This window comes from Rhizobium sp. BK112 (genome assembly GCF_014193215.1).
Lineage (GTDB): Bacteria > Pseudomonadota > Alphaproteobacteria > Rhizobiales > Rhizobiaceae > Rhizobium > Rhizobium anhuiense.
The window spans coordinates 1-681,711 of sequence record NZ_JACHYZ010000003.1; the positions used below are offsets into that span (position 1 = coordinate 1).

624 protein-coding genes, 12 pseudogenes and 2 riboswitches are annotated in these 681,711 nt (G+C 61.6%); of the genes and pseudogenes, 348 read left to right on the plus strand and 288 right to left on the minus strand.

What is annotated here, in order from left to right:
• Window positions 1-492 (minus strand): transposase (locus FHT75_RS09445; RefSeq protein ID WP_183844856.1); only part of this gene is annotated, 492 nt, incomplete at its 3' end.
• Between the two features lie 188 nt (window positions 493-680).
• On the opposite strand from FHT75_RS09445, the gene FHT75_RS09450 reads away from it, so the two are divergent.
• Window positions 681-1,061, plus strand: a complete 381-nt coding sequence (locus FHT75_RS09450; RefSeq protein WP_246712909.1) for a GNAT family N-acetyltransferase — start codon at window positions 681-683, stop codon at window positions 1,059-1,061.
• A 6-nt stretch (window positions 1,062-1,067) separates the two neighbouring features.
• On the opposite strand, the pseudogene FHT75_RS35800 reads toward FHT75_RS09450, so the two are convergent.
• A pseudogene (locus FHT75_RS35800) lies at window positions 1,068-1,190 on the minus strand (TetR/AcrR family transcriptional regulator); the annotation flags it as partial.
• 255 nt (window positions 1,191-1,445) lie between these two features.
• Between FHT75_RS35800 and FHT75_RS09455 the strand changes: the two are divergent.
• The 3 genes from FHT75_RS09455 to FHT75_RS09465 all read left to right on the plus strand — a co-directional run bounded on the left by FHT75_RS09455 (window position 1,446) and on the right by FHT75_RS09465 (window position 5,312).
• Window positions 1,446-2,531 carry a polysaccharide pyruvyl transferase family protein gene (locus FHT75_RS09455; RefSeq protein WP_047611875.1) on the plus strand — a complete coding sequence of 362 codons (1,086 nt, stop codon included), beginning with the start codon at window positions 1,446-1,448 and terminating at the stop codon, window positions 2,529-2,531.
• 19 nt (window positions 2,532-2,550) lie between these two features.
• On the plus strand, window positions 2,551-4,065 hold the full coding sequence (locus FHT75_RS09460; RefSeq protein WP_028758729.1) for a lipopolysaccharide biosynthesis protein: 1,515 nt from the start codon (window positions 2,551-2,553) through the stop codon (window positions 4,063-4,065).
• 155 nt (window positions 4,066-4,220) lie between these two features.
• Complete coding sequence (locus FHT75_RS09465; RefSeq protein WP_183844855.1) at window positions 4,221-5,312, plus strand: acyltransferase family protein; 1,092 nt, start codon at window positions 4,221-4,223, stop codon at window positions 5,310-5,312.
• Between the two features lie 57 nt (window positions 5,313-5,369).
• On the opposite strand, the gene FHT75_RS09470 is transcribed toward FHT75_RS09465, so the two are convergent.
• Window positions 5,370-5,963 carry a TetR/AcrR family transcriptional regulator gene (locus FHT75_RS09470; protein WP_183844854.1) on the minus strand — a complete coding sequence of 198 codons (594 nt, stop codon included), beginning with the start codon at window positions 5,961-5,963 and terminating at the stop codon, window positions 5,370-5,372.
• A gap of 151 nt (window positions 5,964-6,114) precedes the next feature.
• Here FHT75_RS09470 and FHT75_RS09475 point away from each other — a divergent pair, with 151 nt between their 5' ends.
• Window positions 6,115-6,513 carry a RidA family protein gene (locus tag FHT75_RS09475; protein ID WP_029868312.1) on the plus strand — a complete coding sequence of 133 codons (399 nt, stop codon included), beginning with the start codon at window positions 6,115-6,117 and terminating at the stop codon, window positions 6,511-6,513.
• A gap of 48 nt (window positions 6,514-6,561) precedes the next feature.
• Here the strand turns inward: FHT75_RS09475 and FHT75_RS09480 are convergent, their stop codons facing one another.
• The 11 genes from FHT75_RS09480 to FHT75_RS09530 are packed head-to-tail and all read right to left on the minus strand — an operon-like array spanning window position 6,562 to window position 16,873.
• Window positions 6,562-7,437 (minus strand): FHA domain-containing protein, encoded by an 876-nt coding sequence (locus FHT75_RS09480; RefSeq protein ID WP_183844853.1) that lies wholly within the window; start codon window positions 7,435-7,437, stop codon window positions 6,562-6,564.
• Window positions 7,438-7,439: 2 nt separating this feature from the next.
• Window positions 7,440-8,345: a type II secretion system F family protein gene (locus FHT75_RS09485; protein ID WP_183844852.1), complete on the minus strand. Its 906-nt coding sequence runs from the start codon at window positions 8,343-8,345 to the stop codon at window positions 7,440-7,442.
• Window positions 8,342-9,205 (minus strand): type II secretion system F family protein, encoded by an 864-nt coding sequence (locus tag FHT75_RS09490; RefSeq protein ID WP_029868316.1) that lies wholly within the window; start codon window positions 9,203-9,205, stop codon window positions 8,342-8,344. The genes FHT75_RS09485 and FHT75_RS09490 overlap by 4 nt, the downstream gene beginning before the upstream one ends.
• Window positions 9,206-9,215: 10 nt before the next feature.
• Window positions 9,216-11,114, minus strand: a complete 1,899-nt coding sequence (locus FHT75_RS09495; protein ID WP_047611866.1) for an ATPase, T2SS/T4P/T4SS family — start codon at window positions 11,112-11,114, stop codon at window positions 9,216-9,218.
• Between the two features lie 20 nt (window positions 11,115-11,134).
• Entirely contained in the window at window positions 11,135-12,073 is a 939-nt protein-coding gene (locus FHT75_RS09500) for a Flp pilus assembly protein CpaB (RefSeq protein ID WP_097630154.1), read from the minus strand.
• A complete protein-coding gene (locus tag FHT75_RS09505) occupies window positions 12,070-12,996 on the minus strand; it encodes a hypothetical protein (RefSeq protein ID WP_183844851.1) in 927 nt (308 codons plus the stop codon). The genes FHT75_RS09500 and FHT75_RS09505 overlap by 4 nt, the downstream gene beginning before the upstream one ends.
• A gap of 1 nt (window position 12,997) precedes the next feature.
• A complete protein-coding gene (locus FHT75_RS09510; RefSeq protein ID WP_063475691.1) occupies window positions 12,998-13,678 on the minus strand; it encodes a TadE/TadG family type IV pilus assembly protein in 681 nt (226 codons plus the stop codon).
• Window positions 13,650-15,293 carry a TadE/TadG family type IV pilus assembly protein gene (locus FHT75_RS09515; protein ID WP_097622405.1) on the minus strand — a complete coding sequence of 548 codons (1,644 nt, stop codon included), beginning with the start codon at window positions 15,291-15,293 and terminating at the stop codon, window positions 13,650-13,652. The genes FHT75_RS09510 and FHT75_RS09515 overlap by 29 nt, the downstream gene beginning before the upstream one ends.
• Window positions 15,290-16,087 (minus strand): TadE/TadG family type IV pilus assembly protein, encoded by a 798-nt coding sequence (locus FHT75_RS09520; RefSeq protein ID WP_183844850.1) that lies wholly within the window; start codon window positions 16,085-16,087, stop codon window positions 15,290-15,292. Before FHT75_RS09520 ends, FHT75_RS09515 begins: the two co-directional genes overlap by 4 nt.
• 5 nt (window positions 16,088-16,092) lie before the next feature.
• Window positions 16,093-16,656, minus strand: coding sequence for a prepilin peptidase (locus FHT75_RS09525; RefSeq protein ID WP_047611856.1), 564 nt, complete (start codon window positions 16,654-16,656; stop codon window positions 16,093-16,095).
• A 13-nt stretch (window positions 16,657-16,669) separates the two neighbouring features.
• Window positions 16,670-16,873 carry a hypothetical protein gene (locus FHT75_RS09530; protein ID WP_047611854.1) on the minus strand — a complete coding sequence of 68 codons (204 nt, stop codon included), beginning with the start codon at window positions 16,871-16,873 and terminating at the stop codon, window positions 16,670-16,672.
• 469 nt (window positions 16,874-17,342) lie between these two features.
• On the opposite strand from FHT75_RS09530, the gene FHT75_RS09535 reads away from it, so the two are divergent.
• Entirely contained in the window at window positions 17,343-18,662 is a 1,320-nt protein-coding gene (locus FHT75_RS09535; protein WP_246712908.1) for a CpaF family protein, read from the plus strand.
• A gap of 69 nt (window positions 18,663-18,731) precedes the next feature.
• Here FHT75_RS09535 and FHT75_RS09540 read toward each other — a convergent pair whose 3' ends face one another.
• Both FHT75_RS09540 and FHT75_RS09545 read right to left on the minus strand, forming a co-directional pair.
• The gene (locus FHT75_RS09540; RefSeq protein WP_183844849.1) at window positions 18,732-20,138 is read right to left on the minus strand and encodes an RtcB family protein; all 1,407 of its coding nucleotides are present in this window, start codon (window positions 20,136-20,138) and stop codon (window positions 18,732-18,734) included.
• A gap of 790 nt (window positions 20,139-20,928) precedes the next feature.
• A complete protein-coding gene (locus FHT75_RS09545) occupies window positions 20,929-22,485 on the minus strand; it encodes an RNA-binding protein (RefSeq protein WP_183844848.1) in 1,557 nt (518 codons plus the stop codon).
• Between the two features lie 210 nt (window positions 22,486-22,695).
• Between FHT75_RS09545 and rtcR the strand changes: the two genes are divergently transcribed.
• The gene (gene rtcR / locus FHT75_RS09550; RefSeq protein ID WP_183844847.1) at window positions 22,696-24,303 is read left to right on the plus strand and encodes an RNA repair transcriptional activator RtcR; all 1,608 of its coding nucleotides are present in this window, start codon (window positions 22,696-22,698) and stop codon (window positions 24,301-24,303) included.
• 160 nt (window positions 24,304-24,463) lie between these two features.
• Here the strand turns inward: rtcR and FHT75_RS09555 are convergent, their stop codons facing one another.
• From FHT75_RS09555 to FHT75_RS09570, 4 genes are read right to left on the minus strand one after another with little or no spacing between them, the layout of a single operon-like run.
• Window positions 24,464-25,009 carry a sarcosine oxidase subunit gamma family protein gene (locus tag FHT75_RS09555; RefSeq protein WP_047611845.1) on the minus strand — a complete coding sequence of 182 codons (546 nt, stop codon included), beginning with the start codon at window positions 25,007-25,009 and terminating at the stop codon, window positions 24,464-24,466.
• Window positions 25,002-27,959: a sarcosine oxidase subunit alpha family protein gene (locus FHT75_RS09560; RefSeq protein WP_183844846.1), complete on the minus strand. Its 2,958-nt coding sequence runs from the start codon at window positions 27,957-27,959 to the stop codon at window positions 25,002-25,004. Before FHT75_RS09560 ends, FHT75_RS09555 begins: the two co-directional genes overlap by 8 nt.
• A complete protein-coding gene (locus FHT75_RS09565) occupies window positions 27,956-28,237 on the minus strand; it encodes a sarcosine oxidase subunit delta (protein ID WP_183844845.1) in 282 nt (93 codons plus the stop codon). The genes FHT75_RS09560 and FHT75_RS09565 overlap by 4 nt, the downstream gene beginning before the upstream one ends.
• Before the next feature lie 12 nt (window positions 28,238-28,249).
• Window positions 28,250-29,500, minus strand: coding sequence for a sarcosine oxidase subunit beta family protein (locus tag FHT75_RS09570; protein WP_047611839.1), 1,251 nt, complete (start codon window positions 29,498-29,500; stop codon window positions 28,250-28,252).
• A gap of 86 nt (window positions 29,501-29,586) precedes the next feature.
• Between FHT75_RS09570 and FHT75_RS09575 the strand changes: the two genes are divergently transcribed.
• The 7 genes from FHT75_RS09575 (at window position 29,587) to purU (ending at window position 36,774) form a co-directional block, all read left to right on the plus strand.
• Window positions 29,587-30,546: a GlxA family transcriptional regulator gene (locus tag FHT75_RS09575; protein ID WP_047611837.1), complete on the plus strand. Its 960-nt coding sequence runs from the start codon at window positions 29,587-29,589 to the stop codon at window positions 30,544-30,546.
• 80 nt (window positions 30,547-30,626) lie between these two features.
• Window positions 30,627-31,310, plus strand: a complete 684-nt coding sequence (locus FHT75_RS09580; protein WP_047611835.1) for a helix-turn-helix domain-containing protein — start codon at window positions 30,627-30,629, stop codon at window positions 31,308-31,310.
• Between the two features lie 88 nt (window positions 31,311-31,398).
• Window positions 31,399-32,304, plus strand: a complete 906-nt coding sequence (locus tag FHT75_RS09585; protein WP_047614492.1) for a class II glutamine amidotransferase — start codon at window positions 31,399-31,401, stop codon at window positions 32,302-32,304.
• A gap of 55 nt (window positions 32,305-32,359) precedes the next feature.
• Window positions 32,360-33,046 carry a GXGXG domain-containing protein gene (locus FHT75_RS09590; RefSeq protein ID WP_047611831.1) on the plus strand — a complete coding sequence of 229 codons (687 nt, stop codon included), beginning with the start codon at window positions 32,360-32,362 and terminating at the stop codon, window positions 33,044-33,046.
• A 14-nt stretch (window positions 33,047-33,060) separates the two neighbouring features.
• Window positions 33,061-34,389 carry an FMN-binding glutamate synthase family protein gene (locus FHT75_RS09595; protein WP_003594873.1) on the plus strand — a complete coding sequence of 443 codons (1,329 nt, stop codon included), beginning with the start codon at window positions 33,061-33,063 and terminating at the stop codon, window positions 34,387-34,389.
• 91 nt (window positions 34,390-34,480) lie between these two features.
• On the plus strand, window positions 34,481-35,788 hold the full coding sequence (gene glnT / locus FHT75_RS09600; protein WP_047611825.1) for a type III glutamate--ammonia ligase: 1,308 nt from the start codon (window positions 34,481-34,483) through the stop codon (window positions 35,786-35,788).
• A gap of 101 nt (window positions 35,789-35,889) precedes the next feature.
• Complete coding sequence (purU, locus tag FHT75_RS09605; protein ID WP_183844844.1) at window positions 35,890-36,774, plus strand: formyltetrahydrofolate deformylase; 885 nt, start codon at window positions 35,890-35,892, stop codon at window positions 36,772-36,774.
• Window positions 36,775-36,896: 122 nt separating this feature from the next.
• Here the strand turns inward: purU and FHT75_RS09610 are convergent, their stop codons facing one another.
• The 4 genes from FHT75_RS09610 to FHT75_RS09625 all read right to left on the minus strand — a co-directional run bounded on the left by FHT75_RS09610 (window position 36,897) and on the right by FHT75_RS09625 (window position 43,003).
• Window positions 36,897-37,718, minus strand: a complete 822-nt coding sequence (locus FHT75_RS09610) for an oxidoreductase (RefSeq protein WP_047613355.1) — start codon at window positions 37,716-37,718, stop codon at window positions 36,897-36,899.
• A gap of 378 nt (window positions 37,719-38,096) precedes the next feature.
• On the minus strand, window positions 38,097-38,756 hold the full coding sequence (locus tag FHT75_RS09615) for a TetR/AcrR family transcriptional regulator (RefSeq protein ID WP_183844843.1): 660 nt from the start codon (window positions 38,754-38,756) through the stop codon (window positions 38,097-38,099).
• Between the two features lie 18 nt (window positions 38,757-38,774).
• Window positions 38,775-41,885 carry an efflux RND transporter permease subunit gene (locus tag FHT75_RS09620; protein WP_047613352.1) on the minus strand — a complete coding sequence of 1,037 codons (3,111 nt, stop codon included), beginning with the start codon at window positions 41,883-41,885 and terminating at the stop codon, window positions 38,775-38,777.
• A complete protein-coding gene (locus FHT75_RS09625; protein WP_047613351.1) occupies window positions 41,885-43,003 on the minus strand; it encodes an efflux RND transporter periplasmic adaptor subunit in 1,119 nt (372 codons plus the stop codon). The genes FHT75_RS09620 and FHT75_RS09625 overlap by 1 nt, the downstream gene beginning before the upstream one ends.
• Window positions 43,004-43,101: 98 nt before the next feature.
• Here FHT75_RS09625 and FHT75_RS09630 point away from each other — a divergent pair, with 98 nt between their 5' ends.
• A complete protein-coding gene (locus FHT75_RS09630) occupies window positions 43,102-43,689 on the plus strand; it encodes a TetR/AcrR family transcriptional regulator (RefSeq protein ID WP_047613349.1) in 588 nt (195 codons plus the stop codon).
• A gap of 320 nt (window positions 43,690-44,009) precedes the next feature.
• On the opposite strand, the gene FHT75_RS09635 is transcribed toward FHT75_RS09630, so the two are convergent.
• Window positions 44,010-44,303 carry a hypothetical protein gene (locus tag FHT75_RS09635; RefSeq protein WP_155295714.1) on the minus strand — a complete coding sequence of 98 codons (294 nt, stop codon included), beginning with the start codon at window positions 44,301-44,303 and terminating at the stop codon, window positions 44,010-44,012.
• Here FHT75_RS09635 and FHT75_RS09640 point away from each other — a divergent pair.
• From FHT75_RS09640 to minE, 9 genes are all read left to right on the plus strand, one after another.
• A complete protein-coding gene (locus tag FHT75_RS09640; protein WP_183844842.1) occupies window positions 44,291-45,424 on the plus strand; it encodes an aminomethyltransferase family protein in 1,134 nt (377 codons plus the stop codon). The two genes, FHT75_RS09635 and FHT75_RS09640, sit on opposite strands and share 13 nt — an antisense overlap.
• A gap of 11 nt (window positions 45,425-45,435) precedes the next feature.
• The gene (locus FHT75_RS09645) at window positions 45,436-46,041 is read left to right on the plus strand and encodes a dimethylamine monooxygenase subunit DmmA family protein (protein WP_183844841.1); all 606 of its coding nucleotides are present in this window, start codon (window positions 45,436-45,438) and stop codon (window positions 46,039-46,041) included.
• On the plus strand, window positions 46,038-47,003 hold the full coding sequence (locus tag FHT75_RS09650; RefSeq protein WP_183844840.1) for a PDR/VanB family oxidoreductase: 966 nt from the start codon (window positions 46,038-46,040) through the stop codon (window positions 47,001-47,003). Before FHT75_RS09645 ends, FHT75_RS09650 begins: the two co-directional genes overlap by 4 nt.
• A gap of 34 nt (window positions 47,004-47,037) precedes the next feature.
• On the plus strand, window positions 47,038-48,078 hold the full coding sequence (locus tag FHT75_RS09655; protein ID WP_047615087.1) for a heme-dependent oxidative N-demethylase family protein: 1,041 nt from the start codon (window positions 47,038-47,040) through the stop codon (window positions 48,076-48,078).
• 83 nt (window positions 48,079-48,161) lie between these two features.
• Window positions 48,162-49,499 (plus strand): NAD(P)-binding domain-containing protein, encoded by a 1,338-nt coding sequence (locus tag FHT75_RS09660; protein WP_047613343.1) that lies wholly within the window; start codon window positions 48,162-48,164, stop codon window positions 49,497-49,499.
• Between the two features lie 117 nt (window positions 49,500-49,616).
• Complete coding sequence (locus FHT75_RS36255; RefSeq protein WP_047613341.1) at window positions 49,617-50,219, plus strand: PAS domain-containing protein; 603 nt, start codon at window positions 49,617-49,619, stop codon at window positions 50,217-50,219.
• A gap of 210 nt (window positions 50,220-50,429) precedes the next feature.
• Window positions 50,430-51,149 (plus strand): septum site-determining protein MinC, encoded by a 720-nt coding sequence (gene minC, locus FHT75_RS09670; protein ID WP_047613339.1) that lies wholly within the window; start codon window positions 50,430-50,432, stop codon window positions 51,147-51,149.
• 85 nt (window positions 51,150-51,234) lie between these two features.
• Window positions 51,235-52,050: a septum site-determining protein MinD gene (gene minD / locus FHT75_RS09675; protein ID WP_018448670.1), complete on the plus strand. Its 816-nt coding sequence runs from the start codon at window positions 51,235-51,237 to the stop codon at window positions 52,048-52,050.
• The gene (minE, locus tag FHT75_RS09680) at window positions 52,047-52,307 is read left to right on the plus strand and encodes a cell division topological specificity factor MinE (protein ID WP_003574994.1); all 261 of its coding nucleotides are present in this window, start codon (window positions 52,047-52,049) and stop codon (window positions 52,305-52,307) included. The genes minD and minE overlap by 4 nt, the downstream gene beginning before the upstream one ends.
• Window positions 52,308-52,348: 41 nt before the next feature.
• On the opposite strand, the gene FHT75_RS09685 is transcribed toward minE, so the two are convergent.
• From FHT75_RS09685 to FHT75_RS09700, 4 genes are all read right to left on the minus strand, one after another.
• A complete protein-coding gene (locus tag FHT75_RS09685; RefSeq protein ID WP_047613336.1) occupies window positions 52,349-52,729 on the minus strand; it encodes a DUF6481 family protein in 381 nt (126 codons plus the stop codon).
• Between the two features lie 36 nt (window positions 52,730-52,765).
• Complete coding sequence (locus FHT75_RS09690) at window positions 52,766-52,987, minus strand: hypothetical protein (protein ID WP_047613334.1); 222 nt, start codon at window positions 52,985-52,987, stop codon at window positions 52,766-52,768.
• A gap of 127 nt (window positions 52,988-53,114) precedes the next feature.
• Entirely contained in the window at window positions 53,115-53,324 is a 210-nt protein-coding gene (locus tag FHT75_RS09695) for a cold-shock protein (RefSeq protein ID WP_003548109.1), read from the minus strand.
• Window positions 53,325-53,596: 272 nt separating this feature from the next.
• A complete protein-coding gene (locus FHT75_RS09700; RefSeq protein ID WP_183844839.1) occupies window positions 53,597-55,966 on the minus strand; it encodes a DUF1989 domain-containing protein in 2,370 nt (789 codons plus the stop codon).
• 248 nt (window positions 55,967-56,214) lie between these two features.
• Between FHT75_RS09700 and FHT75_RS09705 the strand changes: the two genes are divergently transcribed.
• Entirely contained in the window at window positions 56,215-57,999 is a 1,785-nt protein-coding gene (locus tag FHT75_RS09705; protein WP_183844838.1) for an APC family permease, read from the plus strand.
• A gap of 108 nt (window positions 58,000-58,107) precedes the next feature.
• On the opposite strand, the gene FHT75_RS09710 is transcribed toward FHT75_RS09705, so the two are convergent.
• The 3 genes from FHT75_RS09710 to FHT75_RS09720 form a co-directional block, all read right to left on the minus strand.
• Window positions 58,108-59,139, minus strand: a complete 1,032-nt coding sequence (locus FHT75_RS09710; protein ID WP_183844837.1) for an aldo/keto reductase — start codon at window positions 59,137-59,139, stop codon at window positions 58,108-58,110.
• 225 nt (window positions 59,140-59,364) lie between these two features.
• Window positions 59,365-60,633, minus strand: a complete 1,269-nt coding sequence (locus FHT75_RS09715) for a flavin monoamine oxidase family protein (RefSeq protein WP_183844836.1) — start codon at window positions 60,631-60,633, stop codon at window positions 59,365-59,367.
• Between the two features lie 58 nt (window positions 60,634-60,691).
• On the minus strand, window positions 60,692-61,114 hold the full coding sequence (locus tag FHT75_RS09720) for a MarR family winged helix-turn-helix transcriptional regulator (protein ID WP_047613328.1): 423 nt from the start codon (window positions 61,112-61,114) through the stop codon (window positions 60,692-60,694).
• 89 nt (window positions 61,115-61,203) lie between these two features.
• On the opposite strand from FHT75_RS09720, the gene FHT75_RS09725 reads away from it, so the two are divergent.
• The 12 genes and pseudogenes from FHT75_RS09725 to FHT75_RS09780 all read left to right on the plus strand — a co-directional run bounded on the left by FHT75_RS09725 (window position 61,204) and on the right by FHT75_RS09780 (window position 72,458).
• Complete coding sequence (locus FHT75_RS09725; protein WP_183844835.1) at window positions 61,204-62,094, plus strand: haloalkane dehalogenase; 891 nt, start codon at window positions 61,204-61,206, stop codon at window positions 62,092-62,094.
• Between the two features lie 95 nt (window positions 62,095-62,189).
• Window positions 62,190-62,788, plus strand: a pseudogene (locus FHT75_RS09730) (class I SAM-dependent methyltransferase).
• Window positions 62,789-62,934: 146 nt separating this feature from the next.
• Complete coding sequence (locus FHT75_RS09735; RefSeq protein ID WP_097544644.1) at window positions 62,935-63,609, plus strand: response regulator transcription factor; 675 nt, start codon at window positions 62,935-62,937, stop codon at window positions 63,607-63,609.
• Entirely contained in the window at window positions 63,606-65,006 is a 1,401-nt protein-coding gene (locus FHT75_RS09740; protein ID WP_183844834.1) for a sensor histidine kinase, read from the plus strand. The genes FHT75_RS09735 and FHT75_RS09740 overlap by 4 nt, the downstream gene beginning before the upstream one ends.
• Window positions 65,007-65,018: 12 nt before the next feature.
• Window positions 65,019-65,999: a 3'-5' exonuclease gene (locus tag FHT75_RS09745; protein ID WP_097544646.1), complete on the plus strand. Its 981-nt coding sequence runs from the start codon at window positions 65,019-65,021 to the stop codon at window positions 65,997-65,999.
• A 189-nt stretch (window positions 66,000-66,188) separates the two neighbouring features.
• The gene (locus FHT75_RS09750) at window positions 66,189-66,335 is read left to right on the plus strand and encodes a DUF1127 domain-containing protein (protein WP_003548073.1); all 147 of its coding nucleotides are present in this window, start codon (window positions 66,189-66,191) and stop codon (window positions 66,333-66,335) included.
• Between the two features lie 615 nt (window positions 66,336-66,950).
• Entirely contained in the window at window positions 66,951-67,787 is an 837-nt protein-coding gene (gene kduI / locus FHT75_RS09755; RefSeq protein ID WP_097544647.1) for a 5-dehydro-4-deoxy-D-glucuronate isomerase, read from the plus strand.
• Complete coding sequence (kduD, locus tag FHT75_RS09760) at window positions 67,784-68,548, plus strand: 2-dehydro-3-deoxy-D-gluconate 5-dehydrogenase KduD (protein WP_280178053.1); 765 nt, start codon at window positions 67,784-67,786, stop codon at window positions 68,546-68,548. Before kduI ends, kduD begins: the two co-directional genes overlap by 4 nt.
• Before the next feature lie 224 nt (window positions 68,549-68,772).
• On the plus strand, window positions 68,773-69,165 hold the full coding sequence (locus FHT75_RS09765) for an ArsR/SmtB family transcription factor (protein WP_183844833.1): 393 nt from the start codon (window positions 68,773-68,775) through the stop codon (window positions 69,163-69,165).
• A 319-nt stretch (window positions 69,166-69,484) separates the two neighbouring features.
• Window positions 69,485-70,528, plus strand: a complete 1,044-nt coding sequence (locus tag FHT75_RS09770) for a flavin-containing monooxygenase (protein ID WP_183844832.1) — start codon at window positions 69,485-69,487, stop codon at window positions 70,526-70,528.
• Between the two features lie 291 nt (window positions 70,529-70,819).
• Window positions 70,820-71,371 (plus strand): GNAT family N-acetyltransferase, encoded by a 552-nt coding sequence (locus tag FHT75_RS09775; RefSeq protein WP_183844831.1) that lies wholly within the window; start codon window positions 70,820-70,822, stop codon window positions 71,369-71,371.
• 343 nt (window positions 71,372-71,714) lie between these two features.
• Entirely contained in the window at window positions 71,715-72,458 is a 744-nt protein-coding gene (locus tag FHT75_RS09780; RefSeq protein WP_183844830.1) for a FadR/GntR family transcriptional regulator, read from the plus strand.
• A 6-nt stretch (window positions 72,459-72,464) separates the two neighbouring features.
• On the opposite strand, the gene FHT75_RS09785 is transcribed toward FHT75_RS09780, so the two are convergent.
• From FHT75_RS09785 to FHT75_RS09795, 3 genes are all read right to left on the minus strand, one after another.
• Window positions 72,465-75,752, minus strand: coding sequence for a GH36-type glycosyl hydrolase domain-containing protein (locus FHT75_RS09785; protein WP_183844829.1), 3,288 nt, complete (start codon window positions 75,750-75,752; stop codon window positions 72,465-72,467).
• Window positions 75,753-75,857: 105 nt separating this feature from the next.
• The gene (locus FHT75_RS09790; RefSeq protein WP_063476217.1) at window positions 75,858-77,399 is read right to left on the minus strand and encodes a DHA2 family efflux MFS transporter permease subunit; all 1,542 of its coding nucleotides are present in this window, start codon (window positions 77,397-77,399) and stop codon (window positions 75,858-75,860) included.
• Window positions 77,400-77,680: 281 nt separating this feature from the next.
• Window positions 77,681-78,589, minus strand: a complete 909-nt coding sequence (locus FHT75_RS09795) for a flagellin (protein WP_063476216.1) — start codon at window positions 78,587-78,589, stop codon at window positions 77,681-77,683.
• A 381-nt stretch (window positions 78,590-78,970) separates the two neighbouring features.
• Here FHT75_RS09795 and FHT75_RS09800 point away from each other — a divergent pair, with 381 nt between their 5' ends.
• Genes FHT75_RS09800 through FHT75_RS09825 form a run of 6 tightly spaced genes read left to right on the plus strand, consistent with a single transcriptional unit; the run spans window position 78,971 to window position 86,391 of the window.
• Window positions 78,971-80,662: an ABC transporter substrate-binding protein gene (locus tag FHT75_RS09800; RefSeq protein WP_063476215.1), complete on the plus strand. Its 1,692-nt coding sequence runs from the start codon at window positions 78,971-78,973 to the stop codon at window positions 80,660-80,662.
• Window positions 80,663-80,681: 19 nt separating this feature from the next.
• Window positions 80,682-81,662, plus strand: a complete 981-nt coding sequence (locus FHT75_RS09805) for an ABC transporter permease (protein ID WP_063476214.1) — start codon at window positions 80,682-80,684, stop codon at window positions 81,660-81,662.
• Entirely contained in the window at window positions 81,662-82,564 is a 903-nt protein-coding gene (locus FHT75_RS09810) for an ABC transporter permease (RefSeq protein ID WP_063476213.1), read from the plus strand. The genes FHT75_RS09805 and FHT75_RS09810 overlap by 1 nt, the downstream gene beginning before the upstream one ends.
• A complete protein-coding gene (locus tag FHT75_RS09815) occupies window positions 82,561-83,376 on the plus strand; it encodes an ABC transporter ATP-binding protein (RefSeq protein WP_063476212.1) in 816 nt (271 codons plus the stop codon). Before FHT75_RS09810 ends, FHT75_RS09815 begins: the two co-directional genes overlap by 4 nt.
• Window positions 83,373-84,317, plus strand: a complete 945-nt coding sequence (locus tag FHT75_RS09820) for an ABC transporter ATP-binding protein (RefSeq protein WP_063476211.1) — start codon at window positions 83,373-83,375, stop codon at window positions 84,315-84,317. The genes FHT75_RS09815 and FHT75_RS09820 overlap by 4 nt, the downstream gene beginning before the upstream one ends.
• 52 nt (window positions 84,318-84,369) lie before the next feature.
• The gene (locus tag FHT75_RS09825) at window positions 84,370-86,391 is read left to right on the plus strand and encodes a beta-N-acetylhexosaminidase (RefSeq protein WP_063476210.1); all 2,022 of its coding nucleotides are present in this window, start codon (window positions 84,370-84,372) and stop codon (window positions 86,389-86,391) included.
• A gap of 85 nt (window positions 86,392-86,476) precedes the next feature.
• Here the strand turns inward: FHT75_RS09825 and FHT75_RS09830 are convergent, their stop codons facing one another.
• Window positions 86,477-86,953 carry a winged helix-turn-helix transcriptional regulator gene (locus FHT75_RS09830; RefSeq protein WP_063476209.1) on the minus strand — a complete coding sequence of 159 codons (477 nt, stop codon included), beginning with the start codon at window positions 86,951-86,953 and terminating at the stop codon, window positions 86,477-86,479.
• A 90-nt stretch (window positions 86,954-87,043) separates the two neighbouring features.
• Between FHT75_RS09830 and FHT75_RS09835 the strand changes: the two genes are divergently transcribed.
• A complete protein-coding gene (locus FHT75_RS09835) occupies window positions 87,044-87,859 on the plus strand; it encodes an oxidoreductase (RefSeq protein WP_063476208.1) in 816 nt (271 codons plus the stop codon).
• Window positions 87,860-87,911: 52 nt separating this feature from the next.
• On the plus strand, window positions 87,912-88,913 hold the full coding sequence (locus FHT75_RS09840) for an NADP-dependent oxidoreductase (RefSeq protein ID WP_063476207.1): 1,002 nt from the start codon (window positions 87,912-87,914) through the stop codon (window positions 88,911-88,913).
• An 80-nt stretch (window positions 88,914-88,993) separates the two neighbouring features.
• Here the strand turns inward: FHT75_RS09840 and FHT75_RS09845 are convergent, their stop codons facing one another.
• Complete coding sequence (locus FHT75_RS09845) at window positions 88,994-89,731, minus strand: helix-turn-helix domain-containing protein (protein ID WP_063476206.1); 738 nt, start codon at window positions 89,729-89,731, stop codon at window positions 88,994-88,996.
• 277 nt (window positions 89,732-90,008) lie between these two features.
• Here FHT75_RS09845 and FHT75_RS09850 point away from each other — a divergent pair, with 277 nt between their 5' ends.
• Window positions 90,009-90,923: a DMT family transporter gene (locus tag FHT75_RS09850; protein WP_183844828.1), complete on the plus strand. Its 915-nt coding sequence runs from the start codon at window positions 90,009-90,011 to the stop codon at window positions 90,921-90,923.
• Between the two features lie 91 nt (window positions 90,924-91,014).
• Here the strand turns inward: FHT75_RS09850 and FHT75_RS09855 are convergent, their stop codons facing one another.
• The 5 genes from FHT75_RS09855 to FHT75_RS09875 form a co-directional block, all read right to left on the minus strand.
• Window positions 91,015-92,217 carry an ROK family transcriptional regulator gene (locus tag FHT75_RS09855; protein ID WP_063476204.1) on the minus strand — a complete coding sequence of 401 codons (1,203 nt, stop codon included), beginning with the start codon at window positions 92,215-92,217 and terminating at the stop codon, window positions 91,015-91,017.
• An 84-nt stretch (window positions 92,218-92,301) separates the two neighbouring features.
• Window positions 92,302-93,501 carry an MFS transporter gene (locus FHT75_RS09860; protein WP_063476203.1) on the minus strand — a complete coding sequence of 400 codons (1,200 nt, stop codon included), beginning with the start codon at window positions 93,499-93,501 and terminating at the stop codon, window positions 92,302-92,304.
• Between the two features lie 163 nt (window positions 93,502-93,664).
• Window positions 93,665-94,441, minus strand: a complete 777-nt coding sequence (locus FHT75_RS09865; protein WP_047613294.1) for an SDR family oxidoreductase — start codon at window positions 94,439-94,441, stop codon at window positions 93,665-93,667.
• A gap of 25 nt (window positions 94,442-94,466) precedes the next feature.
• Complete coding sequence (locus FHT75_RS09870; RefSeq protein ID WP_047613292.1) at window positions 94,467-95,330, minus strand: MurR/RpiR family transcriptional regulator; 864 nt, start codon at window positions 95,328-95,330, stop codon at window positions 94,467-94,469.
• Window positions 95,331-95,351: 21 nt separating this feature from the next.
• Window positions 95,352-95,741 (minus strand): RidA family protein, encoded by a 390-nt coding sequence (locus tag FHT75_RS09875; RefSeq protein WP_012555064.1) that lies wholly within the window; start codon window positions 95,739-95,741, stop codon window positions 95,352-95,354.
• 111 nt (window positions 95,742-95,852) lie between these two features.
• Here FHT75_RS09875 and FHT75_RS09880 point away from each other — a divergent pair, with 111 nt between their 5' ends.
• Genes FHT75_RS09880 through FHT75_RS09890 form a run of 3 tightly spaced genes read left to right on the plus strand, consistent with a single transcriptional unit; the run spans window position 95,853 to window position 98,942 of the window.
• A complete protein-coding gene (locus tag FHT75_RS09880; protein ID WP_047613290.1) occupies window positions 95,853-96,335 on the plus strand; it encodes a hypothetical protein in 483 nt (160 codons plus the stop codon).
• Window positions 96,336-96,365: 30 nt separating this feature from the next.
• A complete protein-coding gene (locus FHT75_RS09885; protein WP_047613288.1) occupies window positions 96,366-97,841 on the plus strand; it encodes a M81 family metallopeptidase in 1,476 nt (491 codons plus the stop codon).
• On the plus strand, window positions 97,842-98,942 hold the full coding sequence (locus FHT75_RS09890; RefSeq protein ID WP_063476202.1) for a D-TA family PLP-dependent enzyme: 1,101 nt from the start codon (window positions 97,842-97,844) through the stop codon (window positions 98,940-98,942). It abuts the gene before it with no gap.
• Between the two features lie 32 nt (window positions 98,943-98,974).
• On the opposite strand, the gene FHT75_RS09895 is transcribed toward FHT75_RS09890, so the two are convergent.
• The 6 genes from FHT75_RS09895 to FHT75_RS09920 all read right to left on the minus strand — a co-directional run bounded on the left by FHT75_RS09895 (window position 98,975) and on the right by FHT75_RS09920 (window position 104,699).
• Window positions 98,975-99,277 (minus strand): hypothetical protein, encoded by a 303-nt coding sequence (locus tag FHT75_RS09895; RefSeq protein WP_063476201.1) that lies wholly within the window; start codon window positions 99,275-99,277, stop codon window positions 98,975-98,977.
• A 9-nt stretch (window positions 99,278-99,286) separates the two neighbouring features.
• On the minus strand, window positions 99,287-100,420 hold the full coding sequence (locus FHT75_RS09900) for an ABC transporter ATP-binding protein (protein ID WP_047613512.1): 1,134 nt from the start codon (window positions 100,418-100,420) through the stop codon (window positions 99,287-99,289).
• Between the two features lie 90 nt (window positions 100,421-100,510).
• Window positions 100,511-101,716 (minus strand): ABC transporter substrate-binding protein, encoded by a 1,206-nt coding sequence (locus FHT75_RS09905; protein ID WP_047613511.1) that lies wholly within the window; start codon window positions 101,714-101,716, stop codon window positions 100,511-100,513.
• 73 nt (window positions 101,717-101,789) lie between these two features.
• On the minus strand, window positions 101,790-102,647 hold the full coding sequence (locus FHT75_RS09910) for a carbohydrate ABC transporter permease (protein WP_047613283.1): 858 nt from the start codon (window positions 102,645-102,647) through the stop codon (window positions 101,790-101,792).
• Window positions 102,644-103,528: a carbohydrate ABC transporter permease gene (locus FHT75_RS09915; protein ID WP_047613282.1), complete on the minus strand. Its 885-nt coding sequence runs from the start codon at window positions 103,526-103,528 to the stop codon at window positions 102,644-102,646. The genes FHT75_RS09910 and FHT75_RS09915 overlap by 4 nt, the downstream gene beginning before the upstream one ends.
• A gap of 13 nt (window positions 103,529-103,541) precedes the next feature.
• Entirely contained in the window at window positions 103,542-104,699 is a 1,158-nt protein-coding gene (locus FHT75_RS09920; protein ID WP_047613509.1) for a Gfo/Idh/MocA family protein, read from the minus strand.
• Between the two features lie 318 nt (window positions 104,700-105,017).
• Between FHT75_RS09920 and yghX the strand changes: the two genes are divergently transcribed.
• Entirely contained in the window at window positions 105,018-105,905 is an 888-nt protein-coding gene (gene yghX / locus FHT75_RS09925; protein WP_047613281.1) for a YghX family hydrolase, read from the plus strand.
• 70 nt (window positions 105,906-105,975) lie between these two features.
• Here yghX and FHT75_RS09930 read toward each other — a convergent pair whose 3' ends face one another.
• Window positions 105,976-107,349, minus strand: coding sequence for an MmgE/PrpD family protein (locus tag FHT75_RS09930; RefSeq protein WP_183844827.1), 1,374 nt, complete (start codon window positions 107,347-107,349; stop codon window positions 105,976-105,978).
• A gap of 39 nt (window positions 107,350-107,388) precedes the next feature.
• Between FHT75_RS09930 and FHT75_RS09935 the strand changes: the two genes are divergently transcribed.
• The 16 genes from FHT75_RS09935 (at window position 107,389) to FHT75_RS10010 (ending at window position 125,513) form a co-directional block, all read left to right on the plus strand.
• The gene (locus FHT75_RS09935) at window positions 107,389-108,363 is read left to right on the plus strand and encodes a LysR family transcriptional regulator (protein ID WP_183844826.1); all 975 of its coding nucleotides are present in this window, start codon (window positions 107,389-107,391) and stop codon (window positions 108,361-108,363) included.
• Between the two features lie 37 nt (window positions 108,364-108,400).
• Window positions 108,401-109,306, plus strand: coding sequence for a LysR family transcriptional regulator (locus tag FHT75_RS09940; protein ID WP_028756484.1), 906 nt, complete (start codon window positions 108,401-108,403; stop codon window positions 109,304-109,306).
• A 178-nt stretch (window positions 109,307-109,484) separates the two neighbouring features.
• The gene (locus FHT75_RS09945; RefSeq protein WP_047615028.1) at window positions 109,485-110,429 is read left to right on the plus strand and encodes an ABC transporter permease; all 945 of its coding nucleotides are present in this window, start codon (window positions 109,485-109,487) and stop codon (window positions 110,427-110,429) included.
• Window positions 110,426-111,244 (plus strand): ABC transporter permease, encoded by an 819-nt coding sequence (locus FHT75_RS09950; RefSeq protein WP_017992060.1) that lies wholly within the window; start codon window positions 110,426-110,428, stop codon window positions 111,242-111,244. The genes FHT75_RS09945 and FHT75_RS09950 overlap by 4 nt, the downstream gene beginning before the upstream one ends.
• Window positions 111,241-112,869, plus strand: coding sequence for an ABC transporter ATP-binding protein (locus tag FHT75_RS09955; protein ID WP_183844825.1), 1,629 nt, complete (start codon window positions 111,241-111,243; stop codon window positions 112,867-112,869). Before FHT75_RS09950 ends, FHT75_RS09955 begins: the two co-directional genes overlap by 4 nt.
• A gap of 1 nt (window position 112,870) precedes the next feature.
• On the plus strand, window positions 112,871-113,734 hold the full coding sequence (locus FHT75_RS09960) for a serine hydrolase (protein ID WP_047615024.1): 864 nt from the start codon (window positions 112,871-112,873) through the stop codon (window positions 113,732-113,734).
• Between the two features lie 24 nt (window positions 113,735-113,758).
• The gene (locus FHT75_RS09965; RefSeq protein ID WP_183844824.1) at window positions 113,759-115,303 is read left to right on the plus strand and encodes an ABC transporter substrate-binding protein; all 1,545 of its coding nucleotides are present in this window, start codon (window positions 113,759-113,761) and stop codon (window positions 115,301-115,303) included.
• 137 nt (window positions 115,304-115,440) lie between these two features.
• Window positions 115,441-116,889, plus strand: coding sequence for a M20 family metallopeptidase (locus tag FHT75_RS09970; protein WP_183844823.1), 1,449 nt, complete (start codon window positions 115,441-115,443; stop codon window positions 116,887-116,889).
• A 145-nt stretch (window positions 116,890-117,034) separates the two neighbouring features.
• Window positions 117,035-118,168 (plus strand): transporter substrate-binding domain-containing protein, encoded by a 1,134-nt coding sequence (locus tag FHT75_RS09975; protein WP_028756478.1) that lies wholly within the window; start codon window positions 117,035-117,037, stop codon window positions 118,166-118,168.
• Between the two features lies 1 nt (window position 118,169).
• Window positions 118,170-118,793 carry an ANTAR domain-containing response regulator gene (locus FHT75_RS09980; protein ID WP_028756477.1) on the plus strand — a complete coding sequence of 208 codons (624 nt, stop codon included), beginning with the start codon at window positions 118,170-118,172 and terminating at the stop codon, window positions 118,791-118,793.
• Window positions 118,794-118,981: 188 nt separating this feature from the next.
• The gene (locus FHT75_RS09985; protein ID WP_183844822.1) at window positions 118,982-119,827 is read left to right on the plus strand and encodes a nitrilase family protein; all 846 of its coding nucleotides are present in this window, start codon (window positions 118,982-118,984) and stop codon (window positions 119,825-119,827) included.
• Window positions 119,828-119,856: 29 nt separating this feature from the next.
• Window positions 119,857-121,005, plus strand: coding sequence for a substrate-binding protein (locus FHT75_RS09990; protein WP_047613269.1), 1,149 nt, complete (start codon window positions 119,857-119,859; stop codon window positions 121,003-121,005).
• Between the two features lie 51 nt (window positions 121,006-121,056).
• Window positions 121,057-121,890: a branched-chain amino acid ABC transporter permease gene (locus FHT75_RS09995; RefSeq protein WP_028756474.1), complete on the plus strand. Its 834-nt coding sequence runs from the start codon at window positions 121,057-121,059 to the stop codon at window positions 121,888-121,890.
• Complete coding sequence (locus FHT75_RS10000) at window positions 121,883-123,640, plus strand: ABC transporter permease subunit (protein ID WP_312865374.1); 1,758 nt, start codon at window positions 121,883-121,885, stop codon at window positions 123,638-123,640. Before FHT75_RS09995 ends, FHT75_RS10000 begins: the two co-directional genes overlap by 8 nt.
• Window positions 123,633-124,340, plus strand: a complete 708-nt coding sequence (locus FHT75_RS10005) for an ABC transporter ATP-binding protein (protein WP_183844820.1) — start codon at window positions 123,633-123,635, stop codon at window positions 124,338-124,340. The genes FHT75_RS10000 and FHT75_RS10005 overlap by 8 nt, the downstream gene beginning before the upstream one ends.
• 12 nt (window positions 124,341-124,352) lie before the next feature.
• Entirely contained in the window at window positions 124,353-125,513 is a 1,161-nt protein-coding gene (locus tag FHT75_RS10010) for an amidase family protein (protein WP_183844819.1), read from the plus strand.
• A gap of 141 nt (window positions 125,514-125,654) precedes the next feature.
• Here FHT75_RS10010 and FHT75_RS10015 read toward each other — a convergent pair.
• Window positions 125,655-125,735: pseudogene (locus tag FHT75_RS10015) on the minus strand (EamA-like transporter family protein); the annotation flags it as partial.
• Window positions 125,736-125,844: 109 nt separating this feature from the next.
• Here FHT75_RS10015 and FHT75_RS10020 point away from each other — a divergent pair.
• On the plus strand, window positions 125,845-126,411 hold the full coding sequence (locus FHT75_RS10020) for a sugar transferase (RefSeq protein ID WP_028756496.1): 567 nt from the start codon (window positions 125,845-125,847) through the stop codon (window positions 126,409-126,411).
• Window positions 126,412-126,534: 123 nt separating this feature from the next.
• Window positions 126,535-128,529: a polysaccharide biosynthesis protein gene (locus tag FHT75_RS10025; protein ID WP_047613263.1), complete on the plus strand. Its 1,995-nt coding sequence runs from the start codon at window positions 126,535-126,537 to the stop codon at window positions 128,527-128,529.
• Between the two features lie 138 nt (window positions 128,530-128,667).
• Here FHT75_RS10025 and FHT75_RS10030 read toward each other — a convergent pair whose 3' ends face one another.
• Together FHT75_RS10030 and FHT75_RS10035 are read right to left on the minus strand one after the other, a co-directional pair.
• Window positions 128,668-128,919, minus strand: a complete 252-nt coding sequence (locus FHT75_RS10030) for a hypothetical protein (protein WP_047613262.1) — start codon at window positions 128,917-128,919, stop codon at window positions 128,668-128,670.
• A gap of 39 nt (window positions 128,920-128,958) precedes the next feature.
• The gene (locus tag FHT75_RS10035; protein WP_097594734.1) at window positions 128,959-129,363 is read right to left on the minus strand and encodes a DUF2934 domain-containing protein; all 405 of its coding nucleotides are present in this window, start codon (window positions 129,361-129,363) and stop codon (window positions 128,959-128,961) included.
• 166 nt (window positions 129,364-129,529) lie between these two features.
• Here FHT75_RS10035 and FHT75_RS10040 point away from each other — a divergent pair, with 166 nt between their 5' ends.
• Both FHT75_RS10040 and uxuA read left to right on the plus strand, forming a co-directional pair.
• Entirely contained in the window at window positions 129,530-130,252 is a 723-nt protein-coding gene (locus FHT75_RS10040; protein ID WP_028756500.1) for a GntR family transcriptional regulator, read from the plus strand.
• Between the two features lie 43 nt (window positions 130,253-130,295).
• Entirely contained in the window at window positions 130,296-131,483 is a 1,188-nt protein-coding gene (uxuA, locus tag FHT75_RS10045; protein ID WP_097594735.1) for a mannonate dehydratase, read from the plus strand.
• Window positions 131,484-131,549: 66 nt separating this feature from the next.
• Here the strand turns inward: uxuA and FHT75_RS10050 are convergent, their stop codons facing one another.
• On the minus strand, window positions 131,550-132,197 hold the full coding sequence (locus FHT75_RS10050; RefSeq protein WP_047613259.1) for a TetR/AcrR family transcriptional regulator: 648 nt from the start codon (window positions 132,195-132,197) through the stop codon (window positions 131,550-131,552).
• Window positions 132,198-132,332: 135 nt separating this feature from the next.
• Between FHT75_RS10050 and FHT75_RS10055 the strand changes: the two genes are divergently transcribed.
• On the plus strand, window positions 132,333-133,517 hold the full coding sequence (locus FHT75_RS10055; protein ID WP_097594736.1) for an HlyD family secretion protein: 1,185 nt from the start codon (window positions 132,333-132,335) through the stop codon (window positions 133,515-133,517).
• Window positions 133,518-133,540: 23 nt separating this feature from the next.
• Window positions 133,541-135,130 carry a DHA2 family efflux MFS transporter permease subunit gene (locus FHT75_RS10060; RefSeq protein ID WP_097594737.1) on the plus strand — a complete coding sequence of 530 codons (1,590 nt, stop codon included), beginning with the start codon at window positions 133,541-133,543 and terminating at the stop codon, window positions 135,128-135,130.
• 39 nt (window positions 135,131-135,169) lie between these two features.
• Here FHT75_RS10060 and FHT75_RS10065 read toward each other — a convergent pair whose 3' ends face one another.
• Entirely contained in the window at window positions 135,170-136,039 is an 870-nt protein-coding gene (locus tag FHT75_RS10065) for an aldose 1-epimerase family protein (RefSeq protein ID WP_097594898.1), read from the minus strand.
• A gap of 119 nt (window positions 136,040-136,158) precedes the next feature.
• Entirely contained in the window at window positions 136,159-136,488 is a 330-nt protein-coding gene (locus FHT75_RS10070; RefSeq protein WP_047613256.1) for a DUF6665 family protein, read from the minus strand.
• Between the two features lie 204 nt (window positions 136,489-136,692).
• Between FHT75_RS10070 and FHT75_RS10075 the strand changes: the two genes are divergently transcribed.
• From FHT75_RS10075 to FHT75_RS10090, 4 genes are all read left to right on the plus strand, one after another.
• Window positions 136,693-138,315 (plus strand): ABC-F family ATP-binding cassette domain-containing protein, encoded by a 1,623-nt coding sequence (locus FHT75_RS10075; protein ID WP_097594738.1) that lies wholly within the window; start codon window positions 136,693-136,695, stop codon window positions 138,313-138,315.
• Window positions 138,316-138,414: 99 nt separating this feature from the next.
• The gene (locus FHT75_RS10080; RefSeq protein WP_097594739.1) at window positions 138,415-138,807 is read left to right on the plus strand and encodes a VOC family protein; all 393 of its coding nucleotides are present in this window, start codon (window positions 138,415-138,417) and stop codon (window positions 138,805-138,807) included.
• Window positions 138,808-138,910: 103 nt separating this feature from the next.
• The gene (locus FHT75_RS10085; RefSeq protein WP_047613252.1) at window positions 138,911-139,501 is read left to right on the plus strand and encodes a hypothetical protein; all 591 of its coding nucleotides are present in this window, start codon (window positions 138,911-138,913) and stop codon (window positions 139,499-139,501) included.
• A 98-nt stretch (window positions 139,502-139,599) separates the two neighbouring features.
• Window positions 139,600-139,764: a DUF1328 domain-containing protein gene (locus tag FHT75_RS10090; RefSeq protein WP_028756510.1), complete on the plus strand. Its 165-nt coding sequence runs from the start codon at window positions 139,600-139,602 to the stop codon at window positions 139,762-139,764.
• Window positions 139,765-139,891: 127 nt separating this feature from the next.
• On the opposite strand, the pseudogene FHT75_RS10095 reads toward FHT75_RS10090, so the two are convergent.
• A pseudogene (locus FHT75_RS10095) lies at window positions 139,892-140,520 on the minus strand (GNAT family N-acetyltransferase).
• A 197-nt stretch (window positions 140,521-140,717) separates the two neighbouring features.
• On the opposite strand from FHT75_RS10095, the gene FHT75_RS10100 reads away from it, so the two are divergent.
• The 3 genes from FHT75_RS10100 (at window position 140,718) to FHT75_RS10110 (ending at window position 143,353) form a co-directional block, all read left to right on the plus strand.
• On the plus strand, window positions 140,718-141,932 hold the full coding sequence (locus FHT75_RS10100; RefSeq protein WP_183844818.1) for an MFS transporter: 1,215 nt from the start codon (window positions 140,718-140,720) through the stop codon (window positions 141,930-141,932).
• A gap of 330 nt (window positions 141,933-142,262) precedes the next feature.
• Window positions 142,263-142,784, plus strand: coding sequence for a DUF992 domain-containing protein (locus FHT75_RS10105; RefSeq protein WP_063476190.1), 522 nt, complete (start codon window positions 142,263-142,265; stop codon window positions 142,782-142,784).
• 101 nt (window positions 142,785-142,885) lie between these two features.
• Window positions 142,886-143,353, plus strand: coding sequence for a GNAT family N-acetyltransferase (locus FHT75_RS10110; RefSeq protein WP_245434846.1), 468 nt, complete (start codon window positions 142,886-142,888; stop codon window positions 143,351-143,353).
• A 32-nt stretch (window positions 143,354-143,385) separates the two neighbouring features.
• Here the strand turns inward: FHT75_RS10110 and FHT75_RS10115 are convergent, their stop codons facing one another.
• Window positions 143,386-144,315 carry a LysR family transcriptional regulator gene (locus FHT75_RS10115; RefSeq protein ID WP_028756515.1) on the minus strand — a complete coding sequence of 310 codons (930 nt, stop codon included), beginning with the start codon at window positions 144,313-144,315 and terminating at the stop codon, window positions 143,386-143,388.
• Window positions 144,316-144,388: 73 nt separating this feature from the next.
• Here FHT75_RS10115 and FHT75_RS10120 point away from each other — a divergent pair, with 73 nt between their 5' ends.
• From FHT75_RS10120 to glpK, 10 genes are all read left to right on the plus strand, one after another.
• The gene (locus tag FHT75_RS10120) at window positions 144,389-145,306 is read left to right on the plus strand and encodes a DMT family transporter (protein WP_183844817.1); all 918 of its coding nucleotides are present in this window, start codon (window positions 144,389-144,391) and stop codon (window positions 145,304-145,306) included.
• A 98-nt stretch (window positions 145,307-145,404) separates the two neighbouring features.
• Window positions 145,405-146,178 (plus strand): DeoR/GlpR family DNA-binding transcription regulator, encoded by a 774-nt coding sequence (locus FHT75_RS10125; RefSeq protein WP_063476188.1) that lies wholly within the window; start codon window positions 145,405-145,407, stop codon window positions 146,176-146,178.
• Between the two features lie 234 nt (window positions 146,179-146,412).
• Window positions 146,413-147,924 carry a glycerol-3-phosphate dehydrogenase gene (gene glpD / locus FHT75_RS10130; RefSeq protein ID WP_097594741.1) on the plus strand — a complete coding sequence of 504 codons (1,512 nt, stop codon included), beginning with the start codon at window positions 146,413-146,415 and terminating at the stop codon, window positions 147,922-147,924.
• Window positions 147,925-147,965: 41 nt separating this feature from the next.
• Window positions 147,966-149,045, plus strand: a complete 1,080-nt coding sequence (locus FHT75_RS10135; protein WP_047613245.1) for an ABC transporter ATP-binding protein — start codon at window positions 147,966-147,968, stop codon at window positions 149,043-149,045.
• 9 nt (window positions 149,046-149,054) lie between these two features.
• Window positions 149,055-150,125, plus strand: coding sequence for an ABC transporter ATP-binding protein (locus FHT75_RS10140; protein WP_097594742.1), 1,071 nt, complete (start codon window positions 149,055-149,057; stop codon window positions 150,123-150,125).
• A gap of 2 nt (window positions 150,126-150,127) precedes the next feature.
• Complete coding sequence (locus FHT75_RS10145) at window positions 150,128-150,994, plus strand: carbohydrate ABC transporter permease (RefSeq protein ID WP_047613241.1); 867 nt, start codon at window positions 150,128-150,130, stop codon at window positions 150,992-150,994.
• 1 nt (window position 150,995) lies between these two features.
• Window positions 150,996-151,907, plus strand: coding sequence for a carbohydrate ABC transporter permease (locus tag FHT75_RS10150; RefSeq protein ID WP_003552208.1), 912 nt, complete (start codon window positions 150,996-150,998; stop codon window positions 151,905-151,907).
• Window positions 151,907-152,203, plus strand: a complete 297-nt coding sequence (locus FHT75_RS10155) for a DUF2160 domain-containing protein (protein ID WP_018246653.1) — start codon at window positions 151,907-151,909, stop codon at window positions 152,201-152,203. Before FHT75_RS10150 ends, FHT75_RS10155 begins: the two co-directional genes overlap by 1 nt.
• Window positions 152,204-152,284: 81 nt before the next feature.
• Complete coding sequence (locus FHT75_RS10160) at window positions 152,285-154,009, plus strand: ABC transporter substrate-binding protein (protein ID WP_047613501.1); 1,725 nt, start codon at window positions 152,285-152,287, stop codon at window positions 154,007-154,009.
• 149 nt (window positions 154,010-154,158) lie between these two features.
• Window positions 154,159-155,661 carry a glycerol kinase GlpK gene (glpK, locus tag FHT75_RS10165; RefSeq protein WP_097594743.1) on the plus strand — a complete coding sequence of 501 codons (1,503 nt, stop codon included), beginning with the start codon at window positions 154,159-154,161 and terminating at the stop codon, window positions 155,659-155,661.
• A 15-nt stretch (window positions 155,662-155,676) separates the two neighbouring features.
• On the opposite strand, the gene FHT75_RS10170 is transcribed toward glpK, so the two are convergent.
• From FHT75_RS10170 to FHT75_RS10190, 5 genes are all read right to left on the minus strand, one after another.
• Complete coding sequence (locus tag FHT75_RS10170; RefSeq protein ID WP_047613237.1) at window positions 155,677-156,678, minus strand: ABC transporter permease; 1,002 nt, start codon at window positions 156,676-156,678, stop codon at window positions 155,677-155,679.
• A gap of 2 nt (window positions 156,679-156,680) precedes the next feature.
• The gene (locus tag FHT75_RS10175) at window positions 156,681-157,700 is read right to left on the minus strand and encodes an ABC transporter permease (RefSeq protein WP_047613236.1); all 1,020 of its coding nucleotides are present in this window, start codon (window positions 157,698-157,700) and stop codon (window positions 156,681-156,683) included.
• Window positions 157,690-159,240 carry a sugar ABC transporter ATP-binding protein gene (locus FHT75_RS10180; protein WP_047613234.1) on the minus strand — a complete coding sequence of 517 codons (1,551 nt, stop codon included), beginning with the start codon at window positions 159,238-159,240 and terminating at the stop codon, window positions 157,690-157,692. The genes FHT75_RS10175 and FHT75_RS10180 overlap by 11 nt, the downstream gene beginning before the upstream one ends.
• Window positions 159,241-159,304: 64 nt before the next feature.
• Window positions 159,305-160,315 carry a sugar ABC transporter substrate-binding protein gene (locus FHT75_RS10185; protein ID WP_047615008.1) on the minus strand — a complete coding sequence of 337 codons (1,011 nt, stop codon included), beginning with the start codon at window positions 160,313-160,315 and terminating at the stop codon, window positions 159,305-159,307.
• Window positions 160,316-160,523: 208 nt separating this feature from the next.
• Window positions 160,524-160,700 (minus strand): hypothetical protein, encoded by a 177-nt coding sequence (locus FHT75_RS10190; protein WP_155295713.1) that lies wholly within the window; start codon window positions 160,698-160,700, stop codon window positions 160,524-160,526.
• Window positions 160,701-160,744: 44 nt separating this feature from the next.
• On the opposite strand from FHT75_RS10190, the gene FHT75_RS10195 reads away from it, so the two are divergent.
• The 7 genes from FHT75_RS10195 to FHT75_RS10225 all read left to right on the plus strand — a co-directional run bounded on the left by FHT75_RS10195 (window position 160,745) and on the right by FHT75_RS10225 (window position 165,890).
• Window positions 160,745-161,608, plus strand: a complete 864-nt coding sequence (locus FHT75_RS10195; protein WP_047613232.1) for an AraC family transcriptional regulator — start codon at window positions 160,745-160,747, stop codon at window positions 161,606-161,608.
• Between the two features lie 107 nt (window positions 161,609-161,715).
• Window positions 161,716-162,162 carry a VOC family protein gene (locus FHT75_RS10200; protein WP_047613230.1) on the plus strand — a complete coding sequence of 149 codons (447 nt, stop codon included), beginning with the start codon at window positions 161,716-161,718 and terminating at the stop codon, window positions 162,160-162,162.
• Window positions 162,163-162,209: 47 nt separating this feature from the next.
• Window positions 162,210-163,256 (plus strand): ABC transporter substrate-binding protein, encoded by a 1,047-nt coding sequence (locus FHT75_RS10205; RefSeq protein ID WP_097594744.1) that lies wholly within the window; start codon window positions 162,210-162,212, stop codon window positions 163,254-163,256.
• Window positions 163,257-163,264: 8 nt separating this feature from the next.
• Complete coding sequence (locus tag FHT75_RS10210) at window positions 163,265-164,053, plus strand: ABC transporter ATP-binding protein (protein ID WP_097594745.1); 789 nt, start codon at window positions 163,265-163,267, stop codon at window positions 164,051-164,053.
• Window positions 164,050-164,820, plus strand: coding sequence for an ABC transporter permease (locus FHT75_RS10215; RefSeq protein WP_047613228.1), 771 nt, complete (start codon window positions 164,050-164,052; stop codon window positions 164,818-164,820). Before FHT75_RS10210 ends, FHT75_RS10215 begins: the two co-directional genes overlap by 4 nt.
• Before the next feature lie 159 nt (window positions 164,821-164,979).
• On the plus strand, window positions 164,980-165,411 hold the full coding sequence (locus FHT75_RS10220; protein WP_047613499.1) for an antitoxin Xre/MbcA/ParS toxin-binding domain-containing protein: 432 nt from the start codon (window positions 164,980-164,982) through the stop codon (window positions 165,409-165,411).
• On the plus strand, window positions 165,408-165,890 hold the full coding sequence (locus FHT75_RS10225; RefSeq protein WP_097594746.1) for an RES family NAD+ phosphorylase: 483 nt from the start codon (window positions 165,408-165,410) through the stop codon (window positions 165,888-165,890). Before FHT75_RS10220 ends, FHT75_RS10225 begins: the two co-directional genes overlap by 4 nt.
• 65 nt (window positions 165,891-165,955) lie before the next feature.
• Here FHT75_RS10225 and pdxA read toward each other — a convergent pair whose 3' ends face one another.
• From pdxA to FHT75_RS10245, 4 genes are all read right to left on the minus strand, one after another.
• The gene (gene pdxA, locus FHT75_RS10230; RefSeq protein WP_183844816.1) at window positions 165,956-166,942 is read right to left on the minus strand and encodes a 4-hydroxythreonine-4-phosphate dehydrogenase PdxA; all 987 of its coding nucleotides are present in this window, start codon (window positions 166,940-166,942) and stop codon (window positions 165,956-165,958) included.
• A gap of 30 nt (window positions 166,943-166,972) precedes the next feature.
• Complete coding sequence (locus tag FHT75_RS10235) at window positions 166,973-168,106, minus strand: iron-containing alcohol dehydrogenase (RefSeq protein ID WP_097594748.1); 1,134 nt, start codon at window positions 168,104-168,106, stop codon at window positions 166,973-166,975.
• A gap of 343 nt (window positions 168,107-168,449) precedes the next feature.
• Window positions 168,450-169,634, minus strand: coding sequence for a sialidase family protein (locus FHT75_RS10240; RefSeq protein ID WP_097594749.1), 1,185 nt, complete (start codon window positions 169,632-169,634; stop codon window positions 168,450-168,452).
• Window positions 169,635-169,645: 11 nt separating this feature from the next.
• The gene (locus tag FHT75_RS10245; protein WP_028757420.1) at window positions 169,646-170,551 is read right to left on the minus strand and encodes a dihydrodipicolinate synthase family protein; all 906 of its coding nucleotides are present in this window, start codon (window positions 170,549-170,551) and stop codon (window positions 169,646-169,648) included.
• Between the two features lie 321 nt (window positions 170,552-170,872).
• On the opposite strand from FHT75_RS10245, the gene FHT75_RS10250 reads away from it, so the two are divergent.
• From FHT75_RS10250 to FHT75_RS10280, 7 genes are all read left to right on the plus strand, one after another.
• Window positions 170,873-172,510: an ABC transporter substrate-binding protein gene (locus FHT75_RS10250; RefSeq protein WP_097594750.1), complete on the plus strand. Its 1,638-nt coding sequence runs from the start codon at window positions 170,873-170,875 to the stop codon at window positions 172,508-172,510.
• 129 nt (window positions 172,511-172,639) lie between these two features.
• Window positions 172,640-173,596: an ABC transporter permease gene (locus tag FHT75_RS10255; RefSeq protein WP_047613496.1), complete on the plus strand. Its 957-nt coding sequence runs from the start codon at window positions 172,640-172,642 to the stop codon at window positions 173,594-173,596.
• 2 nt (window positions 173,597-173,598) lie between these two features.
• Window positions 173,599-174,558: an ABC transporter permease gene (locus tag FHT75_RS10260; RefSeq protein ID WP_047613218.1), complete on the plus strand. Its 960-nt coding sequence runs from the start codon at window positions 173,599-173,601 to the stop codon at window positions 174,556-174,558.
• Complete coding sequence (locus FHT75_RS10265) at window positions 174,555-175,562, plus strand: ABC transporter ATP-binding protein (protein WP_097594751.1); 1,008 nt, start codon at window positions 174,555-174,557, stop codon at window positions 175,560-175,562. The genes FHT75_RS10260 and FHT75_RS10265 overlap by 4 nt, the downstream gene beginning before the upstream one ends.
• Entirely contained in the window at window positions 175,562-176,554 is a 993-nt protein-coding gene (locus FHT75_RS10270) for an ABC transporter ATP-binding protein (protein WP_047613214.1), read from the plus strand. Before FHT75_RS10265 ends, FHT75_RS10270 begins: the two co-directional genes overlap by 1 nt.
• A complete protein-coding gene (locus FHT75_RS10275; RefSeq protein WP_047613213.1) occupies window positions 176,551-177,615 on the plus strand; it encodes a four-carbon acid sugar kinase family protein in 1,065 nt (354 codons plus the stop codon). Before FHT75_RS10270 ends, FHT75_RS10275 begins: the two co-directional genes overlap by 4 nt.
• 85 nt (window positions 177,616-177,700) lie before the next feature.
• Window positions 177,701-178,465, plus strand: coding sequence for a FadR/GntR family transcriptional regulator (locus FHT75_RS10280; RefSeq protein WP_047613211.1), 765 nt, complete (start codon window positions 177,701-177,703; stop codon window positions 178,463-178,465).
• Window positions 178,466-178,500: 35 nt separating this feature from the next.
• Here FHT75_RS10280 and FHT75_RS36370 read toward each other — a convergent pair whose 3' ends face one another.
• Both FHT75_RS36370 and FHT75_RS10285 read right to left on the minus strand, forming a co-directional pair.
• Entirely contained in the window at window positions 178,501-178,767 is a 267-nt protein-coding gene (locus tag FHT75_RS36370) for a YetF domain-containing protein (RefSeq protein WP_409527366.1), read from the minus strand.
• A 6-nt stretch (window positions 178,768-178,773) separates the two neighbouring features.
• A pseudogene (locus tag FHT75_RS10285) lies at window positions 178,774-179,466 on the minus strand (protein-L-isoaspartate(D-aspartate) O-methyltransferase); the annotation flags it as partial.
• A gap of 403 nt (window positions 179,467-179,869) precedes the next feature.
• On the opposite strand from FHT75_RS10285, the gene FHT75_RS10290 reads away from it, so the two are divergent.
• Window positions 179,870-180,487: an outer membrane protein gene (locus tag FHT75_RS10290; RefSeq protein ID WP_047613209.1), complete on the plus strand. Its 618-nt coding sequence runs from the start codon at window positions 179,870-179,872 to the stop codon at window positions 180,485-180,487.
• A 161-nt stretch (window positions 180,488-180,648) separates the two neighbouring features.
• Window positions 180,649-181,557 (plus strand): acetamidase/formamidase family protein, encoded by a 909-nt coding sequence (locus FHT75_RS10295; protein WP_047613208.1) that lies wholly within the window; start codon window positions 180,649-180,651, stop codon window positions 181,555-181,557.
• Window positions 181,558-181,573: 16 nt separating this feature from the next.
• Here FHT75_RS10295 and FHT75_RS10300 read toward each other — a convergent pair whose 3' ends face one another.
• From FHT75_RS10300 to FHT75_RS10315, 4 genes are all read right to left on the minus strand, one after another.
• Window positions 181,574-182,512: an NAD(P)H-binding protein gene (locus tag FHT75_RS10300; protein ID WP_097594753.1), complete on the minus strand. Its 939-nt coding sequence runs from the start codon at window positions 182,510-182,512 to the stop codon at window positions 181,574-181,576.
• A 101-nt stretch (window positions 182,513-182,613) separates the two neighbouring features.
• Window positions 182,614-183,480, minus strand: a complete 867-nt coding sequence (locus FHT75_RS10305) for an AraC family transcriptional regulator (RefSeq protein WP_097594900.1) — start codon at window positions 183,478-183,480, stop codon at window positions 182,614-182,616.
• Between the two features lie 82 nt (window positions 183,481-183,562).
• On the minus strand, window positions 183,563-184,465 hold the full coding sequence (locus FHT75_RS10310; RefSeq protein WP_097594754.1) for a proline iminopeptidase-family hydrolase: 903 nt from the start codon (window positions 184,463-184,465) through the stop codon (window positions 183,563-183,565).
• A gap of 64 nt (window positions 184,466-184,529) precedes the next feature.
• On the minus strand, window positions 184,530-185,327 hold the full coding sequence (locus tag FHT75_RS10315; RefSeq protein ID WP_047613206.1) for a helix-turn-helix transcriptional regulator: 798 nt from the start codon (window positions 185,325-185,327) through the stop codon (window positions 184,530-184,532).
• Between the two features lie 128 nt (window positions 185,328-185,455).
• Between FHT75_RS10315 and FHT75_RS10320 the strand changes: the two genes are divergently transcribed.
• Genes FHT75_RS10320 through FHT75_RS10340 form a run of 5 tightly spaced genes read left to right on the plus strand, consistent with a single transcriptional unit; the run spans window position 185,456 to window position 191,424 of the window.
• A complete protein-coding gene (locus FHT75_RS10320) occupies window positions 185,456-186,346 on the plus strand; it encodes a proline iminopeptidase-family hydrolase (protein WP_097594755.1) in 891 nt (296 codons plus the stop codon).
• Window positions 186,347-186,397: 51 nt separating this feature from the next.
• Window positions 186,398-187,336: an ABC transporter permease gene (locus FHT75_RS10325; protein ID WP_047613202.1), complete on the plus strand. Its 939-nt coding sequence runs from the start codon at window positions 186,398-186,400 to the stop codon at window positions 187,334-187,336.
• Window positions 187,333-188,184: an ABC transporter permease gene (locus tag FHT75_RS10330; RefSeq protein ID WP_047613200.1), complete on the plus strand. Its 852-nt coding sequence runs from the start codon at window positions 187,333-187,335 to the stop codon at window positions 188,182-188,184. Before FHT75_RS10325 ends, FHT75_RS10330 begins: the two co-directional genes overlap by 4 nt.
• Complete coding sequence (locus FHT75_RS10335; RefSeq protein WP_097594756.1) at window positions 188,181-189,890, plus strand: dipeptide ABC transporter ATP-binding protein; 1,710 nt, start codon at window positions 188,181-188,183, stop codon at window positions 189,888-189,890. The genes FHT75_RS10330 and FHT75_RS10335 overlap by 4 nt, the downstream gene beginning before the upstream one ends.
• 19 nt (window positions 189,891-189,909) lie before the next feature.
• A complete protein-coding gene (locus tag FHT75_RS10340) occupies window positions 189,910-191,424 on the plus strand; it encodes an ABC transporter substrate-binding protein (protein ID WP_097594757.1) in 1,515 nt (504 codons plus the stop codon).
• 84 nt (window positions 191,425-191,508) lie between these two features.
• On the opposite strand, the gene yghU is transcribed toward FHT75_RS10340, so the two are convergent.
• From yghU to FHT75_RS10380, 8 genes are all read right to left on the minus strand, one after another.
• On the minus strand, window positions 191,509-192,384 hold the full coding sequence (gene yghU / locus FHT75_RS10345) for a glutathione-dependent disulfide-bond oxidoreductase (protein ID WP_063476155.1): 876 nt from the start codon (window positions 192,382-192,384) through the stop codon (window positions 191,509-191,511).
• A 154-nt stretch (window positions 192,385-192,538) separates the two neighbouring features.
• Window positions 192,539-193,633 (minus strand): ABC transporter ATP-binding protein, encoded by a 1,095-nt coding sequence (locus FHT75_RS10350; protein WP_097594758.1) that lies wholly within the window; start codon window positions 193,631-193,633, stop codon window positions 192,539-192,541.
• A gap of 32 nt (window positions 193,634-193,665) precedes the next feature.
• The gene (locus FHT75_RS10355; protein WP_097543975.1) at window positions 193,666-194,046 is read right to left on the minus strand and encodes a cupin domain-containing protein; all 381 of its coding nucleotides are present in this window, start codon (window positions 194,044-194,046) and stop codon (window positions 193,666-193,668) included.
• A gap of 16 nt (window positions 194,047-194,062) precedes the next feature.
• Window positions 194,063-195,154, minus strand: a complete 1,092-nt coding sequence (locus tag FHT75_RS10360; RefSeq protein WP_097594759.1) for a Gfo/Idh/MocA family protein — start codon at window positions 195,152-195,154, stop codon at window positions 194,063-194,065.
• A gap of 2 nt (window positions 195,155-195,156) precedes the next feature.
• A complete protein-coding gene (locus tag FHT75_RS10365; RefSeq protein ID WP_063476153.1) occupies window positions 195,157-195,984 on the minus strand; it encodes a carbohydrate ABC transporter permease in 828 nt (275 codons plus the stop codon).
• On the minus strand, window positions 195,981-196,892 hold the full coding sequence (locus FHT75_RS10370; RefSeq protein WP_206114570.1) for a carbohydrate ABC transporter permease: 912 nt from the start codon (window positions 196,890-196,892) through the stop codon (window positions 195,981-195,983). Before FHT75_RS10370 ends, FHT75_RS10365 begins: the two co-directional genes overlap by 4 nt.
• A gap of 92 nt (window positions 196,893-196,984) precedes the next feature.
• Window positions 196,985-198,238 (minus strand): extracellular solute-binding protein, encoded by a 1,254-nt coding sequence (locus FHT75_RS10375; RefSeq protein ID WP_097543977.1) that lies wholly within the window; start codon window positions 198,236-198,238, stop codon window positions 196,985-196,987.
• Window positions 198,239-198,328: 90 nt separating this feature from the next.
• Entirely contained in the window at window positions 198,329-198,994 is a 666-nt protein-coding gene (locus FHT75_RS10380; protein ID WP_097594760.1) for a GntR family transcriptional regulator, read from the minus strand.
• A gap of 131 nt (window positions 198,995-199,125) precedes the next feature.
• Here FHT75_RS10380 and FHT75_RS10385 point away from each other — a divergent pair, with 131 nt between their 5' ends.
• Both FHT75_RS10385 and FHT75_RS10390 read left to right on the plus strand, forming a co-directional pair.
• Complete coding sequence (locus tag FHT75_RS10385) at window positions 199,126-200,322, plus strand: Tm-1-like ATP-binding domain-containing protein (protein WP_097594761.1); 1,197 nt, start codon at window positions 199,126-199,128, stop codon at window positions 200,320-200,322.
• A gap of 10 nt (window positions 200,323-200,332) precedes the next feature.
• A complete protein-coding gene (locus FHT75_RS10390) occupies window positions 200,333-201,157 on the plus strand; it encodes a phosphoenolpyruvate hydrolase family protein (protein ID WP_210202929.1) in 825 nt (274 codons plus the stop codon).
• A 63-nt stretch (window positions 201,158-201,220) separates the two neighbouring features.
• Here FHT75_RS10390 and FHT75_RS10395 read toward each other — a convergent pair whose 3' ends face one another.
• The gene (locus FHT75_RS10395) at window positions 201,221-202,114 is read right to left on the minus strand and encodes an NAD(P)-dependent oxidoreductase (RefSeq protein WP_183844815.1); all 894 of its coding nucleotides are present in this window, start codon (window positions 202,112-202,114) and stop codon (window positions 201,221-201,223) included.
• 160 nt (window positions 202,115-202,274) lie between these two features.
• On the opposite strand from FHT75_RS10395, the gene FHT75_RS10400 reads away from it, so the two are divergent.
• The 9 genes from FHT75_RS10400 (at window position 202,275) to FHT75_RS10440 (ending at window position 208,920) form a co-directional block, all read left to right on the plus strand.
• On the plus strand, window positions 202,275-202,742 hold the full coding sequence (locus FHT75_RS10400) for a universal stress protein (protein ID WP_097543981.1): 468 nt from the start codon (window positions 202,275-202,277) through the stop codon (window positions 202,740-202,742).
• A gap of 142 nt (window positions 202,743-202,884) precedes the next feature.
• Window positions 202,885-203,799, plus strand: coding sequence for a DnaJ C-terminal domain-containing protein (locus FHT75_RS10405; protein ID WP_097543982.1), 915 nt, complete (start codon window positions 202,885-202,887; stop codon window positions 203,797-203,799).
• Window positions 203,800-203,801: 2 nt separating this feature from the next.
• Window positions 203,802-204,125 (plus strand): chaperone modulator CbpM, encoded by a 324-nt coding sequence (locus FHT75_RS10410; protein WP_097594764.1) that lies wholly within the window; start codon window positions 203,802-203,804, stop codon window positions 204,123-204,125.
• A 151-nt stretch (window positions 204,126-204,276) separates the two neighbouring features.
• Window positions 204,277-204,471, plus strand: a complete 195-nt coding sequence (napE, locus tag FHT75_RS10415) for a periplasmic nitrate reductase, NapE protein (RefSeq protein ID WP_097544073.1) — start codon at window positions 204,277-204,279, stop codon at window positions 204,469-204,471.
• Between the two features lie 3 nt (window positions 204,472-204,474).
• Window positions 204,475-204,978: a ferredoxin-type protein NapF gene (locus tag FHT75_RS10420; protein WP_097543984.1), complete on the plus strand. Its 504-nt coding sequence runs from the start codon at window positions 204,475-204,477 to the stop codon at window positions 204,976-204,978.
• Window positions 204,971-205,255, plus strand: coding sequence for a chaperone NapD (locus FHT75_RS10425; RefSeq protein WP_097594765.1), 285 nt, complete (start codon window positions 204,971-204,973; stop codon window positions 205,253-205,255). The genes FHT75_RS10420 and FHT75_RS10425 overlap by 8 nt, the downstream gene beginning before the upstream one ends.
• Complete coding sequence (gene napA / locus FHT75_RS10430) at window positions 205,230-207,734, plus strand: periplasmic nitrate reductase subunit alpha (protein WP_097543986.1); 2,505 nt, start codon at window positions 205,230-205,232, stop codon at window positions 207,732-207,734. Before FHT75_RS10425 ends, napA begins: the two co-directional genes overlap by 26 nt.
• Window positions 207,704-208,204, plus strand: coding sequence for a nitrate reductase cytochrome c-type subunit (locus FHT75_RS10435; RefSeq protein ID WP_097594767.1), 501 nt, complete (start codon window positions 207,704-207,706; stop codon window positions 208,202-208,204). The genes napA and FHT75_RS10435 overlap by 31 nt, the downstream gene beginning before the upstream one ends.
• Before the next feature lie 5 nt (window positions 208,205-208,209).
• Window positions 208,210-208,920: a NapC/NirT family cytochrome c gene (locus FHT75_RS10440; RefSeq protein WP_164735902.1), complete on the plus strand. Its 711-nt coding sequence runs from the start codon at window positions 208,210-208,212 to the stop codon at window positions 208,918-208,920.
• 18 nt (window positions 208,921-208,938) lie between these two features.
• Here the strand turns inward: FHT75_RS10440 and FHT75_RS10445 are convergent, their stop codons facing one another.
• From FHT75_RS10445 to FHT75_RS10455, 3 genes and pseudogenes are all read right to left on the minus strand, one after another.
• Entirely contained in the window at window positions 208,939-209,868 is a 930-nt protein-coding gene (locus tag FHT75_RS10445) for a phosphatidate cytidylyltransferase (protein ID WP_097543988.1), read from the minus strand.
• Window positions 209,865-210,485 (minus strand): lysophospholipid acyltransferase family protein, encoded by a 621-nt coding sequence (locus FHT75_RS10450; protein WP_097543989.1) that lies wholly within the window; start codon window positions 210,483-210,485, stop codon window positions 209,865-209,867. Before FHT75_RS10450 ends, FHT75_RS10445 begins: the two co-directional genes overlap by 4 nt.
• Window positions 210,482-211,112: pseudogene (locus FHT75_RS10455) on the minus strand (CDP-alcohol phosphatidyltransferase family protein). Before FHT75_RS10455 ends, FHT75_RS10450 begins: the two are co-directional and overlap by 4 nt.
• Window positions 211,113-211,347: 235 nt before the next feature.
• On the opposite strand from FHT75_RS10455, the gene FHT75_RS10460 reads away from it, so the two are divergent.
• The 7 genes from FHT75_RS10460 to FHT75_RS10490 all read left to right on the plus strand — a co-directional run bounded on the left by FHT75_RS10460 (window position 211,348) and on the right by FHT75_RS10490 (window position 219,904).
• Entirely contained in the window at window positions 211,348-212,334 is a 987-nt protein-coding gene (locus FHT75_RS10460; RefSeq protein ID WP_047613180.1) for a BMP family protein, read from the plus strand.
• 8 nt (window positions 212,335-212,342) lie between these two features.
• Entirely contained in the window at window positions 212,343-213,755 is a 1,413-nt protein-coding gene (locus FHT75_RS10465) for an amidase (RefSeq protein WP_097594768.1), read from the plus strand.
• Window positions 213,752-215,284, plus strand: a complete 1,533-nt coding sequence (locus FHT75_RS10470) for an ABC transporter ATP-binding protein (protein ID WP_063476140.1) — start codon at window positions 213,752-213,754, stop codon at window positions 215,282-215,284. The genes FHT75_RS10465 and FHT75_RS10470 overlap by 4 nt, the downstream gene beginning before the upstream one ends.
• Window positions 215,274-216,323, plus strand: a complete 1,050-nt coding sequence (locus FHT75_RS10475) for an ABC transporter permease (protein ID WP_097594769.1) — start codon at window positions 215,274-215,276, stop codon at window positions 216,321-216,323. Before FHT75_RS10470 ends, FHT75_RS10475 begins: the two co-directional genes overlap by 11 nt.
• Window positions 216,320-217,264 (plus strand): ABC transporter permease, encoded by a 945-nt coding sequence (locus FHT75_RS10480; RefSeq protein ID WP_063476138.1) that lies wholly within the window; start codon window positions 216,320-216,322, stop codon window positions 217,262-217,264. Before FHT75_RS10475 ends, FHT75_RS10480 begins: the two co-directional genes overlap by 4 nt.
• 25 nt (window positions 217,265-217,289) lie before the next feature.
• Window positions 217,290-218,579: an amidohydrolase family protein gene (locus FHT75_RS10485; RefSeq protein WP_097594770.1), complete on the plus strand. Its 1,290-nt coding sequence runs from the start codon at window positions 217,290-217,292 to the stop codon at window positions 218,577-218,579.
• 332 nt (window positions 218,580-218,911) lie between these two features.
• Window positions 218,912-219,904, plus strand: coding sequence for a carbon-nitrogen hydrolase family protein (locus FHT75_RS10490; protein ID WP_097594771.1), 993 nt, complete (start codon window positions 218,912-218,914; stop codon window positions 219,902-219,904).
• A 293-nt stretch (window positions 219,905-220,197) separates the two neighbouring features.
• Here FHT75_RS10490 and FHT75_RS10495 read toward each other — a convergent pair whose 3' ends face one another.
• Complete coding sequence (locus tag FHT75_RS10495) at window positions 220,198-220,791, minus strand: TetR/AcrR family transcriptional regulator (RefSeq protein WP_097594772.1); 594 nt, start codon at window positions 220,789-220,791, stop codon at window positions 220,198-220,200.
• Window positions 220,792-220,900: 109 nt separating this feature from the next.
• Here FHT75_RS10495 and FHT75_RS10500 point away from each other — a divergent pair, with 109 nt between their 5' ends.
• Together FHT75_RS10500 and FHT75_RS10505 are read left to right on the plus strand one after the other, a co-directional pair.
• Window positions 220,901-221,962, plus strand: a complete 1,062-nt coding sequence (locus FHT75_RS10500) for an SDR family oxidoreductase (protein WP_097543994.1) — start codon at window positions 220,901-220,903, stop codon at window positions 221,960-221,962.
• An 87-nt stretch (window positions 221,963-222,049) separates the two neighbouring features.
• The gene (locus FHT75_RS10505) at window positions 222,050-222,454 is read left to right on the plus strand and encodes a nuclear transport factor 2 family protein (protein WP_063476133.1); all 405 of its coding nucleotides are present in this window, start codon (window positions 222,050-222,052) and stop codon (window positions 222,452-222,454) included.
• 351 nt (window positions 222,455-222,805) lie between these two features.
• Here FHT75_RS10505 and FHT75_RS10510 read toward each other — a convergent pair whose 3' ends face one another.
• Together FHT75_RS10510 and FHT75_RS10515 are read right to left on the minus strand one after the other, a co-directional pair.
• Window positions 222,806-223,504 (minus strand): ribonuclease activity regulator RraA, encoded by a 699-nt coding sequence (locus tag FHT75_RS10510; protein WP_097594773.1) that lies wholly within the window; start codon window positions 223,502-223,504, stop codon window positions 222,806-222,808.
• Between the two features lie 27 nt (window positions 223,505-223,531).
• Window positions 223,532-224,317: an SDR family oxidoreductase gene (locus FHT75_RS10515; RefSeq protein WP_097630946.1), complete on the minus strand. Its 786-nt coding sequence runs from the start codon at window positions 224,315-224,317 to the stop codon at window positions 223,532-223,534.
• 93 nt (window positions 224,318-224,410) lie between these two features.
• Here FHT75_RS10515 and FHT75_RS10520 point away from each other — a divergent pair, with 93 nt between their 5' ends.
• Window positions 224,411-225,280, plus strand: coding sequence for a LysR family transcriptional regulator (locus FHT75_RS10520; protein WP_183844814.1), 870 nt, complete (start codon window positions 224,411-224,413; stop codon window positions 225,278-225,280).
• 6 nt (window positions 225,281-225,286) lie between these two features.
• Here FHT75_RS10520 and msrA (FHT75_RS10525) read toward each other — a convergent pair whose 3' ends face one another.
• On the minus strand, window positions 225,287-225,796 hold the full coding sequence (gene msrA / locus FHT75_RS10525; protein ID WP_097594775.1) for a peptide-methionine (S)-S-oxide reductase MsrA: 510 nt from the start codon (window positions 225,794-225,796) through the stop codon (window positions 225,287-225,289).
• 187 nt (window positions 225,797-225,983) lie between these two features.
• Here msrA (FHT75_RS10525) and FHT75_RS10530 point away from each other — a divergent pair, with 187 nt between their 5' ends.
• The 4 genes from FHT75_RS10530 to FHT75_RS10545 are packed head-to-tail and all read left to right on the plus strand — an operon-like array spanning window position 225,984 to window position 229,957.
• Entirely contained in the window at window positions 225,984-227,129 is a 1,146-nt protein-coding gene (locus FHT75_RS10530; RefSeq protein ID WP_097594776.1) for an extracellular solute-binding protein, read from the plus strand.
• Window positions 227,129-228,019, plus strand: a complete 891-nt coding sequence (locus tag FHT75_RS10535; protein ID WP_097594777.1) for an ABC transporter permease — start codon at window positions 227,129-227,131, stop codon at window positions 228,017-228,019. Before FHT75_RS10530 ends, FHT75_RS10535 begins: the two co-directional genes overlap by 1 nt.
• Complete coding sequence (locus tag FHT75_RS10540) at window positions 228,016-228,843, plus strand: ABC transporter permease (protein ID WP_097544000.1); 828 nt, start codon at window positions 228,016-228,018, stop codon at window positions 228,841-228,843. Before FHT75_RS10535 ends, FHT75_RS10540 begins: the two co-directional genes overlap by 4 nt.
• A 34-nt stretch (window positions 228,844-228,877) precedes the next feature.
• Window positions 228,878-229,957: an ABC transporter ATP-binding protein gene (locus tag FHT75_RS10545; RefSeq protein WP_183844813.1), complete on the plus strand. Its 1,080-nt coding sequence runs from the start codon at window positions 228,878-228,880 to the stop codon at window positions 229,955-229,957.
• A gap of 19 nt (window positions 229,958-229,976) precedes the next feature.
• On the opposite strand, the gene FHT75_RS10550 is transcribed toward FHT75_RS10545, so the two are convergent.
• The 16 genes from FHT75_RS10550 to FHT75_RS10625 form a co-directional block, all read right to left on the minus strand.
• Window positions 229,977-230,810 (minus strand): inositol monophosphatase family protein, encoded by an 834-nt coding sequence (locus FHT75_RS10550; protein ID WP_063476124.1) that lies wholly within the window; start codon window positions 230,808-230,810, stop codon window positions 229,977-229,979.
• 97 nt (window positions 230,811-230,907) lie between these two features.
• A complete protein-coding gene (locus tag FHT75_RS10555; RefSeq protein ID WP_047613152.1) occupies window positions 230,908-231,801 on the minus strand; it encodes a ribokinase in 894 nt (297 codons plus the stop codon).
• 23 nt (window positions 231,802-231,824) lie between these two features.
• Complete coding sequence (locus tag FHT75_RS10560; protein WP_097594778.1) at window positions 231,825-232,472, minus strand: TenA family protein; 648 nt, start codon at window positions 232,470-232,472, stop codon at window positions 231,825-231,827.
• A gap of 2 nt (window positions 232,473-232,474) precedes the next feature.
• Window positions 232,475-233,317, minus strand: a complete 843-nt coding sequence (locus FHT75_RS10565) for a BtpA/SgcQ family protein (protein WP_097594779.1) — start codon at window positions 233,315-233,317, stop codon at window positions 232,475-232,477.
• Between the two features lie 35 nt (window positions 233,318-233,352).
• Window positions 233,353-234,126 carry a glutamine amidotransferase gene (locus FHT75_RS10570; RefSeq protein ID WP_097594780.1) on the minus strand — a complete coding sequence of 258 codons (774 nt, stop codon included), beginning with the start codon at window positions 234,124-234,126 and terminating at the stop codon, window positions 233,353-233,355.
• 36 nt (window positions 234,127-234,162) lie between these two features.
• Complete coding sequence (locus FHT75_RS10575) at window positions 234,163-235,242, minus strand: phosphotriesterase (protein WP_097594781.1); 1,080 nt, start codon at window positions 235,240-235,242, stop codon at window positions 234,163-234,165.
• Between the two features lie 4 nt (window positions 235,243-235,246).
• Window positions 235,247-236,251, minus strand: coding sequence for an ABC transporter permease (locus FHT75_RS10580; RefSeq protein WP_097594782.1), 1,005 nt, complete (start codon window positions 236,249-236,251; stop codon window positions 235,247-235,249).
• Entirely contained in the window at window positions 236,248-237,069 is an 822-nt protein-coding gene (locus tag FHT75_RS10585) for an ATP-binding cassette domain-containing protein (RefSeq protein WP_047613142.1), read from the minus strand. The genes FHT75_RS10580 and FHT75_RS10585 overlap by 4 nt, the downstream gene beginning before the upstream one ends.
• Window positions 237,066-238,019: a substrate-binding domain-containing protein gene (locus FHT75_RS10590; protein WP_047613141.1), complete on the minus strand. Its 954-nt coding sequence runs from the start codon at window positions 238,017-238,019 to the stop codon at window positions 237,066-237,068. The genes FHT75_RS10585 and FHT75_RS10590 overlap by 4 nt, the downstream gene beginning before the upstream one ends.
• A gap of 38 nt (window positions 238,020-238,057) precedes the next feature.
• A complete protein-coding gene (locus tag FHT75_RS10595; RefSeq protein ID WP_097594783.1) occupies window positions 238,058-239,080 on the minus strand; it encodes a LacI family DNA-binding transcriptional regulator in 1,023 nt (340 codons plus the stop codon).
• Between the two features lie 222 nt (window positions 239,081-239,302).
• Entirely contained in the window at window positions 239,303-240,373 is a 1,071-nt protein-coding gene (locus FHT75_RS10600) for an ABC transporter ATP-binding protein (RefSeq protein ID WP_097594784.1), read from the minus strand.
• The gene (locus tag FHT75_RS10605) at window positions 240,370-241,197 is read right to left on the minus strand and encodes a carbohydrate ABC transporter permease (RefSeq protein WP_047613138.1); all 828 of its coding nucleotides are present in this window, start codon (window positions 241,195-241,197) and stop codon (window positions 240,370-240,372) included. Before FHT75_RS10605 ends, FHT75_RS10600 begins: the two co-directional genes overlap by 4 nt.
• A complete protein-coding gene (locus FHT75_RS10610; RefSeq protein WP_047613136.1) occupies window positions 241,194-242,096 on the minus strand; it encodes a carbohydrate ABC transporter permease in 903 nt (300 codons plus the stop codon). The genes FHT75_RS10605 and FHT75_RS10610 overlap by 4 nt, the downstream gene beginning before the upstream one ends.
• 175 nt (window positions 242,097-242,271) lie before the next feature.
• Window positions 242,272-243,504 (minus strand): ABC transporter substrate-binding protein, encoded by a 1,233-nt coding sequence (locus tag FHT75_RS10615; protein WP_047613135.1) that lies wholly within the window; start codon window positions 243,502-243,504, stop codon window positions 242,272-242,274.
• A 62-nt stretch (window positions 243,505-243,566) separates the two neighbouring features.
• A complete protein-coding gene (locus tag FHT75_RS10620) occupies window positions 243,567-244,469 on the minus strand; it encodes a sugar phosphate isomerase/epimerase family protein (RefSeq protein WP_047613133.1) in 903 nt (300 codons plus the stop codon).
• An 11-nt stretch (window positions 244,470-244,480) separates the two neighbouring features.
• Window positions 244,481-245,515, minus strand: a complete 1,035-nt coding sequence (locus FHT75_RS10625; protein ID WP_097594786.1) for a Gfo/Idh/MocA family protein — start codon at window positions 245,513-245,515, stop codon at window positions 244,481-244,483.
• 238 nt (window positions 245,516-245,753) lie between these two features.
• On the opposite strand from FHT75_RS10625, the gene FHT75_RS10630 reads away from it, so the two are divergent.
• Window positions 245,754-246,797: a substrate-binding domain-containing protein gene (locus FHT75_RS10630; RefSeq protein WP_097594787.1), complete on the plus strand. Its 1,044-nt coding sequence runs from the start codon at window positions 245,754-245,756 to the stop codon at window positions 246,795-246,797.
• Between the two features lie 63 nt (window positions 246,798-246,860).
• Here FHT75_RS10630 and FHT75_RS10635 read toward each other — a convergent pair whose 3' ends face one another.
• Window positions 246,861-248,195: an LLM class flavin-dependent oxidoreductase gene (locus FHT75_RS10635; protein WP_097594788.1), complete on the minus strand. Its 1,335-nt coding sequence runs from the start codon at window positions 248,193-248,195 to the stop codon at window positions 246,861-246,863.
• A gap of 323 nt (window positions 248,196-248,518) precedes the next feature.
• On the opposite strand from FHT75_RS10635, the gene FHT75_RS10640 reads away from it, so the two are divergent.
• Window positions 248,519-249,736 (plus strand): SfnB family sulfur acquisition oxidoreductase, encoded by a 1,218-nt coding sequence (locus tag FHT75_RS10640; protein ID WP_097594789.1) that lies wholly within the window; start codon window positions 248,519-248,521, stop codon window positions 249,734-249,736.
• Between the two features lie 81 nt (window positions 249,737-249,817).
• On the opposite strand, the gene FHT75_RS10645 is transcribed toward FHT75_RS10640, so the two are convergent.
• Window positions 249,818-251,026, minus strand: coding sequence for an acyl-CoA dehydrogenase family protein (locus tag FHT75_RS10645; protein ID WP_097594790.1), 1,209 nt, complete (start codon window positions 251,024-251,026; stop codon window positions 249,818-249,820).
• 76 nt (window positions 251,027-251,102) lie between these two features.
• Window positions 251,103-252,149, minus strand: coding sequence for a substrate-binding domain-containing protein (locus tag FHT75_RS10650; protein ID WP_063476107.1), 1,047 nt, complete (start codon window positions 252,147-252,149; stop codon window positions 251,103-251,105).
• A gap of 233 nt (window positions 252,150-252,382) precedes the next feature.
• Here FHT75_RS10650 and FHT75_RS10655 point away from each other — a divergent pair, with 233 nt between their 5' ends.
• From FHT75_RS10655 to FHT75_RS10705, 11 genes are all read left to right on the plus strand, one after another.
• Window positions 252,383-253,867 carry a sugar ABC transporter ATP-binding protein gene (locus tag FHT75_RS10655; RefSeq protein ID WP_097594791.1) on the plus strand — a complete coding sequence of 495 codons (1,485 nt, stop codon included), beginning with the start codon at window positions 252,383-252,385 and terminating at the stop codon, window positions 253,865-253,867.
• A complete protein-coding gene (locus FHT75_RS10660; RefSeq protein WP_097594792.1) occupies window positions 253,864-254,925 on the plus strand; it encodes an ABC transporter permease in 1,062 nt (353 codons plus the stop codon). The genes FHT75_RS10655 and FHT75_RS10660 overlap by 4 nt, the downstream gene beginning before the upstream one ends.
• A 17-nt stretch (window positions 254,926-254,942) precedes the next feature.
• On the plus strand, window positions 254,943-256,340 hold the full coding sequence (locus tag FHT75_RS10665; protein WP_097594793.1) for an LLM class flavin-dependent oxidoreductase: 1,398 nt from the start codon (window positions 254,943-254,945) through the stop codon (window positions 256,338-256,340).
• A 123-nt stretch (window positions 256,341-256,463) separates the two neighbouring features.
• Complete coding sequence (locus tag FHT75_RS10670; RefSeq protein ID WP_097622795.1) at window positions 256,464-258,074, plus strand: ABC transporter substrate-binding protein; 1,611 nt, start codon at window positions 256,464-256,466, stop codon at window positions 258,072-258,074.
• A gap of 40 nt (window positions 258,075-258,114) precedes the next feature.
• Window positions 258,115-259,104: an ABC transporter permease gene (locus FHT75_RS10675; RefSeq protein ID WP_097622794.1), complete on the plus strand. Its 990-nt coding sequence runs from the start codon at window positions 258,115-258,117 to the stop codon at window positions 259,102-259,104.
• Window positions 259,101-259,934 (plus strand): ABC transporter permease, encoded by an 834-nt coding sequence (locus FHT75_RS10680; RefSeq protein ID WP_097622793.1) that lies wholly within the window; start codon window positions 259,101-259,103, stop codon window positions 259,932-259,934. Before FHT75_RS10675 ends, FHT75_RS10680 begins: the two co-directional genes overlap by 4 nt.
• A complete protein-coding gene (locus tag FHT75_RS10685; RefSeq protein ID WP_097622792.1) occupies window positions 259,931-260,719 on the plus strand; it encodes an ABC transporter ATP-binding protein in 789 nt (262 codons plus the stop codon). The genes FHT75_RS10680 and FHT75_RS10685 overlap by 4 nt, the downstream gene beginning before the upstream one ends.
• Window positions 260,716-261,498 (plus strand): ABC transporter ATP-binding protein, encoded by a 783-nt coding sequence (locus tag FHT75_RS10690; RefSeq protein ID WP_097622791.1) that lies wholly within the window; start codon window positions 260,716-260,718, stop codon window positions 261,496-261,498. The genes FHT75_RS10685 and FHT75_RS10690 overlap by 4 nt, the downstream gene beginning before the upstream one ends.
• Before the next feature lie 11 nt (window positions 261,499-261,509).
• Window positions 261,510-262,604 (plus strand): pyridoxal-phosphate-dependent aminotransferase family protein, encoded by a 1,095-nt coding sequence (locus tag FHT75_RS10695; protein ID WP_097630948.1) that lies wholly within the window; start codon window positions 261,510-261,512, stop codon window positions 262,602-262,604.
• Window positions 262,605-262,769: 165 nt separating this feature from the next.
• Window positions 262,770-263,633 (plus strand): glycerophosphodiester phosphodiesterase, encoded by an 864-nt coding sequence (locus tag FHT75_RS10700; RefSeq protein ID WP_179867839.1) that lies wholly within the window; start codon window positions 262,770-262,772, stop codon window positions 263,631-263,633.
• 128 nt (window positions 263,634-263,761) lie between these two features.
• Window positions 263,762-265,417: a GGDEF domain-containing protein gene (locus FHT75_RS10705; RefSeq protein WP_097594800.1), complete on the plus strand. Its 1,656-nt coding sequence runs from the start codon at window positions 263,762-263,764 to the stop codon at window positions 265,415-265,417.
• Between the two features lie 76 nt (window positions 265,418-265,493).
• Here the strand turns inward: FHT75_RS10705 and FHT75_RS10710 are convergent, their stop codons facing one another.
• Genes FHT75_RS10710 through FHT75_RS10740 form a run of 7 tightly spaced genes read right to left on the minus strand, consistent with a single transcriptional unit; the run spans window position 265,494 to window position 272,676 of the window.
• Entirely contained in the window at window positions 265,494-266,303 is an 810-nt protein-coding gene (locus FHT75_RS10710; protein ID WP_047613101.1) for an inositol monophosphatase family protein, read from the minus strand.
• Complete coding sequence (locus tag FHT75_RS10715) at window positions 266,303-267,307, minus strand: LacI family DNA-binding transcriptional regulator (protein ID WP_047613100.1); 1,005 nt, start codon at window positions 267,305-267,307, stop codon at window positions 266,303-266,305. Before FHT75_RS10715 ends, FHT75_RS10710 begins: the two co-directional genes overlap by 1 nt.
• Window positions 267,291-268,070 (minus strand): glycerophosphodiester phosphodiesterase, encoded by a 780-nt coding sequence (locus FHT75_RS10720; RefSeq protein WP_047613099.1) that lies wholly within the window; start codon window positions 268,068-268,070, stop codon window positions 267,291-267,293. Before FHT75_RS10720 ends, FHT75_RS10715 begins: the two co-directional genes overlap by 17 nt.
• Window positions 268,070-269,125, minus strand: a complete 1,056-nt coding sequence (locus FHT75_RS10725) for an ABC transporter ATP-binding protein (RefSeq protein ID WP_047613098.1) — start codon at window positions 269,123-269,125, stop codon at window positions 268,070-268,072. The genes FHT75_RS10720 and FHT75_RS10725 overlap by 1 nt, the downstream gene beginning before the upstream one ends.
• A complete protein-coding gene (locus tag FHT75_RS10730) occupies window positions 269,125-269,967 on the minus strand; it encodes a carbohydrate ABC transporter permease (RefSeq protein ID WP_047613097.1) in 843 nt (280 codons plus the stop codon). The genes FHT75_RS10725 and FHT75_RS10730 overlap by 1 nt, the downstream gene beginning before the upstream one ends.
• Window positions 269,968-269,969: 2 nt before the next feature.
• Complete coding sequence (locus tag FHT75_RS10735; protein ID WP_097622789.1) at window positions 269,970-271,271, minus strand: carbohydrate ABC transporter permease; 1,302 nt, start codon at window positions 271,269-271,271, stop codon at window positions 269,970-269,972.
• A 58-nt stretch (window positions 271,272-271,329) separates the two neighbouring features.
• Window positions 271,330-272,676 (minus strand): extracellular solute-binding protein, encoded by a 1,347-nt coding sequence (locus FHT75_RS10740; protein WP_063476091.1) that lies wholly within the window; start codon window positions 272,674-272,676, stop codon window positions 271,330-271,332.
• A 247-nt stretch (window positions 272,677-272,923) separates the two neighbouring features.
• Between FHT75_RS10740 and FHT75_RS10745 the strand changes: the two genes are divergently transcribed.
• Both FHT75_RS10745 and FHT75_RS10750 read left to right on the plus strand, forming a co-directional pair.
• Window positions 272,924-273,382, plus strand: a complete 459-nt coding sequence (locus FHT75_RS10745; protein WP_047613092.1) for a YbaK/EbsC family protein — start codon at window positions 272,924-272,926, stop codon at window positions 273,380-273,382.
• An 85-nt stretch (window positions 273,383-273,467) separates the two neighbouring features.
• Window positions 273,468-274,490 (plus strand): Tim44 domain-containing protein, encoded by a 1,023-nt coding sequence (locus FHT75_RS10750; protein WP_097594802.1) that lies wholly within the window; start codon window positions 273,468-273,470, stop codon window positions 274,488-274,490.
• Between the two features lie 26 nt (window positions 274,491-274,516).
• On the opposite strand, the gene FHT75_RS10755 is transcribed toward FHT75_RS10750, so the two are convergent.
• Complete coding sequence (locus tag FHT75_RS10755; protein WP_097594901.1) at window positions 274,517-275,548, minus strand: hydroxyacid dehydrogenase; 1,032 nt, start codon at window positions 275,546-275,548, stop codon at window positions 274,517-274,519.
• Between FHT75_RS10755 and FHT75_RS10760 the strand changes: the two genes are divergently transcribed.
• The 8 genes from FHT75_RS10760 to cydX all read left to right on the plus strand — a co-directional run bounded on the left by FHT75_RS10760 (window position 275,547) and on the right by cydX (window position 283,777).
• The gene (locus tag FHT75_RS10760) at window positions 275,547-275,744 is read left to right on the plus strand and encodes a hypothetical protein (protein ID WP_143541334.1); all 198 of its coding nucleotides are present in this window, start codon (window positions 275,547-275,549) and stop codon (window positions 275,742-275,744) included. The genes FHT75_RS10755 and FHT75_RS10760 overlap by 2 nt on opposite strands.
• Window positions 275,745-275,842: 98 nt before the next feature.
• The gene (locus FHT75_RS10765) at window positions 275,843-276,442 is read left to right on the plus strand and encodes a HupE/UreJ family protein (RefSeq protein ID WP_097594803.1); all 600 of its coding nucleotides are present in this window, start codon (window positions 275,843-275,845) and stop codon (window positions 276,440-276,442) included.
• Between the two features lie 287 nt (window positions 276,443-276,729).
• A complete protein-coding gene (locus FHT75_RS10770; RefSeq protein WP_047613087.1) occupies window positions 276,730-277,308 on the plus strand; it encodes a GbsR/MarR family transcriptional regulator in 579 nt (192 codons plus the stop codon).
• Window positions 277,309-277,312: 4 nt separating this feature from the next.
• Window positions 277,313-279,058 (plus strand): thiol reductant ABC exporter subunit CydD, encoded by a 1,746-nt coding sequence (cydD, locus tag FHT75_RS10775; protein WP_097630951.1) that lies wholly within the window; start codon window positions 277,313-277,315, stop codon window positions 279,056-279,058.
• Window positions 279,055-280,743, plus strand: coding sequence for an amino acid ABC transporter ATP-binding/permease protein (locus tag FHT75_RS10780; protein ID WP_097630952.1), 1,689 nt, complete (start codon window positions 279,055-279,057; stop codon window positions 280,741-280,743). Before cydD ends, FHT75_RS10780 begins: the two co-directional genes overlap by 4 nt.
• Before the next feature lie 72 nt (window positions 280,744-280,815).
• Window positions 280,816-282,396, plus strand: a complete 1,581-nt coding sequence (locus tag FHT75_RS10785) for a cytochrome ubiquinol oxidase subunit I (protein ID WP_047613082.1) — start codon at window positions 280,816-280,818, stop codon at window positions 282,394-282,396.
• 5 nt (window positions 282,397-282,401) lie between these two features.
• Window positions 282,402-283,556, plus strand: a complete 1,155-nt coding sequence (gene cydB / locus FHT75_RS10790; RefSeq protein ID WP_047613081.1) for a cytochrome d ubiquinol oxidase subunit II — start codon at window positions 282,402-282,404, stop codon at window positions 283,554-283,556.
• A gap of 98 nt (window positions 283,557-283,654) precedes the next feature.
• Window positions 283,655-283,777 carry a cytochrome bd-I oxidase subunit CydX gene (cydX, locus tag FHT75_RS10795; RefSeq protein WP_047613080.1) on the plus strand — a complete coding sequence of 41 codons (123 nt, stop codon included), beginning with the start codon at window positions 283,655-283,657 and terminating at the stop codon, window positions 283,775-283,777.
• Between the two features lie 41 nt (window positions 283,778-283,818).
• Here the strand turns inward: cydX and FHT75_RS10800 are convergent, their stop codons facing one another.
• The 5 genes from FHT75_RS10800 to FHT75_RS10820 form a co-directional block, all read right to left on the minus strand.
• Window positions 283,819-285,822 (minus strand): aldo/keto reductase, encoded by a 2,004-nt coding sequence (locus tag FHT75_RS10800; protein WP_097630954.1) that lies wholly within the window; start codon window positions 285,820-285,822, stop codon window positions 283,819-283,821.
• A gap of 36 nt (window positions 285,823-285,858) precedes the next feature.
• The gene (locus FHT75_RS10805; RefSeq protein ID WP_097544040.1) at window positions 285,859-286,941 is read right to left on the minus strand and encodes an ABC transporter ATP-binding protein; all 1,083 of its coding nucleotides are present in this window, start codon (window positions 286,939-286,941) and stop codon (window positions 285,859-285,861) included.
• Between the two features lie 20 nt (window positions 286,942-286,961).
• Entirely contained in the window at window positions 286,962-287,798 is an 837-nt protein-coding gene (locus FHT75_RS10810; RefSeq protein WP_063476083.1) for a carbohydrate ABC transporter permease, read from the minus strand.
• A complete protein-coding gene (locus FHT75_RS10815; protein ID WP_028757496.1) occupies window positions 287,795-288,655 on the minus strand; it encodes a carbohydrate ABC transporter permease in 861 nt (286 codons plus the stop codon). The genes FHT75_RS10810 and FHT75_RS10815 overlap by 4 nt, the downstream gene beginning before the upstream one ends.
• 83 nt (window positions 288,656-288,738) lie before the next feature.
• Window positions 288,739-290,013, minus strand: a complete 1,275-nt coding sequence (locus FHT75_RS10820) for an extracellular solute-binding protein (protein WP_047614940.1) — start codon at window positions 290,011-290,013, stop codon at window positions 288,739-288,741.
• A gap of 86 nt (window positions 290,014-290,099) precedes the next feature.
• Here FHT75_RS10820 and FHT75_RS10825 point away from each other — a divergent pair, with 86 nt between their 5' ends.
• From FHT75_RS10825 to atzF, 8 genes are all read left to right on the plus strand, one after another.
• Window positions 290,100-291,017, plus strand: a complete 918-nt coding sequence (locus FHT75_RS10825; protein WP_097630955.1) for a helix-turn-helix domain-containing protein — start codon at window positions 290,100-290,102, stop codon at window positions 291,015-291,017.
• A gap of 213 nt (window positions 291,018-291,230) precedes the next feature.
• Window positions 291,231-291,339: riboswitch (guanidine-I (ykkC/yxkD leader) on the plus strand.
• Between the two features lie 74 nt (window positions 291,340-291,413).
• Window positions 291,414-292,487, plus strand: a complete 1,074-nt coding sequence (locus FHT75_RS10830) for a putative urea ABC transporter substrate-binding protein (RefSeq protein WP_047613073.1) — start codon at window positions 291,414-291,416, stop codon at window positions 292,485-292,487.
• Window positions 292,488-292,552: 65 nt separating this feature from the next.
• Window positions 292,553-293,371, plus strand: a complete 819-nt coding sequence (locus tag FHT75_RS10835) for an ABC transporter permease (protein ID WP_063476081.1) — start codon at window positions 292,553-292,555, stop codon at window positions 293,369-293,371.
• The gene (locus tag FHT75_RS10840) at window positions 293,368-294,198 is read left to right on the plus strand and encodes an ABC transporter ATP-binding protein (RefSeq protein WP_063476080.1); all 831 of its coding nucleotides are present in this window, start codon (window positions 293,368-293,370) and stop codon (window positions 294,196-294,198) included. Before FHT75_RS10835 ends, FHT75_RS10840 begins: the two co-directional genes overlap by 4 nt.
• Window positions 294,195-295,016 carry an urea amidolyase associated protein UAAP1 gene (locus FHT75_RS10845; protein WP_063476079.1) on the plus strand — a complete coding sequence of 274 codons (822 nt, stop codon included), beginning with the start codon at window positions 294,195-294,197 and terminating at the stop codon, window positions 295,014-295,016. The genes FHT75_RS10840 and FHT75_RS10845 overlap by 4 nt, the downstream gene beginning before the upstream one ends.
• Before the next feature lie 12 nt (window positions 295,017-295,028).
• Window positions 295,029-295,679, plus strand: coding sequence for an urea amidolyase associated protein UAAP2 (locus FHT75_RS10850; RefSeq protein ID WP_063476078.1), 651 nt, complete (start codon window positions 295,029-295,031; stop codon window positions 295,677-295,679).
• A 3-nt stretch (window positions 295,680-295,682) separates the two neighbouring features.
• Window positions 295,683-299,222 carry an urea carboxylase gene (gene uca, locus FHT75_RS10855; RefSeq protein ID WP_183844812.1) on the plus strand — a complete coding sequence of 1,180 codons (3,540 nt, stop codon included), beginning with the start codon at window positions 295,683-295,685 and terminating at the stop codon, window positions 299,220-299,222.
• Between the two features lies 1 nt (window position 299,223).
• A complete protein-coding gene (atzF, locus tag FHT75_RS10860; protein ID WP_097630958.1) occupies window positions 299,224-301,023 on the plus strand; it encodes an allophanate hydrolase in 1,800 nt (599 codons plus the stop codon).
• Between the two features lie 97 nt (window positions 301,024-301,120).
• On the opposite strand, the gene FHT75_RS10865 is transcribed toward atzF, so the two are convergent.
• From FHT75_RS10865 to FHT75_RS10875, 3 genes are read right to left on the minus strand one after another with little or no spacing between them, the layout of a single operon-like run.
• The gene (locus FHT75_RS10865; protein ID WP_047613059.1) at window positions 301,121-301,531 is read right to left on the minus strand and encodes a VOC family protein; all 411 of its coding nucleotides are present in this window, start codon (window positions 301,529-301,531) and stop codon (window positions 301,121-301,123) included.
• An 18-nt stretch (window positions 301,532-301,549) separates the two neighbouring features.
• Entirely contained in the window at window positions 301,550-302,647 is a 1,098-nt protein-coding gene (locus tag FHT75_RS10870) for a Gfo/Idh/MocA family protein (protein ID WP_047613058.1), read from the minus strand.
• A 10-nt stretch (window positions 302,648-302,657) separates the two neighbouring features.
• A complete protein-coding gene (locus FHT75_RS10875) occupies window positions 302,658-303,668 on the minus strand; it encodes a Gfo/Idh/MocA family protein (RefSeq protein ID WP_183844811.1) in 1,011 nt (336 codons plus the stop codon).
• A 366-nt stretch (window positions 303,669-304,034) separates the two neighbouring features.
• On the opposite strand from FHT75_RS10875, the gene FHT75_RS10880 reads away from it, so the two are divergent.
• On the plus strand, window positions 304,035-305,195 hold the full coding sequence (locus tag FHT75_RS10880; RefSeq protein ID WP_097630960.1) for a fumarylacetoacetate hydrolase family protein: 1,161 nt from the start codon (window positions 304,035-304,037) through the stop codon (window positions 305,193-305,195).
• Window position 305,196: 1 nt separating this feature from the next.
• On the opposite strand, the gene scpA is transcribed toward FHT75_RS10880, so the two are convergent.
• A complete protein-coding gene (scpA, locus tag FHT75_RS10885; protein WP_097630961.1) occupies window positions 305,197-307,335 on the minus strand; it encodes a methylmalonyl-CoA mutase in 2,139 nt (712 codons plus the stop codon).
• A gap of 233 nt (window positions 307,336-307,568) precedes the next feature.
• Here scpA and FHT75_RS10890 point away from each other — a divergent pair, with 233 nt between their 5' ends.
• The gene (locus tag FHT75_RS10890; protein ID WP_097594818.1) at window positions 307,569-308,927 is read left to right on the plus strand and encodes an LLM class flavin-dependent oxidoreductase; all 1,359 of its coding nucleotides are present in this window, start codon (window positions 307,569-307,571) and stop codon (window positions 308,925-308,927) included.
• Here the strand turns inward: FHT75_RS10890 and FHT75_RS10895 are convergent, their stop codons facing one another.
• The 5 genes from FHT75_RS10895 to FHT75_RS10915 form a co-directional block, all read right to left on the minus strand.
• Window positions 308,928-309,581: a methionine ABC transporter permease gene (locus FHT75_RS10895; protein WP_097544047.1), complete on the minus strand. Its 654-nt coding sequence runs from the start codon at window positions 309,579-309,581 to the stop codon at window positions 308,928-308,930. It abuts the gene before it with no gap.
• Window positions 309,562-310,647, minus strand: a complete 1,086-nt coding sequence (locus FHT75_RS10900; RefSeq protein ID WP_097622775.1) for a methionine ABC transporter ATP-binding protein — start codon at window positions 310,645-310,647, stop codon at window positions 309,562-309,564. Before FHT75_RS10900 ends, FHT75_RS10895 begins: the two co-directional genes overlap by 20 nt.
• 89 nt (window positions 310,648-310,736) lie before the next feature.
• Complete coding sequence (locus tag FHT75_RS10905; protein ID WP_097622774.1) at window positions 310,737-311,570, minus strand: MetQ/NlpA family lipoprotein; 834 nt, start codon at window positions 311,568-311,570, stop codon at window positions 310,737-310,739.
• Between the two features lie 243 nt (window positions 311,571-311,813).
• Window positions 311,814-312,374, minus strand: coding sequence for an FMN reductase (gene msuE, locus FHT75_RS10910; RefSeq protein WP_097622773.1), 561 nt, complete (start codon window positions 312,372-312,374; stop codon window positions 311,814-311,816).
• A gap of 174 nt (window positions 312,375-312,548) precedes the next feature.
• The gene (locus tag FHT75_RS10915) at window positions 312,549-313,751 is read right to left on the minus strand and encodes an MFS transporter (protein ID WP_063476071.1); all 1,203 of its coding nucleotides are present in this window, start codon (window positions 313,749-313,751) and stop codon (window positions 312,549-312,551) included.
• Window positions 313,752-314,104: 353 nt separating this feature from the next.
• Between FHT75_RS10915 and FHT75_RS10920 the strand changes: the two genes are divergently transcribed.
• Window positions 314,105-314,563, plus strand: coding sequence for a helix-turn-helix domain-containing protein (locus FHT75_RS10920; protein ID WP_047613041.1), 459 nt, complete (start codon window positions 314,105-314,107; stop codon window positions 314,561-314,563).
• A 40-nt stretch (window positions 314,564-314,603) separates the two neighbouring features.
• Here FHT75_RS10920 and FHT75_RS10925 read toward each other — a convergent pair whose 3' ends face one another.
• Together FHT75_RS10925 and FHT75_RS10930 are read right to left on the minus strand one after the other, a co-directional pair.
• The gene (locus tag FHT75_RS10925) at window positions 314,604-315,044 is read right to left on the minus strand and encodes a DMT family transporter (protein WP_047613040.1); all 441 of its coding nucleotides are present in this window, start codon (window positions 315,042-315,044) and stop codon (window positions 314,604-314,606) included.
• Complete coding sequence (locus FHT75_RS10930; protein ID WP_097544049.1) at window positions 315,041-315,526, minus strand: DMT family transporter; 486 nt, start codon at window positions 315,524-315,526, stop codon at window positions 315,041-315,043. The genes FHT75_RS10925 and FHT75_RS10930 overlap by 4 nt, the downstream gene beginning before the upstream one ends.
• Before the next feature lie 181 nt (window positions 315,527-315,707).
• On the opposite strand from FHT75_RS10930, the gene mug reads away from it, so the two are divergent.
• The 3 genes from mug to FHT75_RS10945 all read left to right on the plus strand — a co-directional run bounded on the left by mug (window position 315,708) and on the right by FHT75_RS10945 (window position 317,477).
• Window positions 315,708-316,262 carry a G/U mismatch-specific DNA glycosylase gene (mug, locus tag FHT75_RS10935; protein WP_063476069.1) on the plus strand — a complete coding sequence of 185 codons (555 nt, stop codon included), beginning with the start codon at window positions 315,708-315,710 and terminating at the stop codon, window positions 316,260-316,262.
• A gap of 90 nt (window positions 316,263-316,352) precedes the next feature.
• The gene (locus tag FHT75_RS10940) at window positions 316,353-317,198 is read left to right on the plus strand and encodes a pirin family protein (RefSeq protein ID WP_097544051.1); all 846 of its coding nucleotides are present in this window, start codon (window positions 316,353-316,355) and stop codon (window positions 317,196-317,198) included.
• A 60-nt stretch (window positions 317,199-317,258) separates the two neighbouring features.
• Window positions 317,259-317,477 (plus strand): hypothetical protein, encoded by a 219-nt coding sequence (locus tag FHT75_RS10945; RefSeq protein ID WP_047613034.1) that lies wholly within the window; start codon window positions 317,259-317,261, stop codon window positions 317,475-317,477.
• 12 nt (window positions 317,478-317,489) lie between these two features.
• Here FHT75_RS10945 and FHT75_RS10950 read toward each other — a convergent pair whose 3' ends face one another.
• The 6 genes from FHT75_RS10950 to FHT75_RS10975 form a co-directional block, all read right to left on the minus strand.
• Entirely contained in the window at window positions 317,490-318,626 is a 1,137-nt protein-coding gene (locus tag FHT75_RS10950) for an NAD(P)/FAD-dependent oxidoreductase (RefSeq protein ID WP_063476068.1), read from the minus strand.
• On the minus strand, window positions 318,619-320,115 hold the full coding sequence (locus tag FHT75_RS10955; RefSeq protein ID WP_063476067.1) for a M81 family metallopeptidase: 1,497 nt from the start codon (window positions 320,113-320,115) through the stop codon (window positions 318,619-318,621). Before FHT75_RS10955 ends, FHT75_RS10950 begins: the two co-directional genes overlap by 8 nt.
• A 1-nt stretch (window position 320,116) precedes the next feature.
• Window positions 320,117-321,082, minus strand: coding sequence for an agmatinase (gene speB / locus FHT75_RS10960; protein ID WP_080759870.1), 966 nt, complete (start codon window positions 321,080-321,082; stop codon window positions 320,117-320,119).
• A gap of 1 nt (window position 321,083) precedes the next feature.
• Window positions 321,084-321,773: an ABC transporter permease gene (locus FHT75_RS10965; RefSeq protein ID WP_097544053.1), complete on the minus strand. Its 690-nt coding sequence runs from the start codon at window positions 321,771-321,773 to the stop codon at window positions 321,084-321,086.
• A 3-nt stretch (window positions 321,774-321,776) separates the two neighbouring features.
• On the minus strand, window positions 321,777-322,487 hold the full coding sequence (locus tag FHT75_RS10970) for an ABC transporter permease (protein WP_097544054.1): 711 nt from the start codon (window positions 322,485-322,487) through the stop codon (window positions 321,777-321,779).
• A gap of 72 nt (window positions 322,488-322,559) precedes the next feature.
• Window positions 322,560-323,348, minus strand: a complete 789-nt coding sequence (locus tag FHT75_RS10975) for a transporter substrate-binding domain-containing protein (protein ID WP_097544055.1) — start codon at window positions 323,346-323,348, stop codon at window positions 322,560-322,562.
• 125 nt (window positions 323,349-323,473) lie between these two features.
• Between FHT75_RS10975 and FHT75_RS10980 the strand changes: the two genes are divergently transcribed.
• Window positions 323,474-324,391, plus strand: coding sequence for a LysR family transcriptional regulator (locus FHT75_RS10980; protein WP_049809800.1), 918 nt, complete (start codon window positions 323,474-323,476; stop codon window positions 324,389-324,391).
• A gap of 79 nt (window positions 324,392-324,470) precedes the next feature.
• On the opposite strand, the gene FHT75_RS10985 is transcribed toward FHT75_RS10980, so the two are convergent.
• From FHT75_RS10985 to FHT75_RS11020, 8 genes are all read right to left on the minus strand, one after another.
• On the minus strand, window positions 324,471-325,004 hold the full coding sequence (locus FHT75_RS10985) for a GNAT family N-acetyltransferase (protein ID WP_047614931.1): 534 nt from the start codon (window positions 325,002-325,004) through the stop codon (window positions 324,471-324,473).
• A 19-nt stretch (window positions 325,005-325,023) separates the two neighbouring features.
• Window positions 325,024-325,842 carry a bifunctional allantoicase/(S)-ureidoglycine aminohydrolase gene (locus FHT75_RS10990; RefSeq protein ID WP_047613020.1) on the minus strand — a complete coding sequence of 273 codons (819 nt, stop codon included), beginning with the start codon at window positions 325,840-325,842 and terminating at the stop codon, window positions 325,024-325,026.
• A gap of 125 nt (window positions 325,843-325,967) precedes the next feature.
• Window positions 325,968-327,803, minus strand: a complete 1,836-nt coding sequence (locus FHT75_RS10995; protein ID WP_097544058.1) for an ABC transporter ATP-binding protein — start codon at window positions 327,801-327,803, stop codon at window positions 325,968-325,970.
• Between the two features lie 17 nt (window positions 327,804-327,820).
• Window positions 327,821-329,017 carry an aminotransferase class V-fold PLP-dependent enzyme gene (locus FHT75_RS11000; protein WP_063476062.1) on the minus strand — a complete coding sequence of 399 codons (1,197 nt, stop codon included), beginning with the start codon at window positions 329,015-329,017 and terminating at the stop codon, window positions 327,821-327,823.
• A 70-nt stretch (window positions 329,018-329,087) separates the two neighbouring features.
• Window positions 329,088-329,600, minus strand: a complete 513-nt coding sequence (locus tag FHT75_RS11005; protein WP_097544059.1) for a RidA family protein — start codon at window positions 329,598-329,600, stop codon at window positions 329,088-329,090.
• A 49-nt stretch (window positions 329,601-329,649) separates the two neighbouring features.
• Window positions 329,650-330,522 carry an ABC transporter permease gene (locus tag FHT75_RS11010; protein ID WP_063476060.1) on the minus strand — a complete coding sequence of 291 codons (873 nt, stop codon included), beginning with the start codon at window positions 330,520-330,522 and terminating at the stop codon, window positions 329,650-329,652.
• Window positions 330,522-331,463 (minus strand): ABC transporter permease, encoded by a 942-nt coding sequence (locus tag FHT75_RS11015; protein WP_179867841.1) that lies wholly within the window; start codon window positions 331,461-331,463, stop codon window positions 330,522-330,524. Before FHT75_RS11015 ends, FHT75_RS11010 begins: the two co-directional genes overlap by 1 nt.
• An 83-nt stretch (window positions 331,464-331,546) precedes the next feature.
• Window positions 331,547-333,073 (minus strand): ABC transporter substrate-binding protein, encoded by a 1,527-nt coding sequence (locus FHT75_RS11020; RefSeq protein WP_063476058.1) that lies wholly within the window; start codon window positions 333,071-333,073, stop codon window positions 331,547-331,549.
• 229 nt (window positions 333,074-333,302) lie between these two features.
• Here FHT75_RS11020 and FHT75_RS11025 point away from each other — a divergent pair, with 229 nt between their 5' ends.
• The 8 genes from FHT75_RS11025 to FHT75_RS11060 all read left to right on the plus strand — a co-directional run bounded on the left by FHT75_RS11025 (window position 333,303) and on the right by FHT75_RS11060 (window position 341,919).
• Complete coding sequence (locus tag FHT75_RS11025; RefSeq protein ID WP_097544060.1) at window positions 333,303-333,887, plus strand: DUF1349 domain-containing protein; 585 nt, start codon at window positions 333,303-333,305, stop codon at window positions 333,885-333,887.
• Between the two features lie 215 nt (window positions 333,888-334,102).
• The gene (locus FHT75_RS11030; protein WP_097544061.1) at window positions 334,103-335,236 is read left to right on the plus strand and encodes a transporter substrate-binding protein; all 1,134 of its coding nucleotides are present in this window, start codon (window positions 334,103-334,105) and stop codon (window positions 335,234-335,236) included.
• Entirely contained in the window at window positions 335,233-335,814 is a 582-nt protein-coding gene (locus FHT75_RS11035) for an ANTAR domain-containing response regulator (RefSeq protein ID WP_097544062.1), read from the plus strand. The genes FHT75_RS11030 and FHT75_RS11035 overlap by 4 nt, the downstream gene beginning before the upstream one ends.
• Window positions 335,814-336,662 (plus strand): ABC transporter permease, encoded by an 849-nt coding sequence (locus tag FHT75_RS11040; protein WP_017996436.1) that lies wholly within the window; start codon window positions 335,814-335,816, stop codon window positions 336,660-336,662. Before FHT75_RS11035 ends, FHT75_RS11040 begins: the two co-directional genes overlap by 1 nt.
• Window positions 336,662-337,582, plus strand: coding sequence for an ABC transporter permease (locus FHT75_RS11045; protein WP_097544063.1), 921 nt, complete (start codon window positions 336,662-336,664; stop codon window positions 337,580-337,582). Before FHT75_RS11040 ends, FHT75_RS11045 begins: the two co-directional genes overlap by 1 nt.
• Before the next feature lie 25 nt (window positions 337,583-337,607).
• Window positions 337,608-339,227: an ABC transporter substrate-binding protein gene (locus tag FHT75_RS11050; RefSeq protein WP_097544064.1), complete on the plus strand. Its 1,620-nt coding sequence runs from the start codon at window positions 337,608-337,610 to the stop codon at window positions 339,225-339,227.
• Between the two features lie 62 nt (window positions 339,228-339,289).
• Window positions 339,290-340,234 (plus strand): acetamidase/formamidase family protein, encoded by a 945-nt coding sequence (locus FHT75_RS11055; RefSeq protein WP_097544065.1) that lies wholly within the window; start codon window positions 339,290-339,292, stop codon window positions 340,232-340,234.
• Window positions 340,231-341,919, plus strand: coding sequence for an ABC transporter ATP-binding protein (locus FHT75_RS11060; RefSeq protein WP_097630964.1), 1,689 nt, complete (start codon window positions 340,231-340,233; stop codon window positions 341,917-341,919). Before FHT75_RS11055 ends, FHT75_RS11060 begins: the two co-directional genes overlap by 4 nt.
• Before the next feature lie 269 nt (window positions 341,920-342,188).
• Here FHT75_RS11060 and FHT75_RS11065 read toward each other — a convergent pair whose 3' ends face one another.
• The 4 genes and pseudogenes from FHT75_RS11065 to FHT75_RS11080 all read right to left on the minus strand — a co-directional run bounded on the left by FHT75_RS11065 (window position 342,189) and on the right by FHT75_RS11080 (window position 345,290).
• Window positions 342,189-342,602: a hypothetical protein gene (locus FHT75_RS11065; RefSeq protein WP_097544067.1), complete on the minus strand. Its 414-nt coding sequence runs from the start codon at window positions 342,600-342,602 to the stop codon at window positions 342,189-342,191.
• Between the two features lie 195 nt (window positions 342,603-342,797).
• Window positions 342,798-343,986, minus strand: a pseudogene (locus FHT75_RS11070) (IS3 family transposase).
• A gap of 134 nt (window positions 343,987-344,120) precedes the next feature.
• Window positions 344,121-344,879: a hypothetical protein gene (locus tag FHT75_RS11075; protein ID WP_143541096.1), complete on the minus strand. Its 759-nt coding sequence runs from the start codon at window positions 344,877-344,879 to the stop codon at window positions 344,121-344,123.
• Window positions 344,880-344,888: 9 nt separating this feature from the next.
• Window positions 344,889-345,290, minus strand: coding sequence for a putative toxin (locus tag FHT75_RS11080; protein ID WP_097544248.1), 402 nt, complete (start codon window positions 345,288-345,290; stop codon window positions 344,889-344,891).
• 67 nt (window positions 345,291-345,357) lie between these two features.
• On the opposite strand from FHT75_RS11080, the gene FHT75_RS11085 reads away from it, so the two are divergent.
• Window positions 345,358-345,942 (plus strand): DUF1349 domain-containing protein, encoded by a 585-nt coding sequence (locus FHT75_RS11085; RefSeq protein WP_097630742.1) that lies wholly within the window; start codon window positions 345,358-345,360, stop codon window positions 345,940-345,942.
• 188 nt (window positions 345,943-346,130) lie between these two features.
• Here FHT75_RS11085 and FHT75_RS11090 read toward each other — a convergent pair whose 3' ends face one another.
• The 9 genes from FHT75_RS11090 to FHT75_RS11130 form a co-directional block, all read right to left on the minus strand.
• The gene (locus FHT75_RS11090) at window positions 346,131-346,409 is read right to left on the minus strand and encodes a hypothetical protein (protein WP_097543431.1); all 279 of its coding nucleotides are present in this window, start codon (window positions 346,407-346,409) and stop codon (window positions 346,131-346,133) included.
• Between the two features lie 145 nt (window positions 346,410-346,554).
• A complete protein-coding gene (locus FHT75_RS11095) occupies window positions 346,555-346,815 on the minus strand; it encodes a MafI family immunity protein (RefSeq protein ID WP_179867819.1) in 261 nt (86 codons plus the stop codon).
• A gap of 9 nt (window positions 346,816-346,824) precedes the next feature.
• Complete coding sequence (locus FHT75_RS35650) at window positions 346,825-347,862, minus strand: EndoU domain-containing protein (protein ID WP_210202130.1); 1,038 nt, start codon at window positions 347,860-347,862, stop codon at window positions 346,825-346,827.
• Window positions 347,863-348,068: 206 nt separating this feature from the next.
• Window positions 348,069-348,488 (minus strand): hypothetical protein, encoded by a 420-nt coding sequence (locus FHT75_RS11105; protein ID WP_143541060.1) that lies wholly within the window; start codon window positions 348,486-348,488, stop codon window positions 348,069-348,071.
• A 4-nt stretch (window positions 348,489-348,492) separates the two neighbouring features.
• Entirely contained in the window at window positions 348,493-357,495 is a 9,003-nt protein-coding gene (locus FHT75_RS11110) for a hemagglutinin repeat-containing protein (protein WP_245450187.1), read from the minus strand.
• Window positions 357,496-357,593: 98 nt separating this feature from the next.
• Window positions 357,594-358,148 carry a hypothetical protein gene (locus FHT75_RS11115; RefSeq protein WP_097630788.1) on the minus strand — a complete coding sequence of 185 codons (555 nt, stop codon included), beginning with the start codon at window positions 358,146-358,148 and terminating at the stop codon, window positions 357,594-357,596.
• Window positions 358,149-358,195: 47 nt separating this feature from the next.
• A complete protein-coding gene (locus FHT75_RS11120; RefSeq protein WP_097622752.1) occupies window positions 358,196-359,917 on the minus strand; it encodes a ShlB/FhaC/HecB family hemolysin secretion/activation protein in 1,722 nt (573 codons plus the stop codon).
• A 12-nt stretch (window positions 359,918-359,929) separates the two neighbouring features.
• Complete coding sequence (locus FHT75_RS11125; protein WP_097622751.1) at window positions 359,930-360,568, minus strand: invasion associated locus B family protein; 639 nt, start codon at window positions 360,566-360,568, stop codon at window positions 359,930-359,932.
• A 255-nt stretch (window positions 360,569-360,823) separates the two neighbouring features.
• On the minus strand, window positions 360,824-361,201 hold the full coding sequence (locus FHT75_RS11130) for a hypothetical protein (RefSeq protein WP_179869505.1): 378 nt from the start codon (window positions 361,199-361,201) through the stop codon (window positions 360,824-360,826).
• Window positions 361,202-361,273: 72 nt separating this feature from the next.
• Window positions 361,274-361,370, plus strand: a riboswitch (TPP riboswitch).
• Window positions 361,371-361,420: 50 nt separating this feature from the next.
• On the opposite strand from FHT75_RS11130, the gene thiM reads away from it, so the two are divergent.
• The 11 genes from thiM (at window position 361,421) to FHT75_RS11185 (ending at window position 371,460) form a co-directional block, all read left to right on the plus strand.
• Window positions 361,421-362,224 carry a hydroxyethylthiazole kinase gene (gene thiM / locus FHT75_RS11135; RefSeq protein ID WP_097543437.1) on the plus strand — a complete coding sequence of 268 codons (804 nt, stop codon included), beginning with the start codon at window positions 361,421-361,423 and terminating at the stop codon, window positions 362,222-362,224.
• The gene (gene thiE, locus FHT75_RS11140) at window positions 362,221-362,856 is read left to right on the plus strand and encodes a thiamine phosphate synthase (RefSeq protein ID WP_097630743.1); all 636 of its coding nucleotides are present in this window, start codon (window positions 362,221-362,223) and stop codon (window positions 362,854-362,856) included. The genes thiM and thiE overlap by 4 nt, the downstream gene beginning before the upstream one ends.
• The gene (gene thiD, locus FHT75_RS11145; RefSeq protein ID WP_097630744.1) at window positions 362,853-363,662 is read left to right on the plus strand and encodes a bifunctional hydroxymethylpyrimidine kinase/phosphomethylpyrimidine kinase; all 810 of its coding nucleotides are present in this window, start codon (window positions 362,853-362,855) and stop codon (window positions 363,660-363,662) included. Before thiE ends, thiD begins: the two co-directional genes overlap by 4 nt.
• Window positions 363,663-363,879: 217 nt before the next feature.
• Window positions 363,880-364,359, plus strand: a complete 480-nt coding sequence (locus tag FHT75_RS11150) for a GNAT family N-acetyltransferase (RefSeq protein ID WP_097630745.1) — start codon at window positions 363,880-363,882, stop codon at window positions 364,357-364,359.
• A gap of 24 nt (window positions 364,360-364,383) precedes the next feature.
• Window positions 364,384-365,406 (plus strand): glycoside hydrolase family 3 N-terminal domain-containing protein, encoded by a 1,023-nt coding sequence (locus FHT75_RS11155; protein ID WP_097630746.1) that lies wholly within the window; start codon window positions 364,384-364,386, stop codon window positions 365,404-365,406.
• A gap of 43 nt (window positions 365,407-365,449) precedes the next feature.
• The gene (locus FHT75_RS11160; protein WP_063476046.1) at window positions 365,450-367,096 is read left to right on the plus strand and encodes an ABC transporter substrate-binding protein; all 1,647 of its coding nucleotides are present in this window, start codon (window positions 365,450-365,452) and stop codon (window positions 367,094-367,096) included.
• A gap of 58 nt (window positions 367,097-367,154) precedes the next feature.
• Window positions 367,155-368,132 carry an ABC transporter permease gene (locus FHT75_RS11165; RefSeq protein ID WP_097630747.1) on the plus strand — a complete coding sequence of 326 codons (978 nt, stop codon included), beginning with the start codon at window positions 367,155-367,157 and terminating at the stop codon, window positions 368,130-368,132.
• Between the two features lies 1 nt (window position 368,133).
• Window positions 368,134-369,012, plus strand: coding sequence for an ABC transporter permease (locus FHT75_RS11170; RefSeq protein ID WP_183844810.1), 879 nt, complete (start codon window positions 368,134-368,136; stop codon window positions 369,010-369,012).
• The gene (locus tag FHT75_RS11175) at window positions 369,009-369,812 is read left to right on the plus strand and encodes an ABC transporter ATP-binding protein (RefSeq protein ID WP_047614920.1); all 804 of its coding nucleotides are present in this window, start codon (window positions 369,009-369,011) and stop codon (window positions 369,810-369,812) included. The genes FHT75_RS11170 and FHT75_RS11175 overlap by 4 nt, the downstream gene beginning before the upstream one ends.
• Window positions 369,809-370,708 (plus strand): ABC transporter ATP-binding protein, encoded by a 900-nt coding sequence (locus FHT75_RS11180; RefSeq protein WP_047614919.1) that lies wholly within the window; start codon window positions 369,809-369,811, stop codon window positions 370,706-370,708. Before FHT75_RS11175 ends, FHT75_RS11180 begins: the two co-directional genes overlap by 4 nt.
• 71 nt (window positions 370,709-370,779) lie before the next feature.
• Window positions 370,780-371,460 (plus strand): spermidine synthase, encoded by a 681-nt coding sequence (locus FHT75_RS11185; protein WP_097622742.1) that lies wholly within the window; start codon window positions 370,780-370,782, stop codon window positions 371,458-371,460.
• A gap of 3 nt (window positions 371,461-371,463) precedes the next feature.
• On the opposite strand, the gene FHT75_RS11190 is transcribed toward FHT75_RS11185, so the two are convergent.
• The 3 genes from FHT75_RS11190 to FHT75_RS11200 form a co-directional block, all read right to left on the minus strand.
• Window positions 371,464-372,255, minus strand: coding sequence for an HpcH/HpaI aldolase family protein (locus FHT75_RS11190; protein ID WP_097622741.1), 792 nt, complete (start codon window positions 372,253-372,255; stop codon window positions 371,464-371,466).
• A 100-nt stretch (window positions 372,256-372,355) separates the two neighbouring features.
• Window positions 372,356-372,559, minus strand: a complete 204-nt coding sequence (locus FHT75_RS11195; RefSeq protein WP_047613481.1) for a hypothetical protein — start codon at window positions 372,557-372,559, stop codon at window positions 372,356-372,358.
• 95 nt (window positions 372,560-372,654) lie between these two features.
• Entirely contained in the window at window positions 372,655-373,557 is a 903-nt protein-coding gene (locus tag FHT75_RS11200; RefSeq protein ID WP_097630749.1) for a choline sulfate utilization transcriptional regulator, read from the minus strand.
• A 95-nt stretch (window positions 373,558-373,652) separates the two neighbouring features.
• Here FHT75_RS11200 and betC point away from each other — a divergent pair, with 95 nt between their 5' ends.
• Window positions 373,653-375,167: a choline-sulfatase gene (betC, locus tag FHT75_RS11205; protein WP_097630750.1), complete on the plus strand. Its 1,515-nt coding sequence runs from the start codon at window positions 373,653-373,655 to the stop codon at window positions 375,165-375,167.
• Window positions 375,168-375,182: 15 nt separating this feature from the next.
• Here the strand turns inward: betC and FHT75_RS11210 are convergent, their stop codons facing one another.
• Both FHT75_RS11210 and FHT75_RS11215 read right to left on the minus strand, forming a co-directional pair.
• On the minus strand, window positions 375,183-376,043 hold the full coding sequence (locus tag FHT75_RS11210; RefSeq protein WP_097622738.1) for a sugar phosphate isomerase/epimerase family protein: 861 nt from the start codon (window positions 376,041-376,043) through the stop codon (window positions 375,183-375,185).
• Window positions 376,044-376,108: 65 nt separating this feature from the next.
• A complete protein-coding gene (locus FHT75_RS11215; protein ID WP_097630751.1) occupies window positions 376,109-377,479 on the minus strand; it encodes an amidase in 1,371 nt (456 codons plus the stop codon).
• A gap of 273 nt (window positions 377,480-377,752) precedes the next feature.
• On the opposite strand from FHT75_RS11215, the gene FHT75_RS11220 reads away from it, so the two are divergent.
• Together FHT75_RS11220 and FHT75_RS11225 are read left to right on the plus strand one after the other, a co-directional pair.
• Complete coding sequence (locus FHT75_RS11220; RefSeq protein ID WP_052213315.1) at window positions 377,753-378,031, plus strand: hypothetical protein; 279 nt, start codon at window positions 377,753-377,755, stop codon at window positions 378,029-378,031.
• Between the two features lie 67 nt (window positions 378,032-378,098).
• On the plus strand, window positions 378,099-378,533 hold the full coding sequence (locus FHT75_RS11225) for a DUF1810 domain-containing protein (protein WP_097630752.1): 435 nt from the start codon (window positions 378,099-378,101) through the stop codon (window positions 378,531-378,533).
• Here the strand turns inward: FHT75_RS11225 and FHT75_RS11230 are convergent.
• A complete protein-coding gene (locus tag FHT75_RS11230) occupies window positions 378,530-378,718 on the minus strand; it encodes a hypothetical protein (RefSeq protein WP_047612978.1) in 189 nt (62 codons plus the stop codon). The genes FHT75_RS11225 and FHT75_RS11230 overlap by 4 nt on opposite strands.
• A 134-nt stretch (window positions 378,719-378,852) precedes the next feature.
• On the minus strand, window positions 378,853-379,476 hold the full coding sequence (locus FHT75_RS11235) for a TetR/AcrR family transcriptional regulator (RefSeq protein ID WP_097630753.1): 624 nt from the start codon (window positions 379,474-379,476) through the stop codon (window positions 378,853-378,855).
• 127 nt (window positions 379,477-379,603) lie between these two features.
• On the opposite strand from FHT75_RS11235, the gene FHT75_RS11240 reads away from it, so the two are divergent.
• Window positions 379,604-379,819: a hypothetical protein gene (locus FHT75_RS11240; protein ID WP_047612976.1), complete on the plus strand. Its 216-nt coding sequence runs from the start codon at window positions 379,604-379,606 to the stop codon at window positions 379,817-379,819.
• Window positions 379,820-379,874: 55 nt separating this feature from the next.
• Here the strand turns inward: FHT75_RS11240 and FHT75_RS11245 are convergent, their stop codons facing one another.
• A complete protein-coding gene (locus FHT75_RS11245; RefSeq protein ID WP_063476037.1) occupies window positions 379,875-380,402 on the minus strand; it encodes a winged helix DNA-binding protein in 528 nt (175 codons plus the stop codon).
• An 88-nt stretch (window positions 380,403-380,490) separates the two neighbouring features.
• Here FHT75_RS11245 and FHT75_RS11250 point away from each other — a divergent pair, with 88 nt between their 5' ends.
• Window positions 380,491-384,102, plus strand: a complete 3,612-nt coding sequence (locus tag FHT75_RS11250; RefSeq protein ID WP_097630754.1) for a hydantoinase B/oxoprolinase family protein — start codon at window positions 380,491-380,493, stop codon at window positions 384,100-384,102.
• A 41-nt stretch (window positions 384,103-384,143) separates the two neighbouring features.
• Here the strand turns inward: FHT75_RS11250 and FHT75_RS11255 are convergent, their stop codons facing one another.
• Complete coding sequence (locus FHT75_RS11255; RefSeq protein WP_063476261.1) at window positions 384,144-385,001, minus strand: SDR family oxidoreductase; 858 nt, start codon at window positions 384,999-385,001, stop codon at window positions 384,144-384,146.
• A gap of 157 nt (window positions 385,002-385,158) precedes the next feature.
• Here FHT75_RS11255 and FHT75_RS11260 point away from each other — a divergent pair, with 157 nt between their 5' ends.
• Window positions 385,159-386,007 (plus strand): IclR family transcriptional regulator, encoded by an 849-nt coding sequence (locus tag FHT75_RS11260; protein WP_097630755.1) that lies wholly within the window; start codon window positions 385,159-385,161, stop codon window positions 386,005-386,007.
• A 22-nt stretch (window positions 386,008-386,029) separates the two neighbouring features.
• Here FHT75_RS11260 and FHT75_RS11265 read toward each other — a convergent pair whose 3' ends face one another.
• Entirely contained in the window at window positions 386,030-387,238 is a 1,209-nt protein-coding gene (locus FHT75_RS11265) for an amidohydrolase/deacetylase family metallohydrolase (RefSeq protein ID WP_097630789.1), read from the minus strand.
• A gap of 267 nt (window positions 387,239-387,505) precedes the next feature.
• A complete protein-coding gene (locus FHT75_RS11270; protein ID WP_097630756.1) occupies window positions 387,506-388,378 on the minus strand; it encodes a sigma-70 family RNA polymerase sigma factor in 873 nt (290 codons plus the stop codon).
• A gap of 126 nt (window positions 388,379-388,504) precedes the next feature.
• On the opposite strand from FHT75_RS11270, the gene FHT75_RS11275 reads away from it, so the two are divergent.
• Window positions 388,505-388,963, plus strand: a complete 459-nt coding sequence (locus FHT75_RS11275; RefSeq protein ID WP_183844860.1) for a carboxymuconolactone decarboxylase family protein — start codon at window positions 388,505-388,507, stop codon at window positions 388,961-388,963.
• A 90-nt stretch (window positions 388,964-389,053) separates the two neighbouring features.
• On the opposite strand, the gene rhaI is transcribed toward FHT75_RS11275, so the two are convergent.
• Window positions 389,054-390,346: an L-rhamnose catabolism isomerase gene (gene rhaI / locus FHT75_RS11280; RefSeq protein ID WP_097622734.1), complete on the minus strand. Its 1,293-nt coding sequence runs from the start codon at window positions 390,344-390,346 to the stop codon at window positions 389,054-389,056.
• Between the two features lie 218 nt (window positions 390,347-390,564).
• Window positions 390,565-392,661, minus strand: a complete 2,097-nt coding sequence (locus FHT75_RS11285; protein WP_183844859.1) for a bifunctional rhamnulose-1-phosphate aldolase/short-chain dehydrogenase — start codon at window positions 392,659-392,661, stop codon at window positions 390,565-390,567.
• A gap of 199 nt (window positions 392,662-392,860) precedes the next feature.
• On the opposite strand from FHT75_RS11285, the gene FHT75_RS11290 reads away from it, so the two are divergent.
• From FHT75_RS11290 to FHT75_RS11325, 8 genes are all read left to right on the plus strand, one after another.
• Window positions 392,861-393,673, plus strand: coding sequence for a DeoR/GlpR family DNA-binding transcription regulator (locus tag FHT75_RS11290; protein ID WP_028755721.1), 813 nt, complete (start codon window positions 392,861-392,863; stop codon window positions 393,671-393,673).
• 48 nt (window positions 393,674-393,721) lie between these two features.
• Window positions 393,722-394,717, plus strand: a complete 996-nt coding sequence (rhaS, locus tag FHT75_RS11295; RefSeq protein ID WP_028755720.1) for a rhamnose ABC transporter substrate-binding protein — start codon at window positions 393,722-393,724, stop codon at window positions 394,715-394,717.
• Window positions 394,718-394,789: 72 nt separating this feature from the next.
• Window positions 394,790-396,325 (plus strand): sugar ABC transporter ATP-binding protein, encoded by a 1,536-nt coding sequence (locus tag FHT75_RS11300; RefSeq protein WP_028755719.1) that lies wholly within the window; start codon window positions 394,790-394,792, stop codon window positions 396,323-396,325.
• Window positions 396,326-396,334: 9 nt separating this feature from the next.
• Entirely contained in the window at window positions 396,335-397,336 is a 1,002-nt protein-coding gene (locus tag FHT75_RS11305; RefSeq protein ID WP_183844809.1) for an ABC transporter permease, read from the plus strand.
• On the plus strand, window positions 397,333-398,340 hold the full coding sequence (locus tag FHT75_RS11310) for an ABC transporter permease (protein ID WP_183844808.1): 1,008 nt from the start codon (window positions 397,333-397,335) through the stop codon (window positions 398,338-398,340). Before FHT75_RS11305 ends, FHT75_RS11310 begins: the two co-directional genes overlap by 4 nt.
• Window positions 398,337-398,657, plus strand: a complete 321-nt coding sequence (gene rhaM, locus FHT75_RS11315) for an L-rhamnose mutarotase (protein WP_183844807.1) — start codon at window positions 398,337-398,339, stop codon at window positions 398,655-398,657. The genes FHT75_RS11310 and rhaM overlap by 4 nt, the downstream gene beginning before the upstream one ends.
• A complete protein-coding gene (locus tag FHT75_RS11320) occupies window positions 398,654-400,033 on the plus strand; it encodes an FGGY-family carbohydrate kinase (protein ID WP_183844806.1) in 1,380 nt (459 codons plus the stop codon). Before rhaM ends, FHT75_RS11320 begins: the two co-directional genes overlap by 4 nt.
• 79 nt (window positions 400,034-400,112) lie before the next feature.
• On the plus strand, window positions 400,113-400,871 hold the full coding sequence (locus FHT75_RS11325; protein WP_097622729.1) for a fumarylacetoacetate hydrolase family protein: 759 nt from the start codon (window positions 400,113-400,115) through the stop codon (window positions 400,869-400,871).
• Window positions 400,872-400,887: 16 nt separating this feature from the next.
• On the opposite strand, the gene mmsB is transcribed toward FHT75_RS11325, so the two are convergent.
• The 7 genes from mmsB to FHT75_RS11360 form a co-directional block, all read right to left on the minus strand.
• The gene (mmsB, locus tag FHT75_RS11330; protein ID WP_183844805.1) at window positions 400,888-401,769 is read right to left on the minus strand and encodes a 3-hydroxyisobutyrate dehydrogenase; all 882 of its coding nucleotides are present in this window, start codon (window positions 401,767-401,769) and stop codon (window positions 400,888-400,890) included.
• Window positions 401,770-401,778: 9 nt separating this feature from the next.
• Window positions 401,779-403,374, minus strand: coding sequence for a GMC family oxidoreductase (locus FHT75_RS11335; protein WP_183844804.1), 1,596 nt, complete (start codon window positions 403,372-403,374; stop codon window positions 401,779-401,781).
• 137 nt (window positions 403,375-403,511) lie between these two features.
• The gene (locus tag FHT75_RS11340) at window positions 403,512-404,501 is read right to left on the minus strand and encodes a branched-chain amino acid ABC transporter permease (protein WP_028755711.1); all 990 of its coding nucleotides are present in this window, start codon (window positions 404,499-404,501) and stop codon (window positions 403,512-403,514) included.
• Between the two features lies 1 nt (window position 404,502).
• Complete coding sequence (locus FHT75_RS11345; protein ID WP_047612951.1) at window positions 404,503-405,390, minus strand: branched-chain amino acid ABC transporter permease; 888 nt, start codon at window positions 405,388-405,390, stop codon at window positions 404,503-404,505.
• A gap of 4 nt (window positions 405,391-405,394) precedes the next feature.
• Complete coding sequence (locus FHT75_RS11350; protein WP_028755709.1) at window positions 405,395-406,096, minus strand: ABC transporter ATP-binding protein; 702 nt, start codon at window positions 406,094-406,096, stop codon at window positions 405,395-405,397.
• Window positions 406,096-406,878, minus strand: coding sequence for an ABC transporter ATP-binding protein (locus FHT75_RS11355; RefSeq protein ID WP_047612949.1), 783 nt, complete (start codon window positions 406,876-406,878; stop codon window positions 406,096-406,098). The genes FHT75_RS11350 and FHT75_RS11355 overlap by 1 nt, the downstream gene beginning before the upstream one ends.
• Before the next feature lie 5 nt (window positions 406,879-406,883).
• Window positions 406,884-408,089, minus strand: coding sequence for an ABC transporter substrate-binding protein (locus tag FHT75_RS11360; RefSeq protein WP_028755707.1), 1,206 nt, complete (start codon window positions 408,087-408,089; stop codon window positions 406,884-406,886).
• Window positions 408,090-408,263: 174 nt separating this feature from the next.
• Here FHT75_RS11360 and FHT75_RS11365 point away from each other — a divergent pair, with 174 nt between their 5' ends.
• Window positions 408,264-409,214, plus strand: coding sequence for a LysR family transcriptional regulator (locus FHT75_RS11365; RefSeq protein WP_047614914.1), 951 nt, complete (start codon window positions 408,264-408,266; stop codon window positions 409,212-409,214).
• Here FHT75_RS11365 and FHT75_RS11370 read toward each other — a convergent pair whose 3' ends face one another.
• Entirely contained in the window at window positions 409,215-409,553 is a 339-nt protein-coding gene (locus tag FHT75_RS11370; protein ID WP_028755705.1) for a cupin domain-containing protein, read from the minus strand. It lies immediately after the preceding gene.
• Between the two features lie 173 nt (window positions 409,554-409,726).
• On the opposite strand from FHT75_RS11370, the gene FHT75_RS11375 reads away from it, so the two are divergent.
• From FHT75_RS11375 to FHT75_RS11390, 4 genes are all read left to right on the plus strand, one after another.
• Window positions 409,727-410,914: an acyl-CoA dehydrogenase gene (locus tag FHT75_RS11375; protein WP_063476028.1), complete on the plus strand. Its 1,188-nt coding sequence runs from the start codon at window positions 409,727-409,729 to the stop codon at window positions 410,912-410,914.
• Between the two features lie 81 nt (window positions 410,915-410,995).
• Window positions 410,996-411,457 (plus strand): DUF4126 family protein, encoded by a 462-nt coding sequence (locus tag FHT75_RS11380; protein ID WP_047614912.1) that lies wholly within the window; start codon window positions 410,996-410,998, stop codon window positions 411,455-411,457.
• Entirely contained in the window at window positions 411,454-412,815 is a 1,362-nt protein-coding gene (locus FHT75_RS11385) for an FAD-containing oxidoreductase (RefSeq protein WP_097630764.1), read from the plus strand. Before FHT75_RS11380 ends, FHT75_RS11385 begins: the two co-directional genes overlap by 4 nt.
• 42 nt (window positions 412,816-412,857) lie before the next feature.
• Window positions 412,858-413,427 carry a DedA family protein gene (locus FHT75_RS11390; RefSeq protein ID WP_063476026.1) on the plus strand — a complete coding sequence of 190 codons (570 nt, stop codon included), beginning with the start codon at window positions 412,858-412,860 and terminating at the stop codon, window positions 413,425-413,427.
• A gap of 25 nt (window positions 413,428-413,452) precedes the next feature.
• Here FHT75_RS11390 and FHT75_RS11395 read toward each other — a convergent pair whose 3' ends face one another.
• Window positions 413,453-414,496: an NAD(P)-dependent alcohol dehydrogenase gene (locus tag FHT75_RS11395; RefSeq protein WP_183844803.1), complete on the minus strand. Its 1,044-nt coding sequence runs from the start codon at window positions 414,494-414,496 to the stop codon at window positions 413,453-413,455.
• Window positions 414,497-414,988: 492 nt separating this feature from the next.
• Between FHT75_RS11395 and FHT75_RS11400 the strand changes: the two genes are divergently transcribed.
• The 8 genes from FHT75_RS11400 to FHT75_RS11435 all read left to right on the plus strand — a co-directional run bounded on the left by FHT75_RS11400 (window position 414,989) and on the right by FHT75_RS11435 (window position 423,938).
• Complete coding sequence (locus FHT75_RS11400) at window positions 414,989-415,078, plus strand: K(+)-transporting ATPase subunit F (RefSeq protein WP_003547774.1); 90 nt, start codon at window positions 414,989-414,991, stop codon at window positions 415,076-415,078.
• Between the two features lie 68 nt (window positions 415,079-415,146).
• Complete coding sequence (kdpA, locus tag FHT75_RS11405; RefSeq protein WP_183844802.1) at window positions 415,147-416,850, plus strand: potassium-transporting ATPase subunit KdpA; 1,704 nt, start codon at window positions 415,147-415,149, stop codon at window positions 416,848-416,850.
• Between the two features lie 11 nt (window positions 416,851-416,861).
• Window positions 416,862-417,017, plus strand: a complete 156-nt coding sequence (locus tag FHT75_RS11410; RefSeq protein ID WP_183844801.1) for a hypothetical protein — start codon at window positions 416,862-416,864, stop codon at window positions 417,015-417,017.
• A 43-nt stretch (window positions 417,018-417,060) separates the two neighbouring features.
• A complete protein-coding gene (gene kdpB, locus FHT75_RS11415) occupies window positions 417,061-419,121 on the plus strand; it encodes a potassium-transporting ATPase subunit KdpB (protein ID WP_183844800.1) in 2,061 nt (686 codons plus the stop codon).
• A 36-nt stretch (window positions 419,122-419,157) separates the two neighbouring features.
• Window positions 419,158-419,727 carry a potassium-transporting ATPase subunit KdpC gene (kdpC, locus tag FHT75_RS11420; RefSeq protein ID WP_047612936.1) on the plus strand — a complete coding sequence of 190 codons (570 nt, stop codon included), beginning with the start codon at window positions 419,158-419,160 and terminating at the stop codon, window positions 419,725-419,727.
• Between the two features lie 301 nt (window positions 419,728-420,028).
• Window positions 420,029-422,737, plus strand: a complete 2,709-nt coding sequence (locus FHT75_RS11425; protein ID WP_183844799.1) for a sensor histidine kinase — start codon at window positions 420,029-420,031, stop codon at window positions 422,735-422,737.
• Complete coding sequence (locus FHT75_RS11430; RefSeq protein WP_047614906.1) at window positions 422,734-423,426, plus strand: response regulator transcription factor; 693 nt, start codon at window positions 422,734-422,736, stop codon at window positions 423,424-423,426. The genes FHT75_RS11425 and FHT75_RS11430 overlap by 4 nt, the downstream gene beginning before the upstream one ends.
• 56 nt (window positions 423,427-423,482) lie before the next feature.
• Window positions 423,483-423,938, plus strand: a complete 456-nt coding sequence (locus FHT75_RS11435; RefSeq protein WP_047614905.1) for a PTS sugar transporter subunit IIA — start codon at window positions 423,483-423,485, stop codon at window positions 423,936-423,938.
• 50 nt (window positions 423,939-423,988) lie between these two features.
• Here FHT75_RS11435 and FHT75_RS11440 read toward each other — a convergent pair whose 3' ends face one another.
• Window positions 423,989-425,005, minus strand: a complete 1,017-nt coding sequence (locus tag FHT75_RS11440) for a porin (RefSeq protein WP_028756382.1) — start codon at window positions 425,003-425,005, stop codon at window positions 423,989-423,991.
• A 361-nt stretch (window positions 425,006-425,366) separates the two neighbouring features.
• Between FHT75_RS11440 and FHT75_RS11445 the strand changes: the two genes are divergently transcribed.
• The 5 genes from FHT75_RS11445 to FHT75_RS11465 all read left to right on the plus strand — a co-directional run bounded on the left by FHT75_RS11445 (window position 425,367) and on the right by FHT75_RS11465 (window position 430,272).
• Entirely contained in the window at window positions 425,367-426,392 is a 1,026-nt protein-coding gene (locus tag FHT75_RS11445; RefSeq protein ID WP_183844798.1) for a sulfate ABC transporter substrate-binding protein, read from the plus strand.
• An 8-nt stretch (window positions 426,393-426,400) separates the two neighbouring features.
• Entirely contained in the window at window positions 426,401-427,258 is an 858-nt protein-coding gene (cysT, locus tag FHT75_RS11450; protein ID WP_047612932.1) for a sulfate ABC transporter permease subunit CysT, read from the plus strand.
• A complete protein-coding gene (cysW, locus tag FHT75_RS11455; RefSeq protein WP_047612930.1) occupies window positions 427,248-428,120 on the plus strand; it encodes a sulfate ABC transporter permease subunit CysW in 873 nt (290 codons plus the stop codon). Before cysT ends, cysW begins: the two co-directional genes overlap by 11 nt.
• Window positions 428,121-428,130: 10 nt before the next feature.
• Window positions 428,131-429,171, plus strand: coding sequence for a sulfate/molybdate ABC transporter ATP-binding protein (locus FHT75_RS11460; protein WP_047612928.1), 1,041 nt, complete (start codon window positions 428,131-428,133; stop codon window positions 429,169-429,171).
• A 252-nt stretch (window positions 429,172-429,423) separates the two neighbouring features.
• Window positions 429,424-430,272, plus strand: a complete 849-nt coding sequence (locus tag FHT75_RS11465) for a cell wall hydrolase (RefSeq protein WP_047612926.1) — start codon at window positions 429,424-429,426, stop codon at window positions 430,270-430,272.
• 125 nt (window positions 430,273-430,397) lie between these two features.
• On the opposite strand, the gene pepT is transcribed toward FHT75_RS11465, so the two are convergent.
• From pepT to FHT75_RS11505, 8 genes are all read right to left on the minus strand, one after another.
• The gene (gene pepT / locus FHT75_RS11470) at window positions 430,398-431,630 is read right to left on the minus strand and encodes a peptidase T (protein WP_183844797.1); all 1,233 of its coding nucleotides are present in this window, start codon (window positions 431,628-431,630) and stop codon (window positions 430,398-430,400) included.
• Window positions 431,631-431,731: 101 nt separating this feature from the next.
• Window positions 431,732-432,484, minus strand: coding sequence for a metallophosphoesterase (locus FHT75_RS11475; RefSeq protein ID WP_097543461.1), 753 nt, complete (start codon window positions 432,482-432,484; stop codon window positions 431,732-431,734).
• A 70-nt stretch (window positions 432,485-432,554) separates the two neighbouring features.
• On the minus strand, window positions 432,555-433,613 hold the full coding sequence (locus FHT75_RS11480) for an ABC transporter ATP-binding protein (protein ID WP_047612917.1): 1,059 nt from the start codon (window positions 433,611-433,613) through the stop codon (window positions 432,555-432,557).
• A gap of 5 nt (window positions 433,614-433,618) precedes the next feature.
• Window positions 433,619-434,449: a carbohydrate ABC transporter permease gene (locus tag FHT75_RS11485; protein WP_047613474.1), complete on the minus strand. Its 831-nt coding sequence runs from the start codon at window positions 434,447-434,449 to the stop codon at window positions 433,619-433,621.
• A 4-nt stretch (window positions 434,450-434,453) separates the two neighbouring features.
• Window positions 434,454-435,389 (minus strand): carbohydrate ABC transporter permease, encoded by a 936-nt coding sequence (locus tag FHT75_RS11490; protein ID WP_183844796.1) that lies wholly within the window; start codon window positions 435,387-435,389, stop codon window positions 434,454-434,456.
• A 97-nt stretch (window positions 435,390-435,486) separates the two neighbouring features.
• Window positions 435,487-436,746: an ABC transporter substrate-binding protein gene (locus FHT75_RS11495; protein WP_183844795.1), complete on the minus strand. Its 1,260-nt coding sequence runs from the start codon at window positions 436,744-436,746 to the stop codon at window positions 435,487-435,489.
• A gap of 35 nt (window positions 436,747-436,781) precedes the next feature.
• Complete coding sequence (locus FHT75_RS11500) at window positions 436,782-437,954, minus strand: PLP-dependent transferase (protein WP_097622717.1); 1,173 nt, start codon at window positions 437,952-437,954, stop codon at window positions 436,782-436,784.
• Window positions 437,951-438,673 (minus strand): FadR/GntR family transcriptional regulator, encoded by a 723-nt coding sequence (locus tag FHT75_RS11505; protein WP_047612905.1) that lies wholly within the window; start codon window positions 438,671-438,673, stop codon window positions 437,951-437,953. The genes FHT75_RS11500 and FHT75_RS11505 overlap by 4 nt, the downstream gene beginning before the upstream one ends.
• A 255-nt stretch (window positions 438,674-438,928) precedes the next feature.
• Here FHT75_RS11505 and FHT75_RS11510 point away from each other — a divergent pair, with 255 nt between their 5' ends.
• Together FHT75_RS11510 and FHT75_RS11515 are read left to right on the plus strand one after the other, a co-directional pair.
• On the plus strand, window positions 438,929-440,554 hold the full coding sequence (locus FHT75_RS11510) for a carboxylesterase/lipase family protein (RefSeq protein WP_047612899.1): 1,626 nt from the start codon (window positions 438,929-438,931) through the stop codon (window positions 440,552-440,554).
• A 289-nt stretch (window positions 440,555-440,843) separates the two neighbouring features.
• Window positions 440,844-441,419, plus strand: a complete 576-nt coding sequence (locus FHT75_RS11515; protein ID WP_097622838.1) for a hypothetical protein — start codon at window positions 440,844-440,846, stop codon at window positions 441,417-441,419.
• Between the two features lie 54 nt (window positions 441,420-441,473).
• On the opposite strand, the gene FHT75_RS11520 is transcribed toward FHT75_RS11515, so the two are convergent.
• Both FHT75_RS11520 and FHT75_RS11525 read right to left on the minus strand, forming a co-directional pair.
• On the minus strand, window positions 441,474-442,289 hold the full coding sequence (locus tag FHT75_RS11520; protein WP_047612893.1) for an endonuclease/exonuclease/phosphatase family protein: 816 nt from the start codon (window positions 442,287-442,289) through the stop codon (window positions 441,474-441,476).
• Between the two features lie 186 nt (window positions 442,290-442,475).
• Window positions 442,476-443,939, minus strand: a complete 1,464-nt coding sequence (locus FHT75_RS11525; protein WP_063476255.1) for a phospholipase D-like domain-containing protein — start codon at window positions 443,937-443,939, stop codon at window positions 442,476-442,478.
• A gap of 211 nt (window positions 443,940-444,150) precedes the next feature.
• Between FHT75_RS11525 and FHT75_RS11530 the strand changes: the two genes are divergently transcribed.
• From FHT75_RS11530 to FHT75_RS11550, 5 genes are all read left to right on the plus strand, one after another.
• Complete coding sequence (locus tag FHT75_RS11530; protein WP_063476256.1) at window positions 444,151-444,792, plus strand: UdgX family uracil-DNA binding protein; 642 nt, start codon at window positions 444,151-444,153, stop codon at window positions 444,790-444,792.
• A 142-nt stretch (window positions 444,793-444,934) separates the two neighbouring features.
• Complete coding sequence (locus FHT75_RS11535; protein WP_047612891.1) at window positions 444,935-445,189, plus strand: DUF2934 domain-containing protein; 255 nt, start codon at window positions 444,935-444,937, stop codon at window positions 445,187-445,189.
• Window positions 445,190-445,326: 137 nt separating this feature from the next.
• Complete coding sequence (locus FHT75_RS11540; RefSeq protein ID WP_047614894.1) at window positions 445,327-445,509, plus strand: hypothetical protein; 183 nt, start codon at window positions 445,327-445,329, stop codon at window positions 445,507-445,509.
• A gap of 9 nt (window positions 445,510-445,518) precedes the next feature.
• Window positions 445,519-445,692 (plus strand): hypothetical protein, encoded by a 174-nt coding sequence (locus FHT75_RS11545; RefSeq protein WP_164735898.1) that lies wholly within the window; start codon window positions 445,519-445,521, stop codon window positions 445,690-445,692.
• Window positions 445,693-445,908: 216 nt separating this feature from the next.
• Window positions 445,909-448,626, plus strand: coding sequence for a response regulator (locus FHT75_RS11550; RefSeq protein WP_063476019.1), 2,718 nt, complete (start codon window positions 445,909-445,911; stop codon window positions 448,624-448,626).
• Between the two features lie 24 nt (window positions 448,627-448,650).
• Here FHT75_RS11550 and FHT75_RS11555 read toward each other — a convergent pair whose 3' ends face one another.
• The gene (locus FHT75_RS11555) at window positions 448,651-449,043 is read right to left on the minus strand and encodes a hypothetical protein (RefSeq protein WP_063476018.1); all 393 of its coding nucleotides are present in this window, start codon (window positions 449,041-449,043) and stop codon (window positions 448,651-448,653) included.
• 179 nt (window positions 449,044-449,222) lie between these two features.
• Here FHT75_RS11555 and FHT75_RS11560 point away from each other — a divergent pair, with 179 nt between their 5' ends.
• The 3 genes from FHT75_RS11560 (at window position 449,223) to FHT75_RS11570 (ending at window position 450,637) form a co-directional block, all read left to right on the plus strand.
• Entirely contained in the window at window positions 449,223-449,537 is a 315-nt protein-coding gene (locus tag FHT75_RS11560) for a hypothetical protein (protein WP_047612885.1), read from the plus strand.
• A 71-nt stretch (window positions 449,538-449,608) separates the two neighbouring features.
• Entirely contained in the window at window positions 449,609-449,899 is a 291-nt protein-coding gene (locus FHT75_RS11565) for a DUF3175 domain-containing protein (RefSeq protein WP_063476017.1), read from the plus strand.
• 6 nt (window positions 449,900-449,905) lie between these two features.
• On the plus strand, window positions 449,906-450,637 hold the full coding sequence (locus FHT75_RS11570; RefSeq protein WP_063476016.1) for a glutathione S-transferase family protein: 732 nt from the start codon (window positions 449,906-449,908) through the stop codon (window positions 450,635-450,637).
• Window positions 450,638-450,649: 12 nt separating this feature from the next.
• On the opposite strand, the gene ligD (FHT75_RS11575) is transcribed toward FHT75_RS11570, so the two are convergent.
• The 12 genes from ligD (FHT75_RS11575) to FHT75_RS11630 form a co-directional block, all read right to left on the minus strand.
• The gene (ligD, locus tag FHT75_RS11575; RefSeq protein WP_047612878.1) at window positions 450,650-451,528 is read right to left on the minus strand and encodes a non-homologous end-joining DNA ligase; all 879 of its coding nucleotides are present in this window, start codon (window positions 451,526-451,528) and stop codon (window positions 450,650-450,652) included.
• Window positions 451,525-452,532 carry a DNA topoisomerase IB gene (locus FHT75_RS11580; RefSeq protein ID WP_183851513.1) on the minus strand — a complete coding sequence of 336 codons (1,008 nt, stop codon included), beginning with the start codon at window positions 452,530-452,532 and terminating at the stop codon, window positions 451,525-451,527. Before FHT75_RS11580 ends, ligD (FHT75_RS11575) begins: the two co-directional genes overlap by 4 nt.
• A 15-nt stretch (window positions 452,533-452,547) precedes the next feature.
• Entirely contained in the window at window positions 452,548-454,704 is a 2,157-nt protein-coding gene (gene glgX, locus FHT75_RS11585; protein WP_063476014.1) for a glycogen debranching protein GlgX, read from the minus strand.
• A 95-nt stretch (window positions 454,705-454,799) separates the two neighbouring features.
• The gene (locus tag FHT75_RS11590) at window positions 454,800-455,594 is read right to left on the minus strand and encodes an SDR family NAD(P)-dependent oxidoreductase (RefSeq protein ID WP_018448491.1); all 795 of its coding nucleotides are present in this window, start codon (window positions 455,592-455,594) and stop codon (window positions 454,800-454,802) included.
• Between the two features lie 158 nt (window positions 455,595-455,752).
• A complete protein-coding gene (locus FHT75_RS11595; RefSeq protein WP_063476013.1) occupies window positions 455,753-457,669 on the minus strand; it encodes a bifunctional sugar phosphate isomerase/epimerase/4-hydroxyphenylpyruvate dioxygenase family protein in 1,917 nt (638 codons plus the stop codon).
• 41 nt (window positions 457,670-457,710) lie between these two features.
• Window positions 457,711-458,160 (minus strand): type II 3-dehydroquinate dehydratase, encoded by a 450-nt coding sequence (gene aroQ, locus FHT75_RS11600; RefSeq protein WP_028757578.1) that lies wholly within the window; start codon window positions 458,158-458,160, stop codon window positions 457,711-457,713.
• A gap of 1 nt (window position 458,161) precedes the next feature.
• Entirely contained in the window at window positions 458,162-459,271 is a 1,110-nt protein-coding gene (locus FHT75_RS11605) for a Gfo/Idh/MocA family protein (protein WP_063476254.1), read from the minus strand.
• Between the two features lie 22 nt (window positions 459,272-459,293).
• Window positions 459,294-460,100, minus strand: a complete 807-nt coding sequence (locus FHT75_RS11610) for a sugar phosphate isomerase/epimerase family protein (RefSeq protein ID WP_047612865.1) — start codon at window positions 460,098-460,100, stop codon at window positions 459,294-459,296.
• A gap of 16 nt (window positions 460,101-460,116) precedes the next feature.
• The gene (locus FHT75_RS11615; RefSeq protein ID WP_280178056.1) at window positions 460,117-460,878 is read right to left on the minus strand and encodes an amino acid ABC transporter ATP-binding protein; all 762 of its coding nucleotides are present in this window, start codon (window positions 460,876-460,878) and stop codon (window positions 460,117-460,119) included.
• 31 nt (window positions 460,879-460,909) lie between these two features.
• Window positions 460,910-461,749, minus strand: coding sequence for a transporter substrate-binding domain-containing protein (locus FHT75_RS11620; protein WP_164735896.1), 840 nt, complete (start codon window positions 461,747-461,749; stop codon window positions 460,910-460,912).
• Window positions 461,750-461,792: 43 nt separating this feature from the next.
• A complete protein-coding gene (locus FHT75_RS11625) occupies window positions 461,793-462,443 on the minus strand; it encodes an amino acid ABC transporter permease (protein WP_063476012.1) in 651 nt (216 codons plus the stop codon).
• A 5-nt stretch (window positions 462,444-462,448) separates the two neighbouring features.
• Window positions 462,449-463,117, minus strand: a complete 669-nt coding sequence (locus FHT75_RS11630) for an amino acid ABC transporter permease (RefSeq protein ID WP_063476252.1) — start codon at window positions 463,115-463,117, stop codon at window positions 462,449-462,451.
• 402 nt (window positions 463,118-463,519) lie between these two features.
• Between FHT75_RS11630 and FHT75_RS11635 the strand changes: the two genes are divergently transcribed.
• Window positions 463,520-464,227: a TetR/AcrR family transcriptional regulator gene (locus FHT75_RS11635; protein WP_052213310.1), complete on the plus strand. Its 708-nt coding sequence runs from the start codon at window positions 463,520-463,522 to the stop codon at window positions 464,225-464,227.
• A 48-nt stretch (window positions 464,228-464,275) separates the two neighbouring features.
• On the opposite strand, the gene FHT75_RS11640 is transcribed toward FHT75_RS11635, so the two are convergent.
• From FHT75_RS11640 to FHT75_RS11660, 5 genes are all read right to left on the minus strand, one after another.
• A complete protein-coding gene (locus tag FHT75_RS11640) occupies window positions 464,276-465,490 on the minus strand; it encodes an MFS transporter (protein WP_063476011.1) in 1,215 nt (404 codons plus the stop codon).
• Between the two features lie 131 nt (window positions 465,491-465,621).
• On the minus strand, window positions 465,622-466,104 hold the full coding sequence (locus FHT75_RS11645) for a GNAT family N-acetyltransferase (protein ID WP_063476010.1): 483 nt from the start codon (window positions 466,102-466,104) through the stop codon (window positions 465,622-465,624).
• 86 nt (window positions 466,105-466,190) lie between these two features.
• Window positions 466,191-467,396, minus strand: coding sequence for a 3-oxoadipyl-CoA thiolase (gene pcaF, locus FHT75_RS11650; RefSeq protein WP_063476009.1), 1,206 nt, complete (start codon window positions 467,394-467,396; stop codon window positions 466,191-466,193).
• 9 nt (window positions 467,397-467,405) lie between these two features.
• Window positions 467,406-468,095 (minus strand): 3-oxoacid CoA-transferase subunit B, encoded by a 690-nt coding sequence (locus FHT75_RS11655; protein WP_047612856.1) that lies wholly within the window; start codon window positions 468,093-468,095, stop codon window positions 467,406-467,408.
• Window positions 468,092-468,799 (minus strand): 3-oxoacid CoA-transferase subunit A, encoded by a 708-nt coding sequence (locus FHT75_RS11660; protein WP_047612854.1) that lies wholly within the window; start codon window positions 468,797-468,799, stop codon window positions 468,092-468,094. Before FHT75_RS11660 ends, FHT75_RS11655 begins: the two co-directional genes overlap by 4 nt.
• A gap of 260 nt (window positions 468,800-469,059) precedes the next feature.
• Here FHT75_RS11660 and FHT75_RS11665 point away from each other — a divergent pair, with 260 nt between their 5' ends.
• Complete coding sequence (locus FHT75_RS11665) at window positions 469,060-469,818, plus strand: IclR family transcriptional regulator C-terminal domain-containing protein (RefSeq protein ID WP_183844794.1); 759 nt, start codon at window positions 469,060-469,062, stop codon at window positions 469,816-469,818.
• 96 nt (window positions 469,819-469,914) lie between these two features.
• On the opposite strand, the gene FHT75_RS11670 is transcribed toward FHT75_RS11665, so the two are convergent.
• Window positions 469,915-471,459 (minus strand): acid phosphatase, encoded by a 1,545-nt coding sequence (locus FHT75_RS11670; protein ID WP_183844793.1) that lies wholly within the window; start codon window positions 471,457-471,459, stop codon window positions 469,915-469,917.
• Between the two features lie 197 nt (window positions 471,460-471,656).
• On the opposite strand from FHT75_RS11670, the gene FHT75_RS11675 reads away from it, so the two are divergent.
• The 10 genes from FHT75_RS11675 to FHT75_RS11720 all read left to right on the plus strand — a co-directional run bounded on the left by FHT75_RS11675 (window position 471,657) and on the right by FHT75_RS11720 (window position 484,380).
• Window positions 471,657-472,946, plus strand: a complete 1,290-nt coding sequence (locus tag FHT75_RS11675) for a cytochrome-c peroxidase (RefSeq protein WP_183844792.1) — start codon at window positions 471,657-471,659, stop codon at window positions 472,944-472,946.
• Between the two features lie 102 nt (window positions 472,947-473,048).
• Window positions 473,049-473,975 carry an ArsR/SmtB family transcription factor gene (locus FHT75_RS11680; RefSeq protein WP_174824429.1) on the plus strand — a complete coding sequence of 309 codons (927 nt, stop codon included), beginning with the start codon at window positions 473,049-473,051 and terminating at the stop codon, window positions 473,973-473,975.
• Window positions 473,976-474,185: 210 nt separating this feature from the next.
• Window positions 474,186-475,694 carry an alpha-N-arabinofuranosidase gene (locus FHT75_RS11685; protein ID WP_097622702.1) on the plus strand — a complete coding sequence of 503 codons (1,509 nt, stop codon included), beginning with the start codon at window positions 474,186-474,188 and terminating at the stop codon, window positions 475,692-475,694.
• Window positions 475,695-475,859: 165 nt separating this feature from the next.
• Entirely contained in the window at window positions 475,860-477,764 is a 1,905-nt protein-coding gene (locus tag FHT75_RS11690; protein ID WP_047612840.1) for an ABC transporter substrate-binding protein, read from the plus strand.
• A 113-nt stretch (window positions 477,765-477,877) separates the two neighbouring features.
• Entirely contained in the window at window positions 477,878-478,882 is a 1,005-nt protein-coding gene (locus FHT75_RS11695) for an ABC transporter permease (RefSeq protein WP_047614880.1), read from the plus strand.
• A 3-nt stretch (window positions 478,883-478,885) separates the two neighbouring features.
• The gene (locus FHT75_RS11700) at window positions 478,886-479,743 is read left to right on the plus strand and encodes an ABC transporter permease (RefSeq protein WP_047612835.1); all 858 of its coding nucleotides are present in this window, start codon (window positions 478,886-478,888) and stop codon (window positions 479,741-479,743) included.
• A 1-nt stretch (window position 479,744) separates the two neighbouring features.
• Window positions 479,745-480,734 (plus strand): ABC transporter ATP-binding protein, encoded by a 990-nt coding sequence (locus tag FHT75_RS11705; protein ID WP_063476003.1) that lies wholly within the window; start codon window positions 479,745-479,747, stop codon window positions 480,732-480,734.
• The gene (locus FHT75_RS11710; RefSeq protein ID WP_063476002.1) at window positions 480,731-481,543 is read left to right on the plus strand and encodes an ABC transporter ATP-binding protein; all 813 of its coding nucleotides are present in this window, start codon (window positions 480,731-480,733) and stop codon (window positions 481,541-481,543) included. Before FHT75_RS11705 ends, FHT75_RS11710 begins: the two co-directional genes overlap by 4 nt.
• A 95-nt stretch (window positions 481,544-481,638) precedes the next feature.
• Window positions 481,639-483,867: an EAL domain-containing protein gene (locus tag FHT75_RS11715; RefSeq protein WP_183844791.1), complete on the plus strand. Its 2,229-nt coding sequence runs from the start codon at window positions 481,639-481,641 to the stop codon at window positions 483,865-483,867.
• 234 nt (window positions 483,868-484,101) lie between these two features.
• Window positions 484,102-484,380, plus strand: coding sequence for a hypothetical protein (locus FHT75_RS11720; RefSeq protein WP_047612826.1), 279 nt, complete (start codon window positions 484,102-484,104; stop codon window positions 484,378-484,380).
• Between the two features lie 236 nt (window positions 484,381-484,616).
• On the opposite strand, the gene FHT75_RS11725 is transcribed toward FHT75_RS11720, so the two are convergent.
• From FHT75_RS11725 to FHT75_RS11735, 3 genes are all read right to left on the minus strand, one after another.
• Entirely contained in the window at window positions 484,617-486,710 is a 2,094-nt protein-coding gene (locus FHT75_RS11725; RefSeq protein WP_063476001.1) for a carboxy terminal-processing peptidase, read from the minus strand.
• A gap of 258 nt (window positions 486,711-486,968) precedes the next feature.
• Entirely contained in the window at window positions 486,969-487,433 is a 465-nt protein-coding gene (locus FHT75_RS11730) for an NUDIX domain-containing protein (protein ID WP_063476000.1), read from the minus strand.
• A 101-nt stretch (window positions 487,434-487,534) separates the two neighbouring features.
• Complete coding sequence (locus FHT75_RS11735) at window positions 487,535-488,752, minus strand: flavin monoamine oxidase family protein (RefSeq protein WP_063475999.1); 1,218 nt, start codon at window positions 488,750-488,752, stop codon at window positions 487,535-487,537.
• A gap of 100 nt (window positions 488,753-488,852) precedes the next feature.
• Here FHT75_RS11735 and FHT75_RS11740 point away from each other — a divergent pair, with 100 nt between their 5' ends.
• On the plus strand, window positions 488,853-490,394 hold the full coding sequence (locus tag FHT75_RS11740; RefSeq protein ID WP_063475998.1) for a cation:proton antiporter: 1,542 nt from the start codon (window positions 488,853-488,855) through the stop codon (window positions 490,392-490,394).
• A 304-nt stretch (window positions 490,395-490,698) separates the two neighbouring features.
• A complete protein-coding gene (locus FHT75_RS11745) occupies window positions 490,699-491,004 on the plus strand; it encodes a hypothetical protein (protein WP_047612813.1) in 306 nt (101 codons plus the stop codon).
• A 102-nt stretch (window positions 491,005-491,106) separates the two neighbouring features.
• Here FHT75_RS11745 and FHT75_RS11750 read toward each other — a convergent pair whose 3' ends face one another.
• Window positions 491,107-492,003, minus strand: a complete 897-nt coding sequence (locus FHT75_RS11750; protein ID WP_047612810.1) for a GGDEF domain-containing protein — start codon at window positions 492,001-492,003, stop codon at window positions 491,107-491,109.
• 204 nt (window positions 492,004-492,207) lie between these two features.
• Here FHT75_RS11750 and FHT75_RS11755 point away from each other — a divergent pair, with 204 nt between their 5' ends.
• The 7 genes from FHT75_RS11755 (at window position 492,208) to FHT75_RS11785 (ending at window position 500,213) form a co-directional block, all read left to right on the plus strand.
• Window positions 492,208-492,642 carry a hypothetical protein gene (locus FHT75_RS11755; protein ID WP_063475997.1) on the plus strand — a complete coding sequence of 145 codons (435 nt, stop codon included), beginning with the start codon at window positions 492,208-492,210 and terminating at the stop codon, window positions 492,640-492,642.
• A 511-nt stretch (window positions 492,643-493,153) separates the two neighbouring features.
• Window positions 493,154-496,144 carry an ATP-binding protein gene (locus FHT75_RS11760; protein ID WP_183844790.1) on the plus strand — a complete coding sequence of 997 codons (2,991 nt, stop codon included), beginning with the start codon at window positions 493,154-493,156 and terminating at the stop codon, window positions 496,142-496,144.
• A 15-nt stretch (window positions 496,145-496,159) separates the two neighbouring features.
• Window positions 496,160-497,308 (plus strand): YcaO-like family protein, encoded by a 1,149-nt coding sequence (locus tag FHT75_RS11765; RefSeq protein WP_183844789.1) that lies wholly within the window; start codon window positions 496,160-496,162, stop codon window positions 497,306-497,308.
• Complete coding sequence (locus FHT75_RS11770) at window positions 497,301-498,065, plus strand: TfuA-like protein (RefSeq protein ID WP_183844788.1); 765 nt, start codon at window positions 497,301-497,303, stop codon at window positions 498,063-498,065. Before FHT75_RS11765 ends, FHT75_RS11770 begins: the two co-directional genes overlap by 8 nt.
• Window positions 498,066-498,119: 54 nt before the next feature.
• Window positions 498,120-499,328, plus strand: coding sequence for a hypothetical protein (locus FHT75_RS11775; protein WP_210299059.1), 1,209 nt, complete (start codon window positions 498,120-498,122; stop codon window positions 499,326-499,328).
• Between the two features lie 19 nt (window positions 499,329-499,347).
• Entirely contained in the window at window positions 499,348-499,824 is a 477-nt protein-coding gene (locus tag FHT75_RS11780; RefSeq protein ID WP_047612795.1) for a hypothetical protein, read from the plus strand.
• Window positions 499,825-499,847: 23 nt separating this feature from the next.
• On the plus strand, window positions 499,848-500,213 hold the full coding sequence (locus FHT75_RS11785) for a hypothetical protein (RefSeq protein ID WP_097595652.1): 366 nt from the start codon (window positions 499,848-499,850) through the stop codon (window positions 500,211-500,213).
• Window positions 500,214-500,310: 97 nt separating this feature from the next.
• On the opposite strand, the gene FHT75_RS11790 is transcribed toward FHT75_RS11785, so the two are convergent.
• From FHT75_RS11790 to FHT75_RS11815, 6 genes are all read right to left on the minus strand, one after another.
• Window positions 500,311-501,681 carry an alpha-glucosidase/alpha-galactosidase gene (locus FHT75_RS11790; RefSeq protein WP_047614861.1) on the minus strand — a complete coding sequence of 457 codons (1,371 nt, stop codon included), beginning with the start codon at window positions 501,679-501,681 and terminating at the stop codon, window positions 500,311-500,313.
• A gap of 22 nt (window positions 501,682-501,703) precedes the next feature.
• Window positions 501,704-503,371 (minus strand): ABC transporter ATP-binding protein, encoded by a 1,668-nt coding sequence (locus FHT75_RS11795; protein WP_047612786.1) that lies wholly within the window; start codon window positions 503,369-503,371, stop codon window positions 501,704-501,706.
• A gap of 10 nt (window positions 503,372-503,381) precedes the next feature.
• Window positions 503,382-504,518, minus strand: coding sequence for an ABC transporter permease (locus FHT75_RS11800; RefSeq protein WP_047613456.1), 1,137 nt, complete (start codon window positions 504,516-504,518; stop codon window positions 503,382-503,384).
• A 1-nt stretch (window position 504,519) separates the two neighbouring features.
• Window positions 504,520-505,527, minus strand: a complete 1,008-nt coding sequence (locus tag FHT75_RS11805) for an ABC transporter permease (protein WP_047613455.1) — start codon at window positions 505,525-505,527, stop codon at window positions 504,520-504,522.
• A gap of 173 nt (window positions 505,528-505,700) precedes the next feature.
• On the minus strand, window positions 505,701-507,788 hold the full coding sequence (locus FHT75_RS11810) for an ABC transporter substrate-binding protein (protein WP_047612783.1): 2,088 nt from the start codon (window positions 507,786-507,788) through the stop codon (window positions 505,701-505,703).
• 122 nt (window positions 507,789-507,910) lie between these two features.
• Window positions 507,911-509,377: an alpha-glucosidase/alpha-galactosidase gene (locus FHT75_RS11815; RefSeq protein WP_047612781.1), complete on the minus strand. Its 1,467-nt coding sequence runs from the start codon at window positions 509,375-509,377 to the stop codon at window positions 507,911-507,913.
• A 245-nt stretch (window positions 509,378-509,622) separates the two neighbouring features.
• Between FHT75_RS11815 and FHT75_RS11820 the strand changes: the two genes are divergently transcribed.
• Window positions 509,623-510,465 (plus strand): AraC family transcriptional regulator, encoded by an 843-nt coding sequence (locus FHT75_RS11820; protein WP_047612778.1) that lies wholly within the window; start codon window positions 509,623-509,625, stop codon window positions 510,463-510,465.
• 19 nt (window positions 510,466-510,484) lie between these two features.
• Here FHT75_RS11820 and FHT75_RS11825 read toward each other — a convergent pair whose 3' ends face one another.
• Window positions 510,485-511,546 carry a class I SAM-dependent methyltransferase gene (locus FHT75_RS11825; RefSeq protein WP_047612777.1) on the minus strand — a complete coding sequence of 354 codons (1,062 nt, stop codon included), beginning with the start codon at window positions 511,544-511,546 and terminating at the stop codon, window positions 510,485-510,487.
• Between the two features lie 328 nt (window positions 511,547-511,874).
• Here FHT75_RS11825 and FHT75_RS11830 point away from each other — a divergent pair, with 328 nt between their 5' ends.
• From FHT75_RS11830 to FHT75_RS11855, 6 genes are all read left to right on the plus strand, one after another.
• Window positions 511,875-512,195 carry a helix-turn-helix domain-containing protein gene (locus FHT75_RS11830; protein WP_047612775.1) on the plus strand — a complete coding sequence of 107 codons (321 nt, stop codon included), beginning with the start codon at window positions 511,875-511,877 and terminating at the stop codon, window positions 512,193-512,195.
• Between the two features lie 3 nt (window positions 512,196-512,198).
• Window positions 512,199-512,459, plus strand: coding sequence for a hypothetical protein (locus FHT75_RS11835; protein WP_047613454.1), 261 nt, complete (start codon window positions 512,199-512,201; stop codon window positions 512,457-512,459).
• 9 nt (window positions 512,460-512,468) lie between these two features.
• The gene (locus tag FHT75_RS11840; protein WP_047612774.1) at window positions 512,469-512,708 is read left to right on the plus strand and encodes a hypothetical protein; all 240 of its coding nucleotides are present in this window, start codon (window positions 512,469-512,471) and stop codon (window positions 512,706-512,708) included.
• Window positions 512,593-512,937 carry a hypothetical protein gene (locus tag FHT75_RS36375; protein WP_080759866.1) on the plus strand — a complete coding sequence of 115 codons (345 nt, stop codon included), beginning with the start codon at window positions 512,593-512,595 and terminating at the stop codon, window positions 512,935-512,937. Before FHT75_RS11840 ends, FHT75_RS36375 begins: the two co-directional genes overlap by 116 nt.
• A 125-nt stretch (window positions 512,938-513,062) precedes the next feature.
• On the plus strand, window positions 513,063-515,624 hold the full coding sequence (locus FHT75_RS11850; protein ID WP_097622684.1) for an FAD-dependent oxidoreductase: 2,562 nt from the start codon (window positions 513,063-513,065) through the stop codon (window positions 515,622-515,624).
• Between the two features lie 511 nt (window positions 515,625-516,135).
• Complete coding sequence (locus tag FHT75_RS11855) at window positions 516,136-517,656, plus strand: cyclic nucleotide-binding domain-containing protein (RefSeq protein ID WP_063475985.1); 1,521 nt, start codon at window positions 516,136-516,138, stop codon at window positions 517,654-517,656.
• A gap of 72 nt (window positions 517,657-517,728) precedes the next feature.
• Here FHT75_RS11855 and FHT75_RS11860 read toward each other — a convergent pair whose 3' ends face one another.
• From FHT75_RS11860 to FHT75_RS11870, 3 genes are all read right to left on the minus strand, one after another.
• Window positions 517,729-517,953 (minus strand): hypothetical protein, encoded by a 225-nt coding sequence (locus FHT75_RS11860; RefSeq protein ID WP_063475984.1) that lies wholly within the window; start codon window positions 517,951-517,953, stop codon window positions 517,729-517,731.
• On the minus strand, window positions 517,950-518,702 hold the full coding sequence (locus FHT75_RS11865; protein WP_183844786.1) for a COG4280 domain-containing protein: 753 nt from the start codon (window positions 518,700-518,702) through the stop codon (window positions 517,950-517,952). Before FHT75_RS11865 ends, FHT75_RS11860 begins: the two co-directional genes overlap by 4 nt.
• A 207-nt stretch (window positions 518,703-518,909) precedes the next feature.
• Window positions 518,910-519,647, minus strand: a complete 738-nt coding sequence (locus FHT75_RS11870) for a phosphatase PAP2 family protein (protein ID WP_183844858.1) — start codon at window positions 519,645-519,647, stop codon at window positions 518,910-518,912.
• Between the two features lie 192 nt (window positions 519,648-519,839).
• Here FHT75_RS11870 and FHT75_RS11875 point away from each other — a divergent pair, with 192 nt between their 5' ends.
• A complete protein-coding gene (locus FHT75_RS11875; protein ID WP_183844785.1) occupies window positions 519,840-520,382 on the plus strand; it encodes a hypothetical protein in 543 nt (180 codons plus the stop codon).
• Between the two features lie 5 nt (window positions 520,383-520,387).
• Here FHT75_RS11875 and hutH (FHT75_RS11880) read toward each other — a convergent pair whose 3' ends face one another.
• From hutH (FHT75_RS11880) to FHT75_RS11900, 5 genes are all read right to left on the minus strand, one after another.
• Window positions 520,388-521,878: a histidine ammonia-lyase gene (gene hutH, locus FHT75_RS11880; protein ID WP_183844784.1), complete on the minus strand. Its 1,491-nt coding sequence runs from the start codon at window positions 521,876-521,878 to the stop codon at window positions 520,388-520,390.
• A complete protein-coding gene (locus tag FHT75_RS11885; RefSeq protein WP_183844783.1) occupies window positions 521,875-522,651 on the minus strand; it encodes an ABC transporter ATP-binding protein in 777 nt (258 codons plus the stop codon). Before FHT75_RS11885 ends, hutH (FHT75_RS11880) begins: the two co-directional genes overlap by 4 nt.
• Before the next feature lie 23 nt (window positions 522,652-522,674).
• On the minus strand, window positions 522,675-523,379 hold the full coding sequence (locus FHT75_RS11890) for an ABC transporter permease (protein WP_028759049.1): 705 nt from the start codon (window positions 523,377-523,379) through the stop codon (window positions 522,675-522,677).
• 10 nt (window positions 523,380-523,389) lie between these two features.
• Window positions 523,390-524,115: an ABC transporter permease gene (locus tag FHT75_RS11895; RefSeq protein WP_183844782.1), complete on the minus strand. Its 726-nt coding sequence runs from the start codon at window positions 524,113-524,115 to the stop codon at window positions 523,390-523,392.
• Between the two features lie 105 nt (window positions 524,116-524,220).
• Window positions 524,221-525,063, minus strand: coding sequence for a transporter substrate-binding domain-containing protein (locus tag FHT75_RS11900; RefSeq protein WP_127430027.1), 843 nt, complete (start codon window positions 525,061-525,063; stop codon window positions 524,221-524,223).
• Between the two features lie 196 nt (window positions 525,064-525,259).
• Here FHT75_RS11900 and hutC (FHT75_RS11905) point away from each other — a divergent pair, with 196 nt between their 5' ends.
• Complete coding sequence (gene hutC, locus FHT75_RS11905) at window positions 525,260-526,015, plus strand: histidine utilization repressor (protein WP_028757215.1); 756 nt, start codon at window positions 525,260-525,262, stop codon at window positions 526,013-526,015.
• A gap of 34 nt (window positions 526,016-526,049) precedes the next feature.
• Here the strand turns inward: hutC (FHT75_RS11905) and hutC (FHT75_RS11910) are convergent, their stop codons facing one another.
• Window positions 526,050-526,772 (minus strand): histidine utilization repressor, encoded by a 723-nt coding sequence (hutC, locus tag FHT75_RS11910; RefSeq protein ID WP_028757214.1) that lies wholly within the window; start codon window positions 526,770-526,772, stop codon window positions 526,050-526,052.
• A 119-nt stretch (window positions 526,773-526,891) separates the two neighbouring features.
• On the minus strand, window positions 526,892-528,238 hold the full coding sequence (locus FHT75_RS11915; protein WP_183844781.1) for a formimidoylglutamate deiminase: 1,347 nt from the start codon (window positions 528,236-528,238) through the stop codon (window positions 526,892-526,894).
• Between the two features lie 122 nt (window positions 528,239-528,360).
• On the opposite strand from FHT75_RS11915, the gene hutI reads away from it, so the two are divergent.
• The 6 genes from hutI (at window position 528,361) to FHT75_RS11945 (ending at window position 535,114) form a co-directional block, all read left to right on the plus strand.
• Complete coding sequence (gene hutI, locus FHT75_RS11920) at window positions 528,361-529,623, plus strand: imidazolonepropionase (RefSeq protein ID WP_183844780.1); 1,263 nt, start codon at window positions 528,361-528,363, stop codon at window positions 529,621-529,623.
• Window positions 529,620-531,155 carry a histidine ammonia-lyase gene (gene hutH, locus FHT75_RS11925; RefSeq protein ID WP_183844779.1) on the plus strand — a complete coding sequence of 512 codons (1,536 nt, stop codon included), beginning with the start codon at window positions 529,620-529,622 and terminating at the stop codon, window positions 531,153-531,155. Before hutI ends, hutH (FHT75_RS11925) begins: the two co-directional genes overlap by 4 nt.
• Window positions 531,156-531,207: 52 nt before the next feature.
• On the plus strand, window positions 531,208-532,011 hold the full coding sequence (hutG, locus tag FHT75_RS11930) for an N-formylglutamate deformylase (protein ID WP_028757210.1): 804 nt from the start codon (window positions 531,208-531,210) through the stop codon (window positions 532,009-532,011).
• 44 nt (window positions 532,012-532,055) lie between these two features.
• Window positions 532,056-533,729: a urocanate hydratase gene (hutU, locus tag FHT75_RS11935; protein ID WP_183844778.1), complete on the plus strand. Its 1,674-nt coding sequence runs from the start codon at window positions 532,056-532,058 to the stop codon at window positions 533,727-533,729.
• A gap of 5 nt (window positions 533,730-533,734) precedes the next feature.
• Window positions 533,735-534,310 (plus strand): HutD family protein, encoded by a 576-nt coding sequence (locus FHT75_RS11940; protein WP_028757208.1) that lies wholly within the window; start codon window positions 533,735-533,737, stop codon window positions 534,308-534,310.
• A gap of 174 nt (window positions 534,311-534,484) precedes the next feature.
• A complete protein-coding gene (locus tag FHT75_RS11945) occupies window positions 534,485-535,114 on the plus strand; it encodes a J domain-containing protein (protein WP_183844777.1) in 630 nt (209 codons plus the stop codon).
• An 18-nt stretch (window positions 535,115-535,132) separates the two neighbouring features.
• Here FHT75_RS11945 and FHT75_RS11950 read toward each other — a convergent pair whose 3' ends face one another.
• The 3 genes from FHT75_RS11950 to FHT75_RS11960 form a co-directional block, all read right to left on the minus strand.
• Window positions 535,133-535,834 carry a DUF899 family protein gene (locus tag FHT75_RS11950; protein WP_097595640.1) on the minus strand — a complete coding sequence of 234 codons (702 nt, stop codon included), beginning with the start codon at window positions 535,832-535,834 and terminating at the stop codon, window positions 535,133-535,135.
• Between the two features lie 80 nt (window positions 535,835-535,914).
• On the minus strand, window positions 535,915-536,070 hold the full coding sequence (locus FHT75_RS11955) for a hypothetical protein (protein ID WP_174824428.1): 156 nt from the start codon (window positions 536,068-536,070) through the stop codon (window positions 535,915-535,917).
• A gap of 55 nt (window positions 536,071-536,125) precedes the next feature.
• The gene (locus FHT75_RS11960) at window positions 536,126-536,386 is read right to left on the minus strand and encodes a DUF982 domain-containing protein (protein WP_183844776.1); all 261 of its coding nucleotides are present in this window, start codon (window positions 536,384-536,386) and stop codon (window positions 536,126-536,128) included.
• A 514-nt stretch (window positions 536,387-536,900) separates the two neighbouring features.
• Here FHT75_RS11960 and FHT75_RS11965 point away from each other — a divergent pair.
• From FHT75_RS11965 to FHT75_RS11975, 3 genes are read left to right on the plus strand one after another with little or no spacing between them, the layout of a single operon-like run.
• Window positions 536,901-537,245: an ArsR/SmtB family transcription factor gene (locus FHT75_RS11965; RefSeq protein WP_028756051.1), complete on the plus strand. Its 345-nt coding sequence runs from the start codon at window positions 536,901-536,903 to the stop codon at window positions 537,243-537,245.
• Window positions 537,226-537,711, plus strand: a complete 486-nt coding sequence (locus FHT75_RS11970) for an SRPBCC domain-containing protein (protein ID WP_183844775.1) — start codon at window positions 537,226-537,228, stop codon at window positions 537,709-537,711. The genes FHT75_RS11965 and FHT75_RS11970 overlap by 20 nt, the downstream gene beginning before the upstream one ends.
• Window positions 537,704-538,324, plus strand: coding sequence for a glutathione S-transferase family protein (locus FHT75_RS11975; protein ID WP_028757559.1), 621 nt, complete (start codon window positions 537,704-537,706; stop codon window positions 538,322-538,324). Before FHT75_RS11970 ends, FHT75_RS11975 begins: the two co-directional genes overlap by 8 nt.
• Before the next feature lie 321 nt (window positions 538,325-538,645).
• Here FHT75_RS11975 and FHT75_RS11980 read toward each other — a convergent pair whose 3' ends face one another.
• On the minus strand, window positions 538,646-538,828 hold the full coding sequence (locus FHT75_RS11980; RefSeq protein WP_028756053.1) for a hypothetical protein: 183 nt from the start codon (window positions 538,826-538,828) through the stop codon (window positions 538,646-538,648).
• A gap of 70 nt (window positions 538,829-538,898) precedes the next feature.
• Here FHT75_RS11980 and FHT75_RS11985 point away from each other — a divergent pair, with 70 nt between their 5' ends.
• Complete coding sequence (locus tag FHT75_RS11985; protein WP_028756054.1) at window positions 538,899-539,540, plus strand: alpha/beta family hydrolase; 642 nt, start codon at window positions 538,899-538,901, stop codon at window positions 539,538-539,540.
• Between the two features lie 23 nt (window positions 539,541-539,563).
• Here FHT75_RS11985 and FHT75_RS11990 read toward each other — a convergent pair whose 3' ends face one another.
• From FHT75_RS11990 to pcaQ, 4 genes are all read right to left on the minus strand, one after another.
• Window positions 539,564-540,235, minus strand: a complete 672-nt coding sequence (locus tag FHT75_RS11990) for an RES family NAD+ phosphorylase (RefSeq protein ID WP_028757560.1) — start codon at window positions 540,233-540,235, stop codon at window positions 539,564-539,566.
• A complete protein-coding gene (locus FHT75_RS11995) occupies window positions 540,232-540,756 on the minus strand; it encodes an MbcA/ParS/Xre antitoxin family protein (RefSeq protein ID WP_183844774.1) in 525 nt (174 codons plus the stop codon). The genes FHT75_RS11990 and FHT75_RS11995 overlap by 4 nt, the downstream gene beginning before the upstream one ends.
• An 81-nt stretch (window positions 540,757-540,837) precedes the next feature.
• Window positions 540,838-541,527, minus strand: coding sequence for a methyltransferase family protein (locus FHT75_RS12000; protein WP_047614815.1), 690 nt, complete (start codon window positions 541,525-541,527; stop codon window positions 540,838-540,840).
• A gap of 19 nt (window positions 541,528-541,546) precedes the next feature.
• Complete coding sequence (gene pcaQ / locus FHT75_RS12005; RefSeq protein ID WP_028757563.1) at window positions 541,547-542,464, minus strand: pca operon transcription factor PcaQ; 918 nt, start codon at window positions 542,462-542,464, stop codon at window positions 541,547-541,549.
• 94 nt (window positions 542,465-542,558) lie between these two features.
• Between pcaQ and pcaD the strand changes: the two genes are divergently transcribed.
• The 8 genes from pcaD (at window position 542,559) to FHT75_RS12045 (ending at window position 548,897) form a co-directional block, all read left to right on the plus strand.
• The gene (gene pcaD / locus FHT75_RS12010) at window positions 542,559-543,368 is read left to right on the plus strand and encodes a 3-oxoadipate enol-lactonase (protein WP_183844773.1); all 810 of its coding nucleotides are present in this window, start codon (window positions 542,559-542,561) and stop codon (window positions 543,366-543,368) included.
• Window positions 543,365-543,769, plus strand: coding sequence for a 4-carboxymuconolactone decarboxylase (gene pcaC / locus FHT75_RS12015; RefSeq protein WP_028757479.1), 405 nt, complete (start codon window positions 543,365-543,367; stop codon window positions 543,767-543,769). The genes pcaD and pcaC overlap by 4 nt, the downstream gene beginning before the upstream one ends.
• A 9-nt stretch (window positions 543,770-543,778) precedes the next feature.
• Window positions 543,779-544,528 (plus strand): protocatechuate 3,4-dioxygenase subunit beta, encoded by a 750-nt coding sequence (gene pcaH, locus FHT75_RS12020; RefSeq protein WP_028757480.1) that lies wholly within the window; start codon window positions 543,779-543,781, stop codon window positions 544,526-544,528.
• A gap of 2 nt (window positions 544,529-544,530) precedes the next feature.
• The gene (pcaG, locus tag FHT75_RS12025) at window positions 544,531-545,142 is read left to right on the plus strand and encodes a protocatechuate 3,4-dioxygenase subunit alpha (RefSeq protein WP_028756260.1); all 612 of its coding nucleotides are present in this window, start codon (window positions 544,531-544,533) and stop codon (window positions 545,140-545,142) included.
• Between the two features lie 197 nt (window positions 545,143-545,339).
• Window positions 545,340-546,386 carry a 3-carboxy-cis,cis-muconate cycloisomerase gene (locus FHT75_RS12030; RefSeq protein WP_183844772.1) on the plus strand — a complete coding sequence of 349 codons (1,047 nt, stop codon included), beginning with the start codon at window positions 545,340-545,342 and terminating at the stop codon, window positions 546,384-546,386.
• 326 nt (window positions 546,387-546,712) lie between these two features.
• On the plus strand, window positions 546,713-547,543 hold the full coding sequence (locus FHT75_RS12035; RefSeq protein WP_028756262.1) for an MBL fold metallo-hydrolase: 831 nt from the start codon (window positions 546,713-546,715) through the stop codon (window positions 547,541-547,543).
• Between the two features lie 86 nt (window positions 547,544-547,629).
• A complete protein-coding gene (locus FHT75_RS12040) occupies window positions 547,630-548,004 on the plus strand; it encodes a GFA family protein (RefSeq protein ID WP_168332386.1) in 375 nt (124 codons plus the stop codon).
• 23 nt (window positions 548,005-548,027) lie between these two features.
• Complete coding sequence (locus tag FHT75_RS12045) at window positions 548,028-548,897, plus strand: alpha/beta fold hydrolase (RefSeq protein ID WP_168332385.1); 870 nt, start codon at window positions 548,028-548,030, stop codon at window positions 548,895-548,897.
• Window positions 548,898-548,938: 41 nt separating this feature from the next.
• Here the strand turns inward: FHT75_RS12045 and FHT75_RS12050 are convergent, their stop codons facing one another.
• Together FHT75_RS12050 and FHT75_RS12055 are read right to left on the minus strand one after the other, a co-directional pair.
• The gene (locus FHT75_RS12050; protein ID WP_183844771.1) at window positions 548,939-549,700 is read right to left on the minus strand and encodes a polysaccharide deacetylase family protein; all 762 of its coding nucleotides are present in this window, start codon (window positions 549,698-549,700) and stop codon (window positions 548,939-548,941) included.
• Window positions 549,697-550,788, minus strand: a complete 1,092-nt coding sequence (locus FHT75_RS12055) for a glycosyltransferase family 4 protein (RefSeq protein ID WP_168332383.1) — start codon at window positions 550,786-550,788, stop codon at window positions 549,697-549,699. Before FHT75_RS12055 ends, FHT75_RS12050 begins: the two co-directional genes overlap by 4 nt.
• 181 nt (window positions 550,789-550,969) lie before the next feature.
• Between FHT75_RS12055 and FHT75_RS12060 the strand changes: the two genes are divergently transcribed.
• Both FHT75_RS12060 and FHT75_RS12065 read left to right on the plus strand, forming a co-directional pair.
• Complete coding sequence (locus FHT75_RS12060; protein WP_063475966.1) at window positions 550,970-552,688, plus strand: adenylate/guanylate cyclase domain-containing protein; 1,719 nt, start codon at window positions 550,970-550,972, stop codon at window positions 552,686-552,688.
• Window positions 552,688-553,566 carry an FkbM family methyltransferase gene (locus FHT75_RS12065; protein ID WP_168332382.1) on the plus strand — a complete coding sequence of 293 codons (879 nt, stop codon included), beginning with the start codon at window positions 552,688-552,690 and terminating at the stop codon, window positions 553,564-553,566. The genes FHT75_RS12060 and FHT75_RS12065 overlap by 1 nt, the downstream gene beginning before the upstream one ends.
• Before the next feature lie 218 nt (window positions 553,567-553,784).
• Here FHT75_RS12065 and FHT75_RS12070 read toward each other — a convergent pair whose 3' ends face one another.
• Together FHT75_RS12070 and FHT75_RS12075 are read right to left on the minus strand one after the other, a co-directional pair.
• Window positions 553,785-554,231 (minus strand): DUF805 domain-containing protein, encoded by a 447-nt coding sequence (locus tag FHT75_RS12070; RefSeq protein ID WP_168332381.1) that lies wholly within the window; start codon window positions 554,229-554,231, stop codon window positions 553,785-553,787.
• A 245-nt stretch (window positions 554,232-554,476) separates the two neighbouring features.
• Entirely contained in the window at window positions 554,477-555,382 is a 906-nt protein-coding gene (locus FHT75_RS12075) for an NAD(P)/FAD-dependent oxidoreductase (protein WP_168332380.1), read from the minus strand.
• Between the two features lie 132 nt (window positions 555,383-555,514).
• Between FHT75_RS12075 and FHT75_RS12080 the strand changes: the two genes are divergently transcribed.
• Window positions 555,515-555,970 carry an Rrf2 family transcriptional regulator gene (locus tag FHT75_RS12080; protein WP_183844770.1) on the plus strand — a complete coding sequence of 152 codons (456 nt, stop codon included), beginning with the start codon at window positions 555,515-555,517 and terminating at the stop codon, window positions 555,968-555,970.
• A gap of 7 nt (window positions 555,971-555,977) precedes the next feature.
• On the opposite strand, the gene FHT75_RS12085 is transcribed toward FHT75_RS12080, so the two are convergent.
• Complete coding sequence (locus tag FHT75_RS12085) at window positions 555,978-556,457, minus strand: class I SAM-dependent methyltransferase (protein WP_028755871.1); 480 nt, start codon at window positions 556,455-556,457, stop codon at window positions 555,978-555,980.
• Between the two features lie 72 nt (window positions 556,458-556,529).
• Here FHT75_RS12085 and FHT75_RS12090 point away from each other — a divergent pair, with 72 nt between their 5' ends.
• Window positions 556,530-557,756 carry a DUF3095 domain-containing protein gene (locus tag FHT75_RS12090; RefSeq protein ID WP_183844769.1) on the plus strand — a complete coding sequence of 409 codons (1,227 nt, stop codon included), beginning with the start codon at window positions 556,530-556,532 and terminating at the stop codon, window positions 557,754-557,756.
• On the opposite strand, the gene FHT75_RS12095 is transcribed toward FHT75_RS12090, so the two are convergent.
• Complete coding sequence (locus tag FHT75_RS12095) at window positions 557,746-559,083, minus strand: nucleotide sugar dehydrogenase (RefSeq protein ID WP_168332378.1); 1,338 nt, start codon at window positions 559,081-559,083, stop codon at window positions 557,746-557,748. The two genes, FHT75_RS12090 and FHT75_RS12095, sit on opposite strands and share 11 nt — an antisense overlap.
• 471 nt (window positions 559,084-559,554) lie before the next feature.
• Between FHT75_RS12095 and FHT75_RS12100 the strand changes: the two genes are divergently transcribed.
• The 10 genes from FHT75_RS12100 (at window position 559,555) to FHT75_RS12145 (ending at window position 574,193) form a co-directional block, all read left to right on the plus strand.
• A complete protein-coding gene (locus FHT75_RS12100; RefSeq protein WP_183844768.1) occupies window positions 559,555-560,898 on the plus strand; it encodes an adenylate/guanylate cyclase domain-containing protein in 1,344 nt (447 codons plus the stop codon).
• A 155-nt stretch (window positions 560,899-561,053) separates the two neighbouring features.
• Window positions 561,054-562,943 carry an ABC transporter ATP-binding protein gene (locus FHT75_RS12105; RefSeq protein WP_047612666.1) on the plus strand — a complete coding sequence of 630 codons (1,890 nt, stop codon included), beginning with the start codon at window positions 561,054-561,056 and terminating at the stop codon, window positions 562,941-562,943.
• The gene (locus FHT75_RS12110; protein ID WP_028755866.1) at window positions 562,943-564,850 is read left to right on the plus strand and encodes an ABC transporter substrate-binding protein; all 1,908 of its coding nucleotides are present in this window, start codon (window positions 562,943-562,945) and stop codon (window positions 564,848-564,850) included. Before FHT75_RS12105 ends, FHT75_RS12110 begins: the two co-directional genes overlap by 1 nt.
• A gap of 3 nt (window positions 564,851-564,853) precedes the next feature.
• Window positions 564,854-565,852: an ABC transporter permease gene (locus FHT75_RS12115; RefSeq protein ID WP_028755865.1), complete on the plus strand. Its 999-nt coding sequence runs from the start codon at window positions 564,854-564,856 to the stop codon at window positions 565,850-565,852.
• Complete coding sequence (locus tag FHT75_RS12120; RefSeq protein WP_028755864.1) at window positions 565,852-567,024, plus strand: ABC transporter permease; 1,173 nt, start codon at window positions 565,852-565,854, stop codon at window positions 567,022-567,024. The genes FHT75_RS12115 and FHT75_RS12120 overlap by 1 nt, the downstream gene beginning before the upstream one ends.
• A 96-nt stretch (window positions 567,025-567,120) precedes the next feature.
• Window positions 567,121-568,329, plus strand: coding sequence for a glycosyltransferase family protein (locus FHT75_RS12125; protein WP_028755863.1), 1,209 nt, complete (start codon window positions 567,121-567,123; stop codon window positions 568,327-568,329).
• A gap of 9 nt (window positions 568,330-568,338) precedes the next feature.
• Complete coding sequence (locus FHT75_RS12130) at window positions 568,339-569,586, plus strand: glycosyltransferase (protein ID WP_047612654.1); 1,248 nt, start codon at window positions 568,339-568,341, stop codon at window positions 569,584-569,586.
• A complete protein-coding gene (locus FHT75_RS12135; RefSeq protein WP_047613441.1) occupies window positions 569,583-570,728 on the plus strand; it encodes a glycosyltransferase family protein in 1,146 nt (381 codons plus the stop codon). Before FHT75_RS12130 ends, FHT75_RS12135 begins: the two co-directional genes overlap by 4 nt.
• A 182-nt stretch (window positions 570,729-570,910) precedes the next feature.
• Window positions 570,911-573,625, plus strand: coding sequence for an ABC transporter ATP-binding protein (locus FHT75_RS12140; protein WP_047612651.1), 2,715 nt, complete (start codon window positions 570,911-570,913; stop codon window positions 573,623-573,625).
• 100 nt (window positions 573,626-573,725) lie between these two features.
• Window positions 573,726-574,193 (plus strand): cyclic nucleotide-binding domain-containing protein, encoded by a 468-nt coding sequence (locus tag FHT75_RS12145; protein ID WP_003563501.1) that lies wholly within the window; start codon window positions 573,726-573,728, stop codon window positions 574,191-574,193.
• A 106-nt stretch (window positions 574,194-574,299) separates the two neighbouring features.
• Here the strand turns inward: FHT75_RS12145 and FHT75_RS12150 are convergent, their stop codons facing one another.
• Window positions 574,300-575,631 carry an MFS transporter gene (locus tag FHT75_RS12150; RefSeq protein ID WP_047612644.1) on the minus strand — a complete coding sequence of 444 codons (1,332 nt, stop codon included), beginning with the start codon at window positions 575,629-575,631 and terminating at the stop codon, window positions 574,300-574,302.
• A 379-nt stretch (window positions 575,632-576,010) separates the two neighbouring features.
• Here FHT75_RS12150 and cyoA point away from each other — a divergent pair, with 379 nt between their 5' ends.
• The 5 genes from cyoA to FHT75_RS12175 are packed head-to-tail and all read left to right on the plus strand — an operon-like array spanning window position 576,011 to window position 581,030.
• Complete coding sequence (gene cyoA / locus FHT75_RS12155; protein WP_063475959.1) at window positions 576,011-577,180, plus strand: ubiquinol oxidase subunit II; 1,170 nt, start codon at window positions 576,011-576,013, stop codon at window positions 577,178-577,180.
• A 42-nt stretch (window positions 577,181-577,222) separates the two neighbouring features.
• Complete coding sequence (cyoB, locus tag FHT75_RS12160) at window positions 577,223-579,226, plus strand: cytochrome o ubiquinol oxidase subunit I (protein ID WP_028758834.1); 2,004 nt, start codon at window positions 577,223-577,225, stop codon at window positions 579,224-579,226.
• A gap of 6 nt (window positions 579,227-579,232) precedes the next feature.
• A complete protein-coding gene (cyoC, locus tag FHT75_RS12165) occupies window positions 579,233-579,853 on the plus strand; it encodes a cytochrome o ubiquinol oxidase subunit III (RefSeq protein ID WP_028756183.1) in 621 nt (206 codons plus the stop codon).
• Window positions 579,850-580,251: a cytochrome o ubiquinol oxidase subunit IV gene (gene cyoD / locus FHT75_RS12170; protein WP_028756182.1), complete on the plus strand. Its 402-nt coding sequence runs from the start codon at window positions 579,850-579,852 to the stop codon at window positions 580,249-580,251. Before cyoC ends, cyoD begins: the two co-directional genes overlap by 4 nt.
• Entirely contained in the window at window positions 580,248-581,030 is a 783-nt protein-coding gene (locus tag FHT75_RS12175) for an SURF1 family protein (RefSeq protein WP_183844767.1), read from the plus strand. The genes cyoD and FHT75_RS12175 overlap by 4 nt, the downstream gene beginning before the upstream one ends.
• On the opposite strand, the gene FHT75_RS12180 is transcribed toward FHT75_RS12175, so the two are convergent.
• The 3 genes from FHT75_RS12180 to FHT75_RS12190 all read right to left on the minus strand — a co-directional run bounded on the left by FHT75_RS12180 (window position 581,011) and on the right by FHT75_RS12190 (window position 585,346).
• A complete protein-coding gene (locus tag FHT75_RS12180) occupies window positions 581,011-582,939 on the minus strand; it encodes a PAS domain-containing sensor histidine kinase (protein WP_047612633.1) in 1,929 nt (642 codons plus the stop codon). The two genes, FHT75_RS12175 and FHT75_RS12180, sit on opposite strands and share 20 nt — an antisense overlap.
• Window positions 582,940-583,008: 69 nt before the next feature.
• Window positions 583,009-584,415: an FAD/NAD(P)-binding protein gene (locus FHT75_RS12185; RefSeq protein WP_183844766.1), complete on the minus strand. Its 1,407-nt coding sequence runs from the start codon at window positions 584,413-584,415 to the stop codon at window positions 583,009-583,011.
• 313 nt (window positions 584,416-584,728) lie between these two features.
• Entirely contained in the window at window positions 584,729-585,346 is a 618-nt protein-coding gene (locus tag FHT75_RS12190) for a flavodoxin family protein (protein ID WP_183844765.1), read from the minus strand.
• A 124-nt stretch (window positions 585,347-585,470) separates the two neighbouring features.
• On the opposite strand from FHT75_RS12190, the gene FHT75_RS12195 reads away from it, so the two are divergent.
• The 5 genes from FHT75_RS12195 to FHT75_RS12215 all read left to right on the plus strand — a co-directional run bounded on the left by FHT75_RS12195 (window position 585,471) and on the right by FHT75_RS12215 (window position 592,199).
• Window positions 585,471-587,432, plus strand: coding sequence for an ABC transporter ATP-binding protein (locus FHT75_RS12195; RefSeq protein WP_183844764.1), 1,962 nt, complete (start codon window positions 585,471-585,473; stop codon window positions 587,430-587,432).
• A gap of 90 nt (window positions 587,433-587,522) precedes the next feature.
• Entirely contained in the window at window positions 587,523-589,421 is a 1,899-nt protein-coding gene (locus tag FHT75_RS12200) for an ABC transporter ATP-binding protein (RefSeq protein ID WP_183844763.1), read from the plus strand.
• Window positions 589,422-589,527: 106 nt separating this feature from the next.
• Window positions 589,528-589,845, plus strand: coding sequence for a hypothetical protein (locus FHT75_RS12205; protein WP_047612619.1), 318 nt, complete (start codon window positions 589,528-589,530; stop codon window positions 589,843-589,845).
• Between the two features lie 152 nt (window positions 589,846-589,997).
• Window positions 589,998-591,038: a LacI family DNA-binding transcriptional regulator gene (locus tag FHT75_RS12210; RefSeq protein WP_097595619.1), complete on the plus strand. Its 1,041-nt coding sequence runs from the start codon at window positions 589,998-590,000 to the stop codon at window positions 591,036-591,038.
• Between the two features lie 123 nt (window positions 591,039-591,161).
• The gene (locus FHT75_RS12215; RefSeq protein WP_183844762.1) at window positions 591,162-592,199 is read left to right on the plus strand and encodes a LacI family DNA-binding transcriptional regulator; all 1,038 of its coding nucleotides are present in this window, start codon (window positions 591,162-591,164) and stop codon (window positions 592,197-592,199) included.
• Between the two features lie 7 nt (window positions 592,200-592,206).
• Here the strand turns inward: FHT75_RS12215 and FHT75_RS12220 are convergent, their stop codons facing one another.
• On the minus strand, window positions 592,207-593,499 hold the full coding sequence (locus FHT75_RS12220; RefSeq protein WP_183844761.1) for an MFS transporter: 1,293 nt from the start codon (window positions 593,497-593,499) through the stop codon (window positions 592,207-592,209).
• A 141-nt stretch (window positions 593,500-593,640) separates the two neighbouring features.
• Entirely contained in the window at window positions 593,641-594,840 is a 1,200-nt protein-coding gene (locus FHT75_RS12225; RefSeq protein ID WP_183844760.1) for a multidrug effflux MFS transporter, read from the minus strand.
• 273 nt (window positions 594,841-595,113) lie between these two features.
• Between FHT75_RS12225 and FHT75_RS12230 the strand changes: the two genes are divergently transcribed.
• A complete protein-coding gene (locus FHT75_RS12230; protein WP_063475951.1) occupies window positions 595,114-595,854 on the plus strand; it encodes a TetR/AcrR family transcriptional regulator in 741 nt (246 codons plus the stop codon).
• Between the two features lie 29 nt (window positions 595,855-595,883).
• On the opposite strand, the gene FHT75_RS12235 is transcribed toward FHT75_RS12230, so the two are convergent.
• Window positions 595,884-596,324 carry a response regulator gene (locus tag FHT75_RS12235; RefSeq protein ID WP_028756285.1) on the minus strand — a complete coding sequence of 147 codons (441 nt, stop codon included), beginning with the start codon at window positions 596,322-596,324 and terminating at the stop codon, window positions 595,884-595,886.
• A 280-nt stretch (window positions 596,325-596,604) separates the two neighbouring features.
• On the opposite strand from FHT75_RS12235, the gene FHT75_RS12240 reads away from it, so the two are divergent.
• A complete protein-coding gene (locus FHT75_RS12240) occupies window positions 596,605-597,144 on the plus strand; it encodes a murein L,D-transpeptidase family protein (protein WP_183844759.1) in 540 nt (179 codons plus the stop codon).
• A gap of 18 nt (window positions 597,145-597,162) precedes the next feature.
• Here FHT75_RS12240 and msrA (FHT75_RS12245) read toward each other — a convergent pair whose 3' ends face one another.
• Entirely contained in the window at window positions 597,163-597,867 is a 705-nt protein-coding gene (gene msrA / locus FHT75_RS12245; protein WP_183844758.1) for a peptide-methionine (S)-S-oxide reductase MsrA, read from the minus strand.
• Between the two features lie 198 nt (window positions 597,868-598,065).
• Between msrA (FHT75_RS12245) and FHT75_RS12250 the strand changes: the two genes are divergently transcribed.
• The 5 genes from FHT75_RS12250 (at window position 598,066) to cueR (ending at window position 611,361) form a co-directional block, all read left to right on the plus strand.
• The gene (locus tag FHT75_RS12250) at window positions 598,066-603,534 is read left to right on the plus strand and encodes an alpha-2-macroglobulin family protein (RefSeq protein ID WP_183844757.1); all 5,469 of its coding nucleotides are present in this window, start codon (window positions 598,066-598,068) and stop codon (window positions 603,532-603,534) included.
• Window positions 603,534-605,615, plus strand: a complete 2,082-nt coding sequence (pbpC, locus tag FHT75_RS12255; RefSeq protein ID WP_097595611.1) for a penicillin-binding protein 1C — start codon at window positions 603,534-603,536, stop codon at window positions 605,613-605,615. The genes FHT75_RS12250 and pbpC overlap by 1 nt, the downstream gene beginning before the upstream one ends.
• 103 nt (window positions 605,616-605,718) lie before the next feature.
• Window positions 605,719-608,328 (plus strand): malto-oligosyltrehalose synthase, encoded by a 2,610-nt coding sequence (treY, locus tag FHT75_RS12260; protein WP_183844756.1) that lies wholly within the window; start codon window positions 605,719-605,721, stop codon window positions 608,326-608,328.
• Between the two features lie 108 nt (window positions 608,329-608,436).
• Window positions 608,437-610,962: a heavy metal translocating P-type ATPase gene (locus FHT75_RS12265; protein WP_028759051.1), complete on the plus strand. Its 2,526-nt coding sequence runs from the start codon at window positions 608,437-608,439 to the stop codon at window positions 610,960-610,962.
• A 9-nt stretch (window positions 610,963-610,971) separates the two neighbouring features.
• A complete protein-coding gene (gene cueR, locus FHT75_RS12270) occupies window positions 610,972-611,361 on the plus strand; it encodes a Cu(I)-responsive transcriptional regulator (RefSeq protein ID WP_097543521.1) in 390 nt (129 codons plus the stop codon).
• Window positions 611,362-611,398: 37 nt separating this feature from the next.
• Here cueR and FHT75_RS12275 read toward each other — a convergent pair whose 3' ends face one another.
• Window positions 611,399-611,707, minus strand: coding sequence for a hypothetical protein (locus FHT75_RS12275; protein ID WP_028759112.1), 309 nt, complete (start codon window positions 611,705-611,707; stop codon window positions 611,399-611,401).
• Window positions 611,708-611,896: 189 nt separating this feature from the next.
• Between FHT75_RS12275 and FHT75_RS12280 the strand changes: the two genes are divergently transcribed.
• The 3 genes from FHT75_RS12280 to FHT75_RS12290 are packed head-to-tail and all read left to right on the plus strand — an operon-like array spanning window position 611,897 to window position 613,921.
• Entirely contained in the window at window positions 611,897-612,436 is a 540-nt protein-coding gene (locus tag FHT75_RS12280; RefSeq protein ID WP_003553462.1) for a sigma-70 family RNA polymerase sigma factor, read from the plus strand.
• Entirely contained in the window at window positions 612,423-613,190 is a 768-nt protein-coding gene (locus tag FHT75_RS12285; RefSeq protein ID WP_028759110.1) for an anti-sigma factor family protein, read from the plus strand. The genes FHT75_RS12280 and FHT75_RS12285 overlap by 14 nt, the downstream gene beginning before the upstream one ends.
• 20 nt (window positions 613,191-613,210) lie before the next feature.
• Window positions 613,211-613,921, plus strand: coding sequence for a Bax inhibitor-1/YccA family protein (locus FHT75_RS12290; RefSeq protein ID WP_183844755.1), 711 nt, complete (start codon window positions 613,211-613,213; stop codon window positions 613,919-613,921).
• Between the two features lie 221 nt (window positions 613,922-614,142).
• Here the strand turns inward: FHT75_RS12290 and FHT75_RS12295 are convergent, their stop codons facing one another.
• The 6 genes from FHT75_RS12295 to FHT75_RS12320 all read right to left on the minus strand — a co-directional run bounded on the left by FHT75_RS12295 (window position 614,143) and on the right by FHT75_RS12320 (window position 621,066).
• Window positions 614,143-615,273, minus strand: coding sequence for an RHE_PE00001 family protein (locus FHT75_RS12295; RefSeq protein ID WP_097595603.1), 1,131 nt, complete (start codon window positions 615,271-615,273; stop codon window positions 614,143-614,145).
• A 450-nt stretch (window positions 615,274-615,723) separates the two neighbouring features.
• On the minus strand, window positions 615,724-616,395 hold the full coding sequence (locus FHT75_RS12300) for a response regulator transcription factor (RefSeq protein WP_028758519.1): 672 nt from the start codon (window positions 616,393-616,395) through the stop codon (window positions 615,724-615,726).
• 39 nt (window positions 616,396-616,434) lie between these two features.
• Window positions 616,435-617,193 (minus strand): 3-oxoacyl-ACP reductase FabG, encoded by a 759-nt coding sequence (gene fabG / locus FHT75_RS12305; RefSeq protein WP_028758520.1) that lies wholly within the window; start codon window positions 617,191-617,193, stop codon window positions 616,435-616,437.
• On the minus strand, window positions 617,190-618,899 hold the full coding sequence (locus FHT75_RS12310) for an acetolactate synthase catalytic subunit (RefSeq protein ID WP_028758521.1): 1,710 nt from the start codon (window positions 618,897-618,899) through the stop codon (window positions 617,190-617,192). Before FHT75_RS12310 ends, fabG begins: the two co-directional genes overlap by 4 nt.
• Before the next feature lie 2 nt (window positions 618,900-618,901).
• Complete coding sequence (locus FHT75_RS12315) at window positions 618,902-620,263, minus strand: aspartate aminotransferase family protein (protein WP_029868299.1); 1,362 nt, start codon at window positions 620,261-620,263, stop codon at window positions 618,902-618,904.
• A gap of 104 nt (window positions 620,264-620,367) precedes the next feature.
• Window positions 620,368-621,066, minus strand: coding sequence for a GntR family transcriptional regulator (locus tag FHT75_RS12320; RefSeq protein ID WP_097595676.1), 699 nt, complete (start codon window positions 621,064-621,066; stop codon window positions 620,368-620,370).
• A 239-nt stretch (window positions 621,067-621,305) separates the two neighbouring features.
• Here FHT75_RS12320 and FHT75_RS12325 point away from each other — a divergent pair, with 239 nt between their 5' ends.
• From FHT75_RS12325 to FHT75_RS12340, 4 genes are all read left to right on the plus strand, one after another.
• Complete coding sequence (locus FHT75_RS12325) at window positions 621,306-622,415, plus strand: ABC transporter ATP-binding protein (protein WP_183844754.1); 1,110 nt, start codon at window positions 621,306-621,308, stop codon at window positions 622,413-622,415.
• 1 nt (window position 622,416) lies between these two features.
• Complete coding sequence (locus FHT75_RS12330; RefSeq protein ID WP_029868302.1) at window positions 622,417-623,325, plus strand: ABC transporter permease; 909 nt, start codon at window positions 622,417-622,419, stop codon at window positions 623,323-623,325.
• A gap of 70 nt (window positions 623,326-623,395) precedes the next feature.
• The gene (locus FHT75_RS12335) at window positions 623,396-624,166 is read left to right on the plus strand and encodes an ABC transporter permease (RefSeq protein ID WP_183844857.1); all 771 of its coding nucleotides are present in this window, start codon (window positions 623,396-623,398) and stop codon (window positions 624,164-624,166) included.
• A 34-nt stretch (window positions 624,167-624,200) separates the two neighbouring features.
• A complete protein-coding gene (locus FHT75_RS12340; RefSeq protein WP_097595675.1) occupies window positions 624,201-625,256 on the plus strand; it encodes an extracellular solute-binding protein in 1,056 nt (351 codons plus the stop codon).
• 15 nt (window positions 625,257-625,271) lie between these two features.
• Here FHT75_RS12340 and FHT75_RS12345 read toward each other — a convergent pair whose 3' ends face one another.
• Together FHT75_RS12345 and FHT75_RS12350 are read right to left on the minus strand one after the other, a co-directional pair.
• Window positions 625,272-626,513, minus strand: a complete 1,242-nt coding sequence (locus FHT75_RS12345; RefSeq protein WP_183844753.1) for an aminotransferase class I/II-fold pyridoxal phosphate-dependent enzyme — start codon at window positions 626,511-626,513, stop codon at window positions 625,272-625,274.
• A gap of 114 nt (window positions 626,514-626,627) precedes the next feature.
• A complete protein-coding gene (locus FHT75_RS12350) occupies window positions 626,628-627,443 on the minus strand; it encodes a winged helix-turn-helix transcriptional regulator (RefSeq protein WP_254956086.1) in 816 nt (271 codons plus the stop codon).
• Between the two features lie 693 nt (window positions 627,444-628,136).
• Between FHT75_RS12350 and FHT75_RS12355 the strand changes: the two genes are divergently transcribed.
• From FHT75_RS12355 to FHT75_RS12365, 3 genes are all read left to right on the plus strand, one after another.
• Window positions 628,137-628,376: a type II toxin-antitoxin system ParD family antitoxin gene (locus FHT75_RS12355; RefSeq protein ID WP_029868342.1), complete on the plus strand. Its 240-nt coding sequence runs from the start codon at window positions 628,137-628,139 to the stop codon at window positions 628,374-628,376.
• Window positions 628,373-628,705, plus strand: a complete 333-nt coding sequence (locus FHT75_RS12360) for a type II toxin-antitoxin system RelE/ParE family toxin (RefSeq protein WP_183844752.1) — start codon at window positions 628,373-628,375, stop codon at window positions 628,703-628,705. Before FHT75_RS12355 ends, FHT75_RS12360 begins: the two co-directional genes overlap by 4 nt.
• A gap of 157 nt (window positions 628,706-628,862) precedes the next feature.
• Window positions 628,863-629,312 carry a 2'-5' RNA ligase family protein gene (locus FHT75_RS12365; protein WP_245434957.1) on the plus strand — a complete coding sequence of 150 codons (450 nt, stop codon included), beginning with the start codon at window positions 628,863-628,865 and terminating at the stop codon, window positions 629,310-629,312.
• Between the two features lie 90 nt (window positions 629,313-629,402).
• Here FHT75_RS12365 and traA read toward each other — a convergent pair whose 3' ends face one another.
• Window positions 629,403-634,019: a Ti-type conjugative transfer relaxase TraA gene (traA, locus tag FHT75_RS12370; protein WP_183844751.1), complete on the minus strand. Its 4,617-nt coding sequence runs from the start codon at window positions 634,017-634,019 to the stop codon at window positions 629,403-629,405.
• A gap of 213 nt (window positions 634,020-634,232) precedes the next feature.
• Between traA and FHT75_RS12375 the strand changes: the two are divergent.
• The 4 genes and pseudogenes from FHT75_RS12375 to FHT75_RS12390 all read left to right on the plus strand — a co-directional run bounded on the left by FHT75_RS12375 (window position 634,233) and on the right by FHT75_RS12390 (window position 637,050).
• Window positions 634,233-634,521 (plus strand): annotated as a pseudogene (locus FHT75_RS12375) (TraC family protein).
• Entirely contained in the window at window positions 634,511-634,750 is a 240-nt protein-coding gene (locus tag FHT75_RS12380; RefSeq protein ID WP_097596299.1) for a conjugal transfer protein TraD, read from the plus strand. Before FHT75_RS12375 ends, FHT75_RS12380 begins: the two are co-directional and overlap by 11 nt.
• Window positions 634,741-636,654 (plus strand): Ti-type conjugative transfer system protein TraG, encoded by a 1,914-nt coding sequence (gene traG / locus FHT75_RS12385; RefSeq protein ID WP_097596300.1) that lies wholly within the window; start codon window positions 634,741-634,743, stop codon window positions 636,652-636,654. The genes FHT75_RS12380 and traG overlap by 10 nt, the downstream gene beginning before the upstream one ends.
• Before the next feature lie 92 nt (window positions 636,655-636,746).
• Window positions 636,747-637,050, plus strand: a pseudogene (locus FHT75_RS12390) (alkylphosphonate utilization protein).
• Between the two features lie 20 nt (window positions 637,051-637,070).
• Here the strand turns inward: FHT75_RS12390 and FHT75_RS12395 are convergent.
• The 5 genes and pseudogenes from FHT75_RS12395 to FHT75_RS12415 form a co-directional block, all read right to left on the minus strand.
• Window positions 637,071-637,484: a hypothetical protein gene (locus FHT75_RS12395; RefSeq protein ID WP_183844750.1), complete on the minus strand. Its 414-nt coding sequence runs from the start codon at window positions 637,482-637,484 to the stop codon at window positions 637,071-637,073.
• Window positions 637,484-637,750 carry a type II toxin-antitoxin system prevent-host-death family antitoxin gene (locus FHT75_RS12400; RefSeq protein ID WP_097596302.1) on the minus strand — a complete coding sequence of 89 codons (267 nt, stop codon included), beginning with the start codon at window positions 637,748-637,750 and terminating at the stop codon, window positions 637,484-637,486. Before FHT75_RS12400 ends, FHT75_RS12395 begins: the two co-directional genes overlap by 1 nt.
• Window positions 637,751-637,941: 191 nt before the next feature.
• A pseudogene (locus FHT75_RS12405) lies at window positions 637,942-638,401 on the minus strand (hypothetical protein).
• Between the two features lie 221 nt (window positions 638,402-638,622).
• The gene (locus FHT75_RS12410) at window positions 638,623-638,823 is read right to left on the minus strand and encodes a hypothetical protein (protein ID WP_183844749.1); all 201 of its coding nucleotides are present in this window, start codon (window positions 638,821-638,823) and stop codon (window positions 638,623-638,625) included.
• A 339-nt stretch (window positions 638,824-639,162) separates the two neighbouring features.
• The gene (locus tag FHT75_RS12415) at window positions 639,163-639,486 is read right to left on the minus strand and encodes a DUF736 domain-containing protein (protein WP_028758523.1); all 324 of its coding nucleotides are present in this window, start codon (window positions 639,484-639,486) and stop codon (window positions 639,163-639,165) included.
• A gap of 568 nt (window positions 639,487-640,054) precedes the next feature.
• Between FHT75_RS12415 and FHT75_RS12420 the strand changes: the two genes are divergently transcribed.
• Both FHT75_RS12420 and FHT75_RS12425 read left to right on the plus strand, forming a co-directional pair.
• Window positions 640,055-640,378, plus strand: a complete 324-nt coding sequence (locus FHT75_RS12420) for a WGR domain-containing protein (protein ID WP_409527186.1) — start codon at window positions 640,055-640,057, stop codon at window positions 640,376-640,378.
• Window positions 640,379-640,502: 124 nt separating this feature from the next.
• Window positions 640,503-641,693 carry a DUF1173 domain-containing protein gene (locus FHT75_RS12425; RefSeq protein WP_028758524.1) on the plus strand — a complete coding sequence of 397 codons (1,191 nt, stop codon included), beginning with the start codon at window positions 640,503-640,505 and terminating at the stop codon, window positions 641,691-641,693.
• Between the two features lie 396 nt (window positions 641,694-642,089).
• Here FHT75_RS12425 and FHT75_RS12430 read toward each other — a convergent pair whose 3' ends face one another.
• From FHT75_RS12430 to FHT75_RS12440, 3 genes are all read right to left on the minus strand, one after another.
• On the minus strand, window positions 642,090-643,115 hold the full coding sequence (locus FHT75_RS12430; protein WP_028758525.1) for an ABC transporter permease: 1,026 nt from the start codon (window positions 643,113-643,115) through the stop codon (window positions 642,090-642,092).
• 42 nt (window positions 643,116-643,157) lie between these two features.
• Window positions 643,158-644,699: a sugar ABC transporter ATP-binding protein gene (locus FHT75_RS12435; protein ID WP_028756397.1), complete on the minus strand. Its 1,542-nt coding sequence runs from the start codon at window positions 644,697-644,699 to the stop codon at window positions 643,158-643,160.
• A 78-nt stretch (window positions 644,700-644,777) separates the two neighbouring features.
• Complete coding sequence (locus tag FHT75_RS12440) at window positions 644,778-645,740, minus strand: sugar-binding protein (protein WP_028756645.1); 963 nt, start codon at window positions 645,738-645,740, stop codon at window positions 644,778-644,780.
• A 333-nt stretch (window positions 645,741-646,073) separates the two neighbouring features.
• Between FHT75_RS12440 and FHT75_RS12445 the strand changes: the two genes are divergently transcribed.
• A complete protein-coding gene (locus FHT75_RS12445) occupies window positions 646,074-647,183 on the plus strand; it encodes a LacI family DNA-binding transcriptional regulator (protein WP_028756395.1) in 1,110 nt (369 codons plus the stop codon).
• Between the two features lie 316 nt (window positions 647,184-647,499).
• On the opposite strand, the gene FHT75_RS12450 is transcribed toward FHT75_RS12445, so the two are convergent.
• The 3 genes from FHT75_RS12450 to FHT75_RS12460 all read right to left on the minus strand — a co-directional run bounded on the left by FHT75_RS12450 (window position 647,500) and on the right by FHT75_RS12460 (window position 650,313).
• A complete protein-coding gene (locus FHT75_RS12450) occupies window positions 647,500-648,417 on the minus strand; it encodes a sugar ABC transporter substrate-binding protein (protein ID WP_028758526.1) in 918 nt (305 codons plus the stop codon).
• 79 nt (window positions 648,418-648,496) lie between these two features.
• Window positions 648,497-649,261 (minus strand): ATP-binding cassette domain-containing protein, encoded by a 765-nt coding sequence (locus tag FHT75_RS12455; protein ID WP_028756648.1) that lies wholly within the window; start codon window positions 649,259-649,261, stop codon window positions 648,497-648,499.
• Window positions 649,258-650,313 (minus strand): ABC transporter permease, encoded by a 1,056-nt coding sequence (locus FHT75_RS12460; RefSeq protein WP_028758527.1) that lies wholly within the window; start codon window positions 650,311-650,313, stop codon window positions 649,258-649,260. The genes FHT75_RS12455 and FHT75_RS12460 overlap by 4 nt, the downstream gene beginning before the upstream one ends.
• Window positions 650,314-650,412: 99 nt before the next feature.
• Between FHT75_RS12460 and FHT75_RS12465 the strand changes: the two genes are divergently transcribed.
• Window positions 650,413-651,300, plus strand: coding sequence for a GntR family transcriptional regulator (locus tag FHT75_RS12465; RefSeq protein ID WP_183844748.1), 888 nt, complete (start codon window positions 650,413-650,415; stop codon window positions 651,298-651,300).
• 258 nt (window positions 651,301-651,558) lie between these two features.
• On the opposite strand, the gene FHT75_RS12470 is transcribed toward FHT75_RS12465, so the two are convergent.
• The 3 genes from FHT75_RS12470 to FHT75_RS35820 form a co-directional block, all read right to left on the minus strand.
• Window positions 651,559-652,092, minus strand: a complete 534-nt coding sequence (locus tag FHT75_RS12470) for a hypothetical protein (RefSeq protein WP_028756359.1) — start codon at window positions 652,090-652,092, stop codon at window positions 651,559-651,561.
• A 115-nt stretch (window positions 652,093-652,207) separates the two neighbouring features.
• Window positions 652,208-652,873, minus strand: coding sequence for a transcriptional regulator (locus FHT75_RS12475; RefSeq protein ID WP_028758808.1), 666 nt, complete (start codon window positions 652,871-652,873; stop codon window positions 652,208-652,210).
• A 538-nt stretch (window positions 652,874-653,411) separates the two neighbouring features.
• Window positions 653,412-653,918, minus strand: a complete 507-nt coding sequence (locus FHT75_RS35820; RefSeq protein ID WP_246712919.1) for a hypothetical protein — start codon at window positions 653,916-653,918, stop codon at window positions 653,412-653,414.
• On the opposite strand from FHT75_RS35820, the gene FHT75_RS35825 reads away from it, so the two are divergent.
• Window positions 653,847-654,062 (plus strand): DUF2087 domain-containing protein, encoded by a 216-nt coding sequence (locus FHT75_RS35825; protein WP_246712910.1) that lies wholly within the window; start codon window positions 653,847-653,849, stop codon window positions 654,060-654,062. The two genes, FHT75_RS35820 and FHT75_RS35825, sit on opposite strands and share 72 nt — an antisense overlap.
• Before the next feature lie 473 nt (window positions 654,063-654,535).
• Here FHT75_RS35825 and FHT75_RS12485 read toward each other — a convergent pair whose 3' ends face one another.
• From FHT75_RS12485 to FHT75_RS12520, 7 genes are all read right to left on the minus strand, one after another.
• Window positions 654,536-655,456, minus strand: coding sequence for an ArdC family protein (locus tag FHT75_RS12485; RefSeq protein ID WP_028756651.1), 921 nt, complete (start codon window positions 655,454-655,456; stop codon window positions 654,536-654,538).
• 547 nt (window positions 655,457-656,003) lie between these two features.
• Window positions 656,004-656,798: an inositol monophosphatase family protein gene (locus FHT75_RS12495; protein ID WP_028756652.1), complete on the minus strand. Its 795-nt coding sequence runs from the start codon at window positions 656,796-656,798 to the stop codon at window positions 656,004-656,006.
• A 163-nt stretch (window positions 656,799-656,961) separates the two neighbouring features.
• A complete protein-coding gene (locus FHT75_RS12500) occupies window positions 656,962-657,603 on the minus strand; it encodes an HAD family hydrolase (protein ID WP_097545232.1) in 642 nt (213 codons plus the stop codon).
• Window positions 657,604-657,715: 112 nt separating this feature from the next.
• Window positions 657,716-658,777, minus strand: coding sequence for an ABC transporter ATP-binding protein (locus FHT75_RS12505; protein ID WP_028756654.1), 1,062 nt, complete (start codon window positions 658,775-658,777; stop codon window positions 657,716-657,718).
• Window positions 658,774-660,996: an ABC transporter permease gene (locus FHT75_RS12510; protein WP_028756655.1), complete on the minus strand. Its 2,223-nt coding sequence runs from the start codon at window positions 660,994-660,996 to the stop codon at window positions 658,774-658,776. The genes FHT75_RS12505 and FHT75_RS12510 overlap by 4 nt, the downstream gene beginning before the upstream one ends.
• Before the next feature lie 67 nt (window positions 660,997-661,063).
• Entirely contained in the window at window positions 661,064-662,092 is a 1,029-nt protein-coding gene (locus FHT75_RS12515) for an ABC transporter substrate-binding protein (protein WP_028755971.1), read from the minus strand.
• Window positions 662,093-662,211: 119 nt separating this feature from the next.
• Entirely contained in the window at window positions 662,212-663,234 is a 1,023-nt protein-coding gene (locus FHT75_RS12520; RefSeq protein ID WP_028755972.1) for an ABC transporter substrate-binding protein, read from the minus strand.
• Window positions 663,235-663,450: 216 nt separating this feature from the next.
• Between FHT75_RS12520 and FHT75_RS12525 the strand changes: the two genes are divergently transcribed.
• From FHT75_RS12525 to ligD (FHT75_RS12535), 4 genes and pseudogenes are all read left to right on the plus strand, one after another.
• Window positions 663,451-664,191 (plus strand): response regulator, encoded by a 741-nt coding sequence (locus tag FHT75_RS12525; protein WP_028755973.1) that lies wholly within the window; start codon window positions 663,451-663,453, stop codon window positions 664,189-664,191.
• Window positions 664,188-666,281, plus strand: a complete 2,094-nt coding sequence (locus tag FHT75_RS12530) for an ATP-binding protein (RefSeq protein ID WP_028755974.1) — start codon at window positions 664,188-664,190, stop codon at window positions 666,279-666,281. The genes FHT75_RS12525 and FHT75_RS12530 overlap by 4 nt, the downstream gene beginning before the upstream one ends.
• Before the next feature lie 215 nt (window positions 666,282-666,496).
• Window positions 666,497-666,601, plus strand: a pseudogene (locus FHT75_RS35830) (Ku protein); the annotation flags it as partial.
• A 2-nt stretch (window positions 666,602-666,603) separates the two neighbouring features.
• The gene (ligD, locus tag FHT75_RS12535) at window positions 666,604-667,650 is read left to right on the plus strand and encodes a non-homologous end-joining DNA ligase (RefSeq protein WP_028755975.1); all 1,047 of its coding nucleotides are present in this window, start codon (window positions 666,604-666,606) and stop codon (window positions 667,648-667,650) included.
• Window positions 667,651-667,759: 109 nt separating this feature from the next.
• Here ligD (FHT75_RS12535) and ligD (FHT75_RS12540) read toward each other — a convergent pair whose 3' ends face one another.
• On the minus strand, window positions 667,760-670,405 hold the full coding sequence (ligD, locus tag FHT75_RS12540; RefSeq protein ID WP_097596306.1) for a DNA ligase D: 2,646 nt from the start codon (window positions 670,403-670,405) through the stop codon (window positions 667,760-667,762).
• 250 nt (window positions 670,406-670,655) lie between these two features.
• Here ligD (FHT75_RS12540) and FHT75_RS12545 point away from each other — a divergent pair, with 250 nt between their 5' ends.
• Window positions 670,656-670,883 carry a hypothetical protein gene (locus tag FHT75_RS12545; protein WP_028755977.1) on the plus strand — a complete coding sequence of 76 codons (228 nt, stop codon included), beginning with the start codon at window positions 670,656-670,658 and terminating at the stop codon, window positions 670,881-670,883.
• A gap of 89 nt (window positions 670,884-670,972) precedes the next feature.
• On the opposite strand, the gene FHT75_RS12550 is transcribed toward FHT75_RS12545, so the two are convergent.
• Window positions 670,973-671,377, minus strand: a complete 405-nt coding sequence (locus FHT75_RS12550; protein ID WP_049810872.1) for a response regulator — start codon at window positions 671,375-671,377, stop codon at window positions 670,973-670,975.
• A 742-nt stretch (window positions 671,378-672,119) separates the two neighbouring features.
• Here FHT75_RS12550 and FHT75_RS12555 point away from each other — a divergent pair.
• The 3 genes from FHT75_RS12555 to FHT75_RS12565 all read left to right on the plus strand — a co-directional run bounded on the left by FHT75_RS12555 (window position 672,120) and on the right by FHT75_RS12565 (window position 673,735).
• Window positions 672,120-672,437 (plus strand): PepSY domain-containing protein, encoded by a 318-nt coding sequence (locus FHT75_RS12555; protein ID WP_028755978.1) that lies wholly within the window; start codon window positions 672,120-672,122, stop codon window positions 672,435-672,437.
• A 16-nt stretch (window positions 672,438-672,453) separates the two neighbouring features.
• Window positions 672,454-673,053 (plus strand): general stress protein, encoded by a 600-nt coding sequence (locus FHT75_RS12560; protein ID WP_028755979.1) that lies wholly within the window; start codon window positions 672,454-672,456, stop codon window positions 673,051-673,053.
• A gap of 421 nt (window positions 673,054-673,474) precedes the next feature.
• Window positions 673,475-673,735, plus strand: a complete 261-nt coding sequence (locus FHT75_RS12565) for a hypothetical protein (protein ID WP_244604757.1) — start codon at window positions 673,475-673,477, stop codon at window positions 673,733-673,735.
• A gap of 176 nt (window positions 673,736-673,911) precedes the next feature.
• Here the strand turns inward: FHT75_RS12565 and FHT75_RS12570 are convergent, their stop codons facing one another.
• Window positions 673,912-674,529, minus strand: a complete 618-nt coding sequence (locus FHT75_RS12570) for a CGNR zinc finger domain-containing protein (RefSeq protein ID WP_028755980.1) — start codon at window positions 674,527-674,529, stop codon at window positions 673,912-673,914.
• A 90-nt stretch (window positions 674,530-674,619) separates the two neighbouring features.
• On the opposite strand from FHT75_RS12570, the gene FHT75_RS12575 reads away from it, so the two are divergent.
• Both FHT75_RS12575 and FHT75_RS12580 read left to right on the plus strand, forming a co-directional pair.
• Complete coding sequence (locus FHT75_RS12575) at window positions 674,620-675,558, plus strand: DMT family transporter (protein ID WP_028755981.1); 939 nt, start codon at window positions 674,620-674,622, stop codon at window positions 675,556-675,558.
• Between the two features lie 170 nt (window positions 675,559-675,728).
• A pseudogene (locus FHT75_RS12580) lies at window positions 675,729-675,927 on the plus strand (cold-shock protein).
• A 153-nt stretch (window positions 675,928-676,080) separates the two neighbouring features.
• Here FHT75_RS12580 and FHT75_RS12585 read toward each other — a convergent pair.
• Complete coding sequence (locus FHT75_RS12585; RefSeq protein ID WP_028757698.1) at window positions 676,081-676,392, minus strand: DUF982 domain-containing protein; 312 nt, start codon at window positions 676,390-676,392, stop codon at window positions 676,081-676,083.
• A gap of 191 nt (window positions 676,393-676,583) precedes the next feature.
• Here FHT75_RS12585 and FHT75_RS12590 point away from each other — a divergent pair, with 191 nt between their 5' ends.
• The 4 genes from FHT75_RS12590 to groL all read left to right on the plus strand — a co-directional run.
• The gene (locus FHT75_RS12590; RefSeq protein WP_183844747.1) at window positions 676,584-677,609 is read left to right on the plus strand and encodes a sensor histidine kinase; all 1,026 of its coding nucleotides are present in this window, start codon (window positions 676,584-676,586) and stop codon (window positions 677,607-677,609) included.
• A gap of 105 nt (window positions 677,610-677,714) precedes the next feature.
• Window positions 677,715-678,887 (plus strand): MFS transporter, encoded by a 1,173-nt coding sequence (locus tag FHT75_RS12595; RefSeq protein WP_183844746.1) that lies wholly within the window; start codon window positions 677,715-677,717, stop codon window positions 678,885-678,887.
• Window positions 678,888-679,717: 830 nt separating this feature from the next.
• Window positions 679,718-680,032 (plus strand): co-chaperone GroES, encoded by a 315-nt coding sequence (groES, locus tag FHT75_RS12600; protein ID WP_028757336.1) that lies wholly within the window; start codon window positions 679,718-679,720, stop codon window positions 680,030-680,032.
• Window positions 680,033-680,089: 57 nt separating this feature from the next.
• Window positions 680,090-681,711, plus strand: a 1,622-nt coding sequence (groL, locus tag FHT75_RS12605; RefSeq protein WP_183844745.1) for a chaperonin GroEL, incomplete at its 3' end; no start/stop codon positions are given.

Consider the following 681,711-nt stretch of genomic DNA (forward strand, 5'->3'; position numbering starts at 1 on the left):
TTCCGACCCTTCCGCCGAGCGTTGCTTGTTCGCATCCGCCTTGATCAGGCTCGCATCGACGGCGAAGCCTTCGCCGCCGACAAGACCCTCGTCGATGCAACGCCTTACTGTCGTCTCGAATAGCTCGCGCAGCAGATCACTATCCCGGAAGCGGCCATGCCGGTTCTTGGAGAAAGTCGAATGATCCGGCACATCGCCTTCCAGGCCGAGCCGGCAGAACCACCGATAGGCGAGGTTCAGATGCACCTCCTCACACAGCCGACGCTCGGAACGGATGCCGAAGCAGTAGCCTACGATCAGCATGCGGATCATCAGTTCTGGATCAATCGAGGGCCGCCCGATCTCGCTATAGAAAGGCCGCAAGTGGGACCGCAGGCCGGACAGGTCGACGAAGCGGTCGATAGAACGCAGAAGGTGGTCCGCCGGAACGTGACGCTCAATGCTGAACTCGTAAAACAGCGCTTCCTGCATCACTGTCCGCTCGCCCATCATCGTACTGTCCTCCCAATGCCCCTGGAACGACTGGATCAGAACTTCACACCGACAGCAACACCGACTTTTTCAACGGTATCTACTTGAGAGCGGTCATTGAACCGATGGCCGCTAAGAGGCATTGTGCAAGCCTTCGCAACATATCGAGAGATCATTGCATGCTCCGAAAAGCGGTTCCGAGTGACCTCTTGGCGCTGAAAGCTGTCCGTTCCTCAGTCGTCGAAAACATTTTGAGCGACCCCACAAAGGTTACCGATGATGATTACGATTTGTATGTAGCCAATCCGGGAGTGGCCGTTTGGGAAGAGAACGGCGAGGTCGTCGGCTTTTCTGCGGCCGACCCACGCAACGGAAACATTTGGGCGCTTTTTGTGGTTCCCGGATTTGAAAGAAACGGGATCGGCTCGATCCTGCTGGCCGAAGCCTGTGCCTGTCTCAAGTCTCCAGGCATCGGACGCGCTTGGCTCACCACCGATCGAAACACCCGAGCCGAGAGATTTTATCGCGCGGCTGGTTGGGAACACGTCGGCGAAAAGGACAATGAGCTTCTTTTCGAACGATCACTGTGAATTAGATCACAAACGCTCCAAAAGCAGGCCTCCCGCCAAGGCATGAAAGGCCTCGACCGCCTTCGGCTGCACGCTCTGCGGGTTTTTGCTCGCGGCGACCTAGAGGGCAGCGTTGAGAGCCGCGCCGCTCTCCTGATCTCCTTCTTCGACGGTCCCGTCTGATCAACACTTCGTCATCCACGACCATTCCTCAGGAGCCGTCCGCCCGCGTCACGGGCATTTGCCAAGCCCAGGCGCGACGCTCGAACCTCGTGATCGCTGGTGGCCAAGAAGTGAGACAATTTGCCCACTTAACTATGACCTAAAAGTAATTCATCCTCCAATTGACTCTTCAGAATGGCGGTTGTAATTGCTGTTTGAGTTTTGAAAATACAAGTTGAGTATATGCATCACCTCGGCGAAGTTGTAATACGAAGACAAAAAGAAAAGTTGATTGAAATAGTAAGGAAATTTGTAAGCCGGGGACAGCCTTACGTTTTAATAAACTTTCCATCAAATAAAGATCCTGGCCATCACGCGAGTTGGCTTGGATTGGCGATAGTATTGCGCGAAGTAACGGGGCGCCTCCCGGTGCTGACGGGCAGCGCAGCGCAAAGTATAGATGAGATAAAAACAACACCAGGCGACGCCCCAATATTCATTTGCGGTGGGGCCGACTTTGGCGACGCGCAGGCGGGCAGGGATGATGTTCGCTACCGTTTGATGTGGAAATATCCGGATCGAACGATCATCCAGATGCCGCAAACGATCCATTTCGCAAACGAGTCCCTCAAGGAATATGCGAAACGTACGATCGGAAGGCATCGCAATTTTTTTTGCATGACGCGCGATCGTCAGAGTTTCGAGCTGGCGAAAGCCAACTTCGATTGTGATGTCGAGGCCGGCCCGGACACGGCATTCGGCATGGGAGCGCTGAAACCGTTCGAGGCCGATCCTCTCCGGGTATTATATGTCATGCAGCCTCTCGGAGAGGACGAGGTCGATATAGCGAAAGCGCGAGCGATCGTTGACGGACCTCTTACCAATTGGATCAACGCTCCGAACAGTTTGTCGCGCATGCGCAAGTCGAGCGTCGTCAAGTCGGCGTTGCGGCATGGCTTTAGCCGCACAGAGATGATCGCCCAGCATCGTCAGGATGTCGCGGCTCGATATGTCGATTACGGCGTGAAGATCCTCTCCGGCGCACAACGGATCATCACCAACCATCTGCACGGTCATATTCTCTGTCTTTTGCTGAATAAGCCGCATATCGCGGTTGCGAGGGACGGAAGCAATCTGCACGACGTCATCGGTAGCCAGACCGGCGATAGCCCTCTGGTGGAGAAGGCGACAAATGCCGGTGAGCTTTTGGCAGCAATGTCTCGCCTGCCGTATGAGCTGGGAGGAACTTGGTACAAGTCGAGTAAACCCATGCATCCAAGTCCCGCTGTTCCGGCCCCAGATCTAATACCTCAACCCTCCATAGTCTGATTCCCGGTAGGAGTTCACTTTGTCGGTTTTACGAGACGACGATATTCTGTTCAGCCATGTCAGTGAGAACAGATCCGCCGCAGCCGTTACGGGTGCTTTCTGGTCGGCGCTGAGCACGCTTATTCCGACAGTCCTGACCTTCGCGGTCTTTGTGGTGACGTCTCGCGTTCTCCAGCCTCAGGATTTCGGCCTTGTTGCGCTGGCCTTCAGCATCGTGTCGTTTGCCGGCAGCTTTGGACCGACGGCATTTGGCGAAGCGATCATCCAAAAAGCCGAAATCAGGCGCAGCCATCTGGATACGATATTCCTGCTTTCGCTCGCTTTTTCATTTTTGATCTATGGTGCTTTGTGCATCGCCGCTTCGCCAATCGCGGCCTATGTGGGGCATGAGCAAATCACACCCCTGATTTACATCATGGGATTGAAGGTTTTCTTCGACTTCACGGCCGTCGTTCCGAATGCAATTGTCAATCGGAAGATGTCGTTTCATCTGGTAGCCGTCCGCACTGTGATTGCGACGATCACTTCTGCCTGCATTTGCCTTGTTTTGGTTCTCGCGGGTTTCGGCTTGTGGGGGCTTGCGATTGCGCAGATCGCGGCCACAGCGGCATCATGCGGCGCCGCTTTCTGGGGCGCCGGGTGGCGGCCCGGGCTTCACCTGAAAAGAGCAAGCCTCAACGAGCTCCTTCACTATGGGTTTTTTGCATCCGGCACTCGGTTTTTACAGACAATGAGCTTGGACAACCTGCTCATCGGGGTGCTCTTGAGCCCATCAGCGCTCGGGATCTATAATTTTTCCAAGCGTTTGTTCGATATGATCAACAACGTCATCGCCGGGGGCTTAACATCCGTCACGCACGTCTTGCTTTCTTCATTGCGGGCCGATCCGAAGAAAGTGCGAGAAGCATTTCTCATGGCGACGTTTGGCTGCGCTCTGGTTTCCTACCCCGTCTTCATAGGTCTTGCTGCCGTCGCCGATGATGCGATCACAACAATTTTCGGTGCACATTGGATCGCGGCCGTTTGGCCGGTTCGGTTCTACTGCGTCATAGGATTGATGGCCGGGATCGGCTACGTGCAGGCATCCTTGATCAAGAGCCAAGGAGAGATGGATTGGTGGTTTTACTACCAGCTGGCACGAAACCTCCTCACACTCCTGACGATCGCAATTCTCTATCCCTACGGCGTCACGACAATCGTTTTCGCCATCATGATCGAAGTTCTGTTGTTTTGGCCGATCACCAGCTGGAAGGTTTCGCAGCATATAGAGCTGAGTATCCCGGCATATCTGGCGCAATTCCTGCGGCCTACCATGGCCTCTGCAGGAATGGTTGCAGTCATTTTCCTCCTCCATGAATTGCTCATTCATTGGTCCCCGTATCCACGCTTGGCCGTGGAAATCCTGGCAGGCGGCATGGCTTACTGCGGTCTGATATTCGTTCTGTGCAGAGCTCGCTTAAATGTCTTGATCGGCAGTATAAAGCAGGCACGGCAGCGCAAGAGTAACAGGGGTGCGGTTGCCAACCCTGCATGATTTCCAGGCCATACCCGCATAGACCTGTGTCGCGATTTGAGGGATCTGGTGCTCAAGCCGTCATCTGAAATTATCAGAACGTCGCTTTGGTGACGTTCTCATCCACCGCATCCGAACGCCCCTCAGACGCAACGCGCAATAGGATAATCCATAAGATGACTAGCCTCGACCGCGGTTATTCGCCATCGGCGATGGACGACGTAGGAGTCTCGATTGCCGAGCGCAGCCGTTACTATACGCTCGATGCCATGCGCGGATTTGCCGCTATCAGTGTTGTCGCTACACATTTCCGGGAAAGCTATGCGCCTTCAGCCTATCTGGCAGTCGATTTTTTCTTCGTTCTCAGTGGATTTATTATCGCGGATATTTATAGCAAACGGCTCTCGCGCGGTCTGCTGTTCCAGTCGTTTATGGCGGCCCGCATCAAGCGCCTTTATCCGCTCTATTTCATCGGAATTGTGGTCGGCCTCATACAGATCATTCTGTTAACAAACTGGGGGCTGAGAAATCAAAGTGTCATCGACCTGCTGGTGTCGACGACTGCGAACACGTTCTTTCTGCCGAGCCCGATGTATTTCCTTCAAGCGAACCCGATGCAAGGAATGTTCCCGATCAACGGTCCGGCATGGTCGATGTTCTGGGAGCTGCTGGTGAATATAGTCTTCGCCCTGTGGCTTTTTCGGCTCTCTATCCGCGCGCTCTGCGGAGTTGCATTGGTCTCGGCTGCATGTTTGGTTTTTGTCGGCCTTAAATACGGCATGTTGAATATTGGCTGGGAGTGGCCCTCAGCGGTCGGTGGACTGCCAAGGGTGATGTTTTCGTTTACGGCAGGGGTGGTGATAAGCCGCCTCTTCGGCGGCATGCCCGCCTGGAGGAAGGGTTGGGTCGCCATTGTGCCATGCCTACTTCTGATGATTTGCATTGCGGCGCCGGTTCCTGTCGTGTTGCGGCCTTACTACGACTTGATGTTCGCGATGGCCTTGGCCCCGCTCATCGTGATGCTCGGCCTCTTTCTGGAGATGCCCGCAAAAGCCGAGACATTGGCGACGTGGATTGGCTATATTTCCTATCCTGTCTACATCTTGCACCGCGGTGCGATCGGCGTCTTCAAGCCGGTTGCGGCGTCGATTGGATTGAATGGCCCTCTCGCATTCTTAGTATTTCTCAGCGCGGTCCTATGTTTCGCTTATGTGACCGCTCGTCTCGTTGACAAAACGATGGCGACACGGACTCGTCGCGCTCGATAAGTTTTGCGTCCGCTATGCCATGGGCTTTCTGTTTGGCGAGAGAGCCTCTCGCTACGATCACAAACGCTCCAAAAGCAGACCTGCCGCCAAGGCATGAAAGGCCTCGACCGCCTTCGGCAGCACGCTCTGCGGGTCGTCGCTGGCGGCGATCCAGAGGGCGGCATTGAGAGCCGCGCCGCTCAGCAATCGGGCAGCCGCCTCGGCGTCGAGCGGCTTGAGGATGCCTTGGGCGGTCAGGCGCTCTACCGTGCTCTTGGTCACCTGTAGACAGTTGTTCTGGCTGGGCCATTGCGAGGGATCTCCCAACACCGCGGGTCCGTCGAGCAGAACGATGCGCTGGACTTCCGGATTGAGCGCCATTTCGATATAGGCCGCGCCCTCGGCGAGCAGGCCCTGCCAATCGTCACCTGCCCGCGCCCCAATCTCTTGAGCGCGCACCGCCATCTCCGTGTCGATCTGATCGACAACCGCCGCCAGCAGCCCGCGCTTGTCTCCGAAGTTGTGGTAAAGCGCGCCGCGTGTCAGGCCGGCGTCAGCCGTCAGCTCGTCCATCGACGCTGCGGCGTATCCCTTTTCGGCAAAAGCCTTTCGCGCCGCCGCGATTAGCTTGACGCGATTTTCCTGCATCGTTTCGCTGCGTGTCTTCGCCATTCGATTCCTCAATTCACATACGAAGCGTATATGGACTTGACATACGATGCGTATGTCAGTTATTTCACATACGTACCGTATATCAAATCGAGCGCGCTTGTGAAGCATTCCCCGCGCTCACCGGTCTTTGCCAACATCAAGAGAGATGAGAATGACCCAACGCGAAGCAATCTTTCCTGCCGAAAGGCACGCTCTTTACGAGGAGCACGGCTATTCCGCCGCCATCCGATCCGGTGATCTGCTGTTTGTATCAGGGCAGGTCGGCAGCCGTTCGGATGGAACAGCCGAACCCGATTTCGAACGTCAGGTGCGGCTCGCCTTTGAAAACCTGAAGGCGACGCTGAGCGCCGCCGGCTGCACGCTGGATGACATCGTTGACGTCACCACCTTCCACACCGACCCTGAAAACCAGTTCGGAACGATCATGGCGGTCAAGCAGGAGATCTTCAGCAAGCCACCCTATCCGAATTGGACGGCGCTCGGGGTGAACTGGCTCGCCGGTTTCGATTTCGAGATCAAGGTCATCGCCCGCATTCCGGCAAGTCCTTGATATCGTCCCCCCGCTTGAATCTCAGCAAACAGCGCTGCGGGACCGCTGTCAGCGGCGGGCGACCGGCTTCGTGGCGGCGCGGCGCTGCAGCGCGAAACGTGCAGCCGAGCAGTTGACGTCGGGCACGAGATCGTAGGTCTGCTGGTAGAGGCTCTGCGCCAGCGTATTGTTGCCGCGGGTTTCCGAGGCAAGGGCTGCGAGCGCCGTGCGCTTGTAGGCCTCGACGATCGGTTCGGCGGCCTTTGCCAGCGCCGCATCGTCGGATGGTTCGGCGCTTAGCGAAAGGGCGGCATAGGTTGCGTCGCCATCCCTGCCGACGCGGCCGCCGACGGCGCCGTTGAAGCTTTGCTCGGAAACCTGGCGCATGCGCCGGGCATTCTTGATGCATGTGGGGATGCGGGCGGCTTCCGCGTTGATGCGTTCCGCCGTCGGGCCGCCGTCCGCGCTGCCGCTGTCGGACAGGATGACGTAGCCGATGATGCCGACGATGGCGAGATAGGCGACCCCCATGCCGGCGAGGAAGGCCGGCTGCTTGAACAGCGATTTCTTCGGCTTGTCGTCACCGGCCTTGGAGGCCTCCTTCTTCGGCGCCTCCTTGGCGGCGGCTTTGACGACGAACTGGAATTCGACGTCCTTGCCGAGACGGAAGCTGTCGCCAGCTTTCAGCGAGGCCGTCTGCAGCAGCGCTTCGCCGCGCAGCATGATCGGGTTCAGACCCATGCGGCGAATGATGAAGCCGCCGTCGCTCTGGCGCTCGATGCGCGCATGGATCGGCGCCAGGAACGGATCGTCGACGACGATATCGGCGTTGGAAGCTCGACCGATCGACATTTCCGGCCGGTCGAGCACATGGCTGCGGCTCTGGCCGCCGGGCCCGGTCTGCAGCAGGCTTGGTTTGTTTCCGCGAAAGAAGGAAAAGGCCATGATCAGAACATCCCACTCGACATCATCTCGACGATTGCCGGCGCCAGCACCAGAAGAAGGATCGACACGACGATCATCATCGCCGGCATGACGATCTTGGCCTTCAGCTTTTCACTGGCCCTGTCGGCCTTTTCCCAGCGGCGGAAGCGCAGGTCGCGCGCATGTTCGCGCAGCAGCTCGACGCGGTTGCTGCCCTCGACTTCGCCCTGGATCACCGCACGGATGACCCGCACGACCTCCTCGGCGGTCATGCGGCGCTCCAGCCGCTGCAGCGCCTCGACCATGCCGGTGCCGAGCGCGACGTCCTTCAGCGTCTGTTCGATCTCCTCGCTCATGACGGTGCCGGGTGCGGCCTCGGCATAAAGCCTCAGGCTTTCCGGCAGCGTCGCCTGCGCCTGCTGCGTCATGACGACGAGATCGAGAAAATAGGGAAATTCGCGTGAGATGCGCTCCTTGCGGTCCTGCATCTTGTCGTCGGCGACGACCCAGAAATAGATGGCGGGGATCAGGCCGAGGATCAGCCCGGCCACCAGCCCGCCGATCACGCTGCCGCTGGCAATGCCGAACAGCACGCCGAGCAGGACGAAGCCGAAGAGGCTGAGAACCACGAGAAGGGCGATATATTCCCGCCCCGTCACGCCGCCGAAGGGCCGGCCGCCATAAATCAGCTTCTGCTCGAGCTGGGCGCCGTAATCGGCCAGCAGCGGCTCGAAATGGGTCAGCACGAATTCAACAGGCGTGCGCATGCCGATGCTGTCGACGATATTCGGCGGCGGACCATCGCCGCCCGCGGACCGGCGCACCACCTGGATGCTGCCGAGCAGATCGCCAATCCACCAAACGAAGAGGGCGGTGGTGATGCCGGCAAAGACGACGGCGATCGGGGCGAGGGGTATGTGAGACATCATACCGACACCTTCATCATCGAGCGCATCCAGAAGAAGCCGGTGGCATAGAGAATGGCGCCGACGATCGCGATGACGATGCCGATGGCGTTGCCGAACACCTTGTCGATCAGCTCGGGCTGGCCGAAAAAGATCATCAGGATCATGAACAGCGCGCCGCCATTGACGACGCGGAAGTTCATGCGCGCCTGCGACGACGAGGTGGTGATCTTCTGGTCGAGCTTCCAGATCTCTTTGAAGGATTTCGACATTTCCGTCAGCGGCTCGGAAATGTCGCCGCCCTGGCGGGCAAAGAGGCCGAGGGCCGCATCGACCATCTTGAAGTGCAGGCTCGGCACGTTGCGGCCGTGGCGGTCGAGCGCCTCGACCAGGCCGATGCCGAGCTTCTGTTCGCGGGCGATGCGCTCGAACTCGCGTGAGGCCGGCATCTGGCCGGTATCGGCCACCGCATTGACGGCGATGGCAAGCGGCTTGCCGGTGCGCACTGCCGAGACGATCTGGTCGACGGCATAGGGAAGCTGCGATTCGATCTGCAGCCAGCGGCGCTGCAGGAAATAGCGGATGATCGCCTTGGGCAAGAAGAAGGCGACCGGGATGGCGATGACGATGCCGGCGATCGGCCCGAAGATCAGCGAGACCACCACGAAGACGAGGATCGCCGTGATGCCGTAGGCGAGGATCATCGTATAGGGCGGAACGGCATCGCGCCCGAAGACCTGGGCCGCCTCGCTGGCGAGCGCGATGTCGCGTTCGGTGGCGCGCAACAGCGGCGCCGGCCAGCGCACCGGCGCGCCCCAGACGAGCAGTCCCGCCGTCACCGCGCCGAGGGCGACCGTAAAGATCTGCAGAATGCTGATATTCATGGTTTCCCCCTCAAACGAACATGTCCAATTTTTCGATTTCGCCGTCGTCGTTGAACTCGACGAGCTCGGCGACGAAGCTCGGCAGGTAACCGGTGAAGGCATGCACTGCCTGGCCGCCGGCGCGGCCGACGAGATGGAAGATCGGCTCGACGATGACAAGGCCGGTATCCGGATCGATGCCGATCACCTCGGATATCTCGGTGACGGCGCGCCGGCCGCTTTCCAGGCGGTTGAGCTGCACGACGAGCTCGACGGCGGCGACGATCTGCTGACGGATCGCCATCACAGGCAGCGAGCTCTGGCCCTGCAGCACCATCACCTCCAGCCGGGTCATCATGTCCTGCGGCGTATTGGCATGCGCCGTCGTCATCGAGCCGGCATGGCCGGTGTTCATCGCCTGCAGCATGTCGATCGCCTCCGCGCCGCGGCACTCACCGACGATGATGCGGTCGGGCCGCATGCGCAACGCGTTGCGCACCAGGTCGCGGATGGTGACGCTGGTCTCGGATTCCGCCGTCTTCGGCCGCGATTGCAGATAGACGACATGGATGCCGTCGAGCTGCAGTTCCGACGTGTCCTCGACCGCCACGACGCGCTCGCCGACCGGGATGAACTGCGACAGGCTGTTCAACAGCGTCGTCTTGCCGGAGCCGGTGCCGCCCGAGACGACGATGTTCTTGCGGGCGCGGACGGCCGCCTCGAGAAAGGCGCGCATCGGCTCGCTGAGCGCACCTGCCGTGACCAGCTTGCTGATGTCGAGCCGCGACTTGCCGCCGAATTTGCGGATGGTCAGGCAGGCGCCCTTGACCGCCAGCGGCGGAATGACGGCGTTGACGCGCGAACCGTCCGGCATGCGGAAGTCGGCCATCGCCTCGCTCTCGTTGATCGAGCGGTTGGAATCGACGGCGATGCGCTCGATCACCTTCATCAGCTGCCGCTCATTGGCAAAGGCGAAGGGGTAGCGTTCCAGCAGGCCGAATTTTTCGACATAGATCTCGTCGTAGCGCGTCACCATGATTTCCGAGATGACGTCGAGATCCATCAGCTCCGAGATCGTCCCCCAGCGATACATCAGCTCCTCGATATTGGAGCGCAGGTGCATATGGGCGATCTCGTAGCGGTCGCCGGCATTGAAAAGCGCCTGCCGGGCCTGGAAGGCGGCGCTGAAACGGGTATCGAGCTGGGCGAAGTCCGCGCGGGTGGATTCGAAGTTGAGCTTCAATTGCAAGGCCGAGATCAGCGCCTTGCCGACGTCGAACAGGCGGCGGTTGTCCTGTTCCTCGCGCGCCAGGCTTGCGGCATTCGACAAGGCGTCGCGCCGGCCGGTGCGGGCGATGCGTTTTGCCAGCCATCGATAGACGGCGTTCTTGATGACCAGGATGACAAGATCCTGCGGCGCGCTGTCGAGCGCCTCCTTGATGAACATGTCGAGACGCTCGCGGATGCGGCCGCGCGTCTCCTCGCGGCCGAAATCGGAAGATTTCACCAGCCGGTCATACTGCGTGTCTTTTAGTAGTCGCTCATGTATCTCCATCTGCAGCGCCAGCACCCGTTCCTGGTCCGGAAACTGCGTGACCGCCTCAGGCGCCGCCACCGGCTCGACGAGTTCGATCGTGACATTCGGCACCCAGATCGACATGCCGGCCGAGACCGCCACCGGCGTGCCGGCCCGAAGCGGCTGGTCGTCGACGCGCGTCGGATTGCGGCCATGATGCTGCACCGACCAGCCCTGGCCCGATTTCCGCAGCACGAATTGCGGCGAGGAGACATGGCTGCCGCGCAACCGCACGACGCCTGCACCGGCCGGCAGCGTCAGCGTGCTGCTTTCGCCGACAAAATAGGTCTCATTCGCCGAAAGCGGGATCACCTCCCGACCGCTGCCGTCCTCATAGGAAATCTTCAACAGCATGGCTCATTCCCCCGTGACGGTCACATGCGCGTCCAGTTGATGCTCGGCAGGTCCTCGACGGTATTGTCGGTCGGATTGCGCAGGACGAGATTGAGGCTGCCGTTCGACTGGCCCATGGCGAAGATCAGCATCTCGGCTTCCGACGGCGTCACTTCGACGGTCACATTGTTGTAAGTGCTGTTGGCCTTGGTCACCGCACCCTCCGGGGTCGTCGCCGCACCGACGGCCAGAACCTTGACGTTCTGCAGGAAGGTGCGGGTGACGACGCGGGTGCGTGAGCTGATGCCGAGCTTGTAATCCTGCGCCTGCTTGCGGTAGGCGTTGACATCGTTCTCGTCGGCGCCCGGATACTGGGTGAGGTAGTTCTTCAGCATCTGCTCGACCGGCGACGGCGGCTGGGCCGGAGCCGGCGGTTGCCCGGTCGCGGCAGGCTGCTGGCCCGGAACGGCAGGCGTCTGGCCAGGTGTTCCGGGCTGGGTCGCGGCGGCGGGCGCCACCGGCTCGACCGGTTCGTCGACCGTGCCGAGGATATCGACATAGCTGCCCGGCTCGACGAAATGGCCGACGGCCGCGGCAGCGTTGACGGGAAGGGTCAGCGCCCGCTTGCCGGGCGCAATCATCGTCGTCAGGCGCCCGCCATCGGTATCGTCGAAATACTGGAAGAGCAGCACCGAGCCGGCCGGAATGTCGCTCGCAGCCGTCCTGTCCTTCAGCCATTCCTGGTAGGCGCTGGCAGCGGGAACCGCGAGTTTGGCAAGCGCCCCGAAACTTTCCGGCAGCATCACCGGTTCGGCGAGCATATCGGGCGTGATCGCCTGGCCTCGCGTCACCTTCCGGTCTGGCTGGAGCCGCATGAAGGCATAGGCCACCTGCTCGTTCTTGACGCTCTCGGTCCAGAAGTAAAGCAGAACGCCGGTGATGAGCCCGACGATGACGGCCGCAATGAGCTTCCAGTTCATGGTGTTATTCCTTCGACGAAGGGTTGCCGGATTTGAATGACCTCGACGGTCCTGCCGTCGGTTTTGCTGCGCGTGTACAAGACATTGGCCTCGACGCTGCCGCGCCGGCCGTAAAGGGCGGTGACCCCGCCGCGCTCAGCCGGCGGCGTCTCGATGGTGAAGCCGTCGCGGGCAAGAAGATCGGCGCGCTGATCCGACCAGCGCGAGGCGGACATCGTGCCTTTCGACACGACCGTGCGCGAGGTGTGGCCCTTGTCGCGATCGCCGATATCGCTCAGCACCTCGACGCCGGCCGGCGGACGCAGCGACATCGGCAGCTTGCTGACATCGGCAGGCGCCGCAAAGGCCGGCAGCGTCGAGGCGACATCCTCGAAGCGGCTCATCAGCACCTCGGTCATCGGCGCATCGGCGGGACGGCGGATCATGATCGAGACGCCCGGGATCGGCGCTCTTGCCGAAGGATTGGCCGGATCCTGCCGCCTGAGATAATCGAGGGCGGCCTCGCCGTCGCCGTCGAAGAAGCGCACCACCACGGCGAGGTCATCGCGGATGCGGCTTACCTTCGGGACGATCAGCATGTTGGCGGCGATGACGGCGGTCAGCTCTTGCCTGTCATTGCTCTTCGGCAGGGCAGGTCTTGTATTGACGGCCAGCACCCGCAGCCACTCGTCGGTGATATCGGAAATGCTGCGGTCGCTCTGGTAGGGCGTGAATTCCAGCGGCTGGCCGTTGATGGCGAGATCGCGCGGCGAACGTTCCGGCGCGCCGAGAATGCCGGCCAACATCGAATTCAGCGTCACCCTGAAATCCTTGTAGATCTCGGCACGGCCCGGCGTGGCCACCACGGTGGCGAGGCTGATGACCAGCGCCAAACTCGTGAGATGGCCGGCAAAACGGAAGGAGATGCGCGAGCCCTGTCCCATCTCATTTCGCTCCCGGAAAGACGCCGTCGAAGAGATCGCCGGAATCGTCGGCCACATCGCGGATTTCCCGGCGCAGCGTCGGATCGTAGCCGCGGCGCGTGGTATCGTTGTTGTGCGAGGCAAACAGCGTCGAGTCATCCACCGTGAACGCATCCTTCCAGCGGATGCTCCTGATCGTATCGAGATCGTCGGAATCCCTGAACTTGTAGACCCGGTCGGCGGTCGCGGTGACCAGCTGCGGCTTTTCATTGGCGAGGTCGCCGACCATATCGCCGAAGTCGCGACCGTCGCTCTTCAGGGTATTTTGCACGTCGTCCCAGACAAAGGTGCGTTGCGGTTCGCCGTCGCCTTCATGCGACGGGGTGCGCGAGCAGTTCATGGCGTCGCGGCCGGGCAGGGCCGGCAAGGCAGGGATCGGGAAGACGTTCGAGAAGTCGGAGGTGCAGGTGAGCCCATTCGCCTCGGCGAAGGCGGAGTTGCGCATGGCGAGCATGGTCCCGACCTTCTTGGTGGAAATCCTGTTCGCGTGGATCACGAAAATCACGATCAGCAGGATGACCGGCGCGGCGAGCACGAATTCAATCGAGGCAAGCCCGCGACTGTCGCGGTGCAGCCGCATCAGCAGCCCGCGGCCCGGAGGACCGCCCATTGGCTCAGTGTGTGTTGACGGCAGCCCAGGCATTGGCTCCTCCCTGATCGAAGACGCGCGTCAGGCCGGTGAAACTGTCGGCGGCCGGGCTCTGCTTGATGGTGTTCGAGACCTCGCCCATATCGTCGGCAAGCGTGGCGGGAGCCAGCGATGCGAGCCAGTCCTGGGTATAGAGGTCGAAGGCCGTGTAATTGTGGACCCAGCTCTGCGCCAAGGCATAGGCGGATGGCGTCTTGTCCTTGAAGATGCGGACCTGCAGCCGGGCGCGCGGTGCGCGCGAAACGACCGCCAGCGTCTGGTAGTCGGTGAGCTGGTCGCCCCCGAAGGGCGTGAAGTTGAAGGGTATGCGTCCCTTCAGCCAATAGGGCTTCGGGAAGGAGACGACGGGCAGACTAGCGCCCGCCACGGAGATCGCACCGCCCGCCGGGCCGCAGACCTGGTTCCAGATCATGTCGAACTTGCGGGTGAAGTCGTTCTCGTCCTTTGTCTGCGCATCCGAATAACGCGGCGGCACGTCGATCGGCAGCTGGAAGGGGTTGGTGATGCCGAAGCCGACGCCGAAGACCTTGTCTGCCAGCCAGAAACTGACATCGAGCGCCAATTCTTCCCAAAAGCCGAGGTCGCCGGCATATTGCTCGACAATCGCCTTGAACGGAACCTTGCTCAGGTAAGCCGGGCCGAAGGCTTCATAAAAGATGTAGAATTCCACCAGTTGATCGTCGATGCCGCTCTCGTGGTTGACCCAGTCGCGAATATGGCTGCCGTCGACCCCGCCTGCCGTCAGCGGACCCTTGCCGTTGGGGAAGCCACGATTGGCGAACTCGCCGCGCATGAGGAGCGGATCCTGTCCCTGAGTCCCATAGGACATGGCAAGGCACATTTCGGTATAGGCCGCGGCGGGATTGACGCCATCACGGTCCACCGGCAGGTTGCCGCCGGCACCTTCTCCGGCCTGGCCGCAGGATTCGCACGGGGGATGGAAGACGACGTGATCCGACTTGTTGAGGCGCACGAGGTGCAGGGCTTCGTTGCCGACGCGCTGCGGAAAGCTTTCGACGAGGTAGTCGTTCAGATCGTTCATCGCATCGATGATGTCACTGGACTTGTTGATAAGACCCCAGGGATCGTATTTGACTTGCGCCGCCACCGTATAGGCAATCGCCTTGGTGGCTTCCGTCGCCCGGAATCCCTGGAACGCCAAGCAAGCGCCGTAGATTATGCCGCCGACGATCGGCACCTTTTGCCAGCCGGGGCAATAGGGCATCGGCGGAAGCGGCGGCAGCAGGGATGCCGGCCCAAAGCCTTCCGTGAAGGAATATTCGGCGAGTTTCGCCAGAATGACACCCGAGCGCAGGGCCAGTTCCGCCGTCGTAAGTTGGAAGGCGACCGAGGTCGCCATGACGACGGTTGCCTGCGACGAGGCGACGTTGTTCATCGCCATGATGTTGAGATAGCGCGCTTCCCAGTCGGCGTGGACGAGGGCGGCGGCGTCGGCCGTATCCTGCGTGCGCTGCTTGTCGTAGATCATCTGTCCGGTGTTCAGGATCCAGACGATCATCAAAGCGAGCGCGATCGTCATGTAGAGAATGATCGGCGAGAGGAAGCCGCGTTCGTCGCGGTGCAGACGTTTGATGAAGGTCGGTGTCATAGCAAGTTCACCTCCGCCGTCGAAATCGTGTAGTAGCGGCCGTCCTTCCTTTGGCCGCGGGCAAAGACCCAGCCGGCATATTCGAGCAGCAGGAAACGCGCCTCCACCTTGGCGGTCACCGGCACGTGCGGCGAGCGATTGATGGCGGCATAAAGCGCCATCGGCGCATGGTCGACAGTCACGGTGACGTTCTGCGGATCGAACATATAACGGGCCTGGTTGCGCATCGCGCGCCAGTTCTTCGAAAGGCCCGAGGCGTCGGCAAGGCTTTTCAGTGCGTCTTCCGGCGGCTGGCAGGCGCCGACGCATTTCAGCTGGTCGTAGGGAGCGGCCGGGATCAGCGCCAGGCGGGCGGCAAGATCGGCCTTGCCGGCGGCGGCATCGTCGTCGCAGGTCTTGGCGTCGATCAAGCTTCGGATGGTGATCGGCAGGGCCGGGCAGAAATAGACGCGGGCGCTGCGCGCCGCCGCATAGGCGGCGTAATGGGTGAAGAGGTGGTTTTTAGCCAGGATCGTGAACTGGAAGACCACGAACATGAAGAAGACGAAGACCGGCGTGACGAGCACGAAATCCATCATTGTCGTGCTGCCTGATGTATCGCCGTGCAGCTCGGATATCCGGCGCCGGCGGGCGGAAAGCCGCGGCAGCAGCAGCATCGAGGCAAGCAAGATCATGGCGATCGCGAAGGTGCCGAAGAGCGCGCCGTGATCCTCAGGGATCCAGAAGGTCCGTGAGTGCAGGATCGAACTCCAGAAAGCACCGTCGAAGATGGGGCGTTCGAGTTCCGCGCGCATTGCCGTTACCTCACGAGTGAGAGAGGGGTGAAATCGGGCATGAAAAGGCACCAGAGAAGTCCGAGCGCAGCGGCAACGCCGAAGCGGACGGTATGATGGGTTTCGCGCGGCTTCAGCACCGAAGCGGCATCGCGGAAACCGGCGGGCAGGAGCAGCGCAAACAGTCCGACAGTTCGGGCCAGCACGCTCCACTGAACACGCCGCGCCATCGAGAAAACGGCGATCACGCCGCCGATCATAAGCGATGCGAGGGTCACGTCGATGGCGGGCCACAGGCCGAGAATGGCGCCGAGCGCCGCCATCAGCTTGACATCGCCGCCGCCGCAGCTTCCGGCTGCGAAGGCGATGAAAAAGATCAGGCCGGCTGCGAGGAGCCCGGCAAAGGCCAGGCCGATCCCGGTCAGACCGCCACTGAGCGCTGCCAGCATGAACCCGCCAAGCAGGCAGGGGTAGGTGACGGCGTTCGGGATATGACCGTGGCGATGGTCGAGCACCGCCGCGGTCATGGTGCAGGCGACGGCAAGAGCCGCCGCTGCAGGCATCAGGGTCAGATCGTAGGTCATGTCCATGACACTGATCCGCTTATTGACCCGGCTCGGGAATTCTCTCAGCGTCGGAGAGAGCCGTGTTCTTTTCGTTGAACCATTCGCCGATCTGTTTGCCGAATGCGAGCAAAAGCAGCATCAGCGGAATGACGATCAAAGCGACGGCCAGGACGATCTGGGCCATGTCGCCGCGCTCGTCCTTGTGAAGTGCAATTGCGATAGTCTTGAGTTTTCCAAACATCTGCGTATTCCTCGTTCCTAGGTTTGTTTCGGATCGAAGACCTTGGCGAAGATGAAGCAAGCATACGCTATCGATCCGAACCAGCACGTTGCTCGTTCCAATGATATTTTCTGCTTCAGCTTATCTTCCCCAGTGGCCAACGCTTGTTGAGCAACACCATTAAGACCCAAGAGTGCGCCCAAGGCCAGCCCTCCGTCAAGCAAACGAAACGAAGGGTTCCAATTGACTTGGAGACGTCGCCGGCAAAGCCGCAGTTGACGGCGGAGTTTTTCAACTAACCGTTTGAACCGTCTGCAGTTTTACCTGCCGAGACGAAGTTTTTGGCGCTGTTGCGGCACATCGTCTACTGCTCCATAATTGGTCAATTCTTTCAAGGCGATAGAAGAAGTGGCGCGCTGCACTCATAACGGCCGTCTTCGTCGAGCCCAACCATGGTGTTATTTGAGGATCTGGATTAAGCTTTCCTCAAATGGTGGACATGGTCCGCCAGTCGATCCGGAGAGAAAACGATGGAAACGATGAGCAGCATCTTGATACTTGGATTGGTCCTCATTCCACTGATGATGTTCTTTCCGACCGCCGTTCAGATGATGGCGACACTCTTCGGCATGAGCACGGTTCTGGTCGGGATGCCGCTCTGATGAAGGCCGTTTCCGATGACGCTGCCGAACAGGCAACCTTCCAGGTTCTGACCCGGGCGCTGGACAAGCTGCTCGGGCCGATCCGTTTTCTCCTCGAGGATCCGAGCGTTTCCGAAATCCTGATCAACGGGACATCCGACATCTTCGTCGAAAGGCGAGGCAAGCTCGAACGCGCCGATACGCGTTTCGCCAGTCGCGAGGACCTGGAATCGGCCGCGCGCAGCATCGCGCAATTCTCCGGCAAGCGGCTGACGCCGGAGGAGCCGAGCGTGGAGGCCCGCCTGCCGGATGGTTCACGCGTCCAGATGATCCAGCCGCCGGCGGCCCGCACCGGGCTCTGCATCTCCATCCGCCGCTTTCTGAAAGAACATCGCAGCATCCGCGATCTCGTCACACAGGGCAGCCTGACCGAGGAGTCGCTGTCGCTGCTGCAGGCGGCCGTCGGGCTGCAGAAGAACGTCATCATCTCCGGCGGCACCGGCACCGGCAAGACGACGATGCTGAACGCGCTGTCGGAAGCCTTTGCCGACCACGAACGCATCATCGTCATCGAGGACACCTCGGAACTGCAGATCCGCAAGGAGCACGTGGTCTATCTCGAAGTGACGAAGCCTGACCGTTTCGGCCGCGGCGGCGCCAGCATCCGCGACCTGTTCCGCTCGTCGCTGCGCATGCGGCCCGATCGCATCATCGTCGGCGAATGCCGCGGCGGCGAGGCCCTCGATATGATCCAGGCAATGACTTCGGGGCACAGCGGCAGCCTTTCGACAGTGCATGCGAACACGCCCTACGATGCCCTGCACCGGCTGGAAACGCTGGCGCTGATGTCGGATATCGACATGCCGCTGCGGCCGTTGCGCGCCCAGATCGCCTCGGCGGTCGACGTCGTCGTGCAGATCGCCCGCTTCAAGCGCACCGGAAGACGCCGGGTGATCGAGATTTCCGAGATCAAGGGCCTGAACAATGACGGCCAGTATATCGTCGAAAGCATCTACAAGCTCGAGGGCGACGGCCACTCCAATTCCGACGGCGCATTGCTATGGACCGGTGTCGTGCCGAGCTTCGCCACCGATGCGATCGAAGAGTTGCAAGGCGCCGAGCGCTCGGAGTGGATGAAGGCCGAAGCCGCCACGCGGCAAACGGCCTGAAACCGATTGGCGGACGCTACCTGGGAACTGTCTGCCCGGGAAAGGCGAGCTTGCCGCCTTCCCCGATGTTTACTGGCGCTTCTTGCGCCAGGGCGCGTTCTTCTGCCAGTCGCCTGCCATGATACTCCCGTAGGGGATCACCTCGTCGACCACTTCGGCGAGACCGTAGTGCTCGATCTGCGCCCGCACGTTTGCAGCGCTCTTGTAGGCACTCGGCAGTTCCGACACATCGGCGAAACCAGAGAAGAACCGCGCGTCGAGACCGCTTGTTTCCTTCTCCAGAATAGCCGCGATGTTATTCGGGCTCAGACCTCGCGAATCCGCCCCATACTCCGCAGACAACTGCCTCATATGCGCGCTGCGCGAAAAGTTGCGGCCAGCGCCATGCGGCGAGAAGCCGAGGCCATGGGCAGCGTTCGAGCCGCGAACGATCAGGATCGGTTCCGCCATGTTGAGCGGAATGATGGTCAGATCGGTCGCGTCATGCGCCCAGTTGTCGAAGGCAGGGGTCGCACCCTTTCCGTGGTAGAAAAGCCCGTCCGACTTCCGGAAGACGAAATTATGCTCGTTCCAGAAGCGGTCCGCGACCTTGGCCGAGAGTTTTTCCGCCGCCATGTCGTGAAGGACATAGTGGTTTTCCCTGGTCCACTGGCGGATCGTCTGCAGCGCCGACCAGTAGAAGTCACCTTCCTCGGTATCCGCCGGAATCCAGGCATTTTCCCTATGTGTCTCGGGCGAGATGCGTTCCCGAAACCGGTTGGCGACCTTCATGCCTCTATCGTAGAGCCGCGCTCCCGGTGCTCGCGATCCATGATGGGTCACAAGCGCGGTTTCACCGGTCGACTTCATCGTCCCGACATAGGCAAAATGATTGCCGTCGCCCTGGGTGGCCAAATGCTCGATGCCGGCGCTCAGCACGCCGTCGCGCAGATAAGGATTCTGCTCGAAGGCCGAAAGCGTCGCCTCGGAAGGCTTCAGCTGCGCGCCGCGCGGACGACCGCCGGGGCCGAAATGCGTCACGGCATGCACGGCATCCAGAAGCGACTTCGGGTCTGTGCCGGGAAAGATCGAAATCGCCATGGAGCAGCAGATATCGGCCGAATGCATGCCGGGATGGATCGCTTCGGACGCCACCACGCCGCCGACCGGGATCGTTCCCACCGGACCCGCCGGGCAAGCGTCCGGCATGATCGCGGCGGCCCGGACGACGGGCGTGCGCACCAGCGCGCGCATCGTCGCATTGACCTTCTCGACATTGTCCTGCTCGAAGGCGTTCTCGGCGCGGATGTTGGAATAGATCTCGATATCGTTATCGGCCCTCAAGGCAAGCGTCGGCCCGGGCTGGAAGGCTTTTGCCGCTTCCAGCGCATCTGTCACCGAGCCACCCTTGCTCAAAACCGCATTGGCCGCGTCGAGAGCCGGGCGAAACCACTTCCCCTGGCTCATGCCGGCATCGATCAAATCCTGTCCGCTCATTACCGCTATCATTGTCTTTTCTGCGTCTGCAGTCCTTCTTGTTCCGTTGCTTTTCTTCACGCCACCTGGGCAACGAGCATTGCCGGAGATCTGTCTCGCCGCACGCATTCCATGATCATGGCGCGATGCGGCCCCTGTAGTCACCGACGGCATTCGCCCAGGGTCTTTCTTCATCATCCCGGCGACGAGACGTGGCAGGACAGTTTACTGAGCTACGCGCCCCTTTCGGAAGCGCGGGATGATTTGAACACCCGACCTGCCCGCCGAAATCCGATGGCCGCTCTACCTGTAGTCCTGCCGGCATTCGCCGAGTTATTCCGTCCCCGTGGAACGGGGATAATGCATGCCATGCAGCGGCGACGAGGGTGGACGAAACCGGATGGCCCCGCTCGTGCCAGAGAGCGTATGCCCAGGAGGAGTCGAACCTGCCAGACCATCCAACGTTGGCGGCTGTAGTTCCGACCGGCATTCGCCGCTGCATTTGGCCATGGCGACAGGTGTTTAAGAAACTTCCCGCTACCAAGGGGACGTTTAGTCCCTCGCAGGGTTCGAACCTGCCGCGGCCATGTAGTTCCTTTTGCATTTCGCCATGTCATTCCATTTGTCTGTGACGACGAGGTGTGGTGAAACAGCCCGCTCTATCCGCTGAGCTACGGGTCCATAAAGTGGAGGACCCGGCGGGATTCGAACCCGCGACCTGGAGATTAACGATCTGTAGTTTCATCCGGCATTCGTCACGGCCTCCCGCGCCGTTCGCGGCGGCGCGGGGGTATTGCTTCCTGTGAGCCCGTCAGAGCTCGATTGCCTCGATGGCTTTCACCCAGCCATCCGCTCCCCTGCTATTGGCCGCGAAAGCTGTGATCACCCCATAGACGGCATCCGAGAAGCCGCCGATATTGAGCACGTCTTCCCGCGTCGGCGCCTGGGTCGTGGCGTGGGGCTGGATGTCGAGGCAGACCAGCTTTGCAGCCGGGTTGACCCGCTTGATCCTTGCCCATTCCGTCATGACAGCCGTCGGCTGGCCGCTCCCGCGCGCATCCACCCAGGACTCATTGTCCGAGATGAACACCACGAGATCGACCTTGGCCTTCTCGTTTGCCAGCCTCTTCAGCGGTGCGGAGCAGTTGGTTCCGCCGCCGCCGATTTTCGCCAGCTTACCGGCATTGGTCATCACCGAATCCCGCTTGTTGAGGCTGACATGCACCACGTCATTCTCGAACGGCAGCACCCGCGCCTTCGGGTTGCGCTGCAGGAACGCCGCGGTCATCAGGCCGGCAACATCGATGCAGCGAACCGAGGACGTCGCGCCCTTCCGGTAACCGGTCACGGGCGAACCCATGGAACCCGACACGTCGGGGCACAACACCACATTGCCCGTCAGGGACGGCACGTTGGCGATGGCAATATCCATCGCGTCCTGAAGCGCATCCCGCACGACATCCGGAACCTGGCCGTCGACCATCTTCCACGCCATCATCAACTGATAGGGGAAGACCTTCGCCTTGCGGATTTCCTCCGGATCGGCAAGCCGCGCCGCCAGCGCCTCGGCAAGCCCCTCGACCTGGAACACGCCGTTGCGTGCAAAGGTGTTGAGGTTCTGCCGCACCATCTGCCAGCCACCCTTGCCGGCGATCTCGACCCAGTGCTCCCGCGTCAGCGGCAGCGAGGTCAGCATCTGGAACGGAACATCAGGCACCGGCGCCGTCTGGTCACGCCGGAACGCTTCCAATGCCTTGACGAGCTCAGGCAGTGCCGCGTAGTCGTGCGGCTTGCCGATCGTCCAGGCATAAAGTGCCTTGCGCTCCTCTGTCGCCGGCTTCGGATGCACCATGCGGATGACGTCGGCGAGCGAAGGATCGTTTCCGACCATCGCATGCAGGATCTGCTCGGTGCTGGCCTGTTCGAGCCATGCCTGCACCACCTTCTTCGGGCGTGTGCCGAGCGACTTGCGACCCGTGGCGCCAGAGCGCATGACCTGCACGAAGCCGCGCAGCATCTTGCCGCTCTTCACCACCCGCGGGAATGCACGGGCGAAGGCATCGCTCTGAAGGCTGGAGAGCATGGCGAGCAGTGTCACCGGCATGTCCTTCATGTGACCCTTTTCAGCGGCGTAAACGGCCACCTTGGCGAGAAACTCCGGCTCGACCTGAAGGGCAAGCGTCTTGACCGCTTCGAGCTGCTCAGCCCCATCCGCATAGAAGGTCCCGTTGAATATGCCTGTGACGGCATATTGCGCCAGCGCCTCGCGCGGCGTCAGCTGATAGGCCGGGGCCGCCTCATGATTTTTTGTATCCGTTCCGGGAAGCAGTTTCCCGAGATAGGTTTTGAAGATTGCCTTGTTGACCATGACGGCACCTCTTGTTTGGTTCGTGCCAGATACATTTCAAGACGCGTGCCAGTTTGCAGAAAGGAGCGAGGCGTATACGAAATTTTCTTCCATGCGACTGTTTTTAAAAGAGAAATTTTTATGCCTCGTCGGTCGCAATCACGAATTGCGAAAATCCGCATCCCGACTATATTATCGCAGATTATACCATATTATAATTTTGGATAAGACATGAAGCGCCGCGTCGCCATCAGCATATTGGGAACCACCCTGGACGCAGGGAAATGGGAAAATCGCTGGAGCCGCTGGCGGCCCAATGTCGCGCTCTGCCAGCAACCGGGCCAATTCATCGACCGGCTGGAACTCATCCACGACAACCGCTCGCAAGCTCTCTGTCACCGCATCGTTGCCGACATCGAAACCGTGGCGCCGGCGACGGAGGTAAGGAGCAACGTCATCAACTTCCGGGACCCCTGGGATTTTTCGGAGGTCTATACGAGCCTCAGGGACTTTGCCCGCAACTACAACTTCGACCCCGACACGGAAGACTATCTCGTCAACATCACCACCGGCACCCATGTCACCCAGATCTGCTGGTTCCTGCTGACCGAAGCCCGCATCATTCCCGGCCAGCTGTTGCAGCTCTCGCCGCCGCGCGAGCGGGAACCGGAGCAGGATTTCGCCGGCACGCACCGGATCATCGACCTCGACCTTTCCCGCTATGACGAGATCGCCAAGCGCTTCGCTTCCGAACGGGAAGACGCCGCCTCTTTCCTGAAATCGGGGATTTCGACACGCAACGCCGCCTTCAACAGAATGATCGACGAGATCGAAAGGGTGGTGATCCGCTCGACGGCGCCCGTTCTGCTGACCGGGCCGACCGGTGCCGGCAAGTCGCAGCTCGCCCGCCGGATCTATGAGCTGAAGAAGAGCCAGCGCAAGGTCAGTGGTCCGTTCATCGAGGTCAACTGCGCGACGCTCCGCGGCGACCAGGCCATGTCCACCCTGTTCGGCCATGTGAAAGGTGCGTTTACCGGCGCTGCCGGCGAGCGTGCCGGCTTGCTCAAATCCGCCGACAAGGGCGTGCTGTTCCTCGACGAGATTGGCGAGCTCGGCCTTGACGAACAGGCCATGTGCCTGCGCGCGATCGAGGAAAAGAAGTTCCTGCCCGTGGGCGCTGATCGGGAAGTGTCTGCGGACTTTCAGCTGCTTGCCGGCACCAATCGCGATCTTGGCGAGGATGTCCGAAAGGGAAGGTTCCGCGAAGATCTCTATGCCCGCCTGAACCTCTGGACGTTCCAGCTGCCGGCCCTGCGCGAGCGCAAGGAGGACATAGAGCCCAATCTCGACTTCGAGCTCAGGCGTTACCTGGAACGAGAAGGCGAAAATGTTACGTTCAACAAGGAAGCACGCCAACGCTATCTTGCTTTCGCAACTGGTCCGCAAGCCGTCTGGAGCGCCAATTTTCGCGACCTGTCGGCTTCGGTGACGCGCATGGCGACCCTCGCCCCGCATGGGCGCATCACGACTGACGTCGTTGATGACGAAGTCCGACGGCTGAAAGCGTTTTGGCGCAGCTCAAGCGACGACGGCGGGGTGGATCTGATCCTTGAAGAAGTGCTGGGTGCGGAGACTGCTGCTCACCTCGATCGCTTTGACGCAGCACAGCTTGCCGCTGTTCTTCACACCTGCCGTCAACATGCCACGGCAAGCGCGGCGGGCAGAGCTTTGTTTGCGATCTCGCGATTGGAGAAAAAGAGCAGCAACGACGCCGATCGCCTGAGCAAATATCTCGCGCGCTTCAATCTCAGATTCGAGGACATTAGGAAAGCGGGATAAGGGCTTGTGCTGAGTGTGAACGCCAATCATCTCTTTCATGGGACAAACCAATGGCGGTTGCCGTCGCTACGACCTAAAGCGCTCATCGGCTATTCTGACGAGAGAACGAGGTCACTGCGTCCCGTTAACGTCATACCTGATGTTGCCGGCACGGCGGCCCTCATGCGCCGTCCTTGTCGCCGCTCTTCGCCATGTGGGTGAGATCGTCCCAGAGGCTTTCGGCGAAGCTGCGCAGGACCGTGAGCTCGAAGCTGTCATCGCCGGTGCGGACGATCTGCACGGAGAGATGACCGACCATGGTCATGGCCGATTGGCCTTCCGGGAAGACGGACGGATCGAGATCGACGGCAGTGCCCTTTGAGAGAAGCGCCCGCGAAGAACGGCCGGAAATGCCGATGCGCACACGGCCGTGGCTTTGGTCCATGACGTAAGCTTTTCCGGCAAGCGCTGCGGCGAGAACATCGAGGCTGGCCGGGGTGAGCGGCTCGTCGCCGGCGACGAACCATTGGCGGAAGCCCGCCTTGCGGATCGAACTTTTGGCAAAGCCTGCCTTTGCCAATTCCGCAGCGAGCGTGGATGGCTCGATCGCACCGAGCACATGCAGGAGATGGCCTTCCGGTAAGGCTTGCAGCCGGATGCCTGCCTCCGAGATACCACTATAAACCGTTCCGGCCAGAACCGGTTTGTGTTGCGGAAGATCAGGCATGGAGCTTCTCGTTTTCGGGATCGATGAAGACGGGATGGCAGAGTACCGCATCGGTGAATTCGTTGCGCAGGCCGTTCCAGACCGTCACCTTTTCACCGATGCGCTCCGGGCCGCGCCGGACGAGCGCCAGGCCGATCGTATGGCCGAGCGTCGGCGAGAAGGCGCTTGATGTCACGTAGCCCTGGTCGTTTTCGAGCGTCGCCGCAACGCCGTCGGCAAGAATATGCGAGCCGGTGCGGAAGCCGCTTGCCGGATTGAGCGGCTTGACGCCGACGAGGCGCGGCCGCTCGGGGTCCTGCAGGCCGTCGCGGGCAAGCATCGCCTTGCCGATGAAATCCGGCTTGGTCGACGAAACCATGCGGCCGAAACCGAGATCGCCTGGGGTGACCGTGCCGTTGATCTCGGCATGGGTGACGTGGCCCTTCTCGATGCGCATGACGCCGAGCGCTTCGGCACCATAGGCGCAGATGCCATGTTTCTCACCGGCTGCCATGATCGCGTCGGCAACGCCTTCGCCGTAGCCGGCCGGTACTGCCAGCTCGTAGGCGAGTTCGCCGGAGAAGGAGATCCGGAAGAGCCGGCCTTCGAGCCGGCCGCCGAAGAGCGAGACCTTGCGGGCGCTCATGAAGGGGAAGGCCGCATCCGACAGATCCTCGTCGACGATCTCGGAGAGGATGGCGCGCGACTTCGGCCCGGCAACGGCCATCTGCGCCCATTGATCGGTGGAGGAGGCGAAGCAGACGTCGAGCTCCGGCCAGAGCGTCTGGGCGCAGAATTCGAGATGGGTCAGAACGCCGGCGGCAAGTGCTGTTGTCGTCGTCATGAAGAAATGATCGTCGCTGAAGCGGCTGGTGGTGCCGTCGTCATAGATGAAGCCATCCTGGCGCAGCATGATGCCGTAACGCGCCTTGCCGACGGCAAGCTTGGCGAAGCCGTTGCAATAGATGCGATCGAGGAAGGCAGCCGCATCCTTGCCGAAGATTTCGATCTTGCCGAGGGTCGAGACGTCGCAAAGGCCGGCATTTTTGCGGATGTTCAATACTTCGCGGTCGACGCTTTCGCGCCACGTCGTTTCGCCCACGCGCGGGAACCAGGAAGAACGATACCAGAGGCCGGTTTCGACGAAGACCGCGCCGTTTTTCTCTGCCCAGCCATGCAGCGGCGATTTGCGCGCCGGCTGGAAATGTTTGCCGCGCGATGCCCCGGTCAAAGCGCCGAAGGAGACCGGCGTATAGAAGGGCCGGAAGGTCGTCGTTCCCACCTCGGCGGGCGACACGCCACGCGCCTCGGCGAGAATGCCGATGGCGTTGATATTGGAAAGCTTGCCCTGGTCGGTCGCCATGCCTGATGTGGTGTAGCGCTTGGCGAGTTCGACATGGCCGTAGCCTTCGCGGACGGCGAGGCCGAGATCCTTTAAGTGCACATCGTTCTGATAGTCGACGAAAGCCTTGCCCTTCGAGCCCTTGACCGACCAGAGCGGCTTTGCGTGTGCATCCGTCTCGGACGCCGCGGCAAAGGCCGGCTCCGCCGTGCCGAAACCGATCGCCTTCAACGCGGCAGCAGCTTTTGCGGCGCCATCGCCGAGGCAGGCCGTGGTTTGCCCCATGTCGGCAGCCGAGCCGGCAACGGCAAGGCCTTCCTGCTGAACAGGCGCCAGAAACGCCGAGGCCTCGTCCGACCATTGCGGTTTCGCACCGCGATGGCAGGCAAGGTGGATGATCGGGCTCCAGCCGCCCGACATGGCAAGCGCATCCGCTTCGATCCGGCGGGTGCCGGCTGCGGTTTCGACGCTGACGCCGTGCAGGCGCTTGCCGCCGAACGCATCGATCACCCGGGCGCCCCGCAGAACCTCGGCACGGCCCTGCCAGCTCTTGCCGCCATCGGCGCGGCTGTCGATGATCGCCGCAACTCGAAGGCCGGAGGCTTCAAGGTCGGCGGCGGTGTCATATCCGGTATCGTTGGTGGTGAAGATCACCGTGCTTTGGCCCGGCGCGACCGCCTGCCGATTGAGATAGCTGCGCATGGCGCCTGCCATCATCACACCGGGAATATCGTTGCCGCCGAAGACGAGCGGCCGCTCTTCGGCGCCGGTCGCGAGAATCGCCTGGCGGGCGACGATGCGCCACAAGCGTTCGACCGGACGATCCGGATCGGGCATCGCTACATGCTTCTGCACCCGTTCGACGGCGCCGAAGACATTGTCGTCGTACCAGCCGAACACCGTCATGCGCGGCAGGCGGCGCACATTCGCCAGGCCTTCGAGTTCGGTCAGCAGTTCGCCGAGAAGAGTGTCCGCCGGCTTGCGGTCGACGGTGCCGGTCTCGGAAAGCAGGCTGCCGCCGAGTTCGGCTCCCTCGTCGGCGAGGATGACGCGCGCGCCGGCCCGGCCGGCGGTCAGCGCTGCGGCAAGGCCGGCAGGGCCGGCGCCGATCACCAGCAGATCGCAATGCGCCCAGCATTTCTCGTAGGAATCAGGATCGGCTTCGTAGGAGGCTCTGCCGAGGCCCGCCGCCTTGCGGATCACCGGCTCGTAGAGCTTTTCCCAGAGGGCCGCCGGCCACATGAAGGTCTTGTAATAGAAGCCGGCGCTGAGGAAGGGCGACAGCAGCCCGTTGACCGCGCCGATATCGAAGCCGAGAGAGGGCCAGCGGTTCTGGCTCTTTGCCGTCAACCCCTGATAAAGCTCGATCATCGTCGCGCGTGTATTCGGTTCGGTGCGCCCGCCGCTGCCTGTCGTCACCAGCGCGTTCGGTTCGGCAGCCCCCGCCGTCAGAATGCCGCGCGGGCGGTGATATTTGAAGCTGCGGCCGACGAGCTGGACGCCGTTGGCGAGCAGCGCCGAGGCGAGCGTGTCGCCCGGATGGCCTTCGAGCGGCCTGCCGTCGAAGGTGAAGCCGAGCGTTGTGGCGCGGTCGATCCGGCCGCCGGAGGAAAGACGGAAACTCGTCATGCCGGTTCTCCGCCGAGCTTGGAGAGCGCGGCATCCCTGACGCCGTGGACCGCATGGGTGACGGTGTCGCGTTCGACGATCAGCCAGCGGCGGCATCCGGAGGCGTGGTGCCAGTATTCGCTGTGCCGGCCCCGCGGATTGTCACGGAGATAGACATAGTCGAACCAGGCATCCGCGCCGGCATCCGGCGCCGGCCTGGCACGGCTGGCATCGCCGCGGATCGAAAATTCCTCCTTGGGCCGGGCACCGCAATGGGGACATGAAATCAGGCTTGCCATGGTCGAATGTCCTTAGTGCAGATTGGGCTGGGCGCCGACGCCCTTTTCGTCGATCGGATAGCCGCGCGCGAAACGGTCGAGCCGGAAGGCGCGGGCGGTCTGATGCGGCGTGTTGCGGGCGATCAGATGGGCGTAGCAGAAGCCGGAGGCGGGTGTCGCCTTGAAGCCGCCGTAACACCAGCCGGTATTGAGGTAGAGATTGTCGATATGGGTGCGGTCGATGATCGGCGAGCCGTCCATGCTCATATCCATGACGCCGCCCCAGGAGCGCAGATAACGCACGCGCGACAGCGACGGGATCATCGCCAGCCCGGCCTCGGCGACATGTTCGACCGACGCGAGGTTGCCGCGCTGGGCATAGGAATTATAGCCGTCGATATCGCCGCCGAAGACGAGGCCGCCCTTATCGGACTGGGATACGTAGAAATGCCCGGCGCCGAAGGTGACGACCGTATCGATGAAGGGCTTCAGCCCTTCGGAGACGAAGGCCTGCAGCACATGGCTTTCGATCGGCAGCCGCAGGCCTGCCATATCGGCAACGACGGTGGAATTACCGGCCGCCGCCAGCGCCAGCTTGCCGCAGCCGATGAAGCCTCTGCTGGTCTCGACGCCGGTCACCTGACCATTTTCGCGGCGGATACCGGTCACCTCGCACTGGGTGATGATGTCGACGCCGCGGCTGTCTGCGCCGCGCGCATAACCCCAGGCGACCGCATCGTGGCGCACCGTGCCGCCGCGCGGGTGGAACAGGCCGCCCATGATGGGGAAACGGGCATTGTCGAAATCGAGGAAGGGCAATTTCCGGCGCACCGCCTGCCGGTCGAGAAGCTCGGCGTCGACGCCGTGCAGCCGCATGGCGTTGCCGCGGCGCGTATAGGCATCACGCTGCGCATCGGAATGGAAGAGGTTGAGCACGCCGCGCTGCGAGACCATGGCGTTGAAGTTGAAGTCCTGCTCCAGCCCTTCCCAGAGCTTCATCGACAGCTCGTAGAAGGGATTGTTGCCTGATAGCAGGTAATTCGAACGGATGATCGTCGTGTTCCTGCCGATATTGCCGGAGCCGAGATAGCCCTTTTCGAGGACGGCGACATTGGTGACGCCGAACTCCTTGGCGAGATAATAGGCGGTGGCAAGACCATGACCGCCGCCGCCAACGATGATGACGTCGTAATGCGGCTTCGGCGCCGGATCGCGCCATGCAGGCGCCCAGCCCTTGTTGCCGCGAAGGCCGTTCAGAAAAATCGAAAGAGCGGAATAGCGCATGGGTCACCCGGAAAGAACAGCTGCATGATGCCAGAAAGGAGCAAGCAGACTTGCACGATAAGGACATAAATCGCTAAGAAAGAGACATGTCCTCACTTGATAGCAGAAATGCGCAGACGATCGGCTTCATCCTTATCCCGGGATTTGCGCTGATGTCCTACGCCTCGGCGACGGAGCCGCTCAGGGCGGCAAATCTTCTGGCCGGGCGCGAGATCTATCGGCTGCGGATCTTCTCGCCGGATGGTGCAGCGGCGCTTTCCTCCTCGGGCACCAGCGTTCCCGCCGAACCTCTGCCGGTCAGAGGCTCGGGACTTGGAACAGCCTTTGTCTGCGCCGGCGGGTCACCGCGCGACTGGCGATATCCCGGTGTGCTTGCCTGCTTGCGGCAGCTGTCGCGCGAAGGTGTGCGGATCGGCGGCATCTCGGGCGGCCCCTATCTGATGGCCGCCGCCGGATTGCTGGGCGGCCGCGACTTCACCATCCACTGGGAGCATGCAGCCGCCCTTCTCGAAGCCTTCCCGGACCTCACGCCGCGCCAGGCGCGCTTCATGATCGACGGCAACCGGATCACCTGCGGCGGCGGCATCGCCCCGCTGGACATGATGCATGTGCTGATCGCCGAGCGCATGGGACCGGATTTCGCCCGCCGGGTCAGCGACTGGTACCTTCATACCGAGATCAACGAGCCGGCGGCACCCCAGCGCGCCTCGCTGGCCGAACGTTACGGCGTCCATCATCCCGGCTTGCTCAGCGTTCTCGAACGGATGGAGGAGACGATCGAGATGCCGCTTGAGCGTGCGGCCATGGCGCGCATCGCCGGCGTCACCGCCCGCCATCTCGACCGGCTCTTTGCCGCCCATCTCGGCACCACTTTCCTCGATCAATATCGCAGGATCAGGCTGCAGCATGCCCATCGCCTGCTGAAACAGAGCCCGCTTTCCGTCTCGGAAATCGCGGTCGCCACCGGTTTTTCCAGCCTAAGCCACTTTTCCCGGATGTTCCGCGCCGTCTACGGCAACGCTCCGCGCGCGGCGCGGCGGGAATAGGTTTTCTTCACGGTTGAGGAATTTTCACTATGGCGATAGGGTTGCCTTCAGAGCAAAGAGAAGGCGGCGGTGGAAAATCCATGAAATCCAAGCGTGAAGCGGCAGAGCAACCGGAACAGGCGCATGGCGGACGCGCGCCCTTTTCCCAGGATCCGCACGCCGTCCGGGAGCCGAAGGAGAATAACCTCGAAATGGCGATCGGCCATGAGGTCCGCGCCTACCGCAAGAAACTCGGCATCACGGTCACCGATCTGGCGGCCGCGACCGGCATTTCGCTCGGCATGCTGTCGAAGATCGAGAACGGCAACATCTCGCCGTCGCTGACGACGCTGCAATCGCTGTCGCGGGCGCTCGGCGTGCCGCTGACCGCCTTTTTCCGCCGCTTCGAGGAACCGCGCAATGCCGTCTTCGTCAAGGCGGGGCAGGGCATCGAGCTCGAGCGGCGCGGCACGCGTGCCGGCCACCAATATAATCTGCTCGGCCATATCGACAACAATACCAGCGGCGTCATCGTCGAGCCCTATCTGATCACGCTGACCGCCGATTCCGATATTTTCCCGACCTTCCAGCACGAGGGCATGGAGTTTCTCTACATGCTCGAAGGCGAAGTGATCTATCGCCACGGCGACCAGCTTTTCCAGATGCAGCCGGGCGATAGCCTGTTCTTCGACGCCGACGCGCCGCATGGGCCGGAGCAGCTGATGAAACTGCCGAGCAAGTACCTCTCGATCATCAGTTATCCCCAGCAGAACTCCAAGAGCTGACTTGCCTTAGAAGAAAAGTTTATTCCTCCCAGTTGATGTCCTGATGTAGACCTGCTAGTCCTTTCTCAACATGAAAGGAGGCACACCTATGTGCGGCATCGTTGGACTGTTCCTCAAGGACAAGAGCCTTGAGCCTCAGCTCGGAAATCTGCTCTCGGATATGCTGATAACCATGACCGATCGCGGTCCGGACTCGGCCGGCATCGCCATCTATGGCGGCTCCGCCGAAGGCAGGGCAAAAATCACCATCCAGTCGGCCAATCCGAGCGCGGATTTCGACGGCCTCGCCGGCGACCTTGAGAAGGCCGGCATCAAAGCCGACGTCTCGATCAAGAGCACGCACGCGGTCATCGAGCTGGACGCGTCCAAGCTTGGCAATGTGCGCAAGGCGCTCGAAGAGATCCGCCCGGCGGTCCGCCTGATGGGATCGGGCGAAAGTGTCGAAATCTACAAGGAGATCGGCCTTCCGAAAGACGTCGTGGCGCGCTTCGGCGTCCGCGCGATGAGCGGAACCCACGGCATCGGCCATACCCGCATGGCGACGGAATCGGCGGTCACCACGCTCGGCGCGCATCCGTTTTCGACCGGCGCCGACCAGTGCCTCGTGCACAATGGCTCGCTGTCCAACCACAATAACCTGCGTCGCGAACTGGTGCGCGAAGGCATGACCTTCGAGACGCAGAACGATTCCGAAGTCGCCGCCGCTTATCTCACGGCCGAAATGGCCAAGGGCAAGGATCTCGGCCAGGCGCTGACGGGCGCGCTCGACGATCTCGACGGCTTCTTCACCTTCGTCGTCGGTACCAAGTCCGGCTTCGGCGTGGTGCGCGACCCGATCGCCTGCAAGCCCGCCGTCATGGCCGAGACGGATCAGTATGTCGCCTTCGGCTCGGAATACCGCGCGCTGGTCAACCTTCCCGGCATCGAGAATGCCCGTGTCTGGGAGCCGGAGCCGGCAACGGTTTACTTCTGGGATCACGACAAGGCCGCCTGAAGGACGCCTGAAAAGCAGGAGCCGGCGCAAACCGTCTCGGACCAACGAGGAATAAATGCCCACATTCGATCTTTCCAACACGCCTCTTCGCGAATTGAACAGCGCGCTGCACGCCCTTTCCCAGGGTGCCAACGACACTGAATTCGAAGTCATCAACCCGCGCGGCAGTCATGCCGTCGCCGTTGGCATCGACAGCCCCGTCACGGTCGCTGTCAGAGGATCGGTTGGCTATTACTGTGCCGGCATGAATGACGGCGGCAGGGTGACGGTTCATGGTTCGGCCGGTCCGGGCGTTGCCGAAAACATGATGTCCGGCACCGTCGTCATCGAGGGCGACGCCAGCCAATATGCCGGCGCCACCGGCCGCGGCGGCCTGCTCGTCATCAAGGGCAACGCGGCCTCGCGCTGCGGCATTTCGATGAAGGGCATCGACATCGTCGTTCATGGCAGCATCGGCCACATGTCGGCCTTCATGGGTCAGTCCGGCCATCTGGTCGTGCTGGGCGACGCCGGCGACGCGTTGGGGGATTCGCTCTACGAAGCCAAGCTGTTCGTCCGCGGCGAGGTCAAGAGCCTCGGCTCCGACTGCATCGAGAAAGAAATGCGGCCGGAACATCTGGACAAGCTTGCCGAGCTGCTCGATCGCGCCGGGGTTACGGACGTCAGGCCCGAAGAGTTCAAGCGCTATGGCTCCGCCCGCAAGCTTTACAATTTCAACATCGACAACGCCGACGCGTATTGAGGCGAGGGACCCCCATGAGCTATCACAACCCCTATACCCCGCCACGCAAGTCCGCGACTTTCGACGACTATACGCTCGCCGAAATCCGCCGCGCGGCCGCGACCGGTATCTATGACATCCGCGGCGCCGGCACCAAGCGCAAGGTTCCGCATTTCGACGACCTGCTGTTTCTCGGCGCCTCGATCTCGCGCTATCCGCTCGAAGGCTACCGCGAGAAGTGCGACACGACAGTGGTGCTCGGCTCGCGTTTCGCCAAGAAGCCGATCACGCTGAAGACGCCGATCACCATTGCCGGCATGAGCTTCGGCGCGCTGTCCGGCAATGCCAAGGAAGCGCTCGGCCGCGGTGCGACAATCGCCGGTACGTCGACCACGACAGGCGACGGCGGCATGACGGATGAGGAACGCGGCCATTCGCAAACGCTGGTCTACCAATACCTGCCGTCGCGCTACGGCATGAATCCGAAGGACCTGCGCCGCGCCGACGCGATCGAAGTCGTGGTCGGCCAGGGCGCCAAGCCCGGCGGCGGCGGCATGCTGCTCGGTCAGAAGATCTCCGACCGCGTCGCCAATATGCGCAACCTGCCCAAGGGCATCGACCAGCGCTCGGCATGCCGCCATCCGGACTGGACCGGCCCCGACGATCTGGAAATCAAGATCATGGAGCTGCGCGAGATCACCGACTGGGAAAAGCCGATCTACGTCAAGGTCGGCGGCGCGCGTCCGTATTACGACACCGCTCTTGCGGTGAAGGCCGGCGCCGACGTCGTCGTGCTCGACGGCATGCAGGGCGGCACGGCGGCGACGCAGGACGTCTTCATCGAGAATGTCGGCATGCCGACGCTCGCCTGCATTCGTCCGGCTGTCCAGGCGCTGCAGGATCTCGGCATGCATCGCAAGGTGCAGCTGATCGTTTCGGGCGGCATCCGCTCCGGCGCCGACGTTGCCAAGGCCCTGGCGCTGGGCGCCGACGCGGTCGCGATCGGCACGGCGGCGCTCGTGGCGATCGGCGACAACGATCCGCATTGGGAAGAGGAATATCAAAAGCTCGGCACGACGGCCGGCGCCTATGACGATTGGCATGAGGGCAAGGATCCGGCCGGCATCACCACCCAGGACCCGGAGCTTGCCAAACGCCTCGACCCGGTTGCGGCCGGCCGCCGCCTCGCCAACTACCTGAAGGTCATGACGCTCGAGGCCCAGACGATCGCGCGTGCCTGCGGCAAGAACCACCTGCACAATCTCGAGCCGGAAGACCTCGTCGCACTGACGATCGAGGCATCGGCCATGGCGCAGGTGCCGCTCGCCGGCACCAACTGGATCCCCGGCAAGACCGGTTTCTAAAAACGCCGGCCGGGCGCGTTTGGGAGGATGCGGCCGGCTTCATCATCAAGTGTCTAAGATCATTACATAAGGTCAATACAAGGGGACAAACGTGACACTGGACCTCTCGCAATACGCCTCCGAAAAAGGCATCAAATATTTCATGATCAGCTACACCGACCTGTTCGGCGGCCAACGCGCCAAGCTGGTCCCCGCCGAAGCCATCGCCGACATGCAGAAAGATGGCGCCGGCTTTGCGGGCTTTGCAACCTGGCTCGATCTGACGCCTGCCCATCCCGACCTGTTCGCGGTCCCCGATGCTTCCTCCGTCATCCAGCTGCCCTGGAAAAAGGACGTCGCATGGGTTGCCGCCGACTGCGTCATGGACGATCAGCCTGTCGAACAGGCCCCGCGCGTTCTGCTGAAAAAGCTGGTCGCCGAGGCTGCGAAAGAGGGGCTGCGGGTAAAAACCGGCGTGGAGCCCGAGTTCTTTCTCATCTCTGCCGACGGCTCGGTGATTTCAGACCAGTTCGATACAGCCGAGAAGCCTTGCTATGATCAGCAGGCCGTGATGCGTCGCTATGATGTCATCGCCGAGATTTGCGACTACATGCTCGAGCTCGGCTGGAAGCCCTATCAGAACGATCACGAGGACGCGAACGGCCAGTTCGAGATGAACTGGGAATATGACGACGCGCTTCAGACGGCGGACAAGCACTCCTTCTTCAAGTTCATGGTCAAGTCGGTCGCCGAAAAGCACGGCCTTCGCGCCACCTTCATGCCGAAGCCCTTCAAGGGCCTGACCGGAAACGGGTGTCATGCCCACATCTCGGTCTGGGACATCGATGGCAAGGTCAACGCCTTCGCGGACAAGGAAATGGCCTTCGGGCTCTCCGCTCAGGGTAAAACCTTCCTCGGCGGCATCATGAAGCACGCCTCCGCGCTCGCCGCGATCACCAATCCGACGGTCAATTCCTACAAGCGCATCAACGCGCCGCGCACCACATCGGGCGCCACCTGGTCGCCGAACACCGTCACCTGGACGGGCAACAACCGCACCCATATGGTGCGCGTGCCGGGACCGGGACGCTTCGAGCTGCGCCTGCCGGACGGGGCGGTCAACCCGTACCTCCTGCAGGCGATCATCATCGCCGCCGGCCTCGACGGCATCCGCAGCCAGGCCGACCCCGGCCCGCACCACGATATCGACATGTATGCCGAGGGCCATCTGGTGAAGGACGCGCCGCGCCTGCCGCTCAACCTGCTCGACGCGCTGCGCGCCTATGATGCCGACGAGGGCCTGAAGGCGGCGATCGGATCGGAATTTTCCGCCGCCTACCTCAAGCTCAAGCATCGGGAATGGAATGCCTATTGCTCGCATTTCACCCAATGGGAACGCGACAGCACGCTCGACATCTGAGCGTCCTGCGCAGCTATGGATAATGGGCTGAAGGGCCGGAACCGCAATGTTCCGGCTCCATCGAACCACGGCGCGCCGGAAACGGCGGAGGAAAAGGCAGCATGAAAAACGTCGTACTCACCGTATCCTGCAAATCGACGCGCGGCATCGTTGCGGCGATTTCGAGCTATCTGGCGCAGAAGGGCTGCAACATCATCGACAGCTCGCAGTTCGACGATCTCGATACCGGCAAGTTCTTCATGCGGGTCAGCTTCATTTCGGAAGAGAACCTGTCGGGCGCCGACATCGCCGCCGGTTTTGCCGCCGTCGCAGCGCCCTTCGAGATGGATTACGAGTTTCACGACAGCGAAGAGCGCATGAAGGTGCTGCTGATGGTGTCGCGCTTCGGCCATTGTCTCAACGACCTGCTCTACCGCTGGAAGATCGGCGCCCTGCCGATCGACATCGTCGGCGTCGTCTCCAACCATTTCGACTACCAGAAGGTCGTGGTCAATCACGACATCCCCTTCCACCACATCAAGGTGACCAAGGAGAACAAGCCGCAGGCCGAAGCCCAACTCGTCGATCTCGTCAACCAGACCGGCACCGAGCTCATCGTGCTCGCCCGCTACATGCAGGTGCTCTCCGACCAGCTCTGCAAGCAGATGTCGGGCAAGATCATCAACATCCACCATTCCTTCCTGCCGTCCTTCAAAGGCGCCAACCCCTACAAGCAGGCCTATGGCCGCGGCGTCAAGCTGATCGGGGCGACGGCGCATTACGTCACCGCCGATCTCGACGAAGGCCCGATCATCGAGCAGGACACGGCGCGCATCACCCATGCGCAGTCGCCCGACGACTATGTCTCGATCGGCCGCGACGTCGAAAGCCAGGTGCTGGCCCGCGCCATCCACGCCCATATCCACCACCGCACCTTCATCAACGGCAACCGCACCGTCGTCTTCCCGGCAAGCCCGGGAAGCTATGCCTCCGAACGCATGGGCTGAGGGCGGCCGGCCAGCCGGAAATTTAGACAAGCCTATTCCGCCAGTCACTCGGGCGCGCTGGACTTTTGGCGCTCAGTAAAGAAGGCCGGTGAGCCGACGACGTCTGGAAGTTTGGGCAAGACTCAGGCCGCAGTACGCTTTCCGAAGCCGAATGTCTTGCGCAGGCTGCTGTCGACCGCGTTTGCCGGCATAAACCTGCGCAACCGGCTTAGAAGCGTCGCCTGGCCGCCGACCGGTTGACGCATTTTGTATGGGCCGTTGATTACCGCCAATATCTTCTCCGCGACTGTCACAGCCGACGGCGCGGTTTTGATCTGGGCTTGTAACGTCTTGATGGTCGCATCAGCCTGCGCCGCGTAGGCTCCCAGGGGTGCCTCGGTCTGTGCCGCGTTTACATCGAGCTTGGTGTTGGTGAACGTCGGTTCAAGCAGCACGACGCGCACGTTGAACTCGCGAATCTCATGATCCAGCGACTCCGACAATCCTTCGAGTGCATGCTTGCTGCTGGCATATATTCCCATGAACGGTGCAGGCAGGAAGCCGAGGACCGAACTGATATTGATGATCAGCCCGCTGCGAGCGGCGCGCATCGAGGGCAAAGCAGCGCGGATCATGCGCAGAGGGCCGAAAACATTGGTATCGAATACCGTTTGCGCTTCGGAAGGCGACGTGTTCTCGACAGGGCCGATCAGCGAAACGCCGGCATTGTTGATCAGAATGTCGATCCTGCCTGCCTCGGACAAAACCCATTGAACAAAATTGGAGACCGAGGCGTCATCGGTCACGTCGACAGTCCCATAGCGCACGCCGGGAATGGCGTTGACACGGCTGGGGTTGCGTACGCCGCCAAAGACCTGGAAGCCGTTTTGCGCAAGAAGGCGGGCTGACGCTTCACCTATTCCGGAGGATGCTCCGGTGATAACGACAACTCTGTTTTGAGACATGCATGCTCCTTGGCTCTTGGCGCGAGTGGTTGATTACGTGCTTCAATAGAAGGTCGGAACTTTTCACCCCTGTCGCCAAAGGACAGCTTCTCAGAACCTGCATCTCAGCGCGTAAGATTTCGATCGACATCTATTCTTGCTTTAGATGTCAATCGAAATATAAAATCAAGCACTTTTTGCTTTACGGAGATTTTTTCCGATGATCGCGCCTCCAAACGCGCTGGAGCATGGCGCCGAGCCCGAAGGCCCGCCGACATTACGGCTCGGAGCAGCATGAACCTCAATGGATTCAGGATTTCGGAGCGGCCGTTCCCGCTCGGTTTCGAGCGACCATTTCGTCGTGAGTCAGGCTCGTGCCTGCCGCGAAGAATTCCTTGATCAGGCCGTCGCGATTTCGGCTGCGGGAGATCGACCCACCGTCTCGCGGTCCGACGTGCCGAGCGCTTTCATGATGAAGCGGATTTGGGCATGGACGCTGCCTGCGGTGGCCTCACCCTCCTGAACGCGCTGTTCGACCAGAACCGGGTGGGAAAACGGCAAGAAGGCGGTGACGATGCCGTGCGCCGCTTCGTCGGCGTCGTCGACCTTGAACTCGCCTGTCTGCAGCCCCTCGCGGACAAGCGCTTTGAGGATTGCCAGGATTTGCTCATTGTGTGCGTTGAGGGTTGCCCAACTTCCATCCGTGGCGGCGACAAGCAATTGGTGCATGGGTCTGTCCTCCACCAGCGTTCTCGCGCTGTGCCGGTGAATGGCGGTCAAAAGATCAGCCAGCTTTTTGCTCGCCGGCGCATCCGATCGTGCAATCGCCAGAGCGATTTCAGCAACCTCTTTGACGACAATGCCGCAGACGGAACTGTTGATCGCCGTCTTCGAGGGAAAGAAGCGATAGATATTCGCCCGGCTCATTCCGAGCTCCGAGGCGATGTCGGCGACAGACGTCTTGTGATAACCGATCCGCCGGAAATACCTTTCCGCCACCTCGAGAATCCGCGTCCGCGACTGCTCAAGGTCACTTCCTATCGGGTCCGCAAAACTCATCGCCGCCCCCGGAGAACATCACTCGGCAGCCATTGCTGTCGGTATTTCCACCTCTTTCGTCGAATTTTCATGGCTTTCATTTTTCGTCGGCTTGATGCGGAACCAGCTGGCGTAGAGAGCGGGAAGGAAGAGCAGGATCAGCACGGTGCCGACCGCCGTTCCGCCGATCAGCGTATAGGCCATCGACCCCCAGAACACCGAGTGGGTGAGAGGAATGAAGGCAAGGACGGCGGCAAGGGCCGTCAGGATGACGGGACGCGTCCGCTGCACCGTCGCCTCGATGACGGCGTGATAATCGTCGAGACCAGCTGCCTTGTTCTCCTTGATCTGTTCCGTCAGGATCAGGGTGTTGCGCATCAGAATTCCCGCCAGCCCGATCAATCCGAGAATGGCATTGAAGCCGAAGGGTTTGTCGAAGAAGAGCAGGACCGGAACCGCCCCGGCAAGACCGAGCGGCCCCGTCAGCATGACCATGGTCATCGTCGACAGGCTGCGGACCTGCAGCACGATAACGATCAGCATGGCGGCAATCATCGCCGGGAAGATTTTGACGAGGGCGGCATTGGCCTTGAGCGATTCCTCGATGTTTCCGCCCATCTCGATACGATATCCTACAGGAAGCGAGGCGATCAGCGGCTGAAGCGCCTTTAGAATCTGCTCCGATACTTCGGGCGGCTGTGACGCCTCGTTGATATCGGACCGGATCGTGATGACAGGCGTGCGGTCGCGACGTTTCATGATCGGTTCTTCAAACCGGATTTCCGAGTGGCCGATCTGATCGAGCGGAACCTGCCGGCCATCACGGCTCATCAGCGAGAAGTCTGCCAATCGTGACGGGTCAAGCCGGTTTCCGCCGGCACTGCGTGCAACGACAGGCACGCTGCGGATATTCTCGCGAACCTCAGTGATCGGAATTCCGCTCAGCAGCAATTGCAACTGCTGGGCTGCCTCGGCCGGCGACAGGCCGATCAGGCCCAACCGATCCTGGTCGGGAACGAAGCGCAGCACCGGCGTGCGGTTTCCCCAATCGCGGTTTGCCTGACGCACATCGGGCACGCTCTTCATGATGTCGAGGGCTTTTTTGGAGATCTGGTACAATTGCTCCGGATCAGGGCCGGTAATCCGGAACTCGACCGGAAACGGCGTGTAAGGCCCGAAGACGAGTTGGGTGACGCGGACATAGGCTTCGGGGGCGAACCCGTCCGAAATGGCCGCACGCAGCCGAAGCTTCAACACCTCGCGTGTGTGAGCGTCAGGGGTCAGCACGACGATCTTGGAGAAAGACGGATCCGGCAATTCCGGCGCCATGGCAAAGAAGAAACGAGGAGCGCCCTGGCCGACATAGCTGGTGACGGTCTTCGCCTCCGGCTGCTTCAGCAGCCACCCTTCGAGCTTCTCGACCGTGGCCGTCGTCGTCTCGATGCTGGTGCCTTCGGGCATACGGACTTCGACGAGGACTTCGGGACGGTCCGACGTCGGGAAGAACTGCTTTTTCACCGCTCCCATTCCAACGACGGAGGTTCCCATGGCGATTGCGACCACCGCACAGGTGACGAACTTGTGGCGCACGGTGAACTCGATCAACCGCCGCAGGCGCCGGTAGTTCGGCGTGTTGTAGATGGCGTGATGGCCGCCTTCGACCGGCTTGATCGCCGGCAGCATCTTGACGCCGAGATAGGGCGTGAAGATCACTGCGACAATCCAGGAGACGATCAGGGCAAAGCCGACGACCCAGAAGATGTTGCCGGCATATTCGCCGGCGGTCGATCGGGCAAAGCCTACCGGCATCAGCCCGATGATCGTCACGAGCGTGCCCGACAGCATCGGGGCCGCGGTATGGCTCCAGGCATAGGCGGCCGCCTTGATCCGATCCATCCCCTCTTCCATCTTCACCACCATCACCTCGATGGCGATGATGGCGTCGTCGACGAGAAGCCCGAGCGCCAGGATGAGCGCACCGAGAGTGATGCGATCGAAGAACCGGCCGGTCTCCAGCATGATGAGGAAGACGACGGCAAGGGTGAGCGGGACGGCCAGAGCCACGACGATGCCGACACGCCAACCGAGACTGACGAGGCTGACGAACAACACGACGCCGAGCGCCATGGCGAATTTCAGCATGAACTCGCCGACGGCTTCCTCGATGTTGACGGCCTGGTCGCTGACCTTGGCCAGCGTCATGCCGAGCGGCAGGGTCTTTGCGATTTCGGAGGATCTTTCCTCCAGCGCCTTGCCAAGCTCCAGACCATTCCAGCCCTGTTGCATCACCGCGGCCAGCATGATGGCGGGCTCGCCGTCATGGCGGATGAGATAGGTGGCCGGATCCTGGTAACCGCGCCGCACTTCGGCAAAATCCGAGAGCTTCAACGTGCGCCCGGCCGCGACGATCGGCGTGTCTGATATCGCCTGGATGCTGTCATAGGCGCCATCGAACCGAATGAAGACCTGCGGGCCGCGCGTATCGATCGATCCCGCCGGCGTCACGGTGTTTTGCCGCTGTAAGGCGGCCGCAATGTCCTGGGCCGAAATGCCGAGGGTGGCGAGCTTGGCATAGGAGAATTCAACAAAGATCTGTTCGGGCCGCTCTCCGAGGATGTTGATCTTCTTGACGCCCGGGACATGCAGAAGATCCTGGCGGATCACCTCGGCCTGGCGCACGAGCTCACGCATCGGCATGCCCTTGGCCTTCAGCGCATAAAGACCGAAGCTGACATCCGAATACTCGTCATTGACAAAGGGACCGAGCACGCCCCGGGGCAGGTTCCGCGCCTCGTCTCCAAGCTTCTTTCGGGCCTGATAGAACTCCTCCTCGACTTCAGTGGCCGGCGTGCTGTCCTTCAACGTGACGGTCAAAAAGGCGTATCCCGGCCGCGTTGTCGTCTCGACGCGGTCGTACCAGGTGAGCTCCTGTAGGCGCTTCTCCAGCGGCTCTGCGACCAAATCCTGCATTTCTCGCGCTGTCGCGCCTGGCCACACGGCTGTCACGGTCAGGGTTTTGATGGTGAAGGAGGGGTCCTCGGCGCGCCCGAGCTTGACGAAGGCATAGGCGCCGGCGGCGGCCAGCAGAACGATGAAGAACAGCGTAACGGCCCGCTCGCGAACGGCGAGCGCGGAAAGATTGAAGCTCATCAGTTTGCCGCCTCTGCCTGTTCTACCTTGGTGCGCACGCTGGCGCCGTCCTGCAGCAGATGGGCGCCGAGAGCGACGACCGGCTCGCCTGATTTGACGCTGGAAACCACCGCCATCTCCTCACCCATCTGTTCGATTTTCACCTGCCTGAAGTGGACGGTCGAAGATGTCTCATCGAAGACCCAGACGCCGGTTCGGCTGCCATCGTCCAAGACGGCGCCGACCGGCACCGCGGCATGTGATTGGCCGCTGCTGTTGGAGATTCTGATCGTCACCGTCGCACCCAGCGGCGCCGACGCTGCGGCGCCATCCAGAACCCAACGCGCCTCATAGGTGCGGGTTTGAGGATCGGCAGCGTCGGAAATCTGCCGAAGCCGCGCCTTGTCCTGCCGGCTCTCGTTTCCGTAAATGCTGGCGTCGGCGATCTCGCCGATTTGCGGTCGCAGGGACTCCGGAAGCCAGACGAGCGCTTCGCGCGGACCGGCCTGCGCGAGCCGGACGACGGTTTGCCCCGCCGTCACGACCTGCCCCGGCTCTCCGAGCGTTTCGACAATGGTCCCGTCTGCATCAGCAACCAACAGAGAGTAAGTTGCGGCGTTTTCAGCGACCCTTGCGTCCGCTTCCGCCGCAGCCAGTTGAGCAGTCGCCGTGTCGAGCGCAGCCTTTGCCTGTTCATAACGCTGCGGCGAAGCCGCCGCCAATCCGCTTTTCGCCAAAGCAGCGTAGCGTCTCTCGTCGGCTTGCGCCTGGGTCAACACAGCCTGCGCGGAGACGACGGCATTGTGCTTCGCCGTCAGTGCGAGACGCAGATCGGTCTCGTCGATGCGCATCAAAGGCTGGCCGGCCTTGACCTGCTCGCCAACGTCCACATAACGCTGCATGATCTTGCCGGGCACACGAAATCCGAGATTGCTCTGCACCCGGGCGGCAATGGTGCCCGTAAAGGTGCGTTCGGCCGTTTCCGGCTTCTTCGCCTCCACCAGTTTGACGAACGGTGGCGCCATTCGTGGATCGGCGGCTTGCGCGCTTTTTTCCGAGGGTACTCCGACAAAGACGAGTGCCGCGGCGCTGGCAGCCGCCAGAAGGCCGAAAGAGGCGAGGAGGATTTTGCGGTTCATGTCAGTAAGCCTTCTTGACGGGCGCAGCCACTAAATTAGATTGCGATCTAACTCTAATTCTGTTATAGATGTCAAATGAAATCTAATTGGAGATCGCAATGAGAGTCAGTCGCGCTCAAGCCGAGGCCAATCGTGAAACGGTGATCAATGTCGCAAGCCGGCTCTTCCGGGAGCATGGCTTCGACGGCATCGGGCTGAAGGACCTGATGAAAGGGGCCGGCCTCACTCAAGGCGGGTTCTACAAGCAGTTCGAATCGAAGGATGATCTTGTGGCGCTGGCATCCGGGCGGGCAATGGAGAGCGCCATTCGCAGGTGGTCGAGGGTTGCCGCCGGCAGTGCCGATCCCTTCGCTGCGGTTGTCGGCATGTATCTGTCGACCGGGCACCAGGAAGAGAAAGGTGATGGCTGCCCCTTGGCTGCGCTTGGGTCTGATGCGGCGCGCCAGAGTGAAGAGGTGCGAGTTCCGTTCCAGAATGGCATCGAGGCGCATCTTCAGATTCTGGACGAATTGATCCCGGCGTCGGACGGCACGAAACCCTATGACAAGGCCATGGTCGTCCTGTCCCTGATGGTGGGCGCCGTAACCATCTCTCGTATCATGACCGATCAGGCCATGTCGGAGCGTCTGCTCGAAACCGCGGCTGATGCCGTCAAGCGCATCGCGGGCGAAACAGCGGAGGAATGAGATCCCGGCTCTGCACCGTCGTTGCCGAAAAGGATCAGCGCAGGCGAATGGCCTCACCGCTCCTCACCTGCGAATTCAGAGGTTCTCATGATCCATAACGCGGCACTCGCTCCGCGATGGGCCGGCGTAGACTTCGCGCCGGACTGAGGAACTCTTCGAGGCACGGCTCAAGCAATCCCTGCCTTACAAGCTCCTCGACATTATCGGCTGTGTTGTGGGCCGGGCCCACACCTGAACTGGCTACAGACATTGTTCCCGACCCATTAACGATCAACGGTCGCTTTACGGCGATCTCAGACGCCCGCACCGTGCCGCCAGCGTCAAGCTGCTCCTCGAATGCCCAGCCATAAATGACACCGCTCGCCAGTTGGAAATTTATGCAGGCGTGCTCCGCCAGTTGCTCGGGGGCACCGGGGTTTTTCGCGCCTTGAAAAATAGGCGAAGGAGCCGACCACAGTCATCGCCGAAGACTGGGTCAGGCGCACCGCCACCATGCCACCAAAGTTTTGAGGAAATGCATGCCGGATGGGCTTGCCACGACGCGAAAGATTTATATAGTCAAGAAATAAATATTCCGTACAGGAAACAAGAGGGAACGAAAATGGCTCTATCATGGCGTTTCTCCACCTTAGCGGATCGGCACCGCGCTCTTGGCTCGAAGCTCGAGGACTGGAGCGGCATGGGGACCGCCTGGACCTATGACAAGGACATGTCGGAAGAGCATGTCGCCGTCCGCACCAAGGCCGGCCTCATGGATGTCTCCGGCCTGAAGAAGGTGCACCTGGTCGGCCCGCACGCCATCGCCGTGCTCGACTACATCACCACCCGCGACCTGACGAAGATCTATCCCGGCCGCTCGGTCTATGCGACCATGCTGAACGAGCGCGGCCACTTCACCGACGACTGCATCGTCTATCGCACCGGCCCGAATTCCTGGATGCTGGTGCATGGCTCCGGCTCCGGCCACGAGGAAGTCGTCCGCCAGGCGGCAGGCCGTAATTGCGCCGTGCTCTTCGACGACGACCTGCATGACCTGTCGCTGCAGGGTCCGCTCGCGGTCGACTATCTCGCCAAATACGTGCCCGGCATCCGCGACCTCAAATATTTCCACCACATGCAGACGACGCTGTTCGGCGCGCCGGTGATGATCTCGCGCACCGGCTATACCGGCGAGCGCGGCTACGAGATCTTCGTGCGCGGCCAGGACGCCGTGATGGTCTGGGACAGGATCGTCGAGGAAGGCAAGGAGATGGGCATCATCCCCTGCTGTTTCTCGGTTCTCGACATGCTGCGCGTCGAAAGCTACCTGCTTTTCTACCCCTACGACAATTCGCAGATGTATCCCTTCGCCGATCAGCCGCCCGGCGACAGTCTCTGGGAACTCGGCCTCGACTTTACCGTCAGCCCCGGCAAGACGGGCTTCCGCGGTGCCGAGGAACATGCCCGCCTCAAGGGTAAGGAACGCTTCAAGATCTTCGGCATGCTGATCGATGCCGACGGACCGGCCGATCTCGGCGACGAGGTCTTTGCCGACGGCAAAAAGGTCGGCGTCATCACCTGCCCGAGCTATTCGTCGCTGACGAAGAAATCGATGGCGATCGCCCGTCTGGACGTTGACAAGGCGGTGCATGGGACGAAACTCGAAGTCCGCGGCAAGACCCTCAAGGCAGGCGCCACCGCCCACACGCTTCCCTTCGACGATCCGGAGAAGAAGAAGAGGACTGCCGTAGGTTAAGGAGCACGCGAATGCTCGTTGCAGGCATCAAGAGCCGACCAGTCTACGCGGGACTGACCATCCAGCCCAACGCCCGGCGGCACATTTTCGCGCTCGAAGGGGAGGGCGCCAAGGCTCTCCTCGATCAGCAACCGGCGCTTGACGAAACGGCGCTTTCCCGCAGCGAGATCCTCTATGTCGCCCGCGGCTCGCAAGGGTCCGGCCTGGACGAAGAGTTGGGCCGCCTCGGCGCCGACATGTTCTTCACGGCGCCGACCATCGCGACGCTGCTCTTCCGGTTGAAGGGTTCGCTCGCCACCGCCCATATGGGCACGCGGCTGTATATCTCGGGCACCGAAGGCTTCATCGGCCAGGCGATGCTCCTGGCGCTCGATTACGGCATGGACCATGCCTCCGTCATCACCGAGCACCGCGGCTCGCTGGCCCGGCGCGTGCAATGTGTCCATTGCAAGGGCATCACCGACGACGTCACCACCAGCCCCTTTGCCTGCAGCCATTGCGGGCTCCCGCTTCTGGTACGAGACCATTATTCTCGCCGGCTCGCCGCCTTCCAAGGCGTCAATATCGATGCCGAAGAGCCCGGCAGCGCGCCTGATCCGGAGGAGTTGTTCCTTTGAGCGGTGGTACTGAAATTCCTGTCCGCGTGGCGCGGATCACGCCGATCGCCGATCGCGTCAAGCGCTTTCGCTTCGAGCGCCTGGACGGCAAGCCGATGCCCTATTTCTCCGGCGGCGCGCATGTCATCGTCTCGATGAACGATGGTGGCCACATGCGCCGCAACGCCTATTCGCTGATGTCGCCGCCGCATGACTGCACAGCCTATGAGATCAGCGTGTTGCATGTCGAGGATTCACGCGGCGGCTCCACCTTCATGCATGAGAAGGTCAGTGAAGGCGACGAGCTGAAGGTCAGCTATCCCGTCAACCTGTTCCAGCCGGACTGGCGCGGGCGCAAGCATCTTCTGATCGCCGGCGGCATCGGCATCACCCCCTTCATCGCGATGATGGAGCAGTTTTCCCGCGAAGGCGCCAATTTCGAGCTGCACTACGCCATCCGCTCGCGCGATTGCGGCGCCTATTGGCGGGAACTCCTGGGGCGTTACGGCGGGCATCGCATCAAGATCTATTGCGACGCCGAAGGCGGCGCCATCCCGCTGACGCGCCTGCTCGACAGCCAGCCGCTCGGCACGCATCTCTATGTCTGCGGCCCATCCGGGATGATCGATGGCGTGCTGAAAACAGGCCTTAACGCCGGCTGGCCGGAACAGAACCTGCATTCGGAACGGTTCCTGTCATCGCTGCCCGGCAAACCCTTCACGATGGAACTGATCCGCTCCGGCAAGACCGTGAAGGTCGGCCATCACGAAAGCATGCTGGAGGCGATCGAGGCGGCGGGCGTCGACGCGCCCTTCCTCTGTCGCGGCGGCGCCTGCGGTCAATGCGAGACCGGGGTCGTCACCTGCGACGGCAAGCTGCTGCACCATGACGTCTATCTGACGAACGAAGAAAAGGCATCCGGCCGCAAGGTGATGATCTGCGTGTCCCGCTTCGAGGGAAACACGCTGCATCTTGATCTCTAGCGGCATCTGATAAAGCGGGACAAGGAGACCGAACATGGCAATCGCCTTCAAGCAGGAAACCTTCCGGAACGACTTCAGCTACCGCAACAGCCCCGAAAATATCCGGCGCTTCCCGTTTCCCTTCGACCGCGACGAATACATGTATTCCGTCAACATGGAGCCGCATGTGCGCGGCCGGGCGGGCACCGTCTACGAAAACCTGATCGACGTCGACGAGCATTATGTCGCCGAGATGCATGATCGGGCATTGGTTCTGAAGGAGGATCCGCTGCGCTATCAGGCGCTGCCGCACATGATGAGCGCGCAATGGGATACGCTCGAACTTTTGATGGAAGAGCAGGCGGCGGGTTACCCCGACCATTTCACGCTGATCCGCAACGGCGATCAGTGGCGCTGGATCAACCGGCCGCTCGGCATCGACGACAGCTTCACCTTCGGCGATGCCTCGACGCTGCCCTGCGAACCCTTCGAATATATCACCCGCCAGGCCCAGGGCGACTTCTGCATCGTCGATCAGCGCGACGGCAATCTCTGGATGGACGCCGGCATGGTGACGACGCAGGCCGACTGGTCGCTCGATTTCGATATCGGCATGAATTTCATGGAATGGCACGGGCCGGTGCCGCTCGCCCACCAGATCGGCGTCTTCGACCGGGCGCTGAAATTCCTGTTGAACCTGCAGCAGGGCAAACCGACACGGCGCTTCAACTGGACGATGACGATCAATCCGCGGCTCGACACCAGCCCGGAGAACTACCACAAATGGGGTCCCGATCGCACCACGGTGACGCCTGACAATGTCGGCGAGAAGGTGCATCTGCGCGTCGAGCTGCAGAGCCTCTGGCGCCTGCCGCGCTCGAATGCCATCCTCTTCGTCATCCGCTGCTACCTGATGAACATGGAAGAGCTCGCCACCGTGCCGAAATGGGCGCGCCGCTTTCCGCGCGTGCTGAAGACGCTGCCGCCGGAGCTCATCGACTACAAGGGCCTCACCCGCTTCCGCGAGACGACGATCGACTGGCTTTCCAAATATGACGACGGAGCTCCGACCAGTCCCGGCATCTATCCCGACTGACGCGCAGCGGTGCGCACCAGCGCCGCGTGCGGTTTCAGACGCGCAAAACAGGCAATGACATATAATCAAGAGGGGAATGCTTCATGACAAGAGTAGCCGTCATCGGTGCCGGTCCTTCCGGGCTTGCGCAGCTACGCGCCTTTCAATCGGCCGCCCAGAAGGGCGCCGAGATCCCGGAGATCGTCTGCTTCGAAAAACAGTCGGATTGGGGCGGGCTCTGGAACTATACCTGGCGCACCGGCCTCGACGAATATGGCGAGCCGGTCCATGGCAGCATGTATCGTTACCTCTGGTCGAACGGCCCGAAGGAATGCCTCGAATTCGCCGATTATTCTTTCGAGGAGCATTTCGGCAAGCCGATCGCCTCCTATCCGCCGCGCGCCGTGCTCTGGGATTACATCAAGGGCCGCGTCGAGAAGGCGAATGTCCGCCACTGGGTGCGCTTCAGCACGCCGGTGCGCATGGTCCGCTTCGACGATCAGACGAAGAAATTCACGGTGACGGCGCATAACCGCATCGAGGACCGGATGTATGACGAGGAATTCGATTATGTCGTCGTCGCAAGCGGCCATTTCTCGACGCCGAACGTGCCCTATTTCGAGGGTGTGAAGACCTTCAACGGCCGCGTGCTGCATGCCCATGATTTCCGCGACGCGCTGGAGTTCAAGGGCAAGGATATCCTCATCGTCGGCCGCAGCTATTCGGCCGAAGACATCGGTTCGCAATGCTGGAAATACGGCGCGAAATCGGTGACGACGAGCTACCGTTCAAAACCGATGGGCTTCAAATGGCCGGAGAATTTCGAGGAACGGCCGCTGTTGACCAAGCTCGAAAACCGCACGGCGCATTTCCTCGACGGCTCGAGCAAGGAGGTCGATGCCGTGATCCTCTGCACCGGATACCAGCACCACTTCCCCTTCCTGCCCGACGATCTCCGGCTGAAGACCGCCAACCGCCTCTGGGCCGACAGCCTCTACAAGGGGGTGATCTTCGACAAGAACCCGCAGCTTTTCTATATCGGCATGCAGGACCAGTTCTACACCTTCAACATGTTCGACGTGCAGGCCTGGTGGGCGCGCGACGTCATGATGGGGCGCATCACCCTGCCGTCGGAAGAGGCGCTGAAGGCCAATTTCGACATGTGGCGCGCCCGCGAAGAAACGCTTGAAGATGCCGAGCAGATGATCTGGTATCAGGGCGACTATGTGAAGGAACTGCTTGATGAAACCGACTATCCCTCCTTCGACATCGAGGGCACCAACCAGACCTTCATGGAGTGGGAACATCACAAGGCCCACAACATCATGGGCTTCCGCGACCATGCCTACCGGTCGCTGATGACCGGCAACATGTCGCCGACGCATCACACGCCCTGGGTCGAGGCGCTCGACGATTCCATGGAGGAATATCTGCGCAACTGATGAGGCAGGCCTGCATTGCCGGAGGAGGGTGGTCGTGCATTCTCTTCCGGCGCATGCGCCGTATTAAATGAGACGACATAAATCCATCTGCAACTCTTCTCTTCGGATGTGGCCTTCATGGATTTTCAAACGAGCATTCTCGGGCGCATGAACGGTTTTCTCTACCGCTGCCGCGCCGACGAAAACTACACCATGCTTGAAATGACCGACGGCATCGAGCGCATCTTCGGTTATCCCACCGACGAGATCATCGGCAATCGCACGCGGACCTTCACCTCGATCATGTACGAGGAAGACGTGCCTCTGATGGACGAGATCGTCGGTCGGGCGCTGGAGAAGCGCACGGACTGGACGATGGAATACCGCATCCGTCACGCCATGGGTCATCTCATCTGGGTCACCGAGACCGGCGGCGGCATCTGGGACGAGAGGGGCGAGCTTCTTTATCTCGAAGGCAGCATCATCAACATCGAATCACTCTATCAGCGAATCGATGAGCAGACCGCCGACATGCGCGTCACCGCCTCGAAGACCAATGAAATCCTGCAATCGCTGCGTTACCTGAAGCTGCTTGCCGTCAATGCCGGCATCGAGGCCGCCCGCGCCGGCACGGCCGGATCGGGCTTTGCCGTGCTGGCCGCCGAGATGCGCACGCTCGCCAACTCCTCGGAAGAGGCCGCACGCGCCATTTCCAATGCACAACGCAAGGCGGAAGGCTGAGCGTCACCCGGCGCAGCGGCAGATTTGCGGCTGACGTCGAAAGCCGCATTATTAACCGTGCGGTGCAGCTGGAGAACATAAAGCGTTTCCAATGGCTTGCCGCAATCTCGCCCTCGAAAAACCTCACGTCATTATGGGTAATGTTAAGGTCGCGTTAACTTTTTGTTAACCATAGCAGCGCTAGACATGGTCAACGATTTCTTCACATAGATGACCAAAGTGCTAACAGACGCTCGCTCTATCCGCATCAAGGGCCGCTCTTTCCTCGCGGTCATGCTGTCCCCGGATCTTCCCATCGATGATTGGTTGATCAGGCTGGACGATCTGGCCGCGCGTTCGGCCGGGTTTTTCCTCGGCCGGCCTGTCGTGCTCGATCTGACGGACCTGCAGATCGACCGGCCGCAGCTGAAGGACCTGATTGCCGAACTTGCCAAGCGCAATGTCAGCATCATGGGCATCGAAGGCGCGCGGCCTTCGATCCTCGGCTCCGGGATGCCGCCGGCGCTCAAAGGCGGCCGGTCGGTTTCCGATATCGAGGTTCCGGCCAAAGAGAGCGTCGATACGCCGGTCAAACCGGCAGCGGCGGAGACGCGCCCGGCCATGCAATCGATCGTCATTCGGGAGCCGGTGCGCTCCGGACAATCGGTGATATTCCCGGAAGGTGACGTCACCGTCATCGGATCGGTCGCCTCGGGTGCCGAGGTCATCGCCGGAGGGTCCGTGCATATCTATGGCGCCCTGCGTGGCCGAGCCATGGCGGGGTCCATCGGAAACGCATCGGCGCGGATCTTTTGTCGCAAGCTCGAGGCCGAGCTGGTTGCAATCGACGGCATCTACAAAATGGCGGAAGACATGGCCCCCAATCTTCGCGGACAGGCTGTTCAGCTCTGGCTCGAAGAGGACGCGATCATGGCAGAGAAACTGATCTGACGGCAGCGGTGCGCGTCTCTTCGAGAGCCGCAAAGGACGCTGTAACACTTTGAATTACTGGGGCCACGGCAAAGGAGAGACAATGATGGGGAAAGTGATCGTCGTCACGTCAGGCAAGGGCGGGGTTGGCAAGACCACCTCGACCGCCGCATTGGGAGCGGCGCTGGCGCAACGCAATGAAAAAGTCGTCGTCGTCGATTTCGACGTGGGCTTGCGCAATCTCGACCTCGTGATGGGCGCCGAACGCCGGGTCGTCTACGACCTGATCAACGTGATCCAGGGCGACGCCAAGCTTACCCAGGCGCTGATCCGCGACAAGCGTTTGGAAACGCTGTTCCTGCTGCCGGCCTCGCAGACGCGCGACAAGGACAATCTGACGGCCGAGGGCGTCGAGCGCGTCATCAACGACCTGAAGCGCTATTTCGACTGGATCATCTGCGACAGCCCCGCAGGGATCGAACGCGGCGCGACGCTTGCCATGCGGCACGCCGATGTTGCCGTGGTCGTCACCAATCCGGAAGTCTCGTCGGTGCGCGATTCCGATCGCATCATCGGCCTGCTGGATGCCAAGACCGCCAAGGCCGAACGCGGCGAGCGGATGGAAAAGCACCTGCTGCTCACCCGCTACGACGCCAACCGCGCCGAACGCGGCGACATGCTCAAGGTCGACGACGTCCTTGAAATCCTTTCCATCCCGCTGCTCGGCATCATACCCGAAAGCATGGATGTCCTGCGTGCCTCCAACATCGGCGCGCCGGTCACGCTGGCAGACAGCCGCAGCGCGGCTGCTATGGCCTATTTCGATGCCGCTCGCCGGCTCGCCGGCGAGACGGTGCCGATCGCGATCCCAGAGGAAAAGAGGAATATTTTCGGCAAGATCTTCGGACGGAGGGCAGCATGAATATTTTCCGTCTTTTCAACAAGCAGAGAACAGCACCGGCCGCCCGCGAACGGCTGCAGGTCCTTCTCGCCCATGAACGTTCCTCGGCGGGGTCGGACCTGGTCTCGCTGCTGCGTGAGGAAATCCTGGCGGTGATCGCAAAACACGTGCAGCTCGACCATGACAAGGTGCAGGTGACGATCGATCGCAACGAGTACGTCTCGACGCTGGAAATCGACGTCGAAATCCCGCTGAATGCAGCCGTGCAGGCGGCTTGAAAGATAGCGCTGCCTGTCGTGTCGACAGGCGGCGCCGACAGTCAGGACTTTCTGGCTTTGCGATTGGCGTAGCGCAGGTCGCGTTCGGCCTTTCGGGCCGCTTCATCGGCAATCACGCGGGCGATCCGGTCTTTGTCAGCCGCTTCGCGCGCGTCGGCCTCGGCGCGTGCGGCGGCCTCGGCGGCAGCCTGACGCTCGGCTTCTGCGGCCTGAGCCCGCTCCAGTTCCTCGAGCTTGACCCGTTCGCGCGCAGCACGCCGTTCTTCCCTGGCCGCGGCAATGGCCTGGCGCTCCGCCTGCTTGGCGAGCCGGGTGGGTTCAGCCGTATCCTTGGCGGTACGATACGCATTGAGGAGAGCGGCCTTGGCTTCGGCAGCGGCGCTGCGGCGATCGGCAAGCTCGTTGTTTCTGGCGTTTTTCAAATCTGTTTCCTGACTGTTGGATGTCTGGCCCGAAGGTCAGATTTTCTTTTTCTTTGCGGCAAGAGCGGTAACCGCTGTCAAGCGATCCTGCAACTCCTTGGCCTCGCGGGCTTCGCGTAACCGCAAGGTCTTTTCCTCGCGGGCCCGCACCGTCTGATCGACTTCTTCAACCGCACGGCTTCGCGCCAGGAACTGCGATTGCGCGTTTCCAAAGGCAATCTCCGCCTGCTTGCGTGATTTGCTATGTGACTCTGTCATATCCGTCCTGGATTCATGCGCCGCTCAGCGAACGCAACAAAAAGGCCAGGCAAATTGCCTGACCTTGATAGTATCATGCTTTCGGCAGTGCCGGTACATCCGCGGTCAAAGGAAAGCAGATTTCAGCTCAGGCAGCCTGGAGATTGCAAGCGGACATTTTGCCCGACTTGTTATCGCGCTCAAGCTCGTAGCCGATCTTCTGGCCCTCGACGATTTCGCGCATTCCGGCGCGCTCGACGGCAGAGATGTGAACGAAGGCGTCAGCGCCGCCGTCATCAGGCTGAATGAAGCCGAAGCCCTTGGTGGAATTGAACCATTTAACTGTGCCAGTGGTCATAACCAACCCTTTCATAGCAATTGACAGACCGCACGTGCGCAAGCACGGCGGATGATGATCTCGATTTTGAAGAGGGAAGTTCGTCCAGGGCACGTTGCCAGCGTGCGATAACAAAAGTCAAACAAGCAATATCGACAACCGGGATATAGTCATCCAAGTCGAATTTGTCAACTTTTAGTTTTTCAGGAACGCGCATTCGCCAACAGGTTGCAAATCAGCCGCTTTGCATGCCAAAAAAGTCGATCGCCGCCTCCGCCCTCAAAAAACAGGGGTTACGAGCGCGGCCGCGTCTTCTGCGGGTCGTAATGCGAAGGCGGCACGATCGTCGCCGGCAGGCGCTTCTGGTGGCCGTCGAGCTTGCCGATTTCGACCTCGGTGCCGGGGCTTGCATGCATCACGTCGATGCGGGCGAGCGCGATGGTCTTGCCGAGAACAGGCGAGCGGGTGGCACTGGTGACGACGCCGACCTGGGCCCGGCCGATATGGACGCAATCACCATGGCCGACGGCCTCGTTGGCCTTGATGTCGAGGCCGACGAGCAGGTGGCGCGGATGCTCCTTGCGCCGGATCAGCGCCTCACGGCCGATAAAATCATCCTGCTTGGATTTCAGCGGCACGGTGAAACCGATGCCGGCCTCGAACGGGTCCGTCTGGTCGGTGAATTCGTGATGGGCGAAAATCAGGCCCGCCTCGATGCGGACCATGTCGAGCGCCTCCAGCCCCATCGGCTTCAACCCATGCGGCTGGCCTGCCTCCCAGACGGCGTCGAACACCGTCAGCGCATCCTTCGGATGACAGAAGATCTCATAGCCTAGCTCGCCGGTATAGCCCGTGCGCGAGACGACGACAGGGGCGCCCTCGAAGCCGCCGATGCGACCGACGGTGAAGCGGAACCATTCGAGCTCGCCGATTTCAGGCTGGCGCGGCGCCGTCCAGATGATCTGCTTCAGGATATCGCGGCTCTTCGGCCCCTGGAGGGCGATATTGTGCATCTGGTCGGTCGAGGAGCGGACCCAGGCCTTGAAGCCCTTCTTCTCGGCCTGTTGACGCAGCCATATGCCGCTGAAATCATCGCCGCCGATCCAGCGGAAATTCTTGTCGCCGAGCCTAAACAGCGTGCCGTCATCGATCATGCCGCCGTTTTCGTAGCACATGGCGGAATAGACGACCTGGCCGGTCGACAGTTTGCGCACGTCGCGCGTCAGGCAATATTGCAGCAGTTCCTCGGCATCCGGCCCCGTCACCTCGAACTTCCGCAAGGGCGAGAGATCGATGACGGCGGCGCGCTCGCGGCAGGCCCAATATTCCTCGACCGGCCCTTCGCTGGAAAAGCGGTTCGGCAGCCAGTAGCCGCGATATTCGGCGTAGTCCCGCGTCAAGGCGGAGAGGCGAGGATGAAAGGCGGTTTCGCGCGTCAGTTCGGCGTCGGCATCTGGGGTCATGCGATAGGCTACCGCTCGTGAGAATTTCTCTTTTCCGGAAAAGGTGCGGACGTGGATATCCGTCGGATCCCAGCCGTTCGCCGCGTCGATATCGTCGGGACAGGACGAGGAGACGCAGACGAGATCGGTCAGCGCCCGCATCAGCACGTAATCGCCGGGACGCGACCATGGCTCGTCGAGATAGAGCTGGTTGTTGTGGTCGATGTTGGTGTTGTAGAAATAATTCAGCGCTTCCCAGCCCTTGCGGCCGGCAATGCCGTAGGGCGCCAGCGCCGCGTTGAAATTATCCGTGCAGTTGACGTGGCCGGGATAGCCCATGTCGTCGTAATAACGCGCATTGCAGGCGGTCGCGAAAGCGTCGTGACGGCCGACCGTATCCTGGACGATCTCGACCAGCGGCTCGAAGTCGCGGTCGAAGGCCTTGGAGGGCAGGCCAGGCATGGGATAGCTGCGGCCGAGCAGCGTGCGGGTGACGGTGGAATCAAGCGCGAGATCGAGGCCTTTGTCGACCTTGCGGGCGGCAAACGCCTGGAAATCGGTGCACTGGCGTCCATAGACGTCGATGATCTGGATGAATTCGCCGGCACGTACGAAATAGGCAGCGGCGGTCGCCGCCCGGATGCGGATATCCTCGACCGGATCGGCGACCGGTTCCGGCAGGGCCGAGGCGTAATCGCGGATCAACAGGCTGCGCTTGATCCTGATCTCGATCGGCGTCGCCGTATCCTGCGCCTCCGGCGACATGGCCGCGGCGGGTGCCGCGACGATCAGCAGGCCCTTCATGGCAATCGTGAAATCCGCTTGGCTGCCCGGGGTCGATCCCGCCCCGAAAATGCGAAGCGCTCCGGCCGAAGCCAGATCGGCGCCGCGGCGCTGAAGCGCTACGCGCGTGCGGGCGGCGCTCTCATGCTCTGCCTGAAGAATGGCCTTCAAACCCTCGGCTGAATTGCTGAATGCCGCACCAAGACCGGCCGCCCGGAATCGTCCCTTTTCGTCGAGGAAAGAGATCTCGCAGACCTGCCCGCCCTCGCTGTCGATGACGCTGACGCGGTCGCCCGGCGCGACGCGCATGACGACCGATCCGCCGCCCTTTGCCCGGTAGCGCTCGGTTCCCTCCGGCAGAGTGGGAATGCCGGGATAATGCACGAGGCTCGCAGTCGCCGGGCGCAGGCCGTTCATAGCAGGATGAAGTTCTCGCATGCTGCCCTCATGGGGGATCGGCGTACCCTGGGGCACACCCATACAGGTTACAAAATGCCTCGGGAAAGTAAAGTCATGTTGACTAAAAAGAAAATATCTTCACTATGCATAAAGAGTTGAGACTCGGGGAATCCGTCGGGAACACGGATCGCCAAAATCATCCGGGCCGGCTTGAGACTGTCAGGGAGACACGTTCAGGGAGACGTACAAAGATACGTCCGGAACAAATCGAATGGGGAATTTCACCGATGACAGATGTTGTGGAGGCCGGAATTGCATCCGGCACCGAGGGTAAGCTTGTACGCGCGCTCGATTGGAAGGGCGCATTCTGGGTGGCTGCGGGCGTGCCGCCGCTCGTTCTTTTCTCCATCGGCGGTATCGCGGGCACGACGGGCAAGCTCGCCTTCGTCGTCTGGATCATCTCGATGGTGATGGGTTTCCTGCAATCCTTCACCTATGCCGAAATCGCCGGCATGTTCGGCAACAAATCCGGCGGCGCCTCGGTCTATGGCGCCACCGCCTGGCTGCGTTATTCGAAATTCATCGCGCCGCTGTCTGTCTGGTGCAACTGGTTTGCCTGGTCGCCGGTGCTGTCGCTCGGCTGCGCCATCGCCGCCGGCTACATCCTCAATGCCTTCTACCCGATTCCGGCGGCGGATTCGCAAATGGTCCTCGACTGGATCGCCGCCCATGCCGCTTCCATCACGGCCGATAGCCCCCGCGTCGCCGAATATATCGCAGCCCATGCCGGCACCACCCCCGATGACGCCGTCAAGGCATTGCTCAGCACCGACGGTGTCGCGGCGCTCACGCCGGCGATCCGCAACTGGTCGCTCGTCACCTTCAACATCCCCTTCCTTGCCACCGCCAATATCAATGCCACCTTCTTCATCGGCGGCATCCTGATGCTGATCATCTTCGCGATCCAGCATCGCGGCATCTCGGAAACGGCCAGCGTACAGAAGTGGCTGGCAATCATCGTGCTGGTGCCGCTGCTGATCATCGGTCTTTACCCGATCGTCAGCGGCCAGATCCTTGCCACCAACGTCACCGGCCTCGTGCCGCCGACGGCTGCCTATGCTGCCGCCGACGGCACCTGGAGCAACGGCGGCTGGACGCTCTTCCTCGGCGGCCTCTATATCGCCGCCTGGTCGACCTACGGCTTCGAGACGGCGGTCTGCTACACCCGCGAACTGAAGAACCCGAAGACCGACACCTTCAAGGCGATCTTCTATTCCGGCCTTGCCTGCTGCCTGTTCTTCTTCCTCGTGCCCTTCGCCTTCCAGGGCGTTCTCGGCCATGCAGGCATGCTCGCCCCCGGCATCGTCGACGGCACCGGCGTTGCCGAAGCGCTCGGCGGCCTGATCGGCGCCGGCCGGATCGTCACCCAGCTGCTCGTCGTGTTGATGATCATGGCGCTCTTCCTCGCCATCATGACGGCGATGGCCGGCTCGTCGCGCACGCTCTACCAGGGCTCGAAGGACGGCTGGCTGCCGAAATACCTCGACCACGTCAATGAGAATGGCGCGCCGACGCGGGCGATGTGGACCGATTTCGCCTTCAATCTCTTCCTGCTGGCAATCGCCTCGGATGTCGGCGGCTATTTCTTCGTGCTCGCCGTCTCGAATGTCGGCTACATCATCTTCAACTTCCTGAACCTCAACTCCGGCTGGATCCACCGGGTGGATTCCGGCCATATCGAACGCCCCTGGAAGGCGCCGACGTGGCTGATCGGCCTCAACACCGTGCTCGCCTTCGTCAACGCCCTCTTCCTCGGCGCCGGCGCCAAGGTATGGGGCTATTCCAATGCGCTCTGGGTCGGCTTCATCTTCGCCGCCCTGATCCTGCCCGTCTTCGCCTATCGCCACTATGTGCGCGACGGCGGCAAGTTCCCGGCCGGCGCGATGGAGGATCTCGGTCTGGTCGGCCAGGATCTCGGCGTCAAGAAAGCCGGCATCCTGCCTTACCTGGCGCTCGCCGGCGGCTTGGCGATCGTCCTGATCGCCAACGTGATCTTCCAGCTTCCGGCCTAAAATCGCCTCCCAAGCAGCAAGGCCGAAAAGCCGCCATGGAAACATGGCGGCTTTCTTCGTTGGTGTTGCAGACCGGGCGAGACGACTCATCCGGTTATGGGCGGAGACTCAGCGGCCGCCCTCGATCTTGCGGTGGCGCTGGTTGATGCCGCCCTTGCCGTAGGGATAGTCGAACGGCTGAGGGGCGCTCACCTCGTTCAATCTTGCCATGTCATCATCGGAGAGCTTGAGCTTCATGGCGCCGAGATTGTCGGCGAGCTGTTCGGGCGTGCGGGCGCCGAGGATGACCGAGGTGATCGCCGGCTGTGCCGCCGTCCAGGCGAGCGCCACCTGCACCATGCTGACGCCATGCCCCTTGGCGATCTCTTCGACAACAGCGATGATCGCCCAGGTTCGCTCCAGCGCATTGCGCGGCGCATAGGATTCGCCGCCGCGATTGGGGTTTTCACCGAGGCGGGTAGCACCCGTCGGCATCTCGTCGCGCTTGTACTTGCCGGTCAGCCAGCCGCCGCCGAGCGGCGACCACGGCAGCAGGCCCATGCCGGCATCCTGGCAGGCCGCGACAATCTCAAGTTCGATGTCGCGCACCAGCAGGTTATATTGCGGCTGCAGCGTCACCGGGCGGGTATAACCGCGTGCCTTGGCGATTTCCGAGGCCTTGGCGATGTGCCAGCCGACATAATTGGAGAAGCCGTAATAGGCGATCTTGCCGGAGGAAACCGCATCGTCGAGAAAGCGCAGCGTCTCTTCGATCGGCGTCAGCGCATCCCAGGCATGCATCTGATAGAGATCGATCTGCTCAAGGCCGAGGCGGCGCAGAGAATCGTCGAGCGCCTGGCCGAGATGCCGGCGCGACAGGCCGATATCGTTGGGTCCGTTGCCCATCGGGAAACGCCCCTTGGTGGCGACGATCGCCTGGCGGGCCTCGGTCGGGCGCGCTTTCAGCCAGCCTCCGATGATCTCTTCCGACTTGCCGGCGCTGTAGACATCGGCGGTATCGATGAAATTGCCGCCCCAGGCGAAATAATCGTCGAGCAGTTTATGCGAGGCGGCCTCGTCAGCCTCCGCGCCGAACGTCATGGTGCCGAGGCAATAGGCGGTGACGACGGTCCCGCTGGGACCGAGCTTGCGATAGTCCATTTCTTCCTCCTCATGCGGATACCCGCAGCCGACGCGCAAACGGTCGGGGTAGAAGCCGGGGCTCCTGCAATCAATGACAATATTGAGCTTGAGGCGGCCGCTTGCCGCCGGATGACGTACCGCGCCCTGAGCTCGCAGCGCAGGGGCGAGGGGGAGCATAGCCAATCCCGCCCTCGCGACAAGTGAGAAAAAAATTTTCCCGCCTGCCGTCGCAGCCGGCGACGGTTACGGATTTTGCGAAAACGAGCCGGCGATCAGATCGGCCGCAGCAACCCCGGTCTCGTAGGCGCCGTGCGCCGTTGAATAGCGCGACGTCGAACAGGCTTCGCCGGCAAAGAAGATCCGCCCGTCATGCGGCGCGGCGAGACGGCCGCGCAAATTGGACGCGCCGGGTTCGGCATAGGAATAGGAGCCGCCGATATGCGGCACAGCGGCCCAGGCCGACAGTGCGGCGACCGACAATTGCTTGCGAATGTCAGCGCCGAAATGCGCTGCCAATTCGTCGCACGCGAAGGAAAAGGCGGCCTCGCTGCCTTGCCCTTCCAGATCATGCGCGAGGTCGCCAGCAAAATAGGCCTCGACGACAGGCGCGCCGAACGGCCGGAGCTGATAGGTGCCGGTCGCGCCGCGACTGGTGGAGCCGAGCATATGCGTATCCGCCGGCAGCGCCTCCCGATTTGCGAGCCTCAGGAAGAGCTTGTCGGCGAGGCCGAGCGGCAAACGGGCTGCCGCCTCGATCTTGTCAGGCAGAGGCGGGTCGAAGGCGATCCTGCCGGCGGCAAGCACATTCGTCGATACGGTCACCAGCACCGCGCGGGCGCTCAGCACACCGCGGTTCGTCTCGACGTCGATACGGCCGGCATGACGGTGGTCGATGCGCGTGACCTCGGTGCCGAGCCTTGCCGGAACCGGCTTGCCGTAACGCGAGACCAGCGTTCCATAACCCTCGCGCACCCGCCAGTCGGGACCGGGGCCGGGATCATATCTGTTGTAATCGACGATTGACGACCGCTCCAGCTCGGCGCCGGTGATATAAGTGCCGATCGCCCGGATCTGGCCGTTCCAGGGATTGCCGGGCTCGAGCAACTCGGCCATGGCGGCGTCATTCCCCTCATGGCTCTCGAGACGCTCGAAATAGGCGCCGATCGCCTGCCTTGCGGCATGCATCTCCGCGCCATCGCGCTGAAGCTGGCGTCCGCCGTCGTTCCAGGGCGCCGGCGTGCGGTCGACCGTCAGTCCGACCTCGCCGGCGATCGCAGTCCAGGCATTGGTCCGCGCGCCATGCAGCCAGCCGCAGCCGAGATCGAGCGCAATATCGGCGTCAGGCAGTCCAACCGTCCAGGCGCGCCCGCCGAGACGATCGCCGGCTTCAAGCAGGAGGATGGACAGATCCGGGCGGAGCGCCTGCAGGCGGCGGGCGGCGGCAATGCCGGCAGCTCCACCGCCGATGATGACGACATCCGCGTCGGCACCCTTGCTATCGTCACCAGGCATCTATTTTCCTTCGGTCGTGCGACGGTTAAGTGGAAAGGGTCAAGGCAGTGCCGCTTCGCTATTGCAGCTGTTCCAGAAGCCGCCGGAGCGCTGTCCGCAGATCGTCCATTTGCTGCTGGCTGGTCAAGGCGGCCCAGCTTTCATCGACGCGCCGGCCCGCCGCCATCGCTATCGGCCTGACTCCTTGTCCTTTTTCCGTCAGAAACACCAGCCGGCCGCGCCGATCGTTCGGATCGGGCCGGCGCTCGACATAACCCAAGCGCTCGAGTTCTTCCACGGCCTGGGTCATCGTCTGCTTGCGAACACGGGCGAGCTTGGTCAGCTCGCTGACCTGAATGCCCTCGGGTCGCGCGAAGGTGAAGACGTTGGCGTGCGGCGGGCGGATATCTCCGTAGCCGGCCTCATCGAGTGCCGCTTCGACGGCCTGCGTCCAATGCTGATGGACCAGACGCAACAACAGGCCAAGGGACGAAGACGCCATGAAACCCCCGCGGCAATATAGACAGTTACCTGTCTATGTGATAAATGGACAGTTGCCTGCCTATATAGCACGAAAGCGCGGAGCTCCATATGCCGACCATCGATATTCTCACCTCGTTCATCTCCTACGAGGAACTGGGGGAGGGCGACCCGATTGTCTTCCTCCACGGCAATCCCACTTCATCGCATCTCTGGCGGAACATCATGCCAGGCGTCGGGCCAGGCCGTTGCCTGGCGCCCGATCTGATCGGCATGGGACGCTCCGGCAAACCCGATATCGACTATCGCTATGGCGATCACATCGCCTATCTCGACGCCTGGTTCGAGGCGCTTGGCCTCGACGACGTCGTGCTCGTCGGCCACGACTGGGGCGGTGCGCTGGCATTCGACTGGGCTTCGCGCCACGCCGAACGTGTGCGCGGCATCGCCTTCATGGAAACCATCCTGCGGCCGATGAGTTGGGAGGATCTGCCAGGCGGCGGAAAGGCGCGTTATGAACTGTTGCGGGGCGCCGGAACAGGCGAGGCCAAGGTCCTCGATGAAAATTTCTTCATTGAGCAGGCCTTGCGTGCAACCACGCTGAAAGGGCTTAGCGATGCCGACTGGGATGTCTACCGCGCTCCCTATCCGGACCGTAACAGCCGGCGCCCGCTGCTGGAATGGCCGCGCGCCATGCCCATCAACGGCGAGCCGGCCGATGTGGTCGCCAGGATCGAGAACTATGACCGCTGGCTTTCCGCCAGTCCTCAGACTCCCAAGCTGCTGCTGACCTTCGACGGGCCTGCCGAAACGCTGTTGATCGGCAGCGAGATGATTTCGTGGTGCCGCGACAACATCGCAGGCCTGGAGACCAGGGGGTGCGGGCCTTCGCGCCACATTGCCCCTGAGGACCAGCCCGAGGCGATTGCCGCCGAAATCAAAAGCTGGATCGACAGGAGGGGTCTCAGGGCAGCGCAGCCGAAGGTCGAGTCTCAGGTATAAAATCTGCGTCTGCGTCACCGTGACTGCGCCATGACAGACTGTTGCAATGTTGAGCCGGTTCATGGGCGGGATCAATCAGCCGCTGTGAAGGTCCAATGCCCCGTTTCGATCGACGACGCTTTCTTCTCGCCTGGCTTCGCGCGCCGTTGCGCATCGCTTCGATCACACCATCAGGCCCCCGCCTTGCGGGCCTGATGACCAAGGAAATTTCTGCGCTCACCGGGCCGGTTCTCGAACTCGGTCCGGGCACCGGCGTTTTCACCGCGGCCCTTTTGCAACGCGGCATTGCCGAGCGGGATCTGACGCTGGTGGAATACGAGCGTGATTTCGCCACGTTGTTGCAGGACCGCTTTCCCGATGCCAGGGTGCTGCAGGTGGACGTGCGGCAGATGTGGAAGACGTCGCTTTCCGGAAGTTTCTTCGGCGGCGTCGTCAGCGGGCTTCCGCTTCTTGCCATGCGGCCGGACGACGTGCAGGCGCTGCTCGAGGACTGCTTTGCCAACCTCAGGCCGCACGGCGCCTTCTATCAATTCACCTACGGGCCGAAATGCCCGGTGCCTGCCGAAATCCTCGACGCCCTCGGCCTTGTCTCAAAAAGATCGGCTGGACGTTGCGCAATATTCCGCCGGCCGCGGTCTATCGCATCAGCCGCCGCTACCAGCCAATGGCCCTGATCGAGCAGCGCCGCGCATGATGACGGATACGATCCTTTCCGACGAAGCGGCGCTCTTGCATTCGATACGCCACGGGCACCGCAGACTTGCTTGAGGGTGATATGGTTTCCACCTATGGATCGACGGCCCCGACAAGCCCCCATAGGCCCTGCGACAGGAATGTGAGATGCGCATATTACTGATCGAGGATGAACCTCAAATGGCCGCAGCACTCCGAGGGGCGCTCACCAGGCACGACATGGTGATGGACCACGTTTCGAGCTTGGGCGACGCCGAACTGGTGATCGGCGACGGCGCCTATGACGCCGTCCTCCTGGATCGGCAGCTGCCAGACGGCGACGGTCTTGAGCTTATTCCGAAGATCCGCAAAAGGGGATTGACGCTACCGGTCATCGTCATCACCGCCAAGGGAGAGGTTCCAGACAGGATCACCGGCTTGGAGACCGGCGCCGACGATTACCTCGCCAAGCCCTTCGTCTTCGACGAACTTCTGGCGCGGCTGCGTGCCGTCATGCGCCGCTCCGAAACCTTGCGCCCCGCGCTGATCTCGATCGGCCGGCTTTCATTCGATCCGACCTATTGCGAGATCATCGTCTCCGGCCGGCGTCTGGAAATGCCGCGCCGGGAAGCGCTGGTGCTCGAATGCCTCGTGCGCCGGGCCGGCCGCATGGTGCCGCGACCGGCCTTGATGGAAGCGGTTTTCGGCTTCGACGACGAGATCCAGTCGAACGCGCTCGATTCCCACATATCGCGGCTGCGGCGCAAGCTGGCAGCGTCGCAGGCGGGCGTGGTCATCAACGTTATCCGGGGCGTGGGTTATCTCCTGCGTGAGGCATCATGAGCAAACATTGCTCCTATTCGCTGCACAAGCGGCTGTTCTGGCGGCTTCTTGCCGTCCAGTCGGTCGTGCTCATCCTGGTGATGATCGTGCTGATCTCGGTGGCCAAGATATGGGATTACCGGTCGACGGAAGGTACGATCGAGATTCTGCGCCAGGCCGTCTTCCGCCAGCCCACCGGAGCGTTGGGCCTGAGGGAGACCGAGGATATCAGGCAGTTGCGGAAAGATGCGCCCGATCTCTGGTACACCATTCGCGACATGCAGGGGCATGTTTTGACCGAGGGCCGGATTCCGGAAGAATATGCCAGCATCGGCAATACGCTCGATCATGTCCGCCAGGCGCGCTTCGGCGAGAATCTCGGCGACCACGACCGTCCGGCGGCAAGGATGAAGTGGATTGCGATGGATGGGGGACAGGTGCAGTTCCTGACCGGCACCGACGGCCCCAACCCGCTCGCCCCTTTCCTGTTCGGCGTTTCGCTGATCCTTGCGAAAATGGTGATTCCCATCGTTGCGGTGATGGCGTTGGGAGCGCTGATCGCAACGCCGCTCGTCGTGCGAAGGTCGCTGGTCGGGATCGACCAGGCCGCGTTGCAGGCCGATACGATCGATATCGACCAGCGCGGCGGCCGGCTCTCGGCAGACGATATTCCCGACGAGATCGCGCCGCTGGTGCGTGCCGTCAACCGCGCGCTCGGCCGTCTCGACGAGGGGTATGAGCGGCAGGAACGGTTTCTGACCGACGCCGCCCATGAACTGCGCACGCCAATCGCCATTCTGAATACGAGAATTGGATCCCTGCCGCACAGTTCGATCAAGACCGACCTTCTGGAAGATGCCGCAAGGCTCGCCGTCCTCACCGAGCAGATGCTCGATCTTCAGCGGCTGAAACAGGGCAAGGTCCAGTTCAGCAAGGTCGATTTGGGGCAGCTGGCGCGCAAGGTCATCATCGAGATGGCGCCGCTGGCCTTTGCCGCCGGTTATACGGTGCAGTTCGAGGTCGACGGCGCCGGAGAGATCGACGGCGATCCTCTGGCGCTGCAGCGCGCCCTGATGAACATCCTGCAGAACGCGATCAACCACGGCGGCAGGAAAGGCATCATCTCGCTGACGTCAGGCTGCAACTGGATCGAGGTCAGCGACGAGGGACCAGGCATTCCCGCCGATGTCCGGGATCGGATATTCGAGCCCTTCTTCAAGCGCCATCATGACGGACGCGGCGCTGGCCTCGGCCTCAATCTGGTTCGCGACATCATCCGTTTGCATGGCGGCGAGGTGACGATCGACAACCGCAATCCCGGCGCGGTCTGCCGGTTGAGCTTCCCGCTGGAGAGGGCCGCAGGTGGGGACACTCCACAGCGGCTGGCGCGAGTGATGGATTCAATCGCCTCTCCGTGACATATAGATTCGATGAGCGTGCATAGAGATTCGCAACTCGACATGTTTGCTAAGGCATCGCCCGCGATCGCCAAGGCGCGCGGTCCATCGCGCCGGCCGCCGTCGCAGCCGGCCGGCTCTTCCCAAGAAGACATGGCGCGGACGCTGGAAGAGAGCGGCAATTATCGCATCCTGAGAAAACTCGCCGCCCGGCCGATTGCGCCCGTCAGACGGCCGGGATTTTCGCGGCTCGGCGTCGTTCTCGACACCGAGACGACAGGTCTCAGCCACCGCAACGACGAGATCATCGAAATCGGCGCCGTCGCCTTCACCTTCAACGATGACGGCGCGATCGGCGACATCGTCGGCATTTATGGCGGCCTGCAACAACCGTCCCGGCCGATCCCGCCCGAGATCACCCGGCTGACGGGCATCACCGATGCGATGGTCGAAGAACAGGTCATCGATATCCAGGCGTTGCGGTCCCTGATCGAGCCGGCGGATCTGATCATTGCCCACAATGCCGGTTTCGACCGGCCGTTCTGCGAGGCCTTCTCGACAATTTTCGCCGGCAAGGCCTGGGCATGCTCGGTGTCGGAGATCGACTGGAGCGCCCGGGGTTTCGAGGGCACGAAGCTCGGCTATCTCGTCGGCCAGGCCGGATATTTCCATGACGGCCATCGCGCGGTGGACGATTGCCACGCGCTGCTGGAAATTCTCGATCGAGAGCAGGGCGAGAGTGAAAGCCCGTTCACCGAGCTTTATCGCGCCAGCCAGCGTTCGCGCATCCGTATCTTTGCCGAACACAGCCCGTTCGAGATGAAGGACCACCTGAAGGCGAGGGGCTATCGCTGGTCTGATGGAAGCGATGGCCGGCTGAAGTCGTGGTGGATCGAGGTCGACGAAGACGGCCTCGGCGACGAGCTTTCCTATCTGCGCGCGGAGATTTACCGGTGGAAAGAAGCAGAACCACCGCTCGTGCGGCTGACGGCCTTCGATCGCTTCAAATCCTGATCGCGAAGCGGTTCCGATCGTGACCGCGAAATCGCCCATAGATAGCGACCCATGCAGGCACCGCATAGGTGCAGTGATGCATTGGCGCTGCAACAATCGAAGGTCTCGTACTATATAGAACTCATCGAAGCGAACGAAGCGCCAAGGACTGGCAGCTAGGCTTCGAAAGCCCACGGAAAGGGGATCATTATGAACGTAGCACGCTCTTTTAACAACTGGCGCAAGTACCGTCAGACGGTCGCTGAACTGGGTCGCATGTCCGCACGCGAACTGGACGACCTCGGCATCGGCCGCAGCGAAATCCGCAATGTCGCCCGCGCAGCCATCGCCCGCTAACGGCAACTAAGACTACGCATTTTCGAGACTGTGCCCAGCGCCTGCTTCCTCCCGAGCGGGCGCTTTGCTTTTGTGTTTCCGGTGGATGGATCACGGGCAGTCGAGCCGCCCGCTTTTCGCATAACGCATAGCTGCCTTGCAAAGAAATGCCTATCAACTGGGCAAGAAATAAGTATGATTATTTCTATCGAAGCGATGCACCTCCTCCCGCATCCCTTCGATATACAGGCGCCCCATCCTCCTCCCAGGGTCGTCTGTGGAACGACAGCACTCCTCCTCCCAGCTGTCGTTCGGTTCTTTTCGAAAGCCTGCCGCACCTCCTCCCGCGGCAGGCTTTTTCGTTTTGGCCGACAGAAATTCTAGCGGGGCTGAGAAACGAGCACCTGCGATCCGTCGCTTGGGAGATGACAGTTTTCCCGTTTATTGTTGATTTTATTCCCTATTTTCCCGGTCCGCTTGCTGCCGCGCGCGAGCCTGCAGAAACATATTGACTCCGAACTTGTCGTACAACTATGTAACCGTATGGTTCATTGCCGAGCGGAGCGGACGGTCGAACCGAGCCGGCTTTCGCGACAGCAACAACGCTTGACGACAACGAAAACTGAGGAATTCGACATGCAGACCGACGTCAGACATGCCTCCCATCCCGAGGCAGTGCGCAATTTCGACACCGAAACGCTGCGGCGTCACTTTCTGGTCGAGACCATCTTCGAGGGCGGCGAGATCCGGCTCACCTATTCCCATTACGACCGCATGGTCATCGGCGGCGCCACACCGCTCGATACCGGGCTGACACTGACGGCGCCGACGGCGATCGGACAGGAAACCTTCCTTGCCGAGCGTGAACTCGGCGCGCTGAACATCGGCGGCGCCGGCCGTATCGTCGTCGACGGTACCAGCTACGATCTCGCCAAGTATGATTGCCTCTATGCTGGCAAGGGTGCCAAGGATATCCGGTTCGAGAGCGCCGATGCCGCCAATCCGGCAAAGTTCTATCTGGTCTCGACTCCGGCCCATCAAACGCACCCGACCGTGTTGCTCACCCGCGAAAAGGCCCGTCACCTGACGCCCGGCGAAGCCGCGACGGCCAACAAGCGGTCGATCTACCAGTTCATCCATCCGGACGTCTGCCAGTCCTGCCAGCTCACGCTCGGCTTCACCATGATCGAGCCGGGCAGCGTCTGGAACACCATGCCGGCCCATACGCATGACCGCCGCATGGAAGCCTATCTCTATTTCGATCTCGAAGCCGAGCAGCGCGTCTTCCACTTCATGGGCGAGCCGCAACAGACCCGGCATATGCTCGTCGCCAACGAGCAGGCGGTCATCTCGCCGCCCTGGTCGATCCATTCGGGCGCCGGCACCAAGAACTACAGCTTCATCTGGGCGATGGCCGGCGACAATAAGAGCTTCACCGACATGGACCATATCGCCATTGCGGATCTGAGGTGAGCGCCGTGGCCAATCCCTTCGACCTGTCCGGCAGGACTGCCGTCGTTACCGGCGCCAATACCGGCCTCGGCCAGGCGATCGCGGCGGCGCTGGCCGAGGCCGGCGCGTCGATCGTCGCCGTCGGCCGCTCCTCGATGGACGAAACCGAGGCGCTGGTGAAGCAAGCGGGAAGCCGCTTCCATGTCATCAAGGCCGATCTCGCCAGCATCGAACCGGTAAAGGGGATCGTCGCCGAGACCATCCAGACTTTCGGCGGCCTCGACATCCTCGTCAACAATGCCGGCATCATCCGCCGTGCCGATGCGCTCGACTTCACCGAGGAGGACTGGGATGCGGTGATCGACGTCAATCTGAAGACCGCCTTCTTCCTGTCGCAGGCGGCCGGCCGCCATATGGTCGAGAAGGGCAGGGGCAAGATCATCAACATCGCCTCGCTGCTCTCCTTCCAGGGCGGCATCCGGATCCCGTCCTATACGGCCTCGAAAAGCGGGCTTGCCGGACTGACCAAGCTGCTGGCCTGCGAATGGGCCGGCAAGGGCGTCAACGTCAACGCCATCGCCCCCGGCTACTTCGTTACCAACAACACCACGGCGCTGCGCGAGGATGCCGACCGCAATGCCGCCATCCTTGCCCGCATCCCGGCCGGGCGCTGGGGAACGCCGTCCGAACTCGGCGGTGCGGCCGTATTCCTGGCATCGTCGGCGTCCGACTACGTGCATGGAACGGTGCTACCCGTCGATGGCGGTTGGCTGGCGCGGTGATCCGCCCATTGAACGACGACTGCATCATTCAAAGTGCGACAGCGCCGCGCGTCTGAGAAGATACGCGGCGCTGTCGGCATAGAGCTGCTGTTGCTCGATCGCGAGCTTGAGGGCTTGGCGGAGCGTGAGGAACAAGCGCTGGAGGAGGACTAACGCCTATGCTGGCACAGCCTAGGCGCCACTTTTGGGTGACTACATCGTCTGACCTATTGACGCGTGCATGAATGTGCACATATACATTCTTTATGACGGAGAATTCCACCACAATCGATAGTTCCTGTATGAGTCGCCAAGCTGCGGCCGACAAAATTGCCCGCATCCTCGATGCGCAGTTCTTCCGCGCTCTGTGCGAACCCGTCCGCATCGAGATCATATTGGTCCTGATCCGAAAGGGTCGATCGGATGTTGGTGCCATCGCCGAAGAGCTTCCGCAGGACCGCTCGGTGATCTCTCGGCATCTCCAAGTGCTCGAACGCGGGGGGATCGTGTGCGCCAGCCAGGAAGGGCGGCATGTGTTCTATGAACTTGACGCTTCCACCAGCGTCCAGCGCTTTGAGGCAATCCTGGGCCAGCTCAGAGCTCTGCTGCCGCTGTGTTGCCCGGCCAAGCCGCGATAGATCGATAGAGTTTTGCCATAAATATGCATAAGGACGCACAGATGCATGTACTATTTATTGCTCCCGTGCAGCCTCGGATCGCAGGCGCGCCATGTTGATCGCCGCGACAACTTTCGTGAGCTGCACAAGCACTGGCATTCCAGTCCTTCCTGGCGGCGCATCTCTACCGCACCGATCCATCTTGCCGACGCGTGCAATCGCTCGGGAGGTTCGCGGCCTGCTGTGACCACCCTGTGGTCGGGATCAGGAATTTCTACGCTCCCTCTCCATTCTGAAGAACGCTTATCGCGACGTAGGTTGCAAAAGAGGTATTTTCCAAATGACAGCTGTTCAAAATCTGGATGTACTGGTCATCGGCGCAGGTCAGGCGGGGCTCGCGGCCGCCTGGCACCTACAACGCGCGGGTCTGAACTTCCTTGTTCTGGAAGCGTCCGACGCCGTCGGTGGAGCGTGGAACCTCTACTATGACAGCCTCACACTCTTTTCGCCGCGGCGCTTCTCCGAGTTGCCCGGAATGGCCTTCCCCAAGGCGGCAGGTGAATATCCGCGCAAGAATGAGGTCAGCGCCTATCTTGCGGCCTATGCCGACAGTTTCGGCTTCCCAATCCGCACGCGCTGCAACATCGTATCGGTGCGGCATGATGGTCGGCTATTCACGGCTCTGAACGATGGCGGCAACGTGTTCGAAGCTGCCAACGTGATCGTCGCAGCAGGCGGTTTCGCCACGCCAAACTGGCCGAAGATTCCCGGCGAAAACACATTCAAGGGAACAACCCTCCACGCCTACGCCTACCGTAACCCGACAGGATACGAGGGAAAGCGCATCGTTGTGGTGGGAGGGGGCAACTCCGCCGTCCAGATCGCGGCCGAGCTGGCGGATTGCGCGGACGTGACCCTCACCACGCGGGAGCCCATCAAATATCTGCCTCAGCGCGTGCTTGGCCTGGACCTGCACTATTGGCTCTGGTTGACGCGCCTTGATCGTACCCGCCTGTTCAATGGCGGGGGAACGCCGGTCCTCGATGACGGCACCTACAAGGCCACCATCGCGGCGGGCCGTCCGCGACACCGCGCAATGTTCAGCTACTATACCGAAAACGGGGTCGTTTGGCCGGATGGCGAGGAGAATGAGATCAATACGGTGATCTATGCAACCGGCTACCGCCCCACAGCCGGCTTCCTCGCAGAGCTGCCGGGCGCGCTCGATATGGACGGCAGGCCCAGGCAGCACGACGGGATTGCCGATCTGCTGCCGGGTCTGTTCTTTGTCGGCATCCCCAATCAGCGGAATCTTGCATCCGCCACCCTGCGCGGCGTCGGCCCGGATGCCGACTATATCGTCAGCGCAATGAAGCGACGCTGATGGCCGCCGCTATCCGTGGTGATGCCGGCGGAAAACATGGCGAAGAGCTCCGCCCAGCGTTACGATTCACGAGATGATGCTGATGATAGACCGACACCTGCGACCGGAAACCTATGCCAAGGCGACCGCACCATTGTCCACTCCTCCAGCTGCGAGGGCCGCGGCATAGGCGGCATCCACGATTGCGCGTCTGAGCGCTGAAGGCGAAATGTGGTCGTGGTATATTTATGTCGCCCGGCGATTCTCCATTAACATTCGTTCGACTTCCGCGGAATATTCAGGAAGGCAAACATGTTTGACAGGCAACCGGTTCTCGAAAATCAGCGCGTCCATATTCGTCCGCTTACCCAAGGGGATTTTGACGCACTTTATGCGGTCGCATCCGATCCGCTGCTTTGGGAGTTGCATCCGGCATCAAATCGCTGGCAGAAAGACGTTTTCATTGAGCTTTTTAATGCCGCCATTGATTCAGGCGGGGCGCTGGCCGTGATAGACAAGGCTGCGAACCGGATCATTGGTTCGTCTCGCTTTAACATGCCCAATGTGAAATCTTCCAAGGCGGAAATCGGTTGGTCCTATCTCGCGAGGGATTATTGGGGCGGCGCTTGGAACCGCGAAATTAAGCGGATTTTGATGAGTCATGCATTCCGGTTCGTCGATACTGTCTACTTCCGCATTGCGGAGGCAAACATGCGTTCGCGCCGGGCAACTGAAAAGCTCGGCACGCGCCTGATCGAAAAGACGGAAATCATCAGAATGCCTGACGGAACGCCAGTCCTCCACGTCTTTTACGAGATCACGAAAGACGAATTTGCAGCCCAGGCACTGCTTCCGTCCCGCTAGGTCTAGGCCTTTCTCGTGAAGATAGAGAAGTAACAGTGACGGCTCTCGTTTCCGCAGTGCCCACTGATCACAAACCATGGTCGGCCGACTGCGATGAGACCACGTCTTTACTCATCGAAGAGCGAAACTGCATTGCTTTTAGAAAGGAGGAAGTGCCACTAATAACCTCAGGCGCAAGGATTGTCTGTTCGGCCAGTTAGCCGCAACTCGGCCGCCGCCGGTTTGAAATCACAAACCAAAAGCCACAGCCGTGACCGGCGTCGTTTTGCCTTTCCTGCCGGCATGCGTTAGCAAAAGGAAATGAGGCCGGCGCAGCCGCATCGACACGCAGGATTCAATAGGCATGACGGACAGGGACAAGGCGGTCTTCAACACCATGCGGCAGCCGGCTAATAACCTGCGCAGCGGCCTTGCGGATACGTTGACGGCGCAGATCGAGTCCGGCGACCTGAAACCCGGCCAGCGTCTGCCGACCGAACAGGCGATCATGCAGGCGACCGGCGTCAGCCGGACGATCGTTCGCGAAGCGCTCGCCGCGCTGCGCGCGAAAGGCCTGATCACCACGCGGCAAGGCCTTGGGGCGTTCGTCGCGAACGATCCGACGACCCGATCCTTCTCCATCATTCCCAACGACCTGCAATCGATCGACGAGGTTCTGCGCGTGCTGGAGCTGCGCATGGGGATCGAATACGAAGCCGCTGGCCTTGCCGCATTGCGACGCACGCAGGACGATATCGACCGCATGCAGGATCGTCTCGATGCCCTCGACAAGGCGCTCGAGGAGGGCGGTTACGGCGCGCAGGAGGATTACGCCTTCCACAGGTCCATTCTGGTCGCGACGCAGAACTCCTATTACAGCCGCCTCTTCGATACGTTCGGGGACATCATGGTGCCGCGGCAATGGGCGCGCCTGGACAAGATGACGGCAGTCGAGCGCAAGCGCCATGCGGCACGCATGCGCCGGGAACACCACGCGATATTCGCGGCGATCCGTGACCGAGAGGAGGCCGCCGCACGCCGTGCCATCCGGACCCACCTGTCGAAAAGTGCGGCGCGCTTCGAAGAGTTGCGCGACGCTACGGTATAATCCTTCTTACAGCTCAGGCTTCGGCTTCATCAGCCGCCGCCAGGCGGCGTGGTCGGTGTGCAGATCGACGGAAGCGTGGATCGCGGGAAGAAGCGGTTTGCGTTTGCGCCGGCCGAAGCGCCGTTTGAAGCCCAGGATGTTTTCGACGAAGCTCCTGGTGTAGAGGCCGGGGCCGCTCGAATAGATGCGCCATCCGCCGTCGACGGCGATCTCTCCCGCCTTGACGCGCTCCCATTCGGCCGCCGCCTGGTAGCGGTCATGGAAAGCCGCATCGCTGCTGCTGAAATAGGTATTGCGCTGGCGCAGCGACGCATGCGGCAGCGCTGACGTGATCGAAATCGGATTGACGACGGCGATCGCCTTCCAGAGCTCTTCCGCTTCGGCCTCCAGCGCCAGCGTTTCGCAATAGCGCAGATGCGCATGCACATACATCAAGCCGATCTCGCGGCCGAAGAAGGAGGAGGATTCGGCCCGGCGAAACAGCGTCTCGGGTCCGCCGGCATAGGTCGCCGGCTTCTCCATCAGCCGCACGCCGTCGGGGAAGAGCAGATGCTCTTTAATCAGCTTCATATGATCGCGTCTCTGCGCCGGCGTGAACAGGCCGCCGAGCATTGCCTGCGTCATCGAGATCAGCGAGAAGTGCAGGCCGGTGCGCCGGTCGCTCGGGTGCAGCAGCAATTCGACGCCGTCATGGGCGGGATCGAAGATACCGTAGCCGGCAACGACGCCGTCACGCACGAGATGGCGGTTGAAATCCCGGCGCATCGCGGTTGCGATCTTCCGCAGTCCCTTGGCCTTGTTGCCATGGCCGAGGCGGCGCAGGATCGCGGAATAACGGACGATCTGCTCATAGAGCAGGGCGACGGTCCAACTGCTGACCATCCAGTCGCGCAGATGCGGATCGGCCGGCTGCAGCGAATCGTTCCAGTCTCCCTCGCCATAGCGGATCAGATGCGTTCCCGGGATGAACGCTTCGCGGACGGTATCGAGCAGCTTCTCGACATGGATCTCGATGGTATCGAGCTCCGGCGCCCTGGCCATCGTCTTCTCATCGCGCCAGGAGACTTTCTCGTCGAGGAAGCCGAGATCGCCGGTCGCCTCGATATAGTCGCAGAGCGCCTTCAGCGGCCAGACGACGATATCGCCGTGGCTATCGCCCGCCCGGATATTGGCATAGGGCTCCAGCATGAACCATTGCGGCCAGTCGCCTTTCTCCAGATATTGTTCGCTGAGGACGGTCTTCAACACCTCTTTGGCTTCGCGGTCATGCTCATAGGCGAGCAGGAATTCGATCGGCCCCTGGCAGGCGTCGCGTGTACCCCAGGCAGCGCCGGTATATTGTTCGAGGCCATGCGGCACGCTCAAATGCACGATGGCGTCATGCGCGAGCCAGGGTAGCAGGGCCGTCTGCGCCGCAAGATCGGGCGAGGTGCTGCCGATCGTTACGCCGCGGACGGCGTTGCGCCAGAATTTTGATGCCGGCGCAAGCATGGCCTCGTCGGTGACGCCGGCCTCATAACGCTGCGCCAGGCGCTCGGCTTCCGCCGCATCGGTCATCGAACCGACGACGGCGAAGGAAAGCCCCCGCGTCGGTCGGGATCGGAGCGCGACGAAGGCGCCGTTGCGCGCCACCCCACCGCTATAAAGCAGTTCGTCGCCGCCGATCTCCTCGATGGCATCGGGTGTCGAACTTACCAGCCAATAGCTGGCATCGGGATAACGCTCGCCCCAGAGCCAGGCCGGGTCCGGCCGGAAAAGGATGCGTTTGCCCGAGGTGTCGAATTCGATCTGGCCGCCCGCATCATATTCGCGCTCGCCGAGCACGACATGGCCGAACACCAGGAAGCGGCACGGCGTGCCCTCGACGGAAATGGTCCACTGCATCGCCGCATCCTCGCCGGAGGCGACCGCCGAAACGATGATCGTGCGTTCGGGGAGGCGATAGATCCAGCGGCAATCGCTGAGACCCATGTCGAAAGCCGACGGTACCGCCAGCAGCTGCCAGCCGGCGCCAAGATCCACCATGATGCGCAGCCCGCTGGCGCGCGTCAGATTGTAGGGGTCGCGGGACACGGAAAAGAGTTTGTGAAAGGAGGTATTGCCGATCGTCAGCTGCGCGGCGAAAATGCCCTGCATCCAGCAGGTCGCGGCAAGCGTCGCATCGTCGAGCAGCATATTCTGGCCGCTACGAACGATCGCGCCGTGGCGGCGGGCCACCATGAGTTCCTTGTCGCGCAGCACGACATGGCGGTTCAAAACGCCGTCGGAGACAAAAAACGACAACAGCTTTCCGCCGCCCCGCTCTTCGAGGCTGCGCTGGGGATAAAGCTGGCTGATCGCGTTTTTGTCGAGCGTTTCGGCCTTCAGCAGGGCGGCATCCTGCAGCAGGCTGCGCACCGGCGCCGCCTCTGCGATATCGGCGGCCGTATTGTCCGCCGTCGCCAGCCCATCGAGCCGCGAAAGATCGGCATCGCTCGACGCCTCGGGATGATCGGCGGCAAAGACGGCAAAGAAGGTCGCGGTCACACCGCTTGCCGGCACGGAGAGCGCTTTCGACTGGATGGCGGGACATGCCGTCTCCTGCTGGCGCCGTTTGCTTGGCAGGCTGGTGCCGAAGGGGCCGACCAGCAGATCATCGAGACGGTTCTTCGCCTGCACCAGCTGGATCGCATCCGTGGCATAGGCAGCCGCGCCATCGACGCAGCCCTGCGCGAGCCAGGGATTGCGGGCGCCCGACTGCTTGAGATTTTGCCGGTTCATCACCACAGGGCCGAGTGTCTGATGATCGGCAATATGGTGATCGACATATTGCGAGGCATAGGCTTCGCTGTTCATCAGGAAGCCGCGATCGCCGAGACCGACGTCCTGGATCAGCACCAGATCCGCCGGCAGCGTTCCCTCCTTCAGATGCCGGATGGAGACGCGCCAGAACCAGGCCGTTTCGGAAGGATGCAGCTCAAGACGGACGGCGTAGCCGATATCGCCTGTTTCGCCGCTCCAGGAAAGGCTCGTCACATCGTGCCCGAAGCCGCCATTGGCGCGTGGCCCGACAATCTCGACGACCTCGGGTGCCGCGCCGCCGATGCGCAGATAAAGGCGACCGATGCCGCCAAACAGCGGCGAGCCCTGGATCTGGTTGATCTGCACCGATCCCTTGTCGTCGGCATATTCGATGGCAAACAGCGTGCCGTTCGGCAGGGCCGATACCGACAGGCCGGACCCGTTGCTGATCGTGACGAGGCCAAGCTCCTCGCGTCGGGGCATTTGAAAACTGCGCGTAAGGTCCGGGGCCATTGAGATCTCGTCGATTGGCTTCAGAGGGGAACTGGAGGATGACGCAAAATGATTGAGAGAAATCTTACCGGCGATCGGAAGATCGGCAACTTATCACCTTGGTTTTCACGTTGACGCCGGCCGCCTGGCGAAGGGGACTGAGAGCAGGGCGCAGCCGGTCAGGACGGCGATGACCAGCCAGGCTTCGTTGATCGCCTGGACGCTTGCCGCGGTCTGGACCAGCGGATCGAGCACCGCCGTCGTGTCCGCATCGAAGCTGCCGCTATGTCCCGATATGGCCTGGAGAGGTGCGCCGACAAATGTCGCAGCCTCGATATCGCCGGTTTGAAGACGGGTCCAGAGGCTTTGTCCCAGCGGTTCCGAGCGCGTGTAGATGATGGTGTCGATCAGCGCGATGCCGATCGCCCCGCCGAGATTGCGCATCAGATTGAAAAGACCGCTCGCATCGGGGATGCGATCCGGCGGAAGCGTGCCGAGCGCCAGCCGCGTCGGCGGCAGCAGGCAGAACATGATGGCGACGCCGCGCACGACCTGCGGCCAGAACATCGCGTCATAATCGGAGCGGGGATCCTGAAACGCGCTCATTCCGACACCGATCGCAAACAGGGCGAAACCGGCGGCCGACAGCAGCCGCGCATCCATGCGCTTCTCCAGCGCCACCGCGATCGGCGCGGTGATCAGTTGCGCAATGCCGGTGACCAGCATCGTCATGCCGATTGCGAGCGCGTCATGTCCCCTGATGAAAGCGAGAAAGACCGGCATGAGATAAACCGAGCCGAAGAGGCCGATGCCGAGCACGAAGCTCAGCACCGAGCCGACGAGAAAGTTCCGGTCGCCGAAATTGCCGAGATCGACGATCGGCCGGCTTCGGTAGAGCGTTCGCCCTATGAACGCGCCTCCCGACGCAAGACAGAGGGCCAGCAGGCCGAGCACATAGGCCGAGGTCCAGCCGCTGGTCGGCGCCTCTTTCAGGCTGAGTTCCAGGCTCGTCAACGCGGTCGCCATCAAGAGAAGCGACAGAACGTCGAGATGCCCAAGCTCGGACGGATCGGCCGCCTGCCGCGGCAGGAAGCGCGCCGCCAGAATTGCCGAGACGATGCCGGGGATGATGTTGATCAGGAACAGCCAATGCCAGGAATAGGTCTGCGTCAACCATCCGCCGACGATCGGCCCGACGGTCGGCGCCAGCACCGCCAGCACGCCGGCGATGGTCGTCGCCAGCGCCTGTCGCTCGTTCGGAAAGAGGATGAACACGGCTGAAAATACCGAGGGGATCAGGGTTCCACCGGAAAAACCCTGCAGCACCCGCCAGGCGACCAGCTCACCGAAACTGCCGCTGGCCGCGCAGCCGGCGGAGGCGGCGACGAACAGGCTGATGGCGGTGACGAACAGCCACCGCATCGTCAGAAGCCGCGTCAGCAGGCCGGTGAGCGGGATCGCCACCACTTCGGCGATGAGATATGCCGTCTGTATCCAGCTCATCTGATCCGGATCGATGCCGAGCGCCGACTGAATGGTCGGCAGCGATGTCGCCACCACCTGGACGTCGAGGATCGCCATGAACATGCCGACGCACATCGCCAGAAAGCCGAGCCAGACGATGGCGGGCGTTTCACCAGAATGGGCAGATTCAAGTCGTTCCGACATGCGATGATCCCGCACACTGCATTCTTCGCTCCCGACTGCGAAAGCCAAGGCTGATCGCGTTTACGATCGAGACGACCGACGGCATGGTTCAAGCAAAGAAATGGACCGCGATTCCGCCGATCGCGACACCATAGTTCGGATGAGGACGGAAGCGATAGAGCCTGCCCACACAAATACGTCACCAACGCAATCGAGCCTGACCGGGAAGGCCAGACTCGATCTTCGATCGGCGAATGCGGTCCGGGCGTTTTATGCGCTCGGCTCCTTTGCGGCCAGGACGATTAGCCGCGGAAGAGCGACAGGATGTTCTGCGACGACGAATTCGCGATCGACAGCGACTGGATCGCCAGCTGCTGTTGTGTTTGCAAGGCGGAGAGTTTGCTCGACTCCTCCTCCATATCGGCATCGACCAGCCGGCCCACGCCCGAGTCGATCGAATCGGAAAGCGCACCGACGAAGTCTTCCTGCAAGTCGATGCGCGTCGAGATCGAACCCAGTTGCGCACCGGCAGAGGTCATTGCCGATAGCGCGGATTCGATGGTCGACAGGGCCGACTGGATCTGACCGGTGGTGAAGTTCGTGATATCGAGCGAATAGACGGAATTGCCATATGCATCAGCCGTTCCGAGAATACCCGTGGAGGTTTCGATCGACCCGCCGCTCATGCCGAACAACACATTGCCCACGGAGCTGGTATCCAGGGTGTATTCCGTCATCTTAACGGAAACGGCGCCGGAACCGTCGCGAACGAAGGAGGATACGACACTTTTCGTGCCATCCGCGCCCGCAACCCAGTTCTCGCCCGAGAACGACGCCGACTGGGCAATGCTCGCCAGCTGTTCCTGCAGCTGGCTGATTTCTTCCTGGACCTTGGACTTGTCGACACCGTCCTCGGTTGCTGCGACGAGCTTGGATTTGATCTCGTCGACGACGTCAATCGCATTGTCCATGGCCGTATAAGCCGTATCGACCTTTGCTGCGCCGAGGCCGAGCGCGTCGGACACGGCGGAGAGCGCCTTGTTGTCGGACCGCATCGTGGTTGCGATCGACCAGTAAGCGGCGTTGTCGGATGCGGTGTCGACCCGGTAACCGGTGGAAACGCTGTTCTGTGTCGTTTCGAGATTGGAGTTGATGCTGCGCAGCGTCTGAAGGGCAGACATCGCTGAATTGTTCGTATTGATGCTCGTCATGGGAAATTCGCCTGCTTCGGAGGTTGAATGTGTTGCATCCCGGGGAACATCCCGGCCGTGGCGAGCAGCCTCATGCTTATCGATCCGTGTTTCCGATCAATTCGCCACCGTTGGGTTAATTATCGTACTTAAAAGTACCTTAATGGTTAACGCGGCGCGCATGGCCCGATATTTTTCTCGAAACGGGACGTGAAACCTCGGAAGACCCTGATCCGCCGGCCATCTCACGGGCGAATCCTGCATTGATTTCTGCCGAAGAGCTGAGCCGAAAGGTCGCTGCAGAAATTTGAGATCGGCAATTGACGGGTCGGCGGGAAACTGACTATCAATATTAAATCAATTTGATTGACTACAAAAATAAAGCACAAGGGGAACATTGGAATGAGATCGAGCAAGAGGGCAATCCGCAATATTTCCGTGCGTGCCGGCTGGGCGGCGGCAACCGCCCTGACGGCACTCGTCGTTTTTGGGGCAGGTGGTGCAGCCGCTGAATCGGTGCTGACGATGCACATCGAGGAGCAGACCAGCTGGGTGCAGAACTTCAATCCCTTTGACCTCGCCGGCCGCCGGCAGAGCACGATGGATTTCATCTACGAGCCCCTGGTCATCTTCAATGCCGAGGATGGCGGCAAGCCGGTGTTTCGCCTGGCGACCGATTATAAATTCTCCGAGGATATGAAATCGGTGACCTATACGCTGCGATCCGGCGTGAAGTGGTCGGATGGCCAGCCGCTGACGTCGGCCGACGTGAAATACACGATCGATCTGATGCTGAAGAACGCCGCCCTCGACACCGTCGGCGTCGGCGAGAGCGTTGCCTCCGTCGAAACGCCGTCGCCGACCGAGGTCAGGATCGATCTCAAGGCGGTGAATTCCGATTTCCCGGAATCGCTTGCGGATCTGGCCGTCGTTCCCGAGCATATCTGGAAGGACGTTTCCGATCCGGTCGCTTTCAAGAACGAGAAGCCTGTGGGCTCCGGCCCGATGACGGAGCTGCGCCGCTTCACGCCGCAGGTCTATGAGCAGTGCCGCAACCCGAATTACTGGGATGCTGCCTCGCTGCACGTCGACTGCCTCCGGCTGCCGCAGATCTCCGGCAACGACCAGATGCTTGCCATCCTGCCGGAGGGCAATATGGACTGGATCGGCTCTTTCATTCCGCAGATCGACAAGACCTTCGTCGCGCTCGATGCCGATCACAACGGCTATTGGCAGCCGCCGGCCGAAACCGTCGCCTTCCAGATGAACTTCAAGAGCGGCAATGAAGGCAACCTCGAGGCCTATAAGGACCTGAATTTCCGTCACGCCTTCAGCCTTGCCATGGACCGCGCATCGATGGTCGATATTGCCGGCTTCGGCTATCCCGTCGTCAACGAACATGCGACCGGCCTGCCGCCGCGCTTCGAGACCTGGCGCAACAAGGGCGCCGAAGGCGACAAGGACGCCTTCATGGGCTTCGATACCGAGAAGGCCAACAAGATCCTCGACGATGCCGGCTACAAGAAAGGCGCCGACGGTTTCCGCACGACGCCAGGCGGCAAGCCAATCGCCTTCCCGATCATCGTTCCGAACGGCTGGACGGACTGGATCGACGCGGTGCAGATCGCGGTCGAAGGGCTGCGCGCCGCCGGCATCAACGCGTCGGTTGCCACGCCGGAATACGAACAATGGCGCAAGCAGATCATCGACGGCAGCTTCGAGGTCGTCATGAACTCCCGCGCCGACGGCGCAACCCCGTTCCGCGGCTATTATCAGAGCCTGTCGACCGCCTATGGCGGGCGCATCACCGGCGCGCCCTCGCGCTATTCGAACCCGAAGCTGGACGCCCTTTTCGATCAATATCTGAAGGCAACGTCGGAGGATGATCACAAGAAGATCTTCAACGACATCCAGCTGCTGATTGCCGACGACTTCCCCGTCGTGCCGGTGTTCAACGGGCCGACCTGGTATCAGTTCTCCAGCAAACGCTTCACCGGCTGGGTCACCGACAAGGATCCCGTCATGAATCCGGAGGATCATGACAATAACCGCATGCGCCTGATGCATTTGCTGCGCCTCAAGCCGGTCAGCTGAGCCTCGCGAAGGAGCGGAAATGCGCGTTTCGAGCCGGCGCCTCGGCGTCTATGCGGTCGCCCTGGCGTTCGCGATCGTCATGAACTTCATCCTTCCCCGGCTCATGCCGGGGAGTCCGGTCGATGCCATGGTCGCCCAGCTCGGCCCGCGGGCGACACCCGCGGCCGTTGAGGCGATCAAGGCGCGCTTCGGCGCGGTCGACCAGCCGATGCTCTGGCAGTTCGTCGATTACGTGAAGGGGCTTGCGACCTTCGATCTCGGCGTCTCGGTCAAATATTATCCCCAGACCGTCGTCCAGGTTCTTGGCCGCTCGACGCTCTGGACGGTCTTTCTCGTGACGACCGCGATCATCTTTTCGCTCTGCGTCGGTGTCGTGCTTGGCGCGATCTCGGCCTGGCGCCGCGGCGGGCGCTTCGACACGATCGTCTCGCCGCTCTCCGTGATCATGATTTCGGTGCCGCCTGTCATCGTGGCGCTGACGACGCTGTTCGTCTTCGCGGTCTCGCTGCGCTGGTTTCCTGTCGGCTATGCCTATGATCCGAACCTCGATCCTGCCTTCGATTTCACCTTCGTCGGCAGCGTCTTTGCCCATGCGATCCTGCCGGTGCTGACGCTGTCACCGTTCCTGATCGGCGAATTCCAGACGACGATGCGCTCGTCGATGATTTCGGTGCTCGGCGAGGATTATGTGACTATGGGGCGTGCCAAGGGCCTCAGCCACCTCACGGTCATGTTCGGTTACGGCGCGCGCAATGCCATGCTTCCGGTGCTGACCAACCTGGCGCTGATGCTCGGCGCCGTCTTCGGCGGCTCGATCGTTACCGAGATCGTCTTCAACTATCCCGGCTTGGGACTGACGCTCTATACTGCGAGCATCGCCCGCGATTACCCGGTCATCCAGGGACAGCTACTGCTGATGACGCTCGCGACGCTCGGCGCCAATTTCCTCGTCGACCTCATTTATGGGCTCGTCGATCCCAGATTGCGGGAGGCCGTATAATGGGCTTCGGACTCCGGCCTATTCTCAGGCAGAAGAAGGCGCTGGCCGGCCTCGTCATCATTGTTGCCCTGTGGCTGATGGCGCTGTTTGCGCCGATCGTCGCGCCCGGCGAGCCGGGAGCGCGTGTCGGGCGGTCGCACCAACCGCCATCGATCGAACATGTCATGGGCACCACGAAGATGGGGCGGGACGTCTATCGCCAGTTCGTCTGGGGCGCCCGCAGTTCTCTCTCCGTCGGCTTTGCCACGGGGATTGCCATCACCGTTCTCGGCACGGCCATCGGCCTCGTCGCCGGTTATGCCGGCGGCAGGACCGATGCGGTGCTCGACCTTGCGACCAACGCCGTGCTTGTCGTGCCGAACATGCCGCTCTTAATCCTGCTCGCCTCCTTCGCCGGCACGGTGGGGCCGATGACGATCATGGCGATCATCGCGCTGACCTCCTGGCCCTGGGGCGCCCGCATGACGCGCTCGCAGACGATGGCGCTTCGCAACCGTGATTTCGTCACGGCCTCCAAGATGATCGGAGAGCCGGCCTGGCGCATCATCTTCGTGGAAATCCTGCCGAACCTGACGACGCTGATCGGCATCAACCTCGTCGGCAGCATCATCTACGCCATCGTTGCCCAGACGACGCTCGAATATCTCGGCTTTGGCGATCCCTTGAAGGTCTCCTGGGGCACGATGCTCTACAATGCCCAGAATTCCTCGGCGATCATGGTCGGCGCATGGTGGGACATCGGCGTGCCGGCAGCAGGCATCGCACTGACGGGGCTTGGCCTTGCGCTTTTGAATTTCACCTTCGACGAGATCGCCAATCCGCAGCTGCGCTCCGGCCCGGCGCTGACGCGCTGGTTCCGCCTCACCCGCGCCCGCAACCGGGAACTGGAGCTTGGCCGATGAGCGACAATCTGCTGGAAATCGACAAGCTCAATGTCGACTATCTCGTCGACAAGGGAGAGTTTCGCGCCGTCAGGGACGTCTCCTTCACTATCGGCCGCGGCGAGATCTTCGGGCTGGCCGGTGAATCCGGCTGCGGCAAGAGCACGATCGCCTATGCCATCACCCGTCTTTCCAAGGCGCCGGCCTGGATCAGCGGCGGCAGCATCCGGCTCACCGGACAGGATCTCCTGAGGCTGCCGGAACGCGAGCTGCAGCGTATCCGCTGGAAGCGCATCGGCATGGTCTTTCAGAGCGCGATGAATTCGCTCAATCCACTGATGCGGGTCGAGGCGCAGTTCCACGACGTTCTCTACCGGCACACCGGTTGTTCGCGCGAGGAATCAAGAGCTCGGGCCGAGGAGATGTTCCGCCTTGTCGGCATTCACACCCATCGCATCGGCGATTACCCGCACCAGTTCTCCGGCGGCATGCGTCAGCGCATCGTCATTGCGATCTGCCTGGCGCTGAGGCCCGAACTCATCATCATGGACGAGCCGACGACCGCGCTCGACGTCGTCGTGCAGCGGGAGATCCTCGAGCAGGTCGTCGATCTGCAGCGGAGCTATGGTTTCTCGGTGCTCTTCATCACCCATGACCTGCATCTGATGGCGCAGCTCTGCCAGCGCATCGGCGTCATGCTGAAGGGCGAACTCGTTGAAGTGGGCGACGTGCGGCAGGTCGCCCAGGCGCCGCTGCACGCCTATACCCGCAAGCTCTGGAATGCCATTCCACAGCTTCCGGGCAATCCGCATCTCTCGGGGGTCCTGGCATGAAAGCGGAGACTGATGCTGTTGTCACGGATGCCGTGATCCGGCTCGAAGACATCAAGCGCAATTTCGGCCCGGTCCAGGCGCTGAAAAGGGTGTCCTTCTCGCTCTTTCCCGGCCGGGCATTGGCGCTGGTCGGCGAATCCGGCTGCGGCAAGACGACCTGCGCCCGCATCATTGCGCGTCTGGACAAGCCGACCGGCGGCAGGCTGTTTTTCCGCGGACAGGATCTGACCGCCCGCGGCGAGGCCAAGGATGAGCATCGCTACCGCCGAGAGGTGCAGATGGTCTTCCAGGATCCGTTCTCGTCGCTCAACCCGGCCTTCACCGTCAGCCATCATCTGGCGCGGCCGCTGCAATTGCACCGGCAGAACGGCGCGAGGGCGGATCTTGCCGAAGAGATTGCCAGCCTGCTGGCAAGCGTGGGGCTGGAACCCGATTTGACCCGGCAAAAATTCCCGCATGAGCTTTCGGGCGGGCAGCGGCAGCGCGTCAACATCGCCCGCGCGCTGGCGGTCGCGCCGAGCGTGTTGGTCGCCGATGAGCCGACCTCGATGCTCGATGTCTCCATCCGCAAGGACATTCTCGATCTGCTCGCCACAGTGAAGCGTGAAAACGACTTGGCCATGCTCTATATCACCCACGACATCGCGACGGCCGCACTTGTGGCCGAGGAGATCGTCGTGATGTTCGCCGGTCAAATGGTCGAATGGGGCGATACCGATGCCGTCCTCTCCGATCCCCGCCATCCCTATACGCGGTTGCTGCTTTCAGCCGTTCCGGATGGCAGCCGGCCGTTCGTGACGGGCGGAAGCGCGCGTTTCCTCGAACAGGCGGAAAAGGTGCGCTCGCTCAGCCGTCCTGAGTCCACCGTCGTCGAGCAGGTCGGCCCCAATCATTTCATGCGCGCGCTTGGCGGCTCGAATGCCGGAATGCTCGAGAGCTGATTTTCAAAAGGCCAATTCTCAAAAGGCCAATCCTCAAAAGGAAAGAGTGACCATGTCCACATCACGACCGAAAGCCCTGCGGCTTGAAACCCTTTGGAACCCGCCTGCCGACGGCAAGGAGTTTTCCTACGTCCTGCGCCTCAAGAACCTCGGCACCGAGCCGCTTTCGAATTTCTCGCTTTGCGTCAGCGGCCCGGGTCGTGTCGATCCGGCAGGTCGTGTCGAAGGCGCCACGGTTTCGCAGCGGCTCTCGAATTTCACCGAATTCCAGCCGCCGGCCAATTTCGTTCTCGGCGTCGGCGAGACGTGGACGATCTCGGTCTATGCGCTGAGCTGGCAGTTCCGCCACTGGACGGACGGCGCGACGAGCGGCTATCTCGCGCTTTCCGACGGCAGCACGATCGTGCTCACCATAGAGCCGACGCGATCTTCGGTCAGCAACGCGCCGCTGAAGCGTGGCGCCGAGATCTATCCGGTTCCCGTCAACGCGCCGGTTCAGGTGTCAATCATCCCCTGGCCGAACCATGTGGCCGTCACTGCCCGCCGGCCGCTGCCGGCCGGTTTTGCGCCGCAGGCGCAAAGCGCTGAAGGGGAGGCGGCAGCACGCAGCTTCGCAGCGCTGGTCGAGCATCTCTTCGCCGTTGAAGGCATCGTGCGGAGCGAGGCGGAAGGCGCGGTTCCGGTTGTCCTGAAGGAGGCCACCGGGTTCGGACCAGAGGCTTACCGGCTGAGTTTCGAAGGTGAGACGATCACCATCGAGGCAAGCCGCCAGAGCGGCTTCTTCTACGGTCTCGTCACGCTCGGCCAGATCTGGCGCGGCGCAAGGCTGCATCCCCAAGTCTTCCAGTTTCCGGCCGCAGGCGAGATCGTCGACGAACCGTCGATGGGCTGGCGCGGGCTGCATCTCGATGTCGCCCGCCAGTTCTACGGTGCTGCCGAGGTCAAGAAGCTCGTGGCGGTGCTGGCCTGGAACAAGCTCAACCGCTTCCACTGGCACCTTTCCGACGACGAAGCCTGGCGCGTCGAGATCGACGCCTATCCCGCCCTGACCGCGGTCGGCGCCTGGCGCGGCCATGGCCTGGCCGTTCCGCCGCTGCTCGGTTCGAGCCCTGCCCGCACCGGCGGTTATTACACCAAGGCTGCGATCCGCGAGATCGTCGCCCAGGCTAAGAGCTTCGGCGTCGAGATCGTGCCGGAGATCGATGTCCCCGGCCATTGCTACGCCATGCTACAGGCGATACCGGAGCTGCGCGACCCGGCCGAGGTCGGCAGCTACTATTCGGTTCAGGGCTTTCCCGACAATTGCATCAACCCGGCCCGCGAGAAGACCTACGAGATCATCGAGACGATCCTCTCGGAACTCATCGAGCTCTTTCCGTTCAAGACCATCCATCTCGGCGCCGACGAAGTTCCGCTCGGCGCGTGGTCCGGCTCGCCGGAAGCGCTCGAGCGCCTGCGCACCGTGGCGGGCGACGAGGTGGCCGATGCGCATGCCAAGCGGCTGAACGTCGTGACCAATACCCATGGCGCCGACGACATCCACGGCTCGGGCGCCGCCATCCTGCAGGCGGAGTTCCTGAATCGTGTCCAGCGCTTCCTTGCGAGCAAGGGCTGCATCACCGGCGGCTGGGAAGAGGCCGCCCACGGCGATGTCATCGACAAATCGAAGAGCTATCTCTGCAGCTGGCGCAACGTCGAGGTCTCGGCCGAACTTGCCGAACGCGGCTATCAAATGGTGGTCTGCCCCGGGCAGGTCTATTACCTCGACATGGCGCTCAGGCCCGATTGGGACGAGCCCGGCGCCAGCTGGGCGGGGACTTCGGATGCGGAAAAGCTCTACAATTTCGACCCCATCGGCGGCTGGACGACAGCACAGAAACAGAAGCTCCTCGGCATCCAGGCCTGCATCTGGTCCGAGCCGATGACGGATCGCGCCGTTTTCGACCGCCTCGTCTTCCCCCGCCTTTCCGCCCTTGCTGAAACGGGCTGGACGAAGCCGTCATCCAAGTCGTGGGAGCGTTTCAGGGCGCTAGCAGGACTGATGCCGCTGCTCTACGGGCTGCAGCAGTCGTAGCGCCCGGATCGGCCACGGGTTTTGATTTGCCGACCACCCTTGCCATCGCCGGAGGCGGTGATGGCGGGGGATACTGACATTGCTTTCAAAGGGAATTGTCCGGTGCCGCTTCATCTGCCGCGGGCGGCTGACATTCGGCTGCGGCGATACGAATCGGACGTGTTCCAATCGGCGCGCCGGTCGCGCGGTCGATGGTGACGGGATCGATCTCGGTTCCGGTCTCGGCGTCGAAGAAGCGGGTGACGTCACCGCCGCCGCGATGCTTGCGGCCCCAGGCACCGATCGCAAACAGCACCGGCAGAAAGTCGCGGCCAGCCTCCGTCAGCACATATTCATCGCGCGGCGGGCGCTCGGAATAGCGGTGTTTTTCCAAGAGCCCTTCCTCGGTCAACGATGACAGCCGCCCCGTCAGCATCGTCGGGACGATGCCGAGGCTTTTGCGAAATTCATCGAAGCGGGTCAGCCCCGCATGGGCGTCGCGCATGATCAGCATGCTCCACGCATCGCCGACGAGCGCTAGGCTACGGGCGATCAGACAGGGTTGATTTGAAAGATTCTTCATGTCGATATCTTTTTAGTAGTGACTTGCTATCAATTTGATAGTAACAGGTTGCGCATAGATGTTCCATGACAAAAACGAAGGCAGACATTGATGAGCAAGAGAGAACGCGGCGTTGCCCTGGTCACCGGGGCTTCCTCCGGCATCGGGCTGGTGACGGCGAAAGCGCTGCGGCACGACGGTTACCGTGTGTTCGGCACCAGCCGGAAGCCGATGCCTGATACCGCCGATGGCATCACCATGCTGGTCTGCGACGTCATCGACGATCAATCCGTGCAGGGCGTCGTCGACGAGGTTCTGAAACGCACGGGACGGATCGATCTGCTCGTCAACAATGCCGGGATCGGCCTGCTCGGCGGTGCCGAGGAGTCGACGACGGCGCAGGCCAAAGCCGTCTTCGACGTCAACGTCTTCGGCACGATGCGCATGACCAATGCAGTGCTGCCGGTGATGCGGCGGCAGCGTAGCGGCCGGATCATCAACCTGAGCTCGATCCTCGGGCTGATCCCGGCGCCCTTCAACGCGCTCTACGCAGCAACCAAACACGCGATCGAAGGCTATTCGGAATCCCTCGACCATGAGGTGCGAACGCAGGGCATCCGCGTCGTGCTCGTCGAACCGGGCGTCACTCGCACCTCTTTCGAGGAGAACATCACCCGGCCGGACAAGCCGCTTGCCGTCTATGATGCGGTGCGCGCCGATGCAGAGAAGCTGATGCGCGAGATCGTCTCGAAGGGCGATGCGCCCGAAGTGGTCGCCGCAACCGTCGTCCGGGCTGCCAATGCGCCATCGCCCAAGAGACGTTACACGGCCGGGAAAGCAGCAGGACAGGTGCGTTTCATCCGCCGCTTCCTGCCCGAGTCCTTCGTCGACAAGAGCCTGCGGAAATTCAACAAACTTCCCGATTGATCCTGGCTTGCCGCGCATTGTCGGCTCATCACAAACACGAAAGTTCGCCTTCATGAAAGCATTCCTGATCGATCGCTACAAGAAAGGCGGCGCCCTCAGGCTCGGCCAGAGCCCTGAACCGCAGCTGCGCGAGAATGACGTCATGGTCGAGATCCATGCCGCTAGCGTGAACCCGCTGGATGCCAAGATCCGGGACGGAGAGTTCAAGCTGATCCTGCCTTACCGGCTTCCTTTGGTGCTCGGCAATGATGTCGCTGGTGTCGTGGTCCGGGTGGGCGCCAATGTCCGGCAATTCAAGCCCGGCGACGAGGTCTATGCGCGCCCCAGCAAGGATCGCATCGGCACCTTCGCCGAGTATATCGCCATCGACGCTGCCGATATCGCCCTGAAGCCCGCCAATCTCAGCATGGAAGAGGCCGCATCCATTCCGCTTGTGGCGCTGACCGCATGGCAGGCGCTGGTCGAGCGCGCCAAGCTGCAGAAGGGGCAGCGGGTGCTGATCCATGCGGGCTCGGGCGGCGTCGGCACCATCGCGATCCAGCTTGCCAAACATCTCGGCGCCCATGTGGCGACGACCGTGAGCACGGCAAATATCGAGCTGGTGAAAAGCCTCGGCGCCGACGTGTTGGTCGATTACAAGAAGGACGACTTCGAAAAGGTGCTGAAGGGCTATGACGTGGTGCTGAACAGCCTCGGCAAGGATACGCTGGAGAAATCGCTCGCCGTCCTCAAGCCGGGCGGCAAGCTGATCTCGATATCAGGTCCGCCTGATCCCGACTTCGCCAGGGAAAACGGCTTCGGCTGGCTGCTGCAGCAGGTCATGCGCTTCTTGAGCTTCGACATCAGGCGGAAATCGAAACGCCTGGGGATCGGCTATTCCTTCCTCTTCATGACGGCAAACGGCGCGCAACTCGGCAAGATCACCGCGCTGATCGAGGCGGGCGCCATCCGCCCCGTCATCGACCGGGCCTTCCCGTTCGAGAAGACCAACGAGGCGCTGGACTATGTGGAAACGGGACGCGCGAAGGGCAAGGTCGTCATCGCGGTGAAGTGAGGTCTTTAGCCGGGGGGCTTTTGCAGGACGTCAAGCGCGGATTGGTTTCGGAAAAGACAAGTGCGGTCGAGCGAAGGGCGTCACTGTTGCTGCCGGTAGGCAGAGGGTGTGACGCCTGTGCCCAACTTGAATGCCCGTGTCATGTGGCTCTGGCTGCTGAAACCGCAGGCCGAAGCGATCTGCGCGATCGGGTCCATGCCGCACAACATCGATTTGGCGCGCTCGACACGCCGATGGGCCACCCAGCCATGCGGGGACACACCATAGCTTGCCCGGAACATCCGCTGAAAATGAAAGGCGCTGAGCTGCCCGATCGTCGCCAGATCCTGTAGGCGGATCGTCTCACTGAGATGGGCCTCGATATACTCGAGAATACGGCGTCGCACATGAGGAGCGAGCCCGCCGCTGATCGCGCAGGGACGCATCCCGCCAAAACGCGGATCAACGAAAAGATCGTTGATCGTCTGCGTCATTGCTTCTTCAGCCAACAGATGACCGCCCGCCAAAATCGCTTTCGTCATCTGCCGCAGCGTGTGCGCCACGGCGGGTGCCTCTGCGAAGGTCACTTCGGGAAGAGCCATGAGCCGAGCATCGCGGTCAAACGTCTCCGAAAACATCCGGCGCATTTGATCGTCGGGAACATACAGATGCACGAATTCGAAGAAGTCGGTGATTTCCCATTCGGACGAGTGCCCCTGTGGCATGATGCACAGGACCCCTGGACGGCCGCGCACGGGGCTGCCGTCCAGACGACGCGTTCCGGCGCCGCCTCTGAGATAAAGACTGAACGTATGACCGTTCGGCCGCTCATAGCTCATCCTGTCGTGTGAATTGTTCCAGATGGCCGCTGATCGCCCGAAACCCAAATCGATGGATTGTGACATCCGCGCATTGGGAGATGCGGACAAAAACCTGAAAACCGAGAGTCGGCTATCTTTCACCAATACTTCCCCATGCCTGGCCACGCCTTGCGAACAATACTGGTCGACGACCCACATGGCGAGCAGGAAGTCCGGGCAAATCGATTTCATAGCAAGAATGTGCAAAAGCCCTGCGCGCGGTTCGCCTATTGGTCGCGAAAACGAGGATCACTCCATGGCAAATGCCGCTCTCTTCATCGCGACCGTCCTCATATGGGGGACGACCTGGATCGCCATTGCGATGCAGGTCGGTCCCGTGCCGGTCCTGGTCTCGGTCTTTTACAGATTTGTAGTCGCAGCAGTGATACTCGTCGCCATCCTGGCTGTCATGCGGCGACTCAAGCTCCCTACCTTGCGCGATCAACCTTTCATCCTTGCGCAAGCGCTCTGCCTGTTCAGCCTCAATTTCATCTGTTTCTACAGCGCCGCCGCCTCCATCCCGTCCGGGCTGATCTCCGTAATCTTTTCGCTCGCAACGATCTACAACGCAGTCAATGCGCGCCTGTTCTTCGGCGACCGCATTACGGGCCGCACGCTTCTCGCAGCGGCGCTCGGAGCAACCGGGCTCCTCCTGCTTTTCGGCGAGGAAGTTGTCGTCGATTTCGATACGGGCACGTTGAAAGGGATCGGGCTCGCAGCGCTTGGCACGCTCTTCTTCTCGCTGGGCAACATGGCATCGCGTCGAAACAGCGCGGTCGGAATCTCACCGCTGACCGCCAATGCATGGGGCATGACCTATGGCGCGATCATCCTCCTCTTCCTGATTGCCGTGACGCAAACGCCGATCGTGGCGCCGCCCAACATCACCTATATTGCCGCCCTGTTCTATCTCGCGGCAATCGGATCGGTGATCGGTTTCACCACCTACCTGATGCTGGTGTCCCGCATCGGTTCCTCACGCGCTGCCTATGCCACCGTCCTGTTCCCGATCGTTGCCCTGTCATTGTCGACGGTCTTTGAAGGCTACCACTGGAGCGGTCTGGGCCTGATCGGCCTGGCGCTGACGCTTCTCGGGAACGTGGTCATCTTTGCGCGACCTCTCGCCCGTCGCCCGCTGCAAGCAGATGCGAGGCAGCCGGCCGGCGGATGAGGCCGGCATCGGTAACCTCCCGGGCGCTCTAGCACTTTGAATCTACGCATCGCGCTTTCCGAAAATCGATTCCGATTTTCGGGCCGATGCGCTAGCCGAGCGGTTTTTGCAGGACGTCGAAGCGCGGATTGGTTTCGGAAAAGATCGGCAGCGCGGCGGCGCCGAGGATGGCCGTATCCTTGCCGGTCATGCCGATCATGACGCGAGGCGCGGTGCGCTTCTGGCTGGGGTCGATCGGGGTGTACAGCGGCTCCAGCCGCTCTGCCAGCCGAAGCATCAGCGATGTCGATATGCTGCCGCCGAGCACGATGGTCTGCGGATCGAAGGCCAGTTCCAGAAAATCGACAGTCTGCCGCAGCGGCTGGACGGCCTGATCGAGCCAGGCATCGAGACCCTCACCGCCCCTGGCGATCAGTGCGTCGAGATCGTCAGGCGAAAGCTCCTCGGCATTGGCAATGCCCATGAATTCGTAGGCAACGGTCGGCGAAATGTAGCGATCCAGACAACCGCGCTTGCCGCAGCTGCAGAGCTTGCCATGCGGTTCGACGATGATATGCCCGATCTCGCCGGCATTGTTGCGGCTGCCCTTGTAGAGGTGGCCGTCGAGGAACATTCCCGCACCGATGCCGCCGCCGCCGGCGAGGAAGAGACAGACGAAGCTGCCCAAACCGCGGGCGACGCCGTGAAGACGCTCGCCGATCGCCGCTGCCGTCGCATCGTTCTCGACGAGCACCGGCACCTTCACCCGCTGTTCCAGCTCATGCCCGACAGGAAAGTCCTGCCAGCCGGGCAGGCTCTGCGGGCTGAGAGAGGTTGTGCCGCCATCGGCATAACGGCCGGGCAGGGCCATGCCGACGCCGAGCAGCCGGTTCCGGTCGAATGCGAAGGCCTGCTGAAGATCCTCGACGATTGTCTGGAGAGCCGGCATGGCCCTTTGCGGATCGGGGTGTTCGACATGGCGCTCGATGCGTGCGCAAACGGCGCCGGACAGATCCGTCAGAACGCCGCTTGCGCGCTGGCGGCCGAGTTCGAGGCCAATCGAATAGGCACCGCGTGGATTGATGGTGTAGGGGATGATCGGCTGACCGCGCGCCAGCTTCTGCGCCTCGGACGGGACGAGAAGGTGCGATCTCTCCAGTTCCTCGACGATATTCGAGACGGTCTGGGCGGTCAGCGCCGTCATCCGGGCGATCGCCGCGCGCGACAAGGGGCCGTGCGTGCGGACAGCCTCGATCACCACACGCCGGTTGTGAGACTTGGCCTGCTCGAGATTCGTGCCAGAGATCGCCTTCATGTCGCCTTCAAAGGAAATGGTGCGTCACCCTTGTCACAAGACGAACAGCGATGAAAGCTCCATTCTTCGCAACGTCTTATTTGCTCAACGGGCTCTGCGTCCTTGCAGGAAGCCGAGGAGCGCTATGCCGGATAATCCGGTGACGGCGCTCAGGATGGCGGTTCCCGAATAGCCTGTCATGAATGTGCCGGCGGCAAAGACCAGCGCGCCGATCCCGGCGCTGGCAAAGATGTTGACGGAGATCAGTGCGCTGCCGAGCCCCGGCCGGTCGGCGATGAGATCCTGCAGATAGGTGATCGGAAAGCTGATGATCGCGGCCGCTCCAATGCCTGCGAGCAAGGTGAGCCCATAGAGGTGCCACGGCTGCGAGGCAAAGCCGAGAAGGCTGAGGAATACGGCATAGATGACGGTGCCGGCGGCAAGCGCCGTCATCTGCCCGGTCTTCCGGGCAATCCGCGACCAGATGATGATGAAGACGACCTCCAGCAATGCGACGATGCCGACAAGAATGCCGACGTCGCTGAGCTTGCCATGCGCAGCACCGGTGGCGATCAACGGCAGAAGGGCGTCATTGAGATGCAGCGTGCTGGTAATCAGCGCCACCCCGCAAATATGCGCGGAGATGCGCGGCGAAACCACCTGGCGCAGCGCGCCGAGATAGCTGAGATGATGGACCGCGGCCATCTCCGTTGCCGACCGCTTGGGCAGGGCGAAGATGATGATCGCCTGGCAGAGCAGACATGAGATGGCGGCAAAGAGATAGGCCGGCAGCATGCTCGATGCGCCGGACAGCATGAGGCCTGTTATCCCCGGGATCAGCACCCAGGACAGCGAGATCATGGCGCGCACACCGGAGTTGGCCGTCACCATGTCGCTTCGGTTCATGCCGTGCATCGCCGCGCGTGCATTGGCAAACAGCAGCGAGTTCAGCGCCCCGTAAATCGGCAGCGGCAGCAAGCCGCTGATGACGAAGACGGCGGCTGTGGGAAAAGCGTAGACCATGCCGTAGCCGGCGATGCCGAACAGGCAGGCGCCGATCATCGTCGACCTGTACTCGCCCAGCCGATCGGCGAGATTGCCGAGCAGGATGCTGATGACGACGTTCACCGCCGCCGAGACGAAACTCAGGAAGGAATAGAGGCCGTCGCTCAAGCCCAATTCGCGGATACCGACGATCGAACGGTAGGGTGCAGTCATCGCCCCCGCCATCCCGAAGGTAAAAATGGCGATCATGCTGGCGCGGATCGCCGGATTGCGGAAGACATCGGGAAAAAGGCGGCTCATGCGGTCATCGATCCGAAGTAAGCCGGCTTCACAACCTGCTCCTCTCGTATTCCTCTAGAGCAATTCCAGGAAAAGTACGAAGCGGTTTTTCGTCCGGAATTGCGTAAAAACAAAAAGTTAGAGCGGTTCGGCGCTTCCATGAAAAGATGAACCGCTCTGGATTTCAATAATGTTCCGATTGCGAGAAGGTCCGCGCCAGTTCGGCTTGGCCAGCCGTGAGGCCGCAATCGACTGGCAGGCAGACGCCTGTGATCGCTGCGGCAAGAGGACCGGCAAGGAAGGCCACGGCATTGGCGACGTCTTTCGGATCGACGACGCGCTGCAGCGGATACCAGCGGCGAGCTTCCTCGAAAACATTTGGATTGGCGCTTGCGCGTGCTTCCCAGGCCTGCGTCTTCACCGTGCCGGGTGCGACGGCATTGGAGCGGATGCCGAACTTGCCGTATTCCACGGCAACCAACCGGGTAAAATGCAGAAGGCCTGCCTTGGCGGCGCTATAGGCAGGGTGTCCGAAGACATGCAGGCCGTTGACCGAGGCGATGTTGACGACGGAGCCCTTCGAGGCCTTCAGCATGGGCTCGCATGCGCGGAAACATAAGAATGCCGCTTCGAGATTGAGCGCAACGTCCGCCCGCCAGATCTCCGGCGTCGTCTCGTGCAGGTTGGTGGCGCGGGCCGCACCGGCATTGTTGACGAGGGTCCGAACCACACCGATCTCCGCCGCACGCCTTGCCAATTCGGCAATGCTCGTCTCGTTGGTCACGTCGCATCCGACGGCCACGAAACGATTGCCCGGCCCGAGTTTTGACGCCACGGCAGCCGCAGCGGCAGCATCGATGTCGGCGAGCAGCACGACGTCGTGGTCATCGGCGAGCCGTGCGGCGATCGCCGCGCCGATATCGCCTGCAGCGCCGGTCACGATGGCTATCGACTGCGTCATTTCCTGTCGCTCCCGTTCATGAACCTCAATCTCCAAGCAATTGCCGGTCGTCGCCGTCGCGGTGAATGACCAGCTGCTGCTTGATGCGCCGAAGCGTGGTCGTCGCCTTTGGCTGAACGGCGTAGGCGACCAGGCTCGACAGAATATCGACCGTCGCGATGTAGGCGATGCGCGTGGAGGTCGGGCGATAGATATTGCTGCCTTCGGGAAGGTCGATCGGCACGACGATCTCGGCAGCCTTGGCAACCGGGCTTGCCGTCTGGGTCAGAGCGATCGTCTTCACCTTGGCCTGGCGGGCAAGCTCGAAGGCCCGCACCAGCTCCGTATTGCGTCCCGAGAAGGAGGAGCCGATCAACACGTCGCCGGGCCTTGCCGCGGCAGCCATCATCAGCTGCATGCTGTGGTCGGAACTTGCCGTGATGCGCAACCCGAGACGGAAGAGGCGATTCTGGAGTTCGTCCGCGATCATCGACGAATTGCCGCCCGAGCCGAAGGCGTAAATCATATCGGCCTTGGCGATATGCGAAACGGCGGCTTCGATCGCGGCGAGATCAAGCGACCGGTGCAGGAGAAACAACGCGTTCTGGGCCTTGGTGATGATATCCTGGGCCACATCGGCCGGGTCGGTGCTTTTCGATTCCGGTTTCAGATAACGCACGCCGATATGGGCGGTTCGGGCGAGCTGCACCTTGAAGTCGGAGAAACTTTCGCAACCCAGCCGACGGCAAAAACGGGTGACGGTCGGCGGCGATACCTCGGCCCGTTCCGCCAGCTCGATGATCGAGGCGTTCACGGCAAACTCGAAGTCGTTGACGATGATTTCCGCGATGCGGCTCTCGGAGGGGGAGAGCCGGCTCTTGTCTTCCTGCAATGTCGAAAAGATATCCAAACCCGTCCCCCCGATGGCGCGCTATCCATCCTTCTTCTTATAGGCCACGCAGTCGATCTCAACCTTGCAATCGACCATCATCGACGATTGCACACAGGCGCGTGCCGGCGGATGTTCGCCGAAATACTCCTGATAGATTTTATTGAAGGTCCAGAAGTCGCGCGGATCGTCGAGCCAGACGCCGACGCGCACGACGTCCTCGACGCCGTACCCGGCCTCATCGAGGATCGCCAGCACATTGGCGATCGTCTTGTGGGTCTGGGCAATGATGTTACCGTCGATGATTTCGCCATCTTCCATCGCAACCTGCCCGGAAACATACAGCCATCCGTCGGCTTCGACCGCACGTGCGAAAGGCAGCGCCTTGCCGCCGGCGCCGGTTTGAACAGTGCCATAGCGCTTGATGGGCATGCTGAAGTCCTTGCAAATTATTTTCTTGATAAGTTGACAAATGACCATAGAAAGCGGAATTTGACCAGTGAAAAACGCGATTTATGAAAAGAATTTCAATCCGGGGCAAACATGCGCGATCCTTTCCTAAATCCTTTCCCGTCCGACAGCGCCCGGTCTGCGATCTGGGAAATGCTCGTTCCGCGCGATATCGATGCCTTTCTGGCCGCCGACTGGTCGATGGTCGAGCATGACTTCGTCGAAGAGGGCTTCATCGGCATCGACGGTCAGAAGGCCGTCAGCCCCGACAAGTGGCGCCTCGCATTTCCGACGCTGTCGGCCTATCGCGAGGAATGGCTGAGGCAGGCCAGGGATTTCGCCGCACAGAGTTTCGCGGAAGATGCGCGCACGGCGATCTTCACCACGACGACGCTTGAGGATATCGAGATCGAAGGCGACATGGCGCTTGTCCGCAAGAAATTCGACGGCGGCATTTCCAAGCCTGACGGCACCCGCGATATCATGCAATGGCAGACGCTTTATTATTGCAGGCTTCACCAAGGACGCTGGAAAATCTCAGGTTTCACCGGCTACCTGCCGAACCCGATGGGTTGACGCGCGGACGACAACACGAAGGCCACTTTCTTGCGCATTTTCACCGCAGCACTGGCGACCGAGACCAACACCTTTTCCCCGATCTGCGTGGATCGCCGCGCATTCGAAGCCTCGCTTTATGCCCCGCCCGGCCAACATCCGGAAACGCCGACGCTCTGCACTGCACCGATCACCGTCGGAAGGCGCGTCGCCCGAGAAAAAGGTTGGGAGCTGATCGAGGGAACCGCCACCTGGGCCGATCCCGCCGGTCTCGTCAACCGGGCGACCTACGAAGAATTGCGTGACGAAATCCTCGATCAACTCCGCGCGGCAATGCCGGTCGACGCTGTCGTGATGGGCCTGCATGGGGCCATGGTGGCCGCCGGATACGAGGACACGGAAGGCGATCTTCTCGCGCGCATGCGCGAGATGGTCGGGCCCGACGTGCTGATCTGCGCCGAACTCGATCCGCACAGCCATCTCACGGTAAAACGCGTCGCGGCACTCGATTTCGCCGTCTATTTCAAGGAATTTCCGCATACGGATTTCGTCGATCGCGCCGAGGATCTCTGGCGCATCGCCGTGGAAACACTGGAAGGCCGGGCCCAGCCTGATATGTCGGTGTTCGACTGCAAGATGATCGACGTCTTCCCGACATCGCGCGAGCCGATGCGCTCCTTCGTCGACAAGATCATGCGGATCGAGAAAGATGATCCGGACATCCTGTCGATCTCGGTGATCCACGGCTTCATGGTGGGCGACGTTCCCGAAATGGGAACGAAGCTGCTTGTCGTGACCGACGACAAGCCGGAAAAGGGTGCGGCTCTGGCGCGCGAACTCGGCCTGGAGCTGTTTTCCAAGCGCGGCACCTTCATGGTTCCGCAGATCGACGAGAAGGAAGCCGTGTCGCGGGCGATGGCCGCCACCGCATGGCCCGTCGTCATTGCCGACGTCTGGGACAATCCGGGCGGCGGCACGGCAGGGGATGCCACTGTCGTCCTCGGCGAACTCCTGGCCCGCGGCGTCACCAGCGCCGCGATCGGCACGATCTGGGATCCGGTCGCCGTGCAGATCTGTTTTGCGGCGGGCGAGGGGGCGGAGATTCCGCTGCGCTTCGGCGCCAAGTCGGCGCCCGGCACCGGCAACCCCATCGACGGCACCGTGAAGATCGTCAAGCTCTTGAAGAACGCCGAGATGCAGTTCGGCGAGAGCCTCGCACCTTTCGGCGATGCCGCCCATATCGTGCTTGACGGCATCGACATCATCCTCAATTCCACCCGCGCCCAAAGCTTCGATCCGAGCCTTTTTTCGGTGATGGGCATCGATCCCACCAGGCAGAAGATCCTGGTGATCAAATCCACCAACCACTTCTTCGCGTCCTTCTCGAAGATCGCAGCGGAAATCCTTTACTGCTCCGCCGGAACGCCCTATCCCAATAATCCGGCAACGACGCCGTACCAGCGGGCACCGAAGACCATCTGGCCGATCGTCGCCGATCCACATGGGATAGAACGCGGAGCCGCCTAGATGCCTGATACCAGCTTCGCCGTCGTCGCCAAGGCAGGCGACAGGATCGCCGACCTCTCGACGCCGCGTCCCGTGATCGACGAAGACAGGCTGGCGGCAAACATCGCCCGCGTTCAATCCTACATGGATCAGCACGGGCTGAACTTCCGGCCGCATATCAAGACGCACAAGATCCCGGCCCTGGCCGTCGCGCAGACTGCCGCGGGCGCCAAGGGCATCAATTGCCAGAAGGTGACGGAAGCCGAAGTCTTCGCCGCGGCCGGCTTCGAGGACATCCTCATCACCTTCAATATCCTCGGACCGCAGAAAATCGAGCGGCTGGCCAGGCTGAACGACAGGATTTCGGCGCTCAAGGTCGTCGCCGACAGCGAAGTGACGGTCGATGGGCTGGCAGCACATTTCTCCGGCCACAAGCCGCTGAACGTACTGGTCGAATGCGATACCGGCGCTGGCCGCTGCGGCGTACAGACGCCGGGGGAGGCGGCCTCGCTCGCCAAGCGCATCGCCGCCGCCGACGGCCTGACCTTCGGCGGCATCGTGACCTATCCGAAGCCGCAATCGGCGGCCGCCGTGGAAGCCTTCATCGCTGAAACGCTGGCACAGCTGAAAGCCGAAGGCATTGCCTGCCCGATCGTCAGCAATGGCGGCACACCCAGCCTCTTCGAGGCCCATCTCGTCAAATCGGCCACCGAACACCGCGCCGGCACCTACATCTACAACGACCGCCAGATGGTGCGCATGGGCCATTGCACCGAGGACGATTGCGCCATGCATGTTCTGGTGACCGTGGTGTCACGCCCAAATGTCGACCGCGCCGTCATCGATGCCGGCTCAAAGGCGCTGACCTCGGATCTTCAGGGCTTCAGCGATTACGGCCTGATCGTCGGTTATCCCCAAGCGCGGATCAGCAGCCTCTCGGAAGAACACGGCGTCATCGATCTGTCCAATTGCACCGGCCCCCGGCCGCAGATCGGCGAGAAGCTCTTCATCATCCCGAACCACACCTGCGTGGTATCCAACCTGTTCGATACGATGGTCTTCCACCGCGGTGGCGTCGTCACCCGCGTCGAGGAAGTCGCGGCCCGCGGCCTCGTCTGGTAGGGGAGGAACGCCGCTCGACGGGGCTCAGTGCGTCACTTGGGCATATCGTGAAGGTATGTTTCAAACTTTGACCAGAACTGGTGGTCAAATACGGTTTCTTTATCGAGCTTTAGCTGCCGTGCCATGCCGATGCATTCGCTGGCGTTTAGTTTGATCGTTTTTCGAGATTTGATAAGCTCTAAAAACAGACCCTCGAAAGCCATTTCATATTCTCGATTGTCCAGATAAAGCCCAATGGCCTCACCGGATTCAGCATCGAGATCTGCGCGTGACATCACGCTTCGCACAAACTGATCGATCGGCTCAAAATCATCACTTGTTTGTCCGCACGGCATGTATCCGTCCTAGGCGGCCGTCGGATTGATGAGGTTCATATCGATTTCGGTCAGTTCCACCCGCCGCTCGAAGGCAATGCCCGCCTCGTCGAAGAGGTGGCAGTCCGCAGCATTGATGCCGGTTGCGACAGGCGCATCCGCGCGGATGCCGACGCTGCCGGGCAGCATGGCGCAGAAATTCTCGGCTTCGCCGTTCAGCGAGGCGTAAGCGACCGTATTTGCCCCGAGGCGCTCGATGACCGTCGGCGTCACGGTAAAGACGATGTCGCCGCCGCCGAGCTGGATATGCTCCGGCCGGATGCCGAGCGTCAAAGCCTTGCCGACCATGCCGTCGCGCGGCGTCACTGGCAGAACGGCTGTCTGGCCCTGATAATCCACCTCGACGCCATTGGCGCTGACGCCCTTGCAGGTCACCGGCAGGAAATTCATTTTCGGATTACCGATGAAGCCGGCGACAAACTGGTTTGCCGGCTTGTGATAAAGCTCCAGCGGCGCCCCCGTCTGCGAGATATCGCCGGAATCGAGCACCACGATACGATCGGCCATGGTCATCGCCTCGACCTGATCGTGCGTCACATAGATCATCGTCGCCTTCAACTGCCTGTGCAGCTTGGCAAGCTCGATGCGCATGTCGGCGCGCAGTGCTGCGTCGAGGTTGGAAAGCGGCTCGTCGAACAGGAAGATCTTCGGTTCGCGCACGATGGCGCGGCCGATCGCGACGCGCTGGCGCTGGCCACCGGACAGCATGCCGGGTTTCTGCTGCAACCGCTGTTCGAGGTGAAGGATGCGGGCGGCATTTTCCACCTTGGCCTTGAGCTTTTCCTCTTCCATCCTTTCGACGCGAAGCGGGAAGGCAATGTTTTCGAAAACTGTCATGTGCGGATAGAGCGCGTAGGACTGAAACACCATGGCGATGCCGCGCTTGACCGGCGGCAGGTCATTGACCCTGATACCATCGATAACGATATCGCCCGCGCTCGTCGCATCGAGACCGGCAATCATGCGCAGCAGGGTGGATTTGCCGCAGCCTGACGGGCCGACGAAGACGACGAACTCGCCGTTCCTCACCTCGAGCTGCACGCCCTTCAGAACTTCGTAGTCGCCATAGAACTTCTGAACTTTGTTGAGAAGGAGCTGTCCCAAAAATCTGTCTCCACCGGCGGCCTTGTCGCACATTCGATCGGGGAGGGATCGCGGGCTGTGCACCCGCGATCCCAAAGAGTCCAAAGCGCTTTACTTGAACGCTTCGATTTCGCCGGCAGCCTTCTTCAGCGCGGCTTCCGGTTCGGCCTTGCCCGTCACCACCGACTGAATCATCTCGATGATCGAGTTCTGGAAGCCCTTGTAGTCGGTGAAGAGCGGTTCGGGACCACCATAGTTGATACCCTCGATGAGCGGCTTCCAGTAAGGATCCTTGGCGACGAACTCGTCGACCTTTGCCGACGGGCGCAGCGGGGTCAGGCCGGCACCGCCCTGCAGCTCGTATTCCGACTGGACGTCGGGCGAGGTGATGAACTTGGCGAATTCCGTCGCCTTCTCCTCGACCCCCGAACCCTTGAAGATCGCCAGGCTGTCGGTGATCAGCAGCGTGCCGGGTCCCTTGGCGTCGGGACCGAGCGGCAGCGTCGCAATACCCCAGGCAATCTTCGTCTCCTTCAGCCTGGAGGCGGCGCCCGATCCTGCCTGGATCATGGCGACCTTGCCGTCGAGGAAGATGGCGCGGACTTCGTTCTGCTCATAGGCCGTCGGGCCTTCCTCGGAGTAGGGGACGATATCCTTGTAGGCCTTCAGCGCGGCGAGAATCTGCGGGCTGTCGAGCGTGACCTTGCCTTCGGCATCCGTCACCGCGCCGTTGTTGGTGTAAACCCAATGCATGAACTGGTGCATCGTGTTGTCGAAGGTCTTGGCGGAGAGACCGAAGCCCGGAATGCCGGTCTTTTCCTTGATGGTCTTGGCCATTTCGATTTCTTCAGCCCAGGTCTTCGGCGGCTTCTCGGGATCGAGGCCGGCCTGCTTGAAGAGGTCCTTGTTCCAGTAAAGCGCCTTGGTGGAGAAAGCGATCGGGACGCCCCACTGGGTATCCTCGAAGGTCACCGTGTCGACGATGTGCGGATAGTAGCTCTTCTTTTCGTCATCGGTCATCGGCACCGGGACGATCAAGTCGTTCTGCGCGAATTCCTTCAGCGTGCGCGAGCCGACATAGGCCATGGCAACGGGCGTGCCGGCGGCGGCGAGCGTCGTTGCCTTGTCCTGGCACTGCGCCCAGCCGACAACTTCGGGCGTGACCTTCCAACCTGCGTTCTTTTCTTCCCACTGCTTGATGTATTTGGTGTGGACCGGGTCGATCGTGTCGCCGCAATAGATCCAGCTGATTTCCTTGTCGGCCGCCTGGGCAGTGACTGCGGTCAATGCCGTCGAACCGAGCAAGGCGAGGGCCATCAGGCCTGTCTTGATGGTAATGCTCACGTCGTGACTCCCATTCTTGTGTTAGCTGTTCACTCGTTTTTTGGTCTTATTGTTTCACCGCACCGGCGGTCAGCCCGCCGACAAGGTAGCGCTGAAGGAAGAAGATGACGACCATCGCCGGCGCGATACCGACGAAGGAAGCCGCCATCAGTTCGTTCCAGATGACCTCCTGCTTGCCGAAGTAAGCAAAGAGCCCCACCGGCAAGGGCATGTATTCGCTCTTCGAGTTGAACGTCAGCGCGAAGATGAATTGCTGGGCGTAAGCGCCGATGAAGGTGGTTATGGCGACGACGATAATCCCCGGCATCGCAATGGGCAGGATGACACGGCGCAGCGTGTAGAAATGGCTGGCGCCATCCATGTAGGCCGCTTCGTTGAGCTCCTGTGGAATGCGGATCATATAGGTGCGCAGCAGCCAGATCGCCGACGGGATCAGGAAGGCGACGCCCGGCACGATCATGGCGAGATAGGTGTTGAGCACGCCCATGCTGCGCATCAGCCGGAAGAGCGGGATCAACAGCACGGCGCCGGAGAACATGTTCACCGTCAGGAACGCGCCGAGCAGGATCCCCATGCCCTTGAATTCGAACTTCGCGAAGGCGTAAGCCGCCGGAATGACGAGGCAGAGCACGATCAGCGTGACGATGATCGAGATGAAGAACGAGTTGAAGATATAGCGCCCGAAGCCCGGAACGCTGATCCACATTGTCCGGTAGGCTTCGAACGAGCCGTTCTCCGGCCAGAAGCGGTAAGGCGAGGAAAAGAGCTGGGCGAGCGGCTTCAGCGACACCAGGAAGCCCTCGACGAAGGGCGACAGCACGAAGAACAGAAACATCGCGATGCCGCAATAGATCAGGATGATTTCCCACCAGCGGTAACGGTCGATCATGGCGGCACTGCTCATGCGCGCTTCTCCGGATTGAGACGGCGGGTGACGCGGAAATAGGCGAAGCAGAAGAGCGACAGGAAGATGCAGATCAACACAGCGCGCGCTGCACCTTCCCCGTATTTCTTCGAACCGATCGCCGTCTGATAGGTATCGATGATCATCGTCGTCGTCTCGCCGCTCGGTCCGCCCTGCGTCAGGATCCAAATGATGTCGAACGAGTTGAAGGTGGCGATCAGCGACAGCATCGACATGGTGATGATCGCCGGAACCATCAGCGGCAGGGTGATGCGGCGGAAGCGGTACCAGCGGCCGGCGCCGTCGGTCCAGGCAGCCTCATAAAGATCCTTCGGAATGGATTGGATCGCCGCCAGGAAGTAGATCGTCACCAGCGGCACGCCGATCCACACATCGGTGATGATCGTTGCCCAGAAGGCGGTGCTGCCATAGGCGAGGAAGGCGACCGGGCCGTCGACGAGACCGAAGCGCTGCAACAGGCCTGATATCATTCCGAACTGGCCGTTATACATCCAGCCCCACATGAAGATGCCAATGGCCATCGGCACGATCCATGGCGGCATGGTCAAAAGCCGGAACAAGGAGCGGCCTGGTACGGCGGCATTCAGCATGCATGCGCCGAAGGTGCCGATCACCATTTTCAGGGCGACCGAGAAGAACGTCCAGATGAAGGTCCGGAAGATGACTTCCGCAAACCGCTCATTGAAGATCTTCTCGTAGTTGATCCAGCCCACCCAATTGGTGGTCTTCCTCAGCGATGCATCGGTGAAGGAGAGAATGAACGTATCGACCAGCGGATAGGCGACGATCGCCAGAACGTAGAGGACAGCCGGGAGAAGAAGGATCCAGGCGAAGATGACCGTGCTTCTTTGAACACTCATCTTGCCACTCTCCTCAAGCCGCTCTTGCGTGAAGGGCTTCGTCGAAACGGTCCCAGATCGGTCTGAGATCGACGACCGTTTTCTTCATCCTCGCCTCGTCCATCGCCAGAGCCAGAATGCCGGCTTCGAGCGCATTCAGCGTGGAAACGGGAAGTTCGAGCCCGGTGCGCACGCTTTCAAGCAGGTCGCTCGCCATCTGTTCATCGGCGCCGTAATGCTGGGAGAGCTCGGTGGCGGCATATTTGTTTTCGACCACCTTGTTGCCGGTCAGCTGTTCGTGAACGTCGAGATAGCCGCGCACGAAATCGCCTTCGGCCATGCCGCGCGACCCCATGATGGCGAAACGGCGGAACTGGTCGGGCACGTTGAGATTGGTGTGAAAGTTCATGCCGACGCCATTGGCATATTCGACGATCGCCACCTGGTAGTCGATGATATCGGCATCGCTGTCGAAGACCTTGTCCGAGCCCATCCATCCGCTCGGCTTGCGGTGGAAGAGTTCGAGGTCGTTGATGCCCTCGCGCGCCGGATCGTTGGCCGGAATGAAGCTCTTGCGGCCGCCGAAACTGGCGACGCGTTCCGGCCGTGCGCCGACCACGCCATTGTAAAGATCGAGGTCGTGACAGCATTTCTCCAGCATGAAGCTGCCGGAGTAACGCTCGTAGCGGCGCCAGTCGCGCATGAAGAAGGCGCCGTGATAAGGCTCGATATGTTCGGAGGCCTCGATCGACACGATCTGACCGAGCTTGCCCTCGGCCTGGATGGCGCGGAGATCCTTATAAAGAGGGGAATAACGCAGCACGAGACCGACCATCAGCCGCTCGTGGCCGAATTTTGCCATCAGATGGGCAAGCTCGATGCTTTCTGCGATGGTCGTGACGATCGGCTTTTCACAGAAGACCTTGAGACCGGCCTGAAGGCCGAGCCTGATATGGTCGAGATGGAGGTGATTGGGGGAGCCGATCATCAGCAGATCGAGCTTTTCGGAAGCGAGGAGTTCTTCCGGCGAACCATAGGCCTTGCCGACTGAAATGCCCTTTTCCGTCAATCCGGGAAGTCCGGCGGGTTCCGGATCCACATAGCCGACAATGTCGAAGCTGCTATCGATTGCCTTGAAAACATAGCCGAGATAGCCGAGCCGGAATCCTAGCCCAATGATTCCCACTTTCATGCCGATCAAGTTCCCATTTAGTAATTTATTTTCTTTAAGTTGGGACAAAAATCGAGAGGCGTCAATAGAAAACGGGCCTCAAAGCGCGAGTATGAAATTAATTTTCATAGATCGATAGCGGGCGGCCCATTGCTTGCAACAACTGGGCGGACGCGGTTCGCCGGATGGACGTTGGTGCGCACGCTCCCGAAGCCAAGGCAGTCATTCGGCGCGGTTGCCCCGGCCGACAAGCTCACGCGAAACTCGCGAAATGTTGAAAAGAGTCGCGAGCTTACCTGTGTAGGATGGTGCGAGAACAAGGAGGCAGGAGGAGCCATCATGACGCGTATGACAGCCAAGGATTTCCCTCAGGAACTTCTCGAACTCTACGATTATTACGCCCACGGGAGAATTACCAAGCGTGAGTTTCTCGACCGGGCCGGCAAATTCGCCGTCGGCGGCGTGACGGCGGCCGCCATTCTTGCGTCGCTGAGCCCTGACTATGCGCTGGCGACCCAGGTCGAGTTCACCGATCCCGACATATCAGCCGAATACATCACCTATCCCTCGCCAAAGGGAAATGGAGATGTGCGCGCCTATCTCGTCCGCCCGAAAAACGTGACCGGCAAAGTCGCGGCCGTGGTGGTCGTTCACGAGAACAGGGGCCTGAACCCCTATATCGAGGATGTGGCGCGCCGCGTGGCAAAGGCGGGTTTCGTAGCACTTGCCCCGGATGGCCTGACGTCGGTCGGAGGCTACCCCGGCAATGACGAAAAGGGGCGGGAGCTTCAGCAGAAGGTCGACCCGGAAAAGCTGATGAACGACTTCTTCGCGGCGGTCGAATTTTTGATGCATAACGATCTCACCACCGGCAAGGTCGGCATCACCGGCTTCTGCTATGGCGGCGGCGTCGCCAACGCCGCGGCGGTGGCCTATCCGGAACTTGCCGCGGCCGTGCCCTTTTACGGCAGGCAGCCGCGCGCCGAGGACGTGCCGAAGATCAAGGCGCCCTTGCTTCTCCATTATGCCGGGTTGGACAAGGGGATCAACGAAGGCTGGCCGGCCTATGAAGCTGCGCTGAAGGCATCGGGAAAAACATTCGAGGCCTACATCTATCCCGACGTCAATCACGGCTTTCACAATGATTCCACGCCCCGCTACGACGAGGCGGCAGCCAAGCTCGCCTGGCAGCGAACGGTCGACTGGTTTACGAAATATCTCGCCTGAGAAGTCCGCGGCCTGAACGTTGATGTTGGCGGGGAGATTTTTCCCGCCGCCGATCCGCCGCCGTGGCTTGTCAAGGCGACTGATGGTCGGTGATCAGGTTCCAGACGGCATCGTCGCCGGACAGGTTTTCAAAATCGGCAAGCTTGCGAAGCTGCAGGAAAGAGGCCTCGGACACATTCCGATTTCCCCAGCGCAAGCAGTCCATGAACTTGACTTCGCGTTCATGCACACTCATCGGCGCTTCGAGCGATCCCTTTGCATGCAAGCGAGACTTGCTCAAGATGCCCCCATCGCGCGTCGTGACGGTGACGACGTGCGGGAGGCGCTCCACGCCTTTTTCCTCTTCGGCCGAATAGGACTGCATTTCGATGCACGGCATGAGTTCCCGGATTTCCGGCCGCCCAATCTCCTGCCGCGTAAAATCCGAAAGGCTAAGGGAGCCTTTGAGGAAAGCTGTCGCCAGGCAATATTGCATCGAGAAGCGGGCCTGCATCTCATCGATGGGGTCGGGATAAGCGAGGTTGCGGGCAGCGGATATACCGACTTTTGTCTCGATCCGGGCAATGTCGCCAGCCAGAAGCCCACGCTCCTGCTTCAGATCCAGAAGCGCGTCGATGGCGCGATGGGTCGAGGCGCAACAGGGATGGCGCTTGGTCACCACGCCTCGGCTTTCGATGACATGTTCCTCCTCGAAGGTCAGGCCCTGCCAGCCCTTGGCATCATCGCCCCCGAAGAGATCGAGGAAACCTTGCGGCCGCTCGAGGATATCCGGCCGCCCGCTCATGCCGGCCAGCGCCATGCGCGCCGCGTCCACGGCATGGCGCGCGGCAATGCCGGCGTGAAGCGGTTTGGCGGTCGTGCCGAATTGCCCTTTCGGGCCGCAGGCGAAGCTCGTCGCCAGGCTCATCGCCGCGACGAGTCTCTCTTCGTCGGCGCCGAGAAGCCGTGCCACGCCAGCCGCAGCCCCGATGCTGCCGACCGTCGCTGTCGCGTGCCAGCCCCTGTTGTAGTGAGAGGGATTGACGCCAAAGCCGACCGCCGCCTGCGCTTCCAGCCCGGCGAGGTAGGCCTCGAGAAACCGTCTTCCGCTCGTCACCTTGCCGCTGGTCAGAACCGCCAGCAGCGCCGGTACCAGCACCGCGGAAGCATGCGCCCTCGCCGGATGGAAATTGTCATCGAAATCCAGCGCATGCGCCGCGGTTGCGTTGATGAGTGCGGCGAAAGAGGGCGAGGCGGCGCCGCCGGTGACGAGCCGCGCTTCGCCGCCTCCGGCGATTTCCCCGTCGAAGGCGCGAATGAGTGCCGCAATGCTTTCATCGCCCCGGCCGGCAATCATGCAGCCGATGGTGTCCACCGCAGCATCTCTTGCCCGCTCCATGGCGACGTCTGAGAACGTTGTTCGCGACAGGAGCTGTTCCGCGATCTTCCGGAGAATGGTGGCCATTGACGAAAGTCTTTCCGTGAGTTTGGTTCTCGGCGGAAAATGTTCAACTTTCCGCAGCTCCGCAATCTTATGCGGATCGCGGGTAGGGCTATCGACATTGGAGATAGAATGGCGCGAGACACGAGTGCGGCGATCAGCCTGAAGCATATCGAGGCCTATGACGCCATCGCCGCGACGGGCTCGACCATCGCCGCTTCCGTCGAGCTTGGTATCTCGCAATCGAATGCCAGCCGTTTGTTGCAGCAACTGGAAGACTATCTCGGCGTCCGGCTGTTCGAACGGGAAAAGAACCGGCTTCAACCGACCCGCGAGGGACTGCAGCTCGGCCCGGAAATCCGCGCCATTTCCGACCGGCTGCGCGCCTTGAAAACCGCGGCGATGGAGCTCGAGAGCGGTCGGTCGCGCGAGATCATGCTGCGGCTCGCCTTTCCCTCCAGCCTTTCCTCGACGCGCATTCCGAAGCTGGTGAAGAATTTTCTCGCCGCCAATGGTCCGATGCGCGTCGAAGTCGCGTCCGGCAGCTATCTGGCAATCGAACGGATGGTGGCCGACGGCGAAGCCGATCTCGGTTTCGCGCGGCTGCCACTGATGAGCCCGGGGTTGAAACAGGAGAAGGTGCTGTCGTCGCGGATTGTTTGCGTCCTGCATAATGATCATCCCAAGGCCGGCAGCCGCCTATTGTCGGTCGGCGAGCTGAAGGGGCAGGATCTGATCATGCTGAACAGGGAGCGGCCGGTTCGCCATGAGCTGGAGGCGTTGTTCTACAAGGCCGGCATCCGCCAACGCCCCCTGCTCGAGGCGCATTCGGTGGCGAGTGCCTGCGCTCTGGCCGCCCAAGGGCTCGGCATTGCGCTGGTCGGTGAGATCATCGCCCGCGAATATGCGACGCTGCCGCTGCAGTTCATCCCGCTCGAACCGGAACTGCCGGTTGCCTACGCGCTGATCAGCGGCGAGAAATTTCCGATGCCCAAGGCCGCCAGCCTCTTCCTTCAAAGCATTTCGGACTGGGCATGATGACGGTGCTTGGACTGTCCCGGGGGATCGCAAACGCATGAATATCAAGCAACTGGAAGTCCTGCGCACGCTTCTGGCGACGGGGTCGACGATTGCCACGGCAAAGACGATGGGTCTCAGCCAGTCCGGTGTCAGCCGCCTCCTCCAGCAGCTCGAGGCGGATCTTTCGATGTCGCTTTTTGTGCGCGACAAAGGCCGTCTCATTCCCACGCCCGAGGCCCTGCTTCTTGCCCGCGATGCCGAGAACATCTTGCTGGCGGTCGATCGGATGTCGGGTCATGCGGAGGACCTAAGAAGCGGCGCCGCCGGTCCGGAGATCGTCCGCATCGGCCTGCCGAGCAGCATGTGGGAGCATTTCGCGCCGGCCATGCTGGTCGATTATATCAGGGATTTCCCCGGTGTGCGGATCGAGACCTTCTTCGAGACGACGACTGCGATCAACAAGCTTGTCGAGCAGAGGGTGATCGATTTCGGCTTTCTGCGCATGGAGGGCGAGAGCGGACCGGGCATCGAGGTCGAGCGCGTCGCCACCGGCGAAAGCGTCTGCGTCGTTCCGAAGGATCATCCTCTTGCGAAACTGGAGGAAATCACGGTCAAGAATTTGCGCGACGTTCCTCTCATTCTGATCGGGCGCCAACGGCCGAACCGCATGGCGCTCGACCAGACCTTCCGGCGAGCCGGCATCAAGCAGATCGTCAAGATCGAGACACATACCAACAGTTCCGCCTGTTCCTATGTCGCGCATGGCCTTGGGGTCACGATCATCAGCAGCTTTTATGCCAATCTCTATCGCCACCTGCCGGTGGTTCACCGTCCTTTCGTGCCACGCGCGACCCAGGAATTCGGATTGGCGAGGGCGGTCGGGACGCCACTCTCGATTGCTGCCCACGCTCTGAGCGACGCCTTGAAGCGACAGATCCGGCTTTCGCAAAAAGACGTTTGAAATTAAGCTATTAGCCTGAAGCCTTGCGCGAACGCAGTCGCTTTGGTTGCGGTCGTATTCCGCATAGACTTATGACGGAATCGCATAATATTGCGGATATTTCTTCATTCGATCATAGTCTGCGGCAACGAAACCGATGGCGCCGGGCACAGTCCGTCGCCCATCGCGGGGAACAAAAATGCTGAAATTCGTTCTAAACCGCCTGCTGATGGCATTGCCGACGATCGTCCTCGTTTCGGTGACTGTCTTCACCCTGATCCGCTTCATACCCGGCGATCCGGCGGCACTGATGCTGGGGGATATGGCTGAGCCGGATCAGATCGCGGCAATGCGCTCGGAACTCGGCCTCGACAAATCGCTGCCTGAGCAGTTCCTGATCTGGACCGCCAATGTCGTGCAGGGTGACTTCGGCCGCTCGATCGTCAATGACGAGGCGGTGCTGCCGCTCGTCGCTTCACGTTTTCTGGTCAGCGCCGAAGTCGTCGTCGTCGCCGTGCTTCTGGCAAGCCTCATCGCCGTGCCGGCCGGCGTCATCGCCGCCTGGCGGCAAAACAGTCTGACGGACCTTGCGCTGGTCGGCACGGCCACGATCCTGCTGTCGATCCCGACATTCTGGCTCGGCCTCCTGCTTCTGCTTTTCTTCGGCTTGAAACTCAGCTGGCTGCCGGTGCTCGGCTATGTCTCGATCGGCAGCAACCTCACCGGCGGCCTGCTCTATCTCGTGCTGCCGATCATGACTCTGGTCATTCACGAGATGGGTGTGTTGATCCGCATGGCACGCGCCTCGACGCTGGAAGTGCTGCGTCTCGACTATATCACCCACGCCCGGGCCAAGGGGCTTTCCGAAAGCGCCGTCCTCTGGCGGCACGCCTTCAAGAATGCCTTCGGCCCGACCTGGACAGTCATCGGTCTGATCCTCGGCAATCTGCTCGGCGGCATTGCCGTCATCGAGACGGTCTTCACCATTCCGGGACTCGGGCGACTGATGGTCGACAGTATTTTTGCCCGCGATTACCCGGTGATCCAGGGGTGTCTGCTGTTCGTCTCGCTTTCCTATGTGCTGGTCAATTTGGTCGTCGACCTGCTCTATCCCTTGTTCGATCCGCGGGTAGTCGCCGAATGAAAAACGTCACGTTCAACGGCTTCATCGGCAGCATTCTGATTGCCGCATTGCTCATCTCCGCTGCGATAGGCCTTTTCTGGACCCCCTATGATCCGATGAAGCTCGGCTTCACCGCGCGGCTGGCGGCGCCAAGCAGCGCCCACTGGCTCGGAACCGACGAATTCGGCCGCGACGTACTCAGCCGCCTGATCGTCGGCGCCCGGGCGAGCGTCTGGATCGGCACCTTGACGGTCACATTCGCGACGGTCTGCGGCACGCTGATCGGTCTCGTCAGCGGTTACGCCCGCGGTTGGATCGATGCAGTCATCATGGCCGTCAACAATGCGCTTCTCGCCTTTCCGGGCATTTTGCTGGCGCTCGGTTTGCTCGCCGTCTTCGGCGCCAACCAATATGGCATCATCTTCGCGCTGGGCATTGCCTATTCGCCCTCGATGGCCCGGGTTGTCCGGGGTGCCGTTCTGTCGCTGCGCGAGCGGGAGTTCATCGAGGCTTCCAAGGTGATGGGCAATGGCGAGCTCTACACCATGTTCCGCCATATCCTCCCCAATTGCATCGCCCCGATCACCGTGCTTGCGACCTCGATGTTCGGCTGGGCGATCCTTTCGGAAAGCGCGCTCAGCTTTCTCGGCCTCGGCGTGCCGCCACCGGCGCCCACCTGGGGCAACATGCTGGCCGCCGGCCGGCCATTCATCGAGCAGGCGGTCTGGCTGGGTCTCTTCCCGGGCCTGGCGATCGCCCTGACGCTCCTCGGAATCAATCTTCTGGGCGACGCTCTTCGAGACAAGCTTGATCCGCGGATGAGGGGACTGAAATGACCAAGGAAACGCTTTTGAATGTCCGCAACCTGTCGCTTCAGGTCGCCGGCACCGGTGTGCAGGTCGTCAAGAACGTGAGCTTCGACATCGCGCCAGGCGAGATCTTCGGCATCGTCGGGGAAAGCGGATCGGGCAAGACGCTGGCAACACGCGCCCTGATCTCGCTGCTGCCGGCGCCGATCAAGGTGATCGGCGGCTCCGTTGCCTACAAGGGACGCGACGTGCTTGCGATGAGCGCTGCGCAATTGCGCCAATTGCGCGGTGCGGAAATCGGTGTCGTCTTCCAGGAACCGATGACCTCGCTCAATCCCTCGATGACCGTCGGCCGCCAACTCGAAGAAGGGTTGCAGCTGCATACGAAATTTTCGCAGGAAGAGCGGCGCAGCCGGATCCTTGACATGCTGAACCGGGTCGGGATCCGCGATCCCGCCGGGGCGCTCACTTCCTATCCGCATGAATTCTCGGGCGGCATGCGCCAGCGCATCATGCTGGCATCGGTCATGCTGCTGAAACCGGCGCTGTTGATCGCCGACGAGCCGACGACGGCGCTCGATGCCGTGATCCAGCGCGATGTCATGGAATTGATGGTGGAACTGACGCAGGCGGAAGGCACCGCCGTGCTGCTGATCAGTCACGACCTGCCGATGGTTGCCCGCTACACCAACCGCATCGTTGTCATGGAAAAGGGCGTGATCGTCGAAGAAGGACGCACCGCCGATCTGCTCGACGCACCACAGCGTGCCTATACGAAGAAACTGCTTTGCTCCCTGCCGTTCCGCGGAGAGACCCGGACGATCGACAAGACCAAGGCGCCGATGGTCTCGGCACGGGATATCGTCGTCGATTATCCGGGCCGGCGGTCGCTGATGAAAAAGGCAACGCCAAAGCGGGCGCTGCATGGCGTCAGCATCGATATCCACGAGGGCGAAGTCGTGGCACTGGTCGGCGGTTCGGGTTCCGGCAAGACCACGCTCGGCCGCACCATTGCCGGACTGGTCCGGGAGAGCGAAGGCGATATCCGGTTCAGGGGACGCAGCCGCGACGACAACTGGATGGACTATCGGCTGAATTGCCAGATGGTGTTTCAGGATCCTTATTCCTCGCTCGATCCGCGCATGACCATCGTCGCGCTTGTGGAAGAAGCGCTGCGGCTCGTTCCCGATCTCGACGCTGCGGCAAAGCGCACGCGCGCCCTGGAGACGCTGGAGGAAGTCGGGCTTGGGGCCGACTACGCCGGGCGCTACCCGCATGAACTTTCGGGCGGCCAGCGTCAGCGCGTGGCGATTGCCCGGGCCATTGCGCGCCGGCCGAAATTCCTGATCGCCGACGAACCGGTATCGGCCCTCGACGTGACGGTCAGGGCGCAGGTGCTCGAACTCCTGTCCGATCTGCAAAAACGCTACGGCTTTTCCTGCCTGTTCATCAGCCACGATCTCGGCGTGGTCGAACAGGTGGCCGATCGTGTCGTCGTCATGCAGGACGGCCGGATCATCGAGCAGGGCGACCGCGATACGGTTTTCGACAGGCCGAAGGAGGCCTACACACAACGGCTTCTCTCGGCCATCCCCGCTCTGGACCACAATGCTCAGGGCGGCGTGATCCTCAAATGGCGCCTGGAGAACTGACATGACGACGATGATTGAATCCGCAAAGCTTGCGGAGCGATTGAATGCGATCTGCGATGCCCAGCCTTTCGTGACGCGCTTCATGGTGCGTGCGCTCGGCAGCGGAGAAACGATCGGCAGAGGTGCGGACGAGGAAACGCCCTCCGCCAGCACCCGAAAGACCTCGATCATGATGGCAGCCTTGAAGGCCGCGCATGAAGGCCGCCTGGATCTGGACGAACGGATTACCTACGAAAAGCGTTTCGCCGAGGAAGTGGCAAGCGGGATGTTCCGCTATCTCAGCCCCGGAATCGTCATATCGCTGCGCGATGCCATCACCGGCATGATGGTGCTGAGCGACAATGTCTGCACCAAGATGGTCTTCGAAAGGCTGACGCTCGAAGAGGTCGACAATTATTGCAAGTCGATCGGCATGACAGGCACCAACCATCGCTTCCTCATCCCTCCCTTGGCGCTGTCGCCCGATCATTCCTTGAAGGCCGTCACCACGACGACGGCGCGGGATCAGGTCTATCTGCTGCAGACCATCCTGGATGCGCAGGATTCGCGGGACGCTGCGGACCGGCTCGGCTGCTCGCAGGCGCTGTGCGCCTACGCGCTTCAAACCCTGAAGAACCAGATCCTGCGCTATGCCATTCCTTCCCGGCTGCCGTTCGGGGTGCTCGTCGCCCACAAGGGCGGCACGGGAAAGCGCGGCCGCATGAATGCCGGCATCGTCTATCGCGACGGGACCCCCTTCTACATCATCGCCGCCTATACCGACGACGTGCCGCAGGAAATGCCGGACGGCACACCTGGTTATACGGTCGCGCTCGAAACCATCGGCAGGCTTTCACGCGCCTGCTGGGATGAACTCCGATCCTAACAATCCATAAAAGAGGGTAGAACAATGCATAAGCTTCTTCTCGCAGGCACCATGTTGATGGCGATGGCCGGCGTGGTCGATGCCCGCGATATCGTCGTGGCGCAAAGTTCCGATTTGCGCAGCGCCAATCCAGGCGTCAATCGCGACGGCAATACCGATGGCGTCATCCTGCATATCGTCGAAGGGCTCGTCGGCTATGCCAACAACGGCGAGGTCAAGCCGCTGCTGGCAAAGAGCTTCGAAGTCTCGGCGGATGGGCTGAGCTACAGCTTCAAACTGCGTGACGACGTCAAATTCCACAACGGCAAGAAATTGACCGCCGATGACGTCGTGTGGAACTGGAACCGCTATCTCAAGCCCGAAACGAAATGGACCTGCCGTCCTGACTTCGACGGCAGCGGCAGCGTGCATGTTACCGGGGTCAAGGCAGTCGATACTTCGACCGTCACCATCACGCTGGAAAAGCCATCCGCGGTCTTTCTTGGCCTGATGTCGCGCCCCGAATGCGGTTACACCGGGATCATCTCCCCGGAATCGGTCGGTGCGGACGGAAGCTTCATCAAGCCGATCGGCACCGGTCCCTTCAAATGGGATGAATGGAAGAAGGGCGAATATATCCATCTCGCCAAGTTCGACGATTATGTCTCGCCCCAGAACGACGGCAAACCCGACGGCATGGTCGGCTCGAAACGCCCTCTCGTCGATGGCATCAAGTTCATGGTCATTCCCGACGCTTCGACCGTAAAGGCCGGCCTTCAGTCCGGCGTGCTCGATACCGCGGAGATTTCACCGGATCTCATTCCCGAATTCAAGACGAGCGACACGATGCAACTGATCGTGGCGCGCAACAACGGCAAAAACCTCTTCTACATCCAGACGCGCGACAAGGTTCTGAGCAATCCCGGCGTGCGCCGCGCGATGGCGATGGCACTCGATCTCGACCAGCTCGTCGAGGCAGCCTCCAATGGCACCGGCACCGCCAACGGTTCGATGGTTTCGCAAGACTCGCTCTATTTCGACGATGTCCAGAAGGAGCGCCTGCCCTACGACATCGAGGCGGCAAAGAAGGAGCTTGCGGCCGCCGGCTACAAGGGCGAGCCGATTACCATCATCGCCAACAAGCGCAGCAACGTGCCAAGCTTCCCGGCCGCGGTGATGGCGCAGGCCATGATGCAGCAGGCAGGTCTCAACGTGCAGATCGAGGTGCTCGACTATGCGACGCAGGTCGATCGTCGCCGCTCCGGCAACTACCAGATCATCTCGCAATCGGTCGCGCCGCGGCTCGATCCGGCGCTGATGTACGGCTTCTATGTCGGCAACAAGGACAAGAACGCTTCGTTGATGTGGGATGACCCGAAGGCAGTCGAACTGATGAAGGCGGCCTATGCCGAGCCCGACCAGGCGAAGCGTCAGGCGATCTTCGACGAGTTTCACACGCGGATGCTCAAGGAAATGCCGGGCATCTTCCTCTATGACATGGTCGATGTCTGGGGCGCGACCAAGAAGCTCAAGGGCCGGCCCGTCTGGCAATCGAATGCCCGTCTTTGGGAAGTTTCGCTCGACAATTGAGCCTGAACGGCGGCGCCCGGTGGGTCGGGCGTCGCTATTCCACTTCGACAGTCAACAGAAGATCCGGCAGGCATCAGTCCTGCCGGGTCCGGTGCAACACGTCCCTGTGGCGGCAGGACAGACAGCGAGGAAATGCCATGAATCTTGACGCGATCAGCTCCATTGCCGCGACGATCGAAAAGATGAAACCGGATTATCTCGCTCTCAGCGACAGCATCTGGGATTTCGCGGAGCTGAAATTCGAGGAGCGGCGCTCGTCGCAATTGCTGGCAACGGCACTCGAGGAAAACGGCTTTGCCGTGCGCCGCGGCGTCGCAGGCATGGAAACGGCCTTCATCGGCGAATCCGGCAGCGGCAAGCCGGTGATTGCTTTCCTCGGCGAATTCGATGCCCTGGCCGGAATGAGCCAGACCGCCGACGTGGCTGAGCCTCTTCCCCAGGCGGCGGGAGCAACCGGTCACGGCTGCGGGCATAATCTGCTTGGTGTCGGGTCGCTGATGGCGGCGGTTGCGCTTGCCCGCCACCTCAAGGAGAACAATTTGCCCGGGACGGTGCGCTATTACGGCTGCCCGGGAGAGGAGGGCGGTTCCGGCAAGACCTTCATGGTTCGCGCCGGCGCATTCGATGATGTCGATGCCGCCCTGACCTGGCATCCGGCTCCGTTCAACGGTGTTCGCTCGACGAACAATCTTGCCGTTCTCGAATATTACTATCGCTTCAGGGGTGTCGCGGCACATGCCGCCAACAGTGCCCATCTCGGCCGTTCGGCGCTCGATGCGGTCGAACTGATGAATGTCGGCGTCAATTTCCTGCGCGAACACATGCCGCAGGATTGCCGCGTTCACTACGCGATCACCGACACCGGCGGCAGGGCGGCCAATGTCGTCCAGGCCAGCGCCGAGGTGCTCTATCTGATCAGGGCGCCTGACATGCCGCAGGCGCTTGAGCTTGCCGGGCGCGTCGAGAAAGTTGCACGAGGTGCGGCGATGATGACTGAAACCGAAGTCGAGATCGTGTTCGACACCGCCTCGACGAACCTTCTTCCCAACATCACGCTGGAAACGGCAATGCACCAGAACATGGTCGCGCTCGGGCCGATAGCCTTCGACGAGGCCGACATCGCCTTCGCCAGGAAAATCCAGGATACCTTCACTGAGGAAGCAATCAGGAGCAGCATCCGCCTCTATCAGATCAAGGGCGATGTGTTCTCCAATGCCAAGGTCGATGGCTCGACGCCCTTGCACATCGGTCTGCGCGATTTCGAGGGGCAATCGCATTTCCGGGCCGGATCGACCGATGTCGGCGACGTCAGCTGGGTGACGCCGACCGCGCAATGCTGGGCGCCAGCCTGGGCGATCGGCACCAATCCCCATACCTGGCAGGTCGTCGCACAGGGAAAAAGCCCGGCCGCGCACAAGGCCATGGCACATGCGGCCAAGACGCTTGCGACAACGGGGCTCGCATTGATGTCGTCACCCGACCTCCTGGCAGCCGCGACGGACGAGTGGCGAGAAAAGACCAGCGGCAAAGCCTATACATGTCCGATCCCCGACAATGTGATGCCCGCAACGGTTCATGGCCGGTAGTTCCCGTCTCCGTCTGCTGTGACAACGACCTGCATCGCACCCGCTTGCAGGATCCCATGAAAAAGCACTAAGGGTATGGAAGTCGAAAGCGCGGAACTGAGGCATTCACCGCTTTCGAACCTCCAACACGTCGGAAAAGGCAAAGATGACAAGCTCCGAATGGCGGGTGGGAGTGCTGTTTTCCAGAAGCGGAATTAGCGAAATTACGGAAACCGAGCACTTTCTTGGCACCGCACTTGCGATCGAGGAAGTCAATGCGGCGGGGGGCGTGCTTGGCAAGCCCATCGTTCCGATCGCCTATGATCCGGGCGGGGACCAAACCGCCTATCGCAATCTGGCCCGGCGCCTGCTCGCCGATGACGACGTCAATATCATTTTCGGTGCCTCGATGTCGGCCAGCCGAAAGGCGGTGCTGCAGATCGTCGAACGGCACAACGGACTGCTGTTTTATCCGTCGATGTACGAAGGTTTCGAATATTCGGAGAATGTGGTCTATACCGGCGCCACCCTCAATCAGAACACCTTCGCGCTTGCGGAATACCTTCTGCGCCACCATGGACGCCGGATCTACTTCGTCGGCGCGGATTATATTTATCCGCGCGAATCCAATCGGGTCATGCGGGATGTGGTCGAGGCAAAGGGCGGTGAAGTCGTCAGCGAGCGATATCTTCCCCTTCATGCCGACGAACAGACCTTGCGTTCGGTGATTTCCGATATCGTCCGTCTCAAGCCCGATGCCATCTTCTCGACGATCATCGGCCGGCCGGCGCAGCGTTTCTACCGCATGTATGCCGAGGCCGGAATCGATCGGACGCGGGTTCCGATTGCCAGCCTGACCATGGCCGAGAGTGAGATTCGCGAGATCGGAGCCGACGCCTGCACCGGCCATATTCTTTCGGCGACCTATTTCCAGACGGTCGAGAACGAGGCGAACGAGCGCTTCGTGGGGGCATTCAAAGCCCGTTTCGGCCAGGACTTCACCACGAGCGTCTGGTCGCAGCCGGCCTATGCGCAGGTTCACCTTTTCGCCCGCGCACTTGCCCGGGCCGGCTCGCTCGAGACCCATCGTATTTCCGAAGAAATCCTTCTGGAAGATTATCTTGCTCCAGAGGGCCGGATCAACTTCGACGCCGACACCCGCCACCTCTGGTTGCATCCCCGCATCGGCGTGGCGCGCGCCGATGGGCTTTTCGACATTGCCTGGCAGGCGCCTGGCCCGATCCGGCCGGACCCGTATCTGACGGCGTCGCGGTTCGAAGACGTCTGGCTGGAGGCCTGAGATGGCGGGACCGAGCAGGATCGTTCAGGATCTGCGGCGCGCACGCGTTCTGGTTGTCCATCCGCGTGACGAGGACGGCAACGTGCTGATCGCTCACCTCAAGCGCCTTGGCTGCGAGGTCCGGGCCACCTGGCCGCTTCCGCCAGCCTTGCCTCCCGACGTGGACACCGTCTTCCTGCATGTAGAGGATGTGCATGTCGAGCACGCGCTTGAGATCATCGACCTCCAGCAGACGGCGATCATCGCCATCGTGACCTATGAGAGCCCGACAGCCCTCCAGGCGATCATCGATCTCAACGCCCACGGCGTTATCAGCAAACCGTTGCGGCCGCTCGGCATCCTGACGCAATTTGCGCTTGCACGCTATCGGCAGAGCTACGAAAAGCGGCTCGCCGGCAAGGTGCAGAAACTCGAGGAAACCTTGAAAAGTCGCCGGCTGGTCGAAAAAGCCGTTTCAGCGCTGCGGGCCATGAATGGTCTCGACGAGGCCGCGGCCTATAAGCTCTTGCGCGATCAGGCGACGTCAAAGCGCGTTCCGATGGCGACGATCGCCGAATCCATCATTGCCGCGCAAGACACCATGAAAAGCCTCGGACTTTCCATCGGCGCAAAAACTCAACCTTAAGTTGCCAGCACTGGCGTCGCTGAAAATGCCTGCTGACGCGGCTTGACGGTCACATTCTTTCGTGCAAGCCTAAAGACAACGAGCAGGTTTGCTCAGCGGCAGGGCTGCCGCATTCACATCATGGCTATGTAGCCTCTGGTTCACGGATTGAATTCCGTGCCAGAGGTTTTTTGCGTTTGGAGACAAGATTGAGTGTCAAGACCTCAACCGCACGGGCGGTAACCGTCGCAACCGTCCAGTTCGAACCGATCATCGGTGATCGCGCCGGTAATCTCGCGGCTATCGAGCGGCTGGCGAAGGCGGCGAAGACCCAAGGCGCGGAGATCGTCGTTCTGCCGGAACTGGCCGATAGCGGCTACACCTTCCGTGACGGCGAGGAGGTTGCCGCATTGGCCGGCCCGGTACCCGGCGGCCCGAGTGCCGAGACGCTCCGCCGCCTTGCCGAGGAGTTTGGCCTTTACATCGTCAGCGGCATTGCCGAGCAGGATGGCGACCGGTTTTACAACAGTGCTCTTCTTTGCGGCCCCGAGGGATATATCGGCAAATACCGCAAGCTCCATCTGTGGAACAACGAAAACCGTCTTTTCAGAAAAGGCGATCTCGGACTGCCGATATTCGACCTGCCTTTTGGCCGTATCGGCATTGCCATCTGCTACGATGGCTGGTTTCCGGAAACGTTTCGTCAGTTGGCCCTGGCCGGCGCCGAGCTGGTCTGCGTGCCTACCAACTGGGTCCCGATGGCCGGTGCCGAAGGCCTTCCCGAGCCGATGGCCAATATCCTCCATAAGGCGGCCGCCCACACCAATGGCCTTTACATCGCCTGCGCCGACCGGATCGGCATCGAGCGCGGCCAGTCCTTCATCGGCCGCAGCCTGATCGTCGGCCCGCAGGGTTGGCCGATCTCTGGTCCGGCCAGTGCCGATCGCGAGGAAATCCTCCTTGCGCAAATCGATCTGTCGAGCGTGACGGAAACCCGCACGCTCAACAGTTTCAATCATCTGCTCGGCGACCGCCGAGCCGATGTCTACGGGTAATGTCAATCCACTCAAGAAAGGGGAACAAAATGCAAATGAAAACCATAATCCTTACACTGGCATCTGCGGCATTCGCCACCGCAGCTTTCGCCGAGGATCCGATCAAGATCGGCGTGCCGGTCGGGCTTTCAGGCGCAAACAGCGTGGTTGCGCCGTCCGTCGTCCAAGCTGCGGAGCTCGCCGTCGAAGAAATCAATGCCAAAGGCGGCGTGCTCGGGCGGCCATTGGAGCTTGAGATCGCCGACGATGCATCAGGGGCGGCCGGCGCGCAAAAGGCCTTCGATTCCCTGGTTTTCCAGAAGGAGGTGAACGTCATCATCTCCATGGAGACAAGTGCTGCGCGCAATGCCGGCCTGCCGATCGTTTCCAAGGGTGAGGTGCCATACATCTACACGTCCTTCTACGAAGGCAAATCCTGCAACGCCAATCTTTTCGTCGATGCCTGGGTTCCAGAACAGCAGGTGCCGCCTGTCGTCGACAATTTCATCAGCAAACAGGGCGCAAAGAAGTTCTTCCTGATCGGTTCGGACTATGCCTTCGGACGCGGCATGCTGACCTTCGCCAAGGGCTATATCGAAAAAGCCGGTGCTCAGATCGTCGGCGAGGAATATCTGCCGATCGACGGCAGCGATTGGACGGCCATCATCTCCAAGGTCCGCTCCTCCGGCGCCGATGCGATCATCACCTCGACGGCCGGCGGCGCACCGAACGTGACCTTGACCAAGCAGTTGCGTTCGTCTGGCGTCACCCTGCCTTACGGCAATCTCGCGGTCGACGAAGGCACCGCCAAGAGCATGGGCGCGGATGCCAAGGACATCTTCCTTTCGGCCTCCTACGTCACCGGCATCGACAGCCCGGAAAACAAGGCTTTTCTCTCGGCCATGGACAAGAAGTTCGGCAAGGAACTGCGCACGCCGAACGATCTCTCCGTGCCGCAATATGAAGCGATCTACCTTTACAAGGCAGCCGTCGAAAAGGCTGGCAACACGGATACGGCGGACGTGCTCAAAGCCCTTCCTGACGTCTCCTTCACCGGTCCGCGCGGCAAGATCTCCATGAACAAGCAGCACCACGCGCCGCTGACGATGTATCTTGGCCAGGTCAAGGACGACGGCAGCGTTGCAGTCGTCGATAGCTTCAAGGACGTCGATCCCGGCGATCAGTGCCCGAATCTCTGAAACCAGCGTGGCGGGGCAGGGCGCCCCGCCTCCAGCATCGGAGTTCTAGAAATGACGCTCTTTCTCGATATCGTCAGCACTGCGGCCATTCTCTTCATCGTTGCCGCCGGGCTGCTTGCGATCTTCGGCGTGCTGAAGATCATCAATTTCGCGCATGGCGCATGGCTGACCATCGGGGCTTACTGCGCTGTTGTCGTCAGCGGGTTCGGTCTCAATCCATGGCTTGCCATCCCCTTTGCGTTTCTGGTCGGCGCGATCCTCGGCGGTGTTGCCGAACGGTTCATCGTACGGCCTCTCTATCGCCGCCCGCTCGACGCCATTCTTGCAACCTGGGGCCTTGGCATCGTCATCGGCCAGCTGATCACGCTGTGGTTTGGCCGCGACGTGCAGTTCACGCCGGCGCTGCTGCCGGGCACCTTCGATCTCTTTGGCACCGGCTACTCGGCCTACCGTCTTTTCGCCATTGTCGCCGCCATCTGTCTGGGTCTCGGCTTCACCTTGCTGCTCGATGGGACAAGGCTTGGTCTCTCCGCCCGGGCAGTCATCATGAACGAAACCCTGGCGCGCGGGCTCGGTATCGATACCGAAAAGGTGCGGCTCGCGACCTTCATGATCGGCACCGGCCTTGCGGCCCTTGCCGGCGTGCTGCTCGCGCCGCTGACCAGCGTCGATCCCAATATGGGCGTCGCCTGGCTGACGGGCGCCTTCATGCTGGTGATGGTCGCAGGCTCTTCTTTCACTGCGCTTGCTGCCGCCTGCCTCATCTTCGGGGCCGCCCAAGTGCTCGTCAGCACCTATTTCAGCCCAATCCTCGGCGGCATCACCGTGGCCGTCCTCTGCGCGATCACACTGCGCATACGTCCGAAGGGATTTGCCCGTGCCTAATAGACAAAAACTCCGGCTTGTCCTTCTTCTGACGCTGGCGCTCGCGGCTCTCCTGCTGATCGTCATCGGACCGATGTTTCTCGGCCGCTTCAGCCTCAACGTGCTGACGCGTTCGATGATCTACGCCATGCTGGCGATTACCGTCGACTTGCTCTGGGGCTATACGGGCGTTCTCACCTTCGGGCAGGCGGCATTCTTTGGCGTGGGCGCCTATGCCACCGCCATGGTTCTCACCCATATCGGCGCAAGCCCGGCGCTTTTCGTCGTCGCCCTTGTCGCCGCCGTGTTCGTTCCGCTCGTGCTTGGCCTCGCCGTCGGCTGGCTGTCGTTCTATCACGGATCGACACCGCTCTATGCCACCGTGATCTCGCTCGTGGTGCCGATCGTCGTCACCCAACTCATCTTTTCCGGCGGCACCTGGACCGGTTCGTCGAGCGGCCTTGTCGGTTACGAAACCCTCCCGCTCGGGCTTCCTGGCTATTTTCGCCTGTCGGGCGCGTGCCTGCTGGTCTTGGCCGTTCTTGCCATCGTCTTCGTCCGGTCGGACGCCGGCCGTCTGCTGGTTGCAATTCGCGACAACGAAGCCCGCATCGCCTATCTCGGCATGAACCCCGCTCGGCTGAAGATCGTCCTGACGGCCGTTCTGGCTGGCGTATGCGGCCTGGCCGGCTTCCTTTATGCCAACGCATCCGGTGTCGTCGCACCCGAGAATACCGGCTTCGTATTCGGAACCGAACTCGTCGTCTGGACGGCGCTCGGTGGCCGGGGAACGATCATCGGACCCTTGTTCGGCGCAATCGGCATCGACTATCTGAGCGCCAGCCTTTCGGGCGATCTGCCCTTCCTGTGGCAATTGATCATCGGTGCGCTCTTCGTCGCCATGATCATCCTTTTGCCGGGCGGCCTCGCTTCCCTGGTGACGCGATTCCTGCAGTCGGCCAACTCCAGCAGCACTCTGAAGTCCTTGCCGACGCGCATCGTCGCCGAGGACGGTCCGTTGGCGGGCAAAAGCCTTCTGTCGATCCGCGGTCTCGGCAAGTCCTATGGCAGCCTCTCCGTCCTCAAGGGCATCGACCTTGAAATCGGCGCCGGAGAACTCGTCAGCCTGGTCGGCCCCAATGGCGCCGGCAAGACCACGCTGATGCGTTGCCTGTCGGACGGTACCCAGCAGATCGAAGGTCAAGTGGATATCATCGGCACGAATATCGCCGGTCATGCACCGGAACGGATCGTCGCTCTCGGCGTCGGCCGCAAATTCCAGGTTGCCAGCATCTTCGACAGCATGACCATCGGCGAATGCCTCAAGATGGCGCGTTTCAGCCGCGAGACACCCAGTCCGATGCGATCGCTCGCCGAGATCATGCTGCCGGCCGCTGCAGCTGAGATCCTGACGCTCACCGGCATGGCCGACATGTTGGACAAGCCGGTCTTGCTGCTGTCGCATGGTCAAAGGCAGGCTCTCGAACTGGCGATGGTCGTCGCTCTGGAACCACGCATCATTCTTCTCGACGAACCGACGGCGGGTCTTACCAAGACCGAGCGCATGACCATCGGAGCCATCCTCAAAAAACTGACGGACGAGATGGGTTTCGCCGCCATCCTGGTCGAACACGATCTGGATTTCGTGCGCGACATATCGAGTCGCATCGTGGTTCTCCACCAGGGCAAGCTCGTTCTCGACGGCACGGTGAATGACGTGGTCAATTCCGAAACGGTTCGCACCATCTACGCAGGAGGCGCCCATGGCTGACGCGTTCAAACTCAAACTCAGCGGCGTATCGAGCGGATATGGCGCGGTCGACGTCGTCAACAGCGTGTCGCTTGCCATCCGGCCTGGCGAAATCTTCACCCTCATGGGCAAGAACGGCATGGGCAAAACGACGCTGCTGAAGACAATCCTTGGCTTCCTGCGTGCCGGCAAGGGCAAGATCGAGGTCGATGGTGCCGCTATCATCGACAGGAAGCCCGCCGAGTTGATCGCTTCCGGCATCGGCTACGCCCCTCAGGAATTGCCGTTGTTTCAGGATCTCTCCATCCGCGACAATCTGCGCCTCGCGCTCAAAGGCGATCGGGATCTGGCATCCGCCCTGGAGCGGGTCTACGCCTATTTCCCGTTCCTGAGGGATCGGCTGGCACAGAAAGCCGGCACGCTGTCGGGCGGGGAGCAGAAAATGCTGATCCTCGCGCGGGCGCTGATGCTGCGTCCGAAACTGCTGCTGATCGACGAAATCTCCGAAGGTCTGCAGCCCTCTGTTGTCCAGAACATCGCCAAGGCATTGAGGGACGACCGCGAAAAGCGCGGCACGACCATCCTGCTGGTCGAACAGAATCTGGATTTTGCCCTTTCGGTGGCGGACCGCTGGGCCATTCTCAAACTCGGGGCGATCGAAGACGAAAGCCTCAACGGTCCGGAGAGCCGCGCCCGTGTCCTGCAACATCTGAAGATCTAGGGGCCGGCGCAAGTGCGAGACCCATGGAACGCTTTCATGCCCTATCCGGATGCGGATGTCGGGCACGCGGCCAGCGGCCCGCTTTCCGGCCTTCGACTGGCGGTCAAAGACCTTTTCGACGTTGCCGGCTATCCCACAGCGGCCGGCAACGCCACGGTACTTGCTGCCTCCGGCATCAAGACATCGACGGCGCCTCTGGTCCGAACACTGCTCGATGCCGGCGCCTGCTTCGTCGGCAAAACCAATACGGATGAGCTCGCCTATTCCCTGATCGGCGGCAACATCCATTTCGGTATGCCGATCAATCCGCGCGATCCCAATCTCATCCCCGGCGGGTCGTCGTCGGGCTCGGCCGTCGCGGTTGCTGCGGGCCTTGCGGATATCGGGCTTGGAACAGACACGTCCGGCTCCATCCGGCTGCCGGCCGCCGTCAACGGCCTCATCGGCTGGCGGCCGACACATGGAAGCCTCGACAACCGGGCACTGCGTCCGCTGGCGCCAAGCTTCGACGTGCCGGGTTTCATCACGAGAAGCCTGGAACCAATGGCTGCGGTGATGAGCGCCGTCGGCATGCCCGCGGCAGATGACCGACCATCATCTATTCTCATTTCCGCGGATATCTTCGCAACCATCGACGACGCGTTTGCCGACGAGATGACCGCCAGCCTTCGATCAGCGGCCATACCTGTCCGCAGGATAGATGCGATCTCCTCGTTCAGCCTCGCCGACCTTGCTTCGGCGTTCATCACCATCCTGCAAAGGGAAGCCTGGGACAGCAACAAAACACTCTTCGAGCGGGGCCCTGAAGCCATTGCTCCCGATATTGCTTCGCGCCTTCTGTCAGGATCTCGTCTGGATGACGAGGAGGTGCGTGAGGCACGTGCGATCGCCAAGCTCTTTTCCGCGGAGATCGACCGATTGCTGTGCGAAAATGTGATTGTCGCTCTTCCGACCTTGGCCATGAACCCGCCAGCGCGCGATGCCGGCGCAGAAAGCTTCGCTAGATTCCGTTCCGCCTGCATCGAGCTTCTGTGTCTTTCGGGCCTTAGCTGCTGCCCGCAACTGGCTCTTCCAATTGCCAGTTACGTGGGGAAAGTTTCGCTTTCCTTGTTAGGCGAAAGGAGCGCCGACAGGATGCTCATGAATGTGGCCGGGCGACTAAGGGCTGAATGAAAGAGCAAATGCGGCCGGGACGCTTTCCCGCCGTCCATCCATCCCCGTGACTTGCGACCGGCCGATGAAATTGCCCCTGCAATGGCAGCGGAAGCGCGGCACGACGCTTGGCTATTGTGTGCCGCCGCCTTTGCGTCGCCTGACCATCTGGCCACCGATGATTAGCAGAGCCGAATTGACCGCACCTATGCGGGCAATCGCCCAACTGCCCGCCGCCACAAACTGCGGAAACACTGCGTCCCGCAGTTGACGCGAAACGCTTTTTGACGATACGGCAGGGCGAAATCGCAAATGGCGGATGGTCGTCGGTGGGGCGGAAGAGCTGCGGAGCATGGGTTTGAAACGGGCGGTGGATTTTTTCCTGGCTTTGCTTGCATCGGTGGTCCTGCTCGTTCCGATCCTGATCGTCGCTCTTTGTGTTCGCTTAACCTCGCCAGGACCGGTTCTCTACTGGTCAAAACGGATCGGTCGTTTCAACCAGATCTTCCTGATGCCGAAATTCCGGAGCATGCGTGTCGACACGCCGACGGTTGCCACGCATCTGCTCGACAATCCGGATCGGTTTCTGACACCCATCGGCTCGTTTCTGCGCAAATCCAGCCTCGACGAACTGCCGCAGCTTTGGTGCATTCTCGAGGGGAAGATGAGCTTCGTCGGTCCGCGGCCGGCGCTCTACAACCAATATGATCTGATGGAGTTGCGCACGGCGCACGGTGTCGACAAGCTCCTGCCTGGATTGACGGGATGGGCGCAGATCAACGGGCGCGACGAATTGCCGATCCCGGAGAAGGTGAAATTCGATGTCGAATATCTCGAGCGGCGCTCATTCGGCTTCGATATGCGCATCCTGTTCTTGACCGCCGAGAAGGTCATTCGCCGCAAGGGTATCAGGCATTAAGTTACCTACTTCTGATAGACTAGCGGTGCAGAAGGCCTTGATTTCCGATTATTTCAGTTGCGCTCGTTGGAGAAAGTGACAAGAAGGTGGTTGTCTGATTGATCTGCGAGACGCTGGTAAGCAATGCCTGAAAATACCCCCGCTGGGACGCCGCGCTCAGGATGGTTGTTACTGCCGATGCAAGCGCTCGTCGCTCCTCTCCTGGCGATGCCGCGTGTTGCCAAACGCGCACTGGCTTTGCTGGTGGATTCCTGCTTTTGCATTCTGACGATCTGGCTCGCCTATTGCTTCCGCCTGAACGAATGGACGGTGCTGACCGGCGTGCAGTGGTTGCCGGTCTTTGTTTCGTTGTGCATGGCACTTCCGATCTTCATCGTCATGGGCATGTATCGGGCGATCTTCCGTTATGCCGGCCTGGCGGCTTTCATCGCGGTTCTGAAGGCCATTGCCATCTACGGCGTCGCCTTCATGACGATATTTACGGCGCTCAGCGTCCCGGGCGTTCCGAGAACCGTCGGCATTCTCCAGCCCTTCCTGCTGCTGATCGGGATCGGCCTGTCGAGGTTGGGTATCCGTTACTGGCTCGGGGATGCCTACCAGCGCATCCTTAACAAGAATACGGTCGCCAAGGTGCTGATCTACGGGGCAGGGAGTGCCGGGCGGCAGCTGGCGGGTGCCCTGACGAACAGTGCCGAACTCAATGTTGTCGGCTATCTCGACGATGATCCGCGCCTCAAGGGCGGCATCATGGGCGGCCTGCCGATCTACGATCCCTCGGATCTTCCGGTGCTCGCCGAAACGCTTGGCGTGCACAATGTGCTTCTTGCTCTTCCATCGGCATCGCGGCAGCGCCGCAACGAAATCCTGGAGCATATTCGCACAGCCAGGGTGAACGTTCGCACATTGCCGGATCTTACGGCCCTGGCTCAGGGGCGGATCGCCGTCTCCGACATCCGTGAACTGGAGATCGAAGATCTGCTCGGAAGAGAAGCGGTTGCGCCGCGGCAGGCCTTGCTCGACAAGGCGATGCGCAACAAGGTGGTGATGGTCACGGGTGCCGGCGGCTCGATCGGCGGCGAATTATGCCGTCAGATTTTGCGTAATAGCCCTTCCAGCCTGATCCTCGTCGATCAGAATGAGTTTGCGCTTTATAATATCCACGCCGAGCTGCAGAAGCTGGCCGAACTGTACAAGCATGAAAATCTGCAGATTGTCCCGATTCTCTGTTCCGTCCGTGATCAGGATCGCATCGAGCATATCATGCAGAGCTGGCGACCTCAGACGCTTTATCATGCCGCCGCCTACAAGCATGTGCCTCTTGTCGAACATAATGCCGTGGAAGGCATCAAGAACAACGTCATGGGGACGCTGGTCACGGCACGCGCGGCGAACAAGAACGGCGTCTCGAATTTCGTGCTGATCAGCACGGACAAGGCCGTGCGTCCGACAAATGTGATGGGCGCCAGCAAGCGGCTGGCGGAGATGGTTCTGCAGGCGCTCGCAGCAGAGTCGACGACTGACAGACTGCAAACGAATTTCTCCATGGTGCGTTTCGGAAACGTCCTTGGCTCCTCCGGTTCGGTCGTGCCGCTTTTCCGGCAGCAGATCAAGGAAGGTGGTCCCGTGACGCTGACACACCCTGATATAACCCGCTATTTCATGACCATTTCGGAAGCCTCGCAACTCGTTATCCAGGCTGGCGCGATGGCCGAGGGCGGAGATGTTTTCCTGCTCGACATGGGTGAGCCCGTTCGCATCGCAGATCTCGCCCGCAAGATGGTGGAGCTTTCCGGGCTGACGGTTCGCGACGAGGACAATGCCGAAGGGGACATCGAGCTTTCCGTCACCGGCCTCAGGCCCGGCGAGAAACTCTATGAAGAACTGTTGATCGGGGATAATCCAGAAACGACCGAACATCCCCGGATCATGAAGGCGCGCGAGGATTTCCTCTTCTGGCCGGAGCTTTCGAAAAAGCTCACCTCACTCAATGTCGTCTTGGATCGGAACGATATGACCGCAGCGCGGTCGATGTTGGCGGAGCTCGTCTCTGGCTATTCATCAACGGGCGAGGTCTCGGATCTCGCGTTCACCGGTGCCGAAACCACTACCGCCGCCTGAGACATCCGGCAGCTGGTTCCGGCTGACAGACGCTCAGCCGCGAACGCCGGTGTTGTTCCCACGGTCGGAAAGCCGTTGTGGGCAGCCGAGTGGGCTAGCTGAAGAGCCAATTCATGTGCTTCATCGACCTGTCCGTTACTATCGCCAGTATGCGCGAGTCGAACTTTCCGCCGATGATCGACCGAGGAAGTAGCCGAGGCCGAATGCCAGCATGCCGGTGGCGAGCAACAATGCGCTTGCTGCTTGCGGGTGATCCCTCGCGCCGGAGGCGACGGCATAGACCTCGCGCTTCACCTCGTTGGCGGCCGACTTCGCGACCTTGGTCAATCCCTCCGGCTGCTCGGTGGGCGTGCCGGTGAATCCGGCGTTCAAGTTCTGTTTGTCGGCCATGTCGAGGACCTTTCCTGAGAGTGGCGCGAAGCAGAAAGTTCAATCCTGCTCGCGTGTGCCGGGGGAGGCTTCGCGTTGATCCGCGTCTTCGAGATCCGTCTTGACGAGGAATGCATCCGTATGTTCGCGTGAGGCCTCTCGCAATGCTGCAAGGCTTGGAGGATTGTCAGCCTCGCCCTGCTGTGCATCGAGTTCATGTTCAGCCAGGCTCCAGTGATGCTGATGCTTGCCGTCCGGCCTTCCTTCCTTCTCCCACAGAGAATGGGCCCTTTTTCGGATCTCCTCCTCGCGGGTGGCTGCCGGCGACGCGACGCTCTGCTTGTTGATATCGGTTGCGGCTCGCCGAGCCATCTCCCGTCCGCTTGTTTTCGTGGCGGACGGAACTTCCGGCCGGTCACCGTCGGTCGCGCTTTCGCGTATCTTGCGTCGTGCTGGGTTTTTCATGAGCGCCTCCTTGGAGTTCTCAACCAACTCGACCGACCTAAGTTCCAAACAAAGTTTGCTTCTGATTTCGTCAGGTTCATGCCGTCACTCGACCGTAGTGCGTCTTGGCATGGGGACAAAACTAATATACTAGTATGCCAGATAGGTTCAGCGTCCCGGTATCGTTATGCGGCAGGCATCAGAAACCGAAGTTTTGGTCGTCCCGGCCCCGCAAGAGGTTGCCGGCAGGTTGCGCCGTATCACCGCGGCCGGCGCAATCTACGAGCGCCTGCATGCCGACATCGTGTCATTGCGAATGCCGCCCGGCATGCTGCTGCAGGAAAAGCGGATCGCCGATGATTTCGGCGTCAGCCGCACGCCGGTACGTGAGGCGCTGCTCCGGCTTTCCGAAGGCGGACTGGTCGATATCTATCCGCAGTCGAGCACCGTCGTGTCGCGGGTGCCGGTTTCGGCGATCCCCGAGGCGGTCGTCGTGCGCAAGGCGCTCGAAGGCGCGACTGTCGAGACCGCGGCCCTGACCGCCACCGCCGCAGACATTGCCCGTCTCGACGCCATCATCGCGCGGCAGCAGACCCATGCTGCGGCCGGCAATGCCTCGAATTTCCATGAGGACGATGAGGCCTTTCACGAGGCAATCGCACAGATCTCCGGTTATCCCGGCATCTGGGCGACCCTGAAAACGGTCAAGGTGCAGCTCGATCGAGCACGACGGCTGACGCTGCCGGTTCTCGGGCGCATGGACAATGTGGTGCACGAACATATGATCATCCGCGATGCGCTCGCCGCCCATGATGCGGTGGCGGCACGCAGCGCGATGACCCATCACCTGAGCGCGGTCATTCCCGATGTCGACGAACTGCGCGCACGTTACCCCGATTATTTCTGCTGACGGCAGGCGAACATGAAACGAAAAGGCGAGGGAAGGACGAAGGATGCGACAGGGTTGGAGATGGTTCGGACCGGAAGCGCCGGTGACGCTGGATGACGTCCGCCAGACGGGTGCGACGAATATTGTCTCTTCGCTGCATCAGGTGCCGATCGGCAGGGCCTGGACGGAAACGGAAGTGCGCGAGCGCCAGTCTCTGATCGAGACGACGCCTGGCGACCGTTCGCCGCTCGTCTGGTCGGTCGTCGAAAGCATCCCGATCCCCGACGCCGTCAAACGCAAGGGTGGGGAGGCCAAAGCCGAAATCGAGGCGTGGATCGCCAGCCTCGAAGCGGTGGCCGCCTGCGGCATTCCGATTGTCTGCTATAATTTCATGCCGGTGGTGGACTGGACCCGCACCGAACTCGATTTCGTGACGCCGACGGGTGCCACCGCCATGCGCTTCGACCACGAGCGCTTCGCGGCCTTCGATCTCTTCATTCTGGAACGGCCGGATGCGGCGCAGCACTATTCCGCGGAGGACCGCGAACGGGCGCGTATCGTCTTCGAGGCGATGACGGACGACGAGATCGCCGACATCACCCGTATCATCACCTCGGCTCTGCCTGGCTCGACCACCGAACCTCTGACCATTCCGGCCTTCCGCGAAAAGCTGGTCGCCTATAGCGGTATCGATGCCGCCAGGCTGCGCCGGCACCTGATCGAATTCCTGGAGGCGGTGACGCCGGCTGCCGAAGCGCGCGGTGTCAAGCTGACGCTGCATCCCGATGATCCGCCGCGTTCGCTGTTCGGCCTGCCGCGCATCGCCTCGACGGCCGATGATTATGCCGCTCTTTTCGATGCGGTGCCATCGGCGGCGAACGGCATGTGTTATTGCACCGGCAGTCTCGGGGTGCGCGCCGAAAACGATCTGCCGGCGATCGCCCGGCGTTTTGCTTCGCGCATTCATTTTGCCCATCTGCGCGCCACGACGCGCGAAGGCGACGGCCGGACGTTCCATGAAAGCGCGCATTTGGAAGGCGACGTCGATATGGTCGCGGTCCTCCGGGAACTGGTGGCGGAAGACCGCCGCCGCGGCGCGCAGGACACCATTGTCTTCCGCTCGGACCATGGCCACCGCATGCTCGACGATCTCGACAAGGTCGTCACACCAGGCTACCCCGCCATCGGCCGCATGCGCGGCCTTGCCGAGCTGCGCGGCATCCTGCATGCGCTGGGCGCCCCGCCGAACTGAGGGCGTCCCCTGTTCGCGCAGCGCCCTTCGGCGGAAATTATCGCGCTCTGAAGCCCGAAGGACGCTTCAGAGCGCGCAACCCTTCAAGAAAAGATCGGCGCACATCTTTGCCCGCGCCTGGATCGCCTCGATCTTGGGCGGCGGTTCCTGGCGCAGGATCGCCGCACGCTGCGGCTCCATGGCCATCATGCCGCGCAGCATGCCGCAGGCCAAATGCGGATCGTCGAGCGCAATGAGGCCGCGCTCGACCTGGCGGCGCAGCCAGTCCTCCATCAGCTCATTGGTGCGCAGGATCGCCTGTTCGTAGAAGGACGTGGCGATCTCCGGAAAGCGGTCCGATTCGCCGATCACGAGGCGCATGATGGTGACCGTCTCGTCCGAGAGCGACAGCATGCCATAGGCCATCAGCATGCGCTCCAGCCCGTCCCTCAGGTCTGCAGTGGCGAGCGTTGCGGGATCGAGCGCAAGCAGGAAACCGACGATACGCTCGGAGATCATGCTGGCGAAGAGATCGGCCTTGGTCGGAAACAGCCGGTAGAGGGTCTTTGTGGAAACACCGGCCTCCTGGGCGATCGTGGCGATGCTTGCCGCCGCGTAGCCATTCTCGTGAAACTGGGTGTTTGCTGCCTTGATGATCAGACCCTTGGTGTCGTCGTCACAGCGTATCTGCGGCCTGCCGCGCGGCCTCTTCTCGATTTGTTGATTTTGGACCATCGCAATTTTCCAAATTCTTGTTGACATCGATTTTATAAAGCATATTTTGGAAAACATCAAGTTTCCTAATTAGGATTCCACCTGACTTCAGAGGCCGCAGCCCAAGAGACGGCGACCGTCATCCGGAGAAAGACAATGACCATCAAGACGCTGCATGCCCTCAACAACAACGCTGCTCCCGAAACTGTCGCCGAAGCCGCCCCGGCCAGCCTGGACGCGGGCCAGCCGCCGCGCATCGCCGAAGCTGCCGCTCCGATTTCCGAGAAAAAGCCTGCCCGCAAGCGCGGCGGCCGATCGCTGCTACTTGGCGCCACCGCACTGGTGCTGATCGCCGCCGGCGCCTATTACGGCCATGATTACTGGACGGTCGGCCGCTTCCATATCTCGACCGACGATGCCTATGTGAAGGCCGACAACAGCACGATTGCCCCGAAGGTTTCCGGCTATCTCGCCGAGGTCCTCGTCATGGACAACGAGACCGTCAAGGCCGGCCAGCCGCTTGCCCGCATCGACGATCGCGACTTCAAGGCGGCCCTCGATCAGGCCAAGGCCGATGTCGCTGCCGCGGAAGCTACCGTCAGCGCCAAGCAGGCGTCGCTCGAGATTCAGCAGTCGACGATCGCTGCGGCCCGCGCGACCGTCGACGTCGATCGCGCCAACGAGACCTTCGCCGAGCAGAACAACAAGCGTTATTCGAACCTTGCCACCAGCGGTTATGCCCCGGTCCAGACCGCCCAGCAGGCCGCCTCGCAGATCGCCGCCGCTCAGGCCACCATCGTGCGCGACAGCGCCTCGCTCGATGCCGCCGTCAAGCAGGTCGATCTTCTCAATGCCGAGCTTGCCCAGGCGAGGGCCTCTCTTGCGCGCAGCCAGGCCGTCCAGCGCCAGGCCGAGCTCAGCCTTTCCTATGCGACGATAACAGCCCCGGTCGACGGCACCGTCGGCAACCGGACGCTGCGCGTCGGACAATATGTCCAGGCCGGCACTCAGCTGATGTCGGTCGTGCCGACGACGGCTGCCTATGTCATAGCCAACTACAAGGAAACGCAGTTGACCGACGTGCGGGCCGGTCAGCCGGTCGAGATCGAGGTCGATATGTTCCCCGGCCGCACCTATCACGGCCATGTCGACAGCCTCGCTCCGGCAAGCGGCCAGGAATTCGCGCTGCTGCCGCCCGATAACGCCACCGGCAACTTCACCAAGGTCGTTCAGCGCATTCCGGTGAAGATCCTGCTCGACGGCGATGCCGCCGCAAACGGCGATCTGCGCCCCGGCATGTCCGTTCAGCCTGATATCAATACCAAGAACGATCGCAGCTAGGCCAGCGGCGAGGAGTTTGTGTCATGTCCACCATCACAGCAACAGCCATCGCCGTTCCGCAACAAAGGACCGGGGCTAGCACCCGGGACTGGATCGCCGTTCTCGCAGGCATGATCGGCGCCTTCATGGCGATCCTCAACATTCAGATCACCAATGCCTCGCTTCTCGACATCGAGGGCGGGATCGGAACAGGCGTCGACAACGGCGCCTGGATTTCCACCTCCTATCTGATCGGCGAGATCGTCGTCATTCCGCTGACGGCCTATTTCAGCAACGTCTTCTCGTTCCGCCGCTATATCCTGGTGAATTCGATCCTCTTCCCGCTGTTTTCGATCGCCTGCGCCTTCGCCCATGATCTCGGCACGATGATCCTGCTGCGCGGTCTGCAGGGTTTTGCCGGCGGCGTGCTGATCCCGATGGCCTTCACCATGGTGCTGACCAAGCTGCCGAAGAACCAGCAGCCGCTCGGCTTGGCGATCTTCGCGCTTTCGGTCACTTTCGCGCCGGCAATCGGCCCGACCATCGGCGGTTATCTCACCGAAAATTACGGCTGGCAGACGATCTTCTTTATCAACGCCATCCCGAGTGCCATCATGGCAGTCGCCCTTGCCCTGACGCTCGACAAGCAGCCGATGCAGCTCGGCCTGCTGAGGGAAGGCGATTGGGCGGGCATCGTCACGATGGCAATCGGTTTGTCGGCATTGCAGACGGTGCTTGAAGAAGGCAACAAGGAGGACTGGTTCTCCTCGCCCTTTATCGTCAAGCTCAGCATCCTCGCCGTCGTCTTCCTCGTCGCCTTCATCTGGATCGAGCTCACCGTGAAGAAGCCGCTGGTCAAGCTCAGCCTGCTGAAGCAGCGCAATTTCGGCATCGGCGTTGCGGTCAACGTGCTGGTCGGCGTCGCCCTTTTCGGCACCGTCTATATCCTGCCGCAATATCTCGGCCAGGTGCAGCGCTACAATGCCGAGCAGATCGGCAACGTGCTGGCCTGGACCGGCCTGCCGCAGCTGCTGTTGATCCCGCTCGTGCCGATGATGATGAAGCGCTTCGATGCCCGCTACATCGGCTTCCTCGGCATTTCGATCTTTGCGATCAGCTGCTTCATGAACATCATGCTTTCGGCCGATACCGCGGGCGATCAGTTCTGGATCCCCAACATTGTCCGCGCCATCGGCCAGGCTCTGGTGCTGACCCCGATCACCGCCATCACCACTGCCGGCATTGCACCTGCAGATGCCGCCGCCGCTTCCGGCCTGACCAACATGCTGCGCAATCTCGGCGGCGCCGTCGGCACGGCGACACTCGGCACGGTGCTGACCAAACGCGAGCAGTTCCATTCGAACATCATCGGCCAGTCGGTGACGCTCGGCCGCGACGAAGTCCGCAATCGCCTCGACCAGATGACAGGCTACTTCCTGTCGCACGGCGTCTCCGACCATGCCGTCGCAGCCCAGAAGGCCGTCGTGGCGCTGGGTCAGGTCGTCAAACGCCAGGCTCTGATCATGGGTTTCAGCGATACCTTCGCCGTTATCGGCGTGGTTCTTGCCATCGCAGCCGTCGCCCTGCTGCTCACCCAAAAACCGCGTGCCGGTGGTGGCGCCGGCGCTCACTGAAACGACAGCGCTCGCCCGCCTTCCCGGCGAGCGCTTTCTCTATTGCGGAATTTCGACCGTGAAGGCGAAGCGGGCCACAGCGCCCGGCGCCAGGATCGTGGTGGACGGCCTCGCCGAAAGCTCGCTCGATGCTCCAGCTTCCGCGGCCGTTCCATGCCAGGGCTCGATGCAGAGGAAAGGCGCACCCGGCTTGGTCCAGAGCGCAAGATTGGGCAGGTTTTCGAAATGGAACCGCATGGTCGGCCCGCCTTCGGCGCCATAACTCAAGCCTTTGCCCGCCCCACTCGGAAAGATCATCGCATCCTGTTCGAACATCGCGTGATCGAGCATCAGCCGACCGGCATCAAACGGCGAGGGCAGAGGCGCAGGGTTGATCAGGCCACCCGCCAACCGCACAAGACCCGGCTCGCCTTCATTGTCGAGCGTCACGATATGGTCGCGCCCGGCAGCGCCGGGCAGCGGCCAGGCGAAAGCCGAATGGAATCCGAGGCCGAAGGGCATCGGCTTCTGGTCGCGATTGGCAACCTCCGCCGTCACCGTCAGCGCACGGCCCTCGACCGCATGCACCACAGCCAGCTGAAAATCGAACGGATAGACTGCCCGCGTCTCCTCCGAGGCGATGAGTTCGTAGCGGCACATCGTTGCGGTGGATCCGGCAAGCGCGAATTCGCTGCGGCGGGCAAAACCATGCTGGGCCATCGGATAGACCGCGCCGTCGATCGCTATCTTGTCGTCCGGCGCCTTGCCGACGATCGGAAACAGGATCGGCGACCGCCCGGTCCAGAAGGCCGCATCGCCGGTCCATAACCACGAGCGTCCATCGCTTGTCGTCAGCGCCTGCATCTCGGCGCCGAGCGAGGAGACTTCGACGGCGAGATCTTGATTCCCGATCCGGATTGAGCTTGGCATCGCGGCTCCCTTTCGCATTGGTGCGGCACCAAGCCATACCTTTCCGCACCGGGTATTTCCACCCCATTGAGAGAGGCGGGACGGCAGCCACGATGACAATAGCAGTGCCGTCGCGGTGCTTATTTCCGCACCGCGCCTAATCTCGCGATCACTTCATTCGGAATGCCGTAGCGCTGAATAGCGTCACGGTTGTTCCGCAACCCGCATATCTCACGCTGGATGAAGAATGCCCAGACGGCGTCGGATGCTTCATTGAGAAGCCTCTCGCGTTCCTCAGCGGTCTGGTGATCGGGAGCCCAGGCCTTCAGGGCGGCAAGTGCCGCCTCCACCTTCAGCCCGTGACGTCCGAGCGAATCCGCGCGTTCCGACATCAGCTCGTATTCGAGGACGTTGAAGCCGCTTTTATCCTGCTGGGATTGTCGGAAGGACTGCGGCGGACGAACGCTCATTGGCACAGGTCTCCGTTGGCGTGAGTTCCGATATTATCCAATCCTGTTCCAAATTAAAGAAGGTGAGCAAGATGCCGTCCGAAATCCGCACTCGCTTTTCGGCGTCGTACTCTTGATCGAGAGGACAGGAAACAGGGCTATCCTGCGGTTTCCTTGCATGGCATAAGCGCGCCAAAATCTCCTTCTCCAGGCGCCGCGCAAATCATGATCCGTATCGAAAATATCAGCAAGCAGCTCAGCCACCGTATCCTCTTCATCGAGGCGTCCGCGGCCCTCAATCGAGGCGAGAAGATCGGCCTGGTTGGTCCGAACGGCGCCGGCAAGACGACCGTCTTCCGGATGATCAACGGCGAGGAGCAGCCCGATGAGGGGCAGGTCTCCTGCGAGAAGGGCGTCACCATCGGCTACTTCAACCAGGATGTCGGCGAGATGTCGGGCCATAGCGCCGTCGCCGAGGTGATGAATGGCGCAGGTCCCGTCAGCATCGTTGCCGGCGAATTGCGCGAGCTCGAAGCCGCCATGGCCGATCCCGAGCAGGCCGACAATATGGAGGAGATCATCGAGCGCTACGGCGAGGTGCAGGCGCGCTATGAGGAACTGGACGGTTATGCGCTGGAGGGACGGGCGCGCGAAGTGCTTGCGGGCCTGAGCTTCAGCCAGGAGATGATGGACGGCGATGTCGGCGCGCTATCGGGCGGCTGGAAGATGCGCGTGGCGCTCGCCCGCATCCTGCTGATGCGTCCTGACGTCATGCTGCTCGACGAGCCGAGCAACCATCTGGATCTGGAAAGCCTAATCTGGCTGGAGGAGTTCCTCAAAGGTTATGAGGGCGCGCTGCTGATGACCTCGCATGACCGCGAATTCATGAACCGCATCGTCACCAAGATCATCGAGATCGACGGCGGCACGTTGACGGCCTATTCCGGCGATTATGAATTCTACGAGCAGCAGCGGGCGCAGAACGAGAAGCAGCAGCAGGCTCAGTTCGAGCGCCAGCAGGCAATGCTCGCCAAGGAAATCAAGTTCATCGAGCGCTTCAAGGCCCGCGCCTCGCATGCCTCGCAGGTGCAGAGCCGCGTCAAGAAGCTGGAGAAGATCGACCGGGTGGAGCCGCCCAAGCGCCGCCAGGCCGTCTCTTTCGAGTTCCAGCCGGCGCCGCGATCCGGTGAGGACGTGGTCAACCTGAAGAACGTGCATAAGAAATACGGCAGTCGAAGCATCTATGAGGGGCTGGATTTCATGGTGCGGCGGCGGGAACGTTGGTGCATCATGGGTATCAACGGCGCCGGCAAATCGACGCTGCTGAAGCTGGTGACGGGCACCGCCGAGCCTGACCAAGGCAGTGTGGCTCTCGGCGCCAGCGTCAAGATGGGCTATTTCGCCCAGCACGCCATGGATATTCTCGACGGCGAGCATACCGTCTTCCAAGCGCTGGAAGACCGGTTTCCTCAGGCGGGGCAGGGGCCCTTGCGCGCGCTGGCCGGGTGTTTCGGCTTCTCCGGCGACGATGTCGAGAAGCGGTGCCGCGTGCTGTCAGGTGGTGAGAAGGCGCGCCTCGTCATGGCGATGATGCTGTTCGACCCGCCGAACCTGCTCGTGCTCGACGAACCGACGAACCATCTCGACCTCGACACCAAGGAAATGCTGATCAAGGCGCTGTCGCAATATGAAGGCACGATGCTGTTCGTCTCGCACGACCGGCATTTCCTGGCCGCGCTCTCCAACCGGGTGCTGGAGCTGACGCCCGACGGCGTCCACCAATATGGCGGCGGCTATACCGAATATGTGGCGCGCACCGGCCAGGAGGCGCCCGGCCTGCGAAGCTGACGGCATTTTTGCCCCGGCATGTCGAAACCGTCGGCGTCGAAACGACCAGTGAAGAGCCGGCCAGCGATATCGTTGGCCGCTCGGAGCAACGGAGGAGAAATGCCCATGCAGTTGGATCGGATCGAAGTCGTCACGCTGTTCGTCGATGATATCGGCGAGGCCAAAGCATTCTACCAAAAGGTCTTCGCACCTGATGTCGTCTTTCAGGACGCAGTATCCTGCGTGCTGAAATTCTCAGGAACGATGATCAACCTGCTCGATGCTGCGCAAGCGCCTCAGCTGGTCGAGCCATCCGCCGTGTCGTCCCCCGGTTCGGGGGCACGCGTACTGCTGACGATCAAGGTCGATGATGTCGATGCAGTTTGCGCAGAACTGCGCAAACTCGGGGTAACGCTGCTCAATGGTCCCGTCGATCGTCCATGGGGCCGCCGGACGGCGGCCTTTGCGGATCCGTCGGGCCATGTCTGGGAGGTCGCGCAGGAGTTGCGCTAAGCTGGTGTCGCCGCGTTCCGAGGTCGCCTTCAGATTTTGCGACTGTGATGCGTCTCGGCAAGTTTCGTTCACGCGAAGAACAGATTCGGCGGCTATCGCCACGATGATGACCAAATTCCGTGGTGTTCGGAGCCCTCTTCATGCAATCGGGGACGGGCGCATCGGCATGGACTGGATCAATCGCTATATCGATCAGCCGCTACTGCACGGCGCGGCGGGCTTGCTGCGGAGTTGGCATCTGCGCACGCGGCAACCGCCGGAGCTGCTGGAGCCGACATGGAATCTCGTCGTGCTCTCCTTTCTGCTGATCGCGAGCGGCCAGGTCGTAGCCGGCAAGCCTTTCGCGCTCAGCGTTGCCGCGCTGGTCATGCTGGCCCTGCCCTCAGTGCGAAAGCTGCTTTCGGCGGCAAAGGCAGGGGGAGGCGGTTACGGCGCGCGGGAATACAAGTCGCTGAGAGCGCGCGCCATCGCCAAACGCGAGGCGGAGTGGTCGGTGCGGATCATCGTGTTGTTCGCATCTGCCTGCCTTCCGTTCATCGCCCGCATCGACGATCCGGTGGGAGCCTATTTCATGCTGGGGGCAAGCATCTGGTTCGTATTGACCGGGCCGCTCAAGGCTTATCTCGATGCGGCCGAACCTCCCGAACCGAATGAAGGCGACCGGACGTATAACGGCGTCTTTCACCTCGGCTGACTGAAGTCGAGGCGGCATGCATGCGCCCACTGTCAGGCCGACGGGAACCAAATGGGGCGGCCTCCGTTATCTCCGCAGCAACGTAAAAGGAGATTGCGATGCTTTACTACGCTCTGGTGTTTCTCGTTGTGGCCTTGATTGCCGGCGTCCTCGGATTTGGCGGCATCGCAGGGGCCTCAGCTTCCATTGCCCAGGTTCTGTTCTTCATTTTCCTGGTGCTGTTCGTCGTATCGATCGTCATGCGCCTGATGCGAAAAGTATAGTGCGGACAGATAAAGTATAAAAACCCGGCGAGACATATCGCCGGGTTTTTATTTTACTGGGCCAGGGCAGTTAAAAATTCTGCGCCTAAGGCAGAATGAAAGATGGCCGTTTTGCGATAAATGGCACCTAATCGAGGATTGGGATATGAGGCGCTGCCGTCCTTGGCAACACACCGGTTAGTCTGGGATCATCTGCCACTTCGACCATGAAAGCATATGGCTTGAAACCGGACCGCTGATAGAACGGCAATGCATTCGGATGATCGAAGTGGCAGGTGTGGACCCAAAGCCGTTCGATGGGATGCGCCCAGGCAATCGATAACGCCTTGTCCATGAGATAGCGCCCCGCACCGGTTCCGATCGAACTTTTGGCAACTCCAAAGAAAACCAGTTCACACCGGCCATGTTGCCGGAAATCAAGCTCCAGCATGCCGGACGGTCGTCCGTCCGCCAGGAGGACGTATATTCCACCAGCGGGTCGTTGATAATGGCCGTCAGCCTGTCATCGGGCATGACCAAGCGCGAAACCCACATCCAATCCTCTCCGACCAGCCGGAAAAGCTGGCGATATGCCATCAGATCGGGAGCTGTCATCCGCTCCAAAGAGATCCCAGGGATAAGCTTGGCTTCCCTGGAGGCCGGCTTCTCCGTCATCTCCAGACAGGTGACGGCATTTGCCAGTTTACCCTTGGGGACCAGAGAATATCCCTCTGGCAAATGTGGATTGGAATTATTCGATTTTTCAACAGTTTCCATAGCCATCACACCGTTGCGATCCGCTGCCTCTCCCGTCGATTTCTTGCATCGCATGAACCGCTGACTTGCGCGAGGAATTTATCGTTAGGGATGGTGTGACAACTCGCGCGTGAGAAAATCATGCAGGCATTGCGTTGCGACTTGCGTCGGTGCGGGACTGCGCAATACTCCGAGCGATAAGTATTTTGAAAGGCCGATTGATTTTGCCATCCATATTTTCACCTGTTTCACTGTCCGAAGACGCGGACTCACCAAGCGGATGGTGGGTCGTCCGTGGAGCGCATGCGCTGACAGCTGTAACCTTCGGATCAGCCTACGCCTTCTCCGCTGTGTTTCCCGGTCTTTCCGAGGAATTCGCGGCATCGCGTGGCGAGATCGCGCTTGTCTTCTCCATCTCGGCTTTGGTGTTCTATTCGCTGGGCGCAATCGCCGGCCCGCTTGCCGATCGCTGGTCGTCCCGCGCCGTCATAGCGACCGGTTTGGTGGCAATGATCATCGGTTACGCCGGAGCCAGCCAGGCACAGTCGCTGGCCTCGCTCTACATTTGGTACGGTGCCGGGGTGGGGGTTGGGATCGGCCTCTCTTATGTTCCGGCGGTTGGAGCTGTGCAGTCTTGGTTTATCCTCAAGCGGAGCCGCGCGTCCGGCATTGCTACGGCCGGCATCGGCCTCGGCACACTCTTGCTGCCGTTTACGACCGGCCGGCTTGTCTCCGGGCTTGGTTGGCGTGGATGTTTCATCGCTTTGGCGGTTGTCATAGCCGCAATCGGTCTGCCGGCGGCAATGCTCGTGCGTAGACGCCAAGACAACAGCATTCCTTCAGAACTGCGATCCAGCGACCGGCCCAGCCCTTTCACCGTATGGCGCGATGGCCGTTTCAGCCTGTTCTACATCATGCTGCTCTTGGTGTCGTTCTGCACATTCATTCCCTATGTGCATATCGTCCCGGCAGCGCATGACATGGGTCTGTCGCTTGAAAGCGGTACAATCCTTATAGCGCTCATCGGCGTCGGAAACATCTTTGGGCGTTTCGTGCTGGCCGGTTTGGGCGACCGCATCGGTTCCTTGCGCCTTTTGACAATTCTTACCTTTGCTGTTGCCGGCTCATTCGTCCTGTGGTCCGCTGCCAACGGCATGGCCATGATGGTGCTTTTCGCCCTGTTGTTCGGGGCGAGTTATGGTGGCTGTGTCGGCCTTTATCCGGCCGTCGCCGCCAATCTCTTCGGCACCCGTCATATCGGAACGATACTGGGCTATCTCTATACGGCCGTGGGTGTGGCTGCTTTGCTGGGGCCAACAATGGCGGGGCTCGTATTCGATAAAACCGGTAGCTATCTGGGCCCCATACTGTTCAGCGCGGCTGCCGCTGTCGTTGCCGGTTTCCTGACACTCTGGCTTCGGCAGAAATGGTAGCGCCGCAAATGAACAGAGGCGGCCAGACCGAGCCTTGTGGTCACCGGCCGCTCAGCCGGATGTCACCGGTCGAGATCGATGTGCCTTTCTGGCAACCATTCCGGATAAGATCATGAAATAATCGAATGCCGCGAAAAGGTGCCTTCGAAATGTCCCAATGGGGCTGAACCGTAGGCTTGTTTGTCGCTTGCGCCTTCCCATGCGCTTTGACATGCGATGCGTAAATGATGCCGGTTCGGGATCGTTTTGCGGTTCCGTCCGTTATCTGTTGCCGAATCTGGTGGCGAGTAGCCGGGTATGCTCCCGTCACGATTTGAGAAGGAGAGACTTATGAACAAAATTCTTGCGACGGCCTTTGCCGCGGTATCGTTGACCTTTGTCGGAGCGGGGGTGGCCAATGCAGCCGACCTCGTCACAAGGACATATGAAGAGCCGGACCTGCGCAATGGCGTGAAGATCGGTTATCTTACCTGCGATATCGGCGGCGGCACGGGTTATGTGCTCGGTTCATCCAAGGAAGCCGATTGCATTTTCCAGTCGACCGTCGGCAACGAGCTTTCGGATCGTTATACCGGCGAAGTGAGAAAACTTGGCATCGACCTTGGTTTCACCACGCGCAGCCGCCTGATCTGGGCCGTGTTTGCGCCGACCGCCGGCTATCACCGCGGCTCGCTCGCCGGCCTCTATGTCGGCGCTACCGCCGAAGCCACGCTCGGCGCCGGTGTGGGCGCCAATCTCCTGGTCGGCGGTACCTCCGGCTCGATCCATCTGCAGACGGTCAGCCTGACCGGCCAGCTCGGCCTCAACGTTGCGGCAGGCAGCGCCTCGATGACGCTGACGGCAGCGAATTGATGTTCTCTTTTGGCGCCTCCTGCCGCATGGCGGTGGGGAGGCGCCAACTCTTCTGAGGAGCGATTTCGCGCCCTCGCATGCCCAAGCCGGATCACGACATGATGGATATTCGAATGGCAACGCCCGACGAGGACGAGGTCCTGGTGGGGCACTATCTGAAGATCTGGGACAGCTACGGCACACCACCGGAACACTACAGCTCCGATGCGGCGGCGCGGATCTTGTCTTTCATCAGAAGCGGTCGCGAAGAGCGCCGCCTGACCTCGTTCCTTGCGATCGTCGACGGTGAAATCGCCGGTTCTGCATCCTGCCAGCTGCACCAATCGCCGTTTCCGGAGGTCATCCGTCCGGAACAGCGGCTGTTCGGTTATATCTGGTCCGTCTATGTCGCCGACGCCTTCCGTCGGCGCGGCATCGCATTGGCGCTGACCAACAAGGCCGTCGATTATCTGAAATCGATCGGCTGCACGACGGTCGTCATCCATGCCTCGGATGCCGGCGAACCCGTTTATAGGGCTGCCGGTTTCGAACTGGCGAAGGAAATGCGCCTGAAGTTCCCGGAGGAATAACGAACGGATGCGGCCGGTGCCGCATCTTCCGCTTACGTCTTCGGCCGGCCGGGTGCGATAAAGGCGGCGATCGTCGCCGCGTCATGGCCGGCCTCACGCAGGAAGCGGCTGGCAAATTCGATGGCGGGGCCTCGAAGCGCATCGTCCGGGCGGATCAGGTGAAAGGCCACGTGATAATCGAGCGTCCGTTCCGAGACAGTGACGACGCGCCCGGCCGCCAGCGCCGCATCCGACAGCGGCGGTCGCGCCAGCGCGATGCCGAGCCCCTGCGCACAGGCGTCGATCACCAGATTATAGTCTTCGAAGCGCCGGTCATGGCCGCGCGGCGTATAGTCGACACCCTCGCGGGCGAGCCAGCGGCGCCAGCCTTCGATGTTCGAATCGTGCAGGATCGGCAGTTCGAGCAGCGACAAGGCATCTGAGCGCTGTCCGAGCCGGTCCGCCAGCGCAGGGGCAGCGATCGGACACGATTTCTCCTGCCAGAGCGGCAGGGCGCGCACGCCCGCCCACGGCCCCTTTCCGCAGCGGATGGCAAGATCCGTGCCTTCGCCGAAATCCGCCAGCCGATGTTCGAGCGTCAACTCGACATGCAACTCGTTTCCCTCAAGCTTCGGCAGGCGCTGAAACAGCCATAGCGAGGCGACGGAGGGCGTTACCGAGAGGCGCACTACCGCCTTGTTGCGGCGGGGCAGCCAGCGCTCGCCACTATTGCCGAGCAGCGCCAGCGCTTCCTCCGCCCGCGCGAAAAACCGCATACCTTCCGGCGTCAGGCGCACACCTCGGGCTTCGCGGGCAAACAGCCGCACGCCCATCCAGCGCTCCAGGCGCGAGACCTGCCGCGACACCGCGCCATGGGTGATGCCGCTTTCCTCGGCCGCGGCCGAAAACGATCCGAGCCGGGCGGCGCGGGCAAAGGTCTCGAGCGTGTCGAGGGGCGGAAGCACGGGCGAGCTGTGAACCATACGCACATTTGATCATCGATTGCGATGCTTTTCAAGCACGGATCGAAGCCCTAATCCATTCTCACGGAAACAGATGGAGGCGAAAATGAGCATGGCGGCAAGCGCACCGGTTACGGCGAAACAGCAAGGCGGGTTCGATATGGTGGCCTTTGCGGCGATCCTCGTTACCATCCTCTTCTGGGCGTCCTCCTTCGTGGTGATCCGCATCTGTCTCGGACCGCTGACGCCGATCGAACTGGCGACGGCGCGTTATGTGGCAGCCGGCGCCATCGCCCTCGTCTACCTCGTCATCTACCGGCCGATGCCGGAAAGGCGCGATTTCCTCCGCCTCTCCATTGCCGCCGTGCTTTTCATCGCCGCCTATGCGGTTTTGTTGAACACCGGCGAGCAGACGGTTGCGGCAGGGCCGGCGAGCTTCATCATCAACACCATGCCCGTCTTCACTGCCCTGATTGCCACATTCGCGCTCGGCGAGCGCTTTGGCCGCTGGGGCTGGGCGGGTACCGCGGTTTCCTTCGGCGGCGTAGCGCTGATTGCGGTCGCCTCCGAAGACGGTTTCAAGCTCGATCCAAATGCGGTCATGATCCTTGGTGCAGCGCTCTGCTCGGCGATCGCCAGCGTGCTGCAGAAGCCGCTGCTTGGACGGCTGCCGGCGCTTGCCGTCACCGCCTGGATCCTGCTCATCGGTTCCGTGCCGCTGTTTCCGGCCGTCCCGGCGACAATCCAGGCGCTCGCGGCCGCACCGGCCGAAGTGAACTGGGGCGTTGCCTATCTCGTCATCTTCCCCACTGTGATCGGCTATCTCACCTGGGCGATCGCATTGAAGCGGCTGACGGCCGCCCGCGCTTCGAATTTCCTCTACGGCGTTCCGCCGGTCGCCACGCTAATCGGTTTTGTCTGGCTGGGCGAAACGCCAACGGTGCTCGGTGCGGTCGGTGGCGTCATGGCAATCCTCGGTGTGCTCATCGTCAACGTGATGCGGAAGCGATAGCGTGAGATTCGAGCCGCGAGGGCGAACTGGTAACAGATAGGCATTGCGCTGCCCTTCGCTTTCTTTAAAACGAAAGCAGATACGAAAGGTATGCGCCCATGTTCTTGACCGACCGGCAAACCGAAATCGTGGCGATTGCGAAATCGAGCGGCAGGGTTCTGGTCGAGGAGCTTGCCTCTCGCTTTTCCGTGACGCGGCAGACGATCCGCAAGGATCTGAACGATCTCTGCGACGCACAGGTGCTGACACGTATTCATGGCGGTGCCACATTCCCGAGCGGCACCGAGAACGTCAAATACGAGGCGCGCCGACAGATCGCCGCTTCCGAGAAGCAGGCGATCGGCATTGCCGCGGTCGAGCTGATCCCGAGCGGCGCCTCGCTCTTCATCAATATCGGAACGACGACCGAGGCGGTGGGCGAGGCGCTCGCCAATCACCACGAGTTGATGGTGATCACCAATAATATCAACGTTGCCAATAGGTTGCGTTCCTTTCCGGCGATCGAGGTGGTGATCGCCGGCGGGGTCGTGCGTGGTTCGGACGGCGGGATCGTCGGTGAAGCGGCCGTCGATTTCATCCGTCAGTTCAAGGTCGATTACGCCGTGATCGGCGCGTCGGCGATCGACGTGGACGGCGCGCTTCTCGACTACGATTTTCGCGAGGTGAAGGTGGCTCAAGCGATCATCGCCAATGCCAGGCATGTCATCCTGGTTGCCGATTCGACGAAGTTCGAACGCACTGCACCGGTCAGGATCGGCCAGCTTTCGCAGGTCCATACCTTCATCACCGACCACTGTCCGGTGGCGTCGATCCGCAATCTCTGCCTCGAAAACAATGTGAAGCTGATCGAAACGAACGGCAGATCGCGCTAGCGGATAGGGCTGAAAAGCATCAGCGCCTTTCGAAAGCGCACGATGCTCTATGCCTTTGATTCAGATGACAATTCTCATTTTATCCTGATCCGGCCTAAAAATCGTCCAGATCAAGGTGGTGATCTGCGAAACATTCGTTTGACATTCGTATTTCTTTCGTTTTAACTGATGTCACTTTCGCAATTGCGCAAGTTTTGTGCGATGCGAAATCTGCAGCGGGGCTCGGAGGGGATATTGGGCCGGGAGATTCACGACATATTCGTCATCGGTGGCGGCATCAACGGCTGCGGCATTGCGCGCGATGCTGTTGGGCGCGGCTATTCGGTGGCGCTGGCGGAGATGAACGATTTCGCCTCGGGCACCTCGTCGGGCGCCACCAAGCTGATCCATGGCGGCCTGCGTTATCTCGAGCATTACGAATTCCGCCTGGTGCGCGAATCGCTGATGGAGCGCGAAATCCTCTGGGCGATGGCGCCGCACATCATCTGGCCGCTGCGCTTCGTGCTGCCCTATCACAAGGGCGGCATCCGTCCGGCCTGGCTGATCCGGCTCGGCCTCTTCCTCTACGACCACCTTGGCGGCCGCAAGCTGCTGCCGCCGACCTCGGTGCTCGACATGCGCCGCGATCCGGCCGGCAAGCCGCTGAAGGCGCTGTTTGCCAAGGCCTTCGAATATTCCGACGGCTGGGTCGACGATGCCCGGATGGTGGTGCTGAACGCCCGCGACGCCGCCGACAAGGGGGCGACCATCATGCCGCGCACCAAAGTCGTGGCGGCAAGGCGCGAGAAGGGCCTGTGGCATATCGAGACCACCGATACGGTCACCGGCCGCAATGACAGCCATCAGGCCCGCATGCTGGTCAATGCCGCCGGTCCCTGGGTCGACCATGTCATTCGTTCCGCCTTCGGCCAGAACGAAGCCCATCATGTCCGCCTCGTCCAGGGCAGCCATATCGTCGTGAAAAAGAAGTTCGACGATGTGAGAGCCTATTTCTTTCAGAACCCCGACAACCGCATCATCTTCGCCATCCCCTACGAGGGCGACTTCACACTGATCGGCACCACCGACCGCGACTATACCGCCGATCCCAAGGATGTCAGGATCTCCGAGGAGGAGACCGTCTATCTCTGCAATGCGGCGTCGGAATATTTCAAAGAGCCGGTTAAGCCGGAAGATATCGTCTGGACCTATTCGGCGGTCAGGCCGCTTTATGACGACGGTGCCTCGAAGGCACAGGAGGCGACGCGCGACTATGTGCTGAAGCTGGAAGGCGAAGGTGCCGCACCGTTGCTCAACGTCTTCGGCGGCAAGCTCACCACCTATCGCCGGCTTTCCGAACATGCGCTGGAGAAGATCGGTGCTGCCATCGGCGTCAAGGGCGCCCCGTGGACGGCCAAAAGCCATCTGCCGGGCGGCGACTTCCCGGTCCGGGGCTATGAGGCACAAGTTGACAAGCTGAAACGGCGTTATCAGTTCCTCGCCGATCAGCATGCCCGCCGCCTGGTGCGCCGCTATGGCACCAGGGCTGAGGTGCTGCTCGGCGATGCCCGCGGCATCGACGATCTCGGACGGTTGTTCGGCGGTGATCTCTACGAGGCGGAGGTCACCTATCTCGTTAAACAGGAATGGGCCCGGCACGCCGAAGACGTGCTGTGGAGGAGAACAAAGGATGGCCTGCGCCTTTCGAAGGAGCAGGCTCAGTCACTGGAGGAGTACATGGCTGCCATGCCGGCGATGGCCGGATAGGAGCCCTGTGGTCCCCGCTGCGTGGAGGCACGGGAATCGGAATGCTGGAACTGCGGAACGCCGCCAAGATGGTGGGCGCGGACTATCACATTTATCCGACCGATCTGGTCCTCGAGCGAGGCACGCTGAACGTCCTGCTCGGGCCGACGCTGTCGGGCAAGACGTCGCTGATGCGGCTGATGGCCGGCCTCGACCGGCCGACGGGCGGCTCCGTCCATTTCGACGGCGTCGATGTCACCGGCATGCCGGTGCAGAAGCGCAACGTTGCCATGGTCTACCAACAATTCATCAACTATCCGGCGCTGACCGTCTACGAGAACATCGCCTCGCCGATGCGCATATCAGGCAAGGATGCCGCCACGATCGACCGCGACGTGCGCAAGGCGGCCGAGCTCCTGAAGCTCACGCCCTATCTCGACCGCACGCCGCTCAATCTGTCGGGCGGCCAGCAGCAGCGCACGGCGCTGGCGCGCGCCCTCGTCAAGAATGCCAGCCTGGTGCTGATGGACGAGCCGCTCGCCAATCTCGATTACAAGCTGCGTGAAGAGCTGCGGCAGGAATTGCCGCGCATCTTCGCCCAGTCCGGCGCGATCTTCGTTTATGCCACGACGGAACCCTCCGAAGCCTTGTTGCTGGGTGGCAATACGGCAGCGCTCAACGAGGGCCGGATCACGCAGTTCGGCCCGACGATCGAGGTCTATCGCAATCCGCTCGATCTGACGACGGCGAAAACCTTTGCCGACCCGCCGCTGAATTTTATTGATCTGGTCAAATCGGAAGGCAATTTCCTGCGCGATGGCGCCGTGATTTTTGCCGTGCCGCCGCATCTTCAGAACGTGCCGGACGGGCCGGCAACGATCGCGTTTCACCCGCATCATCTTGCACCAACCGCCCAGACGGCTGATTCGGCGCAGCTGATAGCACGGACGCAGATTTCGGAGATCACGGGATCGGAAAGTTTCGTGCATCTACAATTTGCCGGCACCCGCTGGGTGATGCTTGCGCACGGCATCCACAATATCGATCCGGACACGGACCTCTCCGTTTTCATCGATACGCGCCACCTGATGGCGTTCGGCGCGGACGGCCGGGCGATCACCATCGCCGGGCAGAGGGGCTAGGAGAAGATCATGGCACGTATCACCCTCGATCATATTCGACATGCCTATGGGCCGAACCCGAAGAGCGAGAAGGACTATGCTCTCAAGGAAGTGCACCACGAGTGGAACGACGGCGGTGCCTATGCGCTGCTCGGACCTTCAGGCTGCGGAAAGACCTCGCTGCTCAATATCATTTCCGGCCTCATTCAACCGTCCGAAGGGCGAATTCTCTTCGACGGACAGGATGTTACGAACCTGCCGACGCAGCAGCGAAATATTGCGCAGGTATTCCAGTTTCCGGTGATCTACGACACGATGACCGTCTATGACAATCTGGCTTTCCCCTTGCGCAACCGCGGAGTCGCGGAGCCTGATGTTGATCGTCGTGTCCGCGAAATACTGGAGATGATTGATCTTTCAGACTGGGCCAAGCGGCGCGCGCGCGGTTTGACGGCGGACCAAAAGCAGAAGATTTCGCTCGGCCGCGGCCTTGTGCGCTCGGATGTGAACGCGATTCTCTTCGATGAGCCGCTCACCGTTATCGATCCGCATATGAAATGGGTGCTGCGGTCGCAGCTCAAGCGGCTGCATAAGCAGTTCGGCTTTACGATGGTCTATGTCACGCATGACCAGACGGAGGCGCTGACCTTCGCCGACAAAGTCGTGGTGATGTACGATGGCGAGATCGTGCAGATCGGCACGCCGGCCGAGCTCTTCGAGCGTCCGAGCCATACCTTCGTCGGCTACTTCATCGGTTCTCCAGGCATGAACTTCATGCCAGCCAAGGTGGAAGGCCGCACGGTTCGGGTCGGCGAGCACGCGCTGACGCTCGACTATGCGCCAAAGACTGCGGCAGCGGCCAAGGTAGAGCTTGGAATCCGGCCCGAGTTTATCAGGGTCGGCCGCGAGGGCATGCCTGTAACCGTCAGCAAGGTGGAAGATATCGGCCGGCAGAAGATCGTCCGCGCGCAGTTTGCCGGCCAGCCGATCGCGATCGTCGTCCCTGAAGACGGGGAAATTCCGGCGGATCCACGGGTGACCTTCGAACTGTCGGGTATCAGTATCTATGCCGACTCTTGGCGCGCCGGACCGGAGGCTTGATCATGGAAAAAACCTGGAACAACAAAGCGTGGTTTCTGGTCCTGCCGGTCCTCGTGCTGGTGGCATTCTCGGCCGTCATTCCCTTGATGACGGTTGTGAACTATTCCGTTCAGGACACTTTCGGAAACAACCAGTTCTTCTGGAACGGAACGGACTGGTTTACCCAAATCCTGCATTCCGACCGTTTCTGGGCCGCCCTGCAGCGAAATCTAGTTTTTTCGTTGATCATTCTCGCTCTTGAGATCCCGCTCGGTATCTTCATTGCGCTCAACATGCCGAAATCGGGCATCGGCGTGCCGGTGTGCCTGGTTCTGATGGCGCTGCCACTACTGATCCCGTGGAACGTTGTCGGCACGATCTGGCAGGTGTTCGGCCGCAACGACATTGGTTTGTTCGGCTATTCCCTCAATGCCATCGGCATCGATTACAACTATGTGCAGGATCCGCTCGACGCCTGGGTGACGATCATCATCATGGACGTCTGGCACTGGACGAGCCTGGTCGTCTTGCTCTGCTATGCCGGCCTCGTTTCCATTCCGGATGCTTTCTATCAGGCAGCGAAGATCGACGGTGCGTCTCGTTGGGCGGTATTCCGCTATATCCAGCTGCCAAAGATGAAACGCGTTCTTCTGATCGCCGTGCTGCTGCGTTTCATGGATAGTTTCATGATCTACACCGAGCCTTTTGTCGTCACGGGCGGCGGTCCCGGCAACGCGACCACTTTCCTGTCGATCGATCTGGTCAAGACCGCCCTCGGACAGTTTGACCTCGGTCCGGCCGCTGCTATGTCGCTGATCTATTTCCTGATCATCCTGCTGCTTTCGTGGGTGTTCTACACCGTCATGACAAGCCACGACGCGGAGAATTGAAATGAGCGCCTCCAACGAAACGACAGCGAGCCGAAAAATCTCAGGCGTTACCAGTGTCGCAAGCGGTCTCTCCTCCGATGAAGTAAGCCGTCTGATGCGCCGGCGCGGCGAGGAATCGCGCTGGTGGTGGCTGGTTCCGACGATCTATATCATCGTGCTCCTGCTGCCGATCTATTGGCTCGTCAATATGAGCTTCAAGACCAATGCGGAAATCGTCAATTCTCTGACGCTTTATCCTCATAACCCGACGATCGCCAATTACGTGACGATCTTCACGGAGAAGGCGTGGTATTCCGGCTACATCAATTCAATCACCTATGTCGTGATCAACATGGTGATCTCGGTGGCAGCCGCGCTGCCGGCGGCCTATGCCTTTTCCCGTTATCGGTTCCTTGGTGACAAGCATCTTTTCTTCTGGTTGCTGACGAACCGGATGGCGCCGCCGGCGGTTTTTGCCCTGCCGTTCTTCCAGCTCTACTCAGCCTTTGGACTGATCGATACGCACATCGCCGTGGCATTGGCGCATTGCCTCTTCAACGTGCCGCTTGCGGTCTGGATACTTGAAGGCTTCATGTCCGGCGTGCCGAAGGAAATCGACGAAACGGCCTATATTGATGGCTATTCGTTCCCGCGGTTTTTCCTGAAGATCTTCACGCCGCTGATTGCGAGCGGCATAGGTGTCGCCTGCTTCTTCTGCTTCATGTTCTCTTGGGTCGAGTTGCTGATCGCACGAACGTTGACGACTACCGACGCGAAGCCGATCGCTGCCACCATGACCCGTACCGTCTCCGCATCCGGCATGGATTGGGGCTTGCTCGCCGCCGCGGGTGTTCTGACCTTGATCCCAGGGGCGCTGGTGATCTGGTTTGTGCGCAATTACATCGCCAAGGGCTTCGCCCTGGGGAGGGTTTGATGGGCTTTTCGCTTCCCGATTTTTCATGGATGGCATGGACCTGGCCGACGGCCGCGTTCTTCATCGTTATCGCATTGCTGCTGATCGGCATGGGGGTCTGGGAGTATGCCGTGCCGGGCGGCAACCCGCGGATCGGAATCCTGCGCTTCGAGACGACGCGCGGTGACCGGCTTTTCCTTTCGCTGCTCGGCAGCGCCTTTATCCATCTTGCCTGGCTTGGTCTCGCGGGATCAAGCCTCTGGTGGGCTCTCGCTCTCTCCGTTGTCTACGCCGTCGGCGTATTCCGTTACGTGTGAGGCAAACTGATGCAGATGGCCGGGGTTTTTCTGGCCGCCTGAGACGTGAAGACTGCAATCGCAAAACCCTGGGAGGATATCATGCGAAGGCATTTATTGACGACGACAGCAGCGGTACTGCTGGCCATGACCGGGTCGGCCTATGCCGGCATGGACGAGGCAAAGACTTTCCTGGACAAAGAGATCGGCGACGTGTCGACGCTCTCTCGTGGCGACCAGGAAAAGGAAATGCAATGGTTCGTCGATGCGGCGAAGCCTTTCCAGGGTATGGACATCAAGGTTGTTTCGGAAACCTTGACCACTCACAAGTATGAGTCCGAGGTTCTGGCTCCGGCCTTCACTGCGATCACCGGCATCAAGGTCACGCACGACGTCATTCAAGAGGGTGACGTTGTCGAGAAGATCCAGACGCAGATGCAGACCGGGCAGAACCTGTATGATGGCTGGGTCAACGACTCCGACTTGATCGGTACGCACTGGCGCTATCAGCAGGTGCGCAATCTGACCGACTGGATGGCCGGCGAAGGCAAGGACGTTACCAATCCCGGCCTCGATATCGACGACTTCATCGGCACCAAGTTCACGACCGCGCCGGACAAGAAGCTCTACCAGCTTCCCGACCAGCAGTTCGCCAACCTCTATTGGTTCCGCTACGACTGGTTCAACGACGAGAAGAACAAGGCCGATTTCAAGGCGAAATACGGCTACGATCTCGGCGTTCCGGTCAACTGGTCGGCCTATGAAGACATTGCCGAGTTCTTTACCGGCCGTGACGTCAACGGCAAGAAGGTCTTCGGCCATATGGACTACGGCAAGAAGGACCCGTCGCTCGGCTGGCGCTTCACCGACGCCTGGCTGTCGATGGCCGGCAACGGCGACAAGGGCCTGCCGAACGGTCTTCCGGTCGACGAATGGGGCATCAAGGTCGACGAGAATTCGCGTCCAGTCGGTTCGTGCGTCGCGCGTGGCGGCGATACTAACGGCCCGGCATCGGTCTATTCGATCCAGAAGTATCTCGATTGGTTGAAGGCGTACGCACCGCCGGAAGCTCAGGGCATGACCTTCTCGGAATCCGGTCCGGTGCCGGCACAGGGTAACGTCGCGCAGCAGATCTTCTGGTACACGGCGTTTACCGCAGACATGGTCAAGCCTGGCCTGCCTGTTATGAATGAGGACGGAACGCCGAAATGGCGCATGGCACCGAGCCCGCATGGCGTTTACTGGAAAGACGGCATGAAGCTTGGTTATCAGGACGTCGGCTCGTGGACGTTGATGAAGTCGACCCCGACGGACCGCGCGAAAGCTGCCTGGCTCTATGCACAGTTCGTGACCTCCAAGACTGTTGACGTGAAGAAGAGCCAGCTCGGTCTCACCTTCATCCGCGAATCGACCATTCGCGACAAGAGCTTTACGGAGCGCGCTCCGAAGCTCGGCGGTCTGATTGAGTTCTATCGTTCGCCGGCCCGTGTTCAATGGTCGCCAACCGGCACCAACGTTCCCGACTATCCGAAGCTGGCTCAGCTTTGGTGGCAGGCCATCGGTGACGCCGCTGCCGGCGCCAAGACACCGCAGGAAGCCATGGACTCTCTTTGCGGCGAGCAGGAGAAGGTCATGGGCCGTATCGAGAAATCGGGTGTCCAGGGCGATATCGGCCCGAAACTCGCCGAAGAGCATGACCTCGCTTACTGGAACGCGGATGCGGTGAAGAAGGGCAACCTTGCACCGCAGCTGAAGATCGAGAATGAGAAGGAAAAGCCGGTCACTGTCAACTACGACGAACTCGTCAAGAGCTGGCAGTCGAAGTAAGGCGGACCTCGGCCGGAGGCGACAAAGCTTCCGGCCATCACTTCCTGCCACCGGCTACGGCCGGTGGCACCCACAATCTTTCTCTCATGAAACCTCCGCGTCTGCCCTCCTTGCCGGGCGGAGCGGTTTCGTGCGAGCCGGAGACGGATATGAGCGGCTATATTCTTTCAATCGACCAGGGCACGACGTCCTCACGCGCGATCATCTTCGACGGCGACATGAAAATGGCCGGCTCCGCGCAGGCGGAGATCACCCAATACTATCCGCAGCCCGGATGGGTGGAACATGACGCCACGGAGATCTGGCTGTCCGTGATCGACACGGTGCGCAAGGCGATTGCAGATGCCGGCATACAGGCCGGCGACATTGCCGCGATCGGCATCACCAACCAACGCGAGACGGCGGTCGTTTGGGATCGCAAGTCCGGAACACCGCTTCATCGCGCGATCGTCTGGCAGGACAGGCGCACGGCTGAAATGTGCGAGAGCCTGAAGGCCGACGGGTACGAGAAGCTGTTCAGCGCCAAGACCGGGCTGTTGCTCGACCCCTATTTCTCCGGAACGAAGCTGCGCTGGCTGCTCGACAATGTCGACGGTCTGCGTGAGAAGGCGGAGGCAGGCGATGTCTGCTTCGGCACGATCGACAGCTGGTTGATCTACAATCTGACGGGCGGCCGTGTGCATGCCACCGATGCGACCAATGCATCGAGAACGCTGCTCTACAATATCGATGACGGTGCCTGGGACGAGGAGCTTCTCGGCATTCTCGGTATTCCCCCTGCGGTGCTTCCCGAGGTCAGGGAATGCGCCGATGATTTCGGCCGCGTCGACAAGGCGCTGCTCGGTGCGGAGCTTCCGATCCTCGGCGTTGCCGGCGACCAGCAGGCGGCGGCGATGGGCAATGCCTGCTTCGAGCCCGGCATGATGAAATCCACCTATGGCACCGGCTGCTTTGCCCTGCTGAACACCGGCCGGGACCGTGTTTCCTCCTCCAACCGGATGCTGACGACGATCGCCTACCGGCTCGACGGCGAGACGACCTATGCGCTCGAAGGCTCGATCTTCATCGCCGGCGCCGCCGTGCAATGGCTGCGCGATGGCCTCGGCATCATCGGCCAGGCGTCGGAGGCGGGGGTGCTTGCGGCCAAGGCCGACCCCGGACAGCAGGTCTATATCGTTCCGGCCTTCACCGGCCTCGGCGCCCCCTATTGGGATCCGGCCGCGCGCGGCGCGATCTTCGGCCTGACCCGAAACAGCGGGCCGGCGGAATTTGCCCGCGCCGTGCTCGAATCCGTCGCCTACCAGACGCTCGATCTGCTGGTGGCGATGAAGAAGGACTGGGGCGTCAACCAGCTGGAAACGGTGCTGCGTGTCGATGGCGGCATGGCGGCTTCGGATTGGACCATGCAGTGCCTCGCCGACATGACGGGGAACCCCGTCGACCGCTCGGCGATCCGCGAGACGACGGCGCTGGGTGCTGCCTGGCTTGCCGGCTCGAAAGCCGGCATCTGGCCCGGCAGGCGGGAGTTTGCGCAGGCCTGGGCCTGCGACCGCCGCTTCAGCCCTTCGATGGAGGAGACCGAGCGGCAGACCAAGATCATCGGCTGGAAGAATGCCGTCTCCAGAATGATTTCGGACGCCTCGGCGGGATAGAACCGCTTCCGGCTCTTACGCGCCGCCGGCAGCCTTTCTGTTGATGAAGCTCAGGGCCAGCACGGCAAAGATCAGCGTTCCCGTGCCGACCTGCTGCCAATAGAAGTTCAGGTCTGTCAGCAGCAGCCCGTTGGCGACGATGCTGAGCAGCAGCGCGCCGAGGACGGTCCCGCCGACATTCGGCCGCCCGAGCGGGCTGAGCGTCGTGCCGATGAAGGTGGCGCCGATGGCATTGAGCAGGAAGGCATTGCCGGAGGATGGAATGTAGGTGGTGACGGTTGCCGTCAGGATCAGGCCGGCGATGGCCGCGATCAGCCCGACCAGGATGAAGGTCACCGCGACATGGGCCGGCGCTGCGATGCCGGAATAGCGCACGACGCCCGGCTGGATGCCGATCGACAGAATGACGCGGCCGAAACGCGTGCGGGCAAAAACCACCGCTGCGGCTGCGATGACGATGATGGCCGCGGCCAGCGGCACCGGAAAGCCGGCGACCGTGCCGTGGCCGAGGAAGCGGAAGGCCTCCGGCACGCCGTTCGGCGGCAGATAGACCGGATTGCCGCCATTGGTCAGCAGTTGTTGAACGCTGCGGCCGATGAACAGCGTGCCGAGCGTGGCGAGGAACGGCGACACGCCGATCCCGGAGATCAAGAGCGCGTTGAAGGCGCCGACGACCGCCCCGGCCGCCAGTCCTGCGAGCGCGGCGAGTGCCACCGGCTGCCCGGCGAGAACCAGCGAAACGAAGGCGAAGCTGGCGAAATCCATTGCCGTTCCCACGGAAAGATCGATGCCGCCCGAGGCGACGGCGAAGGTCATGGCGATGGAGACGATGGCAAGCAGCGTGAAATTGTTGACCAGTATGCTCTGCAGGTTCGCCAGCGTTGTGAATGTCGGCGTTGTCAGGGAAAAGGCGGCGAATACCGCAACCAGGGCGAGGATCAGCCCATAACGCACCAGGCCGCCGGCGATCAGACGCGGCAAGCCTGTCGTAGCGGGGGTAGGGGTATGGAGCGACATGGTCAGACCTCCTGCCGGCGCAGCAGCGTCGTCGCGGAAACGACGATGAGAATGAGCACGCCCTGGACGCCGCTGACCAGGGTGCTCGAAATATTCAGCAGCTGGAAACCGTTGACCAGGAAGCCGACCAAAAGGGCCGAAAGCAGCGTCCCGGTGACTGTCGGAACCAGCCGACGCGAAAAGACCGAGCCGAGCAGGGCCGTTACGACGACCGGCAGCAGCATCTCGCCGGAACCGGTCGTGCTGCCGCTCAGATAGGAAACCGACAGGATGCCGGCGATGCCGCCGGAGAGGCCGCTGGCGACGAAGGCACCTGATAGTAGCCGGCGAAGCGGCAGGCCGGCGGCACGCGCCGCATCCGGAAACTCACCGACAGCATAGAGACGCAGGCCGAGCGGAGTATATTGCACGATCGCCGTCGCGATCGCCGTGAAGCCGAGGAGCACATAGGCAAGAACCGGTATGCCGAAAGGATCCGAGGCCGAAAGCGCTGAGAGGAAGGGCGTCGAGGCCGGCAGGACGGTATTGCCGGTCAGCACCAATTCCAGGCCGGCGACGACGTTCATGACGGCAAGCGTGGCAAGCAGTGGCACGATGCCGGCATAGACGACGGCAATGGCATTCACCGTGCCGATTAGCGCCCCGGTCAAGATCGCCGCCGCAATCGCCGTCGCGTCGCCGTAGCCGAGCTGCGTCAGGCTCGCATAGACTGCGGCGCTGAGACCCATATTGGCGGCGAGCGACAGGTCGATGCCGCCGGTGACGACATTGGAGCCGCCGGCGATCAGCACGATCGTCAGACCGATGGCAAGCACGCCTGAGATGGCCGATTGGCCAAGCACATTACCGATATTGCCGATGCTGAGGAAATAGGGTGCAGTCAGCGAGAAGACGATCAGAATGGCGGCGAAGGCGATCAACGATCCGAAGCGTAGCGCGGCCGCTGCAATATTGCCGGCCGGCCGGGGAGGCGGTTCCGCAGCAGACAAACCGGAAGGCGCGAATTCCACTTCAGCCGACATGGCGTTGTCCCTCGGATGATCCGGTCGATTGCGCCAGCACGGCATCCGCCGTGGTCTCCGACGAGATGAATTCCCGCACCACCCGCCCGCGGAAGAGCACGAGGATGCGGTCGGTGATGCCGACGAGTTCGGGCAGATCCGAAGACAGCACGATCACACCGGCGCCGCGCGCCGCGAGTTCGCCGATCAGCGTATAGATCTCGACCTTGGAGCCGATATCGACGCCGACCGTCGGCTCGTCGAGGAGATAGACCTCGGAGCGGCGGCTCAGCCATTTGGCGATGGCGATCTTCTGCTGGTTGCCGCCTGAAAGCGTGCGCAGCAGGGCATCGCGCCCATTGGTTTTCACCTGCAGCCGACTAATCAGGGCATCGGCTTCGTCCCGTTCGCGTTTGCGATCGAGAAAGCCGAAACGGGTGAAACGGCCAAGGCTGGAAAGGCTGATATTTTCCGCGACGCTGAGGTCGAGCGCGATGCCGTGGCGTCGCCGGTCTTCCGGCACCAGCGCGATCTCGCGCCCGGTCGCCTGCGTTGGATTGGTGAAACGGGCAGCCTTGCCGCTGACCTCGATACGGCCGGACGCCGCTGTCTCCAGACCGAAGAGCGCGCGGACCAGCTCCTTGGCGCCGGAGCCGAGCAGGCCGGTGAGGCCGAGCACCTCGCCGCGGCGAAGCGTGAAACTGACGTCGCTATATTTCCCCGGCGCCGACAGTTGCTCGACCTTGAGGATTTCCTCGCCAGGCGTCACCTGTGGCTTCGGGAACATCTCCTTGATGTCGCGCTCGACCATCAGCCGCGCAATCGCACCGGCCGAGGTGTCCCCGATCGGCAGGGAGGCGACATCAAGCCCATTGCGCAGCACGGTGACGTGGTCGCAGAGCTCTTCGATTTCGTTCAGGTAATGCGAGATATAGATGATGGTGACGCCCTCGTCGCGCAGACGACGGATCAGCCGGAAGAGGATATCGGCCTCGCGGCGCACCAAGGCGGCGGTCGGCTCATCGAAGACGAGCACTTTCGGCTGATTGAGGAGGGCGCGGGTGATCTGCACGATCTGCTTTTCGGCGGTCGACAATTCGCCGATCAGCGCGCTGTTCGGCAAGCGGATACCGAAATAGTCGTTGAGAATGTCGGATGCGCGCCGCTGCATCAGTCGCCGGTCGAGGAACGGCGTGCCAGATATGCGCGGTTCCCGGCCGAGGAACAGGGCTTCGCCGACGGTGAAGGTCGGCACCAGCAGCCGATCCTGGTGAATGAAGTGGATGCCGAGCTCTTCGGCAAGATGCGGCGTCAGCCTGTCGAATGTACGCCCTTCGATCTCGATCCGGCCGCCATCCGGCTGGTGAAGACCGGCCAGCAGCTTGATCAGCGTCGACTTGCCGGCGCCGTTCTGGCCGACGAGACCGTGGATGGTGCCGCGCCTGACGATCAGCGACGCGCCGGCAAGCGCCTGCGCCCCGCCGAAATGCTTGACGATGCCTTCGAAGCGGATGATGTCGTTGCGTGCCGTGACCGGCTGCTTCAACGAAATGGCCGTCATGTCGATCTCTCCGGGCGGGCAGATTCCGAGCGATCCGGCAGGGCCGGATCGCTCGCGTTCAGTGTCAGCCGATGCCGAGTTTCTTGGTGACTTCGCCGACATTGGTCTTGTTGGCGAGCAGCGCCGGAACATAGGTTTCGCGCGGCAGGGTCTGGCCGGCGAGCAGCTTGGCGACGTTGCGGATGGCGGTGCGGCCGATTTCCGCCGGCTGCTGGGCGACATCGGCGCCGGCCGGCGAATTCGGATCGGCGATGAGCTGCAGCACTTCCGGGCTGCCGTCGACGCCGTAGGTGCGGATCTCGGTCCGCCCGGCGGCCGTCAGAGCCTGAGTCGCGCCCAGCTGCGGAATGTCCCAGGCCGACCAGATCGCCTTGATCGAACCCTTTTCCGGATATTTGTTGAGGATGGCCGTGATCTGCGTGAAGGCGTCCTGCACGGTGTTTGGGATGACGTCGCGCAGTTCCGGCTGGAGGATTTTCACCTTCGGGAAATATTTGACGACATTGACCAGCTGGTCGTAGCGGATCGCGCAGGGGGTGACGCCGTAGAAGCCGTTGAAGACGACGATATTGCCTTCGCCGCCGATATCGGAGACGAGCTGTAGCGCCAGGTCCTTGCCGATGCCCCAATTGTCGGAAGTCGTGTTGTTGATCGAATTGGTCGAGCCGACGTCGACGGTCAAAACCGGGATCCCGGCATCGCGCGCCTTCTTCAGCCAGGGATCGATGACGCTGAGCGTACCGAGGATCTGGACGATCGCATCCGGCTTCTGGGCGATTAGCGTCTGCAATTGCGAAACCAGCTTGCCGTCATTGCGCCCGGCATCGACGGCGATGGGCTCGCCGCCGAGGCGCTTTACCTCTTCGATCTGGGCATTATAGGCCTGCAGGTCGAAGAAGTGATCGGTGCCGGTGGCGCTGATGGCGATGCGCTTGCCTTTCAGCGACAGCTCTTCGGCTGCAAAAACCGGCTTCTGCCCGATGAGCGAGGCACCGGCGACGGCAACCCCGGCCGCGGCGGACAGTTTCAACAGGTCTCGTCTTCCGAGACCGCTTCCGGATTTTTCGATGCTCATTGCCATTCTCTCCAATTAATTATGTCTATAGATTAAATGGATTAATGCGGATGAGGAGGAACGAATTTCCAAAAGAACGATCTCCGGGGAAAAGAGTGGAGGGAACGAAAGCTGATCCCTGGCTGCGGTTTCCCATGACCGGGAATGATTTCGGATGTCTCGGCGGTTTTGAGAGCGATCAGATGAGTCGACAGTCCACGGCCACCGATCAGGAAGAAACACGCACTGCATAATTCTTGCGCATGCGACCAGATTTGCCGAGGGTGAACGCCTGCCAGGCCGTGGTGCCGTGTGGCGCGACAGCAGTCATAAAATCACGATTTACATGGGCGCGGTCGGGTTTTATCCCACGACGTTGATATCCAGCGCGAAGCTTGGCTTCCATTTGGCGCGCAACTTGCCTCTCTCCCTGTCAGGGAGAATGAAACAATGCCCGATATCGATCCGCAGATTTTCTCAATAAGCCGGCCATCCCTCGGAGGCTACAAGGCCTTCGTTCAACGCGACATGATCGTCGAGACCTATCGCAGTGCCGCGGGGCAAATGGTTTCAAGGGGCTCGCTTCATAGAATTTCGATCAACCGTACGGCGCACGGCAAATATGCCTATCGGTTTGGAAGCGGGGCATTCTGCAAAGTTGAGAGGCCGCCCTTCACTCTGGGATTTCAACCGGCTGCCACGGTCCTTGAGGTCGAGGGCGATGCGGCGGATTATATCTCGATCTTCCAGTCACCGGCGCTCTACAGCGGCATCGGGGGTTCTCGCTTCGATCCCGAGCATTGGGATAGTGATGCGCTGAGCGCGACGACGGATCCGACAACGCTGCAGGTTGCGCTTTCTCTTGCATTTGCCGCCGAGAAGACTGGGCGCGACGACCCGCTTTTGATGCAGCATCTGGGAATGGCGCTCGCCTGTTGTGTTGTAAAACTGCTGGGCGCCAAACCTGAAGCCGGCGATCGTCCGCTGACATCGGAGAATCTCCGGCGCGTGATCGATTACATCGAGGACCTGCTTGGCAAATCCGATTTGAGTGTTGAGGAGCTGGCCGGTGTGGCCCATATGAGCCCCTTTCACTTCAGTCGGGAATTCAAACGGGCGGCGGGCATGGCGCCGCATCGCTTCGTCCTCGAACGCAGGATCGAGCGGGCGCGACTTTACCTTGCCGATGGCAAGGAGACGCTTGCAAACATCGCTTATACCACAGGCTTTTCCAGCCAGGCGCATTTCTCCAGCGTCTTTCGGCGTCTGATGGGGGCGACACCGAAGGAATACCAGCGTTCGGTCCGTCTTTGAGCCGGCGCCCGCCGATGGCAAATCAGCAATTTTGCGAAAGATAATCGCACGAATTTGAAATCTCTTGAGGCTGCGGTCTGCGAGGCTCTTCCCATCAGGAGGCCTGCATGACCGCTTTTGCCCAAACCAATCCGATTACCGATATCTGTTTTTTGGTCGAGGATATCGAAAGAGCGTCGGCCTTCTATGTCGAGCGGCTTGGCTTCAAGCCGCGGCGCCGCGCTCCGGGCTTTGCCGATTTCAAAGGGGCTGGCGTGACGCTGGCGCTCTGGGAGATCGCGCATATCGCCGAGAATACCGGTGTCTCAAACCGCCGGGCTCCTCCGGGCGTGCACAAGGCCTGCGCGGCCATCGAGCTTGCCTCGCCAGAGCAGGTCGATGCTGCCTATGTGGAGCTGAAGGCTGCGGGCGTGCTCTTCCACGCGCCGCCGCAGAATTACGTCTGGAATGCGCGATGCTGCTATTTCGCTGATCCCGACGACAATCTCTGGGAGATCTATGCGTGGTCTGAAGGCGGCCCGATCGGCGACATCGACCCGCGGCAACGAGCATAAGCGGCCCAGCCAGCCGTCCGACAAACCAACAAGGGGAAGGCAAGCAAATGAACGGGGATGACAAACAAATCGTGGTCGGCAGGCGTACCGTCCTGAAGGGCGGAGCCTTTGCTCTCGCCGCGGCGACGGCGGGGATCAGCGTATTCGTACCGCGTCATTCGAACGCCGCCGCATCCAAAGTCGTCATCAAATATGATTGGCTGATGAGCAACGGACAGATCGGCGATATCGTTGCCGTCAAGCAAGGCCTGTTTGAGGCCGAGGGTCTCGACGTCGAGTTTTCCCCCGGCGGTCCCAATTCGGCAACGGTGCCGCCTGTGATCACGGGTGATGCGCAGCTCGGCCAATTCTCGGATTCGGCACAGCTCCTTCTTGCCCGGTCATCCGGCGTGCCGATCAAGATCTTCGCCTGCGGTTTCCGCATGGCGCCTTTCGCCTTCTATTCGCTGCCCAAGGCGCCGATCCGCACCGTCAAGGATATGGTTGGCAAGCGCATCGGCATCCAGCCGACCGCCCGTTATGTGCTCGATGCCATCCTGCTGAAGAACAATATCGACCCCTCGAGCCTGACCATCACCAATATCGGCTTCGACATGACGCCGCTGATGACCGGCCAGGTGGATGCGGTCACCGGATGGATCACCAACACGCAGGCCCTTTCCGTCATCGGCCCCGACCGCATCGATCTGATGATGAAGGACACAGGCTTGCCATCCTATGCCAATGTCTATTTCGCCACCGACGATGCCGTGAGCGGCAACGCCGAGACGCTGGCAAAGGTGCTGCGTGCGGTCGCCAAGGGCTGGGCCTGGACGCATGAACATCCCGAAGAGGCGGTGAAGTTGACAGTCGAGGCCTATCCGCAGCTCGATCTTGCCGTAGAGCTGCAGACCGTGCCGCGCATATTGTCGCTGAGCTTCGACGCTGCGACCGGCAAGGATGGCTGGGGCAGCTTCGATCCGGCCGCGCTTGCCGAGCAGATTTCCGTCTATGACAAGATCGGTCAGTTCAAGAGCGGCGCTCCGAAGCTGGAGGATTGCTATACGACTGAGATACTGGACATGACGGCGGGCGACCGCCCGAAGATTGCGTGAGAGCGGATTTGCCTGAAGCAGCGGCCATCGAAACCAAGGATCTGGCTGTCGGCTATGCCGGCGCTGTCGAGACGACCCGCATTCTGTCCGGCGTCGACCTCAGCGTCGGCAGGGGTGAGTTTCTGACCATTCTCGGCCCTTCCGGTTGCGGCAAGTCGACCTTCCTGCGTGCGGTGGCGGATCTTCTTCCGCCGCTTGACGGGCGGCTGTCGGTGCTCGGCAGGACAGCTTCGGAGGCGCGCCGGCGGCGCGAGGTCGCCTTCGTCTTTCAGGACGCAACGCTGTTGCCCTGGCGGACCGTGAGGGAGAATGTCGCTCTACCGCTCCAGGTGGGGAAGAAGAGCGTCTCGCGATCTGTCGATCCGCGGCCCGACCATTGGATCGAGCTGGTCGGCCTGTCGCATCTGGCCGACCGCTATCCGCATCAATTGTCCGGCGGACAGCGCCAGCGCGTCGCCATAGCGCGTGCGCTTCAATGCGAGCCGGATATCCTGCTCATGGACGAGCCCTTCGGTGCGCTCGACGAGATCACCCGCGAACGACTGAACGACGAGCTTCTGGACGTCTGGCGCCGGACCGGCACGACCATCCTGTTCGTCACTCACAGCGTCATCGAGGCGATCTATCTCGGCGGACGCGTGCTGGTCCTGGCCGCCAATCCGGGCCGCGTCCAGGCGCTGATCGACCTTGCGCCGCTGAAAGACGAGCGCGGCCTCTGTCGGCGTGAGAGCCTCGATGTCCAGGAGACCGCCGCCCGTCTGCGCCAATTGCTGCAGGAGGGGAGTTCGGCTGCATGACGCACCGTCCGTTATCCATCATCGAGGCGATCGGCCTTCCTGTTATCGGTGCCCTCTCATTGCTTCTCGCCTGGCAATGGCTGGTGCCGGCTCTCGGTATTCCCAGTTATATCGTTCCCACGCCGCTGGCGATCCTGCGCACGCTTGGCATCGAATGGCGCTTCCTGCTGTCGAATGCCGTTCCGACATGGGGGGAGGCGGGTCTCGGCTTCCTCCTGGGCAACGGTCTCGCCGTGATCATGGCGATTGCCTTTGTCTATAATCCGCGGTTCCAGGCCGCCTATTTTCCCGTCGTCCTGCTCTTCAACACCATCCCGGTGCTGGCGCTCGCGCCGATCATCATCCTCATCTTCGGCCTCGGCATGCTTCCGAAGATCATCATCGCCGCTCTCATCTGCTTCTTCCCAACCCTGGTGAATACCGCCCGGGGCCTCAATCTGGCGACTGCGAGCGAGCTTGACCTGATGCATGTGCTTTCGGCGAGCGGATGGGAAACGTTCTGGCGCCTGCGCGCACCACGGTCCGCCCCCTTGCTCTTTGCATCATTGCGCATTTCGGCAACCACCTGTGTGATCGGCGCGATCGTCGGGGAGTGGATCGGCTCGAACCAGGGGCTGGGTGCTGTCATCATCCAGTCGACATTCAACTATCAGGCGGAAAGGCTCTTTGCCGCCGTCGTGCTCGCTTCTCTCTCCGGCATCGTCTTTTTCGCCGTCGTTGCCCAGATCGAGCGGATTTTCCGTCGGCTGCATCAGGGGCAAAGCTGAAGCCCCGGTACGAACGAACCACCAGTCCGAACTCATGCCCAGATGCCGATCACGCAGACGCAGATATTTGGCAGCTATCGAAGATAAGCCGGATCGGCGCTATTGAACATTGTATCACTTGAGACTAAATATAACCTCAAGTGAAAAGGATCCATGATCATGATGGGATTTGCGCTCATCGCCGATGTTCTCGGATTGCCTGCCAGGGAACCGGCATCGCGTTCGGCCTTCGGCCTGCTCTCCAGCATCGAAGAAGGCTTGCCGGTCAAGGCGCTCGATCGCATGGCGCTGCTTCTGGCGCCCGATGATGTCCAGTTCAAATACCGCCTCGTTCCGAAGGCCACCTATGAGCGGCGCAAGTCCAAGCATCGGCTCTCTTCCGACGAGGGCATAAAGCTCGCCCGTCTTGCCCGTGTCTGGGGCCTTGCACTCGATGTCTGGCAGAGCGAGGCTGAGGCGCGCGACTTCCTGTTTCGCCCGCATGCAATGTTGGAGGACAGGCGGCCGATCGACGTGGTCATCCAGAGCGAGATCGGCGGCGAGCTGGTACTCGATATCCTCGGAAGCCTGAAATACGGCAGCGCTGCGTGAGCGCACAGCATCTCGACCGGACGTTGACATCCGTCCGCATCGGCGATCCCGCCGGAACCTATCCGATCTTCGACGCCACCGGCTCGACCATCGCGCCGGGACGGTGGAACACATCGGGCAGCCCGATCATCTACACCAGCGAGCATTATTCGACGGCGCTGCTCGAAAAGCTCGTTCACGGCAGCGGGCGGCTGCCGCCCAACCAGCACTATGTGACGATCACAATACCGCGTGGGTTAAGCTACGAGGTCTTCTCCGAGCCCGCGCTGCCCGGCTGGGACAGCATGCCGGCTGTTGTCAGCAAGGCTTTCGGCGAAAAATGGTGCCAGGAAAAACGCAGCGTCATCCTGCTGGTGCCAAGCGTCGCCGCCCGCGTCGACCGCAACATATTGATCAACCCGGCCCACCCGGAATTCCCCTCGATCACCGCGAGCCTCCACCAACCCGTCTTCTGGGATCGCCGTTTGTTCGGCATGTGATGGGTTGAGGGTGCAATCAACGTTTCGGTGACGACCGGCGCCGCATTTCTCCCGGATTGCCGCAATCACACCTCCCGCCGCGGCGAGCGGGCCATCAGCCTGGCATAGGCGATGGCCGATAGCATGTTGACGTGGTTGGCCTTGCCGGTGCCGGCGATGTCGAAGGCGGTGCCGTGGTCGACCGAGACGCGGTCGATCGGCAGGCCGAGCGAGACGTTCACTGCCGTCTCGAAGGCGACGAGCTTGATCGGGATATGGCCCTGGTCGTGATACTGGGCGATGACCAGATCGAAAGCGCCGTTATAGGCGCGAGCAAACACCGTATCGGCCGAGATCGGCCCGACGACGTCGATGCCTTTTGCCTGCGCCTGCTCGACGGCCGGTGCCAGGAATTCCATATCTTCGGTGCCGAACAGGCCGTTTTCGCCGCAATGCGGGTTGAGGCCGGCGACGGCGATACGCGCCTTGCGGCCGAGCCGCAGGAAGTGCCTGTGACCGGCTTCGATGGTCGCCAGCACCCGCTCGGTCTTGGCGCGCTCGATCGCGCCCTTCAGCGAAATATGGGTGGAGACGTGGATGGTGTTCAGCCGCTCGGAGGCCAGCAGCATGAAGGAGCTTTTCGAGCCGGTGAGATGCGCAAGCAGCCCGGTATGGCCGTCATGGTGATGGCCGGCGAGGTTCATCGCTTCCTTGTTGATCGGCGCAGTGACGATGACATCGGCTTGCCCTGACATGGCGAGATCGACGGCGCGGGTGATATAGCGCACCGAGGCATCGCCGGCGACGGGGCTGACCTTGCCGATTTCGGGTAGATCAGCGCCGAGCGGGACTTCGTCGACAGCGATCCTGTCGTCACCGGCGGCATCGGCAGGGCCGAATTTCAGTCCGGCGCCGGTGACGCTGTCGGCGCGTTCCAGTGCTTCGACATTGCCGACAATGACGAAATCGCGGCGCTCCTCCCTCGGAAGGGCTGCCAAGGCCTTAACGATCACTTCGGGGCCGACGCCGGCCGGATCGCCCAGCGTCACGGCGACTTTCGCATTCCTGTCCATCGAGCGGGTCCCTTCTGAAAACTTTGCCGCCTAAAAAGCGGCGGCGTAAATCGAGCGAATGTCGGCGCGCGAGAGGTCGCGCGGATTGTTATCGAGCAGGCGGCGAATGGCAAAGGCGTCGTCGGCCATGGCGTCGAGATCGCTCTCCGGCACGCCAAGGCCGGAGAGCTTCATCTCGATGCCGAGCTCGGCGCAGAAAGCGTAAGCCGCATCGAAGACGGATGCTATATTCTCCGAGGTCTCGTAACCGAGCGCTTCCATCACCGCCTTCGTTTTTTCCGGGGCAGCCGGCGTGTTGAAGGCGAGCACATGCGGGAAGATCAGCGCATTGGCCGCGCCATGGGCCACGTGCCAGCGGGTGCCGAGGGGATAGGCGAGCGCATGGCCGCCGGCGGTGTTGACCGGGCCCAGGCAGAAGCCGCCGTAAAGCGAGGCGAGCGACAGGCCGGCGCGCGCCTCGGCGTCGTTGCCGTCCTTGACGGCGCGGGCGAGATATTTGCCGACGAGGCGCGCTCCCTCGATCGCATAGATATCGACCATCGGATGGGCTTTGCGGTTGGTGAAGGCCTCGACGCAATGGGCCATCGCGTCGACGCCGGTGGCGGCCGTCGTGCGGGCAGGCACGCTGAAGGTCAAGGCCGGATCGATGACGGCGATATCGGCCAGCATGTGCAGGCTTTCCACCGCAAGCTTTGCCATCGTGGCGGGATCGGTGACCAGCGCGCGGATGCCGGCCTCGCTGCCGGTGCCCGATGTCGTCGGCACCTGGGCGAGAGCGACCTTGCGCGGCCCATGCACCCTGTTCGGGCCGACGACCTCATGCAGCGTCTGCGTGGAGCCGGCAAGCACGGCCGCCAGTTTTGCCAGATCCATGGCGCTGCCGCCGCCGAAGCCGACGACCAGCTCGGCATTGGCGGCGTTTGCCGCCGCCAGGACCTTTTCGAGATTGGCCGTATCCGGTTCAGGCATCACATCGGAGAAGACTGCCACCTCACCCTTCAGCTCCAGCACGTCGATGCGCGAGGCGTTGAAGGCATCGGAGATGACAAGTGTGCGCCGATAGCCCTTATCGGCGGCCCATTTGCCGAGCTTTCCCGCCGTGCCGACGCCGAATTCGATCAGATGCGGCCGAACGATCGTGATTGGCGAACCCAAGCTGGCCATGAACCAGTCCTCCCTGCAATATCGTCGCTCTCTTTAATGTAAAGTTGTAAGATCAAAGTCAAGCCGGCATTCCAAAGGGTGGAGATTTTTATCGGCAGATATGGGCTTGCCGCGCCTTGAGACGGGGGTTCCGTGTCAGTATCAATAAATATATCAGTGGGTTATGGATTCCATATCGATGGCGACTGCAGTTCGGCGCAAAGGGCCGGCCGCCACGCCGACGGCGGTGAATAATCCGATCCTGTTGTCAACTACCATCCCGCTGCCGATCGGCGGCCGTTGTATCCTGTATCTTTCGCGTGCGATTGGATGCAGGTTTACAATTTTCCGGCTGCCGCTTTGCTCACGGCAGGGATTGCGGGGCGAGGCTGACATATTTGATGGCGCGCCGGTAGTAGGTGTAGGCGATATGGAGCGTGCCGTTGTGACCCTGGAGGACCGAGGGATAGGAGAATTCGCGGTTCAGCGAATCCTTCGAATTGTTGCTGAGGCAGAAGCCGTCGCCGGTATCGAGGTCGATGTGGTGTGGAAAGCTCTTGCCGCCATCCCGCGATATCGCCAGGCTCAGCGGCGCCCGCGGAACACCCCAAATGGCTTTGCGGCCGCCATCGGCTGCAACGACGGTCTCGCCGGCAGCGCCACCCTCGATTTCATCATAGAGCGACTGGCGCCGCGCATCCGACATGCCGGCATTCGAATGGTTGTAAACCATTGCGATTGCTCCATAATTCAGGATCGTGGCCTGGATCGAGGAGTTGTTGTTCGGCAGGTCGGTGGCTTCGGGCGCACTCCAGGTCTCGCCACCATCGGAAGATCGGCTCGACAGGATGTTTACGGCGAAACGGTTACGATAGAAGGCGATCATCTCGTCGCCGCCGAGCGGCAGGATGTTCATATGTACAGCGCCGACACTGTCCGGAATGTCCCGCATCTGCCAGCTCGCGCCGCCATCGCGCGACGTCAGCACGGCAGCCGTGTCGGCATCGCCGCTCCAGCGCTGGCCGTTCAGGCCGACGCAGCGGAATACCGGAAGCAGCCAGTCGCCCCTGCCATTGACGACGATCTGCTGGCGAACGAAGGTGCCGGGGCTGTCACAGAGGATTCGGACAGCGCCGAAGCTCCGGCCGCCATCACTTGAAATCCGGCATTTGACAATCGAACCGTCCTGATTGCCCGAGGTCTGCGAGGTATAGAGCAGCCAGATCTTTCCGTCCGGAGCATTGAAAATCAACGGATTTTGCTCGGATTTCTGCGGATCGTCGCTCATCTTTTCCGGTGCGGACCAGCACTCGGAGCCGGGCGCCAGCCGCGACATGTAAATCGAGATGTCACCCATGCCCTCCATGGTGCCGCCGAACCAGACGCAGGTCAGCGTGCCGTCTGGCAGAAAGGCAAGATTGGCCGCATGGTTCTGGATGCAAGGGGAGGGCAGGTAGGCCTCGGCGCGGCCCTCGATCGTGGGGTGAGGGGCGATGGCCCCTGTCATCAGGGCAGGAACGGCTTCCGGAGGCAGGCCGGTAAAACGCATGACGGATCTCCTCAAGGCAGCTTGGCGTAGCTATCGGCGAGTGCGGCATAGTCGGCATCGCCGAGCGGCATCAGCGGCGCGCGCGTGCGCCTCCAGGCGGGATTGCCGGTTTTCAGCCCCACCATTGCCTTGATGGTGGGGATCTGGACGTAGGAATTGGACAGCGTGCGATAGGCGTTGATGCGGGCCTGCGCCGCCTCGACATCGCCAGCACGCGTCTCGTCATGGACATGGTCGTAGACAGTGCGCAGCGAATTCGCCACGAGATTGGAGGTGGCGGTGATGCAGCCGGCCCCGCCCGCCTTCAAGAGCGGCAGCAGCAGCGGATCGGCGCCCGCCAGCACCGAAAAACTGGGATGGGCGGCGATGATTGCCTGCATGTTGTTGAAATCACCCGCAGATTCTTTGATGCCGACGACCGTTTCCGGGAAGGCGGCAATCAGCCGGCCGATCAGCGGAAGGGAGAGCGGCACGCCGGAGACCTGCGGGATATGATAGAGGATGACCTGCAGGCGGGTATCGGCGACTTTTTCCAGCACCTGCGAATAGGCGGCGAAGAGCCCATCGTCGGTGACGCCCTTGTAGTAGAAGGGCGGCAGCATCACCACCTTGGTCACGCCAAGCGACAGCGCGTGCCGGGTCAGCTCCACGGTCTCGGGGATGGCGACGACACCGGTGCCCGGCAAAAGCCTGTCGGCCGGAATGCCGGCCTTCAATGCCGCTTCCAGAATCGTGCGGCGCTCGGCTGCGGAGAAGGAATTGGCCTCGCCCGTCGTGCCGAGCAGCGCCACGCCATGACATCCCTCGGCCAGCAACTGCCGGCAATGATCGGTGAAAAGGGCGAGATCAGGTGTATTGTCTGCCGTCAGCGGCGTTGCCGATGCGCTGAAAACGCCTGTAATCCTGTGATGGCTCATTTCGCCCTCCTCGGCGCGTCCTGTCTGGGGGCGATGAACCGCCCGATGGCGCATGGAAATGTCATTCATCTGTCGTGATGGAGTGCAAAGAACTTTTCCATTGCGGCCATTTTGTCAAGAAGACAAAGTGCTGCGGTGCAGATTAGAAAACTTATCTATCTGTTATTGTTTATATATTTTTACAACGAAATTTTGTTCGGATCAAAATAACGATTTTTTGTTGACATATTTACAATAACGAGAGAACGATACGGGACGGATTGTGCTGCGCCTGGCAGGTGCAGGGAGAGCGCTGCCGAATTCACCGTGGGAGGGAATGCCATGTCTTTTGACCAAACGGATAAAACCAATCTATCGCGTCGCAACGCGCTGAAGCTCGGCCTTGCGGCCGGCGTCGGCCTGACCGTGTTCGGGATGAATGCCCGCATCGTGATGGCCGATGAAGGCCAGGTGCTGAAGGTCGCGCATCCGGCCTTCGACCAGGACTGGTCGCCGCTGCGCGGCGGCGGCAGGACGTTCCGCTGGAATTCGATCTGGTGGGCCTCGCCGATGTATTTCGACAGCCAAGGCAATATCAAGCCTTACGTCTTCACCAGCTGGGAATCGGCCGACAACACCGTCTGGACCTTCAAGATCGAACCCAAGGCCGTCTTCTCCGACGGCAGCAAGATCACCGCGGCCGACGTCAAGGGATCGTGGGAAGTCGCCTCGATGCCGAACACCAAGAACCAGCGCGCCGACCAGGTGCTGAGCAAGGTCAAGGGTTACGCCGAAATCGCTGCCGGCTCCGGCAACGAGCTGACGGGTGTCGCGACCCCCGACGAGGGAACGGTCGTCGTGACGCTGGCTGCCGCCGATCCGATCTTTTTCATGCGGCTCGCAAACCACATCGCGCCGATCACCAAGGCATCGCAGTCGCGCGGCAGCGACGGCGAGGAGATCATCGACTGGTACAAGCCGGATAGTAAGCCGGTCTTCTCCGGCCCCTTCAAGCTCACGAGCCTCGATATCGACGCCGGCAAGCTTTCTTTCGAGCCGAACGAGAATTTCTTCGGGCCGAAGCCGAAGCTTGCACGCATCGACATCACCTCGATCGAAGACAATGTCAGCGCGACGTCGCTGATCAAGTCGGGAGAGTTCAACGCCCATACCGAACTCATCACCTCGACCATCATCCAGGATCTCGGCCCGGAATTCTCGGCAGGACCACTGATTCCGACGAGCCAGCACTTCTGGTTCAACATCTCCCGTGCGCCGATGGACGATCCGAAGGTCCGCCAGGCGCTGATCATGGCGGTTGATCGCGACGGGCTGTTCAAGGCGTCCTATCCCGATGGGCCGCACAAGAAGGCCGACCAGATCCTCAATTCGGTTCCGGGCGCTGACAATTCCGGCTTCGAGCCCTATCCCTATGATCCGGAAGGCGCAAAAAAGCTGCTTGCGGAATCGACCTATGGCGGGCCGGAGCGCCTGCCGAAGATCCTGTTCGTCGGCATCTCGGGGCCGGCCATTCAAGCGGCCGCCCAGTTCATTGCCGAGCAGTGGCGCCAGAATCTCGGCATCACGGCCGTCGACATGAAGCCGCAGCAGGACTCCTATGCCGGTCCGGACCAGAACTCGGTCCAGATCTTCCGCGACGACGTCGGCACCCGCGTGCCCGATGCGGTCTCTTATCTCGCGGGTTCCATCGCCTCGACCTCATCGAACGCACAGAACAAGCTCGGCGGGTACAAGAACGACAAGGTCGACAGCGCCCTTGCCGAAGCGACGACCAAGGCTGCGGATGATCCGCAGCGCATCGCTCTCGCCCAGCAAGCCCAGAAGGCGTTCCGCGACGATTGGGCCTTCATCCCGTGGTATTCTCAGGCGATGTCGCGCTGGGCCACCAAGGACGTCAAGGGCCTGGAAAAGAACCTCGACTGGCAGGTGGTCGAACCCTGGAACATTTCCATCGGTTGATCGGCGGAAACCGTCCCTGTCGGCACTAACCCGCGCGAAGGCTGCAAGGCCTTCGCGCAAGTTTCAAGAAGAAGAGATGCGATCGCAGCCAAAAGCGGGAACGCATCGAACAACAGGTGGGAGGTGGCCTTGCTGCGCTACGTGCTAACCCGGTTTGCCATCTGGATTCCGTCGGTTCTGGTGGTGATGCTGGCCGTCTATGCGCTGGCCTTCTATGGCGCCGGCGATCCGATCAAGCTGATCTTCCTGCGCGCGCCCGGTGATGTCGCCTATAATCCGCAGCGCATCGAAGCCATTCGCGAAAGTGCCGGCCTCAACAAGCCCTTCATCGAACAGTTCGGCCTTTACATCTGGAACCTGCTGCACGGCCAGTTCGGCAATTCGCTGACCTCGGGCCGCTCCGTCTGGGCAATGGTTTCGGCGGCTGCACCCGTCTCCTTCCAGCTGGCTCTCTGTTCGATCATCCTGACAGCCGTCGTTGCGATTCCGCTCGGCATGATCGCGGCGCTGAACCAGAATTCGCGCATCGACTATGCCATTCTGGGCTCGGCGCTCTTCCTCTGGGCGATCCCGGCCTATGTCGCCGGTCCGCTGCTGATGGTCGGCCTCATCGTGCTGCTGCCGGGTGCAAGCGTGCCCTACGGCTGGGGCGGCATATTCGATGTCCGGATACTGCTGCCGCTGCTCGTCCTGTCCTTCCAGCCGATCGCGTTGATCGTGCGCCAGACGCGCGCCGCCGTCATCGAGGTGCTGTCTGAGGATTTCGTCCGGACCGCCCGCGCCAAGGGCGTGCCCGAGATCGTCGTGGCACTGCGCCATATCCTGCGGCCGGTGCTCACACCCGTCGTCACCCAGCTCGGCCTGATCATGATCACCATCGTCAACGGCGCGATCTTCGTCGAACTCGTTTTCGGCCTGCCGGGCCTTGGCCGCTTGACCGTGCAGGCGCTGATCAATTCCGATTATCCGGTCATTCTGGCCATCACGCTGATCGGATCGTTCCTGGTGATGGTGTCGAACCTGCTGGTGGATGTGCTCTACCCGCTGCTCGATCCACGCGCCAATGATTCAAGAAGGAGCCGCTGACCATGTCCGCCGTCCCTCTTTCCACCGCTGAAACCATCGAGGAGCCGCCGGTCAGCCTCTGGCGCGACGCTTGGTACCGGCTGAAGCGCAACAAGCTTGCCATCTTCGGCCTCGTCGTCGTCCTGATCCTCGCCTTCACGGCGATCTTTGGGCCCTATCTCACGCCCTACGACTATCTGAGCCAGGACCTCAACGCCCGCAACGCACTGCCGTCGATGAGTCATCTCTTCGGCACCGACGATCTCGGCCGCGACGTCTTCAGCCGTGTGGTCTTCGGCACGCGCACCGCTTTCCTCGTCGCCGTCATCGTCACCTTTTTCGCGGTGGTGATCGGCCTCACGCTCGGCGCGGTGGCCGGTTTCTTCGGCAATCCCTTCGATCGCGCCATCATGTGGCTGACCGATGTGACGATGTCGGTTCCCAACCTGCTGCTCGTCGTCGTCATCAACGCCTCGCTGAAATCGCCGATCAGCAAATGGATGGAGGCGCGCTACCTCGAGACCCTCAATCCCTTCTACCGCCAGACGATATGGGTGGATTTCATCCTCGTCTTCGGGTCGATGGCGTTGATCTCCTGGCCGCCCTATGCCCGTCTCGTCCGCGCCCAGGTGCTGTCGATCCGCAGCCGGCCCTATATCACCGCGGCCCAGGCGCTCGGCCTGTCGAACTGGATCATCATCAAGCGTTATGTCATTCCGAATGCGCTGGGGCCGTTGATCGTCTCGGTCAGCGCCGGTCTCGGCACGGCGATGGTGCTGGAAAGCGCCTTCAGCTTCCTCGGCGTGGGTGTCAATCCGCCGACGCCCAGCTGGGGCAACATGATCTCGGACGGGCTTCGCGTCTGGCAGCATTATCCGCATCTTCTCGCCGCTCCGGCGGCCGTGCTTGGCCTTGCCTCGGTTGCCTTCAGCTTCCTCGGCGACGGCCTCAACGACGCGCTCAATCCGCGGGGCAGCAAATGATGGACACCAAAAGCACCGACCGCCTGCTCGATGTCAGAGGCCTTACCGTCGAAATCGACGGCCGTAACGGCCCGGCCGTCGTCGTCGACGGCATCGATCTCCATGTCGACAAGGGCGAGACCCTCGGCGTCGTCGGCGAATCCGGCTGCGGCAAGAGCCTGACCATGTTGAGCCTGATGCGCCTGCTGCCGAACAAGATCAAGGTCACCAGGGGATCGGCGACGTTCGACGGGCGCGACCTGCAGACAATGTCCAATCGAGAGCTGCGCAAGGTGCGCGGCGGCGATATCGGCTTCGTTTTTCAGGATCCGATGACCTCGCTCAATCCCGTCATGCGCGTCGGCGACCAGATCTGCGAGCCGCTGATCTACCACCGCGGCATGAAAAAGGCCGAAGCCCGCACGCGCGCTGTCGAGCTTCTGCGCCTGGTCGGCATTCCCGGCCCGGAGGAGCGCCTGCAGGCCTATCCGCACGAACTTTCCGGCGGCATGCGCCAGCGGGTGATGATCGCGATCGGCCTTGCCTGCAACCCGAAACTTCTGATCGCCGATGAGCCGACGACGGCGCTTGACGTCACCATCCAGGCCCAGATCGTTGATCTGGTGAAGGAACTGCGCGCCAAGCTCGGCATGTCGGTGGTCTGGATCACCCATGACCTGGCGCTGATCGCCGGCCTCGTCGATCGCGTCGCCGTGCTCTATGCCGGCACCGTGGTCGAGGACGCGCCGGTCGACGAACTCTATGCCCGCCCGAGCCATCCCTATACGCGCGGTCTGCTGTCCTCGATCCCGAAACTGTCAGACCCGCCGGCAAGCCGGTTGAGCTCGATCGGCGGCACGCCGCCGGAGCCTGGCCGCCGGCCGAAGGGCTGCCCGTTTGCGCCGCGTTGTCCGCTTGTGGAAAACATCTGTCACGAGAAGGTGCCGCAACTCGAACCGCTGAGCGGCAGCAGCAATCATCGCGCCGCCTGTTTCGTCGTCCAGAGAATGCAGGAGGCCGCATGATGGGTGCCGAACCGCTGCTCAAGGTCGAAAACCTGGTCAAGCATTTCCACGTCAAGCTCGGCGCCTTCGGGGAGCGTTCGGCGACCGTTTATGCGCTCGACAATGTCAACCTCGACATCATGGAAGGCGAGACGCTGAGCCTTGTCGGTGAATCCGGCTGCGGCAAGTCCACGACCGGTTTCACCATCCTCAACCTCTACAAGGCGACCAGCGGCAAGGTCGTCTACAAGGGTCAGGATCTCGCGACGCTCGACGAAAAGCAGATGCGGCCCTTCCGCCGCGACCTGCAGATCGTCTTCCAGGATCCGTATTCGACGCTCAATCCGCGGATGACGGTGGGCGAAGCGATCGGCGAGCCGATCCTCTTCCACAAGCTCTGCACCAAGGCGGAGCTGAAGGAGAGGGTGGCGACGCTGCTCACCGATGTCGGCCTGCCCAAGCGATTTGCCCAACGTTACCCGCACGAGCTTTCCGGCGGCCAGCGCCAGCGCGTCGTCATCGCCCGCGCGCTCGCCTGCCAGCCGAAATTCATCGTCTGCGACGAGGCGATCTCGGCGCTCGACGTGTCGATCCAGGCACAGATCATCAATCTGCTGCTGGATCTGCAGGAGAAATATGGGCTGACCTATCTCTTCATCGCCCATGACCTCGCCGTGGTGCGCCACATCAGCACCCGCGTCGGCGTCATGTATCTTGGGCGGCTGGCCGAACTTGCCACCCGCGAGGAACTCTTCGACAATCCGCTGCACCCCTATACCAAAGCGCTGCTGTCGGCCGTTCCGGATACCGATCCGGAGCATGAGCGCACGCGTCAGCGCCAGATCCTGCAGGGCGACGTGCCGAGCCCGCTGAACCCGCCGTCGGGCTGCCGTTTCCACACGCGCTGCCCGATCGCCATGGATGTCTGCAGCAATATCATTCCCGCGTGGAAGGAGGCGAAACCCGGCCATCTCGTCGCCTGCCACGCCGTCAACACCGGACAGACCGCATGACGCTGAAGGCCGTTATCATCGCCGATGATCTGACGGGTGCGCTCGATACCGGCACGCCCTTCGTCGAAGCCGGCCTCTCGGTTTCGGTCGCCGTCGATGTCGAGGCTGCTCAGGATGCGGTCGCCACCGGTTGTGATGTCGTCGTCGTCAATACTGCATCGCGCGCCATTGGCGAGCGCGAAGCTGCCGAGAGGGTGCGCCACGCGACTGGGGCGCTTCGCGGCGCAAAGCCTGATATCGTCATGAAGAAGATCGACTCCCGGTTGAAGGGTAATGTCGCGGCGGAAAGCCTGGCGCTGGCGGAGGTGCTCGGCCTGGAGACCATCCTCGTGGCGCCCGCCATTCCCGATCAGGAGCGCGTGACCTACCGGGGCTGCGTCGTCGGCCGCGGCGTCGACGGGCCGCTGCCGATCGCCGATCTGTTCAAGGGCCGCGCGGGCAATGTTGCCGTTGCCGATGCGGAGGACGATATGGATCTCGACCAGATCGTTGCCGATCATGACTGGCGGCTGACACTTGCGGTGGGCGCCCGGGGTCTCGGCGCCGCACTTGCCCGCCGGCTTGGCGAAGAGGAGCGACAGCCAATGCCGGAATTTGCAGCGACCCAAGGTACGCTATTTGCCTTCGGCTCGCGCGACCCGATTACCATAGCCCAGATGGACCGGCTCGAAGCTTCGGGCGTCCTGCGCATGGTGGTGGACGCGCCGATGGGGGAGATCGAAGGCGGGGAGGGCATGGCGCTGCCGGCGCTACTGCGCTGCTCCGGCGATATGGCAGCCGATGCAGCACTGGTCGCCCACCGTTTTGCGGCAGGCGTCAAAACGGTTATCGACGATACCGGGCCTGACATGCTGATGCTCGGGGGTGGCGACACGGCGCTTGCCGTTTTCCATGCGCTCGGGGTCAGGGTGCTCGCCCCGAAGGGCGAGATCGAAGCCGGCGTGCCATGGTTCGATGTCACGGCCGCCGATGGTCGGCATTTTCGGTGCGCCGTGAAGTCCGGGGGCTTCGGCAAGCCCGATAGTTTGCTAAGACTGGTTCGTTGGAATCGGGCGGCATAGAACAGGATGAGAGCATGATGTCGTCCGAAAACGGCTCACGCTTTTCGGCATCATGCTCTAGTAAGATACCGCCGGGGAGAATGACGTGGCTGAAGTGAATGGCGAATCTTTGAACGCGGAAGCCGGCCCGCCGGGCAAGCCGGAACGCGGCAAGGCCGTCAAGTTGGTCGATCGCGTCTTCGACCAGTTGCTCGAGCGTATCCGCGGCGGAAACTATCCGCCGGATTCACGCCTTCCCGGCGAGCATGAGCTTGCCTCGATGCTGGGTGTGTCGCGGCCGATCGTCCGCGATGCGCTGGCGCGCCTGCGCGATCAGGGCATGGTCTATGCCCGGCAGGGCGCCGGCACTTTCGTCAGCGCGCATGGATCGCCGACGACGCAGCTTGCCTATTCGCCAGTCAAGACGATCGCCGATATTCAGCGCTGTTACGAATTCCGCCTGACGATCGAGCCGGCGGCGGCCTATTTCGCTGCCAAGCGCCGCAATGAGCAGGCGATCCAGAAGATCGCCAGCGCGCTTGCGGATCTGCGTGAAGCGACCAGCCATCAGCTTCACCGCACCGACGCCGATTTCATGTTCCATCGTGCCGTCACCGAAGCCGCCAACAATCATTATTACACGGCCTCGATCGATGCGCTGAAGGCCCATATCGCCGTCGGCATGCATCTCCACGGCCTCTCCCTGCTCGGCCCGCGCCAGGGGCTGGAACAGGTCTATGAAGAGCACAACGCCATCTACAAGGCGATCGCCGATGGCCGGCCTGACGATGCGCAGAGGCTGATGAAGGCGCATCTCGAAGGCTCCCGGGACCGCCTGTTCGAGGGCAGGGTGCTTGACCTGTCCTTCTGAAGCGCATTCCCAGGCGGCTATCCGCTCGAAATGAGTCAGCCGGATTTCTGCTTCTTGATGATGCTGATGTTGCCGCTCACTTCGAGGATGGCAGATTTTATCTCCGTCACGCTCTCGATACCTTCCTGGCTTCGCGCTGCCTGCATGACATCTTCCTTCTGCAGCCGGGCTCCTTTGAGCGCGCGTTCGTCGTAGACGCCATCCGTCACCAGAACGGTCGGAACGCCATCGATGATATGAGCTGCGCGAGGCCACCACCTCTTGACGTAGGACAGGCCGATGTCGGTCGTAAAGAGTGTCAGCGCGGACGCAAAAGTTCCCGGTGATGACGGGGCCGTTGCCGTGTACATCGGATGCGTAGCAGTCCAGGCGCCTTCGCCGATCAAGGGAACGAAGCGCACCCCGCCGAGATCCTCTTCCTCGAAGGCGTTGGCCCCGGTACGGGTGAGGCGTTTCAGGCGCTGCGCTTCACTACGTCCGACCGGAATGATCAGCCGCCCTCCGAGGGTCAACTGTTCTTTCAAGGCGCTTGGCACCTCGGGTGCGCTCGCAGAAACGATAATGGCATCGAACGGAGCGGCTTCCGCCCAGCCCTTGCTGCCATCGCCGACGCGAACGTCAATGTTGTCGTATTCCAGCTTCTCGAACCGTTCCTTGGCCTGAAGCGCCAGGCTTTCATGGCGCTCGATGGAATAGACGTGGCCTGCTATCCGGCTGATGAGGGCTGAAGCGTATCCGGAGCCCGTTCCGACCTCGAGCACTTTGTCGCCGGCATCCAGATCGGCCTTTTCGAGCATGAGAGCCACGATGAACGGCTGCGAAATTGTCTGGCCCTCGCCAATCGACAGCGGCGCATCCTCATAGGCGAATTCCTCGAAGCCTGGAGCGACGAATTTTTCGCGCGGCACCAGGCGCATTGCCCTGGTGACGTTTTGATCGCGAATACCACGACCTGACACCTGGTGCTCCACCATGCGTTCTCGGATGCGCGTCATGTCCACGGATCAGCTCCACTGTCGCCGATTGCACCTTGGGCAAACGTCCGGGTGGTGCAGACTGTAAAACAAATGGGCGACGAGGGAGTTCCTGCGCGGAGCAGATTTTGGCAAGCGGCGAGGGCGCGGGTGAAGCGACACCCGATGGGTCGCACTTCATCCTTGAACCCACCCCGCTACATGAAAAAGTTGCATAATGCATGTTATGGAACTAAAATATATTTTAAATTACAATAGCTTGTATTAAATCGCGCGCGACCGCCCCGCGTTCCAAGACGCTCCCCGTCACAACATATCGCAACAATAAAGCGCAAACCGCAACACCGAACCGCAGCATAATGCATCGCTCCCAGCCGACTTGCCGGTTTGCTGACGCCCTTTCCAATCATCGAAATGACGAGGCACTTTAATGTACACAAAGATAATCACGCTGGCCGCCGTGGCTTTCTCGGCCGTGCCGGCTTTTGCCGCCGATGCCGTGGTTCAAGATCCCGCTTACATCCAGCAGGCACAGACCCAGTCGGCCTTCGACTGGTCGGGATTTTATCTCGGGCTTCAAGGCGGATACACCTCGACACATGCGAGCTATCTCAACGGTTCCGAGCAGGATCTGGATGGAGGTTCGACGGGTATCTATGGTGGATATAATTTCCAGCACGGTCCCTTCGTCTTCGGTATCGAGAATGACTTCAACTACAACTGGAAGGACGGGAGCGACGTTTCCCTCAAATGGGACGGCTCGGCGCGCGGGCGCGTGGGATATGCCTTGGACCGTACGCTGATCTACGGAACCGGAGGTTTGGCCGCGGCCGGTGGAGAAGTCGACGTGCCCGGCGTTGGCAAGAAGGACGACATTCTGATCGGCTGGACAGCCGGCGGCGGCGTGGAACATGCCCTGACCGACAATATAGTGATGCGCGCCGAATATCGTTATGACGACTTCGGACGCAAGGATTTCGGCTCGGCGCTTGGCGATTTCGAGGTCAATCAGCAAAAGGTCACGGTCGGCACCAGCTTCAAATTCTGAACGTCGATCCGATCACGCCTCGACATCGGTTGAGGCGTGATCATCTCCTGGTGTGCGAATATTGGCATTGCAGGCAATCTCTGATCTAGTCTCGAACTCTCTCCGCCGGGCAGTCCAGCCGCAGGCTCCTGATATTCGAAACGAGCGAGAGCTGTATTCTCATGACCACGCACCGCTTCATTCCGACAAGCTTTCACAATGTCATCGGCTCTCTTCAGCCGGCCCTGCATATTGCCGACGGCGATACGGTCGTCACCGAGACGCTCGACGCTGCCGGGCATGACAAGGACGGTATCAAGCAGGCGCCTGGCGGCAATCCGATGAACGGCCCGATCTTCGTGGAAGGGGCTGAGCCCGGAGATGCGTTGCGAGTCGAGATCATCAGCATGACCCCGACCAGGGATACGGGTTTTACACGCAGCGTCGTCGCGGCCAATGTCGTCGATCCCGAAGCGGTTCGTGACCTGCCGCCGCGCGATGTCGCCATCTGGGCCATCGACCGCGAGGCATTGACCGTCCGGCTTTCCGAGCCCGTCTCCGGCCTCGAAAATTTCGTTCTGCCTCTCGCCCCGATGATCGGCTGTTTCGGCGTGGCGCCCAGCCTCGGCCAGGCGATATCGACCGCGACCAGCGGCGAATATGGCGGCAACATGGATTATCGGCTGTTCGGCCCGGGCACCACGGTCCGCTTCCCGGTCGCGGCGCCCGGCGCCTTGTTCTTTCTCGGTGACTGCCATGCGGTGCAAGGGGATGGCGAGATCGTCGGCACCGGTGTCGAGACCACCTTCGACGTCACGGTGCGGCTGACGGTGGAGAAGAAGGCCGGCCTGGTCTGGCCGCGCGGGGAAACCGCCGACGATATCTTCACCATCGGCAATGCCCGGCCCCTCGATCAGGCGCTCCAGCATGCGACCAGCGAAATGCTGACCTGGCTGGCATCGGACTATGGCCTGGACAGGACGGCGGCCAGCCATCTGCTCGGCCAGGTGGTGCGCTATGACGTCGGCAACGTCTTCGATCCGGCCTATACGATGGCATGCCGTGTCGCCAAGAAATGGCTGGTCGGCTGATAGAGATCATCGGAACCTACCATCCCTGGTTGGGCTCCTCTCCACGCCTGACATGATCGACTACCTCAGCCCGCGGAGCATGGGGAAGAAACAGTTCAAGAGCAGCGGAAAGGTCCGTGCGGCCGCGGCGGATTTCGCCGTCGCCGGCTTCCACTCCGATCAGGCCTTTATTGTGCACATCGGCGAGCCTGACGATCAGATCGGCGTAATTGTGCGAAAGTCCTGCGCGCGTCAGCGTTGCCGGCCAATCGGCACGCGGCAGTTCGCGTGCGACGACGCTCCGGGTCATTAACCGCCCCAAGGCCGCAGCGATCTCGAGCGCCGTGTATTCGCGCGGCCCCTCGCCATGGACGATCCGCGGCGAATGTCCATGTTCCTCGCCGGCCAGCAGAAGGTCGGCTGCCATACCGCCAATATCGGCGGCGGAGACCGTCGGGAAAGGCCGCGATAGCGGCTGGTGCATGCTCGGCATTATGCCGGTCTCGCCAGCGATCTTCAGGTAGCGTGCCCAGTTTTCCATATGTTCGGCCGAGCGCAGAAAGACCATCTCGGTAGCGCATTGCCGGAACCGTTCCTCCATCGCATGGAACAGGCTGGTAATGCCGGTATCGATCGTCAGATGTGCGCCGTAATCCGAGATCGCCAGGACGCGCGGCGGCCGGGCGGCGTCGATCGCGTCCGCCATCCGCTCGATTGATCGCAGCATCTGGCGTCTGACATCGGCAGCATGCGGATTGATTGGGCAAATGAGCTGGACGGCTGTCGCATTCCTCATCGCGCCGGCCATGGCATCGGCATCGCCAATCTCGGCAATGGCGATCTCGCATCCGAGTGCTGCAAGTGGTGCAGCCTTGCCGCGATCACGGAGCACCGCCCTGACGGGAGCGCCCTCGGCCGAAAGCTTTGTTATCGTTGCCTTGCCGACCTTGCCGGTGGCGCCGAAGATGACAAACATTGTTCTCTCCTTCGCTTGTTCGCTATCGAAAGAGGATGCCTTGATGTCGTGGATCTGGCCTGCGCATTCGGCCGATCCGTTGCAGGATCGGCCATTTTTCGTCAATTGACCAAGCGGGCGATGGTGCCTGGGCTGATGCCGAGCAGCCGCTTCATGCTGTTTGCCATATGGCTTTGATGCGCAAAGCCTGCCGCCAGCGCGATCTGGCTCAGCGGCAGGCCAGAGGTCCGAATCAGTGCCTCGGCGCGCGAGACCCGGCGTTGCATCACATATTGATGCGGCGGTATGCCGAAACTATTTCGAAATTGCGTCTTCAGGCGCGAGAGGCTGAGTCCGGCAAGACCGGCAAGACCGGCAAGTTCGGCAAGCGAAAGCAGCGCGTCGAGATTGTCCTCGATGTAGTCGGTAAGTATCCGCTTCTGACGGGGCGAGAGCGCTCTACCGGCATCCGCCGGGCGAGAACTGCCGCTGCCGGCCTCGACCAGACGGAGCGCCAAGGCTGTTGCCAGCGTATCGGCATAGAGATGGTCGGACGGCTCGTCCGCTTCGAGCTCCGCTTTCAAGGCCCAGGCGATTGCCTCGAGTCGCTGATCGCGGAGCTGAAATTTCGGCGCCATCGCTTCCGCGGGATCGCGTCCGAGGTCGATGGCAGCCTGATGGAAAAGATCCTTGCTGATCTTCAGCCGCAGGATCATGCATTCGCCGTCGTCCTCCCAGACGCCATCCAGGCCGGCTGGCACCACATCGATATCGCCGTGCTTCTGCAGCCGGCGATGCTCCCGCCCGTCACAGCGGCATTGCGCTCGCACAGGTCGGCCGACGTGGATTCCGAGGCGATGATAGGGTGTCCCTGCAATATGGGTGCGGCCGGGCGGAATGCGCAGCAGCTCGGCCTCCAAGCCGCGCCAGCCACGCCCCCTGCTCGTTGCAAGGATGGTCGCGCTTCCTGCTTGCGGATGATCGTTCATTGGTCCGTCCCATTCGCTTTCGAATGGGACGGAGACTATCCCAAGCGTCATTTCCGCGGCAAGAAGCGGATTGGGTGAGTTCTCAATCGTGCCGTGACAGGAAAGTGGAAACGGTCGCCAGGCAAAGCTGCTTTTCCTCGACATGCGGCATATGGCTGGAATTTTCGAAGAGCACCCATTCGCAGCCGGGAACGTGTTCGAGATAGGGCCTTACCACCAGGGGTGTCGCCTCGTCGTATTTTCCCGAGATCAGCAGCGTCGGGGCCTCGATGCGGTCGAGCCTGGTTTCGATCGTCCAGTCCTTCATCGTGCCGATGACGTGAAACTCGGTCGGGCCGTTCATGTTGCGGTAGACGGTATTGTCCTCGTCCATGATCGCGAAGGTGCGCGCCACTTCAGGCGGCCACGGCACCACGCGGCAGACATGGCGGTCATAGAAGACGCGCGAGGCGGCGATATAGTCCGGATCGGCGAGGCTTCCCGCCAGCTCATGCTTCAGCAGCGTGTCCTGCACCTCCTGTGGCAGTTCCTGCCTTAGCCGGTTCGCCTCCGAAACCCAGGTGTGCATGTTGGCCGGCGAATTGGCGATAACAAGCGCCTTCAGGCCTTCAGGCCGGCGCACCGCATGTTCGGCGCCGAGCATGCCGCCCCAGGACTGGCCGAGAAAGGCATAACGATCCTGAATGCCGAGATGGGAAAGCAGCGCATCCAGTTCTTCGAGGAACAGGCCGACCGTCCAGAAATCCGGACCCTTTTCCGGAAGGCGGGTGGAATTGCCATTGCCGAGCTGGTCGTAATGGATGACCGGGCGGCCGTCGAGAGCGGCGATATCCTTGAAGGAATCGACATAATCATGGGTGCAGCCGGGTCCGCCATGGGCGACGACGAGCGGCAGCTTGCCACTGGCAAGCGAACCGGTGACGCGATACCAGGTGCGATAGTCGCGAAAGGGCAAATAGGCTTCTTTGGTCGTGACTTCGCCCACGGGCGTCTCCATCTCTTGGCCGTATGAAAAAAGCATAACGCGGCGGCAACGGTGAAGGCAGCTATCACAAGTTATAGGGTGGCCAATGATGGGTCGGCCGGTCTTCGAGCAGGCGGTAATGGGTGGCGCGCACCACGGCCTGGGTGCGGTTGCGGGCGCCGAGTTTCTTGGCCGCGGCGTTCAGATGCATGACGACGGTCGGCACGGAACGATCGATGATGCGGGAAATTTCCTTGGCGGAATAACCTTCCGCCGAATGGCGCAGGCATTCGCGTTCCCGCTCGGTCAGCCGGATCGTGCCGACGCTTTTCGCCCGCGTGTCGAAAAGCGTATAGGCGCTCTCATGGAAGACGTGGGCCAGCAGGTTGAAGTCGGCGATATAACGCAGGGCGTGCCGTTCGAACTCGTCGTTACCGCCGAAGCGGATGCCGGTGACCGTCGCATAGTCGCCGCGTGGCATATGGACCGGGACGGTGACGCCGGTCGACATGTCGCGTTCGCTCAAATAGCGCGTCACCGGCGCCGTGTCCTCGTTGATGAAACCCCTGATCAGCGTGTCGGCGTCCGGGTCGTAGTTCCAGAAGAAGGGTGCGGAGGTGCGCAGCGCCACCTGTTGCACCGGATCGATACGGAAATAGCCTTGATTGAACCAGTAGTCGTGCATGTCGTCGGAAATGTTCCTGAGCTTCAGCAGCGACGGTATCATGATCGCGCCGTCGAGATCGTAGGGCACCGGCGTGTAGTCGTAGATCAGCGCCTCGAAGCCGATCTGCTTCATCGCCTCGAAGGCCTGATCGATCCGGCCGTCCAGCGTTTCATGCGCTGTGAACTGCGCTCTGATCGTTCCGATATCGTCAAGCACGGGCTGCTCCAGTTTCGACGTGGCGCCCTACCCTATCACTTCTTATAGCTGGCACGGAACGCGATTTACGATAAAAAAATAACCACGCCCAAATATTGAGCAAGTGAAACCTTCTGCCGGAGCGATCAATGTGGCGTGAAATACAGCCGGACGAGCGATTCTTGATCGATGTCGATGGTTATCGCATCGTTGCTTACAGTTTCGGAGCCGGCAGTGAGACGGTTTTCTGCCTGAACGGCGGGCCGGGTCTGCCCTGCGATTACCTGCGCGAGGCGCATTCCTGTCTCGTCGACAAGGGCTATCGTGTCGTCGCTTTCGATCAGCTCGGCACCGGCGCTTCCGACCGGCCGGACGATCTCTCGCTCTGGACAATCGGCCGTTATGTCGAGGAGACGGAAACGGTGCGCAAGGCGCTGGGGCTCGGTAAGGTCCACATGCTCGGCCATTCCTGGGGCGGGTGGCTGGCGATCGAATATGCGCTGACTTACGCTCAGAACCTGAAGACGCTGATTCTCGAGGATACCGTCGCCGACATGCCGCATCTGATCTCGGAGCTGGAACGGCTGCGTGCAGCACTCGGTCCCGAAACCGTATCGATGATGCAGAAACACGAGGCGCAGGGCACCTACAATCATCCGGAATATCTCGCCGCCGTCACCATCCTCAACTACCGCCACGTCTGCCGTCTGCCGGAATGGCCGGAGCCGGTGCGCCGCTCGCTCGACGATTGGAACATGGCGCCCTACGAGACGATGCAGGGACCGAACGAGTTTCTCTATATCGGCAACCTCAAGGACTGGAACCGCATCCCCGATCTGCCGCGGCTGACGCTGCCGGTGCTCATCACGACGGGAGAGCATGACGAGTTGACGCCGGCCTGTGCGCTCAGGATGAAGCTTGCGCTGCCGAATGCCGAGCTGAAGGTATTTGCCAATGCCAGCCATATGCCGTTCTATGAGAACCCGCAGGATTATTATCCGGCGCTTCTCGATTTTCTCGCCCGGCACGAGGCACACTGATGCAGCACAAAGCGGAGCGAAGCCGACGAAAACAGAGAGGCGATCGCCGTCATGCATCGCTATAAATTCGTTCTGACGCGACCGCTGCAGTTCCTGCCCGTCATTTTCGGCATCAGCATCATCACTTTCATTCTGGTCCGGCTGATCCCCGGAGACCCGGCGCGCAACATCCTCGGCACGCGCGCCACGCCGGCGGCCCTTGCCAGCATCCGCGCCCAATACGGCCTCGATCAGCCGATGTGGCTGCAATATGTCTATTTCCTCAAGAACCTCGCCAATGGTGAGATGGGCAAGTCGATCCTCTACAAGATCGACGTGCTGAAGCTGATCGTTACCCGCATCGAGCCGACGCTTGCGCTCGTCGCCGCGAGCGTCGTGCTGTCGGTGCTGATCGCGGTGCCGATGGCGGCGATCGCTGCGCGCAATGCCGGCCGGGCGCCGGACCATGCGGTGCGCATCGTCTCGACCTTCGGCATCGGCTTTCCGCCCTTCTGGCTGGGACTGATGCTGATCATCCTCTTCAGCGTCGAACTCGGCGTGCTGCCGGTTTCGGGCTACGGCGCGACGATTGGCGAAAAGCTGTCGCATCTCGTGCTGCCGAGCCTGACGGTGGCGCTGTCGCTTTCGACCGTGCTGACGCGCAGCCTGCGGGCGGCGATGATCGAGCAGCTGAAATCGGATGTCGCGACGGCGGCGCGCGCCCGTGGCATGCCCGAAGGCATCGTCTTCTGGCGACATGTGCTGCCGAATTCCTTGGTACCGACGATCAACCTGCTTGCCGTCAACATCGGCTGGCTGATCGGCGGCACGGTGGTGGTCGAGAGCGTCTTTGCGCTGCCCGGCATGGGACAGCTGCTCGTCAGGGCGATCTTCTCGCGCGACTATATGGTGGTCCAGGGTGTCGCCATGGTCTTTGCCTGCGCCACCGTGCTCATCAACTTCATCGCCGACATCGTCACCGTCGCCGTCGATCCGAGGGTGAAGCTATGAGCATCGAGGCGATTGCTCCCGCATCTCTCGGCTGGCGCCGGTTCTTCGGCCGGCGGCTGATGCTTGCCGTCGGTGCCGGCCTGCTGTTGTTCTTCGTCCTGCTGGCGATCGGCGCGCCCATTGTCGCACCCTACGATCCGATCATGCAGAATGCCGATGTGCGGCTGCAGGCGCCTTCGCTGTTGCATCCCTTCGGCACCGACAATTTCGGCCGCGATATCCTCTCTCGCGTTATCTGGGGCGCGCGCCTCGACCTGCAGATGGCGCTGATCGGCGTCATTTTTCCCTTCCTGATCGGCACGACGGTCGGCACGATTGCCGGCTTCTTCGGTGGGATCGTCGATGCGCTGTTCATGCGTCTTGTCGATATCATTCTTGCCTTCCCCTTCCTGGTGCTGATGCTGTCGATCATCGCAATTCTCGGCCCTGGCCTCGGCAGCTTCTATATCGCCATGGCGCTGGTCGGCTGGGTCTCCTATGCGCGGCTGATCCGGGCGCAGATGCTGGTGCTGAAAAGCAGCGACTATGCCGTCGCCGCCGTCAGCCTCGGCTTCAGCCGCACGCGCATCATGTTTCGCCATCTGCTGCCGAACGCGATCGCCGGCTCGATCGTCTTTTCGATGTCGGATGCGACGCTGGTGCTGCTTAGCGGCGCCGCCGTCAGCTATCTCGGCCTCGGCGTCCAGCCGCCGATCGCCGAATGGGGCGTCATGGTCGCGGAAGGACAGAGTTTCATCACCACGGCCTGGTGGATCACGCTGTTTCCCGGCCTTTCCATCGTCTGTCTCGCCTTCGGCTTCAGCATGCTGGGCGATGCGCTCGGCGAGCTGTTGGGGGTGCACGAATGAGCGGCTCCGTACTCTCCGTCCGTGATCTTACCGTCAGGGCGCATGTCGATTCCGGCCCGCGCACGCTGCTCGATGCCGTCTCGCTCGATCTCGGCAAAGGCGAGATCCTCGGTCTCGTCGGCGAAAGCGGCTCGGGCAAGAGCCTGTTCTGCCGCTCCCTGGTGCGCCTGCTGCCCTCTTCGCTGCTGAAGATCGAGAGCGGCAGCGTGCTGCTCGAAGGGCGCGACCTCATGCGGGTCGATGATGGCGAGATGCTGAAAGTGCGCGGCGGCGAGATCGGCATGATCTTCCAGAACCCGACCAGCCATCTCGACCCGGTGATGCGGATCGGCGATCAGATCGCCGAAGGCATCCGCTATCATCAGGGCCTCGGCGCCCGCGAGGCCCGCGCCGCAGCGACGGACATCCTGGCGCAGGTCGGCTTCCCCGATCCCGCGCGCCAGTACGACAGCTATCCGCATGAATTTTCCGGCGGCATGCGGCAGCGGACGATGATCGGCGTGGCGCTGTCCTGCAATCCGAAGATACTGATCGCCGACGAGCCGACGACGGCGCTCGACGTGACCATCCAGGCGCAGATCCTGCGGTTGTTGATCGACATTCGCGACCGGCGCGGCCTGTCGATTATTCTGATCACCCACGATCTCGGCATCGTCGCCCAGACCTGCGACCGCATCGCCGTGCTGCGCGGCGGCAAACTGCTCGAAGAGGGGCCGAAGCGGACGATCCTGGCGCGGCCGCAGCATCCCTATACGATCAACCTGATCAACAGCCACCCTTCCCTGCCGGGCGAGACAGCGGCGCCGCTGCCCGAAATTGCCGAGGCCGGCCAGCCGGCGAGGCCCTTGCTCGAAATCGATGATCTCCACGTACGTTTCAGAGCCGGTGGCGCCCTGCTTAAGGGCGGCGCCAAGACGGTGAGCGCCGTTGCCGGCGTCAGCCTGCAGATCATGCCGGGCGAGACGGTCGGCATCGTCGGCGAATCCGGCAGCGGCAAGAGCACGCTTGCCCGCGCCGTGCTCGGCCTCACACCGCTTTCCTCAGGCCACGTCACTTTCGACGGCGTCGATCTGGCGCTGCAGAAGAGCGCGGGCCTCGCAAAGCTGAGACGCGAGACGGCGATGGTCTTCCAGGACCCCTATAACGCGCTCAATCCGCGCCTGACCATCGGGCAGATGCTGGCCGAGGTCCTGAAGGTGCAGGGCAAGGTCGCCAAAGCCGATATCCCGGCGCGGATCAATGCTCTGCTCGACCTCGTTGGCCTCGAACGCGAATTTGCCGGCCGCAAGCCGCGCAGCATGAGCGGTGGCCAGTGCCAACGCGCCGGCATCGCCCGCGCGCTGGCCGTCGACCCGAAACTGATCATCGCCGACGAGTGCGTCGCCGCCCTCGACGTTACCATCCAGGCGCAGATCATCGAGCTCTTTCGCGAGCTCACGGCGAAGATGAACCTCACGCTGATGTTTATCGCCCACGATCTCGCGATCGTCCGCAATCTCTGCGAACGCGTGGTTGTGATGTATCGCGGCGAGATCGTCGAGGAAGGCCGTTCCGAAGAGGTGTTCGCGCGGCCGAAGCATCCTTATACGGCGGCGCTGATCGCCGCCATTCCCGACATCGATCCTGACAAACCGCTGCTGCAAGGCGCCGGTGGCAAGGACGATCCGCAATCGATACCGATCCAGCCCATCAAACGCATGCCATAACAACGAAGGGAACGAATTCATGACAAACAGGTGGAAATCAATCGGGCTTGCAGCCTTGCTCGCCGGCCTGACGCTCAGTGCAAGTTATGCCGAAGCCGCCGGTGTGCTGACCATCGGCCGCCGCGAGGATTCGACGACATTCGATCCGATCAAAACCGCGCAGAACATCGACAACTGGGTATTCTCCAACGTCTACGACGTGCTGATCCGCGTCGACAAGACAGGCACGAAACTGGAGCCGGGCCTTGCCGAAAGCTGGACCGCTTCGGATGACGGGTTGACCTACACGTTCAAGATCCGCGACGCGAAATTCTCCGACGGTTCGCCGCTGACCGCGGAAGATGCCGCCTACAGCCTGCTGCGCATCCGCGACGACCCCGCCTCGCTCTGGAGCGATTCCTACAAGGTGATCGATACGGCGGTCGCGACCGACGCGCACACGCTGACGATCAAGCTCAAGAACCCGTCTGCGCCGTTCCTTTCGACGCTGGCGCTGCCGAATGCCTCCGTCATCTCCAAGAAGGGCATGGAAACGCTGGGTGCCGATGCCTACGGCGAGAAGCCGATCGCATCCGGCGCCTTCGTGGTCGAGGAATGGCGGCGCGGCGACCGCGTCATTCTGAAGAAGAACCCGAACTTCTGGCAGGCCGACCGCGTCAAGCTCGACGGCGTCGAGTGGATCTCGGTGCCTGACGACAACACCCGCATGCTGAACGTTCAGGCCGGCGAGCTGGACACGGCGATCTTCGTTCCCTTCTCCCGCGTCGAGGAGTTGAAGAAGGACCCGAACCTCAACGTCGATATCGATGCCTCGACCCGCGAGGATCATCTTCTGATCAACCATGCGCATGGCGCGCTCGGCAAGAAGGAAGTCCGCCAGGCGCTGGATCTTGCGATCGACAAGAAGGCGATCGTCGATACGGTCACCTTCGGCCAGGGCACGGTCGCCAATTCCTACGTTCCGAAGGGCGCGCTCTATTACTATGCCGACAATCTGCAGCGGCCTTATGATCCCGAAAAGGCAAAGGAGATGCTGGCTGCTGCCGGCGCCTCCGACCTGACGCTGAACTATCTGGTGCGCGCCGGCGACGAAGTCGACGAACAGACGGCCGTGCTCGTCCAGCAGCAGTTGCAGAAGGCCGGCATCACCGCAAATCTGCAGAAGGTCGACCCGAGCCAGGAATGGGACATGATCGTTGCCGGCGACTACGACGTCTCTGTCAACTACTGGACCAACGACATTCTCGATCCGGACCAGAAGACCACCTTCGTCCTCGGCCACGATTCCAACAACAACTACTCAACCAACTACAAGAACGAGGCGGTGAAGGAACTGGTGGCCAAGGCGCGTCTCGAGCTCGACCCGAAGAAGCGCGAACAGATGTATGTCGACCTGCAGAAGATGGCCAAGGACGACGTCAACTGGATCGACCTCTACTACAGCCCCTATATCAACGTCTCGCGCAAGAATATCGAGAACTTCTACCAGAACCCGCTCGGTCGTTTCTTCCTGGAAGATACGATCAAGAACTGAGTTCGGGCAGCATGCAAATGCTCCGCCGCCGTAAAGGCGGCGGAGCCTCATTTATTGCTGCGACACGTGGCTGAGGCCGCCTGCTTACTCGGCGGCCGCGAGCTTGTCCTGCGTCCTGGTGTCGAAGTCGCTGGCGTCATGGCGCTCGTGCAACTGGCTTGCGGGCTCGCCGGAGAGGCGGTTGACCATCCGGCCGCGTTGCACGGCCGGCCTGCTGTGAATGGCGTCGGCCCAGCGCAGCACGTTCTTATAGTCCTCGACCTGCAGAAACTCGGCCGCGCCGTAGGTCCAGCCCTTCACCAAGCCGCCATACCAGGGCCAGACGGCAATATCGGCGATCGTATATTGGCTGCCCGCCAGATACTCGCTTTCGGCAAGGCGACGATCGAGCACGTCGAGCTGCCGCTTCACCTCCATGGCGAAGCGGTCGATCGCATATTCGATCTTGACAGGCGCATAGGCGTAGAAATGGCCGAAGCCGCCGCCGAGATAGGGGGCGCTTCCCATCTGCCAGAACAGCCAGGACAGGCATTCGGCGCGGTCGGCTGGCTCGGTCGGCAGGAAGGCGCCGAACTTCTCGGCGAGATAGGTCAGGATGGCGCCGGATTCGAAGACACGGATCGGCTTCGGACCACTGCGGTCCATCAGCGCCGGGATCTTGGAATTGGGGTTGACCGCGACGAAGCCGCTGCCGAACTGGTCGCCATCGCCGATCTTGATCAGCCAGGCGTCATATTCGGCGCCGCTGTGGCCGAGCGCCAGCAGTTCCTCGAGCATGATGGTGACCTTCTGGCCGTTCGGGGTGCCGAGCGAATAGAGCTGCAGCGGATGACGGCCGATCGGCAGTTCCTTGTCATGCGTCGCTCCCGCGATCGGGCGGTTGATGCTGGCGAACTGGCCGCCATTCGCCTTGTTCCAGGTCCAGACCTTCGGGGGTGTATAATCGGAAGAACCGCTCATCTTTCAAACTCCTGGGATTGGTCAGACAGAGTGCGGGCAGGTTGGGTTGCCGCATTTTTCCTGACATAGCAGAGGCGATGAGGTTTTGTCACAGGTGTCGGCGCGGTTTCACGCAATCGTCAGAGTCTTGGCAAAGCTGAAGAAAACCGCTGCTTCAGGCATCCGCGTCGGGAAGACGCCTGCCTGTTGCCGCTGAAACCAGATGTTCGCTGGCAGACCGCAAGGCGAAGCGGATCGCGTCGCCCGGCCTTACGGCGATGCGCTCGCGAAACAACATATTGACGTTTTCTTCCCCGATCCGGGCCCCCTCGATCCGGGCAACGACCTGCGTTTCCGCGCCTGTGGGCTCGACGACCACGACCTTCGCCGGTGTTCCATCATCGGCGATGACGAACTGTTCCGGCCTGATGCCATAGATGAGTTCTTCGCCGGGATCGGCCGTCCCGGGACGCAGCGACAGCGGCATGGCGACGCCGCTTTCGGTGCGAAAGATCGAAGGCGCGTCGGCCTGGATGCGGCCCTTGAGCAGGTTCATCGCCGGCATGCCGATGAAGCCGGCGACGAAGGTGGTTGCGGGGCGATCATAGATTTCCAGCGGGGTTCCGATCTGTTCGACAATGCCGTCGCGCATCACGACGATGCGGTCGGCCATGGTCATCGCCTCGGTCTGGTCATGGGTGACATAGACGGTGGTGATCTTCAGCCGCTGGTGAAGCTCCTTGATCTCGGCGCGCATCGCCACGCGCAGCTTGGCGTCGAGATTGGAAAGCGGTTCGTCGAAGAGGAACACTTTCGGATCGCGCACGATCGCGCGGCCCATGGCGACGCGCTGGCGCTGGCCGCCCGAGAGATGACGCGGAAGGCGGTCGAGATAGGGTTCCAGCGCCAGGATCTTTGCGGCGGACTGCACTCGGTGGCCGATCTCGTCCTTGGCCGTGCCGCGCAGCTTCAGGGAAAAGCCCATATTCTCGGCCACCGTCAGATGCGGATAGAGCGCATAGCTTTGGAACACCATGGCAATGTCGCGCTCCTTCGACGGCAGGTCGTTGACCATGCGGTTGCCGATTGAAAGCCGGCCGCCCGAGATCGTTTCCAGGCCGGCGATCATGCGCAGCAGCGTGGACTTGCCGCAGCCGGACGGTCCGACGAGCACGATGAATTCACCATCCTCGATATCGACGTCGACGCCGTGAATGACCGGCAGGTTGCCGTAGGACTTGCGGATGTTGTGAAGCGCAATCGACGCCATGATATTCCCTCCCCCACGAGAACAGGATGATTTCAGGCCGCGCCCTCGCCCTCATGATTGACCGCCGTGCGGGTGCCGGAGGAGAACATGATCAAGGCGAAGAGCGGTTCGGTACCGAGCGCGCGCGCCCAGTGCCTGATATTGCGGGGAATCCGGATGGCGTCGCCGGCTTCGAGCCGGTAGAGCGCATCGCCGAGCTTGTGCTCGCAATGGCCGGAAACGACGTAGAGGATTTCCTCGCAATCGGGATGCGAGTGCAGCTGGTTGCGCTCGCCGGGATTGATCCGGCAGGTGCCGAAGGTCATCTCGGCGCCGGGCGTGCCGTCACCAGTGATCTTCCAGTTGAGTTCGCCCCAGCTGGTCGGCATGAATTCGCCGCCGGCTTTCCTGAATATGACATCGGTATCGGTCAAGGCTGTCGCTCCCCTGTCAGAGATTGGTGGTGACGCCGGCATCCGCGCATCTGTAGAATTCGAAGAGCCTCATGATCTCGCGGGCGATTTCGAGCGTGCCCCTTGTTATCGGCGTGCCGGAGAGGATCGCATCCGTCAGATGCAGGATTTCGGGCACATAACCGAGATAAAACAGGTTGTTGTTGTAGAGCTGGCCGAGCGAATGCTCCGGCTCGTAGAACAGCGCCGCATTCTCGTCCGGCTGGATGAAGCTCGCGGCACGGCCATAGGACGGCAAGTCGGCCTTGCGGAAGTAGGTCAGCCGGCTGCCGTTTTCGACGATGGCGTTGGCGCCTTCGCCGATGATTTCGACCCGCTCGAAGATGCTGCCGCCCGACTGGCCGGCGGCAAGATGCAACGTGCCGATTGCCCCGGAGCGGAAGCGCAGGCTGGTGACGGTCGCGCCCGTCGACGCTTCCCATTCATAACCAGCCCGTTCGATCTCGCCGCCGAGGAAGTTGAGGATCGCGCCCGGATGGTAGATATGGTCGAGAAAGCTCTGCATCTTGACGAGATCGGCGCGGTCTTCCTGGCTCGGCAGGCTCTGGGGATAGCGGACATTGATCGAGGTCAGCCGGCCGAAACCCGGCGAGCCGATCAGATCCTTGAGCTTTTCGATTGTGGGGAAAAAGGTCTTCTTCAGGCCGGTCATCACCATGCGGCCGGCCGCGCTACTTGCCGCCTGCAGCCTTTCGATGTCCGCAAGGCTTGCCGCCGTCGGCTTTTCCATCCAGACGTGAGCGCCTGATGCAAGCGCGTCGAACGCCAGGTCGGTCGCCTGCACCCGGCCGTCGGGATGATAGGCGGTGACGAGAAAGACCAGCTCCGGGTTTTCCCGTTCGAGCATCTCGCGATGGTCGGTATAGGCTTTTCCGGCGCCGAAGAGTTTTGCGAATTTCTCGGCGCGGCCGAGATCGAGATCGCAGATGCCGGCAAGCTCGACCGGCGCGTAACGCAGCGCCGGATAGACATTGCGATAGGCATGACCGCCGGCGCCGATGAAGCAAGCCTTGATGCGGTGATCGAATTCGAAATTGTAGCGGATTTCCCGCTGGACATGATGCGACATGGTCAGCCCTTGATTGCCCCCTGCGTTAGCCCCTCGGTGAAGCGGCGCTGCATCAGGATGTAGAGAAGAATGATCGGCAGGAATGAAATGACGGTCCCGGAAAAAACCAGGCGGTAATCGGAAGCATAGGTGCTGGCGAAGCGGACGAGCCCGAGCGGCAGCGTCTGCACCTCGGGACTGATCAGCACGATCAGCGGCAGGAAGAAATCGTTCCAGGTGGAGAGCGCGCTGATGATGACGAGCGCCTGCACCGCCGGCGTCGAGATCGGCAGAAAGACCTTGGTGAGGATCTGCAGATGCGAGGCGCCGTCGATCTTGGCGGCCTCGATCAGATCATCAGGCACGCCGATGAAGAAGCTCCGCATCAGGAATATGCCGAAGGGAATGCCGTTGCTGACCTGCACCAGCACGATACCAGCAAGCGTGTTGACGAGGTTCAGCCCGAAAAGCACCTGATAGAGCGGGATGACGATCGCCTGGACGGGCACGGTCAAGCCGAGGATGAAGGCGTAGAACAGCCATTCCCGGCCGGGAAAACGGATCTTGGCAAGCGCATAGCCGGCCGGCGCACAGGTGATCAGCGACAGGGCGACGACGCCGATGAGATTGATGAGGCTGTTGCCGACGAGTTCGCCGAACCCGCCGATCTGCCATGCATCCAGATAGTTCCGCCACATCAGGTCGGCGGGCCAGGTGAAGGGGTCGGCCTGGCCGATCTCGGCCTCGGTCTTGAAACTCGAGACCACCAGCCAGACGAAGGGGGCTAGGATCAGGATCAGTGCCGGGGTCAGGGCCAGCGCCACCGGCCATTCGCGATGACGGACGCTCATTGCGAAAGCCTCGCACGCCAGCGGTTGAAGACGATGGTGATGGTGATCGCAAGCAGGCTGAGCAGGATGCAGAGTACCGCCGCAAGCCCGTGATCCTGGGACTGGAAGGCAAGCCGGTAGATATAGGTGGTGATCAGCTCGCTCTGGTAGAACGGCCCGCCATTGGTCATGACGAAGACCGTGGCGAAGCCCTTCAGCCCGTTGATCATTGCCAGCGAGACGACGAAGGTCGTCACCTCACGAAGCCCCGGCAGCGTCACGTAGATCAGCTTCTGGAAGGCGTTGGCGCCGTCCACTTCGGCCGCGTCGTAGAGCGAGCGGTCGATGTTCTGCAGGCCGGCGATGAAGAGCAGCATGTAGAGGCCGAAGCCCTGCCACGAGCTTGCGATATTGACGGAAAAGAGCACCAAAGCGGGATCGGACAGCCAGCCTTGGGTGAAGGCGCCGAGCCCGATCCGCGTCAGCGCGGTATTCAGCAGGCCGAAGAACGGATCGTAGATATTGGCCCAGATGACGCCGACCACCGCCAGCGACACCAGATGCGGCAGGAAGAAGGCGGTGCGGAAGAAGACCTGGGTGATCCGCAGCCTGCTGACGGCAAGCGCCAGCAGAAGACCGAGCCCGCCTGCCATCACCACATGATAGGCCAGCCAGAGGAAGGTATGGACGAGGCTCTTCCAGACGATCGGATCGTGTGCGGCCTTGGCGTAATTGTCGAAGCCGACGAAACTGGCGGAGGTATTGAAGCCGGCTGAACTGTTGAAGCTCAGCCAGAAGGTGGCGGCGATCGGCAGCAGGGTGAAGACGGCATAAAGGCCGAGCGCCGGCGCCATCAGCCACAATGCGGTGCGGGCATCGCCAGCGGATGAGTCAGATGTGGCAGCCCCCGTCGTCCGGCGTTTGGACATACGGACGGACAGGCCGCCCGTATGTCCCGCCACGGCAGGCGCATCCCTGAGAGGAGCCACGACCTTGCTTCCGGGCGTTTCTGGAATGACCACTATTTCGCCTCTGCCATCTTTGCCTGGATCTGCTTCATGCCGTCCTCGCCGCCGATCTGGCCGGAGATCAGGCCCTGGATGACCTGGAAGTAGGTGTCGAGTACCGGGCCGGGCAGATAGACGCTCGGATTGTAGCCGACGCCGCCGGCGGCAGCCGCGAAGATGTCCTTCAGCACGGGCGTCGGCGGCTCGACGCCCGGGATTTCGCGCGGATAGATCATCGTGCTTGCCGGATCCTGCGCGCGCTTCTTCATCACCGCATCGGACAGCATGAAGTCGATCCATTTCATCGCGAGTTCCGGCTGTCTGGAGTTGACCGGCACCAGCCAGCTCCAGCCGACGCCGCCGGTCGGTATCGCCGCACCCTTGATGTCGGAAGGCATGGGCGCGTAACCGGCATTGGCGAGGTCATAGCCGGCCTTGCGGGCATTGGCGGTGAACCACGGGCCGGCAACGAACATCGCCGCGCGCTTGTTGAACCAGAGGCGGGAGGCGCCATCGAGATCGAGGCCGGCCATTTCCTTCCTGATGTCGCCCGCCTCGACCAGCTTCTGTAGCCGGACGGCGCCGGCGGCGACCGAAGGATCGTCCCAGGCGATTTCGCGGCGTAGCGCCTTGCCGATCACCTCTTTACCGCTCGCCGATTGTAGCAGATTGCCGAAGAGGTGGCCGGCACTGCCGGTGGTGCGCGGGCCGATGGCGATCGGCTGCAGACCGGTCTCACCGATCGATTTCAACAGTGCTTCGAACTCGGTCCAGGTCGCCGGAATCTTCCAGCCGGCCTGCTCAAAAATATCCTTGTGATACCAGATGCCAAGCGCATCGAGGCCATCGGGAACCTCGTAGATTTCGCCGCCGAACTGGCCCTTCAGCTCGGTGTAGAGCCAGGGATAGATCTGGTCCTTCCAGCCGCGTTTTTCATATTGCTCGGTGAGCGGCATGACCTGCTTGGCGTTCTTGACGACGCTGATGCGGCCGATGCCGGAGTTGGTGAGGATCACGTCGGGGCCGGCGTCCGACTGGATGGCCGCCTGCACCGCGCCGTTGCTGATCGTCCCGGTCGGCGGCATGAATTCGACGGTCACGCCGAGATTGGCCTTTTCGAAATCGGCCTTGATGCCGTTCCACAGCTGGGCCACCAGCGGTTCGGTGATCTGTTCCGGACCCCACATTTTCAGGGTTTCGGCATGCGCCAGCGAACTTGCGGCGATCATCGCCGCCAGTGCCGTGCTGCGGGCAAGAAATTTCAGCATTGCTCCCTCCTCCGGCCGCTCCACGGCCACGTTTTTCACTTGTCGAAAAGGAGACCTCCCTCTCCTTCGCTCCACTGGCATTTCATCCGGCTAACGCGCTGGATTTTCCCTCTGAAACCGAGCCATGACGGCCTGCTGGACGTCGCTGATATGAGCGTGCATCAGGGTCTTTGCGCGGGTAATGTCGCGCGCCCGGAACGCCTGCAGGATCTGATCGCGCTCCTCGGCCGCCCTCTCGGCCAGATCGCGGCTCTCGTTGGCGATCGAGCGGCAAATCTGGATCTGCAGCGCGAGCCGCGCCAGCGTTTCGATCAACGGCGCGCTTCCCGAAAGCTCGGCGATGGTCTCGTGAAACTCCTTGTCGCGAATGCCGTAGGTCTCCATGTCGCCGCGGCGAAGTGCCGCCACCGCCTCATCGAGGATGCGCTCGAAACCGACGATGTGCCGGTCGCTCATCTGTGGAACGGCGAGCTCGACGGCGAAGCATTCAAGCGTCTTGCGTAGATCGTAGAGATCGTCGATCTCCTTCGGCGTGAAGCTGCGCACGAAGAAGCCGCGATACGGCCTGATCTCGATCAGCCCTTCCTTGGCGAGCGTGCCGATCGCTTCGCGAAACGGTGTGCGGCTGACCTGCAGGCGCTCCGTCAGTTCCTTTTCATCGATCGAGACGCCGCTCGGCAGCTCGCCGGAGACGATCAGGCGAACGATTTCCTCGTAAATCCGCTCGCGAAGGGTGAGGTGGCGCGGTGCGTTCATGGTCTCCATTTCCGTCTGGCATTCGTGATTTAAGTATGCAATATACGAAAGAATATACAATATGGAAAATACAAAATCGGGAATTTTATCTAGAGAATGTCGGAGATGGATCAAAAAGGGGAGGAAAACCAATGGGAAAGGTCTATATCGTCGGCACTTGCGACACCAAGGGTGCTGAACTGAGCTACGCCAGGGAGGTGGTTCTTTCGGCCGGAACCGAGGCTGTTCTGGTCGATGTCGGCACGCTTGGGGAAGGCACCGGCGCCGATGTCCAGGCGCGTGACGTCGCCGCATTTCATCCTGAGGGCGCTGCGGACGTGCTCGGGCAGACCGATCGGGGAGCGGCGGTTTCGGCCATGGCCAAAGCGCTGACGGCATTCCTGAAATCGCGCAACGACATCGGCGCCGTGCTCGGCCTTGGCGGCACCGGCAATACCGCGCTGGTGACGGAGGCGATGCGAACGCTTCCGATCGGCCTGCCGAAACTGATGGTCTCGACGGTCGCCTCGGGCAATGTGGCGCCCTATGTCGGCCCGAATGATCTCACCATGATGTATTCGGTCGTCGACATCGCCGGTTTGAACGCCATCTCGCGCAAGGTAATCGGCAATGCGGCAAATGCGGCGGCCGGCATGGCCCGCAACCCCATCCCCGTCTCCAGCGATGATCGGCCGGGCATCGGCATGACCATGTTCGGCGTCACCACCTCCTGCGTCACCCAGCTCCGCGAAATGCTCGGCACGACGCATGAAATCTACGTCTTCCATGCGACCGGCGTCGGTGGCCAGTCGATGGAGAAGCTTGCCGATTCCGGTCTGTTGCAGGGCGTAATCGATGTGACGACGACGGAGGTGCCCGACCTTCTCATCGGTGGCGTCTTTCCGGCGACCGAGGATCGCTTCGGCGCCATTATCCGCACCGGCCTGCCCTATATCGGCTCGGTCGGCGCCGTCGATATGGTGAATTTCGGCGCGCGGGACACCGTGCCGGCGCCCTTCCGCGACCGCAGGCTGCACGTCCACAATGCACAGGTGACCCTGATGCGCACCACCCCGGAGGAAAACCGCCGGATCGGCGCTTTCATCGTCGAGCGGCTCAACCAGATGCAGGGTCCGGTCCGCTTCCTGCTGCCGCTTCAGGGCGTTTCAGCGATCGACGCCGCCGGTCAGCCATTCCATGATCCCGAAGCCGACGAGGCGCTGTTTTCTGCCATTCGTGGTGGCTGGCGCGAGGCGCCGAACAGGCGCCTCGTCGAGATAGACGCCCATATCAACAGTCCGGAATTCGCCACGGCACTCGTTGCCGGCTTCCATGAGATCCATGCCTGAGGAGAGAGTTTTGACCCGCATCGACAGAAACGACATTCTGAGCAAGCTTCGCCGCAAGATCGCCGAAGGCCTGCCGATCATCGGCGGTGGCGCCGGCACCGGCCTTTCCGCCAAGAGCGAAGAGGCCGGCGGCATCGATCTGATCGTGATCTATAATTCCGGCCGCTACCGCATGGCCGGCCGCGGCTCGCTTGCCGGCCTGCTCGCCTATGGCAATGCCAACGAGATCGTCAAGGAGATGGGCCGCGAGGTCCTGCCGGTCGTGCGCCACACGCCGGTGCTTGCCGGCGTCAACGGCACCGATCCTTTCATGCTGCCCGATCACTTCCTCGACGAGCTGAAGGCAATGGGTTTTGCCGGCATCCAGAACTTCCCGACCGTCGGGCTGATCGACGGCACGTTTCGCGCCAATCTCGAAGAGACCGGCATGGGCTTCGATCTGGAAATCGATATTATCGCCCGCGCCAACGCCAAGGACATGCTGACGACACCCTATGTCTTCAGCAGCGAGGACGCGATCGCGATGACCAAAGCCGGCGCCGACATCGTCGTCTGCCATCTCGGCCTGACCACAGGCGGCGCGATCGGCGCTGAAACGGCGCTGACCTTCGATGGATGCGTGGAGAAGATCAACGAATGGACGGATGCCGCAAGGTCGATCCGCGACGACGTCATCGTGCTCTGCCATGGCGGGCCGATCGCCATGCCCGCGGACGCGGCCTATGTGCTTGCACGCTGCAAGGGTTGCAACGGCTTTTACGGCGCGAGTTCGATGGAGCGTTTGCCGACCGAGGTCGCGATCAGGGCGCAGGTCGAGGACTTCGTGAAGATATAGGCGCGGCTTGGACCGGCCGTACACCAGCTGCCGGTGCTTCCATTGCCAGCGCCGGCAGCGACATTATGGCATGACCATCGCGTCGCGGGTTTCCCTGGAGCCAAGGATCTCGTCCAGCTGCCCGTCGGAAGCCATCCTGGAGAAGAGGTCCGCCATGCCGCGGAAGATGGTCGCGGCCGGATCATCTTCTCCCAGGAAATCGGCAATCTCCTGCATTTCGGCGACCCATCGATAGGCTTTCGGATACATGTCGGGAATGGATTTCGACAGCTTGCGGTCGACGTCGGGAAGGCTTTCGGAGAGTTCGGCCTTCAGGCTTGCGGCAGCACCCGAACGCGATGCCGCAAGCAGCATGGCGGTGCCGAGGCCGATAGATCCCTTGTTGATGCCGGCATAACACATCTTCAGTGCCGAGGCGGCGCCGGGCGGTCCGTCGAGCCTGCGGATCCTGAGGCCGCAATCCTCAAGCAGCCGGCTCCGCTCGGCACGATCGCCGCTGATATAGATGGTCGGACCTGATTTGCCGGGAACCGGCGGCCCGCCGATGATTGCGCCATCGAGCACCTCCACGCCGCTGCCGTCGAACCGTGCCGCCAAAGCCTGCATGGTTTTTGGCGCAATCGCGTTGAGGTCGATGAAGGGCGGCGGCGCCGGCATCCCCGACGATATGCCCGCGACGAATTCGGCGACCTTGATCGCCTGCGCCGGCGGAACGATCGACAGGATCAGCTCGGCCTTTGTCAGCTCCTGGCGTCCGACCGGCACCATGCCGGCTGCCATTGCCCGCGCAATCGTCTGCTCGCTTCTGCCCTCGAGATGGGTCAGCACCGTGACGCCGCGGTCGATCAGCCGTTTGGCGACAGCGCTTCCCATCGCACCCGATCCGATAATCGCAAAATGCGGCATGTGAACCTCAATAAGTGACGACATCGGGTTAGAACTGTTGCTGATGGCCATATCGTCAACTGCGACGATTCAGCCGGAGGTCCCGTTCTAAGCAAATGGCGGTTTTGTGAGGGCTGCCGTTGCGAGGCCTTTCCTTGACATTCGTCAATGCCGCGACGGTTGAGACCGGTATGATTGGGGCTATCATTCGCATTCGAGGATATGGATTTCAATGTATCGAACAATCATCTGCGGCATCGGCACGGGTTCGAGGCAAACGGCAATCCGGCTTTTGCGCCGGGCTGCGGCATTGGCGGATGAAGGCGGAAGCATCGTCGTCATGCATGTCATCGAGAATATCCCGCGCCGTCACCTGACGGAGCTTCCCGAGGCATTCGAAACGACCGCCATCGTCGACGCCGAAAAGAAACTTGCATCGCTCTGCAAGGAAATGGGGATTTTGGCGACGATCGAGGTTCGCATCGGCATTGCCGCTTCCCAGCTCGTTTCCGTCGCAAGGGAGAAGTCGGCCGATCTCATCCTGCTGTCGTCGCATGTGACCGATATCACCGACTACGTCTTCTCCTCGATTGTCGACAAAGTCGTGCGCCACGCCGGATGCTCGGTTCTCATCGATCGGCGTTTAGATCACGCATATGAGGGCGCGGCGTCTCAAGCCGAAGACGTGGCATTGTTCTAAGCTCCACCGCGCTGGCGTGACCGCAGTGGCTTTATCGCGCTGATATCGTCCGGGCGACCAATTTCCCCTCCCCGGCGGCGGCCCGGCAACCTATATCATCCCCAAGCCAACCAGCAGTATACGCTGCCCTCAGGAGATATGTATGAGCCAGGATCCCTATGAGCTTCTGGGCGTGAAACGGGATGCGACGCAAAAGGATATTCAAAGCGCGTTCCGCAAGCTCGCCAAGAAACTTCACCCCGACCTCAACCCCGGCGACAAAAAGGCAGAGGAGCGGTTCAAGGAAATTTCAACCGCTTATGAGATCTTGAGCGACGAGGAAAAACGCGGGCGTTTCGACCGCGGCGAGATCGATATTTCAGGCGCCGAGCGGGCGCAGCGCAATTATTACCGCGACTATGCCTCGAAGAGCGGCCCTGGCGATCCCTACCACAACAGTGCCGGATTTGCCGATTTCGGCGATGCCGACGATGTCTTTGCCAACTTCTTTTCACGCCGGGCCGGAGGCGGCCAGAGCCGTGGTCGTGGCCGGGACCGCCAGTTCTCGATGGAGGTCGATTTTCTCGAGGCCGTCAACGGCACCAGGACCGAGGTCAAGCTGCCTGGCGGTCCCGCGCTTGACGTGCAGATCCCGCCGGGAACGCGCGATGGCCAGACTTTACGGCTGCGCGGCAAGGGCGAGCCGGGCATCGGAGGCGGCCCGGCGGGTGATGCCCTGATCGAAATCCGTGTAGGCCCGCACCGCTTCTTCACGCGAGACGGCGACGATATCCGTCTGGAACTGCCGATCTCGCTCAATGAGGCCGTGCTCGGCGGCAAGGTTCGTGTGCCGACGCCGTCTGGGCCGGTCAATCTGACGCTGCCGCCGCATTCGAACACCGGCAAGGTCCTGCGCCTCAAGGGCAAGGGTGTTGCAAAACGCAGCGGCGGACATGGCGACGTTTATGTCTCCCTGAAGATCGTGCTGCCTGACAATCCCAACGAGCGGCTGACGGACCTGGTGAAGGAATGGGCGACGGCAAACTCGTATGATCCGAGAAAGAACATGGAGGCTTGATCATGGATGATCTCGAATTCCGTCTTTACTTGAAAATCGACATCGACCAGCTCGACCTCTGGATCGAACAGGGTTGGTTGATCCCCGAGACCTCAGGCGGCCAACGGCAATTTCGCGACGCCGACGTCGCGCGAGCGCGGCTGATCCTGGACCTCATGGGAAACATGGGCGTCAACGAAGCCGGCGTCGATATCGTCATGGAGCTGGTCGACGAGTTGCACGGCCTGCGGGGAACGATGGGCAAGTTGATGACCGCCATCGGCAGGCAGGAGCGGGATGTTCAGCGCCGGCTGTTCGACAGCCTCGAGGAGGTCGACCGGGTCTAGAGTTACTTGCGTGCAGGCGTTTTCTTACGACGCTCCATGACGGCGACAATGCGAGCCTGCTGCCTGCGAGAGGAGGCAGCAGGCTAGTGGAATGCAAGTCATCTGGTCATGGATGACTGGGCATGGTATCGTCCGCGCCTGGGGGCCTGTCATGTCTGAATTGCTTCAAAAAGCATCGGGGCAGAGCGATCCGCGCGCGAAGCGCCGGGCGGAAGTGCTGGCTTTCCTTATCCTTGCATTCGGAATATGGCCTCTGGTCGCCGTGGGTGTCGTCGGCGGCTACGGTTTCCTCGTATGGATGTTTCAAATCGTGTTCGGCCCTCCGGGGCCGCCGGCGGGGCATTGAGCCATGTCCCAAGTGCCGATGTCTCGACGTCAATTCCTCTCAGTCCGGCCGGCAACGACCGATCACAGGATTTGTCCGCCAGGAGCATCGATGCAAAGCCTTGCCGCGGCATGCACGGGGTGCGGACGATGCGAGGAGCGATGTCCCACCAAGATAATCCGTCTGGTGGACGGACTGCCGTTGCTCGACTTCATGCGAGGCGAATGCACGTTTTGCGGTGAATGCGCGGCATCGTGCCCGCAACCCGTTTTCACCACAGAGCGGATCGATCGTTTTGCCCATGTCGCCGCGGTTGGTGATACCTGCCTGGCGAAGCGCGGCATCACCTGTCAGTCCTGCGGAGAAGCTTGCCCTCAGCAGGCGATCCGTTTCCGGCCCCGCGTCGGCGGCCCGTTTCTTCCGGAACTTCGCACCGACATTTGCAATGGATGCGGAGGGTGCATCGCCGGATGTCCCGTCAACGCCATCGTGTTGCAGCCGAGCGGGATGGAGGCGGCCGATGCCTGAGCGGGGTCTGAGCTATCACATATCGAGTGCCGTGATCGCGACCATGCCGGCCCGCACCGGGGCTGTGCTGGCGGCCATCGCCGAGATGCGGAATGTGGAAGTCCACGCTCACGCCAACGGAAAGATCGTCGTCACTATCGAGGGAACGAGCACGGGCATGCTCGGCGATCGTCTATCGCAAATCTCGCTCCTGGACGGCGTGATTGCGGCAAACATGGTGTTCGAGCATGTCGAGGAGGAGATGCAAGGCCATGACGGGAGAATTGAACAGGCGTGAGCTTCTGAAGGCCCAGGCCGCCGCCATCGCCGCGGCCGCTGCCGGAATAGCGATGCCAGCTGTCGCGCAGCCGGTGCCCGGCGGCGTCGGCGCATTGGAAATCAAATGGTCGAAGGCCCCCTGCCGCTTCTGCGGCACCGGTTGCGGCGTCATGGTGGGCGTCAAGCAAGGTCAGGTCGTTGCAACGCATGGAGACATGCAGGCGGAGGTCAATCGCGGCCTTAACTGCATCAAGGGCTATTTTCTCTCCAAGATCATGTATGGCGAGGACAGGCTTCAGACCCCTCTGCTGCGAAAGCGGGACGGCCGCTACGCCAAGGACGGCGAGTTCGAACCGGTGAGCTGGGACGAGGCCTTCGACGTGATGGCCGAGCAGTGCAAGAAAGTGCTCGAGGACAAGGGCCCGACGGCTGTCGGCATGTTCGGCTCCGGCCAGTGGACGATCTTTGAAGGATATGCCGCGACAAAGCTGATGCGGGCCGGCTTTCGTTCCAACAATCTGGACCCCAATGCCAGACACTGCATGGCCTCGGCCGCTTACGGGTTCATGCGGACCTTCGGCATGGACGAGCCGATGGGCTGTTACGACGATTTCGAAAACGCGGACGCCTTCGTGCTCTGGGGCTCGAACATGGCGGAGATGCATCCGATCCTCTGGACACGCCTCGCCGACCGCCGGCTTGGGCAACCGCATGTGCGCGTCGCGGTGCTTTCGACCTTTACGCACAGGAGCATGGATCTCGCCGATATTCCCATCGTTTTCAAACCGGGAACAGATCTGGCGATTCTGAATTTCATTGCCAACCACATCATTCAAACAGGACGTGTGAACGAGGACTTCGTCCGCGACCACACGAAGTTTGCAAAAGGCGTCACCGATATCGGCTACGGCCTGCGCCCGGACAATCCGGTTGAAATCGCTGCGGCCAACGCCAGCGATCCCGGCAAGACCGAACCGATGGATTTCGACGCCTTCAAGGCGTTCGTTAGCGAGTACACGCTGAAGAAGACGTCCGAACTCACCGGGGTCGATCCCGAATTCCTGGAGCAGCTTGCGGAACTCTATGCCGATCCTGACCGCAAGGTGATGTCGCTTTGGACGATGGGATTCAATCAGCATGTCCGCGGCGTTTGGGCGAACCAGATGGTCTACAACCTGCATTTGCTCACCGGGAAGATCTCCGAACCGGGCAACAGCCCGTTCTCCCTCACCGGTCAGCCCTCGGCCTGCGGGACGGCCCGTGAAGTGGGAACCTTCGCGCATCGCCTTCCCGCCGACATGACGGTGACGAACCCCGAGCACCGCAAACATGCCGAAGAAATCTGGCGTGTCCCGCAGGGGATCATTCCTGAGAAGCCAGGATATCATGCAGTCCAGCAGGACCGCATGCTGAAGGACGGCAAGCTGAATTTCTATTGGGTGCAGGTCAACAACAACGTCCAGGCCGGACCGAATACGAGCAACGAAACCTGGCAGGGTTATCGCAACCCCGAGAATTTCGTCGTGGTTTCGGATGCCTATCCAACCATAACGGCGATGAGCGCAGACCTGATCCTTCCTGCGGCGATGTGGGTCGAGAAGGAAGGCGCCTATGGAAACGCCGAACGGCGCACCCATGTCTGGCATCAACTCGTTCAGGCCAAGGGCGAGGCGCGATCCGACCTCTGGCAGATCGTCGAATTCTCGAAGCGATTTACCACCGATGAGGTCTGGTCGAAGGAAATCCTCGATGCCAATCCGGCGTATCGAGGAAAAACGCTTTTCGACGTGCTCTTTCGCAATGGCGAGGTCGACCGGTTTCCGCTTGATGAGATCAGCGCCGAATACGACAATGCCGAGGCCAAGGCGTTCGGATTCTACATCCAGAAAGGCTTGTTCGAGGAGTATGCCTCCTTCGGGCGCGGGCACGGACACGATCTGGCGCCCTATGACCTCTATCATGAGGTCCGTGGACTGCGCTGGCCGGTGGTCAACGGCCAGGAGACGCGCTGGCGATACCGGGAAGGTTACGACCCCTATGTGAAGCCCGGCGAGGGCGTGAAATTTTATGGTCAGAAGGACGGCAGGGCCGTCATCCTGGCCGTGCCCTACGAGCCGCCGGCCGAATCTCCCGACGACGAATTCGATTTTTGGCTGGTTACCGGCCGTGTGCTCGAACACTGGCACTCGGGATCGATGACCATGAGGGTGCCGGAACTTTACCGGGCATTTCCCGGCGCGCGATGTTTCATGAATGCCGAGGATGCCCGCAAGCGCGGCATCAATCAGGGGGCGGAGGTGCGGATCGTTTCCCGCCGCGGCGAGATCCGCTCACGCATCGATATCAGGGGCAGGAATCGAATGCCGCCCGGCGTCATCTTCGTCCCCTGGTTCGACGCCAGCCAGTTGATCAACAAGGTCACGCTCGACGCCACCGATCCCATCTCCAAGCAGACGGATTTCAAGAAATGCGCGGTCAAGATTCTCCCCGCCGTTTAAGGCGACCGGAATGGCAGGCAATCGCAGCCGGAGTCGTCGTTTTCCTCGCGACGGCCGCCTTCGGTCAGGTGATACAGCAAACCGTCCCCCAACTGGAAGGCCCGACGCCCTCGATGGAAACAGGGGCCGCCAAGCCGCTGCCGAAATGGATCGTCGACGACAAGCGCAGGATGCGCGCCTATCCCGACCAGCCGCCGATCATTCCGCATTCGATCGAAGGTTACGAACTGTCGGTCAACGCCAACCGCTGCCTCTCCTGCCACAAGCGGGAGTTCACGCAGGATAGCGGCGCGCCGATGATCAGCGTCACCCACTATATGACGCGCGACGGCCAGATGCTCGCCGACGTTTCCCCTCGCCGCTACTTCTGCACGGCGTGCCATGTGCCGCAGGCGGACACCCAGCCACTCGTCCCCAATGCGTTCAAGGACATGAGCGAGCTCGGTTTCAAGCCGGCCGGAAGCGAGTGACCGTCATGATCGCATTTATCAGGAAAGCGGTTCTGTGGGCGTGGTCGATCCTGACGACGCCGGCGGCAACGATCGGGCTCGGCGTCCTGACGCTCGGCGGCTTCGTTGGTGGCGTTCTCTTCTGGGGCGCGTTTAATACCGCGCTGGAACTGACCAATACCGAAAACTTCTGCACCTCCTGTCATGAAATGCACGACAACGTCTATCAGGAGCTTTCGCGCACCATCCATTTTTCCAACCGATCGGGGGTGCGGGCGACATGCCCGGACTGCCACGTGCCGCATCAATGGACCGACAAGATCGCCCGCAAGATGCAGGCCTCCAAGGAGGTCTGGGGCAAGATATTCGGCACGATCAACACCCGGCCGAAGTTTCTGGAAAAGCGGCTGGAACTTGCGCAGCATGAATGGGCGCGCATGAAGGCCAATGACAGTCTGGAATGCCGCAACTGCCATTCGTCGGTGGCGATGGATCTGCAGAAGCAGACACAACGCGCCGCCGAGATCCATACCCGATATCTGCTTTCCGGCCAGGCGACCTGCATCGACTGCCACAAGGGTATCGCTCACGAATTGCCGAACATGGAAGGCATCGATCCCGGCTGGAAAATGCCGAAGGAACTCGAGGGCAGGAAGATGGTGAATGCGACGCCTATCGCCGACCTTCAGGAGGCCATGGCGAGGGCTCACGCGTCATCCATGGAGGATGCGAGATAGGCTTTCGCGGATGAATTGTCAGACGGTGTACCAGTAGCGGACGATGTGGAAGAACAGCGGCGCTGCGAAGGTGATGGAATCCAGCCGGTCGAGCACGCCGCCGTGACCCTCGATCACATAGCCCCAGTCCTTGGCGTTCAGATCGCGTTTGATGGCCGAGAGCACGAAGCCGCCGAAGAAGCCCGCGACGACGATGACCGTGCTGATGGCCGCCGCCTGCAGCGGCGAGAACGGCGTCAGGCGATAGAGCAGCGTTCCCACAAGGATGGCCGAGGCGCCGCCACCGAAGAGGCCTTCGAGCGTCTTCGATGGGCTGATGTTCGGCGAGAAGCGATGCTTTCCCAGGAGCTTGCCCCAGACATACTGGAAGACGTCGCTGAGTTGCACCACGATGACGAGATAGACGAGAAGCAGGGCGGATGGCGTACCGGTCTGCAGCATCAGAAGTGCGGGAGCATGGCTGATCGAATAGACCGTCAGCATCAATCCCCATTGCACCCTGGCGGTCCGGGCCAGGAATTCGTTGACGTCGCCCGTCAAGGTCGCCACCGCCGGCAGGATCAGGAAGGCATAGACCGGGATGAAGATCGCAAATAGGCCGTACCACGCCGTTCCGAGCAACAGGTAATGAAGTGGCAGGACGACGAAGAAGGACAGGAACAGCGCCAGGTGATCGCCGCGCCGCGATGGCGTCAGCGTCCAGAATTCGCGAAGCGCCATGAAGGACAGGAATGCGAACAGGACGACCACCGCGGTATCGCCGAGCAGAATCGCGCCGCCGAATATCGCGACCATGATCCACCATGAGCGAATTCGGGCATTGAGATTGTGGACGGTAGCGACGGATCCGGGCTCGGTCGCCCGCCGCTGAAGGGTGAAGCCAATGGCCGAGGCGACGGCCAACAGGCCGAGGATCGCGGCAAGCACGATGGAGAAATGGCTGGTCATGCGATGCGTTCTCCGTCTGCTAGCTCGATGACCGCGGCACGGGCGCGGGCCAGGAACGCGTCTTTTCCTTCGCCCGGTTCGACGCGGAGCGGCTTGCCGAAGCGCGCCGTGCAGGTGATCGGGACGATCAGCCAGCTTCCCTTGGGCAGGATGCGCTGAAGATTGTCGAGATGGATCGGCACGAGATCGACATCGGGGAAACGGCATGCAAGGCGATAGATGCCGCTGCGGAAGGGCGCGATCTCATCGCTGGCGCTTCTCGTGCCTTCCGGGAAGATCAGGACCGAGCGCCCCTCCTCGAGCAGGCGCTCGATCGGCTCCAGCGGGTTGCTGTCGGGCAGAGGCTTGCGGTCAATCAGGACGGCGCGCAGGCCTTTCTCGGCGATGAAACGGCGAAAGGCGGTCGTTCCCCAATAATCGCGCGCCGCAACCGGATGGGTCAGCCGTCGCACCGGCCACGGCAGGGCGGCCATGACGGCGACGGTGTCGACATGGCTGTTGTGATTGGCAAAATAGATGCGGCGGCGGGGGTCGGGCGTGCAGCCCCGCCACTCGCTGCGGGCGCCGACCACGATGCGGACGAAAAGCACGAGAAGGCGACGGATGAGTGCGATCATAATCTCTCCAGCGAGCGGGCAAGTCTTATCGTCCGCGTGGTGCAGGTGACGAGGCTTCCCGCCGCGATGATGACGGAGGCAAGGAGCAGCGACCAATGGCTGGCCGATATCGGCGTCTCCACGCTCTGGGCGACGAGGCCCGCCGTCAGTACCGCCATGCGGCGCTGCTTGGCCATGATGCCGCTGAAGTCCTGGGGGAAGACCGACCGCTCCTCCGAAGACCCTGATATAGGCGGTGAGTGCGGCGAGCAGCGCAGCCAGCCAGCCGAGCCAGGCAAAGCCGCAGGCATAACCGGCTGCGACGAGAAGCAGGCTGTCGGCGATCCGGTCGGGGAATTCATTGTAGAGCGGCCCGCTCTTGGTTTTCTTGCCGCCTTCGATCGCGACCATGCCGTCCAGCAGATTGCAGACGAGCCGCATCTGCACCGAGATCGCGGCGCAAACCATGGCGATCGGATGGGCCGTGAAGAGGATGAGCGCCGCGCCGAGGCTGGCAAACAGGATCGAGAAAAGCGAAATGCCGTTTGGCGTGACACCGGTGCGTGCCAGCCACGCACTCAGGCCGATCGCCCAGGACGACGACCGGCTCGCGATCGGCCGCCGCGAGGCGTCTTCTTCATCACCCATTTCAATTTCCCCAACCCGATAGTTCTATGCATATCCTGCCGGAGTCGTCGCGCCAAGCCCCTGTAGATCCTGCCCGGCAAGCACGGTGGCGCCGAGCGTGCAGCCTGCCATGCCTCGTTTTTTCAGTCAGGTCGCGGTGGCCGATCAGCCTGATTTTTAAGCCCATTCGCGGCTTGACACATTTTTAGGCGCTACTATGATTTTTGAACCAAATGGTAAAAAAGGGGAACAATCAATGACCAAAGATATCCTGATTTCACGCCGGGCAGTGATCGCATCCGGCATTGCGCTTGGGGTCAGCGGCTTTGCCCCGCTGGCAAGAGCGGCCGCGCCGCTGAAAGTTGCCGGCATTCATGCCTCGCCGGTTGAAAATGCCTGGAACTCCTGTCTGCACAAGGCCCTGCAGGACGCGGCCAAGGAAGGCGTTATCGAATATGTCTTCTCCGAAGGTGTTTCCGGCACCGATTATCCCCGCGCCATGCGCGAATATGCCGAACAGGGCAACAAGCTGATTATCGGCGAGGCCTATGCGGTGGAGAAAGAGGCCCGGCAGGTCGCGGCCGACTATCCCGATACCGCCTTCGTGCTGGGTTCGAGCGGCGAGCAGGCCGGCGATAATTTCGGTGTCTTCGGCACCTGGAACCATGACGGCGCCTATCTTGCCGGCATGCTGGCGGGCAAGATGACCAAGTCGAATATCGTCGGTTCGGTCGGCGCTATTCCGATCCCCGAGGTCAACATGCTGATCAACGCGTTCGCGGCCGGCGTCAAGGCCGTCAACCCGGAGGCAAAACACCTCGTCTCCTTCATCGGCACCTTCTTCGATCCGCCGAAGGCCCGCGAAGCCGGTCTTGCCCAGATCGACGCCGGCGCCGACATCCTGTTCGGCGAACGTATCGGTACCGCCGATGCCGCCAAGGAACGCGGCATCAAATCGGTCGGCTCGCTGATCGACTATACGCCGCGCTACCCTGACACTGTGTTTGCCAACGCCATGTGGTATTTCCGCCCGATCCTCAACGCTGCGATCGCCGATGTCGCGGCCGGAAAACCGGTCGGTCGGAACTACACCTCCTACGGCCTGATGAAGGAAGGCGGCAGCGATATCGTCTTTGTGAAGGGCGTGGCGCCCGCCGATGCGGAGGCTGCGATGGAAGCCAAGCGGGCGGAGATCAAGGCCGGCACCTTCGAGGTTCCGAAGATGATGGACGAGCCGAAGTAATTCGACTCATGCAAAGCGATGCGACCGACCTGGCGGCAGCGATCCGGCATGGCAAGCTGAGCGCTGCCGAGGCGATGCAGGCTTCTCTTGAGGCCGCTGCGCGGCAGGCGGCGCTCGGCGCGCTCGCCTATCTCGATGCCGCCATGGGCCTTGCCTCGGCGGACGACCGCGACCGGGAGCGGCGGAGCGCGCCGGATCGCTTTTCCATCAGGCCCTTTGCCGGTGTGCCGAGTTTGGCGAAAGATCTTGGCGGCCCCTTCGCCGGGCTGCCGGTCACCGCCGGTTCCCGTCTCTTCGAAAGAAAGGGCGGCGAAGCGGATTCCGATCTGGCTGCTCGTTTCCGCGACGCCGGCTTCTGCCTGTTCGGCCTGACGACGAGCCCGGAATTTGGGCTGTCGCTTGCCAGCGAACCGGCGATCGGGCCTCTCTGCCGCAACCCGCTCGATCCGGCCCGAACCGCGGGCGGCTCCTCCGGCGGTGCGGCGGCTGCGGTTGCCGCCGGGATCGTTGCGATCGCACATGCCACCGACGCGGGCGGCTCGATCCGTGTGCCCGCCGCCTGCTGCGGCCTCGTCGGAATGAAGCCGACGCGCGGCGCCATCCCGGGCGGCCCCTCCTTTGGCAACCACCTCGCCGGTATCGCCAGCGAACTCGCGGTCTGCCGTTCGGTGCGGGATACGGCGCTGATATTCGACGGGTTGGCCGGCGATTCACGAGGACCTTTTCCGGACCCCTCCTCTGTCGACAGCAACGACGGTCGTTTGCGAGCCGGCCTGCTGGTTGATACTGGGCCGGTCTATCCGACGGAGGGTGATCGGCTCGCAGCCGTCGAGGATGCGGCTCGTGCGCTCGAGAATGACGGACACCTGATCGTTCCGTTGAGCTGGGCCGCGTTCGAAGGAAGCGTCACGTCAAGCGGCCGCGCCTTCGCCGATATCGTCTCCGCCAACCTTGCGGCGCTCATCGAGGCGGCGGCTCTGGATGAAAGCAGGGCCGAGCCTCTGACGCAGGCTTTTGCTGCGCGCGGACGAGGGCTTTCGGTCACATCGCTCTGGAACACGCTGAACGAGGCCGTTCTGGTGAGCCATAAGCTCTGGACGCTGTTCGACAAGGTCGATTGCATTCTCACGCCGATGCTTTCGTCTGCGCCTCTTGCGATCGGCTCCTTTCCGTCCGATCATACCGACACGGATCTGCATCTCGAGCGGATGACGGCCTTTGCGCCGCTTGCCTGCCTCGCCAATATTTCGGGTTTTCCTGCTTTGACGCTGCCTTTCGGACAGGATGAGCACGCCCTGCCGCTGCCGGTGCAGATCATGGCGCCGATGGGTCACGAACCGCGCCTCCTGTCGCTTGCCGCACGCTTGGAGTCCGAGGGGCGGTGGCAGCATCGGTTTCCCGTCGCGGGACTGCCGTCATGACCGGGCCGGTGCTGGAGATCACAGGCGTCAGCAAGCGTTTCGGCGCCAATCTCGCCAATGACGATATTTCCATGACTCTTGCCAAGGGTGAGGTCGTGGCGCTGCTTGGCGAGAACGGTGCGGGCAAGACCACGCTGATGAGCATCCTTTTCGGCCATTACATGCCGGATGCCGGCCGAATTCTGATCGAAGGCAGGGAGGTGCCGCAGGGCAAGCCGCGCGCGGCGATCCAGGCCGGCGTCGGCATGGTGCATCAGCATTTCTCGCTCGCGCCCAATCTGACCGTTCTCGAAAATGTCATGACCGGCACGGAAAGACTGTGGTCCTGGCGCTCGGGAACTTCCGCGGCGCGCAAGAAGCTGCTTGATATATCCGAGCGCTTCGGCCTCAAGGTCGATCCGGATGCGCGCCTTGGCGACCTGTCGGTCGGTGAGCAGCAACGCGTCGAGATCCTCAAGGCGCTCTATAACGATGCCCGCATCCTGATCCTCGACGAGCCGACGGCGGTGCTGACCAATATCGAGGCCGAACGACTGTTCACGACGCTGAGGGAAATGGCCCGCCAGGGCCTTTCGTTGATCTTCATCTCGCACAAGCTCGACGAGGTGATGGCAGCGGCCGACCGCATCGTGGTCTTACGCGGCGGCAAGATGGTCGCCGAACGCAAGACGTCGGACACCAGCAAAGAGGAACTCGCCGAACTGATGGTCGGGCACCGTGTGACGCGGCCCGTGCGCGAGCCGTCGACAGCCGGCGCCATTGCCCTCGAAGCGGCCGATGTGACGGTGCGCAGCGGCGGCGTCGATCGGCTGAAGTCGATCAGCTTCCGGCTGCATGCGGGAGAAATCCTCGGCATCATCGGTGTTTCGGGCAATGGTCAGGCGACATTGGCGCATCTTCTCTCCGGCATGCTGGCGCGCAGCGCCGGCGACCTTCTGCTGTTCGGGGAAGCCGTCGGCAATCTCGGTGTCGCCGATGTCGTCGACGCCGGCATCGGCCGCATTCCCGAGGATCGCAACGAGGAAGGCGTGATCGGCGAAATGGCGATCTGGGAAAACGCCGTGCTGGAGCGCATCGCCTCATCGGCCTTTTCGCGCCGTGGTCTCGTCAATCGCAAAGCGGGCATGGCCTTCGCCAGGGAGATCATCGACGGATTCGATGTCCGCGGCGGCGGCCCGGCCATTCGCACCCGGCTGCTCTCCGGCGGCAATATGCAAAAGCTCATTCTCGGCCGCAACCTGCATCGGCGGCCGCGGATCCTGATTGCGGCGCAGCCTGCGCGCGGTCTCGATGAAGGGGCGGTGGCAGCCGTGCACGCCCGCTTGCTCGAAGCCCGCAGGCAAGGGACCGCCGTGCTGCTGATCTCCGAAGACCTCGACGAGGTGATCGCGCTTGCCGATCGCATACAGGCGATCGTCGGCGGCCGGCTGTCGCCGCCCGTCGAGGCTGAAGACGCCGATGCGCGCAGGCTGGGGCTGATGATGGCCGGCGAATGGCAGCAAAACCCAGAGGCCGGCCATGCGATTTGAGCGCCGCGAACACCGTCCGCTTTCCCTGCTGATCGTCACGCCCGTCATCGCGGTGATCGCAGCCCTGGCGCTTTCGGGCATCCTGATATCAATTGCCGGCGCGCCCGTGCTCGATGCCTATTGGCGCATCCTGACCGGTGCTTTCGGCTCGCGGCTGTCGTCAACCGAAACGCTGACGCGGGCAACGCCGCTGATGCTGACCGGGCTTGCCGCGGCCGTCGCCTTCCGGGCACGACTCTGGAATATCGGCGCCGAGGGCCAGTTCTATCTCGGCGCCATCGCCGTTGCGGCGGCAAGCTCGAAACTGCTCGGCAATCTTCCCGCCCCCATTCTCATTCCATTGCTACTGCTGATCGGCGCCATTGCCGGCATGGTGCTGATCCTGATCCCGCTCTGGCTCAGGCTGCGCTTCTCGGTCGATGAAGTCGTCACCAGCCTGCTGTTGAACTTCATCGCCGTGCTCTTCGTCTCGATGCTGATCGATGGCGTTCTCAAGGATCCGCTCGCCTTCGGCTGGCCGCAGTCGCAATCGGTCAGCGATCACGCCATGCTGCCGAAGCTGATCGCCCGTTCGCGCCTGCATATCGGCTTTGCGATCGCAATCGCGCTGGCGATCCTCGTCCATTTCATCCAGTCGCGCACCGTGTTCGGCATGCAGTCGCGCGCGGCCGGCCTCAATCCGGGCGGCGCTGTTTTTGCGGGCGTGCCCCTCGGCAGAACGCTGGTGAAGGTCGCCTGCCTCTCCGGCGGGCTTGCAGGGTTGGCAGGAGCGATCGAGGTGATGGGGGTCAAGGGTTACGTGACGACCGACCTGTCGCCCGGTTTCGGCTATGCCGGTATCGTCGTCGCCATGCTCGCCAACCTCAATCCACTCGGCGTCGTCTTTGCCGCCATTTTCACCGCCACCATGTTCGTGGGCGCCGATGGCATGAGCCGAGGCCTCGGGATCCCGACCTATATCGCCGACGTCACCGTGGCGCTGTCGCTGCTGACGATGCTGATCGCATTGTTCTTCACCCAATACAGGATCCGGCGATGATGCAGCTCTTCGACATCATCGCCTCCGCTGGGCTCTGGGCGGCAATCCTGCGGATCGCCACACCGCTGATTTTCGGCACGATCGGCGCCCTGCTCTGCGAACGGGCCGGCGTACTCAATCTCGGCATCGAGGGCATCATGACCTTCGGCGCGATGATCGGCTGGCTTTCCGTCTATCACGGCGCCGATCTCTGGACGGGCCTGCTGATTGCCGCCATTGCCGGCGGCGTCTTCGGCCTGCTGCATGCGGGCCTGACAGTGACGCTCGGCCTCTCCCAGCATGTCGCTGGTCTCGGCGTCACCCTCTTTGCCTCCAGCTTCAGCTATTATGTCTTCCGGCTGATCGTGCCGCTTGCCAATACGCCGCCCACCATCGTGCCGTTCCAGCCGATCGCCATTCCGGGTCTTTCGACTCTGCCTTTCATCGGGCCAGCCTTCTTCACGCAGACGGCGCCGACCTATCTCGCGATCGCCATCGCCCTACTGATGGCCTACATCATCTTCCGCACGCCCGTTGGGCTTGCGATCCGCATGACCGGCGAAAACCCGCATGCGGCGGAAGCTCAGGGCGTCAATCCGATGAAGGTGCGCTATGGCGCGGTGATTGCCGGAAGCGCACTGATGGGAATGGGCGGCGCCTTCCTGACCCTGTCGGCGTTCAACAGCTTTTTCCCGACCATGGTGCAGGGGCGCGGCTGGATCTGCATCGCGCTCGTCGTCTTCGCTTCCTGGCGGCCCGGTCGCGCGCTGTTCGGCGCCCTGCTCTTCGCTTTCTTCGATGCCTTCCAGCTCCGGCTGCAAACCGCGCTGAGCGGGCTTGTACCCTATCAGCTCTTTTTGATGACGCCCTATATCCTTTCCATTGCCGCCCTTGCCGTCATGGCCCGCCGCGCCCGCGTACCGCAGGCACTGATGCAGCCCTATCGTCGCGGCGAACGCTGAACCACTTCTGTCCAATGAGGCTCCGATGTTCGATCTGATCGTCAGAAATGCAAATCTCCCTGATGGCCGAAAGGGCGTCGATATCGGCATCCAGGGCGGCAAGATCATCGCGGTCGAGCCCAATCTCCAGGCGCAGCCGAGGGAAGAAATCGACGCGTCAGGCCGGCTGGTCAGCCCGCCCTTCGTCGATCCGCATTTCCATATGGACGCGACCCTGTCGCTCGGCCTGCCGCGCATGAACCTATCCGGCACCCTGCTCGAGGGCATCGCGCTCTGGGGAGAGTTGCGCCCGATCGTGACGAAGGAGGAACTGGTCGATCGTGCACTGCGCTATTGCGATCTGGCGGTCACGCAGGGCCTGCTCTTCATCCGCAGCCATGTCGACACCAGTGATCCGAGGCTTGTGACCGTCGAGGCGATGATCGAGGTGCGCGAGAAGGTCGCGCCCTATATCGATCTGCAGCTGGTCGCCTTCCCCCAGGACGGTTATTACCGCTCGCCGGGGGCGATCGACGCGCTCAACCGCGCCCTCGACATGGGCGTTGATATCGTCGGCGGCATTCCGCATTTCGAACGGACGATGGGTGAAGGCACGGCGTCGGTCGAGGCGCTCTGCCGCATCGCCGCCGATCGCGGCCTGCCGGTCGATATGCATTGCGACGAAACCGACGATCCGCTCTCGCGCCATATCGAGACGCTGGCTGCGGAAACCATCCGCTTCGGCTTACAGGGACGCGTCGCCGGCTCGCATCTGACCTCGATGCACTCGATGGACAATTATTATGTCTCCAAGCTCATTCCGCTGATGGCGGAGGCCGAGATCAACGTCATCCCCAATCCGCTGATCAACATCATGCTGCAGGGCCGGCACGACACCTATCCGAAACGCCGCGGCATGACCCGCGTGCGGGAGCTGATGGATGCCGGGCTCAATGTTTCCTTCGGGCACGACTGTGTCATGGACCCCTGGTATTCGATGGGATCGGGCGACATGCTGGAGGTCGGCCATATGGCAATCCATGTCGCACAGATGGCCGGCATCGACGACAAGAAGAGGATCTTCGACGCGCTGACCGTCAATTCGGCGAAGACGATGGGGCTTGAAGGCTACGGCCTGGAAAAGGGATGCAAGGCCGACCTGGTCATCCTTCAGGCGAGCGACACGCTGGAAGCGCTGCGGCTGAAGCCGAACCGGCTGGCGGTGATCCGTCGCGGCAAGGTCATCGCCCGCTCGGCGCCGCGCATCGGCGAGCTTTTCCTGGAAGGGCGCCCAGCCCGGATCGACGGCGGTCTGGATTACGTGCCTCGTTATTGAGGTGTCGTGGAGGTACCGGCTTACCGGAGCAGCTTCCATCTGCGCCAAAACAAAAAGGGCCGCGCGCCTGACCGTCGCATCACATCGGGTTTTGCGACATCGCAAATATCATTCGCAAAACCATCGCTTCAATCGGGATTATCGCAACAGCTTGACGAATCAGCATCTGCTCGACAATTTTATTTCGGCGTGGCCTGCGCCTAACCTCCCAGACCTTCCCCAGCATGGTCTTGAACGGAGGCAAAGGGACTTTCGTCTCAGTCCGTTGTCTTGGTCCGATCGTTTCGGGCGGGTTGCTGGGGAACTGCGTCCGAGGCGTGAAAGGCCTGACAATGACGCAAAACGGAAATCTCAAACGCCTTGTACGTGCTCGCGCAGCCAAAACCGGCGAATCTTACACCGCAGCTCTTCAACATATCCGCCAACGACCGGACGAAGCCGTGATCCGTTCGATACGGATCGCTGTCGCCCAAACATCGCTGTTCAACGATCCTCGTGATATTTCGGCGCTCCGTGCCAGCGGAGTGGAAATGCGCCGCCTTATGGAGGAAGCGCATAAGACAGGCGCTCGCCTCATACACTTCCCCGAGGGAGCGACCTGTTCGCCAAACAAACGCATCATGTCTGAGAATGGGCCTCGGGAAATTGGCCCGTCCAATTGGACGCGCTGCGAATGGAGTATTTTGCGGGAGGAACTGGAGGCAACCAGAAAATTTGCGAGCGAACTTAAGCTATGGACGATATTCGGCTCCGTCCATCAGCTCACTTCGCCACATCGACCGCATAACAGTCTCTACGTGATATCCGATCGTGGAGAACTGGTGACACGCTACGACGAGCGTCTGCTATCGAATACGAAAATCTCTTTTATGTACTCGCCGGGAAAAAATCCGGTGACCTTTGAGGTGGATGGTCTCCGTTTCGGCTGCTCGATGGGCATGGAACTGCATTATCCGGAAATTTTCACAGAATATGAGCGGCATGATGTCGATTGCGTCCTCTTCTCCACCACAGGCGAGGCGCCTTCAGCGCCTTCACTGGCTTTCGCCGCGGAGGCATTGGGACACGCTGCAAGCAATTCCTACTGGATCAGTTTTTCAGCTCATGCGCCGCAGAGCGTCACGGTCCCTTCCGGAATAGCTGCGCCTGATGGGCAATGGGCGGTACAATGCCCCACAAGTGGGGAAGCTGCGATCGCTGTTACGACCATCAGAAATGATCCGGAGTCTCCCGCAAGACCTTGGCGGCGAAACGCCCGTGCCAACCTTTACACGCCACACCAGATAGATGGTGATCCGAGGAGTGACGGTCGCAACCTATTCTGACGAATAGGTATTGGTCAGCGGGGTGGTTTACCCGCTGACCTCCCGGTGCGCGGCAAGGAACTTTTCTGCCTTGTCGCGAAGATCCTGACTTTCGAACGCGGCAAAAGCCGGGACTTTTGCAGCACACGGGTAGCGGCACAGATGGGGGGAAGCGGAAACGGCTTTTGGACGAGCTCGTGACAGAGCTGACGTTGATACGATTGCTGATGTGTGGCCGGCCGTGTCGGCCCGACAGATTCGGTTGCCTAACAGCAAAAAGCGGGTACCGGGGCTTGGCAATAGCGTAAATGCGCCTACTGGCTAGTCCTTGACGTCACGGCCACCCGCAGGAGGCGCATGAATAGTTTCGTGTCGTCCGCAAGGCTGGAGCCGTCAACTCGCGCGTGTTTGATCCCATCCATTGCAGCCACAATGATATCGGCCAGTTGCGCGGGCGGGGCCTGCAGCGGTTCAAGTTCGATCTCATCGCTCTCCACGGCGGCTATCAAGGTCTGTGTCAGCATGCTTAATAGCTTAGTCCGCGCCTCGAGCGTGATATCCGCAGCCAAGGCCATATTGGCAGCAAACAGTTCTTCCGGATCGGCACTACCGCCAAAGGGGGCGATCAACTCCCGCTGAAAGACCGATATGGCCATTTCTATTCGATCAATTGCCCTCCCCTTGCCCTCCAGAACTGCTGCCACTTCATTCAGTGTCCGGGTATGCGCTCGCATTGAGCCGGCCCGAAACAACTCTTCTTTGCTGCTGAAGCTCAGGTAGAGCGAGGCGCGCGAGATTCTCGCAGCGCGCGCAATGTCCGCCATCGAGGTTTTTCGAAAGCCAAAGCGCACAAACACCGGCAAGGCGGCGTCCAAAATCTGCGTTATTTTTTGCTCGGCTTGCATCATGTGGGCATATTGACACTTTTGGTCCATGCTGTCAAAAGGACGATTAGACAAATATAGTATATGTGTCTAATTTGGTTGAGCCGCCCAGACGTGGTCACAAGGAGCTTCGATGAACACAGCGACGGACGACCCCACAACTGTAACGGTCTTGGTGACGGGCATTGGAGGGTTCCTCGCCGGGCACATCGGCTTGCAGTTGCTTGATCAAGGATATCGGGTTCGAGGCAGCCTTCGTCGCCTTGACAAGAGCGATGCCGTACAAAGCCAGTTTCGCGCGCAAATTCACAAGGATGCTCTTGAGCGCCTCAGCTTCGTTCAGGCTGATCTTGACAGCGACGATGGCTGGACTGCGGCTGTCGAAGGATGCAGCTATGTCATTCATACGGCGTCACCTTTCCCCCCGGGGTTTCCTGAAAATGAGGATGCGCTTATCCAGACAGCCCGTGACGGTGCGTTGCGGGTACTCCATGCGGCGCACCGCGCGCGCGTTAAGCGTGTGGTACTCACCTCCTCCATAGCCGCCACCAACCATGGCGACGGGAAGGCGCCTTTCACCGAAAAAAACTGGACAGACCCGGAAGGCCAACGGGCGACGCCCTACTACAAGTCGAAGACCCTGACCGAGCGGGCTGCCTGGATTTTTGCGCATGAGGTTGGCCTCGATCTGGCGGTCATCAACCCGAGCATGATTCTTGGGCCGTTACTCAGCGCGAATTTCGGGACGTCCGTGGGCCTGATCCATCATCTGATGACGGGACAATTCGAGGGCATTCCACGCTTCGGCTTCTCTGTAGTGGATGTGCGCGATGTCGCAGACGCTCACATTCGAGCGATGACCCATCCCGTGGCCAAGAGCCAACGTTTCATCGTCGGGGGCCGATTTTTCTGGCTCAGAGATTTGGTGGCCGTTCTTGCGGCTTCTTTCCCTGAGTACGCCGCCCGGCTTCCGTCAGGCGAAGTTCCCGATGAGGTCGTCAAGGCCATGGCGCAGTCGGACCCCAATGCCCGAATTATCGTTCACGAACTCAATCGAGATCTGAGTGTTAGCGCAGAAAAAGCCCAGCGTGTCCTGAACTGGCGCTCGCGCCCGGAGGAGGATGCCATACGCGCCAGCGCCCAAAGCCTCATCGACCTGGGATTGGTCCGCCGTCGGGGGGAACCGGCAATGTGATCACTATGCTCTGAAGCATTTCTACCGCGCATAGCGGTCGCCCGGTGAGGGATCGAGCGATCTCTCGTTTTCAAATGGAGAACACGCATGACAGTCTCGTTCGCCGACGCCCTTTCCACAACCAATGACGCCGACCTTCTCCGCGAAACTGAACGCGCCAGACTGCGCGCACTCGTTAGCGCGGATATTGTTCGGGCAAGACAGCTTCATGCTCCAGACTTTCAATTGATAACGCCGATCGGCGCAGCGCTTTCAAAAGACGAATACCTGGGTGCGATTGCCTCCGGACAAATCAGGTATTTGACGTGGGAGCCCGCCGAGATCGATGTGCGCCTATACGGCAGTGGGGCGGTCATTCGATATCGCGCCCAACTGGAAGTTATCTTCAGCGGCCACAAAGTCCCCCTCCATGATTATTGGCACACCGATGTCTATGAGCGTCGCGACGGGCAATGGATGGTCGTCTGGTCACAGGCGACCAGCGTCAGATAGCGGGAAGTCTTGCTGGCTGTGGCGAACGCTTTCCATGGATCGAGGCACAACTGTTCAAAGGACACCAACGGTGCGGGCGGGCCGGCTCTCAATAGAGGATGCCAACCGACGGCGGCCGAGGTGCCGCCATCAGTAAAAGAGGTCCGTCCAGGCACCACCTACAAAGACCGTTGATGTTGGCAGCCGATCGTTGGCAGGGGGCATTGCTGCAACTGTCCCAAGTCTGTGAATGACCGCTTCTGAATGTGGGGCGATCATTCCTGGACGTCTTACTTAGGTAGGAGCCGGCCACTCAAATGTCGCAAAAATCCCAGGCTTCGCGATAAAGTTGCCACCGTCTTGGCCCGGAGCCTATTTCTTCGAGGCCTCGTAGAGCGCCTTGGTTTCGGCGTTCATCGGATAGAGGCCGGGCAGCGGCACGCCTTCATCGATCCTGGTCATGATCCAGGCTTCCATCCGCTCCTGTTCCGGCGCTTCATCAAGCACGGCGTCGAGCATATCGGCCGGGATTAGCACCGCGCCGTCCTGGTCGACGACGATGATGTCGTCGGGAAAGACCGCCACGCCGCCGCAGCCGATCGGCTGCTGCCAGGCGACGAAGGTCAGACCGGCGACCGAAGGGGGGGCTGCGACGCCGCGGCACCAGACCGGCAGGCCGGTGTCGAGCACGCCGGCAAGGTCGCGCACCACGCCGTCGGTGACGAGTGCGGCAACGCCTCTCTTCTGCATGCGGGCGCAGAGGATATCGCCGAAGATGCCGGCCTCGGTGACTCCCATCGCATCGACGATGGCGACGCAGCCTTCCGGCATCGCCTCGATCGCAGCGCGCGTCGAAATCGGCGAGGCCCAGGATGCCGGCGTCGCGAGATCCTCGCGGGCCGGTACGAAGCGTAGCGTGAAGGCCGGACCGACGATGCGCGGCTGGCCGGGCTTGAGGGGAGTGGCGCCGCGGATCCAGACGTTTCGCAGGCCCTTCCTCAGAAGAACGGTCGTCAGTGTCGCGGTCGAAACGGTCTTGAGGGTTGCTATCGCTTCAGCGCTAAGGGCCATCGGTTGTCAGTTCCAATTGGGTTTCTGTCAGATACTCTGGATCATGCCGCCATCGACGCGGATCACCGATCCGGTGAGATAGGAAGCAGGCTCGCTCGCCAGGAAGGTGACGACATTGCCATATTCTTCCGGCCGGCCATAGCGGCCGAGCGGAATCTTGCCGGTGCTCTCAGTGACGATGTCGTCGATGGAACGGTTTTCGCGTTTGGCCTTCTGCTCGTCGAGGAAGGTGATGCGGCCGGTGGCGATCCGGCCCGGCAGGACGATATTGACGGTGATGCCGTCGCGCCCGACCTCGCGCGCCAGTGTTTTCGACCAGCCGACCAAAGACAGGCGCAATGCATTCGAGATGCCGAGATTGGGAATCGGCGCGACCACGCCCGACGAGGTCGAGGTGACGATGCGCCCCCATTTGCGCGCCCGCATCTGCGGCAACACGCGATCGGTAATGGCGATGACGGAGAGCACCATGCTCTGGAAATACTGGTTCCAGAGCATCGGATCCTGGCCGGAGACGGTGGTCGGCGGCGGGCCGCCGGTATTGTTGACGAGGACATCGACCGGTCCGAACTGGCGCTCGATTGCAGCGACATGCGCATCGATCGAACCGAGATCGGAAAGGTCCCATTGCAGCGCCAACGCCTTGCCGCCTTCGGATTCGATCGCAGCCGTGGTCTTCTCAGCGGCGGCGAGATCGATATCCGCCGCGGCAATTCTGGCGCCTTCACGCGCAAGTTTGACGGCAATCGCGCTGCCCAGTCCGCCGCCGGCGCCAAGCACCAGGGCCGTCTTGTCCTTCAGGCCGAAATCCATTTCATCTCCTCATATGGTCGGGCCATCTTTCGAAGCAATGGATCGTAAATAAAATATGGCTTCTGCTTCGTTCAAGAGATAGAAAAACTATCGATGGACACACGCTTTCTCGAAACCTTCATTATCGTTGCCGAGCGGCACTCGCTGGCGGAGGCGGCGCAGCGGCTGAACCTCACGCCTGCGGCCGTCGCCCAGCGCATCCGCGCATTGGAGGCCGAGCTCGGGGTGCGGCTGCTGGTGCGTTCCGGTCGCGTCATGCGGCCGACGGAGGCGGGTTTTGCCATTCTCGAACGTTGCAGGGAGCTGGTGCGCGATACACGAGACCTGAAGGCGATGGCCGGCACCGCGACGATTTCGGGCGAGATGCGGATCGGGGCGATCAATACGGCGCTGACCGGTCTCGTTCCCGACATTCTCCACCGCCTCGCCCAGGATTACCCGCTGATCGAGATCTTCCTCAAGCCGGGCTCTTCGATGGACCTCTATGCCGAGGTTCTGAACGGCGCGCTGGACGCGGCCTTCATCATCGAACCGCGATTTCCGATGCAGAAGACGCTGACCTTCAACAAGCTGCGCCAGGAACCCCTGGTGCTGATCGCTCCGCCGGACTGTAAGGGGGTGGATCCGCTCGAATTGTTGAAGACCCTGCCCTTCATCCGCTACGACCGCAACCAATGGGGCGGTCACATCGCCGATGAATATCTGCGCGAGATCGGCATCCATCCGGTCGAGCGTTACGAACTCGACGCGCTGGAGGCGATCGCGGTGATGGTAGACCGCGGTCTCGGGATCTCGATCGTGCCGGATTGGGCGCCGCCCTGGCCGGCTGGCCTTGTCCTCAAGCTGCCCCTGCCCCGCTCGTCCGCTATGCGCACCGTCGGCATCGTGGCGACGCGATCCTCGCCACGGGCAAATCTCGTCGCCGCGCTTCTGGAGACCAGCCGCGCGGCGATGGGAGCCTGATCAATTTCAGGCGATCTTCTGACGAACCGGCAGTTTCCAGCCGGGCCGGACGAAATGGCAGGTATAACCGTTCGGAATCCGCTCCAGATAATCCTGATGCTCGGGTTCGGCCTCCCAGAAATCGCTGACCGGCACGACTTCGGTGACGACCTTGCCGGGCCACAGGCCTGAGGCGTCGACATCGGCGATCGTATCCTTGGCGACGCGCTCCTGCTCGGGGGTGACGTAGAAGATCGCCGAGCGGTAGCTCAAGCCAACATCGTTGCCCTGGCGGTTGCGCGTGCTCGGGTCGTGGATCTGGAAGAAGAATTCGAGGATTTCCCGATAGCTGATCCTTGAGGCGTCGAAGATGATCTCGATCGCCTCAGCATGGGTTCCGTGGTTGCGGTAGGTGGCATTCGGCACATCGCCGCCGGTATAGCCGACGCGGGTCGAAATCACGCCCTTGTATCGGCGGATCAGGTCCTGCATGCCCCAGAAGCAACCGCCGGCGAGGACTGCACGTTCTTCGGTCATTGGATATCTCCTTGTTTGCCGAGAGATAGTGTTTCCCGCCGAAGATTTCCATACGGCGGAATTCAGCACAGCTGTGCAATTTCCCTCAGATACGCCCGATCTGTCATGTCGATGTTACGCGCCGGCGCTAGCAAGGCCTTGAACATTCCTGCGGAGGCTGAGCCTCGACACCTGATGGAGACGGGTTATGAATAGACGCGAATTTCTGATCACATCATCAGCTGCAGCCGGTCTGCTGGCTCTTCCGCGTTTCGCATCGGCCGCGGCCGGCACGATCGATCTCTACAGCGGTTCGGATGCCAATATCGTCGACCTCTGGAACAACACCATCCGCCCCGCCTTCGAAAAGGCGCATCCAGGCGTTGCCCTGAAGGTGACCGATGCCGGCGACAATAACGGTTTGCGCGCCATCGCCGACCGTGCGCTCGCCGCACTGAAGACGAAGACCGATCCGCAGGCCGACCTGTTCGAGGTGTTCGATCCGCGCCTGCCATCCGGCGGCATCGATGCCGGCCTCTGGGTCAAGTTCTCCGCCGAGAATATCGAAGGCTACGACCATATCAATCCGCTTGCCTTCGATACCCCTTACTCGCTTCCCTACCGCGGTTCGCAGGTGCTTCTCGCCTACGACACCACCAAGCTCGATCCGAAGGATGCACCGAAGAGCTGGGAGCAGCTCACCGCATGGATCAAGGCCAATCCCGGCCAGTTCATCTACAACCGTCCGGACAAGGGCGGCTCGGGCGGCAACTTCGTCCGCCGGGCGATCCATGAGGCCAATGGCCGCGATCCGAAGAAGTTCAAGATCGACAATTTCACCGCCGACTTCGCCACGGAAGCGCTGACGCCGGCCTGGAAGATCCTCAACGACCTCGAGCCCGCGCTCTACGACAAGGGCGCCTATACCGCCGGCAACACCCAGTCGATCCAGCTGCTCGCCCAGGGCGTCGTCACCATGGTGCCGGTCTGGTCCGACCAGGTGCTGCAGGCGATCTCCCAGGGCGTGCTGCCGGAGACGACCGGCCTCGTGCAGCTTTCCGATCTCGCCCTTTGCGGCGGCTTTTCCGGCATCACCGTATTCTCGAATGGCGCCAACAAGGATGCGGCGCTGAAGCTGGCCGCCTTCATGCTGACGAAGGAAATGCAGGAAGCGATCATCACTCAGATCGGCGGCTTCCCCGGCATCTCCTGGGACCATATCTCCGACGATCTCCGCAAGAAATATGCCGACGTCATTCCATCGACCATCCCGACCTTCCCGGGCGGCGACTGGGAAAAGGCAATCGCCGACGGCTGGTACCGCAACGTCGCTCCGGGCATCAGCCGAACCTGATGTCCACCGACACTGCGCCGGCGGTTCCCAGCCGTCACCCGTCCATCACCAGGGGGAGCTCCATCGGGCTCCTCCTCGTCGCCCTACCGGTCTTCCTGCTCGCATGGCTGATCATCTTTCCGATCTTTTCGGCGGTCGTCGGCACGATCTTCGTTCGCGGTCCTGACGGAGCGACAGAAGTCTCGCTTGCCTCCTATCGCTTCTTCTTCACCGACGGCTACAGCCTCGGCAATCTCTGGCTGACGCTTTGGACGACCGCCGTCTGCGGCATCCTGCTTCTGGCGATCGGCCTTCCGATCGCGCTTTACCTTCGCTTCTCGCAAGGGCGTCTTGCCGCCTATGTGCAGGCTCTTGCGATCTTCCCGATGTTCGTGCCGTCGATCATCCTCGCCTATGCGCTGATCCGGACGATCGGGCCGAACGGCACCGTCGACCTGTTGCTGAATTCAGTCGGCCTGCCCAAGCTGCGCACGCCCTATCTGACGCCGTGGGGACCGGTCATCGGCCTCGTCTGGGACAATCTTCCGCTGACGGTGCTGATGCTGACGGCCGGGCTCTCCTCCATCTCGAACAGCGCCGTCGAGGCCGCCCGCGATGTCGGCGCAAGGCCGTTTCGGGTCTTCATCTCGATCATCCTGCCGCGCATGGGCAATTCGCTGCTGGTGACGGCTTCCTTTGCGGTGCTTGGCATCTTTTCCGCCTTCACCCTACCCTATGTGCTCGGCTCGGCATCGCCGGAGATGATGGGGCCGTTCATGCAGCGCACCTTCGCCGATATGAACGACCCGCTTGATGCCATGACCCAGGCCGTCATCACATTCGCCTTCTGCCTGGTTTTCGGCATTTTCTACATCCGGTCGATCGCCCGCAACCGCGAGGCCCAGCTATGACGACCGGCAGATCGAGCATGGATCTTCGCTTCGACTGGATCGGCTTGCTCTTCGCGTGCCTGCTGACACTGTTCATCGCGCTGCCGTTGATCGTGGTCGGCACATGGGCCTTCACCGAAGTCTGGCGTTATCCCTCGGTCATCCCGCAGCAGTTCGGCCTGCGTTTCTGGGGGCAGACGCTGGCGCGGGGGGATGTCTGGGACGCGCTCTTCCTCAGCCTGCGGCTGACGACGACGGTGACCATTCTCTCCGCCGTCATCTGCCTTCCCGCGGCCTACGCCTTCGCGCGCATGCGTTTTCCCGGCAGGAACATTCTGTTTCTGTCGTTCCTCGCATCGCATGCCTTTCCAAAATTCGGCCTGCTCGTCGCTATTGCCGGCATCTTCCTGCAGTTCGGCCTGATCAGCACCTTCTGGGGCGTCGTGCTGATCCAACTCGTCGGCACGCTGATGCTGATGATCTGGATCCCGGTCGCTGCTTTCCAGAATGTCGACCGGCGCATGGAAGAGGCGGCGCGCGATGCCGGCGCCACACCGCTGCGCGTCTTCTGGTCGATCACCCTGCCGCAGGCGGCACCGACGATATCAGCGGCGCTGCTTTTGACCTTCGTCGGCACCTTCTACGAGACCGAAGGCGCCTGGTTGATCGGCGCGCCGGAGATTCGCACCATGCCGGTGCTGATGATCAGCTTCATCAACAACCAGATCGTCGTGCAATACGGCGCCGTGCTCTCGGTCATGCTGTGGGTGCCGTCCTTCATCGCGCTGATGTTTGCACGCCGCGTGATCGGCACCGGCGCCTTTGCGAGAGGTTTCGGCGCATGAAATACCACGCGTCAGTCCAGGGAAGGGTTTGAGAATGGCACATCTGGCGATCGAGGGCGTTTCGAAACTGTTCGGGACCAGTTTTGCCGTTCGCGACTTCTCGCTCGAAGTCGGCGACGGCGAACTCGTCTGCCTGCTCGGCCCATCCGGCTCCGGCAAGTCGACGCTGCTCAGAATGATCGGCGGCTTCGAGCGCCCAAGCGGCGGGACGATCCGCATCGACGCGAAGGATGTGACGACGCTGCCGCCCGAGCGGCGCCCGACCGGCATGGTGTTCCAGAGCCATGCGCTCTGGACGCATATGGATGTCTTCAACAATATCGCCTTCGGCCTGAAGCTGCGCCGGCTGCCGAAGGCGGAAATCCGCGAGCGTGTCGAGAGCGCATTGGCGCTGGTCGGCCTTGCCGATTACAGCAGGCGGATGACGACGCAATTGTCCGGCGGCCAGCAGCAGCGTGTCGCCCTTGCCCGCTCGCTGGTGCTCGAGCCGAAGATCCTTTTGCTCGACGAGCCCTTCGCCAGCCTTGACCAGCACTTACGCGAAAGGCTGCGGGAGGAGGTGCGAGATATCCAGCAGCGCCTCGGCATCACCACGCTCTTCGTCACCCACGGCCAAGATGAAGCCTTGGCGCTCGCCGACCGCATCGTCGTCATGCGCGATGGGCGCACCGAACAGATTGCGCCGCCGAGCAACATCTACCGGCAGCCCCAGACCGCTTTCGTCGCCGGCTTCATCGGCTCGATGAATTTCGTCCAGGGGCGCACCAGAAATGGGGTCTGCGAACATCCGCTCTTCCCGCTTGCAATCCCCATCGAGGATGGGCCGGTGACGCTGGCAGCCCGCCCGGAAGCGTTGACGATCCGTCCCTCGGATCGGGCGGAGGCCGCGACTGTCCATCGCATCGTCGATTTCGGCACCCACAAGATGGTCGATGTCGATCTTGCCGACGGCACCCGCCTGAAGGCGATGGTGGCGCCGGACGATCGGATCCGGGCCGGGATGAGGGTCGAACCGCGCCTCGCCAGCTTTTTTGTCTTCCGCGACAATGAACTTGCCCATCAGTCGATGCCGGCCGCCGCCAAAGCCGAGATCGAGGCGCTCCAGCGGGTTTGAACCGCTGGAATACGCAGGTTCACGCCTTGCTCTGGAAACCTTCCAGTAGCCAGGGGTGCAGCGCCTTGCTGGCAGCCAGTATATCGCCTCGCCCGTCGATTTCGGTCCCGGAAAACCGGGTGACGATGCCGCCCGCCTCTTCGACCAGCAGCGCTGACGCGCCGAAATCATGGATCGCGAGCCCGTCTTCGAAGAACCCGTCCAGACGGCCGCAGGCGACATAGGCGATCGACAGCGCCGCCGAGCCGAGGCGGCGCACGCCTGCCGTGTTGGCCATCAGGCGTTTGATGGCGTCGAAATAGGTGTCTTCGGCAACCGCCTTGACCTGGCCGGGGATCGGCAGGCCGGCGCCGACAAGCACGTTCTCGATGTCGCCGACATTGGCGCAGCGGATGCGTTCGCCGTTGAGATAGGCGCCGCCGCCGATTTCGGCGCTGAAGAGTTCGTCCTGCATGGCGTCATAGACGACGCCCATGACCAGCCTGCCGTTTTCGACGATCGAGATCGTCATGCCGAAATGCGGAATGCCCCAGGCGTAATTGGTGGTGCCGTCGATCGGGTCGATATAGATGATCGGCGTCTCCGGAGCGGCCGTGCGGTTGCCGACGGCTTCCTCGCCCTGGATGGCATAGTCCGGGAAGGCTATCGTCATCTCGTCGACGATGATCCGCTCGACGGCCACATCGATTTCAGTCTGATAGTCGCGCGGCGCCTTGGCGAGCATTTCCTGGGATGTCCGCCGCCGCAACGAGCCGCGGGCGGTTTCGCCCGCCTTCAATGCCGTTTCGGCAAGCACGACGAGGCGGGACGAGGCAGTCGGGGAAAGACGCGCGGAAATTGAGAGTGATGTCATGGGGAATGTCCGGATGTAACGGAGGGAATCGCGAGAAGCCCATCCCTTCGCAGAGGCTGATGATGGTTTTATGAAGCTGCCCGCCATAGCGGGGCGGTTATCTCAGGATCGCTTCAAGCTCGGAAATGGTCGGAAACGCCTTTCTCGTTCCATGCCTTGAGACGGTGATGGCTGCGGCTGCGGCCGCGTGCTCGATGGCCAGCCTGTCCAGCCGCTGATCGCGCAACGCGCAGGATGCCAGGGCTGCGGCCATGAAGGTATCGCCCGCACCCGTCGTATCCACAACATCGCAGGCGCGGGCCGGCACGTCGATGCTGCCGTTCCGGTTCACGAGCGTCGCGCCGTCTCCGCCCAGCGTCAGGACGATTTCACGCAGACCCCGGCCGAGCAGATATTGGGCAGCATCCCCACCTGTCGTTCCCGTCAAAGCCTGTGCCTCACCCTTGTTGAGGAAGGCGATGTCGATGAGGTGCCAGAGATCGGAGAAATAGGAACGCACCGGCGAGGGATTGAAGGCGGTGACCATGCCGATCGCTCTTGCATGTTCGAGGATGTCGCGGGTCGTCTGGTCGGACAGATTGCCCTGCAGCATCATCAGATCGCCGGGACGGGCCGTCGACAGGATCCGCCTGACATGGGAGAGGGACAGGCTCTGCGCCGATTCCGTCGTCGTGACGATGGCATTTTCGCCGCCGGGCAGCCGGAAGATGATCGAGACATCACTCGATACACCGTCCATTTCGATCAGTTCACTCCGAAGCGGCTCGTCGGCGAGGTAATGGCGGATCGTATCGGCCCGCGCATCCCTGCCAATAGGCGCCACCAGCGTTGTCGGAACGCCGCAGCGGGCCATGACAACAGCCTGGTTCGTGCCTTTGCCGCCAAGATCGCTGCCACCGGCATTACCAAGGATGGAGGCACCGATGACGGGAAGTTCGGAAACGGCGATGGTTTCGTCGATGGCGACGTTACCGACTATGTAGGCGCGCATGCATCTGCTTTCGCAAGGTGAAGCTAAAGGTAAGGCGCATCGTGAAAATCGATCTCGAGCTGCATCGCCCGGCCGAAGATCGCGCTGAGCCGCGCTTTTTCATCCTCTTCCAGCGTTTCTCCTGCCATGTCGAGTTCATTCTTCAGCCATTGCGCCTGGGCGGCGAAATTCGGATCGACATGCAGGTCGACCCATTCCTTCAGCAGCAGATCGCCGATCGGGCAATTGGCGGCTTCCTTCGACCAGGTCCAGTACATCCACTCGGCTGCAAACATCGCCGCGACGGTGTCGAGGAAGCCGCCTCGGCGGGCGATCTCCAACATTCCGGCGCGAAAGGCCTCGACCTCGGCGATGCCGGTGTCGAAGGACGAGGGATCGATGCCGCGACTGACGAAGGTGCGTTCGAAATAGCTGATCTGCTCGTTGGCAAGCGCGTCGAGAACCGCGATCAGCCAGCGCTTCTGCGCCATCGTCTTGGCGGTCGCCGCCGCATAGGCAAAGATCGAGATGGCGCTGTCGACGAAGGCGCCTTCATATACGAGGTACCGTTCGAAAGCCTCCCTGCTCAACGTGCCGTTCTTGACGTCTTCGACGAAGCGGTGGTTCAGCATCGCGCGGAAGACGGCATCGTTCTCGCGCAGGATGCGGGCCGAAAGGCTCTCTGCCGCCATGCTCAGCCCTCCAGTCCTGGCTCGGCTGCTGCCCGAAAGGCCCGCACGCGTTCGACGTCGACAGGGTTCCACCAGACGCCGCCGTGCTTCAGCGAAGAGGCGACGATGACGCCATTGGTGCGGCTCAGAATATCGACGATATTGTCCTTGTTGACGCCGGAGCCGACGAGCAGCGGCAGGTGCGTGGCGGCGCCGATCTCCTCGATCTCCTCCATCGTCGCCGAATGGCCGGTTCGCTGGCCGGTGGCGATGACGCCATCGGCATCGAAGAAGGCGAGGTCGCGCGTCAGTTCTTGGATCGAGCGGTCGGCGACGATGGCGTGGCTGCCGTGTTTGACGTGGCTGTCGGCGAAGACCTTGATATGCTCGGCCCTGAGCAGCGAGCGGTAGCGCATGGCTTCGGCCGCCCTTCCCTCCATGAAACCTTCATTGGCGACATAGGCATTGGCCCATTGATTGACGCGGATGAATTTGGCCCCGCCGGCCATCGCGATGGCGAAAGCCGGGATCGGCGCGTTGGCCAGCACGTTGATACCAAGCGGGATGCCGGCCGCGCGCGCGATCCGGTCGGTGACGACGGACATGAAACCCGTCGTCTCAGGGCCTATATCTTCGGGCTTCGAGAACGGCACGTCGCCATGATTTTCGATGATCAGCCCATGCAGGCCGCCTTCCATGCAGGCTTCGGCGTCGCGCATGCACGCGTCGTAGATCGCGTCCATTGCCGCACCCCTGTAGCGGGGGGCGCCCGGAAAGGCCGGGCAATGGATCATGCCGATCAGAACCTTGTCCCTGCCGAAGATGTCCCGGATGGCGTTGGACGGCCTATCTGAAATTTCCTGCATGTCATTCCCTTTCCAATTCGTCCCGCGTGCAGGCATCACGCCTGCCTTTCGGTGAGCCAGCCGAGGATGTTTTTCCAGAGCCGGCCATAACCTTCCCATTCGCAGAAAGCAGGCGACAGCCAGTGCGGGCCGATATCCGAGGTCCAGGCGGCCGTCCGCCCAGCACCATGCGTGCCGAGGACGAGCAGCGGATGGCCGCCCTGATCGTCAGGCAGGCGTGCAACGATCTCGACATCGGCCCGGTCGCGCACTTCGACCTCGTTGACGCCGAGAAGCACCGGCCAGGCGCCTTCGAGACCCCGCATCGTCGGATGCTCAGGCTTCACCACTTCGGCGACGGTTCCCTCGGGGATTTCGACGCGGTCGTCGTAAGGCAGGCACGTGACGGGCAGCGTGTCTTCGACCGGGGTACGCCGCCAGCGTGCCTTGCCGTCGATGCCCTGGAAGGAGAAATAGCCGCCGACCATCAGCAGGCCGCCGCCCTTCTCCACCCAGGCCTTCAGAAGTTTCAGCCGGTTCGGCACGGTGCGTGAGTGCAGCCACACGTCCGGCGGCAGCAGCAGCGAATTGGCGCCGATATCGGAGAGGATGATGGCGTCATAGGCGTCGAGCCCGGTCATCTCGAAAGGGAATTTCTCCACCGCCTCGTGCGCCGGCATATAGGTGAGCTCGAAGGCGCTGCCGGCGAGTGCCTTGACCAGCGGTTCGGCGCCGAGATGGAAGGTGACGCTGCCGAACTGATCGAAGCCTTTGTAGTGCGTGGCGGAGCTGACCCAGCTCTCGCCGACAAGGAGGATTTTTTTTGTCATGGTCTGCCGTACCTGTGATCGATTGAATTGGTGGAGCTAGGCTCCGGCACAAAAGACGCGGCGCGGATTGCTGCGCATCATCTCGTCGAGAACCGTCCTGTCGATGCCGTGGCGCTGAAGACGGGGAAGGAAGTGGCGAAGGATGTAGGCGTAGCCGTTGCCGCCGTAATGCGTCAGCATCATCTTCAGAAAGACGTCGTGCGACAGCAAAATCCGGTCGAGATAACCAGCCTCGATGAGACGCACGATCGCGCGCGCCGCCTGCTCGTCGCTCGGGCATTGCACCTGCTGGTCGGCATAGAAGAAATCCATGCCGATCATGTCGTATTCGATGAAGGAGCCGCGCTCCGCCAGCTCGCTCTGATAGGCGATGTCGTCATGCGACGGGTTCATGTGGCAAAGCACGGTGTGGCGGAGATTTGCCCCTTCTTCGGCGACCACGTCGAGAACGCGATGGCCGAGACGGAACCAGCCCGGCAGATGCACCATCAGGGGAAGTCCGGTCAGCACCTGCGCCCGCGCCGCGCCGCGCAGCGATTTCTCTTCCTCGGCGGTGAAATCCGAGGAGACGCCGATCTCGCCGATCAGGCCGATCCTGACGTCGGTGCCGTCGACGCCTTCCCTCGCCTCGCGAACAATTTCCCGCGCGATGTCATCGACCCCCATTGCCGCGACGCCTTCCGGATGCGAGGAACCGAGGTAATAACCCGCCCCCATCACGATGTTCAGACCGGATGCTTTCGAGATGCGCCGCAGCGCCAGCGGATTGCGGCCGATGCCCTTGCAGGTCGGCTCCACCACCGTGCGGCCGCCGGCTGTTGCGAAATCCTGGAGTTCGGAGATCGCCAGATGTTCGTCGTCGAGCGTGATATTGTGCTTGTTGACGAAGGGATCTTGCCGGAGTTCGCCTAGGATCTCCATGCAGACGAAGCTTTCGGCGAGATATTGACGCTCCGGGGTCTTCGGCGCATGCCACCAGCAGCGGCAGTCGTTGAGGATATGCTCGTGCATCAGTGTCACGCCGAGCGCATCGGCCGAAACGGGGCCGGTGACGGTCATCACCTTGCCGGATCGGATATGCGCTTCGGAGAGGCTCTCAGCTGTCTGCTCGCTCATCGCCTCATCCTTTCCTGCGCATTCCGAAATGGAAATTGGCCGTGAAGATGCGCGTGTTCAGCCAGATGGCGACGAGGATGATGGCACCGGTAACGATCTGGGTGAAGAACGGCGATATGTGCATCAGGATCAGGCCGTTGCCGATGACGGCGATGGTCAGCGTGCCGAGTACGGTGCCGAGGATGGTGCCGCGTCCGCCCATCAGTGACGTTCCGCCGAGCACCACGGCAGCGATCACCTGCAGCTCGAAGCCGACAGCGGCATTGGACGAGCCGGAACCGAGCCGGGCGGCGATCAGCAGGCCGGCGACCGCGCAGGCGACGCCGGAGATGATATAGACCGAGGCGATGATCCATTTGGCGGGCATGCCGACACGCCGCGCCGCTTCCATGTTGGAGCCGACCGCCACGACCTGCCGGCCATATTTGGTCGCGGTGATGACGACATAGCCGAGAATGGCGATGATGACGGCGATGATCGCCGGAATCGGGAAGCTGAGGATCTCGCCCCGGCCGAGCGCGAAGAAGCCCGGCGCATCCTTGATCGGGATGGAATAGCCCTGGGTCAGATAGAGCGCCAGGCCGCGCAGGATCGAGAGGCCCGCGAGTGTCACGATGAAGGCGGGAATGCCCTGATAGGCGGTGAACCAGCCCTGGACCAGCCCCATGAAGGCGCCGAGCACGAGCATGCCGATGACGACGGATGGCCAGGGTACCCCCATCGCCATGATGATCGCCGCGACCGCATTGACGAGGGCGACCTGCGAGCCGACCGAGAGATCGATGCCGCCGGTGATGATGACGAAGGTCATGGCGATGGCGACGATCAGGATGGGTGCCGCCTGCCGCACGATGTTCAGGATGTTGCCGAGCGTGAAGAAGGTTTCACTGCCGATCGAGAAGAAGATCATGCAGGCCAGGAAGAAGATGGCGATCGACAGGACCTGCGCATGTTCGCCGAAGAAATCGGCGACGCGCGAACCATGGCCGCGTTCCGTATAAGCCGTCATTGCCTGGCTCCTTCACCGACGATCAAATGAACGAGATCCTCAAGGTTGGTGCTGCCGATCTGCCGTTCAGCCACCTTCGTGCCCTCGTACATCACCGCAATGCGGTCGCAGACCCGGAAGAGGTCCTGCAGCCGGTGGGTGATGAGGATCACCGAGACCCCATTCGCCTTGACGCGGTTGATCAGGGCCAGAACCGCCTCGACCTCGGCGACGGCAAGCGCTGACGTCGGCTCGTCCATGATCAGCACCTTCGGCTTGAAGGAGGCGGCGCGTGCGATGGCGATCGCCTGACGCTGTCCGCCGGAGAGCTGGGCGACCTTGCCGGTCAGTCTCGGGATACGGATCTCAAGCGAATCCAGCATCTTGCGGGCTTCCGACAGCATCGTCCTGGTGTCGAGAAACGGACCGCGGCTGAGCTCGCGGCCGAGGAAGAGATTGCCGACGACATCGATATGATCGCAGAGGCTGAGATCCTGGAACACCATTTCGATGTTTCTGCCGCGCGCATCCGCGGGACCGGAGAAGCGAACCTCCTCGCCTTCCATGGTGATGGTGCCGGCATCGGGAATGTAGGTTCCCGAGATGATTTTCGTCAGCGTCGACTTGCCGGCGGCGTTATCGCCGACAAGCCCCAGGCATTCGCCGGGGAAGATGTCGAGATCGACGCCGCGCAGGGCCTGGTGCGAACCGAAGGACTTGCGGATGCCGCGCAGCGAAATGCGCGGGTCGGATCGGGGGCCGCCGGATGTTCCGGTTCCGGAGGATGCGACCCCTCCGGAACCGGCGGCAGCGATGTCACGCTGTCCGCTTTCGATCATTTGAAGACGGCCCGATACGGCTCGACATTCTCCTTGGTCACGATGGTGATCGGCACCGAGATCGTCTTGGTGACGGCTTCGCCGGCCGAAGCCTTGACGAGCGCGTCGACGGCGGCACCGCCCATTGCCGCCGGATCCTGCTGGACGACCGCGACAACGAAGCCGGCATCGATGCCGGCAATGGCTTCGGCAGTCAGATCCCAGCCGAATACCTTGATCTTGTCCTGCTTGCCCTGGCTCTGGACGGCGGCGATCGCTCCCATCAGGGCCGGTTCGCCAGTGGCGTAGATCGCGGTCAGGTCAGGATTGGCAGTGATCAGGTTTTCGGCCGCCGCAAGAGCGTTGTCCTGGATATTCTGGCCGTCGACGACGCCGGCCATTTCGATGCCGTCGACGCCTTTCAGGGTCTTCTCGAAGCCCTCCTGGCGGATGTTCTGGATGAAGGAGTTCAGCGCGCCGACGACGCCGAGCTTGGCCTTGCCGCCCATGTTCGCCTTGACGTAGTCGAGGAAGTATTTGCCCATGTCGGCGCCGGCTGCGGCATTGTCCACACCGATCTGCGCCTTCTGCGGACCATCAGGCAGGATGGCGTCGATGGCGACGACCGGAATGCCGGCATCGGCGGCCTGCTTGACCGCCGGCATGATGCCGTTGACGTCGATCGCCACGACGGCAAGGCCGGAGACCTTTTCCTGGACGTAGGTTTCGATGGCGCTGTTCTGCGCTGTTGTCTCGTTGTTGGCGTTGAAGATCACCAGTTTGACGCCGGCGGCGTCGGCCGCCTTCTGGGCGCCCTCATTCATCTGATTGAAGAAAAGCGCCTGCTGGTTGATCTGCACCAATGCGATGGTCTTCTTTTCCTGTGCCGCGGCGCTGGACAGGCCGATAAAGGTCAATGCCGTGAAGCTGGCGGCTGCGATCATCGTTCGTCTTGTCAAATTCAATGTCATGTTCTCATCCTCTTTTGGTTTTTTGACGTTGCTGATTGTTATTTCGCAGGCGGCGCAACGGAGTTCCGCACCACGATTTCGACAGGCACCAGTTCCTCGGAAGCGGATGGTTTCCACTCGTGCCAATTGGTTTCCAGAAGCAGCTCCAGCGACCGCCGGCCGATCTGGCGCACCGGCTGGCGGATGGCCGTCAGCGGTGGCGCAAAGAGATGAAGCGGGCCGACATCGTCGAAGCCGATGACCGAGATGTCATCAGGGATCGAGACGCCCTGGCTTCTGAAGACCTCGACCAGCCCGATGGCGATCTCGTCGGAGCTGGCGAAGATCGCCGTCGCTTTTCGGTCTCCCGAGAGATAGTCGAGCGCCGCCGCCCGGCCGTATTCGATCGTATATTCGCCGGCATAGCGGTCGGCTCTGGCCTCGCCGCCATGCCGCTCCTTGAGCGCCTTCAGCAGGCCGCCATACCGCCTGCGGGCGCTGATCATGCGCTCGTCGCCGCCAATGAAGAGGACATGGCGATGACCCTGCTCGGCCAGATGCAGGCCGGCGAGATAACCGCCCTGCTCGTTGTCGCAGAACAGCTTCGGCGCCTTCGAATCGGGAATGTCCTCGTCGACGATGATGACCTTGCCGGTGCCGTTGATGAGGGCGGCCAGCGCACCGTCATCCGGATGGTTGGTGATGAAGATCAAGCCGTCGACGTGATTTCTCTCGATCAGCTGCAGATATTCGATCTCGCGTCCCGGCCGATTGAGGGTGGCATGCAGCGAGACGGCGAGTTTCCTTTCATCGGCCGCCTGCTCGACGGCGGCGACAAGGGTCGAGAAGAAGGGATTGGCGATATCGGGCACGACAAGGCCGATCGTGTCGGAGCGGCCCCTGCTTAAGCGGCGCGCATGCGGGTTCGGTCGGTAGTTCAGCGTCTGGATCGCATCCTCGATGCGCTTCTTCGTCTGAAAGGGAAGATCGAGGCTTCCGTTGACGAAACGGGACACCGTGGTGACCGACACGCCGGCGGCGGCCGCAACATCCTTCAAGCTTGGAGTCGTTCCCTTGGCCATTGACTGGACCTATTGTAAAGCGGTTTAGTAAAACGCTTTACAAGACAATATCGAATGTTCGCTGTTGTCAACAGCAATGACTGTGCGGGATCTGTTTTCTTATAAACCGATGGAAGCTCGACCGGCGATCCTCGTTGGCAATCGTCGGGTCGAGCTTGTCGCGCAACCGGGCGCCGGTGGTGCCCGGTTCGATTTTATGACAATTCCAGCCGGCTGTTGCCCTTATATGGCACGGTCCGTCGAGGCGTCGAAGAGATGGATCTGATCCGGATCGACCGACACGCCGATCGTGTCTCCCGCCTTGACCCTGTCGCGCCGCGTTTCGACGATCGTCAGCTCCGGCTGGGTCTCCGCGACGATGAAGGTCGAGGAGCCGGTCGATTCGACGAAGGCGATCGGTATATCGAAACTGCCCTGCCCGGGCGCGACGACGCCGATATGCTCCGGGCGGATGCCGGCGATGAGCTTGCGGCCGGGTTCGATGGCGCGGGATATCGCAAGCTTTTGCTTCACCGCGCCGAAATCCAGGATCAGGTTCCTGCCGTCTTCTGCAGCGATCGCGGGAATGAAATTCATCGCCGGCGAACCGATGAAACCGGCGACGAAGCGGTTCGCCGGCCGGTCGTAGAGATCAAGCGGCGCGCCCTGCTGTTCGATGATGCCGTCGCGCATCACCACCACATGGTCGGCCATCGTCATCGCTTCGACCTGGTCGTGCGTGACGTAGACGAAGGTTGCGTTCAGCCGGTCGTGCAGCGACCGGATTTCCTTGCGCATGTGGACGCGCAGCGCAGCATCGAGGTTGGACAGGGGCTCGTCGAACAGGAAGGCCTTGGGATGGCGGATGATGGCCCGGCTCATGGCGACACGCTGGCGCTGACCGCCGGAAAGCTCGCGCGGATAGCGCTTCAGCAGATGTGAAAGACCTGTCGTCGCCGCCACGTCCTCGGCGGCCTTCTTGGCCTCTGTCTTGGCAATGCCGCGGATGCGCAGGCTGTAGGTCAGGTTCTCCTCGACCGTCATATGCGGATAGAGCGCATAGGACTGGAAGACCATGGCGACATCGCGCTTGCGCGGCGGCACGCCGTTCATCAACTCGCCGGCGATCCTCAGATCGCCCGTCGAAATGCTTTCGAGGCCGGCAAGCGAGCGCAGCAGCGTGGACTTGCCGCAGCCCGACGGGCCGACGAGCGCAACGAAGGTGCCCTTGGCGATCGAAAGGTCGATATTCTTCAGGGCATGGAAGGCGCCGTAATATTTGTTGACGCCTCTGAGCTCGATCTGCGTGGTCATTTGAGGGCTCCAGAGGTGAGGCCGGATACGATGCGGCGCTGCAAGAGAACGAAAATGGCGAGGATCGGCGTCACATACATCGTGGCATAGGCCATGATGTTGTTCCACTCGTTGGTGTTCGGCCCCATGAAGGAATTGAGGCCGACGCTTGCCGGCTGAAGCTCGACCGCCTGGATCATCGACTTCGAATAGACGAATTCGCCGAAGGCCTGCATGAAGATCAGGATGGCGCTGACCAGGATGCCGTTGCGGGCAAGCGGCAGGACGATGTTGAAGAAAGCGCCGACACGTGAATTGCCGTCGACGAGGGCCGCCTCCTCGAGCTCCTGGGGAACGCTCATGAAGGTGGCGCGCACCAGGATGACGAAGAAGGGCATGCTCTTTGCCGCGACCGCGATGATGACGGCAAGCCTTGGATAGTCCAGCATGCCGATCTGCGAAAAGCCGACGAAGATCGGCGTGATCATCAGCGAGGCCGGCAAGACCTGCAGCATCAGGATCAGGAACAGGCCGATATCCACCCAGACATTGCGGTATCTGGCGAGCACATAGGCGCAGCCGACCCCGAGCAGGGTGATGAGCGCCATGGAGCCGAGTGCGATCACCAGAGAATTCCAGAGATAGCGGCCCATGTCGCGGCTTTCCCAGACATAGGCATAGGTGGCCCATTGCGGCGCGGCTGGCCAGAAGCTCGGCGGTGTCGCGAACATCTCCGAGCCGCTTTTCAGCGCGGTGATGTACATCCAGTAGAGCGGGAAGAGATAGATCGCCGCCATGACGACCGATATGGCGAGCATCAGGCGGTCGCGGTTGGTCGTATTCATCCGCGTACCTCGTGGCGTGTGGACCGGACATAGACGACGGAGGCGAACATGACGAAGACAATCATGATGACGGAGATCGTCGCACCCTTGGCGAAGTCGTATTGTCGGAAGGAGAGATCCCAGGCCCAGTATTGGGTGACGTTCGACGAGTTGTTCGGCCCGCCCGAGGTGATCGCGGCGAAGAGATCGAACTGCTGCAGGGTGAAGATCAGGCCGAGCGCGATGATCGCGCCGATGGTCGAGCGCATCATCGGCAGCGTGATCGTCCAGAAGCGCTGCCAGATATTGGCGCCGTCGAGTTCGGCCGCTTCGTAGAGATCGGCGGGAATGCCGGCGAGACCGACGGACAACAGGATCATGTTGAAGGAAGTGCCGAGCCAGATATTGGCGATGATGACGGCATAGAGCGAATAATGCGGGTCCGAGCGCCAGAAGATGTTGCCGGAGATGATGCCGCTTTCCCTGAGGATGAAGTTCAACACGCCGAAATCGCCCGAGAGAATCCAGTTCCAGATGGCGCCGACGACGAGGCCGGGCATCACCCAGGAGACGAGGAACAGGCCGCGCATCCAGGAGGCGCCGGGAAAATTGACCCAGAAGAACAGCGCCAGGCCGAAGCCGATCAGGAACTGGCCGGCGATGGAGCCGGTGACGAAGATGACGGTGTTGTAGAGGATCGGCAGCGTTTCCGGCTGCGCGAAGAGGTCAGTATAATTCTTGAAGCCGACGAAGGGACGCGAGAAGGTCCCGAGGCTGAACATGTCGACCTCCTGGAAGCTCATCACGACATTGTAGATCAGCGGCAGCCCCGCCATCAGGAACAGAAAGCCGAGCGGGAAAGCGACCAGCACGATATCGAAACCGCGACCGTCCCTGACGCTCATCAGGATCCTTTTCATGGGTCCTCCGATACTCCGAACGGGGCCGCCTGGCGCATGATGCGGAAGACGGCCCCTGCCGGGAGGAAATGAAGAGATGAACCGAGGCTCATCCGGTTAAAAGACGCGTTGCTTCCGGTCCCTCTTCTCCCCGCGGGGGAGAAGAGGGAGCAAGCGGCTCGCTCGCAGCCAATGATCAGCCTAGTACTGCCTTGATCTTGTCGGCGGCCTGGTCGAGCGCGTCCTTCGGGCTCATCTGGCCGGTCAATGCCGCCTGTATGGCGTCCTGGATCGCCTTGGAGATCTTCGGCCATTGCGGATGCGGACCGCGCGGCTTGGCGTATTTCAGCTGTTCGAGGAAGACCTTGAGGGCGGCATCCTTCAGCGGTTGGCCGCTTTCGGGGATCGAGATGTCGGAACGGGCCGGAAGCTGGCCGAAGTTCTTGAACATCTTGTCGTCCTGCGAGGCGAAATATTCGAGCGCCTTGAAGGCTTCGGCCGGATGTTTGCTGGTGGCAAAGATCGCCCAGTTGAAATCGCCCATGGCCGAAGAGCGTTCGGCCCCTTCCTTCGGAACTGGGAGCAGGGTGACGCCCCAATCGAATTTCGCTTCCTGCGTCATGCGGTCGAGCTCCCACGGACCGGAGATCGCCATGGCCGCATTGCCCGAGTTGAAGGTTCCGGTCGAATCCCACTGACCGCGCGTCAGCGTATCGGGAGAAGCGAGCTTCTCGTCCATGATCGTCTTCCAGATCTCCAGCGCCTTCACCGCGCCGTCGGCATTGATGTGCTCATAGCTGCCGCCGCCCATCTGGGCCCAGGGAAGGAACTGGAAGGTGCCCTCCTCGTTGGCCTTGGCCGAGAAGGCGAGACCGTAGACGTTCTTGGCGGGGTCGGTCAGTTTGCGCGCATCCTCGACCAGCTCGTCCCACGTCTGTGGCGGTTTCGCCGGATCGAGGCCCTTCGCCTTGAACATGTCCTTGTTGTAATAGAGCGCGATCGTGTTGGTCGCCTTCGGCACGCCAAAATACTTGCCGTCCCACTCGACCGATTTCAACGGTCCGGGGAAATAATTCTCCGGCTTGATGACGGTCGACTTGGCGATCATGTCGGTAAGATCGAGGAAGGCGCCGCGCGACGAGAACAGCGCGTGCTCGGGATTGTCGACGGCGATGATATCGGGCGCCTGGCCGGTGGCATAGGCGCGCATCGCCTCGGTGACGACGTCGTCGAACTGGATCAGCCGGTATTCGATCTTGATGCCGTTGTTCTGAGCGTTGAACTCCTTGACGAGGTTCGGCGCCGGCTGGGTGTCCTTGTCAAGCGACCAGAGCGTCAGCGTGACGTCCTCGGCCTTGGCCGAAAGACCGAACAGCGAGACGCCTGCAAGGGCAAGCGCTCCCAGAATTGCATATTTGCGGATAGCCATGGTTCTCCTCCTTTGTGGTTATCCCCGTGTCCGGCAATTCCTCCTTGCCGGAAACGATGTCATCAGGCCGGATCGACGACGAATTCGCCGCCCCGGGCATGCTTGAGGTGGTTGAGCGCATAGACCTGGCCGGTCATTTCAAGCGCGTCGCGATAGACCGGGTCGTGCCAGCCCTCGATGTCGATCGAGCCCGACCAGCCGGCCAGGCGCAGCTCGGAAATGATATCGGTCCAGTTGCTGTCGCCGAAGCCCGGCGTGCGCATGAAGACGAACTTCTCTTTGCCGAAGATGCCGTGTTCCTTGATGACCTCCCAGCGGATGGTCGCGTCCTTGCCGTGGACATGGAAGAACTTGTGCGCCCATTTGCGGATCTGCGGCAAGGGGTCGATCAGATAGACCATCTGATGGCACGGTTCCCATTCCAGGCCGATATTATCATCAGGCGTCTCGTTGAAGATCAGTTCCCACGCATCGGGATTGTGGGCGATGTTCCAGTCGCCGGTCGCCCAATTGCCGTCCATGGCGCAGTTTTCGAAGGCGATCTTGATGCCCTTGTCGGCGGCGCGCTTGGCAAGCTCGCTCCAGATCTGCTTGTAGCGCGGCAGGCTGTCGGTCAGCGGTTTGCCGCGGATGCGGCCGGTGAAGCCGGCAACGCAGGTGGCGCCGAAGTGATGGGCATTGTCGATGCAATCCTTCCAGCCCTGCAGCGTTTCGAGGTCGATTTCGGTTTCCTCAAGCGGATTGCCGAACATGCCGAGCGTCGAGATGGTGATGTCGCGGTCGCCGATCGCATCGAGGCAACGCTTGCCGAGTTCGGCAAGGTCCTGGCCCTTGGTCGTTTGCCAGAAGAAGGGTTCGAAGCTTTCGAAGCCCATATCGGCGATATCGCCGATGCGGCTTGCGGCATCGCCCTTGTTGCCGCTGACCATGGTGCCGATGCGAATGGATTTTGCAGGGTTGCTCACGTCATGTCATCCTATGCTGAAATTTCGACGCGCTTGCCGGTCTTGGCGCTTTCGATTGCGCCGAAGACCATGGCAAGGCTTCTGATATTGTCGGAATTGACCGTCTCGGGCTGCTTGCCGGTGCTGATCGCCGCGATGAAATCGGCGATGACGCTGGCGTGGCCATGGGTTTCTTCATCGTGTTCCGGACCGGGAACGTTTACGGCTGCAAAGCCATGCAGAAGGCCGGGCTCTTCGCCGGCAACGGCCGCCTTGAAATTCTCTTCGCCATCCCAGGTGAGCATTCCCTTCGAGCCGACGAGGCGCCACTGGCTTTCCCAGCTGGTTCGCTCGCCCTCGGCGCACCAGGAGCCGCGATAGGTGAAGACGATGTCATCGGAAAATTCGAAAATGGCGTTGGCCGAGGCGCCGTGCCGATACCACGAACCCTTTGGATTGCGCTCGACGCAATAGACGGCGAGCGGCTTCCTATCGGCGACGTAGCGCGCCGCATCGAAAGTGTGGATCGCCATGTCGAGAAGCAGGACGTTGTCCATCTCTTCGCGAAAGCCGCCGAAATGCGGCGCGATGAAGAAGTCGCAATGGATGCCGGTAAGGTCGCCGATCGCGCCGCTGTCGACGAAACGGCGAAGACGCCGGACCCCCGATATGAAGCGGCGGTTCTGGATGACAGCGTGGATGCGCCCGGTCTCGGCGGCAAGATCGATCAGCGCAGCGCCCTCGGCAAGCGAAGCGGCCATCGGCTTTTCGCTGAGCACATGGCAGCCGGCCTTCAGCGCCGTCGAGACGACGTCGTATCGAGCCGACGGAATGACGATGTCGAAGACCAGATCGGCCTTGGTGGCGGCGATGACGTCAGCCAGGTCCGAACCGATGACGGCGTCCTCGAGGCCGAACTCCGCGGCAAGCGTTTCCGCCGTCTTCCGGTTCAGGTCGACGAGGCCGACAATGGTGATGGCATCGGCCAGCAGAGGGTTGGAAGCGATCGCACGCAACCAACCTTTGGACATAGCTCCGCACCCGCACAGAATGGCACTGAATTTCACGATTTCCTCCGAGGGAATGGCGCCAACTCCTAGTGACACGCACTCCGTAAACGTTTACGACTGTATGCGGAAACTTTTTGCCGTGTCAATAGAGGTCAGATGCCAAATTGATCCGGATGATTTTAGGCCGGGTCGGCCTAAAATCTGAATCCTGATCTAAACCAAAGAAACAGAGCATGATGTCGTCCGAAAACCGCGCACACTTTTCGGCATCATGCTCTAGGGAAAATCGCCACCGATGAAGGGGATTCGCCAGCTCGCCGACCACCTGGATATTTCGATCGGCACGGTCTCGCGCGCCCTGAACGGCAAGCCCGATGTCAACGAGGAAACCCGCCGGCGCGTGCTGGCTGCGGCCGAGGAACTCGGCTATGTCGCCAACCAGTCTGGGCGGAGCCTGCGTCAGGGAGAGACGAAGGTCATCGGGTTGATGATCGAATCCAGCAAGGAGACGGTCGAGAATGCCGACAACTTCTTCCTTGGCGTCACCAGCGGCCTGCAGAGCGTCTTTGCCCGCCATAAGCTCGACCTCGTGATGTTGCCCTGCCCGAGCGACGAGGACCCGCACGAATATCTGAAGCGGATGGTGGCACGGCACATCGTCGATGCGATGATCATCGCGGACACGCAGCGCGTCGACCGGCGCATCGACTTTCTGTCGCGGGCGAAGATCCCCTTCGTGGCGCTCGGCCGCAGCCTTTCGGCCGGCGATTTTCCATGGATCGATCTCGATTTCGAGGGCGTGGCCGACCATGCCGTCGAGCGGCTGGTCGCGCTGGGGCATCGTCGGATCGCGATCACCGCGCCGTCGAGCGAAGCCAATCTCGGTTATCTCTTTGTCGAAAGTTATCGCCGCGCACTCGAACGACACGGTATCGCATTCAACCCGGCACTCGTCATCCGCGTCAAGTCGAGCGAACGGGGTGGTTACCAGGCGGCCCATGAACTGCTGCTGCTCGAAGAACGGCCGACGGCGGTGATCCTGATCTATGAGCTGATGGCGATCGGCCTTTACCGCCGCCTGATGGAATCAGGTGTCATGCCCGGCCGCGATCTTGCGGTGATCGGCTTCCGCGACGCTCCTCGTGCACGGTTCTTGCAGCCGTCGCTCAGCTGCTTCCGTATCTCGCTCTACGATCTCGGCGTCGCGCTCGGCCGAATGCTTCTCGCCAACATGCAGGCCTATAGGGAATTCTATCCGAACGAGAGCCGCAACATCGTCTGGCCTCTCGAACTGATAATGGGTGAGAGCGATGCGTTTCAGGTCGGGGTCATGGCCTGAGCGCTATCGGCTCGCTTCCGGAAAGCGGAAGCGAGGTTCGTCCATTCCAGCGGCGGCGACGCCTCATGTGCCAGCAGGGAAGAACCGGTTTTCCGGCCGCGGCAATCCGAGATGTTCGCGCAGTGTCGTGCCTTCGTATTCGCTGCGGAACAGACCGCGGCGCTGCAGCTCGGGAACCAGCCGTTCGGTGACGTCGAGGAGACCCTGCGGCAGATAGGGGAAGACGACGTTGAAGCCGTCCGAACCTTGCTCGTCGAGCCAGCGTTCCATCTCGTCGGCGATACTGGCCGGGGTGCCGACGAAGGCAAGGCCGGCATAGCCTCCATAGCGCTGCGCCAGCTGACGCACGGTCAGATTTTCCTCCGCCGCAAGCTTCAGCACCTGAGCGCGGCCGGTCTTGCTGGCATTGGTGTCGGGAATATCGGCCGGCAGCGGCGCATCGGGATCGAAGCCCGAAGCGTCGTGACCGAGCGCGATCGAAAGCGAGGCGATGGCGCTGTAGTAATGCACCAGACTGTCGAGCGTGGCGCGTTTGGCGCGCGCCTCCTCGATGCTGTCGCCGACGATGACGAAGGCGGCGGGCAGGATCTTCAGATGGTCGCGCTTGCGGCCGATGGCTTCCATGCGGGTCTTGATGTCGGCATAGAGCGCCTTGCCGGCGGCAAGATCGCGCGGCGAACAGAAGACCATCTCGGCGGTCTCGGCGGCAAGCTGGCGGCCGGGATCGGACTGGCCGGCCTGGACGATGACGGGCCAGCCCTGCGGCGGCCGGGCGATATTGAGCGGCCCGCGGACGCTGAGTTCCTCGCCTTTGTGGGCGAGCACATGCATCTTTTCCGGATCGAAGAACTGGCCGCTCTCCCGGTCGCGGATGAAGGCATCGTCGGCGAAACTGTCCCACAGCCCGGTCACGACATCGTAGAATTCCCGCGCACGGTGATAACGTTCGCCATGCTCCACATGTTCGTCCAGGCCGAAATTGAGCGCGGCGTCGGGGTTGGACGTCGTGACGATATTCCAGCCGGCGCGGCCGCCACTGATATGGTCGAGCGAGGCGAAGCGACGAGCGATGTGATAGGGCTCGTCGAAAGTGGTGGAAGCGGTGGCGACGAGGCCGATACGCTCCGTCACCGCCGCCAGCGCCGATAGCAGCGTGAAGGGCTCGAAGGAGGTCACGGTGTGGCTGCGCCTCAGCGCCTCCACAGGCATGTTGAGCACGGCAAGGTGATCGGCCATGAAGAAGGCGTCGAATTTCGCCCGTTCCAGCGCCTGCGCGAAGGACTTCAGATGGGCGAAATTGAAATTGGCGTCGGGATAGGAACCGGGATAGCGCCACGCGCCGGTATGCAGGCTGACGGGACGCATGAAGGCGCCGAGGCGCAACTGCCGTGGGGTCATGACTTTCCTCATGGATCGGGCAAGGCGGTCGCCTGCCCCGCATTGGGCGTTCTTTCTGCAACCGTCGCGGCGACGCAGCGGGATATCGGTTACGTAGGAAGTCGCCGAAATCAAATCGAGACCGGAAGCGGCAATTCCGGGTGGGAATTTTATCGCTTGCCAAGCTACCTGGCCCGCGCCGGTGCAGAACGCAAACCCTAATCGCGGCGGTTGGAGACTGATAAGCAAACACTTTTCATTTTCGATGGCTTCTATAGAATTTGTGCTCTTATCTCGACGCTCGATTTCTTTCACCGATAGGCTCGTCAGAATTGGAGACATCGATGAACACAGTGCTGAGGTCAACAGATCAGATCCGGCCCGTGGCCGCCCGTATCGGCAGCGACGAGGAAGCGATCGCCACCGCCCGCAGACTGGCGGCCCAATTTGCCGCGCGCGCCGCCGAGCGCGATGCCGGCCGGATCCTGCCGTTTACCGAACTCGATCTTCTCGCCCAGTCCGGTCTGCTCGCGATCACCGTGCCTGCGCAATATGGCGGGCTCGACGTCTCCAACGCAGTGCTTGCCGAGATCACTGCGATCCTGTCGGAGGCGGATGGTTCGATCGGCCAGATCCCGCAGAACCATTTCTATATTCTTGAGGCGCTTAGAACCGATGGCGGCGAGGAGCAGCAGCGTTATTTCTTCGGCCGTGTGCTGGCCGGCGATCGTTTCGGCAATGCGCTTTCCGAGCGCGGCACCAAGACGGTCGGCCATTACAACACGCGCATCACCCGCGATGGTCCGGGCTACCGGATCAACGGCCGCAAATTCTATTCGACCGGCGTTCTCTTCGCCGACTGGGTCACCGTCTTCGCGCTCGATCCGGAGGATCGGCTGACAATGGCCTTCGTGCCGAAGGGCACCGAAGGCGTCGAGATCGTCGACGACTGGGACGGCTTCGGCCAGCGCACCACCGGCAGCGGCACGACGATCCTCGACAATGTCTATGTCAGCGCCGATTCCGTGGTCTTCCATCACAAGGGTTTCGAGCGGCCGACGACGATCGGTTCCGTCGGCCAGATCATCCATGCCGGTGTCGATCTCGGGATCGCGCGGGCGGCCTTTGCCGAAACGCTTGATTTCGTCAGGACGAAATCCCGCCCGTGGATGGATAGCGGCCTCGATCGCGCTTCCGACGACCCGCTGACGATCGCCAAGGTCGGCCAGATCGCCATCCGGCTGGAAGCCGCAACCGCTCTTGTCGAGCGCGCTGGCCACAAGGTCGATGCCGCGCAGGTCGAGACGACCGAGGAAAAGGTGGTTGAGGCCACACTTGCGGTTGCCGCCGCCAAGGTGCTGACAACAGAGGTGGCGATCGAGGCGGCGAATACGCTCTTCGAGCTTGCCGGAACCTCGTCGGTACAAACAGGTCTCAATCTCGACCGCCATTGGCGGAATGCCCGCACCCATACGCTGCACGATCCCGTGCGCTGGAAATACCATGTCGTCGGCAACTACCATCTGAACGGCGTGACGCCGCCGAAGAACGGTGCGCTCTGAAGCCTTCGTCGCTTTCAAACGAAAACCCCACCGCCGCTGCCGGCAGTGGGGTTTTTCATTGTCGATGAAGCCGTGGCCGCCTCAGCTATAGAGGCTGACCTCCGGTATCCGGTCGTTCAGCACGAATTCACCGACTTCTTTCGCCTTGTAGAAGACCGGGTCGTGCAGCGTGTGGGTACGGACATTGCGCCAGAACCGGTCGAAACGGTATTTGTCTGCCGTCGAGCGGGCGCCGGTCAGCTCGAAGACGCGCGAGGTGATGTCGAGCGCGACATGGGTGGCGTGCACCTTGGCGGTATAAGCTTCCGCCGCCGCCTCGCCGCGCTCGCGCGCCGTCACGTCGCTGCCACGGGCAAGACCCGCCTGCACGGCTGACGCTGCATGGTCGGCAAGGGCTGCCGAGGCCTTCAGCGCCGCGGTGAATTCGCCGACGCGTTCGAGGATATAGGGATCGTCGGCCGCCCGCTCGACGCCTGACGTGATCCACGGCCGGGTGGTGGTTCTGACGTAATCGACGGCCGCCTGCAGCGCGCCTTCGGCGGTGCCGAGATAAAAGTTGACGAAGACCAGCTGGATGAACGGCGTGTTGAAGGTCGACAATACAGGCGGCGCTGCGTCGGGGGCAGCCGGCGCACCGACGAAATCCTCCTCGTAGACCGGGAAGTCGCGGAACTCGACGCTGCCGCTGTCGGACAGGCGCTGGCCGATATTGTCCCAGTCGTCATTGGCGACATAGCCGGGGCGATTGGTCGGCACGGCGAAGCCGGCGATCTTGTCGTCGAGCGTGGCATTGGCGTTGATGTAGTCGGAGACCCGTGCCGCCGTGGAGAAGGATTTGCGTCCGTTCAGCACATAGCCGTTGCCACGACGAGTCAGCACCAGCCCGGGATCGCGCGGATTGACCGCCGCACCCCAATAGAGGTTCCTGGCGACGGTATCGCTGCCCAGCGCATGGGCACGGGCGGCATCGAGGGCCCAATAGATATACTGGCTGTTGACATAGTGGTAGCCGAGCAGCTGACCGATCGAGCTTTCGCCGCGGGCGAGAATGCGCACCAGCCTCAGTCCATCGACCCAGTCGAGGCCGCCGCCACCGATTTGGGTGGGATGCAACGCATTGAGCAGCCCGGCATTTTTCAACTTGATGATCTCGGCGAGCGGGGGACGGCCTTCGCGGTCGAGGTCTGCGGCGCGCCGGGAAAGATCGGCAGAGATATCCTCCGCACGGGCAAAGAGGTCTGCTCGGGTTGGGTTGCGGCTGGCCGCGAAGACGACATTGGACTGGCTCATGGGCGAAACTCCAATTCTCCAAAAGATGATCCGGCGGGAGCTTGAGGCTCCCGCCGGAAGGATCAGCGTGACCTCCTCAGAAAAGCTTGTCCGGAATCCAGCTCGCGGTTGCCGCATCGCTCGTGCTGAAGGCCGGAATCTTCGCAGCCAGTTCCTCGATCGTCTTGACGCCGGCCGCCCGCAGGCTCTCCTGCGTCAGAAGCGTCGGCTTCACGGTAATCTGATGGGGAACCGTCTGACCGGCGATCTCGAGGGCAGCGGCACGGATGGAGACGGCGCCGACGACGGCCGGATTGGTCGCGACGGTCGCAACCCAGGGGCTGCCTTCCTCGGTGATTTCCTGGATATCGGCGGTCGAGACGTCGGCCGAATAGATCTTCAGCTTAGCTGAAATGCCGAGATCGTTGGCGGCGAGCTTCACACCGCGGGCGAATTCATCATAGGGGGCAAAAACGACCGATATATCGGGATTGGCGGTGAGCGCGGCCTTCGCCTGGTCGGCGGTCGAGGTCGCCGTCGTGTCGCTGACATTGCCGAAACGGGCCTTTTCGACCACGCCCTTATTCTCCGACTTGAACTTATCCCAGACCTCGTTGCGGCGGTCGAGCGGCGCAAAACCCGCGACATAGACATAACCGGCGTTGAAGTCTTTGCCGTTGTCCTTCACCACCTGTTCGAGCGCCAGCGAGGCGAGCTCGTGATCGCTCTGCTCCACCTGCGGGATCTTGGGGTTGTTGAGGTTGACGTCGAAAGCCACGACCTTGATGCCCTTGTCGAGCGCCTGCTGCACGACGTCGCCGAGCGATTCCGGAAGGCCGTGGTCGATGACGATGCCGGAGACGCCGAGATTGATCGCCTGCAGAATCTGCTCGCGCTGCTCGGCGGCGTCCTGCCGTCCGGGGAAGACGCGCAGGTCGATATCCAGCGCCTTGGCCTGGGCTTCCGCACCGGCCTGGTAGGCCTGGAAGAAATCGCCGGCCGAGATGTAGCTGATCAGAGCCACCTTGACCCCGCCCTTATCAAAGGGGGCCGGAGCGCCGGACAGGCCGTCGGCTTTTGCGCCTTGAATGAAAATGAACGGAATGACGGCGGCAGACAGTGCGAGCCGTGCGAGGGATTTCATCGTCGCGTTCCTTCTAGCAATCGGAAGCGTCGTCTGACGGGTTGGGAGCCCCGCGACGCATCGGATTATTTAGATATAATCTCTATGTTTTTAGTAGAGTAAATGATCCGATTTTCCGGGCTGCGGGAGATTCTTTGTTTCCCGGGGACAGTTTGTGAGGGAAAGGCGTGCCTGGAGTTCGACCACCCGGACGGGGCACACTCCTGATACAAATGCAGTCCCGGACATGATCGATGCCGCTTCTTCACATTGAAAATATCACCCGCAGTTTCGGGTCGACGCGGGCGCTTGCCGGTGCTGAACTGTCGCTGGAGCGCGGTGAGATCGTGGCGCTGATGGGTGCCAACGGTGCGGGCAAATCGACGCTGGTAAAGATCCTCTCCGGCGTCCTTCCGGCCGATGGCGGCACGGTCAGCTTCAATGGCCGCCCCTTTGCGCCGCGCAGCCCGGCCGACGCGGCAAAGGCCGGTGTCGTCACGGTGCATCAATCGACGGATCTCGTCGGCGCGGCTGGCCTGAGCGTTGCCGATGCCCTGCTGCTCAACCGGTTCGCCGATCGGAGCGCGCCCTTCTTCGTCTCGCGCGCCGGCATCCGCCGCGCCGCGCAGGCAATGCTCGATGCCGCCGGCTTCAGCCTGCCGATCGATCGTGATTTCGGCGACCTCGGCAGCGCCGACCGGCAACTGGTGGCGATCGCCCGGGCGCTTGCCAACCGCGCCGATCTGCTCATCCTCGACGAGCCGACGGCGAGCCTTTCCGGAGAGGAAAGCCGCCGCCTCTTCGATATTCTTCTCAGCCTGCGCAAGCGCGGCCTGGCGATCCTTTATATCTCGCACCGCACCGCCGATCTCGAAGCCATCGCCGACCGTGCGCTCGTCATGCGCGGCGGTCGCGTCGTCGGCACCTTCTCGCGGCCGATCGATTTTTCGAGCGCCATCGAGACGATGATCGGCCGCCGACTGGATGCGGCCCGGCCGGATGCGCGGCCTGCGACCGGTCCGGCGATTTTCGAGATGCGCGACATCAGCCTGCTCCCCGAAGCTGAGCCCTTCGATCTGTCCTTGCATGAGGGCGAGGTGGTGGCGATTACCGGCGTGCTCGGCGCCGGCAAGAGCCGGTTGCTCCAGGCGATCTTCGGCGTGACGGCGCTTGAGCGCGGCGCGATGTTCCTCGACGGCCGGCCTTACCGGCCGAAAAGCCCGGCCGAAGCGATCGCCGCCGGTGTGGCGATGGCGGCCGAAGACCGGCACCGTTCATCGCTGATGCCGCCGGCGTGGCCCGGCCATTCGCTGTCGGCGACGATCAGCCTGCCGCATCTTGGCAAATGGTATCCGCGCGGTTTCCTGGTCGGTGGCCGTGAACGACGCGAGGCCGAGCAGGCGATCGTCCGTCTCGGCATCAAGGCCGCCGGTCCCCTCGCCTCGATCTGGTCGCTCTCCGGCGGCAACCAGCAGAAGGCGGTGATCGCCCGCTGGGAGGCTGAACCGAGCCGGCTGCTACTGCTCGACGAACCCTTCCAGGGTGTCGACGTCGGCGCCCGTCATGACATCATCCGGGCAATCCGCGCCCGCACCGACCGGGCGACGCTGATCGCGACCTCCGACCCGGAGGAGGCCTATGAAGTGGCCGACCGCATCCTCGTCATCGACCGCCACGTGTTGAGGCCCGCGGCACACGGGGCCGCTTTTGCCTCCGTAATCCAGGGAATATCCGCATGACGACGATCGACGACGACACTCTTCCGCAGGCAAGCGCCCGGCCGAAGGCATCACCGCAAGCCGATAATGGTCGTCTTGCCGCCTTCGGGGCGTTCCTCCGGGCGGGTGCGGTGTTCATCCTGCTTACGGCTCTCGTCATCGGCTTCACCATCGCCGAGCCCGCCTTCATCAATATCGCCAATCTGATGAGTATTCTGCAGGCAGTGTCCGTCGTCGCCATTCTCGGCGCCGGCGTCACCGTGACGCTTGCTGTCGGCGGTTTCGACCTGTCGATCGGCGCGGTCGCCGCATCGAGCGTGATGGCGGCGAGTTATGCGATGATCGTCTGGCACCTCGATGCCTATGTGACGGTGCCGCTGGTGCTCGCCTTCGGCGCCCTGATCGGTCTCGTCAACGCCTTCCTGATCGTGCGCCTGAAGGTGCCGGATCTCCTGGCGACGCTGGCGATGATGTTCCTGCTTTCCGGTCTGCAACTGATCCCGACCGCCGGCCGGTCGATTTCGGCGGGCCTCACCCTGCCCGACGGTTCGAAGGCGACCGGCGCCTACGACCCGGCCTTTCTTCTGATCGGCCGCTACAGCATCCTCGGCACCCTGCCGGTTGCCGTGGTACTGATGGCGGTGGTCGCCGTCGCGCTTTTCATTCTCACCGAACGCACCCGCATCGGCCGGCTGCTGTTTGCGACCGGTGGCAACGAGGTCGCGACCCGGCTTGCCGGCGCGTCCACAGTCCGGCTGAAGACGCTCGCCTATGTGATTTCGGGCACGCTGGCAGCGCTGGGCGGCATCGTCATCGCCGCCCGCGTCGGGCGTGGCGATGTCTCCTCCGGCGGCTCGTTGCTGATGGATTCGGTCGCCGCCGCGCTGATCGGTTTTGCCGTCCTCAATCTCAGGCGTCCAAACGTGCTCGGCACCATTGCCGGCGCCGTCTTCGTCGGGGTGCTGCTGAACGGTCTCACCATGCTGAACGCCCCTTATTACACCCAGGATTTCGTCAAGGGCGCCGTGCTCGTCGGCGCCTTGGCGCTGACCTACGGCCTTGGCCGCAGCAATCCCTAATTCCAAGGAAGAAAGACATGACCCGCGAAATCAGGCTCAACGCCTTCGACATGAATTGCGTCGGACACCAGTCGCCGGGGCTCTGGCGCCATCCGCGCGACAAGTCCTGGACCTACAAGGATCTCGACTACTGGGTGCATCTGGCCAAGACGCTGGAACGCGGCAAGTTCGACGGGCTGTTCATCGCCGACGTGCTCGGAGTCTATGATGTGCTGAACGGCAATGTCGATGCCGCCCTGCGCCATTCGGCGCAGGTGCCGGTCAACGACCCGCTACAGCTGATCCCCACCATGTCCTACGCGACCGAACATCTCGGCTTCGGCCTGACGGCGTCGCTCTCCTTCGAGCACCCCTACACCTTCGCCCGCCGCATCTCGACGCTCGACCACCTGACCAAGGGGCGCGTCGGCTGGAATATCGTCACCTCCTACCTCAACAGCGGCGCGCTCAATATCGGCCAGCCGGCGCAGACGAAGCACGATGACCGCTACGATCTTGCCGAGGAATATCTGGAAGTCTGCTACAAGCTCTGGGAGGGAAGCTGGGAGGATGGCGCTGTCGTGCGCGACCGCGAAACAGGCATCTTCACCCATCCGGACAAGGTCCACCCGATCCGCCATTCCGGCAGGCATTTCAACGTGCCCGGCATTCACTTGAGCGAACCCTCGCCACAGCGCACACCGGTGCTCTACCAGGCCGGCGCCTCCAGCCGCGGCAAGGATTTCGCCGGCGCCCATGCCGAATGCATCTTCGTCGCTTCACCGTCGAAGGCGGTGCTGAAGCGCTATGTCGCCAATGTCCGCGAGGCGGCCGAACGCGTCGGCCGCAACCCGCGCGAAATCCTTGCTTTCAACCTGCAGACCGTGATCCTCGGTGAAACGGATGCGGAGGCACAGCGGAAATTCAACGAATACCGCAAATATGCCTCCTTCGAGGGCGCGCTAACGCTAATCTCCGGCTGGACCGGCATCGATTTCGGCCAGTTCGGGCCGGACGAAGTGTTGCGGCACCGCCATACCAATGCGGTGCAATCGGCTGTCGAGACCTTCACCACCATCGATCCCACCAAGGAATGGACGGTGCGCGAAATGGCCGATTGGGTCGGCGTCGGCGGTTTCGGCCCGGTCTTCGTCGGCTCGCCGCAGACGGTTGCCGATCTGATGCAGGAATGGGTCGAGGACACCGATGTCGACGGCTTCAACCTCGCCTATGCCGTGACACCCGAGAGTTTCGAGGATGCCGTCGATCTGCTGGTGCCGGAACTGCAAAAGCGCGGCGTCTACAAGACCGACTATGCCAAGGGAACGCTGCGGGAAAAACTCGGGGGAGCGGGGCCGCGGCTCGTTGCGCCGCATCCCGGGGCTGCCTATCGCAATCTCTTCGGCGAGCCCACCCGCGTCGCCGCCAGTGGCTGAGTGAATAATGGCGGGGTGACAAAAAATGTCTCGCGGTGTCCGAGGTTTAGAATTTAACCTCTATGACAATCGGCGTTTCACCCTGAATATGGGCGCTTGAAATTCGATCGATCAGGAGGGGTCATGACCGTACCATCTATCTCGCGGCGCACACTGATGAAGGGCACCGCCCTGCTCCTCGCTTCGACGACGCTCGCTCGCCAGGCGCTGGCGCAGGCGGCGCCTGCCGGTGGCCGGCTGATCGTTGCGGCCGATTCCGAACCGAAGAACCTCAATCCGGCGATCGTCGCCTCCAACGGCGTCTTCTTCGTTGCGAGCAAGGTGATCGAGCCGCTTGCCGAAGCCTCGTTCGACGGCAAGGACGGGCTTGCGCCGCGTCTCGCCACCTCCTGGGAGGGGTCGGCCGACGGCCTCTCCGTCACCTTCAAGCTGCGCGACGGCGTGACCTGGCACGACGGCAAGCCGTTCACCTCGGTCGATGTCGCCTTCTCGGCGCTCAACATCTGGAAGCCGCTGCAGAATCTCGGCCGCCTGGTCTTCGCCAATCTCGAAGCCGTCGATACGCCCGATGACTACACCGCCATCTTCCGCTTCTCCAAGCCGACGCCGTTCCAGCTCATCCGCAACGCCCTGCCTGTCGTCACCAGCGTCGTCGCCAAACACATCTTCGACGGTACCGATATTGCCACCAATCCGGCTAACACCACGCTTGTCGGTACCGGGCCGTTCAAGTTCGCCGAACACAAATCCGGCGAATATTACCGGCTGGTGCGCAATGAGAGTTACTGGGACAAGGAGCAGCCGAAACTCGACGAGATCGTCTTCCGCGTGCTGCCCGATCGCGAGGCTGCGGGTGCCGCACTCGAGGCTGACGAAATCCAGCTTGCCGCCTTTTCGGCGGTGCCGCTTGCCGATCTCGACCGCATCTCCAAGGTCGAGGGCATCAAGGTGATCTCCAAAGGCTACGAGGCTTTGACCTACCAGCTCGTCGTCGAGATCAATCACCGCCGCAAGGAACTGGCCGATCTCCGGGTCCGTCAGGCGATCGCCCAGGCGATCGACAAGAAATTCGTGGTCGACACCATCTTCCTCGGTTACGCCGCCGCTGCGACCGGCCCGGTGCCGAAGAATGCGCCGGAATTCTATACATCCGATGTCGCGACCTATGCGTTCGACCCCGCCGCCGCCAACGATATTCTCGACAAGGCGGGTTACAAACAAGGGCCTGATGGTAACCGTTTCTCGCTGAAGCTGCGCCCCGCACCCTATTTCAACGAGACCCGCCAGTTCGGCGATTACCTTCGCCAAGCGCTCGCCGTCATCGGCATCGATGCCGAGATCGTTAATGCCGATGCGGCCGCGCACCAGAAGGCTGTTTATACCGACCACGACTTCGACCTTGCCGTCGGCCCGCCGGTCTTCCGCGGCGATCCGGCGATCTCCACCACGATTCTCGTTCAGTCCGGGACGCCAGCCGGCGTGCCCTTCTCCAACCAGGGCGGCTACGTCAATCCGGAGCTCGACAAGATCATCAAACAGGCCTCCGAGACGGTCGACACGGCGGCGCGCACGGATCTCTACCGCAAGTTTCAGCAGCTCGTCGTCGCCGATCTGCCGCTGATCAACGTGGTGGAATGGGGGTTCATCACCGTCGCGCGCGACACCGTGCTCAATGTTGCGGACAATCCGCGCTGGGCGGTCTCGAACTGGGGCGATACCGCGCTGCAATCGTGATAGGATCGGCAGCAATTCTCTTCCAGAGGCCCTGTCCGGCGTGAAACGAGCCATCATCCTCCTGAGGCGCAGGGCAATCAGCAGCATTCCGGTGCTGCTGATCGTGGTGATCTTCACCTTTTTCCTGCTCGAATCCGCCTCGGGCGATGCCGTCGACGCCTATCTCGGTTCGATCGGCGGCGGCGATGCCGCACTGAGGCAGTCGCTGCGCGAGAGCTACGGCCTCGACCAGTCGATGTTTGCGCGCCTCTGGCTCTACCTTTCCTCGCTGGCGCGGTTCGATCTCGGCTGGTCGGTCGCCTTCAACCGGCCAGTCGGCGTGCTCATCACAGAGCGCCTGCCCAATACGCTGCTGCTGATGGGCAGCGCGACGGCACTCTCCTTTGGTATCGGCTCGGCGCTCGGCATCCTTGCCGGGGCGCGGCCGGGTAGCGTGCGAGATCGGATGCTGTCGATCGGCTCACTGATCGTCTATGCCATTCCGAGTTTCTGGCTCGGCCTGGTTCTCAGTATCGTTTTCTCGGTGAAGCTGCGTTGGTTTCCGATCGCCGGCGTGGAAACAATCGCTTCCGGCAAGACGGGATTTGCCCGCGCGCTCGACATTGCTGATCATTTGGTTCTGCCGGTGGGCGCGCTCGCGCTGATCTATCTCGCCTTGTTCCTGCGGGTGATGCGCAGCGGTATGGCCGAGGCCTGGAAGCTCGATTTCGTGCTCTTCGCCCGCGCCAAGGGCCTGTCGCGCGGCCGTATCGTGCTGCGTCACGTGGCGCGCAATGCGCTGCTGCCGCTCGTCACCATGCTCGGGCTGCAATCGGCGGCCATGCTCGGCGGCAGCGTGGTGATCGAGAGTGTCTTTGCGATCCCCGGTTTCGGCCGGCTGGCGCAGGAGGCGGTCAACGGCCGCGACGCGCCGCTGTTGATGGGCATCGTCGTCACCAGTGCCGTCCTCGTCATATCGGTCAATTTCCTCGTCGATCTCGTCTATGCCGCGCTCGATCCGCGCATCGGCGCATCGGAGGGCGGCGTATGAACTGGCTGCGGCGCCTGCTGCGCACACCGGAAGGTGCGGCCGGACTGGCGATCCTTCTCATCCTGCTTTTGGCCGGGCTGCTCGCTCCCGTCGTTTCGCCGGGCGATCCGCTGAGGATCGCCGGCCGCGCGTTGCTAGCGCCGTTCACCGATCCGGCTTTTCCGCTCGGCACCGACCGTCTCGGTCGCGACGTCCTGGCGGGGCTGCTCTATGGCGCGCGGACGTCGCTTGCCGTCGGCCTGGCGGCGGCGTTTTCAGCCATGGTGCTGGGGCTCTGTGTCGGCATGGTAGCCGGTTTTGCCGGCGGGCTCATTGACGAGGCGCTGATGCGGGTGGTCGACGCCTTCCAGATCGTGCCGGCTTTTCTCCTCGCCCTTGCCTTCGTCAGCACCATCGGGGTGTCGACGCCCATTATCGTCCTTGCCATCGCACTCGGGACGTGGGCCGATCCGGCACGGCTGACGCGAGCGCAGGTGCTTGCGATCCGCGAGCAGGATTATGTCGCCTCGGCAAGGGTGATCGGCATGCATCCGGCCGAAATCGCCTTTCGGGAAATCCTGCCGAACGCGCTGCCGCCGGTGCTGGCGCTTTCCGCCACCATCGTCGCCGGTGCTGTTCTCACCGAGGCAGCGCTGTCCTTCCTTGGCCTCGGCAATCCCAATATCGCCACCTGGGGTTCGATGATTGCCGAGGGCCGCAGCGTACTGCGTTCGGCATCCTATCTCTCGATCATACCGGGCGCTGCCCTCGCCGTGACCGTGCTCGGCGTCCATCTCTTTAGCGAGGGTCTCGGCCAGGCGCTCGGCGATAATGACGTGGGGGCGGCATGAGCGGTATTTTCTGCAGCCTGCGACAGCTTTCGGTCACCTATGGGCGCGGTGTCGCGGCCGCGCTCGACGGTATCGATCTCGATATCGTCGCCGGCGAAAGACTGGCAATCATCGGCGAAAGCGGCTCCGGCAAGAGCACACTCGCCCGCGCGCTAGCCGGCCTGCTGCCGGAGGGTGCGAGGGTCGGCGGCGAGATGCTCTGGCCCGGACTAGGCCATGCGCCCCGCCCGGGACGCGATTTCGGTGTCGTCTTCCAGGATCCCGGCTCCAGTCTCAATCCCGTGCTGACGATCGGAGAGCAGGTCGCCGAGGGCGCCAGGCGCCATCTCGGTCTCAGCTGGAAACAAGCCTATGTCAGAGCTGAGGAATTGCTCGGACGGGTGCGGATACCGCAGCCTGAAAAGACCATGCGGGCCTTTCCGCATCAGCTTTCCGGCGGCCAGCGCCAGCGCGTGGCGATCGCCGCAGCCATCGCTGCGAGGCCTGCGCTGCTGATCGCCGACGAGGCGACCAGCGCGCTCGACGTGGTCGTCCAGGCCGAGATTGTCCGTCTGCTCGACGGGTTGGTGCGCGAGGACGGCATGACGCTGCTGTTCATCACCCACGACATCGCGCTTGCCTCCGGTTTCGTCGACCGCATCGCCGTCTTCCGCAATGCGAGGCTGGTCGAGGCTGGCCCCGTCCGTTCCGTGCTTTCGGCGCCGAAAAGCGACTACACCGCCGCCCTGATCGCCAGCCATCGCGACCTCGCGACGCCGCCGCTGATCACGGAGGTGCAGCCATGAACGATGTGCTGCTTTCCGTCGAAAACCTGTCGAAAGGGTTTTCTTCCGGCGCGCGCCAGGTTGCCGCCCTCGACAATGTGTCGCTGACGATCGCGCCTGGGGAAACGCTCGGTCTCGTCGGGGCCTCCGGCAGTGGGAAATCGACGCTGTCGCGCATCCTGCTGCGGCTTCTCAGCGCCGATGCCGGGTCGATCCGCTTCGAGGGGGTGGATTGGCTTGCCCTGAACGGTGCGTCGTTGCGCCGCCGGCGGGCGCGCATGCAGATTGTGTTCCAGGACCCGCTCGCAGTCTTCAATCCGCTGGCGAGCGTTGGCGCCGTGCTCGACGATCCGCTTCGCATCCACGGCGTCGTCGCGAAAGACCGGCGCCCCGGCGAGATCGCCATGCTTCTCGAGCGTGTCGGCCTGCCCGCCGACTATGCCGGCCGGCCGGTCCGCGCGCTGTCCGGTGGCCAGCGGCAGCGCGTGGCGATCGCCCGGGCGATTGCGGCACGGCCCTCGCTGCTGGTGCTGGACGAAGCCGTATCGGCCCTCGACGTCACCGTGCGCGGCAGGATCCTGGAACTTCTGGTCGATCTGCAGAAAGAACAGGGCATTGCCTGTCTGTTCATTTCACACGATCTTGCCGTGGTCCGCGCCGTTTCCCACCGCATCGCCGTCATGGATGGCGGGCGGATCGTCGAGACCGGTCCGGCCGCGGCGCTCGTTGCCGCGCCGCAATCCGATGCCGCTCGCGCGCTCGTTGCCGCCGTGCCCCGTCTCGCGACCGATCCCTGCTGAAGGAAGTATCCATGTCCGATCTTGGTTGGAATCCCCTGCATGGCGTACCCTCCTATCCCGCGGAACGCTACGCAGCCCTTGCCGACAGGATCGGCCGCCTATTGCGCAGCCGTGGCGACATATTGCTTGTGCAGGCAGAGGCAGTGGTGGCGCTGGAGGCGGCAGCGGTCAGCCTTGCGCGCCCCGGCCTTGCCGCACTCAACATCGTCACCAGCCTCTATGGCGGTTGGTTCGGGCAATGGCTGCGGCGGGGCGGTGCAACGGTCGCCGATATCGTCGCCGAACCAGGCCTGCCGATCGAGATCGATGCCGTCGCCAAAGCACTCGACGCCGGTTCTCGCATCGATGTGCTCGCTCTGGTTCATGCCGAATCCGCCAGCGGCATTCTCAATCCCCTGCCCGAGATACTGGCGCTTGCGCGTGATCACGGCATCGTCACCGTCGTCGATGCGGTCGCCTCGGTCGGCGGTCACGAATTCGATGTCGACGATCTCGGCATCGACATCGCGGTGATCGGCCCGCAGAAGGCACTCGGCGGTCCGGCTGGTGTCTCCGCGCTCTCGGTCAGCCGCCGTGCCTGGGATTTCATTCTCCGAGATGGCGCACCGCGCGATTCGATCTTGTCTTTGGCGGACATGAAGAGCTGGGTCGATAGCGGCCGGTTCGGCCTGCCGGGAACGCCGGCGCCGCTGGAATTCTTCGCGCTGGAAACGTCGCTCGACCGCATCGAAGCCGAAGGCCTGGAGAATGTGGTCGCCCGCCATGCGCTTGCCGCATCGGCAACACGGGCGGGGCTTGCGGCACTCGGAACTCCGGTCTGGGTGCCGGCAGCAAAGGCGTCGAACCTGGTGACGGCGGTGCCGGTGCCGGAGGCGCTGGCACCTGCCGTGCTGATCACTGCCGCCGGACGACTGGGGGTCGAGCTGACCGAAGGTGTCGGAACCGCGCCGGCCCGTCTCGTGCGGCTGAACCACACAGGTCCGCGCGCCACATTCCAGACGGTGCTGTCGAATGTCGTGGCCTATGGCGCGGCCCTCAGGCAGGCCGGTCATCTCGCGGATATATCAGCCGCTTCGGAGGCGATTTCGTCGGCCTATAGCCGCTGAGAGATGTTCCCGGAACCGGGACGGCATGTCGATGACCACAAGGCCGCCGCCCGGCTTACGCTTGGCCCGGCAAAAACCCTCCGGCATCCCGATAAAGCCGTATTCAGTCCTTGATAATCGTCGCTCGCCAAGGCAGGAGAGAGGCATCGTGGAGACTTGGTGCAGATGACGAGATTGCTGGATGCGCAGGGCCTGGAGATTTCGCATGAGGGGCACCGCACCCGCCTGAAATGGCATAGGTTGCGCAAACGGTTTGCCGATCCGCTGTTCTCAGCCGAGGTTATGGCGGAAGGATTTGCCGCCGGCGCTTCGATGGAGCTCGATCTGCGCGTGCGCGCCGATAGCGGTTTCGTCGTGCTGCACGACGAGGACCTCGAAGGCGAAACGACCGGGCATGGACCGATCGCCGAAAAAAGCCTTGGTGACCTCGGCGATATCAGGATGCAGGAGGGCGACCGGCCGCTGATCCTCAGCGAAGATCTCGCTGCCATGCTGCAATCCGCCCATCCGGCCGCGCTGCTGCAATTCGACATGAAGGACGACTACGAGGCGATCGGCGCCAGGGGCATTGAGCATCTTGCCGCGCATTTCCGCCATATCGCCGCCTCGGTGATCGTTAGCGGCGGCAGTCTCGATCTCATCGTCGCGGTCAAGGAGAAGCTTCCGCATCTGCTGCGCGGGATCGACCCCACCGACAAGCTCTACGATATCAGCAAGGCTCGCGGCTGGAAGGCTGTCGAGGCGGAATTGCGCGCCGACCTGCGCGGCCCGACCGAACCGGACACGATTTATTTGCAGTGGTCACTGATCCTGGACGCCGCCAGGGACGGTCTCGACATGATCGCGCTCTGCCAGGATCAAGGCAAACGCGTCGATGCCTGGACCTTCACCCTGAAGGATCCGGAGGCTGGTTTCAGCGAAGAGGAATGGTTGAATTTCTCGGCGCTGATGGCCCTGAAGCCGGATCAGATCACCACCGACGAGGCACCGGCGACCGAACGCGCCTGGCGCCGCCGCATGGCAGTCTAACGACAAGCATCGGAGTATCATTTCGAAAGGTGTGAGCCGCTGTCGGGACTCTATTTCTCGGCCTGTCGCATGTTTTGCGTAATTTGCATCATTTTAAACTTCTGATGCTATCCATATCCAGCAGACAAATGTTGGTGTTCGATATGCAAGTTGTTGATACTAAAGCAATTGCGCAACAAGCAAATTCCAGCTTGCAGGAAGCGTGGCATCTTGGGTGCACAGGCCGCTCCGTCGAGGCACTCACACTGGCCGGCCAGATCCTTGCGGATGCCACGGCGCGGGGCGACGATCGGCTCGCAGCTCAATGCGACACCGACATTGGCTGGTACTGTTTTCAGATCGGCAAGGCCGAACTTGGCCTGACGCATGTCCGCCGGGCGGTAGACTTCTGGAAAACGAACGGGGAGCCCAGGCAGGAAGCCTATGCCCGGGCCTATTTCGGATGGCTGCTGCTGGAATTGGGCCTGCCGGAGGAAGCGATCGAAGAAGCCACGCACGCGTTGGATCTGGCCGACAAGACAGCAGACCCGAAAGCGCAAAGCCTGGCCACCAACGTCATTGGAATTATCTTCTGGTACAACAAGCAGCCCGACCGGGCCATCCTGATGAGCGAGAGGTCTGTCGAACTCGCCAGATCGATCGGCGACAAGACCTATGAATGCTGGTGGCTCATCAATCTCGGCGGCGCTCATTCGGAAGCCGGATATATCGCGCAGGCGCTCGATCAGCCGGAGCAAGGCCACCAGATGCTGGTGAGAGCGCTGGAACTGACCGAACAGGCGCTCGACATCGCAACCGAGACTGGCGATCGCTGGGCTGCCCGCATCTGTCTCGGCAACAAAGCCGAGTTCCACAGCCACCTGGGCGAGCATGACAAGGCGCTCCAGTGCATGGTCCGCTACCGGCTGTTGCAGGAGAACAGCTATGTCAGGGACAGGCAGCAATATCTCTACACCTTGGGCCAGATCTACAACAATTCCGGCAAATTCGCGGAAGCTCTAGCGCCGCTGCTCGCGGCGGTGGAGCTGATAGACGATGGCGGCAGTTTCGATTCCTATATCCAGATCTATCTTCATCTGTCGCAAGCCTATGAGGGGCTGGGACAGTTCGATCCGGCGCTGGCGGCCCATAAAAAATATCACCAAGCCTATTTGCGCAATAGCGCCGAGAGAACCCAGCAGCGCGCCCGCCTTGCCGAAATCTACTATGAAACCAAGCGGTTCAAGGAAGTTGCCGAAACGGAGACGAAGCGCGCAGAAACGCTGGAGGCCTCCTATCAGAAGCTGCAGGAGCAAACCGATATCCTTGCCAGTGCCGTCTATGTGGACCCGCTGACCGGCCTCTATAACCGCAAATATCTCGACAGCCGTTTCAAAGAGCTGACGTCCGAGAAGCGCCCATATTCCATCGCTATGCTGGATGTTGATCACTTCAAGTCGGTCAACGACAACTTCTCTCACATGATCGGCGACCAGGTCCTCAGTGCCATTGGCACCATATTGCGCGGCCAACTGCGCATTACCGATCAGGCAATTCGCTTTGGCGGCGAGGAATTCGTCGTCCTGCTCGCCGGCGCTCCCCGGGGCGCCGCCGATGTCTGCGAGCGGCTGCGTTTGGCCGTTGAACAGTGGGCCTGGTCCGAGATCTGCAACGGGTTGCACATTACGATCAGCATCGGTGTCGCCGGCACCCTGTCTGCCAATTCTCCGAACGAGATCCTGGCGATCGCCGATCAGAATCTCTATGCGGCGAAAAAGAGCGGCCGCAATCGCGTGGTTGCCTAACCGGCGTTTCCGCAGCTTTCGGGTCAAGGTCGCAGTTACGCCAAATCGGGCGGGTCGCCTCTTTGGGAATGGCTATTTATAGTCCTTCAATGTCGAGGATGAAGGCGAATTCGCCGGCAAGCCCCGGCGCGTGGGCTATGACAGGCCCGCCTTGCGCAAGCAGCCTGTCGACCGGCGGCATCGCCACCACAGCGCCGGCCTCTTCGGCGATCAGCGCGCCGGCGAGCATGTCCCAGGCATTGAGGTGGCGTTCGTAATAGAGATCGGCAGCGCCCTCGGCGACGCGGACGAGGTCGATCGCGGCCGCGCCCATGCGGCGATAATCCATGCCGCGTTCGTGGAGCCGCCGCGAAAGCGCGAGATGGTCTTCAAAGCTCGTCTTGCGGGAATGACCGAGAATGACCAGCGCATTGGCCGGATCAACGGTCGCAGCCGCGTGCACCGGAAGCCCGTCCTTGAAGGCGCCGCCGCCGCGCACGGCGTGAACGACCTTGTCGGCGGCGGCGTCATAGACCACGCCGATCTCAACCTTTCCCGAGACGACGAAGGCGATCGATACGCCCCAGTGCCGGAAACCCCTGATATAATTGGTGGTGCCGTCGATCGGATCGACGACCCAGGTGCCGCCCTCGCCCGATCGTCCGCCGCTCTCTTCGCCCATGAAAGTATCGTCCGGAAAGCGCGACAACAGCCCGTCGCGGATTGCCTGCTCGGCCTTTCTGTCGGCGATGGTGACGAAATCCTGCAATCCCTTGTTCTCGACGGCGAGAATGCCGGGGTCAGAGTCGCGCCGAAACCGGGCCGCTTCCCGTCCGACCTCAAGGGCAACTGACATGGCGACCTCCGCCCGAGCGCGGATGGCGGCGGCATCGAATGCGGAATTCATCAGGCAGTCCTTCTTCTGATCAATGTCACCGGCGTGAATTCGACACGCGCCGTCAGGTCCGGCTCGGCCATCCGGCTCATCAGCAGATCGACCGTCTTTTCGGCCTGGACGTCGCAGGGCTGGCGGATGGTCGTGAGATCGTAAGCGGTCCAGCTCGCTTGCGGAATGTCGTCATGGCCGATGATGCGGAGCGGCGGAGCGTCATCGCGGCCGCGGCCCTGCATGACGCGGTCGATCACGCCGCAGGCCATGTAGTCGTTGGCGCAGAACAGTCCGTCGATGCCCGATGCGGCAAGTTCGGCTGCCGCATCATAACCGCTCCGGTAGTTGTTGATCCTTACCTGCAGGAATTGCGCCTCGACGCCGAGCTGCCTGCAACGCGCGATGAAGGCCTCGCTGCGCCGTCGCGCCGTATAGGATACGGCAGGTGCGGCCATCACGGCGGGCTTTCGCACGCCGCTGTCGATCAGCTGGGTGGCGGCTAGATGGCCGGCCATCCGGTCGTCGGAAATGATGCGGTCGACGAAGGGGATGTCGTTGCCCTTGTTGATGAGCACGATCGGCACGCCTTCGGCCGCGCACTGCTCGCAGATCTCGGTCGGCGGTGCGTCCGAGGTGACGATGACGCCTGACACGGCGTAATGCAGCAGCTGACCGATGACCGTCGAAGTATCGGCCTCCGGCGAGGTCGGCAGCAGGATGGGACGAAAATTACGGGCGAGCAGCACTCTTGCGAGATTCTCGATCTGTAGCGTGCGGAACGGGTTGTCGAGGCCGGCAGCGACAACGCCGACGAGATCGGAGCGTTTGTTGGTCAGGCTTCGAGCAAGATAGTTCACCCGGTAGCCGAGTTCCTTGGCGGCCTGGTAGACTTTCTCGCGCGTCTTCGGCGAGACGCTGGCATCCGGCGTGAAGGCGCGCGACACGGCGGCGCGCGAGACGCCGGCCACACGCGCCACATCGAAGGAGGTTACCTTGCGCGGTCCCTTATCCCTGTCTGCCAACTGCTTTTTCCTTAACCGCAGGCGACCGCATCAGATCGGGCAGATCCGTGCAGATGCCGAGAACGGGAAGCTTCATGATGTCGTCGAGAATGGCCGGTCGCTCCTCGTGCCAGAGCACGATCTCGCGGCCCGCCTCGAAGGCGCGGTTCATCAGCGCCTCGGTGACCAGATCCTGCGGACGCTCGCCTGCCCTCTCCCAGCAGAGATGCAGGATATCGGCGCCGGCCTCGTCGCCGAGCGCATGCGGATCGTGGCCAACGCGGATCAGCACCGAGAGCGGAAAATCGCAAGCCGCGTCACGGAGTTCGCGCACCTGCGCCGTGTCGAAGGAGCCGAGACAGGCGAAACGCTGGTTCATCTCGGCAAGATGCCGCCAGCAGCGCATGCCGGTTCCAGGCGCTTTCAGCTCGACATAGAGACCGGTCCCGGTCTCGCGGCCGAGAGCGGCGACCTCCGAAAAGCTCGGCACGCCGACACCGTCGAGCCCGGCAAGCTCCGCTGCCGTCATTTCGGAAATGCGGCGGTCGATGCCGAAGACGCGCTCGAGATGATCGTCATGCGAGACGACGACCACGCCGTCGCTGGTCAGCTGCGTGTCGAGCTCCCACATCTCAGCGCCGAGTTCGGCGGCGCGGCGAAAGGCGGCAAGCGTGTTCTCGGGTTCATGGCCGCTGGCGCCACGATGGCCGATGCAAAATGGAAGCAGGCCCTTGGCCGCTGGCCAGCCGTAACGCTCGAAAAATCCCGAAAAATCGTGGGTCATCAGAGCCTCCTGCCATGTTCATCGAAGACGAATATGCCGCGGCTGTCGATCGCCCAGCGGACGTCGTCGCCGACATGGATATCGCTGCGTACCGGCTGGATGGAGCGCAGCAGCGGCCCGCCGGCAAGAGCCACATCGTAGAGGTTCTCGCGGCCTTGCGTTTCGGCGAAGGTGATCTTGCCGGGCACGGGGATGTCGCCCGCCGGCGTGAAATGCTCCGGCCGGACGCCGAGCATCAGCTTCGTACCCTCGGCGGCGCCGATGGTATCGGGCAGCGGCACGCGGATCTCGCTTTCCGGGATCGTGAATGCGCCCTTGTCGACGACGCCGCGCAGGAAGGTGATCGGCGGGTTGCCGAGAAAGCCGGCGACGAAGGCGGTCTTCGGATCGTTGTACATTTGGGCCGGCGTGGCGATCTGAACGATCTCGCCTTCCTTCATGATGGCGATGCGGTCGCACATGCTCATTGCCTCCACCTGGTCATGGGTGACGAGAATGGCGGTGATGCCGGTCTCGCGCTGCAGGCGGCGGATTTCCGAGCGCATTTCGAGGCGCAGCTTGGCGTCGAGATTGGCGAGCGGTTCGTCGAGCAGCAGCACGTCGGGTTTGCGGATCAGCGCGCGGGCGAGCGCCACGCGCTGCTGCTGGCCGCCGGAAAGCTGGGCCGGCCGGCGCCCCATCAGGTTGCCGATCTGCACGAGGGCTGCGATCTGGTCGACCTCCTTTCGGATTTCGGCGGCGGACACGCCCTTCACCTTCAGGGGAAAGCCGATGTTTTCGGCAACCGTCATGTGCGGGTAGAGCGCATAGGATTGGAAGACGACGCCGACATTGCGGGCTTGGCTCGGCAGATCGGTGACGTCGCGGTCACCGAAGAGGATGCGTCCGCCGGTCGGCCGGTGAATGCCGCAGACAGCAAAAAGCGTCGTCGATTTGCCGCAGCCGGAAGGCCCGAGCAGCGCCAGCATCTCGCCGTCGCCGACTTCGAGCCGCATGTTCTCGATGACCTTGGTGGAGCCGAAGCTCTTCGAAAAATTGTCGAGGAGGATGCGCATCAGCCTTTGCTCCCGCCGCCGTAGATGTTCATGAGATATTTGTTGAAGAGTGCGTAAGCGATCAGAACCGGGAGGAAGTAGAAGATGCCGACCGCTTTGAACATGTTGAAATCGTAATTGTTGTCGTCGACGAGGAAGCCGGCGAGATAGACCGACAGCACCTGCACCTGATTACCAGGCGCCAGCACCTGCGGCAGGATAAATTCACCCCAGCCGGAGAGGAAGGAGAACAAGCCGAGCGCCATGATGCCGGGCTTGACTTGCGGCAGCACAAGGCTGCGCCAGACCCGGAAACGCGAGGCGCCGTCGACGACACCGGCCATTTCGATTTCCCACGGCACGGTGTCGTAGAAGCCTTTCATCAACCAGATGCCGAGCGGCAGGTCGATCGCCGCCTTTACCAGGATGACGCCGATCAGCGAATTGTAGAGGCCGATCATCTGCAGCACGATGAAGATGGCGATGATCAGCGTCACCGAGGGGAAGGCATGCAGCACCATGACGCCGGCAAGGAAGAAGCCGCGCGCCGGGACGTTTAGCCGCGATAGCACATAGCCCGCCATCGACGAGACGATGAGCACGACGCTGGTGGTGCAGGCTGCAAAGAGCAGCGTATTCACCGTCACTTGCCAGATGTTCGCCTTGCCCGCCGTCGTCTGCCACAGGAAACGCCAGTGCTCGAGCGTCAAGCCGGAGGGCAGCAAGGCATCCGGCTGCCTTACCGTCACGGTGTCGAGGAAGAGATAGGCATACATCAGGAGCAGCGGCAGGCTGACGATTGTCAGTGCCGATATGACGGGCCAGCTGCGGTAATTTGCCGAGGGCTGCGATTGTTCGGCCATGGTCAATCCTCGATCAGGGGCTTGGCGACAAGCGTGCCGTAGTTGAAGACTCGCAGATAGAGGAGCGACAGCACCACGCCGATGACGACGAGCACCAGCGCCATGGCGGCACCCAGCCCATATTCGAGATTGCCGGCATAATTCCTGAGCGCGGTGTGATAGGCGGCCAGCGCCCAGACCTCGGTCGAGTTGCCCGGTCCGCCATTGGTGGCTAGCAGGATTTCATTGAAGGAGGCGAGCAGCGACAGCGTCTGATAGCAGGTGACGAAGAGGATCGGCCAGCGCATCTGCGGCAGAATGATGTAGCGGATCTGCTGCCAGCGTGAGGCGCCGTCGACCTCGCTCGCATAGAACTGGCTCTTCGGAATGGCTTTCATCGCCGAGGAGAAGACCAGCATGCCCATCGAGGCGCCGATAAAGCCGTTGATCAGCACAACGAAGATCCAGGCATTATAGGCGTTGTCGAGCAGGTAGTTCTTCGGGGGATAGCCGAACTTGCCCATCAGGATGGAAATGAAGCCGGTATCCCAGGCAAGCCATTTCCACAGCATCACATAGATGACGACGGGGGTGATGCGTGGCAGGAGCCAGATGCCGCGGAAGATCGAGGCTGGCGTCGGCGGCATGTAATGCGTCCAGATCGCCAGCAGCAGCGCATAGCCGACATTGAAAAGCGTCAGCACCAGCGCGACATAGAGCACGGTATTCAAGAGCACGCGCGCCATGTCGGGTGAAGTGACCAGGCGCGAGAAATTGTCGGTCGTCCAGATCCAGCCGGTATAGGTGGCCGTGGCGACGGTTTCCTTCTGTTCCGGGGTCAGCTTGAAACCCAGAGAATCCAGCGCCGAAAAGAGCTGCTCCTTGCTGTCGAAGCGAGTGTTGAGGACGGAGCGGTTGAACTGTTCGGAGATCTGCTTGACCTCGCGCGTCGAAGGCCGCTCGGCGAGATCCTTGAGCATGCGCTCGACGTCGCGGCGTGCTGGAAAGACCTCGCCCATATGTTTGGCACGCAATTCCGCCGAGATCCCAGGCGCAAGCCCGAGGCCCTCGACGGCCTTGAGGCCAGCTTCGTCGACCGTGTAACGCGGTTCGGCCATCTCGGCGGCAATGTCGGGCAGCGCCGATTTCAGCGCGATCAGGGAATTGGGCGCGATCTGGTAGACACCGCCTGATATGCCGGTCGCCGTCGTCATGCTGGTCATCGAGAAGACTGCCGTCAGGACGACCGGCATCAGGAAGAACAGGACGATCATGATCGCCGCAGGCGCAATCATCACCAGTCCGAGCGTTCTGGACGATTTCATGGAAGCCCCTCATCGCGAACCGACCGGGCGGCGGGTGCTGCCGCCCGGAGCTTCGATCTTAGCGGATGACGATCTTGTCGCCGAGCGTGCTCTTCAGCTCGCTCTCGGCATCACCAATGGCGGCGTCGACGGTCTTGGCGCCGGTCCAGGATGCCTCGAGGTTCTTCCACATGATGTTCCAATATTTGCCGAAATCGGAATTGTTCGGCATGGCATTGGCATGCGGCAGCAGGCGCTCGGTGGCTTCGCGGGTCCAGCGGTCGGCCGAGTAGAAATCGACTTGCGATTCCGCCTCGGAAATGCCGAGATGGGCCGATTTGACCGCATGCAGCGCGTTGATGCGCGGCTCGGAGGCGATCGTGATCAGCTGGGCGGCGATATCGGTGTCTTCCTTGTCGTGACCCGCTGTCAGCAGGTAAACGAGCGGGTGAGTCAGCGTGTTGGCCTTTCCGCCTTCGCCGGCCGGGATCAGCGTGAAGATCACATTGCCGAAGAAATCCTTGAGGCCTTCCTGGTTGACAAGGCGGGCATAGTGCCAGGTGCCGCCGTCCCAGATGCCGGCCTTGCCGGTGGCGACTTCCTTCCACCACTGGTCGCCCGGCATGCCGATGTGGTTCTTCTTGGTGACACCTGATTTAACGGCATCGGCGAAGAACTGGTAGGTGCGGGTCATTGCCGCCTTGTCGAAAACGAGCTTGCCGCCTTCTTCCATCGTGCCGCCGAAGCTGGTGTAGAACTGCCAGTAGTCGGGTCCGTTGCTGGCGCGCGGATAGAAACCGTAGCCGGCCTGGACCAGGCCTTTGTCCTGCATCTTCTTGGCGTCTTCGAGCAGGTTCTTCATGGTGTACTTGCCGTCCTGGACGCTCTGCGGCAACGCATCCAGATCGGCGTCGCTGTAGCCGATCGCCTTCATGTAAGGCTTCCAGAAGAACATCGGACGAGACTCGGCATCCTGCGGAATGCCGTAGACCGTGCCGTTGTAGGAGGCTATCTGCAGCAGATTTTCATAGATGCCGTTGAGCGGCCAGGAGTCGAGATCGACGTAATCCTCGATCGGAACGATAAGGCCGGCCTGCGACCAGGGCGCGATGTCTTCATGGCCGCTGACGACGATGTTCGGCGCGGTCTTGGCTTCCGCGGCAAGGGTCAGCGCCTGCTTGAAGTCCTCCCAGGCGGAGTAGGATTTCTTGTCGACGGTGATCTTCAGGTCTTCGCCCTTGAGGGCGGCCTGGCGCTGCAACTGCTGGGCCGCGATCTCGATGGCGTCGAGGCGATAGACGTCGTTCGGGCCGGTACCGCCGGCCCAGACGCTGATGGTAACGTCCTTGGCAAAGGCGAAAGCGGAGGTCGAGGCCAGAATGGTGGCCGCGATCGTGAGGGATTTCAAGCTCGGCAGAATAGTCATCTTCTTCGTCTCCCTAGAAGAGCAGTGTGAAGCCTCTTGACGGGTCAGCACTGCTGATGATGGCCGCTCCGAAACCCCACGAAAACGTGACAATGTCCGCTTTATGGACTGAACGTAACGGCCGAATGACAAAATTGAGCACGTGTGCAAATTTATTATGCCGATGTCCGGAAGACTTGCAAGCGGCGGTTTTCGACGGGCGTCTTTTACGCTTCAAATTGCGCTTTTCCTGCGTTAACGTCCCGCCATGAGCCTCGAATCCGTCCGCGCCTTTCTCAGCGTCCACGCACCCGATATCGAAATCATCGAAACCGCCGAGAGCTCCTCGACGGTGGCGCTTGCCGCCGAAGCCCACGGCGTCGAGCCGGCCCAGATCGCCAAGACGATCTGCCTGCGCGTCGGCGAGCAGATGATGCTGGTCGTTGCCGGCGGCACGGCAAGGCTCGACAATCGCAAGTTCAAGGACACCTTCGGAGCCAAGGGGCGCATGCTCGACGCCGAAGAGGTGGTGGCGGTCACCAGCCATCCGGTCGGCGGCGTCTGCCCTTTCGGCCTGCCCTCGCCGCTGCCCATCTATTGCGATATCTCGCTGAAACGTTTCGATGAAGTCGTGCCGGCGGCCGGCTCGACGAATTCGGCCGTGCGCATCGAAACCGGACGGCTGGCCGAGCTGACCGGCGCCAGCTGGGTCGATGTCTGCCAGTAAAACTGGCCGAAGAACTTCACACCGGGGAAAGACTACCTATATTACCTCTCGACATGCCGTCATTGTGCATGACAGGAGATCAGGAATGCCGAGTGCCGTTTCGCGTTTTGCCAAGATCGCGGCAATTGCCGCACTGACGAGCGCTACCGTTTTTGCTTCCCTCGACGATGCCGAGGCGCGCCGCGCCGGTAGCGGCGGTTTCGGAAGTCGCGGCACGCGCACCTTCCAGGCTCCGCCCGTCACCAGCACCGCGCCCGGGACTGCGGCACCGATCGAAAGATCGATGACGCCGCGTCCACCGACCACGGCACCGGCGACCGCGCAGCAACCCTTCGGTACCCAGCGCCCCGGTCTCTTCGGCGGCTTCGGCCGTTCGATGATCGGCGGCCTGATTGCCGGCGGCCTTCTCGGCATGCTGCTCGGTCACGGTTTCGGCGGCGGCTTCGGCTTTCTCGGCATGCTGCTGCAGATCGCGCTGATCGGCGGCGCCGTCATGCTCGCCATGCGTTATTTCGCCAATCGCCGCCAGCCTTCCTACGGCGTCGGCGGCCAGAGCCGATCCTCGCCACAGTCCTATGGCCAGCAATCCTATAGCATGTCGCCTGCCGGCAATTCGTCCTTCCACATCCCGGCGATCGGTTCGGGGGCCGGTTCAGCTTCGTCTTCGCGCGGCAACCGCCCGAGCGACGAGATCGGGCTGGCGCAGGCCGATCTCGATCAGTTCGAGGAACTGTTGACCAGCGTTCAGTCCGCCTACGGCGCTGAAGATTACGGCACGTTGCGGCGCCTGACGACGCCCGAGGCCATGTCCTATCTTGCCGAGGAACTCGGCGAAAACGCCACCAACGGCGTGCGCAACCGCGTTTCCGACGTCAAGCTGCTGCAGGGAGACATTGCCGAAGCCTGGCGCGAGGACGGGCAGGAATTTGCCACGCTCGCCATGCGCTACTCCTCGATCGACGCCATGGTCGAACGCGACAGCGGCCGTGTCGTTTCCGGCGACGACCGCCGCCCGAGCGAAAGCGTCGAGGTCTGGACCTTCGTGCGCAAGCCGGGCGCCGACTGGAAGCTCGCCGCGATCCAGGGCACGGAGCAACGCGCCGCGTGATGCGGCGCGCAAAGCCGATACTCTCTTTAATTCACTGCGACCGGTTTGGAACGCATGCGGGAAACCGTCTCGCGTTCCGCCCGCTTGCAGCGCATCGGCGGCAGGCCGCGATCCATCAGGTCCATGTCTTCGAGCACCATCTCGCCCATCTTCTTGAAGGCGCTGTCGAGTGCGCCGGCGCGATGCGCCGAGCGGATGAAGCCCTTCAGGCTCCGCACCGGATGATCGGCCGGCAACGGCTCTTCAGGGTAGACGTCGCTCGCCGCGACGATATGGCCTGACGAGACGGCCGCCATCAGCGCATCGAAATCGACGACATCGGCGCGGCTGAGCAGGATGAAGGCGGCGCCCTTGCGCATGCTGGCGAAGGCCTCCGCGCCGAGAAATCCCCTGTTCTCGCTGGTGACGGCGGCGGCGACGAAGATGAAATCGCTCTTCGTCAGAACGTCCTCCAGGCTTGCCGGCTCGACGCCGTTTTCCTCGAGGATCGATTGCGGCAGCCAGGGATCGAACACCCGGATGCAGGCCCTGAAGCCGGACAGCACTCGTCGCAGCGCCTTGCCGAGATCGCCGAAGCCGACGATGCCGATCTCGGAGCCGGCGAGCAGCCGCGCGCTTGCATTGCCCTCCCCTCCCCAGAGTTCGTTGCCCTGGCGGAAGGCGACATCCGCATCGACGATGCCGCGCGCCAAGGCCAGCGCGAAACCGAGACCGATTTCGGCGACCGGCTCGGCAAAGACCTGGCCTGTGGTCACGACATGGATGCCGCGCTGGAACAGCACCTCATAGGGCATGTTGTTGAGAAGATTGCTTTCGACATTGAGGATCGAGCGCAGGGCCGGCATCCGTCCCAGCGTTTCCGCCGAAAGCGGCGGCTGGCCGATGATGTAGCGCGCCTTGCCGAGGATCTCGTCGCCGAGGGCCGCGATATTCTCGGGGTCGGCCTCGATGATCTCGTATTTTGCATGCAGTTCGGCGCGCGCCTTGTTACTGAAGATCAGGTCGAGCGTGCGCGGCTCGGGGGCGCTGATCGCCAGCGGCCGTTCAGTGTTCGTCATGGGCATCTCCTCCACCGCGGCGGCTTGCGCCATCTCCGCCGGACGATTGATAGCCGCTGTGCGCGATCGTTTCCAGTTCGCGGAAAAGAACTTTGAAAAACGAGGACGCTCGGCGCCGAGAGGCGCTATCGAAAGCGGCATCTGCCTATCAGATAAGCAATTGAATCGGCTTGGTATTTCGCGGCATTTTCGTTGACGGCGAGAATTCTTTGAACTAGCGTGATGCACGCGACTTGGAACCACGCCTGTGTTCGGCGGCCGCAGGATATTCGAAAACTCACGAGGGAATGAGCAATGAAATCAGCACTCAAGAGCGGTCTGCTTGCCTTGGCTGCCGCAGCGCTTCCAGCCGTCGCCTATGCCCATCCCGCCATCGGCGAAGCCGCCGGCTTCAGCCATGGCTTTGCCCATCCGATCTCTGGCCTCGATCATGTCCTCGCCATGGTGATGGTCGGTGTTTTCGCATTTCAGCTGGGCGGCCGCGCCACCTGGCTCGTGCCGACGACCTTCGTCTTGGTGATGGCACTTGGTGGTGTCCTCGGCGCTACCGGCGTCAATATTCCCTTCGTTGAAACCGGCATCGCGCTTTCCGTCGTCGTCCTCGGCGCCATCGTCGCGCTCAATGTCAAGGCGCCGCTCGCCGCAATACTCGGTATCATCGGCCTCTTCGCCATCTTCCACGGTCATGCACATGGTGCCGAAATGCCGGAAAATGCCGCCGGTGCTGCCTATGCTGCCGGCTTCATGATCGCGACCGCACTGCTGCATGCCGCCGGCCTCACGCTTGGTTACCTCATCGGCCGCGCCGGTGAACGTCAGGGGCTTTTTGTGACGCGTACGGCAGGCGGCATTGCCGCCATATCGGGCGTCGGTATCCTGGCCGGCTTGATCTGAGCCTGGCATTTCTGAACAAATACGAGGCGGCGTCCTAGACATCTCAATCCGACAGAACGCCCGGCATGCCTAGCGCATCGCCGGGCGTTTCTGCGTCATCGCTGCAAAGGGCTCCGGATTTGACCCAAGTCAAATTCACCGGCGTTGCGCCCGGCTATAGATAGCCAACGATCAACGACGGGACACCCAAATTGACGCAGGCCTGCCTTGCCCATTGCCGGCGAGACGCGAAAGTCAGTATATTAATTTCAGAAATTTCTGAAATCACAGACGCAACGGAAACGACTATGAACCTTCCGCCTCTCGTCCAGTCCTTTGTTCTCCATTTCGGCGAAATGGGATCCCGCTGGGGAATCAACCGCACGGTCGGCCAGATCTACGCCCTGCTCTTCGTTTCTCCGGCGCCGCTCTGCGCCGAGGAGATTGCCGAGTCGCTCGGCATCTCGCGCTCCAATGTGTCGATGAGCCTGCGCGAACTGCAAGCCTGGAACCTCGTTCTTCTCAAACACAGGCCGGATGATCGCCGCGATTTCTTCACGACGCCAGATGATGTCTGGCACATATTGAGGACGCTTGCCGAGGAGAGAAAGAAGCGGGAAGTCGATCCGACGCTGTCTGTTCTGCGCGAAATCCTGATGCAGCGGCCGGCGAGCGACGCCGAGCGCCATGCGCAGCAGCGGATGAGCGAGATGCACACGCTGATCGAGCAGCTGACGCATTGGTATGACGACGTAAAACAACTTGAAACGGAAAGGCTCGCAACGCTACTCTCGCTGGGTGCGAAAGTGACCAAGCTTCTGGAGGCCAAGGACCGGGTCGTTTCGCTCGGCCGCAGCCGCCGGCCAAATCCTGCGAACAAGAGTTAGCGCCATGGGCACTGCTTTCTTCGACGCGAAGGACAGACAAGAGGCCGAGCCAATGCCGGAGGGCGATCCTGTCTCGCCTGTCACAGGTCCCAACGGTGCGAAAGGCGGGCTGCGCAGAGCGGCAATGCTGCAGGCGCTGGGCGCCGCCATCTGGATCCCGCAGGCCGGGTTGCTGGCCGTCTCGGTCGGCCGCATCGCCGATGGCGGCGGATGGCATGACGTTCTATGGCCGGCCCTCGGCATCCTTGTCCTCGGGTTTGCAAGAAGCTGTCTCGACGCGGCCGGCGGCCGCCTGGCCTTTCATGCCGCGCGCGGCGAGCTCAGCCGCAGGCGGAAGATTGCCGCCGCGGCACTTTCCATGTCGTCGCCGATCGATCGCAGCCGGCCGGCCTCCGGCAAAGCCGCAAGTGTGCTTGGCGAACAGGCCGAACTTATCGTGCCTTACCTCGCCCGTTTTCAGCCGGCGCGCATGAAGGCGAGCCTCGTGCCGCTCATCATCCTTGCCTTCATCCTTCCGGTCTCCTGGATCGCCGCGCTGGTTTTGCTGTTCGCCGCGCCGCTGATCCCGATCTTCATGGCGTTGATCGGCTGGCGTGCCCAGGCGGCCAGCGAAAGACAGCTGGTTGCGACCGGCGGCCTCAACGGCTTCCTGCTCGATCGGCTGCGTGGACTGGCGACGATCCGCGCGCTCGACGCGGTGGATGCAACCGCCCTGCGGCTGCGTTCGGAAGCGGAATCGCTGCGAGTGCGCACCATGGCGGTTCTGAAGATCGCCTTTCTGTCCTCGGCCGTGCTTGAGCTTTTCGCAGCCCTCGGCGTGGCCATGATAGCCGTCTACGTCGGCTTCAGCCTGCTCGGCGAAATCCGCTTCGGCACTTGGTCAGGCCGGCTCGACCTGACGGAGGGATTGTTCATCCTGCTGCTGGCGCCGGCCTTCTTCGAACCGTTGCGTGAACTTTCGGCCGTCTGGCACGATCGGGCGGCGGGCGAAGCGGCGCTGAAAGCCATGGACGCCATCGCTGCCGACGGCCTGTCCATCCGAGGAGCAGTCGAAGTCGCGCCGGCGGTACCTGCCGTCGCCAAAGCGCCTGATATCCACCTTGAAAATCTCGCCTTTCGCTACGCCGCCGACGAACCGTTGGTGCTCGACGATTTCAACCTCGATATCGTAGCCGGCGAACATCTGGCGCTTCTCGGCGCCAGCGGTTCCGGTAAATCGACGCTTCTTTCGTTGATTTCAGGACTGGCGCCCTGCACCGGTGGCCGGATCGTCATCGGTGGCATCGAGCTTGCGGACGATACCGCCGCCGTCCTGCGCGGCAGCATGGCGTGGATCGGCCAGAGACCGCATATTTTTGCCGGTACCATCGCTAGCAATATCGCGCTCGGCAGGCCCGGCATGCTGCGCGGCGATCTGACGGATGCGCTCGATGCCGCGAGACTGCGAAATGTCGCCGAGGCCTATGGCAGCCGGCCGCTCGGCGAGGGCGGAATCGGACTTTCCGGCGGCGAGGCGCTGCGGCTGGCGATCGCGCGGGCCGCCTGCAATCCGCATCTTAGGATCATCCTTGCCGACGAGCCGACTGCGCATCTCGACGCCGCCACCGCCGCCGAGGTGACCGAGAGCCTGCTTTCGCTCGCCAGGGACCGTATCTTGATCGTTGCGACCCACGATCCGCTGCTTGCCGCCCGCATGCATCGCATCATGCGCATCGACACTGACCTCGTCATGAGGGAGGCCGCCGAATGAGCACATTTGCTACAAACCTCAAGCCGATCCTGCGACTCTTCTTTGCCGAACGCCGGCGTGCGCTGCTGCTCGGCGCAGCACTTTCGGCGGCGACGGTGGCGGCCGGCATCGCCCTGCTCGGCCTGTCCGGCTGGTTCATCACCGCCACCTCGCTCGCCGGTCTCTCCGCCGCCGCCATCACCTTCGACGTCTTTGCGCCGTCGGCCGGCATCCGCCTGCTCGCCATCGTCCGGACGGCCGCGCGCTACGGCGAGAGGCTTGCGACCCATGATGCAACGCTCGGCGTGCTCGCCGCCCTGCGCGAAAGGCTGTTTCGCGGCTTTGCCGAACCGGGTGCGGCTCGCACCCTGCTCTATCGTCCCGCAAGACTACTCTTCCGGCTGACGGCCGATATCGATGCACTCGATTCCCTCTATTTGCGCATTCTCGTGCCGGCTGCGGTGGCGATCGGCGCAGCGCTGGCGGCAAGCCTCGCACTGGGGCTGATGCATCCCGTGTTCGGTCTGTGTTTCGGCCTTTTTCTCGCCGGCGCCGGGCTCGGCCTGCCTCTGATCGCCGGCCGGGGGGCGCGCAAACATGCCCGCAGGCGCGCCCATGGTATCGAGGGGTTGCGGTCGCGGACGATCGATCTCGTCGCCGGCCAGACCGATCTCCTGATGGCTGGTCGGCTTGCCGCGCAGAGACATGCGATCATGGCAGCCGACAGCTATGCCGCCCACGCCGACGACCGGCTGAACCGTGTCGAAACCGGCGTGACATTCGGCTTCGGCCTCGTTTCGACGCTGCTGTTGACGGCATCGCTGCTTGCCGTCGCAGCGCTTGCGGAAGCCAAGGTGATTACCGCTCCCGTCGCCGCGCTCGGCCTGCTCGTCGCCTTTGCCGCGGTCGAACCCTTTGCAGCACTACGCCGCGGCGCCCTGGAACTCGGCAGAACGCTGCTCGCGGCAGCGCGGATCGCGCCGCGGTTTGCCGCCGCGACAGAACCCGAACCATTGGCAGCGCCTTTGCCGGGATATGCTTTCTCACTGGCTGATGTGTCAGCCTTCCATGAAAACTCCGCCGCGCCGGCGCTTGAGGGTATCGAACTCACGCTTCAACAGGGCGAACGTCTCGCCGTCATCGGCAGCAGCGGCGCCGGCAAGTCGAGCCTGCTTGCTCTCCTTTCCGGCGAGTTGCCGGCCCGGACGGGAAGTGTTGCCGTGACAACGGCGACCCTGCTGACGCAACGGACGGAACTCTTCGAGGACAGCCTGCGCGGCAACCTCTGTCTTGCGAACCCGGATGCCAGCGAGGGCCGTCTTCTTGAGGTGCTCGGCGCCGCCGGCCTGCTTGCCGATATCGAGGCCATGCCGCGGGGGATCGATACGCCGCTCGGCGAAGGCGGGATCGGTCTTTCCGGCGGCCAGTCGCGCCGGCTGGCGCTTGCCCGGCTCTTCCTGCGCGACACGCCGCTCTGGCTGCTCGATGAACCGACAGAGAGTCTCGACGGCGCCACCGCCCGTGACGTGATCGGCCGGCTGTCGAGCATGGCGGCAGGCCGGTCGCTGGTGATCGCCACGCATATCCGTCGCGAGGCGGCAATCGCCGACCGCATCGCCGTCATCGAAGGCGGCCGCATCTCAGAGATTTCGCGCCGCGGAGAGGCGGCGTTCGAAAAGGCGCTTAACCGGCTTCGGCCGGATTGAGCAAACATGCCCTCACGCGCCGGCCGGCGCGGAGGAACGCTTTGTATCCCGTGGGACCGTGGGAGAAAGATAATGGAACTAGATATCGTCGCGCTATCGCGCTTCCAATTCGCGCTGACGGCGCTTTACCACTTCCTGTTTGTGCCCTTGACGCTCGGCCTGTCCGTGCTCCTGGCGATCATGGAAACCGTCTATGTCATGACCGGTCGCCAGATCTGGCGGCAGATGACGAAATTCTGGGGCACGCTGTTCGGCATCAACTTCGTGATCGGCGTCGCTACCGGCATCGTCATGGAATTCCAGTTCGGCATGAACTGGAGCTATTACAGCTATTATGTCGGCGACATCTTCGGCGCGCCGCTGGCGATCGAAGGCCTCATGGCCTTCTTCCTCGAGGCGACCTTCGTCGGGCTGTTCTTCTTCGGCTGGGACAAGCTGTCGAAGGTCGGGCATCTCGTTGCCACCTGGGCGGTGGCGCTCGGCTCGAATTTTTCGGCACTCTGGATCCTCATCGCCAATGGCTGGATGCAGAACCCGGTGGGATCGGCGCTCAACCCGCAGACGATGCGTATGGAGATCACCAGCTTTTTCGACGTGGTCTTCAATCCGGTGGCCCAGGCGAAATTCGTCCACACGGTGTCGGCGGGTTACGTCTGCGCCTCGATCTTCGTGCTCGGCGTCTCGGCCTGGTATGTGTTGAAGGGCCGGCATATCGAGCTTGCCAAGCGCTCGATGACGGTGGCCGCCTCCTTCGGCCTCGCCTCGGCACTTTCCGTCGTCGTGCTCGGCGATGAGAGCGGGTATCTCGCCACCGAAAACCAGAAGATGAAGCTCGCCGCGATCGAGGGCATGTGGAAGACGGAGCCCGCTCCGGCGGCCTTCACCGCCTTTGGTTTTCCCGATCAGGAGGCGCGCGAGACGCATTTTGCCGTGCATATTCCCTGGGTCATGGGCCTGATCGGCACACGGTCGCTGACGACCGAGATCCCCGGCATCGACAAGCTCGAACAGCAAGCCGAAACCCGCATCCGCGACGGCATCAAGGCTTACGACGCGCTGATGCAGATCCGTTCGGCACCGGCACAGGATCAGGTTGCGCAGGAAGTGCGCAGCTCCTTCGAGGATCTCGGCCATGATCTCGGTTATGCCCTTCTTCTGAAGCGCTACGTCGACGATCCTCGCCAGGCGACCGACGAGCAGATCGTCCAGGCCGCGCGTGATACGATCCCGCACGTGCCGACGCTGTTCTGGTCGTTCCGCATCATGGTCGGCCTCGGCATCTTCTTCATCCTGCTGACCGCCACCTTCTTCTGGCTGTCGGCGCGCCGCCATCTCGACAAATATCCGCTGCTTCTGAAGATTGCCGTGCTGGCGATCCCCTTGCCCTGGGTCGCCATCGAACTCGGCTGGGTCGTCGCCGAGTTCGGCCGCCAGCCCTGGGTGATCGAAGGCGTTCTGCCGACGGCTGCCGCCGTCTCCAGCCTCGGCGCCAGCACTGTGCTTCTGACCATCATCGGTTTTGGCGCACTTTATACGGTGCTGATCGTCATCGAGATGAGCCTGATGATCAAGGCGATTCGCCAAGGACCGGAACCGGACGACGAGCCGGAAGCCGTTCTGATTTCCGAAACCCTCGTCCCGGCCGCGGAGTGACTGTCATGATCCTTCACGAACTCATCGACTATGAAAGCCTGCGTCTCATCTGGTGGCTGCTGCTCGGCGTATTGCTGATCGCCTTTGCAACGACGGGCGGCTTCGACCTCGGCGTCGGCACGCTTCTGCCTTTCGTCGCCAGGACCGACACGGAACGGCGCGTGGCGATCAACACCATCGGCGCCACCTGGGAGGGCAACCAGGTCTGGCTGATCCTCGGCGGCGGCGCCATTTTCGCCGCCTGGCCGCCGCTCTATGCGGTTTCCTTCTCGGGCTTTTACCTGGCGATGTTTGCGATCCTCTTCGCGCTCATCCTGCGCCCGGTCGGTTTTAAATACCGGTCGAAGCGGGAAAGCGCCACTTGGCGGAGCGGCTGGGACTGGGCGCTCTTCATCGGCGGTTTCGTGCCGTCGCTGATCTTCGGCGTTGCCGTCGGCAATGTGCTACAGGGCGTGCCCTTCCGCTTTGCCGACGATATGCGGATCTTCTACGAAGGTTCGTTCTTCGCCCTGCTCAACCCCTATGCGCTGCTCTGCGGCCTGCTTTCCCTAGCCATGTTGACGATGCATGGAGCGGCATGGCTGGTGTTGAAGGCAAGCGGCCCGGTGGCCGAACGTGCCAGACGCTATGGCAGCATCGCCGCTCTTGCCGTCATCGTGCTTTTCGCACTCGGCGGCCTCTTCCTGTGGATCGGTGTCGGCGGCTATCGCATCACCAGCGATATCAGCCCGATCGGTCCCTCCAACCCGCTGCTGAAGACCGTGGCGCTGGAGAAAGGCGCGTGGCTGACCAACTACGCTGCCCATGCGTGGATGATCATCGCGCCCGTGCTCGGCTTCGTCGGCGCGGCACTGGCCTTCATTGCCATGCGGGCAAAACGCGAGGTGATGACGCTGCTGTTCAGCAAGGTGGCGATCCTTGGCATCATCTCCACGGTCGGCCTGTCGATGTTCCCGTTCATCCTGCCCTCCTCACTCGATCCGCGATCGAGCCTGACGGTCTGGGATGCATCCTCCAGCCACATGACGCTGTTCATCATGCTGGTGGTCACGGTGATCTTCCTGCCGATCATCTTCGCCTACACGGCCTGGGTCTACAAGGTTCTGTGGGGCAAGGTCGATGAGAAGTCCATCACCGACAAAAATAGCCACGCTTACTAGAGCGGCTCAGTAGAACCGCTCTAACCTTTTGTTTTTACGCAATTCCCGGCAAAAGCGCTTCACGCTTTGCCTGGAATTGCTCTGAAGGAGACGAAACGATGTGGTATTTTGCATGGATGCTCGGCCTGCCGCTGGCCGCCGCCTTCGCCGTCCTCAACGCCATGTGGTATGAGCTGATGGACGATGCCGCCCGGAAGAGGGCTTCCGAGTCACGCAAGTAGAATGGAAAGGGCGCGACGTGAACCGCGCCCTTTCCTATTGGTCAGCCTTCCAGCCACTTCACCTGATCGGGCGTCAGCTTGATGTCGAGCGCCGAGAGACTGTCTTCCAGCTCGGCGACGGTGCGCGGCCCGATCAGCGGAATGACCGGGAAAGGCTGGGCGATCACATAGGCGAGCGCGATATGGATCGGATTGCGGCCGAGCTTGTTGGCCAGCTCGATGGCGCGGTCGCGGCGTCCGAAGTTGCGCTCGGAATACCAGACCCGCACGATCTCCTCATCGTCTCGCTTGTCGCGGCCGGCACGGTCGGTGAAGAAGCCGCGGCCCTGGCTCGACCAGGCAAAGTTCGGGATCTGCTTCTCGTTCAGCCACTTCTTCCAGTCGTCGTCGGAAGCGGCGACGCAACCGGCCCAGATCGGATCGAGCATCTCGGCGAGCGAGAAGTTGTTGGAGAGTGCTGCCGGCGCCGCCTTGCCGGTCTTTTCGGCATAGGCGATCGCCTCGTCGAAACGCGCCCTTGTCCAGTTCGAGCCACCGAAGATGCCGCGAATGCGGCCACGCTTGACCTCGGCATCCATGGCATCGACGAACTCGCTGACGGGCACGTCGGTGTTGTCGCGATGCATGAAATAGATGTCGACATAATCGGTCTTCAGCCGGGAAAGCGACTGGTCGAGCTGCTTTGCGATCATATCGGGATAGCAGAGCGGCGAATGCGCACCCTTGCCGATCAGCACGATCTCTTCGCGCGGCACCTTTCGGCTCGTGTGCCAGTCGCCGAAGATCGCTTCCGTCTTGCCGCCGCCATAGACATAGGCCGTGTCGAAGGCATTGCCGCCGGCTTCGTAGAAGGCGTCGAGCGTCAGCGAGGCAGAGGCGAAGTTCGGGAAGAACTCGAAGCCGAGCGTGACGACCGAGGCCGGCTTGGAAATGCCGGGGATCTGACGCTGCGGAATGCTGTTGCCACGCGCGACCGTGCCGCCGGCAATGTTTGCCGTGCGCTTACTGGCTTTCTCAACGCCGTATTCCAGACCGACCGAGGCACGCCATTGGTCGAGCACGCGCAGGTTTCCGATCGAATCCGCCCAGCTCATGCCGGGAGAGCTGAATTCCGTCTTACCGGCGCGGATGGCGTCACCCGCCGCATCGGCCTCGAAGGAGTAAAGCCAGCGGTCTTCCCTGAGCTCGACGGTTTCCCGGCTGCCGCCCTTGAAGATCTCGATCTTGCCGACGCCGCCCTTGTGGCCGGAGGCGAACCAGAAGTCCTGGACCTCGATCCGGCCTTCCGAGCCGATGATGCGCAGCACATTGTCCTGATTCGCCATGATCGAGCAGGAGACTTCGGCGATGATCTCGTTCGGGAACTTCAGCACGGCAGAGGCCCATTCATCGACGCCGCTCTCTCCGAGATGGGCGACGCCCGAGACCTTCTCGGGTTCGAGGAAGGCCTTGCCCTGCGCCGCGCCGGCAATCAGCCGGGCCATCGAAACCGGATAACCGCCGACATCGAGAATGCCGCCGCCGGCGGTATCATTGGCGAAAAGCCGGTGTTCCGGCCTATAGCTGCCCATGTTGAAGCCGAAGCTCGAACGGATGATGCGGACGGTGCCGATGACGCCGCTTTTGACGAGCTCGACCAGCTTCTCCGTCTGCGGATGCACGCGGTACATGAAGGCCTCGCCGGCAAAGACGCCGGCCTTTTTCGCCTCGTAGTAAACGGCTTCGGCATCATAGGCCGACAGCGCGATCGGCTTTTCCACCAGGATGTGCTTGCCGGCGCGGGCGGCCTTGATCGCCCATTCGGCATGGCCGGTATGGGGCACGGAGATATAGACGGCATCAACCTCAGGGTCGGAAAGCAGCGCCTCGTAGCCATTGACGATGCGGGCGCCGGGGAAATTTTCGGCAAGGCCGGGTTTTGCAGGATTGCGGGTGGCGATTGCCACCAGCTTTCCCGTGCGAGAATGGGCGACGCCGTCGGCAAAGGTGCGGGCGATGGTGCCGGGGCCGATGATGCCCCAGCGGATCGGTTGATCTGAACTCATGGAAAATCCTCTTTCGTCTTTCGGTCTTGGGATAGGTTAGCGAAGCCGCCTGCCGGCACCGTCGAAAAGGAATGTGCGGTTGGCGGGAAGGCCGACCGTCAGCGTCTCGCGATTGCCGGCGACGCGGGATTCCGGCCGCTCGATGATCAGTTGCTCGGGGCCGATGGTGGCGTAGATGTAGCTGGTATTGCCGAGGTGTTCGGCGACGTCGATGGTGACGGTGAGGTCGGCATCGCCCATGCCCGCATCGACGAAATGTTCGGGACGAATGCCGAGCGTCACCTTCGCGCCGGCTTCGATCGGATCGGCGACGGGCAGCGACAGCCGTGTATTGGTATCACTTTCCAGCGCGATCACCGCCCTGCCCGGCTGCGTCTCGATCACCACGGCCTTCAGGAAATTCATCTTCGGCGAGCCGACGAAACCGGCGACGAACTGGTTGGCGGGGTCGTCGTAAAGGTCGAGTGGCGCGCCGATCTGCTCGATATTGCCGGCGCGCAACACGACGATCCTGTCGGCGAGCGTCATCGCCTCGGTCTGGTCGTGGGTGACATAAATCATCGTCGTGCCCAGTTGCTTGTGCAGCCGGGAGATTTCGACGCGCATCTGCACGCGCAGTTCCGCATCGAGGTTCGACAAGGGTTCGTCGAACAGGAAGACCTGGGGTTCGCGGACGATGGCGCGGCCGATCGCGACGCGCTGGCGCTGGCCGCCGGAAAGCTGCTTCGGCCGCCGCTTCATCAACTCGGTGATCTGCAGGATCTCGGCGACATGGCGCACGCGCCGTTCAGTGTCGCCTTTCGGATTGCCGTTCATGCGCAGGCCGAAGCTCAGATTTTCCTCGACGGTCAGGTGCGGATAGAGCGCATAGGACTGGAACACCATGGCGATGCCGCGATCGGCCGGCTCGACGTCGTTGACGACCCTGCCGCCGATCTGAAGCTCGCCCGAGGTGATGTCCTCGAGGCCGGCGATCATCCTGAGCAGCGTGGACTTGCCGCAGCCGGAGGGGCCGACGAAGACGACGAATTCGCCGTCCTTCACCTCCAGATTGGCGCCGTGGATGATCTCAAAGCCGCCGAAGCGCTTGACGATGTTGCTGAGTGAAAGCTCTGCCATGCGGCCTCCCTATTGTTCGATTATTTGATTGCGCCGGCCGCGATGCCGGCGATGAAATGGCGCTGGAGAGCCACGAAGACGACGAGGATCGGCGCCGTCAGCAGCACCGCGCCGGCCATGATGCCGCCCCAAGAGACCTTGGTGAGGCCGATCAGCGTTCCCAATGCCACCGGCGCTGTCATCATTCCCGGTTTGGAATTGATCAGAAGCGGCCAGAGGTAGTTGTTCCACGAGGCCAGGAACAGGATGATCGCCAGTGCCGCCATGGTCGGACGCGCCAGCGGCAGCGCGATGCGCAGGAAGATCTGCCATTCCTTGACGCCTTCGACCCGAGCCGCATCAAAGAGTTCGCCCGGCATCATCGAGAAGGATTGCCGCATGAACAGCACGCCGAGCGAATTGAACAACGGTGGCACAATCAGCGCCACCCAGGTATTTGCCAGCTTGAATTCGCGTGCCACCATGATGAATTGCGGGATGACGACCACCGAAAACGGCAGCGTGATCGTGCCGAGGATGATGGCGATGACGATGGAGCGGCCGACGAAACGGTAACGCGCCAGCGCCCAGCCCGCCATCGAGGTCAGCAGTACCGACAGGACCGTATAGATGAGCGCGACGCCGACGGAGATCACCATGGCGCCGATGAAATCGGTATCGGCCTGCAGGTTCTTGAAATTCTCGACGAAATTGGTCGATGGCCAGAGCACGATATCAGGGCTGAAGATGCCGTTGTCGGGCATGGTCGAGAAGACGAACATCATCCAGAGCGGAAACAGCCAGATTATCGCCAGCGGCGCCAGTGCGGCATGCAACGCGATCTGGCGCAGCAGAAGGGATTGCGATTTGGACTTCATTTCGGATCCCTCCCGACCCAGAGATTGAGAAGCGAGATCGCCACGGCAAGGGCAGCCATCGTATAGGCGATCGCCGAGGCATAGCCGAAGTTCAGCGAAGTGAAGCCCTGGCGGTAGAGCAGCAGGCCGAGGGTCTCGGTGCCGCCGCCGGGACCGCCGCGGTTGGTGATCAGGAAGGGCTCGGTGAAGAGCTGCATGGTGCCGATCACCGAAAGAACCACGCAGAAGAGGATGATCGGCTTCAGAAGTGGCAGGGTGATATGAAAGAATTGCTGGATCTTGCTCACCCGGTCGAGTGTCGCCGCCTCGTAGACATCGTCGGGAATCGACTGCAGCCCGGCGAGAATGATGATGGCGTTGTAGCCCGCCCAGCGCCATGTGACGGCGAGGATGATCAGCGCCATGGCGGCATTCGCGTTGTCGAACCAGGAGACCGGGCTGAGACCGACGGCGGAAATCAGCTTGTTGATGATCCCGAAATCGAGGCTGAACATCAGCCGGAAGACGGCAGCATAGGCGACCTCGCCGACGACGACAGGCGCAAAGAAGGCGAAGCGGAAAAGCGGCCGCGCTTTCAGCAGCGGCGAATTGAGCATTACGGCCATGACCGTCGCAAGCGCGATCATCACCGGCACCTGAATCAGCAGGATGATCAGCGTGTTGTAAAGAGCATTGTAGAAGGCCGGGTCGTAGAAGAGCCGGCCCCAATTGGCCTGGAAACTGTATTTCCACGGGTTGATGCGGGTGTTCTGAAAGGAAATCAGGAACGAATTGATGATCGGCCAGACCCAGAAGGTGGCAAAGACCAGCAGATAGGGGGCAAGGAACGCATAGGCGCTCCGGGTTCTGAACGGCATCAAGCCTCCTCCTCACGAACGAATGACCGGCCGCTTTGCAAGCCGGGGGAAAGCCGGGCGCCTCAAGCGCCCGGCATCGTCATTCATTGCGCGATCGGAAGGCCGGTCGCTGAAGCGATCTGCTTGGCGGCATCGTCGAGAGCCGCCTTCGCATCGGGATAGCCGCCGGCAAAGAACTTCGCCTGCGTCGCCTTGAAGATGGCTTCGGCATCACTTTGGAAGGCGGTACCGCGGCTCGGCACGATCTTCGGCAGTGTCGCCAGGATATCAGCCCAGACCTTCTGGCCGCCCCAATAGGGTTGCGGCTCATTGACGAAGGGATCCTTCTCGGCCGAAAGCAGCGACGGAACCAGACCGAACTCCTTCAGCATGGTGATCTGACCCTCATCCGTGCCGAGGGCGTAGTTGACGAATTTCCAGGCGGCTTCCTTATTTGCGGACGTCGCCGAAATGGCGAGCGACGAACCGCCGAGATTGGCCGCATGCGGGCCATCAGCCGTCAGGCTCGGCATTCTGTAGACGCCCCACTTGCCCTTGAGATCGGGAGAGGTCGAGCGCACGGTGCCCTCATACCAACCGCCATACAACTGGCTTGCGGCCTTGCCGGCGGTATTGGCCTGGATCTTTTCGTCCCAGTTGGCCGCCGTCAGCGTGCCGGCGTCCTTCATTTCCTTCACTTTTTGCAGCGAAGCGACGCAGGCCGGCTGGTTGATGGTGATGTTCTGGCCGTCGGTCGAGTAATAGCCGCAGCCCTGTTCATTGGCGATCATGCGGAACCATTCGCTGTCGCCATTGAAGTCTGCCTGCGCCATGACCACGCCGGGATTGGCGGCGGAAATCTTCTTGCCGGCGGCAATGAAATCGTCCCAGGTGCTGATGGTGCTCGGATCGACGCCGGCCTTTTCGTAGAGGTCGCGGCGGTAGAAGACGGCGACAGGGCCGGAATCCCACGGCATGGCGTAAGCGACATCGCCGACCTCGAGCTCAGTGCGCTTGAAGTCAGGAAATTTTGCCTGGATCTCGGGCGTATAGCCGAGCTCTTTCAGATTGGCAAAACAATCCGGGAATCGGCTCCAGAAGATTTCAGCCTCGAAATTCTCGATGCTGACGATGTCAGGCAAGCCGTCGCCGCCGGCGGCGCAGGCAGCGAGCGTCTTGTCGAAGACCTGGCTGTTGCCGAGGTCCTCAACGGTGATTTTGATATCGGGAAACTGCTTGTTGAAGCCTGGAAGCGTGGACTTCAATGCCGATGCGGCGACATTCCAGCTCCAGATGGTAAGATTGGCCGACTGCGCGAATGCGGAGCCGGAAGCAAGCAATGCAACAGCTGCGGTCGCAGCGAGAAGTTTGAAGCGCATTGAAAATCCTCCCTTTTCAATTGCCGATCTTTCACGAACGCGGTTAGACTATCTGTAAGGGAGCGGGTGTCTCCTAAAAAGGGAACATGAATTTGGCGGAAAGTAAGGTCGGCACACGTGCAATCTACCAGCCCGGCGCGAGCAGCATCGAGGGTTTGCCGACAGCGCTGCAGATGTTTCATGCCCATCCGCCTGTTATGGCGATGCCGCACTGGCACGCGCAGGTCGAGGTCAACTACGTGATGCGCGGAACCGTTCACTACCGGATGAGCGACCACGAATTCCGGCTGAACGCCGGCGAAATGTGCCTGTTTTGGGGTGGTCAGCCGCATCAGATGGATGAATCTTCGGATGATTCGCTCTATGCCGGCGCCCATTTGCCGCTCGTCTATTTCTTCCGGCTGCGCTTGCCGATCAGCGTTTCCAGCCGACTGATGAAGGGCGAGACGCTGCTGACTTCGGCAACGGATGCCGCCGACAGCGAGAACTTCACCCGCTGGTTCCGCTATGCCAACTCAGGCGATCCCGCCAAGGCCCAGCACGCCGTCGACGAGCTGCTGCTGCGCATCGAGCGGATCGCGCTCGAACCCTATTCGATGACGTCGCAGGCGGCCATCAATCTCGACGGCGATCAACCGTATCCGCATTCCTCGCGCAGCGTCGCGCGCATGTGCGATTTCATCGCCGCCAATTTCCTGCAGGACATCGATTCGGTCGATATCGCCCGCGCCGCCGATCTGCATCCGAAATATGCGATGAACCTGTTCAAGCGATCGACTGGCATGACGCTCAGCAAATACGTGACGCTGCTGCGGCTGTCGCGCGCTCAGGCGATGCTGATGAGCGAGGGCGCCAACGTGCTGCAGGTGGCGATGGACAGCGGCTTCGGCTCGATCAGCGCCTTCAACAAATCCTTCCGCCACATCGCCGGCATGTCGCCGTCGGACTTCCGCCGTGACATCCGGCTGGTGACGACGGTCCCGGCCGGCGCTTTCCGGAACTAACTCAGGGCAGCCGCAATTCGGCGTTCTGTGCGTTCTGCCTGGGGCCTTGTTTTCCGCTGGGCAAAAAAGAACCAGCGCCTAAGCTGGCGGCAGAATACGCACATTTTCTGTGCAAGTGCATGCACTATTGCATTTGCTGGGGAATTGGCGCCATCGACCTCTCAATAAAATCAACGGTTTATAATTTGGCACGCACTTTGCTTCGATAGTTGCAGAGTTGGTGGCTAGGGTTCCGGCGTCGCAAGGCGTGGCTGGTCCGAGAGCTACCACCGGCAGGGGAGACATCCCGCCGGGTGCACGGCGGGACAAAAGCCCGGGAGACCTCGTAAGCCAAGGGATTGGCGGCACGATGGTCATTGCCGATCCCTTTTGAAGAAAAGCAAAAGGGGAATTTCAATGCAGACTTTTTCGAAGATCCTATCGATCACCGCCCTGACGGCGTCCCTGGCGCTCGGGCTCGGCTCCATCGCCAAGGCCGAACAGAAGGCCGATTTCAAGGTCGCCTGGTCGATCTATGTCGGCTGGATGCCCTGGGGTTATGCTGCTGATCACGGCATCGTCAAGAAATGGGCCGACAAATACGGCATCAAGATCGAGGTCACCCAGTTCAACGACTATGTCGAATCGATGAACCAATATACCGCAGGCGCCTTCGACGCCGTGACGTTGACCAATATGGACGGCCTGTCGATCCCGGCCGCCGGCGGCGTTGATACGACAGCGGTCATCGTCGGCGATTTCTCGAACGGCAATGATGCCGTTATCCTCAAGGACAAGGCGAGCCTTGCCGACATCAAGGGACAGAACGTCAATCTCGTCGAATTTTCCGTTTCGCACTATCTGCTGGCCCGCGCGCTCGAAAGCATCAAGCTGACCGAGCGCGACGTTAAGGTGGTCAACACCTCCGATGCCGACATGGTCGCCGCCTATAAGACGGCTGACGTGACCGCAGTTGTCACCTGGAACCCGCTGGTCTCGACCATCCTCGAGGATCCCACCGCCAAGAAGGTGTTCGACAGCTCGCAGGTGCCGGGCGAGATCATCGACCTGATGGTCGCCAATTCAGGCGTGCTGAAGGACAATCCGAATTTCGGCAAGGCACTCGCCGGCATCTGGTATGAAACCGCTGCACTGCTGACTGCCGACAGTGCCGACGGCAAGGCTGCGCGCGAAGCGATGGGCCAGGCATCGGGCACCGATCTCAAGGGTTTCGAATCCCAGCTTGCCGCCACCAAGCTGTTTGCCAAGCCGGCCGATGCCGTTGCCTTCACTGCCTCAGGCAGCCTGCCGAAGACAATGGATCTTGTCCGCAACTTCCTGTTCGAAAAAGGCTTGCTCGGCAATGGCGCGCCATCGGCAGACGTCATCGGCATCGAAATGCCGGATGGCAAGATCCTCGGCGACAGTGGCAACGTCAAGTTGCGCTTCACCGAGACTTACATGAAGGCGGCCGCCGACGGTTCGCTCTGAGCGATGTCCAAGCAGCGGTGCGGTCTTGACCGCGCCGCCCAATCTTCATCAGCGGAGCTTTCCTCATGCGCTGGATCAACACGAGGCCGAGCCGGGGCGCGCAGCTTGCCTTGACGCTGCTGCCCTTCGTGCTGCTGATCGTTGCCTACACGATGGGCTCGGCGGCACGGCTGGCGGAAAACGCCAATGACAAGCTGTTGCCCGGTCTTGCCGGGTTTGCCGATGCGATCGATCGCCTGGCCTTCGTCGCCGATCCGCGCACCGGCGAATATCTGCTCTGGTCCGATACGGGGGCGAGCCTGATCCGCCTGCTTGCAGGCCTCGGCATCTCCACGATCACCGCGCTCGTCATCGGCATGCTGATCGGCATGCTGCCATATCTCCGGGCGCTGCTCTCCCCCTTCGTCGCCGTCATCTCGATGGTGCCGCCGCTGGCGCTGCTGCCGATCCTGTTCATTGCCATGGGGCTCGGCGAAGCCTCGAAGATCGCGCTCATTGTCATCGGCGTTGCGCCGACGATGATCCGCGACCTTGCGCTGAAGGCGCTGGAGCTGCCGCGTGAGCAGATCGTCAAAGCTGAAACGCTCGGCGGCTCCTCCTGGCAGATCGGCCTCCGTGTCGTGCTGCCGCAGATCCTGCCCCGGCTGATCACCTGCCTCCGGCTTCAGCTCGGCCCCGCCTGGCTGTTCCTGATTGCGGCCGAGGCGATCTCGTCGGATTCCGGCCTCGGTTACCGCATCTTCCTCGTGCGCCGCTACCTCTCGATGGACGTCATCTTTCCCTATGTCGTCTGGATCACGCTGCTCGCCGTGGTCATGAATTACATTCTCGATCGCATCCGCATTGCCATCTTCCCCTGGTCGGAACTGGAGAAGCAGGCATGAGCGAGTTGGTGATCGAAAAGGTCTGGAAGGAATACGGCGACCAGATCGTCCTGGAAGATGTGTCGCTGACTGTCGCCTCGCGCGCCTTCGTCGCCCTCGTCGGTCCCTCCGGCTGCGGCAAGTCGACGTTCCTGCGCATGCTGCTCGGCCAGGAACGGCCAACGCGCGGCACGATCCTGCTGGACGGCGAAGCTCTGCCGCAGGAGCCAGGTCCGGATCGGGGCGTCGTCTTCCAGCGCTATTCGGTTTTCCCGCATCTGACTGTGCTCGGCAATGTGCTGCTGGGGCGGGAACTCTCGGGGTCTCGCTATAAAGCCAAGCTTTTCGGCGCTGCCCGTCGCAACGCCATTGACGAAGCCCGGCGGCTGATCGGTGAAGTCGGCCTTTCCGGCGCCGAGGACAAATATCCGGCGCAACTGTCAGGCGGCATGCAGCAGCGCCTGGCGCTGGCGCAGGCGCTGATCATGAAACCGAAGGTGTTGCTGCTCGATGAGCCCTTCGGCGCGCTCGACCCCGGCATCCGCGCCGAGATCCACACCTTGATGAAGCGGCTCTGGCACGAAACGCAGATGACCGTCGTCATGGTAACGCACGACATGCGCGAGGCCTTCACGCTGGCGACGCGCGTCGTCGCCTTCGAGCGTCGGCGTGACCGCCCGGAGGAAAAAGAGCGCTACGGCGCGACGATCACCAAGGACATTTCGATCTGGCCGCCCAGGCTTGCCGGCGCGCCCTCCGTCTTCAGCCCCGACCGGGACGGCCCGGTCATTTCTCTGGGCCCTCGCCGGGACGACCCGGCTTCCAGTCCGTCAGGAGAAAAACCATGATGCATGTCAGACGTTCGCCCGAAGAGATCGCCGCCAACCGGCAGCGTTACGAAGAACATCAGAAGAAGGGGCTGGAATTTGCGCCGAAGGCCCTGCCGGCGCCGAGCCCCCTGCCCGCCCCCGCAATCGATGCGGCTGCGATCATCCATCAGGAAACCATCCCCGGCGGCTGGTATTGGTCGACTGCGGTCAAGCGCGGCGAAGCGCTCCGCATCGACCAGGGCGAAGGCGCATCGACCGTGGCGCTCGTCGCCTGGAACGCCGCTGACACCAGCGAACGGCTCAATCTCGTCGATACGGTCAAGGTGCAGTGGACGACCGCCCTCGGCAAGGGCCGCGTCATCTTCTCGGATATGGGCCGAGTGATGTTTTCGCTGATCGAGGACAGTTCGGGCGCCCATGACTGCCTGATGGGCGGATCGACGGCAGCCTCGAATGCCACAAAATATCCTCACGTCAGGACCCGCAACACCCGCGACAATCTCGTGCTCGTCGCCGGCAAGCTTGGTCTTGCCAGGCGTGACATCCCGGGGATTCTCAATCTCTTTGCGCCTGTCCGCGTCGACGACGCCGGCGGCTTCCACTGGCGCGGCAAGCTCTCCAACAGCGGCGATTATGCCGAGCTGCGCGCCGAAATGGACATGATCGTCGGCTTCTCGAATTGCCCGCATCCGCTCGATCCCGACCCGGTCTACGCGCCGAAGCCGGTGATCGTCACGCGCTATCGCGCGCCTTCGCCCGCAGCCGACGATCTCTCGCGCACCGCGACCGCTGAAGCCCTTCGCGGCTTTGAGAACAATGCCGCGATGCTGGCCTGAGGGAGGATTGTAATGACCGATTTCATCAAGACTTCAGCTTCGCGCAGCCTCGAAAACGCCGTGCAGGATCATTTCATTCCGGCCGAGGCGCCATGGTCCGGTATCATCCGCAAGGGCCAGACCATCCGCATCGAGGACAGCTACGGCCAGCAGGCGATCGACACGCTGTTTTATCGCGCCGATGATTTTGCCGAGCGTTATTCCAACCAGGATACGATGCGGGCGCAGGGTGGCGCCTATATCGGCACCGGCACGAAGATCATCTCGAACGAAGGCAACGTCATGCTGGTCATGACCGCCGACAGCTGCGGCCGCCATGACACATCAGCCGGCGCCTGCTCCTGCGAGAGCAACACCGTGCGCTTCGGCCACGGCACGAAATACCTGCATGCCTGCCGCGACAATTTCGTGCTCGAGGTGACCAAACACGGCATGAGCAAGCGCGACATCGTGCCGAACATCAATTTCTTCATGAACGTGCCGATCAAGCCGAACGGCGAGATGACCATCGTCGACGGCATCTCGGCACCAGGTGACTATGTCGAACTGGTGGCCGAGATGGACGTGCTCTGCGTCATCTCCAATTGCCCGCAGATCAACAATCCCTGCAACGGCTTCGATCCGACGCCGATCCGGGTGCTGATCTGGGACGGCGAGGACTGACCGATGTTCACCAAGGTCCTTATCGCCAATCGCGGCGAAATCGCCGTCCGCGTCATTCGCACATTGAAGCAGATGGGCATCGCTTCGGTCGCCGTCTATTCCGATGCCGACCGGTTCTCGAAGCCGGCGCTGACCGCCGACGAGGCCGTCCGCCTCGGCCCGGCGCCTGCCGGGGAAAGCTATCTGAACGTCGATGCCGTCATCGCCGCCTGCAAGGCGACGGGCGCTGAGGCCGTGCATCCGGGCTATGGGTTCCTGTCGGAGAATATCGGCTTTGCCGAGCGGCTCGCCGCCGAAGGTATCGCCTTCATCGGCCCGCGGCCGGAGCATTTGTCGGCCTTCGGCCTGAAGCACACGGCGCGCGAGCTGGCGAAAGCGAGCGGCGTGCCGCTGCTGCCCGGCACCGATCTCTTGCAGAGCGTCGAAGAGGCGCTTTCGTCTGCCGAGACCGTCGGTTATCCCGTCATGCTGAAAAGCACGGCGGGCGGCGGCGGTATCGGCATGCAGCTCTGCACCGATGCGGCCGGCCTCAAGGCCTCTTTCGAAAGCGTGCAGCGGACCGCGCGCGCCAGCTTCGGCGACGCGCGGGTCTATATCGAGCGTTTCGTTGCCGAAGCGCGCCATGTCGAGGTGCAGATTTTCGGCGACGGCAAGGGCGGAGTGATTGCGCTCGGCGAACGCGACTGCTCGCTGCAGCGGCGGAACCAGAAGGTCGTCGAGGAGACGCCTGCGCCTGGCCTTTCCGCGGAGACAAGGGCGCGACTGCACAAGGCGGCGGTCGACTTGGGACGCTCGGTGTCCTACGAATCGGCCGGCACTGTCGAATTCATCTACGATCCCCAGCGCGAGGAATTCTATTTCCTCGAGGTCAATACCCGCCTGCAGGTCGAGCATCCCGTCACCGAAGCCGTCTTCGGCATCGACCTCGTCGAATGGATGATCCGTCAGGCGGCGGGCGAGGATGTGCTCTCGGCTGCTCGGGCCCTGACGCCGAAGGGTGCGGCGATCGAGATGCGGATCTATGCGGAGATGCCGCATGCCGATTTCCGCCCAAGCGCCGGCCTGCTGACCGAAGTCGTTTTCCCCAACAATGCCCGCGTCGACGGTTGGATCGAGACGGGAACCGAGGTCACGCCCTTCTATGACCCGATGCTCGCCAAGCTGATCGTGGCGGCGGAAGACCGGCCGGCGGCGATCGCGAAGCTGAAGGCAGCCCTCGCCGCAACATCGATATCCGGCATCGAGACCAATCTCGCTTATCTCAGGGCGATCTCCGCTTCCGAACTGCTTGCCGACGCCAAGGTGGCGACGACGGCACTACGCGATTTTGCTTTCGTTCCCGATGTCGTCGAGGTACTCGCGCCCGGCGCACAGTCGAGCATCCAGGAACTGCCGGGCCGGCTCGGCCTTTGGCATGTCGGCGTGCCGCCGAGCGGACCGATGGACGAGCGCTCCTTCCGCCATGCCAACCGGCTGGTCGGCAATGACGATGTGACGGCTGCGCTGGAGTTGACCGTTTCCGGTCCGACATTGCGGTTTTATGCCGACCAGACGATCGCGCTTGCCGGCGCGCGGATGCCAATGACATGCGACGGCGTAAAATTGCCACATGACGCCCCGGTGACAATCCGGGCGGGTCAGGTTCTGTCGATCGGTTCGATCGAAGGACCGGGACAACGCGCCTATCTCGCCGTCGCCGGTGGTTTTGCCGCTCCCGTTGTGCTCGGCTCCCGCGCGACCTTCGGCCTCGGCCAGTTCGGCGGCAACGCCACTGGCACGCTGAAGACAGGGCATGTGCTGCATTTTGCGCGCCAGGCACCGGTCGAACCGGTAAGACCTGCGACGGAGCCCGCCGCCTTGACGCGTGAATGGGATGTCGGCGTCGTCTATGGCCCGCATGGTGCGCCCGATTTCTTCGAGGCTAGCGATATCGAGGCGCTGTTTTCGACGGCCTACGAGGTGCATTTCAACAGCGCCCGCACCGGGGTGCGCCTGATCGGCCCGGCCCCGCATTGGGCACGTAGCGATGGCGGCGAGGCGGGGCTGCACCCCTCCAACCTGCACGACAATGCCTATGCGATCGGGGCGATCGATTTTACCGGCGACATGCCGATCATTCTCGGCCCTGACGGTCCGAGCCTTGGCGGCTTCGTCTGCCCGGCGGTGATTGCCCGAGACGAGCAATGGAAAATGGGTCAGTTCAAACCCGGCGACCGCATCCGTTTTCATGCCTTGGCACGGCCGGAAGACCCGATCGCCGGGCCGGCTGTCCGGCGGCCCCCGGAAGAAACAGGTTCGCCGATCGTCGGCGCCAGCGAGGATGGCCCGGTTTCGGTCGTCTATCGCCGCCAGGGCGACGACAATCTGCTCGTCGAATATGGGCCGATGACGCTCGATATCGCGCTGCGGCTGCGGGTGCATCTATTGATGCAGGCGGTCGTGGAGGCCCGCCTCCCCGGCGTCATCGACCTCACCCCCGGTATCCGGTCGCTGCAGATCCATTATGACGGCACGCAGTTGACGCGCCGGCGCCTGCTCGGGCTGCTCTCCGAGATCGAGGCGACGCTTCCGGCGGCCCAGGAGGTCACGGTGCCGAGCCGCATCGTGCATCTGCCGCTTTCCTGGAACGATCCGGATGCGGAGCTTGCCATGAGCAAATATCAGGAGCTCGTGCGCCCGAATGCGCCCTGGTGCCCCTCGAATATCGAGTTCATCCGCCGCATCAATGGTCTTGCCGATGAACAGGCCGTTCGCGATATCGTCTTTGAAGCCAGCTACTTGGTGCTGGGTCTCGGCGACGTCTATCTCGGCGCGCCGGTTGCGACCCCGACGGATCCGCGCCACCGCCTCGTGACGACGAAATATAATCCCGCCCGCACCTGGACGCCGGAAAATGCCGTCGGCATCGGCGGCGCCTATATGTGCATCTACGGCATGGAAGGACCGGGCGGCTACCAGCTCTTTGGCCGCACCATCCAGGTCTGGAACACGTGGCGGGAGACACCGGCTTTTGCCAGGGGCAAACCTTGGTTGCTGAATTTCTTCGACCAGATCCGTTTCTTCCCCGTGAGCAATCAGGAGCTAACGGAGGCGCGCGCCGCCTTCCCGCATGGCGGTTATCCGATCCGGATCGAGGAGACGGAATTCTCCTATGCCGCCTATGAGAAGGAATTGCAGGCGAATGCGGCGTCGATCGGCCGCTTCAAGGCAACGCAGCAGGCCGCCTTCGAGGCCGAACGCCAGCGCTGGAAGGACGCCGGTCTCGACAGCTTCGTCACCGATGAAGGCACAGGCGAAAGCCCGGATGGGGATATTCCCGACGGCTGCTTCGGAGTTGCCAGCGCCGTGCCCGGCAATATCTGGAAATTGCTGGTCGAGCCGGGCGCCCCGGTTGCGGCCGGCGATACACTCGCCATCATCGAATCGATGAAAATGGAAATCAACGTCACCGCCCATGCGGCAGGCCGCGTCCGCGACCTGCGCGCCGCGCCGGGAAGAAACGTCAAAGCGGGCGATATCATCGTCGTTCTGGAGGAATGCTGACATGCTGCCGACCATTCTCGATCTCTCAAGCCTTCGCGCCGCCTATCAATCCGGCCTGACGCCGCTCGACGCCATCGAAGAGGTGATTGCGCGGCGTGCCGCCTCGAAAGATCCGGCAATCTTCATCACCCCGGTGCCCGACGAAGAGCTGCGCGCCGCCGCCAAAGCCTTGATGGCACGTGCGCCCGAGGCAAATAGCCTGCCGCTCTGGGGCGTGCCCTTCGCGGTGAAAGACAATATCGATGCCGCCGGCCTGCCGACGACTGCTGCCTGCCCGGCCTATGCGTATCGGCCGGAGGCGGACTCCACCGTCGTTGCCCGGTTGAAGGCCGCCGGCGCGCTCGTCATCGGAAAGACCAATCTCGACCAGTTCGCGACCGGCCTCAACGGCACGCGCTCGCCCCATGGCGCGCCGCGTTCGGTCTTCGATGCGGCCTATATCTCAGGCGGTTCGAGTTCCGGATCGGCGGTCACCGTGGCCTCCGGCCTCGCGGCCTTTGCGCTCGGCACCGATACGGCCGGCTCCGGCCGTGTGCCGGCTGCCTTCAACAATCTGGTCGGCATCAAGCCGACCCCGGGTCTCTTGCCGAATACCGGCGCCATACCGGCCTGCAAGAGCGTCGACTGCATCACGATCTTTGCCGCGACCGTCGGCGACGGTGTTGCGATCCGCAAGGTCGCCGAAGGCTTCGATGCCGCCGATGCTTTTTCCCGCCACGCCAAGCCGGCGAACCTGCCGGTATCGGGGTTGCGCATCGGCGTCCTTGCTGGCGCCGAGCGGGAATTCTTCGGCGACAAGGAGGTGGAGGCGCTCTACGATCAGGCGATCGAGCGGGCCAGAGCGCTCGGCGCGACCATCGTGCCGTTCGATTACGCACCATTCCGCGAGGCCGCCGCCCTTCTCTATGACGGGCCGTGGGTCGCCGAACGTCTGGCGGCGGTCGAGACCTTCCTCGCCACGAACGCGGCCGATTTCGACCCGACGGTGCGCGGGATTATCGAAGGCGCCAAGGGCAAGACCGCGGTCGAGGCCTTCAACGGCCGCTACCGGCTGGAAGAATTGCGCCGCAGGACCGAAGCCGAATGGGAAAAGGCGGATGTGCTTCTGCTGCCGACCGCTCCGACCACCTATACGGTTGCCGACATGCAGGCCAATCCCGTCGTGCTCAACGGTCGCCTCGGCCGCTACACCAATTTCGTCAACCTGCTCGATTGCGCTGCGATCGCCGTTCCGGCCGGTTTCGGAAAGGGTGGCCTGCCAGGTGGGGTGACGGTGATCGCCCCTGCCTTCACCGACGATGCGCTGGCGCCGCTTGCCGATGCGCTGCACCGTGCCGCAGGTTCCGGCATGGGCATCGACCGGCAGGCGGCGATCCCCGAAGCCAGTCGTGTTGCGCCTGGCGATGACGGTTTCATCGAAATCGCGGTCGTTGGGGCGCATCTGACCGGCATGCCGCTCAATCACGAACTGGCCGGCGGGCGTCTGGTCAAGACCTGCCGCACATCAGGCGATTATCGCCTCTTCGTTCTGCCCAATACCACGCCGCCGAAGCCGGGGCTGCTGCGCGAACCCGGCCATAAGGGTCAGGGGCTGGAGGTCGAGGTCTGGGCACTGCCGGCCGATGCTTTCGGCAGGTTCGTCCAGAAGATTCCGGCACCCCTCGGCATCGGCAAGCTGGTGCTCGAAGATGGCTCCAGCGTCTCCGGCTTCGTCTGCGAAGCGCATGCGGTGAAGGGTGCCGAGGAAATCACCGCGCTTGGCGGCTGGCGCAACTATATCCGCGCCAAATTGGCGAGCTGAGGGGAGCCTTTCATGGCGGCAAAGCTCATCCGGCGCCTGATCGATCTGCTGCGGGACGGTCTGGCCGCCCGCAGCGAAGCGATCGGCAGCACCTGCGTCAACCCTGGCGGCTCTGGGAGCGTTCGGCAAGCTCGACGATGATGCCGTCGGGGTCGCGAACGAAGGCAATCTTGTTCAGCATCTCGGAGTGGACGGCGAAGCGCGGCCGCTCCTTGATCTCGACGCCCGCCTGTTCAAGGCGGGCGAAGGTCTCCTCGACATTGTCGAAATGGAAGGTGAGGTGCCGGACGCCGGCCGTATCTTCAGGCACGTCGACCGCCCGCGAAGCGCCGCCGGGCGGCGCGAAGATCTCCAGCATGCCGCCGCCTGCATCGAGGAACGCCACCTGCATGCCATTCGCCATCGTCTTGCGCAGCACGAGGCTGAGGCCAAGCAGGCCGCAGTAAAAATCGATAGCACGGTCCATATCGCCGACCGTCATGCCGACATGCTCGAAGGATTTCAGCATGAGAGAGCCCTTCCCGATTCAGACCGTAGCGGCGCTGCGCCACTCCCCCGCCGGAAGCCAGGAGCGATAGAGCGGATGATCGGCGGCGATCGGCATCGGCGTCGGCCGGCCGGTGCGCTGCGAGAAATAGGCGGCTGTCACCAGCTCCAGCGAATTGCGGGCATCCTGCAGCGTCACCGGCGGCTCCTTGTCCTCAACGATCGCCTTATGAAAGAGCTCGAACTGACGGGTGTAGCCATCTTCGCCTGGCACATAGCCAGCGAGCGCCGCGTCGATCCGCGCCTGATGCTCCTCCGTTCCGGCGACGAACGTCCACGGATCACGGCCCATCGTATAGGGTTCGATGATGCTTTCGGCGACGAGGTCGTTGAAGCAGAAGCGCAGCCGCGAGATCTCCTTGCGCGAACCCAGCGTCATCGACAGCGTCGCCAGCGAGCCGTTCTGCATCTTCACCGAAAGGGCTGCCGTGTCCTCGACCTCGATCGGATTGACCAGTGTCGCGCCATAGGAAAACACTTCGGCGCAGGGGCCATGGACATAATTCAGCATATCATGCGCGTGGATGGCGTGACCAAGAAGACCGCCACCGAGTTCGCTTGCCCATTTGCCGCGCCATGGCACGGCATAATAATCCGGGCCGCGCCACCAATGGGTTTCGATCGTCGTCAGGAACGGTTTGCCGGCAAGACCGCGCTCGATCAGTAGCTTCAGCTTCTGCAGGCCGGAGCCGTAGCGGTACTGGAAGATCGGCATCAGCTTCCTGCCGGGGAACCGAGCAAGGATGCGGCCCATCTCGTCGACCTCGGCAATCGAGCCGAAAAGCGGCTTCTCACAGATCACGTGCTTGCCGGATTCGATGCCCTTGCGGCAGAGTTCGAAATGCGAGCTCGGCGGCGTCGAAATGTCGATGATGTCGAGATCGTCACGGGCAAACAGCGAATCGGCATCCTGGGTGTATTCAGCAATGCCGTACTCCTCGCACAGCGCCCGGCCGCGCTCCTCGTCGAGCGAGCAGAGCACAGGAACCTCGAAAAGCTCCTTGTTCCAGCCGAAGCCGGCCAGATGCCGCGCAGCGATGCCTGCGCCGATGACACCGACGCGCAATTTCCTGGTCATGATATCCTCCTCAGCGAGCGCCGATCCGCGCGGCTTTCGTCTGGGCTTCGAGCGAAAGACTGCAGACTTCAAAAACGTGATCCTGCGTCATCGCCGTCTGCGTGCGGTTGCCGACGTCGGCGGTGAAAGCGTCGAAATAATCGAGCTTTTCGCCGCTGCAATCGATATGGGTCATTTCCTTGCCGTTGACCAGGAAGAGATGATCCTTACCCGGCCGGCCGGCAATATCGATATATTTGCGCAGCTCGATATAACCTTCGGTGCCGAGAATGGTCAGGCGCCCGTCACCCCAGGTCGGCAGCGCCTCCGGCGTGAACCAGTCGACGCGGACATAACCCGCCGCCTTGTCGGAACGCAGAAGCACCTCGCCGAAATCCTCGAAGGCCGGCTTGTCGGGCATGCCGAAATTGCCGATCGAGCTGGCGATGACCTCGCCCGTGGTCGAGCCGGTATAGAACAGGAACTGGTCGACCTGGTGAGAAGCGATATCGACGATGATGCCGCCGAAGGCTTCCGGATCGAAGAACCAGTCGGGCCGCGTCGGCAGTTGCAGCCGGTGGGGACCGACACCGAGCGTCTGGATGACCTTGCCGATCGCACCGTCGGCGACGAGCTTGCCGGCCTTGACGGCGGAGCGCACGCAGTGGCGCTCGGAAAAGCAGATCGAGAAGATCTTGCCGGTCTCGGCGACGGTGCGCTTGACGTCCTCAAGCTGGGCGAAGGTCGTCACACCGGGCTTGTCGGTCATCACGTCCTTGCCCGATCTCATCGCGCGGATGGCAAGCCCGGCACGATCGCGCGGGATCGCTGAAATGCAGATGACATCGATCGACGGATCGTCGAACAGCTTTTCCCGGTCGATCTGCGGCGCATCGGGATAGGTCTTCTCGAAGGCCTCGCGCAATGTCGGCACCGAAGTCTGCGGGCAATAGCCGACGAACTCGCCGCCAGAGGCAAGCAAACCCTTCACGTGATCGAACGTATGCCCATGGTCGATTCCGACGACGGCAAATCTCAACATCGCTGTAATATCCTCCCGGGATTTTCTTAGCGCCGGCTGACGCCAGCAGCCTCCATGTCGGGCAAAACAGATAACGAAAGCCGGCTCCTGTCAAGGCGAGATGAGGGGAAAAATCGCCGCACCATGTAGTTAACTATTTGAAATAAAATATGTATTTTGTATCTAAATAGTTATTTTGCGGGCTTTAGCGATTGGATTTACGAGAAATACCGCGGCTTGAGCCGATCAGGCAAAAGTCTTTTTCCCCAGTGCATCTTGCCCCGCCTTCATGAATGTGATCGATTTCGGCAGTCGCCGGGTCGGAGGGCGGCAACACCCCACAATTCTCAAAAGAGCGCTTCTCGCTCACCTTGACGGAAGATCACCATGTCTCAAGCTCTTCTCGATGTCGCCGCTTCGGATGGTCTTTTCGTCGGCCGCGTCTGGAATCCCGACGTTGCCGGACCGAGCATTGTGACATCACGCGAGGGCGTGCTGGTCGACATCACCTCGCGCGAGGCGCCGACGCTGAGCGCTCTCTTCGAGCGGCAGGACGCCGCCGGCTTCGTCCGCGCCGCAAGTGGCAAGGCGGTCGGTTCAGTGGAGCAGATCGTCGCCAACAGCACCGGCAAGCCGGACGAAGCGCGTCCCTATCTCCTGGCGCCCGTCGACCTGCAGGCCGTCAAGGCCTGCGGCGTCACCTTCGCCCAGTCGATGATCGAGCGCGTCATCGAGGAGAAGGCTGCCGGCAATCCGGAACGTGCCGCCGCCATCCGCGAACGTGTCAGCACGCTGATCGGCGGCAGCCTCACCAATCTGAAGGCGGGTTCGCCGGAGGCTGCCAAGGTCAAGCAGGCGCTGATCGACGAGGGCATGTGGTCGCAATATCTCGAAGTCGGCATCGGGCCGGATGCCGAAGTCTTCACCAAGGCCCCGGTGCTTTCCTCCGTCGGCTGGGGTGCGGAGGTCGGCCTGCATCCGATCTCGACCTGGAACAATCCGGAGCCGGAAATCGTGCTCGCGGTCAATAGCCGCGGCGAAATCAAGGGCGCGACGCTCGGCAACGACGTCAATCTGCGCGACGTCGAGGGCCGCTCGGCACTGTTGCTCGGTAAAGCCAAGGACAACAATGCCTCCTGCTCGATCGGTCCTTTCATCCGCCTGTTCGATGCCGGCTACAGCCTGGATGATGTTCGCAAGGCCGAACTCGATCTGAAGGTCACCGGCCGGGACGGCTTCGTGCTGCGCGGCAAGAGTTCGATGTCGCAGATCAGCCGCGATCCGACCGATCTCGTCAAACAGACGGTCGGCGCGCATCACCAATATCCCGACGGCTTTATGCTCTTTCTTGGCACGTTGTTTGCACCGACGCAGGATCGCGAGGCGCCGAAGCAGGGCTTCACCCACAAGATCGGCGATGTCGTCGAGATTTCCTCGGCAGGGCTCGGCGCGCTCGTCAACACCGTTCGGCTCTCCACCGAATGCCCGCCTTGGACCTTCGGCATTTCGGCGCTGATGAGTAATCTCGCAAAGCGTGGATTGCTGTAAGCTACTGGTTTCGCCGCTTGCCCTCTAAAAGGTCGAGAACGGAGTTTGCCGCCTCGAGAACGTTCGTGCCGGGCCCGAACACGGCTGCAACGCCGTGTTCGTGCAGGAAGTCATAGTCCTGCCGCGGGATGACGCCGCCGCAGACGACGATGATATCGCCACCGCCCTTTTCCCTCAGCCTGTCGATCAGCTGCGGCAGCAGCGTCCTGTGACCGGCCGCCAATGACGAGACGCCGACGACATTGACCTTTTCGCTGAGCGCGACGCTGGCGGCTTCGTCAGGGGTCTGGAACAGGGGACCGGCGAGCACATCGAAGCCGATGTCACCGAAGGCCGAGGCGATCACCTTGGCGCCCCGATCGTGCCCGTCCTGACCGAGCTTGGCGACCATGATTTTCGGCCGGCGGCCCATCGCTTCCGTCACCTCAGTCATGCGGGTCCTCAAGACGGCGAGTTCCGGCTCGTTGCTATAGGCCTCGCCGTAGACGCCTTTGATGACATTAGGGATCGCGGCATGATCGCCGAAGGCATCGCGCATGGCATCCGATATCTCGCCGACCGTGGCACGAGCCCGGGCCGCCTCGATGGCGGCTTCCAGCAGGTTGCCCTTGCTGGTCCGGGCGATCTCCGCCAGCGCGGCCAGCGTCTGGCGCACGGCCCCGCCATCGCGGCGCCGTTTGGTTTCCTCGATCCGCCTGATCTGTGCGATGCGCACCGCACTGTTGTCGATCTCCAGAATGTCGATCGGCTGTTCGTTGTCGAGCCTGTAGCGGTTGACGCCGACGATGACCTCCTCGCCCTTGTCGACGGCCGCTTGCCGGCGCGCGGCCGCTTCCTCGATCAGCCGTTTCGGCAGGCCGTCATTGACGGCCTTGGTCATGCCGCCGAGCGCTTCCACCTCCTCGATCAGCGCCCAGGCCTTGTCGGCAAGCTCCTTCGTCAGGCTTTCGACGTAATAGGAGCCGGCGAGCGGATCGACGACCTTGGTGACGCCGGTCTCATGCTGGAGGATGAGCTGCGTGTTGCGGGCAATGCGGGCGGAAAACTCCGTCGGCAGCGCGATCGCCTCGTCGAAGGAATTGGTGTGCAGCGACTGCGTGCCGCCGAGCACGGCCGACATCGCCTCGAAGGCGGTGCGGATGATGTTGTTATAGGGGTCCTGTTCCTGCAGCGAGACGCCCGACGTCTGGCAATGGGTGCGCAGCATCAGCGAGGAAGTCTTCTTCGGCTGGAACTCTTCCATGATGCGGGTCCAGAGCAGCCGGGCGGCGCGAAGTTTGGCCGCCTCCATGAAGAAATTCATGCCGATCGCAAAGAAGAAGGAGAGCCTTCCGGCGAAATCGTCGACATTGAGGCCCTTGGCGATCGCCGCCCTGACATATTCGCGGCCATCGGCAAGCGTGAAGGCGAGTTCCTGCGTGAGCGTCGCGCCGGCCTCCTGCATGTGATAGCCGGAGATCGAGATCGAATTGAACTTCGGCATCTCCCTTGCGGTATATTCGATGATGTCGGCAACGATCCGCATCGAGGGTTCTGGCGGATAGATATAGGTGTTGCGGACCATGAACTCCTTGAGGATGTCGTTCTGAATGGTCCCCGAGAGCTCGGCCCGCGAAACGCCCTGCTCCTCGCCAGCCACGATGAAGGCGGCGAGGATCGGGATGACGGCGCCGTTCATGGTCATCGACACCGACATTTCGCCGAGCGGAATGCCGTCGAACAGGATTTTCATGTCCTCGACGCTGTCGATTGCCACACCTGCCTTGCCGACATCGCCCTCGACGCGGGGATGGTCGCTGTCGTAACCGCGATGGGTGGCAAGATCGAAGGCGACCGACAGGCCCTTCTGGCCGGCTGCCAGATTGCGGCGATAGAAGGCGTTCGATTCCTCCGCCGTCGAGAAGCCGGCATATTGGCGGATCGTCCATGGCCGGCCGGCATACATCGTCGCGCGTGGGCCGCGGGTGAAAGGCGAAAAACCGGGAAGCGAGCCGAGATGCTCGGCACCGTCCAGATCCTCGGCCGTATAGAGCGGCTTGACGGCAATGCCTTCCGGCGTCTGCCAGGTCAGCGTTTCAGGTGAAGCGCGCAGATCCTTTTGCGCAAGCTCCGCCCAATCCGACAGCGTCTTCTTCGTCATGCGTTTCCTCCGGCTTTTTTCATCCCAACCCTACCATTTCACAGGCTCTTCGTGCGATAGAGCCCGAACAGGATGATTTTGGGCCGAGCCGGCCTAAAATCTGAATCCTGTTCTACATTATATAGTTAGAGCATGATGTCGTCCGAAAACCGCACGCACTTTTCGGCATCACGCTCTAGGATAATTAATGCGGCAAATCCTTGATTTCTATTGCCGGTTTTGGGACCCGCCTCATGAAGACCATGCAGATCTATGCCTTTGACATGAACTGCGTCGGGCATATCAACCACGGCCTGTGGACGCATCCGCGCGACGGCTCAGCGCATTATACCGATCTCGACTATTGGACGGAGTTTGCCAAGACCGCCGAACGCGGCAAGCTGGACGGCATCTTCCTTGCCGATATCGTCGGCGTCTATGACATCTTCAGAGGAAGCCCGGCGCCGGTGATCACGACGGCGGCGCAGATCCCGGTCAATGATCCGCTCATCCCGATTTCGGCGATGGCCTATGTCACCAAACATTTGGGTTTTGGCGTCACCGTCAATACCACCTATGAGCCGCCCTTTCTGCTGGCGCGGCGCATGTCGACGCTCGATCATCTGACCAAGGGGCGGATCGGCTGGAACATCGTCACCGGTTATCTCGATAGTGCTGCCCGCAGCATGGGTTTCGACAGGCTGCCGGAACATGACGCGCGTTACGACGCAGCCGAGGAATATCTCGAGATCGTCTACAAGCTCTGGGAAGGCAGCTGGGATGACGATGCGGTGCTGCGCGACAAGGTGGGCGGCATCTATGCCGATCCCTCCAAAGTGCGCACTGTCCGTCATGACGGTCAATATTACCGGATGGAGGGCATCCATCTCTCCGAACCTTCTCCACAGCGCACGCCCCTGCTCTTCCAGGCCGGCGCCTCCGCACGCGGCCAGGACTTTGCCGCCCGGCACGCCGAATGCGTCTTCCTCGCCGGCTCGAACCCCAGGGCGATGCGGCCGACGGTGGATGCGCTGCGGGCGAAGGCCGAGGAATTCGGCCGCGGCGCCGACGCACTGAAGATCCTGAGCCTGATCACTGTTGTCGTCGGGCGGACGGAGAAGGAAGCACGGGACAGGCTGGAGGAGTATCGCCGCCATGCGAGCGTCGAGGCCTCGCTTGCGCATTACTCCGCCTCCGTCGGCATCGATTTTTCGAAATATGGGCTGGATGACGTCATCGACCAAAGCTCGACGAACGCCAATCAGTCGGCGCTTGCGGCCATCACCAAACAGGCGGCGAAGCCGGTGACGCTGCGCGACATCATCGACCAGATGATACTCGGCAGCCGGATGAAGCCGGTGGTGGGCTCGCCCGAGCAGATCGCCGATCATCTCGAGGCATGGATCGAGGAGGGCGGCATAGACGGCTTCAATCTGGCGCGGACCGTGGCGCCGGAAAGCCTGCGCGATTTCGTCGACCTGGTGGTGCCGGTGCTGCAGGAGCGCGGTCTCTTCAAGGCGGACTACGTGGAAGGACCTTTGCGGCAGAAGCTTTTCGGCGGCGGGGACGGCAGGTTGCCCGCCGCGCATCCCGCCGCCCAGTTCCGGCACTGACTATCGATGGTCCAGCTTGGCGACCAGCCGGTCGCCCAGCCACTGAATGCCGCAGACGAGGACGATGAGGACGGCCACCACCGCGATCATCACATTGGTTTCGAAGCGCTGATAGCCATAGCGGATGGCGAGATCGCCGAGACCGCCGGCGCCGATCGCGCCCGCCATCGCCGAGGCGCCGATCAGCGTCACCAGCGTGACGGTGAAGCCGGCGACGATGCCCGGCAAAGCTTCGGGCACCAGCACCTCACGGATGATCGTCCAGCGATTGCCGCCCATGGCGCGGACGGCATCGATCAGCCCGCGGTCGACCTCGCGCAACGACACTTCGGCGATACGGGCGTAATAGGGCGTTGCGGCGATGGCGAGCGGCACGATGGCCGCCCAGGTGCCGAGCGCCGTGCCGACGATCAGCCGCGTCAGCGGGATCAGCGCCACCAGCAGGATGATGAAGGGCACCGAGCGGAAGCCGTTGATGATCCCACCGAGCACGCGATTGATCCACAGATTTTCGGCGATGCCGCCGCGCGCCGTCGCCACCAGGGCAAGGCCGAGCGGCAGGCCGGCGACGAGCGAGATCACTCCCGAGGCGACGGTCATCAGGACCGTCTCCCAAAGGGAGCGAAGAAGCAGTTCAACCATGATCGGTGTCATAACCAAGCACCTCCACCCGGGCGGACCGGGCCGTCAGGAATTGTTCGACCTTTCCGGCAAGCGCGGGGTCGCGCATGGGAACGGCGATGAAGAACCGTGCCACCGGCTGGTTCTGGATGTGGTCGATGCCGCCATGGACGAGGCGGAAGGAATGCGGCAGCGCCGCCGAGAGTTCGGCAAACAGCGCGCCCTGCGCCTGCGGCCCGGCGAGATCGACGCTGAGGATCGCCTCGCTCCCCGTCGTTGCCGACAGCCGACCGGCGATGTGATCCGGAAGCTGCGGGCGGATACCGCCGAGCAGGCTCCCGGTGATGTCAGCCTGCGGGTTGGCGAAGACCGACCAGACCTGCCCTTCCTCCACGATCCGCCCGGCGTCGATGACTGCGACGCGATCGGCAATGCCGCGCACCACTTCCATCTCATGCGTGATCAGCAGAATGGTCAGCCCGAGCTTACGGTTGATATCCCTCAACAGCGCCAGGATCGACCGGGTCGTTTCCGGATCGAGTGCCGACGTCGCCTCGTCGGACAAAAGCAGTGCCGGGCGGGCCGCAAGCGCCCGAGCGATGCCGACGCGTTGTTTCTGCCCGCCGGAGAGCGATGAGGGATAGGCTTTCGCCTTGTCGGCAAGCCCGACCAGATCGAGCAGCTCATGCGCCCGTTTCAAGCGCTCGTTCTTTGCAACGCCCTCGATCTTCAGCGGTAGCGCGACATTTTCCTCGACGGTCTTGGCGGAAAGCAGGTTGAAATGCTGGAAGATCATGCCGATGCGGCGGCGCAGCGGCTGCAGTTCCTGTTCTGAAAGTCCGGTGATATCTCGGCCTTCGATGAGAATCTCGCCGCTATCGGCGCGCTCCAGGCCGTTGAGGCAACGGATCAGCGTCGATTTGCCGGCGCCGCTGCGGCCGATGATGCCGAGGATCTCACCTCTCTTCACCGTCAGCGAAATACCGTCGAGTGCTGCCGTGGTTCCGAACCGCCGCTTCACATTGGTAAGCCTCACCACGTCTTCGGCCGCCGCTTGCGGCTGTGTCTCGATCGCCGTGGTGGAAACAAAGGAATTCATGTGCTTTTCCTTACAAACACCGAAGGCGGCCCGGGCAAGGAACGCCTGGACCGCCTCTCGGCAGGGCTTAACCCCCGCCCCGCTTCGGATCAGTAGGCGCTGAGACCCGTTCCCTTGTAAACCTTGTCGAACTCGGCCTTGACGGTCTCGTTCTGATAGGAAGAGACAAGCGTCTTGACCCACTCGGCATCTTTATTGTCGGCCTTGACCGCAATGAAGTTGCGATATGGATTGTCGGCAATCGGCTCCTGCGCAATGCGCTCGGCCGGCGAAAGGCCGCTCTTCAGCGCCCAGTCGGTATTGACGACACCGGCATCCAGGTCGTCGATCGAGCGGCCGACGATACCCGCGTCGAGTTCCTTGATTTCGATCTTCTTCGGATTGTCGGTGACGTCGGCGACAGTTGCGAGAATGCCGGTGCCGTCCTTCAGCTTGATCAGGCCTTCGTTCTGGAGAACGCGCAAAGCGCGGCCTTCGTTGGAGGGATCGTTCGGCACGCCGATGACGGCACCTTCCGGGATCTCGGCGACGGACTTGTACTTCTTGGTGTAGAGGCCGATCGGCCAGACGCCGGTATAACCGACACGAGCGATGTGGTAGCCGTGCTGCTTGATCTGGTTGTCGAGATAGGGCTGGTGCTGAAAGGCGTTGGCGTCGATTTCGCCGCGCTCCAGCGCCTCATTCGGCTGCGTATAATCGTTGAAGGTGATCGTCTCGATCTTCAGGCCTTTCTTGGCCGCCTCGCTGGTGACGACGCGCCAGACGTCTTCATCCTCGCCGGCCATGATGCCGACCCTGATCGACTTGTCCTCGGCAAAGGAAGGAGCTGGTGCTGCAAAGGTGAAGAGCGCGGCAGCGGAAACGGCGACAAGAGCCGCCCGGCGCGAAAGGTGGAAGTCGTGAAGATTTTTATTCTTGGTCATTTTATATCCCGTCTGACTGAGTGAGGCCATACGCCCCGACCAGGCCGATCATGGCAAATGCGCGGATCGGTAGCGAAGCACGATTGTCCGATGTGGAGGAAGGGTCGGAAAAACTCTTGCCCTGCCATTGGTATCGGCAGGATAAATTTCCATCAAATTTGTGGATTATGACGACGTGAGAAGGGTGGCCCAAAAACGAAAACGGCGCCTCCGCGGCGCCGTTTCAAGCCTATCCCTAACTCTTCATTCGGCGGCGATAAGCGCCTGATTCCGGCTGGGAAAGAAGGCCGAGAGCTCACCGATAACCTCCCCGATCCGCTTGGAAAGCGGCTCGGATGAGACACGGTAATCGGTGAAGTCGCGGTCGGACGCGTAAACGGCGGTCGGCAGCGTGTGAGACATGAAGAAACCGAAGAGCGGACGGAGCTGGTGCTCGACCATCAGCGCATGCCGATCGCCGCCGCCGGTCGCAGTGATGATGATCGGCTTGGCGCGCAGCTCATGCGGGTCGATCAGGTCGATCAGATGCTTGAAGAGGCCGGGATAGCTGCCCTTGTACGTTGGCGCTCCGATCACCAGCACGTCGGCATTGACGATGTCGTCGATGACCTCCTTGGCGCGACTGTCGAGATCGCCACGCCGCAGCGCCTGGCCAAGCGAGGGGCCGACATCGGTCAGGTCGTAGATGGTGTTGTCGAAGCCGTATTTCTCGCCGGCGAGGCCAGCAACGTTTTCGACGAGCGCGAAGGTCTTCGAGGGGCGGTTGAAGCTACCCGCAAGGCCGACCAGTTTGTGAGCAGACATGCCATTTCCTTCCAATATCGTGCCGAAACCGATGTCATTCTCCAACGAATATTATCTATAAAAATAGTGGATTAAAGGAATGGTGATCCCTCTTCCCCATATGAGGAGAAAAATACGTTCGTGCCTGTCGCGATAGCGACGTGTGAACCGCATGATGCGTCGAGCCGGAATACTCTAGGCCGATTTCTGCTTGGGTATGCGCGGAAGGAAGACCGTCAGGAGACCGAGCAGCGGCAGGTAGGAGCAGATCCGGTAGACGAAATCGATGCCGTGGGTATCAGCGAAATCGCCGAGCAATGCTGCACCAAGTCCCCCTGCCCCGAAGGCGAAGCCGAAGAAGACGCCGGCAATCAGTCCGACGCGCCCGGGCACCAGTTCCTGCGCGAAGACGACGATCGCCGAGAAGGCCGAAGCGAAGATCAGGCCGATGACGATGCTGAGCACGCCCGTCCAGAGGAGATTCGCATAAGGAAGCAGGAGCGCGAAGGGAATGACGCCCAGGATCGAGAACCAGATGACGAACCGCGCACCGAAGCGATCGCCGATCGGCCCACCGAGGAATGTGCCGACGGCGACCGAGCCGAGGAACAGGAAGAGCATCAGCTGTGCCTGCTGCACGCTGAGCTCGAACTTGTCGATGACATAGAAGGTAAAGTAGCTCGACACGCTCGCCATGTAGACATTCTTCGTCGCCGTCAGCAGCACGAGGATCAGCAGCGCCCAGACGACCCTGTTCTGCGGCAGCGGCAGGGCCCGGCTCACCGCCGGTTTGCTGGCATTCTGACGTCGGTGGCTCATGTACCAGTTGCCCACCCAGCTCAGCACGACCATGCCGACCATGGCGATGGCGGCAAACCAGGAGACGCTGTGTTGCCCAAGCGGCAGCACGATGAAGGCGGCGAGCAGTGGACCGATCGCCTGGCCGGCATTGCCGCCGACCTGGAAGAAGGACTGCGCGAAACCGTGGCGACCGCCGGAGGCCAGACGGGCGACGCGCGAGGATTCCGGATGGAAGACGGCTGAGCCAAACCCGATCAGGCTTGCGGCAACCAGCAGCAGCGCGAAACTGCCGGCGTTGCCGAGCAGGATGAGGCCGCAGAAGGTGCTCGCCATGCCGACCGGCAGCGAATAGGGCATCGGCCAGCGGTCGGTGACAATGCCGACCAGCGGCTGCAACAGCGAAGCGGTGACCTGGAACGTCATGGTGAGGAGGCCGATCTGCACAAAATCGAGATCGTAATTCGCCTTGAACAGCGGATAGAGCGAGGCGAGCAGCGATTGCATGATGTCGTTCAGCATGTGGCAGAAGCTGACCGCCATGAGGATAGACATCGTTGTTTTTTCGAAACGGGGCGCGCCTTCGGCAACCGTTGCCATCAATATTCCTCCTGCACAGGCCGGTCGGTGCCGTGCCGCGTCTTTTTTCGATGGATTTTAGGCGATCGGGGCTGGGAAGACTATCGAGCGGCGGTCGCTGAATTGCATTTAGCGTAAGCCGGGCGGCAATCACAGCCCAGTTTCATCGGGATTGGTACGGCTTTTGTTTGATTTGCCCTTTTGTCGACCGATTCCAGCGTGGCTTTATGTCTTTCCGGACGGGGGCTTTCATATCACAGTCAGTCGCGATCATCGCATATTGAGTACGCTATATGAAAACAACCATGGAAAACCGAAGCGGGGAATACTACAGCTGCGCCGATTGAAAATGCGATCGAGGCTGAAAACACGCGATGAATGTCAAGACACCGAATGCAATAGACAGCTATGTCGGAGCGCGCATAAGAATGCGTCGGCAGTTGCTCGGGATGAGCCAGGAACGGCTTGCCGAGCAGATCGGCGTAACCTTTCAGCAGGTTCAGAAATACGAGAAGGGCATCAACCGCATCGGCGCGAGCCGCCTGCAGCGGATCGCCGATGTGCTCCACACCTCGGTAAGTTTCTTTTTCGAACAGGAGAATTCCGAGCCGTTGACGCTGCAAGGGCTGGATCTGTCGGCGAATTCCGATCCGGTCGCCGAATTCCTGCGAACGAAGGAAGGATTGGTGCTCAATCGCGCCTTTCTGAAGATCGCCGACCGCAATATCCGCGAAACGGTCATCGCATTGGTGAAGGCGATGGCGCAGGCAGAAAGTCACGGTGTGACATTGGGCGCCTCCATAGCGGACGTCACTCTTCCGCTCGGAGAATAGCTGGGCGTATCGGCAGGCAATAACCGCATGAAGCGCTTGGCTATTGCGAGCCGTCGCCTTTGCGTCGCCTCCGGCTGACCATCATGCCGCCGACGATGAGGACGATTCCGGTCGCGTTCGCCCAAAACGACGTTGGAACGGCGCTGATATAATCAAGCGCCACGCCTGTCACCATCTGACCACCGATGATCAGCAGAGCCGAATTGACCGCGCCTATGCGCGCAATCGCCCAACTGCCCGCCGCCACAAAAACAACACCGATGGAGCCGCCCAGATAGGCATACCAAGGCGCCTCGGCGGCGCCTGCAGGAAGCAGGCCCCCGACGAAGAGACCGAGGCATGTGAGAACGGCAAAGCCTATGGCATGATTCCAGAAGGATGCGATCAGCGGCGTGGTGGATATGCTCAACCGCCCATTGAGCTGGCGGCTGAGACCGACGAGCGCGCCGCCGAGGCACGCCAGGAGAATGAATAGTGTCACGCTCCACCTCGTCCAAACAGGATGATGAGGGCACCCCCGGTGACGACCAGGCCGAGTGCTACGATGTCTCGCATATCCGGACGCCGCTTCGGCAAACCGAACAGTCCCCAACTGTCGGCCGCGACGCTGAAGGCGACCTGGCCTGCCAAACCCAAAGCCAAAGTGCCGGAGAGCCCGAGCGGCGAGTTGACCGCGGTCGAGGTCAGAATGACCGTTGCCGCGCCGGATATCCCACCGAAGTAAGCCCACCACGGCGCGTTGGGGGCTTTTCCCACCGTCGGCCTGCGCCGGCGGTGGACCAGCAAGAGAAGAATGACGGCTGCGAAGATGCCTGTGCCATGAGCGGTCCAGGAGGAGAACAGGGGATTGCCATAATGGGCCAATTCCCCGTTGAAGTGCACCATGAACGTCAAGAGCCCACCCGTGGCAAAAGCACCGATGAAATAGATGGGATGCGAATTACGCGCTGCTTCGGTGGTCATTGCGGATCCTGTCAAAGAATCGATTGCGCCCGATATTTTTCAAATTGCCACTAAGGCCATTCATCGGCATTTTCAGCAAGATGATTAGCACCGTGTGTCTGTCGGATCGGCCCTCCTTGATGGCGCTGATGAAGCTCGTTTCGATCGACGCGACCCATTTAATCCGAACAATGGTTTTACAATGCCAGATGCCACGTCCGAGGACCTCGATGGTCCAGACGACCCTGCAATACCACGGACCGGATTGTCGGAAATCCTCGCGCCCGGCCTTTCCGTGGTTTTCTGCGGATTGAATCCGGCTCTGTCCGCCGTTCGCGACGGGCATAATTTCTCGAACCCGAGCAACCGTTTTTGGCGGGTCTTGCATCTGGCTGGATTTACGCCGCGCTTGCTGCGAGCAGATGAAGAGCGCGCGTTGCTGCAATATGGCTGTGGCCTGACGTCCGCGGTTTCACGCCCGACGAAAAGCGCAGGCGAACTTAAGAAGCAGGATTACCTCAGCGCAGCACCTGCTCTGGAAAGCAAGATACGAACGTTTGCGCCGGCCAATCTGGCCTTTCTTGGAAAGGCGGCATATGCGGCAATCAGTCTTCGAGCCAATGTCGAATGGGGTCGGCAAGCCGAGGAATTTGCCGGCGCCGTCGTCTGGTTGTTGCCAAATCCGAGTGGCCTCAACAGAGCCTTCACCTTGACGACATTGACCGAACGCTATCTCGAGCTGAGAGCGACGCTCTAGCCATCATAATGCCTGGACGAATGCGCTGACCCGCCCTTCCAGCAGATGGCTAATGGCCTGGTGTCATCATTGCCTTGCATGGAGGATGCGATGCTGCTCAAGGGCGAACGAACCTTCGTGGTGCGGGATGCGGGAGGTTTCGTCGCGCACGTCAATATGCCGGGCTGGTTGACGCCGAAGCCGACCGATCACGGCCATGGCCCCCTCGCCATGATCGCAGAATCCATCCTCGATCCCGGTCGCCTGATCGCGATGCATGAGCATAGAAACGACGAGATCATTTCCTGGGTGCCCGAAGGCGTCATGCGTCACGACGACAAGGCTGCGGGCCGACTGGTGATCGACCGCGACCATCTCATGGTGATGAATGCCGGAGCAAGCTTTTGGCATTCCGAAGAAACGCTGGCATCCGATCCGCCTCTGCGGATGCTGCAAATCCTCATTCGCCCTCACGCCATCGACCTCGAACCGAAGGTCCAACACGGACCGGTGCCAGTTGCCGCGGCAAACACCTGGCGACACCTGGTCGGGCCGGAAGCGGAGGGCGCGCCCTTCTATGTCCGCAGCACGATCGACGTCTTCGATATGCGGCTGGACGCGGGCGCAAGGGTGGAATTTCCGCGCAAGCAAGGCCGAGACCTCTATTTCTATGTCTTCAGCGGTTGTGTCGTCGTCGATAAGCAGACATTCGCCGAAGGCGAGCAGGGGCTGCATTTATTGGATGACAAGCTCGAAGTAGAGGCGCAGAGTGCAAGCATGTTGGTCGCGTTTCTGCTCGATCCGAACGCAGCGATCACCAGGCAGGGAACTGTCGGCGACCACAAGAAGATCCCACCGGCAATCCTCATTCGCGCGTTCCTGCGATGGAGGAAATTCCGCCAGATGTGGCGTCGTCATCTTTCGCATCGCCGCTCGAACACCGAAAAGGCGATATAAATGGAACAAGGATGCCCCTAACGGGTTTCGAACCTTAGCGTTCAATAGGAGGAGCATTTCATGCCTACGGTTGCCGCGACACCCATCACCCCGCCTGACCAGCATGTTGTCACAGCGCGCGAAGCCATCGAGCCGCTTTATGAGAAGCTTGAGCTGCAAACCGAATCGCTGGTCCTCGCTGCGGCGCTGGAAGCGGGCTGGCCTCCCGAGGAGGCAACCGAGGCACTGGCAGCACTCAGGCTACAGGACGCACTTTCCACCCTTGGACGAACGACTTAGCCGATAAGCCCATTATTCAAAGCGGATCGGCGAGAAAGTTTCCGCAGTGATCCCCTCCTGGCGGAGGGCTGCCGGAATCGGGGTTTCCAGAAGCAGCGACGACGCGAGCGCAGCGACCGCTGGCGAACTTTGAATACCGAACCCGCCGAGCCCGGCCAGCCAAAAGAAGCCCGGCGCCCGCTTTGAGGCACCGATGACCGGCAGCCGGTCCGGTGCGAAGGTGCGCAGGCCCGCCCAACTATGGGAGATCCGATGGATTTCGAGCTTGGTGCAGTCGCTCAGATATTGCGCCGCCTGGGCGATATCCAATTCTTCCGGCCAAGCGTCATGCGGGGCGACCGGCGTCTCATCCGCCGGACTAACCAGGAGCCGGCCTGCATCCGGTTTGAAGTAGAAATCCTCGTCGATTTCGTTGACTTCGGGCATGGCCGAAACATCGTAGCCCTCAACTGGCACGGTGATGGCGGTTCGGCGATAAGGCACTAGGCCGAGAGGCGTCGCGCCGAAATGGAGCGCCACGGGATCGGCCCAGCCGCCCGCCGCGTTCACCACCGTCGTGGCCAGCAGATCGGCGCCGTTCGTCTCCAGCCGCCATGCCGATCCGTCCATTCGGGCGCCCGTCACCTCGGCGTTGCGGCGCAGGTCGGCCCCGGCGTGTCGCGCCGATTTCAGATAGGACTGCAGCAGGCTGTCGACCTCGATGTCCCAGCAATCCGGGTCATAGAGCGCAGCCGCGACCCAGTCGGGGTCGAGAAACGGGACCAGCGCCAGCGCATCGGCAACCGTGAGCAATTGAAGCGGCCGGGCCATGGGCGCGCTTTTGTTGCGCTCGACTTCGAAGATGTGATGGAGATGCCCGGCCTTCTCGGCCTGGGCAATGCAGAGGTTTCCGCGCGGCCGGATGAGCGGCAGGTCGCAGAACCCATCCGGAGGCGTCTGGAGAAATCCGGCGCTGGCCCGGATCAGCCGCCCCGCGCCTTCGGACTGGAAGCGCAGCGAGAATTCCGCCGCCGAGCGGCCGGTGGAATGATAGCCCCATGCCTCCTCCCGCTCCAGCAGCACGACCGAACGGCGATTGCCGATGGTATGTGCCAGTGCGGCGCCGACGATGCCGCCGCCGATGATGGCAATGTCAAAATGTTCAGCCATTGATTGGATCCAGTGGAAAAATTGGGCGTCGAATATTGCGGTAGTTGCGGCGGGTGAGATCCGGCGAGCATAATCCGCCGGCATCGGTCACCAGGATCTCACTTGCGAGCGGGGCGAAGGCGCCGCGGAAATGATGCATGGATTTCACCGCCAGGACCGCCTTCGCCGTCGGTTCGATGCCGAGCGCGCGGAAGATGTTGGCGTCGAGCATCTGTTGGTTTTCAGATGCGATCAGCACCTCTATCCCGCCGACCCGGAAAGAAACGGAGCGGCCGAGCGTGCCGGGAAGGCCGGTGAACATCGGCCCTTCAAATGTAAAGGCCCCATCGGAGACGGCCGCAACAGTGCCAGTGACTTCGATCGGCCCACCGCCCGTGCTCGGATCCGTCTTGCCGCCGAGCAATACAGTGCATTCTGCGCCGACACCTGCGGATGCCAGCAGGTCAGCCGCTTGCGGGTCGTAGAGCACACCGAGAGCAATATTGCCCCGCCCTGCGTCAAGCAGCGCAGCCAACAATGTCGTGCTGTCGCCATAGCCGCCTGAGCCCGGGTTGTCGGAGAAGTCGGCCACCACGATCGGCTTGTCGGTGGATTTGTGCGCCTTCAGCCGGGCGATACACTCCCAGAGAGGGATCGGCCGGGCCCAGTCGTCGCGGAAGTCCCATATCCGCGCGCAGATCCTGTCGGCAGTTGCTTGAGCCGTGACGGCGGAGACGATCTTTTCGTCGTAATTTACGAGAACGCTCGGGCCTGCCGCCCAGACATCGGCATCGGTGAAACCGGCGTTGACGGAGACGTTGAGGATGCCCGGCGTCATCATTTCCAGCGCTGCATCTTCCAGCAGCCGGCACATCGGCCCGTCCTGCGTCGTTCGTCCGTCGTCACAGCCGACCAGCATCGGCGGCCGGGCGATGAGCAGGCGCGGCGCCGTCTCGCCTGCCATTGCCGCATGAAGCAGCGTGCAGGCCTCGCGTCCGCGCTCGCGCATGTCGATATGGGGATAGGTCCTGAAGCTTACCGCGATATCGGCAAGCCCTGCCATTGCATCGAAGATATTGGCATGCAGATCGAGCGTCACCGCAATCGGGAGATCGGCCCCTACCACCGAACGGATGGCGGCGAGAAACTGGCTCTCTCCATCCTCGGATGTCTCGGTGACCATCGCGCCGTGGAGTGCGACGAAAATCCCGTCGATCGGCCCGGCCGTTTCAAGGCCGTGAACGACATCTGCGGTAATCGTGCGGCGCGCGGCTTCGGTGACCGTGCCGCCCGGCTGAGCATGAGCGGCAAGAATCGGCACAACCTCCCAACCCCTCGCCTCGGCCAGATCGAGGGCGCCGCCAATCTCGGAATTGGTGCCGCGCATCTTCGTGACAATCTCGACACCTTGGAAATAGCGACTGGCATGGAAGGCCTCGATCGGGGTCGAGCGAATGGTGAAGGTGTTTCCTTCGTGAGAGAATTCGATCAGAGCGACGCGAAAGCCCATCTTATACTCCTTGCCGGCCTGCCGCGCGGGCGCAGATATATTCCAGGATCAGCGAGGCGCCCAGGAGCGCTGTCACGCCGGTCGGATCATAGGGTGGCGCCACCTCGACGAGGTCCATCCCGACGAAATTGACATCCGTCGTCCGGCGCAGGATCGAGAGGATTTCGTGCGGCGCCAGTCCGTCGACGACCGGGGTGCCTGTGCCGGGAGCAAAGGCAGGATCGAGGCAGTCGATGTCGATGCTCAGATAGGTGGGCCTGTCACCCACCACTTCGCGCAGGCGAGCAAGGGCACCCTGCCAACCATGTTCGTGCAGCCAGTCACGGTAGAGCACGGTGATCGAGTCGGTATGGTCGTAATGGGTGCGGATGCCGATTTGGATTGCGTGAGCGGGGTCGATCAATCCATCGCACATTGCATGATGCACGAATGTGCCATGGTCGAATTCCTTGCTCGCCTGCGTGTCACGGTGGGCGTCGAACTGGACATAGGCGAGCTTCCCGTGCCGCTCGGCATGGGCCTTCAAGGCGGTGAAAGTGGTGCTGTGATCGCCGCCCAGCATGACCGTTCCGGCCCCCTCCTCGACGATCCGGCGGGCGAATTCCACCGCGTTTTCCAGCATCTTTTGTGGCTGCCCGCGCCGGAACGGCACGTCGCCAGCGTCCACCACCGAGAGCCGGTCGAAGGGGTCGAAACCCCAGGGCCAGACCTCGCCCCAGGCCAACTGGGTCGAGGCTTCGCGTAGCGCGGACGGGCCGAAGCGTGCACCCGAGCGGCCGGAGGTCGCCAGATCGAAGGGAATGCCATAGACGACAAGATCGACGCCGGTGAAATCCAGGCTGGGACGGCGCCGAAGGAAGGTGCGGATGCCGGAATAAGGCATTTCCACATGGGTCCCGTCCGGACCGGGCACGGTCTGGAACACACCTTCATGGCCGAAGATGCTCTGATTGGATTGTATTTTCATTTCAAACTGTTCCTGCGAAATGTAGCCATCGGTTGCGACCCTCGAGGCGGCGCCAGAGCGCTTCGATCAGGAGGACGACGGCCAGATAGTTAAGCGCCGCCACGTAGAAGACGGTGAGGTCGAAGCTCTGGGCGTAAAGGGATCGCGCCTGGCCCATGATATCGGGCACGGTGATCACGCTGACGATGGCCGAGGCCTTGAGCAGCAGCACCAGTTCATTGCCGATGGTCGGCAGCATCCGTGCCGTGGCGATCGGCAGCACGATCTTGCGGAAAATCTGCACGGTCGAAAGGCCGAGCACCCGCCCTGCCTCGATCGTCCCTCGCGGCACGGCCTGGATACCGCCGCGCAAGATTTCCGCCTGATAGGCCGCGGAATTGAGTGCGAAGGCGAGGAGGCCGCAATAGAACGCATCGCGAAAGAACCACCAAAGGCCAATATCCCGCAGTTCGCGGCTGAAGGAGCCAAGGCCATAATAGATCAGAAAAACCTGAACCAGCAGCGGCGTGCCGCGCATGAGGTAGATATATCCATAGGCCACGCCGGAGATTGTCCGGTTGCGACTGAGCCGGGCCAGTGCGAGTGGCAGCGCCAAGCTGAAGCCCATGAGCGCGCTCAGCAATGTCAGCGTAACCGTATTCTGAAGCCCTTGCGCCCATAGGGCGAGATTGTCGGTGAGAAGCGTCAGCATCTTCTAACGCCCCCTACCGCGAGGAGCCGTGCGTCGTTCCAACAGCGCCTGACCGATGCCCGACAGCAAAGCAAGCGCGACGTAGATCAGGGCGAGCACGGTATAGAAGAAGAACGGCTTCTTGGTCGTCGAGATCGCCATATTGGTGTAACGGACGAGGTCGTTCACCGCTATGATCGAAACCAGCGACGTATCCTTCAGAAGGATCAACCACAGATTGCCGAAAGCGGGAATGCAATGCCGCCACATCTGGGGGAGGACGACCAGGAAGAAGGCCTGTCTCCGGTGCAGGCCCAGCGATGCCGCCGCCTCTGCCTGTCCCCTGCCGACCGCCTGATAGGCGGCACGGACGACTTCGCTGCCGAGTGCGCTGAAGACGAGCGTCAGCGCCACCACGCCAGCCGCAAAGGCATTGAGTGAAATGTTGGCGTTCGGGAAAGCGAGATGCACCACCCAGTCAATGAGCACTTGGAGCTGGTAGTAGATGATGACGAGGGTCAACAGCTCGGGCAGACTGCGAAAGACTGTCGTGCTGGCGAACGCGAACCAGCGGGCAATCGGACTGCGGGCGTTTTTGCCCCAAGCCAGCAGGAAGGATAGGACCAGGGCCAGCGGAGCGGTGGCGAAGGCGAGTGCGAGTGTTACACTCAGGCCTCGCAGCAACTCGTCTCCCCAGCCCTCGTCGCTGAATAACAGCAGTGAGATGAACTCCATCGCGAATTATCTTCCGATTGCTTGGCGGGGCTGGCTGGACGCTGACTGTGTGGCGTCCAACCTGGTTGCGGACTACTTGAAGATTTCGCCGGCGAGCTTCGGTTGTGTCATGATGTCGAATTTGAAGTAGCGCGCGCGAATCTTGCCATAGGTGCCGTTGGCCTGGATCTCGGCCAGCGCGTCGTTCAGCCGCTTCAGCAGCGCCTGATCGTCCTTGCGGACGGCAATCCCCGTGCCCTTCATGCCGTCATCGCCGAAGGCCTCTCCGACGAAATCACAGCAGGCGCCGCTGTCCTTGGCGAGCCAATCCGCCAGCACGAACTGGCTGGCCAGGACCAGATCAAGCCTCTGATTGTCGAGGTCGAGCAGAGCGTCGTCGAGCTTGGGATAAAGCTTCACCTCCGCTTCGGGGAAATATTGCTTGAGGATCGCGACCTCGGTCGTGCCTGATTGGGTGCCGACCACCAGCCCTTTCAAATCGGCTGGCAGCGCGCTCTTCAGTCCCGAATCCTTGGAGGCGACGAAGCGGTCGGGGTTGAAATAGTAGGGAGCGGTGAAACTGATCACCTTCGCGCGTTCAGCGGTGATCGCCATCGAGGAAAGGATGGCGTCGAATTTCTTCGCATTCAGCGCCGGGATGATCCCATCCCAATCGGTGGACACCCATTCGCACTTCACCTTCATTGTCTCGCAGAGCGCGTTGCCGATGTCGATATCGAAGCCGTTCAGATTGCCGGCGCTGTCAAAATACTCGAACGGTGGGTAATAGCCCTCAGTTCCCATTCGGACGACACCGTCTTCCGCCGCCGCATTGGTCGCGGCAGCAGCGGCAATCAGGGCGAGGATTCTAAGATATCGCATGGCGGTCTCCTGTTGATGGGTGCGGGCTTTGCTCCGAGGGCGGTTCAGGATTCCGGAAGATGGTGAATATTGAAAATTCTTATTTCTTCTTCTAGAAATAAATTTCGCTTATGGAGACATGCCAGATGGTCGACTTCGTCCGGCAACTTGACTGGAACCTGCTGCACACTTTCATGATCGTGGCGCAGGAACGGAGCATGACGCGGGCCGCCGACGTGATGCACCGCACCCAGCCGGCGATCAGCCAGGGGATCAAGCGGCTTGAGGAAACGGCCGGCACGAAGCTTCTGGAACGCAGTCGTACCGGCCTGATACCAACGCCCGCGGGCGAAATGCTGCTCGAACAGGTCCGATCGATTTTCGCGACGATTTCCCGCTTGCCGGTCGGTTTCGAAGCGGCGCCGGCGGCGTTGTCCGGCAGGTTGAAGATCGCCATGATCGACCAAGTGGTGAACGAGACCTTGGATCGTGCGCTGACGTCTTTCTTCGCACGGTATCCAGGCGTGGATCTGGAAATCACAGTGAGCACCACGGCGGCCATCATCCGTGCCGTAGAACTCGGCCATTGTACCTTCGGTATCTCGGACGGGGTGATTCCGGATTTCCTGGCTTCCCGCGAGTTGATGCGAGAGAGGTTCGGCCTGTTTTGCGGCGCAATCCACCGGCTGGCTGGCCGCAGGGACCTGACCGTCGCACAACTGCGTGCCGAACCATTTATCGGCTTCACCGCAGATGTGCTCGGCGGCACGCATATGGGCGATGTCACCGCCTACCGCGCCAGCGCCTCGATCGGTCAACGGGTACGGGGTCAGTCGAGCTATGTCAGCGAGATACGGCGGATGATCGAATGCGGCCTCGGAATAGGCTTCCTGCCGCTGCATCTCGCCGAACCGTATGTCGACCAGGGAAAGTTGTGGCGCCTGCCGCCCTATCGGGACGAGCCCTGCGCATCGGCCTATGTCGTCACCAATCCGCAAATCGGGCTCTCGGTGCCCGAGACGTTGTTCCTGAAGGAGCTTTCGAAGATCGATTTCGGACTCTGAGCTATGCTTTGCAATATATCGTTACAGCCATGAATTATCATGCTCCATAGTCGGCCGGCACGAGCCCTGATATCCGCTTTCAAATAACGTTTGGTGATCGCAGTTCGTAGAGCACGTGAGGGCGCAACGGATGCCCTTCGGCCAAATTGGGATGATCGAAGTCACCGATCCGGTTCATTCCCAATCGCCTCATCAAACCCCAGGAATTGCTGTTTGCGGGCACCGTGAAGCTGACGATGCGGTCAAGTTTCAGATCGTTGAAGGCAAAGTCGAGAGACCGTTCCGCTGCTTCGCGCGCATATCCGGCGCCGTGCCGCGACGCTGAAAGCCGCCAGCCGATTTCGACTGCCGGGGCAAACGGCAAAGCCGGCGAAACGTTGTTGAGGCCGCAGAGGCCGATCAACGCGCCGCCTGCCTTCTCCTCCAGCGCCCAGAAGCCCCAGCCATGATCCTCGAAGTGACGGTCGATGCGGTCGAGCATCGCATCCGACTGTTCATCTGTCAGAGGATTGAGATATCGGACGACGTCGGGTTCGGCGTTGATCGCAGCAAAGGGTTTACGATCCTGCTGCCGCCAGGGTCTCAAGATCAGTCGTTCGCTTTCGAGCCTCATCGCCCCTCCGCGACAGATCCTACCAGAGCGTCATATGACGGTTGACGTCCTTGTAGAGCAGGTAGCGGAACCGGCCGGGGCCGCCGGCGTAACATGCCTGCGGGCAGAAGGAGCGCAACCACATGAAGTCGCCGGCCTCGACCTCGACCCAATCCTGGTTCAGGCGATAGACCGCCTTGCCTTCCAGCACATAGAGACCGTGCTCCATGACATGGGTTTCCATGAAGGGGATCACGGCACCCGGCTCCAACGTCACGATATTCACGTGCATGTCGTAGCGGACATCGGCCGGATCGATGAACCGGGTCGTTCCCCAGCGGCCATCGGTGTCGGGCATTGCCGAGATGGCGTGCTCGTCCTCATGCGTGAAGATCGCCGGCGGCGGTTCCAGCCCGTCGACCTCCTGAAAGGCCTTTCGAATCCAGTGGAATTTTGCCGCGGTCGAACCGTCGTTTTTCAGGCGCCAGACTGAACCTGCCGGAAGATAGGCGAACGAGCCGCTGCGAAGCGCATGGCTGACGCCGTCGAGTTCCACCGTGATGTCGCCCTCGACGACGAACAGAACCGCTTCGGCCCGCTTGTCGGGCTCCGGCCGATCGCTTCCGCCGCCCGGCTGGACCTCCATCACATATTGCGAAAAGGTCTCGGAGAAGCCGGAGAGCGGCCGGGAGAGAACCCATGCCCGCGTCCCCGTCCAATGGGGAAGGACGCTGGTGACGATGTCGGTCATGACGCTGCGCGGAATGACTGCATAGGCTGTGGTGAAGACGGCCTTGCTGGAAAGCAGCTCGGTTTGCGGCGGCAGTCCGCCGAGTTTGGAATAATAATCTCTGTTCATCGGTCCAGGCTTCGCGGCTTTTGATTGTGCATCTGCTTTATGCGCCGTTGCCGCGTTAGGCAACTCCCAATGGGTCGAGCCGCGCCGTCCGAGCTCGGGTCTCGAAAAGCGCGCGGCGCTATAGCCTACCGGTCGGCCATCACCAGATGACCCGGCCCGACCTCACGATAGGAGGCGTTCGCCGGCTGATAGTCGACCGGGCGCATCGGGCTCTTGATCTCGTCATTCGCCACCATCCGCTTTTCATGGCGGCGGTCGGGATCGGGCACGGGCACCGCCGCAATGAGCATTTTCGTATATGGATGCTGCGGATTTTCAAAGACCGCGGCCCGTGGGCCGATCTCGACAATCTCGCCGAGATACATCACCGCCACCCGGTGGCTGACGCGTTCGACGACCGCCATGTCGTGCGAGATGAACAGGAAGGCGAGGTTCAGGCTCTGCTGCAAATCGAGCATCAGGTTGATGACCTGCGCCTTGATCGAGACGTCGAGCGCCGAGACGCTTTCGTCGGCGACGATGACCTTCGGCCGCAAGGCGAGCGCGCGGGCGATGCAGATGCGCTGGCGTTGGCCGCCGGAAAACTCATGCGGATAGCGCGCGGCCATATCCGCCGACAGACCGACCTTCATCAGCAGATCAGCGACGACGTCCTTTGCCTGTTTCGCATTGCCCATCTTATGTTCGAGGTAGGGTTCGGCGATCGCAGCACCGACTGTCATGCGCGGATTGAGGCTGGCAAAGGGATCCTGGAAGATCATCTGCACGGATTTGCGCATCTCGCGCAGATCCTTTTTGTCGAGGCCGAGCACCTCCCTGCCCTCGACGAGGACGGAACCGGCCTGCGGTTCGATGAGACGCATGATGGCGCGGCCGGTCGTCGATTTGCCGCAGCCGGATTCACCGACGAGGGACAACGTCTCGCCGGCGTGAAGATCGAAGGAGACGTTTTCGACCGCGTGCACCCGGCTGGTCAGCCGGCCGAACAGGCCGGTATGAATGTCGAAGCGCTTGGTGAGGTTCTTCACCTCAAGGACCGGCCTTGCAGCGACGGTATCGGCGGCCTCGGCGGGAACGTCCGATTCTCCCGTTGCCGTGTTGACCACCGGAAAGCGCAGGGGCCTTTGCCTGCCTTGCATCGAGCCAAGCACCGGCACGGCGGATAGCAGCGCCCGGGTATAGGGGTGTTTGCCGCGGTGGAAGATATCGGCGGTGGCGCCGCTTTCGACCTGTTCGCCGCGATACATCACCACCGTCCTGTCGGCGATCTCGGCGACGACGCCCATGTCATGGGTGATGAACAGAACCGAGGTCCCCTCCTCGTCCTGCAGCATCTTGATGAGATCGAGGATCTGACCCTGGATCGTTACGTCGAGCGCGGTCGTCGGCTCGTCGGCGATCAACAGTTTCGGCCGGCTGGCGAGCGCCATGGCGATCATCACCCGCTGGCGCATGCCGCCGGAGAAACGATGCGGATATTCGCCGAAGCGCGAGGCGGCCGAGGGAATGCGGACCTTTTCCAGCAGCCGGATGGTCTCGGCTTTGGCGTCCGTCTTGCTCATATCGGAATGGCAGAGCAGCGCCTCGGAAATCTGATCGCCGATGGTGAAGAGCGGATTGAGCGATGTCATCGGCTCCTGGAAGATCATCGCCACTTCATTGCCGCGCACCTGACGCATGGCATTTTCCGGCAAAGCCAGGAGGTCGCGTCCGCCGAGCATGACGCGGCCCTCGACGCGGCTCGTCTCCGCCTGCAGCAGCCGCATGATGGAGAGCGAGGTGACGCTCTTGCCCGAGCCGGATTCGCCGACGATCGCCACCGTCTCGCCCGGCGCCACGGTGAAGGAGACGTCGCGCACGACCGGTTTCCAGACGCCATCCACCAGAAAGGACGTCGTCAGCCTGTCGACGGCAAGAACGTCGGTCGTCGTCTGGATCGGTTGCGCTTGGACGTTGGCCATGTCTGCTCCTCTACGGTTCAATCCGGCCAGCGCAACAGCCCGTCGAAGCGGTGCCGGCTGCGGTTCTCGATCGGCGTGGCGATGATCTCGTTGGAGGCGCGCGCCTTGTCGAGTTCCTCAGCCAGGCGCTCCGCCACGATCCTCTCCTCGCCCGGATGCAGGTTGCACGGATCGAGATAGAAATAGCGATGCTCCACTTCGTGATCGCGCACGATGATCGGCGGGCTGCCCTTGGCAAGCGCATCGGCCAGATCCCAGGCGGTGATATGGGCCTGCTCGGGATCGACGATCAGGCGCAGCCGATCGAGCGGATTGCTGGTCGGGTCGGGTTCGATCAGTGCGGTGAGGCCGGGGCGACCGTCGAGCGTGCGCTTCCACAGATTGAGATAGCTGGTTTCGCGTTCCCGGATGCCGGCATGGTCGCGTTTCTCCCAGGCTTCGAGTGCCGCCATGACGCCGAAGATGCTCTCCTTGCCGACCTTCATGCCGCGGCCGATGCCCATGTTCTGCAGGAAGGCATGACGCACCAGCTCCTTCTTGCCGGCAACGATGCCCGTAGTCGGACCGCCGAGGAATTTGTGGCCGGAGTAAAGGGCGATATCGGCGCCCTGCTCCAGGAAAATCTTCAGATCATATTCCGAAGCCGCATCGACGATGACGGGCACGCCCTTGGCATGGGCGATCTCGACGAATTCCTTCAGGTTCAAAAGTCCGTAATCGACGACATGGTGCGAGACGACGTAGACGGCGGCTGCGGTCTTGTCGGTGATGGCGTTTTCCATGTGGAAACGATGTGTCGAGGTCGCCTGGCCCACAAGCACGACCTTGCCGCCGGCAAGCCGGATCGCCTGGTCAACAGGTGCGCCGTAGCTCACCACATGGCCCATCTGTACCAGCACTTCGTTCTTCTCCGGCACGACATCCGGCAGCCTCTCGATCGCCAGCAGATTGTTGCCGGTAATCGCACCGGCAACGGCCAGCGAAATGCCGGCCGAGCAGGAAGCGGTGACGAAGCCCGCCTCGCCGCCGGTCAGCCGGGCGATGACGCCGCTTGCCTTGCGCTGCAGGTCGTTGATCTCGACGAAGTGCGGCAGGATCGATGCCATCGCCTCGATCGCTTCCGGCACGACGATCGAGGCGCCGAGGCTCGTCATCGTGCCGGATACGTTGATGACAGGGCGAAGACCGATTGATGGTCTCATATCAGTGGACATGAAGTTCTCCAGAATTCTGGGGCGGGTAGCGGGATAAGATGGGACGCTACTCCAAATATGAAAGTTCTCGTCAGCCGTGCAAGGCGACGATCGCCTCGATCTCGACGGTGATGTTGCCGGGCAGCGAGCCGAAGCCGACGGCCGAGCGGGCATGTTCGCCGGCCGGCCCGAAGACTGCGATCAACAGATCCGAGCAGCCGTTGATGACGCTCGGATGATCCTCGAACTCGGGCACGGCATTGACCATGCCGAGCAGTTTAACCACTCGCTTGACCCGGGTGAGATCGCCGAGCGCCTCCTGCATGACGGCAAGCAGGTTGATGCCGGTCAGCCGCGCATGGCCGTAGGCCTCGTCGACACTGATGCCGCCGCCGACCTTGCCGGCATGCAGGAAACCGTCAGCCTCGCGCGGTCCCTGACCGGAGAGATAAAGCATATTGCCTTCGAGCACATGCGTGACGAAATTGGCGATCGGCGGCGGTGGCGGCGGAAGCGTTATGCCGAGGGCGGCAAGCCGTTCGTAAGGCGAGTTCTCGACCTTGCCGGCGGCGGTGGGAAACTGATTCACGCAAACTCCTGTCATGCAATTTTCGATTTGGCGAATTGGAATAGGCCGACCCACGGTCGGCGGATTAGAGATCCTTGCGAAGTCTTGGATCGAGCATGTCCCTCAGGCCATCGCCGACCATCTGCAGCGACAGCACCGAGAGGATGATGGCGATGCCGGGAAACAGCGTCATCCAGTCGGCCTGGCCAATATATTGCCGGCCGGCGGCGATCATCGTTCCCCAGGTCGGGATTTCGGGGCTGACGCCGAGACCGAGGAAAGACAGGCCGGCTTCGGCAAGCATCGCGCTGGCGAAGAGGAATGTGGCCTGCACGAGGATCGGCGACAGCAGATTGCGCAGCACATGCCGCGTCATGATATGGAAGGTCGAAATGCCAAGCGCCCTCGCCGCCTCGACATAGGGCAGTTCGCGAATAACCAGCGTCGACGCGCGGACGATGCGGGCAAGGCGCGGCGCATAGACGATCGACAGCGCGATGATCACGGTTGTCAGAGAGGGACCGAGGGCTGCGACGAGCGCGATCGCCAGCAGAATATCCGGAAACGCCATCATGGCGTCGATCAGCCGGGCGATCGGTGTGTCGAGCTTCTGGAAGAAACCGGCCAGCAGCCCGAGCGTCACGCCGATCACGGCCGAGAGCGTCACGACCGCAACACCGACGAGCAGCGACAGTCGGCCGGCGAAGATCGTGCGCGAAAAGACGTCGCGGCCGAACTCGTCCGTGCCGAAGAAGAACATGCCGCTCGGCGGCTTCAGCCGGTTGACGATGGAAAGCTTCGACGGCGAATAGGGCGCGACGAGAGGCGCAAAGACCGCCAGAAGCACGAAGATCGTCAGGATCAAGAGGCCGCAGGCGACCGTCTTGCGTTTCAGCAGGCGCCGGACGAATTTGCTGCGCTCGCCCTCGACGGCTGATTTGATTGCGATATCGGCCATCAGTAGCGCACCCTCGGATCGATCAGCAGATAGAGCATGTCGATCGCAAAATTGATCAGCACGTAGAGCGCGGCGATGACGAGTAGCGCGCCCTGGATGACCGGATAATCGCGGCGCAGCACCGCCGAGACGACGAGATTGCCGACACCCGGCAGGCCGAATACGGTCTCGGTGACGACGGCACCCGAAATCAGCACCGCCGCCGTCAGGCCGATCACCGTCAGGATCGGGATCAGCGCATTTTTCAACGCGTGCTTGAGGATCACCCGGCGCTCGATCAGCCCCTTGGCGCGCGCCGTGCGGATATAATCGTCGCCGAGCACATCGAGCATCGAGGCGCGGGTGAAGCGCAGGATCAGCGCCGAGGAGACAATGCCGAGCGCGAAGGCCGGCAGCGTCAGGTGATACATGCGGTCGAAGAAGGTCGAGCCGGGACCGCCATAACCGGAAACCGGGAAGAGGTTGAGCCGGACGGCGAAAAACTGCATCAGGATGAGGCCGAGCCAGAAGCTTGGAATGCTGGCGGCAAACATGGCAAGCGTCGTCGCCGCCTGGTCGACCAGGGAGCCGCGGCGATAGGCGGCGTAGATGCCGATCGGCAAAGCGATGATGCTGGCGATGAGAAGCGAGAGCAGCGTCAAGAAGAAGGTCGGCTCGGCGCGGTCGAGCAGGGCCGAGGTGACGGGCATGTTGAGGAAGATCGACTGGCCGAGATCGCCCTTCAGCAGTTGGCCGATATAATAGACATATTGCAGGCCAAGCGACTGATCGAGGCCAAGCCGGGATCGGAGATCGGCGATATCCTGCGGCGTCGCATCCGGCCCGAGCATGACGGCGGCCGGATCTCCCGGCGTCACGCGCACGATGACGAAGACGATCGTGACGACGAGAAACATCACGACGATCATGCCGAACAGGCGCTGGAGGATGTAGCGTATCATGAATGCCTGGCCTTAAGCCTTTGCGGATGCGGCAGAAAAGATGACCGGTACCGGCCGCGGAAGGCCGGTACCGGTGGCGATGTTTACTTCTTGATCGAAGCATTCCAGAAATACGGCCACGGCGCCGGATCGACGCCTTCGAGCTTGGTCGACTCGGCCGAGACGGCGTTGAAGTCGCCGATCTTCATGAAGGGTGCGTCGGCATAGACGGCCTTCTGGACATCGGCCCAGAGCGCAACGCGCTTCTTCGGATCGACTTCCGAAGTGAAGGCATCGACGGCTGCCTTGCGGGCCGGCGTATCCCACCAGCCGGGCGAGCTGGTCGAGAGCGAGCCGATGAGGGCCGGCTCCGGCAGGAAGGGGCTATGGGTGATATAGATATCCCAGAGCTTCGGATCGGCGCGGCGCTGCGTCAGCGTCGCCCAGTCCACAACCTGCATATCGACGGTGAAGCCGGCGAGCTTCAGATATTCGGCGGCGACCTGCGCCATCTTATAGTGGAACTCGTACTGGCGGCTGGTCAGGATACGGATCGGTTCGCCGTTATAGCCGGCCTTCTTGGCGGCAGCGGCCGCCCCTTCCGGATCGGCGACGTTATAGGCGCCCTCGACGCCGGCATCCGTCGACCAGGCAAAGGTCTTCGGATAGATGGCGCCGTCGAGAGCGTAGAAATCCGTGCTGCCGAAAGCCGCGGCCAGCATGTCTTCCATGCTGAGCGCCTGGCGGATGGCCTTGCGCACTTCGACATTCTTGTTGATACCCTCGGCCGTATTGAAGACGAAGACGGGATAACCGAAGGGCTTCAGGATGATCGGCTGCGAGGCCGTGGAGGCCTTCAGCTTGTCGTAGGATTCGACAGGGATCGAGTCGACATAATCATACTGGCCGGAAACGGCGGCCTCGACGCGGGTGTTCGGATCCGGCACCGGCACGAAGCGGATCTCATCGAGATATTGATGGCGGGCGCCGCCATAACCATTGCTGTCGCCCTCGCGGGACTTGTAACCGTTGAAGCGGACGAGCTGGATATACTGGTCAGCCTTGCGCTCCTTCAGCATGTAGGGACCGGTGCCGATGAATTCCTTCATCGGCTCGTCCTGCTTTTCGGCGGGGATGATGATCGCGGCCGAATTGTTGAAGGCAAGCAGCGAGGTCAGCGGCGCATAGGGCTGCTTCAGCGTGATCGTGACGGTCGCCGGATCGACGGCCGCGATCTTGTCGATGAAACCGGCCACCTGCTTGCCGCGCGAGGCGATCTTCATCCAGCGGCCGAGCGAGGCGACGACATCGTCCGAAGTCATGTCGCTATTGTCGTGGAACTTGATGCCGGTCCTGAGCTTGATCGTATAGGTTTTGCCGTCGGCGCTGATCTCGGGCAGGCTTTCGGCCAGAAGCGGCGTGACGTTCCAGCTCTTGTCGAAGGTATAGAGCGTTTCGAAAATGTGCTGCGTGACGATGCCGACAAGATCGGCCGTCGACGACATCGGATCGAGCGTCGGCGGCTCGCCGATCGTCGCGACGTTGATGACGCCGCCCTTTTCCTGGGCAAGGAGCGTCGAAGGCAGGGCGACGAGCGCAGTGCCGAGCAGGAATGCGACCAGTGTTTTCATGCGAGATCTCCCGATTTAGTTCCACAATTATGTAATTCATATTTTTGTAAGAGAATAAGAGATGCATCGATCCTGTCAAGCACGCGCGACGGATTATGCCCTCCCGGGTAGCGCGACGCCGGAAAAACACCATCTTCGGCTGCGGCGAGCCCTCTGCACGACGGCCGGGCATTATGCCAAGGTAAGGCGATCGCCCTGCGGCAAGGCTTCAACGGAACGGGAGAACAGGATGAGCATCGATTTCAACGACGGAACATGGCTGAACGAGCCGGCCAACTGGCGGGCAGACGAAGCCGCCCTCACCCTGACGACCGATGAGAAGACCGATTTCTGGCGAGAGACCCATTACGGTTTCATCCGCGACAGCGGCCATTTCCTCGCCTTTCCGAGGGCCGACGGCTTCACCGCACAAATCCGCGTCCAGGGCGAATTCCGCACCCTCTACGACCAGGCCGGCCTGATGGTGCGTATCGACGAGAAACGCTGGGTAAAAACCGGCGTCGAATTCACCGACGGCGAAGCCTTCCTCAGCACCGTCGTCACCGACGGCAAATCCGACTGGTCGGTGGCGCAGCCCTTCAAGGAATTGGAAGACTTCCGCATTCGCGTCACCGTCGCCAACGGCGCGATGCGCATCCAGGCTTCACGTGATGGCAGCTTCTGGCCACTGCTGCGGTTAGCGCCCTTTCCGGCAGCTGACCGATATGAGGTTGGGCCGGCTGCCTGCACGCCGGAGCGCAGTGGGTTGAGGGTGCTGTTTTCGGAGTTCTGGATCGGCCCGGCGATTACGACGGATCTGCATGATTTGAGCTAGAAGAGCGACACTACCGAAAGAACAAGATCAAATGACTGCGAGTGCAGGGCAGCACACTTGACAAAGATAAGATGCCTGTATTTTACTCAAGCCTGCGGAATAGGCAGAAGGCCGCCGCATTGACATGACTCCGATAGTCTCTGGGCAGTTTCGCCCCATGACGCCTCATCGCTCGATGGGACCAGCGTCGTGGGGTTTTTTGATGTGGTCACTTCATGAATGACGCGCTGAAAATCGGCATCCTCTTTTCGACCACCGGCCCTTACGGCTCGATGGGCCGCGACGCGCGCGACGGCGCCGTTTTCGCGATGGCCGAATATGCCGGCGCCGAAGGACTGGCGATCGAACCCGTGTTCTTCGATCCGCATGCCGATCTTGCCGCCTATCTCGATGGTGCGCGCCATCTTTTGCGCGCCGGCTGCCGCCACATCGTCGGCACGATCACCTCTGCGGCGCGCAAGGAGGTCATCCCGCTCGTCGAGAAACATGACGGCCTGCTCTGGTACATGTGCCCCTATGAAGGTTTCGAGGCCAACGAGAACGTCATCTATGTCGGCGGCTGCCCGAACCAGCATCTGTTGCCGCTTTTCGAGCACCTGATCCCGCGTTACGGGTCAAGGCCCTATCTCGTCGGCGCCAACTATGTCTGGGGCTGGGAGATGAATCGGCTCGCCCGCGAACTCATCACCAATGCCGGCGGCGAGGTGCTGGGCGAACGCTATCTCCCGCTCGAGGAAACCGCCGTCGAACGCATCGTTGCCGAGATCGCGCAGCGCCGCCCGAGCTTCATCCTCAACAATCTCATCGGCCCGTCGAGCTACGCCTTCCTGGAGGCGATCAAGGCCTTGGGTGATCGCGACCCGGCCTTCCGCGCGGAAAACTGCCCGGTCGTCAGCTGCGACCTGATGGAATGCGAGCTCGACGATATAGCCGCAGGAGCTGCCGCCGGCCAGCTTTGCGCCGCGTCCTATTTCGACAGTATCGCGACCCCCGAAAATGCTGCCTTCAAGGCCCGTGTCACAGAGCGTCACGGCACGGAGCGGCGTGTCTCCAGCGTCTTTGCCAGTGCCTATACGGCCGTCCGGCTCTGCGTCGACGCGATCGTCGCTGCCGGCGGTGATGAGCCCGACGCCGTCCGGCGCGAGCTCTACAATCGATCCTGGCCGACCCTGTTCGGTGCGCTGGCGATCGACCGCGAGACCAATCACGCCGCCCTGCCCTTCCATCTCGGCCGGATCAACGCCGACAACGGCTTCGATGTCGTCGCCTCGCGGCCGCCGCTCGCCGCCGACCCCTATCTGACCGGCCGTAACCGACAGGCCTTGCCGCGGCTGAGGGTGGTGTCATGAGAGAGACACCCAATTTCACCGGCTGGCTGGCGACGGTCCTGCATCGCGAGGACGGCAACACCGACAAGCTGGTCCGCCAGCTTCGCCTGCTCGGCATCGATGCAACGCTGCAATGGGCGCCGCTTTCGGCCGCAGTACTGCCTGATCTCGTTATCGTCGATGCCGACCAGGGCTGGGACGATCTGCTGCCCTGGAACGGCGAAACGCCTGCCTGCCCCGTCGTCGCCTTGCTTGGTTCGGAAGCGCCCGGCCGCATCGCCTGGGCGCTCGGACAGGGTGCCGGCGCGATCATCGCCAAACCGATCGCCACATCGGCCGTCTATCCGGCGCTTGTCATGGCCGTCTCCATTCATCAGGAACGCAAGGCGACTGCGGAAAAGCTGCAATATCTCGAAGAGCGCGTCCGGCTGCGGCCGCTCGTTCACGCCGCCGTCGAAAAGCTTCGGGCCGCACACGGCATCGACGAGGAGAGCGCTTACGCAATCCTGCGCAACTGCGCCATGCGCCGCCGCCTGCCGATGGAGCAGATATCAGCCTTCATTCTGGCAGGAGCAGAACCTCTGCCGGAGGCGGGCTGATGCATGTGCTGAAACAGATGATTCGCCAGCCGACCGCCCTCTTCGGCCTGATCGTCGTCACACTCGTCATCGGGCTCGCCATCGCAGCGCCGTGGATCGCGCCGTTCAGTCCGGACGAGCAGATGTTTGACGGCCTCTCACTCGAAGGCGCGCCGCTGCCGCCGGGCGGCCCCTATCTGCTGGGCACCGACACGCTCGGCCGCGACCTCTTTTCCCGCCTGCTGTTCGGCGCCCGCACCTCGCTGATCATCGGCCTTGTCGCCAATGGCATCGCGGTGGCGATCGGCCTCTTCGTCGGCATCGTTGCCGGTTATCTCCGCGGGCTGCCGGGCAACATCCTGATGCGCTTCACCGATCTGATGATGGCCTTTCCGGCGCTGCTGCTCGCCATCGTGCTCGCCGCATTGCTGAAGCCGAGCCTCTGGATCGTCGCCATGGTGATCGCGCTCGTCAACTGGGTGCAGGTCGCCCGCATCGTCTATACCGAGACTCGCGGCCTGGTGGAGCGCGATTTTATCATGGCGGAGCGCTCGCTCGGCGCCGGCCATATGCGTGTGCTCTTCATGCATATCCTGCCGCATCTCGTGCCGACGGCAATCGTCTGGGGCACGCTCGGCATCGCCACCACCGTACTGCTCGAGGCGACACTTTCCTTCCTCGGCGTCGGCGTCCAGCCGCCGCAGCCCTCCTGGGGCAACATCATCTTCGAGAGCCAAAGCTATTTCCAGGCCGCCCCCTGGCTGGTCTTCATTCCCGGCGCGATCATCCTTCTGACGGCGCTTTCCTTCAATCTGGTGGGCGACGCGCTGCGCGACATACTCGACCCGACCCAGCGCGGGAGGGGCTGATGGCGTCCCTCATGCTGCGCCGGTTGGCACAGGCGGCCCTCATCCTGCTCGGCGTCGCGGCAATCACCTTCGTGCTGCTCTACGCCCTTCCGGCCGACCCGGCCCGCATGATCGCCGGCCGCAGTGCCACGGCCCAGACGGTCGCCAACATCCGCCATGAGCTCGGACTCGACCAGCCGCTGCTGGTCCAGTTCGGCACCTATCTCGGCAATCTGCTGCATGGCAATCTCGGCCGCTCCTATGCGCAGAAAACCGATGTCTGGACGCTGATCGCCGCGCGGCTACCGGCGACGTTGACGCTGATGCTTGCCGGCATCTTCGTCGAGGTGGTGCTCGGCCTGACGCTGGGCACCATCGCCGCCGTGCGTCGCGGCGGCTTCGTCGACCGGCTGGTGATGATGGCCTCCTTTGTCGGCACCTCGGCGCCGCAGTTCCTCGTCGCCCTGCTGCTGCTCTACCTGCTGGCGGCAACGCTCGGCTGGTTTCCGATGAGCGGTTATGGCAGCTTCTCGCATCTCGTCCTGCCTGCCGTCACACTCGGCATCTGCGGCGCCGGCTGGTACGCCCGCATGGTGCGCTCGTCGATGATCGAAGTGCTGAACCAGGATTATGTCCGCACGGCGCGCGCCAAGGGTCTTTCCTCGAAGCGCGTCATCCTGCGCCATGCGCTGCCCAATGCCGTGCTGCCCATCATCGCCATGATCGGCATCGATATCGGCCAGTTCATGGGCGGCGTGGTCGTGGTCGAAGCCGTCTATGGATGGCCCGGCATCGGCCAGCTCGCCTGGCAGGCGATCCAGCAGGTCGACATCCCGATCATCATGGGCGTCACCCTGACGTCTGCGCTCGCCATCATCATCGGCAATCTGCTTGCCGACCTCATCGCGCCGGTCATCGATCCGCGCATCCGCACACGCTGACAGCAACCAAAGAAGGGGAACCCAAATGTTCAAACGCTGGCTGCAACAGACGACCATGGCAACGATGGTGGCGCTCGCCCCATTGTCCGTCATGGCCGAGGAAACGCCCAAGCAGGGCGGCGATATCGTCGTCACCTACAAGGACGACATCACCACACTCGACCCGGCGATCGGCTACGACTGGGTCAACTGGTCGATGATCAAGAGCCTCTATTCCCGACTGATGGATTATGCGCCCGGCACGCCGAACCCGGTCCCCTCGCTTGCCGAAAGCTTCACCGTTTCGCCCGATGGCTTGACCTATACCTTCAAGCTGCACAAGGGCGTGAAGTTCTCGAACGGCCGCGAGGTCGTCGCCTCAGACGTGAAATATTCGATCGAACGCGCCGTCGACCCGAAGACGCAAGGGCCCGGCGCAGGATTTTTCGGCGCGATCAAGGGCTTCGAGGATGAAACCGGCGGCAAGACGACGACGCTCTCCGGCATCGAGACGCCTGACGATAGCACCGTCATCTTCAACCTCTCGCGCCCCGACGCCACCTTCCTGCACGTGCTTGCCATCAACTTCGCTTCGGTCGTGCCGAAGGAAGCCGTCGAGGCAGCCGCCGGCGACTTCGGCAAGAAGCCGGTCGGCTCCGGCACCTTCATCCTGAAGGACTGGACGATCGGCCAGCAGCTCGTTTTCGAGCGCAACAAGGATTATTTCGTCAAGGGCATTCCCTATATCGACAGCTTCAAGGTCGAGGTCGGCCAGGAGCCGCTGGTGGCGCTCTTGCGCCTGCAGAAGGGCGAGGTCGATATTGCCGGCGACGGCATTCCGCCGGCAAAATTCCTCGAGATCAAGAATTCGGCCGACGGCGCGCAGATGATCGTCGACGGCGAGCAGCTGCACACCGGCTACATCACGCTCAACACCAAGGTGAAGCCCTTCGACAACGTCAAGGTTCGCCAGGCGTTGAACATGGCGATCAACAAGGAGCGCATCACCCGAATCCTCAATGGCCGTGCAACGCCTGCCAACCAGCCGCTGCCGCCGCTGATGCCGGGCTACGACAAGTCCTTCACCGGCTATGCCTATGACTTGGCGAAAGCCAAGGCGCTGCTTGCCGAAGCCGGCTACCCCGACGGCTTCGAGACCGTGCTCTACTCCACCAACACCGACCCGCAGCCGCGGATCGCCCAGGCGATCCAGCAGGATCTGGCTGCCGTCGGCGTCAAGGCCGAAGTCCGGGCGCTGGCCCAGGCGAACGTCATCTCGGCCGGCGGCACGGAAGGCGAAGCGCCGATGATCTGGTCGGGCGGCATGGCCTGGATCGCCGACTTCCCGGATCCGTCCAACTTCTACGGCCCGATCCTCGGTTGCGCCGGCGCGGTTCCGGGCGGCTGGAACTGGTCATGGTACTGCAACGCCGATCTCGACAAGCGCGCCGTTGCCGCCGACTCGATGTCCGATCCGGCAAAGGCAACCGAGCGCACCGCGGCCTGGGGCAAGATCTTCACCGACATCATGGCCGATGCGCCGTGGATCCCTGTCATCAACGAACGCCGCGTCGTCGCCAAGTCGCTGCGCATGGGCGGCGCTGACAACATCTACATCGATCCGACCCGCGTCATTAATTACGACGCGATCTACGTCAAGCAATAGACCCAAGGATCAAGCCTTCCCGGCGCTAGCCGGGAAGGCCATAAATTTCAGGGAGACATGACATGTGCATCGCCTGCACCCACACCATTCACCGCGCCCAGCATAATTTCGGCTGGAACAAGGATTTCGCCCCCGCCGTCGTCGCCAAGCCGGGCGAGACGATCCACTTCGAATGCATGGATTCATCAGGTGGCCAGCTCGGAAGCGACGCGACCCTGGAAACGCTGAACGCGCTCGATTTCGGCAAGATCAACCCGGTCTCCGGCCCGGTCTATATCGAAGGCGCCAAACCCGGCGACGCGCTGAAGGTGACGCTGCGCAAGTTCATTCCCTCGGGCATCGGCTGGACGGCCAATATCCCAGGCTTCGGCCTGCTCGCCGATCAATTCAAGGATCCGGCGCTGCATGTCTGGTCCTATGACGCGACAAGCATGGTGCCCGCCCTTTACGGCCCGGGCGGCCGCGTGCCGCTGAAGCCCTTCGCCGGCACGATCGGCGTCGCCCCCGCCGAGCCCGGCACCCATTCCGTCGTTCCCCCACGTCGCGTCGGCGGCAACATGGACATCCGCGACCTGACGGCGGGGGTGACGCTCTATCTGCCCGTCGAGGTCGACGGCGCGCTGTTTTCGATCGGTGATACCCATGCCGCCCAGGGCGATGGCGAAGTCTGCGGCACGGCGATCGAAAGCCAGATGAACGTCGAAGCGACGATCGAGCTCGTCAAGGACGCCAAGCTGCAGACGCCGCGCTTCACCACGACCGAACCGGTAACCCGCCATCTCGACGGCGCCGGCTACGAGGTGACGACCGGCATCGGCCCTGACCTGATGACCGGGGCGCGCGAAAGCGTCATGCGAATGATCGATCTTCTCGGCGCGGAACACGGCATGAGCGCCGTCGATGCCTATCTGCTCTGCTCCGTCTGCGGCGATCTCCGGATCAGCGAGATCGTCGACCAGCCGAACTGGGTGGTTTCCTTCTACTTCCCGAGGATCGTGTTCGCGTGAACGAAGCCATGCCCGCCGCAGCACCGGTGCTCAGCCTTCGCAATCTGAGCGTCGATGCCCGCACCCCCGAAGGCCGCAAGCCGGTGCTCCAGGATGTCAGCTTCGACCTTGCAAGCGGCGAAACGCTCTGCATTGCCGGCGAATCCGGCTCCGGCAAGTCGGTCACCTCGCTGTCGATCATGGGGCTCTTGCCGAAAGCCTCGCTGAAGGTCGCCTCCGGCAGCGTGCTGCTTGGCGAGCGCGACCTGCTCACGCTTTCCGACCGGGCGATGCGCAGCGTGCGTGGCGGCGATATCGCCATGGTGTTCCAGGAGCCGATGACCTCGCTCAACCCGGTCATGTCGGTCGGCAACCAGCTGACCGAGGCAATCCGCGCGCACCAGGGCAGCGAGAATGCCGAGGCAGTGGCGCTGAAGATGCTCGATGCCGTGCAGATCACCGAGCCGGCCCGGCGGCTGAAGCAATATCCGCACGAGCTTTCCGGCGGCATGCGCCAGCGGGTGATGATCGCCATGGCGCTCTCCTGCCGGCCGAAGGTGCTGATCGCCGACGAGCCGACGACGGCACTCGACGTCACAGTACAGGCGCAGATCCTCAGGCTGATGCGCGAGTTGAAGCGCGAATTCGGCGCCTCGATCATCCTCATTACGCACGACATGGGCGTCGTCGCCGAAATGGCCGATCGCGTCGTCATCATGCAGAATGGCAGGATCGTCGAGCAAGGAACGGCGCTCGCCGTCTTCCAACGGCCGAAGGAGGCCTATACGCAGCAATTGCTTGCCGCCGTCCCGCGGCTCGGCGCGCTTGCCGGCACCGACCGTCCACCGCGCGTCACGCAACGCGCCGTCGAAACGCTGCATCCGGACCGCACGCCGGTCCTGAACGTGCGCGACCTCACCGTCACCTATGGCAATGCCGCAAGCCGGTTTTTCAGGGGCAAGCCGCCGGTGGCGGCCGTCGATGGCGTCTCCTTCGATATCCTGCCGGGTGAAACGCTCGGCCTCGTCGGCGAAAGCGGCTCCGGCAAATCGACGACGGGCAAGGCCGTCCTCGGTCTCATCCCCTTCAAGGGCAACGTCCTGATCGACGGTCGCAATATCGCCGGGCTCAGCCAGCGCGAGATGCGGCCCGTACGCCGCTCGGCGCAGATGATCTTCCAGGATCCTTATGCCTCGCTCGACCCGCGCATGGCCGTCGGCAAGGCGATCGGCGAACCGATGGTCATCCACGGCATCGGCAACCACAGTGAAAGGCAGGACCGCGTCGCCGAACTGCTGCGCCGGGTCGGCCTGACGCCTGATGCCGCGACGCGCTATCCACACGAGTTTTCAGGCGGCCAGCGCCAGCGCATCTGCATCGCCCGGGCGCTGGCGCTGGAGCCCAAGCTGATCGTCGCCGACGAAAGCGTCGCAGCGCTTGACGTCTCCGTCCGCGCCCGCGTGCTCGACCTGCTGCTCGAACTGCAGGAAACGCTGGGGCTCGCCTATCTCTTCATCTCTCACGACATGGCAGTGATCGAGCGCATGTCGTACAACGTCGCCGTCATGCGCGCCGGCCGCATTATCGAAACCGGGACGCGGCGGGATATCTTCGAGAACCCAAGGGATGACTACACCCGCGCGCTGATCGCCGCAGTTCCAATCCCCGATCCGGAGGTCTATCGCGGCAGGGAAGCGCATGCCTAACTGAAGGTTAGGCATAACTAAAATGTCGACGAGGCACGCCTTGCGGGAATAGACCAGCGCGAACCGGAGACGGGGAGCGTTTAAGTTAGCTTCACCTTCGTATCAAACGAGTATCTGAGACAAAAGCCATTCAATTGGGTTCGGTATTTCGCCAAAATTCAGGCGGTTTCTGCACTTGCAAACGATCGACGGCACCTCCCAATTACAACAACGTCTTTGATGTTCGTTATAATTTAAGTTAGCCCCTGTCGTTTTTCAATTCGATGAACCTACCAAAACTTGGGGCAGGCGGCGAAAGAATCCCTTAGGCTGCGCAGCAACGGCCCATCGAGATCGCTTTCCAAGCGCGCTTCAAGGCGTATCATCCCTTGTGAAATGATTGGTTCAAGTACTTGAATTGTAGTTTCAAAGGATGTTGCAGTTCGCTCAATAACAAAACGGAAGTATTCGCTCATGTCCACAAGCCTGAGGATTTTCGGTTCTTGCGATGAAAGGGCGATTGTAAATTCATCCCAAATGTCCGTATCGAACCAAACGTCCGTCGCCAGATAGGAAAAACATCCAGTGGAGTGTTTTATGCTCAACTCGACGCTCCAACGCATTGAGGCTTGATCGTTCGGATCCAGTTCTAAAAAGCTTAGCCCTAAGGAAACGGTTTCAGAGTCAAAAATTATATCACTCATGGGATGTACAACGCATGCTTGATCACAGGGAGGAGGTCTGTTGGCCGTTCACTAAAAATCAGTTCCCAGCCGTTCATATTGTAAACCTTATTGTATTCGATACTTCCCGCAGAGGATATTTGTTTTGCTGCGTCCGAAAATCTACTCAAAAGAATCTGATCATTGGCCGGGTTCGAATGACCTGCCACTGAAGTTTCATCCGGCCGCGATTAGAGCCTCGGTGGTTCTAAATATGCCAACTGGCGCGGTGGGAGCAACCGGCGGAACGCGAAGCTTTCATCTCGCGCAGCGTTGGAGCCGGTTGCGGCGATGCTCCCGGCGTAGCCTGCCGGGGTCTGGTATCCGAGCGACGAGTGTGGCCGGAAATGGTTATAGTCGTCAGCCCATTCAGCAATGACGCTGCGGGCATGATCCAGGCCGAAGAAGATGCTCTCGTTGAGTAACTCGTCGCGCATTCGACCGTTGAAACTCTCGACATATCCGTTCTGCATTGGCTTCCCCGGTGCGATGTAGTGCCACTCCACCTTGTGATCCCTCGACCATGCGAGAATGGCATTCGACGTTAGTTCGGTGCCGTTGTCGGAGACAATCATTCCGGGCTTGCCGCGTCGTTCGATCAGCGTTGTCAGTTCTCGGGCGACACGTCGACCAGAGATAGACGTGTCCGGGATCGCTGCCAGGCATTCGCGCGTCACGTCATCAACGACATTGAGGACCCGGAATCGTCTGCCGCAGGCGAACTGGTCGTGGACGAAATCCAGCGACCAGCGGGCATTGGCTTTCGCCTCGACCAGGATCGGTGCACGCGTGCCGACAGCACGCCGCCGGGCCTTTCGCTTGCGAACGGAAAGCCCTTCCTCGCGATAAAGACGGTAGATGCGATTGACGCCGGACGGCTCTCCATCCCGCAGAAGCAGGATGAACAGCCGACGATAGCCGAAACGCCGCCGCTCGTTGGCGAGGTCGCGCAGCTTCGCCCGCAATTCTATCTCCGGTGGTCGACTTGACCGATAGCGGACCGTCTTGCGGTCGGCGGATATGATCTGGCAGGCCCGCCGCTCCGAGAGACCCATGACGGCCTTCAGATGGGTGACGGCTTCACGCTTGGCGGCAGGCCCTACCATTTTTTTGCAAGAAGCTCGCGGAGTGCGGCTGCATCGAGCATCTGCTCGGCCAGCAACTTCTTTAGCTTGGTATTCTCGTCCTCAAGCGCCTTCAGACGCTTCGCTTCGGAGACTTCCATGCCGCCGTATTTGGCTTTCCAATTATAAAACGTTGCTTCTGAAATCCCTTGCTTGCGGCAGAGGTCGGCCACTTTCGCACCTGCCTCCTGTTCCTTCAGCACCGCAATAATCTGCTCTTCCGTAAATCTCTGCTTCTTCATATGTCCGTCCTCAAGGGGCCGGACTCTAATCCATTCTGGAGGAAATTCTCAGTGGCAGGTCAGGTGGTTACAGCGTCGGTATTGACGAACATAACGGATCACATGGGGTTTCACGGGCGGCGACACACCCGCCGTTATACTGAGATCGGCTCATGCTTGACGAGAAAGAAATCGTCGGGAAACAACTTCTTGAGTTCCGCCCTCCGTTTCGAGAAATGGGAATAATTGTCGGCTAAGTCATTTATATTGTCCGTCAGTCTCAACAAGTAGCCGTCATTGATTTTTTCGATAGTGAAGCCCGCTTCTTCAATTTGTTCGGCTTTGACTGCTTTGGCCAACTCTCCTCCAAGAAATGTGGCCCAACCGAGATTCGGAATGTCCTTAAGCGTTCCTCTAGGGGGCACCACTCCTCCACCAAAATAACTCTCAGGTGTCCCAGACCGTTCCGTGTCTTCGATAGGTACGAAGTAATGCAGCAAACCAAAAGTGGGCCTCATGACGCGGCACAGACGCCGGAAAGCCGGCAGCCAATCAACCGTCTTATGTGGCGCGGCATAAACCGAAAGCTTCCCACTAAGCCAATGTCCAAGCATGTTGGTTTGGCTATGCTTGATTTCAGCTTGATATCTGATGTCTTTTTTTCTTCTCCAGCCTAGGCCGATAGGAAACTCAATCAATGATCCCCTAATGCGCGAGCGCGCAATTCCTGCCCAATGGGGCTCACACTGCTCGATAGAATGAAACTCGCCAATGCGCGTCTCCCATTGATATATGCTCTCAGGTACCAGGCGAAAATCCGCCTCGCAGAAGGCCAACAGCACCTCCTTGCCAACGGACCAATCAGTGGTAGCAGCGTCCGTATTGATGAACATGCGCATCATATGGTGTTTCATGTCGCGCCTCTAAAAATCGGTTATTAAACCGGTTGCAGGATCGAAACGATAAATGCCGCCCCCAACAAGTTCATTTATTCGTCTGATTTCGCGCTCCAGGGGCTTTGTAGGCCTAGTGTTCGGACTAACGACGAGGTTAAACGGCTGCCCGAACGCTTCAGCAGCTCTCAGTTGCGCGCGCAGTTGATCGGAATTGGATAGATATTTTACATTCTTCGCCTCAACTATTCCCACGACAGTTTTGTCCCAAAGATCGGGAATGGTCGTAACCTCTTTGCCGTTTTTAAGCGATACAGTCACTGGTACGCCATTCCTGGCAGCACCGACGTGGTCGAGTGCGTCAATGATCTGCTCTTCGAAGGTGACGCCGGAAAAACACCATCTTCGGCTGCGGCACGCCCTCTGCACCACGGCCGGGTATTATGCCAAAGTAAGGCGATCGCCCTGCGGCAAGGCTTCAACGGAACGGGAGAACAGGATGAGCATCGATTTCAACGACGGGACATGGCTGAACGAGCCGGCCAACTGGCGGGCAGACGAAGCCGCCCTCACCCTGACGACCGATGAGAAGACCGATTTCTGGCGTGAAACCCACTACGGCTTCACCCGCGACAGCGGCCATTTCCTCACCTTTCCCACGACCGAGAGCTTTACCGCGCAGATCCGCGTCCAGGGCGAATTCCGCACCCTCTACGACCAGGCCGGCCTGATGGTGCGCATCGACGAAAGACGCTGGGTGAAGTCAGGCGTCGAGTTCACCGACGGCGAACCCTTCCTAAGCACCGTCGTCACCGACGGCAAGTCCGACTGGTCGGTGGCGCAGCCCTTCAGGGAATTGGAGGATTTCCACATCCGCGTGACCATCAAAAACGGCGCCATGCGCATCCAGGCCTCGCGCGACGGCAGCGTCTGGCCGCTGCTGCGGTTAGCGCCCTTCCCGGCGGCCACGCGCTATGAGGTCGGACCGACTGCCTGCACGCCGGAGCGCAGCGGGCTGAGGGTGCAGTTTTCGGAGTTTTCGGTTGGGCCGGCGATTACGACGGGGCTACATGATTTGAGTTGAGGATCTGTATTGCGTTCAACCGCCGGAGATCAGCTTGCCGCTCGGCACCATTCATTGGGGATATCATCAGAACAGCTCGGCAACGCTATCCGGTATAGCTGGCGCGGATTGACCAATATAATTTTTGATCAACCAAGGACCGGCAACAAGATCGATATTATCGATGCCGCCTTCATCAAATAACCCCTCTAAATTTTTTCGAAACTCTTCAAATCCACCTTCGTATAGGGTTTTGCAAAAGCCACTATCCGCCTGGCGCACAGATGTGCCAGGACGTGATCCAGCTTGTAAATGGCATCAAGCCGATCCGACCATTGATTTATCTCCTCGGCAAGCTGTCGCGAAATTGGCAGCGTGTAGGGGTCAACATTGTCGCGCATTTCCATGTCCCAAATCGCCCAACATTGGACTTCGGCCATCAACGTCAGACGCCTGCGGACTGGCCGAATAGCCTTGCCCCTAGTCATGAAGAACCTCCCGCAAGCCTTCGCATTGCGGGCCTGTATTTTATCTTTCTGAAAACACCTCGCTTTCCCTTGTCATAATTTAGCATGAAATAGAGGCGGTCAGTGAATCCTGACCTAACACCTCCAATGCTGATACCCCGGCATTTCAATTCGGTAATCGCCCTAGCAGCTGATCAACGTCAATATTCATGGCGCTCGCCAAACGACGAATGAAGTCCCTTACCGCAATGCTCGCCACCTTGTTTTCCTCGGCATAAATCGCGACTGCTGTTCTCAACGCAAGTCCATACTCACCGACATCGATATATTCTTGTATTTCAGTGCATTCCGATTCAGATAGCTCTGATTTTGCTGATTCCATTAGGCCCTGAAATAGCAATTCAATTTCCTCAAATCTGCGTGACAACTGCATCTCCTATTTCGGGTTTTGCACGACACCCGGACCTTTTACCGGCCAACCGCTAATGATCTTGCCATCGGACCCTACGATAACCCTGATTTTAACACCCTCGCGCTCGCCTATAACAACCGTTGCGCCATCCCGACCAGGCAATCGATCAGAAGCAGGATCAGTCGCGACGTCTGAAATTTCTCCGAGAATTTTTTCGTCGGACCATCCGCTTGGAAACTCGCTTTTTCCTGGGTTTCCCGTACCAGGACGATGACCTCCGCCTTCCGCATCCCCGTCCAAGACATCCCCGGCGGCGTCAGGATCGAGAAGGTTAGGCTTTTCCTCATTTGCGTTGTTTGAATTGCTCGTCTCATTATAGACAACACTTATACCTCCACGAGACAGCTGCTTTGCCATATCGGCAAGCATTGTGACCGGCATGGCCCCGTCCAGCACCCTTCCAGCAACCAGTTCATAACCACCACTTGCCGTGAGGTTGAGGACCAGTGAAACCTCCTGACCGTTAGGCAAGGTGACAAGAACGCTCCTTTTAAATTGGTCCTGTTGCCCCGTAAGATGGACGATAGTGCCGTCTTTGAGCGTCGTCTTTTGGTCGATCGCTGCACCTGCTGGCCCGGCGGAAACGAGGAGGAACAAGCTGGCGAGAGCTATAGTGGCGGCTGTCGCTGCTGCGCTCGCTTGCGATGCGGCAAGCCGTGTCTCCGTCAGGAACAATCCCAAGCAGTCCAGTGCTCCGCTCGGCGTAATTGTGTACGTCTGGCTTCCGGCAGTGATAAGGCAACTCGCAGGGTTGGCATACGCAGGCGTAATCAGCCAATCGAAGATACTAAAACCCGCATCGCCACTCTGTTGACCGCAGCTCGCTAACTGCGCCAGAACCTTCGGATCATTGCGGTAAGCGGACAGCGCTGCCGCAGAGCTATGGTCACTGGCTGACAATTTGCCATCTGCAGCCAATCGATCAAGGGCGTTGCCAATCGCTTCCGCGACTGTCTGCCCGGCCTTGATTGCCGCCTCGAGACTGTTGGTCGACAGATACACATCGAGATTGACATGTTTGTCCCTGGTGATCTCGTAGGCCTTGTCGGGATCGCGGTTGAGTTCATCAAGCGGACGCGTGGAAGTGCCGTTCTGTTCGAGAGCGGCCTGCTGGTTCTGATCGCGAATGACGATGTCGCCCGGACCGACGGTGGCCCGTACCGTCCGAGAGCATCATCGATGATCCCTCTCAAAGTCCTTTAGCAAGGTCACCCAATGGTTGAGTCACCAAATAATTCAGAAATGCTGTTCGGGACGGTTGGCGCCGACTTGCCAATGTTGTTTTTGATCAACCAAGGACCGGCAACGAGATCGATATTGTCGATGCCGCCTCCATCAAATAAATTCTCCAAGTCTTGACGAAACTCTTCAAATCCGTCTTCGTACAAGGTTTTTCTAAAGTTACCATTTTCCTGGCGGATTGATTTTCCAGGACTAAAATCTCCTTCAGAAATCAGGAAATTAGCCAGCCGGAGTGCGTGGTTAAATCTGTCGGCTTCAGATTTTTCGTATGGGGCATCCTCTCTGTCGAAGCTAACGACACCGATGATGAACCCGAAGAATATTATATCCCTATCTCCTTCATCATAGAGGTAGTCCACGATTGTCTTTGCATATTCTCTGTCCACAGTCTTACTCCGGCTCCACATGGATTTTGTAGGGAGTTCCTTTTCCTGGAAATATGTCTATCGTTTTCCCTCCGGTTTCCGAGGTTTCTCGTAAACCAATTCTCGTTCCATCTGGCAACATTTTCATTGTGCCGTCATAATTCTTGGCGCCTACGTCTTTTGCGCCGACTGTAAGTCTGCTGAATAAAGACGTTAGCTCGGTCTCCGATTTGATGTTGTATGCCTTCCCACTTGTTCCAAATGGCGTCGTGTTCTCCCGGACGATATTTCTTACGAGGGCCGCGTTAAGTCCGGGTCCTATCCCTCCCGTGATCGCTATTGCGATCACGGCGTTGATGTCGAGGCCCGTCTTCTCCAATTTCTGGAACTTTTCGGAAAGCGTCGTCGAGGGGTCGTTCCAAATCGCCCACTGTTCCCCTTGCAACTGCTCTCCGATGAGAGCCGCGTCACGCCTTGCGTCAAGATACGCCTGATAGGCTGTGCCGCCGGAGATTCCGCCGTCAAGCCTATCAATTGCGTCCAGCAGCCAGCTATTTTTGATCTGGCTGTCCGCGTCGATGGGGTGGTCGACACCAAACGCGAAGGCGGCAGCCTTGATAACATTCAGCCGTTCCTCGGTATCGAGGGAGTTGAGATAGGCGTAAATGGCATCCTGGCACGCTTGATAAGTCTTGATACCCAGATGGATAAATTGGCCGTCCGCCTGCCTAATCGTGCAATCCGTGGAGAAACCGTCGGCGTAAGCGGGCGTGAAGAAGAGGTCGAGCAGATTGAAACCCTGCTTCTGACCGCAGCCGACAAATTCACCACCGTTTACCAGCGCATCAACGCCAGCTTTGACATTGGCGACTTCCTCTGGCGTAAGCCGCTTGCCAAGAAGGTATCGATCAATGAATCCGCCCGGGGCGAACGCATTCTGGATGCCTTCTGCAAGCGCGTTGACGCTTCGCGTTGAAAGATAGATTTCCAGATCAATATGCTTGTCGCGTGTGATCTCGTAAGCGTTGTCGGGATCGCGATTGAGGTCAGCGAGCGGCGCGGTGGCTCCGGATTGCTCCAAGGCCGCCTGCTTCTCCTCGTTACGAATGGTGATGGTGCCAGGGCCGACGGTGGCACGTACGGTCTGGCGCGTGTCGTCGAGCTTGTAAGTGCCTTCGAGGGTGTTGTTTGCCGGCGACGCACCGGGCAACTCGTTGCCGGGAATCTCAATGCCGATCTGGGCGCTGAAGCCCTCATAGCCCTTCTGTCCGAGGAAATCGCTGTAGGTCAGCGTATCGGTCGAAAGCGCCAAGTCACCGCTATCAGAGATGATCTTGCCGGCCTGAAGGTCGGTATTGCCACCGACTTCGATATCCATCTTACCAGTGGATAGAAGGCCAGATTGCTCGTTAATCCAGTTCGTTGTGCCGGAACCAAGGCCACCGCCAAACTGGATACCAGAGAGCAAGGTGCCCCCGAGCGTAAAGCCGGCAGAGGCAGAACTGTTCGTGCTGCTGCCAGTATCGGGGCTGGAGATGATACTGAGATCACCATCGACCTCAGCTGTGATCGTATCGCCAGAAACGACAGCGCCCTTAAGTGTCGTATCGTTGCCGGATTTGATCGTGATATCGCCGCTGCCAGTGACATGGCTGTTGACTTGTGTGACCGAAGTGGCATCGGATTTCGACATTCCCGCGCCGGCGCCACCGGTGAGACCTACGCCGACGCCTTGCAGGCCGATACCTGCGTTTAAGCCGAAGCTGGCATTTGCCGATTTACTGTCGCTGGCCGTCTCACTGGTCGCCTGAGCGCTTTCGAGCATGATATCGTGCCCGGCCTTCAACGTGATGTCGCCAGACTTGTCGTCATCGGATGCAACCACGCCGTAGTCATATCCCGCCGTTATCTGCGCGCCGTGCCCCGTCAGATCGCCGGAAGTCGCTTCGATAGTGACCGATCGTCCGGCCCCCACGCTGGTGACAACAGGCGTGGAAGTGGACGAGGAGGCGCTGCTCTTCTCGTAGCTGAAGCCTGCCGTCAGCGATACGGATGCGATGCTGCCGCCGTCCTTGGCGATGCTGGAAAGCTGCTGGAGGGCGTCATAGGCCTTGAGCGAGGCGAAGGCGGCGTTGGCTGCCGTGTAGCCGTCCGAAATGCCGGCGATCTTCTGTGCAGCGCCGGCAATGCTCTGGCCTGCGCTAACCAGCCCTGTCGAAACCGACAGCGTCACCCCGGCGAAGAACTGCTCGTGCACGCTCTCGTAGTTCGACTTGTCTTCCGCGCTCAGCAAATTGACATCACGCTCAGCAATGATCGCTACGTCGCGATCGGCCCAGACGTCAGCGGCCTGCAGGTTGGCGTCACGCCCGGCCTTGATCGTCAAGTCGTTGCCGGCGGACAGCGTGGCCATCGCGTTGGTCTGCGAACCTTGCTTCGTCGTGTCGGAAACCGATGACATGCCGATGCCCACGGAGAAGCCGCTGCTGCTTGAGCCGAAGGAAATGCCGAAGCCGGAGCGTTTTTCCTTTTCCTCGGACGACTCGCTTTCCGCGCCCGGGGTGATGTTGACGTCGCGCGCCGCGTCGAGCGTGATGTTGTCTGTCGCAGAGATCTGCGAGCCGAGGATGTTGATGTCGGTGTCGCGTGACTTGAGTGCGACGTCCGTTCCGGCAGACAGCACCGATGCCACATTGAGCTCGGAGGCCTGTTTGCCGCTGTTCTGCTGGCTGCCATAGATCGAAATGAAACCGCCACCGCCGCCGACGCCGAAGCCGGATTTCTTGCGCTGCTCCTCGAGTTCGTGGGTTTCCTGCGCGCCGATGATCGAAACGCTGTCGGCCATGACGGAAATCGATTTGTCGGCAGTGGCCTTCGAACCCGATATAACAGCCGCGCCGTCGGCGGTCAGATTGATATTGCCCGATGCGCCGAGCTCGGAGGCGACGGTGGTCTCATCGTAGCTCTTGTGGCTGGACGAACCCTTGGACAGGAAGCCACTACGCGAGCCCTTGTCGTCCTTGGCGCTGGTATCCATTCCGGAGGCGATGATCAGGTCACCGCCGGCGCTGATGTTGAGGTCCGCCGGGTCGGTGTCGTCGGCCTTGCCGGCTTCGATCTTCGATGCGGAGATGACCGTGTCCTTGCCGGAGGTGATGTCGACGCCTGCGCCGCCGCTGATCGATGAGCCGATAGCCGTCGTCGTTTCCAGATGGGTGGTGGTCTTCTCACTCGTGCCGAGGAAACCGCCCTTGGTGCTGAGCCTGGTGTCGAGGGTCGCGGTGTCGGTGGCTTCGGCGATCGTCACGTCGCCGTCGGCCTTGAGAGCGAGCTTGCCGTCGGCGGCGAGCTTGCTGCCGACGATGTTGAGGTCGTGATCGCCGCTGCCGTTGCCCGCGGTGACCGAGAGATCGCCGCCGGCTGATATCTCCGAGCCGACATGTGTGATCGACGAGGCGGACTTCTTGCCGAAAGTGGATGCGGACTGCTCCTGCGCGGCGGTGATATCGATGTCGTCGCCGGCACTCAACGCCGCCTTGCCCTCGGCCTTGATGGAGGAGCCGGAGAGCAGGATGTCGTCGCCTGATTTGATCGTCGTATCCGTGCCGGAGGAAAGCTGCGATTGCTGCTGGTCGGTGGAGAGGGTCTTGGTGTAGCCGGATTGGTTGCTGCGGGCGACATCGGTCGACACCACGGCCACAGAGCCGTTGTCGGCAGTCACATCGAGCGTCGTGCCCGCCTTGGCCGAACTGCCGATGACGTTGACGTTGTCGGTTGCCTTGATCGTCAGGCTGCCGCCGCTCGCGATCTGGCTGCCGGTGGCATTCTGCTGGCCTGCATTGTCGACCTTGGCCGCCGCGAGCGTGACATTGTTGCCGGAGAGCTGGGCGGAACCTGTGGCATTGACCTTGACGCCCTTCAGCGCCAGATCGCCGCTGCCGCCGGCGAGCTGCAGATTGCCGCCTGCCGTCACGCCTGCATTGGTGTTGACGAGGTTCTGGCCGCCGATCGTCATTGTCTGGGCGGCAAGCGTGATGCCGTTGGTGGCATTGAGCACCGTGTCGCCGCGCGACAGGAACGTGCCGCTGCCCTGGATGGAGCTGCCGGAGACGGTCAGGCCGCCAGCGGATGCGATCAGGCCGGAATTGTCGAGATTGCCGACATTCATATTGACCGAGCCGCCCGCTATGGCGGCGCCGGCACCGGTCAGCTTCTGCCGGTCGGCGGCAGCGACGTAGACGACGGGCGCGAGCACCTGCACGCCGTCGATGGTCTGCCACTGGTAGAGGACGATCGACGTGGTCAGCGCCGCCGCCTGCTCAGGCGTGAGGCCTTGGCCGACGGCCAGGTGGTGCTTCTTGGCATAGTCGACACCCTCGTCGAGCAGCGTCTTCATCTGCTCGATGGCGTCATTGCCGGCGATGAAGGTGCTTCTGCCGAGCCCTTCGCCGACAAGCTGCCGCAACTGCGTGTCGATCAGCTGGTTCTCGAAATAGGCATCGCCCAGGAACGGAACCGTCGTCTCCGGCACGTAGCCGATTTCTTTCATGAAATAGCCGGAGCCGTAGAATTTGCCGACGTCGAGGAATTCGGCGCGGGTTTCGAACAGGAAGATCTGTCCGCGTATGGTGCCGCCGAAGCCGCCCGATTGCGGCTTGGCGGCGGCCGCAAGAGCTGCGCCGTCGACGCGGATGCGCTCGGCAATATTGCCGAGCCCGGCAAGCAGGCTGCCGCCGTTGGCGGTGACGCCGCCGAGCGCCGAGTTGACGTTGAACATCGCGCCGCCGGCGGTCAGACCGGAGAGCGCCGAGAGCGGATCGCCGGGATTGCTTGATGCCGCCAGGCTGGCGCCGCCGGCCATCGAGCCGGCTGCTGAGGTGTTGTTGACACTGCCGAAATCCACGGAAAGCGCGCCGCCGGCCTTGATGTTGGCCGAGACGCCGCCGATCGCCTGGACGGAGCTGACGATCGTCGAGCCGTTGGCGATGTTCTTCGAGGGATTGGCGTTGCCATTGCCATCATAGGCCGTGCAGGCGCCCTGGGCGTTGCAGGTTGTCGTCGTCGTGCGAAAGAGCGTGACGCCCGTATTGTTGAGTGTCGAGCCCTTCAGCGTTGCGTTGCCGCCGGCCTCGATCGAGCTGTAGGAATTGGTCAGATTCGTGGCGTCGATCGAAAGGTTGCGGCCCGCCCGGATCGTCGCTTCCGGGCTGAGCGTGCCGACCAAGCGGTCCTCATAGACCGACTGACTGAGATTGGACGACCAATCCCAGGTGTAGGTGGTGCTTTCGTCCGAGCCGCTGAAATTCACCTCGTCGACGATGAAATAGCGCGACGGATTGTTGGGATCGACAACGGGATTGCCGTTCGCGTCCCTCGGCACCCGGTCCCTGATCCAGTCGATGATCGGCCCGACCTTCTCGGGTCCGTCGGCCGAGATCCATGTCCATGCATGATAGGTCGTGCCGTCGGCAAGCGTCGCCTTCGACCAGAGCAGCGGTTCATAATCCTGCCACAAGGCCGGATCCACGCCCGCATAGAGCTGGTACATGTTCTGGTCTGCGGTCTCGAGGTAGCCGAACGGCAGGCCGGCGGCGACGGGATTCAGCGTGAAACCGCTGACGACGCCTGACGACACCAGGGTACCGGTGGTCCATTGCGGCGTGGCGGCCCGCTGGTTGGTCAGGTTGCTGGTCAGGATCGACATGTCGTTTCCGGCCTGGATCAGCCCGGAAACATTGGTGACCGCCGCATTTCTCTGCGCTGATGTCGCCCCGGCAATCGTCAGATCGTTGCCTGATATGATGGCGCCCTGATTGTTGGTGAGCACCCCGCTGACGAAGAGGTTGGCGTTGTTGCCGGCATAGGTCAGGCCCGTGGCGCTGTTGGTAAAGTCGCCGGAAATGTTGAATGTGAGATCGTGGCCGGCGGCCAACTGCCCGGTATTGGTCAGCGACGGCAGCGTCAGCGTCAAATCGTGGGCGGCGAGCAGCGCCGTGCCGGCCGTCGTGGTAAGGCCGGCCGCTTTGATGGCGACATCGCCGGAACCGCCGGCACTGGTGACGGCGTTGACCCGGGCACCGCTGATATCGGCCGTGCCGGAGAGATTGAGGGCAAGACCGCCGAGTGTGAGGCTGCTGTTGGCAAGGTTGGCGCTCGCCGCATTGAGCGTCAGCGTACCGCCGGCGGCAATGTTGCTCGCCCGGCCATTGGAGAGATCGATATTGGTCGTGCTGAGCGTCAGGTTGCCGGCAGTGCGGGTGGGATTGCCGTAGCTGATCTGGCCGCCCGACGCCGTGAGCGCAGCGCTGGCGAGGCTCTGGAGCTTGTTATAGGCAATATTCTGGCTGGCGCTGGCCGAAAGAGCGCCGCTGCTCAGCAGGGCGTTGCCGGCGGTGATCGAACCGCTTGTTGCGGCAAGGCTCATGCTGCCGGTCTGCTGGAGCTTCAGCGTGCCGGCGGATGCAGCTGTGGCCGCGAAGTCGAGGCCGGAAACGAGAGTATCGACGGTGATATCCCGCGCCGAGAGGCTGGCGTTGCCGGCGGCAAGCGACTGGCCGGTAAGATCGATCGAGCCGCCGGCAACGATCGTCATGTCCTGATGGGCGACGACGTTGGCGCTGACATCCCCCGCTGCGCTGGCATCGACGCTTCCGGCGGCAAGCAGGTTGCCGGCGCTGATATCGGTGGTCGTCGCCTTGAGCGTGAGATCGCCGGCCTGCCCCAGAGCGATGTCGCCATTGGCCGACTGGGCGGTGGCGGCAAAATCGACGCCGGAGACGATGGCGCCGGCCTGAATGGCGGGACCCGTGACCGAGACGTCGCCGGCGCCAAGGAGCTGGCCGGTGACCGATGTATCGGCGTTGATGGCAACGGCGCCGTGGCCGCTGACATTGTCGGCCTGGAAACGACCGGCATCGATGAGGAGCGCGCCTGCGGCAAGCAGCGTGTCGATATCGACGCTCCCGCTGCTGCCGGCATCAAGCGTCAGGTCGCCGGCCGTGCCGACGGCGATGGCGCCACTCGGCGAGGCGGCGGTGGCGGCAAAGTCCATGCCGGCGACGATCGTGCCCGCTGCAATCGAGCCGCCGCCGATCGATACATCGCCGGCGGCGAGGAGTTGGCCGGAGATATCCGTGTTGCCGGACAGCGTGATCGCGCCATGACTGGTCACGGTCGCCGCACCGATATTGGCGGCGGAAGCCGAGAGATTGCCGGCAGCAAGCAGGGTGCCGGCATCGATGTCGCCGCTCGCGGCAAGCGAGAGATCGCCGCTCTGCGTCAGCACGATATTGCCGCCGGCCGCTTCCGTTCCCGCAAAGTCGATGCCGGCCATGATGGCGTCGGCCGAGATGGCCGAGCCGGTGAGGTCGATGTTGCCGGCACTGAGGATCTGACCGCTGACGTCCGTGGCCGCGTTGATCGCGACCGCGCCATGCGCGATGACGCTCTGGGCCGTCAGCGTCGCTGACGTGACCGACGTATCGCCGGCCGACAGAAGTGCCTCGACATCGACCGCGCCGCTGCTGGCGGCAAGCTGGATGTCGCCGGCGCCTGATAGAACCGTGCTGCCGTTTGCCGCATTGGTCGCAGCGATGTCGAGGCCGGAAACGACCGTATCGGCCGAGATCGAGCGGCCTGACGCCGTGACGTTGCCCTGCGCCAGAATATCGCCGGAGACGCCGATATCGGCGCCGGCGGAAAGCGCGATATTGTTGCTGCTGACGAGCGAGGCAGCCGAGATCGCGCCTGATGTGGCGGTGATGGAGAGCGCGCCGGTGCCCTTGACCGCACCGACAACCTGGATGTCGCCCGACGTAGCGGACAAAGAGAGCGCATTGCCGGCGGTAATGCTGCCGGCGGCAATGCCGGCCGCCGACGACATCAGCACGTTGGCGGCGCTGTTCACCTCGCCGCCGACACTCAACAGCCCGCTGCCGCTTGACAGCACGATGTCGCCATCGGCGGCGACCGTATCCAGCGTGATGCCCTGCCCCGCCTGAACTGCGACCTTGGCTTTAGAGGCCACCTTGGCGGCCGTCACCTTCGCCTTCGAGGAGATCGAAACGCCCTGCTGGCCGGAGACGTTGCCGAGCGAGATCTTGCCGTCGGCCGACAGTGACAGCTCGTTGGTGTTGGCGGCAAGATTGCCGCTCATGCGCACACCGGCACCCTTTTCGGTGACGACGATCTTGATGCGGTCGGCCTGCATGGCGCCGAGTGCTGTGCCGTCGATCGCATATTCCGGCGTTCCGGACGTCGCGGCAAGTGCCGTGGCGTTGCCGGTGGCATAATCGAATTGATTGCGGCCAGCCGTGACGCGAAGATCCTTGCCATAGACAGGACCGTTGACGTGAACCGCCCGAGAAACGATGTCGAAGAGGTCGACGGCGCCAGACCCGGCGGAGAAATTGCCGCCGTTCGGCCCGATGGTGACGTCGCCGCCATTGACGGTAAAGCCGTTGAGCTTGCCATCGGCGCCGATTTGAGGCGCGCCCGTGGTCAGCGTCGCATGCGGCGTGTTGATGAAGCCGCAGCCGTCGCAGGTGATGCCGTTCGGATTGGCGATGACGACATCCGCCCGGCCGCCGAACACCTCGATCGGGCCGTTCAATCCCGAGCGGTTGCCGCTGGTGACCTCGTTGAGGATGACCGATGCGGGACCTGATGTGTTGAGATTGGGATTGCCCGGCGTCAAGCCGCCGAGATTGGAGGTGCCGACCTCGCCCTTGTAGTTGTTGAGGATGAGGCCCGGCGTGCCGACGTTGAAATTGTCGTATTTGTTATGCGACAGGCCGCTCGCATTCGGGGTGACGATGTCGATGAGCGGCACGCCGTTCGGGGCGGTGCCGACGCCCGGCTGGTTGGCGACGGGCGCCGTGGTGCTCGCGGAAACCGATTGGGCATTGGCCAGCATCGGCTGAAAGACCAAGAGTGCGCTGAGCACGACGGCAAGCGAGCGATTGGCAAATCTGCCGAGCCGGCAGCCAAGACCCCTTGCTTCAGAACCAAGACCGGTTTTCTCACGCATCGTTTTGTCTTCCCAAACGCACAACTGGTTTTGTGTCTCGATATCAATCGTTGCTCAGTGCCGCCGTCACCGCGGCGGCACTGAACCTCATCGCAGGCCTATTTCTGGGTGAGCCAGGTCTTCACATTGCGGGTGAAGGAATTGGAGAGCCTTTGGGCGAGCGCGTCCTCTCCCTGGGACTGCGCAGCATTAATGGCCATCGCAATGACGATGCCGATTTCGCCACCGCCCTTTACGCCCTTATCGTCGCCGCGAATGCTTTGGGCTTCGGCGATCAGCTGGCCGGTCTTGGCATCTTCCAGCCGCACCGTTCCCTGGATGTAGCTATCGCTTCCGGCGATGACGCGTCCCGCCTTGCTCGACACGTCGACCGTATGCAGTGTCACAACCAGCCGACCTTTGACCGGTCCGCCGGGAAGACCAGTCAGGTCGCGCGCCATGGTGCTCTGCAATGTCCGCACCACGGCGGGCAGCTGCGGGTCCGGCTTCGTGCGATTGAAGAAGCCGCCCATCGTGACGTCGGGAGCGGTCTCGACCCGGATCTGCGAAACCGAGGTCTGCTTGAGAGCCGAGACCAGCCGCGGGTCGGTGGTGACGCAGGACGCAAGCGTCGCTGCCAGAAGGAGAAGGGTTAGAAAACGCACGATACGCATACAGAAGCTCCAGAATTCGCTTATAAATTCAATCAGATATTTGTTGGTCACCAGCGCATCGACGTGCTCGCGTAGAACAGGCCGTCGGCACCGTTGTCGATGCTGCCGGTCACCAGGTGTGAATAGCCGATGTCGAGATTGAGGGTGCCGCCGACAGCGCGGATGCCGGCCGTCCAGCTGGCGAGATCGCCGCCTGATATATCGAGGCGCTGTTGCGCGTAGATGTGGCCGTAATCGAAGCCGAGATAGGGGCGCAGCTCGCCGAATGCCTTCGCAGCCGCGCCGCCACCCTGGTTGGACCCCGTTCTCCAGACGATCTCGTTGTGGCTGAACATGCCGTTATTGCCGAAGAGCACGCTTTCGCGCGTGCCGCGGACATTGCTGTAGCTGCCGAGCGAGATCTGCTCGGCGCCGAGAAGATTGTCGGGGGAATATTGACCGCTGACCAGCGAGGTCAGTTCGAACTGCCGGCCGGCGGCCTGGAATGGCTGCGTTACGCTGACCGTCGCGTTGAATTTGGAAAAGCGTGGGTCTGCATTTCCGGCACCCGGATCTCCGGGGTCCACGGCATCGAAGAGACCGAGCCCCTTGTCATAACTGACGTCGAATACCCAGATGCCGCCGAACATGCGGCGGGAGTGGGAAATGCCGATATCGCCGACCGTATAGCGGCGGCTGCCGACTTCGATCAGATTGCCGAGCAGAAAGTTGTTGGTCTGCTTGTAGGTCAGGCTGCTGCGGACCGTCGTGATCGAATCCTTGTCGCGGAAGACGACGCGATCGAGGCCGAGTCCCGCCTGCCCTGAATTGCCCGAGGTTTCGAGCGATGAGAAATTTCCTTCGACCGTGCTTTCATACTGGTACCAGGAGCCGTTCAGCGAAACCGTCGAATAGCCGTAGGGGACGCTGACATTGCCGGAATAGCTGTTGCCATATCCGTTTCCGTCGTTGCTCCACGGATAGTCCGGACCGCTATGCTCGTAGGAGAACGACCACTGATCGTTGATATCAAGCAGATCGTCGAAGCCGAGCGATGCCGAACTCCTGGAAAAACCGGTGCTTTCCTGCCCCATATTGTTGTTGCCCAAGGAGACATGCCAGGGGCGGCCTGGGCGGTTTTCGATGTTCAGGATGGAGGTTCCGTCCTTCGGGCCGGGCAGCATGGCCGACTTGGCGTCGTTGGCTTGCAGCCGGTTCATCTGGTCGAGGCCCTGCTCGATATCGCGGATATTGACGACCCGGCCGATCAGGCCGGGAAAGGCTGTCGCCAGCGACGCGTTGCCGGCCACTTTCTGGCCATTGAGATAGATGTCGGAAAGCGTGCCTTCGACGACGAGCAGCCGGAGGACCCTGGTCTTGGCGATATCCTGCTGCGGCACGTAGGCACGCGAGGTCACATATCCATGATCGATATAGAGGTGCGTCACATCCCTGAGAACGGCATTGATCTCTGCCAGGCCGACGCATCGGTTGCCGTAAGGCGCCGTCACCTTGCCGATCTCCTGCGCCGATAGCAGATTTGCCCCATCGATCTCGACGCGAGTGATGTCGAAACAGGCAGCATTTGCCTGGCTGGCCGGCAAAGAGCCGTCTTCCGTATCCGCATCGCCGCCCGGTGTTGCGCGGCGCAGGGCATCCAGCCGCTGCGTCTGCGACTGTTGCTCCTGGCGCCGGTTGAAATCATCGGCAGGCGACTGCGCGTAAGCGGGTGCGACACCCATCACGAGGACGGCGCCAGCGACCAGGGAGTATCGAATTTCAGTGGTCATTTTGAAATTCGGCTACTTCGCGGCAATGGATTGAAGTTCGTCGAGGGCCGGTTGCAGCCCTTTCAGCGAGAAACGGATATTGACGTCCTGGCCGTTCATCAGCCGCACCAACCCTTCGGCGGTCGAGCCCTTCTTGAGCGCCGTCGCCGTCTTCGTATCCAGCGCCAGCTGCGCCCAGCATCCGGCCTGGTTGCAATTGCGGTAGTCAAGTTTCGCAACGGGCTTGCCGTCGGCCTTGATCGACAGGCCCGAGGGCAGGAAGACGTTGAGCGGCAGCAGAGCGGTCAGCGTCAGCCCCGGCTTGCCTTTCTCGCCCTTGCCCTTCTCGCCCCCGCCCTTCTCGCCCTTGCCTTGGGACCCGGCCGGCGCAGCTGCGATCGCCAGCGTCAGGACATTGACGTTCTCGCCATCTTTGGCGACTTGCGCGATCTGGGCGACTTCGCAGGCCTCGGTGCCTTCAGAACCCGAGCAGCGATAATACCAGTCGTCGAATTTCTGGGATTTTATCGGCGGCGCCTGCACCTGCCCCGCTCCCTGATCGGCAGGAACAGCAGATTGCGAAAAAGAAGGATTCGCCCAAGCGATGAATATCAGAACGGAGGCGACTGTCTGGAGGCCCCACTTCATATCGGCTTTCAAAAATTTTCTCATTGAAAATACAACTTCAGGAAGATTTTATTGGCGTGTAAAGTCATATCGCTACAATCCATCGTTTGGTCAACCTAAGCGTGTCAGCACGGTAAAGTTTCCGTTAGATATTTACTTCGCGTTCTGGGAGTTTGATTCCACGCCCTGGGAGAGGCTTACCGCAACGAAATCGCCACCAAATCTCGACAGCCGGAATAAAACTGAATGGCGAGGCGATGAGACGACACGCAACTTACGCGAAGCTGTTCTCGTGCTCGGCTACATTGAAAAATTCCATCGATGAACGGATAGGATGAATAACTTCGCGCTATTCCAAATGCAGAAAAGTCTTGGGAAGATGAACTTCATTCTTTCAAAGAAAAGACTGCTTTCCCGCATCAGCACCCTCACCAATGCTGGCAGCCAACCCCTCACAAAGACGAAGATGTATTTTAGAAATTGATTGCACCCACGGTTGCTGCGGTTATTCCTTTTGAAAAAGGAGAGGATAGCCGCATGGCGAAAAGGCAAGGACTCGGCCAACCCGGAAGAGAACCGGCAGACGACTTTCGGGAAAACCTGGTCAAGACCCGAATCGGCGGCGATCTCTCGTCCTTCATGAAAGGCGATCCCGACCCATAAATCATCCATAGCCATCGCGCGCCGCGTCGGTCGCATGATTGTCATTTTCGAGGTGACATCAGCCCCGTTCTCTGCGAAAAGAAACGCGATGAGAGACAGGGGCGTTCGTCGACAGACGGGCTGAGAAGCACCCTTCGAACCTGAACCGGATAATGCCGGCGGAGGGAGTCGCTCGGGGTCGCGGCATCGCCCGCACGAACCGCCCCGTGGCCGCCCCCGCCTGAAAGGGGCCATATGCAGACCAAGACCACACCCGGAGCGATGCTGAAGGCGATGCGCGAGAAGCCGCCGCTCGTTCAGTGCATCACCAATTACGTCGCCATGAACATCGCCGCAAATGTTCTGCTTGCCGCGGGCGCCTCGCCCGCCATGGTGCATGCCGCGGAAGAAGCCGGCGAATTCGCCGGGATCGCCAGTGCGCTGACCATCAATATCGGCACGCTGTCGACGCAATGGATCGACGGCATGCAGGCGGCGGCGAAGACGGCGGCCTCGGCCGGCAAGCCCTGGGTGCTCGACCCGGTCGCCCATTATGCAACGGCCTTCCGCCGCAACGCCGTCGCCGATCTCCTGGCGCTGCATCCGACCATCATCCGCGGCAACGCTTCCGAAATCATCGCGCTGGCCGGTGGAGAGAGCCGCGGCCAGGGCGTCGACAGCCGCGACCCGGTCGAGCAGGCGGAAGGTTCGGCGCGATGGCTCGCCGAGCGTCAGCGGGCGGTCGTCGCCGTGACCGGCGCCGTGGATTTCGTCACCGACGGCGAGCGGGCCGTGCGCATCGAAGGCGGATCGGCCTTGATGCCGCAAGTCACCGCGCTCGGCTGCTCGCTCACCTGCCTCGTCGGCGCCTTTGCGGCAACGGCGCCCGAGGACATTTTCGGCGCCACGGTCGCCGCCCTTTCGACCTTCGCCATCGCCGGCGAAGACGCGACACTCGGCGCCGCCGGCCCCGGCTCCTTCTCCTGGCGCTTCCTCGATGCGCTGGCAGCGCTCGACGCCGAAACGCTTGACGCCAGGGCGAGGATATCGGCGGCATGAAGGCTTTCGACCTTTCGCTCTATCTCGTCCTCGACCCCGATCTCTGCGCGGGGATCGGCATGGTGGAAACGGCGCGCCTTGCCGTTGCCGGCGGCGCGACGATGGTGCAACTGCGTGACAAACATGCCGGCACCGCCGGGATGATCGAGACCGGTCGCGCCTTGAAACAGGCGCTTGTCGGGACCGGCGCCCTGCTCGTCGTCAACGACGATGTCGAGGCGGCAATCGCCATCGGCGCCGACGGTCTGCATATCGGCCAGGAGGATATGGACGCGCGCACGGCGCGGACGATGATCGGCCCTGCCATGATCCTTGGCCTCTCGGTCGAGACCGCGGCGCTTGCCGCCGCCGTCGATCCGGATCTGGTCGATTATACCGGCGTCGGGCCGGTGTTTGCGACGCCGACCAAGGCCGATCACAAGCAGCCGATCGGTTTTGACGGTCTTGCCACGCTGGTAAAGGCCTCGCCGGTGCCGTCGGTTGCGATCGGCGGCCTCAAGGCGGATCATGTCGCCCAAGTATTTGCTGCGGGCGCCAAGGGCCTTGCCGTCGTCTCCGCCATCTGCGGTACGCCGGATCCCGAAGCGGCCACGCGCCGCATCGCCGCAGAAATTCGAAAGGCCCGCGCATGATCCGCAACGTTCTCTCCATCGCCGGCTCCGATCCCTCGGGCGGCGCCGGCATCCAGGCCGATCTCAAGGCCTTTTCCGCCCGCGGCGTCTACGGCATGGCGGTGCTGACCGCGCTGACGGCGCAGAACACCCAAGGCGTCAGCGGCGTGCATCTGGTGCCGCCGCAATTCGTCGCCGACCAGATCAATGCCGTCTTTGCCGATGTGCGCGTCGATGCCGTCAAGATCGGCATGATCGCCAATGCCGGCATCGCCGATGCCGTTGCCGGTGCACTGACTGACCACCGCGACATTCCGATCGTCATCGACCCGGTGATGATCGCCAAGGGTGGCGCCGCCTTGCTCGCGCCTGAGGCGGTCGACGTGCTGACCCGCCGGCTGCTGCCGCTTGCGACACTCCTGACCCCGAACTTGCCGGAAGCGGCCGCACTGCTGCACCAGCCGGTGGCGACAAACCGAGCCGAGATGGCGGCGCAGGCCGAACATCTGCGGGCGTTTGGCCCGGCCGCAGTGCTGGTCAAGGGCGGCCATCTCGATAGCGACGAAAGTCCTGACGTCCTTGCCACCGCCGCTGGCCTGCACTGGTTCGAAGCCATGCGCGTGCCGACCAAGAACACGCACGGCACCGGCTGCACGCTCTCCAGCGCGCTGGCCGCCGAACTTGCCAAGGGCGCCTCGGCGCGGGAGGCGGTCGCCATCGCAAAGCAATATCTCGCCGGCGCGGTCGCGGCAGCCGGAAGCCTCACCGTCGGCTCCGGCCACGGTCCGGTGCAGCATTTTCATGCGCTGTGGAAAGACGGCGAATAAGCGCTCGCTCGGCATAGATGCAGCCAATCGAAACGGCCCGGCCCTCCCGGGCCGTTTTTTCGTTCCGCAGCTACTTTGCGTTGAAACCGCAGTTGCAGTGCGGGCAGTCCCTTTGACCTTCTGAAAAACCTTGTTGACAAGCCCGGTCAGATGGCCAAATCTATAACACTAAAAGGGGATACATTCCGCAATAAAGGAATAACTGGAGGAGTGACAGGTGCCAGACCTGCTTGTGAGCTTGTATTCCGCTGAGCTCGCCGACCTGAAACGGAAAGCCGATGATGTCGGCATCTCCATCCGTCCGGCCCTCCCCCCGGAACTGCATCTTATCATCAGCTGGGTTCGCGAACGGTTCAGCGAGAACTGGGCGAGCGAAGTCGCCGTCGCCTTCTCCCGCCAGCCGGTTGCCTGCCTGATCGCCGTCGACGGCGGCAAGCTGCTCGGCTTTGCCTGCTATGACACGACGGCGCGCGGCTTCTTCGGCCCGACCGGCGTCGACCCGGAAGCGCGCGGCAAAGGTATCGGGCTCGCCCTCTTCTCCGCCTGCCTGCAGACGATGAAGACGCTCGGCCACGCCTATGCCTTCATCGGCGATGCCGGGCCAGTCGATTTCTACGCCAAGACCGCAGGCGCAACCATCATCCCCGCCCCCGACAAGGGCATCTACGAAGGCATGCTGAGAAGCACGCCGAAATGACCATCTGATCCCGGAGCTACAGAATTGTCCTCGACCCCGCTCGCCCTTTTCGTCGGCCTTCCCACTCCCACGATTTCGGATGATGAATTCGCCCTTTTTCGCGACGCCAATCCGCTCGGCCTGTTCGTCGGCCGGCGCAATCAGCGCGAGCCGGAGCAGACCAAGCGGCTGATCGCCCGCTTCCGCGAAGCCGTCGGCCGCGACGACGCACCTGTCTTCACCGACCAGGAAGGCGGCCGCGTTCAGCATCTCGATGCCGGCCCCTGGCCGCTCTTTCGCAGCTTCGGCCAGTTTGCCGAACTTGCGCGCCGCGATTTCGATCTCGGCAAAAAAGCACTGCGCCTTTCCTCCCAGGCCATGGGCGCGATGATGACGGAACTCGGCCTTTCCAGCGGCTGCTCGCCCGTTCTCGACCTCGTCTTCGAGACGACGAGCGCGGTCATCGGCGCCCGCTCCTTCGGCCCTGATCCCGATTTCATCGCGGCCCTCGGCCGCGAGGTGGTCGATGGCCTGCTCGAGACCGGCAATATCCCCGTCATCAAGCACATTCCCGGCCATGGCCGTGCGACGCTCGACTCCCACAAGGAGCGGCCGGTGGTCGACGCCAGCCGCGAGACGCTCACCGCGACCGATTTCAAACCCTTCGTCGCGCTGAAGGATACGCCTTGGGCGATGGTCGCCCATGTCGTCTACTCGGCCTATGACGCGGAGCTGCCGGCGTCCGTCTCGCCCATCATGCACGACGTGATCCGCAAGGACATGGGCTATGAGGGCGTGCTGATATCAGACTGCATCTTCATGGAGTCGCTCTCCGGTACCTTGCCGGAACGCGTCAAACAGGTGCTCGACGCAGGCTTCGACATCGCGCTCCACAGCCACGGCGACATTCCGGAAAGCGAAGCTGCCGCCAAGGCCGCCCGTCCGCTGACGGAAGCCGCCCTCAAGCGGATCGTCGCCGGCAAGGCGCGCCTCGGCAATCTCAAAGTCGATGTCCGCGCCGCCCACGCAGAAGTCGAAGACATGTTTGCCAGCGCGCTGGTCTCCTGACCGGCCCGTCAACTCTCACCGCATAAGAAAAGGGGAATAAAACATGAAAAAATATCTTCTTGCCGCCGCCGCGCTGACGCTGCTTTCGGGATCGGCCATGGCGCAGACGATTCTGACGGCGAATATCGAACCGGCGACGACCTGGGTTCGCAACTTCAACCCATTCAACCAGACCTCATCGCGCCAGTCGACGCTCGACTTCATCTACGAGCCGCTGGTTATTTTCAACCGCTTCGACAGCAACAAGCCGGTCTATCGCCTGGCCGAAAGTTTCAAGCTCTCCGACGATCTGAAGAGCATCGAGTTCAAGCTGCGCCCGAACCTGAAATGGTCTGACGGTAAGCCGCTGACCGCAGCCGACGTCAAGTTCACCTATGATTACCTGAAGAAGTTCCCGGCGCTCGACTTCGTCAGCATCTGGACCTTCATCACCGATGTGCAGGCGGTCGACGCCCAGACGGTGCGCTTCACGCTCGCCAATCCGAGCTCGCTCGCCGCCGAGCAGATCTCGCAATTGCCGATCGTCCCGGAACATGTCTGGAAGGATGTCGCCGATCCCGTCACCTTCGCCAACGAAACCCCGGTCGGCAGTGGCCCGCTGACGGAAGTGCCGCGCTTTACCGGCCAGACCTACGACCAGTGCCGCAACCCAAACTACTGGGACAACGAGCACCTGAAGGTCGATTGCATGCGCTTCCCGCAGCTTGCCGACAACAACCAGATGCTGACCGCGACAGCCGACGGCACGCTTGACTGGGGTGTCTCCTTCATTCCCGATATCGACAATGTCTATGTCTCCAAGGATCCGGCGCATTTCCACTATTGGTATTCGCCGAGCAGCATGGTCGCCTTCCTCTTCAACTTGGAAACGGCGAACGAGAACAACAAGAAGGCCTTCAACGATCTGAAGTTCCGCCGGGCTGTCAGCATGGCGCTCGACCGCAAGACGATGATCGACGTCGCCGGCTACGGCTATCCGACGCTGAACGAAGATCCTGGACTGATGGGCGAGCTTTACAAGAGCTGGGCGGACCCGTCCGTCAAGGCCGACTTCGGCAAGTTCGCAACCTATGATGCCGATGCCGCCAAGGCCCTGCTCGACGAGGCGGGCTACAAGGATAAGGACGGCGACGGCTTCCGCGACAATCCCGACGGCACGAAGATTTCCTTCTCGATCATCGTCCCCAGCGCCTGGACCGACTGGATCGACACCGTCAACCTCGCCGTCGAGGGCATGCAGGCAGTCGGCATCGACGCCAAGATCGAAACGCCTGAGGAAGCCGTCTGGACCGGCAACCTCATCAACGGCACCTTCGATGCGGCGATCAACAGCCTGCCGGCATCGGCCTCGCCCTACTATCCTTACAAGCGTGCCTTCAGCGCTTCGGACAAGGGCAAGACCCGCTTCACCGCGCAGCGCTGGTTCAACCCGGAGGTCGAGAAACTCGTCACCGAGTTCACCCAGACCGCCGACCTTGCCAAGCAGAAGGAAGCGATGAACAAGGCGCAGCGCATCGTCGCCGAAAACATGCCGATGATTCCGGTGTTCAACAATCCGAACTGGTATCAGTACAACACCAAGCGCTTCACCGGGTGGTCGACCAAGGAAAACCCCTTCGTCAATCCGTCGATCTCGCGGACCAATCCGGCACGCCTCTTGAACCTGCTCGCTCTCGAGCCGGTCAAGTAAGCATCATGATCTCCGGAAGCGGCGTAGAAAACGCCGCTTCCGCGACGACGGAGTTCCCATGGCTTTCCTGCTTCGCCGCCTCGTCTTCTACATGGCAGCCTTCATCGCGGCAGCGACGATCAATTTCTTCCTGCCCCGGCTGATGCCGGGCGATCCCGTGCAGATCATGTTCTCCAGCGCCGGCACCGAATTGCCGCCGGAAAGCCTGCAGGCGCTGAAGCTCACTTTCGGCTTCGTCGACGGTCCGCTCTGGCAGCAGTACCTCACCTATCTCGGCAGCATCTTCACCGGCGATCTCGGCCGTTCGATCAAATATTTCCCGCTGCCGGTGACGTCGGTGCTCGGCCATGCCCTCCTCTGGACCGTCGGCCTGATGGGAACGGCGACGATTTTCAGCTTCGCGCTCGGCACCTTCCTCGGCATCGTCGCCGCCTGGCGGCGCGGCAGCAGGTTCGATGTCGTCGTCTCGGTAGGCGCGATCTTCGCCACCTCGGTACCGGCCGTCGTCACCTCGCTGATCGTGCTCTTCATTTTCGGCTTCACGCTCGGCTGGTTTCCGAACGGTTATGCCGCCGATCCCTCACTCGATCCGGCCTTCAGCTTGCAATATATCGGCAGCGTCGCCTATCACGGCATCCTGCCGATGGTGACGCTCTGCACCGTGCTGATCGGCGGTTTCACCGTCACCATGCGCAACAACATGATCAACCTGCTCGGTGAGGACTATATCGTCATGGCCCGGGCCAAGGGTCTTTCCAACCGGCATGTGATGCTCTGGTACGCGGCGCGCAACGCCCTGCTGCCAACCGTCTCCAGCCTTGCCATCGCGATCGGCACCATCCTTGGCGGCTCGCTTGTGACGGAGGTCGTCTACAACTATCCCGGCCTCGGCAACATTCTCTACCAAGCAATCCTCGCCCGCGATTATCCCGTCATCCAGGGCCAGCTTCTGATCATGACCGCGACCATGCTGATTGCCAATTTCATCGTCGACGTCAGCTATATCTTGCTCGACCCGCGGCTAAAGGGAGCATGAGATGAAGACCCTGCTTCGAAACCGCAAGGCGCTGGTTGGCCTCGTCATCATCGCCCTCATCGTCATCGTCGCGATCGCCGCGCCGCTGCTCACGCAATACGATCCCGCCGCCCGCACCGGCCGGCCGCATCAGCCGCCGTCGCTCGACCACATCCTCGGCACGACCCGCATCGGCCAGGATGTTTTCGCCCGGCTGATCTACGGCGCCCGTACTTCGCTTGCTGTCGGCTTCGGCGCCGGCCTGCTGATCACCCTCGTCGGCACCGCGCTCGGCATCATCTCCGGCTATCGCGGCGGCAGGACCGACGAGATCATCAGCTTCTTCACCAACATGGTGCTGGTCGTGCCCAACCTGCCGCTGCTCTTGGTGCTCGCCGCCTTCATCGGCCAGGCAAGCCCCCTCGTCATCGCCCTTATCCTCGGCGCCACCTCCTGGGCCTGGGGCGCCCGCGTCACCCGCGCCGAAACGCTCTCCGTCAAGCAGAAGGATTTCGTCAAATCGGCCGAGATGATGGGTGAGCCGCAATGGCGCATCATGACATTCGAGATCTTCCCCAACGTGATTTCAATCGTCGGCATCAATTTCATCGGCAGCGTCATCTTCGCAATCATCACCGAGGCGACACTGGAGTTCCTCGGCCTCGGCGATCCCCGAGCCATCTCCTGGGGCACGATGCTCTATAATGCGCAGAAGGCTTCAGCCCTTTCGGTCGGCGCCTGGTGGGATATTCTCACCCCCTGCTTCGCGCTCGCCTTCCTTGGCATCGGCATGTCGCTGTTGAACTTCGCCGTCGACGAGATCGCCAATCCGCGACTGCGCACCGGCAATCACCTGAAGCGCTGGTCCCTGCTCGTTCGTTCCGGGGAGGGCCGCCTGTGACGCAGCCGCTGCTTTCGGTGAGGAACCTCACCATCGACTATATCGGCGAGGAGAAGGATTTCCGCGCCGTCAACGATGTCAGCTTCGACGTCGCGCCCGGCGAGGTGTTCGGCCTTGCCGGCGAATCCGGCTGCGGCAAGAGCACCATCGCTTTTGCCATCAGCCGCCTGCACAAGCCGCCGGCGCTGATCCGCAAGGAGAGCCGCATCCTGCTCGACGGCCGCGATGTGCTCGGCCTCGACCGGCAGGCGCTCAGCGCCTTCCGCTGGCGCGATGTCGCCATGGTCTTCCAGAGCGCCATGAACTCGCTGAACCCGGTGCTGCGCATCGAGGCGCAGTTCTATGACATGCTGCGCACCCACAAAGGCATGAGCCGTGCGGCGGCCCGCGAGCGTACCGCCGAGATGCTGACGCTCGTCGACATCGCGCCGGACCGCATGCGCGACTATCCGCACCAATTCTCCGGCGGCATGCGCCAGCGCATCGTCATCGCCATCTGCATGGCGCTCGATCCGAAACTCGTCGTCATGGACGAGCCGACGACGGCGCTCGACGTCGTCGTCCAACGCGAGATCCTGCAGCGCATCAACGAACTGCGCCGCCGCTTCGGCTTTTCCGTGCTGTTCATCACCCATGATCTCGGGCTGATGGTGCAGTTCTGCGACCGCATCGGCATCATGCTGTCAGGCCGGCTGGTGGAGCAGAACACGGCCGAGGCGATCTACAGGACGCCCAGGCATGACTACACGAAAAAGCTCTGGGCCTCCTTCCCGTCGCTGCATGGAGGAGTGCTGTTATGACGGATGCCATTCTCGCACTCGATCAGGTGAGCAAGACCTTCGGCCATGGCTCCGGGGCCGTGCATGCGGCACGCGCCATCTCGTTTTCCCTGCATGCCGGCCGCGCATTGGCACTCGTCGGCGAATCCGGCAGCGGCAAGACCACCTGCGCCCGCATGGCGATGCGCGAATATCTGCCGACATCCGGCCGGATCCTCTACAAGGGCCGGCCGGTCGAGGCGGCGAAATCCGCCGAGATCGCCCGCTACCGCCGTTCGGTGCAGATGATCTTCCAGGACCCCTTCGCCTCGCTGAACCCGGCCCATACCATCGCCCATCATCTCCGGCGGCCGCTGAAGCTGCATCGTCCTGACATCAAGGGAACTGAGATCGACGCGACAGTCCGCGAATTGCTGCAGCGCGTCAGGCTCGATCCCGATCTCGTCGCGCCGAAATATCCGCACGAGCTTTCCGGCGGCCAGCGCCAGCGTGTCAACATCGCCCGCGCGCTCGCCGTCAAGCCGGAGGTCATCGTCGCCGACGAGCCGACCTCGATGCTCGACGTCTCCGTGCGCCTCGGCGTGCTGAACCTGTTGAACGAGATGAAACAGGAGATGAAACTCGGCCTGCTCTACATCACCCATGATATCGCCACCGCCCGTTATGTCGCCGAGGACATCGCCGTGATGTATGCCGGCCAGATCGTCGAATGGGGCAGCGTCGCCAAGGTGATCGACAATCCGCTGCATCCCTATACGAGGCTGCTGCTCTCGGCCGTGCCCGATCCCGACGTCCGCTTCGAGGACCCGAAAGCCCGGCTGAGGCCCGACGAAGTGGAGGATATCCGCCGCCGTTCGGCCGTGCCGCAGGATGAGACCGTCGAAGTGGAGCAGGGACATTTCATGCGGATGATCTAAGGCCAGCTTGCTGGCCTCACTCCTCGGCCTATGCTAGGGGGACGGTTCCTTTCATATGAGGCGAAGCCGTCATGCTGCCCTGGATCCAGCTCGATTCCGCGACCATTCCCGGCGAAGGCGGGGAACTCAGGCTGAAACAGCGCGGCAGCGAGTTCTCGATCATGCTCGGCGCCAACGAGCTGATGAACAGCCGCCTCAGCGGCTCGGAGGAAGCGCTGGCAACGCTTTCCTGGGAACGGATCAAGACGCACCCGAAGCCAAGGATTTTGATCGGCGGGCTCGGCATGGGTTTCACCCTGCGCGCCGCCCTCGCCGTCCTGCCTGAAGATGCCGGTGTCACCGTCGCCGAACTGGTACCGGCCGTCGTCGCCTGGGCACGCGGGCCGATGGCGGAGGTCTTCCAGGGTTGCCTCGACGATCCGCGCGTCGGCATCCATCAGGGCGATGTCGGCGAGGCGATCCGCGCCGGCAAGGCTGCCTATGATGCGATCCTGCTCGATGTCGACAACGGCCCCGATGGCCTGACCCGCAAATCCAACGACCGGCTCTATGATTTCGCCGGCCTTCGCGCCGCCCGCGATGCGCTTCGTCCCGGCGGCGTGCTCGCCGTCTGGTCGTCCGGCCCCGACCCGGATTTCACCCGCCGTCTCAAGGACAGCGGCTTTTCCGTCGATGCGGTCAACACCCGCGCCAACGGCAAACGCGGCGGCGCCCGCCACGTCATCTGGCTGGCCGTCAAGCCGGTGAAATGACGCTCAAACGGAAGCAATCCGGCGGGCGGCATTGATGGCCCGGCGGGCGCCGGAGCGCAATTGCGTGGTCTCCGCACCGGCAATGACCAGATCGAAGCCAAATTTCAGCAGTTCGCCGGCTCGTTCGCCATCGCCGGCATAGGCGCAGGCGAATTTGCCGTGAGCGCGGCAGCGCGAAACCGCATGCTGCATGGCGCTGTCGATCTCGGCGGCGTTCGGCGCCACCTGGTCGCCGTTCGACAGTGCGATCGAAAGATCGGACGGACCGACGAAAATGCCGTCGATCCCGGCAACACCCAGGATACCGTCGATTGCGTCGAGCGCCGCCCGGGTCTCGACCATGGCGATGGCGACGGTGAGCGCGTTGGCGTTCTTCAGATAATCATCACCCGACAGGCCGGTATAATTCAGCGCCAGCGACGGTCCCCAGCTGCGTTCGCCGGCGGGCGGGTATTTCGTGGTCCGCACCAGGGCTTGCGCGTCTTCGACCGAATTGATCATCGGCGCGATGATGCCGGAGGCGCCGGCATCGAGCAGGCGCGAGGCGGAAGCAAAATCGCCGACCGGAATGCGCGCCAGCGCCGGCTTGCCGGCAAGCCGCACCTGACCGACGGCGTTCGCCGCCGATGGCATGTCCCACATGCCATGCTGCATATCCAGCACGACGGCATCGAAGGCCTCCTGCGCCAGATGATTGACGAGCGTGGCGTCGGGAATGCCGACCCAGGCGGAGATCATGCCGCCCCGGTGGCTCCTGATCCGCTCCGCAAAGCCGTCGATTTCAGCTGCGCTCATGCCATTCTCCTCACTTCGACAGGCCGTCAGCGGCCAGATATTTCACCTCGAGGAGCTCTTCGGTGTCGAATTTCCTCGAAGCCATGCATGTTCTGCCGGCTCATCCTCTCCGGCGCAGCCGTGAAACGATGATTGTCACGGCAAGCCCGGCTGCAGCCGTGATGCTTCCCCAGAGAATCCAGATGCTCTGGTTGATCATGAAGCTGGATGACGGATAGGGAAAATAGCCGCTTCCCTGGGCGACCCAGATCAGCCCCGAGAGGATCATCAGCAATCCCACGACATATCCAATTGTGCGCCACATGCTTCGGCAACCCTTCTTATGAATCAGTGTCACAATGTCGACCGGCATCGTTGATGACAAGGCTTCTCTCCCAAACGCGACGATATTCCCGAATGTCATGTCCTGCCGACTTCATCCACCAGCCAGGTGCTGAGCCTTTCGCTATGAATATTTGCCGATTGCGGCGGTATCAGCCAGTAACCGCGGTCGGGCGCCTCGAGCGGCGGCCCGGCTTCCACCAGCATATGCGCGGAGAGAAGCGTGTCGACCAGCCCCATCCAGCCGATCGCCACGCCCTGCTCGCTGAGAGCAGCCTGGACGACCAGCGAATAGGTGTTGAAGCTGATATCCCCGCGGCCGGCATGGAGATCGCGCGTGACGGAGAATTCGGCAAGATAGCTTCGCCAATCGAACCAGGGTGGCGGCATCGGCGAATCGAGGTGGATCAGGATCGTCTTGGCAAGCTGCTGCGGATCGTCGAACGGGCCGTTGCGATCGAGAAATCCTCGTGTGCAGACGGGCACGACCTTTTCCTGCAACAGCAGCGATCCGAAGGCGCCGAATTCCGCCCGCGTCCCGAAAACCACCACTACATCTGCGTCGTCACCAAAGCCGGGCTCGAGCCGCTGGGTCGCGACGATCTGTATATCCGTTTCCGGATGAAGCTGGCGAAAGCCATGCATGCGCGGGATCAGCCAAAGGGCTGAAAAAGCATAGTCTGTTCTCAGCCTGACGACCGGTCTTTGAGCCTCGGTGCGGAAGCTGCGCGCCAGCGCATCGATATCACCGACGGTCTTGGCAGCGACCTGGAAAAGCCGCTCGCCCTCCGCGGTCAGCTCGACGCCGCGATGCTGGCGGCGCAACAGGCCGACCCCGAATTGCTCTTCCAGCCGCCGCATCTGATAGCTGACGGCCGGTTGCGTGAGCCCGATACGTGCTGCCGCCGACGAAAAGCTCCCGAGTGTCGCGACCTCGACGAAGATGCGCATCCAGCCAAGCTCGGGCGGGCGGTCTGACATAAAAAATCCTTTAGTCACCCATCGAAAAAAGCTGTCTTTACAGCCGTAACAATAAGCGATTGAATAAATTTCTCAAATAGCAAAAGAGGAATTCCATGCCGCGTCCGAATATCCTCATCCTGATGGTGGACCAGCTGAACGGGACCTTCTTTCCGGATGGCCCCGCGGATTTCCTTCATGCGCCGCATCTGAGATCATTGGCAGAGCGCTCCGTGCGTTTCACCAACACCTATACGGCAAGCCCGCTCTGCGCGCCGGCGCGAGCCTCCTTCATGTCCGGACAATTGCCGAGCCGGACGCGCGTCTATGACAATGCGGCGGAATTCGCCTCCGACATCCCGACTTACGCGCATCATCTGCGCGCTGCCGGATACCAGACGGCGCTATCAGGCAAGATGCATTTCGTCGGCCCCGACCAACTGCATGGCTTCGAGGAGCGCCTGACGACGGACATCTACCCGGCCGATTTCGGCTGGACACCCGACTATAGCAAGCCCGGCGAACGCATAGACTGGTGGTATCATAATCTCGGTTCGGTGACCGGCGCCGGTGTTGCCGAAATCACCAACCAGATGGAGTATGACGACGAGGTCGCCTACCATGCCGCCCGCAAGCTGTTCGATCTCTCGCGTGGCCACGACGGACGCCCCTGGTGCCTGACCGTCAGCTTCACCCATCCGCACGACCCGTACGTCGCGCGCCGCAAATTCTGGGACCTTTATAAGGATTGCCCGGCCCTTGATCCGGCAGTTGCGCCGATTGCCTTCGAGCGGCAAGACCCGCATTCGCAGCGCCTGATGAAAGCCTGTGACCACGATGCCTTCGACATCAGCGATGAGCAAATCAGGCGGGCAAGGCGGGGCTACTTCGCCAATATCTCCTATGTCGATGACAAGATCGGCGAGATTCTCGGCGTCCTGGAACGGACCCGCATGGCGGAAAATGCGATCATTCTCTTCGCCTCGGACCATGGCGACATGCTCGGGGATCGCGGCCTCTGGTTCAAGATGAACTTCTTCGAAGGATCGGCCCGCGTTCCGCTGATGATCGCAGCCCCCGGCTGGAAGCCCAAACGCATCGATCAGCCCGTCTCCACGCTCGACGTGACGCCGACGCTCGCCGGTCTCGCTGGGATCGATATCGCTTCGTTGAAACCATGGACCGAGGGCGAGGATCTGGCATTGCTTGCCGAAGGCACCGGCAATCGCAGCCCGGTGCCGATGGAATATGCCGCGGAGGGTTCCGAAGCACCGCTCGTCTGCATTCGGGACGGACGGTACAAGCTCTCGCTCTGCGAGAAGGACCCGCCGATGCTGTTTGACCTCGAGGCCGATCCCCAAGAACTCGACAATCTGGCGGCCGACCCGGCGCACGCCGACATCTTGGCAAGGCTTGCCGAACAGGCCGGGCGCCGCTGGAATCTTGCCGCTTTCGACGCAGCCGTGCGCGAAAGCCAGGCGCGCCGCTGGGTGGTCTATGCAGCGCTGCGCAACGGCGCCTATTATCCATGGGACTACCAGCCGCTGCAGAAAGCCTCGGAGCGCTATATGCGCAACCACATGGATCTCAACGTGCTGGAGGAAAACCAGAGGTTCCCGCGCCAGGAATGAGCGAAACGCCTCTGATTAAGCCGTCCTGCGCGCCGGCACCTCGCGCAGGAAATCCTCGATGAACGCCTTTTGCAACAGAATGCCGTCCCATTCATCGGGGAAGAAGGGCGAGTCGTAGATCAGCGTGAAGGGACCGTCGTAGCCGGCCCGCTCGCACATCTCCAGGCACTTGCGATAATCGTCGGCATCGAGGCCGGTGACGCCATAATCGGCCTTGGCGTGGCAAATTTCCGCCCGGCCCATGATGTCGGCCAGGCCTTCATATTTCGCCGGCGCCGCCCAGTTGCCGAGGTCGCCGTTGAGGCCGACCTTGCCGTCCAGCCGGTCCAGCAGCCAGTTCATCTCGATGGGCGACGGCAGCAGGTCGAACCAATTCTCGACGACGACGCGCACGCCGCTGCCTTCTGCCTTTCCGCCCAGCCAGTTCAGATGACGGGCGGCGCGGGCAAGGTTTTCCTCCGTCGGTTTCTGCTTGCCGGCGATGACGCGCATCCTTTGCGCTCCAAGGGCAGCGGCGATATCGATCCACTCCGCCATCCATTTGACGTCGCGTTCGGCCGTCTCGGGATGGCTCGGATCGCCGTCCTCGACAAGCAGCGTCTGGAACAACACGTTCGAGGCCGCCATCGCATCACGCAACTCGCTTATATAGGCAGCATCGAGGCTCGGCAGATGGAAGGAGCAGATCTCCAGCCGGTTGATGCCGCGCGCCGAGAGTGCCGCCGGCACGTCGATCAGCGCTGCGGCGCCGGGGCCATAGGGTTCCTTCGGCGCGGCACTTTTATCAGGATCGGGGCTATAGGCATGCACGGCGCCGAGCAGCCGATGCAGCGACCATGTCGAAACCGCGAAACGTCCGTTTTGCAAAACCTGCACGTGTCTTCCTCCAGGATCTCCCCCTGCCATCAATGGCAATAAAAGCCCGGCGGTTCAATTGCAATTCAGGCGAAATCGCCGCGGATGACCGCCTCGGCGGCAAGGGCAAACCCCAGCAGCGCCTCATCGCGATGGCGGGTCGCCGACAGCAGCAGGCCGACCGGCATACCGGCCTCTCCCGTGCCGCAGGGAACGGAAACGCCGCACCAGTCGAGGAAATTGCCGAGTGCGGTGTTGCGCAGCGTCTTGTTGTTCGTTGCGAAGAACAGCTCGTCATCCTGCTCCAGCGGTCCGATCGGCGGCGCGACATGGGCAACGGTGGGAAAGGCAATCAGCCGGTCGCCGACAAGCCGCTCGACATCGGCGATCAGGCGGCTGCGCGCCTCGAGAATTCGGAGGTAATCGGGCAGCGTCGTCTTGCTTCCGAGCCGCGTGCGCATGACGACACGGTGATCCATTCTGTCCGCATCCGGTCCGTCCAAGCGTTCGCGGTGAAGTGCAAAAGCCTCCGCCGTCACCAGCGGACCGTATCTCGTCATCAGATCGAAGATCTCGTTGAAGGCGGGGATGACAGTGCGGGCGACATGGGCGCCGGCCTTTTGGAGACGTTCCAGAGCCGCCTCGAACGCAGCGACGACGCCGGGTTCGGCTCCGTCGAAGACGACATTCTCAGGCACGATCAGTTCCAGCTCCTGCAAGGGGCGTTCAATGACCGCCGGCGCCGTCAATCCACGCATCGCCGCATCGATCCAGACCGCATCCCTGACGCTGCGGCAGAGCGGCCCCAGCGAATCCAGGCTCTTTGCCAGCGGATAGACGCCTGCCATCGCATGGCGGCCGCGTGTCGCCTTGTAGCCGACGATACCGTTGAAGGCGGCGGGGATGCGCACCGAGCCGCCGGTATCGGTGCCCATGGCGACCGGCACCAACCCGGCCGCGACGGCGACGCCGGCGCCGGAGGAGGAGCCGCCGGGAATGCGCGGGAGATCGGTGCCACGCGGATTAACCGGCGTGCCGTAATGCGGATTGATTCCGAGGCCGGAAAAGGCAAATTCGCTCATATTGGTGCGCCCAACGGCGACCATGCCCGCGTGCCTGAGCAAACCGACGACGGCCGCATCGCGCTTGGCGGGCGCGTCCGCCGCCAGGACGACGGAACCGGCTGTCGTCGGCACGCCCTCCATGTCGAAAAGATCTTTCCAGGCGATCGGAATTCCGTCCAACAATCCCAGCGAGCGCCCTTCCCGCAGACGGTTCGAGGCGGCGCGCGCCTCCTCCATCGCCCGGCTTTCGGTAAGCGCGGTGAAGACAGCCTTGTCGGCATAATGCGCGATGGAATCGAAGACCGTCTCGGCCACTTCAAGCGGATCGGCCGCACCGCCTTGAATGAGGAGAGAAAGCTGGGCGACCGACATCGCGCCGAAGGATTTGCTCATGAGACGATCCAGAAAAAAGATGACCCTCTGAACTACCCCGGATCATTCCGACGGGCCAGAGCTTCACGATATTTTGCGTTTATTAGTGCGATTTTTTGAACACTGAGTTTGCATATCGCCCCTTCAATTGCCACGATCGAAGACACACATGCTGCACGCATGCGAAGCCGCTTCGGCATGAGGGCGAGAGCTTACTCTTGAGAGGCCGGCTGCGCATGTGTTGCAGGAGTAATTAAAATGACAGATTGTGAAACTTTGAGCCGTCGCCAGGATATGGTGACCCTCCATGCGAAAGAGGATGAAACCACCGGCTTGGGCGAGCGCGACTATGTAGACCATGTCAGCGCCCAGAAACTTTCGCCCTTCGAGCGCATCGTCGTGGTCGGAGCCTTGGTTCTCTTGAGCTTTGCGGGCTTCGCCGCATATTCTTCCGGTGGTACGGACCCGATGACGACATCAGCCATTGCCGCCACATCAGATGATAACACGCCGCATCATCCGGCTTACGGCCATTGCCGTGACAGCAGCCCCTACGCTGAAAGGGTCTGCTAACAGGAAAGCTAGCTCGCCGGGCATGGAGACCTTGGCCCAGGCTGCGTTGACAGCAGGAAAAGGGACCATGGCCGGTGACATCGACTACGACTTCGACCGCTTCATCGATGCCCAGAACGGCGTCTATGAACAGGCGCTGTCGGAACTGAAGGCCGGGCGCAAGACCTCCCATTGGATGTGGTTTATTTTTCCGCAGATCGCCGGTCTCGGCACCTCTGCAATGGCCGAAAAATATGCGATCCGTTCGGCTGAGGAAGCCACCGCCTATCTCGCCGATCCCATTCTCTCAAGCCGGCTGTTGCGCTGTGTCGAGGCGATCTTGTCGGTTGACGGCCGATCAGCGCATGAAATCCTGGGCTCGCCGGACGACCTCAAGCTCCGCTCCTCGATGACCTTGTTTGCCGCCATCAGCGACCATGGGTCGCCCTTCCACCGGGTGATCGAGCATTTCTATCAGGGAAAATTCGACGAGCGGACGACGGAGATCCTTGGCGCGGATTAGCCGCCCGGCCTGCTCTCCAGCGTCGCAATTTCCTCGGAGATCTCGCTCAACCGCTGACGCAGATCGCTGTCAGTGCCATCATCGACTTCTTCCTCGCCGAAACAATAGCGCGCATCATGAAGCTCCAGCTTGGCTTCGAGCTCGGCGCGTTTGGCATATAGGCGCTTGAGATAGACGTAGTTCATCTCCCTGCCTCCACATTGCCCTCCGGTGATGGAAAAACGACACGGAAGCGGTAAGGTTCCCCGACTGCATGGTTCAAAATGCTACGCGTGTCCTTCGCGCGTCTGAAAAGACGCGCGGCGCTTTAGAGTGGCGGTCAGGCGAAAGAGGCAATCGCTGCGTTGCAGGCCTTGGCGAAATGACCGCAGCAGTTGGCAGTGCCCATGGCTTGGCGCGTGACGCGCGCACCCTCGAGCAGCAGTGTCAACGTATCGGCAAGAAGCTCGGGTTCGCGCGCACCGGCCGCCGAACAGAGCGCGGCCAGGCGATCACGCTGTTCGGCCTTGTGCCGCTCGATCATCTCGTGGGCGGGATGGCCCTCGCCCTTCAGCTCGATGGCAGCATTGGCGAGATCGCAGCCGGCAGGCTCGCCGTTCAGACATTGCGCCCGCGTCTCCACCCAGGCGTAGAGCTGGGCGCGCGGATTGCCGGGATAGGCCGCTTCCAGATCGTGCCAGATGGCGCCGGCCTTTTCGGAGGCGCGGCGCAGCGTTTCGCAGACGAGCTCGTCCTTTGAGCCGAAATGCCGGTAGAGCGTCATCTTGTTGGTGAGCGCCGCGTCGGCGATGGCATCGACGCCGATCCCGCGAATGCCGCGCTCGCGGAAAAGCTCCGAGGCGGTCGAGACGATACGCTCCCGCGGCGGGATGCGATCTTCTGAAACGACTACAGAGATTTCATTCGAAGTTTCTGATTTTTTTGCGGACGTAGTCCTTGACATCAATGTGACCGATCGGTAACAAATGCATTGTTACTTACCGGTAACACCACGAACTGCGAAAGTCAATGCCGAGGGTATGGCAGCGGCAAGTGGAACACGGGCGACCGCCCACGAAAGGAGGACAACCATGAGAAAGACCAGAGACGACCTGACGATATCCGAAGCTCTTCGCGACCCCCTGATCGCCATGGTGTTGCGCGCCGACGGCGTGAAGCTTGAAGACTTCAAGCAGCTCCTGGAGACGGCCGCCGGCAAACGCGAACCGCGGCCGACTTCGGTGGGCAACGTGATCGGAGCGCTTGCAAGCCGCGCCAATCTGCCGGCAATGCCCTGCTTCGGCTGAACACGCCGCCTGAAAATTTCGGGGGATCTCTCCCTGCCCCCGTCAAGGGCTGCCGTCAGAAAGAGGCGGCGGCCCTTGCCGCTTGATCGTAATGGCCCGACAGCGCCCGGAGCGTGGCGGCCACCGCCGATGTCGCTGCGGCATCGAGGCCGAGCCCCTTGACCGATTCCACCAGCAGCGCCTCCCGCACCGCCCGGTATTTCAGGCAGGTTTCAACGCCCTTTCCGGTAGCGGCAACCAGCTTCTCCTTGCCCGCCCGGGTGCTTGTCACCAGGCCGCGCTTTTCCAGCTTCTTGATTGCATAAATCACCAGATGCGTATCCTCGACACCGAGCACGCTGCAGAGATCGCCGAGCCGCTTCGGCCGTTGCCGGTGAGCCACCGAATGCAGCACCAGCACGTCGATCGCGGCGCATCCGGGCTCGCCCGCGGCCGTCATGCAGCGTACCATCCAGCGGTCGAAGGCGTTGCCGGCGAGGATAAGGCCGAACTCGAGCTCCGAAAGGGCCGGAAGCGCGCCATCGGCGAGATGGGCTGAGGAGACGATCGGTCCGATTTCCTGTCGTCCGTGTCCATCCGACATGCGCATCCCTCCATGATCCAAGAGGGAAAACGTTGACATTTTATCGATAAATCGTCAATAAAATTTCAGTTTAACAGGAGACCGGACGATGGGCAGGCAATGGGATTTCTGGGTCGATCGCGGCGGCACGTTCACCGATATCGTCGCACGCGGTCCGGACGGTTCGCTCATCGCCCATAAGCTGCTCTCAGAAAATCCGGAAGCCTATCGCGACCCGGCCGTGCACGGCATCCGTGAATTGCTTGGCCTTGAGCCGGGCGAACCGATCCCTTCCGACCTCATCGGCGCGGTGAAGATGGGAACGACGGTCGCCACCAATGCCCTCCTGGAACGCAAGGGCGATCCAACCCTCTTGGTGACGACGAAGGGGTTCCGCGATGCGCTGGAGATCGGCTACCAGGCCCGCGCCGATATCTTCGCCAAGAAGATCGTCAAGCCGGAACTGCTTTATGCCGATGTCATCGAGGCCGACGAGCGGGTGTTGGCGGACGGCACAGTGGAACGTGCCCTTAACGAGCATGACCTGCGACAAGCGCTTGAAGCCGCCTATGCCAGCGGCCTGCGCGCCGTCGCCATCGTCTTCATGCATGCCTACCGCTATCCCGAGCATGAGCAGCAGGCCGCCGCCATCGCCAGCGCAATCGGTTTCACGCAGATCTCGCCCTCGCATGTCGTTTCACCGCTGATCAAGCTCGTCGGGCGCGGCGACACCGCCGTCGTCGATGCCTATCTGTCTCCGGTTCTCCGGCGTTATGTTGATCAGGTTGCCGCCGAGCTCGGTACCGGCGACGCAGAAGGCCCGAAGCTGATGTTCATGCAGTCTTCCGGCGGGCTGACCGACGCGCACCTCTTCCAGGGCAAGGATGCGATCCTGTCCGGCCCCGCCGGCGGCGTGGTCGGCGCGGTCGAGGTCTCGCGCATCGCCGGCTTTGACCGAATGATCGGCTTCGACATGGGCGGCACTTCGACTGATGTCTCGCATTACGACGGCGAACTGGAACGCGCTTTCGAGACTGAGGTCGCCGGTGTGCGCATGCGCGCGCCGATGATGAAAATCCACACCGTTGCTGCCGGCGGCGGCTCGATCCTGAGTTATGACGGTTCGCGCTTCCGCGTCGGTCCCGATTCAGCCGGGGCGACGCCCGGTCCGAAATCCTACCGCCGCGGCGGTCCGCTTGCCGTCACCGACGCCAACATCATGACCGGCAAGCTGCTGCCGGATTTCTTCCCTGAAATCTTCGGGCCGGGGCAGGACCAGCCGCTCGATGCCGAGGCGGTGCGCAGCGCCTTTGCCGAGATGGCGCAGACGATCGCCAGCGGGCGGACGGCGGAAGACGTCGCCGACGGTTTTCTCGCCATCGCCGTCGAGAACATGGCCAATGCCATCAAGAAAATCTCCGTGCAGCGCGGCTATGACGTTTCGGACTATGCGCTCACCTGCTTCGGCGGCGCCGGCGGCCAGCATGCCTGCCTCGTGGCCGACAGCCTCGGCATGAAGACCGTGCTGATCCACCCCTTCTCCGGCATCCTTTCGGCCTATGGCATGGGTCTTGCCGATATCCGCGCCACGCGCCAGCGCGCCGTCCTGACCGAACTCGACACGGCCTTGACGACGATCGGCGCCGTCAGGGCCGAGCTGGAAGAGGAGGTGCGTGGGGAAATGACGCTGCAAGGCGTCGAGGCGGCCGATCTGGAGATCGTCACCCGACTGCACCTGCAATATAAGGGCACCGACACGGCCCTGCCCGTTGCTTTCGGGCAGCAGGAGGAGATGGCGCAAGCCTTTGCCGTCGCCCACAAGAAGCAGTTCGGCTTCATCTTCGACGACCGGCCTGTTGTCGTCGATTCCATCGAAGTCGAGGGCATCGGCGGCGGCGCCGACATTCAGGAGGCGGACATTCAGGCGGACGCCTCGGCGCCGGAAGCGCTGCGCACCACCCGCTTCTATTCCGGCGGAACATGGCACGAGGCCGGCATCTTCAAGCGCGAGGCGCTAAAGCCGGGCGCCGTCCTCAAAGGCCCCGCGCTGATCATCGAACCGCATCAGACGATCGTCGTCGAGGCGGGCTGGCAGGCAAGGCTCACCGGCCGCAACCATATCGTCCTCATCCGCGAAGTCCCGCTGTCGCGCAATGCGGCGATCGGCACCAGCGCCGACCCCGTCATGCTCGAAGTCTTCAACAACCTGTTCATGGCGATCGCCGAGCAGATGGGCGTGACGCTGCAGAACACCGCCCATTCTGTCAATATCAAGGAGCGGCTCGATTTCTCCTGCGCCGTCTTCGACCGCACCGGCGCGCTCGTCGCCAACGCGCCGCACATGCCGGTGCATCTAGGCTCCATGGACCGTTCGGTCGAAACGATCATCCGCCTCAACCAAGGCAACATCCGCCCGGGCGACGTCTTCGCGCTCAACGCACCGTATAATGGCGGCACGCATCTGCCCGACATCACCGTCGTCACGCCTGTTTTCGACGATGCCGGAGAGGTCATCCTCTTCTATGTCGCCTCGCGCGGCCATCATGCCGATATCGGCGGCAAGGCGCCGGGCTCGATGACCCCGCGGGCGACGAAGGTCGATGAGGAAGGCGTGCTGATCGACAATTTCCTGCTGGTCGATAAGGGGCGTTTTCGTGAGGCCGACTTCGCGGCGATGTTGACGGACCACCCCTACCCCGCCCGCAATCCTGCCCAGAATGTCGCCGACGTGAAGGCGCAGATCGCCGCCAACGAAAAGGGCGTGCACGAATTGCGCAAGATGGTCGCCCATTTCGGGCTCGACGTCGTCGAAGCCTATATGGGCCATGTCCAGGACAATGCCGAAGAAAGCGTGCGCCGGGTCATCGCCCGGCTGAGCGACAGCGAATTCACCTACCCCACCGATCAGGGCGCCGTCATCAAGGTGAAGATCACCGTCGACAGGAAGGCGCGCGAGGCAACGGTCGACTTCACCGGCACGAGCGCACAGCAGCCGACCAATTTCAATGCGCCGGAACCGGTGACACGCGCCGCCGTGCTCTATGTCTTCCGTGTCATGGTCGAGCAGCCGATCCCGATGAATGCCGGTTGCCTGCGGCCGATCCGCATCATCGTGCCCGACGGCTCGATGCTGCGCCCGGCCTATCCGGCCGCGGTCGTCGCCGGCAATGTCGAAACCAGCCAGCATGTGACCAATGCGCTGTTCGGAGCGCTCGGAACACTGGCGGCAGCCCAGGGCTCGATGAACAACCTGACTTTCGGCAACGCCACCTATCAATATTACGAGACGATCTGCGCCGGCGGCCCCGCCGGCGTGCTCAATGACGGCACCGGCTTCAGCGGCGCCGATGGCGTGCACAGCCACATGACCAATTCGCGGCTGACCGATCCCGAGGTGCTGGAATTCCGTTTTCCCGTCGTGCTGGAAGATTTCCACATCCGCCGCGGTTCCGGTGGCAAGGGGCAATATAGTTCCGGCGGCGGTACCGAGCGCACCATCCGCTTCCTGGAGACGATGGATTGCAGCATCCTCTCCTCGCACCGTACGATCCGGCCTTTCGGCCTGTTCGGCGGGGAAGACGGGCAGTTGGGGAAAACCGAGATCCGCCGCGGCGACGGCCAAGTCGAAAAGCTGGAAGGCTGCGATCAGGCGATACTCGCAGCCGGTGACGCCGTAATCATCACGACGCCGACCGGCGGTGGCTACGGCAAGCCGGTTTAGCTCCTATCTAGGAACCGCTGAACACTTCCAGGCGACATGCATTAGAGAATGGGCTTGCCGCCGGTGACCGCGATTGTCGCGCCGGAGACATAGCTCGACAAGGGATCGGCCAGCATCACATAGGCTGTGGCAAGCTCGGCCGGCTGGCCCGGCCTCTTCATCGGCACCTGCTTGCCGAAATTGCTGACGCTTTCTTCCGGCAGCGTCGAAGGGATGAGCGGCGTCCAGATCGGGCCCGGCGCCACCGCATTGGCGCGAATGCCTTTCTCGGCCAGAAGCTGGGCAAGGCCGGCAGTGAAATTCTGGATCGCGCCCTTGGTCGTCGCATAGGCAAGTAGCGTCGGGTTCGGATTGTCCGAATTGATCGAGGCCGTGTTGATGATGGCGCTGCCGGGCTTCATATGGGCGACGGCTGCCTTGGTCAGGTAGAACATCGCATGGATATTGACCTTGAAGGTCAGTTCCCACTCCTCGTCGCTGATCTCGTCGATACTCTTGAAGCTCGCCTGATGCGCGGCGTTGTTGACGAGAATGTCGATACCGCCCAGTTCCTTGACCGCCGTCTCGACGATCTGCCTGCAGTGGGCGGGATCCTGGATGTCGCCGCTGACGAGCACAGCCTTGCGCCCGGCCTGCTCGACGAGCCGTTTCGTCTCGTCGGCATCCTCATCCTCGTCGAGATAGGAGATCAGCAGATCGACGCCTTCACGGGCATAGGCAATCGCCACGGCCCGACCGATGCCGCTATCGCCGCCGGTGATGATCGCCCGCTTGCCCTTGAGCCGTTCGGATCCGCGATAGCTTTTTTCGCCATGGTCGGGAATCGGTTCCATCTGCGCGGTAAAACCCGGCATCGGCTGTTTCTGGGATGGGAAGGGTGGTGTTGGATAATTCGTCATCATGACCTCCTGGGTTGAGGGGCAAACTCAGGCTGCGGCTGGTTGTTCCAACGTCAGTCCACCGCCATCACATCCGCCCAGACGATCAACCTACAAGATGTTGCGATTTGCCACGGCGACAGCTATGCCATAGTAATGTAACATAATCGCAGTTTTCATGAGGTGCGTGGAATTGGACGGAAAGACATCACCCGCAGTTTATTCCGAAGATGAGAGCGTTGCCGGCGAGGCCGGTGGCAAGGGTGCTCGCCGCGCGCGTGTTAGCGGTATCGACCGTGCGCTGCAGGTGATCGATCATCTCTATGAGACCGGATCGCCCGCCGGCGTCTACGCTATCGCCAAGGCGGTCAAGGCGCCGCTGTCGACCGTTTACGTCATCGTCGACGATCTCGTCGAGAAGAACATGCTGACGCGCCAGGCCGACGGCTCGATCTGGCTCGGCGCCCGGCTCTATCACTACGGCCTTGCCTATGCGCGGTCGCTGGATTTCATGAGCATCGCCACCCACGAGATGCACGATCTCTGCCGCCAGGCCAGCGAAACCGTGCAGGTCTGCGGCCGCGACGGCGATTATATGCTGGTGCTGGCCATGGCCGACGGCCCGAGCCACTTCCAGGTGGCCTCCCGCGTCGGCACCCGGGTGCCGCTGAACTGGACGGCGTCCGGTCGCCTGCTCGTCGGCCACCTGCCCGAAGACGAGCGCATCGAATTGTTCAAGCGCTGCGCCCGCTCTTCCCCGACCGGCCGCGCCGAGATCGATCCGAGCACACTGTCGGAAGCCGCCGCCAAGGCCTTCGAGTCGCGCCTGTCGATCCAGGCGGGGGAATCGGATTATGCGGTTGCCTGCATCGCCTCGCCGATCTGCGACCGCGACGGCCAGTGCGTCGCCACCATTTCCATCGTGCTGCCGGAACAGAAGGCCTTTTCCGACGAGAACCACTACACCGCGCATGTGCGCAGTTCGGCGGAACGGATCGAAAAGCTGATGGGCTGGCGCAACCGCTGAGCGTCGCCCTCTTCAGCCAATCCTACCTGTAGGAATAGCCGTGGCTGTGGCGCACCAGCTTGCGTGCCCGCGGCACATAGCGGCTGGCGGCGAAGGCATCGGCGCCGATCACCGCGTAGCGCGGCTCGAACAATTTGTTGAGAACCGAGACGTCGCCATTGGAATCCGTCGCCTCGAGGTCGGAATCGACCAGGTCGAAAATCGTGAATTCGGCTTGAGAGCCGACCGAAAGCCGGTTCTCCATCGACAGCTTGATGACGGATGCCGGCGCATGGGTGACGGCTTCCACCACCTTGTCGAAAGGCATGCCGACGCTCAGCAGCTTCGACATCGTCGTCGCCAGGTCCCAGACCGGGAAGTTCATCGAATGGCCATGCAGGTCGGTCGAGATCGAGAACGGCAGCAGCCCGCGCGCAATCGCCGCTTCGGCGACCTTGAAGGAGAAGGAGGCGCCGCCATGGCCGATGTCGAGACGGATGCCCTCGGAGGCGCAGCGCTCGGCAAGGCTGAAGAGGTCCTCGTCCTCCATGATGCTCGAACCGGCCTTACCGTTGAAGCAATGGGTGACGACGTCGCCGGGGCCGAGGATCTCGAGCACTTCGTCGTAGAGTGCCGGCGGCTCGCCGACATGCACCATCATCGGCACTTTCAGGATTTTAGCGATCTTCTTGCCAAGCTTGACCGGCGTGACGCCCCAGGAGCCGGTGATGACATGGCTGGCGCGCACCTTGATGCCGACGATATACTCGCTGTTTTCGGCATAGACTTCGAGGATGCGGTCGAGATCGATATCTCTTATATCCCTGAGTTCGGCGACGCGATTGCAGGCGACGAGGCCGATCGAGCCCAGATTCAGGAAGGCCTTGATGCGCTCGCGCGAGGGCTCGATGATATATTCGCGGAAGCCATGGAAATTCGCCTCACCGGCCGAACCGGCATCGACCAGCGTGGTGACACCGCGCTCGACACCGCACTCGGAGGGACGGATAGAAATGTCGGTGCCGCCGTGCCAGATATGCACATGCAGGTCGACCCAGCCGGGTGAGATGAAGGCGCCCTTGCCGTCGATGCGCGCTACATCCTGCGAGACCGCAAGCGACGGAGCAATCTCGGCGATCCTGCCGTCGGCATTGACGAGAATGTCGATCACCCCCTCGGACGTGCCCGCAGCGAAAGCCATCGGTTTGACATTGGTGAGGAGGAGCGGCTTCTTCGCCTGATCGCCGGACATGATATGCATTCCTTTCGAAGTCTCGGACCGAGATCACTCTCGGTCATCTCTTGTCATCATGGAAAAGGTGGGGGAAGCTGGAGATGATGCCGCAGCGCATATCCATCACAATTCCATAATTATGCTATATAAATCTTTATAATAGAATAAGGCCGGACACACCGCTGTCAAGGAAAATGACACGGCCCCCGCCACTGAGGAAACGCCAGCGGCACGCTCCTTTCGAAGCGCGCCTGTTTCGAAGATCCGGAAAATTGACGTTTGTTTTCAATCTCGAAGGATCGAATAGTCGAGCCGTTCCAGGTGATCCGGATCGGCGATGGCGTCGATCGCGGCGATCCTGCCATCGTCGATCGTCAGCGCCACCACGACGCGCAGCTGGCCCGCGATCTGCACGACGAATCCGAGCTCGCCACCGACGATGGCGATTTCGGCTGCCTGGGCCCGGCCCTTGAAGGCTTCGGCCACCTGAGCTGCGCCGCGCATCATCTCGCCAATGGTGCCGAAGCGGGCGGCCGTCGCATCCGGCCGGAAGACGACGTCAGGAGCAAGCACCGCGATCAAGCCTTCCAGATCGCCGTTCCGCGACGCGGTCAGAAAGGCCTCGGCGATCGTCCGCTTGCGCCCGAGATCGACATCAGGCGCTTCGTCCAAGCCCTGCACCCGGCGGCGGGCGCGGCTTGCGAGCTGGCGGGTGGCGGCCGACGAACGGCCGATGATCGGGGCGATCTCGTCGAAGGGCAGATCGAACATGTCGTGCAGCACGAAGGCGACACGTTCGGCGGGCGCCAATGTCTGCAGCACCACGAGCAGTGCCATACCGACCGAGTCGGCAAAGGCGGCCTCACGCTCTGGATCGTTCGCCGGATCGGCGATCCCGGCGTGGAGCGGCGCCTCCAGCGGCTCCTCGCGCCGGGTCTTGCGGGCGCGCAGCATGTCGAGGCAGATGCGCGCCACCACCGTCGTCAGCCAGCCGCCGAGATTGCCGACCCCTGTCGTGTCCGTGCGGTGGAGCCGCAGCCAGGCCTCCTGAACGGCATCATCTGCCTCGCTGCGCGAGCCGAGCATGCGATAAGCGGCAGCCCTCAGGTGCGCCCTGTTCGCCTCGAATTCATCGGCCAGCCATTTTTTCTCGTCCATGTGTCACATTCCTCCGCTGCGTTCCGTCAGAGCCATGACGCATGAAACCCGGCCGATGTGACAGCGCCGGCGGATCGTCAAACGACAAACGCATCAAGGAGACATATCATGCAGGAAAAATTGGTCATGCAGGAGAGAATGGGAAATCCAGCCCTCGTCCTTCCCGCGGCCATGCAGGCGCTCAATGCGCTCAGCAAGGTGCCGACAGAAACCGGTCTTTCGCTAAAGCTGCTCGAACTCGTCAATCTGCGCGCCAGCCAGATCAACGGCTGCAGCGTCTGCATCGATGGTCATTGGCGCATTGCCCGCAAACACGGCGAGACCGACGAGCGGCTCTTTGCCGTCGCCGGCTGGCGCGACGCCCCCTATTATAGCAATGCCGAACGCGCCGCGCTTGCGCTCACCGAGGCGATCACCCGCCTCAGCGATCGGGCGGATCCGGTGCCGGATGATATCTGGGATGAAGCGACCCGGCACTACGATGGCAAGAGCCTTGCGGCCCTCGTCGTCGCCATCGCCAATATCAATATCTGGAACCGGCTGAACGTCGCCACCCGACAGGTCGCAGGGCAATGGAAGCCGTAAAACGGCGAGCCGCCGGCAGTGCATCACCTCTGCGCTGCCGGCGGCCACTTTTTGTTGGCATGACCTCAGATCATGCGAGACGATTGACGCTCAGATGATACCGCCGCCGCCGGCAGCGGAAGCCGGACGCTCGGCCGCCACTTTCTTGCGGTAACCGCTGGCGCGGTAGACGGCGATCGGGTCGATCGCGCCGCCGGCCCTACGGCGGGCTTCGGCGAGGATCGGCTCGACATCGGCGCGATAGGCGCGCTTCAGCGTTTCTGACGCCATCAGCGCATCATTGTCGTCCTGATAACCGGAGAGTGCCTTGCGGTCGACGATCAGGGCCTGCGCATAGGCGCGGCGGATTTCGTTGGCGCTGTTGATCAGGCTTTCGATCGGGTCGGTGACATTGTGCGACTGGTCGATCATATGGGCCGGGTTGAAATCGTTGACGCCGCGCTGCTCGGCATCGACCAGCTCGTTGAACACCAGGAACAGCCGGTAAGGATCGATCGCGCCGGCATCGAGATCGTCGTCGCCATATTTCGAATCGTTGAAGTGGAAACCGCCGAGCTTGCCGAACTGGATCAGGCGGGCGACGATCATCTCGATATTGGTGTTCGGCGCATGGTGGCCGAGATCGACGAGGCAATAGGCCTTGGGGCCTAGCGTCTGGGCGATCAGGTAGTTGGTGCCCCAATCCTGCACGATCGTGGAATAGAAGGCCGGCTCGTACATCTTGTGTTCGGAGAACAGCTTCCAATCGTCGGGCAGCGCCTTGTAAATGTCAGCCATCGAGGCGAGGTAACGCTCGAAAGCCTTGGTGAAATGGCTCTGGCCGGGGAAGTTCGAGCCGTCGCCGATCCAGACCGTCAATGCCTTGGAGCCGAGCGCCTTGCCGATCTCGATGCATTCGAGATTGTGCTCGACCGCCTGCGCCCGCGTTGCCGCGTCGGTGTGGCTGAGCGAACCGTATTTGTAGGAATGCGCCTGGCCGGGCGCATCGGAAAAGGTGTTGGAATTCATCGCATCGAAGCCGAGGCCGAGCGCGTCGCCCTTGGCCTTCAACTCCCGTGCATCCGCCTTGTCCCAGGGAATATGCAGGGAGACATTCGGCGTCGCCTGCGTCAGCTGATTGATGACGGCGCAATCGTCGAGCTTGTCGAAAATCCCACGCGGCTCGCCGGTGCCGGGAAAACGGGCAAAACGCGTACCGCCGGTGCCTACACCCCAGGAGGGAACGGCGACGAAGAATTCGGCAACCCTGCGGGTGACCGCCTCGATATCGACGCCGCGGCGGGCAAGCGCCGCGCCCAGCGCCTCGTAATCGGCTTTCAGCGCGGTTGCCCGCTTGTCGTTATCCGTTGCGACCAGATCCTGCGCGATCCTGAATTCGGCCATGTCTTCCTCCCGGTTATGCATTTTAAACATTGGGACTTTGCCGTGGCGGCAGCCCCTCATCCGCCTGCCGGCACCTTCTCCCCGTTCAGACGGGAAGAAGGGAATTTGCCGCGCCGTCTCCGTCCCGCCCCAACGTTTCGTCAGGCAAGTCCCCTCTCCCCGTCATGACCGGGAGAGGGTTAGGCTGAGGGGCCGGCGCATCCGCCGTCAATCAAAAATCAGCGCGTAAAGCTCTGCACGTTGCCGGCATCGACGTTGATGATGTTGCCGGTCGATTTCGCCGAAAGATCCGAAGCGAGGAAATAGATCGCCTCGGCGATATCTTCCGGAAACACGTTGAGTTTCAGCATCGAACGCTTGCGGTAATGTTCCTCGAGATCGTCCACCTCGATCTTGGACGAGGCGGCGCGCTGCTCGCGCCATTCGCCGCTCCAGATCTTCGAGCCGCGCAGGACGGCATCCGGGTTGACCGTGTTGACGCGGATGCCGGCATCGGCACCTTCCAGCGCCAGGCAGCGGGCGAGATGGATTTCGGCAGCCTTGGCGGTGCAATAGGCAGACGCGTTCGGCGAGGCGGCAAGACCGTTTTTCGAGGCGACGAAGATGACGTTGCCGCCGAGCGCCTGACGGCGGAACAGGCGGAACGCTTCACGCGAGACGAGGAAATAACCGGTCGCCAGAATATCGATATTGCGGTTCCAGGTCGACAGCTCGGTTGTTTCGATCGGCGCGGAGGAGGCAATGCCGGCATTCGAGACGAGGATATCGACGCCGCCGAATTCGACGCAGGCTTCCACGAAGGCGGCGATCACCGCATGTTCCTGGGTGACGTCGAGCCGGACGCTGCGGACGGCGTCGGCGCCATATTTCTTGACGAAATCAGCTTCGGTGCCCTCGAGCGCCGCCTGGTCGATATCGGCAAGCACCACGCAGGCGCCCTCGCCGACGAGGCGCGCGGCCGTCGCCCGGCCGATGCCGCCGGCGCCGCCGGTGACGAAGGCGACGCGGCCGGCGAGGCTCTTCGGCTTCGGCATGCGCTGGAGCTTGGCCTCTTCAAGCAGCCAGTATTCGATATCAAAGGCTTCCTGCTCCGGCAGGCCCTGATATTCCGAGACCGTCGACGCCCCGCGCATGACATTGATGGCGTTGACGTAGAATTCGCTGGCGATGCGGGCCGTCGCCTTGTCGCGAGCAAAGGACAGCATGCCGACGCCGGGGACGAGGAAGATGACTGGATTGGCGTCGCGCATGGCCGGCGAATTGTCATGCTTGCAGTCGTTGTAATAGCGGGCGTAATCGGCGCGGTAGTCCTCCAGCGCCTGGTCGAGACCGGCGACGATCGCGTCGACATCCGGCTTGGCCGGATCGAAATCGACGATCAGCGGGCGAATCTTGGTGCGCAGGAAATGATCCGGGCAGCTGGTGCCGAGCGCGCCGAGCGGGCGCAAATCCTTGGAATTGACGAATTCGAGCACGGCGTCCTGATCGTCGAAATGGCCGAGCTTGCGCTCCTGCTTGCCGATGCGGCCTCGGATTTCCGGCATCAGCCGGGCAGCGATGGCGCGGCGCTCGGCAACGGCCAGGCTCTGCGTGACGGCGCCGCCGAAAATCGTCTTTCCCTCGGTCTTTCCGGCAAACCAGACGATCGCCTTGTTGATGATATCGAGCGTCAGCTCATAGCAAGCCCTGGCGTCGTCAGCCCAGGTGAAGAGGCCATGGCTTTCGAGCACGACGCCCTTGGCATTCGGATTGGCGGCGACGAAAGCGCCGAGGTCGAGGCCGAGCTGGAAGCCCGGGCGACGCCAGGGCAGCCAGCCGATCTCGTCGCCGAAGATCTGCTGCGTCAGCTCCCTGGAATTCTTCGATGCGGCAATCGCGATGATCGCATCGGGGTGCATGTGGTCGACATGGGTGAAAGGCACGAAACCGTGCAGCGGCGTATCGATCGAGGCGGCGCGGGCGTTCAGGTTGAAGGTGCAGTGCGGCAGGAAGCCGACCATGCGGTCCTCATCCTCGACGCCCTTGTAGATGCCTTTCAGCGATTCCAGCTTGTCCTGGTAGAGTGTCGCGAAACCGTCGAGCTTGATCGTGCCGACATCGCCGCCCGAACCCTTGACCCAGAGCACCTTGACTTTGCCGCCGGTCAACGGATCGGTTTCCATTACCTTCGCCGAGGTGTTGCCGCCGCCGTAATTGGTGATGCGCTTGTCGGCGCCGAGCAGGTTGGAGCGATAAAGCAGCTTGCCGGGCTCGTCGAGACCTGCCGCGTAACCATCATCCCACCGGTTTTCCAGAAGCCGGACGTTCGCCGCCATGTCATCCTCCCATATGAAATCGTCATCGGGGCGCGAGGGTTCGCGCCCCTTTTCGTTGACGGTATCGCTCATCAAAATGCAGCTTGTCAATCGAAAACGATCAAATTCGATTATTGTGCAGCGCAATATGAAAATTTATGATCGTTTTTGATTGACACATTGTCATATGTGGGAAATAAACGATTGAAGGAGGAGCCCCATGCACGAACGCGAACGCCATCGCATTATTCTGAGCGCCGTTCAGGAAAAGTCCGTCGTGACGGTTCAGGATATTTCCGAACTGACCGAGGCTTCCGAGGCGACGATCCGGCGCGACATCGCGGCTCTTCATGTCCAGGGCAAGATCCGGCGTGTGCGCGGCGGCGCCGAGGCGGTGCATCCGCCGCAGCTCGGCAATCTTGCCGGGCGCCCTTTCCGTGTTTCGGAATCGGTCAACATCGACAAGAAACGCGCAATCGCCCGGCAGGCGGTCGAGCTTTGCGATCCGGGTGACGCGATCATCATCAATGGCGGCACGACCACCTTCCAGATGGTGCATTTCATGGCGGCGCACCGCCTGCAGGTGATGACCAATTCCTTCGCGATCGCCGAACATCTGGTCAAGCATTCGAAGAACACGGTGACAGTGCCGGGCGGCGCGATCTATCGCGAACAGAGCCTGATCCTCTCCCCCTTCGACAATGACGCGATCCGCAATTTCTACGCCCGCCGTTTCTTCATCGGCGCGCAGGGTATCGGCCCGCTCGGCATCATGGAAGCCGACGCGCTGATCATCCAGAGCGAACAGAAGCTGATGCATCAGGCCGACGAATTGGTCGTCATGGCCGATTCCAGCAAGTTCCATCGCCGCTCGAGCCTCATTCTGTGCCCGCTCGAGCGCGTGTCGACTGTGATCACCGATGACGGCATTCCGGAGGAAGCCGCCAGGATGATCGAAAATGCCGGCATCAGGCTCATTGTCGCGAGCCCGGTCGCCCAGGCAATCAAGGAGGATTCCTCGTCGGTCGCATGAGGCGCCGGCCAGGTGTGAAGAGTGTCAATCAAGTGGGAGGATGAAAGCATGAAACTCGCAAAGAAACTCGCAATCGGCGTGGCATTTGCCGTCGCCATGATGGCGGGAACGGCCAGCGCCGCCGACATCAAGATCGGCCTCGTCGTCAAGTCGCTCGGCAACGGCTTCTTCGATGCCGCCAACAAGGGCGCGCAGGAAGCCGCCAAGGAACTCGGCGGTGTCGAGGTCATCTATACCGGTCCGACGTCGACGACGGCCGAAGGCCAGATCGAAGTCATCAATTCGCTGATCGCCCAGGGCGTCAACGCCATCGCCGTTTCGGCCAATGATCCTGACGCGCTCGTTCCGGCGCTGAAGAAGGCGGCGCAACGCGGCATCAAGGTGATCTCCTGGGATTCGGGCGTCGCGCCTGAAGGCCGTATCCTGCAGCTCAACCCGTCGTCCAACGAGCTGATCGGCAAGATGTGCCTGACGCTCGCCAAGGACCATCTCGACGGCGGCAAGGGCGACTTCGCCATCCTGTCGGCAACGACCACCTCGACCAACCAGAACATCTGGATCGACCAGATGAAGAAGCAGCTCAAGGATTTCCCGGGCCTCAACCTCGTCACGACCGTTTATGGCGACGACCTCTCGGATAAGTCCTATCGTGAAGCCGAAGGCCTGTTGAAGTCGAACCCGAACGTCAAGGTCATCGTCGCTCCGACGACGGTCGGCGTTCTCGCTGCTTCGAAGGTCGTCGAAGACAAGGGCCTTGTCGGCAAGGTCTACGTCACCGGCCTCGGTCTGCCTTCCGAAATGGCCGGCGCGATCAAGTCGGGAGCCACGAAGGAATTCGCCATCTGGAACCCGATCGACCTCGGCTACTCCGCAACGCAGATCGCCTATCGCCTCGTCAAGGGCGAAACCGACGGCAAGCCGGGCAGCGAGATCGAAGTCGGCCGCATGGGCAAGATCAAGGTCGGCGACAACGGCGAAGCCGCCATGGCCGATCCCTTCGTCTACAATGCTTCGAACATCGACCAGTTCTCCAAGGTCTTCTGATCCGGAGCGACGCATAAAAGCCCGGCGGCTCGACGGCCGCCGGGATTCTCATTCGACACTGGTAGAAGCTTGATGAACGCCGCCTTTCAACAAACCGCCACGGACAGCAAAACCGGTGATGCGCCAGCCATTCTGGAAATGCGCGGCATCTCCCAGATCTTCCCGGGCGTGAAGGCGCTCGACAATGTCAGCATCGCGCTGCATCCCGGCACGGTGACGGCGCTGATCGGCGAAAACGGTGCCGGCAAATCGACGCTCGTCAAGATCCTGACCGGAATCTACCGGCCGAATGAAGGCGAGATCCTCGTCGACGGCCGGCCGGTAACCTTTGCCAGCGCCCAGGCCGCGATCGATGCCGGCGTCACCGCCATCCATCAGGAAACCGTGCTGTTCGACGAGCTGACGGTTGCCGAAAACATCTTCCTCGGCCATGCGCCGCGCACACGTTGGCGCACCATAGATTGGCAGACGATGAACAGCCGCGCCAAGGCGCTGCTGACCGCGCTCGAAAGCAATATCGATCCGACGATCCGGCTGAAGGACCTCTCGATCGCGCAGCGCCATCTGGTGGCGATTGCGCGTGCGCTGTCGATCGAGGCCCGCATCGTCATCATGGACGAACCGACGGCAGCCCTTTCCCGCAAGGAGATCGACGATCTCTTCCGCATCGTCCGGGGCCTGAAGGAACAGGGCAAGGCGATCCTGTTCATCAGCCACAAGTTCGACGAGGTTTACGAGATCGCCGACGACTTCGTCGTCTTCCGGGACGGCCGCGCCGTCGGCCAGGGCCGGCTCAAGGAGACGCCGCAGGACGAGATCGTCCGCATGATGGTCGGCCGCGACGTCGAAAACGCCTTTCCGAAGATCGATGTCGCCATTGGCGGCCCGGTTCTCGAGATCAGTCATTACAGCCACCGCACCGAATTCCGCGACATCTCCTTCACCCTGCGCCAGGGCGAGATTCTCGGCATATACGGCCTGATCGGCGCCGGCCGCTCGGAACTGTCGCAATCGCTCTTCGGCATCACCAGGCCGCTCTCCGGCAAGATGATGCTCGAAGGCCGCGAGATCACCATCCATTCGCCGCAGGATGCGATCCGCGCCGGCATCGTTTACGTGCCGGAGGAACGCGGCCGCCATGGACTGGCGCTGCCGATGCCGATCTTCCAGAACATGACACTGCCGTCACTGGCCCGCACCTCGCGCCGGGGTTTCCTCAGGGCGGCCGAAGAATTCGCGCTCGCCCGCAAATATGCCGAGCGGCTGGATTTGCGCGCCGCGGCCCTTTCCGTGCCGGTCGGCACGCTGTCGGGCGGCAACCAGCAGAAGGTCGTCATCGGCAAATGGCTGGCGACCGCGCCGAAGGTCATCATCCTCGACGAACCCACCAAGGGCATCGATATCGGCTCGAAGGCGGCCGTGCACGGCTTCATCAGCGAACTCGCCGCCGAGGGCCTGTCGATCATCATGGTCTCATCCGAACTGCCCGAAATCATCGGCATGTCGGACCGCGTGCTGGTGATGAAGGAAGGCCTGTCTGCCGGAATTTTCGAACGCGCCGAACTGTCACCGGAAGCGCTGGTGCGCGCCGCCACCGGCAATGCATGAGGTAGACACATGGCAAGACTGATCAGAAAACGCGAAACCCTGCTCTTCGCCATCATCGTCGTGATGATCGCGATCTTTTCGACGCGCGCTGCCGATTTCGCAACGCCGGAGAATCTCGCTGGCATTTTCAACGATACCTCCATCCTGCTCATCCTGGCGCTGGCGCAGATGACGGTCATCCTGACGAAATCGATCGACCTGTCGGTTGCCGCCAACCTCGCCTTCACCGGCATGGCGATCGCGATGATGAATGCCGCCTATCCCGACCTGCCGCTCGTCCTGCTCATCCTTGCCGCGATCGTCATTGGCGCCTGCCTCGGCGCCATCAACGGCTTTCTTGTCTGGGCGCTCGAAATTCCGCCGATCGTCGTCACGCTCGGCACGCTCACCATCTATCGCGGCATGGCCTTCGTGCTGTCGGGCGGGGCGTGGGTCAACGCCCATCAGATGACGCCGGTTTTCCTGTCGGTGCCGCGCACGCCGATCCTCGGCCTACCCGTCCTCGGCTGGGTGGGCATCGTTATCGTGCTCCTGATGTATGTCCTGCTTCGATATACCCAGTTTGGCCGCTCGGCCTATGCGACCGGCGGCAATCCGACCGCGGCCGTCTATGCCGGCATCGATACGGGCTGGACGAAATTCCTCGCCTTCGTCCTGTCGGGCGTGCTAGCCGGCCTGGCGAGCTATCTCTGGGTATCGCGTTATGCGGTGGCCTATGTCGATATCGCCAACGGCTTCGAACTCGACAGCGTCGCGGCCTGCGTCATCGGCGGCATCTCGATTGCCGGCGGTGTCGGGTCGGTCGCCGGCACCGTGCTCGGCGCACTTTTCCTCGGCGTCATCAAGAATGCGCTGCCGGTGATCGGCATTTCACCCTTCACGCAGATGGCGATCTCCGGAACCGTCATCATTCTCGCCGTCGCCTTCAATGCCCGGCGCGAGCGCAACCGCGGCCGCATCATCCTGCGCGACCGCGCCGCAGCCGAGGTCAGAACGGAGGCAGCAGCATGAGCACCGTGTCCACACATGAAAAGCGGGTCATTCCCGACCGCCTCGGCACACCCTTCCGCCGCATCCTTGCAAGCTGGGAAGTGCTGCTCTTTGCCGTCGCCGTCCTGATCTTCATCTTCAATTCCCTCGCCTCGCCCTATTTCCTCGATGCCTGGAACCTTTCGGACGCCACCTTCAACTTTACCGAAAAGGCGATGATCGCCTTCGCCATGGCACTGCTGGTCATCGCTGGCGAAATCGACCTCTCGGTCGCCGCGATCATCGCGCTCGCCTCGACGGCGATGGGCGCGGCAGCGCAGCTCGGCATCGGCACGCCGGGCCTGGTCGCGATCGGCATCGGCACCGGTCTTGCCTGCGGCATCTTCAACGGCGTGCTGGTCTCGGTGCTGAAACTGCCGTCGATCGTCGTCACCATCGGCACGATGAGCCTGTTCCGCGGCATTTCCTATATCGTGCTCGGCGACCAGGCCTATGGCAAATACCCCGCCGATTTTGCCTATTTCGGCCAGGGTTATGTCGTCTGGGTGTTCTCCTTCGAATTCGTGCTCTTCATCGTGCTGGCGATCCTCTTCGCCATCCTCTTGCATGCGACGAATTTCGGCCGGCAGGTCTATGCGATCGGCAATAACGACTTCGCCGCCCGCTTCTCCGGCATCCCGGTCGAGCGCGTCAAATTCATCCTCTTCCTGCTGACCGGCGTCATGAGCGGCGTCGCCGCCGTCTGCCTGACCTCGCGCCTCGGCTCGACCCGGCCGTCGATCGCCCAGGGCTGGGAACTCGAGGTCGTCACCATGGTCGTGCTCGGCGGTATCTCGATCCTCGGTGGCTCCGGCACGATCGGCGGCGTCGTCATCGCCGCCTTCGTCATGGGCCTCGTCACCTTCGGCCTCGGCCTGTTGAACGTGCCCGGCATCGTCATGTCGATCTTCATCGGCCTGCTGCTGATCATCACCATCGCCATCCCGATCATCGCCCGCCGCGTCAAGCTCATGAGTTCCCGATGACAGCAGAAAAACACGCCTTCAAGATGCAGCTCCATCCCGGCATGGAAGCCGAATACCGCAGGCGGCATGACGAGATCTGGCCGGAACTGGTCGATCTCCTGCACAAGTCCGGCGCCAGCGACTATTCCATCCATCTCGACCGCGAGACCAACTCGCTGTTCGGCGTGCTGACGCGGCCGGCCGACCATACGATGGCGAGCCTGCCGGACCACCCTGTGATGAAGAAATGGTGGGCCCATATGGCCGATATCATGGCGACGAATCCGGATAATTCGCCCGTGCAAAGCGACCTCGTCACCCTCTTCCATATGCCATGAACGCCCCCTCCTATCACCGCATCGCCGTCCTCGACATCGGCAAGACCAATGCCAAGGTCGTCGTGCTCGACAGCGAGACCGGCGCCGAAATCGCCGTGCTGAAGCGACCGAACATCGCGATCAAAACGGGTCTCTATCCGCACTACGATATTGAGGCGCTCTGGTCCTTCGCCCTCGATGCGCTGAAGAGCCTTGCGCGTGAGCCGGGCTTCGACGCCATTTCGATCACCACCCATGGCGCCTCCGCAGCACTCCTTGCCCGGGACGGCGCGCTTGCCATGCCTGTTATCGACTACGAGCACGAATATCCGCAGGAGATCCGCGATGCCTATACGGCGTTGCGTCCCTCCTTCGACGAAACCTTCTCGCCGCGCCTTGCGATGGGCCTCAATGTCGGCGCGCAGCTGCACTACCAGAAGACCGCCTTTCCCGAGGAATTCGCTAAAGCTGCGACCATCCTCACCTATGCGCAATATTGGACGGCGCGGTTGACGGGTATTGCCGCCAATGAGCTGACCTCGCTCGGCTGCCATACCGATCTGTGGAACCCGAGAGCCGGCAGCTATTCCTCGCTCGTCGACAGGCTCGGGATCCGCGACCTGATGGCGCCGATCCGCTCCGCCTTCGATGCGCTCGGCCCGGTCCTGCCCGAGATCGCCGCAGAACTCGGCCTTGCCGCACCCGTGCCGGTCTATTGCGGCATTCACGATTCCAATGCCTCGCTGCTGCCGCATCTGGTCCATCGGGAGGCGCCCTTCGCCGTCGTCTCCACCGGCACATGGGTGATCAATTTCGGCGTCGGCGGCGATCTCGACCATCTCGACCCCAACCGCGATGCGCTCGCCAATGTCGATGCCTATGGCCGCGCCGTTCCCTCCTCGCGTTTCATGGGCGGCCGGGAATTCGAGATCCTTTCTGCCGAAATCGGCCCAGTCGACGAAAAGGCCGTCCAGGCGGCAATCGGCCCGGTCATCGACAAGGGCATGATGCTCTTGCCGAATATCGCCGCCGGTTCCGGGCCTTTTCCGGGAAAGGCAAGCCGCTGGATCGGCGCCGAAGAGGCAAGCCGCGAGCAGCGCTATGCAACGGCCTGCCTCTATCTCGCTTTGATGACCGATGCCTGCCTCGGGCTGATCGGCGCCAAAGGCCCGGTTATCGTCGAAGGGCCTTTTGCCCTGAATGGCACCTATCTCAAGCTGCTCGCCGCCCTAACCGGTCGTGAAGTCATGGCCCTTCCGGGCTCGACCGGCACCAGCCAGGGGGCGGCCCTTCTGACCGGCATCCGGCCGGCGTCGGGTGCCGAGACGCATATTCCGCCGACCGATATCCCGGGTCTGGCCGCCTATCGCACCCACTGGTACGCGGCGACGGAATAGGAGCTTTTCCAAGAACGGACCTTGTTCATCCCTGTCTTGTGGTTAGTGTGCACCTCGAAAATCAGGTCGAGGAGATAGCATGACAGAGACATTCGATCCGCGCGCCCTTGCAGCCAGGCTTCACGGCCTGCACCAGGCGGGTCACCAGGAGGCAACGAGCACTTTCGCGCTGCCAGCCGATCTGCATCAGGCGATGGAGGTGCAGAATTTGCTCGCCGCCGCAGACGGCGTTTCCAGCAATGCCTGGAAGGTGACGGTCTCGCCGCAGGGCCAAGCGGTCGCTGCTCCGCTGCATCCCTATGCCGAAGCCGTTTCGGGCGCTGATATTCCCTGGTATCCGGGCCTGAAATTCGAGACCGAGATCGCGGTGCGCCTCGGCAGCGACCTGCCGATCCGCGCGGGCACAGCCTACAGCCGCAGCGAAGTGGTCGGGGCGATCTCCGCCGTCCATCTCGGCGCCGAGCTGCTGGTCAGCGCCGTCAGCGAGAGCGGCAGCGTTTCGTTTCTGCTGTTCGTCGCCGACCGCCTCGGCAATAGCGGCTATGTGCTCGGTCCGACGCTGGAAAAAAGCGTCGTCGACACCGTCGGCGGGACGCCGCTCAAGGTCACCCATGCCGGCCGCACGATCTATGATGGCCCGGCGCAGCATCCGAAGGGCGACGTTCTCACCTGGCTGATCGATTACGCCAATGACGGTTTGCGCCCCGAGACATCTCTGAAGGCAGGCGCGCTCATCACGACGGGCACGTTGAGCGGCGCGATCGAACTGACCGAACCCGGCGACATCGACATCCTGCTCGGTGACACCAGGTTGAGCTTCTCGGTGTCGAAGGGTTGAGTTGGCGCCGTGGCGCCTACGCCTTGTCGCGAAACATCTCGATGATCGCGGAAAAATCCTTTCCGCCATTGCCCAGCTTCTCGAAGAGCGCAAAAAGCTGTGCTGCTTCCGCGCCGAGCGGCGTGGAAGCGCCGCTCGTCAGCGCCGCTTCCTGGGAGAGTCTCAGATCCTTCAGCATCAAAGCCGCGGCAAAGCCCGGCTTATAGCCGTTGTTCGCGGGCGAGGTCGGCACCGGCCCCGGAACCGGGCAATAGGTATTGAGCGACCAGCATTGGCCCGAGGATGTCGAGGCGACATCGAACAGTGCCTGATGCGAAAGCCCGAGCTTCTCGGCAAGCACGAAGCCCTCGCAGACGCCGATCATCGAAATGCCGAGGATCATGTTGTTGCAGATCTTCGCCGCCTGGCCGGCGCCGGCCTCACCGCAATGGACGATCTTCTTTCCCATCGCCTCCAGGATCGGCTTTGCCTTGGTGAAGGCCTCTTCCGCGCCGCCGGCCATGAAGGTCAGCGTGCCTGCGGTCGCCCCGCCGGTACCGCCGGAGACGGGGGCGTCGAGCGACAGGCAGCTGGCGGCCTTGGCCATCTCATGCGCCTTGCGGCTGCTCTCGACATCGATTGTGGAGCAATCGATGACCAGCGTGTCCTGCGCCGCGGTCTGGAGGATATCGGCCCAGGCCGTCAGCACATGTTTGCCCTGTGGCAGCATGGTGATGACGATGTCCGCGTCCTTGACCGCCTGGCTGGCATGGCTTGCCGGTTTGACCCCGCTCTCCTCGGCCGCCTTCAGCACCGACGCCGCGAGATCGAAGCCGAGGACCTCGTGACCTGATTTAACCAGATTGGCCGCCATCGGCCCGCCCATATTGCCAAGCCCGATGAATGCGATCCTTGCCATGGTCTTCTCCTATCGATTGTCTTCGAGGATCATCGCTGCCGCCTTTTCGGCGATCATGATCGTCGGCGAATTGGTGTTGCCCGAGGTGATCGACGGCATCACCGAGGCGTCGGCGATCCTGAGCTTGCCGAGCGCCCGGAATTTCAGCCTGGGATCGACGACGCTGTCCCTGTCGGCGCCCATGCGGCAGGTGCCGACGGGATGGAAGATCGTCGTGCCGATATCGCCCGCCGCCCGCTCCAGATCGGCCTCCGTCTGATAGCTCGGCCCCGGCTTGAATTCTTCCGGCCTGAAACGGGCAAAGGAAGGCTGCGCGACGATCTTGCGCGTCAACCGTATAGAACGGACAGCTATGTCACGATCGCGCTGCGTCGAGAGGTATTTCGGACTGATCGTCGGCTGGGCGGCAAAATCCGGGCTCGACAGATGCACCGAACCCCGGCTTTCCGGCCGGAGATTACAGACGCTCGCGGTGATCGCCGGGAAAGGATGGACGGGGTCGCCGAACTTATCCAGCGAGACCGGCTGCACGTGATATTGCAGATCCGGCGTTTCCCGGTCCGGGCCGGAGCGGGTGAAGATGCCGAGCTGGCTCGGCGCCATCGCCATCGGCCCGGAGCGGCGGACGAGATATTCGAGCCCGATCGCCGCCTTGCCGATCAGCTTCGTCGCCTTCTCGTTCAGCGTCGGAACACCCGTCACCCTATAGGCGAGACGCAGCTGCAGATGATCCTGCAGGTTTTCACCGACACCCTTCACCTCCGCGACGACATCGATGCCGGCTTGGCTGAGAACCTCGCCCCTGCCGATGCCGGACAGCTCCAGGATATGCGGCGATCCGATCGAACCGGCTGAAAGGACGGTTTCTTTCACCGCATAAGCGCGTTTTGCCACGCCGCTATGCTGGAATTCGACGCCGGCAACGGCGCCTTCCTCCACCAGCAGCCGCCGGACCTGCGCCTTGGTGATGACAGTCAGGTTGGAGCGCTTCATCGCCGGGCGCAGGAAGGCCTTCGAGGTGTTCCAACGAATGCCGGAACGCTGATTGACGTCGAAATAGCCGGACCCTTCGTTGCTGCCGCGGTTGAAATCCGCGATCTCCGGGATGCCCGCTTCCCTGGCCGCCTGTTGGAAGGCATCGAGCACGGCCCAGCGCACACGCGCCTTCTCGATGCGCCATTCGCCGCCGGCGCCATGCATCTCGTCTTCGCCGCGATAAAAATCCTCGGACTTGCGGAAGAAGGGCAGTACATCGTCCCAGCCCCAGCCGCTGCAGCCCATCTGCCGCCAGAGGTCGTAGTCGCGCGCCTGACCGCGCATGTAGATCATGCCGTTGATCGACGAACAGCCGCCGAGCACCTTGCCACGCGGATAGCTCAGCGCCCGGCCATTCAGACCGGCTTCCGGCGCAGTGGTGAAGCACCAGTCGGTGCGCGGATTGTTGATGCAATAGAGATAACCGACCGGAATATGGATCCAGTGGTAGTTGTCGCTGCCGCCGGCTTCGAGCAGCAGCACCCGGCTCCGGCCATCGGCGGACAGCCGGTTTGCGAGCACGCAGCCGGCGCTGCCTGCCCCGATGATGATGTAGTCGTAACGATCCATGTGCCCTGCACGAAACTCCAGATGCTTGCCGCTTCCCCCTCCCCGCAGCGCGGGGAGAGGAAGAGTCGCAGCGCCGCCGCCCGTCTCCTTTCCCGGGAAAGAGGGATTCTTTCCTGGAAAAAGAGAGGTCCGCCCGTTCAGCGGCGATAGACGAAGCCCAGTTTCCGCCCCAGCCGCGAGGCGTAGAATTCACCGATAATGCCGCGGCGGAAGATCAACACGCAGACCATGAAGACGATGCCGGTGATGATCGTCACAGGAAATTCCGACGTGGCCAGGTAGTTTTCCAGCGCCACCACCAACCCGGCGCCGAAGAGCGGGCCGATCAGCGTGCCGATGCCGCCGAGCAGCGTCATCAGGATCACCTCGCCCGACATCTGCCAGGCAACGTCGGTCAGCGTTGCGAACTGGAAGACAATCGATTTGACAGCACCCGCGAGCCCGGCAAGCGCTGCCGACATGACGAAGGCGCCGAGCTTGTAGCGCGCCACGGAATAACCGAGCGAGATCGCCCGCTGCTCGTTTTCACGGATCGATTTCAAGATCATGCCGAAGGGTGAGTTGATGAAACGCCAGATGATCAAGACGCCAATGATGAAAACAGCAAGCACGAAATAATACATGTTGGTCGAGCTGTTCAGATCGATGAAACCGAAGAGATGGCCCCGCGGCACGGACTGGATGCCGTCCTCGCCCTCGGTGAACTCCGCCTGCAGGCAGAAGAAGAAGAACATCTGCGACAGCGCCAGCGTGATCATCGCAAAATAGATGCCCTGGCGGCGGATGGCGAAGAAGCCCATGACCAGGCCGAGAAACGCAGCACCCACCACCCCGATCAGAATGCCGAGTTCCGGCGGCAGGCCCCATGTCTTCACCGTGTAGGCGGTGAAATAGGCCGCTCCCCCGAAGAAGGTGGCATGGCCGAAGGAAAGCAGGCCGGTATAGCCGAGCAGCAGGTTGAAGGCGCAGGCAAAGAGCGCGAAGCAGAGCAGCTTCATCAGGAAGATCGGATAGAAGAAGAACGGCGCCAAGAGCAGGAGCAGCAGCCCCGCCAGCAGGAAACCCGCCTGCACCGACAGAGCGGTTCGGTTTTTTTCCGTTCGGATGGTTTCGGTGATGTCAGCCATGTCAAGCATCCCGTCCGAAGAGGCCCGCGGGCCTGATGAGAAGCACGATCGCCATGATGACGAAGATCACGATGTTGGAAGCCTCGGGATAGAAGACCTTGGTCAGACCCTCGGCGATGCCGAGCACATAACCGGTGATGATCGCGCCCATGATCGATCCCATGCCGCCGACGACGACCACGGCGAAGACGACGATGATCATATTCGATCCCATCAGCGGCGAGACCTGGTAGATCGGCGCCGCCAGCACGCCGGCAAAGGCGGCAAGACCGGCGCCGAGCGCGTAGGTGAGCGTCAAGAGCACCGGCACGTTGACGCCGAACACCTGCACCAGCACGGCGTTTTCGGTGGCGGCCCTGAGATAGGCGCCGAGCTTGGTCTTCTCGATCAGCAGCCAGGTGCCGAGGCAGACGACGAGCGAGACGACGACCACCCAGCCGCGATAGATCGGCAGGAACATGAAGCCGAGATTGGCCCCGCCGGCAAGCGCTGCCGGCGTCGCATAGGGCTGGCCGGAAGAGCCGTAGAGATAGCGGAAGGTGCCCTCGACCGCGAGCGCCAGGCCGAAGGTGAAGAGCAGGCCGTAGAGCGGATCGAGATCGTAGAGCCGGCGGAGGAACAGCCGCTCGATGATGGCACCGGCAAGGCCGACGATGACGGGCGCCACGATCAATGACGGCCAGTAGCCGATGCCGGCATAGGTCAGCAAGAGGTAGGCGACGAAGGCGCCGAGCATATATTGCGCGCCGTGGGCGAAGTTGATCACCCGCAGCAGGCCGAAGATGATGGCGAGGCCGAGGCTGAGCAGCGCATAGAAGGAGCCGTTGATCAGGCCGATCAGCAGCTGGCCGAACAGCGCCTGCAGGGGAATGCCGAAGATCATCGTCATCTGGTCACACTCCCAGAACCTTGTGCAGCGTATCCATGCGCTGCGGCAGTTCACCGACCGGGAATTCCGACACCATTTGCCCATGATCCATCAGATAGAAGCGATCGGCAATACGGCTGGCGAAACGGAAATTCTGCTCGACGAGCAGGATCGTCATGCCGCGCTCCTTCAGCGTCTTCAGCACCTCGCCGATGCGCTGGACGATAACGGGGGCAAGCCCTTCCGTCGGCTCGTCGAGAATGAGCAGCTTGACGCCGGTACGCAGGATGCGGGCGATCGCCAGCATCTGCTGCTCGCCGCCGGAAAGCTTGGTGCCCGGGCTGCCGCGGCGCTCGTAGAGATTGGGGAAGAGCTCGTAGATTTCGTCGAGCGTCATGCCGCCCTCTGCCACGACAGGCGGCAGCAGCAGGTTTTCCGAAACGGTGAGCGTCGAGAAGATACCCCGCTCCTCCGGCACGAAGCCGATGCCCCGGTGCGCCGTCTTGTGCAGCGGCACCTGCATCATATCGCTGCCGGCAAAACTGATCTTGCCCTTGCGGGCGCGGACGATGCCGGTGATGGTGCGCAGCGTCGTTGTCTTGCCGACGCCGTTGCGGCCGAGAATGGTGATCGTCTCGCCTTCGGCCACCCGCATGTCGACGCCGTGCAGGACGTGACTTTCGCCGTACCAGGCATTGAGCCCCTGGACTTCGAGGAGAGCGGCCATCAATGCTCCTCCGTGCCCATATAAGCCACGCGGACGCGCTCGTCCTGGCTGACGGTGGCATAGTCGCCCTCGGCGAGGATTTCGCCGCGCTGCAGCACGGTGACGTGCTGGCAGATGTTGGCGACGACGGAGAGATTGTGCTCGACCATCAGCACCGCGCGCTCGCGGGCAACCTCGCGGATGATGGATGAAACGACGCCGACATCCTCCAGCCCCATGCCGGCCATCGGCTCGTCGAGCAACAGCACTTTGGGATCGAGCGCCAGCGTGGTGGCGATCTCCAGCACGCGCTTGCGGCCATAGGAAAGATCGGCGGCGATATGATCGCGCTCCTTGGAGAGCCCGACGCTGGCGAGCAGTTGCTCGGCGCGCTCGTTCAGCCGGTCGAGCGCCGACAGAGGCCGCCAGAACTGCGTGGAGAGATTGTTCGGCCGCTGCAGCGCCACCCGCACATTGTCGAGAACGGTAAGGTGTGGAAAGACCGCCGAGATCTGGAAGGAGCGCACCAGTCCCATGCGCGCCACCTTGTCGGGCGGCGTCCCGGTGATGTCGGTGCCCATCAGCGTGATCGTGCCCGATGTCGGCTGCAGGAACTTGGTCAGCAGGTTGAAGACCGTGGTCTTGCCGGCGCCGTTCGGGCCGATCAGTGCATGCACGCTGGCGTCATGCACGTCGAGATCGACATTCTTGACGGCCGTGAAGCCGCCGAAATCGCGGCGCAGGCCGCGGGCGGAGAGTACCACCCGCGGCTTTACCTGAGTTTCTATTGCGGAAACCGCCATCGTGCTTACTTCACCAGATCGCAGCCGCTCTTGGCGGGATCGATATAGGCTTCCTTGCCGGGAATGGTGGCGAGCACGTTGAAATAATCCCACGGCTCCTTGCTTTCGGACGGCTTCTTGACCTGCAGCAGGTACATGTCGTGGATCATGCGGCCGTTGGCGCCGACCGTGCCGCCACGGCCGAAGACGTCATCGACCGGCATTTCATGCAGTTGCTTGGCGACGGCTTCCGTTTCGTCGGTGCCAGCCTTCTGCACCGCCTTCAGATATTGCGTCACCGCCGAATAGGTGCCGGCATGGATCATGTTCGGCATCTTGCCGGTGCGGGCGAAGAACTTCTTGGCGAAGGCGCGGCTCTCGTCGTCGCGGTTCCAGTAATAACCTTCCGTCAGCGTCAGCCCCTGCGCCGCCTCGAGCCCGAGCCCGTGCACTTCGGCGAGCGTGAACAGCAACGCCGCCAGATGCTGGCCACCCTGGGTGATGCCGAATTCGGCCGCCTGCTTGATGGCATTCGAGGTGTCGAGGCCGGCATTGGCAAGGCCGATCACCTTGGCGCCGGATGATTGCGCCTGCAGCAGGAAGGACGAGAAGTCCTGGCTCGACAGCGGATGCCGGACGGCGCCGACGACCTTGCCGCCGCTCGCCTTGACGTAATCGCTGGTCTGCTGCTCCAGCGAATAGCCGAAGGCATAGTCGGCGGTCAGGAAGAACCAGCTGTCGCCGCCCTGCTTGACGAGTGCGCCGCCGGTGCCGACGGCGAGCGCATGGGTGTCGTAGGCCCAATGGAAGCCGTAAGGCGAGCAGGCCTTGCCGGTGAGATCGGTCGTCGCCGCACCGGTGACGATATCGATCTTCTTCTTCTCCTTGCCGATCGCCTGCACGGCGAGCGCCACCGACGAAGTCGTCAGTTCCATGATCGCATCCACCTGCTCGGTGTCGTACCACTGGCGGGCGATGTTGGAGGCGATATCCGGCTTGTTCTGGTGGTCGGCATCGACGATCTCAACCGGCACATCGAGCACCTTGCCGCCGAAATCCTCGACCGCCATCTTGGCGGCTTCGACGGAGGACTTGCCGCCGAAATCGGCATAGACACCCGACTGGTCGTTCAGGATGCCGATCTTGACCTTGCCGTCGGTCGCGCTCTGCGCGAGCACTGCGGTGCTGCTCGCAAGCAGAAATGCAACTGATGCAATAAGATTCTTACGCATTTTCTCTCCTCCCAGAGATTGGCCAGATTGCGGATCTGTTCAAATTTGGCCAGCCGCACTCCTCAGAACGACGGACCCTCACCTTACGATCACGGAAATTCCGCCCTGAGGCAACGGGTGGTTTACAACTAATTCCAAACAGTATCTGTTCATTTTTGAACAGAGAGGATCGCGATGAACAATCCACCGCAGTTTACTTGGGACGATCTGCAGTTTTTTCTAGCCGTCGCCCGCACCGGACAGCTGTCGACGGCGGCGCGCCAGCTGCGTTCCAGCCACGCCACCGTCTCGCGCCGCATCGACCGGCTGGAGTTCACCCTCAAGGTCAAGCTGTTCGAGCGCAATCCGCGCGGCTATGTGCTGACCGCCATGGGCACGCGCTTCGTCGAGACGGCCGAAAGGATGGAGCAGGAGACAGAACGGCTGCGCGCCGACCTTGCCGACGGCTCGATGGCGCAGCGCGGCCTGGTGCGCCTCAGCGCGCCGGAGGGATTTGCCAATTTCTTCTTCGCGACCGTGCTGCCGCAGTTTGCCGCCCAGCATCCGCACCTGTCGCTGGAACTGGTGACGATCCAGCAGATCATGTCGCTGTCGCGCAAGGAGGCCGATCTTTCCGTCGTGCTCGACGAGCCGAAGGGCGGGCCTTATTTCGCCGAGAAACTGACCGACTACCATCTGCAGATCTACGGCTCGCGCGACTATCTCGCGAAGGCGCCTGCGATCACCTGCCGCGAAGACCTGCTTGAGCATCCCTTCGTCAGCTATATCGAGGAAATGATCTTCGCGCCGGGCCTGGACTATCTCGGCGATGTGCATCCGCGCATCAAGCCGCAATTCCAGAGCTCCAGCATCTTCGCGCAGCTCACCGCCACGAGAAACGGTCTCGGCCTCTGCATCCTGCCCTATTTCTTCGCCAGCCGTTATCCCGAACTGGTGCGCGTGCTGCCCGAGGAAATCGACCTCAAGCGCCATTACTGGATTACCTGCCACCGCGACCTGAAACAGGCGCCGCGCGTGCGCGCCGTCATCGATTTCCTGCGCGAGGCGGTGCGCGGCGAGGATACGCGCTTCGTGCCGCCCTATGTCACCGCCGCCGGCCCGGCGCGCCGGGCAAGGGAAAGCTGATTATTTCAGGAATTCAGCCCGGTGCGGGGTGAACGTATCGATCAGCCGGCCCTTTTCCAGGGCCTTGACGCCGTGGACGAGATTGGGAGGCACGATGAAGCTGCCACCCTGCTGCAGGACTTCGGTCCGGCCATCGATCGTCACCTCGAAACTGCCTTCGGCGACATAGCTTGCCTGGATATGCGGATGCGAATGGGCAGCCCCGACGGCGCCGCTTTCGAAGGCCACTTCCACCATCATCATCTCGGGCAGATAGGTCATGATGCGCCTCACGACGCCGGGCTCCGGGTTGACCCATTCGGCGCCTTCGGCCGATACGAACAGATCGCTTGACGACATTTCCGCCTCCTCGTTGCAGAATCGATCGCGGGCAAAGTGGAGCATGCCGAGACTTTTGAAAAGATGGCGCGGCCCGTCTTTTCGAGACTGCCGCCTTCTGTTGACGCGGTCGGCTGGCGGGTCTATGGCCACTTAAGCGAGGCAAGCCAGAACCGGGACGAGGAGACGCGGCCATGCAGCATACGCGCGAAGTTTTCGACTGGGCCGATCCATTCCGGCTGGTGGAGCAACTGACCAGTGAAGAGCGCATGGTGCAGGACACCGCCCACGCCTATGCGCAGGAAAAGCTGGCGCCCCGGGTTCTCGACGCCTTCCGCCATGAAAAGACCGATCCCGAAATCTTCCGCGAAATGGGCGAACTTGGCCTGCTCGGCCCGACGATCTCTCCCGACTACGGCGGCGCCGGCCTCGGTTACGTCGCCTACGGCCTGATCGCCCGCGAGGTCGAACGGGTCGATAGCGGTTACCGCTCGATGATGAGCGTCCAGTCCTCACTCGTGATGGTGCCGATCGAAACCTTCGGGTCGCAGGCGCAGAAGCTGAAATACCTGCCGAAACTCGCCACCGGCGAATGGATCGGCTGCTTCGGCCTGACCGAGCCCGATCACGGCTCCGACCCCGGCTCGATGGCGACGCGCGCCAGAAAGGTCGACGGCGGTTACAGCCTCACCGGCTCGAAGACCTGGATCTCCAACGCGCCGATCGCCGATGTCTTCGTCGTCTGGGCAAAGACCGAGGATGGGCTCATCCGCGGCTTCATCCTCGAAAAGGGCTGGAAAGGGCTTTCGGCGCCCGCCATCCACGGCAAGGTCGGCCTACGCGCCTCGATAACAGGCGAAGTGGTGATGGACAGTGTCTTCGTGCCCGAGGAAAACCTTTTGCCTGGCGTCACCGGCCTCAAGGGACCGTTCACTTGCCTGAACTCGGCCCGCTTCGGCATCGCCTGGGGCGCGCTCGGCGCGGCCGAGGATTGTTATGCGAGAGCACGGCAATATACGCTGGAGCGCAAGCAGTTCAGCCGGCCGCTTGCCGCCAACCAGCTGATCCAGAAGAAGCTCGCCGACATGGCCGCTGAGATCTCGCTCGGCCTTCAGGGCTGCCTGCGGCTCGGCCGCATGAAGGAGGAAGGCCATCCGCCGGTGGAACTGACCTCGATCCTCAAGCGCAACAGCTGCGGCAAGGCGCTGGAGATCGCGCGGGCAGCCCGCGACATGCTCGGCGGCAACGGCATCTCCGACGAATTCGGCATCGCCCGTCATCTCGTCAACCTCGAAGTGGTCAACACCTACGAGGGCACACACGACATCCACGCACTGATCATCGGCCGGGCAATCACCGGCATCGCCGCCTTTGCGAACTAGGCCGGGAAGGCGAATTGCCACGCGCCTGACAATGTGCAACTTTCCTTAATTGCGGCAAGCGCCGGCAAAAAGGGGTCATGCATGTTTCTGCTTCTTGCATTGCTGATCGGTGTCATATCGGGCCTTCGCACCATGACCGCACCGGCCGCCGTCGCCTGGGGCGCAGCACTCGGCTGGTTCGACGTGTCGCAGACGCCGCTTGCCTTCATGGGGTATCGATGGACGCCGTGGATCTTCACGGTTCTCGCCATCGTCGAACTGATCGCCGACCAGCTGCCGTCCACGCCGTCGCGCAAGGTGCCGATGCAGTTCGGTGCCCGCATCGTTTCAGGCGCCCTGGCAGGGGCGACGATCGGCGCCGCCAGCAGCCTGCTCTTCGGCGGCCTGATCGCCGGGGTGATCGGCGCCGTCATCGGCACATATGGCGGCGCTGCCGCCCGTAGCCGGCTTGCCGCCTCGTTTGGCAAGGACCTGCCGGCTGCTCTCATCGAAGACGCCGTCGCCGTCATCGGCGCGGTATTGATCGTGGCGGCCGTGTCATGAAGAGCTTCGACGCCATCGTTATCGGCGCCGGCCAGGCCGGTCCATCGCTTGCCGCCCGCATGGTCGAAAAGGGCATGAAGGTGGCGTTGATCGAGCGCAAATTCCTCGGCGGCACCTGCGTCAATGCCGGCTGCATGCCGACGAAGACGCTGGTCGCCAGCGCCCGCGCCGCCCATGTCGCAAGAACCGGCGCCGCCTATGGCGTCAATATCCCGGGCGAGATCGCCATCGACATGAAGGTGGTCAGGGCTCGCGCCGAAACGGTGACGATGAATGCCCGCAACGGCCTGATCGGCTGGCTCGCCGGCATGGACGGCATGACGGTGATTTACGGCCACGCTTGTTTCGAAGGCCCGAAGACCGTCAGCGTCAACGGCGAGACGCTGACCGCACCGCGCATCTTCCTCAATGTCGGGGCGCGGCCGGTCATCCCCGCGCTACCCGGCATCGACGACATCGACTACCTCACCAGCACCTCGATTATCCAGCTCGACACGGTGCCGCGGCATCTCACCATCATCGGCGGCAGTTATATCGGGCTGGAATTCGCGCAGATGTATCGCCGCTTCGGCGCTGAGGTCAGCGTCATCGAGCATGGCCCGAAGCTCGCGTCGCGTGAGGACGAGGATATATCCGACGCGATCGCCGATGTGCTGCGCTCGGAGGGCATCGACATTCATACCGGCGTCAGCGACATCGCCTTTGCTAGGAGCAGCGACGGGATAACGGTCGCCACCGATTCAGCGAGGATCGATGCGAGCCATGTGCTGATCGCCACCGGCCGCGAGCCGAATACCGACGATCTCGGCCTCGATGCCGCCGGCGTCATTACCGATCAACGCGGTTTCATCACCGTCGACGACAGGCTCGCCACCAATGTCGAGGGCATCTGGGCGCTCGGCGATTGCAACGGCCACGGCGCCTTCACCCACACCTCCTACAATGATTTCGAGATTGCCGCCGCCAACCTGCTCGATGGCGACGACCGCAAGCTCTCGAGCCGCATCCCGGCCTATGCGCTCTACATCGACCCGCCGCTCGGCCGCGTCGGCATGACGGAAAAACAGGCGCGCGCTTCCGGACGCAAAATCATGGTCTCGACCCGGCCGATGAGCCGGGTCGGCCGCGCCAATGAACGCGGCGAGACCAAGGGTTTCATGAAGGTGGTTGCCGATGCCGAGACAAAGGAAATCCTCGGCGCGGCGATCCTCGGCATCGAGGGCGACGAGGTGATCCACGGCCTCATCGACGCGATGAATGCGGGAACGACCTATCCCGCATTGCAATGGTCGGTGCCGATCCATCCGACGGTGTCGGAGCTGATCCCGACCCTGCTTGGGGATTTGAAGCCGGTTTAGCGGTAAAAACCCCGGGGGCGAGGACGGCTGGAGGCGGACTGCGTGTCTATCGAATTGCTGATCGAGAATTACGGTCTGCTGGCCATATTCCTGGGCGCCGCCTTCGAAGGCGAAACAGCCGCGTTTCTCGGAGGCGTGATTTCCCATCGCGGGCTGCTGACTTATGGGGCGGCGTCGCTTGCGGCAACGGCGGGCTCCTTCGCCGGCGATCAACTATGGTTCTTCGTCGGTCGTTACGCCGCGCAATGGGGCTTTGTCCACCGGCTGATGGAAAAGCCGGCCCTGGCGCGCGCAACCGGGCTTCTGGAAAGATATCCCACCGGCTTCATCTTTGCGTTTCGTTTTCTGGTGGGGTTGCGGACGATCAGTCCGATCGTCATCGGCACGACCCGGATTCCGACCGGAAAATTCGTCGTCATGAATGCCGCAGCCGCGTTGGTGTGGGGGCAGCTGTTCACGGGGCTCGGTTATCTCTTCGGGCATGGCGTCCAACAGACATTGGGCCACCTTCCGCTTCACCGCCACCTGCTGATCGCAGTCGGAGCCGCGGCTGTCGTCGCAGCCGCGGCGCTTGCCTTTCGCAAGATGAAACTGAGTGCCAGGCACTCATAGGAGCAGACTGGGGAGCAGACTGGCTCTATTCCATCACGATCTGCAGCTTCACATCGCTTGGCCGCGCCTCGACGGCGCGATCGAACGCCTTGATCGAATCTTCGAATTTGAAGGTCTCTGATATCAGCGGCTTCAGGTCGACGCGGCCCGAGCCAAGCAGCGCGATCGACCGCTCATACTGATGCGCGTAGCGGAACACCGTCTCGATGCGGATTTCCTTGGTGGATGCCGTCGAGACGTCGAAGCCGATCGGGTTGACCGGCAGGCCGACGACGACGATGACGCCGCCCGGGCGCGGAAGCGCCATGATCGTCTCCCAGGCCTTCGGCGAACCGGAGCATTCGAAGACGACATCGGCGCCCCAGCCGTCGGTCAGCCGGCTGACCTCTTCGACCAGGCTCTGCTCGCGGATATTGACCGGAATGACGCCCTGGTATTGTGCGGCAATATCGAGCTTCGGCTGGGCGAGATCGGCGACGATCGCCCGGGCGCAGCCGCCGGCAAGCGCCGCGATCGCCACCATCGTGCCGATCGGCCCGGCGCCGAGGACGACGGCAGTATCACCAGGCGTAATCTTCGCCTTGGCTGCCGCCTGCATGCCGACGGCGAAGGGCTCGACCATGGCGCCTTCGGCAAAGCTGACATTGTCGGGCAGCTTGAAAGTATAGTTGGCGGGATGCACGACCTCCGGCGTCAGCACGCCGTGGATCGGCGGGGTCGCCCAGAAGGTCACGGCCGGATCGATATTGTACAGGCCGAGCCGGCTTGCCTTGGAATTCGGATCGGGAATGCCGGGCTCCATGCAGACGCGGTCGCCGACCTTCAGATGCGTCACGCCGGCCCCGACCTCGACGACCGTACCCGCCGCTTCATGGCCGAGCACCATCGGCGCGTTGACGACGAAGGGGCCGATCTTGCCGTGCGTGTAATAATGCACGTCCGAACCGCAGACGCCGACGGTGTGGATCCTGATCTTCACCTCGCCAGGGCCGGTTTCGAGCGGCAGATCGATATCGCGAAGCGCAAGCTCATGCTGGCGCTCGAGGACAAGCGCGCGGACTTTGGTCATCGTCGGTTTCCTTCCCTAGTGGCTTGCCCATGACTCCATCGGGCAGCGTCGGAGCTGACTATAAGGCCCGAAGCGCTCTCAATTCAACCGGATTGCGAAGGCTTTTGCTCAACAAATGAAAAAATGCTCACAGGGAAGTCCAGAGCCGAGGAGCGGCTCGTCCACTGGTCCGATGGCGAACGGCCTCGTATGGGCATTTATAAGATTTTTATATTGATGGTCCGTCGCCCGTCTCGAACCTTTATGCGCTTCGGCTCCATATTGATGTCCGAGAGATCGAAAAGATCATCTCCACGCCAGAAAGCATGAAAGGCGGCTTCCCTGGATCCGGCCTGAATCCGGATAGCGCCCTTTGTCTTGTCTGACTCCAAGAAGAACAACAGGAGTCACGATCATGATGGATATCATTCTACTCGCCACGGCGATCATATTCTTCGCGCTATGCTTTGCTTACACCAGAGCCTGCGACAGGCTTTGACAGGAGAAACGACGATGACCCTCGATTATGTCTTGAGCGGTGCCGTAACCGTGTTTCTCACCGTTTACCTCACCTACGCTCTCCTTCGCCCAGAACGCTTTTGAAGAGAACTGGCGATTCTCGGTCGCGCATGCGCAACTGAGAAGCAGCCGGGTATTGAAAGTTTACCTCCATGACCCTCAACGGATGGCTTCAGATCCTGCTTTACTGCGGGATCGTCCTCGTGCTCGTCAAACCGCTCGGCGGCTATATGACACGTGTCTTCAGCGGCGAGCGCACCCTCCTTTCACCCGTCCTCGTTCCCGTCGAACGGGGGCTTTACCGCATTGCCGGCACCAGCGAAGGCGAAGAACAGCATTGGGCCTCCTATGCCTTCGCCATGCTGATGTTCAACCTGCTCGGCGTCATCGTGCTTTACGCGCTGCAGCGCCTGCAGGCCGGCCTTCCCTATAATCCGGCCGGCATGGCAGCCGTCCCGCCGGAGCTTTCCTTCAACACCGCCGTCAGCTTCGTCAGCAACACCAACTGGCAGAATTACGGCGGCGAAAGCACCATGTCCTATCTGACGCAGATGGCCGGCTTCACCGTCCAGAACTTCGTCTCCGCGGCGACCGGCATTGCCATCGCACTCGCCTTCATCCGCGCCTTCTCACGCGCTTCGGGCAAGGCCATCGGCAATTTCTGGGTCGATATGACGAAAGCCACCTTCTATGTGCTGCTGCCGATCTGCATCGTGCTGACGCTGGTCTTTGTCTATCTCGGCGTGCCGCAGACGCTTGGGCCCTACGTCAATGCGACGACGCTCGAAGGCGCACAGCAGACGATCGCCGTCGGCCCCGTCGCCTCGCAGCTTGCCATCAAGATGCTCGGCACCAATGGCGGCGGCTTCTTCAACGCCAATTCGGCCCATCCGTTCGAAAACCCCGATGCGATCTCCAACCTCATCCAGATGGTGTCGATCTTCGCCATCGGCGCGGCCCTGACCAACGTCTTCGGCCGCATAGTCGGCAATCAGCGCCAGGGCTGGGCGATCCTCGCCACGATGGGCGTCCTGTTCGTCGCCGGCGTCATCGTCACCTATTGGGCGGAAGCCGCCGGCAATCCGCTGATGCACGCCTTCGGTCTTGGCGGCGGCAATATGGAAGGCAAGGAAGTCCGCTTCGGCGTCGCCCTGTCCTCGCTGTTTGCGGTCATCACCACGGCCGCCTCCTGCGGCGCGGTCAACGCCATGCATGGCAGCTTCACCGCGCTTGGCGGCCTCATCCCGCTGATCAACATGCAGCTCGGCGAAGTCATCGTTGGCGGTGTCGGCGCCGGCTTCTACGGCATCCTGCTGTTCATCATCGTCGCCGTCTTCGTCGCCGGCCTGATGGTCGGCCGCACCCCGGAATATCTCGGTAAGAAGATCGAGGCGAAGGAAATGAAGATGGCCGTTCTCGCCATCCTCTGCCTGCCGCTCGCCATGCTGGTCTTCACCGCGATCGCCAGCGTCCTTCCGAGTGCGGTCGCATCGGTCGGCACGTCAGGTCCGCACGGCTTCTCCGAAATCCTCTATGCCTATACGTCGGCTGCGGCCAATAACGGCTCGGCTTTCGGCGGCCTGACGGGCAATACGCCGTGGTACAACATCACCCTTGGCTTGGGCATGCTGATGGGCCGTTTCCTGGTCATCATTCCGGCTCTTGCCATCGCCGGTTCGCTGATCGCCAAGAAGTCGGTTCCGGCATCGGCAGGCACCTTCCCGACGGACGGTCCGCTCTTCGTCGGCCTGCTCGTCGGCACGATCCTGATCGTCGGCGGCCTGACCTTCTTCCCGGCCTTAGCGCTTGGCCCCATCGTCGAGCACCTGGTCATGATCGCCGGCCAGACCTTCTGAGGGGTGATGCCATGATCCTCCGTCACAGGCTTCGCAATGCCTTCCACCCACGTCCCGGTGCGCCGGGACGTGGGAATGGCCCGAGGCCCCAGGCCTCCGACATCATCCTGGTGATGATGGCAGGCGTCCTCGTCATCGCCGCCATCTTCAAAATCCTACAGGGCTGACCGCTTCCGGTTCGCCATCCTCGTTTCAAAGCTGGAGTCTCTTATGAGCCAGGCAAAATCCGCGAGCATCATGGATTCTCGCATCCTCATTCCGGCTGTGAGCGCCGCTTTCAAAAAGCTCAACCCCCGGGCGCTTGCCAGAAATCCGGTCATGTTTGTCGTCGCCACGGTTTCGGTGCTGACCACCGTGCTTTTCCTGCGCGATCTTGTGGCCGGCAACGGCAATCTCGGCTTCTCGTTCCAGATCAATCTCTGGCTCTGGTTCACCGTGCTGTTTGCCAATTTCGCCGAAGCCGTCGCCGAAGGCCGCGGCAAGGCGCAGGCGGATTCGCTGCGCAAGGCGCGCACCGAAACCCAGGCCAAGCTGCTGACCGCCAATAATGGCAGCGGCTACCGCATGGTGCCGGGCACCAGCCTCAAGGTCGGCGACGTCGTGCTCGTCGAGGCCGGCGGCATCATCCCGTCGGACGGCGAGGTTATCGAAGGCGTGGCCTCCGTCAACGAAGCGGCGATAACAGGCGAATCCGCCCCGGTCATTCGCGAATCCGGCGGCGATCGCTCGGCGGTCACAGGCGGTACGCAGGTGCTGTCCGATTGGATCCGCGTGCGCATCACCGCCGCGGCCGGTTCGACCTTCCTCGACCGGATGATCGCCCTGGTCGAAGGTGCCGAGCGTCAGAAGACCCCGAACGAGATCGCGCTCAACATCCTGCTCGCCGGCATGACGCTGATCTTCGTGCTTGCGACGGCGACGATCCCGAGCTTTGCCATCTATGCCGGCGGCTCGATCCCGATCATCGTGCTGGTCGCCCTCTTCGTGACGCTGATCCCGACGACGATCGGCGCACTGTTGTCGGCGATCGGCATTGCCGGCATGGACCGCCTCGTCCGTTTCAACGTGCTCGCCATGTCCGGCCGTGCCGTCGAAGCCGCCGGCGACGTCGACACGCTGCTGCTCGACAAGACCGGCACGATCACGCTCGGCAATCGCCAGGCGACGACCTTCCGCCCGGTTCGCGGCGTTTCCGAACAGGATCTCGCCGATGCCGCCCAGCTTGCCTCGCTTGCCGACGAAACGCCGGAAGGCCGCTCCATCGTCGTGCTCGCCAAGGAAAAATACGCGATCCGCGGCCGCGACATGGCAAGCCTCAAGGCCACCTTCGTACCCTTCACCGCCCAGACCAGGATGAGCGGCGTCGATCTCGAAGGCTCTTCGATCCGCAAGGGCGCCGTCGATGCCCTGCTCGCCTATGTCAACGGCGACGCACCTTCGAAGAACGGCAGCGAAGTCATGCGCGAGTTGCAATCGATATCAGACGAGGTCGCCAAATCAGGCGGCACGCCGCTGGCAGTCGCCCGCGACGGCCGGCTGCTCGGCGTCATCCAGCTGAAGGATATCGTCAAGGGCGGCATCCGCGAGCGCTTCACGGAACTCCGCCGCATGGGCATCCGCACCGTGATGATCACCGGCGACAACCCGCTGACGGCAGCCGCCATCGCCGCCGAAGCCGGTGTCGACGACTTCCTTGCCCAGGCAACGCCCGAGATGAAGCTGGCGCTGATGCGCGAGGAACAGTCGAAGGGCAAGCTCGTCGCCATGTGCGGCGACGGCACCAACGATGCGCCGGCCCTTGCCCAGGCCGACGTCGGCGTCGCCATGAACACCGGCACGGTTGCCGCCCGCGAGGCCGGCAACATGGTCGATCTCGACTCGGACCCGACGAAGCTCATCGAGATCGTCGAGATCGGCAAACAGCTGCTGATGACGCGCGGCGCGCTGACGACCTTTTCGATCGCCAACGACATCGCCAAGTACTTCGCCATCATCCCGGCGATGTTCCTGACCTTCTACCCGCAGCTCGGCATCCTGAACGTCATGGGACTTTCGACGCCGCAAAGCGCCATCCTCTCGGCGATCATCTTCAATGCACTGATCATTATCGCCTTGATCCCGCTGTCGCTGAAGGGTGTTCGCTACCGTCCGATCGGCGCCGGCGCGCTGCTGTCGCGCAACCTGCTGATCTACGGCCTCGGCGGCATCATCGTCCCCTTCATCGGCATCAAGGCGATCGACATGGCCGTCGCAGCCCTCGGCCTGGCCTAACAAAATTGGCCTGAAACACTCCAAGGAGTCAGAACAATGTTGAAAGAACTTCGTCCGGCGGTCGTCATGATTGTCGCCACCACCGCCATAACAGGCCTTCTCTATCCGCTCGCCATGACCGGCGCCGCCCAGGCCCTCTTCCCAACCCAGGCAAACGGCAGCCTGGTCGAGAAGAACGGCCAGGTGATCGGCTCAACGCTGATCGGCCAGGCCTTCACCAGCGACAAGTATTTCCACGGTCGCCCGTCGGCCGCCGGCGACGGCTACAATGCCGCCGCCTCCAGCGGCTCGAACCTCGGCCCGACCAGCCAGAAGCTGATCGACCGCGTCAAGAGCGATTATGAGGCCGCCAAGGCGGCAAACCCGAGCGCGGCGGTACCGGCCGACCTCGTCACCGCTTCGGGCAGCGGCCTCGATCCCCATATTTCGCCGGAGGCCGCCTATTTCCAGGTGCCGCGCGTCGCCAAAGCGCGAAGCCTGGATGAGGCCAGGGTCAAGGCGTTGGTCGATGGCGCCGTTCAAGGCCGCGAGCTCGGCCTTCTCGGCGAACCCACTGTCAATGTTCTGGCGTTGAACCAGAGCCTTGATGCTTCTATGACTGAGTGAGGGTTGGCAGGTTCAGTGCCGGTTGGCAACAAGGCCAACCCCATTCTCCGTCATCCTCGGGCTTGACCCGAGGATCCATGCCGCAGCTAACGGTGGATGCGGCTGTGGATGCTCGGCTCAAGACCGAGCATGACGGAGGATGGGGCGGGCGTAACGCACCACTTACGGCGCAGACATTTGTGTCAGGAATGCCATCCGCCTGCTGAGCCAAACCATGCCGGCACCTCGGCTAAACTGAGTTGACGAGGGATACGGAGACGTAACGCATTCTCGGTGGCCATCTGCAGAAAGACCGAACTACATGCCAGACGACAATCGCGACCAGGCCGGCAGGCCCTCGCCCGATGCGCTTCTCGAAAAAGCCAGGGCGGAGTCGCGTGGCCGTCTGAAGATTTTTCTGGGTGCCGCGCCCGGCGTCGGCAAGACTTACGAGATGCTGATCTCCGGCCGGGCCAAGATCGCCGACGGTCTCGATGTCGTCATCGGCGTCGTCGAGACCCACGGTCGCAAGGAGACCGAAGCGCTCGTCGCCGGTTTCGAGATCATTCCCCGCGTCGAAATCAGCTACAAGGGCCGGCCGCTCGAGGAAATGGATCTCGACGGTATCCTCGCCCGCCGGCCCGATCTCGTGCTGGTCGACGAACTCGCCCATACCAATGCAGAGGGCAGCCGCCATCCGAAGCGTTACCTCGACGTCAAGGAATTGCTCGATCGCGGCATCGACGTGTATACGACGCTGAACATCCAGCATGTCGAGAGCCTGAACGACGTCGTCTCGCAGATCACCCGCATCCGCGTGCGCGAGACGGTGCCGGACTCGATCATCGACCTTGCCGACGACGTCGAGATCATCGACTTGACGCCGGATGATCTGATCAAGCGCCTGCATGACGGCAAGGTCTATATGCCGCGCACCGCCGAGCGGGCGCTGACCAATTATTTCACGCCCGGCAATCTGACGGCGCTCAGGGAACTGGCGCTGCGCAAGACCGCCCAGCGCGTCGACGACCAGCTGCTCACGCACATGCAGGCCCATGCCATATCAGGCCCCTGGGCGGCGGGCGAACGCGTCCTCGTCTCGATCGACCACCATCCGCGCTCCGCCTCGCTGGTACGCTACGCCGCCCGCATGGCCTCGCGGCTGCGCGCGCCCTGGGCTGCCGTCTATATCGAGACCAACCGCTCGATCAATCTCACCGAGGCCGAGCGCGATACCGTTGCATCCACGCTGCGTCTTGCCGAGCAGCTCGGTGGTGAAGCGATCACCCTTCCCGGCCGCGAAGTCGCCGAAGAGCTCGTCCGCCACGCCACCACCAACAACGTCACCCATATCGTCATCGGCGCCCCGAAGAAGCCGACATGGCGCGATTGGTGGCATCGCTCGATCACCGACGAACTGATCCGCAAGACCGGCGAGATCAGCGTCCATGTCATTTCAGGCAATGAGAAGGACGGCACCACCGCGCGCGGCGTCAGGGCGGCCGCCACGGCGCCGGAACTGGATTTCAGGGCCTACCTGCTGGCGACCGGTTATGTCGCCATCGCGCTCGGCGTCAGCGTCGTGCTCGACCAGGTGCTCGACGTGCGCAACCTCGCCCTCGTCTTCCTGATGGCGGTGCTGACCTCCGCCGTCCTCCATGGACTGCGGCCGGCGCTTTACAGCTGCATCCTCAGCGCTTTATCCTTCAACTTCTTCTTCCTGCCGCCGCGCTACACGCTGACGATCAGCGATCCGGAAAGCGTGCTGGCCCTGTTCTTCTTCCTGGGCGTCGCCATCATCGCCAGCAATCTGACCGCCACCGTGCAGCGCCAGGCGGCGTCCGCGCGCCAGCGGGCGCGCACGACGGAGGATCTCTATCTCTTTTCCAAGAAACTCGCCGTCACCGGTACGCTCGACGACGTGCTCTGGGCGACCGCCTTCCAGCTTGCCTCGATGCTGAAGGTCCGCGTCGTGCTGCTGCTGCCGGAAGAAGGCACGATCGCCGTCAAGGCCGGTTATCCGCCCGACGACACGCTCGACGATGCCGACATCGCCGCCGCCCGCTGGGCCTGGGAGCACAATCACGCCGCCGGCCGCGGCGCCGATACCCTGCCCGGCGCCAAGCGCCTCTACGTGCCGCTCCGAACCGGGCGCGCCGCCGTCGGCGTCATCGGCCTCGACAGCGACCGCCGCGATGGTCCGCTGCTGACGCCGGAGCAGCAGCGGCTGCTCGATGCGCTGGCCGACCAGGCAGCCCTTGCCATCGAACGCGTCCAGCTCGTCGCCGATGTCGACCGGGCAAGACTTGCGGCCGAAGCCGACCGGCTGCGCTCGGCTTTGCTGACCTCGATCTCGCACGATCTGAAGACACCGCTTGCCGCCATCCTCGGCGCCGCCGGCACGCTGCGCGACTATTTCGCCTCGATGCCGGAGGAGGACCGCAGCGACCTGCTGTCGACCGTCGTCGACGAATCCGAGCGCCTCAACCGCTTCATCGCCAACCTGCTCGACATGACCAAGATCGAATCCGGTGCGATGGAGCCGAACCATGCGCTGCATTATGCCGGCGATATCATCGGCAGCGCGCTGCGCCGTGCCGCCAAGATCCTCGACGGCCACAAGACCGAGATGAGCATTCCCGCCGACCTGCCGATGGTGCGCGTCGATCCCGTCCTGTTCGAGCAGGTGATCTTCAACCTGCTCGACAATGCCGCGAAATACGCGCCCGAGGGATCGGTGATCCACATCGAGGGCTGGGCCGATGCCGACAACGTCGTCATCCAGGTTTCGGACGAAGGCCCCGGCATCCCGCCGGCCGATCTCACCCGGGTCTTCGATACCTTCTACCGCGTGCGCAAAGGCGATCAGGTGCGCGCCGGCACCGGGCTTGGCCTTTCCATCTGCCGCGGCTTCATCGAGGCGATGGGCGGCACGATCACCGCCGGCAACCGGACGGGCCGTCCGGGCGCGGTGTTCACCATCCGCCTGCCGAAACCCAACGACATTCCGAAACTGGACGAACTCAGATGACCGGTTCAGCCGTCAAAATCCTCGTCGTCGACGACGAGCCTCCAATCCGCAAGCTGCTCCGCGTCGGCCTGACCGCGCAGGGTTACGAGGTGCAGGAAGCGCCGAACGCCAGCGCCGCCCGGCAGTCGGTCGCCGACGACATGCCCGACCTCATCGTGCTCGACCTCGGCCTGCCCGACAAACCAGGCCACGACCTCTTACAGGAGTGGCGCGACGAAGGGCTTTCCATGCCCGTCGTGATCCTGTCCAGCCGCACCGACGAGGCCGGTATCGTCAAGGCGCTGGAAAGCGGCGCCGACGATTACGTCACCAAGCCCTTCGGCATCAACGAGCTCGGCGCCCGCATCCGTGTGGCGTTGCGCCACCGCCTGCAGCAGCAGGGCGAAAAGGCGATCTTCCAGACCGGCGGCCTGTCGATCGATCTCGTCAAGCGCATCGTCAAGGTCGACGGCAACGAAATAAAATTGTCGCCGAAGGAATACGACATTCTGCGCGTGCTCGCCCAGCATGCTGGCAAGGTGCTGACACACCAGTTTCTTCTGAAACAGGTATGGGGGCCGGCGGCGGATGTGCAGTATCTGCGCGTCTACGTCCGGCAGCTGCGGCAAAAGGTCGAGCAGATTCCCGACCAGCCGCACTATATCACCACCGAAACCGGCGTCGGCTACCGGCTCAGGGAACCGGATTGACCTCCCCTGCCTCCCGCTGCCCGAACAGTATTGAGCCGAACAGCATTGAGAATGACATGAATCTTCCCAACATCATCCGGCCGGAACACACCTTCATCGGCGTGTCGGCGCCGACCAAATGGCGTGCGCTGCAGACCATCGCGGACAAGGCGGCAAAGGCTTTTTCCATCGACGGCCAGGCCATCCTGAAGGCGCTCGAAGCGCGTGAAAAGCTCGGCTCCACCGGCATCGGCAACGGCATCGCCATTCCCCATGCGGCGATCGACGGCATGACCAGCCCGCGCGGCCTTCTCCTCCGCTTCGCCCAGCCGCTGGATTTCGAAGCGATCGACGATATTGCGACGGACATCGCCGTCGTGCTGCTCTTCGGGGAAAACAATCGCGGCGAATATTTGAACGTGCTGTCCGCCATCGCCAGGCGGCTGCAATCGGACGGCGTGCTTGCCGCCATGCGCAAGGCAAGGACGGTCGACGAATTCTATTCCGATTTCATCGCCGATTCCCGGGTGTGAAAAAGGCGCGGCCCGAAGGTCGCGCCCCATTTGTCTGCAATCAGACGATTTTAGAAGTCGCGCTGGAAGCGCAGGAAGCCGAACACTTCGTCGTCGCCTTCGTCCTCATCGTGATATTGCACGCTGAGCTTCGAACGCAGGTCTTCGACAATCTGGTAGTCGATCGTGACACCTGTGGTGTAGGCGCTGCCGCCGGTGAAGCCATTGCCGTCAGCTTCGAGAGCGATGTTTTCGAAGTACTGGAAGCCGGGGGTGACCGACCACTTGTCGTTGATCTTCAGGGCGTATTCTGCTGCGATCGTCCATTCGGACTCTTCGTAGTAGTAGTTGGCGCCGCTCGCCCATACGCCGGCAATGCCGAGCGTGCCAGGGCCGATATCGGCATAGACGATGCCGCGGACAGCGACTTCGCTGGTGTCGGTGTCATAACCGGCAAGCAGGTAGGCGCTGATGGCGCCGGCCTTGTAGGAGACCTGGCCTGCGACACCGAAGTTGTTCGGGCCTTCGCCCGGCTTGGTGGCGTAGTCGTCTTCCAGCTCGTCGACCGAGATGCCGGCCGCGAAAGCGCCGGACTCGTACTGATAACGGATCGAGTTATGGGTCGTCTCGTTGCTGGCGAGCGTATCGGTCTCGCCGCTCATGTCGTCATCCCACCAGCTGTACAGCTTACCGACGCGGAAGCCGGCGATGTCGAGATAACCTTCGTCAAGCAAAGCTTCCTGGTCGGAGGCATTGTCGACATTGTAACGCAGGGTGATGACGCCGGTGAGCGTACCGTACTCGGTGTCGTTCTTGGCCTGGAAGGTGACCTGACCGCGAGTCCAGAAGTTTACGTCGGAATCGCCGGCTATGTCGTCACCGAAGCGCACTTCGGTACGGATGTAACCGCCGATCGAAAGGCATGTTTCCGTCCCCGGAATATAAAAATAGCCGGTCCCATAGGCGTCGCAAACGCGAACATATTCCACGGGCTCGGGTTCCGCCGCCACGATGGCGTCGGCTGCGCGGGCTCCGGAGGCCGCGGCAAGGGCGGCAACGGAGGCAAAAAGCATAGTTCTGATATTCATTTTGAATGGCCCTAACAGGTTTGGAATGCGAGGCGCACTTCAAGGGTTGCCCCCGCGTAGCGGCCGGTGAATACGACCGCACGGAGGCCATATAGGAATCCGCAAGTGTCATCGCGGCAAAATCCAGGCAAAAATCTGCCGGACCATGTCGTTTTCGTGGAGGAACTGTGGCGAAAAAAACACGGTCCTGCCGCACGGCCGTAGCTGACCCCATTGGCCGCGGCCAACTTCGGCACGTCCATTTCCAAATTGCCCCTTAAATGGAATGACATTCTAACGGCAGTGCCGGAACCGGAAGAACCTTCGTTTCATTATACGACTGACTTGATAGTGTTTAGGCACAAACACGGAGGGTTCCCCAATGCAGACACAACGGCTCACCCGGCTCATCGCAGCCGCGGTCATGGCAGGCAGCTTCGCAATCGGGAGCATCGCTCCTGCATTCGCGGATCAGACGCTTCTTAACGTTTCCTACGATCCGACCCGCGAATTGTATAAGGATTTCAACGCCGCCTTTGCCGCCAAGTGGCAGAAGGACACCGGTGAAACCGTGACGATCCAGGCATCGCATGGCGGCTCCGGCGCGCAGGCCCGCTCCGTCATCGACGGCCTCGACGCAGACGTGGTCACCCTGGCCCTCGAAGGCGATATCGACGCCATCGCCAAGAAGACCGGCAAGATCCCGGCCGACTGGAAGTCCAAACTGCCCAACAATTCAACGCCCTATACGTCGACGATCGTCTTCCTGGTCCGCAAGGGCAACCCGAAGGGCATCAAGGATTGGGGCGACCTGATCAAGCACGACGTGCAGGTCATCACCCCGAACCCGAAGACCTCGGGCGGCGCCCGCTGGAACTTCCTGGCCGCCTGGGCATGGGCCAAGCAGGCGAATGGCGGCGACGACGCCAAGGCGCAGGAATATGTGACGAAACTGCTACAGCACGTTCCGGTTCTCGATACCGGCGCCCGCGGCGCGACGACCACCTTCGTCCAGCGCGGCCTCGGCGACGTGCTGCTCGCCTGGGAAAACGAAGCCTATCTTTCGCTTGAAGAGCTCGGTCCCGACCAGTTCGAGATCGTAACGCCGGCCTTCTCCATCCGCGCCGACCCGCCGGTCGCCGTCGTCGACGGCAATGTCGACAAGAAGGGCACGCGCAAGGTCGCCGAAGCCTATCTCAACTACCTCTATTCGGACGAAGGCCAGAAGATCGCCGCCAAGCACTTCTACCGGCCGATCAAGCCTGAAGCCGCCGATCCGGCCGACATCGCCCGCTTCCCGAAGCTGACGCTGGCGACCATCGACGACTTCGGCGGCTGGAAGGACGCACAGCCGAAATTCTTCGGCGACGGCGGCGTATTTGACCAAATCTACAAGCCGGCCCAATAATAGACTTCATGAAAGCACATAGCCCCACGCGGTGGCGGTTCAAGCGGCCGAGCGTCATTCCGGGTTTCGGAATGGCGCTCGGCCTTACCTTGACCTGGCTCACCCTTCTGATCCTCATCCCGCTCTCGGGCCTTGCCGTCCGGTCGAGCGCCCTCGGCTGGGAGCAATTCTGGTCGATCGCGTTCGATCAGCGCATATTGAACGCGCTGCGCATCAGCTTCGGCAGCGCCTTCATCGCCGCGACCATCAACGCCATCTTTGGCATCATCCTTGCCTGGGTGCTGGTGCGCTACCGTTTCCCCGGCAAGCGCGTCATCGATGCCATGGTCGACCTGCCCTTCGCGCTGCCGACCGCCGTCGCCGGCATCGCATTGGCGGCGCTCTATGCGCCGAATGGCTGGGTCGGCCAGTTTCTGACGCCGCTCGGTATCAAGATCGCCTTTACGCCGGCCGGCATCGTCGTGGCGCTGATCTTCGTCGGCCTGCCCTTCGTGGTGCGCACCGTGCAGCCGGTCATGGAGGAAATCGACAAGGAAGTGGAGGAAGCCGCAGCAACGCTCGGCGCCAACCGCTTCCAGACGATTTTCCGCGTGTTGCTGCCGGGGCTGGCGCCTGCCGTGCTCACCGGCTTCGCGCTCGCCTTTGCCCGCGGCGTCGGCGAATACGGCTCGGTGATCTTCATCGCCGGCAACCTGCCGTTCAAATCGGAGATCGCGCCGCTGCTGATCATCATCAAACTCGAAGAGTATAATTACGCGGCAGCGACCGGCATTGCGGCAATCATGCTGGTGATCTCGTTCGCCATGCTGCTCGTCATCAACCTCATCCAGAGCTGGAGCAGGCGGAGGTACGGCTATGGCGCTTGATGCGACCGTTCAACCCGCGAAGCTGCGTTCGGTGACCACCGAAAACAGGATCGCGCGCTTCACCCTGATCGCCATCTCGCTGATCTTCCTGCTGCTGATCCTGCTTCTGCCGCTTGCAGCCGTCTTCGTCGAGGCCTTCCGCAAGGGGCCTGCCCCCTTCTTCCAGGCGCTCGCCGATACCGAGACCTTCTCGGCGATTCGCCTGACGCTGATCGTTGCCGGCGTCAGCGTGCCGCTCAACCTCATCTTCGGGGTTGCCGCCGCCTGGGCGATCGCCAAGTTCGAGTTCAAGGGCAAGGCCTTCCTGACGACGCTGATCGACCTGCCCTTCTCGGTGTCGCCCGTCATATCGGGTCTGGTCTTCGTTCTGCTGTTCGGGTCCAGCACCTGGCTTGGCCAGTGGTTCAGCGCGCACGACATCAAGATCCTATTTGCGGTGCCGGGATTGATCCTCGCGACGATGTTCGTCACCTTCCCCTTCGTCGCCCGCGAACTGATCCCGTTGATGCAGGAACAGGGAACTGCCGACGAGGAGGCAGCCCTTTCGCTCGGCGCCAGCGGCTGGCAGACCTTCTGGTACGTGACGCTACCGAATATCAAATGGGGCCTGCTCTACGGCGTGCTGCTCTGCAACGCCCGCGCCATGGGCGAATTCGGCGCCGTCTCGGTGGTGTCGGGCCACATCCGCGGCCAGACGAACACCATGCCGCTGCAGGTGGAGATTCTCTACAACGAGTATAATTTCACCGGTGCTTTTGCCGTCGCCACGCTTTTGGCCTTGCTCGCGCTCGTGACTCTTGTTTTGAAGACGCTGCTGGAAATGCGCTATAGCGCTGAAATCGCCGCCAGCCGGCGGCACTGAAGGATTTGGAATGGAAGTACGCGTTCAAAACATTCGCAAGGAATTCGATCGTTTTCCGGCGCTGCACGATGTCTCGCTCGACATCCGCTCCGGCGAGCTGATCGCACTGCTCGGCCCTTCGGGCTCCGGCAAGACGACATTGCTGCGCCTGATCGCCGGCCTGGAAAGCCCGACCGAGGGACTGATCTTCTTCGGCGACGAAGATGCCTCGAAGAAATCGGTGCAGCAGCGCAATATCGGCTTCGTCTTCCAGCATTACGCTCTGTTCCGCTACATGACGGTGCTCGAAAACGTCTCCTTCGGCCTGAAGGTCAGAAGCGGTGCGCGGCGACCGCCGAAGGCCGACATCCGCCGGCGGGCGCTGGAACTGCTCGAACTCGTGCAGCTTTCCGGCCTTGAGAAACGCTATCCGGCCCAGCTTTCCGGCGGCCAGCGCCAGCGCGTGGCGCTGGCCCGCGCCATGGCCGTCGAGCCGAACGTGCTGCTGCTCGACGAACCCTTCGGCGCGCTCGACGCCCAGGTGCGCAAGGACCTGCGCAAGTGGCTGCGCGAGATCCACGACCGCACCGGACACACCACCGTCTTCGTCACCCACGACCAGGACGAGGCGCTGGAGCTTGCCGACCGCGTCGTCGTCATGAGCCAGGGGGCGATCGAACAGGTCGGCACGCCGGACCAGGTCTACGACAATCCGAATTCTCCCTTCGTCTTCGGCTTCATCGGCCAGTCGAACTGCCTGCAGGTCGAGATATCGGACGGCGACATCCGCTTCGACGGCCGCTCGCTCGGCCTCAATGCCGAGGGCGAACCGGATGGCGCGGCGCAGCTCTACTTCCGCCCGCATGACGTCAGGCTCTGCGAATCAGCTGAAAACTGCATCGCCGGCCAGCCGGTCTCCAGCCGCCGCGTGGCCGGCACCCGCCATATCGAACTCGATATCGGCAACGACCGCCCGCATATCGAGATCGAGCTGCCGCCGAGCGAGGCGGAAAGACTCGACCGCAACCGCGTGGCCTTCAAGCCGACCCGCTGGAAGTTGTTCCGCAGTTGATGGAGATTATTCCGCGCGTCTTTTTAGGCCGCGCAAACGGCGCTGTAACCTTTTGAGTTGCTGCATAATTCCTTAATTTTCAGGAATTATGCAGCAGGCGGCATCAGGGCTCATCGCCGAAGTCGCACATGGCGAGAGTCCTTCAGGCTTTTTGTGATCTAAGGTTGTTTGTATTTCAGTCATATGACGAGTAAAAGATTTTGCGCGTTAATCATAAAGGGCTGGACTAATCCCGATAGGAGGCACCTGGCGTTGAGGGCGGAGATTTCCTTTGGAAAATCCCTGATCGGGATTTTGTTCGTAGGGCTGGCAGCCGCGGGCTGCACGACGACATCGAAACCGGCGGCAACGGCGGCGAAGACCACGACGAAGCAGGTTCAAACCGCAAAGGTCACCTTCAATTACACGGCCAAGGATCGCGAGTGCCTGCAGCGCGCCATGTATTTCGAATCGCAGCATTCCGATGAGGACGGCTACATGGCCGTCGGGACCGTTGTCATGAACAGGCTCACCTCAGGCGCCTATCCCACGTCCATCTGCGGTATCGTGGCCCAGAAAAGGCAGTTCGCGCCCGGCGTGATGACTCGCGAAGTCAAGCCGCAAGCGGAAACGGAGCTTGCCAGCGCGGCGGATGCGATCCTTATCAAGGGCGCGCGCCATCCTGCGGTGAAGGATGCGATGTTCTTCCACACCGAAGGGCTGAAATTCCCCTACGACAACATGCATTATGTGACGGTCGCCGGCGGCAACGCCTTCTACGAGAAGCGCGATTCCAACGGCATGCTTGAAACGCCGCCGCCGCTGCCCTCCTACGAGGTGGCAATGAATTATGTGCCTGGCGAAAGCATGCTGCCGCCGCAATTCGAGGCACTGATACCCTCGGCCGTTCCCGTTCCTCTCCCGGCTCCCGACCCCATGGCCACGGCGAGCACGGCATCGATGCAGATCACGGCGCCGGTGACTTCTCCGGCACCGGCGCCGGCACCGTCAATCGAGCCCGAGCCGGGAATGCCGATTGCGATCCCCATTCCCCGCCCGGCCTATGACAGCGTGATGCTGCGCGAAAGCCTGCCGGCGAATGTCGCTAAACCCGCCATTTGAGAACTGCCCATAGCGCCGTGCGTCCTTTCGGACGCACAAAGGACGCACTGACACTTTCACCGCTCGCATCGTGCTTTCAAAAATCGATTCCGATTTTCGCGCCGATGCGCTGGAGGCAAGAAGCTTTAGGCGCGCTCTTCCCAGACCTTCGCCAGTTCCACGATCGTCTTAACGGCCTTTTCCATGTCCTGCCGGCTCACCCATTCGAGCGGCGAGTGAAAAGCATGGCCGCCGGCGAAGATGTTCGGGCACGGCAATCCCATGAAGGAAAGGCGCGAGCCATCCGTGCCGCCGCGGATGCTGCCGCGCACCGGCGTCATGCCCGCCCGGCGCACCGCCTCGACAGCGTTGTCGACGATCTCCGGGTGACGGTCGAGCACCACCTTCATGTTGCGATACTGCTCCTTCACCTCGAACCGATAGGTCGAGCCCGGATAGGCTGACATCACGTCTTTGACGATGGCTTCGAGCATGGTTTCCTTTTCCACCAGCCCCTTGTCGGTGAAGTCGCGGATGATCAGACTGAGCGTCGCCTTCTCCATCGAGCCGGTCACCCCTGTGGGATGAATGAAGCCCTGCTTCCCCTCGGTGGTCTCAGGCGCGACATCCCTAGGCAGCCGGTCGATGATAGCGCCGGCGATCTTGATGGCGTTTTCCATGCGGTCCTTGGCGAAGCCGGGATGGATCGCCACGCCGGATATGCCGATCTCGACGCCATCGGCCGAGAAGGTCTCGTCCTCGATATGGCCTGATGTCTCGCCGTCCATCGTATAGGCGAAGTCGGCACCGAGCTTCTTCAGGTCGACCTTGTTGACGCCGCGCCCGACTTCCTCGTCTGGTGTGAACAGGATCTTGATCGTCCCGTGCCTGATATCGGGATTGTCGACGAGGATCTGGGCGGCGGCCATGATCTCCGCCAGTCCGGCCTTGTCGTCGGCGCCGAGCAATGTCGTGCCATCGGTGGTGACGATGTCGTTGCCGATCTGGTTCTTCAGTTCGGGATGATCGCTGACGCGGATCACCCGGCTGGTGTCGCCGGCAAGCCTGATATCCCCACCCGCATAATTTCTGACGATCTGCGGCTTGACGCCAGTGCCGCTGAAATCGGGCGCCGTATCCATATGCGAGCAGAAACAAATGACCGGAACCGTCTTGTCGCTATTGGCCGGGATGGTCGCATAGACATAGCCGTGTTCGTCGAGATGTGCGTCCGCAAGACCGATCTTCAGCAGCTCCTCGACCAGAACCCGTCCGAGGTCCTTCTGCTTGCCGGTGGTCGGCTGCGTCGACGAGGAAGGATCGGATTGCGTGTCGATGACGACATAGCGGAGAAAGCGGTCGAGAACAGTGTCGGTCATGGCATCCAATCCAGCAAGAGCACGCGAAGGATATAGCCCTCATGGGCGATGCGGCAAAAGATTTTTCCGCGCGGCACGTGAGGAATGACCATGCAATCCTTTCATACGCCCATGTCGGATGCCGGAACCGAGACCACGTGCGAAACCAACCTGCCGTCGCTGACCTCATGCATGAGAAAGGACGGAGCGTCGATCACCGAAAGATCGGGCCGGCCTTCCAGCAGAAGCGGATTGGGCGGGCAGAGGGAGCCGCAGGTCTGGACAGGGATCGATCCCAAAAGACCAAACGCGGGGCGGTGGACATGGCCGCAGAGAATCGCCAGCGGCAGCTTGTGCATCGTCTCGAGGCAGCCGAGAAGCGCACTGCCGTTCCTGCATCCGACCTGGTCCAGCGCCTCGATGCCAATCCTAAATGGCGGCTGATGCATGAACAGAAGGGAGGGCATCGTCACGTCGGCAAACACGCTCATCAGCCACGGCAGATGCGGCAGGACGTCGCCGTAGCTCTGACCGGCGACGGTCAGATCGACCCCGAAGAGAGTCAGGCCATCGACGGCTGTCCGGAAGTGCATCGGGCCCGTCGCGTTGATCCACGTGCCAACGGCAGCAAGTTCGGACCGCATCAATCGCACATCGTCACCGTTGCCCGGCAACAGGTGGACAGGGCAGTCCAGCGACCGCAGGCATTCGGCGACCAGGCGATAGCCTTGCCGCCATCCGTCGTCCACCAGATCTCCGGTGACAACAAGCGCATCCGGGCGGAACATCCTCAGCCAGCCGATTGCTCGCTCCAGCGTCTGGAGCGACGAAAGGTCCGGCCTGGCATGGATATCGGATATCTGCGCGACGAGCATATCGTGCCTCCCATCTCTGCCGGAGACAGTATGCCGAAACCGACAGCATCGGGCTACCGGCCTTAACCTTTCAATCGACGCGTTTTCCCTCGTCGTCGAACACATGCAGATATTGCGCCGGGAAGGCGACGTTGACCTTCGGGCCGGCCTTCAGCGCTTCGCGGTTCAGCGTGAAGATCTTGAACGGCAGGCCATGCAGGGAAAGGTGCAGGATGATGCCGAAGCCTGTGGGTTCGACGAGTTCCACATCCGTGGCAAGGCCCGCGCCGCCGTTGCTCATCACTACATGCTCCGGCCGGATGCCGAGCGTCACCTTTGCCCCGTCGGCAAGCGGCAAAGGCTTTGCAAGCGGCACGATCGTGCCGTCCTTCAGCCTCACGCCGCCGGCATCATAGGTGGCCTCGAGGAAGTTCATCCCCGGCGAACCGATGAAGCCGGCAACGAAGAGATTGGCGGGGCGGTCGTAGAGTTCGAGCGGACTGCCAACCTGCTGGACCACCCCGCCATGCATGGCGACGATCCGGTCCGCCAGGGTCATTGCCTCGATCTGGTCGTGGGTCACGTAGATCGAGGTCGCCTTCAGGTCGCCGTGCAGTTTCTTGATCTCGGCGCGCATCTGTTCGCGCAGGCGGGCATCGAGATTGGACAGCGGTTCGTCGAACAGGAAGGCCTTCGGCTGACGCACGATCGCGCGACCCATGGCGACGCGCTGGCGCTGGCCGCCGGAAAGCGCCTTCGGCCTTCGCTCGAGCAGCGGATCGAGGCCGAGCTTGGCGGCGGCCGCGGCCACGGCGCTGGTGATTTTCTCCTTCGCCACCTTCCGGAGCTTGAGGCTATAGCTCATATTGCCGGCGACGTTCATATGCGGATAAAGCGCATAGGACTGGAACACCATGGCGATGTCGCGATCCTTGGGATGCAGCTCGTTCACCCTGGTGCCGGCGATGCGGATCTCGCCTGATGTGACATCCTCCAGCCCGGCGATCATGCGCAGCAGCGTGGACTTGCCGCAGCCGGACGGGCCGACGAGCACGACGAATTCGCCATCCTGGATTTCGAGCTCGACGCCGTGCAGCACCTGCACGTGGCCATAGGCTTTGCGGATATTCCGGATATCGATCGATGCCATTTTGTTTAACCCTTGACCGCGCCGGCCGTCAGGCCCTGGACGAGATAGCGCTGGATGAGCAGGAAGAAGAGGCCGGCCGGAATGAGCGCCATGATGCCCGCCGCCATCATCTGCCCGAAATCCACCGAGAATTTCGAAACGAAGGTGAGCAGGCCGACGGGGAAGGTCGCCGCGTCATTGCCGTTGATCAGCATCAGCGCGAAGAGCAGTTCGCTCCAGGCGGCGGTGAAGACGAAGCCGAGCGTGGCGGCGATGCCCGGCAGCGTCAGCGGCAGGATGATCTGACGAAACGCCGTGAACTGCGTCGCCCCGTCGATCATCGCCGCCTCTTCGAGATCTCTCGGAATGCCGTCGAAGAAGGACTGCATCAGGAAGGTGGCGAAAGGCACGTTGAAGGCAGTGTAGACGATGACGAGCCCGGTCAGACTGTTGGTCAGATGCAAGGGCGACAGGATCTTGAAGATCGGCGCCACCAGCATGACCAGCGGGAACATCTGGGTCAGCAGCATCAGGGCGACGATCCAGTATTTTGCCCGGAAATTGAAGCGCGACAGCGCGTAGCCGGACAGCGAGGCGCAGATCGTCACGGTCACCGCCGTCGCGGTCGAGACGATCAAGCTGTTCTTGAAGAAGGTCGGAAAGGCGCTGTGCTCCAGCACGAAGGCATAGTGATCCCATGTCGTGCGCGACGGCCACATGCGCACACCTTCGGTATAGAGCAGGTCGTTCGGCGTCACCGAAACCTTGAGCAGCCAGAACAATGGAAAGAGCGCGAAGGCGATGTAGCAGAGGATCGCCAGGCGGTGTGCGATGGTCGGAATGACGGATCGTCTCATCATCTCAATCCTTGTTCAGCAGCGTCTGCCGAAGCAGGATGATCAGCATCGAATAGGCAAGCAGCAGCACGAGCAGCACCAGCGCGATCGCCGAGGCATAACCGAAATCGAGCCGCCGGAAGGCCGTGGTGAAGATGTAGCTGGCGACGATCTGTGTGCGATCCGCCGGCCCGCCATTGGTCATGACGACGATGAGATCGGCGAAATTGGAAATCCAGACGGTGCGCAGCAGTACGGTGATGGCGATCGTCGGCGCCAGAAACGGCAGGGTGATCGAGCGGAAGCGCTGGAACCAGCCGGCGCCGTCGATCGACGCCGCCTCATAGAGATCGCGCGGGATCGCCTGCAGGGCGGCAAGCAGCGTGATGGCGAAGAAGGGAATGCCCCACCAGACATTGGCGGCAATCGGCCCCCACATCGCATAATTGGGATCGGAGAGGATATTGCCCGGCTCATGCATCAGCCCAAGGGCGAAGAGCCAGTGCGGGATCGGCCCGATGACGGGATTGAACAGCCAGGCCCAGTTGAGGCCGGCGAGGAAGGACGGCACGGCCCAGGGCAGGAAGACCAATGCCTGCGCGATTGCCCGGCCCTTAAACGGCTTGTCGAGCAGCAGCGCCAGGATCAGCCCGAAGACGAACTGCAGGACGACGGAGGCGCCGGTCCACCAGAGCGTGTTCCGCAACGCCCCATAGAAGGCGGCATCCCCGGCAAGCTCGCGGAAATGATCGAGCCCGACGAAGCCGCCGGAAAACGGATTGAGCAGCTGGATATCGCGGAAGGCATAGGAAACACCGACCGTCAGCGGCACCAGCATCACCGCGATGATCAGGATCAGCGACGGCGCGCTGTAGAGATAGGGCTCCGAAGCATCGGCAACGCGACGCAGCCATGGCCTGCGGTCGCGACGCATGTTGAGCGTATCGGCGGAAATGGTCATCAGCCAAGGGTTCCCGTTCGCGGCGTTCTTGCGCCGTCTGCGTCATAAAAAGAAGCGGCGGCGGCCTGTTCTGCAGCCGCCGCCGTCGGTCCGTCGCTTACTTCTTAGCGAGGAACTTCTGCTGCGCCTTGGTGAGGTAGTCCGCCCACTGATCGGCCAGATCCTTCGCCGAGATATCGCCGAGCAAGGCCTGCTGCGAAGTCTTGATCGCCAGCGAATCCTTGAAGAAGGCGAACTCCTCGAGGTAGGTCGGCATGACTGTGGGCACCGTGTTCGGGTCCGCCAGTTCCTCGAACCAGCCCTTGAACTGGTCACCGGCATAGAAGGGATCCTTCTCGGCCGCCGTATAGGCCGGCAGGGCGCCGATGCGCTTGTTCCACTCGATATTGCCTTCCGGCCCTTCAAGGGTGGCGATCAGCTTCCAGGAGAGATCCTTGTTGCCGCTGGTTGAAAACATCGACCAGCCGCCATAGCCGATCGTCGGGAAGGACTTGCCGTCGGGACCCTTCGGCAGCGGCATGACGCCGAAATCTTCTTTTTTCATGCGTTCGGCAATGGCGATCAGCGCATCCGGATCCTGATCGAGGAACGCGCAGGTGCCGGAATAGAAACCGGCGACGACTTCGTTGAAGCCCCAGTTGACGCTATCCTTCGGCGCATAGCCCTTCTTGTAGAGATCGACCATCCATTCGATGCCCTTGGCCCAACCGGGGCTGTTCATCGTCGAGGTGCCGTCGTCGTTGAAGTACTTGTTCGAACCGGCCATCGTGGCGGCGAAGATCATCCAGCCGTTGAGACCGCCCGGTCCGCCGCGCATGCAGTAACCGTATTTGCCGGGGAGCTTGGAAACCTTTTCCGAAGCGGCGGTGAATTCTTCCAGCGTCTTCGGTGGCGCGGCCACACCGGCTTCCGAAAGCAGCTTCTTGTTGTAGAACATCGCCCTGAGATAGAAGCCGTAGGGCAGCATATAGGCGGTGTTCTTGACGTCGCGGCCGAGTTCGAGCGCGCGCGGCGTCAGCTCCTTGGTGTGCTCCCACTTTTCGAGGTAGGGCTCCAGGCTCTCGAGCATGCCGTTATTGGCATAGAGCGACAGCCAGGTATCGGGCATTTCCATCACATCGGGCACGTCGCCGGCCGATACCATGGTCGCGAACTTCTGGAACGCTTCGTTCCAGGGCAGCGAGATGATGTCGACCTTCGTGCCGGGATTGGCGGCTTCGAACTTGCCGACGATCGATTTCAGCGTTTCGGTGCGCTCCGGGCTGGTGATGACTTCGACAAGCTTCAGCGTCGTATCGGCAAAGGCCGTGCCCGCCATCATCGAAGCAAAGAGCGTTGAGATTATTAGTTTTTTCATGGCTCAGTTCCCCCTTGTTAGGTTTCTCTCAGGTTTCAGGATAATGAGGCGGCGGCGAGCGCCTCCTCGATGTCCCTCCACAGAGCCTCGGTTCCTTCGAGGCCGACATGGAGGCGTACGGATCGCGCATGGATGCCGAAGGCATGTGCGGAATTCGGCTGTGCCTTCTGCTGAAGCACCACCTCGCCCGGTACGATCAGGCTTTCATGTCCACCCCAGCTCACACCCAGTTTGAAGAGCTTGAGGTGATCGGCGAAGGCGCGGATATCGACGCCTTCGCGGAAGATGAACGAAAACAGGCCCGAGGTGCCGTTGAGGCCGGCGGGCAGACGGTTGGCGAGCCCGGGATGGCAGACCGTCTCCACCACATCGAGCTTCTGCAGGCGCCTGGCGATTTCAAGCGCCGATGCCTCGTGGGCCTTCATGCGCAGCGGCAGCGTGCGCAGGCCGCGGATCAATAGCCAGGCGTCGAACGGCGAAAGCTTGCCGCCGAGATAAGGATAGGCCTCGGCCTTGACGCGCGCAATCATCGCCTTCGAGCCGGCGATGACGCCCGCCACCACATCGCTGTGGCCGCCGAGATATTTGGAAGCCGAATGGATGACCAGATCGACGCCGAGCGTCAGCGGCCGCTGGAAGAACGGGCTCGCCCAGCTGTTATCGATCATCGAGACGACGCCGTGTTGCCTGGCGAGCGCGGCAAGCGCGCCGACATCATGCGCCTCCATCACCCAACTCGTCGGGCTTTCCAGATACAGGACCTTGGCGCCGGGCAGCGCCCTGGCGACGGCTTCCTCGTCGCGGCCGTCGACATAGGTCACCTCGATCTTCATCCGCTTCAGGATGGTGCCGAACAGACGGAAGGCATCGGGATAGACATGCTTGACGGCGACGATGCGGTCGCCCGGCTCGACGAAGCTCAGCACCGCCGACGAGATCGCCGCCATGCCGCTGGCAAAACCCAGCGCATCTTCCGCTCCTTCGAGCTTGGCCAGCATTTCCTCGAAAGCGCGCACCGTCGGATTCAGCCCGCGCGTATAGATCGGCCGCACCTTCTCGCCGCGATAGGAGGCGATCATCTCGTCATAATCGGCAAAGGTGAAAAGCGAGGTCTGGAAAATCGGCGGCACGACGGCTTCGGCGAAATTGCCTTCGTCGTGCGCCGTAATGAGGGAGGCAAGGTCGAACGGTTCTGCGCCGTTGCTCATTTGGACATTTCCTTGATGTCTTCTTCGACGATGTCGAGAATTTTCAATGTTTCCAGACGCGCCGCCTCGGGATCCCCGGCAGCGATCGCGTTGAAAAGCGTGCGGTGAAAGGGAAAGGACCGGCGGGCAAAATCCTGCCGGTCGAACGGATGTTCCCAGAAGCGCTCGAAGGTCTCGCGCATCTGCTCGAGCAGCTGGCGAAACAGCGGATTGTGGGTGGCGTCGTAAACGGCGAGGTGGAAGGCCAGATCCTCCGGCCCGGAGGTGCCTTTCTCCAAATGCACCCGCTCCATTTCATCGAGCTTTTCCTCGATAACGACGAGATCCCTTGCTGTGCGCCGCCGCGCCGCGACCATGCCCGCCTCGCATTCGATGCCGCGGCGGACCTCCAGCGTCTGCAGCAGCGCGTCGCGCAGATGCACCGCGTCGAACGACAGCGGCATATGGATCGTCGCCCGGGAAACCGGCTTCAACAGATAGGTGCCGCTGCCCTTGCGCGTCTCGATGACGCCGAGCGCCTGGAAATGGCGGATCGCCTCGCGAATGGTCGAACGGCCGACGGCAAGGGCTGCCATCAGCTCCCGCTCGGCCGGCAGACGGTCACCCGCCTGCAACCGTGCCTCCTCGACATAATCCGCCAGCGCATCAGTCACCTGACGCGCGCGGTCCATGACCGGAAGCGGCCGGATCACCGGCCTGTCGCTACGATTTGCCTTCATGGTTCCCCATTTTCTTATCAGGCAGTCAGCGCGTGAAATTGGTCTGACATCTTAGCATTTCTCAAAGAGCGAAAGACGTCAAGCAGTGATTTTCGGCAAAGAAGAACTGTCCAACTCTCCCGTGTGATCCCTCTTCAACAACCATCTGACATGGCCCTGACAATCGTCCGCTCTGACCTAGTTAGTCACCGACGGCCGGGGACGGCGGCCGTCGGGCTTTTGAAAAATCGAAATCAACGACAAGAGGAAAAGTTGATGAAAAGCATATTGTTACCTCGTTATGCTGTGCTGTTTGCGCTGTCGGCGATGACAGCTCCCATTGTCGGCGCGCCGGCTCTCGCCGAAGAGTTTGTTGCCTCGCAGAGCAAGACGGTCGTCGAAACCAACAAGGGCAATCTCGTCGGCGCACTCGATGATGGAATCTACAGTTATCTCGGCGTCCCCTATGCACGTGCCGACCGCTTCATGCCGGCCGAAGAGGTGGCGCCCTGGAAAGGCATCCGTCCGGCTGTCACCTACGGCGAGAACTGCTTCATCCCCCGAATGAAGGAAGTGGCGGGCGACGAACTCTTCAATCCGCACCGCTATCTGCCGATGAGCGAAGCCTGCCAGTTCCTGAACATCTGGACGCCAGCGATCAAGGACGGCAAAAAGCGGCCGGTCATGGTCTGGATTCATGGAGGCGGATTCACCAACGGCTCCGGTATCGAGCTGACCTCGTATGACGGCCACAATCTGAGCAAGGACGGCGATGTTGTCGTCGTCACCCTCAACCACCGGCTCAACGCGCTCGGCTTCCTCGATCTTTCCGCCTATGGCGAGAAGTACAAACGGTCGGGCAATGCCAGCATCACCGATCTCGTCGCTGCGCTGAAATGGGTCCACGACAACGCCGAAGCCTTTGGCGGCGATCCCGGCAATGTGACGATTTTCGGCCAGTCCGGCGGCGGCTACAAGGTGCGCGCCCTGATGGGGACGCCTTCGGCGAAGGGCCTCTTTCAGAAGGCGATCGTCCAGAGCGGCTCGCGGACCGATTCGGTCGTCGATCAGGCGTCCTCGCGGAAGGTGGCCGAACTGACGCTCGCCAACCTCGGTCTGAAGGCTGAGGAAATCGACAAGCTTGCCGACGTCGACTACTACGATCTCCTTGCCGCAGCCGACAAGGCCATCAAGGACGCGACCGCCCAGGGCGCGAAGGACGCCCGCTATGCGCCCGTTCAGGACGGCGACTACATTCCAGCGAATCCTGTCGGAACAGAGTGGGTCGATCAGGCCAAGGACATTCCGCTGATGGTCGGCAACACCCTCAATGAATTCGAGACGGTCATCACTCACAAGGCGGGCGAGCTGCTTGCCGACAATAAGAACGGCTGGGACGGTGCGAAGTCTGAGGCCAAGCTGAAGGAGCGCTTCGCCGATAAGGCCGAGGCGGTCGGCAAGGCATTCATGGCCGCCTACCCCGAAAAGAGGATCGCCGACGCCTATTTCCTGGATCTGCGCTTCCGGCCGGGCGCCATCCGTGATCTCGACCTGAAGGCGAAGCAGAACGGGGCTCCGGTCTACTCCTACATGTTCGCCTACGAGTCACCAGTCCTCGATGGGATTGCCATGGCCTGGCATTGTGCGGAACTGCCCTACGTGTTTGCCAACGCCGCCCTGGTCAAGACGTCGACCGGCGGTGGCAGCGACGCCCTCGCGCTGTCCAGGAAGGTGAGCCAGGCCTGGGTGAATTTCGCCCGCAACGGCAAGCCGAGCGCCGATGGTCTGCCCGACTGGCCGGCCTACACAACCGACAAGCCGGCGACCATGGTTCTCGACAACGAGTCCCGCGTGGCAGTCGATCTCGATCGCAAGCTGCTGCAGGCGGCGGGCGCTCTCTAGCGCCAATTGCACGACAGGACATACGGCGCCGGCTGACATCGACCGGCCGGCGCCAGCTCGCAACAAATGCGCCTTCGCCAACATCAGCCGTCTTCAGGCCGCCGATCCGGGACCTGACCCAGCGACCTCCCAGCCGCGGCCGATCGAAAATCGCAGACGCCATCCCTTTCGGTTCTGAATATTTTCAGATACGCGTGCTGACAGACGCTTGCGACGACACAAGCGTCCGTTGTGCCTTCGAGCATGCCGTGAGATGCTCCAGCGCGAGGCATACCCCTGGGACAAAGGCATGCGCGACTACCTGAAAAGCAGAGATTTTCACCGACATATGCGCTCGCTGCTGGCTCCGAGATTTCGGGAGTTCGGCTGGGAATCCCAGAACGCGGGCAGGTGCAGCTTTGCCCGGGACGGAAGGGTTTGCTGGCTGCAGGTATCCCAATATTCGAACAGCATTATGGGTGCCAAATTTACGATCAACATGACAGAGGGCTCCGGCCCAGCCGGTGACACAAGAATACTTGGTCGCCTCGACGAGGCGGATCGAAGAATTGGAAAAGCTCTGGAAGAAAGCATCATCGCGCGTCTTCCCAGGCCCGATCCCGACCCGGAGATCGAAGTCGTCGGAGGCAACGGCCAAATGATATTGGTCAAGCTCGGCGATCTGGCTCGAGCAAATCCACGACAATGGGAGGCCCCCTCCGACGTATGGCTGCCTTATTTCAGCAAAAGCGATCTTGACGATTGGGCTGCGTTTCTCTTGCCTCGCATTGAGCGATTGACCGCACCATCCTCATCGGAAAAGATCGATCCGCAATTGTGGGCTCAGCGGTTTCGCCGTCTCACGCGGCTGTTCCGCCCGAAGTGAGAGCACTCGGCGATCCATCGAGCCGCTCCGATGACGTCTCAGTCGATGGAGTTTTTAACCGCCCACCGGCTCCAGATCGATCAGCGCCTTGATCGGCAGGTGGTCGGAGGCGATGCGCGCCAGCGGCGTATCATGCGCTTCCACCTCTGAAATAATCCCCTTGCGGTTGGCGATGATGCGGTCGAGCGCCAGAAGCGGCAGACCGGCGGGAAAGCTCGGCACGGCCGGCGGCAGCTCTCCGAAGGCGGATTGAAAGGTGTTGAGCGAGGAGCGGTCGCCCAGTCGCCATTCGTTGAGGTCGCCGAGCAGGATGGTCGGCATTTCGTGCCTGTCATTGATAAGCTCGACCAGTGTGCGGGCCTGCTGGGCTCTGTTATGACGCAGCAGGCCGAAATGCGCGGCGATGATGCGCAGCACCCCGCCCTGCTCCAGCTCGATTTCGGCGACGAGGGCGCCGCGCGGCTCCAGCCCCGGCAGTTTGACCTGGTGCACGTCGTGCACCAACCCCTTCTTGAAGAGCACGACGTTGCCGTGCCAGCCATGCGCCTTGGCCATGCCGGCAACCGGCACCGGGATCAGTCCCGTCTCCCGCTCCAGCCGGCCGAGATCGAGAAGGCCGGTGCGCTCGCCGAAGCGCGTATCGGCCTCCTGCAGGGCGATCACGTCGGCGCCGATTTCATGGATCACCCGGCTGGTGCGCTCCGGATCGAAGCGCCGGTCGGTCCCGACGCATTTATGCACGTTGTAGGAGGCGATCAGCGTTCCCGCACTGCGCGGCCTTGCCTCCGTTTGGGCTGCGTCGAGCCGCTTTTTCCTGCTCCTGATCGAGGCGAGAATGCTGGCGGGAAGGCTATCTTTTCTGGCGTGCATCGGCAGGCGCACTTGTTCCGTTGATCAAAAGGCTACTCACTCCGCAGTATAGGCGGCCGAGCGGAACTTGCCATGTCCGATGACAAAAAAGCGCGTTGCGTCGACGATAATTCATGCGACGCGCCAGATTTTGATTTTATGCATGCCGTCCTCCCAAAACCGCCGCACAGTTTTGAGCGACATGCATTAGAGATAGGGCGAACCCAGCCATAGCACCTTTTCGAGCAGCCGCACCGCAAAGGGCCGCGCCTGCAGCCCCTCAAGCGTCACCAGCGTCGCCGATTTCAAGGTTTCCTCGATATGCTCGTCGATCTCGGCAGCGAAACCTTCGTTCAGCACTTCAAGATCGACCTCGAAATTCAGCCGCAGCGAGCGCGGGTCGAGATTGGAAGAGCCGACATAGGCCCAGGTGCCGTCGATCGTCAGCAGCTTCGAATGGCTGAAGCTGCCGGTCGAGCGCCAGATTCGGCAATAATTCTTGAGGATCTGATCGAATTGCGCCGTCATCGCCCGATCGACCAGCACGAGATTGTTGACCGCAGGCACGATGATATCGACTTCGACCCCGCGCCGCGCCGCCGTCACCAGCGCGCTGATGAGTTCGCGGTCCGGCAGGAAATAGGGCGACATGATGCGGATCGACTGGCGCGCCACGGAAAATGCGCCGGTCAGCATCTTGTGGTTGGTCTCGACGCTGCGGTCCGGGCCGGAGGCGACGACACGCATCAGGATGGGATCGCCGGGACTGCGCTCTGGCGGTTCGATGCGCCAGGGTTCGTCGTTCAACAGCTCCTGAGTCGAGAAGCGCCAGTCTTCGGCGGCGAGGTCGAAAAGGTCGGCGACAACAGGGCCGGTGACGCTGAAATGCGTATCGTGGGCGAAGCTCTCTCCCGTCGCCTCCTCGCTGAAACCCGCCCGGATGTTCATCCCGCCTGTCAGCGCAATTTTCCCGTCGACGATGAGGATCTTACGGTGGGTGCGCAGATTGGCATAGGGCAGCCGCAAACCCATGATGACGTTGCCGTTGAAGACGGCGACGGTGACGCCGCCCTCGCGGAGATGGCCGAGAATGCTCGGCACCGAATACCGCGCACCGACCGCGTCGATCAGCACCCGGACCTCCACGCCGCGACTGACCGCTGCAATCAGCGCGTCGGCGATCCGAAGGCCGATCACGTCGCGGTCGAAGATATAGGTTTCGAGCAGGATGCTGCGCGTCGCCTCGTCGATGCTGGTCTTCATCGCCGCATAGGCCTCGTCACCGGTCTCCAGCATGTCGATCGTATTGCCGGAGGTCAGCGGATTGCGCGTCACCCGGTCGCCGAGCCTCTGAAGCGCCGCGAAGCGGCGCCCGAACTGGCTGATCACCGTCTCGGCCTCGGCATCGAATGTCTCCAGCTCATCGAATTCGGCCGCAAGAAGCAGCGCGTCGCGGCGGATGCTCAGCGATTTGCGGCGGATGCGGTTGATGCCGGCAATCGCGTAGAGCAGCGCACCGATGATCGGAGACAGGATGATGACGCCGACCCAACCGATCGCGGCGCGCACTTCCTCCTTGGTCATGGCGGCATGGATCGCCGCCGCGGCCCCCATGGCGATCGAAACGACAAAGAGGATATGCGGCCAGTAGGTCGACAAGAGATAGAACATCGCTGGCAAATATAGCCGCGAAACGGCGACGTTCAATCGCAGGGCGGCTCTCCCATGACGCGAAATTTTTCGCCGTGATCGTTTGCCGGCCGGGAACCGATCGCGAAAGTCCCGGAATGGGTCAGCAGATTTGGAAAGCCCGCTCCCAATTCCCGAACGGGAACAATCCCGGCACAGATCGATTGATCTCGTCGAGATGAGGATCGCCATCATGAACATAGTTGCAAACGTCGGTCCCGCCCTGACACTCGAAGTCGCGGAGGCGACAGGCATTGCCGAACTCCGGCATCAGGCCGAAGGCTGCACCCGTTGTGATCTCTACAGGAATGCCACGCAAATCGTCTTCGGCGAAGGCCCCGGCAAAGCCGAGATCGCCCTGGTCGGCGAGCAGCCGGGCGATCAGGAGGATCTGACCGGCAGGCCCTTTGTCGGTCCCGCCGGCCGGCTGCTCGATCGCTGTCTTGATGAGGCCGGTCTCGACCGCCGGCGCTGCTATGTCACCAATGCCGTCAAGCACTTCAAGTTCACGCCGCGCGGCAAGCGGCGGCTGCATGCAAAACCGAATGCCGGCGAGATCAGGCGTTGCGCATGGTGGCTCGGCGCAGAGATCAACATCCTGCAGCCGAAGCTCGTCGTGACGCTCGGCGCAAGCGCGCTTTATGCGCTGCTCGGGCCGAAGGTGAAGCTGACACCGCAGCGCGGCCATATTCTGCAGCCGACAAATGGTCCGCCCGTTCTGGTCACCATCCACCCTTCCTATCTGTTGCGCATCCGCGACGAGGCGGACCAGCGCCGGCAGCACCTGGATTTCGTGTCAGATCTGCACAAGGCGGTGGAGTTTCAGTCCTCGTGAAGGCCGATTCTCAACCCTAATATGCTGCAACGCGAAATATTCCAGCGTGCAGAGCGATTTCGCTTGAAAGAGTTCCTCTCCTCTGGAACCATCTCAGCAGTATCGCGTTCGAACGACGGCATCATGTGACTGGAGATCAGCGATGGCAGAAACTCGAGACGAGTGGATCAAAAAACGTGCATACGCCCTCTGGGAAGAAGAGGGTTATCCGACAGGGCGAGATTCCATCCATTGGGAACAGGCACGCTACGAGCGCGAAGCGCTCGAGGGTTCTGCGGCGTCTTCCGACGGCAAGGAAGTCAAGCCCAAGGCGAAGCGCACGGTGGCGGGCAGCAAGACGAACGGCGTCGTGACACCGGCACCAAAACGGACTGCGAGCCGCAAGACGGCGTCCTGACCACTGGAATACCGAACATGTCGATTAGAAGAGGGCGTCGTCACGACGCCCTTGGACCCCTTTTGTCATATGCCTGAATTAGTTGTGCTTTATCGAATTTTAGAGGTGGCTTCCACGCGGGGGTGAACAGAGGCCGGATGACGCTGCAAGCTTTGAGGCTTTCAAGAAAATTGAGCGCTGGCCCCGATAATCGGGAACAACAACATAGAATGGCTGTTTATGGCGAAACCGGGGAAGTCGCCATGAATAACGGCCATATCGAAATCCTTTCCGTTCGGCTTTTGGCGGCCACCAGCCGCGCGTTCACCGCGATTGTGTGAGGGATGGAGATGTCGCTCCTCGTCATCGCCGCGCTGCTCTATCTCGGTGTCGCGCTGGGTTTCATCCTCGTCGTCGACAATCTCGTCGGACTGGTTTTCCGTGATCCGCGCGCGCCGGTGCAACTGGTCTCCGTCTATATCGGCCGCGCCTTCGCTGCATCGCAAAAACTCTACCGAAAATAACCGCTTGCAGGCCATGTCCGCAGACCGCTTACACTGTTGAACGCCCTGGCGCATCGCCCTTTGCGCGTCCGAAAGGACGCACGAAGCTCTGGGTTAAGGATATTTCGACCGCGCCCTTTCCCTCCTATCGCAAGCCTCTATGTTGAGGGTTTGGCAGGCTGAACCCCGAGGTGGCCAATCACTCCGGCGCAGCGGATGACAAGGAAACGATTTTGAATGGGAAGCGTCGGGAACGGCTGGCCGAGAGGCGGCGGCGAAATCGGCGAATTGTTGCGGCATCCAACCTTCCACGCCGTCGGTCTCGGTTCGGTCGAAAGCTGGCCTGCTTCTCTCAAACATATCGCCGAAATGGTGCTGAATTCCCGCCAGCCCAAATTCGTCGCCTGGGGTCCGGACCTCGCCTTTCTCTACAATGACGCCTATGTGCCGGTTTTCCCGGAACGGCATCCCGATGCACTCGGGAGACCCTTCCGCGAAGTCTGGGCGGATATCTGGGAACAGTTCGCCCCGATCGTCGCCAGCACGCTGGAAGGCGGTTCACAGCTCTTCAAGGAGCTGCTCATCCCGATGCGCCGGGACGGACGCACCGAGGAAACCTGGTTCACCTTCTCCTACACGCCGCTGCGCGACGATGACGGCACGGTCGCCGGCATCCTCTGTGCGGCGCTTGATGTCACCGACCAGGTGGCGGCCAAGCGCGGCGAAGAGATGGCGCTGGAAGAGCTGCGCGCCAAATCGGAGGCGCTTGCGGTCGTCAACCAGGCGGGTGCAGCGATTACCGCCGAGCCCAGTGTCGAACGCCTCACCCAGATCGTCGTCGATGCCGGCGTGACGCTGACCGGCGCGGAATTCGGCGCCTTCTTCTACAATGTCGACGATGGCGAGGGCGGCAGCTACATGCTCTATGCCCTCTCCGGTGTCGACCGGAAGAACTTCGAGAAATTCCCGATGCCGCGCAATACCAAGGTCTTCGCGCCGACCTTCGAAGGCGAAGGCATCGTGCGCTCCGACGACATCCTGCTCGACCCGCGCTACGGGCAGAATGCGCCGCATGCGGGCATGCCGAAGGGACATCTGCCGGTCAGGAGCTATCTCGCCGTGCCGGTGAAATCACGTGACGGCAGCGTCATCGGCGGCTTGTTCTTCGGCCACGGGCAGCCCGGCCGTTTTTCCCAGGCGGCCGAGGCAAGCCTCGTCAGCCTGGCCGGCCAATCAGCCGTCGCGATCGACAATATCCGGCTCTTCCGCGCCGCCAAAGTCGAAATCGACCAGCGCCGCGACATGGAAGATCAGCTGCGCAAACTCAATGAAATGCTCGAGGTCCGCGTCGCCGCCGAGATCGCCGAGCGCCAGCAGGCCGAAGCCGCACTCCAGCAGTCGCAGAAGATGGAATCGATCGGCAAGCTCACCGGCGGCGTTGCCCATGACTTCAACAATCTGCTGCAGGTGATCTCCGGCAATCTGCAGCTTCTCGGCAAGGACGTGGCCGAGAACGGCCGGGCCAAGGAACGCATTTCCAACGCGCTCGCCGCCGTCGAACGCGGCTCGCGGCTGGCAAGCCAGCTGCTCGCCTTCGGCCGCCGCCAACCGCTGGAACCGAAGGTCGTCAATATCGGCCGGCTCGTCACCGGCATGGACGACATGTTGCGCCGCGCGCTCGGCGAAGAGATCGAAGTCGAGACCATGGTCTCCGGCGGCCTCTGGAACACCTTCGCCGATCCGATCCAGATCGAGAACGCATTGCTCAACCTTGCGATCAACTCCCGGGACGCGATGGACGGCGCCGGTAAGCTGACGATCGAGGTCGGCAACGCCTTCCTCGACGATTCCTACAGCCGCATCCATCCCGAAGTCACCGCCGGCCAATATGTCGTGCTCGCCGTCACCGATACCGGCTCCGGCATGACGCAAGAGATCATGCAGCAGGCCTTCGAGCCCTTCTTCTCGACGAAACCGGAAGGCAAAGGCACCGGTCTCGGCCTGTCGATGGTCTATGGCTTCGCCAAGCAATCCGGCGGCCACGTGAAGATCTACAGCGAGATCGGCGAAGGCACGACCCTCAAGCTCTACCTGCCCCGCTCGCTCCAGAGCGAAGATCGCGTCACCACCACCGACGCCGTGCCGGCAACCGGAGGCACGGAAACCATCCTCGTCGCCGAGGATGACGAGGGCGTTCGCGCCACCGTCATCGAAATGCTGTCGGATCTCGGCTATCACGTGCTGAAGGCCAAGGATGCACAAAGCGCGCTCACCGTTATCGAAAGCGGCGCCCATATCGACCTGCTCTTTACCGATGTCGTCATGCCCGGCCCATTGAGGAGCCCGGAGCTGGCGCGTATGGCGCGCGAGCGTCTGCCTGATATCGCCGTGCTCTATACATCGGGCTACACCGAAAATTCGATCGTCCATGGCGGCAGGCTCGATCCCGGTCTCGAACTGCTCTCCAAGCCCTATACGCGCGAGGAACTCGCCCGCAAGATCCGCCACGTGCTTGCCAACCGGCCGCAACACCGCCAGGGGGCGGCAGATGCCGCGGTGCCTGTTGCCAAACATCCCGAGATCGCAGCTGAAAAGCTGAAGTTGTTGCTCGTGGAAGACGACGCCTTCATCCGCATGGACACGGCCGAGATCCTGCAGGATCTCGGCTATGAGGTCATCGAGGCCGATAGTGGCGAACGGGGCGTGGACATCCTCGGACACACCATTGTCGACATCATCGTCGCCGATATCGGCCTGCCCGGCATGTCGGGCCTGGTCTTCGCCGCCAGGGCGCGCGAGGCCTTTCCGTCGGTCGGCCTAGTCTTTGCCACCGGCAACAGCAGCTTGCCGATTGCAAACCGCTTCTCCGGCTCGGTGCTGCTGGCGAAACCTTTCAGCAGCACCGCGCTCGAGCGGGCGGTCAAGACCGCCGTCCAGCAGCGGCCCGTCGGCTAGCCCACGACGCCCTTTGCTGATTATTTACCCGGTGCCGTTGAACTCGGGATATTTGCGCATCCGATCCACCTCGCTGGTGCAGCTGTCGTCGCGCGCCGTCAGTTCGATCGAGATCGTGTCGGCAAGGTCGAGACGGCCGTTGCCGTGATGATTGCCATTGTCATGACGATTACCATCGTCATGACGGCTGGCGCCATCGTGATAAATGGGAATGCGCGCGCCGCTCTGGCTGACCAGCACGGCATCCCGCTCGAAACCTCGCTGCACCAGCCAGTCACGCGGCGCCATCAAGCGGATGTCGACCTCGTACGAATGCCCCTTCCCTTGCTTGAGACTGACGGTATAGGTGACCGGCGATACCTGGCCGTTCACGTCGATCGCGCCGTTTCCATCGGCTTTGACGATGTGTTTTTCCATGTTCTCGGCTCCTTCTTTGTGCGGGCCTGTGTCCAGGCTTTTCCCATCGGAAACCTGATAAAATCGGCTTTTGTTCCCGAAACCGGCCGTTGCAGACCATGGCGGGCGCCGGAACTTTTGGGCTCCGTACCGGTTCAATTCCTTTGAAAACCAGCAGGGCAAAACCAGAGGAGGTTGAGATGCCGAGAGGTGATAAATCCGACTATACCGACAAGCAGAAGCGCAAGGCCGAGCATATTGAGGAGAGCTACGAGGAGCGCGGCGTCTCCGATAAGGAGGCCGAACGGCGTGCCTGGGCAACCGTCAACAAGGAAAGCGGCGGCGGCAACAAATCCGGTTCCGGCCGCGGCAAGAAGGATACGCATGAATCCTCCGAAAAGGGCGGCCGCATCGGCGGCGCGGCATCCGCCGCACGCTCGAAGGAGGAGCGGTCCGCTTCTGCGAAGAAGGCCGCTGCGACACGCAAGCGCAATGAACATCACAGCCCCCACTAATGAGGGACAGGATGAGCGGTGGCTTGCCGCTGCCTGCATCCTGCACCCGCACCTGGTAAAGGATTTTCGCTATGGCCAAAGCGCAGAAGAAATGGTCGCAGGACGTCACCGAACACAGCGATGCGATGGACCTGAAGGAAGGCGTGTTCAAATCGGACGATCCGAAGAAGATTGCCCGCTCCGTCAAGCGCTCCGCCGAGAAGAGCGATCGCCGCAAGGCTAGCCCCTTCCGCGCGGCCATGTCGATGCTGACCTTCTACATCAACCGTGCCGGCGACCACCTGACGAAAAAGCGGCGCGGCACCCTTGAAAAAGCCAAGGACGAATTGCGAAAAGACTTCGGTCGCCAACCGAAGGATTGAGCAGTCATGGCATACGAGCTTTATTACTGGCACGGCATTCAAGGCCGCGGGGAATTCGTGCGGTTGGCGTTGGAGGAAGCCGGCGCCGACTATATCGACATCACCCGCCAATCCGGCCGCGGGCGCGGGACCGGCGCCATGTTCGAGATCATGGAGAGCCAAAGCGAAGCGCATATTCCCTTCGCGCCGCCCTTCCTGAAGGATGGCGACCTCATCATCCCGCATGTCGCCAACATCCTGTTTTACCTCGGCCCGAAGCTCGGCCTCGCGCCCGAGGACGAAGGCCTTCGCCATGTCGTCAACGGCCTGCAGCTGACCGTCACCGATTTCGTCGCCGAAGTGCACGATACGCATCACCCGATCGACACGTCGCTCTACTACGAGGACCAGAAGCCGGAAGCCAAAGCCCGCTCAGCCGCCTTCATCCGCGAGCGCATTCCGAAATTCCTCGGCTATTTCGAGCGTGTGCTGCGGCAGAACCCAAAAGGCTCGGGCCATATGGTCGGCGATACGCTGACCTATGTCGACCTCTCGCTCTTCCAGGTGATCGAGGGCCTCTCCTATGCCTTCCCGAAAGCCATGGCGAGCCGCAAGACTGATTACCCCGGCCTGCTGGCGCTGCACGACGCGGTGGCGAAGCGTCCGAATATCGCCCGCTATCTCGCCTCTCCCCGTCGCCTCGCCTTCAACGAGGAAGGGATTTTTCGGCACTATCCCGAGCTCGACAGCGCGGGATGAGGCAAGAGCCGTTTAGGCGAGCGGCACGGCCGCAGCGAAGAAATTTTCCCAAGGATCCTTCGGCCGGGTCTCCAGTTGCTGCGGTACGTTGCCGAGCGTGAAAGCGGCCGGACCTCTCACCACGTTCAAATCCGGCCAATCGATCGGCATCGAAACCGGCGCGCCTACTCGTGCTCGCGTCGAATAGGCCGCGACCGCCGTATTGCCGCGGCCGTTGCGGAGATAATCGATGTAGATATGCCCCCCGCGTTTCGCCTTCGTCGCGGTTGCCAGATACTTCTCCGGCGCGTCGGCCGACATGCTTTCGGCAAGCGAATGGGCGAAATCCTTCACCTCGGCCCAGCCGGCCTTCGGCGCAAGCGGCGTCACCACATGCAGCCCCTTGCCACCCGATGTCTTGACGAAGGCGGCTAGGCCACGCGCCTCCAGCCGCGTCTTCAATTCTAGCGCTGCTGTGATGACCGCGCACCAGGCCACGTCCTCGCCGGGGTCGAGGTCCATGGTGATCATGTCGGGTTTTTCCCAATTGTCGGTGGTGACGCCCCAGGGATGAATTTCGAGCACGGCCGATTGCACCAGCGCCACGAGACCGTTGAAATCGCCGATGCGCAGCAGCTTTTCGCCGTCCGGATCCTCCGGGTCGGCGATCTCCTCGATATGCGGATTCATGCCTTTCCAGGCATGTTTCTGGAAAAATCGTTGGTGGCTTTTTATCCCATCCGGCAAACGCAGCAGCGCCAGTGGCCGGTTGACGACATAGGGCGCCATGAACGGCCAGACCGCCGCGTAATAATCCGCGAGCGCCTGCTTCGTCACGCCCTCATCCGGCCAGTAGAGCCGGTCGGGATGGGTCAGCGAGACGTCAGATGCTGGCGGATGTCTGGGGTTCATTCTTCGATCTCGCGTGTGAGGAAATCAAGTAGCCTGTTTTCCTCGGCCCGCAAGCCCCGCAGCGGCTCGTTACCGCTCTCGACCAGAGGATGGTCGTTGCCGGCGAGTGCGATGATCGCCGGATGGATATAACTCGAACGCGAGATCGCCGGCGTGTTGTGCAGTGCCTCGGCCGCGGCTTCCGACATCTGCTTGACCGTCGGCCGGCCGCCTCCGGTAATCGCCTCGCGCGCCGCGCCGAAAGCCGCCAGCGAGCCGGCCCAGGTGCGAAAGGTTTTCGCCGAGACGGGAATGCCCGATATCTCGGCGAGATAGGCGTTCAACCGGCCGGAATCGATCGGCTTCAGCGCCCCGCTTTCATCCTTCCAGACGAAGAGCTGGCGCCCGGGTAGGTCGGCTATTTCCTCCAGGATCTTCTGCAGCCTGGGATGTTTGAGACTGCGCTGGACGCGTTTGCCGCCCTTGGCGCGGAATTTCAATTCGATCCGCCCGTCGACGATCTTCAGGTGGCGCTTCAGCAGCGTCGTTGCGCCATAGGTGCCGTTCTCCCTGACATAGGCCTGGTTGCCGACGCGCAAATGCGCCTCGTCGAGCAGGGTCGTCAAAGCCGCAAGCACACCGTTGACGTCCTCCGCGCCGGTGTCGAGATGGCGCAGCACGGTGCGGCGTATCTTCGGCAGCGCCCGGCCGAATTCGATCAGCTGATGGAATTTTCCCGCACTGCGGAAGGATTGCCATTCCTTGTGGTAACGGTATTGCTTGCGCCCGCGCGCATCGATGCCAGTCGCCTGCAGATGGCCGTTATCATAGAGGCAGATCCACACATTCTCATAGGCCGGCGGCAGACCGAGCGCACCGATGCGTGCCCGCTGTAATTCGTCAGCGAGCGTCGTGCCGTCGGGCATCACATAGCTGAAGCCCTTGCCTTTCCTGCGTCTTCGGATGCCTGGTTCGGTATCGCTGACATAGACGAGACCAAGTTCGGTGATGGCTTCGGCATTCATCTTCGCTGCGACCTGTTACCTGCTCCTGCGGCCGAACTGGAACCACCGCCGACGCTCGGCTTTTGTCGCATCCTTCGGCGGCTCGGTCTGGCCCTTCGGCGCGAAGACCGCCACGCTCTGGGCATAGACGATGACCGGATTCTGCGGCTCGTGCACCTTGAAGGCGTCCGTCTCCGCGCCCGTGTCGAGAACCCTCGACCACTGTTTCAGCCCATTCACGACAGGCAGGTGAACCTCGCAATCGCCACCGGCATTGAAGATGAGGAAGAGGTCGTCCATCGTCTCGGTGTCTGGCGCATTCACGCTCCTCGAGACATAGACCCCGAACACCTGCAATCCGTCGTCGTTCCAAGCCCCATCGTCCATGAAGTTGCCGTCCGGCTTGTACCAGGCGATCTCGATGCGGCCATCCTCGGCGGTCTCGCCGGTCAGGAACCGCTCCTGCCGCAAGACGGGATGGGCCTTGCGGAAGGCGACGGCCTGCCGGCAGAAATCGAGGAAAGGGTCGTCGAGCCCCGCCCAATCCGTCCAGCCGATCTCGTTGTCCTGGCAATAGGCGTTGTTATTGCCGCCCTGGCTGTTGCCCACCTCATCGCCGGCAAGGATCATCGGAACGCCCTGGGAGAGCATCAGCGTCGCCATCATGTTGCGGCGCCGCCGCGTCCGAAGGCTGTTGATGTCGTCGTTATCCGTCACTCCTTCGGCACCCATATTGTCCGAATGATTGTCCGAATGTCCGTCCCTGTTATCCTCGCCGTTCGCGTCATTGTGCTTGTCGTTGAAGGAAACAGTATCCATCAGCGTGAAGCCGTCATGGGCTGACAGCAGATTGATCGATGATGTCGCACCGCGATCCGAGTGGTTGAACTGTACCGCCGAGCCGGTGATGCGCTGCGAGATCTCCGACACCATGCCGCCGTCGCCCTTCCAAAAGCGGCGCACGTCGTCACGAAACTTGTCGTTCCACTCACGGAAGGGGTGCGGGAAGCCGCCGACCTGATAGCCGCCGTCGCCCACGTCCCAGGGCTCGGCGATCAGCTTGACACCGGCGAGGATCGGATCCTGGCGGATGGCTCCGAAAAACAGGCCCTGCCTGTCGAATTCCATATCCTGGCGGCCGAGCGTGCTGGCAAGGTCGAAGCGGAACCCGTCGATATGCATGACGCCGACCCAATAGCGCAGACTGTCGAGCACCATGCGCATCACCATAGGATTGGCGGCATTCAGGGTGTTGCCGGTCCCTGTTGTATCGAAGGTGTGGCGAGGATCGTCGGGTGAGAGGGTATAATAGCTGGCATTATCGAGCCCGCGGAAGGAGAGCGTCGGGCCTTTCTCGCTGCCTTCAGCAGTGTGATTGTAGACGACGTCCATGATGACTTCGATGCCGACGGCATGGAACTTCTTCACCATGGTCTTGATCTCGGTGATCTTGTCGCCGGACATGTAGCGCGATTGCGGCGCGAAGAAGCCGAGCGTCTGGTAGCCCCAATAATTGCGCAGGTTGTTTTCCAGGAGATAACGATCGTCGAGGAAATACTGGATCGGCAAGAGCTCGATCGCCGAGATGCCGAGCTTGACGAGATGGTCGATGATCGGATCGCTGCACATGCCGAGAAAGGTGCCGCGCAGCCTGTCGGGCACCTTCGGATGGGTCATCGTCAGGCCGCGCACATGCGCCTCGTAAATGATCGTATCAGGCCAGGGACGGCGGATCGCCTCTTCACCCGCCCAGTCGAAATCCGGATCCTGCACCACGCCCTTGACCATGAAGGGGGCGCTATCACGTTCGTCGAAGGAAAGATCGTCCTTGCCGATCTGGTAGCCAAACAGCGCGTCGTCCCATTTCAACTCGCCCGTCACCTGCTTCGCATAGGGGTCGAGCAGGAGCTTGTTAGGATTGAAGCGATGACCAGCTTTCGGATCGTATGGACCATGGGCGCGATAACCGTAGACGGTTCCCGGTCCGACGCCGGCGATATAGCCCGACCAGATATCGCCTTCACGCTTGGGCAGCGGCAATCGCGCGACCTCCTTCTTGCCGTCCGGCGAAAAGAGGCAGAGCTCAACCTGTTCTGCATGCGCTGAGAATACCGCGAAATGGGTGCCCGAACCCGTATATTCCGCCCCGAGCTCCGGCTTGAGGAAGTCGAGTTCTGAAAATGAATAGCTCATAATGCCCCGCTCGATAAAAAGACCATGCGGGAAACGTAACGGCGGCTCGAAAGTTCCCTTGGCTTGCAAGGGAAGATCTCTCGAGGAGGCGGAGACTAAGGCATCAACTGTCCGCCGTTGACCTCGATAATCTGTCCGGTGATGTAGCCAGACAGCGTCGGCGATGCGAGGAAGAGATAGGCTCCAACGCAATCCTCGGAGGTGCCGACGAAGCCCATCGGGATCGACTTGCGCTGCAGCTCCATCTGCTCGTCATTGGTATAACGTTCGTGGAAGGGCGTGGCGATGACACCCGGCGCCACCGCATTGACGCGGATCCTGTCGGCGACGAATTCCTTGGCATGGCCGCGGGTGATCGTCGAGACGAAACCTTTGGACGCCGCATAGAGGATCGCACCATTGCCGCCGCCGTTGCGCGCGGCGATCGAGGTGGTGTTGATGATGAAGCCTCCCTGCTTCTTCAGCCAGGGATGCGCTGCACGCGTTGCCGCCAGCACCGAGCGGGCGTTGAGGTCCATGACCGCGGCATAATGCGCGTCGGTATATTCCGAGGTCGGCTTGCGCCCCAGCATGCCGCCGGCATTATTGATGAGCCCATCGAGATGACCGAAGGTCTTCGCCGTCTCCTCGACGACACGCTCGGTCTCGCCCTCCCTCGACACGTCGCCCTGGATCAGATGCACGGTGCCGCCGGCAGCACGGATCTCCTCGGCAAGTTTTTCCGCCGGTTCGCGGCTGGCATTGTAATGCACGCCGACCTTGGCTCCTTGAGCCGCGAAGGCACGGGCGAGTGCCGCGCCGATGCCGGTCGAGGCGCCGGTGATCAGCACGGCTTTGCCGGACAGGTCCGGCAGCTTGATGGATGCGAGCGATTGCGCAAGTTCGACCATGGCGACGAATGCCTCCCGAAAAACCAAGGACATAGGTGATGAAACGAATAGGAGAAGTCTTATCTAGGGGAAATCGACGAAGGGCAATGCACGAAAGGGCGAGATTTGCGTGAGAGGCCGAGGCTGACGAGCGGCGATGTGCTCGGTCGCCGGGAAAATCAGTCGGTCTGATGTCCGCGATTTTTCGTGACCGTCGGCATGCCTGCCGGCCTCAGATGTTTCCTCAGCGCCGCGATCCTGAAGATGGCGTTGGCAGCACCATAACCACGATAACCGCGCCGCTCGACGATCTCGAAGAACAGGCCTTCGCCATAGGTCGGGCTATAGAGCTGGAAATATTCGCCGTGCTCATCGCGATCATAGAGGATGTTGCCCGCCTTGAGGCGCTCGGCAAATTCGGCGTCGAGGCCGAAGCGGGCTTCGAGATCGTCATAATAGTTCGGCGAAATCGCCAGTGAGACGAAACCGTTTGCGGCAAGGGCTGCTGCAGTGGCAAAGATGTCGTGCGTCCTGAAGGCCAGATGCTGGATGCCGGAGCCGAAGGTTTCGGCGATGAAACGGCCGGCCAGCGTGTTGCGGTTCTCGGCGCCGTTCATGGTGATGCGCAGCGAGCCTTCCGCATTCTCGACCACCTGGCTCCTGACGATGCCCGAGGGATCGACGATATCGACCATCGGCGTCTTCTGCACGTCGATCAGCGACGTATAAAACAACAGCCAGGTCAAAAGCTCCTCATATTTCATCGTCTGCGCCATATGGTCGATCGACTGCAGCCCGGCCGGCTGAAGAGGGATATGGTCCTCGATCGCGTCGAATTCGATCTCCCAGATGCGACCGAGTTCGGTCTTGCGGTCGAGGAAATAGAGGATGCCGCCGCCGACGCCACGCACCGCCGGCACCTCGATTTCGCCGGCATCGAGCGATTGCTCGAATCGTTGGGCGCCGAGCGCAACGGCGCGTCGCAACGCTGCCGTTGCATCATCGACCATCAGGCCGGCGGCATAGGCCGAGGTGCCGTGGACGGAATAGGAGGCGCTGGCAAAGCCCTTCTGCTCGGTATTGACGACGAGGTTGATGGCGCCCTGGCGAAAGACGGTCACGCGCTTGCTCTTGTGTCTGGCCGCTCTTCTAAAGCCGAGGCTTGCAAACAGCGCTTCGAGCTCTGGCGCCTCGTCTTCAGCGGCGGTGAACTCGACGAAGGAGATGCCCTCGACGGCTGCGCGGGGCGGCATTGGAGGCACCGGCAGCGCACTCTGCGGCTGCTGCCGCTTGACCTGGTCGCCGAGATAGATCAACGAGCGGCGGCCGTCGACGGCGATTGCGCTCGCAGACCCGCCGCGGAATTGATCGTTGAAGATCTCCAGCGACAGATATCCGTCATACCCCGTTGCGGCGACAGCCTTCATGAAGTCGAGCACCGGCAGATCGCCTTCGCCGGGCATGTTGCGGAAGTGCCGGCTCCAATAGAGCAGATCCATGTCGATCAGCGGCGCGTCGGCAAGCTGGATGATGAAGATCTTCTCCTTCGGGATCGAGCGGATCGAGTTGACGTCGATCTTGCGCGACAGCGTATGAAAGCTGTCGAGGACCAGGCCGATATTTGGATGATCGGCCCGCCGGACGATCTCCCAAGCGTCGCGGTGATCATGGATGTGGCGGCCCCAGGCGAGCGCCTCGTAGCCGACGCGCAGACCGCGCCCGGCCGCCCGCTCGCCGAGTTCATGAAAATCTGCCGCCGCCCGGTCGAGACCGCCGAGCGACGCTGGCGAAACGTTCGAGCAGACGAGCACGAGATCGGTGCCCATTTCCTGCATGACGTCGAACTTGCGCTCTGCCCGGTCGAAGGTGCGGCTGCGCAGCGGTTCCGGCATGCCTTCGAAATCGCGAAACGGCTGAAACAGCGTGATCTCCATGCCGAGATCGCGCACCATCCGGCCGACCTCCTTGGGGCTGGCGTCGTAGATCAAAAAGTCGTTCTCGAAAATCTCCACCCCGTCGAAGCCGGCCCTGGCGATCGCCTCCAGCTTGTCGCGCAGGTCGCCGCCTAATGAAACGGTCGCTATCGATGTCTTCATCGCAGGAGTCCTTTCGCGACAGTGATCGGGATGGGAGCGCCCTATGCCGCCTTTGTCTTGGCGACGAGCCGTGACGCCGCCTCGAGTGCGAACTCATAGCCATCCGGCCCGAGGCCGCAGATCACGCCGGTCGCAGCAAGCGAGATGTAGGAGTGGTGGCGAACGGTTTCGCGGCGATGCACATTGGTGATGTGCAGTTCGATGATCGGGCCTTCGAAGGTCCTCAGCGCATCATGGATGGCGAGCGAGGTATGGGTATAGGCACCGGCATTGATGACGATCGCGTCGGCCGCATGGCGGGCTTCGTGGATCCAGTCGATCAGTTCGCCCTCGTGGTTGGATTGCCGGAAGTCGACACCATGCTTTCGGCCCGCCGGGCTCGCATGGCACATGGTTTCGATGTCAGCGAGTGTCGTGCTGCCGTAGATATGCGGCTCGCGTTGGCCAAGCAGATTGAGGTTGGAACCGTTGAGAACGAAGATCGGCTTCATGTCAGAATGCTTTCCTTGGATTTGTAGCTTGCAATGTCGGTGAGAATTTTCCGGCTGCGAGCGCCTCGTAACGATCGTGGAGATCGATCCGGCTTCCCGATGCGGCAGCCTCCGCCACGGCAAGCGTCGCGATCAGCGTACGGGCGCCATCCTCAACGGTGAGCAGCGACTCCGCCTCGCCGCGGACGACATCGCGGAAATGGTCGAGCTGGGCGTGGTAGGGATCGATGAAGCTTGCAAGCAGCCGCTGGGACCGGATCGGCTCGTTCCAGTTCTGGCTACCCTCTGCCTGCGCCCAATGGACCAGGGTCGGAAATTCCAGAGAACCGCGGCTGCCGACGAAGCGATAGTTGCTCTCTCCGCTGAACGGAAACTCGACTGCTTCGCCGGCCCCCTGCTCCGTCGTCCAGGGGGAAACCGCGCTGTCGCTCGCAAAGAAGGTGCCGATGCAGCCGCTATCGAATTGAAGCAAGGCGCCGGTGGTATCTTCAACCGGGAACTGCCGCTGCCGGTTTGAGGAGATGGCGCTGACACCAAGGATCTCGCCTGCCGTGTAACGCAGGAAATCGATCTCGTGAATGAGGTTGATCAGGATCGGTCCGCCACCCGGCTGCGTGCGCCAGGGGGCGATGCGGAAATACTCATCCGGCTTGTAGGCCGCCCAGATGGCGGAGACGCCGACAAGATTGCCAATCAACCCTTCACGCAGCAAGCGTCTCAGCGTCTTGACCTGGTCATGATGGCGGCGATGATGACCGACGAGCGTCCGGACATTGTTTGCGCGCACTTCCAGGAGCAGATCGGCGGCGCTTTCGAGCGTATCGGTCACCGGCTTTTCGATCAGCATATCGATCCCGAGGCGCGCGCATTCGATACCGATTTCGGCATGGCTCTGGTTGGGCGAGGCAATGATGACGGCCTGCGGCCGTGCTTCATCGAGCAGCGACTTGTAATCCTTGAAGACCGCAATACCCGGATATTGCGCCGAGATGCTGTCGCGGTTGACGTCAGCGATACCGGCAAGGTCGAAATCGGGATGATCGATGATCTTCTTGATGTGTTTGCGGCCGATCAGGCCTGCGCCGATGACGCCGATGGAGATATTTGCCATGCTTTCAACCATTCCGTTCCAGTCACAAGAGGGTTTGCAGGCGGGTGCGAGAAGCAACCGCATCCGCCAATGGATTTTCCGAGATGATTTCGATGACCACGTCGCCGTCGAAGCGAAGATCTTCGATGGTCTTCAGGATCGGCCGGAAGTCGATCTGTCCCGAGCCGATCGGCGCGTGCTGCCATTTGCCGTCGTCGGCATCCGAGAGGTGGATGACGCGAACCCTGTCCTTCAACATTTCCAGGCCGGCGGACGGATCCTCGCCGATCGCCCGGGCATTGGCGACGTCATAGACGACGTCGATATTGTCCCGGCGGCAGCGGTCGAGCATCGATCGGATCGAGGCCGCATCCGGGAAGACACCGATCGGGTGGTTTTCGAAGAGAAGTCGGATTCCGCAGGCGGCGGCGTGGTCCGCCAGCCGGACGAGGCAGTCAGCGACGATATCTTCCAGCACGCCCGGTGTCGCGGCGATGAGCGCGTGTTTACGCCCTGAACTCACCGTGACATAGCGGCTGCCGAGAAAGGCGGCCGCTTCGATTGCTCTGCCATAGGCGCCGACAGCAAACTCCGTCACATCGGGCATAGGGCTGGCGAGATTATAGTCGCCAACCGGCAGGTCGAGCGCGACCAGCTTTCCGCCAGCAGCGGCGATGCCGTTCCTGAGCGCGATCCAGTCCGTCGAACCGTGATCACGGATATTGAAATGCGGATCACTGGCAAGCAGCTGGAATTTCCTAAAACCCTGATCCGCCAGCCTGGCGATGGCCTCGGCCGCCGTCGCGTTCCAGACGAAGCCGAACGTATGAACACCGTAATCGAGTGGCATTATTCTCTTCCCGCTCTCAGTGCCCGAGAATCTGTCCGAGAAAAGCGCGCGTGCGCTCGTTCCGGGGCGCGGTGAAGAATTCCTCGGGCGACGCCTCCTCGATGATCTCGCCATTCGCCATGAAGATCACACGATCGGCCACGGCGCGGGCAAAACCCATCTCATGGGTCACGCAGATCATCGTTCGCCCTTCGCCGGCGAGCGAGACCATTGTGTCGAGCACTTCCTTGACCATCTCGGGATCGAGCGCCGAGGTCGGCTCATCGAAGAGCATCACCTTTGGATCCATGCAGAGCGCGCGGGCAATCGCCACACGCTGCTGCTGACCGCCGGAAAGCTGCGCCGGATATTTGTGCATCTGATCGGAGATGCGCACGCGCTCCAGATAGGCTCGCGCAACCTCTTCCGCCTGTGCTGCCTTCATTCCGCGCACCTTCATCGGTGCAAGCATGCAGTTTCTCAGAACCGTCATATGCGGGAAGAGATTGAACTGCTGGAAGACCATGCCAACCTCACGACGGATGGCGTCGATCGAGGCGCCTGTCTTCAACTCGATACCGTCGACCACGACCCGGCCGCTGGCGAAATTCTCGAGATAGTTGATGCAGCGGATGAGGGTCGATTTCCCCGAGCCGGAAGGCCCGCAGAGAACGACCTTCTCCCCCTGCTTCACCGTCAGGTTGATGCTCTTGAGAGCGTGGAAGGCGCCGTAATATTTGTCCACGGCTTCCATGACGATCATCGGATCGACAGCGGCATTGTCCGCAATTGTCACCATCGCATTCACGGCGTCTTCCTCATCTGCTTTGTTATTGAACGGTGAAGGGGATATTAGGCAGCGAGTCCGGGAAGTCGGGCGCGTCCTGGCCAAGCCATTTCTGGTAGATCTTCTCGAGGCGGCCGTCGGCGCGCGCCTTGTCGATGAAGGCGTTCAGCTCCTCGACAAACTGCTTTTGACCGGGACGCACGGAGATGCCGTTATATTGGCGGTTGAACTGCAGTTTCTTTTCGAATTTGAAGTCCGGCGCGATCTTGGCGATGCTGAGGAAATAGGTGTTGTTGGCGCCGAGCGCGTCGACCTGACCGGAAAGGAAGGCCTGGATGGCGGTAGCATCGTCATCGAAACGCTGGATCGTCGCGCCTTCCGGAGCGTTCTGCGTCACCTGCGTATCCTGTGCCGAGGAGCGCGCAACGGCAATTCGCAGGCCCTTGAGATCGGCCGGCGCCTTGATATTTGTCTCCGGCTTGGCGAGCAGCATGATGTCGATCGCCGAATAGGGCTTGGTAAACTGCACCACCTTGGCGCGGTCGGGATACATGCCCATCACTGCAATCAGTGCATCGACTTTGTTGGTCATCAAGGTCGGGATACGATTGGCGACGGCAACACGGTTGAACTCGACCGGCACGCCGATTTCCTCACCGAGAAGCTTGGCGAAATCGGCATCGAAGCCGGCGCTCTGATTGTTTTCGTCGACGAACCCCCATGGTGGATTCTCGCCCTGGATACCGATCACGATCTTGCCGCTGGCCTTCAGCTCCGCAAAGCTCTGCGCATCAGCCTTGCCGGCGCCGAATGCGACGACAAGGCCAAAACCGATCGCGCCGACTGCCCCCCAGGCCTTCCTCAACATATTGGTATTCTTCATCATTAGGCTTCCTCCTTGCCCTTAGCGTTATTCCCTGCGCGCGCTAGCGGGCGCTCGCAAAGCGTTTTTCCAGTTGGAAACTGAAGTGCGACAGCGGCCAGCAGAGCGCGAAGTAGAGCGCGCCGACGAGGCCGAAGACGATGAGCGGTTGATAGGTCGCGTTGGAGACGATCTGCCCGGCCCGCGTCAGCTCGGTGAAGCCGATAATGGCGGCAAGCGACGTACCCTTGACCAGTTGCACCAGGAAACCGACGGTGCTTGGCAGCGAAATCCGCAGCGCCTGCGGCAGGATGACGTCGACGATACGGGTCCGGTATCCGAGGCCGAGCGCCTTGGCCGCTTCTTCCTGCCCCTTCGGCAGCGCCATGATGGTGCTGCGCCAGATCTCCCCGAGATAGGCGCTCGCATGCAGCGTGAGGCCGGCGGCAACGGCGACCCAGGCGTTGACCGTGATGCCGATCAGCGGCAGGCCGTAATAGATGACGAAGAGCTGCATCAACAGCGGCGTGCCCTGAAAGACGATGATGAATGCGGTCGCCATGGCTCGCAGCGCCTGGAACGGTGCCGTGCGGATCAGGGCGATGCAGAGCCCTCCACCGGCACCGCAGACGAAGGCAATCGCCGCGAGCAGGATCGTCCAGCGGAACGCTTCGAGCAGGATGACGATCTGATTGAGGCCGAGTGTCTGAACCATCGCCGTCACCGCGTCGGATAGGAGAGAAGGCCGCGCTCGATCAGGGAGAAAAGCCCCGTGAGCATGGCGGACATTCCGAGGTAGAGACCGGTCAGGGTCAGGTAGACCTCGAAACTGCGAAAGGTCGTCGATTCCAGCTGCTGGCCAATGCTGGCTAGCTCCATCGCCGATATCGAGGCGACAACGCTGGAGGTCAGCATCAACAGAATGAACTGGCTTGCGAGTGCAGGAAAGCTGACGCGCAGCGCCGGCCGCAGGATGATATAGCGGAACACCTGGAAGCCGCTGAGGCCGAGCGCGCGGCCTGCCTCGACCTGGCCCTTCTGGATCGATTCCACCCCGCCACGGATGATCTCGGCGGCATAGGCGCCGCCGTTGAGACCAAGCGCGACGATGGCGGCGGTATCTGGCGCGAGCCTGATCCCGATCGACGGCAAGCCGAGATAGATGAAGAAGGCCTGAACCGGAAAGGGAGTGTTGCGGATGATCTCGATGAAACACTTCACCAGCCAGACGAACGGCCCGATCCCGGTCCGGCGCAAGCCCACGCAGAGAAGGCCGATGGCAAAGCCCATCGCCATCGCCTTGGTCGAAATCGCAAGCGTCAGCCAGCACCCATAGAGAAGCCGGGGCCAGGCGGCAAAAATAACGCTGAAATCAAATTGATAGCTCACGGTGAGCTCCTCCCGTCGCTGCAAGCGCCTTCTCCGTCCCCGGCCCTCACACGCAAAATGTTCGCTTGCGTACATAAGTAGCCAGATGATGAAATATCTGTCAACTCCCTGGGAGGATTAATGCCAATCTGAAATATTTCTTTTTCTTTCAATTATTTAGCATAACAACCTGATCTACTTTGAAGATTCAATCTGACATTTTTTCTTGAATATTCACCGATGCCAGCCTCAAAAAATTGTTCGAAATGGTTCAAAATTCATTCCTTGCTATGCAAGTAAAAGCCATCTCACGTGGGGATCGGCTCAACTGGCGGTTTTTGGAATGTTCGAGGGCGGCCATGCTTGCAAAGCGAGGCAAAGGCCGCGATAAGGGCGATTGCATTGGCTGGTCAGCGAGGAACCATGGCTGAGAGTGCGGTTAAACCCGGCAAGTCGCAGGCGACGCAAAAATATCAGCGTCAGCAGCGGACGAATGATCCCGATCAGACCCGCGCAGACATCCTCGAAGCGGCCGAGGGTGAGTTCGCCCGGCATGGCTACGCCGGCACGACAATCGACAGCATTGCCCAGAAGACCCGCCGCAGCAAGCGGATGATCTATTACTACTTCAACTCGAAGGCGAAGCTCTACGTCGCCGTGCTCGAAAACGCCTATGCGCGCATCCGCGTCGCGGAAGCGAAGGTCGACCTCGGTGAGGAAGATCCACGCCAGTCGCTGAAGAACCTCGTGGACTTCTGCTTCGACTTTCACTTCGATCATCCGACGTTCGTCAAATTGATCATGAGCGAGAATCTCAACGACGCAAAATACCTGCCGGCCTCATCCCTGATCGGCGAATTGCACCGGCCGATCCTGCAACGCATCGATCAATGCCTGCGTCTCGGATACCAAAAGGAACTATTCCATCAGGCCGTTACGCCAATAGAGATCCATATGACGCTGAGCGGTCTCTGCTTCTTCAATGTTTCAAACCGTGCCACCTTCTCGGCGATCTTCGATGTCGATATGACATCGGCGGCAGCGCGGCGAGCCCGCAAGCAGCAGATCCTGCTGACGATCCTTGGGCGGCTGAACACGACGATGGAAGGCTTCGTTTCGGATTTCTCGTAAAGATCGGTCCTTCGCAACCGCCGCACCACAGAACAGCCCGGCGTCGTCTCATGGAGCCACGCCAAAGGCCGGCTGCGGTTTTTGGCGGGCGAGTGGCGGGAATGCGAGGGCGATCGCGGCCGCCCCCAGACCGACCGTTGCGGAGCCGATGAACAGCCAGGAATAATTGGCGAAGGTGTCGAAGATCCAGCCGCCGACGAGAGGGCCGAAGGCCATGCCGAGGCTGGAGAGCATCGTCGCCGCACCAAAGACCGTGCCGATAATGCGCGGCCCGAAATATTCCCGCGCCAGCACCGCATAAAGCGGCATCACACCGCCATAGGCGCTGCCGAAAATGATGGCGAGCGCATAGAATTCGCCGAGCCGGCTGACCAAGAGATAGGTCGCGAGTGCGGCCGCCTGCACCAGCAGGCCGGCGACCAGCACCGGCTTTACCCCTATCCTATCGGCAAGGCTGCCATAGAGCAGCCGACCACCCAGTCCGGCCAGACCTTCGACGCTGTAGATGCTGACGGCTGCCATCGGTGCGACGCCGCAGATCGTCGCATAACTCACCATATGGAAGATCGGCCCGGAATGTGCCGCGCAGCAGGCAAAGAAGGTCAGGCCGAGCACGATGAATTGCGGGGATCGGAAGACTTTCGACAGCTGGGGCCTGGCGCCGTCGGCTGCGAACTCGGTTCCGGTTTCAGCGGTTTCGGCCGGTGGACGCCTGACCAGCAGAGCGGCCGGCACCAACAGCAGCCAGGCGCCGATACCGATCATCAGCATGGCGGGCCGCCATTCATAGGCCGAGATCAGCCAACGCGCGAAGGGCGAGATCGTCATCGGCGCAACGCCCATGCCGGCGGAGACGAGCGACACTGCAAGGCCGCGGTTTTCGTCGAACCACGCCGTGGTCGCCGCGATCATCGGCGCGAAGAAGGTGCTGGCGGCGAGCCCGACGAGGATGCCGTAGGTCAGCTGGAACTGCAGCAGCGTCTCGGCCCGGCTCGCCAGCACAAGCGCCAGGCCGAGCAGCACCGACCCGATCATCACGACGACGCGCGGGCCGAAGCGGTCGCTTGCCGCGCCCCAGAAGAAGCCGCCGAAGCCCATGACGATGAAATTCAGCGTCATCGCGCTGGCGATGCCGACATGCGACCAGCCGGTCGCCGTTGCGATCGGCCCCTGGAAAATCGCCAGCGAAAACATCGCGCCAAGCGCAACGCAGGTCATCAATGCGCCCGCAGCGACGATGACCCAACGATAGGAAACACTCATGGCTTCATAACCTCCATGCCGACAGAGTGATCGCGACGCATGCGGCAAGCCTACCGCACTCCGCGCCTGCAATCCAAAGACGTTTGAACCGCTGCGATTTCGACAGCGCGCTCACATCTTTTTCGTCGCACTTAGAGAGTACGAAACATCACCAATGCATCGACATAGCCCTGCGTCGGATGAAGAAACACACCGGGAAGACGACCGACGATTTCGAAACCGAGCGATTGCCACAGCGCGACGGCGCGTTCATTGCTGCAGACGACGAAATTGAACTGCATCGCCCGAAAACCCCTGGCGCGGGCATGCTGCAGGGAATGGTCATGCATCCGGCGAGCGACGCCGCGACCGCTCGCGGCGGCGTCGGTCATGTAACCGCAGTTACAGACATGCCGGCCGCCGCCGGCCTGATTGGCCTTGATGTAATAGGTGCCGAGGATGACGCCATCCTCTTCCGCGACGAAAGTCTCGCGGTCCGGTCCCATCCAATAGGCGAGTGCATCGGCTTCGGAGAGATCACGATCGAGCGCATAGGTTTCGCCGGCGCGGATCGTCGGACCGATGATCCTCCAGATCGCGTCTTGATCGTTCTTATCTGCGGGGCGGATCAGCATGCCCGATGTCTACAGAAGCCTGATATGGCTTGCAACGGGTGGGCGGCCTCCGGCAAATGCCGGAAGCGCCTCCCTTTCGAGCGACATCAAACCCTTTCAAGCGCGATCGCGATGCCCTGCCCGACGCCGATGCACATGGTCGACAGCGAATATTTTCCGCCGGTCTCACGAAGCTCCAGCGCCGCCGTGCCGGTGATGCGTGCACCCGACATGCCAAGCGGATGGCCGAGCGCAATCGCGCCGCCATTGCGGTTCACCCGCGCATCATCATCGGCAATGCCGAGCGCGCGCAACACTGCCAGCCCCTGGCTGGCGAAGGCCTCGTTGAGTTCGATCACGTCGAACTGTTCGGCGGTCATGCCGAGCCGCGCCATCAGCTTGCGTGAGGCCGGGATCGGCCCGACACCCATCACCCTTGGCGGAACGGCGGCGGCAGCACCACCGAGAATGCGGGCGATCGGCGTCAGGCCATATTTCCGGGCCGCCGCTTCCGAAGCGACGATCAACGCCGCCGCCCCGTCATTGACGCCGGAGGCATTGCCGGCCGTCACCGTGCCGCCCTCCTTCTTGAAAGGCGTGGCGAGTTTCGCCAGCGTCTCGATCGTCGTCGCCCGCGGATGTTCGTCTTTTTCGACGATGACGGGATCACCCTTACGCTGCGGAATGATCACCGGGGTGATTTCCTTCGCCAGCCGTCCGTTCGCCTGGGCGGCCGCCGCCTTCGCCTGGCTTCGCACCGCGAAGGCATCCTGGTCCTCACGGCTGACATGATAGTCCTCGGCAACGTTCTCACCGGTCTCCGGCATGGAATCGACGCCATATTGCTTCTTCATCAGCGGATTGACGAAGCGCCAGCCGATCGTCGTGTCGTGGATTTCGGCGGCGCGTGAAAAGGCCGTCTCGGCCTTCGGCATGACGAAGGGCGCGCGCGACATGCTTTCGACGCCGCCGGCGACCATCAGCTCGGCCTCGCCGGAGCGGATGGCCCGCGCCGCCGTGATCACCGCGTCCATGCCGGAGCCGCAAAGCCGGTTGATCGTCGTGCCCGGAACTGAGATCGGCAGGCCGGCCAGCAGCGCCGACATGCGCGCGACATTGCGATTATCCTCGCCCGCCTGGTTGGCGCAGCCGAAGATCACATCATCGACGGCTTCCCAATTGACGGCGGCATTTCGTTGCATCAGCGCTTTCAGCGGAATGGCGCCGAGATCGTCGGCGCGCACTTGGGACAGCGAACCGGCGAAGCGGCCGATCGGCGTTCTGACATAGTCGCAGATAAAGGCTTCGGTCATGGCTTTTCCTCAGAGTTGCGGGACGACGAGGTCGCCAACCGGCCCTTCGACGTGCAGCGGCGCGCCGGTCATCGCCTGCAATTCCTCTTGCGACATCGCGGCGAGCTTTTCGCGCAGGACGAAGCGTCCCTTGACGATGTCGATGACGGCGTGGCTCGTATAGACGCGGGTGATGCAGGCAACGCCGGTCAGCGGGAAGGTGCACTTCTCCACCAGCTTCGGCTCGCCCGTCTTGGTGACGTGTTCGGTGATGACACAGACTTGCTTGGCGCCGTGCACCAGGTCCATGGCGCCGCCGACGGCCGGCACGCCTTTGCTGCCCACCCGCCAGTTGGCGAGGTCACCGCTCTGAGCCACCTGATAGGCGCCGAGGATCGCGACGTCGAGGTGGCCGCCGCGCACCATGGCGAAGCTGTCGGCATGATGGAAGAAGGCGGCACCCGGCTTCAGCGTCACCGCCTTCTTGCCGGCATTGATCAGGTCCCAGTCCTCTTCGCCCGCCGCCGGCGGCTCGCCGAAATTCAGGATGCCGTTTTCCGTGTGGAAGATCGCCTGACGGCCGGGCGGCTGATATCGGGCGACCATTTCGGGAAAGCCGATGCCGAGGTTGACATAGGCGCCGTCGGCAATGTCCTGCGCGGCGCGCCAGGCGATCTGCGCGTTGGAAAGCTTGATGTCTTCACGAGTGTCGATGGTCATACGTAGGCCACTCCGGCTCGAATGAGCTCTTCTTCCTGTTGGGGATTGGGAACGGCGACAACGCGGTCGACGAAGATGCCGGGTGTCACCACGTGTTCGGGATCGATGCCGCCGGCCGGCACGATCGACGAGACCTGGACGATCGTCTTTTCCGCCGCCATGCACATCAGCGGATTGAAGTTGCGGCCGGCCTTGTTGTAGGTGAGGTTGCCCTGGATATCGCCGATTTCAGCCTTCACGATCGCAAAGTCGGCCTTCAGCCAGCGCTCCTGCACATAGTGGCGGCCATCGAACTCGGCGATGACCTTGCCGTTGGCCAGTTCGGTGCCGTAAGCCGTCGGCGTATAGAAAGCAGGGATGCCCGCCCCGCCGGCGCGGATGCGCTCGGCAAGCGTTCCCTGCGGCACCAGCTCGAGCTCGATCTCGCCGGCTAGATATTTATCCGTGAAGGCGCGCGGATCCGACGACCGCGGAAAGGAACAGATCATTTTCCGGACCAAGCCGGCATCGATCATCGCGGCGATGCCGATGCGCCCGTTGCCGGCATTGTTGTTGATCACGGTCAGGTTCTTCGAGCCCTTGTCGATCAGGGCATGAATGAGCTCGATCGGCGCGCCCGAGCCACCGAAACCACCGATCATGACGGTCGCGCCGTCACCGATCTCAGAGACGGCTTCCGCCGTGCTCCCGACTGTCTTGTCCATGCGGGATCTCTCCTTGGCTATGCGATCGGGAACTGGTTCCCGTCCTTCGAGCGTCAGGGATAAAGCGCAGCGGGCCGGACGGCAAGAAGTTTGTGCGATATTTGACATTTGTTCGTATATCGCACAATAAGGAGTGGTCGGGCGCAGCCCGAGCAATCGATCCAGCGAATCGATTGCAGCGACGAATGCCCGAAGCGCAAGCGAAGGGCGAAGCACGATAGAACGCGGTCCGACAGGCAACCCCAAGACAGGAGCCCACCATGCGCGAAACGGATTTCGTCAGCGGTTTTGCCCGCGGCCTGAAAGTCATTGAAGCCTTCGGTGAGACGCGGCAGCGGCTTTCCATTGCCGAGGCGTCGAAACTGACGGCGCTCGATCGCGCCGCCGTGCGCCGCTCGCTGCTGACGCTCGCCGAACTCGGTTATGCCGATTACGACGGCAAGTTCTTCACCCTGACACCGAAGATCCTGCGGCTTGGCCATGCCTATCTCGCGGCGACGCCGCTGCCGGCGCTGCTGCAACCGCATCTCGATCTTCTCTCCGAAAAGGCCGGCCAGAGTGCCTCGGCCTCGGTGCTCGACGGCACCGAAATCGTCTATGTCGCCCGCGCCTCGCAGCGCCGCGTCATGTCGATCAATTTGACCCCCGGAAGCCGCCTGCCCGCCTACTGCGCCTCGATGGGCCGGGTGCTGCTTGCGGCCCTTTCCGAGAGCGAGGCGCGCGCCATCCTGGCCCGCAGCGAGCTGAAGAAGAACACTGTGAATACCAGAACCGATCCGGAGGAGCTCATCACAGAATTCCGCCGTGTGCGCGCCGAGGGCTACGCCATCATCGATCAGGAGCTGGAGATCGGTCTCTGCTCCATTGCCGTGCCCATCGACAACGACCGCGGCGAAACCGTCGCGGCGATCAATATCGGGGCGCCGGCCGCTCTCGTGCCGGCCGCGGAGATGAAGGAGCGGTATCTGCCGCTGCTGAAGGAAACGCAGACCGCATTGCGACCATTACTGCGGCGGTGACGGCAAGCAGTTCCAGCAAAAGTCCGCAGCGGTTTTGCGTCCGGAATACGTAAAGAAACAGATGGAGCGGCCCCGAACAGGGGCCGCTCGCAATCGTCAATGCGTCAGGTCGAGCGCGGCTGTGAGGTCGCCCATCGGCGGCCGATCATTGTTGCGCAGCGCCTTGTCGCGGGCGAGGATGCCGGGCAGCACCGGCAAATCATAGCGCGCGGTGATGAAGCGGATGATCGAGGTCGTGTCGTACTGGGTGTGATCGACCATGCCGCTCTTGGCGAAGGGCGAGATGATGAAGGCCGGAATGCGGTTGCCCGGGCCCCAGCGATCGGCCTTCGGCGGCGCGACGTGATCCCAGAAGCCGCCATTCTCGTCATAGGTGACGATGACGAGCATATGGCTCCATTGCGGGCTCTTCTCGAGGTGGGAGACGATATCGGCAAGATGCTGGTCGCCGCTCGACACGTCGGCATAACCGCCATGTTCGTTGAGGTTGCCCTGCGGTTTGTAGAAGGAGACCGCGGGCAGCTTGCCATCGTCGATATCCCTGAGGAAGGCTTCGCCGCCAAGACCGCCATCCCTCAGATGTTCGGCGCGCGCCGGCGTGCCTGGCGCGAAATTGGCGAAATAGTTGAACGGCTGGTGGTGGAACTGGAAGTTCGGCACCGGCGTGGCGTTCTTGCCGTCGAGGGCTGCCTGCCAGGCGCCGCTATACCATGCCCAGCTGACGCCCTTCAGCGACAGCAGGTCGCCGATGGTGATTTCATGCTGCGGAGGCAGCGTCGTTGCGGCGGTGGGATCGGCATAGGCCGGATCGCCGTCCTTGGCCGGCGGATTGGCGCTCGGCTGGTAGGGCGGCTGCATGGTGTTGACGGCGTAGAAGTCGGGGGTCAGCGTGCCGTCGGAGACGAATTTCGGGGCGCCCTCCAGCGCCGACTTCGGGCCGTTTTCCGCCACAACAAGCGACGTGCCGTCCGCATCGACCTTGGCAATGGTCGGCTTTGCCGGGTTCTTGTCGGCGTCGGGATAATAGGGCGTGCAGGCGCAGACCAGCGCGAAATGATTGAGGAAGGAACCGCCGAAGGCGCCCTGGAAGAAGTTGTCGGCAATGACGTATTTCTTGGCGACCTGCCACATCGGCAGGACGGAGCCGTCGTAGTGCCCCATGACGAGGCTGCCGGAATCGGCCCAGGCGACGAATTTGTCGTTCTTGCCGCCGTCGATCTGCATCTGCTCCTGGTAGAAGCGGTGCCAGAGATCGCGGGTGATGACCGAAGGCGACTGCGCAAAACCGTTGGGATCGTCGATCTCAAAGGTGGCGTTGGCAAGATGGGCCGACTGCGCCTCGGTGACGGCAGGCGTCACGCCTTTGGCGGTGAGGCCGCCCCAGGCGGGCGGCAGTTCGGATAGCGGCTGGCCGTCGCGGTCGAGCTGGCGGGCGTGATCGACGGTCGCGTTCGAGAGCCCGTCGACGCCGGGAAAGCTGCCGTAGAGATTATCGAAGCTGCGGTTTTCGGCATAGATGACGACGACATTGTCGATCTTGTCGTAACCGGCGGGCGTCGCATGGGCTGCCGTTGTGATCGCAAACGGCACGATGGCCGATCCGGCGAGACAGATGGAATGGAGGGTCTTCAGTCTTTTCACGTCAGTTCCTCATGGCTAGGGGGCGTTGGCTAGAGGGAGCGGAGAACGCTCGGGGGCGTCCAAACGCTATTCCGGCCGTCTATCAACTTTGTGACATCGGGGGTTGGCGTGATGCCGCAGGCGATAGCCGTCATCAATTTGTTGCAACCAGGTTCGATCATGGAGCAAACCAGTCTTAAGCTATTGGAATCCTTATCATGGCAATCAAGACCATCTGGCTTGTGCGGTCCGGCCTGGCGGTGAGCATGGGTGCTGTGGCGCTCTGTCTTGCCAGTCTTCCGCTGCGGCAAAGCAGCGCGGCGACCACGGCCGGCCTGCATCCCGGCCCGATGTCGCGCGCCGAGGCCTTTGCCCGAGCCGAAACGCTCACCGCGCTCGGCCGCAAGATATTCTCGGATGCCTCGCTGTCGGCCTCGGGGCTCCAGGCCTGCGCGTCCTGCCATGATCCGGCTCACGCCTTCGGTCCGGCATCGGCCACACCGGTCGAAATCGGCGGCCAGCATATGGACCGGCCGGGGCTGCGCGCCGTGCCGACGCTGCGCTACCTCCAGGCGGTACCCACCTTCACCGAGCATTATTACGATTCCGAGGACGAGGGCGACGAAAGCGTCGACAATGGCCCGACCGGCGGCCTGACCTGGGACGGCCGTGTCGACCACGGCGCCGATCAGGCGAAGATCCCGTTGCTTTCGCCCTTCGAGATGGGAAACAAGGATGCGGCCGAAGTGGTGGCAAAGCTGCAGAAGGCAGCCTATGCCGATGACATCGAGGCGGCATTCGGCGAGACGGTGTTCGACAATCCCGACGATGCCTTCGACGCCGCCGCCGAGGCGCTCGCCACCTTCGAACAGAGCGGCCCGGATTTTTATCCCTATTCCAGCCGCTACGACGCCTTTCTCGCCGGCAAGGCGACGCTGACAGCGCAGGAGCTACGGGGGCGGCAGCTGTTCGAGGATCCGGCCAAGGGCAACTGTTCGAGCTGTCATCTGAGCGAGCCTGCCAATGACGGCGAACCGCCGCAATTTTCCGATTTCGGCTTCCTCGGGCTCGCCGCTCCCCGCAATATGGCAATCCCGGCCAATAGCGATCCGAACTATCACGATCTCGGCCTCTGCGGCCCTCAGCGCACCGACTTTGCTGGACGCAGCGACTATTGCGGCCTGTTCCGCACCCCGACGCTGCGCAATGTCGCTCTGAAGAAGAGCTTCTTCCACAACGGCTATTTCCACTCGCTGCGCGACGTCGTCTCCTTCTATGCGACCCGCGACAGCGATCCCGGCCGGTGGTATCCGAAAAATTCAGATGGCACGGTCCGTAGATATGACGACCTGCCGCAAGCCTATTGGGACAATCTCAACCAGGACCCACCCTTCGGCCGGAAGTCCGGCGATGCGCCTGCCCTCACCGACCCCGAGATCGACGACATCGTCGCTTTCTTGGGAAGCCTGACGGATGCCGATCTGCTGCCCAAGTCGGCCGGGCATTAGGAATGACGTCTTTCTCAACAATAACAATCAAACCGTCGAAGCATCCCCACTTGATGTATCATGATTTCCGATATACATCATTTTATCGGAAATCATGGGGGAATGATGGAACGCTCGTTTTTGACGATTGCCGCCGGCGAAAATAACGATGCGATCCGCGCCCTTTCGGCGCCGGCGCGGATTGAGATTCTCAAGCTGCTCTGTGCCAAAGGGCCGATGAATATCAACGACATCGCACGCGCGCTTTCCCTCCCCCAATCCACCGTCGCAACCGGCATCCAGATTTTGGAGGACGCCCGGCTTGTCGATTCCCAGCTGGCGAAAGCCCGCAAGGGAAATCAGAAGATCTGCTCGGCGATCTACAGCGAAATTCTGATCAGCTTCGAGGAAAGTGCTGCCCAAAGGGCCAACAATATCATCGAAGTCGAGATGCCTGTGGGGTTGTACACCAGTTGCGACGTCCATGCGCCTTGCGGTCTTTGCTCGACCGAGAGCGTCATCGGTCCCCTCGATGTGCCCGACTATTTCCTCGATCCGCAGCGCATGCAGGCCGGGCTCGTCTGGTTCGGCCGGGGCTATGTGGAATATAAATTCCCCAACAACGCCAAGGTGTTGAACAAGGATATCCGCGCCATCGAGTTTTCGCTGGAGCTGTCGTCCGAGGTGCCCGGCACCAATCCGGACTGGCCCTCCGATATCACGCTCTGGGTCAACGGCATGGCGATCGGCACCTGGACATCGCCCGGCGATTACGGCGACAAGCGCGGCGCCTTCACGCCGGCATGGTGGAAGCTCGAGGGCTCGCAATATGGGATGATGAAGACCTGGCGCATCTCGACGCGCGGAACCTTCATCGACGGCATCGCCGCATCGAATGTCACGCTCAGCGATCTGGCGCTTGCCCAGCACTCCTCGATCCGGCTTAGGGTCGGCATCGCCGAGAATGCCGGCCATACCGGCGGCGTGAATATTTTCGGCCGCGGCTTCGGAAATCATGGACGCGATATCATCATGCGGCTGCATGTCTAAATTATAAATATCGGAAATCTTGATTTAAATATCACGCTTCTTTCCAGATTTGACAACCAAAAATGCACGACAACATACTGTAATAAAACAATTATTTCCGAAAATTGAATTAGTATGATTAAAACCGCAACTCGGTTGACAGAACGACATTCCTGATATCAAGTTAGAGGCAAGAAAACAAAAATTCTGATATATAAACGGGAGGATCCGTTGAAGACGAATGTCGTTGCCCACCGCGATTTCCGCGTCGCGACCATTGACGCCAGGCTCTACAGTTCATTTCTCGAACATCTCGGCAGAGCGATTTACGGCGGCATCTATGAGCCCGGACATCCCACAGCCGACGAGGACGGATTTCGCCGCGACGTGCTCGATCTTGTGCGTGAGCTCGACACGCCATATTGCCGTTATCCCGGCGGCAATTTCGTCTCGGCCTATAATTGGGAAGACGGCGTCGGCCCGCGTTCGGAGCGCCCGGTTCGCCTCGATCTTGCCTGGCGCACCCGCGAAGCCAACCAGATCGGCGTCAATGAATTCGTCGACTGGTGCAAGAAGGCCAACACCAAGCCGATGCTCGCCGTCAATCTCGGATCACGCGGCCTCGATGCCGCCCGCAATTTCCTGGAATATTGCAATCATCCCGGCGGCACCTACTGGTCGGATCTGCGCCGCAAGCACGGCTGGTCCAATCCGCACGATGTCAAATTGTGGTGCCTCGGCAACGAGATGGATGGGCCCTGGCAGGTCGGTCACAAATCGGCCTATGAATATGGCCGGCTGGCGGATGAGACGGCCAAAGCCATGCGCGGCTTCGACAAATCGCTCGAACTCGTGGTCTGCGGCTCGTCCAATTCCGATATGAAGACCTATCCCGAGTGGGAAGCTCAGGTTCTCGACCAGTGCTATGACAGCGCCGACCATATTTCGCTGCACATGTATTTTGCCAATCGCGAGAAAAATACGCTCAATTATCTCGCCCGCGCGACGAAACTCGACCGCTACATCACCACGATCGGCGGCGTGATCGACTACATCAAGGCGAAAAAACGCTCGAAGAAGACGATCGGCATTTCCTTCGACGAATGGAATGTCTGGTATCATTCCAACCAGCAGGACAAGGAGATCCTGGCGCGCGACGAATGGCCGGATGCGCCGCATCTCCTGGAAGATATCTATAATTTCGAAGACGTGCTGCAGGTCGGCGGCATTTTGAACACCTTCATCCGTCGCTCCGACCGGGTGCGCATCGCCTGCATCGCCCAACTCGTCAACGTCATCGCCCCTATTATGACCGAGGACGGCGGTGCGGCCTGGCGCCAGACGATCTATTATCCCTTCTACTACGCTTCCCGATATGGCCGCGGCTCGGCCCTGCAGCTGGTCGTCGACGGCCCGACCTATGACAGCGACGAAGAGAACGACGTCCCCTATCTCGACGTATCGGCCGTGCATTCCGAAGACGGTAGGCAGCTCACCTTCTTTGCCGTCAACCGTCATCCGAACGCGGCGCTCGATCTCGACGTGCGGCTGGAAGGTTTCGGAGCCGCCCGGGTGGTCGAGCAGGTGGAGATGACCCATGGCGACCTGGAAGCCGTCAATACGGCTGCGCGACCGAAGACGGTCGCTCCGGTCAATGTCGAGACTGCGAAGGTCGAGGATGGACGGGTGCGGGCAGCGCTGAAACCGCTGTCCTACAATGTCATCCGGCTGTCGGTGTGACAGCCGCCGCCGGGTAAGCCCGGCTGGAGATATTCGGCTCACTGCGAGGAGGCAGGCGGGTCGGAGGGATGGTTCACTGAGGCTCTGCCTCTGCGAACCGACAACCGCGACGTACCCATGCGTGCCTTTGCGGCCGCCGTGTCGTCGCTTTCTAGGGAGGAGTTCATGCAACAGTGGAAGAGGCTCGCATTTGGCGTCGCGCTGGCCGCACTCGGCCTGACAGCGGCGGCCAAGGCCGATGACTACACCTCCTTGCCGCGCAAGGAGACGCTCATCGTCGAAAATCCGGAAGGGACGATCAAAAATCCCGGCTGGTTCAACATCTGGGTCAATGGCGGCGGCGGCGTATCGACCGGCCTGCAGCAGCTGACCATGGATACGCTCTGGTATATCGACCCCGAACAAGGGCTTGGCGGCGCGACCTGGGACAATTCGCTGGCTGCCGACAAGCCGCAATATAATGCCGACTTCACCGAGATGACTGTGAAACTGCGCAAGGGGCTCTTCTGGAGCGACGGCGTGGAATTCACGGCAGACGACGTGGTCTATACCGTCAAGACGCAGATGGATCACCCCGGCATGGTCTGGAGTGCTGCCTTCTCGGTGCAGGTGGCAAGCGTCGAGGCGACCGACTCCTCGACTGTGGTGTTCAAGCTGAAGAAGCCCAATTCGCGCTTCCACGCCATCTTCACCGTTCGCTGGAACGGCGCCTGGATCATGCCCAAGCATGTCTTCGAGAAAGTCGAAGATCCGCTTCGCTATGATTTCGCCAATCCCGTCTCGCTCGGCGCCTACAAGCTCAAGTCCTACGATCCCCAGGGCAAGTGGTATACCTGGGAGAAGCGTGACGACTGGCAGCGGACATCGCTTGCCCGCTTCGGCGAGCCGGCCCCGAAATACGTGACCTATACCGATCCCGGCCCGCCGGATAAACGCACCATCGCGCAGCTCGAGCACAATCTCGATATCATTCACGACAACACGCCCGAGGGCATGTTCACGCTGAAGGAAAAATCGAAGTCGATCGAGACCTGGTTCCCGGGCTTCCCCTTCGCCCATCCGGATCCGACACTTCCGGCTGTCATTTTCAACACCCAGAATCCACCCTTCGACAACGCCGATGTACGCTGGGCGCTTGCCCTGCTGATCGACATCAAGGCCGTTGACATGGCGAGCTACCGCGGCGCTGCGACGCTGTCGGCGCTCGGCGTGCCGCCGACGGCGGCCACGATGAAGGACTATCAGGCGCCGATGCAGGATTGGCTGAAGGATTTCGAGATCGATACCGGCAAGAGCAAGATCAAGCCTTATGACCCGACGGTCGGGCAACAGATCGCCGACATCCTGCGCAAGCAGCCGAAGTTCAAGGACCAGATCCCGACCGACCCGCAGGCAATCAGCGGTGCCTTCGGCTATGGCTGGTGGAAACCGGATCCGAAGGCTGCCGGCGAACTGCTGGAGAAGGCAGGTTTCAAGAAATCCGGCGGCAAATGGCTGACCCCGGATGGACAGCCCTTCAAGATCCGGATGACGGTCGAGGGCGACACCCGCTCGGTCTTCACCCGCGCCGGGACGCTGATTGCGCAGCAATGGGCCGCCTTCGGCATCGACGCCAAAGCCGTGCCGGCCGCGAAACTTTGGCAGACGGCGCTACAGCCCGGCGATTTCCAGGTGGCGATCGCCTGGAGCGTCGAAACCTGGGGCGGCGATCCCGATCTGTCGTTCTTCCTCGACAGCTGGCATTCGCAGTTCGTGGCCAAGAAGGGTGACAATCAGCCGCCGCGCAACTGGCAGCGCTGGAGCAATCCGGATCTCGATAAGATCATCGAAAGCATTCGCGGCATCAGCGCCGATGATCCGAAGGGCGTTGAGCTCGGGAAGGATTATCTGAAGCTGGTGGCCAAGGAAATGCCGACGATCCCGCTGATGTCGTATAACGTCTTCACCTCGATGGATACGACCTATTGGACCGGTTATCCAACGATATCAGACCCCTATACCGATCCGGTGCCGAATTGGGCCAACTCCAGGCTGATGATGGTCAAGCTGAAGCCGGCACAACCGAAATAATCCTCCCAACGCCGGCGCGAGTGTTGCGCGCCGGCCCCCTAATCGACGGGCATGTGGCATGTCCGTCGATCCTTTCCACTTGATGAAGGGAACCAGAGAGGAACCACCGCCCTATGACGTCCTATCTGATCTTTGTGCTGAAGCGGTTCGGTCAGTTTCTGCTTGTTGTATTTCTTGGCGTGACGATAACATTCTTCGTCACCCACCTGACCCCGATCGATCCGGTCGAAGAAAGCATAGGCGCCATCACCCAGATGGGGCAGTCCGATCCGAATGCGATCGAACTGATGCGCCAGTCGCTTCGCGAGCTTTACGGCATGGAGGGCTCGATCTGGCAGCAATACCTGCATTTCTGGCTGCGGCTTGCGACCGGTGATCTCGGTCCCTCGCTATCGGCTTTTCCCACCCCCGTTTCCACCATCATAATGCGGTCCCTGCCCTGGACCATCGGGCTGATGACGGTGTCGACCCTGATCACTTTCGTCCTCGGCAATGCGATCGGCGCGCTCGCCGGTTATTATCGGAAGGACATAGTGCTGAAAGCCGTCAGCCTCGTCTTCATCGCCCTGCTTCCCATTCCCTATTACATCCTGGCCTTCGTGCTTCTAATTGTCTTCGGCTATCTCTGGCCGGTGCTGCCGATCAATGGCGGCTACGAGATGAATGCCAATCTCGACCTCTCCTTTGCCCTCGTCCTCGATATCCTGAAACACTCAATCCTGCCGGCCTTGTCACTGATCATGGTCGGCGCCGGCAGCTGGCTGATCGGCATGCGCGCGCTCGTTTCCAACATCATCACCGAGGATTACGTCGTCTTCGCCGAGCTGGGCGGCGTTCCGAAGCGCAAGATTCTGCGCTCCTATATCGCCCGCAATGCCATGGTGCCGCAGTTCACCGGACTTGCCATGTCGCTCGGCGCGATCTTCAACGGCACGGTCATTACCGAAATCGTCTTCGGCTATCCGGGCATCGGAAACCTGCTGATCGAAGCGGTGCATGCCGGCGACTACAGTCTGGTGCTCGGCCTCAGCGCATTGTCGATCGTCGGCGTTGCCGCCGCCGTGTTCATCATCGACATTCTGAGCCCGCTGATCGATCCGCGCATCAAGGTGGAATAGAGCATGTTTACGATCGTCCGCGACCTCGCGCGCCAGAATATGGAATTCCTCAGCGGCCTGCTGCTCTTCGCCGTCATCGTCGGGCTGGTCATCATGTCCTACTTCTCGCCGTACGGCGCGACCGACATCTATCTTCTGCCGCCCGATATGCCGCCCGATGGCGAATATTGGCTCGGCACGACATCGCGTGGCCAGGATGTTTTCTGGCAACTGACGACCGCGCTCCGCAACACCCTGTTTTTCGGCATCGGCGTCGCCTTCATTTCACGCATCATTTCGCTGGTCGTCGGCCTCGTCGCCGGCTATGCCGGCGGCGCGGTCGACCGGGTGCTGATGGCCATCAACGACAGCGTCATGGTCATCCCGCAATTTCCGCTGCTGATCCTGTTCTATTTCGTGCTGAAGGACAGCATGACCTGGACGGTGCTGATCGTCATCATGGCCTCGCTCGGCTGGTCTTACGATGCACGCCTCATCCGTTCGGTGGCGATCAGCCTGAAGACGAGATCCTTCACCACCCAGAGTGTCTATTCCGGCATGAGCATGCGCAAGATCCTCGTCGAGGAGCACCTGCCCTATGTTCTGCCGATCGTCTTCGCCACCACGATGAACAACATGATCTGGTCGATCGGCATGGAGATCACCCTGTCGGTGCTGGGCTTCACCGATATCGAGACGCCGACCATGGGCATGATGATCTATTGGGCCAATGCGCATTCGGCGCTGATATCAGGCATATGGTGGTGGGTGGCCGCCCCCGTCGCCGTCATCGTCGTCCTCTTCCTGGCGCTCTTCCTGCTGTCCATGTCGATGAACGAATACAATGATCCGCGCAGCCGGCTCAACCGGATGGGAAGCTAGTATGGATCCTTTGGTCGAAATTGAGAATCTGAAAGCCTATTACCGTGCCTTCCTCTACGGCGTCGATCGCGAGGTGCGCGCCGTCGACGATATCAGCCTGACGATCGCCCGCGGCGAGGTCTATGGCGTTGCCGGCGAATCGAGCAGCGGCAAGACGACCTTGATCAAGACCATCGCCGGCGCGATCCGGCCGCCGCTGAGGGTCGTCTCGGGAAAGGTGACATTCCATTTCGACGGCGGCACCCAGGATATCTACGCGATGAGGCCGGAGGAGCGCCTGGCGCTGCGCTGGCGGCATCTGTCCTATATCATGCAGGGCTCGATGAATGTGCTCAATCCGGTGCGCCGGATCCGTCATTCCTTCACCGATTTCGCCTTTCGCCACATGAAGGTCGGCAGGAATGAGTTTTTCGAAAGGGTCGCCACCCATCTGCAACGGCTGAAGCTGGATCCGCATCTGCTCGACGCCTATCCCCACGAGCTCTCCGGCGGCATGCGCCAGCGCATGACCATTGCGCTTGCCACGATCCTGACACCGGAATTCATCATCGCCGACGAACCGACGACCGCGCTCGACGTGATCGTTCAGCGCGACGTCCTATCGATGATCCGCGAAATCCAACGCGAGATGGGTTCGTCCTTCCTGTTCGTCACCCATGATATGGGGGTTCATGCGACGGTCTCCGACCGCATCGGCATTGTCTATGCCGGGCGTCTTGTCGAGGAGGCGCCGACCGCCAAACTCTTCAACATGCCGCTCCACCCCTATACGCAGCACCTCGTCGGCAGCCTGCCGCGCATCGGTGATGCGACGGCCCGCCCTTCGCTGGAGGGTCGTCCGCCGAACCTCGCCATGCCGCCGGAAGGCTGCCGGTTTCACCCGCGCTGTCCCAAGCGCATGGAGATCTGCTCGCAGAAGGTTCCGCCGCTGGTCACCGTCGAGCCGCAGCGGCGCGTGGCGTGTTTTGCCGTTACGGGAGATCAGGTTTGAGCGCTCTTCTTCGTCTCTCGCATGTCACGAAAGTCTACCGGCAGGGCGGCATGCTCGGCCGGCGCCTGATCACGGCGGTCAAGGACGTCAGCTTCGAACTTGGAGCGGAGCCGGAGATCCTGTCGATCGTCGGCGAATCCGGCTCGGGAAAATCGACGATCGCGGCAATGATCCTCGGCCAGACCGAACCGACGGAAGGCGAGCTTCAATTCAGCGGCAGGACCGTTGCCATCCATAGCAGGTCCGAACGCAAGGCTTTCATGAAAGAGGTCCAGCCGGTGCTGCAAAACCCCTTCGAAGCCTTCAATCCGCTGAAACGTGTCGACCGTTATCTCTTCGAGACGGCCCTCAATTTTTCATTCTCGGGAAAACGGCCGGACCGGCAGCAGGCGGAGCGGATGGCGGATGCCGCGCTCGTCCATGTCGGCCTGACCCTTGAAGAAGTGAAAGGCCGGTTTCCCCACGAATTGTCGGGCGGCCAGCTTCAGCGCGTCGCCATCGCCCGGGCGCTGATCCCGCAACCCCGCCTGCTGGTGGCCGATGAACCGGTCTCCATGGTCGACGCATCACTGCGCATGGCCATCGTCAACCTCTTTGGCCGCCTGAAAAACGAGCTCGGTCTTTCCATCGTCTACATCACCCACGACCTCGCCACCGCCTATTACATCAGCGACAACATCATCATCATGCGCAAAGGCGAAATCGTCGAACGCGGACAGGCCCGCCCCGTCCTGGACAACCCGCAGCATCCCTACTCGCGCGCGCTCAAGGACGCGGTGCTGGCCGCCGATTTCAGTCCGGCGACCTAAGCAGGCGGCTTTCCTTCATAGGGCGCCGGCGAGTTTAGCGTTGCCTTAAAGAAACCGTGCAAGGATGAGTGTCTGTCATCCACGCCGGCAACCTGATGAAGTTTCGAAGAAATCTCGCTCGCTCCGCAATAAGCCATACCAGCGCATTCGCTCCCGCAATATTTGCGGCGATTATTGCAGCAATCGTCGTCTGGGTGGCAACGAACTGGCGGCTGGAGCGATCGCTGGCCGAGGAACGTTCGATCGTCGCCGGCGATCTTGCCACCATATCCTCCCGACTTCAGACGAACCTCAACAGCAATGTGAAGCTGTTGCAGGGGTTGGCGGCCGGCATCGCAGTCAATCCGGAGATGGGCCAGAACGGATTTTCCAAACTCGCCGCGCAGATCCTGCAGCCCGATTCACAATTGCGAAGCTTCGCCGCCGCGCCCGACATGGTGGTCAGGTGGGTCTATCCGGAGAAGGGAAACGAAAAGGCCATCGGGCTCGACTACCGCACCAATGAGAAGCAACGGGCTGCCGCGATGCTGGCGCGCAACACCCACAATATCGTTCTCACAGGCCCGGTGGAGCTTGTCCAAGGTGGAACCGCTTTCGTGGTCCGGTACCCAATTTACATCACTGAGGGAAAAAGCCAGATTTTTTGGGGACTGCTTTCCGGCATCATCGACATACCAAGGCTCTACCAGGAAAGCGGTCTTGGTTCGACCGAGCTTGAACTCGCCATCAGCACCGTGCCGGAGCCGAACAAGCCCAAACAGGTCTTTTTCGGCAGCATGGCAACCTTTTCCAGGAAGCCGGTCCTGGCATCCGTCGATATGACCTATGGCCGTTGGACCCTCGCCGCACTGCCGAAGCGCGGATGGGGCCAAAAGAGCGGGATCGGCATTTTTGAGTTCTACGCGAGCCTGCTGGCACTATGTGTCGTTGCGCCGATCGTCTGGATCGGCTTTCTGACCAAATCGCGCCAAAGAACGATCGAAAAGCTTCGCCTTCACAAGAAAAAGCTCGTTCGGGCCCGGCAGAGGCTGGAGTTCCTGTCCTTGCATGACGCATTGACGGGGCTTCCCAATCGACGATTTGTCGACCGGATGATCGCGAAACCGCCGAGACCCCGTGCACAGGATTGTCTGATCCTCATTCATATCGACCTCGACCGGTTCAAGGAGATCAACGACACGAAAGGCCATGCCGGCGGTGACGCGGTCTTGCAGGGGACGGCTTCGCGCCTTGCCGATTTGGCTGGTCCAGACGACGTTGCGGCTCGGATCGGTGGAGATGAGTTCATCTTCGCCAGCTGGAGCGCCGATCCGGAGCCGAAGGCAAACGCATTGGCCCGGCAGATTGTCGAGACCCTCGAGCAACCTCTCTTCATTGACGGTATGGCGTGCGTTGTCGGGGCAAGCGTCGGCGTCGCCTGGGAGACCGATCTCGGGCGGGACCTCGGCCAATTGCTCCTCGATGCCGATCTGGCCCTGTACGAGGCGAAGAAGGCGGGCCGCGGCCGCGCGGCGGTGTTTACCGAAGAGCTTCGTAGCGCCGCGATCCATTCGAAAGAACTGGCGGACGAATTCAATCACGCGCTCGATCGCGATGAACTCGTTGCATTCTTCCAGCCGCAGTTCGATGCCAGCACATTGGCCATTGCCGGCGTCGAGACGCTTGCCCGTTGGGACCACCCGCAAAAGGGCCTGCTCGCCCCGATCAGATTTCTCGACGTCGCGGAAATGCTGGGGCGTAGCGGCGACATGGACAGGCTGATCCTGCAAAAGGCCCTGTTCGAGCTGACGAGATGGGACAGCCTGGGAATGCAAATCCCCCGTGTCTCAGTCAATATTTCAGCGCGCCGACTGGCGCAGGCAAATCTGCTTGCCGAGCTGTCCGAGCTTCCCATCGCCAAGGGTCGCCTGTGTTTCGAGCTGCTCGAGACGATCTCCTTCAACGATCTTCAACCTGTTCTCAACGAGATCATTCCGGCGGTTAAAAAGCTCGGCATCGAAATCGAGATCGACGACTTCGGCACCGAACATGCCAGCATCGTCAGTCTGCTTCGATTTGAGCCGCGACGGCTGAAGATCGATCGCGAGATCATCAAGCCGATCATCGCGTCTCCATCGCAGCGCCGTCTGGTCGCCTCGATTATCGAAATCGGCCGATCGCAGAACATCGACATCGTTGCAGAGGGCGTGGAGACGATGGAGCATGCGAAGATCCTGAAAGAGCTCGGTTGCCATATATTGCAAGGTTATGCGCTGGCACGGCCCATGACCTCGGAGCAATTGATTGAATTTTGCCGCGGCTCGCACGCGTTGCAGTCCGGTTGATCAGTTACGGTCGGCCTGCGCGACTATTGCTCTGACGCAGATCCATCAGGTTCCGGAAAGCGTCATCGCGCGGAGATACCGTGGTCGTCGTCGTCCATGAAGGACCATGAGCGTGCCCAACAGAGACATCGTCACCGTCACCGTCGCGCAGCCCGAGACGACGGATGGCGACGCTGACGCAGTGGAACCGGCTGTCTCTTGAGGTGTTTCTCCCGATCAACAGGGAGCTTCCAAATGACCTACGTCGCATCGCCAAGCTACGATCGTAACGACGCCAGCCGCGCGTCCAACCTCCGTCAGTGTCTCGAGACTGCCAGACGCCACCTGAATGAGACTTCACACAATTCGGAAACCGAGAAAATCGAGAGGCTCGTGGCTTCGGCCATCGAGGCGGGTTGGGAAGAGGATGAAGTGCGCCAGGCACTGAGCGGCGGCGAGGAGCAAGGAAACAAGACGCCGAAGCAGGAACGACCTGTCCCGACTATGGGCGTGGTTCCATCGTCATCCTTCTAGCGCATCGGCCCGAAAATCCGATTTTCGGAAAGCACGATGCGAGGATTGAAAGTGTTGGAGCGCCGTGCCTCCTTTTGGACGCACGGCGCTCTAACGAGGGGCATCAGCCACAGTTCCAGGCTTGTTCCTGGATTGGGACTGACGCCGTCATCAACAGCAATTGGCTGATGCGGACGTGCTAACCCGGTCCAGGAGGAGGAAGTTCGCAGTGCCTTATGTCTTCCGTCCGCATTCCCTTATTGTTTGGTGGCTGCCTTGAGCACGCCTTGCTGCAAATCCGCCTCGTCGGCAAGAATGGCGGCTGCCTCGTTGAGCAGGACGTCCTTGGCGTTCTTGCGGGCATTCTCGATGGCAATATCGGCGCTCAGGCTGCGCTCGCCTGCCTCCAGGCCATCATCGCCAAGGTCCTCGCCATCCCCTGCTTCGGCTCGATCCTTGAGCCGTTTCTCGCGAGCCGCCGCTTCTTTGCGACGTTCGGCTTCGTTGAGGGAAATGACCCCTTTTTCGCGCTGCGCCTTGAGGTCGGCAATGTCTTTCACCAGGCGCTGGAAGTCCGGATCGGTCTTGACCCGCGCATCATGGCGGCTTTGCAATGCCGGAAGCAATGTCGCGACTGTCTCGGCACGCGGGTATTTCGCGGGCTTGATCTCAGCCCACGGCAGCGCATTGTCATAACTGGTCTCGCCGAAAGCAGTCGGATCGGACAATCCCGGCAGGCTGAGATCAGGCGTCACGCCGTGCAGCTGCGTCGTGCCACCATTGACCCGGAAGAACTGGGCAATCGTCACTTTCAGCTCGCCGAATTCGGGTTTGCTATTGTGCACGATCTGGTCGAGATCGACGACCGTCTGAACGGTGCCCTTGCCGAAACTGGGTTCGCCGACGATCACGCCGCGACCATAGTCCTGGATCGCCGCGGCAAAAATCTCCGAAGCCGAGGCCGAGCCGCGATTGATCAGGACACCCATCGGGCCTGTCCAGACAGGCGCTGCAAGATCGGCGCTTTTGACCTCGACCTTGCCGTCGCTGCCGCGTTGCTGAACGACCGGCCCCTTGCCGATGAACAGACCGGTCAAATCGATCGCCTCGTCCAATGAACCGCCGCCATTATTGCGCAGATCAATGAGAACGCTGTCGACCTTTTCGTCCTTCAACTCGCCGAGAAGCTTGGCGACATCGCGGCTTGCGCTTTTGTAATCCTTGTCGCCCTTCCGCTTGGCGTCGAAATCCTCATAGAAGACCGGCAGCGTGATAATCCCGATTTTGCGCGTGGCATCGCCCGCCTTGACGGAGAGTACGGTCTTCCTGGCTGCCTGCTTGTCGAGGGTGATCTTATCGCGCACCAGGCTGATGACGCGATGCGTGCCATCGGCTCCGGCATCGGCCGGCAGGATATCCAGCCGCACGACGGAGCCTTTTTTGCCGCGGATCATCTGCACGACTTCATCAAGGCGGGTGCCCACCACTTCCTTGATCGCCCCATCCTTGCCTTGGCCAACGCCGGTAATGCGGTCTCCGACCGCAAGCTTGCCGGAGAGCTGCGCCGGTCCGCCGGGCACGAGCTCACGGATCGTCGTGTAGTCGTCGCGCTCCTGCAGCACAGCGCCGATGCCAAACAGCGAAAGCTTCATCGAGACGTTGAAATCGGCCGAAGCGGCCGCGCCGAAATAGTCGGTGTGCGGATCGATCGACGTCGAATAGGCGTCCATGAACGACTGGAACACGTCGTCGCTTTTAAACTTGTAAGCGCGCTCGAGCGTGTTTTCATATCGTTTGTCGAGTGTTTCGCGAATGGCCGCATCGGTTTTGCCGCCGAGCTTCAGCCGCAGCCAATCGCTTTTGACGCGCTTGCGCCAAAGCTCGTTGCTCTCGGCATCCGATTGCGGCCACGGCGCCTTATCGCGCAACACCGAAAAATCTTCCTGCGCACTGAAATCGAAGCCCTGCTTCAGCAGGCCGCGCGCATAGGTCATGCGGTCGACGACGCGCTGTTCATAGGCGTTGAAAATCGCAAACGGGATTTTCAGGTCCTGCTTTTCGATCGCATCGTCGATCTCGTTGCGATCGGCCATGAACCTGTCGACATCGGCCTGCAGGAAGAGCATGCGGTCCGGATCGAGCGACTTGATGAACCCATCCATGACCTTGGCCGACAAGGCATCGTCGAGCGGAACGGGTTTATAGCTATACCGCGACAGGAATTGCGCACTCAACTCAGCGGCCTGCGCCTGCCGCTTCAGCGGCTCCAAGACCGGCGGCGACGCGACTTCAGCATAGGCGGCCTGTGCGAGTGCAAGAAATGCACTGAGAAAAACGTAGTGTATGCGCATCCAGCGTCGATCCAATTCTTCATGCCTGTGGTCGATGTGTGATCTATGTGAGGCAATCATGGTTTTTTGGCAACCGGGTGGCAAATGGGATGGCTGAAAAGCCGCGGATTGCGGATCGCAGCTCCAATTTTCTCGATCTGATTCAGATGGCGGCGATTGTCGCATGCCGGCGGCCTCCAGAAGCAATTCATGGCTGCCGCGTGATTCACCCATAAGTGCGGCGAGGCGGGCCTCTGAAGCTGGAATTTGGGGGGCCGGTCACTCAAGATGCGTCAGGAGGTCGACGACCATCGGTCGCTGTCCTTTCAACAGTTTAAGCGTTGCGTCGGCTAAGGAAAACCAACCCGCGCGATCAACCTCCGGAAAGCTTCTTACCTGGCCCGACCTTGGCGGCCATTCCATTTGAAATTCGGAACTCCGAATCGCGTTCACATCCAGGACTGGATCAGCTTCGATCGACCACACGACGACAATCTTGCCGCCAGATTGCCGGTATTCGCCAAGCGGTCTGAATATGCCATCGATTGTTACACCAAGCTCTTCGGCAGCTTCCCTTTTCGCAGCCGCGAGTGCGTCCTCTCCAGGCTCGACCAATCCTTTAGGGATCGACCAGGCAGCCTCGTCTTTCTTCGCCCAGTAAGGTCCGCCCGGATGGACGAGAAGGACTTCGTAATTCTCGGAAGCGCGCCGGTATATGAGAAGTCCGGCGCTACGGATTGCCATTGCGTTATGCTCTCGCGTTGGTGGCGCGGCCATTTCGGGTGTAGGGCCGGCTCTCCCATCAACAAAGCGAACGAAGTTCGCCCTTCTATGTCACGAGGGCATTAAACTGCTGCGGCCTGGTCGGCAGCCCGCAATCCGCTTTGCCACGCACCATGGGCTGTCGAGAAGTCGGACTGATGCGTCGCCTCGCCGGCGAAAAACAGCCGGTCGCCGACGGGACGCGCCAAGACTGCGCGTGCGCCCGCATGGCCGGGCAGCGCATGGCTGTAGGAGCCGCCTATCCAATCGGTATGACACCAGGAAGAGGCTGCCAGGGGCCGCAGGTGGTGACGAATATTGCTCCCCAGCAGCGACGACAGCTGGTCCAGGGCGAAGGCGAATGCTTCCAGTAAACCCGCGCGTTCGATGACGACGGCGCCATTTCCGCCAAAGAAGCCTTCGACGACCGGCCGGCCGAGCGGGCGGATATAATAGCTGCCGGTCTCAGCATTTCGCGGGTCGCCGAGCAGATGGGTTTCCGGCTCCAGACCATGATTGCCATGGAGTTCCAAAAACAGCTTGTCTGCGAGGCCAAGCGGCAGCTGACTTGCGGCGTGGAGGTGATCGTCGGCCTCCGGGTCGAAGATAATGGCTCCGCGGGCTAGAACGTTGGTCGATGACGTGATGATTGCCGCACCGGATGTGACAGGACCGCGGTCGGTCTCCAGCTGGACGCCGTTCGCGGTCAAGGTCACGGCTCGAACGGGCGTCGAAAGGCGCAAGGCCACGTTGGGAACGGCGGCGCTGATCAGACTTCCGTAGCCTTCCCGCACGCGCCAATTGGCATCGGTTGCCGCATTGTCATAGGCAAGAAAGTCAGAGACCGAGAGCCGATCGAGCGGTGCGCCGTTCAGATATCCGCTGAGCGACTGGCAGTAGGCGTTCCATTCGCCGCCCGACTCCAGCGCGTCCGAAGCCCTGTCGCTGGCGGGAGGATTGACGCGCATCCGCTCCTCAAGCGCGTTCCATGCAGTCGCCGCAGCCGCCCGCTCATCCGGCGTGAAGCCGAGATTGCGCCACTGGCTTTGCCACGCCGTGCGCCCGCGCTCGATAGTGAACCCGGCTGCACGGCCAATGGCGACGAGAGGATTGCGCTCGGCAGAATGCAGCCAGCCGCAACCCATATCCAGCGGCATCCCGGCCATTTCGATTGTCCAGGCGCGTCCACCCACGCGGTTGCTGGCTTCCAGGATGACGACCGAGCGGCCGGCATCGACCAGCTTTTTTGCTGCTGCAATGCCGGCCGCGCCAGCGCCGACAACAGCAACCTCGTAATCCATCGTCGCCCTCCGCCGCTGCGTCGCCAGCTTGATACGACACAAGCTTTACATCTAGGCTGCACCCGCTTCAACGGGCCCGAAAGCCTGCTAGTATGCTGACATGACATTCTTCGAAACACTTGTTGCATTGCTGGCGGTTGCCATCCTGCTGCTGCAGGTGACGCGCCGCATGCGGCTGCCCTACCCGGGCATTCTGGCTGCCGCCGGCGTCGCCGTGGCAATGCTGCCTGGCGCGCCGACGATCCCGATTGATCCGCCGACGGCGCTCGCCTTGTTCATCGCCCCCGTCCTTGTCGACTCGGCCTATGACTTCCCGGTGGGTGCGGCGCGGCGCATGCTGCTGCCGCTGTTCTTCTATGCCGTCGTCGCCGTTCTCGTCACGACAGGTGTCGTCGTGTCGATCAGCATGCTGACTGTCGGGCTTCCGATTGCGGTTGCGGTCACGCTGGGCGCAATCGTCGCGCCACCTGATGCGGCAGCCGCCACGGCGGTCCTTTCCAATTTGCCCGTCGCCCGCCGTGTGGATGCCCTGCTCAAGGGAGAAAGCCTGTTCAACGACGCGACCGCGCTGCTGCTTTTCGGGGCCGCGCTCACTGTCCAAGCGCGGGGCGGGCTGGATGCCGGGACGGCGCTTCAGGTGGCTATCGCCGCACCGGGAGGGATCCTATTCGGCATCGCTTTCGGCTTTGTCGTCTCGCGGCTTCGACCGATAACCGAAAACACCGTCGGCGGGACCCTGTTTCAATTCGTCTACGCATTTTCGACCTGGCTGATCGCCGAGCATCTGCACCTGTCGGCCGTCCTTGCCACCGTGGCGAGCGCAATGACCATCGCCACCCTTTCTTCGGTCGAGGATTCGCCACGCATGCGGGTGCATTCCTTCGCGGTCTGGACGACGGTCGTGTTCCTCTTGAACGTGGTGGCTTTCCTGCTGATGGGGCTGCAGGCGCGCCGCATCCTTGAGGCGATGTCGGCTGAAGAGCTTCAGCGGGCGGTGGGATTTGCCGCGATCGTGGTGGTCGGCGTCATCCTGGCGCGCATGGCGATGGCGTTCCTGTTTCACGCCGTCGTTGCGACCCGTCACCGGCGCGGCCGTGAATTGGCGCCTTTCACATCCGGGGAAACCTTGCTGGTGGGTTGGGCCGGTATGCGCGGCCTTGTTACGCTGGCGACGGCATTCGCACTCCCTGCCGACTTTCCCGAGCGAGACCTGGTCGTGCTCACGGCTTTCGCGGTGGTGCTTGCAACCCTGGTCATTCAAGGGGCGACCCTGGCACCGATGATCCATCTCCTGAAACTCGGTCGGCAGGCAGAAGTGCGCGATGAACTCAAGGCGGCCCGCGTGTCGCTCGCCGAGGCCGCCTTTCAGCGGCTTGAGAAGGAAAGCGGTACTGAAGCCGAAGCGATCCGGACGATCTGCAAGGATCATTGGACAGCATCCACCGATGCGGCCAGAACCTCGCCGCTCAATCGGCGCCGTGACCTGACCATCGCAGCCGTTCTCGCCCAGCGCCAGCGCCTCGAGGAATTGCGCGATACAGACCAGATCGGTGCGATGCAATATCTCGAGTTGCAGGAGGACCTTGACTGGAAGCAGCTCTCCATCGGCTCAGATGAGGATCGCCGCATCACAGAAAGCTAGATCTGACCAGGCAGTGGTCGACGCCAGGACAATCAACGGTTCCCTGATAGCGAACGGGGGTCGGATGGTCCCTTGCCGTCCCCTCTATTGGAAAGCGGCGCCATTCTCAAACACAAGCCTCGCAGTCGTTGCTACCGCTGGGCTTCTTGACGGCCTCACCCGGGAGAAGCGCTTGGCTCTTCGTCATCAGCGCCTGCACTGTCAGTTCCTGCAGGCGTCGATGGGGATGGTTCTGCAAAGTTTGAGTTGACCGTTTTCGATCGTGAGGCGACAGTTGCACTTGAGGAAAGCAGGAGGAAAGACGATGGACGAGCCGGATCGCTGGCGCAATATGGCAAACGCTCCGAAAGACGGCAGCCGGATCCTCGTCACGATTCGCTCGTCCGAACAGGGGCCGGCGGAAGTTGACCTTGCCTATTGGACGAATGGCGATCAGTTCGGTGGAGAAGGCTGGCGCGCCTCCGATTCCTCGCCCGGGCACATCATCGAATATGCCGAGCCGGAATTGAAGTGTTGGATGCCGATGCCCTCGGCAAACCTCGCCAGCAGCTCGATGCCCTCCCCCTGGGAAGGCGACGATGACCAGGAGCTTTACGGGTCGGGGATCTGAGACATCGCGCCCGATTATATTGGTTCCGGCCGCAGCGAACAGGCCCGGATCGCCGTCCGCCACGACTGCGGCAACCAGATTGGGGTTCAACCGCATAAGCGCCTAGGCTGCGCGCACCCTGTCCCGGCCGCTTAGCTTTGCCGCATAGAGGGCTTGATCGGCGCGTCGATAAAGATCCGACGTGCTATCGGACGGGGCGCAAGCGGCGATACCGGCAGAGCAGGTGTAGCTGAAGTCGGGTGACGCAGGCAGGGGCCGGGAAAACCGGATCACCGTCAGCATGCGCTCGACAATGGCAATGGCGTCTTCCGTCTCGGTTGCCGGCATCACCAGAAGGAATTCTTCTCCGCCGACCCGCCCAAAACAATCGTTGCGGCGAACATTCTGATGAATGCGATGCGCAAAATCACGCAGGACCTCATCCCCGGCGTGGTGGCCAAGGCGATCGTTGATGTATTTGAAATTGTCGATGTCGAATACGGCAAGGCATCCGTTGCTGCCATGCTGGGCGGCCGCCAGCATGTCGTCGACGCGCGCCATCACGAAGCGGCGGTTGGCGACACCCGTGAGTTCGTCGGTGTAAGACGCCTTGATCGCCTGATCGCGATCTTGCCGGACAGTCCTGCCATGCGCGCGCAAACCGGTGATGTCGCTCGCAATGCACAGCATCCAACCGTTCTTCTGCACCGCCTCCGTCATCCAGAACCATCGGCCGTCCCACTGGTCCGTCTCGAAAGCGCGATAGCCGATCTTGCCGCGGCGCGACTGAGTCGAGCGCAGCCACTCTTCGAAATTGCTCGTTCGAATGACCGTGCCCCGCTGCTGTTGGAAATTACGCCGCATGAGATCCGGCCAGAGGGGCGTTTCATCCGGTTCGATGAAATAGGCCGAACGAAAGGCGCTGTTGGCGTATTGCAGCCGGTCATGACCATCATAGACCGCAATCAGCGTTTGCGTGCATGCAGAAAGGTGCAGAAGCTGTTCGAATATCTCGTCCATCCCGAACCCTGTCTGGTTGCCTCGGTATGACATGGCGCAGAGATCCTATGAGAAAAGAGCCCGTCAGCAAGCAAAAGGCGCCTCCAGTGATTACGGAAGCGTCAACGAGCTGTCGGTCCCAATCGTGATTGGACATCGGCTGCCACCTGAGCGACGCTATCTTTGGGAGCGGACCATCTATTTTTCCGGAGATAGGAGGCCGAGATGGAACAGTACGCACTCGATCAGTTGAAAACCATTGCCAAGGTCAGGACGACCTGCACGCGCCTTGACATGACGCGGCGCGAACGGCTTGAGCGGTGGGCCGAAAGTCTCGACCGCAGCCCCAGAGCGTTTCTGAACACGCTTCACGAAACAGAATATAAGTCGATGGCAGAACGGCTTGCGCTGCGGGATGACGACACCCCGATCTCCGTTGCATTCGCTGACCCCATTCTGCGGGCGGCAGGAATGGAAAATGACAGCTATGGAGAGGCCAGGCGGTTCTTCGAGCTAAGCGACGAGCAATTGCACGGCCTTGTCTGCTTCTGCCATTTCGGTGAACACGTCAGCGCGGCAGTCATCGCTCGCCGCCTGCGAAAGATGGCGAGTTACAAACCAGGCGGGTTCTTCGCTCAGCTTCGTGCGTTCTTTGCCTGATTGAGGCTGAAGGCCATCTGGCGCTGCAAGGCCGGCGGTCGCCGCGGCGGTGAAAGGGCCGCCACGGCGACCGACAGGCCGTCGTTACTGGCAATCTCCGGTGGCCCGGCGGTGAACGTCGTCGTCGCCAAAAACCGGCGCGGTTCTTCGTAACCTGGCTGGCGGAATGCCAATGGCTGGGAATAGCGACGGGCGAGCCGTAGCGGCGGGGCCTGATTTTGATGTGCCTTCGATCGGGCTGCTGCACGTTCAAGGAAAGGCGATGCAATGCGGCACGCCCATCTGGCCATCCCTTGAACGCCAAACTGTCCAATCTCACGCGAAGGAAAAGATGGCGGGCCCGAAGCAATATGGCGGGGGCACGCGCATGCGTCGCGGTGAAAAGAGGGCAGCCCATGATCAGGACGCAGGCCGCATAACGGATATATTGGCACCGCCGCACGAAAAGCTTGCATGCAAGCTATAAATCGGATGTCCTGAAAAAGGCTTCTGTGGTGTTGGGCGACTCCGAATGAAAACCCTCGACGCGCGAATTCGGTTTACAGGTGAGCGGCGACAGGTCACTGCCCTTTTCTATGACATTGTCGGCTCGACGGAGCTCTTATTGCGGAGCGAGCCGGAGAAATTCTTTCGTTCCGTTTCGGCATTACATCAGAATGCCGAAACGATCATAAAAAAGCATGGAGGTTTTCTTCATCAACGGCTCGGTGATGGGGGATGCTGTTTCTTCGGATATCCCGACCAATCCGAAGATGCGGCTGAAAGTGCGGTGCAGGCTTCTTTGGAATTGTTAGGCATTGCAGCGAGCACCAAGGGCAAGGCGCGCACAGCTTTCAGGCTGCGGATCGGGGTTGCCACCGGTCTTGTCGTCTTCTCCGCGCAAGGAGACGAGATTGTTGGCACAGCACCGGTGCTGGCGGCTCGCTTGCAGGCAGAGGCCGAACCGAATTCCGTTCTGGTCGCAGATTCGACCGTTCAGCTCACCCGACACAATTTCGACTATAGCCTGGTGCGGAAGGCCAAACTCAAAGGCTTCGAAGAGCCGGTTGCGCTCTGGCGTCCGCAGGAACGTGATCGCTCAACGTCTGCGCTGTCGCCATTCAGCGAATGGGATCGGCCGATAAGAGGCAGGGAAAGAGAACTTGCCGCTCTTTCGAGCGCCTGGAATTCAGCTCTCGACGGCAGGGGCAGTTCAATCACCGTGGTCGGAGAGGCGGGCATCGGCAAATCCAGACTGATCGGCGAATTCGCCCGCAGCCTGTCCCATACTTCGCACGAGACCCTGATCTTTCAGTGCGGCAGGCGCCTGGAGAGCCAGCCGCTGCACCCCTTTATGTCGTTTCTCGAGAGGCTTGTGGCCGAACCCTCTGTTCTGAAGAATGGCGATAGCGGGGCTTTCATGCAGGCCCTTCAAACATCCGGCCGAGCCTTAGGGGCAGACATCGTCGACACCATTCTCTCATTTACATCAGACCGATCGCCGGCGACCTCGCGCAATATTCGCGTGTCGGATCTGTCGGGGCGGGCATTCAGGCGGAAGGTCATCGAAGCCGCTGCCGACATCCTGACCTGCAAGGCGACTGGCGTTCCGACGCTCCTCGTCTTCGAGGATGTCCACTGGGCTGACGGCATGACGTTGGAGCTGATCGATCGGCTTGAATCACTCGCAGGCACGTTGCCGATCCTCGTGGTTCAGACATCGAGGATCAGACGATCCCTGGCACTGGCGACCGAGATAGAATTATCCGGATTGGCCTCTGCGGCGGTTCGCGATCTCGTCGCCTCGGTCTGGCGTGAGCGCCCCCCGCCGGGCCTGTCCGATTTCATTCTGGATCAATGCGATGGCATGCCGCTCTACGCCGAAGAACTGGCCAACTTCTTCCTGGAAAGGCAACCCTTGGGCAAGGCCTTATCCGAATGGAAAGGGCTGCTTCTGGAAGGTGGCGTCAGCTCGCTGAATGATCTGCTTTCCGCCAGACTCGCGGCGACCGGTTCCGCACGACGGGCAGCGCAATTTGCGAGCGTCATCGGTCGCGAATTCAACATCTCGCTGCTCGCCTACCTTCTCGAAGGGGTCAGCCGGCAGACGGTGGAGATCGCGGTCGAGCGGCTTGTTTCCCAAGGCATCATCGAGCCTTCTGCCGACACGCCCGGCTCCTTTCAGTTCCGGCACGTACTCACCCAGGAAGCAGCCTACAGCAGCCTTCTCAAAAGCGACAGACGACGCATACACAAGCGGATCGCCGAACTCCTGATCGGAGAAGCAAAGCCCAGTCTGCCGGCTGCCATCGCTGCCTGGCAGTGCGCCGAAGCAGGCTTGCACGACGCCGCGGCCAGGTTTGGCCTGGCCGCGGCGGAGGCGAGCGTTCTGCGCTCCGCCATGCACGAGGCGAACGTGTCGCTCGAACTCTGCGCCGAGGAGGTCGACAGCCTTTCCCGGCGCCATCCCGATCGCACCGAACTGGCATTGGGCCTGCTCGAACTTCAGGGGGTCGTTGCGACCGCGCTCGAGGGAGAGGGCTCGGAAAGCGCGCGCCGGGTCTATTCCCGCGCAATGCAGCTTCTGAGGAAACAGGCCTCGGCTGTCCGGTCGAAACATTTCCCGGTCTATTGGGGATGGTGGTTCACGGCACCCAACATTCTGACGCAGCAGTCTCGCGCGCGCATCCTCGTCGGCGACATGCAAACCGTCGAAGATCAGGAGACGCGGCTTCAATCCTATCACTGCGGATGGGCGACGAGCTTTCACGCCGGCGAGCACGAATTCTGCCTCGATTGCGTCGCCAGAGGCCTTGATCTTTACGATCCGGAAAGAGCGGTCAGAAATCGCGCCTTTTTCGGCGGACATGACGCCAAGGTCTGCGGCTTGGGCGAGAGCGCCTTGTCCTACCTGCTTCTCGACAATGCCGACGCCAGTGAACATGCGATCGGACAGTGCCTGGACTGGGCGGCCTCGACCGATCACGCCGGAAGCATGGTTCACGCGCTTTATTACGCCATCGTCCTGCGCCGCTGCCAAAGCCGATATGACGATGTCCATGACCTCGGCGAACAAATGCTGGCGCTTGCCGAGCGACACGGCCTCGCCGCCAGCCAGGCGCGCGCCAACATGTATTGCGGCTGGGCGGAGCTGATGACGTCGTTTGCCGAACGGGGCGAAGAGCGATTCCAACACGGTCTGCTGCTCCAGCAGCAATTGGGCACCGACGATAATTTTTCCATGCACAGCGACATGCATGCGCAGGTGCTGCAGCGGCTCGGCAAACCTGCTGAAGCCCTGGCGACCATTCACAATGCGATCAACGTTGGCCGCAACAGCGGTCAACGGTTCTGGCTGGCCGAACTCTACCGCCTCAGCGCAAGACTGAGACGAGATCTGGACGACCCTCCATCCTTGATAAGAAGAGACCTGACGAGGGCGGTGCAGATTGCCGAAGGACAAAAGGCCGCCTGGCTGGCCGAAAGAGCAAAGCGCGCCTTGGACGGCCTGCCAAGGTCGTAGGGCCAGGAGGAGGCGATGGAGAACGGGGTGCTCGACAACATCTTTGATGCCCCTAACCTCTCGCCCCCTGATCCCTGGCAGACGGTGCAGCGCATCCTGGCCAGCAAGCACGAATACGGGATCACCAGGCTGGGCTCGGTCACGGAACTCGACCGGATCGGGATCCCCGTCGTCCAGGTTGTCAGGCCGCGGTCCCTTTCCGTCGCCGTCAGCCAAGGCAAGGGTTTGAGCTTGCCGCTTGCGGCGATATCGGGCCTGATGGAATCCCTGGAGGGATGGGCCTCGGAGCGGATTGCCCCGGAGCGCGTCTTCGGAGCGCCTTTCCGCGGGATGAACGAGCAGAAATTCTGGTCGCACCTCGGCGTCGGACGAGAGGCGGAGAGGCTTTCCTGGATCGAGGGGCTGGATCTCTTTTCAGGCCGGAGAACCCCTGTCCCGCTTGCCCTTGTCGACTCCGCCTACACCCTCCCCTCGCCTCATCCGCATTGGATGCCGAGAGACACAACGGGTCTGGCGGCCGGCACCAGCCTGCAAAGCGCGGCCTTGCATGCCTGCCTGGAGATTCTGGAGCGGCAGGCGCGATGCACGGCGATGAAGACGCCCCATTTCTTCGACCGCTTCCAGATCGACTCGCGCTCCGTCCGCTCAGGCAGCGCCGGGGAGATCATGCAACGGCTGGCCAAGGCGGGTTTCGTCGTCGGCATCTGGAAAATCCCGGCGTCGCATGCGCTGCCGATCTACTGGTGCCACGTGATGGAAGATGCCGGCCGCGCCCCCTTTGCGCCCTTGCCGGCCGAAGGCTTCGGCTGCGACTTCAGCCACGATCGGGCGCTGACGAGCGCATTGCTCGAAGCGTGTCAATCGCGGCTGGGGGTGATTTCGGCTGCGCGCGACGATATCAGCAGCGAAGTCTACGCATATGCCGATGCTTCGGAGCTCGCCGCTTGGCGCGCGCAACTCGTAAAGGGCGGCAGCTCCTACCTTCCCGATGAAGGTCATGGCGCCAGCGGCCGCCCCATCCTGGCGATCGTCGAGGCGTTGAGGCTGGCCGGCGCGAAGGCGGCGATCCTTGTGGTTCTTCATTCCGACGATCGCGTCCCTCTTCACGTCGTCCGGGTGGTTGCCCCTCCGCTAGAAACAAATCCGGAGGCGGATCTTGCGTGACGATATCGTGGTCTTTCTCGGCCCCACCCTCTCCGCGACGGAAGCGCACAAATATCTGGAGGCGATCTATCTGCCTCCCGTCGGCTGCGGCGATGTCGTGCGCGCCGTGGCGGACTACGCGCCATCGGCGGTCGTGCTGATCGACGGCGTCTTCGCGCAGCGCCCCGCCGTTCGCCACCAGGAAATTCTCTGGGCGATGGCCCGAGGGCTCCGCCTATACGGTGCGGCCAGCATAGGCGCGCTCAGAGCAGCGGAGCTCGCTCCCCAGGGAATGATCGGGCATGGACTGATCTACCGGTGGTACAGACGGCACTCGCTCGCCGACGATGCCGACGTCACGGTGCCGATGGCTCCCGTCGAACTGGGCTCGCGCGCATTGGGTGATGCTCTCATGGACATCAGGCTCAGCCTGAAAAAAGCGGAACGCGTCGGGGTCATCGAAAGACGACTGAGACATCAGCTTGAGTCACTGGCACGCTCGCTCCACTTCAGCGAAAGGTCGTTCGCCAGGCTTTTCGCAGCGGCAGAAAACAATCTCAGCGCTGCCAACCAGATCGCAGTTCTAAAGGCGTGGCTGAAAGCCGGAGCCATAAACCAGAAGCGAACCGACGCTGTAAATCTCCTGAGATATCTGGCCGATCACAAGATAAATGGTCTGAAAAAATCTCCTTCTTTCGAATTTGAACTTACGGAATCATTCGCCAATGACATGGAGTACTGTGGAATGCTCGACACGCTATTGTCGAAATGCCCGTAGTACTGGTATAGTGAAAGATCGCTCGGCGTTGGGCAGAGAGCGGTGGGGGCAGCTTTGGATGCCATCACACATTCGCAGGGAGCAGGCGACGGGTCGGCTTTGGAGCGGCCGCTCGGAACGCGTTTCCTTGTCTTTCCGCAGCCATCCTTCATTCCCGGTTATGAAAAGCCCGAAGTGGTGTGGATCGGACCTTCGGGGGGACCCATCCTGGCAGGGCCGTCCGACAGCCGGATCTATGTGGCAAATCCCATCGAACCGAAATCGCCCTATGCCGCGCCTTATATCCCTCCCTATCCCGGCCTTTTGCAGCCGCCCGCAGAGCCCGGCCCCGACGGGCATTTCGATCACATAGGGCCTGGCTCGCCGGCATTTCTTTCAACCCACAGCTATGCCTGCGCCCGCCGGGTTCTCGATATCTGCGAGGGCTATGCCGGGCGCCCGATCAACTGGTTCTTCGAGCCGACGCTGGAACGGCTGGAAATCGTTCCCCGCATTCCCCATTGGCAGAATGCGCAATCCGGCTTCGGCTTTCTGGAGCTCGGCGAAAGCGAACCGGAAGGCCCGACATCCTGTTTCGCGCTGAATTTCGACGCGGTTGCCCATGAAATGGGACATCTCATTTTGCTGAGCGAACTTGGGATCCTCGAAGGCGACGGATCCGGCAGCGACTTCTTTTCCTACCACGAAGCGATCGCCGATTTCATATCGCTCCTGGGGATGCTGCAATTCGATACCGCGCTGGACCGGCTGCTTCGCCGCACAAGAGGCAACCTGCTCCTGCACAACGAACTCGACAAATTTGCCGAGCTCAGCGACGAAAAGCAGCTCAGATCGCTCAACAACTCGCTTCGTGTCAGTGATGTCAGCCAGGAAGTGCACGACCAGTCGAAGCCCTTTGCGGCAGGCCTCTTCGACTGCCTGATCGAGGTCTACCAATCACTGCTGTTCGAGCGCGGACTGTCGAAGATCAATCCCAGGAAGTTCAGCGACCTTCGCCAGCAGATGGCGCCGGCGCTGATAGAAGAAGGATTTCGGGCATCGGCGACATCCTATGAGCTGACGCATTTCGCCGCGAAAGCCGCCCTGCAGGAGGCGCGCGACGTGATCGGCGAGGCGGTCACCCGTTCCTGGACATATCTCGACCCGGATAGTCTGACCTTCGAGGCTGCGGCTTCGGCCTTTCTCGAGGCCGCCTGGCGGGGGCGCGGGCGCGCTTATATCGACCAGCTCGAAGATTGCATGAGGTGGCGCGGCATTCTTTAACCAAAGACGGGAGGCATCGATGATAGACGACAGCGTTCCAGCACCTTCACTTCCTGGACTCCCCTACGTGGCGGGCCAGATCATACTCTACGGCGTAGACTTAAACGACACCAATCGCATTACGCACCTGGATGTCGGGATGGCGGGAAAGGCGGAACTGCAGATAAAACTCGCAAGCGGAGTCGGCATAACGGGATCGACGGTCCTCGCTTACGGCTATGCGTTCGAGGGTCACTGCTACAGGCTGGATTCCAACCGCATTTTCGTTGTCACAGGTCCGCATGCCGAGCCTGCAGCCGGCTGCGGCTTTGACCCCGCGTTGGGGTACAAAATGTGGCGGCTGACGGCATCCACACAAATCCTGGAGATCTCGACGGCTTTCGGCGACGCCAGGACGCTTATTCTGGATGCCCAGTTGCCCGGCAAGAGGTCTCCGAGCTCCTACGCTATCACACTCAGAATGGCCCATCGCAACGGTCGCCTCAGCAACGATTAAACTTCCAACGGGGGAGAACAATCATGCCATGTGACGTGACAATAGATGTGACGGAAGCGCTCACCGCTTTCACAGTGGACGATGGGCTTAGTCCCTACGTGGACAAAAACAATCAAAAGCTTGAGAACTTAGCTGTGGGGGCCGCAACCTTCGACATATCGGTTGCGCTCGATAGCAACAATGAAGCTATGGTCTTCGTCCGGGCGACGGATACCAAATCCACAAAGTGGATCTTCAAATACAGCATTCCCGATGAACTCGATGGCGGGGGTAAGATCTATGTTCCCAAGAGAGTGCCGACATCGCAAGCCGCATCGCAGGCGGACCTCGATAAGCTTGCGCAAGAGGTCGAGAGCTTGAAGGAGAGTATTGCAGGCGGTCCAAGGTAGCGAGTTACACATCCCCGCCGTCCCGCCAATTATACGCAAAAACCCCGCGGTGTGTTGCCACCGCGGGGCTCTTTGACGCCCGACCCGGGAGAGAGGGTCAGGCAGCCTGAACCTTGCGGCTGGTGCGCGCCCATTCGGGCAGCCAGTCGCCGTGGGTGGCGAGCAGATCGTCGACCAGCGACCAGATTTGGTCGAGGTCGAGTTCGGCTGCCGTATGCGGGTCCATCATCGCGGCGTGGTAGATGTGCTCGCGATTTTCCGTCATCAGCGCCTGCACCGTCAGTTCCTGCACGTTGATATTGGTGCGGATCAGCGCCGTGAGCTGCGGCGGCAGGTCGCCGATGAAGGTCGGCTGGATGCCGGAGGCATCGACCAGGCACGGCACTTCGGCGGCGCAGTTGGTCGGCAGCGAGGTGATGCAGCCGTTGTTGCGGACATTGCCGTAGATCACCGAGGGTTCGCCGGTCCAGACCGAGTTGATGATCGAGGAGGCATATTCCTTCGACGGCTGAACCTCGATCTTGTCGGCCGAACGATAGGCCTCCGCCTGCCCCTTCCAGCGCTCGATCTGCTCGATGCAGCGTTTGGGATATTCATCGAGCGGGATGCCGAATTTCTCGATCAGGTCCTCGCGGCCCTCCTTGATGAAATAGGGCGTGTATTCGGCGAAATGCTCCGAGCTTTCGGTGACGAAATAGCCGAGCCGGGTCAGCATCTCATAGCGCACCTTGTTCGGGCAGCGCGGGTTCCAGCCGGGCTTCGGCGCCCTGCCCTCGCGATAGCCGCGCAGGAGATCGGGATAGAGGTTGCGATAGGACCCGTCCGGCTGGCGATGCTCGAATTTGAGATAGAAGGCCATGTGGTTGATGCCGGCCGCGCGGTAGCGGATCTCCTCGTAGGGAATGTCGAGGTCGTGGGCCAGCTCCATCGCCGTGCCCTGCACCGAATGGCAGAGACCGACCTGGCGAATTGTCGGGTATTTCTCCGATATCGCCCAGGTGTTGATCGCCATCGGGTTGACATATTGCAGCATGATCGCCTCGGGGCAGACGGCGAGCATGTCCTCGCAGACCTTCCAGAGATGCGGCACGGTGCGAAGCCCGCGCATGATGCCGCCGACGCCGAGCGTATCGGCGATCGTCTGGCGCAGGCCGTATTTCTTCGGCACCTCGAAATCGGTGACCGTGCAGGGCTCATAGCCGCCGATCTGGAAGGCGACGACGACGAAATCGGCGCCGGCAAGCGCCTTGCGCTGGTCGGAATAGGTCTCGGCCTTCGCCTTCACGCCGAGCGTCGAGATCAGCTTGTTGACGACGATGGCGCTTTCTTCCAGCCGCTGCGGGTTGAGATCCATCAAGGCGATCGTCGCGCCCGACAGGGCCGGACGCTGAAGCACGTCGCCGACGATGTTCTTCATGAAGACGGTGGAGCCAGCTCCGATGAACGTGATTTTGGGATTTGCTGCCATTATAACCTCCGGCATTCGGCAATCATGCTACCTCGAAAGCGGCTTTGACGAGCCGTTCGGTGTAGGCGGTCTTGGGATGGGATAGAACTTCGTTGACGGGGCCCTCTTCGACGATCTTGCCATGCTGCATGACGATGACGCGATGGCAAAGAGCCCTGACGACCTTGAGATCGTGGGAAATGAACAGGTAGCTTAGGCCCCGCTCGTCCTGCAGCTTGCGCAGGAGTTCGATGATCTGCGCCTGGACGGAAAGGTCGAGCGCTGATGTCGGCTCGTCGAGCAGAATGAATTCCGGCTCGAGCGCGATGGCGCGGGCAATGGCGATGCGCTGGCGCTGGCCGCCGGAAAATTCGTGCGGGAAACGCGACAGGATATTGCCGGGCATGCCGGCGGCAATCAGTGCTTCGCGCACCCGGTCCTGCCGTTCGGCCTTGGTCGCCCCCAGCCTGTTGACGACGAGACCTTCCTCGATGATCTGGCCGATCGTCATGCGCGGGTTGAGCGATGAGAAGGGATCCTGGAACACCACCTGCATGCGGGCGCGCAACGGCCGCATCTCGGCTCGGGAAAGGCCGTGGATCGGCTGATGGTCGAAATGGATCTCGCCGCTCTCGGGCGTGTTCAACCGCAGGATCGCCTGGCCGAAGGTCGTCTTGCCGGAGCCGGATTCGCCGACGAGACCGAGCGTCTCGTGACGGCGCAGCGTCAGGTCGAGGCTGTCGACGGCGACAAGCTCACGCATCGCCGGCTTGAGAAAGGTACCGTGACGCATCATGAAGGCGACGCGCACGCCCTTGGCATCGAGGATGACATCCGATCCCTCCGGCAGCGGATTGGCCTGGCCGCGCGGCTCTGAGGCAAGCAGATGCTTGGTATAGGCGTCCTGCGGATTGGCAAACAGAGCTTCGGTGGTGTTGTGCTCGCGCACTTCGCCAAGCTGCATCACATAGACGTAATCCGAGAACTGCCGCACCACGGTCAGATCGTGAGTGATGAGGATGACGGCCATCCCCAACTCCTTCTGCAGGTTGCGGATCAGGTTCAGGATCTGCGCCTGCACGGTGACGTCGAGCGCCGTCGTCGGCTCGTCGGCAATCAGCACGTCCGGATCGTTGGCAAGCGCCATGGCGATCATCACGCGCTGGCGCTGCCCGCCGGAGAGCTGATGCGGATATTGCATGAGCCGCGCGGCAGGATCAGGGATCTGCACATGTTCGAGCAGTTCGAGCGCACGCTTTTGCGCATCCCTCTTGCTGATCCGGCGATGGACGCGGATCGCTTCGACGATCTGGCTACCGATCGTATAGATCGGGTTCAGCGAGCTCATCGGCTCCTGGAAGATCATCGAGATGCGATCGCCGCGCAGCTTGCGGCGCGCCCGCTCGGAGAACTTCAGGATATTGCTGCCGTCATAGGCGACCGTCGATGCCTCGGAGACGACGGCGCGCTTCGACAAGAGCCCCATCACCGTTCGCGCCGTCACCGATTTGCCCGAACCGGATTCGCCGACGATCGCGATCGTCTCGCCGCGATAGAGCTGGAAGGAGACGTCCTTGACGGCTTCGACCATGCCGTCTTCGACCTTGAAATTCACCGCCACATTGCGGGCGTCGATGATGGGCGTGTCCGAACGGCCATCATGGTCGTGGCGGACGGGCGGGGCGAAGGAATTGACCAGTGCAAGAGCCATATCAATCACCTCAATAAGGATCGACCGCGTCGCGCAGTCCGTCGCCAAGCGCATTGAATGCGAAGACGGTGACGAGCACGAAGCCGACGGGGGAGAGAATCCAGGGATAGGAGCCGATCACCGAATAGGTCGCCGTATCCTGCAGCATCAGCCCCCAGGAAATCAGTGGCGGCTTGACCGCGAAGCCGAGGAAACCCAGGAAGGATTCCAAGAGCACGACGCTCGGTATGGCGAGCGTCACCGCGACGATGACATGACTCATCACGTTCGGGAAGATGTGCTGCATGATGATGCGCATGTCGGTGGCGCCGACGGCCATCGCCGCCCGGACATAGTCGATACGGGCGAGCGCCAGCGTCTTGCCGCGCACCTCGCGCGACATCTGCGCCCAGCCGAGCGCCGACATGACGGCGATGACGAAGGCAAGGAAGACGTTGGTCGGCGCCGTCACCGGGATGAGCGAGGTCAGCGCCAGATAGAGCGGCAGTTGCGGGAAGGCGAGCACCAGTTCGACGAAACGCTGCAACCAGATATCGAATGTGCCGCCGAAATAGCCGGACACCATTCCGACGGTCGTGCCGATGATGGTGACGATGAAGACCACCGTCAGGGCGATCGTCAGCGAAATGCGCGAGCCGATGATGGCGCGCGACAGCACGTCGCGGCCGAACTTGTCGGTGCCAAGAAAATGCACCGGCTGGCCGTCAGTCGAGCCGAAGAAATGCCGGTTGGCCGGGATCAGGCCGAAAAGCCGGTATTCAGCGCCCTTGACGAAGAAGCCGAGCAGCCGCGGGTTGTCGTAATCCACGCCAACGATCGGCTGGAAGGTGACCGGGTCGAGCTCCTCGGAATCCGACAGCGCATAGACACGCGGCTGGAAGACGAAACCTCCGTCCTTGTCGTGGAAGCTGATCATCTGCGGCGGCGCGAAGCCGACATCGGTTGCCTTCGGGTCCATCGGCGCAAAGAAATCGGCAAAGATCGCCATGACGATCAGGAGCACGACGAGCACCAACCCTGCCATGCCGGTCCAGGAGCGTCTCAGCCGGCGCCAGACAAGTGCGATGTAGCTTTCATGCCCACGCGATGGCTTGTTGATGGAAAGTTCTGTCGTCGGCGGAGGCGGCGCGGAGTCGAAAGCCAGCATCTCAGGCTCCTCCATACTGGCGGACACGGGGATCGAGCAAAGCGAGCAGCATGTCGGCGATGATGTTGCCGACGATCAGCGTCGCCGACAGCACCATCATGAAGGTGGCGGTGACATAGACGTCGCCGACCGCCATCGAGCCGACGATCGCCGGGCCGACGGTGGGCAATGCGAAAATGATCGCGGTTTCGATCTCGCCGGTCAGCATGTAGGGCAGCACGACGCCCTGGTACATCACCAGCGGGTGCAGCGCGTTCGGCACCGCATGGCGCATCACCACGGCGGCGCCGGAAAGCCCCTTGGCCTTGGCCGTCTCGACATATTGGGCATTCAGCGTATCGAGCAGATTGCCGCGCATGACGCGCATATTGTAGGCGAGCCCGCCGAAGGTGGCGATCGCCACGACCGGCCAGACATGGCGAACCAGATCAGCGAATTTCGCCCAGGACCAGGGCGCCCCGCCATATTGCGGCGAGAAGAAGCTGCCGATTTCGGAGACGTTAAGCTGGAAGACCAGCAGATAGACGATGATCAGCGCCATCAGGAAGCGCGGCACCGTCATGCCGAGGAAGGAAATCGCCGAAAGCGTGCTGTCGATCCAGCTATACTGTCGCGTCGCCGCCCAGATGCCGAAGCCGATGCCGAGCACCGAGGCAAAGAGATGGCAGACGAGCGCCAGAAGCAATGTCCGCGGCAGGCGTTCACCGACGACATCGGCGACCGGCTTGTTGTAAAACATGCTGTAGCCGAAATCACCGCGGGTCACTATACCGCCGATCCAGTTGACGTATTGGATGACCAGCGGCTTATCGAGGCCGTGCTCGACCCTGTAGAGCTGTGCCTGCGCTTCGGCCTGGGCATAAGATGCGCCGCCCTGGTTGATCAGCTGGGATCTTATATAATCGGCGTAGTCGCCGGGCGGTGCCTGGATGATCGCGAAAGTCACCACGCTCAGGATGAAGAGAATGGGGATCGCAGAGGCTATGCGCACGAGCAGGAATCGTAACATCGAACGGTTCGCTTCTCCTTGCCGCCAGTCGCTGCTTGTCAGCGCGGCCGGCTTGTTGGTCATATCAGGCCGCGCGCCACGCGCGGCCTGAATCTCACTTCAGCTGGGAGGGAACTCTCCGGCGTCGCATCACACGCGACGCGCTCTAGCTCTTTGTGTCCTGATGACACGCATCAGTTGATCGGGCCCTTGTCGCCGGGCTTGCCGGGCAGCTGCTCGGGGAACAGCTCGTATTTGCCCTGCTTGTCGGCAGCCACCCACACGCGTTCGCGGATGATGGAGTCTTCAGCCCAGTTGAACATGAAGATCGGCGTACCCTGGGGCACGTTGGAGAACCGCTTGTTGATGATCAGCGCGCCCGGATATTCTGTCAGGCCGACGGTGTTGACGTGCTCCGTCGAGATCTTCTGATACTGCTTCATCAGATCGACGCGCTCGTCATTACTCTGGCTCGTCGTGAACTTGTTGACGACATCGACAAGTTCCTTTTCGAACGGCATCAGATCGAGCTGATCGTCCTTGCCGGCACGATGGTGCCAGCTGGTGCGCGGACCGACAGGGGCAAGCTGTTCGGTATTCTGCACCACCGACGACAGTTCCGTCGTATTGCGCTGGATCAGCCAATCAAAGCGGCCGGCATAATGCGCTTCGTCGCGCTTTGCACCGTCGAGCCCATTGAGGATGACCTTCAATCCGAGCTTTTCCATCTGGCCGACGACACCTTCGGCGAGGCTCTTGTCTGTCGTGTAGTCGTTGTTGACGAGCATGACGATTTCGACATTCTTGCCGCCTTGCGTGCCGGACGGGAAGTTCACGATGCCGTCGCCATCCGTATCCTTGAGGCCGGCCTTGGCGAGTTCCGCCTTGGCACCCTTAAGATCATAGGGGTAGTAAACGGTCGAGTTGCGGTCGTAGAAGCTGGTGCCGGAGGAGAGCCCACCGGGATAGATCGCGGTAAACGGTCCCTTGACCAGCGAGTCGCCGATTGCCTTGCGGTCGAGCGCCATGGTGACGGCCTTGCGGAAGTCCTCGTTGCGGTTCAACTCGCGGATCGCCTCACCGCGCTCGTCCGGGTTGCCCCAGCCGTTGGCGGAGAAGTTCATGCGCAGATTGTAGCCGATTAGGCGCGGGCCGAAGGCAAGGCGGGCGGGTGCGGTCTTTTCGGCGGCTCGCTTCAGCGACGCGACGAAGTTTTCCGGCTGCTCGAGGTTCGAGATGTCGGCGGATCCGGCCACGGCCTGAACGTCACGGTCGGCCCAGGTCGAGAGCTTGTAGTGCAGCTCATTCAGATAGGGCAGTTGATCGCCCTTCTCGTCGACCTTCCAGTAATAGGGGTTGCGGCGCATGACGATGATGTCGTCCGGGCGATATTCGACCGGTACCCAGGCGCCCATCACCGGCATGTTCATGAACTCGGGCGGGAAGGCGTTCTTGAACTGGTCGTAGGTGTTCTTCGAATATTTCGGATGCTTCGACTTCAGGATGTGCGACGGACCCGGGCAGAAATTCGGGTAGGACATCGTGTAGAGATATTGCTTCGGGAAGGCCTCCTTGAAGGTCCATTCGACGGTGTAATCGTCGACCTTCTTCAGCGTCGTGCCGACGCCGAAGGCTTCCGGCGAGGCGCCGCCGCCGAGCGGCGAAACGTTCGGGTCGATGACTTCGTCATCCCAGTAGAACATGATGTCGTCGGCATTGAATGGCGCGCCGTCAGACCATTTGGCGCCTTCGATCAGGTGCATGGTCAGCTTATGGCCGTCTTCGGACCAATCCCAGCTCTTGGCGAGGTTCGGCAGCGGCTCGGTGTCTGAGGCCTGTACCTGGAACAGCGGCGCGGTGCGCGTCAGGCATTCGGAAAGGCCGATATCGATGCCGCCCCAGCCCTGCGTCTGGCCGGCGCCGTAGTTCCAGCCTTCCGGCCGGCCGCCGATGACGTGGCGCATCGTATCGCCGTAGACACCGATGCCGTCGGGCATATTGCCCGTCTTGAAGACCAGCGGCTCCTTCGGCAGCCGGTCCTTGACCGGCGGCAGCTTGCCGGTGGCGACGAAATTTTTCGTGACCCAATCCGGCTCATGATATTCGGGCAGCGCCTTGAACTCCAGGATGGAGTCGCGCGCCACATATTTGATCTTGCCTTCGGCCGGAAAGTCCGCCGGCGCCGGCGGGATGGTTGCCTCGGAAGCATATGCATTCAGCGCCGCGGCCGAGACGCTGAGCGCCAGCCCGGCAAGAATGCCCAGATTGCGGAAATTCATCATCGTTTCTCCCTCTGTTCCGGAGCGCGGGTCACACGGCTCCTTTTCCTCGCACGACATGAAAGCGGGCTTGATGTCATGGATTTCCCTCCCGGAAACCCATGACGACCCAACCTTCACAAAACTTAGACGGCCTGCTTCAGCGCCGCCTTTTCGGCGCGCAACTCCTCGATCGAGCGGACGTTGCGGCGCGCAGCCCCCGCCCAGTCGCGGGTCTGCACCTTCGATTTGGACAGCCGCTCCTTGGCGGCCGGCACGGCATCGGCATATTGCGGCAGCCAACGTGCCTGGGCAACGACCATCTCGTCGACCATCTGCCAGACTTCCTCAGGCGTCGAGACGGCGCCGACCAGCGGATCGTGCAGCACGGCGAGCTTCAGGAGATCGATGTCGCCTGAAACAGCCGCATGCACCGACATGCGCTGGACGTTGATCGAGGCAATGCAGGTGGCGGCACAAGCTTCCGGCAGGGTGACGCCGGAAACCATGTTGATGCCGAAGCGGTCGACGAAGCCGGGCGATTCGATGATCGCATCGGACGGCAGGTTGGTGATGACGCCATTGTTCTTGACGTTGAAATGGCCGCGATAGACCCGGTTCGTCTCCAGCGCCTCCAGGATGTGGCTGGCGTGTTCGTTCGAGCGCTTGGCAGGATCGATCGGCTTGGCGGCCGATTCCAGGAATTGCGGATATTCCGTCTCGAACCAGTTACGCGTTTCGGTGGAGTGGCGGAGATAGCCGCCGGTCTCGCCGTGGATCCAGTCGGACATATCGATCCAGCGGGTGATTTCGTCCGGCCGTTTGCGATACCAGGGCAGGTATTCCGAGAGATGGCCGTTGCTTTCCGTGGAATAGACGCCGAAACGCTTCAGCACGTCGATGCGCAGCTTCTCCTGCTGCGAATAGACGGGGTGCGCCTCGAAGGCGGCAACCAGCTCGTCCTTGCCGATCTTGCGGCCGTTGAGGCGCAGGTCGATGAACCAGGTCTGGTGGTTGATGCCGGAGCAGATGTAATCGAGTTCGCTCACCGACTTGGCGCCCAGCACCTCGGCGATCTGTTCGGCGCCGTGCTGGACACCGTGGCAGAGGCCGACCGTGTCGACCTTGCCGTATTCGATCGCCGCCCAGGTGTTCATCGCCATCGGGTTGGCATAGTTCAGGAACTTGGCACCCGGCTCGGCGACTTCCCTGATGTCCTTGCAGAAGTCGAGGATCACAGGGATGTTGCGCTGGCCATAAAGGATGCCGCCGGCGCAGATCGTATCGCCGACGCACTGGTCGATGCCGTATTTCAACGGGATGCGGATATCGTCGGCATAGGCTTCGAGGCCGCCGACCCGGACGCAGCTGATGATGTAACGTGCGCCTTCCAGCGCCTTGCGCCGGTCGGTCGTCGCCGTGACTTTCGTCGGCAGTCCGTTCGCCTCGACGACACGATCGAGGATCGCCTTGATCATTTCGAGATTGTGCTCGCTGAGATCCGTCAGCGCGAATTCGATGTCGCGAAACTCGGGAACGCACAATATGTCGGTAAACAGCTTCTTGGTGAAGCCAACGCTGCCCGCACCGATGATAGCGATTTTGAAACTCATGATCTTCACCTCGACCCAATCGAATGCTAGAGAAAAGATGGCTATGGAGGATCAGGCCGCATGCCGGCGCATGTGGTTGAAAAAGCCGTAAAACTGCCTGTTTTCCTCCCGGCCGCTCTAATCGGCCGTGGTCTCTTCCTTCTTGTCGACCGGGATTATGCCCGAAATCGTCGGGGCGACCAGAGAAGGATTATGCTTTCAGGGGTAATTTTGTGCTGCAGGATTTAATTGCCAATGGACAGTCGATGAGGACGGTTTCGCTGCCCCGCGGCCGCCAGCGATTGCACGCCATGCCGACCAGTACCGGCTATGAGGTGCGCGAGAACGAGACCTATGACTGGGATGGCCGACGGCGCGGCCAGACGCCCTTCACGGTGCTGCAGCACACGATCAGCGGCAGCGGTCGGCTGCGCTACCAGAACCGCAATTATCGGCTTCAGGGCGGCGATACGCTGCTGGTGCTCGTCCCGCACAATCACCGCTACTGGCTGGAGAAGGGCGACCGCTGGGAATATTTCTGGATCTCGATGAATGGCGAGGAGACGCTGCGCATCCATCAGCTGGTGCTTTCCACGTCAGGCCCGGTGTTGAAGCTGCAGCCCTCGACCATCGATCATCTCGCCGATTGCAGCCTGCGCCTCGTCAGAGGCGCGACGTCGCCAGGTGCTGCCTCGGCGATCGCCTATGAGGCGGCCATGGCGCTCTACGACGACGTCTTCGGCTCGCCGGCCTTTGCCGCCGAGCTCAGCCTGATGCAGCCGGTGATCGACCATATCAACGCCAATCTCGACAAGCCGCTGCCGGTCAGCGAACTCGCCGGCATCGTCGGCCTCAGCCGCGCGCATTTCTCGCGCAGCTTCGCCGAAAGCGAGGGCATGCCGCCCGCCGAATTCGTGCTGCAGCAACGCCTGCAGCGTGCCGTCAAGCTTCTGACCAAGGCCGACTTCCTGCCGGTCAAGGAAGTCGCCATCATGTGCGGCTTCGAGGACGCCAACTATTTCTCGAAAGTCTTCCGCCGCGTCTACGGCACCAATCCGACGGAATTCCGCACGACGGGCATGTATGCCAGCATCGGCAAGCTGAAATAGCGGATCATCCCAAATCGCGTCAGGCCCGCACCTCGAACACCATGTTGAATGGTGTTTCCGTCGCCCGCCGGAAATGTGTGAACCCGGCGTCGAGCGCCACCTTTCGAAGCTTCATTTCTCCCGCCTGTGCGCCGAGCCCGAGCCCGACCTCCTGGGAGAGCGATGCTGGCGTGCAGATCATCGTCGATGCTCCATAAAAGACGCGGCCGACCGGGTTGAGATTGTCCTTGAGATGGTCATGGGCAAAGGGCTCGACGATCAGCCACGTGCCGTTCGGCCCAAGTGTTTCCTTGACATGCCGGCCGGCGCCGACCGGATCGCCCATGTCATGCAGGCAGTCGAACATGGCAACCATATCATAGCCGCCGCCTGGAAATTCCGCAGCCGAGCCCTGCTTGAACGTCACGCGGTCGGCGACACCCGCATCTTCCGCGGCGGCCTTTGCCCTTTCGATCGATGGGCCGTGATAGTCGAAGCCGGTAAAGCGGGACGCGGGATAGGCCTGTGCCATCAGGATGGTCGAGGCGCCATGACCGCAGCCGACATCGGCGACGCTGGCGCCGGCCTTGAGCTTTTCTTCGACCCCCGCAAGCGCCGGAATCCATTCGTTGACGAGATGGCTGTTGTAGCCCGGGCGGAAGAAGCGCTCGGTGCCCCGGAAAAGGCAGGTGCTGTGCTCATGCCAGCCAAGGCCCTTGCCGGTGCGGAAGGCATCGGCGACCTTCGGCTCGTCCATCCACATGGATTGCACGACCTCGAAGGCCCCCACGAAAAAGGCCGGGCTGTTTTCCTCGGCAAACACCATCGCCTGTTCCGGCGTCAGGCTGAAACGATCGGTTTTTTCATCGTAAGCGACATAGTCCGCAGCCGCCTGGGCGCTCAGCCATTCCCTGAGATAACGCTCCTTCACCCCCGTTTTCGCTGAGAGTTGCTGGACGGTCATCGCCGTTCCGTCGGCCATCGCCTTGAACAACCCAACCTTGTCGCCAAGCACGACCAAGGCCCCTGACATGGCCGCGCCGACGTCCCCAACCAGACGACCGACGAGTGCATCGAGTTTTTGCATATCTGGCTCACGCATTGTTACCTCCCGGGTGCGTGATGAAGATAATCTAAATTAGCCTTTAATAATATTCAGTCAATCAACCTTCCCGTTTCACCAGATGAGCGCGGAGTATTGACGATCGAGGGAATGTAAAAGGCGGCGTCAAGGCGCGGCTCCATTCCGGCGCAATTTACGCGTGACTACACAATCCGGGGAGATTGCCATTCTACGAGAAGACCAACGTCAACCGCTCAAAACATCTTGTGTCGTCATGCGCTTGCTCTCATCATCGCTTGTATCGAGATTACATTTTTCATATCATCCGCGGGAAGCAGCGCTGCACTTTTGATGCAAGGTTATTGTTTTGAGCCTATCTTCCGCCCAATGCCGCGCCGCGCGTGCCCTGCTGGCTTGGTCTCAGGACGACCTCTCATCGGCCTCAAAAGTCGCCAAAGCGACGATTGCCAATTTCGAGGCCGGGAAGCGTTCACCCTATGAGCGCACCCTTCAGGATATGAAGCACGCCCTGGAAGGCGGCGGGGTTGTTTTCATCCCGGAAAACGGCGGCGGCGCCGGTGTCCGCCTGGCAAAACGCGCAAGCCCCTCGATCGACACGAATGAGACCGAAACGGTTCAATATGAAGAATATCTCGAAAACGACGCACCGCCCGGTGCGGGTGGCTGAATGATGGCAAAAAAAGAGAAGCTCGAACATTCCGAACTGGCGGGAGAATTCACCGATGACGGGATCACCGTGCTCGTCGATATCTTCCGCACATCGGGCAGCAATGAAGACTGGACGATGGAAGTGGTCACGCAGGCGGAGGATCTGATCCGCTGGGACGAGCCGTTTGCGACCGACCGGGAGGCTTTCGACGAATTCCTGGCCGTCGTCGCCAAGGACGGCATTCGATCGTTTCTCGAAGATGAAGAGCCATCCGTGCATTGAGGAAGATTCGTGAAGAGCATCAATGATCTAGTCGCATCGGCGAAAACCGTCTGCGATCGATACCGGGCCGGTCGGATGGAGCGCGAGACCGTGCGGGAATGGGTTCTCGGACTCGGCGCCTATCCGCCGCCGCATGGCGAGCGTGTACGGGAAGCGGCGGAATGGTTCCGATTGCACAATCGTGAGCCCGTTTCCGAAGATATCGTGCTCGCGGACATCGACCGGCTCAAGGCGATTTCAGCGCCGTGATCCCGGGGCGTGCGAACGACAGGCGGCCGGCTCAGCTCCTGCTTCGCATTTTCCTGGAATAGCTCCAGCCTCGCGGGCTGGCGCAATCACGCCGGTACTCGGCGGCGTAGGACCAATGACGATCATGAGCATGATGCATAATACCGCCATCGCAGCTTTCATGCGAAGAGGTCTGGAGGTTCCGCAGCAGAGCGGTATGGCGCTTCCGTTGAAAGCTGAGCCGCTCTAGCCGCGAAGCGCAGGTCGAGCGCGGCTACTGCAATTCAAGGTGTTGCAGCGTCCTTTGCGCGTCCTATCAGACTCGCGGCGCTGCAGGTAAATTTTAATTCGTCCGATAGGCAGAAGGGACAGTACGTGGCCACATTTCCGGAAAAGGCAAAGGTCGTCATCATCGGGCTCGGCGGTATCGTCGGCGCCTCCATCGCGCATCATCTCGTCGAGCGCGGATGGGACGATATCGTCGGCATCGATAAGTCGGGCATCCCAACCGACATCGGCTCCACAGCCCATGCCTCGGACTTCTGTTACACCACGAGCCACGACTATCTGTCGGTCTGGACCACACAATATTCGATCGATTTCTACGAGAAGATGGGCCACTACGCCCGCATCGGCGGCCTCGAAGTGGCGCGGACCGGCGACCATGCCTGGATGGAGGAAATCAAGCGCAAGCTTTCCTCGGCACGCGCTTTCGGCACGCGCGCCCATTATGTCAGCCCTTCCGAGATCAAGGAAAAGTTCCCGCTGATCGAGGAGGATCAGGTAATGGGCGGCCTTTACGATCCGGATGCCGGCCTCGTCATTCCGCGCTCACAGACCGTTGCCGGCAAGCTGGTCGACGCCGCCGAAAAGGCAGGCAAGCTGCAGGTATTCGGCAACACGCCGGCAAAGTCGCTGATCGTCGAAGGCGGCCGCATCAAGGGCGTCGTCACCCATCGCGGCACGATTATGGCCGACCACGTCATCGTCTGTGCCGGCCTCTGGGGGCGCCTGATCGCGGAGATGGTCGGCGAAGACCTGCCGGTCATGCCGGTCGACCACCCGCTCACCTTCTTCGGTCCCTATAACGAGTTTGAAGGCACAGGCAAGGAAATCGGCTTCCCGCTGCTGCGCGACCAGGGCAACTCCGCCTATATGCGCGATACCGGCGACCCGGCGACGACGGAGGGCGGTCAGATCGAGTGGGGCTATTACGAAGCCACCAATCCGCGCATGTGCCATCCGCGCGATCTTCTCGAAAAACACGAAGCACGCCTTTCGCCTTCGCAGCGCGACCTCGAGATGGAACAGATCATCGAGCCGCTCGAGCGCGCCATGGAACTGACGCCGATCCTCGGCGAACTCGGCTATAACGAAGGTCACTCCTTCAACGGCCTGCTGCAGGTGTCCGCCGGCGGCGGCGCATCCTGCGGCGAGAGCCAGAAGGTGCGTGGTCTCTGGTATTGCGTTGCCATCTGGGTCAAGGACGGCCCAGGCTACGGCAAGCTGATCGCCGACTGGATGACCGATGGCCGGACTGAAATCGATCACAACAGCATCGATTACGCCCGCTTCTATCCGCATCAGTTGACGGAAGAGTTCATCGAAGGCCGCTGCTACGAAGCCGCCCAGAAGATCTATTTCCCGGCCGTTCACACCCGCGAACCCTATGCATCCGGCCGCAACGCCAAGCGCTCGCCCTTCTACGAGCGCGAAAAGGAGCTTGGCGGCTACTTCATGGAACTTGGCGGCTGGGAGCGCGCGCACGGCTACGCCGCCAACGAGCACCTGCTGGAGAAATATGCCGACCGCGTCCCGCTTCGCGAGAATGAATGGGACAGCCGCCATTTCTGGCGCGTGTCGAATGCCGAGCATCTGGCGATGAGCGAGGATTGCGGGATCGTCAATCTCAGCCATTTCCACATGGTCGATATCGAAGGACCCGACCATGTCGAACTGATGGAATGGCTGTGCGCCGCCAAGGTCGGCGGCGATGCAAACATCGGCAAGGGCATTTACACCCACTTCCTCGACGACGAAGGCATGGTGCGCGCCGACTTCACCGTCTTCCGCATGGCCGACCGCTGCCGTCTCGTCAACGGCGCCGATGCCGGCCCGCGCGACCTGCACTACATGAAGCGCGTGGCCCAGGACCGTGGCCTTGACGTCACCATCACGGACGTCTCGGAAAAATTCGTGACGATCGGCATCTGGGGTCCGAACGCGCGCGACACGCTGAAGAAGGCTGTCGCCGATCCGGCCGGGCTCGACCAGGAAAACTTCGCCTTTGCGGCGATCAAGCCGATCGAAATCGCCGGTAAGCCTGTCACCGCCTTTCGCATCTCCTATGTCGGCGAGCAGGGCTGGGAACTGCACATGAAGTATGAAGACGGCCTCGCCGTCTGGGATGCGCTGCGCTCGACCGGCGTGATGGCCTTCGGCGTCGAGACCTATGCAAACTCGCGCCGCATGGAAAAGAGCCTGCGCCTGCAGAATGCCGACCTCCTGACCCAGTACAATCTGATCGAAGCCGATCTCGCCCGTCCGAAGGTCAAGGAAGCCGATTTTCGCGGCAAGGCAAAACATCTGGAATACAAGGCGCGCGAGCACCAGCCGGCCATGCTCTGCACGCTTGTCATGACCGAGAATACCGACAAGTCGGGCGTGAAGCGTTATCCCCTCGGCAACCTGCCGGTTATCGATCCCGCCACGGGAGAGGTTCTGGTCGACGAGCTTGGCCGTCGGTCCTACACGACCTCGATCGCCTACGGCCCGACGGTCGGAAAGAACATTGCCTTGGCCTATTTGCCTTGGTCGCATTGCCAGGTCGGACGCAGGCTGAATATCGAGTATTTCGCCGAGAGTTATCCGGTGGAGGTTGTCGGCGTCGGGTACAAGCCGATCTACGACCCAGAAAATCTGAAGCCGCGCAGCTAGAGCAGCTCAGCTTTTAACGGAGCACCGAACCGCTCTATCATTTTGTTCTTACGCAATTCCGGGCAAATCCGCTTCGCGCTTTGCCTGGAATTGCTCAAAGCACCTCTAGGCAGATGTGGCGCCACAACGGCGGCTTGATAGGCTCGCTCGAAACGCAGATCCGTCATCTGTTCCCGGCGCCCGCAAAAACTTGCTTGGAATTTCGCTGAAACACCGTCGCTGTCACCGTTTCCCAACGTCCATCGCATCGTCAGGGGCGGCTCGGAACGCGCCGCTTTGAGACCAGCCAGCAGCCAATCGCCCAGAGCGTGCCGTGCGCCGCCGAGTGACGTCCGCACCCGTTTCCGACGCTGTCGGCGCTGGCGCTATTTTAAGGTTGCCTCGCAGCCGGATTGGAAGTCAGGATGCGGCGAAGCCGTCTAGACGCGCTTTGGAATTCAATAGCGAGCCATGATGTTGCACGAAAACCGCTCACACTCTTCGGCATCATGCTCCGGCAAATGGACGGTCGATGCTTGATACTCTCACTTGGTCCGCAGTGCTTGCCGATCCCATCGTCCAGGCCGGGACCCTGGCAGTGGTCGGCGCGGTCGTTACGCGCATAGCGCTTCGGCCCTTCCCGAGCTGGAAGCTTGCCGGCCAGGTGTTTTTTTTCGCGGTACTGACCGTCCTGCTGCTCTATCACGACATCGTGCCCTACGAAGTTGGGCCGACGCCCGCATCGACCTTCGAACGCGTCTTCATCGCCCTTGCCAAGGTGGTCTGGTGGATCAATGCCGCCTGGGCACTGATCGCCTTCGTTCGCGTCTTCCTGATCTTCGAGCGGCAACCGCGCGAAGGTCGCCTCGTTCAGGATCTGGTCATCGGCCTGATCTATCTCGGCGCGATCCTCTCGGTGGTCGCTTACGTCTTCAGCTTTCCCGTCGGCACGCTAATCGCCACCTCGGGTGTCTTTGCCATCATCCTCGGCCTTGCGATGCAAAGCACCCTGAGCGACGTCTTTTCGGGCATCGCGCTCAATCTCGGCCGGCCATATACGATCGGCGACTGGATCGTGCTGAATGATGGCATCGAAGGCCGTGTCGTCGAAACCAACTGGCGTTCCACCCATCTGCTGAACGGCTCGAACGACCTCGTCGTCCTACCCAACAGCTTCCTCGCCAAGGTCGGGCTGACCAATCTCAGCAGTCCCGACCGCAGCCACGGGGCGACGCTGATGGTCCGCGTCGTGCCGACGATCGGGCCGTCGGCGATCGTCGACGTCATGCGCACAGTCCTTTTGAGCAGCAACTCGATCCTGACCGAACCGAAACCCGGCGTGCAGATCAAATCGCTTACATCGGATGCAATGGAACTGGAACTCTCCTTCCGCGTCAGGGATATCGGCCAGGTCGGGCCAGCGAAGAACGAGATTTTTGACCTCATCTACCGTCACATCAAGGCCGCAGGCCTCACCTTGGCCCGACCGATCGATGCCGCGGGGCCGCTGCCCGACCGCCTGCAGTCGGAGGAGATGGCGAAGCCGCACCGGCCGACGCCGCTCAAGCTTCTCGACGCCATCCCGCTCTTTTTCTCGCTGACCGAAGACGAGAAGGAAACGCTCGCAGCATCGATGACGCGACGCACCTACAAGAAGGATGCCATCCTCATCGAACAGGGCGATACGGTCGCATCGCTGATGATCGTGCGCAGCGGCGCCCTTGTCGCCACGCGGCGGGAAGGCCACAAGGAAATCGAACTCGGCCGGCTGGCGCCGGGCGACTATTTCGGCGAAAGCGGACTGCTGATCGGCCTCGGCGAAGCCGCCAGCCTGCGGGCGCTGACCTTCGTCGTCGTCTATGAGATCGCCCAAGCAAGCCTGACGCCGCTGTTACACGACCGGCCAGGCATCGCCGAAGAACTTGCCGCCACCCTGTCGCGCCGAATCGAGACGGGCCAGCACTCCTTCGCAACTGAAGGCGCCACGCTGAACGGCGGCTCGGTGAGCTCGCTGGTGACGCGGATCCGCCATCTGTTCAAGGTGCCGCAGTAGCTCCCTAAATCAAAGAAACGGAGCATGACGTCGTCCGAAACCGCTTCACACTTTTCGGTATCATCATCCAGGCTATTTCCGCTGAAACTTCTTCCGCGCCGCGCGCATCACACTCTCGGCGAGGATCAGCAGGCAGCCGAGGAGAAGCAGAGCGGCGGCGAGCAACGCGTCGGTATGGGCGAATTTCACCAGCACGCCGACGACGGCGATCAGCAGCAGCGCCGCCAGCGCCAGCGCGCCGTCGTCGACGAACATGCCGAAGAATTCCTTGAACGCGACTTTAAGAATATTCGTCATGCGGCGACCTCGGCCTGGGCGTTGAAATACTGGCGCAGCACCCGGACCGCGGCGAAGGAAAAGACGGCGAGCACGGCAAGGATCGCCAGGAGCGAAAGGTCGGCGCCCGGCCACTCTGCACCGATGCCCTCGCCGACCCAGAATATGCCGAAGGCGCTGAGCAGCAGCCCGACGACGAATTTGAGGCTGTTCTCCGGAACCGCTGAAAGCGGTTTGTGCACGAAGAGGCCGATGATCAGCACCAGCAGGCAAGCCGCGGCAGCCCCAAGGCTGGCATAACCGATCATGCCATGTCCGGCGCCGGTGGCGATGACGATGAACACCACTTCGATCCCCTCGAGCAGCACGGCCTTGAAGGCCGCAATGCCCGCCAGCAAATTCGCGCGACGCTCTGCGGATTGGCGCCTCAGGCTATCCGTCTCGGCCGCAAAGGCTTTGTCCTCGTCGTGCAGCGCGATGAAGCCAGAAGCCCTGAGGATCGCCTTGCGCAACCAGCGCAGGCCGAAGAGAACGAGCAGTGTTCCGATGACGAACTGCATCAGTTCGACCGGAATGAGGCCGAGCAACGGACCGAGCGCCAGCACAAGAATGGCCAGAACGCCGAGCGCAAGACCGGTGCCGATGAAGGCCGGTCGCCAGCTTTGCGTGACGCCGACGGCAAGGATGATGGTGAAGGCTTCGACGACTTCGACGAAGGAGCCGAGAAATGCGGCCGTGACCGTCGAGGTGATCGTTGTCAGAGTGGCCATGGTTTTTGTCCATTATGCCGGCGGAGATCAAAGTGCTGTTGATGCCGCAACACTGTGCAACAGCTGCATGAAGGGGAAAAGGCATGCGCTGCCAAAGATTGTGCATGAAGGGCATTGAAGCACGACATCGAAAATCTGAAAGCGGATCGGCCCTGATCGACATCCCCTGTCTCTCCGCCACCTACGCGATGGACGAGACTGGGAGGACTACCTGCTGTCACCATTTTCAGCCTTGGCGGCATCGTCAGGGGCACGGCTTGGAACAAACTGCTTCGAGATCAGCCAACAGCCAAGCGCCCAGAGCGCGCCGGCGCACCATCCGGCGAAGACGTCCGTGGGGTAATGAACACCGAGATAGATGCGGCTCAAACCGACGATGACGGCGAGGAAGACGCCGGCGCCCATGACAAAGATCCGCGTCGACCGGTAACGCTGTGTCCGCGCCAGCAGCGCCCCAAGCGTCAGATAGGTCACTGCCGAAACCATCGCATGCCCGGAGGGAAAACTGAGATCGCTCACTTCGACCAGGTGCGGCACGATATCGGGCCGCGGTCGGGCCACAAGGATCTTCAGCAGCGTGCTTGCCAGCCAGCCTGTCAGCACCGAGGAAAAGACGAAGATCGCAATCGGCCAGCGCCGATCAAGCAGAAGATAGACGGTGACGAGAACCGTCATCAGCGAGAGAATAGTAACGCCGCCGAGGCTGGTGATATCGTCGACGGCATGTGTCAGCCAGGCGGGCCCGATCGGCACGGCAAGTTCGCCTGGTCGTCGCAACGCCAGCAGGATCGCTTCGTCGAAGCGGAATGTCTCGCCCTCCAGGACTTCGCTCGTCAATCGCTGGAGCACGAATAGCCCACCCGCAACGGATGCCAGCACAATGAGCGTCAGCGGCTCATAGGCGGTAAGCCGTGCCAAAAATCCGCGTCGTTGAACCTCGGACATACCTGTCATCAAACTCCGTTCACATGTTGTCGTCCCCCGCCAGATTGGCAATGCAAACCCAGGATTCAAGACCTTGCGGCATTCAAAGACGTTCCCACGGACCGCCGCCGCCGGATCTCCGAGCACTTGGTAGCAAAAGCTCAACCTTCTTTTGCTATCGCTGGAGCCGATTGCGTTGGAGATGGTTCGGCGATGAAAATTCTCACTGCGATGATCCTGATGGCCGCCGCCCTGCAGCCGGTTTCTGCCTTGGGCGAGACCGAATGGATGGGCGGCGCGAGACAATGGTCGGTGGGTTTTGCAAGCGAGAGCCCGCCCTATTGCCGCCTGCGGTGGGACAGCGAACTCGGCAAAACGATGGAATTCCGCCAGAGCGCCACCGAGACCTTCTGGCTGGTGGCAAAGAACAGCTGGGACATTCCGGCCGACACCAAGACCGAGGTGACGCTGACCGATCGCAATTTGACGAAAGTCGTCGCCGCCGAATTCTTCGACAAGACCACGCTCCGCCTCTGGCCTCCGGCGAGCAAAGGAATCGGCGGACTGAAGAAGATCATCAAGAATTCCTTTGCCGGAACCCCTGACGTGCAGCTGACCTTTGCCGGCGACGAAGGCGACTGGACGCTGCCGCTATCGCGTGTGGACCAGCTCTATCCGACCTATCTCCAATGCCTCAAACGCCTCGAGGCGGGCGGAAAGCCCAAACAGGATTCAGAAACCAGCAAGCCGTTCTGACGAGATCAGTCGAGCGGCGGCGCTGTCTCGCGGATCAGGCCGCGCACCGCCTCGATATCGCCGTTGAGCGGCCGCTCGTCGCCATAATGGGAAACATGCTGCCGCACCGCCTGGTAGACAAGGTCAGTGCCGGCCGCCCGCGGCGCCGTCGCCGCCAGGAAATCATGCGCCTGGGCCGCCGCCATCAGCTCGATCGCCAGGATATATTCGGCATTGTCGATGACGGCGAGCAGCTTGCCGGCGGCAGCTGTGGGATGCGCCAGGAAATCCTCCTGCAGGCCGGAGGTCAGCCCGCCGTCCATCGCCGCGGGTGCGGCAAGCCGGCGGTTTTCGTTGCTGAGTGCCGCCGCAGTATATTGGGCGATCATGAAGCCGGAATGGCTGCCGGCATCACTCGCCAAAAAGGGCGGCAGACCGCTGACCAGCGGATTGACGAGCCGATCCATGCGCCGTTCGCTGATCGCGCCGATCTGCGCGAGCGCAATCGCCAGGCTGTCAGCCGCCTGACCGAGCGCCGGGGCGACCGCATGCGCCTCGGAGGAGACGATTGGCTGTTCCGGCGTGCCTGACACAGCCGGGTTGTCGGTCACCGAGGCAAGCTCCTGATCGGCGATGCGGGCGGAACTGTCGAAAACGTCACGGGCGGCGCCATGGGCATGCGGCACCGAACGGAGGCTGAGCGCATCCTGGGTGCGCCGGCCGAAAGCGGCGGCGACAAGGCCGCTGCCGTGGAGCCGCGCACGCAGCGTCGCTCCCACCTTCTCTATGCCGGCCGATGGGCGCAAAGCCAGCACCGCTGCGTCGAAGGCGGCGATCTGGCAGCCTGCCGCTTCCAGCGTCAGCGCCGCGATCGCATCGGCCCAGTCGAGCAGCCGTTCGGCGCGGGAAAGTGCAACGGCCGTCAAGCCGGTGGCGCAGGCCGTACCGTTGACCAGGCTCAAGCCCTCCTTGGCGCCGAGCACCAATGGTTCGAGGCCGATCGCGGCAAGCGCCTCGCGGCCGCTCAGGCGCCGGCCGTCCAGGTGAGCGCTGCCTTCGCCGATCAGAACCAGCGCGGTATGGGCATTGTGGGTGAGGTAACCCGCCGAGCCTTTCGACGGCACGTCGGGAATGCAATCATGTTCCAGCATGGCCGTGAGATGCGCGACAATCTCGCGCCGCACGCCGGAATGGCCATGGGCAAAATTGGCAATCTGGGCTGCGATGATGGCGCGCACCTCGCGGGCATCAAGCAATGGCCCGACGCCGCAGGCATGGCTGAGCACGATGCTGCGCGACAACAGGCTCTGCGAGGCACGATCGACCACCGTATCGGCGAGTGCCCCGACGCCGGTGTTGACGCCATAGGCGCGCACGCCCGTCTCGACGATGCGCGCGACGATGCGGCTTGCCTGCTCGACCCGCGCCCAGGCGGCGGGCGACAGCGACAGCGCCTCCCCTGCCCCGACGCGCGCGACATCGCGCCAGGTCAGCAATGCATCGATGGTGATCGTCATTGACCGCTTCCGAAATGGCCGATGAACTGGCGGAAAGCGGGTGTGGCGCCGCCGGTGAACATGTCGTCCGGCTTGCCGCTGCTTTCGATCAACCCTTCGCGCATGAAGACGACGCGGTTCGAGACGTTGCGGGCAAAGCTCATCTCATGGGTGACGACGAGCATGGTCATGCCCTCCTCGGCCAGCGCGCGCATGACACGCAGCACCTCGCCGACAAGCTCCGGATCCAGCGCCGAGGTCGGCTCGTCGAACAGCATGACCTTCGGTTTCATCGCCAGCGCCCGGGCGATGGCGGCGCGCTGCTGCTGGCCGCCGGAGAGATGGGCGGGATAGGCGTGGCGTTTGTCGGCGATCCCAACCTTTTCGAGCAGCGCTTCGGCCTCGGCGATGCAATCGGCCCGCGGCCGCTTCAGAACGTGGATCGGTCCTTCGATGACGTTCTGCAGGATCGTCATGTGGGACCAGAGATTGAAGGACTGGAACACCATGCCGAGTTCGGAGCGGATATGGTCCACCTGCTTCTGGCTGGCGGGTTTGCTCTTCCCGTTCTGGTGAACCATTTGAATATGCTCGCCGTCGACCCAGATCTCGCCGTCGCTGGCGGTTTCGAGCAGGTTGATGCAGCGCAGGAAGGTCGATTTGCCGGAGCCGGAAGCGCCGAGCAGCGAAATCACATCGCCGTCTTCGGCATCGAGGGAAATGCCGCGCAGGACCTCGTGCGTACCGAAGCTCTTGCGGATATTGCGGACCGAAAGTCGGGTGACGCCTGGCATGAGTGCTCCAATGGTTAGGCCGCTTACGCCTTCAGCGCCTGCGGAATGGCGCGGCGATGTCGGGACAGCGAATATTCGAGCAAGGCCATGCCCTGCAGGATGATGAAGTTCAGGACGAGATAGATGATCGCCGCGCAGAGGAAGACTTCCATCGTGCGGTAGGTCTGCGAGATCAGCCGCTGGGCCACACCGGTGACCTCCCAGACGGTGACGAGGCTTGCGAGCGCCGTCGACTTCATCATCAGCACGATCTCGGTGGAATAGGCCGGCAGCGCATGGCGGAAGGCAATCGGCGCCAGGATGCGGCGCACCAGCAGGAAGCCAGACATGCCGATCGAGCGCGCCGCCTCTATCTCCTTCGGCGAGACGGCACGGATGCCGCCGCGGAAGATCTCGGCCGTGTAGCCGGCCGTGCAGAGCGCCAGCGACAGCACGGCGCAGACCATCGGCTCACGCAGGAACGGCCAGAGGAAGGAGTAACGGATGACGCCGAACTGGCCGAGGCCGTAGAACACCAGGAACATCTGGATCAAGAGCGGCGAGCCACGGAAGACGAAGATGTAACCCTTGGCGAAGCCCGAAAGCACCGGATTGCCGCTGACCCGCATCCAGACGATGACGAGCGCCAGCAGGCCGCCGCAGAGGATCGACAGGGAAAACAGGATGAGCGTTGTCGGTACGGCCTTGAGCAGGGTGACCATGGTCGAGGCGATGAAGGTGAAATCCATCATTCCCTCCTTACGCCTGGCCCATGGCGGATGCCGGCATGCTGCGGTTGGCGCGGCGCTCCGCCCCGTTGAAGATGCGGTCCGAAAGGCTGGTCAGGATCAGGTAGAGGCAGCCGCCGGCGATGAAGAACAGGAAATATTGCCGGGTCGAGCCCGCCGCCACCTGGCTGGTGCGCATCAATTCGGCAAGGCCGGTGACGGAGACCAGCGCCGAATCCTTGAGACTGAGCTGCCAGACATTGCCGAGGCCGGGAATGGCCAGGCGAAGCACCTGCGGCATGATGATGCGGCGAAAGCGCAGGCCGCGATGCATGCCGATCGCCGAGGCCGCTTCGAGTTCGCCCTTGGAGATGGCGAGGAAGGCGCCGCGGAATACCTCCGCCTGGTAGGAGCCGGAAATGATGCCGACGGCAAGCGCGCCGGCGATGAATGAAGGCAGACCGAGGAAGCCCTCGTAACCCATCGCCTGGCCGATTGAGGTGACGGCCGAGGAGCCGCCGAAATAGATGAGATAGATGATCAGCAGTTCGGGAACGCCGCGAAATACGGTCGTATAGACGTTGCCGAGCGTGACGAGAACAAGATTGCCGGAGAGTTTTGCCACCGCGACGGTGGCGCCGAGCACGGCGCCAATCGCCAGCGCCGTCGCCGTCACAGCCAGCGTCATCAAGGCGGCGGCAATGAGCAGCGCGCCCCATCCGGTCGAGCCGAAGCCGAGCAGTTCCAAGCTTGCCATATCGTCCGTTCCCCGTCCGTGGCAGTGTTTTGCGGATTGACAATAACATGCTGTCTCCGGCGATAAAGCCGGAGACAGATGTTTGCGGCCCAAAGGCCGAAACGCTTATTCCTGCGGGCTGACGTCGACCTGGAACCACTTCATCGACAGGTTCTTGACCGTACCGTCGGCAAGCGTCGACTTGATCGCTTCGTTGAACTTGTCGCGCAGGTCCGTATCGGCCTTGCGGATGCCGAGGCCTTCGCCCTCGCCCCAGATCGAGCCGACGATCTCGGGGCCGGTGAAGGCGAGCGTGTCGTTGGCGGTCTTGAACGCGTTGGCGAAATAGACGGCATCGTCGAAGCCGAGGTCGATGCGACCGTTCTGCAGGTCGAGGTCGCGGTCGGCGCCGGTCTTGTATTCGCGGATTTCGGCAATATCGCCGAAATTGTCATAGACGAACTTGGCGTAGACGGTCGCCGCTTGGATGCCGATCGTCTTGCCCTTGAAGGCTGCCTTCAGCGCGTCGATCTCCTTCACGCCGGTCTGGCCGGGCGTCATCTTGATCGTGGCGCCGGTGCCGGCGGCCTTTGCCAGCGGGCTGTCCTTGGCGGTTGCGAAGGCGGCAGGGGTGGCGGCATAGGGAATGGTGAAATCGATCACCTGTTTGCGCTCTTCGGTGATCGACAGCGCATCCATGATGACGTCGAACTTGCCGGCGTTGAGCGCCGGGATCATGCCGTCCCAGTCTGAAGCAACCAACGTGCACTCAATCTTGGCGCGCTCGCACAGCACCTTGGCGAGTTCGGGCTCGAAACCGCCGAGCGTGCCGTCGGCATTGGTGAGGTTCCAGGGCGCATAGGCACCTTCGAGCGTGATGGTCGCCTTCGTCCAGTCCTTGGAAAAGGCAGGCACGGCAAAAGCGGAAAAAGCCGCCACGCCGCAAAACAGGATTGCGCTAAATTTCATTTGTGAATTCTCCTCTGGAGTTGAAACAGACCTTGCGGCACCACGGCCGATCTGCGCCGGCTTGCCCTTTCCCGTCCTATTTCTGTTTTAAGGACCGATTGGGAGGTTGTATATGGTACCATATGAGATATTTTGTGATATGCAAGAGGAAAGTCGCTTTATGCGGCGAATTCCCTTCGTGCAAAAGGAATAGGCAATGAAGCGTTCCGGCGAGATGAAGCGCGAACTGGCGGAAAATGACAGCACGCCGCTCTATGCCGGCGTCAAGCAGGTGATCCTCGACCGCATCCACAGCGGCGAGTGGCCGCCGAAATACCGCGTGCCGTCGGAAAACGAGCTGGTCGTCGAGCTGGGCGTCAGCAAAATGACCGCCAACCGGGCGCTGCGCGAACTTGCCAACGAGGGCGAACTCGTCCGCATCCAGGGCGTCGGCTCCTTCGTCGCCGAGCGCAAGGGTTATTCGGCGCTGTTCGAGGTCCGCAACATCGCCGAGGAAATCGCCGAACGCGGTCATGTCCACGAAGCCTCCGTCGTCGTTCTCGCTCAGGAAACAGCCTCTCCCGAGGTTGCCGACGCGCTGGAACTGCCGATTGGCGCTGCGGTTTTCCACTCGCTGATCGTCCACAGCGAAAACGGCGTTCCGGTGCAGATCGAGGACCGTTTCGTTCATCCGGAGGCGGCCCCGGAATATCTCGACCAGGATTTTTCGACACTGACGCCGAACGCCTATCTGACGGCCGCAGCCCCGCTCAGCGGTTCAGAGCATGTCGTCGAGGCGGCGATGCCGCAGGCCTGGGAATGCAAGTTGCTTACCATCATGAAGAGCGAACCCTGCCTGACGATCCGCCGGCGCACATGGTCGGCAAAACAGGTAGTATCGACCGCCCGCCTCGTCTATCCCGGCCACCGCTACCGGCTGGAAGCGCGCAGCGGCAAGATGTTCGAGGAATGAAAGCAGCGGCCATGTTGTATATGGAACATGGCCCTTATTGTGACGCCGGCGTGAACCGTGCCACCAGCGCGTGACGATCGCCCGGATAGGTGAAGCGCACATGCGTCACCGGCCCGGCGCCGCTCCAGGTGCGGCGTTCGACCACGAGACAGGCGGTGTTGCGTGCTATATCGAGCGCTGCGGCCACTTCGGCATTGGCGGAGACGGCATGGATCCGGTGTTCGGCCGTACTCCAGGGCACCTGGTTGAGCAGCCAGGGACCCGGCGCCATCGCCAGGAAATCGGCATTGGCCGCCTCCGGCACCGTCGCAAGGCTGATCAGTCGCTCCTCCAGGCAAAAGGGCCGCGCGCCGGCATTGTGGATGCAGACGACCTCGACGACCGAGGACGCCACAGGCAGTTCCAGCCGGCGGCTGTCGTCCGCCTTGGCCTTGCGGCTCGTCTTCTTCGATACCGCATAGGAGTAGGGCAGGTTCAGCGACTGCACCTCGGCCTTGATGTCGTGGATTTCGAGAACGGCCGATTGCGCCTGCGGCTGGGTGACGAAGCTGCCGGACTTCTTGCGCCGCTCGATGAGGCCGGCCTTGGCAAGCTGGGTCAGCACCTTGTTCACCGTCATGCGCGAACAGTCGTAGTGCGTGGCGAGATCGACCTCGAAGGGAATACGGTGCCCCGGCGGCCATTCGCCTGAGACGATATGGCCCTCGATGTCGCTCAGGATGCGCTGATGCAAGGTGGGATCCCTGCTTTGGTCCATTACCACGCTCCGGTTGGCTCCCGCTATCTCTTTGTTTTAGCGCAATTCCGGACGCAAACCGCTACGCACTTTTGCTGGAATTGCTCTAATTCGAATATCGGGATGGGAAAAGCTCTTTTTCAGGCGGCAAGCAATTCGCCCATTGCGGCCAGGAACCGCCGGTCGATAGCGTCGCGTTCACGGTGGCGACCGCCTTCCACTTGCTTGCGGCCGCGCGCCCAGACGCAATCGACGGAAACGCCGCCGGCAAACAGCCAGTGGTCGAGGATCTGATCACCCGCGAGATAGGGAACGGCTGAAATATCGAGCGAAACGATATCGGCGTGATGGCCCTTGGCGAGACCTGCCGGCGCTTTCAGCGCGGCACCGCCGCCGGCAAGCGCGTGTGTGAACAGCGAAAGCGCCGTCGAACCGCCGGGGGCTGCGACGACATTGCGGGCGCGAAGCGCCAGGCGCTGCGAATATTCGAGCTGGCGCAGTTCCTCCGGCACGGAGATCAGCACGTTGGAATCCGAGCCGATGCCGTAACGCCCGCCCTCTTGGAGGAAGAGTGGCGCGGCAAAGGCGCCGTCGCCGAGATTGGCTTCGGTGATCGGGCAGAGGCCGGCGATTGCGCCGCTTTTCGCCATTCGCCGCGTTTCGTCTTCGGTCATGTGCGTTGCATGGATCAGGCACCAGCGTTCATCCACGGGCGCATGATCGAGCAGCCATTCCACCGGCCGCGCGCCGGACCAGGCGATGCAGTCCTCGACCTCCTTCACCTGTTCGGCGACATGGATATGGATGGGACCGTCGCCAGCCATCGGCACGAGCCTCGTGAGCTCCTCGGGTGTCGCGGCGCGCAGGCTGTGCGGCGCCAGTCCGAGCTCGGCGCCATCGAGCCGGCCGGTCACTGCCCGGCATCCCTCCATCAGCCTTTCGAAGCTTTCGAGCGAATTGATGAAACGCCGCTGGCCGTCGATCGGCGCAGCGCCGCCAAAGCCGGAATGGGCGTAGAAGACCGGCAGCAATGTCAGGCCGATGCCGGTCTCTGCGCTGGCAGCGCCGATGCGTTCGGCAAGCTCGGCGATATTGTCGTAAGCGCTGCCATCCCTGTCATGGTGGAGATAGTGGAACTCGCCGACGCGGGAAAAGCCGGCTTCCAGCATTTCCGCATAAAGCTTGGCCGCGACGGCCTCGACATGCTCGGGCGTCATCGCCAGGGCAAACTTGTACATAACAGTGCGCCAGCTCCAGAAGCTGTCGTTGGCCGGGCCGCGCACTTCCGCAAGGCCGGCCATCGCCCGCTGGAAAGCATGGCTGTGCAGGTTCGCCATAGCGGGAACGAGCAGCGTGTGGCGTTCATCGCCCTGCTCGGGAGAAACGCCGATTTCGACCCGCGCGATGCGCCCGGCCTCGAGCGTCAGCCGTACATTCTTCTGCCAGCCTTCCGGCGTCAGCGCCGTGTCTGCGTGAAGCGTGGTCATCGCCTTCCCTCTCCTCTTGCCGCGCCGCCGATCTTTCTTTTCCAGAAAAGCGCGCAAAATTTCACTTGTCACCTGTTGATTATGTATATACATGTTTTGGCATAAGGAAAGGCGCAAAGCTGATGACCGGGAACAATTTTTCAGAGGAAGCCTCATCCGCCGACGTCAGGCCGGCGCTTTGGCGCAATGCGCGGCTCGCCACGCTTGCGCCTGGTAAAGAAGGGCTCGGCATCGTCGAAAAGGGCGCCGTGCTGATCGAGAATGGCCGCATCACCTTTGCCGGCGCCGAAAGCGATCTGTCCGCATCGGCCATCGAACATTCCGAGATCGTCGATCTCGAAGGCCGCTGGGTGACGCCCGGCCTCGTCGACTGCCACACCCATATCGTCCACGGCGGCAACCGCGCCCGCGAATTCGAAATGCGCCTTGCAGGCGCCACCTATGAAGAAGTCGCGCGCGCCGGCGGCGGCATCGTCTCCTCGGTGAAGGCGACCAATGCGCTGTCGGTCGAGGAGCTCGTCGCCGAGGCCCTGCCGCGACTCGACACACTGCTTGCCGAAGGCGTGACGACGATCGAGGTCAAGTCCGGTTACGGGCTGAACCGAACCGGCGAAGTGAAGATGCTGCAGAGCGCCCGCCTGCTCGGCCATATCAGACCGGTGCGCGTCGCCACCAGCTATCTCGGCGCCCATGCGACGCCGGTGGAATATAAGGGCCGCAACGGCGATTATCTCGATGATGTCGTCCTGCCAGGTCTCGACGATATGTTTAATCTCGGTCTCGCCGATGCCGTCGACGGCTTCTGCGAGGGCATCGCCTTTTCCACGACCGAGATCGCCCGCGTCTTCGACAAGGCCAAGGCGCTTGGCCTGCCGGTCAAGCTGCATGCCGAACAGCTCTCCAATCTCGGCGGCGCCAAGCTCGCTGCATCCTACGGCGCGCTTTCGGCCGATCACCTCGAATATCTCGACGAAGACGGCGTTGCGGCGATGGCCGCAGCCGGCACCGTCGCCGTGCTGCTGCCCGGCGCCTTCTACGCCATCCATGAGAAGCAGAAGCCGCCGATCGAAGCATTGCGGCGGGCAGGCGTGCCGATCGCAATCGCCACCGACTGCAATCCCGGCACCTCACCGCTCACCTCGATGCTGCTCACCATGAACATGTCGGCGACGCTCTTCGGCCTCACCGTCGAGGAATGCATCGCCGGCGCCACCCGCGAAGGCGCCCGTGCGCTCGGCCTGCTCGACAAGACAGGAACGATCGAGCCCGGCAAGTCCGCCGATCTCGCCGTCTGGAATACCGAAAGCCTCGCCGAACTCGTCTACCGCATCGGCTTCAACCCGCTTCACGCGCGTATCTTCAAGGGCGAAAGGAACGGTCGATGACCATCACGCTCCACCCGGGCTCCGTCTCGTTCAAGGATTTGGAAATCATCTATTGGACCGGCGAGCCGGCAAGGCTCGATCCCGCCTTCGATGCCGGCATCGCCAAGGCCGCCGCCCGCATCGCCGAGATCGCCGCCGGCAATGCCCCGGTCTACGGCATCAATACCGGCTTCGGCAAACTTGCCTCGATCAAGATCGACAGCGCCGATGTCGCGACGTTGCAGCGCAATCTCATCCTGTCGCACTGCTGCGGCGTCGGCGCGCCGCTGCCCGACAATATCGTCCGGCTGATCATGGCGCTGAAGCTGGTCTCGCTTGGCCGCGGCGCCTCCGGCGTGCGGCTGGAGCTGGTACGGCTAATCGAAGGCATGTTGGAAAAAGGCGTCATCCCGCTGATCCCGGAAAAAGGCTCGGTCGGCGCCTCCGGCGATCTTGCCCCGCTTGCCCATATGGCGGCGGTGATGATGGGCGAGGCCGAAGCCTTCTTCGCCGGCGAACGCCTCCCGGGCGCGCAAGCCCTCGAAAGGGCCGGGCTGAAACCGGTGGTGCTCGCCGCCAAGGAAGGCCTGGCGCTCATCAACGGCACCCAGACCTCGACGGCGCTGGCGCTGGCCGGCCTGTTCCGCGCCCATCGCGCCGCACAATCGGCCTTGATCACCGGCGCTATGTCCACCGATGCCGCCATGGGCTCTTCGGCACCCTTCCATCCCGATATTCATACTTTGCGTGGCCACAAGGGCCAGATCGATACGGCATCCGCCCTTCGCGCCCTGCTCGAAAACTCCATCATTCGCCAGAGCCATATCGAGGGCGACGAGCGCGTGCAGGATCCCTATTGCATCCGCTGCCAGCCACAGGTCGACGGCGCCTGCCTCGATCTGCTGCGCTCGGTCGCCCGCACGCTCGAAATCGAGGCCAACGCGGTCACCGACAATCCGCTGGTGCTGTCGGACAATTCCGTTGTATCCGGCGGCAATTTCCACGCCGAACCCGTCGCCTTCGCCGCCGACCAGATTGCGCTCGCCGTCTGCGAGATCGGCGCGATTTCGCAGCGCCGCATCGCGCTGCTGGTCGATCCCACCCTCTCCTACGGCCTGCCGGCCTTCCTCGCCAAGAAGCCGGGCTTGAACTCCGGCCTGATGATCGCCGAGGTCACCTCGGCGGCTTTGATGTCCGAGAACAAGCAGATGTCGCACCCGGCCTCAGTCGATTCGACGCCGACCTCGGCCAATCAGGAAGACCATGTCTCCATGGCCTGCCACGGCGCCCGCCGCCTGCTTGGGATGACCGAAAACCTGTTCGCCATCATCGGCATCGAGGCGCTGACCGCCGCCCAAGGCGTCGAACTGCGCGCGCCGCTGTCGACGAGCCCGGAACTGAGCAAGGCGATCGCCGCCATCCGCAGCAAGGTCCCGACCCTCGATACCGACCGCTACATGGCAAACGACCTCGCCGCCGCTGCCGAACTGGTGGCGACGGGCGCGCTGAACGCCTCGGTTTCAACAGGCATATTGCCGGTATTGGAGGGTTGATCGTGATGTATGTGCATTTGGGTATCGCCCGAGACACCGGAGCACTTTGCCCATGACCACACCATACGAAATCCGTCAGGGCACCTCGCCCGTCATCCTCGGCTTCCCCCACACCGGCACGTCAGTGCCGGCTGAGATCGCCGACCGTCTCAACGACAATGGCAGGATTCTCGCCGATACCGACTGGCACATCCACCACCTCTATGACGGGCTGCTCGACGACGTCACGGTCGTGCGGGCCACATTCCACCGCTACGTCATCGATGCCAACCGAGATCCGGCGGGCGTCAGCCTCTATCCCGGCCAGAACACCACCGGCCTCATTCCCGAAACGGATTTTGACGGCAAGGCGATCTGGAAGGATGGAAAGGGACCTGACGAGGCCGATATTGCGGCGCGGCTGCGGGATTTTCATGCGCCCTATCATGCAGCCCTTGCCGCCGAGATCGAGCGCGTGAGAGCGATCCATGGCGTCGCGATCCTTTACGATTGCCACTCGATCCGGTCCCACATTCCTTTCCTGTTCGAAGGAAAGCTGCCGGATTTCAATATCGGGACCGATATGGGCAAGACCTGCGACAGCGCCATCGAACAGGCGACGCTCACCGTCGTCGAAGCCGCCGAGGGGTACGACCGCGCGCTCAACGGCCGCTTCAAGGGCGGCTGGACGACACGCCATTATGGAAAGCCGGAAACCGGTGTGCACGCGATCCAGATGGAGCTTGCGCAATCGACGCATCTCCAGACCGAGGCACCGCCCTTTGCCTATGACGCCGCCAAGGCGGACAGGCTTCGCGTGCATCTCAAAGACATTCTGGTGCGCCTCGAACAGATCGCACCAGGCCTGAAACGCTGACGCCCGAAACCTGACGATTGAAACCTGAGAACAGGGGAACCGCCATGACCAATCCACGCCACAATATCCGTGAAATCCGCGCGCCCCGCGGCAACGATCTCAATGCCAAGAGCTGGATGACCGAAGCGCCGCTGCGCATGCTGATGAACAATCTCGATCCCGACGTCGCCGAAAATCCGAACGAACTCGTCGTCTATGGCGGCATCGGCCGCGCCGCCCGCACCTGGGAGGATTTCGACCGCATCGTCGCGACTCTGAAGACGCTGACGGAAGAAGAAACCCTGATCGTGCAATCCGGCAAGCCGGTCGGCGTCTTCCGCACCCACAAGGATGCGCCGCGCGTGCTGATCGCCAACTCCAACCTGGTGCCGCATTGGGCGACCTGGGATCATTTCAACGAGCTGGATAAGAAGGGCCTTGCCATGTACGGCCAGATGACGGCCGGCTCGTGGATCTATATCGGCACGCAGGGCATCGTCCAGGGCACCTACGAGACCTTCGTCGAGGCCGGCCGCCAGCACTACGGCGGCAATCTCAAGGGCAAATGGATCCTGACCGGCGGCCTCGGCGGCATGGGCGGCGCCCAGCCGCTCGCCGCCGTCATGGCCGGCGCCTGCTGCCTCGCCGTCGAATGCAATCCGGATTCGATCGATTTCCGGCTGCGCACCCGCTATGTCGACGCCAAAGCCGAGACGCTCGACGAAGCGCTTGCGATGATCGACCGCTGGACCAAGGCGGGCGAAGCCAAATCCGTCGGCCTGCTCGGCAACGCCGCCGAAATCCTGCCGGAAATGGTCCGCCGCGGCATTCGACCCGATATCGTCACCGACCAGACCTCGGCGCACGACCCGATCAACGGCTACCTGCCGAAGGGCTGGACGATGGCCGAATGGAAGGCCAAGCGCGAAAGCGATCCGAAGGCTGTCGAAAAAGCAGCGCGCGCCTCGATGCGCGAGCATGTCGAAGCGATGATCGCCTTCTGGAGCGCCGGTATTCCGACGCTCGACTACGGCAATAACATCCGCCAGGTCGCCAAGGAAGAAGGCTTGGAAAACGCCTTCGCCTTCCCGGGCTTCGTGCCGGCCTATATAAGACCGCTGTTTTGCCGCGGCATCGGTCCCTTCCGCTGGGCAGCCCTGTCAGGCGACCCGGAAGATATCTACAAGACAGATGCCAAGGTAAGGGAGCTGACGCCCGGGAATACCCACCTGCACAACTGGCTCGACATGGCCAGGGAACGCATCGCCTTTCAGGGTCTGCCAGCGCGCATCTGCTGGGTCGGGCTCGGCGACCGTCATCGCCTCGCTTTGGCCTTCAATGAAATGGTCAAGAACGGCGAGCTTTCCGCTCCGATCGTCATCGGCCGCGACCACCTCGATTCCGGCTCCGTCGCCTCGCCGAACCGCGAAACGGAAGCGATGAAGGACGGCTCCGATGCCGTCTCCGACTGGCCGCTTTTGAACGCCCTGCTCAACACCGCGTCGGGCGCCACCTGGGTATCCCTGCATCATGGCGGCGGCGTTGGCATGGGCTTCTCCCAGCACTCCGGCGTCGTCATTTGCGCGGATGGCACGGATGATGCGGCAAAGCGTCTCGAACGCGTGCTCTGGAACGATCCGGCGACCGGAGTCATGCGCCATGCCGATGCCGGCTATGAGATCGCCCTCGACTGCGCCCGGGAAAAGGGACTGCGCCTGCCCGGCATTCTCGGGAACTGATCCTCGTGAGGATCCTGCGCGCCGGTGATTGTAAACGCATGCCCTGGAAGAACGGCGGCGGCGAAACGGTGGAAATCGCCGTTTCGCCTGAGAATGCCGGTCTTGCCGGTTTCGACTGGCGCGTCAGTATGGCGACCGTCGCAACCGACGGCCCGTTTTCGATTTTTCCCGGCATCGACCGCACGCTGGCGATCCTCGATGGCAACGGCATGGTGCTCGATATCGAAGGCAGCACGCCGGTGCTGCTGACGACGGCAAGCGATCCCCTGGCCTTCCCGGCGGATATCCCCGTCGCGGCCAGGCTCCAGGACGGCGCCATCACCGATCTCAACGTCATGACCCGCCGCGACGGGCTCGCCCACAGGCTGGTCCGGATCGACGTCGATGGCAGCAGCACCCTGCCGCTGCCGCCCTCGACATGCCTGTTCCTCTGCCATGGCGGCGCGCTCTCCTTCCGGCGGGGCGGCGAGACCGGCGCGCTTGCGGCCGGCGATGCGCTGCTGATTGAGGATGCGGCCGCGATCGCGCTTGAGGTCGATGGTGAAGCCAAATGTTATCTCGCATCGATCACCACAGGCTGACTTTCAAATAACGATTTGAAAAGATTGAACAATCGAGAATTTGGCTAAGCATGCGCATCGACTATCCTGATCTCGGGCCATGGACGTCATTCCTGCTTTCGGTCTAAACTTTGCCCTTCTGATGCAGAAGAAGACCTAGACTGCCCGCAACATGCGGGGAGCAAGGGAGCAGGCGTGACGGATCCATACGATATTCTCGGCGTTGAACGCGATGCGGACGAGGCGCAGCTGAAGGCCGCCTACCGGCGTCTGGCGAAAGTTGCCCACCCCGATTCGGGCGGTGATTCGGACGCCTTTGCCAATTTGCAGAAAGCCTATGGGCTGCTTCTCGATCCGGTCCGGCGCAAGGTCTACGACGATACCGGTTACGACGTTGAATTCGCCGATGCCGCCGAGCTGCAGGCGCTCGTGATGATCGAGAAGCTCGTCACCGACGCCGTGCTCGACGAGCGCGCGCCGGGAAGTTTCGATCCCGTCGCTGTCATGCAGGAAAGCCTTTCCGAAGAACTGCGCAAGGCCCGTTTCAGCAAGAGCGAATTGGAGCGCCACGCCTCGCGCATCGGCCTGCATCTGGAACGGCTCGAAAAGCAGTCCGGCCGCGATGTGCTTGCCCACATGTTCCGTGCCCGCATCGAAGCCATCGCCAAAGCGGTCGCGGAAACCGAGGCGAAGATCAAGGCGACCGAACGCGCCGCCGATATGCTCAGCGGCTATGTCTACGAGATCGATCCGCCGCCGCTGCCGGATGCCGCGGTCACCAACATCGAATGGGTCGAGACCTCCAGAAACCGCTCCACCGGCTGACGGACGACGCGGCCGATCTTAATAGGACAGTTTCGGATACCAGTCCGGCGCCCGGCCTTCGGGCGTCGCATCGAGCACGGTCCAGAGCGGCATCAGATCAGGTGCGCCGCGCGGATCCTCGCCGGGATCGGCCGTCGCTTCGCCCATCTCCTCGCTCCAGAAATGGCGGATGGTGCCGTCGCGCCGCGTGAAGACGTTGAAGGCGGCGCCATCGCTGCCGTCGCTGCCGATCGCGCGATAGTCGCGACTGTAATCGTCCGTCATGTCGGAGTAGAGCGGCAGGTGGTGCCAGCCGCGTTCCTTCTTGAAGGCGAGCAGCCTTTCGATCGGCGAGCGGGCGACGATCGCAAGGGCGGCGCGCTGCTGGATGTCAGGTACCTCGCCGTCCCAGGCCGACAGCAGCGAGGTGCACATTGGGCATGGGCGCTCGCGTTGTGGGCCGAACATGTAGCTGTAGACGATCAGCGTATCCTTGTCGGCGAAGAACTCGGCAAAGGAGATCGGCCCATCGCTGCCTTCGAAGCGGTATTCTTTTGTCACCTCGCCGCCCGGCGGCAGCGCCCGGCGCTGTCTTGCCACGCGCTCGATATGACGGCGCAATTCGATCTCTTCGGCCAGCAGCGCATCGCGGGCGCTGCGATAGGCCTCGCTCTCATTCGGGAAGCGGGCGCCGTTCTTGGCCGCAAGCACTGCGGCGGGTACCAGATGCCGATTATCCATGACGATATCCTCCTTCTGTTGCCGCGCGCCTCAGACGCGCAAAGGACGTGCTGAAGCCACGACCGGGTCGCAGCACATCATTACAAGGACGATCGGCTGATGCGAAAATCGACAGAAGCCGACGGAAAATATTCGCCCCGCGCTTTGGCCGGCCCGGTGCCCGGATCGCCAAAGCCAAGCAGATCAAGATCGCGCGTTCCGAAATGCGGATCATCGAACCAGATCATGATCAGCATTGCGCCCTTCCTAGAGGACGCCGCCCCGAACTCATTTCACCGTCGGCTGCGAAACTCAGTGAACGGTGATCACCGGAATGCCAGCTTCGTCGGCGGCACGGATAAGCGCTGCTCGCGCGTCCTGCGCCGGAATTTCCCCATGAATTGCATGTCGGCACGCGCTAATCGCTATAAGGTACTCTTCTCCGTCGTCGATCGGCCAACCAACTGTCAGCATCTCGGCAGCCTGGAAAAGAGTTGCGACAATCTTGTATTTTTCCGACCCACTCACAACGAACATCAGAGGGGCGAACTCTGCGGATGTGCACCACTTCATGACATTAGGTCTCCCCACAGTAAACATATTAGTAACCGTGCAAGAACCGTTCCGTGATCTTCGCTCGCATGCCGAAGCTCGTTTTGGAGGCCGAATAAAGGAAAGGAGAATATTTCTTAAGGGGCGCTTTAGCCGCCTCGGCATCGCCAGCATCAGCATGGGCACCAGTTGGCAGGGAAACGGTCGCCGGCCTCATTGCCCGCCATGCTGAAGCCACCAAAGCCGCCGACATGCTTATACCAGGCGCCCTTCCCGGTCTTCTGCCTCCTCAGCAAACTCAAACTGCTCCGCGGCGGCATCAGCGAGCGCGGTGTGCCTCTGCAACCGGAAACATTTCATCAGCAGAGCGGCAGAAAGAGATCCCGTAGTCGCCTCCGACTCCGGCACGACAGACGCGGGACTTCCCGCTCTGTTGCCAACGCATGAGTCTCTGTTGCCAACCTACCGGAAGATTGCCTTTGACACATCGCGATAAGTAATATATCTATGCGGTTATATAGCCATGTGGTGATATATGAAAAGCAGCCTCGATGCGATTTTCTCCGCACTTTCAGATCCAACAAGGAGAGCAATTCTTGGGCGGCTTGCTCACGGCAAGGCGACCGTGGCCGAACTCGCAGATCCCTTCGAGCTGTCTCAGCCTGCCATTTCAAAGCATCTCAAGGTCCTGGAACAGGCCGGATTGATCCGCTCCGGCCGTGAAGCGACTTCGCGTCCCCGCGAACTTGAGCCGGACGCATTGAAGAAAATCTCTGATTGGATTGGCGATTACAGACGCTTCTGGGATCAGAGCTTTGATCGTCTCGATGGCTATTTGTCCAAGGTACAAGGATACGAAGATGACAAATCCGGAGACTGATACTAACAACGCCCGCGATCTGGTTTTTGTACGAAGGTTCGATGCCCCATGCGATCTCGTTTTCAGAGCATGGACCGACCCCAAAGCGCTAGCGCAATGGAGCGGTCCTCACGGCTTCAAGGCGGTGGGCGACCAGCTTGAAGTGTGGCCCGGCGGTAGACACCGCGCCTGTCTGATAGCGCCAGATGGAGAGGAGCACTGGGTTAGCGGAAAATACCTTGAAGTCAACCCTCCGCACAGGCTTGTCTTCACACATGCCTGGGAGATCGGAACCGGCGAAAAAAGCCCGGAAACAGTCGTCACCATCACGTTAAAGGAAAGCGACGGAGGAACGGAAATGACATTTCGGCAAAGTGGATTTGAAGACGCATCATCACTTAAGGGTCATGAAGGTGGTTGGTCGCAAAGCTTCGAGCGACTGGGCGTTTTTCTGGGGGCTACGTCCGAAAGGCCGGATCATGAGTAAGGCGGCGATGAAGCTTTACTATTGCGAGACGCTCAATCCTCGGAAGGCCTGCGCCGCTGCCCGTTTTCTTAAAGCCGACGTGGAGTTCATAAGGATTGACCTAGCCAGCGGAGAGCAGCGTACCACGGAATTCCTGGCTCTCAACCCGAACGGGAAAGTCCCTGTGCTGCAGGATGATGCCGGAACCTTGTGGGAAGCGAATGCCATCATGTGCCGATTGTCTGACAGAGTTGGCTCGGATTTCTGGCCGCATGACCACAGGCAGATCGACGTCCTCCGGTGGCTGAGCTGGGACGCGAGTCATTTCACCCGGCACGCGGCAGCCTTGTGGTTTGAATACTTGATCAAACCTTTGTTCGGCGGGGAGCCTGACGTCGCCGTGATCGAAGATGCGAAGACGAGCTTCCGACTACATGCTCGCGTGCTCGACGACCATTTGGCCACTAACAGCGTCGCGGTCGGGAAGACGCTGACTGTCGCAGATTTCGCATTGGCCGCTGCACTTCCTTATGCGACTTCTGCTGAGATTCCACTTTCCGAGTTTACGCATATTCAGGCGTGGTACGAACGGCTTGAACAACTAGATGCGTGGAGAAACCCTTTCCCGGCGTAACAAGGTGCGGCCGCTGTTCCGTGGTTATTATTTCCGCCCACGTTTCTACAAGTCTTGCCGGTAATTCGCGCCACAGGGCCTCGCTTCTCCGTCGCTGGAATCCCTTCCGCCATCAAACGACAAGACGAAAGCGGTGATATGCGCAAGGGCTGTAAAGCAAAAAGGGCGCTCGACCCTTGCGGGGAGCGCCCTTATCCTGTCGGACAACGAACAGTTCGACGACGTCGATACCGCGCGCATCCATTTTTCAGGCAGGGCCGGTATATGGACCTTTTGCGCCCCGGTTTCAAGGGCTATTCGGCAGGACATTGACAAGGTCCGTCAGATGGCAACTCCACTGACGGGATTGACCACCGGTCGTTCGCTCTTGTCCCCGACCCCGGCCGGCTGCACCGCCGGCGGCGCCATCGATTCTGCGTCGGCGGGCTCCGGCTTGTCGGGAACGGCGCCGACATCTTTGGGGCGCCGCTGCTCGGGCTTTACGTTTTGATCATTCGTCGACATTGTCAGTCTCCTTTCAGTGAAGAAGTCACGGCCGTCGACATGGTTCCGACGATGGCATGGAGGATTACCGATGCTTGACAGGTTTCTGCTGCAGGGGCCTCAGGATGCGCGCTTCACGATCCTTCTGGCCCATGGCGCCGGCGCGCCGATGGATTCGGCGTCGATGACAGCAGCGGCAAATGCGCTTGCCGGCGTTGGCTTCCGTGTGGCCCGCTTCGAATTCGCCTATATGGCCGCCCGCCGCACCTCGGAAGGCCGCAAGCCGCCGCCGCGCGCCGAAACGCTCAATCCCGAATATGAGGCGGCCATTGCCACGCTCGGTGCCAGCGGCCCGCTTATCATCGGCGGCAAGTCGATGGGCGGCCGGGTTGCCAGCATGATCGCCGACGATCTTTATCACAGGGGGAAGATCGCCGGCCTGCTCTGCCTCGGCTATCCCTTCCATCCGCCCGGCCAGCCGGAGAAGCTGCGCACCGCCCACCTTACCGGGCTGACGACGCCCGCCTTGATCTGCCAGGGAACGCGCGACGAATTCGGCACACGAGACGAGGTGCCGGGCTATGATCTCTCCGACAGGATCGAGATCCTCTGGCTCGAGGATGGCGACCACGACCTCAAGCCGCGCAAGACGATCTCCGGCTTCTCCAGCGCCGATCACCTCGCCACGATGGCCAAGGCGGCAAAGGCCTGGGCCGAACGATTGCCGGTTTGAGGCTCACCTTGCGATTGCCGATATCAGGCGGCAAGCTTCCTGATATCGATGCGCCGGTCAGTGGCGGAAACGGTGATTTCGAAATGGTCGGCCTGCACGACGTCCCGGATGTTGCGCGGTCTATGCGCGACGATGACCACCCCGCCCCTCAGCCGGACACTGTCATAGAGGATGCCGGCGCCACCGCTCGAGCGGACCTCTTCCCCCAGCACCTGCGACGCCGCATAGCTGGCGCCGTCATAGACATCGGGCCGCAGCAACTCTTCGCCGCGAATGTCGAGGTAATCGCCAATCAGGGTGGCCGCATAGCTTCGATAGGTGCGCGCCATCATCGCCACCCCGCGTGCGACAGCCTCGCGCCGAAGATGGTGGCCGACCTCGGCAGCGGCTGTCCTGAGATCATCGGCGGCATACCAGGCGCCGAGATCAGAGCCGTTGAACCGCATTCCTCCCGGCGCAACATGCAGGAAAGCCGCCATCACGATGCTGGCGTTTGGCGTGCCATAAACCCATTCAGCCTGGGGAAGCCGTTGGATGCGATCGGCGACGAGACGGTCGTTGGTCCAGCCGACGAGTTCCATCACCGCTTCAAGGTCGGACACCCGCGTCACCGTCTCGAAAAGCCCGATCGGTGGAAATTGCGACGGGATCAGCCGGTGTGACGGACGCGGCGCCTCTGCAAAACGATCCCTCACCGGAAGACGATGTCCGCATCTTCGTAAGGCGTGAAGGCTTCGTCGAGCCTGTTCGGCTGCATGTAGAGACCACCGCGCGCGCCGTCGAGAAACCGGCGGACGGTCATCAGCCCGTCCTGGGTTCCGCTGGTCACGATATCAAGCGGTGGATGCCCGCCGAAAACCGGCGCCTGATGCGGCGTGCGCAGCCAGGCGACGCCGGCGCGCTCATCGGCAAAAAGCACGCCGAGTGCCTGATGGATGCCGAGCACCGCCGAGATCCGGGTCAGCGTATCGACGTCAAGCGTGAAAGCGCCGTGCTCGCGCGCCTGTTTGGCCCAATTGTGGTAGGTCGACCGGGAGGGGTAACCGAGTACGAGCAGACGCTGCTCTTCCGTCAGCCCCCAGAGATCGGCGATCGCCAGGAAGGTCCGCAAGGCCGGTGCGCTTAGCCTCTTGCGATTTGCCGGCGCAAAGCGATCCATGTCCAGCCGCTGTGGCCCCTGGTCTTCCCGGTGCTCGGTGCGTCGCGCATGCTGCATAACAGCCTCCTGTCTTGAATTAGACATAGTCCAAATCTAGGCATTCGGCAACAGATTTCAAGAATTGCTCCAATGGAGCCGTCACCATAGCCCAGGCAGCAGCCGGTCGCGGACCTTGCGGCGGTATTCGGCGTAACCCGGCAGGTCTCTTGTCAGATGTTTCTCCTCGTCCAGCAGCCGCGCGACAAGTCCGGCAAAGGCAGGAGGGATGGCCAGCAGGCCCCAATAGGAACCGAGCGACAGCGGTATGCCGACGAAGAGCACCAGCGCCGCCGCATACATCGGATGGCGCACGACGCTGTAGAGCCCGCTTGAAATGACCCGCTGATCCCGGCGGATCTCGACCGTTGCCGAAGCGAAGCTGTTTTGCCGCAGCACGAGGAAGCAGCCGTAAAAGCCGGCCGCCATCAGAACATTGCCGAAAATCACGATCGGCGCCGGAACGGCCGACCAGCCGAACCGGTAATCGAGCGCCGAACCGATGAAGAGCGCGATCAGCACGATGCCGTTGAAAAGCTGAATGCGCTTCTGGGCCGGTTCCCGCTCCGCAGCCGGCCCGACATGCAGCCGCTGTTCCAGCAAGGCGCGGTCATATTTCAGGAAATAGGCCGTCGTCGCGACAATCCAGCCGCCAAAATTGAAAAGGAACAGCCAGCCCTGCCAATAGGACAGCGAGCCCGCCGCGATGAAGATCATCGCCGCAAGCACTGCGACGAATTTCACCGTCGCTTCCGTCGCCCGCCTGCCGAGACTCCTCTTCTGATCCTCCATCGGTCCGTCCTCCATTACCTCAGGAAACCTCGCCTGCCGCCTCCCGGATCGTCTGCATCAGGATCGATTGCGGCAGCGACGGCACGGCATCGGCGCGCATCGTCAATCCGACCGGCCCCTTGGTCTCGCCGGTATCGATCGGCAGAAGCGCCAGCCGCCCGTCGGCGACATCGTCGGCCACCACGCCGTGGGAAATGATCCAGATCGCGTCGTTTGCCCGGAGGAAAGCGCGGCCGAAGGAATCCGATACCGTCTCGATCTGGTTGGGCAGGCTGGCGACGCCATTGGCGATGAGAAAATTTTCGACCACCGGCCGGATGATCGAACCCCGCGTCGGCATCAGCACCGTGTAGTTGCCGAAACCTGAAAACAGCGATTGCCGGCCGTCGAGCAGCGGATGGCCGGGGCGCACGGCAAACACTACCTGTTCGGAATAAAGATGCTCGAAGGAAAAGCCGGCCATCTTCTCGGCGCCTGCCAGACGCCCGACGACGACATCGAGATCGCCGACACGAAGCTGCTCCAAGAGCACCGCATTCTCGCCGGTGACGATCTTCACCCGACTCCAGGTATTCTCCTTGAGGAAGAGCTCCATCGCCCGCGGCATGATTCGCGATGACACCGTCGGCAGCGCGCCGATCCGGATCGGCGGCGCTTCGGAAAACTGCTCCTGCGAGACGGAATCGAGACCCTGGCGCAGCGCCGTCAGCGCCGCACCAGCGTGCCGCAGGAAGACCTCGCCGTAACGGGTGATCTTGATGCCGCGGCCGTCGCGCTCGAAGACATCGACACCCAGCACCTGTTCCAGTTCGCGGATCGTCTTGGTGACCGCCGGCTGGCTGACATGCAGCAATTCGGCGGCCTTCATGACGCTCTTCTGCCGCGCCACCTCGACAAAGGTCTGCAGATGGCGAAACTTGACGCGGCTGTCGATCATCGCTCACATAACTCCGAAGTTATCGAAAAGCCTAAAAATATCATTTTACTTAACCGGATCAAACATTCAATTTCGCCTTCAGGAGGAGAATGACGTGCAATTCGCCCGCATAAACGACGTGACGATCCATTATCAGGTCATCGGTGCACCAGCCGACAGGCCGGTGATCGTCTTTACCAATTCGCTCGGGACGGATTTCCGCATCTGGCGCGACGTCGTGGTGCGGCTTGCCGGCGAATTCCCCATCGTGCTTTACGACAAGCGCGGCCACGGCCTGTCCGATGTCGGCCAGCTCCCCTCATCGATTGCGGATCATGCGACGGATCTCGCCGGCCTGCTCGATCTCTTGTCGGTCAAGAAGGCCGTCATCTGCGGCCTCTCCGTCGGCGGCCTCATCGCCCAGTCGCTCTATCAGCGCCGGCCGGACCTGGTCAGTGCCCTGATCCTGTGCGACACCGCCCATAAGATCGGCACAGCAGAGAGCTGGAACACCCGCATTGCCGCCGTCGAGAAAAACGGCATCGGCAGCATCGTCGACGCCATCATGGAGCGCTGGTTCACGCCGGCCTTCCGCCGGCCCGAAAACACCGCCTATTTAGGCTATTGCAACATGCTGACGCGTCAGCCGGTCGAAGGTTATGTCGCTGCCTGCGCCGCGATCCGCGACGCCGATTTTACCGAAACTGCAAAGACGATCACTGTCCCGACAATCTGCGTCGTCGGCGACCAGGATGGCTCGACGCCGCCCGATCTGGTGCTCTCGACCGCCAAGCTTATCCCCGACGCGCGTTATGAGGTCATCCCCAATTGCGCGCACATTCCCTGCGTCGAGCAGCCGGAAGCGCTAACGGCGGTCATCCGCGCCTTCCTCACATCCATTACGCCTGGAGAAAACAGCCCATGAACGAAACCGCGTCCTCCTCCGAGCGCTATCGCCAAGGCATGGCGACCCGCCGCACCGTGCTCGGCGACGCCCATGTCGACCGAGCCGCCGCCGCATCGACGGAGTTCGACCGTCCCTTCCAGGAATTGATCACCGAAGCCGCCTGGGGCCATGTCTGGTCGCGCCCGGCGCTGACGAAGCGCGAACGCTCGATCGTCACCATCGCTCTGCTCGCGGCGCTCGGCCAGGACGACGAGGTCGCCATGCATGTGCGCGCCACCGTCAATACGGGTGCCTCCCGTGAGGATATCTGCGAGGCGCTGCTGCATGTGGCGATCTATGCCGGCGTTCCCGCCGCCAATCACGCGATCAAGATCGCAAAGCAGACCTTCGCACAGATGGACGCCGACAAGGCGGCCTGAGGGGGAAAAATGTCCGAACGAGCAAATCGCAAACCCGAGACCGGCGCCTTCTTCGGCCGCGACCGTGCCTGGCATGCGCCGGCGCTGACCCCCGGCTACAAGACCTCCCTGCTGCGCGCGCCGCAGCGTGCGCTGCTGTCGCTCGACGGCACGGTTTCCGAAACCACCGGGCCGGTCTTCGGCCATTCGATGATCGGCGAACTCGACAACGACCTGATCCTGAATTATGCGCGCCCCGGCGAAAGCGCTATCGGCGAACGCATCATCGTCCATGGCCGGGTGCTCGACGAGCGTGCCAAGCCGGTTGCCGGCGCCCTGGTCGAGTTCTGGCAGGCCAATGCCGGCGGCCGCTATCGCCACAAGAAGGAAACCTATCTTGCGGCGATCGACCCGAATTTCGGCGGCTGCGGCCGCGCCATCACCGACGAGGAAGGCCGTTACTCTTTTCGCACCGTCCGCCCCGGCGCCTATCCCTGGCCGAACGGCGTCAATGATTGGCGGCCGGCCCATATCCATTTCTCGATCTTCGGCCACGGCTTTGCCCAGCGCCTGATCACCCAGATGTATTTCGAGGGCGATCCGATGATCTGGAAATGTCCGATCGTCGGCACGATCCCCGACAAGGCGGCGATCGAGCAGCTGATCGCGCCGCTCGACTGGGGCAACACGATCCCGATGGATTCACGCGCCTATAAATTCGATATCGTGCTGCGCGGCCGCCGCTCGACGATGTTCGAAAACAGGCTGGAGGGCAACTGACCATGCAGCAGCTCGGCTATCTCAAGGAAACCCCGTCGCAGACGGCAGGCCCCTATGTCCATATCGGCCTGACGCCGAATTTCTGCGACATAAAGGGCGTCTACGACACCGATCTCGGCATCGAGATGGTCAATGACAAGACGCTCGGCGAACGCATCACCGTCACCGGCCGAATCTTCGATGGGGCCGGCGCATTGGTGCGCGATGCCGTTATCGAGATCTGGCAGGCCGACAGCGCCGGCCTCTACAACAGCCCTTCGGAAATGCGCGGAACCGCCGATCCGAATTTCACCGGCTGGGGCCGCTGCCCGACCCGCGCCGAGGATGGCGTCTACAGCTTCGAGACCGTCAAGCCCGGCCGTGTCCCCTTCAAGGACGGCCGTAGACAAGCCCCGCACATCACCTTCTGGATCGTCGCCCGCGGCATCAATATCGGCCTGCATACGCGTATGTATTTCCCGGAAGAGACGGAGGCCAACGCCGCCGACCCGCTGCTGTCCCGCATCGAACATCGCGAGCGCGTCGCAACGATGGTCGCCACCCGCGACGGCGCAACCTGCCATTTCGACATCCATCTGCAGGGTCCCAAGGAAACGGTATTTCTCGATATCTGAGGGTCGGCATGCCGGTGGCTTGTTCGGACAGCCCTGTGCAAGTAGCCTCCCCCTCACCGGACCCTCTCCCCGAGGGGAGAGGGACGTGCCCACGCGAGATTACCTGCCCATAAAGCGCGGACGCCACCGCAGTCCCGTCCCCCCAATAGGGAGAAGGTGGCGGCAGCCGGATGAGGGGCCAGCAAAGCGAGACAATCATGACCGCATCGCCCTTCGACCACCCCTTCCTTTCCGGCCTGCTCGGCGACGGTGAAATCGCCTCCTATTTTTCCGCCGAGGCCGATATCCGCGCCATGCTCTCCTTCGAGGCCGCGCTCGCCAGGGCCGAAGCCGGCCATGGCCTCATCCCCGCCGAAGCAGCAAGGCGCATCACCGAAATCTGCGCCGCCTTCTCGCCCGATCTGGCCAGCCTTCGATCGGCAACGGCAAGGGACGGTGTCGTCATCCCCGAACTCATCAAGCAGCTGCGCACCGCTGTCGGCGAGGAGGCAGCCAAGAGTCTCCATCTCGGCGCCACCAGCCAGGATGTCATCGATACCAGCCTGATGGTCCGCCTGAAGGCCGTCGTCTTCCTGTTTGCCGGCCGGCTTTCCGCCATCCTCAAGAGGCTCGATGCGCTCGACGGCCAGTTCGGCCAAAACGGGCTGATGGGCCGTACCCGCATGCAGGCGGCGATCCCCATCACCGTCACCGATCGCCTCGAAGCCTGGCGCACGCCGCTTGCGACCTATCGCGACCGCCTGACCGAGCAGAGTTTTCCCGTCCAGTTCGGCGGTGCGGCCGGCACGCTTGATAAGCTCGGGTCGCAGGCCGCAGCCGTTCGCGCCTCGCTCGCCCAGGAGCTCGGCCTTACCGACGCAACGCAATGGCAGAGCGGGCGTCTGCCGATCGCCGATATCGCCGGCCTGTTCGCGTCGATATCGGGCAGCCTCGGTAAGATAGGCCAGGATATCGCGCTGCTCGCCCAGGCCGGCGGCGAAATCGAAATTGCCGGCGGCGGCACCTCGTCGGCGATGGCGCACAAGCAGAACCCGGTTTCCGCCGAAGTCCTGATCTCGCTCGCCCGCTTCAATGCCACTGTTCTCTCGGGCATCCACCAGTCCCTCGTCCACGAGCAGGAACGCTCAGGCGCTGCCTGGACGCTCGAATGGCTGCTGCTGCCGCAAATGACCATGGCAACCGCCGCCTCGTTGCGTCTCGCCGCGGACCTCATGGGAAATATCAACAGGCTTGGAACTGCCTGACGCCGCGCTGGCGTGCCACGATCTTGACAAAGGCATGCAGTGGATCTGGGCCTGAGGAGGCAGCAATTGTTTTTTCAATCGCGCGCAACCATCTAATAGGCATGACTTGCGGAAAACGCCCCGCCCCAGCAGCCCGTTTACCGAAAACCAACCAAACCGGCTTGCTTTCCGAAGCGAAAGCCGATTGCTTAGGAAAATCTACTTCTTCTTCCGCTAGCGGTTAGGAGAATGAAAGGGGGCGCAGGCAAACCCGTGGAATTCTACTGCTTCGCATCGGGATAAACAATGACTACGATGGCGACGCGGGAAGGCCGGTTTGAAGAACGATGACGACAGAACTGTTTCAGGTAAAATTTTGGGGCGTCCGTGGCAGTATTCCAGTGTCGGGCCCCGAGTTCGATCGCTACGGCGGTAACACTTCCTGCATCGAAATTCGCTGCGGAAAACATCGGATGATCTTCGACGCGGGCTCCGGCCTGCGCGAGGCGGGGCTTTCGTTGCTCGCCGACGGCGTCAGCGACGTGGACCTGTTCTTCAGCCACTGCCACTATGACCACATCATCGGCCTGCCCTTCTTCAAGGCGATCTATTACCCCTCGATCAACGTCAACATCTGGTCCGGCCACCTCGACGGCAAGATGAGCACGCGGGAAATGGTCGATCAGTTCATCAGCCCGCCCTGGTTTCCCGTCAAGACCGACATCTGTCAGGCGACGATGAACTTCCGCGACTTCCATCCCGGTCAGGTTCTGACCCCCCACGAAGGCATCGCGATCAAGACCTTCATGCTGAACCATCCGGGCGGCGCCATCGGCTACCGCGTCGAATGGCAGGGCCGTTCGATCGCTCTCGTCTATGACATCGAACATATTCCGGGCGCTTATGATCCGGTCTCACTGGAGATGATGCAGGACGCCGATCTCGTCGTCTACGACTGCACCTACAATGAAGACGAGATGCAGCGTTTCAAGGGCTTCGGCCATTCGACCTGGCAGCACGGCACCGAGCTTGCGAAGATGGCGGGCGCCAAGCGCTTCGCGCTCTTCCACCACGCCCCCTCGCGCACCGACGAACAGCTGGCTGAGATGGAAGCGCAGGCGCAGGCCGCCTTCCCCGAATCCTTTGCCGCCCGCGACAATCAGACCGTGGTGATCTAGCAACCCGCGAAACCTCAGCTTGCTGACGGAACAGATGTTGGATCAGGCCGTTTCCCGGCAGGTAAACCATTACGCGGGGACCAGCTATGACCGTGTTTTCCGGAAAGTGCCTTTGCGGGCAGGTGCAGATCTCTGTTCGGGGCGAACCTTTGCGCGTCGGGATCTGTCATTGCACCGACTGCAGGAAAGAAAGCGGTTCGGCCTTTACCTTTTACGGGATCTGGCCAGCCGGCCAATTCGAACATTCTGGGGAAACCGCCGAGTTCCGAGGTCGCCATTTCTGCACCGGCTGTGGTTCGCGGCTGTTTTCCGCCGATGACGAAGAGGCGGAAATCAAGCTCGGTATCCTGTCCGATGCCCCGACGCCCCTCGTGCCGCGCTACGAACTCTGGATCAAGCGCCGCGAGCCCTGGCTGCGGCCGGTAGAGGGCGCCGAGCAGCATGAGGAGGACCGAAAGTGAGCGGCGGCGGCGGAAGCTTCCCGATGTCCGCTCTCGTCCGGCATCGCTCGATCACGGTCGCAGGCATCGAGACTTTTTACCGCGAGGCCGGTCGGCCGGATGCTCCGGTCTTGCTGCTGCCGCACGGTTACCCCTGCTCGTCCTATGAATTTCGCAATCTCATGCCGCGCCTTGCCGACCGCTGGCGCCTGATTGCACCGGATTTCCCTGGCGCGGGCTATAGTGGCACGCCTGACGATTTCGACTACAGTTTCGATGGTTATGCCGCCTGGCTGCGGGCTTTTATCGACGCGGTCAATATCGACCGCTTCGTCCTCTACCTGCACGATTTCGGGTCGCCTATCGGCGCGCGGCTGGCAATCAAAGAGCCTCGGCGCATCGTGGCGCTCATCATCCAGAATGGCGACATCCCCTATGAGGATGCCCTCGGACCCAAGTATGCCGATATCGAGGCGACGTGGACGCTTCCACTATCGGAGATGAGGACGGCGCTGGCGGAAGCGGTCAGCGAGGACACCTTCAGGGATGAATTCCTCAACGATCTGCCGCCGGCTCTGGCCGGTACCATCCCGCCCGATCTCTGGACGCTGCATTGGTCGCTGACCACGCCGCGGCGCAAGGAAATCGCCATCGACCTGATCGCCGGATTGAAGGAGAACCGGGCCTGGTTTCCGGAACACCGGAAATACCTGCGGGAATACCAGCCTGCGACCTTGATCGTCTGGGGTCCCAACGACCACTACATGCCGGAAAAATCGGCGCGAGCCTATCTGCGCGATCTGCCGGATGCCGAACTGCATCTGCTGGGCGGCGGCCACTGGCTGCTCGAGACGCATCTCGATGACGTCGTCGCACTCATGCGAGACTTCCTCGGGCGCGTTCACGCCGCCTGATCTTGTTTTTACGCATGTCGTTATCGCAAAACCGCGGCACACTATTGCGCGACATGCTCAAGCAGCTCCGACGCCGATGACCAGCGGACGGCCGGATGCCGGCCCGTCACTGCAAACAAGGCCGACAGGAAGTCCCATGCGGCCGCATCGTGCACCAGATGGTGAGTGAGCACGCCGACAGGTTCCTCGCTGCCGGCAAACCGATCGCGGAGCTCCGCTACCAGGTCGGCCACCAATTCCGCCTCGCCCCGTCCGCCGCGCGTGCCGTGCCAGTCGATGATGTCGACATGGGTGTTGAGCAGCGGCACCGGGCCATCCTGCCTTGCCCGCCCATAAACCGAAAGGGCGGTAAATCCGAGGCCCGGCAGCGCCGGGATAAGACTAGCGTCGATCCGGTTCCAAGGCGGCACCAGCATCGGCAGGAAGCGGGCCGGATGCAACAGCTGCAACAGCCGGAAGCCTTCCCGCAACTCGCCGAGCACGACATCCGCCGGGCGTTCGCCGCCGAGTTCCTGCTTCTTTTTTTCCGGCCCCACATGGTTCGTATGAGACCAGCCATGCACCGCAACCGTTATGGCTGTTTCCTCCCCTAGGCGCGCGGCCAAGGCCTCGCCGGTCAGGGCGGGAATAACCGCGAGCGTCAGCGGAACGTTGCTTTCGCCCGCGAGCGCCGTCAGTGTCTCCAGTGCCGGCGTCGGTTCGACGGCATCGTCATCCCGCAGCCAGAACCGCGCCACGCGGCCGGCCGCCTGCCAGCGGTCAAGCTCGCGCCGCAAAGGCTCCCAGGCCATCTTGTCGGTCATCCCGTCGCTCCCATTCCCAGATTGTCCTGCAAAATTCCGTTCAACACTCGCGCCGCGTTGGGAAGCGAACGCTCCCTGAGCACGAAGCGCCGTGCCGCCTGCCCCATGGCGTCGCGCCTTTGCCTGTCGTCAAGCAGGGCGGCCACGGCGCCGGCATAGGCCACGACATCACCGTCCGGTGTCAGCAGGCCGGTCACGCCAGCCTCGACCACCGCGGGCACGCCCGCCGTTTCTTGCGCGACGATAGGCAGGCCGGCGGCCTGGGCTTCCAGATAGGCAAGGCCATAGGCCTCGCCGCAGCCGGGCCAGACATAGAGGCCGCCGTGTCCGAGCAACTCGGCGATCTCGACGGCATTCCGCTCGCCCAGCCATTCGACGCGGCCGGGAAGATCGGCAAACAGCGCCTGCACCTCGTGGCGCATCGGACCATCGCCGATGACGGCAAGCGTCCAGGGCCGGTCTTCGATCAGCCGCAATGCTTTTGCGAGCATCGCATAACTGTCTATCTTGTCGCCGGCCCGCATCATCGCGACCGTCATCAGCCGGCGCCGATCGGGCTCCGGCGAAATCGTTTCAAACAGCGTCGTATCGATGAAGGGTTTCAGACGAGCAAGGCGCGCCTGCGGAAAGGCGGAGGCAAGTCCTGCCTGGTCACGCTCGGTGAAGCTGATATTGACCGCCGCCTGCATGATCGCCGCGCCCACGCGCTTCTGCGACGCGGCCCAGCCGCTCGCGTTGCGTTTTGCCGCATAGGAGGCTTCGGCGGTGACATAGGGAATGGCGAATTCGGCAGAGAGGACAGGCCCGAAGGGATCGGGCGATTTGTAATAGGGGTGGTAGCAGAACCAGAGATCCGGCCGCGGCGCGGATTTCCATGCCAACCGCAGCCGCTCCAGTTCGGTGTGGACGGCGGGTTCGAGCTCCGCTGCGGCTTCCGGTGTCGAGGCATAGGCGCGGAATTCGGAAGCGACCTCGACCTCGTGTCCGGCAAGTTCCAGCGCCCGGATCAACAGCCGTGCCATCAGCCGGTCGCCTGACGGCACCGGATGGTTCGGCGATTTCATCGGCGCGTAGAAAGCCACCCGCATTGACACCTCACATAAGACAGACTGTTTACAACCGGCACTCGTGCTATCACGAAAAATTCCGCTATTGTCCCCTTCATTAAAACTTGCGCATAAGCATATGGAATGTGATCGCGATCGAAGCAATTCCGCCTCTTTCTCAATCTCTATGGGCCTGCGGTTACATCGACAAGAACGGGAATGAATGACGACGGTCTCGGCCACAGGGATTTTTTCGGAGCGTGCGATCAGAAGGGCGAGGCTCGGTTCCGGCCTCGTCATTTTCATCTTCGTCCTGCTGCATTTGTCAAACCATGCGATCGGCCTGATTTCGGTCTCCGCCGCCGATAAAGCCGCCCATCTTTTCCTGATGATCTGGCGCAATCCTCTGGGGACGACCATCTTCTATTCGGCGGTCCTCATCCATATCGCGCTGGTGCTGCGCGCCATCTATGTCAGACGCAGCCTCGTGATGCCGAAGGGGGAAATGGCGCAGATCGTGCTCGGCTTGATGATCCCGCTGCTGCTCCTCGATCATGTCATCGGCACGCGTATCGCCCACGAGTTCTACGGCTACATCGATGACTATGAGGCGGTCGTCAGCATGCTCTGGATCAGGAATCCGGCGAACGGATTGCGGCAGGGCTTCGCTGTCGTCGCCGTCTGGATCCATGGCTGCATCGGCATCCATTTCTGGTTGCGCTATCGGCCCTGGTATCCGGATTTTGCGCCCCTTCTGCTGGCGCTTGCGATCCTCGTGCCGGTGCTTTCGTTGCTCGGCTTCGTCGAAATGGGCCGAACGCTCGCCGACCCATCCTACCAACAGGCAATGACGATCAGCGCCTACAAGGAGGGCGTCAACACCCGTTACATCTCAAATCCGGAAGTTCACCGTCAGGTCGCCATGATCCGTGCCGGGCTCTACGGCGCCTTCTCGGCCTCGCTTCTGATCGTCGTCGTCGCCCGCGCCCGGCGCAAGCTGAAGGAGCGGCTTGACCAGGTCGCCGTGAATTATCCGGGCGGCGAGGTGATCCGTGTGCCGCGCGGCTTCTCGGTGCTGGAAGCAAGCCGGCTCGGCGGCTTGCCGCATTATGCCGTCTGCGGCGGCAAGGGGCAGTGCTCCACCTGCCGGGTGCAGATCCTTGGCGATTACGAAAACCTTCCGGCCCCCGACAAGATGGAACAGACGACATTGAGGCGCATCAATGCCGGCCCGGATGTCCGGCTCGCCTGCCAGCTTCGTCCGAACCACAACGTCGCGGTTGCGCCGCTTCTCGTGCCGGCGACCGAGGCCGCTCTTCCCGCCAACAGTCAGGAAACGAGCCCCGGCCGCGAGCGCGAGATCGCCGTACTCTTCGTCGATATCCGCCATTTCACCACGCTGACGGAAACCCGCCTGCCCTTCGACGTCGTCTTCCTGCTGAACCGCTATTTCGCCATAATCGGCAAGGCAGTGGAGCAGGCGGGCGGACGGCTGGACAAGTTCATCGGCGACGGCGCCATGGCGCTGTTCGGCCTCAACACCGCGCCGGAGGAAGCCTGCCGCCAGGCGCTCAACGCAGCAGCAGCGATCGTCGCCGAGATCGAGAAACTCGCCGCAGAGCTCGCCGACGAACTGGCGCTGCCGCTGCGCATCGCCATCGGCATTCACACCGGCCCGGCCGTCGTCGGCACGATGGGATATGGGCGGGTGCGCAGCATGACGGCGATCGGCGATACCGTGAATGTGGCGAGCCGGCTCGAGACCGCCGCCAAGGAATTCGAAGCGGCAATCGTCATCTCCGAGCCGGTGGCGAACCTTTCGGGTGCTGATCTCGCCGGCATCGAAAGCCGTGAAATCAGCGTGCGCGGCCGGGCCTTGCCCTTGAAAGTCTACGTCATTCCGAGAGAGAAAGCGGCAGAACCGCTCGAAGGAAAAGACTGATGCCCGGCAAGCCCTGGCTGACCGCCAAATATTGGAGCCGTCGCCTGCGCAAGGCGCGCAATGCCGCCGCTTCGCGCTTCTTCGACACCCGCTTCGGCCGTCGCCTGCTGATCGAGAATATCGGCCCGCGCGTCGTCTCGATGACGGTCGACGCCGGCGACCATCGGATGACCTTCTCGCCCGCCGACTATATCGGCCGCAAGGTCTTCCGGAAGGGCCATTTCGAGCGCGAGGCCGTCGACCGGCTCATCGTCATCTTGCGCGAGCGCGGCCTGCTCAGAAAGGATGCGACGCTGCTGGAGATCGGCGGCAACATCGGCACCCAGACCGTCTATTTCGCGTTGAGCGATACTTACAGCAAGATCGTCAGCATCGAGCCCGACCCGCGCAATTTCCCGCTGCTTGCCCTCAACATTCGCCAGAACCGGCTGGAGGAGAAGGTCCGGCTCGTCAATTGCGCCGCCGGCGAGAGCGAAGGCGAGATCGACTTTTTTCTCAACCTCAACAATCACGGCAAGAGCAGCGCCATCCGCCAGAGCCCGACGGACAAGAAGATCAGCGTGCCGGTAAAGCCGGTTTCCGAGATCCTTGCCGGCCTTTCGATCGACCCGGCCGCGATCGGCCTCGTCTGGATGGATATCGAGGGTTACGAGCCGGTCGCCTGCCGGTCGATGCAACCTCTGCTTGCCCGCCGCGTTCCGCTCTACATGGAGTTCACGCCGCTCTTCTACGGCCCGGAAGGAACGAAAGCCTTCGTATCAATGCTGTCGGGATTCTACGAGGATTGCCTCGTCCTCTTCGAGGACCGTGAGGAGGAGATGAAGGTGCGGGATCTGCCGGGCGAGTTCGATCAGTACAACGTGCTGTTCTTGCCGTAGGCTTCCTTCCGGAAAACTGATCGTTGGCGCCTACCGTGCGGCCCCCTCATCCGACCCTGCGGGCCACCTTCTCCCCGTTGGGGAGAAGGGATAGCAAGTCGTTCCGACACTGCCAAACGAACCCGCCTGCTCAATCGCACTCCGTCCAATGGGGCGATGACGAAGCGGCATTCTCCCGTTCATTGCCCTTTGCTCCCGCTGTTGCGGATGGTCATGCTCTAGGCAAAGACCTCTGCGCTTCGTTCCGGACGCAGCGGATCCGTCCCGAACTTGTTCGGACCTTCCGTGCCCGGAAGCACGGAAATAACAATGATCGCCGGGACTGTGACCAGAGCGGCATAGGGAACAAAGCTCAGGACAACCAGCGCAAGATACCACCAACCGGAAATGTTGCGGTCATGGAACCGGCGCACCTGCAGGGATATCACCGACAAAAGGATTGCAAGCGTAAACAACAACCAGGCGACCACGGCAAATGAAGCCGGTGACGCGGCGCCCAAGCCCCCACTGAAAAGGATGGCGAGGATACCCGCCAGAATTGCAATAGGGAACAGCGCCAACACATAAAACAGCACGAACCACCAATATTCCGACCGAGAAGCCCTGCCGGAAAAGGTTGCGTATTTCTGCTTCAGAACAGTCCGAACAGCTTCAGTAAAACCCATTGAAATGCCCCCATTTCTGCTTGGTGCAAGCACGGTGATCCACTGTCTCACCATCGTCTTGCTTGATAGTCATTCAGATGAAAACAGCTACAATTCAAACGTAGAAATTGCACTAAGTGGGTTGCATCCGCTCCTTATTTTAAAAGCAATGATTAACGCGTTGAGATTTTCACCGCAAGGATTACGAGGTGGACGAAGGTCCTTGATCTGCTGGGGGAAATTCCACCCTGCGTGCTGTTTCTGCCTTACGCGACCGACTGCATGACCAGCGATTGATGGCAGTGCACGCCGGCGAGCACGCCTGAGGCGGAGGCGAGGGTGGCGTTGTGCATGGCGCTTGCCGCATCGCCGGCGGCAAAGACACCCTTGACGGTGGTTTCCTTGTTATCGGCGATCCGGATGATCGGCCCAAACGGGCCGTCGTCGAAGGCGCAGTCGAGCTGTTCGGCAACAGGGCTCGCCATCGTCGTTTTCGGCGCGACGAACAGGGCGTCCAGCGGCACGACGCGGCCATCGGCGAGGCGAACCGCCTCAAGCTTCGGATTGTCGCCCAACAATTCCACGATAGGGCTGCGTTCGATCCGGACACCCCGGGCAGTCAGCCGCACCAGTTGCTCTTCGTCGGGTTCAAAGAGCGCCTGGGTGAAAAAGGTCGTTGCTCCCCAGTCGGGAATCATCATGGCCGAATGGGCCGAATGCGGATGGTTTGCGAGAACGCCGAGCTTGCCGCCGCTGACCTCATAACCGTGGCAATAGGGGCAGTGCAGCGCGGAGCGGCCCCACCGATCCCGCAGTCCGGAGATCTCGGGCAGCGTGTCGCTGACGCCGGTTGCGAGCACGATGCGCGCAGCTCGTTCTTCGCCGCTGTCTTCGGTGCCGACGATGAATGCGTCACCATCCCTCTGTGCCCGGACGACTTTCCCGTCGCGGATGGTGATGGTCGCATAGAGTGAAAGCTGCCGTTTTCCCTCCCGCATGATCGCTGCCGGCGTCTGGCCGTCCTGGCCGAGGAAACCATGCGATGCTTCAGAAAACCGGTTGCGCGGCGCGCCGGCGTCGACGAGCAGCACGCGCCGCCGCGCCCTGGCAAGCTGCATGGCTGCCGACAGGCCGGCAAAATTTCCGCCGATGACGATGACTTCGTAGGACATGAAACTCTCCTTTGGCTCTACCGATCATGGATCATCATAAGTTACATGAAGAGGCGCGGTCAAGTATCACGTCACTTGTCTTGTTACGATTGATTTGTCATAATGCCCCGTCCGACCGACAGGAAGAAAACCATGCGCAATGACAGCCGCCTTTCACGCATGCTGCACGTGCTGATCCACATGGATAGGCACCAGCACTCGGCGACCTCCGAAATGATTGCCAAAATGCTGAACACCAATCCGGTGGTCGTGCGCCGCACTATGGCCGGCCTTCGCGAACAGGGCTACGTCCGCTCCGAAAAGGGCCATGGCGGCGGCTGGACGCTGGTGCGTCCCTTATCGGAAATCACCCTGCTCGACGTCTACCGCGCCATCGGTGAGCCGCATCTCTTCGCCATCGGCCCAGCCGACGATCAGCCGCAATGCCTGGTGGAACAGGCCGTGAATATCGCCCTCGGCGACGCGATGAAGGAAGCCCAGTCCCTGCTCCTGCAGCGGCTGGGCAGCGTGACGCTGGACGAAATCGCTACCGACTTCGAGGCAAAACTCACTGCGCGCCAGGCCGCAGGCTATTCCTGCGCTTCATGAGCGGAGATCATGTCCTGCGATAGAGAAAATACCGCCCTTCCTTGATCCCCTCCGGCAGCGGCAGCGCCACCAGCTCGGGATGCTCCAGCGGCAGGCCGCTGACGGCGATGCCGTTTTGGGCGAGCACGCCGGCCATCAGTTGCGGCAGCCAGGTCAGCGTCACGGCGTCGATCTCGTCGTGGCCGGTGCCGATATCGGCATGGGCAAGGGCTGCGCCGATGCCGACAAAGGCCTGGCCGGATTCGCGGATGTTGCCGGTCACCATGTCTTCGGCCTCCGGTGTCGAGGCCGAATAGGAGCGCACCTCCCAATCGAAGGCGACGATGCGCCGGCCGGGGAAGTTTTCGCGCAGGTGATCATAGGTGCGGCCGTTGCCGAGGCCGAACTCCAGCACCGGGCCTTCGATTTCCCCGACCAGATCGACGATCGAGTTCAGAATGTCGCGTTGAGCCGTCAACCGGCGAATGAAGCTGTCGAGGCGGCTCATCTAATCCGTATCCGTCATGAAAATCGTGTGGGCGTGCTAACACATGAAACCGCGCCAAGTCGATTGCCGTATATGGGAAATGGCGTTGCAGTGGCAACATGGGTCTGTGCTAAGCTCGATGATATGAAAACAGTGACCGATGAAGATTTCTTTGCCGAAGTGCCGCTCTTCAGCGAATTCGAGGGCGTGACCGACGCCGCCAACTACCGGCCGCTGCCGGACGGATGGGTGCTGGCGCTGGCCGACATCGTCGGCTCGACGCAGGCGATCGCCAGCGGCCGTTACAAGGACGTCAACATGGCGGGCGCCAGCGTCATTTCGGCGGTCTTGAATGGCGTCGGCAAGGGCGATTATCCCTTCGTCTTCGGCGGCGACGGCGCGCTGATCGCGCTGCCCGGTTCGCTGGAGAAGGCGGCGCGCGATGCACTTGCCGCCGTGCAGGTCTGGGTTGAGGAAGATCTGAACCTGATGCTGCGCATCGCCATTGTGCCGGTCGCCGACACTCGCGCCGAGGGCCTCGACGTCCGCGTCGCGCGTTACGCCGCAAGTCCTTACGTGACCTACGCGATGTTCTGGGGCGGCGGCACCAGCTGGGCCGAAAGACAGATGAAGCTCGGCCGTTACGGCGTTGAGCGGGCAGCTGCGGGAACGCGCCCGGATCTCACCGGCCTCTCCTGTCGCTGGAGCCCGATCGACGCACGCAACGGTGAGATCGTCTCGATCATCGCGATTCCCGGCGAAGGCCGGCCGGGCGAAGAATTCCGCGATCTCGTCAACGGCATCGTCGCCATTACCACCGAGCAGAACCGGGACAGCCATCCGGTGCCGGCGGATGGCCCCAACCTTGCCTTCTCGCTGCACGGCATCAATCGCGAAGCCAAGGCCACCGCGCCGGCAGGCCGGCGACTGCGGCAGAAACTCATCATCTTCCTGCAGCTCGCGATCACGGTCGTGTTCTACAGGCTCGGAATTCCGCTCGGCAGATTCGACGCCCGCCGCTACAAACGCGACGTCGCCGGCAATTCCGATTTCCGCAAGTTCGACGACGGGCTGAAGATGACGGTCGACGTCGATGCCGAACATCTGAAACGGATCGAGACGCTGCTGGACGGGGCACGCGCCAAGGGCATTGCCCGCTACGGTCTGCATCGGCAGACGTCGGCGCTGATGACCTGCTTCGTGCCGACGCCGATTTCACGCGACCATGTGCATTTCATCGACGGGGCGGCGGGCGGTTATGCCGTGGCCGCAAGCCAGATGACCGGCAAGTCTTTTTCAAGCATTTCCGTCACGCCTTGATCACATGACCGGCCGAGAGGCCGAGCCGGTTGAAGACGTTGCGCGTGTCGACGATCAGCGCCGCGCTTTTCGACAGCGCCGCATAATCCACTTGGTCGTGGTCGGTCGCGACCAGCACCGCATCGTAGCCGGCGATGGCATCAGGCGTCAGCGCCACCGATCTGCGGCCCTTCAGCGCCTGGTATTCGCGCGTTGGCGGGATCTCGGCGACGAAGGGATCGTGGTAATCCGCCCGTCCGCCGCGCTCCTCGATGATCTCGATCAGCCGCAGCGACGGGCTCTCTCTTATATCGGCGACGTTCTTCTTGTAGGCGAGCCCGAGCACCAGCACCCGGCTGCGGCTCAGCGCCTTGCCGGCGCGGATGTCGAGCGCTTCAGCAAGCTTGCCGACGACATAACGCGGCATTGCCGAATTGATCTCGCCGGCCAGCTCGATGAAGCGGGTCGGCAGCTCGTATTCGCGCGATTTCCAGGTGAGATAGAAGGGGTCGATCGGGATGCAATGGCCGCCAAGGCCGGGGCCGGGATAGAAGGGCATATAGCCGAAGGGCTTGGTCTTGGCCGCGTCGATCACTTCCCAGACGTCGATGCCCATGGCCGCATAGACGGTCTTCAGCTCGTTGACGAGGGCGATGTTGACCGACCGGAAGATGTTCTCGGTGAGCTTCACGGCCTCGGCCGTCGCATTCGAGGAGACCGGAACGACGGTCGACACCGCCGCACCGTAGAAGGCCTTCATCAGCGCCAGCGCCTCGGCCCCGTCGCCGGCGACGACCTTCGGGATGGTGGCGGTATGATAATGCTGATTGCCGGGATCCTCGCGCTCCGGCGAGAAGCCGACGAAGAAGTCCGAGCCGGATTTCAGGCCGTCCCTTTCGAGAATGACCTTCACCACGTCATCGGTCGTGCCGGGATAGGTGGTCGATTCCAGCACGACGAGCTGACCGGGGCGCAGATGCGCGGCGATCGAGCGAGACGTCGCCTCGACGAAGGAGAGGTCGGGATCGCGATGCTTCGTCAGCGGCGTCGGCACGCAGATGATGATGACGTCGCAATCGACAAGGCCAGCGAAATCGGTCGTCGCCTTGAATCGGTCCGCATCGATCTCGGCGGACAGCGCCTCGTCGCTCACCGCGTCGATATAGGAGCGGCGGGCATCGAGCGCCACCATCTTGCCGGGATCGATGTCGAAGCCGGTGACGGCAAAGCCGCTGCGCGCCACCGCGATCGCCAGCGGCAGGCCGACATAACCGAGCCCGATAATGCCGGCGCGGGCGGTACGGGTTTCGATCTTCTGCAAAAGCATATCGAAGGGGGAGATGGCCAAGGCGGGATCTTTCAAACGGGAAATTCAAGACGCTGATCTAATGCATGATCAGGGCAAATTAAACCCGGACGTGGATCTTCCTATTATCGCTGGCGATGCTGCTGTCCGTTTTGCCCCCATGGCTACCTCCCTCACCCCGCTGCCGTTACTCACCGTCGGAGCAGGGTGTGGCCGAAATGACTCGCCCAGCCCCTTCGCTGCAACTTGAGCGCACAAAAAATTCCAGATCCCATTGTTTCGCATTTGCAGCATCCCTATTTTGACTTTTGATAATGAACCACCTGGAAAGGACTACCCGTCCGATCCCCGGCATGGGGAGCTGAGGGGCGCTGCTGCCGCGCTTCGGCAGATCGTTGACACAATAATACCGCTCGTACATCCTGATTTCCCTGTGACCTGCGCATGAAAATGTGCCGGCCGAGGGACTTTTGGCTCTTGGGGATGGCGTGCTTTATGAGGATCATACCGAGAATGAGCACGATCGAATCCAGCGTGTCCTCCATCTTGTTGGACCGGGTCGCTGAATGGCTGACGAACTCATCGCTGGCCGGAGACGAGCTTGAAAACATCGTGCGCGGTTTCTGCGAAAGGCTCACCGCTGCGGGCCTGCCGCTTGCGCGCGTGCATCTTTCCTTCTCGATGCTGCATCCGCTCTACGATGCGCTGAGCTTCACCTGGCGGCGCGCCAGCGGCGTGACCATCGAGGGCTTCCGCATGCCCGCCGGGCAAAAGCCGGACCGCTTCCTGCAGAGCCCTTATTATTACCTGCTAGACAACAATCTGCAGCACATCCGCCGCCGGCTGATGCAGGATGGGCCGAACGAATTTCCCATTTTCGAGGACCTGCGCAAGGACCTCATCACCGATTACCTGGCCTTCGTGCAGCCCTTCGGCGACGGCTCGGTGCAGGGCATGATGGGCTCCTGGTCGACGGACCATAATACCGGCTTTTCCGACGACATGATCGATGCGCTGCTCAGGATGCAGAACCATCTGGCGGTTGCCGCCAAGATGGCGGTGCTCGGCAAGCTCGCCAACAACATGCTGACCACCTATCTCGGCGGCGACGCCGGCAAACGGGTGCTGAACGGCCAGATCCGTCGCGGCGACGGTGAGACGATCCGCGCAGCCCTAGTCATGGGCGACATGCGCGAATCCACCATGTACGCCGAAAAGGAAGGCCGGCAGGCCTATATCGACACGCTGAACCAGTTCTTCGATGCCATAGCCGCCCCCTTCAACCGCAATGGCGGCGAAATCCTGAGCTTCCTTGGCGACGGCTTCCTCGCCGTCTATCCCTGCGGGCGCCACAAGGACCCATCGAAAATTGCCTGCGAAGCAGCCCTTTCGGCCGTCCATCAGGCGCAGGCGCGGGTCGCCGAACTCAACCGGGACCGCGAACAGAAAGGCCTGACCAGAGTCGGCTACGGCATCGGCCTGCATGTCGGCAACGTCATGTTCGGCAATGTTGGCCTCAAGGACCGCCTGACCTTCTCCGCCTTCGGCTCGGCGGTCAACGAGGTTCAGCGTTTGCAGATCCTGACCAAGAAATACGGCCGCGAGGTCGTCGCCAGCCAGGCGTTCGCCGGTTATTGCGGCGGCGAATGGACGACGCTCGGCGAAGAGAAGCTGCGCGGCATCCGCCAGAAAGTGACGGTGCTGCAGCCGCGCGCGCCCGCCCCTGAAATCAATGTCGACGAAAGCTTCCGCGAGGCCGTGCAGAACGGACTTTCCGAGGCCGAGCAGGTCATTCTCCTGCATCGCGACGCCAAGAAACAGGTCAAGCGCACCAGCATGGAGAAATTCATCCAGTAAAACGCCAAGACCCCGCCATGAATCTGCTTGTTTCGCCTCAGGGAACTTTGGCGGGACGCGGCAGTTTTCCTGTGATTGTCATCTGCTAGACACCCCGTTTGCGGTACGATAGTGTGCCTTAACGGGAACACAGAAGACTGGGGAATTTCATTGGTATGGCGTCTGCGGCCGATTTGTTGCGTATTGAAAATCTCGACGTCTCCTTCTCGGTTTTCGGCGACCGACTCCGTGTCGTAAAGGAAGCCAATCTTCGCATCCTTCCGGGCAAGGTCACCGCTCTCGTCGGTGAATCCGGCTCCGGTAAATCGGTGATCAGCCAGTCGATCATGGGCATCCTGCCCAATCCGGCGAAGGCCTCCGGCCGTATCCTGTTCACCGATCCGCTCGACGGCAGCACGACCGATATCCTTTCCTTTCCACGCGACAGCGAGGAAATGCGCGATCTGCGCGGCCGGCGCATGGCGACGATCTTCCAGGAGCCGATGACCTCGCTCTCGCCGCTGCATACGATCGGCAACCAGATCAGCGAGGTGCTGCTGATCCATACCGAGGTCGACAAGCAGGAAGCGCGCGAGAAGACCGAGGAGATGCTCGGCCTGGTCGGTTTTACCAATCCGCATCGCACCTACGACATGTATCCGTTCGAACTGTCCGGCGGCATGCGCCAGCGCGCGATGATCGCCATGGCGCTGATCTGCAAGCCGGCGCTCTTGATCGCCGACGAGCCGACGACGGCGCTCGACGTGACGATCCAGGCGCAGATCCTCGAATTGCTGCGCGAGCTGCAGGCCAAGCTCGGCATGGCGATGCTGCTCATCACCCATGATCTCGGCATCGTCGCCAACATGGCCGACGAGGTGGTCGTCATCTATCATGGCGAGATCATGGAGGCCGGGCCGGTCGAGGATATCTTCCGCAATCCGCAGCATCCCTATCTCAAGGGCCTGATGGCCGCCGTTCCGCATTTCGATATGAAACCCGGCGAGCGGCTGAAAGCGCTGCGCGATGTGACGGTCAATCTCGAAGCCCTCGTCGGCAAGAAGAAGCCGCTCCAGGCAGAGGCGCCGGGCATCCTGCTTTCCGTCGCCAACCTCTCGAAAACCTACAAGACACGCAAGCGCAGTTTCTTCGGCAAGCACGAAGCCACCGTCTTGCGCGCCGTCGACGACGTCAGCTTCGACATTCGCCGCGGCGAATGTCTGGGCCTCGTCGGGGAATCCGGCTGCGGCAAGACGACGCTTAGCAAGATCCTGATGCGCGCCATCACGCCGGACGGCGGCGCGGTGGTGTTCAACGACGGCAAGGAGGTCGTCGACGTCCTCTCCGTCAAGGGCGCCGAACTGCAGGACATGCGCACCAAGATCCAGATGGTGTTCCAGGATCCGGTCTCCTCGCTCTCGCCGCGCATGACGGTGCGCAACATCTTGAGCGAACCCCTCGAGATCCACGACCGCGGCGACAGCGCCGAGCGCAAGCGCAAGGTCGAAGGGCTGATGGCGGCCATCGGCCTCGACAAGCGTTATCTCAGCCGTTATCCGCACAGTTTCTCGGGCGGCCAGCGCCAGCGCATCGGTATCGCGCGCGCTCTCGCGCTCGGCCCGAAGCTCGTCATCCTCGACGAGCCGGTCTCGGCCCTCGACGTCTCCGTGCAAGCGCAGATCCTCAACCTGTTGAAGGATTTGCAGAAGGAGCTGGGGCTGACCTATCTCTTCATCTCGCACAATCTCGCCGTCGTCGATTACATGGCCGACCGCATTGCGGTGATGTGCAAGGGTCGCATCGTCGAGATCGCGCCGCGCGAGATCATCCTGCGCGATCCGGTGCACCCCTATACGAAATCGCTGCTCGCCGCCGTCCCCTTCCCCGATCTCGACCGGCCGCTCGATTTCAAGGCGCTCCGGGAAAACGGCGCCGCCGACAAGCAGAACTGGGGCAAGACCTTCACCGCCGAGCATGACGACGCTTCCGAACTTGCCTATGCCGATCTCGGCGACGGCCATCTGGTGCGCGCCCGCAAGGGCGCCGATGCCAAGGAGTTGCGCTGATGGTAACGCGTCGCACGTTTCTCGGCGGCCTCGTCGGTGCGGCGATCGCGCCCGCGGTGCTTCGGGCCGAACAGGCCGGCGAGCCGGAATTCCTGAAGGAGCGGCTCGCAGCCGGCAGCCTGCCGCCGATGGCAGAGCGCATTCCTGCCCGCCCGCGCATCGTCAATCTGAAGGAGATGGGGCTTCAACCCGGCAGCTACGGCGGCACGGTGCGCACCATCATCGGCAGCCAGCGCGACATCCGCTTCATGACGATCTACGGCTATGCCCGCCTCGTCGGCTACGACAAGCACCTGCAGTTCCAGCCGGACATCCTCGCCGCCTTCCAGTCCGAGGAGGACACAGTCTTCACCTTCACGCTGCGCGAAGGCCATAAATGGTCCGACGGCCAGCCGTTCACGGCCGACGATTTCCGCTACTGGTGGGAAGACGTCATCCTGAACGACAAGCTGACCCCGGGCGGCGGCGCTCTGGAGCTTCGCCCGCACGGCAGCCTGCCGCGCTTCGAGGTGCTCGATCCGCTGACCGTGCGCTACACCTGGGAAAAACCCAACCCGATGTTCCTGCCGACGCTGGCAGGGCCGCTGCCGCTCGTCATCTGCGGCCCCGGTCATTATCTCAAGCAATTCCACAAGAAATTCCAGCCGGACCAGGCGAAGCTGGACGAGCTGATGAAGACCTATCGCGTCAAGAAATGGCAGGATCTGCACATCAAGATGGCGCGCTCCTACCGTCCGGAAAATCCGAACCTGCCGACGCTCGATCCCTGGCGCAATACGACGGCGCTGCCGGCCGAGCAGTTCGTCTTCGAGCGCAACCCGTTCTTCCACCGCGTCGACGAGACCGGCAGGCAGCTTCCCTATCTCGACCGTTTCATCCTCAACGTCTCCTCCTCGTCGATCATCGCCGCCAAGGCCGGAGCCGGCGAAGCCGACCTGCAGGCGACCGGCATCGATTTCAACGACTACACCTTCCTGAAGGAGGCCGAGAAGCGCTTCCCGGTGAAGGTCGATCTGTGGAAGCTGGCGCGCGGCTCGCGCATCACGCTGTTGCCGAACCTCAACTGCGCCGACGAGGTGTGGCGCGGTCTCTTCCGTGACGTGCGCCTGCGCCGGGCGCTGTCGCTGGCGATCAACCGGCACGAGATCAACATGGTCGCCTTCTACGGTCTCGGTACCCCGAGCGCCGATACCGTCCTGCCCGACAGCCCGCTCTTCAAGCAGGAATATGCCGATGCCTATGTGAAATTCGATGCCGACGAGGCCAACCGCCTGCTCGACGAACTCGGCCTGAGCAAGCGTGGCGACGACGGCATCCGGCTGCTGCCGGACGGGCGGCGCGCCGAGATCACCGTCGAGACCGCCGGCGAAAGCAATCTCGACACCGACGTGCTGGAACTGGTGCACGACCACTGGGCCAATATCGGCCTGGCGCTCTATACCCGCACCTCGCAGCGCGACGTCTTCCGTAACCGCGCCATGAGCGGCTCGATCATGATGTCGATCTGGTACGGCCTCGACAATGGCGTGCCGACGGCCGACATGTCGCCCGCGGGACTTGCGCCGACGCTCGACGATCAGCTGCAATGGCCGCTCTGGGGCATGCATTACCTCTCGGCCGGCCAGGAGGGCGTCGCACCCGACCTGCCGGAGGCAGCCGAACTGGTCGACCTGCTCAGCCAATGGGGGGCGGCGCCGAAATTCGAGGAGCGTCAGGTGATCTGGCACAAGATGCTGTCGCTCTATACGCAGCAGGTGTTCTCGATCGGCCTCATCAACAGCACGCCGCAGCCGATCCTTCGTGCCGCCAAGCTGCAGAACCTGCCGGCGAGAGCGCTCTACGGCTTCGATCCCACCTCCTATCTCGGCGTCTACATGCCGGATGCATTCTGGTACAAGGAGGCCTGAGGCGTGCTCAGATACATTCTCTGGCGCATCGCCGCCATGGTGCCGACGCTCTTCGTCATTTCGGCGCTGGTTTTCACCATCATCGAGCTGCCGCCCGGCGACTTCTTCGAGAGCCAGATCGCCGAGCTGCGCGCTTCCGGCGAGACCGCCAATCTCCAGGAAATCGAGGAGATGCGCCAGCAATACGGTTTCGACAAGCCGGAAATCGTGCGCTATTTCTACTGGGTCGGCGGCATGCTGCACGGCGATTTCGGCTACTCCTTCGAATACCAGCTGCCGGTCTCCGACGTGGTCGGCGAGCGGCTCTGGCTGACGATCCTCGTCTCCTTCACGACGATCCTGCTCACCTGGCTGATCGCCTTTCCGATCGGCATCTATTCGGCCACGCATCAGTACAGCTGGGGCGATTACGGGCTGACCTTCCTCGGCCTGATGGGCATCGCCATTCCGAATTTCATGCTGGCGCTGATCCTGATGTATTTCGCCAATATCTGGTTCGGCGTCTCGATCGGCCATCTGATGGACCAGCAATATATCTCGGCGCCGATGAGCTGGGAGAAGGCACGATCGATCCTCTCTCACCTCTGGATCCCGGTCATCATCGTCGGCACGGCGGGAACGGCCGGCATGATCCGGCGGCTGCGCGCCAACCTGCTTGACGAGATGCAGAAGCAGTATGTCGTCACCGCCCGCGCCAAGGGCCTGCCGCCGCTCAAAGCGCTGGTCAAATATCCGCTGCGCATGGCGCTCAACTTTTTCGTCGCCGATATCGGCTCGATCCTGCCGTCGATCATCTCCGGCGCCGAAATCGTCGCCATCGTGCTGTCGCTGGAGACGACCGGGCCGATGCTCATCAAGGCGCTGCAGAGCCAGGACATGTATCTCGCCGGCTCCTTCCTGATGTTCCTGGCCTTCCTCAACGTCATCGGCGTGCTGATCTCCGACATCGCGCTCGGCTTCCTCGATCCCCGCATCCGTCTGCAAGGCAGGAGCACCAAATAATGTCGCCCCTTCCCGCACCCGGCGCACCGCTGCCGCACTACGTCTCGACCGCGCCCTTCGATCCGCACGCGACCGAAACTATGACGGCGGCGCAATCGCGCATCCATCTCGCCTCGCAGAAAAAGCTGATGTGGTGGAAGTTCAAGCAGCACAGGCTGGCCTTGATTTCCGGCATCTTTCTCGCCGTCATCTACCTGATGATCCTGATCGTCGAGTTCCTGGCGCCCTACGGCCTGCACACGCGCAACGTCGATTTCATCCATGCGCCGCCGCAGACCATCCACTTCTTCGACAAGGGCAGCTTCGTCGGGCCCTTCGTCTATGGCCGCAGCATGACGCTCGATATCGACACGCTGCATCGCGTCTATGCCGACAGGCCGAACGACGTGCAGCCGATCCGTTTCTTCTGCCGCGGCGATGGCTACAAGTTCTGGGGCGTCGTCGCCTCCGACTATCACCTCGTCTGCCCGGCGATCGGTGGCCAGATGTTCCTGCTCGGCACCGACCGGCTCGGCCGCGATGTGCTCTCGCGCATCCTCTACGGAGCGCGGATATCGCTGACGATCGGCCTGATCGGCATTTCGATCAGCTTCGTGCTCGGCATCGTCATCGGCGGGCTTGCCGGTTATAGGGGCGGCGTTTTCGATCTCATCGTCCAGCGCCTGATCGAAGTGCTGCAGTCGCTGCCAAGCCTGCCGCTGTGGATGGCGCTAGCCGCCATCATGCCGGTGACGTGGAGCCCGATCGTCATCTATTTCGGCATCACGGTGATCCTCGGCATCATCGACTGGACCGGGCTAGCGCGCGCCGTGCGCTCCAAACTGCTGGCGCTGCGCGAAGAGGATTACGTGCAGGCCGCACAGCTGATGGGCGCCAGCACGCCGCGCATCATCGGCCGGCATCTGGTGCCGGGTTTCATGTCGCATCTCATCGCCTCGGCGACAATTTCGATCCCCGGCATGATCCTCGGCGAAACCGCGCTCTCCTTCCTCGGCCTCGGCCTTCGTCCGCCGATCACCAGCTGGGGCATTTTGCTCACCGAAGCAAAAAGCGTCAGCGTCATCGCCTTTTATCCTTGGCTGCTCTATCCGATCATTCCTGTTGTTCTTGTCATTTTGGCGTTCAACTTTCTGGGAGACGGCTTGCGTGATGCGGCAGATCCCTACAAATAGCAGAAAGCTCGGCGGCGCCTCACGGCGCCGCCCCCGCCTTGCGGCCTCCGGACGGTGGGGGTGCTAAGTATGTTGCTCACCCCAGAAGGGATGCCCATGTCCAGACGTCTCGAAGATGCGCGCATCCTCATGTACAGCCACGACACATTCGGTCTCGGCCATCTGCGCCGCTGTCGCGCCATTGCCCATGCTCTGGTCGAGGATTATCGCGGCCTCAACATTCTGATCATTTCGGGTGCCACGATCGCCGGCGCCTTCGACTACCGCGCCCGCGTCGACTTCGTGAAGATCCCGAGCGTCATCAAGCTGCGCAACGGCGAATATACGTCGCTCGCCAGCCATATCGACCTGCACGAGACGCTGAAGATGCGCGAATCGAGCATCCGCCACACCGCCGAGACTTTCCAGCCCGATATCTTCATCGTCGACAAGGAGCCGATGGGGCTGAAGGGCGAGGTCGAGGATACGCTCGCCTATCTCAAGGCCCGCGGCACCGTCCTGGTGCTCGGCCTGCGCGAGATCATGGATGCGCCGCATCTGCTCGAGGCCGAGTGGAAGAAGAACAGCATCATGCAGAAGATCGACCAATATTACGACAGCGTCTGGGTCTATGGCCCGCCTGACTTTTACGATCCGCTGATCGGCCTCGACGTGCCGGCGAGCCTGCGCCGGAAGATGGATTTCGTCGGCTTCCTGCAGCGCAGCGTCTCCAAGGGCAAGACCTCGATCAATGCCCGCAAGGATAATTACCTCCTCGTCACCACAGGCGGCGGCGGCGACGGCTCCGATCTCGTCCACGACGTCATGAACGCCTACGAGGCCGATCCGACGCTGACGCAGAAGGCGCTCGTCGTGCTCGGGCCCTATATGCCGGCGGCCGAGCGCGCCAAGCTGGTGCAGAAGGGGGAAGCCATCCCCTATATCGAGGTGATCGAGTTCGACAATCACATGGAAGAGCTGATCGACGGCGCCACCGGTGTCGTCGCCATGGGCGGGTACAACACCTATTGCGAGATCCTCTCCTTCGACAAGCCAGCGCTCATCGTGCCGCGCGTCAAGCCGCGCGAGGAACAGCTCCTGCGCGCCAAGCGCGCCAGTGAACTCGGCCTCGTCGACATGCTGCTGCCGGACCAGTCGGTCGACCCGATCATCATGGCCGAGGCGCTGAAGCGCCTGCCCTCCCGCCAGCCGCCTTCGAAGAGCGGCGGCAATATGCGTCTCGAAGGGCTGGACCACATCTCGCAGACCGTCGCCCGCTGGATCGACGGCCGCGGCAGCCATCTTTCCCTCGTCGGCGCGGAATAGGGCACAGCCTTGCCACCACGCCGCAAGATCCTCGTCGTACTGAAAGGCTATCCCCGCCTTTCGGAAACCTTCATCGCCCAGGAGTTGCTCGGCCTCGAAAAGGCCGGCTTCGACCTCACGCTGATTTCCATGCGCCGGCCGACCGACAGGAAGCGTCATCCCGTGCATGACGAGATCAGGGCGCGCGTCGTCTATCTGCCGGAATATCTGCACGAGGAGCCGATCCGCGTGCTGAAGGGCCTGATCGCCGGCTTCTCCAAACCCGGCTTCAAGGCGCTGATCAAACGCTTCCTCGCCGATCTCAAGCGCGACATCTCCCGCAACCGCTTCCGCCGTCTCGGCCAGGCGCTGGTGCTGGGACGCGAATGGCCGGATGGCGGCGAATGGCTGCATGCGCATTTCATCCACACGCCGGCCTCGGTGACGGAATATGCGAGCATCCTGACGGGTACGCCCTGGACCTGTTCGGCGCACGCCAAGGACATCTGGACGTCGCCGGACTGGGAACTGCACGAAAAACTCGGCAGCGCCCGCTGGGCGGTCACCTGCACCAGGACGGGCTACGAACACATGCGGGAATTGACCGACCGAAAGGATGCGGTGCATCTGAGTTATCACGGTCTCGATCTTGCCCGCTTCGGCCATTTTGCCGGCGAACGGTCGGACCGCACCGGCAGCGATCCCGACGATCCGGCCTTCATCCTCAGCGTCGGCCGCGCCGTCGAGAAGAAGGGTTATGACGTACTGCTGCAGGCCCTGGCCCTGCTGCCCGCTGACCTGCACTGGCGCATGGACCATATCGGCGGCGGCGAGGAGCTCGCAAAACTGAAAGTCCTGGCCACCGAACTCGGCATCTCCGGTCGCATCGTCTGGAAAGGCGCCTTGGCGCAGGAAGAGGTGCTCGACCATTACCGCCGCGCCGACCTCTTCGCGCTGGCCTGCCGCATCGCCGCCAACGGCGACCGCGACGGCCTGCCGAACGTGCTTGTGGAAGCCTCGAGCCAGCGGCTCGTCTGCCTCTCGACCGACGTATCCGGCGTGCCGGAGCTTTTGAAGGACGGTGAAAACGGCCTCGTCGTGCCGCCCGAGGATCCGGCGAAGCTCGCCGAAGCGCTGGAAGCGGCGATCCGCGACCCGGCGCTGCGCAAGCGGCTCGGCGATGCGGCCGAACGCCAGGTGCGTCAGCATTTCGACTATCACTGCAGCATCAGACAGCTCACCGGCCTGTTCGAGGCCGAATGGCAGAAGGCCTCATGACGGCACCACGCATCTTCTTCTACGTCCAGCACCTGCTCGGCATCGGCCACATCGCCCGCGCCAGCCGTATCGCCAATGCGCTGGTCAAGGACGGCTTCGACGTGACCGTCGTGACCGGCGGCCTGCCGGTGCCGGGTTTTCCCGCCGAGGGCATCAAGACCGTCGCCTTGCCGGCGGTCGTCGCCAGCAATGCTGGCTTCTCCGGCCTCGCCGATGCCGATGGCCGGCCGGCCGGCGAGGAGTTCCTCAATGCCCGCCGCGAGCGGCTGCTCGAGGCCTTTCATGCCGCAAGGCCCGATGTCGTGATCATCGAAGCCTTCCCCTTCGGCCGGCGGCAGATGCGCTTCGAACTGCTGCCGCTGCTTGCCGCGATCGAAAAGGCCGAACCCCGGCCGAAACTTGTAAGCTCGGTGCGCGACATCCTGCAGGAAAACCGCAAGGCCGGCCGCGACGCCGAGACCGTCGCACTGGTCAAAGAGCATTTCGATGCCGTGCTCGTCCATGGCGATCCCGGCTTCGTCAGGCTTGAGGACACCTTCCCGCTGACACCCGAGATCGCCGACAGGCTGCGTTACACCGGCCTCGTCGCACCTCCGCCGGCGCCGGAACCGATCGAGACCTTCGACATCATCGCATCGGCGGGCGGCGGCGCGGTCGGCGCCGAACTGATCGGCGCGGCAAAACAGGCGGCAGCGATGCTGCCCGATGATCTTCGCTGGCTGCTGATATCAGGCCCGAACCTGCCGGAGGCCGATTTCGCCGCGCTGTCGCGGGACGCGCCCGCGAATGTGACGCTGGTGCGCTTCCGCAGGGATTTTCCCTCGCTGCTGCGCGGCGCGAAGGTGTCGATCTCGCAAGCGGGCTACAACACGGTCGGCGATCTCCTGCGCACCCAATGCCGGGCGATCCTCATCCCCTTCGTCGCCGACGGCGAGACCGAACAGACGGTGCGCGCCGAACGGCTGCAGGCGCTTGATCTTGCCGATATCCTGCCGGAAAAGGGACTGACGTCGGGCCATCTGAAGGAGGCTGTCGAAAAGGCGCTTGCAGCGCCGCGACGGCGGTCGGTATTGCTCGATCTCGCCGGGGCGGAGAAGACGGCCGGCATCATTCGCTCACTGATTGCCGAATCGCTCGCCTAATCCAAAATTCCTGTGATATAAGCAAAGTTCCGGCGAGAATCGGCGTTTCTGCAGCCGGTCGCTTCGCCTTGTTTTCATTGCGATATCGGCGGTCCGGCTGCATGGTCCTGTTCTCAAGCTTCCTCCCTGTCCCGGCGCCCGGATCGCGCCCCCGGAATGTCCCAGCAAGCTGACGGTTAGCCATGGAAAAAAGCCTCGCCCGCTACATCTGGAAGAACACGCGGCTGCAGCAGCTGTGGATTCTGGCTGTCGTCGCCGCCTCGATGGTGCCCTACTTCCTGTCCTTCGACCTGCCGAAGCAGATCGTCAACGGACCGATCCAGGGTGACGGTTTCGAAGGTCCCGGGGCAAAGCAGACCTTCATGCACATTGCCTACGACATTCCGCTGATCGGCCATGTCGAATTCTTTCAAGGGTTGCAGCTCAACCGCTTCCAGATGCTGATGGCCCTCAGCCTGGTGTTTCTGGCGCTGGTCGTGCTGAACGGCCTCTTCAAGTTCTACATCAACACCTATAAGGGCCGGCTCGGCGAGCGCATGCTGCGCCGTATCCGCTTCGAGCTGATCGACCGGGTGCTGCGTTTTCCGCCCATTCACTTCAAGCGAGTCAAATCGGCCGAAATCGCTACGATGATCAAGGATGAAGTGGAGCCGATGGGCGGCTTCACCGGCGATGCCTTCGTCTCGCCTGCCCTTCTCGGCGGCCAGGCGATCACGGCGCTCGCCTTCATCATCGTCCAGAATTTCTGGCTCGGCATGATCGCCGCCGGCATCGTCGGCGTGCAGGCCGTCGTCATTCCCCGCATGCGCAAGCGTCTGCTGGAGCTCGGCCGCCAGCGGCAGCTGACGGCACGCGAGCTTTCCGGCCGCGTCGGCGAAATCGTCGAGGGCATCGGCACGATCCACGGCAACGACACATCAAACCTCGAACGCGCCGACATCGCCTCGCGGCTCGGCCGGATCTTCTCGATCCGCTACGACCTTTACCAGTGGAAGTTCCTGGTGAAGTTCATCAACAACTTCCTCGCCCAGGTGACGCCCTTCCTGTTCTACGCGATCGGTGGCTACCTGGCGCTGCAGGGCCGGCTCGACATCGGCCAGCTCGTCGCCGTCATATCGGCCTACAAGGACCTGCCCGGCCCGCTGAAAGAACTGATCGACTGGGACCAGATGCGCCAGGACGTGCAGGTGAAATACCAGCAGGTCTATGAGCAGTTCAATGTCGAGCCGCTGATCGACAGCCGCATCCAGGAACTCGCGACCACCCCGGTCGGGGCACTGACGAGCGCGCTCGTCGTCACCAATCTGTCGCTCTCCGACGACAGCGGCGCCCGCCTCGTCGATCACGTCTCCGTCGAGATCAAACCGAACGAAACGGTGGCGATCGTCGGCCCGAACGGCAGTGGCGCGGAAGCCTTCGCCGAGGCGCTCGGACGCATGGTCTGGCCGGATTCCGGCCGCATCACCATCGACGGCCGCGATTTGCTGGACCTGCCGGAATCGATCACCGGCCGGCGGATCTCCTATGCCTCGGCCGACACCTTCTTCTTCCACGGCACGCTCGCCAGCAATCTGCTCTACGGCCTCAAGCACGCGCCGATGACCGATCCCGTCTATGACGAGAGGGAAGCGCTGGAGTATAAATGGCATTCCGCCGAGGCGGTGAAGGCCGGCAATCCGACGCTCGACCTCAACAGCGACTGGGTGGACTACAAGGCAGCCGGGGCCAGCGGGCCCGAGGACCTGCTGAAAGCGATCCGCCCGGTGCTAGACGCCGTCCTGATCTCGCAGGACATCCTCGATCTAGCGCTGCGTTCGACCGTCAACACCGACGTGCATGTCGCCGTCAGCGACCACGTCGTGGCGCTACGCGCCTCGCTGCGGGACCGGCTGCGCGACGAAGGGCTCGACACGATCGTCGTGCCTTTCGATTTCGACGCCTATAACGCTCAGGCGACGGTTGGCGAGAACCTGCTCTTCGGCACGATGAAGCGGCCTTTGATGACCAATCGCCGGCTTGCCGCCCATCCTTACTTCCAACAGTTGTTCCGCGAGACCGGCCTCAGCACCGATCTCTACGCCATGGGCCTCGAAATCGCCGAGAACGCAGTGGAACTCTTCCACGACCTGCCGCCGGACCACCCCTTCTTCCAGCAACTGACCTTCATGACGGCGGACGACATTCCGACCTATCAGGCGCTGCTGCAGAAGCTGCAAAGCCGCCGCTTCGAGGACGCAACGCCTGAGGAACGGTCGGCCATCATCCGGCTGAGCTTTGCCTATATCGAGCCGCGCCACCGCTTCGGCCTGTTGACGGACGAGCTGATGGACAAGATCGTCAGCGCCCGCAAGCAGTTCCACGAGCATATACCGGCCGATCTCGCCGAGTTGATCGAGCGCTACGACGCCGAACGTTTCACCCCGTCGGCAAGCCTGATGGACAATGTGCTCTTCGGCCGCATCGCCTATCAGCAGGCCGATGCCTCCGACCGCATCCGCGGCATCATGGGCGAACTCTTCGACGCGCTCGACCTTTACGACGACGTGCTGTCGATCGGCCTCGAATTCGACGTCGGCTCCGGCGGCAAGCGGCTGACCATGGTGCAGCGGCAGAAGCTGAACCTTGCCCGCGCGCTCCTGAAGCGCTCGGACTATTTCATCTTCAACCGGCCGCTCTCGGCGCTCGACCAGCGCGTTCAGGATCGGATCACCCGTAACATCATCGAGGATCTGCACGAGGAAGGCCAACGGCCGGCGATCATCTGGGTGCTCTCCAATGCCCGGCTGGCGGAGATGTTCGACCGGATCCTGCTCTTCGACCGCGGCGGATTGGCCGAAGCCGGAAACTATCCCGAACTTTCCGAGAAAAACGGGATGTTCAAGGAACTGTTATCGTAATATTCTATAGGGGCGGCGATAATGGGCGTTCCCGGCGGGACGCCTCGGAGTTTGAAGACGCCTGGTCCCGCGGACCCTGCGTTAGGGGGTAAAAACGCTCATGCTGTTGAGAGACGAAGTCGAAATGCTGCGACGGGTGCCGATCTTTTCCAGGATCGCACCAGCAAAGCTCAAGCTTTTGGCCTTCACCTCCGATCGCATGACCTACAAAGCCGGGCAAAACCTCTTCCATCAGGGCGATGTCGGCGACGCCGCTTATGTCATTCTTTCGGGTACCGCCGACATCATCGTCTCCTCACCGGCCGGCGAGATCAAGGTCGCCGACGTCGAGCTCAATTCCATCGTCGGCGAAATCGCCATCCTCTGCGACGTCTCGCGCACGGCAACGGTGCGCGCCACCTCGCCACTCGAGGTGTTGCGCATCAGCAAGGAGCACTTCCTGAAACTGCTCAGCGATTTCCCCGAGATGGCGGTTGAGATCATGCGGGTGCTGGCCGACCGCCTGAACCACACCACGGCGGAACTGACCGCGGCGCGGGCGGCAAAGCAGCCGCAGATGGCGCAGTAAGACGCATTCAGCGTTTCGATTGCAATGCATTTAATAATTGGAATTGCGCAGTCCGAAAAAGAAAGCCTGCATGGTTTCCCATGCAAGCCCATGCATTTAAGTCCGCCTATTCGCGCTGTTCCAGCGCCCTGCTGAAGGCGAGTGCCGCCAGCGTGCAGATGGCGCCGGACAGCAGGTAGTAGCCGACGAAGGTCAGGCCGAAGCGGCTGGAGAGGCTGAGCGCCACCAGCGGCGCAAAACCGGCGCCGACCAGCCAGGCGAGATCCGAGGTGAAGGCGGCACCCGTGTAGCGGTAGCCGCGGCCGAAGCGCGACGAGATCGAGCCCGTCGCCTGGCCGAAGGACAGGCCGAGCACGCCGAAGCCGATGATGACGAAAGCGTCGTGGCCGCTGTTGCCGGATGCGATCAAAATCGGCCCGACGAAGCTGAAGATGGCGATGATGACGGCGCAGATGGCAAGCTGGGCGCGTCGCCCGATGCGGTCGGCGATCAGGCCCGACGCGATGATGGTGACGATGCCGACCATGGCGCCGACCACCTGCACCACCATGAAGGCACCGATCGGCTGGTTGCCGTAAAGGCTCATCCAGCCGAGCGGGAAGATGGTGACGAGGTGGAACATGGCGAAGCTTGCGAGCGGCACGAAGGCGCCGATCAGGATGTCGCGGCCATGAACGCGCAGCACGTCGAGGATGGGTGCTGCTTCCAGCTCATGCTGCTCGAGCAGCGTGCCGAATTCCTTCGTCATCACGAGGCGCAACCGCGCAAACAGCGCCACGACGTTGATCGCGAAGGCGACGAAGAAGGGATAACGCCAGCCCCAGGAGAGAAAATCCTCACTGGAAAGATTGGCGACGAAATAACCGAACAGGGTGCTTGCCAGCGCAAAGCCGATCGGTGCGCCGAGCTGCGGGATCATCGCATACCAGCCGCGATGCTTGGCCGGCGCGTTGAGCGCGAGCAGCGAGGCAAGGCCGTCCCAGGCGCCGCCGAGCGCGAAGCCCTGGCCGAGACGGAAGAGCGCCAGCAGCGCGATCGACCAGACGCCGATCTCCTGGTAACCCGGCAGGAAGGCGATCGAGGCGGTGGAGCCGCCGAGCAGGAAAAGCGCGATCGTCAGCTTGGTGCCGCGGCCGTATAGCCGGTCGATCGTCATGAAGACGACGGAGCCGACGGGGCGGGCCAGGAAGGCGAGCGAGAAGATGGCGAAGGAATAGAGCGTTCCCGTCAGCCTGTCCGGCGCGAAGGGGAAGATCAGCTGTGGAAAAACCAGCACCGAGGCGAGGCCGTAGACGAAGAAATCGAAGAATTCCGACATGCGGCCGATCACCACGCCGACGGCGATGCTGCCCGGCGAAACCGGTTTGTCGTCGTGAATGCGCCGCGCGTCGCGTTCCAGCGACGACGATGACGGTCCGTAATGCGATGTTGTAGCCATGAAAACGCCTCCCTCGTTGAAGCGCTTTCGCCAAGGCGCCTCAGCCTGATCTTGATCAAACCTGCAGGCTTATCAAGTCCGTAACACGTAAATAGTTCGTCATGGCTGCTCAAAATGAGGCTTGGATGGGAAAAATAGCGTGATCGGGACCGCGATTTTCCCATTGGAACGCTGGCATGGCCGGCTGTAGCGGATATATTGGTCGAAACATGCGCTCGCGAAAAATCCTTCTTGATTTCATCAGGATTTCAAAGCTGTAGTGCGACCTGATTTGTACCGCAGTGCGGCAAGATTGCTGCACTGCGACCTTCCGCCTCATGTCGCGATCGGGTTCAGTGCTTTAGTCGCGGATCAAATGAAACAACAAGAGCTTAGAGACGTGCCAAAACTCATGAAGTTTTCCCGCCTTCTATCCGTCTTGCCGCTGCTTTTCTTGGCAGGATGCAACATGGTGGTCATGGCGCCTTCCGGCGACATCGCCATGCAACAGCGCGATCTCATTGTCATCTCGACGGTGCTGATGCTGTTGATCATCATCCCGGTGATCTTCCTGACGCTGTTCTTCGCCTGGCGCTACCGCCGCGCCAATACGGCCGCAACTTACGCGCCGGAATGGCACCATTCGACCCGCCTCGAAATCGTGATCTGGGCAGCACCGCTGGCGATCATCATCGCGCTTGGCGCCGTGACCTGGATTTCCACCCATAAGCTCGATCCCTACCGCCCGCTCGACCGCCTCGATGCCGAGCGCCCCATTCCCGCCGATACCAAGCCGCTGACCGTCGAGGTCGTGGCGCTCGACTGGAAGTGGCTGTTCTTCTATCCCGAACTCGGTATTGCCACGGTCAACGAGCTCGCGGCTCCTGTGGACATGCCGATCAATTTCAAGATCACCGCCTCCTCGGTGATGAACTCCTTCTACATCCCTGCCCTTGCCGGCCAGATCTACGCCATGCCGGGCATGGAGACGAAGCTGCACGCCGTCATCAACAGGGAAGGCGAGTATGACGGCTTCTCTGCCAACTACAGCGGCGCAGGCTTCTCCCACATGCGCTTCAAGTTCCATGGCCTGACCAAAGAGGGATTTGACGCCTGGGTGGCGCAGGTCAAGCAGCAGGGCACGATGCTCAATCGCGACGCCTATCTGAAGCTCGAAAAGCCGAGCGAGAAGGAACCGGTGCATTATTATGCCGGCGCCGATGCCGACCTTTACAACGCCATCCTCAACATGTGCGCCGCGCCGGGCAAGATGTGCATGAACGAGATGATGCACATCGACATGATGGGCGGCGGCGGCAAGGAAAGTGCGGAGAACCGCGAGAAGCTGCGCTATGACGATCGTCATGCCGACGAAGGCATCGTGGCGCCGGCGGCAACCGGGGCTCCGGCCCGAAGCGAGCCCGAGCGTCCCGACGGCAGCAGCATGCAGCACGACATGCCCGGCATGCCTAGTACGCCCGGGATGGACATGCAGCATCAGGGTCATTCCATGCCCGGCATGAGCAATGGCGCCGATCCGGCGCCGGCGCAGCTCAACAACAACAATTAACCTGGCGCTTTGCGTCGCAAGACATAATGAACGGGTTGTTCCATGTTTTCCAATCCTGACCTCCTGAAGTTCGTCTTCGGCCGGTTGACCCTCGATGCCATCCCCTATCACGAGCCGATCCTGGTCGTGACCTTCATCGGCGTCGTCATCGGCGCCATCGCGGTGCTCGGCCTTATCACCTATTTCAAGTTCTGGGGTCCGCTCTGGCGCGACTGGATCTGCAGCGTCGATCACAAGAAGATCGGCATCATGTATGTGATCCTGGCCGTCATCATGCTGCTGCGCGGCTTCTCCGACGCGATCCTGATGCGCATCCAGCAGGCGATCGCCTTCAACGGTTCGGAGGGTTATCTTCCGCCGCACCATTACGACCAGGTCTTCACCGCCCACGGCGTCATCATGATCTTCTTCGTGGCGATGCCCTTCGTCACCGGTTTGATGAACTTCGTGGTGCCGCTGCAGATCGGCGCGCGCGACGTCTCCTTCCCCTTCCTCAACAATTTCTCTTTCTGGATGACCACCGCCGGCGCGATCATCATCATGCTGTCGCTGTTCATCGGCGAGTTCGCGCAGACCGGCTGGCTCGCCTACCCGCCGCTGTCGGGGGCGGCCTACAGTCCGGGCGTCGGCGTCGACTATTATATCTGGGGCCTGCAGGTGGCCGGCGTCGGAACGACGCTGTCGGGCATCAACCTGATCGCCACCATCGTCAAGATGCGCGCTCCGGGCATGACCTTCATGAAGATGCCGGTCTTCACCTGGACGGCGCTTTGCACCAACGTGCTGATCGTCGCCTCCTTCCCGATCCTGACGGCGACGCTCGCGCTGCTGTCGCTCGACCGCTACGCCGGCACGAACTTCTTTACCAACGACCTCGGCGGCAATCCGATGATGTATATCAACCTCATCTGGATCTGGGGTCATCCGGAGGTCTACATCCTGGTGCTGCCGGCCTTCGGCATCTTCTCGGAAGTCGTCGCCACCTTCTCCGGCAAGCGCCTGTTCGGTTACGCCTCCATGGTCTACGCCACCTGTGTGATCATGATCCTGTCCTACATCGTCTGGCTGCACCACTTCTTCACGATGGGCTCGGGCGCCAGCGTCAACTCCTTCTTCGGCATCACCACGATGATCATTTCGATCCCGACGGGGGCGAAGATGTTCAACTGGCTCTTCACCATGTATCGCGGCCGCATCCGCTATGAGGTGCCGATGCTGTGGACGGTCGGCTTCATGGTCACTTTCGTCATCGGCGGTATGACCGGCGTCATGCTTGCCGTGCCGCCGGCCGATTTCGTGCTGCACAATTCACTGTTCCTGATCGCCCATTTCCACAATGTCATCATCGGCGGCGTTCTCTTCGGCATGTTCGCCGGCGTGAACTACTGGTTCCCGAAGGCCTTCGGTTTCAAGCTCGATCCCTTCTGGGGCAAGCTGAGCTTCTGGTTCTGGCAGATCGGTTTCTGGTTCGCCTTCATGCCGCTCTACGTGCTCGGCCTGATGGGCGTCACCCGCCGGGTCAGCCAGTTCGAGGACCCGTCGCTGCAGATCTGGTTCATCATCGCCGCCTTCGGCGTCGGCCTGGTCGCACTCGGCATCGCCGCCTTCCTGATCCAGATCGTCGTCAGCTTCATGAAGCGCGAGGAATTGCGCGACGACAGCGGCGACCCGTGGGACGGCCGCACGCTGGAATGGTCGACCTCCTCGCCGCCGCCGGATTACAACTTCGCCTTCACGCCCGTCGTGCACGATCATGACGGCTGGTACGACATGAAGAACCGCGGTTATGCGCGTCCGCTGCAAGGCTTCCGGCCGATCCACATGCCAAAGAACACCGGCACCGGCGCAATCCTGTCGGGCATCAGCGTCGCGCTTGCCTTCGGCCTGATCTGGTACATGTGGTGGCTGGTGGTCGTCTCCGCCGTCGCCATGCTGGCTGTGGCGATCGGCCATACCTTCAACTACAGACGCGACTTCTACATCCCCGCCGAAGAGGTAACCGAAACGGAAGGCAAGCGCACCGCGCTGCTTGCCGAGCAGGTGTAAGAGACCATGAGCGATCACACCATCGACACGGCCGAAAAGCCTGAATTCTACCTGACGGAAGATCATCATCCGGAGAACAGCACCAATCTCGGTTTCTGGCTCTACCTGATGAGCGACTGCCTGATCTTCGCGGTGCTGTTTGCAACACACGGCGTGCTTGGCCGCAACTATGCCGCCGGCCCGTCGCCGGCCGATCTGTTCGATCTGCCGATCGTTGCCCTCAACACCTCGATGCTGCTGTTCTCCTCGATCACCTATGGCTTCGCCATGTTGCAGATGGAGCGAAACGCCAAGGCGGAAACGCTGTTCTGGCTTGGTGTGACCGGCCTGTTCGGCGCAGCCTTCATCGGGCTCGAACTCTACGAGTTCATCCACCTGATCCATGAGGGAGCCGGGCCGACGCGCAGCGCCTTCCTCTCCTCCTTCTTCACGCTGGTCGGCACGCACGGGCTGCACGTCACCTTCGGCATCATCTGGCTGATCACGCTGATGGTGCAGGTGTCGATGCACGGGTTGATCGAGGCCAACCGCCGCCGCCTGATGTGCCTTTCGATGTTCTGGCACTTCCTCGACGTCGTCTGGATCGGCGTCTTTTCCTTCGTCTACCTGCTGGGAGTTCTCGGATGAGTTCGCAAGCACCTGCACATGAGGATGCCCACGAGGCTCATCACGGCCACAGCCACGGCCATCAGGCCGGCCACGGCACGTTCCGCAGCTATATGGCGGGCTTCGTGCTCTCCGTCATCCTCACCGCCATTCCCTTCTGGCTTGTGATGGCAGGCGTGTTCGAAAGCCCGGCGGTGACGGCGGTGCTGGTGATGGGCCTCGGCGCGATCCAGATCGTCGTCCATATGGTCTTCTTCCTGCACATGAACACCAGGAGCGAGGGCGGCTGGACGATCATGGCGCTGATCTTCACCCTCATCATCGTCGCCATCGCGCTCTCCGGCTCGCTCTGGGTCATGCATCATCTCAACACCAACATGATGCCGATGAGCCCCGAAATGATGAAGAACATGCCGTGACTGCTACGAAGGGGCGGCGGCAGCGTCACCCGCAGGCTCCCTCGGAAAAACGGCGTTATCAGGTAAAACGCGCGGTCTTCGCCGTCTGCCTGATCCTGCTTGCCGCAGCACTCGCGACACTCGGCACCTGGCAGGTTGAGCGCCTCGCCTGGAAACGCGACCTCATCGCCCGCGTCGACCAGCGTGTGCATGCCGCGCCCGTGCCTGCCCCGACGCGCGCCGACTGGAGCAAGGTCAATGCCGCCGATGACGAATATCGGCGGGTGACCGCGGTGGGGATGCTGGCGAACGACAAGGAGACGCTGGTCTATGCCTCCACGATACTCGGTCCAGGTTATTGGGTTATGGCGCCGCTCACACTTGCCGACGGCACATCGATCCTCGTCAATCGCGGTTTCGTGCCGACCGACAGGCGCGACCCGGCCTCGCGCCGCGAGGGCGAACTGTCCGGCCCGGTCGAGATCACCGGGCTGATGCGCATGACCGAGCCGAAGGGATCGCTGCTGCAATCCAACGACGTCGCAGCCGACCGGTGGTATTCACGCGATGTCGCGGCGATCGCTGAAAAGCGCGGCATCAGTGCAGTCGCTCCCTATTTCATCGACGCCGATGCCACGGCCAATCCGGGCGGCCTGCCGGTCGGCGGCCTCACGATCATCGCTTTTCCCAACAACCATCTCCTCTACGCGATCACCTGGTACGGGCTGGCGGCGATGGTGTTGGCATTGCTGGTGTTCATTCTTCGCGGCGAGAAAGCCGCTATGAAGCGATCCGGCTGATCGCCTCGGCGAGTTGCGCTTGCGAAAACGGCTTGCCGAGGCGCGGCAGGTCAACGATGCCTGCCCCTTCGGGGATCTCGGCGTAACCGGTTGCGAGGATGATCGGCATATCGGGCCATTCCTTGCGGATCGCCTGTGCGAGCTGTGCGCCAGTCATGCGCGGCATGGCATGGTCTGAAATTACCAGGTCGACTTTCTGCTTGCGCAGGATCTCCAGCGCCTCGGAACCCGCCATCGCCTCGAACACCGTATGGCCAAGATCCTCCAGCATCAGCGTCGTGTTCATCAGCACCAGACCATCGTCATCGACGGCAACGATGCGCAGCCGGCGCGGCGCATTGTCCTCGCGTAGCGGCAGGCCGGCAGCGGCCTCGGTCACCCGCTCGACAGTGACGACCGGGAACCATATTTCGGCCGTCGTGCCTTCGCCGAGGCTGCTCTTCAGCATGAGGCGGCCGCCGGACTGGGACGCAAGGCCCTGCACCATGGAAAGGCCGAGGCCGGTGCCCTTGCCGACACCCTTGGTGGTGAAGAACGGAGTAATTGCCTGCTCCATCGTCTTTGCATCCATGCCCTCGCCTTCATCGATCACCGCGATGCGGACATAGCGGCCGGGCGGCAGCGGACCCTTGCCCGCCGGCACCGATTCCTCGGACGCGCGAAGCACGATCCGGCCCCCGGACGGCATGGCATCGCGGGCGTTGACAACGAGGTTCAGGATCGCCATCTCGAGCTGGTTCGGATCGGTCAGGATCGTCGGCAGCCTGACCGGGAAAGAGGTTTCGATCACGGTCAGTGGTCCGAGCGAACGGCTCAGCATATCCATCATGCCGCGGACCAGGCCGGAAACGTCGATCGGCTCCATCAGCAGTTCCTGCCGGCGGGAAAAGGCCAGCATACGCTGCGTCAAGGCAGCACCCCGCTGAGCACCCTGCATGGCATTGTCGACCAACGACGTCAGGGAGAGATCCTGCGGCATGCGCTTCTTGAGGATTTCGAGACTGCCGAGTACAGCCATCAGCAGATTGTTGAAGTCATGGGCGATACCGCCGGTCAATTGACCGATGGCTTCCATCTTCTGTGATTGGAAGAGTTCTTCGCGCGCCTGCTCCAGTGCCCGCTGAGTCTCCATCTTCTCGGTGATATCGCGGGTGATCTTGGCGAAACCGAGCACGCCGCCTTCGTCGTCGCGGATGACGTCGATGACGACGCTCGCCCAAAAACGGGTGCCGTCCTTGCGCATGCGCCAGCCTTCCCGCTCGAACCGGCCCTCGGCGCGCGCAATGGCGAGAGCGGCCTCCGGCACGCCGGTGGCGCGATCCTCGGGGGTGTAGAAGGTCGAGAAATGCCGGCCGATGATTTCATCAGGCCGATAGCCCTTGATACGCTCAGCGCCGAAATTCCAGCTGCTGACGTTGCCGTTGGGATCGAGCATGTAGATCGCATAGTCCGAGACGCCCTGGATCAGCCGGCGAAACTGTTCCTCGCTCTGGCGGATTGTCTGTTCCGCTGCTCTGCGTTCGGTCAGATCACGAGTGATCTTGGCAAAGCCGATGAGCTCGCCTGAGGGACGGCGGATCGGATCGATGATCACATGCGCCCAGAAGCGGCTGCCATCCTTGCGCTGGCGCCAGCCTTCCCCCTCGAACCGGCCGTGTTCCGCCGCCGTGGCGAGAGCCCTCGCCGGAACTCCCGCTGCGCGGTCCTCTTCCAGATAGAAACGGGAGAAATGCTCGCCGAGAATTTCGGAAGGCTTGTAACCCTTGAAGCGCTGAGCGCCGGTATTCCAGCTGGTGATGATGCCTTCAGGGCTCAGCATATAGATGGCGTAGTCGGTGATGGCATCGACCAGAAGGCGAAAGCGTCCCTCCTCGTTGAGAGACGTATCATGTCGATTCAGCGCTTCCATCGGCCCCTCTTAACCACCAGCGCATTATAACGCAGCGGCGGGCGGATGGTTCCGAAACAGCCTCGAATTTCAGACGGCCTTGACCTGCGGGTAGAACCGCTCACCGACGCGCTCGGCAGCCGCATAGGCCTGCGAGACGATCTCCGGCACGAGATCGATATCGGGCAGGCTGCCAAGGCCGAGCGGGCCGACGGCAAAGAGCCCGGCGACCGTCGAACCGTCCTCGAGGAAGGGCTCGCCACGCGCATTGACCGCCAGCCCCAGCGACAGCTCGTCCGGCATGGCGAGGCCGGCCGAAAGCAGGCTTTGCATCAGCGGCGCGGAAAGATCCGGCGCGTGACAGCGGCAGTCAATGATGCGCTCGGCATGGATGACTTCCTCGGCAGCGGAACCGGCCGGCGTGAAGAACAGGCCGCTCAGGCCCCGCCGACCAGCGCGGCCGCGGCGCAGCACCGTGCGACCCTCGGCGAGCTCGCGTTTCAGCCGCAGGTGCATGGCCTCCGGCAGGCGGTTGCGATGGCTGTCGTAGATCGCCCTGAGGTGCCGGTTGAACTGATGCTTGTCCCGCGCCGGCAGCGAGCGCCAAAGCGAGCGGGCGTGTTTCCTGAGGCCGTTCATCACCGATTGCCAGCTCCGGCCCTCCTCCTCCGCCTCGCGACAGGCCTGGCGGATGAAACGCACGATGTCAGGCAGGCTCTGCGGCAGCGCTTCGGCCGGGAAGACCGGATCGGCGGAATTCGGCGTATGGCTCTGGGGCAGAAAGCCGTGCCGGGAAATGATCGTCACCTGGCCGGCATAACCGGAATCGCGCAGTTGCAGCAGCTGGTCGACGACGCGGATGCCGCTGCCGAGCAGCACGGCATGCGGCCGCGCCACCAGGCGCTGGGCTCTGACCGGCGAAGCCTCCTGCTCGCCGGCATCCGGCGCAGTCAGGCCGTAGCCGGTGGCAAGCATCACGGTATCGAACAGCGGATTGGCGGGATTGGCGCTTTCGAGCAGGAAGCGGTTGCCGTGGCTCCTTCGGATCGCCACGACCGGATCGTTGCAGACCTGGACGGTGATGTCCCTGCGGGCGGCCAGCGCCTCCGAAAAGCGCTGGTAGACATAATCGCTGAAAATTTCCTTCGGCACGAAGATCTGCCGGAATCCGGGGATGGCCGCCGGCACGGCGGCGCGGAAGGCGGCGTTGCTGCAGAGCCAGTCGTTGAAATCGTCATTATCGCCGAGCGAAACCGAAAGATCGCGCACGCGGGTGTTGAGGATCGTCGAGGAGCGGGCTGAAGCCAGCGCCTGCCCGCCGCTGACCGACGAATTCGGATCAAACAGCTGCAGATGGAAGGGCGCGCGCACCGTCTTCATCAGCGCGATCGCCGTCATCATGCCCGAAAAGCCGCGCCCGACGATGGCGATGCGCGGCACGGCCGAGATCTGCGCCGCCGCATTGGCTCTCGCCGAAAAAAGTCCCTGAACCGTCATCGCAACTCCCTTGCGGCTTCATCCGCACTATGGGTCGATCGAGGTTTCAACGCATAAAACAGCGGATCATGCGTTGATGAGGTTCATGCGGCCATTCGCAACATCTGCCGCCCGCATCGGGGGTCCGAACCAGCGGCCCCGCAAGGAAACTAGGGGAGCAATCACGCTCGTCCATAGTCTATTAAACTAGTAGTGTATGAAAGCGCTAAATGGCGCATGTGGCAAGAGCTTTATTGCCACATCGTTTCAATCCATTGAAATATAAAGATAATTTACAGATATTTCGGATAAAGTCCGGCCGGGCCGCCCCTCTTCAGCTGCCCTCGCCCGGATATTGTTTGGCCTTCAGCAGGTTTGCCAGATGCACCGTGTTGCGCGCCAACATCTCGACTGATGTCGTCACGACCTTCGGCACCTTGTCTAGATCGGCGAAATTGGTGGAACCCATCGCCTCGCCGACCCAATAGGCGACCGCATTCGCGGGGATGGTGAAACCGACGTCGTTCAGCGTCTGGAAGAGCTCGGCCGACACGTGATGGGCGCCGTCCTCGTTGCCGACGACGGCGACGGCCGCGACCCGGCCATAGGAGACCATACGGCCCTGATCGTCCGCCTCATCGAGGAAGGCGTCCATGCGCTCCAGCGCCCGCTTGCAGACACTGGATGGCTGGCCGAGCCAGATCGGCGTCGCCATCAGCAGGATGTCGGCGGAGAGCAGCTTTGCGCGAATATCAGGCCAATCATCGCCGGCGCCTTCGTCCGAGGTGACGCCCGGCTTGATGTTGAAATCGGCAAGGCGCAGCACCTCGGTCACGACACCGTGCGCGGACATTGCCTTGTCTATCAGGCCGATCATCCGGTCGGTCGAGGACGCCTCCTTGGCGTCGCTGGTCTTCAGCGTGGCATTGAGGGCGAGAGCTTTGAGCGGCATGGGTCTCTCCGGTAAAGGCTGGCTGTCGGGCATTCGCCTGCTGCAACCCGTTCGCGCGCAGATTGTTCCCGCCGGGGTGGCGAGGCGACCTCACGTAAAAATAACCAACTGGTGAATTCTTTACTTGAACCCCCAAATGGAATCGGCAAAAGTGAAGATGCTATCAATCCCTTCATGGATTTGCCGTCTTTTCGGGCCAGCGTCCGACCACACATCTATTGGAAAAAATACCGTGAGCAGCGATGCGTTAACACGCGCGACGAAGCCTTCGGCTTCGATGGCGCTTGCAACTGCGGCAGGCTGGGGCCGAGGCCTCTACACATTGGTGCGCATCACCATGATGGCCTTCCGCCACCCCTGGCAATCCGGCTTTGCGATCGGCGCCACGCTTGTCGCCTCTACCTTCCAGCTGATGATCCCGCGCCTTCTCGGCCAGGCCGTCGACCACACGCAGCTGGCGATGAGCGGCGGAGCGGCGGGCCAGGTGGCGCAGGACGCGCTTCTGACCACGGCGCTGCTGCTGCTCGGGGCCAGCGTGCTGCGCGGCCTCTTCACCATGGTCCAGAACTATTACAGCGAATCGGTCGGCCATCACATCGGCTACGAGTTGCGGCTGGCCTGCTACGAAAAGATCCAGCGGCTCTCCTTCAGCTTTCATGACACCGTGCATTCCGGCGACCTGATCACCGTCGGCCTGCTCGACCTCGAAGGCGTGCGCATGTATTTTTCCACCGCGCTCGTCCGGATGATCCTGCTGTCGATCCTGATCGGAATCGGCGCCTATATGCTCCTGTCGACCGATATCGTCCTTGGCCTGCTGGCGCTCTCCTTCGTGCCCTTCGTCGGCTGGCGCTCCTCGGTGACGCAGCTCAGGCTGCGCGCCACCTGGCTCGACCTGCAGGAGCGGCTTTCGGTGCTGACCCGCATCATGGAGGAGAATCTTGGCGGCATCCGCGTCGTGCGCGCCTTTGCCGCGCAGGACCACGAAATGTCGAAATTCGAGGCGGCGTCGAAGAATGCGCTGGCGCTCGCGCATCAGCGCGTCGGCATCCGCGTCACCAATACCAGCGCCATGACCTTCTCCTTCTTCGCGGCGATGGGCCTGGTGCTCTGGGTCGGCGGCGGCAAGGTGATGTCGGGCGAGATCACCGTCGGCACGCTGGCCTCGTTCCTGACCTTCATGACCATCCTGCAGATGCCGGTGCGCCAGCTCGGCCTGATGGTCAACGCCTTTGCCCGCGCCTCCACCTGCGGCACGCGCCTCTTTGCCCTGCTCGACCTCGACATTTCAATCAAGGATGCGCCGGATGCGAAGGAATTGAAGCTCACCGATGGCGTGCTGCGCTTCGAGAATGTCAGCTTCGCCTATCCGGGTTCGGAAAAGCGCACTGTGCTCCACGATGTCTCCTTCGAAGCCAGGCGCGGCCAGACGATCGGCATCGTCGGACCTCCGGGCAGCGGCAAGTCGACGATCGCCCATCTCATCCCGCGCTTCTACGACGTCACCGGCGGCAAGATCACCATCGACGGCCAGGACATCCGCAAGGCGACGCTGCAATCGCTGCGCCGGGCGGTGGCCGTCGTGCAGCAGGATTCCTTCCTGTTCACCACGACGATCGAAAACAATATCGCCTATGGCGACCCGTGGGCGAAGGAAGGCCGCATCGAGCGCGCCAGCGAAAGCGCCCAGCTCCACAATTACGTGCTCGGCCTGCCCACCGGTTACGGCACTGTCGTCGGCGAGCGTGGCGTTTCGCTGTCCGGCGGCCAGCGGCAACGTCTTTCGATCGCCCGCGCGCTGATGCTGAAGCCGGCGGTGATGGTGTTCGACGATTCGACGGCGGCAATCGATGCGGCCACGGAGCAGCGCATCCGCGGCGCCATGCGCCGCTATGCCGCTGACCGCGTAACGATCATCGTTGCCCATCGCCTGAGCTCGCTGATGCATGCCGACCAGATCCTGTTCGTCGAAGACGGCCGGATCGTCGAGCGCGGCACGCATGCGGCGCTGCTTTCGCTCGGCGGGCGCTACAAGGCGCTCTACGACCTTCAGGTGCGGCCGGGCGACGAGGCGCTGAGCGCCTAGCAACGGATATGTTCCCCTCTGCTGCCAAGTGGAGAGGAATGTGTAGTGACTATGCAGGCCACCGGAAGTGATGGCCGCGGGAGGAATGTCATGGCCGAGGAACTGGAAACCGAGCGTCCCGACGTTCGCGAGGATGGACGCCGCCCGCCGCGGGCGGTGGTCGGTTCGCATCGCGTCGAGGAGGAGATGTTCGGCAGGGCCTTCGACGGCAACATCATCAAGCGCATCTGGGTTTTCGTTCACCCCTATCGCCGTCAGGTCCTCTGGTCCGTCGTCGCCGTTCTGACCTTCACGATGATGCAGCTCATCATCCCGCTGATCATCCGCTATGCCATCGACCATGGCATGTCGCCGGGCGGCAACCATTCGGCGCTGATCTGGTCGATCGTCGCCTTCACGATGGCCATCCTCATCAACTATGCGGCGAGCTACGCACAGGAGACGCTGGTCGGCGGCGTGGCGGAAGAGGTGCTCTTCGATATCCGCAAGGCAATGTTTTCGCATCTCCAGCGCGTCTCGCTCTCCTTCATGGACAAGACCGAAGTGGGCCGGCTGATGTCGCGCCTGCAGGGCGACGTCAACTCCATGCAGGAATTCCTCGAAACCTCGGTGCTTTCCGTCGGCGACATCGTGCTGCTCTTCGGCATCGTATTCGTGATGCTCTATCTCGATTTCAAGCTGGGACTGCTGACGCTCTCGGTGCTGCCGGTGCTGTTCATCGTCCGGCTGTTCTGGCTGCCGCTCGCCCGCAAATCTTTCATGGCCGCGCACGAGACCAATTCGGTTGCTGCCGGCGCACTCGCCGAAGCGATCCACGGCGTGCGCGCCGTCCAAAGCATGGACAGGCAGGGCGTCAACTTCACGCTCTATGACGACAAGGCGCATGCCAACCTCAAGACGCATCTGACAGCGGCGCGTTATGCGCAGGTGATGGTGCCGATCGTCGACAGCCTGACCGGCGTGGCAATGGCGCTCGTCATCGTCGTCGGCGGCGCCCGCGTGCTCAACCAGGCGCTCGATGTCGGCGTGCTCATCGCCTTCCTGTTCTATATCCAGCGCTTCTTCGACCCGATCCGTTCGCTGACCCTGCAATATTCGGTGATGCAGCGCGCCATGGCGTCAGGCCAGCGGCTGACCGAAGTGCTCGACGTGCCTGTCGACATCAAGGATGCGCCTGGTGCCACGGCGCTGTCGCGCGACATGGACGGCTCGGTCGAATTCAAGGACGTCGTCTTCGGCTACAATCCGAAACATCCGGTGCTCAAGCATGTCAGTTTCAAGGTCAATCCCGGCGAGACGGTGGCGCTGGTCGGGCCGACCGGGTCCGGCAAATCGAGCTGCATGTCGCTGATCCATCGCTTTTACGATGTGCAGCAGGGCCAGGTGCTGGTCGGCGGCCATGATGTGCGTGATCTGACCCAGGATTCGCTCGGGGCGCAGATCGCCATGGTGCTGCAGGAGCCCTTCCTCTTCACCGGCACTGTTTTCGAAAACATCAGCTACCACAAGCTGGGGGCGACGCGTGGAGAGGTGATCGAGGCGGCGAAGGCCGTCGGCGCGCACGACTTCATCATGCGACTGGCCGATGGTTACGACAGCGTTCTCGGTGAGCGCGGCGGCAATCTTTCGCTCGGTCAGCGCCAGCTTTTGAGCTTTGCCCGCGCCCTGGTGGCGGACGCGAAGATCCTCGTGCTCGACGAAGCAACGGCCAATATCGACAGTTATACCGAGATGCTGATCCAGAAGGCGCTGGTGAAGCTGCTCGAAAACCGCACCGGCCTGGTCATCGCCCACCGACTGGCGACGATCCGCGAGGCGGACCGCATCATCGTGCTGCAGAACGGCGAAATCATCGAAAACGGCGACCACCGCCTGCTGATGAAGAACGGCAAGCTCTATTCCAAGCTCTATAATCTCAACTACGCCTCCTTCGACGACATTCCCGAAGACGTGCTGGAAGAGACGACGGCGGCGCAATCGGCGACCTGACTCGGGCAGCATGCATTAATGCCTGTTGCAAAGTTTGAACGAACAAACGCCGTGCTGCCCCATTTATCTCCTATCGGGGGACCCAGTTGCCACTGAGGAGAACGTTATGAAGAGAGTTATAAGCAGCCTGTTGATCGCCACGGCCCTTGTTGGATCGGCCATTCAGCCTGCTGCCGCGCGTGATCGCCATCATCACAACGACACCGGTCGTGTCATCGCCGGCGGCGTTGCCGCAGGTGTCGTCGGCGGCCTGATCGGCGGCGCGATCGCCAATAGCGGCCCCCGTTACGTCGATGGCGGTCCCCGCTATGTCGATGGCCCTCGCTATGTCGAACCCGCGCCGAGATGCTGGTATGAGGACCGTGACGTCCGCAACCGCTATGACGGCGGCTATCATACCGAAACCGTGCAGGTCTGCGAGTAGCGGAGCTGAGCGCCTTTTAAGGCGTTGATCTCATTATTTTCGCCCATCCGCCGAGGTTGCGTCCTGCAGCCTCGGCATTTTCATCAAAAATTCTGGCTGCCCATGCGCTTCCTGTCATTCGGCTGTAAGAGACGAGCAGTAGCTGAAAGCCGATGAATGATGGTCCGGGGACCGGCGGCAAGGCGCCGAAGAAAGAACGCATGCGCTTCGTCAGCGCCGAGCAGGTCGCGCAATTGGCAGGCGTTTCGCGCTCGGCCGTGTCGCGCACGTTCACGCCGGGCGCCAGCGTGGCGCCGGCAACGCGGGAAAAGGTGCTGCGGGCAGCGCAAGAACTCGGCTATCACGTCAACGACCTGGCGCGCGGCGTGCTTGCCAACCGGAGCCGTCTTGTCGGCATCGTCGCCACGCGGCCGGAGCTGGGCTTTCGCGCGCATCTCGCCGCAGCACTGGCCAAAAGCCTGATCAAACGCGGCAGCATCCCTATCCTCATCAACACTGGCCAGACGGAAGACGAGCTGCTCGCCGCCCAGAAGATGCTGATCGGCCACCGCGCCGAAGCGATCATCATCCTCTCCGGCTCGCCGCCGGCGAGTTTTTTCGAACTCGCACAGCGAAACGGCCAGCCGCTCGTCGTGATCGGCCGCTCGGAACCCGGCGCCGACCATGTGCGCGCCGGCAATTCCGAAGCCTCCCGCAAGGCGGCGACGGCCTTTTACGAAAGCGGCAGACGGCGGCTGGCGGTCATCGGCTCGAACACGGGAACGCCTGCCATCATCGAGCGCGAAAACGCCTTCCTTTTGGCGGCCGGGTCGCTCGGTGCATCCGTCGTCGTCGGGCGCGGCGGCGATTCCGATTATGATGGCGGCGTCACTGCCGGGCGCGCGCTCTTTTCGGAAAAAATCAAGCCCGACGCCGTCTTCTGCGTCAACGACCAGCTCGCCTTCGGGCTGATGGATGTCGTGCGCCTGGAAGCGCGGCTGCGCATCCCCGAGGATGTCGCCGTCATCGGCTTCGACGACGTGCCGGAATCCGCCTGGCTGAGCTATCAGCTCACCACCTTCCGCCAGGATCCGCTGACCATGGCATTGCGCGCCGTCGAGTTGATGGAGCGGCGGCTTGAAAACCCCGATGCGCCTCCAGGGTACGAGCGCGTCATTCCGGAACTCATCATCCGCCAGAGCTTCGAACCCTAACCTCCCCAACCGCTTTTCGCGGACGCCATCCTGTGGCAAGAAGACACGTAGATCAAAGTGTTACAGCGTCGTTTGTGCGTCCTATATGACGCTCGGCGCTGTAAGGGAGGAAGATCGCCTGAGATGAAGGGAATTCGCCAGCTTGCCAAACATCTCGACATTTCGATCGGAACCGTATCCCGTGCGTTGAACGGCAAGCCCGACGTCAACGACGAAACGCGCCGACGGGTGCTTGCCGCCGCCGAGGAGCTCGGATACGTCGCCAACCAGTCGGGCCGCAGCCTTCGCCAGGGCATGACCAACGTCATCGGGCTGATGCTCGAAGTCAGCCGCGAGACGGTCGAAAACAGCGACGACTTCTTCCTCGGCGTCACCGACGGGCTGCAGAGCGTCTTTTCCCGTCACAAGCTCGATCTCGTCATGCTGCCCTGTCCCGATGACGAGGATCCGCACGAATATCTGAAGCGCATGGTGGCGCGCCGCCTGGTCGATGCGCTGATCATCTCCGCGACGCGACGCACCGACCGGCGCATCGAGCTTCTGGAAAAGGCCCGCATCCCCTTCGTGGCGCTCGGCCGCAGCGCGTCCGGCGGCAGCTATACCTGGATGGATCTCGATTTCGAGGGCGTGGCGGCGCGCGGCGTCGACCGGCTGGTCGCGAAAGGCCACCGGCGGATCGCGGTAGCCGCCCCCTCCTCCGACATCAATCTCGGCTACATCTTCCTCGACAGTTACCGCCAGGCACTGCAACGGCACGGCATTGCCTTCGATCCGGCTCTCGTCATCCGCGTCAAGTCGAGCGAACAGGGCGGCTATCAGGCTGGCCACGAATTGCTGATGATCAAAGAGCGGCCGACCGCGATCATCCTGATCCACGAGCTGATGGCGATCGGGCTTTACCGGCGGCTGGCCGAGGCCGGCATCGTGCCCGGCCGCGACCTCGCCGTCGTCGGTTTCCGCGAGGAGCCGCGCACCCATTTCCTGCAGCCGTCGCTGACCTCCTTCCGCATGTCGCTGCGCGATCTCGGGGCGCAACTTGGCGAAACCCTGCTCGCCACCATGCCGGCCTATGCCGATCATTATCCGCAGGGCGCCCGCAACCGGATCTGGCCGCTGGAACTCGTTCCCGGTGAAAGCGACGCTTTCACCCTGACAGCCTGAACCTTTCTCAGACCCGGCTCGCCGCCGCCGCATGCTCCCGTTGCGACAGCTGATGCGTGACGACGAAGACCAGCAGGGCGCCGGCAGCCAGGCAGGCGGCCAGGAAGAACATCGGCGCGATCGTGCTGCCGCTTGCTTCCTTGATCCAGGGCACGACGTTCTGGGCGACGAAGCCGCCGAGATTTCCGACCGAATTGATGGCGGCAAGGCCCGCTGCAGCACCCGCCCCCTTGAGGAAACGGGAGGGCAGGCTCCAGAAGACAGGCTGGGGTGCGAAGATGCCGGCAGCGGCGACGCAGAGGAAGGCGAATTGCAAAGCGTGGTTCGGGATCAGCGCCGAGAGCAGCAGGCAGGCAGCGCCGATGAAAGCGGGAATGACAATATAGGGCGTCTTCGATGGCGCCTTGTCGGCCATGGCGGGAACGGCATAAAGCGCGACTGCAACCAGCACCCAGGGAATGATGTTGAGGAAACCGTTCACCGTGTTGCTGACGCCGAAGGCCTGGACGATGGTCGGCAGCCAATAGCTGAGCCCATAGGCCGAAAGCGGAAAGGCGATATAGCAGAGCGCCATCAGCAGCACGCGCGGGTCGATGAGCGCCTTGAAGCCGTTTGAGGCATTCTCGCCCATGCCGGCATTTTCCGAGGCAAGCCTGCGTTCGAGCCAGGCCTTCTCCTCACCGCTGAGGAAGCTTGCGCTTTCGGGCCGGCCGGGAAGATAGAAGAAGGTGACGATGCCGGCGATGACGGCCGGAACGCCCGTCGCGAGGAAGACCCACTCCCAGCCGGCAAAGCCGTAGAGACCGTCGAGATCGAGCAGCATACCGCCGAGCGGCGCGCCGACGGCATTGGCGATCGCGCTGAAGATCATGAACAACCCGACCATCCTGCCGCGATAGGCCGAGGGAAACCAGAGCGTCAGCAGATAGAGGACGCCGGGAAAGAATCCGGCTTCGCAGACACCGAGCAGGAAGCGCAGGATGTAGAACATCGTTGCGTTCTGCGTGAAGGCGAGCGCGACCGTGACGAGGCCCCAGGAGACCAGGATGCGCGCAAACCAGACGCGGGCGCCGAGCCGGTCGAGGAAGAGATTGCTCGGCACCTCGAAGAGGAAATAACCGATGAAGAACAGCGAAGCGCCGAGGCCATAGGCATATTCGCTTATATCAAGCGCATCGACCATCTGCAGCTTGGCGAAGCTGACATTCTGCCGGTCGATATAGGCGATGAGATAGAGGATGCCGAGAAAGGGCATCAGCTTCCAGGTGATTTTCGAGATCAGCCGCTTCTCGTCGACCATGCGTATCCTCCGAAATGACAGTGCTTCGTCACGGCGTAGATAGAGCGGTCAGATGATAATCAATTGCGCGTTGCATTTTCTCACCCAAGTGCGACCAGTCATGTGGCCGCACCCGGGAGACCGGGTGCGGCCTGTCGTCGATCATTCGGCCGCGGCAACGGCGGAGCGGCGGCCGATCGTTGCCTGGGTCAGCACGAAGGCCGAGAAGGCGCAGAGCGCGATACCGGCGGCCATCGGAACGGCGGTGCCGTCGAAGAAGACGCTCGATATGACCATGGCGACGGCGGCGATCACGAAATGCAGCGTGCCCATCAGCGACGAGGCCGTGCCGGCGATCTCGCCGTGATCCTCGAGGGCGAGCACCGCGCTCGTCGGAATGACGAGGCCGAGGAAACCGTAGCCGATGAACAGGAAGGTCGCCATCACAGGCAGCTGGTTGAAGCCGGCGGCCATCACCACCGCCATGACGACCATGGCAAGGGCAAAGGCGCTGACTGCAATCCGCATGACGCGCATGAGGCCGAACCGCTCGCCGAGCCAGCCCGTCGCCTGCGATACCGCGAAGAAGGACACGGCGTTGATCGAGAAAGCGAAACTGTATTGCGTCGGCGTCAGCCCATAATGCTGGATCAGCACGAAGGGCGAGTTGGCGAGATAGACGAGGAAGCTCGAAATGCCGAGGCCGCCGATGAAGGTCAGGGTCAGGAAGTTGCGGTCGGTGAGCAGCAGCCGATAGGCGGCCATAGCGCTCTTCAGACCGCTGCCGCTGCGCTCGTTGACGGAGCGGGTTTCCTCGAGCTGGGTGGCGAGCAGGACAAGGCCGATGAAGGCGGCGATCGTCACTGCCCAGAACACGCCGCGCCAGCCGTAGAATTCGATGACGGCGCTGCCCGTCAACGGCGCCAGGATCGGCGAGATCGAGAAGACCAACATCAGCAGCGACATCAGGCGGGCGGCCTGCACGCCGGTGTGCATGTCGCGGACGATAGCGCGCGGAATGACCATGCCGGCGGCTCCGCCGATCCCCTGAACGAAGCGGAAGGCGATCAGCGTTTCGATATCGGTGGCCAGCGCACAGCCGATCGAAGCGACGGCGAAGAGGCCAATACCGAGATAGAGCGGCAGCTTGCGGCCCCACATATCCGACAGCGGACCGTAGACGAGCTGGGCGAGCGCAAAGGAGATGAAGAAGGCGAGAAGGGTGAGCTGGGTGACGTTGTTATCGGCATGCAGATCCTGGCCGATGGAGGGCAGCGCAGGCAGATACATGTCGATGGCGAAAGGCCCGATGGCCGACAAAAGGCCGAGAATGAGGGCAATGCGAAAGAAGGAAGCCGTCATAATGGTGATCTTTCTTAAAAGCGCAGCGGAGGTACCGGATCGTCGCTCCGCGACTTTGCTCTTAGAGCGCCATGCGTCCTCTCGGACGCACAAAGGGACGCTCTAATCTTTGAATTTACGCATCGTGCTTTCCGAAAATCGAACCGATTTTCGGGCCGATGCGCTAGGGTTCAATGATGATCGTTCGCGCGAAGACGAAGTTGGGAGCTCATATCTCCAGCGGCAAACCAAGAGTGTCAACAAATTTGGACACGGATGTAAAATTAGACGCCATTGTCTAAAACGTCAAGACGTCTTATCTTCGCTCTCATGAAAGATCGCATGACACCGGCAGCCCGGATTGGGGGGCATACGCAGCGCGGCCAATGCGCCAAGCGCATGTCGATCCTCGATGCCGCCGCCGACGTCTTCTGCCGCCAGGGTTTTGCCGGCGCCAGCATCGACGAGATCGCCGCAGTCGCCTGCGTATCCCGCCAAACGATCTACAATCACTATCGCGAGAAGGAAACGCTGTTCGTCGCCGTCGTCGAAGACGTCATGAACCGCGCCAACGCCATGCTCTTCTCGGTGCTGTCATCTTTCCCGGACAACGCCGACGATCTTGAGGGTGAACTGACGGCTTTCGCCGTGCGCCTCAATAAGAACTGCATCTGCAACCACGATGGAAAATTCTTGCGCAAGCTGGTGCAGACCGAAGGCGAGCGGTATCCGCACCTCTTCGAAAGCTGGCGCCAGCAGGGGCCGGGCAAGCTGATCACTGCCCTTTCCGCACTGTTCGCGCGGCTTGCCCACAAGGGAACGCTCGTCATCGACGATTTCGACGTCGCCGCCCGGCAGTTCGTCGCGCTCGGCAATGCCGACCTGCAAATGATGATCCTTCTCGGCGCCACACCCACCGATGAAGAGCTGGAAAAGGCGGCGCGCAACGCCGTCCGTACTTTTCTCAAGGCCTATGGCAGGCCGGTGGCCGAAAAGGCCGGCCAGCAGCCGCAACTCGCAGCCATCTCAGGCTGATCAGGCCTCCTCTGATCGGGGCCCTCTGATCAGGCAAAGACCGTCATCTGCGAAGGCACGACCGCGAACATGCCGACGCGGCGCGCGGCAAGATATTTCACCAGCTGTTCGACAACCGAAGGCATGACCGGCTTCTGGACCACGCCGACCGCACCCTTGACCCCATCGGCGACGATTTCTGGATTGCCGGTCATGAAGACGACCGCGATGCCATGCTCTTGCGCCAGCCGCCGGCCGATCTCAGGCCCGGTCGGGCCGTCGGCGAGATTGACGTCGACGAAAGCGATATCGGCAAGCGGCGCCAGCCGTAACGCCTGTTCGCAATCATTGGCAAGGCCGGCGACCTGCATCCCCATGCCTTCCACCGTCGCCTCGAGATCGAGCGCAATCAGGAATTCATCTTCGACGATCAATACTCTCTGTTTCATCAGATCATCTCGTTGCCAGCGCCGCACGACATTGGTGGCCATGATACGTCCCCTTGTTACGCCTATACTTCGAAAGAGGGATCCGCTCCGCCAGCCTGTCCTTCAAGCGAAACTCATGGCGGTAACGGGCAACTCGAAGATATGTTCCGCGGTGGAACGCGATTTGCCATATTTAAGATATTGTTAACGTTGATAAATTCTTAATAACAAGGAGATGGAGAAAAAGGCGGAGCCGGATCGCGCTTAAGCTCGAGGCTACATCTTATGGCTGAAGGCGCGATAAGACGGTATAACCCTTGCGTTACCTCAAACGAGAATCATATTGAGAAACACATTTATCGTTCTGGCCGCCGTGATCATCGGCTTGTTCGCTTACACCAAATTGATGGCCGGGGTCGGTTCAGGCTCGCCGCCTGCGGATGCGCCTTTCGAGCAACGGGCTGACCTCATTCGCGTTTATAAATCCGAACGCCGCATGGTCCTTCTCAGAGGCGATGCCGCCCTCTCGACATACCGGATTTCTCTTGGGTGGGCTGCCGACGAGGGTCCCAAGCAGCGAGAAGGTGACGAGAAAACACCCGAAGGACGGTATGAGATAGACTGGCGAAATCCCAAGTCCATGGCGCATCTCAGCCTGCACATTTCCTATCCAAATCCTGATGACCAGCGCAACGCTCAATCCGGCGGCTTCCCCCCCGGTGGCGCGATCATGATCCACGGCCTTCCCAATGGCTGGGGCCTGTTCGGAAACATCCATCAACTGTGGGATTGGACGGATGGGTGCATTGCGGTCACCAACGCGGAGATGCGCGATATCTGGGCTCGCGTACCCGACCATACGCCCATCGAGATTATGCCCTGAACTGTTGCCACGGCCTTTTCAGCCCTTGGCCTTCAGGACGAGGACCGGCTGGCTGCGATAGTCGGCGGGAAACAGCGACTTGAGGTTCTCGATTTTCGGCAGGTCGTTATAGACGATATAGGGATAGGTCGGATTGAGCGTCAGGAAATCCTGATGATAGGCTTCGGCGGGATAGAAGCCGGTGGCTTCGGACACCTTGGTGACGATCGGCTGGGCGAAGACATGCGCCTTGTCGAGCTGCTCGATATAGCTCTCGGCGACCTTGCGCTGCTCGGGATCGGAGACGAACAGCGCCGAGCGGTATTGCGTTCCCCGATCCGGACCCTGGAAATTCAGCTGCGTCGGGTTGTGCGCCACCGAGAAGAAGATCTGTAGCAACTTGCCGTAACTCACCTGATTCGGATCGAACTTGACCTGAACGGATTCGGCGTGACCCGTCGCGCCGGTGCTCACGGTTTCATATTGCGCCGTTTTGGCATCGCCGCCGGCATAGCCGGAGACGGCGCTCTTAACGCCCTTCACGTGTTGGAAGACGCCCTGGACGCCCCAGAAACAGCCGCCGGCGAAAATGGCCGTCTCGGTGCCGGATCCGGCCGCCTGGTCAACGGCTGGCGGCGGGATGACGACCGCCTCCTCGGCCGCGGCTACGCCACACGCACTGAGCGAGACGACGGCGGCGGCAAGGAACGCGGCAAGGCGCCGGCGATGGGAAGACGTGGACATTGCGCTACCTCCTGCGACAGCCCAAATTCTTGCGCATCCTTGCAAAACCCGCAAATCACAAGCCGGTCACTCACGCCGATGTGACAGCTGGACGAAAGCCCCTGTGCGAACATGAAACAGCGCTCAACTTGAGTTGACAATCCCGCGAGGAGTGAGGAGAGTGCCGCCGATCAGAGCCTGCATTTCCGGGGGGAACCTATGTCCGTGCGCTCGTTCTTTGCATTCGCGACAATCGCATTTTTTTCCACGATCGCCGTCAGCCTTCCCGCCGCCGCTGCGGACACCAAGCGCGACATCCAGACGATCAAGGACGCCGATTTCTTCGGTTTCGATCTTCGCACGGAGCAGAATGTCTCGCTCGATCAGTGCAAGACCTCCTGCATCGGCGACAAGAGCTGCAAGGCCTTCACCTACAATCCCAAGGTGAAATGGTGTTTCCTGAAATCCGATTTCAAGACGATGAATGCTTTCCCCGGCGCGATCGCCGGCAAGATCGTCGAAACATCAGGCAAGCAGGAGCCCGAAATCGGCGCCGCGCCGCGCCTGACCTTCCTGACCAACGACCTCATCCAGCAGGCCCATGACTTCAAGGACAATCTGGCGCTTACCGACGACCAGCAGGGCCAGGGCGTCGACAGCCTGACGGCCAATGCCCGCATCGACCTCACCGCCAACAATCTGGCCGAGGCGCTGAAGTCCTTCCATGGCGCGCTGTCGATCACCCCTGACGACGCCGATCTCTGGCTCGAAACCGCCCGCGCCGCCGCTTCGCTCGGCAACGCCGAGACCAACACATCCGGCCAGGCCGTGCTCGACGCGCTGAACGGCTACGAGCTGACGCGCACCAAGACCAAGCGCGCCGAGGCGCTCGCCGTCCTCGCCGACGCCCTGGACCGCAACGCCAATTACCGCCCGGCGCTCGACGCCTACAAAGCGAGCCTGGCGCTGGTTGCCTCCGACGATGTTCAGACCGCCTACCTGCAGCTGAAATCGACGCAGGGCTTCCGCATCACCGAACACACGGTCGATGCCGACAGCGCCACGCCGCGCGCCTGCGTCACCTTCTCCGAGGCGCTGGTCAAGACCACCGACTACACGCCCTTCGTGACGCTGAACGGGGCAGCTCCCAAGGCGCTGGAAACCAAGGACAAGCAGATCTGCGTCGAGGGGCTGACGCATGGCGAGACCTACAAGATCGCTTTCCGCACCGGCCTGCCGTCCTCCGTCGACGAGGCGCTCGAAGCACCTGTCAGCATCGACGTCTATATCAAGGACCGCAGCCAGATGGTGCGTTTCACCGGCGACAGCTTCGTGCTGCCCTCGACGGCGCGCCGCGGCATCCCGCTCGTCTCGGTCAACCTGAACTCGGCCAATCTCAAACTCTACCGCATCGGCGATCGCGCCATTGCGCCGCTCTTGACCAATTCGCAATTCCTGAGCCAGCTCGACGGCTACAGCGCCCAGAACATTCAGGACCAGAATGGCGAACTCGTCTGGCAGGGCTCGATCGACATCGCCAACGAGCTCAACAAGGACATCGTCACCAGCTTCCCGGTCGACGAGGCGCTGCCTGAGCGCAAGCCCGGCATCTACGTGCTGACGGCAACAGGCCCGAACGGCCCGGCGCAGGAGTGGGATTCACAGGCGACCCAATGGTTCCTGGTCTCCGATATCGGCGTCACCACCTATGCCGGCACCGACGGGCTCAACGTCTTCACCCGTTCGCTCGCCTCGGCCAAGCCGATCGCGGGTGTCGAACTGCAGTTGCTCGCCAAGAACAATGAAGTGCTCGGCACCGCGACGACCGACGAAAACGGCCGCGCCACCTTCACCGCCGGCCTGATCCGCGGCACGGCGGCGCTCACACCCGCCGTCATCGCCGCCAGGAACGGGACCTCGGACTACGTCTTCCTCGACATGACACGCGCCGGCTTCGACCTTTCCGACCGCGGCGTGACGGGCCGCGCCGCCCCCGGCGCGATCGACGTGCTGACCTTCACCGAACGCGGTATCTACCGCGCCGGCGAAACGGTGCATGCCCAAGCGCTCGCCCGCGACACCGACGGCAACGCCATCGAGAACCTGCCGCTCACCTTCATCTTCAGCCGCCCCGATGGCGTCGAAGACCGGCGGATCGTCAGCCAGACCAGCAATCTCGGCGGTTATTCCATCGATTTCGCGACCCAGGAAACCGCCATGCGCGGCACCTGGACGATGAACATCTATACCGATCCCAAGGGCAGCGCGATCGCCAGCAAGAGTTTCCTGGTCGACGATTTCGTCCCCGATCGCACCGACATGGAGATCAAGACCGAGGCCAAGGAAGTCGGTCCGGACACGCCGGCGACGATCACCGTTTCGGGCAAATATCTCTACGGCGCCCCGGCCGCCGGGCTGACGCTCGAAGGCGATGTCGTCGTCAAGCCGACGCGTGAGAGTGCTGCCTTTAAGGGCTTTCTGTTCGGCCTCGCCGACGAAGAAGCGAGCGAGGATTCGCGCCTGCCGATCGATGGCCTGCCGGAACTCGACGAGAACGGCGAAGCCTCGACGGATCTCACCATCAGCGACCTGCCGGCCACGACGCAGCTGCTCAACGCCACTGTCTACATACGCATGCAGGAAGCGGGCGGCCGCGCCATCGAGCGCTCTCTGACCATTCCGGTGAAGAACGAGCGGGCGTCTATCGGCATCAAGCCGGAATTTTCCGGCGACCTGCCCGAGAACTCGATCGCCAACTTCACGGTGATCGGCGTCAATGCCGCCGGGCAGAAGCAGGAGGCGAAGAGCCTGCGCTGGAAATTCTACAGCCTCAATCGCGAATACCAATGGTATCGCGAGGGAACGGCGTGGAAATACGAGCCGGTCTACACCGCCGAGCAGGTTTCCAACGGCAGCGTCGACGCGACGATGGATGGCGGCAAGATTTCCGTTCCGGTGACCTGGGGCCGATATCGTCTCGAAGTGGAAAGCCCGGATGCCGACGGCCCGACCTCCAGCGTCGAATTCGACGCCGGCTGGTTCGTCACCTCGACCTCGACCGAAACGCCCGACGGGCTGGAAATCGCCCTCGACAAGGACAGCTACAAGATCGGCGAGACCGCCAAGCTGAAAGTCACCTCGCGTTATGGCGGCGAGCTGATGGTGACGGCCGGCACCGAAAAGCTGGTCGCCGTGCAGAACGCTGCGATCGGCGAGACCGGCGGCGAGGTCGACATCCCCGTGACTGCGGACTGGGGTGCCGGCGCTTATGTCACAGCCACGCTCTTCCGTCCCGGCGATGCCCAGGACAGCCATATGCCGATGCGCTCGATCGGCATCAAATGGCTGAAGGTCGATCCCGAACAGCGTGCGCTGCAGGTGACGCTCGCAACACCCGAAAAAATGCTGCCGCGCGGACCGCTCGATATCGGCCTGCAGGTGGCGGGCGCCGGCGCCAACGAGGACGCCTATGTGACGGTTGCCGCCGTCGATGTCGGCATTCTCAACCTGACGCGCTACGAACCGCCGAACCCGGAAGACTGGTATTTCGGCCAGCGCCAACTCGGCCTTGAAATCCGCGACCTCTATGGCCGGCTGATCGACGGCTCGCTCGGTGCGACCGGCAAGCTCAGGACCGGTGGTGACGGCGGCGCCGTGGCGCTGCAGGCAAGCCCGCCGACGCAGAAGCTCGTCGCCTTCTTCTCCGGGCCGGTGAAGCTCGACGCCGAAGGCAAGGCCCATGTCTCCTTCGACATTCCGCAATTCAACGGCACGGCGCGCGTCATGGCGGTCGCCTGGTCGAAATCAGGTGTCGGCCACGGCGTCAAGGATGTCATCATCCGCGACCCTGTCGTGGTGACCGCAAGCCTGCCGAAATTCCTCGCCCCCGGCGACAAGGCCAATCTGCGCCTCGACATCGCCAACACCGACGCGCCGGCCGGCGACTACAAGCTGCAGCTGACCGGCAATGATGCCGTCGGCATCGAACAGGCTTCCGCCGCGCAGACGATCCGCCTCGAGGCCGGAGCGAAATCCGAGTTGACGCTTTCGCTCGTCGGCAAACAGCCAGGCGCCGGCAGCGTCTCGATCAACCTTTCCGATGCTTCCGGCCTGTCGCTCGACCAAACCGTCGACGTGCCGGTGCGCCCCGCATCGCTGCCGATCACCGAACGGCGGGTGCTGGCGCTGAAGCCGGGAGCAAAGCTCACCGTCGACAAGAACCTGCTGGCCGATAGCGTGCTGCCCGGCGCCTCGATCAGCGTCAACGTCACACGTTCGGCCGCCTTCGATATCCCGGCCTTGCTGATGACGCTCGACCGCTATCCCTTCGGCTGCGCCGAGCAGACCACCAGCCGGGCGCTGCCGCTGCTCTACCTCGCCGAAGTGGCAAAGCAGGCCGGCATGGCAAATGACGAGGACGTGCACCAGCGCGTGCAGGACGCGATCTACCGCGTGCTCTCCTACCAGGCCTCGGCCGGTAGCTTCGGCCTCTGGGGACCGGATTCGGGCGACGTCTGGCTCGATTCCTACGTCACCGATTTCCTGACGCGGGCCCGTGAAATGAAATATGACGTGCCGGAAAGGGCCTTCGTGCAGGCGCTGGAAAACCTGCAGAACACTCTGTCCTACACCACCGACATCAAGGGCCAGGGCGATCAGATCGCCTATGCCATCTACGTCCTTGCCCGCAACAAGAAGGCCGCGATCAGCGATCTGCGCTACTATGCCGATACGATGATCAACGACTTCCCGACGCCGCTCGCCAAGGCGCATATCGCTGCGGCACTGGCCCTCTATGGCGATGCGCAGCGTTCGAAGAATATCTTCCTCGACGCGCTGCAGATGTCGGAGCAATCGATGGTGTCGCGCGTGAACCTGTCGCGCACCGACTACGGCACGATCCTGCGCGATGGTGCTGCGATCCTGGCGCTCGCCGCCGAAAGCCGGCCGGTGCCGCCTGTCATCCCGGAACTCGCCAAGGCCGTCGGCAAGGAATGGGGGCGCAGCAAATATAAGAGCACGCAGGAAGAAACCTGGATGCTGCTTGCCGCGCGCGCCATTCAGGGCGGTGACGATGGACTGAAGGTCGATGTCAATGGCGCGCCGCATACCGGCGCCTACATGGCCCGCATGACCGGCGATGCGCTCGCCGACCATCCGCTGACGCTGACCAACCAGACGAACGACACGGTTTCGGCTGCAGTCACCACCGTTGCCGCCCCCACAGTGCCGCTGCCGGCCGGTGGCGACGGCTTCATCATCGAGCGCAGCTACTACACGCTCGACGGCGAAGAGGCGAATGTCAGCGAGGCGAAGCAGAACGAACGCTACGTCGTCGTCATCCATGTGCGCGAAACCAATGACTGGCCGTCGCGCATCGTCATCACCGATCTCCTGCCCGCCGGTTTCGAGATCGACAATCCGAATCTCGTCGACAGTGCCCAGATGACGAATTTCGATTGGATCGGCGAGATCTCGGCCGCCCATACCGAATTCCGCTATGACCGCTTCGTTGCCGCCTTCAACCGCGCAGCAGGCGACAATCGCGAATTCAACGTCGCCTATGTCGTGCGCGCCGTCACCCCCGGCACCTACGACCATCCGGCGGCAAGCGTCGAGGACATGTACCGGCCGGAGCTTTCGGCCCGCACGGCGACCGGCAAGATGGAGGTCGTGGCAGCGCAATAATGAAGCGGTGGCACAAGATCGCGATCGGATCCGCGGCCGGCATCGTTCTTGCCGGTGCGGCTCTCTTTGCGCTCGACGCTGCCGACAAGGCTTATCCGCCGCCATTGGACAGGGCGAATGCCGTCTCCGCCGAGGTGCTGGATGCCGACGGGCAATTGCTGCGTGCCTTCGCGACCTCGGAAGGCCGCTGGCGGCTGAAGACGGCGGTCTCCGACGTCGATCCGCAATTCCTGCGCATGCTGATCGCCTATGAGGACCAGCGTTTTTATGATCACGGCGGCGTCGATCCCTGGGCGCTCGGGCGTGCCGCCATGCAATTGGTCGGCAATGGCCGCATCGTTTCCGGCGCCTCGACCCTGTCGATGCAGGTAGCGCGGCTGATCGAGCCGCGCGAAGGGCGTTCGCTTTCGGCAAAGCTGCTGCAATTGGTGCGCGCCGTGCAGATCGAGCGGCGGCTGTCGAAAGAACAGATCCTCGATCTCTACCTGACGCATGCGCCTTATGGCGGCAATCTGGAAGGCGTGCGCGCCGCAAGCCTTGCCTATTTCGGCAAGGAACCGCGCCGCCTCACGGTCGCAGAGGCGGCTTTGCTCGTCGCCCTGCCGCAATTGCCGGAACGGCGCCGGCCGGACCGCAATCTCAAGACAGCCGAGGCTGCGCGCAAGCGTGTGCTTGACCGTGTGGCGGTGGCGGAAGCCGTGGGCGATGGCGAAGCGGAGCGTGCCGAGGGTGTCGCGGTCCCATCGCGGCGCATGCAATTGCCCGCACTTGCCGCCCATGTCGCGGAAGCCGCGCTGCGCAAGGAGCCTGATGTCCTCAAGCATCAGACGACCTTGAAGAAGCAGGTGCAGCAGGGGCTGGAATCGGTTGCGCGGGCAGCAGCCATGAAGCTCGGGCCGAAGCTGTCGCTCGCTATGGTGATGGCGGATGCGCAAACCGGCGCGATCGTCGGCGAGGTCGGCTCGGCCGATTATTTCGACGCCAGCCGCTCCGGCTGGATCGACATGACCCGCGTCAACCGCTCGCCGGGCTCGACGCTGAAGCCCTTCATCTATGGGCTCGCCTTCGAACAGGGCTTGGTGTCCCAGGAAACGATCATCGAAGACCGGCCCGCCGATTTCTTCGGCTACAGGCCGCGCAATTTCGACATGAGCTATCAGGGCGACGTCACCGTGCGCGAGGCGCTGCAGCTTTCGCTGAACGTGCCGGCGGTCAAGCTGCTCGATGCGGTCGGGCCGTCGCGGCTGATGGTGCGCTTCCGCCGCGCCGAGGTGCGCCCGGTCCTGCCGCCGAATGAGACGCCGGGGCTGGCGATCGGTCTTGGCGGCGTCGGCATCACCTTGAAGGATCTGGTGCAGCTCTATACGGCGCTCGCCAATCGCGGCCAGCCGGCAAGGCTCGGCGACGGTGTCACCGGCGCACCGGGCAAACTCGACGGCGAACCGCTGCTGGAGCCGGTCGCGGTCTGGAGCGTCGCCGATATTCTCTCCGGCGTCATTCCGCCCGCCGGCGCGCCGCAGCGCGGCATCGCCTACAAGACCGGCACGAGCTATGGCTATCGCGACGCCTGGTCGGTCGGCTATGACGGGCGCTATGTGCTCGGCGTCTGGGTCGGACGGCCCGACAATAGCGCCGTGCCGGGATTGACCGGCTATGGCACCGCAGCACCCATCCTATTCGAGGGCTTCGCCAAGTCCGGCATCGCAACGACGCCGCTGCCCCGCCCGCCGGCCGGCGCCGTGCGCATCGCCCAGTCTGAGCTGCCGATCAGCCAGCGCCGTTTTGCGCTGAATGCCAATGGCCTGCTCGTCGCCTCCGGTCGCGAGGCAGCACCTCAGATCATCTATCCGCCCGAGGGCGCGCATGTGGATCTCGGCGCTGGAGCAGGCAACCTGTCACCCCTGATGCTGAAGCTGCAGGGCGGCCGCGCCCCGTTCCGCTGGCTTGCCAACGGCAAGCCGCTGCCCGACCTCTCGCGTCGGCGCACCCAGCAATGGCTGCCCGATGGCGGCGGCTACTCGAAACTGACCGTCATCGACTCGGCCGGGAGGGCCGCAAGCGTGGGCGTCTTCATCGACTAACGCATCGTGCTTTGCGCGTCTGAAAAGACGCGCGGCGCTGTAAGGGAACAAAAACCCGGCCACAACCGTTGGAGAGGGTCTCCCTCCAACGTCAGACGGCCTCATGACACTTCCGACCGCGACCTACCGGATCCAATTCCGCAACGGCATGACTTTCGATCGCGCCTGCGACCTCGTCCCCTATCTCAAGACGCTTGGCATCAGCCACCTCTATACCTCGCCGATCTTTACCGCCGTCAGCGGCTCGACCCACGGCTATGACGTGACAGACGCCAACGAAATCGACCCGACGCTTGGCGGCCGGGCCGGATTCGAGCGGCTGACGGAAAGTCTCGCCTCGGCCGGCATGGGACTGATCCTCGACATAGTACCGAACCACATGGCGGCCTCGCCGGAAAACGGCTGGTGGCGCGACGTATTGGCATTCGGCCGGCAGAGCGCTTATGCCAGCCACTTCGACATCGACTGGAGCGAGCCGCTGACCCTGCCACAGCTCGGTCAGGATTTCGATCGCGCTCTGGCCGGCGGCGAGCTGCGCATCGCGCTCGACGAAACGCATGGCAATTTCGCGCTCGGTTACTTCGAGACGCTGTTGCCGCTGAACCCCACGAGTTACGGCGCCCTCGCAAACCGGCTCGACGATCCCGTCGCCACCCGAATGGCGGAGGCTGCGGCCGAGACGTCCGGCGAGGATTTCAACCGCACGATGCGCGATATCCTCTTCGAAGGCGGCGATCGGGCCATCCTCCAGCAAAAGCTCGACGAGGTCTCGGCCGATCTCGATTTCCTGAGAAGCCTGCACGAGGAACAGCATTGGCGGCTGACCCACTGGAAGGACGCGGCACGGCATCTGAGTTATCGCCGTTTTTTCGAGGTGACCGGCCTGGTCGGAACCCGCGTCGAAGATCCCGCGGTGTTCGAGGACATGCACCGGCTGGTGATCGAGCTGGTGCGCCATGGCAAGGTGCAAGGCCTGCGCATCGACCATGTCGACGGGCTGGCCGAACCCAAGGCCTATCTCGACAGGTTGCGGGAGGCGGTGGGACCAGACACCTATATCGTCGTCGAAAAGATCCTCGGACGCGGTGAGGTCCTGCCGGAGAACTGGCCGGTCGCCGGCACCACGGGATATGAGTTCATCGCCGCGCTCAGCGAGCTGTTCATTGAGAGCAGCGGTCTGCGCATATTGGACGGAGCCTATCGCAGCCTCGCCGGCGAGACCGGCAATCTCGAAGAGAGCCGGCAGATTGCCAAGCGACTGATGGTCGAACGCAATTTCGCCGGCGAGACCGACAGGCTGGTGTCGATCGCGGCAGGCATCTTTCCCGAGCTGAAAAGAGACGAGATCGCCACCGCGCTCTGCGAACTGCTGATCGCCTTTCCCGTCTACCGCACCTATGGCGACGGAGGCCCGCTTTCCTGGCAGGATGCAGCGGTCCTTGCCGGGACCGCGTCGCAGGTTTTGCCAAAGCTCGATGATCGCAGTGCCTGCGACCATGTCCTGAAGCTTCTCGAAGGCAAGATCGAAGGTGATGCGGCCCATGCGTTCCGGATCCGCTTCCAGCAATTGAGCGGGCCAGTGATGGCGAAGGCGACAGAGGATACGCTGTTCTATCGCTACAACAGGCTGCTTGCCGCAAACGAAGTGGGCGGCGAACCGGGCAAGGCGCCCGGCGGCATGGAGGAATTCCACCGTCGCATGGCCGAGCGGGCGCGGCTGCAGCCGCATGGGCTTTCGGCGAGCGCCACCCACGACACCAAACGCGGTGAGGATGCGCGCGCCAGGCTTTACGCGCTGAGCGAGGGCGCGGATGTCTTTGCCCAGGCGGTGGAGCGTTGGCGCGACATGAACCGGCCGTGGCTGCAGGAACTGGCGGATGGCATTGCACCGGAGCCGAATGTCGAATGGATGCTCTATCAGGCGCTGGCCGGCATCTGGCCGGAAGACTTCGACAGAGGACGGACGGAAGAACTGCGCGAACGCCTTGCCGACTACGCGGTCAAAGCCGTGCGCGAGGCGAAACTGCGCGGCGATTGGACGGAACAGAATGCCGCTTACGAGGAGGCGGTGACGACCTATGCCACGGCGCTGGTTTCACCTGAGAATGACGCCTTCCTCGAAGATTTCGAAAGGGTGCTGCAGCCCTTCATCGCGGCGGGTTACCTCAACAGCCTGTCGCAGACGCTGCTCAAGCTGACAGCCCCCGGCATTCCCGATATCTACCAGGGTGCGGAGGGTTTCGACTTCAGCCTGGTTGATCCCGACAACCGTCGGCCGGTCGATCATGAACGGCTGGCGGCCTGGCTTGATGAAGCCGGGCCGATCGCCAAGCTGCAGGCGGCGGCGCTGAAACAGCGCATCGTCGCGATCGGCCTGCAGTTGCGCCAACGGTATGTGGACCTCTTTGCCAGAGGCGACTATCTGCCGCTGAAGGTGACGGGCAACCGCCGCGATCATGTGCTCGCCTTTGCCCGGGTGCATAAGAGTGATTTCGCGATCGTCGCCGCGCCGCGGCTGATGTTCGGCTGGCTCGACCCTGGCGTGCTCTTTGCCGGCCCGGAATTTTGGGAGGATACGGCGATCGCTGTCCCCTCCCCGCTTCACGGGCTGAAGGCGGATCTGGTGACCGGAAAGACGATCGAGCCCGGGGGCAGCATCTCGGTCGCCGCCCTGCTCGGGAGCCAGCCGGTCGGGCTGATCACCCCACTCTGAGGTATCCAGCGCCAACGCATCGGACATTCGTCAAAATAGTGCTTGACCTTCCAGTTGCTGGAAGGTTCATAACCCTATCCAGATGCCGCTCCCGGCGCGGAGAGAGTTATGAATATCAAGCACGAACACGATCACCATCACAGCCACGCCCATGGCGACAATCATTGCCATTGCGGCCATGATCAGGAGAAGGCTGCCGACGCCATTGTCCGTGATCCCATCTGCGGCATGACCGTCGATCCGCAGGCCGGCAAGCCCTCACTCGACCATGGCGGCCGCACCTATCATTTCTGTTCCGAGCATTGCCGAACGAAATTTGCGGCTGCACCCGAGGATTACCTGACGGCGAAGGACCCCGTCTGCGGCATGAGCGTCGATCGCTCGACGGCGAGATATTTCCTGAAAGCCGAGGGCGAGAAATTCTATTTCTGCTCGGCCGCGTGCCAGGCGAAGTTCGAAGCCGACCCTGCAGCCTACCGCGATGGCCAGCGCCCGACGACAAAACCGGCGCCGAAGGGTACGCTCTATACCTGCCCGATGCATCCTGAAGTCGTCAGCGATCGCCCCGGCGACTGCCCGAAATGCGGCATGGCGCTGGAGCCGATGGGCATCCCCCCAGCCGACGAAGGCCCAAACCCGGAACTCGTCGATTTCGTCAGGCGGCTCTGGGTCAGCGCCATCCTTGCCCTGCCGCTGCTGGCGCTCGGCATGGGGCCGATGCTCGGCCTGCCGCTCCGCGAAGCGATCGGCGAGCCGCAGGCGACCTTCATCGAACTGCTGCTGGCAACCCCGGTGGTGCTCTGGGCCGCCCTGCCCTTCTTCCGCCGCGCATGGGCGTCCGTTGTCAACCGCAGCCCGAATATGTGGACGCTGATCGGTCTCGGTGTCGGCACCGCCTATCTCTACAGCGTCGTCGCCACGCTTGCGCCCGGCATCTTCCCGATGAGTTTTCGTGGCCATGGCGCGGCCGTGCCGGTCTATTTCGAGGCAGCGGCCGTCATCGTCGCGCTCGTCTTCGTCGGCCAAGTGCTGGAATTGAAAGCGCGCGAACGCACCGGCTCGGCAATCCGCGCTTTGCTGGACCTTGCGCCGAAGACAGCACGCCGCATCGATGCCGAAGGCAACGAAAGTGACGTGCCGGTGGACGATATCAATGTCGCCGACCGGCTGCGCGTTCGCCCCGGCGAGCGGGTGCCGGTGGACGGTTCCGTCCTCGAGGGCCAGTCGACCGTCGATGAATCGATGATATCGGGCGAGCCCCTGCCCGTAGAGAAATCGAAAGGCGATCCGCTGACCGGCGGCACGATCAACAAGAACGGCACCTTCCTGATGTCCGCCGAGAAGGTCGGCGCAGACACGGTGCTGTCGCGCATCGTCGACATGGTCGCCAAGGCACAGCGCTCGCGGGCGCCGATCCAGGGGGCGGTCGATAGAGTATCGGCCGTCTTCGTGCCGGCGGTCGTCGCCGTCGCCCTTCTTGCCTTCCTCGCCTGGGCCGCGATCGGGCCGGAGCCGCGCATGGCGAACGGCCTGCTTGCCGCCGTCGCCGTTCTGATCATCGCCTGCCCCTGTGCGCTCGGCCTTGCGACGCCGATGTCGATCATGATCGCAACGGGGCGTGGTGCTGGAGAAGGCGTGCTGATCAAAGATGCCGAAGCGCTAGAACGCTTCTCCAAGGTCGATACGCTGATCGTCGACAAGACGGGCACGCTGACCGAAGGAAAGCCGAAGCTTACCGATATCGCAGCCTTCGGCGGGGTCGGGGAAGACCGGCTGCTATCGCTGGCGGCAAGCCTGGAGCGCGGCTCCGAACATCCGCTGGCCGAAGCGATCGTTTCCGGCGCCGAGGAGCGCGGTGTCGCCTTCGTCGAGGTCACCGGCTTCGAGGCAACGACCGGCAAGGGCGTTCAGGGCATTGCCGACGGCACGATGGTCGCGCTCGGCAATGCGGCGATGCTTGCCGATCTCGGCATCGATCCGGCAGCACTTAGCGAGAAGACCGAAGCTCTGCGGGGCGACGGCAAGACGGTGATGTTCGTGGTGTTCGACGGCGCGCTTGCCGGGCTTGTTGCCGTTGCCGACCGGATCAAGCCGACAACGGCTGCCGCCATCCAGGCGCTGCATGACAGTGGGTTGAAGATCATCATGGCGACGGGCGACAATGAGCGCACGGCGCGGGCGGTGGCAAAAAGCCTCGGCATCGACGAGGTGCGCGCCGATGTGCTTCCGGAAGGCAAGAAGGCGCTGATCGATGAACTGCGTAGCAAAGGCGCTATCATCGCCATGGCCGGCGACGGCGTCAATGACGCGCCGGCGCTTGCCGCCGCCGATGTCGGCATCGCCATGGGCACCGGCGCCGACGTCGCGATGGAAAGCGCCGGCATCACTTTGGTGAAGGGCGATCTCACCGGCATCGTCAGGGCGCGGCGGCTGGCGGAGGCGACGATGCGCAACATCCGCCAGAATCTCGGCTTCGCCTTCGGCTATAATGCGCTCGGCGTGCCGGTCGCCGCCGGCGTGCTCTATCCGATCTTCGGGCTGCTGCTTTCGCCGATGATCGCCGCGGCAGCGATGAGCCTCTCCTCCGTCTCGGTGATTTCAAATGCGCTGAGACTGCGCTTTGCAAAACTATAGGAGATAGCGATGAATATCGGCGAAGCATCGGAACGGTCCGGCCTGCCGTCTAAGACCATCCGCTACTACGAGGATATCGGCCTCATCCGCCCCGAAAGGGGTGGAAACGGCTATCGCGACTATGCCGCGACCGACGTCCACAAGCTGCGTTTCCTGCAGCGCTCGCGCGGCCTCGGCTTTTCGGTCGAGGAATGCCGGCAACTGCTGGCGCTCTACGAGGACAAGGATCGGGCGAGCGCCGACGTTAGGGATATCGCTCAGACAAAGCTTACCGAGATCGACCGCAAGATCCGCGAGCTGACGGAACTGCGCCGGACGCTGGAGCACCTCGTGCATGCCTGCCACGGCAACGACAGGCCGGACTGTCCGATCCTCGAAGAGCTTTCGGACGGCGCCTGACCATTTCGCACGAGCAGGCCGATTCAGGCGGCCTGCATCAGGAAAGCGGTTGTATGTTCTGGTTGGCCGCCTGCGAAGTTTGAGCCCGCTCGTCGGGCTCGTCCTCTTCACCCTCGTCCAGCACGCCGTCATCCAGCCGGTGCTTGATCGCCAGCGCATAGATCACGTCGAGAATATTGCGGTCTCTGAGATGAGGATCGGTCAGCGCGAGAAGCGAGGCCCGGACGATCTTCTTGCTGGTGGCCTTCGGACAACGCGCCTTGACGAAATCATAGAGCGCCTCATCCGTCAGCCCTTCCATGGCGCCGTCCACGAGAGCTTCGTAGACCCGCTTCTTTTCCTTCATTCTTTATTTTTCCCCTGCAAATCAGCGGCGTCATGATCTGTCATGTAATTGTCACACACAATCGCCGATTTGAGGCGCCTGTCCACTGGAGAAGAATGTCCGATCGTGGTCCGGGCAGCATTCTTTTGGCTGATCAACTTTTTTGACCCGGCCGGGAATAAAATCGGCTGCACTTGCGTATACTCAATCATGGAACGCAAAGACCGCCCCTTCGATGTCATCGGACAGCTTGCAGCGCTGAGGCGCTACGCGCGCTCGCTGGTGCGCAATTCGGACGAGGCGGAGGATCTGGTGCACGATGCGCTGGTGCGCGCCTTCGAGAAGCGCAAGAGCTTCCGCAGCGGCGGCAACCTGCGCACCTGGCTGCTCTCCATCCTGCACAATGCCCATATCGACCGTCTGCGCCGGAACCGGTCGCTGACGCGCCGCCACGACGAGGCGGCTGTCGAAGCCGAGCAGTCGCTGCCGGCCGGCCAGGAACATGCTGTGCGCCTGCAGCAGGTGCGCGACGCCTTCTTCGACCTGCCGGAGGAACAGCGCGAGGCGCTGCATCTCGTCGCCATCGAAGACCTTTCCTACCAGGAAGCAGCCCAGGCGCTCGGCATTCCCGTGGGGACGCTGATGTCGCGCATCTCGCGGGCTCGCGCGCAGCTGCGCGAATTCGAGGAGAAGACACCACGCGTTTCGCATCTGAGAATTATCGGAGGGAACGGCAATGAAAGCAATTGATCCGATCCTCGATGCCGATCTCGACGCCTACGTCGATGGCGAACTCGATGTCGCCCGTCGCATCCAGGTGGAATCCTATCTTTCCGAGCATCCGGCGATTGCCGCCAAGGTGATGGCCGACCTCAGCGTCAAGGGCGAACTGCGTCTGGCGCTTGCCGGCGAAAGTGCCTTCGGCCGCCCCGAGACCCGCGATGCCGCCCGCCGGCTGGAACGTGGCCTTTCCTATGGCCGCATCTTCCATTCCATGCAGCGCATTGCCGCCGTCGGTATCCTGATCGCCGCCGGCTGGGTGGCGCACAATTCCTTCGGCGCCTTCTCGGCGACAGAGGTGTCGGCTTCCGTTCCGGCGCCCGCCTATGTCGAGGATGCCGTTCGCGCTTATCAGACCGCGGCCCTGCGCCAATCGATGCCTTCGCAGACATCGGCCACCTATAACGCTGACGACATCCGCGCCGCCACCGCGATCGTGATGCCCGAACTGCCTGGGGATTGGAAAGTTGCCGACGTGCAGATCTTCCCGTCCGAATTCGGCCCCAGCGTCGAAATGGCGATCGAGCAGTCCGATGGAAAGCGGCTGTCGCTTTTCGCCGTCCGCCCGGGCGCCTTCGAAGTCAAGCCGGTCAGTCATCTCACGCTTGAGAAAGCAGAAGCCGCCTATTGGCAGATCGGCGAGGTCGCCTATGCACTCATCGCCGACGATAGCGGTCTCAATCTCGACCAGGCGGCCGAACGGCTCGCCCGCTCGCTCTATTAATTCAAACCGAGGAGATCAGCATGAACCCGATCAATCCCCGCTACGGTGCCGTCGCCGGCTCCCAGGCCCTCTTCGACGAAGGCCTGCGCGAGCATATGCTGCGCGTCTACAACTATATGGCTCTCGGCCTCGCCATTACGGGCCTCGTGGCCTTTGTCGTCGGCTCGACGCCGGCACTCTACGTCCCGATCTTCGGCTCGCCGCTGAAGTGGGTGGTGATGCTTGCTCCGCTCGCCTTCGTCTTCTTCTTCTCGTTCAAGATCCAGACGATGTCGGCCAGCACCGCTCAGATCACCTTCTGGGCCTTCTGCGCCGTGATGGGCCTGTCGCTCGCTTCCGTCTTCCTGGTCTTCACCGGGATGAGCATTGCGCGGACCTTCTTCATCACCGCCACGATGTTCGGCGCCACCAGCCTCTACGGCTATGCGACCAAGCGTGACCTCTCGCGCATGGGCTCGTTCCTGATGATGGGCCTGTTCGGCATCATCATCGCCAGCATCGTCAACATCTTCCTGGGTTCGAGCGCACTGCAGTTTGCGATCTCGGTGATCGGCATCGTCGTCTTCGTCGGCCTCACCGCCTACGACACGCAGAACATCAAGGAACAGTATTCGGAGAACTTCGATCAGGAATCGAACCAGAAGCTCGCCGTTTTCGGTGCGCTCTCGCTCTACCTGAACTTCGTCAACATCTTCCAGCTTCTGCTCAACTTCACCGGCGAGCGGGAATAGGACTGCGCTTCTGGGGGCAAAGGAAGCGCAAGAGCGCCTGGTCTGCAGTCTGTGACAGGATGGCTGGCTGGGTGCTCACCTAAAGGAAACGGCCGGGCCAACGCCCGGCCGTTTTCGTTTCAAGCGAACCGCGTCAAATCGCACTCATGCGACGCGCTTTAAATCTTTGTCTTATGCATGTCGTTGTCCCAAAGCCGCTGCACACTTTTGGGCGACATGCACTAGATGATACCCCAGGCGCGATAGCGGCCGCGGCCGGTGATTTCGCGAATGCCGATCTCGTTGACGAGGTTGAGCGCGCCGCGCGGCGTAATGCGCAGATGACGGGCGATCATCGCCGCCGAGACCATCGGCCGCGACAGGATGAAATCGGCAAGCTCCGGCAGGCTGCTGTTCGAACGGCGGCCGCGAAAGCGCAGCTCCATCTGTGTGCGCGCCAGGGACAGGCGGTCGATTTCCTTGAGGCCGGCCGCAGCCCCGAGATGCATCGCCTCCAGAAAGGCTAGCAGCCGTGTCGCCCGATCGCGCGCCCGACGACGCTCATGGCGCACCAGTTTCAGTCCGCCGTAGAAAGAAAAGAGGTGCGAGGCAACCTTGCCGCGGGCGCGCAGCTGGCTTGCGACCAGAAGACCGCCGAGCCAGTGCTGACGCCGCAACGGCTCGATCCTCTCCCAGGCTTCGAAAAGGATGACGGCGCCGAGAACCGGCGGCAAGCTGTCGGCCAATGGCAGTACGCTCCGCCACTCCGCAAGCCGCTGTTCCTCGTCCCATTCGTCGTCACCAAGCAAGCCGAGAGGATCTTCGTTGGGCCTTGCCGGGGCAACGGCCGTCTCGCCTGCCGGCGTTTTCCCGGTATGGATATCGAGCAGCTTCTGCGAGCGCGCAAGCAGCGCATCGATCTCCGCCATTTCGGCCGCGAGCGGCCCGTCCTCATCCTCGCCCTCTTCATCGGCCTCAACCGGAGCTGCGAGGCTCTTGGCGTCCTGCGCTTTCCCCTCCCCTTCCCCGCCGGTCGCGGTCAGCGTTGCGAGGCCCGCGACGCCAAGTGCCCAGCCGGGTTCGCCGGTCCATATGCGCCGACGTGCCCGCAGCACGGAATGGGCGATCGTCAGTTCGTGGGTCGGAGCGCGGCTATCCATATGCGCATCATGCAAAACGAGATCCTCGACATGCACGAGTTCGCCGGCCACCCAAAGCGCGCCGGCGGCATCGAAGAAATGACTACGTTCGGCAAAGCCTTCGCCGACCACCGAACGCAACACCCGCTCGTCCAGCCGCGCCAGCGCATCCTCCGCCGCGGTAAGGGAGGGAAGCAGAGTTTGGAGCATTGCACCGTCGATATCGTAGCGCATTGTTAAACTTTACGGTTTTTCACAAATGGAAGCAAAATACGAGTTTCTTTCCGATGTATGCCATGGTTAACGATGTATTTCAACAAAAGGTCTGGGAAGGAGCCGTTAAGATGGCTGATCGAGCGGCTGCATAAGGAAGCACTCGGACGCGGCATGGCGTTCAGGCATGCCTGCGATTTCTCTCAGATAGACAATCGCATCCTTCGAAGTACCGCTGCTTGCAATCCCCACCACCTCACGCCGTTCGCGAACGGTAACGATCGCCCCGGTTCAAAATGGGTGTCTTCGAAGATTGTCAGCTTGTCGACCTCATTAGCTGCGCCAACCAATTCGAAAACGAAGTCTGTTTTTGCAGGTCGAGGTCAAATTCTGGCTGCGCCGCTTCCCACTGGCACCGATCTCTCAGGCTAGCCAATCCGGACCCACCCCGGCTGAAGCTATGATCGGGCATCAAAGATCGTGACATTCAAGAGCGTAACCCACACCGTATAGCGTGCGAATCTTCAGATTGCGGAGTCCTGCAAATGCTTTTCGCAGCCGGCCGATATGCACGTCAACCGTCCGGCTTTCCACGGCGTGCGGAGCTGGCCAAACGGCCTCGATGAGTTGCATGCGCGTACTGATCTGCCCCTGCCTTTCCAATAGGAATTTAAAGATTCTCATCTCCATTGGCGCAAGTGCTATTCTTGTGCCTGACACCACGACGACGTGCGACCCGAGGACGACCTCGGCGGTGGCAGCAAAATTTAGTTGGGTTAGCGCCTCCGAGCGCGGCCTTATGCCGTGGAGAAAGGCGAGAAGCTTTGAAGGCGACAAAGGACGTGTGATGCCTTCGTCGAGCCCGGCCTTGATCAACTCCAAGTGTTGGGCACGCGTGTCCTCACCGATAAGAGCACCCACTGGAATCCCTGAATTCTTCAAGAGCGCACATAACGGCGCAATATCACTCGACCACCCTGCACAATCCAGTACGATGGCGGAAACCCCTGCAGATGCGCAGGCTACCACGACATCGTCGTCACTTGCAGCAAGACGCGCCTCGAAGCCCTCACAACGCAGGATATGCGCGAGGAGCAGATAAAGCTCAGCGTTCCGTGAGCAAACCAGAATGACAGAAGCCATGTCGATTGCCTCTTTCCTAGCCAGACAAAACGGCAAAACTCAACTCGGCGCGAATTCGCCACCGTTGACATCTATGATGGCTCCATTGACGAACCCGGCATCTTCCGATGCCAGGAATGCAATGACCCCGGCGACGTCGTCCGGAGAACCGAGCCTGCCGGCTGGAATACGAGCCAGCGCGTCGATGTTGGTGTTGTTTTGCGGGGAGCCTGTCAGTGGCGTCAGGATGCGACCTGGCGCCACGACATTTGATGTTATGCCATAGGGGCCATATTGAGACACCAGCGCACGGGACAACCCTGAAAGTGCGGCTTTGGACGTCGCATAAGCGGCGCCTGCGATCCGTGGTCTCGTCCGGCCGGCAAGAGAGCCAACGAATATGACCCGTCCGTAACCCTTTTCCTTCATCACGGGCAAAACGGCTCGACAACACAGCATCGCCCCCGTCAGGTTGACGGAGAGCACGTCGTTCCACTCTTCCAGGGTAAGGTCGGCGGAAAGACCTTTTGGCGAAATCCCCGCGTTGCAAACGAGAATCCCAGGTGCGCCCAAGACACGACCGACTTCGCCGAAAAAGGAATTGATGGCCTCAGGTTCGCGGAGATCGACCTTTTTCGCCAGCCACCGCTCTGGCTCGAAAGCCTCGGCAAGCGCGGCCCCTGCGGCGATGACGCTTGCATCACCATGGCTGAAGACGGCAACCCGATGTCCCGCACTGAGCAGACGAAACGCAGCGGCAAGACCGATTCCGGTCGTGCCACCGCTGACGACCGCAACACGCGGGGTATCCTGGCTCATGCTGCCTGATCCAATGCAGCGAATAGCGAAATCGGGGGATGGGCGTCGGCGTCCGTTATCACCTCGATCAGCAAAGGCCCTTCTTCACGCAGGCCGCGCTCGAGGCAACGAGGAAGATCGGCGGGATCAGAGATTCGAACAGCCGGGCAGCCGCAAGCTTCGGCAATCTGTCGATGATCGACATCCGCGAAGCTGCAGGCGGTGGTGAAGCTGCCGAACTTGACGGTTTCAGCATCACGCTGGAAGCCGAGGATGCCGTTGTTCAAGACGATGATGAGTACGGGTAGCTTGCTCCGCACCATGGTCTCCAGCTCCGCCCAGCTATGCGCGAAGCCGCCGTCCCCTACGATGGCGACCACCGGCTCGTCCGGCCTCGCCGCTTTTGCACCGAGCGCAAGTGGCAAGCCCCACCCGAGTCCAGCAAGACCCCGCGGCGACAGGAAGCGCATACCGGAGGAAAGAGCCCGCAATTGGCCAGCTATCCACATTGAGGAATAGCTCGCATCGGCAACAACGGTCGTCTCTGCCGTCAGCACTTGCTGCAGGTCCGACATGACCCGCTCGGGACGTATCGGACTGTTCTCCGAACCAGCTACGGATTCCCGCTCCGTGTCAAACGCGCGCCAGAAACCGGCGATCCGGGCCGTCATCTTATCGCGCTGCGATGCGCGGTACGAGAGATCGCGTCGGGCAAGCGCGCTTCGAAGTGCGCTAATGGTTTCGGCCGCATCGCCTGCCAATCTGACCGCTTCGTAGTTGCGCCCGATTTCGGTGGGATCGACATCGATGTGGATGACTGATGCGGACCGGGGGATTTGGCGCCAACTGTCAGTGCCGTTCTGATTGGTTCGCGTTCCGACCAGAATGACGAGATCGGCCTCTTCGACAAGGGCAAGCGTGTGCCGCCCAAGCGATCGCGGCCCGACGAGAGCCCCGAGAACGCCAGCTGACAGCGGGTGGTATTCGTCGACGGCGCCTTTTCCCATATTGGTCGTCAGCACGGGAAGCGAGGCTTCGTCCTGTAGCCCCGAAAGCTCGCCAGCGGCATGGCTCGCATGGACGCCTCCTCCGGCTATGATGATGGGTGCCTGGGCCGTGGCGATCATTGAGGCCGCGCGCTCGATGTCACAATCGCGCGGACGTAACCGATCGAGCGGCCAGTGGCCTAGGACAGCCTCACGACGAAAGGGCGAAGGGACTATCTGCTCCCGCAAGAGGTCGGCCGGGAGCAGGAGAGCTGCCGGTCCTGGCCGGCCCGAGGCGGCTGCCGTGAAGGCAGCATCGACATAATCGTCGATCCGCTCCGCTACGAGAACTTTTCGCACCCACTTCGTGCAGGATTGGAATAGGGTAAGATGATCGAGTTCCTGGAATGCATTACGGTCAGCCTGATCGCGTTCGACATCCTGGACGAGAGCAACGACCGGAACGCTCGCCTTCAGCGCCTCGGCCAGCGGCGGAACAAGAAGCGTTGCGGCAGGTCCGTTCTGCGCTGCGACCACGCCGACCTTGCCGGAAAGGCGCGCATAGCCGTCGGCCATGGTCCCTCCCATATTTTCCTGTCGGTAGGCGATTTGACGGATGCCGATTGCTTCGGCCGCAAGGATAACCGCCGAAGGCAGGCTCTGAGCAAAGATATGGGTGACGCCATGCCTCTTCAGGCAAAGAGCGATCCGCTCGGCGACGGTTAGATTATTGGTTGCCATGGTCACATGCCTGCTTCGGTTGGAGTTACTTCGAGGATTGAAAGGAAGTCTGAGAAGGCTGAGATGACTGCGTCACCGTCAGCGGTCGTCATTGCCGTCGAAATGCAGGCCGCAGCGCCATCGGGAAGCAGGATGCCGCAATTGAGGAAATGCTTTGAGAGCCGACCCATCAACTCGGCCTCTTCCGGTGCGAGATACGCCTCGCGAAAGTCCCTTGGCTGCCTTCCTTTCGGATGGATGCGAAACAAAGAGGCAGCTCCCGTCACGCTGAAGGCGGCACCGTGGCGTTCGATTTCCTTTCGAAGTCCGACCCGGATGCGATCTCCAAGGCTCTCCAGTGAAGCGAAAGCGTCCTCCGTCATCGCCTCCATGGCGACCCGGCCTGCGACCATCGACACGGGATTTGCCGAAAACGTGCCGCCCTGCGGCAGCAGCGGCTTACCGCTGTCGCTTGCGAACACCCGCATTACGTCCTTGCGCCCGCCGATGGCCCCGACGGGAAAACCTCCGCCGATGATTTTTCCGGCGGCGACCAGGTCAGGGTGGAGACCATAGCGGGCCGATGCCCCCGTATATGACTGCCGAAGATTGAGGACCTCATCGGCCACGATGAGAATCCCATATTGCTTCGCGATCGCCTCGACAGCCGCGAAAAAGCTCGGCTCAGGCGCTATCAACCCGGCGCGGCTCGGCATCGGATCGATCAGGATACAGGCAAGCGAAGGGGCAGCCGAAGCAATTCGGCGCTCCAGATCCGCGATGTCATTGAAGCGGATAACGGTCACCTCCTCACCTACCGAAGGCGGCATACCGCGATAGGCGGGTACGGCCGGCGACCCCAATGGGTCGTTCCATATAGTCGGCGTCACCGCCTGCCCCGTTTCCGCCCAGTCATAGGCGCCATGATAGGCGCCTTCGATCCGTGCAATGCCTGGCCGGCAGGTGAAGGCGCGAGCGGCCTTTATCGCAAACATCACTGCCTCGGTCCCGCTGTTGACGAAGCGAATATGTTCGATCGCTGGAATGCGCTCGATCAACAGCTCAGCCAGAGTGATCTCGTGCTCAGTCGGGTTAGAGAAACACGTTCCGCGATGAAGCAGATCTGCAACCGCGTCGGCAACTGGAAGAAAGCCATGGCCGTGTATCAGCGTCGTGAAATTGTTATTCAGGTCGAGAAGGCGATTGCCGTCGACATCGAAGAGATAGGCGCCTTCCCCGCGTGAAATGTATAGCGGGCTAGGCTCATGATTGACCGTGACCCGCGTGATTCCGGTCGGAAATACGCGACGACCCCGTTTGAAGAAATGTTCGGACCTCGACCGGGAAAATCCCCGGCCGTCGCGCAAGATATAAGGGTGAAACATTCGATCTTCTCCGGCAAATGGGTCACGGTGCGACCCTTCATAATTTTGTTATCACAAAAATCATGAACCCGAAGAAGTTGCAACAAAAAAATCCGGCCGCAATGCTATTCTCGCTTGAGACGCTCCTGCGCTGCTTTCTTGAGGCGACGATAGCCGTCTCGAATGTCGTTTTCCATTGCGGCTCGGACGGCGGAGGGATCTTTATCCACCAGAGCCTCAATCGCGGCCAGATGGTTGTGGACACCGTATTTTGCTTCCGCAAACTCGGGATAGAGGTCGTGGAACGCGGCACCCACCCTTAACCATAGGGCGTCGATGGTCGAAAGAAGGTGCGGCATCCCACACAGTCGATAGATCGTAAAGTGGAATTCCTTATTGTCGTGAAGAGCGTCCGAATAACGCTTTTCGTCGAGCGACAGCGTGATTTTCTCTTGAAGTGCCAATAGCTTATCGACGACATCATTCGTCGCGCAAAGCGTGCCTCTTTCTGTCGCCAATCCCTCAAGCGCAAGCCGCATCTGCGTGACTTCATAAAGTGCCGCAAGATCGAGATGTGGAACGATGACCGTTTTTGGACCTACCATGACCAGCGCACCCTCAAAAACCAGACGGTTGATTGCCTCGCGCGCTGGCGTGGCACCAACCTTCAGCATTTCAGCAACCGAACGGATCGGCAACTTGTGACCGGGCTTGTAAACACCCCGCGTAAGTTGCTCTTTGATGGATGAATAGGCGAAGTCGCTGAGGCGCCCAGAGTGCAATTCCGACGCCGACGATTCCTCTTCAGTTGTATTATCGTTCAAAATTAACTCCCCACGAGTTGACATTTTCACATTTTTGTTGCAACAAAAATGCATCACGCAAAAATTGATCACGTAATGTGACAGCATAACGGGATCGCGAATATTAGCAACGCCTTGGCCCCGGCGGCCATGCCTGAATAGCTCCGGTCTTGCCGGCACGACGCACACAGCACCTGGCGCCGCGCGGGCGGAGCCGAGGGGTTCCATGCATCTCAAAGCACACAAAAGGAGATATCATTTTGATTGGCGCGCCTGTTTTTATCGATCGCATAGGCAAGGCCTACGGCAGCCAGACTGCCGTAGGCGAAGTGACCTTGGACATTTCGGCAGGCGAATTCTTGTCGATCCTTGGTCCATCCGGATCGGGCAAGACGACGCTTCTGACAATGATCGCCGGTTTCGAAAGCCCTTCTGCCGGACGCATCATCATTGGCGGTCGAGATGTCACCGCCGTATCGCCCGACCGCCGCAATATCGGGATGGTCTTCCAGCGTTATGCCTTGTTCCCACATCTGACCGTCGCCGAAAACATCGGCTTTCCCTTGCGGATGCGAGGCATCCGCAAGGACCTCAGGGCAGAACGCGTTGGCCGGGCGCTCGAACTCGTTCAACTCCCGGACTACGCCAAGCGCTATCCCCACGAACTTTCCGGCGGCCAGCAGCAGCGGGTGGCGGTCGCGCGAGCAATCGTGTTCGAACCGCCTGTTCTTTTGATGGACGAGCCACTCGGGGCACTGGACAAGAAGCTGCGCGAATCCATGCAGATCGAGATCAAGCAGCTTCAGAGGCGCCTCGGTGCAACGGTCATCTACGTGACGCACGATCAGGAGGAGGCCTTGACGATGTCCGACCGGATCGCTGTCATGGCAAAGGGGCATCTCGCGCAGCTCGGAACCCCGACGGATCTCTACTGTAATCCGCAGAGTGCCTTTGTAGCCGACTTCATCGGCAAGATGAACTTCCTGACGGGAGAATTCCTGGGCGGGACCGCTGGCCGCCAGACGATCAGACTGGGTGACGACGTGGTTATTGATACGCCCGGTGCAGCCCATGGTTTCGAGGGTTCGGCAAAAATAGGTGATCGCGTTCGGCTCGCGCTGCGGCCTGAGCGCCTTGGCCTTGCAGCGCGTGGCGCAGGGGGACAGAACGCCCTCCCCGGCCGGATCGAAACGTCGGTCTTTGCAGGCTCCTTCGACCTTCATCTCGTTCGCTCCGATTTCGGAAGCGGAGAGCTCATTCAGGTGCAGATCCCTGCTGACGGAAAGCGGGTGCCCTTTGCAATGGGGGCACTCGTGGATGTCATCGCCGAACGCGACGGCCTACGGCTCTTTACGGCTGCGGAGGCATGAAATGACCATGACAGTCGATAATTTGCCTGTTGCACCAACCCGCCCAGCAAGCTGGATTTTCTCACGCTCGGCGCGCCAGTATTCGCACGCGCTGACGCTCTTGCTTATTGTGCCGTTGATGCTCTTACTGGCCGGAGGCTTCATCTATCCAATTGGGCGGCTCGTCTCTTTGAGCCTAATGGCGCCGGGATTCACGCTGGAGCATTACGAGCGGATCGTGACCGAGCCACTCTACATGGAAGTCCTGCTTCGCACGTTGCAGACGGGTGCAATCGTAACAGTGGCGAGCTTGCTGCTTGGATATCCGGTTGCCTTTCTCATGTCCCGCGCCAAAGGCAAGACGGCGGTGATCGTATCGGCGGCGGTCTTCGTGCCGCTATGGACCTCAGTGCTGGTGCGATCCTACGCCTGGATCGTGCTGCTGCAGAGAAACGGCATCGTAAACGGTCTGCTGATCGAGAGCGGCCTCATTAACAGCCCGTTGAAGCTTATTTACACCGAAGGCGCAGTGATCCTTGCGATGACGCATGTCCTGATGCCCTTCATGATACTGCCGATCTACAACGCTCTTCGCACTATTCCTGCAGAGTACCCCCAAGCCGCCCGCAATCTCGGCGCCGGCCCGATCGGCGCGTTCATGCGCGTGACCTTGCCGCTCAGCTTGCCCGGAATCTTTGCCGGGTGCGTCATGTGCTTCATCCTGGCGATCGGCTTTTACATCACACCGGCACTCGTCGGTGGGCCTGGAGCATTGATGATGGCAACGCTGATCGGTCAGCAAACCACCGTCCTGCTCGACTGGCCATTTGCCGCAGCGCTCGCGACCGTCCTTCTGACCACGACGCTGGTCTTCGTCCTTGTGTTCCGCAAGGCGCTTTCCCTCAGCAAAGGGATGAACAGTGTCAACTGAACCCGTAGCCATCGCCCCATTCGCCGGCTCTCCCGTCAAAAGCACCCATCGACCTTACGGCAAAGCAGCCTTGCAGCTCCTCGTCGGCCTCTTGATCGGAGCAATCCTGTTCTTCCTGGTTCTGCCGACGCTGCTCGTCATCCCGATTTCGCTGAATGACAGCAGCTATATCGAGCTTCCGCCGAAGGGCCTAACGCTTCGCTGGTATGCCGAATTTCTATCCGATCCGGACTGGCGGGCAGCAACGATGTTCAGTCTGCAGATCGCGCTGGCGACGACGGTCGCTTCGACGGTTGTCGGAACGTTGGCTGCCATCGGGCTCGTTCGAGGCAATCTGCCGGGCAAGACCTTTCTGCAAGCGTTATCGCTGGGGCCAATGATCGTTCCCCATGTTGTCTTTGGCGTGGCCCTCTATCTGGTTTTTTCCCCGCTCAGCCTGACCGGTAATTTCACTGGCTTCCTGATCGCGCACACCGTGCTTGCGGTTCCCTACGTGATCATCACCGTTTCGGCGGCACTCGAGCGCTTCGATACGTCGCTCGAGCTTGCGGCACTGAATTGCGGGGCAAGCTGGAGCCGCGCCTTTTTCAGCATTGTGCTTCCCAACATCGCGCCAGCAGTGGCTGCCGCTTCGGTTTTTGCATTTCTAGCGTCGTTCGATGAGGCAACAGTCGCCTTCTTCATTTCCGATACTGGCGGCAAAACGATCAGCCGCAAGATGTTCGAGGACATCGATTTCAACCTCACCCCGGTCATTGCTGCGGTTTCGACACTGCTCGTTGCGGTATCGCTGGCGCTCATGGCGACCGTTCATCTCCTTACCGGCCGCGGGGAGGACTAACGTGGCCCATATCAATCGAACAGAGGAACACGCGATGAATAAGCGAACCAAGATCAAGGCAATGCTTGCGGCTTGCCTTATGCTTGCCGGTGCGGGGGCGGCGCAAGCTGAGGAGCAGGTCATCATTGCGACCACGGGTGGCGCCTATGATGCGGCGCTTCGAAAATTCTGGTTCGAACCATTTACCGGAGACACCGGCATTAAGGTTGTTTCGGTCGCGGCAACGAATGCCGAGATGCGCGCGAAAGCTGCTGCTATGGTTAAGACCAGCAATGTGACCTGGGACCTTTACCCGGACGGCGAGATACAGGCGAGCGCCGAAGCGCATCGGCTGACATCTGAAGACTTGACCGACTTCTGCAAAACTTTCCAGGGCCGGCCAGACCTGGTCGAGGACGCCTGCGTCAGTGCAGGGGCCAGGCTTTTTTCAACCGCAACGCTGATGGCCTACGACCCAACTGCCTTTAAAGATGGAAATCCATCGAGCTGGGCCGATATGTGGGACGAGACAAAGTTCCCTGGTGGTCGCGCGTTTCCAAATTTCGACGATCCGTGGCGGGTCATGGCTGCCGCGCTTCTCGCCGATGGCGTCCCGCGCGATAAGCTCTTTCCGCTCGACGTCGACCGCGCCCTCAGCAAGCTCAACGAGATACGCCCGGCAATATCGCTCTGGTGGAAGACCGGCGATCAGAGCGTTCAGGGCTTTCGCAATGGCGACTACAGCATCGGGCAGATCTGGCTGACGCGCGCAAATACACTGAAGGCGGAAGGGCGCCAGATCGCTTGGTCCAAGCAAGCGTCGTTCCTCGTTGGCGATCGCTTGACGATCATCAAGGATGCGCCGAACCAAGCAAACGCGTTGAAGTTGATCGCCTACTGGCTTGATCATCCGGAAGCGCAGGCCCGTGTGTGCGACGAACTTCTTTGCACGCCACCGAGTCGCAAGGCGATCGATTTGATGTCACCGGCTGCACGCGTGGCCCTGCCGAGCGACGAGGACATCCGGGATTACATCGTCATCCCGGACGCTAAATGGATCAACGACAATGCCGCAATGATGCTCGAGCGTTGGAATACCTGGATCCGATGACGATCAGACGAACCTTCATCCCTTGAGTGCACGGTTGATGGCAGTTGCAACGTCGCGCACTTCGGAAGCCGTGTGCCCGGCGGTCGGGCATATCCGCAGCCCCGCCCTCCCCTTAGCCACTGTCGGGAAGAAAATGGCCGACGTATAACAACCAGAATCAAGCACCCTTCTGGCAGCGCCGATTGCCGCGAGCTCGTCACCGACCATGACTGTTCTGATCGGGAGTGGGGATCCTGCTTGTGCGGTCGGCACCAGTTCGTCGAAAAGAGAAACGTGTTCGGCGAGCGCCCTTTGCCGCACGCCGAGTTCCGGTGTGCGATGGAGCGACTGAGACGCGAGAGCTGCACCGATCGCGGCAACATTGATAGAGGCCGAGAAGGCGTGCGCGAGAGCAAAGCGCCGGAAGATCTCTTCCTGGAAGGCTGTTGCGAGCAACAGAATGCCGCCCGAGGCTCCGAAGCCCTTCCCGAGCGAGGCTGCGATGATCGTCCGTTCACCGAGACCTTCTGGCATTTGTGAACGGGCAAACCCCTCACCTCTTTCCCCAAAGATCGATATGCCGTGAGCATCATCGATATAAAGGAAGAGTCCGTATCGCCCCTGAAGCTCCCGCAACTCCTTGATTGGGGCACAGCCGCCCATGGAATACACACCGTCGCAAACATAAGCGACCGTCTCGTTCTGGCGGCAAATTTCCTCGAGCGCCTGAAGATCGTTGTGGCCTATGGTGCGCACCTCGCATTCTTCGGCAACGACGGGCTTGTTGAAGGCCAACGTTGCATGCGCGAGACGGTCGAATACCATGACTGGTTTTTTGCCGCCCGTCAGAACGCCGCACGCAATTAGGGGAAGCGCGCTGAGGTTGGCGGCAAGCACAGTTGTATAGGTGATCACCCTGGCGCCGAAGAGATCAGAAAGAGCATCCTCAAGGTCTCCGAGGGCTGCAAAATTGAGCCGCGTGCGGGCGCACGACCAATGCAGAGTTCCATAGCGCCGAATGGTTTCGATTGCGCCTTCGATGATTGAGGGATGATTGTCGAGCCCGAGATACGAGCAGCGGACGAAGTCGATGACGCGCTCCGATCTGCCCTCTGAAACTGGCAGTTCCACCGCTCGCCCATCGGACGGATGGACATAGAGTGCCATCAGGCCGTCAAGATGGGCCGCTGCAAAGTGGGGACTTGCGTGACTGATCAGGCCCGCGGTGTTTCTGTGGGATGTTTTCGCCGATCCGGCGCCCGAAGCTAACTCTTGCATGCTGACCTCCCAGGTGTTCCATGGGCTTCACGCTATGCGCGTGATCGTTGTTTATACAACGAAGGCGGCCACAAATTTTCGGGAAGTTCCAGTGAACATGTGAACGTAGCGAAGTCACATATATTGGGTAATCTCGATTGCATATCCCTCCTTTGGCACGGTGCGGATCACGTCGCGGCCAAGCGCCCGCCTCAATGCGCGCCGGAGCCGGCCGATGTGAACATCGACTGTCCGCGGCTCGACGAAGGCTGTTTCCGGCCAAGCAGCGGCAATCAGTTCCGCGCGACCGAGAACGCGCCCCGCGTCGCCCATAAGAGCTCTCAGCAGACGAAACTCGATCGGGCTGAGATTAATCGGCATCCCCTTTACCAAGACACGCCGGCCGCTGACGTCCAGTTTCATATCGTCAAACATCGGAACGAAACGGTCAGACGCTTCGTTTGAGGAATTGCCTATTTCACGGTGCAGGTAAGTCAGGAGACGTTCCGGAGGCATCGGCCTTGTAAAGCTCTCATCGACGTTGGCTTTCAGTATGTCGAGATAGGCGGCCTTTTCGGCAACGAGCGCGATGAGCGTGAGGCCGTCGGCAAGCCCTTTTTCCTCCAGACTCGACGCGATATCTGCCAGAATTTGTGAACCCGGCTGGCAGTCGACGATGATGGCTGCAGCCCCGCGCGCCTCAGCGGTCGCAACTGCTTCATTTGGAATATCGACGAGGACGGTCCTGTATCCGGCGCCCTTCAGGATATATGACAGCATCAAATAGTAGTCGGCATCACGCGATACGATCGCCAGAAGAGCGCTCATTGGCTCGCCTCCCTCGCTACTGCCTGTATTGCGAACTCGTTTGATACGACAAAATTCTCGCGGGACTGCTTCATATTGGGCGGCACCTCGACCCTGGCGGGCAAAACTGACTGCGAAATACACCGTGACGGCGGCTATTTTATAGCTTGCCTTTCAATTTTGTTACAACATAATGTTGAAGCTGAGAAGCACTTCGCACAGAAGCGTAGATTTGCCAGGGACGACACGTGATCGTGGCCCACGCAGTGGGATCGACGTCCGGCATAATTTGATAGCCTGTTTCCGGACGGTAACGGGGCTTTTTAATGCGCGAAATATTCGAAGGGTTCTCAGCCGGCTGCGCAGTAGCCACACCGGACTTTTGGAGTGATGTAGATTTTGGGGACATAAGTACCGCTGTCCGTTTGCTTTATGGACGGCATGCGAAAACAGCCGCCGCCTGGTGTGCAATCTGCGCCCGATCTGACGGACGCTCAGGCGATTTCAAATTTTGGGTGCGCGTCTTCGAGCATCTGGGACCAGAGGAGTTCATGGAAATTCGAAAACAAAAGCGATTGTCATAAACTTTGAACGTTATGTCGCACGCCTATTCGGTCCGTTCCGACACTATGAATCTGGCCGCCTTATAGGCCGGCCGGTTTCGCACTGATCATGCATCCCGCTCGAATTGAAATGCGATATTGCAAGACACGTAGGCACGGAGCAAACAAATGAATGTAGCCGGAGCGAAGAATTCATGATCTCCACAGTAAGCCCCATGGGGACTGGTGGAGTCCCTACCTTGCCAAATTTTGCCATCCGGGGTATTTTAGCCCGATGAGCACTATGAACATTTCGCTGCCGGAGAACCTGAAGCAGTTCGTCGACAAGCAGGTCGCAGGGCGAGGCTATGGGACCAGCAGCGAATACGTCCGCGAGTTGATCCGTCGCGACAAAGATCGCCAGCACTTGCGTGATCTTTTGCTTGAGGGTGCTTCATCCGAAACGACGGAGCCGGTTGATGCCGCCTATTTCGATAGTCTGCGAGACCGTGCCTCGCGGCAAAGCTCCAGGTGACGGGAAAGTCGATCGTTCCCCGCGAGTCGGCCCGCAGGGATGTCGAGAATGCCGTAGACTATTATGCTCGCGAGGCTGGCGCGCAAGTCGCGATAAGCTTCGTTGATGCGCTGCAGTCGACATTCGGTTTAATCGCAACGCATCCTGCATCGGGGTCGTTGCGCTACGCATATGAACTCCGTTTGCCCGATTTGCGGAGCATGACGCTGAAGGCTTTCCCATACCTCGTCTTCTATCTTGAGCACGCCGATTATGTCGACATATGGCGTATTCTGCATATGAAGCGCGACATTCCCGCGTGGCTGCAAGATCCCGAGGTGTCTGCATAGTTTGCTAGCTGTGTTAGGTAGAAGGGGCCTGCGGCTATGATCCGAACGAAGGTCGATCCACTGTGGTTTAAGCGGTGCCGCGTTTCACTGCAGTTTTTTCCCGATCGCGAGGCGCCATCACTGCGCCGCTTCTGCGCGTCCCGCCACAAGCCTGCATATGACGGTCGCCACGTTGCTCAACGCAGCGACCCAATTGAGGATTCCAAACCACGAATTCTGGAAGCGGAAAAGGGAAAGATGGAAGGAGATCGTGGAAAAACTGGTCGAAGAGACCCCGCCGTTTGACCTCCATTTCGATGAGGTCGCAGCCTCAGAAGCCGCTTTCTTCGTAAAGGCCCAGCAGCCGCTGGAATTGTGCGACCTTCGGTCCGCCATTTCAGATGCTATCCACTTCGAACATTGGCGTCCAACTCCGCCCCAGATTGCTCACATGACATTGTTCAGGTTTTCTGCGGTAGAATGGCTATCAGCGGTCGACTTTGACGCGGGGATCTTGCCCGTAAAAGTCAGCGTTAGATCCCTTCAATTGTTGGAAGGGCGGGTTTATCCGAGCGTCGACATCAATATCCTCAGCGAGCCGTTACTACATGGCGAGAGCCCGCGATAACGCACCTATTTCACGCGTATCGTAGATCTGCTCGACGCCACCCCCATCCGCTCCCCGGCCCGGCCGAATCCTTGCCTTCTTCGATGGACTTCAAAGATCGACGCCGCGGCCGCGGCTGACAGCCCGCTGGCGCCGTTCCGACATGATCTTCTCGCTGCTCTCCCTGCGAACGGTCTGCTGCAGGACCTTCAGCCTGTCCTGCATCGCCTCGAAGGCGCGGCGCTGCGTCGGCGGCACACGGTTGATGAGATCCCTCTCTCCTCGGACGATGGCATTGCGGCCGAAGCGCTCGTCGAGCGCCACGCTGACTGCGGCGAACTCCCGGCGAATGCTGGGATCAAGAACAGCAGCCGATGCATTCCGCTTGCGGCCGTCGTTCTTCGCCTCGGCAGTCAGCCGCATGAGCGCTTCTTCCGCCGCCTTCGACAGGCCGGGAATGGCAACCGCCATGCGCCGCCGCTCTTCGGCGATCGCCTGGCGCTCGGCATCAAGGGCGCCGGCATAGGCCGCACCGAGCGATCGTAGCCAAGCGGCGGCTTCGGGCACGGCCTGCGCAGCGTCTCTGCGCTCCCGGCCGGCGGCCAGCATCCGATCCATGAGGCGATCGGAGCCACGCAGCGCACCATAGGCGGCCGGGTCATTGGTCACTGCAGCAGAGATGCGGTCGGCGGCAAAACCTTTGACAAGCAGCTCTTCGATCTTCTCGACAGCGCCAGCCGGATCGCGCCAGATCGTTGACGCCACGTCGGCCAGCGCTGCTCGCTGCTGGCGATAGAGAGGGCCGGCCAGAGCACGCGATCTCGCCTCTTCCTCGATCGGAGTCTTGAACTCGGTGACGGCGGCAAGCATGGGGATATTCTCCTTCTGCGGATCAGCACTGGCGCTGGCGACGATCTTCGAACGATCCCGCCGTTCGGCGAGATGCTGCTCCTCGGCAAAACGCTTCACGGCCTCGAACAGCCGGGTCAGCTTCTCGCCCCTGGTGCCTGTGAAGTCTTCCGGCATACGCTCGACGATGTTGCGTTCGGCAACCGTATCGGCTTTGGATGTGAAGGCGCTCCAACCGAAGCGGGCGCTGAGCGCCTCGCTGACGGCCTTGATCTCCTGCACGATCGAGGGGTCTTCGGCGGCGAATGCAAAGGCCGTCTTGTAGGCATCGTCCCCTCCCTGCTTGCGCACCGCCTCGATCTCGACGAGACGTGCCACCGCCTTTCTGGAGAGCGCTGGGATCGACACTGACATATGCGCGCGGCGCTGGTGCTCGCGGCTTTCGAACCGCTCGGCGTTTCTGCGGAACTCCGTCGCGTGGGCGCGGGCCAGCGGCAGTAGTTCCGTCAATGCCGCGGTCGCGATGCTGCGCTCGTCGCGTGCGGCACGGCCGTCTATCATAAGGTCGGAACCCCGCAGGCGGCCGATCCGATCCGGTGCAATAGCAAGATCGTCGGCGAGCCTGCGGGGTTCGTTGCTCGTATCCGATGCCAGGGCGTTCAGGGCGACCAGTGCCGCCTCCGGCTCACGATAGATCTTCTCCAGCAGCGGCCGCAGGATTGCGTCCCGTTCCTTCCAGGCCGGCGAGGAAAGCTGCGCCCACCGCGCATCCTCCTCCACGCTTCTGGCAAAAGCAGTGTCGGGCGGCATCAGATATCGGCCGCGGCCAACATCTGTCTCCGAGACGGTGTGTGTCTCAGTGCGCTCCTCGTTGTACGAGACACGTCGTTCCCGCTCGATCGCAAATCCCAGCGCAACGCTTGCCCTTTCCCAAAGCTTCGCCACCTGCCGGCGCTTATCGGCAATCCACGCGAGCCGCCGCGAGGCGTCCTCCTCCATCCCCGCCGCGACGAGAGAGAGATGGTCGAGCCCGCGGCGGCGGGCAAAATCGTCGGCATGCGCCCGATACCCAGCCTCGCTCTCGAAATCGAGCGTCGTCGTCTTGGCGCCGGAGCGCGACAGGCGTTCAACGAGTTGTTTGAACAGTTCCGGCCGATGGCTTTCCTGCTCGATACGCTCCCGGCGCGCTTCGGCGGTTTCGACCCGTTTGGCTGTCCAGATATTGCGATCGACTTCTCTTTCCTCGAAGTGCTTCTGCCCGGTCTGCTCATCGATGATGGGAACCTGAACTTTGACCCGCTCCACCCCGTCCTTGCGCAGGGTCACCGTGTCGCCCACTAAGATACCGGCATCCTCCAACGCCTTCGGCAGGCTCACGCCCCAAAGACGATGGACGGCTCCGTCATCCGTCTTCACATCGGCATAGGGGCTATCGTCGGCATCCTCGTCATTCGGCCGGAATTTGGCTTGTCCGGTTTCCACGAGTTCGCCGGTGACGCCGGCAGCATGATCGGGACGCAGCTTGCGGCTCCATTCGGGCTTCGCTTCAAAATCTTCCTTCGCGGCATAGAGATCGGCACGATGGCGATGCCGGGTCATCGACACATAGGTCAGATGCTGGTCCATCATGCCGGTGGCAAGAACGAAGGTCCGGTCGACGGTCGAGCCTTGGGATTTGTGGATGGTCGCGGCGTAGCCGTGATCGACATTGCGATAACTGTTCTCGCTGATGACGACATCCCGGCCATTGTCGAGACGCACCGAAAGCAACGTATCACCACGTTTGTCGCCGGTGGATACGACCGTCCCGAGCATGCCGTTCTTGACGTATTGCGGACCGAGACGCATTGCGCGCGCTTCGACGAAGCGGGCATTTGCCAGAAAGATGATGCGGTCGCCGGTGGCGAATTCCCGCGCGCCGCGTTCGGTCTGGAATGCGCGGCTCTCACCCAGCGCCCCCTCGCCCGCCATCACAGATCGCAGTTCCTCGTTCAGACGTTTGACGTCCTGATTGGTGTGGGCGAGCACGAGAAGCTCATCACCGCGAAGACGGCCATCATTGCCGGCAGCTGTTGAGTCCTGGACCGCCTGTTTGCGCGCCGCCGTCCAGTCGCCGACAATGCGCTCGATGACGTCGTCCCGCGTCTCTGCCTCCACCAAATGACCCTGCTGCGCATAGGCATCAAGACCTTTCCCAATCTCGCCACGCGCAAAATGCCGCGACGCCTCGCGCGCCCACGCCTCGCGCTGGCGGCGCACGCCGCCAAGTTCGGCAAAACCGATCCGCTCGGTAATCGCCCGGAACGCCGCCCCCGCCTGGATCGGCTGCAATTGCATCGCATCGCCGACCAGCACGAGTTTCGCTCCCGCTTCCTCGACGAGCTTCAGCACGCGGGCCATCTGCTGCGACGACACCATGCCGGCCTCGTCGACAACCACCACATGGCCGCGGTGAAGCGTCTCCTGTCCATTGGCCCAGGCCAGTTCCCAGGCGGCGAGTGTTCGTGATCTGATGCCGGAGCTGTCTTCCAGACCCTCGGCGGCTTTGCCCGCAAGGGCCGCACCAATGACCTGGCGGCCTTGGCTTTCCCAGGCGAGACGGGCCGCGGCAAGCAAGGTCGACTTACCGGCGCCGGCAAGACCGACGACTGCGGCAATACCATTGTCCCGCGTGACATGGTGGACGGCGTCTGCCTGCTCCGGGTCGAGCCGGAAGGACTTTTCCGGGTCTTGAGTTTCGACGTTTCTGATCGCAGCGGCGACCACCCGGTCGGAAACGGCAAAACCGCGACGTTCCACCAGAACCTGCGCCGACTGCGCCATGTCATATTCGATGCGAAGGATCTCGCGCGTGGTGAAAACGGCGGGTTCGCTCGCCTTGCCCGTTTCGGCATCGACCTGCTGTGGCTTCAGCATGACCAGATCGTCCGACGCCATCAGCCGCGCGCGGATATTGGCGAAGTCTGCGGGATCGTCGACATAGCGATGCAGCCCCTTGGCGATATCGCGCTCGTCGAAGGTGGAGCGTTCATTGCTCAACTGCTTCAGCAGGAGCTCCGGCTCGGCGAGCAGCCGGTCGGCCATCTCCTGGCGACGGGCAAGATCGGCCGGTGCAAAATACATCTCGGCACCCCCGCGGGAGAGTGCTGCCTTCTCGGGGCCCAGATGTCTTTGTGCGATGCCATCGAGGCCCTGCTCGGCATAAGAGCGGCCGTCAAGACGGATGTCATGGCCGGCGAGCGCCAGATGCCGGCTGGCCGTCTCCGCCCAGGCAATCTTCCACGCCTGCAAGGTTTCCTTATCGCCCGCCCAGAGCTTGTAAACGATCTTGCCCTTTGGCCGATCCGGCGTCACGACCCGCAACGGCGCACCGTCTTCGCCGGTCACTGCTACCTTCTTGGGTCCAAACCCCTCCTCCGCCAACGGTCTCAGCGTCGTCATCAGATGGATGTGCGGATTGCTGTCTTTATCGTGGTAGACCCAGTCGGCGACCATTCCCTTCGAGGTGAGATTGTCGCGCACAAATTCGCGCACCAGCGCGATGTTCTCGGTCCGGGTCAATTCCTCCGGCAACGCAATGATCAGCTCGCGCGCCAGCTGCGCGTCCGCCCGTTTTTCGAAAGCATCAACCACATTCCACAGCACTTCGCTGGCACCGGCAACCGAGCGCCCCTCGATTGCTGACCGTAACCAGGCCGGGGTTTGGTCCGGTAGCGCCAGTTCCTCGTGCACCAGTTCGGACGCCCCGCCCCGATAGCTGAACGACGTGCCGGCCTGCTCGTCCATCATCCGGGCGCGATGGCGATAGGCCGCGGCCGAGACGATGCTTCGCCCCGCCCCTCTGCTGATCACCTGCGCTCTGACGAACATGATCGCCACTGCCGTCTCCTGATCCCGGGCGCGTCGCGACAGCGACGTATATTGCGCCCTCAAACCGATCGGACCGAAGGGCCGATGCCGCCTTTCCCGGAAGACGGCATCGGCCGAAATTCCAGCTGCGACGTTTTGGGGTTGGTGCAAAATAGCCTATTTAACTATCTTAGCCTAGTTAGTATAATCGCTGAGGCTGGTTCCAGGAGGGAAGATTCCTCAATGGCCATAAAATCATCGATTTCTGATCTCGATGCACAGATGGAGAAGCTGCGAGAACGTCGGCGGGTTTTGACAGTTAAATCGGCAGAGCGGTTTGCCCGCGCTGCGACGAAATCCGGGCTGGCGGAAATGGAAATTGCAGACGAGGAGGTCGAGCGGATCTTCGAAGAGATCGCCGCTCGATTTCGCAAAGAGGAGAAGAAAGGGGGCCGGCGGCCCGCCTCCTCAAGCGCGTCGACCAACAGCTGGTGGCCTTGGACCGGCGCCGGAGGTTTCACATGACGGCTGAGAGGAAGGAAGAAGCGCGCGAGAAATTCCTGCTCGGCGGCATCGTCGTCAAAGCCGGCCTGTCGAAGGCAGACCGGGCGTTTCTGCTCGGCGGACTCCTCGAGCTGGCGACAGTGATTCCGGGATCGTCCGAACATCGGTGGCTACGCCATATCGGTGAAGAGGCGTTCAAGGCCCCTTCGCTCGATTCTTCTTCACCGCGCGTCGAGGAGAACGCCGGATGGCGCTGAAGGGTCGACTGCATGCAAGCCTGCTGCTGGTCTTCGTGCCGATCGCCGTGACAGCGATCACCGTCTACATCACCGCCTGGCGATGGCCGGCGCTGGCGCACAGCCTATCTGGTAAAACTGAATACTGGTTTTTCCGCGCAACGCCTGTGCCAACGCTTCTGTTCGGGCCGCTTGCTGGTCTTCTGACCGTCTGGGCGTTGCCGCTGCATCGTCGGCGGCCGATCGCGATAGTCAGCCTCCTGTGCTTGCTCGTTGTCGCCGGATTTTACGCCTTGCGCGAATATGGCCGTCTCGCTCCGTCGGTGGAGAGTGGCGTCGTCACATGGGACCATGCGCTTTCCTACCTGGATTTCATTGCCGTCATCGGCGCGCTGGCGGGCTTTATGGCCGTGGCGGTCGCTGCTCGGATCTCCGTCGTCGTGCCCGAGGCAATCAAACGGGCGAAGGGCGGAACCTTCGGCGATGCCGATTGGCTTTCGATGTCGGCGGCAGCAAGGCTCTTTCCGTGCGATGGCGAGATCGTCGTCGGCGAGTGTTACCGCGTCGACAAGGAAGCCGTTCACCAAGTGCCTTTCGATCCGAAGGATCGCAGCACGTGGGGGCAGGGCGGCCAGGCGCCACTGCTCGCCTACAGCCAGGACTTCGATTCCACGCATATGCTCTTCTTCGCCGGATCAGGCGGATACAAGACGACCAGCAATGTCCTGCCGACGGCACTGCGGTATACCGGACCGCTGATCTGCCTCGATCCCTCGACCGAGGTCGCGCCGATGGTGGTCGACCATCGCACGCGCATGCTCGGGCGCGAGGTCATGGTGCTCGATCCCACAAATCCGATCATGGGCTTCAACGCCCTCGACGGCATCGAGCACTCGAAGCAGAAAGAGGAGGATATCGTTGGCATCGCCCACATGCTGCTCTCAGAAAGCCTGCGTTTTGAATCCTCGACGGGCTCCTATTTCCAGAACCAGGCGCACAATCTCCTAACCGGATTGCTTGCCCATGTCATGTTGTCGCCGGAATATGCCGGCCGGCGGAACCTGCGCAGCCTGCGCCAGATCGTGTCCGAGCCGGAACCCTCCGTCCTCGCCATGCTGCGCGACGTTCAGGAACACTCGGAAACTGTCTTTATTCGCGAAACGCTTGGTGTCTTCACCAACATGACCGAACAGACCTTCTCCGGTGTCTATTCGACGGCGTCGAAGGATACGCAGTGGCTCTCATTGGACAGTTACGCCGCGCTCGTCTGCGGCAATGCCTTTAGGTCGAGCGATATCGTATCGGGCAAGAAGGACGTGTTCCTCAATATCCCGGCGTCCATCCTGCGCTCGTATCCGGGCATCGGGCGCGTCATCATCGGCTCTCTGATCAACGCCATGGTCCAGGCCGATGGCGGCTTCAGTCGCCGAGCGCTCTTCATGCTCGATGAGGTCGATCTGCTCGGCTATATGCGGGTGCTGGAAGAGGCGCGCGATCGCGGTCGCAAGTATGGCATCAGCATGATGCTGCTCTACCAATCGGTCGGACAACTGGAACGGCACTTCGGGAAGGATGGCGCGACGTCATGGATCGACGGCTGCGCTTTCGCCTCCTATGCGGCTATCAAGGCTCTCGATACCGCCCGCAATGTCTCCGCTCAATGCGGGGAAATGACCGTCGAGGTGCAAGGGCGGTCGCGCAACATCGGCTGGGACACGAAAAGCGGCGGGGCGCGCAAATCCGAGAGCGTCAATTTCCAGCGCCGGCCACTGATCATGCCACACGAGATCACCCAATCGATGCGCAAGGACGAGCAGATCATCATCGTTCAAGGCCATAGCCCGATCCGCTGCGGCAGGGCGATCTATTTCCGTCGGAAGGAGATGGATGCGCAAGCAAAGGCCAATCGCTTCGTGCGGAGTTGACTTTCACAGGCAGTCCGGAGCGCTGCCGGAGTTGCCTTGGGCGGATGTCTGCGATAAGCGCCTTTGCGCGCCGTTCCCGCACGGAGACGAACATGGCCGCTGAAAATGACGAATACATCTATGACGAAGTGACTGGCGAATGGCGTCCGGCTTCGGAGATGGCAGCATCCGCCAGTGGCGTGCGGCGGTCGTTCGAGACGCAAGCGGCAATTTTCTTGCCGATGGCGACTCGGTCACCGTCATCAAGGATTTGAAGGTCAAGGGGGCCGGCCTAACGCTGAAACAGGGCACTGTCATCAGGTCGATCCGCCTTACGATAGTCCCGAGGAGATCGATTGCCGCCATGATGGAATCAAGGGCCTCGTTCTACGCACCGAGTTCGTGCGCAAACGCTAATTCGAGTTCTCAGGGGCTGCTCAGCGGAATCGGCTGACCTCCGTGGCCGACCTACGGCGACGGATGAATTCGCGCAGCAGCGGCAGGAAGAAGGCTTTGCTGAAGCGGCCGGTTGGCGGCTCAGGCTCAAGATAGAATGAATTTCCGACGATGTCGGTATTGAACTCATCGAAGATGATCCAAAGCCTGCGATCGGCATCGAGGCCGGCGCGGCGCTTTTCGATGGCCAGCACTTCCACAGCAAACCGCGACGCCTCCGGCTGCTTGGTGGTGATGGGAAAGAAGAGAACCAGATCGCCGTCCGGCCGCGGCATTCTTACGCCGACGGCGACCGGCCGCTCCTTGCGTCCTTCCGTCTCTCCACGCCCAGCTTCTCTCGCCCATAGATAGGGATAGCGTATGACGCTTGCGGTCTGGATCAGCTCGTAGTTCATCAGTGGCCTGCCTCGTCCTCGCCGGCGTAGCCATCGACGGCCTTTTCGAACTCGGTAAACAGTTCATCAGGCATCGTTTCGATGGTCCCGGCGGCGCGTCGGTCGGACTGCTTCATCAGCCGTTGGTAGTCTTCGATATTGAGGATGACCAGACGGGGTTTATTCCGCTGGGTGATGGTCACTGGATGGCGCAGGGCCTCGGCGATAATGTCACCAGACTTACGGGAGAGGTCGCTGGTTGAATAGGAACCGCTTGACTTAGACATATGGGTTTCCTTACTGCTGTATTTGTTGCAATATACAGCATTTCCAACAATGCTGCAAATTTGTTTGTTTGAGGTGTTGCGCGTCGGCTGGAAGGGAAATTGCGGCGTCCCGCCATTGCCGCTCAGCTCTAAAAGACTGAGGCCATCGCCAAATAGAGGCGGCCGTCTCTCGGCATCGTTTACCACGGGGATCAAATGGCGCGCACCGCATGAACGGGGATGCCAGTTTCCAGCGATATCCTCAATAATCGATGCCAGTGAACCGATTGGTCAACCTAACCATGTCGGAAACCGGACCTCGACCCCACCGTCATCGGCCGTCAAAGCGTTGATCCAGCTGCCGCCATTGATGCGGTATTCGTGGGTGTCGACGTCGATTTCGAGATCATCCAGCAGATTGATGGTGAGGCGCCCGAAAATCTCGCTCTCACCCTGCATCTGATATTCGGCGAATTCATCCCCTCCGGTCAGAACACTTCGTTCCAATGCCTTCATCACCGGGACCCGGGCGATTGCCGCGTCGAGCCCCTCGAGCAGCAGGTCATGAAGCACCCGCCGGAAAGCATCGTCGCATCCGTGACGCTCTGCAAGGACCATCAGCCGAAAGCCAGCGAGCTTGGTGTAGAGCATGAGGTTCTGGTCGCTTGTCATAATGTGATCTCCTTCATCTTGATGACGGAGATCGGCCACTCTGTTGCAAAGAGGGTCAAGAACCGCGGAACGCGGCTCGCAAGCGGGGGAACCGATTTTATCGCTTGTGGCAAAATTGGGAGAGACCGCGCCGTCCTTGACGCCGGATTTGCTGGAGTAAATTAGGACGTCAGAGAGAGAACAGACCAGCGGCCCCAAAGGGGTCGCGACCGTTTCCGGCGTCAGCCGGCGGGGAGTGTCGAGGGGCGAAACCCCTGATGGCCTGGCGCCTGGTCGATACGGCCGTCCTGCTCGGCCCAGATCACCTCACGTTCGGCCAGCGCCAGTTCGAGTTCGTTCTCGATCTGGCGACGCTCGGCTGGATCGGCGTTCCGCAGCTCGGCCTGCAGCAGTGCGATGACTTCGTCGATGCAAATGGTCATTGTCGTCTCCTTGACGTTTGTGAAAGACGAGCGCCCCGGCCATGGCGGCATGGAGGGGTCAAGGATTGCGAAGCAACCGGCGGAGCCGGCGAGTGGGGGAGCCGATTTTGTCGACGTGGAGGGGACCGGAGCGGAGGCAAAATTGGGGGCACCGCTCATCCTTGAGGCCTTCATGCCGCCATGACACCCTCGGATCGACTGAGCAGACCTTCCCTCTCGTATGGCACCAGAAGAGCCGTCGACGAGTTCGATGCCCTTGACGGCTCGAATAACAACAAGACTCGCGGCAGAGACATTCCGGAAGTCGGCCTCGATCGCTCGAGGCCGACGGTCTGTCGTTCAGCTCGGATTGTTCCAGAGGATGACCTTGCGGTTGGGCTCGCCACCGGGGGCTGGAGCGACGTTGCCGAAGATCACGCCGATCTCCGGAGCCTCCAGCTTCACCGCGAGATATTCCTCGCCGGTCAGGCGGGCGATGCGGTTCCAGCCCGCGCCGATCTCGAAGCCGGTTTTGCGGTGGATGATGCGGTAGTCGGGAGCTTCCTCGCTCGCCTTGTTGGCATTCGGAACGATGGCGATCGGGGCGTTGACCCGGATGGTGGCGAAGATACCTTCGAGGGTACCGTCGCTCTTTGCGGTGAGGATTGCGATCGTGGTGGCCATGGTATTGTCTCCTTCGGTTGCTCGGGACCATTCCCGATGGCGCCCGAAGAAGGGGCCGAGCCGCAGGCGTCACCGAAGCGCAGCGCAGGGGAACCCCTTGCGGGTTGACGCTGATGGCGGCCGATCCCTTAGAAAGGTGACATGCAGAACGGGAATGGCCTCGTGCGACCGAAGGGCGAGACAAACCGTTATGGCGCTCGGTCCAGTGCTTGCGAGAAGGCAGGAGCTTGGAATAACCCGCCGCCATTCCGCACAAAGCCCTCACCGTGCTAACCGCGGCAAGCCAGAAACTCGTACCAGTTGGCCCATCATACGTCGGCGCCCGGCGGGCGGCGCGGTAATCGCATCGGCGCTACAGGTCGTACGGTAATGCCAAGTGTAGATGTTCGCTGCGAGGATCGAATACGTGATCCTTGGCGACACGCCCGGCAGCGCCGGCTCATGGATGGTGTTGCGCCATTAACCCGACGCTGGCGCCCGGGCCACACCGGTAGACCGGCACCGGCTTCGTCAGGCGCTCTTCGCTGCCCTTTGACCCGCCAACACATCACAAAACGGAATCCATCGGATGCAACGGATTCAAAACTCTCGTTGGACATGGCCGGCCCCAGCAGGAATGATTCCCGACATGAACCGAATGTCGTTCCAACTGCATTTCCAGCGCATTGATGCAAGCCGAAATATGGCGCGCTATTACATGCTTGCGATCCAGCCGACCTTGTTCGGCGAAACCGCGGTCGTGCGTAACTGGGGACGGATCGGCAGGCGTGGCGGTGAAAGGACCGACATGTTCGGGACCGAACAGGAAGCTGTCGCGCATTTTCTCGACCTCGCACGCCGGAAACATCGAAAGGGCTATAGACCGAGCGAAGCTGCGATGCCGTCGAACTGATCGCTCACCGCGCTGGTCCAGCAACAACATACTTCCTAATTTGCGCTAGTATAATGGTCGAAGTCCGTGGTACTTTTGCCCGTGGTTTGGTAAGCCGGTCCGGCGAGATGATCATGGGAGCGCTGTGAGACAATTTTTAATCGGCGACCAGACATTCGACGAAGACGCTCCCGAGCTTCAGGCCCGGCTCGAACGTGCTTACGCGCAGAAGCTGCGGCCACTGTGCCGGTGCAAGAACCCGCCGCTTCCCATGTACATCGCACGCGTCGACGACCTCTATTTCATCAAGCGCATGCCGCTTTCGGGGCCTGGCCATGACCCCGCATGTTCGTCCTACCAACCGCCTTACGAATTATCAGGCTTAGGATCCTTGATCGGCAACGCGATCCACATCGACGCGAGTGGGAAGGCAGCCCTAAAGCTCGAATTTGCCCTGACCAAGAAAGGCACTCGCGGCGCACCCGCGTCTTCTTCCGAGGCATCCGAGTCGGCTCTGCGCAATGAGACAAAGAAGCTCTCGTTGCGCGCCGTCCTGCACTATCTCTGGGAGGCGGGAGAGTTGACGGAATGGCGCTCGTCGTGGTCCGGAAAACGCGGCTGGGGCCGGGTTCGGACAAGCCTCATAAATGCCGCCTCACAGATGACCGCTCGCGGCGAACCGTTGAGTGACATTCTGTTCGTACCGGAAGTGTTTCATCAGGAGGACCGCGAGGGAATAGCTTCTCGCCGGGCAAACGCGCTAGCAAATGCTCTTGACGCCGGTCATGGCCCCCGGAAGCTTATGGTAACCGTGGCTGAGGTTAAGGATTTCGCGGTTGCCCGCAGCGGCCAGAAAATCTTCGTTCGCCACCTCCCTTTTCCTTTCATGATCCAGGGCGGGACATGGAGGCGATTGAGCGCCAGATACGAGACGGAACTCGAGCTCTGGCGGTCGAGCGAAGACTTCCATCTGATCATGATCGCCACCTTCGGGATATCCGCCGCGGGGATCGCTTCAATCGAGGAGATCGCCATGATGGTGGTCAACGAGAACTGGATCCCGTTCGAGAGCATCCATGAGCAACATCTCCTGGAACGTCTTTCAAGGCTGAAGCGAAAGAGCGTGAAAGGCCTGCGCTTCAATCTCTCGCGTGAACAACCGGTGGTCTCGATCACCTTGCCGGAACAACGCCCCGCGCCCGTCGCGATGTTCATCGTCCCGATAAGCGCCGGCAAAGACTACGAACTCGCCCTGAATGAGATGATTGCCGCGAGACCGGAGATGACGCCATGGATCTGGCGCATCGCCGAGGGAGAAATGCCGCCACTGCCGTGATCGCCGGCAAGTACTGCGTCGGCGCGCGTATGCTGGCGAATAGTAGGAGGAACAGTTCCACATGGGCTCCGTCCCGTCTGGATGATGCGGCTCTCCCTTTTCCGCATAGCTGCACTGCATAATAAATATTTTACCAGCCGGTCAAAATATGTGCATATTGCCTTCAGTTGATGCAGCTGATGGTTTTCCTCCCAGTGCCATCGCATCAGCTGTTCCCCTCTGGAGGTTCATTGACCTTCACACCTTAAAGGGCCCTGGTTTTCCAGTGGCCCTATTTTTCTGCGTCAGCAGCGAAGCATGAGGGAAGTTTTCTTTCGCGGCAGCCTGTCTTGCCGCACTTGCCCTCTTCGACTGAGGCAAAGAGGAGATCACCTATACCGTGGCCCGTCCCCGGACCTAGTCCTGGTTGGCGACCACCGGCAGGCTGCTTTCGTTTGAAAGACGAGTTTCAGCCTGCCGGGCGGCAGAGACGAGGCGACGCCTTGCGCGGATCGCGTGCCATTGTTGGTCGATCAGGACGCCGATGAGGATCACGCCACCCATGACAGCGAAATTCAACGACGAAGGGATGCCAAGGAGATTCACGAGATTCTGCAACTCCTGGAGCAGGACCGTTCCCAGCACGACGCCGACGATCGATCCCTCGCCACCGCGGAGCGAAAAGCCGCCGAGTACGGCAGCGGCAATCGCGTAGAGTTCATAGAACTGGCCGTGGCTCGCCGGCGAGATCGAGCGCGTGTACATGGCGAAGTAAATCGCCGAAAGCGCCGTCAGCAGTCCGCAAATGACATAGGCCGACATGACCATACGGCCGGTGCGTATACCGGAATAGCGGGCCGCCTCCTCGTTCTTGCCGATCGCGTAAAGATAGCGCCCAAAGACGGAGCGATGGAGCACAACCCACATGGCCACGGCAATGATGACGAGCGCGATGAAAGTGTTGGGAACGCCATAAAACCGCCCAGCGGTCAGGAATTCGAGCTCGGGGAAATTTTGGCCAAAAGCAAAACCCGCCGTTCCGTCGGCGGTATAGAAGCGCGCCGCCCCACGATAAATCAGGAGGCCGCAGAGGGTGACGACGAAGGGCTGCAGGTTGAGCCGGGTGATCAGCCAGCCGTGGACGGCACCTATGACCGCACCGAGCACGAGAATGAGCGGCAGCGCCAGCATCCATGACATATCCTGGACCGCGATGAAATCGACGAACAGCACACCGAGAAACGCGACGAGCGAGCCCACGGAAAGCTCGATACCACCTGTAATGATGACGAAGGCTTGGCCGATCGACAGGATGCCGAACAGGCCGATCAGGTTGGCCGTGTTGGCCAGGTTGATCGGCAGCAGGAAGCGCGGATTGATGATGGCGACGACGATGCCGACGACGACGATCAAAAGCAGCAGTCCGAGATCTTTTTTGATCATCCGAGATCCATCCCCGATACTTATTTGTACAGGCCGCAGCCGCTATTTTACCCGTTTACCAACAGCAAGCAAAAGGACGCTTTCCTGGCTGATTTCGTCCTCTTCCAATATGCCGGCGATTTGGCCCTCATGCATGACGGCGATGCGGTCCGAAACGCCGATCACCTCTTCCATGTCGCTGGATATCATCAGGATCGCCACTCCCGCATCGGCAAGCGCTCGCATCAGGCCGTAGATCTCGTTCTTCGCGCCGATATCGATGCCGCGTGTCGGCTCGTCGAAGATCATCACCTTGGGGCTCATCGATAGCCATTTGGCAAGCACCACCTTCTGCTGATTGCCGCCGGACAGAGTGCCGGTTCGCGTCGAAACCGAGGGCGCCTTGATACCGAGACGAACGCGCTGCTTTTCGGCCGCCGCCTTCTCCCGTTCAGCGGAGAGCATGAAGCGGCTGGAGAGTTTGGGGAGATCGGCAAGGGTTATGTTCTGGGCGATCGGGAAATCAAGAAGAATGCCGTTGCGCTTGCGGTCCTCCGGCACGAGGAAAATGCCGCGGTCGACGGCGTCCCGGGCAGATTTGACCGCAATTTGCCGCCCGTCCTGCAGGATGGCTCCGCCGTAGCACCGATCAATGCCGAAGAGGACCCTTGCAAGCTCGGTGCGGCCCGAGCCCACGAGCCCTGCAAGCCCCATGATTTCTCCATACCGGATTTCCAGATCAACGGGACGGCCGGGATAGGCCTCGGTGCGCACGCCGATTGCCTTCAGCGCAACCGAGCCGGGCGAGCGCTGCGGTTTTGCGGTTCGCGCCGCAAGCACCCGACCGATCATCAGCTTGACCATCTGATCGTGGCCGATGTCTTGATTGGCGAGTGTGCCCACCAGCGTGCCGTCGCGCAGGACCACGACCCGGTCTGCGACGCGCTCAACCTCGTGGAGGCGATGCGAGATAAAAATGACACTGATGCCATCCGCTTTCAGCAATTTGATAATGCTCAGGAGCCGTTCGGTTTCGGCCAGCGGCAGGCTCGACGTGGGTTCGTCGAAAATGACGAGCCTGGCGTTGATGGATAGCGCCTTGGCGATTTCCACCATCTGCTGCTCGGCCAGGGAAAGCGATGCCACTGGTGTGTCGGCGGAAAAATGCGCCCCAACGCGCTTCAGGAGCGGCTTGACCAGGTCTCGCAGTCGATCTCGATCGACGAGCTTGAAAGGTCCGGCCTTCAGCGGTTCGCGGCCCAGGAAGATATTGGCGGCAACGTCGAGATTCTCAAAGAGATTGAGTTCCTGGTGCACGAAGGCAATGCCGGATGCGATGCTCGATTCCACGGTGAGGGAACGAAGCTCTGCCCCGTCGAGCATGATCGTTCCTCGGTCGGGGGTAATCACGCCGCCGAGAATCTTCATCAGCGTCGATTTTCCAGCCCCGTTCTCGCCAACGAGGCCGATGACCTCGCCAGGCATGATGTCGATCGACAGGCCCTCAAGGGCAACGACACCTGGATAAGTCTTGCCAACGCCGGAAAGCGAAAGGAACGGCGTTGCAAGCGCGTCCGGTGACGGAATGTCGGAACTGTGGTTCATCGCCTGTCCATGGCTGCTAAAGCTGTCGGCATGAGACGTCTTTCGCGGCGGCGGCAAGTGCCCCGCCGCGAAGGAGGGTTATTTACCAGCCATGGCCTTCAGGTTGGCGGCATATTTGTCAACGTCATCTTTACCGATGATCACGGTCGGAATGATGATCAAGCCGTTGCTGGGAACGCCTGATTTGTCGCCCTTGAGATAGGCTGCCATCAGCTTCATGCCCTGATAGGCCCACTCGAACGGCTGCTGCACGACGGTCGCCGCGATGGTGCCTTCCTTGACGCCGCCGAGCGTGATCGGATCGTCATCAAAGCCGACGACGGTAATCTGGCCGAGTTTGCCGGCGTCGCGCAGCGCCTCATAGATGCGTGGCGTGTTGTAGGAGTAGAAGCCGACCATGCAAGTGACGTCAGGGCTGGCCACCAGCGCGTCCTCGACGTTCTTCTTTGCGCGCGTTTGATCGATATCGTCGCCGCGTACATCGGTCAACTCGATCTTCGTGCCCTTCAGGCCATCCTTCATGCCCTGGATGCGTTCCTTGGCGTTGTCGGCGCCGAGCAGGCCGACGAAGCCGATGCACTTTCCGCCGTCCGGCATCGCCTTCTTGGCGATTTCGGCTGCCTGCAGGCCAGCGTCGATGTTGGATGAACCGATATAGGCGACGCGATTGGTCTGCGGGGCGTCACTGTCGGTGGTGAAGAGAGCGGTCTGCGAGCCAATTTTATTCAGGCCGTCCGTCTGCGTCTTTGGATCGACCGCAGAGACCATGATGCCCTTGACGCCAGCACTGACCAAGTCTTCCATCAGGCGTTGCTGAACGGCGACCGATGCCTGCTCAGGGTATTTCAGCTCCATCTGGTAGTCTGGCATTTCGCCCTGGGCCTTCTTCACGCCCGCTTCTGCAGCTTTCCAGAAGTCGGACGCGCCGTTGACGACGAATGCAAGTGTCGGCTTGTCGGCAGCATGGGATACGGCAATCGGCGCCGTGCTCAGCATCAACCCGGCGAAGAACAAGGCTGCATTGCGTTTCAGCTTCTTCATAACATACCTCCCGAGGGCCGCGGTTGCATTGGCCCGTTTGCGATGAGCGGCCGGCCGGATGCACGCCCCCTCCCTGGGGCCGTCGCGCGAGCGACGAGTGGCATATGTTCCGATCGCTTCCCGACGGTATACAATTATCTTAATTAGTAAATAGTATTATCAACCTGCATCAAAACATTTGATCATACTTTATATCATGCGCAATTTTTTTACTGGAAAATGCTAGAATATATAGCGTTACGGCAGTTCACTCCATTGTCAGCGCTTTCGAATGACTGCTAATGTTTATTAGCTGCCGTGCCCATCAATCCCGATCGGAGACAATTTCCAAGAATGCGAAAACCAACGGTCCAAAAGCGGAACAGGCATCCCGCCGAAAAGCCTGCCCGCGTGACGATGACAGACATTGCCGCGGCGGCGGGCTGCTCGCAGGCAGCCGTTTCCTTCGTCCTCAATGATACGCCCGGCACCCGAATCTCGCAGCAGACGCGCGACCGGGTTTGGGAGGCGGCGCGTGCGCTCGGCTATGTGGGACCGACTTACACGACCACGGCCTCCTATTCGGGAACGGACAATGTGATCGGTTTTGCGGTGGATCAGCTTGCCACCAGCCCGGAAGCGATCGTCGCGATCGAAGGCGCACGGCAAGCCTCCTGGAACGCCGGCAATGTCCTGCTGGTAACACAGACGCTCGGCGATCCTGTCATGGAGCCGAAGGCAATCGAGGCGTTGACGAACGGGGGCATATCGGCCCTTATTTATATGACGATCTATACCCGCCAGATCGAGCTCCCTTCTTATATCTACAAGCTGAAAATCCCGACAGTATTGCTGAACTGCTACACGGCGGACCATGCCTTTCCTGCCGTGGTGCCGAGCGAGATCGCCGGAGGCCAAAGCTCGACGCGGCATCTGATCATGCACGGCCATCATCGCATCGCGACGATCACCGGCGAAATCTGGATGCAGGCTGCGCAGGATAGGCTGACGGGATATCGCCGGGCGCTGGCCACCGCCGATATACCCTTCGATCCGGACTTGGTGGTTGAAGGCGACTGGTCGGCTGGCGCCGGCTATGCCGCCACGATGAAACTGCTTGCCCTGGCAGAGCCGCCGACCGCGATCTTCTGCCAGAACGACCGCACGGCCATCGGGTGCTACGAAGCGCTGAAAGACGCAGGGCTCCGCATTCCCCAGGACATGTCGGTGGTGGGTTATGATGACGAAGAGATTTCGCGACATCTCGTACCTCCGCTGACGACTTCGGTTCTTCCACATCTCGCGATGGGGCAATGGGCGATCGAACATCTCAACCCGGAAAGCGTGCCCGGCAAGCGCTATCCGATCGCAAAGCTCGAATGCTCTCTCGTGAAGCGTCATTCCGTCGCCGCGCCGCGGACCGCAGCGCGGCTGATCCACGATGGGGCGCATGCTCAGCCATAGCTCTCGGGTCTGCGCCAACGCCAAACACGGCCGGCTCTGGGCCGGAAAATTGACCGCTCTCCCTGGTTCGCAGCGACCACATGGCCGTGACCGAACCGGTCACGACACCGGTTGAAAAAGCCGAAAGAGACAATAGGTGCTGCGGCGACGAAAAGTCGACGACCGACGAAGGTCGATTGCGGTACGGGGCATCGGCATCCAGCCTGCCAGGGAAATTCAAGCGAACTGAGGAGAGGGCGCAAAGAGTGGTCAAACGTCCGGCCCGCCCGAGAAGGACGGACGGTTTGCTTGATCCAATACCCGCAGGAGCAACGGTTCACTGGAATTTTGCCATATTCTCAGGCGTCACCAGCGCCGCGCCGGAGTCGATCAAAGACTCGACCTTCTCTCCGCGAATCGCCTTTACCAGTGCATCCACACCGAGTTCAGCCATCTTGGTGGGGAACTGCGCCACCGACGCATCCTCCACTCCACTCTTTAGCGCCTCCTCTTCACCGCAACAGAAGTCGAAACCGACCAGCACAATCTTGTCGTTGGCAGTGCCGGCGTTCTTGATGGCGCGCGCCGCTCCGGCAGCGGGCGGGCCGCAAGCGGCATAAATGGCCTTCAGGTCTGGGTTCTTCGTCAGCAGATCCTCGGCGACACTGATCCCGAGTTCCTCGCTGCAGTTTGTGGCGCCTTTCCCGACGATCTTGACGTCAAGACCGTTGAGCCCCTCAAGCATACCCTTCACACGGTCATCAAGCGCCGGCACGCCGGGCACGCCCTCAAGAATCCCCATGGTGTCGCCGGCCTTAAGAACAGTTTTGAGATATTCGCCGGCGATTTTGCCTGCAGCGAAATTATCCGTCGTGGCAAGCGCCGTCCTGCCTTTCCAATCCGGAATATTGTTATCCATCAGCACGACCTTGATACCGGCCGCCACTGCCTTGTCCAGGGCTGTCGACACGGTGGGATCGACAGGCGTGAGGGCGATGCCCTGCACCCCTCGAGTCACCATTGATTCGATTTGTGCAATCTGGCCCTCGATGTCGGTTGCGGACGCACCCTGGCCGTAGATGATCTCTACCCCGGGATTTCTCTTTGCATATTCTTTGGCTGCGTTCTCCATTGTTGCAAAGAACGGTACGGGGAATTTCGTTATAAAGCCGAGTTTCACCGGCTCCTGCGCCAAGGACGGGACTGCGGCGACGGCCAGGAGCGCAAGGGCTCCCAGCAGGGATTGCGGTTTCATGATACACCTCCCACGTTTTCGACCGCCCTCCTCTAGAGCGATCTCGTTGTCCGCTGCCCCCACGAAGCAGCGATCTCCCTTAAGCCTCGGCGCCGACAATCATCGCGACAACGTCCTGCTTGTTTGCTTCCGTTGGCTTCAATTCGCCCACCTTCCGACCCTGCCGAAGCACAACCGCCCGATCGGCGATTTCGACCACATGCTCCATGTTGTGCGTGATGATGATCACGGCGTTGCCGTCGGCTTTGAGCTGTTTGATAAGGTCAAGAACCTGGCGAGACTCGCGAAGACCGAGGGCGGCCGTCGGTTCGTCAAGAATCACCAGCTTGCGCGCAAAAACTATGGCGCGCGCGACCGCGATCGCCTGTCGTTGTCCGCCGGACATCAGCGCGACCGGCGCATCGAATCTCGGCAGCTTAACCTTCAGACGATCGATAACACTCGCCGCTTCCTGCCTCATCGCGGCCGTGTTGAGGAAGCGGAGCGGACGCGGCAACCAAGAGGGAAAAGCGACTTCCCGTCCGCAATAGAAATTCTGTACGGGGGTCAGGTTGTCGAAAAGCGCCAGATCCTGATAGACGGTTTCGATGCCGGCGCGGCGGGCGGCTGCCGTCGAATGGAGCGATACGGGAGCACCATCCACGAGGATTTCTCCTTCGTCGAGGCTATGAAGCCCGCTAATGCATTTGACGAGCGTCGACTTGCCGGCGCCGTTGTCACCCAAGAGAGCGGTTACCTCACCTGAATAGGCATCAAAGCTTACATTTTTCAGGGCGTGTATTGCGCCGAAGCGCTTCTGGGCGTTTCGAACCGAAAGTGCCGGTGTGATGGATGTCGGGCTCATCGTGCGCTCGCCGATTGAAGCACGCGGGCGCGTGCTTCAAGATGGTTACGGAGCACGTCAGCCTCCACGGCGATGACGATAACGAGCCCAATCGCGATCATTTGAAAGAACACGTCGACGCCGAGAAGGTTAAGGGCGTTGCGGATGACGCCGATCAGCACGGCGCCGATCAGGGCGTGGCCGAGATGACCTCGTCCGCCCAGGAAGCTAGCGCCACCGATAATCACCGCAGCAATCGTGTCGAGCTCCAAAAGATTGCCGTAGATTGGCGAGGCGGCGGCGGTCCGGCCCGCGAGCAGCACCGCGCCGAGGCCTGCACAAAAGCCGGAAATAATATAGGTCGAAAGCAAAATGCCCCTTACCGGTATGCCCATGCTTCTGGCAGCACTCGGCGAGCCGCCGACCGCATAGATCCATCGGCCACAGACCATCGACTTCGTCAGGATCAGAAAAAGAAGCCCGAACATGCCGACGACAAAGAATGAATTGGGCACGCCAAGCGTCGTACCGCCGCCGATCGCCGTCACAGCGTCGGGCATTCCGCGCATGGTGGTGTGGCCTGGCGCCAATGCAAGTGCCAGGCCGCGGCAGATACTCAAGCTTGCAAGGGTAATGATAAAAGGATGTGGCAGCCGCCCGTAGACAAAGACCACGCCGTTGACCGCACCGACAGCCGTACCCGCAACCAGCATGGCCATAATGACGACGGTTGAGGAATCAACCTGCTGGTAGACGAGTCCGCCGATGACTGTCGCCAGCGCAAGATTCGAGCCGACAGACAGATCGATCCCTCGCGTCAGGATAACGAGTTGCTGCCCCATCGCCACAACGGCAATCACTGCCGTCTGCGCCAAGATGTTCCCCAGGTTAACGGGCTTTAGAAAAGCCGGCGTGATCAAACTGACGACGGCGATGAGCAATATCAGGATCAACAGCGGGCCAAGGCTCAACAGCTTCAGTCCCAATGCGATGCCAGATTGTCTCGGGCGGAAGGTTGCTTGCGAACCACCAGGCCGCGACGAATTCTGAGGCAGAATCCCGGAGTCTTCCAAATTCCCCTAGCCTCCCCTGTTTTTTATACATAAGAAACATATGATACACGTACGTCAACTTGTTTTTTATGGATATCCAACCATACCTGGAGTTGCGTCGTGAGAACCGATACGACCTTCAAGCGGGCATTCAATGATATGATCGAGATCATTCGAACGCTCGATCTTGGGGAGGAATTACCGTCCGAAAATGCGCTGCGCGCCCAGCTTGGCGTGAGCAGAACAACGGTGCGAAAGGTGCTGGCAGGGATGGCCGCACGTGGGATCATTATGTCTGAAGCCCACCGACGGATTATACGCAAGCAGCCGCGGCAGAAAGAGCGCTATCCGAAGGAAGAGACCTTGGCAATTTCGGAACAGGTCGAGACGAGCTTCATGGAATGGATGCTGCGCGGTGATGCCTGTCCGGGCACAGAAATCAATGAGACGGAATTGGCCCGGAAATTCGGCGTCGCGACAACGATTATCCGTGAATTTCTCAACCGATTTCAGAAATATGGGCTGATCGAGAAGCGTCAGAATGCCGGCTGGGTTTTTAAAGGGTTCACGGCCAGTTTCGCGCTCGAACTGTTCGAGATCAGAGAGATGTTCGAAATGCGCTCCGCCCGGCTGTTCGCCGCCCTGCCCGACGGGTCGCCCGTCTGGAAACAGATCCAGGCCATGCGGGCGGCACATTTGGAGCTGCTCGCAGATATCGACGCTCGATTTCAGGATTTCTCGGAGTTGGACAGCCGATTTCACCGGCTGATTACGGCAGTCGCGCCAAACCGCTTTATCGAAAGCTTCCAAGACGTGATCGCCATGGTCTTCCACTATCATTATCAGTGGAACAAGCGCGATGAACGCGCGCGGAATGAGGTTGCCATCAAGGAACATCTCGCGTTGATCGAAGCCCTTGAAAGCCGCAACGTCGCCTCGATCGATCGCGCCTGTCGACTGCATCTGACGTCCGCCCGCGAGACTTTGCTTCGTTCGATCATGCAGTAACCTTGAGATGCACGCGGCACTCATGGTCCAATGCGGAAAAGGCTTGATTGGTTTGAAGTGTCTCGTCCGCCGATGTGCCGATCACGGAAAAAGCATAAAAAGACGATCTGCCGCTGCGCAGCAAGGGGCGTCCCGTTGGCGTGCGGATGTATCTCCGACAACAATTAGGTCGTCCAAGCCATCCCCCACAACCGCGCGGCGGAAAATGCTTCCTGCAATGGCGAGCCCCTCTGCTTGGAGCTCGAGCCACCGACAGCTTCAACGTTCAAATCGCGCCAGCATCCGCTTCAGTTGTGCGTTTTGCAGTTGAAGCTTGTTCGCCAGTTGCTCCCGGAGCAAGCTGATCTCTTTATCGAGGCTCATCGCTTCATCAGACAGTGCGGGAACGCCTGGAGACTCATGCCGAACGACCCCAGTCTCGGCTTTCCTGCTGCGGCTGCCCCGTTTTCGGGTTGCGCCTCGGCGGGTCTGCGAGGGTCTCGAAGCGTCGTATGCGAGCACGTCGGTGTCATCAGATACAACCGAATTAGCAGCTTCCAGCGGCTTGGCGCCTTCAATAACCGGCGCGCCCTGTTCCTGCAGCTCACCAGACCTCGCACCAGATTGATCGTGAGGCCGCAGCTCCTCGCCTGCTGGGCGGTCTGTGAAACGCAATCCTTCGTCGTCCGCCGGTGCAGTCGGCCTGTCGACGGTCGACATTTCCGGCGTCACATCACCGGTCGAGTTGTTTTCTTCCTTCGGAAGCCGTCGCGGTGACACCAACCGAGCAAGAAGTTTCCATGGAGACGCCATTCTATTCGACCTCGCGTTACCCCACATGCAGTTGCGAATTCAAGTCTTGGCGGCAACGGGAACTGTCGCCAGACGCACATCTCCATAAACACGGAAATGTGCCGGCAACCGTTGGTCAAACGAGGTTGAGCCGCTTTCGCAATTCGGCATTTTCGGCGCGAAGCTTCTCAGCCAACAGCTTACGCAGTCCTCGATTTTCCTCTTCCAGCTGCAGTAGGTCCGCCATCTCATCGATCACCCCCGTTATAGGTGCGCTCTCGATTTGCACCGCCTTCGGAGTCCGTTTGATTCGCCCACGCTTGGCGCTGTTCACGACGTCGTCGGCCTTGACCCTGCGTCCTCTCTTCGGTTTTCCGGCTGCCGTCTTGGCAGCATCCGCGGGCTCTGCCGCAACTTCGGCTGACCGGGTTTCAACGGCCACCTTTTTTCCGCGAGGTTTGCGCTGCTTCTTAATCGTCGCGGGAGCCGTTACCGCTGGGGCGTCAGCAACAATTGTCGTATCTCGTTCGTCGGCCATTATGGTCTCCTGTAAAGCCGCTTCAGTTGTCCGCTGTCGGGCCGGCAGTGTCAACACTCCCGGCTGTCCCCGTTCGGGCAGAGATAGCTCACCGCCTGGTTTGCCAACCTGGAAGCCTACCGGCGGAAAGAGCATTGCCTCTTCCTGCACATCTTGAGCGATGGACTTGAGATCCATGTCTCCCCAGATCGAATTCGATTTGCTCTCGGTTCTTCGCCGACCCGATTTGTGTTCGACAACAAAACTGCGTTGGAGTTTTTTCACTAAGAGGCCTTGGGTGTCTGCGGTGATGTTCCAGCGATGTCTTCAGCACCGCGACGGACTCCGTAGATAACGGCTGTCGCGCTGCCGGTCTAGACCCATGACGCGCCCCGCCATGCACACGGCTCTGACGGATCGTCCTCCGCTCGAAGTCATCACGACGTTGAGGGAGATGTCCTGTCCGTGCTTCAAAACACGACCGAAAGCGTATGATTGTGCTGGGTCGCTCTTGCGAGGCAATCAGCGGGGATCTCCAGTATGCGCGGCCTTGTTCGGGGGTTCAATAAGCAAGCCCTTAGATCAGGACGCATTAGGTTGGTATATCAGATCATTATGAGCCGCTTATCGTCGCGAGGGACAGCATAATGATCCGGGTGACAACTAGAGCCCGTCTACAATCGACAGGATGGACGCGCATCATTCCGCGCTCCGTAGCAGAACCGTCAAGGGTCCTCCGTTCCACTTGAACTCTCTAATACTGGATGCTATGTGCGACGCCGGGTCCGCAGTTCACCCAGGCATCGCCGTTCCCCCGAACACGCTAAACCTGCCTGTCAAGATAGATATGGACACCAATCCGTGCCATGTCGGAAGGGCGATCGCCGATGATCCTTTTGGACGGCACGACCGAAGGATAGGTCATGTCCAGAAAGCTGATACCGCTTAATCTGAGCGACGTTTCGACGTTTGCCAAATCGGTGAGATCGCAATTGTCCAACCAAGATGGACTCCCGTCCCACCTCGAATTGTTGAATATCCTCGCCAAAGCTGCTGGGCTCGGCAATTTCCAGAATTTGCGAGCGACGGTGAAAGGTGCGGGGGATCCGGCACCAAGCCCACCCGACGACAACTGTTTCAGCAACCTTCCGATATCAATCAGAGGCTGGTGGAGAGAATTGCCCGCTGCTTTGACAAGGGCGGCCGATTGCTGCGTTGGCCGGCGCGACGCACTGACCAGATCGTTGCGCTTTGGATATTGTGGGCGCAGATTCCGGCAGCACGCGAGCTCTCCGAGCCAGATGTAAACATCCTGCTCAATGAGCGCCATGACTTCGGCGATTACGCACTTCTGCGCCGCGAGCTCTGTGATCTCGGGCTGATGACCCGGACGCCGAACGGACGAGTCTACAGACGCGTCGAACGACCAATGCCTAGCGACGCGGCAGCGGCGCTCCGTCTTATCTTGCGCTGATCAGTCCAATCGGCACTGATCCCGATCCCATTCTCGTGATCGGCGGTGGCGAGGGCTTTATGATGAAGTCCGACCCAGGCTCGTCTCGCAAAGAATGCAAGCGAAATTTGGCCCATCCGTCAGGCGGATGTAGCTGACATGCTATGTGGGGCTGATTGCTGGAGTTCAGGTCTTTCGACCGGTGACCGGCAGCGTCTTGTGAGGGATCGAACCTGTGCGGCGTGGGGAGTTAAGGAGCTCGCTTCACCTCGGCTTTTCGTCGCTCCTGGTTCAACCTGTTGCTCCGGCTGCCTGTCGAGCTTGGACGTGGTCTGGAGAACTTGGAGGCGACGGGAGCAAGAGGTCAGGAACCCTCTGCTAGCTGCGGCTGTCAGCGCGTCGATATCTACAGCAACGGTGGTTAGCCGCGTTTGTCGCGTGGCTAGCGGACCGTTGCCGTGATGCGCGTCTCTCATGGATGAGGCAGAGGCGGCTCACGCCGCCTCCTCCTCGTCGCGGTTCGGCTGCAAGGAATGCAGGTAATCGACGGCGCGCTGCGCATGTGCTGCCGCTGAAAAGATGGCACGCTTGTCGTTGCCCAGAACCTTGAGCCAGCCGTCGAGGTAGCTTGCGTGGTCGGGTCGTGGTTCGAGCTCGGGGACGATGCCGAGATCGGCGCAGAGAAACGCGCTGCCGAGTTCGGCAATCAGCTCCTCACGGGCACGTTCGCTCCTGCCTTTTGCGTAGCGGCTGAGATCGCGATCAAGCCTTCGTGGTGCGCCGGTCCAGTGCGTCATCTCGTGACTGAGGATGGCGACATAGGAGGCATCGTCCCTGAAGGCATCCAGGCATGGCATCTGGATGTAATCACGCTGAGCGGCATAATAGGCAGCCGTACCTCCGTGCCGGATCAGCGCACCGGTATTGGCAAAGAAGCGGCCGGCATTGCCGATGCGGCTCATTGGATCGACGACAGGTGCGATGTCATCAAAACGCCCGTCGAGACCGGCGATCTGATCGGTGTTGAACACTGTGTAAGCTTTGAGGAATGGAATATCCTGTTCGACCTCAGTGCCAGTCTCCGTCGTTTCAGTGCGGATGAACGAACTGGCGAAGATCACGGTTGTGCCGGTTTCGCCCTTGCGGACGGCGCCGCCGAGCTCGATTGCCTGGCGAAACGTCATCCAGCTTGATGAGGCAAAACCACGGGCGATGGCTTCGGACCAGAGGAGAAGGACGTTGATCCCGGAATAGGGTTGACCGTTATGGCGCAGTGGCCGGCTGACCTCGCCCGTCGCATGTCCCGTCGTCCAGGGCTTGGTCCACGGCCGCACGCCACGTTCGAGATCGGCGATGATTTTGGTGGTGATGCGGCTATAGATATCGGATCGTTGATGGGATGGCTGCCTGCTCATGTCTGAACCTCCGTTTCGAGGTCGCGGCCATCGCGACCTGCTACGGCGGTCCGAAAGCCAGGCTGCAAGCGCAGCCTGCACCCGCAGGGCCGCAACGTAGTGGAGGACGGCAAGGCCGTTGCGGGCGGCGCGAGCCTGGCAGGACCAGAAGCCGAGGCAGGACGCAATGGCCGCAATAGGATCGGCAAGTGTTGATGCAGGCAGACGTGGCAGATCTGCGAGGTGTCAGGCCGTCGCTCACGCCGCAGATGGACCGCGGCAATGAGGCCCACCTGGCCGGCCGCGCCAGTAACCCGGCGATATCGACAACGTCGCCACGCAACGCCGAGACGATCCTGAAGTGGATGCCGCTCACCGCTTCAGCTCGAAGGCCAAGTTTGGCAGGTCCGATCAGGCGCTGATGCCTATAGCGGACGGAGTGCAGCGTCCCATCAAGGTTGGACTGCCAGTCATTGGCCCTGTGCCCAGGCCTCCGGACGGGTTAGCTCATGCGTCTGGCCCGCCTTGGCCGTATCGGCCAGAAAAGTGCACTGAGCGGCCTTGAAGGTCAGCCAGTGTGGATTGCAAGCAAATCGGCATAAACTGTCGGATTGCTCGCCAGCACCGGATGGCCCTGCAGCAAGGCTTCGCCCTCAGCCGGGAAGGCTAGACGGGTTCCACCGGCTTCCTTGACGAGGCAGTAGCCGGCCATGCAGTCCCAGGCACGCATGTGGGGCTCGTAGTAGCCAACAAGCCGCCCCGCGGCCACATAGGCCAGCATCAAGGCGCCCGAGCCATTGCGGATGAAGTTGCCACCCTTGGCAAGCAAAGCAGACACAATTGCGCCTACCCGCTCCGGGGTTACATAGGAATTGCAGCCAATGCCGGTCATTGCATTCTGCAAAGTCCGTGACGGATCGAGGCTGAGTTTCTTGCCGTTCAGGCTCGCGCCCATGCCCGCCGCCGCTGCGTAGAGTTCATCATCGCACGGGACGTGGATCACGCCGATCACGGGCATACCGCGGTGCAGAACGGCAATCGATACACACCATGTCGGCATGCCATTGACGAATGGCGCTGTTCCGTCAATCGGATCGACAACCCATGTCAATCCCGACCCCCCTTCCTGATAACCGTATTCCTCGCCGAGAAATCCGTCTGCCCCAAAAGCTTCCGCCACGCGCTCTCGTATGAATGTCTCGACGTTGCGGTCGGCAATTGACACGACGTCCTGCAGATCCCGCTTCGTTTCGATCACGAGTCTGTCGCGCCCGTTGAAATAGTCGAGCGCCATAGCGCCCGCCTCCCGCGCAACGGCTTTGGCAAAGACAAAGCGTGTATCAAGTTCCGTCTGTTGCGACATAATGCTGGTACTCCTTGCAATAGTTCAGGTCGTTGAGTGGTTTAAGAGGTCGGCGTCGAAGTGGATGGGCGAAGCGGCCGATCAGGGGGGTGATTAGAATCGCTGCTCAGATGTATCGGCAACGGACATCAAGAACCTGCGCAAGAAAAGGCGCAGCCGAATCTCAGGCCTTCATCTTCAAGCTGTCGCGAATGTTCAACTCGCGTTGCTGCTCAGGAAGATCAAGCCGATTCACATCAATGGCGCTCATACCCGCCCGTCGAGCTGCTTCGAGACCTTGTTCGCTATCTTCGAACACGACACACCGGGCTGGTTCTATTCCCAATAGAGCGGCCGCCTGCAGAAACAGGTCTGGGGCCGGCTTTGGATTTGCCACGTCATCGATCGTGACCAACTCGTCGAAATATTCCCGCAGGCCCGTTCCATGCAGGGTCGCAGTGACAATTTCCCGCGAACCGCCGGAGGCAACAGCCATGGGACGCACGCCGGCCAACCGGCGAACCGTCGCAGCAACCACATGCACTTCACGCACTCTGTGTAGATTCTGAAGAAAGTGCGATCGCATGGTGGCGATGACGGATTCGCGATCGAGCACAACGTCGAATTCTCGCTCAAAGGCCTCCATAAGGACCCCTTCAGACATTCCCGCCCGCATCAAATACCAGGCCTGATTCATCGGTTTGCCGGAATGGGCAAAGCCGGCTGCCCATGCGTCCGCATAGACAGGGGGCGTGTGAACAAGTGTGCCGTCGCAATCAAAAATCACGGCCTCGAAATCATTTTCCAGCGATAGAATATCAATCATACCTAATCCTTCCGGCGGGCGAACATCGGTTTAACGCAAGGGCTCCATACAGGCTCGTTCTGATAGGCGGTCATCGAACGCAGGCTGGCCCAGGATTTTGCCTCAGAGTCTCTCACGTGCTGATAAGGGCGATGCCGCGACTTCGGAAGCCGAGCGTAGCGTCGGACGCGACCGGTAAAATGCGGTCGACGGCGTGGTCGACGATGAAGAGCGTGCCGACGTCGGTTTCGACCTCATACTCGACATGATCTCCGAGATAGGCCGAATGCAGGATGCGGCCGGCAAGCCCGTGCCCCCGCCCCTCGGAAAGCGCGATGGCGCCGGGACGAACGGCAAGGCTCGCCGCACCCGGCGTCGCTCTACCCGCCGGCACACGATGTCGGAAACCACCAATGCGGATGTCAGCATCGGCGCCATCGATACCAACCACCTCGCAGGGGATCACATTCGCCTCTCCCATGAAATCCGCGATGAAGGCGGAAGCCGGCGCTTCATAGAGGTCGCGCGGGGCGCCGGACTGGGCGACTTCGCCATCTTTCATGATGATGATGCGGTCGGACACGGCAAGCGCCTCATCCTGATCGTGCGTGACATAGACGGCGGTGAAGCCGAGGCGCTGCTGGAGTTCGCGGATATCCGTGCGTACCTTGCGGCGCAGGCGCGCATCGAGGTTGGAAAGCGGCTCGTCGAGCAGCAGCACCTGCGGTTCCAGCACCAGCGCGCGGGCGACGGCGACGCGCTGTTGCTGGCCGCCGGAGAGTTCGGCGGGCAGGCGATGGCCCATGCCGGCAAGGCCGACCAGTGCCAGCCCCTCCTCCGCCTTCTCGCGCGCTTCCTTGCGGCTGAAGCCCGAGGATTCCAGGCCATAGGCGACGTTGTCGCGCGCATTCATGTGCGGAAAGAGCGCATAGGACTGGAAGACCATCGAGACATCGCGCTCATTGGCCGGCAGCATGGTGACGTCCTTGCCGCCGATCAGTATTTTTCCGGCCGAAGGATGTTCGAGGCCGGCAAGCATGCGCAGCGTCGTCGTCTTGCCACAGCCGGAGGGGCCAAGCAGGGTGACGAGCGTACCGCGCTCGATGGTGAGCGAGAGGTCGGGAATGGCAGTGAAGGCTCCAAATGTTTTGCGCACGTTCTGGAAGACAACGGAACCGGCTTTGGGATTAATCATGCGATTTTCTCCTGGCGAGAGGAAGCGGATGTGGCAAGGCCGGCGACGCGGTTTTCACGGCGCAGGCGCCGTTCGCCCACGATGAGCTGGAAGCAGGCGATGACGGTGATCATCACGACGATCAGCATGGTGGAATAGGCGATGGCCACGCCATATTCCCCGTTCTCGACGAGGCCGACGATGTAGGAGGTCGCCATGTTGTACTCGGCGCTGACGAGGAAGATGACGGCGCTGATGGAGGTGATTGCGCGCACGAAGGAATAGACGAGCGCGGCGGTGATGGCCGGGCGTAAAAGCGGCAGGATGACCTTGCGGATCGTGCGGAAGCTGTTGGCCCGCAGCGTCAGGGAGGCTTCATCCAGGCTCTTGTCGAGCTGGCTCATCGCCGCGATGCCTCCGCGCACGCCGACCGGCATGTTGCGGAAGACGAAGCAGGCGATCAAGATCAGTGCCGAGCCGGTCATTTCCAAGGGCGGCAGATTGAAGGCCATGATGTAGCTGACGCCGATGACTGTGCCGGGAATAGCAAAGCTCATCATGAGGGCGAATTCGAAGGCATTCTTCCCGACGAATTTTTGACGCACGATAATATAAGCCGTCAGTAGGCCGACGGCGGCAGTCAGCGGAGCAGAGACCAACGCGATCTCGATCGTCGTCCGGAACGAGTTCCAAGCGACGCCCGTCCAGGCGATCCCATTTTCGAAGCTGATCGAGAAGGCCTTGGCGTAGTGGTCGAGCGTCAGCGAGTTGTCGAGACCCCAGGTTTTCACGAAGCCGCCGACCAGGATCATGCCGTAGATGACGAGCGTGAAGAGGATCCACGGGATGACGACGGCGTGAACGCCGATCGACAGCCCTCGCGGCAGAGCGATGTGCGATCCGCTATCGCCCTTGCCGGTGACGGTGGCGTAGTTTTTGCCCGACAGCCAGACGCGTTGGGCGAGGAAGGCGGAGAGCGTGAATAGCAACAGCACCGTGGCGAGTACGGCGGCGCGCGACGGATCGTTCTGCGACCCGACCACGGCGAAGAAGATCTCGGTCGAAAGCACGCCATGGCTGCCGCCGAGCACCAGCGGATTGCCGAAGTCGGCCATGCTTTCGATGAAGCCGATGAGGAAGGCGTTGGCCAGACCGGGCTTCATCAGCGGCAGCGACACCCGCCGGAACGTGCGCCAACGGTCGGCGCGCAGCGTCGTGGACGCCTCCTCCATCGACGGGCTGACGCCCTCGACGACTCCGATCAGCACGAGGAACGAGATCGGCGTGAAAGACAGCACCTGCGCTATCCAGATGCCGGTGAGACCGTAGAGCCAACGGCCGGGCTCGATGCCGAAGAGTCCCGACAGCCCCTGCGTGACGACACCGGCGCGGCCGAAGAGCAGCGTGAGCGCCAGACCGATGACGAAGGGTGGAGTGATGATCGGCAGGATCGTCAGCAGCCGCAGGCCCTTCTTGAAGGGAAACCGCGTGCGGGTGGCGACAAGCGCGAAGGCGAGGCCAAGCAGGGTCGAGCCGAGGCCGGTCATGATGGCGAGCCAGAGCGTACGCCAGGCGACGCCGCAGCGACCGGCGCCGATCACACAGTTGAGGCTCCAGATGCTCGGATCCTGCACGTTCCGGATGAAGTTATCCGCATTGAACGAGCCGTCGAAATCCTGCACCGATCCGATGAACATGCTGCCAATCGGGTAGAAGACGAAGACCGCGACGAGGAAGACGAGCAGCGCGATCGCGCTGACGACAAAGGCATCGCCCTTCATGACACCGCGTTCGGCAAGGCCGAAGGCGAAGAGCAGCACGAAGGTGATCGCAGAGAGCACCGCACCCGCCCCCATCGAAGCCTGACCGTTCGAGAGCGGGCCGAAGAGCATTTCGCTCACCGTCCAGGTCCAACCGGAAAAGCCGACGGCGAGGCCCTGGAGCGACAGGAAGAGGACGCCGATCGCGCCGGTCCAGGCGAGCACGGCGCCGCGGCGCATTGGGTCTGCCGTGCCGCGGGCCACGATAGCCAGGAGAAGGAGCACGAGCGCAGCGGCAAGCCACAGCCGGCCGTGCGCGAAAATCTGCACGACGCCGGGGGCGGCTTCCGGAGAAAGGGGGAAACCGGCCAGCCAACCGAGTCCGAAGAAGCCGTTCTCGATCCGATACCAGGGCAATAGGGTCAATGCGACCACGCCCAGGATCAGGACCACGTCCAGCCTGCGATTGCCATGTCTCATGGCTGACCTCGCTGTCTTGAGTGTGAGGAGGCGGCGCCCGGGGAGACGGGCGCCGCCGGTCTGGACATCAGTTGGCGGCGGCGCCTATTTCCCGATCCCAGCGTTCCAGCAGTGCCTTGCGCTTCGTCGGCTCGCCATAGGTCTTGAAGTCGTAGTCGATCAGCTTGATGTCCTCGAAGCGCGGCGCCTCCTTCGGGATTGCGGCGCTCTTGTTGGACGGCAGCTGGAAGGACTTGGCATCCTTCATGCGCGACTGAACTTCCGCCGTCAGCGCCCAGTCGTACCAGATCCTCGCATTGTCGAGATTGCGGGCGCCCTTGATGATCGACATGGAGCCGATCTCGTAGCCGGTACCTTCGCAAGGCGTAATCGACTTGACCGGGAAGCCTTCGGCCGTCTGCGCCACAGCATCGTGGACGAAGACGATGCCGAGCGCCGTCTCACCGCGTGCTGCGGCCTTGACGGGTGCCGATCCGGACTTGGTATATTGCGATATGTTGCCGTTCAGCTTCTTCAGGTAGTCGAAAGCCTGGTCCTCGCCCATGATCTGCACGAGAGAGGCGAGCGCCGTATAAGCGGTACCAGAAGAATTCGGGTTCGCAATTTGGATTTCGCCCTTCAGTTCCGGTGCCAAAAGGTCGGCCCAGCAGACTGGCTCCTTGTAGCCTTTGGACTTGAAGATTTCCGTGTTGTAGCCCCAGCCCAGCGCGCCGGCATAAACGCCGACGGTCTTGTAACCGGAGCTTTCGGCCTGCTTCTTCGCCCAGTCGTTGAGTTCATCGAGCTTCGGCGACTTGTATTCGAGGGTCAGATTTTCCGAAGCCGCCTGAAGATGCGGATCGCCCGTGCCGGCCCACCATATGTCTGTCTTCGGATTGCGAGCCTCGGCGCGCACCTTGGCATAGGTCTCGCCGGACGAAAGGCGAACCATGTTCACCTTGATGTCGCTATGCGCCTTCTCGAAATCGCCCTTCATCTGCTCGCAGATGACAACGTCTGCCGAGCAGATGAGGTTGAGTTCGCCAGCCGCCTGCGCCGGTAGCGCCCCGAGCGCCGTGCCGGCGAAAAGCACGAGGGAAAGGGTCTTCATTTTCATGGGGCATCCTCCTTGTTGCCTGGGTTAGATTTTCGCACGAACAAAACACAGCAGAGCCATCGGCCTGCCCGCGTCGGCGTGTGCATGTTTCTGGGTTGTGGTTTGTCTGAATGCCTTGATCAGTTCGTCGCGGCGATTTCCGCATCGAACCTGCGGAGCAGTCGGCTTCGTTCATCCGGCGAGCCGAAGGTGGCGAAGTCATAGTCGACCATCTTGATCATCGAGATATCCGGGGCTGCAAGCGGCAGGGTGGATTTCGCGTTGGATGGAACTTGGTTCTGGCCGGACGCCGCGCCCGTACCCTGCCCTTCCGGGCTCAGCGCGAAATCGACGAAGCGCTTTGCTTCCTCGATATGCCTTGCGCCTTTGACGATGCTCACGGCGCCGATCTCGTAGCCGGTGCCCTCGCAGGGTGCGACGATGACGAGGGGAAAGCCCGCTTGCTTCTGCGTCACGGCATCATGCATGAAAGAAATGCCGATGAGCGTTTCTCCTCGCGCCGCCGCCTTGATCGGCGCAGCCCCCGAGGGTGTGTAACGTTCGATATTGCGATTGAGCGCAGCGAGATAACGGAAAGCCTCATCCTCGCCGAAGAGCTGAACCAGCGTCGCAAGCGTCGTGAAGGCGGTGCCAGACGAATTCGGATTACCGCTCTGGATGCGGCCGCGATAGGCGACATCCGTGAGGTCCTTCCAGCAGGTCGGCGCGGGCAGCTTCAGCTCGCGCAGCAGGTCGGCATTGTAGGCAAAGCCGAGCGCCCCCGCATAAATGCCGGCTGAGCGGCCGCCAGACATGGCGAAGAAGTTCTGCGCCCAGGGCAGCATGTCGCGCTCATGGGCCGGCTGGTAGGGTTCGAGCAGATTTTCAGAACCGGCCTGCAGATGAGTATCGCCCGTGCCGCCCCACCAGACATCGACGGTAGGTGCTGTTTTCTCCGCGCGGATCTGATTGAGAATATCGCCGGTGCTCTTGCGTGTCACCGAAATTTCGAGCCCGGTCTTCGCCTCATAGGCCGTCTTCATCGCGGCACACCACGTCTCGTCCACCCCGCACAGAACGGTGAGCGACGGTGCTGCGATGCCGGTGCTGGCGCTCGCCAGCCACAAAGCTGCTACCGCGCTGAAAGCGGTGATGCCTCTCACAACTTCCTCCCATTGGACCTTGCGTCCCAATCTCCGTAATCAGGATGTCACATCTGCTTCCCCGCGCAATCGAAGAATGGTTACGGTTCTTACAGCCGGAGCCGGTATCACCCTCGAAAAAATGACAAAGGTTACAAATGTGACAAACCGCATAACACGAGCTCGCTTTGAAGATCGTGACATCTCTGCCTATAATAGGCACGGGAGGACGTGCATGTGTTGAATGAGAGGATAACCATCCTGATCGTCGAGGACGATCCGGACATGGCGGAGCTTATCTCCGACCTCATAGAGGCGGAAGGTTGGACAGCTCTAACCGCGCCATCCGCGGAAGAGGCCGCGATCGTCCTTTCGCGCGAAACCGTGCATCTCGTGCTCGTCGACCATAACCTGCCCGGCACATCCGGACGCACCTTCGCGCAGCGCCTGCGCGCGCAGGCCAATATCGGCATTGTCATGGTGACCGCTGCAGGCAGCGCCGTGGACCGGGTGCTGGGTCTCGAAACCGCGGCAGACGACTATGTCGTCAAACCCTTCGAGCCCATCGAATTGACGGCCCGTATCAAAGCCGTGCTGCGCCGGACGATTCCCTCGCTGAAGCCGGAGCGCGAAAGCGAGCGGGAGCATGAACCCACATCCCTGAAGCTCGGCGAATGGTCGGTGGATCTCAAGAGCCGCCGCGCCATCTGCCGTACCGACCCCGCCAAGTCGCTCACGAGCGCCGAATTCGCGCTGCTCGAAATCCTCGCCGAAACGCCAAACACACCCGTTAGCCGCGCGCATATCCTCGATCGATTGGGCGCGGAAAGCGAGCGCTATATCGACCGCAATGTCGACGTGCTCGTGCTGCGTCTGCGTCGCAAGATCGAGCGCAATCCAGACCTGCCGCGCCATATCAAGACGCGCCGCGGCAAGGGCTATATTCTCGACACAGACGATAGCGAGACCGCACCGTGATCAGCCGTCCGTTCCTCTCCTCCATCGCCTTTCGGCTGCCCTTCGCCATCGCCTTCATCTGCGTGCTCGTCTTCAGCCTTGCGACCATTGCCGTCTACGGCCTGCAGCGGGCGCGCCAAGAAATGGCCGCCTATGGCTTGCAGGCGTTTTCGGCTCTCGCCAAGGCCTCGCTGGTCTCGCGGCAGGTTTCAGACCTCGTCTCCAGCGCACCCTTCCTCATGAATTCGACCTCACCCTACCGGGTCTCTAGCGAAAGCCGCTCGGTCGTCCTGCAGGTCGATGCGCTTTTGCGCGCGATGCAACCTGAAAACGACCGGGCTGCCGTACGGGGTTTTGCCAGCAGCCGCATCGTAGAGCTGCTGGAAACCATCCGCACGCAGACGACGACGCTTGCGGGCGACGCGGAATCGGCCCAGCAGCACAAGGCGGAGGCCGCGGCAGCACTCGGCGAGATCGCGACCGGCAGCGGCATTGGGGATGCAGGTTTCCGCAGTCGGCTGAACGCCATCGTCCAATCCGCCTCCAATTCGGATAGCCTCTTCCAGCTCGGCGAATTGCGCCGGCGCTACGTCTCGGAGACCGCCCCGCGACTCGAACGCGCCGCGCCGGACACCCGGGTTGCCGCCGCCGAGCTTGCGCCTTACGAACGGATCTTCGAGGCACAGACGCGTTATCTGCTCGAAATGTTCGCCATCCGCGCCGCAGTCTCGCGCCTGCACAGCGTCTCACGCGATCTGTCGCATGCGACGGAAACCCAAAGCGAGGCCGTTGCCCGCAACCTCAGTGACGACCTCGTCTCGACCTCCGATGCATTGAGCCGCATCCTCGTCATCGTCGCTGTTGCCTCGCTGTTGGTCCTGGCAATGGCCGTGGTCTCGATCCGATCGGTCATGCGTGTCTCACGCGGCATCGTCTCCCTTTCGAACGGCATGAACGCACTGGCAGAAGGGCGCAAGGATGTTGATACGCCTCGCTATGACGGCACGGAAACCGAGCTGGTGCGCCTGCTCGAAGCTTTCCGCGCATTCCGGGAGAGCGTCGAGCGCGTGACGCGGCTTCGGCGTACGGCGGAGGCCGCCGCACGCACCATCCGCTCCACCTTCCGCAGTATGAACGAAGGCATCGCGCTATTCGATCCGCGCGGCCGGCCGATCACCATGAACCGGCGTGTCATCGAGCTGGTGGGCTGGTCTGGTTCGGCCAGGAAATTGCCGCTTCGCAGCTTCGTGACGCCGCTGCCGGAGATTGATCGGGCCCTTCTGCCGGCTGAGGATGATGCGGGGCTGCTCACCGACCGCTGTGTGCTGCGCCATCGCTCCGATGTCGGACAGGTAACCGAAGTGTCGGTATCGCGGCAACCGGACGGCGGCGTCGTGCTGCTGGCGCGCGATATCACCGACATGGACCGGCAGGAGGCGGAGGCGGCAAAAATCCAACGGCTCGACGGCATCATGCGTATGACCCATCAGGTGAGCCACGAAGTCGGCAACATGATCGGCATCATCACCGGCAGCCTCGGCCTGCTGGAGCGCGAAACCGGCTTCAATGAGCGGCAAAAGCGACACCTCGCCCGCATCCGTAAGGCTGCCGACCGCGGCAGGTCGCTGGCCGGGAGTATGCTTTCCATCGGCAGCCAGCAGCCGATCCATCCCGGCGCGGTGGAGATCGGCGCGGTGCTGCGCGGCATGGCCGACGTATTGGAAATCGCCATCGGCGAAAAATGCCGGCTCGCCTTCGAAATAGCCGGCGACCTGCCCACCGTCCTCATCGACACGGCGCTCTTCGAACAATCGATCCTCAATCTCTGCCTCAACGCCGCCGCGGCTATGCCGGCAGGTGGAACAATTCTCATACGTTGTTCCCGCAGTGAGGCCGGCGTCAGCGTCAGTGTGACAGACGACGGCATCGGCATGACACCCGAGGCCGTCGACAAAGCCTTCGAACCCTACTTTACCACGCGCGACGCGGAAGGCGGCGTCGGTCTTGGCCTAGCAGTGGTTTATGGATTCGTACGCCAAAGCGGTGGCGACGCTCGCATTGCCTCGGTGCCGGGCAAGGGAACCGTCGTTGAACTTTTGTTTCCGGCATGAATTGTCACTTTCGCCTTTCATCGCACCAGTTCGCATGTGCCGAACGCACAAGAACGCACGCAGCCGCAAAAAAGGCATTGAATCAAGAGCATCTGCCGACTCGCAATACGAGTGAGATATCAGCGTTAAGTCATTGAAACTAGATTCGTTTCGACTTGGAACAAAGCGTCACTGATTCGGTTGAGTCGGGTTGGTTGCGTCAGGAGTCCGCGAAGATGGTTACCCCGCGAGCGAATTGGAAAGGCTATATCAAGTTTGGAGAGGTCGCGTTCCCTGTTGCCTTTTACACAGCGGCATCGTCCTGCGAACGGATAGCCTTTACATGATGCGTCCACGTCGCCCCTCCCTGCCGTTGCTCGACGAGTCACGCTTAACGCTGCTGTCTCGTCCGATCCGCAAGCGCGACCCCGACCAGCCGAGTCTACCCTTCGATCCAATGCCGTCACGCGTCGAGCCATGTCTCGCGCTGCTCAAGCCGACCGTGCCTATCGGATCGGATTGGCTCTATGAGGTGAAGTGGGACGGTTATCGATTGGCAATCCACATCGAGCCAAAGCGCGTGCGGGTCATCACTCGCGGCGGCCATGACTGGACCCACCGCTTCCCCACCATCGCTGCTGCGGCAAAAGACCTTGGGGTAACAACTGCCATCCTCGATGGTGAGGCGGTCGTTCTTGACGAGCGGGGCCGATCTGATTTTGCCGCCCTGCAGCGTTCGCTCGGCGGGCGGGGGGGCAAACGGGTATCGACCGAGTCCAGCCTTTTCGCGTTCGACCTGGTCTATCTCGATGGGCATGATCTGACCCGCACCGAGCTTGCAGTGCGCCGGCACCTGCTTGAAGACCTTGTGCCGGAAGACGGCGACGGCGCGATCCGTCTTTCCGAGGAGATAGAACTGCCCGCCGAAGACCTGCTCGAGCACGCCTGCCATCATCAACTGGAAGGGATCATCGCCAAGCATCGTGACCGACCTTACCGAAGCGGCCGGACCGGTGACTGGCTGAAGATCAAGTGTGTCCAGAGCGAAAGCTTCATGATCGTTGGCTACGAGCAGTCGGCAGTCGCGCGGGGCGGCATCGGCAGCTTGCTGTTGGCCGGTAGGAAGGGATTCGATTGGGCTTTTGTGGGATCAGTCGGGACTGGATTCACTGCGAAGGATGCCGAGCACCTGAAAAAGACGCTCGATCCGTTGAAGACGAACCGGCCGGTCGTTCCGCTGAGGGGCAAGCGCTTCGTCTTCGTGCAGCCGACGCTGATCGCTGAGATCGAGTTTCGGGGCTGGACTGGGGACGGCAACCTCCGTCATGCATCGTACAAGGGGCTTCGGGAGATCCAGGACAACGCGGCAGTGTATGATTTGACGGAATGATCCGACGCCTGGCCAGCTGGTCGTCCTCTGCAGATCTTGGCCGGCCCCGAATTCGCAAAGCAATGCCGGCTACCACCTCGAGCCAGATCCGCGATGAACTACTTCTCAATCAAGCCGCCACCCGGGCCTTTGCGAGGCGCTTCATCGCCTGCTCCAGCGGCCGCTGGCCGTCGCAATAGTCCTCCCAAGCCGACGATTTCGACAGAAGCGCCGGAACAGTGCGGATGGTAAAGCGCTTGGGGTCGAGGCCGGATTTGACCTGCGTCCAGCTCAACGGCATCGAGACAGTGGCGCCCGGTCGAGCCCGCGGCGACAACGGCGCCACCGCGGTTGCCATTCGGTCGTTGCGAAGATAGTCGAGGAAGATGCGGCCGTTCCTCAGGCTCTTCGTCATCTTGATCAGATAGAGTTGCGGATTGTCGCGCGCCATCTGTTGGCAGACGTCATGCGCGAAGCCCTTCGCTTGCGCCCAAGAAAGCGGCTCGCTCTTGTCGACGGCAAGCGGGGTGACGACGTGCAGGCCCTTGCCGCCGGTTGTCTTGCAGAAGCTTATCAGGCCCAGTTCGTCGAGACGGTCGCGCATTTCGCGGGCTGCGGAAACGACCTCGGAGAAGGGCACACCCGGACCTGGATCGAGGTCGAAGACCAGTCGTCCCGGCACCTCAGGCTTATGCGGCTCGCAATTCCAGGGATGCAGTTCGACGGCGCCGATCTGCGCGACGGCAGCCAGACCCTCGACCCGGTCGATCTGCAGATAGGGCTTTTTGTCGCCGAAGACTTTGACCAGTTCGAGCAGGTTGGAGGTGCCGGGCATAGCATGGCGCTGGAAGAACTGCTCGCCGCCGACCCCGTCGGGTGTCCGGATGATGGAACATGGACGTCCCTTGATGTGCTCGATCAGCCAGGAACCGACCGCTTCGTAGTAACGGGCCAGCTCCTCCTTGGTGACGGGTTTGCCGTCATTGGCATCCGGCCACAGCGGCTTGTCAGGGTTGGAGATCAGCACGTCCATGACCTCCGCCTTGGCGCCCTTTCGCCTGACCGGCCTGGCCTTCGTCTCCGCCGCCGGCTGCGGCACGTCCGTCTGCGCGGGTTTCGCCGGCCGTTCGGCCTTGACCTCCTTGGCCGGCTTGTCTGTGCGCAGCCCCTTGAACGCCGCCTGCCGGACAATACCGTCGGCCGTCCAGCCTGCGAATTCAATTTCCGCCACGAGCTCCGGCTTCAGCCACTTGACCTCGGCCTCCTTTTTCGGCGCGCCGATGCCGGTGAAAGGCGATTTCACCGTCTCGAGCGCCTCCAGCTTCGGAAGCAGCGTTTCCACCTTCTTCGCACCATATCCGGTGCCGACGCGGCCGACATAAACGAAGTGGTCGCCCCGGTAGACGCCGACCAGCAGAGATCGGAATTTACCGTTGGTCTTGGCATAGGCGCCGATCACGACTTCGTGGCCAGCGCGGCATTTCGACTTTGCCCAGCTTTCGGTGCGGCCGGATTGATAGGGTGCATCCGCCTGTTTCGAGACGATGCCTTCCAGTGACAGTTTGCAGGCAGACCGAAGGACCGCATCACCGCCCGTTTCGAAATGCTCGACGAAACGGATGCGCGGATCGCTGCCGGCGTCGGACAGAAGGCTTTGAAGCCGCTCCTTACGCTCGACGAGTGGCAAGGATCGCAAATCTTCGCCACCCTCATAGAGAAGATCGAATGCGAAATAGACGAGCTCGCCGGTCCTGCCTTCCGAGAGAGCCGCCTGCAGGGCTGCAAAATCCGGCGCGCCGCTTTCATCGAGTGCGCAGATCTCGCCATCGATGATGGCGTCCGGCAGGGCCGACGCTGCCTGGGCAATCTCGGGATACTTGCCGGTCCAGTCGAGTCCTTTCCTGGTCTTCAGCGTCGTCTCGCCATCCAGCACCCGCATCTGGATCCTGTAGCCGTCGAACTTAATCTCGTGAATCCAGCCGGTGCCGGGGGGCGGGCGCTCCACGGTTTGGCAAAGCTGCGGCGCAATGAAATCAGGCAGATCGACCGTTGTGACCGTCTTCGATTTTCGCCCGGCCCTGTCATCCTCTTTTCGCTCTTCGGCCGCCAGTCCCTGATTGCTGTCCCAGACGGCATCGGCCTGAACGTCGCCGCCCTCGACCATGAAAGGCTTGGGTTTTCGTCCCCTTCCCGTGGCAATCATCTCCATCGTACGTCCGGAGGCAACTGATGTCTGGTTTTCCTCAAGTATGGCCGCGCCGTTCTCGTCGACGGAGAACTCGTCGTGGTGTTTGATCAGCAGCCAGTTTGTCCGCTTGCCGCGGTCGCGATCGTTGCGCATGCGCACCAGCACGAAGCTGCCGTGCAGCCGTTTGCCCTCCAGCGTAAACTTGAAATCGCCTTTCGCCAGGGCCTGCTCCGGGCTCATCTTGCCTTCCGGTTCCCAATAGCCCCGATCCCAGAGCATGACCGTGCCGCCGCCATACTGGCCTTTCGGAATGGTGCCTTCGAAATCACCATAGTCGAGCGGGTGGTCTTCGACCTCGACGGCCAGCCGCTTGTCATGCGGATCGAGGGACGGCCCCTTCGTGACGGCCCACGACTTGAAGACGCCATCGAGCTCGAGCCTGAGGTCGTAATGCAGGCGGGTAGCATCATGTTTCTGGATGACGAAGCGACGACGATTGCTGCGCGCGAGGCGCTTTTCACCGCTCGGTTCGGCGGTTTTCTGAAAATCGCGCTTCGACCGATAGGTCGATAGTTTGTCCGTGGCCATGGTCGTTCCCAAAAAGCGGTCCGACAATGAAATGTCAGCAGGTGGCTGGAAGTTCCGTGGCGTTGCCTCAACGCACCTTAGGGCGAGGGCTAGTTCAGCGGCCTGGCCATCCTGGATGCTTCATAGACGCCAATGGGAAGCCGGCCAGCCCACGGGTGACCGTTATCCACCCGATGACGACCTCGACAAGCTGAGGCATTCTCATTTCCAGGATTTCTGCTATCGTTCACTTGTCATGGGAGTTGGCGTCATGGTTGCAGCAAGTTTGGTTCCGGATGCGTTTTACTGGGCGAAGTCCTCGAAGCACTTCGACGGACGAATAACGATCGTTCAGGTCTCCACGGTTTTCGGGGAGGATCCTGCTTACTGGACGCTGGCGCTCGTGGGAACCGATCAGCACGCCATGCCCGCGGACTTCGAGATCATCGCTTCGGCAGAGCTCGCAGACGGATACCCCCTCCGTCATGCCGCCGAGTGAACCACCAATCCGACAAGTTTTCCCTTCGGAGGATCACCGGAACAGGATAATTGGCTTCGCCGCGCTCGGCCTTGCGGAAACTCGGTGCATTAAATTCGCTCGGCGCGTGGGATGCAAACCTGGTAAGTCGCCAGCCGTCGAAGCGTGTAAGCGAGCTCGTCGGCATCATATGGTTTGGAGAAGAACACCCCACGCTCGGGCAGGCCCTCCCTGCCGATCGTCACCCTCCCCGACACGACGACGATCTCGATCAGGGGCCATCTTTCGCGGACCAAGGCGGCCAGCGCCAAGCCATCCATCGTACCCGGCACCTCGACCTCGGTCAGGACGATGGCGATATCGCTCCTGCGTTCCAGGATGAGGACCGCATCATCCGCGTTCGTCGCCTCGAGCGCTTCCAGTCCGACCGCTTCGACAACGTCCACCGCCATCATCATCAGCAGGGGCTCGTCTTCGACGACGAGCACTGCATGCCTTCCGTGAGGATGCGTCATGCCGTATTACCGTGAATCATAACCGCGAACCTCCGCATTTCAATTTGGTTCCCGGACGTCCATTTGATAGTTGGCAGGTTTATGCGCCCGTTTTGCCGGGGGACTTGAATTGAACATAACCCGAAGCTATCTACGGATCATCGGCGTTGCTGGTGAGTGCTCCACGCGAGTGTTCGCGACTGCCGAAGTCGCTTATCTGCTTTTGACCACGGATGTACTGGCACTGGTGTGAAGAGCGATGTTGGAAAGGTCGGTGCGATTTCGCCCCGGCCTTTTTTATTGCCCGCTGCTCGGGGTAGAGAGCTTGGCCCCGCGTTTGACGGCGCTCGCGCACCGAGAATTCGGAAAAAACCGGTGCGTTCACCATCTCCGTAACGTCCGGTTGGCACGCCGCGACCTCGGCGAATAAATCGGCAGCGGTTCGGCCGGGCCGAGACTCTTTGGGCCGGTAAAAAATGTCTCGCCTTAATCTCCTGTGCAAAGGAAAGCACAACTTTAGGAGTTAAAAGTCCCATCGCCTATGTGAGGCTTTTGAATTGCTCATTGGAGGTCGCTCGCTCCACGCCTCATTGTCCGCTCGTTTTGCCGCGGCACCGGGAGGGATAGTATTATTTCGGGGTCTCGTCGCCGTATATTTAAAAAAATCAATTGCATACTTCCCTGCGGCGGCGAGGAACAAAAATCTTCTCTGGCGGTTTTGAGAGCATGGATCTGCCTGATCCGCAAACGGAGGAAACACCATATGAAGAAGATCATGTTGGCAGCGGCAATTTTTGGCGCCTCTGTCGTCGCAACTTTCGCCCAAACACCGCCGGCTCCATCTCCGGATGGAAATACACCAGCAGTTGCAACCCCGGATACCAAAAATCCGACTGCGCCCGTTGAGGGTGCCAACAGCTTTACCGAAGCTCAGGCGAAGGATCGCATTGCGGAAGCCGGCTACACCGACGTCAAGGATCTCAAGCTCGACGACAAGGGGATCTGGATGGCCTCTGGCATGAAGGATGGCAAAGCCGTCTCCATAGCCCTCGATTATCAAGGCAACATCGTCGCCAAGTAACCCAAGGAGAAGCATGATGAGAACTGTAACCGGACTTTTCGATGACTACTCTGACGCTCGCTCCGCCGTCACCAAATTGGAAGCGGCAGGCGTTCCCTCAACCGACATCAGTATCGTCTCCAACAAGGCCGGCCGCATCGATCGCGACTCCGACGTTGGAGAGGATGCCGCGACCGGTGCCGGCATTGGCGCTGCCCTCGGAGGCGCTGGCGGCCTGCTCACCGGACTGGGCCTGATGGCCATTCCCGGTGTCGGACCGGTGGTTGCCGCAGGCTGGCTTGCCGCGACTGCGGCCGGGGCTGTTGCCGGCGCCGTCGCTGGTGGTGCCGCTGGTGGCCTAATCGGCGCCCTCACCGACTCCGGCGTCTCGGAAGATGATGCCCACCTTTATGCCGAAGGCGTCCGCCGTGGTGGCAGCTTGGTTACGGCCCGGGTCGACGACGCCCGCGCTTCCGAGGCGCAGGCCATTCTCCAGGGTTCGAACTGGGTCGACCCGGTTGAACGTCGGCGTGCCTATAACGAGCAGGGATGGACCCGGTTTGACGATACGCTCGATCCATATGCCCCTGAACAGATTGCGCAAGAGCGCGACCGGTACCGGCGGACCGCCATCTAACCGGCTTCGAGTTCAACCCTCCTCGCGCTGCGCAAGGAGGGTTGAAGTGCAGCTGGCGTCTCCCCTATCGAGCACCATCTTGCGATAGCGGCAAAAGCCACACGTCGCTTGATGAGATGGCGTTTCCGCCGCGGGGATCGATGGCCGCGGTGGTATGCCATGGCTGGCAATGAAATCGCGAAGAGCTGCTTCCGCGTGCTTCGCCTTGGAGCAGCAACGCCGATAACGTGCGATCTCCTGAATTTTGAATCATAGCACGTTGCTCTGACCTCAGAGCTGCCGCGGCGAGCTTGTTTTGAAGAGACGGCGTTTCCACTGCCCGTGACGGACATTGGCTTGTGTTTGCCATGGGCTTGTGTTTTTCCGTCGACAACGACGGAGCGGCGCCTGGCCGATAATCGCGATAGAGGAATGGATCACAATGCTCTCCGCCGAACAAAAGAGTGAATTTCATCGAGCCTTCGAACGTCGCCGGCCTTATGCCGATGGTGAAGCGGACGCGTATCTTGAATCTGACAGCGTCACTGCATTTTCTCCTCTAGAAGACAGTGACCTTTCGTTTCGGTTGGCGCTGACCAGCAATGAGACACTCGACCTTGCGACCAACCCGATCTGCGCGGGACGGCTGGCCGCAGCCTTGCTCGACCTGATAGCGAAGAGGGGGACTTTGTCGTCGACCTGACGATCTGGGACGCTGGAAGCGGGGAGCAGCTTGTGATGCTCAAGCCCTGACGAGCCCACGGTTAGGATACCGCGGCGATCTTCGCCGTCAGCGGGTGCATGTAACCCACTTTCGCGTTTGCGCTAACGAAGACGAAGACGAAGACGAAGACGAATTTGGCCGGTCAGCCTGGGTGATCAACTGGCTTGGATAGCCCGAAACCTGCGCACTCTAGCATGCGATCCGCAGGTTTTGTCCGAGCACCATCGTCTGAGGCCGCCACGAGATTGATCCAGAAAGAGCCAGCCGCAATTTGGACCTTGACACGCACGTACAGGACGGCGTGCGTGTCGCGACGTCAGCAGTTCGGCGGCTGACTGGGCGATACGAGTACTGATTGCATCCAAATCTTTGGCATCCGCCGGACGCCACTGGATCCTGCCTCCAACGCAGCTCAGTGATTGCTGCAGTTGCGCACGCCGGGCCATGCCGGCAACGAGGTCGAGATCGTCCCGGCTGATCGGGCTTGCATCATATTCGGACAGAAACAGGCGGCTAAGAGCCTCCCGCAACTCCTTAGCTTCTCCGAGTTCCTTTTTCGCGTCGGACGGCGACCCGCCGGCCTTAGCTAGTAAGGTATCGCGTTCTTTGTCGTCGATCAGATCGAGACGACGGGCCCAGGCCACGAGGTCATCGTAGCTATTCAGGAAATCCGGGCCCCAACGTTCACCGCGACTATCGACCGTGTTGACGAAGTCGAGCGCTGGATGACCGCCGAGAAGGCTGATGTCATGGATCGTCTTTAGCGTGTTCATAATTTGAATATCGTTTCCGGGAACGATTTGGGCAAGGGCGAGTTGTAACGGTCTAAATGATTTTTACACGTTACACGGATCGGAGCCCCGATGCCCAGCGGTGCCAACAAAAATCATCTGCGCTTTCTGATGTTATGCATAATCTGGGGAAGCACCTGGATCGGAACCAAGGCCGGCATCCAAGCCGTGCCGCCGCTCGTGTTCGCCGGCACGCGGTTCACCGCTGCCGGCATGTTGCTTCTTCTCTACGCTTGGGCGAATGGCAACATAGCGGGGCTGAAGGTGAGAGATGGCATTCGCTTTACCGCCGCCAGTATGCTGATGATTACGCTCTGCTACGGCCCATTGTTCTGGGGCATGCAGTATATCAATTCCGGGACTGCCGCCGTTCTGGAAATGTCGCTCACTCCGATCGCGCTCCTGGTATTTGCTCTCCTGCTAGGCGAAGAGACATTGGATGGCCGGCGGATCTTCGCGATCGCTCTGGGGGTCTGTGGACTGGTCGTCCTGTTCTGGCCGGCTTCCGCCTATGTAAGTCTGCCTGAAGCCTTCCCAGGCGCGAGCCTATGGGGGGGATTGGCGGTTGCATCAGCGGCCTTCACCTATGGTTACGGCTCGGTGTTGGCCCGTCCACTTCTCCGATCCTATCCGGCCTTGTTCGTTTCAGGTGTGACGACCTCGTTCGGAGGCTTCGTGCTGCTGATGGTAGCCCTGGCTTTCGAACCGGGGGCAGTTTCCGCCCTCTCCGGCGACTGGGGCATGATTGCCTGGCTTGGCTGGTTCTTCCTTGTGATCTTTGGCTCGCTAATCGGCTACACGACCTTCATGCGCTTGCTGCGGGATATCGGCGCATCCCGCGCCGGTAGCTATGCCTTCGTTTCGCCGGTCATCGCTGTCGCCCTCGGCGCTGCTGTCTTCGCGGAGCGGATAACAGTGATGGATGTGATCGGCATCATCGTAATGCTGAGTGGCGCCTGTCTCGCCATGTCAGGAGCGCCGGCGACCGAACATGCCGCTCTCGAAAGCTGAATCAGATCGAACTGAGTTCCAGTTGTATCAAATGTTGGAGACCAGAGATGGCAACGACACTGATAACGAAAATCCAGCAGGGGCAAACAGGCGCCTGTTCTTGAGGCAGGGCGGATAGTGGAGCCCTTATCGTTCGCATCCTCCGCGAGCTGGAGGCGCATCGGCCGGATGTGCTCGGAAACGTGCCGGCTGAGCGCTGCGACAAGGGCTTCGGCTTCATCACGCCTGAGGGCGGCGGACAGGATGTGTTTGTTCACGTCTCTGCCTTGCAACGCGGCCGTTCGCTGCGCGAAGGCGATAAGGTCAGCTTCGAGGTCGGAGGACCGCAAGACCGGAAAGTCGAAGGCTGAGAACGTTTCGGTCTTCTGATCGGCTGTCGTAGATTTGCCAGGCTGCTTAGACAGGCGAGCCCAGCACCACGATGTCGTCATAGACCGGCGCGACCGTGCCGAAGATAGCGCGGCCGGGGAAGGCGCTATGCCGGACCTCGCCTCCGATGAGGCGAGGTCGTCACTGATACCCCTAGATGATAGCAAGGCGCGCAGGCCGAGCCGGATGCGCGGTCGGCTTTCTCTTCCAAGGAACAAGAACGGACGGCATGCCGGCTTCCAAGCAGGCGGCCACGAAGGCCTCCCGCGCGATAATGCCGGCGGTGGTGTCGTTGAGGGCGCCACGGCACGTCTTGACTGCTCGCTCGTGGCGCTCTCCGTGACGCAACGGCCATTCGTTTTCGAGAAAGTCCAAGGCGTCGTATGCGCCTGTGAAACTGCGCTCCAAACCGCACTGCAGCCGGATTCTTACCGGCTGGGTCCATGGAACATCGTTCTGCGGCATTTTTTCCTCCTTTCATGCCACCAATGGTCCTGTCGAAATGATATTGTTAGGGATAGCCGATCATTCAAGGACCGTCAGAACCGTCGAGTAGCCCATTGCAAACGCCAGCGCCGTCCCCAATGTCAGGCGGCGTCCTAGAAACAGGATGAGGCCCTTTTTCTTGCGGGCCCTGGGAAGGATCGGGCCATCATATGATCATGAAACTCTTTTCCAACTCCAGTCGCTCCCGAGAGCGCTTTCTCGAAGCCATTCTCCAAAGTGCGATCGAATATGCGATCATCTCGACAGATCTGGATGGGCTGGTGACCACCTGGAATGAGGGCGCGCGACGGATCCTCGGATGGGATGAGGCCGAGATGGTCGGCCGGCCTGCGGCCGTGATTTTCACCGAGGAAGACCGGCAGGCGGGGGTTCTTCAACGGGAAATGACCGCCGCTTTGACCGAAGGTCATGGCAATGACGAGCGCTGGCACGTTCGCAAGGACGGCTCGTTGTTTTGGGCGTCGGGTCAGATGATGGCATTGACGACGGATGACGGCGAAGTCGAGGGCTTCGTGAAGATTCTCAGAGATCAGACAGAGCAGAGAGAGAACGAGGAACGACAGCGCGTTCTGATGCACGAGCTCTCGCACCGGATGAAGAATACGCTCACCGTCATTCAGGCTATCACCAGCCAATCCTTCCGAAACGCGAGCTCTATAGAGGATGCGGAACAGGCGATCTCGGCACGGATCAATGCATATGCCAAAGCGCACGAAATTTTGCTACAGCGGAATTGGCTGGGCGCTACCCTGACGGCGATTGTCGAGGCGACGGCTATCAATCTCGGACTAGAGACGTCGGAACGGTTCAAAGCAAGCGGTCCTGCTGTTGAATTGGGTCCTCAGGCGGCTCTTTGCTTCTCCCTCGTGCTGCACGAACTTGTCACCAACGCCAACAAGTATGGTGCGCTATCGGGAGAGACCGGGATAGTCGAAATCGATTGGTCTGTGCGCGACGAGGCGGGTGACAAGCGCCTAGACTTCCGTTGGCGGGAGGTCGGTGGCCCTGCGGTAGAAGCGCCGGATAAGAAGGGGTTCGGCTTTCGACTCATCAACTCCAGTCTCTCCGCCTTCGGCGATGTCACTGTTGGCTACGCGCCGACAGGTTTCGTCCTGTCGGTGGACGCATCGCTTCTGAAACTGCAATTCAAAACGTATTCCGACGCTGAGGACTAATTCGAGAGAACGATCCGCAAGAGCTAGAAGCGCTTGGCGTCGTCGGTTCGGAACCAATCGCACCGACTGGCATTGCTTCTGCATCTCGCAAACGGCGGACGCTTGATGCACAACAACAGGAAGCAGTTCTTCGTCCTCGCTCTTGCCTTTCTGATGAGCATGTTCTTTCGCAGCTATTTCGGCGAGGTCGGTCCGATGGTCGCTGCCGACATCGATCTCGACCCCAGCCGCTATGGATACGCGGCGTCGGCCTTCTTCATTTCGTTCGGGCTGCTGCAGATGCCACTGGGCTCAGCCTTCGACCGCTTCGGCGCAGGAACGCCTATGACTGTTTTAATGATCGTCGGCGCCATGGGGGCCGCGTTGGTCGCCATGGCACGAACGGCCGGACAGCTTGTTGCCGGTCAGGCGGTCCTGGGCGCGGGATGCGCGCCGATCTTCATGGGAGTGGTCTATCAGTTCGGAAGTCTTGGCGACGGGGTGGCCGCGCGGAGAAAGATCACCGCCGTCAGCGCTGTTGGCACCATCGGCGCCCTTCTATCGGCGTCGCCTATGGTTTGGCTTTCTGAAGTCCTCGGGTGGCGCGGGGCGATGCTTGTTGCAGCGTCAGCGATGGCGCTTTGCGCGGTTGGCGTCGCCTTTCAAATGGCACCAACGCCACAAGAAGGACAATCGGAAGAGGCGACTGAGAGCAGGCCAGCGGGCTTAGTCTACCTCTTGCCAATATGCCTAACCCTGTCGCTCGGAGGGACTTTTCGCAATGCTTGGGCGACCCCTTACCTGTCCGGGGTGTTCTCCGCGGATCAGCGTGTCTCAGGTTTCGCGCTGACGATCGTGAGCGCCGTCGGCATAGCGACGTCCTTTGCTATTCCCGCGCTCGTATCCAAAGTGTCACCGCGAAGCATCGTGACGGCTGGGATGGCCGCGGCGACGATCGCCGCTTTCGCCATGGCCGTTTCACCCGGCTCCAGTATTGTCGCCGCCGTCGCTCTGATCTGCCTGCTTTATTCAATCGGCAACCTCCATCCCCTGGTTATGGCCGAAGCGCAGGAACTCGCACCTTCCAAGCACCGAGGCCTTTTGTTGGGCTTTCTCAACACCCTTGTGTTTTTCGGAGTTGCGATCTCTTCGGCTGTATTTGGATGGATCGCCCAAAGTGCCGGTGGACCCTCCGCCACGTTTGAGATCATCTTGTTCAGTACCGCAGGCTGTCTCGCCATCGGCCTGACAGCGTATTTGGCGAGGCCAGCCTGGCGGAGCATCGCAAACCAACGTTAACCGGTCGCCGAGCGAAAGGTGGATCTGTCGAGCGCCAATTTGCGGCCGATCCGAGCATAGCCAGCGTCAAAGGCAGGTCGTGCCCCTCTGTCGCGCGGAATTTATTTCAGTTCAAATTACTTAGTCACTGCTGGAACTTTTTCTGGAGCGTCGCGTTTTGAGCGCGGATGTGATTGCGATTTTTCGCTAACGTCCGCCTTTCCATGTCCGCTCACCATTGCGCCCCGCGTCTCCGCGGGGCGATTTTTGCGTATATTTGGTGGGGATCAGCTCCCAGTGTTAACCTGGTGCATGGCCACTTCTGATCTTGCCTTGTCGACCAGTCAAAATGCTCGTCAATCGTTGATCTTAGCTGTGTTCTCGGGCCGAATTGGCGGGCCCACCTTCCACTGAACGCTTGGGGTGCCGTTGATCGGCGTCTTCCCCGATCCTAATGCTTGCCGACACTATTCGTATTGTCGGTCAGCAGACGCAACATGCCCCACGCCGTGGCTCGTGACCGCTCTATCGCCGGGAAGCGAAAAGATCTGTCGCCATAGGCCAATCATGCCGATTCATCTCGGTTTCGCGACACCTGCAGGGTTCTGTAAATTTTGCGGTCATCACCGATTTTTGAATACCGGAGGCGTTGTTGTTGTGTTTTTCCAGTGTGTTAGCAGCCGGCGATGAAGAGTGCTAATTTCTTTGTTTTGACCTCTTGAAATCAAAACACCGACAAACCAGATCATTTTGCGCAAAACGCTCGAGTGAGGTTTTGCACCCGCCCGGACTAGTCATCCGGTCCGGGCGGGGGAACAACGTCATCATTGTTTGTCCATCGGAGGGAAAACATGTCGTTCCGACCGCTTCATGATCGCATTCTTGTCCGCCGGGTTGAGTCTGAAGAGAAAACCAAAGGCGGAATCATCATTCCCGATACCGCCAAGGAAAAACCTCAGGAAGGCGAGGTCATCGCCGTCGGCCCCGGCGCGCGCAACGATGCCGGCCAGATCCAGGTGCTTGACGTCAAGGCTGGCGATCGCATCCTGTTCGGCAAATGGTCCGGCACAGAGATCAAGATCAACGGCGAGGACCTGTTGATCATGAAAGAAAGCGATGTCATGGGCGTCATCGAAGCCCCGGCAGAGCAGAAGCAGGCCGCCTGAGCCGTCCACCCCACCAATCTATCAGTCAAATAGCTGCCTATTAGAGGAGTTAGAGAAATGGCTGCAAAAGACGTTAAATTTAACACCGATGCTCGTGAACGCATGCTGCGTGGGGTCGATGTGCTTGCCAACGCAGTGAAGGTGACCCTCGGCCCGAAGGGCCGCAACGTTGTGATCGACAAGTCCTTCGGCGCACCGCGCATCACCAAGGACGGCGTTTCGGTCGCCAAGGAAGTCGAACTCGAAGACAAGTTCGAAAATATGGGCGCCCAGATGCTGCGCGAGGTGGCATCGAAGACCAACGATCTCGCCGGCGACGGCACCACGACCGCAACCGTGCTTGCTCAGGCAATCGTCAAGGAAGGCGCCAAGGCGGTGGCGTCGGGCATGAACCCGATGGACCTGAAGCGCGGCATCGACCTGGCCGTTGACGCCGTGGTCAAGGAACTGAAGACTAACGCGCGCAAGATCTCCAACAATTCGGAAATCGCCCAGGTCGGCACGATATCGGCCAATGGCGACGAAGAGATCGGTCGGTATCTTGCCGAGGCCATGGAAAAGGTTGGCAACGAGGGCGTCATCACCGTTGAAGAAGCCAAGACCGCCGAAACCGAACTCGAAGTCGTCGAAGGTATGCAGTTCGACCGCGGCTATTTGAGCCCTTATTTTGTGACCAACCAAGATAAGATGCGCGTCGAGCTCGAAGATCCCTATATTCTCATCCACGAGAAGAAGCTGTCGAACCTGCAGTCGATGCTGCCGGTTCTCGAAGCCGTCGTCCAGTCCGGCAAGCCGCTCCTCATCATCGCTGAAGACGTCGAAGGCGAAGCTCTTGCAACGCTCGTCGTCAACAAGCTGCGTGGCGGCCTGAAGATCGCTGCCGTCAAGGCGCCTGGCTTCGGCGACCGCCGCAAGGCCATGCTCGAAGACATCGCCATCCTGACCGGCGGCACCGTCATCTCCGAAGACCTCGGCATCAAGCTTGAAAACGTGACGCTGAACATGCTCGGCCGTGCCAAGAAGGTGTCGATCGAAAAGGAGAACACGACCATCATCGACGGCGTCGGCTCGAAAACGGAAATCGATGGCCGGGTCGCGCAAATCCGCGCCCAGATCGAAGAGACCACTTCGGACTACGACCGCGAGAAGCTCCAGGAACGCCTTGCCAAGCTCGCCGGTGGCGTTGCCGTCATCCGCGTCGGCGGCTCGACGGAGGTCGAAGTGAAGGAAAAGAAGGACCGGGTCGACGACGCCCTGCATGCGACCCGGGCAGCGGTCGAAGAGGGTATTCTGCCCGGCGGTGGCGTTGCCCTTCTGCGGTCGGTCAAGGCGCTCGACAATCTCACCACCGCGAACCAGGACCAGCGCGTCGGCATCGAAATCGTGCGACGTGCAATCGAAGCCCCGGTGCGTCAGATCGCCGAAAACGCCGGCGCGGAAGGCTCCGTGATCGTCGGCAAGCTGCGTGAGAAGACTGAGTTCTCCTACGGCTGGAACGCTCAGACTGGCGATTATGGCGATCTCTATGCGCAGGGCGTCATCGACCCGGCCAAGGTCGTTCGCACCGCGCTTCAGGATGCAGCCTCGGTTGCCGGCCTGCTGGTGACGACGGAGGCTATGATCGCTGAAAAGCCCAAGAAGGAAGCCGCTCCGGCGATCCCCGCCGGTGCCGGCATGGA

Bases quoted from the DNA above. Each gene is read 5' to 3' on its own strand.
- FHT75_RS12340 (WP_097595675.1), top strand. From the start codon at position 624,201: ATGAATAAGCGAACCAAGATCAAGGCAATGCTTGCGGCTTGCCTTATG.
- FHT75_RS10510 (WP_097594773.1), bottom strand. From the start codon at position 223,504: ATGGCCCTTAGCGCTGAAGCGATAGCAACCCTCAAGACCGTTTCGACC.
- FHT75_RS11985 (WP_028756054.1), top strand. From the start codon at position 538,899: ATGCTTGACAGGTTTCTGCTGCAGGGGCCTCAGGATGCGCGCTTCACG.
- FHT75_RS11040 (WP_017996436.1), top strand. From the start codon at position 335,814: ATGCATGTGCTGAAACAGATGATTCGCCAGCCGACCGCCCTCTTCGGC.
- FHT75_RS12355 (WP_029868342.1), top strand. From the start codon at position 628,137: ATGAGCACTATGAACATTTCGCTGCCGGAGAACCTGAAGCAGTTCGTC.
- FHT75_RS11375 (WP_063476028.1), top strand. From the start codon at position 409,727: ATGCAGCATACGCGCGAAGTTTTCGACTGGGCCGATCCATTCCGGCTG.
- FHT75_RS11960 (WP_183844776.1), bottom strand. From the start codon at position 536,386: ATGAAGTGGTGCACATCCGCAGAGTTCGCCCCTCTGATGTTCGTTGTG.
- FHT75_RS11760 (WP_183844790.1), top strand. From the start codon at position 493,154: ATGAAAACCCTCGACGCGCGAATTCGGTTTACAGGTGAGCGGCGACAG.
- FHT75_RS10360 (WP_097594759.1), bottom strand. From the start codon at position 195,154: ATGTCGCATCATGTCCAGCGGGAAATCCGCTACAATTTCGAATTCGAT.
- FHT75_RS12125 (WP_028755863.1), top strand. From the start codon at position 567,121: ATGTCCAGACGTCTCGAAGATGCGCGCATCCTCATGTACAGCCACGAC.
- FHT75_RS10080 (WP_097594739.1), top strand. From the start codon at position 138,415: ATGCCCATGCAGTTGGATCGGATCGAAGTCGTCACGCTGTTCGTCGAT.
- FHT75_RS10155 (WP_018246653.1), top strand. From the start codon at position 151,907: ATGGGCTTTTCGCTTCCCGATTTTTCATGGATGGCATGGACCTGGCCG.
- FHT75_RS11705 (WP_063476003.1), top strand. From the start codon at position 479,745: ATGGATCCTTTGGTCGAAATTGAGAATCTGAAAGCCTATTACCGTGCC.
- FHT75_RS11300 (WP_028755719.1), top strand. From the start codon at position 394,790: ATGAACGCCGCCTTTCAACAAACCGCCACGGACAGCAAAACCGGTGAT.
- FHT75_RS10295 (WP_047613208.1), top strand. From the start codon at position 180,649: ATGACCACGCACCGCTTCATTCCGACAAGCTTTCACAATGTCATCGGC.
- FHT75_RS12035 (WP_028756262.1), top strand. From the start codon at position 546,713: ATGACGACAGAACTGTTTCAGGTAAAATTTTGGGGCGTCCGTGGCAGT.
- FHT75_RS10440 (WP_164735902.1), top strand. From the start codon at position 208,210: ATGATCGCATTTATCAGGAAAGCGGTTCTGTGGGCGTGGTCGATCCTG.
- FHT75_RS10270 (WP_047613214.1), top strand. From the start codon at position 175,562: ATGGGTGCCGAACCGCTGCTCAAGGTCGAAAACCTGGTCAAGCATTTC.
- rhaS (WP_028755720.1), top strand. From the start codon at position 393,722: ATGAAACTCGCAAAGAAACTCGCAATCGGCGTGGCATTTGCCGTCGCC.
- FHT75_RS10930 (WP_097544049.1), bottom strand. From the start codon at position 315,526: ATGACCACCGAAGCAGCGCGTAATTCGCATCCCATCTATTTCATCGGT.
- FHT75_RS11305 (WP_183844809.1), top strand. From the start codon at position 396,335: ATGGCAAGACTGATCAGAAAACGCGAAACCCTGCTCTTCGCCATCATC.
- FHT75_RS11735 (WP_063475999.1), bottom strand. From the start codon at position 488,752: ATGGATTACGAGGTTGCTGTTGTCGGCGCTGGCGCGGCCGGCATTGCA.
- FHT75_RS10020 (WP_028756496.1), top strand. From the start codon at position 125,845: ATGGGTTTGAAACGGGCGGTGGATTTTTTCCTGGCTTTGCTTGCATCG.
- ligD (WP_028755975.1), top strand. From the start codon at position 666,604: ATGATGCGTCCACGTCGCCCCTCCCTGCCGTTGCTCGACGAGTCACGC.
- FHT75_RS11120 (WP_097622752.1), bottom strand. From the start codon at position 359,917: ATGACCACTGAAATTCGATACTCCCTGGTCGCTGGCGCCGTCCTCGTG.
- FHT75_RS09560 (WP_183844846.1), bottom strand. From the start codon at position 27,959: ATGACGAGTTTCCGTCTTTCCTCCGGCGGCCGGATCGACCGCGCCACA.
- FHT75_RS09700 (WP_183844839.1), bottom strand. From the start codon at position 55,966: ATGCGAGAACTTCATCCTGCTATGAACGGCCTGCGCCCGGCGACTGCG.
- FHT75_RS10575 (WP_097594781.1), bottom strand. From the start codon at position 235,242: ATGAGCGAGCAGACAGCTGAGAGCCTCTCCGAAGCGCATATCCGATCC.
- FHT75_RS11500 (WP_097622717.1), bottom strand. From the start codon at position 437,954: ATGAGCAACGGCGCAGAACCGTTCGACCTTGCCTCCCTCATTACGGCG.
- FHT75_RS10965 (WP_097544053.1), bottom strand. From the start codon at position 321,773: ATGCTGACGCTTCTCACCGACAATCTCGCCCTATGGGCGCAAGGGCTT.
- FHT75_RS12575 (WP_028755981.1), top strand. From the start codon at position 674,620: ATGCCCAGCGGTGCCAACAAAAATCATCTGCGCTTTCTGATGTTATGC.
- FHT75_RS09465 (WP_183844855.1), top strand. From the start codon at position 4,221: ATGACTAGCCTCGACCGCGGTTATTCGCCATCGGCGATGGACGACGTA.
- FHT75_RS10940 (WP_097544051.1), top strand. From the start codon at position 316,353: ATGCTGCTCAAGGGCGAACGAACCTTCGTGGTGCGGGATGCGGGAGGT.
- FHT75_RS09965 (WP_183844824.1), top strand. From the start codon at position 113,759: ATGCATAAGCTTCTTCTCGCAGGCACCATGTTGATGGCGATGGCCGGC.
- mug (WP_063476069.1), top strand. From the start codon at position 315,708: ATGCCAGATGCCACGTCCGAGGACCTCGATGGTCCAGACGACCCTGCA.
- kdpA (WP_183844802.1), top strand. From the start codon at position 415,147: ATGACCCTCAACGGATGGCTTCAGATCCTGCTTTACTGCGGGATCGTC.
- cydB (WP_047613081.1), top strand. From the start codon at position 282,402: ATGATCCTTCACGAACTCATCGACTATGAAAGCCTGCGTCTCATCTGG.
- FHT75_RS11225 (WP_097630752.1), top strand. From the start codon at position 378,099: ATGGCCGGTGACATCGACTACGACTTCGACCGCTTCATCGATGCCCAG.
- FHT75_RS10480 (WP_063476138.1), top strand. From the start codon at position 216,320: ATGATGCAGCTCTTCGACATCATCGCCTCCGCTGGGCTCTGGGCGGCA.
- FHT75_RS11715 (WP_183844791.1), top strand. From the start codon at position 481,639: ATGAAGTTTCGAAGAAATCTCGCTCGCTCCGCAATAAGCCATACCAGC.
- FHT75_RS11215 (WP_097630751.1), bottom strand. From the start codon at position 377,479: ATGAGCAAATCCTTCGGCGCGATGTCGGTCGCCCAGCTTTCTCTCCTC.
- FHT75_RS12090 (WP_183844769.1), top strand. From the start codon at position 556,530: ATGGGAAATGGCGTTGCAGTGGCAACATGGGTCTGTGCTAAGCTCGAT.
- FHT75_RS11810 (WP_047612783.1), bottom strand. From the start codon at position 507,788: ATGATGAATTTCCGCAATCTGGGCATTCTTGCCGGGCTGGCGCTCAGC.
- FHT75_RS10645 (WP_097594790.1), bottom strand. From the start codon at position 251,026: ATGAGCCAGTCCAATGTCGTCTTCGCGGCCAGCCGCAACCCAACCCGA.
- FHT75_RS12285 (WP_028759110.1), top strand. From the start codon at position 612,423: ATGAAAGCAATTGATCCGATCCTCGATGCCGATCTCGACGCCTACGTC.
- FHT75_RS12215 (WP_183844762.1), top strand. From the start codon at position 591,162: ATGAAGGGAATTCGCCAGCTTGCCAAACATCTCGACATTTCGATCGGA.
- FHT75_RS09815 (WP_063476212.1), top strand. From the start codon at position 82,561: ATGAGCGACAATCTGCTGGAAATCGACAAGCTCAATGTCGACTATCTC.
- FHT75_RS10420 (WP_097543984.1), top strand. From the start codon at position 204,475: ATGTCCCAAGTGCCGATGTCTCGACGTCAATTCCTCTCAGTCCGGCCG.
- FHT75_RS10585 (WP_047613142.1), bottom strand. From the start codon at position 237,069: ATGATCGAAAGCGGACAGCGTGACATCGCTGCCGCCGGTTCCGGAGGG.
- FHT75_RS10520 (WP_183844814.1), top strand. From the start codon at position 224,411: ATGGACACACGCTTTCTCGAAACCTTCATTATCGTTGCCGAGCGGCAC.
- FHT75_RS09535 (WP_246712908.1), top strand. From the start codon at position 17,343: ATGGTGGACATGGTCCGCCAGTCGATCCGGAGAGAAAACGATGGAAAC.
- FHT75_RS35820 (WP_246712919.1), bottom strand. From the start codon at position 653,918: ATGGCGCTCATTGAGCAGGATGTTTACATCTGGCTCGGAGAGCTCGCG.
- FHT75_RS10850 (WP_063476078.1), top strand. From the start codon at position 295,029: ATGACCGATTTCATCAAGACTTCAGCTTCGCGCAGCCTCGAAAACGCC.
- FHT75_RS11655 (WP_047612856.1), bottom strand. From the start codon at position 468,095: ATGACCATCGACACTCGTGAAGACATCAAGCTTTCCAACGCGCAGATC.
- FHT75_RS10005 (WP_183844820.1), top strand. From the start codon at position 123,633: ATGGCTGACGCGTTCAAACTCAAACTCAGCGGCGTATCGAGCGGATAT.
- FHT75_RS09765 (WP_183844833.1), top strand. From the start codon at position 68,773: ATGTGCACATATACATTCTTTATGACGGAGAATTCCACCACAATCGAT.
- FHT75_RS12510 (WP_028756655.1), bottom strand. From the start codon at position 660,996: ATGAGACATGGCAATCGCAGGCTGGACGTGGTCCTGATCCTGGGCGTG.
- FHT75_RS09525 (WP_047611856.1), bottom strand. From the start codon at position 16,656: ATGGACATGACCTACGATCTGACCCTGATGCCTGCAGCGGCGGCTCTT.
- FHT75_RS10565 (WP_097594779.1), bottom strand. From the start codon at position 233,317: ATGCAGGAAATTTCAGATAGGCCGTCCAACGCCATCCGGGACATCTTC.
- pcaH (WP_028757480.1), top strand. From the start codon at position 543,779: ATGTCCGAACGAGCAAATCGCAAACCCGAGACCGGCGCCTTCTTCGGC.
- FHT75_RS10755 (WP_097594901.1), bottom strand. From the start codon at position 275,548: ATGACGAACACTGAACGGCCGCTGGCGATCAGCGCCCCCGAGCCGCGC.
- FHT75_RS11380 (WP_047614912.1), top strand. From the start codon at position 410,996: ATGTTTCTGCTTCTTGCATTGCTGATCGGTGTCATATCGGGCCTTCGC.
- FHT75_RS12065 (WP_168332382.1), top strand. From the start codon at position 552,688: ATGCCCGGCAAGCCCTGGCTGACCGCCAAATATTGGAGCCGTCGCCTG.
- FHT75_RS10830 (WP_047613073.1), top strand. From the start codon at position 291,414: ATGCAGACTTTTTCGAAGATCCTATCGATCACCGCCCTGACGGCGTCC.
- FHT75_RS11200 (WP_097630749.1), bottom strand. From the start codon at position 373,557: ATGTCAGACCGCCCGCCCGAGCTTGGCTGGATGCGCATCTTCGTCGAG.
- FHT75_RS11340 (WP_028755711.1), bottom strand. From the start codon at position 404,501: ATGGCTGACATCACCGAAACCATCCGAACGGAAAAAAACCGAACCGCT.
- FHT75_RS09940 (WP_028756484.1), top strand. From the start codon at position 108,401: ATGAATATCAAGCAACTGGAAGTCCTGCGCACGCTTCTGGCGACGGGG.
- FHT75_RS10380 (WP_097594760.1), bottom strand. From the start codon at position 198,994: ATGAACGCACCGCGCCACCTCACCCTTCGCGAGCGGATTTACGAGGAA.
- FHT75_RS11750 (WP_047612810.1), bottom strand. From the start codon at position 492,003: ATGGACGAGATATTCGAACAGCTTCTGCACCTTTCTGCATGCACGCAA.
- FHT75_RS10670 (WP_097622795.1), top strand. From the start codon at position 256,464: ATGACCGTACCATCTATCTCGCGGCGCACACTGATGAAGGGCACCGCC.
- rhaI (WP_097622734.1), bottom strand. From the start codon at position 390,346: ATGGCCGAATTCAGGATCGCGCAGGATCTGGTCGCAACGGATAACGAC.
- FHT75_RS09795 (WP_063476216.1), bottom strand. From the start codon at position 78,589: ATGACGAGCATCAATACGAACAATTCAGCGATGTCTGCCCTTCAGACG.
- FHT75_RS11570 (WP_063476016.1), top strand. From the start codon at position 449,906: ATGGCATACGAGCTTTATTACTGGCACGGCATTCAAGGCCGCGGGGAA.
- FHT75_RS11495 (WP_183844795.1), bottom strand. From the start codon at position 436,746: ATGAAAAAACTAATAATCTCAACGCTCTTTGCTTCGATGATGGCGGGC.
- speB (WP_080759870.1), bottom strand. From the start codon at position 321,082: ATGAAAATACAATCCAATCAGAGCATCTTCGGCCATGAAGGTGTGTTC.
- FHT75_RS09655 (WP_047615087.1), top strand. From the start codon at position 47,038: ATGGCAATCGCCTTCAAGCAGGAAACCTTCCGGAACGACTTCAGCTAC.
- FHT75_RS09580 (WP_047611835.1), top strand. From the start codon at position 30,627: ATGAAATCCAAGCGTGAAGCGGCAGAGCAACCGGAACAGGCGCATGGC.
- FHT75_RS11460 (WP_047612928.1), top strand. From the start codon at position 428,131: ATGGAAGTACGCGTTCAAAACATTCGCAAGGAATTCGATCGTTTTCCG.
- FHT75_RS12505 (WP_028756654.1), bottom strand. From the start codon at position 658,777: ATGATTAATCCCAAAGCCGGTTCCGTTGTCTTCCAGAACGTGCGCAAA.
- FHT75_RS10560 (WP_097594778.1), bottom strand. From the start codon at position 232,472: ATGGCGGCAGAGAGCCTTTCGGCCCGCATCCTGCGCGAGAACGATGCC.
- FHT75_RS10540 (WP_097544000.1), top strand. From the start codon at position 228,016: ATGACGACCGGCAGATCGAGCATGGATCTTCGCTTCGACTGGATCGGC.
- FHT75_RS12595 (WP_183844746.1), top strand. From the start codon at position 677,715: ATGCACAACAACAGGAAGCAGTTCTTCGTCCTCGCTCTTGCCTTTCTG.
- FHT75_RS11410 (WP_183844801.1), top strand. From the start codon at position 416,862: ATGATCCTCCGTCACAGGCTTCGCAATGCCTTCCACCCACGTCCCGGT.
- FHT75_RS09855 (WP_063476204.1), bottom strand. From the start codon at position 92,217: ATGAAGGCGATCTCTGGCACGAATCTCGAGCAGGCCAAGTCTCACAAC.
- FHT75_RS11540 (WP_047614894.1), top strand. From the start codon at position 445,327: ATGACGCTGCAAGCTTTGAGGCTTTCAAGAAAATTGAGCGCTGGCCCC.
- FHT75_RS11385 (WP_097630764.1), top strand. From the start codon at position 411,454: ATGAAGAGCTTCGACGCCATCGTTATCGGCGCCGGCCAGGCCGGTCCA.
- FHT75_RS12445 (WP_028756395.1), top strand. From the start codon at position 646,074: ATGCGAAAACCAACGGTCCAAAAGCGGAACAGGCATCCCGCCGAAAAG.
- FHT75_RS11755 (WP_063475997.1), top strand. From the start codon at position 492,208: ATGGAACAGTACGCACTCGATCAGTTGAAAACCATTGCCAAGGTCAGG.
- FHT75_RS11510 (WP_047612899.1), top strand. From the start codon at position 438,929: ATGAAAAGCATATTGTTACCTCGTTATGCTGTGCTGTTTGCGCTGTCG.
- glgX (WP_063476014.1), bottom strand. From the start codon at position 454,704: ATGAGCTATTCATTTTCAGAACTCGACTTCCTCAAGCCGGAGCTCGGG.
- thiE (WP_097630743.1), top strand. From the start codon at position 362,221: ATGAAGGCTTTCGACCTTTCGCTCTATCTCGTCCTCGACCCCGATCTC.
- FHT75_RS09585 (WP_047614492.1), top strand. From the start codon at position 31,399: ATGTGCGGCATCGTTGGACTGTTCCTCAAGGACAAGAGCCTTGAGCCT.
- FHT75_RS10410 (WP_097594764.1), top strand. From the start codon at position 203,802: ATGGATGATCTCGAATTCCGTCTTTACTTGAAAATCGACATCGACCAG.
- FHT75_RS11355 (WP_047612949.1), bottom strand. From the start codon at position 406,878: ATGGCGGTTTCCGCAATAGAAACTCAGGTAAAGCCGCGGGTGGTACTC.
- FHT75_RS10495 (WP_097594772.1), bottom strand. From the start codon at position 220,791: ATGATGCAAGCCGAGCAAAAAATAACGCAGATTTTGGACGCCGCCTTG.
- FHT75_RS12290 (WP_183844755.1), top strand. From the start codon at position 613,211: ATGAACCCGATCAATCCCCGCTACGGTGCCGTCGCCGGCTCCCAGGCC.
- hutU (WP_183844778.1), top strand. From the start codon at position 532,056: ATGACCAATCCACGCCACAATATCCGTGAAATCCGCGCGCCCCGCGGC.
- FHT75_RS09740 (WP_183844834.1), top strand. From the start codon at position 63,606: ATGAGCAAACATTGCTCCTATTCGCTGCACAAGCGGCTGTTCTGGCGG.
- ligD (WP_047612878.1), bottom strand. From the start codon at position 451,528: ATGAACCCCAGACATCCGCCAGCATCTGACGTCTCGCTGACCCATCCC.
- FHT75_RS10780 (WP_097630952.1), top strand. From the start codon at position 279,055: ATGAGCACATTTGCTACAAACCTCAAGCCGATCCTGCGACTCTTCTTT.
- FHT75_RS10065 (WP_097594898.1), bottom strand. From the start codon at position 136,039: ATGCCAAGCTCAATCCGGATCGGGAATCAAGATCTCGCCGTCGAAGTC.
- FHT75_RS11310 (WP_183844808.1), top strand. From the start codon at position 397,333: ATGAGCACCGTGTCCACACATGAAAAGCGGGTCATTCCCGACCGCCTC.
- FHT75_RS09820 (WP_063476211.1), top strand. From the start codon at position 83,373: ATGAAAGCGGAGACTGATGCTGTTGTCACGGATGCCGTGATCCGGCTC.
- FHT75_RS10740 (WP_063476091.1), bottom strand. From the start codon at position 272,676: ATGACTATTCTGCCGAGCTTGAAATCCCTCACGATCGCGGCCACCATT.
- FHT75_RS11595 (WP_063476013.1), bottom strand. From the start codon at position 457,669: ATGAAGACATCGATAGCGACCGTTTCATTAGGCGGCGACCTGCGCGAC.
- pcaQ (WP_028757563.1), bottom strand. From the start codon at position 542,464: ATGATCGACAGCCGCGTCAAGTTTCGCCATCTGCAGACCTTTGTCGAG.
- FHT75_RS10610 (WP_047613136.1), bottom strand. From the start codon at position 242,096: ATGAAAAGGATCCTGATGAGCGTCAGGGACGGTCGCGGTTTCGATATC.
- FHT75_RS10070 (WP_047613256.1), bottom strand. From the start codon at position 136,488: ATGAGCGTTCGTCCGCCGCAGTCCTTCCGACAATCCCAGCAGGATAAA.
- FHT75_RS11890 (WP_028759049.1), bottom strand. From the start codon at position 523,379: ATGGATTTCACCTTCATCGCCTCGACCATGGTCACCCTGCTCAAGGCC.
- FHT75_RS09910 (WP_047613283.1), bottom strand. From the start codon at position 102,647: ATGAGCAGTGCCGCCATGATCGACCGTTACCGCTGGTGGGAAATCATC.
- FHT75_RS11045 (WP_097544063.1), top strand. From the start codon at position 336,662: ATGGCGTCCCTCATGCTGCGCCGGTTGGCACAGGCGGCCCTCATCCTG.
- FHT75_RS12265 (WP_028759051.1), top strand. From the start codon at position 608,437: ATGAATATCAAGCACGAACACGATCACCATCACAGCCACGCCCATGGC.
- FHT75_RS10205 (WP_097594744.1), top strand. From the start codon at position 162,210: ATGAACGGGGATGACAAACAAATCGTGGTCGGCAGGCGTACCGTCCTG.
- FHT75_RS09555 (WP_047611845.1), bottom strand. From the start codon at position 25,009: ATGCCTGATCTTCCGCAACACAAACCGGTTCTGGCCGGAACGGTTTAT.
- FHT75_RS09505 (WP_183844851.1), bottom strand. From the start codon at position 12,996: ATGGGACAGGGCTCGCGCATCTCCTTCCGTTTTGCCGGCCATCTCACG.
- napA (WP_097543986.1), top strand. From the start codon at position 205,230: ATGACGGGAGAATTGAACAGGCGTGAGCTTCTGAAGGCCCAGGCCGCC.
- FHT75_RS11530 (WP_063476256.1), top strand. From the start codon at position 444,151: ATGAACATAGTTGCAAACGTCGGTCCCGCCCTGACACTCGAAGTCGCG.
- FHT75_RS10745 (WP_047613092.1), top strand. From the start codon at position 272,924: ATGAGCCTCGAATCCGTCCGCGCCTTTCTCAGCGTCCACGCACCCGAT.
- FHT75_RS10750 (WP_097594802.1), top strand. From the start codon at position 273,468: ATGCCGAGTGCCGTTTCGCGTTTTGCCAAGATCGCGGCAATTGCCGCA.
- FHT75_RS09750 (WP_003548073.1), top strand. From the start codon at position 66,189: ATGAACGTAGCACGCTCTTTTAACAACTGGCGCAAGTACCGTCAGACG.
- FHT75_RS10300 (WP_097594753.1), bottom strand. From the start codon at position 182,512: ATGTTTGTCATCTTCGGCGCCACCGGCAAGGTCGGCAAGGCAACGATA.
- FHT75_RS11425 (WP_183844799.1), top strand. From the start codon at position 420,029: ATGCCAGACGACAATCGCGACCAGGCCGGCAGGCCCTCGCCCGATGCG.
- FHT75_RS10615 (WP_047613135.1), bottom strand. From the start codon at position 243,504: ATGGCTATCCGCAAATATGCAATTCTGGGAGCGCTTGCCCTTGCAGGC.
- FHT75_RS10530 (WP_097594776.1), top strand. From the start codon at position 225,984: ATGAATAGACGCGAATTTCTGATCACATCATCAGCTGCAGCCGGTCTG.
- FHT75_RS11865 (WP_183844786.1), bottom strand. From the start codon at position 518,702: ATGGCCACTCTGACAACGATCACCTCGACGGTCACGGCCGCATTTCTC.
- FHT75_RS12145 (WP_003563501.1), top strand. From the start codon at position 573,726: ATGCTGTTGAGAGACGAAGTCGAAATGCTGCGACGGGTGCCGATCTTT.
- FHT75_RS10180 (WP_047613234.1), bottom strand. From the start codon at position 159,240: ATGACGGCCATTTCGTTGAAGCAGCCGGTCACGGCACGCAACGACATC.
- FHT75_RS10190 (WP_155295713.1), bottom strand. From the start codon at position 160,700: ATGGAAGCCAAGCTTCGCGCTGGATATCAACGTCGTGGGATAAAACCC.
- FHT75_RS10515 (WP_097630946.1), bottom strand. From the start codon at position 224,317: ATGGATTTCGGCCTGAAGGACAAGACGGCCCTGGTGCTTGGCGCCGGC.
- FHT75_RS12410 (WP_183844749.1), bottom strand. From the start codon at position 638,823: ATGACCATTTGCATCGACGAAGTCATCGCACTGCTGCAGGCCGAGCTG.
- FHT75_RS10865 (WP_047613059.1), bottom strand. From the start codon at position 301,531: ATGCTGAAATCCTTCGAGCATGTCGGCATGACGGTCGGCGATATGGAC.
- FHT75_RS10840 (WP_063476080.1), top strand. From the start codon at position 293,368: ATGAGCGAGTTGGTGATCGAAAAGGTCTGGAAGGAATACGGCGACCAG.
- FHT75_RS09920 (WP_047613509.1), bottom strand. From the start codon at position 104,699: ATGAAAGTGGGAATCATTGGGCTAGGATTCCGGCTCGGCTATCTCGGC.
- FHT75_RS09980 (WP_028756477.1), top strand. From the start codon at position 118,170: ATGGCGGGACCGAGCAGGATCGTTCAGGATCTGCGGCGCGCACGCGTT.
- hutC (WP_028757214.1), bottom strand. From the start codon at position 526,772: ATGGACCAAAGCAGGGATCCCACCTTGCATCAGCGCATCCTGAGCGAC.
- pbpC (WP_097595611.1), top strand. From the start codon at position 603,534: ATGAAGCGGTGGCACAAGATCGCGATCGGATCCGCGGCCGGCATCGTT.
- FHT75_RS10880 (WP_097630960.1), top strand. From the start codon at position 304,035: ATGTCTCAAGCTCTTCTCGATGTCGCCGCTTCGGATGGTCTTTTCGTC.
- FHT75_RS10450 (WP_097543989.1), bottom strand. From the start codon at position 210,485: ATGATCGCACTCATCCGTCGCCTTCTCGTGCTTTTCGTCCGCATCGTG.
- FHT75_RS11785 (WP_097595652.1), top strand. From the start codon at position 499,848: ATGCCATGTGACGTGACAATAGATGTGACGGAAGCGCTCACCGCTTTC.
- FHT75_RS09485 (WP_183844852.1), bottom strand. From the start codon at position 8,345: ATGATGTCTCACATACCCCTCGCCCCGATCGCCGTCGTCTTTGCCGGC.
- FHT75_RS09510 (WP_063475691.1), bottom strand. From the start codon at position 13,678: ATGCCTGGGCTGCCGTCAACACACACTGAGCCAATGGGCGGTCCTCCG.
- FHT75_RS10325 (WP_047613202.1), top strand. From the start codon at position 186,398: ATGCATCGCTATAAATTCGTTCTGACGCGACCGCTGCAGTTCCTGCCC.
- FHT75_RS11835 (WP_047613454.1), top strand. From the start codon at position 512,199: ATGGCAAAAAAAGAGAAGCTCGAACATTCCGAACTGGCGGGAGAATTC.
- FHT75_RS09705 (WP_183844838.1), top strand. From the start codon at position 56,215: ATGACAGATGTTGTGGAGGCCGGAATTGCATCCGGCACCGAGGGTAAG.
- FHT75_RS11895 (WP_183844782.1), bottom strand. From the start codon at position 524,115: ATGGCAAGCTTGGAACTGCTCGGCTTCGGCTCGACCGGATGGGGCGCG.
- FHT75_RS09950 (WP_017992060.1), top strand. From the start codon at position 110,426: ATGAAAAACGTCACGTTCAACGGCTTCATCGGCAGCATTCTGATTGCC.
- FHT75_RS10895 (WP_097544047.1), bottom strand. From the start codon at position 309,581: ATGACACCGATCATGGTTGAACTGCTTCTTCGCTCCCTTTGGGAGACG.
- FHT75_RS10250 (WP_097594750.1), top strand. From the start codon at position 170,873: ATGTCTTTTGACCAAACGGATAAAACCAATCTATCGCGTCGCAACGCG.
- FHT75_RS10275 (WP_047613213.1), top strand. From the start codon at position 176,551: ATGACGCTGAAGGCCGTTATCATCGCCGATGATCTGACGGGTGCGCTC.
- FHT75_RS11015 (WP_179867841.1), bottom strand. From the start codon at position 331,463: ATGATACGCTACATCCTCCAGCGCCTGTTCGGCATGATCGTCGTGATG.
- FHT75_RS10785 (WP_047613082.1), top strand. From the start codon at position 280,816: ATGGAACTAGATATCGTCGCGCTATCGCGCTTCCAATTCGCGCTGACG.
- FHT75_RS12420 (WP_409527186.1), top strand. From the start codon at position 640,055: ATGCAACGGATTCAAAACTCTCGTTGGACATGGCCGGCCCCAGCAGGA.
- FHT75_RS36375 (WP_080759866.1), top strand. From the start codon at position 512,593: ATGGCGAGCGTGTACGGGAAGCGGCGGAATGGTTCCGATTGCACAATC.
- kdpB (WP_183844800.1), top strand. From the start codon at position 417,061: ATGAGCCAGGCAAAATCCGCGAGCATCATGGATTCTCGCATCCTCATT.
- FHT75_RS09895 (WP_063476201.1), bottom strand. From the start codon at position 99,277: ATGCCGTGCGGACAAACAAGTGATGATTTTGAGCCGATCGATCAGTTT.
- FHT75_RS09835 (WP_063476208.1), top strand. From the start codon at position 87,044: ATGAGCAAGAGAGAACGCGGCGTTGCCCTGGTCACCGGGGCTTCCTCC.
- purU (WP_183844844.1), top strand. From the start codon at position 35,890: ATGAAAAACGTCGTACTCACCGTATCCTGCAAATCGACGCGCGGCATC.
- FHT75_RS09935 (WP_183844826.1), top strand. From the start codon at position 107,389: ATGTTCAACTTTCCGCAGCTCCGCAATCTTATGCGGATCGCGGGTAGG.
- FHT75_RS11130 (WP_179869505.1), bottom strand. From the start codon at position 361,201: ATGGCTATGGATGATTTATGGGTCGGGATCGCCTTTCATGAAGGACGA.
- FHT75_RS10605 (WP_047613138.1), bottom strand. From the start codon at position 241,197: ATGAATACGACCAACCGCGACCGCCTGATGCTCGCCATATCGGTCGTC.
- FHT75_RS10220 (WP_047613499.1), top strand. From the start codon at position 164,980: ATGATGGGATTTGCGCTCATCGCCGATGTTCTCGGATTGCCTGCCAGG.
- cyoB (WP_028758834.1), top strand. From the start codon at position 577,223: ATGTTTTCCAATCCTGACCTCCTGAAGTTCGTCTTCGGCCGGTTGACC.
- FHT75_RS10085 (WP_047613252.1), top strand. From the start codon at position 138,911: ATGATGACCAAATTCCGTGGTGTTCGGAGCCCTCTTCATGCAATCGGG.
- FHT75_RS11675 (WP_183844792.1), top strand. From the start codon at position 471,657: ATGGCAATCAAGACCATCTGGCTTGTGCGGTCCGGCCTGGCGGTGAGC.
- FHT75_RS10900 (WP_097622775.1), bottom strand. From the start codon at position 310,647: ATGAATTCCTTTGTTTCCACCACGGCGATCGAGACACAGCCGCAAGCG.
- FHT75_RS09780 (WP_183844830.1), top strand. From the start codon at position 71,715: ATGACGGACAGGGACAAGGCGGTCTTCAACACCATGCGGCAGCCGGCT.
- FHT75_RS11480 (WP_047612917.1), bottom strand. From the start codon at position 433,613: ATGGCATCGATCGATATCCGGAATATCCGCAAAGCCTATGGCCACGTG.
- FHT75_RS10055 (WP_097594736.1), top strand. From the start codon at position 132,333: ATGACCATCAAGACGCTGCATGCCCTCAACAACAACGCTGCTCCCGAA.
- FHT75_RS09715 (WP_183844836.1), bottom strand. From the start codon at position 60,633: ATGCCTGGTGACGATAGCAAGGGTGCCGACGCGGATGTCGTCATCATC.
- FHT75_RS09520 (WP_183844850.1), bottom strand. From the start codon at position 16,087: ATGCGCGCGGAACTCGAACGCCCCATCTTCGACGGTGCTTTCTGGAGT.
- FHT75_RS10535 (WP_097594777.1), top strand. From the start codon at position 227,129: ATGTCCACCGACACTGCGCCGGCGGTTCCCAGCCGTCACCCGTCCATC.
- FHT75_RS10595 (WP_097594783.1), bottom strand. From the start codon at position 239,080: ATGGCCAAGGGAACGACTCCAAGCTTGAAGGATGTTGCGGCCGCCGCC.
- FHT75_RS11505 (WP_047612905.1), bottom strand. From the start codon at position 438,673: ATGAAGGCAAATCGTAGCGACAGGCCGGTGATCCGGCCGCTTCCGGTC.
- FHT75_RS10185 (WP_047615008.1), bottom strand. From the start codon at position 160,315: ATGAGCATCGAAAAATCCGGAAGCGGTCTCGGAAGACGAGACCTGTTG.
- FHT75_RS11680 (WP_174824429.1), top strand. From the start codon at position 473,049: ATGATGGAACGCTCGTTTTTGACGATTGCCGCCGGCGAAAATAACGAT.
- FHT75_RS12570 (WP_028755980.1), bottom strand. From the start codon at position 674,529: ATGAACACGCTAAAGACGATCCATGACATCAGCCTTCTCGGCGGTCAT.
- FHT75_RS10685 (WP_097622792.1), top strand. From the start codon at position 259,931: ATGAGCGGTATTTTCTGCAGCCTGCGACAGCTTTCGGTCACCTATGGG.
- glpK (WP_097594743.1), top strand. From the start codon at position 154,159: ATGAGCGGCTATATTCTTTCAATCGACCAGGGCACGACGTCCTCACGC.
- FHT75_RS11825 (WP_047612777.1), bottom strand. From the start codon at position 511,546: ATGCGTGAGCCAGATATGCAAAAACTCGATGCACTCGTCGGTCGTCTG.
- FHT75_RS12225 (WP_183844760.1), bottom strand. From the start codon at position 594,840: ATGACGGCTTCCTTCTTTCGCATTGCCCTCATTCTCGGCCTTTTGTCG.
- FHT75_RS09620 (WP_047613352.1), bottom strand. From the start codon at position 41,885: ATGAGCTTCAATCTTTCCGCGCTCGCCGTTCGCGAGCGGGCCGTTACG.
- FHT75_RS10635 (WP_097594788.1), bottom strand. From the start codon at position 248,195: ATGACCCCACGGCAGTTGCGCCTCGGCGCCTTCATGCGTCCCGTCAGC.
- FHT75_RS10655 (WP_097594791.1), top strand. From the start codon at position 252,383: ATGCCGCTTCTTCACATTGAAAATATCACCCGCAGTTTCGGGTCGACG.
- kduI (WP_097544647.1), top strand. From the start codon at position 66,951: ATGCAGACCGACGTCAGACATGCCTCCCATCCCGAGGCAGTGCGCAAT.
- FHT75_RS10050 (WP_047613259.1), bottom strand. From the start codon at position 132,197: ATGGTCCAAAATCAACAAATCGAGAAGAGGCCGCGCGGCAGGCCGCAG.
- FHT75_RS09840 (WP_063476207.1), top strand. From the start codon at position 87,912: ATGAAAGCATTCCTGATCGATCGCTACAAGAAAGGCGGCGCCCTCAGG.
- pcaF (WP_063476009.1), bottom strand. From the start codon at position 467,396: ATGACCGAAGCCTTTATCTGCGACTATGTCAGAACGCCGATCGGCCGC.
- aroQ (WP_028757578.1), bottom strand. From the start codon at position 458,160: ATGAAGCCGATCTTCGTTCTCAACGGTTCCAACCTCAATCTGCTTGGC.
- FHT75_RS12380 (WP_097596299.1), top strand. From the start codon at position 634,511: ATGACGGCTGAGAGGAAGGAAGAAGCGCGCGAGAAATTCCTGCTCGGC.
- FHT75_RS12565 (WP_244604757.1), top strand. From the start codon at position 673,475: ATGCTCTCCGCCGAACAAAAGAGTGAATTTCATCGAGCCTTCGAACGT.
- FHT75_RS11260 (WP_097630755.1), top strand. From the start codon at position 385,159: ATGAGGTGCGTGGAATTGGACGGAAAGACATCACCCGCAGTTTATTCC.
- FHT75_RS11995 (WP_183844774.1), bottom strand. From the start codon at position 540,756: ATGCAGCATGCGCGACGCACCGAGCACCGGGAAGACCAGGGGCCACAG.
- FHT75_RS10590 (WP_047613141.1), bottom strand. From the start codon at position 238,019: ATGACATTGAATTTGACAAGACGAACGATGATCGCAGCCGCCAGCTTC.
- FHT75_RS09565 (WP_183844845.1), bottom strand. From the start codon at position 28,237: ATGGCAAGCCTGATTTCATGTCCCCATTGCGGTGCCCGGCCCAAGGAG.
- rtcR (WP_183844847.1), top strand. From the start codon at position 22,696: ATGAAGCGCCGCGTCGCCATCAGCATATTGGGAACCACCCTGGACGCA.
- FHT75_RS10950 (WP_063476068.1), bottom strand. From the start codon at position 318,626: ATGGCTGAACATTTTGACATTGCCATCATCGGCGGCGGCATCGTCGGC.
- FHT75_RS09905 (WP_047613511.1), bottom strand. From the start codon at position 101,716: ATGGCCCTCGCCTTGCTCGGTTCGACGGCATTGACCGCAGTCACTGCC.
- FHT75_RS12300 (WP_028758519.1), bottom strand. From the start codon at position 616,395: ATGGCTTCTGTCATTCTGGTTTGCTCACGGAACGCTGAGCTTTATCTG.
- FHT75_RS09875 (WP_012555064.1), bottom strand. From the start codon at position 95,741: ATGCCCATCAAGCGCTATGGCACTGTTCAAACCGGCGCCGGCGGCAAG.
- FHT75_RS09990 (WP_047613269.1), top strand. From the start codon at position 119,857: ATGCAAATGAAAACCATAATCCTTACACTGGCATCTGCGGCATTCGCC.
- FHT75_RS11025 (WP_097544060.1), top strand. From the start codon at position 333,303: ATGAGCATCGATTTCAACGACGGAACATGGCTGAACGAGCCGGCCAAC.
- FHT75_RS09635 (WP_155295714.1), bottom strand. From the start codon at position 44,303: ATGATAGAGCCATTTTCGTTCCCTCTTGTTTCCTGTACGGAATATTTA.
- FHT75_RS12200 (WP_183844763.1), top strand. From the start codon at position 587,523: ATGGCCGAGGAACTGGAAACCGAGCGTCCCGACGTTCGCGAGGATGGA.
- FHT75_RS09475 (WP_029868312.1), top strand. From the start codon at position 6,115: ATGACCCAACGCGAAGCAATCTTTCCTGCCGAAAGGCACGCTCTTTAC.
- FHT75_RS10815 (WP_028757496.1), bottom strand. From the start codon at position 288,655: ATGCCGTTCAGAACCCGGAGCGCCTATGCGTTCCTTGCCCCCTATCTG.
- cydX (WP_047613080.1), top strand. From the start codon at position 283,655: ATGTGGTATTTTGCATGGATGCTCGGCCTGCCGCTGGCCGCCGCCTTC.
- FHT75_RS10445 (WP_097543988.1), bottom strand. From the start codon at position 209,868: ATGACCAGCCATTTCTCCATCGTGCTTGCCGCGATCCTCGGCCTGTTG.
- FHT75_RS11445 (WP_183844798.1), top strand. From the start codon at position 425,367: ATGCAGACACAACGGCTCACCCGGCTCATCGCAGCCGCGGTCATGGCA.
- FHT75_RS10405 (WP_097543982.1), top strand. From the start codon at position 202,885: ATGAGCCAGGATCCCTATGAGCTTCTGGGCGTGAAACGGGATGCGACG.
- hutH (WP_183844779.1), top strand. From the start codon at position 529,620: ATGACCATCACGCTCCACCCGGGCTCCGTCTCGTTCAAGGATTTGGAA.
- FHT75_RS11475 (WP_097543461.1), bottom strand. From the start codon at position 432,484: ATGCTCGTCGCGCAGATATCCGATATCCATGCCAGGCCGGACCTTTCG.
- FHT75_RS10835 (WP_063476081.1), top strand. From the start codon at position 292,553: ATGCGCTGGATCAACACGAGGCCGAGCCGGGGCGCGCAGCTTGCCTTG.
- FHT75_RS09690 (WP_047613334.1), bottom strand. From the start codon at position 52,987: ATGACAGAGTCACATAGCAAATCACGCAAGCAGGCGGAGATTGCCTTT.
- FHT75_RS12440 (WP_028756645.1), bottom strand. From the start codon at position 645,740: ATGAAGAAGCTGAAACGCAATGCAGCCTTGTTCTTCGCCGGGTTGATG.
- FHT75_RS11190 (WP_097622741.1), bottom strand. From the start codon at position 372,255: ATGAGCGCAGCTGAAATCGACGGCTTTGCGGAGCGGATCAGGAGCCAC.
- thiM (WP_097543437.1), top strand. From the start codon at position 361,421: ATGCAGACCAAGACCACACCCGGAGCGATGCTGAAGGCGATGCGCGAG.
- FHT75_RS11325 (WP_097622729.1), top strand. From the start codon at position 400,113: ATGACAGAGACATTCGATCCGCGCGCCCTTGCAGCCAGGCTTCACGGC.
- FHT75_RS11765 (WP_183844789.1), top strand. From the start codon at position 496,160: ATGGAGAACGGGGTGCTCGACAACATCTTTGATGCCCCTAACCTCTCG.
- FHT75_RS11950 (WP_097595640.1), bottom strand. From the start codon at position 535,834: ATGGATAATCGGCATCTGGTACCCGCCGCAGTGCTTGCGGCCAAGAAC.
- FHT75_RS09735 (WP_097544644.1), top strand. From the start codon at position 62,935: ATGCGCATATTACTGATCGAGGATGAACCTCAAATGGCCGCAGCACTC.
- FHT75_RS10215 (WP_047613228.1), top strand. From the start codon at position 164,050: ATGACGCACCGTCCGTTATCCATCATCGAGGCGATCGGCCTTCCTGTT.
- FHT75_RS11915 (WP_183844781.1), bottom strand. From the start codon at position 528,238: ATGACCACGCTTCACGCAGACACGGCGCTGACGCCGGAAGGCTGGCAG.
- FHT75_RS10115 (WP_028756515.1), bottom strand. From the start codon at position 144,315: ATGGTTCACAGCTCGCCCGTGCTTCCGCCCCTCGACACGCTCGAGACC.
- FHT75_RS09825 (WP_063476210.1), top strand. From the start codon at position 84,370: ATGTCCACATCACGACCGAAAGCCCTGCGGCTTGAAACCCTTTGGAAC.
- FHT75_RS09695 (WP_003548109.1), bottom strand. From the start codon at position 53,324: ATGACCACTGGCACAGTTAAATGGTTCAATTCCACCAAGGGCTTCGGC.
- FHT75_RS12590 (WP_183844747.1), top strand. From the start codon at position 676,584: ATGATCATGAAACTCTTTTCCAACTCCAGTCGCTCCCGAGAGCGCTTT.
- FHT75_RS10725 (WP_047613098.1), bottom strand. From the start codon at position 269,125: ATGCGCATCCTCCTCGACAATTTTTCGAAGAGCTTCGGCTCCACCAAG.
- cueR (WP_097543521.1), top strand. From the start codon at position 610,972: ATGAATATCGGCGAAGCATCGGAACGGTCCGGCCTGCCGTCTAAGACC.
- ligD (WP_097596306.1), bottom strand. From the start codon at position 670,405: ATGGCCACGGACAAACTATCGACCTATCGGTCGAAGCGCGATTTTCAG.
- FHT75_RS11115 (WP_097630788.1), bottom strand. From the start codon at position 358,148: ATGCGTATCGTGCGTTTTCTAACCCTTCTCCTTCTGGCAGCGACGCTT.
- FHT75_RS11065 (WP_097544067.1), bottom strand. From the start codon at position 342,602: ATGAGTGATATAATTTTTGACTCTGAAACCGTTTCCTTAGGGCTAAGC.
- FHT75_RS11695 (WP_047614880.1), top strand. From the start codon at position 477,878: ATGACGTCCTATCTGATCTTTGTGCTGAAGCGGTTCGGTCAGTTTCTG.
- FHT75_RS11000 (WP_063476062.1), bottom strand. From the start codon at position 329,017: ATGTCCACTGATATGAGACCATCAATCGGTCTTCGCCCTGTCATCAAC.
- FHT75_RS12365 (WP_245434957.1), top strand. From the start codon at position 628,863: ATGACGGTCGCCACGTTGCTCAACGCAGCGACCCAATTGAGGATTCCA.
- pepT (WP_183844797.1), bottom strand. From the start codon at position 431,630: ATGACCGACACTGTTCTCGACCGCTTTCTCCGCTATGTCGTCATCGAC.
- FHT75_RS10330 (WP_047613200.1), top strand. From the start codon at position 187,333: ATGAGCATCGAGGCGATTGCTCCCGCATCTCTCGGCTGGCGCCGGTTC.
- FHT75_RS12190 (WP_183844765.1), bottom strand. From the start codon at position 585,346: ATGCCGCTCAAAGCTCTCGCCCTCAATGCCACGCTGAAGACCAGCGAC.
- FHT75_RS09530 (WP_047611854.1), bottom strand. From the start codon at position 16,873: ATGTTTGGAAAACTCAAGACTATCGCAATTGCACTTCACAAGGACGAG.
- FHT75_RS12495 (WP_028756652.1), bottom strand. From the start codon at position 656,798: ATGTCGCAACAGACGGAACTTGATACACGCTTTGTCTTTGCCAAAGCC.
- FHT75_RS10485 (WP_097594770.1), top strand. From the start codon at position 217,290: ATGTTCGATCTGATCGTCAGAAATGCAAATCTCCCTGATGGCCGAAAG.
- FHT75_RS11665 (WP_183844794.1), top strand. From the start codon at position 469,060: ATGCGCGAAACGGATTTCGTCAGCGGTTTTGCCCGCGGCCTGAAAGTC.
- FHT75_RS10435 (WP_097594767.1), top strand. From the start codon at position 207,704: ATGCGCGGTCAAGATTCTCCCCGCCGTTTAAGGCGACCGGAATGGCAG.
- FHT75_RS10570 (WP_097594780.1), bottom strand. From the start codon at position 234,126: ATGACAAAAAAAATCCTCCTTGTCGGCGAGAGCTGGGTCAGCTCCGCC.
- FHT75_RS12180 (WP_047612633.1), bottom strand. From the start codon at position 582,939: ATGGAAGCGCTGAATCGACATGATACGTCTCTCAACGAGGAGGGACGC.
- atzF (WP_097630958.1), top strand. From the start codon at position 299,224: ATGCTGCCGACCATTCTCGATCTCTCAAGCCTTCGCGCCGCCTATCAA.
- FHT75_RS09595 (WP_003594873.1), top strand. From the start codon at position 33,061: ATGAGCTATCACAACCCCTATACCCCGCCACGCAAGTCCGCGACTTTC.
- FHT75_RS10030 (WP_047613262.1), bottom strand. From the start codon at position 128,919: ATGGCCGACAAACAGAACTTGAACGCCGGATTCACCGGCACGCCCACC.
- FHT75_RS10600 (WP_097594784.1), bottom strand. From the start codon at position 240,373: ATGACCACGCAGATCGAGCTCAGAGGCGTCAACAAATATTACGGCGCC.
- FHT75_RS10140 (WP_097594742.1), top strand. From the start codon at position 149,055: ATGGCACGTATCACCCTCGATCATATTCGACATGCCTATGGGCCGAAC.
- FHT75_RS11620 (WP_164735896.1), bottom strand. From the start codon at position 461,749: ATGAAGAATACCAATATGTTGAGGAAGGCCTGGGGGGCAGTCGGCGCG.
- FHT75_RS11970 (WP_183844775.1), top strand. From the start codon at position 537,226: ATGACAAATCCGGAGACTGATACTAACAACGCCCGCGATCTGGTTTTT.
- groES (WP_028757336.1), top strand. From the start codon at position 679,718: ATGTCGTTCCGACCGCTTCATGATCGCATTCTTGTCCGCCGGGTTGAG.
- FHT75_RS09490 (WP_029868316.1), bottom strand. From the start codon at position 9,205: ATGAATATCAGCATTCTGCAGATCTTTACGGTCGCCCTCGGCGCGGTG.
- FHT75_RS11660 (WP_047612854.1), bottom strand. From the start codon at position 468,799: ATGGACAAGACAGTCGGGAGCACGGCGGAAGCCGTCTCTGAGATCGGT.
- FHT75_RS11335 (WP_183844804.1), bottom strand. From the start codon at position 403,374: ATGGATCGTTACGACTACATCATCATCGGGGCAGGCAGCGCCGGCTGC.
- FHT75_RS11955 (WP_174824428.1), bottom strand. From the start codon at position 536,070: ATGCTGATCATGATCTGGTTCGATGATCCGCATTTCGGAACGCGCGAT.
- FHT75_RS11430 (WP_047614906.1), top strand. From the start codon at position 422,734: ATGACCGGTTCAGCCGTCAAAATCCTCGTCGTCGACGACGAGCCTCCA.
- FHT75_RS12075 (WP_168332380.1), bottom strand. From the start codon at position 555,382: ATGTCCTACGAAGTCATCGTCATCGGCGGAAATTTTGCCGGCCTGTCG.
- FHT75_RS10175 (WP_047613236.1), bottom strand. From the start codon at position 157,700: ATGTCGGCTGAAGTGGAATTCGCGCCTTCCGGTTTGTCTGCTGCGGAA.
- FHT75_RS12280 (WP_003553462.1), top strand. From the start codon at position 611,897: ATGGAACGCAAAGACCGCCCCTTCGATGTCATCGGACAGCTTGCAGCG.
- FHT75_RS10305 (WP_097594900.1), bottom strand. From the start codon at position 183,480: ATGAACGATCATCCGCAAGCAGGAAGCGCGACCATCCTTGCAACGAGC.
- FHT75_RS09540 (WP_183844849.1), bottom strand. From the start codon at position 20,138: ATGAGCGGACAGGATTTGATCGATGCCGGCATGAGCCAGGGGAAGTGG.
- FHT75_RS09480 (WP_183844853.1), bottom strand. From the start codon at position 7,437: ATGGCCTTTTCCTTCTTTCGCGGAAACAAACCAAGCCTGCTGCAGACC.
- FHT75_RS11125 (WP_097622751.1), bottom strand. From the start codon at position 360,568: ATGAGAAAATTTTTGAAAGCCGATATGAAGTGGGGCCTCCAGACAGTC.
- FHT75_RS11085 (WP_097630742.1), top strand. From the start codon at position 345,358: ATGAGCATCGATTTCAACGACGGGACATGGCTGAACGAGCCGGCCAAC.
- FHT75_RS11195 (WP_047613481.1), bottom strand. From the start codon at position 372,559: ATGTGGCGCACAATTGGATATGTCGTGGGATTGCTGATGATCCTCTCG.
- FHT75_RS12310 (WP_028758521.1), bottom strand. From the start codon at position 618,899: ATGGCAACCAATAATCTAACCGTCGCCGAGCGGATCGCTCTTTGCCTG.
- FHT75_RS12110 (WP_028755866.1), top strand. From the start codon at position 562,943: ATGGTAACGCGTCGCACGTTTCTCGGCGGCCTCGTCGGTGCGGCGATC.
- FHT75_RS10240 (WP_097594749.1), bottom strand. From the start codon at position 169,634: ATGCGTTTTACCGGCCTGCCTCCGGAAGCCGTTCCTGCCCTGATGACA.
- FHT75_RS11165 (WP_097630747.1), top strand. From the start codon at position 367,155: ATGGCTTTCCTGCTTCGCCGCCTCGTCTTCTACATGGCAGCCTTCATC.
- FHT75_RS12080 (WP_183844770.1), top strand. From the start codon at position 555,515: ATGCGCAATGACAGCCGCCTTTCACGCATGCTGCACGTGCTGATCCAC.
- FHT75_RS10200 (WP_047613230.1), top strand. From the start codon at position 161,716: ATGACCGCTTTTGCCCAAACCAATCCGATTACCGATATCTGTTTTTTG.
- napE (WP_097544073.1), top strand. From the start codon at position 204,277: ATGTCTGAATTGCTTCAAAAAGCATCGGGGCAGAGCGATCCGCGCGCG.
- FHT75_RS11050 (WP_097544064.1), top strand. From the start codon at position 337,608: ATGTTCAAACGCTGGCTGCAACAGACGACCATGGCAACGATGGTGGCG.
- fabG (WP_028758520.1), bottom strand. From the start codon at position 617,193: ATGAGCCAGGATACCCCGCGTGTTGCGGTCGTCAGCGGTGGCACGACC.
- FHT75_RS10125 (WP_063476188.1), top strand. From the start codon at position 145,405: ATGTTCTTGACCGACCGGCAAACCGAAATCGTGGCGATTGCGAAATCG.
- FHT75_RS12070 (WP_168332381.1), bottom strand. From the start codon at position 554,231: ATGGGTTTTACTGAAGCTGTTCGGACTGTTCTGAAGCAGAAATACGCA.
- FHT75_RS12345 (WP_183844753.1), bottom strand. From the start codon at position 626,513: ATGCAAGAGTTAGCTTCGGGCGCCGGATCGGCGAAAACATCCCACAGA.
- FHT75_RS10475 (WP_097594769.1), top strand. From the start codon at position 215,274: ATGCGATTTGAGCGCCGCGAACACCGTCCGCTTTCCCTGCTGATCGTC.
- FHT75_RS12205 (WP_047612619.1), top strand. From the start codon at position 589,528: ATGAAGAGAGTTATAAGCAGCCTGTTGATCGCCACGGCCCTTGTTGGA.
- FHT75_RS11725 (WP_063476001.1), bottom strand. From the start codon at position 486,710: ATGCGCATACACTACGTTTTTCTCAGTGCATTTCTTGCACTCGCACAG.
- FHT75_RS11855 (WP_063475985.1), top strand. From the start codon at position 516,136: ATGCTTGATACTCTCACTTGGTCCGCAGTGCTTGCCGATCCCATCGTC.
- minD (WP_018448670.1), top strand. From the start codon at position 51,235: ATGGGGAAAGTGATCGTCGTCACGTCAGGCAAGGGCGGGGTTGGCAAG.
- hutC (WP_028757215.1), top strand. From the start codon at position 525,260: ATGAAGCGTTCCGGCGAGATGAAGCGCGAACTGGCGGAAAATGACAGC.
- FHT75_RS11740 (WP_063475998.1), top strand. From the start codon at position 488,853: ATGACATTCTTCGAAACACTTGTTGCATTGCTGGCGGTTGCCATCCTG.
- FHT75_RS10765 (WP_097594803.1), top strand. From the start codon at position 275,843: ATGAAATCAGCACTCAAGAGCGGTCTGCTTGCCTTGGCTGCCGCAGCG.
- FHT75_RS11535 (WP_047612891.1), top strand. From the start codon at position 444,935: ATGGCAGAAACTCGAGACGAGTGGATCAAAAAACGTGCATACGCCCTC.
- FHT75_RS11345 (WP_047612951.1), bottom strand. From the start codon at position 405,390: ATGACGATGATCTTCGGCATTCCCCTGCAGGCGCTGTTCGGCCAGCTG.
- FHT75_RS09610 (WP_047613355.1), bottom strand. From the start codon at position 37,718: ATGTCTCAAAACAGAGTTGTCGTTATCACCGGAGCATCCTCCGGAATA.
- FHT75_RS10710 (WP_047613101.1), bottom strand. From the start codon at position 266,303: ATGAATTCCGCATTCGATGCCGCCGCCATCCGCGCTCGGGCGGAGGTC.
- FHT75_RS10170 (WP_047613237.1), bottom strand. From the start codon at position 156,678: ATGTCGCTCCATACCCCTACCCCCGCTACGACAGGCTTGCCGCGTCTG.
- minE (WP_003574994.1), top strand. From the start codon at position 52,047: ATGAATATTTTCCGTCTTTTCAACAAGCAGAGAACAGCACCGGCCGCC.
- FHT75_RS10890 (WP_097594818.1), top strand. From the start codon at position 307,569: ATGAAGACCATGCAGATCTATGCCTTTGACATGAACTGCGTCGGGCAT.
- FHT75_RS09850 (WP_183844828.1), top strand. From the start codon at position 90,009: ATGGCAAATGCCGCTCTCTTCATCGCGACCGTCCTCATATGGGGGACG.
- FHT75_RS09945 (WP_047615028.1), top strand. From the start codon at position 109,485: ATGCTGAAATTCGTTCTAAACCGCCTGCTGATGGCATTGCCGACGATC.
- FHT75_RS10995 (WP_097544058.1), bottom strand. From the start codon at position 327,803: ATGGCCAACGTCCAAGCGCAACCGATCCAGACGACGACCGACGTTCTT.
- FHT75_RS11270 (WP_097630756.1), bottom strand. From the start codon at position 388,378: ATGGACGAGAAAAAATGGCTGGCCGATGAATTCGAGGCGAACAGGGCG.
- FHT75_RS09455 (WP_047611875.1), top strand. From the start codon at position 1,446: ATGCATCACCTCGGCGAAGTTGTAATACGAAGACAAAAAGAAAAGTTG.
- FHT75_RS12545 (WP_028755977.1), top strand. From the start codon at position 670,656: ATGGTTGCAGCAAGTTTGGTTCCGGATGCGTTTTACTGGGCGAAGTCC.
- FHT75_RS10105 (WP_063476190.1), top strand. From the start codon at position 142,263: ATGAACAAAATTCTTGCGACGGCCTTTGCCGCGGTATCGTTGACCTTT.
- FHT75_RS10245 (WP_028757420.1), bottom strand. From the start codon at position 170,551: ATGAGCCATCACAGGATTACAGGCGTTTTCAGCGCATCGGCAACGCCG.
- FHT75_RS11520 (WP_047612893.1), bottom strand. From the start codon at position 442,289: ATGCACGCCAGAAAAGATAGCCTTCCCGCCAGCATTCTCGCCTCGATC.
- uxuA (WP_097594735.1), top strand. From the start codon at position 130,296: ATGCGACAGGGTTGGAGATGGTTCGGACCGGAAGCGCCGGTGACGCTG.
- FHT75_RS10630 (WP_097594787.1), top strand. From the start codon at position 245,754: ATGAAGGGGATTCGCCAGCTCGCCGACCACCTGGATATTTCGATCGGC.
- cydD (WP_097630951.1), top strand. From the start codon at position 277,313: ATGGGCACTGCTTTCTTCGACGCGAAGGACAGACAAGAGGCCGAGCCA.
- FHT75_RS11435 (WP_047614905.1), top strand. From the start codon at position 423,483: ATGAATCTTCCCAACATCATCCGGCCGGAACACACCTTCATCGGCGTG.
- hutG (WP_028757210.1), top strand. From the start codon at position 531,208: ATGACCACACCATACGAAATCCGTCAGGGCACCTCGCCCGTCATCCTC.
- FHT75_RS09790 (WP_063476217.1), bottom strand. From the start codon at position 77,399: ATGTCGGAACGACTTGAATCTGCCCATTCTGGTGAAACGCCCGCCATC.
- FHT75_RS09575 (WP_047611837.1), top strand. From the start codon at position 29,587: ATGTCCTCACTTGATAGCAGAAATGCGCAGACGATCGGCTTCATCCTT.
- FHT75_RS10035 (WP_097594734.1), bottom strand. From the start codon at position 129,363: ATGAAAAACCCAGCACGACGCAAGATACGCGAAAGCGCGACCGACGGT.
- FHT75_RS09745 (WP_097544646.1), top strand. From the start codon at position 65,019: ATGAGCGTGCATAGAGATTCGCAACTCGACATGTTTGCTAAGGCATCG.
- cyoD (WP_028756182.1), top strand. From the start codon at position 579,850: ATGAGTTCGCAAGCACCTGCACATGAGGATGCCCACGAGGCTCATCAC.
- FHT75_RS09500 (WP_097630154.1), bottom strand. From the start codon at position 12,073: ATGAACTGGAAGCTCATTGCGGCCGTCATCGTCGGGCTCATCACCGGC.
- FHT75_RS10975 (WP_097544055.1), bottom strand. From the start codon at position 323,348: ATGCGATATCTTAGAATCCTCGCCCTGATTGCCGCTGCTGCCGCGACC.
- FHT75_RS11730 (WP_063476000.1), bottom strand. From the start codon at position 487,433: ATGGCAATCCGTAGCGCCGGACTTCTCATATACCGGCGCGCTTCCGAG.
- FHT75_RS09570 (WP_047611839.1), bottom strand. From the start codon at position 29,500: ATGCGCTATTCCGCTCTTTCGATTTTTCTGAACGGCCTTCGCGGCAAC.
- FHT75_RS12105 (WP_047612666.1), top strand. From the start codon at position 561,054: ATGGCGTCTGCGGCCGATTTGTTGCGTATTGAAAATCTCGACGTCTCC.
- FHT75_RS10375 (WP_097543977.1), bottom strand. From the start codon at position 198,238: ATGCTGAAATTTCTTGCCCGCAGCACGGCACTGGCGGCGATGATCGCC.
- FHT75_RS11245 (WP_063476037.1), bottom strand. From the start codon at position 380,402: ATGTCGGATGGACACGGACGACAGGAAATCGGACCGATCGTCTCCTCA.
- FHT75_RS09845 (WP_063476206.1), bottom strand. From the start codon at position 89,731: ATGAGCTATGAGCGGCCGAACGGTCATACGTTCAGTCTTTATCTCAGA.
- FHT75_RS11870 (WP_183844858.1), bottom strand. From the start codon at position 519,647: ATGTCCGAGGTTCAACGACGCGGATTTTTGGCACGGCTTACCGCCTAT.
- FHT75_RS10770 (WP_047613087.1), top strand. From the start codon at position 276,730: ATGAACCTTCCGCCTCTCGTCCAGTCCTTTGTTCTCCATTTCGGCGAA.
- FHT75_RS10970 (WP_097544054.1), bottom strand. From the start codon at position 322,487: ATGGAGTTCATCTCACTGCTGTTATTCAGCGACGAGGGCTGGGGAGAC.
- FHT75_RS09860 (WP_063476203.1), bottom strand. From the start codon at position 93,501: ATGAGCCGCCTTTTTCCCGATGTCTTCCGCAATCCGGCGATCCGCGCC.
- FHT75_RS10110 (WP_245434846.1), top strand. From the start codon at position 142,886: ATGGATATTCGAATGGCAACGCCCGACGAGGACGAGGTCCTGGTGGGG.
- FHT75_RS10760 (WP_143541334.1), top strand. From the start codon at position 275,547: ATGGGCATCTCCTCCACCGCGGCGGCTTGCGCCATCTCCGCCGGACGA.
- FHT75_RS10680 (WP_097622793.1), top strand. From the start codon at position 259,101: ATGAACTGGCTGCGGCGCCTGCTGCGCACACCGGAAGGTGCGGCCGGA.
- FHT75_RS09590 (WP_047611831.1), top strand. From the start codon at position 32,360: ATGCCCACATTCGATCTTTCCAACACGCCTCTTCGCGAATTGAACAGC.
- FHT75_RS09970 (WP_183844823.1), top strand. From the start codon at position 115,441: ATGAATCTTGACGCGATCAGCTCCATTGCCGCGACGATCGAAAAGATG.
- FHT75_RS12515 (WP_028755971.1), bottom strand. From the start codon at position 662,092: ATGAAAATGAAGACCCTTTCCCTCGTGCTTTTCGCCGGCACGGCGCTC.
- FHT75_RS11515 (WP_097622838.1), top strand. From the start codon at position 440,844: ATGCGCGACTACCTGAAAAGCAGAGATTTTCACCGACATATGCGCTCG.
- FHT75_RS09955 (WP_183844825.1), top strand. From the start codon at position 111,241: ATGACCAAGGAAACGCTTTTGAATGTCCGCAACCTGTCGCTTCAGGTC.
- FHT75_RS11005 (WP_097544059.1), bottom strand. From the start codon at position 329,600: ATGACAGGAGTTTGCGTGAATCAGTTTCCCACCGCCGCCGGCAAGGTC.
- FHT75_RS11860 (WP_063475984.1), bottom strand. From the start codon at position 517,953: ATGACGAATATTCTTAAAGTCGCGTTCAAGGAATTCTTCGGCATGTTC.
- FHT75_RS11055 (WP_097544065.1), top strand. From the start codon at position 339,290: ATGTGCATCGCCTGCACCCACACCATTCACCGCGCCCAGCATAATTTC.
- FHT75_RS12045 (WP_168332385.1), top strand. From the start codon at position 548,028: ATGTCCGCTCTCGTCCGGCATCGCTCGATCACGGTCGCAGGCATCGAG.
- FHT75_RS11565 (WP_063476017.1), top strand. From the start codon at position 449,609: ATGGCCAAAGCGCAGAAGAAATGGTCGCAGGACGTCACCGAACACAGC.
- FHT75_RS11285 (WP_183844859.1), bottom strand. From the start codon at position 392,661: ATGGCGGCGAACGTCCGGCTTCTGGAAAACCGGTGGGATGATGGTTAC.
- FHT75_RS09995 (WP_028756474.1), top strand. From the start codon at position 121,057: ATGACGCTCTTTCTCGATATCGTCAGCACTGCGGCCATTCTCTTCATC.
- FHT75_RS11525 (WP_063476255.1), bottom strand. From the start codon at position 443,939: ATGTTCTATCTCTTGTCGACCTACTGGCCGCATATCCTCTTTGTCGTT.
- FHT75_RS11395 (WP_183844803.1), bottom strand. From the start codon at position 414,496: ATGACCAAAGTCCGCGCGCTTGTCCTCGAGCGCCAGCATGAGCTTGCG.
- FHT75_RS11590 (WP_018448491.1), bottom strand. From the start codon at position 455,594: ATGGTCGAACTTGCGCAATCGCTCGCATCCATCAAGCTGCCGGACCTG.
- FHT75_RS10695 (WP_097630948.1), top strand. From the start codon at position 261,510: ATGTCCGATCTTGGTTGGAATCCCCTGCATGGCGTACCCTCCTATCCC.
- cyoC (WP_028756183.1), top strand. From the start codon at position 579,233: ATGAGCGATCACACCATCGACACGGCCGAAAAGCCTGAATTCTACCTG.
- FHT75_RS12415 (WP_028758523.1), bottom strand. From the start codon at position 639,486: ATGGCCACCACGATCGCAATCCTCACCGCAAAGAGCGACGGTACCCTC.
- FHT75_RS11580 (WP_183851513.1), bottom strand. From the start codon at position 452,532: ATGAATGCCGAAGCCATCACCGAACTTGGTCTCGTCTATGTCAGCGAT.
- FHT75_RS11635 (WP_052213310.1), top strand. From the start codon at position 463,520: ATGGCTGAGAGTGCGGTTAAACCCGGCAAGTCGCAGGCGACGCAAAAA.
- FHT75_RS10665 (WP_097594793.1), top strand. From the start codon at position 254,943: ATGACCCGCGAAATCAGGCTCAACGCCTTCGACATGAATTGCGTCGGA.
- pcaC (WP_028757479.1), top strand. From the start codon at position 543,365: ATGAACGAAACCGCGTCCTCCTCCGAGCGCTATCGCCAAGGCATGGCG.
- FHT75_RS10025 (WP_047613263.1), top strand. From the start codon at position 126,535: ATGCCTGAAAATACCCCCGCTGGGACGCCGCGCTCAGGATGGTTGTTA.
- FHT75_RS10805 (WP_097544040.1), bottom strand. From the start codon at position 286,941: ATGGCAGAGCTTTCACTCAGCAACATCGTCAAGCGCTTCGGCGGCTTT.
- FHT75_RS10505 (WP_063476133.1), top strand. From the start codon at position 222,050: ATGACAGTCTCGTTCGCCGACGCCCTTTCCACAACCAATGACGCCGAC.
- FHT75_RS11220 (WP_052213315.1), top strand. From the start codon at position 377,753: ATGGTGACCCTCCATGCGAAAGAGGATGAAACCACCGGCTTGGGCGAG.
- FHT75_RS12085 (WP_028755871.1), bottom strand. From the start codon at position 556,457: ATGAGCCGCCTCGACAGCTTCATTCGCCGGTTGACGGCTCAACGCGAC.
- FHT75_RS12450 (WP_028758526.1), bottom strand. From the start codon at position 648,417: ATGAAACCGCAATCCCTGCTGGGAGCCCTTGCGCTCCTGGCCGTCGCC.
- FHT75_RS09810 (WP_063476213.1), top strand. From the start codon at position 81,662: ATGGGCTTCGGACTCCGGCCTATTCTCAGGCAGAAGAAGGCGCTGGCC.
- FHT75_RS10400 (WP_097543981.1), top strand. From the start codon at position 202,275: ATGTATCGAACAATCATCTGCGGCATCGGCACGGGTTCGAGGCAAACG.
- FHT75_RS11030 (WP_097544061.1), top strand. From the start codon at position 334,103: ATGAATGACGCGCTGAAAATCGGCATCCTCTTTTCGACCACCGGCCCT.
- FHT75_RS12185 (WP_183844766.1), bottom strand. From the start codon at position 584,415: ATGACGGTTCAGGGACTTTTTTCGGCGAGAGCCAATGCGGCGGCGCAG.
- FHT75_RS10820 (WP_047614940.1), bottom strand. From the start codon at position 290,013: ATGCGCTTCAAACTTCTCGCTGCGACCGCAGCTGTTGCATTGCTTGCT.
- FHT75_RS10365 (WP_063476153.1), bottom strand. From the start codon at position 195,984: ATGAGCGTCCGTCATCGCGAATGGCCGGTGGCGCTGGCCCTGACCCCG.
- hutH (WP_183844784.1), bottom strand. From the start codon at position 521,878: ATGACGATCACCATCGATGCATTGCTGACCTGGCGCGATGTCGCGCGC.
- FHT75_RS11275 (WP_183844860.1), top strand. From the start codon at position 388,505: ATGCAGGAGAGAATGGGAAATCCAGCCCTCGTCCTTCCCGCGGCCATG.
- betC (WP_097630750.1), top strand. From the start codon at position 373,653: ATGCCGCGTCCGAATATCCTCATCCTGATGGTGGACCAGCTGAACGGG.
- FHT75_RS11400 (WP_003547774.1), top strand. From the start codon at position 414,989: ATGACCCTCGATTATGTCTTGAGCGGTGCCGTAACCGTGTTTCTCACC.
- FHT75_RS12135 (WP_047613441.1), top strand. From the start codon at position 569,583: ATGACGGCACCACGCATCTTCTTCTACGTCCAGCACCTGCTCGGCATC.
- FHT75_RS11560 (WP_047612885.1), top strand. From the start codon at position 449,223: ATGCCGAGAGGTGATAAATCCGACTATACCGACAAGCAGAAGCGCAAG.
- FHT75_RS10825 (WP_097630955.1), top strand. From the start codon at position 290,100: ATGAATTTGGCGGAAAGTAAGGTCGGCACACGTGCAATCTACCAGCCC.
- FHT75_RS11615 (WP_280178056.1), bottom strand. From the start codon at position 460,878: ATGGTGACAATTGCGGACAATGCCGCTGTCGATCCGATGATCGTCATG.
- FHT75_RS10160 (WP_047613501.1), top strand. From the start codon at position 152,285: ATGCGAAGGCATTTATTGACGACGACAGCAGCGGTACTGCTGGCCATG.
- FHT75_RS11900 (WP_127430027.1), bottom strand. From the start codon at position 525,063: ATGAAATTTAGCGCAATCCTGTTTTGCGGCGTGGCGGCTTTTTCCGCT.
- FHT75_RS11605 (WP_063476254.1), bottom strand. From the start codon at position 459,271: ATGGCAAATATCTCCATCGGCGTCATCGGCGCAGGCCTGATCGGCCGC.
- FHT75_RS10235 (WP_097594748.1), bottom strand. From the start codon at position 168,106: ATGGCCAGCTTGGGTTCGCCAATCACGATCGTTCGGCCGCATCTGATC.
- FHT75_RS10920 (WP_047613041.1), top strand. From the start codon at position 314,105: ATGAATGTCAAGACACCGAATGCAATAGACAGCTATGTCGGAGCGCGC.
- FHT75_RS09710 (WP_183844837.1), bottom strand. From the start codon at position 59,139: ATGGACTATCGCAAGCTCGGTCCCAGCGGGACCGTCGTCACCGCCTAT.
- FHT75_RS11250 (WP_097630754.1), top strand. From the start codon at position 380,491: ATGGGCAGGCAATGGGATTTCTGGGTCGATCGCGGCGGCACGTTCACC.
- FHT75_RS10040 (WP_028756500.1), top strand. From the start codon at position 129,530: ATGCGGCAGGCATCAGAAACCGAAGTTTTGGTCGTCCCGGCCCCGCAA.
- pdxA (WP_183844816.1), bottom strand. From the start codon at position 166,942: ATGGACAGGAATGCGAAAGTCGCCGTGACGCTGGGCGATCCGGCCGGC.
- treY (WP_183844756.1), top strand. From the start codon at position 605,719: ATGACACTTCCGACCGCGACCTACCGGATCCAATTCCGCAACGGCATG.
- FHT75_RS11700 (WP_047612835.1), top strand. From the start codon at position 478,886: ATGTTTACGATCGTCCGCGACCTCGCGCGCCAGAATATGGAATTCCTC.
- FHT75_RS10075 (WP_097594738.1), top strand. From the start codon at position 136,693: ATGATCCGTATCGAAAATATCAGCAAGCAGCTCAGCCACCGTATCCTC.
- FHT75_RS09880 (WP_047613290.1), top strand. From the start codon at position 95,853: ATGCGCGATCCTTTCCTAAATCCTTTCCCGTCCGACAGCGCCCGGTCT.
- FHT75_RS10735 (WP_097622789.1), bottom strand. From the start codon at position 271,271: ATGAAATCGTCCAGAACGCTCGGACTGGTGATGATTGCGCCTGCGGCG.
- msuE (WP_097622773.1), bottom strand. From the start codon at position 312,374: ATGTCTGCTCACAAACTGGTCGGCCTTGCGGGTAGCTTCAACCGCCCC.
- FHT75_RS11690 (WP_047612840.1), top strand. From the start codon at position 475,860: ATGCAACAGTGGAAGAGGCTCGCATTTGGCGTCGCGCTGGCCGCACTC.
- FHT75_RS09645 (WP_183844841.1), top strand. From the start codon at position 45,436: ATGCTCGTTGCAGGCATCAAGAGCCGACCAGTCTACGCGGGACTGACC.
- FHT75_RS10425 (WP_097594765.1), top strand. From the start codon at position 204,971: ATGCCTGAGCGGGGTCTGAGCTATCACATATCGAGTGCCGTGATCGCG.
- FHT75_RS09775 (WP_183844831.1), top strand. From the start codon at position 70,820: ATGTTTGACAGGCAACCGGTTCTCGAAAATCAGCGCGTCCATATTCGT.
- FHT75_RS11360 (WP_028755707.1), bottom strand. From the start codon at position 408,089: ATGCGTAAGAATCTTATTGCATCAGTTGCATTTCTGCTTGCGAGCAGC.
- FHT75_RS09975 (WP_028756478.1), top strand. From the start codon at position 117,035: ATGACAAGCTCCGAATGGCGGGTGGGAGTGCTGTTTTCCAGAAGCGGA.
- FHT75_RS11550 (WP_063476019.1), top strand. From the start codon at position 445,909: ATGGGAAGCGTCGGGAACGGCTGGCCGAGAGGCGGCGGCGAAATCGGC.
- FHT75_RS10730 (WP_047613097.1), bottom strand. From the start codon at position 269,967: ATGGCCGAACAATCGCAGCCCTCGGCAAATTACCGCAGCTGGCCCGTC.
- FHT75_RS10350 (WP_097594758.1), bottom strand. From the start codon at position 193,633: ATGGCGTCGATTGCGCTTCACAACATCCGCAAGTCCTACGGCAACCTG.
- FHT75_RS09720 (WP_047613328.1), bottom strand. From the start codon at position 61,114: ATGGCGTCTTCGTCCCTTGGCCTGTTGTTGCGTCTGGTCCATCAGCAT.
- FHT75_RS12235 (WP_028756285.1), bottom strand. From the start codon at position 596,324: ATGGCCACCAATGTCGTGCGGCGCTGGCAACGAGATGATCTGATGAAA.
- FHT75_RS12485 (WP_028756651.1), bottom strand. From the start codon at position 655,456: ATGAGCAGGCAGCCATCCCATCAACGATCCGATATCTATAGCCGCATC.
- FHT75_RS12470 (WP_028756359.1), bottom strand. From the start codon at position 652,092: ATGGCGTCTCCATGGAAACTTCTTGCTCGGTTGGTGTCACCGCGACGG.
- yghU (WP_063476155.1), bottom strand. From the start codon at position 192,384: ATGAGCGGTTCTTCCGATTATACACCCCCGAAGGTCTGGACCTGGAAC.
- FHT75_RS10135 (WP_047613245.1), top strand. From the start codon at position 147,966: ATGCTGGAACTGCGGAACGCCGCCAAGATGGTGGGCGCGGACTATCAC.
- cysT (WP_047612932.1), top strand. From the start codon at position 426,401: ATGAAAGCACATAGCCCCACGCGGTGGCGGTTCAAGCGGCCGAGCGTC.
- FHT75_RS09660 (WP_047613343.1), top strand. From the start codon at position 48,162: ATGACAAGAGTAGCCGTCATCGGTGCCGGTCCTTCCGGGCTTGCGCAG.
- FHT75_RS10580 (WP_097594782.1), bottom strand. From the start codon at position 236,251: ATGACGGCTTATACGGAACGCGGCCATGGTTCGCGCGTCGCCGATTTC.
- FHT75_RS10120 (WP_183844817.1), top strand. From the start codon at position 144,389: ATGGAGGCGAAAATGAGCATGGCGGCAAGCGCACCGGTTACGGCGAAA.
- FHT75_RS09960 (WP_047615024.1), top strand. From the start codon at position 112,871: ATGACGACGATGATTGAATCCGCAAAGCTTGCGGAGCGATTGAATGCG.
- FHT75_RS11820 (WP_047612778.1), top strand. From the start codon at position 509,623: ATGAGGACGGTTTCGCTGCCCCGCGGCCGCCAGCGATTGCACGCCATG.
- FHT75_RS10700 (WP_179867839.1), top strand. From the start codon at position 262,770: ATGACGAGATTGCTGGATGCGCAGGGCCTGGAGATTTCGCATGAGGGG.
- FHT75_RS11170 (WP_183844810.1), top strand. From the start codon at position 368,134: ATGAAGACCCTGCTTCGAAACCGCAAGGCGCTGGTTGGCCTCGTCATC.
- FHT75_RS12315 (WP_029868299.1), bottom strand. From the start codon at position 620,263: ATGTTTCACCCTTATATCTTGCGCGACGGCCGGGGATTTTCCCGGTCG.
- FHT75_RS12550 (WP_049810872.1), bottom strand. From the start codon at position 671,377: ATGACGCATCCTCACGGAAGGCATGCAGTGCTCGTCGTCGAAGACGAG.
- FHT75_RS10845 (WP_063476079.1), top strand. From the start codon at position 294,195: ATGATGCATGTCAGACGTTCGCCCGAAGAGATCGCCGCCAACCGGCAG.
- FHT75_RS11485 (WP_047613474.1), bottom strand. From the start codon at position 434,449: ATGAGACGATCCGTCATTCCGACCATCGCACACCGCCTGGCGATCCTC.
- FHT75_RS10800 (WP_097630954.1), bottom strand. From the start codon at position 285,822: ATGAGTTCAGATCAACCGATCCGCTGGGGCATCATCGGCCCCGGCACC.
- FHT75_RS10470 (WP_063476140.1), top strand. From the start codon at position 213,752: ATGACCGGGCCGGTGCTGGAGATCACAGGCGTCAGCAAGCGTTTCGGC.
- FHT75_RS09515 (WP_097622405.1), bottom strand. From the start codon at position 15,293: ATGACACCGACCTTCATCAAACGTCTGCACCGCGACGAACGCGGCTTC.
- FHT75_RS10320 (WP_097594755.1), top strand. From the start codon at position 185,456: ATGTGGCGTGAAATACAGCCGGACGAGCGATTCTTGATCGATGTCGAT.
- FHT75_RS12040 (WP_168332386.1), top strand. From the start codon at position 547,630: ATGACCGTGTTTTCCGGAAAGTGCCTTTGCGGGCAGGTGCAGATCTCT.
- msrA (WP_183844758.1), bottom strand. From the start codon at position 597,867: ATGTCCACGTCTTCCCATCGCCGGCGCCTTGCCGCGTTCCTTGCCGCC.
- FHT75_RS11320 (WP_183844806.1), top strand. From the start codon at position 398,654: ATGAACGCCCCCTCCTATCACCGCATCGCCGTCCTCGACATCGGCAAG.
- FHT75_RS12275 (WP_028759112.1), bottom strand. From the start codon at position 611,707: ATGAAGGAAAAGAAGCGGGTCTACGAAGCTCTCGTGGACGGCGCCATG.
- FHT75_RS10460 (WP_047613180.1), top strand. From the start codon at position 211,348: ATGACCAAAGATATCCTGATTTCACGCCGGGCAGTGATCGCATCCGGC.
- FHT75_RS11255 (WP_063476261.1), bottom strand. From the start codon at position 385,001: ATGACGAATTATCCAACACCACCCTTCCCATCCCAGAAACAGCCGATG.
- FHT75_RS10870 (WP_047613058.1), bottom strand. From the start codon at position 302,647: ATGACCAGGAAATTGCGCGTCGGTGTCATCGGCGCAGGCATCGCTGCG.
- FHT75_RS09830 (WP_063476209.1), bottom strand. From the start codon at position 86,953: ATGAAGAATCTTTCAAATCAACCCTGTCTGATCGCCCGTAGCCTAGCG.
- FHT75_RS10340 (WP_097594757.1), top strand. From the start codon at position 189,910: ATGACAAACAGGTGGAAATCAATCGGGCTTGCAGCCTTGCTCGCCGGC.
- FHT75_RS10915 (WP_063476071.1), bottom strand. From the start codon at position 313,751: ATGGCAACGGTTGCCGAAGGCGCGCCCCGTTTCGAAAAAACAACGATG.
- FHT75_RS11800 (WP_047613456.1), bottom strand. From the start codon at position 504,518: ATGCTGGCTTTCGACTCCGCGCCGCCTCCGCCGACGACAGAACTTTCC.
- FHT75_RS12120 (WP_028755864.1), top strand. From the start codon at position 565,852: ATGTCGCCCCTTCCCGCACCCGGCGCACCGCTGCCGCACTACGTCTCG.
- FHT75_RS11020 (WP_063476058.1), bottom strand. From the start codon at position 333,073: ATGAAAACACTGGTCGCATTCCTGCTCGGCACTGCGCTCGTCGCCCTG.
- msrA (WP_097594775.1), bottom strand. From the start codon at position 225,796: ATGACCGAAGAACGTGCAGTCCTCGCCGGCGGTTGCTTCTGGGGCATG.
- FHT75_RS11075 (WP_143541096.1), bottom strand. From the start codon at position 344,879: ATGAAACACCATATGATGCGCATGTTCATCAATACGGACGCTGCTACC.
- FHT75_RS12400 (WP_097596302.1), bottom strand. From the start codon at position 637,750: ATGTCTAAGTCAAGCGGTTCCTATTCAACCAGCGACCTCTCCCGTAAG.
- FHT75_RS09865 (WP_047613294.1), bottom strand. From the start codon at position 94,441: ATGACGCAGTCGATAGCCATCGTGACCGGCGCTGCAGGCGATATCGGC.
- FHT75_RS09890 (WP_063476202.1), top strand. From the start codon at position 97,842: ATGCCTGATACCAGCTTCGCCGTCGTCGCCAAGGCAGGCGACAGGATC.
- FHT75_RS10985 (WP_047614931.1), bottom strand. From the start codon at position 325,004: ATGAGGCTCGAAAGCGAACGACTGATCTTGAGACCCTGGCGGCAGCAG.
- FHT75_RS10195 (WP_047613232.1), top strand. From the start codon at position 160,745: ATGCCCGATATCGATCCGCAGATTTTCTCAATAAGCCGGCCATCCCTC.
- FHT75_RS11290 (WP_028755721.1), top strand. From the start codon at position 392,861: ATGCACGAACGCGAACGCCATCGCATTATTCTGAGCGCCGTTCAGGAA.
- FHT75_RS12585 (WP_028757698.1), bottom strand. From the start codon at position 676,392: ATGCCGCAGAACGATGTTCCATGGACCCAGCCGGTAAGAATCCGGCTG.
- FHT75_RS10385 (WP_097594761.1), top strand. From the start codon at position 199,126: ATGGGAAAGGTCTATATCGTCGGCACTTGCGACACCAAGGGTGCTGAA.
- FHT75_RS12220 (WP_183844761.1), bottom strand. From the start codon at position 593,499: ATGGTCGACGAGAAGCGGCTGATCTCGAAAATCACCTGGAAGCTGATG.
- FHT75_RS11645 (WP_063476010.1), bottom strand. From the start codon at position 466,104: ATGCTGATCCGCCCCGCAGATAAGAACGATCAAGACGCGATCTGGAGG.
- FHT75_RS09545 (WP_183844848.1), bottom strand. From the start codon at position 22,485: ATGGTCAACAAGGCAATCTTCAAAACCTATCTCGGGAAACTGCTTCCC.
- FHT75_RS10555 (WP_047613152.1), bottom strand. From the start codon at position 231,801: ATGCGCGCCTACATAGTCGGTAACGTCGCCATCGACGAAACCATCGCC.
- FHT75_RS09495 (WP_047611866.1), bottom strand. From the start codon at position 11,114: ATGCTGTTGAAGATTTCCTATGAGGACGGCAGCGGTCGGGAGGTGATC.
- FHT75_RS11745 (WP_047612813.1), top strand. From the start codon at position 490,699: ATGGACGAGCCGGATCGCTGGCGCAATATGGCAAACGCTCCGAAAGAC.
- FHT75_RS10060 (WP_097594737.1), top strand. From the start codon at position 133,541: ATGTCCACCATCACAGCAACAGCCATCGCCGTTCCGCAACAAAGGACC.
- FHT75_RS12555 (WP_028755978.1), top strand. From the start codon at position 672,120: ATGAAGAAGATCATGTTGGCAGCGGCAATTTTTGGCGCCTCTGTCGTC.
- FHT75_RS10945 (WP_047613034.1), top strand. From the start codon at position 317,259: ATGCCTACGGTTGCCGCGACACCCATCACCCCGCCTGACCAGCATGTT.
- FHT75_RS12435 (WP_028756397.1), bottom strand. From the start codon at position 644,699: ATGAACCACAGTTCCGACATTCCGTCACCGGACGCGCTTGCAACGCCG.
- FHT75_RS12050 (WP_183844771.1), bottom strand. From the start codon at position 549,700: ATGACCGACAAGATGGCCTGGGAGCCTTTGCGGCGCGAGCTTGACCGC.
- FHT75_RS10705 (WP_097594800.1), top strand. From the start codon at position 263,762: ATGTTGGTGTTCGATATGCAAGTTGTTGATACTAAAGCAATTGCGCAA.
- minC (WP_047613339.1), top strand. From the start codon at position 50,430: ATGACCAAAGTGCTAACAGACGCTCGCTCTATCCGCATCAAGGGCCGC.
- FHT75_RS11440 (WP_028756382.1), bottom strand. From the start codon at position 425,005: ATGAATATCAGAACTATGCTTTTTGCCTCCGTTGCCGCCCTTGCCGCG.
- FHT75_RS12330 (WP_029868302.1), top strand. From the start codon at position 622,417: ATGACCATGACAGTCGATAATTTGCCTGTTGCACCAACCCGCCCAGCA.
- FHT75_RS11265 (WP_097630789.1), bottom strand. From the start codon at position 387,238: ATGTCCGGCGATCAGGCGAAGAAGCCGCTCCTCCTCACCAATGTCAAA.
- FHT75_RS12030 (WP_183844772.1), top strand. From the start codon at position 545,340: ATGACCGCATCGCCCTTCGACCACCCCTTCCTTTCCGGCCTGCTCGGC.
- FHT75_RS09630 (WP_047613349.1), top strand. From the start codon at position 43,102: ATGAGAGTCAGTCGCGCTCAAGCCGAGGCCAATCGTGAAACGGTGATC.
- FHT75_RS10370 (WP_206114570.1), bottom strand. From the start codon at position 196,892: ATGTCCAAACGCCGGACGACGGGGGCTGCCACATCTGACTCATCCGCT.
- pcaG (WP_028756260.1), top strand. From the start codon at position 544,531: ATGCAGCAGCTCGGCTATCTCAAGGAAACCCCGTCGCAGACGGCAGGC.
- hutI (WP_183844780.1), top strand. From the start codon at position 528,361: ATGACCGGGAACAATTTTTCAGAGGAAGCCTCATCCGCCGACGTCAGG.
- FHT75_RS12250 (WP_183844757.1), top strand. From the start codon at position 598,066: ATGTCCGTGCGCTCGTTCTTTGCATTCGCGACAATCGCATTTTTTTCC.
- thiD (WP_097630744.1), top strand. From the start codon at position 362,853: ATGATCCGCAACGTTCTCTCCATCGCCGGCTCCGATCCCTCGGGCGGC.
- FHT75_RS12000 (WP_047614815.1), bottom strand. From the start codon at position 541,527: ATGGAGGATCAGAAGAGGAGTCTCGGCAGGCGGGCGACGGAAGCGACG.
- FHT75_RS10990 (WP_047613020.1), bottom strand. From the start codon at position 325,842: ATGAACAGAGATTATTATTCCAAACTCGGCGGACTGCCGCCGCAAACC.
- FHT75_RS12055 (WP_168332383.1), bottom strand. From the start codon at position 550,788: ATGCGGGTGGCTTTCTACGCGCCGATGAAATCGCCGAACCATCCGGTG.
- FHT75_RS11555 (WP_063476018.1), bottom strand. From the start codon at position 449,043: ATGGAAAAACACATCGTCAAAGCCGATGGAAACGGCGCGATCGACGTG.
- FHT75_RS11625 (WP_063476012.1), bottom strand. From the start codon at position 462,443: ATGGTTCAGACACTCGGCCTCAATCAGATCGTCATCCTGCTCGAAGCG.
- FHT75_RS11160 (WP_063476046.1), top strand. From the start codon at position 365,450: ATGAAAAAATATCTTCTTGCCGCCGCCGCGCTGACGCTGCTTTCGGGA.
- FHT75_RS10395 (WP_183844815.1), bottom strand. From the start codon at position 202,114: ATGGCCATCAGCAACAGTTCTAACCCGATGTCGTCACTTATTGAGGTT.
- FHT75_RS12100 (WP_183844768.1), top strand. From the start codon at position 559,555: ATGAGCACGATCGAATCCAGCGTGTCCTCCATCTTGTTGGACCGGGTC.
- FHT75_RS09930 (WP_183844827.1), bottom strand. From the start codon at position 107,349: ATGGCCACCATTCTCCGGAAGATCGCGGAACAGCTCCTGTCGCGAACA.
- FHT75_RS10335 (WP_097594756.1), top strand. From the start codon at position 188,181: ATGAGCGGCTCCGTACTCTCCGTCCGTGATCTTACCGTCAGGGCGCAT.
- FHT75_RS11780 (WP_047612795.1), top strand. From the start codon at position 499,348: ATGATAGACGACAGCGTTCCAGCACCTTCACTTCCTGGACTCCCCTAC.
- FHT75_RS11230 (WP_047612978.1), bottom strand. From the start codon at position 378,718: ATGAACTACGTCTATCTCAAGCGCCTATATGCCAAACGCGCCGAGCTC.
- FHT75_RS36255 (WP_047613341.1), top strand. From the start codon at position 49,617: ATGGATTTTCAAACGAGCATTCTCGGGCGCATGAACGGTTTTCTCTAC.
- FHT75_RS09615 (WP_183844843.1), bottom strand. From the start codon at position 38,756: ATGAGTTTTGCGGACCCGATAGGAAGTGACCTTGAGCAGTCGCGGACG.
- FHT75_RS10500 (WP_097543994.1), top strand. From the start codon at position 220,901: ATGAACACAGCGACGGACGACCCCACAACTGTAACGGTCTTGGTGACG.
- FHT75_RS09805 (WP_063476214.1), top strand. From the start codon at position 80,682: ATGCGCGTTTCGAGCCGGCGCCTCGGCGTCTATGCGGTCGCCCTGGCG.
- FHT75_RS11885 (WP_183844783.1), bottom strand. From the start codon at position 522,651: ATGCCAGGCGTCACCCGACTTTCGGTCCGCAATATCCGCAAGAGCTTC.
- FHT75_RS10660 (WP_097594792.1), top strand. From the start codon at position 253,864: ATGACGACGATCGACGACGACACTCTTCCGCAGGCAAGCGCCCGGCCG.
- FHT75_RS10150 (WP_003552208.1), top strand. From the start codon at position 150,996: ATGAGCGCCTCCAACGAAACGACAGCGAGCCGAAAAATCTCAGGCGTT.
- FHT75_RS12060 (WP_063475966.1), top strand. From the start codon at position 550,970: ATGACGACGGTCTCGGCCACAGGGATTTTTTCGGAGCGTGCGATCAGA.
- FHT75_RS11640 (WP_063476011.1), bottom strand. From the start codon at position 465,490: ATGAGTGTTTCCTATCGTTGGGTCATCGTCGCTGCGGGCGCATTGATG.
- FHT75_RS11545 (WP_164735898.1), top strand. From the start codon at position 445,519: ATGTCGCTCCTCGTCATCGCCGCGCTGCTCTATCTCGGTGTCGCGCTG.
- mmsB (WP_183844805.1), bottom strand. From the start codon at position 401,769: ATGGCAAGGATCGCATTCATCGGGCTTGGCAATATGGGCGGGCCGATG.
- FHT75_RS11090 (WP_097543431.1), bottom strand. From the start codon at position 346,409: ATGACTAGGGGCAAGGCTATTCGGCCAGTCCGCAGGCGTCTGACGTTG.
- FHT75_RS11235 (WP_097630753.1), bottom strand. From the start codon at position 379,476: ATGTCAAGGACTACGTCCGCAAAAAAATCAGAAACTTCGAATGAAATC.
- FHT75_RS12395 (WP_183844750.1), bottom strand. From the start codon at position 637,484: ATGAACTACGAGCTGATCCAGACCGCAAGCGTCATACGCTATCCCTAT.
- rhaM (WP_183844807.1), top strand. From the start codon at position 398,337: ATGACAGCAGAAAAACACGCCTTCAAGATGCAGCTCCATCCCGGCATG.
- FHT75_RS10810 (WP_063476083.1), bottom strand. From the start codon at position 287,798: ATGAAGTCCAAATCGCAATCCCTTCTGCTGCGCCAGATCGCGTTGCAT.
- FHT75_RS10875 (WP_183844811.1), bottom strand. From the start codon at position 303,668: ATGTTGAGATTTGCCGTCGTCGGAATCGACCATGGGCATACGTTCGAT.
- FHT75_RS12150 (WP_047612644.1), bottom strand. From the start codon at position 575,631: ATGGCTACAACATCGCATTACGGACCGTCATCGTCGTCGCTGGAACGC.
- FHT75_RS12210 (WP_097595619.1), top strand. From the start codon at position 589,998: ATGAATGATGGTCCGGGGACCGGCGGCAAGGCGCCGAAGAAAGAACGC.
- traG (WP_097596300.1), top strand. From the start codon at position 634,741: ATGGCGCTGAAGGGTCGACTGCATGCAAGCCTGCTGCTGGTCTTCGTG.
- FHT75_RS11975 (WP_028757559.1), top strand. From the start codon at position 537,704: ATGAGTAAGGCGGCGATGAAGCTTTACTATTGCGAGACGCTCAATCCT.
- FHT75_RS11110 (WP_245450187.1), bottom strand. From the start codon at position 357,495: ATGCGTGAGAAAACCGGTCTTGGTTCTGAAGCAAGGGGTCTTGGCTGC.
- FHT75_RS11875 (WP_183844785.1), top strand. From the start codon at position 519,840: ATGAAAATTCTCACTGCGATGATCCTGATGGCCGCCGCCCTGCAGCCG.
- FHT75_RS10905 (WP_097622774.1), bottom strand. From the start codon at position 311,570: ATGACCAAGAATAAAAATCTTCACGACTTCCACCTTTCGCGCCGGGCG.
- FHT75_RS11370 (WP_028755705.1), bottom strand. From the start codon at position 409,553: ATGTCGTCAAGCGATCTGTTCGTATCGGCCGAAGGCGCCGAATGGGTC.
- FHT75_RS10690 (WP_097622791.1), top strand. From the start codon at position 260,716: ATGAACGATGTGCTGCTTTCCGTCGAAAACCTGTCGAAAGGGTTTTCT.
- FHT75_RS12430 (WP_028758525.1), bottom strand. From the start codon at position 643,115: ATGATCAAAAAAGATCTCGGACTGCTGCTTTTGATCGTCGTCGTCGGC.
- FHT75_RS10955 (WP_063476067.1), bottom strand. From the start codon at position 320,115: ATGGGCTTTCGCGTCGCTCTGATCGAATTCTCTCACGAAGGAAACACC.
- FHT75_RS09915 (WP_047613282.1), bottom strand. From the start codon at position 103,528: ATGAGTGTTCAAAGAAGCACGGTCATCTTCGCCTGGATCCTTCTTCTC.
- FHT75_RS10640 (WP_097594789.1), top strand. From the start codon at position 248,519: ATGAACACAGTGCTGAGGTCAACAGATCAGATCCGGCCCGTGGCCGCC.
- FHT75_RS10980 (WP_049809800.1), top strand. From the start codon at position 323,474: ATGGTCGACTTCGTCCGGCAACTTGACTGGAACCTGCTGCACACTTTC.
- FHT75_RS11790 (WP_047614861.1), bottom strand. From the start codon at position 501,681: ATGGCAGCAAATCCCAAAATCACGTTCATCGGAGCTGGCTCCACCGTC.
- FHT75_RS10090 (WP_028756510.1), top strand. From the start codon at position 139,600: ATGCTTTACTACGCTCTGGTGTTTCTCGTTGTGGCCTTGATTGCCGGC.
- FHT75_RS09800 (WP_063476215.1), top strand. From the start codon at position 78,971: ATGAGATCGAGCAAGAGGGCAATCCGCAATATTTCCGTGCGTGCCGGC.
- FHT75_RS11240 (WP_047612976.1), top strand. From the start codon at position 379,604: ATGAGAAAGACCAGAGACGACCTGACGATATCCGAAGCTCTTCGCGAC.
- FHT75_RS09625 (WP_047613351.1), bottom strand. From the start codon at position 43,003: ATGAACCGCAAAATCCTCCTCGCCTCTTTCGGCCTTCTGGCGGCTGCC.
- FHT75_RS10490 (WP_097594771.1), top strand. From the start codon at position 218,912: ATGACGCAAAACGGAAATCTCAAACGCCTTGTACGTGCTCGCGCAGCC.
- uca (WP_183844812.1), top strand. From the start codon at position 295,683: ATGTTCACCAAGGTCCTTATCGCCAATCGCGGCGAAATCGCCGTCCGC.
- FHT75_RS11350 (WP_028755709.1), bottom strand. From the start codon at position 406,096: ATGGCCGCTCTCCTCGAAGTCCAGGGGCTCAATGCCTGGTACGGCGAA.
- FHT75_RS11365 (WP_047614914.1), top strand. From the start codon at position 408,264: ATGAACAATCCACCGCAGTTTACTTGGGACGATCTGCAGTTTTTTCTA.
- FHT75_RS11965 (WP_028756051.1), top strand. From the start codon at position 536,901: ATGAAAAGCAGCCTCGATGCGATTTTCTCCGCACTTTCAGATCCAACA.
- FHT75_RS11010 (WP_063476060.1), bottom strand. From the start codon at position 330,522: ATGGCCGATATCGCAATCAAATCAGCCGTCGAGGGCGAGCGCAGCAAA.
- kdpC (WP_047612936.1), top strand. From the start codon at position 419,158: ATGTTGAAAGAACTTCGTCCGGCGGTCGTCATGATTGTCGCCACCACC.
- FHT75_RS11490 (WP_183844796.1), bottom strand. From the start codon at position 435,389: ATGACCATTTCCGCCGATACGCTCAACATGCGTCGCGACCGCAGGCCA.
- FHT75_RS11610 (WP_047612865.1), bottom strand. From the start codon at position 460,100: ATGCCACTCGATTACGGTGTTCATACGTTCGGCTTCGTCTGGAACGCG.
- FHT75_RS09470 (WP_183844854.1), bottom strand. From the start codon at position 5,963: ATGGCGAAGACACGCAGCGAAACGATGCAGGAAAATCGCGTCAAGCTA.
- FHT75_RS09770 (WP_183844832.1), top strand. From the start codon at position 69,485: ATGACAGCTGTTCAAAATCTGGATGTACTGGTCATCGGCGCAGGTCAG.
- yghX (WP_047613281.1), top strand. From the start codon at position 105,018: ATGACGCGTATGACAGCCAAGGATTTCCCTCAGGAACTTCTCGAACTC.
- FHT75_RS11795 (WP_047612786.1), bottom strand. From the start codon at position 503,371: ATGGCTCTTGCACTGGTCAATTCCTTCGCCCCGCCCGTCCGCCACGAC.
- FHT75_RS11035 (WP_097544062.1), top strand. From the start codon at position 335,233: ATGAGAGAGACACCCAATTTCACCGGCTGGCTGGCGACGGTCCTGCAT.
- FHT75_RS12560 (WP_028755979.1), top strand. From the start codon at position 672,454: ATGAGAACTGTAACCGGACTTTTCGATGACTACTCTGACGCTCGCTCC.
- FHT75_RS10650 (WP_063476107.1), bottom strand. From the start codon at position 252,149: ATGAAATCCCTCGCACGGCTCGCACTGTCTGCCGCCGTCATTCCGTTC.
- FHT75_RS09725 (WP_183844835.1), top strand. From the start codon at position 61,204: ATGCCGACCATCGATATTCTCACCTCGTTCATCTCCTACGAGGAACTG.
- cysW (WP_047612930.1), top strand. From the start codon at position 427,248: ATGGCGCTTGATGCGACCGTTCAACCCGCGAAGCTGCGTTCGGTGACC.
- FHT75_RS10465 (WP_097594768.1), top strand. From the start codon at position 212,343: ATGCAAAGCGATGCGACCGACCTGGCGGCAGCGATCCGGCATGGCAAG.
- FHT75_RS11980 (WP_028756053.1), bottom strand. From the start codon at position 538,828: ATGTCGACGAATGATCAAAACGTAAAGCCCGAGCAGCGGCGCCCCAAA.
- FHT75_RS10145 (WP_047613241.1), top strand. From the start codon at position 150,128: ATGGAAAAAACCTGGAACAACAAAGCGTGGTTTCTGGTCCTGCCGGTC.
- FHT75_RS11720 (WP_047612826.1), top strand. From the start codon at position 484,102: ATGACCTACGTCGCATCGCCAAGCTACGATCGTAACGACGCCAGCCGC.
- FHT75_RS10550 (WP_063476124.1), bottom strand. From the start codon at position 230,810: ATGACATCACTCTCAATTTCCGCGCGTCTTTCCCCGACTGCCTCGTCC.
- FHT75_RS12140 (WP_047612651.1), top strand. From the start codon at position 570,911: ATGGAAAAAAGCCTCGCCCGCTACATCTGGAAGAACACGCGGCTGCAG.
- FHT75_RS10265 (WP_097594751.1), top strand. From the start codon at position 174,555: ATGATGGACACCAAAAGCACCGACCGCCTGCTCGATGTCAGAGGCCTT.
- FHT75_RS12500 (WP_097545232.1), bottom strand. From the start codon at position 657,603: ATGATTGATATTCTATCGCTGGAAAATGATTTCGAGGCCGTGATTTTT.
- FHT75_RS12295 (WP_097595603.1), bottom strand. From the start codon at position 615,273: ATGCGCTACGATATCGACGGTGCAATGCTCCAAACTCTGCTTCCCTCC.
- FHT75_RS11805 (WP_047613455.1), bottom strand. From the start codon at position 505,527: ATGTTACGATTCCTGCTCGTGCGCATAGCCTCTGCGATCCCCATTCTC.
- FHT75_RS11180 (WP_047614919.1), top strand. From the start codon at position 369,809: ATGACGGATGCCATTCTCGCACTCGATCAGGTGAGCAAGACCTTCGGC.
- FHT75_RS11185 (WP_097622742.1), top strand. From the start codon at position 370,780: ATGCTGCCCTGGATCCAGCTCGATTCCGCGACCATTCCCGGCGAAGGC.
- scpA (WP_097630961.1), bottom strand. From the start codon at position 307,335: ATGACGAAGAAGACGCTGTCGGATTGGGCGGAGCTTGCGCAAAAGGAT.
- FHT75_RS10545 (WP_183844813.1), top strand. From the start codon at position 228,878: ATGGCACATCTGGCGATCGAGGGCGTTTCGAAACTGTTCGGGACCAGT.
- FHT75_RS10260 (WP_047613218.1), top strand. From the start codon at position 173,599: ATGTCCGCCGTCCCTCTTTCCACCGCTGAAACCATCGAGGAGCCGCCG.
- FHT75_RS09785 (WP_183844829.1), bottom strand. From the start codon at position 75,752: ATGGCCCCGGACCTTACGCGCAGTTTTCAAATGCCCCGACGCGAGGAG.
- FHT75_RS12455 (WP_028756648.1), bottom strand. From the start codon at position 649,261: ATGAGCCCGACATCCATCACACCGGCACTTTCGGTTCGAAACGCCCAG.
- FHT75_RS09640 (WP_183844842.1), top strand. From the start codon at position 44,291: ATGGCTCTATCATGGCGTTTCTCCACCTTAGCGGATCGGCACCGCGCT.
- FHT75_RS10290 (WP_047613209.1), top strand. From the start codon at position 179,870: ATGTACACAAAGATAATCACGCTGGCCGCCGTGGCTTTCTCGGCCGTG.
- FHT75_RS11815 (WP_047612781.1), bottom strand. From the start codon at position 509,377: ATGAGTTTCAAAATCGCTATCATCGGTGCGGGCAGCGTTGGCTTCACC.
- FHT75_RS10720 (WP_047613099.1), bottom strand. From the start codon at position 268,070: ATGACCCACGATTTTTCGGGATTTTTCGAGCGTTACGGCTGGCCAGCG.